This is a genomic window from Microvirga lotononidis, assembly GCF_034627025.1.
GTDB lineage: Bacteria > Pseudomonadota > Alphaproteobacteria > Rhizobiales > Beijerinckiaceae > Microvirga > Microvirga lotononidis.
The window spans coordinates 3,003,313-3,815,000 of record NZ_CP141048.1 but is presented as its reverse complement, the minus strand read 5'-3'; the positions used below and the strand labels follow the sequence as shown (position 1 = coordinate 3,815,000).

The 811,688-nt window shown below is 63.6% G+C and carries 750 protein-coding genes, 8 tRNA genes, 13 pseudogenes and 1 riboswitch (2 of these 772 only partly in view); of the genes and pseudogenes, 386 read left to right on the top strand and 385 right to left on the bottom strand.

What is annotated here, in order from left to right:
- From U0023_RS18070 to U0023_RS18060, 3 genes are all read left to right on the top strand, one after another.
- A protein-coding gene (locus U0023_RS18070; RefSeq protein ID WP_009492295.1) for a hypothetical protein crosses the window boundary here: on the top strand, positions 1 to 1,397 show its 3' portion. Its footprint begins 46 nt before the window's first position; 1,397 of the gene's 1,443 nt are visible here — the last part of the coding sequence; its start codon lies off the left edge, out of view; its stop codon occupies positions 1,395 to 1,397.
- Positions 1,398 to 1,515: 118 nt separating this feature from the next.
- Positions 1,516 to 2,469, top strand: a complete 954-nt coding sequence (locus U0023_RS18065) for an aldo/keto reductase (RefSeq protein ID WP_009492293.1) — start codon at positions 1,516 to 1,518, stop codon at positions 2,467 to 2,469.
- Positions 2,470 to 2,595: 126 nt separating this feature from the next.
- A complete protein-coding gene (locus U0023_RS18060) occupies positions 2,596 to 3,687 on the top strand; it encodes an alkene reductase (RefSeq protein WP_009492291.1) in 1,092 nt (363 codons plus the stop codon).
- Positions 3,688 to 3,690: 3 nt separating this feature from the next.
- Here U0023_RS18060 and U0023_RS18055 read toward each other — a convergent pair whose 3' ends face one another.
- Genes U0023_RS18055 through U0023_RS18045 form a run of 3 tightly spaced genes read right to left on the bottom strand, consistent with a single transcriptional unit; the run spans position 3,691 to position 5,504 of the window.
- Positions 3,691 to 4,215 (bottom strand): hypothetical protein, encoded by a 525-nt coding sequence (locus U0023_RS18055; protein ID WP_009492288.1) that lies wholly within the window; start codon positions 4,213 to 4,215, stop codon positions 3,691 to 3,693.
- 49 nt (positions 4,216 to 4,264) lie between these two features.
- Positions 4,265 to 4,825 (bottom strand): hypothetical protein, encoded by a 561-nt coding sequence (locus U0023_RS18050; RefSeq protein WP_009492286.1) that lies wholly within the window; start codon positions 4,823 to 4,825, stop codon positions 4,265 to 4,267.
- Complete coding sequence (locus U0023_RS18045; protein ID WP_009492284.1) at positions 4,812 to 5,504, bottom strand: ceramidase domain-containing protein; 693 nt, start codon at positions 5,502 to 5,504, stop codon at positions 4,812 to 4,814. Before U0023_RS18045 ends, U0023_RS18050 begins: the two co-directional genes overlap by 14 nt.
- A gap of 95 nt (positions 5,505 to 5,599) precedes the next feature.
- Here U0023_RS18045 and xth point away from each other — a divergent pair, with 95 nt between their 5' ends.
- Positions 5,600 to 6,385, top strand: coding sequence for an exodeoxyribonuclease III (gene xth / locus U0023_RS18040; RefSeq protein WP_009492282.1), 786 nt, complete (start codon positions 5,600 to 5,602; stop codon positions 6,383 to 6,385).
- 92 nt (positions 6,386 to 6,477) lie between these two features.
- Here the strand turns inward: xth and U0023_RS18035 are convergent, their stop codons facing one another.
- The 6 genes from U0023_RS18035 to lipB form a co-directional block, all read right to left on the bottom strand.
- On the bottom strand, positions 6,478 to 7,320 hold the full coding sequence (locus U0023_RS18035; RefSeq protein ID WP_009492280.1) for a tetratricopeptide repeat protein: 843 nt from the start codon (positions 7,318 to 7,320) through the stop codon (positions 6,478 to 6,480).
- Complete coding sequence (gene ilvD, locus U0023_RS18030; RefSeq protein WP_009492278.1) at positions 7,307 to 9,037, bottom strand: dihydroxy-acid dehydratase; 1,731 nt, start codon at positions 9,035 to 9,037, stop codon at positions 7,307 to 7,309. Before ilvD ends, U0023_RS18035 begins: the two co-directional genes overlap by 14 nt.
- A 359-nt stretch (positions 9,038 to 9,396) precedes the next feature.
- The gene (locus tag U0023_RS18025; protein WP_009492277.1) at positions 9,397 to 10,227 is read right to left on the bottom strand and encodes a protein-L-isoaspartate O-methyltransferase family protein; all 831 of its coding nucleotides are present in this window, start codon (positions 10,225 to 10,227) and stop codon (positions 9,397 to 9,399) included.
- Positions 10,228 to 10,759: 532 nt separating this feature from the next.
- Positions 10,760 to 12,367, bottom strand: a complete 1,608-nt coding sequence (locus U0023_RS18020; RefSeq protein ID WP_009492276.1) for a carboxyl transferase domain-containing protein — start codon at positions 12,365 to 12,367, stop codon at positions 10,760 to 10,762.
- Between the two features lie 116 nt (positions 12,368 to 12,483).
- Entirely contained in the window at positions 12,484 to 12,861 is a 378-nt protein-coding gene (locus tag U0023_RS18015; RefSeq protein ID WP_009492275.1) for a hypothetical protein, read from the bottom strand.
- An 89-nt stretch (positions 12,862 to 12,950) separates the two neighbouring features.
- Positions 12,951 to 13,793, bottom strand: coding sequence for a lipoyl(octanoyl) transferase LipB (gene lipB / locus U0023_RS18010; protein ID WP_009492274.1), 843 nt, complete (start codon positions 13,791 to 13,793; stop codon positions 12,951 to 12,953).
- Between the two features lie 145 nt (positions 13,794 to 13,938).
- Here lipB and U0023_RS18005 point away from each other — a divergent pair.
- The 4 genes from U0023_RS18005 (at position 13,939) to U0023_RS17990 (ending at position 18,049) form a co-directional block, all read left to right on the top strand.
- A tRNA-Leu gene (locus tag U0023_RS18005) sits at positions 13,939 to 14,023 on the top strand.
- 217 nt (positions 14,024 to 14,240) lie between these two features.
- Positions 14,241 to 15,665 (top strand): magnesium transporter, encoded by a 1,425-nt coding sequence (gene mgtE, locus U0023_RS18000; protein ID WP_009492273.1) that lies wholly within the window; start codon positions 14,241 to 14,243, stop codon positions 15,663 to 15,665.
- A gap of 90 nt (positions 15,666 to 15,755) precedes the next feature.
- Positions 15,756 to 16,655, top strand: a complete 900-nt coding sequence (locus tag U0023_RS17995; RefSeq protein WP_009492272.1) for a glycoside hydrolase family 25 protein — start codon at positions 15,756 to 15,758, stop codon at positions 16,653 to 16,655.
- A gap of 221 nt (positions 16,656 to 16,876) precedes the next feature.
- Positions 16,877 to 18,049: an isovaleryl-CoA dehydrogenase gene (locus U0023_RS17990; protein WP_009492271.1), complete on the top strand. Its 1,173-nt coding sequence runs from the start codon at positions 16,877 to 16,879 to the stop codon at positions 18,047 to 18,049.
- Positions 18,050 to 18,250: 201 nt separating this feature from the next.
- On the opposite strand, the gene U0023_RS17985 is transcribed toward U0023_RS17990, so the two are convergent.
- On the bottom strand, positions 18,251 to 19,831 hold the full coding sequence (locus tag U0023_RS17985; RefSeq protein ID WP_154661246.1) for a hypothetical protein: 1,581 nt from the start codon (positions 19,829 to 19,831) through the stop codon (positions 18,251 to 18,253).
- A 432-nt stretch (positions 19,832 to 20,263) separates the two neighbouring features.
- Here U0023_RS17985 and U0023_RS17980 point away from each other — a divergent pair, with 432 nt between their 5' ends.
- Together U0023_RS17980 and U0023_RS17975 are read left to right on the top strand one after the other, a co-directional pair.
- Positions 20,264 to 20,968, top strand: a complete 705-nt coding sequence (locus U0023_RS17980) for a ribonuclease activity regulator RraA (RefSeq protein WP_009492269.1) — start codon at positions 20,264 to 20,266, stop codon at positions 20,966 to 20,968.
- 193 nt (positions 20,969 to 21,161) lie between these two features.
- Positions 21,162 to 21,992, top strand: a complete 831-nt coding sequence (locus U0023_RS17975) for a YdcF family protein (protein ID WP_009492268.1) — start codon at positions 21,162 to 21,164, stop codon at positions 21,990 to 21,992.
- Here U0023_RS17975 and U0023_RS17970 read toward each other — a convergent pair.
- Both U0023_RS17970 and U0023_RS17965 read right to left on the bottom strand, forming a co-directional pair.
- Positions 21,950 to 22,234 (bottom strand): DUF3253 domain-containing protein, encoded by a 285-nt coding sequence (locus tag U0023_RS17970; RefSeq protein WP_009492267.1) that lies wholly within the window; start codon positions 22,232 to 22,234, stop codon positions 21,950 to 21,952. The genes U0023_RS17975 and U0023_RS17970 overlap by 43 nt on opposite strands.
- Positions 22,227 to 22,919: a DUF599 domain-containing protein gene (locus U0023_RS17965; RefSeq protein ID WP_009492266.1), complete on the bottom strand. Its 693-nt coding sequence runs from the start codon at positions 22,917 to 22,919 to the stop codon at positions 22,227 to 22,229. The genes U0023_RS17970 and U0023_RS17965 overlap by 8 nt, the downstream gene beginning before the upstream one ends.
- 71 nt (positions 22,920 to 22,990) lie before the next feature.
- On the opposite strand from U0023_RS17965, the gene U0023_RS17960 reads away from it, so the two are divergent.
- Positions 22,991 to 23,401, top strand: coding sequence for a rhodanese-like domain-containing protein (locus U0023_RS17960; RefSeq protein ID WP_009492265.1), 411 nt, complete (start codon positions 22,991 to 22,993; stop codon positions 23,399 to 23,401).
- Here the strand turns inward: U0023_RS17960 and U0023_RS17955 are convergent.
- From U0023_RS17955 to U0023_RS17940, 4 genes and pseudogenes are all read right to left on the bottom strand, one after another.
- Positions 23,398 to 23,691 (bottom strand): acylphosphatase, encoded by a 294-nt coding sequence (locus U0023_RS17955; RefSeq protein ID WP_009492264.1) that lies wholly within the window; start codon positions 23,689 to 23,691, stop codon positions 23,398 to 23,400. The genes U0023_RS17960 and U0023_RS17955 overlap by 4 nt on opposite strands.
- A gap of 218 nt (positions 23,692 to 23,909) precedes the next feature.
- Positions 23,910 to 24,323, bottom strand: a pseudogene (locus U0023_RS17950) (gamma-glutamylcyclotransferase family protein); the annotation flags it as partial.
- Positions 24,324 to 24,518: 195 nt separating this feature from the next.
- The gene (locus U0023_RS17945; RefSeq protein ID WP_009492262.1) at positions 24,519 to 26,522 is read right to left on the bottom strand and encodes an acetyl-CoA carboxylase biotin carboxylase subunit; all 2,004 of its coding nucleotides are present in this window, start codon (positions 26,520 to 26,522) and stop codon (positions 24,519 to 24,521) included.
- Between the two features lie 327 nt (positions 26,523 to 26,849).
- Positions 26,850 to 27,815 (bottom strand): DUF6454 family protein, encoded by a 966-nt coding sequence (locus U0023_RS17940; RefSeq protein ID WP_009492261.1) that lies wholly within the window; start codon positions 27,813 to 27,815, stop codon positions 26,850 to 26,852.
- Between the two features lie 290 nt (positions 27,816 to 28,105).
- Here U0023_RS17940 and U0023_RS17935 point away from each other — a divergent pair, with 290 nt between their 5' ends.
- Positions 28,106 to 28,555: a hypothetical protein gene (locus U0023_RS17935; protein WP_009492260.1), complete on the top strand. Its 450-nt coding sequence runs from the start codon at positions 28,106 to 28,108 to the stop codon at positions 28,553 to 28,555.
- 47 nt (positions 28,556 to 28,602) lie between these two features.
- On the opposite strand, the gene U0023_RS17930 is transcribed toward U0023_RS17935, so the two are convergent.
- Positions 28,603 to 30,414 carry an ABC-F family ATP-binding cassette domain-containing protein gene (locus U0023_RS17930; RefSeq protein WP_009492259.1) on the bottom strand — a complete coding sequence of 604 codons (1,812 nt, stop codon included), beginning with the start codon at positions 30,412 to 30,414 and terminating at the stop codon, positions 28,603 to 28,605.
- Between the two features lie 225 nt (positions 30,415 to 30,639).
- On the opposite strand from U0023_RS17930, the gene U0023_RS17925 reads away from it, so the two are divergent.
- Positions 30,640 to 32,703, top strand: a complete 2,064-nt coding sequence (locus tag U0023_RS17925; RefSeq protein WP_009492258.1) for a sensor histidine kinase — start codon at positions 30,640 to 30,642, stop codon at positions 32,701 to 32,703.
- Here the strand turns inward: U0023_RS17925 and U0023_RS17920 are convergent.
- On the bottom strand, positions 32,687 to 34,165 hold the full coding sequence (locus tag U0023_RS17920) for a coniferyl aldehyde dehydrogenase (RefSeq protein ID WP_052600707.1): 1,479 nt from the start codon (positions 34,163 to 34,165) through the stop codon (positions 32,687 to 32,689). The two genes, U0023_RS17925 and U0023_RS17920, sit on opposite strands and share 17 nt — an antisense overlap.
- 83 nt (positions 34,166 to 34,248) lie before the next feature.
- Between U0023_RS17920 and U0023_RS17915 the strand changes: the two genes are divergently transcribed.
- The 3 genes from U0023_RS17915 to U0023_RS17905 all read left to right on the top strand — a co-directional run bounded on the left by U0023_RS17915 (position 34,249) and on the right by U0023_RS17905 (position 38,280).
- A complete protein-coding gene (locus U0023_RS17915) occupies positions 34,249 to 35,862 on the top strand; it encodes an ABC transporter ATP-binding protein (protein WP_009492256.1) in 1,614 nt (537 codons plus the stop codon).
- Positions 35,863 to 35,875: 13 nt separating this feature from the next.
- Positions 35,876 to 37,348: an aldehyde dehydrogenase family protein gene (locus U0023_RS17910; RefSeq protein WP_009492255.1), complete on the top strand. Its 1,473-nt coding sequence runs from the start codon at positions 35,876 to 35,878 to the stop codon at positions 37,346 to 37,348.
- Between the two features lie 182 nt (positions 37,349 to 37,530).
- Complete coding sequence (locus U0023_RS17905) at positions 37,531 to 38,280, top strand: SDR family oxidoreductase (protein WP_009492254.1); 750 nt, start codon at positions 37,531 to 37,533, stop codon at positions 38,278 to 38,280.
- A gap of 157 nt (positions 38,281 to 38,437) precedes the next feature.
- Here U0023_RS17905 and U0023_RS17900 read toward each other — a convergent pair whose 3' ends face one another.
- Positions 38,438 to 38,737 (bottom strand): DUF2218 domain-containing protein, encoded by a 300-nt coding sequence (locus tag U0023_RS17900; protein ID WP_009492253.1) that lies wholly within the window; start codon positions 38,735 to 38,737, stop codon positions 38,438 to 38,440.
- 179 nt (positions 38,738 to 38,916) lie between these two features.
- Here U0023_RS17900 and U0023_RS17895 point away from each other — a divergent pair, with 179 nt between their 5' ends.
- The 3 genes from U0023_RS17895 to U0023_RS17885 all read left to right on the top strand — a co-directional run bounded on the left by U0023_RS17895 (position 38,917) and on the right by U0023_RS17885 (position 42,386).
- Entirely contained in the window at positions 38,917 to 40,398 is a 1,482-nt protein-coding gene (locus U0023_RS17895; RefSeq protein WP_009492252.1) for an ABC transporter substrate-binding protein, read from the top strand.
- Between the two features lie 204 nt (positions 40,399 to 40,602).
- Positions 40,603 to 41,550: an ABC transporter permease gene (locus U0023_RS17890; RefSeq protein WP_040639378.1), complete on the top strand. Its 948-nt coding sequence runs from the start codon at positions 40,603 to 40,605 to the stop codon at positions 41,548 to 41,550.
- A complete protein-coding gene (locus tag U0023_RS17885) occupies positions 41,547 to 42,386 on the top strand; it encodes an ABC transporter permease (protein ID WP_009492250.1) in 840 nt (279 codons plus the stop codon). The genes U0023_RS17890 and U0023_RS17885 overlap by 4 nt, the downstream gene beginning before the upstream one ends.
- A 74-nt stretch (positions 42,387 to 42,460) precedes the next feature.
- Here the strand turns inward: U0023_RS17885 and U0023_RS17880 are convergent, their stop codons facing one another.
- Positions 42,461 to 43,459: an LLM class flavin-dependent oxidoreductase gene (locus U0023_RS17880; RefSeq protein ID WP_009492249.1), complete on the bottom strand. Its 999-nt coding sequence runs from the start codon at positions 43,457 to 43,459 to the stop codon at positions 42,461 to 42,463.
- Positions 43,460 to 43,626: 167 nt separating this feature from the next.
- Complete coding sequence (locus U0023_RS17875; protein WP_009492248.1) at positions 43,627 to 44,715, bottom strand: TRAP transporter substrate-binding protein; 1,089 nt, start codon at positions 44,713 to 44,715, stop codon at positions 43,627 to 43,629.
- 577 nt (positions 44,716 to 45,292) lie between these two features.
- Between U0023_RS17875 and U0023_RS17870 the strand changes: the two genes are divergently transcribed.
- Positions 45,293 to 46,054 (top strand): hypothetical protein, encoded by a 762-nt coding sequence (locus U0023_RS17870; RefSeq protein ID WP_009492247.1) that lies wholly within the window; start codon positions 45,293 to 45,295, stop codon positions 46,052 to 46,054.
- 16 nt (positions 46,055 to 46,070) lie between these two features.
- On the opposite strand, the gene U0023_RS17865 is transcribed toward U0023_RS17870, so the two are convergent.
- From U0023_RS17865 to U0023_RS17840, 6 genes are all read right to left on the bottom strand, one after another.
- Positions 46,071 to 47,147, bottom strand: a complete 1,077-nt coding sequence (locus U0023_RS17865; RefSeq protein ID WP_009492246.1) for a S66 family peptidase — start codon at positions 47,145 to 47,147, stop codon at positions 46,071 to 46,073.
- 106 nt (positions 47,148 to 47,253) lie between these two features.
- Complete coding sequence (gene groL / locus U0023_RS17860; protein ID WP_009492245.1) at positions 47,254 to 48,879, bottom strand: chaperonin GroEL; 1,626 nt, start codon at positions 48,877 to 48,879, stop codon at positions 47,254 to 47,256.
- 56 nt (positions 48,880 to 48,935) lie between these two features.
- A complete protein-coding gene (gene groES, locus U0023_RS17855; RefSeq protein WP_009492244.1) occupies positions 48,936 to 49,250 on the bottom strand; it encodes a co-chaperone GroES in 315 nt (104 codons plus the stop codon).
- Positions 49,251 to 49,515: 265 nt separating this feature from the next.
- Entirely contained in the window at positions 49,516 to 49,728 is a 213-nt protein-coding gene (locus U0023_RS17850) for a SlyX family protein (RefSeq protein WP_009492243.1), read from the bottom strand.
- A complete protein-coding gene (gene trhO / locus U0023_RS17845) occupies positions 49,721 to 50,476 on the bottom strand; it encodes an oxygen-dependent tRNA uridine(34) hydroxylase TrhO (protein ID WP_009492242.1) in 756 nt (251 codons plus the stop codon). Before trhO ends, U0023_RS17850 begins: the two co-directional genes overlap by 8 nt.
- A gap of 165 nt (positions 50,477 to 50,641) precedes the next feature.
- Positions 50,642 to 52,171 (bottom strand): amidase, encoded by a 1,530-nt coding sequence (locus tag U0023_RS17840; RefSeq protein ID WP_009492241.1) that lies wholly within the window; start codon positions 52,169 to 52,171, stop codon positions 50,642 to 50,644.
- 280 nt (positions 52,172 to 52,451) lie between these two features.
- Between U0023_RS17840 and U0023_RS17835 the strand changes: the two genes are divergently transcribed.
- The 3 genes from U0023_RS17835 (at position 52,452) to U0023_RS17825 (ending at position 54,171) form a co-directional block, all read left to right on the top strand.
- A complete protein-coding gene (locus tag U0023_RS17835) occupies positions 52,452 to 53,174 on the top strand; it encodes a Crp/Fnr family transcriptional regulator (RefSeq protein WP_009492240.1) in 723 nt (240 codons plus the stop codon).
- Positions 53,175 to 53,301: 127 nt separating this feature from the next.
- Positions 53,302 to 53,586: a hypothetical protein gene (locus U0023_RS17830; RefSeq protein WP_009492239.1), complete on the top strand. Its 285-nt coding sequence runs from the start codon at positions 53,302 to 53,304 to the stop codon at positions 53,584 to 53,586.
- Positions 53,587 to 53,736: 150 nt separating this feature from the next.
- Positions 53,737 to 54,171 carry a hypothetical protein gene (locus U0023_RS17825; RefSeq protein WP_009492238.1) on the top strand — a complete coding sequence of 145 codons (435 nt, stop codon included), beginning with the start codon at positions 53,737 to 53,739 and terminating at the stop codon, positions 54,169 to 54,171.
- 68 nt (positions 54,172 to 54,239) lie between these two features.
- On the opposite strand, the gene U0023_RS17820 is transcribed toward U0023_RS17825, so the two are convergent.
- Complete coding sequence (locus U0023_RS17820; protein WP_009492237.1) at positions 54,240 to 55,358, bottom strand: ABC transporter substrate-binding protein; 1,119 nt, start codon at positions 55,356 to 55,358, stop codon at positions 54,240 to 54,242.
- Positions 55,359 to 55,388: 30 nt separating this feature from the next.
- Positions 55,389 to 56,528 carry an N-methyl-L-tryptophan oxidase gene (gene solA / locus U0023_RS17815; protein ID WP_009492236.1) on the bottom strand — a complete coding sequence of 380 codons (1,140 nt, stop codon included), beginning with the start codon at positions 56,526 to 56,528 and terminating at the stop codon, positions 55,389 to 55,391.
- Between the two features lie 185 nt (positions 56,529 to 56,713).
- Between solA and U0023_RS17810 the strand changes: the two genes are divergently transcribed.
- The 8 genes from U0023_RS17810 to U0023_RS17775 all read left to right on the top strand — a co-directional run bounded on the left by U0023_RS17810 (position 56,714) and on the right by U0023_RS17775 (position 61,742).
- The gene (locus U0023_RS17810; RefSeq protein WP_009492235.1) at positions 56,714 to 57,193 is read left to right on the top strand and encodes a YidB family protein; all 480 of its coding nucleotides are present in this window, start codon (positions 56,714 to 56,716) and stop codon (positions 57,191 to 57,193) included.
- Positions 57,194 to 57,411: 218 nt separating this feature from the next.
- Entirely contained in the window at positions 57,412 to 57,651 is a 240-nt protein-coding gene (locus U0023_RS17805; protein WP_009492234.1) for a hypothetical protein, read from the top strand.
- Between the two features lie 148 nt (positions 57,652 to 57,799).
- Positions 57,800 to 58,099 carry a hypothetical protein gene (locus tag U0023_RS17800; protein WP_009492233.1) on the top strand — a complete coding sequence of 100 codons (300 nt, stop codon included), beginning with the start codon at positions 57,800 to 57,802 and terminating at the stop codon, positions 58,097 to 58,099.
- 114 nt (positions 58,100 to 58,213) lie between these two features.
- On the top strand, positions 58,214 to 58,477 hold the full coding sequence (locus U0023_RS17795; RefSeq protein ID WP_245273076.1) for a hypothetical protein: 264 nt from the start codon (positions 58,214 to 58,216) through the stop codon (positions 58,475 to 58,477).
- Between the two features lie 567 nt (positions 58,478 to 59,044).
- Positions 59,045 to 59,135: transfer RNA gene (locus tag U0023_RS17790), tRNA-Ser, on the top strand.
- Between the two features lie 225 nt (positions 59,136 to 59,360).
- Entirely contained in the window at positions 59,361 to 59,834 is a 474-nt protein-coding gene (locus U0023_RS17785; protein ID WP_040639228.1) for a hypothetical protein, read from the top strand.
- On the top strand, positions 59,726 to 60,652 hold the full coding sequence (locus U0023_RS17780; RefSeq protein WP_009492230.1) for an adenylate/guanylate cyclase domain-containing protein: 927 nt from the start codon (positions 59,726 to 59,728) through the stop codon (positions 60,650 to 60,652). The genes U0023_RS17785 and U0023_RS17780 overlap by 109 nt, the downstream gene beginning before the upstream one ends.
- A 400-nt stretch (positions 60,653 to 61,052) precedes the next feature.
- The gene (locus U0023_RS17775; protein ID WP_322883755.1) at positions 61,053 to 61,742 is read left to right on the top strand and encodes a carbonic anhydrase; all 690 of its coding nucleotides are present in this window, start codon (positions 61,053 to 61,055) and stop codon (positions 61,740 to 61,742) included.
- Between the two features lie 523 nt (positions 61,743 to 62,265).
- Here U0023_RS17775 and U0023_RS17770 read toward each other — a convergent pair.
- Positions 62,266 to 62,850: a response regulator gene (locus U0023_RS17770; RefSeq protein ID WP_009492228.1), complete on the bottom strand. Its 585-nt coding sequence runs from the start codon at positions 62,848 to 62,850 to the stop codon at positions 62,266 to 62,268.
- A 338-nt stretch (positions 62,851 to 63,188) separates the two neighbouring features.
- On the opposite strand from U0023_RS17770, the gene U0023_RS17765 reads away from it, so the two are divergent.
- Both U0023_RS17765 and U0023_RS17760 read left to right on the top strand, forming a co-directional pair.
- On the top strand, positions 63,189 to 63,974 hold the full coding sequence (locus tag U0023_RS17765) for a sigma-70 family RNA polymerase sigma factor (RefSeq protein ID WP_009492227.1): 786 nt from the start codon (positions 63,189 to 63,191) through the stop codon (positions 63,972 to 63,974).
- On the top strand, positions 63,971 to 64,756 hold the full coding sequence (locus tag U0023_RS17760) for an anti-sigma factor family protein (RefSeq protein WP_009492226.1): 786 nt from the start codon (positions 63,971 to 63,973) through the stop codon (positions 64,754 to 64,756). The genes U0023_RS17765 and U0023_RS17760 overlap by 4 nt, the downstream gene beginning before the upstream one ends.
- A gap of 147 nt (positions 64,757 to 64,903) precedes the next feature.
- Here the strand turns inward: U0023_RS17760 and U0023_RS17755 are convergent, their stop codons facing one another.
- The 4 genes from U0023_RS17755 to U0023_RS17740 form a co-directional block, all read right to left on the bottom strand.
- The gene (locus U0023_RS17755) at positions 64,904 to 65,338 is read right to left on the bottom strand and encodes a DoxX family protein (protein ID WP_009492225.1); all 435 of its coding nucleotides are present in this window, start codon (positions 65,336 to 65,338) and stop codon (positions 64,904 to 64,906) included.
- Positions 65,339 to 65,409: 71 nt separating this feature from the next.
- Positions 65,410 to 65,865 (bottom strand): tetratricopeptide repeat protein, encoded by a 456-nt coding sequence (locus U0023_RS17750; protein ID WP_009492224.1) that lies wholly within the window; start codon positions 65,863 to 65,865, stop codon positions 65,410 to 65,412.
- Between the two features lie 20 nt (positions 65,866 to 65,885).
- A complete protein-coding gene (locus tag U0023_RS17745; protein WP_009492223.1) occupies positions 65,886 to 66,857 on the bottom strand; it encodes an MBL fold metallo-hydrolase in 972 nt (323 codons plus the stop codon).
- Between the two features lie 442 nt (positions 66,858 to 67,299).
- A complete protein-coding gene (locus U0023_RS17740) occupies positions 67,300 to 68,208 on the bottom strand; it encodes a LysR substrate-binding domain-containing protein (protein WP_009492222.1) in 909 nt (302 codons plus the stop codon).
- A gap of 108 nt (positions 68,209 to 68,316) precedes the next feature.
- Here U0023_RS17740 and U0023_RS17735 point away from each other — a divergent pair, with 108 nt between their 5' ends.
- On the top strand, positions 68,317 to 69,069 hold the full coding sequence (locus U0023_RS17735; protein WP_009492221.1) for an SDR family NAD(P)-dependent oxidoreductase: 753 nt from the start codon (positions 68,317 to 68,319) through the stop codon (positions 69,067 to 69,069).
- Positions 69,070 to 69,229: 160 nt separating this feature from the next.
- Here the strand turns inward: U0023_RS17735 and U0023_RS17730 are convergent, their stop codons facing one another.
- The gene (locus tag U0023_RS17730) at positions 69,230 to 69,532 is read right to left on the bottom strand and encodes a hypothetical protein (protein WP_154661245.1); all 303 of its coding nucleotides are present in this window, start codon (positions 69,530 to 69,532) and stop codon (positions 69,230 to 69,232) included.
- Between the two features lie 392 nt (positions 69,533 to 69,924).
- On the opposite strand from U0023_RS17730, the gene U0023_RS17725 reads away from it, so the two are divergent.
- Entirely contained in the window at positions 69,925 to 70,785 is an 861-nt protein-coding gene (locus U0023_RS17725) for an alpha/beta fold hydrolase (RefSeq protein ID WP_009492218.1), read from the top strand.
- A gap of 68 nt (positions 70,786 to 70,853) precedes the next feature.
- On the opposite strand, the gene U0023_RS17720 is transcribed toward U0023_RS17725, so the two are convergent.
- Complete coding sequence (locus U0023_RS17720; RefSeq protein WP_009492217.1) at positions 70,854 to 71,078, bottom strand: hypothetical protein; 225 nt, start codon at positions 71,076 to 71,078, stop codon at positions 70,854 to 70,856.
- A gap of 291 nt (positions 71,079 to 71,369) precedes the next feature.
- Here U0023_RS17720 and U0023_RS17715 point away from each other — a divergent pair, with 291 nt between their 5' ends.
- Positions 71,370 to 72,350, top strand: coding sequence for a catalase family peroxidase (locus U0023_RS17715; RefSeq protein WP_009492216.1), 981 nt, complete (start codon positions 71,370 to 71,372; stop codon positions 72,348 to 72,350).
- A gap of 517 nt (positions 72,351 to 72,867) precedes the next feature.
- On the opposite strand, the gene U0023_RS17710 is transcribed toward U0023_RS17715, so the two are convergent.
- Positions 72,868 to 73,782, bottom strand: coding sequence for an alpha/beta fold hydrolase (locus U0023_RS17710; protein ID WP_009492215.1), 915 nt, complete (start codon positions 73,780 to 73,782; stop codon positions 72,868 to 72,870).
- 134 nt (positions 73,783 to 73,916) lie between these two features.
- Here U0023_RS17710 and U0023_RS17705 point away from each other — a divergent pair, with 134 nt between their 5' ends.
- Entirely contained in the window at positions 73,917 to 74,816 is a 900-nt protein-coding gene (locus tag U0023_RS17705) for a LysR family transcriptional regulator (RefSeq protein ID WP_009492214.1), read from the top strand.
- Between the two features lie 136 nt (positions 74,817 to 74,952).
- On the opposite strand, the gene hydA is transcribed toward U0023_RS17705, so the two are convergent.
- From hydA to U0023_RS17675, 6 genes are all read right to left on the bottom strand, one after another.
- Positions 74,953 to 76,371, bottom strand: coding sequence for a dihydropyrimidinase (gene hydA, locus U0023_RS17700; protein WP_009492213.1), 1,419 nt, complete (start codon positions 76,369 to 76,371; stop codon positions 74,953 to 74,955).
- A gap of 11 nt (positions 76,372 to 76,382) precedes the next feature.
- Positions 76,383 to 77,597, bottom strand: a complete 1,215-nt coding sequence (locus U0023_RS17695) for a cysteine desulfurase-like protein (RefSeq protein WP_009492212.1) — start codon at positions 77,595 to 77,597, stop codon at positions 76,383 to 76,385.
- A gap of 8 nt (positions 77,598 to 77,605) precedes the next feature.
- The gene (locus U0023_RS17690; protein WP_009492211.1) at positions 77,606 to 78,124 is read right to left on the bottom strand and encodes an ureidoglycolate lyase; all 519 of its coding nucleotides are present in this window, start codon (positions 78,122 to 78,124) and stop codon (positions 77,606 to 77,608) included.
- A 12-nt stretch (positions 78,125 to 78,136) separates the two neighbouring features.
- A complete protein-coding gene (locus tag U0023_RS17685; protein WP_009492210.1) occupies positions 78,137 to 78,871 on the bottom strand; it encodes an amino acid ABC transporter ATP-binding protein in 735 nt (244 codons plus the stop codon).
- Positions 78,868 to 79,539, bottom strand: coding sequence for an amino acid ABC transporter permease (locus U0023_RS17680; RefSeq protein WP_040639372.1), 672 nt, complete (start codon positions 79,537 to 79,539; stop codon positions 78,868 to 78,870). The genes U0023_RS17685 and U0023_RS17680 overlap by 4 nt, the downstream gene beginning before the upstream one ends.
- A gap of 75 nt (positions 79,540 to 79,614) precedes the next feature.
- On the bottom strand, positions 79,615 to 80,418 hold the full coding sequence (locus tag U0023_RS17675) for a transporter substrate-binding domain-containing protein (RefSeq protein ID WP_009492208.1): 804 nt from the start codon (positions 80,416 to 80,418) through the stop codon (positions 79,615 to 79,617).
- Between the two features lie 256 nt (positions 80,419 to 80,674).
- On the opposite strand from U0023_RS17675, the gene U0023_RS17670 reads away from it, so the two are divergent.
- Positions 80,675 to 81,382 carry a FadR/GntR family transcriptional regulator gene (locus U0023_RS17670; protein WP_009492207.1) on the top strand — a complete coding sequence of 236 codons (708 nt, stop codon included), beginning with the start codon at positions 80,675 to 80,677 and terminating at the stop codon, positions 81,380 to 81,382.
- Positions 81,383 to 81,537: 155 nt separating this feature from the next.
- Here the strand turns inward: U0023_RS17670 and U0023_RS17665 are convergent, their stop codons facing one another.
- Positions 81,538 to 82,395, bottom strand: coding sequence for an IS630 family transposase (locus U0023_RS17665; RefSeq protein ID WP_009492206.1), 858 nt, complete (start codon positions 82,393 to 82,395; stop codon positions 81,538 to 81,540).
- Between the two features lie 122 nt (positions 82,396 to 82,517).
- Between U0023_RS17665 and U0023_RS17660 the strand changes: the two genes are divergently transcribed.
- Together U0023_RS17660 and U0023_RS17655 are read left to right on the top strand one after the other, a co-directional pair.
- On the top strand, positions 82,518 to 83,624 hold the full coding sequence (locus U0023_RS17660) for an acyltransferase family protein (protein WP_083861485.1): 1,107 nt from the start codon (positions 82,518 to 82,520) through the stop codon (positions 83,622 to 83,624).
- A gap of 474 nt (positions 83,625 to 84,098) precedes the next feature.
- On the top strand, positions 84,099 to 85,553 hold the full coding sequence (locus tag U0023_RS17655) for a GntP family permease (RefSeq protein ID WP_009492204.1): 1,455 nt from the start codon (positions 84,099 to 84,101) through the stop codon (positions 85,551 to 85,553).
- A gap of 25 nt (positions 85,554 to 85,578) precedes the next feature.
- Here the strand turns inward: U0023_RS17655 and U0023_RS17650 are convergent, their stop codons facing one another.
- Positions 85,579 to 88,140: an AMP-binding protein gene (locus tag U0023_RS17650; protein WP_245273074.1), complete on the bottom strand. Its 2,562-nt coding sequence runs from the start codon at positions 88,138 to 88,140 to the stop codon at positions 85,579 to 85,581.
- A gap of 595 nt (positions 88,141 to 88,735) precedes the next feature.
- Between U0023_RS17650 and U0023_RS17645 the strand changes: the two genes are divergently transcribed.
- The gene (locus U0023_RS17645; protein WP_009492202.1) at positions 88,736 to 89,089 is read left to right on the top strand and encodes a RidA family protein; all 354 of its coding nucleotides are present in this window, start codon (positions 88,736 to 88,738) and stop codon (positions 89,087 to 89,089) included.
- Between the two features lie 4 nt (positions 89,090 to 89,093).
- Here U0023_RS17645 and U0023_RS17640 read toward each other — a convergent pair whose 3' ends face one another.
- The 3 genes from U0023_RS17640 to U0023_RS17630 form a co-directional block, all read right to left on the bottom strand.
- Positions 89,094 to 89,897 carry a glycosyltransferase family 2 protein gene (locus U0023_RS17640; RefSeq protein WP_009492201.1) on the bottom strand — a complete coding sequence of 268 codons (804 nt, stop codon included), beginning with the start codon at positions 89,895 to 89,897 and terminating at the stop codon, positions 89,094 to 89,096.
- 66 nt (positions 89,898 to 89,963) lie between these two features.
- Positions 89,964 to 90,578, bottom strand: coding sequence for a glutathione transferase GstA (gene gstA / locus U0023_RS17635; RefSeq protein WP_009492200.1), 615 nt, complete (start codon positions 90,576 to 90,578; stop codon positions 89,964 to 89,966).
- Positions 90,579 to 90,708: 130 nt separating this feature from the next.
- Positions 90,709 to 91,518 (bottom strand): endonuclease/exonuclease/phosphatase family protein, encoded by an 810-nt coding sequence (locus tag U0023_RS17630; protein ID WP_009492199.1) that lies wholly within the window; start codon positions 91,516 to 91,518, stop codon positions 90,709 to 90,711.
- 241 nt (positions 91,519 to 91,759) lie between these two features.
- Between U0023_RS17630 and U0023_RS17625 the strand changes: the two genes are divergently transcribed.
- Entirely contained in the window at positions 91,760 to 94,285 is a 2,526-nt protein-coding gene (locus tag U0023_RS17625) for a heavy metal translocating P-type ATPase (protein WP_009492198.1), read from the top strand.
- Positions 94,282 to 94,737 carry a Cu(I)-responsive transcriptional regulator gene (gene cueR / locus U0023_RS17620; protein WP_009492197.1) on the top strand — a complete coding sequence of 152 codons (456 nt, stop codon included), beginning with the start codon at positions 94,282 to 94,284 and terminating at the stop codon, positions 94,735 to 94,737. The genes U0023_RS17625 and cueR overlap by 4 nt, the downstream gene beginning before the upstream one ends.
- A gap of 266 nt (positions 94,738 to 95,003) precedes the next feature.
- Here the strand turns inward: cueR and U0023_RS17615 are convergent, their stop codons facing one another.
- Positions 95,004 to 95,582 (bottom strand): tyrosine phosphatase family protein, encoded by a 579-nt coding sequence (locus tag U0023_RS17615; protein WP_009492196.1) that lies wholly within the window; start codon positions 95,580 to 95,582, stop codon positions 95,004 to 95,006.
- Positions 95,583 to 95,837: 255 nt separating this feature from the next.
- Between U0023_RS17615 and U0023_RS17610 the strand changes: the two genes are divergently transcribed.
- From U0023_RS17610 to U0023_RS17590, 5 genes are all read left to right on the top strand, one after another.
- The gene (locus U0023_RS17610) at positions 95,838 to 96,569 is read left to right on the top strand and encodes a L,D-transpeptidase (RefSeq protein WP_052600660.1); all 732 of its coding nucleotides are present in this window, start codon (positions 95,838 to 95,840) and stop codon (positions 96,567 to 96,569) included.
- A 105-nt stretch (positions 96,570 to 96,674) separates the two neighbouring features.
- A complete protein-coding gene (locus U0023_RS17605) occupies positions 96,675 to 96,878 on the top strand; it encodes a YgaP family membrane protein (RefSeq protein ID WP_009492194.1) in 204 nt (67 codons plus the stop codon).
- Between the two features lie 620 nt (positions 96,879 to 97,498).
- On the top strand, positions 97,499 to 99,007 hold the full coding sequence (gene istA / locus U0023_RS17600) for an IS21 family transposase (protein ID WP_195904271.1): 1,509 nt from the start codon (positions 97,499 to 97,501) through the stop codon (positions 99,005 to 99,007).
- 13 nt (positions 99,008 to 99,020) lie between these two features.
- Positions 99,021 to 99,767, top strand: coding sequence for an IS21-like element helper ATPase IstB (istB, locus tag U0023_RS17595; protein WP_009494081.1), 747 nt, complete (start codon positions 99,021 to 99,023; stop codon positions 99,765 to 99,767).
- 153 nt (positions 99,768 to 99,920) lie between these two features.
- Positions 99,921 to 100,235 (top strand): DUF1622 domain-containing protein, encoded by a 315-nt coding sequence (locus U0023_RS17590; RefSeq protein WP_052600692.1) that lies wholly within the window; start codon positions 99,921 to 99,923, stop codon positions 100,233 to 100,235.
- Here U0023_RS17590 and U0023_RS17585 read toward each other — a convergent pair.
- Entirely contained in the window at positions 100,218 to 101,177 is a 960-nt protein-coding gene (locus U0023_RS17585; RefSeq protein WP_009494084.1) for a homocysteine S-methyltransferase family protein, read from the bottom strand. The two genes, U0023_RS17590 and U0023_RS17585, sit on opposite strands and share 18 nt — an antisense overlap.
- A gap of 319 nt (positions 101,178 to 101,496) precedes the next feature.
- On the opposite strand from U0023_RS17585, the gene U0023_RS17580 reads away from it, so the two are divergent.
- The 3 genes from U0023_RS17580 to U0023_RS17570 all read left to right on the top strand — a co-directional run bounded on the left by U0023_RS17580 (position 101,497) and on the right by U0023_RS17570 (position 103,679).
- Positions 101,497 to 102,246 carry an EAL domain-containing protein gene (locus tag U0023_RS17580; protein WP_009494085.1) on the top strand — a complete coding sequence of 250 codons (750 nt, stop codon included), beginning with the start codon at positions 101,497 to 101,499 and terminating at the stop codon, positions 102,244 to 102,246.
- A 341-nt stretch (positions 102,247 to 102,587) separates the two neighbouring features.
- Positions 102,588 to 103,430 carry an alpha/beta fold hydrolase gene (locus tag U0023_RS17575; protein WP_009494086.1) on the top strand — a complete coding sequence of 281 codons (843 nt, stop codon included), beginning with the start codon at positions 102,588 to 102,590 and terminating at the stop codon, positions 103,428 to 103,430.
- 120 nt (positions 103,431 to 103,550) lie between these two features.
- Positions 103,551 to 103,679, top strand: coding sequence for a hypothetical protein (locus tag U0023_RS17570; protein ID WP_009494087.1), 129 nt, complete (start codon positions 103,551 to 103,553; stop codon positions 103,677 to 103,679).
- Between the two features lie 153 nt (positions 103,680 to 103,832).
- Here U0023_RS17570 and U0023_RS17565 read toward each other — a convergent pair whose 3' ends face one another.
- On the bottom strand, positions 103,833 to 104,573 hold the full coding sequence (locus U0023_RS17565; RefSeq protein WP_009494088.1) for a LuxR C-terminal-related transcriptional regulator: 741 nt from the start codon (positions 104,571 to 104,573) through the stop codon (positions 103,833 to 103,835).
- 354 nt (positions 104,574 to 104,927) lie between these two features.
- Between U0023_RS17565 and U0023_RS17560 the strand changes: the two genes are divergently transcribed.
- Positions 104,928 to 105,191, top strand: coding sequence for a hypothetical protein (locus U0023_RS17560; RefSeq protein ID WP_009494089.1), 264 nt, complete (start codon positions 104,928 to 104,930; stop codon positions 105,189 to 105,191).
- Positions 105,192 to 105,374: 183 nt separating this feature from the next.
- Here U0023_RS17560 and U0023_RS17555 read toward each other — a convergent pair whose 3' ends face one another.
- A complete protein-coding gene (locus U0023_RS17555) occupies positions 105,375 to 105,770 on the bottom strand; it encodes a hypothetical protein (RefSeq protein ID WP_009494090.1) in 396 nt (131 codons plus the stop codon).
- 95 nt (positions 105,771 to 105,865) lie between these two features.
- Positions 105,866 to 106,033 carry a hypothetical protein gene (locus U0023_RS17550; RefSeq protein WP_009494091.1) on the bottom strand — a complete coding sequence of 56 codons (168 nt, stop codon included), beginning with the start codon at positions 106,031 to 106,033 and terminating at the stop codon, positions 105,866 to 105,868.
- Between the two features lie 252 nt (positions 106,034 to 106,285).
- On the opposite strand from U0023_RS17550, the gene U0023_RS17545 reads away from it, so the two are divergent.
- Both U0023_RS17545 and cml read left to right on the top strand, forming a co-directional pair.
- Complete coding sequence (locus tag U0023_RS17545) at positions 106,286 to 106,510, top strand: NepR family anti-sigma factor (protein ID WP_009494092.1); 225 nt, start codon at positions 106,286 to 106,288, stop codon at positions 106,508 to 106,510.
- Between the two features lie 346 nt (positions 106,511 to 106,856).
- Positions 106,857 to 108,056 (top strand): CmlA/FloR family chloramphenicol efflux MFS transporter, encoded by a 1,200-nt coding sequence (gene cml, locus U0023_RS17540; RefSeq protein ID WP_009494093.1) that lies wholly within the window; start codon positions 106,857 to 106,859, stop codon positions 108,054 to 108,056.
- 238 nt (positions 108,057 to 108,294) lie between these two features.
- Here cml and U0023_RS17535 read toward each other — a convergent pair whose 3' ends face one another.
- The gene (locus U0023_RS17535) at positions 108,295 to 108,654 is read right to left on the bottom strand and encodes a hypothetical protein (protein ID WP_009494094.1); all 360 of its coding nucleotides are present in this window, start codon (positions 108,652 to 108,654) and stop codon (positions 108,295 to 108,297) included.
- Between the two features lie 91 nt (positions 108,655 to 108,745).
- Positions 108,746 to 109,141, bottom strand: a complete 396-nt coding sequence (locus tag U0023_RS17530) for a response regulator (RefSeq protein WP_009494095.1) — start codon at positions 109,139 to 109,141, stop codon at positions 108,746 to 108,748.
- 430 nt (positions 109,142 to 109,571) lie between these two features.
- Here U0023_RS17530 and U0023_RS17525 point away from each other — a divergent pair, with 430 nt between their 5' ends.
- Complete coding sequence (locus U0023_RS17525; RefSeq protein ID WP_009494096.1) at positions 109,572 to 109,760, top strand: hypothetical protein; 189 nt, start codon at positions 109,572 to 109,574, stop codon at positions 109,758 to 109,760.
- Positions 109,761 to 110,442: 682 nt separating this feature from the next.
- Here the strand turns inward: U0023_RS17525 and U0023_RS17520 are convergent.
- The 6 genes from U0023_RS17520 to U0023_RS17495 form a co-directional block, all read right to left on the bottom strand.
- Positions 110,443 to 110,703, bottom strand: a complete 261-nt coding sequence (locus tag U0023_RS17520; RefSeq protein ID WP_009494098.1) for a hypothetical protein — start codon at positions 110,701 to 110,703, stop codon at positions 110,443 to 110,445.
- A 185-nt stretch (positions 110,704 to 110,888) separates the two neighbouring features.
- On the bottom strand, positions 110,889 to 112,145 hold the full coding sequence (locus tag U0023_RS17515; protein WP_009494099.1) for a porin: 1,257 nt from the start codon (positions 112,143 to 112,145) through the stop codon (positions 110,889 to 110,891).
- Positions 112,146 to 112,441: 296 nt separating this feature from the next.
- Positions 112,442 to 112,732: a hypothetical protein gene (locus tag U0023_RS17510; RefSeq protein ID WP_009494100.1), complete on the bottom strand. Its 291-nt coding sequence runs from the start codon at positions 112,730 to 112,732 to the stop codon at positions 112,442 to 112,444.
- 120 nt (positions 112,733 to 112,852) lie between these two features.
- Positions 112,853 to 114,409, bottom strand: coding sequence for an AMP-binding protein (locus U0023_RS17505; protein WP_009494101.1), 1,557 nt, complete (start codon positions 114,407 to 114,409; stop codon positions 112,853 to 112,855).
- Between the two features lie 19 nt (positions 114,410 to 114,428).
- On the bottom strand, positions 114,429 to 114,935 hold the full coding sequence (gpt, locus tag U0023_RS17500; RefSeq protein WP_009494102.1) for a xanthine phosphoribosyltransferase: 507 nt from the start codon (positions 114,933 to 114,935) through the stop codon (positions 114,429 to 114,431).
- 41 nt (positions 114,936 to 114,976) lie between these two features.
- Positions 114,977 to 115,723 (bottom strand): competence/damage-inducible protein A, encoded by a 747-nt coding sequence (locus U0023_RS17495; protein WP_009494103.1) that lies wholly within the window; start codon positions 115,721 to 115,723, stop codon positions 114,977 to 114,979.
- Positions 115,724 to 115,984: 261 nt separating this feature from the next.
- Between U0023_RS17495 and sfsA the strand changes: the two genes are divergently transcribed.
- Positions 115,985 to 116,704 carry a DNA/RNA nuclease SfsA gene (gene sfsA, locus U0023_RS17490; RefSeq protein WP_009494104.1) on the top strand — a complete coding sequence of 240 codons (720 nt, stop codon included), beginning with the start codon at positions 115,985 to 115,987 and terminating at the stop codon, positions 116,702 to 116,704.
- 196 nt (positions 116,705 to 116,900) lie between these two features.
- Here the strand turns inward: sfsA and U0023_RS17485 are convergent, their stop codons facing one another.
- Entirely contained in the window at positions 116,901 to 117,728 is an 828-nt protein-coding gene (locus tag U0023_RS17485; RefSeq protein WP_040639324.1) for an FkbM family methyltransferase, read from the bottom strand.
- A gap of 286 nt (positions 117,729 to 118,014) precedes the next feature.
- Between U0023_RS17485 and map the strand changes: the two genes are divergently transcribed.
- Positions 118,015 to 118,836 (top strand): type I methionyl aminopeptidase, encoded by an 822-nt coding sequence (map, locus tag U0023_RS17480; RefSeq protein WP_009494106.1) that lies wholly within the window; start codon positions 118,015 to 118,017, stop codon positions 118,834 to 118,836.
- A 93-nt stretch (positions 118,837 to 118,929) separates the two neighbouring features.
- A complete protein-coding gene (gene radC, locus U0023_RS17475) occupies positions 118,930 to 119,616 on the top strand; it encodes a RadC family protein (RefSeq protein ID WP_009494107.1) in 687 nt (228 codons plus the stop codon).
- Between the two features lie 28 nt (positions 119,617 to 119,644).
- Here radC and U0023_RS17470 read toward each other — a convergent pair whose 3' ends face one another.
- Together U0023_RS17470 and U0023_RS17465 are read right to left on the bottom strand one after the other, a co-directional pair.
- Positions 119,645 to 120,241, bottom strand: coding sequence for an exopolysaccharide biosynthesis protein (locus U0023_RS17470; protein WP_009494108.1), 597 nt, complete (start codon positions 120,239 to 120,241; stop codon positions 119,645 to 119,647).
- An 82-nt stretch (positions 120,242 to 120,323) separates the two neighbouring features.
- Positions 120,324 to 120,593, bottom strand: coding sequence for an usg protein (locus U0023_RS17465; RefSeq protein WP_009494109.1), 270 nt, complete (start codon positions 120,591 to 120,593; stop codon positions 120,324 to 120,326).
- A gap of 208 nt (positions 120,594 to 120,801) precedes the next feature.
- Here U0023_RS17465 and U0023_RS17460 point away from each other — a divergent pair, with 208 nt between their 5' ends.
- Positions 120,802 to 121,650, top strand: coding sequence for a methionyl-tRNA formyltransferase (locus tag U0023_RS17460; RefSeq protein ID WP_009494110.1), 849 nt, complete (start codon positions 120,802 to 120,804; stop codon positions 121,648 to 121,650).
- Between the two features lie 443 nt (positions 121,651 to 122,093).
- Here the strand turns inward: U0023_RS17460 and U0023_RS17455 are convergent, their stop codons facing one another.
- Entirely contained in the window at positions 122,094 to 122,621 is a 528-nt protein-coding gene (locus U0023_RS17455) for a flavin reductase family protein (RefSeq protein WP_009494111.1), read from the bottom strand.
- 302 nt (positions 122,622 to 122,923) lie between these two features.
- On the opposite strand from U0023_RS17455, the gene U0023_RS17450 reads away from it, so the two are divergent.
- The 7 genes from U0023_RS17450 (at position 122,924) to U0023_RS17420 (ending at position 129,266) form a co-directional block, all read left to right on the top strand.
- Positions 122,924 to 123,844 carry a branched-chain amino acid ABC transporter permease gene (locus tag U0023_RS17450; RefSeq protein ID WP_009494112.1) on the top strand — a complete coding sequence of 307 codons (921 nt, stop codon included), beginning with the start codon at positions 122,924 to 122,926 and terminating at the stop codon, positions 123,842 to 123,844.
- Positions 123,845 to 123,858: 14 nt separating this feature from the next.
- Entirely contained in the window at positions 123,859 to 125,271 is a 1,413-nt protein-coding gene (gene livM / locus U0023_RS17445) for a high-affinity branched-chain amino acid ABC transporter permease LivM (protein WP_009494113.1), read from the top strand.
- A complete protein-coding gene (locus tag U0023_RS17440; protein WP_009494114.1) occupies positions 125,271 to 126,113 on the top strand; it encodes an ABC transporter ATP-binding protein in 843 nt (280 codons plus the stop codon). The genes livM and U0023_RS17440 overlap by 1 nt, the downstream gene beginning before the upstream one ends.
- Positions 126,110 to 126,883, top strand: coding sequence for an ABC transporter ATP-binding protein (locus U0023_RS17435; RefSeq protein ID WP_009494115.1), 774 nt, complete (start codon positions 126,110 to 126,112; stop codon positions 126,881 to 126,883). The genes U0023_RS17440 and U0023_RS17435 overlap by 4 nt, the downstream gene beginning before the upstream one ends.
- Positions 126,883 to 127,245 carry a DUF6867 family protein gene (locus U0023_RS17430; protein WP_009494116.1) on the top strand — a complete coding sequence of 121 codons (363 nt, stop codon included), beginning with the start codon at positions 126,883 to 126,885 and terminating at the stop codon, positions 127,243 to 127,245. Before U0023_RS17435 ends, U0023_RS17430 begins: the two co-directional genes overlap by 1 nt.
- A 242-nt stretch (positions 127,246 to 127,487) precedes the next feature.
- Positions 127,488 to 128,615 carry a branched-chain amino acid ABC transporter substrate-binding protein gene (locus U0023_RS17425; RefSeq protein ID WP_009494117.1) on the top strand — a complete coding sequence of 376 codons (1,128 nt, stop codon included), beginning with the start codon at positions 127,488 to 127,490 and terminating at the stop codon, positions 128,613 to 128,615.
- 264 nt (positions 128,616 to 128,879) lie between these two features.
- On the top strand, positions 128,880 to 129,266 hold the full coding sequence (locus tag U0023_RS17420; RefSeq protein ID WP_040639626.1) for an ACT domain-containing protein: 387 nt from the start codon (positions 128,880 to 128,882) through the stop codon (positions 129,264 to 129,266).
- Here the strand turns inward: U0023_RS17420 and U0023_RS17415 are convergent, their stop codons facing one another.
- Positions 129,267 to 129,734: a DUF1203 domain-containing protein gene (locus tag U0023_RS17415; protein ID WP_009494119.1), complete on the bottom strand. Its 468-nt coding sequence runs from the start codon at positions 129,732 to 129,734 to the stop codon at positions 129,267 to 129,269.
- 71 nt (positions 129,735 to 129,805) lie between these two features.
- Positions 129,806 to 130,534: a cytochrome c biogenesis CcdA family protein gene (locus tag U0023_RS17410; RefSeq protein ID WP_009494120.1), complete on the bottom strand. Its 729-nt coding sequence runs from the start codon at positions 130,532 to 130,534 to the stop codon at positions 129,806 to 129,808.
- A 96-nt stretch (positions 130,535 to 130,630) separates the two neighbouring features.
- On the opposite strand from U0023_RS17410, the gene U0023_RS17405 reads away from it, so the two are divergent.
- The gene (locus U0023_RS17405; protein WP_009494121.1) at positions 130,631 to 131,632 is read left to right on the top strand and encodes a P1 family peptidase; all 1,002 of its coding nucleotides are present in this window, start codon (positions 130,631 to 130,633) and stop codon (positions 131,630 to 131,632) included.
- A gap of 109 nt (positions 131,633 to 131,741) precedes the next feature.
- Here U0023_RS17405 and U0023_RS17400 read toward each other — a convergent pair whose 3' ends face one another.
- On the bottom strand, positions 131,742 to 132,983 hold the full coding sequence (locus tag U0023_RS17400; RefSeq protein WP_009494122.1) for an NAD(P)/FAD-dependent oxidoreductase: 1,242 nt from the start codon (positions 132,981 to 132,983) through the stop codon (positions 131,742 to 131,744).
- A 209-nt stretch (positions 132,984 to 133,192) separates the two neighbouring features.
- Here U0023_RS17400 and rpe point away from each other — a divergent pair, with 209 nt between their 5' ends.
- The 5 genes from rpe (at position 133,193) to U0023_RS17375 (ending at position 137,985) form a co-directional block, all read left to right on the top strand.
- Positions 133,193 to 133,864: a ribulose-phosphate 3-epimerase gene (gene rpe, locus U0023_RS17395; protein WP_040639325.1), complete on the top strand. Its 672-nt coding sequence runs from the start codon at positions 133,193 to 133,195 to the stop codon at positions 133,862 to 133,864.
- Positions 133,865 to 133,922: 58 nt separating this feature from the next.
- Positions 133,923 to 135,236 (top strand): adenylosuccinate lyase, encoded by a 1,314-nt coding sequence (gene purB, locus U0023_RS17390; protein ID WP_009494126.1) that lies wholly within the window; start codon positions 133,923 to 133,925, stop codon positions 135,234 to 135,236.
- Positions 135,237 to 135,417: 181 nt separating this feature from the next.
- The gene (locus U0023_RS17385; RefSeq protein WP_009494128.1) at positions 135,418 to 136,671 is read left to right on the top strand and encodes an SAM-dependent methyltransferase; all 1,254 of its coding nucleotides are present in this window, start codon (positions 135,418 to 135,420) and stop codon (positions 136,669 to 136,671) included.
- Between the two features lie 31 nt (positions 136,672 to 136,702).
- Positions 136,703 to 137,254 carry an RBBP9/YdeN family alpha/beta hydrolase gene (locus U0023_RS17380; RefSeq protein ID WP_009494130.1) on the top strand — a complete coding sequence of 184 codons (552 nt, stop codon included), beginning with the start codon at positions 136,703 to 136,705 and terminating at the stop codon, positions 137,252 to 137,254.
- 128 nt (positions 137,255 to 137,382) lie between these two features.
- Positions 137,383 to 137,985, top strand: coding sequence for a Spy/CpxP family protein refolding chaperone (locus tag U0023_RS17375; protein WP_009494132.1), 603 nt, complete (start codon positions 137,383 to 137,385; stop codon positions 137,983 to 137,985).
- A gap of 117 nt (positions 137,986 to 138,102) precedes the next feature.
- Here U0023_RS17375 and rpsD read toward each other — a convergent pair whose 3' ends face one another.
- The 8 genes from rpsD to U0023_RS17335 form a co-directional block, all read right to left on the bottom strand.
- The gene (gene rpsD, locus U0023_RS17370; protein WP_009494134.1) at positions 138,103 to 138,720 is read right to left on the bottom strand and encodes a 30S ribosomal protein S4; all 618 of its coding nucleotides are present in this window, start codon (positions 138,718 to 138,720) and stop codon (positions 138,103 to 138,105) included.
- A gap of 206 nt (positions 138,721 to 138,926) precedes the next feature.
- Positions 138,927 to 142,088 carry a multidrug efflux RND transporter permease subunit gene (locus U0023_RS17365; RefSeq protein ID WP_009494136.1) on the bottom strand — a complete coding sequence of 1,054 codons (3,162 nt, stop codon included), beginning with the start codon at positions 142,086 to 142,088 and terminating at the stop codon, positions 138,927 to 138,929.
- 1 nt (position 142,089) lies between these two features.
- Positions 142,090 to 143,283: an efflux RND transporter periplasmic adaptor subunit gene (locus U0023_RS17360; protein ID WP_009494138.1), complete on the bottom strand. Its 1,194-nt coding sequence runs from the start codon at positions 143,281 to 143,283 to the stop codon at positions 142,090 to 142,092.
- Positions 143,284 to 143,384: 101 nt separating this feature from the next.
- A complete protein-coding gene (gene murI, locus U0023_RS17355; protein WP_009494140.1) occupies positions 143,385 to 144,263 on the bottom strand; it encodes a glutamate racemase in 879 nt (292 codons plus the stop codon).
- Positions 144,264 to 144,302: 39 nt separating this feature from the next.
- Positions 144,303 to 145,610 carry a dienelactone hydrolase family protein gene (locus tag U0023_RS17350; RefSeq protein ID WP_083861552.1) on the bottom strand — a complete coding sequence of 436 codons (1,308 nt, stop codon included), beginning with the start codon at positions 145,608 to 145,610 and terminating at the stop codon, positions 144,303 to 144,305.
- A 63-nt stretch (positions 145,611 to 145,673) separates the two neighbouring features.
- Positions 145,674 to 146,420 (bottom strand): RNA methyltransferase, encoded by a 747-nt coding sequence (locus tag U0023_RS17345; RefSeq protein WP_009494144.1) that lies wholly within the window; start codon positions 146,418 to 146,420, stop codon positions 145,674 to 145,676.
- Between the two features lie 18 nt (positions 146,421 to 146,438).
- A complete protein-coding gene (locus U0023_RS17340) occupies positions 146,439 to 147,332 on the bottom strand; it encodes an alpha/beta hydrolase (RefSeq protein WP_195904257.1) in 894 nt (297 codons plus the stop codon).
- Positions 147,333 to 147,563: 231 nt separating this feature from the next.
- Complete coding sequence (locus U0023_RS17335) at positions 147,564 to 147,851, bottom strand: hypothetical protein (RefSeq protein WP_009494148.1); 288 nt, start codon at positions 147,849 to 147,851, stop codon at positions 147,564 to 147,566.
- Between the two features lie 252 nt (positions 147,852 to 148,103).
- Here U0023_RS17335 and U0023_RS17330 point away from each other — a divergent pair, with 252 nt between their 5' ends.
- The 5 genes from U0023_RS17330 (at position 148,104) to U0023_RS17310 (ending at position 151,597) form a co-directional block, all read left to right on the top strand.
- Positions 148,104 to 148,487 carry a phospholipase A2 family protein gene (locus U0023_RS17330; protein WP_009494150.1) on the top strand — a complete coding sequence of 128 codons (384 nt, stop codon included), beginning with the start codon at positions 148,104 to 148,106 and terminating at the stop codon, positions 148,485 to 148,487.
- Positions 148,488 to 148,598: 111 nt separating this feature from the next.
- Positions 148,599 to 149,813, top strand: a complete 1,215-nt coding sequence (locus U0023_RS17325) for an NADP-dependent isocitrate dehydrogenase (protein WP_322883754.1) — start codon at positions 148,599 to 148,601, stop codon at positions 149,811 to 149,813.
- 178 nt (positions 149,814 to 149,991) lie between these two features.
- Positions 149,992 to 150,732, top strand: coding sequence for a hypothetical protein (locus U0023_RS17320; RefSeq protein ID WP_009489498.1), 741 nt, complete (start codon positions 149,992 to 149,994; stop codon positions 150,730 to 150,732).
- A gap of 35 nt (positions 150,733 to 150,767) precedes the next feature.
- Positions 150,768 to 151,112 (top strand): hypothetical protein, encoded by a 345-nt coding sequence (locus U0023_RS17315; protein ID WP_245272864.1) that lies wholly within the window; start codon positions 150,768 to 150,770, stop codon positions 151,110 to 151,112.
- Positions 151,113 to 151,135: 23 nt separating this feature from the next.
- Positions 151,136 to 151,597: a GFA family protein gene (locus U0023_RS17310; RefSeq protein ID WP_009489496.1), complete on the top strand. Its 462-nt coding sequence runs from the start codon at positions 151,136 to 151,138 to the stop codon at positions 151,595 to 151,597.
- Between the two features lie 26 nt (positions 151,598 to 151,623).
- Here the strand turns inward: U0023_RS17310 and U0023_RS17305 are convergent, their stop codons facing one another.
- Both U0023_RS17305 and alaS read right to left on the bottom strand, forming a co-directional pair.
- Positions 151,624 to 152,781: a cyclic nucleotide-gated ion channel gene (locus U0023_RS17305; protein WP_009489495.1), complete on the bottom strand. Its 1,158-nt coding sequence runs from the start codon at positions 152,779 to 152,781 to the stop codon at positions 151,624 to 151,626.
- An 11-nt stretch (positions 152,782 to 152,792) separates the two neighbouring features.
- The gene (gene alaS, locus U0023_RS17300; protein WP_009489494.1) at positions 152,793 to 155,447 is read right to left on the bottom strand and encodes an alanine--tRNA ligase; all 2,655 of its coding nucleotides are present in this window, start codon (positions 155,445 to 155,447) and stop codon (positions 152,793 to 152,795) included.
- Between the two features lie 201 nt (positions 155,448 to 155,648).
- Here alaS and U0023_RS17295 point away from each other — a divergent pair, with 201 nt between their 5' ends.
- Entirely contained in the window at positions 155,649 to 156,098 is a 450-nt protein-coding gene (locus U0023_RS17295) for a DUF2231 domain-containing protein (RefSeq protein WP_009489493.1), read from the top strand.
- Positions 156,095 to 157,420: a PQQ-dependent sugar dehydrogenase gene (locus U0023_RS17290; RefSeq protein WP_009489492.1), complete on the top strand. Its 1,326-nt coding sequence runs from the start codon at positions 156,095 to 156,097 to the stop codon at positions 157,418 to 157,420. Before U0023_RS17295 ends, U0023_RS17290 begins: the two co-directional genes overlap by 4 nt.
- 133 nt (positions 157,421 to 157,553) lie before the next feature.
- Here U0023_RS17290 and recA read toward each other — a convergent pair whose 3' ends face one another.
- Positions 157,554 to 158,648, bottom strand: a complete 1,095-nt coding sequence (gene recA / locus U0023_RS17285) for a recombinase RecA (protein ID WP_009489491.1) — start codon at positions 158,646 to 158,648, stop codon at positions 157,554 to 157,556.
- Positions 158,649 to 158,819: 171 nt separating this feature from the next.
- Positions 158,820 to 161,351: a cell cycle histidine kinase CckA gene (gene cckA / locus U0023_RS17280; protein ID WP_009489490.1), complete on the bottom strand. Its 2,532-nt coding sequence runs from the start codon at positions 161,349 to 161,351 to the stop codon at positions 158,820 to 158,822.
- 388 nt (positions 161,352 to 161,739) lie between these two features.
- Here cckA and U0023_RS17275 point away from each other — a divergent pair, with 388 nt between their 5' ends.
- A complete protein-coding gene (locus U0023_RS17275) occupies positions 161,740 to 162,966 on the top strand; it encodes a hypothetical protein (protein ID WP_322883753.1) in 1,227 nt (408 codons plus the stop codon).
- Positions 162,967 to 163,035: 69 nt separating this feature from the next.
- On the opposite strand, the gene dksA is transcribed toward U0023_RS17275, so the two are convergent.
- From dksA to U0023_RS17255, 4 genes are all read right to left on the bottom strand, one after another.
- Positions 163,036 to 163,455 carry an RNA polymerase-binding protein DksA gene (gene dksA / locus U0023_RS17270; protein WP_009489488.1) on the bottom strand — a complete coding sequence of 140 codons (420 nt, stop codon included), beginning with the start codon at positions 163,453 to 163,455 and terminating at the stop codon, positions 163,036 to 163,038.
- Positions 163,456 to 163,700: 245 nt separating this feature from the next.
- Complete coding sequence (locus U0023_RS17265; RefSeq protein ID WP_009489487.1) at positions 163,701 to 164,687, bottom strand: YcjF family protein; 987 nt, start codon at positions 164,685 to 164,687, stop codon at positions 163,701 to 163,703.
- A complete protein-coding gene (locus U0023_RS17260; protein WP_009489486.1) occupies positions 164,684 to 166,132 on the bottom strand; it encodes a YcjX family GTP-binding protein in 1,449 nt (482 codons plus the stop codon). The genes U0023_RS17265 and U0023_RS17260 overlap by 4 nt, the downstream gene beginning before the upstream one ends.
- Before the next feature lie 69 nt (positions 166,133 to 166,201).
- Complete coding sequence (locus U0023_RS17255; RefSeq protein WP_009489485.1) at positions 166,202 to 167,281, bottom strand: hypothetical protein; 1,080 nt, start codon at positions 167,279 to 167,281, stop codon at positions 166,202 to 166,204.
- 261 nt (positions 167,282 to 167,542) lie between these two features.
- Between U0023_RS17255 and U0023_RS17250 the strand changes: the two genes are divergently transcribed.
- Positions 167,543 to 169,045, top strand: coding sequence for an MDR family MFS transporter (locus U0023_RS17250; RefSeq protein WP_052600441.1), 1,503 nt, complete (start codon positions 167,543 to 167,545; stop codon positions 169,043 to 169,045).
- A gap of 10 nt (positions 169,046 to 169,055) precedes the next feature.
- Here U0023_RS17250 and U0023_RS17245 read toward each other — a convergent pair whose 3' ends face one another.
- Positions 169,056 to 169,304 (bottom strand): hypothetical protein, encoded by a 249-nt coding sequence (locus U0023_RS17245; protein WP_009489483.1) that lies wholly within the window; start codon positions 169,302 to 169,304, stop codon positions 169,056 to 169,058.
- Positions 169,305 to 169,505: 201 nt separating this feature from the next.
- Between U0023_RS17245 and U0023_RS17240 the strand changes: the two genes are divergently transcribed.
- From U0023_RS17240 to U0023_RS17220, 5 genes are all read left to right on the top strand, one after another.
- The gene (locus tag U0023_RS17240) at positions 169,506 to 171,050 is read left to right on the top strand and encodes a helicase HerA domain-containing protein (protein WP_009489482.1); all 1,545 of its coding nucleotides are present in this window, start codon (positions 169,506 to 169,508) and stop codon (positions 171,048 to 171,050) included.
- 101 nt (positions 171,051 to 171,151) lie between these two features.
- Positions 171,152 to 171,436 carry a hypothetical protein gene (locus U0023_RS17235; RefSeq protein ID WP_009489481.1) on the top strand — a complete coding sequence of 95 codons (285 nt, stop codon included), beginning with the start codon at positions 171,152 to 171,154 and terminating at the stop codon, positions 171,434 to 171,436.
- Between the two features lie 184 nt (positions 171,437 to 171,620).
- A complete protein-coding gene (locus U0023_RS17230) occupies positions 171,621 to 173,474 on the top strand; it encodes an ABC transporter ATP-binding protein (protein ID WP_009489479.1) in 1,854 nt (617 codons plus the stop codon).
- 251 nt (positions 173,475 to 173,725) lie between these two features.
- Positions 173,726 to 175,162: a M20 family metallopeptidase gene (locus U0023_RS17225; RefSeq protein ID WP_009489477.1), complete on the top strand. Its 1,437-nt coding sequence runs from the start codon at positions 173,726 to 173,728 to the stop codon at positions 175,160 to 175,162.
- A gap of 168 nt (positions 175,163 to 175,330) precedes the next feature.
- Entirely contained in the window at positions 175,331 to 175,855 is a 525-nt protein-coding gene (locus U0023_RS17220; RefSeq protein ID WP_040637971.1) for a GNAT family N-acetyltransferase, read from the top strand.
- Here U0023_RS17220 and U0023_RS17215 read toward each other — a convergent pair.
- Both U0023_RS17215 and U0023_RS17210 read right to left on the bottom strand, forming a co-directional pair.
- Positions 175,852 to 176,376, bottom strand: a complete 525-nt coding sequence (locus tag U0023_RS17215; RefSeq protein WP_009489473.1) for a SixA phosphatase family protein — start codon at positions 176,374 to 176,376, stop codon at positions 175,852 to 175,854. The genes U0023_RS17220 and U0023_RS17215 overlap by 4 nt on opposite strands.
- Positions 176,376 to 177,224 carry an AAA family ATPase gene (locus U0023_RS17210; RefSeq protein WP_009489471.1) on the bottom strand — a complete coding sequence of 283 codons (849 nt, stop codon included), beginning with the start codon at positions 177,222 to 177,224 and terminating at the stop codon, positions 176,376 to 176,378. Before U0023_RS17210 ends, U0023_RS17215 begins: the two co-directional genes overlap by 1 nt.
- Before the next feature lie 109 nt (positions 177,225 to 177,333).
- Here U0023_RS17210 and U0023_RS17205 point away from each other — a divergent pair, with 109 nt between their 5' ends.
- From U0023_RS17205 to U0023_RS17190, 4 genes are all read left to right on the top strand, one after another.
- Positions 177,334 to 178,620 carry a cystathionine gamma-synthase family protein gene (locus tag U0023_RS17205; protein WP_009489469.1) on the top strand — a complete coding sequence of 429 codons (1,287 nt, stop codon included), beginning with the start codon at positions 177,334 to 177,336 and terminating at the stop codon, positions 178,618 to 178,620.
- Between the two features lie 334 nt (positions 178,621 to 178,954).
- Positions 178,955 to 180,802 (top strand): cation:proton antiporter domain-containing protein, encoded by a 1,848-nt coding sequence (locus U0023_RS17200; protein WP_009489467.1) that lies wholly within the window; start codon positions 178,955 to 178,957, stop codon positions 180,800 to 180,802.
- Positions 180,803 to 180,852: 50 nt separating this feature from the next.
- Positions 180,853 to 182,028 carry a vWA domain-containing protein gene (locus U0023_RS17195; protein ID WP_009489465.1) on the top strand — a complete coding sequence of 392 codons (1,176 nt, stop codon included), beginning with the start codon at positions 180,853 to 180,855 and terminating at the stop codon, positions 182,026 to 182,028.
- A 61-nt stretch (positions 182,029 to 182,089) separates the two neighbouring features.
- On the top strand, positions 182,090 to 182,659 hold the full coding sequence (locus tag U0023_RS17190; protein WP_009489463.1) for a hypothetical protein: 570 nt from the start codon (positions 182,090 to 182,092) through the stop codon (positions 182,657 to 182,659).
- 127 nt (positions 182,660 to 182,786) lie between these two features.
- Here U0023_RS17190 and U0023_RS17185 read toward each other — a convergent pair whose 3' ends face one another.
- Together U0023_RS17185 and U0023_RS17180 are read right to left on the bottom strand one after the other, a co-directional pair.
- Positions 182,787 to 183,212, bottom strand: coding sequence for a universal stress protein (locus U0023_RS17185; RefSeq protein WP_009489461.1), 426 nt, complete (start codon positions 183,210 to 183,212; stop codon positions 182,787 to 182,789).
- A 15-nt stretch (positions 183,213 to 183,227) separates the two neighbouring features.
- Positions 183,228 to 183,548, bottom strand: a complete 321-nt coding sequence (locus U0023_RS17180; protein ID WP_009489459.1) for a 2Fe-2S iron-sulfur cluster-binding protein — start codon at positions 183,546 to 183,548, stop codon at positions 183,228 to 183,230.
- Positions 183,549 to 183,864: 316 nt separating this feature from the next.
- Between U0023_RS17180 and U0023_RS17175 the strand changes: the two genes are divergently transcribed.
- Positions 183,865 to 188,649: an apolipoprotein A-IV repeat region-like domain-containing protein gene (locus U0023_RS17175; protein WP_009489457.1), complete on the top strand. Its 4,785-nt coding sequence runs from the start codon at positions 183,865 to 183,867 to the stop codon at positions 188,647 to 188,649.
- Positions 188,650 to 188,752: 103 nt separating this feature from the next.
- Here U0023_RS17175 and U0023_RS17170 read toward each other — a convergent pair whose 3' ends face one another.
- Positions 188,753 to 189,361, bottom strand: a complete 609-nt coding sequence (locus tag U0023_RS17170; protein WP_009489456.1) for a flavin reductase family protein — start codon at positions 189,359 to 189,361, stop codon at positions 188,753 to 188,755.
- Positions 189,362 to 189,386: 25 nt separating this feature from the next.
- Positions 189,387 to 189,950 carry a nitroreductase family protein gene (locus U0023_RS17165; RefSeq protein WP_009489455.1) on the bottom strand — a complete coding sequence of 188 codons (564 nt, stop codon included), beginning with the start codon at positions 189,948 to 189,950 and terminating at the stop codon, positions 189,387 to 189,389.
- 291 nt (positions 189,951 to 190,241) lie between these two features.
- Here U0023_RS17165 and U0023_RS17160 point away from each other — a divergent pair, with 291 nt between their 5' ends.
- The 3 genes from U0023_RS17160 (at position 190,242) to U0023_RS17150 (ending at position 195,168) form a co-directional block, all read left to right on the top strand.
- Positions 190,242 to 192,686: a YfhO family protein gene (locus U0023_RS17160; protein WP_009489454.1), complete on the top strand. Its 2,445-nt coding sequence runs from the start codon at positions 190,242 to 190,244 to the stop codon at positions 192,684 to 192,686.
- Positions 192,687 to 192,702: 16 nt separating this feature from the next.
- Positions 192,703 to 193,584, top strand: a complete 882-nt coding sequence (locus U0023_RS17155; protein WP_009489453.1) for a hypothetical protein — start codon at positions 192,703 to 192,705, stop codon at positions 193,582 to 193,584.
- Positions 193,585 to 193,794: 210 nt separating this feature from the next.
- Entirely contained in the window at positions 193,795 to 195,168 is a 1,374-nt protein-coding gene (locus U0023_RS17150; protein WP_245272862.1) for a CBS domain-containing protein, read from the top strand.
- Between the two features lie 312 nt (positions 195,169 to 195,480).
- Here the strand turns inward: U0023_RS17150 and thrS are convergent, their stop codons facing one another.
- Together thrS and yidD are read right to left on the bottom strand one after the other, a co-directional pair.
- Positions 195,481 to 197,493 carry a threonine--tRNA ligase gene (thrS, locus tag U0023_RS17145; protein ID WP_009489451.1) on the bottom strand — a complete coding sequence of 671 codons (2,013 nt, stop codon included), beginning with the start codon at positions 197,491 to 197,493 and terminating at the stop codon, positions 195,481 to 195,483.
- 74 nt (positions 197,494 to 197,567) lie between these two features.
- A complete protein-coding gene (gene yidD, locus U0023_RS17140) occupies positions 197,568 to 197,924 on the bottom strand; it encodes a membrane protein insertion efficiency factor YidD (RefSeq protein ID WP_009489450.1) in 357 nt (118 codons plus the stop codon).
- Between the two features lie 198 nt (positions 197,925 to 198,122).
- On the opposite strand from yidD, the gene U0023_RS17135 reads away from it, so the two are divergent.
- Positions 198,123 to 199,154 carry a radical SAM protein gene (locus U0023_RS17135; RefSeq protein WP_009489449.1) on the top strand — a complete coding sequence of 344 codons (1,032 nt, stop codon included), beginning with the start codon at positions 198,123 to 198,125 and terminating at the stop codon, positions 199,152 to 199,154.
- A 105-nt stretch (positions 199,155 to 199,259) separates the two neighbouring features.
- Here the strand turns inward: U0023_RS17135 and U0023_RS17130 are convergent, their stop codons facing one another.
- The gene (locus U0023_RS17130) at positions 199,260 to 199,706 is read right to left on the bottom strand and encodes an iron-sulfur cluster assembly scaffold protein (protein WP_009489448.1); all 447 of its coding nucleotides are present in this window, start codon (positions 199,704 to 199,706) and stop codon (positions 199,260 to 199,262) included.
- Between the two features lie 159 nt (positions 199,707 to 199,865).
- Here U0023_RS17130 and folE point away from each other — a divergent pair, with 159 nt between their 5' ends.
- The 4 genes from folE (at position 199,866) to U0023_RS17110 (ending at position 203,262) form a co-directional block, all read left to right on the top strand.
- Positions 199,866 to 200,501: a GTP cyclohydrolase I FolE gene (gene folE / locus U0023_RS17125; protein WP_009489447.1), complete on the top strand. Its 636-nt coding sequence runs from the start codon at positions 199,866 to 199,868 to the stop codon at positions 200,499 to 200,501.
- A gap of 8 nt (positions 200,502 to 200,509) precedes the next feature.
- The gene (hisI, locus tag U0023_RS17120) at positions 200,510 to 200,926 is read left to right on the top strand and encodes a phosphoribosyl-AMP cyclohydrolase (RefSeq protein ID WP_009489446.1); all 417 of its coding nucleotides are present in this window, start codon (positions 200,510 to 200,512) and stop codon (positions 200,924 to 200,926) included.
- An 82-nt stretch (positions 200,927 to 201,008) separates the two neighbouring features.
- Positions 201,009 to 202,154 (top strand): MFS transporter, encoded by a 1,146-nt coding sequence (locus tag U0023_RS17115; protein ID WP_009489445.1) that lies wholly within the window; start codon positions 201,009 to 201,011, stop codon positions 202,152 to 202,154.
- A 97-nt stretch (positions 202,155 to 202,251) separates the two neighbouring features.
- Positions 202,252 to 203,262: a patatin-like phospholipase family protein gene (locus U0023_RS17110; protein WP_009489444.1), complete on the top strand. Its 1,011-nt coding sequence runs from the start codon at positions 202,252 to 202,254 to the stop codon at positions 203,260 to 203,262.
- Here the strand turns inward: U0023_RS17110 and U0023_RS17105 are convergent, their stop codons facing one another.
- Together U0023_RS17105 and U0023_RS17100 are read right to left on the bottom strand one after the other, a co-directional pair.
- On the bottom strand, positions 203,263 to 203,694 hold the full coding sequence (locus tag U0023_RS17105) for a CBS domain-containing protein (protein ID WP_009489443.1): 432 nt from the start codon (positions 203,692 to 203,694) through the stop codon (positions 203,263 to 203,265).
- A 139-nt stretch (positions 203,695 to 203,833) separates the two neighbouring features.
- Entirely contained in the window at positions 203,834 to 204,649 is an 816-nt protein-coding gene (locus U0023_RS17100; protein ID WP_009489442.1) for a rhomboid family intramembrane serine protease, read from the bottom strand.
- 289 nt (positions 204,650 to 204,938) lie between these two features.
- On the opposite strand from U0023_RS17100, the gene U0023_RS17095 reads away from it, so the two are divergent.
- Positions 204,939 to 205,622 (top strand): transglutaminase-like cysteine peptidase, encoded by a 684-nt coding sequence (locus tag U0023_RS17095; protein ID WP_052600439.1) that lies wholly within the window; start codon positions 204,939 to 204,941, stop codon positions 205,620 to 205,622.
- A 61-nt stretch (positions 205,623 to 205,683) separates the two neighbouring features.
- Here the strand turns inward: U0023_RS17095 and U0023_RS17090 are convergent, their stop codons facing one another.
- The 3 genes from U0023_RS17090 to cysE form a co-directional block, all read right to left on the bottom strand.
- On the bottom strand, positions 205,684 to 206,214 hold the full coding sequence (locus U0023_RS17090) for a gamma carbonic anhydrase family protein (protein WP_009489440.1): 531 nt from the start codon (positions 206,212 to 206,214) through the stop codon (positions 205,684 to 205,686).
- Between the two features lie 62 nt (positions 206,215 to 206,276).
- A complete protein-coding gene (locus U0023_RS17085; protein WP_040637969.1) occupies positions 206,277 to 206,489 on the bottom strand; it encodes a DUF3126 family protein in 213 nt (70 codons plus the stop codon).
- 91 nt (positions 206,490 to 206,580) lie between these two features.
- Entirely contained in the window at positions 206,581 to 207,417 is an 837-nt protein-coding gene (cysE, locus tag U0023_RS17080) for a serine O-acetyltransferase (protein ID WP_009489438.1), read from the bottom strand.
- 77 nt (positions 207,418 to 207,494) lie between these two features.
- Between cysE and U0023_RS17075 the strand changes: the two genes are divergently transcribed.
- Positions 207,495 to 208,295: an enoyl-CoA hydratase gene (locus U0023_RS17075; RefSeq protein ID WP_009489437.1), complete on the top strand. Its 801-nt coding sequence runs from the start codon at positions 207,495 to 207,497 to the stop codon at positions 208,293 to 208,295.
- A 2-nt stretch (positions 208,296 to 208,297) separates the two neighbouring features.
- Here U0023_RS17075 and U0023_RS17070 read toward each other — a convergent pair whose 3' ends face one another.
- The 3 genes and pseudogenes from U0023_RS17070 to U0023_RS17060 all read right to left on the bottom strand — a co-directional run.
- The gene (locus U0023_RS17070; protein WP_009489436.1) at positions 208,298 to 208,789 is read right to left on the bottom strand and encodes a class I SAM-dependent methyltransferase; all 492 of its coding nucleotides are present in this window, start codon (positions 208,787 to 208,789) and stop codon (positions 208,298 to 208,300) included.
- 13 nt (positions 208,790 to 208,802) lie between these two features.
- Entirely contained in the window at positions 208,803 to 209,567 is a 765-nt protein-coding gene (locus tag U0023_RS17065; protein ID WP_040637968.1) for an alpha/beta fold hydrolase, read from the bottom strand.
- Between the two features lie 239 nt (positions 209,568 to 209,806).
- A pseudogene (locus U0023_RS17060) lies at positions 209,807 to 210,229 on the bottom strand (TOBE domain-containing protein); the annotation flags it as partial.
- Between the two features lie 368 nt (positions 210,230 to 210,597).
- Here U0023_RS17060 and U0023_RS17055 point away from each other — a divergent pair.
- Genes U0023_RS17055 through U0023_RS17025 form a run of 7 tightly spaced genes read left to right on the top strand, consistent with a single transcriptional unit; the run spans position 210,598 to position 217,689 of the window.
- On the top strand, positions 210,598 to 212,121 hold the full coding sequence (locus U0023_RS17055) for an ABC transporter substrate-binding protein (RefSeq protein WP_009489433.1): 1,524 nt from the start codon (positions 210,598 to 210,600) through the stop codon (positions 212,119 to 212,121).
- 60 nt (positions 212,122 to 212,181) lie between these two features.
- Positions 212,182 to 213,123, top strand: coding sequence for an ABC transporter permease (locus U0023_RS17050; RefSeq protein WP_009489432.1), 942 nt, complete (start codon positions 212,182 to 212,184; stop codon positions 213,121 to 213,123).
- Complete coding sequence (locus tag U0023_RS17045) at positions 213,123 to 213,986, top strand: ABC transporter permease (protein ID WP_009489431.1); 864 nt, start codon at positions 213,123 to 213,125, stop codon at positions 213,984 to 213,986. Before U0023_RS17050 ends, U0023_RS17045 begins: the two co-directional genes overlap by 1 nt.
- 4 nt (positions 213,987 to 213,990) lie before the next feature.
- Positions 213,991 to 215,214, top strand: a complete 1,224-nt coding sequence (locus U0023_RS17040) for an amidohydrolase/deacetylase family metallohydrolase (RefSeq protein ID WP_009489430.1) — start codon at positions 213,991 to 213,993, stop codon at positions 215,212 to 215,214.
- Positions 215,211 to 216,224, top strand: coding sequence for an ABC transporter ATP-binding protein (locus tag U0023_RS17035; RefSeq protein ID WP_009489429.1), 1,014 nt, complete (start codon positions 215,211 to 215,213; stop codon positions 216,222 to 216,224). The genes U0023_RS17040 and U0023_RS17035 overlap by 4 nt, the downstream gene beginning before the upstream one ends.
- Complete coding sequence (locus U0023_RS17030) at positions 216,221 to 217,204, top strand: ABC transporter ATP-binding protein (protein WP_009489428.1); 984 nt, start codon at positions 216,221 to 216,223, stop codon at positions 217,202 to 217,204. The genes U0023_RS17035 and U0023_RS17030 overlap by 4 nt, the downstream gene beginning before the upstream one ends.
- Positions 217,201 to 217,689, top strand: a complete 489-nt coding sequence (locus U0023_RS17025) for a RidA family protein (RefSeq protein ID WP_009489427.1) — start codon at positions 217,201 to 217,203, stop codon at positions 217,687 to 217,689. Before U0023_RS17030 ends, U0023_RS17025 begins: the two co-directional genes overlap by 4 nt.
- A gap of 20 nt (positions 217,690 to 217,709) precedes the next feature.
- On the opposite strand, the gene U0023_RS17020 is transcribed toward U0023_RS17025, so the two are convergent.
- A complete protein-coding gene (locus tag U0023_RS17020; RefSeq protein ID WP_009489426.1) occupies positions 217,710 to 218,516 on the bottom strand; it encodes an IclR family transcriptional regulator in 807 nt (268 codons plus the stop codon).
- Positions 218,517 to 218,643: 127 nt separating this feature from the next.
- On the opposite strand from U0023_RS17020, the gene U0023_RS17015 reads away from it, so the two are divergent.
- Positions 218,644 to 219,843 (top strand): aminotransferase class V-fold PLP-dependent enzyme, encoded by a 1,200-nt coding sequence (locus U0023_RS17015; protein ID WP_009489425.1) that lies wholly within the window; start codon positions 218,644 to 218,646, stop codon positions 219,841 to 219,843.
- 86 nt (positions 219,844 to 219,929) lie between these two features.
- On the opposite strand, the gene U0023_RS17010 is transcribed toward U0023_RS17015, so the two are convergent.
- The 10 genes from U0023_RS17010 to U0023_RS16965 form a co-directional block, all read right to left on the bottom strand.
- On the bottom strand, positions 219,930 to 220,838 hold the full coding sequence (locus tag U0023_RS17010; RefSeq protein WP_009489424.1) for an ABC transporter ATP-binding protein: 909 nt from the start codon (positions 220,836 to 220,838) through the stop codon (positions 219,930 to 219,932).
- Entirely contained in the window at positions 220,835 to 221,656 is an 822-nt protein-coding gene (locus U0023_RS17005; RefSeq protein WP_009489423.1) for an ABC transporter ATP-binding protein, read from the bottom strand. The genes U0023_RS17010 and U0023_RS17005 overlap by 4 nt, the downstream gene beginning before the upstream one ends.
- The gene (locus tag U0023_RS17000) at positions 221,653 to 222,543 is read right to left on the bottom strand and encodes an ABC transporter permease (protein ID WP_009489422.1); all 891 of its coding nucleotides are present in this window, start codon (positions 222,541 to 222,543) and stop codon (positions 221,653 to 221,655) included. Before U0023_RS17000 ends, U0023_RS17005 begins: the two co-directional genes overlap by 4 nt.
- A 1-nt stretch (position 222,544) precedes the next feature.
- On the bottom strand, positions 222,545 to 223,522 hold the full coding sequence (locus U0023_RS16995) for an ABC transporter permease (protein ID WP_009489421.1): 978 nt from the start codon (positions 223,520 to 223,522) through the stop codon (positions 222,545 to 222,547).
- A 50-nt stretch (positions 223,523 to 223,572) separates the two neighbouring features.
- Complete coding sequence (locus U0023_RS16990) at positions 223,573 to 225,225, bottom strand: ABC transporter substrate-binding protein (protein ID WP_009489420.1); 1,653 nt, start codon at positions 225,223 to 225,225, stop codon at positions 223,573 to 223,575.
- Between the two features lie 48 nt (positions 225,226 to 225,273).
- Positions 225,274 to 226,296, bottom strand: coding sequence for a glycoside hydrolase family 3 N-terminal domain-containing protein (locus U0023_RS16985; RefSeq protein ID WP_009489419.1), 1,023 nt, complete (start codon positions 226,294 to 226,296; stop codon positions 225,274 to 225,276).
- Between the two features lie 45 nt (positions 226,297 to 226,341).
- Positions 226,342 to 226,833, bottom strand: coding sequence for a GNAT family N-acetyltransferase (locus tag U0023_RS16980; RefSeq protein WP_009489418.1), 492 nt, complete (start codon positions 226,831 to 226,833; stop codon positions 226,342 to 226,344).
- A 464-nt stretch (positions 226,834 to 227,297) separates the two neighbouring features.
- Complete coding sequence (locus tag U0023_RS16975; RefSeq protein WP_040637966.1) at positions 227,298 to 227,534, bottom strand: TonB-dependent receptor; 237 nt, start codon at positions 227,532 to 227,534, stop codon at positions 227,298 to 227,300.
- 10 nt (positions 227,535 to 227,544) lie between these two features.
- Complete coding sequence (locus tag U0023_RS16970; protein WP_009489416.1) at positions 227,545 to 228,243, bottom strand: IS6 family transposase; 699 nt, start codon at positions 228,241 to 228,243, stop codon at positions 227,545 to 227,547.
- A gap of 194 nt (positions 228,244 to 228,437) precedes the next feature.
- The gene (locus U0023_RS16965; protein WP_009489415.1) at positions 228,438 to 229,436 is read right to left on the bottom strand and encodes a LacI family DNA-binding transcriptional regulator; all 999 of its coding nucleotides are present in this window, start codon (positions 229,434 to 229,436) and stop codon (positions 228,438 to 228,440) included.
- A gap of 224 nt (positions 229,437 to 229,660) precedes the next feature.
- Here U0023_RS16965 and U0023_RS16960 point away from each other — a divergent pair, with 224 nt between their 5' ends.
- The 8 genes from U0023_RS16960 (at position 229,661) to U0023_RS16925 (ending at position 238,079) form a co-directional block, all read left to right on the top strand.
- Positions 229,661 to 230,422 carry a 6-phosphogluconolactonase gene (locus U0023_RS16960; RefSeq protein WP_245272868.1) on the top strand — a complete coding sequence of 254 codons (762 nt, stop codon included), beginning with the start codon at positions 229,661 to 229,663 and terminating at the stop codon, positions 230,420 to 230,422.
- The gene (locus tag U0023_RS16955; protein WP_009489413.1) at positions 230,409 to 231,188 is read left to right on the top strand and encodes a sugar isomerase domain-containing protein; all 780 of its coding nucleotides are present in this window, start codon (positions 230,409 to 230,411) and stop codon (positions 231,186 to 231,188) included. The genes U0023_RS16960 and U0023_RS16955 overlap by 14 nt, the downstream gene beginning before the upstream one ends.
- Positions 231,185 to 232,336 (top strand): N-acetylglucosamine-6-phosphate deacetylase, encoded by a 1,152-nt coding sequence (locus U0023_RS16950; protein ID WP_009489412.1) that lies wholly within the window; start codon positions 231,185 to 231,187, stop codon positions 232,334 to 232,336. The genes U0023_RS16955 and U0023_RS16950 overlap by 4 nt, the downstream gene beginning before the upstream one ends.
- Complete coding sequence (locus U0023_RS16945; protein WP_009489411.1) at positions 232,333 to 233,586, top strand: neutral/alkaline non-lysosomal ceramidase N-terminal domain-containing protein; 1,254 nt, start codon at positions 232,333 to 232,335, stop codon at positions 233,584 to 233,586. Before U0023_RS16950 ends, U0023_RS16945 begins: the two co-directional genes overlap by 4 nt.
- 110 nt (positions 233,587 to 233,696) lie before the next feature.
- A complete protein-coding gene (locus U0023_RS16940) occupies positions 233,697 to 235,022 on the top strand; it encodes an extracellular solute-binding protein (protein ID WP_009489410.1) in 1,326 nt (441 codons plus the stop codon).
- Positions 235,023 to 235,108: 86 nt separating this feature from the next.
- On the top strand, positions 235,109 to 235,975 hold the full coding sequence (locus U0023_RS16935; protein ID WP_040637965.1) for a carbohydrate ABC transporter permease: 867 nt from the start codon (positions 235,109 to 235,111) through the stop codon (positions 235,973 to 235,975).
- 32 nt (positions 235,976 to 236,007) lie between these two features.
- Positions 236,008 to 236,844, top strand: coding sequence for a carbohydrate ABC transporter permease (locus tag U0023_RS16930; RefSeq protein WP_040638000.1), 837 nt, complete (start codon positions 236,008 to 236,010; stop codon positions 236,842 to 236,844).
- Positions 236,841 to 238,079: an AGE family epimerase/isomerase gene (locus U0023_RS16925; RefSeq protein ID WP_009489407.1), complete on the top strand. Its 1,239-nt coding sequence runs from the start codon at positions 236,841 to 236,843 to the stop codon at positions 238,077 to 238,079. Before U0023_RS16930 ends, U0023_RS16925 begins: the two co-directional genes overlap by 4 nt.
- 208 nt (positions 238,080 to 238,287) lie before the next feature.
- On the opposite strand, the gene U0023_RS16920 is transcribed toward U0023_RS16925, so the two are convergent.
- The 9 genes from U0023_RS16920 to U0023_RS16880 all read right to left on the bottom strand — a co-directional run bounded on the left by U0023_RS16920 (position 238,288) and on the right by U0023_RS16880 (position 249,238).
- Positions 238,288 to 239,730 (bottom strand): M20 family metallopeptidase, encoded by a 1,443-nt coding sequence (locus tag U0023_RS16920; protein ID WP_009489406.1) that lies wholly within the window; start codon positions 239,728 to 239,730, stop codon positions 238,288 to 238,290.
- Positions 239,731 to 239,835: 105 nt separating this feature from the next.
- The gene (locus U0023_RS16915; protein WP_009489405.1) at positions 239,836 to 241,383 is read right to left on the bottom strand and encodes an ABC transporter substrate-binding protein; all 1,548 of its coding nucleotides are present in this window, start codon (positions 241,381 to 241,383) and stop codon (positions 239,836 to 239,838) included.
- 19 nt (positions 241,384 to 241,402) lie between these two features.
- On the bottom strand, positions 241,403 to 242,266 hold the full coding sequence (locus U0023_RS16910) for a serine hydrolase (protein ID WP_009489404.1): 864 nt from the start codon (positions 242,264 to 242,266) through the stop codon (positions 241,403 to 241,405).
- Positions 242,267 to 243,895 (bottom strand): ABC transporter ATP-binding protein, encoded by a 1,629-nt coding sequence (locus U0023_RS16905; protein ID WP_009489403.1) that lies wholly within the window; start codon positions 243,893 to 243,895, stop codon positions 242,267 to 242,269.
- A complete protein-coding gene (locus U0023_RS16900) occupies positions 243,892 to 244,710 on the bottom strand; it encodes an ABC transporter permease (RefSeq protein WP_009489402.1) in 819 nt (272 codons plus the stop codon). Before U0023_RS16900 ends, U0023_RS16905 begins: the two co-directional genes overlap by 4 nt.
- Positions 244,707 to 245,651 (bottom strand): ABC transporter permease, encoded by a 945-nt coding sequence (locus tag U0023_RS16895; protein ID WP_009489401.1) that lies wholly within the window; start codon positions 245,649 to 245,651, stop codon positions 244,707 to 244,709. Before U0023_RS16895 ends, U0023_RS16900 begins: the two co-directional genes overlap by 4 nt.
- A 176-nt stretch (positions 245,652 to 245,827) precedes the next feature.
- Complete coding sequence (locus U0023_RS16890) at positions 245,828 to 246,730, bottom strand: LysR family transcriptional regulator (RefSeq protein WP_009489400.1); 903 nt, start codon at positions 246,728 to 246,730, stop codon at positions 245,828 to 245,830.
- Between the two features lie 402 nt (positions 246,731 to 247,132).
- A complete protein-coding gene (locus U0023_RS16885) occupies positions 247,133 to 248,293 on the bottom strand; it encodes a CAP domain-containing protein (RefSeq protein WP_009489399.1) in 1,161 nt (386 codons plus the stop codon).
- A 45-nt stretch (positions 248,294 to 248,338) separates the two neighbouring features.
- Positions 248,339 to 249,238, bottom strand: coding sequence for a CAP domain-containing protein (locus U0023_RS16880; protein WP_009489398.1), 900 nt, complete (start codon positions 249,236 to 249,238; stop codon positions 248,339 to 248,341).
- A 585-nt stretch (positions 249,239 to 249,823) separates the two neighbouring features.
- On the opposite strand from U0023_RS16880, the gene U0023_RS16875 reads away from it, so the two are divergent.
- On the top strand, positions 249,824 to 250,324 hold the full coding sequence (locus U0023_RS16875) for a hypothetical protein (RefSeq protein ID WP_009489397.1): 501 nt from the start codon (positions 249,824 to 249,826) through the stop codon (positions 250,322 to 250,324).
- Positions 250,325 to 250,349: 25 nt separating this feature from the next.
- On the opposite strand, the gene U0023_RS16870 is transcribed toward U0023_RS16875, so the two are convergent.
- From U0023_RS16870 to U0023_RS16860, 3 genes are all read right to left on the bottom strand, one after another.
- Positions 250,350 to 250,868 (bottom strand): hypothetical protein, encoded by a 519-nt coding sequence (locus U0023_RS16870; protein WP_009489396.1) that lies wholly within the window; start codon positions 250,866 to 250,868, stop codon positions 250,350 to 250,352.
- Between the two features lie 59 nt (positions 250,869 to 250,927).
- The gene (locus tag U0023_RS16865; RefSeq protein WP_154660916.1) at positions 250,928 to 251,095 is read right to left on the bottom strand and encodes a hypothetical protein; all 168 of its coding nucleotides are present in this window, start codon (positions 251,093 to 251,095) and stop codon (positions 250,928 to 250,930) included.
- 116 nt (positions 251,096 to 251,211) lie between these two features.
- Positions 251,212 to 251,535: an IS3 family transposase gene (locus U0023_RS16860; protein WP_407667358.1), complete on the bottom strand. Its 324-nt coding sequence runs from the start codon at positions 251,533 to 251,535 to the stop codon at positions 251,212 to 251,214.
- On the opposite strand from U0023_RS16860, the gene U0023_RS16855 reads away from it, so the two are divergent.
- Positions 251,528 to 252,934 (top strand): IS30 family transposase, encoded by a 1,407-nt coding sequence (locus U0023_RS16855; RefSeq protein WP_040637887.1) that lies wholly within the window; start codon positions 251,528 to 251,530, stop codon positions 252,932 to 252,934. The genes U0023_RS16860 and U0023_RS16855 overlap by 8 nt on opposite strands.
- Before the next feature lie 35 nt (positions 252,935 to 252,969).
- On the opposite strand, the gene U0023_RS16850 is transcribed toward U0023_RS16855, so the two are convergent.
- Both U0023_RS16850 and U0023_RS16845 read right to left on the bottom strand, forming a co-directional pair.
- On the bottom strand, positions 252,970 to 254,052 hold the full coding sequence (locus U0023_RS16850) for an IS110 family RNA-guided transposase (RefSeq protein WP_009488349.1): 1,083 nt from the start codon (positions 254,050 to 254,052) through the stop codon (positions 252,970 to 252,972).
- 386 nt (positions 254,053 to 254,438) lie between these two features.
- Positions 254,439 to 254,727: pseudogene (locus U0023_RS16845) on the bottom strand (transposase); the annotation flags it as partial.
- 52 nt (positions 254,728 to 254,779) lie between these two features.
- On the opposite strand from U0023_RS16845, the pseudogene U0023_RS35455 reads away from it, so the two are divergent.
- Positions 254,780 to 254,867, top strand: a pseudogene (locus U0023_RS35455) (IS5/IS1182 family transposase); the annotation flags it as partial.
- A 94-nt stretch (positions 254,868 to 254,961) separates the two neighbouring features.
- Here the strand turns inward: U0023_RS35455 and U0023_RS16835 are convergent.
- From U0023_RS16835 to U0023_RS16820, 4 genes are all read right to left on the bottom strand, one after another.
- Positions 254,962 to 255,630, bottom strand: coding sequence for a response regulator (locus tag U0023_RS16835; protein WP_040637963.1), 669 nt, complete (start codon positions 255,628 to 255,630; stop codon positions 254,962 to 254,964).
- Positions 255,627 to 257,234, bottom strand: coding sequence for a sensor histidine kinase (locus U0023_RS16830; protein WP_195904154.1), 1,608 nt, complete (start codon positions 257,232 to 257,234; stop codon positions 255,627 to 255,629). Before U0023_RS16830 ends, U0023_RS16835 begins: the two co-directional genes overlap by 4 nt.
- 801 nt (positions 257,235 to 258,035) lie before the next feature.
- Entirely contained in the window at positions 258,036 to 258,548 is a 513-nt protein-coding gene (locus tag U0023_RS16825; protein ID WP_040637961.1) for a hypothetical protein, read from the bottom strand.
- A 66-nt stretch (positions 258,549 to 258,614) separates the two neighbouring features.
- On the bottom strand, positions 258,615 to 259,334 hold the full coding sequence (locus U0023_RS16820; RefSeq protein ID WP_009489386.1) for a response regulator transcription factor: 720 nt from the start codon (positions 259,332 to 259,334) through the stop codon (positions 258,615 to 258,617).
- Positions 259,335 to 260,685: 1,351 nt separating this feature from the next.
- Between U0023_RS16820 and U0023_RS16815 the strand changes: the two genes are divergently transcribed.
- The 8 genes from U0023_RS16815 (at position 260,686) to U0023_RS16780 (ending at position 271,797) form a co-directional block, all read left to right on the top strand.
- Positions 260,686 to 261,678, top strand: a complete 993-nt coding sequence (locus U0023_RS16815) for an SEL1-like repeat protein (protein ID WP_040637960.1) — start codon at positions 260,686 to 260,688, stop codon at positions 261,676 to 261,678.
- 300 nt (positions 261,679 to 261,978) lie between these two features.
- Positions 261,979 to 262,668, top strand: a complete 690-nt coding sequence (locus U0023_RS16810; protein ID WP_009489384.1) for a hypothetical protein — start codon at positions 261,979 to 261,981, stop codon at positions 262,666 to 262,668.
- 300 nt (positions 262,669 to 262,968) lie between these two features.
- Positions 262,969 to 263,688 (top strand): hypothetical protein, encoded by a 720-nt coding sequence (locus U0023_RS16805; protein ID WP_009489383.1) that lies wholly within the window; start codon positions 262,969 to 262,971, stop codon positions 263,686 to 263,688.
- A 46-nt stretch (positions 263,689 to 263,734) separates the two neighbouring features.
- Positions 263,735 to 265,315 (top strand): GNAT family N-acetyltransferase, encoded by a 1,581-nt coding sequence (locus U0023_RS16800; protein ID WP_009489382.1) that lies wholly within the window; start codon positions 263,735 to 263,737, stop codon positions 265,313 to 265,315.
- A 284-nt stretch (positions 265,316 to 265,599) separates the two neighbouring features.
- Entirely contained in the window at positions 265,600 to 265,872 is a 273-nt protein-coding gene (locus U0023_RS16795) for a hypothetical protein (protein ID WP_009489381.1), read from the top strand.
- A gap of 495 nt (positions 265,873 to 266,367) precedes the next feature.
- A complete protein-coding gene (locus tag U0023_RS16790; protein ID WP_009489380.1) occupies positions 266,368 to 268,392 on the top strand; it encodes a beta strand repeat-containing protein in 2,025 nt (674 codons plus the stop codon).
- 187 nt (positions 268,393 to 268,579) lie between these two features.
- Positions 268,580 to 270,433, top strand: coding sequence for a type I secretion system permease/ATPase (locus tag U0023_RS16785; RefSeq protein WP_009489379.1), 1,854 nt, complete (start codon positions 268,580 to 268,582; stop codon positions 270,431 to 270,433).
- Positions 270,430 to 271,797, top strand: coding sequence for an HlyD family type I secretion periplasmic adaptor subunit (locus tag U0023_RS16780; RefSeq protein ID WP_083861286.1), 1,368 nt, complete (start codon positions 270,430 to 270,432; stop codon positions 271,795 to 271,797). Before U0023_RS16785 ends, U0023_RS16780 begins: the two co-directional genes overlap by 4 nt.
- A 458-nt stretch (positions 271,798 to 272,255) precedes the next feature.
- On the opposite strand, the gene U0023_RS16775 is transcribed toward U0023_RS16780, so the two are convergent.
- The gene (locus U0023_RS16775; RefSeq protein ID WP_009489377.1) at positions 272,256 to 273,116 is read right to left on the bottom strand and encodes an NAD-dependent epimerase/dehydratase family protein; all 861 of its coding nucleotides are present in this window, start codon (positions 273,114 to 273,116) and stop codon (positions 272,256 to 272,258) included.
- 1,260 nt (positions 273,117 to 274,376) lie between these two features.
- Between U0023_RS16775 and U0023_RS35450 the strand changes: the two genes are divergently transcribed.
- The 4 genes from U0023_RS35450 (at position 274,377) to U0023_RS16755 (ending at position 277,766) form a co-directional block, all read left to right on the top strand.
- Positions 274,377 to 274,733, top strand: a complete 357-nt coding sequence (locus U0023_RS35450) for an ATP-grasp domain-containing protein (RefSeq protein WP_040637959.1) — start codon at positions 274,377 to 274,379, stop codon at positions 274,731 to 274,733.
- Between the two features lie 534 nt (positions 274,734 to 275,267).
- On the top strand, positions 275,268 to 275,525 hold the full coding sequence (locus tag U0023_RS35565) for an integrase core domain-containing protein (RefSeq protein ID WP_083861285.1): 258 nt from the start codon (positions 275,268 to 275,270) through the stop codon (positions 275,523 to 275,525).
- A 129-nt stretch (positions 275,526 to 275,654) separates the two neighbouring features.
- Positions 275,655 to 277,058, top strand: coding sequence for a cytochrome b6 (locus U0023_RS16760; protein WP_009489375.1), 1,404 nt, complete (start codon positions 275,655 to 275,657; stop codon positions 277,056 to 277,058).
- Positions 277,059 to 277,124: 66 nt separating this feature from the next.
- Complete coding sequence (locus U0023_RS16755) at positions 277,125 to 277,766, top strand: DUF4142 domain-containing protein (protein WP_009489374.1); 642 nt, start codon at positions 277,125 to 277,127, stop codon at positions 277,764 to 277,766.
- 172 nt (positions 277,767 to 277,938) lie between these two features.
- On the opposite strand, the gene U0023_RS16750 is transcribed toward U0023_RS16755, so the two are convergent.
- On the bottom strand, positions 277,939 to 279,900 hold the full coding sequence (locus tag U0023_RS16750) for a tetratricopeptide repeat protein (protein WP_009489373.1): 1,962 nt from the start codon (positions 279,898 to 279,900) through the stop codon (positions 277,939 to 277,941).
- 182 nt (positions 279,901 to 280,082) lie between these two features.
- Between U0023_RS16750 and U0023_RS16745 the strand changes: the two genes are divergently transcribed.
- Positions 280,083 to 280,331 (top strand): DUF1127 domain-containing protein, encoded by a 249-nt coding sequence (locus tag U0023_RS16745; RefSeq protein ID WP_009489372.1) that lies wholly within the window; start codon positions 280,083 to 280,085, stop codon positions 280,329 to 280,331.
- 160 nt (positions 280,332 to 280,491) lie between these two features.
- Here U0023_RS16745 and U0023_RS16740 read toward each other — a convergent pair whose 3' ends face one another.
- Positions 280,492 to 280,749: a type 1 glutamine amidotransferase family protein gene (locus U0023_RS16740; protein ID WP_040637958.1), complete on the bottom strand. Its 258-nt coding sequence runs from the start codon at positions 280,747 to 280,749 to the stop codon at positions 280,492 to 280,494.
- 381 nt (positions 280,750 to 281,130) lie between these two features.
- Here U0023_RS16740 and U0023_RS16735 point away from each other — a divergent pair, with 381 nt between their 5' ends.
- Positions 281,131 to 282,528, top strand: a complete 1,398-nt coding sequence (locus tag U0023_RS16735) for a metal-dependent hydrolase family protein (RefSeq protein ID WP_009489371.1) — start codon at positions 281,131 to 281,133, stop codon at positions 282,526 to 282,528.
- Between the two features lie 386 nt (positions 282,529 to 282,914).
- On the opposite strand, the gene U0023_RS16730 is transcribed toward U0023_RS16735, so the two are convergent.
- Entirely contained in the window at positions 282,915 to 283,238 is a 324-nt protein-coding gene (locus U0023_RS16730; protein ID WP_009489370.1) for a hypothetical protein, read from the bottom strand.
- Positions 283,239 to 284,247: 1,009 nt separating this feature from the next.
- Here U0023_RS16730 and U0023_RS16725 point away from each other — a divergent pair.
- The 4 genes from U0023_RS16725 (at position 284,248) to U0023_RS16710 (ending at position 286,293) form a co-directional block, all read left to right on the top strand.
- Entirely contained in the window at positions 284,248 to 284,511 is a 264-nt protein-coding gene (locus U0023_RS16725) for a hypothetical protein (RefSeq protein ID WP_009489368.1), read from the top strand.
- A gap of 179 nt (positions 284,512 to 284,690) precedes the next feature.
- Positions 284,691 to 284,954 carry a zinc-finger domain-containing protein gene (locus tag U0023_RS16720; protein ID WP_009489367.1) on the top strand — a complete coding sequence of 88 codons (264 nt, stop codon included), beginning with the start codon at positions 284,691 to 284,693 and terminating at the stop codon, positions 284,952 to 284,954.
- Positions 284,955 to 286,142, top strand: a complete 1,188-nt coding sequence (locus tag U0023_RS16715; protein ID WP_009489366.1) for an FAD-dependent oxidoreductase — start codon at positions 284,955 to 284,957, stop codon at positions 286,140 to 286,142.
- A gap of 65 nt (positions 286,143 to 286,207) precedes the next feature.
- Positions 286,208 to 286,293 (top strand) — tRNA-Leu (locus U0023_RS16710).
- A gap of 67 nt (positions 286,294 to 286,360) precedes the next feature.
- Here U0023_RS16710 and tyrS read toward each other — a convergent pair.
- The 6 genes from tyrS to galE all read right to left on the bottom strand — a co-directional run bounded on the left by tyrS (position 286,361) and on the right by galE (position 293,955).
- Positions 286,361 to 287,617 (bottom strand): tyrosine--tRNA ligase, encoded by a 1,257-nt coding sequence (tyrS, locus tag U0023_RS16705; protein WP_009489365.1) that lies wholly within the window; start codon positions 287,615 to 287,617, stop codon positions 286,361 to 286,363.
- A 1,109-nt stretch (positions 287,618 to 288,726) separates the two neighbouring features.
- Positions 288,727 to 289,872: a hypothetical protein gene (locus U0023_RS16700; protein ID WP_009489364.1), complete on the bottom strand. Its 1,146-nt coding sequence runs from the start codon at positions 289,870 to 289,872 to the stop codon at positions 288,727 to 288,729.
- 73 nt (positions 289,873 to 289,945) lie between these two features.
- Positions 289,946 to 290,920 carry a phosphoribosylaminoimidazolesuccinocarboxamide synthase gene (locus U0023_RS16695; protein WP_009489363.1) on the bottom strand — a complete coding sequence of 325 codons (975 nt, stop codon included), beginning with the start codon at positions 290,918 to 290,920 and terminating at the stop codon, positions 289,946 to 289,948.
- Positions 290,921 to 291,047: 127 nt separating this feature from the next.
- Entirely contained in the window at positions 291,048 to 292,151 is a 1,104-nt protein-coding gene (locus U0023_RS16690) for an outer-membrane lipoprotein carrier protein LolA (protein ID WP_009489362.1), read from the bottom strand.
- A 151-nt stretch (positions 292,152 to 292,302) separates the two neighbouring features.
- On the bottom strand, positions 292,303 to 292,845 hold the full coding sequence (locus U0023_RS16685) for a DoxX family protein (RefSeq protein ID WP_009489361.1): 543 nt from the start codon (positions 292,843 to 292,845) through the stop codon (positions 292,303 to 292,305).
- A 117-nt stretch (positions 292,846 to 292,962) separates the two neighbouring features.
- Entirely contained in the window at positions 292,963 to 293,955 is a 993-nt protein-coding gene (galE, locus tag U0023_RS16680) for a UDP-glucose 4-epimerase GalE (protein WP_009489360.1), read from the bottom strand.
- Positions 293,956 to 294,203: 248 nt separating this feature from the next.
- On the opposite strand from galE, the gene U0023_RS16675 reads away from it, so the two are divergent.
- Positions 294,204 to 294,509 (top strand): hypothetical protein, encoded by a 306-nt coding sequence (locus tag U0023_RS16675; protein ID WP_009489359.1) that lies wholly within the window; start codon positions 294,204 to 294,206, stop codon positions 294,507 to 294,509.
- 41 nt (positions 294,510 to 294,550) lie between these two features.
- Here U0023_RS16675 and msuE read toward each other — a convergent pair whose 3' ends face one another.
- Positions 294,551 to 295,135 carry an FMN reductase gene (gene msuE / locus U0023_RS16670; protein ID WP_009489358.1) on the bottom strand — a complete coding sequence of 195 codons (585 nt, stop codon included), beginning with the start codon at positions 295,133 to 295,135 and terminating at the stop codon, positions 294,551 to 294,553.
- Between the two features lie 376 nt (positions 295,136 to 295,511).
- Here msuE and U0023_RS16665 point away from each other — a divergent pair, with 376 nt between their 5' ends.
- Together U0023_RS16665 and U0023_RS16660 are read left to right on the top strand one after the other, a co-directional pair.
- The gene (locus U0023_RS16665; protein WP_009489356.1) at positions 295,512 to 296,885 is read left to right on the top strand and encodes a pyridoxal-phosphate dependent enzyme; all 1,374 of its coding nucleotides are present in this window, start codon (positions 295,512 to 295,514) and stop codon (positions 296,883 to 296,885) included.
- Complete coding sequence (locus tag U0023_RS16660; protein ID WP_009489354.1) at positions 296,885 to 298,045, top strand: cystathionine gamma-synthase; 1,161 nt, start codon at positions 296,885 to 296,887, stop codon at positions 298,043 to 298,045. The genes U0023_RS16665 and U0023_RS16660 overlap by 1 nt, the downstream gene beginning before the upstream one ends.
- A gap of 127 nt (positions 298,046 to 298,172) precedes the next feature.
- On the opposite strand, the gene hutC is transcribed toward U0023_RS16660, so the two are convergent.
- Positions 298,173 to 298,877, bottom strand: coding sequence for a histidine utilization repressor (gene hutC, locus U0023_RS16655; RefSeq protein ID WP_040637985.1), 705 nt, complete (start codon positions 298,875 to 298,877; stop codon positions 298,173 to 298,175).
- A gap of 17 nt (positions 298,878 to 298,894) precedes the next feature.
- Positions 298,895 to 300,253 (bottom strand): formimidoylglutamate deiminase, encoded by a 1,359-nt coding sequence (locus U0023_RS16650; protein ID WP_009489351.1) that lies wholly within the window; start codon positions 300,251 to 300,253, stop codon positions 298,895 to 298,897.
- 150 nt (positions 300,254 to 300,403) lie between these two features.
- On the opposite strand from U0023_RS16650, the gene hutI reads away from it, so the two are divergent.
- The 16 genes from hutI (at position 300,404) to U0023_RS16570 (ending at position 320,293) form a co-directional block, all read left to right on the top strand.
- Positions 300,404 to 301,606, top strand: a complete 1,203-nt coding sequence (gene hutI / locus U0023_RS16645; protein WP_009489349.1) for an imidazolonepropionase — start codon at positions 300,404 to 300,406, stop codon at positions 301,604 to 301,606.
- Complete coding sequence (hutH, locus tag U0023_RS16640; protein ID WP_009489347.1) at positions 301,603 to 303,153, top strand: histidine ammonia-lyase; 1,551 nt, start codon at positions 301,603 to 301,605, stop codon at positions 303,151 to 303,153. Before hutI ends, hutH begins: the two co-directional genes overlap by 4 nt.
- On the top strand, positions 303,150 to 303,980 hold the full coding sequence (gene hutG, locus U0023_RS16635) for an N-formylglutamate deformylase (protein ID WP_009489345.1): 831 nt from the start codon (positions 303,150 to 303,152) through the stop codon (positions 303,978 to 303,980). The genes hutH and hutG overlap by 4 nt, the downstream gene beginning before the upstream one ends.
- Positions 303,981 to 303,996: 16 nt before the next feature.
- Positions 303,997 to 305,661 carry a urocanate hydratase gene (gene hutU, locus U0023_RS16630; protein ID WP_009489343.1) on the top strand — a complete coding sequence of 555 codons (1,665 nt, stop codon included), beginning with the start codon at positions 303,997 to 303,999 and terminating at the stop codon, positions 305,659 to 305,661.
- Positions 305,661 to 306,239: a HutD/Ves family protein gene (locus U0023_RS16625; RefSeq protein WP_009489341.1), complete on the top strand. Its 579-nt coding sequence runs from the start codon at positions 305,661 to 305,663 to the stop codon at positions 306,237 to 306,239. Before hutU ends, U0023_RS16625 begins: the two co-directional genes overlap by 1 nt.
- 396 nt (positions 306,240 to 306,635) lie before the next feature.
- On the top strand, positions 306,636 to 307,577 hold the full coding sequence (locus U0023_RS16620) for an ABC transporter substrate-binding protein (protein WP_009489339.1): 942 nt from the start codon (positions 306,636 to 306,638) through the stop codon (positions 307,575 to 307,577).
- A gap of 105 nt (positions 307,578 to 307,682) precedes the next feature.
- Positions 307,683 to 308,459 (top strand): ABC transporter permease, encoded by a 777-nt coding sequence (locus U0023_RS16615; RefSeq protein ID WP_040637983.1) that lies wholly within the window; start codon positions 307,683 to 307,685, stop codon positions 308,457 to 308,459.
- Positions 308,456 to 309,247, top strand: a complete 792-nt coding sequence (locus U0023_RS16610) for an ABC transporter ATP-binding protein (RefSeq protein WP_009489335.1) — start codon at positions 308,456 to 308,458, stop codon at positions 309,245 to 309,247. Before U0023_RS16615 ends, U0023_RS16610 begins: the two co-directional genes overlap by 4 nt.
- 272 nt (positions 309,248 to 309,519) lie before the next feature.
- Positions 309,520 to 310,638, top strand: a complete 1,119-nt coding sequence (locus tag U0023_RS16605) for a hypothetical protein (RefSeq protein WP_280940651.1) — start codon at positions 309,520 to 309,522, stop codon at positions 310,636 to 310,638.
- Between the two features lie 213 nt (positions 310,639 to 310,851).
- Positions 310,852 to 311,106, top strand: a complete 255-nt coding sequence (locus tag U0023_RS16600) for a hypothetical protein (protein WP_009489326.1) — start codon at positions 310,852 to 310,854, stop codon at positions 311,104 to 311,106.
- Between the two features lie 129 nt (positions 311,107 to 311,235).
- The gene (locus U0023_RS16595; protein ID WP_009489324.1) at positions 311,236 to 311,409 is read left to right on the top strand and encodes a hypothetical protein; all 174 of its coding nucleotides are present in this window, start codon (positions 311,236 to 311,238) and stop codon (positions 311,407 to 311,409) included.
- Positions 311,410 to 311,588: 179 nt separating this feature from the next.
- Entirely contained in the window at positions 311,589 to 313,370 is a 1,782-nt protein-coding gene (locus tag U0023_RS16590) for a putative calcium-binding protein (RefSeq protein WP_009489322.1), read from the top strand.
- Positions 313,371 to 313,382: 12 nt separating this feature from the next.
- On the top strand, positions 313,383 to 313,790 hold the full coding sequence (locus tag U0023_RS16585) for a hypothetical protein (protein WP_009489320.1): 408 nt from the start codon (positions 313,383 to 313,385) through the stop codon (positions 313,788 to 313,790).
- Between the two features lie 407 nt (positions 313,791 to 314,197).
- On the top strand, positions 314,198 to 314,596 hold the full coding sequence (locus U0023_RS16580; RefSeq protein WP_009489317.1) for a hypothetical protein: 399 nt from the start codon (positions 314,198 to 314,200) through the stop codon (positions 314,594 to 314,596).
- A gap of 1 nt (position 314,597) precedes the next feature.
- Entirely contained in the window at positions 314,598 to 314,999 is a 402-nt protein-coding gene (locus tag U0023_RS16575; RefSeq protein WP_009489315.1) for a hypothetical protein, read from the top strand.
- A 77-nt stretch (positions 315,000 to 315,076) separates the two neighbouring features.
- Positions 315,077 to 320,293 (top strand): calcium-binding protein, encoded by a 5,217-nt coding sequence (locus U0023_RS16570; protein WP_009489313.1) that lies wholly within the window; start codon positions 315,077 to 315,079, stop codon positions 320,291 to 320,293.
- Between the two features lie 599 nt (positions 320,294 to 320,892).
- Here the strand turns inward: U0023_RS16570 and U0023_RS16565 are convergent.
- Positions 320,893 to 321,756: a ParB/RepB/Spo0J family partition protein gene (locus tag U0023_RS16565; RefSeq protein ID WP_009489311.1), complete on the bottom strand. Its 864-nt coding sequence runs from the start codon at positions 321,754 to 321,756 to the stop codon at positions 320,893 to 320,895.
- A gap of 173 nt (positions 321,757 to 321,929) precedes the next feature.
- On the opposite strand from U0023_RS16565, the gene U0023_RS16560 reads away from it, so the two are divergent.
- From U0023_RS16560 to U0023_RS16535, 6 genes are all read left to right on the top strand, one after another.
- Positions 321,930 to 322,463, top strand: a complete 534-nt coding sequence (locus U0023_RS16560) for a winged helix-turn-helix domain-containing protein (protein WP_009489309.1) — start codon at positions 321,930 to 321,932, stop codon at positions 322,461 to 322,463.
- The gene (locus tag U0023_RS16555) at positions 322,390 to 322,995 is read left to right on the top strand and encodes an IS630 family transposase (RefSeq protein WP_154660913.1); all 606 of its coding nucleotides are present in this window, start codon (positions 322,390 to 322,392) and stop codon (positions 322,993 to 322,995) included. The genes U0023_RS16560 and U0023_RS16555 overlap by 74 nt, the downstream gene beginning before the upstream one ends.
- Positions 322,996 to 323,203: 208 nt before the next feature.
- Complete coding sequence (locus tag U0023_RS16550; RefSeq protein WP_009489305.1) at positions 323,204 to 324,529, top strand: AAA family ATPase; 1,326 nt, start codon at positions 323,204 to 323,206, stop codon at positions 324,527 to 324,529.
- Positions 324,530 to 324,538: 9 nt separating this feature from the next.
- Complete coding sequence (locus tag U0023_RS16545; protein WP_009489302.1) at positions 324,539 to 325,456, top strand: HNH endonuclease family protein; 918 nt, start codon at positions 324,539 to 324,541, stop codon at positions 325,454 to 325,456.
- A 43-nt stretch (positions 325,457 to 325,499) separates the two neighbouring features.
- Positions 325,500 to 326,564: a DUF2235 domain-containing protein gene (locus U0023_RS16540; RefSeq protein WP_009489300.1), complete on the top strand. Its 1,065-nt coding sequence runs from the start codon at positions 325,500 to 325,502 to the stop codon at positions 326,562 to 326,564.
- Between the two features lie 260 nt (positions 326,565 to 326,824).
- A complete protein-coding gene (locus U0023_RS16535) occupies positions 326,825 to 327,976 on the top strand; it encodes an endonuclease/exonuclease/phosphatase family protein (RefSeq protein WP_040637955.1) in 1,152 nt (383 codons plus the stop codon).
- Positions 327,977 to 327,991: 15 nt separating this feature from the next.
- On the opposite strand, the gene U0023_RS16530 is transcribed toward U0023_RS16535, so the two are convergent.
- Both U0023_RS16530 and U0023_RS16525 read right to left on the bottom strand, forming a co-directional pair.
- A complete protein-coding gene (locus U0023_RS16530) occupies positions 327,992 to 328,198 on the bottom strand; it encodes a hypothetical protein (protein ID WP_009489296.1) in 207 nt (68 codons plus the stop codon).
- A 152-nt stretch (positions 328,199 to 328,350) separates the two neighbouring features.
- The gene (locus tag U0023_RS16525; RefSeq protein WP_009489293.1) at positions 328,351 to 329,232 is read right to left on the bottom strand and encodes an AraC family transcriptional regulator; all 882 of its coding nucleotides are present in this window, start codon (positions 329,230 to 329,232) and stop codon (positions 328,351 to 328,353) included.
- A 42-nt stretch (positions 329,233 to 329,274) separates the two neighbouring features.
- Here U0023_RS16525 and U0023_RS16520 point away from each other — a divergent pair, with 42 nt between their 5' ends.
- Both U0023_RS16520 and U0023_RS16515 read left to right on the top strand, forming a co-directional pair.
- Positions 329,275 to 329,436 carry a hypothetical protein gene (locus U0023_RS16520; RefSeq protein WP_154660912.1) on the top strand — a complete coding sequence of 54 codons (162 nt, stop codon included), beginning with the start codon at positions 329,275 to 329,277 and terminating at the stop codon, positions 329,434 to 329,436.
- Positions 329,423 to 330,184 (top strand): annotated as a pseudogene (locus tag U0023_RS16515) (IS5 family transposase). The gene U0023_RS16520 and the pseudogene U0023_RS16515 overlap by 14 nt, the downstream one beginning before the upstream one ends.
- Here the strand turns inward: U0023_RS16515 and U0023_RS35560 are convergent.
- The 12 genes from U0023_RS35560 to U0023_RS16460 form a co-directional block, all read right to left on the bottom strand.
- Positions 330,174 to 330,284 (bottom strand): GIY-YIG nuclease family protein, encoded by a 111-nt coding sequence (locus U0023_RS35560; protein ID WP_154660911.1) that lies wholly within the window; start codon positions 330,282 to 330,284, stop codon positions 330,174 to 330,176. The pseudogene U0023_RS16515 and the gene U0023_RS35560 sit on opposite strands and share 11 nt — an antisense overlap.
- A 107-nt stretch (positions 330,285 to 330,391) precedes the next feature.
- On the bottom strand, positions 330,392 to 330,817 hold the full coding sequence (locus U0023_RS16510; RefSeq protein ID WP_083861283.1) for a very short patch repair endonuclease: 426 nt from the start codon (positions 330,815 to 330,817) through the stop codon (positions 330,392 to 330,394).
- 9 nt (positions 330,818 to 330,826) lie between these two features.
- The gene (locus tag U0023_RS16505) at positions 330,827 to 332,866 is read right to left on the bottom strand and encodes a BbrUII/HgiDII family restriction enzyme (protein ID WP_009489287.1); all 2,040 of its coding nucleotides are present in this window, start codon (positions 332,864 to 332,866) and stop codon (positions 330,827 to 330,829) included.
- A complete protein-coding gene (locus U0023_RS16500; protein WP_009489285.1) occupies positions 332,863 to 333,990 on the bottom strand; it encodes a DNA cytosine methyltransferase in 1,128 nt (375 codons plus the stop codon). The genes U0023_RS16505 and U0023_RS16500 overlap by 4 nt, the downstream gene beginning before the upstream one ends.
- 464 nt (positions 333,991 to 334,454) lie before the next feature.
- Positions 334,455 to 334,530, bottom strand: a tRNA-Phe gene (locus U0023_RS16495).
- Between the two features lie 101 nt (positions 334,531 to 334,631).
- Positions 334,632 to 334,835, bottom strand: coding sequence for a DNA gyrase inhibitor YacG (gene yacG, locus U0023_RS16490; protein ID WP_009489283.1), 204 nt, complete (start codon positions 334,833 to 334,835; stop codon positions 334,632 to 334,634).
- Between the two features lie 107 nt (positions 334,836 to 334,942).
- Positions 334,943 to 335,890 (bottom strand): IS110 family RNA-guided transposase, encoded by a 948-nt coding sequence (locus U0023_RS16485; protein ID WP_009489281.1) that lies wholly within the window; start codon positions 335,888 to 335,890, stop codon positions 334,943 to 334,945.
- 450 nt (positions 335,891 to 336,340) lie between these two features.
- Positions 336,341 to 336,991, bottom strand: a complete 651-nt coding sequence (locus tag U0023_RS16480) for a Maf-like protein (protein WP_009489279.1) — start codon at positions 336,989 to 336,991, stop codon at positions 336,341 to 336,343.
- Positions 336,992 to 337,087: 96 nt separating this feature from the next.
- The gene (locus U0023_RS16475) at positions 337,088 to 337,942 is read right to left on the bottom strand and encodes a CDP-alcohol phosphatidyltransferase family protein (protein WP_009489276.1); all 855 of its coding nucleotides are present in this window, start codon (positions 337,940 to 337,942) and stop codon (positions 337,088 to 337,090) included.
- A 254-nt stretch (positions 337,943 to 338,196) separates the two neighbouring features.
- Entirely contained in the window at positions 338,197 to 338,898 is a 702-nt protein-coding gene (locus U0023_RS16470) for a phosphatidylserine decarboxylase (RefSeq protein WP_009489270.1), read from the bottom strand.
- A 58-nt stretch (positions 338,899 to 338,956) separates the two neighbouring features.
- Positions 338,957 to 340,870, bottom strand: a complete 1,914-nt coding sequence (locus U0023_RS16465; protein ID WP_052600443.1) for an ABCB family ABC transporter ATP-binding protein/permease — start codon at positions 340,868 to 340,870, stop codon at positions 338,957 to 338,959.
- A gap of 104 nt (positions 340,871 to 340,974) precedes the next feature.
- A complete protein-coding gene (locus U0023_RS16460; RefSeq protein WP_009489267.1) occupies positions 340,975 to 342,270 on the bottom strand; it encodes a LysM peptidoglycan-binding domain-containing protein in 1,296 nt (431 codons plus the stop codon).
- Positions 342,271 to 342,406: 136 nt separating this feature from the next.
- Between U0023_RS16460 and U0023_RS16455 the strand changes: the two genes are divergently transcribed.
- Positions 342,407 to 343,006 carry an LOG family protein gene (locus U0023_RS16455; protein ID WP_040637975.1) on the top strand — a complete coding sequence of 200 codons (600 nt, stop codon included), beginning with the start codon at positions 342,407 to 342,409 and terminating at the stop codon, positions 343,004 to 343,006.
- Here the strand turns inward: U0023_RS16455 and U0023_RS16450 are convergent.
- Together U0023_RS16450 and U0023_RS16445 are read right to left on the bottom strand one after the other, a co-directional pair.
- The gene (locus tag U0023_RS16450; protein WP_052600432.1) at positions 343,003 to 343,659 is read right to left on the bottom strand and encodes a hypothetical protein; all 657 of its coding nucleotides are present in this window, start codon (positions 343,657 to 343,659) and stop codon (positions 343,003 to 343,005) included. The genes U0023_RS16455 and U0023_RS16450 overlap by 4 nt on opposite strands.
- A gap of 204 nt (positions 343,660 to 343,863) precedes the next feature.
- The gene (locus U0023_RS16445) at positions 343,864 to 344,313 is read right to left on the bottom strand and encodes a DMT family transporter (protein ID WP_009489263.1); all 450 of its coding nucleotides are present in this window, start codon (positions 344,311 to 344,313) and stop codon (positions 343,864 to 343,866) included.
- Positions 344,314 to 344,517: 204 nt separating this feature from the next.
- Between U0023_RS16445 and U0023_RS16440 the strand changes: the two genes are divergently transcribed.
- Positions 344,518 to 344,871, top strand: a complete 354-nt coding sequence (locus tag U0023_RS16440; protein WP_009489262.1) for a BA14K family protein — start codon at positions 344,518 to 344,520, stop codon at positions 344,869 to 344,871.
- Between the two features lie 35 nt (positions 344,872 to 344,906).
- Here the strand turns inward: U0023_RS16440 and cimA are convergent, their stop codons facing one another.
- The 3 genes from cimA to cysS all read right to left on the bottom strand — a co-directional run bounded on the left by cimA (position 344,907) and on the right by cysS (position 348,629).
- Positions 344,907 to 346,502 (bottom strand): citramalate synthase, encoded by a 1,596-nt coding sequence (gene cimA, locus U0023_RS16435; RefSeq protein ID WP_009489261.1) that lies wholly within the window; start codon positions 346,500 to 346,502, stop codon positions 344,907 to 344,909.
- Entirely contained in the window at positions 346,499 to 347,008 is a 510-nt protein-coding gene (locus tag U0023_RS16430) for a GNAT family N-acetyltransferase (protein WP_009489260.1), read from the bottom strand. Before U0023_RS16430 ends, cimA begins: the two co-directional genes overlap by 4 nt.
- Before the next feature lie 151 nt (positions 347,009 to 347,159).
- Positions 347,160 to 348,629, bottom strand: coding sequence for a cysteine--tRNA ligase (cysS, locus tag U0023_RS16425; protein ID WP_009489259.1), 1,470 nt, complete (start codon positions 348,627 to 348,629; stop codon positions 347,160 to 347,162).
- Between the two features lie 293 nt (positions 348,630 to 348,922).
- Between cysS and U0023_RS16420 the strand changes: the two genes are divergently transcribed.
- Positions 348,923 to 349,246, top strand: a complete 324-nt coding sequence (locus U0023_RS16420) for a hypothetical protein (protein ID WP_009489258.1) — start codon at positions 348,923 to 348,925, stop codon at positions 349,244 to 349,246.
- Here U0023_RS16420 and U0023_RS16415 read toward each other — a convergent pair.
- A complete protein-coding gene (locus U0023_RS16415; RefSeq protein ID WP_009489257.1) occupies positions 349,243 to 350,133 on the bottom strand; it encodes a LysR family transcriptional regulator ArgP in 891 nt (296 codons plus the stop codon). The two genes, U0023_RS16420 and U0023_RS16415, sit on opposite strands and share 4 nt — an antisense overlap.
- Before the next feature lie 94 nt (positions 350,134 to 350,227).
- Here U0023_RS16415 and U0023_RS16410 point away from each other — a divergent pair, with 94 nt between their 5' ends.
- The gene (locus tag U0023_RS16410) at positions 350,228 to 350,839 is read left to right on the top strand and encodes a LysE/ArgO family amino acid transporter (RefSeq protein ID WP_009489256.1); all 612 of its coding nucleotides are present in this window, start codon (positions 350,228 to 350,230) and stop codon (positions 350,837 to 350,839) included.
- Between the two features lie 41 nt (positions 350,840 to 350,880).
- On the opposite strand, the gene U0023_RS16405 is transcribed toward U0023_RS16410, so the two are convergent.
- Together U0023_RS16405 and U0023_RS16400 are read right to left on the bottom strand one after the other, a co-directional pair.
- The gene (locus tag U0023_RS16405; protein WP_009489255.1) at positions 350,881 to 351,384 is read right to left on the bottom strand and encodes a CreA family protein; all 504 of its coding nucleotides are present in this window, start codon (positions 351,382 to 351,384) and stop codon (positions 350,881 to 350,883) included.
- A gap of 63 nt (positions 351,385 to 351,447) precedes the next feature.
- Positions 351,448 to 351,831 carry a VOC family protein gene (locus tag U0023_RS16400; protein WP_009489254.1) on the bottom strand — a complete coding sequence of 128 codons (384 nt, stop codon included), beginning with the start codon at positions 351,829 to 351,831 and terminating at the stop codon, positions 351,448 to 351,450.
- A gap of 158 nt (positions 351,832 to 351,989) precedes the next feature.
- Here U0023_RS16400 and U0023_RS16395 point away from each other — a divergent pair, with 158 nt between their 5' ends.
- The 3 genes from U0023_RS16395 to U0023_RS16385 all read left to right on the top strand — a co-directional run bounded on the left by U0023_RS16395 (position 351,990) and on the right by U0023_RS16385 (position 355,015).
- On the top strand, positions 351,990 to 353,114 hold the full coding sequence (locus U0023_RS16395) for a DUF2865 domain-containing protein (RefSeq protein ID WP_052600431.1): 1,125 nt from the start codon (positions 351,990 to 351,992) through the stop codon (positions 353,112 to 353,114).
- 195 nt (positions 353,115 to 353,309) lie between these two features.
- Positions 353,310 to 354,257 (top strand): ABC transporter ATP-binding protein, encoded by a 948-nt coding sequence (locus U0023_RS16390; protein ID WP_040637950.1) that lies wholly within the window; start codon positions 353,310 to 353,312, stop codon positions 354,255 to 354,257.
- Complete coding sequence (locus tag U0023_RS16385) at positions 354,254 to 355,015, top strand: ABC transporter permease (protein ID WP_009489251.1); 762 nt, start codon at positions 354,254 to 354,256, stop codon at positions 355,013 to 355,015. Before U0023_RS16390 ends, U0023_RS16385 begins: the two co-directional genes overlap by 4 nt.
- Before the next feature lie 472 nt (positions 355,016 to 355,487).
- Here the strand turns inward: U0023_RS16385 and gltX are convergent, their stop codons facing one another.
- The 4 genes from gltX to gor form a co-directional block, all read right to left on the bottom strand.
- Positions 355,488 to 356,828 carry a glutamate--tRNA ligase gene (gene gltX, locus U0023_RS16380; RefSeq protein WP_009490853.1) on the bottom strand — a complete coding sequence of 447 codons (1,341 nt, stop codon included), beginning with the start codon at positions 356,826 to 356,828 and terminating at the stop codon, positions 355,488 to 355,490.
- Positions 356,829 to 356,965: 137 nt separating this feature from the next.
- A complete protein-coding gene (locus U0023_RS16375; RefSeq protein WP_322883752.1) occupies positions 356,966 to 358,699 on the bottom strand; it encodes an NAD+ synthase in 1,734 nt (577 codons plus the stop codon).
- A 386-nt stretch (positions 358,700 to 359,085) separates the two neighbouring features.
- The gene (locus U0023_RS16370; RefSeq protein ID WP_009490855.1) at positions 359,086 to 360,471 is read right to left on the bottom strand and encodes a class II 3-deoxy-7-phosphoheptulonate synthase; all 1,386 of its coding nucleotides are present in this window, start codon (positions 360,469 to 360,471) and stop codon (positions 359,086 to 359,088) included.
- A 130-nt stretch (positions 360,472 to 360,601) separates the two neighbouring features.
- Positions 360,602 to 361,987: a glutathione-disulfide reductase gene (gor, locus tag U0023_RS16365; RefSeq protein WP_009490856.1), complete on the bottom strand. Its 1,386-nt coding sequence runs from the start codon at positions 361,985 to 361,987 to the stop codon at positions 360,602 to 360,604.
- Between the two features lie 233 nt (positions 361,988 to 362,220).
- Between gor and U0023_RS16360 the strand changes: the two genes are divergently transcribed.
- From U0023_RS16360 to U0023_RS16350, 3 genes are all read left to right on the top strand, one after another.
- The gene (locus U0023_RS16360; RefSeq protein ID WP_009490857.1) at positions 362,221 to 363,192 is read left to right on the top strand and encodes a Bug family tripartite tricarboxylate transporter substrate binding protein; all 972 of its coding nucleotides are present in this window, start codon (positions 362,221 to 362,223) and stop codon (positions 363,190 to 363,192) included.
- 69 nt (positions 363,193 to 363,261) lie between these two features.
- The gene (locus tag U0023_RS16355) at positions 363,262 to 363,735 is read left to right on the top strand and encodes a tripartite tricarboxylate transporter TctB family protein (RefSeq protein ID WP_009490858.1); all 474 of its coding nucleotides are present in this window, start codon (positions 363,262 to 363,264) and stop codon (positions 363,733 to 363,735) included.
- A gap of 10 nt (positions 363,736 to 363,745) precedes the next feature.
- Positions 363,746 to 365,245, top strand: coding sequence for a tripartite tricarboxylate transporter permease (locus U0023_RS16350; protein WP_009493884.1), 1,500 nt, complete (start codon positions 363,746 to 363,748; stop codon positions 365,243 to 365,245).
- A gap of 78 nt (positions 365,246 to 365,323) precedes the next feature.
- Here U0023_RS16350 and U0023_RS16345 read toward each other — a convergent pair whose 3' ends face one another.
- The 3 genes from U0023_RS16345 to U0023_RS16335 form a co-directional block, all read right to left on the bottom strand.
- Positions 365,324 to 365,830: a DUF2059 domain-containing protein gene (locus U0023_RS16345; protein ID WP_009493885.1), complete on the bottom strand. Its 507-nt coding sequence runs from the start codon at positions 365,828 to 365,830 to the stop codon at positions 365,324 to 365,326.
- Positions 365,831 to 365,860: 30 nt separating this feature from the next.
- Positions 365,861 to 366,556, bottom strand: coding sequence for a ribose-5-phosphate isomerase RpiA (gene rpiA, locus U0023_RS16340; protein ID WP_009493886.1), 696 nt, complete (start codon positions 366,554 to 366,556; stop codon positions 365,861 to 365,863).
- A 125-nt stretch (positions 366,557 to 366,681) separates the two neighbouring features.
- Positions 366,682 to 367,137, bottom strand: a complete 456-nt coding sequence (locus U0023_RS16335) for a hypothetical protein (protein ID WP_009493887.1) — start codon at positions 367,135 to 367,137, stop codon at positions 366,682 to 366,684.
- Between the two features lie 91 nt (positions 367,138 to 367,228).
- Here U0023_RS16335 and U0023_RS16330 point away from each other — a divergent pair, with 91 nt between their 5' ends.
- Positions 367,229 to 367,930, top strand: coding sequence for an HAD family hydrolase (locus U0023_RS16330; RefSeq protein ID WP_009493888.1), 702 nt, complete (start codon positions 367,229 to 367,231; stop codon positions 367,928 to 367,930).
- A gap of 67 nt (positions 367,931 to 367,997) precedes the next feature.
- Here the strand turns inward: U0023_RS16330 and U0023_RS16325 are convergent.
- Positions 367,998 to 368,072, bottom strand: a tRNA-Val gene (locus U0023_RS16325).
- Positions 368,073 to 368,319: 247 nt separating this feature from the next.
- On the opposite strand from U0023_RS16325, the gene U0023_RS16320 reads away from it, so the two are divergent.
- Complete coding sequence (locus tag U0023_RS16320) at positions 368,320 to 368,904, top strand: L,D-transpeptidase (protein ID WP_009493889.1); 585 nt, start codon at positions 368,320 to 368,322, stop codon at positions 368,902 to 368,904.
- A 61-nt stretch (positions 368,905 to 368,965) separates the two neighbouring features.
- Here U0023_RS16320 and U0023_RS16315 read toward each other — a convergent pair whose 3' ends face one another.
- Positions 368,966 to 369,334, bottom strand: a complete 369-nt coding sequence (locus U0023_RS16315) for a gamma-butyrobetaine hydroxylase-like domain-containing protein (protein WP_009493890.1) — start codon at positions 369,332 to 369,334, stop codon at positions 368,966 to 368,968.
- Between the two features lie 94 nt (positions 369,335 to 369,428).
- Between U0023_RS16315 and moaA the strand changes: the two genes are divergently transcribed.
- The 3 genes from moaA to U0023_RS16300 all read left to right on the top strand — a co-directional run bounded on the left by moaA (position 369,429) and on the right by U0023_RS16300 (position 372,353).
- A complete protein-coding gene (moaA, locus tag U0023_RS16310) occupies positions 369,429 to 370,466 on the top strand; it encodes a GTP 3',8-cyclase MoaA (RefSeq protein ID WP_009493891.1) in 1,038 nt (345 codons plus the stop codon).
- A 28-nt stretch (positions 370,467 to 370,494) separates the two neighbouring features.
- Positions 370,495 to 371,283, top strand: coding sequence for a transporter substrate-binding domain-containing protein (locus tag U0023_RS16305; protein WP_052600684.1), 789 nt, complete (start codon positions 370,495 to 370,497; stop codon positions 371,281 to 371,283).
- A 98-nt stretch (positions 371,284 to 371,381) separates the two neighbouring features.
- Positions 371,382 to 372,353 carry an NAD(P)-dependent oxidoreductase gene (locus U0023_RS16300; RefSeq protein WP_280943879.1) on the top strand — a complete coding sequence of 324 codons (972 nt, stop codon included), beginning with the start codon at positions 371,382 to 371,384 and terminating at the stop codon, positions 372,351 to 372,353.
- Between the two features lie 67 nt (positions 372,354 to 372,420).
- Here U0023_RS16300 and U0023_RS16295 read toward each other — a convergent pair whose 3' ends face one another.
- The 6 genes from U0023_RS16295 to cobT all read right to left on the bottom strand — a co-directional run bounded on the left by U0023_RS16295 (position 372,421) and on the right by cobT (position 378,044).
- A complete protein-coding gene (locus tag U0023_RS16295) occupies positions 372,421 to 374,688 on the bottom strand; it encodes a caspase family protein (RefSeq protein ID WP_009493894.1) in 2,268 nt (755 codons plus the stop codon).
- 104 nt (positions 374,689 to 374,792) lie between these two features.
- Positions 374,793 to 374,999, bottom strand: coding sequence for a hypothetical protein (locus U0023_RS16290; protein ID WP_009493895.1), 207 nt, complete (start codon positions 374,997 to 374,999; stop codon positions 374,793 to 374,795).
- A 12-nt stretch (positions 375,000 to 375,011) separates the two neighbouring features.
- Complete coding sequence (locus tag U0023_RS16285) at positions 375,012 to 375,803, bottom strand: enoyl-CoA hydratase-related protein (protein WP_009493896.1); 792 nt, start codon at positions 375,801 to 375,803, stop codon at positions 375,012 to 375,014.
- A gap of 3 nt (positions 375,804 to 375,806) precedes the next feature.
- Positions 375,807 to 376,457, bottom strand: a complete 651-nt coding sequence (locus tag U0023_RS16280) for a uracil-DNA glycosylase family protein (RefSeq protein ID WP_009493897.1) — start codon at positions 376,455 to 376,457, stop codon at positions 375,807 to 375,809.
- A 61-nt stretch (positions 376,458 to 376,518) separates the two neighbouring features.
- Entirely contained in the window at positions 376,519 to 377,022 is a 504-nt protein-coding gene (locus tag U0023_RS16275) for a thermonuclease family protein (RefSeq protein WP_009493898.1), read from the bottom strand.
- The gene (gene cobT, locus U0023_RS16270) at positions 377,019 to 378,044 is read right to left on the bottom strand and encodes a nicotinate-nucleotide--dimethylbenzimidazole phosphoribosyltransferase (RefSeq protein ID WP_009493899.1); all 1,026 of its coding nucleotides are present in this window, start codon (positions 378,042 to 378,044) and stop codon (positions 377,019 to 377,021) included. Before cobT ends, U0023_RS16275 begins: the two co-directional genes overlap by 4 nt.
- 111 nt (positions 378,045 to 378,155) lie before the next feature.
- Between cobT and cobS the strand changes: the two genes are divergently transcribed.
- The 3 genes from cobS to U0023_RS16255 are packed head-to-tail and all read left to right on the top strand — an operon-like array spanning position 378,156 to position 379,891.
- Positions 378,156 to 378,959, top strand: coding sequence for an adenosylcobinamide-GDP ribazoletransferase (gene cobS / locus U0023_RS16265; protein WP_009493900.1), 804 nt, complete (start codon positions 378,156 to 378,158; stop codon positions 378,957 to 378,959).
- A gap of 15 nt (positions 378,960 to 378,974) precedes the next feature.
- Positions 378,975 to 379,190, top strand: a complete 216-nt coding sequence (locus tag U0023_RS16260) for a DUF1289 domain-containing protein (protein ID WP_009493901.1) — start codon at positions 378,975 to 378,977, stop codon at positions 379,188 to 379,190.
- Positions 379,190 to 379,891 carry a retropepsin-like aspartic protease family protein gene (locus U0023_RS16255; protein WP_009493902.1) on the top strand — a complete coding sequence of 234 codons (702 nt, stop codon included), beginning with the start codon at positions 379,190 to 379,192 and terminating at the stop codon, positions 379,889 to 379,891. The genes U0023_RS16260 and U0023_RS16255 overlap by 1 nt, the downstream gene beginning before the upstream one ends.
- Positions 379,892 to 379,924: 33 nt before the next feature.
- Here the strand turns inward: U0023_RS16255 and U0023_RS16250 are convergent, their stop codons facing one another.
- From U0023_RS16250 to U0023_RS16205, 10 genes are all read right to left on the bottom strand, one after another.
- Complete coding sequence (locus U0023_RS16250; RefSeq protein ID WP_009493903.1) at positions 379,925 to 380,707, bottom strand: ADYC domain-containing protein; 783 nt, start codon at positions 380,705 to 380,707, stop codon at positions 379,925 to 379,927.
- 64 nt (positions 380,708 to 380,771) lie between these two features.
- Positions 380,772 to 381,038 carry a GLTT repeat protein gene (locus tag U0023_RS16245; protein ID WP_009493904.1) on the bottom strand — a complete coding sequence of 89 codons (267 nt, stop codon included), beginning with the start codon at positions 381,036 to 381,038 and terminating at the stop codon, positions 380,772 to 380,774.
- 455 nt (positions 381,039 to 381,493) lie between these two features.
- Complete coding sequence (gene dusA, locus U0023_RS16240; RefSeq protein WP_009493905.1) at positions 381,494 to 382,498, bottom strand: tRNA dihydrouridine(20/20a) synthase DusA; 1,005 nt, start codon at positions 382,496 to 382,498, stop codon at positions 381,494 to 381,496.
- Between the two features lie 162 nt (positions 382,499 to 382,660).
- Positions 382,661 to 383,131 (bottom strand): Cys-tRNA(Pro) deacylase, encoded by a 471-nt coding sequence (gene ybaK / locus U0023_RS16235; RefSeq protein ID WP_009493907.1) that lies wholly within the window; start codon positions 383,129 to 383,131, stop codon positions 382,661 to 382,663.
- A gap of 21 nt (positions 383,132 to 383,152) precedes the next feature.
- Complete coding sequence (locus U0023_RS16230; protein ID WP_009493908.1) at positions 383,153 to 383,824, bottom strand: urease accessory protein UreE; 672 nt, start codon at positions 383,822 to 383,824, stop codon at positions 383,153 to 383,155.
- Positions 383,825 to 383,896: 72 nt separating this feature from the next.
- Positions 383,897 to 384,373 (bottom strand): nucleoside deaminase, encoded by a 477-nt coding sequence (locus U0023_RS16225; RefSeq protein ID WP_009493909.1) that lies wholly within the window; start codon positions 384,371 to 384,373, stop codon positions 383,897 to 383,899.
- A gap of 15 nt (positions 384,374 to 384,388) precedes the next feature.
- Positions 384,389 to 385,354, bottom strand: a complete 966-nt coding sequence (xdhC, locus tag U0023_RS16220; protein WP_009493910.1) for a xanthine dehydrogenase accessory protein XdhC — start codon at positions 385,352 to 385,354, stop codon at positions 384,389 to 384,391.
- Positions 385,351 to 387,681 carry a xanthine dehydrogenase molybdopterin binding subunit gene (gene xdhB, locus U0023_RS16215; RefSeq protein WP_009493911.1) on the bottom strand — a complete coding sequence of 777 codons (2,331 nt, stop codon included), beginning with the start codon at positions 387,679 to 387,681 and terminating at the stop codon, positions 385,351 to 385,353. The genes xdhC and xdhB overlap by 4 nt, the downstream gene beginning before the upstream one ends.
- Before the next feature lie 4 nt (positions 387,682 to 387,685).
- The gene (gene xdhA, locus U0023_RS16210) at positions 387,686 to 389,167 is read right to left on the bottom strand and encodes a xanthine dehydrogenase small subunit (protein ID WP_009493912.1); all 1,482 of its coding nucleotides are present in this window, start codon (positions 389,165 to 389,167) and stop codon (positions 387,686 to 387,688) included.
- Between the two features lie 122 nt (positions 389,168 to 389,289).
- A complete protein-coding gene (locus U0023_RS16205) occupies positions 389,290 to 389,730 on the bottom strand; it encodes a VOC family protein (protein WP_009493913.1) in 441 nt (146 codons plus the stop codon).
- A gap of 198 nt (positions 389,731 to 389,928) precedes the next feature.
- On the opposite strand from U0023_RS16205, the gene pepN reads away from it, so the two are divergent.
- Both pepN and U0023_RS16195 read left to right on the top strand, forming a co-directional pair.
- Positions 389,929 to 392,580 carry an aminopeptidase N gene (gene pepN, locus U0023_RS16200; RefSeq protein WP_009493914.1) on the top strand — a complete coding sequence of 884 codons (2,652 nt, stop codon included), beginning with the start codon at positions 389,929 to 389,931 and terminating at the stop codon, positions 392,578 to 392,580.
- Positions 392,581 to 392,771: 191 nt separating this feature from the next.
- Positions 392,772 to 395,099 (top strand): PAS domain-containing sensor histidine kinase, encoded by a 2,328-nt coding sequence (locus tag U0023_RS16195; RefSeq protein ID WP_009493915.1) that lies wholly within the window; start codon positions 392,772 to 392,774, stop codon positions 395,097 to 395,099.
- Between the two features lie 101 nt (positions 395,100 to 395,200).
- On the opposite strand, the gene U0023_RS16190 is transcribed toward U0023_RS16195, so the two are convergent.
- From U0023_RS16190 to U0023_RS16100, 19 genes are all read right to left on the bottom strand, one after another.
- Positions 395,201 to 398,152 carry a bifunctional [glutamine synthetase] adenylyltransferase/[glutamine synthetase]-adenylyl-L-tyrosine phosphorylase gene (locus U0023_RS16190; protein ID WP_009493916.1) on the bottom strand — a complete coding sequence of 984 codons (2,952 nt, stop codon included), beginning with the start codon at positions 398,150 to 398,152 and terminating at the stop codon, positions 395,201 to 395,203.
- A 92-nt stretch (positions 398,153 to 398,244) separates the two neighbouring features.
- Positions 398,245 to 399,675: a HAMP domain-containing sensor histidine kinase gene (locus U0023_RS16185; RefSeq protein WP_009493917.1), complete on the bottom strand. Its 1,431-nt coding sequence runs from the start codon at positions 399,673 to 399,675 to the stop codon at positions 398,245 to 398,247.
- A 10-nt stretch (positions 399,676 to 399,685) separates the two neighbouring features.
- Positions 399,686 to 400,384 (bottom strand): winged helix-turn-helix domain-containing protein, encoded by a 699-nt coding sequence (locus tag U0023_RS16180; RefSeq protein WP_009493918.1) that lies wholly within the window; start codon positions 400,382 to 400,384, stop codon positions 399,686 to 399,688.
- 139 nt (positions 400,385 to 400,523) lie between these two features.
- Positions 400,524 to 401,732 (bottom strand): S1C family serine protease, encoded by a 1,209-nt coding sequence (locus tag U0023_RS16175; RefSeq protein ID WP_009493919.1) that lies wholly within the window; start codon positions 401,730 to 401,732, stop codon positions 400,524 to 400,526.
- Between the two features lie 179 nt (positions 401,733 to 401,911).
- On the bottom strand, positions 401,912 to 402,352 hold the full coding sequence (locus U0023_RS16170; protein WP_009493920.1) for a hypothetical protein: 441 nt from the start codon (positions 402,350 to 402,352) through the stop codon (positions 401,912 to 401,914).
- Positions 402,353 to 402,518: 166 nt separating this feature from the next.
- Positions 402,519 to 402,977, bottom strand: coding sequence for a cytochrome c-type biogenesis protein (locus U0023_RS16165; protein WP_009493921.1), 459 nt, complete (start codon positions 402,975 to 402,977; stop codon positions 402,519 to 402,521).
- A gap of 3 nt (positions 402,978 to 402,980) precedes the next feature.
- A complete protein-coding gene (locus tag U0023_RS16160; protein WP_009493922.1) occupies positions 402,981 to 404,963 on the bottom strand; it encodes a heme lyase CcmF/NrfE family subunit in 1,983 nt (660 codons plus the stop codon).
- A 28-nt stretch (positions 404,964 to 404,991) separates the two neighbouring features.
- On the bottom strand, positions 404,992 to 405,450 hold the full coding sequence (gene ccmE, locus U0023_RS16155) for a cytochrome c maturation protein CcmE (protein ID WP_009493923.1): 459 nt from the start codon (positions 405,448 to 405,450) through the stop codon (positions 404,992 to 404,994).
- A complete protein-coding gene (ccmI, locus tag U0023_RS16150; RefSeq protein WP_009493924.1) occupies positions 405,447 to 406,547 on the bottom strand; it encodes a c-type cytochrome biogenesis protein CcmI in 1,101 nt (366 codons plus the stop codon). Before ccmI ends, ccmE begins: the two co-directional genes overlap by 4 nt.
- Before the next feature lie 65 nt (positions 406,548 to 406,612).
- Positions 406,613 to 408,010, bottom strand: a complete 1,398-nt coding sequence (locus tag U0023_RS16145) for an ATP-binding protein (RefSeq protein ID WP_009493925.1) — start codon at positions 408,008 to 408,010, stop codon at positions 406,613 to 406,615.
- Positions 408,007 to 408,678 carry a response regulator transcription factor gene (locus U0023_RS16140; protein WP_009493926.1) on the bottom strand — a complete coding sequence of 224 codons (672 nt, stop codon included), beginning with the start codon at positions 408,676 to 408,678 and terminating at the stop codon, positions 408,007 to 408,009. Before U0023_RS16140 ends, U0023_RS16145 begins: the two co-directional genes overlap by 4 nt.
- A 120-nt stretch (positions 408,679 to 408,798) precedes the next feature.
- Complete coding sequence (locus U0023_RS16135; RefSeq protein ID WP_052600686.1) at positions 408,799 to 409,077, bottom strand: PepSY domain-containing protein; 279 nt, start codon at positions 409,075 to 409,077, stop codon at positions 408,799 to 408,801.
- A 131-nt stretch (positions 409,078 to 409,208) separates the two neighbouring features.
- Complete coding sequence (locus U0023_RS16130; protein WP_009493928.1) at positions 409,209 to 409,418, bottom strand: hypothetical protein; 210 nt, start codon at positions 409,416 to 409,418, stop codon at positions 409,209 to 409,211.
- A gap of 1 nt (position 409,419) precedes the next feature.
- On the bottom strand, positions 409,420 to 409,968 hold the full coding sequence (locus tag U0023_RS16125; RefSeq protein ID WP_009493929.1) for a glycoside hydrolase family 108 protein: 549 nt from the start codon (positions 409,966 to 409,968) through the stop codon (positions 409,420 to 409,422).
- A gap of 9 nt (positions 409,969 to 409,977) precedes the next feature.
- Positions 409,978 to 411,516 carry a DUF2793 domain-containing protein gene (locus U0023_RS16120; RefSeq protein WP_052600687.1) on the bottom strand — a complete coding sequence of 513 codons (1,539 nt, stop codon included), beginning with the start codon at positions 411,514 to 411,516 and terminating at the stop codon, positions 409,978 to 409,980.
- A gap of 284 nt (positions 411,517 to 411,800) precedes the next feature.
- Positions 411,801 to 415,652, bottom strand: a complete 3,852-nt coding sequence (locus U0023_RS16115; protein WP_009493931.1) for a baseplate multidomain protein megatron — start codon at positions 415,650 to 415,652, stop codon at positions 411,801 to 411,803.
- Positions 415,652 to 416,080 carry an NlpC/P60 family protein gene (locus tag U0023_RS16110; protein ID WP_040639298.1) on the bottom strand — a complete coding sequence of 143 codons (429 nt, stop codon included), beginning with the start codon at positions 416,078 to 416,080 and terminating at the stop codon, positions 415,652 to 415,654. The genes U0023_RS16115 and U0023_RS16110 overlap by 1 nt, the downstream gene beginning before the upstream one ends.
- Before the next feature lie 222 nt (positions 416,081 to 416,302).
- Entirely contained in the window at positions 416,303 to 417,193 is an 891-nt protein-coding gene (locus U0023_RS16105; RefSeq protein ID WP_040639581.1) for a DUF2163 domain-containing protein, read from the bottom strand.
- A 172-nt stretch (positions 417,194 to 417,365) separates the two neighbouring features.
- The gene (locus U0023_RS16100; protein WP_009493934.1) at positions 417,366 to 418,004 is read right to left on the bottom strand and encodes a DUF2460 domain-containing protein; all 639 of its coding nucleotides are present in this window, start codon (positions 418,002 to 418,004) and stop codon (positions 417,366 to 417,368) included.
- 85 nt (positions 418,005 to 418,089) lie between these two features.
- On the opposite strand from U0023_RS16100, the gene U0023_RS16095 reads away from it, so the two are divergent.
- Entirely contained in the window at positions 418,090 to 418,335 is a 246-nt protein-coding gene (locus U0023_RS16095; RefSeq protein ID WP_009493935.1) for a YdcH family protein, read from the top strand.
- A gap of 7 nt (positions 418,336 to 418,342) precedes the next feature.
- Here U0023_RS16095 and U0023_RS16090 read toward each other — a convergent pair whose 3' ends face one another.
- The 8 genes from U0023_RS16090 to U0023_RS16055 all read right to left on the bottom strand — a co-directional run bounded on the left by U0023_RS16090 (position 418,343) and on the right by U0023_RS16055 (position 422,581).
- Positions 418,343 to 419,026 carry a phage tail tape measure protein gene (locus U0023_RS16090; RefSeq protein WP_009493936.1) on the bottom strand — a complete coding sequence of 228 codons (684 nt, stop codon included), beginning with the start codon at positions 419,024 to 419,026 and terminating at the stop codon, positions 418,343 to 418,345.
- Between the two features lie 203 nt (positions 419,027 to 419,229).
- A complete protein-coding gene (locus U0023_RS16085; RefSeq protein WP_009493937.1) occupies positions 419,230 to 419,523 on the bottom strand; it encodes a hypothetical protein in 294 nt (97 codons plus the stop codon).
- Between the two features lie 329 nt (positions 419,524 to 419,852).
- Positions 419,853 to 420,074, bottom strand: coding sequence for a phage tail assembly chaperone (locus U0023_RS16080; RefSeq protein ID WP_009493938.1), 222 nt, complete (start codon positions 420,072 to 420,074; stop codon positions 419,853 to 419,855).
- Between the two features lie 47 nt (positions 420,075 to 420,121).
- The gene (locus U0023_RS16075) at positions 420,122 to 420,454 is read right to left on the bottom strand and encodes a gene transfer agent family protein (RefSeq protein ID WP_009493939.1); all 333 of its coding nucleotides are present in this window, start codon (positions 420,452 to 420,454) and stop codon (positions 420,122 to 420,124) included.
- Between the two features lie 199 nt (positions 420,455 to 420,653).
- Positions 420,654 to 421,064: a phage major tail protein, TP901-1 family gene (locus U0023_RS16070; protein WP_009493940.1), complete on the bottom strand. Its 411-nt coding sequence runs from the start codon at positions 421,062 to 421,064 to the stop codon at positions 420,654 to 420,656.
- Positions 421,065 to 421,117: 53 nt separating this feature from the next.
- Entirely contained in the window at positions 421,118 to 421,528 is a 411-nt protein-coding gene (locus U0023_RS16065) for a DUF3168 domain-containing protein (RefSeq protein ID WP_009493941.1), read from the bottom strand.
- Positions 421,525 to 421,860 carry a phage head closure protein gene (locus U0023_RS16060; protein ID WP_009493942.1) on the bottom strand — a complete coding sequence of 112 codons (336 nt, stop codon included), beginning with the start codon at positions 421,858 to 421,860 and terminating at the stop codon, positions 421,525 to 421,527. The genes U0023_RS16065 and U0023_RS16060 overlap by 4 nt, the downstream gene beginning before the upstream one ends.
- 154 nt (positions 421,861 to 422,014) lie before the next feature.
- Complete coding sequence (locus U0023_RS16055; protein ID WP_009493943.1) at positions 422,015 to 422,581, bottom strand: head-tail connector protein; 567 nt, start codon at positions 422,579 to 422,581, stop codon at positions 422,015 to 422,017.
- Positions 422,582 to 422,605: 24 nt separating this feature from the next.
- Here U0023_RS16055 and U0023_RS16050 point away from each other — a divergent pair, with 24 nt between their 5' ends.
- Entirely contained in the window at positions 422,606 to 423,346 is a 741-nt protein-coding gene (locus tag U0023_RS16050; RefSeq protein WP_009493944.1) for a S1 family peptidase, read from the top strand.
- A gap of 81 nt (positions 423,347 to 423,427) precedes the next feature.
- A complete protein-coding gene (locus U0023_RS16045; RefSeq protein WP_009493945.1) occupies positions 423,428 to 424,225 on the top strand; it encodes a S1 family peptidase in 798 nt (265 codons plus the stop codon).
- Positions 424,226 to 424,386: 161 nt separating this feature from the next.
- Here U0023_RS16045 and U0023_RS16040 read toward each other — a convergent pair whose 3' ends face one another.
- The 9 genes from U0023_RS16040 to U0023_RS16000 all read right to left on the bottom strand — a co-directional run bounded on the left by U0023_RS16040 (position 424,387) and on the right by U0023_RS16000 (position 432,597).
- Positions 424,387 to 425,625 carry a phage major capsid protein gene (locus U0023_RS16040; protein WP_009493946.1) on the bottom strand — a complete coding sequence of 413 codons (1,239 nt, stop codon included), beginning with the start codon at positions 425,623 to 425,625 and terminating at the stop codon, positions 424,387 to 424,389.
- 81 nt (positions 425,626 to 425,706) lie between these two features.
- Positions 425,707 to 425,910 (bottom strand): hypothetical protein, encoded by a 204-nt coding sequence (locus tag U0023_RS16035; protein ID WP_009493947.1) that lies wholly within the window; start codon positions 425,908 to 425,910, stop codon positions 425,707 to 425,709.
- A 109-nt stretch (positions 425,911 to 426,019) separates the two neighbouring features.
- Positions 426,020 to 426,556: an HK97 family phage prohead protease gene (locus U0023_RS16030; RefSeq protein ID WP_009493948.1), complete on the bottom strand. Its 537-nt coding sequence runs from the start codon at positions 426,554 to 426,556 to the stop codon at positions 426,020 to 426,022.
- On the bottom strand, positions 426,553 to 426,702 hold the full coding sequence (locus U0023_RS16025; protein ID WP_009493949.1) for a hypothetical protein: 150 nt from the start codon (positions 426,700 to 426,702) through the stop codon (positions 426,553 to 426,555). The genes U0023_RS16030 and U0023_RS16025 overlap by 4 nt, the downstream gene beginning before the upstream one ends.
- Entirely contained in the window at positions 426,699 to 426,899 is a 201-nt protein-coding gene (locus U0023_RS16020; protein ID WP_009493950.1) for a hypothetical protein, read from the bottom strand. The genes U0023_RS16025 and U0023_RS16020 overlap by 4 nt, the downstream gene beginning before the upstream one ends.
- 279 nt (positions 426,900 to 427,178) lie before the next feature.
- Complete coding sequence (locus tag U0023_RS16015; RefSeq protein ID WP_009493951.1) at positions 427,179 to 428,354, bottom strand: phage portal protein; 1,176 nt, start codon at positions 428,352 to 428,354, stop codon at positions 427,179 to 427,181.
- A gap of 898 nt (positions 428,355 to 429,252) precedes the next feature.
- Positions 429,253 to 430,557, bottom strand: a complete 1,305-nt coding sequence (locus tag U0023_RS16010) for a DNA-packaging protein (protein WP_456085526.1) — start codon at positions 430,555 to 430,557, stop codon at positions 429,253 to 429,255.
- Positions 430,514 to 431,062: a hypothetical protein gene (locus U0023_RS16005; protein ID WP_009493953.1), complete on the bottom strand. Its 549-nt coding sequence runs from the start codon at positions 431,060 to 431,062 to the stop codon at positions 430,514 to 430,516. Before U0023_RS16005 ends, U0023_RS16010 begins: the two co-directional genes overlap by 44 nt.
- A gap of 503 nt (positions 431,063 to 431,565) precedes the next feature.
- Complete coding sequence (locus U0023_RS16000; protein ID WP_009493954.1) at positions 431,566 to 432,597, bottom strand: endonuclease/exonuclease/phosphatase family protein; 1,032 nt, start codon at positions 432,595 to 432,597, stop codon at positions 431,566 to 431,568.
- A gap of 159 nt (positions 432,598 to 432,756) precedes the next feature.
- Between U0023_RS16000 and U0023_RS15995 the strand changes: the two genes are divergently transcribed.
- The 7 genes from U0023_RS15995 (at position 432,757) to U0023_RS15965 (ending at position 438,910) form a co-directional block, all read left to right on the top strand.
- Positions 432,757 to 432,951, top strand: a complete 195-nt coding sequence (locus tag U0023_RS15995; RefSeq protein WP_009493955.1) for a hypothetical protein — start codon at positions 432,757 to 432,759, stop codon at positions 432,949 to 432,951.
- Positions 432,952 to 433,079: 128 nt separating this feature from the next.
- The gene (locus U0023_RS15990; RefSeq protein ID WP_195904250.1) at positions 433,080 to 434,570 is read left to right on the top strand and encodes a sensor histidine kinase; all 1,491 of its coding nucleotides are present in this window, start codon (positions 433,080 to 433,082) and stop codon (positions 434,568 to 434,570) included.
- Positions 434,571 to 434,704: 134 nt separating this feature from the next.
- Complete coding sequence (locus tag U0023_RS15985; protein WP_009493957.1) at positions 434,705 to 435,793, top strand: TRAP transporter substrate-binding protein; 1,089 nt, start codon at positions 434,705 to 434,707, stop codon at positions 435,791 to 435,793.
- A gap of 159 nt (positions 435,794 to 435,952) precedes the next feature.
- Positions 435,953 to 436,543 (top strand): DUF2939 domain-containing protein, encoded by a 591-nt coding sequence (locus tag U0023_RS15980; protein WP_009493958.1) that lies wholly within the window; start codon positions 435,953 to 435,955, stop codon positions 436,541 to 436,543.
- A gap of 86 nt (positions 436,544 to 436,629) precedes the next feature.
- The gene (locus U0023_RS15975; protein WP_009493959.1) at positions 436,630 to 436,944 is read left to right on the top strand and encodes a YMGG-like glycine zipper-containing protein; all 315 of its coding nucleotides are present in this window, start codon (positions 436,630 to 436,632) and stop codon (positions 436,942 to 436,944) included.
- 392 nt (positions 436,945 to 437,336) lie between these two features.
- The gene (locus tag U0023_RS15970) at positions 437,337 to 438,419 is read left to right on the top strand and encodes an AI-2E family transporter (RefSeq protein ID WP_009493960.1); all 1,083 of its coding nucleotides are present in this window, start codon (positions 437,337 to 437,339) and stop codon (positions 438,417 to 438,419) included.
- A gap of 143 nt (positions 438,420 to 438,562) precedes the next feature.
- Positions 438,563 to 438,910, top strand: a complete 348-nt coding sequence (locus U0023_RS15965) for a hypothetical protein (protein ID WP_009493961.1) — start codon at positions 438,563 to 438,565, stop codon at positions 438,908 to 438,910.
- A 140-nt stretch (positions 438,911 to 439,050) separates the two neighbouring features.
- Here U0023_RS15965 and U0023_RS15960 read toward each other — a convergent pair whose 3' ends face one another.
- The 3 genes from U0023_RS15960 to U0023_RS15950 all read right to left on the bottom strand — a co-directional run bounded on the left by U0023_RS15960 (position 439,051) and on the right by U0023_RS15950 (position 441,427).
- On the bottom strand, positions 439,051 to 439,272 hold the full coding sequence (locus tag U0023_RS15960; protein WP_009493962.1) for a hypothetical protein: 222 nt from the start codon (positions 439,270 to 439,272) through the stop codon (positions 439,051 to 439,053).
- 23 nt (positions 439,273 to 439,295) lie between these two features.
- Positions 439,296 to 440,687: a M10 family metallopeptidase gene (locus tag U0023_RS15955; RefSeq protein WP_009493963.1), complete on the bottom strand. Its 1,392-nt coding sequence runs from the start codon at positions 440,685 to 440,687 to the stop codon at positions 439,296 to 439,298.
- A 236-nt stretch (positions 440,688 to 440,923) separates the two neighbouring features.
- A complete protein-coding gene (locus U0023_RS15950) occupies positions 440,924 to 441,427 on the bottom strand; it encodes a YcgN family cysteine cluster protein (RefSeq protein WP_009493964.1) in 504 nt (167 codons plus the stop codon).
- A 239-nt stretch (positions 441,428 to 441,666) separates the two neighbouring features.
- Between U0023_RS15950 and U0023_RS15945 the strand changes: the two genes are divergently transcribed.
- The 4 genes from U0023_RS15945 to U0023_RS15930 are packed head-to-tail and all read left to right on the top strand — an operon-like array spanning position 441,667 to position 445,597.
- Positions 441,667 to 443,850: a transglycosylase domain-containing protein gene (locus U0023_RS15945; protein ID WP_040639300.1), complete on the top strand. Its 2,184-nt coding sequence runs from the start codon at positions 441,667 to 441,669 to the stop codon at positions 443,848 to 443,850.
- Positions 443,851 to 443,871: 21 nt separating this feature from the next.
- Positions 443,872 to 444,522 carry a DUF1214 domain-containing protein gene (locus U0023_RS15940; RefSeq protein ID WP_009493966.1) on the top strand — a complete coding sequence of 217 codons (651 nt, stop codon included), beginning with the start codon at positions 443,872 to 443,874 and terminating at the stop codon, positions 444,520 to 444,522.
- The gene (locus U0023_RS15935) at positions 444,519 to 445,082 is read left to right on the top strand and encodes a DUF1254 domain-containing protein (protein ID WP_009493967.1); all 564 of its coding nucleotides are present in this window, start codon (positions 444,519 to 444,521) and stop codon (positions 445,080 to 445,082) included. Before U0023_RS15940 ends, U0023_RS15935 begins: the two co-directional genes overlap by 4 nt.
- A 5-nt stretch (positions 445,083 to 445,087) precedes the next feature.
- On the top strand, positions 445,088 to 445,597 hold the full coding sequence (locus U0023_RS15930; protein ID WP_009493968.1) for a GNAT family N-acetyltransferase: 510 nt from the start codon (positions 445,088 to 445,090) through the stop codon (positions 445,595 to 445,597).
- Positions 445,598 to 445,630: 33 nt separating this feature from the next.
- Here U0023_RS15930 and U0023_RS15925 read toward each other — a convergent pair whose 3' ends face one another.
- Positions 445,631 to 445,834: a hypothetical protein gene (locus U0023_RS15925; protein WP_009493969.1), complete on the bottom strand. Its 204-nt coding sequence runs from the start codon at positions 445,832 to 445,834 to the stop codon at positions 445,631 to 445,633.
- Between the two features lie 249 nt (positions 445,835 to 446,083).
- Between U0023_RS15925 and U0023_RS15920 the strand changes: the two genes are divergently transcribed.
- Both U0023_RS15920 and U0023_RS15915 read left to right on the top strand, forming a co-directional pair.
- On the top strand, positions 446,084 to 447,097 hold the full coding sequence (locus tag U0023_RS15920) for a hypothetical protein (protein WP_009493970.1): 1,014 nt from the start codon (positions 446,084 to 446,086) through the stop codon (positions 447,095 to 447,097).
- A 206-nt stretch (positions 447,098 to 447,303) separates the two neighbouring features.
- Positions 447,304 to 447,888: a carboxymuconolactone decarboxylase family protein gene (locus U0023_RS15915; RefSeq protein WP_009493971.1), complete on the top strand. Its 585-nt coding sequence runs from the start codon at positions 447,304 to 447,306 to the stop codon at positions 447,886 to 447,888.
- Between the two features lie 49 nt (positions 447,889 to 447,937).
- Here U0023_RS15915 and U0023_RS15910 read toward each other — a convergent pair whose 3' ends face one another.
- Both U0023_RS15910 and U0023_RS15905 read right to left on the bottom strand, forming a co-directional pair.
- A complete protein-coding gene (locus U0023_RS15910) occupies positions 447,938 to 448,279 on the bottom strand; it encodes a DUF1491 family protein (protein ID WP_009493972.1) in 342 nt (113 codons plus the stop codon).
- Complete coding sequence (locus tag U0023_RS15905) at positions 448,279 to 449,124, bottom strand: peptidoglycan-binding domain-containing protein (protein ID WP_009493973.1); 846 nt, start codon at positions 449,122 to 449,124, stop codon at positions 448,279 to 448,281. Before U0023_RS15905 ends, U0023_RS15910 begins: the two co-directional genes overlap by 1 nt.
- A 354-nt stretch (positions 449,125 to 449,478) precedes the next feature.
- Here U0023_RS15905 and U0023_RS15900 point away from each other — a divergent pair, with 354 nt between their 5' ends.
- Positions 449,479 to 449,799 carry a hypothetical protein gene (locus U0023_RS15900; protein ID WP_009493974.1) on the top strand — a complete coding sequence of 107 codons (321 nt, stop codon included), beginning with the start codon at positions 449,479 to 449,481 and terminating at the stop codon, positions 449,797 to 449,799.
- Between the two features lie 41 nt (positions 449,800 to 449,840).
- The gene (locus U0023_RS15895) at positions 449,841 to 450,296 is read left to right on the top strand and encodes a SufE family protein (protein WP_245273104.1); all 456 of its coding nucleotides are present in this window, start codon (positions 449,841 to 449,843) and stop codon (positions 450,294 to 450,296) included.
- On the opposite strand, the gene U0023_RS15890 is transcribed toward U0023_RS15895, so the two are convergent.
- Both U0023_RS15890 and U0023_RS15885 read right to left on the bottom strand, forming a co-directional pair.
- Complete coding sequence (locus tag U0023_RS15890; protein WP_009493976.1) at positions 450,293 to 451,261, bottom strand: DUF6456 domain-containing protein; 969 nt, start codon at positions 451,259 to 451,261, stop codon at positions 450,293 to 450,295. The two genes, U0023_RS15895 and U0023_RS15890, sit on opposite strands and share 4 nt — an antisense overlap.
- Positions 451,262 to 451,797: 536 nt before the next feature.
- The gene (locus U0023_RS15885) at positions 451,798 to 452,232 is read right to left on the bottom strand and encodes a MucR family transcriptional regulator (RefSeq protein ID WP_009493977.1); all 435 of its coding nucleotides are present in this window, start codon (positions 452,230 to 452,232) and stop codon (positions 451,798 to 451,800) included.
- Between the two features lie 423 nt (positions 452,233 to 452,655).
- On the opposite strand from U0023_RS15885, the gene U0023_RS15880 reads away from it, so the two are divergent.
- The 3 genes from U0023_RS15880 (at position 452,656) to U0023_RS15870 (ending at position 457,799) form a co-directional block, all read left to right on the top strand.
- A complete protein-coding gene (locus U0023_RS15880) occupies positions 452,656 to 454,767 on the top strand; it encodes a S9 family peptidase (protein ID WP_009493978.1) in 2,112 nt (703 codons plus the stop codon).
- Between the two features lie 90 nt (positions 454,768 to 454,857).
- Complete coding sequence (locus U0023_RS15875; protein ID WP_009493979.1) at positions 454,858 to 457,239, top strand: PAS domain-containing protein; 2,382 nt, start codon at positions 454,858 to 454,860, stop codon at positions 457,237 to 457,239.
- 5 nt (positions 457,240 to 457,244) lie between these two features.
- On the top strand, positions 457,245 to 457,799 hold the full coding sequence (locus tag U0023_RS15870) for an isochorismatase family protein (RefSeq protein ID WP_009493980.1): 555 nt from the start codon (positions 457,245 to 457,247) through the stop codon (positions 457,797 to 457,799).
- On the opposite strand, the gene U0023_RS15865 is transcribed toward U0023_RS15870, so the two are convergent.
- Positions 457,792 to 458,748, bottom strand: coding sequence for a hypothetical protein (locus U0023_RS15865; protein ID WP_009493981.1), 957 nt, complete (start codon positions 458,746 to 458,748; stop codon positions 457,792 to 457,794). The two genes, U0023_RS15870 and U0023_RS15865, sit on opposite strands and share 8 nt — an antisense overlap.
- Before the next feature lie 421 nt (positions 458,749 to 459,169).
- Between U0023_RS15865 and U0023_RS15860 the strand changes: the two genes are divergently transcribed.
- On the top strand, positions 459,170 to 459,769 hold the full coding sequence (locus U0023_RS15860) for a superoxide dismutase (protein ID WP_009493982.1): 600 nt from the start codon (positions 459,170 to 459,172) through the stop codon (positions 459,767 to 459,769).
- 70 nt (positions 459,770 to 459,839) lie between these two features.
- Positions 459,840 to 460,319, top strand: a complete 480-nt coding sequence (locus tag U0023_RS15855) for a DUF2938 domain-containing protein (RefSeq protein ID WP_040639595.1) — start codon at positions 459,840 to 459,842, stop codon at positions 460,317 to 460,319.
- 839 nt (positions 460,320 to 461,158) lie between these two features.
- Here U0023_RS15855 and U0023_RS15850 read toward each other — a convergent pair.
- Complete coding sequence (locus U0023_RS15850) at positions 461,159 to 462,007, bottom strand: ChbG/HpnK family deacetylase (RefSeq protein ID WP_009493984.1); 849 nt, start codon at positions 462,005 to 462,007, stop codon at positions 461,159 to 461,161.
- A gap of 97 nt (positions 462,008 to 462,104) precedes the next feature.
- Here U0023_RS15850 and U0023_RS15845 point away from each other — a divergent pair, with 97 nt between their 5' ends.
- Entirely contained in the window at positions 462,105 to 463,091 is a 987-nt protein-coding gene (locus tag U0023_RS15845) for a glycosyltransferase family 2 protein (protein ID WP_009493985.1), read from the top strand.
- A 5-nt stretch (positions 463,092 to 463,096) separates the two neighbouring features.
- Positions 463,097 to 464,623: a murein biosynthesis integral membrane protein MurJ gene (murJ, locus tag U0023_RS15840; protein WP_009493986.1), complete on the top strand. Its 1,527-nt coding sequence runs from the start codon at positions 463,097 to 463,099 to the stop codon at positions 464,621 to 464,623.
- Here murJ and U0023_RS15835 read toward each other — a convergent pair.
- The 4 genes from U0023_RS15835 to U0023_RS15820 form a co-directional block, all read right to left on the bottom strand.
- On the bottom strand, positions 464,604 to 465,782 hold the full coding sequence (locus U0023_RS15835; protein WP_009493987.1) for an adenylate/guanylate cyclase domain-containing protein: 1,179 nt from the start codon (positions 465,780 to 465,782) through the stop codon (positions 464,604 to 464,606). The two genes, murJ and U0023_RS15835, sit on opposite strands and share 20 nt — an antisense overlap.
- A gap of 54 nt (positions 465,783 to 465,836) precedes the next feature.
- Positions 465,837 to 466,556, bottom strand: a complete 720-nt coding sequence (locus U0023_RS15830) for a DUF1194 domain-containing protein (protein ID WP_009493988.1) — start codon at positions 466,554 to 466,556, stop codon at positions 465,837 to 465,839.
- Positions 466,557 to 466,770: 214 nt separating this feature from the next.
- Positions 466,771 to 468,117, bottom strand: a complete 1,347-nt coding sequence (locus U0023_RS15825) for an esterase-like activity of phytase family protein (RefSeq protein WP_009493989.1) — start codon at positions 468,115 to 468,117, stop codon at positions 466,771 to 466,773.
- A 110-nt stretch (positions 468,118 to 468,227) separates the two neighbouring features.
- Entirely contained in the window at positions 468,228 to 469,103 is an 876-nt protein-coding gene (locus U0023_RS15820) for a branched-chain amino acid aminotransferase (RefSeq protein ID WP_040639597.1), read from the bottom strand.
- A 167-nt stretch (positions 469,104 to 469,270) separates the two neighbouring features.
- On the opposite strand from U0023_RS15820, the gene U0023_RS15815 reads away from it, so the two are divergent.
- On the top strand, positions 469,271 to 469,945 hold the full coding sequence (locus tag U0023_RS15815) for a haloacid dehalogenase type II (RefSeq protein ID WP_009493991.1): 675 nt from the start codon (positions 469,271 to 469,273) through the stop codon (positions 469,943 to 469,945).
- Between the two features lie 118 nt (positions 469,946 to 470,063).
- Here U0023_RS15815 and U0023_RS15810 read toward each other — a convergent pair whose 3' ends face one another.
- From U0023_RS15810 to U0023_RS15800, 3 genes are all read right to left on the bottom strand, one after another.
- The gene (locus U0023_RS15810; RefSeq protein WP_009493992.1) at positions 470,064 to 471,446 is read right to left on the bottom strand and encodes a M20/M25/M40 family metallo-hydrolase; all 1,383 of its coding nucleotides are present in this window, start codon (positions 471,444 to 471,446) and stop codon (positions 470,064 to 470,066) included.
- Between the two features lie 79 nt (positions 471,447 to 471,525).
- Positions 471,526 to 471,984 carry a GNAT family N-acetyltransferase gene (locus U0023_RS15805; protein ID WP_009493993.1) on the bottom strand — a complete coding sequence of 153 codons (459 nt, stop codon included), beginning with the start codon at positions 471,982 to 471,984 and terminating at the stop codon, positions 471,526 to 471,528.
- Between the two features lie 30 nt (positions 471,985 to 472,014).
- Entirely contained in the window at positions 472,015 to 473,556 is a 1,542-nt protein-coding gene (locus U0023_RS15800; protein ID WP_009493994.1) for a helicase HerA-like domain-containing protein, read from the bottom strand.
- A 123-nt stretch (positions 473,557 to 473,679) separates the two neighbouring features.
- Between U0023_RS15800 and U0023_RS15795 the strand changes: the two genes are divergently transcribed.
- The 4 genes from U0023_RS15795 (at position 473,680) to scpA (ending at position 479,164) form a co-directional block, all read left to right on the top strand.
- Positions 473,680 to 474,060: a DUF2267 domain-containing protein gene (locus tag U0023_RS15795; protein WP_009493995.1), complete on the top strand. Its 381-nt coding sequence runs from the start codon at positions 473,680 to 473,682 to the stop codon at positions 474,058 to 474,060.
- 298 nt (positions 474,061 to 474,358) lie between these two features.
- Positions 474,359 to 476,332 (top strand): methylmalonyl-CoA mutase family protein, encoded by a 1,974-nt coding sequence (locus tag U0023_RS15790; protein WP_009493996.1) that lies wholly within the window; start codon positions 474,359 to 474,361, stop codon positions 476,330 to 476,332.
- A gap of 96 nt (positions 476,333 to 476,428) precedes the next feature.
- Positions 476,429 to 476,797 (top strand): hypothetical protein, encoded by a 369-nt coding sequence (locus U0023_RS15785; RefSeq protein ID WP_009493997.1) that lies wholly within the window; start codon positions 476,429 to 476,431, stop codon positions 476,795 to 476,797.
- A 204-nt stretch (positions 476,798 to 477,001) separates the two neighbouring features.
- Positions 477,002 to 479,164 (top strand): methylmalonyl-CoA mutase, encoded by a 2,163-nt coding sequence (gene scpA, locus U0023_RS15780; protein ID WP_009493998.1) that lies wholly within the window; start codon positions 477,002 to 477,004, stop codon positions 479,162 to 479,164.
- A gap of 6 nt (positions 479,165 to 479,170) precedes the next feature.
- Here scpA and U0023_RS15775 read toward each other — a convergent pair whose 3' ends face one another.
- Together U0023_RS15775 and U0023_RS15770 are read right to left on the bottom strand one after the other, a co-directional pair.
- Positions 479,171 to 480,760: an adenylate/guanylate cyclase domain-containing protein gene (locus U0023_RS15775; RefSeq protein WP_009493999.1), complete on the bottom strand. Its 1,590-nt coding sequence runs from the start codon at positions 480,758 to 480,760 to the stop codon at positions 479,171 to 479,173.
- 126 nt (positions 480,761 to 480,886) lie between these two features.
- Positions 480,887 to 481,861 carry an alpha/beta hydrolase gene (locus U0023_RS15770; protein ID WP_009494000.1) on the bottom strand — a complete coding sequence of 325 codons (975 nt, stop codon included), beginning with the start codon at positions 481,859 to 481,861 and terminating at the stop codon, positions 480,887 to 480,889.
- 174 nt (positions 481,862 to 482,035) lie between these two features.
- Here U0023_RS15770 and U0023_RS15765 point away from each other — a divergent pair, with 174 nt between their 5' ends.
- The 4 genes from U0023_RS15765 (at position 482,036) to U0023_RS15750 (ending at position 485,459) form a co-directional block, all read left to right on the top strand.
- The gene (locus U0023_RS15765; RefSeq protein ID WP_009494001.1) at positions 482,036 to 482,794 is read left to right on the top strand and encodes a DUF3750 domain-containing protein; all 759 of its coding nucleotides are present in this window, start codon (positions 482,036 to 482,038) and stop codon (positions 482,792 to 482,794) included.
- A 31-nt stretch (positions 482,795 to 482,825) separates the two neighbouring features.
- The gene (meaB, locus tag U0023_RS15760) at positions 482,826 to 483,809 is read left to right on the top strand and encodes a methylmalonyl Co-A mutase-associated GTPase MeaB (RefSeq protein ID WP_009494002.1); all 984 of its coding nucleotides are present in this window, start codon (positions 482,826 to 482,828) and stop codon (positions 483,807 to 483,809) included.
- Positions 483,810 to 483,989: 180 nt separating this feature from the next.
- On the top strand, positions 483,990 to 484,493 hold the full coding sequence (locus U0023_RS15755; RefSeq protein ID WP_154661324.1) for an SRPBCC domain-containing protein: 504 nt from the start codon (positions 483,990 to 483,992) through the stop codon (positions 484,491 to 484,493).
- A gap of 174 nt (positions 484,494 to 484,667) precedes the next feature.
- Positions 484,668 to 485,459 (top strand): bestrophin-like domain, encoded by a 792-nt coding sequence (locus U0023_RS15750; protein WP_009494004.1) that lies wholly within the window; start codon positions 484,668 to 484,670, stop codon positions 485,457 to 485,459.
- A gap of 6 nt (positions 485,460 to 485,465) precedes the next feature.
- Here U0023_RS15750 and U0023_RS15745 read toward each other — a convergent pair whose 3' ends face one another.
- Positions 485,466 to 486,479: an asparaginase gene (locus tag U0023_RS15745; protein ID WP_009494005.1), complete on the bottom strand. Its 1,014-nt coding sequence runs from the start codon at positions 486,477 to 486,479 to the stop codon at positions 485,466 to 485,468.
- Between the two features lie 168 nt (positions 486,480 to 486,647).
- On the opposite strand from U0023_RS15745, the gene U0023_RS15740 reads away from it, so the two are divergent.
- The 3 genes from U0023_RS15740 to U0023_RS15730 all read left to right on the top strand — a co-directional run bounded on the left by U0023_RS15740 (position 486,648) and on the right by U0023_RS15730 (position 489,233).
- Positions 486,648 to 487,952, top strand: coding sequence for a UDP-glucose dehydrogenase family protein (locus U0023_RS15740; RefSeq protein ID WP_009494006.1), 1,305 nt, complete (start codon positions 486,648 to 486,650; stop codon positions 487,950 to 487,952).
- A 96-nt stretch (positions 487,953 to 488,048) separates the two neighbouring features.
- Complete coding sequence (locus U0023_RS15735; RefSeq protein ID WP_009494007.1) at positions 488,049 to 488,285, top strand: Lrp/AsnC ligand binding domain-containing protein; 237 nt, start codon at positions 488,049 to 488,051, stop codon at positions 488,283 to 488,285.
- 282 nt (positions 488,286 to 488,567) lie between these two features.
- Positions 488,568 to 489,233, top strand: coding sequence for a DUF924 family protein (locus U0023_RS15730; RefSeq protein WP_009494008.1), 666 nt, complete (start codon positions 488,568 to 488,570; stop codon positions 489,231 to 489,233).
- 14 nt (positions 489,234 to 489,247) lie between these two features.
- Here the strand turns inward: U0023_RS15730 and U0023_RS15725 are convergent, their stop codons facing one another.
- From U0023_RS15725 to U0023_RS15715, 3 genes are all read right to left on the bottom strand, one after another.
- Positions 489,248 to 490,339, bottom strand: coding sequence for a transglycosylase SLT domain-containing protein (locus U0023_RS15725; protein ID WP_009494009.1), 1,092 nt, complete (start codon positions 490,337 to 490,339; stop codon positions 489,248 to 489,250).
- Positions 490,340 to 490,510: 171 nt separating this feature from the next.
- Entirely contained in the window at positions 490,511 to 490,957 is a 447-nt protein-coding gene (locus U0023_RS15720; RefSeq protein WP_009494010.1) for a Crp/Fnr family transcriptional regulator, read from the bottom strand.
- The gene (locus U0023_RS15715) at positions 490,954 to 493,578 is read right to left on the bottom strand and encodes an ABC transporter ATP-binding protein (protein ID WP_245273106.1); all 2,625 of its coding nucleotides are present in this window, start codon (positions 493,576 to 493,578) and stop codon (positions 490,954 to 490,956) included. Before U0023_RS15715 ends, U0023_RS15720 begins: the two co-directional genes overlap by 4 nt.
- Positions 493,579 to 493,820: 242 nt before the next feature.
- Between U0023_RS15715 and U0023_RS15710 the strand changes: the two genes are divergently transcribed.
- The 9 genes from U0023_RS15710 (at position 493,821) to U0023_RS15670 (ending at position 506,450) form a co-directional block, all read left to right on the top strand.
- The gene (locus U0023_RS15710) at positions 493,821 to 495,098 is read left to right on the top strand and encodes a glycosyltransferase family protein (RefSeq protein WP_009494012.1); all 1,278 of its coding nucleotides are present in this window, start codon (positions 493,821 to 493,823) and stop codon (positions 495,096 to 495,098) included.
- 8 nt (positions 495,099 to 495,106) lie between these two features.
- Complete coding sequence (locus U0023_RS15705) at positions 495,107 to 496,378, top strand: glycosyltransferase (protein ID WP_009494013.1); 1,272 nt, start codon at positions 495,107 to 495,109, stop codon at positions 496,376 to 496,378.
- Positions 496,375 to 497,493 (top strand): glycosyltransferase family 4 protein, encoded by a 1,119-nt coding sequence (locus U0023_RS15700; RefSeq protein ID WP_009494014.1) that lies wholly within the window; start codon positions 496,375 to 496,377, stop codon positions 497,491 to 497,493. Before U0023_RS15705 ends, U0023_RS15700 begins: the two co-directional genes overlap by 4 nt.
- Positions 497,494 to 497,502: 9 nt before the next feature.
- Positions 497,503 to 499,443 carry a glycosyltransferase gene (locus U0023_RS15695; RefSeq protein WP_009494015.1) on the top strand — a complete coding sequence of 647 codons (1,941 nt, stop codon included), beginning with the start codon at positions 497,503 to 497,505 and terminating at the stop codon, positions 499,441 to 499,443.
- A 31-nt stretch (positions 499,444 to 499,474) separates the two neighbouring features.
- The gene (locus U0023_RS15690) at positions 499,475 to 501,340 is read left to right on the top strand and encodes an ABC transporter ATP-binding protein (protein WP_009494016.1); all 1,866 of its coding nucleotides are present in this window, start codon (positions 499,475 to 499,477) and stop codon (positions 501,338 to 501,340) included.
- Complete coding sequence (locus tag U0023_RS15685; protein WP_009494017.1) at positions 501,340 to 503,253, top strand: ABC transporter substrate-binding protein; 1,914 nt, start codon at positions 501,340 to 501,342, stop codon at positions 503,251 to 503,253. The genes U0023_RS15690 and U0023_RS15685 overlap by 1 nt, the downstream gene beginning before the upstream one ends.
- Positions 503,250 to 504,269, top strand: a complete 1,020-nt coding sequence (locus U0023_RS15680; RefSeq protein WP_009494018.1) for an ABC transporter permease — start codon at positions 503,250 to 503,252, stop codon at positions 504,267 to 504,269. The genes U0023_RS15685 and U0023_RS15680 overlap by 4 nt, the downstream gene beginning before the upstream one ends.
- The gene (locus U0023_RS15675; RefSeq protein WP_009494019.1) at positions 504,266 to 505,429 is read left to right on the top strand and encodes an ABC transporter permease; all 1,164 of its coding nucleotides are present in this window, start codon (positions 504,266 to 504,268) and stop codon (positions 505,427 to 505,429) included. Before U0023_RS15680 ends, U0023_RS15675 begins: the two co-directional genes overlap by 4 nt.
- A gap of 73 nt (positions 505,430 to 505,502) precedes the next feature.
- The gene (locus tag U0023_RS15670) at positions 505,503 to 506,450 is read left to right on the top strand and encodes an acetamidase/formamidase family protein (RefSeq protein WP_009494020.1); all 948 of its coding nucleotides are present in this window, start codon (positions 505,503 to 505,505) and stop codon (positions 506,448 to 506,450) included.
- Here the strand turns inward: U0023_RS15670 and U0023_RS15665 are convergent.
- Complete coding sequence (locus U0023_RS15665; protein WP_009494021.1) at positions 506,447 to 507,700, bottom strand: DUF763 domain-containing protein; 1,254 nt, start codon at positions 507,698 to 507,700, stop codon at positions 506,447 to 506,449. The genes U0023_RS15670 and U0023_RS15665 overlap by 4 nt on opposite strands.
- Positions 507,701 to 507,867: 167 nt before the next feature.
- Positions 507,868 to 509,385 (bottom strand): DEAD/DEAH box helicase, encoded by a 1,518-nt coding sequence (locus tag U0023_RS15660; protein WP_009494022.1) that lies wholly within the window; start codon positions 509,383 to 509,385, stop codon positions 507,868 to 507,870.
- A 381-nt stretch (positions 509,386 to 509,766) separates the two neighbouring features.
- Here U0023_RS15660 and U0023_RS15655 point away from each other — a divergent pair, with 381 nt between their 5' ends.
- The 3 genes from U0023_RS15655 to glpK are packed head-to-tail and all read left to right on the top strand — an operon-like array spanning position 509,767 to position 514,088.
- Positions 509,767 to 511,002, top strand: coding sequence for an MFS transporter (locus U0023_RS15655; RefSeq protein WP_009494023.1), 1,236 nt, complete (start codon positions 509,767 to 509,769; stop codon positions 511,000 to 511,002).
- A gap of 54 nt (positions 511,003 to 511,056) precedes the next feature.
- On the top strand, positions 511,057 to 512,577 hold the full coding sequence (locus U0023_RS15650; RefSeq protein WP_009494024.1) for a glycerol-3-phosphate dehydrogenase: 1,521 nt from the start codon (positions 511,057 to 511,059) through the stop codon (positions 512,575 to 512,577).
- Positions 512,578 to 512,591: 14 nt separating this feature from the next.
- Positions 512,592 to 514,088 carry a glycerol kinase GlpK gene (gene glpK, locus U0023_RS15645; protein WP_040639605.1) on the top strand — a complete coding sequence of 499 codons (1,497 nt, stop codon included), beginning with the start codon at positions 512,592 to 512,594 and terminating at the stop codon, positions 514,086 to 514,088.
- Positions 514,089 to 514,259: 171 nt separating this feature from the next.
- Here glpK and U0023_RS15640 read toward each other — a convergent pair whose 3' ends face one another.
- A complete protein-coding gene (locus tag U0023_RS15640; RefSeq protein ID WP_009494026.1) occupies positions 514,260 to 514,685 on the bottom strand; it encodes an HIT family protein in 426 nt (141 codons plus the stop codon).
- A gap of 427 nt (positions 514,686 to 515,112) precedes the next feature.
- On the opposite strand from U0023_RS15640, the gene U0023_RS15635 reads away from it, so the two are divergent.
- The gene (locus U0023_RS15635; RefSeq protein WP_009494027.1) at positions 515,113 to 515,304 is read left to right on the top strand and encodes a con-10 family general stress protein; all 192 of its coding nucleotides are present in this window, start codon (positions 515,113 to 515,115) and stop codon (positions 515,302 to 515,304) included.
- A gap of 45 nt (positions 515,305 to 515,349) precedes the next feature.
- Here the strand turns inward: U0023_RS15635 and U0023_RS15630 are convergent, their stop codons facing one another.
- From U0023_RS15630 to U0023_RS15605, 6 genes are all read right to left on the bottom strand, one after another.
- A complete protein-coding gene (locus U0023_RS15630; RefSeq protein ID WP_245273108.1) occupies positions 515,350 to 516,288 on the bottom strand; it encodes a DMT family transporter in 939 nt (312 codons plus the stop codon).
- 141 nt (positions 516,289 to 516,429) lie between these two features.
- Complete coding sequence (locus U0023_RS15625) at positions 516,430 to 516,978, bottom strand: hypothetical protein (RefSeq protein WP_009494029.1); 549 nt, start codon at positions 516,976 to 516,978, stop codon at positions 516,430 to 516,432.
- 11 nt (positions 516,979 to 516,989) lie between these two features.
- Positions 516,990 to 517,226 carry a hypothetical protein gene (locus U0023_RS15620; protein WP_009494030.1) on the bottom strand — a complete coding sequence of 79 codons (237 nt, stop codon included), beginning with the start codon at positions 517,224 to 517,226 and terminating at the stop codon, positions 516,990 to 516,992.
- 416 nt (positions 517,227 to 517,642) lie between these two features.
- A complete protein-coding gene (locus tag U0023_RS15615) occupies positions 517,643 to 518,410 on the bottom strand; it encodes a PRC-barrel domain-containing protein (RefSeq protein WP_009494031.1) in 768 nt (255 codons plus the stop codon).
- A gap of 401 nt (positions 518,411 to 518,811) precedes the next feature.
- A complete protein-coding gene (locus tag U0023_RS15610; protein WP_009494032.1) occupies positions 518,812 to 519,327 on the bottom strand; it encodes a hypothetical protein in 516 nt (171 codons plus the stop codon).
- A 305-nt stretch (positions 519,328 to 519,632) separates the two neighbouring features.
- Positions 519,633 to 520,439 (bottom strand): response regulator, encoded by an 807-nt coding sequence (locus U0023_RS15605; RefSeq protein WP_009494033.1) that lies wholly within the window; start codon positions 520,437 to 520,439, stop codon positions 519,633 to 519,635.
- A 183-nt stretch (positions 520,440 to 520,622) separates the two neighbouring features.
- Here U0023_RS15605 and U0023_RS15600 point away from each other — a divergent pair, with 183 nt between their 5' ends.
- Positions 520,623 to 520,847 carry a NepR family anti-sigma factor gene (locus U0023_RS15600; protein ID WP_009494034.1) on the top strand — a complete coding sequence of 75 codons (225 nt, stop codon included), beginning with the start codon at positions 520,623 to 520,625 and terminating at the stop codon, positions 520,845 to 520,847.
- On the top strand, positions 520,844 to 521,389 hold the full coding sequence (locus U0023_RS15595; RefSeq protein WP_009494035.1) for a sigma-70 family RNA polymerase sigma factor: 546 nt from the start codon (positions 520,844 to 520,846) through the stop codon (positions 521,387 to 521,389). The genes U0023_RS15600 and U0023_RS15595 overlap by 4 nt, the downstream gene beginning before the upstream one ends.
- A gap of 93 nt (positions 521,390 to 521,482) precedes the next feature.
- On the opposite strand, the gene U0023_RS15590 is transcribed toward U0023_RS15595, so the two are convergent.
- Positions 521,483 to 521,656, bottom strand: coding sequence for a DUF1328 domain-containing protein (locus U0023_RS15590; RefSeq protein ID WP_009494036.1), 174 nt, complete (start codon positions 521,654 to 521,656; stop codon positions 521,483 to 521,485).
- A 103-nt stretch (positions 521,657 to 521,759) separates the two neighbouring features.
- Here U0023_RS15590 and U0023_RS15585 point away from each other — a divergent pair, with 103 nt between their 5' ends.
- Complete coding sequence (locus tag U0023_RS15585; RefSeq protein ID WP_154661275.1) at positions 521,760 to 522,056, top strand: hypothetical protein; 297 nt, start codon at positions 521,760 to 521,762, stop codon at positions 522,054 to 522,056.
- Positions 522,057 to 522,110: 54 nt separating this feature from the next.
- Here the strand turns inward: U0023_RS15585 and U0023_RS15580 are convergent, their stop codons facing one another.
- Positions 522,111 to 522,971, bottom strand: a complete 861-nt coding sequence (locus U0023_RS15580; RefSeq protein WP_009494038.1) for an SDR family oxidoreductase — start codon at positions 522,969 to 522,971, stop codon at positions 522,111 to 522,113.
- 135 nt (positions 522,972 to 523,106) lie between these two features.
- The gene (locus U0023_RS15575) at positions 523,107 to 524,438 is read right to left on the bottom strand and encodes a solute carrier family 23 protein (RefSeq protein WP_009494039.1); all 1,332 of its coding nucleotides are present in this window, start codon (positions 524,436 to 524,438) and stop codon (positions 523,107 to 523,109) included.
- A 162-nt stretch (positions 524,439 to 524,600) separates the two neighbouring features.
- On the opposite strand from U0023_RS15575, the gene U0023_RS15570 reads away from it, so the two are divergent.
- Positions 524,601 to 525,620, top strand: a complete 1,020-nt coding sequence (locus tag U0023_RS15570; RefSeq protein ID WP_009494040.1) for an alpha/beta hydrolase — start codon at positions 524,601 to 524,603, stop codon at positions 525,618 to 525,620.
- Between the two features lie 9 nt (positions 525,621 to 525,629).
- Here the strand turns inward: U0023_RS15570 and U0023_RS15565 are convergent, their stop codons facing one another.
- The 5 genes from U0023_RS15565 to U0023_RS15545 all read right to left on the bottom strand — a co-directional run bounded on the left by U0023_RS15565 (position 525,630) and on the right by U0023_RS15545 (position 529,760).
- Entirely contained in the window at positions 525,630 to 526,577 is a 948-nt protein-coding gene (locus U0023_RS15565) for an NAD(P)/FAD-dependent oxidoreductase (RefSeq protein ID WP_009494041.1), read from the bottom strand.
- A 590-nt stretch (positions 526,578 to 527,167) separates the two neighbouring features.
- A complete protein-coding gene (locus tag U0023_RS15560) occupies positions 527,168 to 527,683 on the bottom strand; it encodes a hypothetical protein (RefSeq protein WP_040639306.1) in 516 nt (171 codons plus the stop codon).
- Between the two features lie 146 nt (positions 527,684 to 527,829).
- On the bottom strand, positions 527,830 to 528,492 hold the full coding sequence (locus U0023_RS15555) for a hypothetical protein (protein WP_154661276.1): 663 nt from the start codon (positions 528,490 to 528,492) through the stop codon (positions 527,830 to 527,832).
- A gap of 636 nt (positions 528,493 to 529,128) precedes the next feature.
- Positions 529,129 to 529,542, bottom strand: coding sequence for a type II toxin-antitoxin system tRNA(fMet)-specific endonuclease VapC (vapC, locus tag U0023_RS15550; RefSeq protein ID WP_009494044.1), 414 nt, complete (start codon positions 529,540 to 529,542; stop codon positions 529,129 to 529,131).
- Complete coding sequence (locus U0023_RS15545; protein WP_009494045.1) at positions 529,542 to 529,760, bottom strand: antitoxin; 219 nt, start codon at positions 529,758 to 529,760, stop codon at positions 529,542 to 529,544. The genes vapC and U0023_RS15545 overlap by 1 nt, the downstream gene beginning before the upstream one ends.
- Before the next feature lie 280 nt (positions 529,761 to 530,040).
- Here U0023_RS15545 and U0023_RS15540 point away from each other — a divergent pair, with 280 nt between their 5' ends.
- Entirely contained in the window at positions 530,041 to 531,021 is a 981-nt protein-coding gene (locus U0023_RS15540; RefSeq protein ID WP_009494046.1) for an aldo/keto reductase, read from the top strand.
- Positions 531,022 to 532,823: 1,802 nt separating this feature from the next.
- On the opposite strand, the gene U0023_RS15535 is transcribed toward U0023_RS15540, so the two are convergent.
- The 3 genes from U0023_RS15535 to U0023_RS15525 form a co-directional block, all read right to left on the bottom strand.
- Positions 532,824 to 534,734, bottom strand: coding sequence for an acyltransferase family protein (locus U0023_RS15535; RefSeq protein ID WP_009494049.1), 1,911 nt, complete (start codon positions 534,732 to 534,734; stop codon positions 532,824 to 532,826).
- 692 nt (positions 534,735 to 535,426) lie between these two features.
- Positions 535,427 to 536,545: an acyltransferase family protein gene (locus tag U0023_RS15530; protein ID WP_009494051.1), complete on the bottom strand. Its 1,119-nt coding sequence runs from the start codon at positions 536,543 to 536,545 to the stop codon at positions 535,427 to 535,429.
- Positions 536,546 to 536,656: 111 nt separating this feature from the next.
- Positions 536,657 to 537,352, bottom strand: coding sequence for a lysozyme family protein (locus U0023_RS15525; RefSeq protein WP_009494052.1), 696 nt, complete (start codon positions 537,350 to 537,352; stop codon positions 536,657 to 536,659).
- Positions 537,353 to 537,505: 153 nt separating this feature from the next.
- Between U0023_RS15525 and U0023_RS15520 the strand changes: the two genes are divergently transcribed.
- Positions 537,506 to 538,294 carry a M10 family metallopeptidase C-terminal domain-containing protein gene (locus U0023_RS15520; RefSeq protein WP_009494053.1) on the top strand — a complete coding sequence of 263 codons (789 nt, stop codon included), beginning with the start codon at positions 537,506 to 537,508 and terminating at the stop codon, positions 538,292 to 538,294.
- Between the two features lie 463 nt (positions 538,295 to 538,757).
- Positions 538,758 to 539,480 (top strand): SGNH/GDSL hydrolase family protein, encoded by a 723-nt coding sequence (locus tag U0023_RS15515; RefSeq protein WP_009494054.1) that lies wholly within the window; start codon positions 538,758 to 538,760, stop codon positions 539,478 to 539,480.
- Here U0023_RS15515 and U0023_RS35555 read toward each other — a convergent pair.
- The gene (locus U0023_RS35555; RefSeq protein ID WP_009494055.1) at positions 539,445 to 539,648 is read right to left on the bottom strand and encodes a hypothetical protein; all 204 of its coding nucleotides are present in this window, start codon (positions 539,646 to 539,648) and stop codon (positions 539,445 to 539,447) included. The two genes, U0023_RS15515 and U0023_RS35555, sit on opposite strands and share 36 nt — an antisense overlap.
- 820 nt (positions 539,649 to 540,468) lie before the next feature.
- On the opposite strand from U0023_RS35555, the gene U0023_RS15505 reads away from it, so the two are divergent.
- Entirely contained in the window at positions 540,469 to 544,740 is a 4,272-nt protein-coding gene (locus tag U0023_RS15505; RefSeq protein WP_195904253.1) for a glycosyltransferase family protein, read from the top strand.
- 272 nt (positions 544,741 to 545,012) lie between these two features.
- Here U0023_RS15505 and U0023_RS15500 read toward each other — a convergent pair whose 3' ends face one another.
- Positions 545,013 to 547,220 carry a glycosyltransferase gene (locus U0023_RS15500; protein WP_195904254.1) on the bottom strand — a complete coding sequence of 736 codons (2,208 nt, stop codon included), beginning with the start codon at positions 547,218 to 547,220 and terminating at the stop codon, positions 545,013 to 545,015.
- Positions 547,221 to 547,715: 495 nt separating this feature from the next.
- Here U0023_RS15500 and U0023_RS15495 point away from each other — a divergent pair, with 495 nt between their 5' ends.
- From U0023_RS15495 to U0023_RS15420, 16 genes and pseudogenes are all read left to right on the top strand, one after another.
- On the top strand, positions 547,716 to 549,557 hold the full coding sequence (locus U0023_RS15495; protein ID WP_195904255.1) for a glycosyltransferase family 2 protein: 1,842 nt from the start codon (positions 547,716 to 547,718) through the stop codon (positions 549,555 to 549,557).
- Between the two features lie 396 nt (positions 549,558 to 549,953).
- Entirely contained in the window at positions 549,954 to 550,688 is a 735-nt protein-coding gene (locus U0023_RS15490) for a glycosyltransferase (RefSeq protein WP_040639315.1), read from the top strand.
- Positions 550,689 to 550,875: 187 nt separating this feature from the next.
- Positions 550,876 to 551,166 (top strand): annotated as a pseudogene (locus U0023_RS15485) (transposase); the annotation flags it as partial.
- A 220-nt stretch (positions 551,167 to 551,386) separates the two neighbouring features.
- A complete protein-coding gene (locus U0023_RS15480) occupies positions 551,387 to 552,763 on the top strand; it encodes an IS110 family RNA-guided transposase (RefSeq protein ID WP_322883750.1) in 1,377 nt (458 codons plus the stop codon).
- A pseudogene (locus U0023_RS15475) lies at positions 552,764 to 553,657 on the top strand (IS3 family transposase); the annotation flags it as partial. It lies immediately after the preceding gene.
- 42 nt (positions 553,658 to 553,699) lie between these two features.
- Positions 553,700 to 554,017 (top strand): annotated as a pseudogene (locus tag U0023_RS15470) (transposase); the annotation flags it as partial.
- A gap of 140 nt (positions 554,018 to 554,157) precedes the next feature.
- On the top strand, positions 554,158 to 555,216 hold the full coding sequence (locus U0023_RS15465) for a glycosyltransferase family 2 protein (protein WP_083861523.1): 1,059 nt from the start codon (positions 554,158 to 554,160) through the stop codon (positions 555,214 to 555,216).
- Between the two features lie 173 nt (positions 555,217 to 555,389).
- Positions 555,390 to 555,752: a DMT family transporter gene (locus U0023_RS15460; protein ID WP_009494064.1), complete on the top strand. Its 363-nt coding sequence runs from the start codon at positions 555,390 to 555,392 to the stop codon at positions 555,750 to 555,752.
- A gap of 10 nt (positions 555,753 to 555,762) precedes the next feature.
- Complete coding sequence (locus U0023_RS15455; protein ID WP_009494065.1) at positions 555,763 to 556,581, top strand: PIG-L deacetylase family protein; 819 nt, start codon at positions 555,763 to 555,765, stop codon at positions 556,579 to 556,581.
- A gap of 109 nt (positions 556,582 to 556,690) precedes the next feature.
- Positions 556,691 to 557,764 (top strand): hypothetical protein, encoded by a 1,074-nt coding sequence (locus U0023_RS15450; RefSeq protein ID WP_009494066.1) that lies wholly within the window; start codon positions 556,691 to 556,693, stop codon positions 557,762 to 557,764.
- Positions 557,765 to 557,797: 33 nt separating this feature from the next.
- A complete protein-coding gene (locus U0023_RS15445) occupies positions 557,798 to 558,085 on the top strand; it encodes a hypothetical protein (protein WP_009494067.1) in 288 nt (95 codons plus the stop codon).
- A 57-nt stretch (positions 558,086 to 558,142) separates the two neighbouring features.
- Positions 558,143 to 558,829, top strand: coding sequence for an SDR family NAD(P)-dependent oxidoreductase (locus U0023_RS15440; protein ID WP_009494068.1), 687 nt, complete (start codon positions 558,143 to 558,145; stop codon positions 558,827 to 558,829).
- The gene (locus tag U0023_RS15435) at positions 558,826 to 559,476 is read left to right on the top strand and encodes an MBL fold metallo-hydrolase (RefSeq protein WP_009494069.1); all 651 of its coding nucleotides are present in this window, start codon (positions 558,826 to 558,828) and stop codon (positions 559,474 to 559,476) included. Before U0023_RS15440 ends, U0023_RS15435 begins: the two co-directional genes overlap by 4 nt.
- Before the next feature lie 12 nt (positions 559,477 to 559,488).
- Entirely contained in the window at positions 559,489 to 560,562 is a 1,074-nt protein-coding gene (locus U0023_RS15430; protein ID WP_009494070.1) for a 3-oxoacyl-ACP synthase III family protein, read from the top strand.
- A gap of 52 nt (positions 560,563 to 560,614) precedes the next feature.
- Positions 560,615 to 561,994: an ANL family adenylate-forming protein gene (locus U0023_RS15425; protein ID WP_009494071.1), complete on the top strand. Its 1,380-nt coding sequence runs from the start codon at positions 560,615 to 560,617 to the stop codon at positions 561,992 to 561,994.
- A gap of 155 nt (positions 561,995 to 562,149) precedes the next feature.
- A complete protein-coding gene (locus U0023_RS15420; protein WP_195904256.1) occupies positions 562,150 to 562,974 on the top strand; it encodes a class I SAM-dependent methyltransferase in 825 nt (274 codons plus the stop codon).
- Between the two features lie 233 nt (positions 562,975 to 563,207).
- Here the strand turns inward: U0023_RS15420 and tnpC (U0023_RS15415) are convergent.
- A pseudogene (gene tnpC / locus U0023_RS15415) lies at positions 563,208 to 564,302 on the bottom strand (IS66 family transposase); the annotation flags it as partial.
- A gap of 143 nt (positions 564,303 to 564,445) precedes the next feature.
- Between tnpC (U0023_RS15415) and istA (U0023_RS15410) the strand changes: the two are divergent.
- Positions 564,446 to 565,957: an IS21 family transposase gene (istA, locus tag U0023_RS15410; RefSeq protein WP_085985156.1), complete on the top strand. Its 1,512-nt coding sequence runs from the start codon at positions 564,446 to 564,448 to the stop codon at positions 565,955 to 565,957.
- Positions 565,954 to 566,763 carry an IS21-like element helper ATPase IstB gene (gene istB, locus U0023_RS15405; protein ID WP_009492089.1) on the top strand — a complete coding sequence of 270 codons (810 nt, stop codon included), beginning with the start codon at positions 565,954 to 565,956 and terminating at the stop codon, positions 566,761 to 566,763. The genes istA (U0023_RS15410) and istB (U0023_RS15405) overlap by 4 nt, the downstream gene beginning before the upstream one ends.
- 119 nt (positions 566,764 to 566,882) lie before the next feature.
- Here istB (U0023_RS15405) and U0023_RS15400 read toward each other — a convergent pair.
- Positions 566,883 to 567,320 (bottom strand): annotated as a pseudogene (locus U0023_RS15400) (IS66 family transposase zinc-finger binding domain-containing protein); the annotation flags it as partial.
- Positions 567,321 to 567,434: 114 nt separating this feature from the next.
- Complete coding sequence (gene tnpB / locus U0023_RS15395) at positions 567,435 to 567,791, bottom strand: IS66 family insertion sequence element accessory protein TnpB (RefSeq protein ID WP_322883749.1); 357 nt, start codon at positions 567,789 to 567,791, stop codon at positions 567,435 to 567,437.
- A 134-nt stretch (positions 567,792 to 567,925) separates the two neighbouring features.
- Between tnpB (U0023_RS15395) and tnpA the strand changes: the two genes are divergently transcribed.
- From tnpA to U0023_RS15365, 6 genes and pseudogenes are all read left to right on the top strand, one after another.
- Positions 567,926 to 568,297 (top strand): IS66-like element accessory protein TnpA, encoded by a 372-nt coding sequence (gene tnpA / locus U0023_RS15390; protein WP_009763245.1) that lies wholly within the window; start codon positions 567,926 to 567,928, stop codon positions 568,295 to 568,297.
- A complete protein-coding gene (gene tnpB, locus U0023_RS15385; protein WP_009763246.1) occupies positions 568,294 to 568,641 on the top strand; it encodes an IS66 family insertion sequence element accessory protein TnpB in 348 nt (115 codons plus the stop codon). Before tnpA ends, tnpB (U0023_RS15385) begins: the two co-directional genes overlap by 4 nt.
- Positions 568,642 to 568,737: 96 nt before the next feature.
- A pseudogene (gene tnpC, locus U0023_RS15380) lies at positions 568,738 to 570,150 on the top strand (IS66 family transposase); the annotation flags it as partial.
- 200 nt (positions 570,151 to 570,350) lie between these two features.
- Positions 570,351 to 571,859 carry an IS21 family transposase gene (gene istA / locus U0023_RS15375; protein WP_195904271.1) on the top strand — a complete coding sequence of 503 codons (1,509 nt, stop codon included), beginning with the start codon at positions 570,351 to 570,353 and terminating at the stop codon, positions 571,857 to 571,859.
- Positions 571,860 to 571,872: 13 nt separating this feature from the next.
- Positions 571,873 to 572,619, top strand: a complete 747-nt coding sequence (gene istB, locus U0023_RS15370) for an IS21-like element helper ATPase IstB (protein ID WP_009494081.1) — start codon at positions 571,873 to 571,875, stop codon at positions 572,617 to 572,619.
- 152 nt (positions 572,620 to 572,771) lie between these two features.
- A pseudogene (locus U0023_RS15365) lies at positions 572,772 to 572,996 on the top strand (transposase domain-containing protein); the annotation flags it as partial.
- 9 nt (positions 572,997 to 573,005) lie between these two features.
- Here U0023_RS15365 and U0023_RS15360 read toward each other — a convergent pair.
- The 16 genes and pseudogenes from U0023_RS15360 to U0023_RS15285 all read right to left on the bottom strand — a co-directional run bounded on the left by U0023_RS15360 (position 573,006) and on the right by U0023_RS15285 (position 593,512).
- Positions 573,006 to 573,230, bottom strand: a complete 225-nt coding sequence (locus tag U0023_RS15360; RefSeq protein WP_009763248.1) for a DUF6429 family protein — start codon at positions 573,228 to 573,230, stop codon at positions 573,006 to 573,008.
- Positions 573,139 to 573,522, bottom strand: coding sequence for a transposase (locus U0023_RS15355; protein WP_322883786.1), 384 nt, complete (start codon positions 573,520 to 573,522; stop codon positions 573,139 to 573,141). Before U0023_RS15355 ends, U0023_RS15360 begins: the two co-directional genes overlap by 92 nt.
- 243 nt (positions 573,523 to 573,765) lie before the next feature.
- Positions 573,766 to 573,897 (bottom strand): annotated as a pseudogene (locus U0023_RS15350) (ATP-binding protein); the annotation flags it as partial.
- A gap of 102 nt (positions 573,898 to 573,999) precedes the next feature.
- A protein-coding gene (locus U0023_RS15345) for an IS3 family transposase (protein WP_322883747.1) occupies positions 574,000 to 575,102 on the bottom strand; the annotation gives its coding sequence in 2 pieces (ribosomal slippage) (positions 574,000 to 574,841 and positions 574,841 to 575,102; 1,104 coding nt in all).
- 96 nt (positions 575,103 to 575,198) lie between these two features.
- On the bottom strand, positions 575,199 to 576,977 hold the full coding sequence (locus U0023_RS15340; RefSeq protein ID WP_009764860.1) for a DUF7657 domain-containing protein: 1,779 nt from the start codon (positions 576,975 to 576,977) through the stop codon (positions 575,199 to 575,201).
- 337 nt (positions 576,978 to 577,314) lie between these two features.
- Positions 577,315 to 578,397: a hypothetical protein gene (locus U0023_RS15335; RefSeq protein ID WP_009764859.1), complete on the bottom strand. Its 1,083-nt coding sequence runs from the start codon at positions 578,395 to 578,397 to the stop codon at positions 577,315 to 577,317.
- A gap of 42 nt (positions 578,398 to 578,439) precedes the next feature.
- Positions 578,440 to 582,384 (bottom strand): glycosyltransferase, encoded by a 3,945-nt coding sequence (locus U0023_RS15330; protein WP_009764858.1) that lies wholly within the window; start codon positions 582,382 to 582,384, stop codon positions 578,440 to 578,442.
- Between the two features lie 333 nt (positions 582,385 to 582,717).
- Positions 582,718 to 584,322 (bottom strand): capsular polysaccharide export protein, LipB/KpsS family, encoded by a 1,605-nt coding sequence (locus tag U0023_RS15325; RefSeq protein WP_009764857.1) that lies wholly within the window; start codon positions 584,320 to 584,322, stop codon positions 582,718 to 582,720.
- Positions 584,323 to 584,328: 6 nt separating this feature from the next.
- Positions 584,329 to 585,330: a glycosyltransferase family protein gene (locus U0023_RS15320; protein WP_154661295.1), complete on the bottom strand. Its 1,002-nt coding sequence runs from the start codon at positions 585,328 to 585,330 to the stop codon at positions 584,329 to 584,331.
- 238 nt (positions 585,331 to 585,568) lie between these two features.
- The gene (gene rfbA / locus U0023_RS15315) at positions 585,569 to 586,438 is read right to left on the bottom strand and encodes a glucose-1-phosphate thymidylyltransferase RfbA (protein WP_009764855.1); all 870 of its coding nucleotides are present in this window, start codon (positions 586,436 to 586,438) and stop codon (positions 585,569 to 585,571) included.
- Positions 586,439 to 586,496: 58 nt separating this feature from the next.
- Positions 586,497 to 587,054 carry a dTDP-4-dehydrorhamnose 3,5-epimerase gene (gene rfbC, locus U0023_RS15310; protein WP_009764854.1) on the bottom strand — a complete coding sequence of 186 codons (558 nt, stop codon included), beginning with the start codon at positions 587,052 to 587,054 and terminating at the stop codon, positions 586,497 to 586,499.
- 40 nt (positions 587,055 to 587,094) lie between these two features.
- A complete protein-coding gene (gene rfbB / locus U0023_RS15305; RefSeq protein WP_009764853.1) occupies positions 587,095 to 588,156 on the bottom strand; it encodes a dTDP-glucose 4,6-dehydratase in 1,062 nt (353 codons plus the stop codon).
- A 191-nt stretch (positions 588,157 to 588,347) separates the two neighbouring features.
- Positions 588,348 to 590,339 (bottom strand): glycosyltransferase, encoded by a 1,992-nt coding sequence (locus U0023_RS15300; protein WP_195904263.1) that lies wholly within the window; start codon positions 590,337 to 590,339, stop codon positions 588,348 to 588,350.
- A gap of 156 nt (positions 590,340 to 590,495) precedes the next feature.
- Entirely contained in the window at positions 590,496 to 591,263 is a 768-nt protein-coding gene (locus tag U0023_RS15295; RefSeq protein ID WP_009764851.1) for an ABC transporter ATP-binding protein, read from the bottom strand.
- A gap of 9 nt (positions 591,264 to 591,272) precedes the next feature.
- On the bottom strand, positions 591,273 to 592,076 hold the full coding sequence (locus U0023_RS15290) for an ABC transporter permease (protein WP_009764850.1): 804 nt from the start codon (positions 592,074 to 592,076) through the stop codon (positions 591,273 to 591,275).
- 128 nt (positions 592,077 to 592,204) lie between these two features.
- Positions 592,205 to 593,512 carry a nucleotide sugar dehydrogenase gene (locus tag U0023_RS15285; protein ID WP_009764849.1) on the bottom strand — a complete coding sequence of 436 codons (1,308 nt, stop codon included), beginning with the start codon at positions 593,510 to 593,512 and terminating at the stop codon, positions 592,205 to 592,207.
- Between the two features lie 255 nt (positions 593,513 to 593,767).
- Between U0023_RS15285 and U0023_RS15280 the strand changes: the two genes are divergently transcribed.
- Positions 593,768 to 594,781, top strand: a complete 1,014-nt coding sequence (locus U0023_RS15280) for a glycosyltransferase family 2 protein (RefSeq protein ID WP_009764848.1) — start codon at positions 593,768 to 593,770, stop codon at positions 594,779 to 594,781.
- 81 nt (positions 594,782 to 594,862) lie between these two features.
- Here U0023_RS15280 and U0023_RS15275 read toward each other — a convergent pair whose 3' ends face one another.
- Positions 594,863 to 595,861, bottom strand: a complete 999-nt coding sequence (locus tag U0023_RS15275; RefSeq protein ID WP_009764847.1) for a Gfo/Idh/MocA family protein — start codon at positions 595,859 to 595,861, stop codon at positions 594,863 to 594,865.
- A gap of 44 nt (positions 595,862 to 595,905) precedes the next feature.
- The gene (locus U0023_RS15270) at positions 595,906 to 596,976 is read right to left on the bottom strand and encodes a LacI family DNA-binding transcriptional regulator (protein ID WP_009764846.1); all 1,071 of its coding nucleotides are present in this window, start codon (positions 596,974 to 596,976) and stop codon (positions 595,906 to 595,908) included.
- Between the two features lie 158 nt (positions 596,977 to 597,134).
- On the opposite strand from U0023_RS15270, the gene U0023_RS15265 reads away from it, so the two are divergent.
- From U0023_RS15265 to U0023_RS15220, 10 genes are all read left to right on the top strand, one after another.
- A complete protein-coding gene (locus tag U0023_RS15265; RefSeq protein WP_009764845.1) occupies positions 597,135 to 598,376 on the top strand; it encodes an ABC transporter substrate-binding protein in 1,242 nt (413 codons plus the stop codon).
- Positions 598,377 to 598,519: 143 nt separating this feature from the next.
- Positions 598,520 to 599,392 carry a carbohydrate ABC transporter permease gene (locus tag U0023_RS15260; RefSeq protein ID WP_040639728.1) on the top strand — a complete coding sequence of 291 codons (873 nt, stop codon included), beginning with the start codon at positions 598,520 to 598,522 and terminating at the stop codon, positions 599,390 to 599,392.
- Complete coding sequence (locus tag U0023_RS15255; RefSeq protein WP_009764843.1) at positions 599,389 to 600,273, top strand: carbohydrate ABC transporter permease; 885 nt, start codon at positions 599,389 to 599,391, stop codon at positions 600,271 to 600,273. The genes U0023_RS15260 and U0023_RS15255 overlap by 4 nt, the downstream gene beginning before the upstream one ends.
- 3 nt (positions 600,274 to 600,276) lie before the next feature.
- Positions 600,277 to 601,356 (top strand): ABC transporter ATP-binding protein, encoded by a 1,080-nt coding sequence (locus U0023_RS15250; protein WP_009764842.1) that lies wholly within the window; start codon positions 600,277 to 600,279, stop codon positions 601,354 to 601,356.
- 70 nt (positions 601,357 to 601,426) lie between these two features.
- Entirely contained in the window at positions 601,427 to 602,194 is a 768-nt protein-coding gene (locus U0023_RS15245) for a sugar phosphate isomerase/epimerase family protein (RefSeq protein ID WP_009764841.1), read from the top strand.
- 4 nt (positions 602,195 to 602,198) lie between these two features.
- Positions 602,199 to 603,374, top strand: a complete 1,176-nt coding sequence (locus tag U0023_RS15240; RefSeq protein ID WP_009764840.1) for a Gfo/Idh/MocA family protein — start codon at positions 602,199 to 602,201, stop codon at positions 603,372 to 603,374.
- A 35-nt stretch (positions 603,375 to 603,409) separates the two neighbouring features.
- A complete protein-coding gene (locus U0023_RS15235) occupies positions 603,410 to 604,054 on the top strand; it encodes a ThuA domain-containing protein (protein WP_009764839.1) in 645 nt (214 codons plus the stop codon).
- A 295-nt stretch (positions 604,055 to 604,349) separates the two neighbouring features.
- The gene (locus tag U0023_RS15230; RefSeq protein WP_009764838.1) at positions 604,350 to 605,339 is read left to right on the top strand and encodes a ketopantoate reductase family protein; all 990 of its coding nucleotides are present in this window, start codon (positions 604,350 to 604,352) and stop codon (positions 605,337 to 605,339) included.
- Positions 605,340 to 605,389: 50 nt separating this feature from the next.
- Complete coding sequence (locus U0023_RS15225; RefSeq protein WP_009764837.1) at positions 605,390 to 606,409, top strand: aldo/keto reductase; 1,020 nt, start codon at positions 605,390 to 605,392, stop codon at positions 606,407 to 606,409.
- Positions 606,410 to 606,576: 167 nt separating this feature from the next.
- The gene (locus tag U0023_RS15220) at positions 606,577 to 607,011 is read left to right on the top strand and encodes a DoxX family protein (RefSeq protein ID WP_009764836.1); all 435 of its coding nucleotides are present in this window, start codon (positions 606,577 to 606,579) and stop codon (positions 607,009 to 607,011) included.
- 181 nt (positions 607,012 to 607,192) lie between these two features.
- On the opposite strand, the gene mgtA is transcribed toward U0023_RS15220, so the two are convergent.
- On the bottom strand, positions 607,193 to 609,829 hold the full coding sequence (gene mgtA, locus U0023_RS15215) for a magnesium-translocating P-type ATPase (RefSeq protein WP_009764835.1): 2,637 nt from the start codon (positions 609,827 to 609,829) through the stop codon (positions 607,193 to 607,195).
- Positions 609,830 to 610,340: 511 nt separating this feature from the next.
- Between mgtA and U0023_RS15210 the strand changes: the two genes are divergently transcribed.
- Positions 610,341 to 611,261 (top strand): ABC transporter transmembrane domain-containing protein, encoded by a 921-nt coding sequence (locus U0023_RS15210; protein WP_195904262.1) that lies wholly within the window; start codon positions 610,341 to 610,343, stop codon positions 611,259 to 611,261.
- Positions 611,262 to 611,324: 63 nt separating this feature from the next.
- Here the strand turns inward: U0023_RS15210 and U0023_RS15205 are convergent, their stop codons facing one another.
- From U0023_RS15205 to U0023_RS15195, 3 genes are all read right to left on the bottom strand, one after another.
- Complete coding sequence (locus tag U0023_RS15205; RefSeq protein ID WP_009764833.1) at positions 611,325 to 611,675, bottom strand: hypothetical protein; 351 nt, start codon at positions 611,673 to 611,675, stop codon at positions 611,325 to 611,327.
- Between the two features lie 343 nt (positions 611,676 to 612,018).
- Positions 612,019 to 614,379 (bottom strand): HWE histidine kinase domain-containing protein, encoded by a 2,361-nt coding sequence (locus U0023_RS15200; protein ID WP_009764832.1) that lies wholly within the window; start codon positions 614,377 to 614,379, stop codon positions 612,019 to 612,021.
- A gap of 602 nt (positions 614,380 to 614,981) precedes the next feature.
- Positions 614,982 to 615,056, bottom strand: a tRNA-Gln gene (locus U0023_RS15195).
- Positions 615,057 to 615,205: 149 nt separating this feature from the next.
- On the opposite strand from U0023_RS15195, the gene U0023_RS15190 reads away from it, so the two are divergent.
- Positions 615,206 to 615,282 (top strand) — tRNA-Pro (locus tag U0023_RS15190).
- 94 nt (positions 615,283 to 615,376) lie between these two features.
- Here U0023_RS15190 and U0023_RS15185 read toward each other — a convergent pair.
- Positions 615,377 to 615,700, bottom strand: coding sequence for a hypothetical protein (locus tag U0023_RS15185; RefSeq protein WP_009764831.1), 324 nt, complete (start codon positions 615,698 to 615,700; stop codon positions 615,377 to 615,379).
- 597 nt (positions 615,701 to 616,297) lie between these two features.
- On the opposite strand from U0023_RS15185, the gene U0023_RS15180 reads away from it, so the two are divergent.
- Positions 616,298 to 616,699, top strand: coding sequence for a DoxX family protein (locus U0023_RS15180; RefSeq protein ID WP_009764830.1), 402 nt, complete (start codon positions 616,298 to 616,300; stop codon positions 616,697 to 616,699).
- A gap of 62 nt (positions 616,700 to 616,761) precedes the next feature.
- Here the strand turns inward: U0023_RS15180 and U0023_RS15175 are convergent, their stop codons facing one another.
- Positions 616,762 to 617,460, bottom strand: a complete 699-nt coding sequence (locus U0023_RS15175) for a putative membrane protein (RefSeq protein ID WP_009764829.1) — start codon at positions 617,458 to 617,460, stop codon at positions 616,762 to 616,764.
- 172 nt (positions 617,461 to 617,632) lie between these two features.
- Here U0023_RS15175 and U0023_RS15170 point away from each other — a divergent pair, with 172 nt between their 5' ends.
- Positions 617,633 to 617,923, top strand: coding sequence for a hypothetical protein (locus U0023_RS15170; RefSeq protein ID WP_009764828.1), 291 nt, complete (start codon positions 617,633 to 617,635; stop codon positions 617,921 to 617,923).
- A gap of 79 nt (positions 617,924 to 618,002) precedes the next feature.
- Here U0023_RS15170 and U0023_RS15165 read toward each other — a convergent pair whose 3' ends face one another.
- Positions 618,003 to 618,611, bottom strand: coding sequence for a biotin transporter BioY (locus U0023_RS15165; RefSeq protein ID WP_009764827.1), 609 nt, complete (start codon positions 618,609 to 618,611; stop codon positions 618,003 to 618,005).
- A gap of 209 nt (positions 618,612 to 618,820) precedes the next feature.
- On the opposite strand from U0023_RS15165, the gene U0023_RS15160 reads away from it, so the two are divergent.
- Complete coding sequence (locus U0023_RS15160) at positions 618,821 to 619,732, top strand: MBL fold metallo-hydrolase (protein WP_040639721.1); 912 nt, start codon at positions 618,821 to 618,823, stop codon at positions 619,730 to 619,732.
- Here the strand turns inward: U0023_RS15160 and U0023_RS15155 are convergent, their stop codons facing one another.
- From U0023_RS15155 to U0023_RS15145, 3 genes are read right to left on the bottom strand one after another with little or no spacing between them, the layout of a single operon-like run.
- Positions 619,733 to 620,512 (bottom strand): DUF1499 domain-containing protein, encoded by a 780-nt coding sequence (locus U0023_RS15155; RefSeq protein WP_009764825.1) that lies wholly within the window; start codon positions 620,510 to 620,512, stop codon positions 619,733 to 619,735.
- Positions 620,512 to 621,594: a M48 family metallopeptidase gene (locus tag U0023_RS15150; RefSeq protein ID WP_009764824.1), complete on the bottom strand. Its 1,083-nt coding sequence runs from the start codon at positions 621,592 to 621,594 to the stop codon at positions 620,512 to 620,514. The genes U0023_RS15155 and U0023_RS15150 overlap by 1 nt, the downstream gene beginning before the upstream one ends.
- A gap of 8 nt (positions 621,595 to 621,602) precedes the next feature.
- Positions 621,603 to 622,853 carry a YjgN family protein gene (locus U0023_RS15145; protein WP_052600706.1) on the bottom strand — a complete coding sequence of 417 codons (1,251 nt, stop codon included), beginning with the start codon at positions 622,851 to 622,853 and terminating at the stop codon, positions 621,603 to 621,605.
- A 200-nt stretch (positions 622,854 to 623,053) separates the two neighbouring features.
- Here U0023_RS15145 and U0023_RS15140 point away from each other — a divergent pair, with 200 nt between their 5' ends.
- The 3 genes from U0023_RS15140 (at position 623,054) to U0023_RS15130 (ending at position 624,809) form a co-directional block, all read left to right on the top strand.
- Positions 623,054 to 623,542 (top strand): MarR family winged helix-turn-helix transcriptional regulator, encoded by a 489-nt coding sequence (locus tag U0023_RS15140; RefSeq protein ID WP_009764822.1) that lies wholly within the window; start codon positions 623,054 to 623,056, stop codon positions 623,540 to 623,542.
- Positions 623,543 to 623,549: 7 nt separating this feature from the next.
- Positions 623,550 to 624,395 (top strand): patatin-like phospholipase family protein, encoded by an 846-nt coding sequence (locus tag U0023_RS15135; RefSeq protein ID WP_009764821.1) that lies wholly within the window; start codon positions 623,550 to 623,552, stop codon positions 624,393 to 624,395.
- Positions 624,396 to 624,620: 225 nt separating this feature from the next.
- Positions 624,621 to 624,809, top strand: coding sequence for a hypothetical protein (locus U0023_RS15130; RefSeq protein ID WP_009764820.1), 189 nt, complete (start codon positions 624,621 to 624,623; stop codon positions 624,807 to 624,809).
- 67 nt (positions 624,810 to 624,876) lie between these two features.
- Here U0023_RS15130 and U0023_RS15125 read toward each other — a convergent pair whose 3' ends face one another.
- Positions 624,877 to 625,464 carry a L,D-transpeptidase gene (locus U0023_RS15125; RefSeq protein ID WP_009764819.1) on the bottom strand — a complete coding sequence of 196 codons (588 nt, stop codon included), beginning with the start codon at positions 625,462 to 625,464 and terminating at the stop codon, positions 624,877 to 624,879.
- A 196-nt stretch (positions 625,465 to 625,660) separates the two neighbouring features.
- Between U0023_RS15125 and U0023_RS15120 the strand changes: the two genes are divergently transcribed.
- Positions 625,661 to 626,602, top strand: coding sequence for a histone deacetylase family protein (locus U0023_RS15120; protein ID WP_040639365.1), 942 nt, complete (start codon positions 625,661 to 625,663; stop codon positions 626,600 to 626,602).
- 15 nt (positions 626,603 to 626,617) lie between these two features.
- Here U0023_RS15120 and ribB read toward each other — a convergent pair whose 3' ends face one another.
- The 8 genes from ribB to U0023_RS15080 all read right to left on the bottom strand — a co-directional run bounded on the left by ribB (position 626,618) and on the right by U0023_RS15080 (position 634,868).
- Positions 626,618 to 627,907: a 3,4-dihydroxy-2-butanone-4-phosphate synthase gene (gene ribB, locus U0023_RS15115; protein ID WP_083861556.1), complete on the bottom strand. Its 1,290-nt coding sequence runs from the start codon at positions 627,905 to 627,907 to the stop codon at positions 626,618 to 626,620.
- A 370-nt stretch (positions 627,908 to 628,277) separates the two neighbouring features.
- Positions 628,278 to 629,393 (bottom strand): chorismate synthase, encoded by a 1,116-nt coding sequence (gene aroC / locus U0023_RS15110; RefSeq protein ID WP_009764816.1) that lies wholly within the window; start codon positions 629,391 to 629,393, stop codon positions 628,278 to 628,280.
- A gap of 467 nt (positions 629,394 to 629,860) precedes the next feature.
- The gene (locus tag U0023_RS15105) at positions 629,861 to 630,280 is read right to left on the bottom strand and encodes a hypothetical protein (protein WP_009764815.1); all 420 of its coding nucleotides are present in this window, start codon (positions 630,278 to 630,280) and stop codon (positions 629,861 to 629,863) included.
- A 48-nt stretch (positions 630,281 to 630,328) separates the two neighbouring features.
- A complete protein-coding gene (locus U0023_RS15100) occupies positions 630,329 to 630,922 on the bottom strand; it encodes a histidine phosphatase family protein (protein WP_009764814.1) in 594 nt (197 codons plus the stop codon).
- Between the two features lie 25 nt (positions 630,923 to 630,947).
- On the bottom strand, positions 630,948 to 631,772 hold the full coding sequence (fabI, locus tag U0023_RS15095; protein WP_009764813.1) for an enoyl-ACP reductase FabI: 825 nt from the start codon (positions 631,770 to 631,772) through the stop codon (positions 630,948 to 630,950).
- A 349-nt stretch (positions 631,773 to 632,121) separates the two neighbouring features.
- Positions 632,122 to 633,069: a DnaJ C-terminal domain-containing protein gene (locus U0023_RS15090; protein ID WP_009764812.1), complete on the bottom strand. Its 948-nt coding sequence runs from the start codon at positions 633,067 to 633,069 to the stop codon at positions 632,122 to 632,124.
- 121 nt (positions 633,070 to 633,190) lie between these two features.
- Positions 633,191 to 634,138 carry an IS110 family RNA-guided transposase gene (locus U0023_RS15085; RefSeq protein ID WP_009489281.1) on the bottom strand — a complete coding sequence of 316 codons (948 nt, stop codon included), beginning with the start codon at positions 634,136 to 634,138 and terminating at the stop codon, positions 633,191 to 633,193.
- Positions 634,139 to 634,442: 304 nt separating this feature from the next.
- The gene (locus U0023_RS15080) at positions 634,443 to 634,868 is read right to left on the bottom strand and encodes an RT0821/Lpp0805 family surface protein (RefSeq protein ID WP_009764811.1); all 426 of its coding nucleotides are present in this window, start codon (positions 634,866 to 634,868) and stop codon (positions 634,443 to 634,445) included.
- Positions 634,869 to 634,966: 98 nt separating this feature from the next.
- On the opposite strand from U0023_RS15080, the gene pdxH reads away from it, so the two are divergent.
- The 3 genes from pdxH to U0023_RS15065 all read left to right on the top strand — a co-directional run bounded on the left by pdxH (position 634,967) and on the right by U0023_RS15065 (position 636,937).
- Positions 634,967 to 635,575 carry a pyridoxamine 5'-phosphate oxidase gene (pdxH, locus tag U0023_RS15075; RefSeq protein ID WP_009764810.1) on the top strand — a complete coding sequence of 203 codons (609 nt, stop codon included), beginning with the start codon at positions 634,967 to 634,969 and terminating at the stop codon, positions 635,573 to 635,575.
- 94 nt (positions 635,576 to 635,669) lie between these two features.
- A complete protein-coding gene (locus tag U0023_RS15070; protein ID WP_009764809.1) occupies positions 635,670 to 636,392 on the top strand; it encodes an SDR family NAD(P)-dependent oxidoreductase in 723 nt (240 codons plus the stop codon).
- A 113-nt stretch (positions 636,393 to 636,505) separates the two neighbouring features.
- On the top strand, positions 636,506 to 636,937 hold the full coding sequence (locus tag U0023_RS15065; RefSeq protein ID WP_009764808.1) for a hypothetical protein: 432 nt from the start codon (positions 636,506 to 636,508) through the stop codon (positions 636,935 to 636,937).
- A gap of 8 nt (positions 636,938 to 636,945) precedes the next feature.
- Here the strand turns inward: U0023_RS15065 and U0023_RS15060 are convergent, their stop codons facing one another.
- Positions 636,946 to 638,013, bottom strand: coding sequence for a citrate synthase/methylcitrate synthase (locus U0023_RS15060; protein ID WP_009764807.1), 1,068 nt, complete (start codon positions 638,011 to 638,013; stop codon positions 636,946 to 636,948).
- Positions 638,014 to 638,088: 75 nt separating this feature from the next.
- On the opposite strand from U0023_RS15060, the gene U0023_RS15055 reads away from it, so the two are divergent.
- The 5 genes from U0023_RS15055 (at position 638,089) to U0023_RS15035 (ending at position 641,137) form a co-directional block, all read left to right on the top strand.
- The gene (locus U0023_RS15055; RefSeq protein ID WP_009764806.1) at positions 638,089 to 639,222 is read left to right on the top strand and encodes a citrate synthase family protein; all 1,134 of its coding nucleotides are present in this window, start codon (positions 638,089 to 638,091) and stop codon (positions 639,220 to 639,222) included.
- Positions 639,219 to 639,668, top strand: a complete 450-nt coding sequence (locus tag U0023_RS15050; RefSeq protein ID WP_009764805.1) for an NUDIX hydrolase — start codon at positions 639,219 to 639,221, stop codon at positions 639,666 to 639,668. Before U0023_RS15055 ends, U0023_RS15050 begins: the two co-directional genes overlap by 4 nt.
- Positions 639,665 to 640,252: a TIGR02301 family protein gene (locus tag U0023_RS15045; protein WP_009764804.1), complete on the top strand. Its 588-nt coding sequence runs from the start codon at positions 639,665 to 639,667 to the stop codon at positions 640,250 to 640,252. The genes U0023_RS15050 and U0023_RS15045 overlap by 4 nt, the downstream gene beginning before the upstream one ends.
- A 209-nt stretch (positions 640,253 to 640,461) precedes the next feature.
- The gene (locus U0023_RS15040; protein WP_009764803.1) at positions 640,462 to 640,725 is read left to right on the top strand and encodes a hypothetical protein; all 264 of its coding nucleotides are present in this window, start codon (positions 640,462 to 640,464) and stop codon (positions 640,723 to 640,725) included.
- Positions 640,726 to 640,741: 16 nt separating this feature from the next.
- Positions 640,742 to 641,137 (top strand): VOC family protein, encoded by a 396-nt coding sequence (locus U0023_RS15035; protein ID WP_009764802.1) that lies wholly within the window; start codon positions 640,742 to 640,744, stop codon positions 641,135 to 641,137.
- Positions 641,138 to 641,331: 194 nt separating this feature from the next.
- On the opposite strand, the gene U0023_RS15030 is transcribed toward U0023_RS15035, so the two are convergent.
- Complete coding sequence (locus U0023_RS15030; protein WP_009764801.1) at positions 641,332 to 642,666, bottom strand: dihydroorotase; 1,335 nt, start codon at positions 642,664 to 642,666, stop codon at positions 641,332 to 641,334.
- A 73-nt stretch (positions 642,667 to 642,739) separates the two neighbouring features.
- Here U0023_RS15030 and ygfZ point away from each other — a divergent pair, with 73 nt between their 5' ends.
- From ygfZ to dxs, 10 genes are all read left to right on the top strand, one after another.
- Positions 642,740 to 643,618: a CAF17-like 4Fe-4S cluster assembly/insertion protein YgfZ gene (ygfZ, locus tag U0023_RS15025; protein ID WP_009764800.1), complete on the top strand. Its 879-nt coding sequence runs from the start codon at positions 642,740 to 642,742 to the stop codon at positions 643,616 to 643,618.
- 107 nt (positions 643,619 to 643,725) lie between these two features.
- The gene (locus U0023_RS15020; protein ID WP_009764799.1) at positions 643,726 to 645,672 is read left to right on the top strand and encodes a hybrid sensor histidine kinase/response regulator; all 1,947 of its coding nucleotides are present in this window, start codon (positions 643,726 to 643,728) and stop codon (positions 645,670 to 645,672) included.
- 93 nt (positions 645,673 to 645,765) lie between these two features.
- A complete protein-coding gene (locus U0023_RS15015) occupies positions 645,766 to 646,413 on the top strand; it encodes an FMN-binding negative transcriptional regulator (RefSeq protein WP_009764798.1) in 648 nt (215 codons plus the stop codon).
- Positions 646,406 to 646,876, top strand: a complete 471-nt coding sequence (gene aac(6') / locus U0023_RS15010; protein WP_009764797.1) for an aminoglycoside 6'-N-acetyltransferase — start codon at positions 646,406 to 646,408, stop codon at positions 646,874 to 646,876. The genes U0023_RS15015 and aac(6') overlap by 8 nt, the downstream gene beginning before the upstream one ends.
- A 183-nt stretch (positions 646,877 to 647,059) precedes the next feature.
- Positions 647,060 to 647,668 (top strand): DNA-3-methyladenine glycosylase I, encoded by a 609-nt coding sequence (locus U0023_RS15005; protein ID WP_009764796.1) that lies wholly within the window; start codon positions 647,060 to 647,062, stop codon positions 647,666 to 647,668.
- A complete protein-coding gene (locus tag U0023_RS15000; RefSeq protein ID WP_009764795.1) occupies positions 647,669 to 648,262 on the top strand; it encodes a YfbR-like 5'-deoxynucleotidase in 594 nt (197 codons plus the stop codon). It begins immediately after the preceding gene.
- Between the two features lie 106 nt (positions 648,263 to 648,368).
- Complete coding sequence (locus U0023_RS14995; protein WP_009764794.1) at positions 648,369 to 648,887, top strand: tyrosine phosphatase family protein; 519 nt, start codon at positions 648,369 to 648,371, stop codon at positions 648,885 to 648,887.
- Positions 648,888 to 648,946: 59 nt separating this feature from the next.
- Complete coding sequence (locus U0023_RS14990) at positions 648,947 to 651,589, top strand: DUF2339 domain-containing protein (protein WP_009764793.1); 2,643 nt, start codon at positions 648,947 to 648,949, stop codon at positions 651,587 to 651,589.
- Positions 651,590 to 651,622: 33 nt separating this feature from the next.
- Complete coding sequence (locus U0023_RS14985) at positions 651,623 to 651,871, top strand: exodeoxyribonuclease VII small subunit (protein WP_009764792.1); 249 nt, start codon at positions 651,623 to 651,625, stop codon at positions 651,869 to 651,871.
- A gap of 100 nt (positions 651,872 to 651,971) precedes the next feature.
- Positions 651,972 to 653,879: a 1-deoxy-D-xylulose-5-phosphate synthase gene (gene dxs / locus U0023_RS14980; protein WP_009764791.1), complete on the top strand. Its 1,908-nt coding sequence runs from the start codon at positions 651,972 to 651,974 to the stop codon at positions 653,877 to 653,879.
- 120 nt (positions 653,880 to 653,999) lie between these two features.
- Here the strand turns inward: dxs and U0023_RS14975 are convergent, their stop codons facing one another.
- Positions 654,000 to 654,713, bottom strand: a complete 714-nt coding sequence (locus U0023_RS14975; protein ID WP_009764790.1) for a superoxide dismutase — start codon at positions 654,711 to 654,713, stop codon at positions 654,000 to 654,002.
- A gap of 104 nt (positions 654,714 to 654,817) precedes the next feature.
- On the opposite strand from U0023_RS14975, the gene U0023_RS14970 reads away from it, so the two are divergent.
- Positions 654,818 to 655,546 carry a TlyA family RNA methyltransferase gene (locus U0023_RS14970; RefSeq protein WP_009764789.1) on the top strand — a complete coding sequence of 243 codons (729 nt, stop codon included), beginning with the start codon at positions 654,818 to 654,820 and terminating at the stop codon, positions 655,544 to 655,546.
- Entirely contained in the window at positions 655,539 to 656,789 is a 1,251-nt protein-coding gene (locus tag U0023_RS14965) for a class I SAM-dependent RNA methyltransferase (protein WP_009764788.1), read from the top strand. The genes U0023_RS14970 and U0023_RS14965 overlap by 8 nt, the downstream gene beginning before the upstream one ends.
- Positions 656,790 to 657,031: 242 nt before the next feature.
- Here U0023_RS14965 and U0023_RS14960 read toward each other — a convergent pair whose 3' ends face one another.
- The 4 genes from U0023_RS14960 to U0023_RS14945 all read right to left on the bottom strand — a co-directional run bounded on the left by U0023_RS14960 (position 657,032) and on the right by U0023_RS14945 (position 661,851).
- Positions 657,032 to 657,781 carry an SOS response-associated peptidase gene (locus tag U0023_RS14960; RefSeq protein WP_009764787.1) on the bottom strand — a complete coding sequence of 250 codons (750 nt, stop codon included), beginning with the start codon at positions 657,779 to 657,781 and terminating at the stop codon, positions 657,032 to 657,034.
- A 173-nt stretch (positions 657,782 to 657,954) separates the two neighbouring features.
- On the bottom strand, positions 657,955 to 658,950 hold the full coding sequence (locus U0023_RS14955) for a magnesium transporter CorA family protein (protein ID WP_009764786.1): 996 nt from the start codon (positions 658,948 to 658,950) through the stop codon (positions 657,955 to 657,957).
- A gap of 266 nt (positions 658,951 to 659,216) precedes the next feature.
- Positions 659,217 to 660,068 (bottom strand): SDR family oxidoreductase, encoded by an 852-nt coding sequence (locus U0023_RS14950; protein ID WP_009764785.1) that lies wholly within the window; start codon positions 660,066 to 660,068, stop codon positions 659,217 to 659,219.
- A 4-nt stretch (positions 660,069 to 660,072) separates the two neighbouring features.
- Entirely contained in the window at positions 660,073 to 661,851 is a 1,779-nt protein-coding gene (locus U0023_RS14945; protein ID WP_009764784.1) for an acyl-CoA dehydrogenase, read from the bottom strand.
- Positions 661,852 to 661,975: 124 nt separating this feature from the next.
- Here U0023_RS14945 and U0023_RS14940 point away from each other — a divergent pair, with 124 nt between their 5' ends.
- Entirely contained in the window at positions 661,976 to 662,947 is a 972-nt protein-coding gene (locus U0023_RS14940) for an L-threonylcarbamoyladenylate synthase (protein ID WP_040639361.1), read from the top strand.
- Positions 662,948 to 663,067: 120 nt separating this feature from the next.
- Here the strand turns inward: U0023_RS14940 and wrbA are convergent, their stop codons facing one another.
- Positions 663,068 to 663,670 (bottom strand): NAD(P)H:quinone oxidoreductase, encoded by a 603-nt coding sequence (gene wrbA, locus U0023_RS14935; RefSeq protein ID WP_009764782.1) that lies wholly within the window; start codon positions 663,668 to 663,670, stop codon positions 663,068 to 663,070.
- 167 nt (positions 663,671 to 663,837) lie between these two features.
- Here wrbA and U0023_RS14930 point away from each other — a divergent pair, with 167 nt between their 5' ends.
- Complete coding sequence (locus U0023_RS14930) at positions 663,838 to 664,785, top strand: LysR family transcriptional regulator (RefSeq protein ID WP_009764781.1); 948 nt, start codon at positions 663,838 to 663,840, stop codon at positions 664,783 to 664,785.
- Between the two features lie 89 nt (positions 664,786 to 664,874).
- Here U0023_RS14930 and acuI read toward each other — a convergent pair whose 3' ends face one another.
- The 5 genes from acuI to U0023_RS14905 form a co-directional block, all read right to left on the bottom strand.
- Positions 664,875 to 665,861, bottom strand: coding sequence for an acrylyl-CoA reductase (NADPH) (gene acuI, locus U0023_RS14925; protein ID WP_009764780.1), 987 nt, complete (start codon positions 665,859 to 665,861; stop codon positions 664,875 to 664,877).
- Between the two features lie 177 nt (positions 665,862 to 666,038).
- Positions 666,039 to 667,283 carry an MFS transporter gene (locus tag U0023_RS14920; RefSeq protein WP_009764779.1) on the bottom strand — a complete coding sequence of 415 codons (1,245 nt, stop codon included), beginning with the start codon at positions 667,281 to 667,283 and terminating at the stop codon, positions 666,039 to 666,041.
- Positions 667,284 to 667,428: 145 nt separating this feature from the next.
- Complete coding sequence (locus tag U0023_RS14915) at positions 667,429 to 668,859, bottom strand: M10 family metallopeptidase C-terminal domain-containing protein (protein WP_009764778.1); 1,431 nt, start codon at positions 668,857 to 668,859, stop codon at positions 667,429 to 667,431.
- Positions 668,860 to 668,983: 124 nt separating this feature from the next.
- A complete protein-coding gene (locus U0023_RS14910; RefSeq protein ID WP_040639711.1) occupies positions 668,984 to 670,189 on the bottom strand; it encodes a cell wall hydrolase in 1,206 nt (401 codons plus the stop codon).
- 139 nt (positions 670,190 to 670,328) lie between these two features.
- Complete coding sequence (locus tag U0023_RS14905; RefSeq protein WP_052600703.1) at positions 670,329 to 671,177, bottom strand: helix-turn-helix domain-containing protein; 849 nt, start codon at positions 671,175 to 671,177, stop codon at positions 670,329 to 670,331.
- A gap of 125 nt (positions 671,178 to 671,302) precedes the next feature.
- Here U0023_RS14905 and U0023_RS14900 point away from each other — a divergent pair, with 125 nt between their 5' ends.
- On the top strand, positions 671,303 to 671,704 hold the full coding sequence (locus U0023_RS14900) for a hypothetical protein (RefSeq protein ID WP_009764775.1): 402 nt from the start codon (positions 671,303 to 671,305) through the stop codon (positions 671,702 to 671,704).
- 174 nt (positions 671,705 to 671,878) lie between these two features.
- On the opposite strand, the gene U0023_RS14895 is transcribed toward U0023_RS14900, so the two are convergent.
- The 3 genes from U0023_RS14895 to ppdK are packed head-to-tail and all read right to left on the bottom strand — an operon-like array spanning position 671,879 to position 675,203.
- Positions 671,879 to 672,235 carry a GFA family protein gene (locus U0023_RS14895; protein WP_009764774.1) on the bottom strand — a complete coding sequence of 119 codons (357 nt, stop codon included), beginning with the start codon at positions 672,233 to 672,235 and terminating at the stop codon, positions 671,879 to 671,881.
- Between the two features lie 22 nt (positions 672,236 to 672,257).
- The gene (locus tag U0023_RS14890; RefSeq protein ID WP_009764773.1) at positions 672,258 to 672,524 is read right to left on the bottom strand and encodes a hypothetical protein; all 267 of its coding nucleotides are present in this window, start codon (positions 672,522 to 672,524) and stop codon (positions 672,258 to 672,260) included.
- Entirely contained in the window at positions 672,525 to 675,203 is a 2,679-nt protein-coding gene (gene ppdK, locus U0023_RS14885) for a pyruvate, phosphate dikinase (protein WP_009764772.1), read from the bottom strand.
- Between the two features lie 241 nt (positions 675,204 to 675,444).
- Here ppdK and U0023_RS14880 point away from each other — a divergent pair, with 241 nt between their 5' ends.
- On the top strand, positions 675,445 to 677,586 hold the full coding sequence (locus U0023_RS14880; protein ID WP_009764771.1) for a calcium-binding protein: 2,142 nt from the start codon (positions 675,445 to 675,447) through the stop codon (positions 677,584 to 677,586).
- A gap of 58 nt (positions 677,587 to 677,644) precedes the next feature.
- Here U0023_RS14880 and U0023_RS14875 read toward each other — a convergent pair whose 3' ends face one another.
- The 4 genes from U0023_RS14875 to U0023_RS14860 all read right to left on the bottom strand — a co-directional run bounded on the left by U0023_RS14875 (position 677,645) and on the right by U0023_RS14860 (position 682,789).
- Positions 677,645 to 678,295 carry a L,D-transpeptidase gene (locus U0023_RS14875; RefSeq protein WP_009764770.1) on the bottom strand — a complete coding sequence of 217 codons (651 nt, stop codon included), beginning with the start codon at positions 678,293 to 678,295 and terminating at the stop codon, positions 677,645 to 677,647.
- 267 nt (positions 678,296 to 678,562) lie between these two features.
- Positions 678,563 to 680,818 (bottom strand): glycine--tRNA ligase subunit beta, encoded by a 2,256-nt coding sequence (gene glyS, locus U0023_RS14870; protein ID WP_009764769.1) that lies wholly within the window; start codon positions 680,816 to 680,818, stop codon positions 678,563 to 678,565.
- A 45-nt stretch (positions 680,819 to 680,863) separates the two neighbouring features.
- Positions 680,864 to 681,805, bottom strand: coding sequence for a glycine--tRNA ligase subunit alpha (locus tag U0023_RS14865; protein ID WP_009764768.1), 942 nt, complete (start codon positions 681,803 to 681,805; stop codon positions 680,864 to 680,866).
- 99 nt (positions 681,806 to 681,904) lie between these two features.
- Positions 681,905 to 682,789, bottom strand: a complete 885-nt coding sequence (locus U0023_RS14860; RefSeq protein ID WP_040639359.1) for a S49 family peptidase — start codon at positions 682,787 to 682,789, stop codon at positions 681,905 to 681,907.
- A 164-nt stretch (positions 682,790 to 682,953) separates the two neighbouring features.
- Here U0023_RS14860 and U0023_RS14855 point away from each other — a divergent pair, with 164 nt between their 5' ends.
- Positions 682,954 to 683,274: a hypothetical protein gene (locus U0023_RS14855; RefSeq protein WP_009764766.1), complete on the top strand. Its 321-nt coding sequence runs from the start codon at positions 682,954 to 682,956 to the stop codon at positions 683,272 to 683,274.
- 32 nt (positions 683,275 to 683,306) lie between these two features.
- Here the strand turns inward: U0023_RS14855 and U0023_RS14850 are convergent, their stop codons facing one another.
- Both U0023_RS14850 and U0023_RS14845 read right to left on the bottom strand, forming a co-directional pair.
- The gene (locus tag U0023_RS14850) at positions 683,307 to 684,047 is read right to left on the bottom strand and encodes a tRNA1(Val) (adenine(37)-N6)-methyltransferase (protein ID WP_009764765.1); all 741 of its coding nucleotides are present in this window, start codon (positions 684,045 to 684,047) and stop codon (positions 683,307 to 683,309) included.
- Positions 684,040 to 684,264, bottom strand: a complete 225-nt coding sequence (locus U0023_RS14845; RefSeq protein ID WP_009764764.1) for a putative signal transducing protein — start codon at positions 684,262 to 684,264, stop codon at positions 684,040 to 684,042. The genes U0023_RS14850 and U0023_RS14845 overlap by 8 nt, the downstream gene beginning before the upstream one ends.
- A gap of 108 nt (positions 684,265 to 684,372) precedes the next feature.
- On the opposite strand from U0023_RS14845, the gene U0023_RS14840 reads away from it, so the two are divergent.
- A complete protein-coding gene (locus tag U0023_RS14840) occupies positions 684,373 to 685,392 on the top strand; it encodes a polyprenyl synthetase family protein (protein WP_040639358.1) in 1,020 nt (339 codons plus the stop codon).
- Between the two features lie 226 nt (positions 685,393 to 685,618).
- On the opposite strand, the gene U0023_RS14835 is transcribed toward U0023_RS14840, so the two are convergent.
- On the bottom strand, positions 685,619 to 687,562 hold the full coding sequence (locus U0023_RS14835) for a glycoside hydrolase family 113 (protein WP_009764762.1): 1,944 nt from the start codon (positions 687,560 to 687,562) through the stop codon (positions 685,619 to 685,621).
- 499 nt (positions 687,563 to 688,061) lie between these two features.
- On the opposite strand from U0023_RS14835, the gene U0023_RS14830 reads away from it, so the two are divergent.
- A complete protein-coding gene (locus tag U0023_RS14830) occupies positions 688,062 to 688,871 on the top strand; it encodes a MetQ/NlpA family ABC transporter substrate-binding protein (protein WP_040639707.1) in 810 nt (269 codons plus the stop codon).
- A 74-nt stretch (positions 688,872 to 688,945) separates the two neighbouring features.
- Here the strand turns inward: U0023_RS14830 and U0023_RS14825 are convergent, their stop codons facing one another.
- From U0023_RS14825 to U0023_RS14810, 4 genes are all read right to left on the bottom strand, one after another.
- Positions 688,946 to 690,949: a PD40 domain-containing protein gene (locus U0023_RS14825; protein ID WP_009764760.1), complete on the bottom strand. Its 2,004-nt coding sequence runs from the start codon at positions 690,947 to 690,949 to the stop codon at positions 688,946 to 688,948.
- Between the two features lie 98 nt (positions 690,950 to 691,047).
- A complete protein-coding gene (locus tag U0023_RS14820) occupies positions 691,048 to 691,911 on the bottom strand; it encodes a 4-(cytidine 5'-diphospho)-2-C-methyl-D-erythritol kinase (RefSeq protein WP_009764759.1) in 864 nt (287 codons plus the stop codon).
- Between the two features lie 114 nt (positions 691,912 to 692,025).
- Entirely contained in the window at positions 692,026 to 693,768 is a 1,743-nt protein-coding gene (locus U0023_RS14815) for a tetratricopeptide repeat protein (protein WP_052600702.1), read from the bottom strand.
- Between the two features lie 902 nt (positions 693,769 to 694,670).
- Entirely contained in the window at positions 694,671 to 696,335 is a 1,665-nt protein-coding gene (locus U0023_RS14810) for an electron transfer flavoprotein-ubiquinone oxidoreductase (protein ID WP_009764757.1), read from the bottom strand.
- Positions 696,336 to 696,571: 236 nt separating this feature from the next.
- Here U0023_RS14810 and U0023_RS14805 point away from each other — a divergent pair, with 236 nt between their 5' ends.
- The 4 genes from U0023_RS14805 (at position 696,572) to moaB (ending at position 699,782) form a co-directional block, all read left to right on the top strand.
- On the top strand, positions 696,572 to 697,138 hold the full coding sequence (locus U0023_RS14805) for a methylated-DNA--[protein]-cysteine S-methyltransferase (protein WP_009764756.1): 567 nt from the start codon (positions 696,572 to 696,574) through the stop codon (positions 697,136 to 697,138).
- Positions 697,139 to 697,204: 66 nt separating this feature from the next.
- Positions 697,205 to 698,041 (top strand): uracil-DNA glycosylase, encoded by an 837-nt coding sequence (locus U0023_RS14800; RefSeq protein WP_009764755.1) that lies wholly within the window; start codon positions 697,205 to 697,207, stop codon positions 698,039 to 698,041.
- Positions 698,042 to 698,127: 86 nt separating this feature from the next.
- Positions 698,128 to 698,994: a KPN_02809 family neutral zinc metallopeptidase gene (ypfJ, locus tag U0023_RS14795; RefSeq protein ID WP_009764754.1), complete on the top strand. Its 867-nt coding sequence runs from the start codon at positions 698,128 to 698,130 to the stop codon at positions 698,992 to 698,994.
- Between the two features lie 233 nt (positions 698,995 to 699,227).
- Entirely contained in the window at positions 699,228 to 699,782 is a 555-nt protein-coding gene (gene moaB / locus U0023_RS14790; protein ID WP_009764753.1) for a molybdenum cofactor biosynthesis protein B, read from the top strand.
- Here moaB and U0023_RS14785 read toward each other — a convergent pair whose 3' ends face one another.
- On the bottom strand, positions 699,783 to 700,274 hold the full coding sequence (locus U0023_RS14785) for a glycosyltransferase family 2 protein (RefSeq protein WP_040639357.1): 492 nt from the start codon (positions 700,272 to 700,274) through the stop codon (positions 699,783 to 699,785).
- A 315-nt stretch (positions 700,275 to 700,589) separates the two neighbouring features.
- On the opposite strand from U0023_RS14785, the gene U0023_RS14780 reads away from it, so the two are divergent.
- The 6 genes from U0023_RS14780 (at position 700,590) to U0023_RS14755 (ending at position 707,961) form a co-directional block, all read left to right on the top strand.
- A complete protein-coding gene (locus U0023_RS14780; RefSeq protein WP_040639704.1) occupies positions 700,590 to 701,675 on the top strand; it encodes a PA0069 family radical SAM protein in 1,086 nt (361 codons plus the stop codon).
- Positions 701,676 to 701,847: 172 nt separating this feature from the next.
- A complete protein-coding gene (locus tag U0023_RS14775; protein WP_040639703.1) occupies positions 701,848 to 702,489 on the top strand; it encodes a ribonuclease HII in 642 nt (213 codons plus the stop codon).
- Positions 702,490 to 702,646: 157 nt separating this feature from the next.
- The gene (locus tag U0023_RS14770; RefSeq protein WP_009764749.1) at positions 702,647 to 703,843 is read left to right on the top strand and encodes a site-specific DNA-methyltransferase; all 1,197 of its coding nucleotides are present in this window, start codon (positions 702,647 to 702,649) and stop codon (positions 703,841 to 703,843) included.
- Positions 703,844 to 703,987: 144 nt separating this feature from the next.
- Positions 703,988 to 704,965 carry an ABC transporter substrate-binding protein gene (locus U0023_RS14765; protein WP_040639356.1) on the top strand — a complete coding sequence of 326 codons (978 nt, stop codon included), beginning with the start codon at positions 703,988 to 703,990 and terminating at the stop codon, positions 704,963 to 704,965.
- Positions 704,962 to 706,770 carry an ABC transporter permease gene (locus tag U0023_RS14760; RefSeq protein ID WP_009764747.1) on the top strand — a complete coding sequence of 603 codons (1,809 nt, stop codon included), beginning with the start codon at positions 704,962 to 704,964 and terminating at the stop codon, positions 706,768 to 706,770. Before U0023_RS14765 ends, U0023_RS14760 begins: the two co-directional genes overlap by 4 nt.
- A 294-nt stretch (positions 706,771 to 707,064) precedes the next feature.
- Positions 707,065 to 707,961, top strand: a complete 897-nt coding sequence (locus tag U0023_RS14755; RefSeq protein WP_009764746.1) for a LysR family transcriptional regulator — start codon at positions 707,065 to 707,067, stop codon at positions 707,959 to 707,961.
- Here the strand turns inward: U0023_RS14755 and mutY are convergent, their stop codons facing one another.
- On the bottom strand, positions 707,962 to 709,065 hold the full coding sequence (gene mutY / locus U0023_RS14750) for an A/G-specific adenine glycosylase (RefSeq protein ID WP_009764745.1): 1,104 nt from the start codon (positions 709,063 to 709,065) through the stop codon (positions 707,962 to 707,964).
- Positions 709,066 to 709,122: 57 nt separating this feature from the next.
- Between mutY and U0023_RS14745 the strand changes: the two genes are divergently transcribed.
- The 9 genes from U0023_RS14745 to U0023_RS14705 all read left to right on the top strand — a co-directional run bounded on the left by U0023_RS14745 (position 709,123) and on the right by U0023_RS14705 (position 717,630).
- Positions 709,123 to 709,632 carry a DUF721 domain-containing protein gene (locus tag U0023_RS14745; protein ID WP_009764744.1) on the top strand — a complete coding sequence of 170 codons (510 nt, stop codon included), beginning with the start codon at positions 709,123 to 709,125 and terminating at the stop codon, positions 709,630 to 709,632.
- 72 nt (positions 709,633 to 709,704) lie between these two features.
- A complete protein-coding gene (locus U0023_RS14740; protein ID WP_009764743.1) occupies positions 709,705 to 710,343 on the top strand; it encodes a DsbA family protein in 639 nt (212 codons plus the stop codon).
- A gap of 180 nt (positions 710,344 to 710,523) precedes the next feature.
- A complete protein-coding gene (gene smc / locus U0023_RS14735) occupies positions 710,524 to 713,982 on the top strand; it encodes a chromosome segregation protein SMC (RefSeq protein WP_009764742.1) in 3,459 nt (1,152 codons plus the stop codon).
- A gap of 206 nt (positions 713,983 to 714,188) precedes the next feature.
- On the top strand, positions 714,189 to 714,560 hold the full coding sequence (locus U0023_RS14730) for an AtpZ/AtpI family protein (protein ID WP_009764741.1): 372 nt from the start codon (positions 714,189 to 714,191) through the stop codon (positions 714,558 to 714,560).
- A gap of 59 nt (positions 714,561 to 714,619) precedes the next feature.
- Positions 714,620 to 715,348 carry a F0F1 ATP synthase subunit A gene (locus U0023_RS14725; RefSeq protein WP_009764740.1) on the top strand — a complete coding sequence of 243 codons (729 nt, stop codon included), beginning with the start codon at positions 714,620 to 714,622 and terminating at the stop codon, positions 715,346 to 715,348.
- Positions 715,349 to 715,403: 55 nt separating this feature from the next.
- A complete protein-coding gene (locus tag U0023_RS14720) occupies positions 715,404 to 715,628 on the top strand; it encodes a F0F1 ATP synthase subunit C (protein WP_009764739.1) in 225 nt (74 codons plus the stop codon).
- Positions 715,629 to 715,858: 230 nt separating this feature from the next.
- On the top strand, positions 715,859 to 716,407 hold the full coding sequence (locus tag U0023_RS14715; RefSeq protein ID WP_009764738.1) for a F0F1 ATP synthase subunit B family protein: 549 nt from the start codon (positions 715,859 to 715,861) through the stop codon (positions 716,405 to 716,407).
- 16 nt (positions 716,408 to 716,423) lie between these two features.
- Positions 716,424 to 716,906, top strand: coding sequence for a F0F1 ATP synthase subunit B family protein (locus tag U0023_RS14710; RefSeq protein WP_195904274.1), 483 nt, complete (start codon positions 716,424 to 716,426; stop codon positions 716,904 to 716,906).
- A gap of 67 nt (positions 716,907 to 716,973) precedes the next feature.
- The gene (locus U0023_RS14705) at positions 716,974 to 717,630 is read left to right on the top strand and encodes an HAD family hydrolase (protein ID WP_009764736.1); all 657 of its coding nucleotides are present in this window, start codon (positions 716,974 to 716,976) and stop codon (positions 717,628 to 717,630) included.
- A gap of 392 nt (positions 717,631 to 718,022) precedes the next feature.
- On the opposite strand, the gene gcvPB is transcribed toward U0023_RS14705, so the two are convergent.
- Genes gcvPB through gcvT form a run of 5 tightly spaced genes read right to left on the bottom strand, consistent with a single transcriptional unit; the run spans position 718,023 to position 722,992 of the window.
- Positions 718,023 to 719,594 (bottom strand): aminomethyl-transferring glycine dehydrogenase subunit GcvPB, encoded by a 1,572-nt coding sequence (gcvPB, locus tag U0023_RS14700; RefSeq protein ID WP_009764735.1) that lies wholly within the window; start codon positions 719,592 to 719,594, stop codon positions 718,023 to 718,025.
- Positions 719,594 to 720,934 (bottom strand): aminomethyl-transferring glycine dehydrogenase subunit GcvPA, encoded by a 1,341-nt coding sequence (gene gcvPA / locus U0023_RS14695; RefSeq protein ID WP_009764734.1) that lies wholly within the window; start codon positions 720,932 to 720,934, stop codon positions 719,594 to 719,596. The genes gcvPB and gcvPA overlap by 1 nt, the downstream gene beginning before the upstream one ends.
- A 20-nt stretch (positions 720,935 to 720,954) precedes the next feature.
- Positions 720,955 to 721,431 (bottom strand): OsmC family protein, encoded by a 477-nt coding sequence (locus U0023_RS14690; RefSeq protein WP_009764733.1) that lies wholly within the window; start codon positions 721,429 to 721,431, stop codon positions 720,955 to 720,957.
- A 16-nt stretch (positions 721,432 to 721,447) separates the two neighbouring features.
- Positions 721,448 to 721,822: a glycine cleavage system protein GcvH gene (gcvH, locus tag U0023_RS14685; protein WP_009764732.1), complete on the bottom strand. Its 375-nt coding sequence runs from the start codon at positions 721,820 to 721,822 to the stop codon at positions 721,448 to 721,450.
- A 21-nt stretch (positions 721,823 to 721,843) separates the two neighbouring features.
- Positions 721,844 to 722,992: a glycine cleavage system aminomethyltransferase GcvT gene (gcvT, locus tag U0023_RS14680; protein ID WP_009764731.1), complete on the bottom strand. Its 1,149-nt coding sequence runs from the start codon at positions 722,990 to 722,992 to the stop codon at positions 721,844 to 721,846.
- Between the two features lie 159 nt (positions 722,993 to 723,151).
- Positions 723,152 to 723,244, bottom strand: a riboswitch (glycine riboswitch).
- Positions 723,245 to 723,413: 169 nt separating this feature from the next.
- Between gcvT and U0023_RS14675 the strand changes: the two genes are divergently transcribed.
- Positions 723,414 to 724,718, top strand: coding sequence for a hemolysin family protein (locus U0023_RS14675; RefSeq protein ID WP_040639355.1), 1,305 nt, complete (start codon positions 723,414 to 723,416; stop codon positions 724,716 to 724,718).
- A gap of 171 nt (positions 724,719 to 724,889) precedes the next feature.
- Here U0023_RS14675 and U0023_RS14670 read toward each other — a convergent pair whose 3' ends face one another.
- Together U0023_RS14670 and U0023_RS14665 are read right to left on the bottom strand one after the other, a co-directional pair.
- The gene (locus U0023_RS14670; protein ID WP_009764729.1) at positions 724,890 to 725,477 is read right to left on the bottom strand and encodes a hypothetical protein; all 588 of its coding nucleotides are present in this window, start codon (positions 725,475 to 725,477) and stop codon (positions 724,890 to 724,892) included.
- A gap of 29 nt (positions 725,478 to 725,506) precedes the next feature.
- Positions 725,507 to 726,019: an invasion associated locus B family protein gene (locus U0023_RS14665; protein WP_009764728.1), complete on the bottom strand. Its 513-nt coding sequence runs from the start codon at positions 726,017 to 726,019 to the stop codon at positions 725,507 to 725,509.
- 312 nt (positions 726,020 to 726,331) lie between these two features.
- Here U0023_RS14665 and coxB point away from each other — a divergent pair, with 312 nt between their 5' ends.
- From coxB to U0023_RS14605, 12 genes are all read left to right on the top strand, one after another.
- Positions 726,332 to 727,186: a cytochrome c oxidase subunit II gene (gene coxB, locus U0023_RS14660; RefSeq protein WP_009764727.1), complete on the top strand. Its 855-nt coding sequence runs from the start codon at positions 726,332 to 726,334 to the stop codon at positions 727,184 to 727,186.
- 28 nt (positions 727,187 to 727,214) lie between these two features.
- On the top strand, positions 727,215 to 728,834 hold the full coding sequence (ctaD, locus tag U0023_RS14655; RefSeq protein ID WP_009764726.1) for a cytochrome c oxidase subunit I: 1,620 nt from the start codon (positions 727,215 to 727,217) through the stop codon (positions 728,832 to 728,834).
- Positions 728,835 to 728,966: 132 nt separating this feature from the next.
- Entirely contained in the window at positions 728,967 to 729,923 is a 957-nt protein-coding gene (locus U0023_RS14650) for a heme o synthase (RefSeq protein ID WP_040639354.1), read from the top strand.
- A gap of 4 nt (positions 729,924 to 729,927) precedes the next feature.
- Positions 729,928 to 730,089, top strand: coding sequence for a hypothetical protein (locus U0023_RS14645; protein ID WP_009764724.1), 162 nt, complete (start codon positions 729,928 to 729,930; stop codon positions 730,087 to 730,089).
- 7 nt (positions 730,090 to 730,096) lie between these two features.
- Positions 730,097 to 730,687, top strand: a complete 591-nt coding sequence (locus tag U0023_RS14640) for a cytochrome c oxidase assembly protein (RefSeq protein ID WP_009764723.1) — start codon at positions 730,097 to 730,099, stop codon at positions 730,685 to 730,687.
- A 68-nt stretch (positions 730,688 to 730,755) separates the two neighbouring features.
- On the top strand, positions 730,756 to 731,616 hold the full coding sequence (locus U0023_RS14635; protein WP_009764722.1) for a cytochrome c oxidase subunit 3: 861 nt from the start codon (positions 730,756 to 730,758) through the stop codon (positions 731,614 to 731,616).
- A gap of 115 nt (positions 731,617 to 731,731) precedes the next feature.
- Entirely contained in the window at positions 731,732 to 732,100 is a 369-nt protein-coding gene (locus tag U0023_RS14630) for a DUF983 domain-containing protein (RefSeq protein WP_009764721.1), read from the top strand.
- The gene (locus U0023_RS14625) at positions 732,100 to 732,864 is read left to right on the top strand and encodes an SURF1 family protein (RefSeq protein ID WP_009764720.1); all 765 of its coding nucleotides are present in this window, start codon (positions 732,100 to 732,102) and stop codon (positions 732,862 to 732,864) included. Before U0023_RS14630 ends, U0023_RS14625 begins: the two co-directional genes overlap by 1 nt.
- Positions 732,865 to 733,087: 223 nt before the next feature.
- Positions 733,088 to 733,615, top strand: a complete 528-nt coding sequence (locus U0023_RS14620; RefSeq protein WP_009764719.1) for a GNAT family N-acetyltransferase — start codon at positions 733,088 to 733,090, stop codon at positions 733,613 to 733,615.
- A gap of 75 nt (positions 733,616 to 733,690) precedes the next feature.
- Complete coding sequence (thrC, locus tag U0023_RS14615; RefSeq protein ID WP_009764718.1) at positions 733,691 to 735,106, top strand: threonine synthase; 1,416 nt, start codon at positions 733,691 to 733,693, stop codon at positions 735,104 to 735,106.
- The gene (locus U0023_RS14610; protein ID WP_009764717.1) at positions 735,103 to 736,386 is read left to right on the top strand and encodes a M16 family metallopeptidase; all 1,284 of its coding nucleotides are present in this window, start codon (positions 735,103 to 735,105) and stop codon (positions 736,384 to 736,386) included. The genes thrC and U0023_RS14610 overlap by 4 nt, the downstream gene beginning before the upstream one ends.
- Positions 736,387 to 736,586: 200 nt before the next feature.
- Positions 736,587 to 739,466 (top strand): EAL domain-containing protein, encoded by a 2,880-nt coding sequence (locus U0023_RS14605; protein ID WP_009764716.1) that lies wholly within the window; start codon positions 736,587 to 736,589, stop codon positions 739,464 to 739,466.
- Here U0023_RS14605 and U0023_RS14600 read toward each other — a convergent pair whose 3' ends face one another.
- Positions 739,467 to 740,078, bottom strand: a complete 612-nt coding sequence (locus U0023_RS14600) for a YqgE/AlgH family protein (RefSeq protein ID WP_009764715.1) — start codon at positions 740,076 to 740,078, stop codon at positions 739,467 to 739,469.
- A gap of 102 nt (positions 740,079 to 740,180) precedes the next feature.
- Here U0023_RS14600 and U0023_RS14595 point away from each other — a divergent pair, with 102 nt between their 5' ends.
- Both U0023_RS14595 and U0023_RS14590 read left to right on the top strand, forming a co-directional pair.
- Positions 740,181 to 741,008 (top strand): protein-disulfide reductase DsbD domain-containing protein, encoded by an 828-nt coding sequence (locus tag U0023_RS14595; protein ID WP_009764714.1) that lies wholly within the window; start codon positions 740,181 to 740,183, stop codon positions 741,006 to 741,008.
- Between the two features lie 37 nt (positions 741,009 to 741,045).
- Complete coding sequence (locus U0023_RS14590; protein ID WP_009764713.1) at positions 741,046 to 741,528, top strand: peroxiredoxin; 483 nt, start codon at positions 741,046 to 741,048, stop codon at positions 741,526 to 741,528.
- Between the two features lie 192 nt (positions 741,529 to 741,720).
- Here the strand turns inward: U0023_RS14590 and rnhA are convergent, their stop codons facing one another.
- From rnhA to ispH, 3 genes are read right to left on the bottom strand one after another with little or no spacing between them, the layout of a single operon-like run.
- The gene (rnhA, locus tag U0023_RS14585) at positions 741,721 to 742,188 is read right to left on the bottom strand and encodes a ribonuclease HI (protein ID WP_009764712.1); all 468 of its coding nucleotides are present in this window, start codon (positions 742,186 to 742,188) and stop codon (positions 741,721 to 741,723) included.
- The gene (locus tag U0023_RS14580) at positions 742,185 to 743,150 is read right to left on the bottom strand and encodes a homoserine kinase (RefSeq protein WP_009764711.1); all 966 of its coding nucleotides are present in this window, start codon (positions 743,148 to 743,150) and stop codon (positions 742,185 to 742,187) included. Before U0023_RS14580 ends, rnhA begins: the two co-directional genes overlap by 4 nt.
- Positions 743,151 to 743,153: 3 nt before the next feature.
- A complete protein-coding gene (gene ispH, locus U0023_RS14575; protein WP_009764710.1) occupies positions 743,154 to 744,113 on the bottom strand; it encodes a 4-hydroxy-3-methylbut-2-enyl diphosphate reductase in 960 nt (319 codons plus the stop codon).
- A 285-nt stretch (positions 744,114 to 744,398) separates the two neighbouring features.
- On the opposite strand from ispH, the gene U0023_RS14570 reads away from it, so the two are divergent.
- Genes U0023_RS14570 through U0023_RS14560 form a run of 3 tightly spaced genes read left to right on the top strand, consistent with a single transcriptional unit; the run spans position 744,399 to position 748,388 of the window.
- A complete protein-coding gene (locus U0023_RS14570; protein ID WP_009764709.1) occupies positions 744,399 to 746,249 on the top strand; it encodes a monovalent cation:proton antiporter-2 (CPA2) family protein in 1,851 nt (616 codons plus the stop codon).
- Positions 746,249 to 747,628, top strand: coding sequence for an MATE family efflux transporter (locus U0023_RS14565; RefSeq protein WP_009764708.1), 1,380 nt, complete (start codon positions 746,249 to 746,251; stop codon positions 747,626 to 747,628). Before U0023_RS14570 ends, U0023_RS14565 begins: the two co-directional genes overlap by 1 nt.
- A 37-nt stretch (positions 747,629 to 747,665) precedes the next feature.
- Positions 747,666 to 748,388: a DUF937 domain-containing protein gene (locus tag U0023_RS14560; protein WP_009764707.1), complete on the top strand. Its 723-nt coding sequence runs from the start codon at positions 747,666 to 747,668 to the stop codon at positions 748,386 to 748,388.
- Here the strand turns inward: U0023_RS14560 and U0023_RS14555 are convergent.
- Positions 748,385 to 748,711 (bottom strand): DUF1127 domain-containing protein, encoded by a 327-nt coding sequence (locus U0023_RS14555; RefSeq protein WP_009764706.1) that lies wholly within the window; start codon positions 748,709 to 748,711, stop codon positions 748,385 to 748,387. The genes U0023_RS14560 and U0023_RS14555 overlap by 4 nt on opposite strands.
- Positions 748,712 to 749,043: 332 nt before the next feature.
- Here U0023_RS14555 and U0023_RS14550 point away from each other — a divergent pair, with 332 nt between their 5' ends.
- Positions 749,044 to 749,934, top strand: a complete 891-nt coding sequence (locus tag U0023_RS14550) for a LysR substrate-binding domain-containing protein (RefSeq protein WP_009764705.1) — start codon at positions 749,044 to 749,046, stop codon at positions 749,932 to 749,934.
- Between the two features lie 6 nt (positions 749,935 to 749,940).
- Here the strand turns inward: U0023_RS14550 and U0023_RS14545 are convergent, their stop codons facing one another.
- Together U0023_RS14545 and U0023_RS14540 are read right to left on the bottom strand one after the other, a co-directional pair.
- Positions 749,941 to 750,870, bottom strand: a complete 930-nt coding sequence (locus U0023_RS14545) for a DMT family transporter (protein ID WP_009764704.1) — start codon at positions 750,868 to 750,870, stop codon at positions 749,941 to 749,943.
- A gap of 35 nt (positions 750,871 to 750,905) precedes the next feature.
- Positions 750,906 to 751,055: a hypothetical protein gene (locus U0023_RS14540; RefSeq protein ID WP_154661289.1), complete on the bottom strand. Its 150-nt coding sequence runs from the start codon at positions 751,053 to 751,055 to the stop codon at positions 750,906 to 750,908.
- A gap of 99 nt (positions 751,056 to 751,154) precedes the next feature.
- Between U0023_RS14540 and U0023_RS14535 the strand changes: the two genes are divergently transcribed.
- Together U0023_RS14535 and U0023_RS14530 are read left to right on the top strand one after the other, a co-directional pair.
- A complete protein-coding gene (locus tag U0023_RS14535; RefSeq protein ID WP_009764703.1) occupies positions 751,155 to 751,442 on the top strand; it encodes a GIY-YIG nuclease family protein in 288 nt (95 codons plus the stop codon).
- 265 nt (positions 751,443 to 751,707) lie between these two features.
- The gene (locus tag U0023_RS14530; RefSeq protein ID WP_009764702.1) at positions 751,708 to 752,367 is read left to right on the top strand and encodes a hypothetical protein; all 660 of its coding nucleotides are present in this window, start codon (positions 751,708 to 751,710) and stop codon (positions 752,365 to 752,367) included.
- A 438-nt stretch (positions 752,368 to 752,805) separates the two neighbouring features.
- On the opposite strand, the gene U0023_RS14525 is transcribed toward U0023_RS14530, so the two are convergent.
- Together U0023_RS14525 and U0023_RS14520 are read right to left on the bottom strand one after the other, a co-directional pair.
- A complete protein-coding gene (locus U0023_RS14525; protein ID WP_009764701.1) occupies positions 752,806 to 753,399 on the bottom strand; it encodes a hypothetical protein in 594 nt (197 codons plus the stop codon).
- 282 nt (positions 753,400 to 753,681) lie between these two features.
- Positions 753,682 to 754,338: an HCaRG protein gene (locus U0023_RS14520; protein WP_009764699.1), complete on the bottom strand. Its 657-nt coding sequence runs from the start codon at positions 754,336 to 754,338 to the stop codon at positions 753,682 to 753,684.
- Between the two features lie 944 nt (positions 754,339 to 755,282).
- Between U0023_RS14520 and U0023_RS14515 the strand changes: the two genes are divergently transcribed.
- From U0023_RS14515 to U0023_RS14485, 7 genes are all read left to right on the top strand, one after another.
- Positions 755,283 to 755,666 carry a hypothetical protein gene (locus U0023_RS14515; RefSeq protein ID WP_009764698.1) on the top strand — a complete coding sequence of 128 codons (384 nt, stop codon included), beginning with the start codon at positions 755,283 to 755,285 and terminating at the stop codon, positions 755,664 to 755,666.
- A 300-nt stretch (positions 755,667 to 755,966) separates the two neighbouring features.
- The gene (locus U0023_RS14510) at positions 755,967 to 757,658 is read left to right on the top strand and encodes an arylsulfatase (protein ID WP_009764697.1); all 1,692 of its coding nucleotides are present in this window, start codon (positions 755,967 to 755,969) and stop codon (positions 757,656 to 757,658) included.
- A gap of 231 nt (positions 757,659 to 757,889) precedes the next feature.
- A complete protein-coding gene (locus U0023_RS14505; protein ID WP_009764696.1) occupies positions 757,890 to 758,138 on the top strand; it encodes a DUF6894 family protein in 249 nt (82 codons plus the stop codon).
- A gap of 150 nt (positions 758,139 to 758,288) precedes the next feature.
- Positions 758,289 to 758,498: a helix-turn-helix domain-containing protein gene (locus U0023_RS14500; protein ID WP_245273117.1), complete on the top strand. Its 210-nt coding sequence runs from the start codon at positions 758,289 to 758,291 to the stop codon at positions 758,496 to 758,498.
- A gap of 171 nt (positions 758,499 to 758,669) precedes the next feature.
- Complete coding sequence (locus U0023_RS14495) at positions 758,670 to 759,494, top strand: alpha/beta fold hydrolase (protein WP_009764694.1); 825 nt, start codon at positions 758,670 to 758,672, stop codon at positions 759,492 to 759,494.
- Positions 759,491 to 761,155 (top strand): ATP-binding protein, encoded by a 1,665-nt coding sequence (locus U0023_RS14490; protein WP_009764693.1) that lies wholly within the window; start codon positions 759,491 to 759,493, stop codon positions 761,153 to 761,155. The genes U0023_RS14495 and U0023_RS14490 overlap by 4 nt, the downstream gene beginning before the upstream one ends.
- Positions 761,156 to 761,263: 108 nt before the next feature.
- On the top strand, positions 761,264 to 761,491 hold the full coding sequence (locus U0023_RS14485) for a hypothetical protein (protein WP_009764692.1): 228 nt from the start codon (positions 761,264 to 761,266) through the stop codon (positions 761,489 to 761,491).
- 37 nt (positions 761,492 to 761,528) lie between these two features.
- On the opposite strand, the gene U0023_RS14480 is transcribed toward U0023_RS14485, so the two are convergent.
- Positions 761,529 to 761,768 carry a hypothetical protein gene (locus U0023_RS14480; protein WP_009764691.1) on the bottom strand — a complete coding sequence of 80 codons (240 nt, stop codon included), beginning with the start codon at positions 761,766 to 761,768 and terminating at the stop codon, positions 761,529 to 761,531.
- Positions 761,769 to 762,020: 252 nt separating this feature from the next.
- Between U0023_RS14480 and U0023_RS14475 the strand changes: the two genes are divergently transcribed.
- The 3 genes from U0023_RS14475 to U0023_RS14465 all read left to right on the top strand — a co-directional run bounded on the left by U0023_RS14475 (position 762,021) and on the right by U0023_RS14465 (position 763,783).
- Entirely contained in the window at positions 762,021 to 762,824 is an 804-nt protein-coding gene (locus U0023_RS14475; RefSeq protein ID WP_195904260.1) for a class I SAM-dependent methyltransferase, read from the top strand.
- A 196-nt stretch (positions 762,825 to 763,020) separates the two neighbouring features.
- Positions 763,021 to 763,494, top strand: a complete 474-nt coding sequence (locus U0023_RS14470) for a VOC family protein (RefSeq protein ID WP_009764689.1) — start codon at positions 763,021 to 763,023, stop codon at positions 763,492 to 763,494.
- Positions 763,495 to 763,615: 121 nt separating this feature from the next.
- Positions 763,616 to 763,783, top strand: a complete 168-nt coding sequence (locus U0023_RS14465; RefSeq protein ID WP_154661288.1) for a hypothetical protein — start codon at positions 763,616 to 763,618, stop codon at positions 763,781 to 763,783.
- Between the two features lie 232 nt (positions 763,784 to 764,015).
- Here the strand turns inward: U0023_RS14465 and U0023_RS14460 are convergent, their stop codons facing one another.
- Entirely contained in the window at positions 764,016 to 764,960 is a 945-nt protein-coding gene (locus U0023_RS14460; protein WP_009764688.1) for an AraC family transcriptional regulator, read from the bottom strand.
- 97 nt (positions 764,961 to 765,057) lie between these two features.
- Between U0023_RS14460 and U0023_RS14455 the strand changes: the two genes are divergently transcribed.
- Positions 765,058 to 765,822 (top strand): SDR family oxidoreductase, encoded by a 765-nt coding sequence (locus U0023_RS14455; protein ID WP_009764687.1) that lies wholly within the window; start codon positions 765,058 to 765,060, stop codon positions 765,820 to 765,822.
- 283 nt (positions 765,823 to 766,105) lie between these two features.
- Here the strand turns inward: U0023_RS14455 and U0023_RS14450 are convergent, their stop codons facing one another.
- The 5 genes from U0023_RS14450 to U0023_RS14430 all read right to left on the bottom strand — a co-directional run bounded on the left by U0023_RS14450 (position 766,106) and on the right by U0023_RS14430 (position 771,875).
- Positions 766,106 to 766,942, bottom strand: coding sequence for an alpha/beta fold hydrolase (locus tag U0023_RS14450; RefSeq protein WP_009764686.1), 837 nt, complete (start codon positions 766,940 to 766,942; stop codon positions 766,106 to 766,108).
- Positions 766,943 to 767,088: 146 nt separating this feature from the next.
- Complete coding sequence (locus tag U0023_RS14445) at positions 767,089 to 768,717, bottom strand: MFS transporter (protein WP_009764685.1); 1,629 nt, start codon at positions 768,715 to 768,717, stop codon at positions 767,089 to 767,091.
- The gene (locus U0023_RS14440) at positions 768,714 to 769,139 is read right to left on the bottom strand and encodes a DoxX family protein (RefSeq protein WP_009764684.1); all 426 of its coding nucleotides are present in this window, start codon (positions 769,137 to 769,139) and stop codon (positions 768,714 to 768,716) included. Before U0023_RS14440 ends, U0023_RS14445 begins: the two co-directional genes overlap by 4 nt.
- Positions 769,140 to 769,148: 9 nt before the next feature.
- Positions 769,149 to 771,110 (bottom strand): amidohydrolase, encoded by a 1,962-nt coding sequence (locus tag U0023_RS14435; RefSeq protein WP_009764683.1) that lies wholly within the window; start codon positions 771,108 to 771,110, stop codon positions 769,149 to 769,151.
- A gap of 93 nt (positions 771,111 to 771,203) precedes the next feature.
- Positions 771,204 to 771,875 carry a hydrolase gene (locus U0023_RS14430; protein WP_210161065.1) on the bottom strand — a complete coding sequence of 224 codons (672 nt, stop codon included), beginning with the start codon at positions 771,873 to 771,875 and terminating at the stop codon, positions 771,204 to 771,206.
- A gap of 199 nt (positions 771,876 to 772,074) precedes the next feature.
- Here U0023_RS14430 and U0023_RS14425 point away from each other — a divergent pair, with 199 nt between their 5' ends.
- Both U0023_RS14425 and U0023_RS14420 read left to right on the top strand, forming a co-directional pair.
- Positions 772,075 to 773,037: a VOC family protein gene (locus tag U0023_RS14425; RefSeq protein WP_009764681.1), complete on the top strand. Its 963-nt coding sequence runs from the start codon at positions 772,075 to 772,077 to the stop codon at positions 773,035 to 773,037.
- A gap of 84 nt (positions 773,038 to 773,121) precedes the next feature.
- Complete coding sequence (locus U0023_RS14420; RefSeq protein WP_009764680.1) at positions 773,122 to 774,039, top strand: helix-turn-helix transcriptional regulator; 918 nt, start codon at positions 773,122 to 773,124, stop codon at positions 774,037 to 774,039.
- Between the two features lie 27 nt (positions 774,040 to 774,066).
- On the opposite strand, the gene U0023_RS14415 is transcribed toward U0023_RS14420, so the two are convergent.
- The 8 genes from U0023_RS14415 to kdpF form a co-directional block, all read right to left on the bottom strand.
- Positions 774,067 to 775,986 (bottom strand): potassium transporter Kup, encoded by a 1,920-nt coding sequence (locus U0023_RS14415; protein WP_009764679.1) that lies wholly within the window; start codon positions 775,984 to 775,986, stop codon positions 774,067 to 774,069.
- The gene (locus tag U0023_RS14410) at positions 775,987 to 776,454 is read right to left on the bottom strand and encodes a hypothetical protein (protein ID WP_009764678.1); all 468 of its coding nucleotides are present in this window, start codon (positions 776,452 to 776,454) and stop codon (positions 775,987 to 775,989) included.
- 162 nt (positions 776,455 to 776,616) lie between these two features.
- A complete protein-coding gene (locus U0023_RS14405) occupies positions 776,617 to 777,309 on the bottom strand; it encodes a response regulator (RefSeq protein WP_009764677.1) in 693 nt (230 codons plus the stop codon).
- The gene (locus tag U0023_RS14400) at positions 777,306 to 779,987 is read right to left on the bottom strand and encodes a sensor histidine kinase (protein ID WP_009764676.1); all 2,682 of its coding nucleotides are present in this window, start codon (positions 779,985 to 779,987) and stop codon (positions 777,306 to 777,308) included. Before U0023_RS14400 ends, U0023_RS14405 begins: the two co-directional genes overlap by 4 nt.
- 22 nt (positions 779,988 to 780,009) lie before the next feature.
- Complete coding sequence (kdpC, locus tag U0023_RS14395; RefSeq protein ID WP_009764675.1) at positions 780,010 to 780,633, bottom strand: potassium-transporting ATPase subunit KdpC; 624 nt, start codon at positions 780,631 to 780,633, stop codon at positions 780,010 to 780,012.
- An 11-nt stretch (positions 780,634 to 780,644) separates the two neighbouring features.
- Complete coding sequence (gene kdpB, locus U0023_RS14390; protein ID WP_009764674.1) at positions 780,645 to 782,702, bottom strand: potassium-transporting ATPase subunit KdpB; 2,058 nt, start codon at positions 782,700 to 782,702, stop codon at positions 780,645 to 780,647.
- Between the two features lie 10 nt (positions 782,703 to 782,712).
- On the bottom strand, positions 782,713 to 784,422 hold the full coding sequence (gene kdpA / locus U0023_RS14385) for a potassium-transporting ATPase subunit KdpA (protein WP_009764673.1): 1,710 nt from the start codon (positions 784,420 to 784,422) through the stop codon (positions 782,713 to 782,715).
- Positions 784,423 to 784,434: 12 nt separating this feature from the next.
- Entirely contained in the window at positions 784,435 to 784,524 is a 90-nt protein-coding gene (kdpF, locus tag U0023_RS14380; protein WP_009764672.1) for a K(+)-transporting ATPase subunit F, read from the bottom strand.
- Positions 784,525 to 784,980: 456 nt separating this feature from the next.
- Here kdpF and U0023_RS14375 point away from each other — a divergent pair, with 456 nt between their 5' ends.
- The gene (locus tag U0023_RS14375) at positions 784,981 to 785,565 is read left to right on the top strand and encodes an acyloxyacyl hydrolase (protein ID WP_009764671.1); all 585 of its coding nucleotides are present in this window, start codon (positions 784,981 to 784,983) and stop codon (positions 785,563 to 785,565) included.
- A gap of 120 nt (positions 785,566 to 785,685) precedes the next feature.
- Here the strand turns inward: U0023_RS14375 and U0023_RS14370 are convergent, their stop codons facing one another.
- From U0023_RS14370 to U0023_RS14360, 3 genes are all read right to left on the bottom strand, one after another.
- Positions 785,686 to 785,811, bottom strand: coding sequence for a hypothetical protein (locus U0023_RS14370; protein WP_009764670.1), 126 nt, complete (start codon positions 785,809 to 785,811; stop codon positions 785,686 to 785,688).
- A gap of 578 nt (positions 785,812 to 786,389) precedes the next feature.
- Complete coding sequence (locus U0023_RS14365) at positions 786,390 to 786,965, bottom strand: YdeI/OmpD-associated family protein (RefSeq protein WP_040639352.1); 576 nt, start codon at positions 786,963 to 786,965, stop codon at positions 786,390 to 786,392.
- Between the two features lie 179 nt (positions 786,966 to 787,144).
- Entirely contained in the window at positions 787,145 to 787,450 is a 306-nt protein-coding gene (locus tag U0023_RS14360) for a hypothetical protein (RefSeq protein ID WP_009764666.1), read from the bottom strand.
- 70 nt (positions 787,451 to 787,520) lie between these two features.
- Here U0023_RS14360 and U0023_RS14355 point away from each other — a divergent pair, with 70 nt between their 5' ends.
- Positions 787,521 to 788,333, top strand: a complete 813-nt coding sequence (locus U0023_RS14355) for a tyrosine-type recombinase/integrase (protein WP_009764665.1) — start codon at positions 787,521 to 787,523, stop codon at positions 788,331 to 788,333.
- 74 nt (positions 788,334 to 788,407) lie between these two features.
- Here the strand turns inward: U0023_RS14355 and U0023_RS14350 are convergent.
- Positions 788,408 to 788,483, bottom strand: a tRNA-Ile gene (locus U0023_RS14350).
- Positions 788,484 to 788,787: 304 nt separating this feature from the next.
- On the opposite strand from U0023_RS14350, the gene U0023_RS14345 reads away from it, so the two are divergent.
- A complete protein-coding gene (locus U0023_RS14345) occupies positions 788,788 to 789,765 on the top strand; it encodes a glutathione S-transferase family protein (protein WP_009764664.1) in 978 nt (325 codons plus the stop codon).
- Between the two features lie 88 nt (positions 789,766 to 789,853).
- Here U0023_RS14345 and U0023_RS14340 read toward each other — a convergent pair whose 3' ends face one another.
- Positions 789,854 to 791,074, bottom strand: a complete 1,221-nt coding sequence (locus U0023_RS14340) for an adenylate/guanylate cyclase domain-containing protein (protein WP_009764663.1) — start codon at positions 791,072 to 791,074, stop codon at positions 789,854 to 789,856.
- Positions 791,075 to 791,205: 131 nt separating this feature from the next.
- On the opposite strand from U0023_RS14340, the gene U0023_RS14335 reads away from it, so the two are divergent.
- Positions 791,206 to 791,826, top strand: a complete 621-nt coding sequence (locus U0023_RS14335) for a TIGR02466 family protein (RefSeq protein ID WP_009764662.1) — start codon at positions 791,206 to 791,208, stop codon at positions 791,824 to 791,826.
- Positions 791,827 to 791,911: 85 nt separating this feature from the next.
- On the opposite strand, the gene U0023_RS14330 is transcribed toward U0023_RS14335, so the two are convergent.
- Positions 791,912 to 792,571, bottom strand: a complete 660-nt coding sequence (locus U0023_RS14330; protein ID WP_009764661.1) for a Fe2+-dependent dioxygenase — start codon at positions 792,569 to 792,571, stop codon at positions 791,912 to 791,914.
- 119 nt (positions 792,572 to 792,690) lie between these two features.
- Here U0023_RS14330 and U0023_RS14325 point away from each other — a divergent pair, with 119 nt between their 5' ends.
- The 4 genes from U0023_RS14325 (at position 792,691) to U0023_RS14310 (ending at position 796,773) form a co-directional block, all read left to right on the top strand.
- Positions 792,691 to 793,545, top strand: coding sequence for a hypothetical protein (locus tag U0023_RS14325; protein ID WP_009764660.1), 855 nt, complete (start codon positions 792,691 to 792,693; stop codon positions 793,543 to 793,545).
- A gap of 4 nt (positions 793,546 to 793,549) precedes the next feature.
- On the top strand, positions 793,550 to 794,878 hold the full coding sequence (locus U0023_RS14320; RefSeq protein ID WP_009764659.1) for a cytochrome c peroxidase: 1,329 nt from the start codon (positions 793,550 to 793,552) through the stop codon (positions 794,876 to 794,878).
- A 72-nt stretch (positions 794,879 to 794,950) separates the two neighbouring features.
- Complete coding sequence (locus U0023_RS14315; RefSeq protein WP_009764658.1) at positions 794,951 to 796,006, top strand: bifunctional transcriptional activator/DNA repair enzyme AdaA; 1,056 nt, start codon at positions 794,951 to 794,953, stop codon at positions 796,004 to 796,006.
- 5 nt (positions 796,007 to 796,011) lie between these two features.
- A complete protein-coding gene (locus U0023_RS14310; RefSeq protein WP_009764657.1) occupies positions 796,012 to 796,773 on the top strand; it encodes an isocitrate lyase/PEP mutase family protein in 762 nt (253 codons plus the stop codon).
- A gap of 10 nt (positions 796,774 to 796,783) precedes the next feature.
- Here U0023_RS14310 and U0023_RS14305 read toward each other — a convergent pair whose 3' ends face one another.
- Positions 796,784 to 797,983, bottom strand: a complete 1,200-nt coding sequence (locus U0023_RS14305) for an MFS transporter (RefSeq protein ID WP_009764656.1) — start codon at positions 797,981 to 797,983, stop codon at positions 796,784 to 796,786.
- A 269-nt stretch (positions 797,984 to 798,252) separates the two neighbouring features.
- Between U0023_RS14305 and U0023_RS14300 the strand changes: the two genes are divergently transcribed.
- The 11 genes from U0023_RS14300 to U0023_RS14250 all read left to right on the top strand — a co-directional run bounded on the left by U0023_RS14300 (position 798,253) and on the right by U0023_RS14250 (position 807,221).
- Positions 798,253 to 799,461 carry a CAP domain-containing protein gene (locus U0023_RS14300; protein WP_009764655.1) on the top strand — a complete coding sequence of 403 codons (1,209 nt, stop codon included), beginning with the start codon at positions 798,253 to 798,255 and terminating at the stop codon, positions 799,459 to 799,461.
- 191 nt (positions 799,462 to 799,652) lie between these two features.
- Positions 799,653 to 800,948 (top strand): serine hydrolase domain-containing protein, encoded by a 1,296-nt coding sequence (locus tag U0023_RS14295; protein WP_009764654.1) that lies wholly within the window; start codon positions 799,653 to 799,655, stop codon positions 800,946 to 800,948.
- A 266-nt stretch (positions 800,949 to 801,214) separates the two neighbouring features.
- Positions 801,215 to 801,616: a response regulator gene (locus tag U0023_RS14290; RefSeq protein ID WP_009764653.1), complete on the top strand. Its 402-nt coding sequence runs from the start codon at positions 801,215 to 801,217 to the stop codon at positions 801,614 to 801,616.
- A 67-nt stretch (positions 801,617 to 801,683) separates the two neighbouring features.
- Positions 801,684 to 802,232: a sigma-70 family RNA polymerase sigma factor gene (locus U0023_RS14285; protein ID WP_009764652.1), complete on the top strand. Its 549-nt coding sequence runs from the start codon at positions 801,684 to 801,686 to the stop codon at positions 802,230 to 802,232.
- On the top strand, positions 802,225 to 802,986 hold the full coding sequence (locus U0023_RS14280) for an anti-sigma factor family protein (RefSeq protein ID WP_009764651.1): 762 nt from the start codon (positions 802,225 to 802,227) through the stop codon (positions 802,984 to 802,986). Before U0023_RS14285 ends, U0023_RS14280 begins: the two co-directional genes overlap by 8 nt.
- Positions 802,987 to 803,005: 19 nt before the next feature.
- Entirely contained in the window at positions 803,006 to 803,722 is a 717-nt protein-coding gene (locus U0023_RS14275) for a Bax inhibitor-1/YccA family protein (protein ID WP_009764650.1), read from the top strand.
- Positions 803,723 to 803,753: 31 nt separating this feature from the next.
- A complete protein-coding gene (locus tag U0023_RS14270) occupies positions 803,754 to 804,320 on the top strand; it encodes a DUF2076 domain-containing protein (RefSeq protein WP_009764649.1) in 567 nt (188 codons plus the stop codon).
- Between the two features lie 203 nt (positions 804,321 to 804,523).
- A complete protein-coding gene (locus U0023_RS14265; protein ID WP_009764648.1) occupies positions 804,524 to 804,847 on the top strand; it encodes a DUF1476 domain-containing protein in 324 nt (107 codons plus the stop codon).
- A 231-nt stretch (positions 804,848 to 805,078) separates the two neighbouring features.
- Positions 805,079 to 805,744 carry an exopolysaccharide biosynthesis protein gene (locus U0023_RS14260; protein WP_009764647.1) on the top strand — a complete coding sequence of 222 codons (666 nt, stop codon included), beginning with the start codon at positions 805,079 to 805,081 and terminating at the stop codon, positions 805,742 to 805,744.
- Between the two features lie 190 nt (positions 805,745 to 805,934).
- Positions 805,935 to 806,690 (top strand): TerC family protein, encoded by a 756-nt coding sequence (locus U0023_RS14255; protein ID WP_009764646.1) that lies wholly within the window; start codon positions 805,935 to 805,937, stop codon positions 806,688 to 806,690.
- A gap of 72 nt (positions 806,691 to 806,762) precedes the next feature.
- The gene (locus U0023_RS14250) at positions 806,763 to 807,221 is read left to right on the top strand and encodes a hypothetical protein (protein ID WP_009764645.1); all 459 of its coding nucleotides are present in this window, start codon (positions 806,763 to 806,765) and stop codon (positions 807,219 to 807,221) included.
- A 262-nt stretch (positions 807,222 to 807,483) separates the two neighbouring features.
- On the opposite strand, the gene U0023_RS14245 is transcribed toward U0023_RS14250, so the two are convergent.
- From U0023_RS14245 to dctP, 5 genes are all read right to left on the bottom strand, one after another.
- Positions 807,484 to 808,365, bottom strand: a complete 882-nt coding sequence (locus tag U0023_RS14245) for a shikimate dehydrogenase (RefSeq protein ID WP_009764644.1) — start codon at positions 808,363 to 808,365, stop codon at positions 807,484 to 807,486.
- Between the two features lie 23 nt (positions 808,366 to 808,388).
- A complete protein-coding gene (locus U0023_RS14240) occupies positions 808,389 to 808,838 on the bottom strand; it encodes a type II 3-dehydroquinate dehydratase (protein ID WP_009764643.1) in 450 nt (149 codons plus the stop codon).
- 27 nt (positions 808,839 to 808,865) lie between these two features.
- The gene (locus U0023_RS14235; RefSeq protein ID WP_009764642.1) at positions 808,866 to 810,167 is read right to left on the bottom strand and encodes a TRAP transporter large permease; all 1,302 of its coding nucleotides are present in this window, start codon (positions 810,165 to 810,167) and stop codon (positions 808,866 to 808,868) included.
- Positions 810,164 to 810,682, bottom strand: a complete 519-nt coding sequence (locus U0023_RS14230) for a TRAP transporter small permease (RefSeq protein WP_009764641.1) — start codon at positions 810,680 to 810,682, stop codon at positions 810,164 to 810,166. Before U0023_RS14230 ends, U0023_RS14235 begins: the two co-directional genes overlap by 4 nt.
- A gap of 85 nt (positions 810,683 to 810,767) precedes the next feature.
- Positions 810,768 to 811,688 carry the 3' portion of a TRAP transporter substrate-binding protein DctP gene (gene dctP / locus U0023_RS14225; RefSeq protein ID WP_009764640.1) on the bottom strand. It continues 72 nt past the right edge of the window, so only the last 921 of its 993 coding nucleotides appear in the window; its start codon lies beyond the right edge, outside the window; its stop codon occupies positions 810,768 to 810,770.

Here is an 811,688-nt window from a genome sequence, read left to right as displayed (position 1 = left end):
ACAGGGAGGCCAAGGTCCCTGTTCCCGTCACCGCCGCGAAACTGGGCAGGCCCGTGCCGGCAACCTATGCCAGGGCGCGGCTGATCGGCACTCTCGTCCAGCCTCACCAGACCTGGGATGAAGCCAGCGTCGCGCGCTTGCGCGAACTCGTTTCGGCCGATCCGCCGCTGACCGACAAGCTGATCGCCGCCGAGCTCGGCCGAACCGTGACCCAGATCCGCTGGAAGATGCAGGATCTCGGCCTGATCGGCGTGCGCGATCTCTCCAAGCTGGCGAAGATCACCGCTGCCGGAATGGCGCGCCCCAAAGCGCCCCAGGCCCAAGCTTCGAAACCGGCGGCCGCGACGCCTCCCGCGCAGAAGCCGGTCCGGCTTCCCACGCCGGAACGCCATCCCCCCATCGCCCGAGCTGAGATGCCTGCTCCGACGGCGGTGCCTGTCGCAAGGAAAGTGCTGCCGTCGATCGACGTTCAGGCGGCGATCGTTCAAGCCATCAAGGTTCTCGAAGCATCGATGGCGGATCATCTGAAGACCATGGTCGCAGAGACAGAAGCGGGAATGATCCGCGCCGCGAGAGCCGCCATCGCCGAGAAGGGTCGCATCGATCAGCGGCTCGTCATCCGGGTCAAGCGTTCGGCAGAGGCCGCGGCCCGTCGCGACGCGGAGGCGAAGAAGGCCGAAGCGGAAACCAGGCAGCGGCAAATGGAAACCTGGAAAGCAGAGGCCGAAGCCAAGCGGCAGGGTGCCGAAGCGGCACGTCATGCCCGTGAGGAAGCGGCCCGCCGGGTTCAGGAAGAGAAGGCCCGGGCGGAGAAGGTTCGCCAGGAAAAAGCTCGCGAAGAGAAGGCGCTCCGCGAAAGGGTCCAGGCCGCAGCTCCCAGGCCCGCCCAAAAACCCAAGGAGCCGGAGAAGAAAGCCGTCCTGCCCACCGTTCAGGGCATGTCGCGGGTCGCGCCTCTCCGCCCTGCCCCGCAGCCCGTCGCGCCTGCCGTCCCGAAGATCGTCGTCACCGAGGCTCCCGCCGCTCCTCGGGCCGAGGAGCCCGACACGACCGGAGGACAGACCTCTGGCCGCGGCGGCTGGAAATCCGTCCGCCGGGATCCTGCGCGCGCGCTTGCACAGGCCAAGGCGAAGGCAAAGCCCGCCAATCGCGCAGATGCGATCGACCTCGCCCAAGCTGCGCAGGCGGCCATCGAGCGCTTCATTGCGGAGCGCGGCGTGACGAAGTCCGAATCGAGCGGCATTCAGGCTGTCGTGTCTCGTCTTCAGGCACGGGGCTACATCGTGGTGCGCGACGAGACCGGCTGGACCATCGACCAGCGCCATCGCGTGGGCAGCGAAGCCGAGTTGTTCGCCTTCGCGGAAGCGCGGGGCATCACATTGAGCGTGGCCGCCTGATCGCCGGTGCCCTCGCACCGGCATGCAACATATCGTGAGGCAAGGCAGGTCCACTTTTCCTCACGATGCGCTATCTCCATGATCCGCTCCGAAACGGCAGCGGATCATGGAGATGAAGATGGAAAAGCGTCGGCTCGGCCGCTCGGACTTGATGGTTTCTCCCCTGTGCCTCGGCGGCAATGTCTTCGGCTGGACGGCCGATGAGGCGACGTCGTTCAAGGTGCTCGACGCCTATGTCGATGCCGGCCTCAATTTCATCGACACGGCCGACGTGTATTCCACCTGGGTGCCCGGCCACACAGGCGGCGAGTCGGAGACCATCATCGGCAAATGGATGAAGGCTCGCGGTAACCGCGACAAGCTCGTGATCGCCACCAAGGTCGGCTCCGAGATGGCGCCGGATCGGAAAGGCCTGTCGAAGAACTATATCCGGTCCGCCGTGGAGGATTCGCTCCGCCGCCTCCAGACCGACACCATCGATCTCTATCAATCCCATCGGGACGACCTCGACACGCCGCAGCAGGAGACGCTCCAGGCTTACGAAGAGCTGATCCGTGCCGGAAAAGTGCGAGCCATCGGGGCGTCGAATTTCACGGCCGCCCGGCTGAAAGAGGCGCTCGCGATCAGCGCTGATCTCGGACTGCCGCGCTACGAGAGCCTGCAGCCGAAATACAATCTGTCCGACCGCGCGGAATACGAAGCCGAGCTGGAGCCGCTCTGCCGGAAAGAGGAGGTCGGCGTCATCCCCTATTACGGCCTCGCGAGCGGTTTCCTGACGGGCAAGTACAGGTCTGAAGCGGATTTCGGCAAGAGCGTGCGCGGCGGCCGCATGGCGGCCTATCTCGATGATCGCGGCCGGCGCATCTTGGCGGCCCTGGACGAGGTCTCAGCCCGGAAGAATGCAACGCCGGCCCGGATCGCGCTCGCCTGGCTGATGGCGCGGCCGGGGCTCACGGCCCCGATCGCGAGCGCCACGAGCGTGGAACAGGTTCGGGACCTCGTTCAGGCAACGCAGGTGCGCCTCGGAGACGAGGACATAGCGGAACTCGACCGAGCCAGCAGCCCTGCCTGAGCGGGCGATTTCGCTTTGAGGCATGGCATTTTTGCATAGCAGCCTTCCGTTGCGTCAAATGGAGGGCTGCTTATCTCGTACCAACCTGTGCTTTCGATAATTCCACAGGATGAAACGAGGTTTTCGATGAGTGCCGACGCCAATGCTTTGTTCCAGCCCTTGACCCTGGGCGACCTGACCCTGCCCAACCGCCTGGTCATGGCCCCCCTCACCCGGAACCGGGCGGCGGAAGGGGATGTGGCTCGCGATATCACGGCGACCTATTACGCCCAGCGCGCCAGCGCGGGCCTCCTGATCTCGGAAGGCTCGCAGATCTCTCACCAGGGCCAGGGCTATCTGCGCACGCCCGGCATCTATTCACCCGAGCAGGTGGCGCATTGGCGCAAGGTGACCGATGCTGTCCATAAGGCCGGCGGCCGGATCTTCATCCAGCTCTGGCATGTGGGACGGGTCTCGCACACGTCGCTCCAGCCCGGCGGCGGCGCACCCGTCGGCCCCTCGCCCATCCGCGCGCAAACGAAGACATTCCTCGAAGAGGGCTTCGCGGACGTGTCCGAGCCGCGCGCGCTCGACCTCTCGGAGATTCCCGGAATCCTGCGGGATTACGAGACGGCCGCCCGCAACGCCAAGGAGGCAGGTTTCGACGGCGTCGAGATCCATGCGGCGAACGGCTATCTGCTCGACCAGTTCATGAAGGACGGCTCCAACAAGCGCACCGATGCCTATGGCGGCTCCATCGAGAACCGGGCCCGCCTGACCATCGAAGCGGCTGAAGCCGTGCTGAAGGTCTGGGACAAGGGCCGCGTGGGCATCCGCCTCTCCCCGGCCAAGGTGAACGATGCGGAGGATTCGAATCCGCAGGCCCTGTTCAGCCATGTGGTGGAGAAGCTCGACGGCCTGGGTCTTGCCTATATCCACGTCATCGAAGGCGCCACCCAGGGCGACCGTAACGCCGTGGCCGTGGATTACGAGGGGCTGCGCCGCTCATTTCGTGGAGCCTACATCGCCAATAACGGCTATGGCCGCGAGATGGCGGCCGAAGCCGTTTCCAACGGCCGCGCCGACCTGGTGGCGTTCGGCCGCCTGTTCATCGCCAATCCGGACCTTGTCGAGCGCTTCCGGCTCAATGCGCCTCTCAACGAGCCGGACCGCGCCACGTTCTACGGCGGCAGCACCGAGGGCTACACGGATTATCCGGCTCTCGAAGAAGCCGCCTGAGCGTCAGCAGCCCTGGCAGATTCCCCGCTTGACCCGCTTATCCGCATCCTCGAGGAGCTTCTCCTCGCGGGAGCTGGGGGCGACGGTCGAAGTCTCGCCCGGTTGCAGGCGGTTGCCGCCTGCAACCGTTCCCGTGGTGCGGGGACCCGTCTGGGAGCCGCCGGAGCCTGCGGCGGTTCCTCCCGTGCTGCCTTCGTTGCCGGGAGGCGGGACCGTACCCGTCGTCGCCCGACTGCCGGTTCCCGTATTCCCCATCGAGCCGCCCATGCGGCTGGAGGCGTTGCCGGGATCGGCGCTCCCTTGGGCGCCTTGGCCGGGTGGCCGGATGGTCGACGCTCCGGGCTGAGTGGCGCCGCTCGGCGCTGCCGAGGAGCCCGTGGACGGTGAAGCCGACGAGCCGCCGCCGGAAGCGCCGCCCGCGCCCCCTCCGCTGGAGCCCCCCGAACCGCCCGAGGAACCCTGCGCCCATGCCGCACCGGCGATCAGGCAGCCCGCGAGCAATGCGGTCGAAATGGTGAAGTGACGCATCGGCTTCTCCCTTCGGGTCGCTGTTTCACGTCAACTCCAAGCAAACTCATCAGGCTTGGCGACCGTTCCGCCAAATTGTCAGGCTCACCGGCCCTGCGGGATCGAGGATCCGGCGCGGTTCCGGCTTCAAGCCCTGTGCAGCCAGAACGGTTTCAGCGCTCACCCCCGCCCGGCAGCCGGAGAAGACGGGGACGCCGTCGGGAATGGAGGTTCCCTGGGCTCGGGTCAGGTGAAAGGCGTCGTAGCCGATGGCGAGGAAGAGGTCGAAGACCCGCCGCCCGCCGGGCACCGCCACGCGGCCGCCATCCGGCAGGACCGTTCGGATGGCTTGGTCCCAGGCAAGCGCCTCGGGATTCCACCACCAGCCGTCCGGCCGCCGCTCGAGGCCAGGCGAGGACGAGGACAGGATCACCCGCAGCCGGCCCTTGGGGTTCGGGTTGGCCTCATGACCCAGGCGGCCGAGCACCGTCACGGCCGACCGGTTGAGCTCGGCCTGGAAATAGGCCCAGTCGGCGTCGTTGCGGAGCACATCGGGCGTCCGCCCGGAGGCGTCGGCGATGCAGTCGTTGTCCGACACGATGGCATAGCCGTGAATCTCAATCCTGGACAAAGACCGGTCCTTTTCGCGATGAGTGAACGATGGCGGCTCGCATCAGGATGCCGAGCACCAATGCATTGAGCATATGCCACAGAAAATGCGTGCCCGCAGGCATGGCCGCACAAACCGCCTCGTCGATGGAGCGGACGTACAACGACAGCGCAAACACGCCCGCCGCCACGAGAAGCGCCAGACCCGCCGCTTTGGCTTGTGAAAGCCGGCAGGCAACTCCTACGGCGAGCAGCGCCAGCGCAGCCGGGATATAGCCGACCGAGCCGTTCAGCGTCACGCCGGGAAGGACGCTGAACCAGAGACGATCGAAGGACAGGTTGAAGAGCAGGAACAACCCTGTCGCGGCCGTGGCGGCAGCCCATCCAAGGCTCAGATATCGTCGCATGGCTAACAGGAAATAGCTGTAGATGAAGACGGCAATGGGCAACACGTCCGCCAGCAGCGACCAGCGGTTCGCGAATGTGTGAAACAGGAAACTGCCCGTCCCGACGACGAAGGTGACGGCGATCAGCCAGAGAGAGGGCCAGTCCCGCGCGCCGGCCCGCCGCCAGAGCAGGAAGGCATAAAAAGCCGCCGCGATGAAGGCCGCATTAGTCGCGGCGTTGAGCGGCTCCGCCCAAAATCCAGGGCCTAGCCGCTCGCAATAGCTGTCGATGGGCGTGAGCCATGAGCCGGGCATGAGGTGCAACCGTGGGGATGGCGACGAGTTCAATCTTGCCAGCCGAAGACGAACATCCGATGAAACTGGCAGGACGAAAGAGCGAGAGTGACACGATGCGCATTGCCACCTGGAACGTGAACTCCATCAAGCAGAGGCTGGATCACCTCGCCACTTTCGTGAAGAGCGCGGAACCGGACGTGCTCTGCCTCCAGGAGCTGAAGTGCGTGGACGAGGCCTTTCCGCGCGCGGAAGTCGAGGCGCTCGGCTACAACGTCGCCACGCATGGCCAGAAGGCTTATAACGGCGTCGCCATCCTGTCCAAGCGCCCGCTCGAGGATGTGCGCCGCGGCCTGCCGGGCGACGAGAGCGACGAGCAGGCCCGTTACCTGGAAGGCGTGATCTCGACCTCACACGGCGCCGTGCGTGTGGCCTCCATCTATCTGCCCAACGGCAATCCCATCGGCACGCCGAAATTCGACTACAAGCTCGCGTGGATGGACCGCCTCCGCGCCCATGCGAAGAATCTCCTCCTGCTCGAGGAGCCCCTCGTTCTGTGCGGCGACTACAACGTCATCCCCGAACCCAAGGACGCCATGGATCCGGCGGCCTGGACCAAAGACGCCCTGTTCCAGCCGGAGAGCCGAGCCAAGTTCCGGGAACTGGTCAATCTCGGCTTCCTCGATGCCGTGCGCGCCTGCAACGACCAGCCCGGCCTCTACTCGTTCTGGGATTATCAGGCTGGCGCCTTCCAACGGAACAACGGCATCCGCATCGACCACCTGCTGCTCTCGGCCCAGGCGCAGGACAAGCTCAGGACGGCCTCGATCCGGAAGGAAGTCCGCGGCTGGGACAAGCCCTCGGACCACGTGCCGGTGATGGTCGATCTGGATATCGAGTAACTACTGCCCGATTCCGTGAAGCGCTGCGTTCTACGAATCGAGATCACCGGCACGAGGCCGGTGATGATGTCGAGGAAATCCGTCCGCCCGGTTTACCGGCGCGACTGGATGTATTGCTCCAGCAGAGCCAGGGCGAGCTTGCGGTCGCTCTCGTCCGCAGCCGCGAAGGCGTCGTCGTAGAGGGAGACGATCCACTGATCCTTGGGGGCGTCGGTGGAGGCTTCCCGTGCCAGGGTGAGCCACATGAGGCCCTTGGCCCGCTGGCGCGGAACGCCCTGCCCCGTCATCAGCAGATGCCCCAGCAGCGCCTGGGACGCGGTGTGGCCCTTCTCGGCCGCCAGGTTGAACCAGCGCGCCGCATGGCGCGCGTCCTTCCGGACACCCGTACCCTCGAGGTAGAGACGGGCGAGGTTGTACTGCGCGTTTGAGTCGCTGAAATACGTCGCCGCGTAGCTGAACATCTCGACGGCCCGGGTCGGATTGGCCGCCACATAGCTGTCCTTGATGCCGTCCAGGAAATAGCCGCCGAGCGCCACGAAGGCGCTGGAGACCACCGATGCGTTGGGAGAATCGGGGCTCTCGTCCGCATGCTGGTCGGCAAGCTGGGAGAAATACTCGAACGCCTTCAGGTCGTCGTGCTCGACGCCGTCGCCGTCCGCATACATGCGCCCAAGCTTCCACAACGCAAGCGAGTGCCCCTGGCCCGCCGCATATTCGAGCGCGTGCACGGCCCCGATCTTGTCGCCCGCATAATAGTCGCGCATGCCGCTGCGCAGGGCATCACGGGCGGAGCCGTACTTGATGCCCGGAGCGAGGGCCGGCGACAGGGCAGGCGTGAGCGGTTGCGGGCGCGGCGCGGCATCCAGCGCATAGGCGGCGCCTGCGCCGAGGGTAGCCACCCACAACGTGGCCGCGATGAGTTTAAACGTCCGCATAGGTTTCTTTTTCTGCGGCTCCGCCGGGATGGGTCACAGCCCCGTCCCGTGCCGGACCCACGGTTTGCGAATATTTCCAGAGATAGCCCGAGGTGGCGTTCGTCTCCCGCGGCTTCCATTCGGAACGGCGCTTCGCCAATTCCTCGTCCGAAAGCTCCACGTCGATCGTGCCCGTGACGGCGTCGATGGCGATGATGTCGCCGTCCTTGATCAGCCCGATCGGCCCGCCGACCGCCGCTTCCGGGCCCACATGCCCGATGCAGAAGCCACGGGTCGCGCCGGAGAAGCGCCCATCGGTGATGAGAGCCACCTTGTCGCCCATGCCCTGGCCGTAGAGCGCTGCCGTGGTGGAGAGCATCTCCCGCATGCCGGGACCGCCGCGCGGCCCCTCGTAGCGGATCACCAGGACCTCGCCTTCCTTGTACTGGCGCGTGGAGACGGCTTCGAAACAGGCTTCCTCGCCGTCGAAGCATCGCGCAGGGCCGCGGAACGTCTGCTTCTCAGCCGGCATGCCGGCCACCTTCACGATGGCCCCTTCGGGAGCGAGATTGCCCTTCAGCCCGACGACGCCACCGGTGGGAGTGATGGGCCTGTCGGCCGGATAGACCACGTCCTGATCGTCGTTCCATTTCACGGAAGCGAGATTCTCGGCCATGGTGCGCCCCGTTACGGTCATGCAGTCCCCGTGCATGTAGCCGTGGTCGAGGAGCGTCTTCATGAGCAGCGGAATGCCGCCGACCTCGAACAGGTCCTTGGCGACGTAGCGCCCGCCCGGCTTCAGGTCGGCGATGTACGGCGTGCGCTTGAAGATCTCGGCCACGTCGAACAGGTCGAACTTGATTCCCGCCTCATGCGCGATGGCGGGAAGATGCAGAGCCGCGTTGGTCGAGCCGCCGGAGGCCGCCACCACCGTCGCGGCGTTCTCCAGGGACTTGCGGGTCACGATATCGCGCGGACGGATGTTCCTGGCGATCAGGTCCATGATCTGCTCGCCGGCAGCGGCGCAGAACCGGTCGCGGATCTCGTAAGGCGCCGGAGCGCCCGCCGAATACGGCAGCGCGATTCCCATCGCCTCGGAAACGGTCGCCATGGTGTTGGCGGTGAATTGCGCACCGCAGGCGCCGGCCGACGGACAGGCGACCTGCTCGAGCTCGGTGAGATCCTCATCCGACATCTCGCCGACCGAGTACTTGCCGACGGCCTCGAAGAGATCCTGAACGGTCACCTGACGGCCACGGAAGGAGCCCGGAAGAATCGAACCGCCATAGATGAAGATCGACGGCACGTTGAGGCGCACCATGGCCATCATCATGCCCGGCAGGGACTTGTCGCAGCCCGCCATGCCCACGAGCGCGTCATAGGAATGGCCGCGCATGGTCAGCTCGACAGAATCGGCAATGACCTCGCGGGACGGGAGCGACGCCTTCATGCCCTGGTGGCCCATGGCGATGCCGTCGGTGACCGTGATGGTGCAGAACTCGCGCGGCGTACCGTTGGCAGCAGCCACGCCCTTCTTCACGGCCTGGGCCTGGCGCATGAGGGAGATGTTGCATGGAGCCGCCTCGTTCCAGCAGGTCGCGACGCCGACGAGCGGCTGGGCGATCTGCTCCTTGGTCAGTCCCATGGCATAGAGATACGAGCGATGCGGCGCGCGAGCGGGCCCCTCCGTCACGTGACGGCTCGGCAGCTTCGACTTGTCGATCAACCGCGCATCCATGGTCCGCACTCTTCTTCCAACCGGTTCTCACGAGGAGCTCCAAGCCCGTTGGAACTCCCGTGATCTGCCATGTGCTACGCCACCGATGCAATGACCCTTAGGAAGGATCAATTGAACAGCCTTAACCTGAATTCTGCCCCAGGCGTCGTTACGTAAAGCTTTGGTTTTGAAGCACTTTAACCTGCATCAGGAGTAGCGCTCCGTTTATGGCGGGATCGCGGCGGAGCTTGGGCCAAGAGAGGCAGGATGTTGAAGGTTTGAAGGTGTTGCTCCACCGCAACATTTTTGGGACAGGATTCCCCTTGCCGACAAAGGATCGAGCCCTACGAAGGCGCGTTTCGGGTATGGCTATGCTCGTTTCAATGTCCCGGTTTCTCGGAGGAGAACCAGACGTCGTCGTAGACCGCGACGGCGCTGGAATCAGGCGCGCGCGTGCTCCCGATCCAGATGGATCGGACCGCGGCCAGATCGGCTTCGGTGGGCAGGCGTCCGCGGGAGATTCGTTCGGTCGTTCCGCTGCAGGAGATGAAACCGACGTTCATCAGCGATTGCACGCTGAACCCGCCTGCTCGCCGTGTCACCAGGAGCGCCGGCCCCCAACCCTTATGCGGTTGCCATGGGAAGATCAGACGCCCGCCCGGATTGAGCGCCCGGAGCCATTCGACATCCGGCGCAAGAACACCCGCGTTGACGTAGACGATATCGGCCTTCGGCAGAGCCCGGCCGAAGGCGGACGCGGCATGGACGGTCACGTTGGCATAGGAGCTCAGATTCCGCGCCGCCTGAGCCGCAAGGTCGGCCTCGTATTCGAAGGCTTCGACGCGTCCGTCAGGCTGGACCAGCAGCGCCAGGATGGCAGTATAATAGCCCGTCCCTGCGCCCACGTGGATCACCGCCTCGCCCGGTCGCGGACGGGCCGCATCGATCCAGGCGGCATGAAGGGCCGGCTCGCCGTTGTTGATGCCGCGCTCGGGATCGATGGCGACGAGGACATTGTCGTAGATGTCGGCGATTTCGGAGGTCCGGACCGCAACGCCCATGCTGATGGCGGTCCAGGGCGGAGGCGGCAAGAACGCTTCTCGCGGAACGCTCTCGAAGGCCAGTTCGATGCGCCCGTCGCGGACCTCCGCCAGCCGGGCGATCTGCCTGGCATAGGCACGACGATAATGGTCGGATCCTTCCTGCGGCATGTTTTGAAAGCGCCTTGAGCCCGCAAGAGTTCCACGCCGTGGAAAGGCGGGCCGGCTACATCCTGAACACGCCGGACGTCTTCTCGGAAACAAGAATGTTCACATTCGCCGAGAAGGCCAGCGCCAGCGCGCGTCCACGAGGGCAAGATGTCTCGAACATTCTATGGATGGGACGAGGCATAATAGGACGAGACGTCCTCCTCGTACATGTCGACGATCAGTGCTTTGTTTGAAGGCCGTTCATTGTTCAGCGCTCAGTCCTTGCTCAGGCTCCGATGTTGTGGTCGCGCATGATGACGAATTCACGCGTCGCCCATCACCACATAGGAAGCGGAACTTGGGGATGCGCTGAACGGGACGCAGGGGATAATAAGGGCGATACGAACCTTTTCGGACTTCGGAGTAATGAGGTCCTGGAGTGAGCCGCAAGGGGCCGCATGCCGCAATGCTCATGGCGAGCAACCCAAGGAGCGGCAGCCGTCCAAGGAGATTACTACCAATCTTCAACCCAGCCCTCAATATTGTAACTTAATTACATTCTAAATACGCCGAAATTGGTAGGAGGTAAAGGTGCATTCAACGCCGCGGAGAAGGCTAAGGCGAGCACGCGCCGCGTCTCGGACGGCAGGATGATGCCGTCGTCCCACAGGCGGGCCGTGGCGTAATAGGGCGAGCCTTCCTTCTCGTACTTGTCGCGGATCGGCGCCTTGAAGGTCTCCTCCTCGTCCGCGCTCCAGGCATTGCCTTCGGCCTCGATGTTGTCGCGCCTAACGGTAGCGAGAACGCTCGCCGCCTGCTCGCCGCCCATCACCGAGATGCGCGAATTCGGCCAGGTGAAAAGGAAGCGAGGGGAATAGGCGCGCCCGCACATGCCATAATTGCCGGCGCCGAACGAGCCACCGACCAGCAGCGTGACTTTCGGCACCTGGGCGCAGGCGACCGCCGTGACGAGCTTCGCGCCGTCCTTGGCGATGCCTCCCGCCTCGTACTGGCGCCCGACCATGAAGCCGGAGATGTTCTGCAGGAAGAGCAGCGGGATCCGCCGCTGGCAGCACAGCTCGATGAAATGCGCGCCTTTCTGGGCGCTTTCCGAGAACAGGATGCCGTTATTGCCGATGATGCCGACCGGCATGCCCCAGAGCCGTGCGAAGCCCGTGACGAGGGTCGTGCCGTAGAGGCGCTTGAACTCGTCGAACTCGGAGCCGTCGACCAGACGGGCGATCACCTCGCGGATGTCGTATTGCTTCTTGAGATCGGTCGGCACGATCGCGTCGAGATCGTCGATGGAGTATTTCGGCTCCACCGGTTCGGCGATGTCGATATCGATGCTCTTGCGCGTGTTCAACGTTCCGACGATGCGCCGCACGATGGCGAGCGCGTGAACGTCGTCGGTGGCGTAATGATCCGCCACGCCGGAGAGGCGGGCATGGACATCGGCGCCGCCGAGATCCTCGGCCGAGACCACCTCGCCGGTCGCCGCCTTCACCAGGGGCGGCCCGCCGAGGAAGATCGTGCCCTGGCGGCGCACGATGATCGTCTCGTCCGACATGGCCGGCACATAGGCGCCGCCTGCCGTGCAGGAGCCCATGACGCAGGCGATCTGCGGGATGCCGAGCGAGGACAGGGTTGCCTGGTTGTAGAAGATGCGCCCGAAATGCTCCCGGTCCGGGAAGACGTCCGTCTGATGGGGCAGGTTCGCGCCGCCGGAATCCACCAGATAGATGCAGGGCAGACGGTTCTCGCGCGCCACTTCCTGGGCGCGCAGGTGCTTCTTCACCGTCATCGGGTAATAGGTGCCGCCCTTGATCGTCGAATCGTTGCAGACGATCATCACCTCACGGCCTTCGACGCGCCCGATGCCCGTGATGATGCCGGCACCATGGATCGCGTCCTCATACATGCCGTGAGCGGCAAGCGAGCCGAGTTCCAGGAATGGCGCACCCGGATCGAGAAGCCGCATCACGCGCTCGCGCGGCAGGAGCTTGCCGCGGGCGAGGTGCCGCTCCCGCGCCTTGGCGGGGCCGCCCTGCGCCACTTCCTGCCGCTTGGCCTGGAGTTCATCGGCGAGTTCGGCCCAGGCGGCACGGTTCGCCCGCGCGGAATCCGATGTCAGATCGGCGGAGGTGGCGATGACGGGCACGGCGGCTTTCTCCCTCGTTCTTGGCGGCGGCTCCTTCACGGCAGAAACCGGAGGGCCGTCCACGTCAGTACCTAGAACCAGGGAGCCGATGCAACCGGGATCGGCGGCCTCCCGCGTCAGCCTTTCGCACGAATGACGGTTTCCTGGCGCACGACGCCCGAGCCGCAGCGATAGGCGATGCCGCGCACGAGCGACCAGTCATGGGACACCTGCTGCATGTAGAGGTGCGTGCCGCCGAGGGCGACGGTCGCCTGGAGCATGTCTTCGGTGGCGTACCCGAAGGTCGAGTTTCCGAGGGTCGTGCCGAAACCGATATAGAGCGGCCGGGCCGTCCCGGGCGTCGTCGGGGTCACGGGGCTGACCTCTCCCAGACGGGCGCAGACCCGCACGTCCGCCGGCGAATCCACGATCTTGACGAGTTCCGTCGGCTCGGGCCGGTAGGCACAGGCCGAGGCAGCCAGGGCGACGAGGGAAGCGAGTAAGACACGTTGCATGGAAGTTCCGCCAATGATCAGCCGTTTGCTTCAGCTTAGAGCATGAAGCGGCCTTGGGGAGAAGCCTTGCCGTATCCTTTGTGAAAAACCTAGACGTCGTGGCTCAAGAGCAACGGTATCTCCGCCCTCTCGGTCGGCCCGAAGACCTCCTCGAAAGCCCTGCGCATCGCCGCATCCACCTCCGGCATGGTCACCAGGATGCCGAGGTCGACGAGGCTCGTGACCCCGTGCTGGGTCACGCCGCAGGGGACGATGCCGGTGAAATGCGAGAGATCGGGCTCCACGTTGAGGCTGATTCCGTGAAAGGTCGCCCAGCGGCGGACGCGGATGCCGATGGCGGCGATCTTGTCCTCCGCGGCCTCCCCCTTGTCGGGGCGCCGAACCCAAACGCCGACCCGGTCCTCGCGCCTCTCGCCACGGATGTTGAAGGAATCCAGCGTCGCGATGAGCCAAGCCTCGAGCGCCGTGACGTAGCGGCGGAGATCGGGGGCGCGGCGCTTGAGGTCGAGCATGACATAGGCAACCCGCTGGCCGGGCCCATGATAGGTGTATTGCCCTCCCCGGCCCGTCTGGTGAACCGGGAATCGGTCCGGATCCACGAGATCCTCCGCCTTGGCCGACGTCCCGGCCGTATAGAGCGGCGGATGCTCCACCAGCCACACCAGCTCCCGCGCCTCGCTGGCCGCGATCGCCTCGGCCCTGGCTTCCATGAAAGCGACGGCCTCGTCGTAGGCGACGAGGCCGTCGGAGATGGCCCATTCCACCGGAGGGGAGCCGCTCTCGGGCTGGAATTGAACGGCCAGGCTGTCTCGCAGGTTCGACACCGATTCACCTTGAAACTTGGCGGCGGGCAGAGCGGAATTGCTCTGGCCCGAAAGAGCGGGAGGCACTCCCGCGGCGCCGCGGAACTCGCGCTTATATAGGCATTGCAACTGCTTATCGCCTATACCGTGGCCGGCAGGCGAGGCATTCGCTCACGTCAATTTGCGGATCCGTTGCGGAAGGGGTTGCAGCCCCCCGGTCGATCTGCTAGAGCGGCCTCCTCTTCAGGAGAAACCCACTCCTGGAACCGAGTTCGCGGTCATGGCGGAATTGGTAGACGCACTACCTTGAGGTGGTAGCGGGGAGACCCGTGGAGGTTCGAGTCCTCTTGACCGCACCAACTTTGGCGCTCAGGCGCCGAAGACGAAAAGGCCCCTTGCGGGGCCTTTTTTGTTGACCGTTCCTGCGATCCAGGGGCCTGGGCCAAGCGTTCAAGCGCCCGGATCGATCCGGCAGAGAAGATTGCCAAGCGATTCTCCGAGAAAGTCTTTTGGGCGCATTGCATGGGCTCGTCCCCGCACCTAAAAGGCGGGCAACCCACCTTCAGAGGACGGCTGATGCTGGAAGTCGAAGACAAGACGCCGCTCCCGAAGTCCGATGAGCCCGCAACCGAAGCCCTGGCCTTCAGGGACGAGGAGGGCGAGCTCAATCCGGAATTCCTGGCCGCCGCCGCCGATGCCATCGAGGCCTCGGAAGCCGACCGCCTGCAGCAACTCGTCGAAGGCTTCCACGAATCCGAGCTCGGCGATCTGCTCGAAGCGCTCGAGCCGGATCAGCGCCCTCGCCTCATCGAGCTCCTCGGCCGGTCCTTCGACTTCGCCGCCCTGACCGAGGTGGACGAGGCGGTCCGCGAGGAGATCCTCGAAGAACTCGAAACCTCGACCGTCGCCGAGGGTGTCCGCGACCTCGATTCCGACGACGCCGTCACGATTCTCGAAAGCCTTCCCGAAGAGGAGAAGGCGGAGGTCCTCGAGCAGCTTCCGGCCATCGAGCGCGTCGCGCTCCAGCGCTCCCTCGATTATCCCGAGGACAGCGCCGGACGGCGCATGCAGACCGAGTTCATCGCCGTGCCGCCGTTCTGGACGGTGGGACAGACGATCGACTTCATGCGTGAGACGGCGGATCTGCCGGAAACCTTCTACGAGATCTTCGTCATCGATCCGGCGGGCCACCTGCTCGGAGCGGTGGCCCTGGACCGGCTCCTGCGGTCGAAGCGTCCGGTCACGATCCAGGAGATCATGGACGACGAGCCCGACCGGGTGAAGGCGACCGAGCACCAGGAGGAAGTGGCGCGCCTGTTCGAGCGCTACAACCTGGTATCCGCGGCCGTGGTGGATGAAGCGGGCCGCCTCGTCGGTGCCATCCTCGTCGACGACATCGTCGACGTGCTCGAAGAGGAAGCCGACGCCGACATCAAGCAACTCGGCGGCGTGAAATCCGACGAAGAGCTGTCGGACACGGTGCTCTATACCCAGAGAAGCCGCTTCCCCTGGCTTTTCGCCAATATGTGCACCGCCTTCCTGGCCGCCGGCGTGATCCGCGTCTTCGAGGAATCCCTGGAGCGGATGGTGGCGCTCGCCATCCTCATGCCCATCGTCGCCTCCATGGGCGGCAATGCCGGCACCCAGACCATGACGGTGGCCGTCCGGGCCCTCGCCACCCGCGAACTCGGCCGCGCCAATGCCTGGCGCATCATCCGCCGCGAGGCAGCGGTCGGCATTCTCAACGGGCTGGTCTTCGCCGTGATCCTGGGAACGGTCGCAAGCGTGTGGTTCCAGTCGCCCCAGATCGGCCTCGTAATCGGCCTTGCACTCATCTCGGTCCTGCTCTTCGCGGCGCTCGGCGGCATCTTCGTCCCCCTGACGCTCAACCGGTTCGGCGTCGACCCTGCCGTTTCGTCCGGTCCCTTCGTCACGAGCATCACGGACATCGTCGGCTTCTTCTCCTTTTTAGGTATCGCAACGGTCTGGTTTCGCCTGTAGTCTCGCTTCGCGCCGCGCTCGTAAGGGCCTGTTAACGCTCTTCGGGCATCTCTGGTGCGGTCCCGTTTTGCGTACAATACAGTTGAACCGATGAAGACTCGCCGCCGCTCCCCCAGCCGCTCCAAGTGTTCCGGCCTGACGACCTTCGTACGGGCTGCCCGGTTCAGCGCGCTCGCTGTAATCGCCTTGGGTCTCGCCTCCTGCGCCATCATGCCCTCGTCGAGCCGCTATCCGACGAAGGGCGACGTCAGGCCTCACGAAGGCGTCGCAACGGCCCACCAGCTCCCCATTCACGGGGTCGACATCTCCAAATGGCAGGGCGACGTCGACTGGGCGTCGATGCGCCAAGCCGGCACCCAATTCGCCTTCATCAAGGCGACCGAGGGCGGCGACCACATCGACAGCAAGTTCCATGAGAACTGGCGCGAGGCCAAGCGGGCGGGCGTGCCGCGCGGCGCCTACCACTTCGTCTACTGGTGCCGCCCCGCGCACGAGCAGGCGGCCTGGTTCAAGAGGAACGTGCCCGCGGACCCGGATGCCCTCCCCCCGGTTCTCGACGTGGAATGGAACGGACAGTCGGTGAACTGCCCCAGGAAGGTTCCGCGCGAGCAGGCGCTCGCCATGATCGACGTGATGCTGCGCGAAATGGAAGCCCATACCGGCAAGCGTCCGATCATCTACACCGACATCACCTTCCATAAGGAAATCCTGGAAGGCGAGTTCAACGATTACCCCTACTGGATCCGCAGCACGGCCGCCGAGCCGCATGTGCGCTACAACAATCGCCGCTGGACCTTCTGGCAGTTCACGACCACGGGCCGCGTTCCCGGCGTGAAGGGCGACGTGGACCGCAACACGTTCTACGGCACGGAAAACCAATGGCGCATGTTCGTCCAAAGCGCCTGCGATCCGCGCGACCATGGCCGCCTGAGGACGCAGGGCGTCTGCCGCGACATGGATCCCGTCCAAACGGCGAGCATCCCCGAATAGACGGATCTCCCCAATCGACCGATCAGGCTCCCTCACCCAACGTGAGGGAGCTTTTTCTTTATCGCGTACGACCAATTGCCGGTTCGCGGGCCGGCCCCACCTCTCCTTTTCAGACGATGCGGCCTTGATAAGGGCAGCATTGCTGACCAAAATGGCCGTTCAGAAGAGCGTTCCATCGCCGTCCGCGACCATGGGCAGGCGAATGGAACCGGGAGGGACAGATGCTGCAGAATGTCGCCAAGGGCTTCAATTTCGATCTCGGCGAGACGGCCGATGCCATCCGCGAGACCGTTCGCGACTTCGCCCAGGAAAAGATCGCGCCGCGCGCCGAGGAGATCGACCGGACGAACCAGTTCCCGCGCGATCTCTGGCCCCAGATGGGCGATCTCGGCCTGCACGGCATTACGGTCGAGGAAGAATATGGCGGAGCCGGGCTCGGCTATCTCGAACACGTGATCGCCATGGAGGAAATCTCACGCGCCTCCGCGTCGGTCGGCCTGTCCTACGGCGCCCATTCCAACCTCTGCGTCAACCAGATCCGCCGCAACGGCAACGAGGACCAGAAGCGCCGCTACCTGCCGCAGCTGATCTCCGGCGAGCATCTCGGGGCGCTTGCCATGTCCGAACCGGGCTCCGGCTCCGACGTGGTGTCCATGCGCACCCGCGCCGAGAAACGCGGTGACCACTACGTCCTCAACGGCAATAAGATGTGGATCACCAACGGCCCCACGGCCGACACCCTGGTGGTCTATGCCAAGACCGATCCGGCCGCAGGCCCGCGCGGCATCACGGCTTTCCTGATCGAGAAGGACTTCAAGGGCTTCTCGACCCATCAGAAACTCGACAAGCTCGGGATGCGTGGCTCGGACACCTGCGAGCTGGTGTTCGAGGATTGCGAGGTGCCGGAGGAGAACGTGCTCGGTCAGGTCGGCCGGGGCGTGAACGTGCTCATGTCCGGCCTCGATTACGAGCGCGCCGTGCTGGCCGCAGGCTCCACGGGCATCATGCAGGCCTGCATGGACGTGGTCCTGCCCTACATCCACGAGCGCAAGCAGTTTGGGCAGGCCATCGGCGAGTTCCAGCTCGTGCAGGGCAAGGTCGCCGACATGTACGTGACCATGAATGCCGCGAAAGCCTATGTCTACGCGGTCGCCAAGGCTTGCGACCGAGGCGAGACCACCAGGGAGGATGCAGCCGGCGCCATTCTCTACGCGGCGGAGAACGCCACCAAGATGGCCCTCGACGCGATCCAGCTCCTTGGCGGCAACGGCTATATCAACGACTATCCGACGGGTCGCCTGCTGCGCGACGCCAAGCTCTACGAAATCGGCGCCGGCACGAGCGAGATCCGCCGCATGCTGATCGGACGCGAGCTGTACGCCAAGACGGCCTAATCCGTCGGGCGTGAACTCAGATCCAGGATCGACGCCCTTGCGCACCGTGCGGCCCTCCGGGTCCGCACGAGGCGCTCTTCCAAGAGTGGAGCATCGGATCGATCCCAGAAGTGCAAGTCCACTTTTTGGTCCGATGCTCTCATCGTTTGTTCTTTCGCATCTTTCCACGCAAAACCGGTTCCCGCTTTTGCGTTCGATGCTCTAGGCGTCCTTCCTGATCTTGTAGAGCTGGAACCCGCGCCCGTTATGCACGATCTTCAGAAGATCGGGCGCGGGGTTGGACGTCTCGTCCGAATCGGTGCCGAGCACGATCAAATAATCATAGAATTCTGTCCATCGATCCCAGTAACGGGGGCCCTCGGCCGAGCCTTCCTCTTCCTCCGCCGCTACGATGATCTGGCTGATGCGGGGCGTGTCGCCGTCCTCAGTATCCACGTGCCCGCTGTATTCGGGTCGCGCGCGAAGGATCTGCTTTCCGGGCACGACGAACAGGCGTGAGACGAGAGCCGAACGCTCGATCACCGCAAGGGTCGGCGCATGAGACAGGGCGGCGTCAACGGCTCCCTCTGCAGGATCGTCAGCCTGGGTGACGAGAAGGCGCGCCCCCAAGGGCATGAGGCGCAGCGAGCTTTTCAGCTCCTGAAGCGGCTGCGAGATGGCCACCCAATGGGCTGAAACGTCGACGACGCGAAAGGCGATCGCGACAAGGCAGACAGCGAAGAAGGCATTGTGGTTCTCAAGCCTCTTCAGATCGACGGAGATGAAACCGAGCGTCATGAAGAAGATGCCCACAACGATGCGCTGATCGGCCATCCAGGACCCGAAGGCCATGCGCGGCATGGCGAGAAAGGCCAGCGTCAGCACCCCGGCCACGATCAGGCCGGCCGGATGAAAGCTCACCAGACCTCGTTTGACGGCGATTCCGATGGCAATGGCGATCAGCATCAGGAACGGGATATCGGTGATGTCCGAATAGACCGAGAGGAACAGCGTGACGGCCTCGAACTTGCCCTGAGACTCCCAGATGATGTCGTGTGAAAGCCCCCATGTCGGGCTGGTGACGAGGAAGTAGAGGAAAGGCAGGAAAGGTACGCCGAGTGCCAGGGCACTCCTGAGAAGAGGAGCCGGCTTCCAGGCCTTCTGCGTCCAGAGCCGCCAGAATTCGAAACTGGCAATGCCGAGTCCATAGAGGCCGAGGGCCGACAAGTGGCAGACATACAGAACCGTGCAGAAGGCGAGGCTTGCCAAGGCGCGGATGACCACCGGCTTCCCGCATAGCCTGATCCAGACGGAAAGGCCCAGCACCGCAGCCCCCACGCCGAACAGATAGTTCATCAGGCCCGTGAACAGAAAGCCGTTATAGACGAACAGCCCGCCCACAAGGGGCCAGGCCGACCAGCGCCCGTCGAGCGTGCGGTGGAGCAGCATCGGCCCCAGGAGCATCAGGAGCAGCGTCAGACCCACGAAGATACGCCCGGCGGTATAGACCCCGAAGAATGGCACCAGAGGCGGGACGATCAGGTCCATGATGAGGTTGGGAATCGGCGCCCAGGCCACCTCGTAGAACCGGGACAGGGACTCGTTGCCCGGGATGCCTGCGAGCGCCTGCATCCGCGCCAGGTGGTTGGGATAATCCTCCAGCGGCGGCACGACCGTGTAGAACAGGGGCAGCAGGATCAGAGCCGTCACGAGCAATGTCTGCTTGAGGACGACCCAGGGCCGCTCGATGCTCCTGTCGAGAGAAGCGGAAGCCAACCGGCCACGATTTTGGAATTCAGACATCCCTGTCCCCGCATCCGCTTCGTTCATGGACGGCGCGAATCCCGTCATTATCGGACGGCATAAGAGCCTGCGCCCGTTCCAGGTCAACCTCATCTTTCAGAGGGGCTCAGTGAGAAAGGCCGAGGATCCGGGCGATGCGACACTTCGCTCAGATCGTCCACATATCCCCGGCCATGGCAAGCGGTGAAAAGCCAGGGCGCCTTTGCAAAATACCAGCCGGACATGGCAGCCATCCCCTGTCGCGATCGACCCGTCGTGGCCGATGAACGATGGGAGCTTCGTGAAATCCTCCCTCATCAGGGCCCAAGGCACATTCTCGACAGATTCCGCGCGCCGAATCCGAAACATTGATGCACGCCTTTGCACGGTCTAATGGTGGCATTCAAAGCTGGTGGCCGTTATGAGTACCTACCCCAACGTCAGGAAACCCTCATGACACTCGACAAGACGATCGCCGACGCGCTGCGTGCTGCCTCCACCGCCACGATCACCACCGTGCTGCTGAAGAAGGGCGTCCGCCGCTGCTGGATGAAGGGGCCGATGCCCGCCTTCAATGCCACGGAAAAAATGGTCGGCCGCGCCTTCACCCTGCGCTTCGTGCCGGCCCGCGAGGATCTGGCGACGCCGGAATCCTGGGCCTCCCCGCGCTCCACCCGCGCGGCCATCGAGGACATGCCCGAAGGCTGCATCGCGGTAGTCGACTCCATGGGCGTCACCGATGCGGGCATCTTCGGCGACATCCTCACCGCCCGCATGCAGAAGCGCGGCGTGGCGGCCCTCATCACGGACGGCGCCGTGCGCGATGCGGCCGGCGTCGAAGGCACGAATCTTCCGGTCTGGTGCGCGGGCGTGGCCGCTCCGCCGTCCGTCGCGGGCCTCACCTTCGTCGGCTGGCAGGAGCCCATCGGCTGTGGTGGCGTCGCCATCTTTCCCAATGACGTGATCGTGGCCGACCGCGATGGGGTCGTAGTGATCCCCGCCGCCATGGTGGAAGAAGTCGCCAAGGCTGCCGTCGAGCAGGAGCGCTACGAGCTCTGGGTCATGCGCGAGGTGGAGAAGGGCGTACCCCTCCCCGGCCTGTATCCGCCGAACGCGGAAACCAAGGCCCGCTACGAAGCCGAGTCGAACAGGTCATAAGTCAGCAGGAGCCCGCGCGTCCCTGCTGGATGGACTCAGCACGTCATGGCCGGCCTCAGGCCGGCCATCCCGATGTGCGAGGCTCGGCATCTTCAGAAGCGGATTCACGGGCAGAAGGTCGGTGATGACGGAAATCGATTTCCGGACTGCTTCTGAGAAAGAGGTTTGAGGCATCGAAAGTAGAGGGTGGCGGGTGTTCTATTACGTCTCGAAGATCGCGTGGTTTTTCGCTACGCCCTCCAATCTTCTAATCAGCCTCATTCTGCTGGGGTTGATCCTGGCTCTCTTCAAGCGCTTCCGGCATCACGGCATCGGCCTGAGCCTCATTTTCACGCTGGCGACCGTCGCTTTGGGGCTCCTCCCCATCGCCAGTTACATCCTGCTCCCGCTGGAAGAGCGCTTCCCGCCCTTCCGCGATGACGGGAAGCCGGTCGACGGCATCATCCTGCTTGGCGGTTCCGTGGAGGCGGCGGATTCGGCTTCACGCGGCATGATCGTCGCCAATGAATCGGCCGAGCGGGTGCTCGACACGATCCAACTCGCCCACCGCTATCCAGGTGCCCGGATCCTGATCTCGGGCGGAGGCGGCACGGTCTTCGGGGACGGCACGGCGGAGGCCCCCATCATTGCGGCCTATTTCAAGAGCATCGGGATCGACCCGGCGCGCATGATCATCGAGGATCGCTCGCGCACGACGTACGAAAACGCAGCATATTCCATCGAACTCGCCAAGCCCCGCGAGGGCGAGCGCTGGCTGCTCGTCACTTCGGCGTGGCATATGCCGCGTGCAATCGGCGTCTTCGAAAAGGTTGGGTTCTCTGTCGTCGCCTATCCGGTGGACTTCCGCACATCCGGCGGCTCCGGGATCAACCGCCCCTTTGCCTTCATCTCGGAAGGCCTGCGGCGACTCGACATTGCGACGAAGGAATGGGCTGGACTGATCGCCTATTATTTCGCCGGCCGCACGGTGGGGCTGCTGCCCTATCCTGGCGGGTCCGGGATCGGCGACAGGGCCAACCGATAGGTTCCGCGAAAATCGTCGGGATCGACCGGACGGCCCTTGCGGAGGATGACGATGCGGCCCTCCTTCATGAGGCGCACCGCCACCTTTCGGACCGGCTGCATCAAGGGCCCCCAGCCCTCCGGCTGATTGCCTCCGATCGCCTGCGCCACATCGGCCGGGCCGATGGTCCTACCGGGGCCACGCTCTTCGAGAAGAGACAGCATGGCCGCCTCGAGTTCTTCGGGAGTCGCGTTCTTAGACATCGGGTGACCTCAGGGCTGCATCGTGGGCATCGGACAGGAACTGGCGCCGCCACATGACGAGCAGGACGCCGGCCGTCGCTCCGATGAAGAGATAGGCGCTCACGAACCAACCGAGATAGGCGAGAGAGAAGAAGAAGGCCCGTTGTCCACGGTTGAAATGCTTGCCGGCCACCGCATTCATCGCGGCAGCCTGCCGGGCGACCGCCAGCGCCTCCTCCCGGCTGTTATCCTTCAGCACTGGAACGGCCCCGACGATGATCGCCATGTAGTTGAACAGACGATACGACCAGGCGAATTTGAAAAAGGCATAGACGAAGATCACGGCGAGCCCGATCACCTTCACGTCCCAGCCCAGCCGGGTCGGCGGCTCTCCGAACGGGAGGTCGGCAAAGAGCGGCAACACGGAATCCGCCGAGCGCAGGAGAGCCAGCACGCCTCCGATGGCGATCAGGGACGTCGAGGCGAAGAACGCGGTGCCGTTCATGAGCGAGGCCATGATGGTGGTGTCGACGATCCGGTTTTCCCGCACCACCATCTGCTCCATCCACCGGTAGCGGTACTGGTTCATGATCCTATTGAGGCTACTCTGTCCGGCAGGCGTCAGTTCGAGCATGGCATGATATCCGAACCAGGCGACCAGAAAAAAAGCCAGCGCCCCAAAATCGAGTTTGGTGAAACCCAGCACCCTTCGTCTCCCGTTGACTCCGCTGCCATCTTGCCCAGTTTGTGCAAAGCCTCAATGGGGAGCGAACCTTCATGTCCCAGACCATCACCCGCGGCTACAAGGCATTGCTCGACGAAGCCAATGCGAAGATCAAGACCCTGCCTGTCGCCGAGGCGATGGCCTTGCATGGCCGCGACGACGTGGTGTTCGTGGATCTGCGCGATCCGCGCGAACTCGAACGCGAAGGCCGCGTTCCGGGGGCGGTGCATTGCCCGCGCGGCATGCTGGAATTCTGGATCGATCCGGAAAGCCCCTATCACAAGCCTGTCTTCGCCCAGGACAAGACCTTCGTGTTCTTCTGCGCCGCCGGCTGGCGCTCGGCGCTTTCCACGGCAACGGCGCAGGATATGGGGCTGAACCCGGTCGCCCATGTGGAGGGAGGCTTCACCGCCTGGAAGAACGCGGGAGGCCCCGTCGAGGCAGGCGCTCCGGGGAAGGGTTAGGCCGTTTCCCGAATCTCGAACCGGCTCGAAAAATCGTGATCGGGATCACCCTGGTCGAGAATTTCGACCTTCTCCACGCGCGAGCCGCCGGGTCCCTCGTGACAGGCCTTCAGCATCACCTTGACGAGGTCTTCCGGCCCCGAGAATACCGCCTCGACCGTGCCGTCCCGCCGGTTGCGGACCCAGCCTTTGAGCCCGTGCAATTGCGCCTGATGCTGCGTCCAGGCGCGGAAGCTCACGCCTTGGACGCGTCCGTGAATCAGTACGTGTGCGGTTCGATGTGCCGTCATCATGCCCTATCGTACACTCGGCAGGCGCGGTGTGGCGCCGGCCATTATTCCATCCAGCGTCTGGATAATGCGCCCTGCCCTCCGCAGATCCAGGCTAGGCAGGATTTCCTGGTCTTCGCCTGCCCTCACCGGGATTTGCGGATCGTTCCCGACGGTGCTCCCCAAAGGGGGCGAACTTTAGGAGCTTGAGGAACCGGAGCGGCGATCTGGGTTCTGGGCAGCCACATACCGAGGCTGCGTACATATTCCTCGGGCAGGCCCGCATGCCGGGCCGCCTCCACCACGCCCTCCATGTAGCCCGGCAGCGGCGTTCCCGGCTTGGCGCTCCGCCCGACATAGACCACGGCCCGGCGCGGCCCACGCTCCGTTACGATAGGTTGAATGACTTTGGTGTAGAGGCCGGTCGAGAGGCTCTCATAACGGTCGAGGGCAGGCACGTCCGCCAAGGCGAGGTCCCAGACCATGCCCCAGACCGCGCGCTGCGGATCCCGTACCACCGAGGCATAGCCCTCCTCGAAGATGATGAAGCGATGCCGCATGAGCCGCCCGATGCCGACCGGCTTGGAAGCGGGGCAGCGTTCGAGCATGGCGGCCTGGTCCATATTGGACCCGTAGGCGAAATAGAGGGGCATGGCTCAGGGGCCCTTTGCTTTGCCGGTCTCGTCAGGCGCTTGTGGCCAGCTCCCCTACGCCATCACCGCCCTTTTCCCGGTGATCCCGATCCGAGAAGCGTTGCGCCTCACTAGATCGGGATGGCCCGGACAAGCCCGGCCATGACGTATGGGTTCATATCTTCCGAGAGGGAGTACCGACCGAATGTGACCGCCTTATGCGAATTCCATGATCACCGCATCGACCGCCAGGCTGTCGCCTTCCTTGGCGTGGATCTTGGAGATGGTGCCGTCGCGCTCGGCGCGCAGAACGTTTTCCATCTTCATGGCTTCCACGATGCAGAGCGGTTCGCCCGCCTTGATGTCCTGGCCGACGCTCACGCTGATCGCCTTCACCAGCCCCGGCATCGGGCAGAGCAGCTGCTTGCCGCTGTCAGCCTCCAGCCGTTCCGGCATCAGGGCGGCGAGTTCCGCCTCGCGCCGCGTATAGACCCGCACCTCGGCCGAAGCGCCCGCGTGGGACAGCACGACACCGTTGAGGATCGGCCGCACCTGGACGGCCACCGGCTCGCCGCCGACCGTGCCGGTCCAAACCGGCTCGCCAGGCATCCAGCCCGACACGATGGGCCAGGCCTGACCGCCGATCACGACCGCGAAGCCGCCCTCGATGTCCTCGATCACGACCTCGTGCCGTTCCCGGCCCAGGAGCACCACCCGCTCCCGGTCGAACTGCACGCTGGAGACGGACCGCATCTGGCCCGAGATGTGCCGCTTGCGCTCGTTGAGCAGGTGATCGATGGCGGCTCCTACGGCCGCCATCCGGAGCGCCACCTCACCCTCCGGTGCAGGCGCCTTGAACCCTTGCGGGAACTCCTCGGCGATGAAGCCGGTGGAGAGCTTGCCCGATTGCCAGCGCGGGTGCTGCATCAGGGCCGAGAGGAACGGGATATTGTGGCGGATCCCTTCGATGGCGAACGCATCGAGCGCCGTCGCCTGCGCCTCGATGGCCTGGAGGCGGGTCGGGGCGTGGGTGACGAGCTTGGCGATCATCGGATCGTAATAGATCGAGATCTCGCCGCCTTCGTAGACGCCCGTGTCGTTACGTACCGTGATGCCGCCATGCCTCTCGCCTTCCTGCGGCGGGCGGTAGGTCACGAGACGGCCGGTGGAGGGCAGGAAATTGCGGACGGGATCCTCCGCATAGATGCGGCTTTCGACCGACCAGCCCGTGAGCTTCACGTCCGATTGCGTCAGCCTCAAGGGCTCGCCGGCGGCGACGCGGATCATCTCTTCCACGAGGTCGATGCCGGTGATCATCTCGGTCACCGGATGCTCGACCTGCAGGCGGGTGTTCATCTCGAGGAAGTAGAACGACTTGTCCTGGCCGGCCACGAACTCCACCGTGCCGGCGGAATCGTAGCCTACGGCCTTGGCCAGCGCCACGGCCTGCTCGCCCATGAGGCGGCGGGTCTTCTCGTCGAGGAGCGGCGACGGCGCCTCCTCGATGACCTTCTGGTTGCGGCGCTGGATCGAGCATTCGCGCTCGCCGAGATAGATCACGTTGCCGTGCTTGTCGCCGAGCACCTGGATCTCGATATGGCGCGGATCGGTGATGAACTTCTCGACGAAGACCCGGTCGTCGCCGAAGGAGGAGGCCGCCTCCGACTTGGCGCGGGCGAAGCCCTCGGCAACCTCGTCGGCCGAGTAGGCGATGCGCATGCCCTTGCCGCCGCCGCCGGCCGAAGCCTTGATCATGACCGGATAGCCGATCTCGTCCGCGATCTTGATCGCCTGCTCGGGTCCCTCGATCACACCGAGATAACCCGGAACGGTCGAAACCCTGGCGGCCGCGGCCGCCTTCTTCGACTCGATCTTGTCGCCCATGGCCGCGATGGCGCCGGGGTTCGGTCCGATGAACACGATCCCGGCTTCGGCCAGCGCCTTGGGGAAGGCTTCGCGCTCGGAGAGGAAGCCGTAACCGGGGTGGACCGCCTGCGCGCCGGTCGCCTTGCAGGCCTCGATGATCTTCTCGATCACAAGATAGGACTGGGCTGCGGTCGCCGGGCCGAGATGAACGGCCTCGTCGGCCATCTCCACGTGCAGGGCATCCCGGTCGGCATCGGAATAGACCGCCACGGTCTTGATGCCCATACGCCGGGCGGTCTTGATGACCCGGCACGCGATCTCGCCCCGGTTCGCAATCAGGATCTTGTCGAACATGAACCCTCGAACGCTCCACCCAACCAAAACTTAGAGCCTCGTGCGGAAAAGTGGATCCGGTTTTCCGCCGCGAACGATGCTCCAACCAAGAGAAGAAGCATCGGATGAATCCCAAAAGTGGGTTCCACTTTTGGGTCCGATGCTCTCGCCCCACCTCCGTTACTGCACATCCGTGCCTTGGGGAAGCGGGGCTTCGTCAGCATTTAGCGTTAGACGGCAAAACCACTTCAGGGAGCCCGGTCCGATCCCGTTCTCCTGTCGCCCACCCTTGGTCTCATCCGACACCAGGGGTGGCAACGAAGAGTGGGCGCCCGTCCCGTCAGACGACTATTTCACCTCGGTCTCGTAGATGTAGAGCGTGGACTTATCGTCCTCGGGCATGAAGTAGCCGCGGATTCCGGCATCGCTCGCTTCCGTCCAGACCGGATTGTGGGTCATGTCCATGCCGGAGGCGGTCCAGAGCAGGATCGGCGTCTGGAAGACCGGGCGGCCATCCGTCAGGCTGACGAGGTCGAGCCCGCCAAGGCGAAACGGCATCGCCTCGGGGGTAATCCGCATCTCGGTCACGCCAGAGCACAGCATGCGGCTTTTGCCGGCATACTTGCAGTCCTGGTAATCGAGGTAATGCGAGGTGTTGAGGGTCCTGAGCTTCTCGGGGGACTCGCTCGCATTGGTCGGCTTTCCGCTGTCGTCGAGAGACCAGCGGTAGAAGCGGCGCGAGCCCCAGCTGACCCCGTGCAGGGTCTTGTCGTCGATGTTGTGCACCACGCCGCCCACATGGTCGGCGAAGCGGAACATCTCCTCGGCCTTCATGGTTTCCGGATCGACCCGATAGACGATGGAGCGGCTGTTCGGCCTGTACTCGGCCACGGGAACCCAGATGTATTTCCCGTCGTAGTCGATCCCGCCCGGATGATAGATTGCACCCTCGCCGAGAGTGATGTCGGCGATGAGATTGCCCTTCATATCGATCTTGAACAGGTGACCGACTCCAGCCCCCGTGTCACGGTCGTAACCGTCCACCGGCTGCGGGAAGCGTTTGGTCGGCTGCTGGATCTCGACCGATGACACGAACAGCGTGTCGCCGATCTTCACCATGCCCTGCGGGTGATGGGTCAGGAAGTTGATCGGAACGGCCTCGACGGGCTTCCACTGCGTGCCGCGAGACAGTTTCGTCACGCGCTCCGCCAGGACATCACGGTCGGGCTCCGACGCCATGAGAGACGTGTGCGCAGCCCCAAGGCAGAACATCGTCAGAATCGCAGTCAGGCAACGTCTCGAAAAGCAGTCCATCGCGTTCCTCCACGAGTGTCGATCCGCTTCTTGAACAATGAAGCACGGATAAATCCTCACGGGGTCAATTCCCGTTCGGGTCCGATGCTCTTAGCGAGCGGGTGATGTCACTTTAGTGTCGCGCGTGGCGTCTTCGCAAATCCGCCCCGTCTCTCGCATCATGCTTGTCCTTATTGCATTGACGACAGCATCCTGAATGTGGCTCCGACAAAACGTGAGCGCTCCGACGGCAGGTGATGAAACATTAAACTAACGATGTTACATATCGCATCAGGATTGGAGCGGCACTGATGCGTAATGCCTTGATTTTCTTCGCCTATATTCTTGCAGTGCCTGCTTGCTTCCTTGGACTTCTTCTCGTTGCGATGTGGCTATCGATCGATTCGCACGAATTCGGTCCCTGGAATCCCAAGTACCTCTTCCTCATCCACGGAACCACGGTCGGGAATCTGGGACTGGTGGACCCTATTGCCGGCAGCCTCGGCTATATGGGAGAAGGACGAGACGGCACGGCTCCCGCCTATGCCTATGTGACGTTCACGACCAAAGCCCGGCCGGAAGACGTTATCGCAACCTACGAAGCGCGCTGCCGGGCCATTGGGCTCGCCGTTCAACGACAGTCGTCCAATCAGCAGAAACTCGGATTGACGTGCGAACGGGACGGAGCCGAAGTCGGTGTAACCGCGTCTCGACTCGAAGATGTCACGGAGGTGAACATAAACGGTTGGGAGTTCAATTAAGGGATCCGGATTCACCCAATCGAAGGGCAGAGCCCAACAACCGACGCTTACCCCTCCAATTCCTCCCGCAGCATCTCGAGTTCCAGCCAGCGCTCCTCGGCCGTATGCAACTCCGTCTGGAGCTGGGTCAGCGCATCCATGGCCTTCTGGAAGCGGGCCGGATCTCGGGAATAGAGTTCGGGATCGGCCAGGATCTCCTGCACCTTGGCGATCTTGGCTTCCATCTCTTCCATGCGCTTCGGCAGGGTCTTCAAGTCGTGCTGCTCGTTGAAGCCGAGCTTGCGCTTCGAGGCGGGAGCGGGCTGGGATGCCGGCTTCTCTACGATCCTGGGCTTTGCCTCCTTCTCGACCACGCGGGCCTGAACGCCGCGGCCGCGCTGGGCCACCATATCCGTGTAGCCGCCCGCATACTCGATCCAGCGCCCCTCGCCCTCTGAGACCAGGACGGAACTGACAGTCCGGTCGAGGAAGTCGCGGTCGTGGCTGACGAGGATCACGGTGCCGGAATAATCCTGGATCATCTCTTCGAGGAGATCGAGGGTTTCAAGATCGAGATCGTTGGTGGGCTCGTCGAGCACCAGCAGGTTGGAGGGCTGGGCCAGGGCCCGGGCCAGCATGAGGCGGTTGCGCTCGCCGCCCGAGAGCACGCCGACGGGAGTGCGGGCCTGCTCCGGCGAGAACAGGAAGTCCTTCATGTAGCCGATGACATGCTTGGTCTGGCCGCCGATGGTGACGGATTCCCCGCGCCCGCCGGTCAAGGTCTCCGCCACAGTGGCGTCGGGGTCGAGGCTCGCGCGGCGTTGGTCGAGGGTGACCATCTGGAGGTTGGAGCCAAGCCGCACCCGCCCCTCGTCCGGCTCCAGGGTACCGGTGAGCAGGTTGATAAGGGTCGTCTTACCCGCGCCGTTCGGCCCGATGATACCGAGGCGGTCGCCCCGCAGGACGCGCAAGGACAGGTTCGACACGATGGGACGGTCACCATACGCCTTCGAGATGCCCTCCGCCTCGACCACGAGGGTGCCGGACTGCTCGGCCTCGGCGAGACTCATATTGACCGTCCCGACGGCGCGCTGGCGGTCCCTGTATTGCTGGCGCATGGTGTGGAGGTTGCCGAGCCGGCGCACGTTGCGCTTGCGCCGAGCAGTGACTCCGTAGCGCAGCCAGTCTGCCTCGGCTACGAGCTTGCGGCCCAGCTTGTGGTGCTCGGCTTCTTCCTGCTCCAGGACCTGATCCCGCCATTCCTCGAAATGCGCAAAGCCACGATCCATGCGACGGGTCCTGCCCCGGTCGAGCCAGACAGTGGCCTGGGACAGGCTCTCCAGGAAGCGCCGGTCGTGGCTGATCAGCACGAGGGCGGACCGGAGGCTCTTCAGCTCGCCTTCCAGCCACTCGATCACCGGCAGGTCGAGATGGTTCGTCGGCTCGTCCAGGAGGAGGATGTCGGGCTGGGGGGCCAGCACATGGGCCAGAGCCGCGCGGCGCGCCTCACCGCCGGAGAGATCGGCGGGCTTCTCCTCCCCGGTCAACCCCAGCTGTTCCACCAGATAGCGCGCACGGTAGAGGTCGTCGCCCGGCCCGAGGCCTGCCTCCACATAGGCGAGCGTCGTGGGATAGGCCGAGAGATCGGGCTCCTGGGCCAGGTAGCGCACGGTCGCCCCCGGCTGGACGAAGCGCTTGCCGCGGTCCGCCTCGATGAGACCTGCGGCGATTTTGAGCAGGGTCGACTTGCCCGAGCCGTTGCGGCCCACGAGGCAGGCCCGCTCGCCCGGGGAGACGGACAGCTCGGCGCTCTCGATCAGCGGCGTGCCGCCGAAGGTGAGAGCAATATCCTGAAGGAGAAGAAGAGGAGGAAGCGCCATTCCCGCTCACCTGACACCTCTTCGTCGCAGATGCAAGAGCGGCTCCGTCCTATACAGCATCGGCCCCGAGAGCGGGGGGCGCTTTTGAGATCGATCCGATGCTTACCTTAGGGCACACACATCATTCGCGCGCAAAACCGGGGCCACTTTCCCGCTCGATGCGCTAGAAGGGTGGACGGTCGGTGCAGTTTATGGTCCCCTTCGCATGTTAAGCTGAGCGTTTGCATGACACTGACGAAGCGTCTGCTACTTCTTGCTGTGATCTCGGTTCTTCCGGCGATCGTCATCTGGACTTACACGGAAGTCTCGCTGCGCCGCGCGCGGGAAGCCGAGGTGAACGACCTCGCCATCAGGCAGGCACAACTGGTGGACGCAGAAATCGAGCGGATCTTCGACGGCATCCACAGCCTGCTGCTCGCCGTGGACGAGTCCCCGTCCATCCGCTCCTTCGATACGGCAGCGTGCAGCTCCTACATGAAGGCCATTCAAGGAAAAGTGCCCTACGTGCTGTCCTTCGTGGCCATGGACATCAGTGGGCACATTCGCTGCCGCCCGACCGGGACGATCGACACGCGGCATTATTTTTCCGACCGGTCCTACTTCCATCGCGCCTTGGGAGACAAGGGTCTGGTCGTCGGCGACTATACTCCTGTCTTCGAGGAAGGCGACCTCACTCCCCACCCTGTCCTGCCCCTCGCCCTGCCGATCTGGAACGACCGGGGCGACGTGGTCGGCGTCCTGGCGGCGGCGCTCGATCTCACCTGGCTTGGCCAGAAGCTGAAGGAGCGCACAGTCCCGGGTGACGGCTCCCTGACGGTCGCCGACCGGAGAGGTATCGTCCTTGTGCAGAATCCGAACCCGGAGCGCTTGGTCGGAAAGCTCCTGCCTCCGGAATACCTGCGTCAGGCCAAGGCCAGGGATCCGGGAACCGCGGAGACCACCAGCCTCGACGGCGCCCATCGCATCATCGGCTACATCCCGATCGCAACGCCGCCCCACGACATCTATATCAATGTGGGTCTGTCGACGAAAACCGCTTTCGCATCCATCAACCAGGCGGCAAGGCGCGGCTTCATGCTGATCGGGGCCGCGCTCGTGCTGGCCCTCTCTCTGTCGGCTCTCCTCAGCCGCGCCTTCATCACCAAGCCTTTCGAGCTCGTGACGGACGGCATCCGCGCATGGCGGCAGGGCGACTATCGGGCGCGCATCGACTTGCCGGGCAAATCCGGGGAGTTCGGCATTCTGGCGCGGGCCTTCAACGACCTGATGGACGATGTGGCCGAACGGCAGAAAGCCCTTCAGGCCAGCGAGGAGCGCGCGCGCCTCGCTCTGGAAGCGGGGCATATGGGAACCTGGTGGTTCGACCCCAACAAGAATGTCGGCGGCTGGTCCACGCAGGCTTCGACGATGCTTGGGCTGTCTCACACGTCCGAGGTGATGGACAGCCGATACTGGCTGGAGATCATCCATCCCGAGGACCTGGATCGGGTCCTCCAGAAATGGCAGGACAGCGTCAGGAACCATGGAGATTACCAGGACGAATATCGGATCCGACTCCCCAACGGCAGCCTGCGCTGGATCAATTCGAAGGGCCGGGTTTTCTACGACATTCAGAAAAGACCTGCCTATTTCATCGGCATCTTCCAGGACATCACGGAACAGAAACACGCCGAGGAGCAGCAGCGCTTCTTCCTCGACGAGCTGAATCACCGGGTGAAGAACACCCTGACCACCGTGCAGTCCATCGCGTCCCAGACCCTGCGCACGACGGAGTCTCCCTCCCAGTTCAAGGACGCCTTCGAGGGCCGACTGCTCGCGTTGTCGAAGACGCACAACCTGCTGACCCGCAAATCATGGCGCGAGGCGGAGTTGCGGGACGTGGCGGAGCAGGAGCTGGCTCCCTATCGCAAGCCGGGTGACGAGCGGGTCACGCTGACAGGTCCCGATGTGAGGCTCCCGGCGCGCTATGCCATCAACCTGGGTTTGGTCCTGCACGAGCTGGTGACCAACGCGGCCAAATACGGGGCGCTCTCGACCAATACGGGACTTCTCGACGTGACCTGGTCGATCGCCGAGAACGACGACCGCCCGGATCAATTGCACATCTGCTGGTCCGAAAGCGGCGGCCCTCCCGTCGAGGCGCCGAAACGTCAGGGCTTCGGCTCGCGCCTGATCCGCCGCAGCATCGAGGGCGAGCTCGGCGGTTTCATGGTGCTCAATTTCGCGGAGGGCGGCGTCTCGTACGACATCACCGTGCCGCTGGCGCATACCTCTAGCGCAGCAGCATAGACAGGAGGCGGTTCATGCGGCCGCCATAGGGCGGTTTCGTCATGCCGGCCCCGTTGAGGCGGGATTGACGGAATACGGACCTCGCATGACTGAAGGTCCGGAACCCCGCCTCGCCGTGATAGGCGCCCATGCCGCTCGAACCCACGCCGCCGAAGGGCAGTTCCTCCTGCACGCAATGGAGGAGCGTATCGTTAACGGTCACGCCGCCGGAGATGGTCCGCTCCAGGATGCGGTCGATCGTCCTGCTGTCGTGGCTGAATGGATAGAGCGCCAATGGATGCGGCTGCTCTGTGACGAAGCGGCAGGCCTCGTCGAGGTCGTCATAGGTCACCACCGGCAGCACGGGGCCGAAGATCTCCTCGCTCATGACGAGGGCGTGGTCCGGAACGTCCGTCAAGACCACGGGCGACATCCTGCGCCGTGATCGGTCGAACGTCTCTCCGACCGGATTGATCTCGTGCACACGGGCACCGCAGGATCGGGCATCCGCGACCAGATTCCGAAGGCGCTTGTAATGCTGCTCGTTGATGATCGACGTGTAATCTGGATTGTCCGCAAGCGTCGGATAGAGCCGAGCCACCGCATCGCGGAAGGACGCCACGAATGCATCCTTCATACCACGCGGCACGAGCACGTAGTCGGGCGCGATACAGGTCTGCCCCGCGTTGAACAGCTTACCCACGGCGATCCGCTCGGCCGCTTTGTCGACGGGATAACCCGCCGTCACCAGAGCGGGAGACTTGCCTCCCAGCTCCAGCGTCACCGGCACGAGATTGTCGGCAGCCGCCTGCATGACCTGGCGCCCGACTGCGGTGGAGCCGGTAAAGAACAGATGGTCGAGCTTCAGGCGCGCGAAAGCCCTCGCTACATCCGGCCCGCCCTGCACCACGGCCACCTCCGCAGGGTCGAATACCTCGCCGATGACCTGTTCCAGCAGGGCGGAGGTGCGCGACGTGATCTCGGACGGCTTGATCATGACACGGTTGCCCGCCGCCAGTGCCCCCGCGAGCGGGGAAAGCGTGAGTTGAACCGGGTAGTTCCAAGGGCTGACGATGCCGACGACGCCGAGAGGCTGATAATGCACTCGGCCTTGGCCCGGCTGGAACATGAGCGCGATTGGCCGACGCCGCGGCTTCATCCAAGCGCGGAAATGTTTCCGCGCATGACGCAAGGCGGCTATCACCGGGTAAATGTCGGCAAGTTTCGTCTCATGGATGGAGCGATGGCCGAAATCGGCCGCGATGGCACTGGCAAAGTCATCGGCGTGCCGCAGGACGGCGTTCGCGAGTTCATCGAGACCCTCGGCCCGCCGCTCGGGCGTGACGGGGCCGTGCTCGGCCAGGGCGAAGCGCTGCGCGTCGAGGCTGGCCTGCAACCAGTCCTTCACTGGGTTCGGAACGACTTCATGCACGTGGCCGGGTCTCTCCTGATGAGTGTGATGATATGGCGGAGCCGGCACCATTCTCAACATGATGTCCGACACGACGGATTGACGAAGCGTCATAGATCGCAAGGATGAGCCCCAGGCGTTCCCGCAGGAGCATGATGTTGAGCCCTCCCTCCCCCGTGCTGTCGATCCAGAACCTGTCCATCGGACTTCCCGCCCTCGCCGACCGGCAGCACGCGATCAAGGACCTGTCGCTCTCCATCAACCCCGGCGAGACCCTGTGCGTGGTGGGCGAATCCGGGTCCGGCAAGTCCATGACCGCCATGGCGACCATCGGCCTCCTGCCCCCAGGCGTCGCGGTGCTGTCCGGTTCGATCACCCTGGGTGGGCGCGAACTCCTGACCCTCGACGAGGATGGCTGGTGCGACGTGCGCGGCCGGGAGGTCGGCACCGTGTTCCAGGAGCCGATGACGTCCCTCAACCCGGTGATGCGAGTAGCGGACCAGATCGCGGAAGCGTTCCGGGCTCATGGCCTTCTCAGCCCCGCGGAGCGTGACCGGCGTGTGCTCGACCTCCTCGCCGAGGTCAATCTGCCGAACCCCGAACTGATCGCGAAGGCCTATCCGCACGAACTTTCGGGCGGCCAGCGGCAGCGGGTAATGATCGCCATGGCGCTTGCGCTCGAGCCGAAGCTCCTGATCGCCGACGAGCCGACGACGGCTCTCGACGTCACGACCCAGGCGCAGGTCCTGAAGCTCATCGACAACCTGCGCCGCAAGAAGGGCACGGCGGTGCTCTTCATCACCCACGATTTCGGTGTCGTGGCAGAGATCGCCGACCGGGTTGCCGTACTCCAGCAGGGTGAACTCGTCGAGCAAGGCCCCGCCGAGGAGGTCCTGACCCGCCCTCAGCACCCTTATACGAAACGTCTCCTAGCGGCCGTGCCCTCGCTGACGCCGCCCGTGCCGAAGCAGCTCGCCGGACAGCCCGTCACCCTGAAGGTCGACGGGCTGACGAAGACTTACGGAGGACGCGGCTTCTTCCGCAAAAGCCGCGAAGTCCAGGCCGCCGACGCGGTGAGCTTCGACATCCGGCGCGGCGAAACCCTGGGGCTCGTGGGCGAATCCGGCTCGGGCAAGTCGACCGTGGGGCGCTGCGTGCTGCGCCTGATCGAGCCCGACGGCGGCGCGATCGAGATCGGGGATCTGGACTTTAGCGGTCTGTCCCAGCGTGAACTGCGCCCATATAGGCGCCGAATTCAGATGGTGTTCCAGGACCCCTTTGCGTCCCTCAACCCACGACGCACGGTCGGACGCATCATCGCCGAGGGCCCGGTCACGCAAGGAGAAAACCCGGCCAAGGCCCTGGAGGAGGCGCGCATTCTCCTGGAGAAGGTCGGCCTACCCGCCAAGGCTGTCGAGCGCTATCCGCATGAGTTCTCCGGCGGCCAGCGCCAGCGCATCGGCATCGCCCGGGCGCTCGCCATGAAGCCCAACGTGCTGGTGGCCGACGAGGCCGTCTCGGCCCTCGACGTGTCCGTTCAGGCGGAGATTCTCAAGCTGATCCGGGGCCTTCAGGACGAACTCGGCCTTGCCATTCTCTTCATCACCCACGATCTGCGGGTCGCCGCACAGATCTGCGACCGCGTGGCAGTTATGCAAAAAGGCCGGATTGTGGAAATGGCCGAAACCGCGCAACTCTTCGCGCATCCGCGGGCCGCGTATACGCGCCAGCTCCTGGCCGCCGTGCCGGGCATGAACAAGATGATTTAGGGAGACGATATCCGTGAACGATCAGGTCAGCGCGACCCTCGCGCCCAACATGGTGTTCCAGAACCTCATCGGCGGCCAGGAGCGTCCGGCATCGGACGGCATGACCCTCGACGTGCTCTCGCCGGTCGACGGTTCGCTCCTCGCCCGAATCGCGGCCGGAACGACCCAGGACATCGACGAGGCCGTGAAGGCCGCCCGCGCGGCCTTCGAGGGCGCCTGGGGCGAGCTGACGGCAACGGAGCGCGGACGCCTGCTCATGAAGCTCGCGACCGCCGTCGAGGCCCGTGCGGACGAACTCGCCATCCTGGAGAGCCGCGACAACGGCAAGCCCCTGCGCCAGTCGCGGGCCGACGCCATTGCCCTCGCCCGCTACTTCGAGTTCTACGGCAGCGCCGCCGACAAGCTGCATGGGGACGTCATCCCTTACCTCAACACCCATTTCATCGGCGTCGAGCGGGTGCCGCACGGGGTCACCGGCCATATCGTGCCGTGGAACTACCCGATGCAGATCTTCGGCCGCTCGGTCGGCGCGGCGCTAGCAGCCGGCAACGCGACCGTCGTGAAGCCGGCGGAAGACGCCTCGCTGACGATCCTGCGCGTCTCGGCTCTCGCCCGCGAAGTCGGCTTCCCGGACGGCGCACTCAACGTGGTGACGGGCCTCGGCCGTACGGCCGGCGCGGCGCTCGCCGCCCATTCCGGCATCGACTTCCTGTCCTTCACCGGCAGCCCCGAGACCGGCACGGCCGTCCAGACCGCGGCAGCCCGGAACCATGTGGGCGTCACCCTTGAACTCGGCGGCAAGTCGGCCCAGGTCGTCTTCGACGATGCGGACCTCGAGCGCGCGCTGCCGACCCTCGTCAACGCCATCATTCAAAACGGCGGCCAGACCTGCTCGGCCGGCAGCCGTCTGCTGATCCAGCGAGGCATCTTCCAGGACGTGGTCGATGCGGTCGCCGAGCGTTTCCGGACGCTCCGGGCCGGGCATCCCGAGCACGAGCCCGATCTGGGACCGATGATCAACCAGGCCCAGCAGCGCCGCGTCCTCGGCTACCTGGAGCGGGGCCGCAACGAAGGCCTCAACGTCGTCGGGGAAGGCGTGGTGGCGCTCGATGCGCCGGCCGGCGGCTACTACGTGGCTCCTGCCTTCCTGGCTCCTGTGCCGCACGAGAGCATCCTGTCCCAGGAAGAGGTCTTCGGCCCGGTTCTGGTGGCAACGCCCTTCGACGACGAGGCCGAAGCTACCCGGCTCGCCAATGGCACGCCCTACGGCCTTGCCGCAGGCGTGTGGACCCGCGACGCCATGCGTTCGACCCGCGTTGCCCGCTCCATCCGGGCGGGACAGGTTTTCGTGAACTGTTACGGCGCCGGCGGCGGAATCGAGCTGCCCTTCGGCGGCTTCGGCCGCTCGGGCCACGGCCGCGAGAAAGGCTTCGAGGGTCTGGTCGAGTTCACGACGACCAAGACGCTCGTCATCGCGCACGGATAGGCGGATACGGCTGATCCCTCCTAGGTCATCACCGGCCTTGTGCCGGTGATCTCGATGGATTGAAGCGACGCGCCTCGTCGCTCGGGATGGCCGGGACAAGCCCGGCCATGACGTCGTGAAACGGTTCGTCCGCTTCGTTACCCCCAGAAACGGGGAAAAGCACATATTGAAAGGGAAGAAACATGAATCGCCTTGAAGGCAAGGTGGCGCTGGTCACGGGCGCCGGATCCGGATTCGGTCTGGGCATCGCGGAAACCTTCGCCCGCGAGGGCGCAAAGGTCGCCATCGTCGACATCAACGAAGGAGCCGCCAAGGCTGCCGCGGAGAAGATCGGCTCGTCCGCCATCGGCCTCGCCGCCGACGTGTCCAAGGCCGTCGACGTGAACGCCGCCGTGGAGAAGACCGTCGCGGCCTTCGGCAAGCTCGACATCGTCGTCAACAACGCGGGCATCAGCCATCGGAACCGACCGATGCTGGAGGTGGAGGAAGACGAGTTCGACCGCGTCTTCGCGGTCAACGTGAAATCGATCTATCTCTTCGCCAAGGCCGCCGTTCCGCTGATGCAGAAGCAGGGCGGCGGCGCGATCATCAATGTCGGCTCGACGGCAGGCCTGCGCCCCCGCCCCGGCCTCACCTGGTACAACAGCACCAAGGGCGCCGTGCACACCATGACGAAGTCCATGGCCGTGGAACTGGCCCCCAACAAGATCCGCGTCTGCGCCCTTGCGCCCGTAGCCGGCGAGACGCCGCTCCTCGCCACCTTCATGGGCGAGGACACGCCCCAGAAGCGCGAGCTGTTCGTCAACTCGATCCCGCTCGGCCGCTTCTCCACGCCGCAGGACATCGCCAACGCGGCGCTCTACCTCGCTTCGGACGAAGCTAGCATGATCACCGGCGTGGTGCTGGAAGTCGACGGCGGACGCTGTATTTGAGGCGGGTCATAACCCTCTAGTGTTCACTGGCCTTGTACCGGTGGGACGACGTGGGGAAGCGCGGCGCTTCGCACAATCCGGATGGCCGGGACAGGCCCGGCCATGACGGTGTTGGGCGTCCCGGCATTCCGCCGCCGGGGAGGCCACGGCGATCTGGCTAGGCCTTCCACTCGAACGTCAGCGGCGCTTCCTTGAAGGCGAAGCGGTCCAGATGGGATGCGACGACGCTCTTCATCCGCTGAAGCGTCTCGTCATCCTCGGCCTCCACGCTCACCGTCAAGGCATCTGGAGAAGCGATCATCGTGGCGACGGCGGCCGGGAACCGGACGATTCCCTCCTTCTCCGTGAGCTGAACGTCCAGCTTGTGGCTCCAGTGCTTGCAGAGCTGCTGGAGGTATCGGGCACCGTTCTCGGTGGGCACCCGTGCGGTCTCGAGAGCCATGTCAAACCCTTTCATTCCGCCGCTCGCCATGAAACAGCCGGTTCGGCGGATCTCTTCGATCCGATGCTTAAGTCTCAGCCACGCCGAAGTTAAGTGAAGAATCGGTAATGAGCATCTTCCATCCGGCGCGGTCCTGCGTAAGCTGAGGCCACCGCGACCTGTCGCCTCTTCCACTCGATGGAGTTCAAGCCCTGATGACGAAGCGCCTCCTGACTGCCGCTTTCCTTCTCACCGTCAGCGTCATCCCGGCCTTTGCCGCCAAAACCTCCCTCGTGGTGGGCATGCCCATCGAGCCGCCCGGCCTCGATCCGACCATCGCGGCTCCCGTGGCCATCCGCGAAGTGACCTGGGTCAACCTCTATGAAGGCCTCGTGCGCATCGACCGGACCGGCAAGGTCCAGCCGCTGCTGGCGAAGAGCTGGGAGATTTCGCCCGACGGGCTGACCTATACCTTCCATCTGCAGGAAGGGGTGAAGTTCCACGACGGCTCCGCCTTCGATTCGGCCGATGTGAAATTTGCCTTCGATCGTGCCCGCGACCCGAAGTCGACCAATGCGCAGAAGCAGATCTTCGCGCCCATCGCGTCCATTGAAACGCCTGATCCCACAACCGTGGTGATCAAGCTCAAGGAGACCTCGAGCAACTTCCTCTATTATCTCGGCTGGGGCGATGCGGTGATCGTGGCGCCCGAATCTGCGGCGAACAATGCCGCCAATCCGGTCGGCACCGGGCCCTTCAAGTTCAAGTCCTGGACGCGGGGCGACCGGGTGGAGCTCGTGCGCAACCCGGATTACTGGCAGAAGGACAAGATCAAGCTCGACAGCGTCACCTTCCGGTTCATCAGCGACGCGCAGGCCCAGGTGGCCGCGCTCAAGGCCGGCGACGTGGACGCCTTCCCCAATCTCGGCGCGCCCGAACTCTTCGCCGAGTTCCAGAAGGATTCGCGCTTCAAGGCGGTCGCCGGCAATACGGAGGGCGAGGTCGTCGCCGGCATGAACAATGCCAAGAAGCCCTTCGATGACGTGCGTGTGCGCCGCGCGCTCATGCACGCGGTGGACCGCAAGGCGCTGGTCGAGGGGGCCTATTCGGGCTTCGGACAACCCATCGGCAGCTTCTTCTCGCCCAATCATCCCGCCTTCGTGGACATGACGAGCGTCGTTCCCTACGATCCCGAGAAGGCCAAGGCTCTGCTGCAGGAAGCGGGTTACGGCAACGGCCTGTCGATCTCGATCAAGAGCCCGCAGATGGCCTATGCCAGCCGGTCGGCGGAGCTGCTCTCCGCGATGCTGTCCGAAGTCGGCGTCGATCTGAAGATCATTCCGACGGAATTCCCTGCGAAATGGATCGAGGAAGTGTTCAAGGCCAAGGACTACGACATGACCATCGTGGCCCATGCGGAACCACTCGACATCGATATCTTCGCTCGCGACAACTATTATTTCAATTACAAGAACGACGCGTTTAAGACGCTGGTCGCCGATGCCGCCAGGACCACGGACGAGAAGGCGCGATTCGCGAAATATGCGGAAGCGCAGAAGATCCTCGCCCAGGACGTTCCGGCCCTCTTCCTCTTCCAGCTGCCGAAACTCGGCGTCTGGAACGCGAAGGTGCAGGGCCTGTGGGAGAACTCGCCGATCCCATCGAACGACGTGACGGAGGTCTCGTGGACGGAGTGAGTTCGGGCGTTTCCTTGCACCAACTCCTGTAAAACCCTTCGCACGTCATGGCCGGGCTTGTCTCGGCCATCTCGATGGGAAGAACGCTTTGCTCTTCCGAACGGGACCACCGGCACGATCTCGGTGGCGACGCAAAGGGTCATGTTTGATCGGACCACCCATCGCCCTCACATCCAGAGGATGGGAACGGATAGAACCTGAATGATGCCGCGTCTCATCATCTCGCGCCTCGTCTCGCTTGCGGTTACCCTGCTGGCCGTCTCGCTGGCGATCTTTCTCATCCTGGAGGTGCTTCCGGGCGATCCGGCGGCCATCATGCTCGGCACGGCCGCCCGTGAGGACACGCTCGCGGCTCTGAGGCAGGAGCTCGGGCTCGATCAACCGGCGCTCCTGCGCTACATGCACTGGATCGGCGGGATCCTGCACGGCGATCTCGGGCAGTCGATCACCTACAAGATGCCGGTTTCGACGCTCGTGGCCGAGCGCATGAACGTGACGCTGCCGCTGAGCCTTCTCGCGATCCTCATTTCGACGGCACTCGCATTGCCGCTCGGCGTCGCGGCAGCGGCGCGGCGCGACGGGATCGTGGATCGTGCGGTTCTCGTATTCAGCCAGCTCGGCGTGGCGGTGCCGAACTTCTGGATCGGTCTTCTGTTCATTCTCTTCTTCTCGACCTGGCTCGGCTGGTTTCCCGCCGGCGGTTTTCCCGGCTGGAGCGCCGGCCTCTGGCCGGCCTTCCAGTCCCTCCTTCTCCCCGCGGTGGCGCTCGCCCTGCCGCAGGCGGCCGTGCTCACACGCGTCACGCGCTCGGCGACGCTCGAGGTGATCGGCGCAGACTTCGTGCGCACCGCCCGCGCCAAGGGCGTGGACAAGGGCGGCACCCTGCGCCGTCACGTGGTACCGAACGCGCTCATTCCGGTCACGACGATCCTCGGCCTGCAGCTCTCGTTCTTCTTCGGCGGTGCGATCCTCGTCGAGAACGTGTTCAATCTGCCGGGCCTCGGACGGCTCGCCTATCAGGCGCTCAACCAGCGCGACCTCGTGGTGATCAAGGACATCGTGCTGATCTTTTCCGGACTTGTGATCGTCGTGAACTTCATCGTCGATATCGGCTATGCCATCCTCGACCCGCGCCTGAGGGGCCGGTCATGAGCAAGCGGTCCCGCATCCCGCTGAATTCCGCCCTCGTCATCGGCGGCATCCTGACGTCGCTCTTGATCGTCACCGCCCTCGTGTCGCTCGTCTGGACGCCTGAGGTGCCGACGCGCGTGCGCGTCGCCATGCGCCTGAAGGCCCCGGGAGAACTCGGCATCCTCGGCACCGATCATTTCGGGCGCGACGTGGCCTCGCTTCTCATGGTCGGGGCTTGGAACTCGCTCGCCATCGCGTGGCCGGCTGTTCTCTTGGGGGCGGCCATCGGCACGGCCATCGGCTGCGCGGCGGCCGCCTGGAAGGGTATCGCCGACGAGATCGCCATGCGCGTCTCGGACGTCGTCTTCGCGTTCCCCGCCGTGCTTTCCGCCATCATGATCGGCGCCCTAGTGGGTTCCGGTCCGCTCGCGGCGATCCTGGCGATCGCGGTGTTCAACGTCCCCGTCTTCGCCCGCGTCACGCGCGGCGTCGCGCTTCAGGTCTGGACTCTCGACTACATCGCGGCGGCCCGCGCCATCGGCAAGCATCCGCTGCGGATCACCTGGGAAGATGTGATGCCGAACATCGCGGGCGCGCTGATCGTTCAGGTGACGATCCAGCTCGCGCTCGCCATCCTGACCGAAGCGGGCCTGAGCTATCTGGGCTTGGGCGTGCGCCCGCCCAATCCGAGCTGGGGCCGCATGCTGAGCGATGCGCAGACCTATCTCTCGCAGGCCCCTCACCTCGCCATCGCGCCGGGCATCGCCATTGCGCTGTCGGTGCTCGGGCTGAACCTGCTGGGCGATGGATTGCGCGACGCGCTCGATCCGACCTTGAAGGGACGTGGGGCGTCTTAGGAGCCTGTTGGGAAGGCGCGGCGCTCTTCCGATCGAGATGGCCGGGACAAGCCCGGCCATGACGTGCGAAGGATTTATGCCGCCTTCTTCATCGCCTGTTGCACCTCGCTCAGGATCTCGTAAGAGCGCAGGCGCTTGGAATGGTCGTAGATCGCGGCCGCGACCATTACTTCGTCGGCCCCCGTCTGGGCGATGAAGCCCTCCAGACCCTCCTGCACCGTCTTGGCCGAGCCCACGAAGGAGCAGGACAGCATGTTCATGGCCTGCGCCTTCTCGTGCGGCGACCAGTAGCTCTCGATATCGTCGATGGGCGGCTGGAGCTTGCCCCGGGTCCCGCGGAACAGGTTCGTGAAGGATTGCTGCGCCGAGGTGAAGAGTTGGCGCGCTTCCTCATCCGTGTCGGCGGCGATCACGTTCACGCCCACCATGGCATAAGGCCGGTCGAGCTGTGCCGAGGGCTGGAAGCGCTCGCGATAGACCTGGAGCGCCTGCATCAGGGCGCCGGGCGCGAAATGGGACGCGAAGGCGTAAGGCAGACCCAGCATGGCGGCAAGCTGCGCGCCGAACAGGCTGGAGCCGAGGATCCAGATCGGCACGCTGGAGCCCGCTCCCGGCACGGCCCGGATCACTTGGTCGGCCTGAACCGGTCCGAGAAGCGCCTGCAATTCGAGCACGTCCTGCGGGAAGGTGTCGGCTGATGTGGGGTCTCGGCGAAGCGCGCGCAGCGTGCGCTGATCCGTCCCCGGAGCCCGGCCGACGCCGAGATCGATGCGACCCGGATACAGCGCATCGAGGGTGCCGAACTGCTCTGCGATCACCAGGGGCGAGTGGTTCGGGAGCATGATGCCGCCCGCGCCGATCCGCATGGTCTTCGTGCCGCCGGCCACATGGGCGATCACGACGCTCGTCGCGGCACTCGCGATACCGACCATATTGTGATGCTCGGCGAGCCAATAGCGATTGTAGCCCCAGGCTTCAGCGTGCTGCGCCAGGTCGAGCGTGTTGCGCAAGGCATCGGAGGGCGTGAAGCCCTCTGGAACGGGCGCGAGATCGAGGACTGAAAAGGGAGGCATGAATCATCTTTCCGGTACGGTTCAAAGCCGAACAAGGGTTGCCATGAGATCATCATTCCATGGGCCGGATGCAACCCTGCAGCCTCCCGTTTGAGGCACACCAGCCCTGCAAAGAAAAACCCGGCGCTCGAGACGCCGGGTTCCTCACGAGCGTGATCGCTTCAGGCTTAGCCGCGGGTGCGGGCGCGGATCATGTAGGTGTCGAAGGCGTATTCGGCGACTTGGAACCAGAGATATTCCTCGTTGCGGAAGGCGCGAAGCGAGTCGATCATCTTCTTGAAATCCGCGTTCTGGGCGGAGATTTCCGCATAGACCTCGTTCGTCGCCTTGTAGGCGGCATCGAGGATCTCCTGCGAGAAGGGACGCAGCTGGGCGCCGGCGCCGACCAGGCTGCGCAGGGCGGCCGGGTTCTTGGCATCGTACTTGGCCAGCATATCCATGTTCGCGGCCATGCAGCCTGCCTGAAGGATCGCCTGATAGTTCTTCGGCAGGGATTCCCACTTGCCCTTGTTGAACAGGAAATGGAGCGTGAGGCCGCCTTCCCAGAAGCCCGGATAGTAATAGTAAGGCGCAACCTTCTGGAAGCCGAGCTTCTCGTCGTCATAGGGGCCGATCCACTCGGCGGCATCGATGGTGCCGCGCTCCAGGGACGGGTAGATGTCGCCGCCCGCCACCTGCTGCGGAATGACGCCGAGCTTCGCCATCACCTGACCGGCGATGCCGGCGATGCGCATCTTGAGGCCCTGGAGATCCTGAACGGTCTTGATCTCCTTGCGGAACCAGCCACCCATCTGGGTGCCCGTGTTGCCGCCCGGCAGAGCATAGAGGTTGTGCTTCGCCATGAACTCGTTGACGAGGCCGATGCCGCCACCGTGATACTGCCAGGCATTGAGCTGGCGGGCGTTCAGCGTGAACGGCACCGCAGCGGCGGCCGCGAAGGTCGGATCCTTGCCGACATAATAGTAGGCGGCCGTGTGGGCCATTTCGACCGTCCCGGCCGAGACGGCATCGGCCGCCTGGAAAGTGCCGACGATCTCACCCGCGGAGAAGGGCTGGATCTGGAATTTTCCTTCTGTGGCCTCGGACACGTACTTCGCCAGGAAGTCGGCTCCGCCATAGATGGTGTCGAGCGATTTCGGAAAGCCGGACGTCAGACGCCAGCGGATCTCCGGGTTGGATTGAGCGATGGCAGGCTTGGCAACCGCGCCGGCAGCGAGGCCTGCACCGGCGGTTGCGAGAAAATGGCGGCGTTTCATCGGAGCTCACTCCTGTTCGAGGGCTGTCGCACTTTGAGAAAGAGTCGGTAACAAGGGATGGTCGATCCCGAGTAAAGGTAGACTAAAGATGAAGCTCACATAGCTCCTGCTCGGTCAGCTGGGGCCTCCGGCGGCCCTCCTCCATGGCCATTTCAAACATAACTCGTTGATTTCCTGGGGATGTTGCGCCGCCCAAGCGGCAAGGCGCAACTCCGAACAAGATTTCAAAAACTCGGTAGGCATGAATTCAATGCAGGGACCACCTGCCAAGCTTGCATGGATGGCATGGCACGAGCGCCAAAACCTATGGATTGCCTCGGCTTCAGCCTTCCGACGCCACACTCGTCGCGCACGTCAGCATGATATAAAGTAAACGAAATTAATCATTCTTTTGATAGATAATACCCTCTTAGTAAATTGCGCGCACTTTGTAAAATTTACTTAAAAATGCATCAGTATAACTATATCATACCCCTTATGAGGCATGCGATTACTTTTCTCGGAACACAGATCTGCCACAATCTTTAATTGAGCTTTACCCAAGCAAGGGGAAGAGCCAAAGTGCTCTTATAGGCCGATGAACAAAACGCTTATTTTGCTTGGAGCTTCCATCGTCACGTTCGGGACGATATCCAGCGGCGCCGAAGCCCGGTTGGTCCGCTACGAGATCAACGGAAAGCACTACTCCTACAGCACGAACAACCGCGCCCAGATGGCCGAGGCGAAGAAGCGGATTGCGGCAGCCAAGGCTGCGGAAACCGCGAAAGCAAAGGCCGAGGCCGAAAGGGCCAAGAATCCGCTGGTCATGGCCTTCGGCTCGACAACGCAGAAGGAAGCCACAGAGGCCCATGAGCGGCTTGAGAAGATCCTGTCCGGACCGACAGAGTACATGGCGGTCTCGCAGCCGGCCCGCAACGCCGGCGACCCGGACAGAAAGGTCCAGGAGAAGCAGCCTGCGCAGGCTTCGGCCGCCAAGCCGCCTCAGCAGCCTATCGCGATCGTCCGCACGCCGGCCAAGCCGATCCTGGCGTCCGCCTCGACCGCTGTCGCATCCCTCGTGATTGCCGAGCCGGTCGACCCACAGCGCCGAACGAAGGTGAAGTCGGTTTCCTTCGATGTTCAGAGCGGGATCAAGACCACGATCATGATCGATGGCACCATCGAGGAAGAACCGTTCGACAGCAGCGCCCTCACCTTCCTCGCTCCGGAACCGGAGAAAGTGAGCAGCCTGACAGCCTTCGTGAACCAGCTGCGCAAGACCGCGCCCGAGGACACGACCGGGTCGATCAAAACCAGCGCCGCCGAGCCGGACAACACAAGCCTGATCCGACATCGCTAAGGCTGCGTGAGCGGCTTCAACCTAGTGCTGCAATGACGCCCGGCTCCAGGAGTGTGAGCCGGGCCCGCCCGCAATCGATCTCTGCACGAACCCCATAGGGCAACGTGGCCATCGGATCGGTGTGCCCGAAATCGCACTCAGCCAGAACGGGCAGATGCTGCAGGCCTGCCTCGGCGAGTGCGCGCACGACCATCTGCTCCTGCTCTCTCCTGTATGCCTCTTCCGTCTGCCCACCGGGGCGCCCGAGAACAATGCCGGAAAGGCGGGGCAGGATTCCCTGAGCGGCGAAGTTGCGCAGCCATCTCAGCACATGGCTCGCCGAGGGAGCCTCCTCGGAGGTTTCATAAAAAAGTATCGCTCCGTTCCAGTAATCTGATGGCGGCCACCAATCCGAGCCCTTCAGCATCTCCAGAACCTCCGCACAGCCACCGATGAGATGCCCTCGGACCACACCCGATCCCTGCAGCGTTCGCGGACCTGTCGAGGGCGTCAGCTTTCGGCGACGGTTCTGATTGTCGGTGTCCTTCCAGGGCAGGTGCTCGACGGTCCATCCTTCCCTGTTGACCTCGATTTCGCCTACGGGCCCCGATTGGAAGATGGCCTTGCGCAGGGCGTCCTCGGCATAGGCATGCATGCCGCCGTTCTCGGCAAAACCGGCCATGACCGTGGGACCGTAAAAGGAACTCACACCAGCCTTGAGGCAGCCGAAATGCAGAACAGTGGGATCGGAATAGCCGAGGAAAACTTTGGGATTGTCCGCGATCACATGGAGGTCGATATGCGGGATCAGGCGGATCGCATCGTCGCCGCCGATGCTGGCGATCACGCCTTTGATCGAGTTATCCGCGAAGGCCGCGTGAATGTCTTCGGCCCGCGCCTGGGGATTTTGGTAAAGCCATTCCGCATCGCGTAGAGCATGGGGCATTTCGACGGGCTCGAGCCCGAAGGCCTCGGACAGGTATTGCTTGCCAGCCTGGTAGCGGTGCGGGAAGACCGCCGGGCCACCCCAGCTTGTCGAAACAATGGCAACACGATCGCCGGCCCTGAGAGCCAGCGGCTTGACGAGCGGCCGCCTCCACCACTGATCGGTCATATCGCATCCTGCGCAACGGGTACCGCTCCCTTGTCGCAGATCCATTGCCCAAAGAAAACGGCGCCGCTGGCACGGCGCCGTTCGATTGTTCGATGGAAGCCCGCGCTTAGAAGTCCATGCCTCCGGCGGGCATCGCGGGAGCGGCTTCCTTCTTGGGCTTTTCGGCGATCATGGCCTCGGTGGTGATGAGAAGGCCTGCGACGGAGGCGGCATCCTCAAGGGCGACACGCACGACTTTCGCCGGATCGATGATGCCGAACTTGTAGAGATCGCCGTACTCGCCGGTCTGGGCGTTCCAGCCGGCGGCGTAATCGGTCGCTTCCGCGACCTTGCCGACGATCACGGATCCGTCCTCGCCGGCATTGAGGGCGATCTGGCGAGCCGGAGCCTGGAGAGCGCGGCGCACGATCTCGACACCGGTCTTCTGGTCGTCGTTGACGGGTTTCACGGCGTCGAGAGACTTGAGGGCCCGCAGAAGCGCGACGCCGCCGCCGGGCAGGATGCCCTCTTCCACGGCCGCCTTCGTGGCGTGCATGGCGTCGTCGACGCGGTCCTTCTTCTCCTTCACCTCGATCTCGGTCGCGCCGCCGACGCGGATCACCGCGACGCCGCCTGCGAGCTTGGCCAGACGCTCCTGGAGCTTCTCACGGTCGTAGTCCGAGGTGGTCTCCTCGATCTGCGCCTTGATCTGGCCGACGCGGGCCTCGATGTCGCGCTTGTCGCCGGCGCCATCGACGATGGTGGTGTTCTCCTTCTCGATCACCACCTTCTTGGCGCGGCCGAGCATCTGCAAGGTGACGTTCTCGAGCTTGATGCCGAGATCCTCGGACACGACCTGGCCCTTGGTCAGGACGGCGATGTCCTCGAGCATGGCCTTGCGACGATCGCCGAAGCCCGGAGCCTTCACGGCGGCGATCTTCAGGCCGCCACGCAGCTTGTTGACCACGAGCGTCGCGAGCGCCTCGCCCTCCACGTCCTCGGCGATGATGAGGAGCGGCTTGCCCGTCTGCACCACGGCTTCGAGAACGGGCAGCATGGCCTGGAGGCCGGAGAGCTTCTTCTCGTGGATGAGGATGTACGGATCCTCCAGTTCCACCCGCATCTTCTCGGCGTTGGTGATGAAGTACGGCGAGAGATAGCCGCGGTCGAACTGCATGCCCTCGACCACTTCGAGCTCGGTCTCGAGCGACTTCGCCTCTTCGACGGTGATCACGCCCTCGTTGCCGACCTTCTGCATGGCTTCCGCCAGCATGCGGCCAACCTCGGCATCGCCGTTCGCCGAGATGGTGCCGACCTGGGCGATCTCGTCGTTCGAGGTCACCTTCTTGGCATTCTTCCTGAGATCCGCCACCACGGCCTCCACGGCCATGTCGATGCCGCGCTTGAGATCCATCGGGTTCATGCCGGCGGCCACCGACTTGGCGCCCTCGCGGACGATGGCCTGGGCCAGAACCGTCGCGGTCGTGGTGCCGTCACCGGCGCGATCGTTCTGTTTCGACGCGACCTCGCGCACCATCTGGGCGCCCATGTTCTCGAACTTGTCGGAGAGCTCGATCTCCTTGGCGACGGTGACGCCGTCCTTCGTGATGCGCGGCGCGCCGAAGGACTTCTCGATCACCACGTTGCGGCCCTTGGGGCCCAGCGTGACCTTCACGGCATCGGCCAGAATATCGACGCCGCGCAGCATCTTCTCGCGAGCGTCCAGGGCGAATTTGACTTCCTTAGCAGCCATTGTTCGTCACTCCTGATGAGACGTAACGATGTGTGACTCTGATTGAGGGATTGGCCTTAAGCGGCCTTCTTCTGGGCGGCGGCCTGTTCCAGCACGCCCATGATGTCGCTCTCCTTCATGATCAGGAGATCCTCGCCATCGATCTTCACTTCCGTGCCGGACCATTTACCGAACAGCACGGTGTCGCCGGCCTTCACGTCGAGGGGAACGAGCTGGCCCTGGTCATTGCGAGCGCCGGGACCGACTGCGATCACCTCGCCCTGCTGGGGCTTCTCCTTGGCCGTGTCCGGGATGATGATCCCGCCGGCCGTCTTCTCCTCGGCGTCGATGCGCTTGACCACGATCCGGTCATGCAAAGGACGGAACTTCATGAAGCTTCCTCCAATGATATCAGCATATTAACTGCTCACGCGGAGCCGCTCGGGGCCTCCGCGGGCGATGATTTGGTTGGGCAAGCTTCACCGTTCAAGAGGCGCGCGAAAAATTTTTTGTTGCCACCCGGAACGTGAGAGATTTGCTGTGTCGAAGGGCCTGAAGAAGATGGACTTGGCCGTCATCGTGGGTTGGGCGCAAGCATAATCGCCGGCACAAGGTCGCCGATGACGGTCCCAGTCCGCCGGGACGGCCCCGACACGCCTAGTAATGCGGCGGCGGGGGCTCGGGCGTGGAGGTTCCGCCTGCGTTGTCCTCGACCTCCTGGACGCGGTCGAGCAGCTCATTGAACTGCCGTCTCAGGCTGTCGATCAACTTCCACTGGGCGATGACCGTCTGGTTCAGGTCCTCGATCACCTGGTCCTGATAGGCGACGCGCACCTCGAGCGCTTCGACACGGCTCTCGATATCACTCATCGGATGGCTCCGCCCTGCCCGGCTGCTCCACGAGCCCATGACCGAGGGCCACGCGCTCGTCGAACACGAAGCACCCGCCGTCCCAGCGGCTCTCCGATTCGGGAACGTCTTCCAGATACTTCAGAATCCCGCCCTTGAGATGAAACACCTCTTCGAAGCCCTGGGCGAGCATGTAGGAACTCGCTTTTTCGCAGCGGATGCCGCCGGTGCAGAACATGGCGACTTTCCTGTGCTGCTTCGGATCGAGCTCCTTCTTCACGAAATCCTTGAACTCGCTGAAGCGCTTGATCCGCGGATCGACCGCTCCTTCGAAGGTGCCCATCTCGACCTCGAAATCGTTGCGGGTATCGAGCAGCACGATACCGGGCTCGTCCAGAAGCCTGTTCCACTCGGCCGGCGACACATAGGTCCCAACCCTGCGCCGGGGGTCCGTCTGCGGATCGCCGAGGGTGACGATCTCCTTCTTGAGCCGCACCTTCATCCGCTTGAACGGCATCTCGGCCGAAGTCGAGAACTTGAGCTCGAGGTTGTCCAGACGCTTGCGGAAAAGCTCACCGTCGCGCAGCTCGGCCATGAGACTGTCGACGGCGTCATCGGTTCCGGCCACCGTTCCGTTGATTCCCTCATGGGCAAGGAGCACGGTGCCCCGGATCTCGAGATCCAGGCAAAGCCTGTGCAGAGGTTCCCTCAACTCCCGGAAATCCGGCAGCGGAACGAATTGGTAGAGGGCGGCGACTTTGTACGTCATGGCGGCTGTTTACCAGCACCATTCAGAGGAGGAAACCCATCTGCCATGGGCCTCAATGTCGCCCATGGTTTCGTGACCCAACGTCATGGCCGTCCCCGGACTAGATCCGGGGATCAGTCCCGGCCATTCCGATTGCTTCAGGCGCTGCGCTCTACAATTGCGAAGTCACCGGAGCGTCGGCCAGGGTCGTTTGTCCGCGCAGATCGTCTCCCAGGCTTGAGAGAGCCGCAGCACGCCCACATCGTCGAAACGGCGACCGATGATCTGAAGGCCGATGGGAAGGCCCGCCTTCGTGAAGCCGGCATTGACCGACGAAGCCGGCTGGTCCGACATGTTGAAGGCCACCGTGTAGCCGATATGCTCGAACGGCTCTTCCGGATTGTGGATGGGCGAGGCAAGCTCCGCCGGATAGGCCACGCAGGGCGCGACTGGCGAGATGACGAAGTCGAAGCGGTGCGTCGCGGCGACGGCCGCATGGCGCATCACCATCATCTGGTTCATGCCGCTATAGACTTCCGCGCCGGTCAGGTCCTTGCCGCCTTCCGCCCATTGCAGGATGTAAGGCAGGATCTTCCCGCGCTCCTCGTCGCTCAAGGGAGCCATGTCCATCCATGCCCGCTGGCGCCAGAAATCGTCGAGGCCGTCGAGCATCTCGCGGGTAATGAAGGGCGGCACATCCTCGATGATCGCACCGGCCTCCTGCAACGCCCTCGCGGCACTGTCGACAGCGGCGCGCACCTCCGGGTCGAGCGGCATGCCGATGCCCGCCTGCATCATCACGCCGATGGTCAGGCCTTTCACGTCGATGTCGAGATCGAGCCAAGGAAGATCCTGATACGGCAGGCTCATGGGATCACGCATGTCGGGCCGCGTGAGGCTTCTCATCATGAGGGCCGCGTCGCGCACGGTACGGGTCATCGGTCCTGCGACGCGTCCGTAATAGGTCGGGTCGATGGGAATGCGGCCGAAGCTGGGCTTGAGGCCGAACACGCCGCACCAGGACGCCGGCAGGCGGATCGAGCCGCCGATATCGGTGCCGATATGGAACGGCCCGTAGCCCGCTGCCGCTGCAGCACCCGCTCCCGCCGAGCTGCCGCCCGGATTCTTCGAGAGGTCCCACGGATTGCGCGCGAGCGGATGGAAACTCGAAAGGCCCGAGGAGAGCATCCCGTAATCCGGCATGGTGGTCTTGGCGAGAATGACCACGCCATCCTCTCGCAGACGTGCCGCAGCCGGAGCATCCTCGGCGGCCGGAGTGAGAGGACGCGCTGCCGTGCCCAGGGGCACCGGGGTTCCCTTGGTGGCGATGTTCTCCTTGATCGTCGCGGGAACGCCGTCCAGGGCCCGCGCCTCTCCGCTCATCCACCGCTGCTCCGAGGCGCGCGCATCGCGAAGCGCTGCATCGGGATCATAGGCATAGAGAGCCTGAAGACGCGGCTCATAGGCATCGATGCGCGCGATCACGGCCTTCGTCACATCGACGGGAGACACAACCTTGCGGGCATATGCATCGAGAAGATCGGAGGCGGACCATTCGGCGAGATCATCCGGAGCGCTACCGCGTGTCTGATACGAAGATGATGACGTACTCAATGCGAAAGTCTCCTCACGGAATCGGCCCGCAGCTATGCTGGGGCCTTCCATGAAACCGGTAAACTGGTTTTCCCTGCGATCATGCGCATAGGCCCATGCCATCAGTGCAGGGGCAGCTTGTGGAAGACCATCGGCGCCTTCACATGGCTCTTTGGGGGCATGTCCCATCAGAGAACGGCACAAAGCGAAGCGGTCCTCGTTCCTTTGAAGTCGAGCGAGACCTTCGCTCCGTTCTTTCCTGAGAGGAGGGCCAACCAGCGAATGCGAAACGCCTGTTCATAAGGGGTGCACCGACATTGCACATTTTTGACTTGTGATATGAATATCATGACGGATATCCGGCTCCGTGATCCGGATATCCGAAATGCGGTGAGACCCTGCCGTGAAGAATGGTACGAAGGCCGCCATACACCGGAGAAACCAGCTCCTCGCCGCTTTGGAGCCAGATGATTATTTGTGGTTGGAGCCCCATCTCGAAGTCGTCGAACTGCCACGCGGAAAGGTCGTCTATCAGCACGGAGAACAGATCCGGCATACCTACTTTCCCCATGATGCGGTGATCTCCCTGGTCGCCGTTCTGCAGGATGGCGGCTCCGTGGAGATGGCGATCTTCGGAAGGGAAGCCGTCTTCGGCTTCATAAGCGCGCTCGGCATCCACCAATCCTTCGGACGTTACGTCACCCAGGTTGCCGGCACGACCTCGCGGATTGCCTTGGATCGCTTAAGAGACGCAATCGACAAGCGCCCGAACATCCGCCGCCTGCTGTTCCGCTACACGGAAGCTCTCCTGTCGCAGACGCTTCAGTCCGTCGCCTGCAATGCGGTTCACAATGTGGAAGCCCGCTGCTGCCGTGCCATTCTGAGCACCCGCGACAGGACCGACAAGGAGGATATTCCCCTCACCCATGAAATCCTCGCCGAGATGTTGGGGGTACAGCGTTCGACCGTCAGCAGCGTCACGAGCACGCTCCAGCGCATGGGGCTGATCAGCCAGGGCCGCGGAACGATCAGGATCACCGATCACGCCGGCCTCGAGGAGACGGCATGCGAATGCTACCACGCGATCCGAGGGAATTTCGCGAGGCTTCTGCCTGCCTCCCGCTGAGATTTGGTAACGCGGCATATTGATCGAAAGTCCGATTTCTTCCGATTCTGTCGGGTTCCCAACAGACGGGGTAACCCTACCTCAGTATTCTGATGCTCTATTAACGCAAGTTAATAAGAGGGAAAAGATGAACGATACGAAGTTTCAAAATGAAGAAAGGTATAGCAAGCCTCCCCTTCCTAGAATGTATCCACCCACTGTCCAGCCGCTACTTCAGTCCCTTCTCGCGACCTTGGCCGATATCGATTTCGATTACGAACAGGAGCGCCAGAAACTCACCAACACATCCCGGGACACCAATCTCAAGATCCGCGCACTCGCAAAGCTGAAGACACGCCACTATGAGCGTCGGCAGCCCTATCTCCAGCAGCTCGCCATCCTGCAGCAGCAGATGATGGAATTAAAAGCGTAGTCAAACGTCTCTTACGGCGCGTTTCAAACGCCAGGCGCCGCAACCAACAAAAATTCTTTGGGGCATCGGCACTCAACGAACGAGGCAGTTCGCGTGGGCGCTTTCACAAGACCTGAGCACAGACCAACTGCTCTTGAGGGATTGTAGCCAATGACTGAGGAAGAAATCGAAATCGTTGCAGAGGAACTGGCCAAGATCGGTGGCGTGACTTGGTATCCAGGCCGCGAGAAGGGAACCCTGATGCGGGTCGTCTGCGACCGTTACCGCGACAGGGCCAGAGTGGCGATCCAGGCTCTCGATCGTTACAGGGCTGGCCGGAAAGCCATTCTTGAACAGGACAACAAGCAGGTCAGTCTGCTTTCGTCCGGCACCGAACCGCAGGCTTCGGCCCCAGACGAGATCAGACCCGGTGCGACCGTCGTCTATCGCCCTCCGGGAGATCGGCGGGCCTATCCTTGCCGGGTCGTCGAAATCGAGGGCAATCGCGCCTATCTCGCCCCTATCCTCAGGGCCTGCACCGACTGGGTGTCCATTGAGCATCTCGTTCCGGCGGGGGAGGCCGACAAAGCCGTCGCTCAGGAGTGAGCAGCAGCGGCCAAAAGGGAGGGCGGCTTCCTTCGCAGCCGCCCTCCCTTTTGCCGAGCCGAGCCTTCCTACTGGGTAAGCTTGCTGTACGTTCCGCCCTTCCAGACATTGATGTTGTATTTCGGGTCCTTGATGTCGCCCTTCTCGTCGAAGGTCACCGGTCCCAGAACGGTATCGACATTCGTTCCACGCAGGGTCTTGGCGACCACTTTCGGATCCGTGCTGCCGGCCTTGGCGATCCCGCCGGCGATGGCCTGAATGGTCGCATAAGAGAACAGCGTAAAGCCCTCCGGCACGAAGCCGATCTTCTGGAACTGCTCCAGGGCCCCCTTGGCGGCGTCGCTGTCGCGCCCGTCCGGCGGGAAGGTGAACAGGGTCCCGTCGGCAGCGGGCCCGGCCACGGACCCGAATTCCGGCGTTGCGATGCTGTCGCCCATCATCAGCTGGAACTTGTAGCCCTGATCGGCCGCCTGGCGCATGATGAGGCCGGCTTCCGTATGGTATCCGCCGAAATAGAGGAATTCGACGCCCTGGCTCTTGAGGCGGTTGACCACCGCCTTGTAATCCTTCTCGCCGGCATTGATGCCCTCGTAGAGCACTTCCTTGATCCCGGCGCTGTTGAGCGACGCCTTCACCACATCGGCGAGACCTTTGCCGTAGGCGCTCTTATCGTGGAGGATGCCGATCTTCTTGGTGCCGTAGTTCTGCTTGATCCACGGACCGATGAACTTGCCCTGCGCGTCGTCGCGGCCATAGAGACGCATGATGGTCGACCAGCCCTGCTCGGCAGCCTTGTCGGTCATGGTCGGATTGCTGGAGGCCGGGCTCATCATCAGGACATCCGCCTCGGCATAGACCTCGGAGGCAGGAATGGACGAGCCCGAGCAGGCATGGCCATCGACGAATTTGATACCGTCCGAAACGATGCGGTTGGCGACCGCAACGGCCTGCTTGGGATCGCAGGCGTCGTCATAGATGACGATCTTGACGGTCTTCCCATTCACACCGCCACTCTGGTTGATGGCCTGCGCGGCGAGTTCGGCGCCGTTCTTGAGCTGCTCGCCGATGGTGGCGACCGAGCCCGTCATCGGGCCGGCCACGGCAATCGTGATGTCCTCCGCGCGGGCCAGCCCGGTTCCCGCCAGCAGGGCGAGAACGGACAGGTGACAGGCGTATCCCTTCATCATGGCTGCTCCTCCAGATTATGATCTGCCCTTTCAGGCCGATTGTGCGCCAAAGCGATTGAGCTTGAAACGAGAGATGTCGTTCGCGGGCACGTTTCCAAGGGCGAGATCGGCGAGCACCTCCCCGATCACGCTTGCAAACTTGAAGCCATGGCCCGAACAGGGCGAGGCCAGCACGATCCGCGGATCGGCCGATGACCGGTCGATCACGAAATCCTCGTCCGGGGTGCGGGTGTACATGCAGGTCCGCATTGCCTTGAGCGGCCCGTTGGCGTCCGGCATCGCCAGGGCGAGCATGCGGCGGATATGGGCTTCGTCCTCGGCTCCGCCGTCCTGCGCCAGGTCGTCGGCCGACGAGAGATAGGCGCCCTTGCGATGGGAAGCCGTCTTGACGCCCGTTCCGGCGAAATCCGGGAAGCCGTAGCAGGCGTCGTCCTCGGATTCGAAGATGAAGACCGGGCACCGGTCGGGCGTGTAATAGGCCGGCTGCAAAGGCTCGAACCAGCCGAGCACCTGACGCGTCAGCTTGAGGTGCGGCTTCAGCTCCGGGGCGAAATCGCCGATCCATGCGCCAGCCGCGACGATCACCGACCCGGCCTCGATCTCGCCGGCTTCGGTCCTGATCCGGACGCCCGAGCTGGTCGGCTCGATGGCGATGACACGGTCCTTCGTCCTGACCTCGGCCCCATGCCGTCGCGCCAATCCCACGAACTGTCGGATGGCGAGCTCCGGCCGGAGGAATCCGCCCTCCGGCTGATACAATCCGGTCCAATGGGACGGAACCTTGAAGGCGGGAAAGCGACGGTTGATCTCGTCGGCGCTCAGGACGTCATGGTCGAGCCCGTGCAGCCGGGACGCCTCCAGGGACCCCTCGACGACCTGGCAGCCGGGATAACCGGCCTCGAGAACGCCCGTGACGGTAAGGACGGCCTCGCCCGAGAGCTCCTCCAGCTCGCGCCATTTCTCCATGGCCCGGCGGGCGAGCGGCACATAGGACGGGTGCTCGAAATAGGAAAGCCTGATGATCCGGCTCTCCCCATGCGAGGAGCCCTTGTCATGGCCTGGCTCGAACTGTTCGAGACCGATCACGCGCTGCCCTCGGCGGGCGAGGTCGAAGAGCGCGGCGCTTCCCATTGCTCCCAACCCGACCACCGCCACATCGAACATCGCCATCAGACTCACCTTTCACGCCGCTACCATACGCGGGCGCATACATTCCGCAGGAGGCAAAGCTTCGTCAATCCGCCCCTTTGGCCGTGCCTTCGAGCCGTCGGTGTTTCACCATGGCCGCAACACACCTGTCGATGGAACTCTTTCGGGGCGACCGGGATTCTCGTGCATCGGAGGAGGAGGAACACATGAGCCGAGGCTTTCCATCCATGACGGCCCTTCTGGGGCTTCTTGCCATCGCGGGCTATCAGAACAGGGACAAGATCGCCGAGATGCTCGGCGGCGCCACATCCGGCAACAACCCCGCAGGGACACCGGGAACTCCCGACCAGTCGCAAGGCAGCCTCGGCAGCCTCGGGGGTCTGGGCGGATTGCTGGGAGGCCTGAGCGGCCAGAACGCAGGCGGTGTGCTGAGCGGCGGTCTGGGCGAATTGATCGACAGCTTCCGGCAGAGCGGCCACGGCGACGTTGCCGATTCCTGGGTCGGCACCGGCCCGAACAAGGAGGTCGCACCGCAACAGGTGGAACAGGCCATCGGGCCTGATGTCCTGGCGACCCTGACCCAGCAGACCGGCCTGTCCCGCGAGGAAATCCTTGCTCGCCTGTCCAGAGAGTTGCCGCAGGCCGTCGACAAGTACACGCCAGAGGGGCGGCTTCCTTCATCCTAAGCGTCCCCAAGGCATGAAAGGTCGGCGCAGTAAAGTAATCGGCGGCGCCCTTCTCCGAAGGAGATCGGCGCATCGTACGTAAAGGCGAGGCTCGTTTCGATGGATGATCGGGACGAGCCTCTATCCTTTTGACCTCCCCCCTACCTCCATCGCCTCCTTCCTGATGGACTGCAATCGGGTAGCCTGCCAAGGCTCGGTTCAAAGCGTGGGAGGGGCTGATGCATACGGACCGCTTTGTCGTCTTCAAATTTCAGGACGAATGGCTGGTGACATACGCGGATCGAGAGCAGTCGGCCTTCGCCACAAGGCAGGACGCGGAGCGGTCGGCTTTCGACGCGGCCGATACGCTTGCTTCGCACGGCCACGCGGTATCCGTGCTTATCATTCCCGATGCCGCAGGCGACGCTTCCACGTCCTGCTTTTCGGCAATGGGGACCGAAAAGAAGAGCCTGAACTGAGCCGATCCCCTCTGGCGCTTTCAGCCGCCCTGGCAATTCTACCCTTGCGTCATTCCAGAATCATGGCTTCCGACAGCCGCTCGCCTGCCGGCCGGCATTGGGCTAGGATGCAACATGAGACTGGGTTCCTCAGACCGGGATGTCGGCGATGCTCTGGGCGAAGAAGGCCATCGATCCCGCTGAATGGGAACCGACGCAGGACCGATTCGAGGAGCTGTTCGTCAAGCTCGGAAGCCCGAAGCAGATGATGCTGGCTGCAGCGTGCGACCGGCAATCCGGTCAGTCTATCCTCCTCATGAGTCTCCCGAACATGGCGTATCTGGCCCTTTTCCCGGGCTTCGAATCCGTGGCCGAGGACGCCCTCCCTCCGGAAGCAGCCCTCCTCGTCGGCCATAGCGACGAACTGCTCAAGCGCTTCAGATATCCGGCACGCCGCATCGTGCCGTGAGGCGATCCGCTCTTTTCCGTTGAACGCCCAAGCCTGGGCCAAGCTTGGGCATTCGGTTGCCACAATTGGCTGGCAATGCCCGAGCTCGTTCGAGACTTCGCAGTGGAGAGCATCGTGACCGCAGCCCACGATTTGGACGAGATGGTGGACCTTCTCACGCTCACCCGGCCCTATGAGCGGTCGGAGGGCATGAACATGGCATGCAAGGTCGCGACATTGCCGCTTCGGGATGCCGTCGCCGTCGTCGTCGAAGATTGGGCCGACGACAAGTTCCGGCAGCTGAGCGCCGTGATCGTCAGGCCGTCCGGCCCCACCATCCGCAGCTTCGAGGAGATCCTGCACCTCTATGGAAAAGCCGAGATGTCCCCTTCCCTATGAGCGACGCTCCGCATGCCGCTGAAGGTATCCATGGTGCCCGGCTTTTAGTCGTAAAGGCGCATATTTGACCACCCGTCGCTCTTCCCTATCGGGCTCTCGGACGCTTTGATGGCATCCCTCAGCGGCCGAGGAGGAACAAGGTGGAACTCGACGAAGCCCATTGCTCATGCCCGAAGTGGTTTCCAATCTTCCTGTCGGGGATCGGACTGGCCAGTCTCGCTCTGTCCCACCTGTTCTGGTAGGAGCGCTCTCTTCGTTGTCGGGCCTTCAAAGCTCGTCTTTGATCCAGAACAAAGCCGCAGCGTCACCGCATGATACAAAAGACCCAAACCAAAGGGGTCTGTCATGCACCCGTTTCACCACGACCGTTGGACCCTTGCCCTGGACGCCTTCCTGCTGGTCGGCGCCTCCGCCGGGCTCGGAAGCCTGCTGGTTGCTCTTGCGACCTTGCCCTGAAGAGCCAAGCCTCTGCATCGCTGCGGGCAATTTTGGACCTTGACGAAGAGACCCTCTTCGCGTCTATTGCGCCACCTGCGAAGCGGGATCCCAGATCCGGTCTTTTCGCCTGGAGACGTGGCCGAGCGGCTGAAGGCACTCGTTTGCTAAATGAGCATACCCCAAAAGGGTATCGAGGGTTCGAATCCCTCCGTCTCCGCCATTTTATGCAAGTAAATATTTGAAAACGTTCGAAATTTAGCCCTTCGCTAATCTAACAGCCCTCAATCTACCCCACATTTGCACTGGATTGTCTGTTTGGCCTGCCCCAAGTGGGTGGTCCGGGTGTGATGTTAATGCTGCGTTGGTCTGAAGCGCTTGGGTTTGGTGGTCCAGGCCGAGCGTTAGCCTTCACCGGTGTCACCCAGGAGACCTCGTTGCCTCTCTGATGCACCGCCATGAGGTCGCGGCGGAGCGACTGACCGGGTGGCTGCGGGTCACGATCGGCATTTGCATCTTTGTGACGGTGATTGGCGCAAACAACCTGCTCCGTCAATGGACGGGCGTGTCTCTCGATCTGTCCGAGCACAATGCCTGGATTGCCTCACTCGGCTTTCTGGTCATCGGAGCCGTCAGCATCGTGCTTGCGGTGCCGCAGCGCTGGCATCACGGATTGGCCTATCTGTTCATGGTGCTGGATATCGGGCTCGTGCTTGTCATCGCCTTCTTCGCCGTTGGCGAGCGCGGGCTGCCCGGTAACGCCCTACCCTCCGCCCGATCTCGTGGGCGCCTCTGGTCCTGGCGGTCGGCGCTTTGCGCTACGACGTCAAGGTTCAGCTCTGTGCCATTGCTCTGTTGGCGCTCGGCCCGATCGGGATTGCCGTCGCGCTCGGCGACAGCATGGTCGTGGATCCTGGCGTGACCCCGACTTGGCCTCAGCTCTTTTCGATGCCGGTCAATGTGATGCGGTTCACGCTGCTCCTTTTGGCCGGAGCGGCCACCGCCTTTGGCATAATCCGCTCGCGACGGCTGTTGTCCGCCGCCGTCAAGGATGCGGTCGGGCGCGCCAGCCTCTCGCGCTTCCTCCCGGCCGAGATAGCGCCCCGAGTGGCGGGCGACATCGGCCTGCGCCGCGGGCGCCGCCAGCGGGCCGTTGTCTTTGTCGACATCCGCGACTCGACCGGCATGGCTGAGGGGATGGATCCGGAGCGCCTGTCGCAGTTCTTCACGGCCTTTAGGACCCGCATTCTGGGCTGCGTCCGCAAGCACCGCGGCTTCGTCGGCAAGTTCATTGGCGACGGAGCGCTGATGCTGTTCGGAGTACCGGACGAGGGCGGCGACGCGGCCCGCGCCCTCGCCTTTGCGCATGATCTCGTCCGGATCGTTCAGGCCTGGAACGCAACCCGGGAACTGTATCATCCCGTGCGGATCGGAATCGGGATCCATATCGGCGAGGTCTTCTGTGGCATCGTCGGGGACGACGAGAGGATGGAATTTACGGCGCTGGGCGATGCGGTGAACGTCGCCTCGCGGCTTGAACGGGCAACGAAGCGCTATGGCGAGGTGATCCTTGCCTCGGGCGCTGTCGTTGAAGGGTCATCGGAACGTGGCGCTTGGCGGGTAATCGCGAGCGAGCCTCTGGCCGGGCGCACGGAGCCCATGACGATTTTTGCTCCTGCGGCTTCCATCACTCCCGGCACCGACGAGGTCATTTCTGCTGCCTTCCGGAGCCAATTTTGACCCTACACGCCTGACTTCACGAGCGAGAAGGCCCTGTGAATGCCCGCTTAGGGTCGAGCTGTCCCGTTCCGACCTCCCAACGAAGGTCGGCTCCCAAGCGGCGACGCGGACCAAGCGCTTACGTCTCGGGCGTGCCATGAACAGACGCCCGGTCTTCGGCGCGAACGCCTGAAATCGCTTCACCTCAGTCTGTCCTAATCCAGCGCCGCAAGCAGAAAACAGGCGTTTCGCCAGCCCTTCCGGGCCCGCCGTCCCAAAGTGGCAAGCCCTGTCCTGTCGGATCAAGCGCCCACGATGAGTCCTTCTACAGTGCATGTCCGTGCGGGGCTGCCGTCCAGATCGCCTGGAGCCCTGCGCCCCAAACCAGCGGGAGAGCGCCATGTGCCTCGAGTGCGTCAGGATGAACCGTCGAACGTTCATGTCGCTCGCCACAACCGGGACTGCGGCATGCCTGTGGACGATCAGTGGCAGGTCAAACTCAGCCTTCGCAAGGACAGGTCTGAGCCCTGACGAGGCCCTGGCCAGGCTGAAAGCCGGCAATGCCAAGTTCGTGAACGCACCCCAACTGTGCGAGGCGGGGCTCCGCGAAGAGCGCGCGAATACGGCGGGAGACCAGTCGCCCTGGGCCACGATCCTGACCTGCTCGGACAGCCGGGTCGCGCCAGAGCTCATTTTTGGGGGCGTCGGTCTCGGCGAGTTGTTCGTCGCCCGCAACGCGGGCAACGTCGCTGACACAGCAGTCCTAGGAACAATCGAGTACGGTGCAGAGCATCTTGGCTCGCCACTGGTCGTGGTCCTAGGACACCAGCGTTGTGGCGCGGTACAAGCGGCCTGCGATGTTGTCGCAAAACATGTGGAGCTTCAGGGATCAATTGGACCGATGGTCGAGGCGATCGTTCCGGCTGCGAAATCACAGGAGGGCAAGCCTGGGGATTTCGTCGACAACACCGTACGCGAGAACGCGCGCCGTAATGCCGCCGGGATCCTGGCCGGAAGCGATATCATTAGGGAAATGGTTCACGAGGGGCAGGTGAAAGTCGTCTACGCCTACTATGATCTGGACAGTGGCATGGTCGACTTTATCGACTGATCCCCAAGTTCCACCAGCCTCTCTCATGGGACTCGGTAAACCTTGAATTGGTTGCAGTCGGCTGCTCATCGGAATGACCGCAACGGGTCAAAGAGTAACGAACATCAGATGAAATGAAGGTCCGCTCACCGCGTCGCGAGCAAACAAAGGGTTTCTTCCGGGAAGTGCCAGAAGCCGTCCTTTTGCGAGCGTGCGTCAGGGCGATCAGAGCCAAACCAGCTGAAGGATAGTGCTCAAAATCCCGCTTGCTGTCCCTAGGGCTGCAAGAGCAGCCAAGAGGCTCGGAACAAACCTGCCTGTTCGGTTGGGATGCGTGGCACTCATCCATTGCGGCAACAGAGCTGCCTCCTCAGGAGCATGGTGCGGTACTCGTGCGCTCTCGACCACTGGTATCCCGGACAGGGCGGGTACGTGACACATTGCAGCGCCACGGGAGCTGCGACCCGGCCGAATGGGGGCAACTTCGAACGAGATCGCGCGCGCCCAATAGGCTCCACTCCGGAAGCCGCCTTGCTCACCAGCACTATTGCCTGCGGAATTGAGGAGCCCCGCATTGTGAGGCGGCATGCCATAGCTGGCCTCGCAAAACCAGCGCTCTCTCTTGTTCGTCATTGTCATGTTCCTCCAATGCGGACAGGTCTCCGAAACACCCTTCAGACGGAACGGTGGGGCTGACCGCAGGCGCTCTATTGTTACGCTGCATGCCGCTGATATTCGGGTCCACCTCGGTTACCGCCGGTAGAACATGGCTTGCGGCAATCAACTCGCGGATGATTTCCAACACGGATGCCGGGCTCGGTTGAGCGAGGATGATGTCACCGTTTTGAGACGGCCGGACCTGCTGTGCAGCGATCACGACTGGTCGTGTTGGGCAGGTGTCATGATACTCGTCGGCCAAAATCCAGCCGTCGATCAGGATCGGCAGACCGGCCGAGGCGTAGAGCCAATCGACGGGGTGCTGCCAATCCCGCAACGCCAGGAATGCATGCTCTCCCGTGTCCGCTGTGGTCACCTCGTACCCTGCAGCGCGCAGCCGCCAGGCGAGGGTTTCGCGGAAGATCGGGTTGTGGTCCGCGACAAGAATGCGATCGCGACGGTTCGTGTCCATGATGCCCTCCCGGGCACGCCTCCGTCCCTTGGACAATCTCGTGCCACTCAGATCGAGGCGGCGATTGCTCCGCCTCATATTCCGAGACCTGTGCGATCCGCTCGATATTCCCGCAGGACGCTTGGTTCGAGTGGGCCGCAGCCCTCCGGGTGCTCCGTCACACGCCTCGGGAGACAAGGTACGGAATTCTGCAGCCGGCTGGGAATAAGTCAGGGTGGCATCAAGTCTGGATAAGGCAGCGCAGCATCAACGCCCGATCGACGGGAGTGCTGTCAGACGAACCATCTGGAACTCCTGAGCAACCAGGATCCGTCTCAGATGCACAGGGATGCCCGATCATGAGCGGCAACGCGATCACCTTCGAGCGCATGTCCCTTCTGCCAAGCAAGGTGACTACGGTCTCCACCTCAGGTCCGCTGGGCTACGCTACCGGGAAGGCTGCGGCCTGGTACAACACATCCGGCTATGTGACAGGCAAGCGTGACGGGAGTACACTCCAGCAACGCGCGGAGGAACCTGTGCCGGTCTCCCTGTCGCCTGAAACGGTTGAGCAAGCTGATCTCGCCCGGCGCTTTCGCGACCTGATGCTGCCCCATCTCGATGCCGCCTATAATCTTGCGCGCTATCTGCTGCGGGACCCTGTCGCGGCGGAGGACGTCGCACAGGATGCGTTCCTGCGGGCGTTCCGTGCCTTCGAAGGGTACAGGGGCGGTGATCCGAAGGCCTGGATCCTGGCGATTGTGCGAAACTGCTGTCACACCTGGGCGACAGCCGTGGCATCGGACCGAACGGTTCCGCTTGACCGGATCGCGACGGAGCAAGCAGATGATCCGGGCAAGACATCGGATCACGCCACCGGATTGGTCGATCCCACGGATAGTCCTGAAACCACCGTTCTCCGGCAGGACGAGATCGCCACCATGCGGGAGTTGATCGAAACCTTGCCCCTTCCGTTCCGGGAGACGCTGGTTTTGCGTGAACTTGAGGAACTCTCCTATCAGGAGATTGCCGAAACCACGGGAACGCCGATCGGCACCGTAATGTCCCGCCTTGCCCGGGCGCGACACCTGCTCGCCGAAGCGTGGCGACGACGCACCGCAGACGGAGAGGAGACCCGCTCATGACCCTCCCCTGCTCTGACGTGAAGGTCCTCCTGCATGGCCATCTAGACGGAGAACTGGATGCGGCCAATGCCTTCCAGGTCGAAGACCACCTGAGAGCCTGTGCTACCTGCGCGAGCGAATACCAGCACCTGCAGGAGCTGCGGGCAGCCCTTCGGGAGGACAGGCTTCGGCATCGGGCGCCCGATGCGTTACGGGCGCGGGTTCTGGAAGCTCTTGCGCCTATTCCAGCCAGCCCGATTGCGCCGACGACGGCGCGCTGGTGGCAGCACCTGTGGCAGAAGCAACGTCTTGGCATCCCGGTTGCTGCGTTTGCGGCGGGTCTCGCCGTGGCTTTGATCGTGCCGCGTCCGTCGCCGGATCTGGAGCAGGAAATTGTCTCCGAGCATGTTCGCTCCTTGATGGTAGACCACATTACGGATGTGACAACGTCCGACCGGCATACCGTGAAGCCCTGGTTCGATGGCCGACTCGACTTCGCCCCTCCGGTTGTTGATCTAGCCAGTGAGGGATTTGCGCTAACTGGAGGGCGGCTCGACTACGTTGCAGGGCGGGCGGTTGCGGCACTGGTGTATAAACGCCGCGAGCACGTGATCAACCTGTTCATCTGGCCGGTGGAGAAGAACAGGGTCGGTGTCGAAGGAGCGCAGCCCTCAGTAAACAACGGATACAACACGCTTCGATGGTCTGGCAGCGGCATGATCTTCTGGGCCGTTTCGGATCTGAATGCTGTCGAGCTGCAGGAATTCATGCACCGATTTCAGGATCAGCTCGCTCGCCAATAGGCGCATTGGGCTGACCGGGCTAGTCTCGGCGTCGCATGGGAGTCCACCTTGATGGGGTGTCTCACAATGCCCTTACCAGAGCGTCCAAGATAGGTCGTACTGCGAGGCATGACGAGCCGGCCTGTGCGGTCACCGGGTCCGCACACGTCACAGAGCCCAGCCAAAGTGCCTCCGGTACTTGACAAGCCTGTCCAGCGACAGCGCTCCGGCTCCTGTTGCAGTCAGGACCAACATTCCGCCCGCGATCGCAAGATCCTTTTCGAAATGCAATAGCTCGTTTCGGACGGCGAAGTTGGAATGAAACAGGAAAGCGGTTGCAAGGCAGAACAGGCTCAGGCTGAGTGACCCCAGACGCGCGTGCCAGCCTGATGCCACCATCAAGCCCGACCCGAGCTGTAAGAGAATGCTGAGAACCAGGATATAAGGTGGGACGCCGATCTTGCTCATCGCCGAAGCAGCAGCCGTGAAGTCGAAGGACAATGTCACGGCCTCGTGAAGAAAGATCAGGGCCAGCAGGAGCCGTCCCACGAGAAGAACGAGATCGGTGGCGCTTGACGCAATGACCTCAAATGGCCGTGGCATCGCGATTTCCCGATGTTGATCATGGCAGAATGAGGTGGGCGATGATCTCGCCCACCCGCGAAATCAACTGCCTATTTCCCCTCCAGCGCTTTCTCTAGGTCCTCGCGCTCCTCGCAGCCGCCTGGACAGAGCCTGGTCAGCGCAGCAAGCTGCTCCCTGGCTTTGCCGACGTTCCCGGTCTCGACATACAGCTCGCCCAGGTACTCGCGGGCCGCCTTGAAATCGGGCTGGAGCTGCAGCGCCTTGTTGTAGTAGGTGAGCGACGTTGCGTAGTCGCCTGTCTTGCGCAGGGTATATCCCAGCAGATTGTAGACATCCGCCTGCTGGGTGTCTTCAGCCAGTCCCCGCAGCTCTTCCAGCGCAGCGGAATAGTTCGCTGCCTTGATCTTGTCTCGCACCGAGCTCAGATCAACCGAGCCGATCGGTGTATCGTCGTCGACGGCGATGGCTGCAGTGCTCGTCAGGGCCGGCGTGAGCGCCATCGTACCCAGAAGAGCGAACGAAAAGAGAGTGGTTTTCTTCAACATGACTGTTCTCGCTTGCTGGATCAGACATCGACGGGGGTGAAGGTATAGGCATTGCCATCCTTCATGAACGTGCCAAGGCCAGGGAACGGGAAGTGGGCGCCGCACATCATCATCCTGTCCGCAATGACACGGTCGACGATCTTGCGGCGGGTGACCACTGCCATCGGCCCATCCTGGTCATAGGCGCCCTGCCACTCCGGATGGGGCGCCAGGAGAGCCGGGACGTACATGGTGTCGTTCGACACCATCAATTGGTCGCTGCCCGACGTTACCAGGAAGACGGAATGGCCGGGCGTATGGCCGTAGGCTTCAAGGATCTGAACCCCGGGAGCCACCTCAGTGCCGCTCTCGACCAGCCTCCAGTTGTTCCATATCGGGAAGACATCCGCGATGCGCTTGCCGGCCTGGCGGCGGCCTTCCGGCAGCTGCTCGACGCGGCCCGGCTCCGTCCAGAATCTGTACTCGGCACTGTTCACCACCAGTTCGGCCTCGGGGAACACGGCATTGTTCGTGCCCTTCTCCATCAGGCCCCATACATGATCCGGATGGAAGTGCGAGATCAGAATCGTGCTGATCTGGCTGCGATCGATGCCAGCCGCCTGCATGTTGGCCGGCAGGTGAGTGGCGTTGGCTTGCCACTGGCCGACACCTGATCCAGCATCGATCATAATGTGTTTATCGCCAATCTTCAGAATCAATACCGTGAGCGGGATCGGCATGAATTCAGTTGTCAGGCCTGCTTTGGCGAGTGCCGCCTTGGTCTCATCGACGCTTACATCCTTGATGAAGGCTGGATCATGGGGCTTGCGCCAGATACCGTCATAAACGGCAGTCGCCTCGATCGATCCTACCCTGTACTTGTAAAAGCCCTTCGTCGGCTCCACAGGCGTCTCTGCTTGAGCGCTTGCAATCAGAGCTAAGGGCTTCGGCAGCCCGAAAGCCGCTGTCATGGCGGCGCTGACTAGGACACCTCGGCGTGACAGATTCAACATCACGGTTCTCCATCAATCGGTGGATCGAGGAGCAAGGTGGATGTCGCTTCCGGTCACTGCTCCCTGTTGGCAAGACCATGCGTCTTGCAGCTTTATTCCCGGAATGGAGAACTGTGTCGGCTGCTTCATAGCCGGACACGACGCATCTGCAGATGCCACGCTCGCGAGGAGGGACACGACCGGTTTGCACTCATGTCTGCAGGTTGACGTATATCGCGGGTGAACAGCCTGATAGAGACCTTCGATGAACGACCAGAAGCTGCAATTCTACCCCTAAGTAGCTGGAGTCAGCTTCGGGTCAGGCAGAGGCCTTCCCGGCTCTGCGCGGGTGTCCGCTTACCGCTCCAGCTCAGAAGTACGGCTAAGGTCAGCCCCGAGCCAAAAGCAGCTCTTCCGGGAGTAGCTGCCGTCTGAACCTTTTTCGTTCAGAAGCCGAGTCCAACTACTCGCGTTCGAGGACATCTCGTGGGAAGCCTGCGGCCAAGTGATCGATCAGAGCGCGAACGGCCGGAGGGAGGCCGCGCCGGGTCGTGAACACCAGATGGACGATGCCCCGACGGCCGCTCCATTCCCGCATAACCCGCACAAGCCGGCCGGCGGCGAGCTCGTTAGCGCAGGTATGGTCCGGCAAGAGCGCCACGCCCAGCCCACTGACCGCAGCATCGCGAACCAGTGAGAAATCCCCGCATGTAATGCGGGGCTCGTGCCGGAGTGTGTGCAGCGTGCCGTCATCCCGCTCCAGCGTCCATTCGACCACTGTCAGACTGTCGCTTGTGCTCAACGTCGGAGCATCGGCCAGAGATCCGATGTCGGCTCCCAGCCGGCTCGCCAGTTGCGGACTGGCGACAAGGATGCGCCGTGAGATGCCCAGGGAGCGCATGGTCAGGGCCGCATCGCTGGTCAGGTCCGTCCGGACACGCAGGGCAATGTCGATCCTTTCGCCGATCAGGTCCACCGGTCGATCTACGGCAAGCAGTTGGACCCTCACCCTGGAATAGCGTGTCAGGAAGGATCGCAACGTACCGGAGATCACCTCCACGAGGCCAGTTGGACAACTCATGCGGATCAGACCATACGGTTCGGCCTGGGCCTCGGCCACGAGGGCCTCCGCCTGCTCCGCCTCGAGAAGCAGGATGCGGCAGCGCTCGTAGAAGGCTCGGCCCACGTCGGTGACCCGGAACCGGCGGCTGGATCGCTCGATCAGCCGCACACCGAAGCGCCGCTCCAACTCAGCGATGCGGCGGCTGAGCTTGGATTTGGGCTCTCGCAGCGCCCGGCTGGCCGCCGAGAACCCGCCATGGCGAACCACTTCGGCGAAGTAGGCATAGTCGTTCAGGTCAGGACGGATCATCGTTCCTCCAATAGAACGCTATGTGCCACAAACGCCGGCTACACGCACCGGCGTTCTGAAGGCATTTCTCTCCGCAACAGCAACACGGTGCTGATTTGGAGAGAGACAATGACCGGCAGGTTCAACAACAAGGTTGTCGTAGTCACCGGGGGCACGAGCGGCATCGGCTTGGCTACGGCCAAGGCGTTCTCAACCGAAGGGGCGTCGGTGTTTATCACCGGTCGCCGACGGGATGCGCTCGATGCGGCGGTCGAGCAGATTGGCGGTCGGGTGACCGGCGTTCAGGGCGACATGAGCCGGTTAGCCGATATCGACCGTCTCTATGACGCGGTCCAGCAGAAGCACGCCCAGATCGACGTGGTCTTCGCCAATGCGGGTGGCGGCGATTTCGCGCCGCTGGGGTCGATCACCGAGGAGCAGTATGAGCGGACCTTCGACACCAACGTGAAGGGGGTCCTCTTTACCGTCCAGAAGGCGTTGCCTCTGCTCAAGGACGGTGGGTCCGTCGTGCTGACCTCCTCGACCACGAGTATTTCCGGCACGCCTGCCTTCAGCGTCTATTCCGCCACGAAGGCAGCCGTCCGCAGCTTCGCCCGCAATTGGATCCTCGATCTCAAGGATCGCCGCATCCGGGTGAACGCCATCAGCCCCGGGGTGACCGAGACCGCAGGTCTGAACGAGCTTTTCGGAGGCGCAGACCACGCGCAGGGCACAAAGGAGTTCCTGGCAGGCCAGATCCCACTGGGTCGGATCGGGCAGCCCGAGGAGATCGCCGAGGCCGTGCTCTTCCTCGCTTCCGAGGAGGCCAGTTTCGTCAATGGCGCCGAGCTCTTCGTCGACGGCGGGCAGGTCCAGATCTGATCCTCCTGGGGCGGTAATCCCGCTCCTTCCCATCATGGGGACACAGATGGGCGGCGCGTATGCGTCCTGATGGAGATTACTGATGTGACGCCCGCGATCCGACCCAGCCCGGCGTCTCCATCCCCAGGCGTGGTTGAGTGATCGTCCAGGATCGTGATGTTCATATCACTGGTCGGCCGAGCACTCTTCCAAGCATTACGGAACAACCAAGGAATCCTGACATGAACATCCTGAGAAGGGTGGCAGTCGCCTTTGCGCTGACAGCCACGATAGCAACAGCAACCTTAGCCCAGACTAATACCGCGGCACCACCCATTCCGGAGGTCTCGGACGCGGCGCTTGTCAAAAGCTTACCCGGCTTCGAGGAAGGCACCGTCGTCGCGAATGGCGGGCGGTAGGAGGGCGGAATTGGATTCATCAGCCCGATGGTATGGGTCGAGGGAACGTCGGAATGATCCGTCAAGCGCCCCTCCTGGATCATGGGCCAGTCGCACTGCAAAATACGGCATTCACTCAGCTTGAGACCACGAGCGTGCCGCATCGTGCCACCTGCTCAACTGCCTTTCCTAATTGGGCCGCGCGTGACCGCTGGGGACATCGTGGCGTGCCGCTTTGGTTCAACCCGAGCATCTTTGCCCAATCGTGCTTCCTGTCGACGAGCCGGCGCATTTATGCGGCCAGGATGGAAAACGGACCCGCCTAAGCTGCCTTTTTCTGGTGAATCAGTTATGATGCCTCGTCGTCGCGACCGGGCCCGATGGTTCGGCGGACGCGTACCGAGCCCGCCATCGGCCTCATCACGAGACAGCGGCGCCGGCCCTGCCGACCGGCTACATGGCAAGGGATCACATCCCCATGACCTACATCACCACCAAAGACGGCACCCGGATCTTCTACAAGGATTGGGGCCGCAGAGACGCTCAGCCGATCGTGTTCCACCATGGCTGGCCCTTGAGTGCCGATGACTGGGACAACCAGATGATGTTTTTCCTGGCGGAAGGATATCGCGTGATCGCCCACGACCGCCGAGGCCATGGGCGGTCGGACCAGACCGACGGCGGCAACGAGATGGACACCTATGTCGCTGATGTCGCGGCGCTGGTCATGGCGCTCGACCTCAAGAACGCGATCCATATCGGCCACTCGACCGGTGGCGGCGAGGTCGCACGTTACGTGGCGCGAGCGGAGCCGGGACGCGTGGCCAAGGCCGTTCTGATCGACGCGGTCCCTCCGGTGATGGTCAGGAAGGAGTCCAATCCGGGCGGAACACCGATCGAGGTGTTCGACGGATTCCGTGCCGCGCTGGCCGCCAACCGCGCCCAGTTTTACCTCGATGTTCCGAGCGGCCCCTTCTACGGCTTCAACCGGCCCGGCGCGAAGGTGTCGGAGGGTCTGATCCGCAACTGGTGGCGTCAGGCCATGATGGGGAGCGTCAAGGCCGGCTATGAGTGCATCAAGGCCTTCTCCGAGACGGACTTCACCGAGGATTTGAAGGCGATTGACATGCCGGTGCTGGTGATCCACAGCGAGGACGACCAGATCGTGCCTTATGCCGATGCAGGACCACTGACGGTCAAGCTCCTGAAGAACGGCAGGCTCAAGACCTACAAGGATCTGCCGCACGGCCTGTGCCAGACCCACCCGGAAATCGTGAATCCCGAGATCCTGGCCTTTATTCGCGGGAAGGACGTGAAAGCGGGCGAGCAAGCGGCGTGAACTTAGGCTGCGGGGCCGATCAGGGCGGCCGGCCCCGCACAAGTGGCCAATGGCGGCCATCGAAACCGTCAGGGAGGTCCGTCCCTGCAGTCATTTTCAGGCACTTCTCTGTCGAGTGCCCTTTTGACAAATTCTACGGAATCAATCGCCGCCTCAAGTTGGGTGCGAAACTGCTCGACCGCATCGTTCATCGACGGCGGCAGGTCTCCCCAGTGGTCGATCACGCGGCTCATCGCGTCTTCGGCGGTTCGCAGCAGGTTCTCGTTTGCAACTTCACGATAGGTTCTCACCATGGCGCGGCTCCCTCAGTTCTCAAATGGGATGGGCAGTTCCGGCTCGGTGGTGTGCCAAGGTCACGGGCGACACTGCCGCCCCACGTTTCCTTATGCTCCCCTGTGCGCCACAACAAAACCCTGATGTCGGCTCAATCTTGAGCTGTCGATCTCGCCCCTATCGTCTTGGTCAAGAGCGCCGCAGAGGCCGGACGGCTCCTCTGAGGTGAGCTGCGGTCACTCCTTGTTGCGTACGCCTCACATTCCGCCTTGAAGCCGTTAGACCTCGCTCCGTTGCAGCAGGAGACATCTATGAGGATCAGTACCTTCCTGACCCGACTGATCGTCCTGACCGTCGCCGTGCCCAGCCTTGGCTGGGCGCAGGACCAGACTGTGGAAACCCAGGTCGTGGACGCGATGAATCAGGTGTTCGGCAGCCATCCTGGAATTCGCGCCTTTCACGCCAAGGGTATCGTCGTCGAAGGCAGCTTCAAGGGTACCCCCGATGCTGTGGCGCTGAGCCGGGCGGTTCTGTTCGATGGCCGCACGATCCCAGTGACAGTGCGGTTCTCGGATTCCAGCGGCCTCCCGAGCATTCCAGATGGCTCGGATGGTGCCAATCCGCATGGCATGGCGCTCAAATTCCACCTGCCGGATGGCAGCGAGACCGACATGGTGACGAACTCGCTCAAGGTCTTCCTGGTGCCCACCGCGGCCGACCTGCGCGATTTCTTTCTTGCCATCGCCGCCAGTCCGCCTGAGGCTGCAAAGCCGACGAAGCTCGACCAGTTCGTTGCCAGTCATCCCACGATACCGGCGGCCCTGGCCACGATCGCGACGCCGGACAGCTTCGCCCATGAGGAATATCGTGGCCTCAATGCCTTCGTGCTCGTCAACAAGGCCGGCGGGCGCCAAGCGGTGCGCTATGTGGTGACGCCGGAACAGGTGGTGCATTTGAATGCAGCGGAGGCAGCCAAGCAGCCCCCGGACTTTCTCATGACGGAGTTGCCCGAGCGCCTGAACCGTGGACCAGTCATCTTCCATCTCAAGGCACAGCTCGCTGCGGCCGGGGATCCTACAAACGATCCTGCACGACCCTGGCCCGACGACCGCAGGGTGGTGGAGCTCGGCATCCTGACGCTTGATAAGGCAGTTCCGGGCAGCACTGAAGCCGAGAAGAAGCTGCTGTTTCTGCCGGGCCAGCTCACCGATGGAATTGAGGCTTCGGACGATCCGATGATCGACGTGCGAGACAGCGCTTATGCCGTATCGTTCTCGCGCCGCACCCCCTGACCGAGTGCGCGTCCAATACGGCAAGGCAGTTGTGCCCGTGCAACGAGCATGAGACCTCGGCGAAATGCCCGTTCGGATTGTCCTGTAGCCGGAGTATGCGGAGCGGCCAGCGGTCACTCCGGCACGGAGACGGTACAATGACTCTGTATTGATGGAGGCTCCCCTGCTGGAAGCAGGCTATTCTCCTCGGTCTTCTGCTGCCAACGGTGTGCAACTCTCTATAGCAAGCAGCCGCTCCGGCACCGGAGCCGGCGGTCGGCACCCGGCCCATTGAGGTGCGCGGGGTGACCCAATCCTTCCAGCTCGTCGGCATATCAAAGCCGTGAGCACCGTCGCTCTGCGGGCTCGCGCTGAGAGTTGCCTTGAGCAGGTCGCGTTCCGGACCGGGGCAGTCCTTAAGTGTGGCTGCGTGAAGGTCCGCTTTGCCTACAACTTCGGCCCCTCGGCCTACTTCGCGAATGTACCAGGAACGGTCCTTCCCTCCCGTGGTCACCCATTGGCGTCAGCGCGGTGTCGTTTACTGGGAAGCCAAGAAGGAGCGAACCATGGCGCTCGTCGCCGTTGGGTTTTCCTCCATGATCCAATGGCCTGCGTCGGGAATGATCCCTTCGGTCACGTCACTGGCGGCAAACCGCATCACCGTCGCCATCATCGGACCAAACGACTTCTCGCCCCCGATCGCCAGCACCGGCATCCCAAGCTTGCCGTTGGCAGCGAGGAAGGCCTTGTTGTCGACGGCATCCTGGTCAAACGCGGCAAACTGGGCAAAACCCGAGTGCATGGCGCCTGGCAAGGCGTACAACTCGGCATAGTGCTCCCGTGCGGCCTCGGAGAAGCGGCTCGGCGTGGCCGAGAACTCGTTCCAGAAGCGATCCAGATAAATGCGCTCGCGGCCGGCCACGAGGCGCTCCATGTCGGGTCCTCCAAACCGGAAATGCCACAACAATGGGTTCTTCAGGACCTCTTCCCACGGACCGATGCCCGGCAACGGGGCATCAATCAATACGAACCGCTTCACCCGTTCTGGATGCTGGACCGCAAAGGCGTAGCCGACCATGTTCCCGATGTCGTGAGTGACCAGATCGGCATGATCGATCTTGAGCGCGTCGAGAACACCTGCCACGTCGCCAGCCTGGGTCTTCTTGTCGAACCCCGTCTCCGGCTTGGATGAAAGTCCCAAGCCGCGAAGATCCGGAACCACGACCGTATGATCCCGGACGAGATCCGCGGCCAGAGGTGCCCACATGTCGCCAGTTTCGCCATAGCCGTGCAACAGAACCACCGCCGGCCCTGTGCCGCCGATGCGGACGTGGATCGTGGCACCGTTGGTTGTGATCTCCTGCGTCCGGACCTCGGCTGGGAACGGGACCTGCGCCGCGGCCGGCAGCGCAATGCCGGCGGCTCCCAGAGCAATGAGTACGAACCTGAGCATCTGTCATCTCCTTGCAACGGGAGAGTTTTTGCCGTGGCTGTGGTCAACGTCTCTCCTCGGAGGTGGAGATAGCGTCTGAGAACCTTCCGGATTAGACTGCAAAAGGCGGAACTGGCTTCCGGAAAGGCCGGACGATGATAAAACTCGATGGCATCGCCACCTTTGTCGCTGTTGTGGAGGCCGGCTCGATCAGCGAGGCGGCGCGCCGGCTGAGGCTGTCGAAGTCCGTGGTCAGCGACCGCTTGGCCGAACTTGAGCGCAGCCTTGGTGTGAGGCTTATGCATCGGAGCACGCGCCGGCTAAGCCTGACGGAGGACGGGATCACCTTCCGCGAGAGGGCGTCCCGCATTGCCTGTGAGATCGAGGAAGCGATGGCCGAAATGGCCCAGCGCAGCGGCGCTCTGATCGGCCCGTTGCGCATCTCCGCGCCTGTCACATTCGGCCGAATGCATCTCGGACCGGCGGTTTATCCGTTTCTCGCCCAGCATCCCGGCATCGAGCTGACGCTCGATCTCGATGATCGGCGGGTGGACCTGTCGGCAGAAGGGTATGATGCCGTGGTCCGGCACGGCCCGCTCTTGGATTCCAGGCTGGTCGCTTGGCGGCTGGCGCCCAGCCGGCGGGTTCTCGTCGCCTCGCCGGATTACTTGGCACGGTACGGTACACCTGCCGCGGCATGTGACCTCGAAGGCCATCGCGGCATCTTCTATACCAACCGGGGCGTCGATGACTGGCGGTTCCCAGGGCCCGATGGGGCAACGATCGTACGCGGCCATGTAGCCCTGCGCGTGAACAACGGCGACATGATGCGGGACGCTGCGTTGTCAGGGATCGGCATTGCCCTGCTGCCGACCTTCATCGTCGGTCCCGACATTGCGAGCGGTCGCCTTCTGGTCATTGATGTGGGGCGCCGGTCAGCTCCGGAATTTATCTATGTCGCCCATTTCGAAGGACGGCGGCCATCAGCCAAGTTGCGGGCTTTTGCCGACTGCATGCGGGAGGCATTCGGAGAGCCACCGTATTGGGAGCATTGACGGCGCGCCCGTCGACGAGCCCAATGCTGCCCTCGCATGTGGAACGGGGCCTTGAGCAGCACTTCCATTCATCAACGGATCCTCTTTGGATCACAAATAGGAGATTGACGCTCGGTAAAGAACGCCAGCGCCGCTCTCAGGTGCCGATGGACGCTGCATAGGCCGATACGTTCCTGGCCAAGATGCGACCAGCTCCTTTGGCACCGACGATACGGCCGCCGTCGGCTACGATTTGGCCCCGCAGCAATGTCGTCACCGGCCAGCCTGTGACTTCGAACCCTTCCCAGGGCGTATAGTCGGCACCGTGGTGGAGGATCTCCTGGCGGATGACCTCGCGCCGGTTTGGATCCCAGAGGACGATGTCGGCGTCGAAACCGATGCCGATAGAACCCTTGCGTGGATAGAGGCCGTAGATTTTTGCGTGGTTGGTGGCGGTCAGTTCCACGAAGCGGTTAAGGGAGATCCGTCCCTTGGAAACCCCCTCCGAGAATAGAATGGGCAGGCGCGTCTCAACACCAGGAATGCCGTTCGGCACCCAGCGGAAGGAGGTCTTGCCGTTCGGGTGGAGCTTGCCGGCCGGACTGTCATAGCGGAACGGGCAATGGTCCGACGAAAAGGTTTGGAACACGCCGGTTCGCAGACCCTCCCAAATTGCCGCTTGACTCTCTTCATCCCGCGGCGGAGGCGAGCAGACGTATTTCGCACCACTCATGTCCATGTCTGGACCTTGTAGGTCCTCGGCGGTGAGCGTGATGTATTGCGGACAGGTCTCGGCATAGACTTTGAGACCGCGAGACTGTGCCCAGCGGATCTGCTCCATCGCCTCGCGTCCGGACACATGCACAATCATGATCGGCACGTCGACGAGTTCCGCATGGCTGATTGCCCGGTGAGTGGCCTCCCGCTCGACGATCTCGGGGCGCGAAACCGCATGGTAATAGGGAGCGGTACGGCCCTCGCGCTCAAGGCGCTCGGTCATGTAGCGGATCGCGTCGTATCCTTCCGCATGGACCATGACGAGGGCGCGCTCCCGACGCGCCACCTCGAATACATCGAGAAGCTCGCGGTCCTTCAGCACGAGGTCATCGTAGGTCATGAAAACTTTGAATGACGTGTACCCGTCCTTGAGCAGCGCGGGGAGCTCCTGCCCCAGAACCTCTGGCGTCGGATCGGAGACGATCAGGTGGAAGGCCGTATCGACGTAGCACTCGCCATCGGCCTTCCGCCGGTAATCCTCGACGCAAGCGCGCAGGGACGTTCCCCGTTGCTGAAGTGCGAAAGGAAGGACCGTCGTGTTGCCGCCGGCCGCGGCCGAAGCCGTGGCGGAGGCGAAGTCGTCCGCCATCACCACGCCGGGCCCGGAGGGTTGAGCGATGTGAACATGGCTGTCGATGCCTCCGGGCAGCACGAGGAGCCCGGAAGCGTCTATCTCGCGTTGGGCGCGAAGATTTTCGCCCAGCACGACGATGCGCTCGCCCCTGATACCAACATCGCAATGGAACGTGTCGGATGCGGTGACAACGGTGCCGCCCCGGATCGCGAGATCGAGCTCCATCTTTGCCCTCCTCAGGCGAGTGCCCGGTCGAGGCTTCCGATCAGCCGGTCGACCTCCTCCGGTGTATTGTAGTGCACCATGGAGACACGCACCACACCATTGCCGTCAGCAAGGCCCAGATGTTCGATCAGGCGCCTAGAGTGGAAATCGCCGAAGCGGATGCCGATCCGGTCGACTTCAGTGGAACGCACGATTTCCGCCGAGTCGCGTCCGTCGACCTTGAAGGCGATGGTCGGTACACGGCGATCCGTAGCACTGTCGCGGCGTCCGATGATGCGAACGTCGTTGCGATCCCTCAGGTAGGCGAGCAGCTTTTCTCCCAGAAGGGTCTCGTGCGCCGCGATCTTGCCAAAGGCGCGGTCGATGGAGGCCCTGTCGCCGGTGCCGCCGCCGAGAGAGTCGATATAATCCACGATGCCGGCCGCACCCCAGGCAAGCTCGTAGTTGGTGTTGCCAGGCTCGAGCTTCATCGGCACCTTCTCGCGACCGTAAAAGTAGTGATAGAGCCCGTCGAGCTCTAGCAGCTTCTCGTACTTGCCGTACATCACTGCGAAGTGAGGGCCGTAGGTCTTGTAGAAGCTGAAGATATAGTAATCGACATCCAGATCGCTCACGTTCACGGCCCGGTGGGGCGCATAGGCAACGGCGTCGACGACGATCTCCGCGCCACGCTCGTGCACACGGTGCGCGATCTCCTTGATCGGGTTGATGGTGCCTAGAATGTTTGAGGCATGAGTCACAGCCACGAGCCGGGTCCGTTCGTTCATCAGGCGATCAAGCTCATCCAGGTCGATCTCGTAGCTTTCGGGGTCGATGGACCATTCCTTGATGACGATGCCGCGCTTCTCCAGCGAGCGCCACGGACCGATATTCGACTCATGGTCGAAATTCGTGACGACGATCTCGTCGCCTGGCTTGAGGCGACCTTCCATGGCTCGTGACAGGAACTGGGCGAGGACGGTGGTCGAAGGCCCCAGCACGATTTCTTCCCGCCGTTCCGCACCGAGCAGCCGCGCGATCTTGGCGCGCGCCTCCATCAATCGGCTTGTCGCCCGTTGGGAATGCTCGTAGCTGGCGCCGGTCTGCACGCTTGTGGTCAGGAGATATTCCGAGATGCGCTCAGCGACATTTCGCAGGACGAGGGAGCCGCCGGCATTGTCGAAATAGGCGAAGCCGTCCGCGAGCGCGGGAAACTGTGATCGGACGAAGGCGAGATCAAGAGACATAGATGCACCTATTCTGTGAACGGTTGGATCGAGCCGACGACCAGCGGCTCATCGAGATGATGGAAAACGCAGTCTTCGGAAGAGCCGCGTTCCCACATGAACATGAGAAAGTCGCCGTCTGCGCCGACCGCCGCGATCGGAGCGTGCCAGAGGTTGCGGGCATAGTTGACGCCCTCGTTTCGATGGCCGACGAACGCTTCGGCACGCTCAAGATCGGGCAGCCCGGCTGGATCCTCCGGTGCGACAACGATCAGGAACCTTTCGGCGGAAAGAGCCATGAACGTCTGCGAAGACAGAGGATGCCGTTCGAAGGTCAAGAGGTGCATCGGCAGAGGCCAGCCGCTGGCCCGGTAAACAGCAAGCACAGGCTCTCCCTCGGTCGCTGCGTGGTCGAAGCGAGTGTCGGTATCGAAGCGCAGCGCCCGCCCATCATTCACCAGGCGGCTGCGGCCGGGATCGAAGAACAGCACCTCGCCGAAGGAACTGAAGGCTGAAGGCGTCAGGCGTTTGGGAAACAGTGTCTGCACGGATGTGTAAGCCTAATGGGACAGGACGGCCTGAAGAAAGCTTCTGAGACGGAGATCGCTTGGTGCGTTGAAGATCTCGTCAGGAGGACCCTGTTCGACGATCCGCCCCCCGTCCATGAACACCACCCTGTCGGCGACCTTGCGGGCAAATCCCATCTCGTGGGTCACGACGACCATAGTGACCCCAGTCTTGGCAAGTTGCTGCATCACATCCAGGACCTCGCCTACCATCTCTGGGTCGAGGGCGGAGGTCGGTTCGTCGAAGAGCAGCACCTTCGGCTCCATGGCGAGGGCCCTTGCGATCCCGACCCGCTGCTGCTGCCCGCCGGAGAGTTGCGCCGGATATTTCATCGCTTGATCCGCGAGCCCGACACGGGCCAGCAGGCGCTTGGCGCGATCCTCTGCCGCTGCCCATGACAGACCGCGCACGCGGACGGGACCGAGCGCTACATTGCGGAGCACGGTCATATGCGGAAAGAGGTTGAAGCTCTGGAATACCATTCCCACCTCGGTGAGCACGGTGCTCTTGCGGCCGTGGCCGACCTCCGCTCCGTCGACGATGATCTCACCGCCGTTGTGCTCCTCAAGCTGGTTGATGCAGCGGATCAATGTTGACTTGCCCGAGCCGGACGGACCGATGACGACGACGATCTCGCCTTCTTTTACCTGGAGATCGACGCCATGCAGCGCCTTGAAAAGGCCGAACGACTTGACGACGTTCTTCATCTCGATAATCGGGCGCGTCATCGTCCCCTCACGGCAAGTCGCTTTTCGAAAACCCCGACGAGGCGCACGAGCGGCATCAGGAGCAGGATGTAGATGACGGCTGCACTGATGAGGGGCGTCGGGTTCGCCGCCAGCGCCTGCGCCTGCGTCGCCTGCTTGAGCAGGTCCGGCATCGCCACCACGGATGCGAGAGCCGTGTCCTTCATCACGTTGATGGAATTGGATGTGATCGGCGGGATCACGATCCGAAGCGCCTGCGGCAGCACCACGTCGCTCATCCGACGCCAGGGGCTGAGGCCTAGGGCACGGGCGGCCTCGAACTGACCCTTTGGCACGGCCTCGATGCCGGCCCGGAAGATCTCAGCGGAATAAGCGGCCGACACGAGGCTCAGGGCAGAGGCAGCCGCCCCGAAGGGGGACAACCGCAACCCGACGAAAGGCAGCGCATAGTAGATGACGACGAGCAGGACTAGGATCGGGATGGAACGGAGGATGTCGATATAGGCGACGGCGATCTGCTTTAGCGGTGAGTTGGCATAGAGCCGGAGCAGCGCGAGAACCAGGCCGCCGATGAATCCCAGGATGATGGCTGTCACTCCAAGAGTCAGCGTAGTGGTCAGGCCCGATAGCAGGAGCGGAAGGGTTTGAACGAAAACCTTCCAGTTCAGGAAGGTGTCGAAGATGGACATGACGGGCAGCACCTCAATATTCGTTATCATGCCGAGCGCCCGGTACGGATACCAAACGCTCGGGGAGAGTTGCTGTCAGAGCTTAGGCATCTCCATGACCTTGACAGTCGACGAGTTCGGCTCCGCCTTGGCGCCGAACCACTGTTCGTGGATCTTCGCCAAGGTTCCGTCCTGCTTCATCTTCGTGATCTCGGCATCGACCTTTTCCGCCAGGGGGCTGTTCTTCGCGAACATCATCGAATACTGCTCGCCGGTCGGAATGCGCTCGACCACCTGATAGACCGGCTTGTCCTTGATGTAATACTGGACGGCCGGGATGTCGCTGACATAGCCGTCGATGCGGCCGGCTGCGAGGTCGAGCATCGCGGGAGCCAAGCCCTCGTAGCGGCGGATATCGGAGAATTTGTACTTCTGCTGGTTCTGCGTCGACCACATGTCACCGGTCGAGCCCGTATCGACTGCTGCCACCTTGCTCGCCATACCTTCCAGGCTCTTGATGCCTGAGTTGGCTCGCACTGCCAGAGATTGGTCGCTGTCGTAATAGGGCTGGGCGAAGGATACCGACTCAAGACGCTTCTTGGTGATGGTGATCGAGGATACGGCGGCATCAACCTGACCCGATTGCACCGCAGCAAACAGCCCGTTGAACGGGATGTTAACGAAGGACACGTTCATGTTCAGGCGCTTGCCGATTTCTTTGGCGACGTCGATCTCGAAACCGACGATCTCGCCCTTCTCGTTCTGAAACTCCCACGGAACGTTGCCGAGGTTCGCTCCAACCTTCATTTCGGCAGCAGAGGCCATCGTCCCTGCCGACATGGCCAATACGGCGGTTAATGTTGCGACGAATGTGCCGCGTCGGGTGAATTTCACTGACATCTGCTCCTCCATTTTGCACGCCGGGCTCATAGCTGGCGATCAATTCTCTATTTCCATCTGGTAGCCGACTCTTTGGAGACTTGTGCAGGCCGGCAATATTGGCCAAACTGGTCTTACCAATCTGACCAGTTGATCGTGCAGCTATTCTGACGCATGGTCAAGGCTAATAAGGCTCGGAGGTGGTCAAAAAAGACGCCTGCAGGCACGACCTGATGCACCACGGGCTTTCGAGGTGAGAATGAAGTAGGGACGGTAGATGAAAAGTGATCCACTGAACCTGTCGGAATTGGAGCTAGCCGACCGCACCCCCGTGCCACGCGGGATCGTCGAGTATATCCAGCGCCTGATCCTGAAAGGCGGCCTTAAGGCTGGACAGCGTCTTCCTTCGCAGCGGGAGCTGGCAGAGCAGCTCGGCGTAAGCCGGCCCTCAGTGCGGGAGGCACTGACAGTGCTCGAGACCATGGGTCTTGTGACGGTACGGGTGGGCAGCGGAGTGTTTGTCGCAAAAACGGATACTCGCCGGCCGCTGTGGCGTTACTCGGATCGATGCACGCCTGCCGATGTTTACGAGGCACGCCTAGGGCTTGAGGGATACGCTGCGAGGCTCGCAGCCGCTCGCATCGACAAACCCGCCGAGGAACGCCTGAGGCGGTGCACCGACGCCATGCGAGACGCCCTAGAGTCAGGCGACGTGATCAGCCTTGCCGTCAACGACACGGCTTTTCATGACATGGTTTTTGAGCTCTCTGGAAACCCAGTTCTGGCTGCCATGTACCGGCCAGTCCGCGAAATGCTCGTCGAAAGTCAACGGCTTCCCATGGCTCAACTCGATCGCCTGAGTGAAACTGTGTGTGAACACGAGGCTATCTTGGAGGGCATAGCCAGCCAGGACCCAGACACCGCTGAAGCGGCAATGCAAAGCCATATCCGCTCGGCTGCAGGCCGTTTTGGCGTTTCACTTTGAGGAGCGCTCCACCTACGCCGAAATTGACTTCACCATTCGCCTGAGCAGCAGTTGCGGCCGTACGGACGCCCAACGGGTTCCCAGGGGATCACATAGCGCTCTTGGCTCAACAGCTGGGACAGAGCTTCAACCGCCGATACATGCGCCAGCTTTATTTAGGTAAGGCATGCCTTCGACATGCGCAGGTGTGCTTTGATCTTGGCGAAGAGTTGCTCAATTGGGTTCAAATCGGGCGAATAAGCAGGCAGGAACAGGAACCAAGCACCCCTTTGCTTCAGGCACTGCGCCGCCGTCTCACTCTTGTACGCCGGCAGGTTGTCGAGGATCACCACGTCACCCTTGGACAAGGTTGGGGCGAGCCGGGTCTCCACATAGGCCTCAAAGATCTGCCGGGTCATCGGCCCATCGATCACCCAAGGCGCCGTCAGACCAGAGTAGCGCAGCCCCGCGACAAAGGTCTGGGTCAGCCAGTGGCCGAATGGCGCCCTGGCATACAGCCGCTGCCCTTTCAGACAGCGGCCGCGCAGGCGGGGCATCTTGGTGGATGTGCCGGTCTCATCGAGAAACACCGGCCGGTGCGGCTCCTGGGGCATGCGCGGCTGGCGCTTGGCTCTCCCGTGCTCGCGGGCTTGATGCACGTCGGAGCGTTCTTGTTCGCTGGCCCGCAAAGTTTTTTTGACGCTATAGCCCTGGCGGATGAACCAGCGCGCGATGGAAGCCGGCGTGATCCTGGTGCTCAAGGCCAGCGGTTCGGCCGCGAGCTGGGGCATGGTGATGTCGTTCGTCTCGGTCACGCGACGGATCAAGAAGTCGCGATGCGGGTCGAGCTTGGAGTAGCGCCAGCCGCCCTCTGGCTGGGGCGCCAGGTTGCTGGTGGACCGACACGCCGCCAGCAGCCGCACCACAAACGCGACCGACACCTCAAAATGCCGGGCAGCCTCATGGAAGGAATGCCCCGCCTCAACAAAGCGCACCACCCGTTGCCGCAGATCCAGCGAGTAGGACTTGGTCATCGCTCATCTCCTCCGGAGAGGGTCGAGATAAGGGAATCACAAAGCCGTCACGCCGCATAGCCTCCGATTCAATCAGAACTGCCGATACTCTAGAACTGCACGGCTTGCGACCGTTGGCCCTGATGGACAGGGCAAGACCAAGTAGCTACAAAGTAAACTTTCCCGAACACCTTGTCAGAGCTGCCCGAATGCCTCCCATCACATCAGTGCGTTTCGGCTCAATCGATGTGGCCCGGTGGCTGGCGGCTGCGGCTATCGTTGTCTTCCATTCAGGCGCATTTCTAAGTGATTTGGAGTTCGGGAAAGCCTTCGGATTCACCTACTACGGAGTGGATTTCTTCTTTGTGCTCAGCGGCTTCGTGATCATGCAGGCCCATGCGGCGGACCTCAGCCATCCGGAGCGGCTCGGCACCTTCGCCAAGAAACGGTTCCTGCGGATATATCCGCCTTATTGGTGCGTCCTCGCATTCGCAATCGGGTTCCTGCTATGGTTCAACCTCCGAGATCCGCTGACTTGGTCGAACCTTCTGAGCAGTACCTTCCTGATCCCTCGCTCCGCCAAGGATTTCGGGATCATCACCCAAGCCTGGACGCTTCACTATGAACTGATTTTCTATATCTTCTTCGGGATCTGCATTGCCCTGCCCCGTCGTATTTCCCTGCTTCTGCTCGTGGCGGTGCCCGCTCTGGTCTATGGGCTGTTCGTGTCAGGAACGCAGCCCTTCGCCAATGCGACAATGGCCTTCAAGAATATCTCCTTGTTCTTTTTTGGGGTGATCGTGGCTGTATGCGTCCCGCGGATATCGGTCCTCGTTGGAGGGTTCCTTCTTGCCCTCGGCCTCTTAACGCTGGCGGGTTTGGCCACTGAGGCTGTCGCCTTGCCCTCATTCGTCCCGGCTTGGGGATTGGCCTCTGCCCTTGTAATCGCCGGCGGAGCAGCAATCGAGATCCGCAAAGGCTCCGTCAGCTCAAAGACGACCGACATCCTCGGCGCCCTGTGCTACGGCACCTATCTCATCCACCTGCCGCTGTTTTCCTTCCTTGAGGTCAGCGGTCTACTCTCGAAGCTCCGTACAGGAAATCCCGCTTTTGACTGTGCGGTTCTCGTCGCGATCGGCCTCTTCGCAGGCCTGGTCTTCCATTTCGCCTGCGAGAGGCCAATCGTCGCCCTTTTCAAGAACCTGTTGGCTACGCGACAGCGCCGCGACGTCGCGGTCGCACTGCCCTAGGACCAGACACGCACGCGGACATCGGCCCAATCGACGGGGTTGCCAGGAGCATTCGACGAGTGCGGCTCAAGGATAGTCCTCACGGTGATGCGCATTTCAGGTCGATCCGCGAAACGGGCACGGCTCGTCACCATCCATCACGCACACGACGGTAGGTCCGGCGCCCTGCCCTGCGCCAAGAGGCCCGCGCCGCACCGCCCGCCGCGATCGGATCAGGTTCGCGAGCAGCGACTTCCAGTCATCTGAATGGGCGACAAACCTTCACATTCCGACCATACGACAGGTGTCAGCTCTCGGTCGGCGAACCAGGGTCTTCGGCGCGTCAAGGAGTACAGCAGAGCTGCCTGGGACAGGGCGTTTGTTGTAGGCTCCGAAACGGGTTGCCGCGCCGGTGTCCTTCGCCCTACAAGGTGGCGGGGCACATGGTGCCTTCACCTGGGGCATGCCCGACCGGCTGCTGGAGAACGTTAACCCATGGGCCTTCTTGGGATCCTGGTCGGCCTCGGTCTCCTCATCTGGCTCGCTTTCCGCGGCTGGAGCGTTCTGCTGCTCGCGCCTGCCGCCGCCCTCATCGCGGCCGCGTTCGCCGGCGAACCGTTGCTGGCGAGCTGGACGCAGATCTTCATGGGCACCGCCGCGCGCTTCCTGGCACAGTTCTTCCCGCTGTTCCTGCTGGGCGCGCTGTTCGGTAAGCTCATGAACGACAGCGGCTCGGTCACGGCGATCACCGATTTCATGACGGCCCGGCTCGGCAAGGCCAGGGCCGTCCTCGCGGTCGTGCTCGCCGGTGCCTTGGTGACCTATGGGGGCGTCTCCCTGTTCGTCGCCTTCTTTGTGCTCGTGCCGATGGCGCAGGCGCTGTTTCGTGCCGCCGACATCCCGCGACGGCTGATGCCGGCCGCGATCATCCTCGGCACCTCGACCTTTACGATGACAGCGTTGCCCGGCACGCCGGCGATCCAGAACGCGATTCCCATGCCGTTCTTCGGTACCACGCCGTTCGCCGCGCCCGGCCTGGGTCTCATCGCCAGCATGATCGTGCTGGGGAGCGGCCTGTGGTGGCTGCGACGAGCCGAGGCGGCGGCCCGCCAGTCGGGCGAAGGCTATGGCACGGACGCGGCCGCCGCCCCGGAGGTTGCCGCGGGCGATGAAATGGTGCGGGAGCGGGCGACGACCGCGCGCGAATTCGATCCCGCGGAGATCGCGCACGGGCTGTCCAGCCCCAAGCCGCCGCCGGTGCTTCAGGCCGCCCTGCCGCTCATCGTCGTCATTGCGGTCAACCTCGTGATGTCGCTGCTCATCCTGCCTCGGCTCGATGTCTCGTTCCTGGCCGAGGAACGCTGGGGTGCCACCTCCCTGTCGGCGGTGGCCGGGGTGTGGTCCGTCGTGGTCGCCCTCGCGGCCGCGATCCTGGTGCTCGTGGCGCTCCATGGCAGTCGCCTTCCGTCTCTGCGCGAGAGCATGGATGCCGGCGCCAATGCATCCGTGCTGCCGGCTCTCAGCATCGCGAGCCTGGTCGGCTTCGGCGCCGTCATCGCCGGCATGCCCTCCTTCGCACTGGTTCGGGACTGGGTGCTGACGATCGGGGGCGGACCACTCGTATCACTGGCGGTGGCGACCAACGTGCTTGCCGCGCTGACCGGATCCGCCTCGGGCGGCCTGACGATCGCGCTCGACGCCCTCGGCCCGACCTACATGGACCTCGCCGCGCAGCTGCGCATCGATCCCGCCCTCCTGCACCGCGTGGCGGTCATCGGCTCCGGCACGCTCGATATCCTGCCGCATAACGGCGCGGTGGTGTCGCTGCTCGCCCTCTGCGGCTCGAGCCACCGCGAGAGCTATGTCGACATCATCATGGTCGGGATCGTGAGCTCGCTGCTGGCATTGGCGGCCGTCATCGCCCTCGGCTCCCTGTTCGGCGCGTTCTGAGGGTGCAGACGCTGCGATCCGTTGCTCACTTCTGCGGGACCATGCCACGGCCTATGAGATCGATCCTCTGCCTCAGGTGTTTGACCAGAATCTCTGCCCCGGCCGTGAGGCAGTTATTGTGCCCGCCTGGCATCTCGATCACTTCGAGCTTGGGGCAGAGCCCCCGCCATGCATGGCCGTTGTGACCGGCCGAGAAAAAGACCACGGGCACGTCGAACGGGGCTGGCCGATACCGCGCCATGGCAATCGTATAGGGATGCCATCGTGATACGGACTGCGACCGTTTGTCGGGACCGATGCGCTCGTAGGTCTTGGCGAACACTTCGCCTGGCGACATTCTGAGGATCCGCTCGAGGCGAGCCAACTGGTCGTAGATCTGGGCCAAACGGTAGCCTGATAGAATCGGCTTCAGCAGTTTGAGCATCGCCCGCGTCGTCGGGCGAGCGCTGATGGTCGGCGGGTCGATCATCGCGACCATCTCCACCTTGCGGCCGGCCGCGACCAGCAGGCGGGCCGTTTCGAACGCCGTCAGTGCACCGTTACAGTACCCCCCCAGAAAGTACGAGCCACTCGTCTGCTTTTCCAGAAGCAATGGCAGCCGGTCCGCGGCCATTGCTTCAATCGTTGCCGGAATCGGCTCGCCGTTCATTCCATGGGGATCAACCGCTGTGATCGGCTGGTCCGGGCCAAGAAGCTGGACCATGCGCCGCATGCCTGTGCCGCCGGACAATTCACCATGGAAGAAGTACAGCGGAGGCCGGTCGCCCTCGGTGTGGAACTGGTGCACCGGCGTGGTAGGCAGGGCGACCTGCTCGACAATCCGCGGAACGAGCTGATGGATCGTCTCTGCCCCGATCATCACCGTTTCCGGCACGGGATGACCAATGAGGCGCTCGACCTCGAGGAGCATTTCCATTGCCAGAAGGGAATCCCCGCCGCTTTCGAAGAAGTCGTCGTGGTCGGACAGGGCCTCCGATTTGAGGAGCCTCCGCCACATCAGCAGCAGTTCGGCTCTGAGGTCTCGCGGGCCCTCGGTTGTGACGGACAGGCGCTCCGCCGGTTCATGCGGCGCGTCGAGCATGTCCTTGAGCCTTCGACGCTGGACCTTGCCCGTGCTTCCCTTCGGCAGCTGGTCGAGAATGTGGATGCGACGGGGGATCTTGAACGAGGCCAATTCGCTCTGAAGAAACTGACGCAGATCCGCAGGGAGCGCCTCGGCGCCTGGATGGAGTACGACCGCAGCGGCAACGTCCTCGTCGAGGCGTGGATGCGGGACCGCGAAAGCCGCGGCCTCGGCGACCGCCGGATGGCGCAGGAGCGCCGCATCGATTTCGGCGGGGGCAATCTTTTCTCCGCCGCGATTGATCAACTCGTTCAGGCGGCCATGCAGAAAGAGATAGCCATCCTCATCCAGACTCCCGAGGTCACCCGTGCGAAGCCATCCGTCGGCGAAGGCGGAGCGGTTGAGATCCGGCGCATCGAGATAGCCGGCCATTACGGTTGGACCACGCACCCAGATCTCTCCCTGGTCGCCGGCTGGAAGCGGGCGCCCATCCTCTCCGGCGATCATCAACGTCCCTGGCCAGGGCTGTCCGCAGCTGCCTGGCCGGCTGGGACCTGGTGGTGGCCGGTTCGACGCCATTTGGGCGGCTTCGCTGGAGCCGTAATGCTCCAGCACCGGTACGCTCAAGGTTCGCTGCAGCTCATCCCGCACCGCTCCCGGGAGCGGCGCGCCACCGGACACGACCATGCGCAAGGTATGCATCGCCTGCACGTCCGCCAGTGCTCTCGCCTTGTCCAGCACGGCGTTATGGAGGGTCGGGCCTGCCGAGTACCACGTCGGTCGCAGGGCATCGAACCACTCCGTCAGATCCACCGCGGCGGCATTCGACGGAATCGCGATGCTGCCTCCCGTGAGGAGCGGCGTGAAGATCGTCACTTTGAGGCCGTGGGAATAGTAAGGCGGCGAGACGCTCAGGCAGCGGTCCTGCGGTGTCAGGAGAAACCAGGTTTTGAGCCGTTCCGCCGCTGCCAGCATATTGGCATGGCTGAAGGGGATCAGCTTTGGCTCCGCAATCGTTCCGGACGTCTGCAGGATGAAGGCGGGCGAGCTTGGATCCGGCTCCTCGTCGAGAACAGGGTCGGCCGTACCCTGAACGGCCATGCTGAGCCCAAGTCGGCCGGGAGCAATGGGAACGGCCTCAACAAGGGTCAGCCTTCTCCGCTCTGCGATCCTGCGCGCCTCGGGGAAAGCCCCTCGCATCACGAGAAGAGCATCTGGACGCAGCATGTCGAAACGCTGATCCATTTCCACCGGGCTCAACCGTGGATCGATCGGGACCGCCGTGCAGCAGCAGGCAACGCCAACGATCGCAAGGATCGCTTCCGGGCCATTCGGCATCAGCACTGCGATCCGGGCGCGACAATCGAAGCCGGCATGGCGCAGCTGCCCGCGGATCCCGTCCAGCTGGAGCTGCAGGTCCTGGTAAGCCAGGGGCGCGAATGCGGGTGAGACGATAGCCGGCTGGCGCGGAAACCGCAGGGCATTCCGACCGATCACCTGACCCAGTGTGGCTTGAACTCCCACCCCTTTCTCAGCGGTGGGCAAATCTCCGGCCGTGTCATTCAGACGAACCAGCTTCTTGTTCTCCAGGAGCAATTTCCTCTCCCTGAACTCGGTACCCCCGCTTGGACTCGCACGGAATGCGTTGCTGCGAGACCGAGATGGTTAACCCTCTCAAGCTGCCTTAAGTGACTGCAACTTCACAGAGACCCAGAAGGATTAAGGTGAAATAAAGGGAGAAGGGATTAACTTTTCCGTTGAACCGACGAATGGCGAAGAGGAGTACTTCGGACAGGTAGGCGATTTTTAACCTATGTTAAAAAAACGTCGCGTTTGGATATGCATCGCCTGGTTGGGCCCGACGAGCGGATCCGGGTCGCGGTGTCCATCGCCCGGTGGTCGAGGCCCAGCCTCGGCATGAACTCGCTCAGGGCTCGACCCGCGCCGATGATCTGTTGGGTTGCCTTCCCGATGACGACCTTGCCGCGGGATCGACGGCGCTGGAGTGGCCAAATCCTCCGGTCCCGCCATTCCACCTTCCAGACAATCGTTCGCTGTCGTCCATGCGCAGACCTGTGGTAGGAGCCTGTGCCTTGTCAGGCGTGGGGAGAAGCGTATCGTGACAGACATTCGGCGGATCGGCGTTGCGGCGCGCTACAGCGATCTCGTGATGCACGACGGGACAGCCTATTTCTCAGGCTACGTCCCCGAGACGACCTTGGGCCTCTCCGTTGCGGAGCAGACCCGCGACATCCTGGGACAGATCGAGCAATCCCTTGCGGAAATCGGCAGTGACAAATCCAGGCTTCTTCAGGCCACGATCTGGCTGGCCGATATCGCCTTTTACGACGAGATGAACGCAGTCTGGGACGCCTGGGTCGTTCCCGGTCAGGCTCCGGCACGCGTCTGCGTCGAGTCCAAGCTGGCCGACCCGGATTACAAGCTCGAGATCCAGGTCACCGTCGCGCTTTGAGCCGTTAGGCCTTGACCCGCTTCGTCCGTGCGTCCGACTTCGCCAGCGCTCCCAGGCGCTTGCGCTCGTAGTGCTTCGCTAGACGCAGGTGGCGCCAGGTCGCGTAGTTCATGGAGATGAGGAAGCCGTAGGTGCCGCGCAGGAAGTGCAACCGGCCGAAATAGACCTTCAGGAATGCCGCCGGAAACTCGAAATAAACCCTCCAGGTGGGGATCGAAACGCCCCTCACCTCCAGGTCGACCGCCTGCTGGTCGGCGTAGCTGTTCAGCTTGGCGAGCTGGTCCCCGAGGGACCGGACGGACCGATGGTGCACGAGGCCCTTCAGCTTGCCGACCTTCGTCTTCGGCTTCAGGTCGACCCGGTCGTGGACGAGGGACGACGAGTACCGCCCGGCGTCCCGGTGATAGAGCCGGACGGGCGCGATCCGGTAGGCCAGCGGATGGGGCGCTGCCTCGCCCGGATAGGTCTCGGCGATGCGGATCCCATAGGCTTGGCAGGGCGGCTCTCCCTGAGCGAACAATCTGCGGATCTCGGCCAGCAGCTCCGGCGAGACCTCCTCATCCGCATCGAGATTCAGCAGCCAGTCGTACCGGCACTGATCCTCGGCGAAGCGCTTCTGGAGGCCATAACCGGGCCAGGGATTGAAGATCACCCGGGCACCGAGTTCCTGGGCCACCGCCTGGGTTCCATCCGTCGAGCCCGAATCGACGACGACGATATCGTCCGTCAGCCCACGGACGGCGCGGATGGTCGCTCCTATGCGGTCGGCCTCGTTCTTGGCAATGATGAAAACGGAAACAGGAAACATGGCACCGGGTGCCTAGCGCATCGTGCGAGCAAGTGGAACCGGTTTTTCGACGCGCCGCGCCTCGGGTCAGGCGGCGATCGGCAGGCCTTCCGACTGCAAGGCCCGTCTGACCATCGGGCGATCGGTGATCCGCCGCATGTACTCCAGAACCATCCCATGGCCGGTCAGGTCGATTCTGTGGAAGCGGGCCCAGCTGAGAATGGTGTAGCAGTAGGCATCGGCCACGGTGAACCGCTGGCCGGTCAGGTAGAGCTGCCCTCGTAGGCACTGATCCACGTAGGCAATGCGCTTCCGAAGGTGACAGACGGCCAGTTCCCTGGCTTTCGGCAACTGGGGAGCCTCCCAGAGCGGATCGAACCCCTTGTGGAGCTCGGAACCCGTGAAATCGAGCCATTCCTTGACTTGGTAGCGCTCCCAGGAGCCAAGGTTCGGCAGAAGCTGAGCGGATGGAGCCTGGTCCGCGAGATATTCGAGGATGACTGGAACCTCGGCCAGAATCTCTCCACTCGGTAACGCAAGGGCAGGAACATCGCCTTTCGGATTGATCCGGCTGAAGCTTCGTCCGGACGCCGTGGTCTGCGTTTTCAGATCGACCTTGTCGTACTCGATATTCAGGCCGGCCTCGAATGCGATGATGCGCGGCGCGAGCGAACTGGCCCCGGGAGAATAGTACAGCTTCATGACGGTCCTGCGCCCCGCTGACACTCAGAGCTATAACGTGACAACGAGCAATGTTTCTATGTCACGAAATTGCGCCTTCAAGGGCCTCTGAGACCTGCACCCATATTTCTGTTGCTGGCGCAGGAATGACCTAGAGGAGCTCTCCCTCGTGCGCCCGGCGCGACGTGGCGGTTCCGAGTCGCTTGCGCACCCGGAGCTCCGCCAACAGCGGAAAGTGGTCCGATGCCACGCGGGTCATGGGATTCCGAACGGGACCGGCATCGACCACCTCGATGGATTTCGTCACGAAGACGTGGTCGAGGCGCAGGACGGGCGCCCGCGTGTGGAATGTCGGTTGGGGCTCCCCGAAGGAGTTGGACAACTGAGCGTCCTGCATCCTGTTCGCGATCAGCCGGTAGGAACGCGAGTAAGGCGGGGCGTTGAAGTCGCCCAGCAGGATCGCCGGATCCCTACAATCCGGATGCCCGATCCAGTCGGGGCCGATCAGGGCAGCCGCCTGGGTCCGCCGCTCCCCGGACCGCAACGAGAGATGGGCGTTGACCACCTGGACCGTCTGGCCGTCGATCTCGACGGATACCCAGAGAGCGCTGCGCTTCTCGAAGGAGGGTCGCGTCGACTGCGTTGGGAGGCGGCCCGACTGCACGATTTTCGACGCATGACGGGTCAGGACGGCGATGCCGTATTGCTCTCCCAGGATGCGGATCGTTGGCTGGAAATGCAGATCCATGCCGAGCCTGGATGCCACGGCGGCGGCCTGATCGATCTCTCCTGCCCGCACGCGCCCGACCCGGACCTCCTGCAGGGCGACGATATCCGGGTTGCAGGATGCGATGACGTCCGCGATCCGCTGCGGTGAAATCTTCCTGTCCGTGCCGAGCCAACGATGGACGTTGTAGGTGAGGATCCGAAGGGTTGGTCCCTGTTTTTCGCTATGCTTCAAAGGTCGGCACCGGCTCGATGATCGTTGAGGGTCAGAATACCGCGTTACTCGCCGAAGCGGGAGGTCGCCTCCGCCACCTAGGTGGCAAACGTGTCGGATCAATGACCCAGGCTCGACCATGGTTCCCGAGCGAGGCCAGGGCTGGGCCGATCTCGATCCCCGCCTCCGTCATGACCCGCTTGACCTTCCCATGATTGGAACGATTACACCTTCTCCCCATATGAGGTTCAGGAGTTTCATCATGACCGCCGGCAGACCCGCCCCTATCGACAGCATCGACATCCCCGTCCAGGGGATGAGCTGCGCCTCCTGCGTGGGGCGCGTGGAAAAGGCGATTCGCTCTGTGGAGGGCGTTACGGCCGCGAACGTCAATCTAGCGACGGAACGGGCGCATGTGGAATTTGCCCCTTCGGGGGTCGACCCTTCTGCCGTCGCGGAGGCAATCAGGAGGGTGGGCTATGAGCCGTCCGAGAGCACGATCGACTTGAAGATCGACGGCATGACCTGCGCCTCCTGCGTCAGCCGGGTCGAGAAGGCGCTCAAGCGCGTTCCCGGCGTGATCGGAGCTTCCGTGAATCTCGCCACCGAGCGGGCCTCGGTCCGCTATCTCGGCACCGGGAACATCGTGGCCCGCCTGGCCGACGCGGTCGAGCAGACGGGTTACGAGGCCAAGCCGATCCAGCAGGAAGACGGGCAGGCAGACCGGGAGCGGGCAGCCCGGGAGGCGGAAATCGCCAGCCTCCGGCAGGCCGTGCTGGTCGCGACGATCCTGACCCTGCCGGTCTTCGTCCTTGAGATGGGATCCCACTTCATCCCCGCCGTCCATGACTGGGTCATGGGAACCTTCGGGCATCGCAACAGCTGGTACACCCAGTTCGCCCTGACCACCCTGGTTCTGTTCGGGCCCGGGTTGCCCTTCTTCCGCAAGGGCATTCCCGCCCTCCTGCGTGGATCGCCCGACATGAACTCGCTGGTCGTTCTCGGCACCAGTGCGGCTTATGCCTATTCTGTCGTGGCGACATTCCTGCCCGGCCTTCTGCCCGAGGCGATGGACAACGTCTATTACGAAGCCGCGGCCGTGATCGTCGCCCTGATCCTGATCGGGCGGTTTCTCGAGGCGAAGGCCAAGGGCCGGACGTCGGAAGCGATCAAGCGTCTCATGGGGCTGCAGGCCAAGACCGCCCGCGTGGTGCGCGACGGAGAAACCCTAGAGGTACCCCTCGATCAGGTCCTGGCGGGCGATCTCGTCCAGGTCCGCCCCGGCGAGAAGATCCCGGTCGATGGCATGGTTGTGGAAGGATCTTCCTACGTGGATGAATCCATGATTACCGGAGAGCCTGTTCCCGTCGAGAAATCGGATGGCACGGAAGTGGTCGGCGGTACCATCAACCGGACCGGCAGCTTCACGTTCCGCGCGACCCGCATCGGCGCCGACACGGTCCTGGCCCAGATCATCCGCATGGTCGAGCAGGCCCAAGGGTCGAAGCTCCCGATCCAGGCCCTCGTCGACCGGGTGACCGCCTGGTTCGTACCCGCCGTCATGGCGGCGGCCGCCCTCACCTTCCTGGTCTGGCTCTTCTTCGGTCCCGAACCGGCCTTGACCTTCGCCCTGGTGAATGCGGTCGCCGTGCTGATCATCGCCTGCCCCTGCGCCATGGGCCTGGCGACCCCGACGTCCATCATGGTCGGCACCGGCCGGGCGGCGGAACTCGGGGTGCTGTTCCGCCAGGGCGAGGCCCTGCAGAGCCTCAAGGAGGTCGGCGTCGTCGCCCTGGACAAGACCGGCACCCTGACCCAGGGGCGCCCCGAACTCACCGACTTCGTGACGGCGCCCGGCTTTTCCGAAGCCGAGGCCCTGGGGCTGGTCGCCTCTATCGAGAGCCGCTCCGAGCATCCGATCGCGCAGGCCATCGTGGCGGCGGCAGAACGGCGGGGCCTCGCCCTGTCGTCTCCCGACGCCTTCGAGGCCGTGCCGGGCTTCGGCGTCTCGGCCCTGGTCCGAGGGCGGAAAGTGGATGTGGGGGCGGACCGTTTCATGGCGAGGCTCGGCCTCCCCGTGTCCGGTTTCGCCGACATCGCCGCCCGCCTGGGCACTGAGGGCAAGAGCCCGCTCTATGCGGCCATCGATGGCAGGCTCGCGGCCGTCGTGGCGGTGGCCGATCCGGTAAAACCCTCGACGCCGGAGGCCATCGCGGCTCTCCATGCGCTCGGGCTGAAGGTCGCCATGATCACCGGCGACAACCGCAGAACCGCCGAGGCTATCGCGAAGCGGATCGGGATCGACGAGGTCGTGGCCGAAGTCCTGCCCGACAGCAAGGTCGAGGTGGTGAAGCGTCTGCGTCAGGCGCACGGCCCCATCGCCTTCGTGGGCGACGGCATCAACGACGCGCCGGCCCTGGCCGAGGCCGATATCGGCATCGCCATCGGCACGGGCACGGACATCGCGATCGAGAGCGCCGACGTGGTGCTCATGTCGGGCGACGTGCGCGGCGTCGTGAACGCCATCGCGCTGTCGAAGGCGACCATCCGCAACATCCGGCAGAACCTGTTCTGGGCCTTCGCCTACAATGTGCTGCTGATCCCAGTCGCCGCCGGCGTGCTCTATCCGGTCGACGGCACCCTGCTCTCGCCGATCTTCGCGGCCGGCGCCATGGCGCTGTCGAGCGTGTTCGTCCTCGGCAACGCCCTGCGCCTGCGCGGCTTCGAGGCGCCCATCGCCCCGGCGCAATCGGCGTCTCACATTCAAACCGTCGAAGGTGTCGCATGAATATCGGACAGGCAGCCGCGGCTTCGGGCGTATCGTCCAAGATGATCCGCTATTACGAATCCATCGGGTTGATCCCCAAGACTGTGCGCACGGAATCAGGCTACCGGGTGTATTCGGACCAAGACGTACACACCCTGCGCTTCATTCGCCGCTCGCGGGACCTCGGCTTCTCCGTCGAGCAGATAGCCGATCTCGTGTCGCTTTGGCAGGACCGCGAGCGCGCGAGCAAGGACGTGAAGGCCATCGCCCTCGAACATGTGGGTGTGCTCGAGCGCAAGATCCGCGAGTTGCAGGAGATGGCATCGACCCTGAAGCATCTCGCCCGGAATTGCCACGGCGATGCGCGTCCCCATTGCCCGATCATCGAAGAGCTGGCGAGCGACGACCCGGCGCCCGCTCCGGCGAAGCCGGATGCGAAGTTCGGCGCCTTGGGGAAAGTGGCGGCGCGGTAAGGGCGGCTGGGTGCTTCTGCGGCACGCTTCCAAGGCCAGATTATGCCGCTGCTTGGTCGATCGAGCGCGGCAAGCCCTCTCCACCCTGGTGGGGGGAGTTGGAGAGGGGGGCAGCGCAGGACTGGAACCAGAGTGGCGCTAACACCCCCCTCCCTAGCCCTCCCCCACAAGGAGGGAGGGGACTCCCGTGCCAGTCACATCACGCGTTCGAAATGACGACGGATCAAACTGTGAGCGTCAGATAAGAGTTTGGACAGCCTGCTCCATCAAGCCGCCATCTCGACCTCGCGGCCGCGCCCGAGATCGTGCATCACCTGCGCGTAGTTGGGCATGCGGCGGATCTGGCGGCCGTAGTGACGGCACAGCGCATCGGTGAGCCGTCCTTCGCGCCCCAGGAGGCTATCGGCGAAGTCGACCATGAGGGAATTCGGCCACGCCTGGGGCCGGATCTCCACCAGGCGTGAGAACAATTCGTCCTCGCTCTCGTCCGGGTTGGTCTGAGCCAAGAGCGTCAGCATCGCGGCGGTCGAGCGCGAGACGCCCATGTGGCAATGGACGAGCAGATGCCCCTCGACGCCGTCGTCCCTCTCGTTCATCACATCGTCTCCGAAGCGGAGAATGGATTCCACGTCCCGTGACGTCGGAAGGATCATGCCCGGGATCGGGTTGATGATGTCGTGGAAACGCAGGATCGTTCTGTGATGCCGCGCATACGCCCCGAAGGCCTCGGGATCGGGGTGCTCGGGATCGAGGATCGAGAGCACGTGGGTCACGGACCTGTCGCGCTGGTCCGGCAGTTCGGAGATGCCGCAGATCGTGAGCATCCGTATCGGCATGGTGGGCATGAAATCGCTCGCTCGCCGCGTGTAGCAGGAAACAACTTAACGAACCTATCCAAAGCGTTAACGTGTTGCGAGCCGGTTGGATCGATGCGTTCAAAATACTGTGTCTTGCAAACCACACTCGGACCTTGCCACATTTCCGCCATGCAAGATCCACCTTGTCGTCACCACCCAGGCTATGTCTCTTCGTGAGTATTGCCGCCGGGCATGAGCCTCGGCAGATCACACCAAAAACAGAAACTGCAGGTCACCCTACTGATGTTTGCTGCCCTGGCTTCGCGCCCGTCACCGTTGAAAAATGCAACCCGCTTCCTTGCGGTAATTCTTCCGATGGCCTTGGCGGCCTGTGTTTCCACGCAAGGCCCCGTGCAGCAAGCCATCCGCCGAATCGATCCTGCCTACGTGGCCATGTACGGGCCGCGCCCGGACGAGCCGCATCCGCTGCCCGCCACCGACATTTCCGAAGTCGATCCGCGCTTCCTGCGCCGTGAGGTCGCCTATTACGGACGCGAGGAGCCGGGCACCATCGTGGTCGACACGGAATCCCGCTATCTCTACCTCGTGCGCGAGGGCGGCCGCGCGATCCGCTATGGCATCGGCGTCGGCAAGGAGGGACTCGCCTGGAGCGGTCGCGCTCGGATCGGCCGCAAGGCCACCTGGCCGCGCTGGACGCCCACCGCCGCCATGATCCGCCGAGAGCCGGAGCGCAACGCTCGCTGGGCCGGCGGCATGGAAGGCGGATTGAACAACCCGCTCGGCGCGCGCGCTCTGTATCTCTACAACAACGGTGTCGATACCATGTACCGGCTCCACGGCACCACCGAGCCGTGGTCCATCGGCCAGTCCGTGTCGAGCGGCTGCATCCGCCTGTTCAACCAGGACATCATCGACCTCTACAGCCGCGTGCCCGTGGGCTCGCCGGTGGTGGTGCTGCGCGGCCAGCGCCTGTTCGATGTGGAGGATGAAACGCGGGTTTCGTCGGCCTACTGAACCTAACCCATAAGATGCGGAAGGGCCGGCTGTTTGCCGGCCCTTTTTCTTTCGTCCCCTTCAGGCTTGCTGTAAAATCGCCGTGTCTCTGCTGGAGGCATGGTCATGACCGTAGAACGCGCGATCCTTCTCACTGTCGGCGGGCTCATCATCGTCACTGTGCTGCTCGCCGTTACCGTCAACATCAACTGGCTCTGGCTCACCGGGCTCCTCGGCGCCCATCTGGTTCAGGCGTCCTTCACGGGGATGTGCCCGGTCGTGATGATGTTCAAGCGCATGGGTCTTCCCAGCAAGCCGGGATTCACCTGATCGGTACGCCGCCATACTCCGTGAGCCGGCCGCTTGGGTCCTCATCCGAAGGAGGCGTGTCGCGTCGTCTCGAAGGAACGAGGGCGTCCACCTCCTCGTCATGGCCGGCCCTGTGCCGGCCATCTCGCTTCTTTGAAGCGTCGCGCCTCATTCGGTCGGGATCACCGGCACAGGGCCGGTGATGACAAGGCGGGAGCATCTGGTCTGGCTCTGACGACAAGCCGTGTGCTTGATCATCCCTCCCCTGCCCCTCTCGATTCCCCCATGCCGCCGCTGGCCGCTTCGCCGCGCTGTCCTATGAATCTATGTCCATGAAGGTGAAGGATCGCCCATGGACGATTGGTTCTTCTCGGCGCTGAAGCTCACGACGCGCGCCATCGAGGTCGGCGGGATCGCCATCATTGCGGATACCGACGCAATCCGTCCATGTGTACCGACTTGAAGTCGTCCCCGGTTCCGATTTGATCCCGTCCACCCTTCCGACTTGAAGCCGTCCCTCCTTCCGATTTGATCCCGTCCAGGGATCGGTCTGAAGAACCCTGCTGCACCGGGTCATCCGATTGGGGCATTGCGACCTCTCCACCAGAGAGGACGCGATGCCAGCAAACAGAGAGATGACCATGCGACAGATGCGGCAAGTGCTGCGGCTCCACGCCAGCCAAACCAGCGATCGCGAGATCGGCCGGATTGTCGGTGCGGCGCGCTCGACCGTGCGCGATGCCATCCAGCGGGCCAAGGCGGCCGGGCTGGCCTGGCCCCTGCCGGAGGACCTGACCGACGCGGCCCTGGAGGAGAAGCTGTTCGCCCGGGCGGGCACCCGGGTCGGAACGCGCCGCCGGCCGGAGCCGGATTGGGCTCACCTGGTCCAGGAACTCAAGCGGCCCGGCGTCAGCATCGCCATCCTGCATGAGGAGTACCGGGCAGACCATCCGGACGGCTACGGCTATTCGCGTTTCTGCGACCTGGTCCGCTCCTTCGAGCGCCGCCTGACGCCGACCATGCGTCAGCATCACGTCGCCGGCGACAAGGTGTTCGTGGATTACTCGGGCAAGAAGCTGCCGATCGTCGATCCACTCACCGGCGAGATCCGCCAGGCCGAGATCTTCGTCGCGGTGCTCGGCGCCTCCAACCTGACCTATGCCGAAGCCACCTGGACCCAGACCCTGCCGGATTGGATCGAGGCGCATGTGCGCATGTTCCGGTTCCAGGGTGGCGTGACCAAGCTCGTCGTGCCGGACAACCTGAAGAGCGGCGTCCACAAGGCCTCGTTCTACGATCCCGAGATCAACCGCAGCTACGGCAAGATGGCGGCCCATTACGCGGTCGGCATTTTGCCAGCCCGACCGCGCCGGCCGAAGGACAAAGCCAAAGTCGAGGCCGGGGTGCGCTTCGCCCAATCCTACATTCTCGGTCGCCTGCGCCACCGCACCTTCTTCTCGCTCCAGGAGGCCAATGCCGCGATCGCCGAGGCCGTCGAGCGGATGAACAGCGTACCCATGCGCCGGCTCGGCGTCAGCCGGCGCCAGTTGTTCGAGACGATCGAGAAGCCGGCCCTCGCACCCCTGCCGGCCGAGGACTACGTCTTCGCGCAGTGGCAGTTCGCCCGGGTCGGGCTCGACTACCACATCGAGGTCGAGGGCTTCTTCTACTCGGTGCCATTTGGCCTCATCGGCCAGCAGGTCGAGGTGCGCGTCACCCAGCGCACGATCGAGGCCTTCCACAAAGGCGGACGCGTCGCGGCCCACGCGCGGCGTTATGCGGGACGGGCGCATGGCACGCAGGCCGAGCACATGCCGAGCTCGCATCGCCGCTATGCCGCCTGGTCGCCCGAGCGCTTCCGCTCCTGGGCGGCGTCGATCGGCCCCAACACCGAGGGGCTGATTGCCGCCATTCTGTCCGCCCGCCGCCATCCCGAGCAGGGCTTTCGCACCTGCATCGGGGTTTTGCAGCACATGCGCGGCATCCCGCAGGAGCGTGTCGAGGCGGTCGCGGCCAAAGCCCTGGCGATCCAGGCGCTGACCTACAAGAGCATCGTGTCGCTTCTCGACACCTACCGCGAGCGCGCTCCCGCCGCCGATACGCCCGTTCTCACCCACCCCAATGTCCGCGGACCGGGGTATTTCCACTGACAGGAGACCGACCATGTTGATCCATCCCACCCTCGACCAGCTTCACGCGCTGGGCCTGCACGGCATGGCCAAAGGCTTCAAGGCGCTCAGCGCCACTCCCGAGGCTGACGCGCTCGGCCATGCCGAATGGCTCGGCCTGATCCTCGATCATGAAGTGACGACGCGGCAGCAGAAGCGCTGCGAGACCCGGGCCAAAACGGCCAAACTGCGCCATCCCGCCAGCGTCGAGGATGTTGACTTCCGGGCCGCACGCGGCCTCGACCGGGCGCTGTTTCTCAAGCTGGCCACCTGCGACTGGATCCGCGAGCGGCGCAATCTGTTGATCACCGGCCCGTGCGGGGTCGGGAAGAGCTGGCTCGCCTGCGCCCTGGGACACCGGGCCTGCCGGGAGGACCTGTCGGTGCTCTACCATCGTGTGCCACGGCTGTTTGCGGCGCTCGATCTCGCCCGCAGCGATGGCCGCTACTCTCGCCTGTTACGCAGTCTTGCCCGGGCCAAGCTGCTGATCCTCGACGACTGGGGTCCTGAGGCGCTCACCGGCGAGCAGCAGCGCGATCTGCTGGAAATCGTCGAGGACCGCTACGATGCCGGTTCGCTGCTGATCACGAGCCAGGTGCCGGTCGAGAACTGGTACGCGATGATCGGCAGCGTTCCGACGCTGGCGGACGCCATCCTCGATCGGGTCGTGCACAACGCCTACCGGATTAATCTGACCGGCGAGAGCCTGCGCAAGACCCGCCACACGCCAGCCGACGCTTGACCAGCGTCACCACCTCAACCACCATCCATCACTGACCCGAAGAGCGGCGCTCAGGTGGACGACTTCACCTCGGACCCATGGACGGCTTGAAATCGGAATGCCTGGACGGCTTCAGATTGGACGAAGTGGACGGCTTCGTCGGTATCCTCAGCCATCATCGTCCTCGGCATTCTCGGATCGAGCATCGCCGCGCTCTGGCAGATCCTGCACGGTCGTTCCGGTTCGGACGCGTTTACCCTCTACCGCTCCAATGTGGGCCGCGCGATCCTGCTCGGCCTCGAATTCCTCGTCGCCGCCGACATCATCAACACGGTCGCCATCGAGCCGACGATTCAAAGCCTTCTGATCCTCGGCGGCATCGTCCTCATCCGGACATTCCTCAGCTTCTCGCTCGAAGTCGAGATCGAAGGCCGCTGGCCCTGGGAACGGCACAAAGACGAAGTCGAACCATCACGCCGATCTGCCTGACGGTGGCATGCAGGCCTCGCAGATCGCCGCGATGTGACGATGATCGGTGCCGCAGCAGCCCCCGAGCACGGAGATCTGGGGCATGCGCTCGCGCAGCCTTCGGTAATGCCGACCGAGATCGACCGGATCGCCCGGGTCGAGCTCGGTGGATTCATCGAGTTCCGCGTGACTTTTGACCGAGGCATTGGCGCGGAGCCCCCGGATGCGCCGGGTCCATTCTTCCCTGCCCGACAGGATGTCGTCGAAGTGGGTCGGGTGCGCGCAGTTGATCATGTAATAGGCAGTGGCCTCGCCCGTCTCCCGATCCGTCCGTTCGATGGCGGATCGAAGCGTCTCGCCGGAAGCGAGCCTGCCATCGGTTTCGACGGTGAACGAGATCACCACCGGCATGCTCAGAGCTTTGGCGGCGCGCGCGATTCCGATGGCCTCCTCCGCATAATTCATCGTGATGGCGCTCACCATGTCGCCCCCCGCATCGCGAAAGGCTTCCAGCTGCGGCGCATGATAGGCCTGAGCCTCTTCGACCGTCATCTGCGCATCGGCCCTGTAGCCGTCCCCGCGTGGGCCGACGACGCCGTTGATCAGGATGCGATCCCGCTCATCGGAGAGCCGGTCGCGAAGCGAGAGGGCCCAGCGCACCGCATCTCCGTTCATCACGATCAGGTCTTCCGGTGAGACGTTCAGCTTCGCGCCCCAATCGGCATTGGCCCGCCACGTAGGCGTATCCAGGATGAACCCGACATCCCGCTCCATGGCGGTGCGGATATAGGGCTCGAAATACCGTTCGAGCCGCCCCCTTCCCTCCACGCTGCGCAGAAGCGGAAAGGCCGCGAAGCAGGGAAGATCCAGGCCTTCGACGAAGACGAGCGTCGTTTCGAGACCGCCATCGGTCAGGAAGATCGCATCGTCGGAGGGTGGAAACGCAAATCGGTGACGGGTCATGGCAGCGCCTCCCGCGTTCCTTGCATGAGCGATAACCCCCAACGGCCCCTTGAAGACAGCTGGCTTCGCGGCGTGCTTCGCCAGTGCGGGATTGCCGAGTGCGTCGGTCTGCAAGATTGCCCGAAGACTTAACGCCTGGATGTGCTTTTCCTCACGTCAGAGGATCGGACCCACATTTACGTCCGATGCTCCGTTCTTGAAGCGACGCATCGTTCGACGCGGCCCCGGTGAACCGCACGTTGCATTAGGGCAATCGCAAGATCTTTCCCCGTATGGCTTTGTGAAATTCTCCATCATCGGATCGGAAACGCCAGTGGACATGAAATCGGGCTGCCAGGGATGCCGGAGCAGCGAGCCGCTTCCCTTCGATTTCACCATGGCGTTCCACCCCATCGTGGATCTCGACCGGGAGATCGTCTGGGGCTACGAGGCGCTGGTTCGGGGAACGGAGGGGCAATCGGCATGGCAGATCCTGAGCCAGGTCGATGAGGCCCGGCAATACAAGTTCGATCAGGCCTGCCGGGTGAAGGCCATCGAGCTGGCGGGCCGCCTCTTCCCGAAAACCGAGGAGACGAGGCTTTCCATCAATTTCATGCCGAACGCGGTCTACGAGCCCTCCGCCTGCATCAGAACCTCCCTGGAAACCGCCCGCCGCGTGGGCTTCGACACCCGGCGGATCATGTTCGAGTTCACGGAAAACGAACGGATGGCGGACACGAAGCACGTCGCCCGGATCATCGCGGAATACAAGCGCCTCGGTTTCATCACCGCCATCGACGATTTCGGCGCGGGCCATGCGGGGCTGAACCTCCTCGCCAACTTCCAGACCGACGTCATCAAGGTCGACATGGAAATCGTCCGCGGCATTCCGGATTCCTCCGCCCGCCAGGCCATTGTCGCCGGCATCCTGGTGATGGCGCGCGCCCTCGGCATCACGGTCATCGCCGAGGGCATCGAGACGGAGGCGGAGCTCGCCACACTCCGGAATGCGGGCATCAGCCTGTTCCAGGGCTTCCTCTTCGCCCGTCCTGCCGTCGAGGATCTACCGGCGGTTTCGCTCAACCCGTGAGGCGTAAGGGAAAGGAGATCCCCTTACACGCTCTACGCCATGGATCCCCTTCCCTCGCTGCACTCAGCCTGAGGATGACACGCGCCACGTCAAACTCGGCAGTTGACGTAACGTCCAAGTCTCATTAGGAAAACCGTCCGGCCGCCCGCCGCCGCCACTCTTCCAGTGTCCGTCGGCTCCATTCCTGCCTTTCGATCCCGCTCCAGCCCATGACTGGCGTGCATTGTCGTTCGCCCCTGCGGGGAACGGCATCCGAGGCAGATGTTCATTTCCGTTGCGGCCGTTCCTCGCCACCGATCGAATGCTTCCGGACCGGCCGCTTCCGACCTCGCGTATCTCCCATGAAGGACTTTCAATCAGGTCTGTTCCTGAACAAGATTCCCTATGTGACATCGGGTTCGGGGCCCAACCCAATCGTCGTGCTCAACGGCGGGCAGGCTTTCGTCAGGCGTCCGACCCCGGCGCGGGCGATGAGGGACGCGAGCCGCATCGCGCGCCTCCTGCCTCGCGGCCGGCCGATCTACATCCTGGGTTACGACCCCTCTCCAGCCGCCGACTACACGGTCGGCACGATCGTCGACGACGTCGCGCGGATCCTGGGGGACATCGGCCCGGCCACCGTGATGGGCATCTCCTTCGGCGGCTTCGTCGCGGCGCGGCTCGCGGCGGATCGTCCCGACCTCGTGACGGAGCTGATCCTGACGGTCAGCGCACATCGCTTCTCGCCGGAGGGACGCCGGAGCGTCGACCGGCAGATCGCCTGCGCCTGGGCCGGCGACTTCGACGGCTTCCTCGACGAGTTCGGCCTTGTCTTCCGCCGCCCGTGGCTCAACTGGCTCATCCGCCTGCGGTTCAGGCAGGAGCGCAAGCGGCTGCTGGAAACGATGAACGATCCGGTGACCATCGTGCGCGGACTCAACGCCGTTGCGGGCGAGGAATTCGGCCGCGATCCGTCCTGGCTCGCCCGCATCGCGGCGCCGGCACTCGTCGTCGGCGCGACCCGCGACCCGTTCTTCGACGTGGCGGCTCTCGAAGAGACGGCCCGGCTCATCCCCGGGGCGCAGCTGCGCCTCTTCAAGAACGAGACGCACATGCTCCCCGTGGAGCGGGCGCGGGACGTCGCGGCGGTGATCGCGCAGTTTCTGCGGAAGCACCGAGGGACGGCGAGTGGCGGCTCGCCTTAGCGAATCGTGAAAGTCCGATCCGCTTCGCCGAAATGTCCGCTTGCGTGAAGCACTTCACAGCGGCCTGGGCCGAAGCGCGTCATCCTGCAGGCCATTCAGCAAAGCCGAAAGGGAAACGCCATGAAGGCAACGGATCATCACCCCAGGGAATACGAACCATCCATGCGGCCCATTCCCGTCTCGGTCGCATTGCTCTTCGTCGTGATGGGGATCAACGTCGCCGCGACGGTCCTGTCGCTGCTCGCGTGAGGCATCGAACGCGAAGGTGGGAACCGCTTTCGCGCACAAGAGGCGTCGGGCCAAAACATAAAGCATCGAACCCGTTTCCGGGTTCGATGCTCCCATTCAGGAAGAGCGTATCGTTCCGAGCGGCCCCGAAGGGCCGCCTGACGCGTCCTGGGTTCAGCTCAGGCGCCGCACTTCGCGGAAATCGCCGGCCGTCGATCCGGCCTCGCGGAGGTTCCCCGTCGCCCACATGGCGGCCTGGGTGCGGTTGGCGACGCCGATCTTGCGCAGGATCGCCTTCACGTGAACCTTGATCGTCGCCTCGGTGATGTCGAGCTTGCGCGCGATGACCTTGTTCGGGTCGCCGCCCATCAGGGACTGGAGGATCACCGTCTCGCGCGGCGAAAGCTTCGAAACCTTCGGGTCCGGCATCCGGTGGTCGGCCAGGGGGATCACCTGCGCGGCGCCGGCGGGCGAGTGCTCCTGGGTCAGAAGCTGGCGCAGAATCGAACTGGGCAATATCCTCTCGCCCAGCATGGTGAGCTCGAGCGTCCTGACCAGAACCTCACGGGCGCTCGTGGCGAGGCAGAAACTGTCCACCCCCGCGTCGACCGCGGATTGCACGCCCGGCACGTCGAACTGCTGGGATATCGCCACGACCCGGGAGACTGGATGCTGCGCCTTGGTCTCGCGGATAAGTTCGAGCGTCTGCTGGAAATCGCCCGTGGCATCGACGATGCAGAGATCGGGTGCGACCCCGGTGGATCCGGCCATATCGAAGCCGGTGCCTGACAGAAGCTGGGAGAGGCCAGCCCGCAACAGAACGTTCCCGCAGAGCAACTTCGTTGCCACGCGCTGCGAGGAATTCGTTGCCATCGCAGCAGGCGCTGCGGCATGTTCGGAATGATCCTGGATCATCGATTGCCCCCCTTAGGACAAAATGGTGCGGGTTAGTCCTCCTGAGCCTATCAGGACTCAAAGTCCTAAGTTGATCAAGGTAGCGAAGGCCCTCTCTACTCACTAAGGGGTACTACGTACCCCCTAATGGCTCCGTTACGGAAAGCACCTGTTAATATCTTTCAGGACCAGGTCGGCGCACCTGCCTCCGGACGGGACCGGGCCAGACGGGAACCGGGTGGCATACCCACTCTCGCCATCCGGGTTACCGACTTGGAGCCCGCCGTTTAACCCGCAAGCTTAGATTGCATCCGTTGCCGGCTCACCCTCCAGGACGATATTATTCCTCACAGGTTCTGATGGCTGGGGGGAAACATGCCGGTCAGCAAGGCGAATGTATCCGACGCGCACCCTGGGCGGAAGGCGCCCCGGGGCATGATCACCGACAACGATCTGAAAATACTGTGGGTCGCACGGACGCTCACCAACATCGATTTCCAGTATGGGGAAGACATCCTGAATCTCGATCGCAGCCCGATCGACGCCGAGCAGAGGCGATACATCGAGACGCAGCTGCTGCTGAAATACCGCGAGCGGCGCGAGCCCTACCAGAAGCTCCTCGAAAGCCTGCGCGCCTGAGGGCTCGCCGAAGACCCGACAAGAAAAGAGGCCCCGAAAGGGGCCTCAGTTCTTCAGAGGGAGCAACCAATTCTGTCGGCCACACATCAGTGTCACCCCGTCGGAGACGAGGGTCAATTCACGTATCCTTACGGATCATGACGCTCGGGAGTGCCGCCCCCTCGCCCACCTCACGACGAGTCCTCACCGCGAGCCCGCCGATGCTTCCTCCGTCTTACCGGGCCGTTGGATCTTGCTCTCGTGGAAGCGGCGCACGATTTCGGTGCCGATGCTCGTTCTCTGGCTGCCGGCGGGCTGCTCGCGGCTGGCCGCATAACAATCCTGCATGGCGAATGTCTCGTTGGCCCTGGGATGGTAGAACGTCTTTTCCATCCGGTTATACGTCCAGGGCTCGTCGCTGCAGTTGCGCCCGAACGCTCCGATCGAATTCTCGACCGCCATCCATTTGAGACTGGAACCGGGGCACTGGCCCTCATACTGCCCGCTATAGGCCCCGATCCGGGGATAGCAGCTTGTCTGGGCGTGGACCGCGCCGAGGGACGACAACAGGATCACGGTGGACAGGATCGCTCTGGACATGAGTTCATTCGAGAAAAGTTGCGGCCCAGCTTAGCAGCGCCGATGACGCAAGGGAATGCATTTAGGGTCGAGAACAGATCCGAGACGAAACGCCTTCAGCGGCTGTTCCAGGCGCGCAAGGCGAGAATCGGTGTCAGGATGGGCCAGCCGAAACCGGCGATCAGGATGTGGTCGAGACTTACGCCTTCGTCCCCATCGATGGTGGTCGACACTGCCAGGAGCAGGATCACGCCGCACAGATAAACCATAAGAACTTCACGCATGAACCCAGCCCGCCTTTGTCACTAAGGTCGAGCTTTGACGCAGTGTTCATAGGAATCCAATGCGACCGGCGGTCGCCGCATCCTTTGGTCGAAGACGCATGGGCCGCATCCGACATCCGAGGAAGCTAGTCCCAATTTCAGGCCTCCTCCTCGAATTTTATGGAAAACTATTCTTTTTCATAAACTTAGCTGAAACCCAATCCGGACTTGCCCGTTCTCAAGCTCAAGGATGAGCAGAGATGGAGGGCATGGATGCCAAAGCGGCACCATCCTTATACCGCCGAGGGCCATGAAGGCTGGAACGTCGGTCTCGGTAACCTGCCGTCGTCCAGCCAGTCCGAAGTCCTGAAAGACCTCGGGAGGCAGTTGCGGCAGAATTATCAGAACGTGCTGAAGGAGCCTGCTCCGGACCGGATCCAGCAATTGCTGGAGCGCCTGGAGCAAGCCCATGCCCGAGAGGAAAACGAGGAGCTTTGAAGCCTCGGACGGGCGCCTGCGCCCACGTCCAAGACTTCAGGGCTGCGGCTCGACGCGTCGCTTTCCGCAAACCCATTCGGCATTCGGTAGCAAACGCCACCAGGTCTCCGTGACCTCGTCTCAGGTATCCTGCGGGATTTGTCGGTTCCGGACCGACATGGTAATCCAAGAGCCCTCTTCTAACCTCGTATGACCCTGGAGCCGTGGCATGGGAGCCGAGCCCTCGTCGGACAAGTAGGCCGCAACAACGCTTTCCTTGTTGTTGCGGCGTCTGTCGAACCGATTCCAGCCCATGCTGACAGGCAGGTCGCCGCCAAATGTTCCTCATTTGAGCGGATGCATCATCATGTCTCCAAAGCCCCCCGTTTGGGCCTATTCCCTGCCGACAGCGCTCCTGCTGATGGCACCCTTCGATATTCTCGCCTCCCTCGCGATGGATATCTATCTCCCCATCGTTCCGGCTATGCCGGGCATTCTCGGCACCAGCCCGGCCATCGTCCAGCTCACGTTGAGCCTGTACATGGTGATGCTCGGGCTCGGCCAGATCATCTTCGGGCCGATCTCGGACGGCATCGGACGGCGGCCCGTTCTGATCGGCGGCGCGATCCTGTTTGCGGCGGCATCATTCTTCCTGGCTGCATCCCCGTCTGCCGTTCCCTTTGTTGTCCTCCGCTTCCTGCAAGCGGTGGGAGCCTCGGCAGCGATGGTGGCCACCTTCGCGACCGTCCGGGACGTGTATGCCGACCGACCGGAAAGCGTGGTCATCTACAGCCTGTTCAGTTCCATGCTGGCCTTCGTGCCTGCCTTGGGACCGATCGCCGGCGCGATGCTCGCCGACAGGTTTGGATGGCGCTCGATCTTCGTGGCACTGGGTGTTCTTGCCGTTCTCGCGGCCCTGCATGCTCTGCTGCGATGGCATGAAACCCGGCCCGTGACGGCCGCCAGGTCACGACGATCGTTCCTGCCCGTCCTGCGCAGCCTCGCGTTCTGGACCTATACGCTCGGGTTCAGTGCCGCCATGGGGACGTTCTTCGTGTTCTTCTCGACCGCCCCCCGCGTCCTGATCGACGGAGCTGGCTACTCCGAGCTGGAATTCAGCTTCGCCTTCGCAACAGCAGCAGTCGTGCTGATCATCACGACACGCTTCGCCAAACGGTTCGTTGCCCGGTGGGGGAACGCCGGCAGTCTCACGCGGGGCATGGCGATGCTGCTTCTGGGCGCCGGGTTCCTGAGCATCGGGCAGGTGTTCGGGACACCCTCCCTTTGGACGTTCGTTGTCCCCATGTGGGTCATGGCAGTCGGCATCGTCTTCGCCGTGTCGGTGACGGCGAACGGCGCTCTGGAGAAGTTCGGGGACATCGCCGGGTCGGCAGTGGCGCTGCATTTCTGCGTGCAGAGCCTCATCGTCAGCATCGGGGGAACCCTGGCTGTCATTTGGCTGCACGGCGACACCGCGTGGCCGCTTGCAACCTTCTCCGCGACCATGGCCGTCGTCGTCCTGATCGCCCAGGGATGGCTGCATTACCGAAACCGTCTGCGGACGTGATCCAACGTGCAGTCGGGCATGATGCCCGACTACACCGCCTCCACAGGGATCAGGAGCTTGGGACGCGGCCTCCCGCCTTCGCCAGACGCAGAATGGTGGAAAGCGTCTGTTAAACAACAACTTAGGTGTTTACTGATGGACTTTGCTACCTACTGCCGAATCCATTCACGCTTCTGCGTTCGAGGCTTCAGGCCGCGAACCTGCCGCTCGCGGCCTGGGCAATCCAGCCGTCTCTGCCTCAGCCCCTGCGGCGATCCCGGTGGTCAGACGAACTTGCGCGCGGGATGAGATTGTAGATCAGGAACCCCGTCAGGATTCCGGCTCCGAGCAGAACCAGCGGATAGGATCTGGCGGTATGAACCACGTCGGATGCCTTCTCCCGCACCACATACAAGGGCGCGGAATCGTGGATCAGGCGTTCGGCGCGCCGGAGATTCTCGCGCCGGGTATGAATTTCAAGGTCGTACCCGTCATCGTCGTCACGCTCGTGAACGGCGATGCTGTTGCGGGCGAATCCACCCGAGACAAGACGCTGAACGGCCCGGTTGGCCTCCTTGCGGGACGAGAAGCTGCCTGTGGCGATGGAGGTATGCGGCATCAGTCAATTCCTTTCAAACTGCTGACGCAAATTCCTGGCAAGCGCCAAGGTTCCAAGCCGCACGAGGTTGGGCGGTCCGATCGCCTTCGGGTCAGTGCCGTCGCGAGGCGTCGGCGGCCTTTTCGGCTTCCATCAACACGTCCAGCGCTTTCCACGGCTTCTGCATGAACCGAACATCCCTCGGAACCTCGCCTTCACGCTGATCGAGAGGCCGCCCGGAGGTCAGGAGCGTGCGCACCCATGGCCATTTCAGGCGCACGGTACGGACCAGGTCCAGGCCGTCCATCAGGCATGGAAGACGGACATCGGCGAACAGGAAAGCCACCTCGTCCGAATGCTGCCGCAGATAATCCAGGGCCTCTTCGGCGCTGGATGCCTCGACGACTTTCAGGTCCGTTTCCTCAAGGAGTGCCGCCGCCAAGCCTCGGACTTCGAAGTCATCCTCGACGATCAAGGCGACACGATAAGGCTCAATCTTCTGTCCCATACGGCCATCTCCTCTATTGCCCGGCGGCTGTTCTCGGAGCTCTCGGCGTCTGCACGGACGCGCAAGGCTCGGTGATCCTTGGAAAGACCGTCCCGGAAACGCAAAGCGGGTGGTCGCGAAGATGACGCAGAATGCGACGCAATCGGCTGTCCTGCCGGTCCCGCCTGCGAGTGCTGCGTTCTCAGGGCCAGATACAAAACCTTAGGTTCCCGATGGTGCGCCATCGGGTGAGGCCCTCATCACAGAACGGTGAACTCCGCGCTCCGTTTCAGCTTGGCCGTTGAGAAATGTGTCCGGGGTTCGTTTTTGCCTTGGAAGAACCCGCCTCCAGGCTGTAGCTTAAGCTCAGGAACGACCGGCCGCATGTGAGATTTCTGCTGTGCTCAAGGAGACCAAGCTTCATCAAGAGTTCTTGGATCTGGAGCACCACATGCGGCTTCTGGATCGGCAGCTTGCGGACGCCATTCAGCGCATCCGCCACGGCTCCTCGCCCGATCTCGTGGAGAAGGCGAAGGCGGACGAGAAATTCCTTCTCTCGGAACTTGATCGCCTGATGACCAGGATGCGCGCCGTCGAAGGTCAGCTTCTACAGATTCAGAAGACCGCAACCCGGCATTAGGCCGTCGAACGCGAAACCTCGAAGCTTCGGGACCGCTCGAGGCGGCCGGCATGAGTGCGGACCGGGCTTCTACGGCCGGACGGACTGGAATCTCATGTGCGGCAGAACACTTCGCACCGCGCGGCGAAAGTCCAAGGTGGCACTCGATTAACGTTAGGTTAGGTCAAGTCACGAAGAGGGTGAGGCATGACCTTCGACGGCTCTCATCGCACATCGATATCTAGAATTTCCCACGACCGGGCGCCTCGGCGTTTTGGTCTTCCCTTGGTTCCGACATTGCTCGGGGCACTAGCGATCATGAACGTCGCGTCGGTCGTTCTGGTGCTCATGGAATAGCTTGCTTCACCGGTCGTCTTGCAGGGCGTGCCGAGCGGAAGCAGCAGGAAGAACTGCAAGGCGCATTCCAGGGAACGCAGCCTTGCAGTTTCTCGAAAACAGGTCGACGCAGAATGCGGAACCGAGGGTCCGCGTCAGATGGCGCGCCGGCCGTGAACCACCATCGGAATTGCCGAAAAGCGAAGACGCCTTATCGCAATCCAAGGAACGACAAGATCGCGAGGACGACCACGATCGCTCCGATGAGCCAGATGATATTGTTCATGATGTTGCTCTCCTGACGTTGGCTTGACTCCATGCCAACGGTCAAGGTGAGCCTTCGTTCCGTCGATCGAGGCGGCTCCGGCTAATCGGAAGTGCAGTCGGTCACATCCCGGCCGGCCACGTTTCCGGCGGGACCGATTTGTCGCCGTGAAACGGTCGTGCACGCCTCGCGCGTGAGCCCGCGGGTCGTGTCAGCCTGGACGCTGCCGTCATAGACGCGCTGCGTTTCGTAGCCCGGCCCCGATTGATATTGCCAGGTGGACACGCCCGCGCTGCCCACGCATCCGGACAGGCCGATTGCAAGAAACGTAACAGAAGCCAGGGTTCTGAAGGCTTTCGACATCGTAGTCCCGATCCTTTGCTTTCGCCTGTTTCATGGGACCTTATAGGCAGCGTCCCCGATACGGCAACGCACGGCTCGGAATGTCGAAGCGGCATGCAGCCCCCCTCGCGTCCGATGCACGCCCGATCAAAAAGAAAACCCCGGTGTCGCCACCGGGGTTCTCCTATCCAATCAGGATAAGCCGATCAGAAGTCGCGCTGAACGCGCAGACGGCCTTCCCAGTTGTCGCTGTCCACGCCGAAGTTCGGACCGCGCGGGTCGATGTTCGAGTAGAGAACCTCGACACCGAGATCGAGACCCGAAACCGGGGACCAGATCAGGTTCGTACCGGCGCGCCATTCGGTGAAGTCGAACACCGATGCGCTGACGAGCGAGCCAGGACCGAAGCCCGCAACGCCGCCGTTGCTGTAGTCGACGCGAGCGTAGGAACCGAACACGCTCTGGCGGATGGTCGGGGTCCAATAGTGGTTGATGCCACCGGCGATGGACCAGCCACGGCCGGTATTGATGTCGCCGTTGGTGCCGATATAGGCGTCGACCACATCGCGGGTCGTCGCTCCGGAGGTCACGTTCGGATCGAAGCCGAGATAGCCGAGAGCACCGTCGGCATAGGTGGCGGCGAGCCAAAGGGCATCACCCTCGGCAAGCGCCGGCAGGTTGACGTAGCCCTGAGCCGTCACAGCCCAACCGAGCTTGGTGTCCGGGTAATCGGCGCCACCGGGGAAGGTGATCAGGTTGTCGCTGCGCAGCTGGTGCAGGGCAGCGCCGAGCTGAGCCGAACCCCAGGTGCCGGCGTACTTCAGGTTACCGACGAGGTCGGGCATCGTCTGGCCAGCGTCGGTGAACACCGAGGTGCCAGCGAAGGTGTTGCCGGTGAAGCTGCCTTCTTCGGCGGCGATCGTGGCCGAGAAGCCGTTGCCGAAGGAGAAGGTGTAGGCGAACACGTTGACCGTCGGAGCGTCGTAGAAGCGGAGCGTGCCCCAGTTCTCGTTCGGCAGGTCGCTGTTCATGAAGAACGAGATCGTGCGACCGGCGGTGAGGCCGCCGAACTGCACGAAGGCCTGGTCGACGTTCGGCGATGTGGAGCTGAAGCCATACGAGCCGGTGTCGCGAGTCATCTCGAAGCGCACGAAGGTGCGGAGCAGACCGTAGGCGGTGGCGGTGCGGGCGTCGAGCTGGATACGGCCACGAGCGCGGAAGCCGATGGCGTCATTGGCGCGGTCGTTCGGTTCCACGTACAGGAACTCGCCGCGAACACGGCCGCCGACGCGGAGGCAGGTTTCGGTGCCGGGGATGTAGAAGAAGCCTGCGCCGTAGGTGGAGCAGACACGCACGTATTCGACGGGAGCAGCCTTCGCGACGGGAAGATCGGCAGCTTGAGCCCCGGCGACAGCCGCGAGACCCGCGACCGATCCGAGGAAGAGGCTCTTAGCGAGCTTCATGGTTCTCTCCAAAAATTCCTGAGTCCAGGACTCATATACAACCGTGACCATAATCAAGCGTCGGTCTGGCGCAACATGGGCAGCCGCGCAGTTCGCCCATACATGACGCAATCTGCTGAAAAGATAAGCAAATTTGGATAGCCCCCGAAATTATCTCCGCCGGTGTGTCATTATTTCAACAGCGGAGAGCACCCTATCCACAGACCGGTTTACGAAGGGTCATCGTGCGCGCCGAGGCCTTCATCGGGTGGCCGGAAGGGAAGGAAACGACGCGCGTTTTCCTTCCCGGTCAAGCCTCAGTCGTTGAAGAAATAATCCGAGTCCCGGCAGACATATCCGGCGAAGCATTGCGGCGCATCTCGGGTCGACACATAGCGCGGCTCGATCGTCTCGTTGGCTTGGCAGAAGCTGCTGTCCCGGACGTAACGGTCGTAGGTATAGGTGCCGGTGCCGAGGACGACGGCCCCGCGAGCGGACACGAGACCACGAGCCTGATTGCAGGTCATGCTGGGTGTGAAAGGCCGGTTTTGAGCCAATGCGCCCGACGCGAAGGACAACGCAACCAGAACAAGAGCAACTCGTCTCATACTCGAATCCTTCATACGGACGCACCTGGCGGGACCGCGATTCCCGCATGACAACGTCGAAGGGCGAGCCCAGTTACGCGCAAGACGCGCGCTTTTTTCCAGGATGAGGAGAGTATCGACCTAAAGCATCGGCTGCAGGCGCCGCGCCAGCTCGACGGCCGCGGCATAGTCGGTCTTGCCGGATCCCAGGACCGGAATGCCGGAGACCAGGATGGAGCGGGGCATCCAGAGTTCCGGGAAGCCCTGCGCCCTGGCGTGAGCCAGCAGCACATCCCGGTCCGCATCGGCCTTGTCGGTAATGAGGATGATCTGCTCGCCCTTGCGCGGATCCGGCAAGGCCACGACCACATGGCTGTTGTCCGGCCAGAGGCTCTGGACGGTCGCCTCGATGGCGGCCAGCGAGATCATTTCGCCGCCGATCTTGGCGAACCGCTTCGCCCGGCCCCTGATCGTCACGATCCGGTCTTCGACGGTCACGATGTCCCCGGTATCGTGCCAGCCGTCGACGGGAGGACGCAGGCCGCCGGGCGCTGCGGGATCGAGATAGCCCTTCATGACGTTGGGGCCGCGCACGTTGAAGCGCCCGCCCTCGTGGATCCCCTCGACCGGATCGAGGCGCCATTCGATGCCCGGCAGGATCGGGCCGACCGATCCGGGCCTGTTGCGGTCGGGCAGGCTCACGGAGATGACCGGCGAGCACTCGGTCGCCCCGTACCCCTCGAGGATCACCGTGCCATGCTTGGCCCAGAGCTTGCGCGTCTCGTCCTTCACCCGTTCGGCCCCGGCGATGACGTAGCGGACGCTGGCGAGATCGTTCTCCCCCGCCGCGCGGGCATAGCCCTGCAGGAAGGTATCCGTCGCGAGCATGATCGTGGCGCGGGTGCCGGCCACGAGCTTCGGGATCTGGCGGTAGTGAAGCGGGCTCGGATAGAGCACGGACTTCATGCCGTTGAGAACCGCCGTCAGCAGCCCGGCGGTCAGGCCGAAGGAATGGAAGATCGGCAGGGGGTTGAAGAACACGTCGTCAGGCCGCAGCACGTCGCCCGCCAGCGCTTTGACCTGGTAGGCATTGGCGACCAGATTGGCGTTCGACAGCACCACGCCTTTCGGAGCCCCTTCGGAGCCGGACGTGAACAGCACGACGGCCGGATCGTCGGGCGCGACCTTGGCGCCCGCATGGACGCGACGCGCCATCCAGGAATCGACGAGACCGCGCAGCTTGTCGAAGCTCGTCAGCTGTGCCCGGACGTCCTCGAGCCACAGGATCCGCCGCCCCTCCCCTAGGGTCGCCACGAGGTCGTCGAGCTTGCCCTGCTCGACGAAGCGGCGGGAGGTCACGATGGTCTGGATCCCGGCGAGCTCGCATGCGGCCTTCAGGTTCTTGGGCCCGGCCGTGAAGTTCAGGAAGGCGGGGACGCGTCCGAAGGCGTTGAATCCGAACAGGGTGACGGCGATCGCCTGGACGTTCGGGAGCAGCACGCCGATCGTCTCGCGCTCACCCGTCAGGCCCGCCAGCTTGCGCCCGAGGACGAGCGAGCCCAGAACGAGGCGTCCGAATGTGATCGGCTGGCGCTCCAGGTCCTCGAGGGCGACCTTGTTCCGTCCGAAACGGTCCCTCGCATCGAGAAGGGCGCCGAACAGGCTCTTGCGCGTCCGCGCGATGTCGAACTCCGCCACGGGCGCCCCTCAATTCCTGTTAACCGGCCGAGCCTTCGCGGATCGGAGCCTGATAGGCCAGGCCCATATCCCAGGGGAAGTAGATCCAGGTGTCTTGGCTCACTTCCGTCACGAAGGTGTCGATCAAGGGACGCCCGGCGGGCTTGGCGTAGACGGCGGCGAAATGCGCGTTGGGGAGCATGTCGCGCACGATCTTGGCGGTCTTGCCGGTATCGGTGAGATCGTCGATTACGAGGACGCCCTTGCCCTGCCCGTCGCCCACGGCCTTGATCGAAGGCGCAATGTCCTTCAGCACCTGCAGGTCGCCCTGGTTCTTGTAGTCGTGGTAGCTGGCGATGCAGACGCTCTCGATGAGCCGCAGGTCGAGCTCGCGCGCCACGATGGCGGCCGGCACGAGGCCGCCGCGGGTGATGCAGACGATCGCCTCGAAGGGCCCGGCCGACGCCAGGCGCCAGGCGAGAGCCCGGCAATCGCGGTGGAACTGATCCCAGGAGACGGGGAAGGCTTTGGGAGAGGTCGGGGACATTGCTATGCTCTTGTAGGGCTGTCAGGTGAAACGAATAACGCTTACAGGGGCGCCCGGTCGCCCTTGAGGCGGCCGAGAAGCTCGCGCACGGCGGCGGCGGAACCGGCAACGGCATCCGGGTCCTTGCCCCGCACGACGATCTGGTTGCGGAAGCCGCTCGTCGAGAACGACGGATAGGACCCGATGGACACGGCCGGGTTCGACGCGGCGATCTGGCTCAAGCCCTCGGCATAGATGCCCTCCGCCAGCCCCTCGGCCTCGATGGTCTCGATGATCATGCGGGCGCCGGTCTGGAGGGTGGGCGCGATCAGGTCGAGCATGGCCTGCATGATGGACGGCACGCCCGCCATGACGAACACATTGCCGATCCGGAAACCAGGCGCCTTGGAGATCGGGTTCTCGATGAGGTCCGCTCCTTCAGGGATGCGGGCCATGCGCAGGCGGGCCTCGTTCAGCTCGTGCGGCTGGTAGCGCTCCCGCAGCATGGCGACGGCCCGGGGATCCTGCCCGATCCCGACGCCGAAGGCCTTGGCGATGCAATCCGCCGTGATGTCGTCATGGGTCGGGCCGATGCCGCCGGTCGTAAAGAGATAAGTGTAGCGGCCGCGCAGGGCATTGACCGCCGCAACGATCTCTTCCTCCACGTCGGGCACGACGCGCACCTCGCGCAGGTCGATGCCGATCCCGGTCAGGTACTCGGCGATGTAGCCGATATTCTTGTCCTTGGTGCGCCCTGTGAGGATCTCATCGCCGATGATGAGGAGGGCGGCTGTAACGGAAACGGCCATGCGCAGCGATCCTTTTGGGGGCGTTTAGCGTTAGAAGCTGCAATTCTCAAGCGGAAGCAAGCGTTCATCCCCGGCGGCGATAGGCAGCAATGACGTCCTCCTACGTCATGGCCGGCCGTGAGCCGGCCACCCCGATCAGAAAGGCGCCGCGCCCTCCAGAAGCGAGATCACCGGCACAAGGCCGGTGATGACATCGGTCGCAGTTGAACCCCGGCCTCCTCCCCTGCTACCAAGTTTTTTTCGTTCAAGCGTTGGATTTTGATGCGTTTTCAGGAAACCCTGCTCGAGGGCCGTCTCATCGAGCGCTACAAGCGATTTCTGGCGGATGTCGAGCTCGATACGGGCGAGGTGGTCACGGCCCATTGCGCCAATCCCGGCGCGATGATGGGCCTGAAGGAGCCCGGTTGCCGGGTGTATCTCTCCCGGGCCACGAACCCGAACCGCAAGCTCAAATACAATTGGGAATTCGTGGAGGTCGCGGCCGGCGGCGGCCCGCGCCAGCTCATCGGCATCAACACATCCCGGCCCAACCTCCTGGTCGCGGAAGCCCTGGCCGACGAGCGCCTCGCGCCCTTCGCGGGCTACGAGCGGGTCAGGCCGGAGGTGAAGTACGGCCGCAACAGCCGGGTCGATTTCCTGCTCGAGAAGGACGGCGAGCCGCCCTGCTACCTGGAGGTCAAGAACTGCCACCTGATGCGGGAGGCGGGCTTCGCCGAGTTCCCGGATTGCGTCGCGGCCCGCAGCGCCAAGCACCTCTACGAGCTTGCGGACATGGTGGCGGAAGGCGCGAGAGCCGCTCTCGTCTATGTCATCCAGATGGACGCCGAGCGGTTCGACGTGGCCCGCGACATCGACCCGGCCTACGACAAGGCCTTCCGGCACGCCCTGGCGGCGGGCGTGGAATCCTACGCCTATGTCTGCCGCATCACGCCGCAAGAGGTGGCCATCGACCGGCCCGTGGAGATCGTGACGCCGCGGTGAGCGTCCCCTCCGGTTGTGACGTGAGCGGGCGTCATCCCCGGCGAGCCGAAGGCTCGGGAAGGGGATCCATGGTTCAGAGCGTGCAGATGGGTTCCCTTCCCCTGCGCTCCGCTCCGGTCGGGAATGACATTGTGAGAACTGGATTCATCTGAACAAGGCCAATGATGACCTAGGAGCACGTCGCCCCGGCAAACCCTCAGCCCCGTTCGAAGGCCAGATTCATCTTGTTCGTGAGGATCTGCCGGTAACCCTTGCCTTTCAGGAGCTTCACCACGTCGATCTGCCAGCGCTCCGGCACGTTGGCGACGACGAAGAGCCCGGGGTACAGGGACGCGGGCGCATCCCGGAAGAAGGGGTCGAGCACCAGGTCCTCCGCCCCCTCCACGTCGAGCTTGATGGCATCGACGCGGGTCAGGCCTTCCCGGTTCAGGAGTTCCAGCATCGTCACGGCCGGGACGCGGATCGCGTCCGTCTGGCTCGAGTTGACGATCTTCAGGCTCGCTTCGCCCCGGTTGAGCGGATCGAGGAAGAGGGTGAGCTCGCCGGTCTTGTCGGCCACCGCGCAATCCACGGCCTTGATGGTGCAGGAGGGGTTCTGGCCGATGTTGTAGATCAGGCGGTCGAAGATCTCAGGCTGCGGCTCCACGGCGAGGATCCGCACCGGAACGGAGCCCGCTTCCCGTCCGACCGAGAGGGCGTACCAGCCGACGTTCGAGCCGATGTCGATGAAGGTGAAGCCGTCCTTGATCCGGGACGTCAGGAGCTTGATCTCGTCCACGTCGAAATATTGCGGCGTGAACAGGATGCGCCGCTCGCAGACGTTCTTGTAGGGATAGAGCCGCATGCGGAGGCCGAAGGTCTCCAGGTCGAGCGGCAGCCCCTTCAGGGTCTTCATCGCCAGGCGGCGCAGCATCAGGGCCACCCGGCGGCCGGCCCAACCCTCGGGCAGCCCGCGCGTGCGGTCGATCACCCAGCGGGCGAGTCCTGAAGGCGCAAAATCGCCGAAGGGGCGAGAATCATTCATTAAGCGGGAATCCACGACCGTCGGTTGGGAATGAACAGGGTTGCTCATGACACCCTCGGGCGCCAATCGCAAGCGCGGCAGCAGGTCTTTAGAGCATCGTGCCGAAATGTGGGTCCCGGTTTTCGCTGGCGCGGCCCTCCGGGTCCGCGACAACGACGGCCTCGTTCATCGGGCAGGCATCCGATAGATCCCAAAGGAGCAAGTCCCGTTTGGGACCCATCCGATGCTTTAGCTTGCGTCGGGCGCGGCGATCCCTACATTCCGGACAAGAGTTCAAGGAACGAAAATGACCGAAACCGACGTTGTCGAGCGCAAGCGCTCCGCCGAAATCCCGCTCCACGGGCCGGAGGATTTCGAGGCCATGCGGCGGGTGTGCCGCATGACGGCCGAGTGCCTCGACATGCTGACCGACTACGTGAAGCCCGGCGTCACGACGGAATTCCTGGACAAGCTCGCCTTCGAGTTCATCCGCGACCATGGCGCCTATCCGGCCTGCCTGAACTATCGCGGCTACACCAAGACGATCTGCACCTCCATCAACCACGTGGTCTGCCACGGCATCCCCAACGACAAGCCCCTGCGCGACGGGGACATCATGAATATCGACGTGACCCTGATCCTCGACGGGTGGCACGGCGATTCGAGCCGGATGTACTACGTGGGCGAGGTGCCGCGCCGGGCCCAGCGGCTCTGCGAGATCACCTATGAATGCCTGATGCGGGGCATCGCGGCGGTCAAGCCCGGGGCCACCACCAACGACATCGGGGCGGCCATCCAGTCCTATGCCGAGGCCGAGCGCTGCTCGGTGGTGCGGGACTTCTGCGGCCACGGCCTCGGCCGCGTGTTCCACGACTCGCCGACGATCCTCCACTACGTCGAGCCGGCCTACAACGTGGAGCTGAAACCCGGCATGCTCTTCACCATCGAGCCCATGATCAACCTCGGACGGCCGCAGGTGAAGGTGCTCGCCGACGGCTGGACCGCCGTGACCCGCGACCGCTCCCTGTCGGCCCAGTTCGAACATACGGTCGGTGTGACCGAAACCGGCGTCGAGGTCTTCACCTTCTCACCGAAGGGCTTGGACAAGCCGCCTTATTCCGCCGCTTGACTCTAGCCTGACACGTCGCTTCAAGCCTACAAAGTTACATCGGCGTTCCGGACCTTTTCTCGGAGCGCCGCGAGGCACAAGCGACGGGCGGGCATGAGCGGCGACGAGACTCCCCATTATCACGGCCACCGCGACCGGCTACGCGCCCGATTCATGGAGACGGGCGGCGACCCGCTGCCGGATTACGAATTGCTGGAACTGGTCCTGTTCCGCTCGATCCCGCGCCGGGACGTGAAACCCATCGCCAAGGAGCTGATGAAGCGCTTCGGCACCTTTGCCGAGGTGCTGGCGGCCTCCCCGGCCCGGCTCATGGAGGTGGACGGGATCGGCGAGAGCGTGGTGACCGACCTCAAGGTTGTGGAGGCCTCGGCCCGCCGTCTGGCCAAGGGCGAGGTGGCGAAGAGGCCCGTCCTGTCCTCCTGGGCTTCCGTGATCGATTATTGCCGTACCGCCATGGCCTTCATGGACAAGGAGCAGTTCCGACTGCTCTTCCTCGACAAGCGCAACGCCCTCATCGCCGACGAGGTGCAGCAATCGGGCACCATCGACCATACGCCGGTCTATCCGCGCGAGGTGGTGAAGCGGGCGCTCGAGCTCTCGGCCTCGGCCCTCATCCTGGTCCACAATCATCCGTCCGGCGATCCGACGCCCTCGTCCGCGGACATCAAGATGACGCGCGAGATCATCGACGTCGCCAAGCCCCTTGGGATCACCGTCCATGACCACATCATCGTCGGCCGCGAGGGACATGCCAGCCTGAAGGGCCTGCATTTGATCTGAGCGTCAGCGAGGCCGGCCGCCGCGCACCCTAGAACAGCGACTCGAGCCCGGCGAAGATCGCGTAGACGAAGCCGAGGCTCAGGGTCAGGCCGATGGAGCCGATGACCAGGCCGGCGATGATCACAAGGCCGTCACGCTCGACGAGGCCGAGCCCCACGAGGCACACGGCCAACCCTAAGGGAATCTGTCCGACGAACGGGGGCGCGAACAGCAGGCCCAGGGCCAGGATCAGGATGACCGCGCCCATGAGCCGCATGGAGAGGGGCGTGTCGAGGAAGGTCATGCGCGGACGCGAGATGCGCTCCAGCCGGCGAAAGACCGGGATCGCCCGTCCGACGGCACGCTCCACGTCGGTCCGGGCGACGGACCGGTTCATGAGCTGGCGCGGCAGCCAGGGCGCCTCCCGGCCGAAGGTGATCTGGATGGCGACGAGGGCCAGGAGCAGGCCGCAGACCAGCGGGATCGGCGGCGGCATGGGCAGGCAGTTCGGCAGGCCGAGGAGGACGATGAGGAGCGCGAAGGCCCTGTCCTGGAGCACCGTCATGATCTGGCGCACGGTGAGGCGCTCGCCAGGCTGTGAGGCAAGGGCGAGCAGAATTTGTGAAGTGCGCGCGTTGGAAAACAAGGAGCCCTGGCAGGTTCGGGGATGCTCAGGGCGCCTCTCTACCTGACTTAATGTCCGGGGCCAAGGGTTTGAGGCCACATCCTCAATGAATGTTGATCTCGCCCTGAACCGCCCGGAATTCCGCCGGCTTGATCAGGCGGGCATGGCTGACGGTGACGGAATGCAGGGGACCGGCGAGTTCGCGCTTCCAGAAGTCGAGGAAGTCGATGAGGACCGGAAAACGGGGAGCCAAATCGTATTCCTGCCAGATGTAGGTCTGAAGGAAGGTCGGGTGATCGGGCATGCGGTAGAGGATTTTTGCGGTCGTCAGCCCATAACCTTCCATCTGGCGGATGAAGTCCTTGGATACCATGCGAACTCCTTCTCTCAAGCTCCAGCGAGCCCGGACGACAGGTATCCGCCCCAATGGCACAGGCGGTTCCCTGCCCTATGCTCAAGGCTAAATCTTGAGTGTGTTTCTCGGTTCCCGCAAGCCGACGGGGTTGCACATTCCTGCGATGTTGCGTTGATTGCCTTTAACCACGTGCGGCCCGAGACACCGGATAAGGAGATCCCCGGGAATGCGCTTTGCCTTCGCCGGAATCGATTTTCTCGGAGATGTTTTCGAGACGTTGCTTGCCCGTGGCTGGGAGCCGGTCAAACTCTTCAGCCGGCCCTGCGACGGCATCTACGACTTCAACGACGTGACGGTCGCTCGCGCCCGCTCCTTGAGGCTGCCGATCCAGATGTCGCGGATCCTTCCGGCGGATCTGGCCGGCCTGAAGGCCCTGGGGTGCCAGGCCCTGGTGGTGGCGGGCTATCCCTGGCTGGTCACCGGCTGGGAGCGTCACGTGCCTTTCGCGGTCAACTTCCATCCGTCGCCGCTTCCGATGGGGCGCGGACCTTACCCGCTCTTCCAGGCCATCCTGGACAGTCATCCCGAATGGGGCATGACGGCCCATCGCCTGGAGCCTGCCTTCGACACCGGCGCCATCGTGACCCAGACGCGGTTCTCGTTGAGCGAAACGGAGACACACGACACGCTCCTGGCCAAGTGCCAGATCGCCGCCAAGGAGATCTCCCTGCAACTGGCCGACGATCTCCCCCGGCTCTGGGACGAGGCGCGTCCGCAGGGGGCCGGGACCTATTGGCCCCGGATCACGCAGGCGCAGCGGACGATCCATTGGGCGGGAAGCGTCCGGAACGTCATGCGCACCGTCCGCGCCTTCGGATCCATCGAGGCCTTCGCCCAGATCGAAACGCGATACGTCTATGTGTGGGAGGCCACCGGCTGGGAGGAGCCTCACCGCTACCGGCCCGGCACCCTCGTCCACAAGCACCGCAGGCACATGGTCGTGGCTGCGCGCGACGGCTTCGTGCAGATCACGGGCTGGAGCCCCTATGCGCCGGGACCGGCGCGGAGCAAATAGCGCCCGCGCCTGCTTCAGCGCCGGCGTTTCACCAGCTTCCAGGCCTGACGGAGGATGAAAATGTTTCTGATCAGCTTGAACATCGGGCTTCCTTGAAATTCTTCCTGCGTCTCAAGGGGTGGGCAGCGCGGAAGGTTCCAAGCTCGGCCGGAAGAAGGGAGTCTGCCTGATTTTTAGAAAGCCGCGTACGGAACCAGGCCTCCCCGACGGCATTATTCCATCACGAAGGCCATATGCCCCCAGGTCTTCGAGACCCTCAAAGCCCTTCACCGCCCCCGTGAAGGGCTTTTTCTTTTCCGGATTTCATTCACAGCCGCGATGAAACCCTTCGGCGTTTCGGTCATTTCCCTCCCGAAGGCTATCCTGTTGGCCTTCAGGACCGGGAGGCCTCCTCATGTGCCGGCGACGGCGGGTGAGGAGGCCTTTCCGTTTGTCCACAGGTTTCAGAGCGTCCGGTAATGGCGCCCCTGGTAGACCAGGGTGGGTTTAGTTTCCCCGAGCCGGATGCGGACGACCTCGCCGATGATCACGTGATGTGTCGCGACGATCCGGGCTTCGCTGATGCGGCAATCGAAGGAGACGAGGCTCGTCGTCAGAGCGGGCGAGCCCGTGTCGAGCGTCTCCCATTCCCCGATGGTGAAACGCTCCTGCCCCTGAAGGCCGGTGCGTCCGGCGAAGATGTCCGCGAGCGACCGATCCTCCGAACTCAGAGTGTTCACGCAGAAGACCCTGTTGGCGAGAAGCGCCTGCGCGGAGCGTGACGAGGTGTTGACGCAGACCAGAAGCGACGGCGGGCCGTCCGTCACGGTCGTGACGGCCGTGGCCGTGAATCCCGCGCGCCCGGCCGCGCCGTCGGTCGTGACCACATGCACGGCGGCAGTCACCCGGCTCATGCCTTCCCTAAAGAGAACGGCATCGGGACCGGCGGCACCTGTGGCGGCGGAATCGGGAGTGGCTTGAGACTTCAACATGATATTCCAGACAAGCCTCTTCCACGCTTTCAGGGCAGAGCACAAGGTCGTACGGAGCCATATGGTTCCTGGCCTTAGTCTTTGGAAGCGGTAGGCAGAACGGAACTTGCCCAGTATTGCATCAGCCCCTGCCGCTTATTCCATCAGGAGCGGTAATAGGAAACTTAACAGAAAGTTGTCGAACGAAAATCCGTTTGGTAGAGACATCAGCATCTTACGTCAGGCTTGGCGTTGCTCTGGCATCGTGCTTTCCTGAGGTGTTTCCCAAGAATGACCCCATTCCAGAGGGGCAAGGGTAGGACATGGAAATCTTTGTGCAGCAGCTCATCAATGGGCTGACTCTGGGGTCGATTTACGGCCTCATCGCCATCGGCTACACGATGGTCTTCGGTATTATCGGCATGGTGAACTTCGCCCACGGCGACGTCTTCATGCTCTCCGCCTTCATCGCCCTGATTTTCTTCCTGATCCTGACGACTTGGCTCGGGATCTCATCGGTGGTGCTGGCGCTGTTCTTCGTTCTCATCATCGCGATGGTGCTCACCTCCCTGTGGGGCTGGGCCATCGAGCGGATCGCCTACCGGCCCCTGCGCGGGTCGTTCCGCCTGGCGCCGCTGATCTCGGCCATCGGCGTTTCGATCTTCCTGTCCAACTTCGTCCAGGTCACCCAGGGCGCCCGCAACAAGCCAACCCCGCCCATGGTGCAGGACGTGATCGTGCTGTTCCAGGGCGCCAGCGGCTACAACGTCGCCCTCTCCTACAAGCAGATCATCATCATGGTCGTGACGGCCGTGCTGCTCACGATCTTCTGGTACGTCGTCCAGAAGACCTCGCTCGGCCGCGCCCAGCGCGCCTGCGAGCAGGACCGCAAGATGGCCGCCCTTCTCGGCATCAACGTGGACCGGACGATCTCCCTCACCTTCGTGATCGGTGCGTCGCTCGCGGCGGTCGCTGGCACCATGTATCTGCTGTATTATGGCGTTGTGAGCTTCAACGACGGCTTCGTGCCGGGCGTGAAGGCCTTCACGGCAGCGGTTCTGGGCGGCATCGGCTCCCTGCCGGGCGCCGTCCTCGGCGGGCTGATCATCGGCCTCATCGAGACCTTCTGGTCGGCTTATTTCTCGATCGAGTACAAGGACGTGGCCGCGTTCTCGATCCTCGCCATCGTCCTGATCTTCATGCCCTCCGGTATCCTCGGACGGCCTGAGGTCGAGAAGGTTTAAGGGGCCTGAAAAGCATGAACGCTCCTTCCATCACCACCGCGGGCCAGACCCAGGCCGTGACGCGGAAATTCGACCTGAGCGCGGCCCTGAGGGACTCCTTCAAGACCGCGCTGATCATGCTGGGTCTCTCGATCCCGATCCTGGCCTACAAGACGGACCAGTCCGGCGCCGACCTCTACCTCACCCCCCGGTGGGGACTGGTGGCGATCATCTGCGCCATCGTGTTCGGCCTGCGTCTCGCACTGCACGCTTTCACGGCCTCCAGGTCCTACCGCCAGGCCACGCCCAGCTCGCATCAGGCGACGGAGCCGGTCCATGCGGAGCCGAGCGCCTTCCAGCACGTGTCCAAGTTTGCCATTCCCTTCTTCCTCGGGGTGGCGCTGCTCTTTCCGGCCATCATCTACCTGATCCAGGGCGGCCTGAACGAGTCGCGCTACTGGGTCGACCTGGGCATCCTGATCCTCACCTACGTGATGCTCGGATGGGGCCTGAACATCGTGGTCGGCCTCGCGGGCCTGCTCGATCTGGGTTACGTCGCGTTCTACGCGGTCGGGGCCTATTCCTACGCCCTGCTCTCGACCACCTTCGGCCTGTCGTTCTGGATATGCCTGCCGCTGGCCGGCATCCTGGCGGCGTTCTGGGGCATGATCCTCGGCTTCCCGGTCCTGCGTCTGCGCGGCGACTATCTCGCCATCGTGACGCTGGCCTTCGGCGAGATCGTCCGCCTCGTTCTCATCAACTGGGTCGACCTGACCAACGGCGGCGCCGGTATCTCGTCGATCCCGCGCGCGACCTTCTTCGGCATCCCGTTTACCGCGGGCGAAGGCGGCTTCGCGCAGACTTTCGGCCTCGAATTCAACGGCATGCACCGGATCATCTTCCTCTACTACCTGATCCTGGTGCTGGCGCTGATCACCAACTTCGTGACCATGCGTCTGCGCAGGCTGCCCATCGGGCGGGCCTGGGAAGCCCTTCGCGAGGACGAGATCGCCTGCCGGTCGCTCGGCATCAACACCACGAACACCAAGCTGACGGCCTTTGCCATCGGGGCCATGTTCGGCGGCTTCGCCGGCTCGTTTTTCGCGGTCCGCCAGGGCTTCGTCTCTCCGGAAAGCTTCAACTTCCTGGAATCGGCGATCATCCTGGCCATCGTGGTGCTCGGCGGCATGGGCTCGCAGATCGGCGTCGCCATCGCGGCCGTCGTGCTGGTCGGCGGCCCCGAGATGCTGCGCAACCTGACCTTCCTCCAGGCCATCTTCGGATCGGGCTTCGACCCGAACGAGTACCGCCTGCTTCTCTTCGGCGCCGGCATGGTGGCGATGATGGTCTGGCGCCCGCGGGGCCTGATCTCGGAACGTGAACCCTCGGTGATCTTGAAAGAGCGCAAGGCCATTTCCGGCTCGCTCGTGAAGGAAGGACACGGCTAATGCGCTGGCTGCAGGATCCCATCCTCGACGTGCAGCATCTCACGATGCGCTTCGGCGGCCTCGTCGCCATCAACGACCTCTCCTTCAAGGCCGGGCGCGGCGACATCACGGCGCTCATCGGCCCCAACGGAGCGGGCAAGACCACGGTCTTCAACTGCATCACCGGCTTCTACAAGCCGACGGAAGGCATGATCGCGCTGCGCAAGCCCGACGGTTCGCATCTGCTCCTGGAGCGGCTGCCGGGCTACGACATCAACTGGAAGGGCAAGGTCGCCCGCACCTTCCAGAACATCCGCCTGTTCTCCGGCATGACGGTGCTCGAGAACCTGCTGGTGGCCCAGCACAACCCGCTCATGATCGCCTCGGGCTTCACGTTCCTGGGCGTTCTCGGGGTCGGGGGCTACCGCAAGGCCGAGAAGGAGGCCATCGAGAAGGCCAAGTACTGGCTGGAGAAGGCCCGCCTGATCCACCGGGCCGACGACCCGGCCGGCGACCTTCCCTACGGTGACCAGCGCCGCCTGGAAATCGCTCGCGCCATGTGTACGGACCCGCTCCTGCTCTGCCTCGACGAGCCGGCGGCGGGCCTCAATCCGCGCGAATCCCTCGAGCTCAACGAGCTGCTCCTGTCGATCCGCAAGGACAACGGAACGTCGATCCTCCTGATCGAGCACGACATGTCGGTCGTGATGCAGATCTCGGACCATGTAGTGGTGCTCGATTACGGCACCAAAATCTCGGACGGCGCACCCGCCGAGGTCAGGAACGATCCCAAAGTCATCGCTGCCTATCTCGGCGTGGCCGATGACGAAGTCGAGAAGGTCGAGGCGGAGGTCGGCGCATGAGCACCGCTGGAACGAACATCGCGATGCAGGGCCAGGTCTCCCCGGCCGGTCAGCCGCTCCTCAGCGTCCGTGGCGTGAAGACCTATTACGGCAATATCATCGCCCTCAAGGGCGTGGACATGGATGTCCATGAGGGCGAGATCGTCACGCTGATCGGCGCCAACGGGGCCGGCAAGTCCACCCTGATGATGACGATCTTCGGCAACCCGCGCGCTCGCGAGGGCAAGATCACCTATGCGGGCCAGGACATCACCAAGATGGCCACCCACGAGATAGCCCGCATGTCGATCGCCCAGTCTCCCGAAGGCCGGCGCATCTTCCCGCGCATGACGGTGTTCGAGAACCTGCAGATGGGCGCGTCCCTGCACAACATGGCGCATTTCGACCAGGATCTGGAACGGGTCTGCACCCTGTTCCCGCGCCTGAAGGAACGCCTGCAGCAGCGCGGCGGCACCCTGTCCGGCGGCGAGCAGCAGATGCTGGCGATCGCCCGGGCTCTCATGAGCCGCCCGAAGCTCCTCCTCCTGGACGAGCCGTCCCTCGGTCTGGCGCCCCTGATCGTGAAGCAGATCTTCGAGATCATCAAGGAACTGAACGAGAAGGACGGCATGACGGTCTTCCTCGTGGAGCAGAACGCCTACCATGCCCTCAAGCTGGCCCATCGCGGCTACGTGATGGTGACGGGCAACATCACCATGAGCGGCACCGGCAAGGAACTGCTCGAAAATCCGCAAGTCCGGGCAGCCTATCTCGAAGGGGGGCATCACTGATGCAGGGCATCCTCTACGAAGAGCCGTCGATCTGGCTCTTTCTTCTCATCACCGTGATCATGGGCGGGTGGGCGGCCTGGATGACCGGCCGGGCCATCGCGCTGACCTGGCGACCTTTCTGGACGCTGATCATCTACCTCTTCATCCTCGGCGCCGCGGTGCGCTTCATCCACTTCGCCCTGTTCGGCGGGACGCTGCTGTCGATCCATTATTACGCGGTCGACACCATCGTGCTGCTGATCGTCGGCGCCCTGGGTTTCCAGTACCGCCGCGCCCGCATGATGACCACCCAATACCGCTGGCTCTACGAGCGGAGCGGCCCCTTCTCCTGGCGGGAAAAGACGTCCGCCGTGAAGGGCTGAGCGCATCGTGCGGAAAGGCGGATCAGGCTTTCCGCACCGAACGATGCGCTGCGTTAAAAAGACGGCGCATCGGATTGATCCCAAAAAGGGTTTCCTCTTTTGGGCCCGACGCTCCGGTCGAAAAATTCCCAGGTGACATCCGCTTAAAAAACAGCATGATGTTACCTCGGATGACGGGTCTACCGTCAAACCGGCCCCACAAAGGAAGGGGGGCCTATAAAACCACCCAGAGGAGTGACCTCATGAAAAAACTGCTGTTGACCGGCGTGGCGCTTGGTCTTGGCCTCGCCTTCTCCAGCGCTGCCAGCGCCCAGATCAAGATCGGCGTCGCTGGCCCCATCACCGGCCCGAACGCGGCCTTCGGCGCCCAGCTGAAGAACGGCGTCGAGCAGGCTGTCGAAGACATCAATGCCGCTGGCGGCATCAATGGACAGAAGCTCCAGGTCGTCGTCGGCGACGACGTGTCCGATCCGAAGCAGGGCGTGTCGGTGGCGAACAAGTTCGCCGCTGAAGGCGTGAAGTTCGTCGTCGGCCACTTCAACTCCGGCGTTTCGATCCCCGCCTCCTCCGTCTACGAGGAAGCTGGCATCGTCCAGGTTTCGCCCGCTTCGACCAACCCGCAGTTCACCGAGCGCGGCCTGTGGAACACCTTCCGCACCTGCGGACGCGACGACCAGCAGGGCCTCGTTGCCGGCAGCTACCTCGCCGACAAGTTCAAGGGCAAGAAGGTCGCCGTCATCCACGACAAGACCCCCTACGGAAAGGGCCTTGCCGACGAGACCCAGAAGACCATGAACTCCAAGGGTCTGAAGGAAGTCGTCTATGAAGGCGTGAACCCGGGCGAGAAGGACTACTCCGCTCTCGTGTCGAAGCTGAAGCAGGCTGGCGTCGACGTCGTCTATTTCGGCGGCCTCCACACGGAAGCCGGCCTCATCATCCGCCAGATGCGCGACCAGGGCCTGAACGCCCCGCTCATGTCGGGTGACGGCATCGTGTCGGCCGAGTTCGTCTCGATCGCCGGCCCGGGCGCCGAAGGCACCCTGATGACCTTCTCGCCGGATCCGCGCAAGAACCCGAACGCCAAGGACGTGGTGGCCAAGTTCAAGGCCAAGAACTACGAGCCTGAAGCCTACACGCTCTACAGCTATGCGGCCGCCCAGATCCTGGCCGACGCCGCCAAGCAGGCCGGCAGCTTCGACGGCAAGAAGGTTGCCGACGTCATGAAGGCCGGCAAGCCCTTCAAGACCGTCATCGGTGACCTCTCCTTCGACAAGAAGGGCGACATCACCCGTCCGGACTACGTCATGTACGTCTGGAAGAAGGGCGCCGACGGCAAGATCGACTACACGGGCAACGAACTCGCCATGTAATCGATCGGCCTGAAAGCCGACATTCGGAGACCCGCCCTGGCGACAGGGCGGGTTTTCTTATGGACATCCTGCTCAAGGGCCGAGCCAGAAACAGGAAACCGAGGCTTCTCCGTTTTCCGTTGATATAACCCACGTCGTGGCCGGGCTCGTCCCGGCCACCCACGTCTTGGGAACCACAGCCCAGCAAAGGCGTGGATGCCCGGCACAAGGCCGGGCATGACGAGAAAAATGAATTTCCAACCGGCCTCTCGGAAACTGGTGACGATGCCCGCTCTCAACCTTTCCCTGCTCAAGAACTCCTACGCCGTCTGCCGTTTTCCTTCAGACACGCCGGCCGTGGCTCCTGCACCCGGCCCCTTCTCTCTCCTCGTCCAGGCGACCGAGGAAACGACGCTCGTCTGCCCCCTCGACCATGCCCCGCCGCACGCCGAAATCGATGCCGGCTGGCGCTGCTTCCGGATCGAACAGAGCTTCGATTTCAGTGTTCCGGGTATTCTCGCTTCCGTGCTCGCGCCGCTGGCGGGCGCCGGCGTGGGCATCTTCGCCACCTCCACCTTCAGCACCGATTACGTGCTGGTGAAGGCGGGCGATACGGACAAGGCCGCCGCGGCGCTGAGAGCCGCCGGGCACACGGTCCGAAGCGAGGAGTGATCAGGCCCGCTCGATCCGGGCGGCGAAGCAGCCGCGCCGGGCGAAATGGGCATCGATATGCGCGACGTGCGTGTTGGCGAAGAACCGTCCGATCACCTCGAGAACGTCCTCACCCTCGGCCACCTCCGCATCGACGATGAAGGCTGCGGCATCATAGGCCCTTAAGGACAGGAGTCGGTCCCGCATCATCGGTGGCAATTCGCCCCGATACGTCCCGGCCTTCCCTGACCGGCTGACGAAGATCGGACCGGCCGCGCGATAGGGTGACGTCCCGGTCGTCTGATGAGCGTGGTTGAGCAGCAGAAGCTCCTCCCCGACCGCAACCCGGGTCAGGGACACGCGGCACGGATAGGCATCGGCCTCATCGGCATGGACGCGCTGGGCGCCGATGGCCCTGAGGTCGGCATCATTCAGTTCGAACAGGGGCGCGAAAGGCTCGGCATCGAGGCCGCGGATCAGGAAGGACATAGGCGATCTCCGTGTGGGATCACCACGATGGCAAGTTCGTCCCCCTGGAGCGACCCGATTCCTGTGCGGCGCTACCCCAGCGTCCCCAGCGCCGGAAACGTCTCCAGGAGCCAGAACGACATGTTGCCGATCCAGCCGGTGAGGAAGGCGATGCCGGTGAGGACGAGGAGAACGCCCATGACCTTCTCGATCAGGGCGAAGCGGGAGCGCATGCGCTTCAGAAGCGCCACGAACGGCTTCATGGCGAAGGCGGCGAGCAGGAAGGGAATGCCGAGTCCGGCCGAATAGGCGGCGAGCAAAAGGGCGCCGTAAGACACGCTGTCCTCCGAGCCAGCCACGGTCAGGATCGCGGCGAGGACCGGACCGATGCAGGGTGTCCAGCCGAAGGCGAAGGCAAGGCCCATCACGTAGGCGCCCCAGAGCCCCACGGGTCTCGTCACCTGGAACCGGGCCTCGCGGTAGAACAGGCCGATGCGGAAGAGCCCGAGGAAATGCAGGCCCATCACGATGATGGCGATGCCCGCCACGGTGCTCAGGACATCGAGATATTGCCGGATCACCTGCCCCAGGGCCGAGGCCGTGGCTCCCAGCAGCACGAAGACGGTCGAGAAGCCCGCCACGAACAGCAAGGCCGCCAGGATGGCCCGCTGCCGGACGGCGCGGTCGTCTCCCGCGCTCAGCCGGTCGAAGGTGGTGCCGGCGAGAAACGACAGGTAGGGCGGCACCAGCGGCAGGACGCAGGGACTTAAGAAACTGATGAGGCCGCCGAGCGCCGCGGCCGGATAGGAAACACTGAGCATGGGAGCCTTCTATCCTGTCGCGGCCGCTTGAGAAAGGCGGTGAAAGGCCCGTTCTCCAGCTTGTGAAGGCGGCCGAAATTCGGTTTGCTTCACCCCATGACACAGCGCCGCAATCTCATCACCGACGTCCCCGGCCTTCGCATCGGCAATGCCCAGGATTCCGCCCTCGGCTCCGGCGTGACAGTCGCGCTCTTCGACGCGCCGGCCGTCGCCTCGGCCTTCGTCATGGGCGGGGCTCCGGCCACCCGCGAGACCGATCTGCTCGACCCGGACAAGATGGCGCCCGGCATCCACGGGGTCGTGCTCTCCGGCGGCTCCGCCTTTGGCCTCGATGCGGCCAGTGGAGTTCAGGCTTACTTAAGAGAACAGGGGATCGGCTTCGCCGTCCGGGATGCGCTCGTCCCCCTGGTCCCGCAGGCGTGCATCTTCGATCTCATCAACGGCGGCAACAAGGATTGGGGCCGTTACCCGCCCTATCGGGAACTCGGCTACGACGCGGCCCGCCAGGCCGGACCGGACTTTGAACTCGGCACGGCCGGGGGCGGATACGGCGCCACGACGGCGAATTTCAAAGGAGGCCTCGGCTCGGCCAGCGCCGTCACCTCAGCCGGTCACACGGTCGGAGCGCTCGTGGTGGTGAACAGCATTGCCTCGGCGGTCATCGGCAACGGCCCGCATTTCTGGGCGGGCGCCCTGGAGGAAGGCGGGGAATTCGGCGGGTACGGGCATCCCGAGCGCGTCGATGCGCAGAAACGCCAGCTCGTCTGGAAAGGCGGGCCGCAGCCGGCCACGACTATCGCGCTCGTCGCGACGGACGCTGCCTTGACGAAGGCCCAGGCCAAACGCCTCGCCATCGCGTCCCATGCGGGGCTTGCCCGGGCTCTGCGCTTCTCTCACGCCCTGTTCGACGGCGACACGATCTTCACCGCCGCTACGGGGCGCAGGCCGCTCCAGGACGAGGCGGCGGAGTTCACGGAACTCACGGCTCTTGCCGCCGACGCGCTGACCCGCGCGATCGCACGCGGGGTCTACGAGGCGACGGCCCTGCCCTATCCGGACGCGCAGCCGGCCTGGCGGGACAGGTTCTCGCGAGGCTAGCGCATCGGACGGAAAAGTGGCCCGGTTTTCCGCCGAATCCGATGCGCCAGCCAAGAGAAGGAGCATCGGATGAATCCCAAAAGTGGTCTCCACTTTTGGGTCCGAGGCTCTAGAACCTATCCGCCCGATAAGGCTTCGGATCGACGACAGGCGTCTCGCCAGTGATCATCTCGGCCAGGAGCCGTCCCGTCACCGGGCCGAGGGTCAGGCCATGATGGGCGTGGCCGAAGCCGAACCAGAGGTTCTTGTGCTTGGGCGCCGGGCCGATGATCGGCATCATGTCCGGGGTGCAGGGGCGCATGCCCATCCAGGGCTCGGGATCGACCCGCTCGCCCAGGGGGAAGAAGTCCCGGGCGATGGGCTCGGCCCGCTGAAGCTGAACCGGCGTCTTAGGCGCGTCGCGGTTGGCGAACTCGGCCCCTGTCGTCAGGCGGATGCCCTTCGTCATCGGGGCGAGGAAATAGCCCCGGTCGAAATCGAGGGTCGGCCGGTTGAGCACCGCATTGCCCACGGCCTTGTAATGCATGTGGTAGCCGCGCTTGACAGCCAGAGGCAGGTTATAGCCGAGCTTCGTCGTCACCACGTCGGCCCAGGCGCCCAGGGCGATGACGACCTCGCCGGCGTCGACCGGCCCCTTCTCCGTCTGGACGCGCCAGCCGGTCGGAGTCTGCTCGAGCGTGCGGGCGTCGCCCGCCGCCAGTTCGCCGCCGAGCCGCTCGAACAGCCCGACATAACCCATGGTCAGCATGTGCGGGTCGGACACCGAGGCCGGATCGGTCCAATGAATGCCGCCCTTCGTCTCGACCTTGAGATGCGGCTCGCGCTCGGCCACGGCCCGCGTGTCGAGCGCATCGAAATTGACGCCGAAGTCGCGCTTCACGTCCTCCGCGTCCTTGAACTGCTCGTCGCGGCTCTTCTCGTCGCGGAACACCTTCATCCAGCCGGTCGGACGGATCAGGTGCGTGGAGCCGGATTCCTCCGCCAGCGCCATGTGCTCGGTGACGCTGCGCTCGATGAGAGGCGCGTACATCCGGGCGATCGCCTTGTGCTGGGCGGGACGGGAATGCATCCAGTACTGCCACAGGAACGGTGCGAGCCTGGGGATCGCGGCCCAATGGTAATGGGCGTCGATGGTGTTGTTGAGGGCATAGCGCAGCAGGGCGCCGAAATCGTGCGGGAAGCCGTAAGGATAGACGCCCTCGCGCTGGATCAGGCCGGCATTGCCGAAAGAGGTCTCTTCGCCTGGCTTGCGCTTGTCGACGAGCAGGACCGACCGTCCTCGCTTCTGCAGATGCACCGCAATCGACACGCCGACGATGCCGGCACCCAGAACAACCACATCCTTACGCATCGAGACCCTGCCCCGTTCCGCCATCCGCCAGGATCGGAAGACGACGTTCATGCCTATTGATGAGGCATCTTTACTCCCGTTGGCTCGAAGCCGTCCACGGATTTCATGCCGCAAAAGCCCCCTTCCCCAGCCAAGTGGTCTTCAATTGGTCCGAGCGAGCGGCTCGATGCCCCGTTGCGGCGGGAAAAGGCTCGTGCTACCGGCGCGGCATGACACGCCCGCTCCTCATTGCCCCCTCGATCCTGGCTTCCGATTTCTCGAAGCTCGGCGAAGAAATCCGCGCCATCGACTCCGCCGGTGCGGACTGGATCCATATCGACGTGATGGACGGGCATTTCGTGCCGAACATCACCATCGGCCCCGACGTGGTGAAGGCCCTGCGCCCTCATACGTCCAAGCCCTTCGACGTCCACCTGATGATCGCCCCGGTCGATCCCTACCTGGAAGCCTTCGCCAAGGCGGGCGCCGACATCATCAGCATTCATGCGGAAGCCGGGCCGCACCTGCACCGCTCGCTCCAGACCATCCGCAAGCTCGGCAAGAAGGCCGGCATCGTGCTCAATCCCGGCACGCATGAAGGCTCCATCGAGCCTGTGATCGACGAGGTCGACCTGATCCTTCTGATGACGGTCAATCCGGGCTTCGGCGGACAGGCCTTCATCCCCTCGGTCTGCCACAAGCTGCGCCGGATCAAGGAAATGGTCGGAGACCGGGACATCGACATCGAGATCGACGGCGGCGTGACGTCCGAGACCGCGCCGCTGGTGGCGGAAGCCGGAGCCAACGTGCTCGTCGCGGGCTCCGCCACGTTCAAGGGCGGTCCCGGCGCCTATGCGTCCAACATGGCGGCCATTCGCGAGGCGGCCGCAAAGGCGCGTTGAGATCAAAGGGCTATCGTGCTACCGCGCGGGCATATCACCCGCGTGGAAGTGGAAAGCCATGATCCCCCGTTACAGCCGTCCCGAGATGGTGGCCATCTGGTCGCCGGAAACCAAGTTCCGCATCTGGTTCGAGATCGAGGCCCACGCCACGACGGCGCTCGCCAATCTCGGCGTCGTGCCGAAAGAAGCCGCGGAGAAGGTCTGGGAGGAGGGCTCCAAGGCCACCTTCGACGTGGAGCGGATCGACGCCATCGAGCGTGAGGTGAAGCACGATGTCATCGCCTTCCTCACGCATCTGGCCGAGATCGTGGGACCCGAGGCTCGCTTCGTCCACCAGGGCATGACCTCCTCGGACGTGCTGGACACCACCTTCAACGTGCAGCTCGCCCGCGCGTCCGACCTTCTCCTGCACGATCTCGACGAGCTGCTGGCCGCTATCAAGCGCCGGGCCTTCGAGCACAAGATGACGCCGACTATCGGCCGCTCGCACGGCATCCACGCGGAGCCCACCACCTTCGGCCTCAAGCTCGCCCAGGCCTATGCGGAGTTCGAGCGCTGCAAGGTCCGCCTGATCGAGGCGCGGCGGGAGATTTCCACCTGCGCCATCTCGGGCGCGGTCGGCACCTTCGCCAATATCGACCCGAGCGTCGAAGAATACGTGGCCGAGCAGATGGGCCTCCAGGTCGAGCCGGTCTCGACCCAAGTCATCCCCCGCGACCGGCACGCCATGTATTTCGCCACCCTCGGCGTCATCGCGTCCTCCATCGAGCGCCTGGCCACGGAAGTGCGCCACCTGCAGCGGAGCGAAGTCCTTGAGGCGGAAGAGTTCTTCTCGGCCGGCCAGAAGGGCTCCTCCGCCATGCCGCACAAGCGCAATCCCGTGCTCACCGAGAACTTGACGGGCCTTGCCCGCATGGTCCGGGCCTACGCCATGCCGGCCATGGAGAACGTGGCGCTCTGGCACGAGCGGGACATCTCCCACTCGTCCGTCGAGCGCATGATCGGCCCCGACGCCACCGTGACCCTGGACTTCGCGCTCGCCCGCCTGACCAGCGTCATCGACAAGCTGGTGGTCTACCCGGAGAACATGCAGAAGAACCTGGACCGTCTCGGCGGCCTCGTCCACTCACAGCGGGTTCTGCTGGCCCTGACCCAGAAGGGCGCATCCCGCGAGGATGCCTACCGGCTCGTCCAGCGCAACGCCATGCCGGTCTGGCGCGGGGAAGGCGACTTCCTGACCCTGCTGAAGAACGACGCGGACGTGACGAAGTACCTGTCCCCGGACGAGATCGCAGCGTGCTTCGACCTCGGCTACCACTTCAAGCATGTGGATACGATCTTCACGCGGGTCTTCGGCGCAGGCGGCGCATAGCTCGGGGGTTGGAAATATTTCCCGACTGAGCAAGAATCCCCAGTCAGGCGTCGGGCCCAGGAGTGGTGTCCGCTTTTGGGTCCGATGCCTCTCTTTTGACGAACGCATCGTCCGGTGCGGAAAACCGGAGCCACTTTTCCGCCCGATGCGTTGAAAGATCAATGGCGCGGGGGTTGTTGCCATGCTGTCGGAGAAGCTTCTCGATCTTGCGTTCACGCGGGCCATAAAACACGGCACCCTGGAGATGATAACGGCCAGGGGCAAGCGTTTCACGTTCGGCAACGGGGCCGAGCCGCAGGTCTCGATCCGGTTCACGGATGCCGCAGCCCAGATGGCCCTCTGCCTTCACCCGGAGCTGAAGCTCGGTGAATTGTTCGTCGACGGCCGCCTCGTCATCGAGAAGGGCAATATCCTCGACCTGCTCCAACTCCTCCTTCAGGACACCCATGGGGAGCTCGACGAGCTTCCCCTGCATCGCCTGCGCAAGATCCGCGCCTGGATGATGCGGCGGGCCGAGAACGACGCCATCCGCTCGAAGCGCAACGTCGCCCACCATTACGATCTCGACGGCCGGCTCTACGCCCTCTTCCTCGACGGCGACCGCCAGTATTCCTGCGCCTATTTCGACCATCCCGACGCGAGCCTCGAAGAGGCGCAGATGGCCAAGAAGCGGCACATCGCGGCCAAACTGCTGGTCGATCCGGGCCACAGCGTCCTGGACATCGGCTCCGGCTGGGGCGGAATGGGGCTCTATCTGGCCCAGGTGGCCGGCGCAGGCTCCGTCAAGGGAATCACGCTCTCGGAGGAGCAGCTGGAGGCATCGCGCAAGCGGTCCGCCACCGCGTGCCTCCAGGACCGTGTGCAATTCGAGCTTCAGGATTACCGCGACACGAAAGGCTCCTTCGACCGCATCGTCTCGGTCGGCATGTTCGAGCATGTCGGCGTGTCCTCCTACGACGCCTATTTCCAGGCCAGCCGGAGCCTCCTGAAGGCCGACGGCGTCATGCTCCTCCACACCATCGGGCGAACCGGCACGCCCTACCCGACCAATCCGTGGATCACGAAATACATCTTCCCGGGCGGCCATCTGCCCGTCCTGTCGGAGATGATGCCCGCCATCGAGCGCGCCGGGCTGGTGGTGACCGACATCGAGATCCTTCGCCTGCACTACGCCTATACCTTGAAGGCCTGGCGCGAGCGCTTCATGGCCCATCGCGAAGAGGTCCTGCGCCTCTATGACGAGCGTTTCTGCCGGATGTGGGAATGCTATCTCGCCATGTCCGAATCCGCCTTCCGCTGGCAGGACGCGGTCGTCTTCCAGGTCCAGCTCGCCCGCCGCAACGACGCGGTACCCCTGACCCGCGACTACATCGCGGAACGGGAGGCCGTCCTGAAGGAGGCCGAGCAGAACATGGAGTTGAAGCGGAGCGCTTGAACCTGCCTCGGCGGGTCTTTATCTCCCGGTCATGAAAACCTCCGATTGCGAAATCCTCATCGTTCCCGGCCACACCAATTCCGGCGAAGACCATTGGCAGAGCCGGTGGGAGCGCCAGCTCTCGACCGCTTGGCGCGTCGAACAGGAGAACTGGGACGCCCCCAACAAGGACGCCTGGGTCGAGCGCATCGTGCGCGACGTGGAGCGCGCCCAGAAGCCGGTCGTGCTCGTTGGGCACAGCCTCGGCGTGCTGGCCATCGCCCATGCGGCGCCGCAGCTCGCGGGCGGGAAGGCCAAGGGCGCCTTCCTGGTCAGCCTGCCGGACGTGGAACGGCCCGACTTCATCCCGGCCATCGACCGGGCCTTCGCGCCGATCCCGCGCGAGCCTTTCCCCTTCCCGTCCGTTCTCGTGGCCAGCCGCACCGATCCGCATTGCGACTACGCCAAGGCGGAAGACATCGCCTATGCCTGGGGCTCGGCCATCGTCGACGCGGGCGATGCGGGCCACCTGAACACGGAGAGCGGCCACGGCCCGTGGCCCGAGGGCCTCATGCGTTTCGCCGGATTCCTGAAACGGCTGTGAACCTCCGGAGAGGCTGACTACGAGGATGCCTCCGACCTTATCCACATGACGAAAAGTTCATGCGGCGGTCACCTGAGCGAGAGCAGGATGAGAGCAATCTTGTCCTATCGCCACAACGGAGGATATCCATGAAGACCTTTGCAACCGTCGCTCTCGCCGCCCTGCTGGCAGGCTCCGGGACTTACGCGTTCGCACAGCAGAATCCTGCCCCGAATGCGCCGGCGGCCTCCCAGGACCAGGGCCAGCAGAACCGCCGCCCCCGCATGAGCCAGGACGATTACAACCGGCTGGTGGATGCCCGTGTCGCGGCGATCAAGGCCGGCCTGAAGCTGTCTGCCGATCAGGAACGCCTGTGGGGTCCGGTGGAAACCGCGATCCGGACGTCGGCCTCCGAGCGCTATACCCGCATGCAGCAGTTTCGTGAGAACCGCGACCAGCGCCGCTCCATGGACCTGATGCAGCGCCTCGAGCAGCGCAGCACCATGCTGAACGAAAGCGCCCAGCGCTCCGCCGCGCTGACCAAAGCCCTCCGCCCGCTCTGGGACAGCTTCAGCGAGGACCAGAAGCGGATTGCCCCGCGCCTCATGCGTGAAGCCATCAACGGCGGCTGGGGCGAGCAGCGCGGACGGGCCGGCCGGGACGGCCATCACGGACGCCGTGCCGCGATGATGATGGACCATGGCCCCGGCATGATGGGCCACGGTCCTCGCGGCCCTGCCTCGCAGCAGTAAGGCAGCGAGCGCAACAGGGGGATCCGGCTTTTCGGATAGGGATGCGCGAACCCCAAACAACAAAAAGGCCGCCCCATGGGGCGGCCTTCTTCGTTTTCGAAACCGGCTCTTCGCGGATTAGCGCGAATAGAACTCGATCACGAGGTTCGGTTCCATCTGGACCGGGTACGGCACTTCCGACAGGGTCGGGATGCGCGTCACGCGGGCCGTCATCTTGGAATGATCGACCTCGATGTAGTCCGGAACGTCGCGCTCGGCGAGCTGGGACGCCACGACGACGACCTCGAGCTGCTTCGACTTGTCCTTCACCTCGATCACATCGCCGGCCTTCACCTGATAGCTCGGGATGTTGACGCGGCGGCCGTTGACCTTCACGTGACCGTGGTTCACGAACTGACGGGCAGCGAACGGGGTGGCGACGAACTTCGCGCGGTACACGACCGCGTCGAGACGGCGCTCGAGCAGGCCGACCAGGTTCTCACCGGAATCGCCCTTCAGGCGGATCGCCTCCGCGTAGTAGCGGCGGAACTGCTTCTCGGTGATGTTGGCGTAGTAGCCCTTGAGCTTCTGCTTGGCGCGCAGCTGCGTGCCGAAGTCAGACATCTTGCCCTTGCGGCGCTGGCCGTGCTGGCCGGGGCCATATTCGCGGCGGTTCACGGGGCTCTTCGGGCGGCCCCAGATATTCTGACCCATGCGGCGGTCAAGCTTGTGCTTGGCCTGAATGCGCTTCGACATCGCTGTTCCTCTTGTTGTCGAATCTGCGAGGAACGCGCCCTCCTCTTCCCCTCATTCCCGAGGAGGTCCAAAGGACCGTCTCGAGGGACAGGACGACAGGCCGGCCGGAACCGGGCCACGGGAGCGTAAAAAGTTACGCGGCCCGAGAGGACCGCGTGAACGGGATTGCCTTAGTCGAGACGGGCCGGCCTGTCAAGGAAGACGCCTCACTCGGCCGCCTGGGCGGTCGCTTCGGGCGTCTCCTCGGCCTCGGGATGGCGGCCGGACCACCAGGAGCGGACGGCCAGGGACAGGCTGTCGAGATAGAGATAGACCACCGGCGTCGTGAACAGGGTCAGGGCTTGGCTGACCACGAGGCCGCCCACGATGGCATAACCGAGGGGCTGGCGAATCTCCGAGCCCGTGCCGTGTCCCAGCATGAGCGGCACGCCGCCGAGAAGCGCCGCCATGGTGGTCATCATGATCGGACGGAACCGCAGGATCGCCGCCTTCCGGATGGCCTCACGGGGGGAGAGCCCCTCGTCCCGCTCGGCGCTGATGGCGAAATCGACCATCATGATGCCGTTCTTCTTCACGATGCCGATCAGCAGGATCACCCCGATGAAGGCGATCAGGCTGAAATCGAACCCGAACAGCATGAGCGTCGCGATGGCGCCGAGGCCCGCCGAGGGCAGCGTCGACAGGATCGTGATGGGGTGAATGTAGCTCTCGTAGAGAATGCCGAGGATCAGGTAGACGACCACGAGGGCTGCCATGATGAGGAGCGGCACCGTCGCGAGCGAGGCCTGGAAGGCCTGCGCATTGCCCTGGAAGGTTCCGGCGAGCGATCCGGGCGGGTTGAGCGAGGCCACGGCCCGCTCGATGGCCTGGGTCGCCTCTCCCAGGGCGGTGCCCTGCGCGAGGTTGAAGCTGATCGTGATCGCGGGAAACTGTCCCTGGTGATTGATCGCGAGGGGCGCGATCTTGCGCGTCGTCCAGCTGGCGAATGTCGAGAGCGGGACCTGCTGGCCGGAGATCGGCGATTTCAGATAGATCTTGCTGAGCGTTTCCGTATCGCCCTGCAGGTCCGGCAGCACCTCCATGACGACGTTGTAGCTGTTGAGCTGGGTGAAGTACTGGGTGACCTGCCGCTGACCGAAGGCGTCGTAGAGCGTGTCGTCGATCTGCTGCGGCGTGAATCCGAAGCGGGAGGCCTGGTCCCGGTTGATCGTCAGGGTCAGGGTTGTGCCGCTCACCTGCTGGTCGGTCGCCACATCGCGCAGTTCGGGCAGCGTCCGGAGCTTCTCCAGGACCTTCGGCGCCCAGTCGTTCAGCTCGTCCAGATTGGCGTCCTGAAGGGTGTATTGGTACTGGGTGCGCGCCTGGCGTCCGCCCACGTTGATGTCCTGCGATGCCTGCAGGAAAAGGCGGATCCCCTCGACCTTGTCGAATTGCGGCCTCAGGCGGGCGATGATCTCGGTCGCGGATGCATTCCGTTCCGACCGGGGCTTGAGGCTGATATAGAACCGGCCCGTATTCAGGGTCGATGCGCCGTTCCCCGCTCCGATCGACATGGCATAGGTCGCGACGTCGGGATCGTTCGCCACGATGTCGCCGAGTGCCTGCTGGCGCTCGTACATGTCCTTGAACGAGATGTCCTGCGCGGCCTCCGACGTCCCGACGAGGAAGCCCGTATCCTGCTGCGGGAAGAATCCTTTCGGGATCGCCATGAACAGCGCGACCGTCGCGGCGAGCGTTGCGAAGAACACGAGGAGCGTGAGGAAACGGTGCCGCAGAACCCCATCGAGACCCCGCTCGTAACCGCGCTCGAGCGCCGTGAACGACGCCTCGAGCCAGCGATAGAGCCGGCCGTGCCTCTCCTCCGGCCCGTGCGGCTTGAGAAGGCGCGACGCCATCATGGGCGTCAGGGTCAGCGACACGACGGCCGAGACGGCGATCGTCATGGTCATGACGATGGAGAATTCGCGGAACAGCCGGCCGATGATGCCGCCCATCAAGAGGAGCGGGATGAACACCGCGACCAGGGACACGCTGATGGACAGGATGGTGAAGCCGATCTCTCCGGCGCCCTGGTAGGCCGCGTTCATGGGGGACTCGCCGTCCTCGACGTGACGGACGATGTTCTCGAGCATGACGATCGCATCGTCGACGACGAAGCCCACGGAGATGGTCAGCGCCATGAGCGACAGGTTGTCGAGGCTGTAGCCCGCGAGATACATCAGGCCGCAGGTGCCGAGCAGGGCCAGGGGAACCGTGACGCTCGGAATGACCGTCGCCCATAGCCGTCGCAGGAAGACGAAGATCACGAACACCACGAGGGCGATGGTGATCAGAAGGGTGAACTGCACGTCGGCCACGGAGGCGCGGATCGTCTGGGTCCGGTCGCTCAGGACGCCGATCTTGATGGCGGGCGGCATCGCGGCTTCCAGGCGGGGGAGCTGGGCCTTCACCCGGTCGACCGTGTCGATCACATTGGCGCCGGGCTGCTTGAAGACGATGAGGAACACCCCGCGCTTTCCGTTAGCCCACGCGGCGAGCTTCGTGTTCTCCGGGCCGGCCACCGCCTGCCCGATGTCCCTCACTCGGATGGGAGCGCCGTCCGCATAAGCCACGATGACGTCGTTCCACTCCTCCGCCTGCACCAGCTGGTCGTTGGCATAGATGGTGAAGCTGCGGGTGTCTCCGTCGATCGAGCCCTTGGGAGCATCGACGGTGGAAATGGCGAGCTTGGAGCGCACGTCCTCCAGGGACAGGTTCTTGTTCACCAGCTTCGTGGGATCGAGCTGCACCCTGATCGCGGGCTTCTGCTGGCCGCCGATCACCACCTGGGCCACGCCCGAGATCTGGCTTACCTGCTGGGCGAGCTTTGTGTCCGCGTTGTCGCTGACCTCCGTGAGCGGCAGGGCATCGGAGACCACGGACACGATGAGGATCGGCGTGTCGGCCGGATTGACCTTACGATAGGTCGGCGGGCTCGGCAGATTCTTGGGCAATTGTCCGCTGGCCGCGTTGATGGCCGATTGGACGTCCTGGGCGGCCGCGTCGATGTTCCGGTCGAGATCGAACTGGATCGTGATCGACGTCGAGCCGAGCGCGCTCGCGGAGGACATTTGAGTGACGCCCGGGATCTGTCCGAACTGCCGTTCGAGGGGCTGGGCGACCGACGAGGCCATGGTCTGCGGGCTGGCGCCCGGCAATGTTGCGGACACCTGGATCGTCGGAAAGTCGATCTGGGGCAGCGGCGCGACCGGAAGGAACGGATACGCGGTCAGGCCCGCGAACAGGATCCCGATCATCAACAGCGTGGTGGCAACCGGATAACGGATGAACGGGGCCGAGACGCCGCCCCTTGAGAATGCAGCACTCATGTCACTTCATCTCCCCGGCCGCGACATGCGTTTCCGAAGCGTTCGTGACCTGCACGGATGCTCCTGGCTGGAGCCGGTAATGCCCGGCCGTGACGACCCTTTCCCCGACGCTCACCCCGCTCTCGATGACCGCCTTGTCGGCTGTGATCACCCCGACCTTGATCGGGCGCATCTCGACCGTGTTGTCCGTCTTCACGACATAAGCGAAGAGGCCCTGCGGCCCTCTCTGGACCGCCGTGTTCGGCACCGCCGCGACCCCTTTCAGCGTGCGCACCAGCAGGCGCGCATCCACCGACATTCCCGGCCAGAGGCTGTGATCCTTGTTGGCGAACTGCGCCTTGAGGCGCACGGTCCCCGTCGCGCTGTCGACCTGGTTGTTCACCAAGGTGAGTTCGCCCTCGGCCAGGGGCGTCTTGCCGCTCGATGTCAGGGCCCAGACCTTGAGCGGTCCCTGCCCCTGCGCCTTCAGGATGCCGGAAAGCTCCGCCTCGGGAGCGGTGAAGATGACGGCGATCGGCTCGATCTGGGCGATCTGCACGATGCCGTTCGTATCGGACGCATGGACGATGTTGCCCTGATCGACCTGCCGCAGGCCCGTACGGCCCGTCAGCGGGGCCCGGATCGTCGTGTAGCTCAACTGTGTGGTCGCATTGTCGATGGCGCCCTGATCCGCCTGGATCTGGGCGTTGAGCGAATTCACGTTCGCCTGCTGGACGTCGAGTTGCTGCTTGGACGCGAAATCGCGGGTGATGAGCTGACGGGTCCGTTCGAGATCCGCCTTGGCGCTCACCAGCTGCGCTTCGTCCTGCGCCTTCTTCGCGACGGCTTGGTCCAGGGCGGCCTGGAAGGGACGCGGGTCAATCTGGAGCAGGAGGTCTCCCTCCTTGACCATCTGCCCCTCCTGGAACGCGATCTTATCGATCTGGCCGTCGACCCGGCTGCGAACGGTGACCGTGTTCAGGGCCTGCACGGAACCGAGCCCCGTCATGTAGATCGGGATGTCGCTTTCCTCTACGGAGGCTGCCTGAACCGGAACGGGAGCCGGTGCGGCAGGTCGCGCAGCCGCCGCCCTTTGCGCCGTCTGGGCCTCATGCCAATGCCAGGCGCCCCAGCCTCCTCCGGCCAGGAGAAGGATGAGAAAAACGACAAAGAGGCCTCGGGACTTGCGCCCCGACGTCGGCTTCGGCTCGACCATGGAGCTCTCCCGCGCGTGGACTCAAGCTTTCTATTTAGGAGGCGCCCCCGGGAGAGATAGGGCGACATCTTACACACTTTCGTGCGTCCACCCTTTCGGGATCAGGGCGCCGTCTGGAGCATGGGCCAGGATTCCACGACGACCTGCGAAAGCCCCCGCACGTGGAGCGCGGCCCGCAACGGTACGCCGATGCCGGCCCCATCGGTGAAAACCGCAACGGCTTCGTCGTCATCCGCCTCGTGGCCGGGCACGGTTTCTCCGATGAGCTGGATCACCCGGCGGGCGATGGCCGGGGCCGGGTCGATCCAGGTCACAGGCCAGGGTGCCAAGGTCTGAAAGCGTGGGAGCAGCAATGGATAATGGGTGCAGCTCAGGGCTACCACGTCGGTCCTGCCGCCCTCCTCCTCGACGAAGCAGGGCATAAGCTCGTCGAGCAGTTCCTCGTCCGAGACGGGATTGCCCGCGAGTTCGGCCTCGGCAAAGCCGGCAAGACGGCGCGAGCCGACGAGATTGACCTTACAGCCCGCCGCATAGGTCTCGACGAGGTCGCGGGTATAATCCCGCGCCACGGTGCCGGGGGTGGCGAGAACGGAGATGTACCCGGTCTGCGTCGTCCGGGCGGCCGGCTTGATCGCCGGAACGGTGCCGACGAAGGGAATGGAGAAGCGCTTGCGCAGATGCGGCAGCACGACGGTCGAGGCCGTGTTGCAGGCCACCACGACGATCTTCGGATCGTGAAGGCCGATCAAACGCTCCATCACGGCCCCGACCCGCTCGACGAGAACCGCCTCGCTCAGCCGGCCATAGGGAAAGCCTGCATCGTCCGCCGCATAGACGAAACGCGCGTCCGGGCGAGCCTTCAGCACCTCTGAAAAGACCGTGAGGCCGCCGAGACCGGAATCGAAAACCAGGATGGTGGGGACGGGGGACGGCATGACGGCGGGATTATAGAGTGCCCCTGCCAGAAGATCGACACGCATAACCAACCCTTACGAACGCGACTTGGTCAAAAAAATCCGCTAGAGCATCGGATCCCGAAGCGAACCCGCTTTTGAACCCGATCCGATGCTCAACTCTTGAGCTTGCGCATCGTTCGACGCGGAAATCCGGGTCCCCCTTTCGTCGACGCGGCCCTTCGGGTCCGCGCGATGCGCGAGTCCGTGCTTGGATTCGGGAGGCGCCATATTCAACTTGCGGCGCGGCGTCGGCTCGCCCTTGCTCTCCGGCGCCGCTGCTTTCGGCACCTGGGCCGACAGGCGCTTGACCGGCCACCCGTCGCTCCAGGTGCTCATGTCGACGAATTTGGGATCGCGCAGGAGCGCCGAAGCCTCCTTGCCGGCAAAGGCCGCATCGGACGCGAGGTCAAAGGTTTTCCAGAAGGCGAGGAAGTCGAGCGCATCGGTGCCGTTGCTGCCGAGTTGCTGGGTCAGGATTGTCTGCGGACCGCTGAGCGACATGTCAGCGCTCCAGCGCCAGGTGTTCCTCTGCTTCGGATCGCGAGGCGGATCGGGCGGAAGCTTGATGGCGGAAGCGTCGTAATCGGCCTTGGGCGATCCGGGCGATGCGAGGGTCGTCGTCAGGGCGGGATAGCCGTGGTCATCCGATGCCGCCCGCATGAACAGCTTACGGGACGAGGGAACGGCGCTGGCCTCCTGGAGCAGCAGGCGGGACGCGCGATCGCTCGGTATGTAATCCCTGTCGCCGCTCATGGTGATGATCATGGTCGCCGGATCGACTGCCGAGAGATCGCGCAGGAGGATGCCGCGCTCCTTCTCGTTCGACGCGATGCCGCCCGGCATCAGGCCGAAAATCAGCTTCGGCGCCGGGACCTTGCCGGAACCCGCGCCGGCCGCGAGGTTGAGCGCGATCGGCACCCCCGCCGAATGGCCGATGAAGGCGACCCGCTCCTTGTCGGGCTTTGCCTTCGGGTCGTTCGCCAGCTCCGCGAGAGCGCTCTGGATCAGGTCCTCGGCCAGGTTCGAAGCGTCGGCGGGACGGGAACGGTTCACCTCCTGGAAGCGGGGGAAGAGCACGAGGTTGCCCCTGCGGGCCAGGTGATCGATCCAGCCGCCGTAGAGACCCGGGTTCACGGCTCCCCAGGAATGCAGGAACACCACCACGGGACGCGGCCCCGAAGGCTCGTCATTCCCGTGGAACACGAAGGTTCCGCTGCTCGCGGTGCCGAGCGCCCGCTTGACCACCTCGGACGACGTGTAGTCGCGCCCGCCCGGCCCCTGCGTGGGCTGTTGCGGCGGCGTCGCCGCGTGAGCCGCCGGGGCCACGAGGGCGGCGCCAAGGAGCAGAACAGGCAGCAGGGAGCGGCGCATCGTCGTCTCGAACTCTTTCCAATCGGCCAGATAGGGCCCGCTGATCATAAGGCCACGATTAGATTAAGGTTTTCTCAATCGTCGGCCTTCCGCAAGGGCCCGAATCGCCCCGCGCAGCGTGCGCACCTCCTGCTCGGTCATTGCGAGGCGGTGGAAGATGTCCCGCATGTTGCGGGTCATGGTCGGCTTCTTGTCTTCGGGATAGTAGTTCACCGCCTCGAGCTCGGTCTCGATGTAGTCGAAGAACGACGTCACCATCTCGCGGGGCGCCGGGGGCGAGTGCCGCCCTCCCTCGAAGGGCAGCGCACCGCCGGTCGCGAGCTTGTACCATTCGTAGGAGACCAGCAGGACGGCCTGCGCGAGGTTGAGCGAGGAGAATTTCGGATCGACCGGGAAGGTGATGATGGCGTCCGCCAGCGACACCTCGTCGTTCTCCAGGCCCGTGCGCTCCCGCCCGAACAGGATGCCGATCCCCTGCCCCGACCCCAGGCGCGCCTGCGTCTCCTTCATGGCGTCGTCCGGCGCGAAGACCCGCTTCATCTGCCCCCGTTCCCGGGCCGTGGTGGCGAAGACGAAGTTCAGGTCCGCGATAGCCTCGCGTACCGTGTCGTAGAGGCTCGCTCCTTCAAGCACGTGGGTCGCGCCCGAAGCGGCCGAATGGGCGCCCTTCTTCGGCCAGCCGTTGCGCGGCGACACGAGGCGCAGGTCCGAAAGACCGAAATTGGCCATAGCCCGGGCCACCATGCCGATGTTCTCGGCAAGCTGGGGTTCCACGAGGATGATGATGGGCTTTTGCGGAAGGTCAGTCATGGATGGTTACGTATCGGATCACTTTGGGACGCCACGGGCGAGAGCTGCCCTTAAGCCCACTCCGAACATGGAACCGTGATTCTCTCCAGGGTAAGCGCGCTGCGTCAGAGCGATATCGGCTCGGGCACCGAGCCGCTCGAACATTTCGTCGAACATCATCTGCCTCCGCTGCAACCGTGCCTTCCGACGCTCGTCGCCCGGCGTATTCTCCGGAACCTCGTAGAGGACGACCAACTCCGACTGACCCATTGCACGACGCTTCGAAACGTCTTCGGCATGCAGCATCAACGGCGCATGCCACGACAACGAGGGGCTGATGGCGTAATAAGACCGGAACAGATCAGGGCGTTTGAACAAGGCGTTGACCACGAAGAGACCGCCATAGGAATGGCCCCACAGCATCTGCCGCGCGGGATCGAGGGAAAACTCCTTGGCGACGTCGGGAAGCATGCGCTCTGCCACGAGAGCGAGGAAGACGTCCCCTCCTCCGGCCTTTTCGGTCGAGGGCGGATCGGCCGGAAAGGTGGTGCCGTTCAGGAAAAAGGGCGGCGTGTAATCCAGGTCCCGGGTGTCCGGGTCGTTCCGTCCCTCCTCGTAGCCGATGCCGACAAGCACAAGGTCCCGCACGCGATCGAGATCCGCCTGCTGAAGGGCATCGAAGGCCGCATTGCCGTCGAGCATGCAGATCGCGGGCCAGCCTTCAGCAGGCGGATCGGTAACGGGAACAGCGACGAAGACCTGATAATGGCGCAGCCCATCGACCGAGTCGAAACGTCTCTGCGCGAAGCGATGAGTCGGCGAATGGGCTTCCGAGAGCGCATCCTTCGCGCGGAGTCGCATATCCGGCTGGGCCCGAAGGGCAGACATTCCGGCGATAAAGGAGGTCGCGGCGAGAAAGGTTCTTCTATGCATGGTCGGCCCCGCAGGCACGATGAGCAACTCTGTCGATTTAAGCCAACCTGACCTGTTTGTCTGCAAATGAAAGCCGCGCTGACGCCGCATCGAGGCGCAATCCTGGAGGGATGGTCTTTCCGAGGGCCGAAATCCGGCGATCGCGCATCGTCCTATCTTCCCTTTTCGTGAAAAAGCCCCTCCGGGATACCGGAGAGGCCATACGGCTCCGCTTGGTTGCGGTCCAACCGCTTACCAGCAGCCCCAGCCGCAATGGTAATACGGACGCGCCGAAGCTGCCCCGAGGGCGGCGCCGCCGACGACGCCGACCGCCGTGCCGACGGCCACTTGGCTCGCGGCCGCGTTCGATTGGGCGACGTTGTTGCGGTAATTCGCGTTCCGGCAACGCTCGAAAGTCTTCGTGCCGGGCTTCAGGCCCGATTCCGTGCAAACGGAATCGGCATTGGCCATGGACTGCTCGGCGGTCTGGCAGCCGGCCAGGACCAGGGCCGCAGTTCCGAGAATGATAGCAAGACGCATGTCAGCTCCCCTTGAGGTTCTACAAAAGTCTCCCGACAGCGCCCCAAATCCGAATGATCGGACCAGATGCCTCTAGGGAAGCCGCCGGAACGACACGATCTGAACTACGGATAAGCTTACATTTCCGTGCGGCAGCACACGCGACGTGGTGAGTTTTCTCCTACCGGGAACTTGGACCCATCGATGTCCCTTATTTCCTGTCCACCTTGACGTCATACCGTCACAATTCCAGCCGCCGTCATGGAGTATCGCGTGTCCCTGTTGCGTTGCCTTGCGACGAGTCTGTGCCTGATTCTTTTCCTCTCGAACCCTGCTCTCGCGGCGCCCTCGGACGTCCTGGCCAAACCGGCGCCTCCCCTGTTCCACGGAAACTGGTGCGGCGCGGGCGATGCCAACCGGGCCGCGCCGATCGACGCGCTCGACGCGGCCTGCCGTGCGCACGATCTCTGCTACGAAAGACTCGGTCGCAGCGCCTGCGAATGCGACAGGGCCATCCTGAAGGCGACGGCTTCCATCGTCAGAAGCCCTCGGATCCCCGAGACGGTCCGGAGCAAGGCCGCGACCGTCAACTCGCTGTTCAGTGCAGCCCTGTGCACCGAGACACCGAGAATGCGCTCCTGGACGGGAAAGCGCTGATTTCCTAAGCCGCCCCCACCTTCCCCCCTGGCTCTAACCGCGCTATAGCCCCCGCAACCATCCTGCCGCAGGGCAGGAGTGTTCCAGCCCCAAAAAGCGCAAGGTGAGATCATGGCGAAGATCAAGGTAGCCAATCCGGTCGTCGAGCTCGACGGCGACGAGATGACCCGCATTATCTGGCACTTCATCAAGGAGAAGCTGATCCACCCGTATCTCGACCTCGACCTGAAGTACTACGACCTGGGCGTGGAGCACCGCGACGCCACGAACGACAGGGTCACGGTCGAGGCCGCCGAGGCGATCAAGAAGTACGGGGTCGGCGTCAAGTGCGCCACGATCACGCCGGACGAGGGCCGGGTGAAGGAGTTCAACCTCAAGGAGATGTGGAAGTCGCCCAACGGCACGATCCGCAACATCCTCGGCGGCGTGATCTTCCGCGAGCCGATCATCTGCAAGAACGTGCCGCGCCTGGTGCCCGGCTGGACCCAGCCGATCATCGTCGGCCGCCATGCTTACGGCGACCAGTACCGCGCCACCGACTTCAAGGTGCCGGGCAAGGGCCGCCTGACGATCAAGTTCGAGGGCGAGGACGGCACCGTCATCGAGAAGGAGGTGTTCAAGTTCCCCGACGCCGGCGTCGCCATGGCGATGTACAACCTCGACGACTCGATCCGCGAGTTCGCCCGTGCGTCGATGAACTACGGCCTGATGCGCAAGTACCCGGTCTATCTCTCGACCAAGAACACCATCCTCAAGGCCTATGACGGGCGCTTCAAGGACATCTTCGAGGAGGTGTACCAGAACGAGTTCAAGGCCAAGTTCGACGCCGCCGGCATCATCTACGAGCACCGCCTGATCGACGACATGGTGGCCTCGGCGCTGAAGTGGTCGGGCGGCTATGTGTGGGCGTGCAAGAACTACGACGGCGACGTGCAGTCGGACACGGTGGCGCAGGGCTTCGGCTCGCTCGGGCTGATGACCTCGGTGCTGATGACGCCCGACGGCCGGACGGTGGAGGCGGAAGCCGCCCACGGCACGGTGACGCGCCACTACCGCGAGCACCAGAAGGGCAAGGAGACCTCGACCAACTCGATCGCCTCGATCTTCGCCTGGACCCGCGGCCTCGCGCACCGGGCCAAGCTCGACGACAACGCCGAGCTCGCCCGCTTCGCCGCGACGCTGGAGAAGGTGTGCGTCGACACGGTCGAGGCCGGCTTCATGACCAAGGACCTCGCGCTGCTGGTCGGCGCCGAGCAGAAGTGGCTCTCCACCACCGGCTTCCTCGACAAAATCGACGAAAACCTCAAAAAAGCCATGGCGGCTTAAAGCCCATTCACCCGTCATGGCCGGGCCTTATCCCGGCCATGACGAACGAAAGACAGCGACCAATCCAGGGCCCGGCTTCATGCCGGGCTTTTTTGTTGACGGGTCGCCCCAGCAAGCTTGACTATGTTCTAGCTTTGTTCTAGGATTATATCCATATTTGAGAAGCTATGGATCGTTTATGTCCATATCATCTTCCTCTCACCGCGAATGGCTCGGCGCCAGAAGAGCCTTCTCCATCGCGCAGCTAGAACTCCGGAGCCTACGCATCGCACTCGCGCTCAAGCGCTTCAACCCGAGCCAACCACGCGTTCCGGCTGGAACTCCCAATGGCGGGCAATGGGTGGGAGAAAGCGGGAGTGGCGGCGAGGCCCGGGTCGAGACCGTCAATTGGCCCGCCCGTCGAAGTGGAGGAATCCGCACCATTCGCGGGCGGATCTATGAAACCTCTCCCACTCAGGAAACACGTCTTGCAGCCACGGAGGCGCGTGCAACGGCGCTCGTGCGCGAAGTGCAGCGCCGCGATCCGAACTGGAAGCCACGGCCTAACCTCTACGAAGGCGTCGAAGGCGAGATCCTGGCCCATCAGGCCACCGCCCTGCAAGCCACCGCGCGCCTGCGGGAATTGAGGGCACAGGAGCCAGTTTGCCGACCGATAGGGGACGCCCCGCCGCTTTCACGCGGAGGCTCGTCGGATGGCATTTATACCATTCCGACATCCGTATTCAGAGAAATGCTGATAACAGTAACACCTGGTTCGCAGATTATTACGTCTCCCGTCGGCTACCGAGGCCAATGGTATCAGCAGCCAGACGGCTCCGTTTTCGGCATTCGATGGAGCGAGCGATATGGCGTAACGCTCGACGTCATTCGGAGCAATAATCCCCTCGTCCCAAATGGATACAAGGTGCATCAGAAATGACCGAAGAGCCGAAGCATTGGTATTATGGGACCCCAATGAGCGAACACATCAAGCGGGTCGCCGACGAACTGCCGATTGATGCCGTAGGCATGTGGCAGATCGTGCCTGGAGGTCGCCAAGGATTTAAACTCGAAGGCGATGCGCTGATCGATTTCGTGCGCCGTTGCATCGCCGAACTTCTCTCGCGTGGCGCGGTGCCTGTGGTCGGCGGCGGACTTGACGGCGAGCACGAGTGGATCGTGCAGCGGCAATACGGTTCCACGCCCGAAGAGATCATCGACAACGTCGTACGCGAGTGGCTGGCGAACGGTGCCAAGGACGAAGATCCCGGCGGGCTCTGGTTTGCCTTGCGGGAATACGCCTGGACGCCGCCATCATAATCTATCGGAGGAGGAAGAAGATCATGCCAGACTTCAAGCCCACCCTGACCGGCGGCTGCCAGTGCGGCGCGGTGCGTTATGCGCTCCTATCCGAGCCGACCCATGCCAGCATCTGCCATTGCCGCATGTGTCAGAAGGCTTTCGGCAATTACTTTTCCGCACTCACCGGCGTGCCGCGCGAGGATCTGGTCTGGACGAAGGGGCAGCCCGGGATCTTCAAGAGTTCCGAGGCCGTGGAGCGGGGTTTCTGCCGCGACTGCGGCACGCCGCTGACCTTCTCCTATGTGGAACAGGACCGCATCACCGTCTCGATCGGAAGTCTCGACGAGCCGGGCCGGGTCACGCCGGAAATCCAGTACGGCCTGGAGAGCAAGCTCCCCGCCTTCGCAATGCTGCACACCCTGCCCGGCCAGCGGACGGAGGATTATGCGAGCCCGGAGGATTTGAGGAAGATGGCCTCGCGCCAGCATCCCGACCACGATTGAAGCGGATCAGGGGCTCACGAAGAGCTTTACCGGCCGCCGCGAGACTGAGCCACCTTGTGGAGATGCGCCGCGATGGAGGGGTTCGCCTCCAGCAATTCATGAAGGTCGTCCGCATCGAGGACGAGCAGCCGGCAATGGGTCGATGCCTTCACGGTGGCGGAGCGGCGGCGGCGCCTCAGGATCGCTATCTCGCCGAAGAAGTCCCCCGGCCCGAGCCTCACATGCTCGCCCGGCAGCACCACCTCCACGTCGCCGGAGGCGATCAGGTACATGGAATGCGCCTCATCGCCCTTGCGGACGATGACCTCTCCCGGGATGCAGCTGCGCGACCTGAGGCATTGCATCACGGTGGCGATCTCATGCGCGTCGAGATCGGCGAACAGGGGCACACGGGCCACCATGCTCCAGGTCACGACGAAGTCGCGGCGATGGATCTCCCGCGAGAAGGCGCTCGCGACGATGCCGACCGGCAGGGCCAGCATGACGAGGCCCATGACGGCCGTCACGGCAGCGATCACCCGTCCGATCGCCGTCACGGGCACCGCGTCGCCATAGCCGACCGTGGTCAGCGTCACGATGGCCCAGTACATCGCCTCCGGGATCGTGCCGAACTTGTCGGGCTGCACCTCCCGCTCGGCAAGGTTCATCGCCGAGGCCGCAAGCAGCATGGCACCGATGAGGATGACCCCGCAGGCGAGCAACGCCCGCCGCTCCGCATAGATGGCTTCCGCAAGGCTCGCGAGGCCCGGCGAATAGCGCGCGAGCTTGAAGAACCGGAACAGCCGGAGCAGCAGGAGGGTCCGCAGGCTCTCGACGTCCCAATAGGCGAGATAGAAAGGCAGGATCGCCAGGAGATCGACGATGGATTGCGGATGCATGGCCCAGCGCAGGCGCGCCCGCCACGGCCGCAGGTGCTGGAACGGCGGGTCTTCGGGCGCACACCAGAGACGCGCCATGTATTCGACGGTGAAGATGAGCCCGCTGACGATCTCGATCCAGAGAAAGAGCGCGCCGTAGCTCTCTCGGATGGAAGGGACGCTCTCGAGGACCACGGCCGTGACATTCACGGCGATCAGGAGGATCAGGCCAAAATGAACAGCGTGAACGATGGGGTCGTTCACGCTGCTGCGTTCGAGGATTTCGTAGATCCTGCGCCGCGCCGGGTGTGGATGAACCCTCGGCACGGCGTTCGGTCTCACGCGGCGTCGGTAAGCGCCGCTTCGATGGCGGCGAGCGCCGCTTCGGCCTGCGCCCCGTCGGGACCGCCGGCCTGGGCCATGTCGCGGCGTCCGCCGCCGCCCTTGCCGCCGAGCTTTTCCGACCCGACCCGCACAAGGGCGACCGCGTCGACCTTCGCCGTCAGGTCCTCGGTCACGCCGACGACGATGCCGGCCTTGCCGTCCTCCGCGACGCCCACGATGGCCACGACCCCGGAACCGAGGCGCTTCTTGCCCTCGTCGGCGAGGCTCTTCAGGTCCTTCATCTCGACGCCGGTGACCGCGCGAGCCATCAGCTTGATGCCGGCCACGTCCTTGACCGGATCGCCGCCGTCCGCGCCGCCGCCGCCCATGGCAAGCTTGCGACGCGCCTCGGCGAGGTCGCGCTCCAGCTTGCGGCGCTCTTCCAGAAGGGCCGCGAGGCGCGGCGAGACCTCGTCCACCGGCGTCTTGAGGAGGCTCGCGACCTCGCGCAGCTTGCGGCTTTCATCGGCAAGGTAGCGGCGGGCGGCGTCGCCCGTCATCGCTTCGAGGCGGCGTACGCCCGCGGCGACGGCGCCCTCGCCCACGATGGTGATGAGGCCGATATCGCCGGTGCGGCCGACATGGGTGCCGCCGCACAGCTCCACCGAGAATGCCCGGTTGGCCTCACCCTTGCCCATGGAGACGACTCGGACCTCGTCGCCGTACTTCTCGCCGAAGAGCGCGCGGGCGCCGGACTCGATGGCCTCGTCCACGGCCATGAGCTTGGTGACCACCGGCTCGTTCTGGAGCAGGACGCGGTTGGCGATCTCCTCGACCTCCTTGAGCTCCGCATCCTCGATGGGCTTGGGATGGCTGAAGTCGAAGCGCAGGCGGTCGGGGGCCACCAGCGAGCCCTTCTGGGCCACATGGTCGCCGAGGACCTGGCGCAGCGCCTCGTGCAGGAGGTGAGTGGCGGAGTGGTTGGACCGCACGGCCGAGCGGCGCTGGTGGTCCACGGTCAGCTCGAGGGACTGGTTCAGCTTCAGCGGACCGTGCTCCACGGTGACATGGTGCACGAAGAGATCGCCGAGCTTCTTCTCGGTGCCGGTCACGAAGACACGGGCGCCCTCGCCCTGCATCACGCCCGTATCGCCGACCTGACCACCGGATTCCCCGTAGAAAGGCGTCTGGTTGAGGACCACGAGGCCGGTCTCGCCGGCCTTGAGCTCCGTCACCTCCCGGCCGTCCTTCAGGAGCGCCAGGACGACACCCTCGGCCGTTTCCGTATCGTAGCCCAGGAACTCTGTCGCGCCCGTGCGCTCCTTGACGGAGAACCACACGGTCTCCGTGGCGGCCTCGCCCGATCCGGACCAGGCGGCGCGCGCCATCTCGCGCTGGCGCTGCATCGCGGCGTCGAAGGTCTCCGTGTCGACACCGATGCCCCGGGGCTTCAGAGCGTCCTGCGTCAGGTCGAGCGGGAAACCGTACGTGTCGTAAAGCGTGAAGGCCGTATCGCCCGAGAGGTTCTGCCCCTTGGTGAGTCCGCGGCTTTCCTCGTCGAGAATCGACAGGCCGCGCTCCAGGGTCTTGCGGAAGCGAGTCTCCTCCAGCTTCAGGGTCTCGGTGATCAGGGCCTCGGCGCGGATCAGCTCAGGGTAGGCCTGTCCCATCTCGCGCACGAGAACCGGCACGAGGCGGTACATGAGCGGATCGCGCGCGCCGAGCAGCTGGGCGTGGCGCATGGCGCGGCGCATGATGCGGCGAAGCACGTAGCCGCGCCCCTCGTTCGACGGCAGCACGCCATCGGCCACGAGGAAGCAGGACGTGCGCAGGTGGTCGGCGATCACGCGGTGCGAGGCCTTGCGGTCGCCTTCCGGCGCCACGCCGGTGGCATGGGCCACGGCTTCGATCAGGGTGCGGAACAGGTCCGTGTCGTAGTTCGAGGTCACGCCCTGCAGGATCGCCGAGATGCGCTCCAGCCCCATGCCGGTATCGATGGAGGGCTTGGGCAGGCCGATGCGGTTGCCGGGCTCGATCTGCTCGTATTGCATGAACACGAGGTTCCAGAACTCGAGGAAGCGGTCGCCGTCCTCCTCCGGGCTGCCGGGAGGGCCGCCCCAGAGCTTGTCGCCCTGGTCGATGAAGATTTCCGAGCAGGGGCCGCAGGGACCGGTATCGCCCATCTGCCAGAAATTGTCCGAGGTCGGGATGCGGATGATCTTGGAATCCGAGAACCCGGCGATCTTCTTCCAGAGGTTCGCCGCCTCGTCGTCGTCGTGGTAGACGGTGACCAGCAGCTTGTCCTTCGGCAGGCTGAACTCCTTGGTGATCAGCCCCCAAGCGAGTTCGATGGCCCGCTCCTTGAAGTAATCGCCGAAGGAGAAGTTGCCGAGCATCTCGAAGAAGGTGTGGTGGCGCGCCGTATAGCCCACATTGTCGAGGTCGTTGTGCTTGCCGCCCGCGCGCACGCATTTCTGCGCCGTCGCGGCCGTGCTGTAGGGGCGCTTCTCGGCTCCCGTGAAGACGTTCTTGAACTGCACCATGCCGGCATTCGTGAACATCAGGGTCGGATCGTTGCGCGGCACAAGCGGGCTCGAGGCCACGACCTCATGGCCGTTCTTGGCAAAGTAATCGAGGAAGGCCGACCGGATTTCGTTGACGCCGCTCATGGAACTCTTAGCTCGGAGTAATGGGCCTAATCGCCCGACATGCTCATGTTTCGGCCGTTTCTAGACGTCCCGGCTTTCCCTGTCGAGGTGGCGCTTCGTCCAAAGTGCGACCTTCAGGCCCGGATCGTAAGGGTGAGGTCCGGGAACCTTCGCCCCCGGCCGCCGTCAACCTCGGAGCATATATACCGAGGACAGGCCGCGATGAGCGAACGTAACCCTCCGTCCAGGGCCAGTATAGCGGGCCACCCGATCCATCCGATGCTGGTGCCCTTCCCGATCGTATGCTTCACCGGCGCGCTCGTGACGGACATCGTCTATTGGCGGACGGCCGATATCATGTGGTCGAACTTCTCCGCGTGGCTCCTGGCCGTCGGCCTCCTCATGGGCGGCCTGGCGGCCCTGGCCGGATTGATCGATTTCCTGAGCAGCCGCGCGATCCGTGCCCAGGCGCCGGCATGGCCGCATATGCTCGGCAACGTGCTGGTCCTGGGACTGTCCCTGCTCAACGCCTTCGTCCATAGCCGCGATGCCTGGACCTCGGTCGTCCCGACCGGCCTCGTCCTCTCCGCCGTCGTCGTCCTCCTCATGCTCGTCACGGGCTGGCTGGGCTGGTCGATGGTGTACCGCCACCGGGTGGGAGTCCTGTCATGACGGCATCGTCCCGAATCGCGCCTGGCTTGGTCGCCCTCATTAGTCTTTCCATGCTGGCTCTTGCCGGCTGCCAGGACGATGGGACCTTCGATCCGCAGAGCCAGGTCGGTCCCGATCCGGTTCTGCCCGAGCCGAAGCAATACCTGCTGCCTCCCATGCGCTTGGCAAAGCCGGTCGGTTGGGGCGCGAACGAGACCCCGAAGGTCGCGAGCGGCCTGAAGGTTCAGGCCATGGCCAGGGACCTGGCCAATCCCCGCGTCGTCTATCCCCTGCCCAACGGCGATGTGCTCGTGGTCGAATCCGGCGGCCCCGGCACCGATCCGAACCATCGCCCCAAGGACCTGATCATGGGCTGGATCATGTCCTACGCCCATGGCGACACGCAAGCCGGCAACCGCATCACTCTCCTGCGCGATGCCGACGGCGACGGGGCGCCCGAGATGAAGACGGTCTTCATCGACCATCTCAACTCTCCCTACGGCGTCGTTCTCGTCGGCCAGGATCTTTATGTCGCCAACACCGACGCGATCATGCGCTATCGCTACACCGACGGTCAGACCCAGATCACGGAGCCGGGCACCAAGCTGACCGATTTGCCGGGCGGTCCCATCAACCACCATTGGACGAAGGCTCTCACGGCAAGCCCCGACGGATCGCTGCTCTACGTGGGCGTCGGGTCCAACAGCAACATCACCGAGAACGGCATGGAGGCGGAGAAGGACCGCGCCGCCGTGTGGGAGGTGGACCGGGCGACAGGCCGCGCGCGGGTCTTCGCCGGGGGCATCCGCAACCCGACGAGCCTTGCATTCGAGCCGAAAACCAACGTGCTTTGGGCCGTCGCCAACGAGCGCGACGAGCTCGGGCCCAACCTCGTTCCCGACTACCTGACCTCCGTCCGCGAAGGCGCCTTCTACGGCTGGCCCTACAGCTATTTCGGCCAGCACGTCGATCCGCGCGTCATGCCGCAGCGGCCGGATCTCGTCGCGAGCGCCGTCGTGCCGGATTATGCGCTGAGCTCGCACGTCGCCCCCTTGGGCCTGACTTTCTATACCGGTACCAGCCTGCCGGACGCCTATCGCGGCGGCGCCTTCATCGGCGAGCATGGGAGCTGGGACCGCAACCAGTTCAGCGGCTACAAGGTCGTGTACGTACCCTTCGAGAACGGCAAGCCCAACGGCAAGGCGCAGGACGTGCTGACGGGCTTCCTCGCCGGGGAGGACAGCGTCCATGGTCGTCCGGTGGGCGTCGCCGTCGACAGGACCGGAGCCCTGCTGGTCGCGGACGATCTCGGCAACGCTGTCTGGCGCGTCACCGCCCAATGAGTGAGGCGGACTTCCACATGAAAAGACCGCCGCGATCTCTCGCGACGGCCTCTCTTTGCCCTTGAAGGAGAGCAAAACCTCTTTCGTGCATGGCCTTATCGGATAACCTGATCCCACTTATCCGGGCCATGCATTATTCCGCGGAACCCTCGTCCAGGTCGTCGGCGGTCGGGGTCGCCTGCTCCAGGATGCGGTCGGCGAGCAGGCCGGCATTCTGGCGGATGAGCGCCTCGATCTTGCCGGCGACCTCCGGGTTGTCCCGCAGGAACTGCTTGGCGTTCTCGCGGCCCTGGCCCAGGCGCTGGCTGTCGTAGGAGAACCAGGCGCCCGACTTGTCGACGATACCGGCCTTGACGCCCAGATCGATGAGCTCGCCCACCTTGGACACGCCCTCGCCGAACATGATGTCGAACTCGACCTGCTTGAAGGGCGGAGCGACCTTGTTCTTCACGACCTTCACGCGCACCGAGTTGCCGATCGGATCGTCGCGATCCTTCAGGGTCGAGACGCGGCGGATGTCGAGGCGCACGGATGCGTAGAACTTCAGGGCGTTGCCGCCCGTCGTCGTTTCCGGCGAGCCGTACATGACGCCGATCTTCATGCGGATCTGGTTGATGAAGATCACCATCGTGTTCGAGCGCGAGATCGAACCGGTGAGCTTGCGCAGGGCCTGGCTCATGAGGCGGGCCTGAAGGCCCGGTTGGACCTCGCCCATCTCGCCGTCGAGCTCGGCCTTTGGGGTGAGCGCCGCCACCGAGTCGATGACGAGCACGTCCACCGCGCCGGAGCGCACGAGGGTATCGGCGATTTCGAGAGCCTGCTCGCCGGTATCGGGCTGGGAGATCAGGAGATCGTCCAGGTTGACGCCGAGCTTGCGGGCATAAACGGGATCGAGCGCGTGTTCCGCGTCCACGAAGGCGCAGACGCCGCCCTTCTTCTGGGCTTCGGCGATGGTGTGCAGCGCCAGCGTGGTCTTGCCCGACGATTCCGGCCCGTAGATCTCGATGATGCGGCCGCGGGGCAAGCCGCCCACGCCGAGCGCGATATCGAGGCCGAGCGAACCCGTCGAGACGGTTTCGATTTCCACCGGCTGCTGGCCCTTGCCGAGCCGCATGATCGAGCCCTTGCCGAAGGCACGCTCGATCTGAGAGAGCGCCGCGTCGAGAGCTTTCGATTTGTCTTTATCCATTGATGAGCTTTCCACCAGTCTCAGGGAGGACTGTGACATGACCTAACATCCTTATGGCAGGAGGAAGAGTGAATCTCAACGCGGTGTTGAGAGAATATATGTACTCACTTTGTTCCTACCCGCAAGTTCTTTTTTCGTTCTCATTCGAGAATTCACAGATCCCTTGCAGGGCACGATGCCGCAGGGTTAAAATTAAGTAAATTCAGCTACTTACCGAACCATCGCCTGCTTCACGGTCTCGACCAGCTGGCGCAGGCTGAAGGGCTTGGGCAGGAAGTTGAAATCCTCACCTTCGGGAAGGTTCTTGCGGAAGGCTTCCTCTGCGTAACCGGAGACGAAGATCACCTTCAGGTCGGGGTAGAGCTTGCGCAATTCGCGCAGCAGGGTCGGGCCGTCCATCTCGGGCATGACCACGTCCGACACCACGAGATCGACCGGGGCGCCCCGCTCCTGGATGATCTCCATCGCCTCGATGCCGGAGGCGGCTTCCAGCACCGTGTAGCCGCGGGCGGAGAGCGCCCGGGCGTTGACGGCCCGGACCGGGTCCTCGTCCTCCACGAGGAGTATGGTCCCCTGCCCGGTCATGTCGGCGGCGGGCTTCTTGGGCGCGTCGGCCTTGGCTTCCTCGGGCGCCTCCTGGACCTCTTGGACATGGCGCGGCAGGTAGATCCGGAAGGTCGTGCCCTCGCCGAGCTTCGAATCGACGTCGATATAGCCGCCCGATTGCTTGACGATGCCGAAGACGGTGGAGAGGCCGAGGCCCGTACCCTTGCCGACCTCCTTCGTGGTGAAGAAGGGCTCGAAGATCTTTTCCACAACGTCGGGTGTCATGCCGGATCCGGTGTCTGACACCTCGACGACCACGTAATCGGCCGGCGGCATCGCGCTCACGTTCAGACGGGCGGCCTCCGCGGCCGAGACGTTCCCCGTACGGATCGCGAGCTTGCCGCCGCCCGGCATGGCGTCGCGCGCATTGACGGCGAGGTTCACCACCACCTGCTCGAACTGGTTCACGTCGGCCTTCACGAACCAGAGATCGCGGCCATGGCTGAGATCGAGTTCCACCCGCTCGCCGAGCAGGCGCTTGAGCAGCATGGAAAGGTCGTAGAGACGGTCGTTGAGGTTCAGCACCTCCGGCCGCAGCGTCTGGCGGCGCGAGAAGGCGAGCAGCTGGCGCACCAGACTCGCGGCCCGGTTCGCATTCTGCTTGATCTGCATGATGTCCTGGAAGGACGGATCGGTCGGCCGGTGATTGGCGAGCAGCAGGTCGCTGTAGCCGATGATGGCCTGCAGCACGTTGTTGAAATCGTGCGCGACGCCGCCCGCGAGCTGGCCGACCGCGTTCATCTTCTGCGATTGGGCGAGCTGTTCCTCCACCTTGCGGAAATCGGTGGTGTCGAGGGCGTAGAGAATGGCCGTCTCGCCGTCGGCCCCGGTATCGCCCACAGGCGTCACCCAGACCCGGACGGAGCCCCCGCTGTCTCCCGTGGTCTGGAGCTCCAGGGGCGGAATGTCTCCCCGATTCTCCGCCGCCGCCTTGAGCGCGGCCTCGATGGGTGCGCGCTCACGGAACGGATCGAGAATGGATGCGCCGGTCGCTCCGCTCTCGGCCATGCGCGTGAGCGCGCCGAACAGCTTGGTGAACGGTGCATTGGCATGAACGACCCGCCCGGCCTGATCGACCGTCGCGATGGCAATGGGCGTGTTGTTGAAGAACCGGGCGAAACGCACTTCCGCCGCGCGCTGTCCCTCGTCGACTTCTCCTCCCGCGGAGCGGTTGAGGACGAGCGTCCGGGACGGGCCCATCCGCCCATCCTGTCCGAAGGCGATGCGGTGATACAGCCGCACGGGCAGAAACTGGCCGTTGCGGCGGCGCAGGTCGAGGTCGAAGGTTTCCGTGCGGACGCTGCCCGGCTCGCCGGAGAACGACGTCATCAACGACACCACGTCGCGAGGCACGATGTCGGTGAGGTTCAGCCCTCCGGAGCCGACCTGGGCGAGATCGTAGTCGAGCCACGACGCCAGGGTCGCGTTGAGATAGATGATCGAGCCCTCGGGATCGACCGACAGGAACCCCGCCGGGGCGTGATCGAGATAGTCGATGGCGTGCTGGAGCTCCTGGAAGACGTTCTCCTGCCGCTCACGCTCATGCGTCACTTCGCTGATCGTCCAGAGCGCCGCCTGTCGCCCGTTGGGACGCGGTACCGGGCGTACGCGCACGCGGTACCAGCCGAATTCCTGCGCCCCGCTCAACGAGGGCGAGAGGCGGATCTCCTCCGTCCCCGTGCGGTGCTCGCGCGCGGCCTGGGCCAACCGATAGATCGCCTCCGAGACCTCGGGTGCCCCCATGAACAGGCGCTCCACGGGACGCACGTCCCCGCCCTGCAGTCCTGCGATGGAAAGGTAGGCATCGTTGGCATAGGTGATGCGGCCGTCGTCCTCGATCACCACGAGACCGTCGCCGGAGGTATCGGCCATGAGCTTGGTGATATCGTTTCGCGCGGTTTGGCCGGGAAACTGAACGACGCCGATCGCCATCGCGAAAAGGAAGAAGACGCCGGCCATGGCGAAAAAGGCGAGCAGTCCGAGGATCAGCGGCTGGGTCTGCTCGATGTCCAGGAACCGCAGGCTCAGGGTTGCGCCGACCAGGACGCCGGCCAGAAGCAGCACCCATCCGATATGTCCGGGACGGTCGGAACGGTCGATGGCCGCGCTTCTCGGCGTGTCGCCCTCATAAGCCATGGAGTGTCAACTTCCTCAACGGAGGCGGATGTGCCTTGGGGCACAGGATGCAACGTTGCAACCGCCTGCTCGATCTTCGTCGGTCATGTTACGCGTCAATTATTGATCGACCTCTAAGGCGGCTCCATGAGCCGATGCAAGGTCCCGACGCCCCCCGAACTTGGATCACACTACGATTTCGCCATAGGAAATCCCTATTTTCCTTGATGAAAAGGGGATCAGACCCATTTTGGTCCCATCGTCGAGGACCGATCCTCATCCACATGACGCGTGCAGAAGCCAGCATTCGTTAACCATCTGTTAACCTTGTCGCTGGCTTTGGCGGTCAATGTGGTACAACCAACGCAGAACGGGCCTGCAGAGGCCTGCAAACACTTGAGAGTACAACGTGTCATCTCTTTTCGGTATCGAAGCGTCACGGGCAGTCCAATTCGCGATTGCATTCGCGATCATTCTGATCCTTCTCGTGCTCTTCGGTGTAGTCTTCCGCAAGCTGACTGGCGCGCGCCTGATGATGCCTAACAGCGATCGTGGTCGCGGCAGCCGCCAGCCGCGGCTGGGCATCGTCGACGTGTACGACCTCGACCGGCAGCGGCAGCTCCTCCTGCTGCGCCGCGACAACGTCGAGCACCTCCTTCTCATCGGCGGCCCGAACGACGTGGTTATCGAGACCAACATCGTCCGGGTTGCAGGCGCTCGCATTCCCGCCGCGTCCAACGATACGGGCATGGAGCGCTTCGAACCGACCCTGGATCAGGCGCCCCGCGCTCCGCAGGTCGAACCCGCCGGTCGCCCATCCATCGAGAGCCAGCTCGCGGCCCAGCTCGGGTCCTTCGTGCGGCGCCCTTCGGATGAATCCGACATCGATGAGGAACTCTCACCCGTCGCCACGGTGAGCGCTCCGATCCCGGCCCGCCCCGAGCCCGTGTTGAAGCCCGACGCCGTTGCCGTCTCGGCCGCCCCGGCCATCCACGGCCTGCGCGCCGAAGCGCGGACGCCCTCTTTCCAGAATCCGCCTCCCGCGGCTCCGGCCCCGGTCGTGGAGCGTCCCGAACCGCGCCCGGCCTTTACGCCTCCACCGTTCCAGTCCCGAGCGACACCGGTGCCGCCGCCTCCGGTGGAACCCGAGCCGGTCCGCCCGCCCGAGCCGGCACCGGTCGAGCCGCAAGCCGCCGCGCCGCGTCCCGCCTCGGAAGCCGGCCTCTTGTCGGACATGGCCAAACAGCTCGAGGAAGCCCTGAAGCGCCCGGCAAGCCCCGTTTCGCCTCCCCCGATGACGCCTCCGGCAGAACCCGCTGAGCTCGTCGAGGAGGAAGAGGAGATCCTGGAGCCCGCCCGGGCGCATGGAGAACCGGCCGCTGCCGCGGTTGAGGATCAGGACGAAGAACTCGCCGAAGAGGAACGGGAGGCCGCTCCGCCGGCCAAGCCCGCTCCGGCTCCGGAGCCGATCCGCCCCGCATCGCCTCCCCCGCCCGTGACGGCCCCGCTTCCGCCTCAGGCGAAAGAGACACCCGCCGCGCAGCAGAAGCCGACGGATCCGTTCTCCGTCGAGGATATCGAAGCGGAATTCGCGCGCCTTCTCGGACGTCCGCTGGACCCGACCAAGAAGGGCTGAAGCATCCTGAAGCGTCAAAGAAAAAAGGGCTCCGCAAGCGGAGCCCTTTCAATTTGGCGATGGAAGGTCTCAGTCGTCCCGGTAGACGCGCTCGTTTCGCTCGTGGCGTTCCTGGGCCTCGAGCGAAAGCGTTGCGATGGGACGCGCTTCGAGGCGCTTGAGGGAGATCGGATCCCCGGTCTCCTCGCAATAGCCGTAAGAGCCGTCCTCGATCCGCGCGAGCGCGGCATCGATCTTGGCAATGAGCTTGCGCTGGCGGTCGCGGGCACGAAGCTCGATGGCGCGATCCGTTTCCGAGGAGGCGCGATCCGCGAGGTCAGGATGATTCTCGTTCTCGCTCTGCAAGGTGGCGAGAGTTTCCTGAGCCTCTTTGAGGATGTCGTGCTTCCAACGGATCAGCTTGCGCCTGAAATACTCCCTTTGCCGTTCATTCATGAAGGGCTCGTCTTCTGTCGGACGGTAACCCTCATCAATCACGATGTCTGTCATGTTCAGCCGTTCTTCCCCGATGAACCGTGGCGCCCCTATATAGGCAAGCAGGATCGGGGACAACGAGATTAAGTGTCATCGATTTGTCTAACAGGCCCGGGCACCTCTTTTGCGCCTTGGAAAGACGGACCAGAACGATTTGCCGCACCCCTAAAGTAGGGTCCGGCGAGCCGCTAGGGCCTCGTGCGGACCCAGAGGGCCGCGTCAGCGAAAAGTGGATCCGGTTTTCCGCGTCCAACGATGCGCTAGGAGGCGGCCGCCTCGGCCCTGCTGATCAATTCGCCGGCCACGTCGCCAATCTTGGGCGTCTCCTCGCGGATGAAGGGCAGCGGACGGCAGACGGAAAGAGCCGCAAGGCCGAACCGGGCGGTCATCAGCCCATTCAGAACCCCCTCCCCGAGCTTGGCCGAGATCCGTGCGGCAAGGCCCAGTCCCAGAACCTGCTGCATGAGGCTGTCGCCGACGGCCATGCCCCCCGTCACCGCAAGGTGGTTGAAGGCGGCCTTGGCCAGCCGCAGGAAGCCGAACAGGCCGGGCCGCCCGCCGTAGATGCGCGAGAGGGTCCGCAGCAACCGCACGGCGGCGAAGATCACGAAGGCGACGTCGACGATGGCTCGGGGGCTCACCGCCGTCACGAGGGAGACCTGTTTCGCAGCGCCCGCGATGGCCCGTTTGGCCTGGGCGTCGAGGGGGGCGAGAAGCTCCCGCTCCGCGATGGCGAGGCGGTCGTCCGCATCGATGATCTCGTCGGTCAGGCCGCGCAGGCGAGCGCTCCCCTGGGCCGCCGAGGCACGGCCGCCGTAGAGGCTCAGGAGGTCGGACACGATCCCCTTCGCGGCCTTGTGATCCTTCACCGCAAGGGCATCGATGGCCGCCTCGCGCAGGCTCTCGATCTTCTGTTCGCGCCAGATGCCCGCCACCTCGCGGCCGATGATGGCAAGGAAGGCGAGAACGGCCAGGATTGCGAGCGCCATCGCCACCCAGCCGAGCCAGGGCGCGACGGCGTAGAGATCGACGATCAGCTTCTCCACCGCGAGCCCGAGCCCCAGCACGAGGAGGCCCGACAGAGCGGAGAGGAGGATGCCGACCCAGGGCGCACGGCGCTTCTCGCCCATGGGCACCACGATGCCGTCGGCGGCCTCGATGGCGTCGAAGGGCTCCTCCGTCACCTGGACGGCGCCGGCCGTGACGTTCGGATCGTCGAGGCGATAGGCGCGAGGTTGGCGGCTCATGCGAAACGATCCCCCAGCAGGAATTCAAGGGCGCGGTCGAGGCGGATATGGGGCATCTTGGCCATGCGGCCCGCCGCATCGACCGGCAGCTTCGGCGGGCGGAAACGCGGGAACCGGAAGGAGCCCGGCGGGATGGCGCCCTGGAAAACGGCCTCCGGCGTCTCCGGCAACTCGCCCGGAAAGATCGCGGCCTCAGCCTCGCCGTCGAAGATCTCGTCCCCGACCCGCTCGCCGGCCTCGGGAACGCCCGCGACGGCACGCAGGGTCTCGCGGCCTTCGCGGATCGTCGTCTCGCGCGTGGCGCGCACGGAAGCGAGCGCCACGGTCCCGACCCGGGCGCCGGCGGCCTCGGTCCGGCGCGAGGCGCGGTTCACGAGAAGGCGGAGGATCGCGTCGAGCCTGTCGTGGTCCGTGTGGTGGATGTGATCGGCCTTCGTGGCGGCGAAGAGAACCCGGTCGGCCCGCGGCGAGAACAGGCGGGACAGGAGCGTGTTGCGTCCGATCCGGAAGGCCATCAGCACCTGGTCGAGCGCCTCCTCCAGCTCGGCGAGGGCCACCGGCCCGGCATCGATGGCCGCCAGCACGTCGACGAGCACGATCTGGCGATCGATGCGCTGGAAATGATCGCGGAAGAACGGCCGGACCACATGAGTCTTGTAGGCCTCGAAACGCCGCTCCATGAGGGCCGCGAAGCTGCCCGGGGCGATCGGCTGCCCCTGGGCCAGATCGAGCGGCGCGAAGGTGAGCGCAGGCGAGCCCGCCAGATCGCCCGGCATGAGGAACCGGCCCGGCGGCGTGGTGGCGACGGCCTCCGAATTCGCCCGCAGGACCGTGAGATAATCCTTGAACGCTTCGCTCGCCCGTGACGCGAGCATCTCGTCGGAAGAGCCTGTGGGATCGAGGGTTTTCAGCGTTTCGTGCCAGCGCCCCGCCGCCGCGGCCCGGTCGCGCTTGCGGCTCGCCTCGACGGTCTGCCGGGACCATTCGGCATAGCCGGCTTCGAGAAGCGCGAGGTCGAGCAGCCATTCGCCGGGGTAATCCACGATGTCGAGGGCGAGCGAGGCCGGACCCGTGCGCCAGCCAGATTTGCGTTCGTACTCCACATCCACCCGCAACTCGCTGATGCGGTTGGTGGATTGCGGCCAGCGGCGGCTCTCCGTCAGCGCCGCCATATGCTCTTCATAGGGGAAGCGCGGCACCACATCGTCCGGCTGGTGCGTCAGATGGGCCCGCCGGATACGGCCCTCGGCCGAGGCGCGGAAGGCGGGCAGGTTCGTGCCGCGCGTGAGATGATGCACGAGGGCGGTGGTGAAGACGGTTTTGCCTGAGCGGGCGAGGCCTGTCACGCCGAGGCGGAGAGAGGGCTGGATCAGCTGCCCGGAGACCTCCCAGAGCGATTGCGCCGCGGATCCGGCGCGGGAGGCGAGATCGGTAATGACAGACACGAAGATGAACCCAATTCTCTCAAGCCAAGCTCGTAGGTGGGGCCTGAAGTCCTAACCTGCAAGGCAGCGTCAGCGCTCCAAGCTCTGCGGGGGCACCTGCGAAAGGTCCGCCTTCTTCTCCTCCGTTCCTGCCCCTTCCTTCAACCGGGCCGCGGCCCGTTCGACGGCCTCCTCGACCAGATCGGGACTGGCGCGAAGCGCCCCCAGCTCGAAAGACGACATGGCCAGCATCACGTGGACCAGGTTCGGCTGAGGCGTCCCGTCCTGGGCGAACAGCTTCAGATCGTCCGTCGGCCCAAGTCCAAGGCCCTCGACCATCCGGCTCGCGTAGTTGCGGTGGCGCTGATCCTCCGACGGACAGGCGGACGCCACCTGAACCTTCGGGACCGGCCTGGGAGCAAGTTTGGGGGCGGCCGAGGCGGTGACCGCCGGCTCCTTCACGGGTTTGCGGTGTGCAACGGCGACAGGAGGCTGGGCGGGCTTGGGCTTCTCGCCCATGCCCTCGGCGATGCTCGGGACCCGGTATTGCGGGGTCTTCGGCGTTATCGGGATCACCACCGAAACCCGCCCCGGTTTCCCGCCGGGACCGGCCTTCGCCGTGTAGCGCACGGCACCGCCCTTCTTGCGGCGCGACGCGAGATATTGCGCCCGGACGGTCCCGCCGATGCCCCTCACCGCCAGCAGCGCGATGTCGCCGAGGCTGGTCGCGACGTTGCACTCGGCCGGCGCCCAGCGACGGACGATGTCGAGCGCGGACTTGCGGTTGAACTCGAGATAATAGCGTCGCAGCAGGGTGGCGGCGGCATCGGCGCCATGATCGGCCGTGGCGAAGCCGACATGGCCTTCGCCGTCGGTCGCGAGTTCGCCGTTCCAGCGGGCGCTCTTGATGCACCAGTAATTGTTGAGCTTCACGCAGCGGGTCACGAAGGGGCGCTCGGCCCTGAAGAAGGCCACCATGGCCACGACGGGCTTCGGCTCCAAGGCTCCCATGGCCTCGCGGCGCCAGTTGGTCACCTCGCGGCTCGCCGGCTCGTAGCGTGCCTGGAGAGCCTTGGCTTCCTTCTCGGGCGGAGACGCGGCCTCGCCCATCTCAGCAGGGATCAGAGCGCGCAAGGCGAGGCCGAGCATCAGAATCGTCTGTGGCGTCATGATGATCGGCCCCCGCTTCGGCCGAAAACGATGAAAAAGCTTCCAGGCAGAACGATGATGGAGCCGCTGGGTTCAGTCTCAAGCCCCCGTGCCGTCTTTCTCGGAGAAGGTGAGTGGACAGGCGGGCCCTTGCACGAACCCGCCGATCAATCCCGACTATGGAACGAACCTGATCTGAGAGCATATCTGACTTGCAGCAGAAGTCCGGACAGAATGACCCGTTCTCCTCTAGATGGGGGTTCCCGGAACGCGATGGACACAATGGATCAATCACCGAACGAGAGCGTGCGGGACAACCCGGCACCTGCCCTGAGCCACACCGAAATCCGCACGATCATTCTCGGCGTCATGCTGTCCATGTTCCTGGCGGCTCTCGACCAGACCATCATCGCGACGGCTCTCCCGACCATCGGCCGCGAACTCGGCGACCTGGAGCACCTGCCCTGGATCGTGACGGTCTATCTCCTGACCTCTACGGCGGTGACCCCGCTCTACGGCAAGTTCAGCGATTCCTACGGCCGACGCGTCACCATGCTGATCGGCATCGTGATCTTCATCATCGGCTCCATCGCGTGCGCTCTCGCGCCGAACATGATCGTTCTCATCCTGGCGCGTGGCCTGCAGGGTATCGGCGGCGGCGGATTGATCGCGCTCGCTCAGACCATCATCGCAGATATCGTCGCGCCGCGCGAACGCGGCCGCTATCAGGTCTACTTCGCCAGCGTGTTCATGACGTCGAGTCTGCTCGGTCCGGTCCTGGGCGGCTTCTTCGCCCAGCATCTGCACTGGTCCGTCATTTTCTGGATCAATGTGCCGCTCGGCCTCCTGGCCCTGACGATCGCCTTCCATTCCCTGAAGAAGCTTCCCCGCTTCGAGCGTCCGCATCGGCTCGACGTGCTCGGCGCGCTTCTGCTCGTGGCCGCGACCGTCGCGCTGTTGCTCGCCCTGAGCTGGGGCGGGCTGCGCTATCCGTGGGCGTCCTTGCCGATCCTCGGGCTCTTCGCCGCCTCCGCGCTCCTCTGGGTTCTCTTCGCCGTCCGCATGCGCCTGGCGCCGGAACCGCTGATCCCGCCCGGAGTGCTGCACAACCCGGTGGTGCGCATGGCCGTGCTCGCCGCCTGTTTCGGCATGGGCACCTATATCGGCCTCACCATCTACCTGCCGGTCTATTTCGAAACGGTGCGGGGTCTCTCGGCGAGCCTGTCGGGCCTCGCCCTCATCCCGCTCATGGCCGGAACGGTAGTCGGTGCGACGATGTCCGGCCGGAGCATGGCGAAGGTGAAGCACTACAAGCGGCTTCCGACCGTGGGCCTCATCGTCGCCATGGCGACCACGGGCGTGCTTGCCGTGTACGGCCAGTCCCTGTCCATCGTGACCGTGGAAATCATCCTGGCCGTGATCAGCGTGGGCCTCGGCACGGTGCTTCCCGTCACCATGGTGACGACCCAAAATGCGGTCGCGCCCCATCAGATGGGAACCGCGACGGGCACGGCCAATTTCTTCCGCTCGCTCGGCGGCGCCTTCATCGTGGCCATCTTCGGGGCCATCGTGCTCGGCGCCTCGGGCATCGGCGGAGCCACGAGCTTCGAATCCCTGGGCGCGGTCGCAGCCCAGAGCGGCATCAACCTGGCCGATGTATTCAGCTACGTCTTCATGGCGGCCGTCGTCGGGTTCGGGCTTTCGCTGGCATTCCTTCTCGCCCTCGAGGAGCGCCCCCTGCGCGGCAGCGCGGTCAAGGCCGCCGAGGCGGTGGTCGCCGACTGAGCGGCGCCTCTCACCGACGCCGCTGGCGAAGCAGCGTCCAGAGGAGCGAACCCGCGAGAATCAGCAGCAGGATGGCGCCGACGGTCATGAAGACCGTATCGGCGCGCGAGGCACCGGCGGGCGGGAGCATCGGTGCGTCGGGATCTTCCTGGAAGATGGAGCGCCCCGCCGCAGCCTTGAGGATTTTCGGCCCGCCGTCGTCCCTCAACACAGCCGGGAGGGGGTGGAAGGCAGGCATGATGGAAGCCGCGCCGGGCATCGATCCTCTCCTGCATCGAAGGTGGTGGACATCCTGAGCGTTAATGACCTGCATGCGCGCCGGTTTCGCTCGACCTGCGGCGTCATGGCTGGGGAAAGCCCATTTCGCCTGTGGAGGACTTCACGATCTCCGGCACTTCCTTAAGCCTTGCCGTGTTAGGACCGTGCCCGACTATTTTCGAGTACCGCAAGAGGGAGGCTGATGAAGGTCGGCATCGACATGGGCTTGGCGTCCTCCGCCCCGGGGGGACAATCGGCATTGCTCGATCTGGAAGAGCTTCTGGCGACGCGTCTGCTCGTCCAGGGCAATTCCGGCTCCGGCAAGTCGCATCTCCTGCGCCGCCTTCTCGAGCAGAGCGCCAACCTCGTCCAGCAGGCCATCATCGACCCTGAGGGCGATTTCGTCACCCTGGCCGACAAGTTCGGCCACGTGGTGGTCGATGCCTCCCGGAGCGAAGGCGATCTTCAGCGCATCGCCGCCCGGGTGCGCCAGCACCGGGTCTCCGTGGTCCTGAGCCTGGAAGGTCTCGACGCGGAAGCGCAGATGCGCTGCGCGGCCGCCTTCCTCGGCGGCCTCTTCGATGCGGACCGCGACTACTGGTATCCCATGCTCGTGGTGGTGGACGAGGCGCAGCTCTTTGCGCCAGCCGCCGCAGGTGATGTCTCCGACGAGGCGCGAAAGGTGTCCCTCGGCGCCATGACCAACCTCATGTGCCGCGGCCGTAAGCGTGGATTGGCCGGCATCATCGCCACCCAGCGCCTCGCCAAGCTCGCCAAGAACGTGGCGGCGGAAGCCTCCAACTTCCTCATGGGCCGCACCTTCCTCGACATCGACATGGCCCGCGCGGCCGATCTTCTGGGCATGGAGCGCCGTCAGGCCGAGATGTTCCGCGACCTCGAGCGCGGCCATTTCGTCGCTCTCGGCCCTGCCCTGTCGCGCCGTCCCCTGCCGATCCGCATCGGCGCGGTCGAGACCTCGACCCGCAGCGGCACCTTCAAGCTCATGCCCCTGCCGGAGCAGCCGAAGGAAGAGGCCCGCGATCTCATCTTCAAGGCCGGCGAGGACGAGATCGTCGCCCGTCCGGTCATGCCCCGCCGGGCGCCCCCGCCGCCTCCGGCACCCTCCACGAACGATCTCCTTGCCCAGCTCGCCCGCACGAGGCCGGCCGCCGCGCCGGAGCCGCAAGTGGAGGAAACCGAGCAATCCAAGGCCGAGCGCGAGGCGGCCCTCGATGCGATCCTGCGCGAGATCCTGGACGATCCGGAAGCCGCCTTCCGCTCCGTGGCCGTCCTGTATCAGGACTTCCTCGTGCGCTGCCGCATCCGCCGCGTCTCCGGCGAGCCGCTCAATCTCAACGCCTTCCGCCGCCGTCTGGCGGTTGCGCGCGCGGGCGTCGACACGGCCACGGCCGAAGGCTCCGAGTGGGATCGCGCGGTGGCCTTCGCGGCCGATCTGGCGGAGGACATCCAGGGCGTGTTCCTGCTGATCGCCCGAGCGGCCATGGAAGGCACACCCTGCCCGCCCGACGGCGAGATCGCCCGCGCCTGCGGCAGCCGCTCGCCCGGACGTGCCCGGCGCCTCATCGCCTATATGGAAAGCCGCAACATCGTGGTGACCCGCAACGACCCGCGCGGCCTGCGCATCATCGCTCTCCCCGATCTCGGCTGGGAAACCGGCCCCGGCGACCCGAACGCCTTCGAGGAGCCGCAGGTGCCGGAGACGCGAGATTTGTTCGCGATGGGGTGAAGCTCGCCCCTTCAAAGCAGTGACGGGACATGTTTATAGATTATCCACCCGATTCGGGCTGTCACGCTTATGTGGCGATGTAAGCTTCCCTAGAGAACAACATGAACGGAAAACGCTCTCTCGTTTTTTTTGAAATGGCTGCAGGTCTACTTGGTTGGGTCTGGATCGGCATGACGATCTGGTTTCTGTGGGCCATCATTGCTGTCTTTGCCTTCAACGGCACATGGTCCCACGTACTCTATGCCTTATTCGGTGGCATGGTTGCGAAGTGGCTGGCGCGAGGTTTCGGCGACAATGCCAAACGAGTTCGCTTTGAACAGCAAATGATCCTGAATGGAGCAACACCGCAGGAGGCAGCACAGGCTTGGATAAAGGCATATCAGTAGCCTCCGCGGCGATTGAGCCCAGGCTTGCTGCGGCTCCGCTGTAAATTCTTATTTGGTGGCTTTCCTTTGCAGTGTCTCGTTTGGGAGATTTCTGGAAGGATACGCCACCTCCCGGACAAAGATCGCTGCATCATTGCGCCCCCTTGGTCCCGTTGATTCGGGCCAAAGCCGATGGGATGCGCCGATGTTCCGCTTCTTCGAGACCCGGATCGACTTCACCAGACCTCATCCGGAGGAATCGCCGCCGGATGATCTCTGGGGGTTCTACTGGCACTTCATCGCTCAGGCGAAGGGTCTGTTCGTGGCGCTTTTCGCCCTGGGCTTCGTGCTTGCCGTCGTCGAGGCGCTCGTCCCCTGGCTCATCGGCCGACTGGTCAACGCCATCTCGCATACCTCGCCCGAAGGGATCTTCCATGAAGCCGGGCCGCTCCTGATCGCCATGGGAACGATCATCCTGCTCGTGCGGCCGCTCGGGACGATCCTGTTCCGGCTCCTGGTCAACCATTCCCTGGCGGTGTCCTTCACCACCATGGTGCATTGGCAGAACTACTGGCACGTGGTGCGTCAGCCCTTGGGCTTCTTCCAGGAGGATTTCGCCGGGCGCATCGCCAACCGGGTGCTGCAGACGGGCCGGCCCTTGCGCGAGACGATCCTGTCGGTCGCCCGCGCGGTCTGGCAGATCCTGATCTTCGGCGCGGCTTCCATCGGGCTCCTGGGCACGCAGGACTGGCGGCTCGCCCTGCCCATGACCGGATGGTTCATCCTTTACGCAACCCTGCTCGCCGTTTCCCTGCCCCGCATCCAGAAGCTGTCCCGCGTGTCGAGCGAGGCGCGCTCGGCCGTGACCGGAAAGGTGGTGGACAGCTTCACGAACATCATGACGGTGAAGCTGTTCGGGCGCCGCAAGGACGAGGACGAATACATCAAGGAAGGCTACCGCTGGCTCAACGACGCGTTCATGGGACAGCAGCGCGTCAACACACTCTATGTGGCCGGGCTCACCTTCCTCAACGCCGTCTTCCTGGTCTCGACCGGCACTGTTGCGGTGTGGCTCTTCAGCGCGAACCGCATCGATGCTGGCACCATGACCACCGCCCTGCTGCTCTCGACCCAGATCGTCTCCATGTCAGGTTGGGTGGCCTTCGAGGTCATGGGCATCTTCGAGAATGTCGGCACGGTGCAGGAGGGCATGAAGACGATCTCGCGTCCGCTGACCATGCAGGACAAGCCGGAAGCCAAGCCATTGACGGTGAGCCGTGGCGAGATCCGGTTCGATCGCGTCGACTTCTCCTATGGCGACGGCGACAAAGTCATCGACCGGCTGAACCTCACCATCCGGCCGGGCGAGAAGATCGGCCTCGTGGGACGCTCGGGCGTCGGCAAGACGACCCTGGTCAACCTGCTCCTGCGCTTCTTCGAGCCTCAAGGCGGCCGCATCCTGATCGACGGGCAGGACATCGCCGACGTGCGCGAGGAAAGCCTGCGCTCGCAGATCTCGGTGGTGACGCAGGATACCTCGCTGCTGCACCGCTCCATCCGGGAGAACATCCTCTACGGGCGGCCTGGCGCGGGTGAGGACGCCATGCGCGAGGCGGCGCGCCAGGCCCATGCGGTCGAGTTCATCGAGCGGCTCGCCGACGGGCGCGGGCGGCGCGGCTTCGATGCCCATGTGGGCGAGCGGGGCGTGAAACTCTCCGGCGGCCAGCGCCAGCGCATCGCCATCGCCCGCGTGATCCTCAAGGACGCGCCGATCCTGATCCTGGACGAGGCGACCTCGGCCCTGGATTCGGAGGTGGAGGCCGCGATCCAGGAATCCCTCGCTACACTCATGGAGGGGAAGACCGTGATCGCCATCGCCCACCGTCTCTCCACCCTCCAGCTCATGGACCGCCTGATCGTGATGGACGACGCCCGCATCATCGAGGAAGGCACGCACGAGGAGCTTCTGGAGAATGGCGGCCTCTACGCCGGGCTCTGGTCCCGCCAATCCGGCGGGTTTCTTGCCGCGCGGAAAGGCGTGGCGGACGAGGCGGTTTAGCGGGAATGCCTGTATCGCGTCGGTCCATGACATGTGGCTCGCGGAGTGGGATCCCCTCCGCCATCATGGCCGGCCTCGTGCCGGCCATCCCAATCGCGAGAGGTGCGGCCGGACACCGATGATCCGGCGAAAACAAAGTATTGCAGTTTCAGTTCACCTGCCTGGCGGAAAGCGAACCGTCTGTCCCTTCCCGATCGGCGCGAACCTGATAGTGTCCGCGTCGATTTCATTGTTTGAGATAAGATAACATAATGCATAACGACCGCCTGAGCCTTGAAGTCATCGCCCGCCGTGTAGATGCCAAGGCCGAAGATTATTGCGCTCTCAGCGACCGGATCTGGGCCGCGCCGGAACTCGCCTTCGAGGAGCATCGCGCCGTGGCCGAGCAGATCGCCATGCTGGAGCGCGAAGGCTTTCGCATCACAAGGAACGTCGGGGGCATGGCCACGGCCTTCGTGGCGGAATGGGGGTCAGGCGGGCCCGTCGTCGGCATCCTCGGCGAGTTCGATGCCCTGCCCGATCTGGCGCAGGAATCCGCCCGGACCGAGCACCGTCCGACCATGACGGGAACGCCGGGCCATGGTTGCGGCCACAATCTGCTGGGTGCCGGCTCCGCGCTGGCGGCCGTTGCCCTTAAGGACGCGCTCGAAGCCGAGGGGATCGCCGGGACCGTGCGCTATTACGGCTGCCCGGCGGAAGAGAGCGGATCGGGCAAGACCTTCATGGCCCGGGCCGGCCTGTTCCACGATCTCGACGCCGCCTTCTGCTGGCATCCGAGCGTGGTGAACGAGGTCCAGACCTCGTCGTCGCTCGCCTGCATCCAGGCCTATTTCCGCTTCAAGGGCCGCGCCGCCCACGCGGCGGAGGCTCCACATGTGGGCCGCTCCGCTCTCGATGCGGTGGAACTGATGAATGTGGGCGTGAATTACATGCGCGAGCACATGCCCTCGGATGCGCGCGTGCATTACGCCACCACGAATGCGGGCGGCAACGCGCCGAACGTGGTCCAAGCCTTTGCGGAATCGCTCTACCTGGTGCGCTCGCCTCATCTGCCCGACGCGGAGCGCCTGTTCGAGCGCGTGAAGAAGATTGCCGAGGGCGCGGCCCTGATGACGGAGACCACCGTCACCGTGCAGATCACGGACGCCACCTCGAATGTGCTGCCGAACAAGGCGCTACAGGAGGCCATGTACGAGAACATGCGCCGCCTCGGTCCGCCCGCCTTCGACACGGCCGATTTCGCCTTCGCGGAGAAGCTGCAGAAGGTGGCCCTGACGGACGAGGAGATCGTCGCGAGCGTCAAGCCGCACGATCTCTCCCTCAAGACCAAGGTGCTGCACGACGGCGTGCTGTCCATGCCTGCCAGCGAGGCGGTCATGATGGGCAGTACCGACGTGGGCGACGTGAGCTGGATCGTGCCCACGGTGCAATGCCACACGGCCTGCTTCGCCATCGGCACCCCGTTCCACACGTGGCAGCTCGTGACCCAGGGCAACCTGCCGGCCGCGCACAAGGGCATGGCGCTGGCCGCCAAGGCCATGGCGGCGACCGCCGCCGATTGCCTGCGCAATCCCGACCTCGTCGCCCGCGCGAAGGCGGAGCTGAAGGAACGCAATGGCGGGCGCGACTATCGTTGTCCCATCCCGGACGACGTCACGCCCGACGATCTGCGGGCCAAGGCGGCCTAGAGCATCGAACGCAAAACCGGTTCCCGCATTTGCGTCAAAAGATGCGGCTAAGCAGAGAAGAGAGCTGGTTCCACGCCATTGGAAACAGCTCTATTTCGCAAGCGTCCTCCGCTCCGTTCGATGAGGACGGAGATGGAGGGCTCTCCCGAAATTAACCGGCAGGAACCCATGCCCGACGCCTTTTCCATCCGACCTCTCCGGCCGTCCGACGCCTCAGCCTATCGGGACCTGAGACTGGAGGCGCTGCAGAGCAACCCGGAAGCCTTCGGGTCCAGCTACGAGGAGGAGGCGCCGCTTCCGCTCGAGACCATCGAGGCGCGTATTCCCACGTCCAATCCGAATGCGATCTTCGGCGCCTTCGCCGGAGATGTCCTCGTCGGCATGGCGGGCTTTGCCGTCTACGACCGCCTGAAAGCCCGGCACAAGGGCGTGATGTGGGGCGTGTACGTGAAGCCGGAATGGCGCAAGCAGCGCGTCGGCAAAGCTCTGGTCCGGCGGGTGATCGACCACGCGTCCCGGCATGTGATCATGCTCGAAGCCGCCGTAGGGCTCGCGAACGAGAGCGCGCGGCGCACCTATCACGGCCTCGGCTTCAGGCCCTACGGGATCGAGCGCAAGGCGATCCGCATCGGCGACGTCTTCCACGACGAGGAGCTGCTGTCCATGGATCTTCCGCAGCCCACGGGAGCTTAATCGTCCTCGCCGCTTCCGAGGGATTTCGGCGTGACGAAGCGCTCCAACCGTCCGGACTTGTGCGCGACATCGGCCCAGTCGTCCAACGCGAAATCGATGACGGCCAGACCTGCGGTCGGGTATTTCTGGCCCAGCCGCAGGATCCCGTCCATGTCACCCTCCCCGATGAGGAGCTTCGCCAATTCCTCGAAACCCGGATTATGGCCGATCAGCAGGAGGGTGCGGGCCTCGGGCTGCATCTCGCGCAGGACGTCGAGCAGGCGACCGACCGGGGCCTCGTAGATCCGCCCGTCGCGGCGCATCTCGATCTCGCCGAGGAACGGCTGGACCCGCTCCCAGGTCTCCTGCGTCCGCCGCGCCGGCGAGACGACGACGAGATCCGGCTCGAGCCGCTCGCTCTTCAGGTAGGTCCCCATGACGAGGGACGCCTCCTGTCCCCTTTTCGCGAGGGGCCGGTCGAGGTCCAGCGTGCCCGAGGGCCAGGCGGCTTTGGCATGGCGGAGGAGCAGGAGACGAAGCATCAGCGGCCTTCCCGTCTGGCAATGAAAGCGAGCTTCTCGAACAGGCTGACATCCTGCTCGTTCTTCAACAGCGCCCCGTGGAGCGGCGGAATGAGCTTGCGGGTGTCGCGCTCGCGCAGTTGCTCAGGGCCGATATCCTCGGAGAGCAGAAGCTTGAGCCAGTCGAGCAGCTCGGAGGTGGACGGCTTTTTGCGCAGCCCCGGCACCTCGCGCACGTCGAAGAAGATCTTCAGAGCCTCCTCCACCAGCCGGTGCTTGATGCCGGGGTAATGCACCTCGACGATCCGGGCCATGGTCTCGGCGTCCGGGAACTTGATGTAATGGAAGAAGCAGCGGCGCAGGAAGGCGTCCGGCAGTTCCTTCTCGTTGTTTGACGTGATGATGACGATGGGCCGCCGGGCCGCCTTCACCGTCTCGCCCGTCTCGTAGACGAAGAATTCCATGCGGTCGAGTTCGAGCAGCAGGTCGTTCGGGAACTCGATATCGGCCTTGTCGATCTCGTCGATCAGCAGCACGGGCCGCACCTCGGAGGCGAAAGCCTCCCACAGCTTGCCGCGCTTGATGTAGTGGCGGATCTCCGACACCCGGGGATCTCCAAGCTGGCTGTCGCGCAGACGCGAGACGGCGTCGTATTCGTAGAGACCCTGCTGGGCCTTGGTGGTCGACTTGACATGCCAGGTCAGGAGCGGAGCGTTCAGGCTCTTGGCGATCTCCTCGGCGAGGACCGATTTGCCCGTGCCGGGCTCGCCCTTCACCAGAAGCGGACGCTCCAGGGTGATGGCAGCATTGACCGCCACCGTGAGATCCTCGGTCGCCACATACGATTCCGTTCCGGCAAAACGCGCCATTCTTCCACCATTCCTTCCGACGATCCCGAACCTATGGCCTGGCCCCACCTTTCGGCAATCGCTCTCATAGGTTAAGCCCATGACAAACAAACCGGGAGGATAATGACCTATGGCTTACAATCGCTACCACAAGGACCGAATCGGGAATCACAAGCTGCACCCCGAAACCCTGATGCTGGGCTACGGATACGACCCGACCCTGTCGGAAGGTGCGGTCAAGCCGCCGGTGTTCCTGACCTCCACCTTCGTGTTCAACAGCGCCGAGCACGGCAAGGAATTCTTCGATTACGTCGCGGGCCGCCGGGAGCCGCCCCAGGGCGAGGCGGCGGGCCTGGTCTATTCCCGGTTCAACCACCCGAATTCCGAGATCGTCGAGGACCGGCTCGCCGTCTTCGAGGAGGCGGAGGCAGGTCTCCTCTTCTCCTCGGGCATGTCGGCCATCGCGACGACGATCCTGGCCTTTGCCCGGCCCGGTGACGTGATCCTCCACTCGCAACCCCTGTACGGCGGCACCGAGACCCTGATTGCCAAGACGCTCGCCAATATGAGCATCGGGGCCGTGGGCTTCGGCGACGGCGTTGACGAGGCCGGCATCCGGGCTGCGGCTAAGGAAGCCCAAGGAAAGGGCCGCGTCTCGGTCATCATGATCGAAACGCCCTCGAATCCGCTCAACACCCTGGTCGACATCGCCCTGATCAAGAGGATCGCCGACGAGATCGGCCAGGCCCAAGGCCACCGTCCCGTGATCGTCTGCGACAACACCCTGCTCGGCCCGCTCTTCCAGAAGCCCCTCAAGGACGGCGCCGACGTCTCGGTCTATTCGCTTACGAAATATGTGGGCGGCCACTCGGACCTGATCGCCGGCGCGGCCCTGGGATCGAAGGAGCTGATGAAGACGGTGCGCCTGCTGCGCTCGGCCATCGGCACCCAGCTCGATCCCCATTCCTGCTGGATGATCGGCCGCTCGCTCGAAACCCTTGCCCTGCGCATGAACGCGGCGAACCGCAATGCGGAGATCGTCGCCCAGTTCCTGCATGAGCACCCGAGCGTGGTGAAGGTGCACCACCTCGCCTATCTGCCGGAAGGCTCGCGGGCCAAGGAGGTCTACGAGGCTCAGTCCGACGCTCCCGGCTCCACCTTCTCCTTCGACGTCAAGGGCGGCGAGGCCGAGGCCTTTCGGGTGCTCAACGCGCTCCAGGTCTTCAAGCTGGCGGTGAGCCTGGGCGGCACGGAATCGCTGATCTCTCACCCGGCCTCCACGACCCATTCCGGCGTGCCGAAGGCAACCCGCGACCGCCTCGGCGTCTCCGACGCCACGATCCGCGTGTCCATCGGCATCGAGCACCCGGACGACCTCGTGGCGGATCTGGCGCAGGCGCTGTCCACGTTGGGTTGAACCGACTCGTCATCCCGGACGCCGCAGGCGATCCGGGATCACGTGGTTCCATTCTCGTCCCGCGACCCGGGTTGTGCTACGCAGCCCCGGGATGACGCTCACCACGTCATGGCCGGGCTTGTCCCGGCCATCTCGATGCTGTGAAGCGCTGCGCCTCCATTCATCGGGATCACCGGCACGAGGCCGGTGATGGCGTGGAAGGATGTCCCGCCAGAGGGGCACCTGCCGTTTCCCCATGCGCCCATGTCGCGCCCGCCATTCCGCTTTGCGCTGCAATAAACCCTTGCGCATGTCCGACCGGTAGAACGAAAATGGGTCGAACCGGAAGGAAGCAATGGCCGCTGCGATCGACTTGCAGTCCTATCAGGAACCAATTCTTTTTCTGGCAACGGCAGGCATCGTCGTCCCCCTGTTCCACCGGCTCCGAATCAGCCCGGTTCTGGGGTTTCTGGCGGCGGGCGCGTTGCTAGGGCCCTATGGGCTCGGGCGGCTCATGCCGAGCTATCCCTGGATCAATTGGATCACCTTCACCAATCCGGAAGGGACCTCGCGCCTGGCCGAATTCGGGGTGGTGTTCCTCCTGTTCACCATCGGCATCGAACTGTCCTGGCAGCGCCTTCGCACCCTGCGGCGCCTCGTCTTCGGCTTCGGCTCCCTGCAGGTCCTGTTAGGCGCCGCGATCCTGGGGCTGGTGTTCTATGCGTTCAGAACCGTCGAGACGATCACGGCGGCCACCATCGTCGGGCTGGCCCTCGCCTTGTCCTCCACGGCTATCGTGATCCCGGTCCTGGCCGAGCGGAAGCGCCTCAACACGGCGCCCGGGCGGGCCAGCTTCTCGGCCCTCCTATTCCAGGATCTCCTGGTCGCGCCGATTCTGTTCGCCATCGCCGTGCTCGATACGAGCAGACCCGAGGTCACCCCGTCGTCCTTCGCCATCCTGGTCCTGCAGGCGGTCGTCGCGCTGGTCCTGATCATCGGCCTCGGCCGCCTCATCCTGCGACCCTTCTTCCAGCTCGTCTCGGCGACGAAAAGCCCTGAGCTTTTCATGGCCGCCTGCCTGCTCGTCGTGCTGGTGACCAGCCTGATCGCTGCCGTGAGCGGACTGTCGATGGCCTTGGGCGCGTTCATCGCCGGCATCCTCCTCTCGGAGACGGAATACCGGCGCGCCATCGACGTCACCATCCAGCCCTTCAAGGGGCTGCTCCTCGGCGTGTTCTTCGTCTCGGTCGGCATGAGCCTCGACCTGTTCCGCTTCCTCGAAGCGCCGCTGCTGATCCTCTCTCTCGCGGCCACGGTGATCGCCATCAAGGGCATTTCCATCGTGGCGATCGGGCGCCCTTACGGCCTCAACACGGCCGAGGCGGCCGAGACCGCGCTGCTCCTGGGTCCCGGCGGCGAGTTCGGTCTCGTCATCCTGGGCGCCGCGATGATGGCCGGCCTCGTCCCCGCCGGGATCGGCCAGCACCTCCTTCTCGTGACGACCCTCACCATGGTGGCGATCCCACTCCTGGCCCGCCTCGGACAGCGGCTGGGTCGCAAGCTCGAGGTTCGCCAGCCGCTCGATCCGCTCGCAGCCGTCGCGCCACCGACGGACGAGGTCGGTCGCGTCATCATCGCCGGCTACGGGCGGGTCGGCCAGCTCGTCGCCGAGATGCTCGAACGGCACAAGGTGCCCTATCTCGCCATCGACCTGGACCCGGCCCGAGTCGCATCCGAGCGAAAGGCCGGCAAGCCGGTCTTTTACGGCGACGGAACCTATCCCGAGTTCCTGCGGGCCTGCGGCATCGACCGGGCGCTGGCCCTCGTCATCACCCTGGACACCCTGAGCTCCATCGAGGGCGTCGTGTCCGCCGCCCGGCAGGAATGCACGGACATCACCATCGTGGCCCGGGCCCGGGATGCGCGCCATGCGACGCAGCTCTATGAGCTCGGCGTGGACGATGCGGTGCCCGAGACCATCGAGGCGTCCCTTCAGCTCACGGAAGCGGTCCTGAGCGATATCGGGGTCCCCATGGGCCTCGTGATCGCGTCGATCCACGAAAGGCGGGACGAGTTCCGGGAAATCCTCCGGAGGAAGAACCCGAAGCGCGATCCGGACCGGGTCGTGTTCCAGGCGCGCCGGCGGGTCGGCAAGGCGGCTCCATCCGCCGTGACCGAGCAGACGACCGAAGTCGAGACCTGAACTTCGCTCCCTACCCTTGACCTTCCCGGGGTTTGCCGGACACTGGCGCGATGTTCCTGACCTTCTTCACAGAGCTGCGCGCGGCCAAGGTGCCTGTCTCCTTCCGCGAATACCTGTCCCTGCTGGAGGCGCTCGACCGGGATCTCGCCGACAAGAGCGTCGAGGAATTCTATTACCTCTCCCGCACCTGCCTGGTGAAGGACGAGCGGCATTTCGACCGCTTCGACCAGGTCTTCGCCCATGTGTTCAGGGGCATCGCCAGCATGGGACATGCGGTCGACGCGACCGGGATCCCGGAGGAATGGCTGCGCAGGCTCGCGGAACGCTATCTCACGGACGAGGAGAAGAAGCAGATCGAAGCCATGGGCTGGGAGAAGCTCTGGGAGAATTTGAAGGAGCGCCTCAAGGCGCAGAAGGGCCGCCACCAGGGCGGCAACAAATGGATCGGCACCGCCGGAACCTCGCCCTACGGCGCCTATGGCTACAACCCGGAAGGCATCCGCATCGGTCAGGACAGGAACCGCAATTTCCGCGCCGTGAAGGTGTGGGACAAGCGCGAGTTCAAGGATTTCGACGACAGCGTCGAACTCGGCGTTCGCAACATGCGCATCGCGCTGCGTCGCCTGCGCCGTTTCGCCCGCACCGGCTCGGCGGAAGAGCTCGACCTCGACGAGACGATCCACGAGACCGCCCACAAAGGCTATCTGGACGTGCGCCTGCGGCCCGAACGCCGCAATGCCGTGAAGGTGCTGCTCTTCCTCGACGTAGGCGGCTCCATGGATTGGCACATCGCGATCGCCGAGGAGCTGTTCTCGGCGGCGCGGCTCGAGTTCAAGCATTTCGAGCACTTCTACTTCCACAACTGCGTCTACGAGAACCTGTGGAAGGAGAATCGCCGTCGCTTCGACGAGGTGATCCCCACCCTCGACGTCATCCGCACCTATCCGTCCGACTACCGGATCGTCTTCGTGGGCGATGCCTCCATGAGCCCTTATGAGGTCACCCATCCCGGCGGGTCGGTGGAGCACTGGAACGAGGAGCCGGGGCAGGCCTGGCTCGGGCGCATCCTCGATCATTTCCCGAAAGCCGTGTGGCTGAACCCGGTGCCGCAGCCGCATTGGGGCTATACGCAGTCCATCGGCCTGATCCGGCAGGTCTTCGGCGAGCGGATGTTCCCGCTCAACCTCGAAGGCATCGACCACGCCATGCGCGAGCTGGTCCGGTAGGTTTCATTCGATACCGCGGGACCCGGTTTGCCGAACGGGTGAGGTGCCGCTAAGAAGCCGCATGACCCAGACCTACACCCATAGCCCCAAGCCCTTCGGCGGACCGATTTCCTTCATCCTCAAGGGCGACCGGCTCACGGTGGATTCCGGCCGCAAGGTGCATGAGGTTCAGCTCGGCGCCGTCAGTACGGTCCGCATGACCTTCGAGCCCGGCCGGCTGGCGCAGAAATCCTTTCGAACGAAAGTGACCATGCAGGACGGCAAGTCCTTCACGTTCAATTCGCTCAACTGGAAGAGCCTGGTCGAGGCTCAGGAACTGACCGGGGAATACCGCGCCTTCGTGTCCGCTCTGTGCGACGCCGTCGCACGGGCCAATCCGAAAGCTCGCTTCGTGGCCGGAAAGCCCATGGGTCTCTGGCTGCCCACTTCGGCGCTGGCCGTCGCATCGCTGTTGGCCATGGCCTACCTGATCTGGCAGGCCCTCCGGATGGGCGCAACCGGCGTCGCCCTCCTGGGAGCGCTCTTCGCCGTCGTGGGCGTTTGGCAGATCGAGCCGATGATCCGCCTCAACAAGCCTCGCCCCTTCCGGGCCGGGGAACTTCCGGCGGAGCTTCTGCCGAAGGCTCCTTAAGAAGGAGAAGGTCTGTTCCCCATATCATCACCGGCCATGTGCCGGTGATCTCGACTGGAAAGGCGTGGAGTTTCACCGCATTGGGATGGCCGGGACAAGCCCGGCCATGGCGGCGTGAGAGCTGCCGTCAGGCCCGCACCACCAGCACCGAGCACTTGGCGTGGCGCACGATGGTGGCGGCGTTGGAGCCGAGGAGATAAGTCGCCATTGTCGGCCGGTGAGAGCCGATGACGACAAGATCGGCGCCGGTCTGCTCGGCTTCGTCCAGGACCTCGTTGTAGACCGAACCGAGCCGGACGACGGCGGAGACGCGCTCGGACGGAAGGGCCACCTTGGCGGCCAGGCCGGCCAGCCTCTTCTCCGACTCGCCCTGCTGCTCGTCGTCGAAGGTCGGCGGCATGAACTCCATGTAGGTGACGGGCACGATGGCGCGCACATAGATCAGGCGTAAGGATCCGCCCGACATTTTGGCGAGCTCGACAGCCTTGTCGATGGCGGGCTGCGCCTGATCGATCTCTCCGAGATCGACGGGAACCAGGATCGTCTTGAACATGGGCTTCCTCCGGATTCAGCCTTGGCGGGTGGGGGTGTGAACGACGAGGCCGTCGAGTTCGGGCCGGACGCGGATCTGGCACGAGAGCCGTGAATTCGGGCGCACGTCGTAGGCGAAGTCGAGCATGTCCTCTTCCATCGGTTGAGGCTGGCCGGTCGCGGCTTCCCATTCTTCGGCGACATAGACATGACAGGTCGCGCAGGAGCAGGCTCCTCCGCACTCCGCTTCGATGCCCGGGACGCCGTTGCGGATGGCGGTTTCCATGACGGTTGAGCCCTCCTCCGCCTCGACGGTGCGGGCTGTGCCTTCGGCATCGATGAACGTGATCTTGATCATTGCGGACCTCTGCTTGTCGGCGCATACTTATGACAGACTGCACCGGAAGACGAGAGACGAGCGCAGAACCTGCCGTCTTTTCGCCGTAATTTTCCCTGGTAGAGCAGGTTACTAAGCCGTTAACGACGTTCATAAATGACAGGGGACATCGGGTTTCCTTGTTGCAGATCGGCCGCTAGACTTGCTTGGTAAATGACAGATTACCGTGCGGAATCCCGTGATGGGGGTTCCGCGCCGGTTGCGGCCACGCATTCACCTCGTTTTTCAGGGAATGAAGCGGCCTCAACCATCATCAGTTGCGTCACGAGGGCGGATCATGGCGACCGAGAACAAGAAGATGAAGGACCCGGCTGAGGCAGCCCTGTCGGCTGTCGAGCAGGCACTCAACCTCGAAGAGACATTCGTGATCCATACGCCGGAGCGCTCAGGCAACAAGCCTTACGACGAGCCCAAGCTGCCCGATATCGACGATCACGACTTCACGAAGGGTCCTTTCGGTCTCGGCTCCGACTCCCTGTCCGCCCAGGCAGACGACCATGACCCCAGGCTCGACGACATGGCCCGCTCCGGTTTCGTCGCCCCCGACCGGAACGCCGTCGCCAACGACGACCGCCAGAACGTGGGCGTGATGCTGCAGGCCCTGCAGCTTCGCCCCTCCCGCCGCGCCTATTGGATGGCCGCCCTCGTGTCCCTGCTTTGGCTCGGTGGCGTCGGAGCCCTGGTCTACACGCAGGGCATCACCACCCCCGAGCAACTGCTCGCCACCTTCTCGCCCTCGCAGCTGGCCCTCGGCGCCGTCGGCCTCGTAGCGCCCGTCTTCCTGTTCTTCATCGCCGCGATGCTCACGATCCGCTCGCAGGAGATGAAGCTCGTCGCCCGTGCCGTCGGCGAAGTCGCCGTGCGGCTGGCTCAGCCGGAGAACTTCTCCACCGATGCGGTCCTGTCCGTTTCGCAGGCCGTGCGCCGTGAAGTGGCAGCGGTCGGCGACGGCGTCGAGCGGGCCCTTGCCCGTGCGGGAGAACTCGAAACCCTCGTGCGCAGCGAGATCTCGACGCTGGAGCGCGCCTATTCCGACAACGAAATCCGCATCCGTTCGCTCATCGACGAACTCGTGGCGCAGCGTGAGGCGATCGTGTCCAACGCGGAGCGCGTGCGCGGCTCCATCACCGGCGTGCACCAGAGCCTGATCCAGGATCTCGACGGCGCCAGCGAGCGCGTCGTTTCCGCCGTCAGCGGCGCAGGCGACAAGGTCACCGCCTCGCTCGAACAGCAGGGCGACCACATCACGCTGGCCCTCGGCCGCGCCGGCGAGCGCGTCGTCGAGGAAATGGCGAGCCGCGGCGTCGAGCTGGTGGATCGCCTCTCGGGCTCCAGCGAAGAGATCAAGAACGGCATCTCGGAGGTGGGCACCACCATTACGAGCGCGCTCGAGAGCAAGGCGCAGGACATCACGGGCGCCTTCGAGCGCACGGGCGACCTCCTGACCCGCCATCTCCAGGACGGCGCGAGCCAGGTCACCCGCACCCTCGCCGAAACCGGCCGCGGCGTGATCGACGCCCTCGCCCAGCAGGGCAACGACGTACGCGAAGCCTTCGAGCAGACCGCCCGCACGCTCGAGGACAGCTTCGCCCAGCGTGGAGCCGAGATCACCGAGAAGCTGGCGGCCACCGGCGGCGTCATCGCGGACGACATCTCGGCCCGCACCACGGAAATGCGCGACCAGATCGCGGCGGCAGGCGCTCTCGTGGGCGAGGAGATCGCGACCCGCGGCACCCAGGTGCGCGAGCAGCTCTCCACCACGGGCGCCACGCTCGTTCAGGAGCTCACCGCCAGCAGCAGCACGCTGCGCGAGGAATTCGCCCTGACGGCGGGCTCCCTCATCGAGGAACTGGCGACCCGCGGCACCAGCCTGCGCGAGCAGCTCGCCACGACCGGTACCGGCGTCGTCGACGAGATCGTGCTGCGCGGCAACGAATTCCGCGAGCGCCTTGCGACGACCGCGGCCGACGTCACCCGCGAGATCAGCGAGCGCGGCGGCGAAGTGCGCGAGCAGCTCGAAAGCGCCGTGCGCCTTGCCGACGAATCCATCGGCAACCGCGTCGAGGATCTGGCGAACCGCCTCGAGACCGCGAGCCAGCGCGTCAGCGAATCCGTCACCGTCCAGGGCCAGGCTCTCGAGACCAGCCTCACCGAGGCCGGCGAGCGCGTTTCGCTGCTCATGGGCAACCAGGTCGAGGAGTTCCGCACCGCGTTCGAAGCGCGCGGCAAGGACTTCTCCGAGACGCTCGCCCTCCACACGGACGAGGCGCAGACCCGTCTCGCCACCACCGCCAAGGACATCGTTCTCGCGATCGCGTCGCAAGGGTCGCGCGTCAACGAGGTGCTCAGCCGCACGGCGGAAACCCTGTCCACCACGGTCGACACCCGCACCCGGGAAATGGAAGAGGCCCTCGGCTCGCGTCTCACGGCCCTCGAGGGCGTCATGGCCCGCGGCGGCGAGATGGCCGAGCGCATGTCCCGCGACGTGGGCAGCCTGACCGAGACGATCAGCGGCCGCTTCGAGGAGATGGACCGTCTTATCACCGTGCAGGGCCGCGCCGTGGCCGAAACCTTCGCCGAGCGCGCCCGCGAAGCGACCACCGCCATCGAGACCCAGCTCGCCGCCCTCGAAGAGCACGCCTCGCGGCGCAGCTCGGAGATCACCGTCAACTTCGACACCATCGTTGAGCGGGTCGACACCGTTCTCGGCGCCCGCGCCACGGCCCTCAACGAGGCCCTGGTCGTGCGCACCGGCGAGATGGCACGCGTGATGGCCGAAGGCGGACGCGACGTAGCAGCCTCGCTCCAGGCACGCGTCGACGAGATCAGCCAGGCGATCACCGCAAAAACCAGCGCGATCGCCGACACCCTGTCCTCCAGGGCCGAGCAGATCGGTGAATCCCTGGACAGCCGGATCGCGACGATCAACGAGGTTCTCGGCAGCCGCGCGGACGAGATCACGGAAACGCTCGGAACTCGCGCCTTCGAGATCAACCAGACCCTTGGAAGCCGCGCCGAGGAAATCGCCGCCGCGCTCGACCAGAGCGTCACGATGCTCGAAGACCGGGTCGTCAACCGGCTCAGCGGCGTTGCCGAGACCATCGACGAGCGTGGACAGGCGGTTCTCGGCTCGCTCGCCAGCCGCATCGGCGAAATCCGCTCGATCTTCGACACGGAAGGCGCGACCCTCGTCGAAAACCTGGGCAGCCGTGGCGAGGTGATCGGCCGCGAAGTCGCCGCCATCAGCGAGACGACCCTGCGCAGCCTCGAAGAGCGCAGCACGGCCGTCATCGACAGCCTGCAGGACCGCAGCAGCACCCTGCTCTCCTCTCTGCAGGAGCGCACGATGGAGCTGACCGCCTCCTACATGCAATCGACGGAGGCCATGCGCAGCGCCCTCGACGTGGGCACGAAGCAGACCGTCGAAACCCTCACCGGCACGAGCGACCGCCTGCGCGGCGAACTCACCGACGTTCTCGGCAGCCTCCAGGACGCCAACCGACTGCTCCAGCAGGTCGCGGCCTCGGCCAGCAGCAATCTCGGCGCCGTCGAGGACGGGCTGGCCGGACGCGTCCAGCACATCGAGTCGCTCCTTTCGGAGATCGCCACTCAGACGGGCCGCGCGTCCGATCAGGTGGCCGATCAGGTCGATGCTCTGCGCAGCGTGTCCTCCGGTGCCATCCAGCAGGCGCTGGAACTGGCCCAGAGCCTCGAGGAGCGCGGCCGCACGCTGACCGACACGACCCAGGAGCAGATGCGCACCCTCACCGAGGCCACGAGCGCTCTGGAGCGCATCGAGGCCCGCATGAGCGAAGCCCTGTCCGGCCGCCAGCAGGCCCTGGACGATCTCCTCGGCCGGATCAACCAGCGGGCGCAGGATCTGGAATCCGCCACGCGCTCCTTCACGACCTTGCTCGAAGGTTCGCTCGAGAACGCGGACGCGAAGGCGCGCCAGCTCGGCACCGTCCTCGCCGCGACCGCCGACACCGCGACCAACGCCATCGGCGAGCAGTTCGAGCGCATCCGGACCAGCACGGGCGAGGAGAGCGCCCGGACGGCCGCCGCCCTGCGCGCCAGCTACGAGCAGGCCGCCGCCGAGATGGCCCAGGCCCTCGGCAGCGCTACCGCGAAGTTCCGCGACACGATGGGCGAGCTGCGCGGCATGACGGGCCAGATCCAGCGCGAGCTGGAGGCGACCCGCGCCGAGCTGCGCCGCGGCGTCGTGGAGCTGCCGCAGGAGACCCAGGAGGCGAGCGCCAACATGCGCCGCGTCGTCGCCGACCAGATCAAGGCGCTCAACGAGCTGTCCGCCCTGGTGTCGCGCTCCAACCGTCTGGTCGATGCCGCTCCGGCCGCCCAGCCCCGCAAGGCCGCCGTCAACGAGACGCCCGTCGCCGCCACCATGGCGGCCGTCGCGGCCGCGGTCGAGCAGCGGATCGCGCAGAATCCCGCGCCCACCCCTGCCCCGACGGTCGCCCGTCAGGCTGAGCCCAAACCTGCTCCTGCGCCTGCTCCCGCTCCGGTCCCAGCTCCGGCTCCGGCTCCGGCCCGCCCGGCTCAAGCCCCGGCCGAACGCCCGGCTCCGCGCCGGGAGGAGGCCCATGCCCGCGACGCCGGCAATCGCGGCGGCTGGCTGTCGGATCTCCTGAACCGCGCCTCGCGCGACGAGGCCGTGGAGCCTGCCCGTGCGCCGGCACGGAACGACCGCGCCCGCACCAACAGCCTCGAATCCCTGGATTCGATCTCGGTCGACATCGCCCGGATGATCGATCACGAAGCGGCCGTGGAGCTTTGGGATCGCTACCGTCGCGGCGAGAGCAACGTGTTCACCCGCCGCCTCTACACCCTGCAGGGCCAGCAGACCTTCGACGAGATCCGCCGCAAGTACCGCCGCGACGACGAGTTCCGGCAGACGGTGGACCGGTACGTGGAAGAATTCGAGCGCCTGCTGTCGGAAGTCTCCCGCGACGACCGCGACTCCATGCTGACGAAGACTTATCTCACGTCGGAAACCGGCAAGGTCTACACCATGCTGGCCCATGCGAGCGGTCGGTTCGACTGAGACGATCAAGGCACCAGGCAGACATGAAAAACGCGGCTTTCGAGCCGCGTTTTTGCTTCTGGGACTAGGCTTGATTTAAAGACCCGTTCGCCGTGCGACGAACTCACCCACCGGGACGCGTGATCGAGAACTTGGTCTCCGGTGTCGCCACGAAATAGTCCCGGTAGCCGGAGCGGGCGATGGGGCGCATGGCGGCCGTGTCGACGAGGCCGTTCACGATGTAGCGGTCGTCGATATGGATGCCCACGACCTGCCCGATCACGAGGTAATAGGACGGATCGCCTCCACTCAGGGGAGTGAGCGGCACGGTCTGCAGCCACTTGCATTCGAGCGCCGCGAGGGCCTCGGCCACCCGTGGCGGCCTCACGAGCCGGGAGGGAGCGGAGTTCAGGCCCGCATGGTCCATCTCATTCTCGCCGCGCGGCAGAACGGCCGACGTGGCGTTCATCTGCTCGCGCAGGTCGAAGGTCGCCAGATTGCAGACGAACTCCCCGGTCTCCTCGATGAAGGTGAGCGCATCCTTTTTGCCTGCGGACGAGAACGCCACCATGGGCGGGCGCTCGGACACGGCATTGAAGAACGAATAGGGCGAAAGGTTCACCTCCCCTTTCGCGCTCATCGCGGTGATCCAGCCGATGGGCCGGGGCGTGACGATGGCCTTAAACGGATCGTGCGGCAGGCCATGGGCATTGGTCGAGGTTTCGTAAAACATAATCGTTCAGCTACCGGCGAATGGGTCAGAACCGCGTCACGATGTCCGCGAGGTTGGGGCGATCGCGGTCGGTCGGCGTTTCCTTGGCCGTGCCGATATGGACGAAGCCGGCGATCCTCTCATGGGGCTCGAGTCCCAGGGCATCGAGCACGCGCCGGTCGAACGCGGCCCAGCCCGTGAGCCAGGACGCGCCATAGCCGAGAGCGTTCGCTCCGGTGAGCAGGTTCATGCAGACCGCCCCGGCGGAGAGAAGCTGCTCCCAATCCGGGATCTTCACATGCGGCACCACGCGGGACACCACCGCCACCACGAGAGGTGCGTTGGAAAAGCGCCCCCGCTCGGCCGCGACCTGCTCGGCGCTGGCGCCCGGATTGTCCGCCTGGAAGGTGGCCGCGAGGACCTCGCCGAGGCGGCCCCGCCCCTCACCCTGGATCAGGATGAAGCGCCAGGGAACGAGCTTGCCGTGGTCCGGCACCCGGGATGCGACCTTAAGAAGCGTCTCGATGTCCTGCTCGGACGGCCCCGGCTCGCCGAGCCAGCGCGGAGGGACGGAGCGGCGCTGCAGAAGGCGTGAGATTCTATCATTCATGGGATCTTCATCCGGGTCGAATAATGTGGAACAATAAAGATGGATGCCTCAAGGCGGCAGGCCAGGAGAGCCCGAGCTTGCCATCGTCTCGCCGTCTTGCTGCGCTTGAGGGAGCGCGGGCATCCCGAAGACACATCGCTGAACAAAAGAAGCAGCAGCGGATGTATAGGGGGAGTGCGGTCAGACGCCAAGCAGGTTTCAAACCATGGCGGACCCAGGGGCGTGCGCAGGCAAGCCGGTCGATGGGCCCCATGGCACGAGATGGGTGGGCGGGACGCCGCGTTGAGAGCAATGCAGACATCGATTTCCGGACAGGATAGTCCAGCGTCCCTGCCAATCTGGTCGCAGCGCCAGACGCTGACGGCTTTTGCACTGATCGTTGCGGCCTGGGCCCTGGCGGTCTCCATCTGGCCCCTGACCGGAACGGTCGTCCCCTGGGACTCCAAGAACCAGTTCTATCCCACCCTGCGCTACCTGGGCAGCGCGCTGGCCAATGGCGAACTTCCCCTGTGGAACCCCTACCATTTCGGCGGGCATCCCTCGGCGGCGGATCCACAATCGCTGCTCTTCACCCCCACCATGCTCCTGTTCGGCTGGCTCGTCCCCGAGCCGTCCATGGAGCTCTTCGACGTGGTCGTCTTCGCCCATTTCCTTCCTGGAGCGCTGGCTTTCGTGCCCTTGTTCCGCAGGCGCGGATGGCATCCGGCCGGTGCCGTCGTGGCGGCCCTGGTCTTCATGCTCGGCGGCTCCGCCACGGCCCGGCTCCAGCATACCGGCATGATCTTCAGCTACGGCTTCTTCCCGCTCGCCTTCTGGCTGCTCGAAGAGGCCATGGACCGCCGCTCCTACGTCTATGGCCTGCTCTTCGCCGCCAGCGCCGCCATGATGGTCATCGGGCGCGACCAGGTCGCGTTCCTCTGCGGCCTGACGCTCATCGTGCTGGCTACGCAGCGGATCTGGGCGGCCTCCCAGCCTCTCGCCTATCTCAAATCGCGCCTCGGGCTCCTGGTCTTCATGGGGCTGATCGGCGGCGCGCTTCTCGCCGTCCCGATCGTGCTGACGATGCAGTTCCTCGCGACGTCGACCCGCCCCTCGTTCGGGTTCGGCGTGGCGGCCATGGGGTCCCTGCCCCCGGAGAGCCTCGCGACGATCCTGTTCGGCAACGTCTTCGGCTCCCTGCGCTGGACCTACGATTACTGGGGGCCGGATTGGCATAGCCTGTCCGAGGGCACCTGGACCGACCGGGCGACCAATTACCTGTTCATCGGCACGATCCCGGCCCTCCTCCTGCTCTGGCACGGCGTGGCGGGCGGGCGCCTGTTCGCCCGCGAGTTCCGCTTCTTCCTCGTGATGGGGATTGCCGCGACACTCTACTCGCTCGGGCGCTACACGCCCGGCTTCGTGATGATCTTCGATCACATGCCGGGCGTGGACCTTTACCGCAGGCCGGCCGACGCGACCTTCCTGATCAACATCGCCCTGGCCTTCGCGGCGGGCTATCTCGTCCATCGCTACGCAACGGAAGGGCTGCCGCAATGGAACCGGGCAGCCCTCGGCCGGCTCCGGGTGGCCCTGCCGCTCCTGGCCCTCGGCCTCGTGGCTGCGGCCGTGGCCAGCGCCCTGGTTTTCGCCGTGAAGGGCGGTTTCGTCTTCCCGGCCCTGACCGAGATCGGCGGGAGCCTTGCCGTGGCGACCCTCGCCATCGTGGTCATCACCCGGATGAACGATGTATCCCGTTGGCGCGAAGCCATCGCCCTCGTGCTGGTGACCCTGACGGGCGCGGAGCTGATAAGCCGTCACGCGGCTTCGGCCCTGAATGCGGAGCCCGCCGAGCGCTACACGATCTTCACCAAGCTGCCGCCGGAGCAGCTGCAGGGCCTTCAGATCCTCAAGCGCGAACTCGCCGAGCGCCATGCGAAGGGCGAGTATCCCCGCGTCGAGATCCTCGGCCTGAAGGGGGCCTGGCAGAATGCGTCCATGGTCCTCGGGATCGAGGACACCATCGGCTACAACCCCTTGCGTCTGGCCGATTATGAGCGCGCCATCGGCCCCGGCGAGAATGCGGAAGACCCCAATCTGCGCAGTTTCCCCACGAGCTTCAGGGGCTACAATTGCGAACTCGCCAGCCTGCTCGGGCTCGATTACGTCGTGCTCGACCGCCCCGTGGAGAAGCTGCCGCGTCACTTCCCGCGCCTGACCGATGCCGAGATCGTCTACGGGACGGGGCGGATGTGGATCTACCGCCTGAACAGCTCCGTTCCGCGCGCCTATGTGGCCCATCACGTCACGCCCGTGGATTCCGAAGCCGTCCTCGGCGAGGACGAGTTGCCGGAGTTCAATCGCGAGACCGAGGCCCTGATCGACGATGACAGCATGCCGCTGCTCAAGGGGTCCTACACGGCGGCCGGCGCCACGTCCGACGAGGCCAAGGGACAGGCGCGCATCGTCAGCTACAAGCGGAACTCGGTCGCCCTCGATGTCGAGAGCAGCGACAACGGCATATTGGTGCTGCACGACATCAATTATCCGGGCTGGGAGGCCTGGGTCGACGGCGAGCGCCGGCCGATCCTGCACGCCAACCTCCTGTTCCGCGGCGTCGAGATCGGCCCCGGACGCCACCGGGTCGAGTTCTATTTCCGGCCGATGTCGCTGGAGAATTTGGTTGCGGCCGCCTCCGATCTCGTCAAAAGCGAGGAGAAGCGGATTCAGACGGCGATCGCCGCGCCGCCCCCATGAGAACCAATTTCAATCGATGTCCTTATTTGCAAAGCAGCCCTTTACCGTTCTCGGTCTTTTCGGCCTGATCGTCGCCAGCCCCGCGCTGGCGCAGTCACCCGCCGTGCCCTCCATGTCGCAGAACCTCCCCGCTCTCTCCGTCGGGCAGGTGGTGCTCAATGCCGGTGCGACCTTCGCGGGAAGCAACGAGCCGATCCGCTCGGGGCTGGTGTGGAGGATCTTCGAGGATCGCGGGGACGCGTCGCAGCCCAATATCGTGGCTCGCTCCACAAGTCCCGCGCCGAGCTTCACCCTGTCACCCGGCAACTACATCGTCCACGTGGCTTATGGCTTTGCGAGCGCGTCGAAACGCATCAGCGTGCAGCGGGGCAATCTCAACGAGCGGCTGGCCATCAATGCCGGAGCGCTCCAGCTCAAGGGCGCCGTGAGCGGGAGTCCCATTCCGGCGAACCGTCTCACATTCTCCGTCTACGTGCCGGAGGCGCAGAATTCCGAAGGCCGGCTCGTGATCGCCGATGCCAAGGCCAACGACATGATCCGCCTGCCCGAGGGTACCTACCACGTGGTGTCCACCTACGGCGACGCCAACGCCATCATGCGCAGCGACCTGAAGGTTGAATCCGGGCGTGTCACGGAAGCGACGCTCAACCATCGGGCCGCCACCGTGACGCTGAAGCTGGTCGGATCCGCAGGCGGCGAGGCTTTCGCCGGCACGGCCTTCAGCGTGCTCACGCCGGGCGGCGACGTGATCCGCGAGGCCATCGGCGCCTTCCCTTCCGTCACTTTGGCCGAAGGCGAATACGTCCTGATCGCGCGCCACGAAGGCAAGGTCTATACCCGCGAGTTCAAGGTCGAGAGCGGCCTCGACCGGGACATCGAGATCATCGCCACGCCTTAAGCATCGGACGCAAAAGTGGGAACCGGTTTTGCGGGGAAAGATGCGGAAAAGCAAAAGCTGAGAGCATCGGACGCGCGTTCGAATTCACGTCCGATGCTCTAGAAGCCTCTGAACCTTTCCCGCCCGGCGGCATTGACCGGAAGCCTATGACCGGTCGCGCCGCCCATGAGCCTGAACTCCCAAGGCGTGACCTTGCTGGAGAGGAAGCTCATGAAAATCGCAGAGATCATGACCCGCAACGTCCGTGTGGTGAGTCCGGACAGGACCATCCAGGAAGCCGCGCGTCTCATGGACGAGATGAATGTCGGCGTGCTGCCCGTCTGCGACGGACGCCGCCTGCGGGGCATGGTGACCGACCGGGACATCACCGTCCGGGCGACGGCCGCCGGTCTCCCTCCCGATACGACCCGCGTGCGTGACATCATGTCGGACAATGTCTGGTGGTGCTTCGACGACGACGATGTGGGCCACATCGTAGAGCTGATGAGCGACCATCAGATCCGCCGCCTGCCGGTGGTCGATCACGACAAGCATCTGGTCGGGATCGTGGCGCTCGGCGATCTCGCGACGGACCGCGAGGGCGACGCCTCCCGGGCGCTGAACCGCATCTCCACGCCGTCCGAACCCGACCGGACAGGCACCCCGTCAGCCGCCCGAGCCGACCAGACCAGAGGCGGCGGACGCGCCCGCCTGACCGGCGAGGAGCGCCGTGAGCTGGACCGCCGGCTGAGGAACGACGATGACGACTGGCGTCATCGCCCGCACGATTATCACGACGACCGGCGCGGACGGGACGAGCGTTCCCGCGTTCCCGGCCGCGAGCCCTTCCGCTTCCGCGAGGAGGACGACGTGCGCGCCGCCTTCGGCAGCTTCGGCTATCCCGGCGAGGAACGTGCCCGCAACGCGCGCATGCGCGGCGGTTTCGGCGGCGAGGGTTACCAGAGCTACGGCGATGAATATGCGGGCCGCGGCTCCGCCGGACGGGGCTATCATCCGAAGCGCTTCGGCGCCTCGACGATCACCGGGGAGCGCGCGCGTCCGGGCGACGACAGCAGCGAGGACGATCGCCGCATGCAGGACCGCGAGCGCACCTGGAGCCTCGTGAACGAGAGGCGCGATCACAGCAATTACGGCATGGGTCCCGGCAACACTCGCTTCGGCAACGACGCGACCGCCAGCCGGGGCGAGGTGCGTCGGGGCGAGCATCAGGGACGCGGTCCGAAAGGCTATCAGCGCTCGGACGACCGCATTCGGGAGGACATCAACGAACGCCTGACCGACGATGCGATGATCGACGCGTCGGAAATCGAGGTCCAGGTCCAGAACCGGGAAGCGACCCTCACCGGCACCGTCCGCGACCGCAACGAGAAGCGGCGCGCCGAGGATCTGGCGGAATCCGTGTCGGGCGTGAGCCACGTGCAGAACAACCTGCGCGTCGGCCAGCGGCAGGGCACGCACGCGACGGGGACCGAGGCCGGCGATGCGGGTGCCGCGATGGGCAATCCCGGCAGCGGCACGGCGGGAACGACCGCCGGAACGGCTCCGGGCGGGCGCACGACAGGGCGGCAGCGGCAGACGAGCTGATCGTCAGAACAGACACCGCCGGTGTCATTCCCGGCCGGAGCGTCAGCGGAGGGGAAGGGAATCCATAGCGCTGAGCGTGAGAGTGGATCCCCTTCCCTCGCCTGCGGCTCGCCGGGGATGACATCCTCGACGTCATCACCGGGCTTGTCCCGGTGATCTCGATTTGAAAAGCGCCGAGCCTCATCGTATCGGGATGGCCGGGACTGATCCCCGGATCAAGTCCGGGGACAGCCATGACGTGGGAGCTGCCGAATAAGCGCAAAGGCGGCGCCTCCTTTGAGAGGCGCCGCCTTTGTTCATGCGATCGGAGGCTTACGCGACCGTGCGCTCGACCACGTGATGTCCGTCGAGCGTGGCGTGGCCTTCCGGCTCCGACACGGCCTTGGCTTGGCGTCGGCGGTCCGGGGTGACGGCCTCTGCGGCGAGAACCTTCAGGGCCTCGTCGAGGGTCATGGTCTGCTGGTTGGGGCTGCCCAGGCGGCGGATCGAGACCGTCCGCTCGGCGGCCTCCTTGCGGCCGACCACGAGAAGCACCGGCACCTTCACGAGCGAATGCTCGCGGACCTTGTAGTTGATCTTCTCGTTGCGGAGATCCGCCTCGACGCGAAGGCCCGCGGCCTCGGCGGCGCGCACCACTTCCATGGCGTATTCATCGCCCTCGGACGTGATGGTGGCGACCACCGCCTGCACCGGCGCGAGCCAGAGCGGGAAGTGCCCGGCGAAGTGCTCGATCAGGATGCCGGTGAAGCGCTCCATGGAGCCGCAGATCGCGCGGTGCACCATGACGGGGGTCTTCTTCTGGCCGTCCGCATCGACATAGAACGCGCCGAACCGCTCCGGCAGGTTGAAGTCCACCTGCGTGGTGCCGCACTGCCAGTCGCGGCCGATGGCGTCGCGCAACACGTACTCGAACTTCGGTCCGTAGAAGGCGCCCTCGCCCGGGTTGATCGCGGTCTTGATGCGTCCGCCGGACTGGTCCTCGATCTGCTTCAGGACGCGGGTCATCACGTCTTCCGCGTGATCCCACATCTCGTCGGTGCCGACGCGCTTCTCAGGCCTTGTCGAGAGCTTCACGACGATCTCGTCGAAGCCGAAATCGGCATAGGTCGAGAGGATCAGGTCGTTGATCTTCAGGCACTCGGCCGCGAGCTGATCTTCCGTGCAGAAGATATGCGCGTCGTCCTGCGTGAAGCCGCGCACGCGCATGAGACCATGCAGCGCGCCGGACGGCTCGTAGCGGTGCACGTTGCCGAACTCCGCGAGACGAAGCGGCAGGTCGCGGTACGACTTCAGGCCATGCTTGAAGATCTGCACGTGGCCCGGGCAATTCATCGGCTTGATGGCGAAGACGCGATCGTCCTCGGTCTGGGTCGCGAACATGTTCTCGCGGTACCAGCCCCAGTGTCCCGAAGTCTCCCAGAGAGCCTTGTCGAGGATCTGCGGCGCGTTGACCTCCTGGTAGGTGCCCTTCAGGCGGCGACGCATGTAGGAGATCAGCTCCTGGAACACCGTCCAGCCCTTCGGATGCCAGAAGACGACGCCCGGCCCCTCTTCCTGGAAGTGGAACAGGTCCATCTCGCGGCCTAGGCGGCGATGATCGCGCTTCTCGGCCTCCTCGAGCTGGCGGATGTAGTTGTCGAGGTCCTCCTGGCTCGCCCAGGCGGTCGCGTAGATGCGGGTCAGCATGGCGTTGTTGCTATCGCCGCGCCAATAGGCGCCCGCCACCTTCATGAGCTTGAAGGCATTGCCGATCTTGCCCGTGGAACTCATATGCGGGCCGCGGCAGAGGTCGAACCAGTCGCCCTGGAAGTAGATCTTGAGATCCTGGCCTTCCGGGATCGCGTCCACGAGCTCGACCTTGTAGGCCTCGCCCTTCTCGGCGAACACCTGCTTGGCCTTGTCGCGGCTCCAGACTTCCTTCGTGAAAGGCTTATCCCGCCCGATGATCTCGCGCATCTTGGCCTCGATGGCGGGGAAATCCTCGGGCGTGAAGGGCTCGTTGCGGGCGAAGTCGTAATAGAAGCCGTTCTCGATCACGGGACCGATGGTCACCTGGGTACCGGGAAAAAGCTCCTGCACCGCCTCCGCGAGCACGTGCGCGGCGTCGTGCCGGATCAGCTCCAGCGAACGCGGGTCTTCGCGGTTCAGAAACTCGATCTTGGCATCGCGGGTGATCGGATCGGCGAGATCGGCGACCGTGCCGTCGAGCGCCATGGCAACGGTGCGCTTGGCCAGCGACTTGGCAATGCCTTCCACGATCTCGCGGCCGGTGATGCCGGATTCGTACTGGCGCTGGGCGCCATCGGGGAATGTCAGGGTAATCATCAAAATGTCTCCTGGCTCACTCCTGCCAACGGAGCAGGTAAGCGGGGGCCGACGGTCGGATGGAAAAGGCGAGATCAGCCGCCGTCAGGTTCGACTGAATCGCAGACGATCGGGGGAGCGTTGACGCCCCGCCAGCGACCATAGGCCCAGGGCTTATACCAGGCGGAGCCCTCGGGCAACGTTTCCGGGACCAGATCGAGGCCGTGTGTCCCGAAGGGGCCACACCGGCAGATGCGGGCAAGCCCCATCCACCCGCCCGGCCAGAACCCGTGCCGCTGGATCGCCTCGTCCGTGTATTCAGAACAGGACGGCAGATGGCGGCACTGGCGGCCGATCAATCCGGACAGGCTCAGCTGATAGCCGCGGATGGCCACATGGGCGATCCGCCGGGGAAGATGTCCTCTCGTTGCCTTCTGTGGGCTGCTCTTCACCTTCAATCCTCGCCCCGCCTCTGTGCATCGGGCAGCTTCTGCAAGTCCAACGTGCTCCTTGCATATGGTCTCGACCATCAGCTGCAACAATCAAAACGCTCAAGAGACTGCCATAATTCAACCTGCGCTCCGTTGCAGGCGCAAGCCTCGCGGCGGACACTTTATAATATTTACGTTACGGCGATTTGGGCTCGTAGAATGACAATAAAAATCGGGAAGTTCATCTGGGACATCACCTATGCCTGCCCGCTCAGATGCACGCATTGCTATACGGAGTCAGGACGACGTCCGGCTCGCACCCTCGACCGGGATGCCGCCATGCGGGTCGTCGATGTCATTCTTGCCGCGCGAGCGGAAAAGGTGTCCATCAGCGGCGGGGAACCCTTGTCGATCCGCTGGGCCGTCGAAGCCATGAAGCGCATGCACGACGCGGGCGTCGCCGTCACGGTCTTCACGAGCGGCTGGTCGATGCCGCAGAAGACGGCCGTCGCACTCGCGGACGCAGTCTCGAGCGTGGCGGTGAGCATCGACGGTGCCGACGCTGCCATTCACGACGCCATCCGCAGGCGCGACGGGGCCTTCGAACGCGGCATCAAAGCGCTGGAAGTCCTGTATAGGGTGAAGGAGGAGCGCAAGGCGGCCGGACGGAACTGCTTCACGCTCGGGATCGACTATACCCTGACCCGCTCCGGCGCGCATGAGGCGGACCTGGAACGCTTTGTCCATTCGGTCGTCGCGCGGTTTCCGAACCTCGACTTCATTCGCTTCGGCGCCGTCATTCCATCGGGGCTTGCCGCCGAGCCGGAATTCGAGGCCACCGAACTTCTTTCCATTCAGGAACTGGTCGATCTCATCGAGGTCGGACGGCGCCTTGCTGCCCGCGCAGGCGGGGCCACCAACATTACCGTTACGGATGTGCGGTACTTCCTGCCTCAACCCGGCGTGAGCGCGGTCGATCTGGACATCCTCCATATCGAGCCCGATGGGTCGCTGCGCGCGTTTCCCATCTATGAGGCCAAGGTCGGGAACGTCCTCGATCAGCCCCTCGATGTCCTTTGGCCGAAGGTGAAGGCTTGGCGCTCCGATCCATTCGTCGCCGAGAAGATGGAAACGATCCGGACCATGGCCGATTGGGCCAGCACAGCCCGGATCCTGGATCGCCTCTACGGCTCGGACGACGATCGGGAGAGGATCGCGCGCCGCGGGCCGCAGGTCGAGGCTTACGCCTGAAGCCCACGGCACGCTCACGAGATTAGGATTATTGACCTGTTTCCTTGATGGAGCCTTCGCGCCGCACCGACAGTGAACCGACTTTCGCGCCGGATGCCTGCGGGTCTATCGAACATCCTCAATCCGCCGGGCTTCGATCTGGTCGAGCGCGTCCACAACCGCATCGAACGTGAGCAGAATCGAGGCGTGGCGGGCCTTGTAGGTCCGCAACGGCTCCAGGACTTTGAGGTCTTCCCACCTTCCCGAGGGAGCCTCTCCGTCGGCTTTCAGCAGACGACTTGCCGCATCGCGGACGTCGCGAAGCTCCTCTATGGTCGCTCCGATTATATTCCGCCCCATGATCGACGACGAGGCCTGGCCGAGGGCGCAGGCCTTTACGTCATGGGCGAAAGCCGTCACAACATTGCCTTCGAGCTTGACGTCGACCGTCACGGTCGAGCCGCAGAGCTTGGAACGGGCCGTCGCGGACGCATCGGGCGCGGGCAGCCGTCCCAGGTGCGGGATATCGGCGGCCAGTTCGAGAATGCGTCGGCTGTAGATGTCGTTCAGCATATCGTCTCATGACATGACGGTTGGGAATGTGCTCATATACCTATATAAGCCCTGTGATACAGTTCTGCGATATTGGCCACGCAGCGCTGCATGGAAAGAAATTAGAAACTGCCGGGCGGCCAAGCTTCCTCGGTGCAAAGTTGAGAAATGAGGCTCCACGTGAGTGATGTGGTTAAGTCCCTGTCCACGCGTCTGACGACCGCTGCCGACAAGCCGGCTCCCTCCCCGACCCGGGAAGAAGCCGAAGCGGCTGTTCGCATCCTGCTCCGCTGGGCCGGTGACGACCCGAGCCGCGAGGGCCTGCAGGATACGCCCAAGCGCGTCGTCAAGGCGTTCCGGGAATTCTACTCCGGGTACGACGAGGATCCTTCCGAAATTCTCGACAAGATCTTCGCCGAGGTCGAGGGCTACGACGATATCGTTCTGGTGCGCGACATTCCCTTCTACTCCCATTGCGAGCACCACATGGTGCCGTTCTTCGGCGTCGCGCATGTGGCTTATTACCCCACCAAGGGCGTCGTCGGCCTGTCCAAGCTCGCCCGCCTCGTGGACGCCTATGCGCGCCGGCTGCAGACCCAGGAGACCATGACGTCCCAGATCGCCAAGGCGATGGTCGCCGCCCTGGAGCCGCGCGGCGTCGCCGTCATGATCGAGGCCGAGCACATGTGCATGTCCATGCGCGGCATCCAGAAGGCCGGCGCCCTGACGCTGACCACCCAGTTCACCGGAATCTTCAAGGAAGATCCGGCCGAGCAGGTGCGTTTCCTCACGCTCGTCCGGAACGGCCGGGGCTGAGGCTGCCCATGAACGTATCCGGGTCCCCCCCCTTCCCCGCTGCCGGCTCCAAGGCCGAGCTTGAGGAGGGAACGGTGCTGTCGCCCCGCTTCGGGGCGGACGGGCTGATCACCTGCGTCACCATGGATGCCATCACCGGCGAGATCCTCATGGTCGCCCACATGAACGCCGAGGCCCTGGCGAAGACCATCGAGACCGGCGAAGCCTGGTACTGGTCGCGCTCGCGCGGCGAACTCTGGCACAAGGGAGCGACCAGCGGGCAGATCCAGACGGTCAGGGAAATACGGGTCGACTGCGACCAGGACGCCCTGCTCTTGAAGGTCCAGGTCGCCGGCGACGGCGGCTGCTGCCATACCGGGCGCCGCTCCTGCTTCTACCGCCGGGTGGAAATGTCCGATGGCCGGACCCGCCTCGTGATCGCGTGAGGCCGCAGCCCTTCGGATGTGCGGGGCTGCCATCTTTATCGAAGCGGGTGCAGTTTCCGGATCTTCGGGTTAGGAACGCCGGATGACGCGACGTGATCTACTCCCCGCACGCCTGGCCGCCAGCGCCATCTTCTTCGGAAACGGCTTCGGCATCGGAACCTGGGCGGCCCAGCTTCCCCGGTTCAAGGAATCGCTCGGCCTGTCCGACGGCCAGCTCAGCCTTGGCCTCCTGGCCTTCTCCCTGGGAGCGGTCGCGCTCATGCCCGTCATCGGCTGGGCCGTGACGGTGGTCGGCAGCCGCACCATGACGACGATCGCGGCTTTCGCCTTCGCAGCGGCCCTCGCCCTTCCGGGCCTAGCCCCGAACCTGAGCCTGTTCGTGGCAGCCGCCCTCCTGGCCGGAGCCTGCAACGGCACCATGGACATTGCGATGAACACCAACGCCACGGTGGTCGAAAAGGCCTGGGGCTCGGCCATCATGTCCTCCCTGCACGCCTTCTTCAGCCTCGGCGGCCTGGCAGGGGCTGGAGCGTCCGGCCTTCTCATCGCCCTCAACGTCGGCATCGTCCCGACGCTTCTGATCTCCTGCCTCGGGATGGGCCTGCTCTTCCTCGTCGCCGCCTTCTGGACGCTCGGAGAAACCGAGCGCTCGGCGGAGGGGCACGGCTTCGCCTGGCCGCGGGGAAGCGTCATGATCCTGGCCGTGCTCGCCATGTTCTGCTTCCTCGTCGAGGGAGCCATGGTCGATTGGAGCGCGATCTATCTCCAGACCGTCGCAGGGGCGAGCCTGGAGACGGCCGTCACCGGATTTGCCGCATTCTCCCTCGCCATGACGGTCTGCCGCTTCATGGGCGATTTCGTCGTCCGGCATCTCGGCCGTGTCCGGACCGTGCAGTTCGGGGGCCTGCTCTCGGCGTTCGGCCTTGCCCTGGCGATGCTCCTGCCGCAGCCCCTGCCCGCCGCCATCGGCTTCTCGCTCGTGGGCATCGGCTTGGCCAACGCGGTGCCGGTTCTGTTCAGCACCGCCGGGCAGATGAAGGACTTTCCGCCGAGCATGGGCGTCGCCATGGTGGCGACCCTGGGATATGGCGGCCTTCTGCTCGGGCCCCCGCTCATCGGGTTCGGAGGAGAGATCTTCGGCCTTCGCGCGATGCTGGGCGTGCTCATCGGCCTCGCCTTCGTGATCATCATTTTGTCGCAGCGGGCTTTGCGGCGCGGCGCTGTTTAGTTTTCCTGAACCAATCCTACTTGAAACTTAAGGGCAACCTTCATGCAGTCTTCATGCCGAGACCGCATGAAGGGGAAGCAAGGCCTTGGAGCGATCAATGTTGTGGGACGGGATTGCCCGGCGCAGCGCCGGATCAGGGGGTGGCGGAGGGGCGGCCGAGGTGAAGCAGCCGACGGACCGCGACCCGCGCACGAAGACCAGGATCGGCTTGGCCCTGGGCGGCGGGGCGGCGCGCGGCTGGTCTCATATCGGCGTCCTGCGCGTCCTCACGGAAGCGGGTATCGTTCCGGACGTGATTGCCGGATCCTCAATCGGCGCCGTGGTCGGCGGGTGCTATGCGGCCGGAAAGCTCGATGAGCTGGAGGCTTTCGCCCTCTCCCTGACCAAGCGGCGCGTCATGGGACTCCTCGATTTCCACTTCAGCGGCGCTGGCCTGATCGCCGGTGGGCGCCTGCAGCGCCTGCTCGACCAGGACCTGATGGACCGCCGGGTCGAAACCCTGCCGGTCAAGTTCTGCACCATCGCGACCGAACTCGTGAGCGGCCACGAGATCTGGCTTACCCGCGGCCCCCTCGTCCCGGCCATGCGGGCGTCCTATGCCCTGCCGGGCATCTTCGATCCGGTCATGATCGGCGGGCGCTGGCTCATGGACGGCGCCCTGGTCAACCCGATCCCGATCACGGCGGCCCGGGCGCTGGGCGCGGACATCGTGATCTGCGTGAACCTCAACGGCGAGGTGCGCGTGCGCGGAACGGTCATCCAATCCTACGATACGGAGACCAGCGACGAGCAGGAGATCGAAGAAGCCATCGAGGAAGCTCCCCGGCGGTGGGGGATCTTTCCGGGAGCCAAGGGGGACAAGCCGCGCAAGCCGAATGCCCCGGGTCTCGCGACGGTGATGGTCGATGCCTTCAACATCACGCAGGACCGCATCGCCCGCTCCAGGCTCGCGGGAGACCCGCCCGACATCATGGTCGCGCCGAAGCTCGCCAAGATGGGACTCTTCGAGTTCCACAGGGCCCAGGAATGCATCAGCCTGGGCCGGCAGGCGACGGAACGCGCCCTGCCGGACATCCTCGAACTGCTGCAGGAAACGCAGGCCCGCTGATCAGGCCGTCGCGATATATTCCTTGATCGCCTGCGTCTCCGCCTCGACTTCTTCGAGGCGCAGCTTCACCACGTCGCCGATGGAAATGATGCCGGAAAGACGTCCGCCCTCGACGACGGGAATGTGCCGGAACTTCTGCTGCGTCATCAGTTCCATGATGTCGTTGATCGAGGTCTCGCCCGTGCAGGTCACCACCTTCTCGGTCATGAAACGGGAGACCGGCTCGTCCAGGGCCTTAGCCCCCTGAGCGGCAACGGCCCGCACGATATCGCGCTCCGAGATGATGCCTACGACCGGCCGGTGGCCGTCCACGATGAGAAGAGCACCAATTCTGCGTTCCGCGAGAACCCTGGCCGCCTCGCTCAAGGATCGGCTCGGCTCGATGGTGGCGACGTCGCGACCTTTGATCGAAAGAATTCGATTGACGATCATTCATTCCCTCCCGTTGTGCGAACGGCGAGGACGATCAGCCCTCCATTCGCAAGGCTGAAATCGGGCCCGACCTCCCAATCGACATTGGGATGTGAACCCTACGTCAGCCTTACGATGATTGGATCAAACCGCGTTGGTTTCAAGCCGAGATGCGGCTTGGCCGGGCCGGAAGCGGATCCAACAGGGGGAAAATCGCGAGGCCGGCAAGGAAGCCGCCGATATGCGCTTCCCAGGCGATGCTCGCATCCATCATGCCGACGGGCTGCACGAAGGCGAACACGTAGTTGGCGGCGAACCAGATGCCGAGGAAGATCAGCACCTGACGATTGCGCACCATGTGCCCAAGGGTTTCGCGCGGCCTCTCGTGGGGCTGCGCAAGACGGCCCTCCCAGTGCCAGGCGGGCGGGGAGAAGATGAACCAGGAGGCCGCCGCCATGAGGCCGGACACGGCGCCCGAGGCCCCGATCATCGGCAGGACCTGCGTGGGATTCATGAAGGCGTAGAACACGGCCCCGCACACCGCCGAGACGGCCATGAGGATGAAGAATCGCGGAGCACCGCAGCGCCTGACGATCGGCGTCCCGAATGCGGCAAGCCAGACGCCGTTCATGAGGACATGGGCCCAAGAGCCATGGAGGAAGGCGTAAGTCAGGGCGGTCCAGGGCCGCCCCTCCTCCTGGGCCAGCACGTATTGCGCCAGGGCCATCATGGGCGAGATGGTGTCATCCGGCACGCCCTCCCGAAGCGCCTGCATGATCTCGTCGATCCGCACCCCGCCGAACGCCACGGACCACCGGGCGGGGATGACCGCCCAGTCGATGATCAGCGTGAAGTCGGTCTCTTCGGACAGGAAGAGGCGAAGCGCATGAATGCCGATCAGCACGGCGAGGGACAGGGTGATGGCCGTCGGCAGATTGAGGATCGGCTCACGGACGCGCGGTGGGTTTGGGGACATGAACTGCTTTTTGTCTGGCAGCCGACCTCGTCATCGTGCCGGCAGCATTCGATCTCTCATTTGAGTAGACCCGTTCGGGGGCGTCCGTCGAGCAAAACCCACAGGCGACAGGAGACGGCCCTGGCGGAGAGGAACCCGTTCCTTCCCTCTCGCGGGCCCCTCGATATTTTTGTTAACCATGATGGAACCGGTTGAGCCGCGACGCGTTAACTCACCCTTTACTTTCCGCTTGAGCCCAAAATTCAACCATGTCAGTTTGGTTAAAAGAACGTTAACCGGCTGGTGGGGCATGCGGCAGGATTATTTCAAGAACAGCCTTTTCTGTGGCGTAAATGAGAAGCCTGCCGTTTTCGGCACATTCATCAAAACAGCTCTGCTGGGTGTCTCTTTTCTCCTTTCCGGCGCAGCCGCACAGGCTCAGACCCTGGCGTCCCTGCCCCCGTCCAGCGTCCCGATCACGAGCGTCGGCTCGGCCAGGCCGCTCCAAGGCTGGTCGGATTTCTGCGCGAAGTATCGGTCCGAATGCGCCGTCAACGCGTCTGAGCCCGACACCATCGAGATGACGCCGCAGATCTGGAAGACCATCGTGTCGGTGAACCAGCGCGTGAATTCCACGATCAAGGCCGTGACGGATGCCGATCACTGGGGCGTCGTCGACGTTTGGGGTTTCCCCGATGACGGCAAGGGCGATTGCGAGGACTTCCAGCTCCTGAAGCGCAAGCTTCTCGCCGAAGCGGGCCTGCCGCGCCGCGCCATGCGCATGACCGTCGTGATCGACGAGCTCGGCGAAGGTCATGCGGTGCTGATGGTCCGCACCAGCCGGGGCGATTTCGTCCTCGACAACAAGAAGAACGCCATCCTGCCGTGGCACCAGACGGGCTACGTCTACATCAAGCGCGAGAGCCAGGACGTGGTCGGCTGGGTCTCGCTCGGCGGCATCATGTCGTCGCCGACCACCACCGCGAACAGGTAAGGCGGCAAACGGCGGTAGGGCCGACTGCTCTTCGTTGTGCCACGAGCCCTTTGGAGGCGGATCAATCGATCCGCTTCATTCCCTTGGCGAAGCGCTTCCAGTTGTCGACATAGCCCCTGGCGGACCAGCGGAGCCGTTCGATCACGTCGGCATCGAGCACGCGGATCGCCCTGGCGGGCGCTCCGACGATGAGGGAATTGTCCGGAAACTGCTTGCCCTCGGTCACAAGGGAATTGGCCCCCACGAGGCAATTCGCGCCGATGCGCGCATGGTTCAGCACCGTGGCGCCCATGCCGATCAGGGAATTCTCGCCGATCGTGCAGCCGTGCAGGATGGCCTTGTGGCCGATGGTGCAGCCGGCCCCGACCGCGAGGGGGGCTCCCATATCCGTGTGGAGCAGTGCCCCTTCCTGGATATTCGTGCCCTCGCCGATATCGATCAACTCGTTGTCGCCGCGCAGCACGGCCCCGAACCAGATGCCCACATCGAGTCCAAGGCGCACCTTGCCGATCACATGGGCATCGGGAGCGATCCAGAAGCGGCCGGGCTCGGGAAGGGTCGGAGCGGTATCGTCGAGACTGTAGATCGGCATCGCAGGTCCACATGGAAAAACAGCAGAACCTGGGATTGAGGTTCTGCTGCGAGAGCGCCGGTTTAGTCCTCGAGATCCGTATCGAGGATCGCCATGGTGAAATTGTAGGAGCGATCGCCGTCCTCGTCGTCGAGGAAGAGCACCCCGACGAATTCCTCACCGATGTAAACTTCCGCCGAGTCAGCCTTCTTCGGGCGACCGACGACGCGGATCGAGTGGTTCGCAAAGGTCTGGCGCAGGTAGCGCTCGACTTTAGCCATCTCGGTTTTGTCCACTACAGGTCCTTTCTTGATGTCACGGATGGTGCACTTGCCACGGCCCGCCCATGCGAGCAAGCGGGGCCGGGCCCGGAAGCGCCCTCTCCCGTCAGATTCCGTCGGATTCGGAGAAGCAATGATCCATGGAGCGAGCAGGCTCCTCGCATCCCGCCGTGCCGATGACCTTGGCCGGAACGCCGGCCACCGTGGCATTGTGCGGCACGGGCTTGAGCACGACGGACCCGGCGGCGATTCTGGCGCAATGGCCGACCTCAATATTGCCGAGGATCTTCGCTCCAGCCCCGATCAGGACGCCATGGCGGATCTTCGGATGACGGTCCCCCCGCTCCTTGCCGGTGCCGCCGAGCGTCACGTCCTGGAGCATGGAGACGTTGTCCTCGACCACCGCGGTGGCGCCCACCACGAGCCCGGTCGCATGATCGAGGAAGATGCCGCGACCGATCCGGGCCGCCGGGTGGATATCGGTCTGGAAGGTGTCGGAGGAGCGGCTTTGCAGATAGAGCGCGAAGTCCTGCCTCCCCCTCGTCCACAGCCAATGGGCCAGGCGGTGGGTCTGAATGGCGTGGAAGCCCTTGAAGTAGAGCACGGGCTCGATGGACCGGGCCACGACCGGATCCCGATCCATGACCGCATTGATGTCGGCTCGGAAGGCCGCCCCGATGGATTTGTCGTCCTCGACGGCCTCGAGGAAGATCTGCTCGATGATATCGGCCGGGACGGCGGCATGGCCAAGACGGGAGGCGACCCGGTGGATGACGGCGGCCTCCAGGCTCGGCTGGTGCAGGATGGCGCTCAGCACGAAACCCGCAATCGCCGGCTCGGCCTGGACGATTGCCTCCGCCTCGGAGCGCAGGCGGTTCCAGACCGGATCGACCTTGCCGGCCACCGGGTCCGGGGCTCCCGGCTTCAGGCGCGTCTGTGTCATCTTACTCTCCTCGGCGACTTCTTGACCGTCTTCATAGATAAGAAGCCCAGGCCCCTTACCATAGGTTCCAAAGAGCCATGACCTACTCTTTTTCGCCCTCGACGTCCAAGCTTGTCGTTTCCCTGTCCGGCGGCATTGCGACGCTTTCCATCGACAATCTCCCCAGGCACAACGCGCTGGACCTGGAGATGTGGAAAGCCTTTCCGGACATCATGGCGGCCCTCGACCGGGCCCCCCGGGTGCGCGTGGTCGTGTTGCGGGGAGCGGGCCGGGAATCCTTCGCTTCGGGCGCCGATATCGGCGAGTTCGCGACCCTGCGGGCCGATGCGGAAGGCGGACGGCGCTACGAGGCCACGAACGAGGCCGCCTTCTGGGCGGTCGCCCATTGCGCCAAGCCCGTCATCGCCATGATCCGCGGCTTCTGCCTGGGAGGAGGCTTCGGCCTCGCCCTCTCCTGTGACCTGCGGGTGGCCTCGGAGAGCGCCATCTTCGGCATCCCGGCCGCGCGCCTCGGGATCGGCTATCCGCCCGGCGCCATGAAGCTGGTGACCGCCGCCGTGGGGGCTCCGGCCGCGAAGGACCTGTTCTTCACCGCCAGACGGATCGACGCCCAGGAGGCCGCCCGCCTCGGCGTCGTGCAGCGCGTCGTCCCTGACGACCGGCTGGAGGAGACCGTTCTGTCCCTGGCGCAGACGATCGCGGACAATGCGCCCCTGACGATCAAGGCCGCGAAGGCCGCCATCGACGAGGCGGTCGGGATCGGACATCCCGAGGCCGACCCGGTGGCCCTCGCCGACCGGTGCTTCGACAGCGCCGACGCCGTCGAGGGACGCAAGGCGTTCCTGGAGAAGCGCAGCCCGGTTTTCGAGGGGCGCTGAGCTCAAGCCTCCCGTTGGTACACGAAATAGCGCCCTTCCGGCACCTTCGTGTCGGCGGAAATGTCCCGGCACGATGGCATGGAGAAGGCGCGGTCCCCGAGCAGGATCCCGCCCGCCTGGAGCAGGCTTTCGAGGAGCGGCGACAGGCGCCGGGCGAGGCTCAGGTTCGCGTCCTCGTCGCCGGTCCCGATATCGATATGGATCAGGGCGGCGGAACCCCGGCCGTGCCGTTCGATGAAGGGCGGCAGGGTGTCGAAGAGGTCGCCGACGATCAGGTAGCCTTCCGGGGGATAGCAGTCAGGATGGGCGGCGGGCGCTCGCTCGAAGACGTAGATCGCGCGGCCGGGCAGCCGGTCGCGCAGATGGTCGTAGGTGCGCCCGTTGCCGAGGCCGATCTCCAGCACCAGCCCGGCAGGGCCGATCGCCCGGGAGGCCCAGTCGAGCAGGTCGCGCTGGGCGGTCAGGCGCCGGATGGCGCTGTCGAGCCGGGTCATGCGCGGCCTCCGGTCATGGCCTTTTGGCCAGGAAGTCGAGCACGCCCTGCTTGTGCACCTTGTCGCCCACGGCGAGGTTGTGGTCCCGCCCAGGGATGTCGAGCGCCGTCGCGTTGGACATCAGGGCGGCCAGTTCCGGACCTGAGCCCGACACGTCGTCGGCGGTGCCGACGGAGACCAGGGTCGGGAGCGTGATGGAGGCGACCTCCGCCTTCGACAGAACCTGCCGCGAACCCCGGATGCAGGCGGCGAGCGCCTTGAGGTCGCTGCCGTTCTGATCCGCGAAGGCGCGGAACATGCGCTGCATGGGGTCCGTCAGATCGTCGAGGGAGCGCGCCTCCATGGCGTCGGCGATGCCAAGCGGCAGCCCGACGCCTTCCACGAGATGGATGCCCAAGCCCCCGAGCAGCATGGAGCGCATGCGGTCGGGCGAGGCGAGCGCCATATGGGCCGCGATGCGGGCGCCCATGGAATAGCCCATCACGTCGGCCCGCTCGATGCCCAGGTGATCGAGCAGCCTGCGCCCGTCCTCGGCCATGCGGTAGGAATCGTAAGCCACGGGATCGTAGAGCTTCTCGCTCTGGCCATGGCCGCGATTGTCGAAGGCGACCACCCGGTATCCCGCCCGCGTCAGCGTCTTGACCCAGAGCGTATTGACCCAGTTCACCGCGTGGTTCGAGGCGAAACCGTGAATGAGAAGGATCGGATCGCCCTGGCCCTCGTGGGGCGGAACGTCGATATAGGCGATGCTCACGCCATCGGAATTGAAGTAACGCATGGACCTGAAGGGACGGTTGCAGGATGGGCGCAACCTAAGCATCTGCGAGCCTGAATTCAATTGTTGAAACAGGTTCGCGCATCGCACCGACACTTGTGTCGGCCTCCCTTGTTCTGGCCGAGATGACAGTCTCCACGTCATGGCCGGGCTTTTCCGGGCCAGCCCGATGCGTGAAGCGCTGCGCTTCAATGGTTCGGGATCACCGGCAAGGCCGGTGATGACGTGGAGGACGTCACGGATCAGAGGCGCTTGCCGGTCTGCTCGTCGAAGAGGCGGACGAGGCGCGGATCGGGGGTGACGCGGATCTGCTGGCCGGGCTGAGCGTCGACGCGCTCGCGGAACACGCCGACCACGTCCGCGCCGCCGAACTTGGCGAAGACCTGCGTCTCCGAGCCGGTCGGCTCGACCACCGCCACCTCGGCCGGCAGGCCGTTCGCCTCGTCCAGGATGAAGTGCTCCGGTCGCACGCCGTAGATGACCGGCTTGCCGTCGGAGGCGGCCGGGGCGCTGGCCACCGGAAGCGACGTGCCGTTCTCCGAGATGAAGCGCCCTCCCTGCAGACGGCCCTTCAGGAAGTTCATGGACGGGGATCCGATGAAGCCGGCCACGAACAGGTTGGCCGGGCGGTCGTAGTGCTCGAGCGGCGCTACGATCTGCTCCACCGAGAACCGCCTCTTGCGCATGACAAACCTCCCCGAGCCCCAAGGAATGCTGTGACACCATCGCTCTCATCTTTATCCATTGCTGTCTGATCAGAAGAAAGCGAGGGGGCGCCCACGCGTTTTTTAACGTCTGGCGTTCTCCGCATGAGCGGGCGTTCGGCAAACTTCAGCTCAGTGCCACAAGCGGTCTTTTGCGCCTGCGAGCCTGAATGCATAGCCTTACTAGTACCTCGGAACACTGCGGCGGAACCGATCAAAGCCCTGCCGTCGATTAGCGGCTCCTAATCTCTATTGACCTGGAAACCTTAAGCCTCCACTATGACATAACTAAACCTAATATTACATAATTATAGAGCAAGAGGGTGACCATGAGGATCAGAGAGGCGTTGCTTTCAGGCTTAGCGATAGTTGCATCAGGCCCAGTTCTAGCTCAATCGAGTGGAGGGGTCATCAACGTGGCGACGATCGGCGAGCCGCCGACGCTCGACCCGATGGTGTCGACGGCGGACCTAGTCGGCATCGTCACCCAGCACTTCTTCGAGACGCTGTTCACCTTCGACAAGGACTGGAAGGTCACGCCGCTTCTTGCAGCCTCGCTTCCCGAGGTCACCGACGGCGGCAAGGTCTATACGATCAAGCTGCGGGACGGCATCAAATTCCACGACGGCTCCGACATGACGTCCGAGGACGTCGTTGCCTCCCTCAAGCGCTGGATGGACCAAGCCTCGCGCGGCAAGCAGGTCGCCAGCAATGTCGAAAAGCTCGAAGCCGTCGATCCGTCGACCGTGCGCATTACCCTGAAGACGCCGTACGCGCCACTCCTGGCACTCCTGTCCTTCAACAACTCCGCGGCCGTGATCATGCCGTCGGAGAAAATGGACGTGCCCATGAAGGACCCGGTCGGCACCGGTCCCTACAAGCTCAAGGAGCGCAAGCCCGACCAGTACATTCAGCTCGTGCGCAACGAAGCCTACAAGCCGCTCGACGGTGCCGGCAACGGCTATGGCGGCGCGCGCAAGCCGATCCTCGACGAGATCCGCTTCGTGCCGGTGCCCGATCCCAACACCCGCGTCGAGGGCGCGATCTCCGGACAGTTCGACTATGTGGACTCGATCCCGGTCGAATCTTACGACCGCATCAAGAACATTCAGACGTCGAAGCCGGTCATCCTCAAGCCGTTCGGCTGGCCGGTCTTCGTGATGAACACGAAGCAGGGCGTGATGGCCAACACGGACACCCGCATGGCCGTGCGTCTGTCCCTCAGCATGGAAGACATGCTGGCCGCGGCCTTCGGCAATCCCGAGTTCTACTCCCTTGACGGAGCCATGTATCCCAAGGGCTATGTCTGGAACACGGATGCCGGCGTCGAAGGCCGCTACAACGTCGCCGATCCGGACAAGGCCAAGGCGCTCCTGAAGAAGGCCAGCTACAGCGGCGCGCCGCTGCGCATTCTCACCAGCCGCCAGTACGAGTTCCACTACAAGATGGCCCAGGTGGCGGCCGAGTACCTGAAACAGGCGGGCTTCACGGTCGACCTGCAGGTGGTCGACTGGGCGACCCTGACCCAGCGGCGCGGCGATCCGGCCCTGTGGGACATCTACATCACGCACAGCCCGTTCCTGCCGGAGCCGGCACTCATCGGTCAGCTGTCGGAGAGCTCGCCCGGCTGGTGGTCGAGCCCTGCCCGCAAGAAGGCCGTCGACGCCTTCAACACGGAGAGCGATGCCGCGAAGCGTCCTGCCTTGTGGGCCGAGGTCCAGAAGGTCATTTATGACGAGACACCCAGCATCAAGATCGGCGACTTCAACGCCCTCTCGGCGCAGTCTCCGAAACTCGAAGGCGTCGTGCCCGCGCCGTGGCCCTACTTCTGGAACGTCTCGGTCAAGAAGTAAAAGCCGGCAAGCCGGGGAGCGCGCCTGCGCTCCCTGCTCATTCCTCAAGCAGAACGACGCATGAGCCGCTACATCCTTCAACGCCTCCTCGGCATGCTGGCCGTGATGTTCGTGGTCGTGACGATCGTGTTCATCATTGTGCGCATCGCTCCCGGCGACCCCGCTGCCGTCATGCTCGGCCCCGACGCGACTGCCCAGGACGTGGCGAGCCTGCGCGCCCGCCTCGGCCTCGACCAGCCGCTCATCGTCCAATACGGCATCTTCTTCGGGCAACTGCTCCGGGGCGATCTCGGCGAATCCATCTTCCTGAACCGCCCGGTCCTCACGGCCCTGGCGGAACGGGCCGAGCCGACCTTCTTCCTCACCCTATTCTCCATCCTCATCGCAGGTCTGATCGCGATCCCCGTGGGCATCCTGTCGGCCTACTGGCGCGGCTCGCTCTTCGACCAGGTCGCCACCACGCTCGCCATGCTGGCGGCCTCCATTCCGAGCTTCTGGCTCGGCCTGCTGCTGATCCAGTTCTTCGCCGTACGCCTCGGCCTGTTCCCGGTCTCCGGCTATGGCGGGCCCGGCGCCGGACTGTTCACGCGGCTGTCCCATCTCGTTCTTCCCGCCCTGTCGCTGGGCGTCGTGTCGTCGGCCCTGATCCTGCGCTTCACGCGCGCCAGCATGCTCGACGTTCTCAACGACGACTACGTGCGCACCGCCCGCTCCAAGGGCATGGGCGAGGTCCGGGTCGTCATGAAGCACGCCTTCAAGAACGCGCTCATTCCGGTCCTGACCGTGATCGGCCTGACGGCCGCGCTCCTCGTGTCGGGCGCTGTGGTGACGGAGACCGTGTTCGGTCTTCCCGGCATCGGCAATCTCGTGGTCTCAGCCGTGCTGCGGCGCGACTACCCGGTCATCCAGGGAGCGCTCCTGATCGTGGCGGCGCTCTACGTGCTCATCAACTTCCTAATCGACATGCTCTACCTGCTCGTCGACCCGCGGGTGCGCTACTGATGGCCGCCGTCGGTTCCCCCGCCATCGTCGAGGCGAGCTTCATCTCGCGCCTGGTGACCCGCAAGACCGTCATGATCGGTCTCCTGATCCTCGTCGTCGTCGCCGTGCTGGCAATCCTCGCGCCGTGGATCGCCCCCTACTCTCCGAGCCGGCTCTCCGTGGTCAACCGGCTCAAGCCGCCAGGCGGAACATACTGGTTCGGAACGGACGAATTTGGCCGCGACGTGTTCAGCCGGACGATTTATGCGGGCCGGCTGTCACTGCTCGTGGGCGCCTCGGTGGTCGCCTTCGCGGCCGTGTTCGGCGTGACGCTCGGCCTCGTGGCGGGCTTCTTCCGCCGCCTCGACACGCCGATCGCCCGCATTATCGACGCCATGATGGCCTTCCCGGACATTCTGCTCGCCATCGCGCTCGTCGCCGCCCTTGGCCCATCCCTCGTCACCGTGATCGTGGCGCTCGGGATCGTCTATACGCCGCGCCTCGCCCGCATCGTGCGGGCCTCCACGCTGGTCATCCGCGAGCTGCCTTATGTGGAAGCCGCGCGCGCGCTCGGCGTTCCGACCTGGCGCATCATGTCCCGGCACGTGCTGCGCAACCTGTTGTCGCCCATCCTCGTGCAGGGCACCTTCATCTTCGCCTACGCCATGCTGGCCGAAGCCGGCCTGTCGTTCCTGGGCCTCGGCGTGAGCCCCGAGATCCCCACCTGGGGCACCATGATCGCGGCCGGCCGCCAATATATCGGACAGGCCGACTGGATGACCCTGTTTCCCGGCATCGCGATCATCCTGTCGGTTCTCTCGCTTCAGATGGTCGGCGACGGATTCCGCGATCTCCTCGATCCGCGCCTGAGAAAGGATCTTTGATCACATGACTTTTCAAGACGACTCGTCACCCCTCCTGATCGCCGGCGCGAAGCCGGTCGGCTTCGGCCGCGGCGTGCCGCAGGAAGCGACGGATATCCTGATCGGCGGCGACGGACGGATCGCCGCCGTTGGCCATTCCCTCCAGGCGCCGGACGGCGCCCGCCGCATCGACGCCAAGGGCGCCTACGTGTCGCCCGGCTGGGTCGATCTCCACGCCCATGTCTGGCACGGCGGCACCGACATCTCGATCAAGCCGCAGGTCTGCGGCATCGAGCGCGGCGTCACGACCATCGTGGATGCCGGCTCGGCGGGCGAGGCCAATTTCCACGGCTTCCGCGAATACATCATCGAGCCGGCCCGGGAGCGCATCAAGGCGTTCCTCAACATCGGGTCGATCGGACTCGTGGCCTGCAACCGTGTGAGCGAACTGATCGACATGCGCTCCATCGACATCGACCGCACCATCGCGTGCGTCGAGGCCAATCGGGACATCATCATCGGCATCAAGGTACGGGCGAGCGGCGTCATCGTCGGCGCCTGGGGCATCACGCCCGTGAAGATCGCCAAGAAGGTGGCCAAAATCCTCAAGCTGCCGCTGATGGTGCATGTGGGCGAGCCGCCCCCGGTCTTCGACGAGGTGCTCGAGATCCTTGGCCCTGGCGACGTGGTGACCCACTGCTTCAACGGCAAGGCGGCAGCGAACATCATGGAGGACGAGGACCTGTTCCAGCTGGCGCAGCGCTGCGCCAACGATGGCATCCGCCTCGACGTGGGCCATGGCGGCGCGTCCTTCTCGTTCAAGGTGGCCGAACTCGCGGTTCAGCGCGGGCTCCTGCCCTTCTCGATCTCGACGGACCTACACGCTCGCTCCCTCGACAATCCGGTCTGGGACATGGGCACGACCATGTCGAAGCTCCTGTCCGTCGGCATGCCGTTCGAGGCCGTCATCGACGCCTCGACGAGGGCCCCGATGGAGGTGATCGGCCTTCCGACCGAGAACCTGCTGTCGCCCGGCACCCGGGCCGAGTTCACCGTGTTCGAGGTCAACGACAGCGATCTGAGCATCGTCGATTCCATGGGCTACAACGCGCACCTGCCGCGCCTGATCGAACCAATCTGGACGATCCTCGGGCATGAGGCCGTCAAGGCGAGCCGCTATGTGCCGCCGCGCAAATCCGCCCTGGAGAGCTCGGCGTGCCCGCATTGCGGATGGATCAACGCCCGATGACGGAGCTTCCCGACGATACCGTGCTCAGGGTCTCAGACCTGCGCACTCACTTCGAGCTCGGCAGCCGGGTCGCCAAGTCGGTCGATGGCGTGAGCTTCGACGTGAGACGCGGCGAGACGCTCGCGGTCGTCGGGGAATCCGGCTCGGGGAAATCCGTCACCAGCCTGTCGATCATGCGCCTTCTGTCGCCGCCCGGCCGGATTGTGGGAGGCAGCATCCTCTACCGCACGAGCCAGGGCCAAGTCATCGACATCGCGACTCTGCCAGAGCGAAAGATGCGGGCGGTCCGCGGCCGGGAGATCGCCATGATCTTCCAGGAGCCAATGACGAGCCTCAACCCGCTCTACACGGTCGGCGACCAGATCGTCGAGATGATCCGGCTGCACGAGCCGTTCTCGACGGCCGAGGCCCGCCAGCGCGCCAAGCGGATGCTGGAGCTCGTCGAGATCCCGGCGGCCGACCGCAGGCTCGACGAATACCCGCACCAAATGTCGGGCGGCATGCGCCAGCGCGTCATGATCGCGCTCGCCCTGTCGTGCAATCCCAATCTTCTGATCGCCGACGAGCCGACCACGGCTCTCGACGTGACCATCCAGGCGCAGATCCTCGATCTGCTCCGCAGGCTGCAACACGAGATCGGCATGAGCATCCTGTTCATCACGCACAATCTTGGCGTGGTGGCGGAGATCGCCCATGACGTCGTGGTGATGTATACCGGCCGGGTGGTCGAGAAGAGCCCAGTCGCGAGTCTCTTCGCGCACCAGAAGCATCCCTACACCCGCGGTCTTCTCGCCTGCATCCCGAACGCCTCACGCGACCGCGGTGCTGCGGGCGAGCGGCTGCGCCTCAACCCGATCCCGGGCAACGTGCCGCCCGTGACGGCGCTCCCTCCGGGATGCAGCTTCGCTCCGCGCTGCTCCTACCGGATCCCACAATGCGACGAGGCGCCTCCGCTCATGGCGGCGGGCCCGTCCCATCTGAGCCGATGCTGGAGGCACGAGGACCTATGATCAGCGAAACCCTCCTGAGCGTCCAAGGACTCACCAAGCAGTTCCAGACCCGCAACGGCACCGTCAAGGCGGTCGACGGCGTCAGCTTCGACGTGAAGCGCGGGACGATCGTCGGCCTCGTGGGCGAATCCGGATCGGGAAAGACCACGGCCGGCCGCTGCACGCTCCGCCTCGTCGAGCCCAACGACGGGAGGATCGTGTTCGACGGCGTCGATCTGCGCACGCTGTCCGAGCGGGAAATGCGGGCCTATCGCAGCAGGCTCCAGATCATCTTCCAGGACCCCTATTCGAGCCTCAATCCGCGCCTTCGCATCGATCAGATCATCGGAGAGGCCCTCGACATACACCGACCTGTCCGCGGCACCGCGCGACGGGACCGGATCGCCGAGCTTCTCCAGCGGGTAGGTCTCAACCCAGATGCAGCGCGACGCTACCCGCACGAATTTTCTGGCGGCCAGCGCCAGCGCATCGGCATCGCCCGCGCCCTGGCGGTAGAGCCCGACTTCATCGTGGCAGACGAGCCGGTCTCGGCCCTCGACGTGTCGGTGCAGGCCCAAGTCCTCAATCTGATCCAGGACCTGCAGCAGGACTTCGGCCTGACAATGCTCTTCATCGCGCACGACCTGTCGGTGGTGGAGTATCTCTGCGACGAGGTCGTGGTGATGTATCTCGGACGGGTCATGGAACGCGGGCCGAGCCGCGAGATCTACGCGATGCCGCGCCATCCCTACACCCAGGCGCTGCTCTCGGCTGCTCCATTGCCGGATCCGGCGGCCAGCCGCCAGCGGATCGTCCTGAAGGGCGACATTCCGAGCCCCCTCAATCCCCCGTCCGGCTGCGTGTTCCGCACACGCTGCCGCTATGCCGTCGAGGCCTGCGCCGAGATCGTCCCGCCTTTGGAGGACGTCGGCTCCGACCATCACGTCGCCTGTATCCGCCACGGCGATCCTGAAGTGATTTCCCAAGGACTGACATTGTGAACCAAGTTCGATATCTGACTGCGTCCAATCCTTACGAACGCCTGAAGGAACTGGGCATTGCGCTGCCCAAGGCTCCGAACCCGATCGCCAATTTCGTGACACATGTCCAGGAAGGCAATCTCCTGTTCCTGTCGGGCCAGGGGCCGCAGGAAGCAAACGGGTATCTTCACACGGGCAAGGTCGGCCTCAACGTCGGCGCGGAAGAGGCCTATGAGCACGCCAAGCTTACGGGCATCAACCTCCTCGCCGTCATGCAGGACGCGCTGGGCGACCTGTCGCGGGTCAAGCGCGTGGTGAAGCTCCTCGGCATGGTGAACGCCGCGCCCGATTTCGGCGAGCATCCGAAGGTAATCAACGGATGCTCCGATCTCATGATGGCTGTGTTCGGAGAGGCCGGGCGCCACGCCCGCTCCGCCGTTGGCTTCGGGTCCCTGCCAAACAACATCACAGTCGAGATCGAAGCCATCGTCGCGATCGAGGAATGAGGCTCCCCTGCATGCCGCGCTCAGCGCCAGCCCAGCGTCGCTTCGATCCTCTCGGCCGCCATGCGCACGGCATTGGTGTAGCGGTCACGGTCCTGCACGACCCGGTGCTCAGGCAGTACGATGGAGATTGTCGCGACGCACTCGCCCGAAGGCTGGCAGATCGGCGATGCGATGCAGGCGACGGAAAAGTCCGACTCGTTGATCTGGATCGACAGGCGCTCACGCAGGGCCGCCGCCGAAGCGTCGGACAAGGCCTCAGGGTTCGTGTTGGCGCGCCCCGTGGGCGATACCTTCGAGGCGTGACGGAAGACCTCCAGCCGCTCCCTGTCAGGAAGATGACCGAGGAGAAGTCGTCCCGAAGCCGTCCAGTTCAGGGGCACGCGCGAGCCGACCTTGGACGTGACGCGGAAATGCCCGGGACCGTCCGCCATGGCCATGACGACCATATGGTCCCCGTCCCGGCCGCAGATCTGAATGGTTTCCTCCACCTCCCGGCACAGGTCCTGCATCTCGTGCGTGGCGACGTTCAGAAAATCGAGGGATTCCGCGTAGGCCAGGCCGTAGTGATAAAGGCGCGGCCCAAGCCAGACCGTACCGTCACTCCGCCGCTGCAGGAGGCTCTTCTCGACAAGATCCTCGATGATCACGTAGACCGTCGAGAGCGGCGCTCCGATCGCCTTGGCCACCGCATAGGCACCGGCTGGCTTCATCTCGGCCTGCAGAAAATCGAGGATCTGCAGGGCACGGTCGATGCCACTCACGCGGGCGCCGCGGCTGCGCTTTTCGGGCGTGACGCTATTGGCGACTTCAGGAAACTTGGTGTCCACTGGACCTTCTCCCGGATCTTCAGAAATTGCGGCCCACCTTCGCGACCGGCAGCAGCCTTCAACACACTTCCTCAGTAATGGAATATACCCCGTTTCCACAACATAAAATATCGAGACATTGAGCCCCATGACCCAGAAAGACATCCGCCCCGAGCTTGGCCTTCGCCCCATCATCAACGTGTCAGGCACCATGACGTCGCTCGGAGCATCCATCGTCGTGCCGGAAGCCGTCGCGGCCGTATCGGCGATCCTTCCGCAATTTGTCGAGATCGGGGATCTGCAGAAGAAGGCGAGCCGCGTCATCGCGCGCCTGTGCGGCACCGAAGCGGGCTTCGTCACGGCATCCTGCTCGGCGGCGATCACGCTCGCCGTCGCGGGCGCCATGACCGGCTGCGACCTGGCCGCCGTCGAGCGGCTCCCCGACACGCAGGGACTCAAGAACGAAGTGCTGCTGATGACCGGCCACATGGTCAGCTACGGGGCGCCCGTCGAGCAGGGCGTCCGCCTCGCGGGCGCGAAGGTCGTCCCGGTCGGCCAGGCGACCTCGGCATACGGCTATCAGCTCGATGGCGCCATCAATGAGCGGACGGCCGCCGCGGTCTACGTGGTCTCGCACCACACGGTGCAGTACGGCCTGATCCCGCTGAAGGAATTCGTCGACGTCTGCCATGCCCGGGGCGTTCCGGTGATTGTTGACGCGGCCTCCGAATACGACCTGAAGGGGTTCCTCGCCACCGGGGCCGACATTGCACTCTACTCCTCCCACAAGTTCCTCGGCGGTCTCACCGGCGGCATCGTGGCCGGCCGCACAGAGCTTGTGCGCGCCACCTACATGCAGAACATGGGTATCGGCCGCGGCATGAAGGTCGGCAAGGAAGGCATTCTTGGCACCATCGCGGCCCTCGAAGCCTGGGAGAAACGCGACCATGCGGGCATCCGCGAGCGTGAGACGCGGTATCTGGAACTCTGGGAACAGACCCTTGCCGGGCGCCCGGGTGTGACGCCGATCCGCGAGGCCGATCCGACCAACAACCCACTCGACCGCCTGAAGGTTGCCATCGAGCCCAAGGGCGCGCACATCACTGCCTGGGATCTCGCCGACGCCCTCGCATCGGGGCGCACGCCGATCATCGTCCGCGACCACGAGGTCGAGCACGGCTATTTCTATCTCGACCCGTGCAATCTTCATCCGGGCCAGGAAACCGTCGTGGCTGAGCGTCTCGTCGAGGAGCTGGAGAAGGCCCGTCAGTCCAACGAGATCATTGCGACGCCTCTCGAAGGGCGCCGCAACCGCTCCTCGCAGGCCATCCTGCGCTGGCCCGACTGATCACACGGCTAATGCTGGGCCGGCGAGCCCGCGTGCGGGCTTGCCGCTCTCGGGCCTTCAGATTGGGAGGTCGCGCCGGTCGAACCTCAGGCGGCGTGCCGGGTGAAATGGTTCGGGCCGACTTCGACCACGCGATCCTGCAGATGCCGCGCCTCTCGGCGGATCGCCTCCACGGCGCGCGGATCCAGCCGTGAACCCGGATTATCGAAACGGACCTCCGGATCGGGCACGGCCGACAGGAGAAGGCGCGTATAGGGATGCCGCGGATCAGCTAGCACCCGGTGGACATCACCCCATTCGACGATCTGGCCCGCATACATCACGAGGATGTCGTCGGCCACGTAGCGGGCCGTCGCCAGGTCGTGCGTGATGTAGAGCAGCGCGACGCCGAGGTCCCGCTTCATCTCGTTGAGCAGGTTCAGGACGCCCAGGCGCACTGAGACGTCCAGCATCGAGGTAGGCTCGTCGGCGACGATCACTCGGGCACCCATGGCCAGGGTCCGGGCGATATTGATGCGCTGGCGTTGCCCGCCGGAGAGCTCATGCGGGTGCTTGCGTGTGACGGCGCCGGGATCGAGCTCCACGCGGCGCAGAAGATCTGCGATCGTGTCATCCACCGCCCTGCCCTTGAGATGCAGCTGGCCGAGCGCGAGCGGACGGCGGAGGATGAAGTCCACCGTATGGGCCGGATTGAGCGACGAAAAGGGATCCTGAAAGATCATCTGGACGGCGCGCCGGTACTCTTTGAGACCGACCGCTCCCGTGCTGTCCAAGTCCCTGCCGCAAAACAGGATCCTTCCGCCATCCGGCTGATACTCGCGCATGACGAGACGCGCGCAGGTGGTCTTGCCGCTGCCGGATTCGCCCACCAGTGCGACGGTTCTGCCGGGGCGGAGCGCAAACGAGACGTCGTGCGCGGCCCGCACGGCCTTGCCGCGCTGGCCGAAGCTCTTGCTGACCCGCTCAAGCGCGATGATCGGCTCCTGGTCCATCATCCCGATGCCCTCTCCAGCTTGATCGGATCACCATGCAGCGACGGGAACGAGGCCCAGAGCTGCTTCGTATAATCGTGCTGCGGCCGGTGATAGATCTGTTCGGCAGTGCCCTGCTCGACAAGCTTCCCGCGCAGCATGATGCCGATCCGGTCGCAGAACTGCACCATCAGACCCAGATCGTGGGTAATGAACAGAACCGAGAACCCGCGGCTGCGGCGCAACTCGTCGATTCTCTGCAGGATCTCACGCTGGACGACCACGTCGAGGGCGGTCGTCGGCTCGTCCATCACCACGAGCTTCGGATCGAGCGCCATGCAGATGGCGATGACGATGCGCTGGCGCATGCCGCCCGAGAACTGATGCGGGTAGTCGCGCATGCGCTCGGGCGGAATGTCGACGAGCCGCAGCATCTCGGCCGCGCGCTCCCGCGACTGCGCCTTCGTATAGCGGCGATGCCGCTTCAGCAGGTCGTGAAACTGCGCCTCCACCCTCAGGACTGGATTGAGCGAGTTCATGGCGCTCTGGAACACCATGGCGACCTTGTGCCAGCGGAACTCCCTCAGGGCACGGTCATCGAGGTCGAGCACGTCCTGCCCCCCGAAGAAAATCCGGCCCTGCCGAATGAGCGCGGGCGGCTTGTGCAGGCGGTTGATCGCATAGGCGATCGTGCTCTTGCCGCAACCGGATTCGCCCGCGAGGCCGAAGACCTCTCCGGGAGAGATGTCGAAGCTGACGTCGTCGACAGCCCGGAAATCGCTCTGCGCGCCGATATAGTCGATGGTGAGGTTCTGCACCGAAAGCAGGGGACTGACGGTCATAGGCGGCCCTCCCCGCGCCGCATGAGCAGCGACCAGCGCGACAGAGTATTGCCCGTGCGCAGGCGCGGGTTGGCGATCTCGTCGACGGCGAAATTCAGGAGCGACAGGCCCGCCCCCAGGGAGATGAGGGCGAAGCACGGGCTCAGGATGTCCCACCAGGCGCCCACCTGAAGGGCGGAGGCGTTCTGCGCATTGAACAGCATCATGCCCCAGGAGACCGTCTTGGGATCACCGAGTCCGAGGAACTCGAGGGTCGCCTCTGTGATGACCGCGAAGATGACACTGCCCACGAAGTTGATCCCCACGATGGAGATCACGTTCGGAAAAATCTCGAACATCATGATGCGCCAAGAGGGCTCGCCCAACATCTCAGCCGATTTCACGAAGTCCTTCTGCTTGACCGACAGGGTCTCGGCGCGCGTGACGCGGGCGCCCCAGGCCCAGGACGTGGCCCCGAGGATGAGCGCGATCACCCAGGGGCTCGCCTGTCCGATGAAGGCCGCGAGCACCAGGAGAAGCGGCAGGTTCGGAACCACGAGCACCATATTTGTGAAGAAGCTGATTACTTCATCAATGCGCCCTCCCCGGTATCCCGCCACGATGCCGAGGATGGTTCCGACCGCCGTGATTAGCAGGCCGGACCCGAAGCCGACGGCGAGCGATGTGCGGGCCCCGTACAGGAGGCGGGCGAACACGTCCTGGCCGATGCGCGTCGTTCCGAGCCAATGGTCCCAGCTCGGCGGCTGATGGGGACGGCCGACGCGCCGGGCCGGATCGAATTCGGTCAGCCAGGGCGCCGCGATCGCCAGCGCCACGATAACAGCCACGATGACGAGGCCGGCCAGAGCCTTCCTGTTGTGCGCGAGGCTTCTCAGAACCGCCCCCATGTCAGGCCCTCCGCAGCCGCGGATCGAGCAGCACGTAGCTGACGTCCACGATGAAGTTGGCCGTGAGCATGGCAAGCGTCATGATCAGCAGCTGTCCCTGGATCACGGGATAGTCGCGCGCCAGGATCGCCTGATAGAGCGTGTTGCCGAGCCCCGGATAGTTGAACACGACCTCTGTCACAAGAGAGCCGCCGAGCACCGTCCCGATGGCGATGGCGAGGCTGCTCACAGTTGGCAGAAGCGCGTTGCGCGCCGCATACCAGAACATCACGCGCCGGTCGGAGAGACCCTTGGCCCGGGCCATGACGATGTAGTCCTCTCCCAAAAGATTGATCATGTTGTTGCGCATGGTCACAAGGAAGCCGCCGGTCAGCACGATCGACAAGGTCAGGACCGGCAGGATCCCGTGCCGGATGACGCTGGACACATAAGGCCACGAGAAGGCCGGATCGAGCGCCGGGTCGGCCGCGTAGCCGGTTGGGAACCAGTTGAGCTCGAAGCCGAAGAAGAACAGAGCCACCAGGGAAAGGACCATGGCCGGCATGGATGTCGCCATGATGGCGCCGACGGAGAAGATCACGTCGAAGGTGCTCCCGCGCCTCCAAGCCGCCATGATGCCGAGGACCGTGCCCAGGGTGAAGCTGATGAGCGTCGCGGTTCCCATGAGGCCGACGGTCCAGATGAGGGCGCGACCGAGGAGCTCCGTCACAGGCAGCGGAAAATATTTGATGGACCGGCCGAGATCGCCGGTGAACACGCTGTGCAGGTAGGTCAGGTATTGCTGCCAGAGCGGCCCCTCGACGAAGCCGAAGGTGAGCTTCAGGGCTTCGAGGTTCTCAGCCGAGAGATCGCTGCCCGCGCTCGAGAACATGATCTCGATCGGGTTGCCGGGCATGAGCCGGGGCAGGAAGAAATTGACGGTCGCCGCTGCGAGAAAGGCCGCGAGATAGAAGCCCAGGCGCCTGAACAGAAAAGCCATCGAAACCTCAAGACGGGGAAGCGGACTGGCCGCTTCCCCCTTGTGCCGGATTACTTCACCGGCTTGAGAGCCAGGAGATGGAGCAGTCGTGCCGGGTTCTGGCGCGAGATCGTCGGATTGACGAACGGGTTCTCGCCGCTGGCCCAACCGGTGAAGCGCTTGGTGTTGTACTGGTACCAGGTCGCGCTGTTGTAGACCGGAAAGATCGGGAGGTTCTCCGCGACGATGCGCTGGGCGCTGTTCATGATGGACTTCTGCTGTGCCTGATCGGGCGTCTGGGCGAACTTCGCCAGCAGGCCCTCGAGCTCGTCGTTAAACCAGCGCTGCGCCGTGAAGCGGGTCTTCCCGGCATCCGACTTGGTGAAGGCGCGCTGATAGAGATAGTAGGGTGAGGCCGCCACCGAAATGCTGTTGATGGCGGCGTCGAAGGAGCCGCTGATGAGGTTCTGCGACCAGACCGCCTCCTCGGGCGTTCCCATGCTGGCGTTGATGCCGGCCTCGCGCATCCCCTCAATGGCGATCTGCACCGTGTCGATCCAGTCGCTCCAGGAATTCGGCACGATGATGTTGAAGGCGATCGGCGTCCCGTCCGGGTTGTCGCGGAAGCCGTCCTTGTTCTTGTCGACATAGCCGGCCTTGTCGAGAAGCGCCTTGGCGCCATCGAGATCATAGGTCGTGTACTTGCCGAACTCGCCCTTCACCTTGGTATCGAGCCACATCTTGTAGACGTCGCCGAAGGCGGTCGGATCCTCGTTCAGCGTCGGGTAGCCGTAGCCCGCCACGTCGACCATGGCCTTGCGGTCGAGCGTCATGCTGACCGCGCGGCGGAAGTTGAGGTCCTTGAAGGCCTTGCGATTGTTTTCGTTGGACGTCTCCTGGTTGAACAGGAACTCCACCATGCTGCCGGCCACATACCAGTATTTATGATGCTGCGGGTCCTTGGCTACGAACGTCTTCTCAACGTCGGGCAGGAACGCCACGCCCCAGTCGAGCTGCCCGCCGGCGGAGGCCGCCAGGATCTGGTTGTTGTCGGCAAGCTGCGGGAAGCGCATACAGTCGACGGACAGGTGAGCGGCATCCCAATAATTCGGATTGCGGCATTGGTCGTAGGTCTGCGGCGTGAAGCGCGTCACCTCGGTCATCGGACCGCTACCGACCGGATTCTCGTTGGCGAAGGTAACCGGCTCCGCGATGCCCTTCCACACATGCTCCGGCACGATCGGAAGTGCGATGAGGCGGTCGACCGCAAGCGCGCTGGGCTGGCGGAGGGTGAAACGCACGGTCTGCTTGTCGACCTGCTCGACGTCGCTGATGAACTGCCAGATCGACACGAAATCGAGCGCCGGATACTGCTTGATGTAGTTGTAGGTGAAGACGACGTCGGACGCCGTCAGCGGCTGTCCGTCCGACCATTTCAGACTGTCGCGCAGCTTGAACTCGATGCTCTTCAGATCCTCGGCGAGCTTGTAGCTCTCCGCCAGGCGGTAGTTGGGCTTGTTGGCGTCGAGCCGGTTGAAGACGATCAGCGGCTCGTAGATGAAGTCGAGCGTGCTCTGCCGCGCCGACGTCTGGTTGAACGGGTTGAAGTTTCGCACCCAGGTCGTCGCGGGCTCGATATTGGCCGTGAGCACGGACTGGGCAGCGGCCGGCAGCGTCAGGGCGCCCAGCATGGTCATGGCCAGGAGCGCGGAAGATGGTTTCATTGCAGTTCCCTCTTTTTATTGAACGTTTGAACCCATGGGGCAACTCGATTAAGCAAGCCGGGCAAAGATGTCCTCGACCTCCGCATGAAGCTGCCGAACATCGACCTTGAGGGAGCCGAGACGCCGTTTTCCGGCCTCGATCCTCTCCAGGGTTTGACTCGATAGCGGTCGGGCGGCCCGGGCAGCCGCGAGGCTTTCCGCCGTCGTGCCATGGCTGTGCAGGGCGATATCGCATCCGGCATCGAGCGTCTGGCGCACGCGTTCGGGCAAGGGGCCGCGCAGGGATTCCATGAACAGGCAGTCGGAGATGAGGACGCCCCGGTAGCCGAGCTCGCCGCGGATCAGATCATTGCAGATGACGGACGACACCGACGCCGGCTGCTCCGCGTCATAGGCGGAATAGACCACGTGGGACACCATGGCCCATGGGGTGTCGATCAGCTTGAGGAATGGTTTGAAATCCGTCGCCGTCAGGACGTCTCGGCTCTCGCGCACCACCGGCCGCTCCTTGTGGCTGTCGGTCGTCGCCCGTCCGTGACCGGGAATGTGCTTCATGATGGGCAGGTTGCCGACCTCGAGGAGGCTGTCGACCACGACGCGGCCGAGAGCGGCCACCCGCTCGGGATCCGGACCGAAGGAGCGGGCACCGATCACGGTGCTGGTCGTATCGAAGACAAGATCGAGGACCGGCGTGCATCCGCTCGCCAGTTCGAGCTCGGTCATCATGGCCCCCATGGCGTGCGACGAGAGGCGCAGGGCGTGCTTGGCGAGGTCCATGTCGTGGTCGGCGAGGCGCGAGAAGTCGCGGAAGGAACGGAATGTTGGCCACGGGCCGGCGTCGAGATGCTGCACGCGGCCACCCTCCTGATCCGTGAAGACCGGCGCATCGTCCCGCCCGACTGCCTCACGGAATTGGGCTACCAGAGCCTTGACCTGATCGGGCGTCTTCAGGTTGCGGCGTCCCACGAAGAGTCCGTACGGATTCGTTTCGCGAAACAACGCGACCTCATTGGAATCGAGAACCGGATTTGGAATGCCGACAAAGAGGGCAAGTGGTGCGTTTTGTGACATCGGACTCTGTGGTGTGGAAGTGAAGGGTCTTTTGGGGGACGGCGTCTAGACGCGAGCGGCCGGCTTCGGCGTTCGCAGCATGTCGCTGTAGATCCCCTTGCCGGCGACCGGGATCTCGATTGCCCCGACGGTCTCGATATAGAAGCGAGTCGGGCCGGGATCGCCGATGATGGCATAGGCGTAGCCCATGTCCTTCATGGCCTGGAGCGTCCTGTGCAGCAAGGCGGTGCCGATTCCCTCTCCTCTTGAAGCCTCCGCAACTCCCGTGGGCCCGAAGAAGCCGCGCGCGATCGCGTCGTAGCATGCGAAGCCAACGAGTTCACCGTTGTTCAATGCGATGAGGCAGGAGGAGGGTTGCCGCCCGATGGCGACTGCGGCTTCGCTCGCCCAGTTATCGCTGAAGTGGCGCTGAATCCAGGACAGGACCACGTGCCGCTCAGGAGCGAGAACCGGCCGGATTGTGATGTCCGTTCGTTCAGTTCGCTGCTCCGAGGCTTTGAAGCCTGGACAATATAGGCTGACAAGCAGGTCACTCATGCACATTCCACAATAAAGATATAAATGTTCTTATAGTGGATGTCATTAGGATCAACTCGGCTTCTTCCGTCAAGCATGTTTTTGGAAGAACTTTAGGGGTTCGGTATATCGCCCACCATTGATAGAAATCACAGCATCTGCTTGCAGCCCACCAAGGACCTTAAGTTAGCTCAGGGTCAAAGCATAACGTAGAGATGATCAAATAGAGGTCCGCTCAGCGCGTGACCACGGAATTTCGGATGAGATCAGGCCTGTGCCGACCGGACGCTGTCGCGCTACCACATATATTGCTTTGCAAGGCTCTCGGCGAGCGTCAGTGGTGCAACTTCACCCCTCTTCCTTAAAGAACAGCATCACAGCACGGTGAAAGACATCGCCCATGAACTCACCATCGGCCGAGCGTGTTGCGGCCGACGACGTCGGTGGGCGCAGCAGGGAACCCAGCGACAAAGTCGATGCAGCCCCTAGAACCGCGCCTTCACACTCGCTGCAACGGTGCGGCCCTGTCCGGGGAGCTTGGCAAGGACTTGGTACGCACTGTCGAACAGGTTGAGGATCGTCAGCCCGAGAACGAGCCTCCGATCCGGCGTTTCCCACGTTACCGACGCATCAACGGTCCAGGATTCGTCGAGCTTCAGGTCGACGAAATCCCACGATTCTGTCGCAAACCTGGAACTGGGACGAGAAAGCTGCAGGTGCATCGTGCCGTACTCATGCGGCAAGCAGATGAAACTGCTCGGCCAGCGACAACTGCTGATGACAGGCATATTTCGCCTGCTGTTTCCACATCATATGGATCAACTCGATGCCACCTATGATCACGCGAGCATTATTGGCAGATTTGAAGCCGAGCATCGATTGTACGCGGCGTTTGACCGCGCGGTGATCCTGCTCGATGCGGCTATTGAGGTTTCGACTCTGCCGGATTCCGATCGGCTCGAGCCTGCGTCTTGAACGGTCCTGCAGACGGCTCTCGCCATCACACGGCAGGATGGCCTCCTTGTTGGTCTGACTGCCGTCGATGACGATCCTCTCGGGATGGCCATGCCGAGTGAGTGCCTTGCGCAGAAACCGCAAGGCAGCAGTTAGGTTGTGCCGTTCACTGAACCAAAACGCGACCGTGCCGCCGTTGCTATCGATGGCGCGGTAGAGATACTTCCATTGGCCTCGAACCTTGCTGTAGGTTTCATCCAAGTGCCATGTCCGGCTGACGCTTCGCTTGCGACGATTGAAGCGTTTGAGTAGTTTAGGCGAGCAGCGAATAACCGACCTGTGGACGGTCGCATGACCGACGGAGATACCGCGTTCGGTCATCAGCTCTCCCAAGTTCCGCAGGCTCAGATTGTAGGCCAGGTACCACCGGACGCAGAGCAGGATCACGGGTCGATCAAAATGCTTGCCTTGGAACATCCGTGTCTCTGCTCATGTGACCGGGGTCACCGCACCTGAAACTCTGAAACAAAATATTGCGACAGCGCCGTTTCGACGCGTCCCTGCGCCTGACTGGACGACGAGGCAAGTATGAGGCCTAGTGTTTACTATGCGAAATGTTACTTTGCTTCGTCGGCGCGTTCGCACATGTGCCGGCAACAGCACCGCTCCCTTCACTCCGTAGGGCCTATGGTTGTATTGCGGACGACCAAGTGAGTGTCCAACACATAGCGGATGTCGCGAACCGACTGACTTTGCAGCAACTCGACGAGCAGTGACAATGCTGCCTTCCCCGCCTCTACCGACCGGTTTGAGACCGTTGTCAGGGACGGATATGTCGCGGCGCCGAGCACATCGTCACATCCGATAACCCCGAACTGGCTAGGCACATTAATTCTTCGATCCGCCAATCCGGCTAGAATTCCCTGTGCTGTCAGATCGTCGAATGCAATTGCAGCTGTAGCTCCCGTAGCTATGACCGCCGCTACAGCCTCACGCCCAGCCTCGTAGCTCGGTACGACGGAGGCGACTATGTCGACTTTCAATCTCAGGCGCTCAGCCGATTTACGCACCGCGAGCCGCCGCTGCTTATTCGACCATGATGTTGCCGGTCCCGCGACATAGACAATATGTCGGTGTCCGAGTTCCGCTAAATGAGCCACCGCCTCGCGCACACCAGAGCCGCTATCGATCAGAACACGAGGAATACCATCAACGTCCCGATTGATCAGAACCAAGGGCCGCTGAGCAGCATGTGCTCGGATGCGTTCGTCTGACAGGCGCGACGAGGCGAGGACGAGCCCCTCAACCTGGCCTACGAAACGGCCCACGAGTTTGTCTTCCTGCTTTGGATCTTCATCCGAGTTTCCGAGAAACACACAGAAATCCGACCGGTCAGCCTCCATTTGGGCTGCCCGGATCAGAGGCGGAAAGAACGGATTGGCGATATCAGGAACAATTAGCGCAACATTCCCATGGCGCCCTGTACTCAGGGCACGCGCCGTCTGGTTGGGCACATAGCCAAGCTTCGCGGCCGCATCCAGGACGCGCCTGACCGTCTCAGGACTGAGCATCTCCGGCCGAGTGAAGGCGCGGGACACACTGGAGCGAGCAACACCCGCGGCTTCCGCCACATGTTTGATGGTCAGCTTCTCTTTCTGCCCACTCACCATTGCCCCTCTATTACTAAGCGCCACCAGGCAGTATCGGCCATTTCATTCAAGGATAATTCCCACCCTCCCCTTTAGAATTCAATCGCACTCTTCTGCCCGTTGACATGCAACCGGTTGCAGGCTTTAGTTCATGCCATTGACAAAGTCAGAGTACAAGAGCCACCTCATCGCTAGGCTGGCCGTATCAAGAGGCTATTGTGACGGATACCCAGCGCCCTGCCCAAATGAGCCGTCGCATCGTAGATCGGCTTCGCGTCGAGAGCTACCGCACGCGAGCTGAGATGGGAGCCGCCAGCGCCAGCGCGATTGCCACAGAACTCCGAAAGCGGCTAAGGCGCCAAACGCAAGTGCGAATGATCTTCGCTGCCGCACCTAGCCAGACGGAAACCCTTCATCGCCTTCGCGAGGAGCAAGGAATTGACTGGAGCCAGGTAACGGCCTTTCATATGGATGAATATATCGGACTTCCTGCTGATGGGCCGCAGCGTTTCGCGCATTGGCTTGACAAAACCCTCTTTGCTCACCTCCCCTTCAAGGCGGTACATCACATCATCCCCGAACCCGATCCCGCTGCGGCAGCGGAGGCTTACGCGACTCGCCTCGCCGAGGCGCCTATCGACATCGTATGCCTCGGCATCGGCGTAAACGGCCATATTGCTTTCAATGACCCTCCCGTAGCGGATTTCCATGACCGGCTCGACGTCAAGATTGTCGCTCTTGATGAGACCTGCCGCCAACAGCAGGTCGATGATCAATGTTTCGCGCGTTACGACGAAGTTCCCGAGCAGGCTTTGACCCTGACGATCCCGCGCCTTCTGCGAGCGGATCGCCTATTCTGCATCGTCCCGGGATCGGTCAAACGGGGTGCCGTGCGTCGGAGCCTCCATGGGCCAATAGCGACGAGCTGCCCGGCCAGCATCCTGCGTCAGCAGGCCCACTGCACTCTTTATCTCGATGCGGAGTCCGATCCCGATGCTGAACAGTGAGCTCATCGATGCCGATGGCCTTTGCGCCGCCTATCTCGCATCCACAACGGACTTGATGCAGCGCATCCTCACTGAGGAGCGCACCGCGACAAGTGAGGCCGCCGCTCGTCTCGCTGATCAGATTGCAACTGATCGCCTGATTCATATCTTCGGACCGGGTGGACATTCGAACCTCGCTGCGCAGGAAGTGTTCTTCCGCGCGGGCGGCCTGATGCATGTTAGCGCAATTCTTGACGAAGGAACGCTACTCTCCAATGGGGCTCTGCGCTCCATGGCAATCGAGCGTACGCCCGGCTACGGTAAGATCGTGATTGCGAACCAGCGGCTCGGCCAAGGTGATCTTCTCATTCTCGTCAACGCTTATGGGATCAACGCGGCTCTCATCGATGCCGCCCTGGAAGCCAAGGCGCGCGGTGTTTTTCTCATTGGCATCAGTTCGCGCGAGCATGCCAGCAACACCTCGCCTGAGCATCCAGCCCGGCATCCCACTTGTCAAAACCTGCACGATGTGGCGGACATCGCCATTGATACAAAGGTCCCTATTGGCGACGCGGTCGTGCGCGTACCAGGCATGAGCCAGGACATTGCTGCAATCTCAACCTTTGCCAATGCCTTCGCCCTCAACTGCTTGGTCATTCGCACGGTATCAAAGCTCATCGAGCGTGGCATCGAACCGCCTGTGTGGCGCAGCGGCAACGCCCCGGGCGGCGATGAGGCCAATGCGCGCTTCATTGCGCATTTCCACAATCGGGTCAGAGCTCTGTGAGCTCGCCCGGCAACATTGTCGGGCGGGATCCCGCAACCGGCGAGTCCATTGCCATTACGGTCGATGGTGGCGTCATCGCTGCGATCAAGAGTGTGGATGGTGCAAACCATGACTATCTTGCATCGGGCCTGATCGATCTGCAGGTGAACGGCTTCGCGGGCCTTGATCTGAATGACGGTCACCTGACGCCAGAGAGGGTCAAGACGCTGTCGGACCATATGCTCACGGTAGGCGTCACAACCTTTCTGCCGACCCTGATCACTGCGCCGGAGGCCGACATCATTCATGCGCTGACGGTCATTGCAGAGGCTCGCCGCCATTTTCCATCGGTGGCTAGGATGGTTCCTTTCGTTCATGTGGAGGGCCCCTCAATCTCGGCGCTCGATGGCCCACGCGGCGCTCATCCCGCCGCCCATGTGAGAGCGCCCTCCCTTGCCGAGTTCGAACGCTGGCAGGCGGCGAGCTCAAATCTGGTTGGGCTTGTTACGCTAGCCCCTGAGCTGCCCGGAGCGATCGATTATATCGCGGCTCTCGTGCAGCGCGGCGTCCATGTTGCTCTCGGCCACACGGCCGCCTCGCCTGAGGAGATCCATAAGGCCGCCGCGGCAGGAGCGAGCCTGTCCACACATCTGGGCAACGGCGCCGCGGCCACCCTGCCCCGTCACCCCAACTTTCTGTGGAGCCAGCTCGCCGATGACCGGTTGACTGCGACCCTCATCGCAGACGGGCATCATCTGCCAGCCGACACGTTCAAGGCCATGGTTCGTGCCAAGGGTCTTGAGAAAGCAATCCTGGTTTCGGACGCGGTTGCACTCGCTGGCATGCCGCCTGGCCTTTACGAGCAGCCTGTTGGTGGCACCGTCGAGGTCGCTGCGGACGGGCGTGTCGGTATTGCCGGCACCCCGTATCTTGCCGGCGCCGGCCTGCCGCTTTGCGCTAACGTTGCCATCGCCACCCAGATGGCGGGGCTGACGCTCAATGAAAGTCTGAGGCTCGCAACGGAAAACCCTGGCCGGATCATCGGCAACCGAGGCCGTCTCGCCGTCGGCGCTCCGGCCGATCTGATCCAATTCGCCTGGCAGGTGGGACAACGCCAGCTCGAGATCTCGGCCGTCTGGCTGCGAGGTGAGCAGGTGTTCTCGCGATGATCCGCGCTGGAACCGCCCTTGTGGACATCACGCCCCCAGCAGGCCTTGCTCTCGCGGGATTTGCGGCTCGCAGTCAGCCTGCGCTCGGCGCCCATGATCCGCTTACAGCACGTGCCATCGTGGTGGAGGACACCGCCCTCCTGGTTGCCGACGTAATCGGCCTTCATGGTGACATGTCACGGCGCATCCGAGAACAATGCGTATTGCCCGCCGACCGTGTGGTCGTCACGGCGCTGCATACGCATGGCGGCCCAGTTTCCATGACGGGGCGCCTGAACCGACAGACCGACACGGCCTATCTTGAGCGTCTGGAAGCTTCATGTGTACACGCGATCAACCAGGCGGCAGCGTCCACCCGGCCCGCGCGTCTGACTGCCGGATGGGGCAAGGACCCCGGAGTGGCTCGAAACCGCCGCCATACTGAGGGTATAGTCGATTCTTCTTTGCCGGTTCTGCGCATCCACGACGCTGCCGGCGGTCTCATTGCGGTGATCACGGCTTATGCGTGCCACCCGGTGGTGCTCGGTGCCGACAACCGGCTTTGGACGGCCGATTACCCACACTATGTGCGCAAGCGCCTTGAAGCCGCCAATCCCGGCGCCATGGCCTTGTTTCTCACTGGTTGCGCGGGGGATGCCAATACGGGTCACTCGGCACACGATTCCATCAGTCTCACATCCAGCACCTATCGCAGCTTCGAGTCTGCGCAGGCTTATGGTGAGCGGATTGCCGACGCGGCTTGTCAAGCCGTCGAGGCCCCCCTGGAAGAGCACGCCTCAGTGGCGAACCGCATCCTAAATCTAGGTTTGGAGCGCCGCGAGATGGAGGCCCCAGAGGCCTTGGCGCAGCGGTGGCATCGCGAGCGGGAGACTGCGGATCCGGCTCGCGCAGCGCTGCTTAGCCACTGGATTACCTGGGCAACCGAGATAGCAGGGCACCCTCTAGAACCAGTTGAGGCGCGCGTCTCGGTTTTGAACTGGGGAGGAGTACCAATCGTTGCCCTTCCGGGAGAGATCTTTGCAGAGACGGCGCTGCAGATCCGCCAGAGCATATCCCACAAACCGAGTTTCATCATTGGCTTTGCGGAAGACAACCCCGGCTACATCCCTCCAGCGTCGGAATATGCGTTCGGTGGGTATGAAGTTGACGAGGCACACCGCTACTATGGCCAGGCGGCAACCTTCGCCTCCGGATCGGCCGAGGCTCTGGCCGAAGCGGCAATTGCACTCCTGCCTCGGAGAACGGCCTGACTTGAGCGGGTGAGGCACCTACCCGCCCATCGGTGGCTGCTTGACCCGCAACCGGTTGCATGACAACCTGCCGATTGCCAGCTTCGACACCATAAAACCAGGGGAACGGGATGATCGACGCGCTGAATTCTGCCACCACAACTGCACTAGAGCGGCGTCTGGTCCGCGCGGCTTTGCTCGGCTCAGCCTTTGGAGCGTTCATGCTTGGCGGGCTTTGCGCCGCGTCAGCGCAGACGGTCACCGTCTGGAGCGGCTATCCAGAAATGGCGCCGTTCTATGAGCATGTGGCCCAAGGCCTCAAAGCCAAGAACCCGAACCTCAACGTCAAGGTCGAGGCCATCGCTCTCCGTGAGCATGAGAAGCGCATCGCGCTGGGTCTTACGTCTGGCGTCGCTGGCGCAACCGTGATCGAGCTCCAAGGCTCTACGGTGCGCCGCTATATCGAAAATGACCTCCTGCCCAAGGCTCCCGACGCCGTGGCCAACTTCGTCAAGGAAAAGGCCAACTTCGACGAGTTTTTCACATCGAACGCGAGCTTTGAAGGTGCGGTCTATGGTGTTCCCCTGTTCCGCGGACAGGCGGCTCTGTATTACAATACCGATATGTTCAAAGAGGCAGGACTGAGCACGCCGCCCAAAACGATGGAGGAGTACACCCAGTACGCCGAGAAATTGACGAAGCGGGGGGCCGACGGCAATCCAACGGTTTCCGGCTGGAGTCTGCGCCTGACCGGCGGTGGGCAAGGCATTGCCGAGAAGTTCTGGATCAATCTATTCCAATATGGTGGCTCGGTCCTTGAGCCAACAGCCGACGGGAAGTGGCGCGCCAATTACGCCAATGAGGCCGGCCGTGCGACGCTTAAGCAGTACCTGCAGAACGTGCACGTCCTCAAGACCGTCACGCCAGAGATGCCGGCCGATGCAGAGGCCTTTGAACGTGGGCAGACCGCCATGTTCATCCGCGAATCCTGGGTAATCGGCGACATTGCCTCCAAGGCTCCTAACCTCACCTACGCTACCGCCCCTTTGCCCCGCGGCTCTATTGCTCTGCCGACCAATCTTTATGTGAAGGCCGAGGGCGCGGACGCCAAGGCGGCCTGGGACTTTGTTATGGCCACCAACGAGCCCGAGAACCTGACATGGCTTCTCAAGAACGTCGGGTGGCTGCCGAACCGCTCCGGAGTTGACTATTCCAGCGTGACCAGCACGTCTCCGGCGTTCGGCGCTTTTGTGAACTACCCGAAGGACTACAAGTTCTTTACCTTGCCCTCAATCGGACCGATCGAAGAGGTGCTGACGCGTTTGGCCGCCCAGCTTACCAACGCCTTCCGCAATGCGTCGCTTGCCAAAGATGATACGGCTATCGATGCCTTCCTCAAATCGGCTGCGGATGAGACCAACCAGATCCTTCGCCGCGAAGGTCTTCTTGGGAAGTAGCCCCGGCTCCGTTGGGCCTTGCGTCCGGTGCACGAGCGTGCACCGGACGGAGTTTAGTGAGGTATCCGGTGCAGCGTAAAAGATGGATGTTCGCGCTCCTCGCGCTTCTGCCGACATTGGCGATCTTCGCTTTTGTTCGGATCTATCCCATTGGCGATACCCTGCGCCTGAGCCTGCACAAGTGGGACATCTTATCGAAGAACAAGCCCTTCATCGGATTTGCGAATTTCGAGGAACTCGCCAGTGATCCGTTGTTCAGGGAAGCGCTCCTCAATACGACCATCATTGCATTTGGCGTCCTGCTCATCACCATCCCGCTGGCATTGGTGCTGGCTGCTCTCATTTATCACCGCACCCGCTCGCGTCTTGCCGGCTTTTATGAGGCCGCGATCTTCATTCCGCATGTCGTATCGCTCGTTCCCGCTGCCATGGCATGGAAGTGGATCTTCGACGCCCGTCTCGGTCCGCTGAATGCGCTACTAACCAGCGTTGGATTCGCACCAAGATCGTGGCTTTTCGATCCGGTCCTCTCAGTGTTATGCGTCATTGTTCTCTGCTCATGGCAGGCTCTTGGTTATGCGGTCATTATCTACCTTGTAGGTTTCAAGAGCTTACCGACCTCGCTATACGAGGCGGCCGAGCTTGACGGCGCGTCAGCCCCTCAGCGCTTCTGGCATCTTTCTGTACCTCTGCTCAAGCCGATCACGCTATACGTTTCCGTTGTCACGCTGGTATCAGGCTTCAACGTCTACGCCCAGGCCTTCGTGCTGGCCTCTGATGCCCAAGGCGCGCCGGGACGACAGGTGCGCGTTCTGGTACTCGACATGCTTGAGAACAGCTTTCGAAACTACCGCGTTGGCTACGCTGCCTCGGAGGCAGTGGTGCTATTGGGGATCGTTTTGATCCTGACTCTAGTTCAATTCAGGATGCTGCGGGAGAAGGGCCGCTCATGAGACCTCTCCTCGAGAATACGACGAGCCGCGGTATGTCCCGCCGTACAAAGGAGCGCTTGATCAACATCGCGATCGATGCGGTCCTGACGGCCGTCTGCCTGTTGATGATCCTGCCCTTGGTCTTCCTCGTCTCTAATGCATTTAAGACGCCACAAGAGATGCTGGCTTGGCCACCGACGATCATTCCGGATGATCCAACCGTCCGGAATTTCAGGGCGGTCCTGTCCGACACGCCGCTGCTGCGTTGGATCGGGAACAGTATCCTGTTCTCGCTTCTCTCTACTGTCTGCATTCTTGCGACGTCGGCGATTACTGGCTACATCCTGGGAAAGTTTCGCTATCGCGTGCTCAACGTGTTCTTTGCGATCATCCTCGCCACGGCCATTGTTCCGTTCGAGGTCTACATGATCCCGCTTTACTTCCAGGCGAAGGCGCTCGGCATCCTGAACTCTACCTGGGGGTTGCTGCTGGGCTACCTCGTGATGAGCTTCGGCATCTTTCTCATCCGACAGAACGTGATTCACTCCATCCCAGACGAACTGCTGGAGGCCGCCAGGATCGATGGAGCAGGAGAGTTCTGGATCTTCTGGCGCATCGTTCTCCCTCTCCTGCGCGGCGCCCTCGGGGCCCTTGGAGTACTGGCCTTCTTCCAGGCCTGGACCGCCTTCGCTTGGCCTTTGATCGTAGCAACGACCCGGGACAGCTACACGATCGAGGTGGGGCTTGCTCTGTTTCAGACCGGCTTCACGGTTGATCTTGGACGGCTGAGCGCAGCCTCCGCGGTGGTCCTTATACCGAGTATTACATTGTTCGTCCTGCTGCGCCGGAACTTCGTACAGGGTGTGGCGAGCACAGGACTGAAGGAATGAACAGATCCGACTTCTTGATGATAGATGCGCGTGCCCGCTACGTGCAGGCCAATGCGGCGACCTTACGTTGGATGCTCGCCCGCCCACGTCTCGCCGGCGCGTTTCTCAATACCAAGGTCAACAGTCTGAGCCTCGCGGATTATGGAGATGCCGATGGGATCCGTGGCCCCGCCTACATCTATGGTTGGATCCAAGGCCGCGGGCTTGAGGCAGTTGCAACCCATGCGGAGTTTTTCGAGGCAGAGGAACCTTCTCTGTCCGCCGAACTCGATGAGGCAGGTATTCCTCTCTATCATGCACTCCGGGATCTGCAGCGCCGGGATGGACACGGCTATTTCTGCTACGACGGCAACCTGAACCCCGTCTATGTGAGTTCCGACGGCATGCTGCACCAGCAGGCTGCAGCGGACGGGGTGTTCACCTACTCCGATGCTTTCTTAGCCAAAGGTCTTCTCGCTGGGGCAGCGCGCTATGCTCCGGCGGACGTTCCAGAGCATCTCACTTATCTAGCCATGGTTGTCGATGCGATCGAGAAGCAGCGATTCCAGATGGACGAGCGCCGTCACCTCTCGCTCCACACCGCTTTGGATGAGCCTGAGGATTTCGGGCCGCGGATGATCCTTCTTGGCGCAGCGGGCCTTCTCCGCCGCATTGGGCGGAGCGAGCATTCCGCCTTCGCAGATCGCTTCATCACCCATGTTCTCGAACGTCATCTTGATTCGGAGAACGGCCTTTTGCGCAATGTCCCGGGAACGGATACATGCAATGTCGGGCATGCCATCGAGTTCGTGGGCTTCGCGCTGGACCATCTGCAAGGCAGCGCCGAACCAGCTTTGGTGCAGCAGCTTCAGTCAGTGCTGAGCTCCTCCTTTACGCGCGGCTTCGCTGGACCCGGCCTTTGCCTATCGGTTTCAGCTGCGACCGGCAACTGCTTAAGCCCCTACTACCCATGGTGGTCTTTGCCCGAAACCATTCGATCTGCGGCCTTGTGCTTTGCCATAACTGGTGACGGCGACGTTCTGAACATCTGGAAGCAAGCGGACCGTGCATTCTTCAAGCACTACTGGCGGGGTTCCGTCGCCTACCAGACCCTGACTATGGACGGACCGGTTGATTTCGTTCCGGCAACGCCAGACCTCGATCCAGGCTATCACACGGGACTGAGTCTTCTGTCAGCCATTCAAGTGGCTGACCGGATTTCGCGCCGGCCCATTTCCCCTCGAATCTCGATGTAACAGCTTGGCCCTTTTGGTGTCTCAGATGTTGTCAGATTCGGTTGGTTTAGATCGTCAACCGCATCAAGAATGAACTCTCCATGTGGCGCCTCCTTTAAGAGGATCGTCTGATGTGAGTGACCCTCCCTCTTCGACCGGGTTGCATCGCGGAAGTAATTCTCTTGACGGATAATCGTACGCGTAATCTCGATCGTATGGTCGACTATCCTCAGAACCGCTTGGGACGGACATGGGGCGGGATTGGGCAGACATAGGGTTTGCCTCGGGTCTTCTCGCGCCACTCGGCGGTGGCTTGCTGCCGTAAATCCTCGGAGGTGAACAGGCTCAAGCCCGTGGCAGCCAAGGTCTTGGCTGCGTGGATCATTGCTTTGTGGGCTGCAGGGCTACGGCCCTGGGCGACCACCTGCCATGTGTGCGGGTTGGTTCCGATTGCCCAGGCGGGGGCCCAACATTGCGCCGTCGGGGTCACCCAGCTCACATCGCCCACATCGGTGGAGCCGGCCCGGAAGTGCGATTGTCCCTCGAAGGCACGTAAGCCCAGATGCAAGGGCGTCGAGCCGTCAACCATGCGATTGGAGAAGGCATCCGTCTTCACCTGGTACAGGCGGATGCTGCTCTGGATCGCCTCCTCGGTAAAAGTGTTCTGGATTGCCTGGGCGAAGGCGAGATCCTCCTCATCGAAGGGGACCGGCCCCAGTGCCACCATTGTGTCATGCATGGCGGATTCGAGAGTCAGGTTGGGCAGCAGGTTCGTGGAAGCGGTGTCGAAGACGACCTCGACCTCGGTCTCTGTCATCGTCGCGGCGCCACGGGCCACCTTCTCGACCCGCTCCGCCAAAGCCATGGCCTGTGGCATCTCCGGCGCGCGGATGAGATACAGCACCTCGGCTCGTGCCTGAACGACGTTGGCGGCACGCCCTCCGGTATCAGTGATCGCATAATGTACACGGCAATCCTGCGGCATGTGCTCCCGCAGGAAGTTGACGCCCACATTCATCAGTTCCACGGCGTCGAGCGCCGAGCGGCCAAGATGGGCACTGTTGGACGCATGGGCTGCGACGCCCTTGAATCGATAGTAATACTCGAGCACCGCCAGATTGTTGGTGGACCGGACGCCATTGAACGGTGCCGGATGCCAGGTCAGCGCGGCATCGACATCATCGAAGGCGCCGGCCCGCACCATGAAGGTCTTGCCGGAGCCGCCCTCCTCGCCGGGGCAGCCGTAGTAGCGCACGGTCCCAGGAAGACCCTTTTCCGCGAGGTATCGGGCGAGGGCGACGGCCGCCAGGAGGGATCCGACTCCGAGCAGATTGTGGCCGCATCCATGCCCGGTGCCGCCCGGGACCGCCGGCTGGGGCTCTGCAATTCCCGCGACCTGGCTCATCCCTGCGAGAGCGTCGAACTCGCCCAGGAAGGCAATGACCGGCTTGCCGCTGCCGGACTCGCCGATGAAGGCGGTCTCCATCTCCGCGACATTGCGTCGAACCCGGAAGCCATTCTTTTCCAGCATGCCGATAAGACATTGCGATGAACGATGCTCGTCGAACTTCAGCTCGGCGAAGTCCCAGATCTCGTCGCTCATGGCCGTAAAGGCAGGTTTCAGGTCTTCGATCAAGGAGGCAAGCGAGTGGACGTGTTCTCTGCCGGGCATGTCGTATCCTTGCGGAGCCGTACGGCTCCGCCGGTGTGGTAGGATGGAAGTTTCAGTGTGGGACCCCGCACCGGAACAAGTCTCGGCGCGGGGCATGGATCGGGCTTAATTGTCGAGGGAGACTTCCCAGAGACGGGCGTTGGACTGCCAGACCGGCTGACCTTTCAGCTTCTTGGTGGCGCCCCAGATATCGACCAGATCGTAGAGGAAGATCCCGGGCATTTCCTGCAGCATCAACTCGTGAAACTGATCGAAGATCGTCTGGCGCTTCTTCGGATCGATCTCCGCGTAGGCTGCATTCATCAGCTCAATCGCCTTGGGATTATCCCACATAAGCGACGCGTTCTTATCCTTGTTGCCGACATAGAAGCTGTACATCAGGGCCGGATCGAGGCGCGGCGCGACGGATTGCGAGATGACCTGATAGTTGCCCGAGCGGCGGCGATCGACCTGCGTCGCGTAATCGAGCACCTCGATCTGCACGTTGAGGCCCACCTGCTGCATCATCGCCTGCGCCATGACCGCTGCAGGGAAGCTCGGTACATTGCTGCGCTTGTTGGCGATAATAGTGATGGGCTCGCCCTTGTAGCCGGCTGCGGCAAGCTCCTTCTTGGCGGCGTCGAGATCGTAGGGCAGCCGCTTCTTTTGGACCGCGTTATAATAAACGGAGTCCGACGCCACCATCGAGCCATTCGCCTCACCAGTGCCATTTGAGGCCGCCGCAACGAGCTGATCGACATCGAGAGCCATCGCCATGGCCCGGCGTACGCCAGGCTTGCTCAAAACCGGATCGCGCGTCTGGATATAGAATAGGTTCTTGCCGTTGTTACGCGAGATGATCACTTGGACCTTGTCGCTCGTCTTGAAGTCGGGGATCAGATCGGGCGATGTCTCGGCAGTATCTAGGACGCCGGACATGAGCCCCGCCTTGATGGTGGAGGCGTCCGGGATAACCATGAACTTGATCCCGTCCACCAACGGCCGTTTGGATCCCACCATACCGTCGGGTTTGCCGTCATTGGCGGGTGAAGCGTAACCGTCGAACTTGGCCAGACGGATATATTCGGCCTTCTTCCACTCGCTCCACTTGAACGGTCCCGTGCCGATTGGCTCCTTGAAGCTGCCGTCGGCTCCCACTGATTCCGGCGAGATGATACCCGTGTAGCCGCATTCCGGACGGGACATCAGGCCGAGAAAGATGCCGGACGGCTTGTCGAGGCTCATGGTCACCGTGAGGGGATCGACCGCTTTGACCTCCGTCACCTTGACGTTCTGGCTGCCGTTGAAATCGCCCGTGCAAGTCCATTTGGTCTTCGGATCCATATAGCGGTTCCAGTTCCAGACCACGTCGTCGGCCGTCAGAGTTTTGCCGTTGTGAAACTTTACGTTCTCGCGCAGCCGAAACGTGTAGGTCAGACCGTCGGGTGACATCTCGACACTATTGGCAAGCAGCGGTTTCACCTCGCCGTTATTGGCATAGCCGACGAGACCCTCCACGATGTGCAGGATGACGCTGTCGGTGTTGCCGTCGCGGTTGACGCCCGGAGTATTGCTGCGCAGATCCGAACTCAGGGCAACGACCACATCGCGGGCCGCCGCCGCGCCGGTGAGCATCATCAGGATGGCGCCTGAAAGTAGAAATCTCTTCCTCATCATATCCTCTTCCCGTTGGTTATTGTTGGAATTCGTCCCACGCGGCGCGGGCGAGCCGGCCGATCGTTTCCAAAGCGATTGTGTAGCCCGGCGTCCCGTCCGGCATCGCCTGCGGCACCTGGTCGGTATAGGCCGCAATGATAAAGAACGGCGCTCCATCGCGGAACACGATGCCCGCGTCCATGCGGCCGCGCTTGCCGCGGCCGCCCTTGCTGGCGATCACGGTTTCGAACGGCAGTCGCGAATGAATGCCATAGCGCAGTACTTGGCTCTTGAGGGTCTTCAGCGCATAGGCGCACAGGTCCTGCGAGCAGCCGAGCCGTGCTGCGGCCTCTGGCGAAGTTTGGGCGTCAAGGATTGTCTGCAGCAGGAGCACCTGATCGGCCGCGGTGGTGGTCGTCACCGCTCCGAGTGCATGATCGGGCGACAGGGCCAGCGGCGGGATGAGGAACCGGTGATGGGTTCCGGACATGCCGAGGGCCTTGCAGTAACGATCGACCTCCTCGAGCTCGAGCCTTTCGAACACCATCTTGGTGCAGACATTGTCGCTCAGCACCATCATGCCGGTGATCGCGTCGCGCAGCGAGATGACGAGACCGGGCGTGAGATAGCGGAAGATGCCGCTGGCCACCTCCTCGGCGAGGCGCTGCTCGTAGACGATGCGCTCGTCGAGGTCGAGGCGCCCCTCCTCGACGGCCTTCAGCGCCGCCATCATGATGGAGGTCTTGCGGGTGCTGGCCGAGGGCGTCTCCTCGCCGGCGCCCCGCTCAACGGTTTCCCCGGTCAGGAGATTGCGCACCATGTAGCGAGTGATGAAAGGCTGCGCATCGCAGATCGCATTGAGCCGTTCCGCTGCCCGACTCGGGGCTGTCACGTTGTCCATTCAGGTCTCCAAACGCCATTTCAGTTTCACCCCTCCCCGATCGTTCAGGTCGAGGGCGGGAATTGCCGAAAGAAGCCGCCGCGTGTAGGCCTCCTGCGGATGATCGAAGATCGTGTCGCGATCTCCCTGTTCGATGATGCGGCCGTCCTGCATGACGATGACGCGATCGGCGACCTGCTCCACCACGCCGAGATCATGGCTGATGAACAGGCAGGAGAAGCCGTAACGCTTCTGCAGGCTGGTAAACAGGTCGAGCACCTGAGCCCGCACCGTTACGTCGAGGGCCGAGACAGGCTCATCGGCAATGAGGAATTTTGGCCGTCTGGCAATCGCGCGGGCGATCGCCACACGCTGGCGCTGGCCGCCGGAGAGCTCATGCGGGTAACGGCCGGCATAGTCCGGACCGAGCCCCACTTCTTCAAGGGATTCGAGCGCCCGCTTACGCTTCTGTTCACGAGCAATGCCCGGCACTAGGCGCAGCGCCTCCTCGACCAAGGCCAGGATGGTCATGCGCGGGTCCAGGGAGGAGTAGGGATCCTGAAACACCATCTGGCAGTTGAGCCGGTACGTGTTCCAATCGGCGCCGCGCTGACGCCCCTGGAACAGGATCTCGCCCTCGCTCTGCGAGACGAGGCCGGCGATGGTTCGGCCGAGGGTCGTCTTGCCGGATCCGGATCCGCCCACGAGAGCGACCACCTCGCCCTCGTGAATGTCGACGCTGATCCCGTGGAGCGCCCGTTTGGTCTTATTTTTCGCTAGGAGCGAGCCACGGGCCGCATACTCCACCACGATATTCTGCGCCGAAACGACCGGCGTGGCGCTGCGGTCGATCGAACGGACCTCGCCGCGCAGCGGAAGGGATGAGAGCAGCCGCCGCGTATAGGGGTGCTGCGGTCGCTCGAGGATCTGCTCCGTGGTGCCATGCTCGACGATGGCTCCCTTCTCCATCACGACAATCCGCTGCGTGTAGCGGGCCACCATCGGCAGGTCGTGGCTGATGAGAAGCACCGCCGTCCCCTCTGCCCGGGTGAGCTCGACCATGAGTTCCATGACCTCGCGCTGCACGACCGCATCAAGGGCCGTAGTGGGCTCGTCGGCAATGAGCAGCGCAGGCGTCAGCAGCATCACGGAGGCGAGCATGATGCGCTGGCGCATGCCGCCGGAGAATTCATGGGGGTAGGCCGTCAGCGATCCCTCAGGGTCGCGGATGCCAACGCGCCGGAGCATGTCAAGAATCCGCGTTCGCCGCTCCACCGGAGTCAACTTGGTGTGGAGGATCAAACCTTCTTCGAGCTGGCGTCCGATGGTCATCGATGGATTGAGCGAGGTCATCGGCTCCTGGAACACGACTCCGATCTCAGGCCCGCGAAGGCGCCGTATGTCGCCATCGCTCATCGTCAGCACGTCGCGTCCCTTGTAGACGACGCTTCCGCCCGTCACCTTGATGGTCGTGGGCAGGAGCGCGATCAACGCGCGGGTCGCCAGGGTCTTGCCCGAGCCGCTCTCGCCGACGATGCCGACGATCTCGCCGGGCGCGATGTCGAAGCCGACCTTGCGCACGACCTCGGCGCCGCTATGGGCGACCTGGATCGATAAATCACGCACCGTGAGAAGTTGATCCGCTGTCATCTCAAACCTCTCATGCGGGGATCGAGCCGGTCGCGCAGAGCGTCGCCGAGCAGGTTGATGCCGAGCAGCGTGAGTGCGATGCAAAGGCCGGGAAACAAACCGAGCCAAACGGCCTGCTCGATGAATGGCCTGCCGGCGGCGAGCATGTTGCCCCAGGTGGGTGCGGGCGGCGGAACGCCGAGTCCCAGAAAGCTCAGGGCACTCTCGGACAGGATTGCCCAGCCGAACATCGAGGTGGCTAGAACCGTAATCGGCGCAATGCAATTCGGCAGGATGTGGCGGGCCATGGTGTAGAATTCGCCGTTACCCATCACCTTGGAGGCCTCGATGAACTCGCGTTCGCGCAAGGACAGGGTCGCGCCACGCACCACCCGGGCCATGGAGGGCGTATAGGCGATGCCGAGAGCGAGAATGATGCCGTATTGATTGGCGCCGAGCACCGCCAGAAGCCCAAGCGCCAGCAGGATCCCCGGAAAGGCGAGCAGCGCATTGTTGACTGCCATGATGGTGCCGTCGAGCCAGCCTCGGGCGTAGCCGCTGATCAGGCCGATGGCGGTGCCGCACACCATCGAAAAGGCGACCGTGAGCGTGCCGATCCAGACACTCGCGCGGGCGCCCACCATGATCCGGCTCAGCACATCGCGGCCGAAATCGTCGGTGCCGAGCCAATGGGCACTACTCGGAGCGGCAAGGCGCGCCGTGAAGCTCAACCGCATGGGATCGTAGGGCGTCCAGATCAGGCTGAGGAGGGCCGTGGCGACGAGAGCGGCGATCAGGACACCGCCGATGACGCCGTTGAAGGTGAGCTTTCTCATTCCGCAGCCACCCGTGGATCGAAGAGAGGATAGAGAAGGTCGACGATGAGGTTGACCATCACGTAGGAGAGCGCCACGAACAGCAAGCAGCCTTGGATCACCGGGTAATCGCGCTGGAAGATGCTGTCGACCATCAGTCGCCCAAGACCCGGCACCGTGAAGACGGTCTCGATGACGGCGATTCCTCCGAGAAGATTGCCGAGGATAAGGCCGATCATGGTCCAGGTCGGGCCGAAGGCGTTCTTGAAAGCGTGCCGCCACAGGACCGCGCTCTCGGACAAGCCCTTCGCACGAGCATGGGTGATGTAGTCCAGCCTGAGCACTTCAAGAGTAGACGCCCGCGCCATGCGGATGAGAACGCCCATCTCGTGGATCACCAGAGTCATAACCGGAAGAACAAGGTAGATGAGTCCGGCCCATAGATTGCTGGCAACCGACACGTAGCCGAGAACCGGAAGCCATCCGAGCTTTAGGCCGAACAGGAGAAGCAGGAGCAGGCCAAGCCAGAAGGTCGGGATCGATAGCAGGATCGTCGCCGTCCCGGTCAGCGCCAGATCAGTGAGGCTGTTCTGCCGCCACGCCGCGATGACGCCAGCCGGAACAGCGAGCAGGCTGGCGAGCAATACGGCCACCACAACGATCTGGGCGCTGACGAGGAAACGGGAGACCACGAGGTGCAACACGGGTTCGCTAGTGACGATGGACTTTCCCAAATCCCCCATGAGGGCGTTGTGTCCCCAGATCAGAAATTGTTCCGGCATCGGCCGGTCGAGACCCAACTCGCCGCGCATTTGTGCGATCTGATCCGGCTGCGCCATGTCACCGAGCATAAGAGCAGCCGGATCTCCCGGGACCAGTCGAATGAGGCCAAAAACCGTGATCGATACGATCACGACCGTCGGCAACGCCATAATGAGGCGGTTGAGGATGAATCTCAGCATCTGTTCCCTTGGAGACGTGGTCGGCCCAGGTTCGGCGGCCGCTTCCAATGCATGCCCGCTGATGACTATGAACAGATTAATTTTTAGCCGCAATATTATGTGTTTTTCGCATACCTTTATGCAGGAACGGCAATGGGCCCGAGCCAGCTGCTCCTGCGCAAGAGCTTGAAATCTTTTTACAATTGCGACTGGGCGATTTGACGCTTCAGAGCTTCCATCAGCGCCTGCGCGGCCAGAGACAAGGGAGCCCCCGCAGCCGTGGCTAGGCCGAATTCCTGGGTGCTCTTCGGAACATAAGGACGCTGCACCACCGGCAGATGGCGATAGAGGTTGGCGAAGAAACTGCTCAAAATGCTGATTCCAAGCCCATGGGCGACATAGGCGCAGGCGGAACTGTTGGTATGGGTTTCGATCTTCACGTTCTGCCGGACCCCGGCCCGCGTGAAGGTCTGGTCGAGCAGGATGCGGGCTGGCCGCTGGCGCCCGATGAGGATCAACGGAATGTTGCGAAGATCCTTGGGACCGATCTCGTTGAGAGCGGCCAGCGGATGATCCTTGTGAATCACGCAGACGCTGAATCCGGTGGCGACCCTCTGCAACACGATACCGGCACTGATCTCACCCTCGTTGCGCAGAAAACCGAAATCGATCACCCGCTCTTCCACCAAGCGCTTGATCGTGGTGGTGGTCTCGAAAAATGTCTCGATACGTACGCCGGGAAAATCCCTGGCATATTCCACCAGCATGGGCGGAGCGAAATTCTCCCACATGCTCGCCGGCAGACCGATCCGCACCACCTCGGGCCCGGCGGCGCCGGAGCGAAGGTCCGTGGCCAGGCTCGAGAACCGGTCCAGCCCGAGCAGGACATGTTCCGCGTCACGGGCCAGAATCCGGGCCTCCGGGGTCGGCACGAGGCGTCCCTTGTCGCGTACGAACAGGGTCAGGGACAGGTCGGCCTCAAGCTGTTGCAGCAGGCGGCTGACACCGGACTGGCTCAAACCCATGGTCTTGGCCGCCGCGACGGTTGAGCCGGTGGCCAGCAAAGTTCTCAGGACTTCGAGTTGTCTGAAGTTCGGCACTCGGGCAACGGCCTTTCGGACATCCGGGACAATGTTCCGGTATGGTTAGCCGACCGGCGCCGCGCTGAAAAGCCGACTGGATTGCTCCACCAGCTCCCTCTCCAAGACTGCCAGGGAGAGTTGTGCCGATTTCGGCAGCGGGTGCCGTTCGGAGATGATGATGGCGTGGGTGCCGGGGAGTTCCGGAAGGAGCGGCACAAGGCTCAGGGGGAAGTTTCCAGGTTCCGTTGCAGACTCTGGCGCAGGTCAAGAGACTGCCCGAGCCGACCTCAGGTTAGGCGGCAGCCCTGAAGGGAGTAGCCCTGAAATCACTTTGATCTGGCAAGTGCCGGACATCTGGGGTGACCAGTCAAAATGACGGCACTTGGAGGGGACCCAGGTCGACTGAAACCCGTTTGCCTGTCAGAGGACGAAGTCGTCGGCCGAGGGCATCTGCCAACCGGGCAGTTTAATCGCGAAGTCGGCCTTCCCGTCGCCATTCGTGTCGCCGGAGATGTAGGTATCGCCCCAGTTGCGCCCGTAGACGACGCCAGGATGGTAGTAGTGGAGTTCGCCCGGCACGTTGTGGAACCGCTCGGTGCCGATGAACGTGAAAGCCTGGTTGCCCGTGATCTTGGCATTCGCGTCGATTGCCGAAAGGTCGATCTTGTCCCTTCCCTGAAGAGTATACGGGTCGCCGTACGCGCCGAAGTCGTCGATGGTGTCGCCGTTGGCTTCTTCCGCCGAGTCGAACACGAAGGTGTCGCTGCCCTTGCCGCCGGACAGGATGTCCTTGCCGCCCTTGCCGTTCAGGATGTCGTTCCCTCCCGAGCCATAGATGTAGTTGGCTCCGGCATTGCCCGTGATCCTGTTGTTCAGGTTGTTGCCCGTGGCGCTCACGTCGGCTGATCCGGTGAGCGTGATCCTCTCCACCTGTTCATTGGCCATGTAGGCTCCCACGGAGCTGTAGATGTGATCGTAGCCCTCGCCGACCCTCTCGCCGATCCGGTCGTTCACGTTGTTCATATAGTAGACGTCGTTGCCGGCTCCGCCGTACATCACGTCCACTCCGTCCGATCCGCGGATCACGTCGTCGCCCTCAGTGCCGAGATAGCTCCCGACCTTGTCGTACGCCTCTGCCCTCTCCGCCTCGGTCGGCTTGGCGAAGGCCTGGGTGAGAAACACGACGCTCTTGCCGTCGAGGGTACCTTGGCCCAACACGATCCCGGTTTCCTCGAACGAACCATTGAGGATGTTGTCCCGGCCCTCGGGCGACCTCATCAGGTCGTCGAACAACTGGCGGGCCGTTGCCTCGGACAGGGCTCCGTTCAGGTAGGCGACGTTCTCGCCGTTGTCCTGCCAGGCATACCCGTGGTTCGTCAGTCGATCACCGGCGCCGGAGCCGTTCCAGCCCGTGTGGGAAACGGTGTCGGTACTGTCCATCCATTGGTTGTGGTAGTCGGCCGCGTACATGAGCTCGCTATCGACCATGAGCGGTCGAATCCCGGCGGTCGCGCGGGCCTCGTTGACGAGTTGGAGGAAGTAAGCCTCAGTGCTTGATGGTACCCGCACCTTCTGTCCCATTGTCTGCCGGGTTAACGGCCCCGGAGAAGACCGGGGCCATTCGTCTCAAAGGATGAAGTCCGCGCCCGTGAAGACGTGATTGCCCATCACCTTGACGGCGAAGTCGGCTGCGCCGTCGCCGTTGGTGTCGCCTGAAACGTAGGTGTTCCCGTCAGACAGTCGGTAGGTGTGCAGCTCGCCCGCAACCTTGTGGAAGCGGTCGGACCCGATGAAGGTGAAGGACTGGTCGCCGGATGCCTTGGTATTGGCATCGATGTTCCTCAGATCGATCCGATCCGTTCCATGGACGAAGTCGCGCAGCGTGTCGCCATGGGCCTCAGCCGCCGTATCGAATACGAAGGTGTCCTTGCCGGAACCTCCAGTCAGGATATCCTTTCCGCCCTTCCCGTTCAGGGTGTCGTCTCCGGGCGATCCGGTCAGGGTGTTGGCGTACGCATCGCCAACGATGACCTGCCCTGCGGGCACCGGCGTCGGGGTAGACGGCGCAGGGGATCCGACATCCTCTGGCTCGGCCCGCTCGGCGGCATTCGGGGTCCCGAAGTTCTGGGTCACGAAGACGACATTGTAGCCGTTGATGGTACCCGCTTTCAGCCCGATACCGATCTCCTCGAACTTGCCGTTCACGATGTTGGCATAGTGACCGGGCGAGTTCACGAGCATGTCGTGCAGCTTTTGGACTGTGGCCTCGTTGAGCGGTCCGCTCACATAGGCGATGTTCTCGCCCCAGCCCTGCCAACCGTATCCGGCCGTCGTCATGCGCTGCCCGGCGCTCGTTCCGTTCACGCCCGTGTGCGAGAAGGTGTCCGTCTGGTCCATCCAGGCGCTGTGGGAATCCGAGGAGTCGAGCAGCTCGCCGTCGAAGGTGAGCGCCTTGGCTCCGGCCTGGGCGCGGGTCTGGTTCACAAGCTGGAGAAAGTAGGTCTCGAGGGTGGTCGGAGTGCTCATTGTCGCATTTGCCCCTTGTTGGTTCTTAGAGATTTGGCTTGCCCGGCTGGCCATGCAGTCAGCTTGGCATTAGGGAAGCGGACCGTTTGTGGACGCTGAAAGTGACCAAAATGCGTTTTTGGCCCCGTCCAGCATTGGAACCCGTTGGCGGCGGAATACGTCGAGCTGGCTTTCCGAAACCATGCCCCAAACTCGGGGTCCCTGTTCCAGGCGATTGAGGCCGAACTTTAGCCCCTTGCTGGCACGGGCCCCGCTTGCGCCGCCACGAGCCAGCGGCCACACCTGATGTTGTGAAGAGGAGATCGCGGAATGGCAGAGCCGCCCCGGCGTTCTTCGACGCGATCCGGGTCACGGCACGCGATGAAGCACGGTGCGCGAGGAGCTCGCGCATGGATCTTCTATTGCGGCAATGAACATCGGACACACGCGGTTTTTAGCCGATGAAAACGGCCGCAGCGCTCGGAAGAGAGATCCTCCTTCGCCAATGTTGTATTATCGAAGCTTCAGCACAGCCCCTGAGCTCCAGTATGGAACCTTGACCTTGAGGCTACGTTCCTATCGAGAGGCGTCAGGAGCTCACTGCAGATGTTAGATCCGAACAAATTTGCACAAGCGGGCCTGGTCGCACTGGTGCTCGGTGGGTCAACTCTGGTCAGTACAGCGGCTGCCGTAGCGGCGGATCTGCCCCCCTACTTCGAGGATCAAGAAGCCGTTCTGGAACGCCCACCAGTCCGGCGTCGGCTCGCGGTCGAGGAGACGTATATCGCCCCACCGGCCGAGCACAGAGTGATTGAACGCCGAGTAATCGAGCGCCGCTATGTTGGCGGTTATGACGGGCCAGCCCTGGTGCCGCAGCAGCCTATGCCGATTGTGCCCCTGGAATATAGCGACGGCTATGAGGGGCCCGCCTTGGTCCCTCCCCGGAATGTTCCGATCGTCTCTGGAGCGCCGGTCATGCCTGCACCCGCCTATCAGGAGAGAGTTGTCGGCATCGCTGCGCCCATGGAGGAGTGCCGCGTCGTCGTGAGGAGGCGGATCGACCCCTACGGCGATGTCACAGTCCGCAGAACCAGAATTTGCGACTGAGCGCGGCTCACCGCATCCATAGCTCTTATTTTTCCTCTGGCTCCTGCAGAGAGATGCCCGCCGGCACCTTCAACTCGCCTTCCTCCCGATCCAGGTCCATGAACCGGCCGTTCCTGGGAATGACCAATCCCTCACCGATCTTTGGGAGCTTGGACAGCGCGCTACAGCTGACAGCCGAATGCTGTCCCGGCAAGGTCTCGGTGCCGGTGAGCCGCGCATTTACCTGCCCAGGGCCCGACAGGCTCCCGTCGATCCGCATACTCTGATCAGGAAACGCCCAGGTGAAACGCCGGCCTGTCTGCTTCCATCGGCCCGGCCATTCGCCCGTTTTGGTTCGGGAGGCATCGAAGATGTAGGGGCTTACCTCGCCGTTCTCGAACTCCCCTCCCCCGACGCCGCCACCCGGATAGAAGGTGATGACGAACTGGGACCGATCAGAGGCGCGGGTGCATTGCCAGAGGGAACCAGCAAGGCTCAATCCTTCGGCGATCGCCGGTGGGGAGGCCAGACCAATCCCGATCGCAGCGAGCAGAAAGCTTCTCATGGGCTATCTCTGATCGAGGGCGGAGCCGCACCCTAGGTGCAGTTCCTTACCGAACCTTGTCAGCCGGTGGGATTGGAGCGATCGGGATTGCCACCGCTGCTTTCAAGAAAGCACACCAGGGTAAAGACGCCGATCACCGCCGCCAGCTCCGCACCGGACAGGAGCCAGGAGGGAGCACTCGCCCGCAGCGGCCCGATGGCCACCAGCGAGACGAGAAAAGTAACCATTGTGCCCCACATCAACATGCGAAACCGTCCTTGAGAACGGGGTGAAGCCTTAATCTAGTGAACATGAACAGCCAATGACTGGATTTGCTTGGCTTCAGCGGAGAGCGGTTTAATTGCTATCCGGCCATCCCTTCGCGCTGAACCGGACTGATGTAGTCGAGCGTCGATTGACGCCGGACGGGGTTGTAAAAGCCATCGATGTAACGGCCGATCGCCTGCTTGGCCTCGGCTCTGGTCACAAAGACGGAGCGCCCGACCAGCTCAGATTTCAAGGTCCTGAAGAAGGTCTCGACAGCGGCGTTGTCGAAGCCATTGCCTGTCCCGGACATGGAGATCCGGATGCTATGTTTCTCCAGCTCCGCCTGATAGGCCGTTGCGCCATATGGGACGGATTCAAACGGTCGTCGCAACACCCTGAAGGAGGAGGTTGCGATGAGCATTCGAAAGCGGCGGTCGGATCGGTCTGGGCGAGCCCCTCTCCCGTCACCAGGCCGGCCCCCTGTGGCGGGACGCGATGAAGGGCGTCGGTTTTGGCTTGCGATCGCAGCTGGAATGAGCAGCGAGGATGCTGCGGTCGAAGCCGGTGTGTCACAACCTGTCGGATACAGATGGTTCCGAAAGGCAGGTGGCATGCCCCCGGCGATATTCAGATCCTCGGCCAAGCCCCTTTCCGGGCGATACCTGTCGCTGCTGGAGCGAGAGGAGATTGCGCTTCTTCGGGTCCAGGGCCGTTCCATGCAGGAGATCGGGCGCCGGCTCGGTCGTCCCGCCTCGACGATCTCCCGTGAGCTACGGCGCAACGCAGCCACCCGCAGCGGCGGACTGGAGTACCGTGCCACGACCGCCCAGTGGCATGCCGAGCGATCAGCCCGGCGCCCGAAGCCGACGAAGCTTGCCCTCAACGCGACCTTGCGCACTTATGTCGAGGAGAGACTGGCCGGTGTTGTCGTTGCTCCAAGCGGTGTTTCCGTTCCCGGTCCTACTGTCGCCTGGAAGAGCCGCCGGCATGGCAAGCGACAGGATCGGCGGTGGGCCAGAGCCTGGAGCCCGGAGCAGATTGCCCGACGCCTGCCGATCGACTTTCCGGATGACGAGACTATGCGCATCAGCCACGAAGCGATCTATCAGGCCCTCTTCGTCCAAGGCAAAGGAGCGCTGCGCCGCGAACTCACGGCCTGCTTGCGAACCGGGCGGGTATTGCGGGTGCCGCGGGCACGCGTCCGCCGGCGCGGCAAGAGTTTTGTCTCACCCGAGATCATGATCAGCCAGCGTCCTGCCGAAGCGGCCGATCGGGCGGTACCAGGTCATTGGGAAGGAGACCTTATCCTGGGCCTTGGCAGCTCGGCGATCGGCACTCTGGTCGAGCGCACAACCCGCTTCACGATGCTGCTTCATCTTCCCCGTTTGGCAGGCCACGGTGATTGGCCGCGCATCAAGAACGGGCCTGCGCTGGCTGGGCATGGGGCCGAGGCTGTACGCGACGCGATCACGCGCACAATCATCACCTTACCCGAAGAGCTGCGCCGATCACTGACCTGGGATCAAGGCGCCGAGATGGCTCAGCATGCCCGTCTCAAGATCGATGCGGGCGTCCAGGTCTACTTTTGCGATCCGCAAAGCCCATGGCAGCGTGGTACCAACGAGAACACGAACGGGCTGCTGCGTCAGTACTTCCCGAAAGGCACTGATCTGAGCGCGCACAGCGCCGAGGAGATTGCGGCTGTCGCGGCCGCCCTCAACTCAAGGCCAAGAAAGACGTTGGGCTGGAAAACCCCTGCAGAGGCGCTTGACGAATGGCTGCGGGAGATCAACAGAATCCATGTTGCGACGACCGTTTGAATCCGTCTGGGCTGCCGCGGACGCCCTTCTGTTTGTCAAGCGGTGATCCGAGCCTGGTTGATCTCCTTTTGCCGCTGGCTGATTAGGGTGAACACCTCGCGCGCGATGTAGCGCTTCAGGCACCGGATCGCCTCAAGCTTGGAGTGGCCTTCAGCGACGCGTTTAGCCATGTAGGCCTTGGTTCGCGGATCGGTCCGAAGCCTCCCGATCGCAATGATGTGCAGAGCACTGTTGGCGGCTCGATCACCACCCCGGTTGAGACGGTGGCGCGTCGTCTTGCCGGACGAGGCTGGGACCGGGCTGACACCGCAGAGTGCGGCAAAGCCGGCCTCGGAATGCAAGCGCTCCGGATTGTCCCCCGCTGTCAGGAGCAACTGGGCCGCCCCTGCGTGACCAATCGAGTTCCGGGCCACGAGGTTGGGGGCAAGTTCATCGACAATGGCACCGATCATAACGTCCAAGTCGGCAATCTCATCGTGCAGTTCGACATAGCGGCGGCCGAGCGACTTGAGGCTGATCCTATAGGCGGAATCCACATTGCGGTAGTCAGTCAGGTCAGGCCGCCATGCCGCCAAGGTCCTGACCAGCTGCATGCGGGTCATCTGGCGCAGCGCCTCCCGCAACCCGTCCGGCGCGCAGACGATGGTGTTCTGGATCATCTGCAACGCGATGCGCCGCGCCACCACTGCTGTCTTTCGACACGCCTTGAGAACGCGCAAGGATTCGATCATGCCATCCCGGCTTCTGGGCGTGACGGTGCGCTTGCCGGCAAAGGCGGCATGCGCGGCGTTCTGAGCGTCGAGATCATCGTTCTTGCCCCGCTTGCGCCGGTCCGGTTTATCCGGAGCCGTGACCTCCAGAACTTCGACACCGGCATTCTGCATGGAGCGCAGCAACCCGGCGCCATAGGTGCCTGAGGCCTCAATGCCAACGCACCGGAGCTGTCCGAAGGAGCGCATCCAGGCGAGCATCTGCCGATATCCCTGTCGGGTTGTCGCAAAGCACTGGGTCCCGAGAACACGGTCGTGTTCGTCGACAACAGCGGCGACGTGAAGATCTTTGTGCGTGTCGACCCCGCCGACAACGGGATGTAAGACAACGTCCTGACCAACTTCCATACCGGCTCTCCTGGTTCGACCGTGGATCGACGGTTCACCACGACCGCATGCCTGGACAGGACAGTAATGCGACAGGATGTCAGGCCCTTCTTGGGTCACATGCACCGGTGAGGCAAACCTCACCGCAAGGCTCCCGGGCGGCCGACAGGTCCGAGGAAAGACACGGGTTGTGGTCGATCAGCGTGTGGGTCAGGCCACACCGGCGCCTTGCGATACCAGTGATGTTAGCCGGTCTATCGCCGTGAGGGTCAGGCCGCCCAGGAACACTGGCCTAAGCATACTTACTATCCGAATGGTGGATCAGGTCCTTCCCTGCTCACCGGATCGCCAGGGATTGGCGCAGGGCCTCCAGGGCCAGTTCCTGGTGGAGCCGATCGCTGACCGCCCAACCGACGTCCCTCCTTGGCGAATAAAGCCGTGGCCTTCTTCAGGATCTCCCGCTCCTGGCGCAGGATCTCGTTCTCGCGCCGCAGCCGCTTCAGCTCGGCCGCCATGTCCTCCTGACGCTCTTCGGGCGGAACGTCGATCTCGCGCTCGCGGCGGCGATCAATCCAGTGGCGCAGGGTCGGCAGGCCGACGCCGAGATCCGGCAATCGCGCGCCGGCTGCGGCCGCTCGGCGGAGCAAGCCGTACCGCCTCATCCTGAAACTCTTTCGTAAAGCGTGTCTGGGGCATGGAGATCCTTCTGCTTCATCTGAGGCTCTCCATCTTTTCGGAGAAAGTCCAGTTTGCGCTTCTGCCTAAGCGATGGATTGTGGAGCGCACCTTCGCGTGGCTCGTGCGCAACACGCGCTTGGCAAAGGACTGGGAGGGTCTGCCGACCACCACTGAGACGTGGACTTACCTCGCGACAAGCCGCCTCATGACCAAAAGATCAGCCCATGCAGCAGCTTAATTTCCAGACACCCTCTAGGTTTCCGTTCTCGAAGCATTTCTGAAGTTGAGCGCCCAAGCAGTAAGGGCCGTGCGGTTATTTACACCAAGCTTCTGATAAACATTGTGCAAATGGATTTTCACCGTTCCCTCGGTGATGCCCATTTGCCGCCCAATCTCCCTATTCGACTGCCCTTCGGCAACGAGACGAACGATTTCGTTTTCCCGTGCCGTCAGCACGCTGGCAGCCTTCTCAACTAAACTAAGGTGATTTTGTACACGCTTGATTGCGGATTCGACCAGTTCCACCGGCAGCCACCGATTGCCCATCGAGACCGCTCGCATGCACTCAATCAGCGTGTCTGCCGCTGTATCCTTGAGCATGAACCCATAAGCTCCAAGTTCTACGGCTTCTGCGATTTGATGATCGTCGGCGGAGGCTGTGAGAACAATAACTCGTGTCCTGACCCTACTAGTGTCCATGGCCGCGAGAACTTCGATGCCGTTCAGGCTCGGCATTGCAAGATCCAAAATGGCCAGTTCGGGATTCAAGGCTTGGATGGCCCGAAGCGCGGCTCGTCCGTCCAGACATTCGGTGGCGATTTCAAACATGGGGTCGGATTGAACCAGACTTCTAAGGCCACCCAGAAACACTGGATGGTCGTCGGCCAAAACAACCTTAAGAGGATCACGGTCCGTTTTCACATGGGAATCTCAAAGTTGAGCTCGACGCCTGAGGAAGAAGTTTCAAGTGTAAGAAAGCCTCCTAGTTCCATAGCGCGGGCGCGGAGTGAATGAGGACCAATGTTTTGAGCAGCTAGTTCGTCACTCGAGTATGAGCCACGAAGCTCTGGCAGACCGACGCCATTGTCGCGGATCATAATGAATAGGTAGTTGTCCTCGGACCGAACCGAGACGTCGACATGAGAGGCCTTGCCGTGCCGAACAGCATTGGACAATGCTTCATCCAGTATGTAGTAGACATTGTGAAGCAAATGTTCCGTGGCGTGCAAGTTGGGAGGCTCAATCGTCACGTCGAAGTCGCAGTCCCATTGTGCGCTGAGTTTCCCAACAAGCCTTCTGATGTTATCATCCAGATTGACACGTTTGAGATGGGTCTTCGTACCTAGTCGGGTTGCTTCGACAAACGCCCTAACCCGCTGTTGCTCATTTGCGAGAACCTGGCGTGTTCGAGCGACGTGATCCACACTCTCCGTGTTAGAACGAGAAAGACTGAGTTTTAGGTGAATGTCTGCAGCAGCTAGACCCTGTAGAACCCCATCATGGAGATCCAGTGCCAAACGAGCTCTTTCCGTGAGAGCAGCTGCCACTTCTCGCTCACTGCGCAATAAGTGGTGCTCCAGATCAACGCCGAGACGTATCGCAATCAGTTCGGCAAGCACGAGAGCATCGCGACCTCCCTCTCCTGGCAGGTCGAGTAGAAAGATCCGGCCGCTACAAAGTGGCAATTGAAAGGGAGCTGTCAGGGCGGAGCGAATAGAGAAAGATTGACGGAGATCCTCATCGATCAACCGATCGGAATCGACTTTGCGCGCTTTCGACAAGTAGAAAAAGCATTTTCCGGCCATGCTTTTGGAAACGATTGTCCCAAACCGGTCATGGCTCTCCTGCATGTGCTGGATGTCGTGCACAGACCAGAGCACAATGTTGCGGAATGGCTCGTCCGGCTGCTCCCAGATTAACAGCAGTCGTGGCACCCCCATGATCCCAGCTGCATGTCTGAGCGCTGATGCGAGAGGAGCGGAGGCGTTCTGTTCATGGTCAGGTCCGGGCCAAGCGACCAGCTTGGCCAAGCGCATGCGGCTACGTTCCTGGAATAGCCCAACATAACCTAGCATAATGCCTGCCACCACTAGATTTGTCGGACGGAGAATGACCGGACTTAGATTTAGTCCGCCAAAACCTTCTGACAGAGTTCGAGCCTCACCCAAGAGGACTGCCACAAAGATACAGACGAGCAATGCGGTCGTTGAAAGCGCGCCACGCCAATCCCATTGGAGAGTGGCCGACATTAGAATAAAAATAAACAGAATAAAGAACGGGCTGTTCGACCCATGATTGAGGTAGATCTGGAGGCATGCGCATATAATATCGACGACATGGACTCCAATTTGATGCTGAGTGGTCGTCGGCCACAGCGCAATCATAAAGATATTTCCAAGTGAGAATAATAAATATACAATAGCTATGTTGTATGTCAAAGCCGATTTATTAAAATGCAGCGGCGGATCCAAAGTAATGGCGATAAACGCAAACAGAGCAAGCGCCAATCGCACCAAAGCAATCATACGTACTGCCGGGACGATCAGAGCATGTCGCAGCAGATGATCCTCAACTTTGCCTAAGAATCTCATATTTTTACGGAACTCAGCTGCGGTGCGGCATAAGGCCTGAATTACACGCCAATATTAGCTCATCCAATTGGCCTACTCCTACTTGTCTAAGGTGTTATCCCTTCCTTTCTAAGGTGTTATCCCGAGCCACTCGGGGGTAAAGCGGACACAGTCTCAGGTGGTGAGTGATTGCTGGTTCTCTTCTCCGGCACACAAAGATATCTCGCGGACCGAGCCTTTAGAAAAGAAGCAACGGTGACTTAGATCTAGATGACCACGTACATCAAAGCCCATCTTTGCGCGCGGTGTTGCTAAAGTGAAAACGACTTAGGACTGCAATCCTGCCGAGAGCAACAGCCGCCCCTCCGGATTCGGTCGGCAATGAGCGGAGAGGCTCTGCCGATCTGCGACAAGCCCTGCCACCTAGGGCATCGTCGGGCGCGGAAAACCGGTCCACTTCTCGCTCACGCGGCCCTGCGGGTCCGCACGATGCTCCAGCATGCATTTAACGGCTCAGGCGGATGGTACGAGCGACAGCCCATGGGGACCGCAGGCGCCTCATGAGGAATGCGGCTCCGCCGAATGCATCGAACCCATAAGCGGTTTGACTTTTAGGCCCGATGCCTCTTCTCTAAGCGGGCGCATCGTTCTTCGCGCCCAGAAGGGCCGCGCTAGCGAAGAATCGAACTTCTTATTCGCTTGATGCGCTAGCAGATCAAACGTAGCAAGCACCTTCCATCTGCAGCATTTGCCACGTTAGGCTTCAATCCGGCAGGCCGACAACTGCCGGCTGCGCATTTCCAACTCTCTCAGAACCGTAATTCGGAGCATTACCGAATCCGAGGTTTGGTATGATCTGCACAATGACTGCGCTGTCATGGCTGGTCTTCGTCCCGAAACGTCGCGGTTCGCTTCTCCGCACAGGTCCCCTTCAGGATGAAAGAGTTCGGTCCGCCTGCATATCTCGGCGACAACGGCATGCATCTCACTCTCAAGCTTGGCTATACGACAAAACAACGTCCCAATCTCGAGCTTGGACAAGGGCTGACATTCGCCCTTGTTCGAGGCCTGCTCTCCCGTCGGAGACCCGAGAATGCGGTGTAGCTCTTCAAGCTTCTTCTGACCTATACCAGGCATCTTCAACCATTCCTCGTCAGGGATACTCTTCACTTCTCGAACGATGGGAATGCGCCCATGGAACTCTGCTAGAATCGTGTTTCGAAGGCTCGGGCTGCAGCGATCAATTTGAAGGGGAGCATCAAGATCCATCTGATTTCTCTTTTCATGAGAAGAAGCAGAAATAGTCGCATTGTATGACTGGAATCGGAACGTTCTCTAGTCGAGACCCAATGAGGTCACGCTCGACGTATCCTTCGAGATTATGACAGCGGCCTGTGTCCGGTTCGACGCACCGAGCTTCCTCATGATCTGCCGGACATGCACTTTCACGGTGGCCTCGGTCATGTGGAGTTGCCGACCGATGACCTTGTTCGAGACGCCGTGCCGCAGAAGTTCAAGCACCTCCTGCTGGCGCACTGTCAGGCCATGCGCTGATCTAGCTTCGTCAGCACATGCTTCGTTCTTATGGCTCCCTGAACCGTTGAGCATGATGTTGGAATGCGATAGGAAGCGCTGGAGGATAGCCGGCGGAAAGAATGATCCTCCCTTGATGAGGAATGTGAGCACCTGAAAGACGATTTCGGGCTCGAGGCATGTAGGGATGAAGCCGCGAAATCCGATCTGGAAAGCGCGCAGTATTTCATCCGGGTCATCTTGATCGGAGAGAGCCACAAAGACAGCTTCCGGTTGCTGAGCCTGGAGGGCTTTGATCTTCTGCACGAAAATTGGATCCTCCAGTGTACTGCTACCGATACTCAGCACGAACATTTTGCAATTTTCTACTACGTCGTAGTCGGAAAGATCGGACGACATCAATGTCAATCCACACGACTGGGCCCATGCCTTCAGAAGACTCGAAAGTCCAGCCCGCCTGAGACTCCTTACATCGAGGATCATGACCCCTGGATTTTCAGTAGGCTCAGGTGTGGTATCCATTTTTATCTTCCTTCATTCCTAAAACGCTGTCTCGGCACCCGCGAGCCTTCGCAGTGTAACTACCAAGGTTCTCGCGGAACTTCCTCAAGAGCCCGCAACACTCAATGGTTAAAGCAAGACAATGGAGGAATACTATTTACCTAAAGACATACTACTTTTTGATGATTACTTTGAAACCAAGACAAATCTATCGAAACTTGTCGTAAATATGACAATTTTTGGGATATATACGGTTAGTATCTCACAGATTTTTCTGGATCAATCTTCCCAATTGTTGACATCCGTCCCAGCATCCGGGCAGCGTAGGCCTTGAATCCTCATGCACGATCAAATTAGGTTCTGAATCTTGTGAAATGTTCTACTCTATTGAAACGCACCAATCTGCGACACAGCCGTCTAAAGGTGATTCAAGCCTTAGCCCCTTGATATATCCTCTTCTGCAATTTTAACCTTCTGATGCATTGCACCAACCCTGCAGCGACTGCGATTGTTGCTCCTCCGCCTAGTCCGCGCAGGAGACGCCAAGGTTTTCATCTCCCGGCGGGGAATCACCGGATCGTCTGGTGACATCTGGTACAGCGCGCCTGCAGCGAGCACCGCCATGAATGACACGGGCCCACATTCCGATGCGACCGATAGGGGAAATGCCTATGATGTGCTTGATCGTGCGATAATTGCGGCGCGACAGCTTGCGGCTGCCGCTTCTAGCGAGCCGTCAGATTTCTCGCGATCTTCAGCAGCCGATGAGCTGGCCTATTTATTGATGTCCCAGGTCGCAGAGGAAACACTCGACTTTGCTCATAGCACCTTCCATCTCCGAGACGCGGACCGTCAAGTCGAGACCGCCGAGGCACAGAACCCCGAACCTCCTTCGAACTCGGGTGTTGAGGAGGATGCGTCTGCTCAGGCTTCTGCCCGCACTCGGCGTTTAGGACCTTGGTTGCACCTCATGGTGCCAGCCGTTGTGACGGCGCAGGCCGTCGGGGTCGTGGCCTTGGTAACGGTTTGGACGCCGGGTCTCCTGTCAGAGTCTCTGGCCCAAGTGCTCAGCCATAAGGGACGGATGACAGCCCCTGCCAGACCGGCCCCCCTGGTCGTCGCTCAGGCTGACATTCCAGTGTCGAATCCGTCGAATAGTGAGGTGGTGTTGCCGACGACTCTACCGACGACAGCGACAGAACCGCCCTCGGATCCAGCATCGTCTGCGAGTACTGACTCACCGGTTCCAGAAAATGCCCGATCGCCCCTCCCCGCGGATTCCTCCCCTGATGTCACAATCGTTTCTCCCTCAGATCCCGCGACGCCACCTCCGGGCACCGGAAGCTCAACAGTTCCGGACGAGGTTGCCGGAGTGGTCGATGAGAAGAAGCCCGAGGGCTATGACATCCCATTGTCGCCACCACGGTCTATCGAGATCCGCTCTGTGTCTGAACAGGCCTCGTCGGTGGCACCTGCAGGCGTTCTCTTTGAAGACGGGGCCGCTGCGCTCCCGGAAAGATCGGAGCAGGAAACGTCATCTGTCGAGACACGTGCAGTGGAGCAATCTGATCCGCTGTCGCAAACCGCCATCCCTCTCACTAGTCCATTCAATCACGAGGAGACACAGCAGCCAGCATCCTTGCCGGATCAACGGCCTTCACATGACGATGCCTTGGGAACCATAACCGCACCGGGGGCGGCCCTTCCTCCGTCGCAGGATGCCAGTTCCGGCTCCCCTCTCGCTCTCGATGGGAACGGCCCTGCGTCGGACCTCGTCAATCGGCTGGCGGAAATGGTCGGGATCCTCACCACGGAGCGCCAGACCGTCCTGGAGCGGGAGCGGGAGCGCGCTGACGCGTTCGCCCGCGAACTCGCCCGCCTGCGTGAAGAACTTGGCACGCTGCTTTCCCGGCCGGCGCTTCCATGGAATATGACGCCCTTCATTCCTCTACCGCCAACCGAACCCGCGCAAATGCCTGACTTGGAAGGCTCTCTTGAGGAGCCAACGGGTTCAGCGCCCCCTGCGCCGATGCCCAATCTCACTCCAGCAGCCTTACCCGACAAAAACTCTGCAAGCCCTCCATCACCATCAATCGGTTCTGCCAGCGTGCAGCCCCTGATCGACCGGGCTGAGGCGCTTCTACGGGTTCGTGACATCAGCGGCGCCCGCCTCCTGTTGGAGCGTGCCGCGGAACGCGGGAGCGCACGCGGAACCTATCTCTTGGCGCAGACATACGATCCAAGCATGCTTGCACGCTGGCAGGTGCGGGGCATCATGGGCGACCCTGAAAGGGCGAAGAAGCTCTATGGTCAGAGCGGAATGCCTGCATCCAGCGTCGCTGCTGAAATAGCTTCAACACGCTGACTCTCCAAGCCCGATCTGCTTGCGGCGGAGACGACACACCCGCGGATCCCTGTCATCAAACGCACCGCAACGAAGCGGCGCTGTTGCAGTCGGCCCAAGACGTGGCTTCGATGCGCCGGGACACCTTGGCCCACCCCTTCATGGGCTCCGTCCAACGGCGGATCGACCATAGATGAATACTTCTTCGGCCTATCTCATTGGTTTGATCGCTCACTGCGCACTTCCCGCTCAGTCCAATGATCTGCTCTGTTCGCATCTGTCTCCGCTCACGGAACCGACAACTTCAAAGGGAGAGACAGGATGGCGAAACCAACGATTTTTTCTAAGCCTTTTGCGCTCTTGAAAGGCATTTCATCCTCTACAAGCAGCAGCCAAACGCCTCCCCTCAACGAGGCAACAGCAGAAAGCGGATCCAAGCAACCCGTGCAATCCGCTACTAGTACATACAAGGCGGACACCGACAGCAAAATGCAAACGATGATTGGCGGAGAGGCGACCGCAATCGGCGAGAATACGAAAGCGACGGGAACTATCTACAGCCAAACATTCGACAAAGGTGCGATCAAGATCAGCTTCGGCTCAGCCGAATTCAAAGCCGCCGCACAATCATCGGAATCTGACCCTACCTACGCTGCCGCCGACTCCTATGCTGCAGCCTCCGGCGCCGACCTTTTCCTGACACGCACGGTCGTTTCGTCCACCGGCGGAAAGGCGTCTGGTCAATCCTATTCGGGGGAAAGCTCACGGACCGTCTATCTCGCGATCGACATCGAAAAGTTCGATCTGCCAAAGGGCCCCATAACTATCAGCCAAACAATCGATAAATACACCCCGCAAAAGATCGGCGTGGTCGATGGCAACGTGGCTGCTGTAAAAATTGACGCGAAGGCTGAGGCCGACCATACGTACGTCGCAACCGATGCATCGGCTCTTTCGATGGAGGATAGTCTCTCCACGATCAGTGCAACCGTTGTTACTGAAGTTGCCTGAGAGCGAAGACGAACGCTAGGACGCCTCGGGTTGCAGCTCACCTTTCCGCATTCCAACGATAGGCTGGAGCTGCTTCGACCGGCGTGGAATCGGCTCTTTTCTTCGCTGTGCCATAGTTCTTTACGATCAACCGGATCCACTTCGCCGAGAATGCTCCAGTACCCAGCGGCTGCCTGACGCCCACCATCTTTATGCCCCGGCAGAAACCGTTCGACTGATCACCCATTGCGTATATTTCAATGCACCTCCGACCTCGGTTACTTCTGAGTTTCGAGAATCGGTCAGCTAGGAGGGAGCACTATGAAAGTCAGCAGTTCATATCGTTCCACGACCTCCGTTTACTCCGCCACCACATCAAGGGACTCAGACTCGGGCTCCACTCAGCAAACCCAGGGCAGCGACACCAATATCGGCGTCTATACCGGATCCCTTGGCTCGGACAAGGACGATGGAATCGCCGCGACACTTGGTGGTGGGGCAATCGCTGTAGGTGAGGACACAGCCGCGATCGGGTCCATTGCGGGCAAGGTCTATGACGTCGGAACAGCCGCCATCGCGGAAGGCTCGGCCACTTTCACGGCAAGCAGCGAAGCATCCGACGGGGAGCTCACATACGCGTCTGCAAGCACCTACGGCGAGGCCTCGGCGGCCGACACCCTTGTGACCGTCACATCGACAAGGTCAGAAAGCACCCGGACGTCGGACGAATCGAGATCGACAGAGACATCGACGACGAACCTTCTCGCGGTCGATCTGAATCTCTCGAGTGCTTCCGACGGCTCGGGAACGAATGCCGAGTGGAGCGGTAGCGGATCCGGTCAGCAATCTCATCCATCCGGCGAGGACGTATCATCATCGGGTGGGTATACAATTGATGGATTGGACGGAAATGTCGCAATCATCGAGATTGATGTAACCGCCTATGGCGACGATACGCTCGTCCTTGTCGATGCCTCCGCGCTCACCTTTGAGGATGGGCTATCCGTAATCGACGGATATGCCTGGTTCGGGGTCGGCTGAAGCAGTCTGGCGAGGAGCACTCCTGCTGATTTACGGAGTGAAAGACATGCAGATTGATGTCATCAGCGACATACAAACGCTTTCGTCACTCCGGAACAATTGGGATGTCGTGTACGAGGCAGACCCGGAGGCGCATTTCTTTCTGAGTTCGAGCTGGCTTTTTCAACGCCTCAAGCGCGTCAACGCGCCATGGATTGTGCTCGCCGCGAGACCTGCGAACACCGCCTCGCCCCATGTCGCCTTCTTTCCTCTCCGCCTAAGACTCAAAACCGGAAATGACGGTCGATTCTACAGTGAAATTGCAATGGCGGGTGCGCCGCTGGCTGATTATACGGGTTTCCTCTGCGCTCCAGAATATGTGGAGAGTGCAGCAGCAGCCTTCGCGACATATATCAAGACCCTGAACTGGGCGCATCTCGATCTTGCGCATATTCTCGCTTCCGACAGACGGCTGCGCGCTCTCCTAAGGTGCTTTCCGCAGGACGCCTTTAGAATGGGCGCGATCCGGCAGGTAAACTCCGACAACGTCGACAATAGCATTTGCCCACGTTTGAGGCTTCCCCATGACTGGGAGAGTTATCTTAACAATACATTGCGTCCAAATACACGTCAGAAGGTCAGGCGTTTCTTGAAACAGGTAGAAACGTCGCGTGAGTTCCACATTACACGTGCCACGGCCGAGACCGTCGAAAGCGACATAGATGTGCTTCTCCGCCTCTGGGAGGAGAAATGGGGGCCTCGCAAGGGCGAGCGGTTGGAAGCCATACGAAAAGCGGCTCGTGTCATGCTATTGGATTGCTTTGCCAGCGGGTCGCTGTTTCTGCCCATTCTTTGGAAGGGAGGAGCACCGATCGGAGCGCTGGCCAGCATGATCGACACGAAGAACAAGTCTCTGCTGTTTTACATGGGCGGCAGATTGCAGGGACTCAACAATCCTCCGCCCGGCCTCGTCCTCCACGCATACAGCATCCGGACATTCATTGCCGCAGGTTTCGAGACATACGATCTTTTGAGAGGGAATGAGGCTTACAAGTACACGCTGGGTGCCGAAGAACGCCACATCAGAAGCATCATCATCGCGAGGACCCGAAACGGCTGCAGCCTGCGGAGCACTTTGGACCGAAGGACTTTGCCTCTCCTGCTCCAGCAGGTGAGTGCGCTTGAGCAGGCTGGACGACTTGATGAAGCTGAACGTGGTTATAGGGAGGCTCTCGGCTCGCAGCCTGACTGTCCCGCGGTGCTCTATCGCCTCGGAGTCCTCATGATCATGAAGGGCAACTTCTGCGAGGCGGAGAGCATGTTCAGGGCAACAATCGAAGCTGAACCCTCTTCGTGCAAGGCCTGGTTTAGGTTGGCGCAATCGCTTCAGGCACAAGGACACCTCTCCGGGGCGTCGAACGCCTATGAGGAGATCATAAAAAGACAACCGGCCTTTCCGCGGGCTCACTATAATCTTGGCATCATCCAGATTAAGCGCGGGAGGTTTCGGGACGCCGTTGCCTCATTCCAGGCAGAGCTCCAATTGCGGCCAGATGACGCTAAGACGAAGGTTTTCTTCGCGAAGGCTATTGCTGCGGCAGAATCGCGGGATGCGATGCCGCCTACGCTACTCTCAGCAAAGCGCTGATCCCAACTTGGCTCTCGAAGATGAAGTCGTCAGGCCACTTTATGCTGACGTTCATGGCATGCTTGCTGATGTCGGATGAATTATGTTCCGGCGAACGCAGACGCCACAATAGCCATTAGATTAAGGTAGGACATTTTGCTATCAGAATACGTACGCAGATCTGATTTTACCGAACATCTATCTCGAAGGTTTCATAAGTCTTCTGGATCTTTGACATCCCACCGCTCAGTTTCATATTTTTTACTCGTCGGCAGAGTCGCCGACCTCGAACCGGGAGACAGGACATGTCATATAATCGTCCAGATGTAGATTTCGATAAAGACATCGACATCAATGTTGATGCAGACATCGACCTCACGTGGGACATCGACTTCTGCAAGGATGTTGACGTTGACATCTATGTCGATTCCGACGTCGACATCAAGGGCAACCTGACTCAGGTGAACATCGACGCAGAGGCCTATGGCGACAACTCCCTCGTGGAGATCGACATGGCGGTTCTCACGACCGACTACCTGTCGCATGCTTCCGTTTCGGTCATCGCTGCTGTTGATTGAGTTTTGCGTCATTGCGGCGACGATCGTCTCATGGCGATCGTCGCCTACTTCGATTCCCTCGGCTTCACAGCGATGAGAGGATCGAAGCACTACTTCAGGAATCCTCTCACATTGATAGCCCGACAAAGCAAAGATCGCGAAGCCTCTCCGATGCCGAGGTCTGAGCTCCTTCGCACTCGGCGAACACCACGCTAGGCAGCTTACGCCGATACGCCTCCCTAAAGAGGAATCATCGTATCGATGCAGGGATTGGAAACTGCTTTCATCTCTTGCGCGGCAATTCGCATTCGCACACGCATTCTCATCAGCCTCGACAAGTACCGTGAAATCGCATGTTTGCATCGCCTCAAGCAGGACGATGCGCAACCGGAATCACCGTCTACGTCTAAAGGTGTTAACCGTGCGCGTCGTTGCTTTAACAAACACAGTCCTTAGTATTCGGACGAATTCACAGCGTTGTTCGCGTAAACGAAACCATTTCAAGGGGAGTGCGTCATGCCCAAAGTCAGGCTCACCGGTTCAAACGACTTCTCCAAGATTTCGACGGCCGGCAGTTATCAGGTGTATGGTCTTGGAGGAGCCGACATCATCCAAGTGAGCGTCGCCCGCGGGTCGACTGCACCCGATAGCGGTGACTATTTGGATGGCGGCGACGGCAACGATACCATCACGGCCGCGGACACGAGCGATACGCTTGCCGGAGGCGCCGGTACCGACATCCTACGTGCCAATGACGGTAATGACGTCATCTATGGCGATGCCACGGATGCCAACGAGGACGGCATCGTGGATCCTGCGAGCATCGACAATCCGGTCGGCGGCGACGACATCCTCGACGCCGGCAACGGCAATGACACGCTCTTTGGCGGGGGTGGCAACGATAGCCTTCTCGGGGGCTACGGAAACGACAGCCTCCTGGGCGGTTACGGGAACGATATGCTCATCGGCGCTGGCGACAACGACACGCTGCAGGGAGGCGCCGGCAACGATACGCTCGACGGCGGCCTCGGCAATGACGATCTGGACGGCGGAGATGGCGACGATCAGATGCTGTCGAGCACCGGTGACGACATCCTTCGCGGCGGCCTCGGCGTCGACACTCTGCTGGCGGGAGGTGGCAACGATCAGCTTTTCGGCGGTGACGGAAACGATGATCTGAATGGCGGCGAAAACGATGATCGGCTTGTCGGCGGCTCCGGAGCGGATACACTGAATGGGAGTATCGGTGTTGACACGGCCGATTACTCCGGATCGGCGCAGGCCATCACGATCCAGCTCAGCGCCGACCCCACCGCGCCCGGCACTGGTACGGGCGGCGAGGCCGAGGGCGACAGGCTTATCGGAATCGAGAAGGTCATCGGCTCATCGTCGAATGACACCCTGCTCGGCAGCACCATCGCTGATGTGCTCGATGGTTTCACTGGAAACGACCGGCTCGTCGGTGGTGGTGGCGCGGATTTTCTGATCGGGAACGGCGGCTTGGACACAGCGGATTACTCGACATCGGGGGCTGCGGTCGCGGTTACCTTAAATGCCGATCCAGCAGGCTTCGGAACCGGAACCGGTGGTGATGCCGAAGGCGATCAGCTTAACACGATCGAGCGTGTCATAGGGTCGAACTTCAATGATACGCTGACGGGCAGTTCGAACGGCGACATACTCGTCGGCGGTGCCGGCGCGGACGTTCTGGCCGGGGGCGCCGGCATCGATACTGCGGAATACTCGACCTCGTCGTCCGGGGTCACGACCAACCTTGAGGCCGGGACAGGCCTCGGCGGCGATGCCGAGGGCGATCAGCTCAGCACGATCGAGAACCTGATCGGGTCAGCCTTCAATGATCTGCTGATTGGCGACGCAGCCGCGAACCGGCTCGAGGGCGGGAGCGGTAACGATATACTCCGCGGCGGGGTCGGGGCCGATGTCCTGATCGGCGGGGATGGGGCAGGCGACACGGCAGATTATTCGACGTCATCGGCTGCGATATCGGTCACGCTGACCGCGGTTGCGAATGGGGCCACGACAGGCGCCGGAGGGGAAGCGGCTGGAGACCTTCTGAACGGCATCGAGGACCTTATCGGCTCGGCCTTTACCGACACGCTGAATGGCAGCGCCGTGGCCAACCGCCTGGTCAGCGGCAATGGTAACGACGTCCTCCGCGGTGGCAGCGGCGCGGATCTTTTGATCTCGAACGGCACGGGTACAAAGACCCTGATCGGTGAAGGGATCAACGACGGCGGCAGCAGTGGAATCGACACCTATCGGACACTCGCCGGGACCTCGATCATTTCTCAATATCAGGCAGGTGAAGATATCCAGGTCGGAGGCACGTATACGGCAACCACTCTGGCTCAGATTGATTCTACCGGCACCCTCGCACTCAGGCTGACCGGAGCAGGAGGGGCGTTCACCACCTACGTGATTGTAGGAACGACAGCCAACACTTCGGCCGCGCAAGCTGCATCGCTTGCGATCCAAAACAGCGGTGACATCTCCATCGTTGATCCGGCATCAATCGCGTAACCATGAACAGCCATGGCATGTGTGCGTACCATCGCCGCCATTCATGCATGCCATGGCCCGCGCGAGGCATTAATCGCTTCCAGCGCAATGCGCCCTAGGCATGGCGCTCACCATCGTTTGCCACGAGCCGGATTCAAGGTCGCCATCGATCCAACCTATTGTCTGTCGAAGTTATGGGGAAGCGGGAATGACGCTGCAGGCCAGCACTACACAGCCGACACGACGGGACACGGAACTCGATCAAGCCCTGTCGGCTTGCCGGTCAGCGTTCTGGATCATGGCTCTGTTCAGCGTCATCATCAACATGCTGCTGCTGACACAGCCCATCTATATGCTCCAGGTCTACGACCGGGTGCTGACGACTGGTCATATTGAAACCCTGGTGACGCTCACAGGCCTCGCCGCGGTAGCTCTCCTCCTTCTCGGTGCTCTGGAGGCACTCCGCTCGGCGGTCACGGTCAGGATCGGCTGCTGGCTGTATGACCGGCTGGGCCCAGTATTGCTCACGCACGGCGTCAATGCTCGCCTTCTCGGCGATAGTGCGGGTGCCCAGCCATTGCGGGACCTGAGCCAGATCCAGAGCTTCATCGCGACCCAGGGACTGACGGTGTTCTTTGATGCACCCTGGGTCCCGGTTTTCGTGATCCTGATCTGGATGCTCCACCCCGTTCTCGGAACACTGGCCCTTTGCTCCGCCATTATTCTCTTCGGACTGACTGTCGCCAATGACCTCCTGACACGCAAACCCAATCTCACGGCCAATCTCGCCCAGATCTCGGCAACTCAGCAGGCGGAAGCAGCCATTCGCAATGCCGAGGTCGTCTGTGCCATGGGGATGCTTCCCGACATAATCCAACGGTGGAAGGTCACGAACGCGACGTCGCAACGCGCGGTCCGTACTTCGGCCGAACTGGGCGGCGTTCTGGTGGGCCTGACGAAGTTCGTTCGCTTTCTGGTGCAGATCGCGGCGCTTGGATTGGGCGCATGGCTCGTTCTCCGAGGCGAGCTATCACCGGGAGCAATGATCGCCGGGTCGATCCTCCTCGGCCGTGCTCTTGCGCCGGTCGAGCTGGCCATGTCGGTCTGGCGCGGCTTTTCCTCCGCTCGAATTGCCTATGGACGCCTCAAGCAGCGTCTGCAGAACGCGACGGCTCAAGTCGCCAGGACGCGCCTTCCCGCGCCAATGGGGCGCCTGGCCGTCGAGAATATCACCTATGTGTTGCCGCAAGATCGGCGAGCCGTCCTGCGAAACATCTCGTTTGCGGTCGAGCCGGGAGAAGCCGTGGCGGTGATTGGGCCATCGGCCGGGGGAAAGAGCACTCTTTGCCGTCTGCTGGTTGGCACTGCGATGCCCTCTTCCGGGCAGATCCGGATCGACGGGTCGCAGATTGACCACTGGGATCAGAGCCAACTTGGTGAGTTCATCGGATACTTGCCGCAAGACGTCGAGCTCTTCGCCGGCACCATACGCGAAAATATTGCTCGGATGGGGCAGGTCGACGATCAGGCTGTCGTCGAGGCGGCCATGATGGCCCATGCCCATGAGCTGATCCAACATCTTCCGCAGGGATACGAGACGCAGATCGGGGACGGCGGGGCCGGCCTTTCGGGCGGGCAACGCCAGCGCCTAGGACTCGCCAGGGCCGTTTACGGCAGCCCACGTCTGATCGTCCTTGACGAGCCCAATGCCAATCTCGACCAAGCCGGGGAGTCGGCTCTGGCGGCAACTCTTCACGAGCTGAAGATGCAAGGCACAGCTCTTATTATTGTCGGCCACCGTCCTTCTACCTTGGCCCAGGCCGATAAGATCCTCCTTCTGAAAGATGGCCGTCTCGAGCTCTTTGGGCCACGCGAACAGATCCTTCAAACATTACGTGGACTTGCCGCGACGAACGGCAGATCGGGAACGGTTCCGATGCACAAACCCTCGGGTGCCGCAGTCGACGGCGCCGAAACTCCCGAGGGAGTTTCCGTGGTCGGAACGCCTTCCATGTCAGCCGTTAGCTCCGAAGCCCCAGAACATACTAGGTGTGCACAATGACCCAAAGCCAGGCACTGAGAGTCATCGAAGGAGGTCGAGATCGGTTCCCGACAGCCGTAGAGGACCGGGCCGTGCTTCAGAGGGGCCTTCGGGGGCCGTCACGCGCAGGTCTCATTCTGACAACGAGCTTCCTGCTGGTCTTTGGCGCGTGCGGATCCCTTGTTCCGATTGCCGGCGGTGCGTCCGCTCCTGCAATCATCAGCCCGGACGGGAGCCGCAAAACCATTCAGCATCTGGAGGGGGGAATAATCGAGACGCTGATGGTCCGCGACGGCGATACGGTCGGCGTTGGACAGCCCCTCGTGAACTTGTCCAGCATTCAGCCGCGCGCGACATACGAGACATTGCTGGAGCAGAACCGGACCTTGCTGGTGACCCGCGCACGCCTGCTGGCCGAAAGTGCGGGGCGAGACGATATCGAATTACCAGCCGAGCTGCGCGACGCCATGAGCGACCCGGGTCTCGTCAAAGTGCTTGAGGGTCAGCGGCAACTGCTAAGAACCAGACACGCCATGCATCGGTCGCGAGTACGAGTTCTCCAGCAACGCATCGAACAATATCAGGAACAGATCACTGGGTTGCAGGCTCAGGTTCAGAGCACCACGCGTCAGTTCGAATTGCTCAACGAAGAAGTCGAAGGAAAAGAGCAGCTTCAGCGGAAAGGCATTTTGCCGAAACCTGAATTGCTTCGTCTGCAACGCATGCAAGCGGAGATCCTCGGCCGAAAGGGCGAGTACGTCGGCAACATCGCCAGGGTCAGGCAGCAGATCGGAGAAGCAGAGCTTCAAATTTCGGCCTTCGATGCGGAGCGTGCCGACCAGATCTCAACGCAGCTTGACCAGGTTCGCATCGAACTGGCGGCAACCAACGAGCGCCTTTCAGCCAGCAAGGACATTCTCAATCGCACGGTCATCAGGTCACCTGTCGCAGGCAAAGTCGTAAATCTTCGCTTCAAAACTGAAGGTGGAGTCGTCCAGAGAGGCGAGCCGATCATGGATGTCGTTCCTTCGGACGACTTGCTGTTGATCGACGCCCGCATCTCGCCGAACGATATCGATGTCGTCCACACGGGCCTCCGAGCGCAAGTCCACTTGCTCGCCTATTCCAACCGCACCACGCCGCGGATCTCGGGCTCCGTCAGATCCGTTTCCGCCGACCGTCTCGTCGATGAGAGTACACGCCAGCCCTATTATCTCGCCCGTGTAGAAGTTGATCGCGAGCAAGTGAAGCAAATTGGTTCATCGATCGAATTGGTGCCCGGGATGCCGGCGGAGGTCTTGATCGTCACTGGCCAACAGACGTTGGTACAATATCTGATCAAGCCCTTCACCGACGTCTGGCGGCGCAGTCTCCGGGAACTCTGAGATCTTTGGACCGCAATGATCCACCTTATTCGGCATGGATCAACCTTGGAGATGTGTGACTGGGTCCCGGACCGACCGGCCGATCCTTGACTTCAAGTCAACTGCATCCGCTCAAGTGATCTTGAGTGGTATCGAGATGGTCACATAATGCGCAAAGGGCCGGCGAAGCGTGCCTGCAATCGACCGCTTCCTCTCGTCGAGCAATTCGACAAGCTGGCTTGGTGAGCCCTGCAGGTAGAATAACCATCCTTATGTCCTCATTGAAAATTCGCGACAGAGCCAGATCTGGCCGCCTGAGGCGACCCGCCATTGAGCCGCCTCGGAGGCTACTGCCTGTTAGGGATCGAGGTCCGGACCTGAGGCTAGAGCAGCCACAAGGAAAACGACTGGCGTATGCCAATCTCTGACAACACCAACAGCGTCAACACGGATCTGCGATGCTGCCCAAGTGGTAGGTCCTAGCTTGACGACGCCGTGCGCCAGCCGTAACGCGGCTCGTATCCCAGAAGCCGTCGCGCCTTCCCAATCGAGAGGAGCGTTTCGTTCGGCTCGACCTCCCTCGTGAAAGCAACGTCCGGGTAGAACTCCGCCATAAGTTCCGAGTTCGGCCGCGTCATCACGGTGTCGGCATTGGCAATGATGAACACCTCGGCGCCTTTGAGCGATGCCTCAAGAGCCTTCCGGACAGCCTGTGCCGCATCCCGCGCGTCGATGTAGCCCCACAAGTTCCACTTCCGCGATTGCGGATCTGCTTCAAACGAGGCAAAGCGCGCGTAATCGGCCGGCTCCATAACGTTGGAAAAGCGCAGGCCGATGATCTTCAGATCAGGATCCCAGCGGCAGAATTGCTGCGCCATTTCCTCGCCAAGGAACTTTGACAGCGAGTAGGCTGTCTCCGGGCGCGCCGGATAATCCTCATCGAGAGGGGCGTACGGGGGACGTTCGTCGAACGGCAGGCCGAGGACCGTTTCGCTTGAGGCCCAGACAAGGTTACGGATTGCAAGCTTCCGTGCCGCCTCAAAGACATTGTACGTGCTGAGAATGTTGTTCCTGAAGGTTACGGCGTTGGTATGTCGTCCCGGTGCCGGAATGGCCGCCAGATGCACAACAGCGTCCACACCCTTATGTCGCGAGTCGACTTCCGAGAGAGCCTCCAGGGCTTCGCCAAAGTCGGTCAGGTCTGCCTCGACGAAGGGGCAGAGCGCCTCACCCGGGCCGATCGCATCCACGTTGATGACCTCATAGCCATGTTCAAGAAGATCGCGGACGCACGCCCGGCCCGTCTTCCCGCTCCCACCTGTCACAAGAACCCGCTTCATCCCTCATCCTCCTCATCCTCTGGACACCCTATGATCGGCCGACGGCCAGCTCAACGGTTGTGCCCATGCCATGCTGACAGCCTCAGCGTAGCTGTTTGGATTGGCCCGCAGAAGCGGCTTCCGTCTCCATCCATTGGCCGATCACGTCCTACCCTAGACAATTTTGCCGCCATTTCGGTATCAGCGCCGCTTACCGCAGTGATGAACAGCCCTCATCGATATCGATGCGGCCGTCGCGACTTGAGGTGATCGAAGACGGCACGCTGAGACAACGTCTCAAGGGGGCCATTAGCCGACCTTTGGGGTAAATTACTAGGCAATCTTAATCTCGTGCCGGTGAACAGGACGCGTCACGAAAATTCGTCGATGCAACACAAAGAGGCGCATTACTTCAATAAAGTTGCGCCTCATCGCACTGCCAAGTTTAATTTGGCAATACGAACAAATAGATCAGCCTAATCCACGCCTTATACAAATAATGCGCACTCTATATTAAAGTTTTTGCCCAATAAGCTCATTAACATCATGATTAATTTCGTATATATTTATTTAGTATTCGATACTATAATCCATTAATAACTTAATACATTGGGATAAAGGATAAATACGTGGCACATTTGATCGGATTTCATCTTATATTGGGCAACTATTATTCAAAAACTTGTCCGTTAACACAGGTCAAACGCGCTGCACCGAGATAAGGATGTGGACCCATCCTACAATTCGAGCCTGCGTCATGGGAAATATGGACCTCGTGCGTCCGCTTGGCTTAGCGGGCATTCGTTGTGCGGTGGCTGCGCCCCATGGCCATCCGGTTCTCCACTCACGGTTCGTTTGCAGGACCGCCTCATGGGAGGAGGACGAAACCAATGCCGATGCCAGAATCGAGGCTCTGCTGCGTTTCGGTGCGGCGCAACGAGAGCCGACGGCGCTATTCTATGAAGGGGTTCCCGACTGCTTCTCATCTCCCGTCACCGAGAGCAACTCGCGTAGGTTTTTCGCTTTGTCATCGCAGACTCGGCGACAGTCGAGGATCTTACCAACAAGGCGCGATTTCAGGAACTCGCCGTCCGTCTGGGCCTTCCAGTCCCGGCCGCGTTCCTTATCAACGCGTCTAGCAGCAGACCCTCCGATAGTGAACTAAGATTTCCGGTCGTCATCAAGCCCAATCAGCATAGGGGATCCTGGGCGTCCATCGAGGCATCAGGCAAGGCGTTAATAGTCAACACTGCGGAAGACCTGAAGAAACTCTGGCCCCGATTGGCTGCGGTCGTTCTGGACCTGATGGTACAAGAAGCCATCCCCGGTCCGGAAAGTCGCATCGAGAGTTATCACGTCTATGTCGATCAAACGAACGCTACTGCGGCCGAGTTCACTGGGCGCAAGATCCGCACATTTCCTTTATCCTGCGGCCATAGCACAGCTCTCGAGACAACCGATTGCGCTGACGTGAGGGCGCTGGGACGAGACATCGTACAAAAGATCGGCCTGCGCGGCGTTGCAAAACTCGACTTCAAACGAGAGCCGAACGGAGAACTTCATCTCTTGGAGATCAACCCGCGTTTTAGCCTTTGGCATCACCTTGGGGCTATAGCGGGAGTAAACATGCCCGCCTAGTCTATGCCGATCTGGCGGGGCTGCCGCGGCCACCGGGAAGAACCGCCCGCGCTGGTGTGCGCTGGCGTAAACCCTGGGAGGACGTACGCGCTGCGCGGGCGTGCGGAATACCGACCTTCACCTGGTTGCTCTGGACTCTGCGTTGCGAGGCCAAATCAGCTATCGCATGGGATGATCCCGTCCCGCTGCTGTGGGGAGCCTTATCCTGAGGTGACACCGGCGAAGTGGTCCAGCCGCTGTGTTAGTCTGGCCGGCAAATTTCCTTGGGGGCTCAGGGAGGCTTGTCATGCGCAAGAAGCGCTTCTCGGTCGAGCAGATCGTGGCGCTCCGGAAGCAGGTGGTGCGCTACGTGCAAGCGTCCCACGGCTACAGCGAGCGGCGGGCCCGCGCCCTGATCCGTCAGCATCGGTCGACCCAGCGCAAGCCGCTGATCGGGGATCCACGTCTCGAGCTGCGCCAGCGCATGCATGAGATCGTGCGCACGCGGGTGGGCTATGGCTACCGGCGCGTCCACATCCTGCTCGAGCGCGAGGGCTGGAGCGTCGATTTCGTTCACGGTGCGCTCAGCACCGGCCAGACGTTTCGGGCTCTGACGGTGATGGACGTGTTCACGCGCGAGAGGCTGGCGATCGAGGTCGGGCAGCGGAGGCCAAGCGGATCATCGAGGCTTGGCGGAGGGACTACAATGAGAGCCGTCCTCACATGGCGCTTGGAAACCGAACGCCGCAGGAATATGCTGTGCGGATAAGCCCTTCGCCACTGGCGCACGGCTCAGGAGCCGGCGAAAGCTAACGCCCGGCCTGGACTACCCGCATGGGCAGGCCAAGGTTCGGGGTGTGGTAGCATCGTCACCTGGCCAGTGACCACGACTGATTCCCGCGCGACGCTACGGCGGCCCGGGGCGAGGGATGGAGGTACGGCATGTTCTCCAGGGCTTCCAAGGCGATCGTACCGGCCTGCGGCCTGCTGATCCTTGCGGGCGCTATTGCGGCCGTTTCCGACCCGCTGCCGCCGGACGCAACCTACAGGCCGCTTCCCACGCTCCCCTTCTCGGCCGTGAAAACGGCGGACGAGGCGCAGAAGCCGCAGGTCACACAGCAGCAGAGCGATCTGCTCAACCAGCGCTACGACCTCTCCGACCGACCCGTTCCGGGTGTGATGATGTCGGGCGGCCGCAAGCCCGTTCAAGGCGGCGTCAGGGTCAAGCTTCCGTCCGGCCTCACGTGGGACAGCCTGGCGGCCATGAGCCCGGAGGAGATCCGGCAAAAAGGCCTGCTGCCAGCCGGCTTCATGCCGCTGCCCCACGTCAAGCAGGCCACCGGCGGCCAGGTCTTTCCCACCAACCAGATCGACGAGATCGGTCGGCAGGAAGGACGGAACCTGAGGCGGTTCGACGTTGACTTCGACCTGCCGGACCGCTTTACGCCCGAGTTCCCGCCGCCGATCTTCCTCACCACGCATCCCGAGCTGGGCGACGTATCCCGAGGACAACTGCTCACGATCAAGAACTTCTACGAACTGATGGTGGGCGTGCTGACGCCGGTGCAGATCGAAGGCCTGCGTCTCCTGCTCACCCCCTTCCCGCAGGAGGAGTTCAACCAGACCGAAGATCGCAAGGTTGCCGAGCAGAGCCTCGGCGTGACGTGTCTCGACTGCCATTCGAACTTCCACACCAACGCCGCCTTCCACCAGACGCCGGACGTGCGTCCGCAGGCGGCCCGTTTCCGGCTCGACACGGTCAGCCTGCGCGGGGTCTTCAACCAGCAGATCCACGGATCGAAGCGATCCCTGCGCTCGGTCGAGGACTTTACCCAATTCGAACAGCGCACGGCCTACTTCAATGGCGATCATGTCAGCGCTCAGCGCAAGGGGATCAACAGACCCGACCGTGTCGATCAGGTGCCGATGATGGCGCAGATGCAGAACATCATCGACTTTCCGCCGGCCCCGAAGCTGGATCCGTTCGGGCGGCTCGATCCGGCCAAGGCCACCGAGCAGGAACTCGCAGGCGAGCGGGTCTTCTTCGGCAAGGGGCGCTGCGCCGAGTGCCATGTCGCCCAGACGTCGTTCATGGACAACAACATGCACGATCTCAAGCTGGAGCGGTTCTACCAGATCGGGCAGACGGTCAACGGCCTGGTGATGCTCCCGGATGGGCCGATCAAGACGATGACGCTGCGGGGCATCAAGGATTCGCCTCCGTACCTTCATGACGGGCGGCTGCCGACGCTCGCCGATACGGTGGAGTTCTTCAACCTGGTGCTCGGCGTGAAGCTGAGCCAGGAGGAGAAGGACAACCTGGTTGCCTATCTGATGACCCTATGACGGGCGGGCGGCTGCCACCGGCCGCCCCCGACCCGCTCGTGCAGGGCCGCACTGGGAGGGATGCCGATGCGCCGTCTCATCTTCGTCTCAATCTTCCTCCTGTTGCCGGCAGCTTCCGTCCCGGCGCAGATCGGCAATCCGGCGGGCATGCCGCCGGGCACCGCACAGACAGCCCCGGGAACTCCGGCCCCTCATCAGACCAACGCGCAGGACCGGCTGTTCGTCGACCAAGCCACCATCGGGGGCATGGCGGAGGTCGAGTTCGGCCGCTTGGCCGAGCGCAAGAGCCAGAATGACGCCGTCAAGGCATTCGCCCGGCAGATGGTTCAGGATCATACGAGGGCCAATGACCGGCTGGCGGATCTGGCCAGGCAGAGCGGCACACCGCAGGCGGGCTCGCTGGACGATGAGCACCGGGCGGTGCAGATGAACCTCGAGAAGCTGACGGGTCACCAGTTTGATCTCGCGTATGCTGACAGCCAGGTCCAAGATCACCAGAAGACCGCTCAGCTTCTCGCGTGGGAGATCGGATCGGGGCAGGAGATGGCGCTCAAGCAGTTCGCCTCCGAGATCCTGCCGATCGTCCTGCGCCATCTGGAGATGGCGCAGGACCTCAAAGGGCAGTTGACGGGGACCGGACCGCAAGGGGTTTCCGCGAGCGCCTCCGACACGCGGGCGGTTCCGGCCCGGCCGGGACAAAAGCCGTGAGCCAGTGGCGGGAATCCAGACCGATTGCTGTGGACGGAAGCGGACGTCAACGCGTCAAAAGCGATCCGGCATTCGGTGGCAAACGCCATCAGGCCGGAGGCAAGTGCTCAGTCGAATGGATATTTCGCCACTTTCCAACATGGAAGATCATCGACCCAGTCTGGGGATCGGCTTACGGCTCTCCCATGGGTAGCCCAGCCATTTGCAGACCTTCGACGATCCTCGGCAGAAAGGGCGTCTGGAACAGCGGGTTGCGCATATGCGCCGCGATCGTGAACTGGGGATATCGGCGCAAAAGGAGTTTGGCCGATTGGCGGGCCTCATCCAGCCGTCCTGCCTGGGCCAGGGATGGCGCCAGGATCCGATGGGCCCACAATGCGTCTGGCTGCACGTCCACACCTTTCTGGATAAAAGCCGCCGCGCGGTCATAGCGCCCGGCGGCAAAGTGCGCCGTGCCGATCCCCACGTAGGAATTGAAGTTGATCGGATCGAACGGACTGATCCGAAGCCCGCGCTCAAAGTGATCAATCGCCAGGTCCGAGAGACCCTTGTAGGTGAGGATCCAGCCGCTTCGCTGCCACGCCCAGGCTGAGTTCGGGTCCCGCCGCAGCGCCTCCTCGATGAAGGCGGCTGCACGATCGAGATTGCCCGTCAGGGTGTGGACGGCGCTCAGCGTCGTCAGAACGAGCGGATCGTCCCTGTCCAGGCTGGCCGCCGCGTTGGCCAAATCAAACGCCCTCTCTCGATCTTTCTGCGGATCGGCGGACCGGAGATAGGTGACGTGCTGGATGCGGATCCAGGCCGCAAGCGACTTGGCGAGGGCATAGCCCGGATCCATCGCGATCGCTCGTTCCAGCAGGTCAAGGGCCTCCTGGGCCGTGTCCTGCGCATTGGACCAGACAGCCGGCATCGCCCGCATGACGCAGTCATAGGCATCCATGCTGTCAGGGCGCTTGCGCCGCGCACGATCGATTTCCGATGAGCGGATGCTCGGGAGGATCGCCCCGACGATCGCTTCGGTGAGACTATCCTGGAGGTCGAACACGTCCGCAACGTCACCGTCGAACCGGCCGGCCCAGACATTCCCGCCGTCCGATCCGTCGATCAGTTCAGCCGTGACCCGTACGCGCGAACCGGCCTTCCTGACGCTCCCCACAAGGATGTAGCGAACCCCCAGATCCGCCGCGATCTGCTGAGGCCCGCGTTCGGTATCACGGAAGGAGAAACTGGAGTTGCGGCCGATGACCATCAGGCCTCGCACGCGGGACAGGGCGGCGATGATCTCTTCGACGATCCCGTCGACGAAATACTCTTCGGCTTGGTCTGCACTGAGGTTCCGGAACGGCAGAACCGCAATGGAAGTTCGCCTCGTCGGTGCCTCGTGGGCAGGCGGAGGCGTCGCCGGATCCAGGACGGGAACGTGGTCGCCAGCCAGGAGCGCGGCGGTTTCCTCCTCCGGTGCGGCGCCGAGTTCACGATGGAGCACTTCACGGCAGAGCTCGAACTGCCGGCGAGCCCGGTTGGGGTGGCCTGCGCGCATGTGGAGCCGGATCAGTGCCCTGTGGGCCTCCTCGGCTGCGCCGTCCTGCGCCAGCAGCCGGTTCGCCAAGTGCTCGCAGGCGATGGCCGCCGCGGAGCTGTCAGGACCGGCCAACTCGCTCAGCCTCTCGGCGAGTTGCAGCGCCGTCCGCCGGTATGCTCGCGTAATCGGCTGCGCCCATTGCTCGAACGGCTCGGGCCCGCTTGTCCCGGCAAGCACGTCTCCGGCGTAGAGATCGGCCGCTGCCGTCAGGCTCTGTGGATCGCCGCGCCCGGCGAGATGGTCGAACTGCCAGAGATCGATCGCGTCGATCGAGCCCGCGAGCCTGACAAGCGTGGCATCGCTGTCCAGCTTGATGTCCCCCTCAGGTCCGGCCAGAGCCCGCCGCAAAGCGGTGAGGCCCTGGCGCAGGCTGCCGCGCGCTTGCGGCTCAGGCCGGTCCTGCCAGAACAAGGTGCAGAGCTGCTCGCGCCGCATGCCCCGTGGCCCTGCCAGCGCCAGGGCGGCAAAGAGCATCGCCACCCTGCGAGGCGCAAACTCGCCCTGTTGCGGAGTTGCGGGCCCGAACGAGAGCCCGCCGAACAAGCGGATCATCGTGAACTCTCACGCTTGGCGCTCCGCTCGAGGCTAGCACAGGCCGTTCGACGAATTCACGAAGAATTCACGCCAGCAACCGCCGATGACGCCGATCGCACAACGGAGCCCGAACGACGGCTTCACGCACTTGCGTTGAACTCCTCCTTGCAGCCGCCCCGACGGCCGAGAAGGAGAGCGTCATGATCCAGAGCCCGCTTGTTGCCACGGCCTCATCCCAAAAGGTTTGGTTCGAGACCGAGCGCCACTTCCCGAGGGTTGTCCGGTGGATCCGGCAGTGGTGGATCGCCCGCAGGACCCGCCGGATCGTTGCCGAACTGACGAATGAGCAACTCGCCGACACGGGCATCGATCCGAGCCTGGTGATCGGACCGGTATCCATTCAAATGGTGGAGCGTGGTTTCCACACCAAAGCGGCCGGCTGGCGCTGACCCTGATGAGAGTCCGTACCATCGGCGGCGGACATGATCGGATCGGGTCGGCGCGACGTGCGACTGGATCATGCAGGAGGCGGCGGGCCGGGACTGGCGTGAAGCCTTCCCCGTCCTCGCCTCGTGCCCCCGGGGAGCACAACGAGGCGATTACTACTTGTCAGTACTCCCCATTGAGCCCAGGCAGATTATGGTCCCAAAGCTGCCGCTGAAAGGCGGCCGATCCTTCCCGCACCGCCGTGACGATCGTCAGGTCGGAACTGCTCGGCGATCCTCCCGGAAACGGAGGCTCGGGATCATATTCCATGGAAAGCTGCACCCGCCGGGTCCGGTCTCCCCCGGGCAGGCTTGCCGCCAGCGTCAGAGCGAAGTCGATCCCGGAGGTGACCCCAGCCCCGGTCACCCGGTTGCGGTCCACCTCAACACGAAAGCCTGACTCCCCGATCCTTATAGTCTTTGGTTGTGTGGGCCGGTGGAAAGCGGTGGCGCTTGCAGCTGATGGGCTTGGTCATGCTGGAGCATTTTTCGGTGAAGTGGATCCGGTTCACCGTCAAAGAATGCGGCACAGCAAAGACAAGAGGTGATTCCACGCACGTGGAAACAGCTCTAGGTGATCGATGGGGAAGACTCGGGCGAGGCCGGACGAGGTCGGGTCCGTGTCCCCTCCCATATCGCCGCTGCCGGTTTCAGGGTTTTCCCTGATGGTCAGATGCGCCTGCAGGGGCGAGGCTTCTTGAAGGCAAGCCGATGCTCGAAAAGGCACGCAACGGGGGCGGCTCAGGCGGTTAGGTCTCGCGCGATGTCCCATGCAGAAACGTTCGGCAATCTGAAGCACGGCCTGTCCCGGCTGCTCATCGCGATGGGCGCCCTGTCGATCGGGTTTTCCTCCGCTTCTCTCGCGCAACAGCAACCGCCCGCCCCTGCCGGCGACACGCCGATCCTCTTCCAGAACGTCCGGATCTTCGACGGGAAGAGCCCGACGCTCTCGGCGCCCTCGAACGTGCTGGTGCGCGGCAACGTCATCGAGCGCGTCTCGGCCGATCCGATCGATGTCGCGGCACAGGCCGGGGCTCGTGTCCTCCCGGGGAACGGGCGCGTGCTGATGCCGGGCCTGATCGACATGCACTGGCATGCGATGCTCGTGCGGCCGACGCCCGCGATTCTGCTCACGAGCGACATCGGATATTCCACCCTGCTGGCCGGGGTCGAGGCCACGGCGACGCTGATGCGCGGCTTCACCACGATCCGCGACATGGGTGGGCCCGCCTTCAGCCTCAAGCGCGCCATCGACCAGGGATTGCTGCCGGGGCCGCGCATCTATCCGTCCGGCGCCATGATCACGGTCACGGGCGGCCACGGCGACTTCCGCCAGCTCTCCGACCTGCCGAGGACCATCGGGGGCATGCTGGCCCGTGTCGAGCAGCTCGGCGGCAGCATGATCGCCGACAGCCCCGACGAGGTGCGGCTGCGAACGCGCGAGCAGCTCATGCAGGGCGCATCGCAGATCAAGCTCATGGCGGGCGGCGGCGTGGCGTCTCCGTTCAGCCCGCTCGACGTCGCGACCTTCACCGAACCCGAGCTTCGCGCCGCGGTCGAAGCGGCGGAAAACTGGGGCACCTATGTCTGCACCCATGCCTATACGTCCGTGTCGATCCAGCGCTCGATCGCGGCCGGCGTGAAATGCATCGAGCACGGCCATCTGATGGACGATTCCACGGCCCGGTTGATGGCCGACAAGGGCATCTGGCTGAGCACGCAACCCTTCCTCGACATGAGCGCCGCCAGCGCATTGGGCCCGGCGGAACAGGCCAAGATGGCGAAGGTGGTCACCGGCACCGACAACGTCTATGCCCTGGCCAAGAAATACGGGATCAAGACAGCCTTCGGCACCGACGTCCTGTTTTCCGAGGCGCTGGCGAAGCGGCAGGGCGCCATGCTCGCCACCCTGGCGCGCTGGTACACGCCTGCGGAGGCGCTGGCCATGGCGACATCGACCAATGCCGAATTGCTGAAACTCTCCGGTCTCCGCAATCCCTATCCCGGCAGGCTCGGCCTCGTGGAGGAAGGAGCGCTGGCCGACCTGCTGCTGGTCGACGGCAATCCCCTGGAGAACCTCGACCTCGTCGCCGATCCGGAGAGGAACTTCCTCGTCATCATGAAGGACGGCAGGATCTACAAGGACACGGTGCCGAAGTGACGCCTCCGGCGACATGCGGATTTGAGGGCGTGGATGGCCGGGCTTGTCCCGGATCAAGTCCGGGGTGTGATGACAAGGTGGAGCTGTCGCGGCCCTAACCATACGTCGCGCGCCAGCCCTGTCACCTGCCACGTCATGGCCGGCCCTGTGCCGGCCATCCCGCTGATTTGAAGCGCCGCGCGCTACCGACCGGGATCACCGGGACAAGCCCGGTGATGACGTGGTGGGTGTGATTGCCCCTTCCCTCATATTGTGCCCCGTCTCTGCCGCCCTCCGTCGTCATGGCCGGGCCTGTCCCGGCCATGACGATAAGGAAAAGCGTCGCGCCTCGACGGATCGGGATCACCGGCACAAGACGGTGATGAAAAGCGACCGGCCCCCTCGCCTCAATGCCGCCGGATCGGGCCCGGCAGCGGCGCGTCCTCAAGCTCGCCGCCCTGCAATTCCCGCACCACGCCGCGCGCATACATCATCAGGCGCCCGTCCTCAGTCCGATAGATCGCGTAGAGCGGCTCGCCCTGCCGCTCGCCGCGCCGGAGCGCCATCGCGGCGATCTCCTTCACCGCCTGCAGCAGGCAGAGGCCCAAGCCCACCAGCGTCACCGGCACCATGACGAGCGAGAGCGCCTGGATCCATTCCGGCGCGGTGTGAAACTTGGACAGCGCATCGGCCATGACGGAATAGGCATGAGGGCTGGGCAACGGCTCCATCGGCAACTCCCTTGAGTGGAAGCGACCACCAGCAATGCGCTGGTGGCCGGGGAGTTGAGAAGCCGTGCTAGGACGACCGCGATGACCTTTAGGCTTTCACCCTGGACATGCGCCATCGCCTCCCCGACCGTAAGGTTGGGAAGGCATCGTTCACGGCCGATACCGGCCGCCTAACAAGGGGTTCTCACGCCCCAGAACCGGATGCGTCCGGCTCCGGCGACGAGGTAACACGCAACAGGGGTGCGGGGTCAATGGGGGAGGCCATGAGGTGAAGGAGTGCACCCATGTCATTCCCGGCCGAAGCGCAGCGGAGGGAAAGGGAATCCATCGCTCGGCGCCAGATCGTGGATCCCCTTCCCGCACTGCATGCACCGGGGATGACACCTACTCACGTCATGGCCGGGCTTGTCCCGGCCATCCCGCGTGTGTGAAGCGCCACGCCACAACGGATCGGGATCACCGGCATAAGGCCGGTGATGACGTGGAGGGGGTGGTTGGCCCTTCCGCACCGCGTGCACCAGCCCTGCCATCCTCCGTCGTCATGGCCGCACTTGTTGCGGCCACCCACGCCTTTGCCGTGGCTGGAAGACGTGGGTAGCCGGGACAGGCCCGGCCATGACGTGAGAGGGTGTGGACAGCGTGATGTTATGTTCTCACTTTGTTCTTGACAGATGATGTAACCTTGGCTATATCATTGCACAGCCTGATCCGACGAGGGGCGCGCTTCGCGAGGCGTCGCACGGTGTGGGAGCAGGCACGGTCCTGTCCGCCGGTCACGCAGCCGGCGGCAGGAGGCCCTTGGCAGCCTTGTGCTGGTCCAAGTCTAAACGCCTAAAAGAACCGTGCGTGACGAGCAGTTCGGCTCTCACATTCACCATTAGACATCGAGCCGGGCTGCCCGACGCGCCACCCTCGATCGCCTTCGAACTCCGGGCTCCCGCAGCCCGGAGACGAAGGCCCATGCCCTGTCCCTTTTTCATGTCCCGTTCGATTGCCGAAGGATCATTCCATGAAACGCTTTCACCCCATCCTGTCCGACCTGCCCGATTGCGACGATACCCTGCGCCGCCTCGCCGACGTGCTGCAGATGCCGGTCACCTGCCGCAGGTCTCGCTGCCGACGTGACGGTTCCTGCCAGGGCGGCTTCGGGCCGCCCTGCTATCTGGAGGACCGCCGGGCCTTCGTGACCGGCGTCGGCGAGCAGATGCAGGAATACCGGGAGTTCTGGCATGACCGGCACCGGGCGATCCAGGCCGAGGAGCGGCGGCGGTGACGCCGTCTCTCCGGAAAAAGGCTCTGGAGCCGTTTCCCCTGCATGGAACCGGCTCTCGTCGTTGCTTTGCCGCATTTCATCGACGGCGAACCGGATCCGGTTTACGGAAAAATGCTCTAGGCGCATGGCCCTTCGGCCATTATGGTGCCGCCGAATTTCATCCCTCGAGAGCGACGGCCATGGCTGACAAAGGCACACCCCATTTCCACAACGACCCGGGCGTTCCCGTCATTCACGTGGGCTCGAAGGAGTTCATGTGCATCGGCGCGACGCCTCCCTTCGACCATCCCCATATCTTCATCGACATGGGCTATGACAGCGAGACCGTCTGCTCCTATTGCTCGACGCTGTTCAAGTACGACCCGTCCCTGAAGGCCGACGAGGCCCGCCCGGCCGAGTGCGTGTGGGAGCCCGATTTCGCGACCGATCCCGCCTCGCGTTAAGTGCCTCATCTTTCCATTGCCATCGTCGGCGCCGGCATCGGCGGCCTGACGGCGGCCCTGATGCTGGCCCGGCAGGGCCACGCGGTCACGCTCGTCGAGCGCAGGACCGGGTTCAGCGAGGTCGGCGCCGGGCTCCAGCTTTCGCCCAATGCGAGCCGGATCCTCCTCGGTCTCGGGCTCGGCGCGGCCCTGCGCCGGGTCGTGACGGAGCCCCAAAGGGTCGTCGTGCGGGCCATCCGCTCGGGCAAGACCATCGGGCAGGTCGCCCTCGGGGCCTTCATGCGCGAGCGCTTCGAGGCCCCCTATTGGGTCGTGCACCGGGCCGATCTCCAGACGATTCTCCTCGACGCCGTCCGGTCCGAACCGGCGATCCGGCTCGTCATGGGCCGGACCGTCGAAGAGGTGTCGGACGGATCCGACCGCGCCCGCCTGACCTGGACCTCCGCCGGCGGCGCGCGGGAGAGCATCGAGGCCGACCTGATCATCGGCGCGGATGGCGTCTGGTCGACGGTCCGGCAGGCCCTGGGCGACCGGACGCCCCCGGCCTTTCGCGGCACCATCGCCTGGCGCGCCACCTTCGAGCGGAGCCTGGCCCCGGCCGAACTCGCCGGCGACGAGACCGGGCTCTGGCTCGGCTCGCGGGGTCACGTGGTGCATTATCCGATTGCCGGGGGCAGGCTCGTCAACGTGGTGGCCATCCAGAGGAGCCCTGCTCCCGTGGACGGCTGGGCCGCGCCGGGCGACCGGGACGCGATTCTCGGGCACTACGCCTCCGCCGCCCCTGCCCTGCGCAACCTCCTGGCGCAGCCGCGGGAATGGCTGCGCTGGTCCCTGTTCGACCACCCGGCCGAGCGCCTCGTCCAGGGCCGGATCGCCCTTCTCGGCGACGCCGCCCACCCCGTCCTCCCCTTCCTGGCCCAGGGCGCGGCCCTCGCCATCGAGGAGGCGGCCACCCTCACGGCCCTTCTGCGCCAGGACGGGCGGAGCCTCGGCGAAACCCTGTCGACTTACGAGACGCAGCGCCTCCCGCGAGCCCGCCGGGTGCAGAACGAGGCCCGCAAGAACGGGCGCATCTATCATGCGGGCGGCCTCGTGGCCTTCGGGCGCAACCAGGTCATGCGCCATCTCGGGCCCGAGGGCATGACCCGGCGCTACGACTGGCTGTACGGCTTCCGCACGCCCGCGTGACCTTGGGAGAGGAAACCTCTTGGCCCTTGCACTCCGGCCCCCGGCCCGATAACCCTCATCCCGATGCGGACGTGGCGAAACCGGTAGACGCAAGGGACTTAAAATCCCTCGGGCTATGCCCGTGCGGGTTCGACCCCCGCCGTCCGCACCAATCCAGACAGGGAGTGGATCCCGGGAAACCCGAGATCCGTGAGAGCGCCTTCCCCGCAGGTCGATGCTCAGGCATCGGCCCGGACCAGCACATGCCGCTTCTTGCCGACCGTCAGCTTCAAGGTCCCGTCGGCGAGATCCGCGGTGCCGATCCGCGCATCCGTGTCCTGCACCACGTGCCCGTTGAGCCTCGCCCCGCCGTTCGCCACCAGGCGGCGCGCTTCGCTCTTCGAACTCGAGAGGCCTGCAAGAACCAGAAGCTGCGCAACGGTGACGCCGTCATCGAGCTGCGAGCGCATGAGATCGAGGCTCGGAAGTCCCGAGGCGTTCTCCCCTTCCTCGAAGGTGCGGCGCGCGGTGTCGGCCGCGTCGAGCGCGGCGTCCTCGCCATGCGCGAGACGCGTCGCCTCGTGCGCGAGAACGCGTTTCGCCTCGTTGATCTCGGAGCCTTTCAGTTGGCCGAGCCGATGCACCTCGTCGAGCGGCAACTCCGTGAACAGGCGCAGGAACCGCGCGACGTCATCGTCCTCGGTGTTGCGCCAGAACTGCCAGAACGCGTAGGCACTGAGCTTCTCGGCATTGAGCCACACGGCGCCGCTCGCGGTCTTGCCCATCTTGGCGCCGGTCGACGTGGTCAGCAGCGGCGTCGTCAGCCCGAAGAGCGGGCGCTGGTCGATGCGACGGGCGAGCTCGATGCCGTTGACGATGTTGCCCCATTGATCGGAACCGCCCATCTGCAGCACGCAGCCGTGGTGGCGCGACAGCTTGAGGAAATCGAAGGCCTGGAGGACCATGTAGTTGAACTCCAGCAGCGTCAGCGGCTGCTCGCGCTCCAGCCTCTGGCGCACGCTGTCGAAGCTCAGCATCCGGTTGATCGTGAAATGGGTGCCGAAATCGCGCAGGAACGGGAGGTAGCGCAACGGGTCGAGCCAGACGGCATTGTCCACCATCACGGCATCGGTCGGGCCATCGCCGAAGGTCAGGTAACGGGAGAAGACCTGCTTCAGCCCCGCAGCATTCCTGGCGATCTGTTCGTCGTCGAGCAGAGGCCGGCTCGCATCGCGGAAGCTCGGATCGCCGATCTGCGTGGTGCCTCCACCGATGAGCACGACAGGCTTGTGACCGGACTTCTGGAGCCACCGCAGGGCCATGATCTGCACGAGACTGCCGACATGCAGGCTGTCGGCCGTGGCGTCGAAACCGATATAGGCCGCGACGGGCCCGTCGGAAAGCCGCGCGTCGAGGCCGTCCAGATCCGTGCATTGGTGGACGAAGCCGCGCTCGGAGAGCGTCTTCAGGAATTCCGATTTCAGGGTGCTCATCATCTTGTCTCCTCGGGATGGGCGGGAGCCGCTGCCCGGAGACCTGATCACCATATGAAGATGCCGCCGGAGAGCGGCGGCATCGAACGTCTGGTCGCAACCGAACGGAGCCGCCCTATGGGGACGGCGTAAAATAGTTCCTGAAGGTGGTGCGACCGGTGATCATGAGCGCATTCATATGAAGATGAGGCGGGCTCGTCAATCCGTTCCCGCACACGGGCAACAGATCGGTCGACCGTCGTCGGGCCCTCCCTTGCGCAACAATATCCGACTCGACCTGAGCATCGTCCTATTCCTAGGGAGTAATTCGCATCGATCCGTCGCATCACTCCACCGGGATCGGCTTACACCGAACGGGTATGAGTAAATTTGCAGCATTACCTCCATATGACAAAATATATAGTGCACCACCGACGTATTAGCTCCAGATAGAAATAACCTATACCGAACTCATCATGGAATAAAAGTGTTCTCTGCTCAACAATGAGTTCTGAAAACTACTTCAGTGAGCAGGAGCATCCATGTCGGTTCGCCTATGCGTTGGACTAATCGCCCTCTTATCTTCCACAAGCGCGTTCTCTGCTGATTATCCGAAGAGAAATACTTCACGCATTACTTCGTATGAAGCGTACACGGCTGCAGAAGCGCGACAACCCGTTGCCAGAGGCGCGAGACGTTCCGAGGCTGCGAACGCTCGATCCGCCACGCCGACAGCAAGCCGGAGCGTCGCTGCCAGGCCGGTCTACACCGAGAATGTGGATGCATCGTTCCGGCAATATTGCCGGCCCGTCACGATCCGCGGCCTGCTCGGTCCGCGCCAAGTGTGGGAATGCCCCACTGTCCCAAGCGCGCAATTCGCACCCGGCCTCGTCAACACCTTCCGCGACCGAGGTGAAGGCCCGCAGGCCGGCGCCAGCCTTGCTGCGTCATCGCCGTCCGGCCCGACTACCGGAGGTCCGAGCAATCCACCCGCTTCAGGCGGCGGATCAGGGGGAAGCGGCGGATCAGGCGGAAGCAGCAACCCGCCGCAAAGCGGCGGAGGCGGTCAGTCGCCCGGTGGCGGCGGTTCCGGCCCGGTCGGCGGCACGGGACCCAGCGCCGGCGGTGGAACGTCACCGGACCATAATGGCGGCACGACAAACCCAGGCGGTGGATCCAATCCGGGCGGCGGAACCAATCCAGGTGGCGGCACTGATCCCGGCGGCAACACCAATCCGGGTGGCGGCACCAACCCCGGTGGAGGCACGACCCCAGGCGGCGGACATCATGGGGGCGGCCACCACGGCGGCGGTCATCACGGCGGCAAGGACGGCCATGGCGGCAAGGACGGCCATGGCGGCAAGGATGGCCATGGTGGCAAGGGAGGACATCACGGCGGTGGCTGGTCCGGCGACCACGGCGGCAAGCCGGATCGCGGCGAGCATGGCGGCGGACGCGGTGGAAAAGGCCGTGACGGCGATCATCACGGCGGCAGGGATCACGGCGGCAGGGATCACGGGGGTAAGGATCACGGGGGTAAGGATCACGGAGGCAAGGGCTCCGACGATGGTCACGGAGGGCATCAAGGCGGCGGATGGTCGGGCGATCACGGCGGCAAGCCCGATCGCGACGGGCACGGCGGCGGTCGAGGCGGTAAGGGCCGCGACGGCGGCAGGGACAACGGTGGAAAAGGAAGCGACGGCGGTGGCCGCGGAGGTCACGAAGGGGGCTGGTCCGGCGGTGACCATGGCGGCAAGCCCGATCGTGGCGATCATGGCGACCGAGGCGGTAAGGGCCGCGACGGCGGTGATCGTGGCGGCAAGGATAACGGTGGCCAGGGCAACGGCGGCAAAGGCTCCAACGGCGAGAACGGTTCCAACGGTGGTGGCAAAGGTCCCGGGAGCGGCCAGGATGGCGGGCGCGGTGACGACCGTGGTGGCCCCGACGGAGGCAAAGGCGGCGGTCAAAGCGGTGGCGATCGCGGCAACAGCGGTGGTAGCAATCAGGGCGGCGACCGGGGCGGCAACGGCCAAGGCGGCAATGGCAACGGCCAAGGAAGCAGCAATGGTGGTGGCCAGGGCGGCCAAGGTGGAGGCGATCGCGGCAACGCCGGCGGCAGCCAAAACGGTGGTGACCGCGGCAATGGAGGCCAAGGCGGGGGCGACCGCGGCAATGGCGGCAGCCAAGGCGGTGGAACCGGCAATCAAGGCGGCGGTGACCGCGGCGGCAATGGCGGCAACGGCGGCGGCAAGCGCTGACCTGAGCCGGCTCAGTCTCAAAACGCAAAGGGGCGCTCCGGCGCCCCTTTTCGTTATGGCCTCGATCTTCAGATCAAACCGTCGCGTCAGGCCGTCAGAAATACGCCTTCAGGTTCTTGCGCACCCGCTCCAGCACCGGCACGTCTCTCGGCGGCAGCGCGAAGGTCTGGCCCGTAATGCGTTCGAAGGCATCGATATAGACGCGGGAGGTTTCCAGCACCACGTCCTGCGGGATCTCGGGGGTCTCGTCCTTGTAGGGATCGCAGCGGGCAATGACCCAGGTGCGGATGAAATCCTTGTCGAAGCTCTCAGGCCGCTCTCCGGCCTCGAAGCGGCTTTGATAGCTGTCCAGGAACCAGTAGCGGCTTGAGTCCGGCGTGTGGATCTCGTCGGCGATCATGATCGTCCCGCTCTCGTCCACGCCGAACTCATACTTCGTATCGACCAGGATGAGCCCACGCTCCCGGGCCATATCCCGGCCTTTCGCAAAAAGAGCCAGAGCGTAGTCGGAAACCGTCTTCCATTGCTCGGCAGTAAGCAGGGCGCGCCCGACGATCTCCTGCGCGGTCAGGGGCTCGTCGTGGCCCCCGTCGAAAGCCTTGGTGGTGGGCGTGATGATGGTCTGCGGTAGCTTCTCGTTGTCCCGCATGCCGTCGGGCAGGTGGATGCCGTACATCTCGCGCTGCCCTGCCTTGTAGAGAGACAGGATCGAGGTTCCGGTCGTTCCCGCGAGATAATCGCGGACCACGATTTCGACGGGCAGGATCGTGAGCCTGCGGCCCACCAGCACGTTCGGATCCGGGTACTCGATCACGTGGTTTGGGCAGATCTCCGCCGTGGCCTCGAACCAGAACTTGGCGGTCTGCGTCAGCACCTGCCCTTTCAGGGGAATGGCCGCGAGGTTCCGGTCGAAGGCGCTGATGCGGTCGGACGCGATGATGATCCGGCGCCCATCGGGCAGGTCGTAATTGTCGCGCACCTTGCCGCGATAATGGTTCGGCAGTTCCGGGATGGTCGCGTCCTCGAGGACGTAACCGGCATAGGCTCCAAGGGCTGCTTTATCCACCATGCTCACCTGCCAAGGATTTCGAAGGCCGTGCTCCGACGGCGTGCTGGCGGAGTTCTAAACCGAAATCCCATGCATGCTAGGCCCAAATCGCCGAAAAGCAGCACTTTCCCCGGGAACAGCCGAGCCCTTACTGACCTGCCTTCGCGTCCCGGCGATAGGTCGCGTTGAGGCCCGACAGGGTCACGGAGGTCTCATAGCCCTGGGCGTCGATGATGGTCCATTGCTTGAGGGCATTGGCACGGCTGTCGAAGCGCAGCGTGATCTTCGAGGTGCCGCCGAGAGTGGCGCTGTCGTCGAACCGCACCGTGACGATGCCGTCGCGTCCAACCTGCACGTCGCGGACCTTCGTGTCCCGCGACAGGTCGATATTGTCCTGAACCAGGAACTTCAGAGGCGTCTGGCTGACGGGATAGACGTCGTTCGTACCGAGCTTCTTGTCGCGGATCGCCACGTTGCGGCCGTCCGAAATCACCTCGAGGGTGCTCGGCGGGGAATAGGCGAAGTGGAACTGGCCCGGGCGGCGCATGGAGAGCGTGCCTTCGGCCTGCTGGCCGTTCGGGTTCTTCTGGACGAAATAGGCCGACATGACGTCGAGGCTGTTGAAGTAGGCATTGACCCGGTCGAGAGCCTCCTCGGGCGTACGTGGACCGGGCGGCGATGTCGGTGTCGGGGAGGACGGAGCAGCCACCGAGGTCGGAGCGGGTGCAGCCGGCTGGGCCGGGGTGGCACGGGCGGGCTTGGGCGGCTCTGCCACCTTGGCCGGAGGCGGCGCGGCGGGCTTGGGCGGTTCGGCCGCCGCCTGAACGGGCGTTTCGGGAGCAGGCTTCTGCGGCTCGGGGGCGGCCGGCTTCGCCTCGACTTTTGCGGGAGCGGGAGCAGGTTGCGTCTCGGGCTTTGCTGCCGTCTGGGGAGCAGATTGCGGCTGCGGTTTCGCGGCCCTCTGAGGCTGCGGCTGAGGCTTCTGCGCCGCCGCTTTCGGCTTCTGAGCCGGCTGGGGCCGCGCCTGCGGCTGGGCCTGGGCGCGCGGGGCGGCGGGAGCCGGGGGCGCCGCTTGCGGCGCAGCCGGGGGGACCGGCTGCTGGGGGGCACTCTCGGCCGGGGCCGCCGGTCTCTTGAACACGCCGTCGAGGAAGCGGGTCAGCGGATCCGATGCCTGTTGGGCTGCGGCGGGAGAGAGGCACGCAAGGGCGACAGCAAGACCGAGAATGCAACGCGAGGACGAATGGAGCATGACGCCAGAGCTAACCTGAAAAATCACCGATGGCCGTGCGCAAAAGCACGGTGCAGCAATGGTTTATGGCCTGGATAAGAGGCTGAATGAAGGCAGGAGCCTTGCAGGCAAAAGCGAGTCGTGTCCAGAGCGGCGGCCCCTTCCGGATCGTTTAAGCGGCATCCGCCAATTCGTCCTCGTCAGCCATGGGTCGGGCGGGCGCGGGCCGTTGCCTCGGCGCCCGTGGGCGGGATGGCTGCTTCTTCTTGCCTTTCGCGGGCTTCGCCTTGGCGTTCAGCCCTCTCCACCAGCCATGCCAACTCCAGGCGCCGGGGCCCATCAGTCCATAGAAGAGGAGACCGGCGAGAACACCGAGATGGGACAGGAAAATCGCCTGCTCGGCCTGGCGGTTCAAACCGCCATAATCCCAAAAGCGATGCATGGTCCCCGTTGTCACGACCAAGGCGGCGATGAGAACGGAAGCGCTCAGGCGCGGCGCGAAGCCGAAGATGAGAGCCAACGGGCCAAAGACCTCGGCGAGGACGATCAGGGTCGCCACCACGTCTCCGTAGGGCATGCCCTTCAGGGTCAGGGAGGCGGCAAGCCCGGAAATGTTCGACAGCCGCCCGATGGCGACCGGAAGAAAGCAGCCTGCCAGCAGCAGGCGATTCAGCAGCAGAACTCCATTGATGCCTGCTCCCCTGCCCTCGCCCATCCCTTCGCCCTCCAGCTCGCCACTTCAATGGCGCCGGGAATCGTCCCGGCGCGTGATGAGCATTTGAGGCAGAGGTTCTTAACTTGCCCTTATCGAGAGCCGGCAATCCACTGGACTTCAGAGCTTCAGGTTCCGCTCCCTGAGCATACTTTCCCAACGAAGGGAGTGATCCACGATCGTCGCGAGATCGTCATGCCGGGGTTCCCAGCCGAGCGTCGACCGGATGCGGGTCGAATCCGCCACGATGCTCACCGGATCGCCCGGCCGACGCGGTCCGATCCGCGCCTCGACCGGCTTGCCGGAGACCTTGCGCACGGTCTCGATGACCTCAGATACGGAATAGCCGTGCCCGTAGCCGCAATTCATGACGAGGCTCTCGCCGCCCTGGTCGAGATGGGTGAGCGCCTGCAGATGGGCCGCGATCAGGTCGCTCACATGGATGTAGTCGCGGATACAGGTGCCGTCCGGCGTCGGATAATCCGTGCCGTAGACCTCCATGTGAGAACGCATGCCAAGTGCCGTCTGCACGGCCACCTTGATCAGGTGAGTAGCGTTCGCCGTCGACTGGCCGTGACGCATCAGCGGATCGGCTCCCGCCACGTTGAAATAGCGCAGGACCACATAGCGCATGTCATGGGCTGCCGCGACATCGCGCAGCATGATTTCCGTCAGCTGCTTCGAACTGCCGTAAGGGGACAGAGGTCCCAGGCGAGCATTCTCGTCGATGGGTTTGTCGGAGGCGTCGCCGTACACGGCCGCCGTCGACGAGAACACGAACTTCTTGACACCGGCGGCAACAGCCGCCGCCATGAGAGAGCGGCTTTTGACGGTGTTGTTCAGGTAGTAGCCCAGCGGGTCGGAGACGGATTCCGGCACGATCAGCTTGGCGGCGAAGTGAGCAATCGCGTCGACCCGATAGTGTTGAAGCGTCCGGAGGACCAGCTCGAAATCACCCACATCGCCGACCACGAGGGGCACGCCTTCCGGAACCGACCAGCGGAACCCGGTCGAGAGATTGTCGAACACGATGGGATTGTGCCCGGCGTCCAGCAGGGCGAGCACCATGTGGCCGCCGATATATCCTGCTCCGCCTGTGACGAGAACGTTCATGAAATCTCCTGGAAGCCCAGCTCGATTGTCCACCATGCTGGCTTTATCAGTTCAAAGTTTCTAGATCGAGTTGATCCCGATGACAGGAAGGCTAGGGCATCGGGGGAAAAAGTGTATCGGGCATTTCGGTCACGCAACCTTTGCGCCATTCCAGACAATGCGCCGGTCAGAAGGACGAGTGACAGATCAAAGGTAGCTCCTACCGATGGACCTGATGCTCCGGCGGTGTGCGGGTGAGAGGGTGCAGAATGGACGATCGCAGGGAATATTGGTGGGTCAGCTATGAGGCCAGAATCCAGCCCGCCGAGGTCGATTTCGTCGGCGGCATCCCGGTGGGCTTCCGGTTCATCGGAATGGGCGGCAGCATTCCCGCCATGTCGGCCGAACTGATCGAGCGCCTGCCCGCCCCACCGGCACCCGTCATACGCCCTTCCGCGCCCCAGCCGGCTGCGGCCCAGCCGCAGCGGAGCGGATCCTGGCTCTGGTTCATCGGCATTCTTCTGCTGATCCTCGTCGCGCAGTGCTCAGGCCCGCTTTTCGACCTCATCAAGTGACCGGAAAGGACGGCGCGTCGTTTCGATCGGAGGGATCAACGTCATCGCACGGCCGCGAGCCGTACCGGCTCAGGGCTGCGGGTCTGCTCGAAGCGCTGGTTGAGCACGGCCGAGAGCTGCGCGGCTGCCGTTGAGGCCCGTTCGCGCACGGCGGAATCCACGAGCGTGCCGTCGATGAAGTTGCTCTCGCTCGCATAGACGGCGGTCGGGATGGTCAACGCCTCGAAGAAGCCGAAGAGCGGACGCAGGTAATGCTCGACCACCAGCGCATGCCGCAGCCCACCACCCGTGGCCGTCAGCAGGACGGGCACGTCCTTGAGGGCGTCGGGCTCGACGAGATCGAAGAGGTGCTTGAACAGGCCCGTATATGATCCCTTGAAGACCGGCGTTCCGACGATCAGGGCATCGGCGGTCTCGATATCCCGGAGGACGCGCGCGGCCTCAGGCGACACTTGCGCACGCGAGTAGGCGCCGCCGAGACCGGCCCCGATCTCCACCAGATCGTGGACGACGAACTCCACCGGCCTCGACCGCCCGACCTCGGCCCCGATGGCTTCGACGAGAGACCGTGTCTTGGAGGGACGGCGAAAGCTGCCGGCAATGCCGACGATCCGAGGGTGCGCCATGGAGGACCCTTTCTGGTGCGATGGGGGCAAGGCTTCGTTCCCGATGCGAGCCGGATCGTTCGGTCGCCCGCCTGCCGTGTCATGGAAGATACGGGAGGTTCTCCCGGTGAATCCGCTCTGTCAATTCGAATGTTCTTTTAAACGAACAGAAAAGAAGGATTTTCTCTTTTCCGGCCTAACGAGAGATTTCGGTTATCGGAGGCAGGTCGCATATGTCGTGCCTATCGAGAGCACCAAGTCCCTGGGACCAAAGGTGATGGATCGCCGTTGAGGAATGAGAACGGCAGGTGACAATCCGCCCGCGGGTCTATAAGGACAATCCTGTTTCACATCAAAAAAGAAACAAATAATCTATTCCACATCCGAAAGATGCAAAATGACTGCCCATGGTGCCCTGGACCTGATCGGCAAAACTCCCCTCGTTGAGGTGACCAGTCTGGACACCGGTCCATGCAAGCTCTTCCTCAAGCTTGAGAGCGCCAACCCGAGCGGCTCCATCAAGGACCGGCCCGCGCGCGCCATGATCGAGGCCGCGGAAGCCGACGGACGCCTGAAGCCGGGCGGCACCATCATCGAGGCGACGGCGGGCAATACCGGCGTCGGGCTGGCACTGGTGGGTGCCAGCAAGGGCTATCGGACGCTCCTCGTGGTGCCGGACAAGATGTCCCGCGAGAAGGTCCTGCACGCCAAGGCCCTGGGGGCCGAAGTCGTGATCACCCGTTCCGACGTGGGCAAGGGGCACCCGGACTACTACCAGGACCTCGCCCAGGCGATCACGAACAGGACGCCGGGCGCCGTCTACATCAACCAGTTCGAGAACCCCGCCAACCCGGCAGCCCATGAGGCGAGCACCGGGCCCGAGATCCTGGAAGGGATGAACGGCGACGTGGATGCCGTCGTGGTCGGCGTCGGCTCCGGCGGCACCCTGACGGGCATCGGGCGCTACCTCAGGAAGGCCTCCCCCAAGACCGTCATGGTGCTGGCCGATCCGGCCGGTTCGATCCTCGCCCCGCTCGTCGAGACGGGCGAGATGACCGAGGCCGGCTCCTGGGCCGTCGAAGGCATCGGCGAGGATTTCGTGCCGCCGAACTGCGACCTCTCGCTGGTCAAGAAGGCCTATTCGATCGGCGACAAGGAAAGCTTCTCGGCGGCGCGCGAGCTCCTGCGCCGGGAGGGCATCCTGGCAGGATCCTCGTCCGGCACTCTTCTGGCGGCGGCCCTGCGCTATTGCCGAGAGCAGACCGAACCGAAGCGGGTCGTGACCCTCGTCTGCGACACGGGCGCCAAGTACCTGTCGAAGGTGTTCAACGATGCCTTCATCGCGCAGGAGGGCTGGCTCGACCGCAAGACCACCGGCACCGCCCGCGACGTAGTGATCAATCCCTTCGGCGAAGGCGCGACCATCTTCGTCTCGCCGAACGAGACCTTGCGCTCCGCCTTCGCCCGCATGCGCTCCTCCGACGTCTCGCAACTGCCGGTGATCGAGGATGGCCGCGTGGTCGGCCTGATCGATGAGAGCGACATTCTGGATGCGCTCGTCGCCAACGAGAGCGCTCCCCAGGGCGTTTTCGACAAGCCGGTGCGTGACGTGATGGTGACGCGCCTTCGGACCATTTCAGCCGACGCTCCGGTCAAGGAGCTTCTGCCCCTCTTCGCCGCCGGCCTCGTTCCGGTGATCATGGATGGCGATTCCTTCGTCGGTCTCGCCACCCGCATCGACCTCATCAACTTCTTCCGGATCCATCCATAATGACGACCCGCAACCAGCTCGATTTCGCCACCCGCTGCATCCATGCGGGACAGTCGCCGGATCCCACCACGGGTGCGGTGATGATGCCGATCTACGCCACCTCGACCTTTGCGCAGGAGAGCCCCGGCGTTCACAAGGGCTTCGAATATGCCCGCTCGCAGAACCCGACCCGCATGGCCTTCGAGCGCTGCATCGCGGATCTGGAAGGCGGCAGCGCCGCCTTCGCCTTCTCGTCAGGCCTCGCGGCGAGCGCCACCGTGCTCGACATGCTGGACCACGGCTCCCACATCGTCGCTTCCGATGATCTCTACGGCGGCACCCGCCGCCTCTTCGAGCGCGTGCGCCGCAAGTCGGCCGGTCTCGACATCACCTATGTCGATCTCGGCAATCCCGACGCCGTGAAGGCGGCCCTGCGCCCCAACACCAAGCTCGTCTGGGTCGAGACGCCCACCAACCCGCTCCTGAAGCTCGCCGACCTCGAGGCGATCGCTGCCGCGACCCGCGGGCACGGCACCTGGCTCGTGGCCGACAACACCTTCGCCAGCCCTTGGGTGCAGCGCCCGCTGGAATTCGGCTTCGATATCGTGGTGCATTCCACGACGAAATACCTCAACGGCCATTCCGACATGGTCGGTGGCGTCGTGATCGTCGGGCAGAACCAGGAGATCCGCGAGAAGATCGCCTTCCTGCAGAACGCGGTCGGCTCCGTCTCGGGACCCTTCGACAGCTTCCTGGCCCTGCGCGGCCTCAAGACCCTGTCGCTGCGCATGGAGCGGCACTGCACCTCGGCGCTCAAGATCGCCCAGTTCCTCGAATCCCATCCGGGCGTCGACGGCGTGATCTATCCGGGCCTCGCCTCGCATCCGCAGCATGAGCTGGCCAAGCGCCAGATGCGCGGCTTCGGCGGCATCATCACCGCCCGCATCGCCGGTGGCCTCGACGGCGCGACGCGCTTCCTGGAACGCTGCCAGCTCTTCACGCTGGCGGAGAGCCTGGGTGGCGTGGAAAGCCTGATCGAGCATCCGGCGATCATGACCCACGCGTCGGTGCCGGCGGAAGTCCGCGCCGAGCTCGGTATCGACGACGGCCTCGTGCGCCTGTCCGTCGGCATTGAGGATGCGGACGATCTCATCGACGATCTGCGTTCCGCTTTGGCCTGAGGAACGGGTTCCCTCCTCGTCATCGCCGGGCTTGTCCCGGTGATCTCGATCCCTTGAAACGCCGAGGCTCACCGTATCGGAATAGCCGAGACGAGCCCGGCCATGACGTGGTGGGGGCGGTTTGCCCTCACGCCACCGGAGAGAAGCGGCCCACGAGCTGGTGACGGTCGCCGGGATAGGTGATGCGTGCCTCGGTCACGAAGGCGCCGGCCTGCCAGGTCCGTCGTTCGAGGACGAGACAGGCCGTTCCCGACTGGATTCGCAGCCGCTTCGCCATCGTGCCGTCCGCGTTGACGGCGCGCACGATGTGCTCCGCGTCCGTCCACGGCACGCGCCGCAGAAGCCATGTGCCCGGCGGATCTTCCGTGAAGGGCTCCTCACCGGCTTCGGGCACCGTGGCGAGGTTGATCAGGCGCTGCTCGAACGCCTGCGGCACGTCATCCATGATGTGAAGCGTCGAGAGGCAGAGCATCTTCGTGCCCGCCGGCAGGCCGATCCGTTGCGCCGCGGCCGCGTCGATCGGTTCAACGGCACGATGCAGGATCTTGAAGTGATAGTCGATGCCGGCGCGGGCCGCCTCGAGGGCGAAGTCCTGGATCTGGAGCACGGCCTGCTGGCTGCTCGGCTCGGCCACCACCGTGCCGGCGCGTCGGCGACGGGTGATAAGGCCATTGGCCGCGAGCGTCGACAGCACCTTGTTCACGGTCATGCGCGAGCAACCGTACTCGGTCATCAGCTCGTGCTCGAAGGGAATGCGGTGGCCCGGAGGCCACTCGCCCGACATGATCTTGGCCTCGATATCGTCGCGGATGCGCTGATGCAGATGTTTCATGCCGGACGACATTTCTCTCAAAGCAGGATGCGCGCCATGGCGTGCAAATAGCGGGCGCGGATCGCCTCGCGGTTGACGTGCCGCCCATTCCTTACCACGGCCTCGCCCGCCACGAACACCGTATCGATGGCGGCTTTGCCCGCGACGAACACGTAAGAATCGATCCAGCGGTCACCCGAGACGGCGGCGAGGTCCGGATGGGCCGCATCGAGCACCACGAGATCGGCGCGATGCCCAGCCTCGATGGTGCCGATGCGGCGGCCGAGCGCCTGCGCGCCGCCGGCCAGCGCCCTGTCATAGAGGCTGCGCCCGGTCGACTGCCCCTCGTGCTCGGCCAGGACGTTGCGGGCACGATGCTTGAGGCGCTGGCTGTACTCGAACTGCTTGAGTTCCGCGGGCGCGGAAATCTCGATGTTGGAATCGGAGCCGACCCCGAAACGGCCTCCGACCGCAAGGTAATCGGCCCCCTCGAAGATCCCGTCGCCGAGATTGGCCTCGGTGATCGGGCAGAGACCCGCCACCGCGTGGCTCGACGCGATGCCTTTGACCTCCCGCGTATCGAGATGGGTCGCATGGATCAGGCACCAGCGACGATCCACGGGCACATGATCGAGCAGCCATGCGACGGGACGCTGACCGGACCAGGCAAGGCAATCCTCGACCTCCTTCACCTGCTCGGCAATGTGGATGTGGACCGGCCCCTCGCCTGCCATTGCAATCACCTCGCGAAGGCTTTCGGTCGTGACCGCGCGCAGGCTGTGCGGCGCGATCCCGACGACCGCATCGTCCAGACCCGCCATGGCCTTTCTCGCCCCTTCGAGAAGACGGGCGTAGCTCTCGACGTCGTTGACGAAGCGCCTCTGTCCTTCCGTCGGCGCCGCGCCGCCGAAGCCGCCCTGCGCATAGAAAACCGGCAGAAGCGTCAGACCCATGCCGGTTTCATGGGCGGCAGCCGCGATGCGGCCGGAGAGTTCCGCGATATCGGCATAGGGGCGACCGTCGGCATCGTGGTGCAGGTAATGGAACTCGGCGAGCGCCGTGAAGCCGCCTTCCAGCATTTCCATCATGGCGAAGGCAGCGATGGCCTCCACGTCGTCGGGCGTGAGCGAACCGAGGAAGCGGTACATCACCTGCCGCCAGGTCCAGAAGCTGTCACCGACCGGGCCGCGGGTCTCGGCGAGCCCCGCCATGCCGCGCTGGAAGGTGTGGCTGTGCAGGTTCGGCAAGCCGGGAAGCGCAATCCCGCCGACACGCTCGCGCCCCTCGGAAGCGGCCTTCGGGTGGATGGCGGCGATCGTCCCGCCCTCGATGTCGACCCCGACATCGTCCGCCCAGCCATCCGGCAGCAGGGCGCGATCGAGAATGAGCCTGCGCATGCTGTTACCTTCCCTGTCCATCACCCGGAGACACAGCCGCCAAAAAGCCATGCCGACGCCGGACCATCGAAACCTGTCGAATACGTCTAGACATTATCGCCATTTCACGATTATGTATAGACATTATCGCAACCTATCCGGAGCAGGAACATGCGCTTCGATCGGGTCTGGTTCAACGCTCGCCTTGCGACCCTCAAGGGCGACGGTCTCGGGACCGTCGAGAGCGGAGCCGTTGCCGCCAAGGATGGCCGGATTGCCTTCGTGGGACCGGAAAACGATCTCTCGAACGGCTGGGAGGCGGCCGAGCGGATCGACTGCCAAGGCCGTTGGATCACTCCTGGGCTCGTGGACTGCCATACCCATCTGGTGTTCGGCGGCGACCGGGCGCATGAATTCGAGCTGCGCCTGAACGGCGCCAGCTACGAGGAGATCGCCCGGGCGGGTGGCGGCATCGTGTCCACCGTGAAGGCGACGCGTGCGGCGAGCGAGGACGAACTCGTGGCGAGCGCCCTGCCCCGCCTCGATCACCTGATCGCCGAGGGCTGCACGACCATCGAGATCAAGTCCGGCTACGGCCTCGATCTGGAGACGGAAGCGCGGTCCTTAAGGGTTGCGCGCCGCCTCGCAGAGGAACGCCCGGCCTCCGTCGTCACGACATTCCTGGGCGCCCACGCCCTGCCGCCGGAGGCGAACGGCGACAAGGACGCCTTCATCGACAAGGTGTGCCGCGAGATGCTGCCGGCCCTCGCCCGCGAAGGACTGGCCGATGCGGTCGATGCGTTCTGCGAGGGCATCGCGTTCTCGCCCGAGCAGACCGCGCGCGTGTTCGACGCTGCCAAGGCGCATGGCTTGAGGGTCAAGCTGCACGCCGACCAGCTCTCCAACCTGCACGGCGCGAAGCTCGCCGCAGAATACGGTGCGCTCTCCGCCGACCATCTCGAATACACGGACGAGGACGGCGCCGCCGCGATGGCGAAGGCCGGCACGGTCGCCGTGCTCCTGCCGGGCGCCTTCTACATGCTGCGCGAGACGAAGCTGCCGCCGGTCGCCGCCTTCCGCCGGCACGGTACCCGCATGGCGCTGGCGACCGACTGCAATCCCGGCACCTCGCCTCTCACCTCGCTCCTGCTCACCATGAACATGGGCGCAACCCTGTTCCGCATGACGGTCGAGGAATGCATCGCGGGCGTCACCCGCGAGGCCGCTCGTGCGCTTGGGCACCTCGACGAGATCGGCACGCTGGAAACCGGCAAGTCGTGCGATCTCGCGATCTGGAACATCGAGCGCCCGGCTGAGCTCGTCTACCGCATCGGCTTCAACCCGCTTCACGCCCGCATCTGGAGGGGACAGTGACTCAAGACGTAACGCTTCAACCCGGCTCCGTCGCACTCGCCGATTGGCGGCGCGTCTATTTCGGCGCGCAGGTCGCGCTCGATCAGGATTGCCGCTCCACCATCGAGTCGGGCGCCAGGACCATCGAGGCCATCGTGGCCAAGGGCGAACCGGTCTATGGCGTCAACACCGGCTTCGGCAAACTCGCGAGCGTGCGCATCGGCTCCGGCGATCTCGCGACGCTCCAGCGCAATATCGTGCTCTCGCACGCGGCCGGCGTCGGCGATCCGCTGCCGGTGGCGGTGGTGCGTCTCGTCATGGCGCTCAAGCTCGCGAGCCTCGCCCAAGGAGCGTCGGGCGTGCGCTGGTCCACCATCGAGCACCTGACGGCATGCCTGAAGGCGAACCTCGTTCCCGTTATTCCGGGACAGGGATCGGTCGGCGCCTCGGGCGATCTCGCGCCGCTGGCCCACATGACGGCGGCCCTCATGGGGGTCGGCGAGTTCTTCGTCGACGGACGCCGCGTGCCGGCGGAAGCGGCGCTTGCGCAGGCAGGGCTCGCGTCGCTCGCGCTCGGCCCGAAGGAAGGCCTCGCGCTTCTCAACGGCACGCAGGTCTCGACGGCGCTCGCCCTGGCGGGATTGTTCGAAGCCGAGCGCGTGTTCCAGGCGGCCCTCGTCACGGGCGCGCTCGCCACCGATGCCGCCAAGGGATCCGATGGCCCCTTCGATGAGCGCATCCAGAAGCTGCGGCGCCATCGCGGCCAGATCGAGGTGGCCGCCACCTTGCGCGCCCTGATGCAGGGCAGCGCCATCCGCGCCTCGCATCTCACCAACGACGACCGCGTGCAGGATCCCTATTGCCTGCGCTGCCAGCCGCAGGTGATGGGCGCGGTGCTCGACCTGCTGCGCCAGGCGGGCGAGACGCTCGGCACGGAAGCGAACGGCGTGTCCGACAACCCGCTCGTCTTTTCGGAAACCGGAGAGGTCATCTCCGGCGGCAACTTCCACGCGGAGCCGGTGGCTTTTGCCGCCGACATGATCGCCATGGCACTGTGCGAGATCGGCTCGCTGGCCGAGCGGCGCATCGCCATGCTGGTCGATCCGGCCCTGTCGGGCCTGCCCGCCTTCCTGACGCCGAAGCCAGGGCTCAATTCCGGCTTCATGATCCCGCAGGTCACGGCGGCCGCTCTCGTGTCCGAGAACAAGCAGCGCGCTTATCCGGCGAGCGTCGATTCGATCCCGACCTCCGCCAACCAGGAGGACCACGTGTCCATGGCGACCCATGGCGCGAGGCGGCTCCTGCCCATGGCGGCGAACGCCGCCAACGTGATCGGCATCGAGCTGCTGGCCGCGGTCCAGGGCTGCGACTTCCACGCGCCCATGGCATCGAGCGAGCGCTTGGAGCGCGCCCGCGCGCTGCTGCGCATGAGCGTTCCGCATCTCGACGATGACCGGCACATGGCGCCCGACATGGAACAGGCCACGGCCCTCGTCGCGTCCGGCGCCCTCGCGGAGGCCGCCGGCGCCGACGTCCTGCCCTTCGTGACGAACGAGGCACGGGCATGAGCGCGCATCCAGACTGGCTCACGGTGTCCCGCGGCGACGCGCCGCTCGTGGTGAGCCTGCCGCATACGGGCACGGAGATTCCCGACGCCTACGCACGCGGCCTCGTCTCGCCCTGGCTCGCGCGCAAGGATGCGGATTGGTGGATCGATCGGCTCTACGACTTCGCTCCCGATCTCGGCGCCACCGTGATCCGCACCGCGATCTCGCGCACGGTGATCGACGTGAACCGCGATCCGTCCGGCGTCTCGCTCTATCCAGGACAGGCGACGACGGAACTATGCCCGACAACGACCTTCGACGGCGAGCCGCTCTATCAGCCGGGCGCCGAGCCGACGGCTGATGAGATCGCCGAGCGCCGCGCCCGATTCTTCGATCCCTACCATGCCGCCCTTCGCGCCGAGATCGAGCGCCTGCGGGCGCAGCATGACAGCATCGTCGTCTACGACTGCCACTCGATCCGCTCGGTGATCCCGCGCCTGTTCGACGGCACCCTGCCCCATTTCAACATCGGCACCAATGGCGGCGCCTCCTGCGCGCCGTCCTTGAGCGAGGCCATCGAGAGCATCTGCGTGGAGAGCGGCTTGAGCCACGTGCTGAACGGCCGCTTCAAGGGCGGCTACATCACGCGCAGCCTCGGCCGGCCCGCCGAGGGCGTGCACGCCGTTCAGATGGAGCTTGCCTGCCGCGGCTACATGCACGAGCCGCTCGGCCCCGTCCCCGAGGGCGAATGGCCGAGCGCCTATGACGCGGCTTATGCCGCGCCCATGCGCGCGACGCTTACCCGCATCCTGCAGACCTGCCTCGCCTTCGACCCATCCAAAGCCTGACCCGAGGATCCGTCCCATGACCCGCATCGACAACGCCCGCGTGATCCGCGCCGCCCACGGCACCGAATTGTCGGCCAAGAGCTGGCTGACCGAAGCGCCCCTGCGCATGCTGATGAACAATCTCGATCCCGATGTCGCCGAGAGGCCGGGCGAGCTCGTCGTCTATGGCGGCATCGGCCGTGCCGCGCGCGATTGGGACAGCTTCGATCGCATCGTCGCCGCGCTGAAGAATCTCGAGGCCGACGAGACGCTCCTCGTGCAGTCGGGCAAGCCGGTCGGCGTGTTCCGCACCCATGCGGATGCCCCGCGCGTGCTGATCGCCAATTCCAACCTCGTGCCGCACTGGGCCACCTGGGACAAGTTCCATGAGCTCGATCGCAAGGGGCTCATGATGTACGGCCAGATGACGGCCGGCTCCTGGATCTATATCGGCACGCAGGGCATCGTTCAGGGCACCTACGAGACCTTCGTGGAAGTGGGCCGCCAGCATTACAACGGCGATCTCTCCGGCCGCTGGATCCTCACCGGCGGCCTCGGCGGCATGGGCGGCGCGCAGCCGCTCGCCGCCACCATGGCGGGCGCCTCGTGCCTCGCCGTCGAATGTCAGCCGAGCCGCATCGAGATGCGCCTGCGCACCGGCTATCTCGACCGCCGCGCCGACACTCTCGACGAGGCGCTCGCCATCATCGAGCAATCCTGCCGCGACAGGAAGCCGGTCTCCGTCGGCCTTCTCGGCAATGCCGCCGAGATCTTCCCGGAGATCTACCGGCGCGGCATCCGTCCCGATGCGGTGACGGACCAGACCTCGGCTCACGACCCGATCAACGGATACCTGCCGAAAGGCTGGACGCTCGCCGAGTGGGAAGCCAAGCGCGAGAGCGATCCGAAGGCCGTGGAGCACGCCGCCAAACAGTCCATGGCCGAGCACGTGCGCGCCATGCTCGACTTCTACAAGGCGGGCGTTCCGACCCTGGATTACGGCAACAACATCCGTCAGATGGCGAAGGAAGAAGGCGTCGACAACGCGTTCGACTTCCCGGGCTTCGTCCCGGCCTATATCCGGCCGCTCTTCTGCCGCGGCATCGGGCCGTTCCGCTGGGCCGCGCTCTCGGGCGATCCCGAAGACATCTACAAGACCGACGCCAAGGTGAAGGAGCTGCTGCCGGACAACAAGCACCTGCATAACTGGCTCGACATGGCGAAGGAGCGCATCAAGTTCCAGGGCCTGCCGGCGCGCATCTGCTGGGTCGGCCTGGGCGACCGCCACCGCCTCGGCCTCGCCTTCAACGAGATGGTCGCCAAGGGCGAGCTGAAGGCCCCCATCGTAATCGGCCGCGACCACCTCGATTCCGGCTCGGTGGCGAGCCCCAACCGGGAAACGGAGGCCATGAAGGACGGCTCGGACGCCGTGTCCGACTGGCCGCTCCTCAACGCCCTGCTCAACTGCGCATCCGGCGCCACCTGGGTGTCGCTGCACCATGGCGGCGGCGTCGGCATGGGCTTCTCGCAGCATTCCGGCATGGTGATCGTCTGCGACGGCACGCCGGAAGCCGCCAAGCGCATCGAGCGCGTGCTCTGGAACGATCCGGCGACCGGCGTGATGCGCCATGCGGATGCGGGCTACGACATCGCCATCGACTGCGCCCGCGAGCACGGCCTCAACCTGCCGAGTCTTCGGTGATGCAGGCGCGCGTCATCCGCAACCACGACCTCATCCGGGTTCCCTGGAAGAACGGCGGCGGCACCACCGCGGAGGTCGCCGCCTTTCCGGAAGGCGCGACCTTCGAGACCTTCGGCTGGCGCGTCAGCATGGCCGACGTTGCCTCGGACGGTCCCTTCTCTCTCTTCCCGGGGATCGACCGCACGCTGATCGTGGTCGAGGGCGACGGCATCGAGCTCGATGTGGAAGGCATCGCCTACACTTTGGACAGCGCGTCTCCCAAGCTCTCCTTCTCGGGCGACGACATCACCACCGGACATCTTCTCTCCGGGCCGATCCGCGATCTCAACGTGATGACCCGGTGCGGACGGTTCCGGCACCGGACGCGCTTCGTCGAATCCGGCGTGGCGCTGCTGGCGGAGGAGACGACCGTCGCGTTCCTCGTCCCGCTCGACGGCCCCTTCGACGTGACGCTCGATTCGACGATCCATTCGCTTGAAGCACTCGACACGCTGATGCTGGACGCCATGCAGGAGCTGATCCTTTTGTCCGGCACCGGCCGTGCGGTCCTCATCGAGCTCATGCCGGATCACTCCTGAAAGTCTGGATCGTGAAGCGATGCTGGAGCTCTCCTCCCCCTTGTGGGGAGGAGGTGGAGGCGGGTGTGTGAGCGCATCGCTGGTCCAGTTCAGCGCCGGCACCCCTACCCTTAACCCCTCCCCACAAGGGGGAGGGAAAGGCGCGCGAGCCTTTATGAGCAGTCTCTCAGAATGAGCGTTCCGAGACAGCATTGTTCCCGGCCGGACGTTAAGCAGCGCAACTTTTAACGCGGAATGCCCAAAACAACGGCACGTCGAAATGTCTATACATTTGACATTGACGCTCCGTCATGGTGCCATTCGCCCGCTCGCACAGGAGCGCCGGCGGAGACGCAAGAACTTCCAGGAAAACGGCCGGCGGAACGAGCCAGGGAATTGGACAGGACGGAGGCAGCAATGAAGGCGGTATTGAGTGGTTTGGCCGTGTTGGCACTGGCGGCGGGTTCCGCCTCGGCGCAGGAGACGAAGGTGGCCATCGGCATCTCGGGCTGGACGGGCTTCGCGCCCCTGACGCTCGCGAAGGAGGCCGGCATCTTCAAGAAGAACGGCCTTGACGTCACGATCAAGAAGGTCCCGCAGGCAAGCCGCCACCTCGCCATCCAGTCCGGCGACATCCAATGCGCGGCCACGACCGTCGAGACCTGGATCGTGTGGAATGCCAACGGCGTCCCCACCAAGCAGATCTTCCAGCTCGACAAGAGCTACGGCGCGGACGGCATGGTCGTGAAGAACGACATCGCATCGATCAAGGATATCAAGGGCAAGCAGGTTGCGGCTTCCGCGCCCGGTACGTCGCCCTATTTCGCGCTCTCCTGGATGCTCAAGAAGAACGGTCTTTCCGTGAAGGACGTGACCGTCGTCAACATGGAGCCGGGCCCTGCCGCCCAGGCCTTCATCGCCGGGCAGAACGACGCGGCCATGACCTACGAGCCGTATCTCTCTTCCGTGCGCGCCGCGCCGCAAGCCGGCAAGATCATCGCCACGACGCTCGATTATCCCATGGTGATGGACACCTTCGGCTGCACGCCGAAATTCCTCGCCGACAATCCGAAGGCCGCCAAGGCCTTTGCCGACAGCTATTTCGAAGCCCTCGACATGATCGCCAAGGATCAGGCAAAGGCCTACGACATCATGGGCGCTGACGTGAAGCAGACCGGCGAGGCCTTCGGCAAGTCGGCCCAGTTCCTGCGCTGGCAGGACCGTGAGGCGAACAAAAAGTTCTTCGCGAACGAGTTCAAGACGTTCTCGGCGGAAGCCGCCGACCTGCTGCTCGAGACCGGCATCATCAAGCAGAAGCCGGACATGGATGCGCTGGCGGATACCAGCTTCATCCAGTAACGCCGTTGCCGTGGCCCTTGCCTGCGCGGAAGCGGGCAAGGGCCTCATCTTTTCCTCGAGAACACCATCCGGCACATGACAGCCGAATGGCAGAACAGATCCTCCATGCCTCGTCCACTTGAACCCGTCAGCCAGGGCACGCGCATCACGCTCGGCATCTCCTTCTTCGTCCTCTTCTTCGCAGCCTGGGCCTTCGCGACGCTGGGCGGCTTCGTCTCGCGCACGTTCCTCGCCGATCCGATCACCATGGTGCAGGACGGCTGGCTGCTGCTCACGCGGTTCGGCTTCCTGAACGATATCGGCGTCACGGTCTGGCGCGTGGTCGGCGGCTTCGTTCTTGCCGCCCTCGTGGCGGTGCCGCTCGGCATCATGATGGGCGCCTACAAGTCCTTCGAGGCGTTTCTCGAACCCTTCGTGTCCTTCGCCCGCTACCTGCCGGCCTCCGCCTTCGTGCCGCTTCTCATCCTCTGGGCCGGCATCGGCGAGATGCAGAAGCTGCTGGTGATCTTCATCGGCTCCGTCTTCCAGATCATCCTGATGGTGGCGGTGGCCGTCGGCAACACGCGCCGCGATCTCGTCGAGGCCGCCTATACGCTGGGCTCCAAGGATCGAGGCGTGGTCAAGCGCGTGCTCATCCCCGCCAATGCGCCGGAGATCGCCGAGATCCTGCGCCTCGTGCTCGGCTGGGCCTGGACCTACGTGATCGTCGCGGAGCTCATCGGCTCCTCGTCGGGCATCGGCCACATGATCATCGACAGCCAGGCGCTCCTCGCGACGGGTCAGATGATCTTCGGCATCATCGTCATCGGCATCATCGGCCTCATCTCAGACTTCCTGTTCAAGGCCCTCAACCGTTCGCTGTTCCCGTGGAGGCTCGCATGACCGGCACGATCCTCCAGATCGAGAACGTCTCGCGGGTCTTCCCCGGCGTGCGCGGCGGCGCGCCCGTGCGGGCGCTGGAGCCCACGAGCCTGCAGGTGGCGCAGAACGACTTCATCACCATTCTCGGGCCTTCAGGCTGCGGAAAATCCACGCTCCTGCGCATCGTGGCGGGGCTTGATCGCCCGAGCGGCGGGCGCGTGATGCTCAACGGCCGCGAGATCAAGGGCCCGGGCGCCGACCGGGGCATGGTGTTTCAGTCCTACACGCTTTTCCCCTGGCTCACGATCGCCGAGAACATCGCCTACGGGCTGCGCGAGAAGGGCATGCCGAAGGCGGAGCGCCAGGAGATCGTCGCATCCTATACCGAGAAGGTCGGTCTGCGCGGCTTCGAGCACCATTATCCGAAACAGCTTTCGGGCGGTATGCAGCAGCGCACGGCCATCGCCCGCGCGCTCGCCAACGATCCCGACATCCTGCTCCTCGACGAACCCTTCGGCGCCCTCGACAACCAGACCCGCGGCCTGATGCAGGAACTGCTGCTCGGCATCTGGGAGCGCGAACGGAAGACCGTTCTGTTCGTGACCCACGACATCGAGGAAGCGATCTTCCTGGCCTCCCGCGTCATCGTCATGTCGGCCCGCCCCGGACGGATCAAGGCGGACATCCCCGTCGACCTGCCGCATCCCCGCCATTACAGGATGAAGACCACGCCGGAGTTCTCAAGCCTGAAGGCCCAACTGACCGAGGAAATCCGCGTCGAGGCGATGCAGGCGGAAGGGGTGCATTGAGGCAGGCAGGGCCGTGCGAAGTCCCGCTCGCGTGCGGGCGGCGGCTTTCGCTTCCGAAGAGACTGAGCATCAATGATCCGGCCCACCCCTCGTAAGCAACCTTATGGGCCGTCGCACCGCAGGCGGCCCGTTCGCATCGTCTTGGCCCCGCGACACGGGCTATAAAGGCTCGCTTCGCGCAAGCGAGGTGGTATTTGCCGTACTCTTCCGGGTGAATTGACGCTTCACTCCCCTTCGGGCGACGCTTTGTGTCTCCGAAGTGGGAAGGCACGATGCTCAGACGCCTGTTAGCCGGAACCATCCTGATTGCCAGCGGCAGCATGCCTGCCATGGCGGATATCCTCATCGATCAAGCCATGATCACCGCCGGCGAGTTGCGTGTCGTCGGGCGATTGAGCAAGCCGCGTCAGATATCGATTTTCCTCGACGAGCGCTTCGAGACGAAGGCCGATGCCAACGGCCGGTTCACCTTCCGGATTCCCTATCATCCCGCCTCATGCATCGTGAATCTTCAGGCGGAGAACGAGGAACGGCAGGCGGTTGTGGGCTTCTGCGGACAGCGGGGCCCGGAAGGATCGGGCGCGGCCCCGCAGGACGCGGCTGCTGCCCCGGCGCAGACCGGACCTGCAGGCCCGCCCGGGCCGCAAGGAGAGCCCGGTCGCGACGGCGCGCCGGGACCGCAGGGCCCTGAAGGCCCTCCGGGCCCGCAAGGAACGGCCGGATTGCCGGGCCCGCGCGGCGAGCCTGGCCCAGCCGGCCCGATGGGGCCGCAAGGCCCCGCCGGGCCTCCAGGACCGCCTGGGACTGCCGAGGCACAAGCAGCCCCGGGAGGGCAGCCGGGACCGGCCGGCCCGATCGGCCCCGAGGGCCCGGCGGGGCCGCCCGGGCCACAAGGCCCGCAAGGTCTGGCGGGCTATCAGGGCCCACAGGGCCCTCAAGGAACGCCAGGGCCGCGCGGCGAGCCTGGACCGGCCGGACCGCCGGGGCCTGTCGGAGCCGCAGGTCCCGTAGGAGCCGTCGGTCCCGCCGGACCTCCGGGCCCTCAGGGCATCGCCGGAGAGATCGGCCCCATCGGCCCACCCGGACCTGTCGGGCCGATCGGCCCAGCGGGCCTGACGGGTCCCGCAGGACCTCCCGGGCCTGTCGGCCCGGAGGGAAAGATGGGCCCCGAGGGCAAGCCGGGTCTCGCCGGCACGATCCTGAGGGTCTTTGTACAGGAATGCGCGACCCAGGGCCGGTGCATGGCGCGCTGCAACGAGGATGAGTATCCGGTCAATGGCACCTGCAGCCGGGGCGACCGTTTCGACATGGATGAAACCGGCGTCTATTGCTTCTCTACGAGTGATGGTTCGAAGACGATGATCGCCCGGGCGATCTGCGCGAGGAAATGAAGGGCAGCGGATCGCAGCCGCTTGCAACGGATGGCCTGGTGAGGCGGCTGAAAGGCGTCGTTGGAAAGTTTCCTAAACCGCCGTTGCGCAAAGGTGGTAGCGGGCCGAAAGATTTCCGTGACTTAGCTCCCATCGCCAGGATTAACTCCAAAGAGATACGGAACGAATACCTCTCCCATTACCTATCTGGTTAACAGGTGCAGGGAGACTTGCATGACGCCGAACCAGGTTGAACGTGTCGCGCGGGCATTCTACGCGACCGAGCATTCAGGCGATTGGGACGAGGCTCCCCCGACTCTGCAGGAAGAGTTCAGAGGACTGGCGCGCACCGCGATCTCTCTCGTGCAACGGCAGACCGCTCATGGCCTATCATCTCTGATAGCGGCCGAAGCCTCGGATGCCGCCAGCAGAACGGGCATCGCCGAACAACGATGGCGATACTCCCGTGTGACGGACCGTTGGGACTGAAGGCTGCTCCTCTCGATTGGGCCTCTTGCGTAAGCAGGCAATGCCCCCTACCCCACTTCGCACGATGACGTGCTACGATCATCGCGAGCAACCACGCCATGAACCTAAGGCTCACGCGAAGAAAGAGCGATGACACAGGACCTGACGAAGACCCATCTCGACTGGCGCCAGCTGCCGCTTATCATCGTCACGGGGCTTGTGATCGGGGGCCTGTTCGGCCAGATCGGCGCGGCCTTGGCGCAGTACGAGTATAGCAAACTCGACAATCTGAAGCTGCACAGAGCCGCGAAGAGAGCGGGATAGGGATGCAGCGCCGCACGCCCTCGAACCATCGTGAGCGATACCGATGGGCCTGGAACTCGGTGACGTTAGGGTAATTACTGGCCATCAAAAACTGCAACGTAATTACTAGACGGATCCCGGAGATAATGACTATAGGTTGCGTCTAAGAATATATCCCGTCTTATGGTCGACGCCTTCCTATGTCAGCTCGGTTTACCCCCTCGGTTTCATTCACTCCCGGCACGCCTGGCGATGATGTCTTCACCGCCACGGAGGGGGATATCGAGGGCAATGTGCTCGACGGCCTTGGCGGCAACGACACCCTGCAGTTGCTTGGCGGCGGCACGTTCGACCTGACCCGGCTACAAGTGTTTTCCAGCATCGAGACCATCCAGGGTTCGGGCGAGCACGACACGATCATCCTGAATGCCGAGCAGGCGGCGGGTGTCGTCACCTTCAATGGCGGGGCCAATCCCGCCTCGCACTGGGACGAACTGCAACTCATCGGCAGCGCGTTCGATTTCACGGCCAAGACCCTGATCGGGATAGACCGGATCTCCCTGCAGACCGACGGCGCCGTACTGACCGTGGGGAATGCCAATACTGCGCTCCTGGCTTCGGGCATCGCGAGCCAGAACGACAGGCTCGTGGCGACGGGTGTCACGTTCACGGCCGCCGAGATCCGGCTCCTGCATCGGCAGGGCATCGATACCGTCATGGACGCGGCAGGGACGCACACCAACCTGGCCCCGGTCACGGAGCACCTCAACGGCGATCACTTCGAGGCCGAGGCCGGCGAGCGGGTGTTCGTCGACGAGGGCCGGGATGCGGTGCTGTCCGAGGATGACGGGCTGCTGACCCTGCTGAAGGTAGAGGCGCCGGTCGGGCTATCGGCGCCCGGCAAGCTGCGGATCGATCTCTCCGGCAATGTGGCGCTGGAATCCGGCTATGCCTCCGGCAGCACTCTGCGGGTCGGCGGCCTCGACATCGGCATGCTGTGGGATGCCTCGGATTCAGGCCTGAGCGTCATCTTCAACGCCAATGCGACCCCGGCCCGCGTGCAGGAGATCCTGCGTGCCCTGACCTACACCATGGCCGATCAGGTGCCGGAGACGAGCGTTCAGCAGCAGATCGTCATCACGCTGACGGACGAGGGCGGCCGGCGTTCGACCTCCACCGTGAGGATCGACCAGACCGTTCAAGTCGAACCGCCGCAACTGCTCCTCAGCCACGCGGCCGTGCCGGAGCTGTCGCTCGCCGGCACGCTGGTCGGCCTGCTGACCGCCAAAGCGCCCGGGTTGAGCGGCTTTTCCTATCAGCTTCTCGACAGCGCCGGAGGGCGCTTCGTTCTCGACGGCGACCGGCTGCTGGTCGCCCCCGGAGCCAAGCTCGACTTCGAGAGCCATGCCGCGCACCAGGTGAAGGTGCGGGCCACCGCCGACGACGGCACGGTGATCGACCACAGCTTCACCATTGCGGTCGAGGACGTGTGGGACGAAACACTCGTCTGGTCGGACGGGTCGGTCGCGGGCACGGACGGCAACGACACCCTGATCGGCACCCGCGGGCGCGACAAGCTCTCGGGCGGCCTCGGCGACGACGTGCTCTACGGCAGGCAGGGGCATGACAGCCTGACGGGCGGAGACGGCAAGGACACCTTCGTGTTCGACACCAAGCCCAGCGCGTCCACGAACGTGGACCGGATCACCGACTTCAGTGTGCCGGACGACAGCATCTTCCTCGACAACGCCGTCTTCAAGGCGTTGGGGTCGAAAGGCTCGTTCACGAAGCCCTCAAAGCTTAGTCCGTCCAAGTTCTGGAAGGGCGCGAAAGCGCACGATGGAAATGACCGGCTGATCTACAATCCGAAGACCGGCGTGCTGTCCTACGATCCCGACGGCACCGGCAAGGCTGCTGCGGTGAAGATCGCCGTGCTATCGAAGAAGCTGGCGCTCAGCGCCAAGGACTTCTTCGTGATCTAGGAGGGGTTGAGCATGACGATTGTGATGACTTTCCGAACCGTTCTCGCGGTCCTCATCTGCGCTCCCCTGATTGCATTCGCGGGTGGCCTTGCGTTCGTCTTTTGGAACGTTGGGTCTTGCAGCAATCTTCAGAAGATTGACACCTCAGAAGACGCTCTCGAATTTGGCAAGTATTGGCTACGTCGGGATGAACGGTTCTGGCGCGCCAAAGGCGTCAAGTCCCTGACTGACCTTAACTTAGAGCTTGAAAAAGTAGGCTGCTGCACTGTCGAGGAAATCGTTCCATCGGAGAATGATGGACGTATGTGGTCTACGGCATTGCGACTCGGTAAGGCCAGCAACGATCTTGAGCGATATGAGGTTCAGTTTACTTCATGTCGATACGAAATTCTCACCAAGATCACGCATGAGGAGCACTGAAATGCACGTGTCCCTCACCCGAGTTATCATAGGGATAACATTTGCATGCTGGATTGCGCTGCTTGCTTATGGCTGGTGGGTGATCACGTGGCGGCCGAGTCCCTGTGAAGACAGCGTGAAGATCACCACAGAGGCCGACGCGTTTGAATTCGGCAAATACTTCCTTCGTCACGATGCCTGGTTTTGGAGAGACACGTTCCAATCCGTTCGGGACCCGGATCGGGAATTGCGGAAGGAGAAGTGCTGCTCCGTTCAGCGCGTCGATCCTCAAGACAATGAAGGCAGGGAATGGAATGTCGCCCTGAGGTTCACGTCTCCCAGAGGGGACTACGAATACGGGTACAGCGTCCAATTCACGTCCTGCCGATACGACATCGTTACCGATCGTTGGACCGAACGGCTCTAGCATGCAAAATCATACCAAAACCGCGCTCACGATCCTTGTCTGCGCTCCGCTGATCGCCCTGGCAGGGTATCTTACGGTCTTCTTCTGGCTTATGTCACCATGCGAGGCCAGTGCCATCAGCACGGAAATCGATGCTGTCGAATTCAGCAAATACTGGCTACGAAGAGATGATTCATTATGGCGCGCCGATGGTATTCAGTCTCTCACCAATCTGAACCAAGCTCTGGAGAAGAACGACTGCTGCGTGGCTCGCGCGATTAATCCAGAGGCAAACGATGAGCGAGAATGGGTCTCGACTGTGAAGTTGGTTCGGTCAGGCGAAATCGTTGGTCTTTATGAAGTTGCATTCACTTCCTGCAGAAGCAAAGTCCGGACTAAAATCGTGCGCAGAGGGAACTGAGATGCAGATAAAACTCAGGCACGTGATTATTGGTCTTACATGTGTGGCTTGGATTACCGCTCTTGCTTTCGCGTGGTTCGCCCTGAAATATGATCCATCTTGCATCGGCAGCGACAAGATCATGAGAGAGGCCGACGCACTCGAATTCGGAAAATATTATCTTCGTCGCCATCGCTCCATTTGGGAGGATGAACTTCACTCCGTTGCGGAACTCGATCAGATGCTGCAGACACCAGGTTGCTGCAATGTTTCTCGGATCAATCCTGACGAAAACAATGGCCGCGAATGGTTTGTTTCACTGAAAGTTGCGAAGCCGCCGGGGCGATATTTCTACTTCTATGATGTCCAGTTCACGTCATGCCGATACCGGATCGAGGAAGACGGTCTTTCCGTGAGAGAATGACGTAAATATTTATCAACCACAGCAACGATCACAGAAATACGTACGGCGCCAAAGCTGCGTCCGGTTCGGGGGCTGATATGCAGGATCATATTAAGACACTTAATGCGGGCTGGGTCAGCATGGAACAGTTGGAGCGCGATGCCCTCGGTGGCAAGCCTCCCAAGTATCAGATCGATGTTGACTGGTTTATGGAGCAGGGACCTGGTAAGTATTTTGATCCAACCAAAATCCCAGCACTCCAAGACCTATTTGGCGGCAAGCTCGGTCTCGCGCCTGGCGTATATGATCTGGTCACGAAGGATCCGTATAATACCTCTGGCGTTTTCTACACGGGTGATGAAGGTCCGAACGATAAGGTTCGTATAACAGGGGTTATCAAAAACTATACGACAGATGTCTGGGGTGATGATCACATTCTCCGGTCTTGGGTGTTTGGCACAACCGCTTACGCCATTAGCGGGGGCAAAGTCCACGTTGACAAAAACGGTAACATTGAAATCCGCGACCTTCAAATTCGGCCGCGGGATGACAGATTTGATTTTAATACTAAAGGCAAGGATTGGTATGTCCAAATTTACAATTCTACTTCGCTTGCAAGGCACGGAGTAACAAAGGTTCCTCCACCAATTGAATTGAATTTTACCTATGGTGGAAAGACTTACAGCAAGGTGACTAAGGACAATTTCAGCGCCTTACGCCCTGAAGATAAAGATTATTCCCTGATTGAAACTCTTGCCATTTTTGCAGCAAAGGAAGTGTTTTACGCAACTATTGCTATCGCGGAGAAACTGCAGGACATCTTCGAAGCCGCCAAAGCTGCCATTGCCGAAACTGTCAATCCCGCAGGCCCTGTCTCAGGCCAGTCTGGCAACAATCTTCCTGACAGCCCAACCAGTATTTCGGGCGGCGGTACCACAAGCGAACCGGGCCGAAATAGCGGCGAGCCGGGCGAAGGCTATGATAAGAATCCCCACGACGGGACTTCTACTGGAAACGGCCATCATGGTAATGGCACCAGCATCGGATCTGGCATACCTGGAGTTGTTGGCACAGGGACTGGTTATGGCGATAACGGCACTGTTGAATCTTGGGGAAATACTGAGGGTGAACCCGAGTCAAAACCTTTGGAACTGACCGTGCATCCGTCTGGATATGAATATCCTCCGGTGTTCGTCGATCTTGATGGCGACGGCATTGAGATCGTCCCGCTGCATAAATCCTCCGCATTCTTCGACCTGAAGGGAGACGGTAAGCTCAGACGGACCGCATGGGTCGGTGGCGGCGATGGCGTGCTGGTCATCGATCTTGGCCCTAACGGCAGTTTTAAACCGGATGGCGTGATCGACCAAGCTGCCGAGTTCGTGTTCTGGCACTGGGATAGAAGTCAGAAGACCGATCTTGAGGCATTGCGGAAACGGTTCGATACCAACCAGGATGGCTTTCTCTCAAAGGCCGATGAGGCCTTCCGCTATTTCCGAATTTGGATCGATGGGAACAGCAATGCCGTTACTGAGCCTGGTGAACTCAAGACGTTCGATGAAATCGGCATGACCTCTATTCCGCTCACGACGGATGGCAAGACCCGGCGATACACCGATGGATCGCGCAGTGTTGGCAAGGCGGTGTTTAAACTTGCAAACGGCAAGAAGGTGGCAATTGCCGATATGATCCTCAAAGCAGGACAGAATGATGCTTCTATCGTGAAAAGTAAGAGCGGCATCGATATTGATCTCGGGGACGGCACGAAATACAAAATCTTCAAAGGTAAAGGCGAGCGCAGTCGTGCCTTAAAGCTCGGCCAATCCGGCTATGGCGCGGCTCTACTCACAAATAAAGCCGGGAAGACCCTGAGTGCAACCTACGATGCGAAGGGCAAGATTTCCGCCCTTTTCACCAAAACTGCAAAGGGAAAGGTCATCTCATACGAAGGTTGGGTCAAAGGCATTCACCTTACGCTGAAGTTCGATGCCAAGGAGAAACTGGTCCACCAGCACATCACGGGTAACCTAGAGAATAATACCCTCCTGGGATCAGATGAAGAAACCGTTTTGGAGGGGCTAGACGGCAACGACGCATTATATGGCGGCGCGGGCGCGGACACGTTGAAAGGCGGCATGGGCGACGACCGTCTCGACGGTGACGAGGACGCCGACTGGCTCGACGGCGAGGCGGGCGATGATACCCTCCGCGGGGGCGAGGGAGCCGATACGCTATTCGGCGGCGACGGCTACGACGACCTTTATGGCGGCGCGGGCAACGACCTGCTGAGCGGCGATGCGGGCCGCGACTACCTCGAGGGCGAAGCCGGCGACGACACCCTCAAAGGGGGCGCCGGCATCGATGAGCTGCATGGCGGCGCGGACAACGACCGGCTCGAAGGCGAGGCCGGCGACGATCTGCTCTTCGGGGACGAGGGCGACGACAGCCTGGATGGTGGCGCAGGCCGCGACGAGCTTCAGGGCGGGGCAGGCAAGGACACCCTGGACGGAGGTGCCGACCGCGACTGGCTCGTCGGCGGCGATGGCGCCGACCTTCTCCTGGGCGGCGACGGCGACGACAAGCTGATCGGCGGGGCCGGCGCCGACCATCTCCTCGGCGGCGCGGACCGCGACACGCTCGAGGGTGGCGACGGCCATGATACGCTGGAAGGCGGCACGGGCGACGACCGCCTGCGCGGCGAAGGCGACGACGACGTGCTGAAGGGCGAGGACGGCGACGACGATCCCAACGGCGGCGCCGGGGACGATCTGTTGTATGGCGGATCCGGCAACGATGCGCTGATCGGGGAATCCGGCAACGACGCGCTCTATGGCGGAACCGGCGACGACGCGCTCGTGGGCGAAGCCGGTGACGACCAGCTCTATGGCGAGGCGGGCCGCGACATGCTCAAGGGCGGCGCCGGTCACGACCTTCTGTCCGGGGATGCCGGGGCGGATGTCCTCTATGGCGGCGCGGGCAACGACACCTTGCTTGGCGGCAGCGAGGACGACCTGCTCTATGGCGACGAGGACAATGACAGCCTCGACGGCGGCTCGGGCGACGACAAGCTGTGGGGAGGCATAGGTGACGACACGTTGCTCGGCGGTGATGGACATGACGTGCTCACCGGCGACGGAGGCGCGGACAGCCTCGACGGCGGCCTCGGCGACGACAAGCTCTCGGGCGGGGCCGGCAACGACACCCTGGTCGGCGGCGGCGGAGCCGATCAACTTTTCGGCGGCGAAGGCAACGATATATTGGCTGGAGGTCCTGACACCGACTACATCGACGGCGGGACCGGCACCGACACCATCGTGCTCACCGGCAACCGCACGGATTACATGATCCGCTTCAACACCGCGATCGGGCGCTACTCCATCGTAGACCTGCGCTCCGGCTCGCCGGACGGCACGGATCTGGCCGACATCGAGATCTTCCGCTTCGCCGACGGCGATCTCACGATTGCCGAGCTGAACTACGTCACCGCGGCCGATGCCGCGATGGCCTATGACGTGGAGAACAGCGACGGCTCGAAGAGCCGCCTCGGCTGGCGCCCGTCCGCCGACGATCCCTCGATCATCGAGGCATACGTCCAGCGCCGCAACATCGCCGGCGTCCTGATGAGCGAGACGGTGTTCCATCCGGATGGAACACGCCTCGCCAAGGCCTGGGATCTCACTGGCCTGCTGGCCTGGTCGTCCTATGTTCAGACCTACGATGCGCAGGCCAACGTGATCAGCCAGGTCGACACGAACCGCAACGGCACCTACACGAAGTGGGAGTTCGACCCTGAAGCGATCGATCACCACAACTGGGTGAACCGCGAGAGCACTTACGACAGTCTTGCCGATTACGAGGCTGGCATCGCTTCACGGCAGTTCGACACCATCGACGACGGCGAGCTCGGGCCGGTGGACTTCATCGAGCGCCTGAACGACCGCACCGGGCAGACTTGGGACACCAAGCTCAAGGAGCTCAACGCCGCCGAGCAGGTGCTCATCGAGACCATCGTGAACGATGACGGCTCCAGCATCGTCAGGGGGAAGGACTACAGCCCCGACGGCTACAACTACCGTGACGGCGTGAACGCCGCGCAAGTGGCCGGCGAGGAGTGGGTCAACTTCGAGGAGCATCGCGACGCCGGTAACAACAAATTCTGGGAGGTCTACAAATACTACGGCCCGACCGTGCAGCAGGAGCGCACCGTCGAGCGCGGCTGGGACTTCAACGGCCAGCCATGGACGCGGTACGAACTGACCAGGGATGGCCTGTTCAAGGAGATCCAGCTAAAGACGTGGTTCGATAATGGCACGCATTCGATCAAGGATTGGAACTGGTCCGGCCAGGGCTGGGCTTGGCTTGACACGCTCTACAGCGGCAGCACGCGGCTGACGCAGTGGGAGCAGTACGATGAAGGACAGCGGCATATTTATCGCGAATGGAATGGCGGAGCCGCCTTCGACGAGCGCGAGACGCAATACAACGCCAGCGGCGTCATGACCTATCAGCACGTCATCATCGGCAATACCACGACGGTCCACCTGTGGGATGTAGCCGGGGAATATGACTGGGCTGAGCAAATCACAACCACGGTCAACGGCACAATCAGTAAGATTGAAACGACCTATGCCGACCACAAGATGGTTGAGATCTTCGATCATGCCGGAACTGAAGGCTGGACACACCACGTACAGGAATGGCGCGGCTCGAGCTTCCAAAACGAGGTTTCGGATAAGTACTATAACGGCGAAACGCTTATCAAGGAATTCGGCTGGGATTTCAGCGGCCGATCCTGGGATCATTTCGAGAAGCGCTATCACAATGGCGGTCAGGTCTACCATAAGCGCGTCAACGATGATGACACCTACACGATCGACAGGCTCGACTATCAAGGAGAGGATTGGGACACGATCTCGATCAGGGGCAAGATCATCAATAACGTGGAAAAGATATCCTGGAAGTCGACGATCTATGACAACACCCTAGGCATTATCGAGGAGAAGGACCTTGGTAATGAAAATTGGGACACCAAGATATCGAAGTCGCGTGAATATGGCGGCGTTCGGCTGACCTTCCACGAGAGCGTCTCCTACGACACGGCGGTGACGAATGGCAGTCGCACGTTTACCGATTACCTCATAGTCTTCGACCGTCCCGATATCGGGGACTGGGCTGTGTATGGCATGTACGGCAATGGTGCTCCTTCCTGGGGTGGCTGGATCGAGGATGATTCTGGCAGCGTAACCGAAACCTCTTTCATTTCTGGCATTGTGAACCTGTTGCGTAATTGGGACGGCATCAGTCCGTTCACTTGATTCAATCGTCTAATACAGAAGGCGTTCATCGCTCCGACGCGAGGCAGCAGCGAATTGCTGCTCCTCGCCTCTCCACCGCGACATTGTCCGGGTCATCACCAATGGCGGCTTTCTCCACTATCTTGATTACCCGATGCCATCTCAGTCTACGATGCAAAAAGACGTTGCAGGCAACAAGGCAGGACCGGCCCCGGATGCGGCACTTGAGCGCCAGCGGTGGCCGGCATAGCAGCATCACGTAGATAGCGCCCGCTCGTGTTATTGGACGAAGCAGGCGAATCACGGTGGCGTGCCACTATGACTGCGTCCCTACGGGCGAGCGCATGATGGACACCACGGCATGGAGACATTGGAAAATCTCCACCGTACTCACCGGGCTTGTCCCCGGTAGAACAGGACTTTGCCCAACTCCGATCGTTGCTGCACAAAGTCTTCGCGCAATCGAACAATGTGCTCTGGCACACCATCGGAGAAGTGCTCGGTAGCTTCCCGTCAAGGAGTGATGGAACTACCTAGCAGGAGCGGATATGAATCCGGCGAGATCAAGAAGACTTTGAAAGAAGGGTCGTGGTCACCCTTCTCCCATAGCGAAATTAGTACTATGCCGCCTCCTTGTTCTCATCACTTAGCTTGAGCGATAAGTGATGCCGGATCCTTTCTGCAATCAGATCCTGTACGGCCGGCGAGAGCACGAAGTTGCGTCCTGAGATTATGCTTTCCCACATATCGGCGAAATCGAAGTCATCGAGCGCCCGAAGCAGTGCCTCACCGGCATCGCGCCAAATCGGCATGGAATGCAGAACATCGCATAAGGCCTCTATGATCGTTGCTCGGACTTGGCCTGGATTGCCGTCACCGGTCTGCGTGATGCACTGCAGTGCCGTGATCACCGTGTCCCGCCCGTAGCGATCGAAACAGCGTGTGATAGCCCCGATTGCTTGAGTTCTTCCCGGTTTGGGATTCTGAGATGAGAAATTTCCTCGAATTATTTCGACGCCGCCAGCGGCACAGATTTCAGCGACGGCCAAGGCCGCCTTGTCACGAGCGGCAAGCTTCGCATGAAATAGTTGTTGAGGCGTGGTCTTCGTGACGTTGCCATTGACCGCAGCGTAAGCCTCCGCCTGCTTTGCTCTGTCGACATAGACGATCTGACACAGGACCTTTTCGATTCCACGCAACAGGGCTGCCGTCGTACGGTGCTGCCCATCCACGATGGCGAACAGCCCTCCCTCGAGCGGAGCGACTACGACTGGGGCAAATTTCGACCATTCGAAGCCTTCCACGATGCGATTGACGTTCAGCCTCCCCTTCTTTCCGATATCGCGCTGGTACGATGGATCCACGACAAGCTGATTGATCTCGATCCATTGGAGTTGTGGTGCTGGACCGGGCTCATGGGGTGATGTCGGTAGAGGATAGCCGTGTGTCGTAATCGTCCTGTACTCGGCGTGGCTCTGAATCATGTCTTTCTCCCTGGCACAACAATGTGCGCAGCAGTTGTGACACGGTTTATAGTTATAACATTTAGTTGTGCGATTTATGGTTAATACCCAGCCAGGGAATTGCTGACTCGGATTTGCGTCGGGGCGCCTGACGTGATTCACTGCGGAGCGGGGGCGTTGTTGAGGGGATCAGCATGGCTGCCCTCCGGATCCGCCAGGACTACTCACCATCCGACTTACGCCAACGGGCTGCTCGTGAGAGGGACACCCGGGCCAGCCTGCGGTTGCTGGCCATTGCCAATGCGCTTGAGGGCATGACCCGAACGGAGGCCGCCCGGCTGGCCGGCATGGAACGTCAGGCCCTGCACGATGCCATCCAGCGCTTCAATGTCGAGGGACCTGACGATCTGCATGACCGGCCCCGCTCGGGTCGCCCGGAACAACTCAACCCTGGGCAGCAGGCCGCGCTCAAGGCCCACATTCTGCACGGGCCGGAGCCCGAGCGCGATGGAGTGAGCGCCTGGCGTCTGGTCGACCTGTGTGAGCATGTCGAGCGGACGTATGGCGTTCACTACAGCGAATGGGGGCTCTCGTGCCTGCTCAAGCGGCTGAACCTGTCGCGCCAGAAGACCCGGCCTTCGCACCCGAAGGGCAATCCGGCCGCGCAGGCGGCGTTCAAAAAAGGAACTCCCGTCAAAGCTGCAGGCCCTCGCGACCGAGCACCCTGACGCCCGTCTTCAGCTCTGGTGCCAGGACGAAGCGCGCTTTGGCCAGAAAGGCCGGACAACACGGGTCTGGTATGAACGCGGCGTGCGTCCGCCCGGCGTGGTCGATCAGCGCTTCGAGAGCTTGTACCTGTTTGCCGCCTGCCGTCCCGGCACGGACGAGACCTTCGCGTTGGCTCTGCCGCGGGTGAACACCGACGCGATGATGATCTTTCTGGAGCAGTTTGCCCGGCAGCTCGAACCCGGCGTACATGCAGTGCTCGTGCTGGATCAGGCCGGCTGGCACGACGCGCGGGCCTTGCACGTGCCAGAGACGATCACGCTGTTGCCTTTGCCGCCGGCGTCACCCCAGCTGAACCCGGTGGAGCGGGTCTGGCTCTACCTGCGTGAGCGCTATCTCTCGCATCGGATGCTCGACGATTATGAAGCCGTGTTGGACGCGGTCTGCCGCGCCTGGAACCGGCTCCTCGACGAGACAGGCCGTCTCACAACATTGACGGCCTACCCGTATCTCACTGCGTCAGGAATTCCATGAGCGGGTATAACACGGCTTAATGGTCACGAGGACTGGTTCTCATCGAAAATCCCGTGTCTTGACCTTGATGCTGCTGCCGAGGGGTATTTGTAATGAATTCGTTCTGCGGAACTGCAGCACTTCCTAATTATCTGGCTTTTCGCCCTAACCGCAAATTGTGATAGTTTATATCCAATTCGGACATTCCGGGTTGCACACAGGTACCAATATGTACGTGAAAAGCTTGCAGGTTACTGACCTGCGGTCAGTTGCCGAGGGGCGCCTTGATCTCGTCTATCCAGGACGTGATCAGGACGAGCCATTCGCCGGCAATTATAATTGGCCTCCGCGGCTTCCGAACGTCAACGTACTACTTGGCGTGAATGGAGCCGGCAAGAGCACGATGCTTGACGCAATCGCGCTAGCCGCTCTTTCACCGGTCATCGCGGATTCCTCAGGTTATCGGCCCTATGCTCTCATCCGGAGGGTAGCAAGAGGCAAATCTCCGCGCGCAGCGAGTATGGAGGCCGAGATAGTCATTCACGGTCAGGACGTCGATGGCAGTCCTGGGAGAACGGATCAGGTTCGAACTATCTCTGCTAATGTAGAAAGACGTGGTGATCTGGAGTCCCTGAAGGCTGCCGGCTCGATCGATCCGATCTGGGATGGCATGTTCCAGGATCGATCCCCGGCGTTCCTGATGGTAGGGTACGGTGCAACCCGAAGGGTGGAAAGCGTTTCCTCCATTGACGAATCGACGCGTTCCAAGACACGGCAGCTTCGGTATGAACGTGTTGCCTCCCTCTTTGAAGACCATTTTACACTTCGCCCTCTCGCCAGTTGGTTGCCAGAGTGGCAAAGCATCAATCCCGGCAGGCACAAACAGGTCGTCAATCTTATTAACCGTCTATCTCGCAACGACGTGGTATTCACGGGACAGAGGGAAGGCCGTGAATATCTTTTCCGTGTCGGGAACAATTTGGTCCCATTCAGTGCTCTTTCCGACGGATACAAGGCATATATCGGATGGGTAGGAGATCTGCTCTTTCACGTGTGCATGGGATGTCCACCAGGCAAGAAGCTGGTGGACAACAAAGGCGTCGTTTTGGTGGATGAGATCGACCTGCACATACATCCTGAATGGCAGCGCACCATGATCCCAACCCTAGCCCAAGCGCTACCTAACCTGCAGTTCATTTTCACCTCTCACAGCCCGCTCGTTGTTGGAACGCTGGAACGAGCCAACATCATCCATGTCGAAACTGGGCCTCGCGGTCACGCGATCATGAAACGTCCAGGAGAAGAGGTATACGGACTGACGGCCGATCAGATCCTTCGTTCAGAGATCTTTGGTCTCGATTCCACTCGCGACCCTGGTTTCAAAGCACACCTCGATAATCTGGCTAGCGAAGCGGCTTCAGGCAACCGGGAAGCAGCCCGTCTCTTCATGCGCCAAGCGGCCCGAGGCAGCGCCGCTGCCGAGGCCGTATCAAGCGATCGACCTGAAATGCCGGAATGGCTAACGTCACTTGCATCCAGAAAATTCGAGGAATGACGGACCAACATGATCCGCTATCCGAAAGCGACTCTTGACCTCGTGTGCGAGTTGGTCGACGAGGAAGTCTCAAACTGGCGAGCGGAAGCGAAAGCGCGAACCGCGGCCATTATTGCCGCTGGAGCCTATAGCGAGGGCCGTCCATCGTGGAGCGACGTCAAGCCGGTCTTCATGCGGTTGCAATCCAACAAATGCGCATTCTGCGAGTGGCCGCTTGGCGGTGAATTCGCAGGGAAGGCCACCCAGGACGTGGAGCATTTCAGACCCAAGAACGCAGTTAAGGAGTGGCCCAAGAAACCAAAGAAAGGAACGCCTCCGACTTATCCCTTTTCTACTGGCGGAAAAGGCGACGGTTACCATTGGCTCGCTTATGATCTTGGGAACTATGCGGCTGCGTGCAAAGCATGCAATACGGCACGCAAATCAAACTATTTCCCCATCGCCGGCGCTGCACGAGGGGCCTCCGGAGCGGACATAGCTACTCTCAATGCTTTGGAGCAACCTTTTCTCATCTTTCCTCTTGGGACGGTTGATGATGATCCGGAGGATCTGATCACATTCGAAGGCATCGTCGCGAAACCCACACGCGACGATGACAGTCACGAGCGCCGACGCGCCACTGTCACCATCGATTTCTTCGCGCTCAATTCGCGAGAAGAGCTCTGGGAAGACCGTTTCCGAGTGATTAGAGAAGTTTTCTACGCCTTAGGCCAAGCGAAAACCGCCAAGGATGATATGGCTGACGCTGCTCTGCGAACCATTGCCGATGCCATTAGCGAATCCGGCCCCCAGGCGTCTTGCGCCAGGTCATATCTTAGACTGATAGAGGACGATCCGGAACTCGCCTGGGAGGCATATCTAGCGGCCGAGGCTTCCGTTGGCCGTGAGCGTGACAAGCGGAGGCAGAAAACCCAGGGAAAGCGCTAAGCGATTGGCTTGATTCTAAGTCTAGAGCAATGGGTGAGGCAGCATGAAGAATGTCGTCGTCTGCTGTGATGGTACCGCGAACGAGTTCGCTGGTAATAAAACGAACGTGCTGCGAACGTACTCCGTCATCGCGCAGTCCGATCGGCAGGTGGCTGCATACCTTCCGGGGATCGGTACGATGGAGCCACCGGGAGCACTAAGCGATATCGGACGAAGGTTCGTTAGGTTCATGGCGAGGGCGGTCGGGTATGGCCTTGAGCACGAAATCCGTAAGGCATATGCCTATATTTCACGAGCCTATGAACCCGGGGATAAGCTCTATCTCTTTGGTTTCAGCAGAGGCGCCTACACCGTGCGCGCAGTGGCATCGTTGCTCCGGATGTATGGTCTGCTGCACCGCGATGCCGAGGATCTGGTTCCGTATGCCATCCGCTACCTCATGGCAGCTAGTGAGGACACATCTTCTTTTGCGAAGGCGTTCAGAACTGCCGCCGACTTCAAGCGGACCTTCTCGGTTGGGCAATGCCGGCCGCATTTTGTGGGCGTGTGGGACACTGTAAGCTCCGTTGGCTGGCTCGCAAATCCGCTCCGTCTGCCGTTCACGGCATGGAATGACGAGATTGAGCATGGCCGCCATGCAATTTCGATTGATGAACGGCGGGCATTTTTCAGAACCAATCTCTGGATCCAGCGAGCTCCGGTCACGAGAGGAGACTTCGTCCAGGTCTGGTTCGCGGGTTGCCACTGCGACGTTGGAGGCGGCTACCCCGAGAGCGAAGCGGGCCTATCAAAGATTGCATTCACCTGGATGCTGGACGAAGCAAGTGCGTTGGGATTGCACGTCGACAAAACAAAGCTAGCCCACGAGCTTGGCGGAGCACCTGGCAGGTCGAAGCCCGATCCCGATGCAAAAATCCATCAATCCCTGGATTGGCGTTGGTGGCCCGCAGAGTTCATTCCGAAGAGCCGATATGAGAATGGACGGATCAGGTACCTCATGAATCTCGGCGCCCGTCGGCGGATCCCCGAGGGAGCTCTCATTCACCACTCCGTGCGCGACCGGAAGCAATACAAGCCACAACTTCCTACAAACTTCAGCTGGATTTAAAGTAGCATATTACTTTGTTGGCTATTGGTAATGCCTCGCACTCTGGTCAGCATGATTGCCGGCAGATCGGTGTGTCTTAACCTGCCTAACGAACTTACGTCACAAGTCATTCCTATTTGAGATGTCACTTATAGTACCGATCACGGACATCGATAATTGTCTCTACCTCTTCTTAGGCTGAGCCAATATCTACACATTTTGGTAGAGTAATACGATCTGGCTGTTACTGCGTCTGGTGACCTCATCCAAGGGGACCTCCGATGTCGAACAACTACGCTGGTCTGCGCCGCGCTCTTGAAGGCGAGGCTGGAGTTGCCAAACGATGCGCTGAGAGGCTCATCGCTATGCGGAAGCGTCTGGATCCGATCCGTCGGCGCCAGCGCGACAACTCTTTGATGCTGGCCACCTGGAATATCCGGGACTTCGATTCCAACAAGTTTGGCTTCGGTCCCCGCCTGCCCGAGACCTTCTATTACCTAGCTGAGATCATTGCTTGCTTCGACTTGGTTGCGGTTCAGGAGGTCAACAGGGATCTTACCGCCTTGGACCGGCTGATGCGCATTCTCGGCCGGGAGTGGGATTACATTGTGACCGACACGACTGAAGGGCCAAGTGGGAACGGAGAGCGAATGGCCTTCCTATACAACAAAGAGAAGGTCTGGTTTCGAAAGATCGCCGGCGAGATCGTTCTACCCACTGGCCAACTTGTCGTTTCGCAGGAAAAGGTTCGATCGCGAACCGGAAGTTCCGAAGAAGCCTCGGCAGGAGCGAAAGGTAAGAACCAGTTTGCACGAAGCCCTTTCCTGGTTGCATTTCAATCCGGCTGGTTTCGTTTCAGCCTTTGCACCGTCCATATCTACTACGGCAAGGAATCGGGACCGGCGCTCGAGCGGCGCATTGATGAAATCCAACGGCTTGTACACTTCTTTGCCGAGCGCCAGGATGAGGACAGCAAACAAGAGAAGGATAAATTCGGCCAAGTAGAAAACTATATCTTGCTTGGAGATTTCAACGTCGTAAGCCCGGAACATAGGACAATGGAAGCTCTCAAGAGCAGGGGCTTCACGGTGCCCGCGCAGATCGATGGCGACGCGGTCCGCAGAAAAGGCGACCACTACTACGACCAGATAGCTGTTCGGGTGAAGGATCCACGCTTTCGCGTTCTCAGCGGCGGTTTGATCGATATCTTTGCTGACGTCTTCAGAGACAATGAGGAAGACTGCGATCTCTACATGTCATACATGCCTTCGGAGGATCCGGAAGGGAGTAGCGATGTAAACGGCATATCGCCTGAGAAGCTCTATCGCAAATGGCGTACTTGGCAGATGTCGGATCATTGCCCGCTATGGATCGAAATCGAGACGGATTTTGCCGACGATTATCTGAGGAGGATCGCGGCTCCGACTGATTGATCTCAGACAACCAAATTAATGCGTATCGAAATCATTGAGAGGCGTGCTCAACGCGATCGAGTAGTAGATCTCGAGGAACGCTTGGCGCTTCGGATCCGCTTTTTCTACAAACCGGAACTCCATCTCCTTAATTCGGGCTTTGGCCGTCACGAACACGGCTGCAAATGCCGGATCCTCCATAAGTCCCTTCCGGCTGTCCTTCCTCGGCCTGTATGACGCCATCAGCCGTCCTGTCGCCTGCCGCGCCAGCTTGAACGCAAAAACTGCTTGGTTCTGCGCTGCACTAGGTCGTGAACCCATAAAGACCGAGATCGGGTGAAGAGCGGCCTGCCCGTTTCTTGCAATCGGAAGGGGCAGGCCGCCGTCGGAGGGCGCTATTTCAGCGGCAAGAACAGTTCCGCGACCGCCTCATGCTCCGGCACCTCCGGGAAGAAGCTCAGCCGCTGGCAATAGATCGGGAAGTCGCGTGCTTCCTCGCCGCTGGCCGGAAGCCAGTCGCGATAAAGGTAGAGCGCCGCGGGCTCCAGATTGCCGGTGTTGCCGACCACGCGCAGCACCGCGCAGCGTCCGCCAGGAATCTCGTCGGCTTTGATCTGCTCGCCGTCCGCCTCGATCGGTTGGTCGGTCCCGACACAAAGGTCGACGCTATAGTCGGCCGGCGATGCAGGACGCCGCTCGGACCGCCACACATTGAAGGTCGGACTTGTCTTGGGGTGCAGCCCAGCGGCCTTGCGCCACGCGATGAACCGCTGGATGGTCGCGCCGAGCGTCGCCGGGTCGCCCCGGTGCTCCATGATGGCAACCCGCGTGGGCGCCACATCGCGAATTGTCACGTCCTCAGTGGTAAAGGTCTTCTGCATGAGCTTGCTCCTCGCGTTGTCGAGAGGCCCGAAGGCCACAAGCCACGGCTCCCAGTCGGGCTCCTTCCGAAACGACGAAGGCGATTGCCCGAACCGTTGCCGGAAGGCGCGGGCGAAGGCGTCCGGTGCATCGTAACGGGCATCCATCGCTATGTCCGTGACGCTCTGGTCATCCCTGTAGGCCAGCCGGTATGAAGCGCGCTTCATGCGCGCGAGCTGGATGTAGCGATGCACGGACAGCCCGAAGGTCGCCGTGAACTGCCGGTGGAAATGATACTTCGAGTAGGCGGCGACGCTGCTCAGCACGTCCAGGTCCAGATCGTCGTCCAGATGTCGGTCTATGTAGTCCAGCACCCGCTGCATCCGGGCATGGTAGTTCCGAAGCACCGCCTTCATCGCCCTGTTCTCCGTGGCAGCACCACCGGAGCGCATGCGGACATGATGCGCTCGACCGATCTTGCGGTTTTGCCATGGGTTGCAGACGGTCGCCAAGGACTGTTCACGGGCACGCCAAATTTAGCGATGAACGGCGATAAGGGGCGTTTGCGGATTGGTGGCTTTCATATCGTTCTGATCCAAGCTCAAAATGAGCCGATATGACCTGAGCGACTTCGAATGGCGTGTGATCAAGCGGCAGCTGCCCAACAAGCCGAGAGGCATGCTCCGTGTCGATGATCGGCGGGTGCTAAACGGCGTATTTTGGGTGCATCGATCGGGAGCACCATGGCACGACCTGCCAGAACGCTATGGACCGCACCACCTGTTACAACCGCTTTGTGCGATGGCGGAGGGTCGGTGTCTGGGATCGGCTAATGGACGCTATCAGCGCTTCGCATGATGGCGACATCCAGATGATCGACAGCACCTCCGTTCGTTCCCATCAGCAGGCCGCGACGGCGAAAAGGGGGCAGATCATTGTCCCGGTCGATCACGCGGCGGACTCACGACCAAGATCCATGTCGTTGTCGACGCGCAAGGCCTCTCGATCAGGCTCGGCCTGACAGCGGGACAGGCGCATGACCGGCAGATCGCCGACACGCACCTCGACCATCTCGGCCCGCATACCATCGTGCTGGCAGACAAGGCCTATGACGCTGACCGCATCCGCGGCTTGATCCAACGGCAGGGTGCCACGCCCAACATCCCTCCTAAGAGCAACCGCCGCCGCAAACCCTGCTTCAGCAAGCGGCTCTACCGCGAGCGCAATCTGATCGAGCGGTTCTTCTCCAAGCTTAAGCACTTCCGAAGCATCGCTACCCGCTACGACAAGCTCGCCGCCAACTTCCTCGCCATGATCCAACTCGCCTCGATGCGGCTGTGGCTCCGAGCTTATGAGTCTACGACCTAGGACGGCAATGCAATCCATACCTGCGGCGCAGATTGTTCGAACGCCCGACGTACAGATGCCCTTCCCCCTCGCTGAACAGATATACTCCTCGACTGGGCATGCCCCGCGGTAACTGCCCCCTCGCTACAGGAGGTCACACTGAAAGCTGATGCAGTGAAGAAACGAGCGCCTCGACCGCACGTGCAAATACTTCATGCATGATGCCCCCTATTGACCAAGAAATCGCCGCAATTTGGATTCCAGAGCATCGACATCCTTGGTCTCGCACTCCCAAACCACTTCGACGTCCCAACCCGCTCGCCTCAGCTCCCTTATCGACCGCGCATCGCGCTCGACGTTCGCATCGAACTTCGACTGCCAGAACGCAGCTCGAGTCTTCGGCGAGGAGGCCTTGGAGCAACCGGGGTGGCGATGCCAGAAGCAGCCGTGGACGAAGATGACCTTCTTGAGCCGAGGGAACACCATATCCGGCGTTCCCGGCAGATCCCGACGATGAAGGCGAAACCTGTGTCCGAGAGCATGGGCCACTCGCCGAACGATCAATTCCGGCTTGGTGTCGCGTCCCTTTACGCGAGCCATGAGAGCCGATCGGCTACTCGAAGGAGGAGCATCATCGTTGAATGACGAAGTCATTCCATTGAACTAGGCTCCAGAGCTAGTAATTGCCAGTACTGGTCCGCTCTCCTCGGAAGAAGCTGATGGTGCGTAATCCTCAATGGCCGCGATCACTTGACCAAGCGTATCGACAACTCCCCGATGCGCGAGGTAATCATTGTAGGCCTTCTCAGCATTTGTCAGCAATTGATCATAAAATACGATCCGCGTCCTATTCACCTGCAGCTGGCTCAAAGTTCGCTGCTTTCCATCAGGGTTCTTCCACTCACGAGGCTCTTTCCCTAGGACAAAAACGATCTCCACAGGCTCATGAGGGGTTCCCTGCGCTTCGAGTAGGCGCAACATCCCTGAAAGATATTTCTCTGATTGCTCCAGCATCTCCGATCGACCGAGTACGCGATCAGGGCGCTTCAGTTCGATGATCACGTGCTCTCCAGCGGCTTTACGGTAGCCGATGTCAAGCCGGCCCTGGCGCTCCTCGTCCGTGAGCTCAGCCGTCACATCCTTGAACATCGTCTGGACTCGGGTCTCCATAACCTGTGTGCCTTCCGCGCGTTCCCAGGATGGATCTAGAAGCCACAGATGGTCGAAGAGATATTGCTGGATGGCCTTCTCCAGTGCGTTTTCGTCCACCTTCTCCTGCAGTGTCCGGATTACCTTGATCCGCTGCTGCACGATCTGGCCGTAGAGGTTCGCTTCCAATCCGTCCAGTTCTTGGAACACCTCCAAGGCGGTTAACAGGTTATCATCCGAGATGTTGTCTAAAGCCTCAAGATTCTCGTGCAGACGATAGAATTCGAATCCGAGAACCGCATGCTTGATGAGCTGCTTCTGCTCGTTGACATCATCCATCTTGATCCGATTGAGCTTGCCTAGCCATTTTCGAGCTTTGGTACGAACTGCAGGTTTCAGCCCGCTCATCCAGGCCTGAACTGCAGGAATTTCAAGAGCTTTCTTCGCGCCATCTTCCGCCCGCAGATCCGCCCAACGGTTCTGGATGTGCTTGAGCTCCGTACCGATAAAAGCTTTTAGTTCTTGATAACGTTCATCATCCTCGACTAGCTTCTGGCGACTGCTGGTGGCAGCGTCATCATCACGCTCTGTCCCTGGCCCGTCATAGATATCAAGTCCTTCGACGCGCAGTTCGCCGATTAGATAGCTTGCATAGACCCCTCGTTCTGAAAAGTCGGCTAGAATATCCTCCTGAGCCATCTTTCCACGGACAAAGATCGCAATCCTATTGAGGTTATCCCCCTCTTCGTCTCTAAGCTGTCGAGACTCCTTCACCGTTCCGAGCCATCCAGCGATTGCAAGCGTTTGGTTCGCTGTTGAAGATGTCCGCTTCTCAAGAACTTCAGCATGAGTAGCAAGCGCCTCAAGTTCCGTCTGTTCACCGTAAGTCCAAACGTATTGAAGCTTATTATAATAATCCCGGTCGGCCGGCACGACCTCCTTACCGTCGATGACAACTTTGAAGTTGTAGGCGTCACCAAGAACCGAGAACCGGCGAGCTACGCGCTTCCGCAGTGCCATTGAAGTCGCGGTCGTCTGGCGATGTCGCAAGTCTGTCAGGGTAATGCGAGTGCCGTGGTCGAAATCGATCGAGTCGGTAGAGAGATCCGTCGGCTCGTAGGTGCCGGTCCCGCCCTCCTTCTGCACCTTCTGTCGTATGTCCTCCAAGCGCATGCGAAAGGCGCTTTTCTCACCGTCCCTTGACGTCTCAATCTCGACCGTTCCTGCGATCGAGAACAGCGATAGCTTTCCGATGCCCTTGCGGCCCATTGGATGCCGCCCCTTGGCTGTCAGCCCGGGTTGGACGTCACGACGGCGATGACCGACCTTCAGGAAGCGATCGTTGACCTCCTGCGCGGTCATACCCGTCCCATCGTCGAATATGACTATGCGTCCCTTCGCCCGATCCCATGTGACCTCGACGGTTTCGGCATCCGCATCCCAGGCGTTCGCTACGATTTCCGACAGCACCGATGGTACGTTGCTGTAGAGATTGATGCCGAGATGCTCAAGGACGTTGAGACTAATTGTGAGGGAGAAACGGTTGGGGCTCATAGGTCATGCAGTTCGATATGATTGCGGATGCTTCTGGCGATCACTTGGCCCAGCAGGACCGGAACGGCATTTCCGATCATCCGTCCAAGCTTCTTGAACTCGATCCTCTTGCCGGGTGGCAAGAAGGCGTAAGATTTCGGAAAGGACTGGAGCATGGCGCCCTCCCTTAACGAGAGGGCCCTATCCTGTATCGGATGGCCGAAGCGACCATTCCCGAATCCGAAGAACTGCGTCGTGATGGTAGGCGACGGTTCATCGGCCCTCATGCGACCGTAGACCGACATGTAGCCGCGTCCGGTCGCGACCTTGTGACAACTCGCGACGAGTTCTTCATCCCAGTCCAGCCAAGTGCCTCCTGGTCTGGAGGCTCGGATCCGACGCAGATTAAGATCGGACATGCGGCTTGCCGAGTGCAACGGATCATTCGGGTCGGATGCGCCGGCAGTCAGTTTCGGCAATCCACCGATCGTTTCCTCCACCGTCACGTATTCGTCAGGCTCCACCTGTGGCTCTTCCAGCTCTATCTCGCCATGGCGAGACGCGAGTAGAACAAGCCTGGATCGGCGCTGCGGAAGGCCATAGTCCGGAAGGAACACGACGTCGTGGTAGACGAAGTATCCGGCATTGGTGAGCTTCCTGACGAATTTCTTGAAGACCTTCCCGTCCTGAAAATCCAGCAACCGCGGAACGTTCTCCATAGAAACGACATCTGGAAGTGTCTTCACTATGAGATTCCCGAAGCGCTCGACGAGGCGCCACTTGGGATCGTCGTTTTTCTGATTGTACGTTGAGAATGGCTGGCAGGGTGCGCAACCGACCAGGATCGTTGGCTCGCCCTTGTAGAACAACTCCCGAAGCTCCGACGCTCGGAGACTAGTTACGTCCTTTCGGATGAAGGGTGCCGAGTTGTTGTGCTCGAACGCATAACGACAGTCCTCGTCAACATCAACGCCTGCGGCGACCATAAAGCCTTCCAAACGGAAGCCGTGGGTCAGCCCTCCTGCCCCACAGAACAGATCGACTACCGAGCCCCTGGGGCGCGACTTCGCGCGTCCACGAGTGCGGTTCACGCTGCCCCCAGTCTCTTTCTTCGCACTCAGTCGGCCTGATGCTTCTGCGGCCATATACCTGCCCCCGCCTTATCTCTATGCCTCTCCTACATCGCTGCCGTCTAAGCGGCTCCGGGAACGTAGGATATCTTAACTGCTCTGGTTCTGAGCCTGGATATTAGGACTCATGTCCAGAATCTGCAGATTGGACACTTACTCACGGCGGGCCGATCGTGAAGCATTTTTCCTCAACAGCGTTGCTGAAACCCTGCTGGCGCAAATTCTCGTTTAAAGCCGAGCTTTCTACAATCAACATATCGTAGAGTGTATACCCGGATGCAGGCAAAACGCCTGATTGCAGGCGTTTCCCAAGAGGATCCAAGTTGCGGCTCCGTTCGCCTCTTCGGCTACTTAAAGGGTGGCCTAAGCTATTGCGAGCATGATGAGATGTTGTGCCCCGGGCGCGCGCCCAGAGGGGACAAACAACTTCGACCCTCCGACTGGGGCACTGAAAAACTAAATATTTTCAGCAAGATAAGTGGTGCCCAGGGGCGGAATCGAACCACCGACACTGCGATTTTCAGTCGCATGCTCTACCAACTGAGCTACCTGGGCATCCGATGCGCGGCGAAGCCGTGCGCGTCGTGGAGGGGTGTATAGTCAGACCTGAGCCGCATGTCCAGCGGTTCGGATGACAAAAATTCGGGGAAATTATTTCAGGCTTCCCTATCGTCCTCGTCGCGGTCGTCCTCCTCGCTCTCGACAGCCGGAATCGCGTAGCTGCCGGACAGCCAGCGGTTCAGATCCACATCGGCGCAGCGTTTCGAGCAGAAGGGCCGGTAATCCGGCTGGGCGGGCTTTCCGCAGATCGGGCATTTGCCGGCGGACGCAAGCGGCTTGTTCTCATTGGCGGCGTTCATGGCACGCCTCCTTTCCTGCTGAACGGCAACGGGATTGCCGGAACATCGTGCAGACCCCATGGGCCACGTCAGTGACCCGAGGGGCCAAGCTAGAGTATCCGTATTGATCAAGCGGGTTTTGGAGACCAGTTTCGCTGATCTCGCAAGAGCGCATTGGCCAGGATGATGAGCTTTCGCATGATGGCCGTCAGGGCGACTTTCACCGGCTTGCCCGCCGCGCGTAGGGCTTGGTACTTAGCTTTCAGATCCGGGTTGAAGCGGGCCGCAACCAGCGCCGGCATGTACAGCGCCTGACGCAGATGGGCGCGGCCGCCCCGGATCGTGCGGCGCCCGCGGGAAGCCCCGCTGTCGCGCGCCACCGGAGCCAAGCCGGCGAGGCTGGCCACCTGGCTCTGATCGAGGCTGCCGAGTTCAGGCATCTCGACGAGCAGGCTCAAGGCAGTGGCTTGAGCAATGCCAGGAATGCTCATGAGAATCGCCAGGCGCGGGGTGAGATCCGCATCACCCAGACACAAGCTGTGAAGCTGGGCGTCGATCGCAGCCAGGTGGCGGGCAACTTGGCGCAGCCGCTGTTCGAGCTGACGCCGCAACAAGGGAGAGCCGACCACCTTCTGCCGGTTGAGAGCAGCGGTGCGATCCTTGATCAAGGCCTGGCGGGCGACCAACAGTTCCTTCATGGCCTCCAGCGTGGGGCTGAGCACAGGCCGGGTCGGAGGCTCGAGCAGAGCTCCAAAGCGTGCCAGCAGCGCCGCATCGAGCCGATCGGTTTTGGCAAGCTGACCTAAGGCTTGGGCGAAGCGGCGGGCGTGGCGGGGATTGATCTTCGCCAGCGGCAGGTCGGCACTGGCAAGGCTGCGCTCCAGCACGCGGTGATACGCGCCGGTTGGCTCGAAGACCACGCGCTGAATGGAGTACGCGGCCAGCCAGGCGATGAGGGCGCGATGACCCTTGGCGTCGTTGGGGAAGCGGCGCGTGGCTCCATCGGGATAGAGACAAACATCGAGCTGATCTTTGGCAATGTCGATGCCGGCGGTCTGTGGTATAGGATGATGCATCTTTTCCGCGTCCTTGGCTTGTCATACGGGCCATCACGCCCGGGTATCCGTTCAGGCCACGAGGAAAAGAGAGGGGCGGTCCGACTCTAGCTCGACCCGCACCGGTCTGCATCGGAACGACCCGTCCCCTCCCACCGCCAGCGAGCTCGCGTCTCGCTGGCGGTGTCCTCATCTTGCTCGATCAGGACAGGAAAATCATAAGACAAGCATCGGACGTGAAATCGAACTCACGTCCGACGCTCTCACTTTCGGGTTTGACGCATCTTTCCACGCAAAACCGGTTCCCACTTTTGCGTTCGATGCTCTTTTGAAAAATAGGTCCGGCTTTCCGCTCGGCCCGATGCTCTCATTAAAGAAGCAGGCACCGGATTGGATCCCAAGCGGACTTCGCTTTGGGCCCGATGCCTGGGCGCTCCCGCGCAAGGCAGCTCTCACCTCGAAGGGACGGGCTCAGGCCGCGTCGAGCCAGCTGGAGCGGACGGGATAGCCCTCTCCGTCGAGCAGGGCCGCCGCTTCATAGAGGGGCAGGCCCACGACGTTGGAGTAGGACCCGACCAGCTTGATCACGAAGGTGCCCGCGAGCCCCTGGATGGCGTAGCCGCCGGCCTTGCCGCGCCAATCGCCGGAGGCGAGATAGCGCTCGAACTCGTCGCGGGAGAGGCGCTTGAAGCGGACCCGGGTTTCCACCAGCCGCTCGCGAACGGAATCCTTAGGCGTAATCAGGCACACGGAGGTATAGACCCGGTGGGCGCGGCCCGAGAGGAGCCTCAGGCAGGCCGCCGCCTCGTCCACGAGCTCCGCCTTGGGCAGGATCCGCTTGCCGACCACCACGACGGTGTCGGCGGATAGGATATAGGCGTCCTTCAGGTCGTCGCGGACCCGGGCGACCTTCCTTGCCACCTCCGCCTTCGAGCGGGCAAGGCGCTTGGCCAGATCCTTGGCGCCCTCGTTCTTCAAGGGCGTCTCATCCACATCCGCGGGCAAGAGGGCATAGGGCTCGATGCCGGCCTGCTGCAGGAGGCCAAGCCTGCGCGGCGAGGCGGAGGCGAGCACGAGCTTCGGACGCCCGCTGGGGTTCGACACGTCGGAAGAAGACGCCAACTTTTCTCTCCACGATCCGGGATCCGCAGGATCCTCATAAACGCAAACGGCTACGCTGGGTGCAACATGGCACCGGGCGGACTTGAATCAAGTCAGCTAAGCGACGGGAGGCGGCTCGACGCCGGACGGGGACGATCCGGCCGCGGCAACGCCTGAGCCATCCTGCCGGTCCAGCTTGCGGTACCGCATGACGCTGATCGGGATCGTCGCCAGGAAGGCGACCGTGATCAGACTCAGCATCTCCCAAGGGAAGCTGATGAGAAGGCCGAATGCAGCGACGGACAGAACGAAGATCGGCAGGACCCACTGGCGCGGCACATACTTGCCCATGGTCTTTCCCGAATAGGTCGGGATGGTCGAAACCATGAGGAAGGCGACACCGACCACGTAGACAAGGACGATGGGGCCGACGGAGGATTCCTGAATGGGGATGCCGAGGAACGAGAGATAGAGCGGCAGCAGGGCGCACATGGCCCCCATCGGCGCCGCCATGCCGACGAAGAAGTTCTTCTTCCATTCAGGCCGGTTCGGATCGTCGATCATGACGTTGAACCGCGCCAGGCGAAGGGCCGCCGCGATGGCGAGCACGATGGAGCCGATCCACCCTACCCGTCCCAGCTCGTGCAGGACGAAACTGTAGATGATCAAAGCCGGGGTGACGCCGAAATTCAGGAAGTCGGCCAGGGAATCGAGCTCGGCGCCGAATCGGGACGTCCCCTTCAGCAGGCGGGCGATCCGGCCATCGACCCCGTCCAGGAAGGCAGCCACGATCACCGCCACGACCGCCCGCTCGTACTGCCCGTCGAAGGCCAGCCGGATCGCCCAGAGCCCCAGGCAAAGGGCGATCAGGGTGATGATGTTGGGGGCGATCATCCGGAAAGGAACCGGCTTGAAGAGCCGCTTGCGCGGCTCGTTCGGGTCCGGAGCGAAGGGTGGGAAAAGGTCACTCATGGCACCAACCTAGCGCATCGTGCGGGAAAAATGGATCCGGTTTCCCGCGCAGAACAATGCGCTCATCAAGAGAAAAGCGTAGGATTTCATCCCAAAAGTGGAGGCCACTTTTGGGCCCTATGCTAGAGCAGCCAGCCCGAGCCGCAAGCAGAGCTGGGCCGTTTGCGCGTGATGAGAGAAGCCCGAACCCCGTGGACGGTTCCATCCCAAGGCCTCACCGGGAAGGCATTCTCCCCGGCGGGCGACAGGGAGCATCAGCCCACGCGGTACTGGCGCGCAGGCTCGTTGGCGGTCAGGTCGGCCAGGACCGTCTCGCCGGCCACGGCCGTCTGTCCGAGGCCCACGAGAACCTGGGCGTTGAGGGGCACGAAAATGTCGAGGCGCGAGCCGAACCGGATCAGGCCGAAGCGTTCGCCGGTGCTCAGATGCTCACCGACCTTCACGAAGGACACGATGCGCCGGGCCACGAGGCCAGCGATCTGCACCACGCCGACCTTGGTGCCCGCCGTCTCGATCACGAGGGCATTGCGCTCGTTGTCCTCGCTCGCCTTGTCCAGCTCCGCGTTGAGGAAGAGGCCCGGCGTATAGAGGATCTGCAAGATCCGGCCCGTGACCGGCGAGCGGTTCACGTGGCAGTCGAACACGTTCATGAAGACCGAGATGCGGGTCATCGGCTCGGGCGGCAGGTCGAGTTCGGCCGGCGGCACGGCGGTCGTGATGAGGTTTACCCTGCCGTCGGCCGGGGAAACCACGAGCCCCTCCCGGATCGGCGTCACGCGCGGAGGATCGCGGAAGAAGTAGCAGACCCATACGGTCAGGATCGCACCGATCCAGCCCAGCGGCGACCAGAGCCACGCCAGAACGATCGTCGCAAACAGCGCGATCAGGATGAAGGGATAGCCCTCCTTGTGGATCGGCACGAAGATGCGGCGCATCGATTCCAGGATATCGGTCATCGTTTCTCAAGCCTTAAGAGCATTCGTCTGGGGGGATGGCAGGCGAAAGAGCTTTTTGTCAACCTGCCACGCTCTCGGGGCTGCGCTCTTCCTCCTCGGTCCGCTTGAGGGTTTCGCGGGCCTGATCCGCCTCGCGCTGGCGGTTCCACATGGCGGCATAGACCCCGCCATGGCTCAGGAGGCTCGCATGGTCGCCTCGCTCGACCACCCGGCCCTGGTCGAGAACGATGATCTCGTCGGCTCCGATGACTGTGGACAACCGGTGAGCGATCACCAGGGTGGTCCGCCCCCGGCTGACGCGGTCGAGGGCGTCCTGGATTTCCTTTTCCGTGAAGGTGTCGAGGGCCGAGGTCGCCTCGTCGAGCACCAGGATCGGAGGAGCTTTGAGGATCGTGCGGGCGATGGCCACGCGCTGCTTCTCGCCCCCTGAAAGCTTCAGGCCGCGCTCGCCCACGGGCGTGTCGTAGCCTTCCGGAAGCAGCCCGATGAAGCGATCGATCTGGGCAAGCCGTGCGGCCTCCCTCACCTCCTCCGGGGTCGCATCCCAGCGACCGTACTGGATGTTGTACCCGATGGTGTCGTTGAACAGCACCGTGTCCTGCGGAACCATGCCGATGACCTTCCGCAAGGAGGCCTGCTGGACCTCGGCGACGTTCTGACCGTCGATGAGGATGCGCCCGCTGGTGGGCTCGTAGAAGCGGAACAGGAGGCGAGAGATGGTCGATTTGCCCGCGCCCGAAGGACCGACGATCGCCACCGTATGGCCCGCCGGCACCTCGAAGCTCACGCCTTTCAGGATGGGACGCTCGGGAATGTAGGAGAAGTGCACGTCCTCGAAGCGCACGACGCCCTCGGCCACCTGGAGCGGCTTGGCACTGGGTTTGTCCTGGATTTCGGGATTGCGCTCGATGATCGCGAACATGTCGTCGATGTCGATGAGGGCCTGTTTGATCTCACGATAGAGCATGCCCATGAAGTTCAGCGGGATATAGAGCTGCACCAGCATGGCGTTGACGAGGACGAAGCTGCCGATGGAGGCGCGTCCCGCCATGATGTCCCGCGCCGCAAGAACCATGACGATGGCCATGCCGATGGAGAAGATCACGGCCTGGCCGGCATTGAGCACGGCAAGCGACGTATAGGTCTGGGTGGAGGCCTTCTCGTAGCGCTCCATGGAGCGGTCGTAGCGGGCGGTCTCCCGCTGCTCGGCGCCGAAATACTTCACCGTTTCGTAGTTGAGAAGGGAGTCGACCGCCTTGGTGTTCGCATCCGTGTCGGAATCGTTCATCTGCTTGCGGATCGAGATACGCCACTGGGTCGCCTTGTAGGTATAGGCGAGATAGACGACGACCATCACGAAGACGACGGCGGAATAGATCCAGTTGAACTCCCAGGCGAGCAATCCCAGCACGAGGATGAATTCGAGGATCGTCGGGACGAGGGTGAGCACCACGAGGCGCGACAGCTCCTCGATGCCCTCGCGGCCGCGCTCCAGGACGCGGGTCAGGCCGCCGGTCTTGCGCTCCAGGTGGAAGCGCAGGGACAGTCGGTGCATGTGCTCGAAGGCCTGCAACGCGAGATTGCGCACCGCGTGCATGGCGACCTTGGCGAAGAGACCGTCGCGCATCTGGGTCAGCACCGCCATGAGGATGCGCGTGACGCCATAGATCGCGGTCAGCAGGATCGGCGCCTTCCAGAGCCAGGAGCCCGAGGTGGCGGCCGCCTCGGCCCCCTGGCCGGCGCTGCCCGTCACCGCCACGAGAGCGTCCGTCGCCCATTTGAAGGCGAACGGCGTGACCATGGTGACGCCCTTCGCCACCAGGAGGAGGCCGAAGGCCAGGAAGACCCGTCGCTGGAGATCGGGCCTGCCGTGGGGCCAGAGATAGGGCCAGAGTTTCGTCCAGGTGGCCGCCAAGCCGCTAGGCTTTGGCGCAGCAGCGCTCGTCGTCGGGACGGCGGTGGAGGGGGGCATACGCGAGAATCCAATCGAAATGTCGGACCCGATATAGGCGATCATCAGGATGAATTCACCCCGAGTCTGTCATTGTTCCAGCTTATGTAGCCTGCAAGGAAGCTTCAGTTGCTGTTCGGGCCCTGATCGCCCGGCAGGACGAAAACCTGCCCGGGATAGATCAGGTTGGGATTCCTGATCTGCTCCTGGTTCGCACCGTAAATGACCGTATAGCGCAGGCCCTTGCCGTAGATCCTCTGGCTGATGCGCCAGAGGTTGTCGCCCCGCGACACGATGGTGGTGTTGATGTTCGGGACCACGACCGTGCCGATGCCGGCTATCTGGCCGTCAGGCAGGGCGGAAGCCACCTCGCGCGAGGGCTGCGTCCGGGCGGACGGCTGGGCCGGTGCCGGGGCCTGAGGCTGGCCCGAAGCCACTTGGACCGGCACGTTGAAGCCGACTTCCGCCCGTGACCGGACCTGCCCGGAGACCGGATCCACGTCGTCGAGCCGGATCCGGTAATCGCCGGGCTTCACGCCGCTGCCGATCGCGAAGGAGACCTTGCCGTCGCCACCGGCGCCGCCCGGAGCGATGAAGCTTTCGTTGAGGTAAAGGCGCACGGTCGCGCCCGGGGCCGACTGGCCGGACACGAAGAGCTTCCCCTCCTCAGCCTCGACGGTCACGATCTTGATCTCGGGCCGCGGAGCCGGCTGTCCGATAGCCGCCGGTGGCGCGGGCGCAGCCGGCGCAACGCTGGCCTGCTGCTGCGGCGCCGGTTGATCGGGTTGCGGCGCGGCCGCAGGAGCTTCGGCCGTCTTCGCTTCAGGCTTGGGCTCCTCGGCCACCTTTGCCGGCGGTTCGGGGTTGGACAGAATCACCGTCGGCTTGTCCGGAGCTGTCAGGGTGACGAGCGGCCGCGTCTTGGCATCGGTGATGACGACCGTCACGCTCTGAGCCGAGCGCTGGCGGGTGCCGTCCGGCGCGATGGATTGCAGCGCCACCAGATGAGACCCCGGCGGCAGGGGCGGCGGCACGATGGCGAAAAGCCCCGAGGCGTCGGCCGCGGCGCGGGCGTGAACCTGATCGCCTCGCAGCAGCTCGATGGTGGCCCCAGGGGCAGCGCGCCCCGCGATCACGCTCTCGCCATCCGGCTCGACCCGCACGAGATCGAAGGAGGGCGCGACCGGTCCATCCTTGGGCTTCGTGGCAGGAGTCTCGCCCGGAACGGGCGGCTTGGCCGCAGCCTGCTGGCCGGGAGATGCCTGGAATGCGGGGGATTGCTGGGCCGGCATGGCCGCCTGAGGAGAATCCGACCGCCCGGTCCAGGACCAGTAAAGCACCCCGAGAAGAACTGCGACAACGGCTGCAGAAGCGACGCCGAGCAACGCAATTGTACCTTTTATTTCCTTCGGTTCCGCCATGGTGCTTTTCTCGAACGCGGCACTTTCGTGCATTTAAACCGTTTATCTTTCAAAAGGCTACGGCCATAAAGGACAATTAATGCGTCACGACTCAGCGCGGGAGGCTCCCCGCCTCTCCAGAATAGACATGTCATCTATCAGACCGATCAAATCCATTTGCGTTTATTGCGGCTCCGGTTTCGGAGATGATCCCGTTTTCGCCGAGAATGCGGCCGTATTGGGCCGCTCGATGGCCGAGCAGGGCATCAATCTCGTCTATGGCGGCGGGAATGTGGGCCTCATGGGCACGGTGGCCCAATCCGTGCTCGACCACGGCGGTTATGTCACAGGGATCATCCCTGACTTTCTCAAGTCCCGCGAGAAGCTGCTCGACGATGTCCAGGAAACCATCGTCGTGCCGGACATGCACACCCGCAAGCGCTTGATGTTCGAGAAGGCCGATGCCTTCGTGGCCCTGCCCGGTGGCATCGGGACCCTCGAAGAGCTCGTCGAGCAGATGACCTGGTCTCAGCTCGGCCAGCATACGAAGCCGATCCTGATGCTGAGCACCAAGGGCTTCTGGAAGCCTCTGCTCACCCTGATCGCCCATATGCGCGAGCAGGGCTTCATCCGCCCGGGCCTCGAACTCAATTATCTGGTGGCCGAGCGGGTGGAAGAGGTCATTCCCATGCTCGAGAACGCCGCGAGGCGGGTCGGCGTCGTCAGCAACGAGGACGTCATCGAGTCCCGGTTTTAGGGGCGGCTCCCTTCGATGTCGGCGGCCAGCTTATGTCCTGAAACACGGACCAGCATCCCCTTCCTGAGTTCGTAGACCACGGACCCGTTGATCCTGGAGCGGTTCGCACGCTTGCCGACGTAGCGCACGATGAGCCGCCCGCCCTGCGTCCGCCAGTACGCAGCGACATCCCGGCACGGGCCGTCACGCGCGCCGCAATCGGAGTCGCCGGAGGAAATCCCGTTTTCCGGACCGATGGGCTTCATGCGACCGTTCAGGATCAGAAAGGGAGTCAGGACGCTGGAGCTGTAGCCTTGGAATGTGCCTCCGCCCTCGACCATGATCCCGTCATGAGACCCAAGGCGCAACGGATTGATCGACATCAGGTCTCCGAACGTGCCGGCTTCGGTAAAGCCGTCATGCCGTCCAGCAAGTTTCAATCTGCTTCCATCGCGCTGCAGAAAGACGGCGCTCACAGACGCGCCACATCCGTGGCACGCTTCTCCAGGCTCCCCGGCGAGCAGGAGCAGGACCATGAACGTATCGTAGGACAAAAGCGTGTAAGGAGAAACGCAGGGCGGAAGGTTCGATCCTTCCCGATTGTAATCCACCTTCGCAGAGGGATGGGCCACCTCAAGGGCCTGCCACAGCACCAGGTCATTCTCCACGTTCACTGACCAGTTCGGGCACAGCGGAGGGTCCGATGTCTCCTCGTCTGCACAAGAAACCTGGACCCCGGCGCGAAGGAGAAGGGCTGATAGAACGAAGACCTTGAGCATCGAACAACCCCGCCATCCTCTGCGGATGGTTTCCGAACGAAGTGGGCGAATACCAGCACGGGCATTCTGCAGATTCGCGATTATATCTCTTTTTATGCTCTAGCTTGTGCGCGACAGCACGAGCCCGCCCAGGATCATGCCCGCCGCAACGAGCCTTTGCCAGGTGATCGCCTGAATGGGAAGGCCGAAAGCACCTACCGCGTCGAGGACCAGCGCAGCCGCCACCTGGCCGAAGACGAGGGCCGCCACCGTGCTGACCACGCCGAGCTGGGGCACGCCCCAGATCACGACGGCGACATAGAACGCGCCCAGGAAACCGCCGAGCCAGGACCACCAGGGCGCCGAGGCCATGGCGCTGCCGGACGGCCATGAGCCTCTGGCGGCGCTGACCACCGCCAGGACGACGAAGCCGATCCCGAACGAGATGCAGGCGGCCAGGATCGGATCGCCGAGAGACCGAGCCAGGGCGGCGTTGATCGGGGCCTGGGAGGCAAGGAATACGCCGCCGATAAGGATGCCGAAGAGCGGCAGCAGGATCGAGATGTTCATGGAAATTCCCGCGGGAAGAACGACGGCCTGTGTTTCGCGCCTTCAGAGACAAGTGACGGAAAGTGAAAGATCAGGCTGGCTCTTAAAGAGATTCGTGGGGAACGAATATCGCAAATGTGATTTCCGCCCTCGCATTTGAACCAAACTCGCAGAGCATACTCCTCGCGTGGCAACAGTCTCCGACCACATCAACAGGAGATGTTCATGAAGAAGTCCCTCTTGCTTATTGCGGCCTGCGGCCTCGTATCCGGGTACGTATCTTCAGCCCAAGCCCAGGACGTGAACCTTGACTGTACGACCAATCAAGATGCCTTGACCTATTACTGCAACCATCGGGACCAATTCGGGAAGTCCGGCCCGACAACCACCATGAACCCGTATGACCCCGATGTTCCGGGTGGCGCGGCCCCGATGACGACCGGCAGCGTCGCAGGGACGACGCCGCAAGCAGGACCGGCGCAAGCGCACGCGGCCTATTGCACCCAGCGCTTCCGGACCTACGATCCGGGCTCGAACACATTCATGGGAAGCGACGGCCGTCGGCACGTTTGCCGCTGAAGACAAGGGCGGGAGCTTCGCCAAGCTCCCCACCGTCATAACGATGCCTTGCTCCTCAACAGCTTGTAGACCATCGAGTCCGTCAACGCCTGGAACGAGGCATCGATGATGTTGGCCGACACGCCGATCGTGGTCCAACGCTCGCCGGAGCCGTCCGTGAATTCGATGAGCACGCGCGTCACCGCATCCGAGCCGCCCTGGTAGATGCGGACCTTGTAGTCCACCAGCTCCAGATCCTGGATCAGGTGCTGGTACTTGCCGAGATCCTTGCGCAGCGCGACATCCAGCGCGTTGACAGGGCCGTTGCCTTCTGCGGCGGAGATCAGCACTTCGTCGCCCACTCGAACCTTCACGATGGCTTCCGACGCGGTGACGAGTTCGCCGACAGCGTTGAACCGGCGCTCCACGTTGACCGAGAAACGCTCCACGTCGAAGAAGGCGGGGACTTCGCCGAGCATGCGCTTGACGAGCACGTAGAACGACGCATCCGCACCTTCGAAAGCAAAGCCCTGCGCCTCCTTCCGCTTCACCTCGTCCAGCACGCGCGCGATGCGCGGATCGCCTTTTTCGAGTTCGAAGCCGCAGCGCTTCAACTCGGCGAGAATGTTCGATTGGCCGCCCTGGTCCGACACCAGAACCTTTCGCGCATTGCCGACGACTTCCGGCTCCACGTGCTCGTAGGTGTGCGGATCCTTCAGCACGGCCGAGGCATGAATGCCGGCCTTCGTGGCGAAGGCGCTGGCGCCCACGAAGGGCGCATGGCGGTTCGGCTGCCGGTTGAGGATCTCGTCCACCTGCCGCGAGACATGGGTGAGCCCGCTGAGGGCCTCGTCCGTCACGCCAAGATCGAAACGGGATGCATAACTGTCCTTCAGCTTCAGCGCGCCGATGAGCGTAATGAGATTGGCATTGCCGCAGCGCTCGCCGAGGCCGTTGAGCGTGCCCTGGATGTGGCGCGCGCCCGCTTCCACGGCGGCTAGGGAATTCGCCACCGCGCAGCCGCAATCGTCATGGGCATGGATGCCGATATGCGCGCCCGGCACGACCGACGTCACCGCCGCGACGATCGCGCTCACCTCGCGAGGCAGCGTCCCGCCGTTGGTGTCGCAGAGCACGACCCAGCGCGCGCCGGCCTCATAGGCCGTCTTCACGCAGGACAGGGCGTAATCGGGATTGGCCTTGTAACCGTCGAAGAAATGCTCGCAATCGACGAGGACCTCGCGGCCCCTGGCGCGAGCCGCTTCGACGCTCTCGTGAATGCCGGCGAGGTTTTCCTCCAGCGAGGTCTCGAGGGCCACGCGCACATGATAGTCCCAGGATTTCGCCACGAAACAGATCGCGTCGGCATGCGCCTCGAGCAGGGCCGCGACGCCAGGGTCATTCGAGACGGAACGCCCCGCCCGCTTGGTCATGCCGAAGGCGGTGAACTTCGCATTCTTCGTGCGCTTCTCCGCAAAGAAGGTCGTATCGAGCGGGTTCGCCCCCGGATAGCCGCCCTCCACGTAATCGATCCCGAGCCTGTCGAGCAGAGCGGCAATCGCCTTCTTGTCGTCGAGGGAGAAATCGACGCCCGTGGTCTGCGCCCCGTCGCGCAGGGTCGTGTCGAAGAGGGTGATGCGTTCGCGGCTCATGACGACAATTTCCTGTCTTCCTGCGGCGCCAGGCGCTTTTCCATGGTCGTGGTGGCGAGCCATTCGTCGCCGAGCGGCATCGTGTTGCGGCGCTGCGGCTGGAAGCCCTGCTTCTGGAAGAACGGCAGCGCGTTGTCGCTGACCTCCGCAACGAGACGCGGGGCGCCCCGCGCGCCGGCGAGCTTCTCGACGGCATCGTAGAGCATCGTGCCGATCCCCTGCCCGGCCGCGGCGGGATGCACGTAGAACAGGTCGATCAGCTCGTTGTCCTTGAGCGCGATGAAGCCGACCGGGGAGCCTTCCACGGTCGCGATCAGCGTGAGGCTCTGCGTCAGCCTCTGGGCGAACGCATCGTCCTCGGCGCGCGCGATCCAGGCTTCCTGCTGGCTCTCGCTGTAATCCTCGCCCGTCAGCTCCGCGATGCTCTCCTCGTAGATGTCGACGAGGACCGGCAGGTCCGCCGGCAGGAAGGGACGAAGTCCCGGTTTCGGCATGGCCTGTCCCATCAGCGCGCCCTTCCTGCTTTGACTGTGCAGCACGTTTCACGCATGTCATGGCCGGGCTTGACCCGGCCCTCCCGATTGAAAGAACGCCCCGCCCCTCGGGTCGGGATCACCGGCACAAGACCGGTGATGACGGGCGAGAAAGTCATGACGTTCACCGCGCCACCTCCCAGGTGGTCGTGCCGTCCTTGTTGTCCTTCACGACCACGTTGAGCGCCGCAAGCTCGTCGCGGATGCGGTCGGACTCGGCCCAGTTCTTCGCTGCGCGGGCGTCCTTGCGGGCGGCGATCAGGGCCTCGACCTGTGCGGGGTCGACGCTGAGCGAAGCCTGCTTGCGGGCCTTCCAGGCCTCGGCCCCTTCAAGCAGGAAACCGAGCGCGCGGAGATTCGCGCCGAGCTCCTCGTGGGCCCCCTGCCCGTCGAGGGCATGAAGCTCCGCCAGCATCTTCGGGGTGTTGAGATCATCCGCGAGGGCATCGACGATGTGATCGGACAGATATGCGCTCTCGCCCCGGCCCGCGAACTCGTACCAGCGATCGAGGGTCTTCTGGCTTTCCTCGAGCCCTTTCACCGTCCAGTCGATGGGCTGGCGATAATGGGTGCGCAGCATGTTGAAGCGCAGCACCTCGCCGGGCCAATCCTGCAGGAGTTCGTTGATGGTGAAGAAGTTGCCGAGAGACTTCGACATCTTCTCCCCTTCCACCTGCAGGAAGCCGTTGTGCATCCACACATTGGCCATGCGCGGGGTGTCGAAGGCGCAGCAGCTCTGGGCGATCTCGTTCTCATGGTGCGGGAAGACGAGATCGATGCCGCCGCCATGGATGTCGAAGATCTCGCGCTCCGTCGGGTCGGAGCACGACAGCCGCGTCTCGAAAGCCTGAACCAGGTGCTTCCACGCCATGGCCGAGCACTCGATGTGCCAGCCGGGACGTCCGGGCGTCTCGATGCCGGCGGGCGACGGCCAGGCGGGGTCCTGCGGGCCCGAAGGCTTCCAGAGCACGAAATCCATCGGGTCGCGCTTGTAGGGCGCCACATCCACGCGGGCGCCGGAGAGGAGCTCGTCCAGGGAGCGCTTCGAGAAGGCGCCGTATCGCGGCACGTTCGGCAGCTTCTCCATGGCGGCAACGGAGAAGAGCACGTGCTCCTCGGCCACATAGGCCGCCCCACGGGCGATCAGCCGCTCGATGATCATGCGCATCTCGGCGATGTGCTCGGTGGCTCGGGGCTCGACGAAGCGGGGAGCCCTGGCCGCCTCGTTCACGTCCTCGGGCATGAGCACGCCCAGCGCCCGGATATCGGCGTGGAACTGCTCCTCCGTCTTCTGCGTGACGACGCGGATCGCCTCGTTATGGGGCAGGCCCGGGTAATCCCGGGCCGCGCGGGCGTTAATCTTGTCGTCCACATCGGTGATATTGCGCACATACGTCACGGCTTCCTTACCGTAAACATATCTGAGCAGACGGAAGAGAAGGTCGAAGACGATGATCGGGCGGGCATTGCCGATGTGGGCGTAGTCGTAGACCGTGGGCCCGCAGACGTAGAGGCGCACGTTTGCGGGATCGATCGGGACGAAAGCGTCCTTCGACCGGGTCAGCGTGTTGTAGAGCCTCAAGCTTGCCGCCATGAAACCAAATCCCTGTCAGGCCGCAGGCCGGAGGGTGGTTTCGATCTTGGAATGAGAACGAGACGGCTCCAGCCAGCGAAATGCGCTAGCCGCAAATAATCCCGGAAATGAGGATCGTTGCCGTGTTCATGAAGCCATCAATGCCTTTTCGCCCCTGGGACGTCAAGGTTTCCGATTTGGTAAGCATGTTTTATTTGCACGGCCGCATGAAACGGGTTCCGGCAAAGCGCGTTAGAGCTTTGTTCACGCACACTCGTGGCATAATAGCCCGAGTTCAAACAATGAGGTCTTCGATGCGCCGCGCATTCACCATGCTCGGAATGGGTAGTGTTGTGTTTCTTGCAGCCGCGTCCCTGACGCTGCTCCCCAATGGCACCAAGGCCTCGTCGACCCAAGCGACCTTCATGGTCCCAGCCGCCGACGGCTACGGCGTCGCGGAATGCCTGATTTCAAACCAGGCATGTGGCCAAGTTGTGGCAACCGCTTGGTGCGAGGCACATGGCTACGTCAAGGCGGTGTCGTACCGCCAGATCGCCCCTGACGAGGTGACGGGCGCCATCCAGAAGGCCGCCCTCGCCCCCGAGGAGCGCCCGGTTTCCGTGACCTGCTCCAACTAAGGCGGCATCGGAGACAGCATGGTCCGGGCAGTCGCGACGACCGCCCGGGTCAGATCTCCCAGCAGCGGACCGACGATTCGGCTCTGCTGCCAGAACAGGGGCACCTCCAGCGGATCCGACGGTTCCAAAGCCACCAGGCGACCGGCCCGGATATGCTCCTGAACCATCGATTCCGGGTTCATTCCCCATCCCAGACCCGCCAGGGCGGCATCGACGAAAGCCTGCGACGACGGCAGCCAGTGGACCGGTGGCGTGACGTCGGCGCCGAGGGCCCGCCGGAGCCAGAGCGCCTGGAGCCGGTCCTTCCGGTTGAAGACGAGACACGGCGCATGTGCCGCCGAATGCTCATTCAGCCCATCCGGCAGCCATCGGCCCACGAAGGACGGGCTGGCCGTCGCGAGATACCGCAAAGTGCCCAAAGGGTAGCTGTCGCATCCCTGAACCGGCTTGCCGTGCGAGGTCACGGCGGCCACGACCTCCCCTCGCCTCAGCCACTCGGCGCTGTGGTCCTGATCGTCCACCACGAGGTCGAAGAGGAACCCTGAAGTCTCTGCCATGGCCGGAACGAACCAGGTGGCGAGGCTGTCCGCGTTGACGGCGATGCGCAGGGTGACCGGGCGGCCCTCGGGCTGGAACCCGGGCAGGTTCTGACGCAGGGAGCTCTCGAGAAGCGCAACCAGTTCCACATGCTGGCACAGCCGCTGACCCGCCTCCGTCGCCGTGCAGGGCTGGCCCCGCACCACCAGAATGGCTCCGATTCGCTCCTCCAGAAGCTTGATCCTCTGAGAGACGGCCGATGGCGTGATGTTGAGCTGGTCCGCGGCCCGCTCGAAGCTGCCCGTGCGCACGACAGCCGCAAGGGCGGCAAGGAGACCATAATCCAGCATCGGATTAATTTTTCTAATTCGGACTGAATTGGTTTAACTGCACTAATCCTACGACCGGGTTTATGAGACGTCGACTCCCTCTCGGACCATCGACATGATCTCAACCCTTCTCGCCGGCTTCCTGCTCGGCCTCAGCCTCATTCTTCCCATTGGAGCGCAGAACGCCTTCGTCCTGCGGATCGGACTGCGCGGCGAACATGTCTTTGCCGTCTGCCTGACCTGCGCCCTGTCGGATGCCGTCCTCATATGGGCCGGAGTCTCCGGCTTCGCGCAGTTCAGTGCAAGGGTGCCCTGGGCCGAAACAATCCTGCTCTATGGAGGCGCCGCCTTCCTGCTTGTCTACGGTGCGCGCAGCTTCATGGCCGCGTTCGGGACAGCCTCCTTGCGCCCCTCCGAGGCCGCTCCGGAAAGCCTCGGCCGGGTCGTCCTCACCTGCCTCGCCTTCACCTGGCTCAACCCGCACGTCTACCTGGACACGGTCGTCCTGATCGGCTCGATCTCGACTCAGTTCGAGCAGCACAAGGGAGCCTTCGCCGCGGGCGCCATGCTGGCGTCCTTCGCGTTCTTCTTCTCTCTCGGGTTCGGCGCCCGCCTCCTGAAGCCGTTCTTTGCCCGGCCCGTCACATGGCGGATTCTGGACGTCGCCATCGGACTCATCATGTGGGTGACGGCCGCGAGGCTGCTGCTTGGCGATGGTTCTGCATGACGGCGATCGGCGACGCTCAGCCTTGTCGAGGCGGCGCCTGACTACTTCAGCCACTCCCCGCATTTCGGCGGAGCTTCCGTGCCCCAGGGCATCAGCGGGACAGTCGAGGTGGAGTTCTTGGGCGAGCCCTCGATGGGGCGGTCGGAATAGACCATGTAGACCAGGGTGTTGCGCTTGGCGTCGCAGCCGCGGACGATCTGCATCTTCTTGAAGATCAGGGACCGGCGCTCGCTGAACACCACGTCGCCCTGGCCGAACTTCTGCTTGAACTTCACCGGTCCCACCTGCCGGCAGGACAGGGAGATGTCGGAGACCTCCTCGGCCACGCCGAAGGTGCCGGAAATGCCGCCGCGTTCCGGGGTCGTGTAGTGGCAGGCGACGCCCTCCACCATGGGGTCGTCGAGCCCGTAGACGGCGAGCTTGTCGTCCGGAGTGAGCGCCCGCCAGACCGTGGACTTCTTGAAGATCAGGTCAGGCTCCTGGGCGGCGGCGCCCGTCACGGCAGCCATCGTCACGGCCAGGATCAAAGCAATTCGCGCAAGCATCTTACCAGTCATCTCCCACGGTTACGCTGTCATGTGGGGATGGCCTTGGCCTTTGACGAGGGCTTATTCCCGATGATGGCTGACGACGCAGATCTTGTTGCCGTCGAGGTCGCGGAAATAAGCCCCGTAATAGTTGTCATGATATTGCGGCCGCAGCCCCGGAGCTCCCTCGTCCGTTCCGCCCAGCTCCAGGGCGGCCCCATGGCAGGCATCGACGAGGCTGCGCTTCGAGGCCAGCAGCGCGATCATCGATCCGTTGCCCGGGCTCGGAGCGCGACCGTCGAACGGGCGCACGACCAGGAACTGCGGCCGTCCGCCGGGCAGGCCCCAGCCCACGATGTTCTCGTCCGAAAAGCGCACTTCGAGCCCCAGGGGAGCCAGGACCGCATCGTAGAAGGTTCTCGCCCGGGTGAGGTCATTTGCTCCGATCGTCGTATGGGAGTACATGCGGGATCACTTTTCGGTGTCGCTGTTCCGGTCAAGGCTAGACAGCTTCCCTCGAAGGGGGCAAGGCGTTAATCACAATAGGGTCAAATTCCAGCGGCACATGACCTGCCTGACCCAGGCATTCGATGCCGCAACGGACCGGTTCTGCGATCAGCTCAATGGCAAAGATATCTTTTTTCCGCTCCCTCATCGCCGTGACGGCCTTCCTGGCCGCCGGCCAGGCGGCCTATGCCCAGTCGGCGCAGTGCCAGCGCTTCCAGGCCGAACTCGCGGCCCTGGACCGCACCGGCGGGAGTGCGCCGACCGGCCAGATGCAGGCCCAGCGGATGGAGATCAACCGCCTCGTCGGCTATTACCGCAACATCGGCTGCGAACGCGGCCCGCTCGGCTTCCTGTCGGGTCCGGCGCCGGCCGAATGCGGCCCCATCGCCCAGCAGATCCGCCAGCTCGAGGCCGGCTATGCCCGTCTCGCCTCGCAGGCCGTCGACCAGGGCCAGATCGAGGCACGTCGGCGGCAGCTGCAGGTCGCGGTCCAGCAGACCTGCTCCACCGACCAGCCCCGGGGCTTCTTCGAATCGCTGTTCGGCGCCCCGCGCCAGCCACAGCAGCAGGAAATCATGCCCGAGGGGCAGCCGATCATTGCCGAGGACGCCCCCCACTCCATGGGCGGCGGACGCCTGATCTGCGTGAAGACCTGTGACGGGTCGTTCTTCCCGCTGACCACGCCACCGGGCGGCGGGCAGAGCGCCAACGAGATGTGCCAGTCCCTGTGCCCCGGCACGGAAACCCTCGCCTACGCCTATCCGGGCGGCGATCAGGGCCTCAACCGGGCGGCCTCGCTGTCGTCGAACCAGCCCTATACGTCGCTGCCGAACGCCTTCAAGTTCCGCAAGACCTTCGACGAGAGCTGCGCCTGCAAGAAGCAGGGCGAGAGCTGGGCCGTGGTCCTGCGCAAGGCCGAAAGCATGCTGGAGCAGCGCAAGGGCGACCTGATCGTCACGGCCGAGAAGGCCGAGGAGCTCTCCCGTCCCAAGGTGCAGGCCGCCCGCAAGGCCGCCGACAAGAAGGCCGACGAGGAGACCAAGGAAGCAGCGGAGATCGCCGCCGCCGCCCCGACGGCCAGCAAGGAATCGGCCGGCATCGGCCCGCAATCCATCGAGACCAACGCCGTGGTCGGCCAGGGCGAGGGCTCGAAGCAGGAGGTCGTCGCGGGCAACGGCCAGAAGAAGACCGTGCGCGTGATCGCCCCCAACATCATCCCGGTTCCGCACGCGCAGAACTGATACGCTCCGCGAACGCACCCGCTACGTCATGGCCGGCCCTGTGCCGGCCATTTCGATTTCGCGGAGGGCTGGGCTCCTCGGATCGGGGTTACCGGCGCGCGGCCGGCAGCGACAAGGAAGCCTCGGCGGTGATCCATTCCGCCCCGCCTTCCGTCATGCTATCACCCCGGCATGAAACCGCTCGATTCTCCTGAAATGTCCCGGCCCGCGGGTGCTTCCGATCCGATCATTTCCATCTCCGGCCTCAGCAAGACCTACGCATCGGGCTTCCAGGCCCTCAAGACGGTCGACCTGGACATCCGCCGGGGTGAGATATTCGCGCTGCTCGGGCCCAACGGCGCCGGCAAGACGACCCTGATCAGCATCATCTGCGGGATCGTCAATCCGAGCACGGGCACCGTCACGGCCGACGGGCACGACATCCTCCGCGACTACCGGGCGGCGCGCACCAAGATCGGCCTCGTGCCGCAGGAACTCACCACCGATGCGTTCGAGAGCGTGTGGGCGACGGTAACGTTCAGCCGGGGCCTCTTCGGCAAGCCGCCCAATCCCGCCTATCTCGAAAAGATCCTGAAGGACCTCTCCCTGTGGGAGAAGCGGGACAGCAAGATCATGACCCTCTCGGGCGGCATGAAGCGCCGGGTTCTGATCGCCAAGGCCCTGTCGCACGAGCCCAAGATCCTCTTCCTCGACGAGCCGACCGCCGGGGTCGACGTGGAGCTGCGGCAGGACATGTGGAACATGGTCCGTTCCTTGAGGGAGAGCGGCGTCACCATCATCCTGACCACCCACTATATCGAGGAGGCCGAGGAGATGGCCGACCGGATCGGGGTGATCCGCAAGGGCGAGATCATCCTGGTCGAGGACAAGACTGTCCTGATGCGGAAGCTCGGCAAGAAACAGCTCACCCTGCACCTGCAGAGCCCGCTCGCGGGCCTCCCGCCCGAGCTGCAATCCGACAGCCTGCAACTGTCCCCGGACGGCAGCCAGCTCGTCTACACGTTCGACACGCAGACGCAGGAAACGGGCATCGCGGGCCTACTGCGCCGCCTGAACGAGCACGGCATCGACTTCAAGGATCTTCAGACGTCGGAATCCTCCCTCGAGGAGATCTTCGTCAGCTTGGTCAGGGGGCGTCCATGAACCTTTACGGCATCAAGGCCATCTATCTCTTCGAGATGGCACGCACCTGGCGCACGCTGATGCAGAGCATCGCCTCGCCGGTGATTTCGACCTCGCTCTACTTCATCGTCTTCGGCTCCGCCATCGGCTCGCGCATGGCCAATATCGACGGCGTGAGCTACGGCGCCTTCATCGTGCCGGGGCTGATCATGCTCTCGATCCTGACGGAGAGCATCTCGAATGCCTCGTTCGGCATCTACATGCCGAAATTCTCCGGCACGATCTACGAGCTCCTCTCGGCCCCGATCTCCGCACTGGAGACCGTGATCGGCTATGTGGGGGCGGCGGCCACCAAGTCGGTGATCATCGGCACCATCATCCTGATCACGGCGCGGCTCTTCGTGGATTTCTCCATCGAACACCCTGTCTGGATGATCGCCTTCCTGGTGCTGACCTCCGTCACCTTCAGCCTCTTCGGCTTCATCATCGGCGTCTGGGCCGACAGCTTCCAGAAGCTGCAGGTCGTCCCGCTGATGATCGTCACGCCCCTCGCCTTCCTGGGCGGGAGCTTCTATTCGATCAACATGCTGCCGCCCTTCTGGCAGACGGTCGCCCTGTTCAACCCGGTAGTCTATCTGGTGAGCGGCTTCCGCTGGAGCTTCTACGGCGTCGCCGACGTGGGCGTGGGCTTGAGCCTCGCCATGACGCTCGTGTTCATGCTGATCTGCCTCAGCGCCGTCTGGTGGATCTTCCGGACGGGCTACAAGATCAAGGCTTAGGATAATCCACCCGTCACGCCGGGTCGTGGGACGACGGCGTGGGTATGTTGATGGTTTCCTGTCAAAGAGCCAGCGCCTGCGGGCCCGCCGCTTGCGCTGCGAGCCTGCAGGTCAGTCGAGGGAGGGCGCGAGAAGGCGTCCGGCTCGGTGTAAGCTAAAGGAAGAACCCGACGGCTCCTCGCGCACGGTTCTTTTAGGCGTTTCGACTTGGACCAGCACAGGGCTGCCAAGGGCCTCCTGCCGCCGGCTGCGTGACCGGCGGACAGGACCGTGCCTGCTCCCACACCGTGCGACGCCTCGCGAAGCGCGCCCCTCGTCGGATCAGGCTGTGCAACGATATAGCCAAGGCTCATCCCCCTGTCAAGAACAAAGTGAGAACATAACATCACGCGCTCACACCCTCACCCGTCATGGCCGGCACAAGGCCGGCCATGACGTGGTGGATTTCAGTGCCGGCCAGGGCGTGGGGCGCTCAAGCCACCTGCCCCGACAGCCGCGCCCTGGCCCGCTCCGGCCCGATCAGCGGCAGAAGCGCACCCAGCTCCGGGCCATGGTCGAGCCCGGTGAGCGCGAGGCGCAGGGGCATGAACAGGGCCTTGCCCTTTACCCCGGTGGCCGCCTTCACGGCCTCGGTCCAGGCCTTCCAGGTCGTCGTGTCCCAGGGAGCCTCCGGCAGGGCGGCCGTGGCCGCCTGGATGAAAGCCATGTCTTCGATGGCGGGGGTCACCGGGCCGCGCACTACCTTGGCCCAGTCGGCCGCATCGCGGACCTTCGGCAGGTTGCCGCGCACGGCGAGCCAGAACGCTTCGCCGGCATCGGCGTCGAGTCCGGCCAGGCGCTCGCGGACCGCCTCATAGGGCATCTCGTGGATCAGGCGGGCGTTGAGATGGTCGAGTTCGCTCTCGTCGAACTTCGCGGGTGCGCGGGAGATGTGGGAGAAATCGATGAGCTTGGCAAGTTCGCCGAGATCGGCCACCGGCCGCACGGCCTCGGCCGAACCGACGAGAACGGCAAGCGAAGCGACCGCCTGTGGCTCGAGGCCGGCATCGCGCAGGCCCTTGATCGAAAGATGGCCGAGACGCTTGGACAACCCCTCCCCGCTTGCCGTGATCAGAAGGCTGTGATGGGCGAAGGTGGGGGCGGCGGCGCCCAAAGCCTCGAAGATCTGGATCTGCACCGCCGTGTTGGTGACGTGATCCTCGCCGCGGATCACATGGGTGATCTTGAGCTCGATGTCGTCCACTACGGAGGGCAGCGTGTAGAGATAGGTCCCGTCCCCGCGCACCAGCACCGGATCGGACAGGGAGCTGCAATCCACATGGCAAGGACCGCGCACCAGATCGTCCCAGACGACGGTGGTGGGCTCGAGGCGGAAGCGCCAGTGGGGCCTGCGCCCCTCCTGTTCGAGCCTCGCGCGATCCTCTTCGGTCAGCTTGAGGGCGGCCCGGTCGTAGATCGGCGGCAGGCCACGGGCGAGCTGGCGCTTGCGGCGGAACTCCAGCTCTTCCTGCGTCTCGTAGCAGGGATAGAGGCGCCCGACCGCCTTCAGCCGCTCGGCGGCGGCGTCATAGAGATCGAAACGATCCGACTGGCGGACGACGATATCGGGCGGAATGCCGAGCCAGTTCAGATCGGTTTGAATCGAGTCCGCGTATTCCTGCTTCGACCGCGCCACGTCCGTATCGTCGAAGCGCAGGATGAAGGTGCCGCCCTCGCGCCGCGCATAGAGCGCGTTGAGCAGGGCGACGCGGGTGTTGCCGATATGGATGTGCCCGGTCGGTGACGGGGCGAAGCGAACGATGGGCTTGGACATGCAGATGCTATGGCGAAGGGAACAGAGCCGCGCAAGGGGTGTCGGGATTTTCGGCGGGCTTCCCCGCCTGCCGTTGTCGAGGATTTTCACCCTCACGTCATGGCCGGCACAAGGCCAGTGATGACGTGGAGTAATCCTCACATATCCATCGAACCCATGCGCGGCTTGCCGATGGCGCGCTCCAGGGCTTCGTCCTTCCGGTGCGCCGCCAGTCCCTGGTCGCGGTAGCGATTGACGATGGGATAGCGGCGGTCGCGGCCGAAATTCCTGCGCGTCACCTTCACGCCGGGCGCCGCCTGGCGCCGCTTGTATTCGGCGACGTAAAGCAGCCGCTCCACCTTCTTCACGACCTCAGGATCGTAGCCCTTCGCCACGATGTCGGAGACGCGCAGCTCCTCTTCCACGAGGCCGCGCAGGATCTCGTCGAGATCCTCATAGGGCGGCAGCGAATCCTGGTCCTTCTGGCCCTCGCGCAGTTCGGCCGTGGGCGCCTTCGTCAGGATGTTCTCGGGGATGACGATCCCGTCCGGTCCGAGCGCCCCCTTGGGCTTCCAGCGATTGCGCAGCGCCGCGAGGCGGTAGACCTCCATCTTGTAGAGGTCCTTGATCGGATTGAAGCCGCCGTTCATGTCGCCATAGATCGTGGCGTAGCCCACCGACATTTCCGACTTGTTGCCGGTCGTTACCACCATGGCACCGAACTTGTTCGAGATCGCCATGAGGATGGTGCCCCGGGCGCGGCTCTGGAGGTTCTCCTCCGTGATGTCGCGCTCCCGGCCGGCGAAGATCGGCTCCAGGGCGGCCTCGAATCCTTCGACCGGAGCGGCGATCGGCAGGATGTCGTAGCGGACACCCAGCATCTGCGCGCAGGCTTCCGCATCCTTCAACGACTCGCCAGAGGTGTAGCGATAGGGAAGCATCACGCAATGCACCCGCTCGGGCCCGAGCGCGTCCACCGCCATGGCGGCGCAGATGGCGGAATCGATGCCGCCGGACAGGCCCAGCACAACGCCCGGGAAGCGGTTCTTCTCCACGTAGTCGCGAAGCCCCAGGACGCAGGCGGCGTAATCGGCCTCCTCGCCCTCCTCCACGGTGACGACGGGCGCCTCGCGGCAGGCCCAGCCCTCCTCGCCCTTCGTCCAGGTGGTGAGCGCCACGATCTCCTCGTTGGCCGGCAGCTGGCAGGCGAGCGAGGAATCCGCATTGAGCACGAAGGACGCGCCGTCGAAGACCAGCTCGTCCTGGCCGCCGACCTGATTGAGATAGACCAGCGGAAGCCCGCTCTCGGTCACGCGGGCGGCCGCGATGTTGAAGCGCTCCTCGGTCTTGCCGCGCCAATAGGGGGAGCCGTTCGGCACGAGGAGCATCTCGGCGCCCGTCTCGGCGAGGCACTCCACCACGTCGCCGGTCCAGATGTCCTCGCAGATCGGAATCCCCAGGCGGATGCCGCGGAAGTTCACGGGTCCGGGCAGAGGCCCGGCGGCGAAGTTGCGTTTCTCGTCGAAGACGCCGTAATTGGGCAGGTCGACCTTGAAGCGCACCGAGATCGAGCCGCCGTCGAGGAGCGCATAGGCGTTGTAGAGTTCGTCCCCTTCCCGCCACGGCAGGCCGATGAGCATGCCGGGACCGCCATCTGCCGTCTCGCGGGCGAGCCGTTCGAGGGCGGCGCGGCAGGAATCCTGAAAGGCGGGCTTGAGCACGAGGTCCTCGGCGGGATAGCCCGCGAGGAACTGCTCGGCGAACATCACGAGATCGGCCCCGAGCCGGACCGCCTCCGCGCGCGCCAAGCGCGCCTTCTCCTCGTTTCCGGCCACATCGCCGACGATGGGGTTGAGCTGCGCGAGAGCGATCTTGAGAGTGTTCTGAACCATAGCGAGGATCTAGCGCGCGGCACGGTCGTCAGCAATCCGAGGGTGAGGCTTTCCCCTGAACTCCCGAACGCTCGCCGGCCGCATCGTTCGTGTGTCCTCGCACCTCTCCCGATGAGGCGGAAGTCGGCTCCATCGACAACTTATGCAGAGCCCAAGCTTTGTGGGAACCCGCAACAGTCCAGTTCGTTATTTCCACACGAAACATTGGGAGACTGACATGCTCAAAGGCGGCCTTCTCTGGCTCATCGGCATTCCGCTGCCGATCATTCTTCTTCTTTTCTTCTTCGGCTGGCTTCACTAAGCCGAAACACAAGTAGAGTTGCGTATGCGTAAAATAAAAGGGGCGCCGCAAGCGCCCCTTTTATTTACTTAATCTGCCCAGTCTTTCACTCCGCCGCGAGGGCGGCCGGTCGTTCCCTTGACTGGCGCTCCCGCTTGATGAGCTCCGAAGTCAGGAAAGCGATCTCGAGAGCCTGTTCGGCATTGAGGCGCGGGTCGCAATAGGTGTGGTAGCGATCGCGCAGGTCCGCATCGGTGAGCGCGCGGGCGCCGCCCGTGCATTCCGTCACGTTCTTGCCGGTCATCTCCAGGTGAATGCCGCCCGCATGGGTGCCTTCCGCCTGATGGATGGCGAAGAAGTCCTGCACCTCGCCCATGACCCGCTCGAACGGCCGGGTCTTGTAGCCCGAGGCCGCCTTGATGGTGTTGCCGTGCATCGGATCGCAGGACCACACGACCGTGCGCCCTTCCCGCTGCACCGCGCGGATCAGGCCCGGCAGGTGGTCGCCCACCTTGTCGGCGCCGAAGCGGCAGATCAGCGTCAGGCGGCCGGCCTCGTCTTCCGGGTTGAGCGCGTCGATGAGCTTCAGCAGCCCATCGGCCGAGAGCGACGGGCCGCATTTGAGACCGATCGGATTCCTGATGCCGCGCATGTATTCCACGTGGGCATGGTCGAGCTGGCGGGTGCGGTCGCCGATCCAGAGCATGTGGCCGGAGGTGGCGTACCAGTCGCCGGTCGTGGAATCGACGCGGGTCATGGCCTCCTCGTAGCCGAGCAGCAGGGCCTCGTGGCTGGTGTAGAAATCCGTCGAACGCATCTCGGGATGGGTCTCGGGATCGATCCCGATGGCCCGCATGAAGTTCAGGCTCTCGGTGATGCGCTCCGCAAGCTCGCTGTAGCGGGAGGATTGCGGCGAATCCTTCACGAAGCCGAGCATCCAGCGATGGGCGTTCTCGAGATTGGCGTAGCCGCCGGTCGCGAAGGCGCGGATCAGGTTCAGGGTCGCGGCCGATTGGCGATAGGCCATGAGCTGGCGGCGCGGATCCGGCGTACGGGCCTCCGGCGTGAAGGCGATGTCGCTGATGATGTCGCCCCGGTAGCTCGGCAGCTCCACCCCGTCGATGGTCTCCGTCGGAGCCGAGCGCGGCTTGGCGAACTGGCCCGCGGCCCGGCCGACCTTCACCACGGGCGAGCCGCCCGCATAGGTCAGCACCACGGCCATCTGGAGGAACAGGCGGAAGAAGTCGCGGATGTTGTCGGCCGAATGCTCGGCGAAGCTCTCGGCGCAGTCGCCGCCCTGGAGTAGGAAGGCCTCGCCCTTGGCGACCTTGCCGAGCGTCCGCTTCAGCTTGCGCGCCTCGCCCGCAAATACGAGCGGGGGAAAGCCGGCGAGCTGCTGCTCGACGCTCTCAAGCGCCTCAAGGTCCGGATAGGCCGGAACCTGCTGGATCGGCTTGTTTCTCCAGCTGTCGGGCGTCCACCGCTCGGTCATGACACTAACCCCCGTGTCCTTTCTCGAATTCTTCATCGTTCACCGCAATAAGCGGCACGAAACGGCACCTATACACGACATATTCAAAAAGGCGAGTGCCGAGGAGCACTGCGCTGCTGCGACGATTCGATCACCCCACTGCCACCGGCTTCTTCACCACCACAGGCGTGCGCATGGTGACCAACTCCTCGGCTGCCGTTGGGTGAACCGCCACGGTGCGGTCGAAATCGGCCTTGGTGGCTCCCATGGTCACGGCGATGCCGGCGAGCTGGATCATCTCGCCCGCGTCGTGGCCCATGATATGGACGCCCACGACCTTGTCGGTCGCCTTGTCGACGATGAGCTTCATGAAGACCCGGTCCTTGCCGCCCGAGAGCGTGGCCTTCATCGGCCGGAAGGCGGTCTTGTAGACGTCCACATCGCCGTAGACTGCCCGGGCCGCGTCCTCGCCGCAGCCGATCACGCCGATTTCCGGCGTCGAGAAGACGGCCGTGGGGATCAGGTCGTGGTCGACGATGGTGGGCTTGTCCCCGAACACCGTGTCGGCGAAGGCGTGCCCCTCCCGGATGGCGATCGGTGTGAGGTTCGCCCGGTTGGTCACGTCGCCGACCGCATAGATCGACGGAACGAGGGTCTGGGAATAGCCGTCCACCGGAATGGCCCCGACCTCGTCGACGGTGATACCGGCCGTCTCCAGCCCGAGTCCTTTCGTGTTCGGCCGCCGTCCCGTCGCGACCAGAACCTGATCGACCGTGATCGTGGAACCGTCCGACAGGGTCGCGGCGATGCCGTCGGCGGTCTTCTCGAGGCTCGTGAGGGTCGTGCTCAGGGCCAGCTTGATCCCGCGCTGGGCATAGGCCTCGCCGAGCGCGTCGCGGACATCCTCGTCGAAGCCGCGCAGGAGCTTGTCGCCCCGGTGCAGGAGGGTGACCTCGCTGCCGAGACCGGCGAAGACCCCGGCGAACTCGACCGCGATGTAGCCGCCGCCGACCACCAGGATCCGTTTGGGCAAGGCGTCGAGATGGAAGACCTCGTTGGACGTGATGCCGAGCTCCCCGCCGGGGATCACAGGCTCCAGGGTCGGATGCGCCCCGACGGCCACCAGGATGTAGCGGGCACGGACGCGCTCACCGGTCTTGAGCAGATGGACCGTATGCGCGTCCTCGATCACGGCGCGGCTGTCCACGACCTCGACGCCGGCCCGTTCGAGATTGGCACGATAGATTCCCTCGAGCCGGTCGATCTCCTTGTCCTTGTTGCGGATCAGGGTCGCCCAATCGAAGCGCGTCCCACCGACGCTCCAGCCGAAGCCCTCCGCATCGTGGAAATCGTCGGCGAAGCGGCTGGCATAGACCATCAGCTTCTTCGGCACGCAGCCTCGGATGACGCAGGTTCCGCCGACCCGGTATTCCTCCGCCAGCATGACCCTCGCGCCGTAGCCCGCGGCGATCCGCGCCGCGCGCACGCCGCCGGATCCTCCTCCGATCACGAACAGGTCAACGTCGAATGAGGACATGGTGCGGTCTCCGCTCAATTCTGCAACTTGGATTCATTCATATAGTGACGGTCTTCGGCAACGTCGCCCGCCAGTCCCGCTTCGGGTGCATGGCTGTTCCCCTGAATCGAGAAGCTCTTACGCTAAGGTTCAACATGGATAAAGGAGCAAGCCGCTTGCCGCCCCCCTGTTCCCTCATTAGGGTCTGCCGCGGATGTGCCGACTGAAGGTCGGTGACCAATCGGAGAAAACTAATGAGCCATTTTCGTAAAGGTCTTTGGCGCAGCGCTCTGGCTGCGGCGGCCGTGGCAGGATTCGTGACATCGGCGGCAGCTCAGATGGAGCTCAAGATCATGGCTCCGGCAGCACCCGGCGGCGGCTGGGATCAGACGGCCCGCTCCATGCAGCAGGCCCTGACCCAGGCCGGCATCGCCAAGAGCGTACAGGTCGCCAACGTGCCGGGCGCCGGCGGCTCCATCGGCATCGCCCAGCTCGTGAACAATTCGAAGGGCGACGGCAACCAGCTCATGGTCATGGGCTACGTGATGGTGGGCGCCCTCCTCACCAACAAGTCGCCGGTCACCCTCGACCAGACGACGCCCATCGCCCGCCTGACCTCGGAATACGAGGCGATCGTGGTCCCGGCCAGCTCGCCGATCAAGTCCGTCAAGGAACTCGCCGATGCCATCAAGGCCGACCCGGCCAAGGTGACTTGGGCCGGCGGCTCGGCCGGCGGCGTCGATCACATCGCGGCGGCCCTCTTCGCCAAGGCGGCCGGTGCCGACCCGACCAAGATCAACTACATCCCCTTCTCCGGCGGCGGCGAGGCCCTGGCGGCCATCCTCGGCGGCAAGGTGACGGCCGGCATCTCCGGCTACGGCGAATTCGAAAGCCAAGTGAAGGCGGGCAAGCTGCGTCTCCTCGGCCTGACGTCGCCGGCCGATAAGGCAACCGCCGAGCAGCCCTCCATCAAGGCACAGGGCGTCGACCTCGAAATCGCCAACTGGCGCGCCGTCGTCGCTCCTCCCGGAATCTCGGCCGACCAGAAGAAGGCCCTGACGGACGCCATGGACAAGATGGCCAAGTCCAAGGAATGGCAGGAACTCCTGAAGGCCAAGGGCTGGGAGGATTCCTACATGTCCGGCGACGCCTTCTCCAAGATCCTTGCCGACGAGCAGGTCCGCACGAAGGAAGTGCTCACCGCGGTGGGGCTGGTGAAGTCTTAATTTTCAAGATAAAGGCCGTTGGAGGCGCCGCGTTCTCGGAGCGCGGCGCCTCTTTTTTTGGGATCACCTATGACCACACCCCTCTCTCGGCGTCCTGACGTGGCCGGCCTTGTCATTGCGCTCGTTCTTCTCGGCCTGGCCGGTCTTGTCTGGTGGGACATGACGAAGCTGCAGATCCTGTCGCCCTACGATCTCGGGCCCAAGGTCATGCCGATCGTCGTCGCGGTCGGCCTGACCTTGCTCGCCATCGGCAACGGCATCGGCGCCCTGCGCGGCGACCTGCCGGCGCGCGACAGCCTCGACTGGAAGCCGATCCTGCTCATCCTCGGCGGGCTCGCCTGCCTCATCGCCCTGGTCGCCGTCGGCGGCGGCTTCATGATCGGCACCGCGATCCTGTTCGCCACCACCTCGGCCGCCTTCGGCCGCCGGGCGTTCCTGACCGATCTTTTAATCGGCGCCGTGATCGCGGTCTTCATCTACCTGCTGTTCGGCAAGCTCCTGACCCTGTCCCTGCCGGCCGGGCCGCTCGAGCACCTGTTGTGAGACCCTGACCATGGAAGCCTTCACCTCCCTCGCCGGCGGCCTGGCCGTCGCCATCCAGCCGATGAACCTGCTGTTCGCGCTCATCGGCGTGCTGCTCGGCACCGCCGTCGGCGTGCTGCCCGGCATCGGCCCGGCGCTCACCGTGGCGCTGCTGCTGCCGATCACCTTCAAGCTCGATCCGGCCGGCTCGATCATCATGTTCGCCGGCATCTATTACGGCGGCATGTACGGCGGCTCGACCACCGCCATCCTGATCAACACGCCCGGCGAGAGCGCCTCGATGGCCACCGCCCTCGAGGGCAACCTGATGGCCAAGGCCGGCCGCGGCGGCCCGGCGCTGGCGACCTCGGCCATCGGCTCCTTCGTGGCCGGCACCATCGCGACCCTCGGGCTGACGCTGCTGGCCCCCTATCTCGTCGAGGTTGCCGTCAGCTTCGGGCCGGAGGACTACTTCGCCCTGATGTGCGTGGCCTTCGTGACCGTCTCGGCCACCTTCGGCGACTCGCCGGTGCGCGGCCTGACCAGCCTGTTCATCGGGCTGCTGCTCGGGCTGGTGGGCATCGACATCCTGTCCGGCCAGTCGCGCCTGAGCTTCGGCATTCCCGAGCTCTACGACAACGTCGAGGTCACGACCCTGGCCGTGGGCCTGTTCGCGGTCGGCGAGGCGCTCTACGTCGCCTCGCGCCGGCACATCCACGAGGAGAAGCTCGAGGCGGTGCGCGGCTCGCTGTGGATGACCAAGGAGGACTGGAAGCGCTCGTGGAAGCCGTGGCTGCGCGGCACGCTGTTCGGCTTCCCGATCGGCGCACTGCCGGCCGGCGGCGCGGAGATCCCGACCTTCCTGTCCTACGCGACCGAGAAGCGGCTGACCAAGTACCCGCAGGATTTCGGCCATGGCGCGATCGAGGGCGTGGCCGGGCCGGAGGCGGCCAACAACGCCTCGGCGGCCGGCACGCTCGTGCCGCTGCTGACGCTCGGCCTGCCGACCTCGGCGACGGCGGCGATGATGCTGGCCGGCTTCCAGCAATACGGCCTCAATCCCGGTCCGCTGCTGTTTGCCGAGCAGCCGGCCCTGGTGTGGGGCCTGATCGCCAGCCTGTTCATCGCCAACACCATGCTGCTGGTGCTGAACCTGCCGCTGGTCGGGCTGTGGGTGAAGCTGCTGGCGATCCCGCAGCCGTGGCTGTATGCCGGCATCCTGGTGTTTGCCACCATGGGCACGATCGCGGCCAATCCGTCGCCGGTGGAGCTGATCATGCTGACCGGGTTCGGGGTGCTCGGCTTCCTGATGCGCCGGTTCGACTTCCCGATCGCCCCGGTGGTGGTCGGCCTGATCCTGGGCCCGATCGCGGAAAGCCAGCTGCGCCGGGCGCTCTCGATCAGCCTGGGCGATCCGATGGTGCTGCTGCAGAGCCCGATCTCCGCCACGCTCCTCGGCATCGCCGTCATCGCCCTGATCCTGCCCTTCGTCCTCAAAGGCATGGGCCGCTTCAAAGCCGTCGAGGATTGACCCTCAAGCAACGACACCCAACAAAAATGGCCCGGACAAACCGGGCCTTTCTTGTTGTGCTCGGCGTGGCCGCCGGCGTCAGTTGAGCTGGTGGCCGCGCTTGCCCATTTCCTCGCGGGCGCGCGCCATGATGAACTCCGAGGTCCGCTGGGTCCAGATGGCCATGTCGCGGACGATGGCGTCGAGAATGCCCGGCTGCAGCTGCACCCATTTCTGGCCGGCCGCAGACTTGTAGAACGCCGCAATCTCCTTCAGCTCCGCCTCGCTCAGCCGCGCCGCAAGCGTCTTCGCCGTGGCGTCGACCATTTCCTTCTTCTTCTGATCGACCTCAGGGCGGATGAGAGCGACCACCTGGTCCAGATCCTGGCGGATCTCCGGGCGGGTCACGTTCATCTGCTGGAGCTGGTTGAGCAGCGGATCGGTCATGGCGTCGAAGGCGCCGGTCAGACCGGAGCTGACGGCGACCTCGTTGGCGGCGGCCAGCTGGCCGGCGGTGGGTTGCGGCGCCTGCTGGGCGAAAACGGGACTTGCGAGCATGAACAACGCGACCGAGGTCGCGGCCAGGCGGGAAGCGTTGCGGATCATAGAAGTGGCTCCAATCGTCATGGTTTCTGGTCAGAGCTGACCGAGTTCGACGAGCCCGTCACCCGTTGCGAGGATCGCTCCGGTGGCCAGACCCAGGAAAAGACCGTGCTCGACGACGCCGGGGATGTTGTTCAGCGTCGAGGCCAGCACGTTCGGCTTTTCGATGCGCTCGAGATGCGCATCGAGAATGAAATGTCCCCCATCGGTGACGTAGGCCGCCCCGTCGGGAGCGTGCCGCAGAACCAGTTCGCCGCTCATGCCGAGGCTGTCCAGCAGCCTGACGATGGCGCGCTCCGTGGCCGTGAGGCCGAAGGGCACGACCTCGATGGGCAGGGGAAAGCGGCCGAGCTTCGAGACGAGCTTGGATCCGTCAGCGATCACGATCATCCGCTGGCTCGCGGAGGCCACGATCTTCTCGCGCAGGAGAGCGCCGCCGCCGCCCTTGATGAGGCGCAGGTCGTCATCGATCTCGTCGGCGCCGTCGACCGTCAGGTCCAGGTCCGGAGTTTCGTCGAGGGTCGACAGGGGAATGCCCTCGCGTTGCGCCTGCTCGCGGGTGGCCTCGGAGGTGGGAACGCCCACCACCTTGAGGCCCGCCCGAACCCGCTCGCCGACGGCCGACACGAAATGCGCCGCGGTCGAGCCGGTGCCCAGGCCCAGCCTCATGCCGTCGGTCACGAGTTCAGCAGCCCTGTCGGCCGCAGCGCGCTTGAGATTGTCGCTCACTGAAATCCTCTAAGAATGCGTCCGCCCCGGCTCGAGAAAGCTGTTCTGCTCGCCTCTAGCATGTCGGAGCGGCTGAAAGAAAGAACGTTTCATCCGCGGTCGGCCGGAGAGGTTCGCGCGCCCGGTCAGGGACGCTGCGGCGAAGCCCCCGTGCCTGAGCCGCCGCTCGGAGTGGCGGCCGTCGGAGCGGCCGACGAGACGGCGGGAGACGGGGTCGTCTGGGGCGTGCAGACTACGCGTTCGTCGAAAACGTAGCAGATACTCATCTGGCCGGTGCGATAATTCACCCGGAAAACGCCCCCTTCCCGCTCGTGCCTGGAAGCGACGAGGCCGTATTCCCCCGGCGCCTGGGCTCCCGCGCCTTCGCCCGCGCTGTAGCAGAGGGTGACCCCGACGGTGCCTTCCTGTAGACCATACTGGCAGGAGCTCACCTCGCCGGTGATCCGATCGATCCTATAAATCCTGTTCAGGTCGGTCTGAGGCGCAGGGACGAAATCATAGGACGCCGCCAGGGCGGGGCTCGACAAGCCTCCCAGCGCCAGGACTGCCGAAATCAACGCCGCGGAACCAAGGGGCCGCATTCACCACTCCATCCGGTAAGAACGAATCAACCATAGGCACCATATCATCCCAGTGCTTGATTCCCTTGCCTGCAGCAGGTAGCCGACCTTCATGGCCATTGATACCCCGCACATCGTCTCGCCCATCGCCGTCTTCGACCTCGATGGAACCCTGGCAGACACGGCCGGCGATCTCGTCGGGACCCTCAATGTGATTCTCGACCGCGAGGGGCTCGCCCCCCTGCCGGTCGCCAAGGCGCGGGACATGATCGGTGCGGGCGCCAGAGCCCTGATCGAACGCGGGTTCGAGGCCGCCGGCAAGGAGCTGGCCCCCGCCTATCTCGACGAGCTGTTCCGTCAGTTCATGGTCCATTACGGAGAGAACATCTGCGTCCGGACTCAGCTCTACCCGGGCGTCGCCGCGGCACTGGACCGGCTGGAAGAGGCAGGGTTCATCCTGGCGGTCTGCACCAACAAGGTCGAGGAACACTCGGTCAAGCTGCTCGACGAGCTCGGTGTCGGCCGGCGGTTCGCGGCCAATTGCGGCCGGGACACCTTTCCCTACTTCAAGCCCGATCCGCGACACCTGACCCTGACCATCGAACGCGCGGGCGGGAGCCCGTCCCGGGCGGTCATGATCGGCGATTCCCGGACGGATATCGTGACGGCGAAGAATGCCGGCATCCCAGTGATCGCGGTGCCGTTCGGTTATACGGAGGTGCCGGTCCGGGAGCTGGGTCCCGATCTGGTGATCGATCACTTCGACGATCTCTTCGCCGCCGTCCAGGCCGTCATGAGGCCGCTGGCGGCCTGACGCGACACGCGTTCGTGCCGCGCGCCGATCGCGCACGAAAAAGTGAAGCTTCGATATCAGGAAGGAATGGTGGGCGCGACAGGGATTGAACCTGTGACCCTTCGCGTGTGAAGCGAATGCTCTCCCGCTGAGCTACGCGCCCTGACCAGGGCCTTCTAAAGGCGCAGAACCCCCGGCGTCAAGCCAAAGAAGCATGTCCCGGCCGAAGTATTTTGTTTCGCGAATTGCGGCAGCGCCGCTTTAACGAATTGGTTACGATGTGGCGGGAATGAGGCTTTTTTGCACTAGAATTTTATAGCAGAACCTTGATAAGCCATGGATCCGAAGCGGGGCTGTTGCGTTGAGCAAGGACAGACCCTGCCACCAACCATGTTTTATCTGAGGCAATAATGGGACGCACTCGCGCTGCCTTGACCGGGCTCGCCTGCGCTTTCGTCGCCCTCGCGACGCCGGCTGCGGCATTTACGGCAATCGACCCTCTGACCCGCCAGCCGCTCTACAGCGCTGAAGATGCCCTGAAGGCCCAGGCCGCGCCGGTCGCGCGCGAGGTCGTCTCATTCGACGGCCGCTACGCCCCCGGCACCATCGTCGTGTCGACGAGCGAACGCCGTCTGTGGTTCGTGCTCGGCAACGGACAGGCCATCCAGTACGGCGTCGGCGTCGGACGTCCGGGCTTCACCTGGTCGGGCTCCCATTCCGTCACCATGAAGCGCGAATGGCCGGATTGGCGCCCGCCGGCAGCCATGCTCAAGCGCCGTCCCGACCTGCCCCGCTACATGAAGGGCGGGCCCGACAACCCGCTCGGCGCCCGCGCCCTCTATATCGGCAGCACGATCTACCGCATTCACGGCTCGAACGAGCCGGAAACCATCGGCGAGGCCGTGTCCTCGGGCTGCATTCGCATGACCAACGAGGACGTCACCGACCTCTACAACCGCGCCAAGGTCGGCGCGAAGGTCGTGGTTCTTCGCTAAAAGCCCCGAACAAGCGCATCATGGCCGGGCTCGTCCCGGCCATTTTCGTTTGCGGCAACCCTCAGCGAGCTCGAACCCGCGACAACCCCTTCGCGGCCAGTTCATCGAGATAAGCCTGCCACTTCTCCCCCCGTTCGGCTCCGAGCCGGTAGAGATAATCCCAGCCGTAGATCCCGGTGTCGTGCATGTCGTCGAAGACGAGCTTGACGGCGTAGTTGCCGACCGGCTCCACGCCGATGATCTGCACCTCCCGTTTGCCAGGCACCGTCTTGCGCTCGGCGGGGCTGTGCCCCTGCACCTCGGCGGAAGGGCTCGTCACCCTCAGGTACTCGGCCGGCAGGTCGAAGGCCGCGCCGTCGTCGAAGACGATGCGAAGGCTGCGCTTGTCCTTGGCGAGGCGGAGTTCCGTCGGCCAGCGTTCAGATGTCATAGCCCTCAACCCCTTTTCCGGAACACGATTTCACGCTAACTGCTTGATCATAACATCGAAGGCAAGCGTTCACGCGAACAAGGACGTCTCCGCCATGGGAGCCTTTCAGGCCCATCTCGAGAATGACGATACCGCCCGGTCCCTTCTGGACCCGTTTGGCCGGGCGATCACCTACCTCCGGGTATCGGTGACGGATCGCTGCGATTTCCGCTGCGTCTACTGCATGTCCGAGGACATGGCTTTCCTGCCCAAGCGCGACCTTCTCACCTTGGAAGAGCTCGACCGCATCTGCACGGCCTTCGTCGACCGGGGAGTGCGAAAACTGCGCATCACCGGCGGCGAGCCTCTGGTGCGGCGGGACATCATGATCCTGTTCGGCTCCCTGTCGCGCCATCTGGATTCAGGCGCGCTGGACGAGCTCACCGTCACCACCAACGGCTCGCAACTCGCCCGCCATGCCAAGGATCTCGCCGCCTGCGGGGTGAAGCGGATCAACGTGTCGATCGATACCCTCGATGCCGACAAGTTCCGGCGCATCACCCGCTGGGGCGACCTGACGAAGGTGCTGCAAGGTCTCGACGCCGCGCAGAACGCCGGCCTCAAGGTCAAGATCAACGCGGTGGCGCTGAAGGGCGTGAACGAGGACGAGATCGTGCACCTGCTCGAATGGACGCATGGCCGCGGCATGGACCTGACGCTCATCGAGGTAATGCCGCTCGGCGAGATCGACGGGCAGCGCGTCGATCAGTTCCTGCCGCTGTCCCTCGTCCGCGCGCGCCTTGCCGAGCGATACACGCTGGAGGATCTCGCCGACCGCACGGGAGGCCCCGCGCGCTACGTGCGGGTGAAGGAAACCGGCGGACGGCTCGGCTTCATCACGCCGATGACCCACAATTTCTGCGAGAGCTGCAACCGGGTGCGGCTGACCTGCACGGGCCAGCTCTTCATGTGCCTCGGCCAGGAAGATGCCGCCGATCTGCGAGGCCCGGTGCGCGCCTCGACGTCCGACGATCTGCTCGAGCGCGCCATCGTCGATGCCATCGCCCGCAAGCCGAAGGGGCACGACTTCATCATCGACCGGCGCCACGCTCGCCCGGCGCTGAGCCGACACATGAGCGTCACAGGCGGTTAGGCTCAAGGCAATGAGTGCGAGTATCCTCATGTTCACGCGAAGGCTGGCCCTCCTGGCATCGGTCCTGATCGGCCTGGGATCGGCGCCGGTCCTCGCGCAGGATGCGGCGCCCGCGCAGAAGCCGACGATCCGCATCGCCATCGAGGGCGCTTACCCGCCCTTCAATTTCATCGACGCCAACAACGAGCTGCAGGGTTTCGAGGTCGAACTCCTGAAAAGCCTCTGCGATGTGATGAAGGTCCAATGCGAACTCGTTCAGCATGAATGGGACGGCATCATCAAAGGCCTCCTGACCCGCGAATACGATGCGATCATGTCGTCCCTGGAGATCACGGAACGGCGCCAGAAGCGGATCGCGTTCTCGGACCCGTACTACCGCATCCCGGCGGTGTTCATCGGACCCAAGGCGACCGCGCCCGGTCCCGTCACGCCTGCGGCGATGGCCGGCAAGAAGATCGGCACCATCGAGCGCACCGATCACGAGACCTATCTCAAAACCTTCTACAAGGATTCCCAGGTCGTCCTCTTCGCCAAGGCGGAGGAGGCCAATCTCGATCTTCTCGTCGGGCGCATCGATGCGGTCTTCGCCGATGAACTGCTCCTTTCCAAATTCCTGAAGAGCCGCGAGGGAGCCTGCTGCCACATCCTCGGCGATGCGCCCGCGGAGCCCGCCTACAAGCGCGAATCCTATGGCATCGGCCTGCGCAAGGAGGACGAGAGCCTCCGTCGGCAGTTCAACCGCGCCATCGCGCAGGTGAAGGCGGACGGGACCTATGACCGGATCCGCACCGAATATTTCCCCTTCGACATCAAATAGAGGCGTTCACGCATGTCATGGCCGGCCTTGTGCCGGCCGTCTCGATAAGGTGAGGCTTGGCGCTTCAATCCATCGGGATCACCGGCACCAGGCCGGTGATGAGATCGTGGGTGTCATTCCCGCGGCGTCGAAAGATCCGGAAAAATCAGGTCCACATTTGCGCACGATGCGCTAGAACCGGCGAGACATTCAGGGAGCAGACGATGGCGAAGGTTGCATTCCTCGGGCTCGGCGTGATGGGCTACCCCATGGCACGTCACCTCAAGGCGAAGGGTCATGAGGTGACGGTCTATAACCGCACGGCAGCCAAGGCCGAGAAATGGGTGTCCGAGAACGGCGGCCGTGCGGCCGCGACGCCGCGCGAGGCGGCCGAGGGTCAGGAGATCGTCTTCGCCTGCGTCGGCAACGACGACGACCTGCGTCAGGTGACGCTCGGCCCCGACGGCGCGTTCCAAAGCATGGGCAAAGGCAGCATCTTCGTCGACCACACCACCGCCTCGGCGGAAGTGGCCCGCGAGCTTCATGCAGCCGCCGCGGAAAAGGGCTTCGCCTTCATCGATGCTCCCGTGTCGGGCGGTCAGGCAGGTGCGGAGAACGGTGTCCTCACGGTCATGTGCGGCGGCGACGCGGATGCCTACGCAAAAGCCGAACCTGCGATCATGAGCTTTGCGCGCGCCTCCCGCCTGATGGGCGAAGCCGGCGCCGGTCAGCTCACCAAGATGATCAACCAGATCTGCATCGCCGGCGTCGTGCAGGGCCTCGCCGAGGGCATCCATTTCGGCAAGAAGGCCGGCCTCGACATCGAGGCGGTGCTCGACGTGATCTCCAAGGGCGCCGCCGGCTCCTGGCAGATGGAGAATCGCGGCAAGACCATGAACCAGGGCAAGTTCGATTTCGGCTTCGCCGTCGATTGGATGCGCAAGGACCTGTCCATCGTTCTGGACGAGGCCCGCAAGAACGGCGCCAGCCTGCCGGTCACGGCCCTGGTCGATCAGTTCTACGCCGACGTGCAGAAGATGGGCGGCCGGCGCTGGGACACGTCGAGCCTGATCGCGCGGCTCGACAAGTAAGCCTTCGCGGATCCATCACTGAACGAAAGCGAAGCGCCGGGGCCGAAAGGCTCCGGCGCTCTCCGTTTCAGCGCACCTCTTCGGCGCAGGGCCGTCCGGGCCGGCAGCGCTCGGGATTGCCTCCGCCCTGGCGGTTGCCGGATGGTGCGGGCGCGGGGCGAACCTGCTGCGCCGGCCTCTCGAAGCCACGCCCGGGGGGCGGCTGCATCGCCGGGCGCGGCGGTTCGCGGAAGGCGCGCTCCTCGCGGGGAGCCTCCATGCGCGGAACGGGCCTGGGCTGGAAAGCGGGTGCCTCCGGACGTTCCATCCGGGGAGCGGGACGCGGCGAAGGACGCTCGCGATCCATTCTGTCCCAGGCGGCTGGCCGCTCACGCTCCATCGGCGGGCGAACGGCGACGTCCGGGCGCGGACGGCGCACCTCCGGTTGCGGGAACACGACCGCCGGGCGCCCGGCCTCGTTCCGGCCGGGCCGCTCCCGCTCTATGTCGATCCGCGGTCTCTCCGGGCGGGCCTGCCGCGGCATGATCTCCTCCCTGTCGAGATGCGGCTCTCTCACGCGGGCCGCATCGCGCATTGGGGCCGGACGGATCGTCCGGGGATCGGCATTGCGCTCGACGGGCCGAACGCCGCGCGGCGGCTCCGAATGGAAGGTCGGCTCTCCGATATCCGAGCGGCCCGGACGAGGCCGCTCCTGAGGGATGGTCGCCAGCGGGATCGGGCGCGCGGGAATGCGTCCGGGGCTCACCTGCGGCGGCTCACCGGGGCGAGAGCTCCTGCCCTCGCGCGGACCTCTCGGCTCGACCGAAACCGGCAGCGGCCGAAGCGGCGCGGCCAGTCCGGGCTGGCGCGGGACCACCGCCTCCTGAGGGCGCAGTCCGCGGCGCGGACGGGGGCCGCGCTCGTCGCCCATGAGGCCGCCGAAGACCGGCGGAGCGGCCACCGGGATGGCGACCGGGCCGCGTGGCGTGACCGGTGCGATGGGCTGGTAGAACGTGCGCGGCGGACGGGCGCGCATCGGGACCGGCATGGCCATCGGGATCGGCAGCACGCCGGCCATGATCGGCGGCGGCGGCGGCTCGCGGATGATCGTCACGAACTCCACATCCTCGTCGGGCGGCGGCAGGAGATAGACCGGCGCGCGCGGTGGCGGCACGTCGCGGATGATGGTCACGACCTCGACGACTTCGACCCGCTCCACCTCGGGCAGCGGCGGCGGCAGGTCCGCATATTCAACCTCCTCGAAGCCGGCCGGCGGCGCATAGGGGGCGGACAGGCGCACCAGACGGCGCTGGCAATCCGCCGCGTGAGGGCCGTTCGGATAGCGGCGGAGATAGGTCCAATAGGCCTCGCGGGTGTTGCTGGTGAGCGTGCGGCGCCAGACGAGGGCCTCGCGGCGGGCGGCCAGCAGCGCCGTCACGCGGCGGGCGAGGCGATGGTCCGGATAGCGGCGTAGAAAAGCCTGGTAGTCCTGGATCGTATCGCGCTCCACCGCGATGGCATAAGCCTCTTCGGCCGGGACGTCCTCGATCCGGCGCACCTCGCGCACCAGCGGCGCGGCCGCCGCCTCCGCCTGCTCGAAGAAGACGAAGGCGCCGTTTCCGAGATTGGCCGAATGCCAGGGAATCTGCAGGCCGTTCGTGGCCTCGTGGGTCCTGAGGCGCGTGCGGGCGAACACCTCGTCGAGGGGCATGCCGGGCTGGCGGATCATCTCCGCCAAGGCGGTCGCATAGGCCCCGTAAGGCCCCTTCCCATCGGCCGCGACGATGTTGGGAGCGGAGGAGAAGGCCATCAGGAACCCGGCGGGCGGCTCCATCAGGGCAAGGCCACTGGCCGCCGGAGCGCCTGCGGACCCGAGCGGGTAATCCCGCGCCATATCGGCGACGATCACCCGCACCTGCGCAGGGCCCCGCTCGAGGGAGCGGACGAGATCGGACAGCCGGAAGCCTTCCAGCGGCACGTCCACGTCACGCTCGATCCGGGCATCGACCGGGAGCAGATAATTCTCGCCTTCGAGCTGGACCCCATAGCCTGACAGATAGACCATCACGGTTGAACCGGGCTCCAGGTTCTGGCTCTTGTCGAGGAAGTCACGCACGAGGCTCCGCAGATCGCCGGCGCCGAGATCGCGCCCTTGGATCACCTCGAACCCGGCGCTGGTCAGGGTTTGGGCCATAAGGCCCGCATCGTTGACGACGGTCGGAAGCTCGCGGCCCCGATAGGCGCCCTGCCCGACCACGAGGGCAAGGCGGTCCTGAGCCGAAGCAATGGCCGCCTGTGCAGCGACGGCCGTCAGCGCAAGGCCGATAAAAACGATAGCACGTTTCAGACGAGACACGGAATATCCACCCCTTTGTCGCCCTTGCGGGTCTTTATGCAGATAAGGCCAAGGCAGTTGAACGGGTTGTGAACGAAACGGGACAGTCGACGCCGGCTGTCCGGTCACCGCCGCGTCATCGTCAGGTAGACGACGAAGGCTCCGATGGCGACGGCGAGCCCCATGATCACCATCTGGCGCGTCTCGCCCGTCAGGGCCGCGTCCCGGTACATCTGATTGAGGCGCTCGGCGCGTTCGGGATCGCGCGACATGAAGAGCCCGATGACGATGCTCAACGTGGCAAGGCCGAGAATCCAATAGGTCGGACGCATCGGGCTTTCTCCTTATCGTCCCTCGAAACGGGGAGCTCTCTTCTCGCGGAATGCCGCGACGCCTTCCATGAAATCGTGGCTCGATCCGGCCTCGGCCTGGAACCTCGCTTCGAGATCGAGCTGGGTTTCGAGATCGTTGGACAGGCTCTGTCCCACCGCCTGCTTGGTGAGGCGATACGCGAGCCCCGGCCCCTCGGCAAGCCTTGCGGCGAAAGCCGCCACGTCGACCGCGAACGACGCATCGTCGAACACTTTGTACACGAGGCCCATTCTCTGCGCCTCCTCGGCCGGAATCGTCTCCGCGCTCAGCATCAGGGCGAGCGCCAGCTTGGGGCCGACGAGGCGAGGCAGGATCCAGGTGCCGCCCGCATCCGGAATCAGCCCGATCTTGGCGAAGGCTTCCTGGAGATAGGCCGAGCGGGCCGCCACGACGATGTCGCAGGCGAGCGCGATGTTCATCGAGGCGCCAACCGCCGGGCCGTTGAGGGCGGCGATGGTCGGCTTCGGGTAATTGGCGAGCCTGAGCACCAGCGGGTTGTAGTCGCGGGCGAGCGCCGGTCCGAGATCGACGCGGCCCTGTTCGTCGCGTTCCAGATCGACCGTCAGGTCCTGGCCCGAGGAGAATGCCCGTCCCTCCCCGGTCAGCACCACCACGCGCACCGCATCGTCCCGCCCGCACCGGTCCAGCGCGTCACGCAAGTCCGCGTGCATGTCGGCGTTGAACGCGTTCATCTTCTCGGGCCGCGCGAGCGTGATCGTCGCGACCGCTCCGTCGACGGTGCAGCGCAGGGTCGTCGGGCTCATGCCTCAAAGCTCCTTGTCCTCAAGCTCGAACATAGTACGGATCTCGGAGCGGAGAACCGGCAAAAGCTCGGCTTCGAACCAGGAATTAGTCTTAAGCCAGCCATTGTTGCGCCAGGAAGGGTGCGGCAGCGGCAGGATGCGGGGTTTCTGAGGGTTGTCGAGGATGGAGCGCCACCGCCGGACGGTCTCCGTCAGCCCGTCCCTGAAATCGTCTCCCATATGCCAGGCCTGGGCATATTGGCCGATCAGGAGGACGAGATCGAGATTGGGCAGCGCCTGAAAGAGCGGCCGGCGCCAGGCCTCGGCACATTCCCGGCGGGGACCGAGATCGCCACCCTTGGCATCATGGCCCGGAAAGCAGGAGCCCATGGGCACGATGGCCACCTTGGACGCATCGTAGAAGGTGGTCTTGTCGAGGCCGAGCCAGTCGCGCAGCCGCGTGCCCGAACGGTCGTCGAAGGGGATGCCACTGGCGTGGGCGCGGGTTCCCGGCGCCTGGCTGGCGATGCACAGCCGCGCCGTCGCGCTGCCCTGGATGATCGGGCGCGGCTCATGCGGCAGGGCCGCGCCGAAGCGCGGCGCGTCGCGGCAGATCCGGCAGGCTCTCAGTTGTGCGGCAAGATCGTCGAAATTCGGGGAGGGATTCATCCCCATCACATGGAGATCGAGGCCCAGGCCGAGGAGAGGCCCGGAGGAACGACACGAGGTCGCTCCCTCACGAGTTGCGCCTGCGCCAGTCCTGCGGGCGCTCGAAATCGCCCTCCCAGAGCCCGACCGAGCGCTTGCGGGCGCGCGTCTCCTCGGGATCGTAATCGCGCCCGTAGGAGACGGCCCAGCCGTCCTCGACCATGCGGGCGCCGATGTCCCGGCCGTTCACGGTGCAGCGGGCGAGAACGCGCTGATAGCGGTCGCGGCCGGTGGCGCGACAGCGCACCGTCTCGCCGGACACGAGATCGATCAGCGCCCGGCGGGAGGTCTCGCCGCAGGCATAGGAACGGCCCGAGCGGGAGCAGGACTGCCTGATCTCGGGCGCGTCGATGCCCTTGAGGCGAATGCGCGTCTCGCCGATGCGGATCGTGTCCCCGTCGGTCACCTGGGCGCGGCCCTCGAGGGAGCGCCCGTTCGGCTTCATCGCAAGCCCGGCCCCGCCCGCGAGCGCCAGCGCGACGATCAGGGACGTGATGCCGCTCGACCGGGAGCGGCGACGCCTGAACCTCACGACAGGCGCTCGGAAACTCCCGCCTGCCCGAAGGTGGCCATATCGCGATGCACCGCCGCCGCCGCCTTCACGAGGCCCGCGGCCAGCGCCGCGCCCGATCCTTCGCCGAGCCGCATCCCCAGGACCAGGAGGGGCACCTTGCCGATGCGGGTCAGCACGTCCTGGTGCGCCCCCTCGGCGCTCAGGTGGCCGGCGATGCAATGGTCGATGGTCGAGGGATGGATGGCGTGAAGGACGGCCGCCGCGGAGGTGGCCACATAGCCGTCGAGGATCACCGGGATGCGCTGCAGGCGCGCCGCGAGAATGGCGCCCGCCATGGCGGCGATCTCGCGCCCGCCGAGGCGGCGCAGCACTTCGAGCGGATCCTTCAGGCTGGCGTTGTGATGGGCGATGGCCGCTTCGACCGCCGCGACCTTGCGCTTGAGCCCCTCGTCGTCGACTCCCGTCCCGCGTCCGACCCAATGCTCGGCCGATCCGCCGTAAAGGGCCGTGTAGATGGCGGCCGCGATCGTGGTGTTGCCGATGCCCATCTCGCCGATGGCGAGCAGATCGGTCCCGCCGGCGATCGCCTCCATGCCGAACGCCATGGTGGCGACGCATGACTTCTCGTCCATGGCGTCGGCCTCGGTGATGTCGCCGGTCGGCATGTCGATGGCGAGGTCGAAGACCTTGAAGCCCAGGCCATAGGCGGCGCAGATCTGGTTGATGGCCGCCCCGCCGGCGGCGAAGTTCTCCAGCATCTGGCGGTTCACCTCGGAGGGAAAGGCCGAGACGCCCTTGGCGGTCACGCCATGGCTTGCCGCGAAGACGCAGACGAGGGGACGGTCCACCGTCGGCGTGGGCTTCGCCTGCCAGGCGGCGAGCCATTCGGCGATCCGCTCCAGGCGGCCGAGGCTTCCGGCGGGCTTCGTGAGCTGACGGTCACGCGCCTGCACGGCCTCGACGGCGGCCTCGTCCGGACCGGGCATGGTCGTGATCAGGCGGCGGATATCGTCGAAAGGTGAGGACATGGCATCAGACATGGAGGGCTCCGGCCCCGGGGGGCATTGCAGAACGCGAAGAGGCGTGACCTATAACGATCCATGCACGCGGGGTGAAGCATGTCGGAGCAATTTGAGCAGGGGAAGGCCGCCATGACCGGCGGATGGCGGGCGGTTGCGGCGGACCTCGCCCATTGCGTGCGCTTCTATTCCCGGCTGCCGGTGCCCGCTCTACCCTTCGAGCGGGACGCCCACGCCCTACCGAGCTTTCCGCGCCTGGTGCGGGTGATCCCGCTCGGGGGGCTCGTCATCGGCGTCCTGCCGGCGGCGCTGCTCGGCCTGGCCCTCTCCCTCGATCTCGGTCCCTGGCTCGCCGCCATGATCGCGGTAGCCGCCCTGGTGATGACGACCGGCGCCCTGCACGAGGATGGTCTCGCCGATGTCGCGGACAGCTTCGGCGGCTCGACCCGCGAGAAGCGCCTGGAGATCATGCGCGACAGCCGGATCGGCTCCTTCGGCGCGGCGGCTCTCTATCTGGCCCTCGCGCTCAGGATCGGGGCGCTCGCCACCCTGGCCTCGCGCCTCGACGGAAGCGCCGTCATGGCGACCATCCTCATCGTCGCGTCCCTGTCCCGCACGGCCGGGCTGATTCCCCTCGTCTTCCTCCCGCCGGCGCGCCGGGACGGCCTTGCCCGGTCGGTCGGACAGCCGGCGCGGGAGACGTTCTGGCTGGCGGCGGGAATCGCCGGGGGAATCGCCGTCGTTCTCGGAGCCGTTTCGGGCCTGCCCCCGTTCGGCATCGCCCTGATGGTCGTGTTCTCGGGCCTCGCAGGCGCGGCGCTCAGCGGCTTCGCGGCGCGGCATCTGGGAGGCCAGACGGGGGATGTCATCGGCGCCGCCCAGCAGGTGGCGGAGATCGCTGCGTTGATCGGCCTCTTGACCGCAATCCACCCGTGACGACATGAAGGTAAGATGACCCGCGTTTCCAGCCCCTGTGTCCGTGTCTGCATGCTCGACCCCGAAACGGGGCTCTGCGAAGGCTGCGGCCGCACGCGGGATGAGATCGCCGGCTGGTACCGCATGAGCGAGGTGGACCGCCAGCGGATCATGGCCGAGCTGCCGGAACGGATGCGCCAGGCCTTCGCCATCGAATCCCCCTTCGCGCCGAAAGCCGGCAAGGCGGGGTGATGCCGGGCATTCGCGGCGCGGGCCTCCTCCTTCTCCTGGCCGCCCTCCTCGTCGGGCTGTTCGTCAACGACTCGGTCGGCGCGTTTTCGGCCCTGGAGGCTTCGGGACTTCTGGCCCTCGGCGGGTTGTGCCTCCTCATGGCGGCTTCGATCGTCGAAGGCTTCTCGCGCCACTGGACCTATGGCATTCAGTCCATCGCCGTCAGCGGCGGCATTCTGGTCGCCCTGCTCGTGACCTATGCGTCCCGGGGGGAACTGCAGGCTGTGATCGACCGCGCCATCGGCGACATCGCGGTCGGACGCACCGTCGTCACGCCCGAAGGCGAAGTGGTGGCCGCGCGCCGGACGGACGGGAGCTTCATGGTGCAGGGCGAGGTGAACGGCCACGAGACCCGCTTCGTCTTCGATACGGGCGCGAGCACCGTCGTCCTGCGCGCGGAGAACGCCGCCGCTCTCGGCTTCAGGCCCGACAACCTGAACTATTCCGTTCCCGTGGCGACCGCTAACGGAGGAGCCCTCGCAGCCCCGGTGATGATCGACCGGCTGACCGTCGGCCCGATCACCGAACGCAGGGTCCGGGCGCTGATCGCCCGCGAGGGCGTGCTCCACGCCAACCTCCTCGGCATGACGTTTCTGGAGCGGCTGGGCTCCTACGAAGTGCGCGGGAACAGGCTGATTCTGAGAGCCCGGACCGGCTCCTGACGGCGTGCCTGCCTGAACGAGCCCCCGGCCCGCTCAAGGATTGGAATGATTGAAGAGGATCGCGCGCGGCTCCGCCCGCATGGATTCAAGGCTGCAAAGTTCCGGCCCGAGCCTGCCGGCCAACCAAGGAAAGCGACTGGCGATGTCCTCGAGCGACACGTTCTGTGCGATGCGCGGATGCGCCACGCAGAGCGCGCCGTCAGGCCCCCAGGCCGCCTCGAACCGCATGCCGTCGGCCTTCTCGGAACGCTGAATGCCGAAGCGATCGAAGATGTCCACGGATGTGCCGTTGCGCGTCGTCGGCCGGTTGTCGCCGCCGTAATCGGCGCGCAGCATATGCACGCAGGCCTTATGCAGCTCACGTAAGGAGAAGCCATCTCGGCGCTCCCAGGGACGATAGCCCATGCGCACGCATTTTCCTTCGGCCCCGCTGGTGCAGGTGAAGCTCAACCCGCCAGAGGCGTCAGGGATCGCGAAGCCGGCGCGACGCCCTTGAGGATCCGGCAGGCAGAACGGGCCCTTCTCCGCTCCGTCCGGCGAGTGGACCGACATGCTGTAAAGCGGAAGAGGGCCGCCTGTCGCGCTTCCATCCTCTTCGACGCCATCAATCCGAACATGAACCACCCCATCCCGACCGGCCAGGACAAACCGGATCCCGACCAAGTCCTCGCCCCGGAGGATCCTGCCGTCCTCCAGATCGAGCACCAGCTCCGGGCCGTCGGCACGAAGAGTGCCGCCTGAGCCAAAGGCTGTCTGGGAAAAGAAGAAAGCCTGAAGGATGAGCAGAAGGAAGGATGAAGGCGCAGGACGTTGCATGGACCGATCCCGACAGGAAAGCAGCCTCTCGCTCGAGAGGCTGCGGGATGCAGAACATCAATGATTATCGAACGAGCGGGAACACCGCTCCATCCTGCAGGATCACCGCTTCAAGCCGTGCGCCTGGAGAAACAGATCCTGTGGTGTCATGCCCGTTTGTGCTGAGACCATTCGTGCTCAGGCCGTTCGTGCTCAGGCCATTAGTGGCCAGTCCGTTGGTGCTGAGACCGTTGGTGCTCAAGCCGTTCGCAATCTCAAGCGCACTGGCGCCGGTAGCGATCGAAAGGCCGAGTGCGATGGGAAAGATCGAGATGCAAGTTTTAATACGCATATGTGTCCCCGTAGATTGATTTTTCTGCAAAGTGACTCAGCGGCAAGTCGCCCGGTCACGCAGAGAAAATACACGCAATAACGTTTCTGAAAAGACAAATGGCGTAAATATATATATGCATCTTTGCAGACTTACTTTGCGGCTCATTGCCGGTTGAACAGGCACTGATCCGGCATCGATTATTAATTGAATCTATTTTATTTGTCGTTGAGCGACATCTAGTAGAATAACTCTAGGTCGTTTCCGTATTCAGAAAGCGGCATGCCACGAGTGGCCGGACCCACCGGCGCTGTCATTGATGCGGATTTGGATTCCACCGGATCCTGCGCAGGGCATGAATGTCAGCCGGTGATGCCATCGTCCCCAGCTGAGCGGCTCGCGCGGGAGACGCTCCGACCCTTGGCGGGCCCGCGCCATCTGCCAAAGACAAACGGGACCTCGTTCGAACGAACGCCTCAGCTGGCCAGTGCGGCCATTGGCGTCGCGGCAACGATTTCACGCGACACCTGAGCCACGGCCTCCCGAAGAACCTGCAAATTCGCACCCGGCTTTACGGCCTCGGTCGCGAGGTGGCGGCGATAGGCTCGGGCCCCCGGACGGCCGGTGAACAGTCCGAGCATGTGGCGGGTGATGTTGCTCAGGCGCTCGCCCTTGGCGAGCTGCGCGGCGATGTAAGGCTCGTACGCATCGACCGCCTCGAACCCATCGGCCACCGGCGGTTCCTCGCCATGAAGCTCGGGATCGACCGCAAGCAGGATCTCGGGCTCGTGATAGGCCACACGGCCCAGCATCACGCCGTCCATGTGCTTCAGGTGCTCGCGGATCTCGTCCCAGGTCTTGATGCCGCCGTTGATCGCGATGGGAAGATCAGGCCGTGCCTGCTTCAGGCGATAGACCCGGTTGTAGTCCAAGGGCGGGATATCCCGGTTTTCCTTGGGCGACAGGCCCTTGAGCCAGGCCTTGCGAGCATGGACCGTCAGCTCGTCGCAGCCTGCCGCCACGACGCAATCGGTCAGACGGTTCAAGGCCTCCTCCGTATCCTGATCGTCGACGCCGATCCGGCACTTCACCGTCACCGGCAGCGACACGGCCGCCTTCATGGCCGCCACGCACTCGCCCACCAGAACCGGCTCCTGCATAAGGCAGGCCCCGAAGCGTCCGTTCTGCACCCGATCGGAGGGGCAGCCCACATTGAGGTTGATCTCGTCATAGCCGAATTCGGCGCAGATCCTCGCGGCCTGCGCCAAATCCTCCGGATCGGACCCGCCCAGCTGCACGGCCACAGGGTGCTCCACCGCGCTGAAGCCCAAAAGCCGCTCGCGGGGACCGTGAATGACCGCCCCCGTGGTGACCATCTCCGTATAAAGCCGCGCCCGGCGCGACATGACCCGATGGAACGCCCGGCAATGCCGGTCTGTCCAATCCATCATGGGAGCCACGGTAAAAAACTTCTGCGTCATGGTCAGCAAAACAATCGGTCGGGGGCGCGGGAGAAGGCCCTTTCATATGGGGATGGCGACCATAAGGCAAATGGACGTCGCCTCGCGGCACCTGGAGCAGCGCCCCGGTTCCGTGGGTTCGGCGCCGATCAAGGACATGGATGGGTGGAACGATCCGTCGTTTCAGATCACCGCCGCGACCTTCGCGTCCAGCATCGACACCGCTGCCCGAGGGTCGAGCTTCACCTGAAGACCTCTCTGGCCTCCGTTCATGAACACCTCGGCATGCGCCAGTCCGGACTGCTCCAGCACGGTCGGAACGCGCTTCTTCTGGCCGAAGGGGCTGATGCCGCCGACATGGTAACCGGTGATGCGCTCCGCATCGGCCGGTTTCATCATCTGGGCCGCCTTGCCGCCGAGGGCGGCGGCGAGCTTCTTCAGATTGACCTCCTGATCGGAGGGCAGGATGACGCAGGCGGGCTTGTCGTCGACCAGCACCATCAGGGTCTTGAGCACGCTCGACGGGTCGGCCCCCATCGCCTCGGCCGCCTGAAGGCCGATGCGCTCCGCATGCGGGTCATATTCGTAGGTATGAACCGTGAAGGAGACGCCGGCCTGTTGCAGGGCCTGGGTCGCGCGGGTCGTTTTGGACATCGCCGGGACGATCAGAACCGATCAGTGGTCGTGCTTGTGACCGTGGTGATGACCGCCGCACCCGCAGCCAGGGCCGTGTTCGTGATGATGACCATGGTCATGGTGATGATCGTGACCATGCTTGTGCTCATGGTCATGGGCGTGCCCATGGTTATGATGCTCATGGCTGTGGGAGTGAGCGTGGCTATGGCTCTCGCTGTGGCTGTGGCTGTGAGAGTGCCCGTGATCGTGATGATGGTGGTGATGCCCATGGTCGTGATCGCAGACATGGGCGCTGCGCTCCGGCTTGAACGGGCGCTCGACGGGCGTCGCCGTGCAGCCCTGCCCGCGCACCAGCTCGGCCACGGCCGGGTTGTTCTCCACATAGAGAGCGTCCGCCGTGACCTCGACCAGGCCATGGCTGCTGCCGAGGTGCCAGGCAAGGCGGGTCAGGCGCAAGGGGTTCTCGGCCCTCACCTCCAGCAGAGACTCGGCGGCCGCCTTCACCTGAACGAGCTGTCCGTCCTCGAGACGCAAGGCGTCACCGTCGTTGATCGTCGTTTCCATGTCGAGGTCGAGCAGGATTTCGGTCCCGCCCTCGGCCTTCAGCTTGCCTTGGCGGCGGTTGCGGGCCTCGTGGTCGAGGCTGATCGTGTCGACGACGCGGTCGGCCTTCACGGCGGGCCTGCGGACGATGGTGGTGACGCGGGGCATGGGCTTGTCTCGGGTAGATGTCGGTGGAGCTTAGATAGGAAGGCGTCGGGCGGAACCTAGGTCGGCTCCGGATTAATACCGGACCTTGTCGTCCTTGTCCGCCCAGGCGTCGAACACGGCCTTGGCCTCCAGGCTCGGGAGGTGATCCATCGGGAGGATGCGTTCGGGGATGGGCTTGGGGATCTCGTCATAGATCAGACTGTCGTCGAAACCGATATCGGCCGCATCCTTGCGGGTGTTGGCGAAGACGATCCGGCTCACCCGGGCCCAATAGGCCGAGGCGAGGCACATGGGGCACGGCTCGCAGCTCGTATAGAGCGTCGCGCCCTCCAGAGAAAAATCTCCGACTTCCTGGCAGGCCCGGCGGATCGCCGTGACTTCGGCATGAGCGGTCGGGTCATTGGCGGATGTCACCTGGTTCCAGCCTTCGGCCAGAACCTGGCCGTCGCGCACGATCACGGCGCCAAAGGGCCCCCCAGCCCCCTCGTCCATGTGCTCGCGGGACAGTTCGACGGCGCGCGCGAGATAGCGCTGATCTTCGGTCTTCATGGTGCTCATGGAAGCTTATGTATCGTTTGAGGCGGTGAGAGGCGAGAGATTTTGCACCGCTCCCCCGCGTTCCCGCACCTGCAGCAGCTGCGCCGTCACCGAGGCGGCGATCACAGCCGGGTCCTTGTCCGTGATGCCGGGAATCCCGATGGGGCAGACGAGGGAGCGGATCGTGTCCTCGGGCAGGCCCAGCTCCCGGAAGCGCTTCTCGAAACGGGCCCGCTTCGTAGCGCTGCCGATCAGGCCGACATATGGGAAGCCCCGCTTCAGGGCCGCCGCCGTGATCGCCATGTCGAGGGGGTGGTCATGGGTCATGACGAGGATGAGGGATCCCGGCTCGGCCTCGGCGATTTCGGCCTCCGGATCGCGCAGGCGGACGGCCTTCGCGTTCGCCGGAAGGTGGGAGGGAAAGGCACCTTCCCGGTCGTCCAGCCACCGGACCGAGAACGGCAGGGGCGCGAGCGACAGGACGAGGGCGCGGCCCACATGGCCGGCGCCGAAGATGAGGACGGGCGTGCGGACCTCGCCATGGGTCTCGTGCCAGCCGGCCCAACGGTCGTCACCCACGGTGGAGGAGATCTCGCGGCGCACGCGGCCGTCCTCCATCCGGCATTCGACCTCGAACAGCGCGCTTCCGTCTTCCGCCGCCACGAGAGGGGCGAGGTCCTCCATGTCCCGCTTGTCGAAAGTCTCGATGAGGATCTTCACCCGTCCGCCGCAGCATTGGCCGAGATCGGGCCCGAGCGCCTGATCGACGATCCACGCCGGCCCTCGCCCCGCCGCCAGCATCTCGCGGGCGGCGTCGAGCATCCGGAATTCGAGCTGCCCGCCTCCGATGGTGCCATGGAATGCGCCGTCGGGCCGCACGACCATATGCGCGCCGACCTCCCGGGGGGCGGAGCCTTTCACGTCATGCACGGTGATGAGGGCGGCGCTGCCGTGCCGCGCCACGAGATCGGTGAGCTGGCGCCAGACCCTCACCCCATAGGCCTCCCCCGCAGGCTCTCGCAGGCGCGCAGGATCGCCTCGGGCGTGGCGGGTGCGTTGAGCGGGACCGGCTTCGATGGATCGAGCGAGTGGATTGCGTCCGCAAGGGCGCAGAACACGCTGTTCGCCAGCATGATCGGCGGCTCGCCCACGGCCTTGGAGCGGTAGATCGTCTCCTCGCGGTTCTCGTTGGGATAGAGCGCCACGTTGAAATCGGCGGGCACGTCCGAGGCCACGGGGATCTTGTAGGTCGAGGGCGCATGCGTGAGCAGATGACCTTCCTTGCTGAAGACCAGCTCCTCCGTGGTCAGCCAGCCCATGCCCTGCACGAAGCCGCCTTCGATCTGGCCGATATCGATGGCCGGATTGAGCGAACGGCCCACATCGTGAAGGATGTCGGCGCGCAGCAGGCGGTTCTCGCCGGTGAGCATGTCGACGATCACTTCCGAGCAGGCAGCCCCATAGGCGAAGTAGAAGAATGGCCGGCCCGTACCCTTCGCCCGGTCCCAGGTGATCTTCGGCGTCTTGTAATGTCCGGCCTCGGACAGCGGGACGCGGGCGAGAATGCACGTCTTCACCAGCTCGTCGAAGGGGACGCTCTCGTTGCCGATGAAGACCCGGTCGTCGCGGAACACGATCTGCTCTTCCGGCACCCCATAGGCTTCCGACGCATGAGCCATCATGCGCCTTTTGATCGCGCCGGCCGCGACACGCGCCGCCATGCCGTTGAGATCGGAGCCGGAGGAGGCTGCCGTCGGCGAGGTGTTCGGCACCTTCGCGGTGGTCGTGGCGGTGATGCGGACCCGCTCCATGGCGATCCCGAACTCCTCGGCCACCACCTGCGCCACTTTGATATAGAGCCCCTGCCCCATCTCGGTGCCGCCGTGGTTCAGATGCACGGACCCGTCCTGATACACATGCACCAAGGCGCCCGCCTGGTTCATGTGAGTGAGCGTGAAGCTGATCCCGAATTTGACGGGCGTCAGGGCCAGCCCCCGCTTCATGATCGGCGAGGACGCGTTGAAGGCCGCGATCTCCTCTCGGCGCGAGCGGTAGTTCGACGTCTGCTCGAGCGTGCGCACGAGATTGAGGAGCGTGTCCGTCTCCTCGACCTCCATGCCGTAGGGCGTCACGTTTTCGCCCGGCCGGTAGAAGTTGGCGTAGCGCACGTCGAGCGGATCGCGCCCCGTCGCCCAGGCGATCTGGTCCATCACGTGCTCGATGGCCAGCATGCCCTGTGGGCCGCCGAAGCCGCGGAAGGCGGTGTTCGAGACCGTGTTGGTCTTCAGCCGCTTCGAGGCGATGTGGACGGCCGGCAACCAATAGGCGTTGTCCGCGTGGAACATCGCCCTGTCGACGACGCCGCTGGAGAGATCCGCCGAATAGCCGCAGCGGGCCAGCAGATCGACCGCATAACCCTGAATGCGCCCGTCCTCGTCGAACCCGACCTGCCAGTCGCAGCGGAAATCGTGACGCTTGCCGGTGAGGACGAAATCGTCGTCCCGGTCGAGGCGCAGCTTGCAGGGCCGGCCCGTCACCCGGGCCGCGAGAGCCGCCGTGACGGCCCATTGAGTCGCCTGGCTCTCCTTGCCGCCGAAGCCGCCGCCCATGCGGCGCGTTTCGCAAGTGACATAAGCGTCCGGAATGTCGAGCACGCGGGCGACCACGTGCTGCACTTCCGTGGGATGCTGCGTCGAGGAATAGACATGAATGTCGCCATCCTCGCCCGGGATCGCCAAGGCGATCTGGCCCTCGAGATAGAAGTGCTCCTGTCCACCGACGCGGAACTGGCCCTCCAGCTTCCGCGGGGCCTTGGCGATCACCTCCGCCGGATCGCCACGTCCGTAGGCGTAGTCGGGCAGCACGGTCTCGCCGCGTTCGAGCGCATCCTCGACGGTGATGCTTGGCCTTTCGACCTCAATTTCCATAACGGCCTTCGTGACCGCGCGACGCGCGACGTCGCGGCTCGCCGCAACGACGGCGAACAGGGCCTGACCCAGAAAGCTGACCTCACTATCGGCGAAGAGCGGATCGTCGCCGAAGGCCGGCGATACATCGTTCTTTCCGGGAATGTCCGCTGCCGTGAGAACGGCCACGACGCCGGGAATCGCACGCACGGCTGACACATCAAGAGAGACCAGCCGCCCTCGGGCCTTCGGCGATTGGCCGATGGCGACGTGCAGCGTGCCCTCGGGCTCGCGGATGTCGTCGATGTATTGCGCCGAGCCCTGGACATGTTTGATGCCGGAATCGTGGGCGATGGGCTGGCGGATATGGCGAAGCGATTCCGCATCCATCGTGGGTTTGGCGGGTGCGTTCATAGCTCTACTCCGCCGCCTGAAGCGTGTCGCGCCGGCCGATGATCCGCGTGGCCCGCGTTTCGCCCGATGCGGTTTCGCTCAAGGCCTTGAACACGAGGTTGCGCGCAACCGTCGAGCGGTAGGCGGACGACGCCCGGTGATCGTCGAGGGGCTGGTAGTCGCGCGCCATCGCCGCCATGGCTTCGCCCCAGGACGACGGCTCGTCGAGGGACAGGCCGATCAGCGCCCGCTCCGTCTCTGTCGCCCGCTTGGGCGTTCCCGCCATGCCGCCGAAGGCGATGCGGGCCTCCACGATCCGCCGTCCGTCGAGCGTGAACTTGAAGGCACCGAGCGCCGCCGAAATGTCTTCGTCGAAGCGTTTGGAAATCTTGTAGGCGCGGAAAACCTCATGGGCCCTCAGCTTCGGCACCGTCACCAGGCGCACGAACTCGCCCGATTTCCGGTCCTGCCTGCGATAGGCGATGAAGAAATCGTCGAGAGGCAGGGTGCGGGTGCCGTCGCCCTGCCGCAGCTCCAACTCCGCGCCGAGCGCGATCAGGGCCGGCGCGAGGTCGCCGATGGGCGAGCCGTTGGCGATGCTGCCGCCCACCGTTCCGGACGCACGCACCTGCAACGATCCGAAGCGCCGCATGATCTCGCCGAGATCGGGATCGATCCGATCAAGGGACGGATGGATTTCGGCGTGCGTCACCGTCGCACCGATCGCGAGTCTCTCCGAGGAATCCTCGATCAGGTCGAGGCCCGCCACGCGGCCGAGCCAGATGACCTTCTCGATCTCCATCATGGCCTTGGTGATCCAGAGGCCGACATCGGTGCAGCCGGCGACCAAGGTCGCATCGGGGTGTCGCGCGTACAACGCGGCGAGCGAAGCTTCGCTTGCCGGCGCGGCAAAGAAACGGTCCTCGGTGCCGATGAAGACGTCGCGTTCATCGGCCAGACTCATAAGGCCTTGCGCGGTGCGCTCGCTGTTCGCGGAAAAAGAATCGCCGCTCTGCTGGGTGCAGACCTGAAGCGCCGCGTCCACGATGGGACGGTAGCCCGTGCAGCGGCAGAGATTGCCCGCCAGCGCATCGTTGACGCTCTCGCGGCTCAGGGGCCGCTCGCTCGCGTGATAGAGGGTGAAGAGGCTCATCACGATGCCGGGCGTGCAGAAGCCGCATTGCGATCCGTGATGTGCCACCATGGCGGCTTGAACCGGGTGCAGATCCCCGTCTTCCGTCAGGTCCTCGACCGTGACGAGTTCCGCGCCGTCGATCTGGCCGAGCAGCAGGATGCAGGCATTGATGGGCTCGTAATGCACGCGCCCACCTCTGACTCGGCCCAATGCCACGGTGCAGGCACCGCAATCGCCTTCCGCGCAACCCTCCTTGGTGCCGACGCGACGCTCCTGAAGCCTCAAGTAGTCCAGAAGCGTGGTGCGCGGGTGAAAGCCAGAAACCTCGACGGCCTGTCCGTTCCGCCAGAAGCGGATTGTGTCTCGTACCACAATAATCCTCCGCCGGTTGCACCCGGCCTTGTTATGGTGAGCCGGGTAGAATGGCGGAGCAAGGCCTTTTCGCCAAGGGGCTCCTCAACGAGGACGGCAGGCCATCGGGTCTCAGCCCAAGCTTACCAGGTGCCGGTGTTCGGCATGGACGCCCAGGGCTCCTGGATAGGCTTCGGTTCGCCGCGCTGCAGCAATTCGATCGAGATGTTGTCCGGGGTCTTGATGAAGGCCATGTTGCCGTCGCGAGGCGGGCGGTTGATGGTGACGCCTGCATCCATCAGCTTGCGGCAGGTCTCGTAGATATCGTCGACCCGATACGCGAGATGGCCGAAATTACGACCTCCGGTATACTCGTTCTCGTCCCAGTTGTAGGTGAGCTCAAGCAGGGGGGCCTTCGTTTCCTTGGACTTCTCCACATCGTCGGGAGCCGCCAGGAAAACGAGCGTGTACCGCCCCTTCTCGTTCTCCGTCCGGCGAACCTCGACCAGCCCGAACTTGTTGCAGAAGAAATCGAGGGATTCGTCGAGGTTCGAGACGCGAACCATCGTGTGCAGATATTCCATGATCAGTTTCCCTATGGGTCGGGGGATAGGTGATGGCGTATTTGCCGAGGAGATCAAGGGGTACCTTTTTCTTGCGCCGAAAAAGCCTTGGATTTGCTCAAGATCAGGTGACTTTTAACAAATGCTGCTCCAAGCAGAGTGGAGGTCCCTCCCCAAGGCCCTAGCTTTCGACGTAACTCAGTTTCAGACGAGTATCTGATGCGCATCGACACCACACCGATTATTCGCCTTGAGGATTACCGACCCAGCGACTTCCTGATCGACAACGTCGAGCTCGACGTCAAACTTCATCCCACGGAAACCCGGGTCATCGCCACCCTCGCCATGAGGCCTAATCCGGAGGGGCGCACGGATGCCCCGCTTGTCCTCGACGGCGATGAGCTGAACCTGAGAACCGTGGCTCTGAACGGCCGGACCTTGGCGGCCGAGGAGTTCGAAGCCTCGCCCCAATCGCTCACCATTGCGCAGGCTCCCCGGCAGCCGTTCACGCTCACCATCGAGACGGAGATCAACCCGACCGCCAACACCAAGCTCATGGGCCTCTACCGGTCCAGCGGCAATTATTGCACGCAATGCGAGGCGGAAGGCTTCCGGCGCATCACCTACTTCCTCGATCGGCCCGACGTTCTCAGCGTCTACACGACCCGCATCGAAGCCGAGCGCGACGACGCTCCCGTTCTCCTGGGCAACGGCAATCCGGTTGAAAGCGGAACCGTGCAGGGCTCCGACAGACATTATGCCGTCTGGCACGACCCGCACCCGAAGCCGTCCTATCTCTTCGCCCTCGTGGGCGGCCGCCTGGGCCGTCTTTCCAAAAGCTTCACGACCCTGAGCGGACGCGCGGTGGAGCTGGCGATCTACGTGGAGCCCGGCAAGGAGGACCGCGCCGACTACGCTCTCGACGCCCTCGAACGTTCCATGCGCTGGGATGAGCGGGTCTTCGGCCGGGAATATGACCTCGACGTGTTCAACATCGTCGCCGTGTCCGACTTCAACATGGGCGCGATGGAGAACAAGGGCCTCAACATCTTCAACGACAAGTACGTTCTGGCTTCTCCCGAGACCGCCACGGATATGGACTACGCCCATATCGAAGCGATCATCGCACACGAGTACTTCCACAACTGGACCGGCAACCGCGTGACCTGCCGCGACTGGTTCCAGCTCTGCCTGAAGGAAGGCCTGACGGTTTTCCGCGACCAGGAATTCTCGTCGGACGAACGGTCCCGCCCCGTTCACCGCATCGCCGAGGTGAAAACCCTGCGGGCGCGGCAGTTCCTGGAGGATTCGGGGCCCCTCGCCCATCCGGTACGCCCGAGCCAGTACCGTGAGATCAACAACTTCTACACCGCCACCGTCTACGAGAAGGGCGCCGAGATCGTCCGCATGCTCAAGACGATCATCGGCGACGAGGATTTCCGGCGCGGCATGGATGTCTATTTCGAGCGCTGCGACGGCACGGCCGCCACCGTCGAGGATTTCCTGAACGCCTTCGCGGATGTGACCAGGCGGGACCTGTCCCATTTCGCCCGCTGGTACGAACAATCCGGTACGCCGCGGGTCAAGGTAAAGGGGCAGTACGATTCCGGCGCGCAGACCTACCGGCTCGATTTCGCGCAGAGCACTCCTCCGACCCCCGGCCAGCCGAAGAAGGACGCGATGGCGATCCCGGTCGCGCTTGGACTGGTCACGCATGACGGGTCGCCCTTGAACGCGACCTGTGACCGGGTCGACGCCCGTGGCGTCTTCCTGTTCGACAAACCTGAAGACGGCATCACGTTCATGGGCGTGACGTCCCTGCCCGTTCCATCTCTCTTCCGAGGGTTCTCCGCTCCGGTGAAGGTTTCGCTCGGCCTGCCCGACGAGGAGCTGCTGGTTCTCCTCCGGCACGATACGGATGCCTTCAACCGCTGGCAGGCCGCACAGACCGTCGCCATGCGCCTGCTTGCCGCCCGCTCGACCGGCGCGGAGGTGTCGCACGCGCAGATCGATGCCTTCTCGGCCGCCCTCGCCTCCTTCATGGAGAGCGATGCCCAAAAGGACCCGGCCTTCGCGGCACTCGTGATCACACTTCCGAGCGAGGCGGATATCGCGCAGGAGATCGGCCAGAACGTCAATCCGGACGCCATTCACCGGGCCCGGACGGAGATGAGGCGGCGCATCGGCCTGAGTTGCGCCAACCATCTGCGGCGCTTCCATGAATCACTGGCCGACACGGGACGCTACAGCCCCGACGCGACAAGCGCCGGACGACGCTCCTTGCGCAACGCGTCCCTCGACCTCCTTGCCGCCGCCGATCCGAGCGAAGGCGAATCCCTCGCCGTGCGGCAGCTCGAATCCGCGAGCAATATGACGGACCGCCTCGCTTCCTTGAGCGTCCTGACCACCCTGCCGGGAGCGGTGCGCGAGGAAGCCCTTGCCCGTTTCGGCGAGCGCTATCGCAACGAGCCGCTCGTGCTCGACAAGTGGTTCACGCTGCAGGCCGCTATTCCGGAGGATGGCACCTTGGAGCGGGTCAAGGGTTTGATGCAGCATCCGGCCTTCTCGATCGCCAACCCGAACCGCGTGCGCGCTCTCATCGGAAGCTTCGCCATGTTGAACCAGGTTCAGTTCAACCGCGAGGATGGAGCCGGCTATCGCTTCCTGGCTTCCGTGGTCCTGCGCACGGACGAACTGAACCCGCAGCTCGCGGCCCGTCTCCTGACCGCCTTCAGCACATGGCGGATGATGGAAAGCACGCGCCGTTCACACGCAGAAGAGGCCCTTCGCTCCATCGCCCAAAAGCCCAATCTTTCCCGCGACGTAGGCGATATCGTGAGTCGCTCCCTTGAGGAGAACCAGGGCAGATAACCCATTAGTTTCAGTAGGTTATCGCGTTGTCCAAGATTTCCCCAGGGGAATGCGAGATGGGAAAATTTTTATTAACCTTCGGGTTCTACTAACTAGACAAATCACCCGCTCAAGATTCTATTGTTAGTGATTCGGAGAGATGCGGCACGTCCTCCGAAACAGGACGTAAATGGTTCCGGAGGAAGCATCGCATGGCGGGGGCGGTGACCGCATGCGTACCCGCACGCGCGGGTACGATTCTAGGAGTAACGCGATCGGATGCGAATCCGGCCTATCGGCGGCTCGAGCAATATGAACCTCTGCTGAGGCTCGCGGTCCCGGCTCTCCTGGTCCTCTTCCTTGTCACACTCGCCGGCAGCGCGTGGATCCAGATCCGCGACGGCCGCAAAGACACGATCTTCGACGCCATCAACGACATCGACATCATCGCTTCGCTCTCAGCCGCGAAGCTCGGCACCGCGCGTGCACCGTCTGACCGCGCGCAGGCTGCGGCTCAGCTCGAGCGGCTGGCGAAGGACATGCCGCCGAGCGCCCTGACGCAGAACCGCTCGCTCATGCTCGTCGATCAGGCAGGCGTTATTCTCGCGGTCTTCCCGCCCATGGAGGAAGCGCCGACGAAGCTGACGGACATTCTGGGCGAAGCGCAGCCCCTGATGCTGTTCGCCGACCGCGCGGGCGTGATGACGATCAAGCTTCCCGGCGGCACCGAGGGTATGGCGACGGTCCGTGCGCTTCACGCCTCTTCCGGTCAGATCGCACTCGTGCAGCCGATGCCGCACATTCTCTCCGGCTGGTGGACGCGCACCATCGGTCACGTCTCGCTGCTCGGTGCCACGATCATGGTCCTGCTCGGCATCGGCGTGGCTTATGTGATGCAGGCCAACCGCGCCCGCGCCGCCGACGAAGTGTGCGAGAAGGTGCGCGACAGGATCGATTCCGCGCTCAACCGCGGACGTTGCGGATTGTGGGACTGGGATATCGGCCGGGGCCGCATCTACTGGTCCGACTCGATGTACGAACTTCTCGGCTACGAGCGCCAGGACGAGTTCCTGTCCTTCGGCGAAGTGAACACCATGATCCATCCCGAGGATCAGGACCTCTTCACGCTGGCCGAGCAGCTTGCCTCCGCCAGCACCTCGCTCGTGGACTACGAGTTCCGCATCCGCAGCATTTCGGGCGACTGGGTATGGCTGCGCGCCCGCGCCGAGCTGATGAACGATCCGGACGATGCTGCGAGCCACCTCGTCGGCATTGCCGTCGACGTGACCGAGCAGCGCGGCCTGGAAGAGAAGACCGCCAAGGCCGATGCCCGCCTGCACGATGCCATCGAGGCGATCTCGGAAGCCTTCGTCCTCTGGGATGCCAACAACAACCTCGTGCTCTGCAACTCGAAATTCCAAAAGCTGCACGAGCTGCCGGCGGATGCGCAGCTCCAGGGCAAGTCCTACGCCGACGTGATGGCCCTCGGCCGCCCGCCGGAAGTGCAGCATCAGTTCCTGCGGCGCGAGCAGCAGGATGTGGGTGCGCGCACCTTCGAGGCCCGCCTGCAGGACGGACGCTGGCTCCAGATCAACGAGCGGCGCACCAAGGACGGCGGCTACGTGTCGGTCGGCACGGACATCACTGCGCTCAAGCGCCACGAGCACCGTCTGGTCGAGTCCGAGAAGGAGCTCATTGCGACCGTTCTCGACCTCAAGCAGTCGCGCCAGAAGCTCGAAGCGCAGACCCATCAGCTCGCGGATCTCGCAGAGCGCTATCTCGACCAGAAGGCGCAGGCCGAAAGCGCGAATCGGGCAAAATCCGAATTCCTCGCCAACATGAGCCACGAGCTGCGCACGCCGCTCAATGCCATTATCGGCTTCGCGGAAGTGATGCAGAGCGGCATCTTCGGCTCGCTCGGTTCCGAGAAGTACGAGGAGTACTGCTCCGATATCCGCTCGAGCGGCGAGTATCTTCTGTCGGTGATCAACGACATTCTCGATATGTCGCGCATCGAGGCGGGCCGTACGTCGCTCACCAAGCAGCCCATCGAAGTTCATGCATCGATCCAACGCGCGCTCAAGCTCGTCGGCGAGCAGACGAAGGCCAAGAACCTCTCCGTCACGGTCGACGTGAACCCCGACGACATCATCGTTCCGGCCGACGAACGCGCGCTGCACCAGATCCTCGTCAACCTGCTCCAGAACGCCACCAAGTTCACGAGCGACGGAGGCTGCATCACGGTGCGAACCCGCCAGGCCGGCAACGCGGTCAACATCTACGTGGAAGACAACGGCATCGGCATTCCCGATCACGCGCTCCACAAGCTCGGCCAGCCGTTCGAACAGGTCGAGACAGAATTCTCGAAGAGTTACAAGGGATCGGGCCTCGGCCTCGCCATCGCCCGCTCTCTCGCCGAGCTCCATGGCGGCAGCTTGCGCATCAGAAGCCAGGAAGGTGTCGGCACCATCGTGCTCGTGCACCTGCCGCTCACCGAAGCCACCAATGCGGACATCGCGCTGGCCGATGCGGCGGCGTAAGTTCCTGCACGGATCCGGCCGACAACGTGGCGCCCAGGGCATCTGCCCCGGCGCCATTTCTTTTGAGGCTGAAAACCCTGCGCGACGGCAGAGATGGAAGCTTATTTCAGAACTGCCTTGTAGATCTCCGTCACCTGCCGGTACGTGTCGGACAGATGCGACAGCAGAACGGTTTCGTTCGGCAAACCCGCCACCGTCGATAGCCGCTTCAGGATCGGCCGTGGCGCCGTCTCCGCATCGAAGCGGCCTTCGATCGTCAGCCGCTGCCATTGAAAAATGTCGTTGAGGAGCTTGTGCGCATCGATGAGCGAACGCGCGGCCCCGTTATCCAGCAAGCCTTCGGCCTGCGCTTTGGCGAAGGCTCCCTCGGCTCCCTGTCCGATCAGCGCCGGATGCGCACCACCATGGGCCAGCACCAGAGCCTGCGCGATGAAGTCGAGATCGGTGAGGCCGCCACGGGCGAGCTTCAGGTCCCACGGATCGCTGTCACCCTTCTCCTGCGCGATCAGTTCGCGCATGGCGCGCACATCCTTGAACACTTTCTTCGGATCGCGTTCGATCGTGAGAATATTTCGCACGGCATCGGAGACTTCGGCACCGAAGACATCGTCCCCGGCCAGCACGCGAGCGCGGGTGAGCGCCATGTGCTCCCAGAGATCGGCTTCGGTTCTCTGGTAATTCACGAAGCCCTTGAACTGAGAGGCGACGGGTCCTTTTCCGCCCTGCGGACGCAACCGCAGATCCACCTCGTAGAGCAGACCGCGCCGCGTCGGCACCGTGAGGGCGGAAACGAGCCGCTGCGTCAGACGCGTGTGGTAGACGACCGCGTCGAGGCTGCGAGGACCGGTGCTTTCGCGTGAGTTCTCGTCGAAATCGTAGATCACCACGAGGTCGAGGTCGGAGCCTGCGGTGAGTTCGCGACTGCCCAGCCGTCCAAGGCCCAGGATCGCGACCCTTGCGCCCGGCACCGTGCCGTGCTCGCTCTCGAAGGCCCGACGGACCTCGTCGAAAGAGGCACGGATGACCGCGCTCGCAATCGCCGCATAGGCCTCGCCCGCTTGGGCGGGAGACAGGACTCCGGAGAGAAGCCTTGCGCCGGTCACGAAACGCATCTGCCGCGCGGCATCGCGGATGCGATCCAGGAAATCCTCGTAATCCCGCACCGGACCGATGAGCTGCCTTACCTGGCTTTCGATAACGTCATCGTCGGTCGTGGGCGCCCCGAAGGCAGGATCGATCAATGCGTCGAGCACGTGCGGCGATTGCGCGACCGTGTCGGCGAGGCGCGGCGCCGTGCCGAGAAGATCCGCGAAGAGGAGCCGCAGGCGGTCGTGCGATTGCAGGATGGTGAGAAGTTCGACGGCCGCCGGCATGCGGCCGAAGGCCCTGTCGAGGGCCGCGAGAGCTCCGTCCGGATCGGCGGTGCCGCCGAGCGCGGAGAGCAAGGCCGGCGTGAGTTCGGTCAGCACCTCGCGCGCGCGCGCGCTCTGGATCGCGGGACGACGGCCGAAATGCCAGCCGCGCACCGTTTCCGCCACACGCTCGGGCTCGCGAAAGCCAAGGCGTTGAAGAGTGGAGAGGGTCTCCGGATCGTCGCTCGTCCCCGTGAAGACGAGGCTGCCGATATCGGAGGCGAGTTCCGGCCCCTCCTCGAAGAGCAGCGCGTAATGGCCCTGCACGATCTTCGCCTGGTCCGTGAGAGCCTTGGCGAAAGCCTTCAAGGTGGAATAGCCGCAGAACTTCGCGAAACGCTTCAGCTGCTCCTCGTCCGACGGCAGGCGCTGTGTCTGCTCGTCCGCCAGCATCTGGAGCCGGTGTTCGATGGTGCGCAGGAAACGGTAGGCATCGGAAAGTTCATCGCGCGCCTTGGCGGTGATCCAGCCCTCGTCGTGCAGGGCCCTGAGCATGTCGAGGGTGCGGCGGCCCCGCAGATTCGGACGGCGGCCGCCGAAGACGAGCTGCTGCGTCTGCACGAAGAACTCGATCTCGCGGATTCCGCCGCGCCCGAGCTTGATGTCATGCCCTGCGACCGCGATCTCGTCATGTCCTCGCACCGCATGGATCTGGCGCTTCATGGCATGCACGTCAGCGATGGAGGCGAAATCGAAATACTTGCGCCAGATGAAGGGGCGAAGCTCTTTCAGGAAGGTTTCGCCGAGTGCGAGATCGCCTGCCACGGGCCGGGCCTTGATGAAGGCCGCGCGCTCCCAGTTCTGCCCGACCGTCTCGTAATAGACATAAGCCGACGACAGCGACATGGCCGTCGGGGTCGAGCCCGGATCGGGACGCAAGCGGTAATCGACGCGATGCACGTATCCATCGGCGGTGCGCTCCTGCAGGAGCTTGGCGAGCTGCTGGGCAATCCTCGTATAGATCGTCGCCGCCTCGGAATTGTCCTTCAGCACATTCGCCTCGGGATCGAAGAAGATGACGAGGTCGATGTCGCTGGAATAATTGAGTTCGCCCGCACCATGCTTGCCGAGCGCCAGCACCGTGAAGCCGGCCCCCTCCCCTGGAGCGTCTGGGTTCCCGAGCTTGATGCGGCCGAGATCAGCCGTCTCCGTCAGCACCAGATTCACGCCTCCGGCCACCGAGGCATCGGCAAAGTCGGAGAGAGCCTGCGTGACCTCTTCCGTGCTCCAGACGCCGCCGATATCGGCAAGGGCCACGAGAAGCGCGTGGGCATTGCGGTTCTGCCGGAAAGCGCGCACCGCATCGGCCCGCGTCATCGCCCCGGATCGTACGTGCCGAAAAAGGTTGGACTGGCTATCGGTAATGGCGCGATGCGATCCCTCCGGTGGCTCGAAGGCGAGCCTTGCCGTCCGGGCCGGATCGTTGACGATGAGCTGCCACAGAAAGGGGGAATGATCCGACAGAGCCAGGAGCAAATCGCGAAGGATTCCGCTTTCGAGATGGCTCGACAACCCTTCGGCCGCAGGCTCTTCCCGGATGCGTTTGACGAAATCCGCCAGTTGCGCCTTCGCGCGCTTGGTGTCCGCGACCAAAGGGGCCTTCGTCAAGCGGCTGAGAAGTGAATTCGTCTGATCCTGCACGGCCAATCCATCGGGTTCTGCGATTGGCCTGAGTGTTCACGCCGGAGAGCCGGAGGCAACAGAAAAGTGCCGGCACGACCCGGCTCGACGGGTCAGGCGGCTGATTGCAGCGGAGCCTGCGGGAGTTCGACGGCCTTCAGGGGCAATGCGAGAATGACCCGCAATCCTGGTTCGTTGTCCTCGAGCAGCAGGGTTCCGCCATGGAGTCTGGCAACGGCGGCCGCCAAGCTGAGGCCGAGGCCGAAACCGGGGCGCGAGCGCGCCGTCTCCAAGCGGACGAACCGTTCGAGAACACGACCCCGCTCCGCCTCCGGGATGCCCGGGCCGCGATCCGCCACGACGATCCGCACCTCACCGCCGTTGCGATGGGCCGATACGCTGATCCCCTGGGGGGCGCCGGTCGAGGCGCCGTATTTCAGCGCGTTGTCGAGAAGGTTGGCCATGGCCTGCCCCAAAAGCTCGCGGCTGCCGTGGATCGGCAGGTCGTCCTCCACGGAAACCTCGAGCGAAACGCCCGCCTCTTCGGCGAGCGCATCGTAAAGTTCCGCCACATCCCGAACCGCCTCGGCAGCGTCGAAATCCGCCAGCCCGTCGCGGGCATTGCCGGCCTCCAGGCGCGCGATCATGAGCAGCGCGTTGAAGATGCGGATGAGGTTGTCGCTTTCCTCGATGGTCGCTTCGAGGGCCGATTTCAGCTCGTCAGGCGTGCTTGCCGTGCGCAGGGCTTCGTCAGCCTTGTTGCGCAGGCGCGTGAGGGGCGTCTTGAGGTCGTGGGCAATATTGTCCGAGACCTCCTGCATGCCGCGCATCAATTCGCCCATGCGATCCAGCATGTCGTTGAGGTTCTGGGCGAGACGGTCGAGCTCGTCGCCGGTTCCGGCGATCTTCAGCCTCCCCCCCAGGTCGCCCGCCATGATGTGGCGCGTGATCTCCGTCATGTCGTCGACGCGTTTCAGGACGCGTCTCGTGATGAACCAGCCGCCGACGCAGCCGAGCACGACGATGAAGAGCAGCGAGTACCCGAAGGCCCGGTAGATGACTTCCTGAAGACGTCTGCGCTCCTCGATGTCCCGTCCCACGAGAAGCCTGAACCCGCCAGGGAGAAGATAGACCCGCACGATGGCCATGTCGGGCCGCGCCTCGGTCTCGTCCGTGCGGTTGTAGAGCGTCTCGAACTGCCCCGTGCGACCGATGACGCCAGGCGGCAGGGCGCCCACGTTGCCGGCGACCCGCTCGCCGGCCTCCGTGGTGACGAGATAGAGCATGGCGCCCGGCGCGCGCGAGCGCCGCTCGACGATGTTCACGAGACGGCGCAGGCCGCCGAACCTGTACTGGTCGGAGAGGCTGTTGATCTCGCTCTCGATGGTGGAGATGAACTGATTGGTGAGCAGACGCTGGGCGTTCCAGGCCACGTAGCCGAGGCCCACGAAGGCGAAGATGGTGAAGATGAACAGATAGGCGAAGGACAGCTTGAACGCGGTCGTCCGGACGAGCTTGCCGAGGGCAGTCATGGAAGCGTTCATCGCAGCACGCTCATTCCTCGTCGCCCTCCTGACCGACGCGCACCATGTAGCCCGCGCCCCGGATGGTATGGATCAGCGGCTTGTCGAAGCCCTTGTCGATCTTGGCGCGCAGCCGCGACACGTGAACGTCGATCACGTTCGTCTGCGGGTCGAAATGATAATCCCACACATGCTCCAGCAGCATGGTGCGGGTGACCACCTGGTTGGCGTTCTTCATCAGGTATTCGAGCAGCCGGAACTCGCGCGGCTGCAGCACGATCTCCTGGCCCGAGCGCGTCACGCGGTGGGACAGGCGGTCGAGTTCGAGATCGGCGATACGATAGAGTGTCGGTTCCGTGTTGGGAGTCGATGCCCGGCGGCGCGAGAGCACTTCCACGCGGGCCAGCAGTTCGGAAAAAGCATAAGGTTTGGGAAGATAATCGTCCCCGCCGGCGCGCAGGCCCTTCACGCGATCGTCGACCTGCCCCAGGGCGGACAGGATGAGGACCGGCGTCTCCACCCGCTGCTCGCGGAGGGAGCGGATCAGGGAGAGGCCATCGAGCTTGGGCAGCATGCGGTCGACCACGAGAACGTCGTAATCCCCCTCCTCCGCCAGGGCATAGCCGTCGAGCCCGTCGGCGGCATGGTCCGCCACATGGCCCGCTTCGCGAAACGCCTTCACGAGGTAGGAGGCCGCCTCTTTGTCGTCCTCGATGATGAGAATCCGCATGTGCCTCCTCGTAACGCAATAAAATGCCCAACGGCAGGCTGGCCTTGGAGGGGAAGAGGCCAACCTGCCGTGGGCAGAAGACACCAGGTGCGGGGGGCGATCAACTACAAAGCCCGGTGCCTTTTACTCTTGATGTGGATCAGGCCTTCGGCTGGCTCCCGACCTCGAGGGTCACGGTCCGCTCCTGGCCCTGATGCCAGAGCGTGAGCGACACGGTCTTGCCCGGGGCCACGTTCGCGATCTTCCGGGACAGGTCCTTGGCCTCCTTGATCGGCTCGCCATCGACCGCGATGATGGTATCGCCGGTCTTGACGCCCGCTTTGGCGGCCGGACTGTCCTTCAGGGCCTCGGCCACGAGGGCGCCCTTGGGCTCCTTGAGGCCGATGGCCTCCGCGATCTCCTTGGTCACCGGCTGCATCTGCACGCCGATGAAGCCGCGGGTCACGGAGCCCTTGTCCTTGAGCGAGGCGACGACCTGCTCGACGGTGCTCGCCGGGATGGCGAAGGCGATACCCACGCTGCCGCCGGACGGCGAGTAGATCGCCGTGTTCACGCCCACGACCTCGCCCGACAGGTTGAAGGTCGGACCTCCCGAGTTGCCCTTGTTCACGGGCGCGTCGATCTGGATGAAGTCGTCGTAGGGGCCGGAGCCGATGTCGCGGTGCTGGGCCGAGACGATGCCGGCCGTCACGGTGCCGCCGAGGCCGAACGGATTGCCGACGGCCAGGACCCAATCGCCGATGCGGGCCTTCTGCGGAGCAAGGCGCACATACGGGAAGTCGTTGCCATCGACCTTCAGCAATGCGAGGTCCGTCTTTGGATCGGTGCCGATCACCTTGGCGTTCAGCTCCTTGCCGTCGTCCATGGTCACGGTGACCTCGGAGCCGTTCTCCACCACGTGATTGTTGGTCACCACATAGCCGTCGGCCGAGATGAAGAAGCCGGAGCCGAGGGCCTGGCCGAACTGGCGCGGACGCTGCTGGCGGTCGCCACGCTCGCCCCGGCCGGGCATCTGCTGATCGCGGAACTGGCGGAAGAAGCGCTCCATCGGGCTGCCCGGCGGGAAGTCGGGCATCGAGAACTGCTGACCGTCCTCGTCGTCCTGGGCGGCCACGTTCTGCACCTTGACCTTCACGGCCACGACGGCAGGCTTCACCCGGTCGATCATGTCGGCGAAGGACGGCATGCCCTGCATCGGCTGCGACATGGAGCGCAGCTCGGCATGGGCCGGATTGGGAGCAATCAAACCGCTTTCGACGGCGCCGCCCGCAATGATCGCGGCTACGGCCACTGCGCCGAGCCACTTCGTGGTGCGCTTGCGGGCGGGAGTGGAAACCTTGTCCAACATGTCTTGTCTCTCCTCGAAGAACTCTTGTTGGTTCGTCATGAGAGCAAGATGGGGGTTCAAGCCTTACGGTACGCTCACCCGAAGATGAATTGTTGGTAAGGTTTCGGGTGCCGATGCTCTAAGGTTTTGTTGTGCCGCTTCATTCCACGCAAGGACCAGTTCCCACTGAGTTCGAGGCTTTAGCGGCCCCATTTCCCGCGGCGAGCCGGCGACCTGGCCTTGGCGCCCCTCGGCTTCGCGGCCTTGCCCGCTCTCGCCGAGGCCGCTTTCATCCTGGATGGCTTCGCCCGCTCCGCCGCGTGACGTGGCTTGGGGAGGCGCGATGCGACGACAGGCTCTCCGGCATCCGCCGTCGCGTCATCGAGCACCCTTCGCGGCGGAGGTGGCGCGTTGCTGCGGGCCACCATGGTTCGGCCGATGCATTGCGTGACATAGGCCGCGCGGCGTTGGACGATGCGGCGGTAATCGTCGACCTTGATCTTGCCCTTGGGCACGATACGGCTTCTCGCCTCGACGCGGCAGGCCTCGCGCTTGTCGACGAGGTTTTCACTCGATCGAACTGCGGAAGGCATCGCGAGAAGGATCAGACACAATCCATAGGCCGCAAGCTTCACGACCATACCTTTCGCAGGGAGATATCGGGAGATGTGAAAGCCCGATATCAGCCTGCGCCAAGCTTGGCACCGCGACACAATGGCATGATCAACACAAAGGATCGGACGTGATTAACGCGGGGAATGCAGCCCCGCTCGCTGCAGCTTTTTCAGCCGCTCCAGTCGATGGCCTTCAGGCGTTCCGATCCCGCTTGAGGAGGTCGTCCAACGCTTTCTGCTCTTCGGCATCGAGAGCGGGCGCGAGACGGGGGCGCCGCCGCATGGCCGCGTAGGCGCCGATGCCGCCGAGGACCAGGACGAGCGCGGGCGTCAGCCAGAGCAGCAGGGTATGAGTTCCGAAGGTGGGCTTCAGCAGCACGAACTCGCCGTAGCGCTGCACGAGGAAGTCGCGCACCTGGCCGTCCGTGTCGCCCGCCGCCAGACGCTCGCGCACGAGGAGCCGGAGATCCTTGGCGAGCTGCGCGTCGGAATCGTCGATGGACTGGTTCTGGCAGACAAGGCAGCGCAGACCTGACGAGATCTCGCGGGCGCGCTTTTCCAGCGCCGGATCCTTGAGCACCTCGTCGGGCTGCACGGCGAAGACCGAACCGCTGACCAGAAGGGCCGCCACGAGGGCGAGAACGAACCGCATGACCTACTCCGCAGGGACGGCGGTAGGTGGCACGATCTTGGCGCGAGCGGGTGCGCCGATGCGCAGGCGCCGATCCGTGAGCGACAGGGCGCCGCCCGCCGCCATGACGAGCGAGCCGATCCAGATGAGCAGGACGAGCGGCTTGTAATAGAGCCTCATGCCGATGGACCCGTCCGCCTGGATCTCGCCGACGCTGGCATAGACCTGACCGAGCCCGATGGTCATGATGCCCGCTTCGGTCGTCGGCATGCCGCGGGTCACGTAGAGCCGCTTCATGGTCTCGATGGTCCCGAGCTCGCGGCCGGAACCGATGACCGTCAGAAGCGCGACGTCCTCGCGATAATTGGCCTCGACGCGCGGGGTAACCCGCTCCAGCCGCACTTCGTAGTCGCCCGCCGCGAGACGCCCACCAGGCTTCAGGCTGCCGATGGCTTCGACACCCCAGGCCGTCGCGGCAATGCCGATGACGGTCAGGCCTACGCCCGCATGGGCGATGGCCGTTCCCCAGGCCGAGCGCGGCAGGCCCCTCGCTTTCCGCCAGGCGACGGACAACGGAGTGCCCTCGGACCAGGACCGGGTGACGATCTCGTTGAGGGAGCCGAGCACCAGATAGACGCCCAATCCCACGCCGAGCGGCGCGGCCACTGGGCCGCCGTGCTGGAAGGCAAGCATCGCCAGGGTGGCCAGGAGCGCGATGGCGAACACCGTGTAGAGACGCTGGGCCGTGCCGAGGAAGTTGCCGCGCTTCCAGGCGAGCGTCTGGCCGAGCGGCAGCAGCAGCAGCAGCGGGATGATCAGCGGCAGGAACGTGAAGTTGAAGAACGGCGCGCCGACCGAGATCTTATCGCCGGTCAGCACCTCCAGGGCCAACGGATAGAGCGTGCCGATGAACACGGTAGCGCAGGCGCTGGCGAGAAAGAGATTGTTGAGAACGAGCGCGCCCTCGCGGGAAACCGGCGCGAACAGGCCGCCCTGTTTGAGCATGGGCGCGCGCCAGGCGAAGAGCGCCAGTGATCCGCCGATGAACAGGATGAGGATGCCGAGAATGAAGGTTCCGCGCTCCGGATCGACCGCGAAGGAATGCACGGAGGTGAGAACGCCGGAGCGAACCAGGAACGTGCCGAGGAGCGACAGAGAGAAGGTCAGGATGGCGAGAAGGATCGTCCAGACCTTCAGCGCATCGCGCTTTTCCATCACGACGGTGGAATGCATGAGCGCGGTGCCTGCGAGCCATGGCATGAGCGAGGCATTCTCCACCGGGTCCCAGAACCACCAGCCGCCCCAGCCGAGTTCGTAATAGGCCCAGTAGGAGCCCATGGCGATGCCGAGCGTCAGGAACGCCCAGGCTCCGAGCGTCCAGGGCCGCACGATCCGGGCCCAGACCGCGTCGATGCGCCCGTCGATCAGGGCCGCGCAGGCGAAGGCGAAGGAGATCGAGAAGCCGACATAGCCGATGTAGAGAAGCGGCGGATGGATCGCGAGGCCGGGATCCTGCAGCAGCGGGTTCAGATCCTGTCCTTCAAGCGGGGCCGGGATGACGCGCGTGAAAGGGTTCGACGTGGTGAGAATGAAGAGCAGGAACGCGATGGTGATCGAGGCCTGGACGGCCAGCGTGTTCGCCTGCAGCCGCAGGGGAACGGTGTTTCTCGCAAGCGCCACCACGCCGCCGAAGAGGGCGAGGATCAGCACCCAGAGCAGCATCGAGCCTTCGTGGTTCCCCCACACGCCGGAAATCTTGTAGATCAGGGGCTTGGCCGAATGGGAGTTCTGGACGACGTTGAGCACCGAGAAATCGGAGTTCAGATAGGCGAAGGTCAGCGCCACAAACGAGAAACCGATGCAGGCGAGCACGGCGAGTGCGCTCGTCGGCGCTACCGCCATGAGCACGGGATCATTGGCGCGCGCTCCCCAGAGCGGCACAATGAACTGGATCAGCGACAACCCCAGCGCCAGCGCGAGTGCGAAATGTCCGGCCTCGACCAACACGAGGGATCTCCCTTGCTACTGCGTTACTTTACTGCGGCTTGGGCACGGCATTGGCCTCGCCCATCCAGTGCCCCTGCTTCTTCAAAGTGTCGGCGACCTCGCGGGGCATGTAGTTCTCGTCATGCTTGGCGAGAACGGAATCAGCCCGGAACATGCTGGGGCTCACGAGCACGCCTTCTGCCACAACCCCCTGCCCCTCACGGAACAGGTCGGGCAGCAGGCCCTTGTAGCTCACTTGGATCGCCGCCTGCGCGTCCATGACCTCGAAGCTGATCTGCTGATCGGAGCCGCGCTGGACGGACCCCTCCTTGACGAGGCCGCCAAGGCGGATGCGCGTCCCGGGCTGCACGTTCTTCGCCTGGATGTCGGCAGGGGAATTGAAAAACACGATCGTGTCGTTCATGGCGTAGAGCACGAGACCGAGCGCGATCGCCAGGACGCATCCTGCGACTCCGATCAGGGTCAAGCGGCGTTGTTTTCTCGTCATGGCTGAGCGTCGGTCAGTTTCAGTTCCTGCGCCATCGTATCGATGGTGTTCAAGGCGTCCTTGTCCTGCGCCAGTGACTCCCTGGCGCGTCGAGCTGCAGCAACGGCTTTATCACGCTGGCCCAGAACCGCATAGGAGCGCATCAGTCGCGCCCATTCGTCCGCCGTTCCGCCCTGGGCCTCCAGGCGGCTGGCGAGACCCGCGACCATGCCGGCAATCGCCTCCGGACCGATCTGCGATTCGCCGGCCGGACCCGTCGCCGCCTGATGAACGCCGAGGGAGGCGAGTTCCTGCTTCACGGCCTCGACCCAGGGAGCATCGGGAGGCGACGAGGACAGAAGCTCCGTGTAGGCCGTCTTGGCCTTCTCCAGCTGTCCGTCCTGAACGGCCGCGCGGGCGAGATAGAAGCGGGCTTTCGGCGATGCCGGATCGAGCTTGAGCGCCTGCTCGAAGGCGGCCTGCGCCTCGCCGGAGACGAGGCCGTCCTTGGCCATCACCAGAACCTCGCCGTAATTCGCGAAGCGGTCGGCGTTCGGCGGCAGATAGCGGGCCGCGGCTTCATAGGCCTTCGCGGCATCGTCGATGCGTCCCATGCGCAGATAGACCGGGCCGATCACTTCCCAGCCGCGGCCGTCCTGCGGGTTCTTCGCCAGATGGGATTCGATCTGGGCCACGGCCGTCATGAGGTCGATGCTGTCGGCCTGCTGCGGCGCCTGTCTGGCGGGGGGCTGGCTCACCGATTGCGGCGAGCCGTAGATTTCATAGGTCGCGAGCGCCAGGATCGGGATGATCGACAAGGCCAGTGTCGAAGCGGCGCGGCGGCGGCGCAGGGCTGGTTCTCCCACGGCCGCGAGCGTCTCGCCATGCAGGCCCGTTGCACGCAGGAGCCGTCGACCGGCTTCCGCCTTGGCGGCTTCGGCCTCGCCGGGCAGCAGAACGCCGCGCGACAGGTCACGCTCGATCTCGGAAATCTGCTCGCGGTAGAACTGCGTATCGGGATCCACCTGCCGTGCCACGGCGTAATGGCGCGACAGCGGCCAAAGCACCGCCATCACGGCCGCCGCCGTCATCGCCAGAAGAATGATCCAGATCACCATAAAGTCCTATTTACTGCGTGTCCTCCTCAAGCACGACGGTGGCACGGTGTCACGCGTAAATGTCCCTAAGTCGAACTCCTATCCCCGGGGAGTTCGAGGATGGCCCTGAGGCCACCCGCGGGCGAGGCGTCCAGCCTCAAAGTGCCGCGGTAAAGGGCTGCCAGATCGCTCACGATGGACAGGCCCAGGCCGGAGCCTGGTTTCGTTTCATCGAGACGGCGGCCGCGCTTGAGCACCTCCTCCCGGGCCGCTTCCGGCAATCCGGGACCATCGTCGTCGATGAGCAGACGGAAGCGCGGCCGGTCGTCGTCACGCAGGATCTCGACCGACACCATCACCTTGTACGCGGCCCATTTGGCGGCGTTGTCGATGAGATTGCCGGCCATCTCCTCCAAGTCCTGCTTCTCGCCGCGAAAACGCAGATCGGAAGGAATGACCAGCTCGACCTCGAGTTCCTTGTCCCGATAGATCTTGGCGAAGGTCCGGGCGAGGCCCGCGATGACGGGCTCGGCTTCGGTGAGCGTTCCAAGCGTCCCTGCAAGCGCCGCCGCACGGGCGCGATCGAGATAGTAATTGACCTGATCGCGCATGGTCGTCGCCTGCTCGCGGACCTTGGCGGCGACATCCTCGGGCGCGTTCTCGGCTTCGTTCATGATGATGCTGAGCGGCGTCTTCAGCGCATGCGCGAGGTTGCCCACCTGCGTGCGGGCGCGCTCGAGAATTTCACGGTTGGTGTCGAGGAGAAGGTTCAACTCGCTGGCGAGCGGGGAAATGTCGCGGGGGTATTCGCCTGCAATCCGCTCCGCCTCGCCTCGCCGGATCGCGCCGAGCGCGCTGCGAAGATTGGCGAGAGGCCGCAGGCCGAAGCGGATCTGCAGCAGCGTTGTGAATCCCAGACCTATGCCGAGAAGCGCGAAGGTGACCGTGAGCGCGAAGATGAAGTCCCGCACCGCGACGTCGATCTCGTCGGCCGGACCGGCAACTCGGATGATGTAACGTCCATCCTCGCCGAGATCGATATCACGCTCGATGATGCGCAGGTTTCGGTCGTCCGGAGCCTTGCCGTAGCCGCGGCGGATCTGGCCGAAACGGTTGTCGCCGGAAGCGAGACTCGGCAATTGACCGCCGAATAGGGACTTGGAGGAACGGATCTCGGCCAAGGCCGCATTGGGGCGCGCCACCTGCCAGTACCAGCCGGACAGGGGCAGCTCGAAGCGTGGATCGCCGATAGGTCCGAGATCCCGGTCGGGGTCGCCCGGCCCGACGAGGTTGGAAGCGAGGGTGTTGGCATAGACGAGGAGCCGCTGGTCGAAAGCGCGCTCGGTGTTGTCGCGATAGAGCGTCGATAGGATGAGCCCCGCGATCAGCAGGATCACGAAGCTCCAGAAGACGGAGGAAACCGCAAGCCGGACCGCGATGGGCCGGCTGGCGAAGCGGCGCACGAACGACGGCAGGCGGCTCACGTCTTGGTCTGGCCCGCGTCGAGGAGGTAGCCCAAGCCTCGAACGGTCTGGATGATGTCGACGCCGAGCTTCTTGCGCAGGCGGCCGATGAAGACCTCGATGGTGTTCGAATCCCGGTCGAAATCCTGGTCGTAGAGATGCTCGGTCAGCTCGCCCCGCGAGACGATGCGGCCCGTATGGTGCATGAGGTAGGACAGGAGCCGGTACTCATGGGACGTGAGCTTCACCGGGTTGCCGTCCACGGCCACGCGGCCGGAGCGGGTATCGAGCTTCACGGGGCCGCAGGCGATTTCGCTCGTGGCATGGCCGGCCGAGCGCCGCAGAAGCGCCCGGACGCGGGCAAGAAGCTCCTCCATGTGGAAAGGCTTCGTGACATAATCGTCGGCCCCGGCGTCGAAGCCCTGGACCTTGTCGCTCCAGCGATCGCGGGCCGTGAGGATGATCACGGGGGTCTTGCGCCCGTCGCGCCGCCAGGCGGTCAGGACCGACACGCCATCCACCTTGGGAAGACCGAGGTCGAGGATGATGGCGTCGTAGGGCTCGGTCTCGCCGAGGAACTGCCCCTCCTCGCCGTCCATGGCGGTATCCACCGCGTAGCCTGCCTGCTCGAGGGCAGTCACGATCTGCTTATTGAGGGTTTTGTCGTCCTCGACAACGAGTAGGCGCACGGTCAGAACTTCCCCTAGGGCATCAGGTTGCCCCGATGCTGAATTCCTTCAACGGCCCATCTCGGGCGCAAGAACCGGATCCACTTTCACCGGCCCGAACCCTGGGGTCCGCGCGGTACGCTAGCGGACCGACTTCACGCGCCCGGAGGAGCCTTCGATCATCACTTGCACGATGCGACCGTCTTTTTGCAGGACCGAGATCACATAGACAAGATCATTGCTGTTGCGGCACAGGCTGGCCCGGACCACATCCGCCCCTGGGACCTGGCGCCGCGCCGTCATCACGGCGGATGCCGGAGCGACGACGCCCTTGGCGGCCACGGCCTCCTGCATCTCGCGCGGAGGCAGACAGTTCTTCAGGGCAGCCGCCGGGCTCTGCGCGAACGCCGCCCCCGTCATCCCCCATAATGCTATGACCAGCCCAACCAGACGCATGAAATGACCATGACCTTGCCGCAATGAACAAATTCTGAATGCTTTAAGGGCCGATTTCGTGCCAGGACATCGGCCCCATCCCCCTGAAAATGTTTCTAATTCAGAATCTGTTTCGTGGCCAGGATCCGGAAAACGGTCGAGGCGATGAAGCTTGCGGCCGCGATGAGCTGCACGAAGGCTTCCTCGAACGCCCCGGTGGCGAGGGCGGAGCCATCGAAGCCGAACAGGCCGAGAAGCAGGGCCGCGAGCCCGATGAGATTGGCCCAGACGGTGCGGCTGGCCAGGATGGTCTTGCTATCGAACATGTCAGACATTCCTTGAAGAAGAGGATGCAGGTGATGCGAGCCGGAGAGCCTCCTGCTCGACGGCGAGGACGCGCCGGCGCCAGCCCAGGCCGAACACGGGCCAGGTGGCGAGGCGGCCGAGAAAGCCCAGGCGGGCTTTCGTGAGGCGGCGGATCATCGTCGGGACATCGGCGTCGTGCACGGCACGCAGCGTGATCGGCCCGACGATCCCGTCCGCCTCGATCTCGAGGGAGGCCTGCAGCATCGCTACGGCGCGCCCGGGCCCTGAATTGACCGCGAGATCGAAGACCGCGAGGTCGAGCCCCGCCGGCAGCGCATCGGCTTGCACGACATCCCAATAAAGCTGGCGATAGATGGACACCGCCTCCCGCCTGGACAGGCGGCGGACATCGGTGACGGAGGCGGGGCGACCTCTCGCCCGGGAAAGGGTTTCACGGGTGATGCCGAATTTGGTCGCGCCACTCGGATCGCGAGGGTGCTGGACGAACCCACCCTCGTGCCTGAGCACATGGTCGACCGCATTCTCGAAACGCGATGGAGAAGCCTTCATACGCGTTCCTCACAGTTCCGCCTGCAGGGCGATGAAAGCCTGATTGCCCATATAAAGGACGCCGACAGCCCCCGCGACGCCACTGAAGGACACGCCGGCCTGCAGCCTCAGCACGAAGGCCGATGGACCGGCACCCGTCAGCGTCGTCACCGTCAGGGCTCCCGAGAGCGATATCCAGGCCGATCCGCTGTTGTTGTAGAAGCCGACCTGGTTGCCGGCCGGAAATCCGTTCGCCCAGGTGAACGCGCTCGTCGTCACCACAGGGTCGGCCCTCATCGGCACGGGCAGCGTCCAGGGAAGATCGATGTTCGTGCTCGCCACGCGCTGCCCGAGCGCGCCGACGATTGCGGGCGCTCCGCCGCTGACGGCGAGGCGCTGGTAATAGCGCCGGCAGCGGAGTTCCTCGATGTCGAGAGGAACTCCGGCCCATGGCGTCGCGTAGGCTCCGACTTCCAGCTTGACGCGTTTGAAGGAGCATGGGCCCGACGGCAGGAGCCGGACCGTGATGTTGCCCGTTTCCGTGCCGTCGAGCGTCACGCTCGCCGAGCGGCGTCCGCTCCCGGCAGAAATCGTGGCGGCCTTCGAGCCGATGACGACGGGGAGAGGATCCGAGGGATCCTCGACGGAAAGCGTCAGGGTCGCGCCCGCGAAACTCGCCGCGCCGAACTCGGCGGCCGCGTGAGCAACGTCGATCACCTGGTCGAGCGCACCGGAGAGCGTCATCGCACCATCGGCCGCAAGGCTGGCCACGCAGCCGCCCGGACCGCCCTTCCAGCGATCGAAGCCGTAGATTCCCGCGGCCAGGGCACCGCCCGGGAATCTGCGCTGGTTCACGAGAAAGGCGGAATTGATCAGGACGTTCGCTCCCGGCATGTTGGCGAGGCCGCTGGGAAAGAACGCAACGCCCGTCCGGTGATCGAGCCGCAGCGCATCGCGCCATTCGCTCCCGTCGGCCGACACCCGGATGCCGAAATCGTCGTTGCCGATCAGCCCGGTTTCCGCGCGTCCGCTGTAGCCGCGCTGATAGAGCTGCGACAGAACCCTCGCTTCCGCGCTTTTGTTGAGCACGAAGCGCAGGTCTCCCGAGCCGCCTTCATCGGTGTTCAGCGCGGTGAAGAGCGCCGCATTGAGTTTCGCCGACAGGCGGTTAAGGTCGTCCGCCGTCGTGCCGAGCCCGAGACGCTGCAGATTGTCGATGGCGTCCGGAGCCACCCCGAACGGTTTCCATTCGTCGCCATCGAAGACGACGAAAAGATCCTCGGCCTCCACATAGGCCAGCCAGCCCGGATTCGGCATGAAGAAGCGCCAGCTTCCGAGATCGAACAGGGCGACATGTCCCTCGCGGGCGGCGAAGGCCCCGGTCGCTCCGGCTCCGACCAGATAACGGTCGCCCTCCTCGGGCGCCGCCGGCGGCACCGTGCGGTTGCGCTCCCTGACCGCGAGCTGGACGAGCGCATCGAGACAGGCGAGCGCCTCGTTGTGGGTGACGTGCTTCTGCGCCTGCGCTGCCGCGAGAAGCGGCAGGGCGAGATGAGATGTCGACGACATGGAATGAATTTTTCTCTGATAGGACAATGCGGAAAATCGCCGGGGACACGCCCTCACGCGTCATCTCCTCTCCGGACCTGATCCGGGGAGGAGATGACGATTGCCTGAGGCTCTACGGTGTCATTCGCGGCCGAAGCGTAGCGGAGGGGAAGGGATTTCCTGGCGTTACGCTTGCTCTTGGATCAGCTGCCCGGCCTCCGGCCGCCGGGGATGACATGGAGTGCTCTTGCAAACGGAAGGACCAGGACGGGCGCGGCCATGACGTGGAGAGTGTCGATTTCAGATCAGCGAATGTCGATGGTGACGCGTCGCTCGAAACCGCGCCCGGCCACGGCGCTCATCTGCGCGATCCGCACGGTGAGCGTGGATTGAAGCCCGCCGAAATCGACCGTCTCCTCGGCGCTGCCGTAAACGATGGATGGCTGCGCACTCGTCAGCGTCCTCAAGACCGCGCCACCATTGAGAATGTCGATCTCGTAGCGCTCCGCATCCTCGGCCAGCGGAACATCGATGGTCTCCCAGCTGTCGCCGTTGCGGCGGGTGCGGCGAACCCATGCGAGGCGAATGCCGCCGGGTTCGCGACGGGCCGAGACATGAACTGGGCTGAAGGGTTTGAGCGCGTCCCGCCCGACCGTCGCGACGATTTCGGTAACGGCGGGATCCCCGTGGTCCCGGCCCGAGGGGCCGATCCTATAGCGCCAGGTGCCTCCCAGATCCTGAAGGCTCGTGGTGAGAGGCACAACCGCCTCGTCGAGTTTGACCAGGAGCGCGCCCGCGGTCACGATGCGGCCGGCTTCGGGTTCGGATCCGGCGAGGCCGCGCAGCAAACGCGAAAGGCGGTATACGCGCTCGCCGATCATCTCCGCACGCGCGGCGGACAGGATCTCCCAACGGCCGTCCGGGCCTTGCAGTGCGAAGAGGTTCCGGCCGCCAAGAGCGGCCTCGTCGTCGATCGCGCTCAAGGCGCCGGAGGAAATCTCCACGTCGAGCACGGCGGACGGATCCCAGCGCCAGAGCGGCCCCGGAACGAGCGCCGTCTTCGTCCGCCCGATCACGGCGGGCAGGTCGAGAACGCGGACGGGCGCGAAGCTCGCCCCATTGGCGGAACGCCAGATCGTCATGGCACCGGGCCAGGGATCGGCCGCCACCGCGACATATTGCAGAGGCGCGGGATCGCCGAACGCCACCGGCAGATCGAGCACCACGGCGGCCGGCTTGCCGGGCACGGGCGGCGGATGCCGGACGGGCTTTTCGACGGACGAGCCCGGCCGCTCGAAGACGGCAGGTTCCACGGCCCTGGTGCTGATCTTCCGCGTCGGGCCGTCGGCGATGCGCGTGATGCGATGCAGCTTCTCGCCCGCATCGGTCGGCACCGCAATCACGTCGCCCGGCTCCAGCTCCATGCGCCGGGGCGACAATTCGAACTCGGCACCTTCGCGCCCGGCCCACAAATCCTGCAGCCAGGTATCGGCGAGGCGCTGCGCCTCCGCGCGGCGGGTGATGACGGCGCTGTCCGCCCTCGCCTCGCGGCGGCTCGCCCCGAAGAGCCGGCGGGAGGCCACTGTGGCCCGGCGGTAATCCGTATCGACTTCGATGAAACCGACCTCTACCTGCTGGGGCAGTTCGGTTTCCTGCGCGCGGGTGAGCTTGAGCGACGGCTCCTTGTCGCCGAGCACGAAATCATCCTTCGCGAGATGCACGACCGCACGCCCGCCGCGCCCCTGCCACGCGATGCTCCCGCCGCGCGCGACCGCATCGACGCCGAAGAGGCGCAGCAGCGGCTCCACCGCGCCGCGCACGGACATGGGCCGGTCGATCACGTAGCCGTCCACGAAGCCGTCGACGGGAATGGGGCCGGGATCGGCAAAGCCGTAATCCCGCAGGATCCGCGCGATCAGCCGGTCGAGCGCCGCCCCCTCGATGCGACCGGTGATCCAGTGCCCTGTCTCCCAGTTGCGACCATCGGCCCAGACGCTGTCGAAATCGGGGAACGCCGGATAGGGACGCGCGTCCCAAGCCCAGACGAAAACGCTGTCCGGGTCCACCATGCGCCCGTTATAGGACGGCGATGCCGGGTTGTACTCCGCGAGGAAACCTCTCTGGGCCGGATCGAACCGCGACAGGATCGCCTCGAGCGTGCGCGCCTGAACCAGGTCGTCGCGCACGCCGCGCGAGAACGGCGGATAGGCGGATTCCGAGGACTTGGGATCCGGAAATACGTTCGGACCGTTCGGCCCCTTGTCCACGGCCGGAACGCCGATCTCGGTGAGCCAGATCGGTTTCGATTGCGGCAACCAGGATGTCGCGTCGATCTCGACGCCGTTCACGCGCTCCACGTGCCGGTTCGACCACCAGGACACGAGATCCTTCGCCCGGAAGATCCACGGCTTTCCGTAAGCCCCGTCGGTAATGGGGCGGCGCGTCTGCGCGGCCCGCTCGGACGCGTTGGCATAGTACCAGTCGAAGGCCTCGCCGCTTCCCAGCCGCGCACGCAGGTAATCCACGTCGTAGACGTTGCGGGCGGCGGACAGGTCCGCATGGTTGGGGCCGTCGCGCCAGTCCGAGATCGGCGGGTAATAGTCGATCCCGACCGCATCGATGTCGTTGCTGGCGAACAATGGATCGAGCGGAAAGCGCACCTCGCCGCCGCCGTCGAGCACATGGGCGCCGTATTCCGTCCAGTCCGCCGCATAGACGATCTTCGTGGAGGCGCGCAGGATGTCGCGGATTTCGCCCGCGAGCGCCTTGAGGCGCGTGACGGCCGGATAGACGCCGGATGACGAGCGCACGCGGGTCAGGCCGACGAGCTCGCTCCCCAGAATGAAGCCGTGAACGCCGCCCGCCTGCTCGGCGAGCTCGGCATAGTGCAGGACCATTTGGTTGAAGCCGGATGAATGCGTGAACCATTGCTCGACCTGCGCGGCCGCCGCGGCCGTTCCATCGGGCGAGCCGCTCCGGCCTGGCGCCGGATGGCAGGTGATGCGCCCGCGCCAGGGATAAGCCGGCTGGCCCGTGCCGCCGTAAGGGTCGGGAAGATCATTGCCGGCGTGCACGTCCATCATCACGAAGGGATAGAGCACCACGTCGAGCCCGCGCGCCTTCAGGTTCCGGATCAGCCGCTTCACGGTTTCGTCCGAGGGCGTGCCGCCATAGGCCGGTGATCCGTCCACGAGCGACACCGCCTTCGCATCCGCGCGTGTCAAGCCCGCCACGGACCAGGCGGCCCCGTCATTGACCTTGGTCTTCACGTCCACGCGCGGCTCGATGAGGCAGGACCCGGCGCGCAGGTCGTCGCCGAACCAGCTCACCACCAGCGACACGCGCTTGAGGTTCGGGCAGAGAGCCTGCAGGGCATCGAGGGATGCCGCCACGTCGGTGTCGCGCTGCATCTGGTGCCGATTCTCAGGCCGCGTCTTGCCGAGATCGAGCACCTGCGTCGCGGGCAGCGTGTCGTAGCCGAACTCGCTTGCGCCGGGAATGAGGCAGACGGCCCGGATCATGCGGTTGAGCCCGTCGACGGGACGAACCACCTCGAAAGAGAATTGCGGCACCCGGTTGCCGAAATCCGCGAGCGGGAGGCGCTCGAACACCACATAGGCCAAGCCGCGATAGGCGGGCGCGTTCTGCGCCCCCTCCTTCGCGACGATCAGCGGGTCGGCGCTCTGTGTCTCGCTGCCCGTGTGCACGCGCATGGTGATGGTGCTGAGATCGAGTTCGCGCCCATCGGCCCAGACGCGGCGGATGAAGGCGATGCGTCCTTCGCACAACCCGACCGCGAGATTGGCGAAATAGGAATAGGTGGTGGTGACGGTCTTCGGCCCGCCCATGCCCTTGCCGCCCTGACTCGACCGGTCGGCATTCGCTATTTCCTCGAGCCGCGTCGCCCAGATGAGCTGGCCGCCGATGCGTGCGCGGCCGTAGACGCGCGGGATCGGTGCGCCTTCCGTGGAGGTCAGGCCGTCGATGTCCTTGAGGCGTGGTCCCTCCACGTATTTGGTGTTGTCGCCACTGAACAACGCATTGTCGATGGCCGCCCCGGCAAGGCCGCCGAGCGCGCGACCGGCCATGGCGCCGATGGGGCCGGCGATCATGCCGCCCACTGCGGCGCCGACGGTTTGAAGAACGATTGTTGCCATCAATGTGCGTCCGGAAAGCGAAAGGCGTAGGCCAGATGGCGCCGCCACCAGGGATGGAATGCGACCTCGGCCACCGATGCGCCGTCATGGGCGTGGATCATGGCGTCGGACGAGGTCGCGATCGCGCAATGTTTGGCCGGCATGGTCGGGCGCCAGCGGAACAGCAGCACGTCGCCCGCCGCGAACTCGTCGCATGCGATCTCGACGAGGTATCTTCGCGCCGCGGCCACGAGCGTATCGGCACCGGCTTCCGCCCAATCGGGCGAGTAAGGCGGCGGCAGCTCGGGCTCCCGGCCCATGACGCCGCGCCAAACTCCGCGCAAAAGCCCGAGGCAATCGCAGCCGACGCCCTTGAGCGAGGCCTGGTGCCTGTAAGGCGTACCGATCCAGGACCGGGCCTCGGCGAGGATGAGGTTGGGTTGGGTCATGTTCATGATCGCTTGCAAACGAGAGACCGTCATTCTGAGATTCGGCCGAAACCCAACCCTCGACGTCATCACCGGCCTTATGCCGGTGATCCCGATCCGGTGAGGCGCGGCGCTTCACACAATCGGGATGGCCGGGACGAGCCCGGCCATGACGTGGGGGATGGCTTCTACAAACAACGTCTTGGGACGAGGCCGCCTTGAGATCGCCGCGACCTGCGGCTCTCACCGGAAGAAGCTCCCGCCGTCCAGGCCGGGCTCCCCCTGCTGCGGCATGCGGATGATGAAGTCGTTGCCGGGCATGTGCGGAAAGCCGCGGAAGTTGACGGCGTTCTTGAACTTCGACCGGCAGGTGGCATGGGTCTTGTCGCAACCGGCCGTGACGCGGAACGTGTCGCCGACGCTGATGGTCTGCGGCGCGCGCTGCCAGAGGTCGAACTCGTCCGTGCCGCCGATCGCGCGGTGCACCTTGATCTCCACCGACAGGCCGGCATTGGCGCCGCTGACCCAGGTGAGTTGGCCGGCCGTGCACCAGCCGTCCGAAAAGCCGACGCCCGAGGCCGCGAGGGTCAGGGCTCCGTCCGTTGCCGTGACGGTGCCGACCTGGCCGTAGGTGGACGAAGCGAGATTGATGCCGCATCGCGCGTCGCCGAGATCCGCCGAGCACGTGGCACGGAACAGGCGGCCGCGCTCCTCGTCGAACCGATGCATGAGCCCCCTCACCTCGGCGATGAAACCGCCGTCGGCGCGCCGGATTTCGCCGATGGAGCCGATATCGAGGAGCAGGCGCTCCTCCACCCGGTTCCAGTTGACGAGCCAGGTTTCGACGCTGGCGTCGTCGTAGCGCCCGGACGCGATGTCGTCCTCGGTGAGGCCCGCGGACACGAGCGCGCCCGACACCTCGCCGCCGCCGACGGCGAAGCCGAGTTCGGCCGTGACCTCCGCGGCCTCCAAGCCTGTTCGCGCCGCATAGAGGGTGCTGCCGAAGAAGAGATCGCGGTCGTGATCGGTGAAGCCGAGCGTCGTTCCGTCGCGCCGGATGAGCTTCCAGCAATGGCAGAGCGTCGTCGCCCCGGCGGCCATATGGGCGGCGAGGTTTTCAGGAATGGTGCGCATGAATTTCGATTCGTGGATGCGGAGGTTGGGAGGACGCACGACGTCATGGCCGGGCCCGTCCCGGCCATCCCGATGCTGCATGGCTCAGCGCAATTCGGATCGAGGTCGCCGGCACAAGGCCGGTGATGGCGTGGAGGGTGTCATTCCGGGCTGGGATGATGGCGGCGTATCGTCAGGGCACAATTTCGATCAGCGGGATCTGCGGGATGCCGCCGGCGTCGAAGGTGGAGAGGTCGATGTCGAGCTCGTCTGTGTCGAAGCGCACCGGCACGTCGAAGGCAAACCCCGCCGTGATGATGGCGCCGGCGGGCGGCGCGGCCGTGAAAGTCACGATTCCCGTCGTGGGATCGCAGTTGAAGCCCGTGCCGGCGCTCCGCTCGATCCCGTTCACCGCCACCCGCACCGTTCCGCCCACCGGCTTGGCGATGGGGCGGCTGTAGGGCGCGAAGGACGAGCCGTAGGCCTTCATTAGCGGAAAGCTCGACGTTTGTCCGTCGCCGGTGCCGATGCGCTGATCGAGCGGCGTCGGTTCGGTCGACGGCGAGCCGGAGCGCCAGTCGGTCCGGTCGCGGAAACGGAAGCCGTAGAGACGGCCGCGCCGCTCCTCAAAGAAGGCGATCACCGTGTGTAGCGCGTCCAGGGTCCGGACGCCGAGGCCAGCATCGTAGCGGCGCCGGGACCCGGCCCAGCGGCTGTTGCGGTGCTCGCGGCCGGACGAGAGCGTGACGATATCGGTCCGCCGCACCGGCCCGCCCCGTCTGCCGAGGCTGACGTCGAGCGGAAAGCGGACCTCGTGGAAATCCGAGGGCATGATCCCTCCCTGATGAAAGATGAAACGAAAAAAGCCGGGGTGGCGTTGATGTCGCGAAGCCCGAACGACAAGGAGGTGGCAGGCGATGAGCAACGCTCCCAACGACCTCGCGGACGATTTCCCGGACAAGCGCGACCGGATCCATCAGCTCAAGACGAGCAACAACCACTTCGCGCGGCTCTATGACGAATACGACGAGCTGAACCGCACCATCCACCGGATCGAGACCCGGGTGGAGCCCAGGACCGAGGAGGCCGAGGAAGACCTCAAGCGCCGCCGCCTGCAGCTCAAGGACGAGATCATGGCGATGCTCGACGGCGCGGGCGGCTGAACAAGAACTACATTCCGCGCTGACCGCGCGCGACCGCCCGGGCCAGGGCGGCGGAAACCTGCGCCTCGGAGCGGCGGAAGCTCTCCGCATCGGGCGTCGAAACGTTCACCGTCACCGAGAGCGGCCGCCCTCCTCCGGCGCCGCGCACGCCGAGGCGTCCGTCCGGCCCGCGCGCCAGCGGCATCACGGCCTCGGCGCCTTGCTCTCCCATGAGGCCGAGCCCGCGCCCGAGCGGAAAATAGGTCGGCGCGCCGATCACCCCGCCCTGCGCGAACGGCATCACCATGCCGCGCGAGAACGCACCGCCCTTCGCAAAAGCGGCCCCTCCCCCGCCGAACAGGGAGCCGAGGGCCGAACCCAGCCCCTTGACGACCCCGTCTAGCAGGCCGCCGCCATCGAGCGGCAGCGATCCCTGCAGGGACCCCGCCATCATGCCCTTGATGCTTTGGCTCAGAGCCAGCTGCAGGGGTGCCAAGCCCAGGCGCAGCCCGCTTTCCACAAGAGACTGGCGAACTGACTTTATAACGTTATCAAATTTCTTGCCTTCCGCGATGTTCTTGGCGAAAGCATTGGATAGGGAGTCGCCGAACTTTTCGGAGAGGCCAATGAGGGTAGTCAGCTGGCGGGCGCGGTCTTCATCGATTGCCTTCTCGGCAGGGGTCATTTTCTCTGGATTAAGAGGATCCTTCACGACTGCTCTCCTTCTAGGGTGCGTGGCGGCTGGCTGCACAACGTCGAAGCGGCCTGAGCCGGTTTACATTTCGAAACTCTCCGACGCAGAACTCAAGCAAGCCAAAAGGGAGTGTTCATACGAAGCTGAGAAGGCAACTGCGTCCGTCAAACCCGGATACGCTTATTATCCCTGGCTACGTGTCTACGTGATGTGCCTTGATCTCAAAGGAGTAAAATACGTTGAAGAGCATTGAGGGCAAAGCAAGTTAGAAACACTATCCTGATCACATGAGAGACATCAGATTTGATGCCTTCCGCAATATCCTTGGCGAAAACATTGGACAGGGAGTCGCCGAACTTTTCGGAGAGGCCGATGAGAGTATTCAGCTGGCGGGCGCGATCTTTCTCTTTCTCATCGTTCGGACTTACGGCGGGTTGGTCTTTGGGGTTTGAAGGCGTTTTACGATCTTCAACAATAGCTCTGATGTTGTCGGCGTCTATGGGATGTGCCGACAAGGGAGAAAGACCTCAGCTTCTCTTTGAAACAGGATCGCTGAAAGAGGCTGAATGGAAACGAGTAGACAAGACTTGCGAATACGAGGTTGCGAAAGAAGTTGCACCGATCAAGATCGGCATCATTGCAACTGAACGATACCGTAAACTTTATATCCTTTGCGCAGAGTCGAAAGGAGCAACTTTCATCGGGAGCACTGATATCGTACACAAGCGTGGCCCCAAGACCATTGCAGTCCAACCCTATTATTGGAATTGAACTATGAGCGCGGTGAGCTGGCGTTCGCGGTCTTCATCGATTGTCTTCTCCACGATCGCCCAGGGAATCCTCGTCACCCATCCGGAAACGCCTCCATCAGCCGCCTGAGATCGCCGCTGAGTGCGGGGCCGGTTTTCCGTCTGCCATGCAAGCCTTCCCAGGCCACTATTAATTCGCGCGGGGTCGCGCGCCAGAAGGCGTCCGGACTCCAACGCAGGATGCCGAGGCCCAGGGCCAGCACGTCGTCCCAGGGGAAAGCGTCAGGCTCACATTCTGCGCTGCGCGGATCGGGCACGATGCTCCCCTTCCTCGTTAGCGCACCGTCCGGCTTCGAACGATGCGCTAACGAGGGTTTGGCGATGCATCGCCTCCGCCGAAGGTGGCGACGAGAAGATCGGCAAGGGCCGCGGCCACCGGCTCGATGCCGTCGTGGAGCGGCAGCTTTGCCACCTCCGCGTCGCTCAACGCCTGTCCGCCGCCACGCAGGGCGGCGCCGAGCAGCGCGAGGAGATCGCGGCTCGACAGGCGGCCCGACCCGAACCGCTCACCGAGCGCCGTGAGATCCTGCACGCCGAAAGCCTCCTCGAGCTCCGCGAGCGCGCCGAGCGTGAGGCACAGGGTATAGCGCGTCTCGCCGAGCTGCAGCGCCACCTCGCCCCGTCGTCTGTTGGGCATGGTCGTTCCTCTATTTGGGTGAGTGTCATTCCCGGCCGGAGCGTCAGCCGCGGGAAGGGAATCCACCCGCGCAGCGCTTGATCGTGGATCCCCTTCCCGCACTGCGTGCGCCGGGGATGACACCTGCTACGTCACGACCGGCACGAGGCCGGTGGCGACGTGTTGGGTTTTGATGACGCTCGCGCCATCGAACATCCGTTCACAGCGCCACGAATGTCAGCGCGCCGGCGGATTCGAACGCCATCTCGAAGGTGACCTCGCCCGCGTGGTCGCCGCGATATTCCAGGCTCGTGACCTGGAACGGTCCTTCGATGCGGCCGAAATCCGGAATGACGATCTGGTAGGCGAGAATGTCGCCGTCGAAGAAGACTTGGCGCATGCGTGCGTCCGAGGCTTCGTCCTTGAACACGCCGGAGCCGGAGATCGACGCGCGGCGCACGCCCACGCCGGCGAGCAGCTCGCGCCAGCGCCCGGCGGATTCCGCATGGGTCACGTCGACGGTTTCGGCATTGAAGGCGATCTGGCGCGTGCGCAAGCCCGCCACGGCGACGAAGCCGTTGCCGCCGTCGCTGATCTTGATGAGCAGGTCCTTGCCCTTCTGAGCAGGCATGGGATGTCCTTTGTTGAATGAGGAAAAAGAATGCCGGGCGCTCTGAGCGCCCCTCACACCACCTCCGTCACCGCGCGCAGGCGCAAGGTCACGCGGGTGAGGCCGCTATCCTTGTCCCGTTCGGAGGCGAGTTCCGTGACGCGCAGGTTGACGAGGCGGTGTCCGTCGAGCGGCAGCGACGCGCCGTCGAGGATCGCGTCGAAGCGCTCGGCGACGGCGAGCGCCGTCCGGGCGCCGCCGCGTTCGGACCAGACGACGATGCCGAGATTCTGTTCATGGCCGCGGTCCTGGTCCGTGGACCAATCCGTCGCGCGCACGCCCGAGAACAGGGCATAGACCGGGTCCGCGCCGCGCGGCGGCTCGTCGTAGAGACGCAAGCCGCCGCCCATGAGCGCGCGCAGTTCGGTATCCGCGCCCGCCGCGTCGAGGATCGCGCGGCGCAGCGCGAGCACGGGGCTCGTCATGCGCGCATCTCCTCGACGAGGCAGACGAGATCGCGTTTCGATCCATCCGGATCGGACGCGGCCCGGATGGCGAAGCGGCGCAGACCCGCCGAGAGACGCATGGCCCCTGTCACGCCTTCACGATAGCGCAGGGTGATGCGATGGGTCAGACTCTGCTCGGGACGGTCGGCGCGCATGCGCTCGGTGCCGGAGAGCATTTCGATGGCCCCCCAGAGCTGGGGGCCCGGCGTGTAGGTGCGGATGACGCCGCCGAACCCGTCCGGCCGCTCCAGCGGCATTTCGAGCACGAACCGGCGCGACCGCGCACCGATGGGAATGGGTTTGGGTTTCATGATACCTGGAGAGAATCGGGGGCGTGGATGAAACGCACGTCGTGGCCTCCCCCGACTTGGTCCGGGGACCCGTTCCGGTCGTCCCGGCACAGGGAGGCTCAGCGTTTCGTCGACACGGGATCACCGGGACAAGCCCGGTGACGATGGTGGAGGGTTAGATCCGCATCCTTTGGAAGGGTGCCACCAGGGCGAGCGCCTCCGGCGGCAGGATCTGCTCGCCGATCGCGTCGCCCCGGCTCTCGAACCAATGGGCCACGAGAATGCGGACCGCGAGCTTCAGGGTGGCGGGGACCGCCTCGGGGGTGGTTCCGTAGCCGGCCCGCAGCTCGACGGAGATGCCGTTCCTCGGCTTGCCCGTCGGCGGGGCATCGGTGACGGCGATGCGCGGCGGATCGCTCAGCACATCCGCCTCGAAGGCGGCGGCCGGAAGGTCGAATGTCTCTCCCGACGCATCCGTCACAACGATGCGATCCACCGCGAGCACGGGCGAGATCGGCAGCAGGATCGCTCCTCCGGCGGGGAAGCGGTCCATGACCACGCGCCAGCGCTGCTCGATCAGGACGCGCCGCGAGGCGGCCTCGACCATGAGCCGTGCCGCCTTGACGAGCCCCGCGATCAGGTCGTCCTGCGCGACGTCGTCGTCATCGACGCGGAGATAGGCCTTCATCTCACCGAGCGTTACGGGCTCGACGGCGGGGCCGCTGATGAATATGGGAATCATCGTGAACAGGGATCCTTTTAAGTCATGCAACGTCTGGTCATTGTCTGCCTCGCCCTGCCGCTCATGGCCGCACAGGCGAAAGCCATCGTCGGCGGTGCCGAGGATGAAGGCCCCCTCGCCCGCCGGAGCGTGATGGTCCTGAGTTCGAACGGGGGCGTATGCAGCGCCGTGGTGCTGGCGAAGGACGTGGTGCTCACCGCCGCCCATTGCGTGACGGGCGCCGCCGAACACCGGGTGCATTTTCGTGACGAGACCGGCGAGCCCGTCTTGATCGTGCCCGCCGCGAAGGCGGTGCATCCCGGCTACAACGCGAAGGCCATCGAGACCCGGCAGCGTTCGATCGATCTCGCCCTGGTGCGGATCCCCGAGGCGTTGCCCACGCGGTTCGAGCGGGCAACGCTCTCGACCGCGACCGTCGCGAAGAACAGCCCCGTCACCGTCGGCGGCTACGGCCTGGCGCGCGAGGGCGAGGCCAAGAGCTCGGGCACCTTCCGCACCGCCTCCCTGACCGCTGTCGAGCCCTATGGTCCGAGCAGGATCCTGCTGTGGGCGGACGGCTCGGGCGCGGCAAGCGCCTGCCAGGGCGATTCCGGCGGCCCGATGGCCTCCGGAACCTCAGTCGCGGCGATCACGAGCTGGTCGTCCCCCGCGAAAGGACGGAGCTGCGGAGGCGTGACGCAGGGCATCCTCGTCGGCCCGCAGCGCGAATGGATCGACCTGATCCTGAAAGGCTGGAATCGGACGGCCTCATGGAACGGGAACTAGATTTTCCCAAAGGAAAGGAACTATCCTGAACGCCAAGATCTTGCCTTAAAAAATCCCTCTCCCACACGGCATCATCCTTTCATGCGCGCACTGCCAACCCTCGCCCTTGCCGTCTTCGCCCTTGTCGCCACTCCCGCCTGGGCGGTCCTGCAAGGCGCCACCTCGCGCGACCCCGATGGATTGCGGCGCTCCGTGGTGTCGATCGAGAGTTCCACCGGAGAACTCTGCTCCGGTGTGATCGTCGGGCAGGACCTCGTTCTCACCGCCGCCCATTGCATGACGGACCGCGCCGCCTACCGGGTCACCGCGCTCAACCGTGCTTTCAAGCAGCAGCGATTCAATGTGGCCGCGCTCGCGGTTCACCCGACCTTCGTGCCCGGCACCACGCCGCGCACGCAGCCCGGCACCGACCTCGCCATTCTCAAGCTCGACCGCCCGCTCGGCCCCGACTTCCTGCCCCTCAACCCATCCCAGGCGGGCCGCATCGGCGTCGGCGACGGCGTGACGATCGCGGGCTTCGGCGTGCTGACCGAACAGTCGAAGCGCACGGCCCGGACCCTGCGCCAGACGAACCTGGTATCGCTCGGCCCCATCGAGGTGGCCAACCGCGTCCTGATCGTCGCCGACCGCAACCGGTTGGCGGAAACGGCAGGTGCCGGCGCCTGCCGGGGCGATTCCGGCGGGCCGATCCTCGCCGCCACCCCGTCGGGCTATCTTCTCTACGGCATCACGAGCTGGTCGAGCGGCCCCCTCCGCAGCCGGGAGCGGAGCGCCTGCGGCGGCCTCACGGCCGTGACCCCGCTCGTCGAGCATCTCGGCTGGATTGCGTCGAACATGCGCCATCTCGAGTCCGTGAACAGCGCATGGACGGGGAATTAGGGTCGCCCCCCTCCTCACGTCATCACCGGCCTTGTGCCGGTGATCCCGATTGCATGAGACGCCGAGCCTCACCTGATCGGGATGGCCGGGACAGGCCCGGCCATGACGTGGAAAGTGGGTAAACGGCACGGCAAGATCGCAGGCCGTTTATGAGCGCCCCCTCAAGCCGCGAACTTCAGCAGCTTGATCGCCGCGTAATCCTGCACGCCGCCGCCCACGCGCTTCGTGGTGTAGAACAGCACATAGGGCTTGGCGGAATACGGATCGCGCAGCACGCGCATGCCCGCCCGGTCGACGATGAGGTAGCCGCGCTTGAAGTCACCGAAGGCGACGGCGCATGCATTCGCCGCGATGTCCGGCATGTCCTCGGCCTCGACGACGGGGAAGCCCATCAGGGTCGCGGCCTGGCCGATGCTCGCAGGTGGAGCCCAGAGATACTGGCCGTTATCGTCCTTGAACCGGCGGATCGTGCTCTGCGTCTTGCGGTTCATGACGAAGGAGGCGTTCTGGCGGTAGCCCGCCTTGAGGGCATAGATCAGGTCTACCAGCACGTCGGACGGATTGTCCGCCGGGAAGCTCGCGCCGCCCGTGCGCACCGTGCCGAGCTTGCCCCATTCCCAGACCTCCTCCTCGACGCGGTCGGCGGAGAGGAAGCCCTTCGGCTTGTTGACGCCGTCGCCCGACACGAAGGCGGTGCTTTCCTGCTCGGCGAAGGCCGCCTCGACCTCCTCGGCGATCCAGCGGTCGATATCCACCACGGCATCGTCGAGCAGGGTCTGGGTGGCGGCGGGCATGGCGTAGAGCTCCATGGCCGGGAAGCTCATCTCGGAGAGCGTCGGGCTCGCGGTCTGCGGACGGGCCGCCGTCTCGCCGACCCAGCCCGTCGCCGGGCCGGCGACCGAGAAGGCGCGCTTGTACTGACCGCCGGAAATCACCCGCACCGACGAGATGGCGCGGATCGGCGAGACGGCGGAGAGACGGCGCAGAACCTCGGTCTCGACGGTGTCCGGCACGAGATAGCCGCCATCGGGACCGGAGCCGGCGGAAAGAGCCTTCTCCTCGAGCCGTTTGAGGCCCGCGGCCTCGCCGCTACGGATGTAGGAATGGAACGCGGCCTTGTGCTCTCCTTTAGCCGGATCGTGCGGCATGTCCGTCGCGCGGCCCAGGGGCGGGCGCGAACGCTCGAGGGAGAGACGGTCGATGCGGCGCTTGGCGTCGTCGAGCGCGGTGTCGATGCGGGTGAGTTTCTCGTCCGTCACGACGTCGCTCGAAAGCCGCGTCTCGATCTCGGACAGGCGCGTATCGTTCGTCTCCTTGAACGCCTCGAAGGCGCGGGCGAAATCCTCGAAGGCCGAGGCGACGTCGTCGGAAATGGATTTGGTGTCTACAACTGGGATCATATCAATCAATCGATCTTGAATGCTTCAACGAAAAAGGCCCGCCGAGAGGCGGGCCCGCTTATTTCCCCGTGAGGGAAATGCTTACATGTGCCGGGCGGTACGGCGGGCCGAACGTGCAACGGTCGGACCGGTCACCGCGCCGACCGCGCCACCGGCCACGGCGCCGACGGGACCGGCCACCGCGCCGACGCCCGCGCCGACGGCAGCGCCGCCGACGCGCTCTTCCGTGGTGGTGCAGGCCGCGGCCGCAAGGCCGAGGAGTGCGACGAAAGCGAGCTTCTTCATGGAAATCTCCCGAGATGTGCGGAGCCCAGACACCTTCCGGATGAAGAAAGGGCCCGCCGCGTCCGCGAACCATGCGGGCGAGTGTCCAACGCGCTCCTACGGACAAGGTTCAGGACAATAATCGCACCGTCGCCCTGCGGATGCCGGCGGCGAGCCTCGGCGCCGTGTGTTTCACGGTTTCGACCCGCGCGTCGGGCAGCATGGGAAAGGTCACGATGGAGATCTCCCACAGGTCGAGCTTCTCCAGGCGGCGCAGGCCGGTGGGCCGTTCGGCGCGGGCGCGCTCGACGCGAAAGCCGATGGAGAGCCCGTCGACCGCGCCCTCGCGCATGAGCGCGTGGATCTCCCGTGCACGCTCCACGGCCAGGTTGAGCTTGCCGCGCACGCGCAGGCCACGCCGGTCCTCCATGATGAGGAGCCAGCGTCCGATGGGCTGGCCCGGATCGTGTTGCCAGAGCAGCCGCACGTCGGCCGCGCCGCGTTTGCGTAAGGAGTCCGAGAACGCGCCTGGCATGACCACGTCCTTGCCGAGATCGGCGGTGCCGAACAGGCTGGCATAGCCCTCGAACACCCCGTCGACATCGACCGCGTTCAGCGGCTCGGGCAGGAACTTGCGCTCCCGGATGACGGTCTGGCCCGGTTTCATCGCGCGGCTCCGCGCAGGGTCTTTTGCGGTTTGACGTCGAGCTTTTCGAGCTGGCGCACGAAGTCGCGGAACACGAGCGCGGCTCGGCCCTGCCCGTCCCGCGCGGCCTTCGGCTTGCGCGGCGTGCGGGCGATGGAGCGGGTCATGAGGGGTCTCCCGAATGGCGGCGGTTGAAGAGGGACAGCTCGCGCACGAAGGCGTCGAACCGGCGATTGGCCGCGAACAGATCGCGCAACGTCATGGCAAGCAAAGCGGATGCCCCGCTCGCCCAGACGAACAGGGCGAGGTGGGCAAGATCACCGCGCCGGATGACGGCCTCGGTGATCTGGTCGAATGTGTTCATGTTTTGTTCCTGCGCAAGAACTCCGTCGAGGTGGCTGCGCGTGGTGAGTGATCCGATCTGGGGCTTGGGATGATCAGTGTTCGGACGATGTCCGGTCGCCTGTCGTCCCTATCCGATCTGTCCCGGCGGCGCTTCGTCAGCCGTCAGCTTGGGAAGCCCTCCGACGTCATGGCCGGGCCTATCACGGCCATCCCGATCCGGAAAAGCTCAGCGCTTCATGCCAACGGGATCACAGGCACGAGGCCGGTGATGACGCGGGAGCCGCATACGATCCTGTCGTTATCGCGCTTTCCCCTTCCGCCCAGCGTTACGCCCGTATCCGACGGCCTCGCGCTTCTCGTCGTTGGACAGGAACGTCGCCGCCGAGACGCGGCGCCAGAGGCTTTCGCGTTCGTCGGCCAGCGCCTCGATGGCGTCGAGGTCGGGTTCGAGCCGCAGGGCTTCGCCGAACGCCGGGGCGAGCCAATGCGACAACGATTCGGCCGTGCGCTTCACAAGCGGAATCACCGTCTGCCGATAGAAAGCGCGGTTGGCTTCGGCGTAGTTCGCATGGGTGCTGTCGCCGGGAAGACCGAGCAGCAGGGGCGGCACGCCGAAGGCGAGCGCGATTTCGCGGGCGGCCGCCGCTTTCGCTTCGACGAAATCCATGTCCTTCGGCGAGAGCGAGAGCGGGCGCCAGTCGAGGCCGCCTTCGAGGAGCAGCGGCCGGCCGGCATTGCCGGCGCCTTGATAATTGGTTTCGAGCTCGCTCTTGAGCCGGTCGAACTGCGCGTCGGTGAGCGTCGCGCCGCCGACCACGAGGGCACCGGACGGGCGCGCCGCGTTGTCGAGGAGCGCCTTGTTCCAGGCACCCGCCGCGTTGTGGATGTCGAGCGCGGTGGCGGCCGCTTCCATGGGCGAGAGGCCGTAATGGTCGTCCGCCGGATGGAACAGGGTCATATGCAGGATCGGCGGACAAGCCTCGTCGTCGCGGATCGCGAAACGCACGGTCTGCGTGCCGACCGCATATTCGTAAGCTCCCGGCCAGCCGTCCTCATCCGGCACCACGCGCATCCGGTCGGGGCGCAAGACGTAAAGCTCGTGCGGCGCACCCTCGAGGCTCACCGCCTCCACATAGGCGTTGCCGGACACCATGAGGTGACCGTAGAGGCTCTCCAGGAACCGCTGCCCCGTCTCGCGCGCATTCGGCCGCGAGAGCAAGGACAGGAGCGGATGCGCCGACAAGTCGCGGTCCTCGCTCTTGAGCATCAGCGGCAGGGACGCCGCCGCCTCGCTCACGAGCCGCACGGCGCGATGCACGATGGCGTTCTTCTGGAATCCTTCGCGCGACAACGCCGCGTAATCGCGCGGCGTCCACACGGCGCGCCCGGCGACATAGAGCGCAACGGCGCTTTGCGCGCGCGAAGCCTTGGCCTCGGGCGGCGCCTGAAGCCAACGGGTCAATCGATTGAGCATGGAAATCTCCTGCCCGTAAGGGGCATGAAGGGATAAGATCCGAATATCTTTCTTGATGTTATGGTCGGGCTCGTCACGACACCCGCACGTCATGGCCGGCCCTGCGCCGGCCATCCCAAAACGGCGACGCGCGGCGTTTCAGGTCATCGGGATCACCGGGACAAGCCCGGTGATGACGTGAGGGAGACCGCCACACCCGCGCTCCTTGCCTTCCGACATTTCAGAATGCCGACAACTTCCGCATGCGGTGATGAAGAAGCGGGCAATTTCCGCAGGGTTGTCATTGGATGGTCACAGGCCCTGGAGTAATCTTCGGATGTTGCGGGGCATCCGGCGACATTCACGCGCCAGCCGAGCTGGTTTCCTCACTCGGCTGGCGCGACCATCAGTTTCTCGAGCTCTGTCGCCCTGATCGTTTATTCGGGACGACATGAGGCAGATGGCGGGGCGGAGCGGCACGGATGGACTGCCATCCGCCCCGGCCTTCAGGCGAACGGCAGCGCCATTCACGATCTCCGAATGGTTCCCTCATCGAAGCTTGAAGCATCACGCTCGAAAGAGGTGTCCCCTTTCGGGCCCGATACTCCAAAGACTCACTCCATGAGAGGGCGTTGAGGATCGTGCGGAGCCGCATAGCTTATGCATCGTGGCTCCGTCTTTTTGCCCCTACGGGAGTCACGGCGCCCTGGCTGGAGATGTGCGTGAACGCTGTGCTTCGGCTGGGGCGTTTTAGTTTCGCTTTGTCATTCCGGGGCCGCGCAGCGGAACCCGGAACCCATAGCCACCACATACGCCGATAGAGCGAGCAGCGTTGCGCCTCCATCTGCATCGTCGGCGATGATGGGTTCCGGGTTCTCGCTCTGCTCGCCCCGGAATGACGGGCATACATCCCGCTCGATCACAACATCCGCACCCTCGGCTCACGCTTTTCCCTCAGCATCAGTTCGGTGAGCGCCCAGACGAGCGCGTCCATGCGATCGGGCGAGCGGCCGGAGGTGAGGCCGCCGGGACCGAAGTCACACAGCTCGTCTTCCAGTTCCGGCAGCGCGCCCACGTGGCGCACGCGGCTCTGCGCGTAGAGCACCGAAACCGGCTCGGCGCGCAGATACTTGCCGCGCGTCGCGCGCACGCCGATGACAGGCACGGACGGATCGACTTCGCGGATCACGCCGGTCGCCATCTCGCCGCCCTGGTTCGTCTCGACGACGAGCGCGTCGGCTTCAAGGCGCCGGTAAAGCGCCACGGCCTTCGCGGCCCATTCCGGCGGCTTCAGGTGCGCGGCCGTCGCATCGTCGAGCACGTAGGCGATGCCGTTCTCGTCCATGCCGGCCGCAACGATCCCGCAGGAATCGGCACGCTTCGACGAGGAGGCGGGCGGATCGACCGCGACGACGATGCGCGCGAGTGCAGGCACGGCGGCGATCCGGCTCGCCTCGATCATGTCGCGGGTCCACAAGGCATCGGGACGATCCTCGATGATGTCGCCGTCGAGTTCCTGACGACCGAGACGCGTGCCCGCATAGCGGCGCAGGACCGTATCGAGAAAGACGGGCGCCAAGTTCTCCGCGTTGTCGGACGTGCGCACCCGCGACACCGCCACCGACGGATCGGCGAGGAAGCGCTTGATGAGCGGAATCGGCCGTGGCGTCGTCGTCACCATCTGGCGCGGATGCTCACCGAGGCGAAGACCGAACTGCAGCATGTCCCAGGTCTCCTCCACGTGCTTCCATTTGGCGAGCTCGTCGGCCCAGGCGGCGTCGAATTGCGGGCCGCGCAGGGAATCCGGATCCTCCGCCGAGAACACATGAGCCACAGCGCCGTTCGGCCATTCGAGCTTGCGCAAGGACGGCGACCAGGCGGGGCGTTCATGACGCGCATGGATGGAAAGAATGCCCGCGGGGCCTTCCACCATCACATTGCGCGCATCCGAAAAGGTCTCGCCGATCAGTGCGATGCGCCGTGACGATTGATGAGCGAAGTCGGGCTGCCTGAGCGCGATGCCGCGCACCCATTCGGCGCCGGTACGGGTCTTGCCCGCCCCTCGCCCGCCGAGCATGAGCCATGTCGTCCAGGGCTCATGCTGGCGTGCCAGTCCCGGCAGCCGCTGCTCGGGCCGGCAACGGATCGGCCAATGGCGCAGAACCTGTTCGAAATCGTCTTCAGACCAGGATGCCGTCGCATCCGCGAGCCTCCTCTTCCGCAATAACCCGGTTAAGATGGTGAGCAAGTTCGTCGCGCAGCTCGTGGAGGCTGCGTCGTGGTTTATCGTGATGCTCGCTGTCATCGAGCGGTGAGCCTTCCTGTTCAAGAAGGGCCCGGGCGGACGCCAGCGTCTTGGCGTAGGAGGCGAGCCGTCGGGCCGTCTTGTCGTGATCCTTGGCGCGTCCGGTACGCTGCTCGTCCATGAGCGCGTCGATCTGCACGCGGGTCGCCTGGGCGAGAGCCCGGGCCGCATCGTTGACGGATGCCGCAGCGGCCCTGTGAAGACCCGCGACGCCGCCCTCGTTCTTCGCGGCCTTGGTCAAGGCGTTTTCATTGAGCGCGACCTGACGCGACGGCCAGCCCCAGCGCTGGCGCATCCGCACGAAGGTGCCTGCGCTGACGCCGAGGAATTCCTGAATGTCCGGCAGATGCTTGCTTGGCTGGCGGGCATAGATCTCCCAGGCCTGCTGTCTCTGCTCGTCGGTGACTTCGATTCTCTGGGGCATGATTAAGCCAATAAAAAACCGCCCAGGCGGAGGCTCTGGGCGGTGAAGGAACACCGAAACCGTGATGCGGGGGCTGCATTCACACTTCGTCAGTGTTCACGTTTTGTACTCTAAGAGCGTCACGCTGTCAAGGTGATTTTGAAACATTGCGGCGACGCGAGGCACAATAAGGGTTTGCGCTGTCCCATCCCGTTTCGCGTGGGCTTTCATCCACAGCCGAAGAGCGAGTCGGCGCCGACGGATCGAATCTCTTCCCATTTCAGGAATGTTTACGGAAAGTTCTCCTAGCCGACAGATAGTAGGATGATGTTACACTCCGGCGCGATCAAAATTGGAACATACGATAAATTAAACAAAAACATCCATGTCGAAGCGTCAAGCTACACCGAGGGCTCAAGATGATCTCGACTGAATGCTTGCACGGTCTTACTAAGGTCTAGTGTACGCTGCGACGCGCGCCACACCAAGACCCTGACTTTACTATAGAATTCTCAAACGATCGCTCACCCGAAGCTCACATCGACCGTGATCATCTCGTGATCCGACAGCGCCCTGCCCTGCTCGTCCTGCGCCGGCACGATCTGCGGATGCGCGGCCGTGAGACCGCGCACGACCAGCCAGTCGAGCTTTGCGAAGGGTGGCTTGTGCTTGTTCGTCCGCCCCGGCGTCTGCGTCGGCAGAGCCAGATTCGCGCCCTGCCACGCGAAGCCCGCAGCCAGCAGGTCGGCGAACAGCGGCTCGTCGCGTTCGGGCGCATCGAGCAGGAAGTGCCGTTCGCTCTCTCCGCGCGGCAGGGCCTTGGTGTTGAAGTCCCCGCCGATGACGCAGGGCTCGTTCGGCGCGATGGCATCGAGGGCGTGCAGAAGGGTCTGGATCTGTGCCCGACGATCCGCCGGATCGGTCTTGCTCTCGAGATGTGTGGAGACGATCCAGAGCGGCTTGGGCGCACCAGACACGCGGGCTGCGAGCGCCATCCGCCCGCCGATTCGGCGTTGCGCGCCCTTGAAGCCCGAGAACCAGAGCCCGGTCTCCTCAAGGGGAATCAGGTGCGGCTCCTCCAGGGCCATTCCGCTCACGATGGCATTGCCATGGAGGCTGCGGGCGTTCCGCTCGCCCGCATGGTCGCGCATCTCCTGCTGGTCTCCGAGATCCAGTTCCACGAACTCGACGCCGTAGAGATAGCCCTCCCCCGTTCCGGCGATGAGATCGCGGACATTGTGCGTGTTGCCGGAGCGGGCCATGCCGAGATCGACCTCGCTGAGGAGCACGATCTGGGCGCCGGCCCGGCTCATGAGGCGGCGGACCGCCGGCCGATCCTTCAGGCGCTCGCTATTGAAGGCCGCGATCCTCAACGAACCGGACCTGGGATGCGGCTGCTTCGGCGGCGCCTGCTCGATGGCCTGAAAGGCGGGAATGCGCGCGAGGAGCGCCCCATGGGCACCCTCACCCCGCGCCGCGGCTTGCCGCGCGGCCGCCAGGAGCGAGGGATCCGGAGCGTCGAGATCTCGGACAATTCGATGAATGAGGGGGCGCATGGGACGTCCGAATTGAAAAAGTTCACCGAATGTCGGGAATTAGGGCGTTACCCCCTTGCCGTAACGACATGTTTCAGGAATCTTTCAGCCCGGCTCTAGGAACTTATGGGGACCTAAGCCGTTATGTGTGCGCATCAAGCATCGCAGGGGAGAAGGCCCATGCTCTTTTGGGCTGCTGTTTCCGCGCTCGTCATGGGCGCTTTCGCTTATCTGGGCGATCCTTCTTCCATCCTCGTGAGCGTGGCCGAGATCAGCGGCGTCATCGCCCTGTTCATGCTGATCTGCGCCGCGGAGGCCTTCAGCGTTCCGAAGAACCCGAACTTCGACAAGGGCCAGGCTCAGCCGGAATCCTGATTCGCGGCGGACGACCTGCATTCCTGACGATCGGACGGGAAGCCGGCACAAATCACAGAGCGAATGCCCCTTGAAACGTAGAAACGTTGCGTTAGCTGTCGTTTCGTGATTATGTTTCATCAATGCACATGCCCGGCACCGCTTTGACCTCAACCGTCGATCTGGAGCAACTCACCGGCGATCTCGCGGCTTCGGTGTCCGAGCGATCCTACGGCCCACCGAACAGCGCCCTGCAACAGGCACTCGCCCATACGATCGAATCGAAGGTGCAGGCGCAGCTCGCCGTCGTTCTCGAAGGCATCGGCGACGCGTTCTACTCCCTCGATGATCAATGGCGCTTCAGCTACATCAACCGCGCGGCGGAGTGCTTTTTCGGAGAGCCGCGCCATTCCATGCTGCGCAGGGTGATCTGGGACGTGTTCCCCGGCTTCGAGGGCACCGAACTCAGGCAGCGCTACGAGGAGGTGCTCGCTTCCGGGCAGGCGCAATCCTTCGAGACCGAAGCCGTCGGGCGCCAGGGGCATTATCTGGAATTCCGCGTTTTTCCCTATCGAGACGGCCTCGGCATAAGCTTCCGCGACTGGACGGAGCGCCGCCGTGCCGAGGAGGAGATGCGCGAGCGTCACGCGCAGGTCAGCGCCCTGGCCGACAATCTCCCCCTCGGCATGGTCTATCAGATGGACAACGGCGTCGGTTACGAAGGCCGGCGCTTCATCTACGTCTCCGCCAGCTGCGAGCGGCTCAACGGCGTCCCTGCTGAAAAAGTCCCGGGCGATCAGAATCTTCTCTTCGACCTCATCCTCCCCGAGTTCCGCGAACCCGTCTATCGGGCGCAGCTGGAAGCGCATGCGCAGCTCAAGCCCCTCGACATCGAGTTCGCCATCCGCCACGCCGAGACCGGCGAGATCCGCTGGCAGCGCATCGTCGATGCGCCTCGCAGGCTTCCGAACGGCAGGATCGTCTGGGACGGGATCCAGATCGACATCACCGATCAGAAGCGCGCCGAAGAGCATCAACGGCTTCTGCTCAACGAGTTGAACCATCGGGTGAAGAACACGCTTGCGACGGTCCAGTCCCTGGCGGCGCAGAGCTTTCGCGGAGCCGGGACGCAGAACGCACAGCCCTCGCCTTCCGCCTGCGCCACCTTCGAGGCGCGCCTGTTCGCCCTCGCGCGCGCCCATGACGTGCTGACGCGGGAGAACTGGGAGGGGGCTGCGTTCTCGGACGTTCTGGCCGAGGCGTGCATGCCCTACCGGACCGGCGAGGCGGGATGCAGCCGCATCGAGACCGAAGGCCCCGACCTTCGGGTCTCGCCCCCGATGGCCCTCAGCCTCTCCATGGTCCTGCACGAGCTTTTCACCAATGCCCTCAAATACGGCGCCCTGAGCAATGGATCGGGCAAGGTCCGCCTATCGTGGTCGGTCATCACTGATCCGATCGGGCCGCGCCTGTCTCTGCACTGGAGAGAGTCCGGCGGTCCGCCCGTCGAACCTCCCTCCCGCAAGGGGTTCGGGTCGCGACTGATCCAGGACGGCATGGCGCGGGAGCTGAACGGCGTCGTGCGCCTGAGCTACGATCCGGACGGGGTCGCCTGCGCCATCGACGTGCCGCTTTCCTGAGCAGGGTCGAGCGCGTTTTCACAAGGCGAATAGATCATTAGTCGATAGAGCCGCCAGGCTTCTTGCGGACGCAACCGAATTTAGTGTCAATAGGGCCCAAGTGACAAAAGTCACGATCCAGAGAGGAATAACCAATGAAGCGTCGTCAGTTTATGCAGGCTGCAGCGGTCGGGGCCGCCGCGACCGCCGTGGCCGCCCCGGCCATCGCCCAGTCCATGCCCGAGTTGAAGTGGCGCCTGCAGTCCGGCTTCCCCAAGTCCCTGGACACCATCTACGGCGGAGCGGAAGTCATCTCGAAGTTCGTTTCCGAAGCGACGGACGGCAAGTTCCAGATCCAGCCCTTCGCGGCCGGTGAAATCGTCGGCCAGCCCCAGATCGCCGACGCCGTCGGCAACGGCACGGTCGAGATGGGCCACACCTGCTCCTACTACTACTTCGGCAAGGATCCGACCTTTGCTCTCGGCACGGCGGCTCCGTTCGGCCTGAATGCCCGCCAGATGAACGCCTGGCTTTACCAGGGCGGCGGCAACGACCTGCTGAACGAGTTCTACGCCAAGCACAACATGTACGGCATGCCGGCCGGCAACACCGGCGTGCAGATGGGCGGCTGGTACCGCAAGGAGATCAAGACCGTCGACGACCTGAAGGGCCTGAAAATCCGCATCGCCGGCATCGCCGGCCTGGTGATGCAGAAGCTCGGCGCCGTGCCGCAGCAGATCCCCGGCGGCGACATTTATCCGTCGCTCGAGCGCGGCACCATCGACGCCGCCGAGTGGGTCGGCCCCTATGACGACGAGAAGCTCGGCTTCTCGAAGGTCGCACCTTACTACTATTATCCGGGCTTCTGGGAGGGTGGTCCCGCGATCCACCTCTTCGTCAACCAGGCCAAGTGGAAAGAACTCCCGAAGGCGTATCAGGCCATCCTGACCACGGCCGCCGGCTATGCCAACAACGACATGCTGGCCAAGTACGACGCCAGGAACCCCGCCGCCCTGCGCCGCCTGCTCGGATCCGGCACGCAGCTGCGTCCGTTCTCGCAGGAGATCCTCGAAGCCGCCTACAAGGCGACCCATGAGGTCTTCGACGAAGTCTCGGCCAAGAACGCCGACTTCAAGAAGGTCATCGACTCGGTGAAGGCTTTCCGGAACGAAGAATACCTCTGGTTCCAAGTGGCCGAATACGCCTACGACACCTTCATGATCCGTGCCCGCGCCCGCGGCTGATCTTCCTTGAAGCCAATCTCCAAGAGGGCGACCTTCGGGTCGCCCTTTTTTATTGCGCTGCTCGTCCCCACATGGATTCATTCAAGTCGATACTCCATTCCTGACGGTTCCAACTCTACGGCAATTCATTCCCTTCAACTCATAGGCTCGTCCTGAACGATGCGCTGGACCCTGCGGATCAGCTTTCTCCTCCTTCTGGCCTGGGCCATCTTCATGGTCTCGCCTTTCGTGGCGCTCTACGATCTGTCACGGGCCGTCGAGGCCAAGGACATGGACAGGATCGTCGAGCGGGTGAACTTCAGCGCGCTTCGCGCCTCCCTCGCACGGCAGATCTTGGGCCAGTTCCTCAAGACCCAGGATCTCGGTGGCCTGGACCCGCAGACAGCCGCCCAGGCAGGAACCGCAACGCTCAACCCGGTTCTCGAGGAGCTCATCACGCCGCAGGCCCTCATGGATCTTCTCGACGATGGACGGTTGCAGCAATACGAAGGAGCGGCAATCGGCAACGGGCTGCTCATTCCTTTGAGATTCGATGCCGCATCCCTCGAACAGGCCTGGCGAACATTCATCCTCTCGGAGACGCAAGGCTTCCGCGCCATCACCATCCCGCTCCCGGCGGATCGGCCGAAGGGTCAGCAGTTCAGGATGACCCTCCGCCTGAGCAACGCCACCTGGCGACTGACCGGCCTTGAACTTCCAGAAAATCTTAGAAAAGAACTGACCAAGCGCGCCGCAGCTGTGACGAAGTAGAAGCACCTGCCCCATTTCCGCTTCCGGAACCTGAAGCATAACAGTTGCGTTTATATTCATAGTAATAACTGCTTCAGGAATGAGTTATGCGTAGATTTGCTTTCCTCGTCGCCGCCGCGTCTCTTGTCATTGCTCCGCAATTTGCCTCGGCGCAGGAGGGTACTGCTGCCGGCGTTGCAACCGGCGCGGTCACCGGCGCCATCGTGGGCGGACCCGTAGGGGCTGTCGTCGGAGCCGGCGTCGGCGGCATCGCGGGCGGTCTGGCCGAACAGAACGCCCGGGCCCAGTCCGGCCCGAATGTCATCCTCGTCCCCGATGCGACAACGACCGGTTCCATCAGGCAGCGGACCTGCACGGTCGACACTTATGGCAATCAGGCCTGCACGGAGGTGATCCGCTGACGCCCGCAGGATCCAAGACGACGAAAAGCCCACCTGTTGTCTCAGGTGGGCTTTTCGTTACGCGGGACTTGAACGCAATGCCGACACATCAATTCCGTGAATAAAACTACTATTGACGCCCCTCAATGCATGAACAGCCAACCAACCGTAGCAAGCGGAAACAAAGTGCCAAGAACAAAACAGATGACTTGTGAGGTCATTTCCATTCCCTCCATGTCACATTAACCATGAATACGCAAATCCGTTCCGCGACGGCGATTACGTGACTGAAATAAAGCTCGCTTTATACGCGAAATGGGGAGGTTAGTTAGCCGATCTATACATCGCTACCCACAAAGGGAACCGAGCTCGGCCGCCTCGATTGTCCCAAGGGCAAAGGTGAGGCGTAAACGATGGATGATCAGAACCGTTCCGTTCGGGGGCTCATGGGAGACGCGGAGTTCGTCCGTAAAACTCTCATCGTGCTCGGCATAGCTGTGCTGGCCCTCCTGCTGTGGAAGCTGTCGGACGTTCTCCTTCTCGCCTTCGGGTCCGTTCTCGTGGCGATCCTCCTGCATGCAGCCTCGGATGCGCTCGTGCGCTACCTCAAGGTTCCCGAACGCTGGAGCCTGACCGTTGCCGCTCTCATCATCTTTGCGGTGTTCCTCGCTATCGTCGCGCTGTTCGGAACGCAGGTGCGGTCACAGTTCTCGAACGTGGTCGAACAACTTCCCCTCGCCATCGACAATTTCGCCAAGCAGCTCGGCCTCGGCGCCGTCAGCGACGATCTGTCCGAAATCATGAGCAACGCCCCCGTCGGCGGAATGGCGGCGCGTCTTGCCGGGATCGGCGGCGCTATCCTCAATGGGCTCGCCGACTTCGCCCTGGTGGTGCTCGCGGGCCTCTACATCGCGGCCGCGCCCCGTCTCTACGAACAAGGCTTCGTCAAGCTCTTCCCGATCCGCCATCACGCCCGCGTGGAGAGCTCTCTGCAGGCATCCGGGCAGGCGCTGAGGCTGTGGCTGACGGCCCAGCTGATCGCCATGTCCTGCGTGGCGATCCTCTCAACGATCGCCTTCTGGCTGATCGGACTGCCCTCGTCCATCGCCCTCGGGCTCATCGCGGGCTTGGCCGACTTCATCCCGTTCCTCGGTCCGATTCTTGGAGCGCTCCCGGCCGTCCTGATCGCCTTCGGCGTGAGCGGAGAGACGGCGCTCTGGACGGTGCTCGCGGTCATCGTCATTCAGCAGCTCGAAGGCAACGTCATCTTCCCGCTCGTGGCACGCAGCGTCATCAGCATCCCTCCCGCTCTGGCATTGTTCGCCATCCTGATCGGCAGCGCCCTGTTCGGCGCATTCGGCCTGATCTTCGGCTTCCCCCTTGCCGTGGTCGCCTATGTGCTGGTCAAGAAGCTCTACGTGCGCGAGACCCTTGGAGAACACACGGAGGTCCCAGGCGAAACCGGCAACGACAAACAGAAGGCGCCAAGTCCTTAACCTCCGGATTAGCCCAAGAGACGAGCGTCGATCCTACAGCGCGGATCTAAAGGCTTAAGTGGATTTACGTCAGGCTCGAACGGATCTGAAATGCGCCGGGCGTCATCACCTCGGAACGGTGACGCCCAACCCGGGAGACGGCCATGAAGGCATACAGGCTCGGTACGACGGCGTTGCTCGCAGGCCTCTGGATTTGTCCCGCTGCGGCGCAGGAGCTTCCCCGGTTCAATGTCGAGGCGACCTGCAAGGAAGCTCAGCCCCTCGTCCCGCAGGATACGAACCCCTACGATAGCTGCATGAGGGACGAGACGGCCGCGCAGCGCCAGCTTCGAGAGATCTGGAACAGCACAGCCGAAAGCGTGCGGGCGACCTGTGCACGCGAGGCGCAGATCGGCGGAACGCCGAGTTACGTCGACATGCTTACCTGTCTGCAGGTCGCGCAGGGCCTGCCTCCGACGAATACGTCCCGCAGCCGGAAACCCGCCCAATAGGGATCAGGGTCTTAGAGCTGCTTCCACGGGCGTGGAATCATCTCTCTTCTCTGCTGAGACGCATTTTCTAGCGGTGAACCGGATCCACTTCACCGAAAAATGCTCTAGCTGAGAGATGCGTGCACGTTGCCTCCGCAAGCTCAGCGCTGCGGTTTCGGAACCGGATTCGAGTGACGCGGCCTCGGCTCTTCGACCAGACGGAAATTCACGGGTGGCGATTTCCAATCCGCAGGCAATTGGAGCGGAACCGTACAGGTGGTCAGCAGACTCCGCCCCTCGCCGTTCCGGACTTCGAACACGAAGCCCGGACGTTCCATTTGCGCGCAATTCTGCCATTGGTCGAAATCGACCCAATCGCTCATCGGCGTGACCTCATTGGACCTCATCAGAGATAAAGATCGGCAGACGTCAGCGTCGAGATGCCCGCGACGTTGATGCGAAAGTCGGCGATCCTGTCGCCATTCACGTCTCCTGACAGGACGCCTCCGGCAAAGTTGACCTGCCCTGAGTGGCCCGAGAAGCTCGCGCCGCCGATGAACGAGAATGCCTGATCGCCGCTGTGACTCGTACTGGCATCGATGGCGTGAAGATCGATATGATCGACTCCCCGCATGAAATCCTGGATCGTGTCCCGGGAATTCGGAAGAGAATCATTGACGGACTTGAAGTCGAAGATGTCGGCACCGGCGCCGCCGGTCAGCGTATCGGCTCCGGCACCGCCGTCCAGGATATCCGCGCCGCCGAGACCATTGAGCTTGTCCGCGCCAGCACCGCCCTTGAGCGAGTTCGCCCCATCGTTGCCGGTGAGTGAGTCGTTACCGGATCCGCCCACCGCGTTCTCGATGAGAGACCGTGTATCGCCTTGGTAGAGCAAGGCGTTGGCGATGTTGCCGACGGCGACCTTCGAGCCGTCCGCGCTCAGTTTCGCAAGCTGCGCGTTGGACGTCTTGGTCCATTCGCCTGGGCGCAGATCGATCTTGAGATTGGTCGTGTAGTTCGAGAGGTTGTAAGTGTCGTTGCCTCCGCCGTCCCAGATCGTCAGGAAGACCCTGTTCGCACCGGGCGCCCCTTGGCCCACGCCATTGATGCTCATCTCGCCCGTCGACGGATTCCAGGTATAGGTCGAGTTGCCGCTGTTCGTGCTGTAGTTCGCCCCGTAGATATGCTGGACGGCCGCGATGTCGTACATCATCAGCGACTGAGCGAACCCCCAGGTCTCGTTGGTGTAACCGGCAGTCGTCGAGCCTCCGATATAGGAGCGGTAGCTCATGACCGTGTACTCCAGGGAGTCCCGGTCCTGCGGCATGACGTTGCCTTCGTGGGGATGCTCGAGCCCGATCGCGTGCCCGAGCTCGTGCAGGAACACCATGTAAGCGTAATTACCTTTCGCCGGGTTGGTGAAGTACCCGTTGGAAAGGTTGAACCAGACGTCTCCACCCTCGGCCGCCGTCGAGGGGAGGTAAGCCCATGCGGTCGGTGTCGCATCCGACATCGCCAGCCGCACATCGGCGTGCTGCGACGCCGTTTCGCTGGTCTCCGTGAAAGTCAGGTTCGCAACCGAGGCATAGGCCTTCAGGGCGTTTCGGGCGGTTGCCTGTTGAAGGGAGCCGAGGCTACCGAAGTTGGTCGTATTCTCCTTTGAACCATACGAACTCCCATAGATCGATCCGCTCGTCGGAAAACTATAGGTTACGCTGTTATTTGCCCATTTATAATCACCAAGAACGCCGTCGATATACGCATTTCCTGTCAGGCCGTAAGTAGTAATAGCAGACATAAAACACCCTATTCGGAATTTATTCTGAGAAATAACAGATCAGAACTTCTCAAAGGACGGCTAGGGTTGCCGTTGGAGAACGATGCTGGCAACTACTCCAAAAGGGGTATTTTTCGGCTGAGCGCGCGGTTTTACTTCGGCTACGCTTCAACTAGGCAGCGTCTTCTCCTAGGAAGAAACGGTCACGTCGGGGTTTGCGCAAAGTCCAAGTCTGCGACGCTTTGCCCCCCAGAGGTTCAATCCCTGCGGACGCTGGGATCCTCCATCGGCCAGTCGGTGATCCGCTCCAGCAGCTCGGCGACGGTGAAGTCCTCCTCCGGCCCGGCGACCCGGTCACGGACGGAGATCCCGGCCGCATGCACCGTCTCGGGATCGCCCGAGACGAGCGGGTGCCACCAATAGAGGTCGTGCCCCTCGGCCAGAAGCCGATAGGCGCAGGTATGGGGCAGCCAGGCGAGGCTCCGCACGGCATGGGGCGTCAGGCGCACGCAATCGGCCACCTTGGCCTGGCGGTTCGGGTAGTCCTTGCACCGGCAGGTCTGGTCGTTCAGGAGGGTGCAGCCCACGTCCGTGTACATCACCTCGGCCGTGTCCTCGTCCTCGAGCTTGACGAGGCAGCAGCGGCCGCAGCCGTCGCACAGGCTTTCCCATTCGTCCGGGGACATGACTTCGAGCGACTTCACGCGCCAGAAGGGTTGCTCCTCCGGTTGGAGGTGAACGAGGGGTGCGGCATTTGGCATGTGGGCGCTTTGACGTCTCTTTGAGGCGGTTTAAGGGAAAGTGCTAAGCCGCACATCGCGCAGCCTATCCTTCGGAAGAGGTAAATCTCTGTGAACCTACAAACAAGGTTCTGAGTTATATATATCGGCATCGCCACGCTTCGGCATTGCCGATAGGACAATCGAATATCATAAACTAGGCAGGTCAGGCCCTGACCTGCTCGAGGACCATCGTGAGTCAGAAGCCCCCAATCCCTCTTATGACGCGGATCAAACGCGGCGCGTTGTGGTTCGATGCGTGGCTCAACTCCACGCTGTACCAAAGCGGACGCGGGCTGGGCAGCGCGTGGGGCTGGTACTCGGAGAAGATGAAGTGCCTGCGGTTTCGCGGCCCTCTTCGCGGCATCCTCGACCTGACCAGCGAGGCGACGACGCTCGGCACCGCGGGCGGCATCGTCATGCTGGCGCTCGCCCTCCCGGCTTTCCGGGAGACGGAGGACGACTGGCTCAAGACCCAGGATCTCGCCGTCACCTTCCTCGACCGCTACGGCCAGGAGGTCGGGCGGCGCGGCCTCCATCTCGACGATTCCTACAAGCTCGAGGATTTCCCGGACTATATGATCAAGGCCGCGCTGGCGACGGAAGACCGGCGCTTCTACGATCACTGGGGCATCGACCCGATCGGCACCTTGCGGGCCCTCGTGGTGAACACCCAGGGCGGCGGCGTGGTGCAGGGCGGCTCCTCCATCACCCAGCAACTGGCCAAGAACCTCTTCCTCACCAACGAACGCTCGCTGGAGCGAAAGATCAAGGAAGCGTTCCTGGCGGTCTGGCTCGAATTCCATCTGACCAAGGACGAGATCCTCAAGCTCTATCTCGACCGCGCCTATATGGGCGGCGGCGCCCATGGCGTCGTGGCCGCCGCGGATTACTATTTCGGCAAGCCCGCCAAGGAGTTGACCCTGGCGGAATCAGCCATGCTGGCAGGCCTGTTCAAGGCGCCGACCAAGTACGCCCCGCACGTGAACCTGCCGGCCGCACGCGCCCGGGCGAACGAGGTCCTGCGCAACATGGTCGAGGCCGGCTTCCTGACGGAAGGGCAGATTCAGACGGCCCGGCGCAATCCGGCGACCCCGGTGAACCGTCAGCGCGAGACCACCCCGGATTTTTATCTCGATTGGGCCTTCGAGCAGGTGAAGGCGCTCGCAGCCGAGAAGAAGTTCGGCCACGAGCGGGTGCTGATCGTGAAGACGCCGCTCGACACGGCGCTCCAGCGGCATACGGAAGAGACGCTCGAGAACATGCTCCGCCAGCATGGCCGCCAGTACAGGGCCGGCCAAGGCGCGATCGTCGTCATGGACGTGGACGGCGCCGTCCGTACCATCGTCGGAGGGCGGGATTACGGACAGAGCCAGTTCAACCGCGCCACGGCGGGGCTTCGTCAGCCGGGCTCGTCCTTCAAGCCCTTCGTCTATGCGGCGGCCTTGACCACCAACCCGAAGCTGCGGCCCAACTCGACCGTCGTCGACCGGCCGATCTGCCTCGGCAACTGGTGTCCGCAGAACTACGGCCGCTCGTTCGCGGGCGCCATGCCGCTGGTTTCGGCCCTGGCCCGCTCCATCAACTCGATCCCGGTCCAGATGTCCGTTGAGATCGGCAAGGGCAACGCCAAGGCGGGCCGTGCCGTCATCGTCGACACGGCCAGGCGCATGGGCCTCACTCACCCGCTGACGGATTCGAGCTCGCTGCCCATCGGTGCCGCCGAGGTCACGCCTATCGACATGGCGGCCTCCTACGCGGTCTTCGCCAATGGCGGCAAGCGCGCCGATCCCTATGCCGCCTGGGAGGTCCGCAATTCCTCGGGCGAGGTCATCTACCGGCACGACCGGGACACACCGCCCAAGCAGGTGCTCGACACCCGGGTCGTCAACGACATGAACTTCATGCTCAACAAGGTGGTCGAGGAAGGCACCGGCAAGCGGGCCGCGCTCGAAGGCATTCCGACCGCAGGAAAGACCGGGACCACGAACGGCTACAAGGATGCCTGGTTCGTGGGCTATACGGGCAATCTCGTCGCGAGCGTCTGGTTCGGCAATGACGATTCCCGTCCCATGAACGAGATGACGGGCGGCACGCTCCCGGCGATGACATGGCATGAGGTGATGGTCCCGGCCCACCAGAACCTGGAGATCCGTCCCATCCCCGGCGCCAGCCCGGCCAACGCGTTCCGTGTCGCCTCTTCCAAGGGGCAAGCGGCCGATCAGGCCCAGGCTCCGGCCCAATCCTTCCTGGCCGGCACGCTCTCCCGCAAGTCCTACGAGGTCCTCGGCGGAATCGGCACCCTGTTCCAGTCGGTCGACCGCTCGGCGATGACGGGCAAGGCTCTGGAAGCCCCGGGCGGTTCCGCTGCGGTGGATGACCGTCGCCGGGTAGCGATGCCCTAACGAATGCAGACAGAGGCTCACTTGACGAATGCCCCGGCGGCCGCTTCGATGCGCGCCCCATCGACCCCGTTATCGCCCGTGACCGTCAGACGCGTCCCGACAGCCCTCCTCATCGTCTATGCGCTGCTTCTGGCGCTGGGACTGGGCTTGGGCTCTGCCTACTGGGTGATCAACGGCGATCCGCCCTTCGGCAGCCTGCGTCTCGGACCGTGGCAGGCGTGGCCCAAGCTCGGCTCGCCGGAGGCTGATCCCTACATGCGCGCAATCCTTGCCCGCCGTGGCGACGTCCCGCTGGCGACAGGCGAAGGACTGGGCTTCACCGCCCGAACCGACAGCGAAGGCCGTCCGCTCGATTCAGCCTGCACCTATACCGTCGGCGCGGTGGCCCCAATCGCGCGTCTCTGGACGATGACTCTTTACGACGGCGACGGCCGCCTGCCGATTACTGAGCTTGGCCGCAGGAACTTCACATCGGCGGAAGTTCTCCGGGATTCTCAGGATCGCTTCGCCATCGGCCTGTCGCGCAAGCTGCAGCCGGGCAACTGGATTCAACTCCCCGCCTCGGGCCCCTTCACGCTGGCGCTTCGTCTCTACGATCCCCCGGGAGCCGCCGGCGCCAATCTCGATGCGGCCGATTTTCCTGTCATTCAGCGTCTGGGATGCGGAACATGAGAGGCTTTTCCCGCTTCCTGATCGCCACCTTCTGCGGCATCGTGATCGCCGCGGGGGTCCACATCGTGGCGATCCTCGCAAGCCCCTACCTCGCGGACCAGGATGCGTTCGCAAAGGTTCAGACGACCCTGACCGCCGACAAGGCGCAGATCATCAGCACGCCGGGCGGCGAGAATACCTGGCTGCCGCGGCCGGATCCGGCGATCGCCGTGGCGACCTGCGCCTTCGATCTGCGCAACGGTCCCATGCGCGTCGCGGCCCAGACCGGGTCGCTGCCCCTGTCCTTCTCCTTCCACAAGGAATCGGGCGGCGTCTTCTTCGCCGTCACGGACCGCGCCGCCGTCCGGGGCGAGCTCGAAATCGTCACCCTGACCGCCCGCCAGCTCGACGAGGCCCGCGCCGCCGAGGACGAGAACGATCCCTCGCGGGACGTGCGGATCGTCTCCCCGGAGCAGAAGGGCTTCGTCATCGTCCGCGTCGCCGCTCCGAGCCCCAGCCTGAGGCCCCGGGCGGAAGAGGCGGCCAAGGCCGTCTCCTGCACGGCCGAGGAGAACCCCTGACCATCATGCCCTGGCGCTCTATGACGCCCGAGGATCTGGCCCAGGTTCAGGTTCTCGCGGACACGATCCACGTCGATCATCCGGAAGATCCCGAAGTGCTGGCCGAGCGTCGGCAGCTCTATCCGAAGGGTTGCCTCATGCTGGTCGAGGACGGGCACGCCATCGGCTATGCGCTTACCCATCCCTGGCACCTGGGAGAACCGCCTCCCCTGAACGAGCCGCTGGGCAGACTCCCAGAGGCTCCGACCACCTACTACATCCACGATGTCGCCCTGCTTCCGGTCGCGCGCGGCAAGGGCCATGCGGTGCAGGCCGCGATCCGGCTAATCGAACAGGCCCGTGCGGCGGGCTTCAGCAACCTGTCGCTCGTCGCCGTCAACGGGTCTCAGGCATTCTGGGAGAGAATGGGCTTTCGTGTTCTGGCCAACCCCGGCCTGGAAGCGAAGCTCGCGAGCTACGGGCCGGACGCGGTGCTCATGGTGCACGATCTGACAAGCCCGAACCGTGACGCCTAACGGCGCCTCATCGTCATGAAATCGGAAAGTGAACTAGGAGCGGCGACGGCCCGGGCTGTTGGATGCCAGCGGGCGCGAAGGGCCCGGATTGGGAGAGGGCCGCTCGTAGCGGACGCCCGTGAACAGCAGAATCTCTCCCCGAGGCTCATCGGCCGCCAGGATCGGGCGCTGTGGACGCTCCGCGCTATCCGGAAAAGCGATCACCACTCCCGGCGATCTGGTCCAGATGTCTCGCATGTCGCCCTCCTCTATCGTGCCACTGCTGCCTCTACGCCTGACTCACAAAAAGAGATCTATGGTTAACAGTTCGTTGCCGCCGGGGTGTGCACATCAGAAAAACGCTTACCCTGACAAGAAAACAACACTCGCTGCCGCGCTTCAGTTCCTCATGCGGAACCCTTAATTCCTGGGCCGTTCACGCCCGTTAAACCTGCGCTAAGGAGCAATCCATAACGTTAGGTCAATTGCGTTGAAGCGAGTGCGAGCATGGCGTTGTCGGCATCTCCGGACCTTTGGTCGAACCTGTCGGGTTTCGGATCGTCGGACAGTTCGTCCGAGGCGCGCGCCGCTCTCCTGAAAGTGAACGCGGAGATGTTCGTCGCCGCCGCGGCGCGCGACCGCGAGAGCATCGAAACCTTCGAGACCCTCGTTCTCGGATTCCTGCCGAAGACCGACACCGCGACCCGTCGCGAGCTCGCGCGGATCCTGACTCCCTGTCCGGACACGCCGGCCTCCATCATGGATTATCTGGCCCGGCATTCATCCGGTGCCGTTGACGCCCCTCATCCCCGTCACGCCGTCCCGCCTCCTTCGGGCGAGAGGCTGCTTGCCACCCCGGACGGGCGTCTCGTCCTCGCGGCGCAGCCCGATCTCGATCCAGCGACGATCCACAGGCTCCTGGTCCTGAGAGAGAGTGCCGTCGAAGACGCGCTCGCGGCCAATCCCGCCCTTCTTCCCGATACCGCGCCTTTCGCGGAGCTGACGCGGCGGTCCCATCGGCGGCCTGCCCTCGCCGCCATCCTTCTCGACCGCGCAGATCTCCCGACTGCCATACAGGCCGCTCTCTACCTGTCGGCGTCCAGGGAGCGCGGCCAAGCGATCCGAGAGCGTATCGTGGCCTCTCTCGCGCATCGGCGCGTCAGCCTGTCTTTCACGCTGGCCGAGCAGGATCTGGCCGATCTCCTGGCCGCGGCTCTCAAGGGCGACGACCACAGGCTGGAAACGATCCTGACCACCCTCTTCGCCTTTCCGGCGAACACGGAATGGCGATTGCTCGAAATCGGCCGCCATCGCCTTCTTGCCCTCGCGCTGAACGTCCTGGGAGTGCCCCGGAGGGACGCGGTCAGGATCTTCCTCAACCTGCACCCGGCCTTGTCCCACTCGCTTTCCGCCATCAGGGCGCTGGTCCAGGAAATGCGGGATATTCCAGGCCCGGTCGCACTCGCCCTCATCGAATGCATCCTGGATGTCAGAACCCTCTCGGGAGAGGCGCTCGCCTAGAGTGTTGTTCGGTGAAGTGGGTCCGGGTCATCGTCAAAAATGCGGCCCAGAAAAGAAGAGAGATGATTCCACACGGGTTGCAGCAGCTCTAGCCGCCCCAGCATGATCGTCCGACAACCCTCACCTTAAGATCCAGGCTCGGGGTGGATGCGGGCTCAGGCGATATTCTGCTAGATTGCCTGTGCCCGCGCTGACTGGAGGGTCGGATGTTCCTGCAGACGATAGACGAAGAAAACGCGACCGGCAAAGTCGCGGAAATTTACGAGAAGCAGCGCGCGCAACTCGGCTTCGTCATGGAGGCCGCGAAATGCTTCACGGCCCGGCCGGACCTGTTGCCGATCTACACGGAGTTTTCCGACCGCATCCGCGCCGGCTTCTCTCTCGGTCTTCGAGAGTGGCGTCTGATCACGCTGATCGCTGCAAAGCACATCCCCTCCACCTATTGCTCCCATGTCTACGGCAAGCAGCTCGCCGACGATCTCGGCTCGAAGGAAGCCGTGCTCGCCGTTCAACGGGATTTTCGTGCCGCAGGTCTGTCGGACAGAGACGTCGCAATGCTGACCTATGCGGAAAAGATCGCTCGGGATGCGTCTCAGGTCTCCCCGACCGATATCGCGAATCTGCGGCAGGTCGGCTTCTCGGACCAGCAGATCTGCGATATCGCCCTTTGCGCCTCTTTCCGCTGCTTCGTCAGCCGCTTTTTCGACGCGATGGGAGCGGGCACCGAAGCCGTCTTCATCGATGATGATGACGAGTTCCGGGCGACGATGAGTGTCGGTCGGCCGCTTTGAATCACGACCCACATCAAAACTGGGTCGATACTGCACGTCGGTGGTCGGCTCAGTCCTCCGCCGCAAGGTCGAGGAAATGGCGCCCTGCCCTGTCGTCGACCTCCACGAGCCAGAGGTCCGAGTCGAAACGCATCTCGCGCGCCATGCGCTCCTCCACGTCGAGGGGCATCACGTCCTTCAGAATCGGCGAGAAGAGGCGCTCACCGCTCTCGTCGAGGAAGAGCTGCGGCGCGGGACCGTAGAGGCTCGCCGTTCCGTCGAGCCGATCCACCTTGACGAAGACCGCACCGGCTTCGGCGGCGCCTCGCTTGCGCAAGGCGGCCTCGACCCCCTCGACCGAGCAGCGGCGCAGGTAGGCCGAGACCCAGAAGTCGGAGCGAAGGCGGGACATTATGGGACCGCGATGCCGGATGCGGCCGAGAGTTCGCGGATCGTCCGCGCGTTCAACTCGCCGGTAACGGGCAGACGCCGGTCCTGCTCGAACCGTTCGATGGCCTGCCGCGTGCCCGAGCCCATCTGCCCATCCACCTTCACGCTGTAGCCCAGTCGCGCGAGTGCGCGCTGCCCGGCCAGGACCGTATCGCCCTGGTCCGCACGGCCGACATTGGCAGGCGGCGTCGGCACAGGCCCGCCCATGCGGATCATGTCGGCGATCGGATCCCGGCTGGCGCTCCGTACGGGTGGAGCCGCAGGCGCGGCAGCGGCACTCGGCTGCGGTGGGCGGGCAGCCGGCGCGGCAGCCGGAACAGGTTGCCCGCCGTTGCGGATCATGTCGGCAATCGGGCTACGCGCCGGGGCCCTGGGCGTGGCGACGGAGGGCAGCGCTGCCTCCGTGGCCGGATGGGCGGCGGTCTCGTGGGGCGATGGTGCTAAAGCCATCTCGTCGACGGGCTGAGTTCCGGGACGCGCGGGTGGCAGAGGCTGGCGCGTCTCGCCCTCGGCTTTGGGTTCCGGCGAGAACACGACCTCCCGCGTGTTGAAGAGCGGCGCCGGATGGCGGGTGATTTGCAGCGCCAGCGCGTTCCAGGCAATCGCGCCGCCGCACCCGGTCAGGAACAGGGCTGCGAGGATCTGGCGCGGATGGCTAACGACGAACGACACCGCCCTCTCCCCGATGCCTGGCCTACGCGGGGGCTTGGCGGCACGCTTTTGCGCCGGCCGCGCCGGGGCCTTCCGGCGGACGACCGCCGGCAGGTCGAGATCGTCATCGGGATGGTCGACAAAAGCTTCACGCAAGGGAGTCGTTTCCGTCTTCGAAGGATGATGTCGTTGTGGTCCGCCCAGGCAGCAAGACAAGACGGCAAGGCACCGATTCTTGTCCTTCTGAGGGCAAAGCCTGACAGACCCGGTTTAAGCGAAACCTAATTGCTTCGAACCGGACGGCGAAACGGCCCGGCCGGAGCGGCGCTCAGGCCTGACGGCGCAGAGCGTTCCAAAATTTCCCTTTGCTTTTCATGCCTTTAACGGAGGGTCCCGTCAGCAAGGTTTCATTCATCCTGTTTCCATCTTTCTCAAACACGTCCTACGCGGGCCAAGTCGGGTACGTTATGCTGCTGCAACATTCTTTGGATTCAGCCGACCGATTGCTGCATGTTTTCGATTCTCCGTTTCATCCTCATCGTCGGCACCATTTTCTACTTCTCGCCGGTGCGCCACCAGGGCGAGGGAACGGCCGCCGTCGAATCCCTTCTCATGCCAAAGAAGACCGAGCCGGCGGCGGGCCCAGCCACGGGGACGGATAACTCAGGCCATCTCGAATCGATCTGGAAGGCGCTGCCCGACAGTGCCAAGCAGGCCGTCGTCGACAAGGTTCTCAGCGCGTCCGGTCTCCCGGTCGCCGGCTCCGCGAAGCCCTCCGACACCTTGCGGCCCGAGGACCGCGAACCCGCTGCGTCCAGACCCCGCACATAAATCCGGTCCTTTCCATCGCCAAACCGCATGACGATGGCTATATGACGGGCAGACAACCCGGATTTGCCATGCTGCCGACAATCGACGAAATCGTTTCCAATTTCGAACTGCTCGACGATTGGGAAGAGCGCTACCGCTATGTCATCGAGCTCGGCCGCCTGATGGAGGCCCTGCCGCAAGTGGCCTACAACGACGTCAACAAGGTTCAGGGTTGCGCCAGCCAAGTCTGGCTTCAGACCGATCTCGTTCCTTCGAACGGCGAGCCGGTCCTGCATCTTCGCGGCGACAGCGACGCTCATATCGTGCGCGGTCTCGTGGCGCTTCTGATCTCCCTCTACAGCGGCAAGACACCCTCGGAAGCCCTTTCCACGGATGCCCTCGCGCTCTTCAAGGAGCTCGGTCTCTCCGAGCATCTGACGCCGCAGCGCTCGAACGGCGTCAGATCCATGGTCGAACGCATCCGCCGGGATGCACAGGCGGCCGTCGCGGGGCCTTAGGTTTTTCCACCCTCGATCACCACCGCCTGCCAGGCACGGATGCCGCGAGACGCGGCGGGCCCTCTGATCGAGGCTTCGATGCCGTAATGCTCCGCGAGCCGCGTCAGGGCAAGACGGACCACGATCTTGGCGGAGCGCGCGGGCCATTGCCGTTCACGCTCGATCTGCTCCAGGCCCTTCAGGAAGCCGCAGAGGTCGAGAAGCAGGTCGCTGAAATCGCCCCCGATCGCATCGAAGGCACTCCGCAGGCGCTGGCGGGCGGCCACCATCCGTTCCGTCGCCTCGCCCGGCGAAGCTGGGCCTCCGCTTCGCGGCATGCCGTCCCAACGCGCCGTGACTCCGGGCAGGAGACCGGCGAGCATGATGTCGGTCCGCAGCCGCTCGCCGGCCTGATAGGACGCCTCGTCAATCATGGGTTCGCCGTCGCGGCCCTTGCGGCGACGCAGCCAGTCGAGAGGGCTCTCCTCGGCATCCACGCGGACCCGGGCTGTTCCCGCGTCCGTCTCGACATTGGCAACTTCCGTTTCACGGTGCTGGTGGAAGAACGCCATGTCCGCCTCCGGTGCCGAAACGCGACGCACGAAGGCCTCGCCGGCCTTCGTCAGACGAAAGGTCTCCCGGCCCTGCGCGGTCTGCTCCCACTGGCCGAGATCCTGCCGCACGAGAGCTTCCGCAACCGCCAAGGCGAAGCGCCCTGCCCCTACGGAAATTCCCGACCGGCGCCTGTGGACAAGCACGCTCGCCGGGTCCGTCGGATCGATGCTCGCCGAGGTCTCCGGCTGGCCGAGCGAGGTCAGAAGCCGCCTCGCCTCCTTGGACATGGAATCACCCGCGTTAGGCCCGGCCACGATTTCCGGCTTCCGGCTTCCGCTGCGTTTGCGCCTCTCCGAACGGGTCTTCTTCGAGGCTGAAATCCTTTGCGCGGCAATATCCTGATGAACCGCATCGCGGTCGATAATGTTCATGTTTTGTTCCCATAAATAAAGTAAGGAAGGGTCGCCCCTTCCATCCTCGATAGTGGGGTCATATTCCTAGTTGTCAACGAGGATTCAAATCTGTTGATAAGAATGAGGATAAGTCGGACGGGGCGAACCTCACCCGTACAAAGGCCGCAATGCCCGCCTGCTCTTCGGCCCTGTAGAATCGACCTTCGATCAAGCCACGAATGACGGGGGCATCGATCCCGGACCAGCCTTGAACGAAACGACACGCCCACGGCCCATGACGACGTCGGCGCACATCGGTTTCGGCCTCGCTGCGAAGTCCTTGAACGCGATCCGCGTCATTGCAGTGCGGATCGGCGCAGCGCACCGGGAACAATCTGTTCTCGAGATTGGGGCTGTTCTCAAGATTTGGGCCGCGTCAAAAGTCGATAGGCGCCCTGCCCGCCGGCGCACGGCATCCCTTATGTATAGCTCAAGCAATGCACGAGGACCGGGACCGATGTCCCAAAAAGCAAAAGCCGCCCATGAGGGCGGCTGTCTCGGCCTAAAATCCGGTCTTAGCTGCTGCTGCGCGAAGAACGGCGCTTACGGCGCTGCTGGCCGAGCCCCATTTCCTTGGCGAGCTCCGAGCGAGCCTTGGCGTAGTTGGGAGCCACCATCGGGTAGTCAACGGGTAAGGCCCACTTCTCGCGATACTGCTCGGGCGTCATGTTGTACTGCGTACGCAGATGCCGCTTCAGAGACTTGAACTTCTTGCCGTCTTCGAGGCAGACGATGTAATCCGGCGTGACGGACTTCTTCACGGGGATCGCAGGCTTCGGAGCTTCCGTGGGCACCTCTACGGTGCCGCCCCCGACACGCAGAAGAGCCGAATGGACGTCATTGATCAGCGTCGGCAGGTCGCCCGAAGGAACAGAATTATTGCTGACGTAAGCGGAGACGATATCCGCAGCCAGCTCAATGTAGTTCGAAGCAGCGATGTTGTCGCTCATTTTGATTTTCTTCCTTTCCGGCTCTTTAGAATGGCTCAAAAAAGCATTTCAACCTACGTTTGAGCATTCTCGTCTGAAGCAATGCTTGCTTCTTGCTTGAGCCGCACCCTACTTGCACAGAAGTCGTGCTCGTTTTTCCAAGTATGGCAAATTGAGCCGCATTGCAAGATGTGCAAAAGGAAAACTTTGGAAAACTTCGTATCAACTATCACTATGCAATAAACCTGCCTTGAACAGTTGACACGAGTGACCACAGGTTAAGGCGTTCATCACGTAGATTTCATCACCCTGATCCGAAGAAGTAACTAAAAAGGCATTTTTTCTGCACTCCCGGTGTCCGTTAGCCCCAATCTGGACCCGCCATGGGAAATCCCCGTTATCTGTGCATAATCCCACTTCTTGCTCATCTGGCCGGACAGTTTCATGAATATTCAACGCCTTCCCGTTGCCCCCTTGCCCGCCGCTCCCTTGGTCCCCGCCAAGCCGTTTGTCTTCGAGGTTCACGGGGTGCGTGTTCAGGACGATTATGCGTGGCTGAAGGCAGAGAACTGGAAGGAAGTGCTCAAGGATCCGTCCGTTCTCGATTCTTCCATCCGCAACGTCCTCGAACAGGAGAACGCCTACGCTGCGGCAGCCTTTGCCGGAACGGAGGAGTTCCAGGCCCGTCTCGTGGCGGAGATGCGCGGCCGCATCAAGGAGGACGATTCCTCCGTTCCCGAGGCGGATGGGACCTTCGCCTACTTCACCCGTTACCGGGAGGGCGGTCAGCATCCCCTGGTCTGTCGACAGCCCCGCGACGGCGGCCTTGAGACGATCATGCTCGACGGCGACAAGGAGGCGGAGGGGCTCCCCTTCTTCGATCTCGGCGGCGCGGATCATTCCCCTGATCATCGGCTTCTGGCCTGGGGTGCCGATATCAAGGGTTCGGAATACTTCACCATCCGCGTCCGGGATCTCGAGAGCGGCGCCGATCTGCCGGACGAAGTCGCGCAGACATCGGGCGGCGCCGTCTGGCTCAACGATTCCTCCGGCTTCTATTATGTCGAACTCGACGAGAACCACCGTCCGGTGCGCGTCAAGCGCCATCTCCTCGGCTCAGGCACCGATCAGGATCAGGTCGTCTACGAAGAGAAGGACCCGGGCTTCTTCGTGAAGCTCGGCGTCACGCAATCGGATGCGTTCGTGCTCATCGAAGCGAGCGATCACGAAACCTCCGAGATCTGGCTGCTCGACCGAACGGATGCCTCGGCGTCACCCCGGATCGTCGAGCCGCGTACGCCTCAGCTGAAGTACGACGTGGAGCATCACGGCGACAGCCTGATCATTCTCACCAATGCGGACGGGTCCGAGGACTTCAAGATCGTCACGGCGCCCGTCGCGACGCCCGGCCGGGCACATTGGAAGGATCTGGTTCCCTACGAGCCCGGCACGATGATCCTGTCCGTCGTGGCGCTCGCCCGCTATCTCGTGCGCCTGGAGCGTGAGAACGCCAAGCCCCGCATCGTGCTGCGGGAATTCGCCACCGGTCGCGAGGAGACGGTCGCATTCGAGGAGGAGGCGTATTCGCTCGGCTTCTCGGCCGGATACGAATTCGACACGGATGTGATCCGCTACCATTACTCGTCGATGACCACGCCGAGCGAAGTGATCGACTACCACCTGCGCACGGGAGAGCGCACGCTGCGCAAGCGGCAGGAGGTGCCGAGCGGTCACAACCCGGCCGAGTACGTGACACGTCGCCTGTTCGCGACGGCTCCGGACGGCGAGCAGGTGCCCATCTCGCTCGTACATCGGCGCGAGGTCGCGCTCGATGGCTCCGCGCCATGCCTGCTTTATGGCTATGGCTCATACGGCATGTCCATGCCGGCAAGTTTCCGGACCGGCATCCTGTCCCTCGTCGACCGCGGCTTCGTCTATGCCATCGCGCATATCCGTGGCGGCACGGAAAAGGGCTGGCACTGGTACATGGACGGCAAGCGCGAGAAGAAGACGAATACCTTTACGGATTTCGTCGCCTGCGGCGAGGCGCTCATTCAGGCAGGCTACACCTCGCACGGACGGATCGTGGCTCATGGCGGCAGCGCGGGCGGCATGCTCATGGGAGCGGTCGCCAACCTGGCCCCGGACCTCTTCGCGGGGATCATCGCGGAGGTGCCCTTCGTCGACGTGCTCAACACCATGCTCGACAGCGAACTGCCCCTCACCCCTCCCGAGTGGCCGGAATGGGGCAACCCGGCTGCGGACGAAGCCGCATTCCGGACGATCCTGTCCTACTCGCCCTACGACAACGTGAAGCCGCAGAACTACCCGGCGATTCTGGCTCTCGCCGGCCTCACGGATCCGCGCGTGACCTATTGGGAACCGGCAAAATGGGTCGCCAGGCTGAGATCGACCATGACGGGCGGCGGTCCCGTCGTGTTCAAACTCAACATGGACGCGGGACATGCCGGTGCGGCAGGCCGCTTCGACCGGCTTGAGGAAGTCGCCTTGGCCTATACCTTCGCCATTCGGTGCCTCGAAGGGTTTCAGAACTGACGTGAGGCGCTATGTCGAACGTAACGTGCTGACGACGATTGCCGCCATGGCAAGCGCCAGGGCATACGAAGAGGCTGAGAGTACAAATCGATGACCAAGCGCGGCAGTCTATTGGCCGAGGACAAAATCGCCTCTCGAGAAAGCGACAAGGAGCGCATCGCGGAGCTGGAAACGCGCTTGGCTCACGCGGAGGAAGTCCTCCGTACCAGTAACTTCAAGCTGAGGATCGCGCTCGACATCGGCCGGCTCGGTGCGTGGGAGCGGGATCTTGAAACCGACGAGGTCACCGGCACGGTGGCCTTCAAGGAATATATCGGGCTCCCGCCGGACGCGACGATCACCTATGCCGCGTTGCAGGCCATGTTCCATCCGGGAGACATCGAGCGCATCAACCAGGCCATCGCCTATGCGCTCCGCACCAGGACGGATTTCAACATCGAGTATCGCATCGTGAAAACCGACGGAAGCGTCGGGCATGTTCACATGCGTGGCGGCGTCATCTACGAGAATAACAAGCCCGTACGCTTCGCCGGCGTTCTGCAGGACATCAAGGAGCGGCAAAAAATCAGGGAGGAGATGAGCCAGGCCCAGCGCCGGCAAGAGTTCCTCCTCAAACTCAATGATCAGCTCAGCAATCTCGACGATCCTCACGGGGTCATGGAGATCGCTGCTCGGAATGTCAGCACATTCCTGAAGGTGGATACCGCAGGATATGGCGAGGTCTATGAGGATCGCGGCGTCATCATCGTCGAGCGCGAGTGGTCGCGGGGGCTTATCAGCAACGAGGGCAAAGTCGAGAAGATCGATCAGGACGCGAGTCCGATCGTCGACGTGTTGAAGCGAGGACAGCCTGCCATCTTCAACGACGTCAGGACCGATCCCCGTCTCGGCGATCCGTCCGTTCAAGCCTTCTACAGCACCATCAACGTGCGTTCGGGCTTTGCCGTCCCCATTCACAAGAACGGGCGCTTCATCGCCGAATTCTATGTCTATTCATCGGCGCCCAGAGACTGGACAAGCGACGACATCTCGCTTGTCGAAGACGTCGCCGAGCGCACTTGGCTGGCCATCGAAAAGATTCGGGCCGAGACGAAGCTTCGTGAAACCGAAGCGCGTTTCAAGCTCATCGCCGAATCCCTCCCTGCGCTCGTCTGGATCATCAAGCCGAACCTGGAATTGACCTATACGAACGAACGATGGGTCACGTATTCCGGCCTGCCGCCGAGCCAGGCCCTGGGACATAGCTGGACGACCGCCATTCATCCGGACGACTGGGTGAGGATCACCGAGGAGATCAAGCCCGTCATGGCAGGCGAAACGCCCTATACGACGGAGGCTCGGTATCGTTCCGCGGACGGGGAGTATCGCTGGCACATCATCCGGGCGGCCCCGGTGCGCAACGCCGCCACGGGAGAGTTCAAGGGGTGGGTCGGCACCAGTGTCGACATCCACGATCTGAAGGTCGCGGAAGAGGCTCTGCGGACGAGCGAAGAGCGGCTGTCGCTCGCCCAGAGTGCGGCGGGAATCGGCGTCTTCGACTGGCATGTTCCGACCGATACGGTCACCTGGACGGCGGAACAAGAACGTCTGTTCGGGATGGAACCTGGATCGTTCAAGGGATCCTTGTCCAACTGGGCGGATCACATCATCCCGAAGGACCGGGACTATGCCGTCCAAACCATCGCTGCGGCGCTGGCCCGCCACGACAAGTCTATCGACCTCATCTTCCGCATCGAGCGTCCGGATGGAATCCGCACGATGCAGACCATCGCATTGTTCTTTTATCAGGAGGATGGCTCGCCGCTGCGCATGGTCGGCGTCGATATCGACATCACGCATTACAAGGAGGCGGAGAACCGCCAGAATCTCCTGATCCGGGAGTTGCACCACAGGGTCAAGAATACCCTCGCCACCGTGCAGGCCATCGTCGGCTCCACCGCCCGCAGCGCCTCCAGCATCGACGAGTTCTACCAGGGCTTCGTCGGCCGCATCGTCTCCCTGGCGCGCACCCACAATCTGCTCACCGAGGATCTGTGGCAGAAAGCAGCCCTGGAGGAGCTCCTCCAGACGGAACTCGGGCCTTATGAGGATGAGGCCAGGAACCGTATCACGATGATGGGCCCTCCTCTCGAGCTGCCCTCGGAGGCGGCCGTTCCGATCGGCATGGCGATCCACGAGCTGACCACCAACGCGGCCAAGCATGGAGCGCTGTCCACCTTCGGCGGTCAGGTCGAGGTCCGTTGGGAGATTCTCGACGGCGAACGCCCGATGCTGCATTTCTCCTGGGTCGAGCGCGGCGGACCAAGGGTGGGCACCCCCTCGCGCCAGGGCTTCGGTACGCGCCTGCTGCAACGGGTGTTGTCCACACAGCTTCAAGCGGAAGTCTCGATGGAGTTTTCGCCGGAAGGCCTGCGCTTCTCGATGCAGCTTCCAATCCCGACCGCTCCCCCCACCTTCAATCCGGACACGTAAGCTCCATGTTGCTCGACGCAGAACGGTCCCAGCTCCTCGTCATCGACCTTCAGGCCCGCCTCATGCCGGCAATTCATGACGGCGAGGCTGTCCTCCGGAACGTGCGCATCCTGCTGCAATCGGCAAGACAGCTCGGGGTGCCCGTCACGGTGACGGAGCAATATCCCAAAGGGCTTGGGGCAACCGTGCCGCAGATCCACGAGATGTTGACGCCAGAGGCGCCCATTCTGGCCAAGACCACCTTCTCGGCCGCTCGCGACCCGGGCGTTGCCGAGCGTGTCGCAGCGTTGCGCGGGAACGGACGAAACCAACTCGTGATTTGCGGAACCGAAGCGCATATCTGCGTGCTGCAGAGCGCCCTGGAATTCAGGACATCCGGCCTCGACGTCTTCGTGGTGGCGGACGCGGTATCAAGCCGCTCGAGCCACAGCGTCAGCGCCGCCTGCGCGCGGCTGCTTCATGCGGGCTGCCAATGGGTGACGACGGAGATGTCGGCCTTCGAGTGGATGGGAAAAGCGGCGACCGACGATTTCCGCGCCTTGGCTCCCCTGTTCAAGTAGAAGGCGACGATCCGCCCTCGCCCCCGGCTGCGATGAACGCCTTCAGCTCGTCCAGGGACTGGAAGCGGAACACGCCGCTCGGGGTCTGGGCCTCGATCGAGCCGTCCGAGAACATGACGTACTTGTTGTCGCCGGAATTGTAGGTCCCGACGACCACGGCGGGATGGGAACCGTCGGGAGCGGTCTCACGCTCCTCTTCCGCTTCCCCTTCCTCCTCGGGCGCGGTCTCGGGTTCGCGCTCGGGTTCCGGCTCGACGGGCGAGGCGGTCTCAGCGACGGGCTCCCGAGATTCGTCGCGCTCGTCGAACGCGCGTGTCGCGGTCTCGGGCTCACGCTCGGCCGGGTCACGATGATAGAGATCGGCCCCATCGAGGACGCGCGGCTCTTCATCCTCGTCGCGCGCCCGCTCCGCCAGAAGGAAGTCGGGCACCTTCATGTCCGGTTCGTCTTCGTCCCGGATCGGTGCCGGCGTTGGAACCGGCCTTGGCGGGAATGGCATGACCGGCTCGGAAACGCGCGGCTCTTCCGGCCATTCGGCCGCCTTCACCTCTTCCTCGACCGGCTCCCGGTGCCCCTCGCCCTCGAAGAGCGGGAGGATCGCCTGTCGCTCGTCGGCACGCTCGCCCTCCTCAAGGGCCTCGGCGGCTGTGCCGGCCATGGCGCCTCCGGAGAGCGCCGCCAGCGAGGGCTCCTTCAGGGATCCCGGCGTTGCCAGCAGGGGCTCCTCGTCCAGGTCGCCCCGAAGCTGCGACAGCCGGGCTTCGATCCTGGCCAGTTTGGAAACGGCGGCTGCGATGCCGAGCAGGAGCGCGCCGCTCGCGGCCGTGATGCTGCCGGCGATCACCATCGTCCAGCCCCGCTCGACCAGAACGATATCCCATCCGAAAAATGCTGTGAGAAGCCCACCAACGATCATCGCAAAAGCGAGGGCCAGAAGAGCGATGATCATGCCGTCTCCATCATACGCAAACCCAGAGCATCGGCCCTGAAAGTGATCCCCACTTTTCAGGATCGACCGGATGCTCCCTCCTATAAGCAGCTCATCGTTTCTGCGGAAAACCGGATCCACTGTTCTTCGACGTGGCCCTTCGGGTCCGCACGATGCGCCAGGACAATCAAGGCAAAGCTATGCCTCTATAGGCAAAAGACAACCGCCTGTGAAGCTTGAGCAGAAAAAAGTCCCTAGCTTGGCCGTTGCTCTTGGAGGGGTGGCGCTTTAACTAAAGCCCCAGGCGCATCGTGCGGAAAAGTGGGCCCGGTTTTCCGCATCGGGCGATGCGCAGTCAAACGAGGGGTATCGGAGCGTTCCCAAGAGTGGTCCCCACTGTTGGGTCCGATGCCCCGGGTCGCTCAATCTTAAGGAGACGCCGATGTCGTTCACCCTGCCCGAACTGCCTTACGCCTATGATGCCCTGCAGCCCTACATGTCGAAGGAAACGCTCGAGTTTCACCACGACAAGCATCACGCTGCTTACGTCAACACCGGCAACAACCTGCTGAAAGGCACGGAATTCGAGGGCAAAAGCGTCGAGGAGGTCGTGAAAGGCTCCTACGGCAAGAACCAGGCCCTCTTCAACAATGCCGGCCAGCACTACAACCACATCCACTTCTGGCTCTGGATGAAGCCCAATGGCGGCGGCGCCCTCCCGGGCAAGCTCGAGAAGAAGATCATCGAGGACCTCGGCTCGGTCGACAAGATGAAGGAAGACTTCATCCAGGCCGGCGTCGGCCAGTTCGGCTCAGGCTGGGCCTGGCTCGCCGTGAAGGACGGCAAGATTGCGATCATGAAGACCCCGAACGGCGAGAACCCGCTCGTGCATGGCGCCCAGCCGATCCTCGGCTGCGACGTGTGGGAACACTCCTACTACATCGATTACCGCAACCGCCGTCCCGACTATCTCAAGGCCTTCCTCGACAATCTCGTGAACTGGGAACACGTCGAGGAGATGTTCGAGAACGCGACCAAGTAAGCAGAATAACGATACGTCAGAACGGGCCTCTTCGGAGGCCCGTTTCATGTTGTCCCGGGAGGCCCAAGCCGTGATCGAGTTCCTTTACCGCTCCATCCTGATCGGGATTGGCGCAACGGTCATCTTCGACCTGTGGGGGCTGTTCCTGAAGCACGCTTTCGGGCTGCCGGGTGCGAATTGGGGACCGGTCGGCCGCTGGTTCTGTCACCTTGCCGGCGGCAGGGTCTATCACGAGGACATCGCCAAGGCCCCGCCCTTTGCTTATGAGAGGGCAGCGGGCTGGATCGGGCATTACGCGGTCGGCATCCTCTTTGCTGCCATCCTGCTGGCCCTTGCCCCCACCGGATGGTCCCGGCAACCGACCCTTGCGCCGGCCCTCATCGTCGGCTTGGTCACGGTCGGCGCGGGCTGGTTCCTGCTTCAGCCCGGGATGGGCGCCGGCATCGCCGCATCGAAACGGCCCAACGCCAACCAGATCAGGGCTCTCAACATCGCCGGCCACATCGTATTCGGGCTGGGCCTTTACGCGAGCGCGCTTCTGATCCGCTGAAACGCTCGGGCGCATTCGGCACCGGAGCGAGGCGTGCCGAATGCCCGCTCACCCGAACCTTCCATGGTGACGGCGCTTGCCTGATCGTCGCGGCGCGATCCGTCATGTTCCGACATGAAATACTGAGATCGAATGCTGCGTGTCGAACCGCGTCGGCTTTCTCAGATGCGAGTTTCATGCGGGAGCTGTGCTGCCTTTCCCATGAAGCCTGGGAAGCCCGTTTGGTCCGGTGAGACGGTGGTCTTCATCTGTCAAAGAGCCAGCACCTTGGGGCCCGCAGCTTGCGCTGCGAGCCTTTCAGGAGATCGAGGGTGGCGCGATGGCAGCCCGGCTCGATGTCTAATGTTTGATGGAAGAGCCGAACTGCTCGTCCCGCACGGTACTTTTAGGCGTTTAGACTTGGACCAGCACAGGGCTGCCAAGGGCCTCCCGTCGCAGGTGTGCGAGACCTGCGGCAGGACCGTTCCCCACCCCACAACTGCGACGCCTCGCGAGCGCGCCCCTCGTCAGGCGGGGATAGGTAACGATATAGCCAAGGTTCATCCCCCTGTCAAGAACAAAGTGAGAACATAACATCACGCTGTCCACACCCTCTCACGTCATGGCCGGGCCTGTCCCGGCCATCCCGATCGGAAAGACGCGGGATTTCAAGAAATCGGGATGACCGGCACAAGGCCGGTGATGACGATGGGGTAACGGCCATAAAGTTTAGGATGTCAGGGCTGACGAGGCGCGGCGCACTTGTCCGGGACAGCGGAGCGATCACCGATCTCTCGAGCGGCAAGGCACACCATCCATCGATGCTGCTTCCCTCCCCAGCCTCTCGATCACCGGAAAGCTCATTGCGAGAACGTCTGAGCGAGCCTCAACCCACGCTGCTCCAGCAGTTCGGAGAAAGCGTCCGATTTCAGATAGGTCAACTCCTCGATCCTGCTCTCCAGCGCGGGATCCAGCGATCTCAACTCGTCATCCACATAGCCCGGATGGCACATGACGAGGGGGCGGGCCCCGAGGCCTGAGAAGGCTTCCTCGAAGACCCTGGCCGCCGAAACCGAAAGATCCAGCGGGGCGAAACCTGAAAAGCCCTGGTTCGTCCGGAACCCCTCCGCATGGGCTTTGCGGGCGAAGCCGCGGGCGAGGGATTTGACGATCAAAGCTTTGTTGCGTCCGATCGGACGGCGCAGGATCGCCGCGGCCCGGTCCGAGGGATCGCGCAGCCAGACGCGGCCCGCATAGCCCCTCGCCTTCAGGACAGCGAACAGGGCCGGCCTGACGACGGGGAGCACGTGGACATGCTGATGCCCGTCCACGAAAGCGGGCGCCGCCCCGAAGACCTCCTCGAACGCATCGAGCTGGCGGCCGATTTCCGCGGCGATTTCGGCGGCGGGCAACCGTCGTTTCAAGGCCTTGGGCAGCAGCTCCTTCAGGGAAGGAAAACCTCCCGACGGGGCCAGAAGCAGCATCGGCCCCAAGGGCGAGCCCGTCGTGAGATTGAGGTGCAGCCCCACGGCCATCCGGTCCCGAAGAGGCGTCAGGCTCGCCGCCGCCCGGCGCCAGCCCGGCATGTTGGTCATGGCCCCGGTGGCGGACAGACGCCCCATCCCGGCCAGCTCCACGATGCCCCGGCTGACCCCATCGGCGATGCCGAAATCGTCGGCGCAAAGTATGACGGAACGGAAGGAACTCATGAATGTCCTTAAAATCGGCTTTGCCGCACCCTAATGCTCTTGAGCAATGACGCAAACTCGGCTCTTGATGCAGCCCCGAACATCAAGGGTTTTCTCAGTGGCGTCGCCTCAGCTCAGTGTCATCATCCCCGTGCACAACGAGGGCGCGAACATCGCCCCTCTGTGCGAGCGCCTGCTCCCCATCCTCAACCGGATCACGTCGGTCTGGGAGGTGGTTTTCGTCGATGACGGCAGCCGGGACGACACCCTGGAGAGGATCAGGGAGGTCAGCCGCGCCGAGCCACGTGTCGGCGCCGTCTCCTTCAGCCGCAATTTCGGCAAGGAAATCGCCATCGCGGCCGGGCTCGACCACGCCCAGGGCGACGCGGTGGTGATCATGGACGCGGACCTGCAGCACCCGCCGGAGATGATCGAGACCTTCGTCGAACGTTGGCGGGAAGGCTACATGATGGTCTACGGCCAGCGCACGGACCGGTCCGACGAGACCCGGGTCAAGCGAGGCTTCGCCCACCTGTTCTACCAGCTCTTCGCCCGGTTCGGCGAAATCGCCCTCCCCGAAGGCGCCGGCGATTTCCGCCTCATCGACCGCAAGGGCGTCGAGGTGTTGCGGACCCTCGGCGAAAAGGCCCGGTTCTCCAAGGGCCTCTATGCCTGGATCGGCTTCAAGGCGACCGGCGTCCCGTTCGTCGTGGAGGAGCGCCGCTTCGGCACCTCGAAATGGAGCTTCAGGAAGCTCTTCCGATTCGCCTTCGACGGCATCGCCGCCTTCTCGACGGTCCCGTTGAGGATCTGGACCTATATCGGCTTCCTGATCTCGATCCTGTCGATCGCCACCGCCGTGTTCTTCATGATCCGCACGCTCCTGTTCGGCACAGACCTTCCGGGCTTCCCGAGCCTGATCGTCTCGATCATGTTCTTCTCCGGCATCCAGCTCATGTCGCTGGGCATCGTGGGCGAATATGTCGGTCGCATCTTCGCCGAGGTGAAGCGACGGCCGCTCTACGTGGTGGCGGAGCGGATCGGCGGCGCGGCGGAAGTCTCGAGCAGCATCGTTCCGGAAGCCTATCCCCTGCGCCGGGCCTGACAGCGATGTTCCGCAAGATTCTCTCCGTCGGAGGCTGGACGCTGGTCTCGCGCCTGACCGGCTTCATTCGCGACGTGGTGCTTGCGGCCGTGATGGGCGTCGGCCCCATCGCCGATGCGTTCTTCGTGGCCTTCCGCATCCCCAACCATTTCCGGGCCATCTTCGGCGAGGGCGCGTTCAACAACGCGTTCTTGCCGGCCTATGCGCAGGTTCTCGAAACGGAAGGCGAGCGATCCGCCCATTCCTTCGCAAGCCGCATCACGACCCTGATGCTGGTCGTGCAGCTCGCGCTCCTCGCCGTGGCCTTCTTCGCCATGCCCTGGGTCGTGACTCTCCTCGCACCCGGGTTTTCGGACGAGCCGGCCAAGTTCGACCTCGCGGTGGCCCTGACGCGGATCACCTTTCCCTACCTGCTCTTCATCACCATCGTGACGATCTATTCGGGCATCCTCAATGCCCATGACCGGTTCTGGGCGGCCGCGGCGGCTCCGATCCTGCTCAACGTCGCCATGATCGTGGCCCTTGCGGTCGTCTTCCTGTTCCCCAATGCCGGCTATGCGGCCGCCTGGGGCGTGACGGTTTCCGGCGCGCTGCAGCTCATCATGGTCTGGTGGGATGCCCGGAAGATCGCGTCCTCTCCCGGACTTGAGCGTCCCCGCATGGATGCTCCGATGAAGACCTTCTTCAAGGCCCTCGGGCCTGCCGTCATCGGGTCCGCCGGCGTCCAGCTCGCCATCTTCGCCGACACGATCATCGCGTCCTTCCTGCCGACCGGTGCGGTCTCCTCCCTCTATTATGCGGACCGGCTCTACCAGCTGCCCCTCGGCGTGATCGGCATCGCGGCCGGCACCGTGCTCCTGCCCGAGATGAGCCGCCGCATCGCGGCCGGCGACGAGGCGGGAGCCTATGCGGCGCAGAACCGGACCGCGGCCCTGACACTGGCGCTCGCGGCCCCGTTTCTCGTCGCCTTCATGGTCATGCCGGAGCTCATCATGTCGGCCCTGTTCCAGCGCGGCGCGTTCGATGCCGCAGCGACCGAGCGGGCCGGCGCCGTCCTGGCGGCTTACGGCCTGGGACTTCCCGCCGCGGTGCTGATCCGGTCCGCGGTGTCGAGCTTCTACGCCCGATCCGACACGGCCACGCCGCTGATCGCGTCGCTGACGGCGGTCGGCGTCAACGTCATCGTCAAGATCATGCTCATGCAGACCTACGGCGTGGTCGGCCTGGCCCTCGGCACGGCCATCGGCGTCTGGGTCAATCTGGGCCTGCTCTTCATCCTGGCCTATCGCCGCGGGTGGACGGCACCGAGCGCTGCGCTCGGCAAGACGTGCCTTGCCATCGCCGTGGCCAGCCTCCTCCTCACCGCGTTCGCCTGGTTTGCTCCCGGGCCCATTGCCGGATGGACCGTCCAGCTCCCGGCCTGGCGGAACGAGACCCTTCTTGCCCTGCTCGGCGCGATCGGTGCGCTGATCTATGGCGTCGTTCTGCTCGCCGGGCTCAAGGCGATAGGGGTCAGGCTGTCCAGACGCTGACGGACGCGAAGGTGAAGAGTTCCCGCTCTGCCGCGATGCCCCGCAGGCGGTGACGGCCCAGAGAGCGCACGGGGACGGGGCTCACCGAAGCGACGCTTTCGGACAGGATCACGGAGCAGTCGAGGCTGTTGCAGAGGGCCTCCATGCGGCTGACCTCATTGACGGCGGGCCCGATCACCGTGAAATCCAGACGCCCGGCCGCCCCGATATTGCCGTAGAACACATCGCCGCAATGGAGCGCGATGTCGAGGCTGAGCGGGGTCTCGCCGGCATGGCGCCGGTTGGTCTCGGCATTGCGCTCCAGCGCCACCTGCGCGGCCCGGATGGCCGCCGCGCAGGCCTGCTCGCGGGAGCGTTCCTCGGTGATCGGAAAGGCCGCCAGGACGCCGTCGCCCATGAACTTGAGCACCTCGCCGCCCTCCTCGGCCACGGGATCGGCCATGGCTTCGAGGTGCCTGTCCAACCGGGCGATCAGGTCCATTCCGGCCGTATCGGCCAGGGTGGTGAAGCCGCGCAGGTCAGCGAAGAGGAGCGCCGCCGTGATGGTCGTGCCGAAGCCGCGCCGGATCTCGCCGCTCAGGACACGCCGGCCGGCGGAGAGCCCCACATAGGTGTCGAGCATCGCCACCGTGAGGTCGAAGACCGTCATGCGATAGGCGGCAAGGCTCAGCAGCGGCAGAAGGGCGTCGATCCGCGCGACCTCCTCGGGCCGGAGACCTTCGGGACGGGCCGAGGAGAAGGAGATCCCGATGCCCCTCAGGCCCGGGGCGCCGGCGTTCTCGAAGCTGAAGAGGCGTGCCAGATAATCGGTCCCACCCTCGCGCCTAACATCCTCGAACGCGTCGAATTGCCGAGCCTCCGGATCGTCGACCCGCCAGTGGCAGCTCGTCTGCTCGGTCTGCATCATGTAGTTGAAGGGGCTCCGGTCGAAGGCAAGGTCATTGCGTTCATGGGAAACGCCCTCGACCATCAGTCCGGCCGAGCGGGTCCAGACATGGGTGTAGACCCGGATGGTCGGATTGACGGTCGGCAGTGCGACGTAGGCTCGCGCCAACGGCACCCCCTCGGCCTCCAGGCGCTCGGTGAAGCCCGAGAGCAGTGAACCGACATCCGATCCCCGCAGGCCCTGTTCGATGATCCAGTCTTCGAGATTCGCCATGGCGACGAGTCTAGCACTCCACCCAGGAATGTCTTCAAGCCCTGAATGCCGCCATCACCGGCTCGCGTGACGGGAGGTGCCGCCCGTTCCGGCGATCTCCGTCAGCAGCTTGCGGCGGGCGGCCACGGCAAAGGGCCGCGTCTCGTCGGCGATCTCGACGAAGGAACCGGGGCCGCCAATGACGCTCTGACCGTAATAATCCTCCAGCGCCATCCCGCCGGGCCCGCCCGGGCGGCCGCTGCCGGGGCGGCGGATCGCCAGCGCGTTGATGGTGAAGCCCTTGGCCAGCGCATCCGCCCTCGCCTGCTCCAGTGACCGGCCGTTCATGTTCGGGCCGTCGCCCGACACGTCGATGACCTTGCGCGTGCCCTCATGGACGTTGGTCTCGACGAGACGGACGGAGAAGTCGATGGCATTGGAGATGGAGTTGTAGCCATAGGCGCCTCGCGGCGCGCTCATGAGCCTGTCGGCGAACGCCTTCGCGCTCGCCTCGTCGCGGATCACGTGCCAGTCGACGATGAGCACCTGGGAGCTCGGCCCGCCCCATTCCATGAAGGCCACGGCAACGGCCCCGATGGGTCCATCCTTGATCCCGTTGAGGACATCGGCACTCGTGAGGGCCTCAGCCCAGCCCTGGCGCTGGAGACGCAGTTCCGCATCGTCGATGGAGCCCGACCCGTCGGCGGCGAAGACCAGTTCCAGGTCGACGGTTTCGGCCAAGGCCGGCGCGGTCATGAACGAGATTGCAACAAGGCCTGTCAGAACGGATCGCATCGAGGGCTCCGGCGTTGGGCGCGATGCTGGAGCCATTTAGGGCGTTCCGCAGGAGAGCGGACTTTTGGGCGATCACAAGTTTGTTGGGAGATGACGCCACCCCGTCATGGCCGGGCTCGTGCCGGCCAGCTCAATGAGGAAAAGCGCCGCACGCTTCCGATCGAGATCACCGGCACAAGGCCGGTGATGACGTGGAGTGTAGTGATGACGTGGCTCACTTCGCCTTCAGCAGGTCAGCTACGTCGAGCAGGACGAATTCGTTGTCGTCCTGCTTGGTAGGCTCGCGGCTCGAGGAGAAGGGAAGATTGTTGTCGTTGCCGACGATGATGTGGCGCTCGTCGACCACGTCCACGTTCTCGATCGTGAAGAACGGGAAAGTCAGCACATTGTCGTTGAGAGGCTTGCGGGCCTTCTTGTTCGGATCGGCGATCTGCATCAGGTCGACATAGCCGATCTTGCGGACCGGGTTGCCCACATTGGCGTCCGACAGCTCGATCTTCACGATGCGCTTGAACTTCGCGACGTCCTGGAAGCAGTCGGGACGCTTCTCGCCCTGCGGGCAGGCCTTGTCCGCCGTGCCCTCGCCGTTGTCGCGCTCGATGATGAGACCCGTAGTGCCGTCGATCATGTTGAAATCGCCGATGGCGAGGCCGTTCTGGTCGAGAACGTATTTCCAGTGACGGCCGGTCCACTTCTCGCCCGCCACATCGAATTCGAGGATGCGCAGGTATTCGCGCCCGTCGACGGCCTCCCACTGCTTCTTCTCGGCGTCCCAGACCGGGCCTTCGAGAAGCGCGTAGAGGAACTTGCCGTCCTTGGAGGCGGCCATGCCCTCATAGCCCTTGGAGCGACGGATGTTGAAATTGACGGTTCCATTGGGAGCCGCCGGCGTCGTCACGGCATAATGATCGGGCGAGCGCGCGGGCTTGCCGTCGATGATCGTCTCGAACACGGCTTCGACCTTGCCCGAGCGGTCGGCCTTGATCAGGTAGGGACCGAACTCCTCGGCGATCCAGAGCTTGTCGCCGATGGGCTGGAAGCTCTCGATGTCGAAGTCCGAGCCCGTGAGATAGCGCTTCTCGGTCGCCTCGTTGGCGATGCGGAACGGGACCTTCTTGTCCGGATCGTGCAGGAACACCGTCTCCAAGCGCTCGACCGAACCCTTGTTCCAGTCGATGCGATGGCGGTTGAGGTAGAGCATCGAATCCGGCGACGTGGCCTTGGATCCGAACCCGTTGTCGGTGATCACCCAGAAGGTCCCGTCGCCCATGGACTTGATGCCGGAATGGCCCTGGAGCGGCTGTCCCTTGAAGGGCAGCTTCACGCCGGTCGGACGGTCGCCCGAGGTGCCCTCGACGGTGCCGAGCGCGTCGATGCGCTTGCCGGTCGTGAACTTGCCGGAAACCTTCAGGTCGGCCGGCGCGTCCGCGGGAGCATCGACGAAGCTCAGAGCGGGCAGCACGGCATGTCCTGCGAGGACGGCGGGGAATTGCTGCTGCGCGAGGGCGCTTGTCCCGAGCAGCACGGTCAGCGGCAGCGCCGCGAGAAGTCGGACGGACATGGTGAAAACCTCGTTTGCTTGTTCAAGCGAGGTTGCTCTTGCAGGAGCCCCATGTCCGTCCGTTAACAGATCGGCGACAGGTCTATGACGTTAAGACAGTTTCCCTCGGGTCAGGCCGCCTTGAGGAGGCCCTTGTCATGGGCGAAGGCCCAGTAGAGCTCGCGCGCCCGGCGGTAGAACGGACCCGGCTGGAGGTCGCGGCCGTCGATGCGCAGAACCGGCATCACCTTGGAATAGTTGCCGGAGATGAAGATCTCGTCCGCATTGGCGAAATCCTCGTAGCGCAGCGTTCCCTCGACCACGGTCGTGCCGTCGTCGCGCAGGAGCTGGATCACGCGCTGACGGGTGATGCCGTTCAGGAACGTGCCGTTCGGGTATGGCGTATGGACCACGCCGCCCTTGGCCATGAACACGTTCGACGTGCCGGTCTCGGCCACGTTGCCGAGAGCATCGCAGACAAGCGCGTTGTCGAAGCCCTTCTCCTTCGCCTCGCGGAGCACGCGGGCATTGTTCGGATAGAGCGCGCCCGCCTTCGCATCGGTCGGCATGGATTCGAGCGTCGGCCGGCGGAAGCTCGACTTCATGACGGACAGGCCGCCCGGCACCGGCATCGGTGCCTCGAAGAGCGAGAGGCAGAACTGGGTCGATTCCGGATCCGGCGCGATGGTCGCCAGGCCCTCGGCCTCGCCCCAATACATGGGCTTCACGTAGAGCGCGGTCCCCGGCGCGAACTTCTTCACGCCCTCGCGGACGAGATCCATGATGGCCTGGGCGTCCATGGTGGGCTTCAGCCCGATCGTGGGTGCCGAGCGGTTGACGCGCTCGCAATGCCGGTCGAGATCCGGCGCGACGCCTTCGAACACGCGTGCGCCGTCGAACACGGAGGAGCCGAGCCAGGATACGTGGGAGCGCGGCCCGATCAGGGGCGGATTGCCCTCATGCCATGCGCCGTCGAACCAGTTCCAGGTCTGCGAATACCAAGCCACTTTCTCAATCCTTTGGGTCAGAATGACTGCCGTATCGAATCCCTTGCGGCCCCAACCGTCAATCGTCCCTTCGGCCATTGGCCCATAAAGACTTGTGATCGTTTCCATGAGTATGGCTGATCATTGCCTGTATTGCCATGGCTCGTTGGCGGTGAGACCCTGGCCTCATGTCCGCGACGATCATCCCTGCCCGTGCCGAAGCCGTCATCTTCGATGCCTACGGAACCTTGTTCGACGTTCATTCCGCCGTCGCCCGCCATATGGCCGAGATCGGTCCGGATGCGACGCGCTTCTCGGAGATCTGGCGCGCGAAGCAGCTCGAATATTCCTGGGTGCTTTCCCTCGCCGGGCGCTACGAGACATTCTGGGGCTTGACCGAGAAAGCCCTCGACCATGCCTTCGCCCGCTGTCCGGATGTCGATCCTTCGATCAGGCCGCGCCTGCTCGAGGCCTATCGCAGCCTGGACGCCTATCCGGAGGTGCGAGAGGCGTTGCGCGCATTACACAGGCAGGGCCTGCGGACGGGCATCCTGTCGAACGGCGATCCGGACATGTTGGAAGCCGCCGTCGAATCCGCAGGCCTTGCCGATGACCTCGACGTGGTCCTGTCGGTCGATGCCGCGCAGGTGTTCAAGACGAGCCCACGCGCCTACGAGCTTGTTCTCCGGGCGCTGCCGCTCAAGGCCCACGAAGTCGTCTTCGTCTCCTCGAACCGCTGGGACATCGCGGGAGCCGCCGCCTTCGGCTTCACGCCCGTCTGGGTGAACCGGCTCGGATTGCCGGACGAGTATGCGGACCTGGCCCCGAGCGCGGTGATCGGATCGCTGAGCGAACTCCGTTAGAGTACCGTCATGGTCGGCCTTGTCCCGACCATCCACGTCTTGTCTGCAATCCTTTTAAACGTGGATGCCCGGCACGAGGCCGGGCATGACGTGGTGTATCTTCGAGGATCGAAGCCGATTACTTCGCCAGGGCCGCCAGGATTCGCGCCCAGGAGCGGGTGCCTTTGTGGAAGCTCTTGAGGTCGTACTTCTCGTTCGGCGAATGGATGCGGTCGTCGTCGAGGCCGAAGCCGACGAAGAGGGTGTCGAGGCCGAGCGTGCGCTTGAAGTCGCCGCCGACCGGGATCGAACCGCCCATGCCGATGACGATGGGATCCTTCTTCCACTCGTCGTGCAGGGCCGATTTCGCCGCCGTGATCGCAGGGAAATCGTGCGGGAGCGCCAGGGCGCGGGAGCCCTTGTGCTTGATGAACTCCACGGAGCAATCCGCCGGGATGCGCTCGCGCACGAAGGCCTGGAAGTTCGCCGAGATCTTCTCCGGATCCTGGTCGCCCACGAGCCGGAAGGAAATCTTGCAGCGCGCCTCGGCGGCGATCACGGTCTTGGTGCCCTCGCCCGTATAGCCGCCGATGATGCCGTTCACATCGCAGGTGGGACGCGACTGGATCTGCTCGATGAGCATGCGGCCCTTCTCGCCGGCGGAATGCTTCAGGCCGACCTGGCCGAGGAACTCCTCCTCGGTGAGATTGAGACCCTTCCACTGCTCCAGAAGCTGCGTCGGCGTTTCCGGCACGCCCTCGTAGAAATCCGGAATCGTGATGCGGCCATTGTCGTCGTGGATGGCCGCGATGATCTTCGACAGCACGTGGATCGGATTGCGCGCGGCGCCGCCGAAGGAGCCGGAATGCAGGTCGCGGTCCGCGCAGCGCACGATCACTTCCTCGTAGACCATGCCGCGGAGGGAAGACGTGATGGCGGGGGTGTCCTGATCCCACATGCCGGTATCGCAGACGAGGGCCACGTCGGCCTTCAGCTCGGCCTTGTTGGCCTCGATGAATTCGGGCAGGAACTTGGAGCCGTCCTCTTCCGCGCCCTCGACGAGGAACGTGATGTTGATCGGCAGCGAACCCGTCACGGCCTTCCAGGCACGGCAGGCCTCGACGAAGGTCAGCACCTGCCCCTTGTCGTCGGAGGATCCGCGGGCGCTGATCGCCTTGCGCCCATCCGGCAGCGTGATGATGCGCGGTTCGAAGGGCGGCCGTTCCCACAGCTCCAGCGGATCGACCGGCTGAACGTCGTAATGGCCGTAGAAGAGCACGTGCAGCCTCGCGTCGCCGCCGGCATGTCCGAGCACCACCGGATGCCCGCCGGTTTCGCGCAAGGACGCCTCGACGCCGATGCCCTTCAGCTCGTCCACCAGCCATTGCCCGGCGGTGCGGCAGTGATCCTTGTAGGCCGGGTCGGTGGAGATGGAGGGAACCTTCAACCACTGGAACAGCCGCTCCAGGGAGGCGTCGAGATCGGAATCGATTTTGGAGAGAACTTGGTCGAGCTGGGACATTGGGAACATCTGCCTTGTGAAAGGATCGTCCCAAGACGTACCCTCATCGCACAGGTCATCGCAAGTATGAGGTTTTGCCTCAGGGCGCGGAGCTCAGCAGCTTGGTCATGTAGACGCGCCGGAAACCCTTGTCTTCGGCGCGATGTGTCTCCACGAATCCCAGGCGCTCATAGAGGCGGATGTTCTCGCTCATGGCCTCGTTCGTGTAGAGCCGGATCGCTTTGAACCCACGCTCGCGCGCATACCTTTCCGCAAACGCGATCAGCGCACGCCCGTAGCCGTGTCCGTGCCGGTCCGGATGGACGGCCACATTGTCGAGAAGCATGGCGCCGTCGTCAGGCATGAGAACGAGGATTCCAGCCACCTCGCTCTCGGCGACGAGCACATGGACGCAACCCTTCGTGACGAGTGCGGCATAGTCGTCCAGCATCGGCCCGGGCCTTTGCCCGATGCGCGGGATGTACGGCGCATAGGCGGCCTGGACGATCGCCGCGATGGCGGCAAGATCGTCGAGCCGTGCGAGGCGGATATTCTGCATCGTCGATCCTGGGCGAGGTCGCGGCCGGCGCTACCGCTTCAACAGCCCGCCCAGGGTTCCGCGCACGATGGCGCGACCGATGGAGCTGCCCTGGCGGCCGCCGATGGACTTGCCGATCTCGGCTGCGAGGCTTCCCACCGTCTGGTTGACGACCGTGCGCGTGACCTCGCGGGTCACACGCTGCGTGACGGTCATCGAACCCTTGCGCTGCGGACCGCTGGTACCGAAAAGGCCGCCGAGCATGTCCAGAATACCCCCTCCTCCTTCCGCCGCCTTGGCATCGGCAGCGGCCTTCTCGGCCCGCTTGGCGAGCATCTCGTAGGCGGATTCCGGATCGATCGGCTGATCGTATTTTCCCTTCAGGGGGCTCGAGGCGACGATCTGCTGGCGTTCCGTCAGATCGATCGGCCCGACCTGCGCCATCGGCGGCGCGATCAGTGTGCGCTCCACCATGGACGGAACGCCCTTTCCTTCGAGGGTCGACACCAGAGCCTCGCCGACGCCGAGTTCGGTGATGGCCTTCTCCGTGTCGAAGGCAGGGTTCTGGCGGAAGGTCTGCGCCGCCACGCGCACCGCCTTCTGCTCGCGCGGCGTATAGGCGCGCAGGGCATGCTGCACCCGGTTGCCGAGCTGCGCCAACACGCTCTCCGGCACGTCGACCGGGTTCTGGGTGATGAAATAGACGCCGACCCCTTTCGAGCGGATCAGCCGCACGACCCGTTCCACCGTCTCGACGAGCACCTTCGGGGCATCGCTGAAGAGAAGATGCGCCTCGTCGAAGAAGAAGACGAGCTTGGGCTGGTCGAGATCGCCCACCTCCGGCAGCTCCTCGAACAACTCCGACATCAACCAGAGAAGGAACGTGGCGTAGAGGCGCGGATTGCTCATGAGCTTGTCGGCCGCCAGGATGTTGACGACGCCGCGCCCGTCGCGATCCGTGCGCATCAGGTCCTTGATGTCGAGGGCCGGCTCGCCGAGAAACTCGTCGCCCTGCTGATTCTCCAGCACGAGGAGCTGGCGCAGGATCGTCCCGATGGTGGCCTTCGACACATTGCCGTAGGTGGTGGTGAGCTCGCCCGCATTGTCGGAGATGAGCTGCAGCAGGGCGCGCAGATCCTTCAGGTCGAGCAGCAGCAATCCCTGCTCGTCGGCGATCCGGAACGCGATGTTGAGCACGCCCTCCTGGGTATCGTTGAGATCGAGGAGGCGCGAGAGGAGCAGAGGCCCCATCTCGGAGATCGTGGCCCGCACCCGGTGGCCCTGCTCGCCGAACAGGTCCCAGAACACCACCGGGAACTTGTCCGGCACGTACTCGATCCCGATTTCCTTGGCGCGCTTGACCAGAGGGTCCTTGCCGTTGCCCGGAGCGGCCATGCCGGAGAGATCGCCCTTGATGTCGGCGGCGAAGACAGGGACGCCGGCATTGGAGAATCCCTCCGCCAGCACCTGCAGCGAGACGGTCTTGCCCGTGCCCGTGGCACCGGTCACCAGGCCATGACGGTTGGCAAGCCTCAGATCGAGGTATTCCGGCTTGGTGCTTTTACCGATGAAGATCTTTCCGTCTTCGAGCATCACGTCTCTCCCAACTCGCTGGAAGGATCTTAGATGTCCCGTGGCGAGTTTCCACTGTCGGGTTTCTTGATTTAATAGTTTACCTATGAACTATCCGCTTTATCCAAGCTTCAGGAGAATCAGATGGAAGAGCTCATCGCCCGCATCACGCAGAAGACCGGCCTCGATCAGGCGACCGCCCACAAGGCCATCGGCCTCATTCTGGGCTATCTCCAGAAGGAGGGTCCGCAGGACGAGGTCAACAAGTTGATCGAAGCCCTTCCGGGAGCCCAGGACGCCATCGAGCAGTCGAAGACCGGCGGCAGCGGCGGCCTCATGGGCATGGTGGGATCCATGGGCGGCGGCGTGATGGCGCTGGGCGGCCAGCTCATGGGCATCGGCGTCTCCATGGGCCAGATGCAGCCGCTCGGCAAGGAACTCTTCGCCTATGGCCGCGAAAAGGCCGGCGAGGACGCAATGGGCACCATCATGGGCTCGATCCCCGGCCTGTCGCAGTTCGTCTGAACCGCTTTCCGTCACGCCCTCCCCGGACTTGATCCGGGGATCGGTGCCGGCGCATCCCGATGCGAGGAGGCTCGGCGCCTCCATCCATCGGATCGCCGGCCATGACGTCGAGGATGTCAGCCCCGGCCCTGACAGGCCGATCCGTCGAAGCGGTCGGCGCGCCACTGCCCCAGGATGAGGGCGGAGCGTTGGCAAAGGCCATCCCCGGGCAATCCCGCCCTTTGGGGCATTCCCACCCTCGCCCCATCCCGGTATTGTCCGGCGCAACCGATGAGCCCTCCTTCGGACGAGGACACCCATGGACGATCTCTCTCTCGCGGCCGATTTTCCGCAGGCCACCCGCGAGCAATGGCTGAAGCGGGTCGAGGGCGTGCTGAAGGGCGCGGATTTCCGGAAGAAGCTCGTCGCCCGCAGCCATGACGGCATCGACATCCAGCCGCTCTATCCCAAGGCGGAAGGATCCGCCCCCGTCGCGCGCGAGCAGGCGGGACGCTGGCGCGTGTCTCAGCGCATGGATCATCCCGAACCCGAGAGGGCCAACGAACTCGCCCTCCTCGACCTCGAAGGCGGCGCAGATGCCCTGACGCTGGTGGCCCACAAGGCTCCGGCCGCGCGCGGCTTCGGCGTGCAGATCGGCTCCCTCGACGATCTCGACCGGGCGCTGTCCGGCGTCATGCTGGACCTCATTCACCTGCGCGTCGATGCGGGCGGGCACGGCCGCCAGATGGCGGCCCTGGTCCTCGCCCTGGCCAAGCGGCGCGGGCACAAGCTCTCCGATCTCTCAATCGATCTCGGCCTCGATCCCGTCGGGGCCATGGCCGCTCAAGGGAAGATGTCCGCCTCCTGGGACACCATGGCCGGACGGATGGGGGACACGCTCGGTCACCTGACGGAACAAGGTTTTGCCGGCCGTGTCTTCCTGGCCGACGGACGCGTTTATCACGAAGCCGGGGCCAGCGAGGCACAGGAACTCGCCGCCGTGCTGGCGACGGCAGTCGGGTACCTGCGCGCCCTGGAGACGCAGGGGCATTCACCCGACGCCGCCCGGCGGGCGCTGTCCTTCCTCCTCGTGGCCGATGCGGAGGAGTTCCTCACCGTGGCGAAGCTGCGGGCCCTGAGACGCCTCTGGGCGCGGGTGGAGCAGGCCTGCGGCCTGGACCCGCGACCGATCCGCCTCCATGCGGAAACGGCTTGGCGCATGACCACAAGGCGCGACCCTTGGGTGAACATGCTGCGCATCACGGTGGCGGCCTTCTCGGCCGGGATCGGCGGCGCGGATGCGGTCACGGTGCTGCCCTTCACGGCAGCGCTGGGCCTGCCCGATGCCTTCGCCCGCCGAGTCGCCCGCAACACGCAGCTCATCCTGCTCGACGAATCGAACCTCTCCCGTGTCGCCGATCCGGCCGCGGGCGCGGGCGGGTTCGAGGCGCTCACCGACGCCCTCTGCGACAAGGCCTGGGAGCTGTTCCAGGAGATCGAGCGCGAGGGCGGCATCCTGGAAAGCCTCAAGGCCGATGGGATTCAGTCCCGCATTGCTGCCGTGCGCGCGCAGCGGGAGAAGGCCGTCGCCACCCGACGGGAGCCGATCACCGGGACGAGCGAATTCCCGAACATCCATGAGGCGGATGTGGCCGTGCTGATACCGGCATCGGACGCATCCTCCTCTCCCAGGGCTGAGGAGAAAGCAGGAGGAGACCAAATCGCGCCTGCGGAGACCTCCTTCTCGGCCCTTGTGCGGATGGCCGGACAGGGAGCGACCCTTCCTCAACTGGTCGGCACGGCCTCGGGTGCGGCGCCCGTCGCCATTGCGCCCCTGCCCTCGACCCGGGCCGCCGAGCCCTTCGAGCGCCTGCGCGACCGGGCTGATGCGCATCTCGCGACGACCGGGGAGCGGCCCCGGATCTTCCTCGCCAATCTCGGGCCGATCGCGGCGTTCACGGGGCGCGCCACCTTCGCGAAGAACTTCTTCGAGGCCGCCGGTATCGAAGCGGTCACGAACGATGGATTTTCGGACAATGACGCGCTCCGCCAGGCCTATCTGGACAGCAAAGCCAGACTGGCCTGCATCTGCTCGACCGACGAGATCTATGAACAGCATGCCGAGCAGGCTGCCCGGGCTCTCGGCGCCGCAGGATGCCCTCTCATCGCCCTCGCGGGACGGCCGGGCGAACGGGAGGAGCCGCTGATCCGCGCCGGGATCGGCATGTTCATCTATGCCGGGTGCGACACGCTGACGATCCTGAGCCGGGCTCTCGACGAGGCCTGCGCGTAAGCCCTCGACGCTCACGGAAAGCTGAGGCGCCGCACCGGAACCGGCCTCGGGACCTCACGTTGGTTCAGCCTGTTTGCCGCTATTCCGGAGCGTTCCATGCGCGTGATTTCCTGGCTCGGTGCAGCAGTCGTGACGGCCATCTGCCTGTCTTCCCAGGCCCATGCCCAGACTAACCGTTTCGATGGCCGGTGGAGTGTGGAGGTCGTGACGGAGAAGGGCTCCTGCGACCGGGCCTACCGTTACGCGGTCATCGTCGAGAACGGCCGGGCCCGTTACGGCGGGCCGGAGAATTTCAACATCAATGGCCAAGTCGGCCGCAACGGCGCCGTCTCCGCCAGCATCTCCCGCGGCCAGGACCGGGCGAATGTTTCCGGGGGCCTGTCCGGCAACACCGGTCGCGGCACGTGGTCGACCTCAGGCGGACGGGTCTGCTCGGGCTATTGGAACGCGGAGAAGCGGGGATGACGAGCCCCCTCAGTGTCATTCCCGGAAGGACGCGAAGCGGAGGGGAAGGGAATCCATGGCTCAACACTTGATCGTGGATCCCCTCCCCGCACTGCGTGCGCCAGGGATGACATAGGGAGCTCCTCCTCAGACCATGCGCCGATAGCATCCCGTGGCCGGATGCCCTAAAATGAGGCGGTTCACATTGTTTCATCCGTCAAGGCCATGACCAGCATCCCGGACTTTTCGAGCCTCGCCTTCGCCGATGCGCCCCTGGCATTCTCCTCTCAGGGGAGCGCCGAGCCCTGGCTGACGCCGGAGGGCATTGCCGTCAGGGGAGCCTACGGCCCCGAGGATCGCGCCAGTCTCGATTTCCTCGACACCTGGCCGGGCATCGCGCCGTTCCTGCGCGGCCCCTACCCGACCATGTACGTGAACCAGCCCTGGACCGTGCGCCAATATGCGGGCTTCTCCACGGCCGAGGACTCGAACGCCTTCTACCGCCGCAACCTCGCGGCTGGCCAAAAGGGCCTGTCGGTCGCCTTCGATCTCGCCACCCATCGCGGCTACGATTCCGACCATCCGCGCGTCTCGGGCGACGTGGGCATGGCGGGTGTCGCCATCGATTCCATCTACGACATGCGCACGCTCTTCGCGGGCATCCCGCTCGACCAGATGAGCGTGTCGATGACCATGAACGGCGCGGTGCTGCCGATCCTCGCTCTCTACATCGTGGCGGCCGAGGAACAGGGCGTGCCGCCGGAGAAGCTCTCCGGCACGATCCAGAACGACATCCTGAAAGAGTTCATGGTGCGCAACACCTACATCTACCCGCCGAAAGGGTCGATGCGCATCATCTCGGACATCTTCGGCTATACCTCGCAGCACATGCCGAGGTTCAACTCGATCTCGATCTCCGGCTACCACATGCAGGAGGCCGGTGCGACGCAGGACCTGGAGCTCGCCTATACGCTTGCCGACGGCGTCGAGTACATCCGCGCCGGCATCGCGGCGGGTCTGACCATCGACCAGTTCGCCCCGCGCCTGTCCTTCTTCTGGGCGGTGGGCATGAACTTCTTCATGGAAGTCGCCAAGATGCGCGCGGCGCGCCTCCTCTGGGCGAAGCTCGTGAAGGGCTTCAACCCGCAGAGCGAGAAGTCCTTGGCCCTGCGCACGCACTCGCAGACATCCGGCTGGTCGCTCACCGCGCAGGACGTGTTCAACAACGTCACCCGCACCTGCATCGAAGCCATGGCGGCCACGCAAGGGCACACGCAGTCGCTGCACACCAACGCGCTCGACGAGGCGCTGGCGCTGCCGACCGACTTCTCGGCACGCATCGCGCGCAACACGCAGCTATTCCTGCAGCAGGAGAGCGGCACCACGCGCATCATCGACCCGTGGGGCGGCTCCTACTACGTCGAGCGCCTCACCTACGAGCTGGCGCAGAAGGCCTGGGAGCACATTCAGGAGGTGGAAAGCCTGGGCGGCATGGCGAAGGCCATCGAGGCCGGCATCCCGAAGCTGAAGATCGAGGAAGCGGCGGCCCGCACGCAGGCGCGCATCGATTCCGGCCACCAGAAGATCATCGGCGTGAACGCCTTCCGCACCACGGACGAAGCCGCCATCGACATCCTGAAGGTGGACAACGCCGCCGTGCGCGCAAGCCAGATCGAGAAGCTCGAGCGCCTGAAGGCGGAGCGCAAGCAGGCCGACGTGGATGCGGCGCTCTCCGCCCTGTCGCAGGCGGCGGCCGGCGAAGGCAACCTGCTCGATCTCGCGGTGAAAGCCGCCCGCGCCAAGGCGACGGTCGGCGAGATTTCCGATGCGCTGGAGAAGGTCTGGGGCCGTCACCGGGCCGAGATCAAGGCGATCTCGGGCGTGTACAAACGGGAGGTCGGCATGGCGTCGCCAGCCGTGGAGAAGGTCCGCACCCTGGTCGAGCAGTTCGAGCACGACGACGGCCGCCGTCCGCGCATCCTCGTCGCCAAGATGGGACAGGACGGGCACGACCGCGGCCAGAAGGTGATCGCCTCGGCCTTCGCCGATCTCGGCTTCGACGTGGATATCGGCCCCCTCTTCGCGACGCCGGCGGAAGCGGCCCGCCAGGCCATCGAGAACGACGTACACATCATCGGCGTGTCGTCGCTGGCGGCCGGCCACCTGACCCTGGTGCCGGAGCTGAAGGCCGAACTCGCCAAGTTCGGCCGCGACGACATCATGATCGTGGTCGGCGGCGTGATCCCGCCGCAGGATTTCGACGCGCTCTACGCAGCCGGCGCCTCGGCGATCTTCCCGCCGGGAACCGTGATCGCCGACGCGGCCGTGAACCTGATCGACGATCTCAACCGCAGGCTCGGTTACGGGCCGAAGCAGGCGGCGGAGTAAACCTCCTCAACTCGCCTTCGCTGCCGGACGGGACATCTCCAAGGCCGCCAAGGCTTCGGAAAGCCGCTTCCTGGCCTGGTCGATCTCGCCGTGCTTGAGCGCGTCGAGATCGAGGAACAGGTCGAGCCCCGTCACGTGCTCGACGATGACCTGAGGCCTTTGCGCGAGTTCGCCCAGGAAACCTTCGACCGCATAGGGCACCACCTCGCGCTTGATGCCCTTCATGGCGATGGATTCGAGGGGTCGCGCCCGCACCAGGTCGCGCACGAGGGCGTAGGTTTCATAGCTCAGGCAGATGCCGCCGGGCTCCGCGACGGTCTGCAGGCGGGCCGCGATATTCGCTTCGGCTCCGATGATCGTGTAAGCCATCCGGTCCTCGCTGCCGAAATTGCCCACATTGCAGAAGCCCGTGTTGATGCCCATGCGCACGCGCATCGGCAGATCGATTCCCTGCTTGCGCCAGCGGGCGTTCAGCTGCTCCATGTATTGCTGCATATCGACGGCCATGCGCAGGCAGGCTCGCGCATCCTCCTTGACGCCCTTCGTTTCGGGATCGCCGAAGAAAATCAGGATCGCATCGCCGACGAACTTGTCGATGGTCGCCCCGTGCCGGAGGGCGATGGAGGACATCTCGGTAAAGTACTCGTTCAGGAGCTGTGTCAGATCCTCCGGCTGCAGCCGCTCCGCGATGGTGGTGAAGTCCTTGATGTCCGAAAAGAAGATCGTGAGCTTCTTGCGCTCGGTGGCGATGGCGACATCCTTCTGGCCACTGAAGATGCTCCGGTAGATCTGAGGTGACAGGTATTTTGCGAGCTTCGTCGAGATCCCGGCAAGAAAATCGTTCGCCTCGGTCAGCTCCTGATTCATGCCGCGGATCAGCCTCTCCTGTCGGCGCTGCAGGAAGATGCAGGCGAGCCCGGCCAATGAGGCCGCCGCGAGATAAATCAGCGAATACTTGAACGAGAAAATATTCGCGAAAATCGGCTGACGCACCGAGATTTCCTGGATGCCGCGGACGTCGCCGACCTTCCAATCGGTCTTGGGGCTGTCGGGATGCGCATTGTGGCAGCTCACGCAGACCGGACCCATCACGATCGGCGCGGCGGTTCGGACATTCTTGGCGAAGAGTGAACCGGAGACTTCCACCACGGGCTGTTCAGGATTGGCGCGCAGGCGGGAAAGGGCGTCCTTCTCGAAATCATCCAGCGGGTGGGGTTCCCGGCCCTTGAAGGGCATGTCGGAGACGAAGCGGTATTTCACCGAGCCATCCTGCGCGCTGATGCGCTTTCCGAGTTCGATCGAGAGAGTCGCGGGGATCGGAATGGCCCCGGATATGTCGCGATAATTGTGAGTGACCATCACCGGCTCGGACGCCTCGAGAACACGCCCGACCACGTCGCTGCCGTAAAAGCTTCGCATGTCGTCGATGATGCGGCTGGCTTCGCTTGCCTGCATCCGCAGGACGCGCTCCGACAGGATCTGCAGGTCGAGCCAGACGGCGACGGGCAGGCCCAGAACGCCCAAGATTAACGTTGCGACCAGCAGCGTGACCATCGCGCGCTGCTGATAGGAAGCCCGTTCACCCAGTCCAGCCATAGGAAGCCTCACTGTCGAACTTATGCCGTGAGGACGATCATTTGCCTTTGTCGGCGGGCGTGCAACCCCTAATTCATGAGCGCCGCCGGGCTCTCGCCCGTCGGGGACGATGTCCGCTCGTGCGGATCACCCTGCCCGCTCGATGGCCCGCTTGATCACCTGCTGCACTTCCTTGTTCGTCAGGAAGATGTCGTGGTTGATGATGCCGCTTCCGAACTCCGAAGCGTCCGCGACACGCACGCCGAGCGCTTCCAGCCGGTCGCGATCCGCCGCTCCGGCCCGGACGATGCCGCCGGCGAGACGACTCGAGACGGCGAGCGCCCGGTCGTTGGTGGAGCTGATGACGGTGATCTTCTTGGCGTCGGGGCCGAGACGTTCCAGCCCCCGGGCGAACAGGTCGATGTCGATGTCGGGCGCCGCCAGCACCACGGCGCCGATGCGATCCATGGCGCTCTCGCCGCCGGAGGCCCGCAGCATCCGCAGGGTCTCCAGGGTAAGCAGCGTGCCCATGCTGTGGGCGACGATGTGGATGCGTCCGCCGCTCGGGGTCTTGGCGATGGCGGTGAGCAGGTCCTCCAGGGCATCGCGGGACCACATGGCGCTTTCGCGGTCGGCCACGTAGCTGAAGGTGGACGCGGCCGAGGGCCAGGTGAACAGGCCCGTCACCCCGGCGAACTTGATCCCCTCGGAGAGATCGATGGTCGAGGTCGCGGCCGTCTCGAAGCTCTCGCGATAGCCGTGGATATAGAGCAGCAGATTGTGCCCGAATGCCGCCTGGGCGAAGGTCTGGGCCGCATTGCCGTGATCCAGGTTCTCGACCTTGGCGATGCTCCAGCCGCTCTGACCGATGAGCGAGCCGGACGGCGGCGTCAGGCGCGCCTCCGCGAAGACCAGATCCGGCGACCGCTCGCTGCTGAACCAGGGCTTCTTCGGTGGGTCGCCCACCGGGAGCCGCGTGGTCGCGACCAGGAGCTTCGGATCCCGCGCGAGCCCGACCTGGGACGAGATCGGGCTGGTGAGCGCCGTGTCCTCTCCGAGGCAGCCGGACAGGGCGAGGCTTGCAAGGCATACGAGGGCGAGGCGGGAGACGGGAAAAAGCATGAGGCCGGATTTCAAGAGACAATGAGGGCAGTGCTGTTTTGTCCCCGATCATGGCGCGCACAAGGCGGAGCGTCTGCCAAGTCACATCCGAGAGGAAATATGGTAACCCGATGGTGAACGGGGGTGTCGCAACGTCATCTTGATGCGCCCGGAGGAGCCGCATAGGTTCGCTCGATGCTTGCCTTCGTCTCCCGCATTCTCCTTCTCATCGTCGGCCTGTATCTCATGCCCCTCGGGACTCATGCGCTCTGGTGGGCGCTGCGCGACGATGTCGCGCCGAGCTGGCGCGCCGCCGACTGGTCGAGCGCGAAGCTCCTGCCCGCCGCCTCCGAGGCGCCGCAGGCCATCGTGGCGGTCTACGCGGCCCGGGTCGGCCGCTGGCGCGGCATCTTCGCCCACCACACCTGGATCGTCGTGAAGGAGGCCGGTGCCGGCACCTATACCCGTTACGACAAGGTCGGCTGGGGCAGCCCGGTCCGCACGAACGGATGGGCGCCGGACGGGCGCTGGTTCGGCAATGCGCCGCATCCGGTGGTCGTGATCGAGGGCGAGGCGGCGCAACGGCTGATCCCGCAGGTGCGGCAGGCGGTGGCGAGCTATCCCTACCAGACCTTCGGCGCCTACAACGCCTGGCCGGGCCCGAACTCGAACACCTTCGTGGCCCATGTGGTGCGTTCGGTCCCCGAACTCGACGCCGCGCTGCCGCCCACGGCACTGGGGAAGGATTGGCAGCCTTGGCGGGACATCGTCGGCCTGACCCCGAGCCGGACCGGCATCCAGGTCTCCCTCGGCGGCTATGCGGGCATCGCCCTCGGTTGGGTCGAAGGGGTCGAGGTCGACTTCATGGGCCTCGTCGCCGGCGTCGATATCCGCCGCCCCGCGATCAAGATACCCGCCTGGGGACGAATCGGCATGGATCCGATCACTTGGTGAAAGCACGGGCGAGATGCGCTAAACCTCGACGATGACCGGGGGATCACCGAAAACGGCAGTGACGGCGGAGAGGGTCGCAGGGGGCGACCGGGCCTCCTTGGCGCGCGCCATCACGCTCATGGAATCGCGCCGCCCTGACCATCGCGAGGCGGCGCGCGCGCTCCTTCAGGAGCTGATGCCCCGCACAGGTCACGCGGTGCGCATCGGCATCACCGGGGTTCCAGGCGTCGGCAAGTCCACGACCATCGACACATTGGGCTCCATGCTCACCGGCAAGGGCCACAAGGTCGCCGTGCTCGCGGTCGATCCCTCCTCCACCCGCACGGGCGGCGCGATCCTCGGCGACAAGACCCGGATGGCGCGCCTCGCCGCCGATCCCAATGCCTTCATTCGCCCCTCCCCCTCCTCGGGGACCCTCGGCGGGGTCGCGGCCAAGACACGCGAGACCATGCTGCTCTGCGAGGCCGCCGGCTTCGACGTGATCCTGGTCGAGACAGTCGGCGTCGGGCAGTCGGAAACGGCCGTCGCGGATCTGACGGACTTCTTCCTCGTCCTCATGCTGCCCGGCGCAGGCGACGAATTGCAGGGCATCAAGAAGGGCATCCTCGAACTCGCCGACCTGATCGCCGTCAACAAGGCGGACGATGCGGGCGCGAAGGCAAAGGCGGCCGCCGCCGAGTACAAGGCCGCCCTTCACATCCTGTCGCCCGCCTCCCCTTCCTGGACGCCACCCGTGCTCACGGTCTCGGGACTCACCGGCCAGGGGCTCGACGAGATCTGGGGGAAGGTCCTGGACCATCGCAAGCGCCTGGAAGCGTCGGGAGAGCTCGCGGCCAAGCGCCGGGCGCAGGACACGAAATGGATGTGGGCCCTCGTTCACGAGCGCCTCTACGAACGCCTGCATCACGATCCGGCCCTGCGCCAGCGCGTGCCGGAGATCGAGAACGCCATCGCGGACGGCTCCCTGTCGCCTACGGCCGGAGCGGGCGAGATCGTGAAACTGTTGAAGCTCTAGAGTATCGCACGCAAAAGTGGGAACCGGTTTTGCGGGGAAAGATGCTTCAAACCAAGAACCTGAAGCATCGGATGTGGGTTCGGCTTCACGTCCGATGCTTTAGGCTTGGAGCGCGAATCGATGGCACCCCCAGAATTCGGATGATTGCGGGTCGACCAGGACTCGCACTAGCCTATGACCATGAGCACTCTGAAGCTGACCCAGCACTTCGATGTCCCCGCCTCGGTGGTCTACCGGGCGCTGATCGATCCGGAGGCCGTCTCGGGGTGGATGTTCCCTGATGGAATGAGCATCCATATCCACCATTTCGAACCGGAGGTCGGCGGCCGGTTCCGGATCTCGCTCACCTATGAAGGCGACTTCGGAGTGGGGAAGTCTTCGGCCCGAACCGACACCTATCACGGGTATTTCGTGGATCTGGTTCCGAACGAGCGCGTCGTTCAGGCTCTGGAGTTCGAGACGGCGGATGCGTCGATGCAGGGCGAGATGAGGATCACCTTTGCCCTGACGGAGGCCGAAGGTTCGAGCGTGCTCGGCGCCTGGCACGAGAACGTCCCTCCAGGCATTCCTCCGGACGACAACGAGACGGGGTGGCGCATGTCCTTGGCGAGGCTCAAGCAACTCGTCGAGCAGGGTCAAGCCGACCGATCCGGGGACGCCCCATCTCAATCAAGCCGTCCGTGACAAGCCCCACCTCGCGAACCGGCGCGACATAGGTATCGCGTCGAGCCGGGGTTCCACAGATCCCGCCCATAGTAGGAAGCTCCGTCCGCCTACCCGGAATTCCACCTGATCCTCGTGGGGAAATCCGCTTCACTCGGTGAAGGCCTAAGGGCGTCACCGAGAGCCGACACCGCCGTGATCGACCGATTGCATCAATTGCCCCTTTTCATGGGCGCCGTGATCACCTGCCTCTTCTTCCTGGTGCCGACCCTGGTCGGCCTGGTGCTGCTGCAACCCACATTCGCGCGCCTGATTCGCGGGGAACGCGATCCGAACGCCATCGTCACGCTGCTCCTGAACGTCTTCTCGCTCTATTACGGCGTTCTCCTGGCCCTGCTTTCCGTCGCGGTGTTCGAGAATTACGTCAAGGCGCAGGATGCAGTCGGGCGCGAGTCGTCCAAGGTCATCGCCCTCTACCGCACCTTCAATGCCTATCCCGAACCGGCCCGCACGACCCTGTTGGATACCCTTCGTCAATATGTCGACGAGGAGACGGGGCCGGGCTGGGTCGCCCAGCGAACCGATCAGGTTTCCACGCGCGGGACGCAGCTCGTCGACCAGCTGAGTCGCCAGCTCCTCGGCTTCAGGCCCAATCGCGATGCGGGAGAGGACCTGATCCATGAGGCGGCGCTCCGGACCTTCGAAGACTTCATCGAGCAGCGCCGCCTGCGCATTCAGGCGGCCGGAACCAGCATTCCAAGGGTCATCTGGGCGGTCGTCATGGTGGGAGCCGCTCTGAATGCCATCATTCTGTGGCTCTTCGACCTGCGGCGAACGACGCACCTCATCCTCAGCAGCGTTCTGATGATCTTCATCGGCCTCGTCGTCTACATGGTCGGCGTTCTCGACCGACCGTTCCATGGCCCGCACGGCCTCCAGCCGGACGACCTCATCCACACCCGCCTGCAGATGAACCCGAGACCGTGAGCGCCTTCAGACCGCGCCCCGGATCTCCGGCGAGACGCGGATCTGCCCGACCTCGATGCCGTTCCAGTTCTTGAGCACCGGCCGGGCCAGCGCTTCGACGGCCTTGCGCTCGTCGCCGCCCAAGGGGAGGAAGCGCAGGACGAGCCCGGCCATCATGGCCTCCGCCGCACGGCCATGCCCGTCCTCGACCTTGAGGGCCACGCCATAGCCGAGCTCCGGGAAGGAGGCGCAATAGACGCCCTCGGCTCCGACCTTGACGAAGGCGCGCTCGCCGAGAAGCTCCATGAGCTTCGTATCGAAACGGCCGGTCCCGGCGACCATGAAGGGATGGCGCGCCACGGCCTTGCGGATCCGGGCCGCCGCGGCCTTGCCGTCGCCCGGCAGACCTGTCCCCGCCCCGAACCGGGCGAATCCGAAAGCCAGAGACGGGAGCGGGATCGCGTAGGTCGGGATCGAGCAGCCGTCGATGCCGCTCTTCTCGACCGTATGGCAGGCACCGGTGATCTCCTCCAGGGCCTCGCGCACGCTACGCTGCACCGGATGGTCCGCCAGCACATACCCTTTCGGGCTTTGGCCCTGACCGCAGGCCAGGCAGACGAAGCCGGCGTGCTTGCCTGAGCAATTGTTGTGGAGGGCGCTCGGGCTGGCACCCGAAGCCGCCAAGGCGCGGTTGGCGGCTTCGCCCATGGGCCAGTGCACGCCGCATTCGAGACAGCCGACATCCTGCCCGGCCTTGGCCAGCATGGCCTTGGCGGTCGCCGCATGCTCGGGCTCGCCCGAATGGGACGCACAGGCGAGCGCGATCTCCTCGTCGGTCAGGCCGTACTTGTCTGCGATGCCGCTTTCGACCAGCGGCATGGCCTGCAGCGCCTTCACGGCGGAGCGCGGAAAAACGCGCCTGTCCACATCGCCGATCGACAGTACCATGCCCCCCTCGGCGTCGACCACGGAGACGCTGCCCCGATGGCGCGACTCGACAAGGTTTCCGCGGGTGACCTCGACAAGAAAAGGATTGTCCATCAATGCCCCGTTTGAAAAGCGGCGGTGTTGTGGAGGTACTCACTTCAGAAGTCAAAGGGGGCATTGTTACAATGGCGAGAAAACTGCCTCGAAATCGTCTGATCCCCTGGGTTGCTGCGAGCCCCATGCCACTCTAAACCCAAGATCCGAACAAATTGGGAGTTCTCGATGCGTGTTGCGATGATCGGAGCGGGCTATGTCGGCCTGGTCTCCGGCGCCTGCTTTGCGGATTTCGGCCACGAGGTCTGCTGCGTAGACAAGGATCCGTCCAAGATCGAGGCCCTCAACCGCGGCGAGATCCCCATCTTCGAGCCGGGCCTGGCCGAACTCGTCGCCAAGAACGTGCGCGAGGAGCGCCTGACCTTCACCACCGATCTTCCTCAGGCGGTTCGGAACGCCGAGGCCGTCTTCATCGCGGTCGGTACCCCGTCCCGTCGCGGCGACGGCCACGCCGACCTCTCCTACGTCTACCAGGCCGCCCGCGACATCGCGGCCGCCATGGACGGCTACACCGTCATCGTGACCAAATCGACCGTCCCGGTGGGCACCGGCGACGAGGTCGAGCGCATCATCCGCGACGTCCGCCCCGATGCGGACTTCGCCGTGGTGTCGAATCCGGAATTCCTGCGCGAGGGCGCGGCCATCGCCGATTTCAAGCGGCCGGACCGCATCGTGGTGGGCACCGAGGACGACCGCGCCAGGGGCGTGATGAACGAGCTCTACCGCCCGCTCTATCTCAACCAGTCGCCCCTGCTCGTCATGTCCCGGCGCACGGCGGAGCTGACGAAATACGCCGCCAACGCGTTCCTGGCGACCAAGATCACCTTCATCAACGAAATCGCCGACCTGTGCGAGCATGTGGGCGCCAACGTGCAGGACGTAGCCCGGGGCATCGGGCTCGACAATCGCATCGGGGCGAAGTTCCTGCACGCCGGCCCGGGTTATGGCGGCTCGTGCTTTCCCAAGGACACGCTGGCCCTGATCAAGACGGCGCAGGACTACGAGGCGCCGATCCGCATCGTCGAGACGGTGGCGGCGGTCAACAGCCAGCGTAAGCGCGCCATGGGCCGGAAGGTGATCGCCGCCTGCGGCGGCTCCGTGCGCGGCAAGACGGTTGCGGTGCTCGGCCTGACCTTCAAGCCCAACACCGACGACATGCGCGACGCCCCCTCCATCGACGTGATCACCGCGCTGCAGGATGCGGGCGCCCAGGTGCGGGCCTACGATCCGGAAGGCATGTCGGCGGCCAAGGCGGTCCTCACGGACGTGCATTATGCCCGGGACGCCTATGATTGCGCCCGCGGAGCGGACGCGCTGGTGCTGGTGACCGAGTGGGATACGTTCCGGGCCCTGGACCTGACCCGCCTGAAGGCCACCCTGGCGGCTCCGGTGGTCGTGGACCTGCGCAACGTCTATCGCCCGGAGGAGATGCGCCGCCATGGCTTCACCTATGTGAGCGTCGGACGGGGATGACGGTCCACGGGACCGGGCAGCAGAGGTTCTCACCGGCCCGGTCCCGTGCCATATGTCTCGGATTGAGACATTCCAGACGCGTCCCCGGAGCCTCCCATGCAGACCTTCTTCGTCGAGATCAAATGCAAGCTCGGCAAGACCTATGCCGTCGCGAACGCCCTGGCCGACCGGGAGATCGCCTCCGAGATCTACTCGACGGCCGGCAACTACGACATTCTCGCCAAGTTTCACGTGGATGACGGGGTCGATATCGGCCATTTCATCGCGGAAAACGTGCAGGTCATTCCCGAGATCGCCGACACGCACACGATCATCACGTTCAAGGCTTTCTAGGCTCTTCGGCCGTCTTTGTGGCGTGCACCTCACAATCTCCAACCTCACCGTGGGAGGAGTTGACCGCCCTCTCCCATGTCATGGCCGGCCTTGTGCCGGCCATCCCGATCACTTGAAGCGCAACGCCTTTCGCATCGAGATCACCGGCACGAGCCCGGTGATGACGTGAGAGGGTGGCAGCGCAGGTCCGGCCCGGGCCTGACGAACCCGCTCGTCGGGTGCTTCCAAGCACAGCACGGCCATTCCAGGCCGGATAAGATCCAGTCCTTCAGGGAGGAATGGATGTCATCTCAGCTGGATTGGCGCAGGGTCTACGATTTCTGGTTCCCGATGGACCTGTCGCGGTCCGGCATCGCGGCGCATTGGCAGATGATGACCTGGTGGTTTCACGGCGAAGCGCAGGCGGAACTGCGCCCCTTCGCCCCCCTGGTTCACGCGGCCAGGGCCGGCGGGCTCGATCATTGGCGCGCCACGCCGCAGGGGCGGCTGTCCCTGATCATCGTTCTGGACCGGTTCCCGCGCGGCCTGTTCGCGGGGACGCCGCAAGCCTATTCCTCCGATCCGGATGCCTTGAGGATCGCCGAGGAAGGATTCGGCAACGGGCATTACGGCGCCCTGGCCTCCCCCTACGAGGAATTCTTCTACCTCCTGCCCCTGGTCCATGCCGAGGGACCGGATCATGTGGACAGGATGGGGCGCGTCGTCGCCATTGCGGAGCGGGCCCTCGCCGAAGCCCCGGAGGATCTCAAGCCGGTCTGGCAGTTTACCCTGGGCCAAGCCCGGACCCGTTTCGACATCATCTCCCGGTTCGGCCGCTTCCCGCACCGGAACCCGGTTCTCGGGCGCGCCTCCACGCCGCAGGAGCTGACTTACATGGCCAAGGACGATTTCATCCACACCCGCTCGCTTCCCGTCTCCGCCTCGTCGGCGATCAGCGCGATCGGGTGACCCAAAGGGCCGCCCTACTGCACGAGGGCGCTCGCTTCCGAGGTCCGCTCCTCGCTCTGACGGGAAATCTCGGCGAGATAGGGGCCGATGCCCTCGTAACGGTCTAGGCGGCGGACGATCTTCGAATCGATCTTGTTGTAAAGCTCGGCGACGCTCACCGGGCGGCGCTTGCGTCCCTTGCCTTCCATGAACAGCCCCGCATTGGCCTTCGCGGCCTTCGGGAAGAGCTTGGAGGCCTTCATGTTCGGGTCCCGGTCGAGGACTTCGAGGAACCGGACGGCGCTGGAGGCTCCCAGGAAATGCGCGAGGTAGAGTTCGGCCTCCGCCAGCTCCCGCTCGCCCTGGGCCTGAAGGGCGCGCTCCACGTCCTTGATGAGTTCTCCGGCCATGAGGGCGGAGAAGTACGGGTCGGTGCGCAGATTCATGATCCAGGCACGGTCCCTGTCGCCGACGACCGGATCGCCGTCCACGGTCTTGATCGCCTCGGCGGCCGCAGCAAAGCCGTAATCCGCAGCATGGAGCTGCACGATTTCGAGCCAGGTCCGGTCGATGAACTGGAACAGACCTTGGGCCGACGAGGTCGGGGCCTTGGCTTCGGGCGAGAGGCTCGATTCCACATCAGCCAGGGTCATCATGTAGACCGGGTCGACGCCGGTCACATGGGCGGCCTTGAGGATGGAATGCACGAGCCAGCGGGGAACGTTGCGCCCATTGAAGGGGATCAGCTCATCGGGATCGCCGGCGGCCTCGTCCTGCATCTCGCGCGGCGCCGGTTTCACCGCATGCGGCTTCCTGAAGGAGAATGCACCGTCGAGAATCGCCTTGAAGAGGCTTGGGTCCTTGATCAGCTTCGGGGTGAAGTCCATCGACGCCGTGATGAGGGAACCGGTGGTGACCGGCTGCGGGACCGCAGCCGCGACCGGCCGTGTCATGAGAGCGCTCGGAAGAGTGGCGACCGCCGCCGGTCCGGCGGCGAATCCCTGGAGGCCCACGATCAGGCCTGCGGTCAAGGTCAGGTTAAGAAAACGGCGGCGACGTCCCGGCTTGCACACATCCGCAACAGGCTGCGGAACCGCGCACAGCAGCGTTCTCGCGTTACTCATCATCACTTATCCCGCAACAGCCCGACCTGACGATCGGGCCTTCCCTTGTGTCATTCTGGGACAAGGGTTGACGGGTAGTTGTGACCAGAATCGGTCAGCTTGGCCATTGGAGGTAGGATTTTGCTAACCTTAAGCAGGGTTTTCCCCGAAAAATCCTAAGGCTGACCAGGAAATTTAGGATGAGGACTGTGCGACAAGCTGCGCATTCGTCCGCTCGAGGCGCTTTGCCAGCTCCCGCATGATCGCCAGGGACATCTGGGGAAACTGGGCGAGAAGCTCCAGAAAGACCCTCTTGTCGATTCGCAGAGCCGTCGTCGGCTCGGCCGCCATGATCGTGGCGGAGCGCGGCGTGTCCGAGAGAATGCCCATCTCGCCGACGAGGGCATTGCTTCCCAGTTCGGCGACCTGGATGTCGCCGCCCGGCGTGTTGAGGAGAACGCTCGCCCGGCCGTCGAGGATCACATAGGCGGCGTCGGACGGGTCCCCTTGCGAGAAGAAGCGCTGCCCGTCGGAGAACTGCACCCGCTCGCTCGTGAAGGCGAGAAGCTTCAACCGGGCCGGATCCACATCCCGAAACATCGGCACCTGCCGCAAGGACTGAACCTCTGTTTCAAGGGTCATGCCACCTCTCCTGCTACTCTCTGGGCGGCGTCCGGCTCGGGTCTGGCGGACCTGGGAGCCGGAGCGGCCGTCTTTTCTGTAATGATTTGTCCGTCACGGAAGCGCAACTGAACATCGAAAGAGCCCGCCTGTCGATCATTCGGAAGGACCATGAACAGGCTTTGTTGATCGAGGAGCTCCAGCAGCAGCTCCAGCATCTGCTGGCTGCGTGACTCGTCGAAGGGTGCGAAGGCCCCATCGATCACGAGGATGTCGGGGCGCTTCACGAGGCAGCGCACCAGATTGACGCTCGCCCGCTCCTGCGGCGACAGAAGCCGCCCGGCCGTGCCGACCTGATAATCGAGGCCGATCCGCTCGATGTCTTCCAACAGGTCCAGCTCGCGGACCACGGCGGCCACGGCTTCGGTCACCCGAATGCGGGCATTGGCGACCTGGTAGCTGACGCGTCCGAACAGGAGATTGTCCCGCAAGGGCGCCGCCGCGCAGAACTGCTCCGGATCGTAGAACTCCACGCCCTCGGAATCCGACTTCGCCAGAACTTCGCGGACCCGGCCGCGCGCCTCAACGATTCGGGCCATGAGCTGGCCGTCGAGGAGTCCGAGGCGGTGCCGGGCCTCGATATAGGCGAGTGGCAGGGCCAGGAGCCGGGTGCGGTCCTCCCGCTTCAGATTGCCCTCGCCCCGCGCGTGCCGGCGCAGGATCGAGGCGAATTCCGACAGCTCCTCGGCACCGATGAAGGAGAACTGCTCGAACAGCGAATGGCCGGGGGGCAGCCCTTCGAAGATCTCGGTCATGGTCTCGGCGATCTGCAGGCCCATGCGGACAAGATCGTCGGTCAGCCCGGCCCGGTCGATGGCGCTGCGGAACTGGCCGTTCTCGGCGAGATTGCGCCCCTTGAACTCGTCCGAGATCGGCACTCCGAATAGGAGGTTCTCGGCGATGGTGGCCTGGCTGTTGTAGAGGTCCGGATCGAACGGTTCGACGAGATCGGCCATGCCGTTCGCTTGGAACGTTTCGCGCAGGCGATGACGGGCTTCGACGACCCGTTCGGCGAGCGCCATGTGGCGTTCGGGATCGATACGCCCCGCCAGGCCGAACAGGTAGATCGTATCGCCCATCCCGATCCGGTCGAGCAGATCGAGGAGAATGCGGTCGAGATCGCTCTCGTCCCTCGCGCCGATCCGCTCGTAATCCACCCATTGATCGGCAATGCTCTCGAGGGGATTGCCCGTTCTGATCGCCTCGGCGATGCGGCGGTCCATCTCGCGCTTCTCCTCCTCGATCCGGCCCAACGGCTTCGAGCGGAGACCGTAGACCAGGTTGTCGCGGATGCTGCCGGGGAAGAGGATGGGGTCGACGCCCGCATAGGCGATGCGGCGCCCGACGGTGGAAACGGGAAGCTGCATCAGATCGTGCTCGCCGATGCGGATCTGGCCGCTGAACTCCGAGGTTCGGCGGGCGATGATGCGCGCAAGCATGCCGGCCGCGGCGCCGCCGTTCGAGATCAGGGCGACGCTCGCGGGAAGGTCGATGGCGAAGGCGCCGCCCTCGATGATCATGTCGCCATGGATGCCGGCGACGCGGATCTCCTCGGCCACCAGGGGACCTGTCAGGGGCACGTCCTCGTCCGCAGCGTCGCGGGCCTCGTGCAGGGGCACGAGCCGTTCCTCGGCGAAATGCTGGGTGACCTGGTCGTATTTCACCTGGACGTCGAGACGCTGCTGGTCCCAGTCGATCAGCTCCTTCAAGGGCGGCGGCAGCTCCCGGTAGGCGCCGATGACGGCCACGAGCTGACCGATGTCGAGCGTGCCGCGCAGGGCGAAATAGCCGCCGATGGCGTAGAAGAAGAAGGGCGTCAGCTGCGCCAGGAAGTTGTTGAGCGATTTGACGAAGAACTTCCGGTTATAGATCTTGAGCCGGACCGAGAAGAGATTGAACAGCCGATGCCCGATCTCGGCCCGTTCCCAATTATAGGCATTGTGGACGTGAACGACCTCGATGCCGTCCTGGACCTCGGCGATGCGCCCGGCCAGTTGGCGCGATTCCAGCTGCCGCTGCTTTCCGAGGCGGAGCAGCTCCCGCCGCAGCCGCGGGATGATGGTGAACTGCACCGCGATCACGGCCAGCGCGATCAGGCCGAGCCAGACGTTCTGGATCATGATGAAGACGAGGGCCGTGATGGCCTGCATCCCCAGGAAGATCGGGGTGATGAACGCATCTCCGATGAAGCCGCCGATGGGCTCGACCTCATCCTTGATGATCGTCGCCGTCTCGGAGGATTTCACCGTGCGCAGGGCGTCCGGGGTGAAGCGGAGCACCATGGAGAACAGGTCGAAGCGCATGCGCCGCAGCATCCGCTCGCCCAGGATGCCCTTGGCGACGTTGATCCAGTACTTGAACGCCCCGTTGACGACCACGAAGAACAGGAAAAGCGTCGAGAGGCCGAGGAGCAGACCGAGCCGACCCACTTGGAAGCCTTCGAAGATCTCCAGCGTGCCGCCGCCCAGCCATTTCGGCCAGTCATAGCTGAGATGGAGGAAAGGGGCCGTGGCGTTGCCGTCCCTGAACGCCTCGCCCTGGATCGCCTGGTTCACGATCTGGCGAGGCAGGTCGAGGGACATGAAATAAAATGGCAGGGAGGCGAGCACGACCGCGCAAACGATCAGCTGGTCGCGTCTTGAATGTGTCCAAATGTACCTAAAGAGGCTCTTTTCCATTGCCGTAAGGTCACCACTTCTGTACGCCTGGATGAACCTCTTTCCGATCTTGGGCAACGCCTTATTTGATCGACAGGGACCTTAGAAGGTAGAGAGGGCGGATTGGTCGTCAATCGGCCGGGCCGCCTGACCGAAGGGGCAGCCGCATGGCAGACCTGGCAATGGATTTTGATCAGGACGCAGGTTCTGCCTCTGGGCAGTCCGATGGCGGCCGAGGAACGCGCGTCCTGATCTACAGCCACGATACCTTTGGTCTCGGCCATTTGCGCCGGTCGAGGGCGCTCGCCAATGCCATCGTGCAGGACCGGCCCGACACCTCGATCGTCATCATCTCGGGCTCGCCCGTCATCGGCAATTTCGAGTTCGACAGCGGCGTCGACTATATCCGCATCCCGGGGGTCACGAAGCTCCCGGACGGGGATTACCGCAGCCTCAACCTCAATATCGACCTGGACGAGGCGGTGGGCCTGCGCCAGGCCCTAATTCTTCAGGCCGCCAAGGCTTTCCGGCCCGACGTGTTCATCGTCGACAAGGAGCCCACGGGCTTTCGCGGCGAAGTCGTGCCGGCGCTCGACTATCTCAAGGCCGCAGGCTGCCGCCTCGTGCTCGGCATTCGCGACGTGATGGACGAGCCGGCGCTTCTCGTGCCCGAGTGGGAGCGCAAAGGAGCCAAGGAGGCCCTGACCCGCTACTACGACGAAGTCTGGGTCTATGGCCTCAAGGACATCTACCAGCCTCTCAAGGCGCTGGCCCTGCCCGATTACGTGGAAGAGCGGATTACCTATACCGGCTATCTGCGCCGTGACGTGCCGCCGACCCCGTCCCTGACCCGATATCCCAAGATCACGAAGCAGCCCTTCATCCTGGTGACGACGGGCGGCGGCGGCGACGGCGACGACCTGATCGACTGGGTGATCTCGGCCTACGAGGCGGATGCGGCGCTCGAACAGCCCGCGCTCATCCTTTTCGGCCCCTTCATCGACAGGGACAAGCGCCGCTCCTTCGTGGAGCGCATCGCCAGGCAGCCGAAGCTCGACGTGATGTCCTTCGACAACAAGATCGAGTGGCTCATGAAGAAGGCGGACGCCATCGTGGCGATGGGCGGCTACAACACCTTCTGCGAGGCCCTGTCCTTCGACAAGCGTACCCTGATCGTCCCGCGCACGAAGCCCCGCCTCGAGCAGTACATCCGCGCCGTCGAGGGCGAGCGGCTGGGTCTGGTGCGCATGCTGAGCGACTACGAGCAGCCGCGCACGCCCGAGCGCATGGCGGCCGCCCTGCGCTCCCTTGCGTCGCAGCCGCGCCCCTCCGAGGTCGTCGTTCCCGGTCTTCTCGACGGCCTCGACCGGGTACAGGAGCGGCTGAAGGCGCTCACCGCCTCGAAGGCACCGTTTGCCACCGCATATCATCAGGCGGCCGAGTAACCGTACACATGCTTCCCTCTGAATCAGCCCGACGCATCGCCATCGTGGTGAAAGGCTACCCGCGCCTCTCCGAAACCTTCATCGCCCAGGAAATCCTAGCCCTCGAGCAGCGCGGCCTTGCCCTCGAGATCTGGTCGCTCCGCCACCCGACGGAGCGGGCCGTGCACCCCATGCACAAGACGATCAAGGCGCGGGTCACCTATCTGCCGGAATATCTGTACGAAGAGCCGTTGCGCGTCCTGCGCGGCGCCTTCTGGAGCCTGGGCCAGAAAGGCTTCGGCCCAACGATCCGGGCGTTCTGGCGCGATCTGAAGCGCGATTTCACCCCGAACCGCGTGCGCCGCCTCGGCCAGGCTTTCGTGATGGCGCGCGAGATGCCGGAGGATGTGCGGCACCTGCACGTGCATTATCTCCACACACCCGCCTCCGTCGTTCGCTATGCGGCCCTGCTCACGGGTCGGAGCTGGACCTTCTCGGCCCATGCCAAGGATATCTGGACGACACCCGACTGGGAAAAGCGCGAGAAGATGGGCGAAGCGCTCTGGGGGGTGACCTGCACGGCGCAGGGAGCCGGAAACCTTCAATCCCTGTCTCGGCCCGACAAGGTATCGCTCGTCTATCATGGGCTCGATCTCTCCCGCTTCCCGGCCGCGCCCGAAAGCCGTCCTGCCAGGGACGGCTCGGACCCGCTCGATCCGGTCAGGATCGTGTCCGTCGGCCGGGCCGTGGCGAAGAAGGGTTTCGGCGACCTGATCCAGGCGCTCGCCGCGCTGCCCCAGGACCTCCATTGGCGCTTCGCCCATGTGGGTGGCGGCGAACTGCTCAACACGTTGAAGAAGCAGGCGCAGGAGGCCGGAACCGCCGACAAGGTGGCGTTTCTCGGCTCCAAGGCGCAGCCCGACATCATCGCGCTCCTGCGCGAGGCGGACCTCTTCGTCCTTCCGTCGAAGGAAGCGAAATCGGGCGATCGCGACGGCCTTCCGAACGTGATCATGGAAGCGGCCAGCCAGGGTCTCGCCATCGTGGCGACGGACTTCGCCGGCATTCCGGAATTCATCCGCAACGACGTGGAAGGCCAGCTCGTGCCGCCGGGCGATTGGGCGGCCCTGTCCAACGCCCTCAATCTCCTGGCCCGCGACCCAGCGCGCCGAGACGCGCTCGGCGCCGCAGCCTTTGCGCGCCTGCGGCGGGATTTCTCCATGGAGGGCGGGATCGACGTTCTGGAGGAGCGTCTCCGGTCCGCGACGGACACCGCCAGGAACGAACCGGAGCCGGTGTGACGATCGCGCGGCCTGTGGCGTTCTATGCTCCCTTGAAGAGCCCGAACCATCCCCTTCCCTCGGGCGACCGCACCATGGCACGCCTGCTGATGAAGGCGCTCGAACGGGCCGGCTATTCCCCCCGTCTCGCGAGCGAGGTGCGAACGCTCGACAAGGTCGGCAATCGGCACCGACAGGAAAGCCTCCGAGAGGAATCGCTGGAGGAGGCCGACCGCCTCGTCGCTCACTACAGGAGACTTTCCGAGGACGATCGACCCCGCCTGTGGTTCACCTATCACGTCTATTACAAGGCGCCGGATTGGATCGGCCCGCGTGTCGCCGACGCGCTGGGCATCCCCTATGCCATCGCGGAAGGGTCGCGCGCGTCCAAGCGCGCGCGGGGCCCCTGGGCCCTCGGGCACGACGGCGCACAAGCCGCTCTCGACCGTGCCGACGTGATCTTCAGCATGACGGCCCATGACCGGGAAGCCCTGGAGGCCGAGAGGCCATCGCGCCAGGCCCTGGTGGACCTGCCGCCTTTCCTGGATCTTGCGGAGTGGCCCCTGTCGGGTCTGCGCCCTTCGCGAGCGTCCGAGCCGCGCCTTCTCGCGGTGGCGATGATGCGGGAGGGCGACAAGCTTGCCTCCTATCGCATTCTCGCAGCCGCCATGGAACGTCTCCAGCACCTACCCTGGTCGCTTCAGATCGTGGGGGACGGCGAAGCACGGGACGAGGTCGCGCGGCTGTTCTCGCCTATACAGGACAGGGTTCGATTCCACGGACGGATCGAGAGAAAGGCCGATCTGGCAGCCCTCTATCTGATGGCCGACCTCGTCGTCTGGCCTGCCGTCAACGAGGCTTACGGCATGGTGCTGCTGGAGGCTCAGTCCCTCGGCTGTGCGGTGGTTGCGGGCACCTATGGCGGCGTTGCCAGCGTGGTGCGGGACGGCGAGACCGGGCTGCTGACGCCGCCCGGCGACATCGCCGGTTTCGCCGATGCCGTGAGCGGACTCGTGCGGGACCGGAAACGGCTCGAGACGTTCGGCGACAACGCTTCCCGCTTCGTCAAAGAGGAGCGCGACCTCGGTCACGCCGCTTTGCGCTTAACCAATGCGCTGCAAGCCGTAACGGGATAGAATGTTGATATGAGCTTGCGCGTTCTGATCGCCGTCACGCACCTTCTGGGAGCGGGCCACCTCGCCAGGGCTGCCGCCCTGGCACGGGCGTTCGCGGCAAGGGGACATGCGGCGACACTCGTGTCGGGCGGCACTCCTTCCCGATTGGCCGGTCTGGAGAACGTCGCATTCGTTCAGTTGCCGCCCGTGCAGACCGTCGGCACCGATTTCAAGACGCTGCTCGGCGATAATCTCGCACCCGTCGATGAGGTCTATCTCGACAAGCGACGCGCCCTTCTGCTCGACACCCTGAGAACCGCCCGGCCCGATATTCTGATCACCGAGCTCTTTCCTTTCGGGCGCCGCGTGCTGGCGGACGAATTCGCAACCCTGCTCGATGCCGCGCGCCGCATGAACCCGCGCCCGCGGGTGCTGTGCTCGATCCGGGACATCCTGGTCGCCTCCTCCAAGGCGTCGCGCGTTGCGGAGACCCATGAGCGCGTGCTTCGCGATTACGACGCCGTTCTCGTCCATGGAGACCCGGAACTCGTGCCGCTGGAAGCCTCATGGCCCGTGGACGAGCGGGTAAAGCCGCTCGTTCGCTATACGGGCTATGTGGACGAGAACGATGCCCCGATGCCGCTGGCTCACCGGCACGGGATCGTCGTGTCGGGCGGATCGAGCGCCGCGAGCCTGCCCCTCTACCGTGCGGCCCTCGCGGCCGCGCAGGACATTGCCGATCGGCCTTGGCGCCTCCTCGTCGGCAGGGGTGTGGCGGAAGCCGAGTTCCTCGCGCTTCGAGAAAGCGCTCCGGCTCATGTTACCGTGGAGCGGGCACGACCCGATTTCCGGGCCCTGCTCTCCGGCGCGGAGGTCTCCGTGAGCCAAGCCGGGTACAACACGGTCGTCGATCTCCTCCGCTGCGGCGTCCCATCGATTCTTGTCCCGTTCGAGGCTGGCAAGGAGACGGAGCAGCGCCTGCGCGCCGAGCGGCTGGCGGCACTGGGCCTCGCAGAGATCGTGCCCGAGGCGGAGCTCTCCCCGCAGCATCTGGCAGAAGCCGTCCGGCGCGGGCTGGCTCGTCGACCCTCCCCGGCTCCGACCATTTCCCTGGATGGAGCCGATCGAACCGTGATCGAGGCCGAAAGCCTCGTGTCGTCAGGCCCGGCACTTCACCGGACCATCGACTGGTCGCCTCTCGATCTGGCGCTGGACCGAGCCCGGGATCAGGGCGTCCCGGTCCGGTTCTGGTGGCGGGATGACGACGCTGTGGCCGATACGCCCCGCCTCGACCGCCTTCTCGAACTCGCCCGACGCTACGATGCCGGGATCGGTCTCGCGGTCATTCCGGAAAAGATCCAACCCTCTCTCGCGCGGCGCCTGGCCAGCGAGCCGAAGGCCTTCGCCCTGGTGCATGGCTGGAGCCATGCCGACCATGCGCCGGACGGCGAGAAGAAGGCGGAGTTCGGCCCTCACCGGCCCCTGGACCGCATGGCTACGGAAGCGGAACGGGGGCTGCACCTGGCGCGAGAGCACCTCGGATCGAGGCTGCTGCCGGTCTTCGTGCCGCCCTGGAACCGGATTTCCCCGGATCTTGTCCCCCGCTTGCCGGGAGCGGGGTTCCGGGGCCTGTCCACCTTCACGGATCGGAAGAGCGCCCGGCCCCCGCCCGGCCTCGTTCAGGTCAACACCCATGTGGATCCGATCGACTGGCACGGCACGAGAAGCCTCGCGGATCCCCCTCTGATCATGACCGCCCTCGCCGGAGCGGTCGAGCGACGCGTGACCGGCGATGCGGACTCCGAAGAGCCGATCGGTTTCCTGACCCATCATCTCGTTCATGACGACGTCATCTGGGCGTTATGCGAAAGGCTTATCGCCCGCCTTGCCGCACGCGGCATAGGTTTCCTGTGCCCGGACGCATGGTTTGGATTGGAAATAAGATCACATTTGAAATCTAATGGGGTCTGATGCGTTATGCTCATAAATCCTGGAGGAGCATATGGAAGCGCCACTCCTGTCGGTTCACGGGCTGGCAGTTGACTTCAAGACCGATGCCGGCGATTTCCGGGCCGTCGACGGGCTGACCTTCGACATCCCCAAAGGAAAGACGGTGGCGCTCGTCGGTGAATCCGGATCGGGCAAATCGGTGACGGCGCAGGCCATCCTCCAGATCCTGTCGAAGAAGGCCCGCATCACTGGCGGGTCGATCGTGTTCAACGATCCCACGAACTCCGGCGCCATCGACATCGCCGCACTCCAGCCCGAGAGCGACGCCATGCACGCCCTGCGCGGCGGACGCATCGCGATGATCTTCCAGGAGCCGATGACGTCCCTGTCGCCGCTCCATACCATCGGGGACCAGATCTCCGAGGCGCTGATGATCCATTCGGACGCGGATCAGGCCAAGGCGCGCCAGCGGACCATGGAGGTGCTGGCCCGGGTCGGCTTCCCCGATCCGAAGCGTGCCCTGAAAACCTATCCGTTCGAACTCTCCGGAGGCCTGCGCCAGCGCGCCATGATCGCCATGGCGCTCATCACTCGCCCGGCCCTCCTGATCGCCGACGAGCCCACGACGGCGCTCGACGTGACGACGCAGGCGCAGATTCTGGACCTCATCAGGGAGCTTCAGGGCGAGACCGGCATGTCGGTTCTGCTCATCACGCACGATCTCGGCGTCGTCGCCAATGTGGCCGACGAGGTGGTGGTGATGTATCGCGGGAGGGTCATGGAGGCGGGTTTGCGGGAGAACATCTTCCGCAACCCGCAGCATGCCTATCTTCAGGCGCTCATGCGCGCCGTCCCGCGCTTCGCCATGGCGGAGAACGAGCGCCTCACGCCGATCCGCGAAGTGAAGAGCGCCACGCTCACGTCGGCCGCCGCCCCGGAGCGGATCCAGCCGAAGGGACCGATCCTGAAGGTCGAGCATCTTACGAAGTCCTTCACGCTCCGGTCGGGTTGGTTCTCCGGCAAGACCCAGGAGATCCGCGCTGTCAGCGAAGTCGACCTGGCCCTTCCCGTCGGCAAAACCCTGGGGCTCGTGGGCGAATCCGGATGCGGCAAGACCACCGTGTCCAAGATGATCATGCGCGCGCTCACCCCCAATTCCGGTCATGTGCTGTTCGACGACGGCACGGGGCCGAAGGATGTGCACAAGCTGGAAGGCGATGCGCTGACCACCTATCGCCGCTCCGTGCAGTTCATCTTCCAGGACCCGTTCTCGTCCCTCAATCCGCGCATGACGGTCTATGAGCTTCTGACCGAACCCCTGCGCATCTACAACATCGGCACGTCGGACGAGCGCTATGCGCGGGTGAAGCAGCTCCTCGACATGGTGGGTCTCGATCATCGCGTTTTGAGGCGCTATCCGCATTCCTTCTCCGGCGGCCAGCGCCAGCGCCTCGGCATTGCACGTGCGCTCGCTCTCGAGCCGCGCGTTCTGCTCTGCGACGAGCCGGTTTCTGCGCTGGACGTTTCCGTGCAGGCGCAAGTCCTCAACCTGCTCAAGGACCTGCAATCGGCCCTCGGCCTGTCCTATCTCTTCGTCTCGCACAACCTCGCGGTCGTGGATTACATCGCCGATACCATCGCGGTCATGTGCCGAGGCTATATCGTCGAGGAGGCGCCGAAATCCTCCCTCTTCCGCAACCCGGTTCATCCTTATACGCAGGCATTGCTCGCCGCCGTGCCGGACCCGGACATCGACCGGCCGTTGGACTTCGCCAAACTGCGGAGCGGCCGCTTTTCCCAGCCCTCCGAATGGCCCGAGCCCTTCCGCATCAAGCCCGGCGAATTCGGCGTGATGAAACAGATCGAACCAGGCCACAAGGTTCGTGTGGGGCACCTGACAGCCCGGGAGGCTGCGTGATGCTGCTCAAGGCTCGAACACGAAAACTCGCCCTCGCCGTCGCCCTTGGATTGCTGGCGCTGCCCGCCATGGCGCAGGATTTCAAGGACGCCCCGTTCTTCGCCGAGCAGGTGAAGGCAAAGAAGCTGCCGCCCCTGGCGGAGCGGCTTCCGAAAGATCCCATCGTGGTCAAGGCCGCAGGCCATTACGGCGGCGATATCGTGACCCTGGTGCCGCGTGCGCGCGACATCCGCTATATCTCGACCTTCGCCTATACAAGGCTCGTCGGCTACGATCAGAATCTTCAGCTTCAGCCCGATCTCCTGGAAAAGCTCGACGACGAGGGCGACCGGGTCTTCACGTTCACCCTGCGCGCCGGGCACCGCTGGTCCGACGGCTCTCCCTTCACGGCGGAGGATTTCCGCTATTTCTGGGAGGACGTAGCCCAGAACCAGGACCTCTCACCGGCAGGGCCGCCGGAATTCATGCTCGTGGACGGCAAGCCCCCGCGCTTCGAGGTGCTCGATGAACGGACGGTGCGCTACACCTGGGACAAGCCCAATCCGCGCTTCCTGCCGCAACTGGCCGGGCCGCTCGATCCCGGCATCTACCGGGCTTCCGCGTATCTCAAGCAGTTCCACGCCAAATATGCCGACAAGGTCTCTCTCGAGGAGAAGGCGAAGCAGCAGAAGCTGAAATCCTGGGCGGCCCTGCACAATCGCATGGACGACATGAAGGAGCAGACCAACCCGGCCCTGCCCACCCTCATGCCCTGGCGCGTGATGAACGCCGCTCCGGCCAACCGCTTCATCTTCGAGCGCAATCCCTATTACCACCGGATCGACAGCCAGGGGCAGCAATTGCCTTACGTCGACCGGGTGATCATGGACGTGTCGGCGCCCGGCCTCTTCGCCGCCAAGGCCAATGCGGGAGAGGTCGACCTCCTGTTCCGCGGCCTCTCCATGAGCGACATCCCGGTTCTGAAGGAAGGCGAGAAGGCGAAAGGCTACAGGACCCTGCTCTGGCCCTATGCCCGGGGCACCGAGCTTGCGCTCTATCCCAATCTGAACACCGTGGATCCCGCATGGCGCGACCTGAACCGGGACGTCCACTTCCGCCGCGCCCTGTCGCTCGGGATCGACCGCAAAACGCTGAACAATGCGCTGCTCTTCGGCCTCGGGACCGAGGGCAACAACACCATCGTCTCGGAAAGTCCGCTCTTCAAGGAGGAGCTGCGCACGATGAATGCCGGGTATGACCCGGCTGAAGCCTCGCGCCTCCTCGACGAGATCGGCCTGACGAAACGCAATGGTGCGGGTATCCGCCTGCTTCCCGACGGGCGCGAGCTGGAGATCATCGTCGAAACGGACGGCGAGAGCAGTCTCGTGGTCGACGGCCTGACGCTGATCGGGGAATTCTGGCGGGAAATCGGCGTGAGACTGTTCGTGAAGCCGCAGGACCGCACGGTGCTGCGCAACCGCTCTTATGCCGGCCTGACGATCATGGTGGCCGCTCCCGGCCTCGACAATGCGATCCCCACGGCCATCATGCCGCCGACGGAACTCGCCCCCATGCGCCAGGACAATTACACATGGCCGAAATGGGGCCAGCACGTGGAGACCAAGGGCAAGAACGGGGAAAAGGTGGACATTCCCGAAGCCCGGCGCCTCCTCGACCTCTATACGACCTGGATGAGCACGGGCGATCGGGATCTGCAGAGAAGCGCCTGGAGCGAGATGCTGCAAAACCATGCCGAAAACCAATGGGCCATCGGCACGATCTCCGGCGCGCTCCAGCCCATCGTGGTCCGCAACGGGTTGCAGGGACTGCCGGTCAAGGCGCTCTACAGCTGGGAGCCGACGGCGATGCTTGGCATCTATCGCCTGGATGAAATCCACTGGAACAAAGCCGCCGGCAAAGAGGCCCGTCGATGATCCGTTTCCTGTTGCGTCGCTTCGTTACCATGGCGGTGACTCTGCTGATCATTTCGGCCTTGGTCTTCTTCATCATCAAGCTGCCGCCGGGCGACTTTTTGAGCAACCAGATCGCCGAGCTGAGAGCGCAGGGCGAATCCGCCTCCATCGCGAAGGCCGAGTTCCTCATCAGACAGTACGGGCTCGATAAGCCCGCCTGGCAGCAATACCTGGTCTGGCTCGGCGTCATGCCCGGTCCGAACGGCTTCTCGGGCCTGATGCAGGGCGATTGGGGCTGGTCCTTCGAGTACGACAAGCCCGTCGTGGAGGTGATCGGCGATGCCCTGTGGCTGACGCTTCTCGTCAACCTCGCGGCGGTGATCTTCATTCACGTGGTGTCGATTCCCATCGCGATCTATTCGGCGACCCGGCAGTATTCCTTCGGGGACTATCTCGCGACCTTCATCGGCTACATCGGGCTTGCGACCCCGAGTTTCCTGCTCGCGCTGATCCTGCTCTATTACATGAACCGCTGGTTCGGCGTTTCCATCGGCGGGCTCTACGACGCGCAGTATGCGGGCGAGCCCTGGACATGGGACAAGATCCAATCCCTGCTCTCGCATCTCCTGGTCCCGACCGTCGTGATCGGCCTCGGCGGTACGGCGGCCATGATCCGGCGCATGCGCGCCAACCTCCTCGATGAACTCGGCAAGCAATATTACGTGACGGCGAAGGCCAAGGGGCTCGAGCCCACCAAAGCCCTGCTGAAATATCCCTTCCGCATGTCGCTCAACCCCTTCATCGCCGATATCGGCAACCTGCTGCCGCATCTGGTCTCCGGATCCGTCCTGGTATCCTTGGTCCTGAGCCTGCCGACGGTGGGCCCGATCCTGTTGAGCGCGCTGAAAAGCCAGGACCAGTTCCTCGCCGGCTTCATCCTGATGTTCGTCGCAGTGCTGACGGTGGTCGGCATGCTGGTTTCCGATCTGCTGCTGGCCTGGCTCGATCCGCGGATCCGGATGGGAGGAGGACGATGAACACGGCTCTTCCCTCCAAGCACCACTATGTCGATCCGGCTCCCTTCGATCCGGGCAAGACCGAGCCGGTCGGGGCCGAAAGCGAGAGCTTCTACCGCGCCTCGTCCTGGCAATTGATGTGGTGGAAGTTCCGCCGCCACAAGGTGGCGCTGGCAGCGGCCTTCGTGCTGCTCGCCTTCTACCTTCTCGTGCCCTTCGTCGAGATCGTCGCGCCCTACAACCAGACGAAGCGCCACGGCGACTTCCTCTACGCACCGCCGCAGGCCGTTCACCTGATGCATGAGGGCCGCTTCGTTGGGCCCTTCACCTATCCCTACACGTACAGTTTCGACCTGGAGAGCTTCCGGCGCGTCTACACACCCGATCGAACGAAGCCGCAACCCATCCGTTTCCTGTGCCAGGGCAATACCTATCAGTTCTGGGGCATGTGGGAGATGAGCTTCCACCTGGTCTGCCCTCCCAAGGACGGCACGATGTTCCTGCTCGGAACCGACCGGCTCGGGCGCGACTTGCTCTCGCGCATCATCTACGGGGCGCGGATCTCGCTCACCATCGGCATCGTCGGCATCGCCGTGTCGTTCGCGCTCGGCCTCTTCTTCGGCGGGCTCGCCGGCTATCTCGGCGGCTGGGTCGATCACGTGATCCAGCGCATGATCGAAATCCTGCGCTCGCTGCCGGAGCTGCCCCTGTGGCTCGCGCTCTCCGCCGCCCTGCCGGCGAACTGGAGCCCGATCCTGGTGTTCTTCGGCATCACGATCATCCTCGGCCTGCTCGACTGGCCGGGGCTCGCGCGCGCCGTGCGCTCCAAACTCCTCTCGCTGCGCGAAGAGGATTTCGTGAAGGCGGCGGAGCTGATGGGCGCCTCCAAGCAGCGCATCATCGCGCGCCACCTCATCCCGAATTTCATGAGTCACCTGATCGCCTCGGCGACGCTCTCGATCCCGTCCATGATTCTCGGCGAGACCGCCCTCTCGTTCCTCGGCCTGGGCCTGCGCCCGCCCGTGACGAGCTGGGGCGTGCTGCTCAACGAGGCTCAGAACCTCGCGGCCGTGCAGCTCCATCCCTGGCTGCTCTTCCCGATGGTCCCGGTGGTGATCGTGGTCCTCGCTTTCAACTTCATGGGCGACGGGCTGCGCGACGCGGCGGATCCTTACCATTAGCCGGAAGACGTGTTGTCGTTCACGCATCGGAATGCGAGACATCCTGCATTGAAAGCGATGGCAGAGGTGTTTCGTGGCCGATTACCGGATTGATGCTTCCCCGGAGACCATTCACTGGGGCTATTTCGACGCGGCTCTGAAGCCGCTGCTGACGGTCGATTCCGGCGACACGGTCACGATCTCGACCGTGTCGGGCGGTCCCGAGGCGATGCCGAAGGAGCCCTTCGTGGTTCCGCAGGCGCTGACGGACATTCACGCGGCGCACAAGCCGAAGCTGCCGGGCCACATCTGCACCGGCCCGGTCGCCGTCCGGGGTGCCAAGGCCGGTCAGGTCCTCGAGGTCCGCATCCAGGATATCGCGCTGCATTACGATTGGGGCTTCACCTACTCGGCCCCGCAGAAAGGCGCCCTGCCGGACGATTTCGACGAGGTCCACTCCATGACCATCCCGCTCGACCGGGAGCGGATGACCGGCCGGCTGCCATGGGGCCTGGAACTGCCCCTGCGGCCGTTCTTCGGCGTGATGGCGGTGGCGCCACCTGCCGCCTGGGGGGCACTCAGCACCCTGCCGCCGCGCCGCAACGGCGGCAATCTCGACAACAAGGAACTCGTGGCCGGCACGACCCTCTACCTTCCGATCCATCATGACGGCGCCCTTTTCTCCGTCGGCGACGGGCACGGCGTCCAGGGCGACGGCGAGGTCTGCGTCACGGCCATCGAGACCGGCCTGATCGGCACCTTCGAGCTGCACCTGCGCGAGGACATGAGCCTCACCTGGCCCATGGCCGAGACGCCGACGCACGTGATGACCATGGCGTTCGATCCGGATCTCGACGATTGCGTCGTCATCGCGCTGCGCGACATGATCGACCTGATCGTCGCCCGCACCGGCATCACCAAGGCGGAGGCCTATGCCCTGTGCAGCCTCGCGGCCGACCTGCGCATCACGCAGGTGGTCAACGGCAACAAGGGCGTCCACGTGATGCTGGACAAGAGCCTTCTGCAAAAGGCCCAGCGCTAAACCGTATCGTCCGGCGGCGGCTCCTCTCCGAAGACGGAGCGGCCGCCGTAGGAATGCGATCTGGCGCGTTCCTGCCCGATGTGCTCCTCCACTGTCGGACCCGTGGCGCGGCGTTCGAGCGCGCGGGCCTGATCGTCCAGGCGCTTGAGCGCGAAGAGTTCCTCCTGCTGCCCGAGCTTCGCCTTCTGGACGGCCGATTTCAGCACGCGAATGGTTTCGTCGTAGACCCGCACCGGCACCGGATAGGGATGTCGGTCCTTGCCGCCATGGGCGAAGGAGAAACGGGCCGGGTCGCTGAAGCGGCAGGGCGTGCCGTGGACGACCTCCGCCACCATGGCGAGCGCCTGCACGGTTCGCGGGCCGACCCCGGGGGTCATGAGCAGGTCCGGGAAATCAGCCGGTCCCCGGTCGGCAGCGGCCGCGAGGGTCCCGTGCAGCCGCCGCAGCACCACGTCCTTGGCGCGAACGTCGTGATGCTCCGGCATCACGAGGTGCGGCAGCAGGGGCTGCGGATCGGCCTTAGGAGCAGGATCCGCCTCACGCTCTTCCAGCGCCAGGAACTTGCGGGCGATGTTGTCCGGTCCCAGGGTATCCAGAATCGCGATCTGGGCTTTCCGGGAGGCTTCCGCACGCCGGTCGGTGAGGTTGACGATGGTGCCCTGCCCTTTTCCGTCGATGGCCGTGTGCGGCTCGTCGACGAAGCTCTCCAGATCCTCCGACAGCCAGTGATAGCGGCGGGCCTGCCGGCTCACGTCGTTCATCCCCTGCTGGACCACCGCCCACTTGCCGTCATCCGTGACGATGAAGCCGTGGAGATACAGGTCGAAACCGTCCTGGATCGCCGCGCTGTCGACCTTCGCCACCAGACGGCTGGCATCGGCCAGGGCCGAACCGTTGAAGCCGACCCGTTCGCCGATGGCGATCAGCTCATGGGGCGTCTGCCGCGAGTGCTTTCCCCGCCCGCCGCAGACATGGATCCCGAGCTCCTTCGACAGGGGCGTCAGCCCGCGCTTCAGGGCCCCGATGACGCTGGTGGTGATGCCGGAGGAATGCCAGTCCATCCCCATCACGGCCCCGAACGACTGGAACCAGAACGGATGGGCCAGCCGGCGCAGCAGCTCATCGCGCCCGTAATGATGCACGATGGCCTCGCTCACCACGCCGCCGAGACGCGTCATCCGGTCGGCCAGCCATTTCGGCACATGGCCGCTATGGAGCGGCAGATCGGCGCTTCCGGCGCGTTTGGCCATCGGGCGATGTCTCCTGGGAGGTTGGGAGAAGGAGCAGTTGCTATGCCATAGTATGCTGCTCGGTAGCGAGACTGGCGCGGGAGCTCTCCTCCCCCTTGTGGAGAGGGAATGGGTTGAAGCTCCCAATAAAAAAGGCGCCCGAAGGCGCCTTTTCCGATCGTTGTGCCTTACCGGCGGCGCGGGCTCTTTTCGAGCCAGGCCACCTGGGCCCCGTCCCGGCGTCCGTCCTGACGGGCGGATGCGGGCTTGCCTTGAGCGGCGGGGCGCTGGCCCTGCGGGGCACGCTGTGCCTGCTGCGCGGGACGCTGCCCCTGGGCCGGGCGCGGGGCCGGTGCGGGCCGCTGCTGGTTCCCGGAGGCCGGCTGGCCGCCCTGCGGCTGGGCGTTGCCGCCCGGCTTGCCGCCGCGACCGCGACGGCGCTTGGGTCCGCGCTCGGCGTTCGGATCGGCGCTGCGCGGCTGGCCGTGCCCCTGATGCCCGCGGGCATGGGGAGCCGGACGACCGCGCTGCGGCTCGCGGCGCTCCGAAGTCTCGGAAGCTGCAGGAGCGGCGGGAAGGCCCTCGGGGAGAGGCATGACCGGAACCTTGAGGCGGGTCAGCTTCTCGATATCCTTCAGGTACGCCTTTTCCTCGTCGTTGCAGAACGAGATCGCAAGGCCGGTCGCCCCGGCGCGAGCCGTGCGGCCGATGCGGTGGACGTAGGATTCCGGCACGTTCGGCAGGTCGTAATTGATGACGTGCGTCACGCCCTCGACGTCGATGCCGCGCGCGGCGATATCCGTCGCCACGAGCACGCGGCAGGAGCCGTCACGGAAGCCCGCCAGCGCGCGTTCGCGCTGCGGCTGGGACTTGTTGCCGTGAATGGCCGCACCCGCGATGCCGGCCTTGTCGAGGCCGCGCACCACCTTGTCCGCGCCGTGCTTGGTACGGGTGAAGACGAGGACGCGGTCGATGGACGGATCGCGCAGGAGCGTCTCAAGCAGGACCTGCTTGCGGTTGGTCTGTACGAAGATCACGCTCTGCTCGACGCGCTCGGCGGTCGTCGCCACCGGGGTGACGGCCACATGGGCGGGATCGCGCAGGAACGAATCGGCCAGCGTCGAGATCGTCTTCGGCATGGTGGCCGAGAAGAACAGGCTCTGGCGGTCCTTCGGCAGCAGGGTCACGATGCGCTTCAGCGCATGGATGAAGCCGAGGTCGAGCATCTGGTCGGCCTCGTCGAGGACGAGGATCTCGATGTCACGCAGGGACAGGGCCCGGCGGTCCACGAGGTCGATCAGGCGGCCGGGCGTCGCGACGAGCACGTCGACGCCCTGAGCCAGCGCCTTCTCCTGGCGGGAGATGGTGACGCCGCCGAACACCACCTCGGTGGAAAGGCGCAGGTTGCGGCCATAGGCCTTGAAGCTGTCGGCGATCTGGCCGGACAGCTCGCGGGTCGGGCTGAGAACGAGGACGCGCGGGCTCTTCGGCTTGCGCGGCTTCGGGTTCGCGTTCAGGCGATGCAGGATCGGCAGCGCGAAGGCGGCCGTCTTGCCGGTGCCGGTCTGGGCGATGCCGCAGACGTCGCGGCCTTCCATGGCATAGGGAATGGTCTGGGCCTGGATCGGCGTGGGCTTCTCATAGCCTTCGGCAGACAGGGCCTTCAGGATCGGCTGGGCCAATCCGAAATCGGTGAAGAGTGTCAAAGTCGTAAGATCTTTCGAACGGATGCGGTGAGCCGCAAAGCAGGTTCGGCTTAAAGCAAAGGCGCTTCAGGGCTCTTGAGGCGAGAGCCCGCGTGATGGGGCCGTCGTATGGTTGAGCGATTGAAGAAGGGGACCGGGGTTTTCGCCGTTTCGCGAATATCCGTCACGCAGTCCCGCTCAAGCGTTCCGATTGCCGGACGCCGTCGCCTGACGTGCATATGGAGGTTTACACCCAATCCGTCAACCCTGACGCAACGGAAGCGCCCAACGATGCGCCGGCTAAGAGAAAAGACATCGTACTGATCCAAAAGTCCTGCTCCGCTTTTGGATCCGACGCTTTAAGGCTGACATATCCACCTCGACAGGCATAAGAATAGACCCATGTCCGCCCCCGCCCGCATGCCCTGGGCCTTCGTTTCCGCTCTCTCGCTGAACGTGCTGATCTCCTACGGCACGATCTTCTATGCCTTCGCGCTGTTCGTCGATCCGATGGGCCGGGAGCTCGGCTGGGGCAAGTCGGAAATGATGGCCGCCTATTCCCTCGCGTTAGGAACCTCGGCCTTCTGCGCCGTGCCGGTGGGCCGGCTCATCGACCTCGGCTATGGCCGCGCAGTGATGACGGGCGGCTCCCTTCTGGCCGGGCTCCTCCTGGTGTTCTGGTCCTATGTCGGGAGCTACGCCGCCTTCGTGCTGATCTGGCTCGCCATGGGGATCACCATGAGCACGGTGTTCTACGAACCCGGCTTCGCCGTCCTGACCCGCAGGCTCGGCTTCATGGCCCGGCGGGGGATCACCTTCATGACCCTGGTGGGCGGTTTCGCCAGCACGGTCTTCATCCCGCTCACCCACGTGCTGATCGAGCATCTGGGCTGGCGGAGCGCCCTCCTGGTCCTTGCCGGCTTCAACATCTTCGTCTGTGCGGCCCTGCACGCGATCACGATCCCGAGCGCGCCACCAAGAACGCCGCGCCATTCCGATGCCGGACCCGGCCACCCTCCTCCTGCCAATGCCCGGTGGGTTCTCCGGCGGGCCTCCTTCTGGTGCTTCGTCGCCTCCTCCGTTCTGCAGGGGGTGATTGCCGCGGGCCTCCCGATCCACCTGATCCCGCTTCTCGTCGAAAAGGGCTTCACCCTGGAGGTGGCCGTCGTCGCCTTCTCGCTCATCGGGCCGGCCCAGGTGGTGGGCCGGTTCGCCATGGCGTTCGGAGAGCGCGCCTTCGGGATGAAGGGCCTCGGCATCATCGTGCTGACCCTGGGAGCGCTCGCCTTCGCCATCCTGCCCTTCACGCCGTCAGGGTTCTGGCTGGTCGTGACCTTCGCCGTGCTCTTCGGAGCCTCCAACGGAATGATGACCATCGTCCGCGCCCTGCTCCCGTCCGAGCTGTTCGGCCGCGAGAGTTATGGTACGGTCCAGGGAATGATCGCCATGCCGGTCCGCCTCACAACGGCAGCGGCCCCGTTCATTTTCGGAACGCTGTGGGCTTGGTGGGGCGGTTATACGGCCGTCATCGCTCTGTGCTTAGGCATGTCGCTTCTCGCGCTCGGTTTCTTCGTCCTTGTGCTGGTGTTTCAAAAGGCTCATGAACGGCCCGAAAATTCACTTGCCTTAGACGGCTAAAGAACTCATTTGCTGAGCTGCAGAATGGCTTGGTTTTGAAGAAAGACGAGTTTCGTGACGACAGTGACTGATCTTCTGATTGTAGGCGGCGGCATCAACGGCGCGGGCATCGCGCGCGATGCGGTGGGCCGGGGCCTCTCGGTCGTGCTCTGCGAACAGGGCGATCTGGCCGGCTACACCTCCTCGGCCTCGACGAAGCTGATCCATGGCGGCCTGCGTTACCTGGAATATTACGAGTTCCGGCTGGTGCGCGAGGCGCTCTTCGAACGCGAGCGCCTGCTCAACTCCGCTCCCCACATCATCTGGCCCCTGCGCTTCATCCTTCCCCACGAGAAGGGCATCCGCCCGGCATGGTTCGTGCGTCTGGGCCTGTTCCTCTACGATCACCTCGCGCCGCGCAAGAAACTGCCGGGGACGGAGGGGATCAAGCTCACGCGCCACCCCGCCGGCCAGGCCCTGAAGCCCGGCTTCGACACGGCCTTCGTCTATTCCGACTGCTGGGTCGAGGACAGCCGCATGGTGGCCCTCAATGCCATCGATGCCTTCGAGAAGGGCGCCGACATCCGCGTCCGCACCAAGCTCGTCTCCGCCCGCCGGGATGGCGGCACCTGGGTGGCAACCCTCCAGAACGTGACGACGGGCGAGACCCAGGAGGTTCGGGCGAAGGTCATCGTCAACGCGGGCGGTCCGTTCGTCGCCGACGTGCTCAACGCCAAGCTCGGACTCAACACCACCAAGAACGTGCGCCTGGTGAAGGGCAGCCACATCGTGGTGCCGAAGCTCTTCGACACCAAGGAAGCCTTCATTCTCCAGAACACGGACAAGCGCATCGTCTTCGCGATCCCCTATCAGGAGAAGTTCACCCTGATCGGCACCACGGACATTCCGGTCGAGTCGGTGCCCGACAAGAAGGTCGAGATCAGCTCGGACGAGATCCAGTATCTCTGCAACGTCGTGAACCACTTCTTCAAGAAGCAGGTTACCCCCGCCGACGTGGTCTGGACCTATTCGGGCGTGCGCCCGCTCTTCGACGACGGTTCGAGCAACGCCTCCGCCGTCACGCGCGACTACGTGTTCGATCTCGACGCACCGCAGGGCGGTGCGCCGGTCCTGTCGATCTTCGGCGGCAAGATCACCACCTTCCGCAAGCTCGCCGAACATGCCCTCGAGGAGCTGAAGCCCTTCTTCCCCGCCATGAAGCCCGCCTGGACGGAAGACGCCAAGATGCCGGGCGGCGACATGCCGGACGCGGATTTCGATCGCTTCTTCGCCACCGTTCGTCAGCGCTGGCCCTTCCTGCCCGAGCACCTCGCCCATCGCCTGGCCCGCGCCTACGGCACGCGGATGGAAGAGCTCCTCGGCTCGGCGAAGTCCATGGCCGATCTCGGCGAGGATTTCGGCGCCGGCCTGACGGGCGCGGAAGTCGACTATCTCGTGCGCCGCGAATGGGCGCGCACGGCCGAGGACATCCTCTGGCGGCGCTCGAAGCTCGGACTGCATGTGCCGGTTGACGCTCCGGCCAAGATCGATGCCTACTTGGCCAAGAAGGACGCCGCGCCCGTCGCAGCGCAATGACATTGGGGAAGGACATGGCTCAGTACGTCGGCGCCATCGACCAGGGCACGACCAGTTCGCGGTTCATCGTGTTCGACAAGGCCGGAGCGATCGTCTCGCTCAGTCAGAAGGAGCACGAGCAGATCTATCCCGCAGCCGGCCACGTGGAGCACGATCCGCTGGAGATCTGGCGGAACACCCAGGAGGTGATCCGCGAGGCGCTGGAGAAGAAGGGCCTGAAGCCCCAGGACCTCGCGGCCATTGGCATCACCAACCAGCGGGAGACGACGCTGATCTGGGATCGCCGCACCGGCAAGCCCCTCCACAACGCCCTCGTCTGGCAGGACACCCGCGTCGATTCCATCGTCGAGGAATTCGCCCAGGACGGCGGCCACGACCGTCTGCGCGACAAGACCGGCCTCCCGCTGGCGAGCTATTTCTCCGGCCTCAAGCTGCGCTGGCTCCTCGACAACGTGCCGGGCGCGCGGGAGAAGGCCGCCGCCGGCGACGTGCAGTTCGGCAATATTGACACCTGGCTGGTCTGGAACCTGACGGGCGGCGTCAATGGCGGCTGCCACATCACCGATGTGACCAATGCCAGCCGGACCCAGCTCATGAATCTCAAGAGCCTCGAATGGGACGAGGAGATCCTGAGCCTCTTCGACATTCCGAAGGCCTGCCTGCCTCAGATCCGCTCCTCGAGCGAGGTCTACGGCAAGGCGACCGACAGCCTCGCGGGCGTTCCCATCGCGGGCATTCTCGGCGATCAGCAGGCGGCCCTCGTGGGGCAGGCCTGCTTCCAGCAGGGCGAGGCCAAGAACACTTACGGCACCGGCTGCTTCATGCTCATGAACACCGGCGAGACCCCCTACCCTTCGAAATGCGGCCTGCTTACCACCGTCGGCTACCGCTTCGGCCAGGGCAAGACCGTCTACGCCCTGGAAGGCTCCATCGCGATCGCCGGTGCCCTCGTGCAATGGCTGCGCGACAATCTGGGATTGATCCGGACCAGCACGGAAATCGAAACGCTGGCCCGCGGGGTCGAAGACAATGGCGGCGTCACCATCGTGCCCGCTTTCTCGGGCCTGTACGCGCCGCATTGGAACTCGCATGCCCGCGGCCTGATCGGCGGCCTGACGCGCTTCGCCAACAAGGGCCACATCGCCCGTGCGGCATTGGAAGCTACAGCCTTCCAGACCCGCGAGGTCCTTGACGCCATGACCAAGGATACCGGCATCGCCGTCAAGGAGCTGCGCACCGACGGCGGCATGGTCGTGAACGAGCTCCTGATGCAGTTCCAGGCCGATATCCTGAACGTGCCCGTTGTGCGCCCGAAGGTCATCGAGACGACCGCTCTCGGCGCCGCCTATGCGGCCGGGCTGGCCACGGGCTTCTGGAGCGGGACGGACGAGCTGGTGCAGAACTGGGCCGTCGACAAGCGCTGGAAGCCGGACATGGCTCCGTCCCGCCGCGAGCAGCTGAACGCCGTCTGGGACAAGGCCATCGCCCGCTCTCTCGACTGGGCGGAGTGACGCCTGGGCTGGCCCCGCCCCACGTCCCCTTTACGTCCTGGCCGTCCCCGGACTTGATCCGGGGATCAGTCCCGGCCCTCTCGATTTGTGAAGCGCCGCGCCTTTCGAAGCGGGATCACCGGCGCGAGGCCGGTGACAACGCGGGGCGGCAAGTTCGCGATCCCTGCCCTCTCATGCGGCCGGCAGCGCCGCCCGGATCTTCGCGGCGAAATCCGCCAGGATCTCGGGCTTTTCCATCTGACCCGAATGGGGCTTCAGGGCCACGCCTTCGAAGCGGGGAAGCACGTGGAAGTGGATGTGGAAGACCACCTGCCCGCCGGCGCCCTCGTTGAATTGCTGGATCGTCAATCCATCGGCCGACAACGCCGTCTTGGCGGCCTTTCCGACGATCTGGACTGCCTTGGCGAGTTCCGCCAGATCGTCCGGGTTCACGTCGAGGATGTTGCGCGCCTTGGCCTTCGGGATCACCAGGACATGCCCGTCCCCGCGCGGCATCACATCCATGAAGGCCAGGACGCGGTCCGTCTCATAGACCTTGTGGCACGGGAGTTCCCCGCGCAGGATCTTCGCGAACACGTTGTTGTCGTCGTAGGTCATCCCGCCCTCTCTTTCTGAGCATCGATCTTACAAGGCACCCATCGCGGAGCGCCTGGGACAAGCCTTTTATCGCGGCCGGCAAGGATAATCATCTCTCGCGAAACCGGGTCCGCTTTTCCGCGCGATACGCCGGACGAAGTCATCGACGGTTTGGACCGAGGATCAACTACATACCTCCGCGGGCGAGATATTCGTAAATAGAACACACGCCTACGGCGGGTATCGAGGCAAGTACCTCCCGGGTTCTTATTCCCACGGACAAGTTGTTGCCACGTTTAGTTCGCGAAAATTGCCAAGTCTAAGCCTAACAATTCATGACAGCTGAATATTTTCTGAAAATTTTTGCAAAGGTTGGCCCGGACGAACCGGAACCATCGAATCCCCTTGCGGTTGAAGAAGCACGGACACCATTGATAAGGAGGCATAAATGGCAGGTGGTTCGACCTCGAAGCGTGGCTTCGCGTCGATGGATTCTGACCGGCAGCGTGAAATCGCAAGCAAAGGCGGCAAGAGCGTTCCAGCCGAGAAGCGTTCCTTTTCCCAGGATCGGGAACTCGCCTCGGAAGCCGGCCGCAAGGGCGGTCAGGCCTCGGGCAACACCCGCGGCAATCAGGAATAATTTATTTCTGACAAACATCGGTTTAGGGGCCGCTTGCCGGCCCCTTTACTTTTGAACTCTTCCTCGGAGGTCTTTCGACCCTACCCGGACGGGGTTTGTATTCATAGGTTTGCGTTCCGACAGGGACAATGCGGTCGCGGCTAGCATGATCCCCATGCCGGCAGCCTCAGCCCAGCCGAAGGGCTCGCGTGCATAGGCGACGCCGACCGCAACGGCGATGATGGGGCTGACGAAGGCATAAAGTCCCGCCCTGAACGCACCCCAGTCGCGCACGAGGCCGAGATAGATCCAGAAGGCGATGAGTGATCCTCCCAGCACCAGGGCGACCAGGCCGAAGATCGCTCTCCCATCCGTAAGCCCCGCGAAATGGGCCGGATCATATCCTTCGATGATCAGGGAAACAGGCACGAGAGCGAGCCCTCCGATCAGGCTCTGCCAGAAGGCGAGCACAAGGGGCGGCATGGACAGGGTCAGCGGTCGGCTGATCACCGAGCCCCAGGCATAGGAAACGGTCCCGATGGCGACCGCGACCAGTCCCAGAACGGACCCCGCGCCATCCTGAGCGGCGCCCGTGCGGCCGGAGAACAGGAGAACCAGGCCCAGGACCCCGAGGCCGATCGCGGCGACGCGGCGCTTCGTGATCGGCTCCTGACCATAGAGCCGGCCGATGATCACCAGGAAAATCGGCATCAACGACAGGTTGACGATGGCCGATAGCCCGCTCGGCGCTCTCGCGACGCCCCAGAACAGAAAGCTGTAGCAACCCGTGGTGATGAGCAGAGACGCGGCGGCGATGCGACCGAACTGGTTGGACCTTAACGACAGGCCTTGCGCCAAGGCGACCGCAAGGAAGCACGGCCCGGCCAGCAGGAAGCGCATCGCGGCAAGAAAGATCGGGGGTACAACCTCGGAGGCCACCTTCATGGGCAGCCACGTCAGCCCCCAAATGAGAGCCATCAGGGCAAAAGCTGCGATGCGGCTCACGCTGAACGCCCGGCGGCAATCATTCCGAGTTCCTAGAACGAGGCTAACGACGCTGCGTATCGTGACAGCAGGAGGAAGGGCTGAACAGCCGGCCGCACCAGGATTTCACAGGCAATGGATGGGATTAGGTCGGACCGGACACTAGTTTCGGACGTTGAACTCCGCTTTGTCCATCGTTGCTTCCACGATCACTTCCTCGGACGGGCCGTAGCCCATCATCGCCCTGAACTCGGGCAGGCTCGGACGCTCGAAGACGAGGGCCCCGAGATCCATCTGGCGGACGATTTCCCCGGCGAGCGATACCATGAAATCGAGCGACACGACCTCCAGCAAGGCAGCCGCTTCCTGGACAACGTCCGACGCGCCGCTGCGCGACGAGCCGATCAACGTCAGCAGGCAGTACTCGTCCATGCTCCCATGCCGGGAGCCGACAGGACGATGCTGAAACGGCCGCCCCCGTTGCCGGGTCATCGAGAAGGCGAGCAGCAGGGCATCGGAGACGATGGCCTTGGCCGTCTCGGGCCGCGTGAAGGCCACGAGCCTCTGCTCCGGCCCATCGAGAAGAGCCAGATCGTATTGATCCTCGAGACTGCTCAGCGACCGGAACACGTCGATCACTGGCACCATGCTCGGGTGGAGCAGGAAGGCGACCGGTCCGGGAGTTGCAGAAGAGGAGATTGCTTCAACCATCAAGACGAACCTCAGAGACGCTGTGCATGTGCCGTCGGCACCACATGAGGCAAAGCGGGAACCAGCAGATGCCGCCGCAGCAACAGGGGACAGGTCACCTCGTCCTGCGAATACATCGGTATGATCCCGCTGAGCATGGAGGCCACCGAGGGGCGATCCCTCGGCGGGGAGCTCGATGCAAGGCGGGAAAACTCGTCCGGCAGCTCTTCCTGACAGAGCACCGCATCCAGTTCATTCGTGGCGGTCATGATCGTTTCCTCCGCTTGGCACACCGGTCGGCTGCACGAGCCATGTCGGTGTGAAGTGTGAACCCGGCGTTGTGGGTCAGCGATGCGCCGAACAAAAACAGAGCGTTGATTAGCCCCGAGGATGCAGATCCGCTTCGGGTCCGATGCTCATGCGCTCCAAACGGCAACGTATGCGCCTATTCCCAGTTCCTTATGCGGCAAGAAGTCCGGCCGATTCTGGCGGCCTCGGGAGCGAAAAATTTCCGGAACCCGAACCCGCCGGCGATGCTCGGGCTCCGGCGTGCCCCATGCCTCTCTGAAGGGCCTCTTCGAGGTGCCGCTCGTTCAACTGCGCCTTTGTCATGCGCGGCCCGGCTCACAGCAAAACGGCGCCTGGGTTTCCCAGACGCCGTTTTCGGCAGGAACCGACGTTCCGCTTACTGCTGCGGAGCCGTGGTGTTGCCCGTCGTGCCGTTCGTCCCGCTCGCGCCGGTGCTGCCGGTGGTCGAGCGGTTGGCGCTGTTGTTGCCCTTCTTGTCAAAGGTCGGAGCGGCCTGAAGCTCGGCCTTCGTCATCCGGAGGACGACACGCTCGGGCTCGTTCTGGTCATTCGACGACGTGGTTGCGGCCGTGTTGGTCGAACCGGCGGAATCCATGCCGGTCGCGGACGTGTTGCCGGTCGCCGTCGAGCCGGTGGTGTTCACGCTGTTGCCGCCGTTCTTGCTGCTGTCGAGAGCCTGAGCCTGCTGGGCGCTCATGAACTCGAGCGAGTCGAACGGAACGGCGACATTCTTCTCGCCGATGCCGAGAAAGCCGCCGACGCCGACGACCGCGGCCATGACCCGACCGTTGCGATCCAGGATCACGTCGTTGACGTCGCCGATGGATTCATTGTTGGCGCTGACCACGCGGGTTCCGATCAGATCTGAGGCCATGATCTGGCTGGATTGCATCTGAGTCATGAACTGGCCGGCGGCGGCGCTGTTCTGGCCCATGGTGGTCGAAGACTGTCCAGAAGCCTGACCCATGGTGGACGAGCCGGACGAACCCGGCTGCATGGCCGGTGAACCCGTGCCGGTCGTACCGGAACCCGTCGCAGCCGGACGATCCGTCGGAGCGGACGGAGAGGTCGAGGTCTGAGCAAGGGCGGGTGCAGCCGCGAAAGCCGTCACGACGAGACAAGCTGCCATATGCTTCTTCAGCATTGCATTATTCTCCTGATGTTGCATTGAAAATCGCGTTGTGAACCGAGGTGCTCGGGGGTTTAACGCACGATAGGTGTGGCCGTTCCCAATATTGCGGCCGATCAAACTAATGTTATCGGAACATCTACATTCGACAGATCGATGTTAATACTTGTCCATCCCTTGCAGTCGGCACCTTAAACGCTGATCACCTCAAACGAGCTCCGCTCATGATGTCGATCAAGCCAACTTGTTTTGGGGGATGATTGTTCCGGCTGAAATGAAGCCCAGCCGAGAATGCTAGAGCGGGGCGTCAGCCCCACCCTGCCCGGAGAGCAGATCCCGGATCGAGAGTCGGGATTGCCGAGCGGTCTCGGAGCCACTCACGGAGGCTCTCGCACCTCGGAGAGGATGCTCTTGTTCTAGGACAGCGATTGTTCGAGGAGCGCCAGGCAGAGGCTGGGCATGCGGTTGGCGCTCGCCTTGGCCAGCGGGCTGACATCGCCCAGGCAGCCGACCGGATTGCGGCTCTTGGGCTTCTGCTCCTGCGGCGTGTCGCTGCCTTCCTGCCGACGGGCCGGGTGCTGCGCGACGGATCTCCCCGTTTCGTCCTTCACCGTCACAACCGGAAGCTCCGTGCCACGGGCGAAGGTCGTGATCCCAGTCCGGGGATCGGACTTGTAGAGCACCTTCCCGTTCTGGTCGCGCAGGATTACGGCCGCGTTGGACACGCCGACCAACTCCACGATCGAGACGGCGGCCGGCCGGTTGGCCGGAACCGGCGCGGCGATGCGGTCGCCCTTCGCCAGAACACCCCCGGAGAGCGCCAGGGCCTCCGATTGAACCAGAGGAGACATGTTGAAGGAAGCGGGGACAAAGCTTCCGGCCACGAAGAAAGCCCCAGCCAATCCGACCAAAGCCACAGGTGTGCGGAACATCCCTCTCTCCCCTGCTATCCCAGCTCAACAATTCGAAAAAATAACGCGACCATATCTTTGATGTTCCTGCCGCCAACCGAGGGATTGAAGAATAAAAAGGAGGGAAAAAAGCTGGGAACCTTTGTTTTCGATAGGGCGTTCTTTAAGCACCGGCCTCCTGGTCCTCCCCGCATTCCCCTTGTGCATTGGCCGGCACCTTAGACGGGCTTTTGAGCCCGTCTTTTTTTGTGCCCAATACGATCATCATAAAAGAAAAGCCCGACCAGAGGCCGGGCTAATACTTGGTAATCCAGTGAACCTTGGGATTAAGCCGTTGCGGCACGGGGCTCGCGACGCCGGGCGCTCTGCTGGAAGAACAGCGCCTGACTGATGACCGCGGACACGTTCGCGGGCTGGAACGGCTTGGCGATCAGGAACGCCGGTTCGGGTCGCTCGCCGGTCAGGAAGCGCTCGGGATAGGCGGTGATGAAGATCACCGGCACCTCGAAGGCCTTGAGGAGATCATTGACCGCATCGAGGCCGGAGCTGCCGTCCGCCAGCTGGATATCCGCCAGGATCAGGCCGGGCTGCTTGGCCGAGGCGAGCTTGACGGCTTCCGTCCGCGTGCGGGCGACGCCCGTCACGTTGTGGCCGAGGCCTTCGACCAGCGCTTCGAGATCCATGGCGATAAGCGGCTCGTCCTCGATGATGAGGATATCCGTGGCCATATCGGCCGCCAGCTCCCGGCCCGCCTCGTCGACGAGGTCACGAACGGTTTTCGTGTCCACATCGAGGATCTGGCCGACCTCTTCCTCCCCGAAGCCTTCTAGGCAGGACAGGAGGAAGGCCTGACGGGGAAGCGGGGTGATCTGCCCGAGGCGGACTTCCGCCGGCAGATCGCGCTGGATCTGCTCGCTGCGTCCGTTCACCGAGAGAGAATTCCAGATGCGCGTGAAGACCTGGAAAAGCTCGACCTTCACGTTCCCGGAAGGACCGATGGTCTCCGGCTCGCTGACGAGGGTTTCCAAGGTGGCGGCCACATAGGCGTCTCCAGCCATCTGGCTGCCAGTGAGAGCGCGTGCGTAGCGGCGAAGATATGGTAAGTGCTGGACGACAAGCTGCGCTGTCGACATTCGCTTCCCCTTAACTGTGCTTTTGACTCGTTGTACCGACGGTCCATTCAACGTGGCAAAGCTGCGAAAGTTCCATGGATGGAACCGGGCGCAGTAACCAGCGTTATTGCTCGAAAACTAATATATGGATATTGCCAAGGTTGGCCATCCCTCTGAAAGATATGGGCTGGCAAGGGGACGAAGATGACGGTTGATAAGGGGAACAAGCTGGCTCGGACCACCCTGGAGGCGTCCGTGAACGATAAGCTTGCAACCGATCCCAAGCTCGACAGCGGTAGTCAGAAACGCATCGGCGATCAGCTCCGCGCCATGTACGACGAACTCATGCAGCAGCCTGTTCCGGACCGTTTCAAGGACCTGCTCGAGCAACTGGACAAGAAGAACGGAGCAAAGGAAGGGTCTCAATGACCCCAGAACCCGATCCGGAGCTTCGGGAGGCACTTCTCGCGGCGGTCCCCAGCCTTCGCGCCTTCGCCATCTCGCTCTCGGGTCAGGTCGACAGGGCGGACGATCTCGTCCAGGACACGCTCCTGAGAGCCCTCGCCAATCTGCATCGGTTCGAGCCAGGAACGAACCTGAACGCCTGGCTCTTCACGATCCTGCGCAACCTCTTCCATTCCGAATACCGCAAGCGCCGCCGCGAGGTCGAAGATCCCGACGGCTCCTATGCCGGTCGCCTGAAGGTGCAGCCGGATCAGGGCTCACATCTGGATTTCGAGGACTTCCGCAGCGCGCTCGCCAAGCTCCCCCCGGATCAACGGGAAGCCCTGCTTCTGGTCGGCGCGTCCGGCTTTTCCTATGAGGAAGCGGCGCATATCTGCGGCTGCGCGGTCGGCACCATCAAGAGCCGCGTGAACCGCGCCCGTTTTCGGCTCGCCTCCCTGCTCAACGTCGAGGACATCGAGGATCTGGGTCCCGACAGCATGACCCGCGCTGCCCTTCAGGGCTGACCATCCGCCTCGCCCATCCTCAGCATCGCACGCCGCAAAAAGAAAACGCCGCCCTTGTGAGGCGGCGTTCACGTTATGAATGCCTTACTGGCATCACATGGGGCTGCGTCCGCGCAGCAGGCCGATGACGGCCGAGATGGCGAAGAGGACGATCGCAACGAAGAAGATCAGCTTCGCGATCTCGACGGCCGTGCCGGCGATGCCGCCGAAGCCGAACAGGGCTGCGACAAGAGCGATAATCAGAAAAGTGACTGCCCAACCGAGCATGGTGTTACCTCGCTAAATGATGATCGACATCAAGCCGATAATGTTCAAACAACGCCAAGCGCGACTGTAGGGTTCCACGTCCGGAGAACGATCCACTGCGTTCATGGGACGTTCAAAAGTAATTTTGCAGGCTTTTATTCGCATGGAACTCGCCTTACGCCCGTACGTTTTCCAGATCACTTGGGAGAGATGGTCAATGACTCGTTCAGTTGCCCTTCGCGCATTTTGTATCTTTGCTGTTGTTACTGCCCTTGCAGCGATTACTGGAATGGCCTCTCAGGTCGTAATCGCAGAAGTCCTTTTCCTGATCGCCGGTTCGCTTTCGGCCCTCATGCTTTTTGTCGCATGGACCACGCCTGCGCCCAGCCTCGTGCCGGTCCGCGTGCGCCGCAGGCGCTGATCGAAACCGATCGCAGTGACGAAAAAGGGCGGCTCGCCGAGCCGCCCTTTTCGTTTACGCTTCCGTCGGATCGCCGCCGTTCGGATGCAGGACCGTGCCGGTTATGTAGGAGGAATCCTCGCACGCCAGGAAGAGATAGGACGGCGCCACCTCGTTCGGCTGGCCGGGGCGCTTCATCGGAGTGTTGGCTCCGAACTGCTTCACCTTCTCGACCGGGAAAGTCGAGGGAATGAGCGGCGTCCAGATCGGCCCCGGCGCCACGCCGTTGACGCGGATGCCTTCGCTCGCGAGCTTCTGCGCCAGGGAGCGCGTGAAGGCGACGATGGCTCCTTTGGTGGCGCTGTAATCGAGCAGCTCGGAACTGCCGCGATAGGCCGTCACAGAGGTGGTGTTGATGATGGCGGAGCCTTTCTTGAGGTGCGGCATGGCCGCTTGGACCATGTAGAAATAACCGAAGATGTTGGTGCGGAAGGTGCGGTCTATCTGATCGGGCGTGATCTCTGCGATGTCCTTCTTCGGGTGCTGCTCGGCGGCGTTGTTGACGAGCACGTCGAGCTTGCCGAAGCGCTGGACGACCTGATCCACGGCGGAACGGCAGACATTCGGATCGCCGACATCGCCGGCAATGGTCAGGCAGGTGCGCCCCTCCCGCTCGATCAGGCGCTTCGTCTCCTGCGCATCTTTGCCCTCGTTCAGATACAGGATGGCAATGTCCGCACCTTCGCGGGCGAAGAGAACGGCGGCGGCCCGGCCTATGCCGCTGTCGCCGCCGGTGATGAGAGCGACCTTCCCATTCAGACGACCGCTGCCCGGATAACGGGGCTCGTAATCGGGCCGGGGATTCATTTCGGTCTCATGGCCCGGCTGCTTGTCCTGGACCTGAGGAGGCATCGTCTGCTGCTGTTCGGAGCTCATGACGTCATTCCGTTCGCGATGAGAGAGAAAGGAATGCGGAACTCCGTACGGCCGGGATAGGACAGGCCATGCAAAACGAAGCCCGCGTTGAGGCTCAACGCGGGCTCCGGGAGCGTGTTCCTGATAAGGACCGTCCTATTCGGCCGCTTGCGGACGCTCGACGGGCCCGGGTGCCATCCGCAGGATGTGGTAGAGGATGATGGCGCCGAAGGTTGCCGTACCGATACCGTCGAGGGTGAAGCCGCCGACGTTCAGCTTGAAGTTGCCCGCGCCCAGGACCAGGGCGACCGCCACGGTGATGAGGTTGCGCGGGTTCGAGAAGTCCACCCGGTTCTCGACCCAGATCCGGCCGGCGGTGGCCGCGATGAGACCGAACACCACGATGGACAAGCCGCCGAGCACGGGTCCCGGAATGGTGCTGATGAAGGCTCCGAACTTGGGCGACAGGCCGAGGAGAAGCGCGAACCCGGCCGCGATGATGAAGACCAGCGTCGAGTAGATGCGGGTCACGGCCATCACGCCCATGTTCTCGGCATAGGTGGTCATGCCCGTGCCGCCGGCGGCGCCGGACAGCATGGTGGACAGGCCGTCGCCCATGAAGGCGCGTCCGAGATAGGGATCGAGGTTGCGGCCCGTCATGGCCCCGATGGCTTTGATGTGTCCGAGGTTCTCCGCCACGAGGATGATCGCCACGGGCGCGATGAGGCTGACGGCGCGGATGTCGAAGACGGGGCTCTGGAAGGTCGGCAGTCCGAACCAGGCAGCCTGGCCGATCCTGGTGAAGTCGATCGGCTGGCCGAGGCCCAGGATGTTCGCGCAGATGTAATAGAGCAGGTAGCCCGCTGCACCGCCGATCAGCACGGGAAGGCGACGCAGCGTGCCCGGCGCGTACACCGCGACGAACCCGACCGCGACGACGGTCGCGAGCGCGATCCAGCGGGCGAAGTCGCTGCCGGCGGCATTATCCGGCGTCACGCCCGAAGCGCTGTTGATCGCGATGGGGGCGAGCACGAGGCCGATGGCGGCCACGATGGCGCCCGTGACCACCGGCGGCATCAGCCGCTCGATCCAACGGTGGCCGGCCATCTGCACCACGATGCCGATCAGGAAGTAGAGCGCGCCGGCCGCGATGATGCCCCCGAGCGCCAGGGGAATGTTGGGGTTGGGGCTTCCCACGCTCGCGCCGGTGGCGACGAGAACCGGGCCGATGAAGGCGAAGCTCGATCCGAGATAGCTCGGCACCCGGCCGCCCACGATGAAGAAGAATATGAGCGTCGCCAGACCCGAGAACAGGATCGACACGTTGGGGTCGAACCCCATCAGGATCGGCGCGAGCACCGTCGAGCCGAACATGGCGACCACGTGCTGCAGGCCCACGACGACCATCTGGCCGGTCGGCAGCCGCTCATCCGGCATGATGATGCCCTCGGTCTTCAGTCGCCACCGTGGCAGGAAACTGTCGGTCATGGATAATCCCCCAAGCTATGACTTATCGGGGCACCGTAGACCTGCAATCATGGGAATGGCTAGGTGAGATAAGGACTTATTAACTGCCGCGAGGGCCCAGATTCTGGACAAGTGCCCTTTTGGCCGCCACATCATTCCCTTTGGCGATGGATGAGGACGACGATGCGGAAGAACCATGAAGTGCCGTCAGGCACGGTGCACAGCCTCTGGCTCGACAGCCGAAGCCTCAAGGACAATCTCCTCGGTGATCCGGCCCGCCGCCGGATCGACGTCTACGTGCCGGCGGGCCATGACGGCCGGGATCTCCCCCTCCTCGTCGATCTGGTCGGCTACACGGCGGGCGGCCCCGCTCATACCAACTGGAAGAACTACGGCGAGAACGTCCCCGAGCGCCTCGACCGCCTGATCGGCACGGGCGCCATGCCGCCGGTCGTCGTGGCCTTTCCCGACTGCTTCACCCGCCTGGGCGGCAATCAATACGTGGACAGCGCGGCCATGGGCCCGTGGGAGACGTTCCTCATCGAGGAGATGCTGCCTCTCGTCGAGGAGCGCTTCGGGTGTGGAGGAGCCGGACGCCGGGGCGTGTTCGGCAAGAGCTCGGGCGGGTACGGCGCCATGGTCCACGCGCTCCGGCATGGCGGCTCGGTCTGGTCGGCGGCCGCCTCCCATTCGGGCGATGTGGGCTTCGAATACCTTTACCATCTCGGCGAGTTCGCCGGGGCGCTGCGCCACCTCGCCGGCCATGACATGTCCATCGAGACGTTCCTGCGCAAGTTCGAGGCAGGCCCCAAGGCGAAGGACAAGGACTGGCATACCCTGATGGTGCTCGCCCAGGCGGCGAGCTTCGATCCGGACCCGAGCCAGTTCTACGGCGTACGCCTGCCGGTGGACCTTCGGACCTGCGAGATCATCGAGGAGCGCTGGGCCAACTGGCTGCGCTGGGATCCCTTGCGCATGGTCGATCGGCCCGAATACCAGGAGAACCTGCGCAAGCTGAAGACCTTCTACATCGATTGCGGCGACATCGACCAATACAACATGGTCTACGGCTCGCGGATCATGCGCCGGAAACTCGAAGCCGCCGGCATTGCCCACGTTTACGAGGAATTCCACGACGACCATTCCTCGGTCGATTACCGCATGGATATCAGCCTGCCGCTTCTCGCGAAGGCGCTGGCCTGAGGGACAGCATCACGCTCCGCCCGGCTCGTCCTCGGTCGGCAGCTCGCAATGGTTGTGGATATGGGTCGCGGCGAGCGCAGCGTGGCCCATGCCGACCACGATCTGGTCGAGACCGCGGACGATGTCGCCGGCGGCGTAGAGGCCTTTGACGGTCGTCTGGCAATGGCTGTCGACGATGAGGGCGCCCGATTTGTCGTGCTCGGCGCCGAGCGAGATCGCGAGGTCCGAGCGGTATTTCAGACCGAGCGCCGAATACAGCACGTCGAAGCGGTGCTCCTTGCCGCCCATGTGCACGGCCGAGATCCGGTCATCCTCCATGTCGAGGGATTCGACGGGCATTTCCACGATCTTGACCTGATGCTCCTCAAGTCTCGTCCGCTGCTCCGGGTTCAGCTCCAGGGGCTGCCCCAAGGTGAGAAGGGTTACGTCGCGGGAATAGGTCCGGGCGATGAAGACCGCCTCCCCGATCCCATGGGTGCCATAGGCGATGACGGCGATCTTCCGATCCCGGGACTCGTAGCCGTCGCAGATCGGGCAATAGCGCACGAGCCCGCGCTGGATGGCGTTCGGCACGTCCGGCAGGTCCGGCTCGATATCGACCGAGCCCGTGGCCAGCACCACGCGCCGGGCCGAGATCTGGCTCATGCCTCCATCGTTGTCTTCGACGACCCCGATGAAGCGATCCGGCTGCTTGCGCAGCCCCGTCACGCGTCCCGCCTGGATCGCCGTCCCATATTGCTCGAGATTGGTGCGCGCCCGGGCCAGAATGTCCTTGCCGGAAATGCCTTCCGCGAAGACCGGGATGTTATGGCTGGTCGGGATCCAGGCCGCCCGGGGCGTGCCGCTGTCCACCACCAGGAACCGGCGCTTGAACCGCGCCAGATAGAGGGCCGTCGTCAGCCCCGCAGGCCCCCCGCCCACGATCAGGCAATCCAGAATATCGCCGTTCGACCCCATCCCCGCGCTTTCCTTCCGCTGGCTTCACAGGAGGCACAACACATGAGGGCGGGAAAAGATCGGGTGACCTTGTAATGCAAGTGGGCTGGCGATGAACGCCGATGCCACTTCAGGAGCGGATCGCACCGTATGAAGTGGTTGGGTTCGTTCTGCCAAAATCTCTTTCAGGCTTGGCCCTACATAATCGCTCCTCAAAGAAACGGCTGGAGAACATTTAGTTAGCCAGCAACATAATGGCTTATAGTGATTGCCGGCGCAAGTAAGAGCTTGGCCTGTGACATAGATCCTTGGTGTTTGTAAGGGGTTGTGGTGTTCTTCGACAGTGCGTGGCCAACAACAACGGAAAAGCCCCGCACCATCATGCTCGGCAATATCCTAAGCTCGATCCAATCTTGCCGCGCGAAGATTTCAACCTGATTGGGAATGGAACGAAGCTTTTCCGGCAACCTTTCCAAATCAGCAATTGCTGAACGAAATTATCCGAGTGGGAGATCACGTCACCCCCGCATCACGCACTTACAGTCAGACGCATATAGGAAATGCGTGCAGACCGTTGGCTCAAGCCAACGGTCTGCACGCTGAAGCGGAGCTTACTGCTGTGAACCATCTCGTGCTGCGGCTTGCGCTTCACCAAAGGCCCGGATCGCCGAGTTGCGCTGCGACACGGCGCGACGCTCATAGCGCTCAAGCCGTGTCAGCTGCTCCCACCTCCGAGCGCGCTGTTGCGCCTCCTGCTTCGCGTTAGCCCAGTCCAACTTAATCTGTTCAATTTTGCTCTCATATATGATGTGCTCGGCGACTTGGGCGAGCACCGACTCCCGCTGTTGCACAAACGTCCCATTACGATAGGCTTCCAGCCACATCGCTGTCGAGGATTTGATGCGAGCGGGCCGATCGGGCATTGGCTCTCTCGCCAACAGCGGGTCATGGAACTGAGGATCCGACGCAATCTGTTGCAGCAGGTCACGGCGCGCGGAGCGGACGCGGTCGACATCGATCGCGGCCGCGACTAGGTGTAGCGCTGCTTGGAACACGGAAGGATGTTCGGCTAACGGGCCAGCCATTTGCTTGGCGAACTCGGTGATGTCGTGGGCCAGTTCCGGCAATGCTACCGCCGGAATGGCCAGACCATGCTTGAACGCATTCAGACGCGATTGCGCCTTACCCGCGACAGACCGCGGACCTGTGCTGCGCTGAGCATTAGCGCGATTGGCGGACGTTCGTCTGGACGAAGACATACCTGCCCCAAGCCTCACACCATCGCCGTGCTGTCTGATCGCGTTTCCTCGATCATTGGCGGAAGTGGCTGCACGCCGCGCTCGCGGCGGCGCTCGAGTTTGTGCAGAGACTTGTCGCGACGCGCGTCAGTGCCTGCGATCAAACCATCCAGCTGTTCGAGTTTGTCGAGCCGGTCCAACAACACCTTGTTCTGGACCCTCTCCCAATCAAGGCTGTCTTCCTTCAGCGCCTTCTCGATGACGGCACTTGCTGCCTTGTCCCCTGCGGCCCACCGAGCGATGACGTGATCATCGAGCTGAAGAAAGCGATGAACAGCGTCTCTCAGAGCCCCAGTCAGGTAGCTGTGGCGCACCCGGCGGTAGAACTGCCCATCGAAGATGCAATCGACGAACTCGAGAACCCAGATCCCCTCGATATAGTCGCGTGGAGCGAGCGCGGCCCAGACCTTTGACAGCAGCGCGTCATAGACTGCCTGATCCTCAGCGAATAGGTGTGCTTTCCTGGCGAAGAGCAGGCCGAGGTCGCGCGGGTCCAACCTGCGAACTGAATTGAGGAAGGGCTGTTCCTCCTGCGCAGAACGCTCGATCCGATCGTCGGCGGGAGGGCGCTTGATGCGTTCATTAGCATAAGGGTCGATGGGTTTGGTCGGCGAAAAGTCTTTCGACATGGCGAGCACCTGTCAACACAATGACATCCAGGCCGGGGTGACCTGGTTCGAGGAGCAGATATGAAACCACCGTCCATCTGCCTTCTTGTGCTCTCATCGACACTCCGTCTTTAACTGCCATGCTGCCTTAACCAATGTTGTTCGAGGGTAGCCGGTTCCCAAACTCACGGGGTCTCACTGTAAGAAACTGTGGAAAAGGCGGCTAACCCTTTGAGATGACGTGGATAGGCACCAAACACAATAGTTAAATTATGACGAAGAGCGCGAGAGGAGAAGGTCTGCGGGGGCAGAGGCTGCACGAAGTGAGCCGGTCCAAAGGCGCCCTTGGCATGAATCTATTTGCGCTAAGAACTCGGGTTGCAGCTCTGTCAGCCCAATAACCCGACTTCCGACCGACCTACTCACGGATTGGGCAGATTCGGCGGGATGAGGTAGAGCCTCGTTTCTCACCTGACTGAGCTGAGGAGCTTTCCACGACAGCAACCGATCACGTTGACCGCCTTGGCTTGGAACCCTGCCTCTCCTGCCCGCCAGCTTTATGGCAGGGGGCTGCATCATTTCATTCAGAACGTTCGGGTCTAAGGCTCCGCCCCCGGCATCGGACTTTGATGGTATATCGTCTGGATCCTGTGGAGATTCTCTGAACTATCCGCTCGCCCAGTTCTCGATGGTGAGTCCCTCCACACGCTGAAACTCACGTTCATTGTTGGTGACAAGGATCAACCCGAGGCTCTTGGCGTGAGCGGCGATCCAAAGATCGTTGTTGCCAATCAGTGCGCCCCGTGCGGCCAGTTCCGATCGGATGGCGCCATAGGTCGTGGCCACACCAACCGCCATCGGGAGGATCGGGATCAAGGTGGTGAGCTCCTCCAAAATCACCATGGCCTTGCGGGAGGCAGGGCTCTTCTGAACCCCATACACCAACTCACCGTAGGTGATGACAGAAATAGCCGTCGAGCCGGCAGGCAATCCGTTGAAGCGCTCGAGAACGGCTGGTGGGCGCTCGCGGCGGATGTAGATGCAGATATTGGTGTCGAGAAGATATTGAGGTTGGACCATCAGAGCCCCTCGCGCTCCTGTGGTGGGGTATCCTCGCGCTCGACATCCGGAAGATCGCACAGCAGTTCAAAGGCCCGCGCCAGTGTCGCGGGCTTTTCCCGTAGCACGATCTCGTCGCCGCGCCGGAAGATCTCGACCTCGTCGCTGGCAAGGCGGAATTGCTTGGGCAATCGGACGGCCTGGCTGTTGCCGGACCGGAACACCTTGGCGATCGCCATCTTCTCCTCCGTATATACACTTAAGTATATACGGAAATTGCAAATGACTTCAAGGTCCTTGCTGCCGTTGATAGAGCTATCTGGGTGTAGTTCATGCGTATTCCGTAGGGTTATGCCTCTGAGGAGACCGGATGCACGATAGGGCGTCTGTTGGCGGTTCTGGACACCATGTTCCGACCATCCCTGTGAGACTTGAAACCATGTCGGCCCGAACCACTTCAGGCCTCGTCCTCCGCAGCGCCTGCGGCCATGCGTACCTTTTCAGAACCGGAGATCCTTCATGCAGCAGCGTCAGCTTGGTCCATTACAGGTGTCAGCTCTCGGGCTCGGCTGCATGGGCATGTCCGAGTTCTATGGCAGCGGCGACGAGGCCGAGTCGATTGCCACGATCCATCGCGCCATCGAACTGGGCGTCACCTTCCTCGACACCGCCGACATGTACGGCGTCGGCCGCAATGAGGAACTCGTCGGCCGCGCCATTGCGGACCGGCGCGACAAGGTCGTGCTCGCCACCAAGTTCGGCAATGTGCGGGGCCCCAATGGGGAGCGCCTGGGGATCAGCGGCAGGCCCGATTATGTGCGCCAGGCCTGCGAGTCCAGTTTGAGGCGGCTTAACGTCGAGGCCATCGATCTCTATTATCAGCACCGCGTCGATCCCGAGACCCCGATCGAGGACACGGTCGGCGCCATGGCTGACCTCGTGCGCGTGGGCAAGGTCCGCTACCTCGGCCTGTCCGAGGCTGGCCCCCAGACCATTCGGCGCGCCCATGCGGTTCATCCCATTGCTGCTCTGCAGACCGAGTACTCGCTCTGGAGCCGCGATCCGGAGGATGCACTCCTGCCAACCGTGCGCGAGCTCGGGATCGGCTTCGTGCCCTACTCGCCCCTAGGCCGCGGCTTTCTCACCGGCCAGATCAGGAGCGTGGACGATCTCGCAGCGGATGATTTCCGCCGCAGCTCGCCCCGCTTCCAGGGCGAGAACTTCCAGAAGAACCTCGACCTCGTGCGCGAAATCGAGGCCATGGCACGTGAGAAGGGCTGCACTCCGGCGCAGCTGGCGCTCGCGTGGGTGCTGGCCCAGGGCGACGACATCGCGCCGATCCCCGGCACCAAGCGCCGCCGCTATCTGGAGGAGAATGTGGGCGCGCTGAGCGTGACGCTCACGAACGATGATCTGGCGCGCATCGACCGTCTCCTGCCGCCGGGCGCTGCCGCCGGCACGCGCTATCCTGAGGCGGGCATGAAGATGGTGGGGCTATAGGCCCTGCCTGTCCCTAAGCTCGAGCAGGGTCGTGATCGGTCGCGCCCCTCTAAGCACGGCCCTTGGGCAGCAAATCCTCAAGTTCTACGTCCTCCAGTGGCTCCAACAGTGACCGAAGAAACTCGATTGCGTCGGCGGCCTCGATGAGAAGGGATTGGACCTCCTCGACAGGCATAACGCCCTCATATTCAGACGCTGACTTCAACCGCTCTACTATATCGTGACTAGCCATACGTTCCTCGTTTTGGTCGGTGGCCCGAAAAACAACGATGAGCCTAACGTTTGCATCTGACTTTGGTCATTGAGCTGAGACGAACGCGAACCGGGCTCCCGACAAGCACTCGATATATGGAATTGTGCTCAACTACCCTCGCTAGAGCCGGTATTACTCGATCTTGCCCCAATGCTGGGGGCATTGCGAAGAGGGTAGCTCAAGCGAACACCGGGTCCGCCGCCCTTCTCACCTTCGGGAAGGAACTGAATACCCGCTTCCTCTAACGCCCTCTCAAGGGCATCAAGTGTCGGGCTATGGGCAGTTAACAAGCCGGGCTTTGTTTCAAGTCTTTTTATGGTTGGAAGAGAGACACCAGATGCCAAGGCGAGGTCCTTCTGCTCCCATCGGATCAGGGCACGAGCGGCCCGGATCTGCTCACTGATCACCAAACATTTTGATACCATGGGGATAATTTAATACTTAAGGTATTGACATGGGCGCGAAAAATGATACCCTAAGTATCGCGAACAAGTAGGGCACACCATGTCGGCCGCTATCACATCACCCAGTCTGCTACTGAGCAAGCGTCTCAACATACAGGAGCTTGTATGGAGCCGCGACCAATCTTAGGGCCCACTTCTTTGACATCCCCAAGATCGTCGAGGAGTTCCACACATCCCTGAGTTTGCATCTTCACTCGGTGCGTACCCATCGAAGGCGTGATTGACACGTTTTCCTCCGCTCCAATGCAACGCCAGAGTCAGATTACAAACCAGATCATCGCGAGCACTTACAATGCCCCAAAACTCATTCCGCCGCTCCAGCCGTACGCCAAGCGCATCGGGAGATCCATCGTACAACGGACTTAGGCCAACTGTTGCTACATTAGGCATAAAAGCTCGACTGATTCCTGCTGAGCCAGATCTGCAGCATGAGTTCAGTAGGCTTATTGCCTCATGTGAAACCCTCGTTGAGGAATGCGAACGCCTATTCCACTGCACAAGGCGTCTGATTGAAGATGGAGCACAGAATGGAGGCTCCTCACCTCATAGCTCCTCCGAGTGAGGCATTATGGCCTTCGTCCATGCTGAAGACGTGGGAACGACCGCTCGCCGTAAGCTTACGCCATACGGACGTCTGAAGGTGTGGGAAGCAACGGGCGGTAGGTGCGTAATCTGCGAGCAAGAAATAGACGGTGTACGGGAGCGTTGGATTGCGGAGCACATCCGGGCTCTTGAGCTTGGAGGCACAGATCATGTGAGTAACATGGGACCAGCTCATGAGGCGTGTGCCTTGGCCAAAACTAAGGACGATCACCATCGAGCTGGAAAGGCGAAGCGGCAGAAGATCCGCCATATTGGGGCAGAAGCCTCAAAACGATCGCTGCCGTGTGGGAAGGCCAGTCCTTGGAAACGCAAGATATCGGGCAAAATCGTTTCTCGCTAGAGCAGCCTGCTAGATGCAGTCAACGAGACGGCACTGGTCTAGCAAGATCCTTTAGCAAACTGTTAGAAACTGTCTTTGAGGCGCGATACCAGTAGCAACTTATTCCCCATTTCTTCAGCAAGTGTCCGTGCAAATGTCGCCGTCATGTGATGCCGATCGCGGTATACGAAGCCCCCCCAATCACGGTTGGACAATCCGTGGGCCGACAAAAGTGGTCCGAAAAATCGAGTGTCGGCACCTGCACTCTTTCCGCTGCCGCACGCGTCAGATCAAGCTTGAATGCGACCGATCGGTCAGCGACGCAGTCCTTCGCCCAGTTTGTGCTGGCCATGAAGCATTTGCTGGGCTCAAACGGCATCCAAGGGGTCGAGATCACAGCCTGAACATTCAGTTTCATCGCTAAGAGCCGCGCCCAAGCCGCAGACATGCCCTCAAGCGTGTCGAGGGGATATCCAGGCGATTGTGAGATGAGCACGACATCCGGCTTCTCACGGGCCAGCCATTCGATTACGTTCTGCGACCACGTCGCGCATTCGGTGTAGGAGCGCTTGAGCGCTTCGTTATAGATCGGTTCCAACGAAAACAGGCAGGCCGATTTAGCAACGCCGCGGAAGTAGATCGGATGCCTTCGGGCGATCTCTTCGAAGGTTGGAAACCAATGTGTGGCATGGGAATCCCCCAGCATGACGATTTTGAGCCTGCTGTTCGGATCGCCGTAATCGCAGCTCAAGACCTCGCTTCGGCCTTGGTTCTGATGGCATTTCCTCGCATAAGCCGATGGCACATCCTGCCTCGCCATTGCAGGTTGAGGCACGACACGCGTGAGATCTTCACGGCTCCAGTCGTAACTGGGGTCCCGCATGGCGATTGCTCCACGCGGCAACGCTCTGGCCACGATCGTATCCGGATTGCCGCTCGTCCATGCCATGTAACCGAGCCCGACCATGACCAGGAGGGCGATTGCGCCCACCCCGGCCATGAGCGTGCGAGGGGCTGACGATCGTGTGCTTCGGAATGGGTCCTCGACAAAGCGCTTGCTCAGGTGAGCCAGCGCCACAGCGGCCAGGACAAGGGCAATCCCTGAGCGCAGGCCGATGGCCCGGGCGGTCACTGCCCCGTAGAGCACGATCAGCGGCCAGTGCCAGAGGTAGAGCGAATAGGAAAGGTCGCCGATATACTGGAAGGGGCGCGAGTTCAGCACCCACCCGGCCGACCAGGATGAGCGCGCGCCACAAGACAGTATCACGGCCGCCGCGCCCAGGGTGGGCAGAAGCGCGGCATAGCCGGGAAAGCTCGTCTGATCGCTGTAGGCTAGGCACGCGGCGACGATTGCCCCCAGCCCCGCCAGCCCCAGCACCACCCGCGTGCGCTGGGACAGAGCCTGCCCCACCGGAAGGACGGCCAGCGCCCCGCCCAGGGCCAGTTCCCAGGCCCGAGTTGTCGTCGCGAAATAAGCCTCGCCCGGGTCCAGCGGCGTTAGCCAGGCCGAGTAGGCCAGCGAGCCGAGCCCGATCAGGCCCACGAACCAGCCAAAGGCCGCCTTGCGGCTGAGGCGGGTGCGCCGCGTAAGGTGGAGGATCGGCAGGAGGATCAAGGGCCAGACGATGTAGTACTGCTCCTCGACCGAAAGCGACCAGAAGTGATTCATCGGCCCCTTGGCGTCGTCGGCCAGGTAGTCGACGGCTTGGGCGGCCAGGAACCAGTTCTGACCATAGAGCGCGCTTGCCAGGAGGGAGTTGGCGATGTCGGTCCACTGAGCCCGCGGGAACAGCGGAATGGATGCCGCGACGGCAAGGGAGACAAGGGTGGCGGCAGGCAGGAGGCGGCGGGCCCGGCGGGCATAGAAGCCGGCGATGCCGATCCTCCCGGTGCCATCGAACTCCTTGAACAGCGAGCCGGTGATCAGGTAGCCCGAGATGACGAAGAACACATCGACGCCCACATACCCGCCGGGCAAAATCTTCGGCCAGATATGATAGATGAGGACAGCCAGCACCGCCACGGCGCGGAGGCCCTGGATCTCGGGAACAAGCCGGTGCCGGGAGGGGAGCATATCTCAACTATGCAAATTCATCACTCTCAGCCCATACCCAATCTGCTGCATGTGACGCAAGCTTGAGCATAAGGGGACAAGATCCTGCTTTCGAGCCAGGAGGAAAGGTCCTAAGGCGCAGTATTCTGGATTTTACAATGCCTGCAGCGCTGGCCTCCAACGGGATGGAAACGTGATCTTTCTTCAGCAGAAACGGCCTGATCACGATTTCAACTCAAAATTGTTGAGCTTGTTGCGCTGTGAGGCCCACCGATTCTCTGCGACACATCGCGACGGAGCGAGATTGATTCATTTTTGCCTAATAGAGTCAGAGATTTATGGGTGCTATCAAATGCTGAAAAGAACTTGAAATAGTTTCAAAATCCCCATCCAAGGATCTTGAACATCTCCGTCGCGAGAGTCTTGATCCGTATCCAGCAACTTATGAGGCTAGCAATGATCTCAGGACGCGCATGGCATGATTTGCCTATTGTCATCACCTTAGGGTTTCTGATCGGACTTGCGATGGGCCAAGTCGTGAAACTAACCCTTCCGGAGCCGACGACTGGCATCAGCCAGACAAATCTCTAAGCGCCCACCTGCGAAGGTCGCATAGGGTCGGCTTGAGGAGTGTTAGGTCCACACGATATGAATTGTGGGCGAATGAGCAACGGAAGCGCAAAGGTCCATTGAGCGGCGGCGCCGAGTCCATCCTATTCAGCCACGTGTCGGAATGCGGCTCGATGCCGTGCTTCTGAGAGCCTCTCGACCAGACGTTTGCCATACTCTTCAGCCGGACGTTCGATTACGCGATAGCTAATATGGGCAACGACGGTGGCCAAGCCGAGCACGATGGCGGAGACCGCGGCAAATCGGAACCATTGAGGAGCTTCGACCGCATATATGGTGTGCAGGAATGGCCCAATCAGGACAATCACGGGAATATGCCAGAGATATATGGAATAACTGATCCGCCCGTAATAAGATAAGATCCGGGATGCCAGAACGCGAGGCCGGCACAGAGCAGCTCCGAGCAGGATCAAGGCGTAGGCGATCGTGTCAACGTGGACCTGATGAAGGATGCCCCACCCCTGTCCGACTGAAACCTGCCACGCGAACAGGAGCATGCCCGCGATCAGAGCTCCGGAGCCGAAAAGTTTCGCCTGGGAGCTCCCTTTGAGTGCGGCATAGGCATCGAACACCAGCAGTCCCATCATGAATGAGGGGAAAAAGCGGACTATCGAGCGGGCCTCAAACCGTTCCCACAGGCGCACGTTTGAGATCAGCCACGAGAAGTGGTTCGCAAAGATGACGTATACAATGAGCGCCGCGAAGAAGATGATGAGACGTGTCTTTACTCCCTTGGCGAAGAAGTACAAAAGCGGGAACGTCGCGTAAAACATCGCCTCCGCACCGATGGCCCACCCTCCTGAAACGGCGCTCCGGCTCCAGGTCGGAACGAGGTTAAAGAGGAATGAAATAGATCCTACGATCAGCTCCCACTCAGGTGGCTTCCCTGTCGTCAGGCAATAATGGAGAGTGGAGTAGATGATTAATACATAAAAGAGGGGTGCGATCCGGAAGAAGCGACTGGCTGCGAAGCTCATCAAGGGTATGCCCGTTGCGATGTGACGCGGCATCGTCAGGCTCAGAGAAAATGCGCTAATGGCGAAGAACAACCACACCCCTGAATAGCCGAACCCAATCAAGGGAGCGATGGCCGGTGGAGGCGCCAAATTCGGCGTGAGCACACGATAAACGTGGAAGAGGAGCACGTACAAAGCCGCGACCCCACGAAGGTTATCGAGAAAATCAAGCCGCTCTCTTTGCATGTGTTGACCTCGAGGTGTCGTGTTCGATTACACGACGGCTCATATCCCGGCAACATCATCTCAAGGCTCAATACCATGGATAATGGCCAAGCCTACTGGCAATTGCCGAGGTTATCTCTGATACAAATATCGAGATTTTCTTGATAGAGATACATCTTGTGCTTCCGAGCACCGGCATTGGCTAAAAGTGTTTCGATCTATATCCGCTCGGCCCTTTTCGGTTATGGACGCGGCCAGTCCAACATCGGCACTCATCCCACCTGCAAGCAACATTGGCGCGCCTGTCGCATCCTGCCGCGGCTCTCGACGCGAGCCTGGGTGCGGGACGCGGGCCTTGTTCAGGCCGTGCCCCGCATAGAAGCTCTGACCTCGCGCGCCCGTCCGGCTGCTGCCCTTGACGATGTCCGGGACTGGGAAGGACGCCCATTCCTTCGCAAGATTGCGCATGAAGGCTCCATCCGACAGGGCTCCCTTGATCCACTTGTCGTAGCCGCGGCATCGGAGCAGATGAAAGCCAAGCCGGTCCTGATAGTCGGGCGTAAACCTGTCCTCTGCCTTCAGGTCGAGCTCCTCGGCCAAGTCGCGGAGGGTGGCATCCATGAACTGGTACCGTCCGCAGGCAGAGGAGCCGAACGTCTTGGTCCGCCATTTCCCCTGATCGAGAATCTCCTTCAGCATCAAGAAGGGCAGCGGCTTCGGCATTCGGTCCATGCGGTTGGCATAGACAGTGTCATAGCCTTTCGGGGCTTCCTTGCTGCCAATGAAGTCGAGCAGCATCGCCGCCGGTTTCGGGACGGTCTTATCCATGATGATCGTCTTGGGTGGTGGACATGAAAAAGCCGCCCGAAGGAGCGGCGTGGGCTAGGCTGTGGGAAATTGGGCCTAGACTAGAGGTGAGATTGTCGCCTTCGCGGTTCCCAACTAGAAGTCGAAACCTTAACTGCTGCTAGGGGGGTATTGATGGCTACGTTTACTTGGTCTGGGCCGTATGGATTCCAGCCGGAATATTTCAACTTCAGTAACTTGGTGTTGGCTGATCGCTACGAGCATTCTTCGACAACCTTCAAGGCCGTTTACGGTGCCTTGGGCCGGTCCTGGGACAAGTTCGACGGATACGGCTTCACCTATACGGCGGACGGTATTCCGACCGGTGGAATCGTCACGAGCTACAGCGGGGTCGATGCCGGGCGGAAGGTCGCGACTTTGACCGGAGCTAAGATCTCCGTCGTGAGCCTCGTCGATGCGGCTTCAACCTACTCCACCGAGGACGATTTGAGGGTCTTGAAGTCCGTCCTGTCGGGCAAGGACGTGATCACCGGGGGCCGGCATAACGACACCTTGAACGGGTTCAATGGCAACGATACGATCACGGGCGGCGGTGGTGCGGACACCCTCACAGGTGGAAAAGGGGCAGACCGCTTCATGTATAAGTCGCTCTCGGACTCGCGAGGGTTCAACTTCGACACCATTACTGACTTTTCGCGATCCCAGGGTGACAAGATCGACCTCTCGAAGATCGACGCCAAGGCAGGAATTGGGGGCAACCAAGCTTTCAAATTCATTGGAACCGCCGAGTTCTCCGGTCACAAGGGCGAGCTTCGCTACTTCGTGGGAGAGTTCGAGGACGACTACGGCAATGTCCATACCCAGGCCCATGTCCAAGCCGATGTGAACGGCGACGGCCGCGCTGACTTTGAACTCGCGCTCAACAACATCAGCACGATCACGAAAAGTTACTTCATTCTCTGACATCAACGGGCAGGTGCCTCTCGGACAGCCCGCCCGAATATCTCGGGGATCATGATGTTCCCGTGATGTGGTGATGCAAGAAAGTCGCAGTTCGGAGCGGAATCAGGATCCAGACAGAATCAATCTTGATCCACCCCGAACCGCCAGTGTGTATGCGTCAGTCGAATTTTTAAGTTTGCGTCCGATGCTGTCTCTAGCTGTCGCTCTTGGTATCGCTTCACTCACTGCTGGCCTCGCAGTGATCTTTGCCATTGTAGTGGACCGACGCTCGCCCCCCTTCCAAATCCCTGGCAAGTAGTCCTCACCGTCAGACCAGCGCCATGACGGTGCATTTCATCGAGGCTTTAGGACAGCGCCTGCCCGAGTATCCCGGTGTCCATGGGAACATTCCGTTTTGGTGTGACAAGAAAGCTACTGACAGGTCACCGCAGTAGCGTCTATTCCCCCGCCCGGGGGCTGAATTATGTCTTATTTTGAGCGCTGGCGTTTGCCGCGCAGAGCTATTCTATTGTCTGCAGGCTTGGTTGCTGTGGCCGGAGGTCTAGGGTGGGCGATTGGTGTTTCGTCGGCACAAGATGAGCACAATGCAAGGGCTTATGCCCGCCACCGCATCCCGGTGATTAATGCCAAACTGCGTGACGTTGAGTCGGGTTTCATCATCTTCTCGGGCGACAGCCACGCAGATCTATATCGGCAACCAAGCTCGCTGTGTGGACGGGATACGGTCAATGCGGGAGTAAGCGGAGCAAACGCCGATGTTTATAGCGAGACCTTGGCTCAACTTTCTTTCCCTCGCAGAGCGGCTCTTGCTGTCTTAACGATCGGCACGAACGACTTGCTTCGAAAGAGAGCACCCGATCCAGATGCCTTCTTAGTTCGAGTGAGCCGGGTCCTGGACGGTCTTCAGAAGAAGGCGGATCTCATCGTCGTGACGGCCGTTCCTCCCGTTGGGGAGAAGGAAGCCAAGAACTTCAACGTTGAAGCCATCGAGTCATACTCGCAGGTAATAGCGCAAGCCTGCTCCGGCGTAGATGGCTGCAGCTTTCATGATCCATATGCGAGCCTTCGTTCCTCAAATTTCGGAGTGTCAAGGCCTGGAGCTATGGCTGACGGAATCCATGTGGCGTCCTACCGCAAGGTGTACGCGACGCTACCCCTCTGTGCCCTCATAGCGCAGGCGCAATAGACAATGCAGCCCCCACCCGAATGTCTCGGTGGTCATGCGGAAGTAACTCTGCTCGGAGATGGCCGCGTCGTTGCAGGCGAGCGCGACGCTCTGGCCTTGAGCGAGTTGGACCTCGATCTGGCGCAGCTTCGCAATGATCGGCTCTGAGCTGAACCTCTTCTTCGGCATGGGGGTCTCCTTGGTTCCAGGTCAATTCTCTCAATCAACCTGGTCCAGTTCCACTCGGTCAGGTCACGAGTGTCTGAGAAGTCCCGCCACGCGATCACAGCCTTCTTAGCCAGGGTTCTCAGCCTTTGATGATGCCGTGCTTCGAGCGGCGCGGCTGTTTCGCGATACGTTGTGGATACTCGGAGTGGTGAATGCACACAACCTAGAACACCTAAGGCCACCCGCACGACTAAGCACTTCACTCATATACTCTCGCATCATTTTCCAATTGTAGCAATATTTCATACGTCCCCCTCCCTCCCGGCGTCGATGCCGCTAATCTGCCGCTGCGGTTGATCAAAAGCGTTCAGCCGCGCCCGCACTGCGAGCTTGACCACGAGACTCCGGTTTGGCTTCCCACCCGATGAACTTGATCATAGCTCTTACTTGATGGCGGAAGATCAGGAGCGACGCTGTCCACCGCGGCTCGTGCTCAACGTCGGCTCTCGACAGAGATCTTCCACGGTACTTAGGAATATACTTTACTGATGAGTGTACTGCGTGGACGTATTGCGATCTTGGCCTCCTGAACTTATTGGTCCTGCAGCTCTAGTGGGTCCAACACTCGGACTCACAACCACCGGTGGCAATCATGACCCAATCTAGCGCGAGTGGATCATTCCCTTTCGGAACTGAATCTCGTCTCGCCGTTGTTTCGGATCGATGGATCCAGTGCTTATCACCAGCGTCGTTTTGGTCAGTCTCACACCTCTTCGAGTCTGCCTCGCTGGAACACGCCCCGTTCGCGCTATGGCTGATTGACCGCCTCCGGCCAAGCATATTGGTTGAACTGAACTCCCAGGATGGGTTTTCTTATCTCACCTTTTGCCAAGCCGTGCGCGACCTCGGTTACGCCGCAACCTGTTATGCTGTCGGGACCTGGGAGGGCGACGAAGGTTCAAGCCTGACCGACGAAAACTCTTTCGCTCGTTTGGCTCAACTCAATCAGGAGAACTATGCGAGCTTCTCGCATTTGTTGAATTTCGGGTCCGACGCCGCCCTCCCGCGTTTTACCGACGGCAGCATCGATCTACTTCATGTCGACGGCCGTCACAGCTACGAAGACATAAATGCCAAGCTTCAGAAATGGCGACCCAAACTTTCCGCGCGCGGAGTGGTCTTACTCCACAATATCAATTCCCATGACGACGTTTCCGGTGGCCCACGGCTCTGGTCCGAACTGCGGACGCAGTTTCCATCATTTGAATTCACTCACGGTCGTGGATTGGGTGTGCTGGCGGCCGGATCGGACGTACCGGCTCCATTGCAAGCCTTATTTACTGCGCGTGACGGCGACATCGACATCATTCGTGCGAGCTATGCCCAATTGGGCGGCGCTGTAAGGAAACAGTTCGAACTCGAGGAGTCAAAGAGCCGTCTCGTTGGCGCTGTCGCGGAACAACGCCGGTTACGCGTCGACCTGGCTGAACAAAGGCGTCGATACAGGGCAGAGATCGCAGCACAGGGAAAGGCGCTCCAGCAGCTTAACAGCCTCATTGCACGCGTTCCTCAATCTCTTCGCATGATCGTTCGACGCAGTGCGAAAGCCGCCTGGTGGCTCCTGACCCCGCATCGGATACCGGCGCGCATCGCGCTTATGCGGGTCCGCGTGAAAGCTGAAACCTCCACACAGCGGACGGAGGTCCGCCCGAGCAGGCCCACCCTGGTGCGGTTAGGTCTCCTGACGGCGGAGGTGCGTGATTTCACGCTCTCGATTTCAGGATGGGTGATCCATGAGCAATATCCAGGCCTGCCCATGGAGCTTGCTATTGAGACCAAAGATGCTCTCGTCCCTCTCGAAACCTTCTTCGCCTCCATGCCATCTGGAGACATCGCATGGGGACTTCCTGACTCCGCTCTGTATTTCAGCATCTCGCATGACATCCCCGAAAGCCTGTTCGGCAAGGATTTCCAGATCCGGGCGGTGAAAGATGGCGTCATCTTTGAGGATCTGCTCATAAACTGGGGTAGCGAACGATCCACACGGCGTGATGAAACGCCCCCCTCGAGCATAGATGAGGAGGTCCGCACGACTGATTTGATCGCTGGTCAGGTCCAGACGGCGAAACCGAGCAGGATCAGCGGCTGGGCATTGAACAGAAGTAATCCCCGGAGCGCGCCGGTGGAACTCATTCTAACCGTCGACGACGAGCCTTACGCTCGCACGAAAGCCGTAAGCTTGCGTGAAGACGTTCAAAAGGCTGAAGGCGGAAACGGCTCCGACGGCTTCGAATTTCCCCTCGCGCCAAATGTCCTTGCCGGCGGCAGCATCAAGGCAAAAGTGGAACCTTCGATGGGGCGACCATCGATTACTCAGAACATTCGCGAGATCCATCTTCCGGGCCATCATGTTGGATCAAGGCGCGCCCCTGAAGCCCATCTCTTCGAGGTGTGTTCCAGGATACCACGCGGTCAGAAGATCTCGGTCATCATCTTGAACCGCAATGGGGCGGACGTTCTGGAGGGACTCCTGGAATCGGCCCGGAGGACAGGCGATCTCGGGCGGTTCGAGTGGATCGTGGTTGACCACCAGTCGACAGACACCTCGGCCGACGTTTGCGCCAAAGCTAAGAACAGTGGAGCAATCATTCATTTCTTCGATCGACAGGGGAATTTCAGTTTTAGCGCGTCCAACAATTTCGGCGCCCGGAAGGCAACCGGTGATGTGCTGATATTCGCCAATAACGATCTGATTCTTCGAGACTCGATTTACGAGCGCATACTCGACACCCTCGAGGATGATCGCGTCGGCATCGTCGGCGCCAAGCTCCTCGATCATGTCGACGCGCCAGGCTGGGACGCTCGCGCTCCAGTGCAACACCTCGGCGTTTTCATGAAGCCTGGTATCGAGAATGGATTTCTGCGGCCCTACGAGTCGCGGCTGACGAGAGAAACACCCGTTCTTCCTAACGCCCGGCAATCACGCCCGGCGGTAACGGCCGCATTCATTGCAATGCGCCGGAGCGACTTCGACACTGTCGGCGGCTTCGATGAAGCCTACTCCTACGGGCTCGAGGACGTGGACCTCAGCTTTAAGGTCAAAAGCCTTTTGAAGAAGGAAGTGCTCTGCGATCAAGGACTGGAGATCGTTCATCGGCACGGCCACAGTCGAAGCAAAGACGACAGCGCCGCCTTACGGCGCCGCAACAACAATCATCACTTCAACCGGCAATGGGCGCACTGGCTTCGCCACAACATCCGTCAAGATGGATTGACCCGGCCGGGCTATTGGCTCGGCGCCCGCCCAACCATAGGTTTCATCGTCGGCGATACGTCGAATAGCGAGGACTTTCAGGCGGCGCTCGAACTCGGACGTGCACTCCAAACGATGGCGCCGGTTCACCTCCGTTTCCTCGGGAAGCGTGATTGGTACAACGTGGGAGGCATCGATATCCTGATTGTCATGGCAAGCGGATTCGATCTTGCCAAAGTCAATGTCATCAGTCCCTATGTGACGACTGTAAGCTGGGTCCAGCCTTGGGACCAACGTTGGGACGACGCTCCGCCCATCGAGATGTACGACCATGTTTGGACGGGGTCCGGGCGCGCCGCGAATTACCTTCGGAAGAAGACCGGGCGCGAAGTCGTCATTCTCCCGATGGCCGGCGACACGACGCTGTCTTCGAACGGCCGAGTGGACGCGGAATTGGCTTGTGACTACTGCTTCATCGGCAGCCATTCCGGAGCTCCGCGGACCATCCAGTTCGACCTTGATCCGTCATCGATCCATGGGCGCGGGCTTGTCTTTGGCGGGAATTGGGAGCGTACACCCCTTGCCCCGATCAGCAGGGCGCCCTTGGACTACAGGAAGTATCCGGATCTGTACGCATCGACAAAAATCGTCATCGACGATGCGCGAGGGCTCGAGAACGGATTGGATTCCTGCGGGAAAGGGCTGTTCGATGCGCTGGGTGCAGGCTGCCTCGTCATTACGAATCGCGCCGAGAGCGTCCGTGAGCTGTTCGGCGATCGAGTGCCGATCTATCGAGATCGCCAATCATTGACCGAAGCACTCAACTATTGGCTCAGCCACGACGAGGAACGGAACCAGCGCGTCGCAGAACTGCGCCAGGCGGTGGAAGAACGGCACACCTATCAACACCGCGCGCAGAAGGTCATAGAGCTTCTCACGCCCTCTTCTGTCTCCCCACGCGTGGCGATCAAATGTCCGGCTCCGTTGATCGGCGGGGCAGATTGGGGCGATTACCACTTCGCGCATAGCCTCGCAGGTGCTCTCCGGCGCATCGGATGCGTGGTTCGGGTGGACATGCGCGAGGACTGGGAATGCGCCTTGTCCGAGATCGACGACGTCGTGATCATGCTGCGGGGCCTGAAGGGCCTGAAACCAAAGCCACACCAGAAGAATATCCTGTGGCTGATCAGCCACCCTGAAGCTGTGTCGACGCAGGAACTGAACCGGTTCGATCAAATCTATGTTGCATCATCCGTACATTCAGAGACCCTGCGAAAGCAATGTAAGGTGCCGGTGGAGCATATGCCTCAATGCACCGACATAACCCGCTTCAAGTTCGATCCGGCCTTTGTGAACAATCCCAAGGATAGGGTCGTTTTCGTCGGAAACGCGCGCGGCACCTTCCGGGACTCGGTGCGTTGGGCCGTTGAGCACAGTTTGAACATCCATATTTATGGGAGCGACTGGGAGCCGTTCATCACCGACAAGCGCCTCAAAGGCCGAAAGGTGCCGAACTCTGTCCTGGGCGAATTCTACGCATCGAGCCGGCTGGTATTGTGCGACCACTGGGAGGACATGCGCCGTTTGGGGTACATCTCAAACCGGGTCTTCGACGTCCTCGCGTCGGGCGGAGCTTTGGCCGTCGATCCTGTCGAAGGTCTGTCCGACCTGCTTCCAAAGGGGTCGTACCAAGTGTTCAGGAACGGCGAGGAACTGGCCTCTCTCACGAGGAACCCTGAAAAGGTAGACTTAGAGCGTCGTTCAGAAATCGCAGCCTACGTAGCAGCGCATCACTCCTTCGACGCCCGTGCTGCAACGATCATGCGCAAGATTCAGGAGTGGAACCGTCACATGACCTGATGCCCCAGGTTCGCCAGAGCCGTTTCGGCAAAGTGCGTCCGGACGCCGTCGGAAGATTGCAAAGAAGCGGGATGATGCCACGTCGGCAAGAGCGGCTCTCGGCGGACGGTGCTGCGCTGTCGATGGCGTCCTGCGCTCAAGGCAACGGATGAAGAAAGAGTCTCTGCGGATGCCTAATTCCAAAAACATCGAACGTGACCTCGAACTCACGTTCGATGTTCTGGACCGAATGATATCGCGCTTTGTCTCAAACTTCGACGCCGCCCCCGCGGCTATTGCAGGGCCGATGTCATCCTCTTCCTGATCCAGCGCAGCGGTTCAGCCACGCGGAGCAAGACGAGTACCCGAACGGCTTTTCCTCTTAGCCTGAATACTCTTCTGCGAGCGTAGGATCTGATCGCCGGAAGAGGGAAAGCGCCATGCGTCTCGAGTGCATCCCAAACATGCAGGCTGTCGACGATTGGGAGAGAATTCTCGCCGGGAAAGTCCCTGGCCACGTCGGAGGCGATCGTTTCGATCGAGGTGAGATACTGCTCGACTGAGAATTCCTTGTGACGGGCAAAGCAATTTGTCGAAAGCGCCGCATAGTCTGCTAACGGTATGAGCTCGAGGCGTAAGGCGACGTCTTGCGGGGAGAACTCATCGAGTATGAACCCGTCCTCTCGATCACGAATGATCTCGGCCGCCCCTGGGAGATAGCCGGGGGTGATGACGGGAACGCCGAAGGAGAAGGATTCCAAGATCGAATCCCCGGCATTGTCGCCCCACGGCGGCAGGATGACGATCCGAGCTTGATCGTAGATTGCGCTCCTGCTCGTAACCCCACGTTCAACAACCGCGACCTCAAGCGCCCCAACATGCGCTAGCCTCGCAGACAACTCTTCCAGAACGGGCGCTTGGTCGGGGTTCACAGCAAAGATATGCAGCGGCGCAAGCTCCCGGTCCTTCAGCACCCTGGCAAGTTCCACAAGGAAGTTGACCTCTTCCGGGTGGCCATCCGACGACATTACGTACGAAAATCGCTTGTTCTCCTGAACATCATAGGTGTTGGAAGAGCGCACCTGCACCGGGCGCTTGATCGTTTCCAATTCATTGATGCCGCACTGTTTATAGAGCGCACCATCCTGGCCGTTGGCGCATACGATTCGAGAGGCCGAGCACAACTCCATCGTCGCCCATGCGGGGGCATCTTGACTGGGGGCTTTGGCGCGGGCGGACATCAACGGCGACCATCTCATCTGAACGAGGGGCAGCCGCGACAGCTGACTCTGGATCGATATGGGAAACTGTTTGATGCTGTCATCGTGGATGATCACGACCGCTTCTGCAAAGTGACATTGGTCCAGGAACGAGCAGCTGGCCTGCCTGTCGGACGGACGCTGCGCGTTTTTGACGGCAGGATGGGTCTCGCTTCCCTGCAAAGCCATCCAGGTATGCCGGATCGCCCGCTGGCCCGAAGCTTGAATTATTGCCGGCGTTGCGCGCATCCTGGTGCTGAGGCTGGAGAGATCCCGCATCACGTGAACAACATCCCTCAACTGGAAGGTCATTGCAGCGTTGATGGTCCTGCGCTGGATCTTCCGCTCGGACTCCGTCAGAGTGGGATCTCTCTGGACTACCTCAAGAAGATTCCTGTGCAACGTCCTAAGGTAGATGTCGTCAAGTCCATACCTATCCTTGAGCGTTCTATAGTTTGAGACGCGCGCTGATAACTCCTCCGGCAAGATATTCTTCGAGTATGTTGACTTTCTTGAGGTTTCGATAAAATAGAAAGGCTTGACCTTTTCTATACGGACACGATCAAATCCCGCCAGCACTATCCGCATGTTGAGTCGAACGTCTTCGCTTCTCCCCTTGATATCATCCTTCGCATGCAGGAATACCGCTTCGCGATTGTAAATCTTGCCGGCAATGCCCGAGAGAAGACGACTGATCGTGCTGTTAGAGATCGGGCGGTCGTTATCGAACTCCTTGACGAAGTTTATTTCGTTTCTGAGGACGAATGGGGTCATCACAATATCAAAGCCGGGCCTCAAACGCTCGGCGGCGGCGGCGAGCGCATCCGGATCAATCAAGTCGTCGCCATCGACGAAGGTGAGATACGGAGTTGTCGCATGCTCGGCGATGTATCTTCGCCCAACGGAGGGTGAACCGAAATTCACATCGGCGAGGTGAGCTTGGAAATTCTCTTGGCGGAACAGCGGATGCTTCGCGATCAGCGCTGCCGTACCGTCGGCACTCCCGTCGTCATAGAGAATGATACGAATTCGCCCCTTTGGAAGCCTGAGGAGTCGGTCAAGCAGAACAGTTATGTTATCACGCTCATTATGGGTGGTAACGCCAACCGTCAAGCAAGGATTCATGGGCAATCTCGACCACTGTTTGATTTCATGGCCCGCTGCAATGCTCAGCGGGGCGATGGCGTTGACTTTGACCGCTACGCCAGGGATCCACCTTGAGGCTGCCAAGGTCTTAGACACTCTCACGCATTGATGGAACTGTGCTTCGCCAGCCTGCGCATGAAGCGGTACTTCAACCCTGTCCGCGAGACAAGCGGAGGGCGGGAACCAAGAGAGGCGCCGCCCGCCTCCCGCGAAAGCGAGGCGGGAACCCGGCGATGTGCCGCCGCAATTTCGCATCCGGCGGTTCAGTGCCGGATACCCTCGGAAATGCCCCCGCAGGCGCCTGGCCGCAAAGCCAAGCTTCACGGCTCTCCCTTGATTGCTCTTCTCCGCCGCTTACGGTATCTGGCCCGATGATGCTCGATCTCTTAGAACCTGACAATCTTTGGGGACTGGCTTGCAAGGAATATATCCTCATAAGACGTTGCAAGCGCCCTTCAGCGGAGGCGGCCCATAAAGCTTCGCACTCTGGTGGACGCTTCCGGTCGCCAAGACAAACCAATAAGTGCCCATTCTATGACGGATAACAGACGGTTGGAAGGCGAACGAGATGCGGCCCAAGTCCAAGAGTTGATGCAGAAAGTTGCTCAGCTTGAGAAAGCGCTTCTCGCACAGAGCACTCGTCTCGATAGAGCCGAGACGGCGATCAAGGATGCAAAGCAACGCGAGGACAGCCTTCTCTCCGGACCGGTCTTTCGAACGTTGAACGGGCTCCAAACCGCTGCACGCTTGCTCAATCGTCGCCTCCGGAGCGGGTACCGGACTCTTGCTCAGCGATGGCACGAGCTCGGGCTTCGCGGACCGGCAAAGCCCGTCGAGGCCGCTCAACCGCTACAGCCTTCCTATGCGGAAGCCTCCCTGCCCCCGGCAGAGGATCTCCCCTGGCCCGTGAGGGTCGACCGCAGGCTCCGTATGGAGCGCCCGCGAACCTTGGCAGTCGGGCAATCGCAAATCCCGTCGGAGCCTCTGATCACGGTTATCCTGACGGCCCGTGATTCAGCCTCACATATACGAGATACGCTACAATCGATTCTGCGGCAGACGTATTCACGGTTTGAACTGCTGGTCGCCGATGATGCGAGCCGCGACGGCACGTGCGCCCTCATCAATGAGTTGGTGGCCGCTGATCCCCGAGTACGGTTGATCCGGCTGAACCGCAGCCGAGGCGTTTATTGGGGCTGGAATGCGGCCATTTCAGAGGCTCGCGGAGAGGTCGTAATGCTTCTTTCCGACGGGCTACGATGCCTCCCGACTTTCCTTGAGGTGCATTTGAAGGCCCTTTGCAAACGGGGCGTTGTCGCCACGGTCTCCTATGGCGAACCTGCGCTGGAGGGACCCCGCTCCGCGGCATCCGAGTCTGACTTGGTGCGTGATCCTGCTCCGTCGGCGCTGATGCTCAAGAGGCACGTGTTTGATGAGATCGGCTATTTCGACACCGTCACCGCGCTAGCAGGAGCAGAGATGCGCGACCGGATCCAGCTCGCTTACGGAGTGGGATCGCTTCAGGCCGTGACTGGCCCCGTATGCAGCGCCATTCCAGGCACAGGGGATTCGGCCTTGAAGATCTCAGCCGAAAAGGCGGCACACTATGTCAGGTCCTATCAAGCCTGGCACACGGCTGTTTCCGACGCCCGTTCGCAGCCCTATGTGCCGTTTCCGGTGACCAACCGGTCATTCTCCTCGCACGAGGACATCCTGGTTGAGGGGAAGAGGTTCCTGGCGGAGCCTGTCGTCGCCTTTATGGCCACGTTCCCGAAACGCCAGAAACATCTGGCGCGGGCTGTCCAGTCCTTGCTCCCGCAGGTCGATCATCTGTTCATCTATATGAACGATTACGAAAAAGTTCCTGATTTTCTGCTGAATGAGCGCATTACGGCGCTACCCGCCTCGCGTCTGGAAGACCTTCGTGACATCGGTAAATTCTATCATATGTCGGGTGTACCAACGGGCTACTTCTTCACTGTCGACGACGACATCGAATATCCCGACGACTACTGCGACACTCTTGTGCGCAAGATCGAGGACTACGACAGAAAAGCGATTGTCGGCGTTCATGGGGTCATTTTCGAGCACCCGCTCCAACGGTTCTTCAGCCCGAACCGGACGACCTTCCGGTTCCAACGCGCGCTCGATGTCGACGCGAAAGTGAACCTCATCGGGACTGGGACGATGGCCTTCCACTCGTCAACGATCGCTTTCGAGCCAGGCTCCCTTCCTAAAGGCATGGCCGATATTGGCGTGGCGATCGCCGCAAAGGCCAACAATGTGGACATGATTGCCGTCACGCGTCCGGAAAAATGGCTGACCCCGATTCTCGTGAAAGGACAGGATGATCAAAGCCTCTGGGAGGAGTTCCGGGAAAACGACGATGAGCATACCGAGATCCTGAAAAAACATGGCGACTGGCGTCTTTAACAGGGTCAAAGCCGATGCTCGCTCGGCACACGAGCGGATCGGCCCTAGGCAGTTGCGCGTTAGCCAGGATCCCCGGCGGCCCCGGGAGAACGCTCAATCGCCACGTCCGGTCGAGGAGCCTGCTATAGGATGGGACCACAGGCCCTGAAGGCAAAAATCGGTGTGTAGAGAATGAACAGCAGTAGAAACTCAGACCGCGGGCGCATCCCGCAACAGTCCTGACGCTTCCAACCGCCTCCAGAGGACACGAATATGCGCCCTTCTCTTCTTCGTCGCGGATACCACAGGTTCAAATCGTTTGCCCAAGCCTTCTCAGACCAGAAAGCCCGCGGCCGTATGGATGCAACCTCGACGCCGGACGGCAACCGAGCTTCCGAGCGGTCAGGAAGGCCCCGGGTGCACGTCATTGTCCCGACCTACAACCGGCCGAATGAACTGCGGCGCCTGCTCTCGCAAATCGACAGCGAAGCCCCCGGCTTCGAGGTCAGTGTTCATATCTACGATGACGGGAGTTCCGAGCCGGCCCATGTCGAGTGGACCTCCTACGCGCACATCGCGAGCCTTTCGGTTTCGCGATCCGCAAATCACGGAAAGAAGCGATACTGGGAACTCGTTCGTCGAGCTTTATCGGCGCTGCGGTCGACAAACGCCGACTACTTCTATTACCTTGCTGATGATGTGCAGCTTGTTCCGAAATTCTTCGAACGCTCCATCAATCTATGGGACAGGATCCAGGATGGTCGCAAAGTTTCGCTTCATCTTCTCTTGGATCAACGCGAGGGGAAGCCGTGTTGGACCAATTATCAACCCCGCTTGATCGACACGCCTCAGGGCAAGGTCTACAAGTCCCAATGGGTCGATATGCTGATGATGTTCAATCGCCGGTTCCTTGAGGAGCTGGATTACCGAATTGACCCGGTCGATCCACGCCGGTGGGACAAGGATCCCCACCTCTCGAGCGGCGTTGGTATGCAGATTTCGCGGCGCCTCCATCAGCGCAGGGCCTCGATGTATCTCGTGACGGATTCACTCCTCATCCATGAGGATGAACCGAGCGTCATGAACCCCGAGGAGCGTAAACGAACTCCCATCGTCAGCAGGTTCAAAGATTCTGATCAATCGCTGCGCTGACAAGCCGACGAAAGACCGGTCGGAAAGCGGCCTAGTCTTTGGGTCGGAGCCATGAGTGACCTCAAGATGACGTGACAACCGGCTGTAAGCCGGAGCGTCTCTACCACGTACGACCAGAGGCAGATTGATCCTCCCTCGCGTTGGTGGACACCTTTGCTAAGCTCCTGCGGGAATTGGAAGGTGTTTAATGACGAAGACGAGACGCGATTTTACCCCAGAGTTCAAACGAGAGGCTGTCGCACTTTTGGAGAGCAGCGGTCGCCCCCTCATGCAGATCGCAACAGAGCTGGGGATTTCTCCCTCCATGCTGCGCAACTGGCGGGCGGTTGTGAATGGTGGTCCACCTCGATCCAGGGCTGGTAGCAGAACCCCAACGTCCAGCGCCTCTCCCATAGCCTCTCCAGCCGATCAGGCGGCGGAGATCGCGCGGCTCCGGCGTGAGCTCGATCGCACGCGCATGGAGCGCGATGTGTTAAAAAACCGTCGCGGACTGGGTCCGCCTGTGGGGTCAGAAACAGCTTGCTGGTAGTCTGTTGCCGGAGGGGAGCGGCCGGTAGCTTATTGGTGGCTCATGACCCCGTTAAAAAACATGGTCCATGGACTGTTGCGCGCTTGAGAGTGGTGACGCCCCAGGGCGATCCCGGTTAGGAAGTTGACCTTTGGCGCAGTCCAGCCCCTCCCACCCCAAGGAGGAGCCGATGAGACGCAAACGAGAAGCCGGCAAAGGTCGGCAGAGCCTGCCGGTGGTTCACCCCCATGCTGCAGCCATCGATGTCGGGGCCACGATGCACATGGCGGCCGTGGGGCCCGACTGCGCCGGCGAGCCCGTGCGCAGCTTCGGCACCTTTACCGCCGACCTGCACCGGTTGGCCGACTGGTTCGAAGTTTGTGGCGTCACCTCCGTCGTCATGGAATCGACCGGCGTTTACTGGATCCCGGTCTTCGAGATCCTGCAGGACCGCGGCCTCGAGGTGTTTCTGGTCAATGCGCGCGACGCCAAGCAGGTGCCCGGACGCAAGACGGACGTGAAGGACGCCCAGTGGCTCCAGCGCCTCCATGCCTATGGCCTGCTGCGCGCCAGCTTCCAACCCAAGGCTGAGATCGCGGAACTGCGCGCGTATTTGCGTCAGCGTGAGCGCCTGCTCGAGTATGCCGCCTCGCACATCCAGCATATGCAGAAGGCGCTGACCGAGATGAACCTGCAGCTGCATCACGTGATCAGCGACATCACTGGCGCTACAGGCATGCGCATCATCCGCGCCATTCTGGCCGGAGAACGTGATCCGGCGGTCCTGGCGGGTCTACGGGACATCCGTTGTCACTCCAGCTCCGAGACGATCGAGAAGGGATTGACGGGTCATTATCGCGCCGAGCATCTGTTCGCGCTCGAACAGGCGCTGGCGCTCTACGACACCTATCAGCACAAGGTGGTGGCGTGCGACCAGAGGATCGAGGCCGTCCTCAAGGCGCTGAGCGCCCATCGGCCCGATCCCGCTTCCTTGCCGGCGCCGCGCCGGCGCATGAGCCGCCAAGCCAATGAGCCGAGCTTCGATCTTCGCGGTGCTCTCTATGCGGTTCTGGGCCAGGACCTGACCCGGATCCATGGTCTGGGACCGTCGTTGGCGCTCAAACTGATCGCGGAGTGCGGGACGGATCTGACGGCTTGGCCCAGCAGCAAACACTTCACCTCCTGGCTCTGCCTGGCGCCCGGCAACAAGATCTCCGGTGGCAAGGTCCTATCCTCCCGAACGCGCCGTTCAGGGAGCCGGGCAGCAGCGCTCCTGCGGTTGGCGGCCGCGACGATTGGCAAAACGGAGACGGCACTGGGTGCGTTTTACCGGCGGCTGTCGACCCGGATCGGCAAGTCCAAAGCTGTGACTGCAACCGCCCGCAAGATTGCAGTGCTGTTCTACAACGCCTTGCGCCACGGCCTGGATTACGCGGATCCGGGAGCGTCCTACTACGAGGAGCGGTATCGCAAGCGGGTGATCGATAACTTACACCGCCGCGCCAAGGCCTTCGGCTTCGTGCTCCAGGAGGTCGGTGTCGTCGCACCCGCGGGAGCTGTTTCTTAGGAAAGCCATCGGCATCTTCGCGGAGATGCCCAAATGAGGTTTCGTTTCATCGAGCAGCATGCCCGCGCCTATCCGGTGCGGCTCATGTGCCGCGTGCTCCAGGTCTCGTCCAGCGGCTATTACGCATGGCGATCCCGACCGGAGAGCCAAAGAGCCCTCGCCAACCGCAGCCTGCTGCGAGAGGTGCATCGGCTCCATGGTCAGCACCAGGGCCGCTATGGCAGTCCGAGGATACATGCCGCCTTGCGGGCAGAAGGCTACCGGGTCAGCCGCGGCCGGGTCGAACGCTTGATGCGCCGGCATGGCATTCGTGCCCTGGCCCGTCGCCGCTTCAGGCCGACCACGACCGACAGTCGGCACGCGTTGCCGATTGCGCCGAACCTGTTGCAGCAGAAGTTCACGGTCTTAGAGCCGAACCGCGTCTGGCTGGCCGACATGACATACATTCCCACGGGCGAGGGCTGGCTGTATCTCGCCGCGGTGCTGGACCTGGCAACCCGGAAGGTGGTGGGCTGGGCCATGCGCGATCACATGCGCACGGAGCTGACCCTTGGCGCTCTGATCATGGCGGCCCAGCGGCAGCGGCCAGGCCCTGGGCTTATTCACCATTCGGATCGTGGAAGCCAATACGCGGCTGAGGCGTATGCCCAGCAATTGGCCCTCATGGGCGCCAAGCCATCGATGAGCCGGACGGGCTGCTGCTATGACAATGCCCCGATGGAATCCTTCTTCCATTCCTTGAAGGTCGAGTTGGTCTATCAACATCGTTGGGCGTCCCGCGAGGAGGCACGACGGGACCTGTTCGTTTATATCGAGAGCTACTACAATCGGCAGCGCATCCACTCGGCTCTTGGGTATCTCACCCCCGAACAGGCCGAGCGGAAAATGAACTAACCCGGTGTCCGCGCAATCGGGGGAAGATCAGTTTCCGGCCCTGAGTTGATGTGGGCCGACCCGGCTTATCGAGGGCTGAAGGATTGGCTCCAGAAGGCCCTGGACTGGAGATTATCCATCCCGCAGCATTGGTGGAGCGGAGGCACCTGGATGCGGGCAGACGCGGAGCCGCCGACGCGCCCGAGCGGCTTTCAAGTCCTCGCACGCAGGTGGGTGGTGGAGCGGACCATCGGTTGGCTTACCACCAACAGACGGCTCGCCAAGGACTATGAGCGCTTCGTCGAAACCGGCGAGATGCTGCTCTATCACGCCATGAGCCGCATCCTGCTGCGCCGCCTCACCCGCAAACAGGAAAGATAATTGCTTACCAGCCTCTTACAATCTAAGTGCGGTTCAATCTGGCACCATCCAGAAAGTTCCGAGTTGAAAGCAGCTAGGGGCAGGTGTATCGAGCCTTAGGAGTCCAAACTAGATTGATCGCGAGAGCTGCGAAGAAGCCCATGAAGATTGCCGCTATCATTCCCTGTTATAAAGTTCAGTCTCACATTGTCGATGTAGTAAGTGAGCTTATTGGAAGAGTAGACAAGATCTTTGTTATTGACGATAAGTGTCCAGAGTCAAGCGGTAGCGTTGTTCAAGAACGTTTTGTTGACAACCCATCCGTCAAAGTGCTTTTCCATGAACATAATCAAGGCGTTGGAGGCGCAGTTGCGACCGGTTATAAAGCAGCTTTAGCCGAGAAATTCGACATTTGCATCAAACTTGACGGAGACGGACAAATGGATCCTGGGTATATCAGCGTCCTCATTGCCCCAATCCTTCACAACGAAGCTGACTACACAAAGGGCAATCGGTTCTACGAGATAGAATACTTGAAAACTATGCCCCCCATGCGTGTATTCGGAAACGCAGTGCTATCGCTGGTTAACAAGTGTTCGACTGGCTATTGGAATATAATGGACCCAACAAATGGTTTTACTGCGATACATTCAACTGCTTTGCGGATGATCAACCTTGACAAAGTAGCAAAACGGTATTTTTTTGAATCAGATATGTTATTTCGATTGAGTAGTATAAGAGCAGTAGTGAAAGATACGCCTATGCCATCTGTATACGGAGAGGAGAAGAGTAACCTAAGAATATCTCGGGTTATTATCGATTTTCCTAGCCGGTACTTGGTTAACTTCTTCAAGCGATTTTTCTACAACTATATTCTTAGAGATATCAGCCCCGCCACTTTAGAATCCATACTGGGGACCATATTAACTATGACGGGCGCAATCTATGGCGCCTATAATTGGATCAATGCGGGCATTACCGGCAGCCCAACTGCTACCGGAACAATCATGCTAGTCGCCCTTATGGTAATTTTGGGAGTTCAACTCCTGCTTGCTGCGCTGGCATATGATATCAACAATGTGCCTAAAGACCCTCTGCAGACCATGCCCGCATTGCAAATCATTCCCGAACCACTGCGAGGCCAAGCCTTTAATAAAGTTGATACATTCGCCACTTCTAGCGATTCCTACGCGAGATCGGCCGTCGGCATGGACGATTAGCACAATACAACAAGCACTCAGCATCCCTGTCCGGCCGTTTCGCTCGGTTTCTGCAATGAAGCAATATTGCATTGCCTTCAAAGAAGGCTAGTAAATTCGGGCTTGGTCGACCAAATATCGGCCTGCCAATTCACTCAGGTAAATTGCCTAGATTTCGAAGCATGAGGCTCCCCTTGAAACTAGATCTGAGCAACATATTGCTCCTTTTAGGCTATGTCTTGTTCATGGTCCTGGGGCAGATTGCATTCAAATACGTCGCAAAGGAGCTGGCCAGCTCTGCCTCTCTTATCGATACGGCAATGAGACTCCCGTTCAGCATGAGCTTTTGGGCGACCGGAGCGCTTTATGGACTTTCGATGATATATTGGATTTGGCTCTTGTCGAGAATACCGTTAACAGTCGCCTATCCTTTCGCATCTTTGTCAATCATCATCTTGCCTATATTGAGTTGGGCAATTTACTCAGAGCCACTTAGCATCAAGTATTTTCTTGGAGTATCTTTGGTGCTGTCCGGTATTGCGCTGGTGATAACGTGAAGTTAATGCGATGCAAAACACCTGTGAAGACGAGTTCGATTTGTTCCTTCTCCCGCACCAGGATGATGAGTTTGGGGCCTTCTTCCTTATTGATAGCTCGCTATCCTTGGGAAGAACACCTATCATCATCTTTCTAACGAATGGGGAGTATGGCCGAGCTACGACGGACCAACGCAATGCCGAAAGCTCAAAAGTTCTGAGGCAACTTGGAGTCGATTCCGAACGAATCTGGTATCTCGGCACTTCATCAGCAATCAAAGACCAAGGCTTGGCAGAAAGTTTAGAGACAATTTTCGACGCTGTTCTCGCGGCCCTGAATCAGTACGGCAAACCGCTCACCATAAAGTCAGTTTATGCGCCAAGCTGGGAGGGAGGACATCCCGATCATGATGCCGCCGCACTTTTAGCCATTGCAATCGGTCGAGCATTATGCCGGGAGAGTCACGTTTATCAATTTCCACTTTATAATAGCAATAAGAAAATATTCTTTCCTTACACAGTTCTTAAACCTATCCTCGAGGCGGGTCCAGTCAAAGAACTCAGAATTCCCGCAAAGCGGCGCCTCAAATATCTGAAACTGTGTGCCGATTACAAAAGCCAGTGGAGGACTTTCATTGGATTAGTACCGTTCATTTTTACTCAATATGTTACGCGTGGAACACAACAAATTCAAGCTTTAACGGCTCTGACTACTTCAGGTCGCCCCCATCGAGGCCCATTGCTTTACGAGCGCCGAGGCTGGCAAACCTGGGGCAAGTTTGAGCAAAAGGTCGCAGCCTTTCGACAGAAGCACGAGCTTCCGTTGCTTAGTCGTCCCGACGCTCCTTAGCATTACACTGACCACCTGTTAAGATCGGCGCGGCTTGCTGCTCGACGAGCTTGCGTCCTGAGCCTTGATCAGGCAAAAGGGCCTCGAAGCAAAGCTAAGTAGGATGTAGATGCTGGACGTTCGTGTCGAGCCAATTAATAGAGAGACGATACCCGATCATGTTGCTCTAGCTCAAACGACCTACAGCGACCCTACTACGACCGAGCCTAACCATTTTTGGTGGAAGCATGGGCTCGGCCCGGACGGTCCGTCGATCTCCGTCAATCTCTATAATGAGGACAAAATCGTCGGCCGGTCTGTCATTATGCCACGAGGTTTTCGCCTAACGCCTGCAACGACTTGTCGTGCAGGGCTTGTTGCGGACCTCCTTCTCGAACCCGGCCATCGATCCGCCCTCAACTTTATCTCACTTGTCCGAGGGCAACCCAAAGCTCCGCAGATCGACCTTCTTGTTCATACGTCCAATGAAACGAGCGATCTCCTTTACCGCAAGTTTCTACGCTACCCTGTAGCATTCAATCTCAAAGCCTACGGAATCCCAATACGATTCCACAACCTTGCGAACAAAGTTGCGGGGCGAAAAATCCCTAGGGCTCTTGAAGCACTTGCGGCGCCATGGCGCGTTACGCTTCGCGCCGCCGCGGCCGTAGGAGAGAAGATCGATAGAATTCGATTTGATGCCGGTCTGCCTTCCGAAGATGAATTCAACAGTATCCTTGACGGTTTTCGTGTTGTTGCCGGACCTCACTTTGAGCGTTCAACGGCGTTCCTTAGGTGGCGCTTCCAAGAAGGACCAATTTTTAACGGACATATCGTTACTGTTCGCTCGCGCGATCAAGCAATAGGCTATTTTGTTTGGAGAAAGCTTACTTTATCCGGACTAGAATTTATTATACTTATGGATATCGCCTTTTCTAGCCAGATCACTACAAGCCTGCGAAGGGCCCTCTGGCTTTATTTGTGCCGGCTCGGCATCCATGAAGGGGCTGATGTGGTGTTCACAATGGTGAACCCTACTAATCCAGCGCTCGCACGCTTGGTGGCCCGACCTCTCATTCCTATTTCAGACAGTCACCTCCCCCACCCCACACCGATCTTCCTGTTGCCACAGAACCGGGATCTAGCGTGGCTGCAAGGGTATGGGTCGACATACATGACGCTCGCTGATATCGACTACTTTTAAACCCAACTTTGAGCACTGCTGGAGATGATACACATGCGTTCCCTTGAGCTTATTTATAAGGCGATTGATGAGATCAACGCCCAGAATCCCGATGCACCACCTGTCTCGAAAAGCCCAGAAACCATGCTCCTTGACTCCAAGGGCGGCGTTGATTCCCTTACCTTGGTCAACCTCGTCGTCGCCATCGAGCAGGTCGTTTTCGACGAAACCGGCAAGTCGATCGCTCTGGCAGACGAATCGATATTCTCGTCAGCCGAGAACCCTTTTCAGAGTGTTGGAAGCCTAGCCTTATATTTGGACAATCTATCTGCAGCCGCCTAAATTATGTCTGTGACCCTCAATTCCCACGAAATCCCTAGAAATCCTAGGATTGTGTTGGTGACCGGCTCAAGCCGCGGAGTCGGCCGGGGTCTCGTAGAAGCTCTATTGGGCGAAGGCGATTATGTTTACGGCTGTTCGCGCAGTGGTCAGCAGTTGATTGAGCATGAGCGATATCGCCATGTTTTACTTGACGTCGCGAACGAAGCGGCCGTGCGGACAATGCTCAATGGCATCGTCACGACACACGGCCGTCTCGACGTTGTCGTCAACAACGCGGGCGTGAGTTCATCACGACTCGGCCTGCTTACCCCGGCGTCCGACTTTATGAATGTACTAGAGGCTAACCTAGTAGGCGCATTTATTGTTATGCGCGAGTCCATCAGGCTGATGAAGCGCACGAAGTTCGGGCGAATAATCAATTTTTCGTCTATTAATGTACCGCTAGCTAGTATAGGTGGTGCATCCTATAATGCCAGCAAAGCGGCACTGGAGAATCTCTGCATTACGCTTTCGCGTGAATGCGCCAGCGATGACATCACAATAAACTGTGTTGGGCTGTCACTCGTCGGCGAATCCGGTATGGTCGATGCTCTTCCTCAGGAAGCTTTGGCTGCCAAACAACAGCAGCTTATTAAACCGGCACTGCTGAGTGTCCGGGATGTTCTCCACGCAGTGAATTTCTTTGCTTCGCCAAACGCCCGCAACATTACAGGCCAAACTATCTATTTTGGGGGCGTATCGTGAGCGTGATTTCGGACATACACAAAGTCACAACCGGAACTTGGCGGCAGAATGGCTATATCGTAGAGAGCATCAGCCGCCATGCCCTCGTGATTGATCCTGGAGCGGAAGCCGAGCGCTTTCTTGATATCATTAGCACTCGAAGGTTAGTGCCACTGGCCATCCTCAATACACATGCTCACTATGATCACATTGGAGCCGTGTGTGGACTGATGGAACATTTTGCCGGCCTCCCATTCTATCTTCATGGAGCGGATAGAAGCTTGCTTCGTCAGGCGAACCTTTACCGCAGCCTCTTTGGCGAAGGACAATCAGTACCGCTTCCGTCCAACTTCACTGATCTCGCGGATATCATTGAAACCGGTTTGGCATTGAGAGAGTTCCAAGTCGAGTGCATCGCGACGCCTGGCCACACGAAAGGCAGCGTCTGCTTTAGGCTGGGCGATCACCTATTCACGGGCGACACCCTACTCCCTAATGGAGCCGGGCGTACGGATTTGCCGGGAGGGTCGGTTGCACAGATTCAGGGGAGCATCAAACTCTTAGCGAGCCTGCCAAGTCACCTCACGATGTATCCAGGGCATGGTGCTGTTGGTCCATTGCGCGAAGCTCAAGCTTGTGTAATTTCAACAACTGCGCTCACAAACTAGTTGTTCGTAAGCATGCACAGGTCGACAGATTCTCTCGAGCGCGCCCTCGCTACCAAAGTAGGCATTGAGGCCATCGCCTATGCTCTGCCTGAGCGGGTTATTACAAATGACGATCTCGCACGCGAAAACCCAGCTTGGGACATGGTCCGGCTTCTTGATAGGACAGGAGTTGAAGAGCGCCGTATCGCTGCGGCCGACGAGACAGCTTTAGACCTGGGCTACCGTGCGTGTCTTGCACTCGAACAGCGAGGCAAACTGGTCCGAAGCGAAATTGACACCATAATTTTTTGCACGGAAACGCCCGACCACCCAATACCGCCGAACTCGTGCATTTTACACCAGAGGCTAGGTCTCTCACCACACGTCATGGCCTTCGACATCACCCTTGCATGTTCAGGCTTCGTATACAGCCTAGGTATCGCACGTGGTCTCGTACAGAGTGGAACATCGCGACGGGTTCTCATTGTTACCGCGGATACTTACTCGCGCCTCATTCACCCAGCGGATCGCTCCAGTCGCTGCCTTTTTGGAGATGGCGCGGCCGCGACAATCGTGTCTGGATTCACGGACGATCAGCTGAAGACAGCTGACGATAGGCTCAATGTGGCTGACATCTCCTTCGGCACATCAGGAGCCCAGTACGATCGCTTTATCGTTCGAGCCGGCGGCACCCGTTTGCCGCGCTCCACCGAAACCGCAAAAGAGGTTTCCGATCGGAGCGGAAATATCCGGACCGCCGAGCATATTGAAATGGACGGGCTCGGCGTATTGTCCTTTTTCAACACCACGATCCCGAAGGCTGTCCGCGAACTACTCAATCGAAACAATCTTCGCGTTGAGGACGTCGGATCTTTCGTATTTCACCAGGCAAGCAAGGTGGCCATTGACGGTATTGCTCGTTCGCTAGGTCTCAATGCAGATCAACTCATATTCGATATGAGGACTCTTGGGAACACGGTATCTGCGTCAGTCCCAATAGCTCTTCAAAGAGCGCAAGAGGCTGAAAAGATCCGCAAAGATCGGCCGGTCGTTCTGTGTGGATTTGGGGTCGGCCTTTCGTGGGCGTCAGCTCTGATAAATCCATAGTTTCAACGAACGCTAGTTCCAGCAACTTCTCTACGAGCAAAATACGGCAACGATGATGGCAACGGACTTCGGTGATATCAGCTTTCTGATAGACAAGTTTCGCGAGCGTGGGGGAGACCGAGCTTTCGCATGGCACGGACAGTACCTTACGTATGTAGAGCTTGCTGACCAAATCCAGCACGATGTCGAGTGGCTTGTTAATGAACTCGATGTCGGCGTAGGTTCACGCGTAGTTCTACTCGGAGACTTCTCGTTCCGCTCGATCCCGCTTCTGCTTGCACTCATTGCTCGCGGCGCAATCACGATCCCTCTCACGGAAACCACCTACACAAACGTACGGGATCTACTGACCGAGATTGAGCCTCACCTTGTTCTTGACGTACGACATGCAACTGGAATTTCCTCCGCTCCTTTGGTCGAAAGAGGATATCCTCAGGCCGAAATCCATAGACTGTTTGAGATTTTGTCGCAGCGAGCAGTTCCGGGGCTCGTGCTCTTCACCTCCGGCTCAAGCGGAAAGCCAAAAGGTGTCGTTCATGATTTCTCGCGACTTCTCACAAAATTTCACAACCCACGCCCAGGACTCATAACGCTAAATTTCCTTCTCTTCGATCATTGGGGAGGGCTGAATACTCTGCTTGGCTGCCTTGCGAGCGGCACGCTTGTCGTGTTTCCCGAGACTAGAACCCCGCACGAGATTAGCCAGCTTATTGAACAGCATCGGATTGAATTGCTCCCAGCGACACCGACTTTTCTTAATATGCTGCTGATAAGCCGCGCCTACGAGCAGTATGACCTATCAAGCCTGAAGCTGATCACCTATGGCGCTGAGCCGATGCCGGAGACCACACTTGTCAGCTTGAAGTCGATCTTCCCAGATCTCGAACTGCGTCAAACCTACGGCATGATTGAACTTGGCGTCATGCGCGCCAAATCAAGATCGAGTGATTCGCTCTGGGTAAAGCTAGGTGGTGAAGGATACCAAACCCGCGTGGTTGACGGTATTTTACAGATCAAAGCAGAGTCGGCAATGTTGGGTTACTTGAACGCGCCCAGTCCCTTCACAGACGACGGATATCTGATCACAGGCGACTCAGTCGAGCAGGATGGCGAATACTTCCGTATTCTCGGTCGGAAATCCGACTTAATTAACGTCGGAGGACAGAAGGTTTACCCCTCTGAAGTTGAGACAGTTATTCTTGAGATCCCCGAAGTTATCGACGCCGTAGTTTACGGCGAAAGTCATGTGCTCACAGGAAAGATCGTCTGTGCAGACATCATAATCTCTGGTGAATTTGATGAGGCTGCCATTCGACAGAAAGTAAAGCGGCATTGCAACTCCAAGCTTCAGCCGTTTATGGTGCCGGTCCGGATCTCATTCCCAAAAGACGGGTTTTACACGAGTCGATTGAAGAAAAGGCGCGATCGGTAGGATAGCGCTCATCATCAGCCGATGCTCGAAAATGGCTCGTACAAAGCACTGGGAGTGCGACCCCTCGTTTAATACGGCCAATTCTCTTATTTTCGACTGGTAGACCCAATTATAATCGTAGGTTAGTCATGAATTGCAACATATGCTCATCCAAAATGAGGAATAAAGTAACTAGTTGGACTTTCTATTGCGCAAACTGCGATCATTGGCAATCGAATCTTGAGCCTCGAATAGAGAGCTCCAAGATTCATGACCGCGAAACTATAGAGGAGAAAGAAGACGATATTGATTTTCTTCGCCCAGTACGTGAAAAGAATTATTGCACCATCATTGCGACAATCAGGAAGTTCAATCCGAGACTTCGGAGCGTCCTTGATATAGGATGCGCAACTGGGCAGTTCCTCAAGCAGGCTATGGCCGCAGGCTTCGATGTAACTGGTGTCGAGCCCAACCCTAGACTAGCGCGGACGGCTCAGAGACAGGGGTTACCTGTGGTACAGGGCTACTTTCCTGATGCCATAGAACCGGGAACGAAGTTTGACATCATAATATTCAATGATGTACTTGAGCATATCCCAAATGCAACAGGAATATTGGAAAACTGCTTACAGCATATTACTGAACGCGGGATAATTATTATCAATAGCCCTTTTTCAGAGGGTATTTTTTTCACAATCGGGAAACTCCATTTTGCTCCGCAACTCTGGGACCGCCTATGGCAGAAACACTTCTTTACACCGCATGTGCACTACTTTTCTGAAAGGAGCATCGCTCTTCTTGCAGAAAGGCTTGGCTGCAACTCTAGCAATCCACTACCGCTCGATACATTAGCTAAGGAAGGCACCTGGGATCGTATTAATCTCGACCCGACATTAAACCGATTTAAAAAGCTCACAATCTGGTCTTTGGTTACCGCTGGGCTCCCAATAATCTCACGCCTACCGGCAGACACACGCTTTACAATTCTTTCGAAGCGCTAAGAGGCTGGTGAGCAATTTTATTGCTCGATCCAAGTGTCTGATTCACCATAGGTTTGTGCTGGCTGCTGCTGCGGATGTGGGCTGTTTGACAATCCGGGAGCCCTGCCATGGATGTCAGTTCCTACGCCAGTGATCTCAACGATGCCGAGTGGGCACTGCTTGAGTCCCTCGTCCCCCGCAGCCATTGTAAGCACTCGGTGTGTCAACCGAACCGAAGAATTGTAAGCGGTGTCTCAGGCCACGGCCTTGAGGTCTGGCGCGGTGGCATAGGCCCACGGCAGCAGATCATCGATGCGGGTGTTGAGATGACCCGTGACGATGCGGCTCAGCACGTCCGCGAGATAGGCCTGCGGATCCACCCCGCACAGTTTGCAGGTCTCGACCAATGAGGCGATGATCGCCCAGTGTTCGCCCCCGCGATCCGAGCCGGCAAACAACGCGTTCTTGCGCGTCAATGCCAAAGGCCGGATCGCCCGCTCGACCACGTTGGAGTCGATCTCAATCCGCCCGTCGTTGACAAACCGCGTCAGCCCATCCCAGCGCGAGAGCGCATAGCGGATCGCCTCCGCCAGCTTGCTCTTCTGGCTGATCAGACCGAGCTTGCCGCGCAACCACGGCTCGAGAGCTTCCAGCACCGGACGGCTCTTCGTCTGACGAATCCGGGCCCGCTCCGCAGCACTCATGCCACGGATGTCGCTCTCAATCCGATACAGCTCCGCGATGCGCGTGAGGGCTTCGCTGGCAATCGGCGCCGCGCCGGCCGCGGCCAGTTCGTAAAAGCGCCGCCGCACATGTGCCCAACAGAACGCGAGCGTGACCTGGTTGCCGCCCGCCAGGGCTCGGTAGCCGCTGTAGCCATCGACCTGCAGCACGCCGGCAAAACCGGACAGATGCGCGATCGGCCGGGCCGCCGTGCGATCCGGCGCATACACGTACGCCACTCCAGGCGGATCCGTGCCGCCCCACGGCCGGTCATCGCGGGCATAGGCAAACAGCTGCCCCGTCTTGGTCTGGCCGCGGCCAGGATCGAGCACGGGTGCGGTGGTCTCATCGGCAAACAGTCTCGACGAGGCTTTCAGTTGCGCCAGCAGGCGTTCATGCACCGGCCGCAGGTGCCAGGCAGCCCGTCCAACCCAGTCGGCCAGGGTCGAACGATCCAAACTGATGCCCTGACGCGCGTAGATCTGAGACTGCCGGTAGAGCGGCAGATGGTCGGCGTATTTCGCCACCAGCACCTGCGCGACCAGGGCATCGGTGGGCAGGCCGCCCTCGATCACGCGCGCCGGAGCCGGGTGCCGCGCGGCGATCAGGGTGGCAGTTGATCGGCAATCAGGATGAGATGCGAGGCCGCTGTCGCTTCTTAAGGGGGGCGAGAGCGGCGACGGTGTGATCCGTCAGGACCACACCGTCTGGCAGTCGCGGCCGACCGGCTAAGGATTGGATGTCTTCACGCCAATGAGGAATCCACCCTTTGCCCGGCCGCCATATCACCGACTGCCAGATGAGGCTGTACATGAAGTTTCGCCAAACCAACACCGCCCCGATCGCCGCTGCCAAGGCCGGCTTCAGTCCCTCCACCGCCTCCCGCATCGACAAGGACCCGCGGCTGCCCTCCCACAGGAAAGCCCCGCGCGGGCGCCGACGCCCCGATCCGCTCGCGGGTGTCTGGGACAGCGAGATCGTCCCGCTGCTCCAAGCCGCCCCGAGCCTGCGCCCCGTGGCCCTCTTCGAGGAGATCGTGCGCCGCCATCCCGACCTCGGCCCCGGCATCCGCCGCACCCTCGAGCGCCGCGTCCGATCCTGGCGTGCCCTGCATGGTCCCGAGCAGGAGGTCATCTTCCGCCAGGTGCACGAGCCCGGGCGCATGGGCCTGTCCGACTTCACCGACATGGCCGATCTGGCCATCACCCTTGCCGGCCAGCCCCTCGAGCACCGGCTCTATCACTTCCGGCTCGCCTATTCCGGCTTCGAGCATGCCCACGTGGTGCTCGGCGGCGAAAGCTATGTCGCACTCGCCGAGGGGCTGCAGAATGCCCTCTGGGCCTTGGGTGGCGCCCCACGCGAGCACCGCAGCGACAGTCTCTCGGCGGCCTTCCGCAATCTGGATCGCGACGCCCGCGAGGATCTGACCCGGCGCTATGATGCCCTGTGCACCCATTACGGCATGGAGCCGAGCCGCAACAATGCCGGAATTGCCCACGAGAACGGCGCCATCGAGAGCGTGCACGGCCACCTCAAGAAGGTGATCGAGGATGCTCTGCTGCTGCGCGGCTCACGCGACTTCGCCGATCTTTATGCCTACCGCCGCTTCGTCGACGAGGTGGTCGGGCGCCGCAATGCCCGCAATGCCCCACGGATTGAGGTCGAGCGCGCTGCCCTTCAGGAACTGCCGGACCGACGCACCGCCGCTTACGAGGATGCCATCGTCACGGTGACCTCGACCAGCGGCTTCGTGCTGCGCAAGGTGTTCTACAGCGTGCCCTCGCGCCTGATCGGCCATCGGCTGCGGGTGCGCCTGTTTGATGATCGGCTCGAGGTCTATCTCGGCGGCACGCACCAGATGACGCTGCCGCGCGGGCGGGCCCATCCCAACGGCCGGCACGGGCATGTGGTTGATTACCGGCACGTGATCCACTCGCTGCGGCGCAAGCCCATGGCCCTGATGGGGCTGGTCTACCGCGATCAGCTCTTCCCCCGGCAAGCCTATGCCCGGGCGTTCGAGGCGATGTGCGCCAAGCTTCCCACCCGGACCGCCTGCCGCACCATGGTCGATCTGCTGGCCTTGGCGCATGAGCGCGCCTGCGAGGCCGACCTCGCCGCGCGCCTCGATGCGGATCTGACGGCCGGCCGGCTGCCGGATCTCAAGAGCTTGCGCGCGCTGTTCAGTCCGGATGCCGGTGCCGTGCCCGACATCGTGGTCTCCTATGCGCCGCTCAGTGCCTACGAGGAACTCGCCCGCGGGCATCAGGGAGAGGTCGCATGACGAGCCCTAATGCGATTGATGCCGGTCGCCTGACCCTGGCGCTCAACGATCTGCGGCTTCCGGCGATCAAGACGATCTGGCCGGATTTCGCCGCCCGCGCCGACAAGGAGGGCTGGCCGGCGGCCCGCTTCCTGGCGGCTCTGGCCGAGCACGAGATGGCCGAGCGCGCCAGCCGGCGCATCCAGCGCCATCTCGATGAGGCCCGGCTGCCGCCCGGCAAGACCCTCGACAGCTTCGACTTCTCCGCGGTGCCGATGATCAGCAAGGCCCAGGTGATGGCGCTGGCGGCCGGCGACAGTTGGCTCGAGAAAGGCGCCAATCTGTTGATGTTCGGCCCGCCGGGCGGGGGCAAATCGCATCTGGCGGCAGCCCTGGGCCTGGCCCTGGTGGAGAATGGCTGGCGGGTGCTGTTCACCCGCACCACCGATCTGGTGCAGAAGCTCCAGACAGCACGGCGGGATCTTCAGCTCGAGGCGGCGATTGCCAAACTCGACAAGTACCATCTGCTGATCCTGGATGACCTCGCCTATGTCAGCAAGGATCAGGCAGAAACCAGCGTCATCTTTGAACTCATCGGCGCCCGGTACGAGCGTCGCTCACTTTTGATTACGGCCAATCAGCCCTTCGGCGAATGGGGGAAGATCTTTCCGGATCAGGCGATGACACTCGCCGCGGTGGATCGTTTGATTCACCACGCGACGATCTTTGAGATGAATGTCGAGAGCTATCGCCGCCGAACCGCCATCGAGCGTAAACGCGGACCGGGACGCCCGCCGACACGCGCGACAATCAAGACCTCATCCTGATTGACGCTCGCAGCGACAATCAAGAAAGCGCTTGCATCTGTGTCGCGGCGCGACAATCATTATGCCCGCCGCGACAGCCAATCACCATCCTGATCGTCGCGCACTTCCAATCCAGATTGTCGCGCAATAGCCGGGGCTTGCACCACTCCATCTTCGCAGTGGCGGCAGGCATATTTGGGCCGGCGCACCACCAGCACGCGCAGCTGCGCCGGCACGATGTCGAGCCGCTCGGAGACATCCTCGCCGATGCGGTGCAGGAGGTTGCGGCAGCAGGGACAGGCGGGATCCTTGATGTCGATGAGGGTTTCGATGCGCGGCAGATGCGCCGGCAAGGATCCGCGGTTCCGGCGCCGCAAAGCCGCGCGGCTTTTACGCTCGGCCGGATCCGTTTGCTCGTGTTTGGCGTCCTCGGCGGCCTCAGTCTGTTCGGCTTCTTCCAAGCCCAGCAGCAGTTGATCCTCGGGCAGGCTCTCGGCCCGGCGGCCGAAGCGGTGGCGCTGCATCGCCTTGATGATCTGCTCCAGGCGCTCGGCCCGCGCCCGCTCGGCCAGGAGCATGGCCTTGAGCAGGTCAGGATCATCGGGGAGGGTTTGCGTCGCGCTGGTCACAAACCGAAGTGAATCATGCTTCCCCGATGCGGGCGATGGCTCTTAATAGATGGGCGCGTCCGATCAGCTGGGCTCCAGTGGCACGGATGTCGGTCGTGGCGCATGCACGCGGCGCCAGTCCAAACCTTCGAGCAAAGCCGAGAGTTGAGCCGCCGACAGGTGAAGGGCACCGTCCTGCACCTTGGGCCAGCGGAACTCGCCATCCTCCAATCGCTTGGCGACCAGCACGACACCGGTGCCATCCCAGAACACCAGCTTGACGCGATCCGCGCGTTTGGCGCGGAAGACATAAACAGTCCCGGAGAACGGATCGGCTCCCATGGTGTCGCGCACGAGCGCCGCGAGGCCATCCGCCCCTTTGCGGAAGTCAACGGGCTTGGTCGCCACCAGGACGCGGACGGTCCCGCTCGGTCCGATCATCGCAGGCTCTTGAGCGCGTGCAGCACGAGGGCCAGTGTCGCTCCATCGTAAGCACCCGGCGTGTGCCCTCTTGTGAGAGTGAGGTTTGCGCGTGACGTTCTGACCTTAAGGCTAGCTTTAAGGTCAGTAGATCGATGAAGATCGAAGTTCTCGGCACAGAGCGCCGGCGGCGCTGGAGCGTCCAAGACAAATTCCAGATCGTGGAAGAGACGATGCACCCGGGCGTGACGGTGACCGAAGTGGCCCGCCGCCATGGTCTCGCGCCCAGTGTCGTCTTCACCTGGCGCCGGCTGGCCCGCGAAGGACGGCTTGGCGACGCTGGTCCGGCCTTCGTGCCGGTCGAGATCACACCCGTCCCAGGGCAGACCACGCCGATAGCACCACCACCGCGGCGCACCGGCTTGATCGAGATCGTCTTGAGGCACGGGCGACGGATTCGCGTGGACCGCGAGGTCGATGCCGAGGCGCTGCGGCGGGTGCTGCAGGTGGTGGAGAGCCTGGCATGATTCCGGTCCCGACCGGCGTGCGCGTGTGGCTCGCCACCGGCCACACCGATATGAGGAAGGGCTTCGGCGGCCTCTCCCTACTCGTGCAGGAGGCGCTCAAACGTGATCCGCATTCGGGCAACCTGTTTGTCTTCCGTGGCCGCAGAGGCGATCTGATCAAGGTCCTCTGGTATGACGGCCAGGGCCTGTGTTTGTTCTCGAAGCGCATTGATCGGGGTCGTTTTCTGTGGCCCTCGCCGGCCGACGGCACGGTGGCGATTTCCACCGCGCAGTTGGGCTATCTCTTGGAAGGCATCGACTGGCGTAATCCCCAGCAGACCTGGCGTCCGACTGCGGCCGGATGAGTATCAAAGCCTTGCCATGCAACGCTTCCGTGGCACACTGGAGACGTGGCAAATCACCCTGATCCGCTTCCCACCAGTCTGGCTGACGCTCACGCGATGATCCGCGCCGAGCGCGCTGCCCGTCTGGCGGCCGAAGCCCGCGCGGGGGATCTGGAGATCGCTCGCGCTGCTTTGGAAGTCGCCCGGCTCGAAGTCACCCAGGCCCACGCCGCCCGCTATGCCCTGGAGTTGGAGATCGAGCGGCTCAAGCTGCAGATCGCCAAGTTGCGCCGTCAGCACTTTGGCACCTCGTCGGAACGCAGTGCCCGTCTCGAGCAACTGATGCTCGCTCTGGAGGATCTGGAGGAGAGTGCCGCTCACATGGATGCCGAAGCGGAGGCGAAGGATGCCGGCGCGGCGCCGGAGGCGCCCCAGTGGACGGTTGAGGAGTTGAAGCGGGCCAAGCCCGCCCGCAGGCCCTTGCCCGGACACCTGCCGCGCCGGCGCATTGTCCTTCCTGGCCCGACCGCGTGCGCCTGCTGCGGCGGAGGCCTGCGCAAACTCGGCGAGGTGGTGAGCGAGACCCTGGAGCGCATCCCGGCGCGGTGGGTCGTGGTGGAGACGGTCCGCGAGAAGTTCAGCTGTGCGGCGTGCGAGACGATCACTGAGACACCAGCGCCGTTCCATGCCATTCCGCGCGGCCGCGCCGGTCCCCACTTGCTGGCTGAGATCACGGTCGGCAAGTTCGGGCTGCATCTGCCGCTGACCCGCCAGAGCACAGTGTTTGCCCAGGAAGGGGTCGATCTGGATGTCTCGACCTTGTGCGACTGGATCGGTGCGGTCGCGGTGGCGACCCAGCCTCTGAGCACGCTGATCACCGAGCATGTCCTCAAAGCCGAGCGGCTGCACGCCGACGACACGCCGGTGCCGGTGCTGGCCAAGGGAAAGACCAAGACCGGCCGGCTCTGGACCGTGGTGCGGGATGATCGGCCCTTTGGCGGCGCCGATCCGCCGGCTGCGGTCTACTTCTACTCGGCCGATCGCAAGGGTGAGCATCCGCAGTCTTTCCTGAAGAGCTACAGCGGGATCCTGCAGGCGGATGCCTATTCCGGCTTCGGACAGCTGTATGAACCGGGTCGTGCGACCGGCCCGGCGACTGAGGCAGCGTGTTGGGCACATGCACGCCGCCAATTCTTTGAACTGGCTGAGTTGAAGAAGGGGCCGATCGCGATCGAGGCAGTCGAGCGCATCGATGCGCTGTTTGCGATCGAGCGCGCGATCATCGGCCGGCCGCCTGACGAGCGACGCTCTATCCGTGTGGCCCAATCCAAGCCTCTGGTGGATGATCTGGAGAGTTGGTTGCGGGCGCAACGTGGACGGTTGTCGCCCAAGAGTGAGACGGCCAAAGCCATCAATTACATGCTGCGGCGTTGGTCTTCGTTCGCGCTCTTCCTCGAGGACGGGCGGGTCTGCCTGTCGAACAATGCCGCCGAGCGAGCGATCCGCGGCATTTGCGGATACCGACGCAATCCGTCCATGTGTACCGACTTGAAGTCGTCCCCGGTTCCGATTTGATCCCGTCCACCCTTCCGACTTGAAGCCGTCCCTCCTTCCGATTTGATCCCGTCCAGGGATCGGTCTGAAGAACCCTGCTGCACCGGGTCATCCGATTGGGGCATTGCGACCTCTCCACCAGAGAGGACGCGATGCCAGCAAACAGAGAGATGACCATGCGACAGATGCGGCAAGTGCTGCGGCTCCACGCCAGCCAAACCAGCGATCGCGAGATCGGCCGGATTGTCGGTGCGGCGCGCTCGACCGTGCGCGATGCCATCCAGCGGGCCAAGGCGGCCGGGCTGGCCTGGCCCCTGCCGGAGGACCTGACCGACGCGGCCCTGGAGGAGAAGCTGTTCGCCCGGGCGGGCACCCGGGTCGGAACGCGCCGCCGGCCGGAGCCGGATTGGGCTCACCTGGTCCAGGAACTCAAGCGGCCCGGCGTCAGCATCGCCATCCTGCATGAGGAGTACCGGGCAGACCATCCGGACGGCTACGGCTATTCGCGTTTCTGCGACCTGGTCCGCTCCTTCGAGCGCCGCCTGACGCCGACCATGCGTCAGCATCACGTCGCCGGCGACAAGGTGTTCGTGGATTACTCGGGCAAGAAGCTGCCGATCGTCGATCCACTCACCGGCGAGATCCGCCAGGCCGAGATCTTCGTCGCGGTGCTCGGCGCCTCCAACCTGACCTATGCCGAAGCCACCTGGACCCAGACCCTGCCGGATTGGATCGAGGCGCATGTGCGCATGTTCCGGTTCCAGGGTGGCGTGACCAAGCTCGTCGTGCCGGACAACCTGAAGAGCGGCGTCCACAAGGCCTCGTTCTACGATCCCGAGATCAACCGCAGCTACGGCAAGATGGCGGCCCATTACGCGGTCGGCATTTTGCCAGCCCGACCGCGCCGGCCGAAGGACAAAGCCAAAGTCGAGGCCGGGGTGCGCTTCGCCCAATCCTACATTCTCGGTCGCCTGCGCCACCGCACCTTCTTCTCGCTCCAGGAGGCCAATGCCGCGATCGCCGAGGCCGTCGAGCGGATGAACAGCGTACCCATGCGCCGGCTCGGCGTCAGCCGGCGCCAGTTGTTCGAGACGATCGAGAAGCCGGCCCTCGCACCCCTGCCGGCCGAGGACTACGTCTTCGCGCAGTGGCAGTTCGCCCGGGTCGGGCTCGACTACCACATCGAGGTCGAGGGCTTCTTCTACTCGGTGCCATTTGGCCTCATCGGCCAGCAGGTCGAGGTGCGCGTCACCCAGCGCACGATCGAGGCCTTCCACAAAGGCGGACGCGTCGCGGCCCACGCGCGGCGTTATGCGGGACGGGCGCATGGCACGCAGGCCGAGCACATGCCGAGCTCGCATCGCCGCTATGCCGCCTGGTCGCCCGAGCGCTTCCGCTCCTGGGCGGCGTCGATCGGCCCCAACACCGAGGGGCTGATTGCCGCCATTCTGTCCGCCCGCCGCCATCCCGAGCAGGGCTTTCGCACCTGCATCGGGGTTTTGCAGCACATGCGCGGCATCCCGCAGGAGCGTGTCGAGGCGGTCGCGGCCAAAGCCCTGGCGATCCAGGCGCTGACCTACAAGAGCATCGTGTCGCTTCTCGACACCTACCGCGAGCGCGCTCCCGCCGCCGATACGCCCGTTCTCACCCACCCCAATGTCCGCGGACCGGGGTATTTCCACTGACAGGAGACCGACCATGTTGATCCATCCCACCCTCGACCAGCTTCACGCGCTGGGCCTGCACGGCATGGCCAAAGGCTTCAAGGCGCTCAGCGCCACTCCCGAGGCTGACGCGCTCGGCCATGCCGAATGGCTCGGCCTGATCCTCGATCATGAAGTGACGACGCGGCAGCAGAAGCGCTGCGAGACCCGGGCCAAAACGGCCAAACTGCGCCATCCCGCCAGCGTCGAGGATGTTGACTTCCGGGCCGCACGCGGCCTCGACCGGGCGCTGTTTCTCAAGCTGGCCACCTGCGACTGGATCCGCGAGCGGCGCAATCTGTTGATCACCGGCCCGTGCGGGGTCGGGAAGAGCTGGCTCGCCTGCGCCCTGGGACACCGGGCCTGCCGGGAGGACCTGTCGGTGCTCTACCATCGTGTGCCACGGCTGTTTGCGGCGCTCGATCTCGCCCGCAGCGATGGCCGCTACTCTCGCCTGTTACGCAGTCTTGCCCGGGCCAAGCTGCTGATCCTCGACGACTGGGGTCCTGAGGCGCTCACCGGCGAGCAGCAGCGCGATCTGCTGGAAATCGTCGAGGACCGCTACGATGCCGGTTCGCTGCTGATCACGAGCCAGGTGCCGGTCGAGAACTGGTACGCGATGATCGGCAGCGTTCCGACGCTGGCGGACGCCATCCTCGATCGGGTCGTGCACAACGCCTACCGGATTAATCTGACCGGCGAGAGCCTGCGCAAGACCCGCCACACGCCAGCCGACGCTTGACCAGCGTCACCACCTCAACCACCATCCATCACTGACCCGAAGAGCGGCGCTCAGGTGGACGACTTCACCTCGGACCCATGGACGGCTTGAAATCGGAATGCCTGGACGGCTTCAGATTGGACGAAGTGGACGGCTTCGTCGGTATCCTCAGCATTGCCGTCGGGCGCCGGAACTGGACCTTCGCGGGCTCGGATGTGGGCGGGCATCGGGCGGCCGCGCTGTACACGTTGATCGAGACCTGCAAGCTCAATGAGGTCGACCCGCGCGCCTGGCTGGCCGACATTCTGGCGCGCTTGCCGGAGCATCCAGCCAAGCGCCTTGCCGAACTCCTGCCCTGGAACTGGAAGGCGCTGCGGGACGAGCAAGCCGCGGCCTGAGGCTCAGGGCTATCGCGTGAACAGCGCCTTGAAGAGCTCTTCGGCTTTCTGCAAGCCTTCCTCGGTGAGGACGACGGACTTGGTCTTGTTGGCGGGGTCGCAGATGAACCCCTTCTCGTAGAGCCGATCGGTCACAGCCCAATCAAAGCTCTTCCAGGCTCGGCATCCATCGTGCAGCGTCAGCCACATCAGGGCGAGAACCGCCTCGTCGATCTTGTCGTGATCGATCGCCATGGCAGTACTCTACCACATTGCAGCCAGCGATTCCGCGGTCGTCGCCGGATGCGTACGCTCCATCGACACCGGGCGGGACGCGGATGACGACACCCTCCACGACAATCTCGATCACCGCCTCACGGCAGGCGGCCGGCGTGGGCTGCGGCGTGTCAGGGCTGACAACAACTGGGGTAAAGGTCAGAGGATGATTGTCAGCCTCGCGCTTGGCCTGACGACGCCAGGTGAACAGGTGCTGGGGCGACAGGCCGTTGCGGCGGGCCACTTCGGACACCACCGCGCCCGGCGCCATCGCTTCCTCCAGGATCCGCGTCTTCTCATCGGCTGACCAGCGCCGGCGTCCGCCAACGCCGGTGATCACTTCCAGACGCCGCACGGGCCGCGGCGGCTCAAGCATATGGTCAACCATCGACACAAAACGATCCTCAATCCAAGATCGTCAGTCTCGCCGCTCAGACATGCGAACGTAAGGTGCGGCTAGAACACCGCTTACGAAGAATTGACCCCTTGGGCGAATTGAAGGTTTGACCCCCTCTCATCGCTTTGTGTCTCCTTCGGTTTCAAGGGCTCCTCCGGCCTTCTGCAGAAGGCCGGATCGGCGCTTTTCACGAAGCCGGTAGCTGTCACCGCGGATGGTGATCACCGTCGAATGATGCAGCAGGCGATCTGACCTGCCACCGAAGTTTCATCCAGTGGCGTTTAGAGCCTCGGCAGGTGTGAACCGCTCCCGGATTTTGGACCACCTGCGGTTAGAGTTTTCCGGCGTTGATCAGGGTGACGGGCTGGCTGCGTCACCCGATTTCGTCAGCACAATCGGGGACTTGTTCCCGATGGCACCATGGGGCCGTTCCTCGTTGTAGTATCGACGCCAATCCTCCAGCTTTTCGCGAGCATCCGCAAGCGAAAGGAACCAATGCTGGTTCAGGCACTCCGCCCGGAACCGGCCGTTGAACGCCTCGATGAAGGCATTGTCGGTCGGTTTGCCCGGACGGGAGAAGTCGAGCGTGACGCCCTTCTGGTACGCCCACAGATCCAGATCCCGCGACACGAACACCGAGCCCTGATCGACCCGGATGGTCTTGGGATAGCCGATCTGGCCGCAGACCCGCTCCAGGGTAGCGACCACGTCTTCGCCACGGTAGCTGAAGCGCGGGTCCAGGGCCGGCACGTAGCGCGAGAAGGTATCGAGCACGGTCAGCACCCGGATCTTCTTGCCGGTGGCCAGCTGGTCATGCACGAAGTCCATCGCCCAGACGTCGTTGGGCCCCACGGCCACCTGGCGGTCGTCCCGCAGTTTGGCCTTCACCCGCCGCTTGGGTGTTTTGTTGCGCAGCTGCATGCCCAGCTCCCGGTAGATGCGATAGGTCCGCTTGATGTTCGTGCCCCAGCCTTCCCGCTCCAGCAGGACGTGAACACGGCGATAGCCATAGCGCACTCGCGTCTGACAGATGTCACGAATGCGCTCCTTGAGACCGGCCTGCTCGGTGCGGCGGGATTTGTAGTGGTGGGTGGAGCGGTCAAACCGAAGAGCCGCACAGGCTCTGCGGATCGACACCGCCCACTCCCGGCACATCCCGGCCACGAGCTCGCGCTGGCGAGCAGGCCTTAAAGCTTTCGCTTGATGACATCCTGCAGCATCTCGCGGTCGAGCGTCAGATCCGCGACGATCTTCTTGAGACGGGCGTTCTCGTCCTCGAGCTGCTTCAGGCGCTTCATCTCGGACGGCAGCAGCCCGTCATACTTCTTCTTCCAGTTGAAGTAGGTCGCCTGGCTGATCCCGGCCTTGCGGCAGATCTCCGCTACGGGCGTTCCATCCGTGCCCTGCTTAAGGATGAACGCCTTCTGGGCGTCCGTGAACCGTGCTGCCTTCATGGGTCTTCCGCTCCTTCCCAGCCAGGGAAAATACCGCGGAAAACTCTAACCCAAACTGGTCCAGTTTTTAGGGATCAGATCATTGGCGTCATAGGTCTAATGAGTTGCCGGGCCACGTTTAGGAACTAGGCGCAAGAAGGGCTCCACGGGGACGTGCACTACGTCCGCAGATGGTGAATGTGGAACTCCCCCGATTACTGGAATGACATGCGCATAGCGATTGAATGCCTGTCGAAAATCCCCTTCCGACATCTCAGGAAATACACGGCGAAAAAACTCGAATTGAGGAGTAGGCAACGTATGATTGATCGCTGGTATCCCAGCACCATTGAGCAAAGCGCCATATCCTCCGGGTACCACTGCCCAGCCATTCGGGTTGGAACGTGCATTTTGTCGGATTTGCCGCTGGAAATCACTATCAGGCAGATCGAAGATTGCATGCGCTTGTTGGACGGGATTGAACGTCCCAAACGTAGCAAGGCCACTGAGCGCTGCCGCGAGGAAGATCAAGCTGGCATGGTGCTGCATGGGAACCGATCTCGATAGGACAACAAATGTTGCCAATCCAAAGGGCAGCAGCGGAAGCAAATCAAACCAGCTTCGCGACAACGCTGCCCATGCACTCAGTTTCACTGTTGGCCAAACCTCGGTAAAGCCGATCTTGGAGACGAGCCATGCAGCTACAAGAATCTGTCCGAAAATGGCAAGGCGGAGAGGCGTAAGGTTATATCTCAGCCGAGATCCAAGCACGACCAATGAGAGTGTGAGCAATAGCCCAAAAGCCCAGGACATGCGCTTTGGCGGCACCACAGGCCAAAGGAGAGGCGCACCCCAACTTGCCGGCACTGGTAGGACCATCCATCCCAGCATGAGAATTAGTGCGCCAACAATTAGGTAGGCAGATAGGCCAACCTTGTTGAGTTGATCTAGGATAGACGAATAACGTACGAACACTAGTAGGGCTAATGGCAGCAGAGTGGAGACGACTGCGATCTCGCACTCATTGGAGTTTGCAAGCAGTGCATCAAATTGGCTGGTCGTAAAGAATGGTAAGAGATGCGCGAGGATCTTAGATTCTGGCACGCCACCTCCGCCTACCCATCTTTCACCAGGGTAGACCGTGCCAGCCATAGTTGAGATAAGATCTCCAAAGTATAGGAAAAATGCTATACCAACGGCAATTACCGCGATTCCCCCGGCAATAATGTTATTAATTGTCAGTGCATCACGCCGAAGTGCCACGAGGAGAACAGCCAGCACGAAGGCTGTTGGTATAATAGTTCCAGGATAGACGAAGCCAAAGATCCAAACAGAGCTCGTCCAGAAAAGCAATGGCCCTTTGACCCATGGCCGCAAAGGCGACAAGAAGATTATCAAAGGCCAAGCTGCAAACGAGTAAGTGGCAGGTCCGGTTGTCCACCAAACCTGAACGAAATGTGAGAAAAAGAGAATAACAGAGCCAAGGGCAGAAATTGCAGTTGACGCACCTAACTGTCTAAGCAGGATTGTGTAACCAGAAAGAAACGTGGCCCACATGAATGCGTAGTAAAATGAGTATGCATGTCCAGGTGGAAGGAGCCAGAACCCCCAGACTTGTGGTTTGAAAATGAGTGACCAGTCGAGGATCGGCAACGCCATAAACCCTTTCAGGGATTCATGGTAGGGTGAGATCATGTCGATTGGAGAGAACTCGCCCAGAACAGCAATCTGAAATAACGGTGTCAGAACGATCCACTCATCCGATCGGATCGGACGAGCAGTGCCCAATATCGGCCCTTCATCAATCCCCAGTTGCTTGAAACCTACTCCATAGTGAGATGGGGTAAGCCCAAGAGCAACATAAAGCACGACTCCAGCTAGGAGGGCTCCGAGCATCAAATACGTAGGTTGAATCCCCCACCGAGCATGTTTCAACGTGTACACTTTCTATTGTGATCCCAACCTAGACCCGCGATTGCGCTCTCACGAGCTTTCAACAAGTGAGTGCTCGCTATTTTCGACACTAGGACGAAACTCTAGGGCCGACATACTTCAACTTTTTGCCACGGATATGACGATCTATGCAACAAAGTCAACCAATACCAGTGGCCCGTAAAGCGATGATTGTTCCTTCAGCGCCGCTCTACAACACCGTGCGGCATCATCCGGCATTTGCAATAGCGTAAGCCCCGTGCAGTTCGAACAGCTGATTGCATTGACAACGAAACGATCTCTACAGCAGCGAAGCGTTTCCGCTTTGTAATCGCTCCACGATCGGATTCTGAGCGCTCTCCCCATCTACGATGAACCTCAGAAGCGGCATAGCGAGCTCAACCGGATCTTGAACTTCGACTGCGCCACTATCCATTGAGCTCCAACGAGACGCAAAGTCCAGTATTCCAGCCTCTAGCTCCAACGACATCGCAGTGACTTCCTCAATCCCAACTAGCTCGCTTTCTGGAACGTTGCCACGGCCACGCTGTTTACCTTGATCACCGGTGCTCTCTCTGACCCTCGGAAACAACAGAAAGTCACATAGTGCGCGATTTCTATACATCGCTTGAATGAAGCCAGGCGCCACATTGCACGAGTTGATTTGAGCTTTCATACTGCAGTTTCGTCGCCGACGCTGGCAGTCAGGATCTTCAGAAAGGAAAAAATTGTAACCAATGGTTTTCAGGGGCATCACGCCATCTAGAGCAGTGTCGAAGGCGCACTGCGCCTCCCCGTTCCAACCCACATCAACGATTGCGACTCGGCAACCGGCAGATACGCCATTGTTAAGCAGATGGTGGAACAGATTCCGCCGCAGTTGCTGAGACACCTTCAGGATCTCCGATCGCCACGCAGTTAAAAAGTCCCTCATTCGCGGCATCATGTCTTCGCGCAGGAGCATTCGCGGACCGAGCCCAAGATTCTCAAGCACATGATCTGCCGGCGCCGAGACTCCAATCCGTTCCAGGACGCCCAAAGGTGTAAGTCCGGCAACATCCGTCAGTAGGAGCGACGGATCGAAGCTCTCCGCCCTCAAGCTGGCAGTAGTCAAAGCGCGTCGACCACCTCTAATGCAAGAGTAAGATGGAAGGGCAAATCGTATGCGACCTTTGCTTGCTTCTTCTAGCTTCCGAAATAAATGATCGGCGTGAACCACGAAGAGCACGTGCTCAATGCTATCCTCTTTCGCTTGCGCAGTGATCCAATTGAGGAAGCCGAGCAAGGCAAACCCGCTTCTATGTAGCCCAACGTTCCGCAGTGATTCCGATATCAACTCCTCCGAAGGAATAGACGAGGAACCGATCTCTTGCAGGCTTTTCATGATGAGGTATCTTCACAAAACATTGATGAGTTAATCCGTCGCTTACGCTGGCAGATCGAAGTTGACGCTGCTCGGATGCAAGTTTGGACTGTAGAAGGGGTCGTGCATGAGAAAGTCCGGATGTGTCGCATAGAGGCGGTACCGATCAGCGTTTAACCGAGCACGCTTCTCTGGATTATCAAAGTCATTGCCGCGGCTAAGCGATTCATAGTGCAGGAGTCGTACTGAAGGACAAACCACATTATAGAGTCCATGCTTCAGAAGCCGAAAGCACAGTTCCACGTCATTGTAGGCGACTGGAAACCTTTCGTCGAACCCACCTACAGCGGCATACTTCGTGCGTTCGACCATAAGACAGGCGCCTGTAACTGCCACCCAGTTGTATTCCAGCAGGTTACGCATGAAATACCCTGGCTCATCAGGTGACTTTCGCAAAAAGGCGTGAGAGGGACCGGGGAGCAGGTTGAGCACTCCGGCGTGCTGCACTTGCATCACCTCCGGGTATAAAAGCTTGGCACCAACGGCGCCGATATGCGGCAGCTGGGCATATCCAGCCATCCGCTCTAGCCCGTCATGGGTGAGCAATTCCGTATCGTCGTTCAAGAAGAGCAGGATCTCACCCTTTGCCTCACGAACACCAATGTTGTTCAACTCAGAATAGTTGAATGGAGCATCATGCCTGACAACCCGAACTGAGTCTCGTTCGGCTAATTCGCGCAAGACGTTGAGAGTCTCCGCGTCATCGGAGCCGTTGTCGAGCACCACGACCTCGAAGTTGCGCCATGAGCTCATTAAAAACAGCGAGTCAAGGCAGCGTTCCAGCACAAGTCCATTGTTGCGACTGGGGATGATGACAGAAATCAACGGGGTGCCAGTCACCCCATAGCGAACCCGAAAGTGACCGGGTACCTGCTCAATCGGCTCCAATGATCCGACTTGGCCGCGCCTCTTCAATGCCGCCTCACGCGCGCTTCGACTTGTTTTGATCGCATAGGATTTAGCGGAGAGAGATCCTGATGCCGAGCCCGGGATAATACGCCAGTGATAGAGCACTTTGGGAATATGTGCGATGCGCTTTGTACGTTCGGTCACGCGAAGGACCAAGTCCCAATCTTGGCTGCCATTGAATTCAGTGCGAAGCAAGCCAACCTCCTGCAGTAAACTGCGGCGAACGCAGCTTACATGGCAGGTATACATGGTGCTCATCAGCGTATCAGGAGACCAGCTCGGCTTGAAGAAAGGCTGCGTAAAACGCCCTTCTTCGTCGATCTTGTCCTCATCGCTGTAGATGTAGTCCGGCTCCTCTCGGTTGATGCAGAGCGCCAGCTCGTAGAGACAGTCCTGAGTTAGCTCATCGTCATGGTCGAGGAAAACAACGTAGTCACCCGTAGCTCTCTGCAGAGCGGCATTGGTAGCACCAGAAATTCCACTGTTCTTATCCAGCAACAGCACCTCGACTTGAGGGTTCCTGATGCTCTCAAGGAATTCACGTGTTTCGGGGAGCGGGCTCGCATCATCAGCGATAATTAACTCCCAGTTGGGATACCATTGCGCTTCAACTGAGGCCACCATTCGCGAAAGAAGATCGGCCGTAGTGTTATAAGTTGGCACAACAATCGAGAAGCGCGGGCGGCGCAGCAGTCCTTCCAGGATCGCGTCCAGGTCATCGGGTTGTCGTGGTGGTACATAGGTATAACCACTCGAATGCGCCTGCAGCACATACTGGCCGTTGCGATCCGCTGGACTGGTGGATTGACCACCCGTTGGATCCGGCTGGAAGCTGAGATATTGCTGTTTGGTGCGTTTCGCGGCGACAGGTACAGATTGTGGCTGCGGCTTGGTCTCGACGGTCGACTGCTTGCGGGTACGCAGTGAAGCGATCCGCTCGGGTATTTTATGGGGAGTCAGCGCCCACCAAACTCCTTTAGCGCCGCGGCGCAAAGCTAGACGGACAGGATCAGGCAGACGCTCCAGCCCTCTCTGCAGCATGCTTATGGCGCGCCATGAGGTACTCTGCTGGAATCGGCGGAGTGTTTTACGCGCCTGCCGTTCTTGTTTCCGCGATCGCCTTTCCTGTTTTTTAAGGCGCGCGTTGGCTGCCTTCTGGTTCGCTAACTGCGCAATCTGTGTCGTGAGGTTTGCCTGTAACTCAGCGCGATCCATCTCCAGTTGGGCACGACTCTTCTGTAACTCCGCTTGGGCAGCAACGAGCCGATCCCTCTCTGCACGGATGTCATCGCGCTCGGCTAGAAGCCTATTTCGCTCGGCAACAAGATGATTGGTGTTGTGGCTTGGCGGGCGAATGCTGAGAGTAACGTTCCACGAGTCTTTCACACTTCTATGATCGATTGCCTCGTCCAGCTCACCAATGACCCATTTCTGGATACGTAGTTCGAGCTCGAGGTACCGTTCCACCTCATTTCGTGTAATCAACACGCCATTGTGTGCTAGGACCGCCATGACCAGTCGATTAACACTATGGGGAGTGCCATCTCTCGGCTGAGAGCAGCTGTTGATCCGTAAGATGCTGTCCCTGATGCCACGAAAGAGAACAAACCCAATTTCCAGCGCAGCTTTTACACGCCACTCCTGATCGAAAAAGCGCAACTGGCCATCCGCGTCCATAATAGCATTGAATGGTGTTGCATCAAAGAGAGCGCCGTCCACTGTCTCATGGATACCGATTGCCGCAATATCTTTTATGTGGGCATGCCTCGCCACAAGATCCATCCAAGGCTTCGCCCAGCAGCCGAGCGTATCAATGCCCCAGTTCGGCTCATTAAGCGCCCCTACGAGTTCGAGCCACCAATTTTTGCCTGGGATGTATGGCTCGTCCGCGATGATGTTCTCGAGAGGAACAGCAGGTAGCTGTGCGTTTGTAACGCGAGACCGTCTCACGAATACATGGTCACCTTCCGAGACGAACTCTGCCTGCTTCGTGAATGCAGGAGCTCGTGCCAGGGAGAAGTGCCACGCGAGACTCTTCTTGGAGTGTACCTGTGACAACCTCTGGTCAGTCCGCGAAGCCACAATCAAGAAAGAATTCGCGAGATCCTGAGCAAGGCCATTGCGACATGCGACTCCCCACGCGCGTTCGAGTGAAAATGGCGGAGAAACGGGTCGCTGCAGGTCTGCAAACACAGATTGCGCCAGTTGGGCTTCAGCGTCGAACAGTCCGTCGCGAGTAGCGCCTTCTGGTGAGAGTACTGAAATCGGGAGCTTATAGTCAGGAAGAGGAATGAAAACACTTTGGTGTACGAGACCTGCGTCAGACAAGACGCCCTTAAGCTCGTCCAGGCCAAACGTAATAACTGTATTGCTCCGGTAGTTATCATTTACTCCGAAATATGGAACTTGAACGTGATCCTCTACTGCACCTGCGAGATACTTGAGCCCAAACTGGTTCTCGATCGCCAGAATTAGCAAACCCTCGTCGGCTAAGTGAGACACCGCTTGGCCGAGCAACTCTCTTTCAGTGAATCCCGCGTACGGTGCGAACGCTCGGGCATACTCAAGAACCCCGATTAGCGTTACGACATCAAATTTGGCTTGAGATGCAAAGCTCTCAATTCGATCACAGACAACGTTGACATTAGATAAATCGGAGGCTCTCGCACTTGCAATTCTGGCGCGTGCTAGAGATCCTTCAACAGCCGTAACCTCGGCTCCAAGCTCTCCCAAATAGCGCGTGATCGCACCACAGCCTGCCCCCAGTTCGAGGATGCGGCCCTGAAGTATTGTCTTGAGCGGGCGAAGGAGATTGGATCGAACTGCTGAAAGGTGATAGGTTGATGCCCAATCTTTGGCTTCTCGCATGAGTTCTCGCGAGAACAGCGATTTATCTGATGCCGACGTGATTGCCTCATAGATGCGGCGTTCGATTTCTTCACCATCCGAATAAGTGAACTCAGCCATCGACGGGGCGCTTGATTTGGGCAGCCAAACCCCGTCGTTCTTCTGGTAGTGGGTATGCAACTCGCGATTCATTGGCCGCTTCTCATGATTGTTTGGCTGAGGAAAGTAGAACTCGCATTCCGCGTATTTTATGATATAACAATTCGTTAATCAGAATGGCAACCATTGCAAGGCTGGTCGTTCTCTGCGGCAAAGAGCGGCATGTTGCACCTGTCTCAGCGTAGTGGCATCAAAAGGCTGGGAATATTCGATGCATGGCGAGCCTGCAAGGGTTAACTCGTCCCTACAATTATAGAGACGCGAGTTTTAGCCATGCTGATACGGACATCTCGCTTATCGTCGAACTTCTATACCGCCGTCTGAACTGGCGTTTGTTGACGTTCCAGTGATTAGCGAAGACAGGTTTCAGCGCCTCAGTGCCGCCCAACCTTTCTCGACCAGCCGCATGGGCCAGCTAATCGCCCAACTACCAGATGACATGATGCGTTCGATTGTGCGGATTCCCTCTTGCACAGACCTTGGTTCTCGAGGATCGATGTAGTCAACGCCACGCAACTTCGCGCTAGTAAGCCGTAAGGGGCGAGTAACCCGCCACGACGTAGAGTTTAGGAGCGCAGACACCCGCGCCTGAACATTCGCGAGCAGCTCATCTTGCTCCTGCTTGGTTGGGGTGGAGGCGGAGCTCGGCGGCTGTCGGTCAAATTGCACCAGCCTTTGCTGCCGTCCGGCCGAACCAAATTGACGATAGATGGACTGCACTATCTCGGCTGCCGGGCCTCTCAATCCTGAGAGCTGGCGTACCCGATCCGTGAAGACGGTTAGGTCAAATGCAGATTTCTCCGGAACCAAGTAGGCGTCCAAGAAGAAGCTCCTCAAAACTCCGGTCTCGTGCTTATATCTATTGTCAAAATCTTGCTCAAATATTCGCTGAGACTTGACATCATCAAGGCTTGGAAACACGTTGCTCGGCTTATAGATTGCCTTCCCCAGTACGCAAACAGGTTTATTATGAAGCGTCGCTTCGAATCCGACAGAGCTGGCTACAGTCACAAGTACGTCTGAGAGCTCAATCAAACGAATATTCGCGGAGGCACCCATCTGACTATCAATGCAGAAGGCACTGGGGCTCCTAAAGATGACCTCACGTACGCGAAAATGTTCAGCGCCGCCACTGGGGCGCGTGCGCATAGCCGGATGAGGCTTTACTAAGCAGAAAAAGCCGGCTTCAGTAAGTTGCGGTAGCAGTTGATCGACAACTTCAGTCGGTGTCGAAAACCTCGAGTACAGCTGGAGATTTGGATCATCGTGCGCAGGCAACGGTAAGAACGCAATCCGCCTTCCCGCAGCCATGCCCATAATCTGCTCGTCAAGGGCGGCATTATAGTCGAACCTAGCCTCGTAGAGGTTTCGCCCGGCGGACCCGCTGTACGTCATCAAGTCCAGTTCAGCGGAACTGCCCTTGCTGCCAACAACCGTACGGAGATCGGCAATGTCGACTAGTGACGGCGAGGCACTTCCACTGACTCCGTTGGGATCGAACACAATGGTGCTGTTGTACGGACTCCGGGTGCACCCCAGTTCCATGGTCACCCGTCCGAGTCCGTTATCGTTACAGAACCGATCAACCGCGCCATTCGCCCCCCAATGAACCAGCAAATCAAACGGAAAGCGCGCGTGAATGTCGGCAAGAACCTTGTGGTATTGATAGGCTAGACCTTCACCATGTGCGAGGGCGATCCACTCATGCATACCTCTCTCAAGCCAAGGCACGAGGTTTCGCTGGAATAGTGCCTGCTCCGCCACAGTCGGCATCAGGCAAAGATCTTTGACGCTCGGGAACTCTGAGAGAATTGTCGTTAGGATGTTGGCGTTGCTATACAAACGGTAGTCATAATCGGGCGGCATTTGGCCCGCAGCCATGAACATGCGGGCAAAGTAATTTGCGACGTGTAGTTGGGCGACCATGGAGTCACGAATTGGATGAGGCTCGATATAAATGAGAATGCGCATGTTCGCTCACTCTCCTAACAACGATAGGAGAGCGTCGGCCGAGCGCGCGGCGTGGCATTGCCCCTTCAGGTACAAGAACCTTTCGGAAGCCAAATTCGAGCGAACGGACTCACTGTACTTGCGCGCGAGGGCTGTCTGCCACTCGTCCTGGGTTTGGGGTAGATCAGCCCAGTGACAGGCCGCCGCCTTCATGTCGGGAATGGGGGTGGCAATGAGCCGGCATCCGGCTAAACAAGCTTCCAAGAACTTCACCCGCGACTTGCAGTCGTTGAAGATTGTTTGCTCGAGCGGCGCAATGACGGTTGAGCACTGCTGCATGAGTTTCGGAAGACGAAGGTAATCGACAACACCGTGTTGAATCACCCGTCGGTGATCCGCAAGGGCGATCGGAAGCGACACAGGCCCGACCACGAGAAATCGCCCTTCAGGATCCGTTTCCAGGAATCTAAGGATCCCCTCCTCTGCGAGTAGCAAGTCCTTGTCATGGGTCTTGGTACCGGCAAAGTAACCGACGACGTTAGATGGGCGCGACGTCAGATGAAGCTCATTTTCTTCAGCGATGGCCAAGACAGAGTCAGGCACAGCGTTTGGGACGACCTCGCAACGCCCGTTTGTCTTATGCTCCATAACCTTCCGCTTCAGAGGCTCCGTCGACGTCGTGAAGAAATCGAACTCCAGAAGCGCCAGCAGATTTGCGCGGAACATTGCAGCTACCTGCTTCGCCGTGCGTAGCCCACTCGTGAATGCCGGATACAACAATGCTTCTTCGGCTGATCCGAAAATCAGATCATCGTAATCGGCCAGCAGTCTTTTTCCTAATCGTCGCAAGTCCTCAAGAGTTGAATGAAAGCGATCAACATCGGCACTCGGTCTATGAAAAATATAGACGTTATACGCATAGCACGGGTTCTTCAGGAACTCAGTGAGTGAGACGACGACGCAGTGACATCCCTTAGCCCGAAGGGCTTCGGCAAGATGATAACAGCGATACCGCGTCGACGAATCCAAGATTGGCCGATCATGCCGCGCTGTGTGCGACACAAAGCAGATACTGGGCTGGCGCTTGATCAAGGGCAATGACGCGGCTCTTCATGAACAGGGTACACTCACCCGCCAGGGAGCTTGGTATATCTCCGCCTTAAGGATCTCACATTCTAGCGGAAAGAATCCAGAAGACGTTCTCACCCCCTGGCGCCCGCAGGGATCCCCGTGCCCCTTGGTTATAGCCCACAAGCACAGAGCATCCCTACGCCCCTTCTGCGATCCGGAGCAGGTACTGTCCATATGTGCTCTTCGCAAGCTTTGTGCCGAGCGCAACGAGTTGATCGCGCTCGATCCAACCGGCATTGAAGGCAATTTCTTCCGGGCAGGCGATCCTAAAGCCTTGGCGCTTCTCGAGAGCACGCACGAACTCTGCAGCCTCAACGAGGCTATCTGGGGTCCCCGTATCCAACCAGGCGTAGCCACGCCCCATCAGCTCAACTTGAAGCTGCCCCATCTCCAAATAGACACGGTTGACGTCTGTGATCTCCAATTCGCCTCGTGCAGACGGCTTCAACCGCGCGGCAATATCGACAACCTGAGAATCGTAGAAATACAGACCTGTCACAGCCCAATTCGAACGAGGCACTTTGGGCTTCTCCTCAATCGAAATCGCCCTGCCACTGGTACTAAACTCGACGACACCGTAACGTTCTGGGTCTGTCACATGATAGGCGAAGACCGAGGCACCGGACGTGCGGCTGGCTGCGGAACGCAGAAGATCGGTCAGCCCGTGGCCATAATACACATTGTCCCCGAGGATGAGCACAGACGGACCGCCGGCAACAAACTCAGCACCAATGATGTAGGCCTGTGCGAGCCCCTCCGGCTTCGGCTGCTCCGCATACGACAGGCGGATCCCCCACTGTTCTCCAGATCCTAACAGTTGCTGAAACCTCGGCAGATCCTCTGGCGTTGAGATGATCAAGACATCCCGAACGCCGGCCAACATCAGCGTGGTCAGTGGATAATAGATCATCGGCTTGTCGTAGATCGGCAGCAACTGCTTCGATGTCACATAAGTCATCGGATGCAGCCGGGTGCCGCTCCCGCCAGCAAGTATGATGCCTTTCATGACCTAGCCCTCTCGACGATTACGCGTGTTTCCAAACAGCACATCATATCCATAATTTCTACGAGAAATACGCTGGTAGCTCGGCCAAAGTCGGTTGGCGACTATCCTTGTCGGACAGGATCGCTTCCGCAGGAGCGATCGGCCAGGCGATGCCTAACTCAGGATCATTCCAAGCCAAGCCGTGATCGTTCGCGGCGGAATAATAAGCCGACACCTTGTACTGGATCTCAGTATTGGGCTCGAGTGTGCAGAAGCCGTGCGCGAACCCAATCGGCACGAAAAGCTGGCGTCCATTCTCGGCGGACAGCTCGACTGCAGCGTGTCGACCATAGGTTGGAGAGGAGCGTCGGATGTCGACGGCAACATCGAGAATGCTGCCCCGCACGACACGAATAAGCTTGGCCTGGGCAAATGGCTCACTCTGAAAGTGGAGGCCCCTCACAGTGCCGACGGCTGCGGATAGTGAATGGTTGTCTTGGACAAACTCAGTGTCGATACCAGCTTCGATGAAGCGCTGTCGGTTGTACGTCTCCGAGAAAAAACCTCGGTGGTCACCGAAGCGTCTCGGGGTCACAATCTTCACTTCCGGTATGATCGTCGGCTCCACACTCAGCACGTCGCATCCTCTTCCATTGCCCTAGACCATGAACTCAGGCTTAAACAGCCACGCCCAATCGCTCACCTTGATACACCCCGGAGCGGACGCGTTCCCACCAAGCCTGATTGTCGAGATACCAAGCAACGGTCTTTCTGAGGCCTGACTCGAAGGTCTCCGCCGGGCGCCATCCCAGCTCGCGCGCGATCTTACTGGCATCGATAGCATAGCGCAGATCGTGACCCGGGCGATCCGTCACGAAGGAGATCAGCTCTTCCCGTGGCCCAATCGCAGTACTCGGCGCCATCTCGTCGACTAGGCTGCAGATAGAGCGCACGACATCGATGTTCGTGCGCTCGTTCCATCCGCCGATGTTATAGTTCTCACCCACCCTGCCCTTCTCCGCCACAAGGATCAATGCTTCCGCATGATCGTCGACATAGAGCCAGTCGCGCACGTTCTCGCCCTTGCCGTAGACCGGCAGTGGCTTTCCCTCCAGCGCATTCAGGATCATGAGAGGGATGAGCTTCTCAGGGAAGTGGTACGGCCCATAGTTGTTGGAGCAGTTGGTGATCAGCGTCGGCAGGCCGTAGGTGTGGTGCCATGCACGCACGAAGTGGTCCGATGCCGCCTTGGAGGCCGAGTAAGGAGAATTAGGCTGGTACGGGTACTCCTCGTGGAAGAAGCCTTCCTCGCCCAGGGAGCCGAAGACCTCATCAGTCGAGATGTGATGGAAGCGAAAAGCGTCACGGCGCACAGCATCCAGCTTGCCCCAGTACGCCAACGCCGCCTGAAGCAACGTGAAGGTACCGACGACGTTCGTCTGCACGAACTCTCCCGGCCCGTCGATCGAGCGGTCGACATGGCTTTCGGCCGCAAGATGCATGATCACGTCCGGCTGATACTCGCCAATTACCGTCTGCATTTGCCCGGTATCGACGATATCGGCGTGCATAAAACGGTAGCGATCGCTGTTGGCGATGGGTTTAAGGGAATCGAGATTTCCTGCATAAGTGAGTTTGTCGACAACGAGAACCTGATGGGCTGTGCCGGAAATCAGCTTGCGGACGACAGCCGAACCAATGAATCCGGCCCCTCCGGTGACTAAAAATCTCTTTGCCATGTCCCCTGCCCTTCTTCGTCCTCGTGTGTCGAGCGCGCGCTCGCGCCCCGAATAAGCGATGCGCCTTATGCGTCCCGGCAGGGTACTAGCCTATTATGGTAACATCGTCCACGGCTTCCGGCGTGGTCCATGCCCGAGGGGCAATAAGCCACATTCGAGAACAATTCAACTTAAGGTAGAAAGATGATGTTCTACTTCGCTCCGTGAGATGACCGCAAATAGCGCCCAGCCTTCTCGCGTATGCGGTCCAGCAGGGGATGCTCCTCCACCTGTCGATACGCAGCTAGGATCTTGTCCGCACCATAGAGTTCCCGCAGGCGCTTCCAGGCCTCGGCCATGTGGACCACCCGCTTTTCCTCATCGATGCTTCTCGACTTGCGATGATAGACGAAGGTGCTGGTCGCAATGGCGAGTTCAAAGCCAGCCTCAAGGGCTCGAAAGCAGTAATCGTTCTCCTCGCCGTAAAAGAGCTTGAAATTCTCCTCGTCGAAGAACCCGATGGTCTCAATGACCTCCTTCTTGATGCCGAAGCAGAAACCATGGACGAGGGGCACACGCGGCATGAGATCCGCGTTGCTCCAGGCCTCGCAGGCGAGATCGAGATCGGAAGGTCTCACGCCGGGTGGCAACAGATTAATGGCTGTATTCTTGCCCTTCGCCTTGATCTCAGGAATTGACTGCGCTCCTGCGGCATTCGAGAGCGGGCCAACGATACCGATCCTATCGCTCTGACTTGCGGCGTCGAGGAGCTTCAGGGCCCAATTGGGGCTTACAATCGTGTCACTGTTCAGGAGAATGCGAAAGGCCGCGTTTCCAGCGGCAAGACCTCGGTTGGCTGAGCGTGTATAGCCTAGGTTCTCGTCGTTCTCTAGCAAGGTGACCTGGGCCCTGTTCGCGGCGAAATCACGTAGATATGCGGTCGTTGCCTCGTCAGACTGATCATTGACGATGATGATCCTGTGATTGGGCAGCAGACTTGCCCAAGCAGATTCCAGACAGAGGCGAACATCCTCCAAAGCATTATGCACGCATACGATGATGTCGACCGGGACATCGGTGACCGCTTTCAATCGTCTTTCCTTCGCCTCGACAAAGGACTGCCCCCTGATGGGGCTGGCCAGCGTCCCTAGGCGCAGGAGTTGTTCCGGAACAATCAAGGCTCGTGCGAAAACATGCCGATAGTACAGAAAATCTTCGTGATGCCTCACCGAGGCGCCCTGCGGCAGCAGTGGAACGACAGTGAGATCGGGACGGCGATAATTCACCCACGCCAGGCCAAGCTGGTCCCGGCGGCTATACCGTTCGATCTGCTGCCACCACAGGTGAAGAGCATCCGAGGTCTCCCGCTTTTGTAGGGGAACGACCATGAAGCCCGTCTCGAACAGTGGCTGCTGGAGGGGCAAGCCGGCTTTTCTATAGTGCTCGACCTGTCTGTCGATTAGCGTCGCGGAGTCCTTGTTCAAGCGCTTGCAGGCTTCCGCCTCATCGTAAAAGCATGCGCGGTGCGGGTGAGCAATGAGACCGAGGTGGGCGTCCCGCCCAGCAACCAATCCAACGTAGTGGTGAATGTCACCCTTCAGAATGATGTTGGCGTCGAGCCAGACAGCGACGTTGTGATCCGGAAACAACTCATGCGGATGTGTTTTGACCCAGCGGGCAATTCTTGTTGGGTCCGGATGATAGTACGGCGCGGCTCGCATTTGCCAGATGCCGTAATCGTTTCGTGGACGATCCGTGAAGCACACGTAATCGACACTTGGGTCGACGCGCTCGGGAAGGAGCAGGTTGTCGTATTCACCGAAGATTGCCGTGTAGATCACAATCCGACGCTTGCCGGCTGCGGCCGTCCGGTAAGCGGCAATCTGCTCAGCTATATTATCTCGGATCTCCCAACGATTGTCGAACAGCGCCTGTGCAGCCTGCTTCGGCAATACGACGGCTAAACCATCTTTCGTTCGATCAAGGGTGCGTTGAACCACGGCAGCCAAGCCGGGAAGGCTGCGGGCCAGGGCGCGCAATGGACGCGTGACCGTCCAGGACAAGGATCCGTGAAGATCCCTGATCTCGGCTTGCAATCCATGAATCGTGGCCTGAAGTTTGGCAATCTCATTGGTTTGCCTTTCAATCTGCTCACGCAGAAAGGAGGCATCCGCGCCGACGTCCCCTTCGACGTCTTGGGACACTGAGTGCCGAGTATCCTGAGTCATGTGTCCGCTGCCTTGCTACTCAGAGCCAGCCCACCCAACTGAGGTAGACACAAGATTACCGAGTGCGAGGCAAGTGGGCCGCCCTTAGCTTCAGGACATGTACGCTGCCACTTCACTGCCGGCGTGATGAGATCAACCACCCTTGGCATTTACAATCTTAGAGGACGCGTAGGTTTCGATGACTTCATCGATAGCTCCGAATGCCTTAACTCGCCCATGCTCTAAAAGAAGAGCCTTGTTGCAGAGATCCCGCAGCACCTCGTTGGAGTGAGAGGCCAAGACCAGCAATTTCGACTCCTGTGCAAAACTCTCCAGCTTCTGATTAGCCTTCCTGAAGAACCGTGCATCCCCCGTCGCCACGACCTCGTCGAGCAGCAGAATGTCTGTCTCGACATGCGTTGATATCGCGAAGGCCAAGCGTGCCCGCATGCCGGATGAATAGGTGCGCATGGGCAAATCGAGGAAGTCACCGAGTTCACTGAACTCGGCAATGGCATCAGCCTTTTTTCTCAACTCGGCCTTGCTCATACCTAGGAAGAGGCCACGAATGAAAATGTTATCGTAACCGGTTGAATCCATATCCATCCCGAACGCGAGGTTCAGCAGCGGCGCGACGCGTCCTTGAATCGTCACTCGTCCATGGGTGGGTGCATAAAGCTTGGCCATCACGCGCAGAAGAGTGGTCTTGCCCGCTCCATTGTGCCCAAGCAGAGCCAAGCGATCGCCTGGTCCCAGCGTGAGGGACAATTGATCGAGAGCGCGCACCACCGTATGTCCGGACCGTCCTGCGGACAATTGCCCCCCGATGGGCTTTTCCTGCGACGAAGAGCGACGCCTTTCGGACTTCCAGGCCGGAACTGGAAAATCCAGCGTTATGTTTTCAAGCTTGACCAGCACCATAACCTGACCTCAAACCCAAAACGCAATCCGCCGCCGCCAATGGGCGTAGATCGGCAAAGTGATACCCCAACCGATCACCGTAATTCCGATGGCGACCGCCCAGATCAAGGACGTCGGCACCTGACCCAGAAGCGGCGCACGCACAAGTTCGACAAAATAGTAGAATGGATTAAGATGCACAAAAATCGCGCGAAGCCCACTAACGGCGTCCGGGTACCAAAGAATGGGCGTCACGAAGAACCCGAGACGCATCGCATTGGGGATGAAATTTCCAAAATCTCTGTGACGAACGTTAATCAGCCCCAGCAATAACCCTACCCAAATTGCATTCAACAACACGATTGCCAATGCTGGCAGAACCAAAACAATGCTCGGAAACGGCGATTTTTGGTAAAGAACCATGACCCCCAAGTAAACGAGAGCATTGAAGGCAAGAATAATCAAATTCTTCCAAATGAGCTTATAGACGTATACTGTCCCCGGAACTGCGATCTCGCGAATAGCGGCAGCATTGCTTACGAAGGCGTCCTTGCCCTCAATCACCAAGGACGCCAGGAATGTCCATATCATGTAACCTGCGACAAGATGGGGAATATACTCCGAATGCGGTCGTTCCAAGATCCCGCCGTACAGACCACCGATACAGATTGCGACGAACGCCAAACCAATTGTGTTCCAGAACGGGCCGATGTTCGAGCGCTGATGGCGTGTCATCACCTCGCGCCATCCGAGCGTCGTCCATAGTTCACGCCAGCGCCAGCCGTCGCGGACCTCGTGCAGCACTTCTAATACTTGTGAACCGTCGGTTCTCAAATTCGGCTTCCTTGATTCCGTTACCCAAACTGGAGCTATTGTGCGCAACACAAAACGTTTTCGGTTTGCGCCGACACTCAAAGATCAGGCACTGGCTATAGTCTTGGACCTTATTTCGTACCTGCGTGTTACGCTTTGACCACATTCCTGCGCACACCGAGATACCGTCCGCGCGTATCGACGATTAGATTCGCGCTTCTTTCAATGGCGTCATAGTCGAATTTGTCGTGGTCCGTCGCCAGCAGCACCAGATCGTATCTAGCCAACGTCTCCGGCGTCAGCTCGACACTTTCGAGATCGAACGCGTAGCGCCGCATCTTCGGGAAGGTCGGGACATGCGGATCGCTGTAGGCGATCTCCGCGCCCTTCGCCTGAAGCAGCGTCATCAGCTCGACCGACGGCGACTCCCGCATGTCGTCGACGTTCTTCTTGTAGGCGATGCCAAGCACGAGGATCTTGCTGCCACGGATCGGCTTCTCGCGCTCGTTCAAAGCATCGGCGATCTTCTCGACGACCCATTCGGGCATCGTGCTGTTGATCTCGCCGGCAAGCTCGATGAAGCGCGTGTGCAGCCCGTACTCGCGTGCCTTCCAGGTCAGGTAGAAAGGATCGATCGGAATGCAGTGGCCGCCGAGCCCGGGTCCCGGATAATAGGGCACGAAGCCGAAGGGCTTGGTGGCGGCCGCACGGATCACCTCATGGATGTCGATCCCCATGCGATCGGCAATGATCTTCATTTCGTTGACGAGGCCGATATTCACCGCCCGGTGAATGTTCTCGAGAAGCTTCGTCAGTTCGGCCGCCTGGGTGGAGCTGACCGGAACGACCGTGTTGATGACCTGCCCGTAAAGCGCCAGACCGATCTCGAGGCAGGACGGGGTAGAACCGCCGCAGACCTTGGGAATGGTGTGCGTGCTGAACTTGGCGTTGCCCGGATCCTCGCGCTCCGGCGAGAACACGAGGAACGCGTCCTCGCCCACCGTGAAACCGGCCTTCTCGATGCGCGGGCGCAGTTCCTCTTCCGTCGTGCCGGGATAGGTCGTGCTCTCCAGGGACATGACCTGGCCTGCCCTCAGATGCGGGACGAGGGCGTCGACGGTGTTCAGGACGAAACTGAGATCCGGCTCGCGATACTTGTTGAGGGGCGTCGGCACGCACAGGATCAGAGCATCGACGTCGCGGGCGCGGGACAAATCGGAGGTCGGCTCGAATCCGCTGGCAATCGCCCTGGCGATCCCCTCGGAGCCGATATGCTCGATATAGGTCTGCCCCTGCTTCAGAACATCGACCTTGCTCTGGTCGATGTCGAAGCCGACGACCTTGTACCCGACCTCGGCGTAGCGGAGGGACAGGGGAAGACCGACATAGCCCAAACCGACGATCCCGATCACAGCGGTCTTGTCGTTCAACTTTTTCAGCAGCGTGTCTTTGTGCATCGAAGAATCTCGGCTTCAGGCTCGTGGGAAAGCGCGCCCCTTCTATAAGGGCATTGATCCAGACCGCATACCTTCGGAAAGCGCCATAGTGCCGCGCCTTACGCAAGGGAAGACGGTTCCAGATGGCAAGCCTAACTGGAGCCCCTCGGACGCCGCTATACCTCTTCGGCATTGCTCCAGCAACCCTGGCACCTTATTGGCATTACGACCTGGGGCGGATCCGATCCGGAATGAAAGCCGTACACGGGAGCGACCGTGGCGGCGCGGCAGGACATGGGGCACCGTCCAGGGAGGCTCGCCGTCCTCCGCACCATTCCCAAGCTTGCTCGCCTGTCAACATCGCTTTACTACGCTCGCCTGATCCAGGGGGCTTCCATGCGCATCTTGGCCGTTGCGGTCACATATAATCCGGAGATTGCGCTGCTGGCCCAGGTGCTGGAGTCGGTGTCGCCCCAGGTGCAGGGTCTCGTCATTGTCGACAATGGATCGACCAATGCCGGAGAGATCAGGCATGTTGCCACCCGGTACAACGGCCAACTTATTGAAATCGAAGGCAATATCGGCATTGCCGCGGCTCAGAACAAAGGCATCGCCCGGGCCCGGGACGATGGCTTCACCCATGTCCTGCTGCTCGACCAGGATACGGTTCTCGCGTCCGGCATGGTGAGGGATTTGGCGGACAACCTGGCTGCTCTCACCCATCGGTCAGAAAGGGTAGCGGCCATAGGCCCGGCCTATTTCGAACTCAATTCTCGGAGGCAGACGAGAGCCTACCGCGCCGACGGGCTTCGGGTATCGCGGCTCTCCCTGGCGGCCGAGACGCGCCCGATTGCCAGTGACTTCATCATCGCTTCGGGGTCGCTGGTGCCGCTGTCGGTTCTGGAGGCGGTGGGCAGCTTCAAAGAAGACCTCTTCATTGACCTCGTCGACGTGGAGTGGTGCTTCCGCGCCCGGGCCGCCGGGTACAGGAGCTATCTCTCTCCCACGGCCGCCGTCGAACATCGGCTCGGAAGCGGAACCGTCCGGGTCGGGTCTCGCGAGGTGGCGGTCCATGTACCGGTACGGAACTATTACTGGGTGAGAAACGCTCTCTGGCTGGCCCGGCAACCCTACACGCCCCTCGCCTGGCGCCTCTATTTCATCAGCCGAAGCTTGGCATTTCTGGCGACCTATCCAGTCTTGGCCGACAAGCGGGCTCTCAGGCTACGACTGATCCTCCGCGGCATCCGGGACAGTCTGGCGAGCCGCCTCGGCCCGCTGAACGGTTGAGGCAAGGGAGATCTGGCACGTGCGAAGAAGCAGCCTGATTCGGCCTGCCGAGGGAATGCCCGGCAGCCACGAGGCCCGGTCTCAGACCCGCTCCCAGGCCTCCGACGTCTCCGACCGCAGCAGGGCGTCCAGGATGCGCATGTTCAGGATGGAGTCCTCCAACCCGTAATCCAGCGGCGCAGCGCCACGGAGCGCCCGGCTGAACGCCTCGCCCTGGAGCTGATACTGATCCACGACCGGGAATTCGACGACCTTGGCGGAGCGGTTGCCATGGGCGCTGCCGTCATCCACGAAAATGCAGGTCGGCCTGTCGGGCGGGGCATTGAAGGGAATTTCGATCTCGATCCGTCCCTTGGTCCCGAGAATCTGGACGCGCTGGAAGGGCACGGCCTGGGTCGAGACCGTGAGGGCCAGCTGCCGCCCGGCGCCGAAATCCATCAGGGCGCTCGCGGTCCGGTCTACGCCGAAGGCGGGATCGCGGTCCATCAGCGTGACGACGCGAAGCGGCTCGGCTTCGAAGAAAAAACGTCCTGCGACAACGGCATAGCAGCCGATGTCCAGGAGCCCTCCCCCGCCGATCCCGGCTTGGTTGCGGATGTTGCCCGGATCGACGTTGAAATAGGAAAACGCGACCTGAATCGCCCGCGGATCCCCGATCTCGCTGCTTCGGATGATGTCGCGGGCACGCTGCCATTGCGGATGGTGGCGGACCATGAAGGCCTCCGCGATCAGCACCCGCGAGGCCGCCTGCCGCAGCTGTTCCGCCTCGCCGGCCGTGACGGCGATCGGCTTCTCGCACAGGACGTGCTTGCCCGCGGCGGCCGCCGCGAGCGTAATGGGCACATGGAGATGATTGGGCAGTGGGTTGTAGACCGCCTCGATGTCGGGATCGGCGAGGAGCGCCTCGTAGGAGCCATAGGCTTTCGCGATGCCGAGTTCTTCCGCCATGGCCCGAGCGCCTCCTGCGTCCCGGGAGGCAATCGCGACCACATCGCAGAGCGGGCTCTTCATCATGCCGGGGACCACCTTGGTCCGGCCGATTTTCGCGGTGCTCAGGATCCCCCAACGGACCGGCTGCATGGCGTTCTCCTCATCCTTGAAAGCTTATCGTCGATGCGGCGCGCTCAGATCGAGGAGCGCCGCAGTGATTTGTAGTCCTTGTGCAGAACCGGCCCGGTGGTGTCGCGCTCCAACAGGGTCAGCGGCAGCCGGATGTCCCAATCTCCAGGGCTCATATCGTTCTGGATCAGCTTCATCAGAACGTCGGCCCCGGCACGCCCCAGCTCATGCAGGGGCTGGCGGAACGTGGTGAGCGTCGGCTCGGTGTAGTCGGAAAACTCGATCCCGTCGAAGCCGATGACCGACACATCCTGCGGGACGCGGATGCGCTCCTCCCGGATGCGCTTGATGAAGCCGATGGCGCTCTCGTCGCAGGCGGCGAAAATCCCCGTGGGGCGATCCCTCATCGTCAGGAACGATTCAGCTGCTGCGACGCCCGTCGAGAACACGAAGGGCCCCTCCCAGCGCACAAAATCGTCCGGACCGAACCCGGCTGCCGCGATGCCCTCCCGGAACCCACGGAACCGCTCGTGCTCGATGATCGAGGTCGGTGTGCCCGAGACATAGCCAAAGCGACGATGCCCCAGCCCGGCCAGATATTCCACGGCTTGGCGGGTCGCTTCGCGATCCTGGACGACCACGTTCGGGATCTTGTCGTCGTCGATGGCGGCGCACATGGCCACGATGGGAAGCCCGGATTCCCGCATGTCACGGGCACCGTTCTCCGGAATGTATCCCGTCAGCAGAAGGACGCCATCCACCTGCCGGGACAGAGCGAGTTCTACATAACGTGCCTCGCGCTCCCGCCGGTTGTCCAGATTGCCGATGATGATCCCGTAGCCCGATTGCGTCAGCTCGTCGTCCACGCCGCGAAGGATCTCGGCAAAGACCGGATTGGTGAGGCGCGGCGCCACCACCAGCACGTTCATGGTGCGACGGGTGCGAAGCTTCTGGGCCGTGCTGTTGGGGATGTAGCCGCTCCGGCGTACCGCCTCCATCACGAGATCGTGCGTTTTCTGCCGCACCTTTCCCGGCTCCGAGAGAACGCGGCTGACGGTCGCCGTCGATACGCCGGCAAGTCGAGCTACGTCGGCGATGCGTATCTCCTTTACGGAGCGCCAACTTTTCCGACTCATGCAGGTTACCTCCGCGCCATCGCCAAGATACGTTACCTCCTCTCATAGGAAATAACTTACCTCAACTCATGTCTTGACTAATCTAAAAAGCCACTACAACCTATATCTCAAGATGTAATCGATTACAAAAATCGATAAAACGCTTCTGGGAGGAAGCCATGAGCATGAAGACACGCGTTTCCGCGTATACCCTTTCTGTTGCCCTTTTCTGCAGCACCGGAGCGATGGCTCAGCAGATGAAAGCCGAGGTGCTGCATTGGTGGACCTCGGCGGGCGAGTCCGCCTCGGTCAAGGTGTTCGCCGATCAGTTCACCAAGGCGGGCGGCACCTGGGTCGACAATGCCATCGCGGGCGGCGCCAATGCCCGTACGGCCGGCATCAACCGCATGGTGGGCGGCAATCCCCCGACCATGATGCAGTTCAACACCGGCAAGCAGTTCGACGAGCTGGTCAGCAACGATCTCGTGCGCGACGTGGATGCGATCGCCAAGGCCGGCAAGTGGCGCGAGATCATGCCCAAGCCGATTGTGGACGCTTCCGTGCGAAACGGAAAGTTCTACGCTGTTCCGGTCAACATTCACGGCCAGAACTGGATGTTCTACAACACCAAGGTCTTCGCGGATGCCGGGCTCGAAGTCCCGAAAACCTTTCCTGAGTTGGTCGCGACCGGAGAGAAGCTGAAGGCCAAGGGCATCATCCCGATTGCCCTCGGTGGCCAGCCGACCTGGGAGCACAATCTGTTCCGTGCAGTGCTCGTCGGTCATGGCGGCGCGGACATGTTCCGCAAGCTCTACGGCGCCCGCGACCCGCAGATCACGAAGGATCCGAAGTTCAAGGAAACCGTCGAGCTCTTCGGAAAGATGCGCGCCCTCGTCGACCCCGGCAGCCCGGGACGCAACTGGAACGACGCGACCGCTCTGGTGATCACCAACAAGGCCGCGATGCACTTCAACGGCGACTGGGCCAAGGGCGAATTCACGGCGGCCGGCCAGACCCCCGGCAAGGAATATGGCTGCACCCTCGTGGGTGAAAGCCCGAAGGAAGTCATCGGCGGCGACGTGTTCGTCTTCCCGGCGACAAAGGACAAGGGCCAGCTTGCCGTTCAAGACAAGCTGATCGAGGTGCTGCTCGATCCCACCACGCAGCTCGAGTTCAACAAGAAGAAAGGCTCGATCCCGGTGCGGATGGATGTGGACGTTTCCTCCATGGATGTCTGCGCCCAGAAATCCAACGCCGTTCTGAAGGATCCGGCCAACCAGGTCGAGGCGATGGAACTCCTCAGCACGCCGAACTTCTCCGGCGCCATGCAGGATGCCGTCACCCAATACTGGAACAACCCCAGCATGTCGGCGGACGCCTTCATGGAGAAGGTCACCACCGCCATGCGGGACGCGACCTGAGCGGTCGCCTGCCTCGCCCCGGCGACACGGGGCGAGGCGCCCATGCCTGAGGTTCGAACACTCTCCATGGAGCCTGTCCGGTGGAAACCATCTCGATCCGCGCTCCCAGCGTCGCCCCGAGCGGCACGAAGACCCGGCGCAGCATGCGAACGCGCCTGCCCGCCGCCATCGCTCTCCTGCCGACCGCGCTCGTCGTTCTCGTCGTCTATATCGGCTGCATGCTCTGGACCGTGCGGCTCTCGTTCACGAGTTCCACGCTCCTGCCCAAGCTCGATTGGGTCGGTCTTGCGCAATATAACCGGCTCTTCGTCAATGACCGCTTCGTCACCTCGGCGGAGAACATCGTCATCTTCGGCATCCTGTTCATCTCGGGCTGCCTGATCATCGGCTTCCTTCTGGCAGTCTTCATCGATCAGAACGTGCGCGGCGAAGGCCTCTTCCGAACGGTTTTCCTCTATCCCTATTCCATGTCCTTCGTGGTCACCGGCGTCGCTTGGCAATGGTTCCTCAATCCGGGGCTCGGACTGCAGAAGCTCGTGCGTGACCTCGGCTTCGAGAGCTTCACCTTCGACTGGCTCGTGAACCAGAAGATGGCGATCTACACCATCGTGATAGCGGGGCTCTGGCATGGCTCCGGTCTCACCATGGCCATTATGCTCGCCGGCCTGCGCGGCATCGACAAGGACCTGTGGAAGGCCGCCAAGGTCGACGGCATTCCGACCTGGCGCGTCTACACCTCCGTTGTCATCCCGTTGCTCCGGCCCATGATCGTCACCGCCGTGGTGCTTCTCGCGACCGGCGTGGTGAAGCTCTACGATCTCGTGGTCGCCATGACGCTCGGCGGTCCCGGCATCGCCACCGAAGTGCCGGCTAAGTTCGTCATGGACCACCTCTTCGAGCGCAACAACATCGCCCTCGGAACGGCAGCCGCGACCATGATGCTGATCACCGTCGTGATCGTCCTCGCGCCCTGGGTCTATGCCCGCTACATCCGCCAGGAAGGGAGGCGCGCATGAGCACCCTCGTGCCTCAGGGGCGCCGCCCGCAGCATCTCACGATCGGCCGCATCGGCGTCTATGCCTTCCTGGCCACGGCCGCCCTATTCTTCCTGCTGCCGCTCTGGATCATGGTCATGACCTCGCTCAAGCCCATGGACGAGATCCGACTCGGCAACATCGTCGCCCTGCCCGCCGTCATGACGTTCGAGGCGTGGAGCAAGGCCTGGTCGTCCGCCTGCACGGGCCTCGAATGCAACGGCATCAGCGTCGGGTTCTGGAACTCGGTCCGGATCCTGGTCCCGTCCGTAATCCTCTCGATCGTCGCGGGCGCCATCAACGGCTATGCCCTGTCGTTCTGGCGCGTGAAGGGCGCGAACGTGATGTTCGGCATCCTGCTGCTCGGCGCCTTCATCCCGTATCAGGTCTTTCTCTATCCCCTGGTGCGCATCTTCTCGATGACGGGCATCTACAACTCGCTCACCTGCATCGTGCTGGTGCACGTGATCTTCGGCCTGCCGACGATGACGCTCCTGTTCCGCAACTACTACGCGGGGCTGCCCATCGAGCTGTTCAAGGCCGCGCGCATCGACGGCGGCGGGTTCTGGTCGATCTTCTTCCGGGTGATCCTGCCCATGTCGACGCCGATCCTGGTGGTGGCGACGATCCTTCAGGTCACGGGCATCTGGAACGACTTCATCTTCGGCCTGACCTTCGCGGGCCGCGAGAACCTGCCCATGACAGTGCAGCTCAACAACATCGTTCACTCGACTCAAGGAGAGCGCGCCTACAACGTGGACATGGCAGCGACCATGCTCGCGGCGCTCGTTCCGCTCGTCGTCTATTTCGTCTCCGGACGCTGGTTCGTCCGCGGCATCGCCGCCGGCGCTGTGAAGGGATAAGGCATGTCGTCCGTTTCCGTTCGCGACGTGACTGTCGCATTCGAAGCCGTTCAGGTGTTCGACGGCCTCTCGCTCGATATCAGCGAGGGCGAGTTCATCGTCCTGCTGGGACCGTCGGGCTGCGGCAAGTCCACTCTGCTCAATGCCATCGCGGGCCTGCTCGACGTGGCCGAGGGCCAGATCTGGATCAACGGCAAAAACGTCACCTGGGAGGAGCCCAAGGACCGGGGCATCGCCATGGTGTTCCAGTCCTATGCCCTCTATCCGCGCATGAGCGTGCGCGAGAACATGTCCTTCGGCCTGAAGATGGCCAAGACGCCGCGGCCCGAGATCGAGAAGCGCGTCGCCAAGGCGGCCGAGCTCCTCCAGATCACGCCGCTCCTCGACCGCCGCCCGGACCAGCTCTCCGGCGGCCAGCGCCAGCGCGTCGCCATCGGCCGCGCCCTGGTGCGCGATGCCGCCGTGTTCCTGTTCGACGAGCCGCTCTCCAACCTCGACGCCAAGCTGAGGAACGAGCTGCGCGTCGAGATCAAGCGGCTGCATGCCCGCCTCGGCAAGACCACCATGGTCTATGTCACGCACGACCAGATCGAGGCGATGACGCTGGCCGACAGGATCGTGGTCATGAAGGAGCAGAAGATCCAGCAGATCGGCACGCCCGACGAGATCTATCATCGGCCGGCCAACCTGTTCGTGGCGGGCTTCGTCGGCTCGCCGCAGATGAACTTCATCAAGGGCCGCATCGAGAACACCGGAGAGGGCCTGAGCGTCCTCGCCGGCGACCGCCGCCTCTCGCTCTCCGCCTATCCGTTCGCCGCCACGCCGCAGGCCGGCCAGGAGGTCGTGCTCGGCGTGCGCCCGGAGCATCTGGAGATCGCAGGCAACGGCGCCTGGCCGGGCTTCAAGGTCGACATCGTCGAACCCATGGGCGCCGACACGGTCATCTGGTGCAGCGATCCCGTCGGCTCGGTGCAGGTGCGCACCACCGGCAGCCGCAAGGCGATCCCGGGCGAGAGCCTGACGCTCCACGTCGACCCCACGCAGGTGTCCCTCTTCTCGGCCGAGACCGGCGAGCGCCTGTGAATACACCAACATCGCGACAGGCCTCGACCCGAGGCTCGTCGCGCCCGTTTCCACGAACCCTGAGGACCCCATGAGCGTCACGGATATTCTCTCCATTCAACTCTACACCCTGCGATCCCTTGAAGATCTCGATCTGATCCTCGATACGGTGGCGGATGCCGGCTATCGCCACGTGGAGACGGTCGGCTCGCATCTCGACAAGGCCGCGGAGGTCCGCGCGAAGCTCGATGCGCGCGGCCTGAAGGCATCCTCGAGCCACGTCAGCATGGCGGCCCTGCGCGAGAGGCCCGACGCCGTCGTGGACGCCTGCAAGACGCTCGGCCTCACGCATCTCTACATGCCGGCGGTCCCGCCCGAGGAGCGCGACATGGCGGCTGACGGCTGGCGCTCGCTGGGCCGCGAACTCGGGCAGATCGCCGAACAGTTCCGGGCCAAGGGCATCCGCCTCGGCTATCACAACCACCATTGGGAGCTGAAGCCGAAGGACGGCGCGAAGACGGCCCTCGAACTGATCTTCGAGTCTGCCGGATCGAGCCCCCTCGACTGGCAGGTCGACGTGGCCTGGCTCGTGCGCGGCAATGCCGATCCCAAGGAATGGATCCACCGCTACCGCAGCAGGATCACAGCCGCCCACGTGAAGGACATCGCGCCCGCCGGCCAGAACGAGGATCAGGACGGTTGGGCCGATGTCGGCTCAGGTACCCTGAACTGGCGCGAGCTCTGGCGCGTGTGCCGCGATGCCGGGGCCGAATGGATGGTCGTCGAGCACGACAAGCCGGCCGATCCGGCCGCAACTGCCCGCAACAGCTTCGCCTTCCTGCGCAATATCGAGGATTAGGATCATGAATTCCCTCAATGTCGGCATCATCGGATGCGGCAACATCTCCGGCATCTATCTCCGGAACATCCCGGCCTATCGCGGCCTTACCCTGCGCGCCTGCGCCGACATGAAGCCGGAGGTCGCGCAGGCCCAGGCGAGCCGTCACGGCATCGAGGCCCTGACGGTCGATGAGCTTCTTGCCCGCGAGGATATCGACCTCGTGGTCAACCTCACGGTTCCGGCCGCGCATTTCGGCGTCTCTCTCGCGGCCCTCTCCGCCGGCAAGCACGTGTTCTCGGAAAAGCCGCTCGCGGTCGATTTCGAGCAGGGCCGCAAGCTCGTGGACGAGGCGGAGGCACGCGGCCTCCACCTCGGTTGCGCGCCGGACACCTTCCTCGGCGCGGGCGGACGCCTTGCCCGCAATCTCGTCGACGAGGGCAAGATCGGCCGCATCCTGTCCGGAACGGCGTTCCTGATGTCGCACGGCATGGAGCACTGGCATCCGGATCCGGAATTCTTCTTCAAGCCCGGCGGCGGCCCGATCCTCGACATGGCGCCCTATTACCTGAGCACCCTCGTCAATCTCGTCGGCCCGGTCCAGCGCGTCGTCGCCATGTCGAGGATCGGCTATCCCGAGCGCATCGTGACATCCGAGTCGCCGCGCAAGGGGCAGCGCATCACCGTCGAGACACCGACCCATGTGATGTCGCTCCTCGAATTCGCCTCGGGCGCGCAGGTCACCTTCTGCATGAGCTGGGATGTGTGGAAGCACAGCCATCCGGCCATCGAGATCTATGGCGCGGAAGGCTCCCTGCGGGTTCCGGATCCGAACTTCTTCGGCGGGCAGGTGGAGATCACCGAGCGCGGCGGCGACTGGCGCGCGGTGGATTCCAGCGAGATGCCGCTGGGCGCTCCCAACTGGCGCTCGCCGAACTGGGCTCCCGACATCCCGAACAAGGCGAACTATCGCGCGCTCGGCCTCGCCGACCTCGCGAGCGCCGTGCTGAACGGCACGCCGCATCGCTCCAGCGGTCGTCTCGGCCTGCACGTTCTCGAGGTGATGCACAGCATCCTCGAAGGAGCCGCCACCGGACAGGCGCGCGCGATCACAACCTCCCTCGAACGACCGGCCGTGCTGGAGGATACCGACGCGGCACTTCTCTGGAAGGGCCTGCCGGAGACGGCATCCGCCGCCTGAAACCGATCGAAGCAAGAGATAAGAAAGTACGAGCGATGCGCGAAGCACTCATCGTGTGGGGCGGCTGGCCCGGTCATGAACCGGAGCAATGCGCCGCCATCGTGGCCGGAATGCTGCGGGACGAGGGCTTCCAGGTTCACCTGGACAACTCGACCCGCGCCTTCGCCAGCCCGCAGCTCTCCACGATGAGTCTCGTCGTGCCGATCTTCACCATGTCGAAGATCGAAAAGGACGAGGTGTCGAACCTCTCCAAAGCCGTCCGCGAGGGCACCGGCCTCGCCGGCTTTCACGGCGGCATGGGCGATGCCTTCCGCGATGCGGTCGAGTACCAGTTCATGTGCGGCGGACAATGGGTGGCCCATCCTGGCAACATCATCGACTACCGCGTGACCGTCACCCGGCCCGACGATCCGGTCATGCAGGGCATCGGCGATTTCGATTACCACTCCGAACAATATTACATGCATGTGGACCCCTCGAACGAGGTCCTTGCCACGACGACGTTCTCAGGCGAGCACGCGCCCTGGATCAAAGGCGTCGTCATGCCCGTCGTCTGGAAGCGCCGCCATGGCCAGGGCCGCGTGTTCTACAGCTCCCTCGGGCATGTGGCGAAGGAGTTCGACGTGCCTCAGATGCGCACCATCCTGAGGCGCGGCATGGTGTGGGCGGCGCGGGAGTGAGGTGCGACAGGTTGTTCTGGTGTTGTCGCACCACCTCATGGCCGTCCCCGGACCTGATCCGGGGATCAGTCCCGGCCCTCTCGTCTGGAGAGGCCTCGCGCCTTTCAGCATCGGGATCACCGACACAAGGCCGGTGATGGCGTCGAAGGTCCGTCCGGAAATTGTCCAGCACATCCTTGACCGCGCTCGCCGCCGCTTCCGTGAAAACGCGCTAAACGCTGGAACACGCGGGACAACGCGCTTAAAGAGGGGGTGAGCCTATTTCCTCCCATCCAGCTTTCACGCGAGAATCATCATGCGGATCATCGTCTATGGCGTCGGCGCAATTGGAGGGACCGTCGCGGCGGCCCTGACGCTCTCGGGGCAAGAGGTCATCGGCATCGCGCGCGGCGCCCAGCTCAAGGCGATCCAGGACGACGGGCTGCTTCTGCGCACGCCGGAGAAGCACGAGCGCGCCAAGTTCTCCTGCGTGTCGGACCCGACGGAGATCGACTTCCGCCCGGACGATGCCATCCTGCTGACGATGAAGACGCAGGACACGCTCGCTGCGCTCGAACGCCTGCGGACCGCGGGCGTCACGGGGCAGCCCCTTTTCTGCGTTCAGAACGGCGTCACGAACGAACGGCTGGCGCTTCGCCTGTTTCCCGAGGTGCATGGCGTGACGGTGATCATGCCGGCGGCGATCTCGGCGCCTGGCGAGATCGCCGCGCACTCCGTGCCGCGTCACGGCATCTTCGACATCGGGCGTTATCCAGGCGGCAGCAACGCGCACGACACGAAGCTCGCCGAGGCGCTGGAAGCGGCCAACATCGCGACTTTCGTCTCGCAGGACGTGATGCAGAGCAAATACGGCAAGCTCATCCTCAACCTGAGCAACATCCTGCAGGCCGCGCTCGGACTCGATGCCGATTTCAAGCACCTGGAAACACTCGTTCGCGCCGAGGCCGAAGCCGCCTACAGGGCCGCCGGAATCTTTTGGCTCGATGTGGGCGCGGCCGATGCGCGCCGGGCGCAGCTGGTGAAGCAGCAACCGATCGCCGGCATCGACCGCCTCGGCAGCTCAACGACCCAGAGCCTCGCGCGCGGCGGCGGCTCCATCGAGACGGATTACCTCAACGGCGAGATCGTGCTGCTCGGACGCCTGCACGGCGTGCCCGTGCCGGTGAACACCTATTTCACGGAGCTGGGCGCCCGCATGGCGCGGGAAGGTCTCAAGCCCGGAGCGGTCTCGGTCGCTCAAGCTGAAGCGGACCTGTCGGCTCTCGGTGCAATGCCGGGCCGTTGAAAGCGCACCTGCATGACTTATTCGATGACCGCATCAGGACGGAGCTTCACATGGATTACCGCAACCTGGGCCGTTCCGGCCTCAAGGTCTCCCCGATCTGCCTGGGCACGATGATGTTCGGCGGACCGACCGACGAGGCGCTCTCCGCGCGCATCATTTCGAAAGCCCGTGAGGCGGGCGTAAACTTCGTCGACACCGCCGATGTCTACAACGAGGGCGTCTCCGAGGAGATCACCGGAAGAGCCATCGCGGCACATCGCTCCCACTGGGTGCTCGCCACGAAGGTCGCCAATCCGACCGGACAAGGCCCCAACGATCGTGGTCTCTCGCGGCGGCACATCATGGAATCCGCAGAAGCGAGCCTGAAGCGCCTCGGCACGGATTGGATCGATATCTACTACATCCACAGGGAAGACTATTCGACGCCTCTCGCCGAGACGGTGCGCGCATTGGGCGATCTCGTGCGTCAGGGCAAGATCCGGTATTTCGGCGTCTCGAACCACAAGGCCTGGCGCGTGGCCGAGATCTGCCGCCTCTGCGACGACCTCGGCATCGACCGGCCCGTGGTGAGCCAGCCCTATTACAACGCTATGAACCGGATGCCCGAGGTCGAGCATCTGCCCGCCTGTCACTATTACGGCCTCGGCGTCGTGCCCTATTCTCCGCTCGCGCGCGGGGTCCTGACCGGCAAGTACAGCCCCGACGCGCCGCCGCCGGAGACGAGCCGCGCCGGCCGTCAGGACAAGCGCATGATGCAGACCGAATGGCGCCCGGAATCCCTCCAGATCGCGCAGGACCTCAAGCGCCATGCGGAGGCGCACGGCATCACCGCGGGTCAGTTCGCCGTGGGATGGGTCCTGAACAACCGCATCGTCACGGCGGTGATCGCGGGTCCGCGCACGGAAGAGCAATGGGACGACTACCTGAAGGCTCTCGATTATCGTTTCACCTCCGAGGATGAAGCCCTCGTGGACGGTCTCGTCCCCGCCAGGCACCCCTCGACGCCCGGCTACAACGATCCGGCCTACCCGGTCGAAGGGCGGGCTCCCTGGACGACTCCGGCGGCCTGAGCATCGATCGGGCTCTAGCCCGCCGAACCGGCTAACAGAAGGCCTTGCCCCAAGCGAGGCTTTTTGCATTATCGCAATAATTTCCCTGCATTCAGGTCAATTGCATTGCATCGATGAAAAGATCAGGTTCTTGGCACACGGACCACAGGGGTCCCGGAGACAAAACCATGATCGACACCCGCCTTGCTCCCTATGGTGCTTTCGCCCTCCGCGCGGCTCTTGGCATCATGTTCATCGCTCATGCCTATCTGAAGATCGCAGTCTTCACGGTGCCAGGTTTCGCCGGCTTCCTCACGCAGGTCGGCTTTCCGGCCTTCCTGGCCTGGCCCATCATCCTGGCCGAGCTGATCGGCGGCGCCGCTATCCTGCTGGGCTTCTACGGCCGTGCCGTGTCCGTCGTGCTCCTGCCGGTCCTCCTGGGCGCCCTGCTCGTGCACGCCCCGAACGGCTGGGTTTTCAACGCGCCCAACGGCGGCTGGGAATACCCCGCCTTCCTGGCTCTCGCCGCCCTTGCCCATGCCCTCATCGGCGACGGTGCCTTCGCCGTGAAGCCCGTCACCCTGCCCCTCGGCACAACTTCGCTGCGCCCTCGCATCGGGTAGCTCCTCGCAGGAAACTCACGAGCGGTCGTGCGGCACGCGCACGGCCGCTCGTTCGTCTCGTAGATGCCCTTACAGCAGCTTCATCAGCGCTCCAGCAAGGTCAAGAGACCAATCACGATTTCGCTGCCTGCGCTTTTCAAGTCCGACTGTGAAATCTCAGGAAGGAAGCGTGAAAGTGCATTCAGCCGATGACTTTCAAGCGCCTGCCCTGGTGCCCTCCGATCGAGCGCTGCTTGGGCAGTGCGAACCGCTTCAGCGCTTCCGCAGCGAGAAGGTAGCCTGTTCCAAGAGCGGCCATGATCAGCAGGATTGGCCAGGGAAGAACTCCAAAACCCAAGCCGCGCCCCAGGGGCGATAGTGCGATGAGGAGAGCAACGTTCAGGGTTCCGAGCGAACTCGCCACCAGTACCTTGTTTGGCCAGCTGATCCAGGCCGGCAGGGTGGTTCGGATCAGGAAAACGACGAGGATCTGCGTTGCCGTGGATTCCACGAACCACCCCGTCCGAAACACCTCCGCCGAGGCGCCGAAACCCTGCAGCAGAACAATGAAGGTCGCGATGTCGAACACGGACGACAGCGGTCCCATGATCAGCGAGAAACGTAACAGTTCGTGCATGTCCCAGGTATGAGGGCGAGCGATCTCGCGCTCATCGACGTTGTCGAACGGAATGCCGGTTTCGCTGACGTCGTAGAGCAGATTGTTGAGGAGGACTTGGATCGGAGTCAGCGGGAGGAAGGGCAGGAACAGGGATGCGAACGCCATCGACAGCATATTGCCGAAATTCGAAGAGGTCCCCATGCGGATGTATTTCATGATGTTCGCATAGGTCCTTCTCCCCTCCGCGACCCCATCGGCTACGACCTCCAGGTCGTGCTCAAGCAGGATCATATCGGCTGCGGCACGGGCGACATCGGATGCCCCATCCACGGACACACCGGCATCCGCGGCCTTGATGGCAGGAGCATCGTTGATGCCGTCGCCGATGAATCCGACCGTATGGCCCCGCGCCTGAAGCGCGCGGACGATCCGCGTCTTCTGGTCCGGTGACACGCGAGCGAAAAGGTCGGTCTCGGCTGTGTGTACGGCCAGCGCCTCGTCACTGAGCTTGGCAATCTCGGCCCCGGTCAGCAAACCCCGCGCCGGGACATTGAGTGTCTCGACGATGTGGCGCAGAACCGGCGCGGCATCGCCTGAGATGATCTTGATTCTGACTCCGGCAGCCTCCAGTCGCGCGATCGCCTGAGCCGCCGAGGCCTTCGGCGGATCGACGAAGACGCAATATCCAGCGAAGACAAGATCCTGCTCATCCTCAACGGCAGGCCTGTCGCGATCTGCCGGCATGTTGCGCCAGGCAACGCCGAGGCAGCGAAATCCTTGACCGGACTTCTCCTCGAGAAGGCGCTCCAACTGCGCCCGCATGTCAGGAACAAGGGCAACCGCATTCCCTGTCCCTTGATCGATCTGATCACACCGCGCCAGAATCTCTTCGGGCGCCCCTTTCACGATCAGAAAGCGCTCGCCGTTCCTCTCCACGAGAACAGAAACGCGCCGACGTTCGAAGTCGAACGGCACATCCGCAGTCCGCCGCCATGTCTCGAGTGATTTGTTTGCCGTGTGCGAGAGAATGGCGTCATCAAGCGCGCTCCTGACACCACTCTCGAACCGGCTGTTGACAGCAGCCAATTCGATCACACGATCAGAATCCTCTCCGTCGGGACCTGGATGGCCGACAAGCGCGATGCTGGCCTCGGTCAAGGTGCCGGTCTTGTCAGTACAGAGCACGTCCATGGACCCAAGATCATGAATCGCCGAGAGGCGCTTCACGACCACCTTGCGGGCTGCCATGCGGACGGCTCCACGCGACAAGGTCACGGTCATGATCATCGGCAGCAGTTCCGGCGTGAGACCGACCGCCAGTGCCACCGCGAAGAGGAAGGACTCGATGGCTGGCCGATGGAGCATCAGGTTGGCGAGGAGGACGAACAGCACCAGGAAAGCAGTCATGCGCAGGATCAGGATCCCGAAGGCGTGCAGCCCCTTCTCGAAGGCGGTGGGCGGCTCTACCGACCGCAGGGCGGCTGCGATCCCGCCGAATCGGGTTCGGGCACCGGTGGCGATCACCAGCATGGTCGCCTCGCCGCTCACCAGCGCCGTGCCGCCGAACAGGGCATTGAACGCTTCCGCCGGCGTGTCCGCATCGCTCGGGCCGGGTCGCTTCTCGACCGGAAACGGCTCGCCGGTCAGTAATGCCTCGTTCGTGTGGGCCGCCTTGCTGTCGAGCACGATGCCGTCTGCCGGAACAAGGTCGCCCGCCCGCAGCAGCACGATATCGCCGGGGACGATCTCGTCGACCGGCAGGCTGACAGGCTTGCGGTCCCGCTCGACGGTCGAGCGTACCGCCACTGAACGCTTGAGAGCTTCCGCCGCAGCCTCGGCGCGATGCTCCTGCGTGACGTCGAGGGCGATGGAGAGCCCCAGGATGGTCAGAATGATGCCGAAGCTTGCCCAATCCCCCGTAGCGCCGGAGATCAGGGCGGCCGCGATCAGGATGGCGATCAGCGGCTCGACGAGGCGCTTGCCGATCTTCGCAAGAATTCTGCGCCGAGTCGGCTCGACGGCGACATTGTGCCCGACATCCGCTAACCGTCGGGCTGCTTCCATCGAGGGCAACCCCTCCTTCCCCGTCTTGGTGCGGGCGAGGCTCTCCTCCGCAGAATAGATCCAGAAGCGATCAGCGGTGTCCGCTGGCGTCCGCCCCGAGTCGACCCGGTCCTGGTGCACAGGCGCTCGATCCGACGCAGAAACCGACCGCACCATCTCGGACCTCTCCCGCAGCTATCTCCAGCCGTCTTCAGCGGCAGGATTACCATTCCGAACACCGGCTCGCTCCAGATCAGGAGGGGGATGGAGTTACCGATCCCATTTGCCCCGACGAGGTCGCAGTGCCGAAGGAGCCACACCTCCAACGAAGCTCCGCCGATTGCGGAGATTTCACCGCGGCGTCTCACGAGAATGTGCAGGATCCATCCGTCTTGCGTCGCTGTCCGAGACCGCCATTTTCCTCCTATGAGGCACATTTGGAACCTTGAGGTCCGCCGACCGAACGAACATTGATCTTCGTCAAGCACCCGCCCGCGCAGGATCGGTCGATCCGGCGCAAGCTAGAGTTTGGCGGCGTTGGATAGGACGAGCCTCTTGTAGCCTCACGTACCGATAGGTCGATGCAGTGGGCAGGAATCGGTCTCAATCTGAGCCGCAGGCGAGCCACTGGAGATGGCGCCGGTCGACCTCTCCCAACGTGGAGAACATCGGAGAAACCCCCTTCGGCTTGTTCGACTTCATCATTCGGGCAAGTGGCTGGCACCAGCTTGGGCTGGCGCTCCTGTCAGGCCTGACCTTCGCCACGGCGGTTGTCCCCCTCGAGCTGCAACGACGCATCATCAATGACACGCTTCGAAGCCACAGCGCCCGTGATATCGCGACACTGGCCGGGATCTATGTGGCGATCGCGCTCGCCGGAGGCGTGATCAAGCTGATCATGAATCTGTACCGGAGCTGGGTCGGGGAAAGTGCCGTGCTGCACCTGCGGAGTTCGCTTCTCGCGGATCTCGTCGAGCTGGAAACCGAGCATCAGCCGATGAGGGATGGAATCAAGGTCTCACTGATCATGGATGAGGCCGATCCCATCGGCGGGTTCGTGGGGAGCTGCATCTCGGAGCCGCTGCTTCAGGGTGGAATCCTGGTCAGCGTCTTCGGCTACCTGATCCACCTGCAACCGCTGCTGGCCTCCGTCACGCTCCTGGTCTTCTCCCCTCAACTTGTCTTCGTTCCGCTCATGCAGCAGGCCATCAACCGCCGGGTCAGCGCCCGCATTGGAGCACTGCGCCAGATCAGCATCGGGATCATGGGCGGCTATAGGCACAATTCTTCACCGAGTCTTCGAGAGAGTGCCTTGGTCGAGATCGTCTTCAGTTTGAACATGGGCGTCTACAAGCTGAAGTTTTCGATGAACTTTCTCATGAATTTCATGCACCAACTCGGCATCTGCGCCATTCTGACCATTGGCGGCTACTGGGTCATCCATGGCAAGACGGAGGTGGGAACGATCGTCGCTTTCCTGTCGGGGTTGAACCAGATCAATGATCCATGGGGCGATCTGGTCAACTGGTTCAGAGACCTGCAGGTCACACAGACCAAGTACCGCAGAATCGTGGGAGCGGTCCTGGATCTTCAGGCCAAGGGCGCCTGAGCCTTTCCGCGAAACGGGCAGGATCCCTTGAGGCTTTCCAGATCGGCGATCAGGCCCTCATGATCACTGACCGAGACATCCGAGGCTTGCGAACGTTCGCCCGCTTATGGAGGTCACCTGACAGGAGGCGGACGTCACCGGCAGGACGATCGCCATGTTGTTCGCCGACGGCCCAAGCGGCGGAGCGAATGCTATGGGATCGAAGGCGCTCCTCGGCACATAGGTCGAACCGACGAGATAGACCGGCACAGGGCGAGAAAAGCCGCGCGGTGTCACTCTGAGGACAAGAGGGCGGCTCTGCTCAACTCCTCGGGTGTTGGATTGCCCTCGGGTGTTGGATTGGGCTTCGGCTCGTAGGGGAGAGATGACGAAAGCGACTGCGGTCACGATCAGGATTGTAAGTGCGCTGCGCATGAGCTGCCCTCCTTATCCTGGGCAGGCCTGTCGGGATGCATCGTCCAGAGATATTTCCCGCGGCATCCATCGTGGAGCGGAGCCTCCATTCCCAAATGGTGCAGGGGCCGGCACGAGCATCGCATGAGGACAAACTCTGTGATCGATGCGGTGTTCCTCGGTCGCTGCTTGGCCAGACTACGCTGGCGTGCGCCATCTGCTTGACCGTCCGGGACATCGTCTTGACATTGTGGGACATGGATCTCTGAACGAGCCGGTTCAGCCGCCCGTCACGCCGAGTCTATCTCCCGGGAACGGCCGAATGCAGCCGAGGGAGAGATCCTCCTCTGCCCAAACTCGTTCATCAGCCAATCGGAGCGTCGACCGTACAGATGACGCCCGTCGAGGCGAACTCGATACGAACGTCGCCATCCAGGTCCAGGGCAAGGCTTCGCTCGATCAGCCGGCTCCCAAATCCCCTTCGCGTCGGCATTTGAACCGGAGGTCCTCCGCTTTCCTCCCAACGGAACCGAAGGCGTGCGGGAGCGGTCCCGTCGATCTTCCAGTTCATCCTGATCTCGCCTGTCGCATTGGAGAGCGCACCATACTTCACCGCATTCGTCGCAAGCTCCTGGAGCACCATGGCCACGGCCAAAGCCATCCGCGGCGGCAGGCGAACCTTGGGTCCGCTCAGATGCAGCCGGTCCTCGCCTCGGTTGCTGTAAGGCTCGACCGCCTGGGCTGCGATCTCGCGCAGCTCTGCTCCCTCCCAGTTTTCCAGAGTGAGCACGTCGTGCGCCCGAGAAAGCGCCAGCAGCCGCCCTTCCAGAGCAGTCTTGGCGTCGTCCATCGTTCGCGCATTCCGAAGCGTTTGCCGGGCGATGGACTGCACCGTAGCCAGCGTGTTCTTCACGCGATGATTGAGTTCGTTGATCAGGAGCCGCTGGTGCTCTTCGCTGCGCTTGATCGCGTCGATGTCCACGATCACCGCCAAAGCGCCGCTCACACGCCCGGCGGAATCGCGAATGGGAATACCGCTGACCCGGGTCCAGCTCTCCTGGCCGTCTGGCAGGCGGTGCAGGAACTCGACGCCTTTGACCAGCTCGCCACGCAAGGCACGCGCACTGGGATACTGGCTTTTCGGCAAACGGCAGCCCTGATCGTCATGGGCGATCCACTGCTCGGCACCCTCGGCCACTCTCGACGGAATGACGGCGTCCGGCCGGTAACGCCGGAAGGCTGGGTTCGCCAGCACCGTTGTCCCCTGCGCGTCGACAAGTGCCACGCCCACGGTCAGGTTCTCGATCAGCGTCGCGAGGCGGGTCCGCTCCTGCGAGAGCTGCATCGCGAGCCCCTCGATGGACTCTTCGGCCTGTCGGCGGGCCGTCACGTCGCTGGCGGCGCCGAACCATTCCACGACCTCACCATCCTCCCGCAGGATCGGCAATGCGCGCGAGTGGATCCAGCCGAATGTTCCGTCTGCCCTGCGCACGCGATGCTCCAGCTCGAATATGCCCTTGGCCCGGATCGCTTCGTGAATCGCCGCCATGACCTGCGGCTGATCATCGGGGTGAACATAGCTGCTGAGCCATGTCTCGTTCGGGCCCACCGCATCCTGGAGCAGCCCCCTTCCCTCGAGCTGGCGCAGCTCGGTCCAGTCGGGGCTCATGCGGTAAACCACGTCGGAGCTCGCCGTGACGAACGCACGGAAGCGCTTTTCGCTGTCTGCAAGCGCGCCTTCGGCCCGCGCCCGCTCGACAGCCGACCAGGTGCGCGCGGCGACGTCCTCGATCAGCTCGACCTCTTCGGTAGACCAGCGGTGAGCGTCCCGAAAGTTCACGTACAGGGAGGCAGTGAAGCGTCCAGCGCGGACCAGCGGCACCGACACGAAGGCGCGGGTCTCGATCGCCGCCCAGGTGGCATGAACCTGCGCCGGGTCGGCCGCAAGGTCGTCACAGACGTCGATCCGCCCCTTTCTCTGGCGCGCTATGCTGTCGGGACCGAATGCGCGAAGCGAATAAGTCCCGACGAGGGGTTCCACGCCATCGACGAAGCACGTCTCGCAGACGATGGTCTCATCATCGGCCTGCACCTCGCTGTATCCGACCCGGTTGGCACCCAAATGCTGTCCAAGCGCCTCGACGGCCGCCGTCATGACGGCGCGCGGGTCCGAAAGAACGCGAAGCGTCTCCTCAAGCCCGATGCGAAAAGCCTGCCGCCGCTCGGCGAGGACTTGGCCCGTTGTTTCGGCAACCGCACAGAACATGCCAGCCACCCGACCGCTCTCGTCGCGCACCGGGGAGTAGGAAAATGTGAACCACGTCTGCTCGTCGAATCCCTTGCGGTTCATGAGGAGCGGCAGGTTCTCCCGATAGGTGGCCTCGCCGGCCAGAGCCGCTTCGATCAGCGGAGAGATATCCGGCCAGATCTCGGACCAGACGTCATGGAAGCGCGCGCCGAGCGCACGGGGGTGCTTGGCACCGAGGATCTCCGCATAAGCATCATTGTACAAGAAGCCGAGTTCGGGCCCCCAGGCGACGAACATCGGGAACTTTGAGCCGAGGATCAGACCGACCACCGAGCGCAGCGATTGGGGCCATGTCGACGGCGCGCCGAGCGGCGAGGCCGACCAGTCGTGCGTCCGCATGAGGGAACCGGTCTCGCCACCGCCCGACAGGAAATCGAGCGCCGTGGGATCGCTCTCGCTCGACAGCCTAGTGTCCATCGGGAGGATCCTGGGCCGATTGCAGCTTCCGCCCCAATCGAAACCCGTCCTCGTCGAGGAACCGCGGGGCGACCTGAACGACCTCGCCTGCGCGGCGGAGTCCGGATGCGACCTTGCTGTCGAGAAGGGCTTCAAGCTCGGGCGTGAGCAAGACGTTACGAGTTTTGCAGGTTCTCATATAAAGCGAGATCGAAAGCCAGAGCTGGTGTCAACGATTGGTATCTGAACTAGCTCCCGGCCACCTCAAAGCAAGAGGCCGAAACGGGATCAGCCTCCCACTCATCGTGTCCGGCTGCCTACGGACATCGACTGATTGGGTCGGACCCCGACCGGCAAGCTGCCGCGCCCCGGGACCAGTGGACAGCGATCACGCCAAGCGGGTCACCTGCGGGCTTGGTCTGGCTGGAGAACGGCCGCCCCACTCGCTTTTACGATCGCTCAGAACCGTAGTTTAGGCCGCGAGTCGGCAACGACATCAATCGCCCACAACGCGACGCAGAAGATGGGAACCGGCCGGCATCCGTGTGGACGTGCGCAGCAGGACGGAGCGCCTCGCCCGAAATCAGGAGAAAAGCTTTCGGTTTCAGGAACTTAGCATGGGATGGCTGGGGCGCCAGGATTCGAACCTGGGAATGGCGGTACCAAAAACCGCTGCCTTACCACTTGGCGACGCCCCAACAGATGTGGCGTGTACATAATCGGCCCGATGGCGGCTGGCAACACCGTTTTGCGGGTGGTCAGATATCTCGAAGAAAGACCGAATTCTCCCCTTGCGGCGTCCCCGCCCCGCCGCTATAAGACCGGCCTCCCGGGAATTTCTCGGTGTCGGAGTGTAGCGCAGTCTGGTAGCGCACCACGTTCGGGACGTGGGGGTCGCAGGTTCAAATCCTGCCACTCCGACCATTCTTCTCCCCAGTCGAAATGGTCGATCGAGCCGCAGGTTAGAGTGCCTGGCGGATGCGGGTTACGGCTCGCAAGGCGCCCTGTGTGGCGCCTCTCAATGGGTCGAGAAGCGTCCATCCTCCTGATAAGTTTCGTAGTGCAGGGTCTGGGCAGGGGCCGCCTCAAGCGGGCGCTCGGCCTTGGGCCAGTCTTGGGACATCTCGCTGGTTTGAGGCATGTAACGCGGACGGAACCGCAGGTCGACGAGACTGCGCAGCTCCGGAGCCGCCAGATCCAGCACATTCGCGTCGCGCCAGCGGCGATGCGGCCTGGCCTTGCCGAACATCCGGCTCCAGAAGCCCATCACCTCTTCCTCGACCTGCAGAACGATGCGGCCGGTGAAGGTCTTGCGAAGATTGAAACGTCCCGTCAGAGCCATGCGACTCTCCTCAACTCTCGATTCTTCAAAACGCGGATCGCCTTAGGCGCTGCTAACGATCAAGGATCATCCAACCCTGGCGCAGGCACTCGGTTGAATGCTTTCCTGTTAGCCAATGCCGTTGCACAGCAAGGGTTCCTGCCTTTCCAACCATCGACAAGTTGTCACAGGAGCGATGTGCGTCAGGTCACGAACGCGTGCTGTTCGACCTTAAAATAAGGCGCCCGGGCGAAGGTTCAGCGGAAAGGATGATCAAAAGATTGGGAGAAGACGAGGCTTTGAGATTCATACGACGCGACGAGCGACTGGCCGACAATCGGCATCACGCACGACGCGGCTTGGCGGTGAGGTCGATGGTGACGAGCTGCCCGGTTTTCGGATCGAGGATGGTCATTCAAGCCTCCTGTTCTGTTGGCGTAGGAGAAACGCCCGACTCGTGAGCCGGATCAAACCGAGTTGGGAACGTGGTAAGCAACTCGTTACCGGAAGCTTCGCGTTGGAGGCTGGGAAGATCCGGGCGGAGCCTGTATCGGGACCTCACTAATGGGCGGACCGGACAAACCATCCGCCCCACCATCTGAAGCTTGGAGATTCCTGATGAATACCGATCGGCTCGAGACCGTCTGGGCGCCGCGCCTCCTCAGCATCCTGCGCATCGTCGCCGCTCTCATCTTCATGGCGCACGGGACGCAGAAGCTCCTCGGCTTCCCGGCCTCTCCCAATCCCGGTCCGGCGGCCTTCAGCCTTCCCTGGATTGCAGGAGTTCTGGAAATCGTCGGCGGAGCGCTCCTGGTCCCCGGCCTGTTCGTGCGCCCGGTCGCGTTCGTGCTCTCGGGCCTGATGGCCGCCGCCTATTGGATCGCCCACGCTCCGCGCAGCTTCTACCCCGTCCTGAACGGCGGCGATGCCGCCATTCTCTACTGCTTCGTGTTCCTGTTCATCGCAGCGGCCGGCGGCGGTGCATGGAGCCTGGACCGGACCTTCCGCGCCGGCCGCTAAGGCCGGTCGCCCCCGCGAAGACATCGGAAAGCGAGTGGCAGGAGATATCTTCCCTCGCCTTCCTATTCAGGTTTCGTGCCCGTCGGGCGGCGAAGACGCTCGTCCTCCAGCTCGACATGGAGCGTTGCGTCGTCATCGTCCTCGTCGAAGGGGATGGGCATGAGATCGGTGGTCAGGCCCGTGGTGGTCGAAGCGGCGGCACCGATCGGAGGAGCCGGAGCCTCATCCCGCTCCCTCGCCGCCTCCCTTTCCTCTTCGCTCGGCTCGATCTCGCCCTCGTCGTCGAGAATGCGTACGACCCTGTCCCTCTGCGCCTCGTCGACCTTTACGGTGACCAGCGCTCCGCCGCGACGGACGCCTTCCGCATAATTCTGCGCCTCCTCGTCGCCGAGCCCGGCATCCACCAGGGCGCCCGTGAGGCCGCCGACGGCGGCTCCGGCGCCGGCTCCCACGAGGGTCGAGACGATCCACCCCGCGGCGATCACGGGTCCAAAGCCGGGAACGGCAACCGTGCCGAGCCCCGCCAGGAGACCGGCTCCGGCCCCGGCGACCGTGCCGGCCGCCGCGGTGGCTCCGGCGAACTCATGCGGCGCTTCCTCCTTGTCGAAGGAGCGGGTTGCGTGATGCGTGTAGGCATCGTTGAAATTGTTGGAGACGAGGCTGATCTCGAAATTCGGCACATGGGCTGCCTCGAGCCGCTGCACCGCCCGCGCGGCTTCGTCGTAAGTATCGAAGAACGCGGTGATTCTGCGTTCGGCCATGGGAGCCCTCCTGTTTCGAAGCGGTCGCAGGGCTAATGAGCGGCTGGCCGGGCCGGTTCCCCTTGCGCATCGCCCGGGCGCATGCGCGTCCATGCCACCTTCCAGCGCAGGACATTCCTTGATACATTCCAACAAAAGGTACCCGAAAAGGGTGATTTGGGGGCTTCCCGTTATGCGACATATCCACCTGGATGACGGCCTGCGGCTGCGTTTTCCCGGCCGCACCGAAGATTTCGATCAAGGTGTCGAGATCGGCATGATTGCCGTGCTGATGGATCAGGGATTGGGCGAATTCTCGCGCTGGATCGCCCGCTCGAACCTCAGCCAGGTCGAGGCCATCGCCAAGCAGATGGGCTACCGCATTGAGGACAATGGCGGCGACGAAGAATGGGCCGACATCGCCTTCCTCTATGGCACCACGAAGGCCAAGCCCAAGCTCCGGCTGGTCCATTCGGTCGGCTGACCGGCCAGCCTGATCCCAACCTCAAAAAGAAGAAGCCGCCCGAAGGCGGCTTCCGGAACACGTCCTTTTGAGGAGCCGATCAGGCCCTGCCGCCGCGGCGGGTCACGGACCAGGCAGCCTGCATCAGGGCCACGGCCAGGGCTGTCTTCACGAGGGTTGCCGCCATGAAGGGAGCCGCACCGACGGTCCAGGCCTTCGCGAAGGGCATGACCAGCGACAGCTGACCCAGGCCGAAGGCGAAGATCACTGCGTGACCGATGATCATCATGATGATGACGCGCGGGAGCGAACGATCCCAGCCACGTTCGGCCATGAAGCCCATCACGACGGCCGCAGCCAGGAAGCCGATGAGGAAGCCGCCGGTGGGGCCCATCATGTAGCCGATTCCAGCCGTCGGGCCGGCGAAGACCGGCATGCCCATGGCGCCCTGAACGAGATAGAGGCCGACGGTCGCGCCGCCGAGGCGCCAGCCGTAGGACGCACCGATGAGCAGAACGACCAGGGTCTGCAGCGTCAGGGGAACGAAAGGCAGCGGCACCTGAACCTTGGCGGAAAGAGTGAGAAGCGCCGTGCCGGCCGCCATCAGAACGATGGCGCGAAGGGCCGCGAAGCGGGCATCGTCCCGGGACGGCCAGAGCAGGCCGACGAGGGTCGACGGAGAAGACAGCGAAGAGACGCCGGTCGTCATGAATTGAATCTCCAGATCGTTCCGCCATTCGCGCGGCGGCTCATGAAGCCTTATACGGAGGTCCGGCCCTTGCCTCAAGCGAAGGTTCGGGCATTTGCCGGTGCTGTGGACACGCATCGACCCCAAATTCGTTTCCGAACCAACTCCACTTTTCCGCACGATGCGCTAGGAAGCGCCGGATGCTCGGTTGCATCCCTGAGGATTCCTGCATGGCCGACGATCTCATTTTCGACATCCGCGCTCCGGCCCAATCGGGCGAATGCGTGCGCATGAGCCCTCTCGTGCGCAGGATCGTCGCCCGCAATCCGGGGCCCATCACATTCACCGGGACCTGCAGCTACATCGTCGGCTCGGGGAACGTCGCCATCATCGATCCGGGCCCCGCCGTCCCCGGCCATATCGAGACGCTCCTCGACGTAGTCCGGGGCGAGACGGTGACCCATATCCTCGTCACGCATACCCACAAGGACCACTCGCCGGCCGCTCGCGCTCTCAAAGCCGCCACGGGAGCCGAGATCGTCGGCTGCGCGCCGTATCACAGCGCCCGGCCCCTGTTCTCGGGCGAGGTCAACTCGCTGGAGGCGAGTTCCGACAAGGATTACGCACCCGACCGCGAGATGCGCGAGGGCGACGCGGTCGAGGGCCCCGGCTGGACCCTGGAGGCGCTCGCGACGCCCGGACACATGGCGAACCATCTCGCCTTCGTGCTGCCCGAGGAGAAGGCGCTGTTTTCCGGCGACCACGTGATGGCCTGGTCCACGACCGTGATCGCGCCTCCCGACGGGTCCATGAGCGCCTTCATGGAATCCCTCGACAAGCTGAAGGGCCGAGAGGAAACGCTTTATTGGCCCGGCCACGGCGGGCCGGTGCAGGAGCCTCAGCGATTCGTTCGGGCCCTCATCCATCACCGGCGCCAGCGCGAGGCCTCGATCCTCAACCGGCTCAAGGCCGGCGACCGGACGATCCCCGAGATCGTGGCGGCGATCTACCAGGGCCTGAACCCGGCCCTGGTCGGGGCTGCGGGCCTATCGGTCTTCGCCCATCTGGAGGATCTGGTCGCCAAGGGCCAGGCGAGCGTCGAGGGCATTCCCGCCCTGGACAGCGAGTACCGGCCCGCCTGATCAGCGCACCGCGATCGCCAAGTTCGAGGCTTCTTCGAGGAAGTCCCGGATGTAGCCGGCATTGGCGCCGAGATCGTGGCTGCCGAAGCGGGAAGCCGAGCGGATATCGATGCGCGTCCCGTCGACGCGCGGGCGAACCCGCACGGTGATGTCGCTCGGCATCTTGAGCACGCGCGAACGGTCGACCGCCTCCAGCCGACCGAGTCCGATGCGCCCGCCGGGCGGCACGGCTTCGATCACCTGCCAGCCGAGATTGTGGGCGGCCTTCTCCACGATGGCGAAGGCCTCCTCCGGGCCGATATCCAGCGTGAGCGGCGCGATCTGCACATAGGAAGCCCGCTGCATCTCGCGCGCCTCCGGGGCGACGTCGGGCGGGAGGCGCCCGTCACGGGCCGCGAGGGCGGCGCGCGAACGGGAAAAGGCCGGAGGGTCGTCCGTGTCGGTGCTGACATCGGCGATCGGCGGCAAGGTAGCGGCCTTAAGCGCCATGAAGCCCGGATAGGCAAGGACGAGCGCCGCGATGATGAGCCCCTTCACGGCGCTGCCGAGCCCCCGGCGCCCCTCTTGCCAGATGCGGACGAAGCCCAGCAAGGCCATGGCGACTGCCACGAGCGCGATTGCAAGGCCGGCGCCGAGCGCGATGAAGCCCGATGGATAGTCGATTCGGCCGAAGCGGATGAGCAGCGCTGCGAGCAACGTCACGACGAGCGCGAACGATGCCAAGGCGGGAGACCACTTCGCCGGGCGGGAGACCGGTTCTTCGATGATGAGACGGCGCATCAGGTCGTCTTACAAATCTCTTTGAGCGCGCGCCACTCCTCTTGGCTGAGAAGCGGCTCGCCTTGTTGGGACGGTACCTGTTTTTCCAAAGCTTTCAGCCGTTGATCGGTAACCGGGTGGGTAGACAGAAAAGCCGGAATGCTGAAATCGTTCCCGCTCTTCGCATCATCCTTGCCGTCGATGCGTTTGAGCAACAGGGCCATGGCATGGGCGGGCCGCCCCAGAGCCGTCATCGTACGTCCGGCGAAATCATCCGCGGCAGTCTCGGCGTCACGGGAATAGGCGCTGTCGATGAGATAACGGCTGACGAACACGATCGCACCGCCGCCCGTCACGTCGCCGAACAGGAGGCCGAGCAGATAAGACGTGCCGCCGGCCTGGATCATCCTGCGAAGGCCGTCCCGGTGCGCGACATGGCCCATTTCATGAGCCAGCACGCCGGCGATCTCGTCGGCGGATTCGGCTTTCTCGAGAAGCGCGCTGAACAGGTAGATCCGGCCGCCGGGCAGCGCGATGGCGTTGGGCACCTTGGACTCGATCACCGCGACGTCGACATCGAGCGGCGTATCCTGGCTCTTCGTCAGCTGTGCGATCAGTGTCCTCATCGCCGCGTCGCCACGCGTCTCCTCGCAGATCTTGCCGCTGAAGATCGCCCGCACCTGATTGTCCACGGCCTTTCCCAGGTGCCGCTCGTACGAGATTGGGATGAACGGCGTCAAACGCTCCGCCAGGATGGGAAGCAGATAGAACACGCACAGGAGGATGGAGGCCGCCGCGGAGACCGACCAGAACAGGATTTGGCCGGTCCGCTCCCGGCCGTGACCGGTCTCGAGATGGCGGCAATGAAGCCGGATGGTCTCCTGATCGGTCGTGTCCGCGACGTCGAGCCGGGCGAGAGACGGCCCGCTCTCGCAGGTCAATCGCAAGACGCCCTGGGGCGCATCCTTCCGCCTCACGGCCCCAACGGGCCAGGAGGCGATCCATTCGCCCCCCTCATGGATGTCGAGGCTGGTTGCGGTAACCTTCAGATTGACGGTCCTGCGGCGGGCGCTCTCCCCGTCATAGAACACCGCATCCGTCATGGTTTACCTCATATGCCGACGTTGAAGTCGAGCGCGTCCGCAAGGCCTTCGCCGAGCAATCCGGCCGGCTGGCCTGCCGCCACCACGGCATAGATCGAACGAAGGTTTGCGACCGTAGTCGTCATGACGACGGCTGCCCACAGGCCCCGTACGAGGAAGTAGCGTTGAAGGACGCCAAAACCAAGCAGGAAGAAGAGGTAGGCTATGACGATCAGGGTGCCGATGCCGAACGTCGCCACTGTTATCTCGCCGCTCTTCAGCGCCGCCAGAGTGTCCTGAAGGAATATCCCGGCCAGGACGGTGGCGATGCCCACCAGAACGAAAAAAGCGATCGCGAACCCGATGGAGGAAAAGATCAGCTTGAAGAATAGGCCGTAGAACGTGCCAAGTCGAAGCTTGCTCACGATGGTGACATCGCCGAAGCGCAGGCCGTCGATATGCCAGCGTGTGAAGATCGCCATTGCAAGCGGAAGGAGGACCACGCCGGCAACGACAATGACCAGAAATCCCAGAATCATCACCCCTACTAGGGACACTGAGTAGTGGGGTAAGAACATCATTCCGGAAGGAGAAGAGACCAGAATTGTGAGGGCAAGTTCGAAAGCCACGACGACCAATCCCAAAGCCCAGATCCGCCATCCGCGCTTGAACAGCGTCCAGCCCGTCCCGGCGAAGTCACCCCGCACGCTGCCGAAATAGGTTTGGCGCATGCGGTAGCGTTCCAGGGAGGCCGTCGCCCATGGCAGGGCGAGGCCGAGTGTCAGCAAGGTTGCGATATCCCACAGGATCGCGCGGCCGGCATAGGCCCAGCCCGAGCCCTTCATCCAGAACCGGATCCCACGGAACACCGTCCGGCTGGCCCGGTACTTGCGAGCCCGATAGCTGCCGAAATGAGCCAGCACATACATGACGAGGATCAACGGCACGCTGACGAAGGCATACCGTTCCTCGGCCATGAAGGTGAGAATGAAGTAAGCGATGTAGATCGGGCCAAGGACCGCCAAGGCGATCAGGAATCCGATCAGCAGCTCCTTCGCCGTTCCCGTGTATTCGAACGGCTCACCCTCGACCTGCGTATTCGCCCAGAGATGGCGACGCAGCTTGGTGATCATCCAGAAGCGATAGAACCCGAAGGTCGGGATCTGGAACAGGCTGCCGGCGATCAGGAGTTTCAGGAAGTCGCGCCCGCGTCCGGAAAAGGCCATGGAAGAGGCCTGAGGAGCGGAAAGGCGGAAGTCAGCATCGTAAGAGGTCGTCATTTTTTATCGGCCCACCCGGAAGAGTGAGTCATTCGTAACACAATACCAGAACTTGAAAACACCGCTTGGAGACCGCCTCCCCGGTATCCCCGGAATTTCCAAACGGCCGCGAGCACGACGGGCCTCCCTGCCGTTTCACAGGGGTGACGGCACGAACGGTTTGAATGTAAACTATCCGCTTCACCTGGAGCCCAAAGCCTTTGACGTCCCTCTCGCCAGCCCCTGCTCCCGCCGAGAATGCCGATCCGCTGCGGATCTGGTTTCGCTTCATTCGCCTGAATCGCCGGGCGACCAATGCGGTCGCCGCCGAGCTGAAGGAATTGGGTCTGTCGATTCCGCAGTTCGACCTGCTCTCGACGCTTACGGAGCGCGAAGGCATGAGCCAGCAGGAGCTGGCGGAGCGGCTCTACGTCACCAAGGGCAATGTCTCGGGCCTTCTCGACCGCATGGTCGAGGCGGGCCTTGTCGAGCGGCGGTCGATCCCGGGTGACCGGCGGTCCAATGCCCTGTACCTGACCTCGAAAGGCCGCGACCTGGCGAATCACGGGATCGCCGCGCAGCGGGCCTATGTGATGCGCACGCTCGGGACGCTCCCACCTCAGGATCTGGCCGACCTGGAGCGAATCGTTCTCGCCTGGCGCGACATGGCGCGGGCCGAGGAAGGCGCTTCGGGTTCCAAACCCCGATAGGTCCTCGATGTTCGATGCGGTAGCCTTCGCGGGAGGCGGCAATCGCTGCTATTGGCAGGGCGGCTTCTGGGAGGCGGCGGCTCCGCTTCTCGGCCTGAAGCCCGCGATGGTCGTCGGCGTGAGCGCGGGCGCCTGGTCGGCATGCTACAGCCTTCTCGGGCTCGGCCGGCGGGTGAACGAGATGGTGGCGGAGGGCTGCAGCCTGGGGCGCCGCAATTTCGAATGGCGCGCCTGGCGCAGCGAAGGGTCGCCCTGGCCCGTCTCGCTCATGTATCGCAGCCTGATCGAGGCGATCATCGACGAAACCGCCCTGGAGCGCCTGAGGCAGGGTCCGGACACCCTGATCGGGCTTGCCCGCAAGCCGCGCCGCCTACCCCTCTCGCTCGCCATTCCACTCGGCATCGCGACCTATCAGATCGAGAAGAAGTGGCGCTCCCCCGTTCATCCGCGCGGCGGCCGGGCCCTGGGGTTCCGCCCGGAATTCGTCCAGGTGCGGGATCTGGCATCGCCCGCCGAATTGTCGGCCGCCCTGATGGCGAGCGCCAGCGTGCCGCCCTTCATGCCGGTCGGCCGCATCGGCGGCATGGCGGCCCTCGATGGCGGGCTCGTGGACAACGTGCCGACGGAACCCCTCCTCCCGGTCGAGGAGCAGGGCGGCCGGACACTCGTCATTCTCTCGCGCCTCTACCGCGCTTTTCCGAAGGTGAAGGGTCGCACTTATATCCAGCCCTCGGAACCCGTTCCCGTCGGGCAGTTCGACATCTCCAATCCGGCAGGGATCCGCAAGGCCTACGAGATGGGATTGCGGGATGGGGAGGCCTTCGCCCGAGGTGCGGGCGCACACGGCGTCTAGGGACGCCTGACGCTAGAAGATCCCACGGAATGCCCGTCCGTTCCTGCGGTTCGGCAATCAGCCGCGATATGACGGAATGTTGCACCGTTAAGGATTGATTCAGCTTGAATGGTTCATCTGCAGCCAAGCCAGCACATGATCACAGGTCTGCCCCAAAGCGGTCACAGGCGAGCGGATCATAAAACGCAGGTTGATCCAGCAGCCTCAATTTTCCGGAGAGGATCTATGACGCGACAGGTTTCAGAGCAGAATACGCGACCGGGCGAGCAGAGCGCCGCCCGCCCCATCCCGACTTTCAAGGCCGTTGCCCTGCCAGCTCTCGCCGCAGCCGTTCAGGCCGCCAAGCTGCAGCAGAACCCGCCGAAGATCTCCGAGCTTCCCGCGATCCTGCGCAAGGAAGCCATGCTGGACTGAAAGTCCTCCTGAAACCAAAAGAGCGCCCTTGAGGCGCTCTTTTCATGTCCAGCCGGCTCGTCGCGTCTTAGCGAACAATGACCTTCGTATTCAGGGCGACGCGGTTGTAGAGGTCGATCACGTCGATGTTGCGCATCCGGATGCAGCCCGACGACACCGCGTGGCCGATCTTCTCCGGCTCGTTGGTGCCGTGGATGCGGTAGAGCGTGTCCTTGTTGCCCTCGTAAAGATAGAGCGCCCGCGCGCCGAGCGGATTGCCAGGACCGCCCTTCGTGTACTGGACATGCGGCCAGCGCGCCTTCATCTCGGCCGGCGGATTCCAGTCCGGCCACTCGGCCTTGCGGGCGATGCTGGCCGTGCCGGTCCAGCCATAGGCCTCGTCGCCGACGGCAACGCCGTAGCGGATCGCCTTCTTGTTGGGCTGCACGTAGTAGAGCTGGCGCTCCTTGGTGTCGACCACGATGGTGCCGGGAGCCTCGCCCGTGGGATCGTCGATCATGTAGCGGCCGAACCGCGGATCGTCCTCGGCCGTCGGAACCTGCGCCATCCATTCGGTGTCGCGGGCGGAGACCTGAGGATCCGGGATGCCTTTGAAGTTGCATCCGGCGAGGGCCGTGATCATTGCCAAAAGAAGGGGCAGACGGGAAAGGCGCATTGTGTAAAGCTCTGCAAGCTCGGCTCGGGCCAAGACGGACGTCCGTTTCAGCCGGGTTTATAGACCGCTAGGTCGGCAAATCGAATCGAAACACACCATGGCACGGCTCAGCATCCAAGAGTGTTGCATCGCAACAACATAGACAGCCGCTCGTGGTGCTGCGACACTCCCGGCGGCCCTTTACGCAAGAATGCACATGTCGACGCTTTACATCGCCCATCCGGCCAGCCTCGAACACCAGACTCCGATTGGACATCCCGAACGCCCCGATCGCATCCGCGCCATCGAGCGTGCGCTGGAAAAGGAGCGGTTCACCTCGCTCGTCCGCGAACTGGCACCGATGGCCGAGATGGAGAGCCTGACCCTTGCCCATCCACAAGATTACATCGTCCGGCTGCGGGATATCAGCCCCCGAGAAGGGTTAGTCAGGATTGACGAGGACACGGTGATGTCGCCGGGCACCTACGAGGCGGCCCTGCGGGGCGCGGGCGGCGCGGTGCTGGCCGTGGACGAGGTCATGTCCGGCCGGGCGACCAACGCCTTCGTGGCCATGCGCCCGCCGGGTCACCATGCGGAACGCACGCGGGCCATGGGCTTCTGCTTCTTCAACAACGCGGCCATCGCGGCCCGTCACGCCCAGAAGCGTTATGGCGCCGAGCGCGTCGCGATCTTCGACTGGGACGTGCACCACGGCAACGGCACGCAGGACATCTTCTGGTCGGATGCCAGCGTGCTCTATTGCTCGACCCACGAGGCTCCCCTGTATCCCGGCACGGGCGCCCTGTCCGAGACCGGCGCGCACGGCACCATCGTCAACGCCCCCCTGAATGCGGGCGACGGCAGCGAAGCCTTCCGGGAAGCGGTCGAGACCGCGATCCTGCCCCGGATCCACGATTTCGCCCCGGACCTGATCGTCATCTCGGCGGGGTTCGACGCCCATTGGCGCGATCCCCTGGCCAGCCTGAATCTGATGGAATCCGATTTCGCCTGGGCGACCCAGAAGCTGATGGCACTGGCCGAGCGCCATTGCGGCCAGCGGATCGTCTCGGTCCTCGAAGGCGGCTACGACCTCGAAGGCCTGGCACGATCGACCGCCTTCCACCTCGACGCCCTCATGGGGCGCGAGACGGGGGCTTGAGCGAGGCTCAGCGTTTCAGCACTCGATGGGCTCTTCGCTGAGCAGCTCGATCCCGAAGCCGCTGAGCCCGACATAGGAACGGCTCGACGTCGCGAGGTTGCGGATCGACGCGACGCCGAGGTCCCGCAGGATCTGCGCTCCGAGGCCGATCTCCCGCCACTGGCTGGACCGCATGGCTTCCGAGCCCGTCTCGTCGCTGTCGGAGAACGAGGTCGTCGGCACTCCGGCTGTGCCGTCGCGCAGATAGACGAGGACGCCCCTGCCCTCCTTGACGAAGCGCTGCAGGGCGGCGTTCACGGTCTTGCCGCCCTCGAACACGTCGGTAAGCGCATTGGCCCGGTGCAGGCGCACCGGAATGTTCGTGCCGTCGCCGATGCGGCCATGGACGAGGGCGATGTGCTGCACGCTGTCGAAGGGCGTCGAATAGGCATAGCCCGTGAACGAGCCCCATTGCGTTTCGACCGGGAAGGTGGCGATCCGCTCGACGAGCTTTTCCCGCGCCTGACGATAGGCGATGAGATCCGCGACCGAGATGCGCTTGAGGGTGTGCTTCTCGGCGAAGGCGTCGATCTGCGGCCCCTTCATGACCGTGCCGTCGTCGTTGGCGAGTTCGCAGATCACGCCGACCGGCGGCAGGTTCGCGAGTTTGCACAGGTCGACGGCCGCCTCCGTATGGCCAGAGCGCATGAGCACGCCGCCGTCCTTGGCGATCAGCGGGAAGACGTGGCCGGGACGCACGAAATCGGCCGCGCCCATGTTGTTGTTGGCGAGCGCCCGGACGGTGTTCGACCGCTGCTCGGCCGAGATGCCGGTGGTCAGCCCGTGCTTCACGTCGACGGTGACGGTGAACGCCGTGCCGAGCGGCGCGTCGTTCGCCTGCACCATCGGGTCGAGCCGCAGGCGGCGGGCCTCGGAGACCGTGAGCGGCGCGCAGACGATGCCGCAGGTGTTGCGGATGATGAAGGCCATCTTCTCAGGCGTGCAGAGGGAGGCGGCGACGATGAGGTCGCCCTCGTTCTCGCGGTCGTCGTCATCGGTCACGATGACGATTTCACCACGGGCGAAAGCCTCGATGGCTTCGGTAACGGAGTGGGACATCCATGTCTCCTTGGCGGATTCGGGCAGGAAATCGTTGGGCGTGACGGCCCCGCGGGTCTCGCGGGCGATCACTTCGGCGGTGTCGCGGGACAGCCAGGCCTGTTCGGAATTGCACATCTGGGTGATGGCTCCGGGCGTCACGCCGATCCGGCGCGCGAACGACACGCGCGACACGCCATTGCGGGACAACCATTCGGCCAGTTTCATGCCCATGGCTTAGCCGAGGAGTGGATTTTAGTAAAACTAAAATTTGCACGCGAGGCTTTGCAGAAGCGCCCGGAAAAAGCGCCTGGAATGCCGGAGGAGCAACATCGCCTCGACGTCGTCACCGGCCTTGTGCCGGTGATCTCGATGGCTTGAAGCGCCGCGCCTCACCGGATCGGGATGGCCGGCACTGCCCCCGGATCAAGGCCGGGAGGCCATGACGTGAGAAGGTGTCATTCCCGGAAGGACGCGTAGCGAAGGGGAAGGGAACCCACCCGCACGCTCCCCAGCCTGGATCCCCTTCCCGGCCTGCGGCCACCGGGGATGACAAGGGCGCGCTTTCTGGGGTTTGTTCTGATCGGGTGGAAAGGCCTCAAGCCTGGAACGGCCAGGACGGGCCCTGCCCCACTTGGCCCCGATGGCGCAGGAGATGGTCGGCCAGGACGCAAGCGACCATCGCCTCGCCCACCGGCACCGCCCGGATGCCCACGCAAGGATCGTGCCGGCCCTTGGTCCGCACCTCCGCCTCGCCGCCCGTGCGGGTGACGCTCGACCGGGGCGTCAGGATCGAGGAGGTCGGCTTCACGGCGAAGCGGCACACCACGGGCTGGCCGGTGGAGATGCCCCCGAGCACGCCGCCCGCATGGTTCGACAGGAAGGTGGGAGCGCCCTGGTTGCCGGGGCGCATCTCGTCCGCGTTCTCCTCGCCGCGCAGCGCCGCGGCCGCGAAGCCGTCGCCGATCTCCACGCCCTTGACCGCGTTGATGGACATCAGCGCCGAGGCGAGGTCGGAATCGAGCTTGCCGTAGATCGGCGCGCCGAGACCCGCCGGCACGCCCTCGGCCACGATCTCCAGGACCGCCCCGATGGAGGAGCCGTCCTTGCGCAGGCCGTCGAGATATTCTTCGTAGAACTGCGCCGCCTTCGCGTCAGGGCAGAAGAACGGGTTGCGCGCCACCTCGTCCCAATCCCAGTTGCCGCGGTCGATCGCATGCGGCCCCATCTGCACGAGCGCACCCCGGATGGTGACGCCAGGCAGCACCTTGCGGGCGATGGCGCCGGCGGCCACGCGGGCGGCCGTCTCGCGGGCGGAGGAGCGCCCGCCACCGCGATAATCCCGGATGCCGTATTTCACGTCGTAGGTGAAATCCGCGTGTCCCGGCCGGTAGGAGTTCTTGATCTCGGAGTAGTCCTTGGAGCGCTGGTCCACGTTCTCGATCAGGAGCGCGATCGGCGTCCCGGTGGTCACCTGCCGTCCCGTCCGCTCGTCGATGAAGACGCCCGACAGGATCTTCACCTGGTCCGGCTCCTGGCGCTGGGTCGTGAAGCGCGACTGGCCCGGACGGCGGCGGTCGAGCTCCGCCTGGATCTCCGCGGCCTCGAGCGGGATCATCGGCGGGCAGCCATCCACGACGCAGCCCAGGGCAGGCCCATGGCTCTCGCCGAAGGTGGTGACACGGAACAGGTGGCCGAACGTATTGTGGGACATGGCGCTTCTTCGATGTTCAGGGCGTCTTAAAACCAAAGCGCCCCGGTGTCACGCGCGATGCAATCCCGGTTGTCAAAGAGCCAGCACCTTGGGGCCCGCAGCTTGCGCTGCGAGCCTGTCAGGGTTCGAGGGTGGCGTGTCGGGCAGCCCGGCTCGCTTGTGAGTGAGAATGGAAGAGCCGAACTGCTCGTCCCGCACGGTTCTTTTAGGCGTTTCGACTTGGACCAGCACAGGGCTGCCAAGGGCCTCCCGTCGCAGGTGTGCGAGACCTGCGGCAGGACCATTCCCCACCCCACAACTGCGACGCCTCGCGAGCGCGCCCCTCGTCAGGCGGGGATGGGTAACGATATAGCCAAGGTTCATCCCCCTGTCAAGAACAAAGTGAGAACATAACATCACGCTGTCCGCACCCGCTCCGTCATGGCCGCACTTGGTGCGGCCATGACGGAGAGAGTGTCATTCCAAAACTATCGATAGGGATAGCAATCCGCGCGGGTGAGGGTGAGGCCGAAATAGTGGCCCAGCGCGGCGATGGCCTCTTCGTGCTCAGGGTAGGGATCGCGGTTCTCGGGGCCGACGATGATGATCCTGAAGCCCGGGTCGCGGCGGCCTCCCGGCGGCAGCATCGCGGTGACGAGGGTCTTCCCCTCCGCGTCCCTCAAGGTCAGGAACAGGGGCATGGCACGCTGCACATGGGCCCTCAGGCCGATATTCCGCTCGATGAATGGACCGGGGACCGACTGATAGCTATTGGAAGCCGCCTCCCAGGCATTACGGAAATGCTTCTCGACCGCATGGCCCATCGCGTCGGATTCGAGCGCGGCCTCGCCTTCCGTCTCGATCCGGAACCACGTCTTCGCCCCCGGAGCATCGCAGACATATTGCATATCCTGACAACGCAGGAGCGCGGCAAAGGTTGGCGCCGCGCTTTCGCGTCACACCCAGCGGTAGCTGCGCCCTTCGATCATGAGCACCCTGCCCTGCCAGATATCCATGCTGGCGGCCTGCCGCGGATTCACCCCGCAGCAGATCGACAGGAAGGCGCGGGCGACGCCGCCATGGGCGACGATGACCGTGTCGCGGGTGAGATCGTCCAGGATCGGACGCACGCGATCGACCAGCATGGCGTAGCTCTCGCCACCGCCGGGCGGCGCGTAATGCCACTTGTCCTGCTCGCGCAGGGCCGCGAGCGACGGCTCGGCCTTGCGGACCTCCTTCCAGGTCATGCCCTCCCAGGCGCCGAAGGTCAGCTCGACCAGGCGGTCGTCGAGCCTGTAGACCTCGGGATGGAGGCCGAGGGTCTCGCGCAGGATCTCCATGGTCTCGCGGGTGCGGGTCATGGGGCTCGCCACATAGGCGAGGTCCTCGACATGCGATACGAGGGCCTTCAGCTTGCGACCGGCCTCCTCGGCCTGGACGCGCCCGACATCGTTGAGCGGGATGTCCTTCTGACCCTGGAGCCGGCCCTCCAGATTCCAGTCCGTCTCGCCATGGCGAATGAAGTAGATCGTGGGGCGGGACGCGGTCACTGGTCTGAGGTCCGATACGCTGACGTTACTCTTTGTCGAGGGAGAGATCCGGCGCTTCCGGGTTCTTCATGCCGACCACGTGATAGCCCGCATCCACATGCAGGATCTCGCCGGTCATGCCGCGGGACATGTCGGACACGAGATAGGCGGCCGTCTCGCCGACCTCCTCGATGGTGACCGTGCGGCGCAGGGGCGAGTTGTACTCGTTCCACTTCAGAATGTAGCGGAAATCGCCGATGCCGGAGGCCGCGAGCGTCTTGATCGGGCCGGCCGAAATGGCGTTGACGCGGATGTTCTTGGGGCCGAGATCGGCCGCCAGATAGCGCACCGACGCCTCGAGCGCCGCCTTGGCCACGCCCATGACGTTGTAGTGCGGCATCCACTTCTCGGCGCCGTAATAGGTGAGCGTCAGCAGCGAGCCGCCGTCGTTCATCAGCTTCTCGGCGCGCTGGGCGATGGCCGTGAAGGAATAGCAGGAGATCAGGAGCGACTTGGTGAAGTTGCCCTCGGAGGTCTCCACATAGCGGCCCGTGAGCTCGTCCTTGTCCGAGAAGGCGATGCAGTGGATCACGAAGTCGATGGAGCCCCAGAGGCGCTTCACTTCCTCGAACACGGCGTCGATGGTGGCGCCGTCCGTCACGTCGCAATGACCGACCACGTGGGCGTCGAGTTCCTTCGCCAGGGGCTCGACGCGCTTCTTCAGGGCATCGCCCTGATAGGTAAAGGCGAGTTCCGCTCCGTGCTGGCGGGCAGCCTGCGCAATGCCCCAGGCGATCGAACGGTTGTTCGCCACGCCCATCACCAAGCCACGCTTACCGGCCAGAATGCCGGTGGCCTTTGTCTCCGCCATGATTCACCTAGATCGTCACTGGACAGGTCAAGAAAGAACGGCCTCTTTAGCCGACACGGCGGCGGGGGGGAAGACCTCTTGAGCCAGCTTGAGGCGATCCGGCCGTTCTTGAGCCATTCTCTCCACGTCATCACCGGCCCTGTGCCGGTGATCTCGATTGATTAGGGCGCGGCGCTTCACCGGATCGGGATGGCCGGCACTGGTCCCCGGAGCAAGTCCGGGGAGGCCATGACGGGGTGGATGTCATTCCCGGAAGGACGCGCAGCGGAGGGGAAGGGAATCCGCCCTTACGCTCCGCGCCCTGGATCCTCTTCCCGCACTGCGTGCGCCGGGGATGACACCGAGGTCCCTACTTCGCATTCGCCGAGCGGCGCTTGCGGGCGTATTCCATCAGCTCCTCGTCCACGACCTCGGGCAGCCTGATCTCCGTGGTCACGAAGAGGTCGCCGTGGCCGGACTTGGTGGGCAGGCCCTTGCCGCGCAGGCGGAAGGTGCGGCCGGAATTGGTCATGGGCGGGATCTTCATCTCCACCGAGCCGGTCAGGGTCGGCACCCGCACGGGGCCGCCGAGGATCGCCTCCTCGATTTCGACCGGAAGCCGCAGGCGCAGGTCCGAGCCCTCCGGCGTGAAGCGCTCGTGAGGCGCGAAGTCGATCGTGAGCAGCGCATCGCCGGGATCGATCCCGGGAGCGCCCTGCCCCAGGCCGCGCAGGCGGATCACCTGGCCGTTGCTCACGCCCTTGGGGATGACCACGTCCACGTCGCGGCCTGTCGAGAGCTTGATGCGCTTCTTGGCTTCCTGGGCCACTTCCTCCAGGGTCACGGTCAGGGTGGCGGCCACGTCCTCGCCCTTCTGGGCGCGCCCGCGGCTCTGGCGCGGAGACTCGGCGCTCGAGCGGAAGGCATCGGCGAAGAACTGGGAGAAGACATCCTCGCCGAGATCGGCGCCGAATTGGCTCCGGCTCGAACGGCGGGAGCCCCCGCCGAAGCCGGAAAAGCCGCTGAAGCCGGAAAAATCCTCCGGCCGCGCCCCGCCGCGCCCGCCGCCAAAGCCCTCGAACCCCTGGAAGCGCGGCTTGCCCTCGGCGTCGATCTCGCCGCGGTCGAACTGGGCGCGCTTTCCGGAATCGCCGAGGATCTCGTAGGCGGCGTTCGCCTCGGCGAACTTGTCCTTCGCCTTGGGGTCGTCCTTGTTGCTGTCGGGATGATAGGTCTTGGCGAGCTTGCGGAACGCCTTCTTGATCTCCGCTTCGCTCGCCGAGCGGGATACGCCTAGAACGTCGTAGGGGTTTCGCATTGTGGATTCCATGAACCGTCGGAGTGAGAGCCTGAAAGCTCAACGGGTTTGACGGTCATATGGTCGAAGTGTTGCGCCTTTGCAACGCCATTGCCCGTAAGAGCTAGAGTATCCGTATTGATCAAGCGGGTTTTGGAGACCAGTTTCGCTGATCTCGCAAGAGCGCATTGGCCAGGATGATGAGCTTTCGCATGATGGCCGTCAGGGCGACTTTCACCGGCTTGCCCGCCGCGCGCAGGGCTTGGTACTTAGCTTTCAGATCCGGGTTGAAGCGGGCCGCAACCAGCGCCGGCATGTACAGCGCCTGACGCAGATGGGCGCGGCCGCCCCGGATCGTGCGGCGCCCGCGGGAAGCCCCGCTGTCGCGCGCCACCGGAGCCAAGCCGGCGAGGCTGGCCACCTGGCTCTGATCGAGGCTGCCGAGTTCAGGCATCTCGACGAGCAGGCTCAAGGCAGTGGCTTGAGCAATGCCAGGAATGCTCATGAGAATCGCCAGGCGCGGGGTGAGATCCGCATCACCCAGACACAAGCTGTGAAGCTGGGCGTCGATCGCAGCCAGGTGGCGGGCAACTTGGCGCAGCCGCTGTTCGAGCTGACGCCGCAACAAGGGAGAGCCGACCACCTTCTGCCGGTTGAGAGCAGCGGTGCGATCCTTGATCAAGGCCTGGCGGGCGACCAACAGTTCCTTCATGGCCTCCAGCGTGGGGCTGAGCACAGGCCGGGTCGGAGGCTCGAGCAGAGCTCCAAAGCGTGCCAGCAGCGCCGCATCGAGCCGATCGGTTTTGGCAAGCTGACCTAAGGCTTGGGCGAAGCGGCGGGCGTGGCGGGGATTGATCTTCGCCAGCGGCAGGTCGGCACTGGCAAGGCTGCGCTCCAGCACGCGGTGATACGCGCCGGTTGGCTCGAAGACCACGCGCTGAATGGAGTACGCGGCCAGCCAGGCGATGAGGGCGCGATGACCCTTGGCGTCGTTGGGGAAGCGGCGCGTGGCTCCATCGGGATAGAGACAAACATCGAGCTGATCTTTGGCAATGTCGATGCCGGCGGTCTGTGGTATAGGATGATGCATCTTTTCCGCGTCCTTGGCTTGTCATACGGGCCATCACGCCCGGGTATCCGTTCAGGCCACGAGGAAAAGAGAGGGGCGGTCCGACTCTAGCTCGACCCGCACCGGTCTGCATCGGAACGACCCGTCCCCTCCCACCGCCAGCGAGCTCGCGACTCGCTGGCGGTGTCCTCATCTTGCTCGATCAGGACAGGAAAATCATAAGACAAGCATCGAACGCAAAAGTGGGAACCGGTTTTGCGTGGAAAGATGCGTCAAATCCATCCGTGAGAGCTTCGGACGTGAGTTCGATGTCACGTCCGAGGCTCTAGGCCTTGGCCGGGGCTTTGAGGGGCTTGATGTCCTTGATCGCCCAGTCGCCCCCGGAGGGCCGGCAGGCGGTGCCGTGCAGGGAGGAAGCCGAGGGACCGCTCAGATGGGCCGAGAAGCTGCGGCAAATCTCGTCGTTCTTCACGAAAGGCGCGCCCATGGGCGTGAAGGTGCCTTTCATGCTGGTGGCGGGATTGTCCCAGGACACCTGGGTGCCGGGGCCCTGCGGATCGAGGGCGACGGCGAGCGCCGCCTTGGCCCGACGCCAATCCTCCTGGTCGAGATCGGCGGACAGGGGGGTGTCCGCCCGCGCCGTGACGGTGCCGGTGGATTTCGGCTCCTCGTCATCGAGAGCGGAAAGGCCGAAGGAGAAGCTGCATGCGCTCGTGGACAGGGCCAAAAGGCCGACGACCAACAGCTTCATGGCTTCGCTCCGGACAACATCTGATCTATAACGGCGCGCATTGATCCACGTCACGCGTCGGATCCCCCAGAACCAAAAGTCACAGCACGAGATAACCATTGAACCCGTTAACATCCGGTGACTTCACTGAATCGGAAGAGCCCTTCGCCCTCTTCAGGACCTGGCTGGCGGAAGCCGAGGCCTCGGAGCCGAACGACCCCAACGCCATGGCGCTCGCGACCGTGGACGAGACCGGGCTGCCGAACGTCCGCATGGTGCTGCTGAAGGGCTTCGACGAGGACGGCTTCGTGTTCTACACCAACACGGAATCCAACAAGGGCCGCGAGCTCCTGGGCCAGAAGAAGGCGGCCCTCGTCCTGCACTGGAAGAGCCTGCGCCGTCAGGTGCGCGCCCGCGGGCCCGTGACCCTGGTGAGCGACGCGGAAGCGGATGCCTATTTCCAGAGCCGCCCCCGCGACAGCCGCATCGGCGCCTGGGCGAGCCAGCAGTCGCGCCCGCTGGAGAGCCGCTTCGCCCTCGAGAAGGCGGTGGCGCTCAACACGGCCAAATACGCCATCGGCGAGGTGCCGCGCCCGCCCCACTGGACGGGCTTCCGCATCGCCCCGGTGTCGATCGAGTTCTGGCAGGACAAGCCCTTCCGCCTCCACGACCGGGTCGTCTTCACCCGCGACGGGGACGGCTGGCGGAAGGTGCGGCTGTATCCCTGATCCCATGGACCTCAGCCCTAAACTGGAATAGGGGTCTGACCCCTCTCAGAAAGAAGCCCAGATGTCCGCATCGCCCTCCAATTCCCGCCGCATCATGCTGCTCACCGGCGCCAGCCGGGGGATCGGGCATGCGACCGTCAAACGCTTCTCGGCGGCCGGGTGGCGGGTCATCACCTGCTCGCGGCACGGCTTTCCGGAGAACTGCCCCTGGGAGATGGGTCCGGAGGATCACCTGCAGGTCGATCTCGCCGACGCGGAGGATACCCTGCGCGCCATCGCCGAGGTGAAGGAGCGGCTCGCCGCCGAGGGCGGCTGCCTGCATGCGCTGGTGAACAACGCGGGCATCTCCCCGAAGGGAGAAGGCGGCTCCCGGCTCGACGCCATCAACACGACCCATGAGGATTGGCTGCGCGTGTTTCAGGTGAACTTCTTCGCCTCGATCATGCTGGCCCGCGGCCTGCAGGACGAACTCACGAAGGCCAAGGGCTCGGTGGTGAACGTGACCTCCATCGCGGGCTCCCGCGTCCATCCCTTCGCGGGCGCGGCCTATGCCACGTCGAAGGCGGCGCTCGCCGCGCTGACCCGCGAGATGGCGGCCGATTTCGGGCCGCTGGGCGTGCGCGTGAATGCCATCTCTCCCGGCGAGATCGACACCTCGATCCTGTCGCCCGGCACGGAGAGGATCGTCGAGCAATTGCCCATGCGCCGCCTCGGCACCCCGGACGAGGTCGCCAAGGCGATCTATTTCCTCTGCACGGATGCGAGCTCCTACGTGACCGGCGCGGAACTCCACATCAACGGCGGGCAGCACGTCTAAAGCATCGAACGCAAAAGTGGGAACCGGTTTTGCGTGGAAAGATGCATCAAACCAAACGGTGAAAGCATCGGGCGCGCGTTCGATTGCACGTCCGATGCTCTAGGAGGGTGAGCATGTTTCGACTGCGCTCGACGCGAAGCCTGCTGCCCGCGTTCATGGCCGTGCTGGTTCTCGGCTCGATGCAGCATGCACGTGCCCAGGAAGCGCCCGAGAAGGATCCCTTCGCCGACGCGGACATGCAGCCCTCGTACCGGGCGCAATGCCATGAGGTCCGGGCGCTCACCAAGGATCGTGGGACCGGTGAGACCCGGGTCGATTTCAGCGTGACGGGTCCCCTCGCCCTCGTGCATTTCGACGGGACCCTCGCCTATCTCGGCCTGTGCGGCACCGCGCCCGACCCGAAGGTGCTCTGCGTCACCTACCAGACCAACGACATGAAGGTCGGCGACGTGGTGACCGTCGCCGGCGGCTACAGCCGCCCGAACCCGGATTTCATCGTCCTGGACCCGTGCCTCGCGCGGCGGCCGGAGGAGAGCGACCGGTAGGGCTTGCCTCACGCCGCCTCGGCGGGCCAAGCTCCGACGTAGCGCGATTGCGGCCGGATGATGCGGCCGACCTTCTCCTGCTCGATGGCATGAGCCACCCAGCCTGCCGTGCGGCCGGCGGCGAAGAGAGGAGTGAAGCCCTCGCGCGGGACGCCCAGGGCGTCGAGCAGGATGGCCGTATAGAACTCCACATTGGTGTCGAGCCGGCGCCCGGGCTTCCGGCGCTCCAGCACCTTCAGGGCCGTGACTTCCACCGCTTCGGCGAAGGCGATGCGGTCGCTGCGTCCCTTCAGCCGCCCGACGGCGGCCATGAGCACGTCGGCTCGCGGGTCACGCACCCGGTAGATGCGGTGGCCGAAGCCCATGAGGCGCTCGCCCCGGGCCATGGCGTCATCGAGCCAGGCTTCCGCATTCTCGACGGAGCCGATCGAATCCAACATGTCGAGCACGGGACCGGGCGCGCCGCCATGGAGCGGCCCCTTCAGGGCGCAGAGTCCGGCCACGACCGAGGACAGGATGCCGGCCTGGGTCGAGGCGACCACGCGCGCCGTGAAGGTCGAGGCGTTGAGCCCGTGGTCGATCACCGTCACGAGATAGGTGTCGAGCCCCTGCGCCTCGTCCGCCGCCACGGGCGCGTCGCGCATCATGCGCAGGATATCGGCCGCGTGGCCTGCCTTGGCGTCGGGCTCCACCGGCGAGAGACCCTGCGCACCCCGCACCGCCATGGCGGCCGCGACCCCGGCGGCTCCGACCGCGAGCGCGGGATGATCCTGTTCAGCATCCGGCAGGCTCGCCAGCAGCAGCCGCATCCCCTCGACCGGCGTGAGGCCGTTCAGCCGGTCGGCCAGGGGGGCAAGATGCCGGTACGCCCTCACCCGTGCCTTGCCCAGGAGCGCGCGCGGATCGGCGACGTCCGGGACGAGGCCGGACCAGAGCATCGCCACCACGTCCTCGAAGGACGCCCGGCCGGCAAGCTCTTCCAGGTCGTTTCCGCGGATGATCAGACGCCCCGCCTCGCCGTCCACATGGCTGAGAGCGGTCTCGGCCGCCACGACGTCGTCAAGTCCGATATTCATGAGCTGTCTCCTGTGTTGGAAGAAGCTTCACGCCGGCCTTGCGCAACCGTCAATCTTGAATCAACATATCAACATATGGAGACCATATCCCTCGATCTCGCATCGGCCGACGAAGCCTCGTCCCGCCTCGGCATCAGCCGGGCGAGCCTTTATGCCTATGTGAGCCGTGGCCTGATCCGCTCGTTCTCGTCGCCGCACGATCCCCGCCAGCGGCTTTACGCCGTCGACGACGTGGAGACCCTGGTGGCGCGTAAGGCGCGTTTCCGCCGCCCCGCCGTCGCGGCGGCGACCGCCCTCGACTGGGGCCTGCCGGTGTTGGAAACCGGCATCGCCCAGATCCAGGACGGGCGCCTCTTCTATCGCGGGCAGGACGCCATCGCCCTCGCCCGAACCGCCACCCTCGAGGACGTGGCCAAACTGCTGGTCGGCGCCATGCATGAGGACGCCTTCCTCGATCCCTCCCGCATCCCCGGCCCTCTGACCGGCCCGGCCTTTGGCCTCCATGATTTCGTCACGCGGGCGGTTCGGGTCCTGTCGGAGCCGGCTCCCAAGGAAACCCGGGCCGCCGAAGTGGCGGCGATCCTGCGCCTGACGGCGGCGGCCGCCAGCGGCGCCGACCCGGGCACAATGCCCCTCCACCGACATCTGGCCGGTGCCTGGAAAGCCTCCCCGCAGGCGGCCGACGTCATCCGGCGCGCTCTCGTTCTCTGCGCCGACCATGAACTCAGTTCGTCCACCTTCGCCGTCCGGGTCACGGCGTCGACCGGCGCATCGCTCCGCAACGCCGTCATCGCGGGCCTCGTGACCTTGGCCGGCCCCTATCATGGCGGCATGACGGAGCGGGTCAGGGCCTTCCTGGAGGATCCCGCGAGGGCTCCCCGCCCAGGCTTCCGGCACCGCCTCTACCCGGAGGGCGATCCCAGGGCCCAGGCCCTTCTGGAGAACGTGCCGCTCCTGGCCTCGGACGCCACGACGTGGAAGACTCTGGCCGACGCCTCCGGCGGCAGCCCCGGTATCGACGTGGCTCTCGTCATGATGGAGCGGGCCTATGGACTGCCGACCGGCGCGGCGTTTACGATCTTCGCCGTCGGGCGCACGGCCGGATGGCTCGCCCATGCCGTCGAGCAGCGCAGCCAGGCAGCCCTCATCCGGCCCCGCGCCCGCTATGTGGCTGCGGACCAGCCGGCGTCTCAGGCGTCATCTCCATGAACTCCGACCGCCTCTATCCCTCTCGCCCGATCCTCGCCGCCTCCGTGGCGGTGATCCGGGACGGGCGCATCCTCCTCGCCGCCCGCGGCAAGCCGCCCAGCGAAGGATTGTTTTCCCTGCCCGGCGGCCTGGTCGAGACGGGCGAGACTCTGGGAGAAGCTGCCTTAAGGGAACTTCGCGAAGAGGTCGGGGTTGAGGCCAAGCTTATCGGTCTGATCGCCCCGGTCGAATTCATTGAAAGGGACGAGAAAGGCCATATAAAGCATCACGTCGTCATCGCCGCCCACGCCGCCCGCTGGGTTTCGGGCGAACCCCAGACAGGTCCGGAAGCAAAGGAAATCCGTTGGGTCACGGAACGGGATATCGCCGATCTGCCGATGACGGCAGGTCTCACGGGGATTTTGAAGCAGGCCTTCAGGCTCGCAGGCGAGGATTCATGCGCATGAGGCGCAGCGGTCTTCTGTTCGCCCTTCCCGCCCTGCTCCTGGCGGCCTCGCAGCCGGCAGCGGCTCAAAGCTTCTTCGAACGGCTGTTCGGCATTCCGCCACGGCCGCAGCCGGGCCAGCCCGTCCCGCAGCAGCAATACCGGCCCGTGCCCCAATCCCAGCCGCAATATCGTCAGCAGCAGCCGCCGCAGCAGCAGCGCCGTCCTCAGCCGCAGCAAACGCAGAAGCCGGCCGCCCAGCCGCAGCAGCAGGCGGAGCCCGCTCCGGCGGTCGAGCCGCCGCCCGCGCCCTACGAGAAGGAATTGCTGCGGCTTGCCGAGATCATGGGGTCGCTCGCCATGCTGCGTCCTCTCTGCAGCGCCCCCGACGGCGCCGAGTGGAGCCGCCGCATGCAGGTCCTGCTCGAGGCGGAAGGAACGACGCCCGGCCGGCGCGAGCGCCTCGCCGGGGCCTACAACAAGGGCTACCAGGCCTACGCCCTCACCTACCGGGTCTGCACTCCGTCGGCCCAGGAGGCTTCCTTCCGTTTCCTGACCGAGGGCGAGCATCTCGCCCACAACATCACCGGCCGCTACGGCGGGTAATTGAGCGAGGCGCGACGGACTCTCCTCCCCCTTGAGGGGGAGGGAAACGCGCACGAGCCCAGTGTTGCACCGACGCCTCTTATCCACATTTTTCGGAGAATCCCCTCTCGCGTTAACCTCCTTGCAAGGTGATGCTGGCGGCGGGTCGGCGCGACGTCTAGAAATGATTCAACCGAACTCGCGCGCCGCCCCTCAAAGGGGCCTGGATCATGAACGACAACAACGTCCCTCTCGACGAGCTGCCCGAACTCAGCGCCCTCAAGCAGGCGGCCCTGAGCTATGTGACCGAGGCCTTCGCCGAGGCCGAGCTCGACGGGCTCGATGGCGATTGCATGGCGCAGGCCGCCCTCTTCGCGGCCTTCACCGAACTCGTCGCCACCTATGGCGAGGATGCCGTTGCGGAATACGCAGCATCGCTCGCTGACAAGATCCGCAGCGGCGCATTCTCCATGGTGGGCGCCCTGAAGCATTGAGGTCATCGGCTCGTCCATGAAGAAGGGCAGCACGCTGCGGGTTGCACGGCCGACGGATCGGCTCGACGACGTCGTGCGCTTCTACCGTGACGGCCTGGGCCTGGAGATCATCGCCGCTTTCGACGACCATGACGGCTTCGATGGCCGGATGCTCGGCCATCCGCAGGCACCCTGGCATCTCGAGTTCACGCAGCATCGCGACCACACGGCCGGGCGTGCTCCGACCCAGGACAACCTGCTCGTCTTCTATCTGCCCGAGCGCGCGGAATGGGAGGCGGCGGTGCAGCGGATGCGTGACAATGGTTATGCGCCGGTGCCGTCCTTCAATCCCTACTGGGATCGCGATGGCATGACCTTCGAGGATCCGGACGGCTACCGCGTCGTGCTGCAGAACATGGCTTGGGTGAAGTAGACGCGGCAGCGTCACCAAGGGGCGACTTGCTACAGCCAACCCTCAATGCCCTGCGGGCCCTCGCGTCATCACCGGCCTTGTGCCGGTGATCTCGCGTCCTGAGAGCGCGGCGTTCCAAACAATCGAGATGGCCGGCACAGGGCCGGCCATGACGAAGAGGGAAGCGAATTACCGATCGGAGAGAGGCTCAGATATCAGCCGCCCAACGTTTCCTCGAACCGCACCACCTCGCCTTGAGACGGCGCCTCAAGCGAACCGTCCCACATCACCACGTTGCCGCGCACGACCGTGCCGACCGGCCAGCCCGTCACCTTCTTGCCGTCATAGGGCGTCCAGCCGCATTTGGAGGCGATCCAGTCATTGGTGATCGTCTCGGTGCGCTTCAGATCGACCACGGTGAAATCGGCGTCGTAGCCCACCGCGATGCGGCCCTTGTTGGCGATGCCGAAGAGGCGCTTGGGGCCGGCGCTCGTGAGGTCGACGAACCGCTCCAGCGTCAGCCTGCTCGCATTCACGTGGTCGAGCATGATCGGCACGAGGGTCTGCACGCCGGTCATGCCGGAGGGCGTGTTGGGATAGGTCTTGTCCTTCTCCTCGCGCGTGTGCGGCGCGTGATCGGAGCCGAGGATGTCAGCGATACCTTCGTCCAATCCCTGCCAGAGAGCGGCACGATGCATCTCGTCGCGCACCGGCGGGTTCATCTGGATATAGGTGCCGAGGCGCTCGTAATCCTCCGGCCCCGCCAGCGTAAGGTGGTGCGGCGTGACCTCGACGGTCACGAGATCCTTGTGGTTCCTCAGGAGCGCCATCTCCTCGGCCGTGGTGATGTGCAGCACGTGGATGCGCGCGCCGGTCTCTTGGGAGATGCGCACGAGGCGCTGGGTGCAGGCGAGCGCCACTTCGGCCGAGCGCCAGACGGGATGCGAGCGCGGATCGCCTTCGACGCGCAGGCCCTTGCGTTCGCGCAGCATCGCCTCGTCCTCGGAATGGAAGGCGGCGCGGCGGCGGGTGCGGCGCAGGATGCTGGCGATGCCCTCATCGTCCTCCACCAGCAGCGAGCCGGTCGACGAGCCCATGAACACCTTGATGCCTGCGGCGCCCGGCAGGCGCTCCAACTCAGGCACGTGGGCGGCGTTCTCGTGCGTGCCGCCGACCCAGAAGGCGAAGTCGCAATGCATCCGGTGATGGCCGCGCCGCACCTTGTCGGCGAGCGCCTCAGAGGTCGTGGTCTGCGGGTCGGTGTTGGGCATCTCGAACACCGCCGTGACGCCGCCCATGACGGCGGAACGGGAGCCCGATTCGAGGTCTTCCTTGTGGTCCAGGCCAGGCTCGCGGAAATGCACCTGGGTGTCGATGACGCCCGGCAGGATATGCAGGCCCCGGCACTCGATCTCCCGCGCGGCGGAGGCCTGCGACAGATCGCCGATGGCGGCGATCCGCCCATCGCGCACGCCGATGTCGCGCTCGACGCGTCCGTCGTGGTTGACGACGATACCGCCTTTGAGGATCAGGTCGAAGGTTTGGGGCATGGCAATCTCATCCCTTGAGGCCGCTGCGGAACGGGCATATGTCACGCTTGTATCGATTGAGGAGAGCGGGCACATGCCGTCAGTCCATCTGGCCGACCGGGGCGTGGTAAGGGTTTCGGGCGAGGACGCCAAGAGTTTTCTCGACAACCTCATCACATGCGACCTGGACCGCGTGTCCCCGCAGGCCGCCCGCCTCGGCGCCCTCCTGACGCCGCAGGGCAAGATCCTGTTCGACTTCCTCGTCTTCCAGGCTCCGGCCGAGATCGGCGGAGCCTATTACCTCGACGTGCTCAAGGTCTTCGCGCCCGACCTCGCCAAGCGCCTCGGCTTCTACAAGCTGCGGGCCAAGGTGGCGGTCGAGGACCTGTCCGAATCCCTCGCCGTGGTGGCCGGATGGGACGCGCCGCGCCCGGACGACGAGGCGGGCTTCGTGGTGGAGGACCCTCGCCTGCCCGATCTCGGCTGGCGGGCCATCGTGGCGGCCCAGGATGCGGCGGAATTCGGCAAGGACCCGGCGGAAGCCTATCTCGCTCATCGCATCGCGCTGGGCGTGCCGGAGGGCGGTCGCGACTTCCTGTTCGGCGAAGCGTTCCCGCACGAGGCCCTGATGGACCAACTCCAGGGAGTGGATTTCGACAAGGGCTGCTATGTGGGCCAGGAAGTCGTCTCGCGCATGCAGCACCGGGGCACGGCCCGCACCCGGATCGTGCCGGCCGTCTATGAAGGCGGGTTCGCGGCGGATGTGGGCGTCGAGGTCACGGCCGGAGGGAAGGCCCTAGGCCAGACCGGCACGGGTGCCGACGGCAGGGGCCTCCTGATGATCCGGCTCGACCGGGCGGCGGATGCGATCGCGGCCGGCGAGACCATCCGGGCGGGAGGCATTCCCGTGACGCTCGAAAAGCCCGCCTGGATCCGCTTCCCATTCCCGGGCGACGCGGAGCGCCCGTCTTAATTTCTTGCCAAGCTTGCGGAACAAGCAGGATCACGTCTGCGTTATACGCGACTGGGCTGGCCACACGCCAAAGAAGCGCACAAGCGGCCCTGCTGGGGAATGTCTGGATGAATGCAGTGTCAGGTGAAACGAGGACGTCGCAGGAGAGTCGCTTTCAACTCCTCGTCGACGCGGTCACGGATTATGCCATCTACATGCTCGATCCGGCCGGCACCATCGTGAGCTGGAATCCAGGCGCCCAACGCTTCAAAGGCTATGTGGAAAGCGAGATCATCGGCGAGCACTTCTCCCGCTTCTACACCGAAGAGGACCTTGCGACGAACCTGCCGAAGCGAGCCCTCGAAACCGCTGTGCGCGAAGGCAAGTTCGAGGCGGAAGGCTGGCGCATCCGCAAGGGCGGCACCCGCTTCTGGGCGCATGTGGTCATCGATCCGATCCGCGATCGCGAGGGAAACCTGATCGGCTTCGCCAAGATCACGCGCGACCTCACCGAGAAAAAGAAGACGGAAGAGGCTCTCAGGGAAAGCGAGCAACGGTTCCGCCTGCTGGTTCAGGGCGTGACGGACTACTCCATCTTCATGCTCGACCCGCAGGGCCTCGTGACGAACTGGAATGCCGGCGCTCAGCGCATCAAGGGTTACGACGAGAGAGAGATCGTCGGACGCCATTTCTCGCAGTTCTATACCGAGAAAGACCGCGCCGCCGGCTTGCCGCAGCGGGCCCTGGAAACGGCGGCGCGCGAAGGCAAGTTCGAGGCGGAGGGCTGGCGCGTCCGCAAGGACGGCACGCAGTTCTGGGCCAACGTCATCATCGATCCGATCCGCAACGAAGAGGGCGATCTCATCGGCTTCGCCAAGATCACCCGGGACATCACCGAACGCCGGAGGACGCAGGAAGCCCTCGAACAAGCGCAGGCCGCTCTCTTTCAGTCGCAAAAGATGGAGGCGGTCGGGCAGCTCACGGGCGGGGTGGCACACGACTTCAACAATCTCTTGACGATCATCGTCAACAACCTGGACCTCCTGACCCGCAACGCGCACGATCCCCGCGACATCAGGCTGATCGAAAGCGCGCAGCGCGCCGCCGAGCGGGGCGCTAAGCTGACGCAGCAGCTCCTGGCCTTTTCGCGCCGCCAGCCTCTGCAGCCCAACGCGCATAACCCGAACACGCTCATCGAAGGCTTCGAGACCGTCCTTCGCCGGGCCTGCGGCGAGCTGATCCGGCTGCAGCTGTCGCTTGCTCCGCGCGTGCGGTGGGTTTCCGTCGATGCGCCGCAATTCGAATCGGCCCTGCTCAACCTCGTCGTCAACGCCCGCGACGCCATGCCGGACGGCGGCTCCCTCAAGATCATGACGGGCAACGTCACGCTCGAAGAGAAGGACGCGGCTGCGACATCCCTGGCTCCCGGGCAGTACGTCTCGATCGCCGTGCAGGACACGGGCACCGGCATGTCGCCGGATGTCGTCTCCCGCGTCTTCGAGCCCTTCTTCACCACCAAGGAGATCGGCAAGGGGACGGGGCTGGGCCTGAGCCAGGTCTATGGTTTCGTGACCCAGTCGGGCGGGCACATCAAGGTCGACAGCACGCCCGGCCAGGGCACCAAGGTGACCATGCTTCTGCCGGCTCAGGAGAGCGAAGAGGACGTACCCGTGGAGGACGAAGGATCGGAACGTCCCGTCCGGGACAGTGCGGGAACCGTGCTGATCGTCGAAGACGAGCCGGCGGTCCGGGAGGTGGCGAGCGACATCTTCGACAGCCTCGGCTACGACGTGGTGACGGCAAGCGATGCCAACGAAGCCCTCGGGATCCTCGAAGCCAATTCGTCCATCGACGTGCTCTTCAGTGACGTGATCATGCCCAACGGCATGAACGGGGTCGAGCTGTCGCGGAAGGCCCGCGAGATGCGGCCGGATCTCAAGATCCTTCTCGCCTCCGGCTATCCCATGTCGGCCCTGCCCTCCGAGGGCCTGGGCACGGGCGTGTCCTTCATCAGCAAGCCCTACCGCTGGACGGAACTGGCCGAGAAGCTGCGGACGCTCCGCACCGGTTCCTGAGGATCATCGCCGCATGTGATGCGGTGCATCGGGAATTTTGATTGGTCCGGGACTTCGTGAGCCGCTAGCATTTCCCGTCAACCCGGGAATGCCATGTACCAGCCGCCCCACTTTCGCGAAGACGACCTCGCGGTTCAACATGCCCTCATCAGAGCCCATCCCCTCGGGCTCCTGGTGACGCTCGGCAGCGCCGGGATCGAGGCCAACCCGATTCCCTTCGTGCTGGAGGCATCCGCTTCAGGCCCCGGAATTCTCAAGGCCCATCTGTCCCGCGCCAATCCGCAATGGCGGAATGCCGATCCCACGCAGGAAGCGCTCGTGGTCTTCCAGGGACCGGAGACCTACATCACGCCGTCCTGGTACGCGGCGAAGCGCGAGCACGGCAAGGTCGTGCCGACCTGGAACTACGCCATCGTCCAGGCCCGCGGCCGCCTGACGATCCGGGACGATCCAGACTGGCTGCTGCAGCAGATCGGCGCCATGACGGACGCGCAGGAGACCCCGCGGCCGGAGCCCTGGGCGGTGAGCGATGCGCCGGCGCCCTTCGTGGCTGCGCAGCTCAAGGGCATCGTCGGCATCGAGATCGAGATCACGCGGATCGAGGGCAAGTGGAAGGTGAGCCAGAACCGCGCCGAGGCCGACCGGCTCGGCGTGTCGGCGGGCCTGCGGCTCTCCGGAGACGACGCGTCGCACCGGATGGCGGATCTGGTCGACGCGCGAGGAGCGTCGTCCCGTGAATGACGGAAGCCTCCCGAAGATCGAGCCCTGTACCCTTCAATCGCTGGAGGAATGGGCGAAGCTGCGCCATGCCCTCTGGCCGGACGGGCCGGTGCAGGAGCACCGCTCCGAAGCGCAGGCCATGCTCTGGGAGCAGAAGAAGGCCGTGGCCTTTCTCGTGCGGCTGGCCGACGGCACGGCCGCCGGCTTCGCCGAAGCCGCCCTGCGCCATGACTACGTGAATGGCTGCGCCACGTCGCCGGTGGCCTTTCTCGAAGGCATCTACGTGGAGCCGGAGCACCGCCACCGAGGGCTCGCCCGGGTTCTGTGCCGGGCCGTCGAGGATTGGGCGAGGCGCCTCGGCTGCCGCGAATTCGCCTCCGACGTCCTTATCGAGAACATTGCCTCGCAGGACATGCACAGGGCGCTCGGCTTCGAGGAGACGGAGCGGGTCGTGTATTACCGGAAGCCGCTATCGCCCGGGTGAGTGATCACCGTCCCTCCGATGTCATGGCCGGCCTTGTGCCGGCCATCCTGATGCTGTGAGACGCGGCGCCTTTCCGAGCGGGATCACCGGGACGAGCCCGGTGATGACGTCGAGGCTGTCTAATCCCCCACCTCTCCACCGCCGTCTCTTCCCGTTTCGCCGCGGCCCCGCTACACACGTTCCATGACCGACGGACTGATCCTGCATCCCGACAACAAGACCCGCTGCTGGTGGCCCGGGACCGATCCCTTCTATGTGGCGTATCACGACACGGAATGGGGCGTGCCGGAATTCGACGATCGCGCCCTGTTCGAGAAGCTTATTCTCGACGGCTTCCAGGCCGGCCTGTCCTGGATCACGATCCTGCGCAAGCGCGAGAACTTCCGCCGCGCCTTCGCCGGTTTCGAACCGGCCGTGATCGCCCGTTTCGATCAGGCGCAGGTCGAGGCGCTGATGCTCGATACCGGCATCGTGCGCAACCGCGCCAAGATCGAGGCGACGATCGCCGGCGCCCGCGCCTGGCTCGTCATCCAGGAGCGCGGCGGCTTCTCGCGCTTCCTGTGGGATTTCGTCGACGGACGGCCGGCGCAGACGAATGCGAAGACCCGCAAGGACGTGCCGACCGAAACCGAGGTCTCGCGCCGGATCTCGAAGGCGCTCAAGGAGGAAGGCTTCAACTTCGTCGGCCCCACCATCGTCTACGCGTTCATGCAGGCGGTGGGCATGGTGAACGACCACCTCACCGGCTGCTATCGACACGCGGAATGCGCTGAACTCGCCGGGAAGCTTTAGATGGCGAAGGAACCCCGCGTCTGGCAGCGGATGCTCTCCGGACGGCGCCTCAACCTGCTCGACCCCTCCCCGCTCGACGTCGAACTCGACGACATCGCCCACGGGCTCGCCCGCGTCGCGCGCTGGAACGGGCAGACCATCGGCCCACACATCTTTTCCGTCGCGCAGCACAGCCTGCTCGTGGAAGCCATTGCGGATCAAATCCAGCCGGACATGTCGCGCGAGTGGCGTCTCGCCGTGCTGCTGCACGACGCGCCGGAATACGTGATCGGCGACATCATCTCGCCGTTCAAGGCTGTGATCGGCGACGCCTACAAGACCATCGAGGCGGGCCTGCTCGGCGCCATCCATCTGCATTTCGGCCTGCCGGCCCAGCCCAATGCGACGCTCAAGCGCTTCATCAAGCAGGCCGACCGGCAGGCCGCCTTCCTGGAGGCGACCCATCTCGCAGGCTTCGGCCGCGAGGAAGGAATCAAGTTCTTCGGACGCCCCGAGCCCCTGCCCCGCGCCGTGCTCGCGCTCCTGGAACCCTGGCCCGTGGCCGACGCGGAGGAGCGCTACCGGGATCGCGTGACGGCCGCGCTGGCGGGTTGATGGGTGGTCTCGCTCCAGCCCGTCCCCCTCCCAAACGGGAGAGGGAGTATCGTGCCAAGCCATCCGAATCGTGTAAGCCTGCCCCTCCCTCGCTCCGAGACCGCCCATGCCGACCCTGCACGTCTGTTCCCTTTCCCGCCTGCACGAGACCGTGACGGCGACCCGCGCCAGTCATGTGGTGAGCCTCCTGGGAGCCAGCGCGACGGTGGAGCGTCCGGCCGGCATCGCGGCCGAGCGCCATCTCTTCATCGGGGTCAGCGACATCGTGGAGCCGCAGGAGGGTTATATCCTGGCGGGGACGGAGCATATCGAGCAGCTTCTGGCCTTCGTACGGGCCTGGGGCCGGGAAAGCCCTCTCCTGTTCCATTGCTGGGCCGGGATCAGCCGCTCCACCGCGGCCGCCTATATCGCCGCCTGCGCGCTCGCGCCGGACCGGCGGGAGGACGAGATCGCGCAGGCCCTTCGACAAGCGTCCCCGAGCGCGACGCCCAATGCCCGGTTCGTCGCGCTCGCCGACGATCTCCTGGGCCGCCGGGGCCGGATGGTCGACGCGATCCGGGCCATCGGACGGGGCGCGGAGGCTATGGAGGGCTCGCCCTTCATGTTACAGCTTAACAGGGGCTAGCCTGATTCCAACCGGGAAAGCGGCCCCATGCCTGAATCGGGGAGCCCTTCTTGGAAGACATGCTGCTTGGCCTTGCCATCCTCCTGGCAATTCTGATCGGACTCGGCTCTCCCATCGTGGCCGTCATGGGTCTCGTTACGGCCGTGCGGGCTCGTCGGAACCTTCAGCACCTCCACCTGCGTCTCGACCGGCTTGAGGCTGAGCTGCGGGCCGCCCGGCGCCCCGGCGATCCGGCTGCCGAGCCGACCGAGGCTCCCGCGCCCGAGGCGCCGAAGCCCCTCTCCGTCCCGCCGATCCCGGCGGCGGCGCCCCAGCCCGCCCCATCGCGGGCAGGCTTCGAGGAAAAGCTCGGCTCGCGCTGGGCCGTTTGGGTCGGCGGCGTGGCACTGGCCCTCGGCGGCATCTTCCTCGTGCGCTATTCCATCGAGCAGAACCTGCTCAGCCCCGGAACACGCATCGCCCTCGGGGGACTTTTCGCCCTCGCGCTCATCGGAGCGGGCGAAGGGATGCGCCGTCGCGAGAACAGCTTCGGCCTGCCCGGCATTCCCAGCGCCAACGTGCCGAGCGTCCTCACCGCCGCCGGCACCTGCACGGCCTTCGCCTCGGCCTATGCAGCCTATGCGCTCTACGATCTCATCGGCCCTGCCACGACTTTCGTGCTGCTGGGCGCCATAGCGGTTCTGACCATGGCCGCCGCGACGCTCCACGGACCGACCCTCGCGGCCCTCGGTCTCGTCGGCGCCATGGGAAGCCCGCTTCTCGTCTCCTCGAACGACCCGCAGCCCTGGGCCCTCGTGATCTACCTCGCCTTCGTGGTTCTGCCCGCGTACGGCGTGGCCCGGCTCCGCCTGTGGCGCTGGCTGGCCCTCGCCGCCGCCCTGGGAGCCCTGGCCTGGACGCTGCCGATCTTCCTCCTCGACACCGCCGGTACCCTGCCGGCCATGGTGCATCTCGTGCTCCAGGCCGGCCTCGCCGCCTTCTTCCTCGGGGTCGATCCTTACCGCCACGTGCCGCACGAGGAGGCGCGGACGGACTGGGCCGCGAGCGCCGTCCTCGCCGCTTTCGCCCCGGCCGGGATCGTCGTGACGGCCTCCGTCGCCACGGGGGACGCACGTCCGATCTTCGTCGCGGTCCTGGCTCTCGTTCTGCTGGCGACCGGCTTTCGGGCCGCGGCTGTCGCGTCCGCCACGGCGAGCGCGGCTCTTCTGGCGGCGGGTGCCCTGCTGGTCTGGCCCTTGGCCAGCGAGATCGGGGATGCGCCGGAGAGCCTGTTCTATCAGAGCGGCGACGTCTTCGCCGTCCGGCCCTATGCCTTAAGCGCCTACCTGGTCCTTGCCGCGCTCCTGCCGACAGCCATAGCCGGGTCGTCCCTGCTTCGGCTCGCGATCTCGCGGGGCCTGCGCCTGCCCGTCGCCGCCTGGTATGCCGGTGCGGCGAGCGCCGGGCCGCTGCTGGCCCTGGTCGCGGCCTATTGGCGGGTCACGAATTTCGAGCACAGCCTGTCCTTTGCCGTCGTAGCGGGCCTGCTCGGCCTCGCCTTCGTGCTGGCCTCGCAATGGCTGATGCGCCGAAGCGGGAACGGCGCCATTCGGCTCGGTCTGGGGGCAACCGCCTCCGCGGCCCTGGGCGCGCTCGCCCTCGGCCTCACCTTCGCCCTGGACAAGGGCATGCTGACCGTGGCCTTCGCTCTCGCGGCGCTCGGCACGGCGTGGATCTCGGACAGGATCGCCATCCCGGCCCTGCGCTACGCGGTCGGCGCCATCGGGGCAATCATCCTCGGACGACTGATCTGGGACCCGACCATCGTGGGCGGCGATCCCGGCCCGGTGATTTTCAACTGGCTGCTCTGGGGCTACGGCGTTCCGGCCCTGGCCTTCCTGGCCGCGTCCCGCCTGCTCGAGCGCAGGGGGCGCGACTGGACCGTCCGGCTGGCGGAGAGCCTCGGCATCGCCTTCGCGGCCTTCCTGGTCTTCTTCGAGATCCGCCATGCCCTCCGCGCCGGGGATCCGCTGGCGGGGACGACCGACCTCCTGGAAATCGGGCTCGTTGCGACAGAAAGCCTCGTCTTCGCCATCGTCCTCACGCGCCTGGACCTCTGGCGCTCCGATCCGGTCTATCGCTGGGGCTCGCTGATCTTCAGGACCCTGTCCCTCACGCTTTGCGCAGGCGGGCTGCTTGTTGTCGCCAATCCGCTGCTGACGGAGGACGAGATCCGGGGCGGAGCACTCTTCAACGAACTCGTTCCCGCCTATCTGCTGCCCGCCCTTCTGGCCGCCGGGCTGGCCCTCGTCGAAAGGCGCGGCCGACCGAACTCCTACAGTCTCTCCTCGGCGGCCTTGAGCCTTCTCCTGCTCTCGGCCTATGTCGGCCTGGCGATCCGCCGGATCGCCGTCGGGCCCCAGCTGGCGCTCTGGCAAGGCTTTTCCCAGGGCGAGCAATGGAGCTATTCGCTGGCCCTCCTCCTCATGGGCATCCCGCTGCTCGGCTTCGGATTCGCCTTCAACAGCCGTTCCGCCCGCCTGGTCTCCGGGGCCTATCTGGTGCTGGCGGTGCTGAAGGTCTTCATCGTCGACCTCGCCAATCTGGAGGGCGTGATGCGGGCCCTGTCATTTATCGGGCTCGGCCTTGTTCTCATCGGCATCGGTCTCGTCTATCAGAGACTCCTCGCGCGCCGACCAAGCGATGCCGCAATTCCATCGTGAGATGGGCAGGATTAAGATTTGACGGATACCCGCATGACCGACACCGCCTCCATCAAGACCCTCCCCTTCGAAAAGGCTCTGGCCGAGCTGGAAGACATCGTCCGCCGCCTCGAGCGCGGCGATGTGCCCCTGGAGGATTCGATTGCAATCTATGAGCGCGGCGAGGCCCTGAAGAAGCATTGCGAGCAGCTCCTCAAGAAAGCCGAGGCCCGCATCGAGAAGATCACCATCGGGCCCGACGGGGCCGCCTCCGGTACGGCTCCGCTGGACGTGGCGGAATAGCCCGGTCCGACGGAGACGCCTTGTGTCGCGTTTGACCAAGGCCCTCCGCGACCTTATCTCCTGGAGATGACCTCCGGCTTAACGCTTGGCGAGTGAAACGTTGTCCACACCCCTCCTCGACTCCATCAAGACCCCGGACGATCTGCGTCAATTGCCCGAAAACCAGCTCCGGCAGGTGGCGGACGAGCTGCGGACGGAGACGATCAGCGCCGTGTCCGTCACCGGCGGGCACCTGGGCGCGGGCCTGGGCGTCGTCGAGCTGACGGTGGCGCTGCATTACGTGTTCGACACGCCCCGCGACCGGCTGATCTGGGACGTGGGCCACCAGGCCTATCCGCACAAGATCCTCACGGGGCGCCGGGACCGGATCCGGACCCTGCGCCAGGCCGATGGGCTGTCGGGCTTCACCAAGCGGTCCGAGAGCGAGTACGACCCCTTCGGGGCGGCCCATTCCTCCACGTCGATCTCGGCCGGCCTCGGCATGGCCGTGGCGCGGGACCTGGAGGGCAAGCGGAACAACGTGATCGCCGTGATCGGCGACGGGGCCATGTCAGCCGGCATGGCCTACGAGGCCATGAACAACGCCGGCGCCATGCATTCGCGCCTCATCGTCATCCTTAACGACAACGACATGTCCATCGCGCCGCCCACCGGCGCCATGTCGTCCTATCTCGCCCGCCTCGTCTCCGGCGGCACCTATCGCGGCATCCGCGAGACCGCCAAGCAGCTGGCCAAGAAGCTGCCGAAATTCATCTACGACAAGGCCGCCAAGGCCGAGGAATTCGCCCGCGGCTTCTGGACCGGCGGCACCATGTTCGAGGAGCTCGGCTTCTACTATGTGGGCCCCATCGACGGGCACAACCTCGACCACCTGCTGCCCATCCTCAAGAACGTCCGCGACACCGGGACGGGGCCGATCCTCGTCCATGTGGTGACCAAGAAGGGCAAGGGCTACGCGCCCGCCGAGGCCGCCGCCGACAAGTATCACGGCGTCGTCACCTTCGACGTGGTGACGGGCGCGCAGACCAAGGCCAAGGCCAACGCGCCGTCCTACACCAAGGTGTTCGGCGAGAGCCTGATCAAGGAAGCGCAGGCCGACGACAAGATCGTGGCCGTCACGGCCGCCATGCCGTCGGGAACCGGGATCGACCTCTTCGGCAAGGAATTCCCCGCCCGCACCTTCGACGTGGGCATCGCCGAGCAGCACGCGGTCACCTTCGCGGCCGGCATGGCCACCGAGGGCTACAAGCCGTTCTGCGCGATCTATTCCACCTTCCTGCAGCGCGCCTACGACCAGGTCGTGCACGACGTGGCGATCCAGAACCTGCCCGTGCGCTTCGCCCTCGACCGGGCCGGTCTCGTGGGCGCCGACGGCGCGACCCATGCGGGTTCCTTCGACGTCGCCTATCTCGGCTGCCTGCCCAACATGGTGGTGATGGCCGCCGCCGACGAGGCCGAGCTGGTCCACATGGTGGCGACCGCCGCGGCCCATGATTCGGGGCCCATCGCCTTCCGGTATCCGCGCGGCGAGGGCGTCGGCGTCGACATGCCCGAGAAGGGCATCCCGCTCGCCATCGGCAAGGGCCGGGTCGTGAAGGAAGGCAGCCGCATCGCGCTCCTGTCGCTCGGCACCCGCCTCGCCGAGTCCCTGAAAGCCGCCGAGGAGCTGGAGGCGCGCGGCCTGTCCACCACGGTGGCGGATGCCCGCTTCGCCAAGCCGCTCGACGAGGAGCTGATCCTGGCGCTCGCCCGCGACCACGAGGTCCTCGTGACCGTCGAGGAAGGCTCCATCGGCGGCTTCGGCTCCTACGTGCTCCAGCTCCTCGCCGACAAGGGCGCCCTCGACCGGGGCAGCCTGAAGGTCCGCTCCATGGTCCTGCCCGACATCTACCAGGACCAGGACAAGCCCGAGCGCATGTACGCCAAAGCCGGCCTCGATGCCGCCGGGATCGTCACCAAGGTGTTCGAAGCCCTCGGGCAGGAAGAGGCGAGGAAGGTCAGGGCTTAGGCCTCAACGCTGTCATGGCCGGGCTTGTCCCGGCCATCTCGCTTCTGAAGAGCGCTGCGCTTTTCTTCATCGGGATCACCGGCACAAGGCCGGTGATGACGTGGAATATGTCGACTAAGGCTAAATCGTCAACGTCCCCGCCTTAGCAGCCGCGTAACGCTCGCCGATCCGGTTCCAGTCGAGGACGTTCCACCAGGCCTTGAGGTACTCGGGCCGGCGGTTCTGGTATTTCAGGTAATAGGCGTGCTCCCACACGTCGTTGCCCATGAGGACCCGCTGACCGTCCATCAGGGGCGTGTCCTGGTTGGGCCGCGTCGTGAGGGCGAGCTTGCCGTCGCGGGACACGGTCACGAAGACCCAGCCCGAGCCGAACTGCTTCTCGCCGGCGGTGTTGAAATCCGTCTGGAACTTCTGGAACCCGCCGAGATCCCGGTCGATGGCGGCCTTGACGTCGCCCGCGGGCTCGCCGCCCTGGCCTCCCATGATCTGCCAGAACATGGTGTGGTTGGCATGCCCGCCGCCGTTGTTGCGCACGGCCGTGCGGATTGACTCAGGCACCTTGCTCAAATTCGCCAGCATGTCCTGGAGCGGCATCCTGGCCGCCTCGGCGTTCTGGGCGAGCGCCGCGTTCAGGTTGTTGACATAGGCAGCATGGTGCTTGTCATGGTGGATCTCCATGGTCTGGGCATCGATATGCGGCTCGTTCTTGGAGGGCGCGTAGGGCAATGGATCGAGCTTGAACGGCCCCGTCGGGGCTTGCGCCCAGGCACGCGGGATGGCAGCGCTGGCGGCCAGCAGGGTTGCACCGGTCAGGAGATGTCGACGGCTCAGCATGGGACCTCCGTTGGCCTGTTGGGATGGTGGACGAAAGATGTTGTAGGGCGGAACTTGGTTCCGGCACCTGAAGGGATCGTGATCCAGATGAGTTCGAGGCTGCCATGACCCGCAAGCGCGCCGATGTGATTCTCGTCGAACGGGGCTTCTTCGCGAGCCGCGCCCGGGCGCAGGAGGCCATCGCGGCCGGCCTCGTGACCGTGAACGGGGCCGTCATCCGCAAGGCCTCCGACGGGGTGCCGGACGACGCCGTCATCACGGCCGAGCAGCCGCATCCTTACGTGTCCCGCGGCGGCGTGAAGCTCGCGGCGGCGCTCGATGCCTTCCACATCGACCCGAAGGACAAGATCTGCCTCGACATCGGGGCCTCCACGGGCGGGTTCACGGAAGTGCTGCTGAAGCGCGGGGCGGCCCATGTCTACGCGGTGGACGTGGGACACGCCCAGTTGCACCCCACCATCGTGGGCAATGCGCGGGTGAGCAATCTCGAAGGCACGGACGCCCGTTCGCTGAATGCCGAGCTCGTCCCCCGGGCGGCCGATCTCCTGGTGTCGGACGTGAGCTTCATCTCCCTGAAGCTCGTCCTGCCTCCTGCCATCGCCTTCCTGAAACCCCGGGCGGAGCTCGCCGTTCTCGTGAAGCCGCAATTCGAGGCCGGGCGCGATCACGTGAAGAAGGGCATCGTGCGCGACGAGGCGGTGCATCGCGCCGTCTGCGAGGATTTGTCATCCTTCGTGACATCCCTCGGCTTTGAGGCTATCGGGCTCATCCCGTCTCCCATCGAGGGCGGCGACGGCAATCGTGAATTTTTGTTGGGAGCCCGCCGTGGCTGAACAGGTCATCATCAGGCGCCTCGGCGCGAAAGCCGACGGCATCGCCGAGACGTCGTCCGGTTCCGTCTTCGTGCCGAAGGTGCTGCCGGGCGAGACCGTCACCATCGAGCGCGACGGATCGCATGCGCGCCTCGTCAGCGTCGACGAGGCATCGCCCGAGCGCGAGACGCCCTTCTGCCCCTATTTCGAAGCATGCGGCGGCTGCGCCACGCAGCACATGAAGCACGACTTCTATCGGGCCTGGAAGCAGGAAACGCTCGTCCATACCCTGCGCCAAGCCCGCATCGAAGCCCCCGTCGAGCCACTCATCGACGCCCATGGCGAGGGGCGACGCCGGGTGACGCTGCATGTCCGCTTTCCCGACCGTGCCATGCATGTGGGCTTCATGGCTCCGCGCAGCCACCAGATCGTCGAGATCGCCTTCTGCCCCGTCACGGAACCCGCCTTGAAGGACCAGGCGCCCACCATCGCACGCGCCATCGGCGAGCACCTGAAAGGCCCGCGCAAGCCCCTCGACGTCCAGATCACCGCGACGAAGACCGGCTTCGACGTGGACGTGCGCGGCTACGGCCCGCTGAAGGACCAGGACCGGATCCGTCTCATCGATCTCGCGGCAAGTCTCGACCTCTCGCGCCTGTCGATCCACGGCGACGTGATCGTGGAGCGGCGTCCGCCCGCGATCACGATGGGCCGCGCCGACGTGGTGCCGCCCGCAGGCTCGTTCCTGCAGGCGACGAAGCTCGGTGAGGAGACGCTCGCAGGCCTCGTCACCGAAGCCTGTGCGCGCGCCAAGCGCGTGGCCGATCTCTTCGCCGGAGCAGGTCCTTTCGCGCTGCGGCTGGCCGAGAAGGCCGACGTCCACGCGGTGGAATTCGACAAGGGCGCGATGGTGGCCCTCGACAAGGCCGCCCGCGCGACGCTGGGCCTGCGCCGCATCACGACGGAAGCGCGCGACCTCTTCCGTCGCCCGCTCCTGACGCCGGAACTCAACACATACGATGCCGTCGTGCTCGATCCGCCGCGTGCAGGCGCGGAGGCGCAGGCGAAGCAGTTGGCCGCGTCGAAAGTCCCGCTCGTGGTCAGCGTCTCATGCGATGCCGCCACCTTCGCCCGCGACGCCGCGATCCTGATGGGCAACGGCTATCGCCTGGAACGCGTGATCCCGGTCGATCAGTTCAAGCACTCGCCGCATCTCGAAGTCGTCGGAATCCTGCGGCGGGACGTGGTGAAGAAGCGGCGGTGATCCGATCGGTCACCCTCCCAAGTCATCACCGGCCTCGTGCCGGTGATCCCGATGGCTTGAGGCGCACACCGTCATTCCGGCGCCGCGCAGCGGAACCCGGAACCCATAAACACGACGGAGCAGGAAGAGGCGTCACGCTGCTCACCCCTCCTTGAGGCCTAGGCGTTTATGGGTTCCGGGTTCGGCTCTGAAGAGCCGCCCCGGAATGACAGTGAAGCGTATTTCGCGGCGCAGCGCTTCTCCTAAAACAAGCTCCCCTGGTCGTCCTCGTCGCTGGAGAGCGGCTTCTTCGCCTTCGGTTTCTTCTCCTTCACGGGCGCGGGCTCCGGCTGCGCGAGCGGTTCCATCAGGCTCGGATCGTCGTTCTCGACCTTGTTCACGCGGCTTGAGACCGGCACCAGGTCGAGCCAGTCGTCGGGACAGGGACGCACGAGGCGCATCACGTCGGCGCGTTCGTCGCGTGCATCGAGCCATGCGGCGATGTCGTCCTCCGAGAGGATCACGGGCATGCGGTCGTGCACGGCGGAGAGCGTGCCGTTGGCGTCCGTGGTGACGATGGCGGCGGTGTCGATCTCCGCCCCGTCCGGGCTCATATAGGTCTCCCACAGGCCTGCCATCGGCATGGGCTTGCGGCTGCGCGGGCGGATCAGGAACGGCGTTTTCTCGCGCCCCTCCCGCCGCCATTCATAGAAACCGTCGGCGAGGAAGATGCAGCGCCGGCGCTTGAGCGCGGCCTTGAAGGTCGGCTTGGTCTCCAGCGTTTCGCCGCGGGCGTTGATGACGAGGGGAAAGTCCTTCGGGTCCTTCACCCAGGACGGCAGGAAGCCCCAGCGCACCAGCATGAAATGCCGCTCGCCGCGATCCTCCAGCACGATCGGCACCGGCTGCGTGGGAGCCACGTTGTAGCGTGGAGGGAAGTTCGGCTGCTCGGAATAGCCGAAGAAATCCCGATAGGCCTCGGGTGGAAGCGTGATCGCATAGCGCCCGCACATGTTCTTATCCTCTCGCTTGTCTCGCCCGCCACCTGTCATTCCGGGGTGAGAACCCGGAACCCATCAACGCGAAGGCTCAAGAATGTGCGGTCACGGTCGCACCTCTTCTTGCATTGTCAGCGACTATGGGTTCCGGGTTCCGCTGCGCGGCCCAGGAATGACGGTGTCGTTGTTCAAAGCCACCGCTTCCAGCGGAAGTAGAGATAAGGCAGCACGGCGGCGAGCACCATCAGCATGATGGCCCAGGGATAGCCGAACTCCCAGTCAAGTTCCGGCATGATTTTGAAGTTCATGCCGTAGAGCGATGAGACCAGGGTCGGCGGCAGGAAGATCACCGACATGACCGAGAAGATCTTGATGATGTCGTTCTGCTCGATGGTGACGAGGCCGAGGGTGGCGTCGAGCAGGAACTGGATCTTGTTGGACAGGAACGTGGCATGCTCCTCGATGGACTGCACGTCGCGCAAGGCGGTGCGCCATTCCGTCTTGTAGCCCGCCGTCTTCTGCGGACGCGGCATGCTGGCCGAAAGGAACAGCAGCATGCGCTCCACCGACACCATGCTCTCGCGCACGTTCGAGATGACGTCGCCCTTGCGCCCGATGGATTTCAGCGCCACCCGGTAGGAGGCGGCCCGGCGGGCACCCTGCTTCTCGTTCTCGAAGATCGACTGAGACAGGCGGTCGATGCGCGTCCCGACGGTTCCCAGGATCTCGGCCGCGCGGTCGATGATGGTCTCGAGCAACCCGTCGAGCACCGCCTCGGGCTGGTGCCGGCAGCCGCCCGGCTTGACGGCGCGCGCCATGAACATGCTGAAGGAACGCGGCTCACCATAGCGCACCGTCACGAGAGCCCGCTCGGTCAGGATGAACGAGACGTCGATCAGCTTCGGATTGTCCGTGTCGGAACTGCACAGGACGCGCGCCGTCATGTAGCGCGCATTGTTCTCGTGGTAGAGGATCTCGGAGGGCTCGATATCGGCCATCTCTTCCTTGGTCGGGATCTCGATGCTGAGATGGGCCTCCACGAGTCTGTCGTCGTCCTTGGTAGGATCGATCAGGTCGATCCACAGGGCGTCCTGAGGGATCGGATCGCCCGGCGGGAGCACCTGTCGGTCGAGAGACTCGCCCATAGGGCCCTTCACCTGTGCCGGCCTGTGGATCACAATCATACGCGCACTTGCCCTCTCGAAGTCATATCATCTCCGGTCGACGCAGGCTTTCTACTCCTGCGAGAACGACCTGTCATTCCCGACCCTTCGTCGCGGGAATGACACTCACCACGCCATAGCCGGGGAACGACACCCTCAACGTCATGGCCGGCCTTGTGCCGACCATCCCGATCGGAAGAGCACGCCGCTTCAGGCGATCAAGATCGCCGGGACAAGCCCGGCGATGACGTGGGGAGGACTTTCCGACCGGAGTAAAGCGGATCAACCTAACCCAAAGATGACAGCGGCGGCGTGTCGTCCGGCACGAAGAAGTCGGGTGCAAGGGGCTGGCTTGGATCGACCCGGTACTTCTCGAAATCGGTTACGCCCTCCCCGTGCAGGAAGACGTCGTCGATGAGGAACTGGCCCGAGAAGCTGCGCGAGGGCTTCAGGAAGATCGCATGGGCCGCGTCGGCCAGGATCTCCGGGGTGCGGCTCGCCTGCACGAGGGCATCGCCTCCGAGCAGGTTCCTGATGGCGCTCGTGGCGATGGTCGTGCGCGGCCAGAGCGCGTTGACGGCGATCCCTCTGGCCCGCAACTCTCCCGCCAGCCCGAGCACGCAGAGGCTCATGCCGTATTTGGCGAGCGAATAGGCCAGGTGCGGCGCGAACCATTTCTCGCTCATGTCGAGGGGCGGCGAGAGCATGAGGATGTGCGGGTTCTCGGCCTTCTCCAGATGCGGGATGGCGTATTTCGACACCATGTAGGTGCCGCGCGTGTTGATCTGGTGCATCAGATCGAAGCGCTTCATGTCAGTCTGGGGCGTCGGCGTGAGGCTGATGGCGCTCGCGTTGTTGACCACGATGTCGAGGCCGCCGAAGGTCTCGACCGTTGCCGCGATGGCGCCTTTCACGGCCTCCTCGTCGCGCACGTCGACCACGAGCGGCAGGGGCTTGCCGCCCGCCGCCTCGATCTCCTCCGCGGCCGTGAAGATGGTGCCGGGAAGTTTCGGGTGCGGCTCGGCCGTCTTGGCCGCGATGACCACGTTCGCGCCGTCCCGGGCGGCGCGAAGGCCGATGGCGAGACCGATGCCGCGCGAGGCGCCGGTGATGAACAGGGTTTTTCCGTTGAGGTTCATGGGATCAGACCGCCAGCGCGAGGTTTGCATCCTGCAGGAAGCCGGCGCCGCTCATCACGGTTTCCTCCAGCCCCCTCGCTCCGATGGCGATGTTCTCGGCGAAGAAGCGGCAGAGCGCAATGCGGCCCGCATGGGCCGGGTCCGTGTCGCCGGCCTTCGCCCGCGCCTGCGCGGCGAGCGCCATATCGGCCAAAGCCGTGCCGCCCTGCGCCAGGGCGAAGAGACGTAAATACGGCGTCGCCCCGGCCAGAGCCTCGCCCTGCGCATTCGACGAGACCGCCTGCAGCAGGTAGCCCGTGGCCCGGTCCAGGCTTTCGACCGCATCGCGCAGGCGCGGCGCGGTCGCCCCGAAGGCGGGCGTGCTTTCCTTCAGCAGCCGCGCGACCGTGGCGCGCATGGAGGCGATCTGCCCCCGCACCGTCTCTCCGCCGGCGAGCGGCAGCTTGCGGGTCACCAGGTCGATGGCCTGGATGCCGTTGGTGCCCTCGTAGATCGGCGCGATGCGCGCGTCGCGGAAATGCTGCGCGGCGCCCATTTCCTCGATGAAGCCCATGCCGCCATGCACCTGCACGCCGAGCGAGGACACCTCCACGCCGATATCGGTCGAGAAGGCCTTCGCCACCGGCGTGAGCAGCGAGGCGCGCTCGTTCGCCTTTTTCCGGCGCGCCGGATTCTCTTCGAGATGCGCGCGGTCGATGGCTTCCGCCGTCATATAGCAGATGGCGCGCGCCGCCGTGGTGAGCGCCTTCATGGTGAGCAGATTGCGCTGCACGTCCGGATGCACGGCGATCGGGCTCATGCCCTCCACGGCCCCGATGGCGCGGCCCTGCTTGCGCTCTTTCGCATAGCCCAGCGCCTGCTGATACGCGCGTTCGGCAATGGCGACGCCCTGCAGGCCCACGGCGAGGCGCGCATTGTTCATCATCGTGAACATGCAGGCCAGACCCTTGTTCTCCTCGCCGATGAGCCAGCCGACCGCACCGGCCTCGTCGCCGAAGATCATCGTGCAGGTGGGCGAGGCATGGATGCCGAGCTTGTGCTCGATGGAATGGCAGCGCACGTCGTTGCGCCTGCCGTCCGCTAAGAACTTCGGCACCAGGAAGAGCGAAATGCCGCGCGTGCCGGCCGGGGCGTCGGGCAGGCGCGCGAGCACGAGATGGACGATGTTGTCGGTGAGATCGTGCTCGCCGTAGGTGATGAAGATCTTCTGGCCGGTGATGCGATAGGTGCCGTCGCCCGCAGATTCCGCACGGGAACGCAGGGCCGCGAGATCGGAGCCGGCCTGGGGCTCCGTGAGGTTCATGGTCGCCGTCCATGCGCCGGAGACGAGCTTGTCGAGATAACGGGACTTCAGGTCGTCGGAGGCGTGGGCGGAAAGCGCCTCGATCGCCCCCATGGTCAGGATGGGGCCGATGCCGAAGGCCATGGAGGCGGCGTTCCACATCTCGACGCAAGCCGAATTGAGCAGGGTCGGCAGGCCCTGCCCACCATATTCCACCGGACCTGGCAGCGCATTCCAACCGGCTTCCGTCCAAGCCGCATAGGCCTGCTTCCAGCCTGGAGCCGTCGTCACGGCGCCGTCCTTGAAGGTCGCGCCGACCCTGTCGCCCTCCCGGTTGAGGGGAGCGATCACGTCGTTGGCGAAGCGGCCGGCCTCGTCCAGGATGGTCTCGGCCAGGTCGGCGGACAGGTCGCCGTAGACCCCGTCGGCCACGGCCCGGTCGAAACCCGCCACATGCCGCAGGGTGAAGACGATATCCGGAACAGGCGCGCGGTAGGTCATCAAGGTTTCCTCTCAAGCACGGGGCTTTTCATATTGACGCGTGTTCTCGCGCCGTTAAACCCGCCCGGCAAGGGCAAAAGCCCTGTCGGAAAAGGATAGTTTAGACGTGAACGATCGCGGGTCAATGCGCCAAACGGAGCGTCTGGCGGCCGATGCGGCGGGGCTGGACCGGGCGGCGGACGTCCTGAGGGGCGGCGGCCTCTTGGCCTTCCCGACCGAAACGGTCTACGGCCTGGGCGCCGACGCGACCGACGCGGAAGCAGTTGCTGGCATTTACGCCGCCAAGGAGCGCCCGAGTTTCAACCCGCTGATCTCTCATCTGGCCAGCTTCGAATCCGCCAGGGTCCAGGGCCTGTTCGACGAGACGGCCACTCGGCTGGCGGAGACCTTCTGGCCGGGCCCCCTGACCCTGGTGGTGCCGGTCGCTCCCACCTGCACAGTCTCGGATCTCGCCCGCGCCGGCCTCGACAGCGTCGGCTTAAGGGTGCCGGCCCATCCCCTCGCCCATGCGCTTCTGGAACGGACCGGCCGCCCGGTGGCCGCACCCTCGGCCAACCGTTCGGGCCGGGTGAGTCCGACCGATGCGGATCATGTACTGGGGGATCTCGACGGGCGGATCGACGCGGTGCTCGACGGCGGCGCCGCACAGGTCGGGGTCGAGTCGACCATCGTCTCGTGCCTCGGCGGTACCCCGCGCCTGCTCCGCCCGGGCGGCGTTCCCCGCGAGGCCATCGAGGCGCTGGTCGGCGAGAAACTGGAGACGGGCGGCGAGGCAGGCTCCAGTCCGCTCGCGCCGGGCATGCTGGCCTCCCACTATGCCCCGAGGGCGCAGGTGCGCCTGAACGCCACGGATATCCGGCCGGGAGAGGCGGCCCTGCTCTTCGGCCCCGGCGTTCCTCACGGCACCGAGACGGCCCAGGCAACCTTGAACCTCAGCAAAAACGGCGACCTCGTGGAGGCCGCCGCTCGTCTGTTTTCCTATCTCAGGCAGCTCGACGCTTCCGGCGCCGCCACCATTGCGGTGAGCCCCGTTCCCGAAACCGGTCTGGGCGAAGCCATCAACGATCGCTTGAGACGCGCCGCAGCGGAGCGTTAGGCGCTCCGAACCGCACCACGTCATCACCGGCCCTGGGCCGGTGATCTCGATGGCATGAAGCGCCGGGTCTCTCAGTATTCGCGATGGCCGGCTCACGGCCGGCCATGACGTAAAAGGTTGTTACTTCGCAGCGAGCTTGGCGGCGATCTGAGCGACGTGACGGCCCTGGAAACGGGCACCGTCGAGATCGATCTCGGTCGGCTGGCGCGAGCCGTCGGCGCCCGCGATGGTGGATGCGCCATAGGGCGAACCGCCACGGATCTGATCGACGCCCGACTGGCCCTGGAAGGAATAGGGCAGACCGACGATCACCATGCCGTGGTGCAGGAGAACCGGCAGAGTGGTGAGAATCGTGGCTTCCTGGCCGCCGTGCTGGGTGGCCGTCGACGTAAAGACGGAACCCACCTTTCCGATGAGCTTGCCTTGCGCCCACAATCCGCCGGTCTGGTCGAGGAAGTTCTTCATCTGCGCCGTCATGGTGCCGTAGCGGGTGGGCGTGCCGATGATGATGGCGTCGTACTCGGGCAGCTCCTCGACGGTGGCGACGGGAGCCTTCTGGTCGGTCTTGTAATGGGCGGCTTGAGCCACCTCGGCGGGGACGAGTTCCGGCACGCGCTTGACCACGACCTCGGCGCCGGCCTCGCGGGCACCTTCGGCGGCGGCATAAGCCATCTGCTCGATATGCCCCCAGGACGAATAATACAGAACCAGGACCTTGGTCATGTGAACTCCGATGGTTTGAGATTGGTGTACAGGCGACCCGGCCTCCGCCGCGCGGGTTCGGGCTGGAAGCGGATCGCCATCTGTTATTGACGCAAGGGAGGATAATCTTTCCCTGCTGCAAAACCAGTGTTACATTTGCAGGAACTCTCTTGCGGGAATGCAAACCAATGACGAAGCAGCAGCATCTCGACTGGGACGATTTCAAGCTCGTGAAGATCATCGCCGAGGCCAGCGGATTGGCCGGTGCGGCCGAACGGCTCGGGGTCAACCATTCGACTGTTTTCCGCAGGCTCGGTCAGATGGAGGAGAATCTCGGGGTCAAGCTCTTCGAGCGCCACCGCACGGGCTACGTCCTCACTCCGGCCGGGGAAGAGATGTCGGCGCTGGCCGAACAGATGGACGAGAACGTCACCGCCTTCACGCGCAAGCTCGCGGGCCAGGCCGTGGCTCCGACGGGTGAGTTGCGGGTCACGACCAACGACACGCTCCTCGTCCACCTTCTGACCCCGATCTTCGCCCGCTTCATCACCGCCTGCCCTGAGATGCGGCTCGATGTGGTGCTCGCCAACCAGGCTCTCAACCTGTCGAAGCGCGATGCGGACGTGGCGATCCGCGCGACCGACGATCCGCCTGAGACCTTGGTGGGGCGCCGCGTCGCGACGATTGGCTGGGCGATCTACGGCCGGGCTGTGGATTTCCCTGACGTTCAGGGCCCGGACGACGTCAACCTCGCCGATCTGTTCGATCGTCACTGGGTCGCGCTCGGCGACAACCTGGCGGCCTTGAAGGCCGCCCGTTTCGTGCGCGACCACGTGGCGCCGGAGAACATCGTCTACAAGGTCAACACGGTGCTCGGCCTCGCGGAGTCGGTCCAGGCCGGAACGGGCATCGGTCCCCTGCCCTGCTTCATCGCGAATGCGAAACCCGAACTCGTCCGCCTGTCCGAGATCAAGCCGGAATTCTCCGCGGGCCTGTGGCTCCTGACCCATCCCGACCTGCGCCAATCGGCCCGCGTGCGCGCCTTCATGGATTTCATGGCGGCCGAGATCACCAAGCAGAAGAAGTGGATCGAAGGGGCCATGAGGAAGACGCCGGCTCCCGTCCCGGCGGCTTAGAGCATTTTTCGGCGAATTGAACCCGGTTCGCCGTGAGAAAATGCGGCTCAGCAAAGAAGGGAGCTGTTTCCACGGGCATGGGAACAACTCTAGCCGATCTCCACCACCACGCGCCCCTTGATCCTGCCTTCGACGATTTTTCCGGCCGCATCCGGCACCTGATCGAGCGGGATCGTCGAGGTCATGGCCGCGAGCTTGCCGTGGTCGAGTTCGCGGGCGATCCGGTTCCAGGCCTCGATCCGCAGCGCCTTCGGGGCGATCACCGAATCGACCCCCAGCAGCGCCACGTTTCGTAGAATGAACGGTGCGACGGTCGTGGGCAGATCCATCCCGCCCGCGAGACCGCAGGCGGCAATCGCGCCGCCGTATCTGGTCATGGACAGGACATTGGCGAGCGTCGTCGAACCGACCGTGTCGATTCCCGCCGCCCAGCGCTCCTTGGCGAGCGGACGGGCGGGGCCGGAAAGCTCGCTGCGGTCGAGGATCTCGGCCGCGCCGAGACCTTTCAGGTAGTCAGCCTCCTCGGGCCGTCCGGTGGAGGCGATCACGTGCCATCCGGCTTTCGCAAGCAGCGCCACGGCCACCGAGCCGACACCGCCGACCGCGCCCGTCACGATGGCCGACCCGCGATCCGGGCTCAGGCCATGACGCTCCAGGGCCATCAGGCAGAGCATCGCCGTATAGCCCGCAGTGCCGACCGCCATGGCCTGAAGGGGTGAGAGCCCGTCCGGAAGCGGGATCAGCCATTCGCCCTTGACGCGGACCTTCTCGGCATAGGCGCCGAGATGGGTCTCGCCCAAGCCCCAGCCGTTGAGCACCACCGGGTCGCCGGGCTTGAAATCGGGATTTGAGGAAGTCTCCACCGTGCCGACGAGATCGACCCCGGGGATCATGGGAAAGCGGCGCACCACCGGCGCCTTGCCGGTGATCGCGAGACCGTCCTTGTAGTTCAACGTCGAGTGCGACACGCGCACGGTGACGTCGCCATCCATGAGATCCGCCTCGTCGAAGGCTCGGATCTCGACTCTCTGACCGGCTTCGCTCTTGTCGATGACGATGGCTTTGAACGTGCTCATGGCATTTCCTCCCCGGTTCATTTGTGGCGCGGCGGAGGATCCGGGCAAGCGGAAAGGGCTTGGAGCTGCTTCCACTTTCGTGAAATCATCTCTCTTCTTTGCTTGGCCGCATTTTTTGACGGTGAACTGGACCCACTTCACCGAAAAATGCTCTGGCCCTTCGGAGCAGTCCGATGCTTACTCCGCCGGCTGCAGGGCCGGCCCGCGCTGCACCGGCTGCTCCTTGATCGGCAGGTTGATCAGGGCGGACGCAAGACCGAGCAGAACCGAGAGCCACCAGACCGCGCTGTAATTGCCGTTGATCTCGTAGAGCAGGCCGCCGAGCCAGACCCCGAGGAAGCCGCCGACCTGGTGCGAGAAGAACGCGAAGCCGTAGAGCATGGCCATGTAGCGCGTGCCGAACATCAGCATCACGAGGGACGATGTGGGCGGCACGGTGGACAGCCAGAGAAGGCCGATGGAGATGCCGAACAGGATCGACGTGACCGGCGTGGCCGGGACCAGGATGAAGGCGGCAATGGCCACCGAACGGCCGAGATAAATCCAGGCCAGCAGCCATCGCTTGGACATGCGGGTGGAAAGCCAACCCGACCCGAGGGAGCCGACCGCGTTGGCGAGGCCGATCACCGCCAGCGTCCATCCGCCGACCGTGGCGGACAGGCCTGCATCCTTGAGATAGGCCGGCAGGTGGACGGTGATGAAGGCGAGCTGGAAGCCGCAGGTGAAGAAGCCGAGCACCAGCAGCACGTAGGAGCGGTGCCGGAAGGCCTCCGTCAGGGCCTGCTTGATGGACTGGTTCGGCAGAGCGGCCGCTCCGGCCTGGCCACCAGCATCGGCGGTCGGGCGCGTGGCGAGCGCGAGCGCCAGGGGCATGACGAGCAGCACGCTCGCGGCGAAGACGAGCAGGGCCTGGTGCCAGCCGAAGGAATCGATCAGCACGTTGCCGATGGGCGGGAACAGGAACTGGCCGAAGGAACCCGCCGCCGTGCCGGCGCCGAAGGCCATGGGCCGCCATTGCTCCGGCAGGAGTTTGCCGAAGGCGCCGAGCACCAGATTGAACGAGCAGCCCGACAGGCCGAAGCCGATGAGAACGCCGGCGCCGAGATGCAGCACGCCGGGCGTGGTCGCATAGGCCATCACGACGAGGCCCAGGGCATAGAGCAGCGCGCCCACGCAGAGCACGCGGAGCGCCCCGAACCGATCCGCCACCGCTCCGGCGAAGGGCTGACCGACGCCCCAGAGCAGGTTCTGCACCGCGATGGCGAAGCCGAAGGTATCGCGTCCCCAGCCGTATTCCGTGATCATGGGGAGCTGGAACAGGCCGGATGATGCCCGCGGCCCGAAGGTGATCAGGGCGATCAGGCAGCCGCAGACGACGATGAGTTCCGGCGAAATACGGGATCGAGCGGGAGTTGCGGACATGCTCACGGTCCTCGGGAGAGGCAACAAGGGTGCGCAGACTATCTCAACTCGCGCATCAGCAATATTGAAAGTTTGTAGGCTTTGGTATGAGAATGCGTGATGCGTGTCGGGCAGGAGATCGGAAACCCGATTGTCTCCTGCCCTGTCAGATCACGAAGAAATCCTGATGCCCGAGCTTCAGGTTCTTTCCAAGGGTGGCGACCTTCACCTGAGCAGCCGCACCGGTCCCGTCCGAATCGTAGAAGAGTACGCCGTTCTTCCTGTCGTAGATGATCCGATCCTCGCGGTCCTGCGCCTTCGCGGCCCGGACGAACATGTCCGCGTCGAACATCTTCGGACTGGACGGGCTTCCGGCGCCGAGCTTGGTGAAGATCTTGTTGTCGAGCAGAATCGAATCATAGGTCGGGTTGAAGTCGTAGATCCGGTCGACATTCGCACCCTTGCCGACCTTGCTCTCGAACACGAAGCTGTCCCGTCCCGCGCCGCCATAGAGCTTGTCGTCCCCGGCCCCTCCGTGAAGGGTGTCGTTGCCGGAACCACCGAAGAGCGTGTCGGCGCCGTCGTTGCCCTTCAGCAGATTCGCGGCCGCATTGCCCTGGAGCGTGTCGGCGAAGCGTCCGCCGATGGCGTTCTCGATCGTCACGCCATTGGCGATCGTATAACCGCCGGCGAACTTGTCCTCGCGGGAGACGAAGCCTCCCGCGTTGGGATCGCCGCCCCGCAGCGTCGCGGCGCGAAGATCGATGGCGACGCCGGCCTGGGCCTGCGCCGCGGTGATCGTGTCCTGTCCGTCCGAATCCCAGAGGCACAACCATCCCCGGTTGCCGGCACCCGAATTCGAGGCCGGCAATGTGTAGACGTCGTTCCCCTGGCCGGTTTCCGTGTTCTTTCCGTAGAGAGCCTGCAAGGCGGCAATGTCGAAAGCGCCAAGTCCCGCCTGGTTGCCGTAGGTCCTGTCGTAGCCGGCGCGATCCCATCCGGGATTGTAGGACATGACCGTCCAGATGCCTTGGTTCAAACCGTGTTGACCGGTCGAGAAGGCGTCCGTGACGCCCTGGAAGGCCGTGGCATCCGGGCCTGTCCCCCCGTCATGCGGATGGGCGAGCCCCATGCCGTGACCCAATTCATGCAGCACGGTGTTGAGCGCATCGCTGCCGAATTGGAACCCGCCCGAGGTCCACGCCGTGGAATTGAAGTATCCCCAGCTCTGCCCTTCATGCGGCAGCTCGTGAATCCCGAGCGTGCCGCCGGTCAAGTCGGTCTTCCACCAGACGATGTTGGCTTCCGCAACAGAAGTGGCACGTGCGAATGTCAGCCCGCAGACGCTTTCGTAGACCCGAATCGCATAATCGAAGGCAGCCTTCTCGGTCTCGTTCCAATTCCGGGCCGACGCGGTGCTCATCAGAATATCGCTGGGACCGTGAACGGTGCTGGCTGAGCTAAAATCCCTGCTTTGGCCGAACCAGACCTTGATAGGGCCGCTCGCGGCATTCCAGGCCTTCTCACCCCAGATCAGAGAATCCACATAGGGATTGCCATAGCCCGCCCCGGGAACAGAACTTCGGATGCTCGCCACAATTTCCTCGCCTGGATGTCACACCCGAAAGTTATACTGATGCGTTTCGCCTTTTTGAAGTGTCGAAGCGCACGGCGGAGGAGTTCCCGAAGGTAGATGGTGAAGGGCGGGCCTGCGCGATGCTCTAGGTCTGCCCCGGCTTCAGCTTGTAGAAGATGTGGCGGCCGATCACGTCCATCTTCTTCAGGCGGCGGGCCCAATAGGGCTTCACATAGTCCGCATGGTAATGGGTCGCGCCGCCCACATCGGCCAGATACGTCTTGCCTTCGAGCACGGCGCTCGCGACGCTCTTGGCTCGCTCCCAGGATTCCGTGTCGCGGATGCGCAGAGCCTTGCCTTCGCACGCGAAGGTGAACTGGCAGGCGAGATGGCGGTGGCGGTTCTGGTAGACGACGCCGCAGATGCTGGACGGATAGAGCCCGCTCTTCACCCGGTTGAGCACCACCTGGGCGACCGCCGCCTGCCCTTCGAGGGGTTCGCTGCGGGCCTCGAAATAGACGGCCTCGGCAAGGCAGCGCTGCTCCTTGCTCATGTTGTCCGGGTCGATCAGGTCGGCATAGCGCGGACGTTCGGTATCATCGCCCTTCGGCAGGATCGTCACGGCGCCGTAGCCGCCTCGGTCAAGGCGCGGCGATTGCAGGGACACGGGCGCGGCCGCGATCTCGATGGGCGTCGCCTCCATGGGAGCCGGCGTTGCCGAAGACAGCGCGATGGCGCGCTTCACCATGGGCGTCGTCGGGCTCGCCGCGGCACCGGTGGAGCCAGCCGCGGCAGCCGCCGGCGACTGAACCGACGTGGTCTGGCGCGTCGTGGTGTATTCGGGCGTTTCCCAAGGCTCGAAGACCTGTTCGCTCTCCGGCGCTTCGAGCTGGCCCTCCATGAGGACGGTGGGCGGCAGGAGCCGCTCGTCGTGACTGTAGAGGAGTTGCGCGCCCGTCACCTGCTCGAGCGTGGGACGCAGTTGCCTGGCCCGGCGGGACAGGGTGGCATGCGGCGCCACCAGCGGGCTTCCCTTGAGCGCACGGTCCACGACGGGATCGGGACCCGCATCGGCCTTCCTGTCGGCCTTGAGAGGCTCGGAATCGGCCGTTTCATCCGGCAGGTCGTAGCGCGGCATGGATCGCAGGATGTCGCGATCGATTCCAAGCTTCCCCCCGGCGATGGAAGCACCGGTCGGTGGGATAAGCGCGGTCTCGACGAGACGAGCCGTCGCGCTGCGCGGCGTGAAGCTGACGCCGGAATGCAGGTCATTGCTGGCCGAGGCCGTGAACGAGATCAGGAGGCCGGTCGCCAGCGCCCAGGGAGCCGTCGTGGCGCAGATCCATTTCACTCGAGAACGACGATACGGAAGACGCACGCGCAACACCCTGCAAAAACTCATGAACATCACGGAGCATCCAGCAGGAGGGCTCCGATGAGTTAAAGTTATCGCGGGTTAAGGTTGATGGGTGGTTAAGGCTCGCCGTCCCTCATCCGGCCATTGCTGCGGCAGCCTGACGCTTCTCGGCAAGACGCCGCAGCGCCGAACCCGTTTCAGGATCGGCCGGAAAGAAGGCCTCGATGGCGAGTTCCGAGAGGGTCACGTCCACGGGCGTTCCGAAAATCGTCGTGGTGCTGAAGAGCGTCAGCACGCCCTCCTCCGTGTGGAGCTGGAGCGGCACGACGATGCCGGCATGATCGTGGTTCGTCTTCGGCGCCCGCGCAGCCGCATCAGGTGTCGGATAGGATCGCAGCTCCTCAATCAGAGCGGCGAGAACCGCATCGCCGGTCGCATCCACCTGGCGGTGCAGACGGTGGACCAGATGGTTGCGCCATTCGGTGAAGTTCACGATGCGTCGCGCGAGACCCGCCGGATGGATGCTCAGGCGCAACACGTTGACGGGCGGCTTCATCAGCACCGGATCCACGTCGCCGATCAGCGACACGAGAGCCTCGTTCGCCGATACGAGCGACCAGTGCCGGTCGACCGCGAGCGCCGGGTAAGGATCATGGCCCTTCAGCACGAGATCGACTGCCTGGCGCATGCTGACAAGGGCCGGATCGTCCAGGGAACGCTGCGAATAGACCGGCGCGAAGCCCGCCGAGACCAGCATGATGTTGCGCTCGCGCAGGGGCATGTCGAGTTTCTCCGCAAGCAGCAGCACCATCTCCCGGCTCGGCTGCGAGCGGCCGGTTTCGAGAAAGCTCAGATGCCGCGTGGAGATCTCGGCTTCGAGCGCGAGATCCATCTGGCTGAGGCGACGGCGCTGGCGCCATTCACGCAGGTAGTCGCCTACATGTCGGTCGGTGGTCACGGGTCGGGTGCTCGCTGTTGTCATGAGCGGACCATAACGTGGGGCGCGTTCATCTTCCATGACCTCGGAGGTAATCGACTGCGCTCGGTCCTTACGAAATCCTGCATTCACGGTTGAGGCCCTCAGCCGATCGATGACAGGAGACAACCATGATGACGATCCAATCCTCCCCGCTTCTGCGCCAGGCCCTCGTGGCCGATGCCACCACCAGCGCGGCCTTCGGCCTCATGCTGCTGATCGGCGCCGGAGCCCTGAGCGGCATCTTCGGCCTGCCGGAAACGCTCCTGCGCGTCGCAGGCTTGGTGCTCCTGCCCTATGCGGCCTTCATCGGCTGGCTCGGCCTGCGGGAGCAGATTCAGAAGCCCGTCGCCTGGGCCGTTGTGCTCGGCAATGCCCTCTGGGTCCTCGACAGCGCCCTGCTGCTGATGAGCGGCTGGGTGTCGCCGACGAGCGCAGGCTATGCCTTCGTGATCGCGCAGGCGCTCGTCGTGCTGATGTATGCGGAGTTCCAGTATGTCGGGCTGCGGCGCTCGACGGAGGCGATGGCGTGATCGTCGAGGCATCGCGCCATCCCGGATGAGGTGCGCAGATCCTGCACCGAATCCGATCCGCAAGCCGCCTTCACATGTCATCACCGGCCTCGTGCCGGTGATCTCACTTCATTGAGAGCAAGCGCTTCGAACAAGCGGAATGGCCGGCACGAGGCGGGCCATGAGGTGGAAGGGCTAGCCCCTTGCGTCCCGCCCGTTGAACGGGAGCGGCTTGATCTCCGCCAGATCCACCGTTTCAAGGCAGCGCACATTGATGGCGGCCATGGCTTCCCCCGTCGGCTGCCTGCCTTCGCCGAAGGTCGCCGAGCCGCAGGTGGAGCAGAAGCGGTGCTGGATGGTGTGCGTGTTGAACGTGTAGGTGGCGAGATCCTCCTCGCCGCGGATCACGTTCAAGGCACCGCGCGGCACGAAGGTGAGCAGATAGCCCTTCCGGCTGCAGATGGAGCAGTTGCACTCGATGACCTGATCGAGATCCGTCTCGACCTCGTAGGCCACCTTGCCGCAATGGCATGAACCCTTGTGCAGCGTCATCTCTGTCCCCTGTTTGATGTTGTCAGCCGAAGGCTATCATCAGGGTCACGATCAAACCAGCGCCGATCACGGCCACGAAGCGATCGCCCATGGTGAGCGGCTCCGCCTTGCCCTGAGACGCGAGCTGGCCGATCGCGAGATCCAGGATCAACGACACGGCGAAGGGCCAGGCGGCCGGCGGCACGGCCGTCTGCTGCCATGCCGGATTGAGACGCGCGGCATAACCGAGGACGATGCCGGAAACCAGCACCGTCCCGATATAGAGAAGACGCGAACGAGACAGGACCATTTAAGCCTGGCTCGCTGCCTTGTTGCCGAGCGCCGCCTGCGCGGCGGCGAGGCGCGCGATCGGCACGCGGTAGGGCGAGCAGGACACGTAGTCGAGCCCGACCGACTGGCAGAAGTGGATCGACGCCGGATCGCCGCCATGCTCGCCGCAGATCCCGAGCTTGATGTTGCCACGGGTCCGCTTGCCGCGCTCGACCGCGAGCTTCACCAGTTCGCCCACGCCTTCCTGGTCGATGGTCACGAACGGATCCGCCGGTAAAAGCCCCTTCTGCGTGTAGGGACCGAGGAACGAGGCCGCGTCGTCGCGCGAGATGCCGAGCGTCGTCTGCGTGAGATCGTTGGTGCCGAAGGAGAAGAACTCCGCCGATTCCGCAATCTCGCCGGCGCGCAAAGCGGCTCGCGGCAGCTCGATCATCGTGCCGACCTGATACTCGACCTTGACGCCGCTCTCCTTCGCCACCGCCTCAGCCATGGCGACGATGCGTGCCTTCACGAGATCGAGCTCCGCCTTCGTCATCACGAGCGGCACCATGACCTCCGGCACGACCGGCCGGCCCGTCTGCTTACCGGCCTCCACGGCCGCCTCGAAGATGGCGCGCGCCTGCATCTCGGCGATCTCCGGATAGGCCACCGCCAGACGGCAGCCGCGGAAACCGAGCATCGGGTTGAACTCGTGCAGCTCGATGGCGCGGCGCTTGAGCTTGTCGACGGAGGCGTTCATGGCCTTGGCGACCTCCTGCATCTCCTCTTCCGAGTGCGGCAGGAACTCGTGCAGCGGCGGATCGAGCAGGCGGATCGTGACGGGCAAGCCGCTCATGATGGTGAACAGCGCGACGAAATCCTGGCGCTGCATCGGCAGCAGCTTGGCGAGCGCGGCACGGCGTCCCGCCTCGTCGTCGGACAGGATCATCTCGCGCACCGCCACGATGCGGTCGCCCTCGAAGAACATGTGCTCCGTGCGGCACAGGCCGATGCCCTCCGCCCCGAAGGTGCGGGCGGTCTTGGCGTCGAGCGGCGTTTCCGCATTGGCGCGCACCTTCATCTGCCGCACCTTGTCGGCCCAGCCCATCAGCGTGGCGAACTCGCCGGAGAGCTCCGGCTCCAGCATCTTCACCTGGCCCAGCAGCACCTGGCCGTTGGAACCGTCGATGGTCAGCACGTCGCCCTTCTTGAGCGTTTGTCCGGCGACGGTGAGCGTCTGTGCCGCGTAGTCCACGCGGATCGAGCCCGCACCCGAAACGCAGGGCTTGCCCATGCCGCGCGCGACCACCGCCGCGTGCGAGGTCATGCCGCCGCGGGTGGTGAGAATGCCTTCCGCCGCATGCATGCCGTGGATGTCCTCCGGCGAGGTTTCGACACGCACGAGGATGACCTTGTGGCCGGCCTTCTTGGCTGCTTCCGCATCATCGGAGTTGAACACGATCTCGCCGGACGCGGCACCGGGAGAGGCTGGCAGGCCGGAGGCCAGGATCTTGCGCTCGGCCTTCGGGTCGATGGTCGGATGGAGCAGCTGGTCGAGAGCTGCCGGCTCGACGCGGGTGATCGCCTCTTCCTGCGTGATCAGGCCCTCGGAAGCGAGCTCCACGGCGATGCGCAGCGCCGCCTTCGCGGTGCGCTTGCCGTTGCGGGTCTGGAGCATCCAGAGCTTGCCGGTCTCGACCGTGAATTCCATGTCCTGCATGTCACGGTAGTGCTTTTCGAGAATGCCGTAGATGCGCACCAGCTCGTTGTAAGCGTCGGGCATCGCCTGCTCCATGGACGGCTTGTCGGAGCCGGACGCGACGCGGGCCTTTTCGGTGATGTCCTGCGGCGTGCGGATGCCCGCCACCACGTCCTCGCCCTGGGCGTTGATCAGGAACTCGCCGTAGAGCTCCTTCTCGCCCGTGGAGGGATTGCGGGTGAAGGCGACGCCCGTGGCCGAGGTCTCGCCCATGTTGCCGAACACCATGGCCTGCACGTTGACCGCCGTGCCCCAGCTCGCCGGGATGGCGTGCAGCTCGCGGTACTTGATGGCGCGGTTGTTCATCCAGGAGCCGAACACGGCCCCGATGGCGCCCCAGAGCTGCTCCTCCGGCTCCTGCGGGAAGGGCTTACCCAGCTCCTTCTCGACCAGCGCCTTGTAGCGCGGGAGGATGGCCTGCCAGTCCGCGGCGGTCATGTCCGTGTCGAGCGTATAGCCCTTGCGGTCCTTGTACTCGTCCAGGATCTCTTCGAAATGGTGGTGCTCGAGGCCGAGCACCACGTTGGAATACATGGTGATGAAGCGGCGATAGCTGTCATAGGCGAAGCGCTCGTCGCCCGCGCCCTTGGCGAGCGCCCCGACCGTGACGTCGTTGAGGCCGAGATTGAGCACCGTGTCCATCATGCCCGGCATCGACGCGCGGGCGCCGGAGCGGACGGAGACGAGAAGCGGGTTGTCGGCATCGCCGAAGGTGCGCCCGGTGAGCGTGCCGACATAAGCAAGAGCGCTCTCGACCTGGGCCTTCAGCTCCGGCGGATAGGAACGGCCATGGTCGTAGTAATAGGTGCAGACTTCCGTCGTGATGGTGAAGCCCGGAGGCACCGGCAGGCCCAGATTGGACATCTCGGCCAGATTGGCCCCCTTGCCGCCCAGCAGGTTCTTCATCCCCGCCTGGCCCTCGGCCTTGCCGTCCCCGAAGGTATAGACCCACTGCGTCATCGCTCGATTCCCTGGCTCTGAATACGCCCTGCTGCAGCGCAGATGTTGGCTTGAAGCATGTAGAGCCCAAACGCAAGCTGAACAGCCAAGGTCCTCTCCGGCAAGACAGCGTGGACAGGCGAGAACATCCGCTGGTCCAGCTCGCTGACGGCACAACCGTTTCCAGCGCCATTCAACCATAAGTTCATTTCGTATATTATAGTTATGAAGTAACGTGTCATCTTAATATCGAGGCCGGATTTTGCCTTCGCCAGTCATCATCGCACAAGATCAGAACAGTTCGGTCGTCCTCACGGCCGATGCTTCCTCGTTGACCATCAATCCGGTCACGGTCACCGCGCCCGTAGGCTGGCACGGAGTGGACGCGACGGCGGGCACAGGCGGCGACATAGCGGTCTATGGAAGCGTCGAGGGCGATTGGGGCATTGTAGACGGCTCGACCGCAAGGCCGAGCTATCGCATCACCGTCCATAGCGGCGCATCAGTGACGGCTCGGATGGGAAACGGCATCGGTGTCGCACTCGGTGGTGCCTCCATCATCAATCATGGGGCGATCGCGGCCGATAATCCCGTGAACGCAAATGCGACGATCGGGATCAGCATTGGCGGCACGAACAACAACACCGTTCTCAATACCGGTACGATCACGTCTCCAACCGCGATGGAAATCCACGGCTCGAATCTCGTGATCACCAATACCGGTTCGATCGATGCCGGCAATGGCATCCTGACCTATGGGCAGAACACGACAATCACCAATTCGGGGGTGATCGAATGCGACGGTCATGGGGTCATCATGCGGCAGATGGCACCGTCCCTCGGTCTGAACGTTCTCACCAATACAGGATCCATCATCGCTCGCCTCAACTCGGTCGCGAGTGCCGGTGCGAGCATCGACCGGATCGTGAACAGCGGACTTATCGTCGGAGATATCGAACTCCTTGCCGGAAATGACCTGGTCGACAATCGTCAGGGCATCATCCGTGGGATCGTCCAAATGGGAGACGACAACGATACGTTCTACGGCGGGGCGAGCGACGAGTTCATTCGACAATGGTTCGGCGATGACTATATCGATGGCGGGGAAGGCATCGACACGGTCACCTTCGAGGGCAGCAACATCGCTGCCGTCGTTGATCTCGGCATCACCACAGCGCAGTCGAGCGCGTGGGGGAATGACGTCTACCTCAATATCGAGAACGTCACCGGCAGTATTCAGGCAGACCAGATCAAGGGCAACGACGGCGCGAACCTGCTTACCGGCGACAAGGGCGATGACACGCTCGCAGGAGGCCGCGGCCACGATACGCTGATCGGAGGCCTCGACAATGACCTGTTGGACGGCGGCGACGGCGAGGACACGGCCGATTTCGATGGCACGATCGCCACGACCGTCGATCTCAGACTGGCCACGGCCCAGAATACGGGTCACGGCAACGACACCCTGAAATCCATCGAGAATATCGTCTCAGGCTCAGCCTCCGATCGTCTGACCGGCAATTCGGATGCCAACAGACTCGTCGGCGGCGCGGGCTTCGACACCCTGTCCGGCGGCGACGGCAACGATGTGCTCGACGGAGGTGCCGATAACGACGTCCTCGACGGTGGCCCGGATCGGGATCAGCTGATCGGCGGAGGCGGCTCCGACACCCTAATGGGCGGCGGAGGCAACGATACGCTCGATGGCGGCGACGGCGACGATCGGGCCGTGTTCTCCGGTGGGCGCAACGATTACGTCATCACCACTCTGGCCGACGGCAGCGTGATGGTGACCGACAAGGTCGCGGGGCGGGATGGGGGCGACCTTCTGCGCAACATCGAGCTCATTCAGTTCGGAGACCAGACGCTCGTCCTGCCCTTGCCGACGGAGCCGAACCCACCTTCGCCGACTCATCTGACCCTGATCGGCACGCGGAATGTCGACCATCTCACAGGCGGCGACGGGAACGATTGGCTTTCCGGGGCCGGCGGGAACGATGTCCTCGTCGGCGGATCGGGGAACGACACCCTCCGGGGCGGCACCGGCCTCGACACGCTCACGGGATACTCCGGCAAGGACGTCTTCGTATTCGACACCAGACTGAACAGTCGTAGCAACCCGGACAAGCTGACAGATTTCCGAGTGAACGAGGATGTCATCTGGCTCGATGACGCGTTCTTCAAGGGAATCGGCAAGGGATCCCTCGACAAACCCGGAAAGCTATCGAAAGCGGCATTCTGGAAGGGGGCGAAGGCGCACGATGCTTCCGACAGGATCGTCTACGACAGCAGCAAGGGCATGCTCTATTACGATCCCGATGGGACAGGCGCCGCCGCACAAATCAAGATCGCTAAGCTTCCCAACAAGCTGCCGCTGAGTCATGCGGCCTTCTTCGTGATCTAAAGCATCGAACCGGCCGGTCGCGTCAGGTGACACGGAGGCCGGTTACGTCGCTGACAGCTCACACCCGGTAGCGGCCGTTACGCTTCACATAGACCGTGGCGCCGACGGGGACACGCTCGTAAAGGTCCGCCACGTCCTCGTTGAGCATGCGCACGCAGCCCGAGGAGACCTGCTCGCCGATGCTCCAGGGCTCGTTGGTGCCGTGGATGCGGAAGAGGATGTCGCGGCCGTCCTGGTAGAGATAGAGGGCGCGGGCGCCGAGCGGATTGTCGAGGCCGGCTTCCATGTAGCGCGGCAGATCCGGCTTGATGCCGACCATGGTCTTGGTGGGCGACCAGTTGGGCCACACGCCCTTGCGGCCCACGGACGCGATGCCCTTCCAGGAGAAACCCTGCTTGCCGACGCCGACGCCGTAGCGGACCGCTTTGCCCTCGGGCTGGACGAGGTAGAGCATGCGCTCGTCGATATCGACAACGATGGAACCCGGCTTCTCGGGGCCCTTGTAGTCCACGGTCTGGCGGGCGTATTTCGCGTCCATCCTGCGGCGGTCGACCAGCGGGATGTCGTGCGGCTTGTCCGGCATGGTGCCGATATACCAAGCGGAATCATCCGTTGCGGCAACCTCGTTCGGTTGCTGCTGGGCGGTCTGGCAGGCAGCGAGGGGCGCGCTCAGGAGAGCAGCGATCATTAGGCGTCGAATCATGGCCATCAACCGGGTGAATTCAGTTGTCGTCTACCTAGGGCCTAGGTGACGGCTTGGCTGTGCCCCTCGCGCAACACTTTAACATGAATTAACCCGCCCGGCCCCTTGGAGGGCTGTCTCCAAAGGAGTGAAGACAGGTCTCTTCAGAGGCAGGCAAAGGATTTGCGGCACCCGGCGCCGCTGGAGCCACTCCCACTGGCGTGGGAGGAGCTCTGTTCTTTGGGGAGACGAATTCTTTGACGGCGAACCGGATCCAATTCGCCGAAAAAGGCTCTATCCCTCGATACGGGAGAAATCCGCCACCGTGCGGGTTGCTTCGCGGATGTCGTTGAGGAGACGCAGGCGATTCGCCCGGAGGCCCGGGTCCTCCGCGTTCACGGTGACCTTGTCGAAGAACGCATCGACGGGCTGGCGCAGCCGCGACAGGGCGCGCATCGCCCCTTCGAAGTCTTCCGCTTCGACGGCTGTCTTGGCCTCTTCCTTGGCCCCGTGCAGCACGACGGCGAGCGCCTTCTCCTCGATCTGCCCCTGATCGTTCACGATCTGGAGGTCCGGCACCTCGTTGTAGGCGCGCCCGTCCTTCTTCTCCTCGATGCGCAGGATGTTGGCCGCGCGGCGATAGCCGGCGAGCAGGTTCCTGCCATCCTCCGTATCGAGGAAGCGGCCGAGCGCCTCGACACGGCGGACGATCATGAGAAGGTCGTCCTGGCCGTCGAGGGAGAACACCGCATCGATGAGATCGTGCCGCGCGCCCTGGTCGCGGAGATAGACCTTCAGGCGGTCGGCGAAGAACGAGAGGAGGTCGAGCGCGCGCACATACATGATGCGTGCAAGGCTCTCGGAATGCCCCAGCTGCCGCTGCCGGAAGATGGATTCGAGGTCCGGAAGAGTCGGATGATTGAGCAATCCGGCGATGGCGCTGTCGTCGATGGCTTCGACGAGCTTCTTGGCCTGCATGAACTCTTCGAAGAGCACGTCCTTCGCATCGCGGGCGAAAGGCTTCGCGAGCAGAGAGATCAGCGGCAGCTTGAGATTGTTCTCGAGCACCAGCCGGATCACGCCGAGCGCCGCGCGGCGCAGCGCGTAAGGATCCTTCGAGCCAGTCGGCTTCTCGTCGATGGCCCAGAAACCCACGAGCGTGTCGATCTTATCGGCGAGCGCCACGGCCACGGACACTGGATCGGTCGGCACCCGGTCGGACGGGCCGAGCGGCTTGTAGTGCTCTTCGATGGCGGCGGCGACGGAGGGATGCTCGCCCTGCAGGGTCGCATAATAACGCCCCATGAGGCCCTGCAATTCAGGGAATTCGCCCACCATCTCAGTGACGAGATCGGCCTTGGCGAGATGCGCGGCCCGTTCCGCCAGCGCCGGATCGGCACCGACGATGGGCGCAAGCTCCTTGGCGAGCGCCGCGATGCGTTCCACGCGCTCGTATTGCGTACCGAGCTTTTCGTGGAACACGATGCTCTTGAGCTTCTCCAGCCGGTCTTCCAGCTTCATGCGCTGGTCCGTCTCCCAGAAGAATTTCGCGTCGGACAGGCGTGCACGCACGACGCGCTCGTTGCCGCCCACGATGGTCTTGCCGCCGTCGGCAGCGATGAGGTTCGAGGTGAGCAGGAACTTGTTGGCGAGCGTGCCGGTCGCAGGATTGCGCAGCACGAAGCATTTCTGGTTCGCGCGGATCGTGGTGCGGATCACCTCCGGCGGAATGTCGAGGAACGCTTCGTCGAACGAGCCCATGAGCACCACGGGCCATTCCACGAGACCCGCGACCTCCTCGAGCAGGCCTTCGTCCTCGACGAGCTCGAGGCCCTGTGCAAAGGCGAGGTCCTTCGCGTCATGCAGAATCATGTCCTTGCGGCGGTCCGTGTCGATCACGACCTTGGCGCGTTCCAGCGCCGGCGCGTAATCATCGAAGCGCTTCACGCGGATCTCGCCCGGAGCGAGGAACCGATGGCCCTTCGTGACATCGCCCGATGCGATGCCGTCGATCTCGAAACGCACGACTTCGGGGTCCTCGGTCTCGGGCCCGAAGGTGCAGATGACGGAATGGAGCGGACGCACCCAGCGCAGGCTTCCGGGCTCGCGCGACGCGGCGCCCCAGCGCATGGATTTCGGCCAGGGGAAGCTTTTCACGATGCCGGGCAGGATCTCCGCCAGCACGTCCGGGGTCGAGCGGCCGGGCTTCTCGATGACGGCGACGTAGAACTCGCCCTTCTTCGGATCGCTCTCGATCTTCGCCTGGTCGATGGAGGACAGCCCCGCCCCCTTCAGGAAGCCCTGGATCGCCGCATCGGGCGAGCCGACGCGCGGACCTTTGCGCTCCTCGCGCACGTCCTGCCCCTTCACCGGCAGGCCCGCCACATGAAGTGCCAGCCGCCGCGGCGTGGCGAAGGCCTTCGCGCCTTCATAGAGGAAGCCGCGCTCCACGAGCGCATCGGTCACAAGCTTCTTCAGATCCTCCGCCGCGCGGCGCTGCATGCGGGCGGGAATTTCTTCGGAAAAGAGTTCGAGGAGAAGATCGGGCATCGGAGAACTTTATGTCTGAGGGAAGTCAACGGATGGGAACGGCACTCACGCCGCCACGCCTCCGCCCTCGGTCTTCAGCCATGCCGCGCCGCAGGCCTTCGCCAGTTCACGGACGCGCAGGATGTAGCTCTGGCGCTCGGTGACGGAGATCACCCCGCGGGCATCGAGCAGGTTGAACATGTGGCTGGCCTTGATGCACTGGTCGTAGGCCGGCAGCGCCATGAGATGGCGGTTGTCGTTGGAGCCCGGCTTCGGCTCGCCGTCTTCGAGATACTTGCGGCAAGCAGCCTCAGCATCGCGGAAATGCCGGAACAGCATCTCGGTGTCGGCATATTCGAAGTTATGGCGCGAATATTCCTGCTCGGCCTGAAGGAAGACATCGCCATAGGAGACCTTCCGGTCACCCTCGAGGCCGTTGAAGTTGAGATCGTAAATCGACTCCACGCCCTGAAGATACATGGCGAGGCGCTCGAGACCGTAGGTCAGTTCGCCCGCGACCGGCGAGCACTCGAAGCCGGCCACCTGCTGAAAGTAGGTGAACTGGGACACTTCCATGCCGTCGCACCAGCATTCCCAGCCGAGCCCCCAGGCGCCGAGGGTCGGGCTTTCCCAGTCGTCCTCGACGAAGCGGATGTCGTGGACGCTCGTGTCGATGCCGATGGCCTTGAGCGAGCCGAGATAGAGATCCTGCAGATTCGGCGGGTTCGGCTTCAGGATCACCTGGAACTGGTAGTAGTGCTGGAGCCGGTTCGGGTTCTCGCCGTAGCGCCCGTCTTTCGGACGGCGGGAGGGCTGCACGTAGGCGGCCCGCCAGGGCCTGGGGCCCAGAGCCCTCAAGGTGGTCGCCGGATGGAAGGTGCCCGCGCCGACCTCCATGTCGTAGGGCTGGAGAATGACGCAGCCCTGTTCGGCCCAGTAGCGCTGGAGGGTGAGGATCAGGCCCTGGAAAGAGCGCGCAGGGTTCATATGCGCGGGTTCGCTCGTCATGTCGGCGTCCGGTTCGTCTCGAAAATGTCAGGCGAACCCTTGGGATGACGGGCCGCCCAAGTCAAGCGCCGGGGGCTTTCCCCCCGGTCATCACCGGCCTCACAGCCCCAGCCGTGCCCAGGCGGCGCGCTCTTCCAGGGCGCCAACGATCTCGCCCGGGTCGATCAGGCTGCTCTGCCCGAGGGAGCGACGGCCGAAGAGGCGCCCCAGCAGCGGCGGGCGGGCAGGTTCGATCATGCGGAACTGCACCTTCTCGCCGAAGCGCTGCCGCAGGATGGTCCGGATGTCGCCGAGCCCGTCGATGAGGCCGAGATCGAGCGCCTCCGACCCGACCCAGAAGGCGCCGGAGAAGAGATCGTCATAGGAATCGTTGAGCTTTTCGCCCCGGCGGTCGCGGACGAGATCCTCGAACACCTGATGGATCTGGCGCTGAAGCCCCTTCAGGCGCACCACGTCGTCCGGGTTCTCGGGCCGGAACGGGTCGAGCATCGCCTTGCTCTTGCCGGCGGTATGAACCCGCCGCTCGATCCCGATGCGCTCGATCAGCTCATGGAAGCCGAAGCTCGCGGAGACGACCCCGATGGAGCCCACGATGGAGGCCGGGTCGGCATAGATCTCATCGGCCGCGCAGGCGATCATGTAGCCGCCGGAGGCCGCCGCATCCTCCACGAACGCGATCACCGGCAGTTTTTTCTCCTCGGCGAAGGCACGGATGCGCTTGAAGATCAGATGAGACTGCGCGGCGGACCCGCCCGGCGAGTTGATGACCAGCGCCACCGCCTTCGCGCCTCGGACCGAGAAGGCGCGCTCCAGAAGCGGCGCCACGTTGGCCATGGCGAGTCCGGACCGCAGGGGCATCACGGCCCCGATGGGGCCGGAGAGGCGGACCACGGGTACGACGGGGTCGGAATAGGTGCGATATTTGCTCGGGAGGAGAAATTGAAGACGTGCCGGGACCATGGAGGAGAACGATGTTTGAGCCATGGCAGTTATGTAGGGTGCACGGCACGGCTTCCCAAGATGAACATACCGTTAGGGAAATTGTCGGGCTGCGTTCAGTTAGGATCGTTTAATTCTTCATCATGGACAACAGCCCGGTCGTGACACCGTTTCACTCCGGTGTGCGGGCGAGGTGAGGAGAGGATAAAATGCGTAAGCTGATGTTCGGCTTTCTTGGTGTTGCAGCCCTGGGCTTCGGAGCCCTGTCGGTCCAGCCGGCAGAGGCGCAGCCCTATTATCCCGGCTATGGCTATCGGGGACCTGCGGTGACGGTCCAGTACGGGGGCCCTCCCTACGGCCGTCCCTATTATGGCCGTCCCTATTACGGTCGTCCTTATGGAGCCTACGGCCCGGCTCGCGCCGCCCGCCGCTGCTGGGTCGAGCCGCGCCGGGTCTGGAACGGCTACCGCTGGGTGCGCCGTCCCATCGAGGTCTGCCGCACGGTGGGGCGCCCCGGTTATCGCTACTAACTTTGGGAAAGGGCGCCGAAAGGCGCCCTTTTTCATGCAAGCGTGCCCTCCCCCCGATGCAGAGCCTCGGCCTGAGGGGTGAAGTGCCCATCGGACCCGTTCAGGATCAGCGGCGGGAGAATGCTCGAGGGGGCCCGGCTCCCCTTGATTCCGGACAGCAGGAGGCGAATCGCCGGCCTATCGGCGGTCGAATGAACGAAGCGCAATTCCAGGCCGCCGAACCATTTGTCCAGGATCCGGAGGCATTCGACGGTGCGGTCCGCCCGGTGGATGAGAACGAGCCGCCCCTTCGGCTTGAGCAGCCCCGCGCAGGCCTTGAGCCACGTCTCCAGCCCCCCCGACGGCAAGGCATGGGCCGCCGCCCGACGTTGGTCGGGCGAGATCCGGGCCTGCCCCTCCTCCAGGAACGGCGGATTGGTGAGGACGAGATCGGCGCTTTCGGAGGCCAGCCCGGCCGCGAGACGCGAATCCCTGTCCAGCACATCCGCGACCGCAACCTGCCCGTCCACGCCGTTGTCGCGACAATTGCGGCGGCACAATTCGGCCAGATGGGGATCGCGCTCCACGAAGACGAAGCGCGCGTCCTTCTGGCGGGCCGCCGCCATGAGACCGACCGCCCCCGTCGCAGCCCCCACATCCAGCACTACATCGCCGGGCCGCAACGGCGCCGACGCCGCGAGCAGCACGGCATCGGTGCCGGCCCGATGCCCCCTTTCCGGCTGGACAAGGTGGACGCGCCCGCCGAGCAATAAATCTTCCGTGATATCAATCATGGCGCAGTTCGCCTTCGAGACCGGCCTCGGAGATCAGCCGGCGGGCTTGGCGTAGATGATCTTCGGGCACCAGGATCCGGCGCGGAAAGGCGCCCGTCATGCCCTCCAGGGCACTCATATGCGCGTCCGCGACGAGCACGGGGATATTGGCGTTTTGCAGCAGGGATTGTAGGAAGCCGATCAGAACGAGATCGTTGGTGCGGACGATTTCGACCATCGGCGTGAGATCCTTCCCTTGCGGTAAGCGTTTGCATTGCAGCATGGAAAGTGCCATGCCAATTCATATTCCTATCGGCCATCCCGGCCGGCAACCCGGGTAGTGACAGTGGGCGTCGTCGTTCCGTTCGAAGACAAGCATCCCGAGAAGAATGCGAGCATCGAGAAGCTCGTTTCCCTTGTGGCCTCCGACATGGAACGGGTCAATGCGATGATCCTGTCGCGCACGGGCTCCGAGGTCACGATGATCCCGGAGGTGGCGAACCACCTCATTTCCTCGGGCGGCAAGCGTCTGCGGCCCATGCTCACGCTGGCGACCGCCGGCCTCTCCGGCTACCAGGGCGACGGGCACGTGAAGCTTGCGGCCTCCGTGGAGTTCATGCACACGGCCACCCTCCTCCACGACGACGTGGTGGACGAGAGCGATATGCGCCGGGGCAAGATCGCCGCCCGAATCAAGTGGGGCAACGAGGCGAGCGTCCTGGTCGGAGACTTCCTGCTCGGCCAGGCCTTCCGCATGATGGTGGAGGTAGGGTCCTTGCGCGCCCTCGACATCCTCTCCGCCGCCGCGACCGTGATCGCCGAGGGCGAGGTGATGCAGCTCGCCGCCGCCAAGAACACCGAGACCACCGAGGACGAATACCTTGCCGTGATCCGCGGCAAGACGGCGGAACTCTTCGCCGCCGCCTGCGAGGTCGGGCCCGTGATCGCCGGCCGCCCCAAGGCCGAGCAGGCCGCCTGCCGCTCCTACGGCATGAATCTCGGCATCGCCTTCCAGCTCGTGGACGACGCACTCGATTATGGCGGCAAGGCCGCGACGCTCGGCAAGAACGTGGGCGACGATTTCCGCGAAGGGAAGATCACCCTGCCCGTCGTCCTTTCCTTCCGCCGCGGCACGGACGAGGAGCGCGCCTTCTGGAAGCGCGTGCTCGAGCAGGGTGAGATCGAGGATGCGGACCTCGAACAGGCCATCGCCATCATGCGCCGTCACCGGGCCTTGGAAGACACGGTCGAACGGGCCCGCCATTACGGCGCCATGGCCCGCGACGCGCTCGCCCTCTTCCCGTCGGGCCCGATGAAGCAGGCCCTCCTCGACACGGTCGATTTCTGCATCGCCCGCGCCTATTGAGCGACGGCTCGATCATTCGCCGACAAGATCTGGCTCACCACGCATCCTGAGGGTCGCCGAAGCGGCATCTCGAGCTTCCGGACACCGTTCGGCACGATGGCGAGCCTGTTCCACGTCATGGCCGGGCCTGTCCCGTCCATCTCGGTCCGTCAAGCGAAGCGCTTCAATTCATCGGGATCGCCGGCACGAGGCCGGAGATGACGGTGGAGTCACTTCCCACGTCCCGTCAGATGATGAAGAAATCCTTGTACGTCATCTTCAGCTTCGGAGAGAGCGTGGCGACCTTGATCTGCGCCGCGCTGCCGGTGCCGTCGGGGTCGTAATAGAGCACGCCCTTCTTGCTGTCGTAGACGATCCGGTCGTCCGCATCGTGCGCCTTTGCACCCTTGAAGAAGTACTTGCTCGCCATCTGCTTGGGCTTCGAAGGCGTGCCGGAACCGACCTTGAAGTACTTGTTCTCGAGGTAGATCGTGTCGTCCGCGACATTGAAGTCGACGATCCTGTCGACATTCGTTTTCGCATTCGGCTTGCTGTCGAAGACGAAGATGTCCTGACCTGTACCGCCTGTCAGAACATCCTTTCCAAGCCTGCCGTAGAGCATGTCGTTTCCGGCCCCGCCGACCAGCTTGTCGGCCTTCTTGGTGCCGATCAGGACCAGGCCGTTCGTTCCGGTGCCGCCGTCCGGCAACGGGTTGGCCGGACCATCAGGAGGCGGCAGAGTTCCGCCTGGGTCATTGGGAGGCGCCATAGTCCCATCCGAGAACTGCAACATTTCTATCCCAAAGAGAATGTCGCGTCCGTCACCATTGGCCCGGCTGTCCAAGATCGTGAAAGAACCATCCTGGTTCTTGCTTACGATATAATCCGAGCGGCGGCCGCTGAAGACGGCCTTGTCCTGGTCGCCCGTCCCGCCGTCGAGCACATCGTCGCCGATCCCGCCCGCCAGAACGTCGCTTCCGTCGCCACCGTTGAGCCGGTCATGCCCGGCCCCGCCCCACAGCAGGTCATTGCCGCCGGCGCCGTTGAGCGTATCGTTGTGGTAACCGCCATCGAGCTTGTCGGCATTGGCCGTGCCGTTCCACACGAGACCCGTCTGATAGGCCGGGCCCGAGTAGTGGTAGGTCACGACGTCATTGGCGGGCTTGTGCTGCGTCGTGTAGTCCGTCCACGGGACGTTTGCCCCTCCTTCGCTTTGAGGATCCATCGGGTTCGCGAAGGAGTAGTAGCTCCAGAGGAACGACCCGGCGAGCCATTGGCCGCCGTAATTCTCCATCACCTTGAACAGGGCATTGTAGCAGTCGACCTGCTCTTGAGGATCGTATGTCCCGCTGCCGCCGAACACGCCGGGATCCTTGTTAGCCCCGTCCATGCTCTTGTAGCCGACCTCGGTGAAGATCACCTTCTTGCCGTATTGCTCGGACAGCGTCCTATAATATTCGATGACGGACTTTCCTCCGTGCAGGGTATCCCTGATCCACGGATTGAAATGAGGCTTGACCCAGGCGTCCACGATCTGATCGACTGTCGGGTCGTTGACCGTCGAGGAGGGAATGTAAGCGTCGACGCCGATATAATCGACCTTGTCCCAGAAGCCGACTTTCTGCACCGTGTCGTAGGTGGCCGCGTAGGTGACCTTGCCCGAATAGACGGCGCGGACGGCGGCGATGATCTCTTCCCAGTTTTGAGTGTAGCTCTTGCCGTCGCTGCAGAACTTCGTCGGATCGATCATGCTGTTCATTTCGGTGCCGACGCAGAGCATCTCCGCGCCCGCCTGCTGCGCCACCTTGGCGTACTCGACCATCATGGCCTTGTAGCTGGCGAACCAGGCCTTGGGATCGCTGGGAGCGAGTTCGGCGCGCCAGACCCGGTTCACGGTTTCCAGATGCGGCTTGAGCACGACCTTGAGGCCCTTCTCCTTGGCCGAAAGGATCGACAGCTTCACCCGCTCGAAGGTATCGCTCTCGTCGTCCCAGGGATTGGCTGGGTCGCCGAGCCTCAAGCCCGTCGAGTTGCTGAACTTATCCGTCTGAAAAAAGTTCGGGATGATCGTAACCGTGTTGGCGCCGGTGGCCACGATCTGGGACATGGCCGCTTGCCCATTGGGCGCGAGGATCTGATTACCCCAATAGGACGGTTGAGTGATGCCTTCCCACTCGAAGATCTCGGGCATGATGTATCCTTTTCCCTCGGCTGTTCATGGACAGCAAGCCTGTCGGCCGAATCCTGTTTTATTTTATAATGTTTCGTTTTTGATCCGCCATTAGACCGAACGGCCGAGGGTTTCCAGGATCGCGTGACAGCGGCCAGCCGACCGCCCCTTCCGCGCATGACAGCTCTGTTCTTTTTACAGAACAATTCGATTGACATAAAATTCGGCAGCGGTAGAACGATCTCGTCTCGAGGCGGTCGCAACCCCTCGCGGCCGCGGTGATTTGAGACGAGCAGCTTGCCCCGCGTGATCAAAGGCTAAAGCGCCACGAGCGGCTTCCGCCTCGTGGTTCACGAGGATCGAACGGCCATGACGCGCCTGACTTCCATGACGGTATCCATGTCCCAGCCCTGGCTGGCTGAGCGTTGTTGTCGCCTCGCGGCCTGATCCTCTCTTCCTTCCGAACCACATGTCCGGCTTCGAGTTGAAGCCCGATACACTTTGCCTGAAAGGTCATCCCATGTCCGTTTTCACCCGTCGCAGCCTCCTGTCCGCGACCTTCGCGCTCGGTGCCGTCGTAGCCGCCGCGCTGCCGGCCGCTGCCCAGCAGAAGAGCATCAAGGTCGGCGTCATGTCCGGCGCCGAGGAAGAGGTCGCGCAGGTCGTCAAGAAGGTGGCGGCCGGCAAGGGCCTCAATGTCGAGCTCGTGCCCTTCTCGGATTACGCCCTCGTCAACGAGGCGCTGGAGCGCAAGGACCTCGATGCCAACGCCTTCCAGCACAAGCCCTATCTCGATGCCCAGATCGCCGCCCGCGGCTACAAGATCGTCCCCGTGGGCTTCACCTTCGTCCAGCCCATCGGCCTGTACTCCACCAAGGTGAAAACCGTCGCCGACCTTCCGAAGGGCGCCAAGATCGGCATCCCGAACGACCCGAGCAACGGCGGCCGCGCGCTCAACCTGCTTGCCGCCCAGGGCGTGATCAAGATCAAGGAGGGCCAGGGCCTGTCGCCGAGCCTGCTCGACATCGCCGAGAACCCGAAGGACGTCCGGTTCTCGGAACTCGACGCCGCGCAGCTCCCCCGCGCCCTGCCCGATCTGGACGCGGCCGTGATCAACACCGACCACGCCATCAATGCCGGCCTCGACATCCGCAAGGACACGATCGCGGTCGAGAAGCGCGAGGGCAATCCTTACGCCAACTTCGTCGCGGCCCGTCAGGGCGACGAGAACCGCCCGGAGATCAAGACCTTCGTGGAATCCTACCAGTCCCCGGAAGTCGCCAAGTTCCTGGAAGAGCGCTTCAAGGGCGCCATCATTCCGGCGTGGTAAGCTGCCGAATCGATTACCTTGTAGATTGGTCCAGAGGCGGCTGCCGGTTGCGGCCGCCTCTATGTTCTGCATCGTCAGATCACGAAGAAGTCCGCTGCCGTCATCTTCAGTTTCTGTGACAGAGAGGCGATCTTGACGGCCGCCCCAGCGCCGTTTCCATCCGCGTCGTAGTACAGCACACCCTTCTTGGGGTCATAGATGATGCGGTCGTCCGAGTCGTGCGCCGCCGCCCCCTTGTAGAATGCGTTCTTGCTGAGCTTGCCGGGCTTCGAGAGCGTGCCTTTGCCGACCTTGAACACTTTGTTATCGAGCCAGATCGAATCGTCCTTCACGTTGAAGTCGGCAATCTTGTCGAGGTTGGAAGTCCTGTGCGGCTTCAGATCGAACACGAACACGTCCTGGCCCGTGCCTCCCGTCAGGGTATCGTTACCGGCGCCGCCCCAAAGGGTGTCGTTGCCTGCATCACCCAAGAGTCTGTCCTTGCCGCCATTGCCCTTTATGATGCTGGCGAAGGCATCGCCGACGAGGATGTCAGCCGCCGAGCCGCCGGTCAGGCTATCGGCCGTACCGGCCGCACTCATCTGTCCCGTCGCGAGTTCCACGGTGTAAGACCGAACCCAGGTGAGGGAACCTTCGCTCACGGTGACGACGGCATTCTTCAGTCCGACCGAGGCGTAGGCGTGCCCGAAAGATACCACCCCTCCCGTGGGTGTCAGAATATCGGCCGTGCCGTCGCCCCAGGCGATGCTGACCTTCGAGGCCGTGCCGACCTGGAACCTACCCTCGATATAACGCCCTTCGAGAATCGCCTGTCGATGCGGGATGAGCGCGGTGTCGACGACGAAGGTGTCGAAGACTCCGTTGGTATCGCCGGCAACGAGATTCGTCGCAGCACTGGTGAATGTGATGTAGCGGCCATCGGCGCTGAAGCTGCCATAGCCACTATCGCCAGCAATCGCCTCCTGACCTTGCGCCGTGACGGAGAGGCGAACGATCTCACCCGTTACGAGGTCCTTGCGGAAGCAGTCGGTTTTGCCGTTCGTATCGCCGGCAACGAGATCGGAAGCACTGCTTGCAAACGTGACATAGCGCCCGTCCGGACTGATGGCTGCATTAGTGCTTACTCCATGGGCATCTGTGCCATCCGCCTTCGTCGAGACACGGATGATCGCGCCGGTCAGCAGGTCCTTCCGGAAAATGTCCCTTGTGCCGTTGTTGTCACCGGACACCAAGTTGGCTCCGGTACTTTCAAAAACGATGTAGCGTCCATTGGCGCTGAAACTTGCGTTGATGCTCTGCCCGCCATCGCTTCCGTCCAGCCGGGAGTCGATCCGCGTCGTTGCACCCGTCTGGAGATCCTTCAGAAAGAGATAGCGACCGCCATCCGTGCCTCCGGCGACAAGGTCAGTGGAATTGCTTTCGAAAGCCACGTAGCGCCCATCGGCGCTAATGGTCGCGTTTTCGCCTCGTGAGTCCGCTTGCGCTCCGGCGGAGTTGGTCGACACACGGTGGATGGCGCCCGTCTGAAGATCCTTCAAGAACACATCTTGGGATGAGTTCGTGTCAGATCCGACCAGGTTTGTTCCTCTGCTAGAGAAGACCAAGAAATGGCCATCCGCAGTCAGAGATCGCCCCAATCCCACACTGCCGCCCTGAGCGATCTGCGAGCCGTCAGCGGCGACCGAGACCCGTGTGACGGCATTCGTCACAAGGTCCTTTATGAAGACGTCGATCTGGCCATTGGTATCGCCTGAGACCAGGTTGGTTGCGTTACTGAGAAGAACAAGAAAACGCCCGTTGTCACTGAATTGGGCGGCGTATGTAGCACCGTCTCCCAAGCCTCCTCCTTCGTTCGCGGAGACCGATCGCGTGAAGCCAGTCTGCAGATCCTTGATGAAAACCTGATAATTGCTTGCGGCATCAATGTTCAGGAATGCGATGGAACGCCCATCCGGACTCCAGAGGGAGATGAGACTATCCCTCGTCAGCTGCCCACCATCCGATCCGGTCGAGACGCGGGAAATCAGATTCGCGCTTGTGAAGAGCGTCAGGGACTGGAGATTGAAGGACAGTGTCACGAGAAGCCTCCGCATTTTCAAAAAAATATAACGTTACATATGCGATGCGGGGGATCAGAGCAACGTCGTCTCGCTTCTTTGGGACGACAGAGACATATTTATCGCAATAGAGTATCCTTCACCCACCAGCCTGGCCGTGCGCGCCTGATGTCCTTCGCCGCCTCGGCGGCCGCCGCGCAATCGACGTAGAGCCCGAACACCGTCGCGCCCGATCCTGACATCCGCGCCAGGCGGCAGCCTGCAGTCTGCCGGAGCAGGCCGAGCGCTTCGCCGATCAGGGGCTGAATGCGCAGCGCGGGCGGTTCGAGATCGTTGCGCGCGGCCTTGAGCGTATCGAGGAGCGAACCTCGCTCGACGATCGGGTGTTCCGCACCCGGGAGACGCTGCCCGGGCTGCAGCCCGAGCGCCTTGAACACCGCCGGCGTCTCGACCGGCACGCGCGGGTTCACCAGCACGGCGAACAGGCGCGGCAGGTTCAGCGGTTCCCCGAGCTCCTCGCCCACTCCGCGCATCATGCGCGCCTTGGGCTCCAGGCAGACCGGCACGTCGGCGCCGGTCAGACGGGCGGCCTCGCGCAAAGCCGGATCGGAGAGCGGCAATCCGTTGAGGCGGGCCAGGAGCCGCAGGGCGGCGGCGGCATCGGAAGAACCGCCACCGATGCCGGCGGCCACCGGCAGACGCTTCGTCAAATGGAAGGTGCCGAGCCGCAGGCCCTCCACGTGGTCCGCCAGAAGGCGCGCAGCCTTCAGGACGAGATTGTCGGCATCGTTGCCGGCGAGAGAGGCCGTCGGACCGCCGACTTCGAGCGCCAGATCCGCCGCGGGCTCCAATCGCAGATCGTCGCCCGTGCCGGCAAAGGCCACGAGGCTCTCCAGCTCATGATAACCATCGGCGCGCCGCCCGAGCACGTGGAGCGTCAGGTTGATCTTGGCGGGAGCACGGGTGGCGAGCGGCTGGGGCATGGCGTCTCCATGCCCGAGAGCGGGGCCCTTGGGAAGGGGACTTCACCGAGCCCATGAAAGCCAAATGGCCGGCACAGGGCCGGCCATAACAGAACGAAAGGATGTTGGAAGGCCTTAGCCGCCGTTCTGCTTCGGCGCTTCCGGCTGCGGCGGAGGCGCGTTCTCGGCGGCGGCCGGCTTAGGGTCCTCTTCGAGGCCGTTGTCGATCTTCTTGAGGATCTTCACCAGGTCCTCATGCTCGGGATCCGAGTTCTTGGCGTGGTCCCACTGGAACTTCGCCTCGAGCTTGCGGCCGACCCTCCAATAGGCATCGCCCAGGTGATCGTTGATGGTCGGATCGCCGGGCTTCAGCTCGACGGCCTTCTCCAGCTCCCGCACGGCGTCGTCGTAGCGGCCCATGCGGTAATAGGCCCAGCCGAGCGAGTCGATGATCATGCCGTCGCGGGGGGCGAGCTCGACGGCCTTCGTGAGCATCTTGAAGGCCTCGTCGATGTTCATGTTCTGGTCGACCCAGGAATAGGCGAGATAGTTCATCACCTGGGCCTTGCCGGCCGGGAGCCCATCGGGGACGAGGTCCAGGCTCTTCTTCAGATCGGCCTCCGCCTTGTCCCACTGCTTCGCGCGCTCGTAGGACGTGCCGCGGTAGAAGTAGAGGATCCAGTGGCCGCGCTCCGGCTGGCCGATCAGCTTGATGGCCTTGTCGTAGGTCTCGGCGGCTTCCGCGAACTTCTTGCGCGAGCGCTGCACGTTGCCCAGCGCCATGACGACTTCCACGTCGTCCGGGCGCTCCTTCATGAGCTTTTCGAGATGGGCGATCGCGTCGTCGCCGCGCCCCATCAGCTCGAAATTATGCCCGATGGAGATATCGGCGCTCGGCCGGACGGGCGAATCCTTGGGAATGCGCTCGAAGATCACGTTGGCCTTGTCGTATTGCTTCAGGCGCTCATAGACGTCGCCGAGGGTCACGAGGGCCAGCGGATGATCGGGCTTCAGGTCGAGGCCGAGCCGCAGATAGATGATGGCGGTCAGCTCGTCCCCTTGGGTGTTGCCGACGACGCCGAGGCCGTAGAGCAGCTCCGCCGCGCCGTCCTGCGCATTGGTGACGAGCGGCAGGAGAGGCTTGTCCTCCTCGAGCGCCTTCATGGCGGCGCGGACGATCGGATGGCGCGGCGCCACCTCGTCGAAGGCCTTGTAGATCTTCAGGGCCTCGTCCTTGCGGCCGCGCTTGGCCAGGAACCGGCCATAGGCGTCCACCACCTGCAGGGTGTTGCGCTCGCTCTCATAGGCCGCCTTGAAGCGCTTCTCGGCCTCCGTGGGATTGCCCACCACATCCGCGATGAGAGCCGCATGGTATTCCCTGAACTGGTCGAAGGCGCGCTCGTTCTTGAGCTTGTCGACGGTGGCGAGCGCCTGCTTGCCGTCCTTGGAGCCGGCATAGGTCCAGGCCGTGAGAAGCGTTGCGGTCAGATCAGCCTGACGCCCGCGCGTCCCCTTCGACAGGCGGGTCCGCGCATCGGCGTATTTCTGGCTCTTCATGGAGCGGACCGCGAGAGCGAACTGCGCCAGGTTGTTGGTGGCATCCTGCGCGGAAAGCTTCTCGGCCGCGCGCACGGCCTCGCTCATGGAGCCATTGGCCAAGAACGCCACGAAGGCCCGCTCCAGGAGCTCCTGGTTGCGGGGATCCTCCTGGATCGCCTCGCGGAAGAAGATGGTGGCCGCCTCGGTATCCCGCGCGGAACCCGCCACGTAGGCCGACAGGAAGTTCCCTTCGAGGCTCTGGGCCGGCGTCAGGGGCTCGTCCTGAGCCGTGTTGGCCGCGACGGCTGGGGCCGTCAGAAGACCGGCCGCCAAAAGCATCAATGCAGGCAGACCCTTACGGGCCAAAGGCAGTTTCAAAATGGGCACGAAGCGCGGCTCCAATCATCGCAGCATCTCTGGACAGCGGAGATGTGCGCCAAATCAGGCCGGAGAATGGCGTTTCCCTCCTGTGGCCGCAAGGGGAAGATTGCCGCTGGCCCCGTAAAAGCGTCGTGAGGATGGATTGCCACACCCGTCATGCCGGGCCTGTGCCTGCATACACGCCTTGGCGGCGCGGCGGCTCCCGTGACGCGGGTGGAGTCGATGCTTGTGTCAAAGAGCCAGCACCATCGGGCCCGCAGCTTGCGCTGCGAGCCGTCTGGTTCGAGGGAGGGTGCGTGGTGTCGCCCGGCTCGCTGTGACTGAGAGAGTGGAAGAGCCGGACGGCGCCTCGCACGCGGTTCTTTTAGGCGTTGAGACTTGGACCAGCACAGGGCTGCCAAGGGCCTCCGGCCGCAGGGGTGCGAAGCCCACGACCGGACCGCTTCCCGCCCCACACTGGCTGACGCCTCGCGAGCGCGCCCCTCGGCGGGCGGGAATACACAACGATATAGCCAAGCTTATCCGTCCTGTCAAGAACAAAGTGAGAACATAACGTTCGCCCAGTCATGCTCTTCATGTCATCACCTCCCCGGACTCGATCCGGGGATCAGACCGGGCCACCTACGTCTTCAACTCGCGGCAAAGACGTGGGTGGCCGCAACGAGTGCGGCCATGACGTCAGAGAGGATGGGATGCGGAGCGCTCCATTCACGCGCCCTGAGCCCTCATCCTAAGGGGATTGCGCCAGCAATCCGTCTCGAAGGACGGGGCGTTTCCAGTGCTCTCTGGAGCCTCCTTCGAGACGCAGCTGCGTCGCTCCTCAGGATGAGGCTGGAGGAAGAAAGACGGGGATGGCCGCGTCACATGTTGACGTAGTTCGGCCCGCCGCCGCCTTCCGGAGTGACCCAGGTGATGTTCTGGTTCGGGTCCTTGATATCGCAGGTCTTGCAGTGCACGCAGTTCTGCGCGTTGATCTGGTAGCGCGGACCGCCCTCGCCTTCCACCCACTCGTACACCCCTGCCGGGCAGTAGCGCTGCGAGGGACCGCCATAGACCCCGAGCTCCGAGGCCTTCTGCAGTCCCATGTCCTTGACCTTGAGGTGGGGCGGCTGGTCCTCCTCGTGGTTGGTGTTCGACAGGAACACCGAGGACAGTTTGTCGAAGGTGAGCACGCCGTCGGGGCGGTCGTACTTGATCGGTTGCACCTGATCGAGGGGCAGCAGGCATTCGTGATCCGGCTTGCCGTGCTTCATGGTGCCGAAGGGCGACCAGCCGAACAGCTCGGTCAACCACATGTCGAGCCCGCCCAAGGCCACGCCGGCGGCCGTGCCGTATTTCGACCAGAGCGGCTTGACGTTGCGCACGCGCTTGAGATCGTACCCGATCGGCGAGGCGCGCCAGGATTCCTCGTATGCGGCGACCTCGTCATGGGCCCGGCCGGCCTGCAGGGCCGCGAAGACGTGATCGGCGCAGAGCATGCCCGACAGGATCGCGTTATGGCTGCCCTTGATGCGCGGCACGTTCACGAACCCGGCGGAGTCTCCGACGAGGCAGCCGCCGGGGAAGGAGAGCCGCGGCACCGACTGCCAGCCGCCCTCCATGATGGCGCGCGCCCCGTAGCCGATGCGTTTTCCGCCCTCGAACACGTCGCGCACCATCGGGTGCGTCTTGAAGCGCTGGAACTCTTCGAAGGGCGACAGGGTCGGGTTCTTGTAGTTGAGGTGCACCACGAAGCCGACCGAGACCAGGTTGTCGTCGAAATGGTAGAGCCAGGAGCCGCCGCCGGCATTGTTGGGCAGTGGCCAGCCCATGGAATGGCGCACGAGGCCGGGCCGGAACTTGTCGGGCTGCACCTGCCAGAGTTCCTTGATGCCGATGCCGTATTTCTGGTGATCGCGGCCCTGGTTCAGGCCGAAGCGCTCGACCATTTGCTTGGTCAGCGACCCGCGCGCGCCCTCCCCGAAGATCGTGTACTTGGCGCGCAGCTCCATGCCGCGGGTGAAGTTGGCGTTGGGCTCGCCGTTGCGGCTGATGCCCATGTCGCCGGTGGCGACGCCCATCACCTTGCCGTCCTCGACCAGCACTTCGGAGGCCGGAAAGCCGGGATAGATCTCGACGCCGAGTTCCTCCGCCTTGCGGCCGAGCCAGCGGGCGACGTTGCCAAGCGAGCCGACGAAGTTGCCGTGGTTGTTCATGAGCTTGGGCATGAACAGGTTCGGCAGCGTCACGCCGCCGGCGTGTCCCAGATACATGAACTCGTCGGTGGTGACTTGCGTCTTGAGCGGGCGGTCGGGATCGGAGCGCCACTCGGGCAGGAGGGCATCGAGACCAATGGGGTCGATCACCGCGCCGGAGAGGATGTGCGCACCGACCTCGGAGCCCTTCTCGACCACGACCACCGATATGTCCGTGCCCTGCTCCAGCGCCTGCTGCTTGAGCCGGATCGCGGTGGCGAGACCGGCCGGACCCGCGCCCACGACGACAACGTCGAATTCCATCGATTCACGGGCGGGCAGATCGGACATGGGTTCCTCCTGATACGCGGCAGCAACGTTCGAAATGGCACATGGTTCACATATGAACCATCTTCGCGATTTCTCAAGTCATTCTCATCTGCCACTGTCCTAGCTTCATTGCTGCGAAGCTGAAAGTTCTCTTTCCGCATAAGGTTATGCCAAAACCCGATGAAATCCGTCTGCCTCGTGGGACGGCGAGAGCGGGGTCGGGTTGTTCAACAGCTATAGGGGGGTTACAAAAGGGCATGCGGAAACATCCGTCCGATCCCCAGGCATTCTTCACGCTCTTCGAGACCTCCATCGGGCTCTGCGGCCTCGCCTGGAATGAGCGCGGCGTGATCGGCTTCCAGCTCCCCGAAGACGATGCCTCCGGGACCCGCAGCCGCCTGGCGAAGCGCTTCCCCGGGATCGTCGAAGTCTCGCCGCCAACGGATATCCAGGGCATCGTCACTGACGTGACCGCCCTGCTCCAGGGTGAAGCGCGCGATCTGACGTCGGTCCCTCTGGACATGGACGGCCTGCCGGACTTCGACCGCCGCGTCTACGAAGTCGCTCGCGGCATCCCGCCGGGCCGCGTGCTGACCTATGGCGAGATCGCCTCGCGGCTCGGCATCAACAACGCCCGGGCCATCGGCCAGGCGCTCGGGCGCAACCCCTTCGCGGTCATCGTGCCCTGCCATCGGGTCGTCGCGGCGAACGGCGGGCTCGGCGGCTTCTCGGCGAATGGCGGCGCCACGACCAAGCGCCGCCTCCTGGCCATCGAAGGCGCCAGACGCGACGAAAACCCGACGCTGTTCGACCTGATATCGTAGGGTAAATTCCTCGGTTCTTTGCGGGCCCGAGTTGTTCCGCCGGTCCGGAATGCTTACATAGATCCCATGCAGGATCTCCCTTCCGACCGCGACGCTCTCCAGGCGCTCCTCGACTTTCACGTCGAGGCGGGCGTGGACCTCGCGCTCGACGAGACTCCGCACAACCGCTTTGCCGAGCCCAAGGCCGAGCGCGCTCCCGCCAAGGCTAGCGCCCAGGGCTCCGCCTCCAAGGCGTCGCTTGCTCCCTCCGCCCCCTCCCCCCGCGCCCTGCCGAAGGCGGCCGCGAGCGCTCCGGAGGAGGTAGCGAGCATGGCCCGGGAGCAGGCCCGTCATGCGCAATCCCTGGAGGAGCTCGAAGCCATCCTCGCGGGCTTCGACGGCTGCGCCCTGAAATTTTCCGCCAAGAACCTCGCCTTCGCGGACGGCAACCCGGAAGGGCGCGTCATGCTGGTGGGCGAAGCGCCCGGCGCGGACGAGGACCGGATCGGCAAGCCGTTCATGGGCCGCTCCGGCCAGCTGCTCGACCGCATGCTCGCGACCATCGGGCTCGACCGGAGCCAGGTCTATGTCGCCAACATCGTGCCCTGGCGTCCGCCGGGCAACCGCACCCCGACCCCGCAGGAAATCGCCATCTGCAAGCCGTTCATCGCGCGGCAGATCGAGCTGGCCTCCCCTGACATCCTGCTCTGTCTCGGCGGCCCCGCCGCCCAGAACCTGCTCGGCCTCAAGGACGGCATTCTGCGCACGCGCGGCCGCTGGTATACTTACAAGACGGAGGATGGGCGCGAGATGAAGGCATTGCCGACCCTGCATCCGGCCTATCTGCTGCGCCAGCCCCTGCAGAAGCGGCTCGGCTGGCGGGATTTCCAGGCGTTGCGTCGGGCTCTCGACGGTCGGGAGTAAGGCTCTCGCGGACCGGCTCGGAACCGCTTTATATGCTTAAGCCTTAAGCATCTGCGGCGAGGATGCCGCTGCCTTGAAGGTGGATCATGCGCTGGGAAGATTTTCGAACCTCGTCCAATGTGGAAGACCGTCGCGGCATGGGCATGGGCGGCGCGGGTGGTCTCGGCATCGGAACCATCGTGATCCTCGGCCTCGTCGGCTGGGCGCTCGGCATCGACCCGCGCATCCTGATCGGCGGCGCCGAGATGATGACGGGCGGCGGCTCCGGCTATCAGCAGCAACAGCAGGGACGCCAGGGCACGCCGCAGGACGAGGCCGGCCGCTTCGCCGCCGCCATCCTCGGCAACACGGAGGACGTGTGGAAGGAGGTTCTGCCGCAGCAGGCCAACCGGCAATACCAGCCGCCGAAGCTCGTGCTGTTCTCGGACGCGACCCGTTCCGGCTGCGGCGGCGCGCAATCGGCCATGGGGCCGTTCTACTGCCCGCTCGACCAGACCGTCTACATCGACCTTTCCTTCTTCCAGGAAATGCAGCAGCGCTTCCGCGCGGGCGGCGATTTCGCCTATGCCTATGTGCTGGCCCACGAGGTCGGTCACCACGTGGAGAATCAGCTCGGCATCCTGCCGCGCGTCCAGGAGCGCCAGCAGCAAGTCGGCCGCTCGGAAGCCAACCAGCTTTCCGTGCGCGTCGAGCTGATGGCGGATTGCCTTGCGGGCGTCTGGGCGCACCATTCCAACCAGCGCTGGCAATCGCTCGAGCAGGGCGACATCGAAGAGGCGATCCGCGCGGCGGAGGCCATCGGCGACGACCGGCTGCAGAAGCAGAGCCAAGGCCGCGTGGTCCCCGACAGCTTCACCCACGGCTCCTCCGAGCAGCGCATGCGCTGGCTCACCACGGGTTTGAAAAGCGGCTCGATTCAGGCTTGCGATACGTTCCGGGCGGCGAAGCTTTAATCCGCAAGGCTTTGCATCCTCCTTACGTCATCACCGGCCTTGTGCCGGTGATCTCTATTGTTTGAAACGGCGCGCCCCTCCGTATCGGGATTGCCGGGACAAGCCCGGCCATGACGTATGAGGGGTCATTCCGGAAGCTACAGACTGGTTTTTCCCTCTTCGTCCTAGCTGACATCGTGGAAGCCTGAACGTCCGTGAGCTAGATAGAAATATCGATCAAACGAGAGCTTTCCATGCCCGGCATCGACGACACGCTCCCCTTCATTCCCCTTGGCATCGCGGTGCTGACCGTGTCCGACACGCGCTCACTCGACGAGGACAAATCCGGCACGACGCTGGCCGAGCGGCTCACGAAAGCAGGACATCGCCTGGCCGACAGGGCCATCGTGACCGACGACGTCGCGGCGATCCGCGACAGGGTGCAGGGCTGGATCGCCGACTCCACCGTCGACGTGGTTATCACCACCGGCGGCACGGGCTTCACCGGGCGCGACGTGACGCCGGAGGCCATCGAACCCCTCTTCGACAAGCGCATGGAGGGGTTCTCCGCCGTCTTCCATCGCATCTCCTACGACAAGATCGGCACCTCGACGATCCAGTCGCGGGCAACCGCAGGCGTGGCCGGGACGACGTTCGTCTTCGTGCTGCCGGGATCGCCCGGCGCCTGCAAGGATGCCTGGGACGGAATACTGGCGAACCAGCTCGATTACCGGTACCGGCCGTGCAATTTCGTCGAGATCATGCCGCGCCTCGACGAGCATCTGAAGCGGGGAAAGCTGAGAGGCTGATTATCCGAAGACCGGGTCGCGCTCGATGGTGGCCTGGAGCCGCACGGGCATGCGGGTCCTTACCTCTTTCAACAGCACCCGGCGGTGAACCAGATCGCCGGCGCGCACCTTTGAATCCGCGAAGAGATTGGTGAGAGCACTCGCCACGCCGCCGCGCCGACGCCGCATTCTGGCAAGCCCCTGCTCGGGCTTGGAGAGCGCCACGAACCGGTCGAGCACCCGGATCCAGCCCTCCTGCGGAATGTCGCCGTCGTCGAGGCACAACAGCCAGTCGCGCCGGGCCACCTTCGCCCCTTCGATCCAGGAACCCCGCTGCGCCGTCACCAGAGTCGCCCCGGCGGCATCGGCAACCTCCGCCAGAACATCGTCCTGGCTGTCGGTCAAAATGACGGCATCGCCGATCAAGCCGGCGGCGACGGCCGGAACGAGGGCGCTCAAGGTGGCGGCAAGGGCTTCGGGCCCGTGGGATACGCGAACGAGAACGGTAATCATATGAACACTATAGTGGCTCCGGTCCCGTCCGTCGCTAGCGCTTCGTGCGGAAAAGTGAATGCGGTTTGCCGCACCAGACGATGCGCCAGCCAAGAGAGGAAGCATCGGCCCCACTTCCGGGTCCGATGCGAGAGGACATTCTCGACGATGCGCTCTTGATTTTGTTCCTGTTTTGTTCTTAAGCTTGGGGCTCCCGACACAGATTCGTTCGAGGCCGCCATGAGCGTTCGCGCCAAAGATCCCGCCCGCGATCCCTTCCGCACCCGGCCGGTGAAGCGCACTCCTCTGGAAGCGGCAGAAGCCGCCCGGCGCCGCATGGACGATCCGGCCTACCGGGTCGAGGTGGAGCGCCGCCGGGGCCGGGGCGCCTCGGCCAATCCGTCCGGACGCTACGAGCCGGCCCAGCGGGAGAGCTTCGACGACGGCTGGGATCTCGAGGAGGAGCTTCCGGCCCTGCCGACCGAGGTCATCGTCGAGAAGCCGCGCACGATCATCACCAGGAACGATTCGCCCGACATCCTGTTCGAGAAGTCGATCAATCCCTATCGCGGCTGCGAGCACGGATGCTCCTACTGCTTCGCGAGGCCCACCCATGCCTTCCAGGGCTTGTCCTCCGGGCTCGATTTCGAGACCAAGATCTTCGCCAAGCCCAACGCGGCCGAACTGCTGGAGAAGGAGCTGCGGGCGTCGAATTACCAGCCCACGACGATTGCGCTCGGCTCCAACACCGATCCCTACCAGCCGGTCGAGCGGCGCTTCCGCATCACCCGGTCCATCCTGGAAGTGCTCAACCGGATGAACCATCCGGTCGGCATCGTGACGAAATCGGCCCTCGTGACCCGCGACATCGACATCCTGAGCCAGATGGCCGCGAGGCAGCTCGCCAAGGTGGCGATCTCGGTCACGACCCTCGACCCGAAGCTCGCCCGGCGGATGGAGCCGCGCGCGGCGACTCCCTCGAAGCGCCTGGACACGATCCGCAGGCTGTCCGAGGCCGGGATCCCGGTATCGGTCCTCGTCGCTCCCATCATCCCGGCGATCAACGATCACGAGATCGAGGCGATCCTGAAGGCCTGCACGGAGGCCGGCGCCGAGGAGGCGGGCTACGTGCTCCTGCGCCTGCCCCACGATCTCAAGGACCTGATGCGCGACTGGCTCGCCGAGCATTATCCGGACAAGCTCAAGCACGTCTTCACGCTCCTGCAGGAAGCGCGCGGCGGCAAGGACTACGATGCCGAGTGGAGCACCCGCCAATCCGGGATCGGACCCTATGCCTGGATGCTCGGCCGCCGATTCGAGACCGCGGCCGAACGGCTCGGGCTGAACAAGCGGAACCTGAGATTGCGCAAGGACCTGTTCCAGGTGCCGCCGAAGGAGACGGGGCAGCTGAGTCTTTTCTAGTTTCATTCCCGCCACGTCATGGCCGGCCTTGTGCCGGCCATCCCGCTTCTGGAAAGCGCTGCGCTTCAACAATCGTGATCACCGTGACAAGACCGCGATGGATGAACCCTGCGACTCTCCTGTTCACGCATGAGGGATGACAGCGCCCGGTGTTCCCGCTTTCATCCCGCGCATGACAGAAGCGATTCGCCCGAAGCAGAAAACCGGCCTCGGCCTCGCCCGCGAGCTTTCAGCCCGTGCGCAGGGCTTCACCTGCATCGCCGGCCTCGACGAGGTCGGACGAGGACCGCTGGCGGGGCCGGTCGTGTCGGCGGCGGTCGTGCTCGATCTCGACAACGTGCCGAAGGGCCTGGCCGATTCGAAGGCCCTGACGGCCGCCAGGCGCGAGGCGCTGTTTGCGGAAATCCTTGCAACGTCGCATGTCGGCATCGCGTCGGTGTCGCATCGGGACATCGACACCATCAACATCCGGCAGGCCTCCCTGCTTGCCATGTGCAGGGCCCTCGCCGCCCTGCCCTGCACGCCCGACATGGCCTTCGTGGACGGCAACGATCCGCCCGCCCTGCCCTGTGCGACGGAAGCGGTCATCAAGGGTGATTCGTCCATCGCGTCGATCGCGGCGGCGTCCATCGTGGCGAAGGTGGTCCGCGACCGCATGATGGCGCGCCTCGGGAACGCCTATCCGGCCTATGGTTTCGCCAGCAACGCGGGCTACAGCACCAGGGCGCACCTCACGGTGATCGCCAGCGAGGGCCCTTGCCCGTTCCATCGCTTGAGTTTCTCACCCCTGCGCCAAGGGTTACTGGACCTGTAACCTCCCTTAACGCTGATTAACGAAAAATCCCAATATTTTCAATGCGTAGGCAAGTTTTGCCGATCCAAAATATTTGGACTTTCTCGCATTTGGAAACCTCCTCTTTACCCTATCCGATCATGATCCTGAGTGTCAGTTGCGTAACCGGTGATCACCCATGGGTACCTTGCGTACCGGGGCTGCCGGCGCCGCCTCCCGGATCCATGTCTCGCGTACCGGGCGGTCTGCGCCGGCTCCTCGGACGGGGCGTAAACCGCCCCTCTCCGTTCTGCCGCCGTCTCTTCCTCTCAATGAGATTCTTCTCGGCGACTGCATCGCCAATCTCGAGAAGCTTCCCGCTGAGAGCGTGGACGTGGTCTTCGCGGATCCGCCTTACAATCTCCAGCTCGAACAGGCGCTGACGCGCCCGGACCAGAGCCTCGTCGACGCCGTCGACGACGACTGGGACAAGTTCGCGAGCTTTGCCGATTACGACGCGTTCACCCGCGCGTGGCTTCTCGCCGTGCGCCGCGTGATGAAGAAGAACGCGACGCTCTGGGTCATCGGCTCCTATCACAACATTTTCCGCGTGGGCGCGGCCTTGCAGGATCTCAATTTCTGGATCCTCAACGACATCGTGTGGCGCAAGGCCAACCCGATGCCGAATTTCAAGGGCCGCCGCTTCACCAACGCGCATGAAACCATGATCTGGGCTTCGAAGAGCGCGGAGTCGAAGGGCTACACCTTCCATTACGATGCGCTCAAGGCCGGCAACGAAGACGTGCAGATGCGCTCGGACTGGTTCCTGCCGATCTGCACGGGCGACGAGCGGCTGAAGGACGCTCAAGGCCGCAAGGTGCATCCGACGCAGAAGCCCGAAGCCCTGCTCGCACGCATCCTGCTCGCCTCGTCCAATCCCGGCGACGTGGTGCTCGATCCCTTCTTCGGCTCCGGCACGACGGGAGCCGTCGCCAAGATGCTGGGCCGCAACTTCATCGGCCTGGAGCGGGATTCGACCTACGCCAAGGCGGCACGGGCGCGAATCGACTCCGTCGAGCCGCTCTCCGACGTGTCGGTCGCGACGGCGCCCGAGAAGCGCACGGAGGTGCGCGTGCCGTTCCTGTCGCTCATCGAGGCGGGGCTCGTGAAAGCGGGCGAGACCCTGGTGGACGAGCGCGGCCGCCACAAGGCCGTGGTCCGCGCCGACGGCACCCTGGCGCTCGGTGCCATCGTGGGTTCGATCCACAAGATCGGCGCCCTGACGCAGGGCTTCCCCTCCTGCAACGGCTGGACTTTCTGGAACGTGGAGCGTGGCGGAAAGCTCATCTCGATCGACGAATTCCGGTCGAAAGTGCGCGCCGAAATGGCCGCTTGACCTTTGCAACAAATTGGATTTTCGAGAGGGCCAGCCGAAAGCTGGCCCTTTTCGTTTGCCGCACTAACCTATCGTCACAGAGGCGTCATCCAAGACCGCTAGCGCGGGACAGCCGAACCAATCGCGAGGAACTGCCCCGTGCCCATGAAGCGGATTCTCCTTCCCATGCTCGTTGCCCTCATGCCCGCCTTTGCGCAAGCTGAAGGCGTCTCCGGCAACCTCGTTCTCTATACGAGCCAGCCCAACACCGACGCCCAGCAGACCATCGACGCCTTCAAGGCCAGGAATCCTGGCGTCAACGTCACCTTCGTGCGCGACGGAACGCCGAAGATCCTCGCCAAGCTGAGCGCCGAGTTCGAGGCGGGCCAGCCCCAGGCCGACGTGCTGCTGATCGCCGACAGCGTCACCATGGAGGGCCTGAAGAAGGAAGGTCGCCTGCTGGCACACGAGAAGGCCGACGTGTCGGCCTATCCCGCCGGCACACATGATCCGCAGAAATTCTGGTTCGCCACCAAGCTGATCACCACGGGCATCGCCTACAACACGAAGGCGACCTTCAAGCCGACCTCGTGGCAGGATCTCACCAAGCCGGAGGTCAAGGGTCAGCTCGTGATGCCGAGCCCGCTCACCTCGGGCGCAGCGCTCATCCATGCGGCGACCCTCACCGGCACCATGCAAGGCGGCTGGAAATACTACGAGGCGCTCAAGGACAACGATGCCGTCGCCGGCGGCGGCAACGGCGACGTGCTCAAGCAGGTGGCCGGCGGCCAGAAGCTCTACGGCGTCATCGTCGACTACATGCCGATCCGCGAGAAAGCCAAGGGCGCTCCTGTCGAGTTCGTGTTCCCGAAGGAAGGCGTCTCGGCGGTGACGGAACCCGTCGCCATTCTCAAGAGCACGAAGAACCCGGATGCCGCCCGCGCCTTCGTCGATTTCCTGCTCTCGAAGGAAGGCCAGGAACTGGCGCTGAAGCAGGGCTACATCGCGGCCCATCCGGCCGTCGCCCTGCCCGAAGGCTATCCGGCGCGCGAGCAGATCAAGGTCATGAGCTTCGACGCGGCCAAGGCGCTCGCGGACGAGACCAAGAACAAGGCGGCCTTCGCCGACATCTTCGGCCAGTGAGAGATCGCTTTCAGACCAAGTCATTCCTGGAGCGGGGAGGTTTCGGCCTCCTCGCTCTTGTCGCTTTGCTCGTCTTCGCCTTCGACGTCCTGCCCGCCCTGCGATTGCTGATCGCCGCCCTCTTTCCCGGCGGCACCTTCAATCCCGACGCCATGCTCTCGACGCTCTCCAGCCGCTCGGCGTCAAGCGCGGCCCGCGCGACATTCGAGACGGCGCTCTGGTCCACTTTCCTGGCCCTGCCCCTCGGCACGGTCATGGCGCTGATCCTCGGCATCACCGATCTGCGCGGCCGCCGCATCGCGTCGTTCCTTTTCGTCCTGTCGGTGATGATCTCGCCCCAGGTGATAGCGCTCGCCTTTCTGCACCTGACCGGTCCCGCCTCCCCGATCCTGAACGCGCTCGGCCTTGCACCCGGCGCCGGGAGCGCAAACCCGATGCTCGGGCGCGGCGGCATCATCCTGGTGCTCGGCCTGCATCATGCGCCGCTCGTCTATGTGGTGATGAGCGCGGGTCTGAAGCGTATTCCGCTTGCCGTCGTCGAAGCGGCCCGCATCGACGGCGCGCGGCCCATCGGAATCCTGACCGACCACCTGCTGCCGTTGCTGCGCCCGCATCTCGTCGGCGCGGCCCTGCTCGCCTTCGTGGCCGGGATCGGCAATTTCGGCATCCCGGCGCTTCTCGGCGCTCCTGTGAACTACCTGACGCTTCCGGTTCTCATCTACCGGCGCCTGTCGAGTTTCGGCACAGGCATGATCGGCGATGTGTCGGCCCTCGGCCTTCTCGTCGCGGCTATCGCCATCGTGTGCGTTGCGGCAAGCCAGGTCCTGACCCGCAGGGGCGGCGTGCATCTGGAGGACGATACGCCCCTGAAGCCGTTCTGGACTCTCGGCCGTGCTCGCATCACGGCCGAAATCTTCGTCGGCGCCGTTCTGGCCACGACACTTCTCCTGCCGATCCTGTCGCTCATGGCATCGGCCCTCGTTCCGTCCTACGGCATGCCGCTGTCGATCGCGACGATCACGCTCGACAATTTCGTCGAAGTGCTGGTGCGCCAGGACGTCACGATCCGCGCCTTCGCGAACTCGCTGCTTTATGCGGGCGGAGCGGCACTGCTCCTGTCCTTGACGGTCGTGCCCGTTGCCTATGGATTGATCCGCCTGATGGGACGATGGCGAATCCTCGCGATCTCTCTCGTCGAAATCTCCTATGTGCTGCCCGGGATCGTGCTGGCCATCGCGTGCATTCTGCTCTTCCTGAAGCCGCTGCCGCTCGTGCGCGTCTCGCTCTACGCGACGCCGTGGATCATCGTCTTCGCCTATCTCGCCCGCTTTCTTTCGGTGGCGTTGAAGCCCGTGCTCGCGGGAATGGCGCAGGCCGATGTCGCCCAGGAGGAAGCGGCCGCCATCGACGGGGCACGCCTGGCGCAGCGCCTCTTCGGCATCGTGCTTCCATCCCTGCTTCCCGCCGCCGTCGCGGGCGGATTGATGGCGTTCCTGCTCGCCTTCAGCGAACTCACGGTCTCGGCCCTTCTCTGGTCGGCCGGGACGGAGACCATCGGCGTCGTGCTCTACAATCTCGAGGAAGCGGGCCTTGCGAGCCAGGCCTCAGCGGTGGCCATCGTCATCGTCGCCGTGGTGACCGTCGCCATGCTCGTCCTCGATGCGTTGGGCAAGTACCTCCCCGAGGGAGCCCTGCCCTGGCAATGCGAGCCGCATGCCGAAGACCAGGCGCGGATGAACGCATTTCATGCGCCTGCTCGTTCTCCGGCGGTCAGCCGGCTCGAACCCAAGGCCGCTTTGAGCTGAAGGTTTCTTTCACGGCATTCGGCTGCTCAGGCTGACACTCGCCACGTCATGGCCGGCCTTGTGCCGGCCATCCCGATCGTGTGAAGCGCCTCACCTTTCCGATCGGGATCACCGGGACGAGCCCCGTGATGACATGCGGGGTGTTCGGGGGAATTGCCCTCATCAGAACTGAACAGGTCTCCCCCTCTCCTGACAGGCTGTGGGACAACGGCCCTTGAGCCATGGTGCGGCTTGTCCCCTTAGCCGGAACATCCCCCCTATGCCGAACCCGGTCCAACGCTTTAGCATCCTGTCATGGCTTCTTCGTCTCTCGATCCCTTCCGCCTCGCCTTCTCCGAACCGTCCTGGGACGATCTGCGGATCTTTCTCGCCGTGGTGGCTCATGGATCGATGAACAGCGCCGCGAAGGCGCTCGGCCAGAGCCAGCCGACCGTCGCGCGGCGGATCAAGGTGCTGGAGGAAACACTGGGTCTCTCCCTCTTTCAGCGAGGGCCCAACAACCTCGATCTGACGGAAGCCGGACAGGCCATCTTCGAAGCGGCAAACACCATGGGCGACGCGGCCGCCGTGGTGTCGCGGACAGCGGCGGCCTACCGGCCCGATCCCGACGCGCCGGTGCGGATCACCGCCACCGCCTCGGTGACCCTGTTCCTGTCCCTCTACGCGGCCGAGCTGCACGAAACGGCCGCACCCGTTGAAATCGCCTACATCCCCACTCGCCGCAGGCTCGACCTCGCGTCCGGCGAGGCGGATATCGGCCTGCGGATGCGCAACCTGCCCGAAGGAAGCGACGACCTGGTGGCGAGGAAGATCGGCCAGATCGCCTTCGCCATGTATGCCCGTACGGAAAATCCCACGGCGGTCATCGCGCCGCCGGAGGACCCGACCCTGTCCCGCCAGGCAGCCTACGTGGCCGAGTTCGCCCAGGGCCGCACTGTCGCGGCGCGAATCGGCGACATGCCGATCCGCTATCAGGCGGCCAAAGCAGGCCTCGGCGCCGCCTTCCTGCCCTGCTGGCTCGGCGATTCGGATCCGGACCTCGTCCAGATCACGAAGCCGGAGGGCGACCTGATCGAAGACGTCTTCCTCGTCATGCACCGGCGCAGCCGGAACCGCCCCAACGTGGCCCGGGTGGCGAATGCCTTGGCGGCATTGTTCAAGAAGAACCAGAAGGCGCTCGTGGGCGCCTGATCAGTCTTTCGCGGGAGCCTTCGCCTTCCCGCCCGGGATCTCTCCCAATGCGTGCGCCAGCACCTTCTTCATGGCGCCGGGCAAAGCCTCCTCGTGCAGCTGAAGGCGCGGCGTCCAGCGCATGTCGTCGGGCGCGGGCGTGCCCTTCGCGACCTTCGCGAACAGCACCGTGAGCTCCAGCGGGAAATGGGTGAAGACGTGCTTCACCGTGCCCGGCAGGCGCTGCCAGCGGGCCTCGATGGGGGCATCGAGCACGGCGCGGGAGGGCTCGTAATTCGGCTCCCAGGCGCTCGTCGGCGGCTCGGCCATGCCCCCGAGAAGTCCCTGCGGCGGACGGGTGCGGAGCAGGATCGTGTCGTCGGCACGCAGGACCACGAAGGCCGCCCCTTTGCGCAGTTGCCCCGTCTCCTTCTTCTGCTTCTTCGGGAAGGTCTCCTGCAAGCCCTCGGCCCGGGCCCGGCAGGGCACCATCCAGGGGCAGAGCGCGCAGGCCGGACGCTTGGGTGTGCAGATGGTGGCGCCGAGATCCATCACGGCCTGGGCGAAGTCGCCCGGCCGGTCCTCGGGCACCAGGGCCTCGGTCAGGGACCGGATCAGGGGCTTGGCCTTGGGCAGCGGCTCCTCGACCATGAAGATGCGGGACATGACCCGCTCCACGTTGCCGTCCACGGCGGCGGCCTTCTCGTCGAACGCGATCGCCGCCACGGCCGCCGCCGTGTAGGCACCGATGCCAGGGAGCTTCAGGAGCTCCGCCTCACGGCCCGGGAAACGCCCGCCGTGCTTCTCCACGACGGCCTTGGCGCAGGCATGGAGGTTGCGGGCACGGGAATAATAGCCGAGCCCCGCCCAGGCCTGCATCACGGCCTCGGACGGCGCTTCCGCAAGGGCATCGACGGTCGGGAAGCGTTCCAGGAAATTCAGGTAATAGGGTTTGACCGCCGTCACGGTCGTCTGCTGCAGCATGATCTCGGACAGCCAGACCCGGTAGGGATCGGCCGTCACGCCCGGCTTGGCGCGCCAAGGCAGGTCCCGCCGGTGACGGTCGTACCAGGCGAGGAGATCCTGCGGGTCGGGCTTGGTCGCGCTCGGGGCGGGCGTTAACATGGGATTCGGAATAGCGTTCTACACGGAATATTCCAACGCGGCTTTTGGACATTCAACATGAGACGACCGAGGCCTCTTGCCCGCCCCCTTGCCGAGTTTCTCGACGTCTGCCTGTCTCCCAGCCTGGCGGCGCAAGGCTTTGCGACCTCGGACATCATCATGGCCTGGCCCGACATCGTCGGCGAACGGCTCTCCGCCTTCACGCAGCCGCTCAAGATCGAGTGGAAGCGCAAGAGCCCCCATGCGGATCCGGAGGCGCGGCCCGACCCGGCCACCCTCGTGATCCGGGTCGAGAGCGCCTTCGCTCTCGAACTCCAGCACCTGGCTCCGACCGTCATCGACAGGGTGAACACCTATTACGGCTGGCGCTGCATCGGGAAGCTGGTGCTGAAACAAGGGCCCGTGCGGCGGGTTGAGAAGAAGCGCCCGGCTCCCCGCCCCCTCACCCCCGCGGAGAGGGACAAGGTGGACAGGGCCGTCGGGCCGATCGAGGAGGAATCCTTGAAGGCGGCGCTCGACCGGCTGGGCCAGGCCATCGTCAGCTCAGGTTCACGCACGAAAGCGTGAGATATTGGACGCTTGCCTCCAAGGCCAAGTCATTCTACCGCAGGACGAAATCTCTTCAGGAGCTTCCCCACGATGATCACCCGGCGTCAGACGCTTCAGCTTCTCGGAACCGCAGCCGCGACCGTCTATTTCGGCATGAGCCTTCCGGCCCTCGCCCAGAACGTGTCCGTTCAGGACCTCGCGGTCCAGGGGCCGTTGGGCGACATCGCCCTTGGCCCTGCCGACGCCAAGGTGACGATCATCGAGTACGCCTCGATGACCTGCTCCCATTGCGCCCATTTCCATGCCACGACCTGGCCCGAGCTGAAGAAGCGCTACATCGATACGGGCAAGGTCCGCTTCGTCCTGCGCGAATTCCCGCTTGACCCCCTGGCGACAGCCGGATTCATGCTCGCCCGCTGCGACGGCAACGACAAGTACTACCCGATCACGGACCTGCTCTTCGACCAGCAGAAGAATTGGGCTTTCGTCGACAAACCCCTCGATGCTCTCCGGGCCATGCTCAAGCAGGCAGGTTTTTCACAGGAAAAATTTGATGCTTGCCTCAAGGACCAGAAACTATATGACGCAGTCAACGCGGTGAAGAACCGGGCGATGGAGCAGTTCAAGGTGGACTCCACGCCCACTTTCTTCATCAATGGTCAGCGCCATCCTGGAGCCCTATCGATCGATGAGCTTGAAAAGATCATCAAGCCTCTCTTGGGCGAATAACAAAATCCCCTGTTGCGGGATCGATGGCGCGCGCCTTCACCGGACATACCGCGATTTTCCCCTCCCCCTTGTGGGGTGGGTCAGGGTGGGAGTGCCAGCGCTGAACTGGAACCAGGGCGGCGCCGACACCCCCGCCTCCAACTCCTCCCCGCAAGGGGGAGGAGAGCGTAGAGCGCGCCCATGAAGCTGACGCGCCTTCGCATTGCAGGCTTCAAGACCTTCGTCGAGCCGACGGACTTCCTGATCGAGCCGGGCCTGACCGGCGTGGTCGGCCCGAACGGCTGCGGCAAGTCCAACCTCGTCGAGGCCCTGCGCTGGGTCATGGGGGAGAACTCCCATAAGAACATGCGCGCCACGGGGATGGACGACGTCATCTTCTCCGGCTCCGGCAACCGCCCGGCCCGCAATTGGGCCGAGGTGATGCTCACCATCGACAATGCCGAGCGCACGGCCCCGGCCGCCTTCAACGATACGGACCTGCTGGAAATCTCGCGCAAGATCGAGCGCGAGGAAGGCTCGACCTACCGGGTCAACGGCAAGGAAGTGCGCGCCCGCGACGTGCAGATCCTGTTCGCGGATGCCGCCACCGGCGCCCGGTCGCCCGCCCTCGTCCGCCAGGGCCAGATCAGCGAGATCATTTCCGCCAAGCCCCAGGCCCGCCGCCGCATCCTGGAAGATGCCGCCGGCATCGCGGGCCTCCACGCCCGCCGGCACGAGGCGGAGTTGCGCCTCAAGGCCGCCGAGGACAACCTTGTCCGCGTCGAGGATGTGATCCGCGAACTCGAGAGCCAGATCGAGAGCCTGAAGCGCCAGGGCCGCCAGGCCTCCCGCTACAAGAACCTCTCGGCCGAGATCCGCCGCCTCGAAGCCCTGATGTACGCCATCAGCTTCGCCGAGGCCCGCGAGCAGGCCGCCACCGCCGAACGGCAGGTCGCCGAGGACCTCAAGGCCGTTGCCGACGCCACCGAGGAACAGACCCGGGCCGCCACCGCCCAGGCCGTCGCCGCCCACGGGCTCCCGGCCCTGCGCCAGGCCGAAGCCGCCGCCGCCGCTGCCCTGCAGCGCCTGACCCATGCCCGCAACGAGCTCGAATCGGAAGAACGCCGCTCCAAGGAGCGCGTCGTCGAGCTCGAGCGCCATATCGGCGACCTCAACCGGGACATCGCCCGCGAGGCGGCGCAGCGCACGGATGCCCAGGCCACGATCGAGCGGCTTCAGTCCGAGGCCGACGAGATTGCGCTCACCACGGACGGGGCGGACGATGTCCGCGCCGAGGCCGAGGAGCGCCTTCAGACGGCCGAGGCCGAACTGGCGGAGGCCGAAGCGGCCCTGAGCGCCCTTCAGGCCCAGACCTCCGACCTCAATGCCCGCCGCGCCGCCCTGGAACGCGCCGTGCGCGAGGAAATGGAGCGCGCCTCCCGCTTCCGCTCCGAGAAGGAGCGGCTCGAGCGTGAGATCGCCGCCCTCTCGGGCTCGCCGGAGGATGGCCCCTCTCTCGACGATATGCGCGAGGAGGCGGCGATCGCCGAAGAGACCGCTCAGGGTGCCGAAGAGGCCGTGATCGAGGCGCGCGAGACCCTGTCGGCCGCCCGGGAGGCCGAGAACCGCCTGCGCCAGCCCCTCAACGAGGCCGAGCGCACGGCCCAGCGCCTGGAAACCGAGGCTCGTACCCTGGCCAAGCTGGTCACCTCCGCGACCAGCGACCTCTGGCCTCCGGCAGTCGACCAGATCACGGTTCGGAAGGGCTACGAGACGGCCTTGGGCGCGGCTCTCGGCGACGATCTCGAAGCCTCGGTCAACCCGACGGCGCCGCATCATTGGGCCGAGACCCATGCGGGCGCGGACGATCCCGCCCTGCCGGAAGGCGTCACATCCCTGGCGGATCTCTCTCAAGCCCCGTCCCAGCTTCAGCGTCGCCTGCGCCAGATCGGCGTGGTGAGCAAAGCCGACGGTCTGCGCCTGCGCGGCCTCCTGAAGCCCGGTCAGCGTCTCGTCACCGAAGAGGGCGACCTCTGGCGCTGGGACGGCTTTACGGCCGCCGCCGAGGCTCCCTCCCCGGCCGCCCGCCGTCTGGCGGAAAAGAATCGCCTGGGCGATCTGGAGCGCGAAGCCGCTTCGGCCCGCGAGCAGGCCGAGCATCTGCGCCACGAGGCGGAAGCCGCCCTCGAGGCCGTCCGCAAGGCCGCCTCCCACGAGATGCAGGCCATCGAGGCTGCGCGCCAGACCCGGCAGGCGCTCGATGCCGCTCGGACGCGCCTCTCGGCCGCCGAACGCAAGGAGGCCGAACTCGGCCAGCGCCGCTCGGCCCTGCAGGAAGGTCTCGCCCGTCTGTCCGAGAGCGAGGCCGAGGCCCTGGAGCGGGTGCAGGATGCGGAAGGCGCCCTGCAGGACCTCGCGCCCGCGCCCGATCTCGAAAGCCGTCTGCTCGAAGAGCGCACCCGCGTGGCGGAACGCCGGGCTGCCGCCTCCGAGGCCCGCGCCGCCCTCCAATCCCTCATGCACGAGGGCGAACTGCGCCGCCGCAGGCAGGAATCGATCGCCGCCGACATCCGGCTCTGGACCGACCGTGCCGCCCGCGCGGCCAAGGCCTTCGAGGATCTGGGCGAGCGCCTGGAGCGCGCCCAGGACGAACACCAGCGCCTGCTGGAGGCCCCCGATACCTATCTTCAGCGCCGCCGCGCCCTTATGGCCGAGGTCGAGGAGGCCGAGGCGAAGCGCAAGGAAGCGGCCGACCGCCTCGCCGATGCGGAGACGGGCCTTGCCGAATCGGACCGCGCCGCCCGCGCCGCCCTGGAGGCTCTGTCGGCCGCCCGCGAGGCGCGTGCCGGTTCGCAGGCCCGCCACGAGGCCGCCATCGCGCGTCTGGCCGAGATCACCCGCAACATCGCGGAAAATCTGGAGACGACGCCGGCCGGGCTCATCGAGCTCGCGGGCCTGAAGGAAGGCTTCGAGCTGCCGTCCCATGGCGAGATCGAATCCAAGCTGCACTCCCTCAAGAACGACCGGGAGCGCCTCGGCGCCGTGAACCTGCGCGCCGACGAGGAGCTGACGGAGCTCGAGACCAAATACAACAACATCGCCGGCGAGCGGGACGACCTCGTCGAGGCCATCAAGCGCCTGCGCCAAGCCATCGGCAGCCTCAACCGCGAGGGCCGCGAGCGCCTGCTCGCCGCCTTCGACGTGGTGAACGATCACTTCAAGCGGCTCTTCTCGACCCTGTTCGGCGGCGGCACGGCGGAACTGACCCTGGTCGATTCGGACGACCCGCTGGAAGCGGGCCTGGAAATCCTCGCCCGCCCGCCCGGCAAGAAGCCGCAGAGCATGACGCTCCTCTCGGGCGGCGAGCAGGCCCTGACGGCGACCGCCCTGATCTTCGCGGTGTTCCTCACGAATCCTTCGCCGATCTGCGTGCTCGACGAGGTGGATGCGCCGCTCGACGACGCCAACGTGGAGCGCTACTGCGCCCTTCTGGAGGACATGGCCCGCCAGACGGAGACCCGGTTCGTGGTCATCACCCACAACCCGATCACCATGGCCCGGATGGACCGGCTGTTCGGCGTCACCATGGCCGAACGGGGCGTGTCGCAGCTCGTCTCCGTCGACTTGCAGAGCGCAGAGCGCATTCTTGAGGTAGCCTAAGGCTTTCAGGGCCGCCTTGCTTCGGCCTCAAAAACATGTGCGCTTTCGGCCCAAGGCCACCTTAAAACACCGTTATTTTAACCATTTCAACCACTTAGATCTTTTCAGACGGTTCTTGACAGGGTGGACCCCCGCTCATATGGTGCGCCCGGCTTTCGGGGCTGGGTTTCCAAGCATTTTCCCGCAACGCTTCAAAGGAGATCGCAATGGCGGACCCCAACGAGCGGAACGGCGACAATGAGCGGAAACCGGGCAGCGCCGACGATGCCGACCTGTCAGCGAGACTGCAATCGCTCGACGCACGGATCTCCCAAGCATCCGCGCAGCGAGCCGAAGCGGAACCTCGCCCCCGCCCGACGTCCGATTCCAGCGCTCTCGGCCAAGCCTTCAGGCTCTCGGCCGAATTCGTTGCAGGAGTGGCCGCCGGCGGAATTCTGGGTTGGATTGTCGACCGTTTGTTCGGGACTTCCCCTTGGGGTCTGATCGTTTGTCTGATACTCGGCTTCTGCGCCGGGATGCTCAATCTGATGCGAGCAGCCGGGATGGTCAAATCCGCCCGGTATGACGACAAGCGGTGACGGACTTAGACTTCGAGCGCCGAACGGCATTTGATAACATCGAACCTTGAGAGCGGATCATGGCGAGCCCGATCGAACAATTCCAGATCAAGCCCATCATTCCGGTCATCAATTTCACGAATTCATCCCTGTTCATGATCGGCGCAGCCGCCGTGATCGTGGGCGGCCTCCTGCTGGCGACCCGCAAGCGCGCCGTCGTTCCGGGCCGGGCCCAGTCCGTGGCGGAGGTCCTGCACGATTTCGTCGCCAACACGCTGGTCGACGCGACAGGCAAGGAGGGGATGAAGTTCTTCCCCCTCGTGTTCTCCCTCTTCATGTTCGTGCTGACCGCGAACCTGCTCGGCATGATCCCGGGCTTCTTCACGGTCACCAGCCACATCATCGTCACCTTCGCCCTCGCCATGCTCGTCATCGGCACGGTGGTGGTCTACGGCTTCATGAAGCACGGCACCCACTTCCTCGGCCTCTTCGTGCCGTCGGGCGTGCCGGCATGGCTCCTGCCCTTCATCGTGGTGATCGAGCTCATCTCGTTCCTCTCCCGCCCGATCTCGCTCAGCCTGCGTCTCTTCGCGAACATGCTCGCCGGACACATCGCGCTGAAAGTTTTCGCAGGCTTCGTGGTCAGCCTCCTGGCGGCCGGCGGTGCCCTGACGATCCTCGCTCCGCTGCCGCTTCTCATGGCGGTTGCCCTCATGGCGCTCGAGTTCCTCGTCGCCGCTCTGCAGGCCTACGTCTTCACGGTGTTGACCTGCATCTACCTCAACGACGCGCTGCACCCGGGCCACTAGGTCTGCGCTGAGTTACACCTTCCCTCCCGATCACAGTATTCCCAAGGAGATCACAATGGATCCGGTTGCTTTCAAGTTCCTCGGCGCGGGCCTCGCCTGCATCGGCATGGGTCTCGCCGCTATGGGCGTTGGCAACATCTTCGGTAACTTCCTCTCCGGCGCCCTGCGCAACCCGTCGGCTGCCGACGGTCAGTTCGCCCGCGCGTTCATCGGTGCGGCGCTCGCAGAAGGTCTCGGCATCTTCTGTCTCGTCGTCGCTCTCGTTCTGCTCTTCACCTAATCTCAAGACGGTGATCGGGAGGTCGAGGCGCGCTCGAGCGCTTCGCCTCGACAGGGGTGACGGCGGGCTCAACCGCCGTCATTCATGTTTCCGGCGTATCGTGCGGAAAAGTGGGGACCGGTTTTCCGCGCCAACCGATACGCCAGTCTAGGGATTGAGCATCGGATCAATCCCAAAAGTGCAATCCACTTTTGGGTCCGATGCTAGGACCGTATACTAGGATCTGCTCCATGGCTCAGGCTCAGACGAACCACGCCACAACAGAGGCCCCCGGCGGCGCTCACGAGGATATCGGCTTTCCGCCCTTCGAGACGGAAACCTATGCCGGTCAGCTCCTCTGGCTGGCGATCACCTTCGTGGTGCTCTACACCCTGCTTTCCAGGCTGGTTCTCCCGCGTCTGGGCGGAATCATCGAGAACCGCCGCGCGATGATCGCCAACGATCTCGACAACGCGGCCGCCATGAAATCACGCGCCGAAGAAGCCGGCGCCGCCTACGAGAGAGCCCTCGCGGAAGCCAAGGGCCGCGCCCAGGCGCTCGCGCAGGAGACACGCGCCAAGCTCTCGGCCGAGAGCGACGCGAAGCGCAAGGCTCTCGAGGCCGATCTCAACCAGCGTCTCGCCGACGCGGAGGCGACGATCTCCGCGAAGAAGTCCGAGGCCATGAGCCACGTGGACGCCATCGCGCGCGATACCGCTTCCGCCATCATCGAGCGCCTGACCGGCAAGGCTCCGGCCCCGCAGAAGGTCGAAGCCGCTCTCAACCAGATCAAGGCCTGATCGGGAGGTCCCCATGTTGCACAGCGCTGAATTCTGGGTTGCGGTCGCCTTCGTCATCTTCTGGGGCATCCTGTTCTACAAGGGCGTCCCGGGCAACGTGCTCAACCAGCTCGATTCCCGCGGCAAGCGCATTGCCAACGAACTGGCCGAGGCCCAGCGCCTGCGCCAGGACGCCGAACGGCTCCTCAAGGAGTACGAGGCCAAGCGCGCGGCCGCCGAGCGCGAAGCCGCCGACATCGTCTCCACTGCCCGCGACGAGGCCGAGCGTCTCGCCCGCGAAGCCCAGGAGAAGATGACCGATTTCGTGAAGCGCCGCACGGCCACCGCCGAGGCGAAGATCGCCCAGGCCGAGGCCCAGGCCTCCGCCGAGGTGCGCGCCGCCGCCGTCGACGCCGCCATCAAGGCGTCCGAGCGCGTCCTGCGCGACGAGATCACCGGCGCCACCGCCGCCTCGCTCATGACGGCGAGCCTCAACGACGTGCGGACGAAGCTGCAGTAAAGGCCTCGTACCGGACGAACCCACTCAAGGCCGCCCTCCGAGGCGGCCTTTTTGCTTGGAGACCGTGATGCTGATGATCTTCGACTGCGACGGCGTGCTGGTCGATTCGGAGCCGTTGAGCTGCCGGATCGACGCGGAGGTGCTGACGGAATGCGGCGTGCCCTACACGGCCGAAGCCGTGGCCCGCGAGTTCACCGGCGTCAGCGTCAAGGACCAGATCGCCCGGATCGAATCGGAGCGCGGAATCCGGCTGCCCGAGGATTTCACCGAACGGCTCAACAGGACCCTGTTCGCCCGTTTCGAGACGGACCTGAAGCCGATCGCGGGCGTTCGCGATGCGATCCTCTCCCTCCCCTTCCCCCGCTGCGTCGCCTCGTCGTCCGTCCCGGAACGGATCGCCCTCTCGCTGCGCGTCACGGGGCTCGCAGACCTGTTCGACAACATCTTCAGCTCGACCCAGGTCGCACGCGGGAAGCCCGCGCCGGACCTGTTCCTGCATGCCGCAAAGCAGATGAACGCCCGCCCGGACGATTGCCTGGTCGTCGAGGATTCCATCGCCGGCGTTCAGGCGGCGGTTGCCGCCGGCATGCGCGTCATCGGCTTCACGGGTGGCGGCCATTGCGGGCCGGAGCACGGAGACAAGCTCCGGCAGGCGGGAGCGCCGGCGGTGATCGGGCGGATGGCCGAGTTGCGGGCGGTCGCGCAGGACATGTGGCGCGCCTGATCCCTCTCCACTCTGCGGGAGAGGCTGCCATCCTCCACACGTCATAGCGAGTCTCGTGCCGGTGATCCGATGGTTTGTCACTCTGCGGTGTCATTCCCGGCCGAAGCGCAGCGGAGGGGAAGGAAATCCATCGCTCGACGCTCGATCATGGATCCCCTTCCCGGTCCTGCGGACCGCCGGGGATGACACCCAGAACGTCATCACCGGCCTCGTGCCGGTGATCCCGATACCATGAAACGCTGAGCCTCACCGGATCGGGATGGCCGGCACAAGGCCGGCCACGACGTGAGAGACATGCGGCAGGTTTCTGCTCTGTTGTCTCAGGATAAGAAGCGAAGAGTGCAAAAGAAAATGCCCGGCCTGGTGCCGGGCATTTGCGTTTTCCGAGAGGCTTACTCCGCAGCCTCAGCCACGGGCTCCGGCGGCGTCCATTTCAGCACCGGATTGCGCGCGGCGCGGGTTTCATCCAGACGGCGGCGCGGGGCATGGTACGGGGCGCCGGTGAAGCGCTCCTTGTCGCCGTTCTTCGCGGCCATGGCGAGGTCGCGGAGCGTCGCGATGAAGAGGTCGAGGGACGCCTTCGATTCGGATTCCGTCGGCTCGATCAGCATCGCGCCATGCACCACCAGCGGGAAGTACATGGTCATCGGGTGATAGCCCTCGTCGATCATGGCCTTGGCCACGTCGAGCGTGGTCACGCCCGTGTCCTTGAGCCACGCATCGTCGAACAGCACCTCGTGCATGCACGGCTTGTTGCCGAAGGGAAGCGACAGGAGATCCGCCAGCCCGGCGCGGATGTAGTTGGCGTTGAGCACGGCGTCCTCGGAAGCCTGCTTCATGCCGTCGGCCCCATGCGAGAGCATGTAGGACAGGGCGCGCACATACATGCCCATCTGGCCGTGGAACGCGGTCATGCGGCCGAAGGGCTTTTCCGCGGCATCGCTTTCCTGTTCCACCAGCTCGAAGCCACCGTCCTTGCCGGCGCGCACGAACGGCACCGGCGCGAAGGGCGCGAGGCGCGCGGAGAGCACCACCGGCCCGGAGCCCGGGCCGCCGCCGCCGTGAGGCGTCGAGAAGGTCTTGTGCAGGTTGATGTGCATGGCGTCGACGCCGAGATCGCCCGGCTTCGCCTTGCCCACGATGGCGTTGAAGTTCGCGCCGTCGCAGTAGAAATACGCCCCCGCATCGTGGATCGCCTTGGCGATCTCGGCCACCTGCGGCTCGAAGAGGCCGCAGGTGTTGGGGTTCGTGAGCATGATCGCCGCCACGTCGGGGCCGAGCAGCTTCTTCACGTCCTCGACATGCACGGAGCCGTCCTCGCGCGCCGGCACCGGCTTCACCTTGAAGCCGATGAGAGCGGCGGTGGCCGGGTTCGTGCCATGAGCCGAATCCGGCACGAGCACCACGTTGCGGGTCGCCCCCTCGCCCTTCGCCTCGATGGCGGCCTTGATCGCCATCATGCCGCAGAGCTCGCCATGGGCGCCGGCCTTCGGCGACAGCGCGACGGCCGTCATGTTGGTGAGCGTGACCAGGTAGCGTCCGAGCTCGCTCATGAGCTCCAGAGCGCCCTGCACGGTCGAGACAGGCTGCAGCGGATGCACGTCGGCGAAGCCCGGAAGGCGAGCCATGCGCTCGTTGAGGCGCGCATTGTGCTTCATCGTGCAGGAGCCGAGCGGGAAGAGACCCGTGTCGATGCCGTAGTTCTGCTGGCTGAGGCGCACGTAGTGGCGCATGGTCTCGGGCTCGGAGAGACCCGGCAGACCGATCGCTTCCTTGCGCTCCAGGCCGCCGAGGCGCGGCTGGAAGTCATCCGGCTCGTCGAGATCGACGCCGGTCGTGCCATATCGGCCGATCTCGAAGAGCAGCGGCTCGATCTGCGCCAGCGCCTTGTTGCCGGTGAAGGTCGGATGCGTGGTGGTGCCGGCTTCTCCGGCGGAAGAGGGACGTCCCTGGCGGTTCAACATCACAGAACCTCCTTCAAGGCGGCGCAGAGGGCCGCGCGGTCATCATCGGTGTTCACTTCGGTGGAAGCGACGAGCAGCAGGTTGTCGAGGCCGGCACCCGGCATGAGGCGCGACACGGGCACACCCGCCAGCACGCCCTTCCCGGCGAGGCGCTCGACGATTTCGGCCGCGGGCTTCGCGAGCTTCACGGTGAACTCGTTGAAGAAGGTCTCGTTGAGAACCTCGACGCCCTTCACGGTGCCGAGCTGGTCGGCCAGCTTCACGGCATTCGCGTGATTGATGCGGGCGAGACGCGTCAATCCCTTCTCGCCGAGCAGGGTCATGTGAATGGTGAAGGCGAGCGAACAAAGACCTGAATTCGTGCAGATATTCGACGTGGCCTTGTCGCGGCGGATGTGCTGCTCGCGGGTCGAGAGCGTCAGCACGAAGCCACGATTGCCGTCCGCGTCCACGGTCTCGCCGCACAGACGGCCCGGCATCTGGCGGATGTATTTCGATTGCGTGGCGAAGAGGCCCACATAGGGACCACCGAAGTTCAGCGCGTTGCCGATGGACTGGCCTTCGCCGACGACGATGTCCGCGCCCTGACTGCCCGGCGACTTCAAAAGTCCGAGCGACACCACTTCGGTGAACACGGCGATCAGCAGGGCGCCATGCTTGTGCGCCTTGTCGGCGATGGGCTTCAGGTCGCGCACATGGCCGAACACGTCCGGCGACTGCACGACGACGCAGGAGGTCGTATCGTCGATCTGCGAGAGGATGTCCTCGGTTCCGCTCACATCCGGCGCTAGGATGATTGTTTCGTCGCTCGCCATGTCGGAGAGCGTCTTCACCACATCCGTGTAATGCGGGTGCAGGCCGCCGGAGAGTACCGCCTTGCGGCGCTTGGTGACGCGGTGCGCCATGAGCACCGCCTCGCCCGTTCCGGTGGAGCCGTCATACATGGAGGCATTCGCCACATCCATGCCGGTGAGGGCCGCGACCTGCGTCTGGAACTCGAAGAGGTATTGCAGCGTGCCCTGCGCGATTTCCGGCTGATACGGCGTGTAGCTGGTCAGGAACTCGGAGCGCTGGATCAGGTGATCGACGGTCGCCGGCACGTGGTGCTTGTAGGCGCCGGCGCCCACGAAGAACGGCACGGACGAGGCGGACATGTTCTTCGCGGACATGCGGGAGAGGATGCGCTCCACCTCCAGCTCGCCCTTGCGGCGCGGCAGGTCCACGGGCTCCTTGAGGAGCAGGTTCTTCGGCACGTCGGCGAACAGCTCATCGACGTGGTTGACGCCGATCCGGGCGAGCATCTCGCCGCGGTCGGAGTCGGACAAAGGCAAATAGCGCATCGGCAAAAAACCTTGAGGCGTTAGTGCGAGGGAATGCCTGCCACCACGATCTCCGTGAGCACGGAGTTGGCGATGAAGCATTCCTTGTGGGCGAGGTGGTGCATGGCGGCGATCTGCTCCGGCGTCGGAACCTTGTCGCCTGAAAATTCGATTGTCGGGTCCAGGGTGACCTTGGACACGAAGAGCTTGCCGTTCTCGTTCTTGGTCATGATCCCGAGCGCTTCGTCCTCGTAACGGTCGACGACGAAGCGCTTCTTGGCGGCGATCGACAGGAAGGTCAGCATGTGGCAGCTGGAAATGGCTGCGACATACGCCTCCTCCGGGTCGATGGCGTCCTCCCGGGAGAGAGGCAACGGCACGACGGAAGGCGACGAGGAGCCCGGCACCTCGATGCCGCCATCGAAGCTCCAGAGATGGCCCCGGCTGTAGCGGTTGTCGGAAAAGACCTCGTCGTCTCCCCGGGCCCAGCGGATCGTTGCCTTGTACTCGTGCGCCATTGCCAAGCCGCCCGTGTTAGGAAATCGACTTCACGAATTCCTGGTACTGCTCCTCGGTCATGAGGCCGTCGAGCTCGCTCTGGTTGGTGAGACGAAGCTTCATGAACCAGCCGCGGCCGGCCGGATCCTCGTTGACGGTGCCGGGCGAGGCTTCGAGATCGCTGTTGACCTCGACCACTTCGCCGGAGACCGGCGCATAGACTTCGCTTGCGGCCTTCACGCTCTCGACGACGGCAGCCTCATCGCCCTTCGCCAGGGTCTTGCCGACGCTCGGAAGCTCGACGAAGACCACGTCTCCGAGCTGGCTCTGCGCATAGTCGGAGATGCCGACGATGCCGGCATCGCCCTCGATGCGGATGTATTCGTGATCCTTGGTGTAGCGCGTGGTCATGTTGATTTCCCTCTTTGAGTGTCAGCGCTTGTAGCGATGGGGGGCGAACGGCATGGCCGCGACCTTGGCCGGCAGCGGCTTGCCGCGAACGATGAGATGAAGGTCCGTGCCGACGGCCGACACCTCCTTCGCGACATAGCCCATGGCGACCGGGCCGTTGACCGTGGGGCCGAAGCCGCCGGAGGTCACGATGCCGACCTCATGGCCGTCGGGCGTGGTGATGATCGTGCCCTCGCGCGCCGGAGCGCGACCCTCGGGCCTGATGCCGACGCGCACGCGCGCCGCGCCGTCCTTGATCTCGCGCTGGACGCGCTCGGCGCCGGGGAAGCCCCCCTCCTCGCGGCGGCGCTTCTGGATCGACCAGATCAGGCCGGCCTCGATGGGCGAGGTCGTGGGATCGATGTCGTGACCGTAGAGGCACAGGCCCGCTTCGAGCCGCAGCGAATCGCGCGCGCCGAGACCGATGGCCTTCACCTCGGGATCCGCGAGCAGCTTGTTCCAGAGAGCGGGGGCATCCTTGCCTTGGCAGGAGATCTCGAACCCGTCCTCGCCGGTATAGCCGGAGCGGGAGACGTGGCACCAGATGGCGTCGATCTGCACGTCGGCGGACATCATGAAGGCGAGGCCTGCGGCCTCCGGCACAAGCCTGGCGAGCACGGCCTCGGCGGACGGCCCCTGGAGCGCCATGAGGCCCAGATCGTCCTTGCGCCGCAACGCGACGCCCTTCGGCAGGCGGGCCTCGATATGAGCGTAGTCCTGCTCCTTCATCGAGGCGTTCACCACCAGATAGAGCCAGCCTTCGTGGCCGGGGGCGCCGACGCGGGTGACCATCAGGTCGTCGAGGATGCCGCCGTCCTCCGCCAGCAGCTGCGAATAGCGCTGCTGGTTGGGCTTGAGGTTGAGCACGTCGGCGGGAATCAACGCCTCGATCGCCCGGGCCACGGTCTCGTGGCTCTTGTCGTCGGCGACGAGGAAGGCCTGGCCCATATGCGAGACGTCGAACAGGCCCGCGTGCTCGCGGGTCCAGTTGTGCTCGGTCAGGATGCCGGTGGGATACTGCACCGGCATGTCGTAGCCGGCGAAGGGCACCATGCGGGCGCCAAGGGCCACATGCTCGGCATGAAGCGGGGTCTGCAGGAGCGGCTCGTCGCTATGCGCATGCTCGGCCATCGGGTTTCCTCAAAGGTGCGCGTTCCATCGAGCCTTGCGGCCCGTTGCTGTGCGCCCCCTCTGTCCCGAGACCTGAGAGATTTCCCTCACCGCTTTCGCGGCAGGTTACGCCCGTCGGTGGGCGACGCCCGTTCGAGCGTCGCCGCTTTCCAGAGTGCCAGCTCCCGCGCGGTCCTTTGGCCTGAGCGTTTCCGGGGCGGTTGCGCCTTCGGCGCCGGACCTCAGAGGTCCGGTCTCTTCCGCGGGGATCATCGGCTGGATTTAGCTCTGAAGAGGAAATGCGGTCCTGTCAACAAAGCAGGCCGTCGCGGCGAATATCTCCCTGCCTTAATTGACGGCAGGGCATCGACACTCCATGTTAGGGCATCTGTCACAGAAGGGGAGAAGCGCGGCCTGGTCCGGTCAGCAGCTCCACGCATCGTTGCTCGAACTGATCATCGCTCTCGCTCTCGTCGCCCTCAACGGCGTCTTTGCTCTTTCCGAACTCGCCATCGTTTCCGCCCGCCGAGCCCGCCTCAAGGCGATGGCCGAGCAAGGCCGCTCCGGAGCCACCACGGCCCTGACCCTCATGGAGGATTCGGGCCGCTTCCTGTCCACGGTCCAGATCGGCATCACTCTCGTGGGCATTCTGGCCGGCGCCTTTTCGGGTGCCGCGCTCGGCGACCGGCTGACCCAGATCTTCCTGGCCCAGGGCATGCCCGAAGGCGTGGCCCAGCCCCTGGGCTACGGCCTCGTGATCGGCATCATCACGTATCTCTCCATCGTCATCGGCGAGCTGGTGCCCAAGCAGCTGGCCCTGCGCAATCCGGAGGCCATCGCCTGCACCATGGCGCCCCTGATGCTGGTGCTCTCGAAGGTCGCGGCCCCGGCCGTCTGGCTTCTGAACGCATCGACCAGCCTGATCTTCCGCCTCCTGGGGGCCAAGTCCGACGATTCGTCGACGGTCACGGAAGAGGAAATCAAGATGCTCGTCGGCGAGGCCGAGAGCGCCGGCGTGATCGAGGAGGAGGAACGCCGCATGATCTCAGGCGTCCTGCGCCTCGGGGACCGGACCGTGCGCGGCCTCATGACCCCGCGCACGGACGTGGACTGGATCGACCTGGACGACGACGAGGCGACGATCCGCGCCTTGCTGATCGAAACCCCGCATTCCCGCCTGCCCGTGAGCGAGGGAACGCCCGACAACGTGATCGGCGTCGTCCAGTCGCGAGAGCTTCTCGCTGCCATGCTTTCGGGCCAGTCCCTGGACATCCGGGGGCATATTCAGCCGGCGCCGGTCATTCCGGACACGCTTTACGCGCTCGATGCGCTGGCCACCTTGCGCGACGCGGAGGTGCCGATGGCGATCGTCCACGACGAATACGGGCATTTCGAAGGGGTCGTGACCCCGGCCGATGCCCTGGAGGCCATCGTCGGCGCCTTCCGGTCCGACGGCGAGGCTCCGGAACCCGACGCCATCCGGCGCGAGGACGGCTCCTGGCTGCTCGCCGGCTCCATGCCGGTCGACGAGATGGCCGAGGTGCTGGGCGTCACCCTGCCCGAGACCCGCAGCTATCACACGGTCGGCGGCCTGGTGATCAGCGAGCTGCAGCACCTGCCCAATACAGGCGAGCACGTAGACACCCTGGGCTGGCGCTTCGAAGTGATCGACCTGGACGAGCGCCGGATCGACAAGGTCCTGGCCGCTCCCCTCAACCAGAGAGCAGGCGCCGCCGTTCTCTACTGAATCGTCTCAACCGTGAAGCACCGGACGGGAATGCGATTTCACGTTCGGTGCTCTAACTTTCTGATTTAACGCATCTTCTCACGCCAAACCGGTTCCCACTTTTGCGTTCGAGGCTGGTGGTCCGACGCATCTTTCCACGCAAAACCGGTTCCCACTTTTGCGTTCGAGGCTCTATCCCCTGCGCCGTCCCGGAGCGGCACGGCCGCCGCCGCCGAGGCCCACCTGGATTTCGAAGCTGTTGGCGTAGGACGGGGGCACCACGATGCCCTCCTCGATCACCGACACGGTCGTCTGGGTCTGACCGGCCGGGATGGCTGCCGCCACCCGGCGGGACCGGTCGGCGAAGACCGTCGAGCCGTCCTTGACCACGATATGAACCGGCACATCGTAGCGGCCGGAGGAGCCGCCGACGCCCAGGAGCGCGCGCGCCTCGACACCGACCTTGACCAGGGTCGAGCCGTCCGGCTGCCCGACGCATTCGCGGGCGATCTCGCCCAGGGTCACCTGGCTCCGGATCGAGCCTTCCTCGCGGCCACCGCGAACCTGGAGGGCAGCGCCGCCGTCGACCACGTCAATGGTCGGGCAATACACGTCCCGGATCTCGGCCGACTGGGCTGGGGCCTGCCTCGTTCCGGCCGTCAGGAGCATGTCGCCCATGCCGAAGCCACCTCCGCCTCCCGACGGGCCGCAGCCCGTCAGGGCCGTCAGGCCGAGTGCCGCGAGCGTCCATCCGGCCTTCCGGCTCAATCCGTCTCTCATGATTGCCCCCACCTTATTATGGTCAAGTCTTACGGAAGAGCGTCGAACCCGGCCGCAAATCCGTTCAGGGACACGGGAATCCCGATCCCTTCCTCAGGCGTCTGGAACACGATGAAGGTGGCCGCCTGACCGGTCTTCATCTGGTTGACCAGGTTGTCCTCCATCACGACCTCCGCCACGCAGCCGGTGGCGAGGCAGCGCACGAAGCCGGCACGCCCGATATCCGTCTGGTCGATCTTGAGGCCCAGGCCCGACGGCAACAGAATACCAAGAGGCGCGACCACGCGCAGGAGGCGACTTTTGCCGTCGGCGGTTTTCAACACAATAATGACGAGGGTGACGTTGGGGCGGTCCTCTGCGACGACGTTCTGCACGAGGGCGCATTGCTCGGCCGTGGCGCCCGCCGGAGTCTCGCAGCGCATCTGCCACTCGCCGTAGGTGTTCTTGACCATGCCCTGAGCGCCGGCGCCGCTGGCGCCGAACAGGGCCGACAGCCCCAGGATTGCCGCCGCACCATGGCGAGCCCATCGCGATGCGCCCATCGGATTCTCCATTCATTAACCCTGATCGAGGGTCGCGGCCTGCCGCCGCTTCAGGTCCATCTTTGGCCGTTGGGACCATGGCAGAGGGCGCGATGTCAAGCGAGAGAGGCTGTTTGAGGGACCGAAATGATTTTTGGCGGTTATGACGCACAGTTTGGAACGCTTCTACCGTTGCGCTTGAGCGCGTCCTGTGATCTTTGACGCAGATCAAAGGTGATGGCGCAAGCCGGGCGCCGCTTTCCGCACGCCCGCGCCTTCCCCGATGCTTTCATGGCCCTGGGCCATCACATCTTTAGGAGCTTAGGAACGCCGATGCGGATCGAGACTGGACGTCGATCGGTGACCGCCCTCTCCACGGCAGCGGTCGCACTTGTGTTGGGCATAAGTGAGGCGTGGGCCGCCGCCGGCCGGCCCTCCCCATGGGAAATGGGCATGCAGGAGATGGTGACCGAGTTGGGACACAGCGTGTCCAACTTCCACACCTACCTGGTTTGGCTGATCGCTGCGATCTGCCTTTTCGTTCTGGCGCTGCTCCTTGTGATCGTTGCCCGCTTCAACGAGAGCAAGAACCCGGTTCCCTCGCGGACCACCCACAACACCCTCCTCGAGGTGGCCTGGACCATCGTCCCGGTGCTGATCCTCGTGGCGATCGCGATTCCGTCGTTCCGCCTCCTGCGCCAGCAGCTCGTTCCGCCGCAGGCCGACCTCGTTGTGAAGGCGACGGGCTATTCCTGGTACTGGGGCTATGAGTACCCGGCCGACCAGGGCGGCTTCAAATTCGATTCGAACATGATCACCGAGGCCAAGGACCTGAAGCCCGACCAGCCCCGTCTGCTCGGCGCCGACAACGCCATGGTCGTTCCGGTGGGCAAGGTCGTGAAGGTTCAGACGACCTCCGCCGACGTGATCCACTCCTTCGCCCTGCCGTCCTTCTACATCAAGGTGGATGCGATCCCGGGCCGCCTGAACGAGACCTGGTTCAAGGCCGAAAAGGAAGGCGTGTATTTCGGCCAGTGCTCCGAGCTCTGCGGCAACGGCCACCCCTACATGCCGATCGAAATCCGCGTCGTGAGCGAGCAGCAATTTGCCGCTTGGCTCGCCGAGGCGAAGCAGAAGTATGCTTCGACCGGCAGTGACGCTCCGCTCAAATTCGCGACCGCTCAGTAATTGTAAGAAGGACCACAGAGGTCTCATCATGGCACATGCAGCTGATGCCGCTCACGCGGATCACCACGATCACCTTCCGAGCTTCTGGCGCCGGTGGTTCTATTCCACGAACCACAAGGATATCGGCACGCTCTATCTCATCTTCGGCTTCACGGCCGGCATCGTCGGCGGCCTTCTGTCCATCGGCATGCGCCTGGAGCTCCAGGAGCCAGGTCTCCAGTACTTCTCCAACCCGCAGGCGTTCAACGTCTTCGTGACCGGCCACGGCCTCATCATGGTGTTCTTCATGGTGATGCCCACGCTGATCGGCGGCTTCGGCAACTGGTTCATCCCGATCATGATCGGCGCGCCCGACATGGCCTTCCCGCGGATGAACAACATCTCGTTCTGGCTCACCGTTTCGGCCTTCTGCCTGATGCTGCTCTCGCTCTTCGTCGAAGGCGCGCCGGGCTCCCTGGGCTTCGGCGGCGGCTGGACCGTGTACCCGCCGCTCTCGACCGTCGGCCATCCCGGCCCGGCGCTCGACTTCGGCATCCTGGCCCTGCACCTTGCCGGTGCCGCCTCGATCCTGGGTGCGATCAACTTCATCACCACGATCCTCAACATGCGCGCCCCGGGCATGACGCTGCACAAGATGCCGCTCTTCGCCTGGTCCATGCTTGTGACCGCATTCCTGCTGCTCCTGTCGCTGCCGGTTCTCGCGGGCGCGATCACGATGCTGCTGACAGACCGCAACTTCGGCACGACCTTCTTCGAGCCGGCGGGCGGCGGTGACCCGGTGCTCTACCAGCACCTGTTCTGGTTCTTCGGCCACCCCGAAGTGTACATCATGATCCTGCCGGCCTTCGGCATCGTGTCCCACATCATCTCCACCTTCTCCAAGAAGCCGATCTTCGGCTATCTCGGCATGGCCTACGCCATGGTGGCGATCGGCGTGGTCGGCTTCGTCGTGTGGGCGCACCACATGTACACGGTCGGTCTCTCGCTCCAGACGCAGGCCTATTTCGTGTTCGCCACGATGGTGATCGCGGTTCCCACCGGCGTGAAGATCTTCTCGTGGATCGCCACCATGTGGGGCGGCTCCATCCGCTTCACGGCGGCCATGCAGTGGGCTGTGGGCTTCGTGTTCCTGTTCACGGTCGGCGGCGTCACCGGCGTCGTGCTGGCGAACGCCCCCGTCGACCGCTACATGCACGACACCTACTACGTGGTGGCTCACTTCCACTACGTGCTGTCGCTCGGCGCCGTGTTCGTGATCTTCGCCGGTATCTACTACTGGTTCCCCAAGATCACCGGCTACGTGCTGCCTGATTGGATCGGCAAGCTGCACTTCTGGATCGCCTTCATCGGCGCCAACGTGCTGTTCTTCCCGATGCACTTCCTCGGCCTGTCCGGCATGCCGCGCCGCTATGCGGATTACCCGGACGCCTTCGCGGGCTGGAACCTCGTCTCCTCGATCGGTTCCTACATCTTCTTCGTCGGCATCTTCGTCTTCATCGGCGGCGTGGTCTATGCCTTCGTCCGCAAGGAAAAGGCTGCCGACAACCCGTGGGGTGAAGGTGCGACGACGCTGGAATGGACCCTGTCCTCCCCGCCTCCGTACCACCAGTTCGAGACGCTCCCCCGCGTCGTCGACACCGGACACTAAATCGACCGAGTGGGCGGCCACACGCCGCCCGCTCCTCCCCAGAGGGCTTGCGCTGACAAGCCTTCCGGCGAGGAGCCGACTTTCAGGAGGCCTTTTCGGCCTCGTCACGGCATTTCGGAAGATCAATCAGTTATGAGCACCATGTCGAACAGTTTGGCCGATAACCGCGTAGAGCCCCTTGCCACGGCAGGCGTCTCGCAGGGTGACGTGTCCGACTTCTTCGCCCTTCTCAAGCCGCGCGTGATGTTTCTCGTCGTGTTCACGGCGCTCGTCGGCATGGTGGTGAGCCATTCCGACGTTCATCCCGTGGTGGCTTTCGTGTCGCTCCTGATGATCGCCATCGGCGGCGGCGCGTCCGGCTGCCTGAACATGTGGTGGGATGCGGATATCGACGCCGTCATGACCCGTACCCGCAAGCGTCCGATTCCGGCCGGCAAGATCCAGCCGGGCGAAGCCCTCGCCTTCGGCGTGACGCTCTCCGCCGGTTCCGTGATCATCCTGGGCCTTGCCAGCAACTGGCTGGCCGCCGGCCTTCTGGCCTTCACCATCTTCTTCTACGTGGTCGTGTATTCCATGTGGCTGAAGCGATCGACGCCGCAGAACATCGTCATCGGCGGCGCGGCGGGCGCCCTCCCCCCGATCGTCGCGCAGGCCGCCGTCACCGGTCACGTGGCGTGGGACAGCGTCGTGCTGTTCGCCATCATCTTCATGTGGACGCCCCCGCACTTCTGGGCCCTGGCCCTGGTGAAGTCAGGCGATTACGAGCGCGCCGGCATTCCCATGATGCCGAACGTCGCCGGCCCCGATTCCACACGCTTCCAGATCCTGGCCTATACGGTCATCCTGGCTCCGCTCGGCCTGGCTCCGGTGGCGATGGGCTTCGGCGGACTGGCCTATGCCATCATCGCGCTGATCGGCGGCCTCGGCATGCTGGCGCTCGCCGTGCAAGTCTACCGCCTGCGCCAGGGCGAGCCCGCCATGCGCGTGGCCCAGCATCTGTTCGGCTTCTCGATTCTCTACCTCTTCCTGCTCTTCGCGACACTTCTCGCGGAGCACGGCTTCGGCTTCTTCCGGCCGGTTTTCGGGTGATCGAATGGCAGACCGCACTGAATACGTTCGTCTGACGCCCGAGGAGCAGAAACGCCGCCGCAGGCGCTCGCTGGCCCTGGCCCTGACTCTTGCGGCCTTCTGCATCCTGCTCTTCGCGATCACCCTTGTGAAGCTTGGACCGGGCGTTCTTCAGCGTCCCCTGTGAGGCTCAAATGGCTGAAACATCCCACACCGAACGCAAGATGAATCGCACGGCCTTCGCCTGCGTGGGCGTCGTCGTGGGCATGGTCGGCTTGGCTTATGCGTCCGTGCCGCTCTACGACCTCTTCTGCAAGGTCACCGGCTTCGGCGGCACCCCGATCATCCGCGACGCCAACGGCTCCGAGGTGATGGACCGGACGATCGCCGTCCGCTTCGATTCCAACGTGGCCCCCGGCCTGAACTGGCGCTTCGCCCCGGAGAAGCCCGAGATCAAGGTGAAGCTCGGCGAGACCACGACGGTCTATTACAAGGTCACCAATACGGGCGACAGGCCGAGCACGGGCATCGCCACCTACAACGTGCAGCCGGACCTGGCGGGCACCTATTTCTCCAAGCTCGAATGCTTCTGCTTCACCGAGCAGACCCTGCAGCCGGGAGAATCCCTGGAATCAGCCGTTGTCTTCTACGTCGATCCCCGCCTCGTGCAGGACAGCGACGTGAAGGACCTGACCTCTCTCACCCTCTCCTACACCTACTTCCCCTCCAAGGGGGGCAAGCCGGTGGCGGAGGTGACATCATCCACCAAACCCATTGCTCAATAAGGGACGTGACAAGCTAGGCGGAAACGTCTTAAAGCGAGTTCACATTCGAGGCACGGAGACGACACGAAATGGCCGAGGCCCACGCCAAGAACCACGACTACCACATCCTTGAACCGAGCCCGTGGCCGCTCATCGGCGCGGTCAGTGCCTTCCTGATGGCATCCGGGTTCGTGACCTGGTGGAAGGACATCGCCATCGCGGGCATGCACCTGGGCCCCTTCGTGTTCGGCGCCGGCATCATCGGGGTGCTCTACACCATGCTCAGCTGGTGGACCGACGTGGTGAAGGAAGCCAATACCGGCTACCACACCCGCGTGGTGCAGCTTCACCACCGCTACGGCATGATGATGTTCATCGCCTCCGAGGTGATGTTCTTCGCCGCCTGGTTCTGGGCCTATTTCGATGCCGCCCTGTACGCCGGCGATCCGCAGCTCTATTCCCGCGTGGACGTTCTCGGCGGCGTGTGGCCGCCCAAGGGCATCGAGACCTTCGATCCCTGGCACCTGCCGCTGCTCAACACCCTGATCCTGCTCACCTCCGGCACCACGGTCACCTGGGCGCACCATGCGCTCCTGGAGAACGACCGCCAGGGCCTCAAGGCGGGCCTGTGGCTCACGGTGATCCTCGGCCTGATCTTCTCCTGCGTGCAGGCCTACGAATACAGCCACGCCACCTTCGGCTTCTCGGGCAACATCTACGGCGCCACCTTCTTCATGGCGACGGGCTTCCACGGCGCGCACGTGATCATCGGCACGATCTTCCTGGCCGTCTGCCTCCTGCGCGCCTATCGCGGCGACTTCACGCCCAAGCAGCACCTCGGCTTCGAGTTCGCCGCCTGGTACTGGCACTTCGTCGACGTGGTGTGGCTCTTCCTCTTCGCCGCCATCTACGTCTGGGGCTATGGCGGACACGCCGCCGCCGGGCACTAAGCCGCTAGCGACATCACATTCAGCAAGGGCGGCTTCAAAGCCGCCCTTCGCTTTTAAGCGCCCGGCACCATCCGGCCTGGCGTTCGTTGACCGGCAACCCATTTGGAGAACAGCCGTGGCCCATGACCCTTCCGCACCCTCCCCCATCACCACGGGCCTCAGGGGCCTGTGCCCCCGCTGCGGCAAGGGCCACCTCTTCCAGGGCTATCTGAAGGTTCGGCCGACATGCGAGGTCTGCGGCCTCGATCTCGCCTTCGCCGATACGGGCGACGGCCCAGCCTTCTTCGTCATGTCCATCGTGGGCATCGTGGTGGTCGCCCTCGCCCTCTGGGCCGAGTTCGCCTTTTCCCCGCCGATCTGGCTTCACCTCGTCATGTGGACAGCCTTGAGCATCGGCATGAGCCTCGCCCTCGTGCGGCCCCTTAAAGGCGTCCTGGTGAACCTGCAATATCATCACAAGGCCGAGGAAGGACGCTTCCGGTAGTGTCCGTACCCTCCCGCAAAATCCGCTCGCTGATCGTTCCAGGCCTCGCGGCACTCGTCACACTCGCGATCCTGATCGGGCTCGGCACTTGGCAACTCCAGCGCAAGGCCTGGAAGGAAGACCTCATCGCGCAGATCGAGGCGCGGGCCTACGGCGAGCCCGGGGCCATCGTCCCGGAAGCCGATTGGGCCTCATGGCGAGCCGATCAGGACGAATTCCGCAAGGTGCGGGTGACCGGCACCTTCCTCAACGCCTTCGAAGCTCCCGTCTACGGCCTCCTCCCCGGCGAGCGGCAGGGCGCGCCGATCCAGGGCTATTACCTGATCACGCCCCTGAAGCTCGCGAGCGGCGCCATCGTGATGATCAACCGGGGCTTCGTGCCCATGGAGCTGCGCGATCCCGCCAAGCGGCCCGAGAGCCAGCCGCAGGGCGAGGTGACGGTTACCGGCCTCGTGCGGGCGCCCGAGGTCCGCAACCTCTTCACGCCGAACGACGATCCAGCCAAGAATCAGTGGTTCGCCCGCGACCCACAGGCCATCGCCGCCGCCCACAAGCTCGAGCGCGTCGCGCCCTTCCTGATCGACGCGGACGCCACGTTCAATCCGGGCGGCTGGCCCAGGGGCGGCCAGACCCCGCTCACCCTGCCGAACAATCACCTGCAATACGCGGTCACCTGGTTCGGCATCGCCCTCACGTTGATCGGCGTGTTCGTCGCCTTCGCGTGGCGGCGGGTGAAGGAGCCGGCATCGGCCGAGCAGGAATAGGAATATCGGCAGGAAAAGTTTGGCATTTTGCCGAACCGAGGTTATCCTGCTCTCATGTTCACGCTCATGACGACCGTAACCCATCTCACGATGTGCCTTGCAGGGCGCACGGGAGAGGCTTTGCGCGGTTAAGAGCGTCGAGCATTCCAGACAAGCCCTGCGGAGACGAGCAGGGCTTCTCCAAAGGTTCGGTTCGCCTCCGCTTCACCCGGAGGAGAGCGACATGAACGCAGAACCATCCCTTCATCCACCTAGTCCCGCAGATGACGTCGTCATTCGAGCGACGCGCCCAAACGATTATGAGGGAATCGCTGCGTTGGGGAACATGCCCGGCTATCGCTGGGGCACATTGCGCTTGCCTCATCAGACCCCCGAAGCGACCCGAAAATGGATTGAAAATATGGGGCCGGGGAATGTCAGCTTAGTCGTCGAGAAGAGCGGCCGGATCATCGGCAGCGGAGGTTTCGAACGCCATCAAGGCCGACGCTCACACGTAGCCTATCTCGGCATGGGCCTACACGACGATTTTCATGGTCAGGGCATCGGCACCCGATTGCTGCGCGAACTCATCATGGTCGCCGACGACTGGATGAACCTGCGCCGGATCGAGCTCACAGTCTATGTGGACAACACACCGGCCATCGCGCTCTACAAGCGTCACGGTTTCGAGATCGAAGGCACGCACAAGGAATTTGCCTTCCGAAGTGGCGCCTTCGTTGATGCCTATGCGATGGCCCGGATAAAACCATGAAATCTGCGACCGGATGCGGCTTGCCGTGTCCGGTCATGCCTCCTAATGTCCGGCCGAATTTCCAGGAGATCCACCGTGCTCCATGTCTCGACCCGGGGGGAAGCCCCCGCGCTCGGTTTCGCCGATGCCCTGCTGACCGGCCTTGCCCGGGACGGCGGCCTCTACCTGCCGGAAAGCTGGCCAAGCCTGTCCCAGGACACGATCCGGAGCTTTGCCGGTAAGCCCTATGCGGAGGTCGCGAAGGCGGTGCTCGGTCCGCTGGTCGACGGCGATATCCCGGATGCCGCGCTCGGCCGGATGATCGACGCGTCCTACGCTTCCTTCCGCCACGCGGCCGTCTGCCCGCTGACGCAGATCGGCGACAATCTCTTCGTGCTCGAGCTCTTCCACGGCCCCACGCTCGCCTTCAAGGACGTGGCGATGCAGCTGCTCGGCCGTCTCATGGATCACGTACTCAAAGCCCGCGGCGCCCGCGCGACCATCGTGGGCGCGACCTCGGGCGATACGGGCAGCGCCGCCGTCGAGGCGTTCAAGGGCCTGGATCAGGTCGATATCTTCATCCTCTACCCGCATGGCCGCGTCTCGGACGTGCAGCGGCGGCAGATGACCACCGTGGCCTCGCCCAACGTCCATGCGCTCGCCGTCGAGGGCACCTTCGACGATTGCCAGTCCATGGTGAAGGGCATGTTCAACCATGCCCGCTTCCGGGACGAGCTGCAGCTGTCGGGCGTGAACTCCATCAACTGGGCCCGCGTCGCAGCCCAGGCGGTCTATTACTTCACCGCCGCCGTGGCCCTGGGCGCGCCCAATCGCCCCATCTCGTTCTCCGTGCCGACCGGCAATTTCGGCGACATCCTCGCGGCTTACGTCGCCAAGCGCATGGGGCTTCCGATCGAGCGGCTGATGATCGGCACCAATGCCAACGACATCCTGGCCCGCACGCTCGGCTCCGGTTCGTATGAGATCAAGGGCGTGCAGCCCACGACCTCCCCGTCCATGGACATCCAGATCTCGTCCAATTTCGAACGCCTGCTGTTCGAAGCTTACGGCCGCGACGGCGAGGCGATCCGCCGCCTCATGGCCAATCTCGGTCAGTCCCGCGCCTTCACGATCGAGGCGGGCCCCCTCGCCCGCATCCGCCAGGAGTTCTCGGCCGAGGCCGTGAACGAGGACAACGTGCTCGCCGAGATGGCCGAGACCTACCGCACGACCGGCTACGTGCTCGACCCGCACAGCGCCGTCGGCACCCGCGCCGGGCGGGCCCTGCTCAAGCAGCGGCCCGAAACGCCCGTGGTCGCCCTGTCCACCGCCCATCCGGCCAAGTTCCCCGATGCGGTCGAACGCGCGACGGGCCTGCGCCCCGCACTTCCGCCGCACATGGCTGATCTGATGGAGCGGAAGGAGAGCTTCACGGTTCTCCCCAACGACCAGGCTGCGGTCGAGCGCTTCATCCGCGAGCGCGCGCGGGCGGTCAAAGGCGCGGCCGCATGAACCAGCACTTCGTCCACGAGAAGCGGATCGAGATCACGACCCTGTCCAACGGCCTGATGGTCGCCACGGAACGGATGCCGGCGATCGCCACGGCGACGCTCGGCGTCTGGGTGGGCACCGGCTCCCGGCACGAGCGGGCGCACGAGCACGGCCTGTCGCATCTCATCGAGCACATGGCCTTCAAGGGCACGGCCCGCCGCTCGGCGCGCCAGATCGCCGAGGACATCGAGAATGTGGGCGGCGACATCAACGCCGCCACCAGCGTCGAATATACGAGCTACACGGCCCGCGTGCTCGGCGAGAACGTGGATGTGGCTCTCGACGTGCTGGGCGACATCCTGATCCATTCGGCGTTCGATGCGAACGAGCTCGCCCGCGAGAAGGGCGTGATCCTGCAGGAATACGCCGCCGTCGAGGACACGCCCGACGACCTGATCTACGACGCCTTCATGGAAACGGCGTTCTCGCGCCAGGCGGTCGGACGACCGATCCTCGGAACCCCGGAAACGATCAAGAGCTTCGACGAGGCGACGATCCGCGCTTTCCTGGCGCGGGAATACACGCCGGGCAAGATGGTGCTCGCCGCCGCAGGCGACGTGGACCATGCCCGGATCGTCGACATGGCGGAACGGCTCTTCGGCGGGATGCCGAGCGTCGCCGCACAGGCACCGGAACCGGGGCGCTACACAGGCGGCGAGAGGCGGATTTCGCGCAAGCTCGAACAGGCCAATCTGGTGCTCGGTTTGCCGGGCCTCTCGTTCAAGGACCCGGGCTATTACGCCGTCCATCTCTTCGCCCACATGCTCGGCGGCGGGTTGACCTCACGGCTCTGGCACGAGGTCCGCGAAACCCGCGGCCTCGCCTATTCCATCGATTCCTTCCACTGGCCCTTCTCCGATTGCGGCCTGTTCGGCATCGGTGCCGGAACATCCGGCTCGGATGTGCGGGAGCTGATGGACGTGACGCTCGCCTGCATGACCCAGGCGACCCGCGACATCAGCGAGATCGAGCTGGTGCGTGCCAAGGCCCAGATGAAGGTCGCCCTCCTCACCGCCCTGGAGACGCCCGGCGGCCGGATCGAGCGGGTCGCGCGCCAGCTCCTGTCCTGGGGCCGGGTCGTGGCGAGCGAGGAGATCGTCAGGAAGGTCGATGCCCTGGACGTGGAGCACGTCCGCGAGGCGGGGCGGCAGCTTCTGCAAGGCGCTCCGACGCTTGCGGCCATCGGGCCGATCAAGGGATTACCCTCCCTGGACGATATTGCCTCGGGTCTGAGGGGCTGATTTTTTCTGCCTCTCCTTCCCCAAGGTCACGTCTGTTTCTCCTCAATCCCGCCGCAAAGTGACCTCATCGCCACTGGTAACAATAACCAATGAGTCCTGCGGACAAGTGGGGAGCGTCTCCGGCCCCACCTTGCCCTCAAGCCTCCTGACCGGTACCAATCCTGTTCCATTGTTTTAGTACCGGACGAAAGACCGAAGCATTGCGGATCGTATCTTTCGCCATAACCCTTCTCTTGGCGATTTTCCTGGGGCTGGCTTTGCCGTCCACCGGCTGGGCGGTCGAATCCGTCCGCGTCGACCCCAAGATGAAGGCCATCGACCTCACCCCGGCCATCGAGCGCTACAACTCGGACGGCGACGAAATCAGGATCTCGACCGCGCCGGGACGCGACGGCATCGTCCGCCGCATTGCCGTGAAGGCGCGCGAGGCCGGCACCCGGCCCGACTGGATCGTCTTCGCGCTCACCAACGACACCGACGAGCAGGTGGACCGCCTGCTGGTCGCTCCGCATTTCCGTCTCACCGGTTCCGGCGTTCTCTGGCCCGATTTGGGAGCGACCCGCATCGCGGCCATCACCGCCAGCCAGGGCATCCGGCCCGACCGCGACGACAGCGAGGATGCGGACATCTTCCTCATCACCCTCGATCCGGGCACGACCGTCACCTTCGTGGCGGAGCTGCGCTCCAACAACCTGCCCCAGCTCCATCTGTGGGATGCGAATGCCTACAAGGACCGGGTCAACGGACTGACCCTCTACAAGGGCATCATCATCGGCATCGCGGGCCTCCTGGCCCTGTTCCTCACCATCGTCTTCGTGGTCAAGGGAGCCCTGATCTTCCCGGCGGCCGCAGCGCTCGCCTGGGCGGTCCTGGCCTATGCCTGCATCGATTTCGGTTTCTTCCAGCGCGTCTTCCCGATCAGCGAGGCGACGGAGCAGATCTATCGCGCCGGCGCCGAGGCGGTGCTCTCCGCGACGCTCCTCGTCTTCCTCTTCGCCTATCTCAATCTCAACCGCTGGCACGTCCGCTACAGCCATGTGACCGCCTTCTGGTTACTGTTCCTCGGTGCCATGGTGGCGCTCGCCATCGTGGACCCGCCGGTGGCCTCGGGCGTGGCGCGCATGTCCATCGCGGCCGTAGCCGGCATCGGCTTCGTGCTCGTGATCCATCTGGCGACGCACGGCTACGACCGTGCGGTGATGCTCGTTCCCACCTGGCTTCTTCTGGTGGCCTGGGTGGCGGCTGCGAGCTTCACGGTGGTGGGGCAGCTCTCGTCCGATCTCGTGCCCCCTGCCCTCGTCGGCGGCCTCGTTCTGGTGGTCATGCTCATCGGCTTCACGGTCATGCAGCACGCCTTCGCCGGCGGCGCCTTCACGCGGGGGTTCGTGAACGACACGGAGCGCCGGGCCCTGGCTCTGACCGGTGCCGGCGACATCGTGTTCGACTGGGACGTGGTGTCCGACAATATCTTCGTCAGCCCGGAGGTCGAGCACCAGCTCGGGCTCAAGCGCGGCTCGCTCGAAGGCCCGGCTTCCGCCTGGCTCGACCTGATCCACCCCTTCGACAAGGACCGCTACCGCCTCGCCCTCGACGCGGTGATCGAGCAGCGCCGCGGCCGCCTGACCCAGGATTTCCGCCTGCGCTCGTCCTCCGGCGCCCACCATTGGTTCCGCCTCAAGGCCCGGCCGGTCATCGGCTCGGACGGCGAGGTGCTGCGCATCGTCGGCACGCTCTCGGACGTCATGGACAGCAAGACCGCCGAGGAGCGGCTGCTGTACGATGCCGTGCACGACAACCTGACGAGCCTGCCGAACCGGCAGCTCTTCTACGACCGCCTCGAAGCCGCCCTCACCTTTGCGAGCCAGGACGATTCCTTGCGTCCCACCGTGCTCGTCATCGACATCGACAAGCTGAAGGACGCGAATGCCACGGCAGGCTACGCGGCCGGGGATTCTGTTCTGCTCACCCTGTCCCGCCGCCTGAGCCGCCTGCTCAAGCCGCAGGATACGTTGGCGCGCATCTCGGGCGACGAATTCGCCATCATCCTGCTCTCCGAGCGCGAGCCGGACCGCATCATCTCCTTCGCCGACATGGTCCGCCGGGTCGTGACGACCCCGTTCACCTATGCCGACCGCGAGATCTTCCTGACCGCCTCCATCGGCATCGCCCTGCACGATCCGCAGATCGCCGCGCGGCGCGAGGAAGTGCTGCGCAACGCCGAGATCGCCATGGCCCATGCCCGGCGCCATGGAGGCGACCGGATCGAGGTTTTCCGGCCGACCATGCGCTCGGACCGCAGCGATCATTTCACCATGGAGACCGACCTTCGCCACGCGCTCGAGCGCAACGAGATGAAGGTTCTGTTCAAGCCCATCGTGCGCCTGGAAGACCGGACCATCGCCGGCTTCGAATCCATGCTGCGCTGGGATCACCCGCGCCTCGGCCGCATCGGTCCCGAGGATTTCATGTCGATCGCCGAGGAAACCGGCCTCATCATTAAGCTCAGCGTCTTCCTGTTGGAGCAGACGGGCTATGAACTCGCCGCCTGGCAGAACGCCCTCGAAGTCGAGCCGCCGATCTTCGCCAGCGTCAACATGTCGAGCCATCACCTGCTGCGCCACGACCTCCTGCAGGACGTGAAGTCGGTCATCACCCGCGCGGGCGTCATTCCCGGGACGCTCAAGATCGAGATGACCGAAAGCCTCGTGATGGAGAACCCGGAATACTCGGCCCAGATGCTCGCGCGCCTGCGCGATCTCGGCGCCGGCCTCTCGCTCGACGATTTCGGGACGGGCTATTCCGCCCTCTCCTATCTGCAGCGGTTCCCGTTCGACACGATCAAGGTGGACGAATCCTTCGTGCGCCTGATGGCGTCCGGCAAGCCGGTCATCCTGCGCTCCATCGTCAAGATGGCGCACGAGCTCGGCATGGAGATCGTCGCGGAAGGGGCGGAGAGCGAGTCGGAGGCCATCGAGCTCTACCAGCTCGGCTGCGAATACGCGCAGGGTCCCGTCTTCGGAGAACCGATGTCGACGCTGCAGGCCCGCCAGCTCGTGGGGGCCGCGCCTGCCGCCGCCTGATCAGGCGTGACCGGTTTCCATCGACAGCATGGCCGGTTCGATCCCGATCCGGCGCAGGGCCATTTCGTAGCGAAGATCGGCGGCGGTGTTGAAGATCAGCTCCGCATCGGCCGGGCAGTTGAGCCAGCCATTGGCCTGGAGTTCCAGTTCGAGCTGTCCCGCGCCCCAGCCGGCATAGCCGAGCGCCAGAACCGCATTTTCCGGTCCGTCGCCGCGAGCGATGGCGCGCAGAATGTCGATGGTCGCGGTCAGGCAGATGCTGTCGTCGATGGGCAGGGTCGATTGAGCGAGATGAAAATCCGGTGAGTGGAGGACGAAGCCCCTGCTCGTCTCCACGGGTCCGCCTATCAGCACCTGCATGCTGCCGACTTTCTGCGGCAGGCGGATCCGCTCGGGCTCGGGAAGGATTTCGAGCTGGACCAGCAGATCCGGCATGTTCAAATGGGCGGCGGGCCGATTGAGGACGATCCCCATCGCCCCCTCGGCCGAATGGGCGCAGATATAGATCACGGACCGCGCGAAGCGCTCATCCATCATGCCTGGCATGGCCACGAGGATCTGACCGTCCAGGTAGGGGGATTCGATATCGTACAAAGGAATCTGCGAGCCCATATCCTAAATCTGCCTTGCCGGACTTGGCCGGATCACAGGATCGTGGATGGCAAGCCCGATGATAAACGCATAAGGGAAGCGCGTCAGGGAGGTGTCAGTTCCATGGCATTCGTGCTCCGGGTCGCATCGATTGCGATTTTTTCGATTTTGTCCGTAACGATGGTCGTTGCGCAACCCGCCAAGCCATCGGCCTCGGCCCAGGGCTTTCACTCCCGCGCCCGCCTGATTTCGGGCGGGCGGCAGGGCGATGCCTGGCTTGCCGGAATCGAGATCGCTCTTGATCCGGGCTTCAAGACCTATTGGCGCAATCCGGGCGATTCCGGTCTGCCGCCCCGGTTCGACTGGTCGGGTTCCGAGAACGTCGCCGATGTCGAGATCCGCTATCCCGCCCCGTACCGCCACGAGGACGCGGCGGGCGTGGCCTATGTCTACGGCAAGAAGGTCGTGCTGCCGGTTCTCGTCAAGGCGAAGGACAGAGCCAAACCGGTCAGGCTCGTCATGTCGGCCGAATACGGAGTGTGCAAGGACATCTGCATCCCGGCCCGAGCCGACATGAGCGTGGATCTGACGGCGGACGGCCCGGACCGCAGCGCCATCGAGGCCGCCCTGACCAAGGTGCCGCGCCCGCAGGCCCTGGGAGCGCAGTCGGAGCTGTCCGTCCTTGCCATCGAGCCTGCCCCCCAGGACAAGCCCGCCCTCTCCGTCACAGTCCGTACCCCGGATGGAGCTAAACCGACCCTCTTCGCCGAAGGGCCGGAGAACTGGTATTTCTCGACTTCCCCGCCCGACGACGCCAACCGCTTCACCGTGACGGTGGAGGAAAAGCCCAAGGACGCTTCTGGCCCGGCTCCCCTGCGCCTGACCCTGGTGGCCGGGGACAAAGCCATCGAGACGGAAGTCAGCCTCGACGGCAACGGGCAGCCGCGCTAGGGAAGATGACCTATCGGTTCAGTTCGGAGATCAGCCCATGCCCATCCAGGTTGGAGAACGCCTTCCCCAAGTCACCTTCCGCATCATGACGCCCGACGGGCCCGTGGCAAAGACGACGGACGACCTGTTCAAGGGCCGCAAGGTGGTTCTCGTCGCCGTGCCCGGCGCCTTCACGCCGACCTGCCACCGCAACCACCTGCCCGGCTACGTGCAGAAGAAGGACGAGATCAGGGCCAAGGGTGTCGACGCCATTCTGGTGACCTCGGTCAACGACGTCTTCGTTCTCGAAGCCTGGAGCAAAGCCTCCGGTGCCGAAGGCATCGAGTTCCTGTCGGACGGCAATGCCGACTTCGCCAAGGCCATCGGCCTGTCCATGGACGGGACGGGCTTCGGTCTCGGCACGCGCTCCCAGCGCTATTCCATGGTCGTCGACGACGGCGTCGTGAAGGCGATCAACGTGGAGGACGCCCCCTCCAAGGCGCAGCATTCCGGCGCCGAGAACATCATGAAGGATCTCTGAGCCTTAAACGCCCGGTGTCATTCCTGGAAGGACGCGCAGCGGAGGGGAAGGGAATCCAATTGCACGCTCCGCGCCCTGGATCCCCTTCCCGAGCCTTCGGCCCGCCGGGGACGACACTGGAGCCCTTTTCATCATCGAGATGGCCGGCGCGAGAGGCCGGCCATGACGTAAAGGCAAAAGAGACCCTAAAAGTCAGGCCCCCACTCTCCGGCCAGCCTTCTTGAACGGCTTCATGGCGGCGACGGCCAGTTCGTCGACGCGGATATTGGTCGGATCGTCCGCGTGCCCCTTCACCCAATGCCAAGCGACGTCGTGCCGAGAGGCGGCCTCGTCGAGCGCGCGCCAGAGATCCTCGTTCTTCACCGGCTTGTTGTCGGCGGTGCGCCAGCCGCGCCGCTTCCAGTTGTGCATCCACTGCGTGATGCCCTGGCGGACATATTGCGAATCCGTGAACAGGTCGACCGCGCAGGGCCGCTTGAGGGCGTTCAGCCCCTCGATGGCGGCGCGGATTTCCATGCGGTTGTTGGTGGTGTAAGCCTCCCCGCCGGAGATCTCCTTCTCGCTGCCCTTGAAGAGCAGGATCGCACCCCATCCCCCCGGCCCGGGATTTCCCGAGCAGGCGCCGTCCGTGTAGATCGTTATGCGTTCCGGGGCGCTCATGCTTCAAGTCCGTATTCGCGCGCATGCTTCACATGGCGATGGAAGTTCAGTTTCCGGTCGTATTCCAGCGGGTCCTTCGGCTTCACCAGCGCCCCCGGCGGAACGTTGAGCCAGTCCACCAGGCGGGTCAGCATGAAGCGCATGGCCGAGCCGCGGCAGAGGACCGGCAGGGCCTCGACCTCGTCCGCATCGAGCCTGCGGACGCTCTGGTAGCCCGCCAGCATCGCCCGGCCCTTGGTGAGGTTGAACGAGGCATCGATCTCGAAGCACCAGGCGTTGAGGCAGATCGCGACGTCGTAGGCGAAGGAATCCGTGCAGGCGAAATAGAAGTCGATCAGCCCTGAAACCTCGGAGCCGATGAAGAACACGTTGTCGGTGAACAGATCCGCATGGATGATGCCGGACGGCAGGCTGCGGGGCCAAGCCTCCGCCAGGCTCGCGAGCTCCCGCCGCGTCCGCTCCGCAAGGCCCGGCGACACGGTATCGGCCTGAGCCTCGGCTTGCGCGAAGAGAGGCGCCCAGGCGTCGAGAGACAGGGCGTTGGGCCGCTCCATGGCAAAATCCTGCCCGGCCAGATGCAGCCTCGCCAGGGCCGCGCCGAGGGCACCGCAATGCTGCGCCGTGGGGCGACGGACCGCGATGCCATCGAGGAAGGTGATGATGACCGCCGGACGGCCGGCAACCCGCCCGAGGGCCTCGCCCCGGCGGTTGTTCACCGGCAACGGACAGTTGAGCCCCTTGAGCGCCAGATGCTGCATCAGGCTGAGGAAGAAGGGCAGGTCGCTCTCCCGCACCCGCTTCTCGTAGAGTGTGAGGATGTAGGAGCCCTTCGTGGTGTGGAGGAAATAGTTCGTGTTCTCCACGCCTTCGGCGATGCCCTTGTAGGACAGCACCGTGCCGATGTCGTAGGTTTCGAGGAACGCCGAGAGCTCCTCGTCGCTGACTTCCGTATAGACCGCCACCGCTTACTCCGCCGCCTGCTCACGAAGCTCGCGAGGCAAAGGAAAGAACACGCTCTCATCCGCCGTCGACACGCTTTCGACCGAGACCTCGAAACGTTCGGCGAAGGCGTCGATGATCTCCTCGACGAGGATCTCGGGCGCGGAGGCCCCGGCCGTGATTCCCAGCTTACGAATATTGCCGAACAGGTTCCAGTCGATGTCGTCGGCCCGCAGGATCAGCCGGACCAGGGGACACCCCTCGCGCTCGGCGACCTCACGGAGGCGCTGGGAATTGGAGGAATTGGGCGAGCCCACGACGATCATGGCATCGACCTGGGGTGCCACGCGCTTCACCGCGCCCTGGCGGTTCGTGGTGGCGTAGCAGATGTCTTCCTTGTGCGGACCGACGATCGTCGGGAACCGGGCCCTCAGGGCGTCCACCATGTCCTGGGTGTCGTCGACCGAGAGGGTCGTCTGGGTGACGAAGGCTAGATTGTCCGGGTCCACAGGCCGGAGCCGGGCGATGTCGTCCACGGTCTCCACCAGAGTGGCGGCGCCTTCGGGCAACTGGCCCATGGTGCCGACCACCTCCGGGTGGCCCGCATGGCCGATCAGGATGATATGGCGGCCCCGCTTGTGATGGACCTGCGCCTCCCGGTGCACCTTCGTCACCAGCGGACAGGTGGCATCGATCCCGAAAAGGTTGCGGGCCCGGGCTGCCTCCGGCACCGATTTGGGAACGCCATGAGCCGAGAAGATCACCGGAGCCTTCGTGTCGGGCACCTCGTCGAGTTCCCGGACGAAGACCGCGCCCTTCCGCCTCAGGTTTTCCACGACATATTTGTTGTGCACGATCTCATGGCGCACATAGACCGGCGCTCCATGGATCGCGAGCGCCTTCTCGACCGCATCGATGGCACGGACGACCCCGGCGCAGAAGCCGCGCGGGGCACAGAGCAGAATGTCGAGAGAGGGCTTCGTCATGATCCGGCGATGTGGCGAGACGAGGCCCCTCCTGTCAAGCGGGAGCGACGCTTATTCGCGGTGGGGTGACACCCTCTGACGTCATGGCCGGGCCTGTCCCAGCCATCCCGCTGCGGAAAGGCACTACACCTCACAGGATCAGGATCACCGGCCTCGTATCGGGGATCCTGATCCTGATCCTGTGCGACAGGTCACGAAACGGAACCTCCTTCGGCAAGAAACGCTCGCCCTCGCCCGTCAGAGTCCCTAGAAAGGTGAAACAACCCCTCACCTCGCCGATTGCCCATGGCCTCCACCGCTTCGCATGTCAGTTTCCTACCGCCCGTCCTGACCTTCTGTGCGGCAGCGGTCGTGGCCGTACCCGTGTTCCGGCTCCTGGGCTTGAGCGCCGTTCTGGGCTACCTCGCCGCCGGCGTGGCCATCGGCCCGTCGGGCCTGAGCCTGGTGGAGGATCCCCAGACCATTGCCACGGTGGCGGAGCTGGGGGTGGTGCTGCTCCTGTTCATCATCGGTCTGGAGCTGAAGCTGTCCCATCTCTGGGAGATGAAGCGGGACATCTTCGGCCTCGGCTTCGCCCAATTGGCCGTGACCACCCTCTGCCTCGGCGGCGCGGCCTATCTCGTCGGCTTCACTCCCAAGGCCTCGTTCGTCACCGGCGCGGCCGTCGCGCTCTCGGCGACGGCCATCGCCCTGCAGATGCTGGGCGAGCGGAACGACCTTCAGACCCCCTACGGCCAGCGATCATTCGCGATCCTGCTGTTCCAGGACCTGTCGGTCGTTCCTCTCCTGGCCGTTCTGCCGCTTCTCGCGTCCGGGGCGGCCGCGGAACACGGCTCGCTCATGGACCGCCTTCTGGCTGTCGGCGAGGCGCTGGTCGGCATCGGCGCGGTCGTGCTGATCGGCCGCTATGGCCTCAACCCCTTCTTTCGCATTCTCGCCCGCAGCGGCGCCCGCGAGGTCATGACCGCATCTGCCCTGCTGGTCGTGCTCGGTGCCGCGCTGCTCATGCAGGAAGTCGGCCTCTCCATGGCGATGGGCGCTTTCCTCGCGGGGCTGCTGCTCGCCGAATCGAACTTCCGGCATCAGCTCGAGGCCGATATCGAACCCTTCCGCGGCATGCTGCTCGGCCTGTTCTTCATGAGCGTGGGCATGTCGATCGATCTCGCTCTCGTCCGCGAGCAATGGCTTCTGCTCACCATCGCGACGCCCGTCGTGATCGTCGGCAAGAGCCTTCTCATCGCTCTCCTGTCGAGATTGTTCGGCGCGAGCTGGCGCGACGGGCTGCGCTCCGGAGCCTTGCTTTGCACGGCGGGCGAGTTCGCCTTCGTCCTGCTCCCCGTCGCGACAGGTCTCGGCCTCATGTCCACGGCCGAGGCGCAGCCCGTCACGGCCCTTGCCGCCATCACCATGTTGCTCGGCCCGCTCCTGTCGACCCTCGTCGAGAGAATGCTCGCCAAGAGGGGAGAGAGCGAGGAACAGCCTGATGAATCAGGTCTTCTCGGCCAGGAAGGCGAACTCGAAAGCCGCGTTCTCGTGATCGGCTTCGGCCGCTTCGGCCAGATCGTGAACCAGGTTCTGCTGGCGCAAGGCATAGAAGCGACCGTGATCGACAAGGATGTGGAACGCATTCGCGATGCGGGACGCTTCGGGCTTCAGGTCTATTACGGCGACGGAACCCGTCTCGACGTGCTGCGCGCGGCCGGCGCCGAAAAGGCCGAGATGATCTGCATCTGCATCGACGATCACGATGCGATCCTGAAGATCATCGAGATCATTCACGAGAACTTCCAGAACGCCCGCAGCTTCGTGCGCGCCTTCGACCGCATCCACGCCATCGAACTCATGAACCGGGACGTGGATTATCAGATCCGCGAGGTGTTCGAATCCGCCATCGTGTTCGGGCGTGCGGCGCTCGAAGAACTCGGGACCGAGCCCGAGGCCGCCGCAGCCGCGGCCAACGACGTGCGCAAGCGCGACATCGCGCGCCTTGTGCTGCAGAAGGAAGTCGGCTCCATGGGCGGCGCGGAGCTCGTGGTGGGCTCCAAGATCACTCCCGAGCCGCTCACCGTTCCCACGAGCCGGGCCAGGGCTCTCAGTCCCGAGACGCGGGACATTCTCGGCGAAGGCGTGCTGTAATGGATTCCAATCCTTCCGTGAAAACGGCCGAGGCTCCGAACGAGCCTCCGCGCTTCGTCGTCGGCTCGACCATGCGCCATGTTCTCGTCATGACGGGAACGGGAGCGGCCGGCCTCGTGGCGATCTTCATCGTCGATCTCGTGTCGCTTCTCTACATATCGTGGCTGAACGACCCGAGCCTGACGGCCGGCGTCGGGCTCGCCACCGTCGTGATGTTCTTCACGATCTCCATCAATGTGGGCCTGATGATTCCCATCGGAGCGCTCGTGTCCCGGTCTCTCGGAGCGCGCAGGCCGGACGATGCTCGCCGGTTGGCGACATCGTGCAGCATCCTCATGGCGGCCGTCGCGGCCGTCGTCAGCCTGATCATCCTGCCCCTGCTGCCCACGATCCTGACCATGATCGGCGCCAGCGAGCAGACCTACGAGGTGGCAAGGAACTTCCTCTGGATCGCGCTGCCGACCAACGTTCTCATGGCCATCGGCATGGCGTTCTCCACCGTCCTTCGCGCGGCGGGCGACGCCAAGCGCAGCATGTATGCCACCTTGTCGGTGGCCGCCGTCACGGTCGTCCTCGACCCCATCCTCATCTTCGGACTGGGCCTCAAGACCAACGGCGCGGCGGTCACCATCAACATCGCACGCGTCGCCTATGTCTATGTGAGCTTTCTCTATCTCACCCGCGCTCACGACCTGCTGAGGCGCCCCGACTGGGCTGCGCTCTTCACCGACGCGCGACCGTTCTTCGCCATCGCCATCCCGGCCATTCTCACCAACATCGCGGCTCCCGCGGCCAACGCGTTCTTCACGGGCGTGATGGCGCGGTTCGGCGATCAGGCGATTGCCGCCTCCGCGATCATCGACCGCGTCACCCCCGTGGCCTTCGCGGGTGTCTTCGCGCTGGCCGGCGCCATCGGACCGGTGCTCGGGCAGAACTGGGGCGCGCAGCGCTACGACCGCATGAAGCAGACCCTCAGGGACGCGCTGACCTTCACCATCGTCTATGTGGGCAGCGTGTGGCTGATGCTCGTCCTCGTGCAGGTTCCGATTACGCGAGCCTTCAATGCCCCTCCGGCGACTGCCGAGATCGTCCAGGTCTTCTGCCAGCTCAGCGGCTTCATCTGGTTCTTCGTCAGCCTCGTCTTCGTGGCGAATGCCTCGTTCAACAACCTTGGCTATCCCCTGCTTTCCACCTTCTTCAACTGGGGCCGGGCCACCCTGGGGATGATCCCCTTCGCCTATTTCGGCGCCGAGATCGGCGGGCCCAAGGGGGCTCTCGTGGGGATCGGAGCAGGGTCCGTGGTGTTCGGGATCGCGGCCATCATCACTGCGTTCTGGACAATCCGGCGTTTGGAGAGGCAAGCTATCCCGGCGGTGTGAGACATCAACCGCAGCGTTTCACCCGGAGGAGGCTGTCATGTTCAACTGGTTCGACCTGATGCGCCAAGCGCAGACCAGTGCAGCCCTGGCCTCCCTCGCACAGCAGTTCAACCTGTCGGGCGATCAGACCCAGAAAACCATGGCGGCTTTCATGCCCGCCTTCGCCATGGCGCTGCAGCACGCCACCGCGTCCAGCAACCCGGCCCGCTTCTTCCAACCGATGATGAGCGGAGCCTACCAGAATTTCTGGCAGGCGGCCGGCAGTCCCTTCACGCCGCAGGCGCAGCAGGAGGGCAGACGACTGCTGGACCAGCTTTTCGGCTCCGACGAGGTCAGCCGCCGCGTGGCGCATCAGGCCGCCGATTACGCGGGGATCAGCACCGAGACCATGCAGCAATTGCTGCCGCTCCTGGCCGGCATCATGGCCGGGGGCATGTCGCACTGGATGGCCGCCCACGCACAGGCCCTGCAATCATTCGCATCCTCGAATGACAAGCCCGGCAGCGCGAACCCTTGGGCCGATCTCTGGGCCGGATGGATGACGGCGGCGACACCTGAGAAGGAGCATGCCAACCCGTTCGAGGACATGATGGCGAGCGTTCTCAAGGCGCCCCCGCCGGAAGCCCCGCAGGAGGAGCCGCCCTCCTCCCCGTCCTTCGACGAGATGATGGAAAAAGGACGCGAGATGCAGTTGCAATATCTCGCGTCCCTCCAGTCGATCTTCACCGATGCCTGGCAGAGCCAGGGCAAGAAGGACTAGGCGCAGCGCTTGATCGGCCTCACCATCGGAACCACGGGTCGGACCGGCTTCGCTGCATAATGGGGCCTCTCGGCACGGGAGTGTCGCTCCGCACTTCGAACCAACACCCATGACGGGTTGCGGATGAGAGGCTCGTCCAGCGCGCTCGTCACGTCGCTGCGGGTGAGGCCGATATCCGCGAGCATCCGGTCGTCGAACTCGGCGAGATGTTTGACCTCTCGGCGGTGCTTCAGCGCGACGACGAGATTCGTGAGGGCGCGGGCCAGCAGCCCCAGAGTGGTCGTTCCTGAGAAGGTCATGGACGAAAATGCAGACCGGTTCATCGGAGGTCTCCTTGCTCTCACGTTCAATGCGCTGGCTCTGGAATGCCGTGGAACGGGTTTTTCCTGCGTTCCAGGTGTTCCAGCACCTGTTCCAGGGCGTTCCAGGAGAATCCCCTGGAACGTTCCAGGGCGTTTCACCCCTCCGTTCCAAGAGGATATTCCACGGCATTCCAAATTCGCATGGAAGCTCATGCTACTGAGCTTCCATTTAACTCCTTGAAAATCATTATGAATTTCCAAGGGCTGGGAGATGTGTACCAGATGATTATCATCACTTGAAACGATTGTTTGAGATATGTATCATCAACTTGATTGATGATGAGGGTGTTGCCATGCATCTGCTTGATATCGACCAGCTCCGGACCTTCGTGGCCATCGCCGATACGGGGTCGTTCACCCGCGCGGCGGAGATCGTGCACAAGACGCAGAGCGCGGTGTCCATGCAGATGAAGCGGCTGGAGGACCGGGTCGGCCGGGCGATCTTCGAGCGCGACGGGCGCCTGTCGAAGCTCACCGACGAGGGCGAGCGCCTGCTCGACTATGCGCGCCGGATCGTGCGGCTGAACGCGGAATGCATGGCCTCCTTCAACGAGCACGAGCTCACCGGCCGGGTGCGCTTGGGGCTCCCCGACGATTACGCCGACCGCTACCTGCCGGAGATCCTGGCGCGCTTCTCGCGCTCCAACCCGAAGGCCGAGGTGACGGTGGTGTGCGAGCCGAGCCACAACCTGATCGAGCGGGTGCAGCACGGGGACCTCGACCTCGCGATCATCACCCATGTGGACCGGCGCGGCCCGTCCGAGATCGTGCGCATCGAGCAGCTGCTCTGGGTGACCTCGGCCCGTCACGGGGTGCACGAGGAAAGCCCCGTCCCCCTGGCGCTCGGCCGCCCGAACTGCGACTGGCGCCACTCGGCCACGGAAGCCCTGGAGAGCGCGGACCGCGCCTTCCGCGTCGCCTATGTGAGCTATCACTCGACCGCCGTGGGCGCGGCCGTCCTGGCGGGCCTCGCGGTCTCGGTTCTCCCGGAGAGCGCCGTGCGGCCCGGCATGCGGATCCTCGGGCCGTCCGATGGCTTCCCGGCCCTGCCCTCGTGCAAGATCGGCCTGATCCGCGCGCGCGGCGAGGAGAACCCGCTCGCGGACGCGCTCGGCTTCCACATCAAGCAGTCGCTCGACAATCTCGGCTCGACCCGCCCGATGGCGCCGCTCGCCGCCGAGTGATCCCGCTCACTTCGTCGCGGGCCGGCGCAGCACGAGCACGTTGCCGGCGAGCGCCAGCACGACGCCGATCATGGCGAGCGGCGTCCACACATAGCCCTCGATCAGGGTCGAGACCGTGAGCGCCACGATGGGAAACAGCACCGTGGCATAGCCCGCCCGCGCGGCCCCGAGCCGCCGCAGCAGGGTGAGATACGACATGAAGGCCAGCACCGACGCGCCGATGGAGAGATAGACGAGCGAGCCGACGTACTTCACGGTCGGCTCGATGATGAAGGCGTTGCCGCGCAACAGGTTCAGCGCCAGCAGCACCGCGCAGCCATAGGTCATGCCCCAGGCGGTGGCCGAGAGAAGCGGCACGCCCCGGCGTTGCACCACTGTCGAGATCATGTTGCCCGAGCAGAAGAACAGCGTGCCCATCACGCAGAGCGCCAGCCCCTTGAGGGCCGCCGCGTTGAAGCCCGCGCCGGTGATTTCCGGCCAAAACAGGAACGCGATTCCCGCCACCCCGATCACGCCGCCGAGCGCCACCCGCGGCTCGACCTTCTGCCGGAACACGAGGAAGCCGAGCACGAGGTTGAACACGGAGGCGAGCGAGAACACCACCGAGAGCAGCCCGGACGGCACGCTCAAACCGCCGTAATAGAACGAGATGAAGTTGAACGAGAACAGGCAGCACCCCACCGCGGCGAAGCGCAGGTGATCGGCCGCCGGAAAGCGCACCCGGTGCCCGGTGGCGAGCACCCAGGCCCACATGAGCGCGGCCGCGAGCAGGAACCGCCACAGCACCGACATCTCCGGCGCCACCACGCCGAGCTGCGCCCGGATCCCGATCCAGCTCACGCCCCACAGGAACACCGTGGCGGCGTAGAGCCCCAGCGTCGTCCCGTCGATCCCTTTCAGGCTTTGACCCGGCATGGCGGCGCTAGCGTGGCTCATGGCATTCCGTCCCTTTCGACCCTCCTCGAATACGCTCAGCCATGCATCAGCACAAATGATGATAACTGATCGATCACCCTTGGAACGGTGATGAAACGTTCCAGGGTCTTCCCCAACGGCAATCCCTGGAACGCCCCGCTGGAACGGCGCTGGAACGGTTGGAACGGCTGGAACGGGCGTTCCAACGGGAGGGTCTCCACGGGAAGGATGGCCGGGCGGGAAGGCTCAACGTTGCGGTGACGATGCCACAATGTATCATAGCGGTGTCGCACTGCGAGAAGCCCATGCCCTACTCTGTCCATCTCCTCGCGAGCCGCCGCCACGGCACGCTCTACCTGGGTGTGACGAACGATCTTGCGCGGCGAGTCGACCGGCACAAACGCAAAGTCGTTCCCGGCTTCTCGGCCCGCTACGATGTCTGCCGTCTCGTCTGGTACGAGGTCCACGACCGGATCGGCGAGGCCATCGCCCGCGAGAAGAGCCTGAAGAAGTGGCGCCGCGACTGGAAGATCACCCTGATCGAGGAGATGAACCCCGACTGGTCGGATCTGTACCCGACCTTGAACCGGTGAACCACGGCCGCTCTGTTCATCGCTGGCGTCCCACGGCGCGCGCTCCCCGTCATTCCGGGGCGCGCCTTCGGCGCGAACCCGGAACCATAACCGCTGACAGTGCAGAAGGCGAAACGCCGCTCGCTCCTTCTTGAGACGTCCTGACTATGGGTTCCGGGTTCTCGCTCACGCTCGCCCCGGAATGACGGTTGCACCAACCTTGACCGCGCCCCGCCTCACATTATAATGTTCTTGTTCTGTTCCTGCATTGTGAAGACCGATTGCCATGACCTCCCCATCCTCCCCTGTCCCGCCCGCCCGGGATCACGCGAGCCCCTCGGGGTTCCGGGTGAAGCTCCCGCCGGAGCGGGTCGCCCTGCTGCGCGAATGGGTGGAATGCACCACCCGCCCGTTCAAGAAGATCGGCCAGGAACTCGGCATCTCGCCCGCGACCATCTCGCGCTACGCCAAGGAAGGCGGCTGGAAGCGCCCCGATGGCGCGGCCCCTCCCCCGCCCGCTATCGCCCGACGCAGCTCGGCGCCGGCGCGCCGGCCCAACGACGCCCCGCCCTCCGAGCCCCCGCGCCCGCCCCGCCGCTCGGCCGCCTCTGCCCATCCGCGCGAGAACATCGTCGAGCGGCTCTGGAGCCTCGCGGATCGCCATGCCGAAATCCTGGAGACCCAGCCCATCGAGCGCGCCGAACGCTCCCTCCAGACCCTCGCCCGCCTCACCCGCACCCTCGGCGAGATCGACCGGCACGCCCGCCCGTCCCCGCCCGCCGCCGACGCCCCCGTCTACGAATACGAGATCGACGCCCCCAAGCCCCGCCGCAGCCTCCACGAACTGCGCGACGAACTCGCCGCCCATCTGGAGCGCATCAACCGCGAGGAAGGCGACGGCTGGGAGATCCGGGAATGGTGGTTCATGAATGGCGAGGGGATTTGAGGGAGGATCGCGCATGTCGTCAGCCGCCCCGGCACGATTTCCGTCATGGCCGGACTTGTTCCGGCCATCCAGGTCCTTGCACCAATGCCGGGAGAAAGACGTGAATACTTGCGATAAGCGAGGGCATGGCGGGGAGAGACCGTTTTGGCTGGGACGCGCTCTAATAGTGATTTGAGTGCGGCGAGTAAGTTTTGAAGAGAAGCGGTATCCGTCCTGGCGATGGTTACTTTCCAATCAACAGGGTTCGTTGTGAATGTAAAAAGACAGGATTAGCGTGCGGGCCGGATAAATTGATGCTTCTGCGTTCAGACGCTAGGACGGGGTACGGGGGAACTCCACTTCGCTCCCGAGTAGACAACCCACTTCACAATTTTTGGCCAAAAAATAAGGGGCCCTATCGCTAGTATCCCCTCGCTAGTCCGGTTCATGTAGTTATATTCAGTGTAGTACCCGAGCGTTTTGATAAGAGGCTTCCGCCTCTCCTGCCTCAACAAGAGGAGTGCTGATTTTCCGAGTACCACGCATGCGTACCTTTAACTCATCTCCAATAATCTCAACAGTCATTGACCCGAAGTTGAGTTGATTGGAGGTATCATCACCTTTATGCTTCAAGGGGTCTTTGCGACGTAGAATTTCTTTCTTGAGCACTACCATGTTGGACCGCCTACCTTGATCTAGGCGCGTAATAAGTCTTTCGCCCCAAACTAAATCAGGCTTCTTCGGGTGATCTAAAAAAGCATTATACGTGTCAGACCAGTACCGTTCAGCAATTAAACTTGCCCAACGTTGTCTAACTAAACCCTGCGCGTCAGTATAGTCTGTCGCCTCTACTGAACCTTCTGCCTGAACGTGCTGTTCACTCGAACGTGTTACTAGGACTCCAATCGCGATAACGGCGCTTAGAACTGCCACAGAGCCTGCGACCCAGTCGCTCCCTGGGACATACTGAGCAAGTAGGCAAGCTAGCCCTGCTGACACTATGCAGGCATTAAAAATGTAGCGGCGCAGGTTACGGTCTCGAAGCGTTTTCATAAGCTACTCCGACTCATTTTCCTGATGCCAAGCCAGTCCACGCCAGCCCGGCCGCAAATGCCTGCGGTGCGGTGGTAGGCTGAACTAAGCCATGAGATAATAAGCACCCAATTAACATGAATACTAATACCTCGACGGCAAGCCTCAGGTTCTCGTTTCCGATGTATCGAGTTAAAATCGGCGAGAGGCCATAGATTTTCCGTCCGTCGTCCCGGAGCTTGCAAAAACACACAGCAGTTCCGACCGCGACATAGACGATTAGCGGTACCTCGAAGTTGTTCATTATTTCGCGCCTGAGGAGTCTTTCCGAAATAGCTCTTCGGCCGATGCCATCTGCTTCTGGGCTCTGTCCAAAGCATTACGCATACGTTCGATGTCTCCGCGGGAGACTTGAAGCCAAATCTCAGGCTCACTGTCGGTATCCACGTGAAGCAGGCCCACTGCGACAGCATCGACGATTTGGTCTCCTGCGAAACGCGGTCTCAAATCTACGGTTACGTCGAACGCTCGGAGCGAGGGAAGTGTTTCATTTGCCAGCGAATTCCTCTCTAAAGAACTGCTCAATGGGCTTCGCCGGTCTGTGACGGCCCTGGCAAGAGCTGTAACAAGATCAGTCTGCTCTTCATCGAAAAGGCGGCCGCGGGCAACCTCGACGAACTCCTCCGCAGTGACCTCAGTTTCCGAGATAAGCCCAATTACACTGGATACGGCACTAACAAGATCAGCTGCTTGTGATCTGGTCAGGTCCGCTGCTTCCGCAACCACTTTCAGGTCAACAAATGAGACGCCAGACTCCAGCGCCTCGAAAAGGTCACTGTAGAATTGCTCTCGCTGCTGGGGGCTCAGTGAGGAAGCTATAGCAAAACCCCGACGGACAGCTTTCAACGCGCCTGCCGGAATTTCGGAGACTTGGGTTTCGATTTTTGATGAGAAAGCCATTAGCCCTAAAAGGTAAAGCGTACGAGGAAATCAAACGTTACTATGAAACCGGTTCTGCCTGCAAGCTGGTACTAATTACGCATTGCATGAGGCGGGTTTCGAGAGACATACAAGCCCGATTAACCAACCTATCAAACTCACACGTAACAAAGCACATTATCAGTGAGGCCGCTGACGAGGTGGGTCGCCTTCGAGGTTTACAGAGCAGCAGTTCTCGTACTACAACACAACTGTTCAACAATTACAGTCGACCAGCTAGAAATATCCTTTGATTATGCGTACTTAGCGGCAAAGGGAACCAGTCCTCTCCTGGGCACCAGACGCGACAGCACCTTTTGCTAGCACCTTTCAGACAAACGCCTGCGTCCAAGAGGACAGGCGTCGTTTCTCATTGAACTCTCATCGCCAAGAGAACTTGGCTCTCAAGCGCCGTCCATGCAGAGACAAGCCGCTCCAGAATACTTCTTCAACATCCATATCGGCGCGGACGTTCTCAGCCCCCCCCTGATAGGCAGTCCCTGCGCGATCCCGACCCGAAGAGGCGCGTCGAAGGCGTGGAAACCCATAAGCACGACCTGGAGGAAAAGAACGCCCGGCGTTGCGCCTCTTCATGCACCGTCGCCGGTTATGGGTACCGGGTTCCGCTGCGCGGCCCGGGATGACGGAGGTGCGGCCCGCCTGGTAGCGCCCCATTGACCCCTCGCCACTGTTACGTGTTATCTCGTCACCGGAACCGGGCGCACCCGGTTCTGGGGCGTCAGAACCCCTTACGCAGCGGCAAGCATCAGCCGCTAACGATGCCTTCCCAGCCCTATGGCCGGGGAGGCGCTGTCGCATGTTCAAGGCGAAGGCCGAAAGGGCAGCGCGGTCGTCTGCGTACGGCTTCTGAACTCCCCGGCCACCAGCTTCCGCTGGTGGTCGTCTCGCTCGAGGGAGTTGCCGCGATGGACCAGCCGTACAGCCTGTGGGCCGATTGGCTCTCGAAATTCCACACCTGGCCCGAATTCATCCAAGCCCTGTGGCTCGTCGCCGGGCCGGTGACGTTGCTCGGCCTCGCGTGGCTGGTGATGCGGGGCCTGCGCGATCTCGTCCGCCCCTCGCCCAGCGAGCGGCACGGCCGCAGCGAGTGGCGCGGCCACGGCGGGTCGCTCGGCCACGGCGAGTGGCGCGGCCCCCTGATCTACGGCGTGTACCAGGACCCGCAGGGCCGCTGGATGGTCTATCGGCACGGCCGCGAACCCGAGGCGGTGGATTGGGAAAACCTGCCGCCGGAGCTGATCGGGCGCGGATCGGTGGTCCAGGGCGCGTTCCGCCGGCCGGAGGCGTGAGGGCCCGGCCTCGAGGAACGCGCCCGTCACTGCTGATCGCCCCGGCGCCGATCCGAAGTGCCAGGGTGAAAATCAGGGTTTTCCTCCAGCGGGTTCAGGGCAGACCCCGATATCCCGCCGACCGGCCGCCGTGCGACACTGGCGGCGCGCCAGGATCGAGGGACGGCCATGACCGTCGTCGACATCACACCGACCGCCGGAGACACGCGAGGGAGCGCGCGTCCCGCCTCGATCCGGAACACCAGCAACGACGAATGACAAAACCTTCTTCGGCCAGGGGCGGAATGGAGAGGAAGAGCGATGAAACTGAAAACACTGATCTGCGGAGCGTCCATGCTCTGCGGCGCGTGGGCCATCGCGCCCGCTCTGGCGCAGGCACCACCCTCCGGCACGCAGCAGAGGCCGAACATCCTCGTCATCATGGGCGACGATGTCGGCTGGTTCAACATCGGCGCCTATCATCGGGGCATCATGTCGGGCAAGACGCCCAACCTCGACCGGTTGGCGTCGCAGGGCATGATGTTCACCGATTACTACGCCGAGGCGAGCTGCACGGCGGGCCGGGCGAGCTTCATCACCGGCGAGATCCCGTTGCGCACGGGACTCACCACCGTCGGCCAGGCGGGCGCCGATGTCGGCATGCCGGACAAGGCCGCGACGATCGCCTCCGCCCTCAAGGCGCAGGGCTATTCGACCGGCCAGTTCGGCAAGAACCATCTCGGCGACCTGAACAAGTACCTGCCGACGCTGCACGGCTTCGACGAGTTCTTCGGCTACCTGTACCATCTCGACGCGATGTCCGACCCGTACTGGTACTCGTTCCCGGACGACCAGTCCTATCGCGACAAGGTCGGCCCGCGCAATCTGCTGCACACCTATGCGACCGACACGGACGATCAGACCGAGCAGCCGCGTTGGGGCCGGATCGGCAAGCAGCGGATCGTCGACGAAGGACCGCTCGCGCCCTATCCCAACATGACCAACGTGCCGAACATGCACGACATCACCCCGAAGGCGAAGTACGACATGACCACCTTCGACGAGGTGCTGGTCAAGGCATCGTGCGACTTCATGGACAAGGCCAAGACCGACCGAAAGCCGTACTTCGTCTGGCACAACACCACCCGCATGCATGTCTGGACGTTCCTGTCGCCGAAGTATCAGGCGCTGATGAACAGCACGAGCAATTACGGTCTCGAAGAGGCCGGCATGGCGCAGCTCGACGACAGCGTCGGCTCCCTGCTCAAATGCGTGGAGGATTCAGGCCAGGCCGACAACACGATCGTCATCTTCACCACCGATAACGGCGCCGAGGTGTTCACGTGGCCCGACGGCGGCATGACGCCGTTCAAGGCAACGAAGGGAACGGTCAACGAGGGCGGCTTCCGCGTCCCCGCGATCATCCGCTGGCCGGGGAAGGTCAAGCCCGGTGCGGTCGAGAACGGCGTCTTCTCGGCGCTCGACTGGTTCCCGACGCTGCTCGCCGCGGCCGGCAATCCGAGCATCACCGACCAACTCCTCAAGGGCGTGCAGCTCGGCGACCGCAGCTACAAGAACCATCTCGACGGCTACAACCAGCTCGCGCTCCTGCAAGGCAACGGCCCGTCGGCCCGAAACGAGTTCTTCTACTTCGGCGGCCCGCAGCTCGGCGCAGTGCGCATCGGCGACTTCAAGTTCCAGTTCTTCCAGCAGCCGCAGGGCTGGCCCGGGCCGAAGGTGACGACGGACATGCCGGTCATGGTGAACATCCGGCAGGACCCGTTCGAGCGGACGCCGTCGATCGGCGGCCAGAGCCTGAACGATCTCGGCGGCGGCTACATGAACGACTTCTACGCTCGCGAGTTCTGGCGCTTCGTCTCCGTCCAGCAGGAGGTCGCGAAGCTGGCGGCCACGGCGATCGACTACCCGCCGATGCAGGACCCGGCGTCCTTCAACCTGGAGGCCGTCAAGCGGCAGGTCGAGCAGGCCATCCGCAACAAGCCGGGCAACTGAACGAAGCAAGGGGCGGGCGAATAGCCCGCCCCGAGCCGCGACCACTCCGTGAGTGGGCGCCTGTGTCTTCACCCGCCATGCACCCTCGCGACGTCCGCCATCGGCATGGAGCTGAAGTCGACCGAACGTAAGCGTCGGAAGAGAACCCGAGGAGGGGCCTCGGTTCTCCCCATGGAACTCTCATCCCTAAGGGCACTTGGCTCTCACGGGGCATCCGTGCAGAGAGAAGCCATGCCAAAGTACTTCTTCAACATCCACATCGGTGAGGACGTTCTCAGCGACCCGGAGGGGCAGTCGCTGCGCGATCCCGACCAGGCCTGGGAAGTCGCGAGCGCCATGGCGCGGAACCTGATGGACACGCAGTTCGACAAGCCGGTGAACTGGGCGTCATCCCACATCGAGGTGAAGGACGACCTGGACGAGATCATCCTGGAATTTCCGTTTCTCGAGGCGCTTCAGTTCACCCCGAAATCCCATTGAGGCGCCCGGCGGGGGAAGCTCGGTTCGGACTCATCTGGAAACGCCCTGCGGACGGTGCTTATCCACGCTCTCCACAGGCTCCCCTTCGGCCTCTCGACGGACCCCGAGGCCTCATGAGACGTTCCCTATATGTTCTTAGGGAGATTCGCCGTGCAGAGCCGAAAGCGGAAGCTGACCACCGAGCAGGTTCTCGAGGCTCGCCTGAGATTCGCATCGGGCGAGCGGGAATGGGGCAAGCTCTCCAGGGATTACGGCGTGAGCCGCGAGACCATCAAGAGCGCCGTCGTGGGCGAGACCTTCAAGGAACTCCCGATGCCGCCCAAGAGAGTGTTCGGCCAGCGCCCCTTCCCCTACGGCTGAACCACTCGGGGACGCGTCCCTCGCCGTCGTCCGGGGCGCCGGAGCGGCGAGGGATTTCCGCAGCGTTGACACGGGAGCCCGGATCCCTAGATTGGGCCCAGACCTGCAAAGCTCGCACCGTCGCGGGACGCAAGCCCCCTCCTCTCGATCTTTGGATGGCACGGAGCGCCCATGTCCGCCGTTCTTCAACGACACAACGTCAAGGTCATCGGCCAAAGTCGGCAGCCCATGCTGTTTGCCCATGGCTATGGCTGCGACCAGAACATGTGGCGCTTCATCACGCCCGCCTTCGAGGATCGCTACAGGGTCGTTCTCTTCGACCATGTCGGGCATGGCCAGTCGGATGCGGCCGCCTTCGACGCCGCGCGGCACGGCACGCTCCAGGGCTACGCCGACGACGTGCTGGCGATCTGCCGCGAGCTGGACCTGACGAACGTCGTCTTCGTGGGCCACTCGGTCAGCGCCATGATCGGGGCGCTGGCCGCCATCCAGGAGCCGGAGCGGTTCGACCGGCTCGTGCTGATCGGCCCGTCGCCCCGCTACATCAACGACGGGGACTATGTCGGCGGGTTCAGGCCGGAGGACATCGAGGGCTTGCTCGACTTCCTCGACAGCAACCATCTGGGCTGGTCGAGCACCATGGCCCCGGTCATCATGGGCAATCCCGACCGGCCGCAGCTCGGCGAGGAACTCACCAACAGCTTCTGCCGCACCAATCCCGAGATCGCCAAGCACTTTGCCCGCGTGACCTTCCTGTCGGACAATCGGGCCGACCTGAGCAAGGTCGCGACGAAGGCGCTCATCCTCCAGTGCTCGCAGGACGTCATTGCCCCCGAAGCGGTCGGGCGCTACATGCACCAGAACCTGCCCGACAGCGAGCTCGTCCTGATGAACGCGACCGGCCATTGCCCGAACCTGAGCGCCCCCGAGGAAACGATCGCCGCCATCGAAGGCTTTTTGGGCGGCCCGACGTCCGTCAAGGCGGCCGCGGAGTGACCATCGATCAGGGAGCGCTGCTCGAAACAGCCGAGGAACTCTACGAGAACGCCCCTTGCGGCTACCTCTCGACCCTGCCGAACGGCACCATCGTCAAGGCCAACCAGACCTTCCTCACCTGGATCGGCCTGGACCGGAAGGAGATCGTCGGGCACAGGTGCTTCCAGGATCTGCTGAACATCGGCGGCAAGATCTTCTACGATACGCACTTCGCTCCGCTCCTGCGGATGCAGGGCTTCGTCAACGAGATCGCGTTCGACCTGACCAGCGCGGACGGCCGGCAGCTGCCCGTCCTCGCCAACACGGTCCAGAAGCTGGATGCGGCCGGAAAGCCTCTCGTCCATCGCATCACCCTGTTCAACGCCACCGACCGGCGCAAGTACGAGCGGGAACTGCTGCTGGCCCGCCAGAAGGCGGAGCAGGCAACCGAGGAGCTCAGGCGCCTGAACGAGACCCTGGAGGAGCGGGTCACGCAGGAGGTCGCGGAGCGCATGAAGGCCGAGGAGGCCCTGCGGCAGGCCCAGAAGATGGAGGCCGTGGGCCAGCTCACGGGCGGCATCGCGCACGACTTCAACAACCTGCTCACCATCATCGTCGGCAACATCGAGCTGATGCAGCGCCGCCTGCCCGAGGGCAACGAGCGGCTCGCGAGAGCGGCCGATCACGCCATGGAGGCGACAAGCCGGGCCGCCACCCTGACCCAGCGGCTCCTGGCCTTCTCCCGGCGCCAGCCGCTCGAACCCAAGCCCATCGACGCCAACAAGCTGGTGGCCAGCATGTCCGAGCTGCTGCGGCGCACATTGGGCGAGACGGTGGTGCTCGAAACCGTGCTCGCGGGGGGCCTGTGGCGGACACAGGCCGATCCGAACCAGCTGGAGAACGCCATCGTCAACCTGGCGGTGAACGCCCGCGATGCCATGCCGGGTGGCGGCAAGCTCACCATCGAGACGGCGAACACCCGGCTGGACGAGGCCTATGTGGAGGCTCTGTCCGAAACCGTGCCGCCCGGACAATACGTGCAGGTGTCGGTCTCCGACACGGGCACGGGCATGGACAAAGCCACGATGGACAAGGTGTTCGAGCCGTTCTTCACCACCAAGGCGGCCGGCAAGGGCACCGGACTGGGCTTGAGCCAGGTCTACGGCTTCGTGCGCCAGTCCAACGGGCACGTCAGGATCTACAGCGAACTCGGCCAGGGCACGACGATCAAGATCTATCTGCCCCGCCTCGTCGGCGCGGAGGACGAGGCGGCCGAGGCGCCCGTGAAGCGTGCGGCGATGACGCGGGGATCGGGCGAGACCATTCTGGTCGTGGAGGATGAGCCCGCGCTGCGCGCCTATGCGGTCGAGGCCCTGCACGACCTCGGATACCGCGTGCTCGAAGCGGCCGATGGGCGGGAGGCTCTGTCGGTCGCGGAGCAGCATTCCGAGATCGCATTGCTGTTCACCGACGTGGTGCTGACCGGCGGCATGAACGGACGCGCGCTCGCGGACGCAATCACGCGCCACAGACCCGGCCTGCCCGTGCTCTACACCACAGGCTATACGGCCAATGCCATCGTCCACCACGGACGGCTCGATCCGGGAATGCATCTGATCGGCAAGCCCTTCACCTATGCGGAACTCGCCGCCAAGGTGCGTCGCATGCTCGATGGAGCGTAATCGCGACCGCTTGTGAGCACGATATTCAGTTTCCTATCGGCGCTCGTCAGAAGACGCGCTTCGGTTTGCGCGCACGCCTGAGGATGATAGACCTCTCGACCAGGGGCCATGAAACTCAAAGATCGCAATCAGAATAAGCGGGAGCGGAGGCCAGAAACCTCCGATGCTCATTTCGCTCCGCAGGAAGACAGGATTCTACGGACCACCTTGCTCGCCATCGTCATCTTCGGGGCGGCGGCTCTCGCCTGGGTGGTTCTGTATCTTTTCGACCTGAACTGGACGCCCGGAGGGCTCAACTGGCATCCAAAGGGATCGCGCTTCTGGCTGGGCGAGTAGCCCGGCGGAGATCTGTGCGGCACGGACATCATGCGATTCAGGAGCGTCGTCTAAGCCGGTTTCGGATGGCGGCCACTCCGCCGAACAGGATCGCGCCCCCCACCATGAAAGCGAACATCCGCGGCAGGAAATGGCTCCAGAGCGCCTCGTCGGGGGTAAGATCCGAATGGTCGTGGAGAAGATGAACGAGCGGCGCGATGAGAACGGCGACGATCGCCCCTGTCAGTGCAGAGAGATAGACGTTCCACCTCTTCTCGGATTTCGGTCTCTTTGCCATCGCGCCAACTAACCGATGACTTTCCACTTGGCCATGGTTCCACGCTCCTTTCCATGCCGGGGTTTCGGCGAGCCTGAGAGGCCGTCAGTGTCATGGGCAAGACCGCGCGCCGAAGCGACCTGCCTTGCCGGCCCGAACCTTCACATGCCCGATGAAACTGTCCATGCCGCACACATGGCCGTGAGGCATCCGGATTTCCTCGCCTCGGGAGCTTGGCATGGCACGAATTATCGTCAAACTCCATGTGACGGAGTGATCACGCTCGCGTTCAAACGAATGAGGTACCGGATGGATGGCCCCGAGGTTGAACGAATACGCCGAGCCTATGAGCACTATAGGAGACACGGGAAGTGGAATGATCCCAATCCCGGCCGGGAATATATGATCTCGGAGGGGCATCGGGACCTCGAGACCATCTTCAACGACGCGTCCGTCTATTCCCTCCCCGATTGCAGGATCCTCGATATCGGATGCGGCAGCGGAAACCTCCTCGGCTGGTTTCATGAGCATGGCGCTCAAGCCCGGAACCTCTATGGAATTGACCTTGTTCCCGACCGGATCGACGCCGCGCGCCGCCGATATCCCGAATTCACCTTTGAACAGGCGAATGCGGAAACCCTGAACTTCCCAGATAAGAGCTTCGACCTGATCTCAGTCTTTACGGTTTTCTCCTCCGTGCTGGACGATCGTATGTCGAGCAAGATTGCCGGGACGATTACGCGGCTGCTCAAGCCGGACGGCGCCATCGTTTGGTATGACCTTCGATATCCGAACCCCAGGAACCCTCACGTGAGGGCCATGACGAAAGCCCAGATCCGCCGTCTGTTTCCCGATTTCGCTCTCGATCTCAAGTCAACGACCCTTCTTCCTCCCATAGCCGAGCGGCTGGGCCGCCACACACAATGGCTGTATCCATTGATCAGAAAAGTGCCTGCTCTTCGATCTCACTACATGGGAATCATCAGCAGAAATCTGGTTCTGCTCGGTTTGCTGCTGAGCGGAGAGTTCCTGGCCTTCGATCTCATGGCGCTGGAATCACGGCCGGCAGAAAGTTGAAGCGCCGACCGCAAAAGTGGGAACCGGGCTTGCGTGGAAAGACACGACACAACAAAACCTTAGAGCACCGGACGTGCGTTCGATTGCACGCCCGATGCTCTGGTCGTCATCAGTCCGTTGAATAACTGGGATTGCCTCTCAAGACGGAACAAGGGAACGAGGCCGGAATTCCGGCGTCCGAGGGAAGGAACATGCCATGGCGAAGAACACGATCTGCCTCTGGTACGACAAGGATGCGGAGGCGGCCGCCCGCTTCTACGCCGAGGTCTTTCCGGACAGCGTGGTCCATGCCGTGCACCGTGCGCCCGGCGACTACCCGTCGGGTCAGGAGGGCGACGTGCTGACGGTCGAGTTCACCGTGGCGGGCGTGGCCTGTCTCGGCCTCAACGGCGGGCCGGCGTTCAAGCACAGCGAAGCCTTCTCGTTCCAGATCGCCACGGACGATCAGGAGGAGACCGACCGCTACTGGAACGCCATCGTGGGCAATGGCGGCCAGGAGAGCGAATGCGGCTGGTGCAAGGACAAATGGGGCGTGTCCTGGCAGATCACGCCGCGCGTCCTGATGGAAGCGCTGGCGGCGGGCGGCACCGAGGCCAAGCGCGCATTCGACGCGATGATGACCATGCAGAAGATCGACGTTGCCGCCATCGAGGCCGCGCGCCGCGGCTGATCCGGCACCGAGAAGCGGATCCAACGCCATCGACGAGGGTCCGCGGCGGGCGCGGACTATCTTCCCACGCCCGGGCGAGGCTGTTATAGGGGCGGCGATGTAAACGATTTCATGGTGGACCGTGCCCCGCCACAATCCCGGCTTGGACGAGCAGCGCCGCAAGGTCGAGACGGCCCAGGCACGACTGGCTCGGCATGAAAGGCTGACCCGGATCGCCCTGCTCCTGGTCGCGCTCCTGGCTCTCGGCCTTCTCGCCCTGGTGGTCAGCCACCTCCAGGGCTGGGCATAGTCGTTGGAAGGCGCCCTGGTGAGAAAACGTGACATGATCTTCAGCCAGGGCGCCCGTGACCTTGGGGGGCTAGGTCACGGCGAATAAGCTACGGCGTTCTGCGAGAGCCACAACGAAGCAAACGGGCTAGGTCTATAATCCTGATGACCTGCTTTCCGCATCAGCATTAGATCCGAAGGAGGCGCCCTCGCCTCCCCTTGCGGCCCAGACCGGAACGCCGTGCCCCGCGGGGTCATTTCTGGACGTGCGCCAGCTCAGGGCCCGGGTTCGTGTCCGCGTCGGCCGACCCGCGGGAGAAACGCCCCGGAGGTTGCCCCGCATAGCGCCTGAACGCCATGCTGAAGGTGCTGGCCGAGCCGTAGCCGACGCGCCTGGCGATCTCGTCGAGAGCGATATCCCGGCTCCGCAGCAGATCCTTCGCAAGGGCCATGCGCCATGCCAGAAGATACTCCATCGGCCGCAGCCCGACCGTGCGTGTGAACCGGTCGAAGAAGGCCGAGCGGGACATCCCGGCCTCGTTTGCGAGCTCCGCTGCCGTCCAAGGTCGCTCCGGATCACGATGGATGTTTCGGATCGCTCCCGCGACCCGCGCATCGGACAACCCGCGAAGGAGCCCCGGCGACGCTCCCTTGCCCGGTGCCGCCCGCAACGCCTCGATCAGCAGGACTTCTACAAGACGCGCCAGCACGAGGTCCCGGCCCATGTCCTGCGCACGCGCCTCCTCGCCGACGAGGCGCACCAGCGTCGAAAGCCGTCCGACGCCGCGCACGTGAATCATCGCCGGCAGCAACGACACAAGCAGCGCGGCATCGGGAGCCTCGAAGACGAAGTAGCCGCCGAGCAGGCGCACGTCTGGAGGTCCATCGGCGCGGCCGTGACGGATTTCCTCCGTGGGCGCGGGTGCCGTCCTGGGGTCGATGCGCCTGGGCGTCACCGGCTCGAATCCGGACATCGTGAAGGCGGGCGTCGCCGGCAGCAGAACGAAGTCGCCTTCCTCGAGCGTGACGGGAGCCTGCCCGTCGACGGCTAGTCGGCAGCTGCCCTCGATCACCGCGCAGAAACCCGGCTGGCCGAACGCGGAGTAGTGGACGCCCCAGCGACCAGCGCCGCTGATCCCTTTCGAGAACACGGTGCGGGGCCGGAGAAGTTTGATCACTTGGGCGAGAGGGTCGGTCATTTCCGGACTATCGCTGACGAAAACGGGACTCCCAATCGAGGATAGTCCTGATTGGCGGGGCTAATGCTACGGCACTGGCATCACGAAGGAAACCACGATGAAAACGATATTGATAACGGGTTGCTCGTCCGGCTACGGCCTTGAGACCGCACGCCTCTTCCACGCGAAGGGTTGGAACGTCATCGCCACGATGCGCACGCCATGGGAGGGGATTCTGCCTCGATCCGAGCGCCTCAGCGTGATGCCGCTCGACGTGACCAAGCCCGAAAGCATCGCCGCGGCGCTAGGGGCGAGCGGGCCCATCGATGTTCTCGTCAACAATGCGGGCATCGGACTGTTCGGCGCCTTCGAGGCGACTCCGTTGGCCCAGGTTCGCCGGGTGTTCGAAACCAACACGTTCGGCGTGATGGCGATGACGCAGGCGGTGCTGCCCCAGTTCCGTGCGCAGAGATCCGGCGTGGTGGTGAACGTGACCTCCAGCGTGGCGCTTGCGCCGATGCCGCTGGTCGCCGCGTATACTGCGAGCAAAATGGCGGTCGAGGGTTTCACAGGATCGCTCGCTCATGAGCTCGAACCGTTCAACGTGCGTGTCAAACTGGTCGAGCCGGGCTATGGCCCAAGCACGCGTTTCGCCCAGAATACGGATCTCCGCATCGATGAGTTGATCCCCGAGGCATACGCATCGTTTGCGCGGCCCATCTTCGCTGCCATTGCGCAACCTGCCGCGGTAACGAAAGAGACCGACGTGGCCGAGGCGGTATGGCACGCCGCGAACGATGAGACCGGACAACTCCGCTTCCCGGCGGGTCCCGACGCAGTAGCGCTGGCTCGCGCGAGCAGCCAGGAACGGTTGTCACAATGATTTGGCGGCAGGGCTGGCGGTCTTAAGCCCCTGTTCGCATCATCGCTCGTGGCAGGCGGCAATCACGGCGCGGCCTCGGACGACAGGTGGCGCCCCTCCCCGTCATCACCGGCCTTGTGCCGGTGATCTCGATGAGAAGAGTGCCGCGTTTCACCGAACCGACATGGCCGGCACGAGGCCGGCCACACGACGTGGTGGATGTCATTCCCGGCCGGGGAGCAGCGGAGGAGGAGGGATTCCACGATCGGGCGCAACGCCATGGATCCCTCTCCCCGCCGTGCTCTCAGCCCTGGATGAAGGCCAGCATGTCGGTGTTGAGCCTGTCGGCATTGAGGGTCAGCATGCCGTGCGAGAAGCCGGGATAGGTCTTGAGCGTCCCGTTCCTCAAAAGCTTGATCGACTTCAGCGCCGCGTCCGCGATCGGAACGATCTGATCGTCCTCACCGTGCAGGACGAGGGTCGGAACGCCGATCGCCTTGAGATCCTCCGTCTGGTCGGTTTCCGAGAAGGCCTTGATGCCGTCGTAATGCGCCTTGGCGCTGCCCATCATGCCCTGACGCCACCAGTTCTGGATGACACCCTCGTGAACCGTCGCGCCCTCGCGATTGAAGCCGTAGAACGGGCCGGCGGGAACATCGCGGAAGAACTGCGCGCGATTAGCCGCGAGCCCCGCGCGGAAGCCGTCGAACACGTCCATCGGCAGGCCTTCCGGGTTGGCGGCGGTCTTGAGCATCAGCGGCGGAACCGCCGAGACCAGGATCGCCTTGGCGACGCGGCCTGCGGGCTCGCCGTGCTTGGCGACATAGCGGGCGACCTCGCCGCCGCCCGTCGAATGGCCGATATGGACGGCGTTCTTCAGATCGAGGGCTTCGACGACCGCGAAGGCGTCGGCGGCGTAGTGGTCCATGTCGTGCCCCTCGGGGACCTGCTCGGAGCGGCCGTGTCCACGACGGTCATGGGCGATGACCCGATATCCCTTCGAGAGGAAGAAGAGCATCTGCGCGTCCCAGTCGTCGGCGCTGAGGGGCCAGCCGTGATGGAACATGATCGGCTGGGCACCCTTCGGACCCCAATCCTTGAAGAAGATGCGCGTGCCGTCCTGCGTGGTGATCGTATCCATGAATGGCTCCATTGCGTGTCGGCTGGTCTGTCCTTGCCGCGTGCTGTTCAACCGACGGAACAGAACGATCGGTCGTGACCGCGGCGGCGGTAAGGCACGCTCGCGTCTCGATGGGGCTCATAGGAGTGGGCGCGGCCTGCTCCCGCTCATCCCTTTCCGCCGATGCCGGGATTGATGCCGAGGAAGTGCTCGACCAAGGGTGCCTCAGGACCTCGGTGGAAACGGACGGCTTCCGCCTGAAGATCCGCATCCTCCTTCGAGACGCGCCTGTGCTGGCGCAGGTGCTCGGCCCAGGATTCCACGAAGAACCACTCCACCATGCGTTCCGGGTCGGCCGCGTCCTCGGACAGGCCCCAGGCATAGGCTCCGTCGCGGCGCCGCTCCTCGGAGAGCCTGCGGAGCGCCTTCAGGAAGCCGGCGCGGTCGTCCTGGGCGACGCGGTAGGTCACCATGATCATGACCGGGCCGCGATCGTGAGCGACCGGTTCCGCGAGGGCTGGCTCCGGCCAGTGCAGGGACGGCGTGAGATCGCTCTCTCCCTTCGGCAGCGGCGCCCGATGGGCCAGGATGCCGCTCAAGGCCAGAACGGTTCCGGCGACGATCAAGGTGGCGTCGGTGCCCATCGTCTGCGCCACGAGACCCCAGCCCAGGCTCCCGGCCGCCATGGCGCCGTTGAAGACCGTCAGATAGATTGCCAGGCCTCGCCCCCGGATCCAGTTCGGCAGGATGGCCTGCATCGTCCCGTTGAGGGTCGTCAGCATGGTGATCCAGGCCGTCCCGAGCACGAAGGTCGCGACGAGGCCGACGGCTTCGAAATCGGTCAATGCGAGAAGGATGGTTGCGCCCGCGGTGATCAGGGTCGCGGCGAGAACCAGACCGTCCTGACCCAGGCGGGCCCTGGCGCGGGGCATCGCGAGGGCGCCGCAGATCGCACCGGCGCCGACGCTGCCGAGCATGAGGCCGTAGAACCCCGGGCCGCCGCCGATCTCCTGGCGGGCGACGAGGGGAAGAAGCGCCCAGACCGCGCTGGCGAAGCCGAAGAACAGAACCGTGCGCCAGAGGACGCGGTGAAGGCTGCGGCTGGCACGGGCGTAGCGGATTCCGGCGCGCAGGGCGCCGCCGAAATGCTCGCGCAGATCGTTGCCTGCATCCACCTTCGGCCGCCACCACAACAGGGCGGCGCTCACGATCACATAGGTGAGGACGTCGAGGCCATAGACTGCGGCTGCGCCGAGCGCCGCCAGAATGAAGCCGCCCAGCGCGGGGCCGATGGAGCGCGCGATGTTGATGCCGAGGGAATTGAGCGCGACCGCGCCCTTGATGTCGGCCTTGGGCACCAGCTCCGGCGTGATCGCCTGCCAGGCCGGCGTCGCGAGCGCGGCTCCGGTCCCGCCGAGGAACGTGAGCAGGATCAGGCCCTCCACGGTGACGTTGCCGGTCCAGGCCAGCACGGCGAGGCATGAGCTGACGAGACCGAGACCGATCTGGATCATGATCAGGAAACGGCGGCGGTCGAGGATGTCCGACAGGACGCCGGCGGGAATGGCGAAGAGGAAAACGGGAAGCGTCCCGGCTGCCTGGATCATGGCCACGGCGGCGGGCGACGCCGACAGGTCCGTGACGAGCCACGAGGAGGAGACATCGCGCATGAAGGTGCCGATGTTGCCCAGCACGGTGGCCGCCCAGATGACCGCGAACAGGCGGTGGTGCAGCGGCGCGAAGGTGCCTGGAGGAGCCGAAGCAGCGGCTTGCGTGGTCACGGGGCCTTGCGTCATTGGAGGTGCTCCGTTCCATGGGCAAAGAGGGCCGCGACGGCCAATCCGCCGACGATGGCGACATGCTCGAAGAAGATTGCGGTTTGACGGCGTCGAACCGGGCCGTCGGAGCCCCAGAAGGGATGCGCCAGGAGCGTGGCGACGGCCGTGAATGCCGCAAGGATGCCGGCTCCCAGCCAGCAATAGCGCTGGGTCAGGAACAGGATGGATCCGCAAAGCTGCGTGACGATGACGGCGGCCGCCATGAGCGCGGCGGGACGGAGGCCGAGCTCAAGGACCTCTTCGCGGGCGCCATTGAAATCCGAGAGCTTGCCGACCCCGCTGATCAGGAACGGGGATGCGAGCGCCAGCCGGGCCATGTAATCGGCCGCGGGCCAAGACAGGACCTGGGCGACGAGGCGAGGAACGGTGATATCGCTCATGACACCTCCTCAGAAGGCCCAGCAGGAGCAGCCGAGCGCACCCCAGAACGACCGGGAATCGGACGCCGGCACGTTGCCGGCCCAGGCCCCCGCATGGGCGTGGCCATGGACGCCGCAGCTGTTGGCGCAGCCGCATGCCGCCGCGAAAGCGTATTTCGCCTGGGCGTCATTCTCAGCCCGCTGCTGGTAGCCGCCGAAGCGCGCCACGGGCGACCAGTCCGGCATGGGAGGCGGCAGGGACGGCGCCAGATCCTTGAACTCGGCGTCACCGTGAACCGGGTTGCCGCCGAGCAGGGTCAGCACGGAGGTGATGTCCTGGATGTCGTCTTCCGGCACGGAGAAGTAATCGTCGGAGAGGACCGCGAGATCGGCCAGCTGGCCCGCCTTGATCTGGCCCTTCTTGCCTTCTTCCGTCGAGAACCACGTGTTGGCTTCGGTCCAGAGCCGCAGGGCGGTCTCGCGATCGAGTCGGTTCGCGGCCGGATAGAGGGTCAGTCCGCCGAGGGTCTTTCCGGTCACGAGCCAGGACAGCGAGACCCAGGGGTTGTAGGACGCAACGCGCGTCGCATCCGTCCCGGCTCCGACCGGAACGCCCGCCTCCATCATGCGGCGGATCGGTGGCGTGCGCTCGGCCGCCTTGCTGCCGTAGCGCTCGACGAAATCCTCGCCCTGGAACGCCATGCGGTGCTGGACCGCGATGCCGCCGCCGAGCGCCGCGATGCGGTCGATGTTGCGGTCGTCGATGGTCTCCGCATGGTCGATGAACCAGTTCAGCCCTTGCAGCGGGACATCCCGGTCGACTTTCTCGAAGACATCGAGGGCGCGGGTGATGGTCTCGTTGTAGGTGGCATGCAGCCGCCACGGCCAGCGGTTCTCGGCGAGCAGCCGCACGACCGGCTCGAGATCGCTTTCCATGGAGGGCGGCATGTCGGGCCGCTCCACCCTGAAGTCCTCGAAATCCGCCGCCGTGTAGACCAGCATCTCGCCGGCACCGTTGTGACGGTAGAGGTCGTCGCCCTGCCCCGGCTTCACCTGTTTGGCCCAGGTGTCGAAGTCCTTGAGCTCTTCCTTCGGCTTCTGGGTGAAGAGGTTGTAGGCCAGGCGCACGGTGAGCTGACCGTCCCGGTGCAGCTCCTCGATGATCGCATAATCGTCCGGATAATTCTGGAATCCGCCACCCGCATCGATGACGCCCGTGACGCCCAGGCGGTTCACCTCGCGCATGAAATGGCGCGTCGAGTTCTTCTGGTATTCGGGCGGCAGCTTCGGCCCCTTGGCCAGCGTCGCATAGAGAATGGTGGCGTTGGGCCTGGCGATGAGCGCGCCTGTGGGATTGCCGTGGGCATCGCGCTGGATCTCGCCACCGGGCGGATTCGACGTCTCCTTGGTGTAGCCGACCGCACGCAGGGCCGCGGCATTCAACAGCGCACGGTCGTAAAGATGCAGGATGAAGACGGGCGTGTCGGGCGCCACCGTGTTGATCTCATCGAGGGTGGGCAGGCGCTTCTCGGCGAACTGATGCGCCGAGAAACCGCCGACGACGCGGACCCATTGTGGGGCGGGCGTGCGATCGACCTGGTCCTTCAGCATGCGCATCGCATCGGCCAGGGAGCGCACCCCGTCCCAGCGCAGTTCCATGTTGTAGTTCAGTCCACCGCGGATGATGTGCATGTGGCTGTCGATCAGACCCGGGATGACGCGCCGCCCCTTGAGGTCGATCCGCCGGGTCGCCGGCCCGGCCAGAAGCATCACGTTGCGTTCGCTGCCCACTGCAACGAAACGTCCGTCGCGGATGGCCGCGGCCGTTGCTTCCGGGTTCTGACGGTCGAGGGTGGTGATCCTGCCGTTGAACAGGATCAGGTCGGCGATTGCGTTCATCGTCTGCGCCTCCAGGCCTTTGGGAGAGGCAAGCCCGGCGGCCATTGCGCCGAGCCCGCCGACGACCGTGCGGCGGTCATGGGTGGTGGACATGTCGTATCTCCCGTTATCCTCGCGTTCGGATCGACGGGTTGCTGCAAGCATGGAGGCAGGCCGATCTCGACATGACGGCCTGCCCGGCAGCGGTTATTCGGCGGCCTGGGCCGTGTGGGCGCCTTCGCTCGCGCCGAACATCGTCTTTGCGTAGACGATGCCGAGCCCATACGAGCCACCGAGCTTCTTGGCGATCCCTGTGGTCAAGTCATACGTGTCGACGCGAGCCCAATCGCGCTGCAGTTCGAGCAGATACTGAAGCGACGTCATGGGCCTGGCGCCTGCCTGCACCATGCGCTCCATGGCCCGCTCGTGCGCCTCCTCCGAGACGTCGCCGCACGCATCCGCGATCACATAGACCTCGAACCCCTGATCGAGGGCCGACAGGGCCGGGCCGACGATGCAGACGGACGTCCACAGGCCTGCCAGGACGATCCGGCTTTTACCGATGCGGTTCACCTCTTCGATCACGGCGGCATCCTCCCAGGTATTCATGGAGGTGCGATCGAGAAGCGCCTGCCCCGGGAAGGCATCCGTGATCTCCGAGAACATCGGGCCCGAGAAGCTCTTCTCGGCCACCGTCGTCAGAATCGTCGAGACCTTGAAGCCCGCGGCCGCCTCCGAGATCAAAGCTGCATTGTTGCGCAGATTGACAGCATCGATCGATTTCGTGGCGAACGACATCTGCGACTGGAAGTCGATCAGGATCAATGTGTGATCGGAGGGCGTGAGCAGATTCGAGCCGGGTGTCGGGGTCGCTTTGATGGGCATGGCCAGGTCCTGTTGGTGGGGGAGCACAGGACCGACATATCATAATGCCAAGCTCGGAACCTTGTAGGATTTGCGACGCTCTTGGACGATTTGGTCGTCAGATGGACAGCAACCGGGCCGCGTGACAAAAGCGGACGAGACAAGCGGAACGCGATCTGTCTATGGTCGTGCCATCGAGTTATCGGAGTTGCGCATGGTCGGACGCGGCCTCCATCACATCACCCTGATATCGAGCGATGCCGAGCGAAGCTGCCGCTTCTATGCGGGCCTCCTGGGCATGCGGCTCGTCAAGCGCACCGTGAGCTACGAGGATCCGGGTAGCTTCCATCTCTGCATGGGCGACGAGAAAGGCAGGCCGGGCACGTTGTTCACCCTGCTTCCCTGGCAACGGGTTCAGCGCGGAAGGTTGGGAGCATGCGAGGCCTGGGCGACCACCTTCCGTGTTCCTGACGGCTCCCTGGACTGGTGGGCGCAGCGCCTTCAGGCTGCCGGGGTTCGTCACGATCGTGTCGAGACCGCTTTCGGTGAGCGCAGCGTGCTCCTGGAAGATCCGGACGGCGCCTCGCTCTCCCTGGTGGAAAAAGACGAGCCCGTGTCGGACGGTCCGTGGAGGAACCCGCATGTGCCGGACGATTGTGCGATCCAGGGCCTTCACGACCTCGTGCTGAAAGTCCGCAGGGCCGATCCGCTGATCGAGATGTTCCGCGAGGTCTTCGGCTTCGCACGATGCAGCACTGTCGGCAACCTCTCCCGCCTCGAGGCGCATGGAGGAGCGGGCGGCGTGGTGACCCTTGATGAGGCGAAGCGACTGGCCCGTGGCCAGCTCGGTGCGGGCAGCATCCACCATGTGGCCATACGGGCCCACGATGCCGCCGACCTGGCCACGATGGTGAGGGAACTCCGTGATCGATACGGGATCATCGCCGATGAGGTGAGGAACAGAACCTATTACCGTGCCGTCAAATTCCGCTCGACCTGCGGGCTTCTGCTGGAGATCGCGACGGACGAACCGGGCTTCGAGTTCGACGAAAGCTACGAAACGCTCGGCAGGACCCTTAAACTGCCATCTTCTCTGGAGATGCGAAGGGACGAGCTTCAGCAGCTCCTGCCGCTGCTGCCGGAATGTGGACGTCACTTCTTCGAGGACGCTGAATGAAAGGATTATCGGCGCATCCGACCAGCCGGTCCTGAGGTTTGAACAAGTTTTGCCGCGATACCAACCGAGCGGAGCGAGAGGACCATGGCAACCATTCAGGAGACAAACGATGCCGGCCTCTTCGGCGGCCGGCTCGGACGCCATCTGGAGATGGTGAGCCGGAAAGTTCTCCATGTTTCCAGGAAGGACCGCCTGTCGCTCGCCGTGACGCGCCTGACCTGCGAGCGCCAGGATCGGGACAGGACGGCGTCCATCGCGCCCGAGAGCGCGTTCAGCATCACGTACAAGCTGAAGGACGTGGAAGAGCATGAGTTCTGGTCCGATGGACGCATGCGCTACTCTCGCGGCTTCGGCGCGGGTACCGTGAACGCCATCGACCTGTCCGAGGATCCCCGCAGCCGCGTGCGCGGCGCGTTCGATACCCTGCAGTTCTACATCCGCAAGGATGCCTTGGACGACCTCGCCTACGAGCGCGGCGCCTCACCCGTTTCGAGCCTTCGCTCTCTGCCCGACGCAACGGACGCCACGCTGGGTGCGATGAGCTCGTTCCTGCTCTCGACACCGGATCTTCTGGAAACGAACCAGCTCTTCGTGGATCATATCGCGCTGAGCCTCCTCACCTACTTCGCCCAGAACTACGGAGGCATGCGGGTCGCCCCGACGTCCAGCGGCGGCCTGGCTTCCTGGCAGGAGCGGCGGGCGAAGGAGATCATGCACTCGCGCCTGTCGGCCCATGTGACCATCAGCGACATCGCGCGGGAATGCCGGCTCACGCCGAGCTACTTCGCCAAGGCGTTCCGGCGCACGACCGGGATGTCACCCCACCAGTACCTGACCCAGCTCCGCATCCAGGAAGCCAAAGGCCTTCTTCTGTCCTCGACGCTTCCTCTGGCGGATATCGCGCTCATCTGCGGCTTCGGCGATCAAAGCTATTTCACACGTGTCTTCACCCGCAGCGTCGGCTCGAGCCCGGGCGCATGGCGGCGATCGATGATCTCCTGAAGACGGGATCCCGAACAGCCGTCGGGCTCAGACGGTCACCTGGGTGCCGACTTCGACCACGCGCCCGGTGGGGATCTGGAAGAAGTCGGTGGCGTCGCTCGCCGACTTCGCCAGGCTGATGAACAGCTTGTCCTGCCAGAACGGCATGCCGCCATGCACCGAGGGCCGGATCGAGCGGCGCGAGACGAAGAACGACGTCGCCATGATGTCGAACTTGAAGCCCTGCTTGCGCAGGAGCACGAGGCCACGCGGGATGTTCGGCGCTTCCATATAGCCGTAGGTCATGCTCACCCGCCAGAATGAGTCTCCGAGAGACTCGATCCGGACGCGCTCGTCGTCCGCCACGCGCGGGGCGTCGGCGGTCTTGACCGTCAGCACCACGTTCTTCTCATGCAGGATCTTGTTGTGCTTGAGGTTGTGCAGCAGGGCCGCGGGCGCAACTTCGGGATCGCTGGTCATGAACACGGCGGTGCCCTTCACCCGGTGAGGCTGGCTCTTCTGCAGCATGCTGATGAGTTCGGTCATCGGCACGTCCACCTTTCGGGTCTTGTCGAACAGGATGCGGGTTCCGCGCCGCCATGTCACCATGAGCAGGACCAGGAGCGCGCCGACCAGCAGCGGCATCCAGCCGCCCTGCGGGATCTTGAGGGCATTGGCGGCCAGGAAGATCGTGTCGACCGCCAGGAAGGGCGCGATCACGGCGACCGAGGCCCAGAACGACCATTTCCAGAACCGCCAGACCACGAAGAACGCCATGATGGCGGTCACCACCATCGTTCCCGTGACCGCAAGACCATAGGCATGCGCCAGGGCGCTCGAACTCCTGAACATGACGACCAGGAGCAGTACGGCGACGAGGAGCAGGAAGTTGATCTTCGGCACGTAGATCTGGCCCTTCTCCGTCTCGGAGGTCCAGCGGATCTCCATGCGCGGCAGGAGTCCGAGCTGGATCGCCTGTTGCGTGATGGAGAACGCGCCGGTGATCACCGCCTGGCTGGCGATGATCGTGGCGATGGTCGCCATGCCGACCATCGGGAGGAGCGCCCAGTCGGGATAGAGCAGGAAGAACGGGTTCTCGATCTTGGCCGGATCGGCCAGGAGGAGCGCACCCTGGCCGATGTAGTTCAGGGCGAGACACGGCAGGACCAGTCCCAGCCAGGCGGTTTGGATCGGGCGTCGGCCGAAATGGCCCATGTCGGCATAGAGCGCCTCGGCGCCGGTCACGGCGAGGAACACCGCCCCGAGGGCGAACAGGCCCGCCGTGCCGTGGGTCGCGAGAAACACGACGCCGTAGGTGGGGCTGATCGCGGCCAGGATGCTCGGATCGTCCGCGATGTGGACGAGCCCGCCGATGGCCATGAGCACGAACCAAACCGCCGTGATCGGGCCGAACCAGGCGGCCACACGGGCCGTGCCCTGGCTCTGCACGGCGAACAGGCCCGTCAGGATCAAGAGGCTGAGCGGAAGCACGTAATGCTCGAAGGCGGGGCTCGCGACGGTCAGGCCCTCGACGGCCGAGAGCACCGAGATGGCCGGGGTGATGATGGCATCGCCGTAGAACAGGGCGGCGCCGATCATGCCGAGCAGGGGTATCAGCAGGACGTTATGGCCCATGGCTCGCTGGGCGAGCGCCATGAGCGTGAGCGTGCCGCCCTCGCCGTTGTTGTCCGCGCGCAGGATGAACAGCACGTACTTGATCGTGACGATGAAGATCAGCGCCCACAGGATCAGCGACACGATGCCGAACACCATCTCGCGCGTGACGGTGCCGCCCGCGGCTGCGGCCGAGAGGGATTCCTTGAGGGCATAAAGGGGGCTCGTGCCGATGTCCCCGTAGACGACGCCCAATGTACCGAGCGTCAGGATCCAGAAGCCGGACGTATGCGGGGGCCCCGGCTGGGCCGTCGGCTCCGCCGGACCGGGCTGGCTTGAAGCCGTAGCGGTCATTTATCTCTCCACCTCGTGGCCGATGGAGGCCGCGCCCGACCTATCCACACGCCTGAATACCGTGACGTTGCTCTGGCCGAAGCCTTGGGCCTTCTGGACCTGGGCCTGGACGAAGGCGCCCAGAACCGCGAGCGCCGGGTCCTCGTGCTGAAACTCGGCCACGTCATCGACCCAATTGAGCGCCAGCCCGCGGACGCATATCGCGCAGCTCCAGCGGCTATCGTCGCAGGACAGGCGATGGATCGCCCAATCCGGCAGCTCCCAGCCGATCAGCCAGAAGCCCAGATCGACCCATGCCTCGGCCTCGATCAGGCGCAGCACGAGAACGTTGGGATCGAGGGCCGTCTTCAGGCGCGGACAGGCACGCTCCAGCACCTCGGCCACGAGGCCGACCTGCGGTTGGGAGGCCGCCTCGATCCGAGACAGAAGGGAGCGGAGCTCCCGCACCGGATTTTGCTTCGACCACATCCTGGTTGTCCAAACGGGCCGCGACAGGTCGCCGCCTCAGGGAGGGCGAGCCCGCCCGAACCTCTCCGATCAGACATCGTCAGGATCGCATAAAAAATCGATTGGAATTTGGGCAGCCGGATATAAAGGCCGCATAAAGAGGCCGCGCCAGGGGAAATAACGCTAGGCGACATCCAGCAGGCGGTAGCCGATGCCCGGCTCGGTGAGGATGAACCGGGGGTCGGACGGGTTCGGCTCGATCTTCTGCCGGAGCTGGCCGACATAGACGCGAAGGTACTGGGTGTCGTTCTCGTGCGCCGCGCCCCAGACGGCGGTGAGGATCTGCTTGTGCGTCACCACCTTTCCCGCATGACGGGCCAGGAAGGCGAGCAGTTCGAACTCCTTCGGGCTGAGAAGGACGTCGCTGCCTTGCCACGCGACCCGGCGGCGGGGAATATCGATCTCCAGCCCGCCGACGCTGACGAGCGGCGTCTCGCCCTTGCGCTGCATGCGATGGCGCAAGGCGGTGCGCAGCCGGGCCATGAGCTCGCCCGTCCCGAACGGCTTGTTGACGAAATCGTCGGCGCCGAGATCGAGGGCGGCGATCTTCTCGGCCTCGCGATCGCGGGCCGAGAGCACGATGATTGGCACATCGGACCATTCGCGCACGCGGACGATCACATCCTTGCCGTCCATGTCGGGCAATCCGAGATCGAGCACGACCACGTCGGGAGCATCCCCGGCGATGCGCTTCAAACCCTCGGCCGCCGTGGCGGCGCTGATCGCCTCGTACTCGTTCACCTCTAGGGCGGGCCTGAGGAAACGATGGATCGCCGGCTCGTCATCGATGACGAGCACCCGCATCGGATGGGTCATGGTCTCATCTCCTCCAAGGGCAGCCGGATCACGATCCGGGTGCCCTGCCCATTCGCGAGAGGGCTCTCCGCCGCGATGACACCGCCATGTGCGTCGACGATCCCTTTGGCAATGGCCAATCCCAGCCCGGTGCCCTCGCCGCCATCGCCGTCCTGCCCCCGGCCGCGCGCGAACTTCTCGAAGACCTTCGGGAGCAGAGCCGGAGAGATACCGGGCCCGTTATCCGTGACGGACAGCACGACGTCCCGGCCCTCACGCCGGGCCGCAAGCTCCACCCTTGCGTCCGCACCCGCATAGCGGACCGCATTGCCGAGGACGTTGGCCAAGGCCTGATCGAGCAGGGAGGCATCCGCCTGCACGAAGGGCAGCTCCGGATCGACATCGACACGAAGGGCCTGTGTCGCACCCCGTCTCCTGGCAAGAGCGACAACCCTGTCGAACACCTCCCGGACGTCGACCCAGTCGCGGCGAAGCTCGAGGGCCCCCGCCTCTACGCGGGTCATCGACAGAAGGTTGCGGACCATCCGGTCGAGATGCTCCGCCTCGTCCTTGACCTGATCCAGCAGGTCGCGTCGGGCAGGCTCCGACAGCCTCGGCCCATAGTCGATCAGGCTCGTCGCAGCGCCGAGAATGGACGCAAGGGGCGTTCGAAAATCGTGACTGATCGAGGCCAGCAGCGTGTTGCGCACCCGCTCCGATTCGGCGGCCGTGTTGGCCACGACGATCTCACGCGTCAGCCGCGCCCGCTCGAGGGCGGCCGCCGTCAGCTCGGCCACCGTCTCGACCAGGGTGCGGATCTCCGGATCGAGGGCGGCCCCGTCGAGAGCGACACCCAGGACGCCGACGCGGCCGTGCGCCGAGCGCAATGGCAGAAAGATCCAGCGCGCCGACGGCAGCGTATCCGTTCCGGTGCCGGCAGCCTCGTCCTTCTCGTAGGCCCAGCGTGCCGCCGAAGCGGAGGCGGTGTCGAGGTGGTCCTCCGGCGGCCAGGAGGCCGCAAGCTCGAGGGTGTCGCCTTGGGGCAGGAGGAGCGCCGCGGGTCGGTTGAGATAGCCGTTGAGCTCCACGACGACTCCCTCGGCCACCGCATTCGCATCGGGGAAGCTGGAGAGGCGGCGGGTGAACTCGTAAAGCCGCCTCGTCGCCCGGGCCCGGCTCACGGCCGCCGCAGCCTGCTCCCGTGCTCGCCCGGCGAGCGCCGAGGTGAGCACGGCCGCGCCGAGGAAGATGAAGAGGGCCAGCAATTCGTGCGGCCGCGCGACCGTGAACGTGTAGAGGGGATCGATGAAGAAGAAATTGTAGCCCAGAAACGACAGGATCGAACTGACGACGGCGGGCCAGATCCCGAAGCGTACGGCGGCGAACAGCACCGCCACCAGGAACACCATGGAGATGTTCGGCAGGGACACGACGGACGTCATCGCCAGACCGACCGCGACGGCTCCGGCCACGGCGAGCGCCGACCACAGGAAGGGAGCCCAGGCCTGGTTCAGCTTGACGCTTCGCAGGCGGCTCCACCAGCGCACCTTCCGAGCCTGTCCATCCTTGGCGGTCACGACGTGAATGGCGATATCCTCGGCGTGGTGTACCAGCTGATGCGGCAGCGAGCGTCCGAGGAATTCGGACCACCATCCACCCCGGGATCGTCCTACCACGATCTGGGTGACGTTCTCAAACCGGGCGAACCGCAGGAGTTCCTGCACCATGTCGCCGGCCACCAGCGTCTTGGCCTCGTCGGCGCCGAGCCGGGCGGCGAGCTGGAGCGTCTCGTCCACGCGATGGCGCTGGCCGCTGTCGAGACTCTCGCTCGGACGCTCGACGGTCACCGCCGTCCAGGGCGCGCCGATCGCTTCCGCGAGGCGCTTGGCGTGACGCACGACCGCCGGGGAGATTTCGTCGGCGCCGACGCAGACCAGGATGCGTTCGCCGGCGGCCCATGGGCCTTCTACACCGCCGCCCTGCATGCGCTCGAGCAGGTCGCTGTCGATGCGCTCGGCCGCGCGGCGCAGCGCCAGTTCACGCAGCGCCACGAGATTGTTGGGACGAAAGAAGTTGTCGACGGCACGAGCCGCCGTGTCCTGCACGTAGACCTTGCCCTCGGCCAGCCGCTTGAGGAGCTCGTCCGGCGGGAGGTCGACGAGAACCAGTTCGTCGGCCTCGTCGAAGACGGCGTCGGGTACGGTTTCGCGCACGCGGATCCGCGTGATGCGCTGGACGACATCGTTCAGGCTTTCGAGATGCTGAATGTTCAGCGTCGTCCAGACGTCGATTCCCGCCGCCAGCAATTCCTCGATATCCTGCCATCGCTTCGGATGGCGGCTGCCCGAGGCATTCGTGTGGGCATATTCATCGACGAGGACGAGCCGTGGATGGCGTCGCAGGGTGGCGTCGAGGTCGAATTCCTGCACCATCCGGCCGCGATACGGAACGGACAGGCGGGGCAGGATCTCGAGGCCCTGGAGAAGTTCCTCCGTTTCCTGGCGCCCATGGGTTTCGACGAGACCGACGAGGACCTCCGCCCCCTCCTCGCGCGCCGCCCGCGCAGCCTGCAGCATGGCGTAGGTCTTGCCCACGCCGGGGGCCGCCCCGAGAAAGATCTTGAGGCGGCCGCGCCCCTCCCGATTGGCGAGGGTGAGCAGCGCATCGGGCGAGGCACGCGGCGTTTCGGTCAGGGCCATGAGGGCTTACGCCTCCATCGTATCAAGATACATCGCGCCCTCCTCCCTGCACGCCCAGCCTGTCGAGGGCTTGATTGACGCGCAGGACGTTGACCCGAGGCTCTCCGAAGACCCCGAAGGCACGCCCTTCGGTCGACGCTTCGATCACCCGCCGGATCTGCTCCTCCGTAAGCTTCCGGGCCGCAGCGATGCGGGGAGCCTGCGCCATCGCGAAAGCCGGGGAGATGTGCGGGTCGAGGCCGCTGCCGGAGGTGGTGACGGCATCGCCGGGGATCGGCAGCGGGAGGCCCACCTGACGCCAGGTCTCCGCAGCTCCCGTCAGGCGTTCCGCCAGCTTCTGGGAGGTCGGCCCCAGATTGGAGCCGGTCGAGGCCGCGGCGTTGTAGGGCGCATCCACGGTCTTGGTCGGATCCGTAGGATCGGCAGTGCTCGTGGCCGAGGGACGCGGCCAGAGATACCGATCGGATGTGAATGCCTGCCCGATGAGATCGGAGCCGATGACGCGGCCTTCCTGCACGATCAGGCTGCCGTTGGCCTGCGCCGGAAAGACGATCTGTCCGATGCCTGTGACGGCGAAGGGATAGACGATCCCGGTCAAGGCGGTGAACAGGATGAGCAGAACGAGCGCGGGACGGAGATGGGACATGGCGGTTCCTTTCAGGCCCAGCCGATCGCCGTGACGGCGAGGTCGATGATCTTGATGCCGATGAAGGGCACGACGAGCCCGCCGAGGCCGTAGACGAGCAGATTCCGGCGCAGCAGAGTCGCTGCCCCGAGCGGTCGGTAGGAAATGCCGCGCAGGGCCAGCGGGATCAGAGCGATGATGATCAAGGCGTTGAAGATCACCGCGGACAGGATCGCGCTCTGCGGCGTCGACAGCTCCATGATGTTGAGGGCGCCGAGTTCGGGAATTGCTGCCACGAACAGGGCCGGGATGATGGCGAAATACTTCGCCACGTCGTTGGCGATAGAGAACGTCGTCAGCGATCCTCGCGTCATCAGGAGCTGCTTGCCGATGCCGACGATCTCGATGAGCTTGGTCGGATTGGAGTCGAGATCGACCATGTTGCCGGCCTCGCGGGCGGCCTGCGTGCCGGACTGCATCGCCACGCCGACATCGGCCTGCGCCAGCGCCGGAGCGTCGTTCGTGCCGTCGCCGCACATGGCCACGAGTCGGCCCTCCGTCTGCGCCCGACGGATGTAGTCGAGCTTGTCCTGCGGCGTGGCCTCGGCGATGAAATCGTCGACGCCCGCCTCCGAGGCGATTGCGGCGGCCGTGACCGGATTGTCGCCGGTCACCATGACGGTGCGGATGCCCATGCGCCGCAACTCGGAGAAACGCTCCTTGATGTCGGGCTTGACCACGTCCTTGAGGTGAATGACGCCCAGAAGCCTGCTCCCGTCCGCCAGCCCGAGCGGAGTCCCTCCCGAGCGAGCGATACGGTCGACGGCGGCGGCGAAGCCCTGATCCTCGACGGTTCGGCCGCTGGCGTCACGGACGAAGCGGAGCACCGCATCGACCGCTCCCTTGCGAAGGGACCGATTGCCGAGGTCGACACCCGAAAGGCGCGTCGTTGCCGAGAACTCGATGAAGCGCGACGTCTCCGGCGATTGCTCGGGCGCTGCCACGCCGTACTTTTCCTGCACGAGCGTGACAATGGAGCGGCCCTCCGCCGTCTCGTCCGCGAGGCTCGCGAGCAACGCAGCTTCGGCCGCTTCGCGGTCCGAGACGCCGGAGACCGGAATGATCTCCGATGCCATGCGGTTGCCGAAGGTGATGGTGCCGGTCTTGTCGAGGAGCAACGTGTCCACGTCGCCCGCGGCCTCCACGGCCCGCCCGGACATGGCGAGCACGTTGAACCGGATGAGACGATCCATGCCGGCGATGCCGATGGCCGACAGCAGCCCGCCGATGGTGGTGGGGATCAGCGTCACGAGAAGCGCCACCAGCACCGGGACCGGGACATCGGCTCCGGAATAGCGCCCGAGCCCGGACAGCGTCACCACGGCGATCAGGAACACGATGGTCATGCCCGCGAGCAGGACGTTGAGGGCGATCTCGTTCGGCGTCTTCTGCCGCTCGGCGCCCTCCACGAGGGCGATCATCCTGTCGAGGAACGAGGAGCCGGGCGGCGCCGTGATCCGCACGACGAGCCAGTCCGAAATCACCGCGGTCCCGCCGGTCACGGCGGAGCGGTCCCCGCCCGATTCGCGGATGACGGGAGCGGACTCGCCCGTGATGGCGGCCTCGTTGACCGACGCGATGCCTTCCACCACCTCGCCGTCGCCCGGGATCAGGTCGCCGGCTTCGACCAGCACGAGATCGCCGACATCGAGATCGAGGGCCGACACCGTCTGGTGGAGCTCCTTGCGCTCGGGATCGCAAAGCCGCTTCGCGACGGTCTGCGTGCGCGCCTGGCGCAGGGTGTCGGCCTGGGCGCGGCCCCGCCCCTCGGCCACGGCCTCGGCGAAATTGGCGAAGATCACCGTGAACCAGAGCCAGGCCGCGATCTGCCCCGTGAAGAACGCGGATTCACCGGTCGCGAGATCGCGAACGAAGAGGACGGTGACCAGAAGAGCCACCACCTCGGTCACGAAGATGACGGGGTTTCGAACGAGATCGCCGGGATTGAGCTTCCTGAGGGCGTCAAGCGTCGCCTGGCGCAGGATCGCCCCATCGAGCATCGAGATGGTTGGTTGGATGTGTTTGCTCATGGAGCACCTGTCAGAAGGTTTTGCCGGCCAGCATCAGCACCTGCTCGGCGATGGGGCCGAGAGCGGGAGCCGGGAAGAACTGGAGACCGCCGAGGATCAGGATCATGCCGGTCAGGAGTCCGACGAACAGCGGGCCGTGGGTCGGGAAAGTCCCGGTCGACGCCTCCAGCCTGGTCTTCGCCGCCAGCGAGCCTGCGATGGCCAGCATCGGCACGATGTAGGCGAAGCGGCCGAGCAGCATCGCAAGGCCGAGCGTCGTGTTGTACCAGGGCGAGTTCGCCGTGAGCCCGGCGAAGGCGGAGCCGTTGTTGCCCGCAGCCGACGAGTAGGCATAGAGGATCTCGGACAGGCCGTGCGGACCGGCATTGAGAAGCCCCGCGAGCCCCTGCGGGAGCACGGCGGCCACGGCCGAGAAGCCGAGGATCGCTGTCGGCAGGATCAGGACCGCCAGCATCGCCATCTTGACTTCCTTCGCCTCGATCTTCTTGCCGAGGTACTCGGGCGTGCGGCCGACCATGAGACCCGCCACGAAGACCGCGATGATCGCCATGACAAGGATGCCGTAGAGTCCGGAGCCGACGCCGCCCGGCAGGATCTCGCCGAGCTGCATCAGGAACATCGGGATCATGCCGCCGATGGGCGTGAAGCTCGCATGCATGGCATTGACCGCCCCGCATGACAGGCCCGTCGTCACGACGGCCCAGAGAGCCGACAGGGCGAGCCCGAAGCGGACCTCCTTGCCCTCCATGTTGCCGTCGGCCAGGTCGATGCCGGCCAAATGCAGAACCGGCGTTCCGGCCGCCTCCGCCGCGTAGGTGGCGGCGATGCCCGCCACGAGCAGGACGCCCATCACCCAGACCAAGGCGCGCGCCTGTCGGCTGTCGCCGACGAGACGGCCGAAGGTGAAGACCACCGCAACCGAGATCACCAGCATCTGCCAAACCTGGACGACATTCGCCAGCGCCGTCGGGTTCTCGAAGGGATGGGCGGCGTTCACGTTGAAGAAGCCGCCGCCGTTGGTGCCGAGCTGCTTGATCGCGATCTGGCTGGCGACGGGCCCGAGAGCGATGGTCTGCTTCGCGCCTTCGAGCGTCGTGGCGTCCACCGAGGCGAGCATGGTCTGCGGGATCCCGAGCGCCACGAGCAGAATGGCCGTGACGAGGGAAAGCGGCAGGAGCACGTAGAGGGTCGAGCGGGTCATGTCGACCCAGAAATTGCCGACGGTCCCGGCCTTGGAGCGGGCAAAGCCCCGGACGAGCGCCACCGCGAGGGCGAGCCCCGTGGCGGCAGAGAGGAAGTTCTGCACCGTCAGCCCGGCCATCTGAGAGAAATGGCTCATGGTGGTCTCGCCGCCATAGGACTGCCAGTTCGTGTTCGTGACGAACGACACGGCGGTGTTGAAGGCGAGGTCAGGCGAGAGCGCCCCGAAGCCCTGCGGATTGAGGGGCAGGAAACCTTGGAGCCTCAGAAGCGCGTAAAGCAGCACGAACCCTGCCGCATTGAACAGGAGCATGGCGAGCGCATAGGCGCGCCATCCCTGCTCCCGGGCGGGATCGATGCCCGCCAGGGCATAGAATCCGCGCTCGACCGGGCCGAGCACCGGCGAGAGGAAGGTGCCCTTGCCGGCATAAACCTTGGCCATGAAGGTGCCGAGAGGCACCGCCGCCAAGAGGACGGTTGCGAGAACGATGGCGATCTGGAGCCAGCCGTTGAGAGTCATGACGTCGGCCTCCTAGAAGCGTTCGGGCTTGAGGAGCGCCATGACGAGATACGCGGCGATGCCTAGGGCGACGATGCCGCCGAGAAGAAGATCGAGAGACATGGATCGGCCTCCCTCAGAGCCGCTCGGCCGCGCGGGCGTAGAGCGCCATGAGCGCGAAGAACCCAAGGCCTGTAAGGAGATAGATTAGGTCGTACATGACAGCATCCTGCAATGAGGGCTGAACGCTACGCCTGATCGGAATCAAATCTCGATTGGGAAGTGCTGCCCGAAACATAAAGGCGTCATAAAGGCCGCCGACGACGGTAGCGGATGGACAGCGCCAAGCCTCTCGCGTGGTCCCGTCGTGGCCCGATGGGCTCGGATCCCTTCATCGGTCGGATCGCCGGCCCGACCGGGTCTTTGCGGATGGCCTCTCCTGTTCTGCAACACCATTGCAGAAGGTGTCACCGGTATGCAGCACTTCCGATTTTTGAGCAGAGCGCAGCTTTGCCTTAACGACTGGCACAACCGTCGGGAGGTATGACTAGGAGGTTGCTGATTCGCTGAGGGTTATCGATGAAGAGGCTGATCGTCCTGAGTTTCGTCGCGATGGCCGCCGGATGCGCAGCAAACGCTGCGGATCTCACCGAAAAGAGCGTAATTCCAACCCTTCCTCAGCAAGTCTATGCTCCCGCCTTTCTCTCCGAGCTTCGCCTCGGGCTCACGGCCCAGGATCCGACCGGCCCGGAAAGCGGATCGGTCAACCTCACATTGGAAGCCCTATCGCCTAAGCTCGGGTCGGCAGCCGACCCCCTCGTGAACGCCCTCATCCCTCGCCTTCACATCGGCGGCAGCATCAATCTCGACCATGACACGAGCTTTGCCTATGCGGGCTTCACGTGGACCTTCGACCTGACGCCGTCGATCTTCGTCGAGGGCAGCTTCGGAGGGGCGGTTCACGACGGTGAGACGGACCCGATCGAGGTCGACCGTGAGGCTCTCGGCTGCCGCGCTCTGTTCCGTGAAGCCGCGGCGCTCGGCTTTCGTCTGAGCCCGAACTGGAGCCTCATGGGAACCATCGAGCACCTTTCCAACGCGGGCTTGTGCTCGAACAATCGCGGTATGACCAATTTCGGCGTGAAGGTTGGGTATACGTTCTGACGGCACCCACGGCGAGAGCTCAAAGCCTGGCGCCAATGCTCTCATCGCTTGTTTTGTCGTATCTTGCCACGCAAAACCGGTTCCCGGTTTTGCGTTCGACGCTCTGGCTGGACGCTTCTCTCAAGCAGCATAACGTTGCATCTGCCGAGTCTCCCTTTTGCGAGGGATCTTTCTCAGCATCAGCTTGACATGCTCCTTCACAGCAAACTGGCTGGGCTCACCGGCGCTCTGCTTCTGCTGCGACATCCCACCCTCCTATGCCCTAGCAGGCAAGGCGCGATGATGGCCCCATTGTGCAGCTTCGTCTGTGACTTAAGTCACACAACTTTTGGCATAAGACTAAGGTTTAATGGACCTCCTTCTGCCCGGTCTCGCCCGGAATGCGGCGGTCGTGCCGCAATTTCCGCACTTGCGGGGCGCATGATCCGGGTCTGGAGGGAGTTGTCATGTTTGGGAACCTGCCTTCAGCAGGCTGGCGGTACTGGGCCGTCTGGGGGCTCGTCATCGCGCTGGGCGTGCTCGGCCTGCTCTTCTACGAGACCTTGAAGTACAAGTAAGCCTCTGCCTTCCGGGGCCGACGCAGACAGATCATCATTCGCCGCTTGAGGAGGCTGCCATGCGCTTCGGCTCTCTTCCACGACCGGGTTGGCCGACTTGGATCGCACTGGCCGTCATCATCGCCATTGGATTGGCAGGACTGATCCTGCTCAAGCTCTTGCTGCCCTGAGCTATCGCCTCAAGAGCCCTAGCCTCGCAGCGGTTCCCGGACGAAGGCCGCGACGCCGACCGCTGCCGCGGCGTTATGGCCGGAGCGCTCGCGCCGGTCAGTGAAACCGCTCGCCGCGTTCCAGCTGGGCCAGCATCAATTCCATCCGCTTGGCCCGCGTCTCGGGCTTCTTCGCCGTGTGAAGGCGATAATAGATCGGGTAAAGGTTCTTGCGGTCGAGCGTCAGGAAGAACGCCTTCGCCTTCGGCCTTGCTTCCAGGGCGTCGAGGAAGTCCTGCGGGATCGTCATCGTCGCCGAGCCGGCATAGGCCTTGTCCCACCGACCGTCGGCCTTCGCGGCCTCCACCTGCGCCAATCCGGCCGGAGCCATCCGATCTTCCGCAATCAGCGTCGTCGCATGAGCGCAGTTCTTGGCCGACCAGTTGGACTTAGGCATCCTGGGCGTCAGGCGCTGCAGGAACGACTCCGTATCGAACGGCAGCTTCTGCCCATCGATCCATCCGAAGCGGATCGCCTCGACCACGCAATCCGCCCACGTGACAGAGGGCCTGCTCGCGCCTGACTTGAAGATCCTGACCCAGAGCTCCGTGGCCGACTGATGATGCGCCGCAAGCCACTCACCCAGCTCAGCAGCCGTCTGAAACGCCAGAGGCGTATGCCGTGTGCCAACCATTCCAAACACTTGCGCTGTTTCCTTGGCCGCATTTGTGACGCCGAACCGGATCGATGTCACCGAACAAGGCTCTAGGCTGCTGCGGAGCATGTCGCAAGGACGACACGGCGGCAGCTCCATCAACATGAACGAGTCCGGGCCTTGATCAAGCCGCATCGCATTCATCTGCAATGAGGCGATCAGATCACGAAGAAGTCCTTATGGGTGAGAGTGACTTTGTTGGAGAGCGTCGCAATCTGGATCTGCTTTGACCCGCCGATGCCGTCGGCATCATAATACACTGCGCCCGTCTTCTTGTTGTAGATGATCCTGTCGTCTCTGTCGTGAGCCGACGAGCCGGCATCCGTGTCCGTGACGGTGCGAATCCCCTGACGGAACAGATGGCCGCGTTCCGCGAGTGAAAACGCGTCGAGAACGAGGCTTACCTCGACATCGCCGGACGCGCTGTGTGTCAGAAGCGCGGTAGCCTTATCGGCATAGGTCACGGCTCCGGAAGCCAACGTTGCAAAGGCAGCGGAACGGATCGGGCGCCTGGGGGAATGGTGGCGCGACAAGATGCTGTCGGAGGTGACGCCGCGCACGTGTCGGGACTATGCCGACACGCGGACGAAGGGCGGGGCCCGGCGCGATCTGGAGGACTTGCGGGCGGCGATCAACCACCACGCCAGACGCAACCTGCATGTCGGGCTGGTGATTGTGGATCTGCCGGAGAAGGGCAAGGCTCGCGAGGAGTGGTTGACCCGCGACGAGGTCGCCCGGCTGGTATGGGTCTGTTATCGGCACGGCCGCACGGTTCGGCTCCCGAGGGGGCGCAACAAGGGCGCTGTGGTCGAAAGCCAGTGGCACGACCTGAGGCACCTTGCCCGCTTCATCCTGTTCTCGCTTTACACGGGAAGCCGATCAGGGGCGGTGCTCAGCGCCTCGCTCTACAAGGGTCAGGGCCGCAGCTACATCGATCTGGAGCATGGCGTCTTCTACCGGCTGGCCGAGGGCAAGCGGGAGACGAACAAGAGACAACCGCCTGTGCGCCTGCCGCCACGCCTCATCGCCCATATCCGCCGCTGGCAGGCCAAGGGGCTGATCGCCACGCATATCGTGGAATGGGACGGAGTGCCGGTGAAGTCGGTCAAGGTTGCCTGGGCGCGTGCTCTGAAGCTGGCCAAGATCACGAAGAAGGCGCCGCCGCATACGCTCCGGCATACGGCCGCCACGTGGCTGATGCAGCAGGGCGTGGACAAGTGGGAGGCGGCCGGGTTCCTCGGCATGTCCACCGACGATCCGGCCTGGACCGATAGGAAGCAACCTCCGGATCGTGCGGCCGATGCGGCGAGCGCGATCACCCGGAAAAGACGCAAATCATCGCCGTAATCGTTGCCGCGGACCCGGGAGAGATCGAGGGGCTTTGAGAGCCAGTTTGATCAAACTATCAGCAAGTTGGGAAGTGGTGGGCCTGGCAGGACTCGAACCTGCAACCAGACCGTTATGAGCGGCCGGCTCTAACCATTGAGCTACAGGCCCTTCCGAGGAAGGCAAGGGATCGTGCGAGGGGACATCCCATCGTCACCCCTTGTCGTGACGGCGGGCCCTGCCCTTTCCAGGAGCGAGGCTCAGGCGAAAGGGTGGTCCGGGGGAGCCCGGAGGCCATCCATGTTCCTGTAATACATCGCTCTCTCCGTCAAGCCGGTTTTGTCCGCCGTCGATCCCGGCTGCGACAGCGGAGTTGAGCCCTGCCTCTTGATCCCTGTCCGGATCCTCCATCTGTCTGCTTTCCCGCTTGGGTCGGGACCTCCCGTACGGGATGGAACGCGAGGTGGAGGACGGGATGGGATTGCTGATCGACGGGGTCTGGCACGACCAATGGTACGATACCAAAGGCACCGGCGGGCGTTTCGTCCGCAAGCCGTCGGCCTTTCGCAACTGGGTCACGCCCAACGGCTCCCCCGGGCCTTCCGGCAATGGAGGGTTCAAGGCGGAGCCGGGGCGCTACCACCTCTATGTCTCCCTCGCCTGTCCCTGGGCGCACCGCACCCTGATCATGCGCAAGCTGAAAGGGCTCGAGGGGGCGATCGACATCTCCGTCGTTCACTGGCGCATGCTCGAGCACGGCTGGACCTTCGAGGACGGGCCGGGCGTCGTTCCCGATCCGATCCACCGGGCGCAATATCTCTACCAGGTCTATACTGCGGCGGTGCCCGACTATACCGGCCGCGTGACGGTTCCGGTGCTCTGGGACAAGGCGACCGGCACCATCGTGAACAACGAATCCGCCGAAATCATCCGCATGCTGAATTCGGCCTTCGACGGCGTGGGAGCGATCCCGGGCGACTACTGGCCGGACGACCTGCGCTCCGAGATCGACGCCCTTAACGGGCGGATCTACGACAATGTCAACAACGGGGTCTACAAGGCCGGTTTCGCGACGACGCAGCAGGCCTATGAAGAGGCGGTCCGTCCGCTGTTCGAGACGCTCGATGTCCTCGACGAGCGCCTGTCCTCACGGCGCTATCTCTGCGGCGACCGGCTGACCGAGGCCGACATCCGGCTCTTCACCACATTGGTGCGCTTCGATCCGGTCTATGTGGGCCATTTCAAGTGCAACCTGCGCCGCATCGCCGATTACCCGCATCTCTCGGGCTACCTGCGCGACATCTACCAGACGGGCGGCATCGCCGGGACCGTGAACATGACGCATATCAAGGGGCATTATTACGAGAGCCACAGGACCATCAATCCGACGGGCGTCGTGCCGCTGGGCCCGATCCTGGATCTCGACGCGCCGCATGGGCGGGAGCGGATCTAGAGCATCGTGCGGAAAAGTGGGAGCCGCTTTTGCGTGCAAAGATGTGTGACGTCGAAAACCGTAGAGCATCGGATGCACATCCGATGCTCTACGGTTTGTAGACCTCGATCGCCTCCGCAAAACCTTCGACCTCATGTGCGCCGAGGGGCGAAGGATTGCCCCAGAGATGCTCGACGAAGGGCTTGGACATGAGCAGAGGCTCACCCAGTCGCTTGTTCAGCTCCGCGATGCGGCTCGCGAGGTTCACGTCGCGGCCGATCACCGTGAAGTCGAGGCGCTGGCCGGAGCCCACGTTGCCGTAGGCCGCGTCGCCGTGGTGGAGCGCGAGACCCACATTGATCGGCACGGGGAAGCGCCCCTCGTTGTTGGCAGCCTCAATGCGCCGCAGGGCCTTGGTGGCGGCGGTCAGCGCCGATTGCGCGGCGCCTCCCGTGTCGTCGCCCTTGTCGCGCACGATGGCGAGAAGCCCGTCGCCGAGATATTTCAGCACCTCGCCGCCCTCGTCCTCGATGGGGGGCACGAGGCAATCGAAATAGTTGTTCAGGAGATCGACCGCGCTTTCCGGGCTCAGGGTCGAGGAGATATGCGTGTAGTCGCGCATGTCGGCGAACAGGATGGCCGAACGGATCCGCGTCACCTGCCCGCGCTGGATGGCGCCGGAAAGAATCGCCTTGTGCGGATCGTCCCCCACATAGATGCGCAGCACCTCGTCGAGCCGGTTGCTCGTCGCGCGCAGCTCGGTCACGAGGGAGAAGGACGGGATCACCATGCGCAGGATCGTCAGCTCGCGGATGCCGAACCCTTGCGGTGTCCTGGTCGCGAAGGAGATCGCGTTCTCCGCACCGTTGGTGAAGCGGATCGGGATGGTGACATAGTGGCGATAGCCCGCTTCCTTCAACTCGGGAATGATCGGGAAGAGATCGTCGGGGGTGTTCGCGAGATCGAGGACGAGCCACTCCCCCGTGCGGTTCACATGGGCAAAGGGGCTCGTCTGATAGACGGTCTCCCGACGATCGCCGTGCGGCAGGTAGCGAACGACCGTCCCCTCCTCCCGGGTCCAGAACCGCCCAATGCCGGCATATTCCGAATGCAGCGTCTCGATGGCGGAAACCGCCCGGTCGATGGGCAGGCCGAGCTCGATCAGCCGGTTGAGGAAGCCGGACAGGACCTCGTTCGAATCCTCCATCTGGCCCGCCACCGTGATCAGCCAGTCCCGCAGGGCGATGACCCGCGCGAGGCTTTCCGCGTCGAGGCTTCGCGCCATGGTCAGGAGATCGTCCGAGAAGGCCGGCGGGAGGGAGGATGACATCATAAGGCCAAGGTGTGTTGCCCCGGCGGATCCTTCAACCCACCAGGAATCGTTCATCCGGAAAGCTGGGATGCCCCTTCCAAAAGGGCAATGGCTTTGACAGAAGCCTACGGCCGGAATAGAGCCAAGCCATGGCAAGCATCGATACGCTTTTCGTCACCAAAGTCTACCGCGCCGAGATGACGGGCGCCAAGGCCGAACTTCGCAATGCGGAGCTGGAGGCGGCCTGCCTGTCCATTGCCGAGGATGACGAGGCCGGCCAGCGCTGGTGCGAGAAGCACGGCTATCCGGGCTACACGTCCTATGCCTCCCTGAACGACCTGCCCTGGCGAGTGCCGGTGTTCGGCGAGCTTCTGAAGGAGCTCGACAAGCATGTGGCGGGCTTCGCCAAGGAGCTGGAATTCGACCTCCAGGGCCGCAAGCTCGTGCTCGACAGCCTGTGGATCAACATTCTCCCGCCGGGCGGCATCCACACGTCCCACATCCACCCGCATTCGGTGATCAGCGGCACCTATTACGTGACGATCCCGGAGGGCGCGAGCGCGCTGAAGCTCGAGGATCCTCGCCTCGGCTTCATGATGGCCGCCCCGCCGCGCAAGGCCAAGGCCAAGCAGGAAAACCGGCAATTCGCCTATATGAAGCCGGTCCCGGGAACGGTGCTGCTCTGGGAAAGCTGGCTGCGCCACGAGGTTCCCCTGAACGAGGCCGAGAGCGAGCGCATCAGCGTGAGCTTCAATTACTCCTGGCAATAGACACGGCGGGTCCGACACCCTCCCGCTGATCGGGCTCACCGGCACCGGGCCGGTGATGACGTGAGGCGCTCGAAACAGCCGCCCCTCAAACCTCCGCCCACATGCGGAAAAGATTGGCGCTGCTCTTTGCCAGCAGATCGAATTCCGGCGTCTTGCCCGATCGGGCGAACAGGTTGCGCTTCGCGGTTTCCAGATCGAACAGAAGCTCGCGCCGCGCGCTGTCCCGCACGTAGCTCTGGGCCCAACCCACGGCCACCATGCGCTCCCCCCGCGTGACGGGGGCGACCCGGTGCAGGCTCGTCGAATCATAGGCCACCAGATGCCCGGCCGGGAGCTTCACCTCCTCCTCGCCGGACACGGATTCGATCACGAGCTCGCCGCCGTCATAGGTCTCCGGATCGGCCAGGAACAGCGTGAAGGACACGTCCGTGCGGATGCCGTTCATGAGCGGGTTGTCCACGTGGGGGCCGTATTCCCGGCCTGCGCCGTAACGGGCGAAGGTCAGCGGCGTCAGGGCCTTCGGACGCGCCGCGAGGGCGAAGACCTCGTGGCCCAGAATGGCCGCCGACACCTTCTCCCGCAGCAGGGTGAGCGCCGCCCCCTCGCGGGCCTGCTCGTTGTCCTTGACCAGCCGGGCGCTCCACCCCGCCGTCGCGCGGCCGTCCTCGAAGCGCATGGAGCCCAGCATCCCGCGAACCTCTTCGAGGTCGGCCGGGACGAGGACATCCGCAATCGTGATCAGCATGGGAGAGCACCTTCAGGCTTGCCAGATCTCCCCATAGTATGTAGCTAAGTTATTGTAAAGACAGACAGTTTTTAACTTTTCTAAACTAGCCGCGGCGGCCAGCATGCCGAGGGGGATTCATGAAGAAACGGAAGATCTGGGCGGGCCTGAGCTCCGCCGTCCTCGTTGCCGCGCCGGTGGCCGCGCAAGCGACGGCCCTCCATGTCGAGCCGCAGGCCGGAATCGAGGCCAAGGCCGGCCGGAGCCTGCTCCAGCTCGCTCAGCACCAGGGCCACGCCGCGCCTGCGGCCACGTCGGGGGGCGAGGGCGACGAGGGCGGAGCCGGCGCGACGCCGCTGCCGGCGCCCCTCCATGTCTATCGCGGCATCGAGATGATTCGCGGCCATCTGACCGTCGGGGCTGAGCTGATCGAGGCCGGTCGCTGGGCCGACGCCCTGCCCCACTTCCTGCACCCGGAGGAAGAGATTTACGGCAGCCTCCGCGATCAGCTGAAGTCGCTCAACATCGCCCCGTTCCAGGTCGCCCTGAAGTCCCTGTCGCAGACCGTGAAGGCCAAGAACAAGGAAGCCTATCTCCGCGCCCGCGCGGCGCTCGATGAGCGCCTGGCCTCCGCCGAGACGGCCGTGAAGGCGAAGGAACAGGACGGCACTTACTTCGTGCTCGAGACGGCCCTCGAAGTGCTGCAGCAGGCCGCCGACGAATACGCGGAAGCGATCGAGAAGGGCCGCATCGCCAACGTGGTCGAGTACCAGGATGCGCGCGGCTTCGTGTTCGAGGTTGACCGCCTCGTCGGAACAATCATGCCGGCCGCTTCCGCCAAGAGCGCCGATGCGGCCAAGGCCCTGCAGGCGAGCCTCGACGACCTGAAGGCGACCTTCCCGGCCGTGACGCCGCCGAAGCAGGCCGTGAAAGACTCCGGACAGTTCCTGAGCGCCGTCGCGAAGTTCGAGCTGCAGCTCAGCAACTTCCACTGATCCCATGCCGAGCGAAAGCCTCGCCAGAATCGGCCGGGTGCTTGCGGGCCTCGTGCTCGCAAGCCTCGTGGGCGCAGCCGCCGATAAGCCCGCACCGCTCGATGCCGGGCATTGGAGGCAGGTTTTCGCGCGTCCGGACCATGCTCCGATGCCTGCGGACAATCCGGCCGCTCCGGAGAAAATCGCGCTCGGCGCGAAGCTCTTCGAGGATACGCGCCTGTCGGGCTCCGGCGACATGGCGTGCTCGAGCTGCCATCAGGCGGATCTTTCGTTCTCCGATGGGGTCGACCGCCATCTCGGCCATGACGGCCAGCCGCTCGACCGCCGTACGCCTCCCTTGTGGAACCTGGCCTGGGGGCTGTCCTTCTTCTGGGACGGCCGGGCGTCGAGCCTGGAAGCCCAGGCCATGGTGCCGATCGAGAACGAACGCGAGATGGCCGGCAACCTGCAGAAGGCCCTGCGCGCGCTCGGCAGCGACCCGCAGATGCGCAAGGACTTCGCGGCCGCCTTTCCGGACGATCCCGCCGTGACCCAGGCGAACCTGGCGAAGGCGCTCGCGGCCTTTCAACGGACGCTCGTCTCGCCGGAAACCCGCTTCGACCGATGGGTCAAGGGCGACGACACGGCCCTGGAAGCGAACGAGCTGGCGGGCTTCTCGCTCTTCGTCGGCAAGGCCGGATGCGTCGCCTGCCATCAGGGCTGGCGGTTCACCGATGAAGCCTTCCACGACATCGGCCTGCCGGGCGACGACAAGGGTCGCGGCCCCGTCATCGGCGTGAGCGCCGCGAACCATGCCTTCAAGACGCCGAGCCTGCGCGAGCGCGTCTGGTCCGCGCCCTACATGCATGACGGCTCCCTCGCCACGTTCGACGATGTGGTCGCGCATTACGCGGACCATGTGGTGCAGCGCCCCACCCTGTCGGCCGACCTGCCGCGACCCATAGAACTGAACGACGAAGAGCGCGCACAACTCGTCGCTTTTCTCGCCACCCTGTCCAGCGACGACCCGCCGCGCCCCGCAAACCTGCCGTCGAAAGCGATGTCCTGGGGGACGGACGAGAAAGCCATTCCCACCTCGACCGTCAGTCAGAAGGATAAGCGCTTCACGCCGGGCGCGATCCTCCTGAAGGTGGGCGAGGCCCTGCGCATCGTCAACGACGATACCCGCGTGCACAACGTGCGCCTCGACGGCCCGGGCAAGAGCTTCAACTCGGACGGCCAGAACCCCGGCGACACGGTCACCATCGGGTTCGACGGCTCGGGCCATTACGACGTCATCTGCGGCATCCATCCGGAGATGCGCCTGAGCGTGGAAGTCGCCCAGGTGCGCTGAGCGCAAACAAAAATACACGCCTCGTTTCCGGCGACACGGATCCGATGACTGCGCTAGAACAGGGGTATGCCGATGCTCCGCGACGACGACACTCTCTTTGCCGCCCTGATCGCCCGGGATCCCTCCTACGAGGGATTCGCCTATGTGGGCGTGAAGACGACCGGCATCTTCTGCCGCCTCACCTGCCCGGCCCGCAAGCCGAAGCGCCACAACGTGGTGTTCTTCTCCTGCCGGGATGCCGCGCAGGATGCGGGCTTCCGCCCCTGCCTGCGCTGCAAGCCCCTCGACAGCAGGCGTCCGACGAGCGGCGCCTTCGAGGCCTTGCGGGACAGGATCAAGGCCGAACCGGAGCGGCGCTGGAGCACCGAGGACGTGAGGGCGCTCGGTTACGATCCCTCGACCGTGCGCCGCGCCTTCCAGCGCGAATACGGCGTCACCTTCGCGCAATATGCCCGGTCTCAGCGTCTGGGGCTCGCAGTGAATACCTTGCAGCAGGGAGGAACGGTGATGGATGCCCAGCTCGATGCGGGTTATGAATCCGGCAGCGGCTTTCGCGACGCCATCGGCAGGCTCATCGGCGATGCGCCGATCCGCACATCCGCGCGGCAGATCCTGACCGCGCAATGGCTCGACACGCCCATCGGGGCGATGCTCGCGGTCGTGGACGACACAGGGATCCACCTGCTCGAATTCGCCGAGCGCAAGGCGCTTCCGACCGAGATCGAGCGCCTGCGCAAGCGCGTCGGGCCGATCTGCTTCGGGCAGCACCCGATGCTCGACACGCTCGCCCGTCAGGTGGAGCTCTATTTCGCCGGCCGTTCCGTCGCGTTCGATCTGCCCATCGTGCAGAAGGGGACGCCGTTCGAAGCGACGGTCTGGGACGCCCTGCGCCGGATCCCGGCCGGCACCACACGCAGCTATGGGGAGATCGCGCATTCCATCGATCGCCCCGATGCGCCCCGCGCCGTGGCGCGGGCGAACGGCGCCAACCAAGTGGCGATCATCGTGCCATGCCATCGCGTGATCGGCGCCGACGGGTCATTGACCGGCTATGGTGGCAAGATCTGGCGCAAGCAATGGCTGCTCGAACACGAGCGGCGCGTCGCGACAGCGTTATCCAAGGGGTGAAAGACATGACGGATCAAGTCACGAAGGCCGGGGCATTCAAGGCTCTCCACGTTCCCGGAAATCCGGTCGTCCTGTTCAACGTCTGGGATGCAGGCAGCGCCAAGGCGGTCGCGGCAGGCGGCGCGAAGGCGCTCGCCACCGGCAGCTGGTCGGTGGCGGCGGCCCATGGGTTCGAGGACGGCGAATACATGCCGTTCGATCTCGCCCTCGCCAATCTTGAGCGCATCGTGGCGGCGAGCGATCTGCCGGTCACCATCGACCTGGAGAGCGGGTACGGGACCACGCCCGAGGAGGTCGGCGCGACCATCGCCCGGACCGTACAGGCCGGCGCCATCGGCTTCAACATCGAGGATGGCGTTCGGGAGGCCGCGCTTCGTGAGACCTCGGAACAAGCCGCGCGTCTCGGAGCCGTCAGGGACGCGGCGGACCGGCTCGGCGTCCCGGCCTTCGTGAATGCGCGCACGGACGTGTTCCTGATCGCCGCAAGCGATCAGCACGAGAGCCTCCTCGCGGGAGCGCTGGAACGCAGCCGCGCCTATGCGGATGCCGGAGCGGACGGGTTCTTCGTGCCAGGCCTTGCGGATGAAAGGCTCATCGCCCGCGTCGTGGAGGGCTCGCCCCTGCCGGTGAACATCATGGCCAACGCGAAGACTCCCCCGGCCGTGCGGCTCGCTGAACTCGGCGTCTCACGCATCAGCCATGGTCCCGGCCCGTATCGCATGGCGATGAAGGCCCTCGAAGACGCCGCGCGGGCGGCCCTGCTTTGACGGCCGGCGCTTACGTGTGCTTCCTCTCGATCTTCGGGAGGAAATACGCGAGAAGCCCCAAAGCCGGCAGGAACGAGCAGACGGCGTAGACCGTCCCGATGCTCGTGACGTCGGCGAGATGTCCGAGCGCTGCGGCACCGATGCCCGCCATGCCGAACGAGAAACCGAAGAAGAAGCCGGAGATCATGCCGACGCGGCCCGGCACGAGCTCGATGGCATAGACGACGATCGACGAGAAGGCGGAGGCCAGAACCACGCCGATGATCATGCTCAGCACCGTCGTCCAGAACAGATCGGCGAAGGGCAGCATGAGCGTGAAGGGCAGGACGCCGAGAATCGAGAACCAGATCACATAGCGCCGGCCGACCCGATCGCCGAGAGGGCCGCCGAGCAACGTGCCGACGGCGAGCGATCCGAGGAAGATGAAGAGGTGGACCTGTGCGTCCTGCACGGGCAGATGGAACTTGGAGATCAGGTAAAACGTGAAATAATTGGTGAAGCTCGCGACGTAAAAGTCCTTCGAGAAGATCAGCAGCACCAGGATCGCAAGGGAGATCACGATGCGCCTCTTCGAGAACACCGATCCGGTCTCGACCATGCGCGGCTTGGCGCGCAGATCCGCGAGTTTTGCCTGATACCAGCGCCCCACGGCAAAGAGGATCATGATCGCCAACAAGGCCACCGCCGAAAACCAGGCGATGCTCGGCTGCCCGAACGGGACGACGATGAAGGCGGCAAGCAGAGGCCCCAGGGCGCTTCCGGCATTGCCGCCGACCTGGAACACGGACTGGGCCAGGCCGTGCCGTCCGCCCGAGGCCAGTCGCGCCACGCGGGAGGATTCCGGATGGAAGACCGATGACCCCATGCCGATGAGGGCGGCCGCCAGGAGCAGGACCGGATAGGAGCTTGCCTGAGAGAGCGTCAGCAGGCCGATGAGGGTGAAGCCCATGCCGACGACCAGGGAGAACGGCTGCGGCTTGCGGTCCGTGAACGTGCCGATCATGGGCTGGAGCAGCGAAGCCGTGAGCTGGAAAGTGAGCGTCAGAAATCCGATCTGTCCGAAATCGAGATTGAAATCCCGCTTGAGGATCGGGTAGATCGCCGGCAGCAGCGACTGGATGAGATCGTTCAGCAGGTGCGACACGCTGATGGCGGCCAGGATCGGCACCGCGACCCTTTCCGGCGAGACGACGCGGGTCGCAAGGGGCATGGCTGGCGTTTGATGGGTCATCGATCGTTGTTCTTCGTGATGCTGCCAAGCTTGCGCGGGCCCGGCCTTAAGGCGTTTCCAGCTTCCCTATAACCCAGAAACGGGTTCCGATCTCCCTCTCGTCCTGCAGGGCTGGGTTACGGCGCAGGTAGGGCAGCCCCCGCCGCCCCATCGGACGGGTCACAACTTTTTCCTATTTCGCCCCTAAGCCTTGGCTCCAAGGTTCAAGCCCGCTCCAGGGACAATCATAAAACGAAAAGGGGTCCTCCATGTCGCAAGCCTCGGCCTACGAGCAGTTCATGCTCGAACTGGTCAATCGCGAACGCGCCCAGACCGGCGCCCAGCCGCTCGCCTTCAACGGCAACCTGAACGACTCGGCGGATTCCCACAGCAGCTGGATGATCGCGACCGATACCTTCTCGCATACGGGATCAGGCGGCTCGACGTCGACCGACCGGATGGTCCAGGCCGGCTATGCCTTCTCGGGAAGCTGGGCATCGGGGGAGAACATCGCCTGGGCCAGCACCCGCGCGCCGGACGGCCTCCAGGACGAGGTGGAGTTGCTGCACGCGAACCTGATGAACAGCCCGGGCCACAAGGCCAACATCCTCAACGGGACCTTCAGCGAGATCGGCATCGGCTTCGATACCGGCGCCTACCAGAGCTGGGACAGCGCCTTCGTGACGCAGAACTTCGCCAAGTCGGGCTCGGCGGTGTTTCTGACCGGCGTCGGCATGGCCGACAAGGACGGCGACCACTTCTACGACATCGGCGAGGGGCTCGGCGGATTGACCGTCACCGCCGTGAGCTCGACCGGCGCCCAGTACAGCACGACGACGCAGGACGCCGGCGGCTACAGCCTGGCTCTTGCGGCTGGCACTTATTCGGTCACCTTCTCCGGCGGCGGCTATGCCCCGGTGACCCGGCAGGTGACCATCGGCTCCTCGAACGTGAAACTCGACCTGGTCGATCCGGCTCAGGGAGCCCCGGCCGTATCGTCCACCATCACCGGAAATGCCGGCAGGAATACCCTGAAGGGCACCGCCGAGGCCGACACGATCAAGGGCCTGGGCGGCAACGACAAGATCTACGGCAATGGCGGCAACGACAAGCTCTATGGCGGGGCCGGAAACGACGCGCTCACCGGCAATGCGGGCGATGACCGGCTCTACGGCAATGGGGGCAACGACACCCTCACCGGCGGCAGCGGCAACGATATTCTCACCGGCGGCGCCGGCGCGGATACCTTCCGGTTCTCCGGCAATTGGGGAGCAGACACGATCACCGATTTCCAGAACGGCATCGACCACATCAATCTGCGCGGCACGGGTCTGAGCTTCAAGGATCTCAGCATCACCAGGTTCAACGCGGACGGCGACGGCAGGGTAGACGACGTGCTCATCAAGGGCGACAACCATTCGATCGCTCTGCTCAACGTGAAGCTGGCGCTGATCGGAGCCTCCGACTTCCTGTTCTGACAGGGCCCTATCGCCATCGCGTCATCTGGGGAGCCTGGCTCATAAAGGTGGGGCGCTGGAACACCTCTCCTTGAGGGAGAGGTCGGACCAACAGGTCCGGGTGAGGGGTTACGCCCTCTCCGGATAGACCTGTAATCCCTCACCCGCCGCGCTGACGCGCGTCGACCTCTCCCTCAAGGAGAGGTGAACCCGTGCCATACCTCGATCGGTCTTCGCTCACGCGTCTTTCCTTCGCCTTTGACGGGCGGGGAGCACGCGTGAGCCAGTGCACCCTTTTCCCCCTCGACCGCCTCTCACAATGGCGTGTGAGCGTGTTGCTCCTCCGGAACGCTCGCCCCTCTCGGGTCTTGTCCGACGGCAACACGATCTCAGAACGGTTCATGCGCCTTCTCCCGAGCCTCACTCGAATCAAAGCAGGACTTGTCCTTCTCCTCATGTTGAGCGGGACGATCACTGCGTCCGCACAGCCCGCTTCCCCTTCGTCCGCCCCCGATCCGAAGCTGATCGGTGAGACGATCGAACGCGCGAAGGGCCTGTCCAATCTGCGCTCCCTGATCGTGTCCCACGACGGAACGATCCTGGCCGAGCAGGCCGTCGGCGGTGCGCGGATCGATCGCCCGGCCAACATCAAGTCCGCGTCGAAGACCGTCATGTCGGCTCTCGTCGGAATTGCCATCGAGCGTGGCGTCCTGGCGGGCGTGGACCAGCCGATCGCATCGCTTCTCGGGTCAAACATTCCTTCCGATGCGGATCCAAGGATCCGGCAGGTCACCATCGGCCATCTGCTGTCCATGCAGGCGGGATTGGAGCGCACATCGGGCCGCAATTACGGGGCCTGGACCGGCAGCGGAAACTGGGTCCGCTATGTCCTCTCCCGCCCGTTCGTGGACGAGCCCGGCGGACGCATGCTCTATTCGACGGGAAGCACGCATCTTCTCTCCGCCGCGCTGACGCGGGCCTCGAAGCGGAGCACCCTGGAGCTGGCGCGCGACTGGCTCGGCGAGCCGCTCGGGATCGACGTCGCGCCCTGGACGCGCGATCCGCAAGGGATCTATCTCGGCGGCAACGAGATGGCGCTTTCGCCGCGCGCGCTCTGGCGTTTCGGCGAGATGTATCGCCAGGGCGGCACCATGGACGGCAAGCGCATCGTGTCCGAGAACTGGATCAGGGAATCCTGGACGCCGCGCACGTCGTCGCCCTTCACGGGCGATGCTTACGGCTATGGCTGGTTCATCCGCGAGATGCGCGGCCACAAGGCCTATTACGCCTGGGGCTTCGGCGGGCAGATGCTCTACGTGATCCCCAGCCTCGGGCTGACGGTGGTCATGACCTCCAACCCGACGGAACCCTCGCGCGAGGACAACTATGTCGGGCAGCTCCATTCCCTCGTAGCGGACGGCATAGTGCCCGCCCTGCTCCAGAAGCGGAACGAGTCCGCCGGCAGTCTCGGAGCGAACGACCAGAAGCCGTCCGAAAGGCCGCTTTGACCATCGTCACCGCGTGCCTGCGACGGAAAGCTCCGCATGCCGGAAGGAATGCCCTGCCCTCCGAACGTTGTCCTCCATCGCGCATCTCGCCGCGAGGACCGGGACCGCACCTGATGCCGCCCCTCTTGCGGACGGAGCAGGTTCTGCCTACATAAGCGTTGCCTTAGGGTCCGGGCCCCTCTGGCGAGCGGGTCGCCGCTCGCGATGTCGGACTCCTTCTCTTGCCCTTGCGCCTACGAGCGCGACCGCAACTGGAGGATCCGATTATGGATTCCACGTCTTCCGATCTGGCCGCCCCCTCAATTCTCGTCGTCGATGACGATGCCGGCGTTCGTACGGCGATCGCCCTCGCCCTCAGGCAGGCCGGCTATGAGGCCGTTCCGGCCTCTTCCGGCGAAGACGCCCTCGACCTGATCGCAGCGGCCGATTTCGATGGCCTCTACTGCACCATCGAGCTCCCCGGCCAAGTCGATGGCTGGGAGGTCGGCACCACCTTCAGCTTCATCTGGCCCGACAAGCCAGCCGTTTACGCTTCCGCCGTGCAGACGATCCTGCCGGGTCGGCTGCGGCATGGCATATTCCTGCGCAAGCCTTTCGCCATGGATCGGCTCGTTCGTGTCTTCGAGGCGGGCGCCACCGCCGCGAGCGCCAAGCGGCAACTGACATGACCGAGACGGCATCAAGAAATTCGAACGACGCGGGGATTAAACCCGTCAACGGCTCCGTATACCTCGCATGAACGACACGAAGCGCATGGACGTCATCGGCCTGCTCGGTCCCTTGCGGCGCTATGCCCGATCGCTGACCCGCGACGAGACTCAGGCCGAGGATCTGGTGCAGGACACCCTTGTCCGCGCCTATGAGCGGCACGGCTCCTTTCGCTCGAGCGGCAACCTGCGCGGCTGGCTGCTCTCCATTCTTCACAACACCTTCATCGATCACCGGCGCCGTCAAAGGGCGGAGGCCCGCCGCCTGGAGCAAGCTGCCTCCTTCGTCGCCAGCGAGGCCCCGCCCGAACAGGAAAGCCGGGTGCGGCTGCAGCAGGTCCAGGCGGCCTTCATGAGCCTGCCGGACGAGCAGCGCGCCGTCCTTCACCTCGTAGCCATCGAAGGCCTGCCTTACCAGGAGGCCGCCGATGCGCTGAAGATCCCTGTGGGGACCCTCATGTCCCGCCTGGGCCGCGCCCGCGCCGCCTTGCGGGGCTTCGAGGCCGGAGACGACACGTCACGGCCGTCGCAAGGCAGGCGGCCCAGTCTGCGCATCGTAGGAGGACCCGATGTCTGACCCCGTCACCGAAGCGGACCTTCTGGCCTACGTCGATGACCAGCTTGCCCCGGCCCGGCGCATCGAGGTCGAGGAATATCTCGCGCGCGATCCGGAATCGGCCGCGCGCGTCATGGCCGATCTCAAGGATCGTGACGCCCTGCGGCTGCTCCATGCCGCTCCCCTGCCGCGCCCGCCGGAGGCGACGCTTGGAGCGGCCGCTCGGCTCGAGCGTGTTCTGGCCTGGAAGGAATTCGGGTTGAAGCTCCGGCGGATCGCCGCCGTCGTGGCGCTCATCGGGGTTGGCTGGTTTGCCCACGGACAGGTCGGCTTGGGCGTTACCGACAGCGAGGCCTCCCCCAAGCCGCCGGCCTTTGTCGAGGACGCTCTGCATTCGCACGAGACGGCTTTGGTGCGTGCCCGTATGGCGTCGCAGACCGAGGCTGCCGGATACGACCCGGCCGAACTCCTGGCCGAAACGGGCGTCCGGCTGCCGCCCCTGCCCGACGACTGGCATGTTCGGGACGCCCAGGTCTTCCCGTCCCGCGACGGCCACAGCGTCGAGGTCGCCGTCGATGCCGACGACCTCGGCCGCGTGTCGCTGTTCGCCGCCCATGTGCCGGTCTTCGACGTGATCGACCCGACGGTCGCCCGCTTCGACAAGTCGACGACCGTCTACTGGCAGACAGGCCAACTCGCCTATGCGCTGACCGGAACCGGCGGCGACAAGGCTCTCGAACGGGCCGCCACCCGGCTCGCCCGCAAGCTTCAGTGATCCCCACAGGAGGAATAACGTGAACACACCCTATGCCTGGCAAACGACCACGGCGCGCGCCAGCGGCGCCATCTTCGACGAGGGCCTGCGTCAGCACATGCTGCGGGTCTACAACACCATGGGGCTCGGCCTCGTGGTCACGGGACTCGTGGCCTTCTTCGTCTCCTCGACGCCGGCCCTTTACGTGCCTCTGTTCCAGACGCCGCTCAAGTGGGTGGTGATGCTGGCGCCGCTGGCCTTCATCTTCTTCTTCTCGTTCCGCATGGAACGGATGACGGCTGCCTCCGCGCGCACCGCCTTCTTCGCCTTCTCGGCCGTGATGGGATTGTCGCTCGCCTCCGTGTTCCTGGTGTTCACGGGGACGAGCATCGCCCGCACCTTCTTCATCACGGCCGCCATGTTCGGCGCCACCAGTCTCTACGGCTACACCACCAAGCGAGATCTCTCGAAGTTCGGCTCGTTCCTCGTCATGGGCCTGATCGGCATCATCATCGCGTCCCTGGTGAACATCTTCGTCGGCTCCAGCGCGCTGCAATTCGCGATCTCGATCATCGGCGTGCTCGTGTTCACCGGGCTCACCGCCTACGACACGCAATCGATCAAGGAGCAATACGCCGAAGGTTACGGGCACGAGGCCAACAACAAGATGGCCGTGTTCGGCGCGCTCTCGCTCTACCTGAACTTCGTCAATCTCTTCCAGCTGCTGCTGAGCCTCACCGGCCAGCGGGAAGAGTAACTTCCGTCCATTGTTGAAAGGATCAATTTGCATGGACCATCAGGATCGTCAGGCCATCGAGCAGCTCTTCGGCAAGATCTCGCAGGTGGAGCGCCAGTCCACGCCTCCGGATGCGCAGGCGGCGGAGTTCATCCGCTCGCAGATCGGCCAGCAGCCGAATGCCCCCTACTACATGGCCCAGACCATCGTGGTGCAGGAACAGGCATTGAGCGCCGCCCAGGGACGCATCCAGCAGCTGGAACACGAAGTCGCCAGCCGTCCCGCCGGTGGCGGTGGCTTCCTGGCCGGCCTCTTCGGCGGCGGGCAGTCCCGACCCCAGCCGCACCAGCCGTCCTACCAGCCCCAGCCGATGCACGGCATGGCGCCTCACGGGGCACCCGGCATGGCTTCGCGCGGAGGCGGCGGCTTCCTGGCCGGTGCGGCGCAGACCGCCATGGGCGTGGCCGGCGGTGTCCTCCTCGGCAACATGATCGCAGGTGCGTTCTCCGGCGGCGACGAGGCGAAGGCTGCCGATGCCGGACAGGCTGAGCCGCAACAGGCGGCCGCCGAGGATTTCGGCGATGCCGGAGACGACTTCGGCTTCGAGGAGGATATCTGATCCCGGAGCCGTCCCGGATTTCATCCGCACAGGTGTTTCCCGAACGATCGAGCACTCCCGGACTGCCGGCGCACCGCGCCGGCAGAACCGTCTGGATACGTCTCAAGGAGACGGATTTGTCAAAACCTTTGTCCTTTTGGACAACAGCCTCGGCGCCGGCGCGCCGAGGCCACATTGATCACGGACCTGAAGGGATAAGAAGTATGGCCAATCTCGATGATCGCAGAGATGCATTCGAAAAGAAGTTCGCCCACGACGAGGAATTGCGCTTCAAGGCAACGGCCCGCCGCAACAAGCTTTTCGGCCTCTGGGCGGCCCATCAGCTCGGCAAGTCCAGCGCGGACGCCGAGGAATATTCGAAAGCCGTCATCCTGGCGGATTTCCAGGAAGCCGGCGATGGCGACGTCATCCGCAAGGTGCGCCAGGATTTCGAGGCGGCAGGCAAGACGACCAGCGATGCCGAGCTGGCGGGCATTCTGGCCGGCCTCATGAACGAGGCCGTCGAGCAGATCCGATCAGGACGCTAAAGCATTTTTCGGCGAGGCGGATCCGGTTCGCCGTCGAAAAATGCGGCTCGACATCGGAACAGCCTCGCGCTTTCCAAAACAGCTTGCAGCCCCCCGGGCCGGTGGATCCTTCCGCCGATCACCGGCCCGAGGGCTCAGACAGGACTCGCGCAGCTGTCGCTTCAGGACCGCTGACGGGTTTTTGACCAGCCCCACTCGCTTTGCTTCGAGCGAGCCACTATAGACAGGCCCATGCCCGACCCTTCGAGTAGTCTCTCCACCGTCGTGTCACCGGACGACGCTGTGGAGCCCCGACAACGGTTTTCAGAGGTCCTGAGCGATCTCGCCAGCCGGCCGACTGCGACCATCAGCATCGGCGACGTGCTGGACGCCTTCGGCGACCGGGCCTTCGGCGCCCTGATGCTTCTGTTCGCTGCCCCCAACGTGCTGCCGCTGCCGCCCGGCATGTCGGCCGTGCTGGGCGCGCCTCTCCTCTTCGTGACGGCCCAGTTGATGCTCGGGCGTCCGGTCCTGTGGATGCCCCGCTTCATTCGCGAGCGCTCCATTTCCCGCGACTTCTTCACGCTCCTGACGAGCAAGCTCAGCCCCATCCTGCACCGGATGGAACGCTTCCTGCGGCCCCGGCTCGGTCTGCTGCTGAGCCCCGTCCCGGAGCGGATCGTGGGCGCCGCCTGCCTGCTGCTGGCGCTCATTCTCTTCTTGCCGATCCCGTTTGGGAACATGCCTCCCGCCTTCGCCATTTCCGCCTTTGCGCTCGGCATCGTGGAGCGGGACGGCATTGCCACGCTTGTGGGCTGGCTCGCCGCCCTCGGCAGCCTGCTGATCCTGGCGGCGATCTCCTCGGCGATCGTCGCCGGCATCAACGCCTTTCTCGACCAGCTGTGGGTGACCCTCTGATGATCGTCCGGACAACGAATGACGGATTTTGCAGCCGTGCCGATGCCCACCTGCGAGGGAACCGCAATCCGGAGCCCTGCATATCCCCGCCATCAAGCCCGTGAACGGCCGTGGCGTGCCCAACGAACGAGCAGCCTGCCGAAGCCGGAAGGCCGTTACCCTCTTGAACCCAAGACCATAGGACTTCTCAATGGACTTCTCCTGGATTTCCGACCCGACCGCCCTCGTGGCTCTTGCGACCCTGGTCGTGATGGAAGTGGTGCTCGGCATCGACAACCTGATCTTCATCTCGATCCTGACCAACAAGCTGCCGGAGCATCAGCGCTCACGGGCGCGACGCATCGGCATCGGCCTGGCGCTGATCCTGCGGCTCGGGCTGCTCGGCACGATCGCCATCATCGTCACGTTGACGGAGCCGATCTTCACGCTGCTCGGACACGCCTTCTCGTGGCGCGACCTGATCCTGATCGGCGGCGGTCTCTTCCTGGTCTGGAAGGCGACGAAGGAGATCCATCACAACGTGGACCCGACGCCGTCCAATGACGTGTTCGACACCGCGAAAGCCACCATGACCTTCGGCGCTGCGATCACGCAGATCCTGCTGCTCGATCTCGTGTTCTCGCTGGACAGCATCATCACGGCGGTCGGCATGACTGATGTCGTGATGATCATGGTCATCGCGGTAATCGCCGCCGTGACGGTCATGCTGCTCGCGGCAAATCCCCTGGCCCAGTTCATCAACAACAATCCGACGGTGGTCATGCTGGCCCTTGGCTTCCTGCTGATGATCGGCACGACTCTGATCGCGGAGGGCTTCGGCGCGCACGTTCCGAAGGGCTATATCTATGCGGCTATGGCGTTCTCGGCCGTGATCGAGGGCCTCAACATGCTTTCGCGTCGGGCCGCCGGTCGCAAGGCTGCAGGTTCCTCCGAACGGAAGCACTGAGATCGCTCTCGACATGGCTGCGGCGGGATTGGCTCGCCGCGCCCCGACCAGACCCCTGAAAGGAGTTCCTGAATGGTCCCCTTGAAGCCCCTTTTCGTTGCGGCTGCCGTCGGCATCGGCACGCTTGCTGTGCCGTATGGTGCTGCCTTGGCTCAGAACAACAATGCGTTCCGGAGCGCCGAGGTGGTGGCCGGGAAGGCGGAGCGCCTTGGCGTCTACGGCAACGTGCAAAAGGACTGCACGTCCGGGCCGCTGCCGACGGTCCGCGTGGTGACCCCGCCGAAGAACGGCGAGCTGAACGTGCGCAGCGGAAAGCTCAAGGCGGGACGGATCTCCCGCTGCCCCAAGCTGGAGGCGACGGCACAAGGCATCTTCTACAAGGCCAAACCGGCCTACACGGGGATCGACGAGGTCGTCTACGAGGTCAGGTCCGCCAGCGGCAAGGTGGAGAGCCATACGGTCAGGATCACCGTGAAGGAGGCGGCCGCGCCTGACGCCAAGCCCAATCCGGAAACCGAAACGGATCTCTGAAGACGAGCCTTCGGTCGAACCCGCTGTAGTTCTGACGCAGTGCCGTGTGCGGGCGGAACGACGGAAGGGCGGCTTGCGAACGCCCGTTCGGCGAGCCGCCCGAACAGGCCCGTGAGCGACAGCAGCCAATCCCGACCGTGCTTCGCTTCGCCCCTGGTCATCAGGAGCCATCGCGATCCCTGGCATGTCACGAACAGGTCGACATCCGATGGCGCTGAGAAACGTCTGTGTGTTGTATCGGCGACCTGCGCACCCGCGAGTGCTACATCTCGCTGAAGGACCGAAGCATTCGTGCCGGATCGGGCTCTCGGCCGGTGAAGAGCCGGAAGGCGCCGACCGCCTGGAAGACGGCCATGCCGCCGCCGGACATGGTGCGGCAGCCGCGCGCGCGGGCTTGGCGCAGCAGTTCCGTCTCCAGCGGGAAGTAGACGATGTCGGCCACCCAGAGATCCGGCCGCAGCAGATCGCTCGGGATCACCATGCCGGGATATTTCGCCATGCCGAGCGGCGTCGTATTGACCATCCCGTCGGCCGTCATCAGAGCCTTCGCGACTGGAATGCCGGTCGATGCACGGCTTGGGCCGAAGCGCTCGCGCAAAGCCGAGACGAGATGTTCGGCGCGGCCTTCATCCGTATCGATGACGATGACCTCGCCCGCACCGAGCGTGAGCAGAGCGTGGGCGACGGCCGCACCGGCTCCCCCGGCGCCGAACTGAACCACGCGATCGCGGCGCACGTCCGGCAACTCGCGCCGGAAGCTTTCGGCAAATCCCCACCAATCGGTGTTGTGCCCCACGCGCCGGCGATCCTTCAGCACGATGGTATTGACCGCCCCCAGCGCAGCCGCGTCGGGCGACAGCTCGTCGAGAAGCGGAATGACGGCCTGCTTGCAGGGATGCGTGATGTTGAGGCCGGCGAAGCCGAAAAGTTCCGCAGCCTTGAGGATGTCGGGCAGAGCCGTCGCATCGAGCCCGTAGACCTCAAGATCGATCAGCTTGTAGACATATCGCAAGCCCTGCTCGGCCCCCTCCCGCTCGTGCAGACGCGGCGTTCGGGAAGCCTGAATGCCGGTGCCGACCAATCCGACAAGAACCGACGGATGGGTCCATGGATCCGAGGCATTGTCGTTACTGGGGGCGGCCATGGGCGGCTCTTCGGGTATGGGCATCATGTCCGTGCCGGCGGCGCGTCGATCATGTCGAGCAAGGCGCGCACGGCCACGGGATAGCCGTTGGTGCCCAGACCCGCGATGACGGCCGTCGCCACCGGCGAGACATAGGACTTGTGATAGATCGGCTCGCGCTTGTGAATGTTCGAGATGTGCAGCTCGATCAGCGGGCCGGGAAACATCTTCAGGGCATCCATGATCGCCATGGAGGTGAACGTGAAGGCCGCCGGATTGATGATGATGCCGCTGCCCTCGTCGATCGCTTCATGCACCCATTCGATGATCTCGTATTCCCGATTGGACTGGCGGAAGACGATGGGGCGGCCAGACGCGGCCGACCGGCACGATGCCTCGACCTCCGCCAAGGTCGTGCGGCCGTAGATCTCCGGCTCCCGGGTTCCAAGGCGATTGAGATTGGGACCATTCAGAATGTAGATCGGCTTGCTCATGATGACGCTCCTGTGCGGTGAGGCCGTTCACCCCTGATAGCCGAACAGGCGCGGGAGCCAGAGGACGGTTTCAGGCACGAAGGTGAGGATCGCGAGCGCAACGATCATGGCGAAGAGAAACGGGAGCGTATCGCGGACGATATCGCGCAGCGGCTCTCCCGAGATATTCGCCATGATGAACAGAAGCAGCCCGTAGGGCGGCGTGATCAGGCCGATCATGATGTTCACGACCACCACGACGCCGAAATGCACGAGATCGATGCCGAGAGCCTGTGCGGTCGGAATGAAAACCGGCACGACGATCAGCAGGATCGCCGTTCCTTCGAGAACGCAACCCAGCAGCAGCAGCAGAATGTTGACGAGGATCAGGAAGCCGACCGGCGAGAGGTTCCATCCCGCAAGCAGCGCCTTCACGCCCTCCGGGATATTCTCGACGGTGACCACGTAGTTGAACACGAGCGCCCCGGCGATCAGCATGCCGATGGAAGCCGTCGTGCGCGCGCTGACCGCCAGCGATTGATAGAAGTCGCGCCAGCTCACGCTTCTATAAAGTCCAGCCGAGATGACGAGCGCATAGGCTGCCGCCACCGCGGCCGCCTCGGTCGGCGTCATCACGCCGCTGTAGATGCCGCCGAGAAGGACGACCGGCATCATCAAGGAGGGAAAGGCCTGCCAGGTGATCCGCGGCAGCTTGCGCAGGGGCACCGGCTTCTCGACCGGGAAGTTCTTGCGGCGCGCCGTGACGAAGACGATGATCATCTGGCTCAACGCCATCAGAAGACCCGGGATCACGCCGCCCAGGAACAGATATCCGATCGAGGCATCGGACACGAGGGCATAGAGCACCATCGGGATCGACGGCGGGATGATCGGTCCGATGACGGATGAGACGGCAGTCAGGGCCGCCGCGTAGCTCGGCGTGTACCGGCCGTCGCGGGTCATCATCACCTGCATCATGCGCCCGGTGCCGGCCGCATCCGCGATCGCCGAGCCGGACATGCCCGCGAAGATGATGCTCTGCAGGATGTTGACGTGAGCCAGTCCCCCACGGAAGCGGCCGACGAGGGCGTTGCAGAAGGCCATGAGCCTGTCGGTCATGCTGCCGATGTTCATGAACTCGGCCGCGAGGATGAACAACGGCACCGAGAGGATGACGTAGTTGGAATACATCCCGTTCAGGAGCTGCTCGGCGGCCGTTCCCATGTCCAGTCCGGCGAGGTACAGATACAGGATCGAGCCGGCGATCATCGCGTGCCCGATCGGCAGCCCGAGGAACGCCAGAAGCGTGATCGCGACGATCGCGAGCGAGAAGGGGCTTGTCAGGTTCATACGCCGGAACTCGCCTTGGTGGGATCGAACTCGTCCGGCGCGACACCGCGCAACGCCTGCCAGCCGAGCCAGATGTAGCGGACGATGCTGGCCACCGCGAAGACGATGTAGATCGAGAACAGCCAGTCGAAGCGGATCTTGAGATAGCTGGTCTTTTCCACCTTCATGAAGGTGACGTAGTCCAGAACCGCCGGAAACGAGATGGAGTAAAGCGCGATCAGAGCCACGGCCGTGATTCCGCACATCACCCTGCGCGTGCCGGGCCCGACCGCGCCGTAGATGATGTCGAAGCGGATCTCCTCCCGCTCGGTGACGACGAAGGCCGCGCCCCAGAGAACCAGCCAGATCCAGATGATCGCACTCGCTTCATGCGTCCAGCCGATCGGCAGTCCGAGCACGTACCGGAACACGATCTGGAGGAGAAACGCCAGGAACATCGCCGCCAGCATCGCAGCCGCGACATTCTCGGCCCGTCGGGCAAGCCAGGAGCCAACCGTCCTCAACCGAGCGGTCATCACAATCCATCCCTTGATTCAAGAAGGGCATTCAAGAAGCGAATGAGCGCCGGGATATCGCATGCCCGGCGCCCCTGATCAGGCCTTACATGGCGTTGATCTTGTCGAGCATTCCGGGCGTCCAGCTCTTTGCCAGATCCGAGGCGAGATACTTCTTCTGGGCGAAATCGCGGAAGGCCTTCAGGTCGGGCGTATAGACGTTGAGGCCCTTTTCCTTGAAGAAGCTGACGAGCTCCGCCTCCTTCTTCAGGTGCTCCTGGGTGCTCCACTCGATCGCTTTGTCGGCGGCGGCCTGGAAGGCGGCCTGCTTCTCGGGCGACATGGCGTTCCAGACCTTGTTCGACACGGCCAGCAGATCGAACCCGACGAGATGCGAGGTCAGGGCGACCTGCGACATCACTTCGTAGAACTTCATGTTCTGCACGTTCGGCAACGGATTGTCCTGGCCGTCGATCGCGCCCGTCTGCAGGCCCGTATAGACCTCGGCATAGGCCATCGGCGTGGGATTAGCCCCGATGGCCTGGCCCAGGAACTGCCAAGCATCGCCGCCGGGCATGCGCAGTTTTATGCCGGCCATGTCATCCGGCGTGTTGATCTTCTTGGTCGGCTTCAACCCGATCTGACGAGCGCCGAAATAGGTGGGGCCGAGAATGTGAATGCCCAACTGGTCCGAAGCCATCTTCTTGAGCTGCTGCCCGACGTCGCTGGCGAACACTTTCTTCAAGTGATCGGCATCGCGGAACAGATAGGCGGACGTGACGATGGACCAGGCCGGGATCTGGTTGGAAATGTCCTGCGGGGCGATGTTGCCCATTTCCAGGTTGCCGCGTTGCATGGCGACGAGCTCGGTGCCCTGCTTGAACAGGTTGCCGCCGTAATAGGGCTGGAGGGCAAAGCCCTGGGCCTTAATGTCCTCCCCGAACCGCTTCATCATCTCGGCACGGATGTCCTGCTCGGAGAAGACGGCCGAGAACCTCAGGTTCGCAGGCGATTGGGCCATCGCCGA

Excerpts from the sequence above, each read along its gene's own strand:
- U0023_RS18065 (WP_009492293.1), top strand. The coding sequence starts at position 1,516 with ATGGAAAAGCGTCGGCTCGGCCGCTCGGACTTGATGGTTTCTCCCCTG.
- U0023_RS18060 (WP_009492291.1), top strand. The coding sequence starts at position 2,596 with ATGAGTGCCGACGCCAATGCTTTGTTCCAGCCCTTGACCCTGGGCGAC.
- U0023_RS18055 (WP_009492288.1), bottom strand. The coding sequence starts at position 4,215 with ATGCGTCACTTCACCATTTCGACCGCATTGCTCGCGGGCTGCCTGATC.
- U0023_RS18045 (WP_009492284.1), bottom strand. The coding sequence starts at position 5,504 with ATGCCCGGCTCATGGCTCACGCCCATCGACAGCTATTGCGAGCGGCTA.
- xth (WP_009492282.1), top strand. The coding sequence starts at position 5,600 with ATGCGCATTGCCACCTGGAACGTGAACTCCATCAAGCAGAGGCTGGAT.
- U0023_RS18035 (WP_009492280.1), bottom strand. The coding sequence starts at position 7,320 with ATGCGGACGTTTAAACTCATCGCGGCCACGTTGTGGGTGGCTACCCTC.
- ilvD (WP_009492278.1), bottom strand. The coding sequence starts at position 9,037 with ATGGATGCGCGGTTGATCGACAAGTCGAAGCTGCCGAGCCGTCACGTG.
- U0023_RS18025 (WP_009492277.1), bottom strand. The coding sequence starts at position 10,227 with ATGCCGCAGGAAGGATCCGACCATTATCGTCGTGCCTATGCCAGGCAG.
- U0023_RS18015 (WP_009492275.1), bottom strand. The coding sequence starts at position 12,861 with ATGCAACGTGTCTTACTCGCTTCCCTCGTCGCCCTGGCTGCCTCGGCC.
- mgtE (WP_009492273.1), top strand. The coding sequence starts at position 14,241 with ATGCTGGAAGTCGAAGACAAGACGCCGCTCCCGAAGTCCGATGAGCCC.
- U0023_RS17995 (WP_009492272.1), top strand. The coding sequence starts at position 15,756 with ATGAAGACTCGCCGCCGCTCCCCCAGCCGCTCCAAGTGTTCCGGCCTG.
- U0023_RS17990 (WP_009492271.1), top strand. The coding sequence starts at position 16,877 with ATGCTGCAGAATGTCGCCAAGGGCTTCAATTTCGATCTCGGCGAGACG.
- U0023_RS17985 (WP_154661246.1), bottom strand. The coding sequence starts at position 19,831 with ATGTCTGAATTCCAAAATCGTGGCCGGTTGGCTTCCGCTTCTCTCGAC.
- U0023_RS17980 (WP_009492269.1), top strand. The coding sequence starts at position 20,264 with ATGACACTCGACAAGACGATCGCCGACGCGCTGCGTGCTGCCTCCACC.
- U0023_RS17970 (WP_009492267.1), bottom strand. The coding sequence starts at position 22,234 with ATGTCTAAGAACGCGACTCCCGAAGAACTCGAGGCGGCCATGCTGTCT.
- U0023_RS17960 (WP_009492265.1), top strand. The coding sequence starts at position 22,991 with ATGTCCCAGACCATCACCCGCGGCTACAAGGCATTGCTCGACGAAGCC.
- U0023_RS17955 (WP_009492264.1), bottom strand. The coding sequence starts at position 23,691 with ATGACGGCACATCGAACCGCACACGTACTGATTCACGGACGCGTCCAA.
- U0023_RS17945 (WP_009492262.1), bottom strand. The coding sequence starts at position 26,522 with ATGTTCGACAAGATCCTGATTGCGAACCGGGGCGAGATCGCGTGCCGG.
- U0023_RS17940 (WP_009492261.1), bottom strand. The coding sequence starts at position 27,815 with ATGGACTGCTTTTCGAGACGTTGCCTGACTGCGATTCTGACGATGTTC.
- U0023_RS17935 (WP_009492260.1), top strand. The coding sequence starts at position 28,106 with ATGCGTAATGCCTTGATTTTCTTCGCCTATATTCTTGCAGTGCCTGCT.
- U0023_RS17930 (WP_009492259.1), bottom strand. The coding sequence starts at position 30,414 with ATGGCGCTTCCTCCTCTTCTTCTCCTTCAGGATATTGCTCTCACCTTC.
- U0023_RS17925 (WP_009492258.1), top strand. The coding sequence starts at position 30,640 with ATGACACTGACGAAGCGTCTGCTACTTCTTGCTGTGATCTCGGTTCTT.
- U0023_RS17920 (WP_052600707.1), bottom strand. The coding sequence starts at position 34,165 with ATGGTGCCGGCTCCGCCATATCATCACACTCATCAGGAGAGACCCGGC.
- U0023_RS17915 (WP_009492256.1), top strand. The coding sequence starts at position 34,249 with ATGTTGAGCCCTCCCTCCCCCGTGCTGTCGATCCAGAACCTGTCCATC.
- U0023_RS17905 (WP_009492254.1), top strand. The coding sequence starts at position 37,531 with ATGAATCGCCTTGAAGGCAAGGTGGCGCTGGTCACGGGCGCCGGATCC.
- U0023_RS17900 (WP_009492253.1), bottom strand. The coding sequence starts at position 38,737 with ATGAAAGGGTTTGACATGGCTCTCGAGACCGCACGGGTGCCCACCGAG.
- U0023_RS17895 (WP_009492252.1), top strand. The coding sequence starts at position 38,917 with ATGACGAAGCGCCTCCTGACTGCCGCTTTCCTTCTCACCGTCAGCGTC.
- U0023_RS17890 (WP_040639378.1), top strand. The coding sequence starts at position 40,603 with ATGCCGCGTCTCATCATCTCGCGCCTCGTCTCGCTTGCGGTTACCCTG.
- U0023_RS17885 (WP_009492250.1), top strand. The coding sequence starts at position 41,547 with ATGAGCAAGCGGTCCCGCATCCCGCTGAATTCCGCCCTCGTCATCGGC.
- U0023_RS17880 (WP_009492249.1), bottom strand. The coding sequence starts at position 43,459 with ATGCCTCCCTTTTCAGTCCTCGATCTCGCGCCCGTTCCAGAGGGCTTC.
- U0023_RS17875 (WP_009492248.1), bottom strand. The coding sequence starts at position 44,715 with ATGAAACGCCGCCATTTTCTCGCAACCGCCGGTGCAGGCCTCGCTGCC.
- U0023_RS17870 (WP_009492247.1), top strand. The coding sequence starts at position 45,293 with ATGAACAAAACGCTTATTTTGCTTGGAGCTTCCATCGTCACGTTCGGG.
- U0023_RS17865 (WP_009492246.1), bottom strand. The coding sequence starts at position 47,147 with ATGACCGATCAGTGGTGGAGGCGGCCGCTCGTCAAGCCGCTGGCTCTC.
- groL (WP_009492245.1), bottom strand. The coding sequence starts at position 48,879 with ATGGCTGCTAAGGAAGTCAAATTCGCCCTGGACGCTCGCGAGAAGATG.
- groES (WP_009492244.1), bottom strand. The coding sequence starts at position 49,250 with ATGAAGTTCCGTCCTTTGCATGACCGGATCGTGGTCAAGCGCATCGAC.
- U0023_RS17850 (WP_009492243.1), bottom strand. The coding sequence starts at position 49,728 with ATGAGTGATATCGAGAGCCGTGTCGAAGCGCTCGAGGTGCGCGTCGCC.
- trhO (WP_009492242.1), bottom strand. The coding sequence starts at position 50,476 with ATGACGTACAAAGTCGCCGCCCTCTACCAATTCGTTCCGCTGCCGGAT.
- U0023_RS17840 (WP_009492241.1), bottom strand. The coding sequence starts at position 52,171 with ATGGCATGGGCCTATGCGCATGATCGCAGGGAAAACCAGTTTACCGGT.
- U0023_RS17830 (WP_009492239.1), top strand. The coding sequence starts at position 53,302 with ATGAACGATACGAAGTTTCAAAATGAAGAAAGGTATAGCAAGCCTCCC.
- U0023_RS17825 (WP_009492238.1), top strand. The coding sequence starts at position 53,737 with ATGACTGAGGAAGAAATCGAAATCGTTGCAGAGGAACTGGCCAAGATC.
- U0023_RS17820 (WP_009492237.1), bottom strand. The coding sequence starts at position 55,358 with ATGATGAAGGGATACGCCTGTCACCTGTCCGTTCTCGCCCTGCTGGCG.
- solA (WP_009492236.1), bottom strand. The coding sequence starts at position 56,528 with ATGGCGATGTTCGATGTGGCGGTGGTCGGGTTGGGAGCAATGGGAAGC.
- U0023_RS17810 (WP_009492235.1), top strand. The coding sequence starts at position 56,714 with ATGAGCCGAGGCTTTCCATCCATGACGGCCCTTCTGGGGCTTCTTGCC.
- U0023_RS17805 (WP_009492234.1), top strand. The coding sequence starts at position 57,412 with ATGCATACGGACCGCTTTGTCGTCTTCAAATTTCAGGACGAATGGCTG.
- U0023_RS17800 (WP_009492233.1), top strand. The coding sequence starts at position 57,800 with ATGCTCTGGGCGAAGAAGGCCATCGATCCCGCTGAATGGGAACCGACG.
- U0023_RS17785 (WP_040639228.1), top strand. The coding sequence starts at position 59,361 with ATGCACCGCCATGAGGTCGCGGCGGAGCGACTGACCGGGTGGCTGCGG.
- U0023_RS17775 (WP_322883755.1), top strand. The coding sequence starts at position 61,053 with ATGAACCGTCGAACGTTCATGTCGCTCGCCACAACCGGGACTGCGGCA.
- U0023_RS17770 (WP_009492228.1), bottom strand. The coding sequence starts at position 62,850 with ATGGACACGAACCGTCGCGATCGCATTCTTGTCGCGGACCACAACCCG.
- U0023_RS17765 (WP_009492227.1), top strand. The coding sequence starts at position 63,189 with ATGAGCGGCAACGCGATCACCTTCGAGCGCATGTCCCTTCTGCCAAGC.
- U0023_RS17760 (WP_009492226.1), top strand. The coding sequence starts at position 63,971 with ATGACCCTCCCCTGCTCTGACGTGAAGGTCCTCCTGCATGGCCATCTA.
- U0023_RS17755 (WP_009492225.1), bottom strand. The coding sequence starts at position 65,338 with ATGCCACGGCCATTTGAGGTCATTGCGTCAAGCGCCACCGATCTCGTT.
- U0023_RS17750 (WP_009492224.1), bottom strand. The coding sequence starts at position 65,865 with ATGTTGAAGAAAACCACTCTCTTTTCGTTCGCTCTTCTGGGTACGATG.
- U0023_RS17745 (WP_009492223.1), bottom strand. The coding sequence starts at position 66,857 with ATGTTGAATCTGTCACGCCGAGGTGTCCTAGTCAGCGCCGCCATGACA.
- U0023_RS17740 (WP_009492222.1), bottom strand. The coding sequence starts at position 68,208 with ATGATCCGTCCTGACCTGAACGACTATGCCTACTTCGCCGAAGTGGTT.
- U0023_RS17735 (WP_009492221.1), top strand. The coding sequence starts at position 68,317 with ATGACCGGCAGGTTCAACAACAAGGTTGTCGTAGTCACCGGGGGCACG.
- U0023_RS17725 (WP_009492218.1), top strand. The coding sequence starts at position 69,925 with ATGACCTACATCACCACCAAAGACGGCACCCGGATCTTCTACAAGGAT.
- U0023_RS17720 (WP_009492217.1), bottom strand. The coding sequence starts at position 71,078 with ATGGTGAGAACCTATCGTGAAGTTGCAAACGAGAACCTGCTGCGAACC.
- U0023_RS17715 (WP_009492216.1), top strand. The coding sequence starts at position 71,370 with ATGAGGATCAGTACCTTCCTGACCCGACTGATCGTCCTGACCGTCGCC.
- U0023_RS17710 (WP_009492215.1), bottom strand. The coding sequence starts at position 73,782 with ATGCTCAGGTTCGTACTCATTGCTCTGGGAGCCGCCGGCATTGCGCTG.
- U0023_RS17705 (WP_009492214.1), top strand. The coding sequence starts at position 73,917 with ATGATAAAACTCGATGGCATCGCCACCTTTGTCGCTGTTGTGGAGGCC.
- hydA (WP_009492213.1), bottom strand. The coding sequence starts at position 76,371 with ATGGAGCTCGATCTCGCGATCCGGGGCGGCACCGTTGTCACCGCATCC.
- U0023_RS17695 (WP_009492212.1), bottom strand. The coding sequence starts at position 77,597 with ATGTCTCTTGATCTCGCCTTCGTCCGATCACAGTTTCCCGCGCTCGCG.
- U0023_RS17685 (WP_009492210.1), bottom strand. The coding sequence starts at position 78,871 with ATGACGCGCCCGATTATCGAGATGAAGAACGTCGTCAAGTCGTTCGGC.
- U0023_RS17680 (WP_040639372.1), bottom strand. The coding sequence starts at position 79,539 with ATGTCCATCTTCGACACCTTCCTGAACTGGAAGGTTTTCGTTCAAACC.
- U0023_RS17675 (WP_009492208.1), bottom strand. The coding sequence starts at position 80,418 with ATGTCAGTGAAATTCACCCGACGCGGCACATTCGTCGCAACATTAACC.
- U0023_RS17670 (WP_009492207.1), top strand. The coding sequence starts at position 80,675 with ATGAAAAGTGATCCACTGAACCTGTCGGAATTGGAGCTAGCCGACCGC.
- U0023_RS17665 (WP_009492206.1), bottom strand. The coding sequence starts at position 82,395 with ATGACCAAGTCCTACTCGCTGGATCTGCGGCAACGGGTGGTGCGCTTT.
- U0023_RS17660 (WP_083861485.1), top strand. The coding sequence starts at position 82,518 with ATGGACAGGGCAAGACCAAGTAGCTACAAAGTAAACTTTCCCGAACAC.
- U0023_RS17655 (WP_009492204.1), top strand. The coding sequence starts at position 84,099 with ATGGGCCTTCTTGGGATCCTGGTCGGCCTCGGTCTCCTCATCTGGCTC.
- U0023_RS17640 (WP_009492201.1), bottom strand. The coding sequence starts at position 89,897 with ATGTTTCCTGTTTCCGTTTTCATCATTGCCAAGAACGAGGCCGACCGC.
- gstA (WP_009492200.1), bottom strand. The coding sequence starts at position 90,578 with ATGAAGCTGTACTATTCTCCCGGGGCCAGTTCGCTCGCGCCGCGCATC.
- U0023_RS17625 (WP_009492198.1), top strand. The coding sequence starts at position 91,760 with ATGACCGCCGGCAGACCCGCCCCTATCGACAGCATCGACATCCCCGTC.
- cueR (WP_009492197.1), top strand. The coding sequence starts at position 94,282 with ATGAATATCGGACAGGCAGCCGCGGCTTCGGGCGTATCGTCCAAGATG.
- U0023_RS17615 (WP_009492196.1), bottom strand. The coding sequence starts at position 95,582 with ATGCCCACCATGCCGATACGGATGCTCACGATCTGCGGCATCTCCGAA.
- U0023_RS17610 (WP_052600660.1), top strand. The coding sequence starts at position 95,838 with ATGTTTGCTGCCCTGGCTTCGCGCCCGTCACCGTTGAAAAATGCAACC.
- U0023_RS17605 (WP_009492194.1), top strand. The coding sequence starts at position 96,675 with ATGACCGTAGAACGCGCGATCCTTCTCACTGTCGGCGGGCTCATCATC.
- istA (WP_195904271.1), top strand. The coding sequence starts at position 97,499 with ATGCGACAGATGCGGCAAGTGCTGCGGCTCCACGCCAGCCAAACCAGC.
- istB (WP_009494081.1), top strand. The coding sequence starts at position 99,021 with ATGTTGATCCATCCCACCCTCGACCAGCTTCACGCGCTGGGCCTGCAC.
- U0023_RS17585 (WP_009494084.1), bottom strand. The coding sequence starts at position 101,177 with ATGACCCGTCACCGATTTGCGTTTCCACCCTCCGACGATGCGATCTTC.
- U0023_RS17580 (WP_009494085.1), top strand. The coding sequence starts at position 101,497 with ATGAAATCGGGCTGCCAGGGATGCCGGAGCAGCGAGCCGCTTCCCTTC.
- U0023_RS17575 (WP_009494086.1), top strand. The coding sequence starts at position 102,588 with ATGAAGGACTTTCAATCAGGTCTGTTCCTGAACAAGATTCCCTATGTG.
- U0023_RS17570 (WP_009494087.1), top strand. The coding sequence starts at position 103,551 with ATGAAGGCAACGGATCATCACCCCAGGGAATACGAACCATCCATGCGG.
- U0023_RS17565 (WP_009494088.1), bottom strand. The coding sequence starts at position 104,573 with ATGATCCAGGATCATTCCGAACATGCCGCAGCGCCTGCTGCGATGGCA.
- U0023_RS17560 (WP_009494089.1), top strand. The coding sequence starts at position 104,928 with ATGCCGGTCAGCAAGGCGAATGTATCCGACGCGCACCCTGGGCGGAAG.
- U0023_RS17555 (WP_009494090.1), bottom strand. The coding sequence starts at position 105,770 with ATGTCCAGAGCGATCCTGTCCACCGTGATCCTGTTGTCGTCCCTCGGC.
- U0023_RS17550 (WP_009494091.1), bottom strand. The coding sequence starts at position 106,033 with ATGCGTGAAGTTCTTATGGTTTATCTGTGCGGCGTGATCCTGCTCCTG.
- U0023_RS17545 (WP_009494092.1), top strand. The coding sequence starts at position 106,286 with ATGCCAAAGCGGCACCATCCTTATACCGCCGAGGGCCATGAAGGCTGG.
- cml (WP_009494093.1), top strand. The coding sequence starts at position 106,857 with ATGTCTCCAAAGCCCCCCGTTTGGGCCTATTCCCTGCCGACAGCGCTC.
- U0023_RS17535 (WP_009494094.1), bottom strand. The coding sequence starts at position 108,654 with ATGCCGCATACCTCCATCGCCACAGGCAGCTTCTCGTCCCGCAAGGAG.
- U0023_RS17530 (WP_009494095.1), bottom strand. The coding sequence starts at position 109,141 with ATGGGACAGAAGATTGAGCCTTATCGTGTCGCCTTGATCGTCGAGGAT.
- U0023_RS17525 (WP_009494096.1), top strand. The coding sequence starts at position 109,572 with ATGCGGCTTCTGGATCGGCAGCTTGCGGACGCCATTCAGCGCATCCGC.
- U0023_RS17520 (WP_009494098.1), bottom strand. The coding sequence starts at position 110,703 with ATGTCGAAAGCCTTCAGAACCCTGGCTTCTGTTACGTTTCTTGCAATC.
- U0023_RS17515 (WP_009494099.1), bottom strand. The coding sequence starts at position 112,145 with ATGAAGCTCGCTAAGAGCCTCTTCCTCGGATCGGTCGCGGGTCTCGCG.
- U0023_RS17510 (WP_009494100.1), bottom strand. The coding sequence starts at position 112,732 with ATGAGACGAGTTGCTCTTGTTCTGGTTGCGTTGTCCTTCGCGTCGGGC.
- gpt (WP_009494102.1), bottom strand. The coding sequence starts at position 114,935 with ATGTCCCCGACCTCTCCCAAAGCCTTCCCCGTCTCCTGGGATCAGTTC.
- U0023_RS17495 (WP_009494103.1), bottom strand. The coding sequence starts at position 115,723 with ATGGCCGTTTCCGTTACAGCCGCCCTCCTCATCATCGGCGATGAGATC.
- sfsA (WP_009494104.1), top strand. The coding sequence starts at position 115,985 with ATGCGTTTTCAGGAAACCCTGCTCGAGGGCCGTCTCATCGAGCGCTAC.
- U0023_RS17485 (WP_040639324.1), bottom strand. The coding sequence starts at position 117,728 with ATGAATGATTCTCGCCCCTTCGGCGATTTTGCGCCTTCAGGACTCGCC.
- map (WP_009494106.1), top strand. The coding sequence starts at position 118,015 with ATGACCGAAACCGACGTTGTCGAGCGCAAGCGCTCCGCCGAAATCCCG.
- radC (WP_009494107.1), top strand. The coding sequence starts at position 118,930 with ATGAGCGGCGACGAGACTCCCCATTATCACGGCCACCGCGACCGGCTA.
- U0023_RS17465 (WP_009494109.1), bottom strand. The coding sequence starts at position 120,593 with ATGGTATCCAAGGACTTCATCCGCCAGATGGAAGGTTATGGGCTGACG.
- U0023_RS17460 (WP_009494110.1), top strand. The coding sequence starts at position 120,802 with ATGCGCTTTGCCTTCGCCGGAATCGATTTTCTCGGAGATGTTTTCGAG.
- U0023_RS17455 (WP_009494111.1), bottom strand. The coding sequence starts at position 122,621 with ATGTTGAAGTCTCAAGCCACTCCCGATTCCGCCGCCACAGGTGCCGCC.
- U0023_RS17450 (WP_009494112.1), top strand. The coding sequence starts at position 122,924 with ATGGAAATCTTTGTGCAGCAGCTCATCAATGGGCTGACTCTGGGGTCG.
- livM (WP_009494113.1), top strand. The coding sequence starts at position 123,859 with ATGAACGCTCCTTCCATCACCACCGCGGGCCAGACCCAGGCCGTGACG.
- U0023_RS17440 (WP_009494114.1), top strand. The coding sequence starts at position 125,271 with ATGCGCTGGCTGCAGGATCCCATCCTCGACGTGCAGCATCTCACGATG.
- U0023_RS17435 (WP_009494115.1), top strand. The coding sequence starts at position 126,110 with ATGAGCACCGCTGGAACGAACATCGCGATGCAGGGCCAGGTCTCCCCG.
- U0023_RS17430 (WP_009494116.1), top strand. The coding sequence starts at position 126,883 with ATGCAGGGCATCCTCTACGAAGAGCCGTCGATCTGGCTCTTTCTTCTC.
- U0023_RS17425 (WP_009494117.1), top strand. The coding sequence starts at position 127,488 with ATGAAAAAACTGCTGTTGACCGGCGTGGCGCTTGGTCTTGGCCTCGCC.
- U0023_RS17420 (WP_040639626.1), top strand. The coding sequence starts at position 128,880 with ATGCCCGCTCTCAACCTTTCCCTGCTCAAGAACTCCTACGCCGTCTGC.
- U0023_RS17415 (WP_009494119.1), bottom strand. The coding sequence starts at position 129,734 with ATGTCCTTCCTGATCCGCGGCCTCGATGCCGAGCCTTTCGCGCCCCTG.
- U0023_RS17410 (WP_009494120.1), bottom strand. The coding sequence starts at position 130,534 with ATGCTCAGTGTTTCCTATCCGGCCGCGGCGCTCGGCGGCCTCATCAGT.
- U0023_RS17405 (WP_009494121.1), top strand. The coding sequence starts at position 130,631 with ATGACACAGCGCCGCAATCTCATCACCGACGTCCCCGGCCTTCGCATC.
- U0023_RS17400 (WP_009494122.1), bottom strand. The coding sequence starts at position 132,983 with ATGCGTAAGGATGTGGTTGTTCTGGGTGCCGGCATCGTCGGCGTGTCG.
- rpe (WP_040639325.1), top strand. The coding sequence starts at position 133,193 with ATGACACGCCCGCTCCTCATTGCCCCCTCGATCCTGGCTTCCGATTTC.
- purB (WP_009494126.1), top strand. The coding sequence starts at position 133,923 with ATGATCCCCCGTTACAGCCGTCCCGAGATGGTGGCCATCTGGTCGCCG.
- U0023_RS17385 (WP_009494128.1), top strand. The coding sequence starts at position 135,418 with ATGCTGTCGGAGAAGCTTCTCGATCTTGCGTTCACGCGGGCCATAAAA.
- U0023_RS17380 (WP_009494130.1), top strand. The coding sequence starts at position 136,703 with ATGAAAACCTCCGATTGCGAAATCCTCATCGTTCCCGGCCACACCAAT.
- U0023_RS17375 (WP_009494132.1), top strand. The coding sequence starts at position 137,383 with ATGAAGACCTTTGCAACCGTCGCTCTCGCCGCCCTGCTGGCAGGCTCC.
- rpsD (WP_009494134.1), bottom strand. The coding sequence starts at position 138,720 with ATGTCGAAGCGCATTCAGGCCAAGCACAAGCTTGACCGCCGCATGGGT.
- U0023_RS17365 (WP_009494136.1), bottom strand. The coding sequence starts at position 142,088 with ATGAGTGCTGCATTCTCAAGGGGCGGCGTCTCGGCCCCGTTCATCCGT.
- U0023_RS17360 (WP_009494138.1), bottom strand. The coding sequence starts at position 143,283 with ATGGTCGAGCCGAAGCCGACGTCGGGGCGCAAGTCCCGAGGCCTCTTT.
- murI (WP_009494140.1), bottom strand. The coding sequence starts at position 144,263 with ATGCGTGTCGATCTTCTGGCAGGGGCACTCTATAATCCCGCCGTCATG.
- U0023_RS17350 (WP_083861552.1), bottom strand. The coding sequence starts at position 145,610 with ATGCGCCGCTCCCTGCTGCCTGTTCTGCTCCTTGGCGCCGCCCTCGTG.
- U0023_RS17345 (WP_009494144.1), bottom strand. The coding sequence starts at position 146,420 with ATGACTGACCTTCCGCAAAAGCCCATCATCATCCTCGTGGAACCCCAG.
- U0023_RS17340 (WP_195904257.1), bottom strand. The coding sequence starts at position 147,332 with ATGCATAGAAGAACCTTTCTCGCCGCGACCTCCTTTATCGCCGGAATG.
- U0023_RS17335 (WP_009494148.1), bottom strand. The coding sequence starts at position 147,851 with ATGCGTCTTGCTATCATTCTCGGAACTGCGGCCCTGGTCCTGGCCGGC.
- U0023_RS17325 (WP_322883754.1), top strand. The coding sequence starts at position 148,599 with ATGGCGAAGATCAAGGTAGCCAATCCGGTCGTCGAGCTCGACGGCGAC.
- U0023_RS17320 (WP_009489498.1), top strand. The coding sequence starts at position 149,992 with ATGTCCATATCATCTTCCTCTCACCGCGAATGGCTCGGCGCCAGAAGA.
- U0023_RS17315 (WP_245272864.1), top strand. The coding sequence starts at position 150,768 with ATGAGCGAACACATCAAGCGGGTCGCCGACGAACTGCCGATTGATGCC.
- U0023_RS17310 (WP_009489496.1), top strand. The coding sequence starts at position 151,136 with ATGCCAGACTTCAAGCCCACCCTGACCGGCGGCTGCCAGTGCGGCGCG.
- alaS (WP_009489494.1), bottom strand. The coding sequence starts at position 155,447 with ATGAGCGGCGTCAACGAAATCCGGTCGGCCTTCCTCGATTACTTTGCC.
- U0023_RS17295 (WP_009489493.1), top strand. The coding sequence starts at position 155,649 with ATGAGCGAACGTAACCCTCCGTCCAGGGCCAGTATAGCGGGCCACCCG.
- U0023_RS17290 (WP_009489492.1), top strand. The coding sequence starts at position 156,095 with ATGACGGCATCGTCCCGAATCGCGCCTGGCTTGGTCGCCCTCATTAGT.
- recA (WP_009489491.1), bottom strand. The coding sequence starts at position 158,648 with ATGTCACAGTCCTCCCTGAGACTGGTGGAAAGCTCATCAATGGATAAA.
- cckA (WP_009489490.1), bottom strand. The coding sequence starts at position 161,351 with ATGGCTTATGAGGGCGACACGCCGAGAAGCGCGGCCATCGACCGTTCC.
- dksA (WP_009489488.1), bottom strand. The coding sequence starts at position 163,455 with ATGACAGACATCGTGATTGATGAGGGTTACCGTCCGACAGAAGACGAG.
- U0023_RS17265 (WP_009489487.1), bottom strand. The coding sequence starts at position 164,687 with ATGAGCCGCCAACCTCGCGCCTATCGCCTCGACGATCCGAACGTCACG.
- U0023_RS17255 (WP_009489485.1), bottom strand. The coding sequence starts at position 167,281 with ATGACGCCACAGACGATTCTGATGCTCGGCCTCGCCTTGCGCGCTCTG.
- U0023_RS17250 (WP_052600441.1), top strand. The coding sequence starts at position 167,543 with ATGGATCAATCACCGAACGAGAGCGTGCGGGACAACCCGGCACCTGCC.
- U0023_RS17245 (WP_009489483.1), bottom strand. The coding sequence starts at position 169,304 with ATGCCCGGCGCGGCTTCCATCATGCCTGCCTTCCACCCCCTCCCGGCT.
- U0023_RS17240 (WP_009489482.1), top strand. The coding sequence starts at position 169,506 with ATGAAGGTCGGCATCGACATGGGCTTGGCGTCCTCCGCCCCGGGGGGA.
- U0023_RS17235 (WP_009489481.1), top strand. The coding sequence starts at position 171,152 with ATGAACGGAAAACGCTCTCTCGTTTTTTTTGAAATGGCTGCAGGTCTA.
- U0023_RS17230 (WP_009489479.1), top strand. The coding sequence starts at position 171,621 with ATGTTCCGCTTCTTCGAGACCCGGATCGACTTCACCAGACCTCATCCG.
- U0023_RS17225 (WP_009489477.1), top strand. The coding sequence starts at position 173,726 with ATGCATAACGACCGCCTGAGCCTTGAAGTCATCGCCCGCCGTGTAGAT.
- U0023_RS17220 (WP_040637971.1), top strand. The coding sequence starts at position 175,331 with ATGCCCGACGCCTTTTCCATCCGACCTCTCCGGCCGTCCGACGCCTCA.
- U0023_RS17215 (WP_009489473.1), bottom strand. The coding sequence starts at position 176,376 with ATGCTTCGTCTCCTGCTCCTCCGCCATGCCAAAGCCGCCTGGCCCTCG.
- U0023_RS17210 (WP_009489471.1), bottom strand. The coding sequence starts at position 177,224 with ATGGCGCGTTTTGCCGGAACGGAATCGTATGTGGCGACCGAGGATCTC.
- U0023_RS17205 (WP_009489469.1), top strand. The coding sequence starts at position 177,334 with ATGGCTTACAATCGCTACCACAAGGACCGAATCGGGAATCACAAGCTG.
- U0023_RS17200 (WP_009489467.1), top strand. The coding sequence starts at position 178,955 with ATGGCCGCTGCGATCGACTTGCAGTCCTATCAGGAACCAATTCTTTTT.
- U0023_RS17195 (WP_009489465.1), top strand. The coding sequence starts at position 180,853 with ATGTTCCTGACCTTCTTCACAGAGCTGCGCGCGGCCAAGGTGCCTGTC.
- U0023_RS17190 (WP_009489463.1), top strand. The coding sequence starts at position 182,090 with ATGACCCAGACCTACACCCATAGCCCCAAGCCCTTCGGCGGACCGATT.
- U0023_RS17185 (WP_009489461.1), bottom strand. The coding sequence starts at position 183,212 with ATGTTCAAGACGATCCTGGTTCCCGTCGATCTCGGAGAGATCGATCAG.
- U0023_RS17180 (WP_009489459.1), bottom strand. The coding sequence starts at position 183,548 with ATGATCAAGATCACGTTCATCGATGCCGAAGGCACAGCCCGCACCGTC.
- U0023_RS17175 (WP_009489457.1), top strand. The coding sequence starts at position 183,865 with ATGGCGACCGAGAACAAGAAGATGAAGGACCCGGCTGAGGCAGCCCTG.
- U0023_RS17170 (WP_009489456.1), bottom strand. The coding sequence starts at position 189,361 with ATGTTTTACGAAACCTCGACCAATGCCCATGGCCTGCCGCACGATCCG.
- U0023_RS17165 (WP_009489455.1), bottom strand. The coding sequence starts at position 189,950 with ATGAATGATAGAATCTCACGCCTTCTGCAGCGCCGCTCCGTCCCTCCG.
- U0023_RS17160 (WP_009489454.1), top strand. The coding sequence starts at position 190,242 with ATGCAGACATCGATTTCCGGACAGGATAGTCCAGCGTCCCTGCCAATC.
- U0023_RS17155 (WP_009489453.1), top strand. The coding sequence starts at position 192,703 with ATGTCCTTATTTGCAAAGCAGCCCTTTACCGTTCTCGGTCTTTTCGGC.
- U0023_RS17150 (WP_245272862.1), top strand. The coding sequence starts at position 193,795 with ATGAAAATCGCAGAGATCATGACCCGCAACGTCCGTGTGGTGAGTCCG.
- thrS (WP_009489451.1), bottom strand. The coding sequence starts at position 197,493 with ATGATTACCCTGACATTCCCCGATGGCGCCCAGCGCCAGTACGAATCC.
- U0023_RS17135 (WP_009489449.1), top strand. The coding sequence starts at position 198,123 with ATGACAATAAAAATCGGGAAGTTCATCTGGGACATCACCTATGCCTGC.
- U0023_RS17130 (WP_009489448.1), bottom strand. The coding sequence starts at position 199,706 with ATGCTGAACGACATCTACAGCCGACGCATTCTCGAACTGGCCGCCGAT.
- hisI (WP_009489446.1), top strand. The coding sequence starts at position 200,510 with ATGAACGTATCCGGGTCCCCCCCCTTCCCCGCTGCCGGCTCCAAGGCC.
- U0023_RS17115 (WP_009489445.1), top strand. The coding sequence starts at position 201,009 with ATGACGCGACGTGATCTACTCCCCGCACGCCTGGCCGCCAGCGCCATC.
- U0023_RS17110 (WP_009489444.1), top strand. The coding sequence starts at position 202,252 with ATGTTGTGGGACGGGATTGCCCGGCGCAGCGCCGGATCAGGGGGTGGC.
- U0023_RS17105 (WP_009489443.1), bottom strand. The coding sequence starts at position 203,694 with ATGATCGTCAATCGAATTCTTTCGATCAAAGGTCGCGACGTCGCCACC.
- U0023_RS17100 (WP_009489442.1), bottom strand. The coding sequence starts at position 204,649 with ATGTCCCCAAACCCACCGCGCGTCCGTGAGCCGATCCTCAATCTGCCG.
- U0023_RS17095 (WP_052600439.1), top strand. The coding sequence starts at position 204,939 with ATGCGGCAGGATTATTTCAAGAACAGCCTTTTCTGTGGCGTAAATGAG.
- U0023_RS17090 (WP_009489440.1), bottom strand. The coding sequence starts at position 206,214 with ATGCCGATCTACAGTCTCGACGATACCGCTCCGACCCTTCCCGAGCCC.
- cysE (WP_009489438.1), bottom strand. The coding sequence starts at position 207,417 with ATGACACAGACGCGCCTGAAGCCGGGAGCCCCGGACCCGGTGGCCGGC.
- U0023_RS17075 (WP_009489437.1), top strand. The coding sequence starts at position 207,495 with ATGACCTACTCTTTTTCGCCCTCGACGTCCAAGCTTGTCGTTTCCCTG.
- U0023_RS17070 (WP_009489436.1), bottom strand. The coding sequence starts at position 208,789 with ATGACCCGGCTCGACAGCGCCATCCGGCGCCTGACCGCCCAGCGCGAC.
- U0023_RS17065 (WP_040637968.1), bottom strand. The coding sequence starts at position 209,567 with ATGCGTTACTTCAATTCCGATGGCGTGAGCATCGCCTATATCGACGTT.
- U0023_RS17055 (WP_009489433.1), top strand. The coding sequence starts at position 210,598 with ATGAGGATCAGAGAGGCGTTGCTTTCAGGCTTAGCGATAGTTGCATCA.
- U0023_RS17050 (WP_009489432.1), top strand. The coding sequence starts at position 212,182 with ATGAGCCGCTACATCCTTCAACGCCTCCTCGGCATGCTGGCCGTGATG.
- U0023_RS17045 (WP_009489431.1), top strand. The coding sequence starts at position 213,123 with ATGGCCGCCGTCGGTTCCCCCGCCATCGTCGAGGCGAGCTTCATCTCG.
- U0023_RS17040 (WP_009489430.1), top strand. The coding sequence starts at position 213,991 with ATGACTTTTCAAGACGACTCGTCACCCCTCCTGATCGCCGGCGCGAAG.
- U0023_RS17035 (WP_009489429.1), top strand. The coding sequence starts at position 215,211 with ATGACGGAGCTTCCCGACGATACCGTGCTCAGGGTCTCAGACCTGCGC.
- U0023_RS17030 (WP_009489428.1), top strand. The coding sequence starts at position 216,221 with ATGATCAGCGAAACCCTCCTGAGCGTCCAAGGACTCACCAAGCAGTTC.
- U0023_RS17015 (WP_009489425.1), top strand. The coding sequence starts at position 218,644 with ATGACCCAGAAAGACATCCGCCCCGAGCTTGGCCTTCGCCCCATCATC.
- U0023_RS17010 (WP_009489424.1), bottom strand. The coding sequence starts at position 220,838 with ATGATGGACCAGGAGCCGATCATCGCGCTTGAGCGGGTCAGCAAGAGC.
- U0023_RS17005 (WP_009489423.1), bottom strand. The coding sequence starts at position 221,656 with ATGACCGTCAGTCCCCTGCTTTCGGTGCAGAACCTCACCATCGACTAT.
- U0023_RS17000 (WP_009489422.1), bottom strand. The coding sequence starts at position 222,543 with ATGGGGGCGGTTCTGAGAAGCCTCGCGCACAACAGGAAGGCTCTGGCC.
- U0023_RS16995 (WP_009489421.1), bottom strand. The coding sequence starts at position 223,522 with ATGGCTTTTCTGTTCAGGCGCCTGGGCTTCTATCTCGCGGCCTTTCTC.
- U0023_RS16990 (WP_009489420.1), bottom strand. The coding sequence starts at position 225,225 with ATGAAACCATCTTCCGCGCTCCTGGCCATGACCATGCTGGGCGCCCTG.
- U0023_RS16985 (WP_009489419.1), bottom strand. The coding sequence starts at position 226,296 with ATGTCACAAAACGCACCACTTGCCCTCTTTGTCGGCATTCCAAATCCG.
- U0023_RS16980 (WP_009489418.1), bottom strand. The coding sequence starts at position 226,833 with ATGAGTGACCTGCTTGTCAGCCTATATTGTCCAGGCTTCAAAGCCTCG.
- U0023_RS16975 (WP_040637966.1), bottom strand. The coding sequence starts at position 227,534 with ATGCACCTGCAGCTTTCTCGTCCCAGTTCCAGGTTTGCGACAGAATCG.
- U0023_RS16970 (WP_009489416.1), bottom strand. The coding sequence starts at position 228,243 with ATGTTCCAAGGCAAGCATTTTGATCGACCCGTGATCCTGCTCTGCGTC.
- U0023_RS16965 (WP_009489415.1), bottom strand. The coding sequence starts at position 229,436 with ATGGTGAGTGGGCAGAAAGAGAAGCTGACCATCAAACATGTGGCGGAA.
- U0023_RS16960 (WP_245272868.1), top strand. The coding sequence starts at position 229,661 with ATGAGCCGTCGCATCGTAGATCGGCTTCGCGTCGAGAGCTACCGCACG.
- U0023_RS16955 (WP_009489413.1), top strand. The coding sequence starts at position 230,409 with ATGCTGAACAGTGAGCTCATCGATGCCGATGGCCTTTGCGCCGCCTAT.
- U0023_RS16945 (WP_009489411.1), top strand. The coding sequence starts at position 232,333 with ATGATCCGCGCTGGAACCGCCCTTGTGGACATCACGCCCCCAGCAGGC.
- U0023_RS16940 (WP_009489410.1), top strand. The coding sequence starts at position 233,697 with ATGATCGACGCGCTGAATTCTGCCACCACAACTGCACTAGAGCGGCGT.
- U0023_RS16935 (WP_040637965.1), top strand. The coding sequence starts at position 235,109 with ATGTTCGCGCTCCTCGCGCTTCTGCCGACATTGGCGATCTTCGCTTTT.
- U0023_RS16930 (WP_040638000.1), top strand. The coding sequence starts at position 236,008 with ATGTCCCGCCGTACAAAGGAGCGCTTGATCAACATCGCGATCGATGCG.
- U0023_RS16925 (WP_009489407.1), top strand. The coding sequence starts at position 236,841 with ATGAACAGATCCGACTTCTTGATGATAGATGCGCGTGCCCGCTACGTG.
- U0023_RS16920 (WP_009489406.1), bottom strand. The coding sequence starts at position 239,730 with ATGCCCGGCAGAGAACACGTCCACTCGCTTGCCTCCTTGATCGAAGAC.
- U0023_RS16915 (WP_009489405.1), bottom strand. The coding sequence starts at position 241,383 with ATGAGGAAGAGATTTCTACTTTCAGGCGCCATCCTGATGATGCTCACC.
- U0023_RS16910 (WP_009489404.1), bottom strand. The coding sequence starts at position 242,266 with ATGGACAACGTGACAGCCCCGAGTCGGGCAGCGGAACGGCTCAATGCG.
- U0023_RS16905 (WP_009489403.1), bottom strand. The coding sequence starts at position 243,895 with ATGACAGCGGATCAACTTCTCACGGTGCGTGATTTATCGATCCAGGTC.
- U0023_RS16900 (WP_009489402.1), bottom strand. The coding sequence starts at position 244,710 with ATGAGAAAGCTCACCTTCAACGGCGTCATCGGCGGTGTCCTGATCGCC.
- U0023_RS16895 (WP_009489401.1), bottom strand. The coding sequence starts at position 245,651 with ATGCTGAGATTCATCCTCAACCGCCTCATTATGGCGTTGCCGACGGTC.
- U0023_RS16885 (WP_009489399.1), bottom strand. The coding sequence starts at position 248,293 with ATGGGACAGAAGGTGCGGGTACCATCAAGCACTGAGGCTTACTTCCTC.
- U0023_RS16880 (WP_009489398.1), bottom strand. The coding sequence starts at position 249,238 with ATGAGCACTCCGACCACCCTCGAGACCTACTTTCTCCAGCTTGTGAAC.
- U0023_RS16875 (WP_009489397.1), top strand. The coding sequence starts at position 249,824 with ATGTTAGATCCGAACAAATTTGCACAAGCGGGCCTGGTCGCACTGGTG.
- U0023_RS16870 (WP_009489396.1), bottom strand. The coding sequence starts at position 250,868 with ATGAGAAGCTTTCTGCTCGCTGCGATCGGGATTGGTCTGGCCTCCCCA.
- U0023_RS16865 (WP_154660916.1), bottom strand. The coding sequence starts at position 251,095 with ATGGTTACTTTTCTCGTCTCGCTGGTGGCCATCGGGCCGCTGCGGGCG.
- U0023_RS16855 (WP_040637887.1), top strand. The coding sequence starts at position 251,528 with ATGAGCATTCGAAAGCGGCGGTCGGATCGGTCTGGGCGAGCCCCTCTC.
- U0023_RS16860 (WP_407667358.1), bottom strand. The coding sequence starts at position 251,535 with ATGCTCATCGCAACCTCCTCCTTCAGGGTGTTGCGACGACCGTTTGAA.
- U0023_RS16850 (WP_009488349.1), bottom strand. The coding sequence starts at position 254,052 with ATGGAAGTTGGTCAGGACGTTGTCTTACATCCCGTTGTCGGCGGGGTC.
- U0023_RS16830 (WP_195904154.1), bottom strand. The coding sequence starts at position 257,234 with ATGATTGCTTTGGTGCGATTGGCGCTTGCTCTGTTTGCGTTTATCGCC.
- U0023_RS16825 (WP_040637961.1), bottom strand. The coding sequence starts at position 258,548 with ATGGATCTTGATGCTCCCCTTCAAATTGATCGCTGCAGCCCGAGCCTT.
- U0023_RS16820 (WP_009489386.1), bottom strand. The coding sequence starts at position 259,334 with ATGGATACCACACCTGAGCCTACTGAAAATCCAGGGGTCATGATCCTC.
- U0023_RS16810 (WP_009489384.1), top strand. The coding sequence starts at position 261,979 with ATGGCGAAACCAACGATTTTTTCTAAGCCTTTTGCGCTCTTGAAAGGC.
- U0023_RS16805 (WP_009489383.1), top strand. The coding sequence starts at position 262,969 with ATGAAAGTCAGCAGTTCATATCGTTCCACGACCTCCGTTTACTCCGCC.
- U0023_RS16800 (WP_009489382.1), top strand. The coding sequence starts at position 263,735 with ATGCAGATTGATGTCATCAGCGACATACAAACGCTTTCGTCACTCCGG.
- U0023_RS16795 (WP_009489381.1), top strand. The coding sequence starts at position 265,600 with ATGTCATATAATCGTCCAGATGTAGATTTCGATAAAGACATCGACATC.
- U0023_RS16790 (WP_009489380.1), top strand. The coding sequence starts at position 266,368 with ATGCCCAAAGTCAGGCTCACCGGTTCAAACGACTTCTCCAAGATTTCG.
- U0023_RS16785 (WP_009489379.1), top strand. The coding sequence starts at position 268,580 with ATGACGCTGCAGGCCAGCACTACACAGCCGACACGACGGGACACGGAA.
- U0023_RS16780 (WP_083861286.1), top strand. The coding sequence starts at position 270,430 with ATGACCCAAAGCCAGGCACTGAGAGTCATCGAAGGAGGTCGAGATCGG.
- U0023_RS16775 (WP_009489377.1), bottom strand. The coding sequence starts at position 273,116 with ATGAAGCGGGTTCTTGTGACAGGTGGGAGCGGGAAGACGGGCCGGGCG.
- U0023_RS16760 (WP_009489375.1), top strand. The coding sequence starts at position 275,655 with ATGTTCTCCAGGGCTTCCAAGGCGATCGTACCGGCCTGCGGCCTGCTG.
- U0023_RS16755 (WP_009489374.1), top strand. The coding sequence starts at position 277,125 with ATGCGCCGTCTCATCTTCGTCTCAATCTTCCTCCTGTTGCCGGCAGCT.
- U0023_RS16750 (WP_009489373.1), bottom strand. The coding sequence starts at position 279,900 with ATGATCCGCTTGTTCGGCGGGCTCTCGTTCGGGCCCGCAACTCCGCAA.
- U0023_RS16745 (WP_009489372.1), top strand. The coding sequence starts at position 280,083 with ATGATCCAGAGCCCGCTTGTTGCCACGGCCTCATCCCAAAAGGTTTGG.
- U0023_RS16735 (WP_009489371.1), top strand. The coding sequence starts at position 281,131 with ATGTCCCATGCAGAAACGTTCGGCAATCTGAAGCACGGCCTGTCCCGG.
- U0023_RS16730 (WP_009489370.1), bottom strand. The coding sequence starts at position 283,238 with ATGGAGCCGTTGCCCAGCCCTCATGCCTATTCCGTCATGGCCGATGCG.
- U0023_RS16725 (WP_009489368.1), top strand. The coding sequence starts at position 284,248 with ATGAAACGCTTTCACCCCATCCTGTCCGACCTGCCCGATTGCGACGAT.
- U0023_RS16720 (WP_009489367.1), top strand. The coding sequence starts at position 284,691 with ATGGCTGACAAAGGCACACCCCATTTCCACAACGACCCGGGCGTTCCC.
- tyrS (WP_009489365.1), bottom strand. The coding sequence starts at position 287,617 with ATGATGAGCACCCTGAAATCGGAATTCCTGAAGACGCTCTCCGAGCGC.
- U0023_RS16695 (WP_009489363.1), bottom strand. The coding sequence starts at position 290,920 with ATGGTGGATAAAGCAGCCCTTGGAGCCTATGCCGGTTACGTCCTCGAG.
- U0023_RS16690 (WP_009489362.1), bottom strand. The coding sequence starts at position 292,151 with ATGCTCCATTCGTCCTCGCGTTGCATTCTCGGTCTTGCTGTCGCCCTT.
- U0023_RS16685 (WP_009489361.1), bottom strand. The coding sequence starts at position 292,845 with ATGGGCGAGGGCAGGGGAGCAGGCATCAATGGAGTTCTGCTGCTGAAT.
- galE (WP_009489360.1), bottom strand. The coding sequence starts at position 293,955 with ATGAACGTTCTCGTCACAGGCGGAGCAGGATATATCGGCGGCCACATG.
- U0023_RS16675 (WP_009489359.1), top strand. The coding sequence starts at position 294,204 with ATGGACGATCGCAGGGAATATTGGTGGGTCAGCTATGAGGCCAGAATC.
- msuE (WP_009489358.1), bottom strand. The coding sequence starts at position 295,135 with ATGGCGCACCCTCGGATCGTCGGCATTGCCGGCAGCTTTCGCCGTCCC.
- U0023_RS16665 (WP_009489356.1), top strand. The coding sequence starts at position 295,512 with ATGACTGCCCATGGTGCCCTGGACCTGATCGGCAAAACTCCCCTCGTT.
- U0023_RS16660 (WP_009489354.1), top strand. The coding sequence starts at position 296,885 with ATGACGACCCGCAACCAGCTCGATTTCGCCACCCGCTGCATCCATGCG.
- hutC (WP_040637985.1), bottom strand. The coding sequence starts at position 298,877 with ATGAAACATCTGCATCAGCGCATCCGCGACGATATCGAGGCCAAGATC.
- U0023_RS16650 (WP_009489351.1), bottom strand. The coding sequence starts at position 300,253 with ATGCGCAGGCTCATTCTCGATCGCGCCCTGCTGCCGGATGGCTGGGCG.
- hutI (WP_009489349.1), top strand. The coding sequence starts at position 300,404 with ATGCGCTTCGATCGGGTCTGGTTCAACGCTCGCCTTGCGACCCTCAAG.
- hutG (WP_009489345.1), top strand. The coding sequence starts at position 303,150 with ATGAGCGCGCATCCAGACTGGCTCACGGTGTCCCGCGGCGACGCGCCG.
- hutU (WP_009489343.1), top strand. The coding sequence starts at position 303,997 with ATGACCCGCATCGACAACGCCCGCGTGATCCGCGCCGCCCACGGCACC.
- U0023_RS16625 (WP_009489341.1), top strand. The coding sequence starts at position 305,661 with ATGCAGGCGCGCGTCATCCGCAACCACGACCTCATCCGGGTTCCCTGG.
- U0023_RS16620 (WP_009489339.1), top strand. The coding sequence starts at position 306,636 with ATGAAGGCGGTATTGAGTGGTTTGGCCGTGTTGGCACTGGCGGCGGGT.
- U0023_RS16615 (WP_040637983.1), top strand. The coding sequence starts at position 307,683 with ATGCCTCGTCCACTTGAACCCGTCAGCCAGGGCACGCGCATCACGCTC.
- U0023_RS16610 (WP_009489335.1), top strand. The coding sequence starts at position 308,456 with ATGACCGGCACGATCCTCCAGATCGAGAACGTCTCGCGGGTCTTCCCC.
- U0023_RS16605 (WP_280940651.1), top strand. The coding sequence starts at position 309,520 with ATGCTCAGACGCCTGTTAGCCGGAACCATCCTGATTGCCAGCGGCAGC.
- U0023_RS16600 (WP_009489326.1), top strand. The coding sequence starts at position 310,852 with ATGACGCCGAACCAGGTTGAACGTGTCGCGCGGGCATTCTACGCGACC.
- U0023_RS16595 (WP_009489324.1), top strand. The coding sequence starts at position 311,236 with ATGACACAGGACCTGACGAAGACCCATCTCGACTGGCGCCAGCTGCCG.
- U0023_RS16590 (WP_009489322.1), top strand. The coding sequence starts at position 311,589 with ATGTCAGCTCGGTTTACCCCCTCGGTTTCATTCACTCCCGGCACGCCT.
- U0023_RS16585 (WP_009489320.1), top strand. The coding sequence starts at position 313,383 with ATGACGATTGTGATGACTTTCCGAACCGTTCTCGCGGTCCTCATCTGC.
- U0023_RS16580 (WP_009489317.1), top strand. The coding sequence starts at position 314,198 with ATGCAAAATCATACCAAAACCGCGCTCACGATCCTTGTCTGCGCTCCG.
- U0023_RS16575 (WP_009489315.1), top strand. The coding sequence starts at position 314,598 with ATGCAGATAAAACTCAGGCACGTGATTATTGGTCTTACATGTGTGGCT.
- U0023_RS16570 (WP_009489313.1), top strand. The coding sequence starts at position 315,077 with ATGCAGGATCATATTAAGACACTTAATGCGGGCTGGGTCAGCATGGAA.
- U0023_RS16565 (WP_009489311.1), bottom strand. The coding sequence starts at position 321,756 with ATGATTCAGAGCCACGCCGAGTACAGGACGATTACGACACACGGCTAT.
- U0023_RS16560 (WP_009489309.1), top strand. The coding sequence starts at position 321,930 with ATGGCTGCCCTCCGGATCCGCCAGGACTACTCACCATCCGACTTACGC.
- U0023_RS16550 (WP_009489305.1), top strand. The coding sequence starts at position 323,204 with ATGTACGTGAAAAGCTTGCAGGTTACTGACCTGCGGTCAGTTGCCGAG.
- U0023_RS16545 (WP_009489302.1), top strand. The coding sequence starts at position 324,539 with ATGATCCGCTATCCGAAAGCGACTCTTGACCTCGTGTGCGAGTTGGTC.
- U0023_RS16540 (WP_009489300.1), top strand. The coding sequence starts at position 325,500 with ATGAAGAATGTCGTCGTCTGCTGTGATGGTACCGCGAACGAGTTCGCT.
- U0023_RS16535 (WP_040637955.1), top strand. The coding sequence starts at position 326,825 with ATGTCGAACAACTACGCTGGTCTGCGCCGCGCTCTTGAAGGCGAGGCT.
- U0023_RS16530 (WP_009489296.1), bottom strand. The coding sequence starts at position 328,198 with ATGGCGTCATACAGGCCGAGGAAGGACAGCCGGAAGGGACTTATGGAG.
- U0023_RS16525 (WP_009489293.1), bottom strand. The coding sequence starts at position 329,232 with ATGAAGGCGGTGCTTCGGAACTACCATGCCCGGATGCAGCGGGTGCTG.
- U0023_RS16520 (WP_154660912.1), top strand. The coding sequence starts at position 329,275 with ATGATGCGCTCGACCGATCTTGCGGTTTTGCCATGGGTTGCAGACGGT.
- U0023_RS35560 (WP_154660911.1), bottom strand. The coding sequence starts at position 330,284 with ATGCCCAGTCGAGGAGTATATCTGTTCAGCGAGGGGGAAGGGCATCTG.
- U0023_RS16510 (WP_083861283.1), bottom strand. The coding sequence starts at position 330,817 with ATGACTTCGTCATTCAACGATGATGCTCCTCCTTCGAGTAGCCGATCG.
- U0023_RS16505 (WP_009489287.1), bottom strand. The coding sequence starts at position 332,866 with ATGAGCCCCAACCGTTTCTCCCTCACAATTAGTCTCAACGTCCTTGAG.
- U0023_RS16500 (WP_009489285.1), bottom strand. The coding sequence starts at position 333,990 with ATGGCCGCAGAAGCATCAGGCCGACTGAGTGCGAAGAAAGAGACTGGG.
- yacG (WP_009489283.1), bottom strand. The coding sequence starts at position 334,835 with ATGAACGCCGCCAATGAGAACAAGCCGCTTGCGTCCGCCGGCAAATGC.
- U0023_RS16485 (WP_009489281.1), bottom strand. The coding sequence starts at position 335,890 with ATGCATCATCCTATACCACAGACCGCCGGCATCGACATTGCCAAAGAT.
- U0023_RS16475 (WP_009489276.1), bottom strand. The coding sequence starts at position 337,942 with ATGAGTGACCTTTTCCCACCCTTCGCTCCGGACCCGAACGAGCCGCGC.
- U0023_RS16470 (WP_009489270.1), bottom strand. The coding sequence starts at position 338,898 with ATGACCGATATCCTGGAATCGATGCGCCGCATCTTCGTGCCGATCCAC.
- U0023_RS16465 (WP_052600443.1), bottom strand. The coding sequence starts at position 340,870 with ATGCCCCCCTCCACCGCCGTCCCGACGACGAGCGCTGCTGCGCCAAAG.
- U0023_RS16460 (WP_009489267.1), bottom strand. The coding sequence starts at position 342,270 with ATGGCGGAACCGAAGGAAATAAAAGGTACAATTGCGTTGCTCGGCGTC.
- U0023_RS16445 (WP_009489263.1), bottom strand. The coding sequence starts at position 344,313 with ATGAACATCTCGATCCTGCTGCCGCTCTTCGGCATCCTTATCGGCGGC.
- U0023_RS16440 (WP_009489262.1), top strand. The coding sequence starts at position 344,518 with ATGAAGAAGTCCCTCTTGCTTATTGCGGCCTGCGGCCTCGTATCCGGG.
- cimA (WP_009489261.1), bottom strand. The coding sequence starts at position 346,502 with ATGAGCCGCGAACGCATCACCCTCTTCGACACGACCCTGCGCGACGGG.
- U0023_RS16430 (WP_009489260.1), bottom strand. The coding sequence starts at position 347,008 with ATGGGACAGGCCATGCCGAAACCGGGACTTCGTCCCTTCCTGCCGGCG.
- cysS (WP_009489259.1), bottom strand. The coding sequence starts at position 348,629 with ATGGCGGCAAGCTTGAGGCTCTACAACACGCTGACCCGGTCGAAGGAC.
- U0023_RS16420 (WP_009489258.1), top strand. The coding sequence starts at position 348,923 with ATGCGCCGCGCATTCACCATGCTCGGAATGGGTAGTGTTGTGTTTCTT.
- U0023_RS16415 (WP_009489257.1), bottom strand. The coding sequence starts at position 350,133 with ATGCTGGATTATGGTCTCCTTGCCGCCCTTGCGGCTGTCGTGCGCACG.
- U0023_RS16410 (WP_009489256.1), top strand. The coding sequence starts at position 350,228 with ATGATCTCAACCCTTCTCGCCGGCTTCCTGCTCGGCCTCAGCCTCATT.
- U0023_RS16405 (WP_009489255.1), bottom strand. The coding sequence starts at position 351,384 with ATGCTTGCGCGAATTGCTTTGATCCTGGCCGTGACGATGGCTGCCGTG.
- U0023_RS16400 (WP_009489254.1), bottom strand. The coding sequence starts at position 351,831 with ATGTACTCCCATACGACGATCGGAGCAAATGACCTCACCCGGGCGAGA.
- U0023_RS16395 (WP_052600431.1), top strand. The coding sequence starts at position 351,990 with ATGGCAAAGATATCTTTTTTCCGCTCCCTCATCGCCGTGACGGCCTTC.
- U0023_RS16390 (WP_040637950.1), top strand. The coding sequence starts at position 353,310 with ATGTCCCGGCCCGCGGGTGCTTCCGATCCGATCATTTCCATCTCCGGC.
- U0023_RS16385 (WP_009489251.1), top strand. The coding sequence starts at position 354,254 with ATGAACCTTTACGGCATCAAGGCCATCTATCTCTTCGAGATGGCACGC.
- gltX (WP_009490853.1), bottom strand. The coding sequence starts at position 356,828 with ATGTCCAAGCCCATCGTTCGCTTCGCCCCGTCACCGACCGGGCACATC.
- U0023_RS16375 (WP_322883752.1), bottom strand. The coding sequence starts at position 358,699 with ATGGTTCAGAACACTCTCAAGATCGCTCTCGCGCAGCTCAACCCCATC.
- U0023_RS16370 (WP_009490855.1), bottom strand. The coding sequence starts at position 360,471 with ATGACCGAGCGGTGGACGCCCGACAGCTGGAGAAACAAGCCGATCCAG.
- gor (WP_009490856.1), bottom strand. The coding sequence starts at position 361,987 with ATGTCCTCATTCGACGTTGACCTGTTCGTGATCGGAGGAGGATCCGGC.
- U0023_RS16360 (WP_009490857.1), top strand. The coding sequence starts at position 362,221 with ATGAGCCATTTTCGTAAAGGTCTTTGGCGCAGCGCTCTGGCTGCGGCG.
- U0023_RS16355 (WP_009490858.1), top strand. The coding sequence starts at position 363,262 with ATGACCACACCCCTCTCTCGGCGTCCTGACGTGGCCGGCCTTGTCATT.
- U0023_RS16350 (WP_009493884.1), top strand. The coding sequence starts at position 363,746 with ATGGAAGCCTTCACCTCCCTCGCCGGCGGCCTGGCCGTCGCCATCCAG.
- U0023_RS16345 (WP_009493885.1), bottom strand. The coding sequence starts at position 365,830 with ATGATCCGCAACGCTTCCCGCCTGGCCGCGACCTCGGTCGCGTTGTTC.
- U0023_RS16335 (WP_009493887.1), bottom strand. The coding sequence starts at position 367,137 with ATGCGGCCCCTTGGTTCCGCGGCGTTGATTTCGGCAGTCCTGGCGCTG.
- U0023_RS16330 (WP_009493888.1), top strand. The coding sequence starts at position 367,229 with ATGGCCATTGATACCCCGCACATCGTCTCGCCCATCGCCGTCTTCGAC.
- U0023_RS16320 (WP_009493889.1), top strand. The coding sequence starts at position 368,320 with ATGGGACGCACTCGCGCTGCCTTGACCGGGCTCGCCTGCGCTTTCGTC.
- U0023_RS16315 (WP_009493890.1), bottom strand. The coding sequence starts at position 369,334 with ATGACATCTGAACGCTGGCCGACGGAACTCCGCCTCGCCAAGGACAAG.
- moaA (WP_009493891.1), top strand. The coding sequence starts at position 369,429 with ATGGGAGCCTTTCAGGCCCATCTCGAGAATGACGATACCGCCCGGTCC.
- U0023_RS16305 (WP_052600684.1), top strand. The coding sequence starts at position 370,495 with ATGTTCACGCGAAGGCTGGCCCTCCTGGCATCGGTCCTGATCGGCCTG.
- U0023_RS16300 (WP_280943879.1), top strand. The coding sequence starts at position 371,382 with ATGAGATCGTGGGTGTCATTCCCGCGGCGTCGAAAGATCCGGAAAAAT.
- U0023_RS16290 (WP_009493895.1), bottom strand. The coding sequence starts at position 374,999 with ATGCGTCCGACCTATTGGATTCTCGGCCTTGCCACGTTGAGCATCGTC.
- U0023_RS16285 (WP_009493896.1), bottom strand. The coding sequence starts at position 375,803 with ATGAGCCCGACGACCCTGCGCTGCACCGTCGACGGAGCGGTCGCGACG.
- U0023_RS16280 (WP_009493897.1), bottom strand. The coding sequence starts at position 376,457 with ATGGGGATGAATCCCTCCCCGAATTTCGACGATCTTGCCGCACAACTG.
- cobT (WP_009493899.1), bottom strand. The coding sequence starts at position 378,044 with ATGTCTGATGCCATGTCCTCACCTTTCGACGATATCCGCCGCCTGATC.
- cobS (WP_009493900.1), top strand. The coding sequence starts at position 378,156 with ATGACCGGCGGATGGCGGGCGGTTGCGGCGGACCTCGCCCATTGCGTG.
- U0023_RS16260 (WP_009493901.1), top strand. The coding sequence starts at position 378,975 with ATGACCCGCGTTTCCAGCCCCTGTGTCCGTGTCTGCATGCTCGACCCC.
- U0023_RS16255 (WP_009493902.1), top strand. The coding sequence starts at position 379,190 with ATGCCGGGCATTCGCGGCGCGGGCCTCCTCCTTCTCCTGGCCGCCCTC.
- U0023_RS16250 (WP_009493903.1), bottom strand. The coding sequence starts at position 380,707 with ATGCAACGTCCTGCGCCTTCATCCTTCCTTCTGCTCATCCTTCAGGCT.
- U0023_RS16245 (WP_009493904.1), bottom strand. The coding sequence starts at position 381,038 with ATGCGTATTAAAACTTGCATCTCGATCTTTCCCATCGCACTCGGCCTT.
- dusA (WP_009493905.1), bottom strand. The coding sequence starts at position 382,498 with ATGACGCAGAAGTTTTTTACCGTGGCTCCCATGATGGATTGGACAGAC.
- ybaK (WP_009493907.1), bottom strand. The coding sequence starts at position 383,131 with ATGTCCAAAACGACCCGCGCGACCCAGGCCCTGCAACAGGCCGGCGTC.
- U0023_RS16230 (WP_009493908.1), bottom strand. The coding sequence starts at position 383,824 with ATGCCCCGCGTCACCACCATCGTCCGCAGGCCCGCCGTGAAGGCCGAC.
- U0023_RS16225 (WP_009493909.1), bottom strand. The coding sequence starts at position 384,373 with ATGAAGACCGAAGATCAGCGCTATCTCGCGCGCGCCGTCGAACTGTCC.
- xdhB (WP_009493911.1), bottom strand. The coding sequence starts at position 387,681 with ATGAACGCACCCGCCAAACCCACGATGGATGCGGAATCGCTTCGCCAT.
- U0023_RS16205 (WP_009493913.1), bottom strand. The coding sequence starts at position 389,730 with ATGGAATATCTGCACACGATGGTTCGCGTCTCGAACCTCGACGAATCC.
- pepN (WP_009493914.1), top strand. The coding sequence starts at position 389,929 with ATGCGCATCGACACCACACCGATTATTCGCCTTGAGGATTACCGACCC.
- U0023_RS16195 (WP_009493915.1), top strand. The coding sequence starts at position 392,772 with ATGGCGGGGGCGGTGACCGCATGCGTACCCGCACGCGCGGGTACGATT.
- U0023_RS16185 (WP_009493917.1), bottom strand. The coding sequence starts at position 399,675 with ATGAACGCTTCCATGACTGCCCTCGGCAAGCTCGTCCGGACGACCGCG.
- U0023_RS16180 (WP_009493918.1), bottom strand. The coding sequence starts at position 400,384 with ATGCGGATTCTCATCATCGAGGACGACAAAGAGGCGGCCTCCTACCTC.
- U0023_RS16175 (WP_009493919.1), bottom strand. The coding sequence starts at position 401,732 with ATGTTGGACAAGGTTTCCACTCCCGCCCGCAAGCGCACCACGAAGTGG.
- U0023_RS16170 (WP_009493920.1), bottom strand. The coding sequence starts at position 402,352 with ATGGTCGTGAAGCTTGCGGCCTATGGATTGTGTCTGATCCTTCTCGCG.
- U0023_RS16165 (WP_009493921.1), bottom strand. The coding sequence starts at position 402,977 with ATGCGGTTCGTTCTCGCCCTCGTGGCGGCCCTTCTGGTCAGCGGTTCG.
- ccmE (WP_009493923.1), bottom strand. The coding sequence starts at position 405,450 with ATGACGAGAAAACAACGCCGCTTGACCCTGATCGGAGTCGCAGGATGC.
- ccmI (WP_009493924.1), bottom strand. The coding sequence starts at position 406,547 with ATGGTGATCTGGATCATTCTTCTGGCGATGACGGCGGCGGCCGTGATG.
- U0023_RS16135 (WP_052600686.1), bottom strand. The coding sequence starts at position 409,077 with ATGACGGGGGCGGCGTTCGCGCAGAGCCCGGCGGCTGCCCTGAAGAAC.
- U0023_RS16130 (WP_009493928.1), bottom strand. The coding sequence starts at position 409,418 with ATGTTCGATAGCAAGACCATCCTGGCCAGCCGCACCGTCTGGGCCAAT.
- U0023_RS16125 (WP_009493929.1), bottom strand. The coding sequence starts at position 409,968 with ATGAAGGCTTCTCCATCGCGTTTCGAGAATGCGGTCGACCATGTGCTC.
- U0023_RS16120 (WP_052600687.1), bottom strand. The coding sequence starts at position 411,516 with ATGTCGTCGACATCTCATCTCGCCCTGCCGCTTCTCGCGGCAGCGCAG.
- U0023_RS16115 (WP_009493931.1), bottom strand. The coding sequence starts at position 415,652 with ATGGCAACAATCGTTCTTCAAACCGTCGGCGCCGCAGTGGGCGGCATG.
- U0023_RS16110 (WP_040639298.1), bottom strand. The coding sequence starts at position 416,080 with ATGACCCAACCCAACCTCATCCTCGCCGAGGCCCGGTCCTGGATCGGT.
- U0023_RS16105 (WP_040639581.1), bottom strand. The coding sequence starts at position 417,193 with ATGCGCACCATTCCTGAAAACCTCGCCGCCCATATGGCCGCCGGGGCG.
- U0023_RS16100 (WP_009493934.1), bottom strand. The coding sequence starts at position 418,004 with ATGCCCTCGGATTTCCACGAGGTCCGCTTTCCGCTCGACGTCAGCCTC.
- U0023_RS16095 (WP_009493935.1), top strand. The coding sequence starts at position 418,090 with ATGAGCAACGCTCCCAACGACCTCGCGGACGATTTCCCGGACAAGCGC.
- U0023_RS16075 (WP_009493939.1), bottom strand. The coding sequence starts at position 420,454 with ATGCCCAACAGACGACGGGGCGAGGTGGCGCTGCAGCTCGGCGAGACG.
- U0023_RS16070 (WP_009493940.1), bottom strand. The coding sequence starts at position 421,064 with ATGCCTGCTCAGAAGGGCAAGGACCTGCTCATCAAGATCAGCGACGGC.
- U0023_RS16065 (WP_009493941.1), bottom strand. The coding sequence starts at position 421,528 with ATGACGAGCCCCGTGCTCGCGCTGCGCCGCGCGATCCTCGACGCGGCG.
- U0023_RS16060 (WP_009493942.1), bottom strand. The coding sequence starts at position 421,860 with ATGAAACCCAAACCCATTCCCATCGGTGCGCGGTCGCGCCGGTTCGTG.
- U0023_RS16055 (WP_009493943.1), bottom strand. The coding sequence starts at position 422,581 with ATGATTCCCATATTCATCAGCGGCCCCGCCGTCGAGCCCGTAACGCTC.
- U0023_RS16050 (WP_009493944.1), top strand. The coding sequence starts at position 422,606 with ATGCAACGTCTGGTCATTGTCTGCCTCGCCCTGCCGCTCATGGCCGCA.
- U0023_RS16045 (WP_009493945.1), top strand. The coding sequence starts at position 423,428 with ATGCGCGCACTGCCAACCCTCGCCCTTGCCGTCTTCGCCCTTGTCGCC.
- U0023_RS16040 (WP_009493946.1), bottom strand. The coding sequence starts at position 425,625 with ATGATCCCAGTTGTAGACACCAAATCCATTTCCGACGACGTCGCCTCG.
- U0023_RS16035 (WP_009493947.1), bottom strand. The coding sequence starts at position 425,910 with ATGAAGAAGCTCGCTTTCGTCGCACTCCTCGGCCTTGCGGCCGCGGCC.
- U0023_RS16030 (WP_009493948.1), bottom strand. The coding sequence starts at position 426,556 with ATGAAACCGGGCCAGACCGTCATCCGGGAGCGCAAGTTCCTGCCCGAG.
- U0023_RS16025 (WP_009493949.1), bottom strand. The coding sequence starts at position 426,702 with ATGACCCGCTCCATCGCCCGCACGCCGCGCAAGCCGAAGGCCGCGCGG.
- U0023_RS16020 (WP_009493950.1), bottom strand. The coding sequence starts at position 426,899 with ATGAACACATTCGACCAGATCACCGAGGCCGTCATCCGGCGCGGTGAT.
- U0023_RS16015 (WP_009493951.1), bottom strand. The coding sequence starts at position 428,354 with ATGCTCAATCGATTGACCCGTTGGCTTCAGGCGCCGCCCGAGGCCAAG.
- U0023_RS16005 (WP_009493953.1), bottom strand. The coding sequence starts at position 431,062 with ATGCCCCAGAGAATCGAAGTCACCGACGAGCAGAGACAGCAGGCCTGG.
- U0023_RS16000 (WP_009493954.1), bottom strand. The coding sequence starts at position 432,597 with ATGCGCCCCCTCATTCATCGAATTGTCCGAGATCTCGACGCTCCGGAT.
- U0023_RS15995 (WP_009493955.1), top strand. The coding sequence starts at position 432,757 with ATGCTCTTTTGGGCTGCTGTTTCCGCGCTCGTCATGGGCGCTTTCGCT.
- U0023_RS15990 (WP_195904250.1), top strand. The coding sequence starts at position 433,080 with ATGCCCGGCACCGCTTTGACCTCAACCGTCGATCTGGAGCAACTCACC.
- U0023_RS15985 (WP_009493957.1), top strand. The coding sequence starts at position 434,705 with ATGAAGCGTCGTCAGTTTATGCAGGCTGCAGCGGTCGGGGCCGCCGCG.
- U0023_RS15980 (WP_009493958.1), top strand. The coding sequence starts at position 435,953 with ATGCGCTGGACCCTGCGGATCAGCTTTCTCCTCCTTCTGGCCTGGGCC.
- U0023_RS15975 (WP_009493959.1), top strand. The coding sequence starts at position 436,630 with ATGCGTAGATTTGCTTTCCTCGTCGCCGCCGCGTCTCTTGTCATTGCT.
- U0023_RS15970 (WP_009493960.1), top strand. The coding sequence starts at position 437,337 with ATGGATGATCAGAACCGTTCCGTTCGGGGGCTCATGGGAGACGCGGAG.
- U0023_RS15965 (WP_009493961.1), top strand. The coding sequence starts at position 438,563 with ATGAAGGCATACAGGCTCGGTACGACGGCGTTGCTCGCAGGCCTCTGG.
- U0023_RS15960 (WP_009493962.1), bottom strand. The coding sequence starts at position 439,272 with ATGAGCGATTGGGTCGATTTCGACCAATGGCAGAATTGCGCGCAAATG.
- U0023_RS15955 (WP_009493963.1), bottom strand. The coding sequence starts at position 440,687 with ATGTCTGCTATTACTACTTACGGCCTGACAGGAAATGCGTATATCGAC.
- U0023_RS15950 (WP_009493964.1), bottom strand. The coding sequence starts at position 441,427 with ATGCCAAATGCCGCACCCCTCGTTCACCTCCAACCGGAGGAGCAACCC.
- U0023_RS15945 (WP_040639300.1), top strand. The coding sequence starts at position 441,667 with ATGACGCGGATCAAACGCGGCGCGTTGTGGTTCGATGCGTGGCTCAAC.
- U0023_RS15935 (WP_009493967.1), top strand. The coding sequence starts at position 444,519 with ATGAGAGGCTTTTCCCGCTTCCTGATCGCCACCTTCTGCGGCATCGTG.
- U0023_RS15930 (WP_009493968.1), top strand. The coding sequence starts at position 445,088 with ATGCCCTGGCGCTCTATGACGCCCGAGGATCTGGCCCAGGTTCAGGTT.
- U0023_RS15925 (WP_009493969.1), bottom strand. The coding sequence starts at position 445,834 with ATGCGAGACATCTGGACCAGATCGCCGGGAGTGGTGATCGCTTTTCCG.
- U0023_RS15920 (WP_009493970.1), top strand. The coding sequence starts at position 446,084 with ATGGCGTTGTCGGCATCTCCGGACCTTTGGTCGAACCTGTCGGGTTTC.
- U0023_RS15915 (WP_009493971.1), top strand. The coding sequence starts at position 447,304 with ATGTTCCTGCAGACGATAGACGAAGAAAACGCGACCGGCAAAGTCGCG.
- U0023_RS15910 (WP_009493972.1), bottom strand. The coding sequence starts at position 448,279 with ATGTCCCGCCTTCGCTCCGACTTCTGGGTCTCGGCCTACCTGCGCCGC.
- U0023_RS15900 (WP_009493974.1), top strand. The coding sequence starts at position 449,479 with ATGTTTTCGATTCTCCGTTTCATCCTCATCGTCGGCACCATTTTCTAC.
- U0023_RS15895 (WP_245273104.1), top strand. The coding sequence starts at position 449,841 with ATGACGGGCAGACAACCCGGATTTGCCATGCTGCCGACAATCGACGAA.
- U0023_RS15890 (WP_009493976.1), bottom strand. The coding sequence starts at position 451,261 with ATGAACATTATCGACCGCGATGCGGTTCATCAGGATATTGCCGCGCAA.
- U0023_RS15885 (WP_009493977.1), bottom strand. The coding sequence starts at position 452,232 with ATGAGCGACAACATCGCTGCTTCGAACTACATTGAGCTGGCTGCGGAT.
- U0023_RS15880 (WP_009493978.1), top strand. The coding sequence starts at position 452,656 with ATGAATATTCAACGCCTTCCCGTTGCCCCCTTGCCCGCCGCTCCCTTG.
- U0023_RS15875 (WP_009493979.1), top strand. The coding sequence starts at position 454,858 with ATGACCAAGCGCGGCAGTCTATTGGCCGAGGACAAAATCGCCTCTCGA.
- U0023_RS15870 (WP_009493980.1), top strand. The coding sequence starts at position 457,245 with ATGTTGCTCGACGCAGAACGGTCCCAGCTCCTCGTCATCGACCTTCAG.
- U0023_RS15865 (WP_009493981.1), bottom strand. The coding sequence starts at position 458,748 with ATGATCATCGCTCTTCTGGCCCTCGCTTTTGCGATGATCGTTGGTGGG.
- U0023_RS15860 (WP_009493982.1), top strand. The coding sequence starts at position 459,170 with ATGTCGTTCACCCTGCCCGAACTGCCTTACGCCTATGATGCCCTGCAG.
- U0023_RS15850 (WP_009493984.1), bottom strand. The coding sequence starts at position 462,007 with ATGAGTTCCTTCCGTTCCGTCATACTTTGCGCCGACGATTTCGGCATC.
- murJ (WP_009493986.1), top strand. The coding sequence starts at position 463,097 with ATGTTCCGCAAGATTCTCTCCGTCGGAGGCTGGACGCTGGTCTCGCGC.
- U0023_RS15835 (WP_009493987.1), bottom strand. The coding sequence starts at position 465,782 with ATGGCGAATCTCGAAGACTGGATCATCGAACAGGGCCTGCGGGGATCG.
- U0023_RS15830 (WP_009493988.1), bottom strand. The coding sequence starts at position 466,556 with ATGCGATCCGTTCTGACAGGCCTTGTTGCAATCTCGTTCATGACCGCG.
- U0023_RS15825 (WP_009493989.1), bottom strand. The coding sequence starts at position 468,117 with ATGTCCGTCCGACTTCTCGCGGCGCTGCCGCTGACCGTGCTGCTCGGG.
- U0023_RS15815 (WP_009493991.1), top strand. The coding sequence starts at position 469,271 with ATGTCCGCGACGATCATCCCTGCCCGTGCCGAAGCCGTCATCTTCGAT.
- U0023_RS15810 (WP_009493992.1), bottom strand. The coding sequence starts at position 471,446 with ATGTCCCAGCTCGACCAAGTTCTCTCCAAAATCGATTCCGATCTCGAC.
- U0023_RS15805 (WP_009493993.1), bottom strand. The coding sequence starts at position 471,984 with ATGCAGAATATCCGCCTCGCACGGCTCGACGATCTTGCCGCCATCGCG.
- U0023_RS15800 (WP_009493994.1), bottom strand. The coding sequence starts at position 473,556 with ATGCTCGAAGACGGAAAGATCTTCATCGGTAAAAGCACCAAGCCGGAA.
- U0023_RS15795 (WP_009493995.1), top strand. The coding sequence starts at position 473,680 with ATGGAAGAGCTCATCGCCCGCATCACGCAGAAGACCGGCCTCGATCAG.
- U0023_RS15790 (WP_009493996.1), top strand. The coding sequence starts at position 474,359 with ATGGACGATCTCTCTCTCGCGGCCGATTTTCCGCAGGCCACCCGCGAG.
- U0023_RS15785 (WP_009493997.1), top strand. The coding sequence starts at position 476,429 with ATGCGCGTGATTTCCTGGCTCGGTGCAGCAGTCGTGACGGCCATCTGC.
- scpA (WP_009493998.1), top strand. The coding sequence starts at position 477,002 with ATGACCAGCATCCCGGACTTTTCGAGCCTCGCCTTCGCCGATGCGCCC.
- U0023_RS15775 (WP_009493999.1), bottom strand. The coding sequence starts at position 480,760 with ATGGCTGGACTGGGTGAACGGGCTTCCTATCAGCAGCGCGCGATGGTC.
- U0023_RS15770 (WP_009494000.1), bottom strand. The coding sequence starts at position 481,861 with ATGCTTTTTCCCGTCTCCCGCCTCGCCCTCGTATGCCTTGCAAGCCTC.
- U0023_RS15765 (WP_009494001.1), top strand. The coding sequence starts at position 482,036 with ATGCTTGCCTTCGTCTCCCGCATTCTCCTTCTCATCGTCGGCCTGTAT.
- meaB (WP_009494002.1), top strand. The coding sequence starts at position 482,826 with ATGACCGGGGGATCACCGAAAACGGCAGTGACGGCGGAGAGGGTCGCA.
- U0023_RS15755 (WP_154661324.1), top strand. The coding sequence starts at position 483,990 with ATGAGCACTCTGAAGCTGACCCAGCACTTCGATGTCCCCGCCTCGGTG.
- U0023_RS15745 (WP_009494005.1), bottom strand. The coding sequence starts at position 486,479 with ATGGACAATCCTTTTCTTGTCGAGGTCACCCGCGGAAACCTTGTCGAG.
- U0023_RS15740 (WP_009494006.1), top strand. The coding sequence starts at position 486,648 with ATGCGTGTTGCGATGATCGGAGCGGGCTATGTCGGCCTGGTCTCCGGC.
- U0023_RS15735 (WP_009494007.1), top strand. The coding sequence starts at position 488,049 with ATGCAGACCTTCTTCGTCGAGATCAAATGCAAGCTCGGCAAGACCTAT.
- U0023_RS15730 (WP_009494008.1), top strand. The coding sequence starts at position 488,568 with ATGTCATCTCAGCTGGATTGGCGCAGGGTCTACGATTTCTGGTTCCCG.
- U0023_RS15725 (WP_009494009.1), bottom strand. The coding sequence starts at position 490,339 with ATGATGAGTAACGCGAGAACGCTGCTGTGCGCGGTTCCGCAGCCTGTT.
- U0023_RS15720 (WP_009494010.1), bottom strand. The coding sequence starts at position 490,957 with ATGACCCTTGAAACAGAGGTTCAGTCCTTGCGGCAGGTGCCGATGTTT.
- U0023_RS15715 (WP_245273106.1), bottom strand. The coding sequence starts at position 493,578 with ATGTCCCTCGACCTGCCTCGCCAGATCGTGAACCAGGCGATCCAGGGC.
- U0023_RS15710 (WP_009494012.1), top strand. The coding sequence starts at position 493,821 with ATGGCAGACCTGGCAATGGATTTTGATCAGGACGCAGGTTCTGCCTCT.
- U0023_RS15705 (WP_009494013.1), top strand. The coding sequence starts at position 495,107 with ATGCTTCCCTCTGAATCAGCCCGACGCATCGCCATCGTGGTGAAAGGC.
- U0023_RS15695 (WP_009494015.1), top strand. The coding sequence starts at position 497,503 with ATGAGCTTGCGCGTTCTGATCGCCGTCACGCACCTTCTGGGAGCGGGC.
- U0023_RS15690 (WP_009494016.1), top strand. The coding sequence starts at position 499,475 with ATGGAAGCGCCACTCCTGTCGGTTCACGGGCTGGCAGTTGACTTCAAG.
- U0023_RS15685 (WP_009494017.1), top strand. The coding sequence starts at position 501,340 with ATGCTGCTCAAGGCTCGAACACGAAAACTCGCCCTCGCCGTCGCCCTT.
- U0023_RS15680 (WP_009494018.1), top strand. The coding sequence starts at position 503,250 with ATGATCCGTTTCCTGTTGCGTCGCTTCGTTACCATGGCGGTGACTCTG.
- U0023_RS15675 (WP_009494019.1), top strand. The coding sequence starts at position 504,266 with ATGAACACGGCTCTTCCCTCCAAGCACCACTATGTCGATCCGGCTCCC.
- U0023_RS15665 (WP_009494021.1), bottom strand. The coding sequence starts at position 507,700 with ATGGCCAAACGCGCCGGAAGCGCCGATCTGCCGCTCCATAGCGGCCAT.
- U0023_RS15655 (WP_009494023.1), top strand. The coding sequence starts at position 509,767 with ATGTCCGCCCCCGCCCGCATGCCCTGGGCCTTCGTTTCCGCTCTCTCG.
- glpK (WP_040639605.1), top strand. The coding sequence starts at position 512,592 with ATGGCTCAGTACGTCGGCGCCATCGACCAGGGCACGACCAGTTCGCGG.
- U0023_RS15640 (WP_009494026.1), bottom strand. The coding sequence starts at position 514,685 with ATGACCTACGACGACAACAACGTGTTCGCGAAGATCCTGCGCGGGGAA.
- U0023_RS15635 (WP_009494027.1), top strand. The coding sequence starts at position 515,113 with ATGGCAGGTGGTTCGACCTCGAAGCGTGGCTTCGCGTCGATGGATTCT.
- U0023_RS15625 (WP_009494029.1), bottom strand. The coding sequence starts at position 516,978 with ATGGTTGAAGCAATCTCCTCTTCTGCAACTCCCGGACCGGTCGCCTTC.
- U0023_RS15620 (WP_009494030.1), bottom strand. The coding sequence starts at position 517,226 with ATGACCGCCACGAATGAACTGGATGCGGTGCTCTGTCAGGAAGAGCTG.
- U0023_RS15615 (WP_009494031.1), bottom strand. The coding sequence starts at position 518,410 with ATGCTGAAGAAGCATATGGCAGCTTGTCTCGTCGTGACGGCTTTCGCG.
- U0023_RS15610 (WP_009494032.1), bottom strand. The coding sequence starts at position 519,327 with ATGTTCCGCACACCTGTGGCTTTGGTCGGATTGGCTGGGGCTTTCTTC.
- U0023_RS15605 (WP_009494033.1), bottom strand. The coding sequence starts at position 520,439 with ATGTCGACAGCGCAGCTTGTCGTCCAGCACTTACCATATCTTCGCCGC.
- U0023_RS15600 (WP_009494034.1), top strand. The coding sequence starts at position 520,623 with ATGACGGTTGATAAGGGGAACAAGCTGGCTCGGACCACCCTGGAGGCG.
- U0023_RS15595 (WP_009494035.1), top strand. The coding sequence starts at position 520,844 with ATGACCCCAGAACCCGATCCGGAGCTTCGGGAGGCACTTCTCGCGGCG.
- U0023_RS15590 (WP_009494036.1), bottom strand. The coding sequence starts at position 521,656 with ATGCTCGGTTGGGCAGTCACTTTTCTGATTATCGCTCTTGTCGCAGCC.
- U0023_RS15585 (WP_154661275.1), top strand. The coding sequence starts at position 521,760 with ATGGGACGTTCAAAAGTAATTTTGCAGGCTTTTATTCGCATGGAACTC.
- U0023_RS15580 (WP_009494038.1), bottom strand. The coding sequence starts at position 522,971 with ATGAGCTCCGAACAGCAGCAGACGATGCCTCCTCAGGTCCAGGACAAG.
- U0023_RS15575 (WP_009494039.1), bottom strand. The coding sequence starts at position 524,438 with ATGACCGACAGTTTCCTGCCACGGTGGCGACTGAAGACCGAGGGCATC.
- U0023_RS15570 (WP_009494040.1), top strand. The coding sequence starts at position 524,601 with ATGCGGAAGAACCATGAAGTGCCGTCAGGCACGGTGCACAGCCTCTGG.
- U0023_RS15565 (WP_009494041.1), bottom strand. The coding sequence starts at position 526,577 with ATGGGGTCGAACGGCGATATTCTGGATTGCCTGATCGTGGGCGGGGGG.
- vapC (WP_009494044.1), bottom strand. The coding sequence starts at position 529,542 with ATGGTCCAACCTCAATATCTTCTCGACACCAATATCTGCATCTACATC.
- U0023_RS15545 (WP_009494045.1), bottom strand. The coding sequence starts at position 529,760 with ATGGCGATCGCCAAGGTGTTCCGGTCCGGCAACAGCCAGGCCGTCCGA.
- U0023_RS15540 (WP_009494046.1), top strand. The coding sequence starts at position 530,041 with ATGCAGCAGCGTCAGCTTGGTCCATTACAGGTGTCAGCTCTCGGGCTC.
- U0023_RS15535 (WP_009494049.1), bottom strand. The coding sequence starts at position 534,734 with ATGCTCCCCTCCCGGCACCGGCTTGTTCCCGAGATCCAGGGCCTCCGC.
- U0023_RS15530 (WP_009494051.1), bottom strand. The coding sequence starts at position 536,545 with ATGCAAAGAGAGCGGCTTGATTTTCTCGATAACCTTCGTGGGGTCGCG.
- U0023_RS15525 (WP_009494052.1), bottom strand. The coding sequence starts at position 537,352 with ATGGATAAGACCGTCCCGAAACCGGCGGCGATGCTGCTCGACTTCATT.
- U0023_RS15520 (WP_009494053.1), top strand. The coding sequence starts at position 537,506 with ATGGCTACGTTTACTTGGTCTGGGCCGTATGGATTCCAGCCGGAATAT.
- U0023_RS15515 (WP_009494054.1), top strand. The coding sequence starts at position 538,758 with ATGTCTTATTTTGAGCGCTGGCGTTTGCCGCGCAGAGCTATTCTATTG.
- U0023_RS35555 (WP_009494055.1), bottom strand. The coding sequence starts at position 539,648 with ATGCCGAAGAAGAGGTTCAGCTCAGAGCCGATCATTGCGAAGCTGCGC.
- U0023_RS15495 (WP_195904255.1), top strand. The coding sequence starts at position 547,716 with ATGCAGAAAGTTGCTCAGCTTGAGAAAGCGCTTCTCGCACAGAGCACT.
- U0023_RS15480 (WP_322883750.1), top strand. The coding sequence starts at position 551,387 with ATGAGACGCAAACGAGAAGCCGGCAAAGGTCGGCAGAGCCTGCCGGTG.
- U0023_RS15465 (WP_083861523.1), top strand. The coding sequence starts at position 554,158 with ATGAAGATTGCCGCTATCATTCCCTGTTATAAAGTTCAGTCTCACATT.
- U0023_RS15455 (WP_009494065.1), top strand. The coding sequence starts at position 555,763 with ATGCAAAACACCTGTGAAGACGAGTTCGATTTGTTCCTTCTCCCGCAC.
- U0023_RS15450 (WP_009494066.1), top strand. The coding sequence starts at position 556,691 with ATGCTGGACGTTCGTGTCGAGCCAATTAATAGAGAGACGATACCCGAT.
- U0023_RS15445 (WP_009494067.1), top strand. The coding sequence starts at position 557,798 with ATGCGTTCCCTTGAGCTTATTTATAAGGCGATTGATGAGATCAACGCC.
- U0023_RS15430 (WP_009494070.1), top strand. The coding sequence starts at position 559,489 with ATGCACAGGTCGACAGATTCTCTCGAGCGCGCCCTCGCTACCAAAGTA.
- U0023_RS15425 (WP_009494071.1), top strand. The coding sequence starts at position 560,615 with ATGATGGCAACGGACTTCGGTGATATCAGCTTTCTGATAGACAAGTTT.
- U0023_RS15420 (WP_195904256.1), top strand. The coding sequence starts at position 562,150 with ATGAGGAATAAAGTAACTAGTTGGACTTTCTATTGCGCAAACTGCGAT.
- istB (WP_009492089.1), top strand. The coding sequence starts at position 565,954 with ATGACGAGCCCTAATGCGATTGATGCCGGTCGCCTGACCCTGGCGCTC.
- tnpB (WP_322883749.1), bottom strand. The coding sequence starts at position 567,791 with ATGATCGGACCGAGCGGGACCGTCCGCGTCCTGGTGGCGACCAAGCCC.
- tnpA (WP_009763245.1), top strand. The coding sequence starts at position 567,926 with ATGAAGATCGAAGTTCTCGGCACAGAGCGCCGGCGGCGCTGGAGCGTC.
- tnpB (WP_009763246.1), top strand. The coding sequence starts at position 568,294 with ATGATTCCGGTCCCGACCGGCGTGCGCGTGTGGCTCGCCACCGGCCAC.
- istA (WP_195904271.1), top strand. The coding sequence starts at position 570,351 with ATGCGACAGATGCGGCAAGTGCTGCGGCTCCACGCCAGCCAAACCAGC.
- istB (WP_009494081.1), top strand. The coding sequence starts at position 571,873 with ATGTTGATCCATCCCACCCTCGACCAGCTTCACGCGCTGGGCCTGCAC.
- U0023_RS15360 (WP_009763248.1), bottom strand. The coding sequence starts at position 573,230 with ATGGCGATCGATCACGACAAGATCGACGAGGCGGTTCTCGCCCTGATG.
- U0023_RS15355 (WP_322883786.1), bottom strand. The coding sequence starts at position 573,522 with ATGGCGCCGGGCGCGGTGGTGTCCGAAGTGGCCCGCCGCAACGGCCTG.
- U0023_RS15340 (WP_009764860.1), bottom strand. The coding sequence starts at position 576,977 with ATGCTCGGAGCCCTCCTAGCTGGAGTCGTGCTTTATGTTGCTCTTGGG.
- U0023_RS15335 (WP_009764859.1), bottom strand. The coding sequence starts at position 578,397 with ATGAAAAGCCTGCAAGAGATCGGTTCCTCGTCTATTCCTTCGGAGGAG.
- U0023_RS15330 (WP_009764858.1), bottom strand. The coding sequence starts at position 582,384 with ATGAATCGCGAGTTGCATACCCACTACCAGAAGAACGACGGGGTTTGG.
- U0023_RS15325 (WP_009764857.1), bottom strand. The coding sequence starts at position 584,322 with ATGCGCATTCTCATTTATATCGAGCCTCATCCAATTCGTGACTCCATG.
- rfbA (WP_009764855.1), bottom strand. The coding sequence starts at position 586,438 with ATGAAAGGCATCATACTTGCTGGCGGGAGCGGCACCCGGCTGCATCCG.
- rfbB (WP_009764853.1), bottom strand. The coding sequence starts at position 588,156 with ATGGCAAAGAGATTTTTAGTCACCGGAGGGGCCGGATTCATTGGTTCG.
- U0023_RS15295 (WP_009764851.1), bottom strand. The coding sequence starts at position 591,263 with ATGGTGCTGGTCAAGCTTGAAAACATAACGCTGGATTTTCCAGTTCCG.
- U0023_RS15285 (WP_009764849.1), bottom strand. The coding sequence starts at position 593,512 with ATGCACAAAGACACGCTGCTGAAAAAGTTGAACGACAAGACCGCTGTG.
- U0023_RS15275 (WP_009764847.1), bottom strand. The coding sequence starts at position 595,861 with ATGCAGCCGGTCCGTTGGGGGATCCTGAGCACCGCGAAAATCGGCCGG.
- U0023_RS15270 (WP_009764846.1), bottom strand. The coding sequence starts at position 596,976 with ATGAGTCGGAAAAGTTGGCGCTCCGTAAAGGAGATACGCATCGCCGAC.
- U0023_RS15265 (WP_009764845.1), top strand. The coding sequence starts at position 597,135 with ATGAGCATGAAGACACGCGTTTCCGCGTATACCCTTTCTGTTGCCCTT.
- U0023_RS15260 (WP_040639728.1), top strand. The coding sequence starts at position 598,520 with ATGCGAACGCGCCTGCCCGCCGCCATCGCTCTCCTGCCGACCGCGCTC.
- U0023_RS15255 (WP_009764843.1), top strand. The coding sequence starts at position 599,389 with ATGAGCACCCTCGTGCCTCAGGGGCGCCGCCCGCAGCATCTCACGATC.
- U0023_RS15250 (WP_009764842.1), top strand. The coding sequence starts at position 600,277 with ATGTCGTCCGTTTCCGTTCGCGACGTGACTGTCGCATTCGAAGCCGTT.
- U0023_RS15245 (WP_009764841.1), top strand. The coding sequence starts at position 601,427 with ATGAGCGTCACGGATATTCTCTCCATTCAACTCTACACCCTGCGATCC.
- U0023_RS15240 (WP_009764840.1), top strand. The coding sequence starts at position 602,199 with ATGAATTCCCTCAATGTCGGCATCATCGGATGCGGCAACATCTCCGGC.
- U0023_RS15235 (WP_009764839.1), top strand. The coding sequence starts at position 603,410 with ATGCGCGAAGCACTCATCGTGTGGGGCGGCTGGCCCGGTCATGAACCG.
- U0023_RS15230 (WP_009764838.1), top strand. The coding sequence starts at position 604,350 with ATGCGGATCATCGTCTATGGCGTCGGCGCAATTGGAGGGACCGTCGCG.
- U0023_RS15225 (WP_009764837.1), top strand. The coding sequence starts at position 605,390 with ATGGATTACCGCAACCTGGGCCGTTCCGGCCTCAAGGTCTCCCCGATC.
- U0023_RS15220 (WP_009764836.1), top strand. The coding sequence starts at position 606,577 with ATGATCGACACCCGCCTTGCTCCCTATGGTGCTTTCGCCCTCCGCGCG.
- mgtA (WP_009764835.1), bottom strand. The coding sequence starts at position 609,829 with ATGGTGCGGTCGGTTTCTGCGTCGGATCGAGCGCCTGTGCACCAGGAC.
- U0023_RS15205 (WP_009764833.1), bottom strand. The coding sequence starts at position 611,675 with ATGCGCAGCGCACTTACAATCCTGATCGTGACCGCAGTCGCTTTCGTC.
- U0023_RS15200 (WP_009764832.1), bottom strand. The coding sequence starts at position 614,379 with ATGGACACTAGGCTGTCGAGCGAGAGCGATCCCACGGCGCTCGATTTC.
- U0023_RS15185 (WP_009764831.1), bottom strand. The coding sequence starts at position 615,700 with ATGGCTCTGACGGGACGTTTCAATCTTCGCAAGACCTTCACCGGCCGC.
- U0023_RS15180 (WP_009764830.1), top strand. The coding sequence starts at position 616,298 with ATGAATACCGATCGGCTCGAGACCGTCTGGGCGCCGCGCCTCCTCAGC.
- U0023_RS15175 (WP_009764829.1), bottom strand. The coding sequence starts at position 617,460 with ATGGCCGAACGCAGAATCACCGCGTTCTTCGATACTTACGACGAAGCC.
- U0023_RS15170 (WP_009764828.1), top strand. The coding sequence starts at position 617,633 with ATGCGACATATCCACCTGGATGACGGCCTGCGGCTGCGTTTTCCCGGC.
- U0023_RS15165 (WP_009764827.1), bottom strand. The coding sequence starts at position 618,611 with ATGACGACCGGCGTCTCTTCGCTGTCTTCTCCGTCGACCCTCGTCGGC.
- U0023_RS15160 (WP_040639721.1), top strand. The coding sequence starts at position 618,821 with ATGGCCGACGATCTCATTTTCGACATCCGCGCTCCGGCCCAATCGGGC.
- U0023_RS15155 (WP_009764825.1), bottom strand. The coding sequence starts at position 620,512 with ATGCGCCGTCTCATCATCGAAGAACCGGTCTCCCGCCCGGCGAAGTGG.
- U0023_RS15150 (WP_009764824.1), bottom strand. The coding sequence starts at position 621,594 with ATGACGGATGCGGTGTTCTATGACGGGGAGAGCGCCCGCCGCAGGACC.
- U0023_RS15145 (WP_052600706.1), bottom strand. The coding sequence starts at position 622,853 with ATGACGACCTCTTACGATGCTGACTTCCGCCTTTCCGCTCCTCAGGCC.
- U0023_RS15135 (WP_009764821.1), top strand. The coding sequence starts at position 623,550 with ATGTTCGATGCGGTAGCCTTCGCGGGAGGCGGCAATCGCTGCTATTGG.
- U0023_RS15130 (WP_009764820.1), top strand. The coding sequence starts at position 624,621 with ATGACGCGACAGGTTTCAGAGCAGAATACGCGACCGGGCGAGCAGAGC.
- U0023_RS15125 (WP_009764819.1), bottom strand. The coding sequence starts at position 625,464 with ATGCGCCTTTCCCGTCTGCCCCTTCTTTTGGCAATGATCACGGCCCTC.
- U0023_RS15120 (WP_040639365.1), top strand. The coding sequence starts at position 625,661 with ATGTCGACGCTTTACATCGCCCATCCGGCCAGCCTCGAACACCAGACT.
- ribB (WP_083861556.1), bottom strand. The coding sequence starts at position 627,907 with ATGAAACTGGCCGAATGGTTGTCCCGCAATGGCGTGTCGCGCGTGTCG.
- aroC (WP_009764816.1), bottom strand. The coding sequence starts at position 629,393 with ATGTCCCACAATACGTTCGGCCACCTGTTCCGTGTCACCACCTTCGGC.
- U0023_RS15105 (WP_009764815.1), bottom strand. The coding sequence starts at position 630,280 with ATGCAATATGTCTGCGATGCTCCGGGGGCGAAGACGTGGTTCCGGATC.
- fabI (WP_009764813.1), bottom strand. The coding sequence starts at position 631,772 with ATGGCGGAGACAAAGGCCACCGGCATTCTGGCCGGTAAGCGTGGCTTG.
- U0023_RS15090 (WP_009764812.1), bottom strand. The coding sequence starts at position 633,069 with ATGCGAAACCCCTACGACGTTCTAGGCGTATCCCGCTCGGCGAGCGAA.
- U0023_RS15085 (WP_009489281.1), bottom strand. The coding sequence starts at position 634,138 with ATGCATCATCCTATACCACAGACCGCCGGCATCGACATTGCCAAAGAT.
- U0023_RS15080 (WP_009764811.1), bottom strand. The coding sequence starts at position 634,868 with ATGAAGCTGTTGGTCGTCGGCCTTTTGGCCCTGTCCACGAGCGCATGC.
- U0023_RS15070 (WP_009764809.1), top strand. The coding sequence starts at position 635,670 with ATGCTGCTCACCGGCGCCAGCCGGGGGATCGGGCATGCGACCGTCAAA.
- U0023_RS15065 (WP_009764808.1), top strand. The coding sequence starts at position 636,506 with ATGTTTCGACTGCGCTCGACGCGAAGCCTGCTGCCCGCGTTCATGGCC.
- U0023_RS15060 (WP_009764807.1), bottom strand. The coding sequence starts at position 638,013 with ATGAATATCGGACTTGACGACGTCGTGGCGGCCGAGACCGCTCTCAGC.
- U0023_RS15055 (WP_009764806.1), top strand. The coding sequence starts at position 638,089 with ATGGAGACCATATCCCTCGATCTCGCATCGGCCGACGAAGCCTCGTCC.
- U0023_RS15050 (WP_009764805.1), top strand. The coding sequence starts at position 639,219 with ATGAACTCCGACCGCCTCTATCCCTCTCGCCCGATCCTCGCCGCCTCC.
- U0023_RS15045 (WP_009764804.1), top strand. The coding sequence starts at position 639,665 with ATGAGGCGCAGCGGTCTTCTGTTCGCCCTTCCCGCCCTGCTCCTGGCG.
- U0023_RS15040 (WP_009764803.1), top strand. The coding sequence starts at position 640,462 with ATGAACGACAACAACGTCCCTCTCGACGAGCTGCCCGAACTCAGCGCC.
- U0023_RS15035 (WP_009764802.1), top strand. The coding sequence starts at position 640,742 with ATGAAGAAGGGCAGCACGCTGCGGGTTGCACGGCCGACGGATCGGCTC.
- U0023_RS15030 (WP_009764801.1), bottom strand. The coding sequence starts at position 642,666 with ATGCCCCAAACCTTCGACCTGATCCTCAAAGGCGGTATCGTCGTCAAC.
- ygfZ (WP_009764800.1), top strand. The coding sequence starts at position 642,740 with ATGCCGTCAGTCCATCTGGCCGACCGGGGCGTGGTAAGGGTTTCGGGC.
- U0023_RS15020 (WP_009764799.1), top strand. The coding sequence starts at position 643,726 with ATGAATGCAGTGTCAGGTGAAACGAGGACGTCGCAGGAGAGTCGCTTT.
- U0023_RS15015 (WP_009764798.1), top strand. The coding sequence starts at position 645,766 with ATGTACCAGCCGCCCCACTTTCGCGAAGACGACCTCGCGGTTCAACAT.
- U0023_RS15005 (WP_009764796.1), top strand. The coding sequence starts at position 647,060 with ATGACCGACGGACTGATCCTGCATCCCGACAACAAGACCCGCTGCTGG.
- U0023_RS15000 (WP_009764795.1), top strand. The coding sequence starts at position 647,669 with ATGGCGAAGGAACCCCGCGTCTGGCAGCGGATGCTCTCCGGACGGCGC.
- U0023_RS14995 (WP_009764794.1), top strand. The coding sequence starts at position 648,369 with ATGCCGACCCTGCACGTCTGTTCCCTTTCCCGCCTGCACGAGACCGTG.
- U0023_RS14990 (WP_009764793.1), top strand. The coding sequence starts at position 648,947 with ATGCTGCTTGGCCTTGCCATCCTCCTGGCAATTCTGATCGGACTCGGC.
- U0023_RS14985 (WP_009764792.1), top strand. The coding sequence starts at position 651,623 with ATGACCGACACCGCCTCCATCAAGACCCTCCCCTTCGAAAAGGCTCTG.
- U0023_RS14975 (WP_009764790.1), bottom strand. The coding sequence starts at position 654,713 with ATGCTGAGCCGTCGACATCTCCTGACCGGTGCAACCCTGCTGGCCGCC.
- U0023_RS14970 (WP_009764789.1), top strand. The coding sequence starts at position 654,818 with ATGACCCGCAAGCGCGCCGATGTGATTCTCGTCGAACGGGGCTTCTTC.
- U0023_RS14960 (WP_009764787.1), bottom strand. The coding sequence starts at position 657,781 with ATGTGCGGGCGCTATGCGATCACGCTTCCACCCGAGGCCTATCGGGAT.
- U0023_RS14955 (WP_009764786.1), bottom strand. The coding sequence starts at position 658,950 with ATGATTGTGATCCACAGGCCGGCACAGGTGAAGGGCCCTATGGGCGAG.
- U0023_RS14950 (WP_009764785.1), bottom strand. The coding sequence starts at position 660,068 with ATGAACCTCAACGGAAAAACCCTGTTCATCACCGGCGCCTCGCGCGGC.
- U0023_RS14945 (WP_009764784.1), bottom strand. The coding sequence starts at position 661,851 with ATGACCTACCGCGCGCCTGTTCCGGATATCGTCTTCACCCTGCGGCAT.
- U0023_RS14940 (WP_040639361.1), top strand. The coding sequence starts at position 661,976 with ATGCGCCAAACGGAGCGTCTGGCGGCCGATGCGGCGGGGCTGGACCGG.
- wrbA (WP_009764782.1), bottom strand. The coding sequence starts at position 663,670 with ATGACCAAGGTCCTGGTTCTGTATTATTCGTCCTGGGGGCATATCGAG.
- U0023_RS14930 (WP_009764781.1), top strand. The coding sequence starts at position 663,838 with ATGACGAAGCAGCAGCATCTCGACTGGGACGATTTCAAGCTCGTGAAG.
- acuI (WP_009764780.1), bottom strand. The coding sequence starts at position 665,861 with ATGAGCACGTTCAAAGCCATCGTCATCGACAAGAGCGAAGCCGGTCAG.
- U0023_RS14920 (WP_009764779.1), bottom strand. The coding sequence starts at position 667,283 with ATGTCCGCAACTCCCGCTCGATCCCGTATTTCGCCGGAACTCATCGTC.
- U0023_RS14905 (WP_052600703.1), bottom strand. The coding sequence starts at position 671,177 with ATGACAACAGCGAGCACCCGACCCGTGACCACCGACCGACATGTAGGC.
- U0023_RS14900 (WP_009764775.1), top strand. The coding sequence starts at position 671,303 with ATGATGACGATCCAATCCTCCCCGCTTCTGCGCCAGGCCCTCGTGGCC.
- U0023_RS14895 (WP_009764774.1), bottom strand. The coding sequence starts at position 672,235 with ATGACGCTGCACAAGGGTTCATGCCATTGCGGCAAGGTGGCCTACGAG.
- U0023_RS14890 (WP_009764773.1), bottom strand. The coding sequence starts at position 672,524 with ATGGTCCTGTCTCGTTCGCGTCTTCTCTATATCGGGACGGTGCTGGTT.
- ppdK (WP_009764772.1), bottom strand. The coding sequence starts at position 675,203 with ATGACGCAGTGGGTCTATACCTTCGGGGACGGCAAGGCCGAGGGCCAG.
- U0023_RS14875 (WP_009764770.1), bottom strand. The coding sequence starts at position 678,295 with ATGGCCATGATTCGACGCCTAATGATCGCTGCTCTCCTGAGCGCGCCC.
- glyS (WP_009764769.1), bottom strand. The coding sequence starts at position 680,818 with ATGCCCGATCTTCTCCTCGAACTCTTTTCCGAAGAAATTCCCGCCCGC.
- U0023_RS14865 (WP_009764768.1), bottom strand. The coding sequence starts at position 681,805 with ATGACGAGCGAACCCGCGCATATGAACCCTGCGCGCTCTTTCCAGGGC.
- U0023_RS14860 (WP_040639359.1), bottom strand. The coding sequence starts at position 682,789 with ATGGCTCAAACATCGTTCTCCTCCATGGTCCCGGCACGTCTTCAATTT.
- U0023_RS14855 (WP_009764766.1), top strand. The coding sequence starts at position 682,954 with ATGCGTAAGCTGATGTTCGGCTTTCTTGGTGTTGCAGCCCTGGGCTTC.
- U0023_RS14850 (WP_009764765.1), bottom strand. The coding sequence starts at position 684,047 with ATGATTGATATCACGGAAGATTTATTGCTCGGCGGGCGCGTCCACCTT.
- U0023_RS14845 (WP_009764764.1), bottom strand. The coding sequence starts at position 684,264 with ATGGTCGAAATCGTCCGCACCAACGATCTCGTTCTGATCGGCTTCCTA.
- U0023_RS14835 (WP_009764762.1), bottom strand. The coding sequence starts at position 687,562 with ATGCCCGAGATCTTCGAGTGGGAAGGCATCACTCAACCGTCCTATTGG.
- U0023_RS14830 (WP_040639707.1), top strand. The coding sequence starts at position 688,062 with ATGTCCGTTTTCACCCGTCGCAGCCTCCTGTCCGCGACCTTCGCGCTC.
- U0023_RS14820 (WP_009764759.1), bottom strand. The coding sequence starts at position 691,911 with ATGCCCCAGCCGCTCGCCACCCGTGCTCCCGCCAAGATCAACCTGACG.
- U0023_RS14815 (WP_052600702.1), bottom strand. The coding sequence starts at position 693,768 with ATGCTTTTGGCGGCCGGTCTTCTGACGGCCCCAGCCGTCGCGGCCAAC.
- U0023_RS14810 (WP_009764757.1), bottom strand. The coding sequence starts at position 696,335 with ATGTCCGATCTGCCCGCCCGTGAATCGATGGAATTCGACGTTGTCGTC.
- U0023_RS14805 (WP_009764756.1), top strand. The coding sequence starts at position 696,572 with ATGCGGAAACATCCGTCCGATCCCCAGGCATTCTTCACGCTCTTCGAG.
- U0023_RS14800 (WP_009764755.1), top strand. The coding sequence starts at position 697,205 with ATGCAGGATCTCCCTTCCGACCGCGACGCTCTCCAGGCGCTCCTCGAC.
- ypfJ (WP_009764754.1), top strand. The coding sequence starts at position 698,128 with ATGCGCTGGGAAGATTTTCGAACCTCGTCCAATGTGGAAGACCGTCGC.
- moaB (WP_009764753.1), top strand. The coding sequence starts at position 699,228 with ATGCCCGGCATCGACGACACGCTCCCCTTCATTCCCCTTGGCATCGCG.
- U0023_RS14785 (WP_040639357.1), bottom strand. The coding sequence starts at position 700,274 with ATGATTACCGTTCTCGTTCGCGTATCCCACGGGCCCGAAGCCCTTGCC.
- U0023_RS14780 (WP_040639704.1), top strand. The coding sequence starts at position 700,590 with ATGGACGATCCGGCCTACCGGGTCGAGGTGGAGCGCCGCCGGGGCCGG.
- U0023_RS14775 (WP_040639703.1), top strand. The coding sequence starts at position 701,848 with ATGACAGAAGCGATTCGCCCGAAGCAGAAAACCGGCCTCGGCCTCGCC.
- U0023_RS14770 (WP_009764749.1), top strand. The coding sequence starts at position 702,647 with ATGGGTACCTTGCGTACCGGGGCTGCCGGCGCCGCCTCCCGGATCCAT.
- U0023_RS14765 (WP_040639356.1), top strand. The coding sequence starts at position 703,988 with ATGAAGCGGATTCTCCTTCCCATGCTCGTTGCCCTCATGCCCGCCTTT.
- U0023_RS14755 (WP_009764746.1), top strand. The coding sequence starts at position 707,065 with ATGGCTTCTTCGTCTCTCGATCCCTTCCGCCTCGCCTTCTCCGAACCG.
- mutY (WP_009764745.1), bottom strand. The coding sequence starts at position 709,065 with ATGTTAACGCCCGCCCCGAGCGCGACCAAGCCCGACCCGCAGGATCTC.
- U0023_RS14745 (WP_009764744.1), top strand. The coding sequence starts at position 709,123 with ATGAGACGACCGAGGCCTCTTGCCCGCCCCCTTGCCGAGTTTCTCGAC.
- U0023_RS14740 (WP_009764743.1), top strand. The coding sequence starts at position 709,705 with ATGATCACCCGGCGTCAGACGCTTCAGCTTCTCGGAACCGCAGCCGCG.
- smc (WP_009764742.1), top strand. The coding sequence starts at position 710,524 with ATGAAGCTGACGCGCCTTCGCATTGCAGGCTTCAAGACCTTCGTCGAG.
- U0023_RS14730 (WP_009764741.1), top strand. The coding sequence starts at position 714,189 with ATGGCGGACCCCAACGAGCGGAACGGCGACAATGAGCGGAAACCGGGC.
- U0023_RS14725 (WP_009764740.1), top strand. The coding sequence starts at position 714,620 with ATGGCGAGCCCGATCGAACAATTCCAGATCAAGCCCATCATTCCGGTC.
- U0023_RS14720 (WP_009764739.1), top strand. The coding sequence starts at position 715,404 with ATGGATCCGGTTGCTTTCAAGTTCCTCGGCGCGGGCCTCGCCTGCATC.
- U0023_RS14715 (WP_009764738.1), top strand. The coding sequence starts at position 715,859 with ATGGCTCAGGCTCAGACGAACCACGCCACAACAGAGGCCCCCGGCGGC.
- U0023_RS14705 (WP_009764736.1), top strand. The coding sequence starts at position 716,974 with ATGCTGATGATCTTCGACTGCGACGGCGTGCTGGTCGATTCGGAGCCG.
- gcvPB (WP_009764735.1), bottom strand. The coding sequence starts at position 719,594 with ATGTTGAACCGCCAGGGACGTCCCTCTTCCGCCGGAGAAGCCGGCACC.
- gcvPA (WP_009764734.1), bottom strand. The coding sequence starts at position 720,934 with ATGCGCTATTTGCCTTTGTCCGACTCCGACCGCGGCGAGATGCTCGCC.
- U0023_RS14690 (WP_009764733.1), bottom strand. The coding sequence starts at position 721,431 with ATGGCGCACGAGTACAAGGCAACGATCCGCTGGGCCCGGGGAGACGAC.
- gcvH (WP_009764732.1), bottom strand. The coding sequence starts at position 721,822 with ATGACCACGCGCTACACCAAGGATCACGAATACATCCGCATCGAGGGC.
- gcvT (WP_009764731.1), bottom strand. The coding sequence starts at position 722,992 with ATGGCCGAGCATGCGCATAGCGACGAGCCGCTCCTGCAGACCCCGCTT.
- U0023_RS14670 (WP_009764729.1), bottom strand. The coding sequence starts at position 725,477 with ATGAGAGACGGATTGAGCCGGAAGGCCGGATGGACGCTCGCGGCACTC.
- U0023_RS14665 (WP_009764728.1), bottom strand. The coding sequence starts at position 726,019 with ATGGGCGCATCGCGATGGGCTCGCCATGGTGCGGCGGCAATCCTGGGG.
- coxB (WP_009764727.1), top strand. The coding sequence starts at position 726,332 with ATGCGGATCGAGACTGGACGTCGATCGGTGACCGCCCTCTCCACGGCA.
- ctaD (WP_009764726.1), top strand. The coding sequence starts at position 727,215 with ATGGCACATGCAGCTGATGCCGCTCACGCGGATCACCACGATCACCTT.
- U0023_RS14650 (WP_040639354.1), top strand. The coding sequence starts at position 728,967 with ATGAGCACCATGTCGAACAGTTTGGCCGATAACCGCGTAGAGCCCCTT.
- U0023_RS14645 (WP_009764724.1), top strand. The coding sequence starts at position 729,928 with ATGGCAGACCGCACTGAATACGTTCGTCTGACGCCCGAGGAGCAGAAA.
- U0023_RS14640 (WP_009764723.1), top strand. The coding sequence starts at position 730,097 with ATGGCTGAAACATCCCACACCGAACGCAAGATGAATCGCACGGCCTTC.
- U0023_RS14635 (WP_009764722.1), top strand. The coding sequence starts at position 730,756 with ATGGCCGAGGCCCACGCCAAGAACCACGACTACCACATCCTTGAACCG.
- U0023_RS14620 (WP_009764719.1), top strand. The coding sequence starts at position 733,088 with ATGAACGCAGAACCATCCCTTCATCCACCTAGTCCCGCAGATGACGTC.
- U0023_RS14610 (WP_009764717.1), top strand. The coding sequence starts at position 735,103 with ATGAACCAGCACTTCGTCCACGAGAAGCGGATCGAGATCACGACCCTG.
- U0023_RS14600 (WP_009764715.1), bottom strand. The coding sequence starts at position 740,078 with ATGGGCTCGCAGATTCCTTTGTACGATATCGAATCCCCCTACCTGGAC.
- U0023_RS14595 (WP_009764714.1), top strand. The coding sequence starts at position 740,181 with ATGGCATTCGTGCTCCGGGTCGCATCGATTGCGATTTTTTCGATTTTG.
- U0023_RS14590 (WP_009764713.1), top strand. The coding sequence starts at position 741,046 with ATGCCCATCCAGGTTGGAGAACGCCTTCCCCAAGTCACCTTCCGCATC.
- rnhA (WP_009764712.1), bottom strand. The coding sequence starts at position 742,188 with ATGAGCGCCCCGGAACGCATAACGATCTACACGGACGGCGCCTGCTCG.
- ispH (WP_009764710.1), bottom strand. The coding sequence starts at position 744,113 with ATGACGAAGCCCTCTCTCGACATTCTGCTCTGTGCCCCGCGCGGCTTC.
- U0023_RS14570 (WP_009764709.1), top strand. The coding sequence starts at position 744,399 with ATGGCCTCCACCGCTTCGCATGTCAGTTTCCTACCGCCCGTCCTGACC.
- U0023_RS14565 (WP_009764708.1), top strand. The coding sequence starts at position 746,249 with ATGGATTCCAATCCTTCCGTGAAAACGGCCGAGGCTCCGAACGAGCCT.
- U0023_RS14560 (WP_009764707.1), top strand. The coding sequence starts at position 747,666 with ATGTTCAACTGGTTCGACCTGATGCGCCAAGCGCAGACCAGTGCAGCC.
- U0023_RS14555 (WP_009764706.1), bottom strand. The coding sequence starts at position 748,711 with ATGAACCGGTCTGCATTTTCGTCCATGACCTTCTCAGGAACGACCACT.
- U0023_RS14550 (WP_009764705.1), top strand. The coding sequence starts at position 749,044 with ATGCATCTGCTTGATATCGACCAGCTCCGGACCTTCGTGGCCATCGCC.
- U0023_RS14545 (WP_009764704.1), bottom strand. The coding sequence starts at position 750,870 with ATGAGCCACGCTAGCGCCGCCATGCCGGGTCAAAGCCTGAAAGGGATC.
- U0023_RS14535 (WP_009764703.1), top strand. The coding sequence starts at position 751,155 with ATGCCCTACTCTGTCCATCTCCTCGCGAGCCGCCGCCACGGCACGCTC.
- U0023_RS14530 (WP_009764702.1), top strand. The coding sequence starts at position 751,708 with ATGACCTCCCCATCCTCCCCTGTCCCGCCCGCCCGGGATCACGCGAGC.
- U0023_RS14525 (WP_009764701.1), bottom strand. The coding sequence starts at position 753,399 with ATGAAAACGCTTCGAGACCGTAACCTGCGCCGCTACATTTTTAATGCC.
- U0023_RS14520 (WP_009764699.1), bottom strand. The coding sequence starts at position 754,338 with ATGGCTTTCTCATCAAAAATCGAAACCCAAGTCTCCGAAATTCCGGCA.
- U0023_RS14515 (WP_009764698.1), top strand. The coding sequence starts at position 755,283 with ATGGACCAGCCGTACAGCCTGTGGGCCGATTGGCTCTCGAAATTCCAC.
- U0023_RS14510 (WP_009764697.1), top strand. The coding sequence starts at position 755,967 with ATGAAACTGAAAACACTGATCTGCGGAGCGTCCATGCTCTGCGGCGCG.
- U0023_RS14505 (WP_009764696.1), top strand. The coding sequence starts at position 757,890 with ATGCCAAAGTACTTCTTCAACATCCACATCGGTGAGGACGTTCTCAGC.
- U0023_RS14495 (WP_009764694.1), top strand. The coding sequence starts at position 758,670 with ATGTCCGCCGTTCTTCAACGACACAACGTCAAGGTCATCGGCCAAAGT.
- U0023_RS14485 (WP_009764692.1), top strand. The coding sequence starts at position 761,264 with ATGAAACTCAAAGATCGCAATCAGAATAAGCGGGAGCGGAGGCCAGAA.
- U0023_RS14480 (WP_009764691.1), bottom strand. The coding sequence starts at position 761,768 with ATGGCAAAGAGACCGAAATCCGAGAAGAGGTGGAACGTCTATCTCTCT.
- U0023_RS14470 (WP_009764689.1), top strand. The coding sequence starts at position 763,021 with ATGGCGAAGAACACGATCTGCCTCTGGTACGACAAGGATGCGGAGGCG.
- U0023_RS14460 (WP_009764688.1), bottom strand. The coding sequence starts at position 764,960 with ATGACCGACCCTCTCGCCCAAGTGATCAAACTTCTCCGGCCCCGCACC.
- U0023_RS14455 (WP_009764687.1), top strand. The coding sequence starts at position 765,058 with ATGAAAACGATATTGATAACGGGTTGCTCGTCCGGCTACGGCCTTGAG.
- U0023_RS14450 (WP_009764686.1), bottom strand. The coding sequence starts at position 766,942 with ATGGATACGATCACCACGCAGGACGGCACGCGCATCTTCTTCAAGGAT.
- U0023_RS14445 (WP_009764685.1), bottom strand. The coding sequence starts at position 768,717 with ATGACGCAAGGCCCCGTGACCACGCAAGCCGCTGCTTCGGCTCCTCCA.
- U0023_RS14440 (WP_009764684.1), bottom strand. The coding sequence starts at position 769,139 with ATGAGCGATATCACCGTTCCTCGCCTCGTCGCCCAGGTCCTGTCTTGG.
- U0023_RS14435 (WP_009764683.1), bottom strand. The coding sequence starts at position 771,110 with ATGTCCACCACCCATGACCGCCGCACGGTCGTCGGCGGGCTCGGCGCA.
- U0023_RS14425 (WP_009764681.1), top strand. The coding sequence starts at position 772,075 with ATGGTCGGACGCGGCCTCCATCACATCACCCTGATATCGAGCGATGCC.
- U0023_RS14420 (WP_009764680.1), top strand. The coding sequence starts at position 773,122 with ATGGCAACCATTCAGGAGACAAACGATGCCGGCCTCTTCGGCGGCCGG.
- U0023_RS14415 (WP_009764679.1), bottom strand. The coding sequence starts at position 775,986 with ATGACCGCTACGGCTTCAAGCCAGCCCGGTCCGGCGGAGCCGACGGCC.
- U0023_RS14410 (WP_009764678.1), bottom strand. The coding sequence starts at position 776,454 with ATGTGGTCGAAGCAAAATCCGGTGCGGGAGCTCCGCTCCCTTCTGTCT.
- U0023_RS14405 (WP_009764677.1), bottom strand. The coding sequence starts at position 777,309 with ATGACCCATCCGATGCGGGTGCTCGTCATCGATGACGAGCCGGCGATC.
- U0023_RS14400 (WP_009764676.1), bottom strand. The coding sequence starts at position 779,987 with ATGGCCCTGACCGAAACGCCGCGTGCCTCGCCCGATGCGCTGCTCACC.
- kdpC (WP_009764675.1), bottom strand. The coding sequence starts at position 780,633 with ATGTCCCATCTCCGTCCCGCGCTCGTTCTGCTCATCCTGTTCACCGCC.
- kdpB (WP_009764674.1), bottom strand. The coding sequence starts at position 782,702 with ATGAGCAAACACATCCAACCAACCATCTCGATGCTCGATGGGGCGATC.
- kdpA (WP_009764673.1), bottom strand. The coding sequence starts at position 784,422 with ATGACTCTCAACGGCTGGCTCCAGATCGCCATCGTTCTCGCAACCGTC.
- kdpF (WP_009764672.1), bottom strand. The coding sequence starts at position 784,524 with ATGTCTCTCGATCTTCTTCTCGGCGGCATCGTCGCCCTAGGCATCGCC.
- U0023_RS14375 (WP_009764671.1), top strand. The coding sequence starts at position 784,981 with ATGAAGAGGCTGATCGTCCTGAGTTTCGTCGCGATGGCCGCCGGATGC.
- U0023_RS14370 (WP_009764670.1), bottom strand. The coding sequence starts at position 785,811 with ATGTCGCAGCAGAAGCAGAGCGCCGGTGAGCCCAGCCAGTTTGCTGTG.
- U0023_RS14365 (WP_040639352.1), bottom strand. The coding sequence starts at position 786,965 with ATGGTTGGCACACGGCATACGCCTCTGGCGTTTCAGACGGCTGCTGAG.
- U0023_RS14355 (WP_009764665.1), top strand. The coding sequence starts at position 787,521 with ATGCTGTCGGAGGTGACGCCGCGCACGTGTCGGGACTATGCCGACACG.
- U0023_RS14345 (WP_009764664.1), top strand. The coding sequence starts at position 788,788 with ATGGGATTGCTGATCGACGGGGTCTGGCACGACCAATGGTACGATACC.
- U0023_RS14340 (WP_009764663.1), bottom strand. The coding sequence starts at position 791,074 with ATGTCATCCTCCCTCCCGCCGGCCTTCTCGGACGATCTCCTGACCATG.
- U0023_RS14335 (WP_009764662.1), top strand. The coding sequence starts at position 791,206 with ATGGCAAGCATCGATACGCTTTTCGTCACCAAAGTCTACCGCGCCGAG.
- U0023_RS14330 (WP_009764661.1), bottom strand. The coding sequence starts at position 792,571 with ATGCTGATCACGATTGCGGATGTCCTCGTCCCGGCCGACCTCGAAGAG.
- U0023_RS14325 (WP_009764660.1), top strand. The coding sequence starts at position 792,691 with ATGAAGAAACGGAAGATCTGGGCGGGCCTGAGCTCCGCCGTCCTCGTT.
- U0023_RS14320 (WP_009764659.1), top strand. The coding sequence starts at position 793,550 with ATGCCGAGCGAAAGCCTCGCCAGAATCGGCCGGGTGCTTGCGGGCCTC.
- U0023_RS14315 (WP_009764658.1), top strand. The coding sequence starts at position 794,951 with ATGCTCCGCGACGACGACACTCTCTTTGCCGCCCTGATCGCCCGGGAT.
- U0023_RS14310 (WP_009764657.1), top strand. The coding sequence starts at position 796,012 with ATGACGGATCAAGTCACGAAGGCCGGGGCATTCAAGGCTCTCCACGTT.
- U0023_RS14305 (WP_009764656.1), bottom strand. The coding sequence starts at position 797,983 with ATGCCCCTTGCGACCCGCGTCGTCTCGCCGGAAAGGGTCGCGGTGCCG.
- U0023_RS14300 (WP_009764655.1), top strand. The coding sequence starts at position 798,253 with ATGTCGCAAGCCTCGGCCTACGAGCAGTTCATGCTCGAACTGGTCAAT.
- U0023_RS14290 (WP_009764653.1), top strand. The coding sequence starts at position 801,215 with ATGGATTCCACGTCTTCCGATCTGGCCGCCCCCTCAATTCTCGTCGTC.
- U0023_RS14285 (WP_009764652.1), top strand. The coding sequence starts at position 801,684 with ATGAACGACACGAAGCGCATGGACGTCATCGGCCTGCTCGGTCCCTTG.
- U0023_RS14280 (WP_009764651.1), top strand. The coding sequence starts at position 802,225 with ATGTCTGACCCCGTCACCGAAGCGGACCTTCTGGCCTACGTCGATGAC.
- U0023_RS14270 (WP_009764649.1), top strand. The coding sequence starts at position 803,754 with ATGGACCATCAGGATCGTCAGGCCATCGAGCAGCTCTTCGGCAAGATC.
- U0023_RS14265 (WP_009764648.1), top strand. The coding sequence starts at position 804,524 with ATGGCCAATCTCGATGATCGCAGAGATGCATTCGAAAAGAAGTTCGCC.
- U0023_RS14260 (WP_009764647.1), top strand. The coding sequence starts at position 805,079 with ATGCCCGACCCTTCGAGTAGTCTCTCCACCGTCGTGTCACCGGACGAC.
- U0023_RS14255 (WP_009764646.1), top strand. The coding sequence starts at position 805,935 with ATGGACTTCTCCTGGATTTCCGACCCGACCGCCCTCGTGGCTCTTGCG.
- U0023_RS14250 (WP_009764645.1), top strand. The coding sequence starts at position 806,763 with ATGGTCCCCTTGAAGCCCCTTTTCGTTGCGGCTGCCGTCGGCATCGGC.
- U0023_RS14245 (WP_009764644.1), bottom strand. The coding sequence starts at position 808,365 with ATGGCCGCCCCCAGTAACGACAATGCCTCGGATCCATGGACCCATCCG.
- U0023_RS14240 (WP_009764643.1), bottom strand. The coding sequence starts at position 808,838 with ATGAGCAAGCCGATCTACATTCTGAATGGTCCCAATCTCAATCGCCTT.
- U0023_RS14235 (WP_009764642.1), bottom strand. The coding sequence starts at position 810,167 with ATGAACCTGACAAGCCCCTTCTCGCTCGCGATCGTCGCGATCACGCTT.
- U0023_RS14230 (WP_009764641.1), bottom strand. The coding sequence starts at position 810,682 with ATGACCGCTCGGTTGAGGACGGTTGGCTCCTGGCTTGCCCGACGGGCC.